The sequence below is a fragment of the Kitasatospora sp. McL0602 genome (assembly GCF_052076145.1).
Lineage (GTDB): Bacteria > Actinomycetota > Actinomycetes > Streptomycetales > Streptomycetaceae > Kitasatospora.
The window spans coordinates 1,295,318-2,218,063 of record NZ_CP197246.1 but is presented as its reverse complement, the minus strand read 5'-3'; the positions used below and the strand labels follow the sequence as shown (position 1 = coordinate 2,218,063).

775 protein-coding genes, 3 tRNA genes, 12 rRNA genes, 9 pseudogenes and 1 riboswitch (2 of these 800 only partly in view) are annotated in these 922,746 nt (G+C 71.7%); of the genes and pseudogenes, 490 read left to right on the top strand and 309 right to left on the bottom strand.

Annotation, left to right across the window (positions count from 1 at the left end; all coding sequences use genetic code 11):
• The 3 genes from leuD to ACR68M_RS10070 form a co-directional block, all read left to right on the top strand.
• Nucleotides 1–338 carry the 3' portion of a 3-isopropylmalate dehydratase small subunit gene (gene leuD, locus ACR68M_RS10080; RefSeq protein ID WP_441250105.1) on the top strand. It extends 259 nt beyond the left edge of the window, so the window shows 338 of its 597 coding nt (coding positions 260–597); its start codon lies beyond the left edge, outside the window; it ends in the stop codon at nt 336–338.
• Nucleotides 339–566: 228 nt separating this feature from the next.
• Nucleotides 567–914 carry a hypothetical protein gene (locus ACR68M_RS10075; protein WP_441250104.1) on the top strand — a complete coding sequence of 116 codons (348 nt, stop codon included), beginning with the start codon at nt 567–569 and terminating at the stop codon, nt 912–914.
• Nucleotides 915–1,047: 133 nt separating this feature from the next.
• Complete coding sequence (locus tag ACR68M_RS10070) at nt 1,048–1,752, top strand: HU family DNA-binding protein (RefSeq protein ID WP_441250103.1); 705 nt, start codon at nt 1,048–1,050, stop codon at nt 1,750–1,752.
• 143 nt (nt 1,753–1,895) lie between these two features.
• On the opposite strand, the gene ACR68M_RS10065 is transcribed toward ACR68M_RS10070, so the two are convergent.
• The gene (locus tag ACR68M_RS10065; RefSeq protein WP_441250102.1) at nt 1,896–2,702 is read right to left on the bottom strand and encodes a GntR family transcriptional regulator; all 807 of its coding nucleotides are present in this window, start codon (nt 2,700–2,702) and stop codon (nt 1,896–1,898) included.
• A 140-nt stretch (nt 2,703–2,842) separates the two neighbouring features.
• Here ACR68M_RS10065 and ACR68M_RS10060 point away from each other — a divergent pair, with 140 nt between their 5' ends.
• Nucleotides 2,843–3,091, top strand: a complete 249-nt coding sequence (locus ACR68M_RS10060) for a hypothetical protein (RefSeq protein WP_441250101.1) — start codon at nt 2,843–2,845, stop codon at nt 3,089–3,091.
• Nucleotides 3,088–3,366: a hypothetical protein gene (locus ACR68M_RS10055; RefSeq protein ID WP_441250100.1), complete on the top strand. Its 279-nt coding sequence runs from the start codon at nt 3,088–3,090 to the stop codon at nt 3,364–3,366. The genes ACR68M_RS10060 and ACR68M_RS10055 overlap by 4 nt, the downstream gene beginning before the upstream one ends.
• A gap of 4 nt (nt 3,367–3,370) precedes the next feature.
• Here the strand turns inward: ACR68M_RS10055 and ACR68M_RS10050 are convergent, their stop codons facing one another.
• Complete coding sequence (locus ACR68M_RS10050; RefSeq protein ID WP_441250099.1) at nt 3,371–3,583, bottom strand: hypothetical protein; 213 nt, start codon at nt 3,581–3,583, stop codon at nt 3,371–3,373.
• A gap of 54 nt (nt 3,584–3,637) precedes the next feature.
• Nucleotides 3,638–4,312 carry a 2-phospho-L-lactate guanylyltransferase gene (gene cofC / locus ACR68M_RS10045; RefSeq protein WP_441250098.1) on the bottom strand — a complete coding sequence of 225 codons (675 nt, stop codon included), beginning with the start codon at nt 4,310–4,312 and terminating at the stop codon, nt 3,638–3,640.
• A 178-nt stretch (nt 4,313–4,490) separates the two neighbouring features.
• Here cofC and ACR68M_RS10040 point away from each other — a divergent pair, with 178 nt between their 5' ends.
• The 3 genes from ACR68M_RS10040 (at nt 4,491) to ACR68M_RS10030 (ending at nt 7,552) form a co-directional block, all read left to right on the top strand.
• Nucleotides 4,491–5,315 carry a lysophospholipid acyltransferase family protein gene (locus ACR68M_RS10040; protein ID WP_441250097.1) on the top strand — a complete coding sequence of 275 codons (825 nt, stop codon included), beginning with the start codon at nt 4,491–4,493 and terminating at the stop codon, nt 5,313–5,315.
• Nucleotides 5,316–5,362: 47 nt separating this feature from the next.
• A complete protein-coding gene (locus tag ACR68M_RS10035) occupies nt 5,363–6,313 on the top strand; it encodes an NAD(P)H-dependent glycerol-3-phosphate dehydrogenase (protein ID WP_441251568.1) in 951 nt (316 codons plus the stop codon).
• 84 nt (nt 6,314–6,397) lie between these two features.
• Nucleotides 6,398–7,552, top strand: coding sequence for a D-alanine--D-alanine ligase family protein (locus ACR68M_RS10030; protein WP_441250096.1), 1,155 nt, complete (start codon nt 6,398–6,400; stop codon nt 7,550–7,552).
• A 36-nt stretch (nt 7,553–7,588) separates the two neighbouring features.
• On the opposite strand, the gene ACR68M_RS10025 is transcribed toward ACR68M_RS10030, so the two are convergent.
• Together ACR68M_RS10025 and ACR68M_RS10020 are read right to left on the bottom strand one after the other, a co-directional pair.
• Nucleotides 7,589–8,095, bottom strand: a complete 507-nt coding sequence (locus ACR68M_RS10025) for a DUF3515 domain-containing protein (protein ID WP_441250095.1) — start codon at nt 8,093–8,095, stop codon at nt 7,589–7,591.
• A 19-nt stretch (nt 8,096–8,114) separates the two neighbouring features.
• On the bottom strand, nt 8,115–8,348 hold the full coding sequence (locus ACR68M_RS10020) for an Lrp/AsnC family transcriptional regulator (RefSeq protein ID WP_441250094.1): 234 nt from the start codon (nt 8,346–8,348) through the stop codon (nt 8,115–8,117).
• A 196-nt stretch (nt 8,349–8,544) separates the two neighbouring features.
• Between ACR68M_RS10020 and ACR68M_RS10015 the strand changes: the two genes are divergently transcribed.
• From ACR68M_RS10015 to thiD, 3 genes are all read left to right on the top strand, one after another.
• Entirely contained in the window at nt 8,545–9,513 is a 969-nt protein-coding gene (locus ACR68M_RS10015; protein WP_441250093.1) for a thiamine-phosphate kinase, read from the top strand.
• Nucleotides 9,514–9,742: 229 nt separating this feature from the next.
• The gene (locus ACR68M_RS10010; protein WP_441250092.1) at nt 9,743–10,768 is read left to right on the top strand and encodes a 6-phosphofructokinase; all 1,026 of its coding nucleotides are present in this window, start codon (nt 9,743–9,745) and stop codon (nt 10,766–10,768) included.
• A gap of 24 nt (nt 10,769–10,792) precedes the next feature.
• Complete coding sequence (gene thiD, locus ACR68M_RS10005; protein ID WP_441250091.1) at nt 10,793–11,590, top strand: bifunctional hydroxymethylpyrimidine kinase/phosphomethylpyrimidine kinase; 798 nt, start codon at nt 10,793–10,795, stop codon at nt 11,588–11,590.
• Between the two features lie 173 nt (nt 11,591–11,763).
• On the opposite strand, the gene rpmB is transcribed toward thiD, so the two are convergent.
• Nucleotides 11,764–11,949, bottom strand: a complete 186-nt coding sequence (gene rpmB / locus ACR68M_RS10000; protein WP_014138233.1) for a 50S ribosomal protein L28 — start codon at nt 11,947–11,949, stop codon at nt 11,764–11,766.
• 321 nt (nt 11,950–12,270) lie between these two features.
• Between rpmB and ACR68M_RS09995 the strand changes: the two genes are divergently transcribed.
• The 10 genes from ACR68M_RS09995 to mutM all read left to right on the top strand — a co-directional run bounded on the left by ACR68M_RS09995 (nt 12,271) and on the right by mutM (nt 21,909).
• Nucleotides 12,271–13,899, top strand: a complete 1,629-nt coding sequence (locus ACR68M_RS09995) for a DAK2 domain-containing protein (protein WP_441250090.1) — start codon at nt 12,271–12,273, stop codon at nt 13,897–13,899.
• A 38-nt stretch (nt 13,900–13,937) separates the two neighbouring features.
• Entirely contained in the window at nt 13,938–16,139 is a 2,202-nt protein-coding gene (gene recG, locus ACR68M_RS09990; RefSeq protein ID WP_441250089.1) for an ATP-dependent DNA helicase RecG, read from the top strand.
• Between the two features lie 93 nt (nt 16,140–16,232).
• Nucleotides 16,233–16,745 carry a hypothetical protein gene (locus ACR68M_RS09985; RefSeq protein ID WP_441250088.1) on the top strand — a complete coding sequence of 171 codons (513 nt, stop codon included), beginning with the start codon at nt 16,233–16,235 and terminating at the stop codon, nt 16,743–16,745.
• Between the two features lie 85 nt (nt 16,746–16,830).
• Nucleotides 16,831–17,412, top strand: coding sequence for a 16S rRNA (guanine(966)-N(2))-methyltransferase RsmD (rsmD, locus tag ACR68M_RS09980; RefSeq protein ID WP_441250087.1), 582 nt, complete (start codon nt 16,831–16,833; stop codon nt 17,410–17,412).
• Between the two features lie 48 nt (nt 17,413–17,460).
• Nucleotides 17,461–17,946: a pantetheine-phosphate adenylyltransferase gene (gene coaD / locus ACR68M_RS09975; protein WP_441250086.1), complete on the top strand. Its 486-nt coding sequence runs from the start codon at nt 17,461–17,463 to the stop codon at nt 17,944–17,946.
• Nucleotides 17,947–18,122: 176 nt separating this feature from the next.
• Nucleotides 18,123–19,286 carry an ATP synthase F0 subunit B gene (locus ACR68M_RS09970; RefSeq protein ID WP_441250085.1) on the top strand — a complete coding sequence of 388 codons (1,164 nt, stop codon included), beginning with the start codon at nt 18,123–18,125 and terminating at the stop codon, nt 19,284–19,286.
• 150 nt (nt 19,287–19,436) lie between these two features.
• Nucleotides 19,437–20,081: a YceD family protein gene (locus ACR68M_RS09965; RefSeq protein WP_441250084.1), complete on the top strand. Its 645-nt coding sequence runs from the start codon at nt 19,437–19,439 to the stop codon at nt 20,079–20,081.
• Nucleotides 20,082–20,083: 2 nt separating this feature from the next.
• Nucleotides 20,084–20,257 (top strand): 50S ribosomal protein L32, encoded by a 174-nt coding sequence (rpmF, locus tag ACR68M_RS09960; RefSeq protein WP_030056747.1) that lies wholly within the window; start codon nt 20,084–20,086, stop codon nt 20,255–20,257.
• Nucleotides 20,258–20,277: 20 nt separating this feature from the next.
• On the top strand, nt 20,278–21,045 hold the full coding sequence (gene rnc / locus ACR68M_RS09955; RefSeq protein WP_441250083.1) for a ribonuclease III: 768 nt from the start codon (nt 20,278–20,280) through the stop codon (nt 21,043–21,045).
• 9 nt (nt 21,046–21,054) lie between these two features.
• Entirely contained in the window at nt 21,055–21,909 is an 855-nt protein-coding gene (gene mutM, locus ACR68M_RS09950) for a bifunctional DNA-formamidopyrimidine glycosylase/DNA-(apurinic or apyrimidinic site) lyase (protein ID WP_441250082.1), read from the top strand.
• A 22-nt stretch (nt 21,910–21,931) separates the two neighbouring features.
• Here mutM and ACR68M_RS09945 read toward each other — a convergent pair whose 3' ends face one another.
• Nucleotides 21,932–22,807, bottom strand: coding sequence for a hypothetical protein (locus ACR68M_RS09945; protein WP_441250081.1), 876 nt, complete (start codon nt 22,805–22,807; stop codon nt 21,932–21,934).
• Between the two features lie 164 nt (nt 22,808–22,971).
• Here ACR68M_RS09945 and ACR68M_RS09940 point away from each other — a divergent pair, with 164 nt between their 5' ends.
• The 5 genes from ACR68M_RS09940 to ftsY all read left to right on the top strand — a co-directional run bounded on the left by ACR68M_RS09940 (nt 22,972) and on the right by ftsY (nt 30,400).
• Complete coding sequence (locus ACR68M_RS09940) at nt 22,972–24,315, top strand: hypothetical protein (protein WP_441250080.1); 1,344 nt, start codon at nt 22,972–22,974, stop codon at nt 24,313–24,315.
• Between the two features lie 107 nt (nt 24,316–24,422).
• Nucleotides 24,423–24,716 carry an acylphosphatase gene (locus ACR68M_RS09935; RefSeq protein ID WP_441250079.1) on the top strand — a complete coding sequence of 98 codons (294 nt, stop codon included), beginning with the start codon at nt 24,423–24,425 and terminating at the stop codon, nt 24,714–24,716.
• 412 nt (nt 24,717–25,128) lie between these two features.
• A complete protein-coding gene (locus ACR68M_RS09930; protein ID WP_441250078.1) occupies nt 25,129–25,332 on the top strand; it encodes a hypothetical protein in 204 nt (67 codons plus the stop codon).
• Between the two features lie 240 nt (nt 25,333–25,572).
• Nucleotides 25,573–29,118, top strand: coding sequence for a chromosome segregation protein SMC (smc, locus tag ACR68M_RS09925; RefSeq protein WP_441250077.1), 3,546 nt, complete (start codon nt 25,573–25,575; stop codon nt 29,116–29,118).
• A 67-nt stretch (nt 29,119–29,185) separates the two neighbouring features.
• Nucleotides 29,186–30,400: a signal recognition particle-docking protein FtsY gene (ftsY, locus tag ACR68M_RS09920; protein ID WP_441250076.1), complete on the top strand. Its 1,215-nt coding sequence runs from the start codon at nt 29,186–29,188 to the stop codon at nt 30,398–30,400.
• Between the two features lie 110 nt (nt 30,401–30,510).
• On the opposite strand, the gene ACR68M_RS09915 is transcribed toward ftsY, so the two are convergent.
• Entirely contained in the window at nt 30,511–31,194 is a 684-nt protein-coding gene (locus ACR68M_RS09915; RefSeq protein WP_441250075.1) for a bifunctional DNA primase/polymerase, read from the bottom strand.
• 559 nt (nt 31,195–31,753) lie between these two features.
• Between ACR68M_RS09915 and nsdA the strand changes: the two genes are divergently transcribed.
• The 7 genes from nsdA to ftsH all read left to right on the top strand — a co-directional run bounded on the left by nsdA (nt 31,754) and on the right by ftsH (nt 41,906).
• Entirely contained in the window at nt 31,754–33,205 is a 1,452-nt protein-coding gene (nsdA, locus tag ACR68M_RS09910) for a transcriptional repressor NsdA (protein ID WP_441250074.1), read from the top strand.
• 204 nt (nt 33,206–33,409) lie between these two features.
• Entirely contained in the window at nt 33,410–34,765 is a 1,356-nt protein-coding gene (locus ACR68M_RS09905; RefSeq protein ID WP_441250073.1) for an ammonium transporter, read from the top strand.
• Nucleotides 34,765–35,103, top strand: coding sequence for a P-II family nitrogen regulator (locus ACR68M_RS09900; RefSeq protein WP_441250072.1), 339 nt, complete (start codon nt 34,765–34,767; stop codon nt 35,101–35,103). Before ACR68M_RS09905 ends, ACR68M_RS09900 begins: the two co-directional genes overlap by 1 nt.
• Nucleotides 35,104–35,222: 119 nt before the next feature.
• Nucleotides 35,223–37,676, top strand: a complete 2,454-nt coding sequence (locus ACR68M_RS09895; RefSeq protein ID WP_441250071.1) for a [protein-PII] uridylyltransferase — start codon at nt 35,223–35,225, stop codon at nt 37,674–37,676.
• A gap of 109 nt (nt 37,677–37,785) precedes the next feature.
• The gene (gene ffh, locus ACR68M_RS09890; protein ID WP_441250070.1) at nt 37,786–39,351 is read left to right on the top strand and encodes a signal recognition particle protein; all 1,566 of its coding nucleotides are present in this window, start codon (nt 37,786–37,788) and stop codon (nt 39,349–39,351) included.
• Nucleotides 39,352–39,410: 59 nt separating this feature from the next.
• The gene (locus ACR68M_RS09885) at nt 39,411–39,956 is read left to right on the top strand and encodes a GNAT family N-acetyltransferase (protein ID WP_441250069.1); all 546 of its coding nucleotides are present in this window, start codon (nt 39,411–39,413) and stop codon (nt 39,954–39,956) included.
• A 48-nt stretch (nt 39,957–40,004) separates the two neighbouring features.
• Nucleotides 40,005–41,906 (top strand): ATP-dependent zinc metalloprotease FtsH, encoded by a 1,902-nt coding sequence (gene ftsH, locus ACR68M_RS09880; protein ID WP_441250068.1) that lies wholly within the window; start codon nt 40,005–40,007, stop codon nt 41,904–41,906.
• A gap of 39 nt (nt 41,907–41,945) precedes the next feature.
• Here the strand turns inward: ftsH and ACR68M_RS09875 are convergent, their stop codons facing one another.
• Nucleotides 41,946–42,779 carry a class I SAM-dependent methyltransferase gene (locus ACR68M_RS09875; RefSeq protein WP_441250067.1) on the bottom strand — a complete coding sequence of 278 codons (834 nt, stop codon included), beginning with the start codon at nt 42,777–42,779 and terminating at the stop codon, nt 41,946–41,948.
• Nucleotides 42,780–43,001: 222 nt separating this feature from the next.
• On the opposite strand from ACR68M_RS09875, the gene proS reads away from it, so the two are divergent.
• From proS to whiG, 17 genes are all read left to right on the top strand, one after another.
• Nucleotides 43,002–44,414, top strand: a complete 1,413-nt coding sequence (gene proS / locus ACR68M_RS09870) for a proline--tRNA ligase (protein ID WP_441250066.1) — start codon at nt 43,002–43,004, stop codon at nt 44,412–44,414.
• A gap of 388 nt (nt 44,415–44,802) precedes the next feature.
• Complete coding sequence (locus tag ACR68M_RS09865) at nt 44,803–45,381, top strand: hypothetical protein (protein WP_441250065.1); 579 nt, start codon at nt 44,803–44,805, stop codon at nt 45,379–45,381.
• 330 nt (nt 45,382–45,711) lie between these two features.
• Nucleotides 45,712–46,137, top strand: a complete 426-nt coding sequence (rpsP, locus tag ACR68M_RS09860) for a 30S ribosomal protein S16 (RefSeq protein WP_441250064.1) — start codon at nt 45,712–45,714, stop codon at nt 46,135–46,137.
• Between the two features lie 2 nt (nt 46,138–46,139).
• Complete coding sequence (locus ACR68M_RS09855) at nt 46,140–46,379, top strand: RNA-binding protein (RefSeq protein ID WP_030306741.1); 240 nt, start codon at nt 46,140–46,142, stop codon at nt 46,377–46,379.
• Between the two features lie 135 nt (nt 46,380–46,514).
• Nucleotides 46,515–47,096, top strand: a complete 582-nt coding sequence (rimM, locus tag ACR68M_RS09850) for a ribosome maturation factor RimM (protein ID WP_441250063.1) — start codon at nt 46,515–46,517, stop codon at nt 47,094–47,096.
• A gap of 5 nt (nt 47,097–47,101) precedes the next feature.
• On the top strand, nt 47,102–47,920 hold the full coding sequence (trmD, locus tag ACR68M_RS09845) for a tRNA (guanosine(37)-N1)-methyltransferase TrmD (protein WP_441251567.1): 819 nt from the start codon (nt 47,102–47,104) through the stop codon (nt 47,918–47,920).
• 153 nt (nt 47,921–48,073) lie between these two features.
• The gene (rplS, locus tag ACR68M_RS09840; protein WP_063347674.1) at nt 48,074–48,424 is read left to right on the top strand and encodes a 50S ribosomal protein L19; all 351 of its coding nucleotides are present in this window, start codon (nt 48,074–48,076) and stop codon (nt 48,422–48,424) included.
• Between the two features lie 77 nt (nt 48,425–48,501).
• Nucleotides 48,502–49,368 (top strand): signal peptidase I, encoded by an 867-nt coding sequence (gene lepB / locus ACR68M_RS09835; RefSeq protein ID WP_441250062.1) that lies wholly within the window; start codon nt 48,502–48,504, stop codon nt 49,366–49,368.
• A gap of 262 nt (nt 49,369–49,630) precedes the next feature.
• On the top strand, nt 49,631–50,470 hold the full coding sequence (gene lepB, locus ACR68M_RS09830; RefSeq protein ID WP_441251566.1) for a signal peptidase I: 840 nt from the start codon (nt 49,631–49,633) through the stop codon (nt 50,468–50,470).
• A 230-nt stretch (nt 50,471–50,700) separates the two neighbouring features.
• Complete coding sequence (gene lepB / locus ACR68M_RS09825) at nt 50,701–51,696, top strand: signal peptidase I (protein ID WP_441250061.1); 996 nt, start codon at nt 50,701–50,703, stop codon at nt 51,694–51,696.
• Nucleotides 51,697–51,874: 178 nt separating this feature from the next.
• Nucleotides 51,875–52,633, top strand: a complete 759-nt coding sequence (lepB, locus tag ACR68M_RS09820; protein ID WP_441250060.1) for a signal peptidase I — start codon at nt 51,875–51,877, stop codon at nt 52,631–52,633.
• Between the two features lie 139 nt (nt 52,634–52,772).
• Nucleotides 52,773–53,258 carry an NUDIX domain-containing protein gene (locus ACR68M_RS09815; protein WP_441250059.1) on the top strand — a complete coding sequence of 162 codons (486 nt, stop codon included), beginning with the start codon at nt 52,773–52,775 and terminating at the stop codon, nt 53,256–53,258.
• 44 nt (nt 53,259–53,302) lie between these two features.
• Nucleotides 53,303–53,629: a DUF2469 domain-containing protein gene (locus tag ACR68M_RS09810; RefSeq protein ID WP_057232326.1), complete on the top strand. Its 327-nt coding sequence runs from the start codon at nt 53,303–53,305 to the stop codon at nt 53,627–53,629.
• A gap of 153 nt (nt 53,630–53,782) precedes the next feature.
• Nucleotides 53,783–54,283 (top strand): YraN family protein, encoded by a 501-nt coding sequence (locus tag ACR68M_RS09805; protein ID WP_441250058.1) that lies wholly within the window; start codon nt 53,783–53,785, stop codon nt 54,281–54,283.
• A gap of 1 nt (nt 54,284) precedes the next feature.
• A complete protein-coding gene (locus tag ACR68M_RS09800; RefSeq protein ID WP_441250057.1) occupies nt 54,285–55,997 on the top strand; it encodes a YifB family Mg chelatase-like AAA ATPase in 1,713 nt (570 codons plus the stop codon).
• Nucleotides 55,998–56,120: 123 nt separating this feature from the next.
• Nucleotides 56,121–57,311, top strand: coding sequence for a DNA-processing protein DprA (gene dprA, locus ACR68M_RS09795; protein WP_441250056.1), 1,191 nt, complete (start codon nt 56,121–56,123; stop codon nt 57,309–57,311).
• Nucleotides 57,312–57,837: 526 nt separating this feature from the next.
• Nucleotides 57,838–58,608: an RNA polymerase sigma factor WhiG gene (gene whiG / locus ACR68M_RS09790; protein ID WP_441251565.1), complete on the top strand. Its 771-nt coding sequence runs from the start codon at nt 57,838–57,840 to the stop codon at nt 58,606–58,608.
• Here the strand turns inward: whiG and ACR68M_RS09785 are convergent.
• Complete coding sequence (locus ACR68M_RS09785) at nt 58,547–59,314, bottom strand: peptidoglycan DD-metalloendopeptidase family protein (protein WP_441250055.1); 768 nt, start codon at nt 59,312–59,314, stop codon at nt 58,547–58,549. The two genes, whiG and ACR68M_RS09785, sit on opposite strands and share 62 nt — an antisense overlap.
• Nucleotides 59,315–59,806: 492 nt before the next feature.
• Between ACR68M_RS09785 and rpsB the strand changes: the two genes are divergently transcribed.
• From rpsB to rlmN, 6 genes are all read left to right on the top strand, one after another.
• A complete protein-coding gene (gene rpsB, locus ACR68M_RS09780; RefSeq protein ID WP_441250054.1) occupies nt 59,807–60,721 on the top strand; it encodes a 30S ribosomal protein S2 in 915 nt (304 codons plus the stop codon).
• Nucleotides 60,722–60,852: 131 nt separating this feature from the next.
• Complete coding sequence (gene tsf / locus ACR68M_RS09775) at nt 60,853–61,692, top strand: translation elongation factor Ts (protein WP_441250053.1); 840 nt, start codon at nt 60,853–60,855, stop codon at nt 61,690–61,692.
• A gap of 288 nt (nt 61,693–61,980) precedes the next feature.
• Complete coding sequence (gene pyrH, locus ACR68M_RS09770; protein WP_441250052.1) at nt 61,981–62,736, top strand: UMP kinase; 756 nt, start codon at nt 61,981–61,983, stop codon at nt 62,734–62,736.
• Nucleotides 62,737–62,898: 162 nt separating this feature from the next.
• Complete coding sequence (frr, locus tag ACR68M_RS09765; RefSeq protein ID WP_441251564.1) at nt 62,899–63,420, top strand: ribosome recycling factor; 522 nt, start codon at nt 62,899–62,901, stop codon at nt 63,418–63,420.
• Nucleotides 63,420–64,580, top strand: coding sequence for a phosphatidate cytidylyltransferase (locus ACR68M_RS09760; protein ID WP_441250051.1), 1,161 nt, complete (start codon nt 63,420–63,422; stop codon nt 64,578–64,580). Before frr ends, ACR68M_RS09760 begins: the two co-directional genes overlap by 1 nt.
• 127 nt (nt 64,581–64,707) lie before the next feature.
• Nucleotides 64,708–65,808: a 23S rRNA (adenine(2503)-C(2))-methyltransferase RlmN gene (rlmN, locus tag ACR68M_RS09755; RefSeq protein ID WP_441250050.1), complete on the top strand. Its 1,101-nt coding sequence runs from the start codon at nt 64,708–64,710 to the stop codon at nt 65,806–65,808.
• 3 nt (nt 65,809–65,811) lie between these two features.
• On the opposite strand, the gene ACR68M_RS09750 is transcribed toward rlmN, so the two are convergent.
• From ACR68M_RS09750 to ACR68M_RS09735, 4 genes are all read right to left on the bottom strand, one after another.
• The gene (locus tag ACR68M_RS09750; RefSeq protein ID WP_441250049.1) at nt 65,812–66,960 is read right to left on the bottom strand and encodes a hypothetical protein; all 1,149 of its coding nucleotides are present in this window, start codon (nt 66,958–66,960) and stop codon (nt 65,812–65,814) included.
• 11 nt (nt 66,961–66,971) lie between these two features.
• Nucleotides 66,972–67,700 (bottom strand): ABC transporter ATP-binding protein, encoded by a 729-nt coding sequence (locus ACR68M_RS09745; RefSeq protein WP_441250048.1) that lies wholly within the window; start codon nt 67,698–67,700, stop codon nt 66,972–66,974.
• A gap of 219 nt (nt 67,701–67,919) precedes the next feature.
• Nucleotides 67,920–69,314, bottom strand: a complete 1,395-nt coding sequence (locus ACR68M_RS09740) for an aspartate aminotransferase family protein (RefSeq protein ID WP_441250047.1) — start codon at nt 69,312–69,314, stop codon at nt 67,920–67,922.
• Nucleotides 69,311–69,784, bottom strand: coding sequence for an Lrp/AsnC family transcriptional regulator (locus ACR68M_RS09735; RefSeq protein ID WP_441250046.1), 474 nt, complete (start codon nt 69,782–69,784; stop codon nt 69,311–69,313). The genes ACR68M_RS09740 and ACR68M_RS09735 overlap by 4 nt, the downstream gene beginning before the upstream one ends.
• A gap of 262 nt (nt 69,785–70,046) precedes the next feature.
• On the opposite strand from ACR68M_RS09735, the gene ACR68M_RS09730 reads away from it, so the two are divergent.
• The 3 genes from ACR68M_RS09730 (at nt 70,047) to ACR68M_RS09720 (ending at nt 74,223) form a co-directional block, all read left to right on the top strand.
• A complete protein-coding gene (locus ACR68M_RS09730; RefSeq protein WP_441250045.1) occupies nt 70,047–71,492 on the top strand; it encodes a gamma-aminobutyraldehyde dehydrogenase in 1,446 nt (481 codons plus the stop codon).
• 125 nt (nt 71,493–71,617) lie between these two features.
• A complete protein-coding gene (locus ACR68M_RS09725) occupies nt 71,618–72,976 on the top strand; it encodes an aspartate aminotransferase family protein (protein WP_441250044.1) in 1,359 nt (452 codons plus the stop codon).
• A 74-nt stretch (nt 72,977–73,050) separates the two neighbouring features.
• Nucleotides 73,051–74,223, top strand: a complete 1,173-nt coding sequence (locus tag ACR68M_RS09720) for a polyamine ABC transporter substrate-binding protein (protein WP_441250043.1) — start codon at nt 73,051–73,053, stop codon at nt 74,221–74,223.
• A gap of 28 nt (nt 74,224–74,251) precedes the next feature.
• On the opposite strand, the gene ACR68M_RS09715 is transcribed toward ACR68M_RS09720, so the two are convergent.
• A complete protein-coding gene (locus tag ACR68M_RS09715; protein ID WP_441250042.1) occupies nt 74,252–75,901 on the bottom strand; it encodes a PucR family transcriptional regulator in 1,650 nt (549 codons plus the stop codon).
• Between the two features lie 423 nt (nt 75,902–76,324).
• Here ACR68M_RS09715 and ACR68M_RS09710 point away from each other — a divergent pair, with 423 nt between their 5' ends.
• From ACR68M_RS09710 to ACR68M_RS09655, 12 genes are all read left to right on the top strand, one after another.
• Nucleotides 76,325–77,845, top strand: a complete 1,521-nt coding sequence (locus ACR68M_RS09710) for a gamma-aminobutyraldehyde dehydrogenase (RefSeq protein ID WP_441250041.1) — start codon at nt 76,325–76,327, stop codon at nt 77,843–77,845.
• 45 nt (nt 77,846–77,890) lie between these two features.
• Nucleotides 77,891–79,147 carry an ABC transporter substrate-binding protein gene (locus ACR68M_RS09705; protein ID WP_441250040.1) on the top strand — a complete coding sequence of 419 codons (1,257 nt, stop codon included), beginning with the start codon at nt 77,891–77,893 and terminating at the stop codon, nt 79,145–79,147.
• A gap of 62 nt (nt 79,148–79,209) precedes the next feature.
• Nucleotides 79,210–80,355 (top strand): ABC transporter ATP-binding protein, encoded by a 1,146-nt coding sequence (locus ACR68M_RS09700; protein WP_441250039.1) that lies wholly within the window; start codon nt 79,210–79,212, stop codon nt 80,353–80,355.
• Entirely contained in the window at nt 80,352–81,293 is a 942-nt protein-coding gene (locus ACR68M_RS09695) for an ABC transporter permease (RefSeq protein WP_441250038.1), read from the top strand. Before ACR68M_RS09700 ends, ACR68M_RS09695 begins: the two co-directional genes overlap by 4 nt.
• On the top strand, nt 81,293–82,096 hold the full coding sequence (locus tag ACR68M_RS09690; RefSeq protein WP_441250037.1) for an ABC transporter permease: 804 nt from the start codon (nt 81,293–81,295) through the stop codon (nt 82,094–82,096). Before ACR68M_RS09695 ends, ACR68M_RS09690 begins: the two co-directional genes overlap by 1 nt.
• Nucleotides 82,097–82,163: 67 nt before the next feature.
• A complete protein-coding gene (locus ACR68M_RS09685) occupies nt 82,164–83,558 on the top strand; it encodes an NAD(P)/FAD-dependent oxidoreductase (RefSeq protein WP_441250036.1) in 1,395 nt (464 codons plus the stop codon).
• Between the two features lie 136 nt (nt 83,559–83,694).
• Nucleotides 83,695–84,171 (top strand): hypothetical protein, encoded by a 477-nt coding sequence (locus ACR68M_RS09680; RefSeq protein WP_441250035.1) that lies wholly within the window; start codon nt 83,695–83,697, stop codon nt 84,169–84,171.
• Nucleotides 84,172–84,345: 174 nt separating this feature from the next.
• Nucleotides 84,346–85,884, top strand: coding sequence for a CoA-acylating methylmalonate-semialdehyde dehydrogenase (locus tag ACR68M_RS09675; protein ID WP_441250034.1), 1,539 nt, complete (start codon nt 84,346–84,348; stop codon nt 85,882–85,884).
• 602 nt (nt 85,885–86,486) lie between these two features.
• Nucleotides 86,487–88,006: ribosomal RNA gene (locus tag ACR68M_RS09670) — 16S ribosomal RNA — on the top strand.
• 287 nt (nt 88,007–88,293) lie between these two features.
• Nucleotides 88,294–91,416 (top strand): 23S ribosomal RNA (locus ACR68M_RS09665).
• A gap of 83 nt (nt 91,417–91,499) precedes the next feature.
• A 5S ribosomal RNA gene (rrf, locus tag ACR68M_RS09660) occupies nt 91,500–91,616 on the top strand.
• Together the 16S, 23S and 5S rRNA genes form the textbook arrangement of a ribosomal RNA operon.
• 63 nt (nt 91,617–91,679) lie before the next feature.
• On the top strand, nt 91,680–92,522 hold the full coding sequence (locus ACR68M_RS09655) for a phosphatase PAP2 family protein (protein ID WP_441250033.1): 843 nt from the start codon (nt 91,680–91,682) through the stop codon (nt 92,520–92,522).
• Nucleotides 92,523–92,612: 90 nt separating this feature from the next.
• On the opposite strand, the gene ACR68M_RS09650 is transcribed toward ACR68M_RS09655, so the two are convergent.
• Both ACR68M_RS09650 and ACR68M_RS09645 read right to left on the bottom strand, forming a co-directional pair.
• A complete protein-coding gene (locus tag ACR68M_RS09650; protein ID WP_441250032.1) occupies nt 92,613–93,176 on the bottom strand; it encodes an acetate uptake transporter in 564 nt (187 codons plus the stop codon).
• Between the two features lie 326 nt (nt 93,177–93,502).
• Nucleotides 93,503–96,055 carry a SpoIIE family protein phosphatase gene (locus tag ACR68M_RS09645; RefSeq protein ID WP_441250031.1) on the bottom strand — a complete coding sequence of 851 codons (2,553 nt, stop codon included), beginning with the start codon at nt 96,053–96,055 and terminating at the stop codon, nt 93,503–93,505.
• Between the two features lie 476 nt (nt 96,056–96,531).
• Here ACR68M_RS09645 and ACR68M_RS09640 point away from each other — a divergent pair, with 476 nt between their 5' ends.
• From ACR68M_RS09640 to ACR68M_RS09605, 8 genes are all read left to right on the top strand, one after another.
• Entirely contained in the window at nt 96,532–101,013 is a 4,482-nt protein-coding gene (locus ACR68M_RS09640) for a HAMP domain-containing protein (RefSeq protein WP_441251563.1), read from the top strand.
• A 274-nt stretch (nt 101,014–101,287) separates the two neighbouring features.
• Nucleotides 101,288–101,923 (top strand): response regulator, encoded by a 636-nt coding sequence (locus ACR68M_RS09635; RefSeq protein WP_441250030.1) that lies wholly within the window; start codon nt 101,288–101,290, stop codon nt 101,921–101,923.
• Nucleotides 101,924–102,027: 104 nt separating this feature from the next.
• Nucleotides 102,028–104,706: a DNA translocase FtsK gene (locus ACR68M_RS09630; protein WP_441250029.1), complete on the top strand. Its 2,679-nt coding sequence runs from the start codon at nt 102,028–102,030 to the stop codon at nt 104,704–104,706.
• A 198-nt stretch (nt 104,707–104,904) separates the two neighbouring features.
• The gene (locus ACR68M_RS09625) at nt 104,905–105,780 is read left to right on the top strand and encodes a helix-turn-helix domain-containing protein (RefSeq protein ID WP_441250028.1); all 876 of its coding nucleotides are present in this window, start codon (nt 104,905–104,907) and stop codon (nt 105,778–105,780) included.
• An 84-nt stretch (nt 105,781–105,864) separates the two neighbouring features.
• Nucleotides 105,865–107,373 (top strand): 30S ribosomal protein S12 methylthiotransferase RimO, encoded by a 1,509-nt coding sequence (rimO, locus tag ACR68M_RS09620; protein WP_441250027.1) that lies wholly within the window; start codon nt 105,865–105,867, stop codon nt 107,371–107,373.
• On the top strand, nt 107,370–108,008 hold the full coding sequence (pgsA, locus tag ACR68M_RS09615; RefSeq protein ID WP_441250026.1) for a CDP-diacylglycerol--glycerol-3-phosphate 3-phosphatidyltransferase: 639 nt from the start codon (nt 107,370–107,372) through the stop codon (nt 108,006–108,008). The genes rimO and pgsA overlap by 4 nt, the downstream gene beginning before the upstream one ends.
• Nucleotides 108,005–108,538, top strand: coding sequence for a CinA family protein (locus ACR68M_RS09610; RefSeq protein ID WP_441250025.1), 534 nt, complete (start codon nt 108,005–108,007; stop codon nt 108,536–108,538). The genes pgsA and ACR68M_RS09610 overlap by 4 nt, the downstream gene beginning before the upstream one ends.
• 259 nt (nt 108,539–108,797) lie before the next feature.
• Nucleotides 108,798–109,166: a helix-turn-helix domain-containing protein gene (locus ACR68M_RS09605; protein WP_441250024.1), complete on the top strand. Its 369-nt coding sequence runs from the start codon at nt 108,798–108,800 to the stop codon at nt 109,164–109,166.
• Between the two features lie 350 nt (nt 109,167–109,516).
• Here the strand turns inward: ACR68M_RS09605 and ACR68M_RS09600 are convergent, their stop codons facing one another.
• A complete protein-coding gene (locus tag ACR68M_RS09600; protein WP_441250023.1) occupies nt 109,517–114,151 on the bottom strand; it encodes an ATP-dependent helicase in 4,635 nt (1,544 codons plus the stop codon).
• A 156-nt stretch (nt 114,152–114,307) separates the two neighbouring features.
• Between ACR68M_RS09600 and ACR68M_RS09595 the strand changes: the two genes are divergently transcribed.
• From ACR68M_RS09595 to rny, 6 genes are all read left to right on the top strand, one after another.
• Nucleotides 114,308–115,837, top strand: coding sequence for a S8 family serine peptidase (locus ACR68M_RS09595; protein ID WP_441250022.1), 1,530 nt, complete (start codon nt 114,308–114,310; stop codon nt 115,835–115,837).
• Nucleotides 115,838–115,896: 59 nt separating this feature from the next.
• Entirely contained in the window at nt 115,897–116,091 is a 195-nt protein-coding gene (locus ACR68M_RS09590) for a DUF3046 domain-containing protein (RefSeq protein ID WP_441250021.1), read from the top strand.
• A gap of 113 nt (nt 116,092–116,204) precedes the next feature.
• Nucleotides 116,205–117,467 carry an AI-2E family transporter gene (locus ACR68M_RS09585; RefSeq protein WP_441250020.1) on the top strand — a complete coding sequence of 421 codons (1,263 nt, stop codon included), beginning with the start codon at nt 116,205–116,207 and terminating at the stop codon, nt 117,465–117,467.
• A gap of 148 nt (nt 117,468–117,615) precedes the next feature.
• Complete coding sequence (gene recA, locus ACR68M_RS09580) at nt 117,616–118,749, top strand: recombinase RecA (protein WP_441250019.1); 1,134 nt, start codon at nt 117,616–117,618, stop codon at nt 118,747–118,749.
• A 4-nt stretch (nt 118,750–118,753) separates the two neighbouring features.
• Nucleotides 118,754–119,608 (top strand): regulatory protein RecX, encoded by an 855-nt coding sequence (locus tag ACR68M_RS09575; RefSeq protein ID WP_441250018.1) that lies wholly within the window; start codon nt 118,754–118,756, stop codon nt 119,606–119,608.
• Between the two features lie 160 nt (nt 119,609–119,768).
• On the top strand, nt 119,769–121,235 hold the full coding sequence (rny, locus tag ACR68M_RS09570; protein ID WP_441250017.1) for a ribonuclease Y: 1,467 nt from the start codon (nt 119,769–119,771) through the stop codon (nt 121,233–121,235).
• A gap of 39 nt (nt 121,236–121,274) precedes the next feature.
• On the opposite strand, the gene ACR68M_RS09565 is transcribed toward rny, so the two are convergent.
• The 5 genes from ACR68M_RS09565 to ACR68M_RS09545 all read right to left on the bottom strand — a co-directional run bounded on the left by ACR68M_RS09565 (nt 121,275) and on the right by ACR68M_RS09545 (nt 126,394).
• Nucleotides 121,275–122,948 carry an FAD-dependent monooxygenase gene (locus ACR68M_RS09565; protein WP_441250016.1) on the bottom strand — a complete coding sequence of 558 codons (1,674 nt, stop codon included), beginning with the start codon at nt 122,946–122,948 and terminating at the stop codon, nt 121,275–121,277.
• Between the two features lie 110 nt (nt 122,949–123,058).
• A complete protein-coding gene (locus ACR68M_RS09560; RefSeq protein ID WP_441250015.1) occupies nt 123,059–123,892 on the bottom strand; it encodes an amino acid ABC transporter permease in 834 nt (277 codons plus the stop codon).
• Entirely contained in the window at nt 123,889–124,539 is a 651-nt protein-coding gene (locus ACR68M_RS09555; RefSeq protein ID WP_441250014.1) for an amino acid ABC transporter permease, read from the bottom strand. Before ACR68M_RS09555 ends, ACR68M_RS09560 begins: the two co-directional genes overlap by 4 nt.
• 43 nt (nt 124,540–124,582) lie before the next feature.
• Nucleotides 124,583–125,488 carry a glutamate ABC transporter substrate-binding protein gene (locus ACR68M_RS09550; RefSeq protein WP_441250013.1) on the bottom strand — a complete coding sequence of 302 codons (906 nt, stop codon included), beginning with the start codon at nt 125,486–125,488 and terminating at the stop codon, nt 124,583–124,585.
• Nucleotides 125,489–125,629: 141 nt separating this feature from the next.
• Nucleotides 125,630–126,394 carry an amino acid ABC transporter ATP-binding protein gene (locus ACR68M_RS09545; RefSeq protein WP_441250012.1) on the bottom strand — a complete coding sequence of 255 codons (765 nt, stop codon included), beginning with the start codon at nt 126,392–126,394 and terminating at the stop codon, nt 125,630–125,632.
• A gap of 364 nt (nt 126,395–126,758) precedes the next feature.
• On the opposite strand from ACR68M_RS09545, the gene ACR68M_RS09540 reads away from it, so the two are divergent.
• Nucleotides 126,759–127,574, top strand: coding sequence for a response regulator transcription factor (locus ACR68M_RS09540; RefSeq protein ID WP_441250011.1), 816 nt, complete (start codon nt 126,759–126,761; stop codon nt 127,572–127,574).
• 6 nt (nt 127,575–127,580) lie between these two features.
• Nucleotides 127,581–129,008, top strand: coding sequence for an ATP-binding protein (locus tag ACR68M_RS09535; RefSeq protein WP_441250010.1), 1,428 nt, complete (start codon nt 127,581–127,583; stop codon nt 129,006–129,008).
• 6 nt (nt 129,009–129,014) lie between these two features.
• Here the strand turns inward: ACR68M_RS09535 and ACR68M_RS09530 are convergent, their stop codons facing one another.
• Nucleotides 129,015–130,028, bottom strand: a complete 1,014-nt coding sequence (locus ACR68M_RS09530; protein WP_441250009.1) for a TAXI family TRAP transporter solute-binding subunit — start codon at nt 130,026–130,028, stop codon at nt 129,015–129,017.
• A gap of 148 nt (nt 130,029–130,176) precedes the next feature.
• On the opposite strand from ACR68M_RS09530, the gene miaB reads away from it, so the two are divergent.
• Together miaB and ACR68M_RS09520 are read left to right on the top strand one after the other, a co-directional pair.
• Nucleotides 130,177–131,655 (top strand): tRNA (N6-isopentenyl adenosine(37)-C2)-methylthiotransferase MiaB, encoded by a 1,479-nt coding sequence (gene miaB, locus ACR68M_RS09525; RefSeq protein WP_441251562.1) that lies wholly within the window; start codon nt 130,177–130,179, stop codon nt 131,653–131,655.
• Between the two features lie 31 nt (nt 131,656–131,686).
• Complete coding sequence (locus tag ACR68M_RS09520; RefSeq protein WP_441250008.1) at nt 131,687–132,397, top strand: class III extradiol dioxygenase subunit B-like domain-containing protein; 711 nt, start codon at nt 131,687–131,689, stop codon at nt 132,395–132,397.
• A gap of 15 nt (nt 132,398–132,412) precedes the next feature.
• Here ACR68M_RS09520 and ACR68M_RS09515 read toward each other — a convergent pair whose 3' ends face one another.
• A complete protein-coding gene (locus tag ACR68M_RS09515) occupies nt 132,413–132,643 on the bottom strand; it encodes an antitoxin (RefSeq protein WP_441250007.1) in 231 nt (76 codons plus the stop codon).
• A 160-nt stretch (nt 132,644–132,803) separates the two neighbouring features.
• Here ACR68M_RS09515 and miaA point away from each other — a divergent pair, with 160 nt between their 5' ends.
• The 5 genes from miaA (at nt 132,804) to hflX (ending at nt 139,366) form a co-directional block, all read left to right on the top strand.
• Entirely contained in the window at nt 132,804–133,742 is a 939-nt protein-coding gene (gene miaA / locus ACR68M_RS09510; protein WP_441250006.1) for a tRNA (adenosine(37)-N6)-dimethylallyltransferase MiaA, read from the top strand.
• Between the two features lie 218 nt (nt 133,743–133,960).
• Nucleotides 133,961–134,440: a hypothetical protein gene (locus ACR68M_RS09505; RefSeq protein ID WP_441250005.1), complete on the top strand. Its 480-nt coding sequence runs from the start codon at nt 133,961–133,963 to the stop codon at nt 134,438–134,440.
• 29 nt (nt 134,441–134,469) lie between these two features.
• Nucleotides 134,470–135,336, top strand: a complete 867-nt coding sequence (gene dapF / locus ACR68M_RS09500) for a diaminopimelate epimerase (protein WP_441250004.1) — start codon at nt 134,470–134,472, stop codon at nt 135,334–135,336.
• A gap of 171 nt (nt 135,337–135,507) precedes the next feature.
• Nucleotides 135,508–137,781, top strand: a complete 2,274-nt coding sequence (locus ACR68M_RS09495) for a RelA/SpoT family protein (protein WP_441250003.1) — start codon at nt 135,508–135,510, stop codon at nt 137,779–137,781.
• A 79-nt stretch (nt 137,782–137,860) separates the two neighbouring features.
• The gene (hflX, locus tag ACR68M_RS09490; protein ID WP_441250002.1) at nt 137,861–139,366 is read left to right on the top strand and encodes a GTPase HflX; all 1,506 of its coding nucleotides are present in this window, start codon (nt 137,861–137,863) and stop codon (nt 139,364–139,366) included.
• A gap of 60 nt (nt 139,367–139,426) precedes the next feature.
• On the opposite strand, the gene ACR68M_RS09485 is transcribed toward hflX, so the two are convergent.
• On the bottom strand, nt 139,427–140,644 hold the full coding sequence (locus tag ACR68M_RS09485; protein WP_441250001.1) for a trypsin-like serine peptidase: 1,218 nt from the start codon (nt 140,642–140,644) through the stop codon (nt 139,427–139,429).
• A 297-nt stretch (nt 140,645–140,941) separates the two neighbouring features.
• On the opposite strand from ACR68M_RS09485, the gene ACR68M_RS09480 reads away from it, so the two are divergent.
• From ACR68M_RS09480 to ACR68M_RS09460, 5 genes are read left to right on the top strand one after another with little or no spacing between them, the layout of a single operon-like run.
• Entirely contained in the window at nt 140,942–142,825 is a 1,884-nt protein-coding gene (locus tag ACR68M_RS09480) for an IucA/IucC family protein (protein WP_441250000.1), read from the top strand.
• Nucleotides 142,717–143,370, top strand: coding sequence for a GNAT family N-acetyltransferase (locus ACR68M_RS09475; protein ID WP_441251561.1), 654 nt, complete (start codon nt 142,717–142,719; stop codon nt 143,368–143,370). The genes ACR68M_RS09480 and ACR68M_RS09475 overlap by 109 nt, the downstream gene beginning before the upstream one ends.
• 10 nt (nt 143,371–143,380) lie before the next feature.
• Nucleotides 143,381–144,736, top strand: coding sequence for a lysine N(6)-hydroxylase/L-ornithine N(5)-oxygenase family protein (locus ACR68M_RS09470; protein WP_441249999.1), 1,356 nt, complete (start codon nt 143,381–143,383; stop codon nt 144,734–144,736).
• A gap of 58 nt (nt 144,737–144,794) precedes the next feature.
• Entirely contained in the window at nt 144,795–146,501 is a 1,707-nt protein-coding gene (locus ACR68M_RS09465; RefSeq protein WP_441251560.1) for an IucA/IucC family protein, read from the top strand.
• A gap of 12 nt (nt 146,502–146,513) precedes the next feature.
• Nucleotides 146,514–148,598, top strand: a complete 2,085-nt coding sequence (locus tag ACR68M_RS09460) for an ATP-dependent DNA helicase (RefSeq protein WP_441249998.1) — start codon at nt 146,514–146,516, stop codon at nt 148,596–148,598.
• A gap of 74 nt (nt 148,599–148,672) precedes the next feature.
• On the opposite strand, the gene lexA is transcribed toward ACR68M_RS09460, so the two are convergent.
• The gene (gene lexA / locus ACR68M_RS09455) at nt 148,673–149,491 is read right to left on the bottom strand and encodes a transcriptional repressor LexA (protein WP_441251559.1); all 819 of its coding nucleotides are present in this window, start codon (nt 149,489–149,491) and stop codon (nt 148,673–148,675) included.
• Nucleotides 149,492–149,875: 384 nt separating this feature from the next.
• Here lexA and nrdR point away from each other — a divergent pair, with 384 nt between their 5' ends.
• The 14 genes and pseudogenes from nrdR (at nt 149,876) to ACR68M_RS09385 (ending at nt 164,196) form a co-directional block, all read left to right on the top strand.
• Nucleotides 149,876–150,373, top strand: coding sequence for a transcriptional regulator NrdR (gene nrdR / locus ACR68M_RS09450; RefSeq protein ID WP_441249997.1), 498 nt, complete (start codon nt 149,876–149,878; stop codon nt 150,371–150,373).
• Nucleotides 150,374–150,545: 172 nt separating this feature from the next.
• Nucleotides 150,546–153,425, top strand: a complete 2,880-nt coding sequence (locus ACR68M_RS09445) for a vitamin B12-dependent ribonucleotide reductase (protein WP_441249996.1) — start codon at nt 150,546–150,548, stop codon at nt 153,423–153,425.
• 121 nt (nt 153,426–153,546) lie between these two features.
• Nucleotides 153,547–153,777: an RNA polymerase subunit sigma-70 gene (locus tag ACR68M_RS09440; RefSeq protein WP_441249995.1), complete on the top strand. Its 231-nt coding sequence runs from the start codon at nt 153,547–153,549 to the stop codon at nt 153,775–153,777.
• Nucleotides 153,778–153,779: 2 nt separating this feature from the next.
• Nucleotides 153,780–153,923: pseudogene (locus ACR68M_RS09435) on the top strand (Clp protease N-terminal domain-containing protein); the annotation flags it as partial.
• A gap of 234 nt (nt 153,924–154,157) precedes the next feature.
• Entirely contained in the window at nt 154,158–154,328 is a 171-nt protein-coding gene (locus ACR68M_RS09430) for a Clp protease N-terminal domain-containing protein (RefSeq protein WP_441251558.1), read from the top strand.
• Nucleotides 154,329–154,525: 197 nt separating this feature from the next.
• Nucleotides 154,526–156,316: a sensor histidine kinase gene (locus tag ACR68M_RS09425; protein ID WP_441249994.1), complete on the top strand. Its 1,791-nt coding sequence runs from the start codon at nt 154,526–154,528 to the stop codon at nt 156,314–156,316.
• Complete coding sequence (locus ACR68M_RS09420; protein WP_441249993.1) at nt 156,316–156,801, top strand: roadblock/LC7 domain-containing protein; 486 nt, start codon at nt 156,316–156,318, stop codon at nt 156,799–156,801. Before ACR68M_RS09425 ends, ACR68M_RS09420 begins: the two co-directional genes overlap by 1 nt.
• A gap of 14 nt (nt 156,802–156,815) precedes the next feature.
• Nucleotides 156,816–157,166, top strand: a complete 351-nt coding sequence (locus ACR68M_RS09415; RefSeq protein ID WP_441249992.1) for a DUF742 domain-containing protein — start codon at nt 156,816–156,818, stop codon at nt 157,164–157,166.
• Nucleotides 157,147–157,884, top strand: a complete 738-nt coding sequence (locus ACR68M_RS09410; protein WP_441249991.1) for a GTP-binding protein — start codon at nt 157,147–157,149, stop codon at nt 157,882–157,884. Before ACR68M_RS09415 ends, ACR68M_RS09410 begins: the two co-directional genes overlap by 20 nt.
• Nucleotides 157,881–159,122 carry a cytochrome P450 gene (locus tag ACR68M_RS09405; RefSeq protein WP_441249990.1) on the top strand — a complete coding sequence of 414 codons (1,242 nt, stop codon included), beginning with the start codon at nt 157,881–157,883 and terminating at the stop codon, nt 159,120–159,122. Before ACR68M_RS09410 ends, ACR68M_RS09405 begins: the two co-directional genes overlap by 4 nt.
• Nucleotides 159,123–159,206: 84 nt before the next feature.
• Complete coding sequence (locus ACR68M_RS09400; RefSeq protein ID WP_441249989.1) at nt 159,207–160,403, top strand: cytochrome P450 family protein; 1,197 nt, start codon at nt 159,207–159,209, stop codon at nt 160,401–160,403.
• Between the two features lie 250 nt (nt 160,404–160,653).
• Nucleotides 160,654–162,030, top strand: a complete 1,377-nt coding sequence (locus ACR68M_RS09395) for an ABC transporter substrate-binding protein (RefSeq protein ID WP_441249988.1) — start codon at nt 160,654–160,656, stop codon at nt 162,028–162,030.
• A gap of 130 nt (nt 162,031–162,160) precedes the next feature.
• A complete protein-coding gene (locus ACR68M_RS09390; RefSeq protein WP_441249987.1) occupies nt 162,161–163,192 on the top strand; it encodes a carbohydrate ABC transporter permease in 1,032 nt (343 codons plus the stop codon).
• Between the two features lie 80 nt (nt 163,193–163,272).
• A complete protein-coding gene (locus ACR68M_RS09385) occupies nt 163,273–164,196 on the top strand; it encodes a carbohydrate ABC transporter permease (protein ID WP_441249986.1) in 924 nt (307 codons plus the stop codon).
• A 170-nt stretch (nt 164,197–164,366) separates the two neighbouring features.
• Here the strand turns inward: ACR68M_RS09385 and ACR68M_RS09380 are convergent, their stop codons facing one another.
• Nucleotides 164,367–165,914, bottom strand: a complete 1,548-nt coding sequence (locus ACR68M_RS09380) for an MFS transporter (protein ID WP_441249985.1) — start codon at nt 165,912–165,914, stop codon at nt 164,367–164,369.
• A gap of 406 nt (nt 165,915–166,320) precedes the next feature.
• On the opposite strand from ACR68M_RS09380, the gene ACR68M_RS09375 reads away from it, so the two are divergent.
• From ACR68M_RS09375 to ACR68M_RS09365, 3 genes are all read left to right on the top strand, one after another.
• Entirely contained in the window at nt 166,321–166,809 is a 489-nt protein-coding gene (locus ACR68M_RS09375; RefSeq protein WP_441249984.1) for a TetR/AcrR family transcriptional regulator C-terminal ligand-binding domain-containing protein, read from the top strand.
• Nucleotides 166,810–166,960: 151 nt separating this feature from the next.
• Nucleotides 166,961–167,644: a ribonuclease HII gene (locus ACR68M_RS09370; protein ID WP_441249983.1), complete on the top strand. Its 684-nt coding sequence runs from the start codon at nt 166,961–166,963 to the stop codon at nt 167,642–167,644.
• 333 nt (nt 167,645–167,977) lie between these two features.
• The gene (locus tag ACR68M_RS09365) at nt 167,978–168,376 is read left to right on the top strand and encodes a hypothetical protein (protein WP_441249982.1); all 399 of its coding nucleotides are present in this window, start codon (nt 167,978–167,980) and stop codon (nt 168,374–168,376) included.
• 153 nt (nt 168,377–168,529) lie between these two features.
• Here ACR68M_RS09365 and ACR68M_RS09360 read toward each other — a convergent pair whose 3' ends face one another.
• Both ACR68M_RS09360 and ACR68M_RS09355 read right to left on the bottom strand, forming a co-directional pair.
• A complete protein-coding gene (locus ACR68M_RS09360) occupies nt 168,530–169,150 on the bottom strand; it encodes a hypothetical protein (RefSeq protein WP_441251557.1) in 621 nt (206 codons plus the stop codon).
• A 303-nt stretch (nt 169,151–169,453) separates the two neighbouring features.
• The gene (locus ACR68M_RS09355) at nt 169,454–171,727 is read right to left on the bottom strand and encodes a DEAD/DEAH box helicase (protein ID WP_441249981.1); all 2,274 of its coding nucleotides are present in this window, start codon (nt 171,725–171,727) and stop codon (nt 169,454–169,456) included.
• Between the two features lie 263 nt (nt 171,728–171,990).
• On the opposite strand from ACR68M_RS09355, the gene ACR68M_RS09350 reads away from it, so the two are divergent.
• A complete protein-coding gene (locus tag ACR68M_RS09350) occupies nt 171,991–173,541 on the top strand; it encodes a DUF4192 domain-containing protein (RefSeq protein WP_441249980.1) in 1,551 nt (516 codons plus the stop codon).
• A 113-nt stretch (nt 173,542–173,654) separates the two neighbouring features.
• Here the strand turns inward: ACR68M_RS09350 and ACR68M_RS09345 are convergent, their stop codons facing one another.
• Nucleotides 173,655–174,968, bottom strand: coding sequence for an alpha/beta fold hydrolase (locus ACR68M_RS09345; RefSeq protein WP_441249979.1), 1,314 nt, complete (start codon nt 174,966–174,968; stop codon nt 173,655–173,657).
• 855 nt (nt 174,969–175,823) lie between these two features.
• Between ACR68M_RS09345 and ACR68M_RS09340 the strand changes: the two genes are divergently transcribed.
• The 7 genes from ACR68M_RS09340 (at nt 175,824) to ACR68M_RS09310 (ending at nt 185,262) form a co-directional block, all read left to right on the top strand.
• Nucleotides 175,824–178,091 carry an amylo-alpha-1,6-glucosidase gene (locus tag ACR68M_RS09340; protein ID WP_441251556.1) on the top strand — a complete coding sequence of 756 codons (2,268 nt, stop codon included), beginning with the start codon at nt 175,824–175,826 and terminating at the stop codon, nt 178,089–178,091.
• A 151-nt stretch (nt 178,092–178,242) separates the two neighbouring features.
• Nucleotides 178,243–178,986, top strand: a complete 744-nt coding sequence (locus tag ACR68M_RS09335; protein ID WP_441249978.1) for an NUDIX hydrolase — start codon at nt 178,243–178,245, stop codon at nt 178,984–178,986.
• A 211-nt stretch (nt 178,987–179,197) separates the two neighbouring features.
• Nucleotides 179,198–180,358, top strand: coding sequence for an ATP-binding cassette domain-containing protein (locus tag ACR68M_RS09330; RefSeq protein WP_441249977.1), 1,161 nt, complete (start codon nt 179,198–179,200; stop codon nt 180,356–180,358).
• Nucleotides 180,359–180,360: 2 nt separating this feature from the next.
• Nucleotides 180,361–181,176 carry a hypothetical protein gene (locus ACR68M_RS09325; RefSeq protein WP_441249976.1) on the top strand — a complete coding sequence of 272 codons (816 nt, stop codon included), beginning with the start codon at nt 180,361–180,363 and terminating at the stop codon, nt 181,174–181,176.
• 232 nt (nt 181,177–181,408) lie between these two features.
• Nucleotides 181,409–182,281, top strand: coding sequence for a FadR/GntR family transcriptional regulator (locus ACR68M_RS09320; protein ID WP_441249975.1), 873 nt, complete (start codon nt 181,409–181,411; stop codon nt 182,279–182,281).
• Nucleotides 182,282–182,600: 319 nt separating this feature from the next.
• A complete protein-coding gene (locus ACR68M_RS09315; RefSeq protein ID WP_441249974.1) occupies nt 182,601–184,205 on the top strand; it encodes an RNA polymerase sigma factor in 1,605 nt (534 codons plus the stop codon).
• A gap of 202 nt (nt 184,206–184,407) precedes the next feature.
• Complete coding sequence (locus tag ACR68M_RS09310) at nt 184,408–185,262, top strand: S1 family peptidase (RefSeq protein WP_441249973.1); 855 nt, start codon at nt 184,408–184,410, stop codon at nt 185,260–185,262.
• A 140-nt stretch (nt 185,263–185,402) separates the two neighbouring features.
• On the opposite strand, the gene ACR68M_RS09305 is transcribed toward ACR68M_RS09310, so the two are convergent.
• Nucleotides 185,403–185,636: a DUF7455 domain-containing protein gene (locus tag ACR68M_RS09305; protein WP_441249972.1), complete on the bottom strand. Its 234-nt coding sequence runs from the start codon at nt 185,634–185,636 to the stop codon at nt 185,403–185,405.
• A gap of 562 nt (nt 185,637–186,198) precedes the next feature.
• Between ACR68M_RS09305 and ACR68M_RS09300 the strand changes: the two genes are divergently transcribed.
• The 6 genes from ACR68M_RS09300 (at nt 186,199) to ACR68M_RS09275 (ending at nt 193,227) form a co-directional block, all read left to right on the top strand.
• Nucleotides 186,199–188,292 carry a DNA gyrase/topoisomerase IV subunit B gene (locus ACR68M_RS09300; RefSeq protein ID WP_441249971.1) on the top strand — a complete coding sequence of 698 codons (2,094 nt, stop codon included), beginning with the start codon at nt 186,199–186,201 and terminating at the stop codon, nt 188,290–188,292.
• A gap of 143 nt (nt 188,293–188,435) precedes the next feature.
• Nucleotides 188,436–188,924 (top strand): DUF1453 domain-containing protein, encoded by a 489-nt coding sequence (locus tag ACR68M_RS09295; RefSeq protein ID WP_441249970.1) that lies wholly within the window; start codon nt 188,436–188,438, stop codon nt 188,922–188,924.
• 10 nt (nt 188,925–188,934) lie between these two features.
• A complete protein-coding gene (locus tag ACR68M_RS09290) occupies nt 188,935–190,119 on the top strand; it encodes a sensor histidine kinase (protein WP_441249969.1) in 1,185 nt (394 codons plus the stop codon).
• Nucleotides 190,116–190,817: a response regulator gene (locus ACR68M_RS09285; protein WP_441249968.1), complete on the top strand. Its 702-nt coding sequence runs from the start codon at nt 190,116–190,118 to the stop codon at nt 190,815–190,817. Before ACR68M_RS09290 ends, ACR68M_RS09285 begins: the two co-directional genes overlap by 4 nt.
• Nucleotides 190,818–191,005: 188 nt before the next feature.
• Nucleotides 191,006–191,527 carry a DUF485 domain-containing protein gene (locus tag ACR68M_RS09280; RefSeq protein WP_441249967.1) on the top strand — a complete coding sequence of 174 codons (522 nt, stop codon included), beginning with the start codon at nt 191,006–191,008 and terminating at the stop codon, nt 191,525–191,527.
• Entirely contained in the window at nt 191,524–193,227 is a 1,704-nt protein-coding gene (locus tag ACR68M_RS09275; RefSeq protein ID WP_441249966.1) for a solute symporter family protein, read from the top strand. Before ACR68M_RS09280 ends, ACR68M_RS09275 begins: the two co-directional genes overlap by 4 nt.
• 56 nt (nt 193,228–193,283) lie before the next feature.
• Here the strand turns inward: ACR68M_RS09275 and ACR68M_RS09270 are convergent, their stop codons facing one another.
• From ACR68M_RS09270 to ACR68M_RS09260, 3 genes are read right to left on the bottom strand one after another with little or no spacing between them, the layout of a single operon-like run.
• Entirely contained in the window at nt 193,284–194,333 is a 1,050-nt protein-coding gene (locus ACR68M_RS09270; protein ID WP_441249965.1) for an ABC transporter substrate-binding protein, read from the bottom strand.
• A 53-nt stretch (nt 194,334–194,386) separates the two neighbouring features.
• Complete coding sequence (locus ACR68M_RS09265) at nt 194,387–195,289, bottom strand: ABC transporter permease (RefSeq protein WP_441249964.1); 903 nt, start codon at nt 195,287–195,289, stop codon at nt 194,387–194,389.
• Nucleotides 195,289–196,110: an ABC transporter ATP-binding protein gene (locus tag ACR68M_RS09260; protein WP_441249963.1), complete on the bottom strand. Its 822-nt coding sequence runs from the start codon at nt 196,108–196,110 to the stop codon at nt 195,289–195,291. Before ACR68M_RS09260 ends, ACR68M_RS09265 begins: the two co-directional genes overlap by 1 nt.
• 203 nt (nt 196,111–196,313) lie before the next feature.
• Here ACR68M_RS09260 and ACR68M_RS09255 point away from each other — a divergent pair, with 203 nt between their 5' ends.
• Together ACR68M_RS09255 and ACR68M_RS09250 are read left to right on the top strand one after the other, a co-directional pair.
• A complete protein-coding gene (locus ACR68M_RS09255) occupies nt 196,314–197,936 on the top strand; it encodes an ATP-binding protein (RefSeq protein ID WP_441249962.1) in 1,623 nt (540 codons plus the stop codon).
• Nucleotides 197,933–198,616 carry a response regulator gene (locus tag ACR68M_RS09250; protein ID WP_441249961.1) on the top strand — a complete coding sequence of 228 codons (684 nt, stop codon included), beginning with the start codon at nt 197,933–197,935 and terminating at the stop codon, nt 198,614–198,616. The genes ACR68M_RS09255 and ACR68M_RS09250 overlap by 4 nt, the downstream gene beginning before the upstream one ends.
• A gap of 38 nt (nt 198,617–198,654) precedes the next feature.
• Here the strand turns inward: ACR68M_RS09250 and ACR68M_RS09245 are convergent, their stop codons facing one another.
• Together ACR68M_RS09245 and ACR68M_RS09240 are read right to left on the bottom strand one after the other, a co-directional pair.
• Nucleotides 198,655–199,551: a sucrase ferredoxin gene (locus ACR68M_RS09245; protein WP_441249960.1), complete on the bottom strand. Its 897-nt coding sequence runs from the start codon at nt 199,549–199,551 to the stop codon at nt 198,655–198,657.
• Between the two features lie 203 nt (nt 199,552–199,754).
• Nucleotides 199,755–202,205, bottom strand: coding sequence for a DNA gyrase/topoisomerase IV subunit A (locus ACR68M_RS09240; protein WP_441249959.1), 2,451 nt, complete (start codon nt 202,203–202,205; stop codon nt 199,755–199,757).
• Nucleotides 202,206–202,518: 313 nt separating this feature from the next.
• On the opposite strand from ACR68M_RS09240, the gene ACR68M_RS09235 reads away from it, so the two are divergent.
• From ACR68M_RS09235 to ACR68M_RS09225, 3 genes are all read left to right on the top strand, one after another.
• Nucleotides 202,519–203,841 (top strand): M16 family metallopeptidase, encoded by a 1,323-nt coding sequence (locus ACR68M_RS09235; protein ID WP_441249958.1) that lies wholly within the window; start codon nt 202,519–202,521, stop codon nt 203,839–203,841.
• A complete protein-coding gene (locus ACR68M_RS09230) occupies nt 203,838–205,223 on the top strand; it encodes a M16 family metallopeptidase (RefSeq protein ID WP_441249957.1) in 1,386 nt (461 codons plus the stop codon). Before ACR68M_RS09235 ends, ACR68M_RS09230 begins: the two co-directional genes overlap by 4 nt.
• A 334-nt stretch (nt 205,224–205,557) precedes the next feature.
• Nucleotides 205,558–206,751 (top strand): RtcB family protein, encoded by a 1,194-nt coding sequence (locus ACR68M_RS09225; protein WP_441249956.1) that lies wholly within the window; start codon nt 205,558–205,560, stop codon nt 206,749–206,751.
• A 2-nt stretch (nt 206,752–206,753) separates the two neighbouring features.
• Here the strand turns inward: ACR68M_RS09225 and ACR68M_RS09220 are convergent, their stop codons facing one another.
• The 3 genes from ACR68M_RS09220 to ACR68M_RS09210 all read right to left on the bottom strand — a co-directional run bounded on the left by ACR68M_RS09220 (nt 206,754) and on the right by ACR68M_RS09210 (nt 209,316).
• On the bottom strand, nt 206,754–207,572 hold the full coding sequence (locus ACR68M_RS09220; RefSeq protein ID WP_441249955.1) for an LAGLIDADG family homing endonuclease: 819 nt from the start codon (nt 207,570–207,572) through the stop codon (nt 206,754–206,756).
• A gap of 101 nt (nt 207,573–207,673) precedes the next feature.
• The gene (locus tag ACR68M_RS09215) at nt 207,674–208,219 is read right to left on the bottom strand and encodes an FHA domain-containing protein (RefSeq protein ID WP_441249954.1); all 546 of its coding nucleotides are present in this window, start codon (nt 208,217–208,219) and stop codon (nt 207,674–207,676) included.
• A 74-nt stretch (nt 208,220–208,293) separates the two neighbouring features.
• On the bottom strand, nt 208,294–209,316 hold the full coding sequence (locus ACR68M_RS09210) for a LuxR C-terminal-related transcriptional regulator (protein ID WP_441249953.1): 1,023 nt from the start codon (nt 209,314–209,316) through the stop codon (nt 208,294–208,296).
• 144 nt (nt 209,317–209,460) lie between these two features.
• On the opposite strand from ACR68M_RS09210, the gene ACR68M_RS09205 reads away from it, so the two are divergent.
• The 4 genes from ACR68M_RS09205 to ACR68M_RS09190 all read left to right on the top strand — a co-directional run bounded on the left by ACR68M_RS09205 (nt 209,461) and on the right by ACR68M_RS09190 (nt 213,349).
• On the top strand, nt 209,461–209,592 hold the full coding sequence (locus ACR68M_RS09205; RefSeq protein WP_441249952.1) for a hypothetical protein: 132 nt from the start codon (nt 209,461–209,463) through the stop codon (nt 209,590–209,592).
• A 123-nt stretch (nt 209,593–209,715) separates the two neighbouring features.
• Nucleotides 209,716–211,440, top strand: coding sequence for a carbamoyltransferase C-terminal domain-containing protein (locus ACR68M_RS09200; protein WP_441249951.1), 1,725 nt, complete (start codon nt 209,716–209,718; stop codon nt 211,438–211,440).
• Between the two features lie 54 nt (nt 211,441–211,494).
• Nucleotides 211,495–212,190, top strand: a complete 696-nt coding sequence (locus tag ACR68M_RS09195) for an HAD family hydrolase (RefSeq protein ID WP_441249950.1) — start codon at nt 211,495–211,497, stop codon at nt 212,188–212,190.
• Nucleotides 212,183–213,349, top strand: a complete 1,167-nt coding sequence (locus tag ACR68M_RS09190; RefSeq protein WP_441249949.1) for an MFS transporter — start codon at nt 212,183–212,185, stop codon at nt 213,347–213,349. Before ACR68M_RS09195 ends, ACR68M_RS09190 begins: the two co-directional genes overlap by 8 nt.
• On the opposite strand, the gene ACR68M_RS09185 is transcribed toward ACR68M_RS09190, so the two are convergent.
• Both ACR68M_RS09185 and ACR68M_RS09180 read right to left on the bottom strand, forming a co-directional pair.
• The gene (locus tag ACR68M_RS09185; RefSeq protein ID WP_441249948.1) at nt 213,324–213,647 is read right to left on the bottom strand and encodes a branched-chain amino acid transporter permease; all 324 of its coding nucleotides are present in this window, start codon (nt 213,645–213,647) and stop codon (nt 213,324–213,326) included. The two genes, ACR68M_RS09190 and ACR68M_RS09185, sit on opposite strands and share 26 nt — an antisense overlap.
• A complete protein-coding gene (locus tag ACR68M_RS09180; RefSeq protein ID WP_441249947.1) occupies nt 213,637–214,347 on the bottom strand; it encodes an AzlC family ABC transporter permease in 711 nt (236 codons plus the stop codon). Before ACR68M_RS09180 ends, ACR68M_RS09185 begins: the two co-directional genes overlap by 11 nt.
• Before the next feature lie 93 nt (nt 214,348–214,440).
• Here ACR68M_RS09180 and ACR68M_RS09175 point away from each other — a divergent pair, with 93 nt between their 5' ends.
• On the top strand, nt 214,441–215,322 hold the full coding sequence (locus ACR68M_RS09175) for a glutaminase (protein ID WP_441251555.1): 882 nt from the start codon (nt 214,441–214,443) through the stop codon (nt 215,320–215,322).
• A gap of 232 nt (nt 215,323–215,554) precedes the next feature.
• Here ACR68M_RS09175 and ACR68M_RS09170 read toward each other — a convergent pair whose 3' ends face one another.
• Nucleotides 215,555–215,836, bottom strand: a complete 282-nt coding sequence (locus ACR68M_RS09170; protein ID WP_441249946.1) for an HPr family phosphocarrier protein — start codon at nt 215,834–215,836, stop codon at nt 215,555–215,557.
• Nucleotides 215,837–216,055: 219 nt separating this feature from the next.
• Between ACR68M_RS09170 and ACR68M_RS09165 the strand changes: the two genes are divergently transcribed.
• From ACR68M_RS09165 to ACR68M_RS09145, 5 genes are all read left to right on the top strand, one after another.
• Complete coding sequence (locus tag ACR68M_RS09165; protein ID WP_441249945.1) at nt 216,056–218,863, top strand: bifunctional acetate--CoA ligase family protein/GNAT family N-acetyltransferase; 2,808 nt, start codon at nt 216,056–216,058, stop codon at nt 218,861–218,863.
• 93 nt (nt 218,864–218,956) lie between these two features.
• Entirely contained in the window at nt 218,957–219,547 is a 591-nt protein-coding gene (locus tag ACR68M_RS09160; protein WP_441249944.1) for a DUF5998 family protein, read from the top strand.
• A 10-nt stretch (nt 219,548–219,557) separates the two neighbouring features.
• Nucleotides 219,558–220,727 (top strand): alkaline phosphatase family protein, encoded by a 1,170-nt coding sequence (locus tag ACR68M_RS09155; RefSeq protein WP_441249943.1) that lies wholly within the window; start codon nt 219,558–219,560, stop codon nt 220,725–220,727.
• 33 nt (nt 220,728–220,760) lie between these two features.
• A complete protein-coding gene (locus tag ACR68M_RS09150) occupies nt 220,761–221,417 on the top strand; it encodes a thymidine kinase (RefSeq protein WP_441249942.1) in 657 nt (218 codons plus the stop codon).
• A 177-nt stretch (nt 221,418–221,594) separates the two neighbouring features.
• Nucleotides 221,595–222,161 (top strand): hypothetical protein, encoded by a 567-nt coding sequence (locus ACR68M_RS09145; protein WP_441249941.1) that lies wholly within the window; start codon nt 221,595–221,597, stop codon nt 222,159–222,161.
• A 27-nt stretch (nt 222,162–222,188) separates the two neighbouring features.
• Here ACR68M_RS09145 and ACR68M_RS09140 read toward each other — a convergent pair whose 3' ends face one another.
• A complete protein-coding gene (locus ACR68M_RS09140; RefSeq protein WP_441249940.1) occupies nt 222,189–222,932 on the bottom strand; it encodes a VOC family protein in 744 nt (247 codons plus the stop codon).
• 150 nt (nt 222,933–223,082) lie between these two features.
• Here ACR68M_RS09140 and ACR68M_RS09135 point away from each other — a divergent pair, with 150 nt between their 5' ends.
• Nucleotides 223,083–223,928, top strand: a complete 846-nt coding sequence (locus ACR68M_RS09135; protein ID WP_441249939.1) for a sulfurtransferase — start codon at nt 223,083–223,085, stop codon at nt 223,926–223,928.
• 119 nt (nt 223,929–224,047) lie between these two features.
• Here ACR68M_RS09135 and sepH read toward each other — a convergent pair whose 3' ends face one another.
• Nucleotides 224,048–225,151, bottom strand: coding sequence for a septation protein SepH (sepH, locus tag ACR68M_RS09130; protein ID WP_441249938.1), 1,104 nt, complete (start codon nt 225,149–225,151; stop codon nt 224,048–224,050).
• Between the two features lie 440 nt (nt 225,152–225,591).
• Here sepH and ACR68M_RS09125 point away from each other — a divergent pair, with 440 nt between their 5' ends.
• The gene (locus tag ACR68M_RS09125; protein WP_441249937.1) at nt 225,592–226,491 is read left to right on the top strand and encodes a hypothetical protein; all 900 of its coding nucleotides are present in this window, start codon (nt 225,592–225,594) and stop codon (nt 226,489–226,491) included.
• Nucleotides 226,492–226,498: 7 nt separating this feature from the next.
• Here the strand turns inward: ACR68M_RS09125 and ACR68M_RS09120 are convergent, their stop codons facing one another.
• Entirely contained in the window at nt 226,499–227,812 is a 1,314-nt protein-coding gene (locus ACR68M_RS09120) for a D-arabinono-1,4-lactone oxidase (protein WP_441249936.1), read from the bottom strand.
• A 130-nt stretch (nt 227,813–227,942) separates the two neighbouring features.
• Nucleotides 227,943–229,163 (bottom strand): MFS transporter, encoded by a 1,221-nt coding sequence (locus ACR68M_RS09115; protein WP_441251554.1) that lies wholly within the window; start codon nt 229,161–229,163, stop codon nt 227,943–227,945.
• 125 nt (nt 229,164–229,288) lie between these two features.
• On the opposite strand from ACR68M_RS09115, the gene ACR68M_RS09110 reads away from it, so the two are divergent.
• Both ACR68M_RS09110 and ACR68M_RS09105 read left to right on the top strand, forming a co-directional pair.
• Entirely contained in the window at nt 229,289–230,428 is a 1,140-nt protein-coding gene (locus tag ACR68M_RS09110; protein WP_441249935.1) for a ferrochelatase, read from the top strand.
• A 23-nt stretch (nt 230,429–230,451) separates the two neighbouring features.
• On the top strand, nt 230,452–231,258 hold the full coding sequence (locus tag ACR68M_RS09105; protein ID WP_441249934.1) for an inositol monophosphatase family protein: 807 nt from the start codon (nt 230,452–230,454) through the stop codon (nt 231,256–231,258).
• Nucleotides 231,259–231,376: 118 nt separating this feature from the next.
• Here ACR68M_RS09105 and ACR68M_RS09100 read toward each other — a convergent pair whose 3' ends face one another.
• On the bottom strand, nt 231,377–231,562 hold the full coding sequence (locus ACR68M_RS09100; RefSeq protein WP_441249933.1) for a hypothetical protein: 186 nt from the start codon (nt 231,560–231,562) through the stop codon (nt 231,377–231,379).
• Nucleotides 231,563–232,009: 447 nt separating this feature from the next.
• Between ACR68M_RS09100 and ACR68M_RS09095 the strand changes: the two genes are divergently transcribed.
• The 4 genes from ACR68M_RS09095 to ACR68M_RS09080 all read left to right on the top strand — a co-directional run bounded on the left by ACR68M_RS09095 (nt 232,010) and on the right by ACR68M_RS09080 (nt 236,077).
• Nucleotides 232,010–232,663 carry a response regulator transcription factor gene (locus ACR68M_RS09095; protein ID WP_441249932.1) on the top strand — a complete coding sequence of 218 codons (654 nt, stop codon included), beginning with the start codon at nt 232,010–232,012 and terminating at the stop codon, nt 232,661–232,663.
• Between the two features lie 49 nt (nt 232,664–232,712).
• A complete protein-coding gene (locus ACR68M_RS09090; RefSeq protein WP_441249931.1) occupies nt 232,713–234,035 on the top strand; it encodes a sensor histidine kinase in 1,323 nt (440 codons plus the stop codon).
• A 305-nt stretch (nt 234,036–234,340) separates the two neighbouring features.
• Complete coding sequence (locus ACR68M_RS09085; RefSeq protein WP_441249930.1) at nt 234,341–235,315, top strand: acyl-ACP desaturase; 975 nt, start codon at nt 234,341–234,343, stop codon at nt 235,313–235,315.
• A gap of 462 nt (nt 235,316–235,777) precedes the next feature.
• On the top strand, nt 235,778–236,077 hold the full coding sequence (locus tag ACR68M_RS09080; RefSeq protein ID WP_441249929.1) for a DUF4193 domain-containing protein: 300 nt from the start codon (nt 235,778–235,780) through the stop codon (nt 236,075–236,077).
• Between the two features lie 217 nt (nt 236,078–236,294).
• Here ACR68M_RS09080 and ACR68M_RS09075 read toward each other — a convergent pair whose 3' ends face one another.
• Nucleotides 236,295–236,741 carry a DUF3093 domain-containing protein gene (locus ACR68M_RS09075; protein ID WP_441249928.1) on the bottom strand — a complete coding sequence of 149 codons (447 nt, stop codon included), beginning with the start codon at nt 236,739–236,741 and terminating at the stop codon, nt 236,295–236,297.
• Nucleotides 236,742–236,924: 183 nt separating this feature from the next.
• Here ACR68M_RS09075 and ACR68M_RS09070 point away from each other — a divergent pair, with 183 nt between their 5' ends.
• The 6 genes from ACR68M_RS09070 (at nt 236,925) to rrf (ACR68M_RS09045) (ending at nt 244,362) form a co-directional block, all read left to right on the top strand.
• Nucleotides 236,925–237,464, top strand: a complete 540-nt coding sequence (locus tag ACR68M_RS09070; RefSeq protein ID WP_441251553.1) for a PaaI family thioesterase — start codon at nt 236,925–236,927, stop codon at nt 237,462–237,464.
• Nucleotides 237,461–237,928, top strand: a complete 468-nt coding sequence (gene dut, locus ACR68M_RS09065) for a dUTP diphosphatase (RefSeq protein ID WP_441249927.1) — start codon at nt 237,461–237,463, stop codon at nt 237,926–237,928. The genes ACR68M_RS09070 and dut overlap by 4 nt, the downstream gene beginning before the upstream one ends.
• An 80-nt stretch (nt 237,929–238,008) precedes the next feature.
• The gene (locus tag ACR68M_RS09060; RefSeq protein WP_441249926.1) at nt 238,009–238,806 is read left to right on the top strand and encodes a DUF3710 domain-containing protein; all 798 of its coding nucleotides are present in this window, start codon (nt 238,009–238,011) and stop codon (nt 238,804–238,806) included.
• A 424-nt stretch (nt 238,807–239,230) separates the two neighbouring features.
• A 16S ribosomal RNA gene (locus ACR68M_RS09055) occupies nt 239,231–240,750 on the top strand.
• Nucleotides 240,751–241,037: 287 nt separating this feature from the next.
• Nucleotides 241,038–244,160, top strand: a 23S ribosomal RNA gene (locus ACR68M_RS09050).
• Nucleotides 244,161–244,245: 85 nt separating this feature from the next.
• Nucleotides 244,246–244,362, top strand: a 5S ribosomal RNA gene (rrf, locus tag ACR68M_RS09045).
• 90 nt (nt 244,363–244,452) lie between these two features.
• On the opposite strand, the gene ACR68M_RS09040 is transcribed toward rrf (ACR68M_RS09045), so the two are convergent.
• Together ACR68M_RS09040 and ACR68M_RS09035 are read right to left on the bottom strand one after the other, a co-directional pair.
• Nucleotides 244,453–244,908, bottom strand: coding sequence for an N-acetyltransferase family protein (locus tag ACR68M_RS09040; RefSeq protein ID WP_441249925.1), 456 nt, complete (start codon nt 244,906–244,908; stop codon nt 244,453–244,455).
• A gap of 47 nt (nt 244,909–244,955) precedes the next feature.
• On the bottom strand, nt 244,956–245,747 hold the full coding sequence (locus ACR68M_RS09035) for a VOC family protein (protein ID WP_441249924.1): 792 nt from the start codon (nt 245,745–245,747) through the stop codon (nt 244,956–244,958).
• Nucleotides 245,748–245,912: 165 nt separating this feature from the next.
• Here ACR68M_RS09035 and recD2 point away from each other — a divergent pair, with 165 nt between their 5' ends.
• From recD2 to ACR68M_RS09020, 3 genes are all read left to right on the top strand, one after another.
• Complete coding sequence (gene recD2 / locus ACR68M_RS09030) at nt 245,913–248,156, top strand: SF1B family DNA helicase RecD2 (RefSeq protein WP_441249923.1); 2,244 nt, start codon at nt 245,913–245,915, stop codon at nt 248,154–248,156.
• Nucleotides 248,157–248,383: 227 nt separating this feature from the next.
• Nucleotides 248,384–249,673 carry a citrate synthase gene (locus tag ACR68M_RS09025; protein ID WP_441249922.1) on the top strand — a complete coding sequence of 430 codons (1,290 nt, stop codon included), beginning with the start codon at nt 248,384–248,386 and terminating at the stop codon, nt 249,671–249,673.
• 544 nt (nt 249,674–250,217) lie between these two features.
• On the top strand, nt 250,218–250,949 hold the full coding sequence (locus ACR68M_RS09020; RefSeq protein WP_441249921.1) for an SDR family NAD(P)-dependent oxidoreductase: 732 nt from the start codon (nt 250,218–250,220) through the stop codon (nt 250,947–250,949).
• 52 nt (nt 250,950–251,001) lie between these two features.
• On the opposite strand, the gene ACR68M_RS09015 is transcribed toward ACR68M_RS09020, so the two are convergent.
• Both ACR68M_RS09015 and ACR68M_RS09010 read right to left on the bottom strand, forming a co-directional pair.
• The gene (locus ACR68M_RS09015; RefSeq protein ID WP_441249920.1) at nt 251,002–253,269 is read right to left on the bottom strand and encodes a heavy metal translocating P-type ATPase; all 2,268 of its coding nucleotides are present in this window, start codon (nt 253,267–253,269) and stop codon (nt 251,002–251,004) included.
• A 93-nt stretch (nt 253,270–253,362) separates the two neighbouring features.
• A complete protein-coding gene (locus ACR68M_RS09010) occupies nt 253,363–253,581 on the bottom strand; it encodes a heavy-metal-associated domain-containing protein (RefSeq protein ID WP_441249919.1) in 219 nt (72 codons plus the stop codon).
• A 163-nt stretch (nt 253,582–253,744) separates the two neighbouring features.
• Between ACR68M_RS09010 and ACR68M_RS09005 the strand changes: the two genes are divergently transcribed.
• Nucleotides 253,745–254,905, top strand: coding sequence for a PP2C family protein-serine/threonine phosphatase (locus tag ACR68M_RS09005; protein WP_441249918.1), 1,161 nt, complete (start codon nt 253,745–253,747; stop codon nt 254,903–254,905).
• Here ACR68M_RS09005 and dhaL read toward each other — a convergent pair.
• Together dhaL and dhaK are read right to left on the bottom strand one after the other, a co-directional pair.
• Nucleotides 254,889–255,542: a dihydroxyacetone kinase subunit DhaL gene (gene dhaL / locus ACR68M_RS09000; protein ID WP_441249917.1), complete on the bottom strand. Its 654-nt coding sequence runs from the start codon at nt 255,540–255,542 to the stop codon at nt 254,889–254,891. The two genes, ACR68M_RS09005 and dhaL, sit on opposite strands and share 17 nt — an antisense overlap.
• Nucleotides 255,543–255,552: 10 nt before the next feature.
• Nucleotides 255,553–256,548: a dihydroxyacetone kinase subunit DhaK gene (gene dhaK / locus ACR68M_RS08995; protein ID WP_441249916.1), complete on the bottom strand. Its 996-nt coding sequence runs from the start codon at nt 256,546–256,548 to the stop codon at nt 255,553–255,555.
• Between the two features lie 148 nt (nt 256,549–256,696).
• On the opposite strand from dhaK, the gene dhaM reads away from it, so the two are divergent.
• Both dhaM and ACR68M_RS08985 read left to right on the top strand, forming a co-directional pair.
• A complete protein-coding gene (gene dhaM / locus ACR68M_RS08990; RefSeq protein WP_441249915.1) occupies nt 256,697–257,089 on the top strand; it encodes a dihydroxyacetone kinase phosphoryl donor subunit DhaM in 393 nt (130 codons plus the stop codon).
• Nucleotides 257,090–257,326: 237 nt separating this feature from the next.
• Nucleotides 257,327–258,802: an alkaline phosphatase family protein gene (locus tag ACR68M_RS08985; protein WP_441249914.1), complete on the top strand. Its 1,476-nt coding sequence runs from the start codon at nt 257,327–257,329 to the stop codon at nt 258,800–258,802.
• A 117-nt stretch (nt 258,803–258,919) separates the two neighbouring features.
• Here ACR68M_RS08985 and ACR68M_RS08980 read toward each other — a convergent pair whose 3' ends face one another.
• Nucleotides 258,920–260,599 carry a bifunctional 3'-5' exonuclease/DNA polymerase gene (locus ACR68M_RS08980; RefSeq protein WP_441251552.1) on the bottom strand — a complete coding sequence of 560 codons (1,680 nt, stop codon included), beginning with the start codon at nt 260,597–260,599 and terminating at the stop codon, nt 258,920–258,922.
• A gap of 163 nt (nt 260,600–260,762) precedes the next feature.
• Between ACR68M_RS08980 and ACR68M_RS08975 the strand changes: the two genes are divergently transcribed.
• Entirely contained in the window at nt 260,763–262,796 is a 2,034-nt protein-coding gene (locus tag ACR68M_RS08975) for a M3 family metallopeptidase (protein ID WP_441249913.1), read from the top strand.
• Between the two features lie 187 nt (nt 262,797–262,983).
• A complete protein-coding gene (locus tag ACR68M_RS08970) occupies nt 262,984–263,943 on the top strand; it encodes a helix-turn-helix domain-containing protein (RefSeq protein WP_441249912.1) in 960 nt (319 codons plus the stop codon).
• A gap of 10 nt (nt 263,944–263,953) precedes the next feature.
• Here ACR68M_RS08970 and ACR68M_RS08965 read toward each other — a convergent pair whose 3' ends face one another.
• Entirely contained in the window at nt 263,954–265,438 is a 1,485-nt protein-coding gene (locus ACR68M_RS08965) for a cellulase family glycosylhydrolase (RefSeq protein WP_441249911.1), read from the bottom strand.
• A gap of 85 nt (nt 265,439–265,523) precedes the next feature.
• On the bottom strand, nt 265,524–266,210 hold the full coding sequence (locus ACR68M_RS08960) for a TetR family transcriptional regulator (RefSeq protein ID WP_441249910.1): 687 nt from the start codon (nt 266,208–266,210) through the stop codon (nt 265,524–265,526).
• Nucleotides 266,211–266,369: 159 nt separating this feature from the next.
• Here ACR68M_RS08960 and ACR68M_RS08955 point away from each other — a divergent pair, with 159 nt between their 5' ends.
• The gene (locus tag ACR68M_RS08955) at nt 266,370–267,590 is read left to right on the top strand and encodes an acyl-CoA dehydrogenase family protein (RefSeq protein ID WP_441249909.1); all 1,221 of its coding nucleotides are present in this window, start codon (nt 266,370–266,372) and stop codon (nt 267,588–267,590) included.
• A gap of 28 nt (nt 267,591–267,618) precedes the next feature.
• On the opposite strand, the gene ACR68M_RS08950 is transcribed toward ACR68M_RS08955, so the two are convergent.
• The 4 genes from ACR68M_RS08950 to ACR68M_RS08935 form a co-directional block, all read right to left on the bottom strand.
• The gene (locus ACR68M_RS08950; protein ID WP_441249908.1) at nt 267,619–268,209 is read right to left on the bottom strand and encodes a hypothetical protein; all 591 of its coding nucleotides are present in this window, start codon (nt 268,207–268,209) and stop codon (nt 267,619–267,621) included.
• A gap of 76 nt (nt 268,210–268,285) precedes the next feature.
• Nucleotides 268,286–269,047, bottom strand: a complete 762-nt coding sequence (locus tag ACR68M_RS08945; protein ID WP_441251551.1) for an enoyl-CoA hydratase/isomerase family protein — start codon at nt 269,045–269,047, stop codon at nt 268,286–268,288.
• 134 nt (nt 269,048–269,181) lie between these two features.
• Nucleotides 269,182–269,601 (bottom strand): RidA family protein, encoded by a 420-nt coding sequence (locus ACR68M_RS08940; RefSeq protein WP_441249907.1) that lies wholly within the window; start codon nt 269,599–269,601, stop codon nt 269,182–269,184.
• A 78-nt stretch (nt 269,602–269,679) separates the two neighbouring features.
• On the bottom strand, nt 269,680–270,276 hold the full coding sequence (locus ACR68M_RS08935; protein ID WP_441249906.1) for a GNAT family N-acetyltransferase: 597 nt from the start codon (nt 270,274–270,276) through the stop codon (nt 269,680–269,682).
• Nucleotides 270,277–270,397: 121 nt separating this feature from the next.
• Here ACR68M_RS08935 and ACR68M_RS08930 point away from each other — a divergent pair, with 121 nt between their 5' ends.
• Nucleotides 270,398–271,066 carry a TetR/AcrR family transcriptional regulator gene (locus ACR68M_RS08930; protein ID WP_441249905.1) on the top strand — a complete coding sequence of 223 codons (669 nt, stop codon included), beginning with the start codon at nt 270,398–270,400 and terminating at the stop codon, nt 271,064–271,066.
• A gap of 84 nt (nt 271,067–271,150) precedes the next feature.
• On the opposite strand, the gene ACR68M_RS08925 is transcribed toward ACR68M_RS08930, so the two are convergent.
• Nucleotides 271,151–271,226, bottom strand: a tRNA-Arg gene (locus ACR68M_RS08925).
• 745 nt (nt 271,227–271,971) lie between these two features.
• On the opposite strand from ACR68M_RS08925, the gene ACR68M_RS08920 reads away from it, so the two are divergent.
• The 5 genes from ACR68M_RS08920 (at nt 271,972) to ACR68M_RS08900 (ending at nt 277,562) form a co-directional block, all read left to right on the top strand.
• A complete protein-coding gene (locus ACR68M_RS08920) occupies nt 271,972–272,547 on the top strand; it encodes a single-stranded DNA-binding protein (RefSeq protein ID WP_441249904.1) in 576 nt (191 codons plus the stop codon).
• A gap of 326 nt (nt 272,548–272,873) precedes the next feature.
• Nucleotides 272,874–274,265, top strand: a complete 1,392-nt coding sequence (locus ACR68M_RS08915; protein WP_441249903.1) for a Cys-Gln thioester bond-forming surface protein — start codon at nt 272,874–272,876, stop codon at nt 274,263–274,265.
• A 210-nt stretch (nt 274,266–274,475) separates the two neighbouring features.
• Nucleotides 274,476–276,140: an energy-dependent translational throttle protein EttA gene (ettA, locus tag ACR68M_RS08910; protein WP_441249902.1), complete on the top strand. Its 1,665-nt coding sequence runs from the start codon at nt 274,476–274,478 to the stop codon at nt 276,138–276,140.
• A gap of 150 nt (nt 276,141–276,290) precedes the next feature.
• Nucleotides 276,291–276,734: an acyl-CoA thioesterase gene (locus ACR68M_RS08905; protein WP_441249901.1), complete on the top strand. Its 444-nt coding sequence runs from the start codon at nt 276,291–276,293 to the stop codon at nt 276,732–276,734.
• 135 nt (nt 276,735–276,869) lie between these two features.
• Entirely contained in the window at nt 276,870–277,562 is a 693-nt protein-coding gene (locus ACR68M_RS08900) for a hypothetical protein (RefSeq protein WP_441249900.1), read from the top strand.
• Nucleotides 277,563–277,613: 51 nt separating this feature from the next.
• Here ACR68M_RS08900 and ACR68M_RS08895 read toward each other — a convergent pair whose 3' ends face one another.
• The 10 genes from ACR68M_RS08895 to ACR68M_RS08850 form a co-directional block, all read right to left on the bottom strand.
• The gene (locus tag ACR68M_RS08895; protein ID WP_441249899.1) at nt 277,614–278,018 is read right to left on the bottom strand and encodes a globin; all 405 of its coding nucleotides are present in this window, start codon (nt 278,016–278,018) and stop codon (nt 277,614–277,616) included.
• A 125-nt stretch (nt 278,019–278,143) separates the two neighbouring features.
• Nucleotides 278,144–279,280, bottom strand: coding sequence for an ABC transporter permease (locus tag ACR68M_RS08890; protein ID WP_441249898.1), 1,137 nt, complete (start codon nt 279,278–279,280; stop codon nt 278,144–278,146).
• A complete protein-coding gene (locus tag ACR68M_RS08885; protein ID WP_441249897.1) occupies nt 279,277–280,194 on the bottom strand; it encodes an ATP-binding cassette domain-containing protein in 918 nt (305 codons plus the stop codon). The genes ACR68M_RS08890 and ACR68M_RS08885 overlap by 4 nt, the downstream gene beginning before the upstream one ends.
• A gap of 121 nt (nt 280,195–280,315) precedes the next feature.
• A complete protein-coding gene (locus tag ACR68M_RS08880) occupies nt 280,316–281,461 on the bottom strand; it encodes an FHA domain-containing protein (protein WP_441249896.1) in 1,146 nt (381 codons plus the stop codon).
• 46 nt (nt 281,462–281,507) lie between these two features.
• Nucleotides 281,508–282,824, bottom strand: coding sequence for a VWA domain-containing protein (locus ACR68M_RS08875; RefSeq protein WP_441249895.1), 1,317 nt, complete (start codon nt 282,822–282,824; stop codon nt 281,508–281,510).
• Nucleotides 282,825–282,927: 103 nt separating this feature from the next.
• Nucleotides 282,928–283,956, bottom strand: a complete 1,029-nt coding sequence (locus ACR68M_RS08870) for a protein phosphatase 2C domain-containing protein (RefSeq protein WP_441249894.1) — start codon at nt 283,954–283,956, stop codon at nt 282,928–282,930.
• A gap of 5 nt (nt 283,957–283,961) precedes the next feature.
• Nucleotides 283,962–286,457 carry a tetratricopeptide repeat protein gene (locus tag ACR68M_RS08865; protein ID WP_441249893.1) on the bottom strand — a complete coding sequence of 832 codons (2,496 nt, stop codon included), beginning with the start codon at nt 286,455–286,457 and terminating at the stop codon, nt 283,962–283,964.
• Nucleotides 286,454–287,746, bottom strand: a complete 1,293-nt coding sequence (locus tag ACR68M_RS08860; protein ID WP_441251550.1) for a hypothetical protein — start codon at nt 287,744–287,746, stop codon at nt 286,454–286,456. Before ACR68M_RS08860 ends, ACR68M_RS08865 begins: the two co-directional genes overlap by 4 nt.
• 71 nt (nt 287,747–287,817) lie before the next feature.
• Nucleotides 287,818–288,774: a glutamate ABC transporter substrate-binding protein gene (locus tag ACR68M_RS08855; RefSeq protein ID WP_441249892.1), complete on the bottom strand. Its 957-nt coding sequence runs from the start codon at nt 288,772–288,774 to the stop codon at nt 287,818–287,820.
• Nucleotides 288,775–288,787: 13 nt separating this feature from the next.
• Nucleotides 288,788–290,017: a hypothetical protein gene (locus tag ACR68M_RS08850; RefSeq protein ID WP_441249891.1), complete on the bottom strand. Its 1,230-nt coding sequence runs from the start codon at nt 290,015–290,017 to the stop codon at nt 288,788–288,790.
• Between the two features lie 354 nt (nt 290,018–290,371).
• Here ACR68M_RS08850 and ACR68M_RS08845 point away from each other — a divergent pair, with 354 nt between their 5' ends.
• A complete protein-coding gene (locus tag ACR68M_RS08845; RefSeq protein ID WP_441249890.1) occupies nt 290,372–290,950 on the top strand; it encodes a nucleosidase in 579 nt (192 codons plus the stop codon).
• Nucleotides 290,951–290,966: 16 nt separating this feature from the next.
• Here the strand turns inward: ACR68M_RS08845 and ACR68M_RS08840 are convergent, their stop codons facing one another.
• Together ACR68M_RS08840 and ACR68M_RS08835 are read right to left on the bottom strand one after the other, a co-directional pair.
• A complete protein-coding gene (locus tag ACR68M_RS08840) occupies nt 290,967–291,371 on the bottom strand; it encodes a hypothetical protein (RefSeq protein WP_441249889.1) in 405 nt (134 codons plus the stop codon).
• 56 nt (nt 291,372–291,427) lie between these two features.
• A complete protein-coding gene (locus ACR68M_RS08835; protein WP_441249888.1) occupies nt 291,428–292,021 on the bottom strand; it encodes a cysteine hydrolase family protein in 594 nt (197 codons plus the stop codon).
• 82 nt (nt 292,022–292,103) lie between these two features.
• Between ACR68M_RS08835 and ACR68M_RS08830 the strand changes: the two genes are divergently transcribed.
• Nucleotides 292,104–293,114, top strand: coding sequence for a GlxA family transcriptional regulator (locus ACR68M_RS08830; protein WP_441249887.1), 1,011 nt, complete (start codon nt 292,104–292,106; stop codon nt 293,112–293,114).
• Between the two features lie 50 nt (nt 293,115–293,164).
• On the opposite strand, the gene ACR68M_RS08825 is transcribed toward ACR68M_RS08830, so the two are convergent.
• The 7 genes from ACR68M_RS08825 to ACR68M_RS08795 form a co-directional block, all read right to left on the bottom strand.
• A complete protein-coding gene (locus ACR68M_RS08825) occupies nt 293,165–294,184 on the bottom strand; it encodes an N-acetylglucosamine kinase (protein WP_441249886.1) in 1,020 nt (339 codons plus the stop codon).
• 65 nt (nt 294,185–294,249) lie between these two features.
• Nucleotides 294,250–295,536, bottom strand: a complete 1,287-nt coding sequence (locus tag ACR68M_RS08820; RefSeq protein ID WP_441249885.1) for a 6-phospho-beta-glucosidase — start codon at nt 295,534–295,536, stop codon at nt 294,250–294,252.
• Nucleotides 295,536–296,426: a carbohydrate ABC transporter permease gene (locus ACR68M_RS08815; RefSeq protein ID WP_441249884.1), complete on the bottom strand. Its 891-nt coding sequence runs from the start codon at nt 296,424–296,426 to the stop codon at nt 295,536–295,538. The genes ACR68M_RS08820 and ACR68M_RS08815 overlap by 1 nt, the downstream gene beginning before the upstream one ends.
• A gap of 3 nt (nt 296,427–296,429) precedes the next feature.
• Nucleotides 296,430–297,395 (bottom strand): carbohydrate ABC transporter permease, encoded by a 966-nt coding sequence (locus ACR68M_RS08810; RefSeq protein WP_441249883.1) that lies wholly within the window; start codon nt 297,393–297,395, stop codon nt 296,430–296,432.
• Between the two features lie 10 nt (nt 297,396–297,405).
• On the bottom strand, nt 297,406–298,725 hold the full coding sequence (locus ACR68M_RS08805; protein ID WP_441251549.1) for an extracellular solute-binding protein: 1,320 nt from the start codon (nt 298,723–298,725) through the stop codon (nt 297,406–297,408).
• Nucleotides 298,726–298,863: 138 nt separating this feature from the next.
• Nucleotides 298,864–300,051, bottom strand: coding sequence for an ROK family transcriptional regulator (locus tag ACR68M_RS08800; protein ID WP_441249882.1), 1,188 nt, complete (start codon nt 300,049–300,051; stop codon nt 298,864–298,866).
• Between the two features lie 203 nt (nt 300,052–300,254).
• The gene (locus ACR68M_RS08795) at nt 300,255–301,367 is read right to left on the bottom strand and encodes a mechanosensitive ion channel family protein (RefSeq protein WP_441249881.1); all 1,113 of its coding nucleotides are present in this window, start codon (nt 301,365–301,367) and stop codon (nt 300,255–300,257) included.
• A gap of 332 nt (nt 301,368–301,699) precedes the next feature.
• Here ACR68M_RS08795 and ACR68M_RS08790 point away from each other — a divergent pair, with 332 nt between their 5' ends.
• Nucleotides 301,700–302,341 (top strand): HNH endonuclease, encoded by a 642-nt coding sequence (locus ACR68M_RS08790; protein WP_441249880.1) that lies wholly within the window; start codon nt 301,700–301,702, stop codon nt 302,339–302,341.
• A 130-nt stretch (nt 302,342–302,471) separates the two neighbouring features.
• Here the strand turns inward: ACR68M_RS08790 and ACR68M_RS08785 are convergent, their stop codons facing one another.
• Nucleotides 302,472–305,981 carry a beta-N-acetylglucosaminidase domain-containing protein gene (locus tag ACR68M_RS08785; protein ID WP_441249879.1) on the bottom strand — a complete coding sequence of 1,170 codons (3,510 nt, stop codon included), beginning with the start codon at nt 305,979–305,981 and terminating at the stop codon, nt 302,472–302,474.
• Between the two features lie 76 nt (nt 305,982–306,057).
• On the opposite strand from ACR68M_RS08785, the gene ACR68M_RS08780 reads away from it, so the two are divergent.
• Complete coding sequence (locus ACR68M_RS08780; RefSeq protein ID WP_441249878.1) at nt 306,058–306,273, top strand: hypothetical protein; 216 nt, start codon at nt 306,058–306,060, stop codon at nt 306,271–306,273.
• 349 nt (nt 306,274–306,622) lie between these two features.
• Here ACR68M_RS08780 and ACR68M_RS08775 read toward each other — a convergent pair whose 3' ends face one another.
• Nucleotides 306,623–310,609 (bottom strand): LamG-like jellyroll fold domain-containing protein, encoded by a 3,987-nt coding sequence (locus ACR68M_RS08775; RefSeq protein ID WP_441249877.1) that lies wholly within the window; start codon nt 310,607–310,609, stop codon nt 306,623–306,625.
• A 366-nt stretch (nt 310,610–310,975) separates the two neighbouring features.
• On the opposite strand from ACR68M_RS08775, the gene ACR68M_RS08770 reads away from it, so the two are divergent.
• The 3 genes from ACR68M_RS08770 to ACR68M_RS08760 all read left to right on the top strand — a co-directional run bounded on the left by ACR68M_RS08770 (nt 310,976) and on the right by ACR68M_RS08760 (nt 319,303).
• Nucleotides 310,976–318,070, top strand: a complete 7,095-nt coding sequence (locus tag ACR68M_RS08770) for an RHS repeat-associated core domain-containing protein (protein WP_441249876.1) — start codon at nt 310,976–310,978, stop codon at nt 318,068–318,070.
• Between the two features lie 2 nt (nt 318,071–318,072).
• On the top strand, nt 318,073–318,666 hold the full coding sequence (locus tag ACR68M_RS08765; RefSeq protein ID WP_441249875.1) for a hypothetical protein: 594 nt from the start codon (nt 318,073–318,075) through the stop codon (nt 318,664–318,666).
• Between the two features lie 343 nt (nt 318,667–319,009).
• Complete coding sequence (locus ACR68M_RS08760) at nt 319,010–319,303, top strand: hypothetical protein (protein WP_441249874.1); 294 nt, start codon at nt 319,010–319,012, stop codon at nt 319,301–319,303.
• Here ACR68M_RS08760 and istB read toward each other — a convergent pair.
• Together istB and ACR68M_RS08750 are read right to left on the bottom strand one after the other, a co-directional pair.
• Nucleotides 319,304–320,073: pseudogene (gene istB / locus ACR68M_RS08755) on the bottom strand (IS21-like element helper ATPase IstB).
• The gene (locus ACR68M_RS08750; RefSeq protein WP_441249873.1) at nt 320,070–321,026 is read right to left on the bottom strand and encodes a Mu transposase domain-containing protein; all 957 of its coding nucleotides are present in this window, start codon (nt 321,024–321,026) and stop codon (nt 320,070–320,072) included. Before ACR68M_RS08750 ends, istB begins: the two are co-directional and overlap by 4 nt.
• A 134-nt stretch (nt 321,027–321,160) precedes the next feature.
• On the opposite strand from ACR68M_RS08750, the gene ACR68M_RS08745 reads away from it, so the two are divergent.
• Nucleotides 321,161–321,538 carry a transposase gene (locus ACR68M_RS08745; RefSeq protein WP_441249872.1) on the top strand — a complete coding sequence of 126 codons (378 nt, stop codon included), beginning with the start codon at nt 321,161–321,163 and terminating at the stop codon, nt 321,536–321,538.
• Nucleotides 321,539–321,815: 277 nt separating this feature from the next.
• On the top strand, nt 321,816–322,292 hold the full coding sequence (locus ACR68M_RS08740; protein WP_441249871.1) for a transposase: 477 nt from the start codon (nt 321,816–321,818) through the stop codon (nt 322,290–322,292).
• Between the two features lie 20 nt (nt 322,293–322,312).
• On the opposite strand, the gene ACR68M_RS08735 is transcribed toward ACR68M_RS08740, so the two are convergent.
• The gene (locus tag ACR68M_RS08735) at nt 322,313–323,926 is read right to left on the bottom strand and encodes an IS4 family transposase (RefSeq protein ID WP_441248209.1); all 1,614 of its coding nucleotides are present in this window, start codon (nt 323,924–323,926) and stop codon (nt 322,313–322,315) included.
• 191 nt (nt 323,927–324,117) lie between these two features.
• Here ACR68M_RS08735 and ACR68M_RS08730 point away from each other — a divergent pair.
• Nucleotides 324,118–324,351: pseudogene (locus ACR68M_RS08730) on the top strand (IS3-like element IS1141 family transposase); the annotation flags it as partial.
• Here the strand turns inward: ACR68M_RS08730 and ACR68M_RS08725 are convergent.
• Nucleotides 324,336–324,728, bottom strand: coding sequence for a hypothetical protein (locus ACR68M_RS08725; protein WP_441249870.1), 393 nt, complete (start codon nt 324,726–324,728; stop codon nt 324,336–324,338). The pseudogene ACR68M_RS08730 and the gene ACR68M_RS08725 overlap by 16 nt on opposite strands.
• Before the next feature lie 277 nt (nt 324,729–325,005).
• Here ACR68M_RS08725 and ACR68M_RS08720 point away from each other — a divergent pair, with 277 nt between their 5' ends.
• Entirely contained in the window at nt 325,006–325,560 is a 555-nt protein-coding gene (locus tag ACR68M_RS08720; protein ID WP_441249869.1) for a GNAT family N-acetyltransferase, read from the top strand.
• Here ACR68M_RS08720 and ACR68M_RS08715 read toward each other — a convergent pair.
• Genes ACR68M_RS08715 through ACR68M_RS08705 form a run of 3 tightly spaced genes read right to left on the bottom strand, consistent with a single transcriptional unit; the run spans nt 325,526 to nt 329,420 of the window.
• Nucleotides 325,526–327,958, bottom strand: a complete 2,433-nt coding sequence (locus tag ACR68M_RS08715; RefSeq protein WP_441249868.1) for a site-specific integrase — start codon at nt 327,956–327,958, stop codon at nt 325,526–325,528. The two genes, ACR68M_RS08720 and ACR68M_RS08715, sit on opposite strands and share 35 nt — an antisense overlap.
• Nucleotides 327,955–328,296: a helix-turn-helix domain-containing protein gene (locus tag ACR68M_RS08710; RefSeq protein ID WP_441249867.1), complete on the bottom strand. Its 342-nt coding sequence runs from the start codon at nt 328,294–328,296 to the stop codon at nt 327,955–327,957. Before ACR68M_RS08710 ends, ACR68M_RS08715 begins: the two co-directional genes overlap by 4 nt.
• Nucleotides 328,296–329,420 carry a tyrosine-type recombinase/integrase gene (locus tag ACR68M_RS08705; protein WP_441249866.1) on the bottom strand — a complete coding sequence of 375 codons (1,125 nt, stop codon included), beginning with the start codon at nt 329,418–329,420 and terminating at the stop codon, nt 328,296–328,298. Before ACR68M_RS08705 ends, ACR68M_RS08710 begins: the two co-directional genes overlap by 1 nt.
• Nucleotides 329,421–329,616: 196 nt before the next feature.
• On the opposite strand from ACR68M_RS08705, the gene ACR68M_RS08700 reads away from it, so the two are divergent.
• Nucleotides 329,617–329,793 carry a hypothetical protein gene (locus ACR68M_RS08700; protein WP_441249865.1) on the top strand — a complete coding sequence of 59 codons (177 nt, stop codon included), beginning with the start codon at nt 329,617–329,619 and terminating at the stop codon, nt 329,791–329,793.
• A 180-nt stretch (nt 329,794–329,973) separates the two neighbouring features.
• Here the strand turns inward: ACR68M_RS08700 and ACR68M_RS08695 are convergent, their stop codons facing one another.
• Entirely contained in the window at nt 329,974–331,689 is a 1,716-nt protein-coding gene (locus ACR68M_RS08695) for an IS1634 family transposase (protein WP_441245129.1), read from the bottom strand.
• A gap of 272 nt (nt 331,690–331,961) precedes the next feature.
• On the opposite strand from ACR68M_RS08695, the gene malQ reads away from it, so the two are divergent.
• Entirely contained in the window at nt 331,962–334,103 is a 2,142-nt protein-coding gene (gene malQ, locus ACR68M_RS08690; protein ID WP_441249864.1) for a 4-alpha-glucanotransferase, read from the top strand.
• 21 nt (nt 334,104–334,124) lie between these two features.
• On the top strand, nt 334,125–334,361 hold the full coding sequence (locus tag ACR68M_RS08685) for a hypothetical protein (RefSeq protein ID WP_441249863.1): 237 nt from the start codon (nt 334,125–334,127) through the stop codon (nt 334,359–334,361).
• Nucleotides 334,362–334,455: 94 nt separating this feature from the next.
• Here ACR68M_RS08685 and ACR68M_RS08680 read toward each other — a convergent pair whose 3' ends face one another.
• From ACR68M_RS08680 to ACR68M_RS08670, 3 genes are read right to left on the bottom strand one after another with little or no spacing between them, the layout of a single operon-like run.
• Nucleotides 334,456–335,166, bottom strand: a complete 711-nt coding sequence (locus ACR68M_RS08680; RefSeq protein WP_441249862.1) for an FAD:protein FMN transferase — start codon at nt 335,164–335,166, stop codon at nt 334,456–334,458.
• Between the two features lie 53 nt (nt 335,167–335,219).
• Nucleotides 335,220–335,711 (bottom strand): FMN-binding protein, encoded by a 492-nt coding sequence (locus ACR68M_RS08675; protein ID WP_441249861.1) that lies wholly within the window; start codon nt 335,709–335,711, stop codon nt 335,220–335,222.
• A gap of 10 nt (nt 335,712–335,721) precedes the next feature.
• Nucleotides 335,722–337,068, bottom strand: a complete 1,347-nt coding sequence (locus ACR68M_RS08670) for a ferredoxin reductase family protein (RefSeq protein WP_441249860.1) — start codon at nt 337,066–337,068, stop codon at nt 335,722–335,724.
• A 221-nt stretch (nt 337,069–337,289) separates the two neighbouring features.
• Here ACR68M_RS08670 and ACR68M_RS08665 point away from each other — a divergent pair, with 221 nt between their 5' ends.
• Both ACR68M_RS08665 and ACR68M_RS08660 read left to right on the top strand, forming a co-directional pair.
• The gene (locus tag ACR68M_RS08665) at nt 337,290–338,003 is read left to right on the top strand and encodes a response regulator transcription factor (protein WP_441249859.1); all 714 of its coding nucleotides are present in this window, start codon (nt 337,290–337,292) and stop codon (nt 338,001–338,003) included.
• Entirely contained in the window at nt 338,000–339,481 is a 1,482-nt protein-coding gene (locus tag ACR68M_RS08660) for an ATP-binding protein (RefSeq protein WP_441249858.1), read from the top strand. The genes ACR68M_RS08665 and ACR68M_RS08660 overlap by 4 nt, the downstream gene beginning before the upstream one ends.
• Before the next feature lie 100 nt (nt 339,482–339,581).
• On the opposite strand, the gene pepN (ACR68M_RS08655) is transcribed toward ACR68M_RS08660, so the two are convergent.
• Entirely contained in the window at nt 339,582–342,188 is a 2,607-nt protein-coding gene (pepN, locus tag ACR68M_RS08655) for an aminopeptidase N (protein WP_441249857.1), read from the bottom strand.
• Nucleotides 342,189–342,526: 338 nt separating this feature from the next.
• Between pepN (ACR68M_RS08655) and ACR68M_RS08650 the strand changes: the two genes are divergently transcribed.
• The 4 genes from ACR68M_RS08650 to ACR68M_RS08635 all read left to right on the top strand — a co-directional run bounded on the left by ACR68M_RS08650 (nt 342,527) and on the right by ACR68M_RS08635 (nt 347,233).
• A complete protein-coding gene (locus ACR68M_RS08650; RefSeq protein ID WP_441251548.1) occupies nt 342,527–343,723 on the top strand; it encodes an ROK family transcriptional regulator in 1,197 nt (398 codons plus the stop codon).
• Between the two features lie 179 nt (nt 343,724–343,902).
• Nucleotides 343,903–345,006 carry a sugar ABC transporter substrate-binding protein gene (locus ACR68M_RS08645; protein ID WP_441249856.1) on the top strand — a complete coding sequence of 368 codons (1,104 nt, stop codon included), beginning with the start codon at nt 343,903–343,905 and terminating at the stop codon, nt 345,004–345,006.
• A gap of 158 nt (nt 345,007–345,164) precedes the next feature.
• The gene (locus ACR68M_RS08640; protein ID WP_441249855.1) at nt 345,165–345,953 is read left to right on the top strand and encodes an ATP-binding cassette domain-containing protein; all 789 of its coding nucleotides are present in this window, start codon (nt 345,165–345,167) and stop codon (nt 345,951–345,953) included.
• The gene (locus ACR68M_RS08635; RefSeq protein ID WP_441249854.1) at nt 345,950–347,233 is read left to right on the top strand and encodes a sugar ABC transporter permease; all 1,284 of its coding nucleotides are present in this window, start codon (nt 345,950–345,952) and stop codon (nt 347,231–347,233) included. Before ACR68M_RS08640 ends, ACR68M_RS08635 begins: the two co-directional genes overlap by 4 nt.
• 61 nt (nt 347,234–347,294) lie before the next feature.
• Here the strand turns inward: ACR68M_RS08635 and ACR68M_RS08630 are convergent, their stop codons facing one another.
• Both ACR68M_RS08630 and ACR68M_RS08625 read right to left on the bottom strand, forming a co-directional pair.
• Nucleotides 347,295–347,831 (bottom strand): hypothetical protein, encoded by a 537-nt coding sequence (locus tag ACR68M_RS08630; protein ID WP_441249853.1) that lies wholly within the window; start codon nt 347,829–347,831, stop codon nt 347,295–347,297.
• A 74-nt stretch (nt 347,832–347,905) separates the two neighbouring features.
• Nucleotides 347,906–348,046: a hypothetical protein gene (locus ACR68M_RS08625; protein ID WP_441249852.1), complete on the bottom strand. Its 141-nt coding sequence runs from the start codon at nt 348,044–348,046 to the stop codon at nt 347,906–347,908.
• A gap of 385 nt (nt 348,047–348,431) precedes the next feature.
• Here ACR68M_RS08625 and dxs point away from each other — a divergent pair, with 385 nt between their 5' ends.
• Entirely contained in the window at nt 348,432–350,327 is a 1,896-nt protein-coding gene (gene dxs, locus ACR68M_RS08620) for a 1-deoxy-D-xylulose-5-phosphate synthase (RefSeq protein WP_441249851.1), read from the top strand.
• Nucleotides 350,328–350,533: 206 nt separating this feature from the next.
• Nucleotides 350,534–352,027, top strand: a complete 1,494-nt coding sequence (locus ACR68M_RS08615; protein ID WP_441251547.1) for an ArnT family glycosyltransferase — start codon at nt 350,534–350,536, stop codon at nt 352,025–352,027.
• Nucleotides 352,028–352,047: 20 nt separating this feature from the next.
• Here the strand turns inward: ACR68M_RS08615 and ACR68M_RS08610 are convergent, their stop codons facing one another.
• On the bottom strand, nt 352,048–353,034 hold the full coding sequence (locus tag ACR68M_RS08610) for a helix-turn-helix domain-containing protein (protein WP_441249850.1): 987 nt from the start codon (nt 353,032–353,034) through the stop codon (nt 352,048–352,050).
• Nucleotides 353,035–353,323: 289 nt separating this feature from the next.
• On the opposite strand from ACR68M_RS08610, the gene ACR68M_RS08605 reads away from it, so the two are divergent.
• From ACR68M_RS08605 to ACR68M_RS08585, 5 genes are all read left to right on the top strand, one after another.
• Nucleotides 353,324–353,512, top strand: a complete 189-nt coding sequence (locus ACR68M_RS08605; RefSeq protein ID WP_441249849.1) for a hypothetical protein — start codon at nt 353,324–353,326, stop codon at nt 353,510–353,512.
• Nucleotides 353,513–353,517: 5 nt separating this feature from the next.
• Nucleotides 353,518–353,799, top strand: a complete 282-nt coding sequence (locus ACR68M_RS08600; RefSeq protein ID WP_441249848.1) for a hypothetical protein — start codon at nt 353,518–353,520, stop codon at nt 353,797–353,799.
• 62 nt (nt 353,800–353,861) lie between these two features.
• A complete protein-coding gene (locus tag ACR68M_RS08595) occupies nt 353,862–355,994 on the top strand; it encodes an FG-GAP-like repeat-containing protein (RefSeq protein WP_441249847.1) in 2,133 nt (710 codons plus the stop codon).
• A 179-nt stretch (nt 355,995–356,173) separates the two neighbouring features.
• Nucleotides 356,174–358,678, top strand: a complete 2,505-nt coding sequence (locus ACR68M_RS08590; RefSeq protein WP_441249846.1) for a hypothetical protein — start codon at nt 356,174–356,176, stop codon at nt 358,676–358,678.
• A gap of 120 nt (nt 358,679–358,798) precedes the next feature.
• Nucleotides 358,799–360,205, top strand: a complete 1,407-nt coding sequence (locus ACR68M_RS08585) for a pyridoxal phosphate-dependent decarboxylase family protein (RefSeq protein ID WP_441249845.1) — start codon at nt 358,799–358,801, stop codon at nt 360,203–360,205.
• Between the two features lie 33 nt (nt 360,206–360,238).
• Here the strand turns inward: ACR68M_RS08585 and ACR68M_RS08580 are convergent, their stop codons facing one another.
• Nucleotides 360,239–361,135 carry an alpha/beta hydrolase gene (locus tag ACR68M_RS08580; protein WP_441249844.1) on the bottom strand — a complete coding sequence of 299 codons (897 nt, stop codon included), beginning with the start codon at nt 361,133–361,135 and terminating at the stop codon, nt 360,239–360,241.
• 108 nt (nt 361,136–361,243) lie between these two features.
• Between ACR68M_RS08580 and ACR68M_RS08575 the strand changes: the two genes are divergently transcribed.
• Nucleotides 361,244–361,690 carry a MarR family winged helix-turn-helix transcriptional regulator gene (locus ACR68M_RS08575; RefSeq protein ID WP_441249843.1) on the top strand — a complete coding sequence of 149 codons (447 nt, stop codon included), beginning with the start codon at nt 361,244–361,246 and terminating at the stop codon, nt 361,688–361,690.
• A gap of 123 nt (nt 361,691–361,813) precedes the next feature.
• Here ACR68M_RS08575 and ACR68M_RS08570 read toward each other — a convergent pair whose 3' ends face one another.
• The 5 genes from ACR68M_RS08570 to ACR68M_RS08550 form a co-directional block, all read right to left on the bottom strand.
• The gene (locus ACR68M_RS08570; RefSeq protein WP_441251546.1) at nt 361,814–363,925 is read right to left on the bottom strand and encodes a 3-hydroxyacyl-CoA dehydrogenase NAD-binding domain-containing protein; all 2,112 of its coding nucleotides are present in this window, start codon (nt 363,923–363,925) and stop codon (nt 361,814–361,816) included.
• 11 nt (nt 363,926–363,936) lie between these two features.
• A complete protein-coding gene (locus ACR68M_RS08565) occupies nt 363,937–365,154 on the bottom strand; it encodes a thiolase family protein (RefSeq protein WP_441249842.1) in 1,218 nt (405 codons plus the stop codon).
• 171 nt (nt 365,155–365,325) lie between these two features.
• The gene (locus ACR68M_RS08560) at nt 365,326–366,570 is read right to left on the bottom strand and encodes an HRDC domain-containing protein (RefSeq protein WP_441249841.1); all 1,245 of its coding nucleotides are present in this window, start codon (nt 366,568–366,570) and stop codon (nt 365,326–365,328) included.
• Between the two features lie 326 nt (nt 366,571–366,896).
• Nucleotides 366,897–367,604 carry a LuxR C-terminal-related transcriptional regulator gene (locus tag ACR68M_RS08555; protein ID WP_441249840.1) on the bottom strand — a complete coding sequence of 236 codons (708 nt, stop codon included), beginning with the start codon at nt 367,602–367,604 and terminating at the stop codon, nt 366,897–366,899.
• A 333-nt stretch (nt 367,605–367,937) separates the two neighbouring features.
• Nucleotides 367,938–368,588, bottom strand: a complete 651-nt coding sequence (locus ACR68M_RS08550) for a DUF3000 domain-containing protein (RefSeq protein WP_441249839.1) — start codon at nt 368,586–368,588, stop codon at nt 367,938–367,940.
• 196 nt (nt 368,589–368,784) lie between these two features.
• On the opposite strand from ACR68M_RS08550, the gene hemE reads away from it, so the two are divergent.
• Nucleotides 368,785–369,864, top strand: a complete 1,080-nt coding sequence (gene hemE, locus ACR68M_RS08545; RefSeq protein ID WP_441251545.1) for a uroporphyrinogen decarboxylase — start codon at nt 368,785–368,787, stop codon at nt 369,862–369,864.
• An 11-nt stretch (nt 369,865–369,875) separates the two neighbouring features.
• Here hemE and ACR68M_RS08540 read toward each other — a convergent pair whose 3' ends face one another.
• From ACR68M_RS08540 to ACR68M_RS08530, 3 genes are all read right to left on the bottom strand, one after another.
• Nucleotides 369,876–370,847, bottom strand: coding sequence for a DUF4349 domain-containing protein (locus ACR68M_RS08540; RefSeq protein WP_441249838.1), 972 nt, complete (start codon nt 370,845–370,847; stop codon nt 369,876–369,878).
• A 96-nt stretch (nt 370,848–370,943) separates the two neighbouring features.
• Nucleotides 370,944–371,720 (bottom strand): SDR family oxidoreductase, encoded by a 777-nt coding sequence (locus ACR68M_RS08535; protein ID WP_441249837.1) that lies wholly within the window; start codon nt 371,718–371,720, stop codon nt 370,944–370,946.
• A 54-nt stretch (nt 371,721–371,774) separates the two neighbouring features.
• A complete protein-coding gene (locus tag ACR68M_RS08530) occupies nt 371,775–372,668 on the bottom strand; it encodes an RNA polymerase sigma-70 factor (RefSeq protein ID WP_441249836.1) in 894 nt (297 codons plus the stop codon).
• 76 nt (nt 372,669–372,744) lie between these two features.
• Between ACR68M_RS08530 and hemG the strand changes: the two genes are divergently transcribed.
• The gene (gene hemG, locus ACR68M_RS08525) at nt 372,745–374,151 is read left to right on the top strand and encodes a protoporphyrinogen oxidase (protein ID WP_441249835.1); all 1,407 of its coding nucleotides are present in this window, start codon (nt 372,745–372,747) and stop codon (nt 374,149–374,151) included.
• The gene (gene hemQ / locus ACR68M_RS08520; RefSeq protein WP_441249834.1) at nt 374,148–374,873 is read left to right on the top strand and encodes a hydrogen peroxide-dependent heme synthase; all 726 of its coding nucleotides are present in this window, start codon (nt 374,148–374,150) and stop codon (nt 374,871–374,873) included. Before hemG ends, hemQ begins: the two co-directional genes overlap by 4 nt.
• Nucleotides 374,874–375,036: 163 nt before the next feature.
• Here the strand turns inward: hemQ and ACR68M_RS08515 are convergent, their stop codons facing one another.
• From ACR68M_RS08515 to ACR68M_RS08500, 4 genes are all read right to left on the bottom strand, one after another.
• Nucleotides 375,037–375,810 carry a TIGR04222 domain-containing membrane protein gene (locus ACR68M_RS08515; protein WP_441249833.1) on the bottom strand — a complete coding sequence of 258 codons (774 nt, stop codon included), beginning with the start codon at nt 375,808–375,810 and terminating at the stop codon, nt 375,037–375,039.
• An 80-nt stretch (nt 375,811–375,890) separates the two neighbouring features.
• Nucleotides 375,891–377,042 (bottom strand): TIGR04222 domain-containing membrane protein, encoded by a 1,152-nt coding sequence (locus ACR68M_RS08510; protein ID WP_441249832.1) that lies wholly within the window; start codon nt 377,040–377,042, stop codon nt 375,891–375,893.
• A gap of 26 nt (nt 377,043–377,068) precedes the next feature.
• Nucleotides 377,069–377,518 (bottom strand): hypothetical protein, encoded by a 450-nt coding sequence (locus ACR68M_RS08505; RefSeq protein ID WP_441249831.1) that lies wholly within the window; start codon nt 377,516–377,518, stop codon nt 377,069–377,071.
• Nucleotides 377,511–378,365 carry a DUF692 domain-containing protein gene (locus ACR68M_RS08500; protein ID WP_441249830.1) on the bottom strand — a complete coding sequence of 285 codons (855 nt, stop codon included), beginning with the start codon at nt 378,363–378,365 and terminating at the stop codon, nt 377,511–377,513. Before ACR68M_RS08500 ends, ACR68M_RS08505 begins: the two co-directional genes overlap by 8 nt.
• 203 nt (nt 378,366–378,568) lie before the next feature.
• Here ACR68M_RS08500 and ACR68M_RS08495 point away from each other — a divergent pair, with 203 nt between their 5' ends.
• On the top strand, nt 378,569–379,027 hold the full coding sequence (locus ACR68M_RS08495) for a hypothetical protein (RefSeq protein ID WP_441249829.1): 459 nt from the start codon (nt 378,569–378,571) through the stop codon (nt 379,025–379,027).
• Nucleotides 379,028–379,035: 8 nt separating this feature from the next.
• On the opposite strand, the gene ACR68M_RS08490 is transcribed toward ACR68M_RS08495, so the two are convergent.
• Both ACR68M_RS08490 and ACR68M_RS08485 read right to left on the bottom strand, forming a co-directional pair.
• Nucleotides 379,036–381,210 (bottom strand): restriction endonuclease, encoded by a 2,175-nt coding sequence (locus tag ACR68M_RS08490; protein ID WP_441249828.1) that lies wholly within the window; start codon nt 381,208–381,210, stop codon nt 379,036–379,038.
• A gap of 123 nt (nt 381,211–381,333) precedes the next feature.
• Nucleotides 381,334–383,268, bottom strand: a complete 1,935-nt coding sequence (locus ACR68M_RS08485) for a ricin-type beta-trefoil lectin domain protein (RefSeq protein ID WP_441249827.1) — start codon at nt 383,266–383,268, stop codon at nt 381,334–381,336.
• 169 nt (nt 383,269–383,437) lie between these two features.
• On the opposite strand from ACR68M_RS08485, the gene ACR68M_RS08480 reads away from it, so the two are divergent.
• Nucleotides 383,438–384,232 (top strand): hypothetical protein, encoded by a 795-nt coding sequence (locus tag ACR68M_RS08480; RefSeq protein ID WP_441249826.1) that lies wholly within the window; start codon nt 383,438–383,440, stop codon nt 384,230–384,232.
• Nucleotides 384,233–384,294: 62 nt separating this feature from the next.
• On the opposite strand, the gene msrB is transcribed toward ACR68M_RS08480, so the two are convergent.
• From msrB to ACR68M_RS08460, 4 genes are all read right to left on the bottom strand, one after another.
• Nucleotides 384,295–384,702, bottom strand: a complete 408-nt coding sequence (gene msrB / locus ACR68M_RS08475) for a peptide-methionine (R)-S-oxide reductase MsrB (protein WP_441249825.1) — start codon at nt 384,700–384,702, stop codon at nt 384,295–384,297.
• Between the two features lie 32 nt (nt 384,703–384,734).
• Nucleotides 384,735–386,078 carry a UDP-N-acetylmuramate--L-alanine ligase gene (gene murC / locus ACR68M_RS08470; protein ID WP_441251544.1) on the bottom strand — a complete coding sequence of 448 codons (1,344 nt, stop codon included), beginning with the start codon at nt 386,076–386,078 and terminating at the stop codon, nt 384,735–384,737.
• 186 nt (nt 386,079–386,264) lie between these two features.
• Nucleotides 386,265–386,726 (bottom strand): indole-3-glycerol phosphate synthase, encoded by a 462-nt coding sequence (locus ACR68M_RS08465; protein ID WP_441249824.1) that lies wholly within the window; start codon nt 386,724–386,726, stop codon nt 386,265–386,267.
• A 111-nt stretch (nt 386,727–386,837) separates the two neighbouring features.
• Nucleotides 386,838–387,620 carry a dihydrofolate reductase family protein gene (locus ACR68M_RS08460; protein ID WP_441249823.1) on the bottom strand — a complete coding sequence of 261 codons (783 nt, stop codon included), beginning with the start codon at nt 387,618–387,620 and terminating at the stop codon, nt 386,838–386,840.
• Between ACR68M_RS08460 and zapE the strand changes: the two genes are divergently transcribed.
• From zapE to ACR68M_RS08425, 7 genes are all read left to right on the top strand, one after another.
• A complete protein-coding gene (gene zapE, locus ACR68M_RS08455; protein ID WP_441249822.1) occupies nt 387,619–388,740 on the top strand; it encodes a cell division protein ZapE in 1,122 nt (373 codons plus the stop codon). The two genes, ACR68M_RS08460 and zapE, sit on opposite strands and share 2 nt — an antisense overlap.
• 264 nt (nt 388,741–389,004) lie before the next feature.
• Nucleotides 389,005–391,095, top strand: coding sequence for an excinuclease ABC subunit UvrB (gene uvrB, locus ACR68M_RS08450; protein WP_441249821.1), 2,091 nt, complete (start codon nt 389,005–389,007; stop codon nt 391,093–391,095).
• Nucleotides 391,096–391,203: 108 nt separating this feature from the next.
• Complete coding sequence (locus tag ACR68M_RS08445; protein WP_441249820.1) at nt 391,204–391,782, top strand: TerD family protein; 579 nt, start codon at nt 391,204–391,206, stop codon at nt 391,780–391,782.
• A gap of 232 nt (nt 391,783–392,014) precedes the next feature.
• Nucleotides 392,015–392,953: a TerC family protein gene (locus ACR68M_RS08440; RefSeq protein ID WP_441251543.1), complete on the top strand. Its 939-nt coding sequence runs from the start codon at nt 392,015–392,017 to the stop codon at nt 392,951–392,953.
• Between the two features lie 114 nt (nt 392,954–393,067).
• Nucleotides 393,068–394,072, top strand: coding sequence for a hypothetical protein (locus ACR68M_RS08435; protein ID WP_441249819.1), 1,005 nt, complete (start codon nt 393,068–393,070; stop codon nt 394,070–394,072).
• A 55-nt stretch (nt 394,073–394,127) separates the two neighbouring features.
• Entirely contained in the window at nt 394,128–394,511 is a 384-nt protein-coding gene (locus tag ACR68M_RS08430; RefSeq protein WP_441249818.1) for a transposase, read from the top strand.
• 540 nt (nt 394,512–395,051) lie between these two features.
• A complete protein-coding gene (locus tag ACR68M_RS08425) occupies nt 395,052–395,267 on the top strand; it encodes a hypothetical protein (RefSeq protein WP_441249817.1) in 216 nt (71 codons plus the stop codon).
• Between the two features lie 20 nt (nt 395,268–395,287).
• Here ACR68M_RS08425 and ACR68M_RS08420 read toward each other — a convergent pair.
• Nucleotides 395,288–396,900: pseudogene (locus tag ACR68M_RS08420) on the bottom strand (IS4 family transposase).
• A gap of 158 nt (nt 396,901–397,058) precedes the next feature.
• On the opposite strand from ACR68M_RS08420, the gene ACR68M_RS08415 reads away from it, so the two are divergent.
• A complete protein-coding gene (locus tag ACR68M_RS08415) occupies nt 397,059–397,325 on the top strand; it encodes a hypothetical protein (protein WP_441251542.1) in 267 nt (88 codons plus the stop codon).
• Between the two features lie 70 nt (nt 397,326–397,395).
• Nucleotides 397,396–397,695 (top strand): annotated as a pseudogene (locus ACR68M_RS08410) (TNT domain-containing protein); the annotation flags it as partial.
• A gap of 80 nt (nt 397,696–397,775) precedes the next feature.
• Here ACR68M_RS08410 and ACR68M_RS08405 read toward each other — a convergent pair.
• Nucleotides 397,776–398,645: an IS5 family transposase gene (locus ACR68M_RS08405; protein ID WP_441248160.1), complete on the bottom strand. Its 870-nt coding sequence runs from the start codon at nt 398,643–398,645 to the stop codon at nt 397,776–397,778.
• A gap of 250 nt (nt 398,646–398,895) precedes the next feature.
• Between ACR68M_RS08405 and ACR68M_RS08400 the strand changes: the two genes are divergently transcribed.
• On the top strand, nt 398,896–399,285 hold the full coding sequence (locus tag ACR68M_RS08400) for a hypothetical protein (RefSeq protein ID WP_441249816.1): 390 nt from the start codon (nt 398,896–398,898) through the stop codon (nt 399,283–399,285).
• A gap of 510 nt (nt 399,286–399,795) precedes the next feature.
• Here ACR68M_RS08400 and ACR68M_RS08395 read toward each other — a convergent pair.
• Together ACR68M_RS08395 and ACR68M_RS08390 are read right to left on the bottom strand one after the other, a co-directional pair.
• Nucleotides 399,796–400,449, bottom strand: coding sequence for an MBL fold metallo-hydrolase (locus tag ACR68M_RS08395; RefSeq protein WP_441249815.1), 654 nt, complete (start codon nt 400,447–400,449; stop codon nt 399,796–399,798).
• 63 nt (nt 400,450–400,512) lie between these two features.
• On the bottom strand, nt 400,513–401,268 hold the full coding sequence (locus tag ACR68M_RS08390) for a maleylpyruvate isomerase family mycothiol-dependent enzyme (protein ID WP_441249814.1): 756 nt from the start codon (nt 401,266–401,268) through the stop codon (nt 400,513–400,515).
• 273 nt (nt 401,269–401,541) lie between these two features.
• Here ACR68M_RS08390 and uvrA point away from each other — a divergent pair, with 273 nt between their 5' ends.
• The 11 genes from uvrA to ACR68M_RS08335 all read left to right on the top strand — a co-directional run bounded on the left by uvrA (nt 401,542) and on the right by ACR68M_RS08335 (nt 414,416).
• Nucleotides 401,542–404,421, top strand: a complete 2,880-nt coding sequence (gene uvrA, locus ACR68M_RS08385) for an excinuclease ABC subunit UvrA (protein WP_441249813.1) — start codon at nt 401,542–401,544, stop codon at nt 404,419–404,421.
• A 73-nt stretch (nt 404,422–404,494) separates the two neighbouring features.
• The gene (locus tag ACR68M_RS08380) at nt 404,495–404,953 is read left to right on the top strand and encodes a Rieske (2Fe-2S) protein (protein ID WP_441249812.1); all 459 of its coding nucleotides are present in this window, start codon (nt 404,495–404,497) and stop codon (nt 404,951–404,953) included.
• Between the two features lie 56 nt (nt 404,954–405,009).
• Nucleotides 405,010–407,076: an excinuclease ABC subunit UvrC gene (uvrC, locus tag ACR68M_RS08375; protein WP_441249811.1), complete on the top strand. Its 2,067-nt coding sequence runs from the start codon at nt 405,010–405,012 to the stop codon at nt 407,074–407,076.
• 74 nt (nt 407,077–407,150) lie between these two features.
• The gene (gene rapZ / locus ACR68M_RS08370; protein ID WP_441251541.1) at nt 407,151–407,981 is read left to right on the top strand and encodes an RNase adapter RapZ; all 831 of its coding nucleotides are present in this window, start codon (nt 407,151–407,153) and stop codon (nt 407,979–407,981) included.
• A 60-nt stretch (nt 407,982–408,041) separates the two neighbouring features.
• Nucleotides 408,042–409,097, top strand: coding sequence for a gluconeogenesis factor YvcK family protein (locus ACR68M_RS08365; protein ID WP_441249810.1), 1,056 nt, complete (start codon nt 408,042–408,044; stop codon nt 409,095–409,097).
• Entirely contained in the window at nt 409,088–410,068 is a 981-nt protein-coding gene (gene whiA / locus ACR68M_RS08360) for a DNA-binding protein WhiA (protein WP_441249809.1), read from the top strand. Before ACR68M_RS08365 ends, whiA begins: the two co-directional genes overlap by 10 nt.
• A 271-nt stretch (nt 410,069–410,339) precedes the next feature.
• Nucleotides 410,340–411,344: a type I glyceraldehyde-3-phosphate dehydrogenase gene (gene gap, locus ACR68M_RS08355; RefSeq protein WP_441249808.1), complete on the top strand. Its 1,005-nt coding sequence runs from the start codon at nt 410,340–410,342 to the stop codon at nt 411,342–411,344.
• A 155-nt stretch (nt 411,345–411,499) separates the two neighbouring features.
• Nucleotides 411,500–412,705 carry a phosphoglycerate kinase gene (locus tag ACR68M_RS08350; protein ID WP_441249807.1) on the top strand — a complete coding sequence of 402 codons (1,206 nt, stop codon included), beginning with the start codon at nt 411,500–411,502 and terminating at the stop codon, nt 412,703–412,705.
• 4 nt (nt 412,706–412,709) lie between these two features.
• Nucleotides 412,710–413,495: a triose-phosphate isomerase gene (gene tpiA, locus ACR68M_RS08345; RefSeq protein ID WP_441249806.1), complete on the top strand. Its 786-nt coding sequence runs from the start codon at nt 412,710–412,712 to the stop codon at nt 413,493–413,495.
• A gap of 86 nt (nt 413,496–413,581) precedes the next feature.
• On the top strand, nt 413,582–413,818 hold the full coding sequence (gene secG / locus ACR68M_RS08340) for a preprotein translocase subunit SecG (protein ID WP_441249805.1): 237 nt from the start codon (nt 413,582–413,584) through the stop codon (nt 413,816–413,818).
• A gap of 310 nt (nt 413,819–414,128) precedes the next feature.
• The gene (locus tag ACR68M_RS08335) at nt 414,129–414,416 is read left to right on the top strand and encodes an RNA polymerase-binding protein RbpA (RefSeq protein WP_063349510.1); all 288 of its coding nucleotides are present in this window, start codon (nt 414,129–414,131) and stop codon (nt 414,414–414,416) included.
• Nucleotides 414,417–414,437: 21 nt separating this feature from the next.
• Here the strand turns inward: ACR68M_RS08335 and ACR68M_RS08330 are convergent, their stop codons facing one another.
• The 6 genes from ACR68M_RS08330 to tkt all read right to left on the bottom strand — a co-directional run bounded on the left by ACR68M_RS08330 (nt 414,438) and on the right by tkt (nt 423,079).
• The gene (locus ACR68M_RS08330; protein WP_441249804.1) at nt 414,438–416,165 is read right to left on the bottom strand and encodes a hypothetical protein; all 1,728 of its coding nucleotides are present in this window, start codon (nt 416,163–416,165) and stop codon (nt 414,438–414,440) included.
• A gap of 69 nt (nt 416,166–416,234) precedes the next feature.
• Complete coding sequence (pgl, locus tag ACR68M_RS08325) at nt 416,235–417,023, bottom strand: 6-phosphogluconolactonase (RefSeq protein ID WP_441249803.1); 789 nt, start codon at nt 417,021–417,023, stop codon at nt 416,235–416,237.
• A complete protein-coding gene (opcA, locus tag ACR68M_RS08320) occupies nt 417,020–418,138 on the bottom strand; it encodes a glucose-6-phosphate dehydrogenase assembly protein OpcA (RefSeq protein ID WP_441249802.1) in 1,119 nt (372 codons plus the stop codon). The genes pgl and opcA overlap by 4 nt, the downstream gene beginning before the upstream one ends.
• The gene (zwf, locus tag ACR68M_RS08315; RefSeq protein ID WP_441249801.1) at nt 418,135–419,700 is read right to left on the bottom strand and encodes a glucose-6-phosphate dehydrogenase; all 1,566 of its coding nucleotides are present in this window, start codon (nt 419,698–419,700) and stop codon (nt 418,135–418,137) included. The genes opcA and zwf overlap by 4 nt, the downstream gene beginning before the upstream one ends.
• Nucleotides 419,701–419,750: 50 nt before the next feature.
• Nucleotides 419,751–420,890: a transaldolase gene (gene tal, locus ACR68M_RS08310; RefSeq protein ID WP_441249800.1), complete on the bottom strand. Its 1,140-nt coding sequence runs from the start codon at nt 420,888–420,890 to the stop codon at nt 419,751–419,753.
• Between the two features lie 89 nt (nt 420,891–420,979).
• On the bottom strand, nt 420,980–423,079 hold the full coding sequence (gene tkt, locus ACR68M_RS08305; protein WP_441249799.1) for a transketolase: 2,100 nt from the start codon (nt 423,077–423,079) through the stop codon (nt 420,980–420,982).
• A gap of 443 nt (nt 423,080–423,522) precedes the next feature.
• Between tkt and ACR68M_RS08300 the strand changes: the two genes are divergently transcribed.
• Nucleotides 423,523–424,464: a heme o synthase gene (locus tag ACR68M_RS08300; protein WP_441249798.1), complete on the top strand. Its 942-nt coding sequence runs from the start codon at nt 423,523–423,525 to the stop codon at nt 424,462–424,464.
• Between the two features lie 62 nt (nt 424,465–424,526).
• Here ACR68M_RS08300 and ACR68M_RS08295 read toward each other — a convergent pair whose 3' ends face one another.
• Complete coding sequence (locus ACR68M_RS08295; protein ID WP_441249797.1) at nt 424,527–425,168, bottom strand: DUF2461 domain-containing protein; 642 nt, start codon at nt 425,166–425,168, stop codon at nt 424,527–424,529.
• 101 nt (nt 425,169–425,269) lie between these two features.
• Here ACR68M_RS08295 and ACR68M_RS08290 point away from each other — a divergent pair, with 101 nt between their 5' ends.
• Nucleotides 425,270–425,602 carry a hypothetical protein gene (locus tag ACR68M_RS08290; RefSeq protein ID WP_441249796.1) on the top strand — a complete coding sequence of 111 codons (333 nt, stop codon included), beginning with the start codon at nt 425,270–425,272 and terminating at the stop codon, nt 425,600–425,602.
• A 66-nt stretch (nt 425,603–425,668) separates the two neighbouring features.
• On the opposite strand, the gene ACR68M_RS08285 is transcribed toward ACR68M_RS08290, so the two are convergent.
• Complete coding sequence (locus ACR68M_RS08285; protein WP_441249795.1) at nt 425,669–426,634, bottom strand: COX15/CtaA family protein; 966 nt, start codon at nt 426,632–426,634, stop codon at nt 425,669–425,671.
• 229 nt (nt 426,635–426,863) lie between these two features.
• On the opposite strand from ACR68M_RS08285, the gene ACR68M_RS08280 reads away from it, so the two are divergent.
• A complete protein-coding gene (locus ACR68M_RS08280; RefSeq protein WP_441249794.1) occupies nt 426,864–427,502 on the top strand; it encodes an LPXTG cell wall anchor domain-containing protein in 639 nt (212 codons plus the stop codon).
• Between the two features lie 17 nt (nt 427,503–427,519).
• Here the strand turns inward: ACR68M_RS08280 and ACR68M_RS08275 are convergent, their stop codons facing one another.
• Nucleotides 427,520–428,239: an ABC transporter permease gene (locus tag ACR68M_RS08275; RefSeq protein WP_441251540.1), complete on the bottom strand. Its 720-nt coding sequence runs from the start codon at nt 428,237–428,239 to the stop codon at nt 427,520–427,522.
• A 41-nt stretch (nt 428,240–428,280) separates the two neighbouring features.
• On the bottom strand, nt 428,281–429,207 hold the full coding sequence (locus tag ACR68M_RS08270) for an ABC transporter ATP-binding protein (RefSeq protein ID WP_441249793.1): 927 nt from the start codon (nt 429,205–429,207) through the stop codon (nt 428,281–428,283).
• Between the two features lie 175 nt (nt 429,208–429,382).
• On the opposite strand from ACR68M_RS08270, the gene ACR68M_RS08265 reads away from it, so the two are divergent.
• The 8 genes from ACR68M_RS08265 (at nt 429,383) to ACR68M_RS08230 (ending at nt 436,188) form a co-directional block, all read left to right on the top strand.
• On the top strand, nt 429,383–430,234 hold the full coding sequence (locus tag ACR68M_RS08265) for a helix-turn-helix transcriptional regulator (protein WP_441249792.1): 852 nt from the start codon (nt 429,383–429,385) through the stop codon (nt 430,232–430,234).
• On the top strand, nt 430,231–431,646 hold the full coding sequence (gene sufB, locus ACR68M_RS08260; RefSeq protein ID WP_441249791.1) for a Fe-S cluster assembly protein SufB: 1,416 nt from the start codon (nt 430,231–430,233) through the stop codon (nt 431,644–431,646). Before ACR68M_RS08265 ends, sufB begins: the two co-directional genes overlap by 4 nt.
• Nucleotides 431,647–431,706: 60 nt before the next feature.
• The gene (gene sufD, locus ACR68M_RS08255; RefSeq protein ID WP_441249790.1) at nt 431,707–432,942 is read left to right on the top strand and encodes a Fe-S cluster assembly protein SufD; all 1,236 of its coding nucleotides are present in this window, start codon (nt 431,707–431,709) and stop codon (nt 432,940–432,942) included.
• A complete protein-coding gene (locus tag ACR68M_RS08250; protein WP_441249789.1) occupies nt 432,939–433,256 on the top strand; it encodes a bifunctional 3-phenylpropionate/cinnamic acid dioxygenase ferredoxin subunit in 318 nt (105 codons plus the stop codon). The genes sufD and ACR68M_RS08250 overlap by 4 nt, the downstream gene beginning before the upstream one ends.
• A gap of 2 nt (nt 433,257–433,258) precedes the next feature.
• Entirely contained in the window at nt 433,259–434,023 is a 765-nt protein-coding gene (gene sufC, locus ACR68M_RS08245) for a Fe-S cluster assembly ATPase SufC (protein ID WP_441249788.1), read from the top strand.
• A gap of 35 nt (nt 434,024–434,058) precedes the next feature.
• On the top strand, nt 434,059–435,309 hold the full coding sequence (locus ACR68M_RS08240; protein WP_441251539.1) for a cysteine desulfurase: 1,251 nt from the start codon (nt 434,059–434,061) through the stop codon (nt 435,307–435,309).
• 17 nt (nt 435,310–435,326) lie between these two features.
• A complete protein-coding gene (gene sufU, locus ACR68M_RS08235) occupies nt 435,327–435,779 on the top strand; it encodes a Fe-S cluster assembly sulfur transfer protein SufU (RefSeq protein ID WP_441249787.1) in 453 nt (150 codons plus the stop codon).
• Nucleotides 435,780–435,912: 133 nt separating this feature from the next.
• Nucleotides 435,913–436,188, top strand: coding sequence for a metal-sulfur cluster assembly factor (locus ACR68M_RS08230; protein WP_051812276.1), 276 nt, complete (start codon nt 435,913–435,915; stop codon nt 436,186–436,188).
• Between the two features lie 82 nt (nt 436,189–436,270).
• Here the strand turns inward: ACR68M_RS08230 and ACR68M_RS08225 are convergent, their stop codons facing one another.
• On the bottom strand, nt 436,271–437,596 hold the full coding sequence (locus tag ACR68M_RS08225; RefSeq protein ID WP_441249786.1) for an MFS transporter: 1,326 nt from the start codon (nt 437,594–437,596) through the stop codon (nt 436,271–436,273).
• Between the two features lie 316 nt (nt 437,597–437,912).
• Here ACR68M_RS08225 and ACR68M_RS08220 point away from each other — a divergent pair, with 316 nt between their 5' ends.
• Nucleotides 437,913–439,544 (top strand): hypothetical protein, encoded by a 1,632-nt coding sequence (locus ACR68M_RS08220; RefSeq protein ID WP_441249785.1) that lies wholly within the window; start codon nt 437,913–437,915, stop codon nt 439,542–439,544.
• 57 nt (nt 439,545–439,601) lie between these two features.
• Here ACR68M_RS08220 and ACR68M_RS08215 read toward each other — a convergent pair whose 3' ends face one another.
• Complete coding sequence (locus ACR68M_RS08215; RefSeq protein ID WP_441249784.1) at nt 439,602–440,045, bottom strand: VOC family protein; 444 nt, start codon at nt 440,043–440,045, stop codon at nt 439,602–439,604.
• Between the two features lie 200 nt (nt 440,046–440,245).
• Between ACR68M_RS08215 and ACR68M_RS08210 the strand changes: the two genes are divergently transcribed.
• Nucleotides 440,246–441,421: a hypothetical protein gene (locus ACR68M_RS08210; RefSeq protein WP_441249783.1), complete on the top strand. Its 1,176-nt coding sequence runs from the start codon at nt 440,246–440,248 to the stop codon at nt 441,419–441,421.
• A gap of 22 nt (nt 441,422–441,443) precedes the next feature.
• On the opposite strand, the gene ACR68M_RS08205 is transcribed toward ACR68M_RS08210, so the two are convergent.
• The gene (locus ACR68M_RS08205; RefSeq protein WP_441249782.1) at nt 441,444–443,063 is read right to left on the bottom strand and encodes a PucR family transcriptional regulator; all 1,620 of its coding nucleotides are present in this window, start codon (nt 443,061–443,063) and stop codon (nt 441,444–441,446) included.
• A 219-nt stretch (nt 443,064–443,282) separates the two neighbouring features.
• Here ACR68M_RS08205 and pruA point away from each other — a divergent pair, with 219 nt between their 5' ends.
• The 5 genes from pruA to ACR68M_RS08180 all read left to right on the top strand — a co-directional run bounded on the left by pruA (nt 443,283) and on the right by ACR68M_RS08180 (nt 447,439).
• A complete protein-coding gene (gene pruA, locus ACR68M_RS08200) occupies nt 443,283–444,911 on the top strand; it encodes an L-glutamate gamma-semialdehyde dehydrogenase (protein WP_441249781.1) in 1,629 nt (542 codons plus the stop codon).
• Between the two features lie 125 nt (nt 444,912–445,036).
• Nucleotides 445,037–445,966, top strand: coding sequence for a proline dehydrogenase family protein (locus tag ACR68M_RS08195; protein WP_441249780.1), 930 nt, complete (start codon nt 445,037–445,039; stop codon nt 445,964–445,966).
• A 248-nt stretch (nt 445,967–446,214) separates the two neighbouring features.
• Complete coding sequence (locus ACR68M_RS08190; RefSeq protein WP_441249779.1) at nt 446,215–446,478, top strand: hypothetical protein; 264 nt, start codon at nt 446,215–446,217, stop codon at nt 446,476–446,478.
• Between the two features lie 177 nt (nt 446,479–446,655).
• Nucleotides 446,656–446,895: a hypothetical protein gene (locus ACR68M_RS08185; protein ID WP_441249778.1), complete on the top strand. Its 240-nt coding sequence runs from the start codon at nt 446,656–446,658 to the stop codon at nt 446,893–446,895.
• A 40-nt stretch (nt 446,896–446,935) separates the two neighbouring features.
• Nucleotides 446,936–447,439 carry a hypothetical protein gene (locus ACR68M_RS08180; protein WP_441249777.1) on the top strand — a complete coding sequence of 168 codons (504 nt, stop codon included), beginning with the start codon at nt 446,936–446,938 and terminating at the stop codon, nt 447,437–447,439.
• A gap of 25 nt (nt 447,440–447,464) precedes the next feature.
• Here ACR68M_RS08180 and ACR68M_RS08175 read toward each other — a convergent pair whose 3' ends face one another.
• Nucleotides 447,465–448,649, bottom strand: coding sequence for a TerD family protein (locus ACR68M_RS08175; RefSeq protein WP_441251538.1), 1,185 nt, complete (start codon nt 448,647–448,649; stop codon nt 447,465–447,467).
• A 180-nt stretch (nt 448,650–448,829) separates the two neighbouring features.
• Here ACR68M_RS08175 and pepN (ACR68M_RS08170) point away from each other — a divergent pair, with 180 nt between their 5' ends.
• Nucleotides 448,830–451,289 carry an aminopeptidase N gene (gene pepN / locus ACR68M_RS08170; RefSeq protein WP_441249776.1) on the top strand — a complete coding sequence of 820 codons (2,460 nt, stop codon included), beginning with the start codon at nt 448,830–448,832 and terminating at the stop codon, nt 451,287–451,289.
• A gap of 40 nt (nt 451,290–451,329) precedes the next feature.
• On the opposite strand, the gene ACR68M_RS08165 is transcribed toward pepN (ACR68M_RS08170), so the two are convergent.
• Complete coding sequence (locus ACR68M_RS08165; RefSeq protein ID WP_441249775.1) at nt 451,330–452,340, bottom strand: hypothetical protein; 1,011 nt, start codon at nt 452,338–452,340, stop codon at nt 451,330–451,332.
• A gap of 300 nt (nt 452,341–452,640) precedes the next feature.
• Here ACR68M_RS08165 and ACR68M_RS08160 point away from each other — a divergent pair, with 300 nt between their 5' ends.
• Nucleotides 452,641–453,138 (top strand): SsgA family sporulation/cell division regulator, encoded by a 498-nt coding sequence (locus ACR68M_RS08160; RefSeq protein ID WP_441249774.1) that lies wholly within the window; start codon nt 452,641–452,643, stop codon nt 453,136–453,138.
• Here ACR68M_RS08160 and ACR68M_RS08155 read toward each other — a convergent pair.
• The 3 genes from ACR68M_RS08155 to ACR68M_RS08145 all read right to left on the bottom strand — a co-directional run bounded on the left by ACR68M_RS08155 (nt 453,060) and on the right by ACR68M_RS08145 (nt 455,996).
• A complete protein-coding gene (locus tag ACR68M_RS08155) occupies nt 453,060–454,487 on the bottom strand; it encodes a GAF domain-containing protein (RefSeq protein WP_441249773.1) in 1,428 nt (475 codons plus the stop codon). The genes ACR68M_RS08160 and ACR68M_RS08155 overlap by 79 nt on opposite strands.
• 157 nt (nt 454,488–454,644) lie before the next feature.
• Nucleotides 454,645–455,580, bottom strand: a complete 936-nt coding sequence (locus ACR68M_RS08150; protein ID WP_441249772.1) for a M56 family metallopeptidase — start codon at nt 455,578–455,580, stop codon at nt 454,645–454,647.
• Nucleotides 455,577–455,996: a BlaI/MecI/CopY family transcriptional regulator gene (locus ACR68M_RS08145; RefSeq protein WP_441249771.1), complete on the bottom strand. Its 420-nt coding sequence runs from the start codon at nt 455,994–455,996 to the stop codon at nt 455,577–455,579. The genes ACR68M_RS08150 and ACR68M_RS08145 overlap by 4 nt, the downstream gene beginning before the upstream one ends.
• Nucleotides 455,997–456,108: 112 nt before the next feature.
• On the opposite strand from ACR68M_RS08145, the gene ACR68M_RS08140 reads away from it, so the two are divergent.
• The 3 genes from ACR68M_RS08140 to ACR68M_RS08130 all read left to right on the top strand — a co-directional run bounded on the left by ACR68M_RS08140 (nt 456,109) and on the right by ACR68M_RS08130 (nt 458,046).
• Nucleotides 456,109–456,759, top strand: a complete 651-nt coding sequence (locus ACR68M_RS08140) for a DedA family protein (RefSeq protein WP_441249770.1) — start codon at nt 456,109–456,111, stop codon at nt 456,757–456,759.
• Between the two features lie 5 nt (nt 456,760–456,764).
• The gene (locus ACR68M_RS08135; protein WP_441249769.1) at nt 456,765–457,418 is read left to right on the top strand and encodes a phosphatase PAP2 family protein; all 654 of its coding nucleotides are present in this window, start codon (nt 456,765–456,767) and stop codon (nt 457,416–457,418) included.
• Nucleotides 457,419–457,533: 115 nt separating this feature from the next.
• Nucleotides 457,534–458,046, top strand: coding sequence for a hypothetical protein (locus ACR68M_RS08130; RefSeq protein ID WP_441249768.1), 513 nt, complete (start codon nt 457,534–457,536; stop codon nt 458,044–458,046).
• A 52-nt stretch (nt 458,047–458,098) separates the two neighbouring features.
• Here ACR68M_RS08130 and ACR68M_RS08125 read toward each other — a convergent pair whose 3' ends face one another.
• Nucleotides 458,099–458,839, bottom strand: coding sequence for a GntR family transcriptional regulator (locus ACR68M_RS08125; RefSeq protein WP_441249767.1), 741 nt, complete (start codon nt 458,837–458,839; stop codon nt 458,099–458,101).
• A gap of 210 nt (nt 458,840–459,049) precedes the next feature.
• Here ACR68M_RS08125 and ACR68M_RS08120 point away from each other — a divergent pair, with 210 nt between their 5' ends.
• The 3 genes from ACR68M_RS08120 to ACR68M_RS08110 all read left to right on the top strand — a co-directional run bounded on the left by ACR68M_RS08120 (nt 459,050) and on the right by ACR68M_RS08110 (nt 461,910).
• Nucleotides 459,050–459,967, top strand: coding sequence for a DUF6891 domain-containing protein (locus ACR68M_RS08120; RefSeq protein ID WP_441249766.1), 918 nt, complete (start codon nt 459,050–459,052; stop codon nt 459,965–459,967).
• A gap of 129 nt (nt 459,968–460,096) precedes the next feature.
• On the top strand, nt 460,097–461,218 hold the full coding sequence (locus ACR68M_RS08115) for a TIGR03364 family FAD-dependent oxidoreductase (RefSeq protein ID WP_441249765.1): 1,122 nt from the start codon (nt 460,097–460,099) through the stop codon (nt 461,216–461,218).
• Between the two features lie 11 nt (nt 461,219–461,229).
• Entirely contained in the window at nt 461,230–461,910 is a 681-nt protein-coding gene (locus ACR68M_RS08110; protein ID WP_441249764.1) for a phosphonatase-like hydrolase, read from the top strand.
• Between the two features lie 94 nt (nt 461,911–462,004).
• Here the strand turns inward: ACR68M_RS08110 and ACR68M_RS08105 are convergent, their stop codons facing one another.
• The 8 genes from ACR68M_RS08105 to ACR68M_RS08070 form a co-directional block, all read right to left on the bottom strand.
• Nucleotides 462,005–463,939 (bottom strand): phosphocholine-specific phospholipase C, encoded by a 1,935-nt coding sequence (locus tag ACR68M_RS08105; RefSeq protein ID WP_441249763.1) that lies wholly within the window; start codon nt 463,937–463,939, stop codon nt 462,005–462,007.
• 14 nt (nt 463,940–463,953) lie between these two features.
• A complete protein-coding gene (locus ACR68M_RS08100) occupies nt 463,954–465,360 on the bottom strand; it encodes an endonuclease/exonuclease/phosphatase family protein (protein ID WP_441249762.1) in 1,407 nt (468 codons plus the stop codon).
• Nucleotides 465,361–465,551: 191 nt separating this feature from the next.
• Nucleotides 465,552–465,872: a DMT family transporter gene (locus tag ACR68M_RS08095; RefSeq protein ID WP_441249761.1), complete on the bottom strand. Its 321-nt coding sequence runs from the start codon at nt 465,870–465,872 to the stop codon at nt 465,552–465,554.
• Complete coding sequence (locus tag ACR68M_RS08090; RefSeq protein ID WP_441249760.1) at nt 465,872–466,525, bottom strand: HAD family hydrolase; 654 nt, start codon at nt 466,523–466,525, stop codon at nt 465,872–465,874. Before ACR68M_RS08090 ends, ACR68M_RS08095 begins: the two co-directional genes overlap by 1 nt.
• 42 nt (nt 466,526–466,567) lie before the next feature.
• Complete coding sequence (locus ACR68M_RS08085; RefSeq protein WP_441249759.1) at nt 466,568–467,653, bottom strand: ABC transporter ATP-binding protein; 1,086 nt, start codon at nt 467,651–467,653, stop codon at nt 466,568–466,570.
• Between the two features lie 20 nt (nt 467,654–467,673).
• Nucleotides 467,674–468,516: an ABC transporter permease gene (locus ACR68M_RS08080; protein WP_441249758.1), complete on the bottom strand. Its 843-nt coding sequence runs from the start codon at nt 468,514–468,516 to the stop codon at nt 467,674–467,676.
• Nucleotides 468,504–469,478 (bottom strand): ABC transporter permease, encoded by a 975-nt coding sequence (locus tag ACR68M_RS08075; protein ID WP_441249757.1) that lies wholly within the window; start codon nt 469,476–469,478, stop codon nt 468,504–468,506. Before ACR68M_RS08075 ends, ACR68M_RS08080 begins: the two co-directional genes overlap by 13 nt.
• A gap of 8 nt (nt 469,479–469,486) precedes the next feature.
• A complete protein-coding gene (locus ACR68M_RS08070; protein ID WP_441249756.1) occupies nt 469,487–470,656 on the bottom strand; it encodes an ABC transporter substrate-binding protein in 1,170 nt (389 codons plus the stop codon).
• 354 nt (nt 470,657–471,010) lie between these two features.
• Here ACR68M_RS08070 and ACR68M_RS08065 point away from each other — a divergent pair, with 354 nt between their 5' ends.
• On the top strand, nt 471,011–471,778 hold the full coding sequence (locus ACR68M_RS08065; protein WP_441249755.1) for a GntR family transcriptional regulator: 768 nt from the start codon (nt 471,011–471,013) through the stop codon (nt 471,776–471,778).
• Nucleotides 471,779–471,808: 30 nt separating this feature from the next.
• On the opposite strand, the gene ACR68M_RS08060 is transcribed toward ACR68M_RS08065, so the two are convergent.
• Together ACR68M_RS08060 and tmpA are read right to left on the bottom strand one after the other, a co-directional pair.
• The gene (locus ACR68M_RS08060) at nt 471,809–472,153 is read right to left on the bottom strand and encodes a BP74-related protein (protein WP_441249754.1); all 345 of its coding nucleotides are present in this window, start codon (nt 472,151–472,153) and stop codon (nt 471,809–471,811) included.
• Nucleotides 472,154–472,256: 103 nt separating this feature from the next.
• Nucleotides 472,257–473,861, bottom strand: coding sequence for a 2-trimethylaminoethylphosphonate dioxygenase (gene tmpA, locus ACR68M_RS08055; protein WP_441249753.1), 1,605 nt, complete (start codon nt 473,859–473,861; stop codon nt 472,257–472,259).
• 227 nt (nt 473,862–474,088) lie between these two features.
• Here tmpA and ACR68M_RS08050 point away from each other — a divergent pair, with 227 nt between their 5' ends.
• The gene (locus ACR68M_RS08050) at nt 474,089–474,934 is read left to right on the top strand and encodes a DMT family transporter (protein ID WP_441249752.1); all 846 of its coding nucleotides are present in this window, start codon (nt 474,089–474,091) and stop codon (nt 474,932–474,934) included.
• Nucleotides 474,935–474,962: 28 nt separating this feature from the next.
• On the opposite strand, the gene ACR68M_RS08045 is transcribed toward ACR68M_RS08050, so the two are convergent.
• Nucleotides 474,963–476,045 (bottom strand): pyridoxal-phosphate-dependent aminotransferase family protein, encoded by a 1,083-nt coding sequence (locus ACR68M_RS08045; protein WP_441249751.1) that lies wholly within the window; start codon nt 476,043–476,045, stop codon nt 474,963–474,965.
• A 70-nt stretch (nt 476,046–476,115) separates the two neighbouring features.
• On the opposite strand from ACR68M_RS08045, the gene ACR68M_RS08040 reads away from it, so the two are divergent.
• The 7 genes from ACR68M_RS08040 (at nt 476,116) to glnII (ending at nt 482,160) form a co-directional block, all read left to right on the top strand.
• Nucleotides 476,116–477,207, top strand: a complete 1,092-nt coding sequence (locus ACR68M_RS08040) for an amidohydrolase family protein (protein ID WP_441249750.1) — start codon at nt 476,116–476,118, stop codon at nt 477,205–477,207.
• Nucleotides 477,208–477,268: 61 nt separating this feature from the next.
• A complete protein-coding gene (locus ACR68M_RS08035; protein WP_441249749.1) occupies nt 477,269–477,946 on the top strand; it encodes a uracil-DNA glycosylase in 678 nt (225 codons plus the stop codon).
• 55 nt (nt 477,947–478,001) lie between these two features.
• A complete protein-coding gene (locus ACR68M_RS08030; RefSeq protein ID WP_441249748.1) occupies nt 478,002–479,069 on the top strand; it encodes a hypothetical protein in 1,068 nt (355 codons plus the stop codon).
• A 149-nt stretch (nt 479,070–479,218) separates the two neighbouring features.
• On the top strand, nt 479,219–479,347 hold the full coding sequence (locus tag ACR68M_RS08025; protein WP_441249747.1) for a hypothetical protein: 129 nt from the start codon (nt 479,219–479,221) through the stop codon (nt 479,345–479,347).
• Nucleotides 479,348–479,562: 215 nt separating this feature from the next.
• Nucleotides 479,563–480,477 (top strand): SCO1860 family LAETG-anchored protein, encoded by a 915-nt coding sequence (locus tag ACR68M_RS08020; RefSeq protein WP_441249746.1) that lies wholly within the window; start codon nt 479,563–479,565, stop codon nt 480,475–480,477.
• Nucleotides 480,478–480,536: 59 nt separating this feature from the next.
• On the top strand, nt 480,537–481,025 hold the full coding sequence (locus tag ACR68M_RS08015; RefSeq protein WP_441249745.1) for an N-acetyltransferase family protein: 489 nt from the start codon (nt 480,537–480,539) through the stop codon (nt 481,023–481,025).
• 112 nt (nt 481,026–481,137) lie between these two features.
• On the top strand, nt 481,138–482,160 hold the full coding sequence (gene glnII / locus ACR68M_RS08010) for a glutamine synthetase (protein ID WP_441249744.1): 1,023 nt from the start codon (nt 481,138–481,140) through the stop codon (nt 482,158–482,160).
• A 73-nt stretch (nt 482,161–482,233) separates the two neighbouring features.
• Here the strand turns inward: glnII and ACR68M_RS08005 are convergent, their stop codons facing one another.
• The gene (locus ACR68M_RS08005; RefSeq protein WP_441249743.1) at nt 482,234–482,995 is read right to left on the bottom strand and encodes a GNAT family N-acetyltransferase; all 762 of its coding nucleotides are present in this window, start codon (nt 482,993–482,995) and stop codon (nt 482,234–482,236) included.
• Between the two features lie 114 nt (nt 482,996–483,109).
• Between ACR68M_RS08005 and ACR68M_RS08000 the strand changes: the two genes are divergently transcribed.
• The gene (locus tag ACR68M_RS08000; protein WP_441249742.1) at nt 483,110–483,886 is read left to right on the top strand and encodes an SDR family oxidoreductase; all 777 of its coding nucleotides are present in this window, start codon (nt 483,110–483,112) and stop codon (nt 483,884–483,886) included.
• 17 nt (nt 483,887–483,903) lie between these two features.
• Nucleotides 483,904–485,025 carry a M48 family metalloprotease gene (locus ACR68M_RS07995; RefSeq protein ID WP_441249741.1) on the top strand — a complete coding sequence of 374 codons (1,122 nt, stop codon included), beginning with the start codon at nt 483,904–483,906 and terminating at the stop codon, nt 485,023–485,025.
• On the opposite strand, the gene ACR68M_RS07990 is transcribed toward ACR68M_RS07995, so the two are convergent.
• Nucleotides 485,026–485,739 (bottom strand): class I SAM-dependent methyltransferase, encoded by a 714-nt coding sequence (locus ACR68M_RS07990; RefSeq protein WP_441249740.1) that lies wholly within the window; start codon nt 485,737–485,739, stop codon nt 485,026–485,028. It lies immediately after the preceding gene.
• 100 nt (nt 485,740–485,839) lie between these two features.
• Here ACR68M_RS07990 and ACR68M_RS07985 point away from each other — a divergent pair, with 100 nt between their 5' ends.
• Nucleotides 485,840–486,493, top strand: coding sequence for an HAD family hydrolase (locus ACR68M_RS07985; RefSeq protein WP_441249739.1), 654 nt, complete (start codon nt 485,840–485,842; stop codon nt 486,491–486,493).
• A 20-nt stretch (nt 486,494–486,513) separates the two neighbouring features.
• On the opposite strand, the gene cobC is transcribed toward ACR68M_RS07985, so the two are convergent.
• Nucleotides 486,514–487,935, bottom strand: a complete 1,422-nt coding sequence (cobC, locus tag ACR68M_RS07980) for an Rv2231c family pyridoxal phosphate-dependent protein CobC (RefSeq protein ID WP_441249738.1) — start codon at nt 487,933–487,935, stop codon at nt 486,514–486,516.
• Nucleotides 487,936–488,207: 272 nt separating this feature from the next.
• Between cobC and ACR68M_RS07975 the strand changes: the two genes are divergently transcribed.
• The 3 genes from ACR68M_RS07975 to ACR68M_RS07965 all read left to right on the top strand — a co-directional run bounded on the left by ACR68M_RS07975 (nt 488,208) and on the right by ACR68M_RS07965 (nt 491,603).
• Nucleotides 488,208–489,095, top strand: coding sequence for an alkaline phosphatase family protein (locus ACR68M_RS07975; protein WP_441249737.1), 888 nt, complete (start codon nt 488,208–488,210; stop codon nt 489,093–489,095).
• A 193-nt stretch (nt 489,096–489,288) separates the two neighbouring features.
• Complete coding sequence (locus ACR68M_RS07970) at nt 489,289–490,560, top strand: MFS transporter (protein ID WP_441249736.1); 1,272 nt, start codon at nt 489,289–489,291, stop codon at nt 490,558–490,560.
• Between the two features lie 20 nt (nt 490,561–490,580).
• Complete coding sequence (locus tag ACR68M_RS07965; protein WP_441249735.1) at nt 490,581–491,603, top strand: TolB family protein; 1,023 nt, start codon at nt 490,581–490,583, stop codon at nt 491,601–491,603.
• Here the strand turns inward: ACR68M_RS07965 and ACR68M_RS07960 are convergent.
• Together ACR68M_RS07960 and ACR68M_RS07955 are read right to left on the bottom strand one after the other, a co-directional pair.
• Nucleotides 491,591–492,085 (bottom strand): OsmC family protein, encoded by a 495-nt coding sequence (locus ACR68M_RS07960; protein ID WP_441249734.1) that lies wholly within the window; start codon nt 492,083–492,085, stop codon nt 491,591–491,593. The genes ACR68M_RS07965 and ACR68M_RS07960 overlap by 13 nt on opposite strands.
• Nucleotides 492,086–492,120: 35 nt before the next feature.
• On the bottom strand, nt 492,121–492,885 hold the full coding sequence (locus tag ACR68M_RS07955) for a metallophosphoesterase family protein (protein WP_441249733.1): 765 nt from the start codon (nt 492,883–492,885) through the stop codon (nt 492,121–492,123).
• 223 nt (nt 492,886–493,108) lie between these two features.
• On the opposite strand from ACR68M_RS07955, the gene ACR68M_RS07950 reads away from it, so the two are divergent.
• The 5 genes from ACR68M_RS07950 to ACR68M_RS07930 are packed head-to-tail and all read left to right on the top strand — an operon-like array spanning nt 493,109 to nt 498,104.
• Nucleotides 493,109–494,278 (top strand): branched-chain amino acid ABC transporter substrate-binding protein, encoded by a 1,170-nt coding sequence (locus ACR68M_RS07950; RefSeq protein ID WP_441249732.1) that lies wholly within the window; start codon nt 493,109–493,111, stop codon nt 494,276–494,278.
• 31 nt (nt 494,279–494,309) lie between these two features.
• A complete protein-coding gene (locus tag ACR68M_RS07945) occupies nt 494,310–495,230 on the top strand; it encodes a branched-chain amino acid ABC transporter permease (RefSeq protein WP_441249731.1) in 921 nt (306 codons plus the stop codon).
• Nucleotides 495,227–496,537: a branched-chain amino acid ABC transporter permease gene (locus ACR68M_RS07940; protein WP_441249730.1), complete on the top strand. Its 1,311-nt coding sequence runs from the start codon at nt 495,227–495,229 to the stop codon at nt 496,535–496,537. Before ACR68M_RS07945 ends, ACR68M_RS07940 begins: the two co-directional genes overlap by 4 nt.
• A complete protein-coding gene (locus ACR68M_RS07935; RefSeq protein WP_441249729.1) occupies nt 496,534–497,346 on the top strand; it encodes an ABC transporter ATP-binding protein in 813 nt (270 codons plus the stop codon). The genes ACR68M_RS07940 and ACR68M_RS07935 overlap by 4 nt, the downstream gene beginning before the upstream one ends.
• Nucleotides 497,343–498,104: an ABC transporter ATP-binding protein gene (locus ACR68M_RS07930; protein ID WP_441249728.1), complete on the top strand. Its 762-nt coding sequence runs from the start codon at nt 497,343–497,345 to the stop codon at nt 498,102–498,104. The genes ACR68M_RS07935 and ACR68M_RS07930 overlap by 4 nt, the downstream gene beginning before the upstream one ends.
• Nucleotides 498,105–498,209: 105 nt before the next feature.
• Here ACR68M_RS07930 and ACR68M_RS07925 read toward each other — a convergent pair whose 3' ends face one another.
• From ACR68M_RS07925 to ACR68M_RS07905, 5 genes are read right to left on the bottom strand one after another with little or no spacing between them, the layout of a single operon-like run.
• Nucleotides 498,210–499,568, bottom strand: a complete 1,359-nt coding sequence (locus ACR68M_RS07925; protein ID WP_441249727.1) for a cobyrinate a,c-diamide synthase — start codon at nt 499,566–499,568, stop codon at nt 498,210–498,212.
• Between the two features lie 13 nt (nt 499,569–499,581).
• A complete protein-coding gene (cobO, locus tag ACR68M_RS07920; protein ID WP_441249726.1) occupies nt 499,582–500,187 on the bottom strand; it encodes a cob(I)yrinic acid a,c-diamide adenosyltransferase in 606 nt (201 codons plus the stop codon).
• Nucleotides 500,188–500,190: 3 nt separating this feature from the next.
• Nucleotides 500,191–502,248: a putative cobaltochelatase gene (locus ACR68M_RS07915; protein ID WP_441249725.1), complete on the bottom strand. Its 2,058-nt coding sequence runs from the start codon at nt 502,246–502,248 to the stop codon at nt 500,191–500,193.
• Nucleotides 502,249–502,254: 6 nt separating this feature from the next.
• Nucleotides 502,255–503,793 carry a cobyric acid synthase gene (locus tag ACR68M_RS07910; protein WP_441249724.1) on the bottom strand — a complete coding sequence of 513 codons (1,539 nt, stop codon included), beginning with the start codon at nt 503,791–503,793 and terminating at the stop codon, nt 502,255–502,257.
• On the bottom strand, nt 503,790–504,731 hold the full coding sequence (locus ACR68M_RS07905; RefSeq protein ID WP_441249723.1) for a cobalamin biosynthesis protein: 942 nt from the start codon (nt 504,729–504,731) through the stop codon (nt 503,790–503,792). Before ACR68M_RS07905 ends, ACR68M_RS07910 begins: the two co-directional genes overlap by 4 nt.
• A 97-nt stretch (nt 504,732–504,828) precedes the next feature.
• Nucleotides 504,829–504,970: riboswitch (cobalamin riboswitch) on the bottom strand.
• A gap of 233 nt (nt 504,971–505,203) precedes the next feature.
• Here ACR68M_RS07905 and ACR68M_RS07900 point away from each other — a divergent pair.
• The 3 genes from ACR68M_RS07900 (at nt 505,204) to ACR68M_RS07890 (ending at nt 508,845) form a co-directional block, all read left to right on the top strand.
• Nucleotides 505,204–505,899 (top strand): helix-turn-helix domain-containing protein, encoded by a 696-nt coding sequence (locus ACR68M_RS07900; RefSeq protein WP_441249722.1) that lies wholly within the window; start codon nt 505,204–505,206, stop codon nt 505,897–505,899.
• A gap of 156 nt (nt 505,900–506,055) precedes the next feature.
• Nucleotides 506,056–507,168, top strand: a complete 1,113-nt coding sequence (locus ACR68M_RS07895) for an alpha/beta hydrolase (protein ID WP_441249721.1) — start codon at nt 506,056–506,058, stop codon at nt 507,166–507,168.
• Between the two features lie 168 nt (nt 507,169–507,336).
• Nucleotides 507,337–508,845 (top strand): hypothetical protein, encoded by a 1,509-nt coding sequence (locus tag ACR68M_RS07890; protein WP_441249720.1) that lies wholly within the window; start codon nt 507,337–507,339, stop codon nt 508,843–508,845.
• A 168-nt stretch (nt 508,846–509,013) separates the two neighbouring features.
• Here ACR68M_RS07890 and ACR68M_RS07885 read toward each other — a convergent pair whose 3' ends face one another.
• From ACR68M_RS07885 to ACR68M_RS07825, 13 genes are all read right to left on the bottom strand, one after another.
• The gene (locus ACR68M_RS07885) at nt 509,014–509,892 is read right to left on the bottom strand and encodes a CDP-alcohol phosphatidyltransferase family protein (protein ID WP_441249719.1); all 879 of its coding nucleotides are present in this window, start codon (nt 509,890–509,892) and stop codon (nt 509,014–509,016) included.
• The gene (locus tag ACR68M_RS07880; RefSeq protein ID WP_441249718.1) at nt 509,879–510,571 is read right to left on the bottom strand and encodes a phosphatidylserine decarboxylase; all 693 of its coding nucleotides are present in this window, start codon (nt 510,569–510,571) and stop codon (nt 509,879–509,881) included. The genes ACR68M_RS07885 and ACR68M_RS07880 overlap by 14 nt, the downstream gene beginning before the upstream one ends.
• 523 nt (nt 510,572–511,094) lie before the next feature.
• Nucleotides 511,095–512,297 carry an acyl-CoA dehydrogenase family protein gene (locus tag ACR68M_RS07875; RefSeq protein ID WP_441249717.1) on the bottom strand — a complete coding sequence of 401 codons (1,203 nt, stop codon included), beginning with the start codon at nt 512,295–512,297 and terminating at the stop codon, nt 511,095–511,097.
• Between the two features lie 144 nt (nt 512,298–512,441).
• On the bottom strand, nt 512,442–512,945 hold the full coding sequence (locus tag ACR68M_RS07870; protein ID WP_441249716.1) for a MaoC family dehydratase: 504 nt from the start codon (nt 512,943–512,945) through the stop codon (nt 512,442–512,444).
• A 3-nt stretch (nt 512,946–512,948) separates the two neighbouring features.
• A complete protein-coding gene (locus ACR68M_RS07865; protein WP_441249715.1) occupies nt 512,949–513,911 on the bottom strand; it encodes an HpcH/HpaI aldolase/citrate lyase family protein in 963 nt (320 codons plus the stop codon).
• A 23-nt stretch (nt 513,912–513,934) separates the two neighbouring features.
• On the bottom strand, nt 513,935–515,968 hold the full coding sequence (locus tag ACR68M_RS07860) for a protein meaA (RefSeq protein ID WP_441249714.1): 2,034 nt from the start codon (nt 515,966–515,968) through the stop codon (nt 513,935–513,937).
• A gap of 8 nt (nt 515,969–515,976) precedes the next feature.
• Nucleotides 515,977–517,314 (bottom strand): crotonyl-CoA carboxylase/reductase, encoded by a 1,338-nt coding sequence (gene ccrA, locus ACR68M_RS07855; RefSeq protein ID WP_441249713.1) that lies wholly within the window; start codon nt 517,312–517,314, stop codon nt 515,977–515,979.
• A 347-nt stretch (nt 517,315–517,661) separates the two neighbouring features.
• Entirely contained in the window at nt 517,662–518,567 is a 906-nt protein-coding gene (locus ACR68M_RS07850; RefSeq protein WP_441249712.1) for a TetR family transcriptional regulator, read from the bottom strand.
• A 182-nt stretch (nt 518,568–518,749) separates the two neighbouring features.
• A complete protein-coding gene (locus ACR68M_RS07845) occupies nt 518,750–520,525 on the bottom strand; it encodes a 3-hydroxyacyl-CoA dehydrogenase family protein (RefSeq protein ID WP_441249711.1) in 1,776 nt (591 codons plus the stop codon).
• 464 nt (nt 520,526–520,989) lie between these two features.
• Nucleotides 520,990–521,484, bottom strand: a complete 495-nt coding sequence (locus tag ACR68M_RS07840) for a hypothetical protein (RefSeq protein ID WP_441249710.1) — start codon at nt 521,482–521,484, stop codon at nt 520,990–520,992.
• Nucleotides 521,485–521,495: 11 nt separating this feature from the next.
• Nucleotides 521,496–527,813, bottom strand: coding sequence for a DNRLRE domain-containing protein (locus tag ACR68M_RS07835; RefSeq protein WP_441249709.1), 6,318 nt, complete (start codon nt 527,811–527,813; stop codon nt 521,496–521,498).
• 382 nt (nt 527,814–528,195) lie between these two features.
• On the bottom strand, nt 528,196–529,701 hold the full coding sequence (locus ACR68M_RS07830; protein ID WP_441249708.1) for an MFS transporter: 1,506 nt from the start codon (nt 529,699–529,701) through the stop codon (nt 528,196–528,198).
• 82 nt (nt 529,702–529,783) lie between these two features.
• Nucleotides 529,784–530,431: a TetR/AcrR family transcriptional regulator gene (locus ACR68M_RS07825; RefSeq protein WP_441249707.1), complete on the bottom strand. Its 648-nt coding sequence runs from the start codon at nt 530,429–530,431 to the stop codon at nt 529,784–529,786.
• A 205-nt stretch (nt 530,432–530,636) separates the two neighbouring features.
• Here ACR68M_RS07825 and ACR68M_RS07820 point away from each other — a divergent pair, with 205 nt between their 5' ends.
• The gene (locus ACR68M_RS07820; RefSeq protein ID WP_441249706.1) at nt 530,637–531,971 is read left to right on the top strand and encodes a glutamine synthetase; all 1,335 of its coding nucleotides are present in this window, start codon (nt 530,637–530,639) and stop codon (nt 531,969–531,971) included.
• A gap of 87 nt (nt 531,972–532,058) precedes the next feature.
• Entirely contained in the window at nt 532,059–533,027 is a 969-nt protein-coding gene (locus ACR68M_RS07815) for a GlxA family transcriptional regulator (RefSeq protein WP_441249705.1), read from the top strand.
• Between the two features lie 58 nt (nt 533,028–533,085).
• On the opposite strand, the gene ACR68M_RS07810 is transcribed toward ACR68M_RS07815, so the two are convergent.
• A complete protein-coding gene (locus tag ACR68M_RS07810) occupies nt 533,086–533,514 on the bottom strand; it encodes a hypothetical protein (RefSeq protein ID WP_441249704.1) in 429 nt (142 codons plus the stop codon).
• Nucleotides 533,515–533,677: 163 nt separating this feature from the next.
• Here ACR68M_RS07810 and ACR68M_RS07805 point away from each other — a divergent pair, with 163 nt between their 5' ends.
• Both ACR68M_RS07805 and ACR68M_RS07800 read left to right on the top strand, forming a co-directional pair.
• Nucleotides 533,678–533,923 carry a hypothetical protein gene (locus ACR68M_RS07805; protein ID WP_441249703.1) on the top strand — a complete coding sequence of 82 codons (246 nt, stop codon included), beginning with the start codon at nt 533,678–533,680 and terminating at the stop codon, nt 533,921–533,923.
• A gap of 67 nt (nt 533,924–533,990) precedes the next feature.
• Nucleotides 533,991–534,881: a helix-turn-helix transcriptional regulator gene (locus ACR68M_RS07800; protein ID WP_441249702.1), complete on the top strand. Its 891-nt coding sequence runs from the start codon at nt 533,991–533,993 to the stop codon at nt 534,879–534,881.
• Nucleotides 534,882–534,891: 10 nt separating this feature from the next.
• On the opposite strand, the gene ACR68M_RS07795 is transcribed toward ACR68M_RS07800, so the two are convergent.
• Nucleotides 534,892–535,746: a HipA family kinase gene (locus tag ACR68M_RS07795; protein WP_441249701.1), complete on the bottom strand. Its 855-nt coding sequence runs from the start codon at nt 535,744–535,746 to the stop codon at nt 534,892–534,894.
• Between the two features lie 89 nt (nt 535,747–535,835).
• On the opposite strand from ACR68M_RS07795, the gene ACR68M_RS07790 reads away from it, so the two are divergent.
• The 9 genes from ACR68M_RS07790 (at nt 535,836) to ACR68M_RS07750 (ending at nt 546,455) form a co-directional block, all read left to right on the top strand.
• The gene (locus ACR68M_RS07790; protein ID WP_441249700.1) at nt 535,836–536,276 is read left to right on the top strand and encodes an SRPBCC family protein; all 441 of its coding nucleotides are present in this window, start codon (nt 535,836–535,838) and stop codon (nt 536,274–536,276) included.
• A 133-nt stretch (nt 536,277–536,409) separates the two neighbouring features.
• Entirely contained in the window at nt 536,410–537,594 is a 1,185-nt protein-coding gene (locus ACR68M_RS07785; RefSeq protein ID WP_441251537.1) for a glycosyltransferase, read from the top strand.
• Between the two features lie 363 nt (nt 537,595–537,957).
• Nucleotides 537,958–539,469 carry an exopolysaccharide biosynthesis polyprenyl glycosylphosphotransferase gene (locus ACR68M_RS07780; protein ID WP_441249699.1) on the top strand — a complete coding sequence of 504 codons (1,512 nt, stop codon included), beginning with the start codon at nt 537,958–537,960 and terminating at the stop codon, nt 539,467–539,469.
• 5 nt (nt 539,470–539,474) lie between these two features.
• A complete protein-coding gene (locus ACR68M_RS07775) occupies nt 539,475–540,812 on the top strand; it encodes an O-antigen ligase family protein (protein WP_441249698.1) in 1,338 nt (445 codons plus the stop codon).
• The gene (locus ACR68M_RS07770) at nt 540,809–542,551 is read left to right on the top strand and encodes a lipid II flippase MurJ (RefSeq protein WP_441249697.1); all 1,743 of its coding nucleotides are present in this window, start codon (nt 540,809–540,811) and stop codon (nt 542,549–542,551) included. The genes ACR68M_RS07775 and ACR68M_RS07770 overlap by 4 nt, the downstream gene beginning before the upstream one ends.
• A complete protein-coding gene (locus tag ACR68M_RS07765) occupies nt 542,541–543,332 on the top strand; it encodes a polysaccharide deacetylase family protein (protein ID WP_441249696.1) in 792 nt (263 codons plus the stop codon). The genes ACR68M_RS07770 and ACR68M_RS07765 overlap by 11 nt, the downstream gene beginning before the upstream one ends.
• Nucleotides 543,329–544,456 carry a glycosyltransferase gene (locus tag ACR68M_RS07760; RefSeq protein ID WP_441249695.1) on the top strand — a complete coding sequence of 376 codons (1,128 nt, stop codon included), beginning with the start codon at nt 543,329–543,331 and terminating at the stop codon, nt 544,454–544,456. Before ACR68M_RS07765 ends, ACR68M_RS07760 begins: the two co-directional genes overlap by 4 nt.
• A gap of 92 nt (nt 544,457–544,548) precedes the next feature.
• A complete protein-coding gene (locus tag ACR68M_RS07755) occupies nt 544,549–545,256 on the top strand; it encodes a YveK family protein (protein ID WP_441249694.1) in 708 nt (235 codons plus the stop codon).
• Entirely contained in the window at nt 545,253–546,455 is a 1,203-nt protein-coding gene (locus tag ACR68M_RS07750; RefSeq protein ID WP_441249693.1) for a GNAT family N-acetyltransferase, read from the top strand. The genes ACR68M_RS07755 and ACR68M_RS07750 overlap by 4 nt, the downstream gene beginning before the upstream one ends.
• Here the strand turns inward: ACR68M_RS07750 and ACR68M_RS07745 are convergent.
• Nucleotides 546,432–547,541: a glycoside hydrolase family 26 protein gene (locus tag ACR68M_RS07745; protein WP_441249692.1), complete on the bottom strand. Its 1,110-nt coding sequence runs from the start codon at nt 547,539–547,541 to the stop codon at nt 546,432–546,434. The two genes, ACR68M_RS07750 and ACR68M_RS07745, sit on opposite strands and share 24 nt — an antisense overlap.
• 136 nt (nt 547,542–547,677) lie before the next feature.
• On the bottom strand, nt 547,678–548,559 hold the full coding sequence (gene ypfJ, locus ACR68M_RS07740; protein ID WP_441249691.1) for a KPN_02809 family neutral zinc metallopeptidase: 882 nt from the start codon (nt 548,557–548,559) through the stop codon (nt 547,678–547,680).
• Between the two features lie 187 nt (nt 548,560–548,746).
• On the opposite strand from ypfJ, the gene ACR68M_RS07735 reads away from it, so the two are divergent.
• The 9 genes from ACR68M_RS07735 (at nt 548,747) to ACR68M_RS07695 (ending at nt 555,591) form a co-directional block, all read left to right on the top strand.
• Nucleotides 548,747–549,640 (top strand): hypothetical protein, encoded by an 894-nt coding sequence (locus ACR68M_RS07735; RefSeq protein ID WP_441249690.1) that lies wholly within the window; start codon nt 548,747–548,749, stop codon nt 549,638–549,640.
• 175 nt (nt 549,641–549,815) lie between these two features.
• Nucleotides 549,816–551,414, top strand: a complete 1,599-nt coding sequence (locus ACR68M_RS07730; RefSeq protein ID WP_441249689.1) for an ABC-F family ATP-binding cassette domain-containing protein — start codon at nt 549,816–549,818, stop codon at nt 551,412–551,414.
• Nucleotides 551,415–551,753: 339 nt separating this feature from the next.
• Nucleotides 551,754–551,987 (top strand): helix-turn-helix domain-containing protein, encoded by a 234-nt coding sequence (locus ACR68M_RS07725; RefSeq protein WP_030059940.1) that lies wholly within the window; start codon nt 551,754–551,756, stop codon nt 551,985–551,987.
• Between the two features lie 316 nt (nt 551,988–552,303).
• On the top strand, nt 552,304–553,107 hold the full coding sequence (locus tag ACR68M_RS07720) for an enoyl-CoA hydratase/isomerase family protein (protein WP_441249688.1): 804 nt from the start codon (nt 552,304–552,306) through the stop codon (nt 553,105–553,107).
• Between the two features lie 75 nt (nt 553,108–553,182).
• Complete coding sequence (locus ACR68M_RS07715) at nt 553,183–553,716, top strand: Asp23/Gls24 family envelope stress response protein (protein WP_441249687.1); 534 nt, start codon at nt 553,183–553,185, stop codon at nt 553,714–553,716.
• Between the two features lie 135 nt (nt 553,717–553,851).
• Nucleotides 553,852–554,043 (top strand): hypothetical protein, encoded by a 192-nt coding sequence (locus tag ACR68M_RS07710; protein WP_441249686.1) that lies wholly within the window; start codon nt 553,852–553,854, stop codon nt 554,041–554,043.
• On the top strand, nt 554,043–554,390 hold the full coding sequence (locus ACR68M_RS07705) for a hypothetical protein (RefSeq protein WP_441249685.1): 348 nt from the start codon (nt 554,043–554,045) through the stop codon (nt 554,388–554,390). Before ACR68M_RS07710 ends, ACR68M_RS07705 begins: the two co-directional genes overlap by 1 nt.
• Nucleotides 554,387–554,992, top strand: coding sequence for a DUF6286 domain-containing protein (locus ACR68M_RS07700; RefSeq protein ID WP_441249684.1), 606 nt, complete (start codon nt 554,387–554,389; stop codon nt 554,990–554,992). Before ACR68M_RS07705 ends, ACR68M_RS07700 begins: the two co-directional genes overlap by 4 nt.
• Nucleotides 554,989–555,591: an alkaline shock response membrane anchor protein AmaP gene (locus ACR68M_RS07695; RefSeq protein ID WP_441249683.1), complete on the top strand. Its 603-nt coding sequence runs from the start codon at nt 554,989–554,991 to the stop codon at nt 555,589–555,591. The genes ACR68M_RS07700 and ACR68M_RS07695 overlap by 4 nt, the downstream gene beginning before the upstream one ends.
• A gap of 17 nt (nt 555,592–555,608) precedes the next feature.
• Here the strand turns inward: ACR68M_RS07695 and ACR68M_RS07690 are convergent, their stop codons facing one another.
• The 5 genes and pseudogenes from ACR68M_RS07690 to ACR68M_RS07670 form a co-directional block, all read right to left on the bottom strand.
• Entirely contained in the window at nt 555,609–555,758 is a 150-nt protein-coding gene (locus ACR68M_RS07690) for a hypothetical protein (RefSeq protein ID WP_441249682.1), read from the bottom strand.
• A pseudogene (locus ACR68M_RS07685) lies at nt 555,755–555,889 on the bottom strand (SDR family oxidoreductase); the annotation flags it as partial. The pseudogene ACR68M_RS07685 and the gene ACR68M_RS07690, both read right to left, overlap by 4 nt.
• Nucleotides 555,890–555,922: 33 nt before the next feature.
• Entirely contained in the window at nt 555,923–556,684 is a 762-nt protein-coding gene (locus ACR68M_RS07680) for an SDR family oxidoreductase (RefSeq protein ID WP_441249681.1), read from the bottom strand.
• Between the two features lie 10 nt (nt 556,685–556,694).
• Entirely contained in the window at nt 556,695–557,522 is an 828-nt protein-coding gene (locus ACR68M_RS07675; RefSeq protein ID WP_441249680.1) for an SURF1 family cytochrome oxidase biogenesis protein, read from the bottom strand.
• 31 nt (nt 557,523–557,553) lie between these two features.
• Nucleotides 557,554–558,555 carry a DEDDh family exonuclease gene (locus ACR68M_RS07670; RefSeq protein ID WP_441249679.1) on the bottom strand — a complete coding sequence of 334 codons (1,002 nt, stop codon included), beginning with the start codon at nt 558,553–558,555 and terminating at the stop codon, nt 557,554–557,556.
• A 196-nt stretch (nt 558,556–558,751) separates the two neighbouring features.
• Between ACR68M_RS07670 and ACR68M_RS07665 the strand changes: the two genes are divergently transcribed.
• The 4 genes from ACR68M_RS07665 (at nt 558,752) to moaA (ending at nt 563,091) form a co-directional block, all read left to right on the top strand.
• A complete protein-coding gene (locus ACR68M_RS07665; protein WP_441249678.1) occupies nt 558,752–559,795 on the top strand; it encodes a zinc-dependent alcohol dehydrogenase family protein in 1,044 nt (347 codons plus the stop codon).
• Between the two features lie 231 nt (nt 559,796–560,026).
• Complete coding sequence (locus ACR68M_RS07660) at nt 560,027–560,401, top strand: DUF485 domain-containing protein (RefSeq protein WP_441249677.1); 375 nt, start codon at nt 560,027–560,029, stop codon at nt 560,399–560,401.
• Nucleotides 560,398–562,026 carry a solute symporter family protein gene (locus ACR68M_RS07655; protein WP_441249676.1) on the top strand — a complete coding sequence of 543 codons (1,629 nt, stop codon included), beginning with the start codon at nt 560,398–560,400 and terminating at the stop codon, nt 562,024–562,026. Before ACR68M_RS07660 ends, ACR68M_RS07655 begins: the two co-directional genes overlap by 4 nt.
• Nucleotides 562,027–562,101: 75 nt before the next feature.
• A complete protein-coding gene (gene moaA, locus ACR68M_RS07650) occupies nt 562,102–563,091 on the top strand; it encodes a GTP 3',8-cyclase MoaA (RefSeq protein WP_441249675.1) in 990 nt (329 codons plus the stop codon).
• Nucleotides 563,092–563,110: 19 nt separating this feature from the next.
• On the opposite strand, the gene ACR68M_RS07645 is transcribed toward moaA, so the two are convergent.
• The gene (locus ACR68M_RS07645; protein ID WP_441249674.1) at nt 563,111–563,344 is read right to left on the bottom strand and encodes a hypothetical protein; all 234 of its coding nucleotides are present in this window, start codon (nt 563,342–563,344) and stop codon (nt 563,111–563,113) included.
• Nucleotides 563,345–563,659: 315 nt separating this feature from the next.
• The gene (locus tag ACR68M_RS07640; RefSeq protein ID WP_441249673.1) at nt 563,660–563,998 is read right to left on the bottom strand and encodes a DUF3099 domain-containing protein; all 339 of its coding nucleotides are present in this window, start codon (nt 563,996–563,998) and stop codon (nt 563,660–563,662) included.
• A 217-nt stretch (nt 563,999–564,215) separates the two neighbouring features.
• On the opposite strand from ACR68M_RS07640, the gene ACR68M_RS07635 reads away from it, so the two are divergent.
• Nucleotides 564,216–564,482, top strand: a complete 267-nt coding sequence (locus tag ACR68M_RS07635; protein WP_441249672.1) for a GlsB/YeaQ/YmgE family stress response membrane protein — start codon at nt 564,216–564,218, stop codon at nt 564,480–564,482.
• Nucleotides 564,483–564,486: 4 nt separating this feature from the next.
• Here the strand turns inward: ACR68M_RS07635 and ACR68M_RS07630 are convergent, their stop codons facing one another.
• The 4 genes from ACR68M_RS07630 to ACR68M_RS07615 all read right to left on the bottom strand — a co-directional run bounded on the left by ACR68M_RS07630 (nt 564,487) and on the right by ACR68M_RS07615 (nt 569,276).
• Nucleotides 564,487–565,020, bottom strand: coding sequence for an RNA 2'-phosphotransferase (locus ACR68M_RS07630; protein ID WP_441249671.1), 534 nt, complete (start codon nt 565,018–565,020; stop codon nt 564,487–564,489).
• A gap of 13 nt (nt 565,021–565,033) precedes the next feature.
• Nucleotides 565,034–566,428 (bottom strand): metallopeptidase TldD-related protein, encoded by a 1,395-nt coding sequence (locus tag ACR68M_RS07625; RefSeq protein ID WP_441249670.1) that lies wholly within the window; start codon nt 566,426–566,428, stop codon nt 565,034–565,036.
• Nucleotides 566,428–567,957: a TldD/PmbA family protein gene (locus tag ACR68M_RS07620; RefSeq protein ID WP_441249669.1), complete on the bottom strand. Its 1,530-nt coding sequence runs from the start codon at nt 567,955–567,957 to the stop codon at nt 566,428–566,430. Before ACR68M_RS07620 ends, ACR68M_RS07625 begins: the two co-directional genes overlap by 1 nt.
• A gap of 185 nt (nt 567,958–568,142) precedes the next feature.
• On the bottom strand, nt 568,143–569,276 hold the full coding sequence (locus tag ACR68M_RS07615; RefSeq protein WP_441249668.1) for an MBL fold metallo-hydrolase: 1,134 nt from the start codon (nt 569,274–569,276) through the stop codon (nt 568,143–568,145).
• A gap of 338 nt (nt 569,277–569,614) precedes the next feature.
• Here ACR68M_RS07615 and fabG point away from each other — a divergent pair, with 338 nt between their 5' ends.
• Both fabG and fabI read left to right on the top strand, forming a co-directional pair.
• Complete coding sequence (fabG, locus tag ACR68M_RS07610) at nt 569,615–570,334, top strand: 3-oxoacyl-[acyl-carrier-protein] reductase (protein WP_441249667.1); 720 nt, start codon at nt 569,615–569,617, stop codon at nt 570,332–570,334.
• A gap of 2 nt (nt 570,335–570,336) precedes the next feature.
• Nucleotides 570,337–571,104 (top strand): enoyl-ACP reductase FabI, encoded by a 768-nt coding sequence (gene fabI / locus ACR68M_RS07605; RefSeq protein ID WP_441249666.1) that lies wholly within the window; start codon nt 570,337–570,339, stop codon nt 571,102–571,104.
• A 138-nt stretch (nt 571,105–571,242) separates the two neighbouring features.
• Here fabI and ACR68M_RS07600 read toward each other — a convergent pair whose 3' ends face one another.
• The gene (locus ACR68M_RS07600; protein WP_441249665.1) at nt 571,243–571,917 is read right to left on the bottom strand and encodes a FadR/GntR family transcriptional regulator; all 675 of its coding nucleotides are present in this window, start codon (nt 571,915–571,917) and stop codon (nt 571,243–571,245) included.
• Between the two features lie 79 nt (nt 571,918–571,996).
• Here ACR68M_RS07600 and ACR68M_RS07595 point away from each other — a divergent pair, with 79 nt between their 5' ends.
• The 3 genes from ACR68M_RS07595 to ACR68M_RS07585 all read left to right on the top strand — a co-directional run bounded on the left by ACR68M_RS07595 (nt 571,997) and on the right by ACR68M_RS07585 (nt 574,107).
• Nucleotides 571,997–573,340 (top strand): MFS transporter, encoded by a 1,344-nt coding sequence (locus tag ACR68M_RS07595; protein WP_441249664.1) that lies wholly within the window; start codon nt 571,997–571,999, stop codon nt 573,338–573,340.
• Between the two features lie 45 nt (nt 573,341–573,385).
• Complete coding sequence (locus tag ACR68M_RS07590; RefSeq protein ID WP_441249663.1) at nt 573,386–573,508, top strand: SGM_5486 family transporter-associated protein; 123 nt, start codon at nt 573,386–573,388, stop codon at nt 573,506–573,508.
• 71 nt (nt 573,509–573,579) lie between these two features.
• The gene (locus tag ACR68M_RS07585) at nt 573,580–574,107 is read left to right on the top strand and encodes a SixA phosphatase family protein (protein ID WP_441249662.1); all 528 of its coding nucleotides are present in this window, start codon (nt 573,580–573,582) and stop codon (nt 574,105–574,107) included.
• A gap of 18 nt (nt 574,108–574,125) precedes the next feature.
• Here the strand turns inward: ACR68M_RS07585 and serB are convergent, their stop codons facing one another.
• Nucleotides 574,126–575,382 carry a phosphoserine phosphatase SerB gene (gene serB / locus ACR68M_RS07580; protein WP_441249661.1) on the bottom strand — a complete coding sequence of 419 codons (1,257 nt, stop codon included), beginning with the start codon at nt 575,380–575,382 and terminating at the stop codon, nt 574,126–574,128.
• A 202-nt stretch (nt 575,383–575,584) separates the two neighbouring features.
• On the opposite strand from serB, the gene ACR68M_RS07575 reads away from it, so the two are divergent.
• From ACR68M_RS07575 to ACR68M_RS07565, 3 genes are all read left to right on the top strand, one after another.
• A complete protein-coding gene (locus tag ACR68M_RS07575; RefSeq protein WP_441249660.1) occupies nt 575,585–577,999 on the top strand; it encodes an FHA domain-containing protein in 2,415 nt (804 codons plus the stop codon).
• Between the two features lie 121 nt (nt 578,000–578,120).
• Nucleotides 578,121–579,266 carry a GAF domain-containing sensor histidine kinase gene (locus tag ACR68M_RS07570; RefSeq protein ID WP_441249659.1) on the top strand — a complete coding sequence of 382 codons (1,146 nt, stop codon included), beginning with the start codon at nt 578,121–578,123 and terminating at the stop codon, nt 579,264–579,266.
• Complete coding sequence (locus ACR68M_RS07565) at nt 579,259–579,906, top strand: response regulator (RefSeq protein WP_441249658.1); 648 nt, start codon at nt 579,259–579,261, stop codon at nt 579,904–579,906. The genes ACR68M_RS07570 and ACR68M_RS07565 overlap by 8 nt, the downstream gene beginning before the upstream one ends.
• A 21-nt stretch (nt 579,907–579,927) precedes the next feature.
• On the opposite strand, the gene ACR68M_RS07560 is transcribed toward ACR68M_RS07565, so the two are convergent.
• Nucleotides 579,928–580,728 carry a hypothetical protein gene (locus ACR68M_RS07560; protein ID WP_441249657.1) on the bottom strand — a complete coding sequence of 267 codons (801 nt, stop codon included), beginning with the start codon at nt 580,726–580,728 and terminating at the stop codon, nt 579,928–579,930.
• Between the two features lie 202 nt (nt 580,729–580,930).
• Between ACR68M_RS07560 and ACR68M_RS07555 the strand changes: the two genes are divergently transcribed.
• From ACR68M_RS07555 to ACR68M_RS07525, 7 genes are all read left to right on the top strand, one after another.
• Nucleotides 580,931–581,722, top strand: a complete 792-nt coding sequence (locus tag ACR68M_RS07555) for an ABC transporter ATP-binding protein (protein ID WP_441249656.1) — start codon at nt 580,931–580,933, stop codon at nt 581,720–581,722.
• Nucleotides 581,723–581,831: 109 nt separating this feature from the next.
• Nucleotides 581,832–582,254, top strand: a complete 423-nt coding sequence (locus tag ACR68M_RS07550; RefSeq protein ID WP_441249655.1) for an NfeD family protein — start codon at nt 581,832–581,834, stop codon at nt 582,252–582,254.
• Nucleotides 582,255–582,304: 50 nt separating this feature from the next.
• Complete coding sequence (locus ACR68M_RS07545) at nt 582,305–583,321, top strand: SPFH domain-containing protein (protein WP_441249654.1); 1,017 nt, start codon at nt 582,305–582,307, stop codon at nt 583,319–583,321.
• 186 nt (nt 583,322–583,507) lie between these two features.
• Nucleotides 583,508–584,269 carry a sulfite exporter TauE/SafE family protein gene (locus ACR68M_RS07540; RefSeq protein WP_441249653.1) on the top strand — a complete coding sequence of 254 codons (762 nt, stop codon included), beginning with the start codon at nt 583,508–583,510 and terminating at the stop codon, nt 584,267–584,269.
• 17 nt (nt 584,270–584,286) lie between these two features.
• A complete protein-coding gene (locus ACR68M_RS07535) occupies nt 584,287–584,466 on the top strand; it encodes a DUF1272 domain-containing protein (protein WP_441249652.1) in 180 nt (59 codons plus the stop codon).
• Nucleotides 584,467–584,478: 12 nt separating this feature from the next.
• Nucleotides 584,479–584,778, top strand: coding sequence for a 4a-hydroxytetrahydrobiopterin dehydratase (locus ACR68M_RS07530; protein WP_441249651.1), 300 nt, complete (start codon nt 584,479–584,481; stop codon nt 584,776–584,778).
• 109 nt (nt 584,779–584,887) lie between these two features.
• Nucleotides 584,888–586,789, top strand: coding sequence for an outer membrane protein assembly factor BamB family protein (locus ACR68M_RS07525; protein WP_441249650.1), 1,902 nt, complete (start codon nt 584,888–584,890; stop codon nt 586,787–586,789).
• Between the two features lie 25 nt (nt 586,790–586,814).
• Here ACR68M_RS07525 and ACR68M_RS07520 read toward each other — a convergent pair whose 3' ends face one another.
• Nucleotides 586,815–587,324 carry an HNH endonuclease gene (locus ACR68M_RS07520; protein WP_441249649.1) on the bottom strand — a complete coding sequence of 170 codons (510 nt, stop codon included), beginning with the start codon at nt 587,322–587,324 and terminating at the stop codon, nt 586,815–586,817.
• 280 nt (nt 587,325–587,604) lie between these two features.
• Between ACR68M_RS07520 and tyrS the strand changes: the two genes are divergently transcribed.
• The 6 genes and pseudogenes from tyrS (at nt 587,605) to ACR68M_RS07490 (ending at nt 597,253) form a co-directional block, all read left to right on the top strand.
• Nucleotides 587,605–588,873 (top strand): tyrosine--tRNA ligase, encoded by a 1,269-nt coding sequence (tyrS, locus tag ACR68M_RS07515; RefSeq protein WP_441251536.1) that lies wholly within the window; start codon nt 587,605–587,607, stop codon nt 588,871–588,873.
• A 591-nt stretch (nt 588,874–589,464) separates the two neighbouring features.
• Nucleotides 589,465–590,984: ribosomal RNA gene (locus ACR68M_RS07510) — 16S ribosomal RNA — on the top strand.
• A gap of 287 nt (nt 590,985–591,271) precedes the next feature.
• A 23S ribosomal RNA gene (locus ACR68M_RS07505) occupies nt 591,272–594,396 on the top strand.
• A gap of 138 nt (nt 594,397–594,534) precedes the next feature.
• Nucleotides 594,535–594,651 (top strand): 5S ribosomal RNA (gene rrf, locus ACR68M_RS07500).
• 916 nt (nt 594,652–595,567) lie between these two features.
• A pseudogene (locus ACR68M_RS07495) lies at nt 595,568–596,101 on the top strand (DEAD/DEAH box helicase); the annotation flags it as partial.
• 276 nt (nt 596,102–596,377) lie between these two features.
• Nucleotides 596,378–597,253: a hypothetical protein gene (locus ACR68M_RS07490; protein ID WP_441251535.1), complete on the top strand. Its 876-nt coding sequence runs from the start codon at nt 596,378–596,380 to the stop codon at nt 597,251–597,253.
• A 95-nt stretch (nt 597,254–597,348) separates the two neighbouring features.
• On the opposite strand, the gene ACR68M_RS07485 is transcribed toward ACR68M_RS07490, so the two are convergent.
• The gene (locus ACR68M_RS07485; protein ID WP_441249648.1) at nt 597,349–598,719 is read right to left on the bottom strand and encodes a DUF1015 family protein; all 1,371 of its coding nucleotides are present in this window, start codon (nt 598,717–598,719) and stop codon (nt 597,349–597,351) included.
• 102 nt (nt 598,720–598,821) lie between these two features.
• On the opposite strand from ACR68M_RS07485, the gene ACR68M_RS07480 reads away from it, so the two are divergent.
• Nucleotides 598,822–599,304, top strand: coding sequence for a tetratricopeptide repeat protein (locus tag ACR68M_RS07480; RefSeq protein WP_441249647.1), 483 nt, complete (start codon nt 598,822–598,824; stop codon nt 599,302–599,304).
• A 33-nt stretch (nt 599,305–599,337) separates the two neighbouring features.
• Complete coding sequence (locus ACR68M_RS07475; protein ID WP_441249646.1) at nt 599,338–600,387, top strand: HAD-IIA family hydrolase; 1,050 nt, start codon at nt 599,338–599,340, stop codon at nt 600,385–600,387.
• 122 nt (nt 600,388–600,509) lie between these two features.
• Here the strand turns inward: ACR68M_RS07475 and ACR68M_RS07470 are convergent, their stop codons facing one another.
• Entirely contained in the window at nt 600,510–600,857 is a 348-nt protein-coding gene (locus tag ACR68M_RS07470) for a sterol-binding protein (protein ID WP_441249645.1), read from the bottom strand.
• Nucleotides 600,858–601,011: 154 nt separating this feature from the next.
• On the opposite strand from ACR68M_RS07470, the gene ACR68M_RS07465 reads away from it, so the two are divergent.
• The 5 genes from ACR68M_RS07465 (at nt 601,012) to ACR68M_RS07445 (ending at nt 604,175) form a co-directional block, all read left to right on the top strand.
• Nucleotides 601,012–601,617 (top strand): hypothetical protein, encoded by a 606-nt coding sequence (locus tag ACR68M_RS07465; RefSeq protein ID WP_441249644.1) that lies wholly within the window; start codon nt 601,012–601,014, stop codon nt 601,615–601,617.
• Entirely contained in the window at nt 601,610–601,759 is a 150-nt protein-coding gene (locus ACR68M_RS07460) for a hypothetical protein (RefSeq protein ID WP_441249643.1), read from the top strand. Before ACR68M_RS07465 ends, ACR68M_RS07460 begins: the two co-directional genes overlap by 8 nt.
• Nucleotides 601,760–601,825: 66 nt before the next feature.
• Nucleotides 601,826–602,632, top strand: coding sequence for a TlyA family RNA methyltransferase (locus ACR68M_RS07455; protein WP_441251534.1), 807 nt, complete (start codon nt 601,826–601,828; stop codon nt 602,630–602,632).
• 93 nt (nt 602,633–602,725) lie between these two features.
• Nucleotides 602,726–603,628 carry an NAD kinase gene (locus tag ACR68M_RS07450; RefSeq protein WP_441249642.1) on the top strand — a complete coding sequence of 301 codons (903 nt, stop codon included), beginning with the start codon at nt 602,726–602,728 and terminating at the stop codon, nt 603,626–603,628.
• A gap of 16 nt (nt 603,629–603,644) precedes the next feature.
• Nucleotides 603,645–604,175, top strand: coding sequence for an MOSC domain-containing protein (locus ACR68M_RS07445; protein WP_441251533.1), 531 nt, complete (start codon nt 603,645–603,647; stop codon nt 604,173–604,175).
• Nucleotides 604,176–604,204: 29 nt separating this feature from the next.
• On the opposite strand, the gene yczR is transcribed toward ACR68M_RS07445, so the two are convergent.
• A complete protein-coding gene (gene yczR, locus ACR68M_RS07440) occupies nt 604,205–605,668 on the bottom strand; it encodes a MocR-like transcription factor YczR (protein ID WP_441249641.1) in 1,464 nt (487 codons plus the stop codon).
• A gap of 108 nt (nt 605,669–605,776) precedes the next feature.
• Here yczR and yczE point away from each other — a divergent pair, with 108 nt between their 5' ends.
• From yczE to ACR68M_RS07425, 3 genes are all read left to right on the top strand, one after another.
• Nucleotides 605,777–606,400 (top strand): membrane protein YczE, encoded by a 624-nt coding sequence (yczE, locus tag ACR68M_RS07435; protein ID WP_441249640.1) that lies wholly within the window; start codon nt 605,777–605,779, stop codon nt 606,398–606,400.
• Between the two features lie 48 nt (nt 606,401–606,448).
• Entirely contained in the window at nt 606,449–608,224 is a 1,776-nt protein-coding gene (gene recN, locus ACR68M_RS07430; protein ID WP_441249639.1) for a DNA repair protein RecN, read from the top strand.
• 176 nt (nt 608,225–608,400) lie between these two features.
• Nucleotides 608,401–609,570 (top strand): glycosyltransferase family 4 protein, encoded by a 1,170-nt coding sequence (locus ACR68M_RS07425; protein ID WP_441249638.1) that lies wholly within the window; start codon nt 608,401–608,403, stop codon nt 609,568–609,570.
• An 18-nt stretch (nt 609,571–609,588) separates the two neighbouring features.
• Here the strand turns inward: ACR68M_RS07425 and ACR68M_RS07420 are convergent, their stop codons facing one another.
• Complete coding sequence (locus tag ACR68M_RS07420) at nt 609,589–611,526, bottom strand: glycoside hydrolase family 15 protein (RefSeq protein ID WP_441249637.1); 1,938 nt, start codon at nt 611,524–611,526, stop codon at nt 609,589–609,591.
• A gap of 534 nt (nt 611,527–612,060) precedes the next feature.
• Between ACR68M_RS07420 and ACR68M_RS07415 the strand changes: the two genes are divergently transcribed.
• The 10 genes and pseudogenes from ACR68M_RS07415 to ACR68M_RS07370 all read left to right on the top strand — a co-directional run bounded on the left by ACR68M_RS07415 (nt 612,061) and on the right by ACR68M_RS07370 (nt 624,758).
• A complete protein-coding gene (locus ACR68M_RS07415) occupies nt 612,061–613,734 on the top strand; it encodes a CTP synthase (protein WP_441249636.1) in 1,674 nt (557 codons plus the stop codon).
• A 130-nt stretch (nt 613,735–613,864) separates the two neighbouring features.
• Nucleotides 613,865–614,506, top strand: a complete 642-nt coding sequence (locus ACR68M_RS07410) for an NUDIX domain-containing protein (protein ID WP_441249635.1) — start codon at nt 613,865–613,867, stop codon at nt 614,504–614,506.
• Nucleotides 614,507–614,655: 149 nt separating this feature from the next.
• Nucleotides 614,656–616,677, top strand: coding sequence for a tetratricopeptide repeat protein (locus tag ACR68M_RS07405; protein ID WP_441249634.1), 2,022 nt, complete (start codon nt 614,656–614,658; stop codon nt 616,675–616,677).
• Between the two features lie 240 nt (nt 616,678–616,917).
• Complete coding sequence (gene ald / locus ACR68M_RS07400; RefSeq protein ID WP_441249633.1) at nt 616,918–618,033, top strand: alanine dehydrogenase; 1,116 nt, start codon at nt 616,918–616,920, stop codon at nt 618,031–618,033.
• A gap of 554 nt (nt 618,034–618,587) precedes the next feature.
• Entirely contained in the window at nt 618,588–619,652 is a 1,065-nt protein-coding gene (locus ACR68M_RS07395) for a ParA family protein (RefSeq protein ID WP_441251532.1), read from the top strand.
• 41 nt (nt 619,653–619,693) lie between these two features.
• On the top strand, nt 619,694–620,113 hold the full coding sequence (locus ACR68M_RS07390; RefSeq protein WP_441251531.1) for a hypothetical protein: 420 nt from the start codon (nt 619,694–619,696) through the stop codon (nt 620,111–620,113).
• Between the two features lie 48 nt (nt 620,114–620,161).
• Entirely contained in the window at nt 620,162–620,998 is an 837-nt protein-coding gene (locus ACR68M_RS07385) for a segregation and condensation protein A (RefSeq protein ID WP_441249632.1), read from the top strand.
• A 164-nt stretch (nt 620,999–621,162) separates the two neighbouring features.
• Nucleotides 621,163–621,744: an SMC-Scp complex subunit ScpB gene (scpB, locus tag ACR68M_RS07380; protein WP_441251530.1), complete on the top strand. Its 582-nt coding sequence runs from the start codon at nt 621,163–621,165 to the stop codon at nt 621,742–621,744.
• 540 nt (nt 621,745–622,284) lie between these two features.
• Nucleotides 622,285–623,586 (top strand): annotated as a pseudogene (locus ACR68M_RS07375) (pseudouridine synthase); the annotation flags it as partial.
• Between the two features lie 194 nt (nt 623,587–623,780).
• Nucleotides 623,781–624,758: a helix-turn-helix domain-containing protein gene (locus tag ACR68M_RS07370; protein ID WP_441249631.1), complete on the top strand. Its 978-nt coding sequence runs from the start codon at nt 623,781–623,783 to the stop codon at nt 624,756–624,758.
• Nucleotides 624,759–624,795: 37 nt separating this feature from the next.
• On the opposite strand, the gene ACR68M_RS07365 is transcribed toward ACR68M_RS07370, so the two are convergent.
• From ACR68M_RS07365 to ACR68M_RS07355, 3 genes are read right to left on the bottom strand one after another with little or no spacing between them, the layout of a single operon-like run.
• Complete coding sequence (locus tag ACR68M_RS07365; RefSeq protein ID WP_441249630.1) at nt 624,796–625,158, bottom strand: DUF952 domain-containing protein; 363 nt, start codon at nt 625,156–625,158, stop codon at nt 624,796–624,798.
• A gap of 53 nt (nt 625,159–625,211) precedes the next feature.
• A complete protein-coding gene (locus ACR68M_RS07360; RefSeq protein ID WP_441249629.1) occupies nt 625,212–626,783 on the bottom strand; it encodes a mucoidy inhibitor MuiA family protein in 1,572 nt (523 codons plus the stop codon).
• 3 nt (nt 626,784–626,786) lie between these two features.
• Nucleotides 626,787–628,805, bottom strand: a complete 2,019-nt coding sequence (locus ACR68M_RS07355; protein WP_441249628.1) for a DUF4139 domain-containing protein — start codon at nt 628,803–628,805, stop codon at nt 626,787–626,789.
• Nucleotides 628,806–629,049: 244 nt separating this feature from the next.
• Here ACR68M_RS07355 and ACR68M_RS07350 point away from each other — a divergent pair, with 244 nt between their 5' ends.
• The 3 genes from ACR68M_RS07350 (at nt 629,050) to ACR68M_RS07340 (ending at nt 631,953) form a co-directional block, all read left to right on the top strand.
• Nucleotides 629,050–630,138 carry a prephenate dehydrogenase gene (locus ACR68M_RS07350; RefSeq protein WP_441249627.1) on the top strand — a complete coding sequence of 363 codons (1,089 nt, stop codon included), beginning with the start codon at nt 629,050–629,052 and terminating at the stop codon, nt 630,136–630,138.
• A gap of 85 nt (nt 630,139–630,223) precedes the next feature.
• Complete coding sequence (locus tag ACR68M_RS07345; protein ID WP_441249626.1) at nt 630,224–631,309, top strand: S-(hydroxymethyl)mycothiol dehydrogenase; 1,086 nt, start codon at nt 630,224–630,226, stop codon at nt 631,307–631,309.
• On the top strand, nt 631,309–631,953 hold the full coding sequence (locus tag ACR68M_RS07340) for an MBL fold metallo-hydrolase (RefSeq protein WP_441249625.1): 645 nt from the start codon (nt 631,309–631,311) through the stop codon (nt 631,951–631,953). The genes ACR68M_RS07345 and ACR68M_RS07340 overlap by 1 nt, the downstream gene beginning before the upstream one ends.
• A gap of 15 nt (nt 631,954–631,968) precedes the next feature.
• Here ACR68M_RS07340 and ACR68M_RS07335 read toward each other — a convergent pair whose 3' ends face one another.
• The gene (locus ACR68M_RS07335) at nt 631,969–632,583 is read right to left on the bottom strand and encodes an HAD-IA family hydrolase (RefSeq protein ID WP_441249624.1); all 615 of its coding nucleotides are present in this window, start codon (nt 632,581–632,583) and stop codon (nt 631,969–631,971) included.
• A gap of 95 nt (nt 632,584–632,678) precedes the next feature.
• Between ACR68M_RS07335 and cmk the strand changes: the two genes are divergently transcribed.
• Both cmk and der read left to right on the top strand, forming a co-directional pair.
• Nucleotides 632,679–633,422 carry a (d)CMP kinase gene (gene cmk / locus ACR68M_RS07330; RefSeq protein ID WP_441249623.1) on the top strand — a complete coding sequence of 248 codons (744 nt, stop codon included), beginning with the start codon at nt 632,679–632,681 and terminating at the stop codon, nt 633,420–633,422.
• A 137-nt stretch (nt 633,423–633,559) separates the two neighbouring features.
• On the top strand, nt 633,560–635,011 hold the full coding sequence (der, locus tag ACR68M_RS07325) for a ribosome biogenesis GTPase Der (RefSeq protein ID WP_441249622.1): 1,452 nt from the start codon (nt 633,560–633,562) through the stop codon (nt 635,009–635,011).
• Between the two features lie 90 nt (nt 635,012–635,101).
• On the opposite strand, the gene ACR68M_RS07320 is transcribed toward der, so the two are convergent.
• Nucleotides 635,102–635,806, bottom strand: coding sequence for a hypothetical protein (locus ACR68M_RS07320; RefSeq protein WP_441249621.1), 705 nt, complete (start codon nt 635,804–635,806; stop codon nt 635,102–635,104).
• A gap of 104 nt (nt 635,807–635,910) precedes the next feature.
• Nucleotides 635,911–636,738, bottom strand: coding sequence for a hypothetical protein (locus tag ACR68M_RS07315; protein ID WP_441249620.1), 828 nt, complete (start codon nt 636,736–636,738; stop codon nt 635,911–635,913).
• Between the two features lie 591 nt (nt 636,739–637,329).
• Here ACR68M_RS07315 and ACR68M_RS07310 point away from each other — a divergent pair.
• Together ACR68M_RS07310 and ACR68M_RS07305 are read left to right on the top strand one after the other, a co-directional pair.
• On the top strand, nt 637,330–638,097 hold the full coding sequence (locus ACR68M_RS07310; RefSeq protein ID WP_441249619.1) for a transglycosylase family protein: 768 nt from the start codon (nt 637,330–637,332) through the stop codon (nt 638,095–638,097).
• 112 nt (nt 638,098–638,209) lie between these two features.
• Nucleotides 638,210–638,557, top strand: a complete 348-nt coding sequence (locus ACR68M_RS07305) for a transglycosylase family protein (protein WP_441249618.1) — start codon at nt 638,210–638,212, stop codon at nt 638,555–638,557.
• A gap of 113 nt (nt 638,558–638,670) precedes the next feature.
• Here the strand turns inward: ACR68M_RS07305 and ACR68M_RS07300 are convergent, their stop codons facing one another.
• Nucleotides 638,671–639,483: an MBL fold metallo-hydrolase gene (locus ACR68M_RS07300; protein ID WP_441249617.1), complete on the bottom strand. Its 813-nt coding sequence runs from the start codon at nt 639,481–639,483 to the stop codon at nt 638,671–638,673.
• Nucleotides 639,484–639,634: 151 nt separating this feature from the next.
• Between ACR68M_RS07300 and ACR68M_RS07295 the strand changes: the two genes are divergently transcribed.
• From ACR68M_RS07295 to ACR68M_RS07275, 5 genes are all read left to right on the top strand, one after another.
• The gene (locus ACR68M_RS07295) at nt 639,635–640,312 is read left to right on the top strand and encodes an alpha-ketoglutarate-dependent dioxygenase AlkB family protein (RefSeq protein WP_441249616.1); all 678 of its coding nucleotides are present in this window, start codon (nt 639,635–639,637) and stop codon (nt 640,310–640,312) included.
• 134 nt (nt 640,313–640,446) lie between these two features.
• Entirely contained in the window at nt 640,447–641,307 is an 861-nt protein-coding gene (locus tag ACR68M_RS07290; protein WP_441249615.1) for an acyl-CoA thioesterase, read from the top strand.
• A gap of 29 nt (nt 641,308–641,336) precedes the next feature.
• Nucleotides 641,337–642,119, top strand: coding sequence for a DUF1684 domain-containing protein (locus ACR68M_RS07285; RefSeq protein ID WP_441249614.1), 783 nt, complete (start codon nt 641,337–641,339; stop codon nt 642,117–642,119).
• Between the two features lie 120 nt (nt 642,120–642,239).
• Nucleotides 642,240–643,490, top strand: a complete 1,251-nt coding sequence (locus ACR68M_RS07280; protein ID WP_441251529.1) for an MFS transporter — start codon at nt 642,240–642,242, stop codon at nt 643,488–643,490.
• Between the two features lie 168 nt (nt 643,491–643,658).
• Nucleotides 643,659–643,732: transfer RNA gene (locus ACR68M_RS07275), tRNA-Pro, on the top strand.
• Between the two features lie 463 nt (nt 643,733–644,195).
• On the opposite strand, the gene ACR68M_RS07270 is transcribed toward ACR68M_RS07275, so the two are convergent.
• A complete protein-coding gene (locus ACR68M_RS07270; protein WP_441249613.1) occupies nt 644,196–647,183 on the bottom strand; it encodes an Ig-like domain repeat protein in 2,988 nt (995 codons plus the stop codon).
• Entirely contained in the window at nt 647,065–647,826 is a 762-nt protein-coding gene (locus tag ACR68M_RS07265) for a hypothetical protein (protein ID WP_441251528.1), read from the bottom strand. Before ACR68M_RS07265 ends, ACR68M_RS07270 begins: the two co-directional genes overlap by 119 nt.
• An 805-nt stretch (nt 647,827–648,631) precedes the next feature.
• Here ACR68M_RS07265 and ACR68M_RS07260 point away from each other — a divergent pair.
• Together ACR68M_RS07260 and ACR68M_RS07255 are read left to right on the top strand one after the other, a co-directional pair.
• Nucleotides 648,632–649,219 carry a hypothetical protein gene (locus ACR68M_RS07260; protein WP_441249612.1) on the top strand — a complete coding sequence of 196 codons (588 nt, stop codon included), beginning with the start codon at nt 648,632–648,634 and terminating at the stop codon, nt 649,217–649,219.
• A gap of 557 nt (nt 649,220–649,776) precedes the next feature.
• Nucleotides 649,777–650,988: an alpha/beta hydrolase family protein gene (locus tag ACR68M_RS07255; RefSeq protein ID WP_441249611.1), complete on the top strand. Its 1,212-nt coding sequence runs from the start codon at nt 649,777–649,779 to the stop codon at nt 650,986–650,988.
• Between the two features lie 325 nt (nt 650,989–651,313).
• Here the strand turns inward: ACR68M_RS07255 and ACR68M_RS07250 are convergent, their stop codons facing one another.
• Both ACR68M_RS07250 and ACR68M_RS07245 read right to left on the bottom strand, forming a co-directional pair.
• Nucleotides 651,314–651,970, bottom strand: a complete 657-nt coding sequence (locus ACR68M_RS07250; protein WP_441249610.1) for a class I SAM-dependent methyltransferase — start codon at nt 651,968–651,970, stop codon at nt 651,314–651,316.
• Entirely contained in the window at nt 651,967–652,476 is a 510-nt protein-coding gene (locus ACR68M_RS07245) for a hypothetical protein (RefSeq protein ID WP_441249609.1), read from the bottom strand. The genes ACR68M_RS07250 and ACR68M_RS07245 overlap by 4 nt, the downstream gene beginning before the upstream one ends.
• A gap of 18 nt (nt 652,477–652,494) precedes the next feature.
• Between ACR68M_RS07245 and ACR68M_RS07240 the strand changes: the two genes are divergently transcribed.
• Together ACR68M_RS07240 and ACR68M_RS07235 are read left to right on the top strand one after the other, a co-directional pair.
• Entirely contained in the window at nt 652,495–653,994 is a 1,500-nt protein-coding gene (locus ACR68M_RS07240; RefSeq protein ID WP_441249608.1) for a sensor histidine kinase, read from the top strand.
• Entirely contained in the window at nt 653,991–654,677 is a 687-nt protein-coding gene (locus ACR68M_RS07235; protein ID WP_441249607.1) for a response regulator, read from the top strand. Before ACR68M_RS07240 ends, ACR68M_RS07235 begins: the two co-directional genes overlap by 4 nt.
• A 131-nt stretch (nt 654,678–654,808) precedes the next feature.
• Here ACR68M_RS07235 and ACR68M_RS07230 read toward each other — a convergent pair whose 3' ends face one another.
• The 6 genes from ACR68M_RS07230 to ACR68M_RS07205 form a co-directional block, all read right to left on the bottom strand.
• Nucleotides 654,809–654,958, bottom strand: coding sequence for a hypothetical protein (locus ACR68M_RS07230; protein ID WP_441249606.1), 150 nt, complete (start codon nt 654,956–654,958; stop codon nt 654,809–654,811).
• A gap of 17 nt (nt 654,959–654,975) precedes the next feature.
• Nucleotides 654,976–655,299, bottom strand: coding sequence for a plasmid stabilization protein (locus ACR68M_RS07225; RefSeq protein WP_441249605.1), 324 nt, complete (start codon nt 655,297–655,299; stop codon nt 654,976–654,978).
• 806 nt (nt 655,300–656,105) lie between these two features.
• On the bottom strand, nt 656,106–656,273 hold the full coding sequence (locus ACR68M_RS07220; RefSeq protein ID WP_441249604.1) for a hypothetical protein: 168 nt from the start codon (nt 656,271–656,273) through the stop codon (nt 656,106–656,108).
• Nucleotides 656,274–656,422: 149 nt separating this feature from the next.
• A complete protein-coding gene (locus ACR68M_RS07215) occupies nt 656,423–656,596 on the bottom strand; it encodes a CsbD family protein (RefSeq protein WP_441249603.1) in 174 nt (57 codons plus the stop codon).
• Between the two features lie 130 nt (nt 656,597–656,726).
• Nucleotides 656,727–656,894 (bottom strand): hypothetical protein, encoded by a 168-nt coding sequence (locus ACR68M_RS07210; protein ID WP_441249602.1) that lies wholly within the window; start codon nt 656,892–656,894, stop codon nt 656,727–656,729.
• A gap of 21 nt (nt 656,895–656,915) precedes the next feature.
• Nucleotides 656,916–657,272 (bottom strand): PRC-barrel domain-containing protein, encoded by a 357-nt coding sequence (locus ACR68M_RS07205; RefSeq protein ID WP_441249601.1) that lies wholly within the window; start codon nt 657,270–657,272, stop codon nt 656,916–656,918.
• Nucleotides 657,273–657,499: 227 nt separating this feature from the next.
• Between ACR68M_RS07205 and ACR68M_RS07200 the strand changes: the two genes are divergently transcribed.
• The 3 genes from ACR68M_RS07200 to ACR68M_RS07190 all read left to right on the top strand — a co-directional run bounded on the left by ACR68M_RS07200 (nt 657,500) and on the right by ACR68M_RS07190 (nt 659,348).
• Nucleotides 657,500–657,892: a PRC-barrel domain-containing protein gene (locus tag ACR68M_RS07200; protein ID WP_441249600.1), complete on the top strand. Its 393-nt coding sequence runs from the start codon at nt 657,500–657,502 to the stop codon at nt 657,890–657,892.
• 549 nt (nt 657,893–658,441) lie between these two features.
• Nucleotides 658,442–658,612: a hypothetical protein gene (locus tag ACR68M_RS07195; RefSeq protein WP_441249599.1), complete on the top strand. Its 171-nt coding sequence runs from the start codon at nt 658,442–658,444 to the stop codon at nt 658,610–658,612.
• Nucleotides 658,613–658,622: 10 nt separating this feature from the next.
• Nucleotides 658,623–659,348, top strand: a complete 726-nt coding sequence (locus tag ACR68M_RS07190) for a hypothetical protein (RefSeq protein WP_441249598.1) — start codon at nt 658,623–658,625, stop codon at nt 659,346–659,348.
• 55 nt (nt 659,349–659,403) lie between these two features.
• Here the strand turns inward: ACR68M_RS07190 and ACR68M_RS07185 are convergent, their stop codons facing one another.
• Nucleotides 659,404–660,129 (bottom strand): SDR family NAD(P)-dependent oxidoreductase, encoded by a 726-nt coding sequence (locus ACR68M_RS07185; RefSeq protein ID WP_441249597.1) that lies wholly within the window; start codon nt 660,127–660,129, stop codon nt 659,404–659,406.
• Between the two features lie 104 nt (nt 660,130–660,233).
• On the opposite strand from ACR68M_RS07185, the gene ACR68M_RS07180 reads away from it, so the two are divergent.
• From ACR68M_RS07180 to ACR68M_RS07165, 4 genes are all read left to right on the top strand, one after another.
• On the top strand, nt 660,234–661,073 hold the full coding sequence (locus ACR68M_RS07180; RefSeq protein WP_441249596.1) for a LysR family transcriptional regulator: 840 nt from the start codon (nt 660,234–660,236) through the stop codon (nt 661,071–661,073).
• A 261-nt stretch (nt 661,074–661,334) separates the two neighbouring features.
• Nucleotides 661,335–662,384 (top strand): extracellular solute-binding protein, encoded by a 1,050-nt coding sequence (locus ACR68M_RS07175; RefSeq protein ID WP_441249595.1) that lies wholly within the window; start codon nt 661,335–661,337, stop codon nt 662,382–662,384.
• Nucleotides 662,381–663,955 (top strand): ABC transporter permease, encoded by a 1,575-nt coding sequence (locus tag ACR68M_RS07170; RefSeq protein ID WP_441249594.1) that lies wholly within the window; start codon nt 662,381–662,383, stop codon nt 663,953–663,955. The genes ACR68M_RS07175 and ACR68M_RS07170 overlap by 4 nt, the downstream gene beginning before the upstream one ends.
• The gene (locus ACR68M_RS07165; protein WP_441249593.1) at nt 663,955–665,013 is read left to right on the top strand and encodes an ABC transporter ATP-binding protein; all 1,059 of its coding nucleotides are present in this window, start codon (nt 663,955–663,957) and stop codon (nt 665,011–665,013) included. The genes ACR68M_RS07170 and ACR68M_RS07165 overlap by 1 nt, the downstream gene beginning before the upstream one ends.
• Here the strand turns inward: ACR68M_RS07165 and ACR68M_RS07160 are convergent.
• Nucleotides 665,008–665,811 (bottom strand): hypothetical protein, encoded by an 804-nt coding sequence (locus ACR68M_RS07160; protein ID WP_441249592.1) that lies wholly within the window; start codon nt 665,809–665,811, stop codon nt 665,008–665,010. The genes ACR68M_RS07165 and ACR68M_RS07160 overlap by 6 nt on opposite strands.
• Nucleotides 665,812–666,046: 235 nt before the next feature.
• Between ACR68M_RS07160 and ACR68M_RS07155 the strand changes: the two genes are divergently transcribed.
• The gene (locus tag ACR68M_RS07155) at nt 666,047–667,369 is read left to right on the top strand and encodes an MFS transporter (protein ID WP_441249591.1); all 1,323 of its coding nucleotides are present in this window, start codon (nt 666,047–666,049) and stop codon (nt 667,367–667,369) included.
• Between the two features lie 44 nt (nt 667,370–667,413).
• A complete protein-coding gene (locus ACR68M_RS07150) occupies nt 667,414–668,082 on the top strand; it encodes an NAD(P)H-binding protein (RefSeq protein ID WP_441249590.1) in 669 nt (222 codons plus the stop codon).
• 37 nt (nt 668,083–668,119) lie between these two features.
• Here the strand turns inward: ACR68M_RS07150 and ACR68M_RS07145 are convergent, their stop codons facing one another.
• Entirely contained in the window at nt 668,120–668,284 is a 165-nt protein-coding gene (locus ACR68M_RS07145) for a hypothetical protein (protein ID WP_441249589.1), read from the bottom strand.
• Between the two features lie 229 nt (nt 668,285–668,513).
• Between ACR68M_RS07145 and ACR68M_RS07140 the strand changes: the two genes are divergently transcribed.
• Nucleotides 668,514–672,629, top strand: coding sequence for a molybdopterin-dependent oxidoreductase (locus ACR68M_RS07140; RefSeq protein WP_441251527.1), 4,116 nt, complete (start codon nt 668,514–668,516; stop codon nt 672,627–672,629).
• A 9-nt stretch (nt 672,630–672,638) separates the two neighbouring features.
• Here the strand turns inward: ACR68M_RS07140 and ACR68M_RS07135 are convergent, their stop codons facing one another.
• Entirely contained in the window at nt 672,639–673,415 is a 777-nt protein-coding gene (locus ACR68M_RS07135; protein WP_441249588.1) for a class I SAM-dependent methyltransferase, read from the bottom strand.
• Between the two features lie 189 nt (nt 673,416–673,604).
• Between ACR68M_RS07135 and ACR68M_RS07130 the strand changes: the two genes are divergently transcribed.
• From ACR68M_RS07130 to ACR68M_RS07040, 19 genes are all read left to right on the top strand, one after another.
• Entirely contained in the window at nt 673,605–674,312 is a 708-nt protein-coding gene (locus ACR68M_RS07130; protein ID WP_441249587.1) for a ribonuclease H family protein, read from the top strand.
• Nucleotides 674,313–674,714: 402 nt separating this feature from the next.
• On the top strand, nt 674,715–675,446 hold the full coding sequence (locus ACR68M_RS07125; protein WP_441249586.1) for a tRNA-dependent cyclodipeptide synthase: 732 nt from the start codon (nt 674,715–674,717) through the stop codon (nt 675,444–675,446).
• A complete protein-coding gene (locus tag ACR68M_RS07120) occupies nt 675,443–676,417 on the top strand; it encodes a 2OG-Fe(II) oxygenase family protein (RefSeq protein ID WP_441249585.1) in 975 nt (324 codons plus the stop codon). The genes ACR68M_RS07125 and ACR68M_RS07120 overlap by 4 nt, the downstream gene beginning before the upstream one ends.
• Nucleotides 676,414–677,304, top strand: a complete 891-nt coding sequence (locus tag ACR68M_RS07115; RefSeq protein WP_441249584.1) for a 2OG-Fe(II) oxygenase family protein — start codon at nt 676,414–676,416, stop codon at nt 677,302–677,304. The genes ACR68M_RS07120 and ACR68M_RS07115 overlap by 4 nt, the downstream gene beginning before the upstream one ends.
• Complete coding sequence (locus ACR68M_RS07110) at nt 677,304–678,710, top strand: cytochrome P450 (protein WP_441249583.1); 1,407 nt, start codon at nt 677,304–677,306, stop codon at nt 678,708–678,710. Before ACR68M_RS07115 ends, ACR68M_RS07110 begins: the two co-directional genes overlap by 1 nt.
• A complete protein-coding gene (locus ACR68M_RS07105) occupies nt 678,711–679,658 on the top strand; it encodes a 2OG-Fe(II) oxygenase family protein (protein ID WP_441249582.1) in 948 nt (315 codons plus the stop codon).
• 51 nt (nt 679,659–679,709) lie between these two features.
• Nucleotides 679,710–680,600, top strand: a complete 891-nt coding sequence (locus ACR68M_RS07100) for a 2OG-Fe(II) oxygenase family protein (protein ID WP_441249581.1) — start codon at nt 679,710–679,712, stop codon at nt 680,598–680,600.
• 40 nt (nt 680,601–680,640) lie between these two features.
• Nucleotides 680,641–681,609: a 2OG-Fe(II) oxygenase family protein gene (locus ACR68M_RS07095; protein WP_441249580.1), complete on the top strand. Its 969-nt coding sequence runs from the start codon at nt 680,641–680,643 to the stop codon at nt 681,607–681,609.
• Nucleotides 681,606–682,892, top strand: a complete 1,287-nt coding sequence (locus tag ACR68M_RS07090) for a condensation domain-containing protein (RefSeq protein ID WP_441249579.1) — start codon at nt 681,606–681,608, stop codon at nt 682,890–682,892. Before ACR68M_RS07095 ends, ACR68M_RS07090 begins: the two co-directional genes overlap by 4 nt.
• A gap of 44 nt (nt 682,893–682,936) precedes the next feature.
• Nucleotides 682,937–684,493, top strand: coding sequence for a carbamoyltransferase C-terminal domain-containing protein (locus ACR68M_RS07085; protein WP_441249578.1), 1,557 nt, complete (start codon nt 682,937–682,939; stop codon nt 684,491–684,493).
• Nucleotides 684,462–685,790, top strand: coding sequence for an MFS transporter (locus tag ACR68M_RS07080; protein WP_441249577.1), 1,329 nt, complete (start codon nt 684,462–684,464; stop codon nt 685,788–685,790). The genes ACR68M_RS07085 and ACR68M_RS07080 overlap by 32 nt, the downstream gene beginning before the upstream one ends.
• Entirely contained in the window at nt 685,787–687,139 is a 1,353-nt protein-coding gene (locus ACR68M_RS07075; RefSeq protein ID WP_441249576.1) for an MFS transporter, read from the top strand. Before ACR68M_RS07080 ends, ACR68M_RS07075 begins: the two co-directional genes overlap by 4 nt.
• Nucleotides 687,140–687,183: 44 nt before the next feature.
• Nucleotides 687,184–688,650 (top strand): amino acid adenylation domain-containing protein, encoded by a 1,467-nt coding sequence (locus ACR68M_RS07070; RefSeq protein ID WP_441249575.1) that lies wholly within the window; start codon nt 687,184–687,186, stop codon nt 688,648–688,650.
• Nucleotides 688,651–688,712: 62 nt separating this feature from the next.
• Nucleotides 688,713–688,967 carry an acyl carrier protein gene (locus ACR68M_RS07065; protein ID WP_441249574.1) on the top strand — a complete coding sequence of 85 codons (255 nt, stop codon included), beginning with the start codon at nt 688,713–688,715 and terminating at the stop codon, nt 688,965–688,967.
• On the top strand, nt 688,964–690,238 hold the full coding sequence (locus tag ACR68M_RS07060; RefSeq protein WP_441249573.1) for an ATP-grasp domain-containing protein: 1,275 nt from the start codon (nt 688,964–688,966) through the stop codon (nt 690,236–690,238). Before ACR68M_RS07065 ends, ACR68M_RS07060 begins: the two co-directional genes overlap by 4 nt.
• A gap of 69 nt (nt 690,239–690,307) precedes the next feature.
• Nucleotides 690,308–690,982: a winged helix-turn-helix domain-containing protein gene (locus ACR68M_RS07055; protein WP_441249572.1), complete on the top strand. Its 675-nt coding sequence runs from the start codon at nt 690,308–690,310 to the stop codon at nt 690,980–690,982.
• Entirely contained in the window at nt 690,979–692,328 is a 1,350-nt protein-coding gene (locus ACR68M_RS07050; protein ID WP_441249571.1) for a sensor histidine kinase, read from the top strand. Before ACR68M_RS07055 ends, ACR68M_RS07050 begins: the two co-directional genes overlap by 4 nt.
• A gap of 75 nt (nt 692,329–692,403) precedes the next feature.
• Entirely contained in the window at nt 692,404–692,709 is a 306-nt protein-coding gene (locus tag ACR68M_RS07045) for a hypothetical protein (RefSeq protein ID WP_441249570.1), read from the top strand.
• Nucleotides 692,710–692,747: 38 nt separating this feature from the next.
• Nucleotides 692,748–694,409, top strand: coding sequence for an alpha/beta hydrolase (locus ACR68M_RS07040; RefSeq protein ID WP_441249569.1), 1,662 nt, complete (start codon nt 692,748–692,750; stop codon nt 694,407–694,409).
• A gap of 51 nt (nt 694,410–694,460) precedes the next feature.
• Here the strand turns inward: ACR68M_RS07040 and ACR68M_RS07035 are convergent, their stop codons facing one another.
• The 3 genes from ACR68M_RS07035 to ACR68M_RS07025 all read right to left on the bottom strand — a co-directional run bounded on the left by ACR68M_RS07035 (nt 694,461) and on the right by ACR68M_RS07025 (nt 698,434).
• Nucleotides 694,461–695,849, bottom strand: coding sequence for an NAD(P)/FAD-dependent oxidoreductase (locus tag ACR68M_RS07035; RefSeq protein WP_441249568.1), 1,389 nt, complete (start codon nt 695,847–695,849; stop codon nt 694,461–694,463).
• 45 nt (nt 695,850–695,894) lie between these two features.
• The gene (locus ACR68M_RS07030) at nt 695,895–697,535 is read right to left on the bottom strand and encodes a flavin monoamine oxidase family protein (protein WP_441249567.1); all 1,641 of its coding nucleotides are present in this window, start codon (nt 697,533–697,535) and stop codon (nt 695,895–695,897) included.
• 203 nt (nt 697,536–697,738) lie between these two features.
• Nucleotides 697,739–698,434: a TetR/AcrR family transcriptional regulator gene (locus ACR68M_RS07025; RefSeq protein ID WP_441249566.1), complete on the bottom strand. Its 696-nt coding sequence runs from the start codon at nt 698,432–698,434 to the stop codon at nt 697,739–697,741.
• 127 nt (nt 698,435–698,561) lie between these two features.
• Here ACR68M_RS07025 and ACR68M_RS07020 point away from each other — a divergent pair, with 127 nt between their 5' ends.
• From ACR68M_RS07020 to ACR68M_RS06985, 8 genes are all read left to right on the top strand, one after another.
• Nucleotides 698,562–700,244, top strand: coding sequence for an amidohydrolase (locus ACR68M_RS07020; protein WP_441249565.1), 1,683 nt, complete (start codon nt 698,562–698,564; stop codon nt 700,242–700,244).
• A gap of 65 nt (nt 700,245–700,309) precedes the next feature.
• Entirely contained in the window at nt 700,310–701,971 is a 1,662-nt protein-coding gene (locus ACR68M_RS07015) for an ABC transporter substrate-binding protein (RefSeq protein ID WP_441249564.1), read from the top strand.
• Nucleotides 701,968–702,942, top strand: a complete 975-nt coding sequence (locus ACR68M_RS07010; RefSeq protein WP_441249563.1) for an ABC transporter permease — start codon at nt 701,968–701,970, stop codon at nt 702,940–702,942. The genes ACR68M_RS07015 and ACR68M_RS07010 overlap by 4 nt, the downstream gene beginning before the upstream one ends.
• On the top strand, nt 702,939–703,814 hold the full coding sequence (locus ACR68M_RS07005) for an ABC transporter permease (protein ID WP_441249562.1): 876 nt from the start codon (nt 702,939–702,941) through the stop codon (nt 703,812–703,814). The genes ACR68M_RS07010 and ACR68M_RS07005 overlap by 4 nt, the downstream gene beginning before the upstream one ends.
• A complete protein-coding gene (locus tag ACR68M_RS07000; protein WP_441249561.1) occupies nt 703,814–704,818 on the top strand; it encodes an ABC transporter ATP-binding protein in 1,005 nt (334 codons plus the stop codon). The genes ACR68M_RS07005 and ACR68M_RS07000 overlap by 1 nt, the downstream gene beginning before the upstream one ends.
• Entirely contained in the window at nt 704,815–705,654 is an 840-nt protein-coding gene (locus tag ACR68M_RS06995; protein ID WP_441249560.1) for an ATP-binding cassette domain-containing protein, read from the top strand. The genes ACR68M_RS07000 and ACR68M_RS06995 overlap by 4 nt, the downstream gene beginning before the upstream one ends.
• 501 nt (nt 705,655–706,155) lie before the next feature.
• Nucleotides 706,156–707,892: an ABC transporter ATP-binding protein gene (locus ACR68M_RS06990; protein ID WP_441249559.1), complete on the top strand. Its 1,737-nt coding sequence runs from the start codon at nt 706,156–706,158 to the stop codon at nt 707,890–707,892.
• On the top strand, nt 707,889–709,625 hold the full coding sequence (locus ACR68M_RS06985) for an ABC transporter ATP-binding protein (RefSeq protein ID WP_441249558.1): 1,737 nt from the start codon (nt 707,889–707,891) through the stop codon (nt 709,623–709,625). Before ACR68M_RS06990 ends, ACR68M_RS06985 begins: the two co-directional genes overlap by 4 nt.
• On the opposite strand, the gene ACR68M_RS06980 is transcribed toward ACR68M_RS06985, so the two are convergent.
• The 3 genes from ACR68M_RS06980 to ACR68M_RS06970 form a co-directional block, all read right to left on the bottom strand.
• Nucleotides 709,589–710,407: a hypothetical protein gene (locus ACR68M_RS06980; RefSeq protein ID WP_441249557.1), complete on the bottom strand. Its 819-nt coding sequence runs from the start codon at nt 710,405–710,407 to the stop codon at nt 709,589–709,591. The genes ACR68M_RS06985 and ACR68M_RS06980 overlap by 37 nt on opposite strands.
• An 83-nt stretch (nt 710,408–710,490) precedes the next feature.
• The gene (locus ACR68M_RS06975) at nt 710,491–710,883 is read right to left on the bottom strand and encodes a DNA-binding protein (RefSeq protein WP_441249556.1); all 393 of its coding nucleotides are present in this window, start codon (nt 710,881–710,883) and stop codon (nt 710,491–710,493) included.
• On the bottom strand, nt 710,883–711,134 hold the full coding sequence (locus tag ACR68M_RS06970) for a hypothetical protein (RefSeq protein ID WP_441249555.1): 252 nt from the start codon (nt 711,132–711,134) through the stop codon (nt 710,883–710,885). Before ACR68M_RS06970 ends, ACR68M_RS06975 begins: the two co-directional genes overlap by 1 nt.
• 133 nt (nt 711,135–711,267) lie before the next feature.
• Here ACR68M_RS06970 and ACR68M_RS06965 point away from each other — a divergent pair, with 133 nt between their 5' ends.
• Together ACR68M_RS06965 and ACR68M_RS06960 are read left to right on the top strand one after the other, a co-directional pair.
• The gene (locus tag ACR68M_RS06965) at nt 711,268–712,320 is read left to right on the top strand and encodes a beta family protein (protein WP_441249554.1); all 1,053 of its coding nucleotides are present in this window, start codon (nt 711,268–711,270) and stop codon (nt 712,318–712,320) included.
• A 234-nt stretch (nt 712,321–712,554) separates the two neighbouring features.
• On the top strand, nt 712,555–713,424 hold the full coding sequence (locus ACR68M_RS06960; RefSeq protein ID WP_441248160.1) for an IS5 family transposase: 870 nt from the start codon (nt 712,555–712,557) through the stop codon (nt 713,422–713,424).
• A 47-nt stretch (nt 713,425–713,471) separates the two neighbouring features.
• On the opposite strand, the gene ACR68M_RS06955 is transcribed toward ACR68M_RS06960, so the two are convergent.
• Genes ACR68M_RS06955 through mppP form a run of 5 tightly spaced genes read right to left on the bottom strand, consistent with a single transcriptional unit; the run spans nt 713,472 to nt 717,714 of the window.
• Nucleotides 713,472–714,350 (bottom strand): alpha/beta fold hydrolase, encoded by an 879-nt coding sequence (locus ACR68M_RS06955; protein WP_441249553.1) that lies wholly within the window; start codon nt 714,348–714,350, stop codon nt 713,472–713,474.
• Entirely contained in the window at nt 714,350–714,562 is a 213-nt protein-coding gene (locus tag ACR68M_RS06950) for an MbtH family protein (RefSeq protein ID WP_441249552.1), read from the bottom strand. Before ACR68M_RS06950 ends, ACR68M_RS06955 begins: the two co-directional genes overlap by 1 nt.
• Nucleotides 714,563–714,590: 28 nt before the next feature.
• Nucleotides 714,591–715,388 (bottom strand): enduracididine biosynthesis enzyme MppR, encoded by a 798-nt coding sequence (gene mppR / locus ACR68M_RS06945; protein ID WP_441249551.1) that lies wholly within the window; start codon nt 715,386–715,388, stop codon nt 714,591–714,593.
• Nucleotides 715,385–716,563 (bottom strand): aminotransferase class I/II-fold pyridoxal phosphate-dependent enzyme, encoded by a 1,179-nt coding sequence (locus ACR68M_RS06940; RefSeq protein ID WP_441249550.1) that lies wholly within the window; start codon nt 716,561–716,563, stop codon nt 715,385–715,387. The genes mppR and ACR68M_RS06940 overlap by 4 nt, the downstream gene beginning before the upstream one ends.
• Entirely contained in the window at nt 716,563–717,714 is a 1,152-nt protein-coding gene (gene mppP / locus ACR68M_RS06935) for an enduracididine biosynthesis enzyme MppP (protein ID WP_441249549.1), read from the bottom strand. Before mppP ends, ACR68M_RS06940 begins: the two co-directional genes overlap by 1 nt.
• 733 nt (nt 717,715–718,447) lie before the next feature.
• On the opposite strand from mppP, the gene ACR68M_RS06930 reads away from it, so the two are divergent.
• The 5 genes from ACR68M_RS06930 (at nt 718,448) to ACR68M_RS06910 (ending at nt 737,289) form a co-directional block, all read left to right on the top strand.
• Nucleotides 718,448–719,107, top strand: a complete 660-nt coding sequence (locus ACR68M_RS06930; RefSeq protein ID WP_441249548.1) for an ABC transporter ATP-binding protein — start codon at nt 718,448–718,450, stop codon at nt 719,105–719,107.
• Between the two features lie 35 nt (nt 719,108–719,142).
• A complete protein-coding gene (locus tag ACR68M_RS06925; protein ID WP_441249547.1) occupies nt 719,143–721,761 on the top strand; it encodes an ABC transporter permease in 2,619 nt (872 codons plus the stop codon).
• 212 nt (nt 721,762–721,973) lie between these two features.
• The gene (locus tag ACR68M_RS06920) at nt 721,974–726,893 is read left to right on the top strand and encodes an amino acid adenylation domain-containing protein (protein WP_441249546.1); all 4,920 of its coding nucleotides are present in this window, start codon (nt 721,974–721,976) and stop codon (nt 726,891–726,893) included.
• Between the two features lie 17 nt (nt 726,894–726,910).
• Entirely contained in the window at nt 726,911–736,030 is a 9,120-nt protein-coding gene (locus ACR68M_RS06915; RefSeq protein WP_441249545.1) for an amino acid adenylation domain-containing protein, read from the top strand.
• Nucleotides 736,027–737,289, top strand: a complete 1,263-nt coding sequence (locus ACR68M_RS06910) for a serine hydrolase domain-containing protein (protein WP_441249544.1) — start codon at nt 736,027–736,029, stop codon at nt 737,287–737,289. Before ACR68M_RS06915 ends, ACR68M_RS06910 begins: the two co-directional genes overlap by 4 nt.
• A gap of 16 nt (nt 737,290–737,305) precedes the next feature.
• On the opposite strand, the gene ACR68M_RS06905 is transcribed toward ACR68M_RS06910, so the two are convergent.
• Nucleotides 737,306–737,947 (bottom strand): response regulator, encoded by a 642-nt coding sequence (locus ACR68M_RS06905; RefSeq protein ID WP_441249543.1) that lies wholly within the window; start codon nt 737,945–737,947, stop codon nt 737,306–737,308.
• Nucleotides 737,938–739,095 carry a sensor histidine kinase gene (locus ACR68M_RS06900; protein ID WP_441249542.1) on the bottom strand — a complete coding sequence of 386 codons (1,158 nt, stop codon included), beginning with the start codon at nt 739,093–739,095 and terminating at the stop codon, nt 737,938–737,940. The genes ACR68M_RS06905 and ACR68M_RS06900 overlap by 10 nt, the downstream gene beginning before the upstream one ends.
• Before the next feature lie 188 nt (nt 739,096–739,283).
• On the opposite strand from ACR68M_RS06900, the gene ACR68M_RS06895 reads away from it, so the two are divergent.
• On the top strand, nt 739,284–739,925 hold the full coding sequence (locus tag ACR68M_RS06895) for an ATP-binding cassette domain-containing protein (RefSeq protein ID WP_441249541.1): 642 nt from the start codon (nt 739,284–739,286) through the stop codon (nt 739,923–739,925).
• On the opposite strand, the gene ACR68M_RS06890 is transcribed toward ACR68M_RS06895, so the two are convergent.
• Both ACR68M_RS06890 and gntD read right to left on the bottom strand, forming a co-directional pair.
• On the bottom strand, nt 739,915–740,832 hold the full coding sequence (locus ACR68M_RS06890; protein WP_441249540.1) for an ArsR/SmtB family transcription factor: 918 nt from the start codon (nt 740,830–740,832) through the stop codon (nt 739,915–739,917). The genes ACR68M_RS06895 and ACR68M_RS06890 overlap by 11 nt on opposite strands.
• A gap of 246 nt (nt 740,833–741,078) precedes the next feature.
• On the bottom strand, nt 741,079–742,107 hold the full coding sequence (gene gntD / locus ACR68M_RS06885) for a guanitoxin biosynthesis L-enduracididine beta-hydroxylase GntD (protein ID WP_441249539.1): 1,029 nt from the start codon (nt 742,105–742,107) through the stop codon (nt 741,079–741,081).
• Nucleotides 742,108–742,430: 323 nt separating this feature from the next.
• Between gntD and ACR68M_RS06880 the strand changes: the two genes are divergently transcribed.
• A complete protein-coding gene (locus ACR68M_RS06880) occupies nt 742,431–743,927 on the top strand; it encodes a glycosyltransferase family 39 protein (protein WP_441249538.1) in 1,497 nt (498 codons plus the stop codon).
• Between the two features lie 33 nt (nt 743,928–743,960).
• Here ACR68M_RS06880 and ACR68M_RS06875 read toward each other — a convergent pair whose 3' ends face one another.
• From ACR68M_RS06875 to ACR68M_RS06850, 6 genes are read right to left on the bottom strand one after another with little or no spacing between them, the layout of a single operon-like run.
• A complete protein-coding gene (locus ACR68M_RS06875; RefSeq protein ID WP_441249537.1) occupies nt 743,961–744,692 on the bottom strand; it encodes a PP2C family protein-serine/threonine phosphatase in 732 nt (243 codons plus the stop codon).
• The gene (locus tag ACR68M_RS06870) at nt 744,689–745,318 is read right to left on the bottom strand and encodes an FHA domain-containing protein (protein ID WP_441249536.1); all 630 of its coding nucleotides are present in this window, start codon (nt 745,316–745,318) and stop codon (nt 744,689–744,691) included. Before ACR68M_RS06870 ends, ACR68M_RS06875 begins: the two co-directional genes overlap by 4 nt.
• The gene (locus ACR68M_RS06865; protein ID WP_441249535.1) at nt 745,306–745,998 is read right to left on the bottom strand and encodes a 4Fe-4S single cluster domain-containing protein; all 693 of its coding nucleotides are present in this window, start codon (nt 745,996–745,998) and stop codon (nt 745,306–745,308) included. Before ACR68M_RS06865 ends, ACR68M_RS06870 begins: the two co-directional genes overlap by 13 nt.
• A complete protein-coding gene (locus ACR68M_RS06860) occupies nt 745,995–747,869 on the bottom strand; it encodes an AAA family ATPase (RefSeq protein ID WP_441249534.1) in 1,875 nt (624 codons plus the stop codon). The genes ACR68M_RS06865 and ACR68M_RS06860 overlap by 4 nt, the downstream gene beginning before the upstream one ends.
• Nucleotides 747,866–749,110, bottom strand: coding sequence for a hypothetical protein (locus ACR68M_RS06855; protein ID WP_441249533.1), 1,245 nt, complete (start codon nt 749,108–749,110; stop codon nt 747,866–747,868). Before ACR68M_RS06855 ends, ACR68M_RS06860 begins: the two co-directional genes overlap by 4 nt.
• On the bottom strand, nt 749,107–751,338 hold the full coding sequence (locus ACR68M_RS06850) for a protein kinase domain-containing protein (RefSeq protein ID WP_441249532.1): 2,232 nt from the start codon (nt 751,336–751,338) through the stop codon (nt 749,107–749,109). The genes ACR68M_RS06855 and ACR68M_RS06850 overlap by 4 nt, the downstream gene beginning before the upstream one ends.
• A gap of 187 nt (nt 751,339–751,525) precedes the next feature.
• Between ACR68M_RS06850 and ACR68M_RS06845 the strand changes: the two genes are divergently transcribed.
• Nucleotides 751,526–754,204, top strand: coding sequence for a SpoIIE family protein phosphatase (locus ACR68M_RS06845; RefSeq protein ID WP_441249531.1), 2,679 nt, complete (start codon nt 751,526–751,528; stop codon nt 754,202–754,204).
• Between the two features lie 143 nt (nt 754,205–754,347).
• Nucleotides 754,348–756,162: an alkaline phosphatase family protein gene (locus ACR68M_RS06840; protein WP_441249530.1), complete on the top strand. Its 1,815-nt coding sequence runs from the start codon at nt 754,348–754,350 to the stop codon at nt 756,160–756,162.
• A 7-nt stretch (nt 756,163–756,169) separates the two neighbouring features.
• Here the strand turns inward: ACR68M_RS06840 and ACR68M_RS06835 are convergent, their stop codons facing one another.
• Nucleotides 756,170–757,345: an FAD-dependent oxidoreductase gene (locus tag ACR68M_RS06835; protein WP_441249529.1), complete on the bottom strand. Its 1,176-nt coding sequence runs from the start codon at nt 757,343–757,345 to the stop codon at nt 756,170–756,172.
• A gap of 81 nt (nt 757,346–757,426) precedes the next feature.
• On the opposite strand from ACR68M_RS06835, the gene ACR68M_RS06830 reads away from it, so the two are divergent.
• On the top strand, nt 757,427–758,023 hold the full coding sequence (locus ACR68M_RS06830; protein ID WP_441249528.1) for a TetR/AcrR family transcriptional regulator: 597 nt from the start codon (nt 757,427–757,429) through the stop codon (nt 758,021–758,023).
• On the opposite strand, the gene ACR68M_RS06825 is transcribed toward ACR68M_RS06830, so the two are convergent.
• Nucleotides 758,017–759,663 carry an FAD-dependent monooxygenase gene (locus ACR68M_RS06825; RefSeq protein ID WP_441249527.1) on the bottom strand — a complete coding sequence of 549 codons (1,647 nt, stop codon included), beginning with the start codon at nt 759,661–759,663 and terminating at the stop codon, nt 758,017–758,019. The two genes, ACR68M_RS06830 and ACR68M_RS06825, sit on opposite strands and share 7 nt — an antisense overlap.
• A gap of 135 nt (nt 759,664–759,798) precedes the next feature.
• On the opposite strand from ACR68M_RS06825, the gene ACR68M_RS06820 reads away from it, so the two are divergent.
• The 11 genes from ACR68M_RS06820 to ACR68M_RS06770 all read left to right on the top strand — a co-directional run bounded on the left by ACR68M_RS06820 (nt 759,799) and on the right by ACR68M_RS06770 (nt 773,564).
• The gene (locus ACR68M_RS06820; protein ID WP_441249526.1) at nt 759,799–760,527 is read left to right on the top strand and encodes a WXG100 family type VII secretion target; all 729 of its coding nucleotides are present in this window, start codon (nt 759,799–759,801) and stop codon (nt 760,525–760,527) included.
• Complete coding sequence (locus ACR68M_RS06815) at nt 760,524–761,405, top strand: nucleic acid/nucleotide deaminase domain-containing protein (protein WP_441249525.1); 882 nt, start codon at nt 760,524–760,526, stop codon at nt 761,403–761,405. The genes ACR68M_RS06820 and ACR68M_RS06815 overlap by 4 nt, the downstream gene beginning before the upstream one ends.
• Before the next feature lie 60 nt (nt 761,406–761,465).
• Nucleotides 761,466–762,026, top strand: a complete 561-nt coding sequence (locus ACR68M_RS06810; RefSeq protein ID WP_441249524.1) for an SUKH-4 family immunity protein — start codon at nt 761,466–761,468, stop codon at nt 762,024–762,026.
• A gap of 7 nt (nt 762,027–762,033) precedes the next feature.
• A complete protein-coding gene (locus tag ACR68M_RS06805; RefSeq protein WP_441249523.1) occupies nt 762,034–762,852 on the top strand; it encodes a nucleic acid/nucleotide deaminase domain-containing protein in 819 nt (272 codons plus the stop codon).
• Between the two features lie 29 nt (nt 762,853–762,881).
• The gene (locus ACR68M_RS06800) at nt 762,882–764,633 is read left to right on the top strand and encodes a hypothetical protein (RefSeq protein ID WP_441249522.1); all 1,752 of its coding nucleotides are present in this window, start codon (nt 762,882–762,884) and stop codon (nt 764,631–764,633) included.
• A gap of 120 nt (nt 764,634–764,753) precedes the next feature.
• Complete coding sequence (locus ACR68M_RS06795; protein WP_441249521.1) at nt 764,754–766,289, top strand: ricin-type beta-trefoil lectin domain protein; 1,536 nt, start codon at nt 764,754–764,756, stop codon at nt 766,287–766,289.
• 275 nt (nt 766,290–766,564) lie between these two features.
• Nucleotides 766,565–766,654, top strand: coding sequence for a K(+)-transporting ATPase subunit F (gene kdpF / locus ACR68M_RS06790; protein WP_441249520.1), 90 nt, complete (start codon nt 766,565–766,567; stop codon nt 766,652–766,654).
• Nucleotide 766,655: 1 nt separating this feature from the next.
• Nucleotides 766,656–768,317 carry a potassium-transporting ATPase subunit KdpA gene (gene kdpA / locus ACR68M_RS06785; RefSeq protein WP_441249519.1) on the top strand — a complete coding sequence of 554 codons (1,662 nt, stop codon included), beginning with the start codon at nt 766,656–766,658 and terminating at the stop codon, nt 768,315–768,317.
• Nucleotides 768,317–770,422 carry a potassium-transporting ATPase subunit KdpB gene (kdpB, locus tag ACR68M_RS06780; RefSeq protein WP_441249518.1) on the top strand — a complete coding sequence of 702 codons (2,106 nt, stop codon included), beginning with the start codon at nt 768,317–768,319 and terminating at the stop codon, nt 770,420–770,422. The genes kdpA and kdpB overlap by 1 nt, the downstream gene beginning before the upstream one ends.
• A gap of 11 nt (nt 770,423–770,433) precedes the next feature.
• Nucleotides 770,434–771,057 carry a K(+)-transporting ATPase subunit C gene (gene kdpC / locus ACR68M_RS06775; protein ID WP_441249517.1) on the top strand — a complete coding sequence of 208 codons (624 nt, stop codon included), beginning with the start codon at nt 770,434–770,436 and terminating at the stop codon, nt 771,055–771,057.
• Entirely contained in the window at nt 771,054–773,564 is a 2,511-nt protein-coding gene (locus tag ACR68M_RS06770; protein ID WP_441249516.1) for an ATP-binding protein, read from the top strand. The genes kdpC and ACR68M_RS06770 overlap by 4 nt, the downstream gene beginning before the upstream one ends.
• Here the strand turns inward: ACR68M_RS06770 and ACR68M_RS06765 are convergent, their stop codons facing one another.
• Together ACR68M_RS06765 and ACR68M_RS06760 are read right to left on the bottom strand one after the other, a co-directional pair.
• The gene (locus ACR68M_RS06765) at nt 773,565–774,146 is read right to left on the bottom strand and encodes a dienelactone hydrolase family protein (protein WP_441249515.1); all 582 of its coding nucleotides are present in this window, start codon (nt 774,144–774,146) and stop codon (nt 773,565–773,567) included.
• Between the two features lie 177 nt (nt 774,147–774,323).
• On the bottom strand, nt 774,324–776,495 hold the full coding sequence (locus ACR68M_RS06760; RefSeq protein WP_441249514.1) for a hypothetical protein: 2,172 nt from the start codon (nt 776,493–776,495) through the stop codon (nt 774,324–774,326).
• Between the two features lie 164 nt (nt 776,496–776,659).
• On the opposite strand from ACR68M_RS06760, the gene ACR68M_RS06755 reads away from it, so the two are divergent.
• Nucleotides 776,660–777,961: a serine hydrolase domain-containing protein gene (locus ACR68M_RS06755; protein ID WP_441249513.1), complete on the top strand. Its 1,302-nt coding sequence runs from the start codon at nt 776,660–776,662 to the stop codon at nt 777,959–777,961.
• A 13-nt stretch (nt 777,962–777,974) separates the two neighbouring features.
• Here the strand turns inward: ACR68M_RS06755 and ACR68M_RS06750 are convergent, their stop codons facing one another.
• The 3 genes from ACR68M_RS06750 to ACR68M_RS06740 form a co-directional block, all read right to left on the bottom strand.
• The gene (locus ACR68M_RS06750) at nt 777,975–778,454 is read right to left on the bottom strand and encodes a thiol-disulfide oxidoreductase DCC family protein (protein ID WP_441249512.1); all 480 of its coding nucleotides are present in this window, start codon (nt 778,452–778,454) and stop codon (nt 777,975–777,977) included.
• Nucleotides 778,451–778,879, bottom strand: a complete 429-nt coding sequence (locus ACR68M_RS06745; RefSeq protein ID WP_441249511.1) for a hypothetical protein — start codon at nt 778,877–778,879, stop codon at nt 778,451–778,453. Before ACR68M_RS06745 ends, ACR68M_RS06750 begins: the two co-directional genes overlap by 4 nt.
• 85 nt (nt 778,880–778,964) lie before the next feature.
• Nucleotides 778,965–779,576 (bottom strand): isochorismatase family protein, encoded by a 612-nt coding sequence (locus ACR68M_RS06740; protein WP_441249510.1) that lies wholly within the window; start codon nt 779,574–779,576, stop codon nt 778,965–778,967.
• Between the two features lie 178 nt (nt 779,577–779,754).
• Here ACR68M_RS06740 and ACR68M_RS06735 point away from each other — a divergent pair, with 178 nt between their 5' ends.
• The gene (locus tag ACR68M_RS06735) at nt 779,755–780,741 is read left to right on the top strand and encodes a GlxA family transcriptional regulator (protein WP_441249509.1); all 987 of its coding nucleotides are present in this window, start codon (nt 779,755–779,757) and stop codon (nt 780,739–780,741) included.
• Nucleotides 780,742–781,085: 344 nt separating this feature from the next.
• Here ACR68M_RS06735 and ACR68M_RS06730 read toward each other — a convergent pair.
• Nucleotides 781,086–781,163 (bottom strand) — tRNA-OTHER (locus ACR68M_RS06730).
• A gap of 177 nt (nt 781,164–781,340) precedes the next feature.
• On the opposite strand from ACR68M_RS06730, the gene ACR68M_RS06725 reads away from it, so the two are divergent.
• From ACR68M_RS06725 to ACR68M_RS06705, 5 genes are all read left to right on the top strand, one after another.
• Nucleotides 781,341–781,931, top strand: coding sequence for a class F sortase (locus ACR68M_RS06725; protein ID WP_441249508.1), 591 nt, complete (start codon nt 781,341–781,343; stop codon nt 781,929–781,931).
• 155 nt (nt 781,932–782,086) lie between these two features.
• Nucleotides 782,087–782,914: a hypothetical protein gene (locus tag ACR68M_RS06720; RefSeq protein WP_441249507.1), complete on the top strand. Its 828-nt coding sequence runs from the start codon at nt 782,087–782,089 to the stop codon at nt 782,912–782,914.
• Nucleotides 782,915–783,021: 107 nt separating this feature from the next.
• The gene (locus ACR68M_RS06715; protein ID WP_441251526.1) at nt 783,022–783,663 is read left to right on the top strand and encodes a response regulator; all 642 of its coding nucleotides are present in this window, start codon (nt 783,022–783,024) and stop codon (nt 783,661–783,663) included.
• On the top strand, nt 783,660–784,892 hold the full coding sequence (locus ACR68M_RS06710) for an ATP-binding protein (protein ID WP_441249506.1): 1,233 nt from the start codon (nt 783,660–783,662) through the stop codon (nt 784,890–784,892). The genes ACR68M_RS06715 and ACR68M_RS06710 overlap by 4 nt, the downstream gene beginning before the upstream one ends.
• 178 nt (nt 784,893–785,070) lie before the next feature.
• Nucleotides 785,071–787,677 (top strand): collagenase, encoded by a 2,607-nt coding sequence (locus ACR68M_RS06705; protein ID WP_441249505.1) that lies wholly within the window; start codon nt 785,071–785,073, stop codon nt 787,675–787,677.
• Nucleotides 787,678–787,711: 34 nt separating this feature from the next.
• Here the strand turns inward: ACR68M_RS06705 and ACR68M_RS06700 are convergent, their stop codons facing one another.
• On the bottom strand, nt 787,712–788,002 hold the full coding sequence (locus ACR68M_RS06700; RefSeq protein ID WP_441249504.1) for a hypothetical protein: 291 nt from the start codon (nt 788,000–788,002) through the stop codon (nt 787,712–787,714).
• A 31-nt stretch (nt 788,003–788,033) separates the two neighbouring features.
• Between ACR68M_RS06700 and ACR68M_RS06695 the strand changes: the two genes are divergently transcribed.
• From ACR68M_RS06695 to paaI, 4 genes are all read left to right on the top strand, one after another.
• Nucleotides 788,034–788,807: a glycosyltransferase family 2 protein gene (locus tag ACR68M_RS06695; protein ID WP_441249503.1), complete on the top strand. Its 774-nt coding sequence runs from the start codon at nt 788,034–788,036 to the stop codon at nt 788,805–788,807.
• A 200-nt stretch (nt 788,808–789,007) separates the two neighbouring features.
• Nucleotides 789,008–790,453 carry a glyceraldehyde-3-phosphate dehydrogenase gene (locus ACR68M_RS06690; protein ID WP_441249502.1) on the top strand — a complete coding sequence of 482 codons (1,446 nt, stop codon included), beginning with the start codon at nt 789,008–789,010 and terminating at the stop codon, nt 790,451–790,453.
• A gap of 242 nt (nt 790,454–790,695) precedes the next feature.
• Nucleotides 790,696–791,337 carry a hypothetical protein gene (locus ACR68M_RS06685; RefSeq protein WP_441249501.1) on the top strand — a complete coding sequence of 214 codons (642 nt, stop codon included), beginning with the start codon at nt 790,696–790,698 and terminating at the stop codon, nt 791,335–791,337.
• A gap of 178 nt (nt 791,338–791,515) precedes the next feature.
• Complete coding sequence (gene paaI, locus ACR68M_RS06680; RefSeq protein WP_441249500.1) at nt 791,516–791,926, top strand: hydroxyphenylacetyl-CoA thioesterase PaaI; 411 nt, start codon at nt 791,516–791,518, stop codon at nt 791,924–791,926.
• Between the two features lie 36 nt (nt 791,927–791,962).
• Here paaI and ACR68M_RS06675 read toward each other — a convergent pair whose 3' ends face one another.
• The 10 genes from ACR68M_RS06675 to ACR68M_RS06630 all read right to left on the bottom strand — a co-directional run bounded on the left by ACR68M_RS06675 (nt 791,963) and on the right by ACR68M_RS06630 (nt 804,071).
• Nucleotides 791,963–793,219, bottom strand: a complete 1,257-nt coding sequence (locus ACR68M_RS06675; RefSeq protein WP_441249499.1) for a phenylacetate--CoA ligase family protein — start codon at nt 793,217–793,219, stop codon at nt 791,963–791,965.
• 48 nt (nt 793,220–793,267) lie between these two features.
• A complete protein-coding gene (locus tag ACR68M_RS06670) occupies nt 793,268–794,140 on the bottom strand; it encodes an SDR family NAD(P)-dependent oxidoreductase (protein WP_441249498.1) in 873 nt (290 codons plus the stop codon).
• On the bottom strand, nt 794,137–795,429 hold the full coding sequence (locus ACR68M_RS06665) for an MFS transporter (protein WP_441249497.1): 1,293 nt from the start codon (nt 795,427–795,429) through the stop codon (nt 794,137–794,139). The genes ACR68M_RS06670 and ACR68M_RS06665 overlap by 4 nt, the downstream gene beginning before the upstream one ends.
• Nucleotides 795,426–796,661, bottom strand: a complete 1,236-nt coding sequence (locus tag ACR68M_RS06660; protein ID WP_441249496.1) for a phenylacetate--CoA ligase family protein — start codon at nt 796,659–796,661, stop codon at nt 795,426–795,428. The genes ACR68M_RS06665 and ACR68M_RS06660 overlap by 4 nt, the downstream gene beginning before the upstream one ends.
• Nucleotides 796,658–797,686 (bottom strand): ATP-grasp domain-containing protein, encoded by a 1,029-nt coding sequence (locus ACR68M_RS06655; protein WP_441249495.1) that lies wholly within the window; start codon nt 797,684–797,686, stop codon nt 796,658–796,660. Before ACR68M_RS06655 ends, ACR68M_RS06660 begins: the two co-directional genes overlap by 4 nt.
• A gap of 30 nt (nt 797,687–797,716) precedes the next feature.
• Nucleotides 797,717–799,093, bottom strand: a complete 1,377-nt coding sequence (locus tag ACR68M_RS06650) for a KamA family radical SAM protein (RefSeq protein WP_441249494.1) — start codon at nt 799,091–799,093, stop codon at nt 797,717–797,719.
• A 6-nt stretch (nt 799,094–799,099) separates the two neighbouring features.
• The gene (locus ACR68M_RS06645; protein ID WP_441249493.1) at nt 799,100–800,806 is read right to left on the bottom strand and encodes a class I adenylate-forming enzyme family protein; all 1,707 of its coding nucleotides are present in this window, start codon (nt 800,804–800,806) and stop codon (nt 799,100–799,102) included.
• 114 nt (nt 800,807–800,920) lie between these two features.
• A complete protein-coding gene (locus ACR68M_RS06640) occupies nt 800,921–802,297 on the bottom strand; it encodes a flavin monoamine oxidase family protein (RefSeq protein ID WP_441249492.1) in 1,377 nt (458 codons plus the stop codon).
• Complete coding sequence (locus ACR68M_RS06635) at nt 802,294–802,536, bottom strand: phosphopantetheine-binding protein (RefSeq protein ID WP_441249491.1); 243 nt, start codon at nt 802,534–802,536, stop codon at nt 802,294–802,296. The genes ACR68M_RS06640 and ACR68M_RS06635 overlap by 4 nt, the downstream gene beginning before the upstream one ends.
• Entirely contained in the window at nt 802,533–804,071 is a 1,539-nt protein-coding gene (locus tag ACR68M_RS06630) for an amino acid adenylation domain-containing protein (protein WP_441249490.1), read from the bottom strand. Before ACR68M_RS06630 ends, ACR68M_RS06635 begins: the two co-directional genes overlap by 4 nt.
• A 209-nt stretch (nt 804,072–804,280) precedes the next feature.
• Between ACR68M_RS06630 and ACR68M_RS06625 the strand changes: the two genes are divergently transcribed.
• The 3 genes from ACR68M_RS06625 to ACR68M_RS06615 all read left to right on the top strand — a co-directional run bounded on the left by ACR68M_RS06625 (nt 804,281) and on the right by ACR68M_RS06615 (nt 806,370).
• Entirely contained in the window at nt 804,281–804,544 is a 264-nt protein-coding gene (locus ACR68M_RS06625; protein WP_441249489.1) for a hypothetical protein, read from the top strand.
• 99 nt (nt 804,545–804,643) lie between these two features.
• Nucleotides 804,644–804,898, top strand: a complete 255-nt coding sequence (locus ACR68M_RS06620; protein ID WP_441249488.1) for a DUF3311 domain-containing protein — start codon at nt 804,644–804,646, stop codon at nt 804,896–804,898.
• Nucleotides 804,895–806,370 carry a sodium:solute symporter family protein gene (locus ACR68M_RS06615; RefSeq protein WP_441249487.1) on the top strand — a complete coding sequence of 492 codons (1,476 nt, stop codon included), beginning with the start codon at nt 804,895–804,897 and terminating at the stop codon, nt 806,368–806,370. The genes ACR68M_RS06620 and ACR68M_RS06615 overlap by 4 nt, the downstream gene beginning before the upstream one ends.
• Before the next feature lie 82 nt (nt 806,371–806,452).
• Here ACR68M_RS06615 and ACR68M_RS06610 read toward each other — a convergent pair whose 3' ends face one another.
• The gene (locus ACR68M_RS06610; RefSeq protein WP_441249486.1) at nt 806,453–807,763 is read right to left on the bottom strand and encodes a hypothetical protein; all 1,311 of its coding nucleotides are present in this window, start codon (nt 807,761–807,763) and stop codon (nt 806,453–806,455) included.
• 30 nt (nt 807,764–807,793) lie between these two features.
• Entirely contained in the window at nt 807,794–808,324 is a 531-nt protein-coding gene (locus ACR68M_RS06605; RefSeq protein WP_441249485.1) for a SigE family RNA polymerase sigma factor, read from the bottom strand.
• 131 nt (nt 808,325–808,455) lie between these two features.
• Here ACR68M_RS06605 and ACR68M_RS06600 point away from each other — a divergent pair, with 131 nt between their 5' ends.
• Entirely contained in the window at nt 808,456–809,232 is a 777-nt protein-coding gene (locus tag ACR68M_RS06600) for a class I SAM-dependent methyltransferase (protein WP_441249484.1), read from the top strand.
• A gap of 38 nt (nt 809,233–809,270) precedes the next feature.
• Here ACR68M_RS06600 and ACR68M_RS06595 read toward each other — a convergent pair whose 3' ends face one another.
• Nucleotides 809,271–809,792 (bottom strand): PPOX class F420-dependent oxidoreductase, encoded by a 522-nt coding sequence (locus ACR68M_RS06595; RefSeq protein WP_441249483.1) that lies wholly within the window; start codon nt 809,790–809,792, stop codon nt 809,271–809,273.
• Nucleotides 809,793–809,796: 4 nt separating this feature from the next.
• A complete protein-coding gene (locus tag ACR68M_RS06590) occupies nt 809,797–810,267 on the bottom strand; it encodes a VOC family protein (protein ID WP_441249482.1) in 471 nt (156 codons plus the stop codon).
• Between the two features lie 294 nt (nt 810,268–810,561).
• On the opposite strand from ACR68M_RS06590, the pseudogene ACR68M_RS06585 reads away from it, so the two are divergent.
• A pseudogene (locus ACR68M_RS06585) lies at nt 810,562–810,891 on the top strand (hypothetical protein); the annotation flags it as partial.
• 97 nt (nt 810,892–810,988) lie between these two features.
• Nucleotides 810,989–811,396: an ATP-grasp domain-containing protein gene (locus tag ACR68M_RS06580; protein ID WP_441249481.1), complete on the top strand. Its 408-nt coding sequence runs from the start codon at nt 810,989–810,991 to the stop codon at nt 811,394–811,396.
• Here the strand turns inward: ACR68M_RS06580 and ACR68M_RS06575 are convergent.
• Nucleotides 811,385–812,596 carry an FAD-dependent monooxygenase gene (locus ACR68M_RS06575; protein ID WP_441249480.1) on the bottom strand — a complete coding sequence of 404 codons (1,212 nt, stop codon included), beginning with the start codon at nt 812,594–812,596 and terminating at the stop codon, nt 811,385–811,387. The genes ACR68M_RS06580 and ACR68M_RS06575 overlap by 12 nt on opposite strands.
• A gap of 131 nt (nt 812,597–812,727) precedes the next feature.
• On the opposite strand from ACR68M_RS06575, the gene ACR68M_RS06570 reads away from it, so the two are divergent.
• Nucleotides 812,728–813,240 carry a hemerythrin domain-containing protein gene (locus ACR68M_RS06570; protein WP_441249479.1) on the top strand — a complete coding sequence of 171 codons (513 nt, stop codon included), beginning with the start codon at nt 812,728–812,730 and terminating at the stop codon, nt 813,238–813,240.
• Nucleotides 813,241–813,249: 9 nt separating this feature from the next.
• Here the strand turns inward: ACR68M_RS06570 and ACR68M_RS06565 are convergent, their stop codons facing one another.
• Together ACR68M_RS06565 and ACR68M_RS06560 are read right to left on the bottom strand one after the other, a co-directional pair.
• Nucleotides 813,250–814,293 carry a 2-dehydropantoate 2-reductase gene (locus tag ACR68M_RS06565; RefSeq protein WP_441249478.1) on the bottom strand — a complete coding sequence of 348 codons (1,044 nt, stop codon included), beginning with the start codon at nt 814,291–814,293 and terminating at the stop codon, nt 813,250–813,252.
• A 46-nt stretch (nt 814,294–814,339) separates the two neighbouring features.
• Nucleotides 814,340–815,149, bottom strand: coding sequence for a class II aldolase/adducin family protein (locus ACR68M_RS06560; RefSeq protein WP_441249477.1), 810 nt, complete (start codon nt 815,147–815,149; stop codon nt 814,340–814,342).
• 143 nt (nt 815,150–815,292) lie between these two features.
• On the opposite strand from ACR68M_RS06560, the gene ACR68M_RS06555 reads away from it, so the two are divergent.
• The 5 genes from ACR68M_RS06555 to ACR68M_RS06535 all read left to right on the top strand — a co-directional run bounded on the left by ACR68M_RS06555 (nt 815,293) and on the right by ACR68M_RS06535 (nt 822,534).
• The gene (locus ACR68M_RS06555) at nt 815,293–815,934 is read left to right on the top strand and encodes a TetR/AcrR family transcriptional regulator (RefSeq protein WP_441249476.1); all 642 of its coding nucleotides are present in this window, start codon (nt 815,293–815,295) and stop codon (nt 815,932–815,934) included.
• Between the two features lie 561 nt (nt 815,935–816,495).
• Nucleotides 816,496–818,015 (top strand): 16S ribosomal RNA (locus ACR68M_RS06550).
• A gap of 288 nt (nt 818,016–818,303) precedes the next feature.
• A 23S ribosomal RNA gene (locus ACR68M_RS06545) occupies nt 818,304–821,426 on the top strand.
• 83 nt (nt 821,427–821,509) lie between these two features.
• Nucleotides 821,510–821,626, top strand: a 5S ribosomal RNA gene (gene rrf / locus ACR68M_RS06540).
• An 80-nt stretch (nt 821,627–821,706) separates the two neighbouring features.
• Nucleotides 821,707–822,534 carry a helix-turn-helix domain-containing protein gene (locus ACR68M_RS06535; protein ID WP_441249475.1) on the top strand — a complete coding sequence of 276 codons (828 nt, stop codon included), beginning with the start codon at nt 821,707–821,709 and terminating at the stop codon, nt 822,532–822,534.
• Between the two features lie 13 nt (nt 822,535–822,547).
• Here ACR68M_RS06535 and ACR68M_RS06530 read toward each other — a convergent pair whose 3' ends face one another.
• From ACR68M_RS06530 to ACR68M_RS06505, 6 genes are all read right to left on the bottom strand, one after another.
• The gene (locus ACR68M_RS06530) at nt 822,548–822,943 is read right to left on the bottom strand and encodes a nuclear transport factor 2 family protein (RefSeq protein ID WP_441249474.1); all 396 of its coding nucleotides are present in this window, start codon (nt 822,941–822,943) and stop codon (nt 822,548–822,550) included.
• Between the two features lie 172 nt (nt 822,944–823,115).
• Nucleotides 823,116–823,856, bottom strand: coding sequence for a WXG100 family type VII secretion target (locus ACR68M_RS06525; RefSeq protein ID WP_441249473.1), 741 nt, complete (start codon nt 823,854–823,856; stop codon nt 823,116–823,118).
• A 60-nt stretch (nt 823,857–823,916) separates the two neighbouring features.
• The gene (locus tag ACR68M_RS06520; protein WP_441249472.1) at nt 823,917–825,215 is read right to left on the bottom strand and encodes an MFS transporter; all 1,299 of its coding nucleotides are present in this window, start codon (nt 825,213–825,215) and stop codon (nt 823,917–823,919) included.
• A 96-nt stretch (nt 825,216–825,311) separates the two neighbouring features.
• Entirely contained in the window at nt 825,312–825,791 is a 480-nt protein-coding gene (locus tag ACR68M_RS06515) for a cupin domain-containing protein (RefSeq protein ID WP_441249471.1), read from the bottom strand.
• Between the two features lie 23 nt (nt 825,792–825,814).
• The gene (locus ACR68M_RS06510; RefSeq protein ID WP_441249470.1) at nt 825,815–827,530 is read right to left on the bottom strand and encodes an AMP-binding protein; all 1,716 of its coding nucleotides are present in this window, start codon (nt 827,528–827,530) and stop codon (nt 825,815–825,817) included.
• Nucleotides 827,531–827,539: 9 nt separating this feature from the next.
• The gene (locus ACR68M_RS06505; protein WP_441249469.1) at nt 827,540–829,468 is read right to left on the bottom strand and encodes an FAD/NAD(P)-binding protein; all 1,929 of its coding nucleotides are present in this window, start codon (nt 829,466–829,468) and stop codon (nt 827,540–827,542) included.
• 356 nt (nt 829,469–829,824) lie between these two features.
• On the opposite strand from ACR68M_RS06505, the gene ACR68M_RS06500 reads away from it, so the two are divergent.
• On the top strand, nt 829,825–830,370 hold the full coding sequence (locus ACR68M_RS06500; protein WP_441249468.1) for a TetR/AcrR family transcriptional regulator: 546 nt from the start codon (nt 829,825–829,827) through the stop codon (nt 830,368–830,370).
• A gap of 27 nt (nt 830,371–830,397) precedes the next feature.
• Here the strand turns inward: ACR68M_RS06500 and ACR68M_RS06495 are convergent, their stop codons facing one another.
• Complete coding sequence (locus ACR68M_RS06495) at nt 830,398–830,910, bottom strand: methylated-DNA--[protein]-cysteine S-methyltransferase (protein WP_441249467.1); 513 nt, start codon at nt 830,908–830,910, stop codon at nt 830,398–830,400.
• Nucleotides 830,911–831,135: 225 nt separating this feature from the next.
• Here ACR68M_RS06495 and ACR68M_RS06490 point away from each other — a divergent pair, with 225 nt between their 5' ends.
• On the top strand, nt 831,136–831,768 hold the full coding sequence (locus ACR68M_RS06490; protein WP_441249466.1) for an RNA polymerase sigma factor: 633 nt from the start codon (nt 831,136–831,138) through the stop codon (nt 831,766–831,768).
• Nucleotides 831,769–831,772: 4 nt separating this feature from the next.
• Entirely contained in the window at nt 831,773–832,573 is an 801-nt protein-coding gene (locus tag ACR68M_RS06485) for an Ada metal-binding domain-containing protein (RefSeq protein ID WP_441249465.1), read from the top strand.
• A 20-nt stretch (nt 832,574–832,593) separates the two neighbouring features.
• Here the strand turns inward: ACR68M_RS06485 and ACR68M_RS06480 are convergent, their stop codons facing one another.
• The 6 genes from ACR68M_RS06480 to ACR68M_RS06455 all read right to left on the bottom strand — a co-directional run bounded on the left by ACR68M_RS06480 (nt 832,594) and on the right by ACR68M_RS06455 (nt 838,901).
• Nucleotides 832,594–833,253 (bottom strand): LysE family translocator, encoded by a 660-nt coding sequence (locus ACR68M_RS06480; protein WP_441249464.1) that lies wholly within the window; start codon nt 833,251–833,253, stop codon nt 832,594–832,596.
• On the bottom strand, nt 833,250–834,533 hold the full coding sequence (locus ACR68M_RS06475) for an ATP-grasp domain-containing protein (RefSeq protein ID WP_441249463.1): 1,284 nt from the start codon (nt 834,531–834,533) through the stop codon (nt 833,250–833,252). The genes ACR68M_RS06480 and ACR68M_RS06475 overlap by 4 nt, the downstream gene beginning before the upstream one ends.
• A 90-nt stretch (nt 834,534–834,623) precedes the next feature.
• On the bottom strand, nt 834,624–835,016 hold the full coding sequence (locus tag ACR68M_RS06470; protein ID WP_441249462.1) for a Rieske 2Fe-2S domain-containing protein: 393 nt from the start codon (nt 835,014–835,016) through the stop codon (nt 834,624–834,626).
• The gene (locus tag ACR68M_RS06465; protein ID WP_441249461.1) at nt 835,004–836,425 is read right to left on the bottom strand and encodes an iron-containing redox enzyme family protein; all 1,422 of its coding nucleotides are present in this window, start codon (nt 836,423–836,425) and stop codon (nt 835,004–835,006) included. Before ACR68M_RS06465 ends, ACR68M_RS06470 begins: the two co-directional genes overlap by 13 nt.
• Before the next feature lie 31 nt (nt 836,426–836,456).
• Nucleotides 836,457–837,557: a 50S ribosomal protein L11 methyltransferase gene (locus tag ACR68M_RS06460; protein ID WP_441249460.1), complete on the bottom strand. Its 1,101-nt coding sequence runs from the start codon at nt 837,555–837,557 to the stop codon at nt 836,457–836,459.
• 183 nt (nt 837,558–837,740) lie between these two features.
• The gene (locus tag ACR68M_RS06455) at nt 837,741–838,901 is read right to left on the bottom strand and encodes an IS701 family transposase (protein WP_441249459.1); all 1,161 of its coding nucleotides are present in this window, start codon (nt 838,899–838,901) and stop codon (nt 837,741–837,743) included.
• A gap of 261 nt (nt 838,902–839,162) precedes the next feature.
• Here ACR68M_RS06455 and ACR68M_RS06450 point away from each other — a divergent pair, with 261 nt between their 5' ends.
• The 5 genes from ACR68M_RS06450 to ACR68M_RS06430 all read left to right on the top strand — a co-directional run bounded on the left by ACR68M_RS06450 (nt 839,163) and on the right by ACR68M_RS06430 (nt 845,488).
• Nucleotides 839,163–840,617, top strand: coding sequence for an MFS transporter (locus ACR68M_RS06450; RefSeq protein WP_441249458.1), 1,455 nt, complete (start codon nt 839,163–839,165; stop codon nt 840,615–840,617).
• Between the two features lie 83 nt (nt 840,618–840,700).
• The gene (locus ACR68M_RS06445; protein WP_441249457.1) at nt 840,701–842,170 is read left to right on the top strand and encodes an amidase; all 1,470 of its coding nucleotides are present in this window, start codon (nt 840,701–840,703) and stop codon (nt 842,168–842,170) included.
• Between the two features lie 68 nt (nt 842,171–842,238).
• Nucleotides 842,239–842,889 (top strand): HAD family hydrolase, encoded by a 651-nt coding sequence (locus ACR68M_RS06440; RefSeq protein WP_441249456.1) that lies wholly within the window; start codon nt 842,239–842,241, stop codon nt 842,887–842,889.
• Nucleotides 842,886–844,217: an MFS transporter gene (locus tag ACR68M_RS06435; protein WP_441249455.1), complete on the top strand. Its 1,332-nt coding sequence runs from the start codon at nt 842,886–842,888 to the stop codon at nt 844,215–844,217. The genes ACR68M_RS06440 and ACR68M_RS06435 overlap by 4 nt, the downstream gene beginning before the upstream one ends.
• A 29-nt stretch (nt 844,218–844,246) precedes the next feature.
• Entirely contained in the window at nt 844,247–845,488 is a 1,242-nt protein-coding gene (locus ACR68M_RS06430) for a glycosyltransferase (protein ID WP_441249454.1), read from the top strand.
• A 109-nt stretch (nt 845,489–845,597) separates the two neighbouring features.
• Here the strand turns inward: ACR68M_RS06430 and ACR68M_RS06425 are convergent, their stop codons facing one another.
• The 3 genes from ACR68M_RS06425 to ACR68M_RS06415 form a co-directional block, all read right to left on the bottom strand.
• Nucleotides 845,598–846,467: an alpha/beta fold hydrolase gene (locus ACR68M_RS06425; protein ID WP_441249453.1), complete on the bottom strand. Its 870-nt coding sequence runs from the start codon at nt 846,465–846,467 to the stop codon at nt 845,598–845,600.
• Between the two features lie 85 nt (nt 846,468–846,552).
• Nucleotides 846,553–848,745 carry a discoidin domain-containing protein gene (locus tag ACR68M_RS06420; protein ID WP_441249452.1) on the bottom strand — a complete coding sequence of 731 codons (2,193 nt, stop codon included), beginning with the start codon at nt 848,743–848,745 and terminating at the stop codon, nt 846,553–846,555.
• 188 nt (nt 848,746–848,933) lie between these two features.
• Nucleotides 848,934–849,677 carry a LuxR C-terminal-related transcriptional regulator gene (locus ACR68M_RS06415; protein WP_441249451.1) on the bottom strand — a complete coding sequence of 248 codons (744 nt, stop codon included), beginning with the start codon at nt 849,675–849,677 and terminating at the stop codon, nt 848,934–848,936.
• 162 nt (nt 849,678–849,839) lie between these two features.
• Between ACR68M_RS06415 and ACR68M_RS06410 the strand changes: the two genes are divergently transcribed.
• On the top strand, nt 849,840–850,565 hold the full coding sequence (locus ACR68M_RS06410) for a LuxR C-terminal-related transcriptional regulator (protein WP_441249450.1): 726 nt from the start codon (nt 849,840–849,842) through the stop codon (nt 850,563–850,565).
• Nucleotides 850,566–850,570: 5 nt separating this feature from the next.
• Here ACR68M_RS06410 and ACR68M_RS06405 read toward each other — a convergent pair whose 3' ends face one another.
• Genes ACR68M_RS06405 through ACR68M_RS06395 form a run of 3 tightly spaced genes read right to left on the bottom strand, consistent with a single transcriptional unit; the run spans nt 850,571 to nt 854,282 of the window.
• Nucleotides 850,571–851,608 (bottom strand): LCP family protein, encoded by a 1,038-nt coding sequence (locus ACR68M_RS06405; RefSeq protein WP_441249449.1) that lies wholly within the window; start codon nt 851,606–851,608, stop codon nt 850,571–850,573.
• Complete coding sequence (locus ACR68M_RS06400; protein WP_441249448.1) at nt 851,608–853,074, bottom strand: polysaccharide biosynthesis protein; 1,467 nt, start codon at nt 853,072–853,074, stop codon at nt 851,608–851,610. The genes ACR68M_RS06405 and ACR68M_RS06400 overlap by 1 nt, the downstream gene beginning before the upstream one ends.
• A complete protein-coding gene (locus tag ACR68M_RS06395; RefSeq protein ID WP_441249447.1) occupies nt 853,071–854,282 on the bottom strand; it encodes a DegT/DnrJ/EryC1/StrS family aminotransferase in 1,212 nt (403 codons plus the stop codon). Before ACR68M_RS06395 ends, ACR68M_RS06400 begins: the two co-directional genes overlap by 4 nt.
• 157 nt (nt 854,283–854,439) lie before the next feature.
• Between ACR68M_RS06395 and ACR68M_RS06390 the strand changes: the two genes are divergently transcribed.
• Together ACR68M_RS06390 and ACR68M_RS06385 are read left to right on the top strand one after the other, a co-directional pair.
• The gene (locus ACR68M_RS06390; protein ID WP_441249446.1) at nt 854,440–855,984 is read left to right on the top strand and encodes a lipopolysaccharide biosynthesis protein; all 1,545 of its coding nucleotides are present in this window, start codon (nt 854,440–854,442) and stop codon (nt 855,982–855,984) included.
• A complete protein-coding gene (locus ACR68M_RS06385; RefSeq protein WP_441249445.1) occupies nt 855,984–857,060 on the top strand; it encodes a hypothetical protein in 1,077 nt (358 codons plus the stop codon). The genes ACR68M_RS06390 and ACR68M_RS06385 overlap by 1 nt, the downstream gene beginning before the upstream one ends.
• Here the strand turns inward: ACR68M_RS06385 and ACR68M_RS06380 are convergent.
• From ACR68M_RS06380 to ACR68M_RS06370, 3 genes are all read right to left on the bottom strand, one after another.
• Nucleotides 856,978–858,396, bottom strand: a complete 1,419-nt coding sequence (locus tag ACR68M_RS06380; protein WP_441249444.1) for an O-antigen ligase family protein — start codon at nt 858,394–858,396, stop codon at nt 856,978–856,980. The genes ACR68M_RS06385 and ACR68M_RS06380 overlap by 83 nt on opposite strands.
• A gap of 9 nt (nt 858,397–858,405) precedes the next feature.
• Entirely contained in the window at nt 858,406–859,827 is a 1,422-nt protein-coding gene (locus ACR68M_RS06375; RefSeq protein WP_441249443.1) for a polysaccharide biosynthesis tyrosine autokinase, read from the bottom strand.
• 215 nt (nt 859,828–860,042) lie between these two features.
• Complete coding sequence (locus ACR68M_RS06370; protein ID WP_441249442.1) at nt 860,043–861,020, bottom strand: class I SAM-dependent methyltransferase; 978 nt, start codon at nt 861,018–861,020, stop codon at nt 860,043–860,045.
• A gap of 138 nt (nt 861,021–861,158) precedes the next feature.
• Here ACR68M_RS06370 and ACR68M_RS06365 point away from each other — a divergent pair, with 138 nt between their 5' ends.
• From ACR68M_RS06365 to ACR68M_RS06345, 5 genes are all read left to right on the top strand, one after another.
• A complete protein-coding gene (locus ACR68M_RS06365; protein ID WP_441249441.1) occupies nt 861,159–862,232 on the top strand; it encodes a glycosyltransferase in 1,074 nt (357 codons plus the stop codon).
• 44 nt (nt 862,233–862,276) lie between these two features.
• Nucleotides 862,277–863,212, top strand: a complete 936-nt coding sequence (locus tag ACR68M_RS06360) for a glycosyltransferase family 2 protein (RefSeq protein ID WP_441249440.1) — start codon at nt 862,277–862,279, stop codon at nt 863,210–863,212.
• A complete protein-coding gene (locus ACR68M_RS06355; protein WP_441249439.1) occupies nt 863,212–863,844 on the top strand; it encodes a sugar transferase in 633 nt (210 codons plus the stop codon). The genes ACR68M_RS06360 and ACR68M_RS06355 overlap by 1 nt, the downstream gene beginning before the upstream one ends.
• A gap of 67 nt (nt 863,845–863,911) precedes the next feature.
• Nucleotides 863,912–864,862, top strand: a complete 951-nt coding sequence (locus tag ACR68M_RS06350; RefSeq protein ID WP_441249438.1) for an NAD-dependent epimerase/dehydratase family protein — start codon at nt 863,912–863,914, stop codon at nt 864,860–864,862.
• Nucleotides 864,862–866,121 carry a glycosyltransferase gene (locus tag ACR68M_RS06345; RefSeq protein ID WP_441249437.1) on the top strand — a complete coding sequence of 420 codons (1,260 nt, stop codon included), beginning with the start codon at nt 864,862–864,864 and terminating at the stop codon, nt 866,119–866,121. Before ACR68M_RS06350 ends, ACR68M_RS06345 begins: the two co-directional genes overlap by 1 nt.
• 4 nt (nt 866,122–866,125) lie before the next feature.
• Here the strand turns inward: ACR68M_RS06345 and ACR68M_RS06340 are convergent, their stop codons facing one another.
• The gene (locus ACR68M_RS06340; RefSeq protein WP_441249436.1) at nt 866,126–866,914 is read right to left on the bottom strand and encodes a nucleotidyltransferase domain-containing protein; all 789 of its coding nucleotides are present in this window, start codon (nt 866,912–866,914) and stop codon (nt 866,126–866,128) included.
• A gap of 115 nt (nt 866,915–867,029) precedes the next feature.
• On the opposite strand from ACR68M_RS06340, the gene ACR68M_RS06335 reads away from it, so the two are divergent.
• Nucleotides 867,030–867,656, top strand: a complete 627-nt coding sequence (locus ACR68M_RS06335) for a YidB family protein (RefSeq protein WP_441249435.1) — start codon at nt 867,030–867,032, stop codon at nt 867,654–867,656.
• Nucleotides 867,657–867,714: 58 nt separating this feature from the next.
• The gene (locus tag ACR68M_RS06330; RefSeq protein WP_441249434.1) at nt 867,715–868,608 is read left to right on the top strand and encodes a flagellin N-terminal helical domain-containing protein; all 894 of its coding nucleotides are present in this window, start codon (nt 867,715–867,717) and stop codon (nt 868,606–868,608) included.
• 61 nt (nt 868,609–868,669) lie between these two features.
• On the opposite strand, the gene ACR68M_RS06325 is transcribed toward ACR68M_RS06330, so the two are convergent.
• The gene (locus ACR68M_RS06325; protein ID WP_441249433.1) at nt 868,670–869,293 is read right to left on the bottom strand and encodes a fasciclin domain-containing protein; all 624 of its coding nucleotides are present in this window, start codon (nt 869,291–869,293) and stop codon (nt 868,670–868,672) included.
• A 41-nt stretch (nt 869,294–869,334) separates the two neighbouring features.
• Nucleotides 869,335–870,903: a molybdopterin-dependent oxidoreductase gene (locus ACR68M_RS06320; RefSeq protein WP_441249432.1), complete on the bottom strand. Its 1,569-nt coding sequence runs from the start codon at nt 870,901–870,903 to the stop codon at nt 869,335–869,337.
• Between the two features lie 147 nt (nt 870,904–871,050).
• Here ACR68M_RS06320 and ACR68M_RS06315 point away from each other — a divergent pair, with 147 nt between their 5' ends.
• Nucleotides 871,051–871,635, top strand: coding sequence for a sigma-70 family RNA polymerase sigma factor (locus ACR68M_RS06315; RefSeq protein ID WP_441249431.1), 585 nt, complete (start codon nt 871,051–871,053; stop codon nt 871,633–871,635).
• Complete coding sequence (locus ACR68M_RS06310; protein WP_441249430.1) at nt 871,632–872,384, top strand: anti-sigma factor; 753 nt, start codon at nt 871,632–871,634, stop codon at nt 872,382–872,384. The genes ACR68M_RS06315 and ACR68M_RS06310 overlap by 4 nt, the downstream gene beginning before the upstream one ends.
• Before the next feature lie 61 nt (nt 872,385–872,445).
• Here the strand turns inward: ACR68M_RS06310 and ACR68M_RS06305 are convergent, their stop codons facing one another.
• Nucleotides 872,446–872,952 carry a DUF4188 domain-containing protein gene (locus ACR68M_RS06305; protein ID WP_441249429.1) on the bottom strand — a complete coding sequence of 169 codons (507 nt, stop codon included), beginning with the start codon at nt 872,950–872,952 and terminating at the stop codon, nt 872,446–872,448.
• 121 nt (nt 872,953–873,073) lie between these two features.
• On the opposite strand from ACR68M_RS06305, the gene ACR68M_RS06300 reads away from it, so the two are divergent.
• Together ACR68M_RS06300 and ACR68M_RS06295 are read left to right on the top strand one after the other, a co-directional pair.
• Nucleotides 873,074–873,760, top strand: a complete 687-nt coding sequence (locus ACR68M_RS06300; protein WP_441249428.1) for a MerR family transcriptional regulator — start codon at nt 873,074–873,076, stop codon at nt 873,758–873,760.
• Between the two features lie 71 nt (nt 873,761–873,831).
• Nucleotides 873,832–874,131 carry a hypothetical protein gene (locus tag ACR68M_RS06295; RefSeq protein ID WP_441249427.1) on the top strand — a complete coding sequence of 100 codons (300 nt, stop codon included), beginning with the start codon at nt 873,832–873,834 and terminating at the stop codon, nt 874,129–874,131.
• Here the strand turns inward: ACR68M_RS06295 and lysA are convergent.
• The 4 genes from lysA to ACR68M_RS06275 form a co-directional block, all read right to left on the bottom strand.
• A complete protein-coding gene (gene lysA, locus ACR68M_RS06290; protein WP_441249426.1) occupies nt 874,128–875,438 on the bottom strand; it encodes a diaminopimelate decarboxylase in 1,311 nt (436 codons plus the stop codon). The two genes, ACR68M_RS06295 and lysA, sit on opposite strands and share 4 nt — an antisense overlap.
• A gap of 99 nt (nt 875,439–875,537) precedes the next feature.
• Nucleotides 875,538–876,800, bottom strand: a complete 1,263-nt coding sequence (locus ACR68M_RS06285; protein ID WP_441249425.1) for an MFS transporter — start codon at nt 876,798–876,800, stop codon at nt 875,538–875,540.
• A gap of 22 nt (nt 876,801–876,822) precedes the next feature.
• On the bottom strand, nt 876,823–878,388 hold the full coding sequence (locus ACR68M_RS06280; RefSeq protein WP_441249424.1) for a B12-binding domain-containing radical SAM protein: 1,566 nt from the start codon (nt 878,386–878,388) through the stop codon (nt 876,823–876,825).
• 5 nt (nt 878,389–878,393) lie between these two features.
• Nucleotides 878,394–879,983, bottom strand: a complete 1,590-nt coding sequence (locus ACR68M_RS06275) for a B12-binding domain-containing radical SAM protein (RefSeq protein WP_441249423.1) — start codon at nt 879,981–879,983, stop codon at nt 878,394–878,396.
• 248 nt (nt 879,984–880,231) lie between these two features.
• On the opposite strand from ACR68M_RS06275, the gene ACR68M_RS06270 reads away from it, so the two are divergent.
• Nucleotides 880,232–881,752, top strand: a complete 1,521-nt coding sequence (locus ACR68M_RS06270; RefSeq protein WP_441249422.1) for an APC family permease — start codon at nt 880,232–880,234, stop codon at nt 881,750–881,752.
• Between the two features lie 21 nt (nt 881,753–881,773).
• On the opposite strand, the gene ACR68M_RS06265 is transcribed toward ACR68M_RS06270, so the two are convergent.
• Complete coding sequence (locus tag ACR68M_RS06265; RefSeq protein ID WP_441249421.1) at nt 881,774–884,701, bottom strand: non-ribosomal peptide synthetase; 2,928 nt, start codon at nt 884,699–884,701, stop codon at nt 881,774–881,776.
• A gap of 133 nt (nt 884,702–884,834) precedes the next feature.
• Between ACR68M_RS06265 and ACR68M_RS06260 the strand changes: the two genes are divergently transcribed.
• The 4 genes from ACR68M_RS06260 (at nt 884,835) to ACR68M_RS06245 (ending at nt 888,998) form a co-directional block, all read left to right on the top strand.
• Complete coding sequence (locus ACR68M_RS06260) at nt 884,835–885,818, top strand: aldo/keto reductase (protein ID WP_441249420.1); 984 nt, start codon at nt 884,835–884,837, stop codon at nt 885,816–885,818.
• The gene (locus tag ACR68M_RS06255) at nt 885,815–887,119 is read left to right on the top strand and encodes an ATP-grasp domain-containing protein (protein ID WP_441249419.1); all 1,305 of its coding nucleotides are present in this window, start codon (nt 885,815–885,817) and stop codon (nt 887,117–887,119) included. The genes ACR68M_RS06260 and ACR68M_RS06255 overlap by 4 nt, the downstream gene beginning before the upstream one ends.
• Nucleotides 887,116–888,243 (top strand): GNAT family N-acetyltransferase, encoded by a 1,128-nt coding sequence (locus ACR68M_RS06250; protein WP_441249418.1) that lies wholly within the window; start codon nt 887,116–887,118, stop codon nt 888,241–888,243. Before ACR68M_RS06255 ends, ACR68M_RS06250 begins: the two co-directional genes overlap by 4 nt.
• 116 nt (nt 888,244–888,359) lie before the next feature.
• A complete protein-coding gene (locus ACR68M_RS06245; RefSeq protein ID WP_441249417.1) occupies nt 888,360–888,998 on the top strand; it encodes a DJ-1/PfpI family protein in 639 nt (212 codons plus the stop codon).
• Here the strand turns inward: ACR68M_RS06245 and ACR68M_RS06240 are convergent.
• The 3 genes from ACR68M_RS06240 to ACR68M_RS06230 all read right to left on the bottom strand — a co-directional run bounded on the left by ACR68M_RS06240 (nt 888,914) and on the right by ACR68M_RS06230 (nt 893,494).
• Nucleotides 888,914–890,260: a glycosyltransferase 87 family protein gene (locus ACR68M_RS06240; protein ID WP_441249416.1), complete on the bottom strand. Its 1,347-nt coding sequence runs from the start codon at nt 890,258–890,260 to the stop codon at nt 888,914–888,916. The two genes, ACR68M_RS06245 and ACR68M_RS06240, sit on opposite strands and share 85 nt — an antisense overlap.
• Before the next feature lie 101 nt (nt 890,261–890,361).
• Nucleotides 890,362–891,999, bottom strand: a complete 1,638-nt coding sequence (locus tag ACR68M_RS06235; protein WP_441249415.1) for an amidohydrolase — start codon at nt 891,997–891,999, stop codon at nt 890,362–890,364.
• A 40-nt stretch (nt 892,000–892,039) separates the two neighbouring features.
• Nucleotides 892,040–893,494, bottom strand: a complete 1,455-nt coding sequence (locus ACR68M_RS06230) for an APC family permease (RefSeq protein ID WP_441251525.1) — start codon at nt 893,492–893,494, stop codon at nt 892,040–892,042.
• Nucleotides 893,495–893,748: 254 nt separating this feature from the next.
• On the opposite strand from ACR68M_RS06230, the gene ACR68M_RS06225 reads away from it, so the two are divergent.
• A complete protein-coding gene (locus ACR68M_RS06225; protein WP_441249414.1) occupies nt 893,749–894,456 on the top strand; it encodes a TetR/AcrR family transcriptional regulator in 708 nt (235 codons plus the stop codon).
• 7 nt (nt 894,457–894,463) lie between these two features.
• On the opposite strand, the gene ACR68M_RS06220 is transcribed toward ACR68M_RS06225, so the two are convergent.
• A complete protein-coding gene (locus ACR68M_RS06220) occupies nt 894,464–895,420 on the bottom strand; it encodes a LysR family transcriptional regulator (RefSeq protein WP_441249413.1) in 957 nt (318 codons plus the stop codon).
• An 83-nt stretch (nt 895,421–895,503) separates the two neighbouring features.
• Here ACR68M_RS06220 and ACR68M_RS06215 point away from each other — a divergent pair, with 83 nt between their 5' ends.
• From ACR68M_RS06215 to ACR68M_RS06200, 4 genes are all read left to right on the top strand, one after another.
• The gene (locus ACR68M_RS06215) at nt 895,504–896,172 is read left to right on the top strand and encodes a type 1 glutamine amidotransferase domain-containing protein (protein ID WP_441249412.1); all 669 of its coding nucleotides are present in this window, start codon (nt 895,504–895,506) and stop codon (nt 896,170–896,172) included.
• A gap of 88 nt (nt 896,173–896,260) precedes the next feature.
• A complete protein-coding gene (locus tag ACR68M_RS06210; RefSeq protein ID WP_441249411.1) occupies nt 896,261–898,282 on the top strand; it encodes an oxidoreductase in 2,022 nt (673 codons plus the stop codon).
• Nucleotides 898,283–898,426: 144 nt separating this feature from the next.
• Nucleotides 898,427–898,876, top strand: a complete 450-nt coding sequence (locus ACR68M_RS06205) for a hypothetical protein (protein ID WP_441249410.1) — start codon at nt 898,427–898,429, stop codon at nt 898,874–898,876.
• A 52-nt stretch (nt 898,877–898,928) separates the two neighbouring features.
• Nucleotides 898,929–899,459, top strand: a complete 531-nt coding sequence (locus tag ACR68M_RS06200) for a PadR family transcriptional regulator (RefSeq protein ID WP_441249409.1) — start codon at nt 898,929–898,931, stop codon at nt 899,457–899,459.
• Here the strand turns inward: ACR68M_RS06200 and ACR68M_RS06195 are convergent.
• Entirely contained in the window at nt 899,445–900,416 is a 972-nt protein-coding gene (locus ACR68M_RS06195; protein WP_441251524.1) for a threonine/serine dehydratase, read from the bottom strand. The two genes, ACR68M_RS06200 and ACR68M_RS06195, sit on opposite strands and share 15 nt — an antisense overlap.
• A gap of 189 nt (nt 900,417–900,605) precedes the next feature.
• Here ACR68M_RS06195 and ACR68M_RS06190 point away from each other — a divergent pair, with 189 nt between their 5' ends.
• The 3 genes from ACR68M_RS06190 to ACR68M_RS06180 all read left to right on the top strand — a co-directional run bounded on the left by ACR68M_RS06190 (nt 900,606) and on the right by ACR68M_RS06180 (nt 902,669).
• On the top strand, nt 900,606–900,971 hold the full coding sequence (locus tag ACR68M_RS06190) for a hypothetical protein (RefSeq protein ID WP_441249408.1): 366 nt from the start codon (nt 900,606–900,608) through the stop codon (nt 900,969–900,971).
• 130 nt (nt 900,972–901,101) lie between these two features.
• Nucleotides 901,102–901,851 (top strand): tRNA-dependent cyclodipeptide synthase, encoded by a 750-nt coding sequence (locus ACR68M_RS06185; protein WP_441249407.1) that lies wholly within the window; start codon nt 901,102–901,104, stop codon nt 901,849–901,851.
• A 50-nt stretch (nt 901,852–901,901) separates the two neighbouring features.
• Nucleotides 901,902–902,669 carry a class I SAM-dependent methyltransferase gene (locus ACR68M_RS06180; RefSeq protein WP_441249406.1) on the top strand — a complete coding sequence of 256 codons (768 nt, stop codon included), beginning with the start codon at nt 901,902–901,904 and terminating at the stop codon, nt 902,667–902,669.
• A gap of 111 nt (nt 902,670–902,780) precedes the next feature.
• On the opposite strand, the gene ACR68M_RS06175 is transcribed toward ACR68M_RS06180, so the two are convergent.
• The 6 genes from ACR68M_RS06175 to ACR68M_RS06150 all read right to left on the bottom strand — a co-directional run bounded on the left by ACR68M_RS06175 (nt 902,781) and on the right by ACR68M_RS06150 (nt 909,267).
• Nucleotides 902,781–904,976 carry a bifunctional polysaccharide deacetylase/glycosyltransferase family 2 protein gene (locus ACR68M_RS06175; protein WP_441249405.1) on the bottom strand — a complete coding sequence of 732 codons (2,196 nt, stop codon included), beginning with the start codon at nt 904,974–904,976 and terminating at the stop codon, nt 902,781–902,783.
• A 26-nt stretch (nt 904,977–905,002) separates the two neighbouring features.
• Nucleotides 905,003–905,551: a hypothetical protein gene (locus tag ACR68M_RS06170; RefSeq protein WP_441249404.1), complete on the bottom strand. Its 549-nt coding sequence runs from the start codon at nt 905,549–905,551 to the stop codon at nt 905,003–905,005.
• Between the two features lie 123 nt (nt 905,552–905,674).
• On the bottom strand, nt 905,675–906,838 hold the full coding sequence (locus tag ACR68M_RS06165) for an alpha-hydroxy-acid oxidizing protein (protein WP_441249403.1): 1,164 nt from the start codon (nt 906,836–906,838) through the stop codon (nt 905,675–905,677).
• Nucleotides 906,839–906,906: 68 nt separating this feature from the next.
• Nucleotides 906,907–907,839 carry a phosphatidylinositol-specific phospholipase C gene (locus ACR68M_RS06160; protein WP_441249402.1) on the bottom strand — a complete coding sequence of 311 codons (933 nt, stop codon included), beginning with the start codon at nt 907,837–907,839 and terminating at the stop codon, nt 906,907–906,909.
• A 107-nt stretch (nt 907,840–907,946) separates the two neighbouring features.
• Complete coding sequence (locus tag ACR68M_RS06155) at nt 907,947–908,618, bottom strand: TNT domain-containing protein (RefSeq protein WP_441249401.1); 672 nt, start codon at nt 908,616–908,618, stop codon at nt 907,947–907,949.
• Between the two features lie 142 nt (nt 908,619–908,760).
• Nucleotides 908,761–909,267 (bottom strand): carboxymuconolactone decarboxylase family protein, encoded by a 507-nt coding sequence (locus ACR68M_RS06150; protein ID WP_441251523.1) that lies wholly within the window; start codon nt 909,265–909,267, stop codon nt 908,761–908,763.
• Nucleotides 909,268–909,425: 158 nt separating this feature from the next.
• On the opposite strand from ACR68M_RS06150, the gene ACR68M_RS06145 reads away from it, so the two are divergent.
• From ACR68M_RS06145 to ACR68M_RS06110, 8 genes are all read left to right on the top strand, one after another.
• The gene (locus ACR68M_RS06145; protein ID WP_441249400.1) at nt 909,426–909,899 is read left to right on the top strand and encodes a MarR family winged helix-turn-helix transcriptional regulator; all 474 of its coding nucleotides are present in this window, start codon (nt 909,426–909,428) and stop codon (nt 909,897–909,899) included.
• A gap of 75 nt (nt 909,900–909,974) precedes the next feature.
• Entirely contained in the window at nt 909,975–912,026 is a 2,052-nt protein-coding gene (locus ACR68M_RS06140) for an APC family permease (RefSeq protein ID WP_441249399.1), read from the top strand.
• Nucleotides 912,027–912,118: 92 nt separating this feature from the next.
• Complete coding sequence (locus ACR68M_RS06135; protein WP_441249398.1) at nt 912,119–913,573, top strand: MFS transporter; 1,455 nt, start codon at nt 912,119–912,121, stop codon at nt 913,571–913,573.
• Nucleotides 913,570–914,139: a TetR/AcrR family transcriptional regulator gene (locus ACR68M_RS06130; RefSeq protein ID WP_441249397.1), complete on the top strand. Its 570-nt coding sequence runs from the start codon at nt 913,570–913,572 to the stop codon at nt 914,137–914,139. Before ACR68M_RS06135 ends, ACR68M_RS06130 begins: the two co-directional genes overlap by 4 nt.
• A gap of 182 nt (nt 914,140–914,321) precedes the next feature.
• Nucleotides 914,322–916,097: a cholesterol oxidase substrate-binding domain-containing protein gene (locus ACR68M_RS06125; RefSeq protein WP_441251522.1), complete on the top strand. Its 1,776-nt coding sequence runs from the start codon at nt 914,322–914,324 to the stop codon at nt 916,095–916,097.
• Between the two features lie 227 nt (nt 916,098–916,324).
• A complete protein-coding gene (locus ACR68M_RS06120; protein ID WP_441249396.1) occupies nt 916,325–917,821 on the top strand; it encodes an IMP dehydrogenase in 1,497 nt (498 codons plus the stop codon).
• A gap of 241 nt (nt 917,822–918,062) precedes the next feature.
• Nucleotides 918,063–920,312, top strand: coding sequence for a hypothetical protein (locus tag ACR68M_RS06115; RefSeq protein ID WP_441249395.1), 2,250 nt, complete (start codon nt 918,063–918,065; stop codon nt 920,310–920,312).
• Nucleotides 920,313–920,411: 99 nt separating this feature from the next.
• A complete protein-coding gene (locus ACR68M_RS06110; RefSeq protein ID WP_441251521.1) occupies nt 920,412–920,858 on the top strand; it encodes a glutaredoxin domain-containing protein in 447 nt (148 codons plus the stop codon).
• A 51-nt stretch (nt 920,859–920,909) separates the two neighbouring features.
• Here ACR68M_RS06110 and ACR68M_RS06105 read toward each other — a convergent pair whose 3' ends face one another.
• Nucleotides 920,910–921,632: a GntR family transcriptional regulator gene (locus tag ACR68M_RS06105; protein ID WP_441251520.1), complete on the bottom strand. Its 723-nt coding sequence runs from the start codon at nt 921,630–921,632 to the stop codon at nt 920,910–920,912.
• 122 nt (nt 921,633–921,754) lie between these two features.
• Between ACR68M_RS06105 and ACR68M_RS06100 the strand changes: the two genes are divergently transcribed.
• The 3 genes in view from ACR68M_RS06100 to ACR68M_RS06090 are tightly spaced (each overlapping or abutting the next) and all read left to right on the top strand, a layout consistent with a single transcriptional unit that may run on beyond the window.
• Nucleotides 921,755–922,084 (top strand): hypothetical protein, encoded by a 330-nt coding sequence (locus tag ACR68M_RS06100; RefSeq protein ID WP_441249394.1) that lies wholly within the window; start codon nt 921,755–921,757, stop codon nt 922,082–922,084.
• Nucleotides 922,081–922,392 carry a hypothetical protein gene (locus ACR68M_RS06095; RefSeq protein ID WP_441249393.1) on the top strand — a complete coding sequence of 104 codons (312 nt, stop codon included), beginning with the start codon at nt 922,081–922,083 and terminating at the stop codon, nt 922,390–922,392. The genes ACR68M_RS06100 and ACR68M_RS06095 overlap by 4 nt, the downstream gene beginning before the upstream one ends.
• Nucleotides 922,389–922,746: the 5' portion of a hypothetical protein gene (locus ACR68M_RS06090; protein ID WP_441249392.1), read on the top strand. The gene runs 59 nt beyond the window's last position; only the first 358 of its 417 coding nucleotides appear in the window; it begins with the start codon at nt 922,389–922,391; its stop codon lies beyond the right edge, outside the window. The genes ACR68M_RS06095 and ACR68M_RS06090 overlap by 4 nt, the downstream gene beginning before the upstream one ends.

Genomic DNA, 922,746 nt, shown 5'->3' with positions numbered 1-922,746 from the left:
ACGGTTTCGCGACCGTCATCTCCTCGCGTTTCGCGGACATCTTCCGTGGTAACTCGTTGAAGAACGGCCTGCTGACCGTGCTGCTGCCGCAGGAGACGGTCGAGCAGCTGTGGGCGCTGACCGAGGCCGACCCGACGGCGGAGATCACCGTCGACCTGGAGGCCCGCGAGGTGCGCGCGGAAGGCATCACGGCCTCCTTCGAGCTGGACGACAACGTCCGTTGGCGGCTGCTGAACGGTCTCGACGACATCAGCATCACGCTCCAGAACGAGCCGGACATCGCGGCATTCGAGGCGACCCGCCCGAGCTTCAAGCCCCGTACCCAGCCGGTGGCCTGAGTAGCCACTTTCTGACGGACCGCCGGATGGCCCGCCTCCCTTCGGGGGGGCGGGCCATCCGGCTGTTCCTGCTACCGGATCAACGGGAGTTCAGGGCTTGAGTTCGGGCCGGAGATCACCCTGAGTTCGCGCCTGAGTTCGGTCGGCGGGTGCCCGGATACCCGCTTCGATTTGTGCTGCACCCGGGGCGTGCGCAGCGCAACTCCGCACAGATGGCACAATCGTTGCATGCACCGGCACCTTGAACCTCCGTACGCGGGCGGCGAACCCGCGTCGTCGGAGGGGACGGCCGGGACTACCGAGAGTCGAATTGACGATCGGCCGGACGACGACGCCTCACATGCCGAGGAGCCGGACGAGTCGGAAGTCGCAGCGCGTTACGCGCTGGTGGCAGAGCGGTTGAAGCAGGCCCACGCTCGCGTATCCGCGCTGGACGTGTCGGCAGAGGCAAAGACCGCTCTCACCCGTCAACTGTTGATCGTCACGGAGACCGCCAAGCGTGATCTCCCGGAGGCGGCCCGGCGGTTGAGTCGCTTTGTGCGAGACCTCGACGAGGGGCGTCCGCCCGTCCGCTGAGGTCGCAGACGCGCAAATCCATTGCGACACTAGGGTGATTCGCGCGTTTGGTAATTGAAAGTCCGCAGATACATACCTAACGTGCGAAATGAACGGATGGAATCATCCGGCGCCCGTTTCCGAAGGGGAAGACGTGAACAAGGCTCAGCTTGTCGAAGCGGTGGCCGAGCAGCTGGGCGGTCGCAAGGCTGCCGCAGAGGCCGTCGACGCAGTGCTCGACACCATGGTGCGTGCCGTTGTGGCAGGTGACCGGGTGTCGGTCACCGGCTTCGGCACCTTCGAGAAGGTGGAGCGCTCCGCGCGCTTCGCCCGCAACCCGCAGACCGGCGAGAAGGTCAAGGTCAAGAAGACCTCGGTGCCTCGCTTCCGTCCCGGCCAGGGTTTCAAGGACCTGGTCAGCGGCAGCAAGAAGCTGCCGAAGGAGGGCCCCTCGGTGAAGAAGGCCCCCAAGGGCTCGCTCACCCCGGGCAAGAGCGGCACCACCGCTGCCGTCAAGCGCGCTGCCACCAAGCGCTCGGCTGCCGCTGCCGCGGCTCCGGCCGCCGCCAAGAAGACGGCCGCGAAGACGACCGTCGCCAAGAAGACCACCGCCACCGCCGCGAAGAAGACCACGGCGGTCAAGAAGGCGGTGGCGGTCAAGAAGACCACCGCTGCCAGCCCGGCGGTCAAGAAGGCCACCACCGCGAAGAAGGCCACGGCGGTCAAGAAGACCACCGCCGCTGCCCCGGCCGCCAAGAAGGCGACCCCCGCGAAGAAGGCCACCGCGGTCAAGAAGACCGCACCGGCGAAGAAGACGGCCACGCGCAAGACCACCGCGCGCAAGTCGACCGCCAAGTAAGGGCCGATCGGCCCCTGCTCGACGGCTTCCAGCCGACGGCCGGTCAACCGGCCGTGAGCCGTGGCGGCTCGCATCCCGGGACTTTCTCCAGTCCCCAGGTGCGAGCCGCCACGGCTCTTTTGCGTCCGCGTCAGGGCGGGTTGTCAGGGCACGTCGTCAGGGCGCGTCGGCGGCGCGTCGGCGGCAGGTCGGACCGGCTCGACGGGGAGTTCGTAGTGGATCTCCCAACGGGAGTCCGGAATGACGAAGTCGGCGGTTTCCACCGGGCGCCCGTCCGCGTCGAAATACGTCCGTTCGATCAGTGTCACCAGATCGTTCGACGCGATCCCGAGCAACAGGGCGTACTCCGAACCGGCCCGCGCCGGGCGCGGACGCTCGACCGCGCGCTCCACCGTGATTCCGATCGCCGCCATGCGCTCCACCACACCCCGACCGGCGAGCGGACCCATCTCTGGCATCACCACCGGGGAGCGGTCGGTGAGGGCCTGTGGCTCCCAGCTGTAGGCGAGGTGCACGGGCTTGCCGTCGACCAGGAATTCGTACGACGTGTGCACCGTCGGGTCGCCCGGCGCGATTCCGAGCCGGTCGGCGATCTCCGGCGGGGCCGGCACGCCCGAGCCGCTCTCCGTCACCCAGTTGCCGGACGAACCGGAGACCCGGAAGTCGGCCCGGAACTGCGGGGTGCTGAGCAGGCCGAGGTGGCGCGAACGGACCATCCGGCGGCGCTCGGGCGGGGTCTGGACGAAGGTGCCCGAGCCCGCGACGCCGAACAGCAGGCCCTCGGTGATCAGCTGCTCCATCGCGCGCTGCACCACGTTGGGCCCGACCTCCAGCTCGTCGCCGAGCTTGGCGCGGGACGGCAGTCTCTCGCCGACCCGCCACTCGCCGTCGGCGATGCGCTGGCGCAGCACGTCGGCGATCCGCAGGTACGGAGGCTCTTTTGAGCGCATCTGGCTCTCCCGGCGGCAGGCACGATCCCTGCCGGGTGGGCAGGGCGGGTGATTCAGCGTTGACAATCTAATGCATCAGGTGGAATCTAATGACTTAGCTTTACGTTCCGTGATCGGCCGCTCGCGGGGAGAGTCGTTGCGTGCGAACCACCAGGGTGTTTGACGTCGCGAACCGGCTGGCCAGGGCCACCGGCACGCGGGCCCGCATCCGCCTCCGCCCCGGCGGGGGCTACCTGGTGGAGCTGAGCCTCCCCCCGGGGATGAGCGCCGATGCCCAACTGGCAGTGCTCACCGTACTGGCCGACGCGGATCGCTTCGGGCATCACTACACCGACACGGCCCAGCGCGTCTGGGCCGAGTTCGACGAGGAGCGGGAGAAGCACCCTTGAGCACCCCCAAGCCCGGCAGGCAGGTCACGGTCTCCATCGAGGACATCACCGCCCCAGCCACCTTCAGCCATCTCCCCGACGCCCTGACCGCCCTCTGGGAGGCCCTGCGGGTCCTCCCGCTCGGGTGGACGCAGTACGACGCCTACCGGTACTTCTTCGGGCCCGGAGCCGTGGAGCGCGTCGAGGCCTTCCTCGACCGCAACGGCGAACTCACCCTCAGTTTCGCCATGGCGGGCCGCCACCACACCGTCCGGGTCACGGACGGGGCGGCCTGACGCCTCAGCTGTCGGGGAAGGTCGCCAGGGTGACGAGGACGATGCGGCGGGCGTCGCCCTCGCCCTCGGTGCGGATCCGGACGCGCTGCCCGGCCCGCAGCAGGCGGAGGCCGCCCGCGTCGAAGGCTGCAGCGTCGAACGGGACGGGCGTGCCGTCGTCGAGCAGCACGGAGCCCGCGCGGGTGTCGGGGTCGAATGTGTACGCGGTGGCCTGCATACCCAGCAGCATAGCGAGCGGGCCCGGCGCGGCGGCCGCCCGCCGGATACCCCGTCAGACCAGGGCGGCGGCCACGGCGGCCGTGTGCGGGCCGACCCCGAGGCGGAGGGCCTCGGCGAGGTCGTCGCCGGTGTCCACGTCGCGGCGGACGGACGGCACGTCCGCGCGGTCGATCTCGTACGCGCCGCCCGCCGCGTGCCGGGCCCGTGACCCGGCGCCGAAGGACGGCCCCAGCCGGTGCCCGGGGGAGCAGGCGAGCAGGGTGGTGCCGAGCCCGGGGGAGTCGGCCAGGAAGGCCCGCCCGGCCGCCGACGCGGCGGTCAGGGCGCGGGCCAGCTCGGCGGGCCGCAGGGCGGGCAGGTCGGCGGAGAGGGCCGCCAGGGGGGAGCGCGGGGCCAGCCGCCGCGCCCGCTCCGCGCCGTGCGCCAGTGCCGGGTTGAGGCCGCCGCCGGGCTCGTCCGTGACCACCTCCGCGCCGAGCCGGGCCAACTGCGCGGCCGCGTCGCCGTCCTGGGTCACCACCAGGACGCGGGCCACCAGCGGGCAGGACAGCACGGCCGTGACGGTGTCCAGCGCGAAGGCCAGCGCCAGCTCGGGCCGCCGCAGCCCCGCGTACGGGCCCAGGCGGCTCTTGGCCAGGGCGAGCGGCTTCAGCGGCAGCACCAGCGACCACCCGGCGCGCGGAGCGGGCGAGCCGGGCTCGGCGGGGCGTACGGTGTCCTCGGTCATCGGCGCCATTGTGGCGCCGGGGCCCGAGCCCTCGCCAATCGGCTCGGCGGGGCCGGCGTGCGATTGATCACTTGCACGGCGGGCCTCCCGGTCGGTCGCTCGACAGCCGGTGACGGCACGGGCGAGACTGACTGACCTGCGGCACCCCCTGTGCCGCACCGGATGAGGAGGAGCTGGGGTGGCCCGCCGCTCGAACGCCAGGTTCGGCAACGCCGACTACGGGATCTGGTACCGCTTCGCGGCCGTGTTGGTGAAGCCGGTGACGACCGCCCTCGCGAAGCCCGACTGGCACGGCTGGGAGCATCTGCCGGAGCAGGGCGGCTTCCTGGCGGTGGTGAACCACAACTCCATCATCGACCCGGTCTTCTACGCGCACTGGCAGTACAACAGCGGGCGGCCGCCGCGGATACTGGGCAAGTCCTCGCTGTTCTCCGTGCCGTTCATCGGCTTCATGCTGCGCAAGACCGGCCAGATCCCGGTCTTCCGGGACTCGACCGACGCCGCGCACGCCTTCCGCGCCGCGATCTCCGCGATCGAGCAGGGCGAGTGCGTGCAGTTCTACCCCGAGGGCACTCTCACCCGTGACCCGGATCTCTGGCCGATGACCGGCAAGAGCGGCGCCGCCCGCGTCGCGCTGATGACGGGCGCACCCGTCATCCCCGTCGCGCACTGGGGCGCGCACGAGATCGTGCCGCCGTACGGGCGCGGGGGGAAGGGCAAGTTCAACCTCTTCCCCCGGCACAAGGTGACGGTCGCGGCCGGGCCCCCGGTCGACCTGAGCAGGTACCAGGGCCAGGAGCTGACCGCCCAGGTGCTCCGGGACGCCACCGAGGACATCATGGCGGCGATCACCGAGGTGCTGGCCGGCATCCGCGGCGAGCAGGCGCCCGCCGAGCGCTACGACATGCGGCTGGCCTCCCGCGACCGCGCCGAGGCGGCCGCCGCCAAGGGCGACCGGGCCGCGAGTGCTGTGGAGAAGAACGACGAGGAGAACACCAAGTGACCCGCTGCGCCGTCTTCGGAACGGGTTCCTGGGGGACCGCCTTCGCGATGATCCTGGCGGACGCCGGCTGCGAGGTGACCCTCTGGGGGCGCCGCAAGGAGCTGGTGGACGCGATCGACGTGAGCCACGTCAACCCCGACTACCTGCCGCACCTGACGCTGCCCGCGAGCATCCGGGCGACCAGCGACCCGGCCACCGCCCTGGCGGGCGCCGACTTCGCCGTGCTGGTGGTGCCCTCGCAGACGCTGCGGGAGAACCTCGCCGAGTGGGCGCCGCTGATCGACCCGAAGACGGTGCTGGTCAGCCTGATGAAGGGCATCGAGATCGGCACGGCCAAGCGGATGAGCGAGGTCATCCAGGAGGTCGCCGGTGTCGGCCCGGAGCGGGTCGCGGTGGTCAGCGGCCCGAACCTGGCCCCGGAGATCGCCAACCGCCAGCCCGCCGCGTCCGTCGTCGCCTGCACCGACGAGCAGGTCGCCAAGCGCTTCCAGGCGGCCTGCCACACCCCGTACTTCCGCCCGTACACCAACACCGACGTGGTGGGCTGCGAACTGGGCGGCGCCGTCAAGAACGTGATCGGCCTGGCGGTCGGCATGGCGGACGGCATGGGCCTGGGCGACAACACCAAGGCGACGCTGATCACCCGTGGGCTGGCCGAGACGATGCGGCTCGGGCTGGCGCTCGGCGCCGACCCGGTCACCTTCGCCGGGCTGGCCGGGATGGGCGACCTGGTGGCGACCTGCTCCTCGCCGCTCTCCCGCAACCACACCTTCGGCACCAACCTCGGCCGGGGCATGTCCCTGGAGGAGACCATCGCGGCCACCAAGCAGACCGCCGAGGGCGTCAAGTCCTGCGCCTCGGTGCTCGATCTGGCCCGGCGCAACGGCGTCGAGATGCCGATCGTCGAGGCCGTCGTGGACGTCGTGCACCACGGGCGGCCCACCCAGGAGGCGCTGGCCACCCTGATGGCCCGCTCCGCGAAGCCGGAGCGCCGCTGACGATCGATGGGCGAGCACTGTTACGACGTGACACAGCGAGGGCTACCTCCGTCGAAACAGTCGCACGGTAGTCTCGAACGCGATATGAGCATCGAACAGACCTCCCCGAACCCGGGCGCTTCGGGCGCCGCCAAGCCGCGCGTCGCGATCGTCTTCGGCGGTCGCAGCTCCGAGCACGGCATCTCGGTCTCCACGGCCGCGAGCGTGCTCGCCGCGATCGACCGCAGCAAGTACGAGGTGCTGCCGATCGGCATCACCCACGAGGGCCGCTGGGCGCTGGTCAGCGACGAGCCCGCCCGGATGGGCATCACCGACGGCAGGCTGCCGGACGTCTCGCAGATCGCCGAGTCCACCGAGGGCCAGGTCACGCTGCCCGGCAGCCCCGCCAGCCGCGAGGTGGTCTGGAGCGAGCCCGGCGCCGCGCCCAAGGCCCTCGGCGAGGTCGACGTGGTGCTGCCGCTGCTGCACGGCCCCTGGGGCGAGGACGGCACCATCCAGGGCCTCCTGGAGCTCTCCGGCGTGCCGTACGTCGGCTCGGGCGTGCTGGCCAGCGCGGTGGGCATGGACAAGGAGTTCACCAAGCGCATCCTGGAGTCGCACGGCCTCGGTGTCGGCTCGTACACCGTCGTCCGCCCGCGCGAGTGGGAGACCGAGGAGGGCCGCGGCGCCGTCCGCGAGCGGGTCGCCGCGCTGGGCCTGCCGATCTTCGTCAAGCCCTGCCGGGCCGGCTCCAGCATGGGCATCACCAAGGTCAAGGACCTCGTCGACCTCGACTCCGCGATCGCCGAGGCCCGTCGGCACGACCCCAAGGTGATCATCGAGCGCGGGGTCGAGGGCCGGGAGCTCGAGTGCGGCGTGCTCGACACCGAGGACGGCCCCCGGGCCAGCCTGCCCGCCGAGGTGCTGGTCGGCGGCGGCTACGAGTTCTACGACTTCGAGGCCAAGTACATCGACTCCTCCGAGGTGCAGATCCCCGCGCGGCTGACGGAGGCCGAGACGGCCGAGATCCGCCGTCAGGCCGTCCTCGCCTTCGAGGCGCTGGGCTGCGAGGGCCTGGCCCGGGTCGACTTCTTCCTGCTCCCCGACGGCAGCTGGATGGTCAACGAGATCAACACCATGCCCGGCTTCACCCCCATCTCGGCCTACCCCAAGATGTGGGAGGCCACCGGCCTGCCGTACGCGGATCTGGTCGACCGCCTGCTCCAGGCGGCGCTCGGCCGCTCCACCGGCCTGCGCTGACACCCCCGCTCCCCGGGGGCCGGCCGGTCGAGCCGGCTACAGGCCCTCGGGGATCGTCGCCTTGATCGCGTCGGTCAGCGAGCTGAGCGGGTCGACGTAGTTGGGGTAGGCGCCCTTCGGCACGGTGACCTCGACGTAGGCCCTGCGGAGCGTGGTGACGAAGCGGTAGCCGCCGTCGCCGTCCGAACTCATGCCGAACTGCACGTCGTTGACGTTGGGCGCGGAGTCGAGCGGGTGGTCGTCCAGGTACCCCGGCCGGTCCAGACCGCACCGCAGGACGGTACGCGGCGAACTGCCCCAGGCCGCCGTGTACGGCGAGGCGGGGGAGGGGTCACTGCGCCGGTGCCCGAGCACCTCGCCGGGCAGCGCCCGGTCGAGGGCCTGGCAGAGCACCGCCGCGCCGGAGGCCGGCGACGGCGGGGCGATCTCCCCCGGCCCGGTCCAACCACCGACGAGAAGCCCGGCACTCCCGAGCAGCACGAGCGGCGGAGTCGCCCACCGGACCGGAGCGGGCAGGGCACGCAGTGCACGGAAACGGGTCATGCGCCGATGGTAGCGACGCTTACAGGTGCACCACCGGACAGGTGAGAGTACGGGTGATGCCCTCGACCTGCTGGACCTTGGCGACGACGAGACGTCCCAGGTCGTCGACGGTCTCGGCCTCGGCGCGCACGATCACGTCGTACGGACCGGTGACGTCCTCGGCCTGTAGGACGCCGTCGATCTTCGCGATGGACTGGGCCACGGCAGTGGCCTTGCCCACCTCGGTCTGGATCAGGATGTATGCGTGTACCACGAGGACCTCCAGCGGCTGGGGTTCGGAGATCGCCGCCGGGTGGGCCCAGGGAGGCGGCGCCGACCGGCAGACTGATCACAACGCTACCGCGCGGGGAGCCCAGGAGGGGAGACCCGTGCGTACCCGGGGGGCGTACGCTGCGCGCGAGGGGCACGCGGAGCCAGCCGGTGACCGAAGAGTGGAGAGAGGACGGCACATGCAGGGGACCGTGGGCGAGCTCGGCGAGTTCGGGCTCATCCGGGAGCTGACGGCGAGGCTGCCGCTGACCCCGGCCGTCGAGCTCGGTCCGGGTGACGACGCGGCTGTGGTCAAGGCGCCCGACGGCCGGGTGGTCGCCACCACCGACGTGCTGATCGAGGGCCGGCACTTCCGCCGCGACTGGTCGACGGCGTACGACGTCGGCCGCAAGTCCGCCGCCCAGAACCTCGCCGACGTCGCCGCGATGGGCGCCGTGCCGACCGCCATACTGCTCGGCCTGGTCGCCCCCGCCGATCTGCCGACCACCTGGGCGACCGAGCTGATGGACGGCCTGCGGGACGAGTGCCAGGTCGCCGGGGCCGCCGTGGTCGGCGGCGACGTCGTCCGCGGCGACACCATCACGCTCGCGATCACCGCGCTCGGCGACCTCCAGGGGCGCAAGCCGGTGGTGCGCTCCGGTGCCCAGGTCGGCGACGTCGTCGCCGTGACGGGCTGGCTGGGCTGGTCGGCCGCCGGGCTCACCGTCCTCTCCCGGGGCTTCCGCTCGCCGCGCGCCTTCGTCGAGGCGCACCGCCGCCCCGAGCCGCCGTACCACGCCGGCCCCGCCGGGGCCGAGCTCGGCGCCACCGCGATGATCGACGTCAGCGACGGCTTGGTGGCCGACCTCGGGCACGTCGCCAAGGCCAGCGCCGTCGACATCGACCTGCGGGCGGCGGACTTCGACGTCCCCGCGCAGATGGCCGACATCGGCCAGGCCGTCGGCGTCGACCCGCTGGTCTGGGTGCTCTCCGGCGGCGAGGACCACGCGATCGTCGCGACCTTCCCCAACTCCGTGCAGCTGCCCGCCCGCTGGCGCGTCGTCGGCCGGGTCACCCGGCAGGCGAGCCCCGGCCGGGGCGGCCAGGTCACCGTCGACGGCGCCCCCTGGGACCGCGCCGGCGGCTGGGACCACTTCGCAGCGGAGTAGCCCCCTTCGGGCAACTGGTCGGCACCCAGGGGCGCGAGGAACTGCGCGAAATCGGAAGCGACGGGCCAGTATCTTCCGCCCTCGCGCAGTTCCTCGCGCCCCTGACTCCGTACGTGGCGAGGAGCGGGGTTTCAGCAGGCCCGACCGCGTAGTCTTGCGCATGGCGGTCCGGGCCGGTTTGTCCGGTCTGTCCGGCCCCATCTACCCGGAGCGGGAGCACCCAGCCACCATGCGTATCGGCGTCCTGACCAGCGGCGGAGACTGCCCCGGCCTCAACGCGGTGATCCGCTCGGTGGTGCACCGCGGCACCGACGTCCACGGCGACGAGATCATCGGGATCGAGGACGGCTTCCTCGGCCTGATCGAGGGCCGGGCCCGCCCGGTCTCGCACGACGACGTCACCGGCCTGCTCACCCTGGGCGGCACCATCCTCGGCTCCGCCCGGGTGCAGCGCGACCGGATCAACTGGGCCGTGGACAACGCCGACCGGCTCGCCCGCGACATCGGCATCGACGCCCTGATCGCGATCGGCGGCGAGGGCACCCTGACGGCCGCGAAGATGTTCAGCGACGCCGGGCTGCCCGTGGTCGGCGTACCGAAGACCATCGACAACGACATCGACGCCACCGACGTGACCTTCGGCTTCGACACCGCCGTGCACGTCGCCACCGAGGCGATCGACCGGCTGAAGACCACCGCCGAGTCGCACCAGCGGGTGATGGTCGTCGAGCTGATGGGCCGCCACACCGGCTGGATCACGCTGACCGCCGGGATGGCCGGCGGAGCGCACGGCATCCTCATCCCGGAGAAGCCCTTCGACATCGAGGCCGTCGCCCGGATGATCGAGGAGCGCTTCCAGCGCGGCAAGAAGTTCGCCATCATCGCCGTCGCGGAGGGCGCCAGGCCCGCCCCCGGCACGCTCCGCTTCGACCACGGCGAGGTCGACCAGTACGGCCACCAGACCTTCGGCGGCATCGGCAACCGGCTGGCCGCCGAGCTGGAGGGCCTGCTCGGCAAGGAGGCGCGCCCGGTCATCCTCGGTCACACCCAGCGCGGCGGCACCCCGACCGCCTCCGACCGGGTGCTGGCCACCCGCTTCGGCTGGCACGCCGTCGAGGCCGTCCACAAGGGCGCCTTCGGCCACTTCACCGCGCTGCGCGGCACCGAGATCCAGCTCGTGCCCGTTGCCGAGGCCGTCACCCAGCTGAAGACCGTCCCCGAGGACCGCTGGGCGGAGTCCGAGGCAGTGCTCTGAGCGGCTCCCGGTAGGTTGGGCCCCATGGTTTCGACAGCCCCTCCCCGCGTACTGACCGTCGCCGGCTCGGACTCCGGCGGCGGCGCCGGCATCCAGGCCGACCTCAAGGCGATGCTCGCCCTCGGGGTCCACGGCATGAGTGTGATCACCGCCGTCACGGCGCAGAACTCGCTCGGGGTGCAGGGGTACTGGGAGCTGCCCGCCGAAGCCGTCCGGGCGCAGTTCCGCAGCGTCGTCGACGACATCGGCGTGCAGGCGGTCAAGACCGGGATGCTGGCCTCGATCGAGCTGGTCGAGACCGTCTCCGAGCTGCTCGCGGGCGTCGACGCGCCCGTCGTGGTCGACCCGGTCGGGGTCTCCAAGCACGGCGACGCGCTGCTCGCCGCCGAGGCCGTCGCGACCGTCCGCGAGCGGCTGCTGCCGGTCGCGACCCTCGCCACGCCCAACCTGCACGAGGTGACGCAGCTCACCGGCATCACCGTCACCGAGGAGCGCGACATGCGGCCCGCCGCCGAGGCCCTGCTCGCGCTCGGCCCGCGCTGGGTGCTGGTCAAGGGCGGCCACCTGGAGGGCGAGGCCGCCGACCTGCTGGTCGGCCAGGACGGCGTCGAGCACTGGTACCGAGCCCCCCGCCACGACAACCGCCACACCCACGGCACCGGCTGCACCCTCGCCAGCTCGATCGCCGCCGGCCTCGCCAAGGGCCAGGCCGTGCCGGAGGCCGTCGCGGCCGCCAAGGAGTACGTCACCGGCGCGATCCGGGCCGGCTTCCCGCTCGGCGCCGGCATCGGCCCGGTCGACCACGCCTGGCGCATCCGCTGAGCGGGCAGCCGGAGAAGAAGTAGGCGCGTGGAAAGCAGTAGGGGCGCGGGCAACAGCGCGAGGTGGGTCCTCGCGCGGTTCCCCGCGCCCCTACTGGTCCGGCGTCAAAACGAATAGCCGACCCACCCGAGAGTGGATCGGCTAATCGGAGGACCGGCTTACCGGTCTGCGCGTCAGCGCGAGACCTTACCGGCCTTGATGCACGAGGTGCAGACGTTGAGCCGCTTCGGCGTCCGCCCGATCACAGCGCGCACCGTCTGAATGTTGGGGTTCCAACGACGGGGGGTGCGGCGGTGTGAGTGGGAGATGCTGTTGCCGAAGCCCGGCCCCTTGCCGCAGACGTCGCAGTTGGCAGCCACAGGAGTCACTCCAAGACTTCAGATCATTTACGTTCGAAAACCCCGGCTGTACCAACCTGACCACTCGCGTGGACCGGACAAGAACAAGGGGTGAGCCTGGACTGTTCCAGGCAACCGGGAGAGCATACAACGCCGACTCGGGTTCAACGAAACTACCATGTCCAGCACCTTGATCGTCGCCTGCCGGAGACCCCCGCCGGGCCTCCGGCCAGCGACGATCCCTGCGACGACGCCCGCCGGGCCCCGATAACCTGCCAGCATCGCCCTTCGCCACCGCGCCTCCCCGCGTTCCGGTGGCGTTCACGACGTTGAGGAGACCTGGTGCTGGACACGCTCGACGCCCCGGCCGTCCGTACCTGGTGCCGTCTCGCGCTCTCCGCACTCGGCCAGGCGCGCGAGGAGATCGACGCGCTCAACGTCTACCCCGTCCCCGACGGGGACACCGGGACGAACCTCTACCTGACCGTCGAGTCCGCCGCCGTCGCCGTCGAGGAGTGCTTCGCCGACGACACGGACGGCGCCGGGCCCGCCCTCGCCGCCACCGTCACCGCGATGGCCCGGGGCGCCCTGATCGGGGCCCGGGGCAACTCCGGCGTGATCCTCGCCCAGCTGCTGCGCGGCATGGCCGAGGAGCTCTCCCGGGGCGGCGAGCCCGAGCACTTCCGGCGGGCCCTGCGGCGGGCCGCCGAATCCGCCTACCAGGCCGTCGCCGAGCCGGTCGAGGGCACGCTGCTCACCGTCGCGGCTGCCGCCGCCGCAGCGGCGGCCGCCGGCACCGGCGGGCTCGCCGAAGCCGCCGACACCGCCTACCAGGCGGCCCGCCGGGCCCTCCAGCAGACGCCCGAGCAGCTCGCGGTGCTCGCCGAGGCCGGGGTGGTCGACGCGGGCGGGCGCGGCCTGGTCGCCATCCTCGGGGCGCTCTCCGACGCCGTCGCCGGGCAGACCCCGATGGGGCCCGTCGCCCTCCGCCAGGAGATCGGCCCGATCACTCCGCCAACCTGCGAGGGCCCCGAGCGCCCGTACGGGCCCGGCCACCCCGCCTTCGAGGTCATCTACCTGCTGGACGCGCCCGACGCCGCCCTGCCCCGGCTGCGCGAGCGCCTCGGAAGCCTGGGCGACTCGCTGGTGGTCGGCGGCGGCGACGGGCTGTGGAACGTCCACGTGCACGTCGACGACGCGGGCGCCGCCGTCGAGGCCGGGGTCGAGGCCGGACGGCCGTACCAGATCCGGATCACCCACTTCGCCGAGGCCGCCGCCCGCGCGGGGGAGCGCGCCACCGCCGCCCCGCAGGGCCGCGCCGTGCTCAGCGTGGTCTCCGGCACCGGCCTCGCCGAGCTCTGCGAGCAGGCCGGCGCCGACGTGCTGCTCGCCGACCCGGACCACCCCCCGGCCAGCGCCGAACTCGCCGAGGCACTGCGCCGCTGCGCCGCCCGCGAGGTCGTCCTGCTGCTCAACGACCCCGAGCTGCGCGCCGCCGCCGGAGCCGCCGCCGACCAGCTCCGCGAGGAGGGCGTACGGATCGCCGTGCTCCCCACCCGCTCGCCCGTCCAGGGCCTCGCCGCGCTTGCCGTGCACGAGAACTCCCGCCGCTTCGACGAGGACGTCGTCGCCATGACCTCCGCCGCCGGAGCCACCCGCTACGCCGAACTCGCCGTCGCCGAGGGCGAGTCGTGGACGATGGCCGGTGTCTGCCAGGCCGGGGACGTGCTCGGCCTGATCGACGGCGACGTCGCCGTGATCGGCCCCGACCTGGCCGGCACGGGCGCCGTGGTGCTCTCCCGGATGCTCGCGGCGGGCGGCGAACTCGTCACCCTCGTCCTCGGCGCCGCCGCCCCCACCGCCCTCGCCGACCAGCTCGTCGCCCACGCCCGCAGGCAGCGCCCAGAGGTCGACACCGTCGTCTTCGCCGGCGGCCAGGAGGCCGCACCGCTGCTCATCGGGGTGGAGTGACCCCGGCCCGTCGGTGCCGTGGTGTCCAATAGGCAGTGATGTCTGCCATGGACGAACCCCTGACCAAGCTGGTCGGCGACCGCACCGCGAAGGTGCTGGCCGACAGCCTCAAGCTGCGCACGGTCGGCGACCTGCTGCACCACTACCCGCGCCGGTACGTCGAGCGGGGCCAGCTCACCAGCCTCGACGACCTGGAGGTCGACGAGCACGTCACCGTGCTCGCGCGGATCGAGAAGGTCACGTTGATCCCCTTCAAGGCGCGCAAGGGCGACCGCCTGGAGGTCGTGGTCACCGACGGGCGGGGCAGGCTCAGCCTGGTCTTCTTCAACCAGGGCTGGCGGCAGAAGGACCTGCGGCCGGGCGCTCAGGGCCTCTTCGCGGGCAAGGTCGGCGTCTTCAACCGCACCCGCCAACTCGCCTCGCCGGACTACCAGTTGATCGACGAGGAGGCGGGCTCCGACACCGCCGAGCAGTTCGCGGGCCGCCTCATCCCGGTCTACCCGGCCAGCGCCCAGCTGCCCAGCTGGAAGCTCTCGCTCTGTGTCGAGACCGCCCTCACCAAGCACCTGGCGGACGTCCGCGAGCCGCTGCCCGCCGAGCTGCGCGAGCGGCACGAGCTGATCCCGCTCGCCGAGGCCCTCGAACTCGTCCACCGCCCGCGCAACCAGGCCGACCGCGAGCGCGCCCAGGACCGGCTGCGCTGGGACGAGGCGTTCGTCCTGCAGACCGCCCTGGCCCAGCGCCGGGCCGAGGAGTGGGCCCGCCCGGCAGTCGCCCGCAAGGGGCGCAAGGCCGGCCTGCTCGACGCCTTCGACCAGCGGCTGCCGTTCACCCTCACCGAGGGCCAGCAGAAGGTGTGCGGTGAGATCTTCACCGAGCTGGCCACCGAGCACCCGATGCACCGGCTGCTCCAGGGCGAGGTCGGCAGCGGCAAGACCCTCGTCGCGCTGCGGGCGATGCTCCAGGTGGTGGACAGCGGCGGCCAGGCCGTCCTGCTCGCCCCCACCGAGGTGCTCGCCCAGCAGCACCACCGCTCGATCGTCGAGATGATGGGCGACTTGGCCGAGGGCGGCATGCTCGGCGGCTCCGACCTCGGGACGAAGGTCGTGCTGCTCACCGGCTCGATGGGCACACCCGCCCGGCGGCAGGCCCTGCTCGACATGGCCTGCGGTGACGCCGGGCTGGCGATCGGCACGCACGCGCTGATCGAGGACAAGGTGCAGTTCCAGGACCTGGGCCTGGTCGTCGTCGACGAGCAGCACCGCTTCGGCGTCGAGCAGCGGGACGCCCTGCGGGCCAAGGGCCAGCAGCCCCCGCACCTGCTGGTCATGACGGCCACGCCCATCCCGCGCACCGTCGCCATGACGGTCTTCGGCGATCTGGAGACCTCCGTCCTGGACCAGCTCCCGGCCGGGCGCTCACCGATCTCCACCCATGTGGTGCCCGCGCTGGAGAAGCCCAACTTCCTGGCCCGCGCCTGGGAGCGGGTCCGCGAGGAGGTCGGCAAGGGGCACCAGGCGTACGTCGTCTGCCCCCGGATCGGCGACGAGCCCGACGACCCGAAGAAGAAGCGCAAGGCCACCCCGGACGACCCGGAGGACCTGGGCGCGGCGAGCGACGAGCGCAGGCCGCCGCTCTCCGTCGTGGAGACGGCCGAGATGCTCGGCAAGGGCCCGCTGGCCGGGCTGCGGGTGGAGATCCTGCACGGGCGGCTCACGCCGGAGGCCAAGGACGATGTGATGCGGCGGTTCACGGCGGCCGAGGTCGACGTGCTGGTCGCCACCACGGTGATCGAGGTCGGCGTCAACGTCCCGAACTCCACCGCCATGGTGATCATGGACGCCGACCGCTTCGGCGTCTCCCAGCTCCACCAGCTGCGCGGCCGGGTCGGCCGTGGCAGCGCCGCCGGGCTCTGCCTGCTGGTCTCCGACATGCCGGCGGGCTCGGCGGCCCGCTCCCGGCTCGACGCCGTGGCGGGCACCCTGGACGGCTTCGAGCTCTCCCGGATCGACCTGGAGCAGCGCCGCGAGGGTGACGTCCTGGGGCAGGCCCAGTCCGGAGTCAAGTCCTCGCTCAAGGTGCTCTCCGTCCTCGACGACGAGGAGATCATCGCCACCGCCCGCGAGGAGGCCACCCGGCTGGTCGCCGCCGACCCCGACCTCGCCGCCCACCCCGAGCTCCGCGAGACGCTGGCCGCCCTCCTCGACGAGGACCGCGCAGCCTTCCTCGACAAGGGCTGACGCACCCTCGATTGTCAGTGCTCCGCGAGAGAATGAAGGTGTTCAGGGCGGACCTCAAGGTCCGTTCCTGGCACGACACTTGGGGGTCCTGCCATGGCATTTCGTCATCTCAACGAGCTCCCGCTCGGTGACAAGATCTTCCGGATCGAGCTCGCCAGCGAGGACGACCGCGAAGTCACCCTCACCCTGACCGGCTGGCGTGAAGGCGCGGCTGCCGCGCCCCTCGCGGCGGGCAAGCTCCGGCTGCCCGTCGAGGACGTCGCCTCCCTCCGGATCGCCCTCAACCGGGCCCTGCGGGCGCTGGCGATCGTCGCCGACGTCTCCGAGCCCATCCCGGACCGTGACGTGCTCCGCGAGCTCTACCCCGGACACGGCGCCCCCTGGGTGCCGCAGCACGAGGAGGAGCTGATCCGCCGCTTCCACGAGAACGAGACCATCGCCCGGGTGGCAGCCCGCTTCGGCCGCACCCCCGACTCCGTCCGCACCAAGCTCCGCGAGCTCGGCCACGACCCGCGCCGCCCCGAGTACTGCCCGCCCGACGGCTGCCTCTCCTGGTCCCGCTACGCCTCCCCGGCCCTCCTCGGGGCGACGGCACCAGCGGAGTAACCCATCGACAGGAGCCCCACCGGCCAAGCCGGTGGGGCTCCTGCCATATAGCGTGGCTGCCAAGCCACGAAAGGACACACCCCGCATGACCCGCGTGATCGGCGGTACGGCCGGCGGCCGACGCCTCGCCGTGCCGCCAGGCCGGACCACCCGCCCGACCTCGGACAAGGCCCGGGAGGCGATGTTCTCCACGCTGGAGGCGCTGCGCGGCACCGTGCACGGGGCCCGGATGCTCGACCTCTTCGGCGGGTCGGGTGCGGTCGGCCTGGAGGCGCTCTCCAGGGGGGCCGCGCACGCCCTGCTGGTGGAGTCGGACGCGAGCGCCGCCCGCACCATCCGGGAGAACGTCCGCACGCTGGGCCTGCCGGGTGCCGAGGTCCGCGCCGAGAAGGCCGAGCGGGTCGCGGCCGGGCCCGCCCCGGTGGAGCCGTACGACCTGCTCTTCCTCGACCCGCCGTACTCCGTGCCGGACGCCGAGCTGCGGGAGATGCTGGTCACACTCCTGGCCGGGGGCTGGATTGCGGACGACGCACTCGTCACGGTGGAACGCAGCACTCGTGGCGGCGAGTTCGACTGGCCGGAGGGTTTCGAAGGGCTCCGCGAGCGCAAGTACGGCGAAGGGACGCTCTGGTACGGTCGCGCCGCCGCAGAGGCCCGTGAAGACTGACTGGGTCGACACTCGTAGCACCGCACACCCCACAAGGGAGTCCACGCCATGCGCCGCGCCGTCTGCCCCGGCTCGTTCGACCCGATCACCAACGGCCACCTCGACATCATCGAGCGGGCCTCCAAGCTCTACGACGTCGTCCACGTCGCCGTGCTGATCAACAAGAACAAGCAGGGGATGTTCACCATCGAGGAGCGCATCGCGCTGATCGAGGAGACGACCGCGAAGTACGGCAACATCGAGGTCGAGTCGCACGCCGGCCTGCTGGTGGACTTCTGCCGCGACCGGGGCATCCCGGCGATCATCAAGGGCCTGCGGGCGGTCAGCGACTTCGACTACGAGCTCCAGATGGCCCAGATGAACCACGGGCTGACCGGGGTCGAGACGCTCTTCGTGCCGACCTCGCCGACCTACAGCTTCCTCTCCTCCAGTCTGGTCAAGGAGGTCGCCTCCTACGGCGGCGACGTCTCCCACCTGCTGCCGGAGCTGGTGAACAGCCGACTGGTCGCGCGGATCGCCGAACGCCAGGCCTGATCCGGCAACCGGACATTCCTGGCGAACCATCACATCCCGCGCGGGTCGGCCGCGCCGGACGTTGTGAGCTGCGGGCGCAGTGGCCGTACAGTCTGTACTCCTGCCCGACGGCGTTGTCGCGTCGTCGGGGCCTGCCTCCGCCGCACCTCGGCGGCACACGGAAAGACCGGACGCCCGTGGACGTGCAGAACAGACTCGACGCGATCGTCGCTGCGGTGGAGAACGCCCGCTCGATGCCGATGTCGGCCTCCTGCGTGGTGAACCGGGCCGAGCTCGTCGGCCTGCTCCAGGACCTGCGCTCGGCGCTGCCCGCCGAGCTCGCCCATGCCCAGTCGGTGATGGCCGACCACGAGCAGGTGGTCGCCGACGCCCAGGCCCAGGCCGAGCAGATCATCCAGGGCGCGCACAGCGAGCGCGGCTCGCTGATCTCCGACACCGAGGTCGTCCGCCGCGCCCAGGCGGAGGCGGACCGCCTGCTCACCGAGGCCCGCACCGAGGTCGAGACCAAGCGCGCCGAGGCCGACGACTACGTCGACAGCAAGCTGGCCAACTTCGAGGTCGTGCTCACCAAGACGCTCGGCGCGGTCGGCCGTGGCCGGCAGAAGCTGCGCGGCGACGCGAGCGTCTTCGAGCAGGACGGCGAGCACGAGGGCGACGGTGAGGAGTTCCGCCCGCGGAGCACCCCGAGCCCCGAGGTCGACGAGTACGTCGATGTGAAGCTCGCCACCCTGGAGGCCGTCCTCGGCAAGACCCTGGAGGCCGTCGGCAAGGGCCGCGACAAACTGCTCGGCAAGGCCCCGATCGACGAGCTCGGCGCCTACCTCGCCGCCGCCGACCAGGCCCAGCAGCTGAAGAACCGCGCCGAGGCGGTGGCCGCCGGCTTCGCCGAGGACGGCGAGGAGCAGCCCTGGTACCGCGAGGAGCTGCCCCCGCAGGGCGGCGTCTCCGTGCCGCAGCAGCAGACCTGGCCCGAGCAGACCCCGGCCGCCGCAGGCTGGCAGACCCCCGGCGAGGAGGTGTACGCCCCTGCCGCCCAGTACCAGGAGCAGTACGCCGACCCGTACGGCGCGCCGCAGCACGCCCCGCAGCACCCCCAGCAGGCGGACCCGTACGGCAACCCCTACGGCTACCCGCAGCAGCAGCCCTACCAGGAGCAGCAGCCGCAGTACGACTACGGCTACCAGCAGGCGCCGCCGCAGCCACCCCAGCCTCAGTACGACCCCTACGGCTACCAGCAGCAGCCCCCCGTCCCGCAGCAGCAGCCTGGGCTCGACGAGACCAGCTTCTTCGACACGAGCATGATCGACATGACCAGGCTCCGGGAGCTCGGCGGCCGCTGACGCGGGCCTGCCGGGAGCGAAGTTGGGCCTGGCAGGACTCTCGGGTAGTCTGACCACTCCGGCCTTCTCGTGCTGGCTTGTCGGGCTGCCCGCCCAGACATCAAGACCTTGTCGCACCTCGTATGCCACTCTCCAGGAAGTCAGGACACCTTGAACCGCCTCGACCACCGCGACCCGCTCGTGTTCGACACGCATGAGCTCGGACGTCGCCCGGGGTCGATGCGCAAGGTGTCCCGCACCCTGGAGGCCCCCGAGGGTCTCGGGATCATCGATGTGATCGGTGTCCCCGAGAAGAGCGACCTGAAGCTGGAGCTCCGTCTGGAGTCGGTGGTCGAGGGAGTGCTCGTCACGGGCACCGCCGAGGCCCGCGTCGAGGGGGAGTGCGTACGCTGCCTCGAGCCCGTCGACGACGCGATCGACGTCGAGTTCCAGGAGCTGTACTACTACGCCGAGTCCGACGAGCGTCACCGCAGCCGCACGGGTGTGGCCGACGACCTCGAAGAGGACTCGGACGATGAGACTTACCGTCTGGAGGGCGATTTCTTCGACCTCCAGCCGGTGCTGCGTGACGCGGTGGTGCTCGCACTTCCGCTGCAGCCGGTGTGCCAGGAAGACTGCCTGGGTCTGTGCTCCGAATGCGGTGCACGCCTGAGCGACGACCCGACGCACCACCACGACGCCGCCGACCCCCGGTGGGCGGCTCTGCAGGGACTCTCCGCCGCCCCCGGCGACGAGGGTGACGGAATCAAGAACAGCGGTACCCGTGAGGGTCTCGCCGAGAACCAGGAGAAGTAGCCGTGGCTGTTCCGAAGCGGAAGATGTCGCGCAGCAACACGCGCCACCGCCGTAGCAACTGGAAGGCCGTCGTTCCGGCCCTCGTGGCGTGCGACCGCTGCCACGAGCCGAAGCTCGGCCACATCGCGTGCCCGAGCTGCGGCACGTACAACCGTCGCCAGGTCCTCTCGGTCTGATCGGCGGGGTGTACGGATCGATGTCGGATAGCAACTCATCCCGCAAGTCGGCTCCCGCCAACAACGGGAGCAGGGCCGGCGGACCGGCTTCGACCGAATACGACGTCCTGGAAGGGCGCCTCGGGTTCACGCTCGAGCGCGCCCTTCTGGTGCGTGCGCTGACTCACCGGAGTTACGCGTACGAGAACGGCGGCCTGCCGACCAACGAGCGCCTGGAGTTCCTCGGTGACTCGGTGCTCGGGCTGGTCGTGACGGACACCCTCTACCGCATCCACCCGGATGTCGCCGAGGGCACCCTCGCCAAGCTGCGCGCCGCGGTGGTCAACTCCCGCGCGCTCGCCGAGGTCGGCCGTGGCCTCGATCTCGGGGCCTTCATCCGCCTGGGCAAGGGCGAGGAGGGCACCGGCGGCCGTGACAAGTCGTCGATCCTCGCCGACACCGTCGAGGCCGTGATCGGTGCGATCTACCTGGACCAGGGGCTCGACGCGGCCACCGACTTCGTCCACCGCCTGTTCGACCCGCTGATCGAGGAGTCCTCGCAGCTGGGCGCGGGCCTGGACTGGAAGACCAGCCTCCAGGAGCTCACCGCCTCGGTGGGCATCGGAGTGCCCGAGTACGTGGTCGCCGAATCCGGCCCGGACCACGAGAAGACCTTCGACGCCGCCGCCCGGGTCGCTGGTGACGACTACGGCCACGGCAGCGGCCGCTCGAAGAAGGAAGCCGAGCAGAAGGCCGCCGAGAGCGCCTGGCGCGCGATCAAGGCCAAGTACCCCAAGTCGGCCGGCTAGCCGCCCGCGGTGCCCGAACTCCCTGAGGTAGAGGTCGTCCGGCGTGGCCTGGCCCGCTGGGTCGACGGCCGCACCGTCGCCGAGGCACAGGTGCTGCACCCCCGCGCGGTGCGGCGCCAGCCCGGCGGCGCGGCCGACTTCGCCGCCCGGCTCGCCGGCGCCACCCTCGGCCCGGCGCAGCGGCGCGGCAAGTACCTCTGGGTGCCGCTCGACTCCGGCTTCTCGATGATCGGCCACCTGGGCATGAGCGGTCAGCTGCTCGTCCAGGACCCTTCCGTGCCGGACGAGACCCACCTGCGGGTACGGCTGCGCTTCACCGACGGCGGCCGCGAACTCCGCTTCGTCGACCAGCGCACCTTCGGCGGCCTCGCCGTCGAGGAGGCCGAGCCGGACGACCCCGAGGCGACCCCGGTCTCCATCGCGCACATCGCCCGCGATCCGCTCGACCCGCGCTTCGACGACGCCGCCTTCGTGACGGCGCTGCGGGCCAAGCGCACCACCGTCAAACGCGCCCTGCTCGACCAGACCCTGATCAGCGGCGTCGGCAACATCTACGCCGACGAGTCCCTCTGGCGGGCCCGGCTGCACTACGAGCGGCCGACGGCGACCCTGACGCGCACCCAGGCCACCACCCTGCTCGGCCACGCCCGGGACGTGATGAACGCGGCCCTCGCGGTCGGCGGCACCAGCTTCGACAGCCTCTACGTCAACGTGAACGGCGAGAGCGGCTACTTCTCCCGCGACCTCGACGCCTACGGCCGGGAGGGCGAGCCGTGCCGCCGCTGCGGGACGCCCGTCCGGCGGGCGGCGTGGATGAACCGCTCCAGCTACTTCTGCCCGAAGTGCCAGCGCGCTCCGCGCTGAGCGCGGGCCACCCCCTGACGTTCTACTCCTCCGTCGCCCCGAAGTAGGCGACGCCGACCGCGCTGATGACGGCCAGGACGAAGCCCAGCGCTGCCATCCAGCCGAAGCCGCTCCGGGCGGAGTCGCCGAGCCAGGCGACGCCGACTGCTCCGGGGACGACCGTCTCGCCGACCACCAGGGCGGCGGTCGCGCCGTTGACCGAGCCGATCTGCAGCGCGACGGTGTGCAGGTACATGCCGCCGAGGCCGCCGATCAGGATCGCGTACAGGGCCGGGTCGCTCAGCAGCTGGCCGAGCGAGAACGGCTGGAGTCCGTCCAGGATGCGTACGCCGATGCCCAGGGCGCCGAAGCCGAGGCCGGAGAGCAGGCCCGCGACGATCGCGCCGCTCGCGCCGAGGCGGCGGACCAGCAGGCTGCCGCCCGCGATCAGGACGACCGAGCTGCCGAGCAGCCACCAGTGCACGGCCGTCGCCGCGTGGTGGCCGCCCTCGGGGCCGGCCGCGACGGCGAGCATCACCAGGGCTCCGCAGAGGATCGCGATCGAGGCCCACTCCGGGCGCTTGAGCCGCAGGCCGAGCAGCTTGATGCTGAGCACGGCGGTGATCACCAGGTTGGCGCTGATGACCGTCTGGGAGAGGAAGAGCGGCAGCAGCCGCGCGGCCAGCGCGCCGAGCCCGAAGCCGATCAGATCGAGCACCGTGCCGACGATGAACTCCCACGTCACCACCGCCTTCGCGGTGGAGGTGAGGCTCGGCCCGCCGTGCTCGGTGACGCCGTTCTCGCGCCCGGAGGCCGCTGCCTCCTCGCGGGCCGAGCGGCGGGAGCCGACGGCCTGGAGGACGGACCCGGTGCCGTAGCAGGCGGACGCCGCGACGGCGGTGACGAGGCCGATGATCACCCGGGTGCTCCGATACTGTCGTGCAGCGTTGACCGGCCAACCCTATGCCTGCCGGACGGGGTGGAGATCACCCGCCCGGAGGAGGAGAGAGCCAGCCACCCGGAGGGGAGAGCCAGGACCTGGGGATGGCTCGCCGCGAGATCGCGCCAGGTACGGTCTGTGTCATGAGAACAGTCTTCCGCCGCCCCTCGGCCGCCCGGCCTGCCGCCCTGCTGGCGGCGCTGCTCGGGCTGCTGCTGCTCCTGCTGGCTTCACCCGCATCGGCGGCCGGAGGTGTGGACGACGCGTCCAAGGCGCTGAAGAAGGGGCAGGTCTACGTCGACCCGGCGATGGCCTCGCGCTTCTCGCAGGCGCAGGCGGACGCGCTGACCAAGCGCATCGAGAAGGCCGACAAGCCGATCTTCATCGCGGTCGTCCCGGCCAGTGCCCAGTACCCGGCCGGCACCCTCTCCCGCGACCTGCGGACGAAGGTCGGCATCGCCGGTCTCTACGGGATCTGGCGCGGCGACGAGTTCAAGGCGTTCTCCGACCGCGGGGCGATCGCGCCCGCCGCGGCCACCAACATGGCGGGCGCCGCGTTCCGCTCGCACTCCGGTGACATCGGCGCGACGCTCGACGACTTCGTCGGCCAGGCCGCCGGGCAGGTCAAGGGCCACGGCGTGGACTCCGGCGGGGTGAGCGCCGCCGCGATCGTCATCCCGATCGTGGTGCTGGCGCTGGCCGGCGGCGGTGTCTTCCTGCTCTTCCGCCGGGCGAAGAAGCGCCGCGAGGAGAAGACCCGGGCCGAGCTGACCCAGCTGCGGACGGTCGTCGACGAGGACATCACCGCCTTCGGCGAGGAGCTCGACCGCCTCGACTTCAGCCCCGGCGCCCCGAGCGCGACCGACGCCGAGCGCGCCGACTACACCCAGGCCCTGGACTCGTACGAGCGGGCCAAGCAGACCATGGACGCCGCCAAGCAGCCCTCGGACGTCACCGCCGTGACGGAGGCGCTCGGCGACGGCCGCTTCGCCCTCGCCACCCTGGACGCCCGCCGCAACGGCCGAGCGCTGCCCGAGCGCCGCCCGGCCTGCTTCTTCGACCCGCGGCACGGCCTCTCCGTCCAGGACACCCAGTGGGCCCCGGCGGGCGGCGCGGAGCGCACCGTCCCCGCCTGCCAGGCCGACCTCGACCGGCTCGCGACCGGGCAGGACCCGGCGATCCGCACCGTCGAGACCGAGCACGGCCGTCAGCCCTACTGGGACGCGGGCCCGGCCTACAGCCCCTGGGCCGGCGGCTACTTCGGCTCGGGCCTGCTGCCCGGCCTGCTGGTCGGCACCGCGCTCGGCTCGGTGTTCGCCTCGCCCGGTTACGCCTACGCCCAGCCCGTGGGCGGGTACGAGGGCGGCGGCTACAACGGCGTCGAGGGCGGCGACGAGACCGGCGCCGACTTCAACACCTCCGACTTCGGCGGCTTCGACGGCGGCGACTTCGGTGGCGGCGGCGACAACGACTTCGGCAGCTTCTGAGCCCGCTGACTCCGATGGGCCCGGCTCCGCTTCGGCGGGGCCGGGCCTTCGTCGTTCCCGAGTCAGTGCGACCGGCCCGTGGGGCTGCCGGTCCGTAGAATCGCCGCATGCACGCTCACGACCCGAAGCAGCCAGTCCGCGTCACCGCGTGGGTGCGCGGCCGCGTCCAGCAGGTCGGGTTCCGGTGGTGGACGCGGGCCCGCGCGCTGGAGATCGGGCTGACGGGCTACGCGAGCAATCTGGGCGACGGCCGGGTGCAGGTCGTCGCGGAGGGCGCGCACGGAGACTGCGAGCTACTGCTCGCACTGCTGCGCGGCCCGGACACCCCCGGCGCCGTCAGCGGCGTGACGGAGATCTGGACGGCGACCGGCGACGGCTACGAGAGCTTCGCCATCCGCTGACGCTGGGTCAGACCCCTGCTGGGGGCCGGTATCGCTTCAGGAGCGCGCAAGGCAAGCGCTGGTGTCATAGGGTTGCCTTCCGGGCAGACTCGTGGTTGACTCCGCAGCGAGCAATGATCCATTGCGGATCCGCTTCCGCCCAACCCACGGTGTGTGTTTCCCGCCGTGCAGGTGACAGGCGCGCGGTAGCGTGCGGTGATCGTGTTGACCCGTAGGGTCTTTGGTGAGACGCTGAAACCCCGCGCACCAATCTGCGTTCTCCCGGCAGGGTCATGTCGTCGTGGGCCCAGCTCACCACGTCTTTCCCGCAGTGCCCAGCCAGCACTGCCGGTCCGCAGGCGGATGCGTACCCCCCTTCCCCCTAGACCCATACCGCACCGGTTCGGTCACTCAGCGTGGAGGACCATTCATCATGGCAAAGGCGCTTCTCGGGTACGTCGGCGGCCCCGACCCGCGAATGCTCTCCGAGATGCGACGGCTTCAGCAGCGCGTCCAGGACCTGGAGTCCGAGCTCCTTCGGATGCAGGCCGAGAACGACGCACTCAACGCTGTCGCTGACGAGCACTCTCTTCTCAGCAGCATCGAACTGGATCAGCGGGAGCCCGCACTCACCTGATCCGACCCGATCCTCACCGATCGACGCTGCTGCGTATCGAGTCCTCGTACGGGACGCAGCTTGCGAGGGACGCCCCGCGTGGCGTCCCTTCGTCGTGTCCGCACCCGTTCTGGCTGCGCACCTTTTGCAGGGGAGGTTGCCCGGCAACCGGCGTGGTGAAACCGCCGGGTGACGGCTCGCCGTCGGCACCGCCGGATAAAGTCGCCCACGGACCACCTGTGAGGCGAGGAGAGCGGCCGCGTGCACCTGAAGAGTCTGACGCTGCGCGGGTTCAAGTCCTTCGCCTCCGCCACCACGCTGCGCTTCGAACCGGGCATCACCTGCGTCGTCGGGCCGAACGGCTCCGGCAAGTCCAACGTCGTGGACGCGCTCTCCTGGGTGATGGGCGAGCAGGGTGCCAAGTCGCTGCGCGGCGGCAAGATGGACGACGTCATCTTCGCCGGGACGAGCGGGCGCCCCGCCCTCGGCCGGGCCGAGGTCAGCCTCACCATCGACAACAGCGACGGCGCTCTGCCCATCGACTACGCCGAAGTCACCATCACCCGCACGATGTTCCTCGGCGGCGGCAGCGAGTACGCGCTCAACGGCGAGACCTGCCGCCTGCTCGACATCCAGGAGCTGCTCTCCGACTCCGGCATCGGCCGGGAGATGCACGTCATCGTCGGCCAGGGGCAGCTCGACTCGGTGCTGCACGCCGACCCGAGCGGGCGGCGGGCGTTCATCGAGGAGGCCGCCGGAGTCCTCAAGCACCGCAAGCGCAAGGAGAAGGCGCTGCGGAAGCTGGACTCGATGGCGGCCAACCTCAACCGGGTGCAGGACCTCGTCGCCGAGCTGCGCCGCCAGCTCGGCCCGCTCGGGCGGCAGGCGAAGATCGCCCGACGGGCCGCCGGCATCCAGGCGGACCTGCGCGACGCCCGGCTGCGGCTGCTCGCCGACGACCTGCTCGCGCTGCGCAGCGCCGTCGAGGCCGAGATCGCCGACGAGCTGGCCCTGCGGGTGCGGCGCAGCACCGTCGAACAGGAGCTGGCCGGGGCGCAGCAGCGCGAAGCCGTCCTGGAGGCCCAGGTGCAGCAGCTCGGGCCGCAGCTGGAGGCGGCCCGGCAGACCTGGTACCGGCTGTCGGCGCTCACCGAGCGGGTGAAGGGCACGATCGGGCTGGCCGAGGCGCGGGTCCGGCACGCCGCCGGCGGGGGACAGGCGGAGGAGCGGCGCGGGCGCGACCCGGAGGAGCTGGAGGCCGAGGCCGAGGCCGTCCGGGAGCAGGAGGAGGCGCTGGCCGAGGCGCTGGAGCAGGCGCAGTACGCGCTCGCCGAGACGGTCGAGCGACGCGCCGAGCTGGAGCGGGAGGCCGCCGCCGAGGAGGCGCGGCTGCGGATGGCCGCGCGGGCCATCGCCGACCGCCGGGAGGGGCTGGCCCGGCTCCAGGGCCAGGCGGGTGCCGCGCGCTCCCGGGCGGCCGGTGCGCAGGCCGAGATCGGCCGGCTGGTCGAGGCCCGGGAGGAGGCCGCGAGGCGCGCCGACGCCGCGGAGGAGGAGTACCGGCTGCTCCAGGAGCAGACCGACGGCCAGGCGGCAGGTGACGAGGAGCTGGACGCCGCGCACGAGCAGGCCCGCGCGGCGCTCGCCGAGGCCGAGCGCGCGGTGGGGGAGGCCCGGGACGCGCTCGGCGCGGCCGAGCGGGAGGGCGCCGCGCTGGCCGCCCGGCACGAGGCGCTGGCGCTCGGCCTGCGGCGCAAGGACGGCAGCGGCGCGCTGCTCGCCGCCGGTGACCGGCTCGCCGGGCTGCTCGGCCCGGCCGCCGAGCTGCTCACCGTGCGGCCCGGCCACGAACCGGCCGTCGCGGCAGCGCTCGGGGCGGCGGCGGACGCGGTCGCGGTGGACGGGGTGCAGAGCGCGGCGGAGGCGCTGCGGCTGCTCCGCAAGGAGGACGCCGGGCGGGCGGCGCTGCTGGTCGCGACCGATGCGAGTCCGGCTTCCCTCGTCTCCCCGGCCTCTGAAGGGCTGGTGTGGGCGGGGGAGTTGGTGGCCGGGCCGGTCGCTCTGGTGGCCGCCGTACGGGCGCTGCTGGCGCGCACCGTGGTGGTGGACGGGCTGGACGAGGCCCTGCAGGTGGTCCGGCGGCACCCGGAGCTGACGGCCGTCACGGCGGAGGGCGACACGCTCGGGAGCGGCTTCGCCCAGGGCGGTGCGGCCGGGGCGCCGAGCCTGCTGGAGACCCAGGCGGCGGTCACCTCGGCGGCCGAGGGCATGATCGAACTGGCGGCCCGCTGCGGGGAGTTGGGCGAGCTGCTCGGCGCGGCGAAGGAGCGGCGGCGGGAGCTCGCCGGAGAGCTGGAGCGGCTCGGGGCGCGGCGCCGGGAGGCCGAGAAGGCCCGTGCGCTCACCGCCGGGGCACTCGGCAGGCTCGGCGGGCAGGCGCGGGCGGCGGCGGGGGAGGCCGAGCGGCAGGCGGCCGCCGCCGCACGGGCCGAGGAGGGCCTGGAACAGGCACTGCTGGCGGCCGAGGAGCTGGCCGAACGGCTGGCGGCGGCCGAGGAGTTGGCGGAGCACGGTGAGGACGAGCCGGACAGCACCCGGCGGGAGGGGCTGACCGCCGCTGCCGCGCAGGCGCGGCAGGCCGAGATGGAGGCCCGGCTCGCCGTCCGCACGCACGAGGAGCGGGTGCGCTCGCTCGCCGGGCGGGCCGACCAGCTCGACCGGGCGGCCCGCGCCGAGCGGGAGTTGCGCGCCCGCGCCGCCGAGCGGCGGGAGCGGGCCCGGCGGGACGCCGCCGTGGCCGGGGCCGTCGCGGGCGGTGCACGGCAGCTGCTGGCCCGGCTGGAGGTCTCGCTCGCGGCGTCCGACGGCGAGCGGGGCGAGGCCGAGCAGGCCCGGGAGCAGCGGGAGACCGAGCTGCGGGCCGGGCGCGAGCTGGGGCGTGAGCTCAAGGCCGAGCTGGACAAGCTGGTCGACGCCGGGCACCGCGACGAGGTGCTGCGGGCGGAGAAGCGGCTGCGGATCGAGCAGCTGGAGGCCAAGGCCCTGGAGGACTTCGGCCTCGGCGGCGGCGAACTGCTCGCCTCCTTCGGCCCCGACCAGCCGGTGCCGCCGCCCACCCCGGAGGAGGGGCAGGAGCCGGGCCCCGAGAGGCCGTACGTCCGGGCGGAGCAGGAGCAGCGGCTGCGGGCCGCCGAGAAGGCGTACCAGCAGCTGGGCAAGGTCAACCCGCTGGCGCTGGAGGAGTTCGCGGCGCTGGAGGAGCGGCACCAGTTCCTCGGCGAGCAGCTGGACGACCTCAAGCGCAGCCGCCGCGACCTGCTGGAGATCGTCAAGGACGTGGACGAGCGGGTCGAGCAGCTCTTCACCGCCGCGTACCACGACACGGCAGCGCAGTTCGAGGGCGTCTTCGCGCGGCTCTTCCCCGGCGGGGAGGGGCGGCTGGTGCTGACCGACCCCGAGAACATGCTCACCACCGGGGTCGAGGTGGAGGCCCGGCCGCCGGGGAAGAAGGTCAAGCGGCTGTCGCTGCTCTCGGGCGGCGAGCGCTCGCTGACGGCGGTCGCGCTGCTGGTCTCGATCTTCAAGGCGCGGCCGAGCCCGTTCTACGTGATGGACGAGGTCGAGGCCGCCCTGGACGAGACCAACCTTCGGCGGCTGATCACGATCATGGAGGAGCTGCGGGAGAGCTCCCAGCTGATCGTCATCACCCACCAGAAGCTGACCATGGAGTGCGCCGACGCCCTCTACGGCGTGACCATGAAGGGCGACGGCATCTCGCAGGTGATCAGCCAGCGGCTGCGGGCCTGAGGCGATCCCGGGCCGAGCCGCACGGCGGGGGCCCGGCCGGGAGCCGTTGACGGATACTGGACGCGATATGGAATACGTGATCCTTGCCGTAGTCATCGCCGTGGTCGCCGTAGGCGCGATCGCCGGCCTCGTCGTCAACGGCAGACGACGCAAGACGCTGCCCCCGAAGTCGGCCACGCCGGTCATCACGGCGCCGCCGACCCCGCGCGAGCCCCAGGTCGGCGACGAAGCCGCGCCGCCGACCGAGGTGCCCGCCCAGACCATCGAGGAGGTCGAGCTCCCGCCCCTCGTGGCGGAGGAGCCCGAGGCTCCCGCCGCCACCCCGGTCGTCGAGGCCCCTGCGCTGGAGGTGCCCGAGCCCACGGCCGGGCGGCTCGTCCGGCTGCGCTCCCGGCTCTCCCGTTCGCAGAACTCGCTCGGCAAGGGCCTGCTCACGCTGCTCTCCCGCGAGCGGCTGGACGAGGACACCTGGGAGGAGATCGAGGAGACCCTGCTCGTCGCCGACGTCGGTGTCACCCCGACCCAGGAGCTGGTCGAGCGGCTGCGCACCCGGGTGAAGGTGCTCGGCACCCGTACCCCGGAGGAGCTGCGCGGCCTGCTGCACGAGGAGCTCGTCGCCCTGATCGGCACCGACGCGGACCGCACGCTGAAGACAGCCAAGCACGAGGACGGCCGCCCGGCCGTCGTGCTGGTGGTCGGCGTGAACGGCGTCGGCAAGACCACCACCTCGGGCAAGCTCGGCCGGGTGCTGGTCGCGGATGGCCGCAAGGTGGTGCTCGGCGCCGCCGACACCTTCCGCGCCGCCGCCGCGGACCAGCTCCAGACCTGGGGCGAGCGGGTCGGCGCGCAGACCGTACGCGGGCCGGAGGGCGGTGACCCGGCCTCGGTCGCGTTCGACGCCGTCAAGGAGGGCATCGCCGAGGGCGCGGACACGGTGCTGATCGACACCGCCGGCCGTCTGCACACCAAGACCGGCCTGATGGACGAGCTGGGCAAGGTCAAGCGGGTCGTCGAGAAGCACGGCCCGGTGGACGAGGTGCTGCTGGTGCTGGACGCCACCACCGGTCAGAACGGCCTGGTGCAGGCCCGGGTCTTCGCCGAGGTGGTCGACATCACCGGCATCGTGCTCACCAAGCTCGACGGCACGGCCAAGGGCGGCATCGTGGTCGCCGTCCAGCGCGAGCTGGGCGTCCCGGTCAAGCTGATCGGCCTCGGCGAGGGCGCGGACGACCTGGCGCCGTTCGACCCGGCGGCGTTCGTCGACGCTCTCATCGGCGAGTAACCACGCACGAACCTCAGGGGCGCGGGGAGCTGCGCGAAATCGGAAGGTGCGGCGCTGTGGCCTTCCGATTTCGCGCAGCTCCCCGCGCCCCTTCGTGTGCTTACGTGAGCCTAAGAGGCGAGCTCGGCGCTGCGCTCGCGGCTGCGGTGGCAGGCGTACGCGAGGGTGCCGAGCAGCAGCCGGGCCTCCGGCGGGCAGCCGGCGCTCTCGCGGCAGGGGCGGCGGAGCCAGCGGGCCGGGCCGAGCGGGCCGAGGGCCGTCGGCGGTGCGGCGACGTAGCTGCCCTCGCCGTGGCAGGCGAGGTCGAGCGCGGCGTCGTCCCAGCCCATCCGGTAGAGGAGCTCGGGCAGCCGCTGGGCGGTGCCGGGGGCGACGAAGAACAGCAGTCGGCCGGTCGGCAGGGCGAGCACCGGGCCGATCTGGGTGCCCATCCGCTCCAGCCGGACGAGCGCCTGGAGGCCGGGCTGCGCGGGGACGTCGAGGACGTCGAAGGAGCGCCCGGCAGCCAGCAGGAGGGGAGCGTCGGCGGACCGGAGCTCGCGCAGCTCGGGGGCGTGCGGGCCGTAACCCGCGCCGGGGCCGGCCGTCGGGTGCGGGCTCACGGCGGCGTGCAGGCCGGGCGCGGCGCAGTGCACGGCCGCGCAGTCGCAGAGCCCGTCCGCCGGAGTGCGGCCGGAGCCGACGGCGACCGACCAGCCCCAGCGGCCGGTGTACTCCGCCGCCGCCGCCTCGAAGGCACTGCCCCGGCCACGGCGGCGAGCGCCGAAGCGCAGATCGCCGAAGAGGTTGTCCATGCCACCCCCAACAGGTTCGGATTGCCGGTGGTTACGGGAGTGTGACGATCCGTCGATTGTCCGTCCTGGAGCGGGGGGTGCGTCGGCGGCGCGCGGTGGGCGGCGCACTCCGATTCGGGTCGCCCGCGCGAGGAACCGCCTTGCCTCGGCGCGGCGGGTCGCGGACCGTCGGTGCTGCACAGAATGCCTCCGTCATATTCGAGACCGTCAAGGGCCTTGGAACCGAAGCGAATTGGCGGCTGAGGGGTGGCAGGGGAGAGGCCGCAGACGGCTGGGTCACGGACGGCGGCCGGCTACCAGTGAAGCGCGGGACGACGCCGATTAGTTCACTCGTAGGGGTGGCGAAAGGTGGCGTTTCCCCAACACCGCTCCCCCGGACAGCGGACGGGGCGTTACGTTCGGACCACGGAACGCAGTGGTTACCCGCCTGGCGGTGGGTAGTTACGGACCGGGGGGGCGGTACGACGGCAGACCGGCGCGCCACGCAGTGCGGCGCGATGGCGGCAGGGTCAACGAGCAGGGCCTCGCTGGTGGGGCCGGGCGGGATGGGGCGGTTCCCATGGCAGAGAAGCAACCGAACGAGAAGCTGACCACCTGGTTCGGCCGGAGCGGCTGGTCCAAGGGCGAGCTCGCTCGCCAGGTCAACCGCAGGGCCCGGCAGATGGGTGCGCACCACGTCAGCACCGACACCTCACGGGTGCGCCGCTGGCTCGACGGCGAGATGCCGCGCGAGCCGATCCCCAGGATCATGTCCGAGCTGTTCTCCGAGCGGTTCGGCTCGGTCGTCTCGGTCGAGGACCTCGGGCTGCGCACCATCGTGCCGGTCAGCACCGTCGGCGGCGGGGTCGACCTGCCCTGGAGCGGGCCGCAGACCGTCCAGCTGATCAGCGAGTACTCGCGCAGCGACCTGATGCTCAACCGCCGGGGCTTCCTCGGCACCTCGCTCGCCCTGACGGCCGGTGCCGCGCTGATCGAGCCCATGCAGCGCTGGCTCACCCCCGGCCCCTCCGGCGCGCCGCTGCCCATCCTGACCGCCGCCAACGGCGAGCCGCACACCGGCCGCCTCTCCGAGCCCGAGCTCCAGCTGCTCGAACAGACCACGGTGATGTTCCGGCAGTGGGACGCGCAGAACGGCGGCGGCCTCCGCCGCAAGGCAGTCGTCGGCCAACTGCACGAGGTCACCGACCTGCTCCAGGAGACCTACCCCGAGCAGACCACCCGGCGTCTCTTCCGCCTCACCGCCGAACTCGCCCACCTGGCGGGCTGGATGTCGTACGACGTCGGCATGCACCCGAGCGCGCAGAAGTACTACGTGCTCGCGCTGCACGCCGCCAAGGAGGCCGGTGACCGGCCCTTCGGCGCGCTCATCCTCACCGACATGAGCCGCCAGATGATCCACCTCGACCGGGGCGACGACGCCCTGGAGCTGATCCACCTCGCCCAGTACGGCAGCCGCGACACCGCCACCCCGCGCCAGCAGGCCCTGCTCTACGCGATGGAGGCGCGCGCCTACTCCAACATCGGCGAGGTCAACCGCTGCTCCCGGGCCGCCCGGCTCGCCGAGGACACCTTCAGCGACTGCCGCGAGGGCGACAACGACCCGGACTGGCTGAAGTTCTTCTCCGAGGCCGAGCTGAACGCCGAGAACGCCCACTCCTACCGCGATCTCGCCTATCACTCCACCCGCAGCCCGCTCTACGCCTCGATGTCCGCCCCCGTGATGGAGCGCGCCGTCGACCTCTTCCGGCAGGACCCGGAGCACGTCCGCAGCTACGCCTTCAACCTGATCGGCATGGCCAGCGTGCACCTGCTCCAGGGCGAGCCCGAGGAGGCCGCCCGGATGGCCGAACAGGCCGTGGACATCGCCACCAAGGTGCGCTCGGAGCGCCTCAACACCCGGGTCCGGAAGACCTCGGCGGCGGCCACCCGCGACTTCAAGGGTGTCGCCGAGATCAGCCGTCTGGCTGACCGGGTGGTGCAGGACATCCCGGAGTTCGTCCCTGCGGGGTGATGCCGCAGTAGCCCATCCGGAGCGGCGGCGTGGCCGTAGTTCACGTCGCCGTAACGCCCCCGCCATCCCTGTCACGGCTGCGAAACATCGTGCCGCACTGGCCGAAACCAGCCTTCGGCACTCTCCTCTTCAACGCCGACACCCCGGGATGGCACGGGACAGGATTCCACGGGTGGAGCGGCCTTCATTCACGAGGAGACGCCGATGCCGGACGGCTTCAGCGCAGGCGACACCGCCTTTGTGTTCATCAGCGCGGCCCTGGTCATGTTGATGACCCCCGGTCTGGCCTTCTTCTACGGGGGCATGGTCCGGGTCAAGAGCGCACTCAACATGCTGGTCATGAGCTTCATCTCGCTCGGGATCGTCAGCGTGCTCTGGGTGCTCTACGGCTACACGCTGGCCTTCGGGCCGGACGCCGGAGCCGGGCTCATCGGCAACCTGGACTTCCTGGGCATGCGCGGCATCGGCATGAACGACCTGACGGGCACCATCCCGGTCACCGCGTTCTCCGCCTTCCAGCTGATGTTCGCGATCATCACCCCGGCCCTGATCAGCGGTGCCATCGCGGACCGCGCCAAGTTCTCCGCCTGGGGCCTGTTCGTGGCGCTCTGGGTGACCATCGTCTACTTCCCCGTCGCGCACTGGGTGTTCTTCTTCGACGGCGGCCACGGCGGCTGGCTCGGCGACCGCAACGGCGTCATCGACTTCGCGGGCGGCACCGCCGTCCACATCAACGCCGGTGTCGCGGGACTCGCGCTCTGCCTGGTGCTCGGCAAGCGGGTCGGCTTCAAGAAGGACCCGATGCGGCCGCACAGCCTGCCGCTGGTGATGCTCGGCTCCGGGCTGCTCTGGTTCGGCTGGTTCGGTTTCAACGCCGGTTCGGCGCTGGCCGCCAACGGCCTCGCGGGCATGGCGTTCATGAACACCCAGGTCGCCACCGGCGCCGCGATGCTCGGCTGGCTCGCCTACGAGAAGATCCGGCACGGCGCGTTCACCAGCCTGGGCGCCGCCTCCGGCGCCGTCGCCGGCCTGGTCGCCATCACCCCCGCCTGCGGCTCCGTCAGCCTGCTCGGTGCCATCGCCATCGGCCTGATCGCCGGTGGGGCCTGCGCCGCCGCGATCAGCCTCAAGTACCGCTTCGGCTTCGACGACTCGCTCGACGTCGTCGGCGTGCACGCCGTCGGTGGTGCGATCGGCTCGCTGCTGATCGGCCTCTTCGCCACCGGCCACGTCGGCCAGACCGCCCAGGGCCTGTTCTACGGCGGCGGTTTCGCCCAGCTGGGCAAGCAGGCGATGGGTGTCGCCGTCGTCGCGGTGTACTCCTTCGTCCTCTCCTGGCTGCTCGGCAAGGGCATCGACAAGACCATCGGCTTCCGGGTCTCCGAGGACGTCGAGGTGGCCGGCATCGACCAGGCCGAGCACGCCGAGTCGGCGTACGACTTCAGCGCCGTCGGCGCCAGCCTGGCCCGCGCGCTCAGCGCCCCCGCTGTGGAGAAGACCAAGGCCACCAAGGCCGCAAAGACCACCGAGAAGACCGAGAAGACTGAGGTCGACGCCTGATGAAGCTCATCACCGCGGTCATCAAGCCGCACCGCCTGGACGAGGTCAAGAACGCCCTGCAGGCCTCCGGGGTGCACGGCCTCACCGTCACCGAGGCCAGCGGCTACGGCCGCCAGCGCGGCCACACCGAGGTCTACCGGGGCGCCGAGTACACCGTCGACCTGGTCCCGAAGGTACGGATCGAGGTCCTCGTCGAGGACGACCTCGCCGAGGAGACCATCGACGTCCTGGTCAAGGCCGCCCGCACCGGCAAGATCGGCGACGGCAAGGTCTGGAGCGTCCCGGTCGACACGGCCGTCCGGGTCCGCACCGGCGAACGCGGCCCCGACGCGCTCTAGCATCTCCTTCCAGGCGGACCTGTGACTTCTCGTCACAGGTCCGCCGAAGGCGTATCCGGACCCAGGTCACGTACGGCGGCTCCGGACACCTGGCTCGTACAACGGACGGGGAACCTGAAGTGACGACCGAGACCCACCCCGCCGACCCCGGCGGCCCCGGCGGCACCGACTACGCGGCCGCCCGCACCCGGCTGCTCGCCGAGCCGGGCTGCACCGGCGCCGCCCGCCGGGCCGCACTCGCCCGGCTCGCCGACGGCTGGCTCGGCGGCCTGTACGCGGAGGCCGGTGCGCCGCCCGGCACCGCCCTGGTCGCCGTCGGCGGCTACGGCCGGGGTGAGCTCTCCCCGCGCAGCGACCTCGACGTGCTGCTGCTGCACGAGGGCCGGATCGACAGCTCGCTGCCCGAGCGGATCTGGTACCCCGTCTGGGACGGCGGCGCCGCGCTCGACCACGCCGTCCGCACCCCCGCCGAGGCCCGCGCGGTGGCCGCCGCCGACCTCAAGGCCCAGCTCGGCCTGCTCGACGCCCGCCACCTCGCCGGAGACCCGGCCCTCACCGCCGCGCTGCGCTCCACCGTGCTCGCCGACTGGCGCGCCGGCGCCGCCAAGCGGCTGCCCGAGCTCCAGGAGCTGTGCGCCGAGCGCGCCGAGCGGCACGGCGAACTCTCCTTCCTCCTGGAGCCCGACCTCAAGGAGGCCAAGGGCGGGCTGCGCGACTGGACGGCGCTGAACGCCATCGCGGCCACCTGGCTCGCCGACGCCCCCCGGGACGGCCTGGACGAGGCGGCCGCCCGGCTCGCCGACATCCGCGACGCCCTGCACCTCACCACCGGCCGCGCCACCGAACGCCTCGGCCTGCACGACCAGGACCAGGTCGCCGCCCAGCTCGGCGTCCTCGACGCCGACATCCTGCTCCGCCAGGTCTACGAGGCCGCCCGCACCATCTCCTACGCCGGGGACGTCACCTGGCGGGCGGTCGGCCGGGTGCTCGCCGCGCGCGGCGGCCGGGGCCGCCGGGTCTCCCGGCTCGCCTTCCCGTTCACCGGCGTCGGCCGGAGCGCGGGCGCGGTGGCCCGCGGCGCCGTGGACCGGCGCCCGCTCGCCGAAGGCGTCGTCGAGCAGGACGGCGAGGCCGTGCTCGCCCAGAGCGCCCGCCCCGCCCAGGACCCGGTGCTGTCGCTGCGGGCCGCCGCCGCAGCCGCCCAGGCCGGGCTCACCGTCGGCCACGCCACCGTCCGCCGCCTCGCCGCCGAGGCCAGACCGCTGCCGGTGCCCTGGCCGGACGAGGCCCGCGAGCAGCTCGTCACGCTGCTCGGCGCGGGGGAGGCCTGCATCCCGGTCTGGGAGGCGTACGAGGCCGAGGGGCTGATCACCAGGCTGCTGCCGGACTGGGAGCGCGTCCGCTGCCGCCCGCAGCGCAACGCCGTGCACCGCTGGACGGTCGACCGCCACCTGGTCGAGACGGCGGTCAAGGCCGCCGCGATGACCCGCCGGGTGGCCCGGCCCGACCTTCTGCTCGTCGCCGCGCTGCTGCACGACATCGGCAAGGGCTGGCCCGGCGACCACTCGGAGGCGGGCGAGGTGATCGTCCGCGACGTCGCCGTCCGGATGGGCTTCGACAAGACCGACACCGACACGCTCGCCCTGCTGGTGCGGCACCACCTGACGCTGGTCGACACCGCGACCCGGCGCGACCCCGACGACCCGGCGACGGTCGACCTGATCACCAAGGTGGTCGGCACCCTCCCGCACCTGGAGCTGCTGCACGCCCTCACCGAGGCCGACGCCACCGCGACCGGCCCCGCCGCCTGGAGCAGTTGGCGCGCCACGCTGGTCGACCGGCTGGTCGACCGGGCCGGTGCGCAGCTGGCCGGCGCCGACCCCTACCCCGCCGACGGCGAACCGACGGCCGAGCAGGAGCGGCTCGCCGTCGAGGCCGCCCGCACCGGGGTGCCCGCGCTCTCGCTGCTCGCCCACGCCGGCCAGGACGCCGCCGACGAGACCCCCGAGCCGATGGGCGTCGAACTGACCCTGGCCATCCCCGACCAGCCCGGCCTGCTCGGCACCGTCGCCGGGGTGCTCGCCCTGCACCGCCTCACCGTCCGTGCGGCGGGCCTGCGCGAGCTCGACCCGATCGGCGCCGGGCCCGTCCTGCTGCTCTCCTGGACGGTCGCCGCCGAGTACGGCGAACTCCCCGAGGCCGCCCGCCTCCGGGCCGACCTCCGCCGCGCCCTCGACGGCTCGCTGGACGTCGCCCGCAAGCTCGCCGAACGCGACGCTGCGGCCCCGCGGCGCAGGGGCATCCCCACCCCGCCCCCGGTGGTGGCGGTCGCCCCCGGCACCGCTTCCTCCACCGCCACCGTCCTGGAGATCCGCGCCCACGACGCTCCCGGCCTGCTGCACCGCATCGGCCGCGCCCTCGACACCGCAGGTGTCCGCGTCCGCACCGCCCATGTCAGCACCCTCGGCGCCGACGCCGTCGATGCCTTCTACGTCACCGACACGGCGGGGCTGCCGCTCGCGCCGGACGCCGCGCTGAGGGTGGCGGCAGCTGTCCAGGAGTCGCTGGGCTAGGCCGTCCCACACTCCACCGACCGGGGGTGGAGACCGTACCTCGGACGGCCGGATACCCTTGGGGCGACGACCGTATCTGTACTGAAGCCGCAAGGGGACCGCGACCGACGTGTTCGACACTCTTTCCGATCGCCTCGCAGCGACGTTCAAGAACCTCCGGGGCAAGGGCCGCCTCAGCGAGGCGGACATCGACGCGACCGCCCGCGAGATCCGGATCGCCCTCCTCGAGGCGGACGTCGCGCTGCCCGTGGTGCGGGCCTTCATCAAGCAGGTCAAGGACCGCGCGCTGACGGCCGAGGTCTCGGCCGCGCTGAACCCGGCGCAGCAGATCGTCAAGATCGTCAACGAGGAGCTCATCAACATCCTCGGTGGCGAGACCCGCCGGGTCCGGTACGCCAAGACCGGCCCGACGGTGATCATGCTCGCCGGCCTCCAGGGTGCCGGTAAGACCACCCTGGCGGGCAAGCTCGGCCACTGGCTGAAGAGCCAGAAGCACACCCCGCTGCTGGTCGCCTGCGACCTCCAGCGCCCCAACGCGGTGACCCAGCTCAACGTGGTGGCGGACAGGGCAGGCGTCGCCTTCTTCGGCCCGGAGCCGGGCAACGGTGTCGGCGACCCGGTGAAGGTCGCGAGCGACGCGATCGAGTACGCCAAGCAGAAGCAGTACGACGTCGTCATCGTCGACACCGCGGGCCGCCTCGGCATCGACTCCGAGCTGATGCAGCAGGCCGCGGACATCCGCGCCGCCGTCAACCCGGACGAGGTCCTGTTCGTCGTCGACGCGATGATCGGCCAGGACGCGGTCACCACCGCGCAGGCCTTCCTCGAGGGCGTCGACTTCACCGGTGTGGTGCTGTCCAAGCTGGACGGCGACGCGCGTGGTGGCGCGGCGCTCTCGGTCGCCCACGTGACCGGCCGTCAGATCATGTTCGCCTCGAACGGCGAGAAGGTCGACGACTTCGACGCCTTCCACCCGGACCGGATGGCCTCGCGCATCCTCGGCATGGGCGACATGCTCAGTCTGATCGAGAAGGCCGAGCAGACCTTCTCGCAGGCCGAGGCCGAGAAGATGGCCGCCAAGCTGCAGAGCGGCGGCGGCAAGGACTTCACGCTCGACGACTTCCTGTCGCAGCTGGAGCAGGTCCAGAAGATGGGCTCGATCTCCAAGCTGCTCGGCATGCTGCCGGGCATGGGCCAGATCCGCGACCAGATCAACAACATCGACGACAAGGACGTCAACCGCGTCGGCGCGATCATCAAGTCGATGACCCCGGCCGAGCGGACCGACCCGAAGATCATCAACGGCTCGCGCCGGCTGCGGATCGCCAAGGGCTCGGGCACCGGCGTCGGCGAGGTCAACAACCTGGTCGAGCGGTTCTTCGACGCCCGCAAGATGATGTCCGCGATGGCCTCCGGCAAGGGCATCCCCGGCATGCCGGGCATCCCGGGCATGGGTGGCGGCGGCAAGAAGTCCGGCAAGAAGGCGCAGCCCGCCAAGGGCCGCAAGAAGTCGGGCAACCCGCTGAAGCGCGCCCAGGAGGAGCAGGCCGCCGCCGAGCGCCGTGCACTCGGCCCCGGCGAGACCCCGGCCGCCCCGGGTGGCGCCTTCGGCCTCGGTGCGGGCAAGGGCCCGGCCGACTTCGAGCTCCCCAAGGAGTTCAAGGACCTGATCTGACGGTCCCGTGGTCACACCCCGTACGGCCCGCCGCCCTTGAAGGGCGGCGGGCCGTACGCATGACCGATGATGGTGGGGTGCGAGTGACGATCCGGGCGCCGAGGCCCGCAGACGTGGTGCCCTACGCCGAGGCGGTCCGGCGGTCCGCCGAGCACATCGGGCGGTGGAACCCGGTGGAGCCGGACGGCCTGGTGGAGTTGTTGGAGCGTCAGGGCCACGGCCTGCGGACGTTCCTGCTGTTCGACCGGGAGAGCGGTGGCCTGGTCGGCAAGTGCAACGTCGCCAACATCGTGATGGGCCGCTTCTGCAACGGCGCACTGGGCTACGACTCGTACCTGCCGTTCGTGGGGAAGGGCCTGATGACGGAGGGCATGCGGCTGGTGGTGGACCGCTGCTTCGCCACCGCCGTGGACGGCGGGTTGGGCCTGCACCGGCTGGAGATCAACGTGCAGCCGGACAACCTCCGGTCGATCGCGATGGCCGAACGGCTGGGCTTCCGGCACGAGGGCTTCACGCCCCGGATGCTCTTCCTGGGCGGCGCCTGGCGGGACCACGAGCGGTACGCGCTGACGGCGGAGGAGTGCCCGCCGCTGGTCGGACAGTAACGGCGTTGCGGGTTGGATCACCTGGAGTGATGTCCGTACTGTCCGATTATGACCACTCCCGTACCGCCGCGTCAGACTCCCGACCAGCCCTGGCGGTCCGAGGGAGCGCCGCCCCCGCCCCCGCCGCGCCGCAAGATGCCCGGCGGCTGGGCGGGGCTCGTCCTCACCGCCCTCGCGGTGTTCCTGATCTCCGACCTGCTGCTCAGCTTCTTCGGCAACGGGGGGTCGACCACGATCTCCTACACCGAGTTCAACAGCCAGCTCGGCAAGGGCAACATCACCAAGATCTACTCCAAGGGCGACGCCATCGAGGGCACCCTGAAGAGCGCCGCCCCCAAGCCGGACGGCGGCAAGGGCAACTACACCGACTTCACCACCCAGCGCCCGGCCTTCGCCAACGACGAGCTCTGGACGACCCTCCAGCAGCAGAACGTCACCGTCACCGCCGAGCCCGTCGTCCAGCAGCGCAGCTTCCTCGCCAACCTGCTGATCTCGCTGGCGCCGATGCTGCTGCTGGTCTTCATCTGGATCCTGGTGGCCCGGAAGATGGCGGGCGGCATGGGAGGCGGGCCGCTCGGCAGGAAGGCGCCGCCGAAGCCGGTGGCGCCCGAGATCGGGAAGCGGACCACCTTCGCCGACGTCGCCGGGATCGACGAGGTCGAGGCCGAACTCGCCGAGGTCGTCGACTTCCTGAAGCACCCGCAGGACTACCGCAGGCTCGGCGCCAAGATGCCGCGCGGCGTCCTGCTGGCCGGGCCGCCCGGCACCGGCAAGACCCTGCTCGCCCGCGCCGTCGCCGGCGAGGCCGACGTACCGTTCTTCTCCGCCTCGGCCTCCGAGTTCATCGAGATGATCGTCGGCGTCGGCGCAGGCCGGGTCCGCGAGCTCTTCGCCGAGGCCCGCAAGGTCGCACCGGCGATCATCTTCATCGACGAGATCGACACCATCGGCCGCCAGCGCGGCGGCAGTGGCGGCATGGGCGGCCACGACGAGCGCGAGCAGACGCTCAACCAGATCCTCACCGAGATGGACGGCTTCTCCGGCTCCGAGGGCGTCATCGTCATCGCCGCCACCAACCGGGCCGAGGTCCTCGACGCGGCCCTGCTGCGCCCCGGCCGGTTCGACCGCCGGATCACCGTCAGCCCGCCGGACCGCGACGGCCGGGCCGCCATCCTGGCCATCCACACCCGGACCGTCCCGCTCGGCCCCGGCGCCGACCTTCGGCAGCTCGCCAAGGTCACCCCCGGCATGACCGGCGCCGACCTGGCCAACCTGGTCAACGAGGCAGCCCTGCTCGCCGTCAAGCGCAAGCAGGACAGCGTCGAGCAGGAGGACCTCTCGGACGCCCTGGAGAAGGTGCAACTCGGTGCCGTCCGCCCGCTGGTGATGCCGCAGACCGAACGCGAACGCACCGCGTACCACGAGAGCGGCCACGCCCTGCTGGGCATGCTCCAGCCCGGCGCCGACCCGGTCCGGAAGATCACCATCGTGCCGCGCGGCCGGGCCCTCGGCGTCACCCTCTCCACCCCCGACACCGACCGCTACTCCTACACCGAGCCCTACCTGCGCGGCCGGATCATCGGAGCCCTCGGCGGGATGGCGGCCGAGCAGGTCGTCTACGGCGTCATCACCACCGGCGCCGAGAGCGACCTCGAACAGGTCACCAACATCGCCCGTGGCATGGCAGGCCGCTGGGGCATGAGCGAGCGCGTCGGCCGCCTCACCGCCGTCCCCAACGACTCCCAGGGCGCCTACGGCCTCTCCGCCGCCCCGACCACCCTCGACGCGGTCGACGAGGAGACCCGCCGGATCGTCGCCGAGTGCTACGACGACGCCATCCGCCTCCTCACCGACCACCGCGACCAGCTCGACGCCCTGGCCGCCGCCCTCCTCGAAGCCGAGACCCTCGACGAGGAGGCCGCCTACCGAGCGGCGGGCGTCCAGCGCTAGCGGCGGACCCCGGGGGGCAGACCCCGGGGGTGCGGGGCATCACCAGCTGCGCTCGGCCACCACGTACCGGAAGACGTTCGACATCCGCACCGAGCCGTCCGACCGGACGTACGGGTGCAGCGCCTCCTCCAGCTCCTTGGCCACCAGCACCAGGCCGGAGTCCTCCACCGCGGCCTGGTACAGCCCGGTGGAGAGCATCCCCCGCACCGCGCTCTCCAGATCCGCGTACGCGAACGGGCAGCTGACCAGCCCGCCGCCCGCCGGCCGCAGCCCGGCCCCGGCCAGCAGCGCCTCCACGGCACCCGGACGGCTCAGCGCGAACGGTGCCACCGGACGCCCCGTCACCCGCTGCCCGCGCCGCCGCGCGACATCGAGCACCGCCGCGCTCTCGCAGCGCTCCGGCGGCCCCCAGACCGCCAGCACCACCTGGCCGCCCCGCAGGGTCGCGCCGGTTGCCGCCGCGACGACCCGGGTCGGGGACTCCGCGCCCGGCAGCTGGTCGAAGACCGTCACCAGTGAATGGGCCGAGCGGGGGAGCCCGGCACCCGTGCGCTCCCCGTACGCCTCCTGTCCGTCGGCCGACACCAGCAGCCCGCGCGCCCGTGCCAGCTCCCGCAGTTCGGTCTCCGGCTCCACCCCGGAGACCTGTGCGCCGCGCTCCGCCGCCAGCAGCAGCGCCAGCCCGGACCGGCAGCCGAGCCCGAGCAGACTCGTCGCCGGACCAACCTCCAAACGCTCGTAAACCGCCTGGTAGAGCGGTACGAGCATGCGCTCCTGGATCTCCGCCCAGTCGCGCGCCCCGCCCGGCGCCGCGCCACCACCAAGGGTTCGGGGTCGCTCAGCTGTCGTACCGGGCACCTGCACTGAAGCCATCGCGGCCTCCCATCCGGTCCGTGGACCTTCGCCTCCAGACCCCCCAGATGTTCCGCCCCATCTCCCAGCGAACAGTGAGCAGGCTCCGGCGTCCAGAGGTGTGCCGAAGGTGTCCGCGCGCGCCGCGAGTGCGCCCCCGGGCGCCGTCCGTACCGGCAGGCCCGCCGACCTGCGCACGGGCTGATTCACAGTCGGGGCCCGGCTCCCCGTACCATCAACCCCATGGCTAAGGCACCCGTTCTCACTCCCCAGGCGGACGACTTCCCGCGCTGGTACCAGGATCTGATCAACAAGGCCGAGCTGGCCGACAACGGTCCGGTGCGCGGCACCATGGTCATCCGACCGTACGGCTACGGCCTGTGGGAGCGGATGCAGCAGGAGATGGACGCGCGGATCAAGAAGGCAGGCGCGCAGAACGCCTACTTCCCGATGTTCATCCCGCAGTCGTACCTCACCAAGGAGGCCGAGCACGTCGAGGGCTTCGCCCCCGAGCTCGCCGTGGTCACCCACGGCGGTGGCAAGGAGCTGGACGAGCCGATCGTCGTCCGCCCGACCTCCGAGACCATCATCAACGAGTACTTCTCCAAGTGGGTGCAGAGCCACCGCGACCTGCCCCTGCTGATCAACCAGTGGGCCAACGTGGTCCGCTGGGAGCTGCGCCCCCGCATCTTCCTCCGCACCACCGAGTTCCTCTGGCAGGAGGGCCACACGGCCCACGCCACGTACGAGGACGCGACCAAGTACGCCTCGATGATCCACACGGACGTCTACGGCGACTTCATGACCAACATCCTGGGCATCGACGTGGTGCTCGGTCGCAAGACCGCCAAGGAGCGCTTCGCCGGCGCCATCAACACCCTCACCCTTGAGGCGATGATGGGCGACGGCAAGGCGCTGCAGATGGGCACCAGCCACGAGCTGGGCCAGAACTTCGCCAAGGCGTTCAACACGACCTACCAGCTCCAGGGCGCCGAGCGCGAGTACGTCTGGCAGACCTCCTGGGGCGTCTCGACCCGCATGGTCGGCGGCCTGATCATGTCGCACGGCGACGACAACGGCCTGCGCGTCCCGCCGCGGCTGGCCGCTGTGCAGGCCGTCGTCCTCGCCATCAAGGGCGACGACGCGGTGATCGCCAAGGTCCGCGAGATCGGCGCCCAGCTGGAGGCCGCCGGCATCCGCGTCGTGGTCGACGACCGCACCGACACCCCCTTCGGCCGCCGCGCCGTCGACTGGGAGCTCAAGGGCGTACCGCTGCGCATCGAGGTCGGCCCGCGCGACCTGGAGAACGGCACCGCCATGCTGGCCCGCCGCATCCCCGGCGGCAAGGAGCCGGTCTCGATCGACGGCCTGGCCGCGCTCGTCCCCGGCATTCTCGAGGAGGACCAGGCGCTGCTGCTCCGTCAGTCCCGCGAGCGCCGCGAGTCGCGCACCGTCGACGTCAAGACCATCGACGAGGCCGTCGAGGCCGCCGCGACCGGCTGGGGCCGGATCTCCTGGGCCGAGCTCGGCCCGGCGGGCGAGGCCAAGCTGGCCGAGCAGGGCGTCTCGGTGCGCTGCATCGTCGCCGCCGACGGCTCGGTGCCGTTGACCGACGATCAGGACGGCAACATCGCGATCGTCGCGCGCGCCTACTGAGTACTTGTTCGGCCGACCGACTCTCCGGACCGGAAGGCTCGATCGGCTGAGCGCTCATAGGCAGATTGTTCTATCGGATTAGACAATCGAGTGAGCCCTACTGACCAGTCAACTCCCGGTGCAGCTGAACTAGCGGTACGGTGTACGGCCCGTGGCCCTGTCAATTTCGAGGCGGCTGCGGGCCGTTCGCTGTGGGAGCCGGACACGTCCCGGGGCGATGCCGAGAGGCCGGCGAGAATCGCCGGGCCCAGAGTTGCAGGGGGTTGGTCTTGCGTCAGATACGAGCAGCGCAATTCGCGCACGGTTGTACATTCCTGAGAGTTCGCTGGGAATTCCCGGAGAACCGGAACTCGCGGAACATCGGCTCTCACTCCATCGTTGGCATAGCGTGAGCACGACACAGCCCCTCGTCCTCGCGGCCGAACTGGCCGCGGCCTGGAGCGACATCCAGGCCCATCATCAGGATCTCCCCGACCTCGCCTCGCCCGAGGCGCTGATCGGAGAGTCCTCCTCGGCCTGCGGCACGCAGCTCGGCTTCGAGCGGCTGCTGCACGAGGCCGCCCACGGCCTGGCCGCCGCCCGCGACATCCGCGACACCTCGCGGGCCGGGCGCTACCACAACCGGCGCTTCCTGCTGCTCGCCACCGAGCTCGGGCTGGCCCACCCGATCGAGCCGCACGCCAGCAGCGGCTTCTCCCAGGTGACCATGCTCACGGAGACGCAGGAGCGGTACGCACCCACCATCGAGCGCCTCGACAGAGCGCTCGGCGCGCACCAGCTCGCCGTCGCCGGCGAGGGCGCGCACCGGGCCTTCCGCGGGCCGGCCGCCCGACACGGCTCCTCGGGTGGCGGTGTACGGGTCAAGGCGGTCTGCGGCTGTGGTCGCAACGTCCGCGTGGTGCCGTCGGTGCTCGCGCAGGCGTCGATCGTCTGCGGTGCCTGTCAGCAGCCGTTCCGGATCTCCTGACCCGGAGCCGCCCCGGCCCGTGTTCGTCGGGTTGGGGCTTCCGGTCCGTGGCTCTGCCGCGGATACGTCGTGGGGCCGTCGTGGATCCGCTGCGGATCCGCCGCGGTTCGGCTCGCCGGGGGCGCACCGTCCTCGGTCGAGCCGGTCGGTCATCCTGAACCCCTGTCGGGGTGACCGGCTCGGATATGGCAGAATGGACAGCTGAGTACTCGGCAGCCGAGCAGGACCCCTCTCTCCTACGGCTGGCGTGTCCCTTGAACGGCCGACCTCGCAACCCCACGCGAGTGCAGCGGCCGCTCACCCACGTCAACACCAGGAGAATCCACTCCCGTGGCAGTCAAGATCAAGCTCAAGCGTCTCGGCAAGATTCGCGCCCCGCACTACCGCATCGTCGTCGCCGACTCGCGCACCAAGCGTGACGGTCGCGCGATCGAGGAGATCGGCATCTACCAGCCGACCTACGACCCCTCGAAGATCGAGGTCGACACCGAGCGCGCGCAGTACTGGCTGTCCGTCGGCGCCCAGCCGACCGAGCCCGTGCTCGCGATCCTCAAGCTGACCGGTGACTGGCAGAAGTTCAAGGGCCTCCCGGCCCCGGCGCCGCTCAAGGTCGCCGAGCCCAAGGTCACCGACTTCAGCCACCTCTTCGCGAAGGCCGTTGCCGGCTTCGAGGACAGCACCACCGGTGTTGCCATCACCCCGAAGGCCAAGAAGTCGGACAAGGTCGAGGCTGACGCCGAGACCACCGAGGCCTGATCGTGATCGAGGACGCCCTCGACCATCTGGTGAAGGGCATCGTCGAGCACCCCGACGAGGTGCAGGTGCGCTCGCGCAACCTGCGTCGGGGTAACACCATCGAGGTGCGAGTCCACCCCGATGACCTCGGCAAGGTGATCGGCCGGGGCGGCCGTACGGCGCGCGCACTGCGCACCGTCGTCGGCGCCCTCGGCGGTCGCAACGTCCGGGTCGACCTGGTCGACGTGGACAGCATTCGCTGACGCACAGCTGTCAGTCTTTGGGCCGGTCGGGACGCTTGTCGTCCCGACCGGCCTTCTCTCGTTTTCCCGGCTTTCCGTTCACTTCCGCATTTCTCGACTTCCCGTTCACCGCGCAACCTCAGGAGAGCGATCAGCGTGCAGCTCGTCGTCGGCAAGATCGGCCGCGCCCACGGCATCAAGGGTGACGTCAGCGTCGAGGTCCGCACCGACGAGCCCGAGCTGCGGCTCGGTCCCGGTGCCGTGGTCCTCACCGACCCCGCGTCGGCCGGCCCGCTGACCGTCGAATCCGGCAAGGTCCACAGCGGGCGCCTGCTGCTCCGCTTCGCCGGGGTCGCGGACCGCAACGGCGCCGAGGCGCTGCGCGGGACGATCCTGATCGCCGAGGTCGACCCGGAGGAGACCCCGGACGACCCCGACGAGTACTACGACCACCAGCTGATCGGCCTCGACGTCGTCATGCTCGACGGCACCCTCGTCGGCGAACTCGCCGAGGTCATCCACCTGCCGTACCAGGACCTCCTGCTGGTCAAGCGGCCGGACGGTACCGAGGTGCTGGTGCCGTTCGTCGAGCGGATCGTGCCCACCATCGACCTGGAGAACCAGCGCGCCGTCATCGACCCGCCGCCCGGCCTGATCGACCCGTCGGAGGCGGAGGTCGTCGGCAGCTCCGAGGCGGACGCGGACGCTGCTGAGGGTGCTGAGGGCGACAAGGCGTGAGCGAGATGCGGATCGACGTCGTCACGATCTTCCCCGAGTACCTTGAGCCGCTGAACGTCTCGCTGGTCGGCAAGGCGCGCGCCCGGGGTCAGCTCGACGTACACCTGCACAACCTCCGCAGCTGGACGACCGACGTGCACCACACCGTCGACGACACCCCGTACGGGGGCGGCCCCGGCATGGTCATGAAGCCCGAACCGTGGGGGGCGGCGCTGGACGCCGTCCTCGCCGAGGGCCCGGCGGGCACGGTGCCGACCCTGGTGGTGCCGACCCCGAGCGGGCGGCCGTTCACCCAGGAGCTCGCCCAGGAGCTCGCCGCCCAGCCCTGGCTCGCCTTCGCACCGGCCCGGTACGAAGGCATCGACCGCCGCGTCATCGAGGAGGCGGCGACCAGGATGCCGGTCGTCGAGGCGTCCATCGGTGACTACGTGCTGGCGGGCGGCGAGGTCGCCGTCCTGGTCATGGTCGAGGCGATCGCCCGGCTGCTCCCCGGGGTGCTCGGCAACGCCGAATCGCACCGGGACGACTCCTTCGCCCCCGGCGCCATGGCCGACCTGCTGGAGGGCCCGGTCTACACCAAGCCCGCCGAGTGGCGCGGACGCGAGGTGCCGGAGGTGCTGCTGAGCGGTCACCACGGCAAGATCGCCCGCTGGCGCCGCGAGCAGGCGTTCGCCCGCACCCTGGCCAACCGGCCCGATCTGGTCGAGCGCTGGCAGAACGGCTCCTTCGACAAGAAGGAGCGCGAGGCGCTCAGCATCCTCGGGCTGCTCTGGGACGAGAAGATCGGCCGATTTCGGCTCGCGGCCGATGCTGTGGAAGAATAGGCCGCTGTTGTCTGCCGTTGGGCTCCTCCCGTAGGAGCCAGTGGACCGGTGCCCCCGCCACGGGGGGATCATCGTCAGCCGGTACGGCCCGCAGCAAACCCCATTCTGACTAATTTCCGTAGGCGGCCCGTGGCGTCTGCGATGGAGAGCAACATGAGCAACAAGCTCGCTGCTGTCGACGCGGCTTCGCTGCGTAGCGACATTCCGGCGTTCCGCGCCGGTGACACCCTGAAGGTTCACGTCCGGGTCATCGAAGGCAACCGCTCTCGTGTCCAGGTCTTCCAGGGCGTTGTCATCCGCCGCCACGGCGCGGGTGTCGGCGAGACCTTCACCGTCCGCAAGGTCAGCTTCAACGTCGGCGTGGAGCGCACCTTCCCGGTGCACACCCCGGTCGTCGAGAAGATCGAGGTCGTGACCCGTGGTGCGGTTCGCCGCGCCAAGCTGTACTACCTGCGTGACCTTCGTGGCAAGGCCGCGAAGATCAAGGAGAAGCGCGACCGCTGATCCGCTGACCCCCGGCCTGGCCGGGGGCTCAGTCCGCTCGGACCGGGTGGAGCACCTTAGGGATAAGCTCTGCCCCGATGAGCACGCACGAGCCACTCGCGGACCGCGACGGCAGCTCCACACCCCCGGGTGCGGACTCGCCGTCGCGGTCCGCGGTCGTATCCGGGGAGCCCGCAGGCTCGGACGCGATACCCCGGCCGGCCGACGCCCTGGCCGATGTCCAGGCCGGCGTTCCGGCCGATGCCCTGGCCGACGTCCCGGTCAGGTCCGGTCTGTTCACGTCATCCAGCCTCCTCAGGGTCTTCGGGATCTGCCTGCTCACGCTGCTGCTGGTCAACGCGTTCGTCGCGCGGCCGTTCGCCGTGCCGTCCGGTTCGATGCAGAACACCCTGGGCCCGGGTGACCGGCTCGTGGTGAACCAGCTCGCGTACGACTTCGGCGGACACGTCCGGCGTGGGGACGTGGTGGTGTTCGACGGGATCGGCTCCTTCCTGCCCTACGCGGCCGAACCGGGTGCCGGGCGCCGGCTGCTCGCCAGGCTCGGGCTGGCCTGGGGTGACGACTCGGTGTACGTGAAGCGGGTGATCGGGGTCGGTGGGGACAGGGTGACCTGCTGCGACGGCGACGGGCGGATCAGGGTCAACGGGGTGCCGGTCGACGAGTCCGCGTACCTCAGCCCGGGGGACGCTCCCTCCGGAGTGCCCTTCGACGTCGTGGTCCCGAGCGGCAAACTCTGGGTGATGGGCGACCACCGCAGCGACTCCCGGGACTCCCGTGATCACCTCGGTGAGCCGGGTGGTGGCTTCGTGCCGGAGAACAAGGTGATCGGGCGCGCCGACTGGGTGGTCTTCCCGGTCGGCCACTGGACCACTCTGGACCGGCCCGCCGCCCTCGTCGCGCTGGACACTGCCGGGGGGACGGGTGGTCATGGGAAGCAGGGGTAGGGCCCGCTCCGGCGAACCGCTCACCGGACAGGTCGGGGACGCAGCGGGCACGGCTGGTTGGACACGTGTGGCCGACTCCGAGGGCGTCGACCTCGGCCCGGCTTCCGGCTCCGGCTCCGGCTCCGGCCGTGGCTCCGGCTCTGGTTCCGGTTCCGGTTCCGGCTCCGAGAGTCTGGTGCCTTCGCGCGGGCGGGCCGACCGGCGTCGGACGGCGGTCCGGGCGAAGCGGCGGCGACGGCGGTCGCTCGTGCGTGAGGTGCCGATGATCCTGGTGGTCGCGCTGGTGGTCGCGGTGGTGTTGAAGACCTTTCTGTTGCAGGTGTTCGTCATTCCGTCCGGGTCGATGGAGCAGACGATCCAGATCGGCGACCGGGTACTGGTCGACAAGCTGACGCCGTGGTTCGGGAACGAGCCCAGCCGTGGCGACGTGGTGGTCTTCAAGGACCCGGGTGGTTGGCTGGAGTCGGATCACCGGGGCTCCTCCGACGGGCCGGTGCTGAAGGCGACGAAGAAGGTCTTCTCGTACGTGGGGCTGCTGCCCTCGGACAACGAGCAGGACCTGATCAAGCGGGTCATCGGCGTCCCGGGGGACACAGTCGAGTGCTGCGACGACCAGGGGCGCCTGAGCGTCAACGGCACGGCGCTGGACGAGCCTTACCTCGCGGCGGGAAACATGCCGTCCCGGCAGCCGTTCAAGGTCACGGTGCCCGCAGGTCGGCTCTGGGTGATGGGCGACCATCGCGATGTCTCCGCCGACTCCCGCTATCACATGGCGAATCCGGGTCAGGGAACGATCCCGATGAGTAATGTGATCGGCAGGGCCTTCGTGATCGCCTGGCCGGTGCAGCGGATGCGTCAACTCGATGTTCCTGCTTCACTCTCCTCACTTCCGGTACGGGCCGCTGGTCCGTCCCGAGGCGGCCGGGCCGCCGTGGCGGTCGGGGCGGGCGGCCCCGGAACAGGCCCGGATTCGTTGGGGGTGAACCCGATGCCGTCGGAACCCCCGCTCGTTATGGGTGTGTTGGGCGTCATTCCGTTCGTTGTCCGGCCCAGGCCGGTCTCGAGGTCGGTCCCGTGGGAGGGTGCACGGCCTGCGGGTTGATCGGGTCGGCCTGCCGTGTGGGAGCACGGGAGGGTTGGCCAGGAGTGATAGAGAAGTGCTGGAGTCCCCGGTGTACGGTCCGGGTGCCTCCGGAGGCTGCGCTGGTGTCAGGAACGCCCATCCCGGGCAGTCCTGAGGCGGGTTGACGGTCGGCCACAGAGCGTGGTGCCCGCTGTGCGGCACTGGTGACAGCGGACGCACGGGCGTTCGCGCAGCAGGGAGGAGATGTTGTGGGGGATCTGGTGATCGGCGCCCGCTCAGGGGCCCCTGAGCCCGAGGACGTCGGCGGCCGCACGATCCGGTCCACCGAGTCCGCACAGCCTTCGGGCCCGGCCGATGACGGTTCGGGCGCGCACGCGGCCGACGGTTCTGGCGGCTCAGGCGGCTCCGGGCAGCTTGGCGGTCCGGCGGACGAGGGCTCGGCCGAGACCTCGGACGACGGGGCGGAACGGCCGTCCAAGCAGGAGCAGAAGCAGCGCTCCTTCTGGAAGGAACTGCCGATCCTGATCGGTATCGCGCTGATCCTGGCGTTGGTGATCAAGACCTTCTTCGTCCAGGCGTTCTCCATTCCGTCGGGCTCGATGCAGAACACGCTGCAGATCGGCGACCGGGTACTGGTCGACAAGCTCACGCCCTGGTTCGGCGCGGAGCCGTCCCGTGGCGAGGTCGTGGTGTTCCACGACCCGGGTGGCTGGCTGAACGACGAGCCTGTGCAGCAGAACAACAACGCCTTCGTCCGTGGGATTCAGGATGTGCTCAGCTTCATCGGGCTGATGCCGTCGGCCAACGAGAAGGATCTGATCAAGCGCGTCATCGGTGTCGGCGGCGACACCGTCGAGTGCCAGGGGACGGGGCCGCTCAAGGTCAACGGTGTCGCGCTCAACGAGCCGTACATCTTCCCCGGCAACACCCCCTGCGGGCAGAAGCCCTTCGGCCCGATCAAGGTGCCCAAGGACCGGATCTGGGTCATGGGTGATCACCGGGACGACTCCCTGGACTCCCGCTTCCACCAGGACCAGCCGGGTGGCGGCACCGTGCCGACCGACCACGTGATCGGTCGTGCGTTCGTGGTGGCGTGGCCGATCAGCAACTGGGCGACGCTGCCGGTGCCCGACACCTTCGACCAGAAGGGCCTGGCTGCTGCAGCGCTGCCCTTCGCCCCGCCGGTCGCCGGGGCGGCGCTCGCGGTGCCGTCCGTGTGGTGGCTCCGGCGCTACCGCCGTTGATGTGACGGCGCTGCCGAGGTCCGGCGCCAATCCCGGGTCTCGGTTCGGTTGACAGGTCTTGCGCGGGCCGTGGTACTGGCGAGTAATCTGCTCGCACGTGCCACGGCCCGTCGGCCTTCCCGGCCTGGCCGCAGCGCACCCGTGCACGTCGCGGGTGGACCAGGAACGGATGGTGGCTATGAGTAGCGTCGCGGAGCAGGCTCCCCCGGTGGAGTCCGTGGCCGGCACCCGCCGGAGCAGGGCGGGCCTGCTCCAGGGGGTGGCGATCGGTCTCGGCTTCGTCATGATGACGGGCGGCTTCGGTGTGATCGCGGCGGAGTACCGGCCGTACCAGATCCCGACGAACTCCATGAGCCCCACGGTGAACCCCGGTGACACGGTGCTGGCACGCTCGGTGGCGGGCAGCTCGGCCGGCCGGGGCGACATCGTGATCTTCCGTGACCAGTTCTGGGGCGGCGAGACCATGGTCAAGCGCGTCATCGGCGTCGGCGGCGACACCGTCGCGTTCGACGACACCCAGCGGAAGCTGACTGTCAACGGTGCACCGATCGAGGAGCCGTACCTCAGTAGCGCGGGCTGGGGCAGTGTGTCGTTGGGCTTCAGCGTGCACGTCCCGGAGGGGCGTCTCTTCGTCCTGGGTGACGACCGGGCGGTGTCGCTGGACTCCCGCAGCCACCTCGACGTCGCCGCCGGGAGCATCCCGGCCACCGAGGTGACCGCACGGGTCGAGGGCACGGTCTGGCCGTTCGACCGGGTGTCCGTCCAGCGGCGTACGGTGGCGTTCGACGGTCTGGGCGGTCCGGTGGCGTCCCGTCCTGGCCTGCTGGAGCCTGCTGCGTACGCGATGCTCGGCGGGGCGGGGCTGATCCTGCTTGCCTCTGCCGTCGGCGGCGTCGTGTCCTTGGGTCGGCGACTGGCCCGGCGCCGGGCAGCCTGAGCAGGCCGCTGCGACCGTCCGGGGGGTCCGGGGTGTCCGGAGCGCCGAGGGCGTCGGGGGTGTCGGGGGCAGCCGCGACGTTCGGGGCGGGCACAGACGGGACCGAACACGTCCGGAGGTGGGTGCGGTGGAGGGTCCGGTGAGGGTCGAGCGGCGCCGGGCGGCGCGTGTCCTGCTCCTCGACGGGGAGGACCGGGTGCTGCTGCTGAGGGGGACGGACCCGGCCGTGCCGGGGGTCACCTGGTGGATCACGCCCGGCGGCGGGCTCGAGCCGGGGGAGGGCACCCGCGAAGCTGCGCGGCGGGAGCTGGCCGAGGAGACCGGCCTGCGGGACGTGGAGCTGGGGCCGGTGGTGGCGTACGACACGGTGACCTTCTCCTTCCTGGGGCAGCGGTACGAGCAGGAGCAGTCGTTCCACCTGGCCCGCACCCGGGAGACCGGGCTCGACCTCTCCGGAGGTGTCGCCGAGGAACACGCACGATTGCTGACCGCGAAGTGGTGGACTGTGGTCCAATTGCGGGCCACCGGGGAGACGGTGTACCCGATCGGTCTGGCGGGCTTCCTGGAGCGTCTGTTGGCGGACGGCCCGCCAGTCCGGCCGGTAAGGCTCTCCGGACGGGTGTAGTGGTCCACAATGGGGTGGACGTGACGAGTTGAGGGGACGCCTGAATGAGTGCCGAAGACCTCGAGAAGTACGAGACCGAGATGGAGCTCAAGCTCTACCGGGAGTACCGGGACGTCGTCGGCCTGTTCAAATACGTGATCGAGACCGAACGACGCTTCTATCTCACGAACGACTACGAGCTGCAGGTGCACTCGGTGCAGGGGGAAGTCTTCTTCGAGGTGTCGATGGCGGATGCCTGGGTGTGGGACATGTACCGGCCTGCCCGGTTTGTCCGCAAGGTGCGGGTGTTGACGTTCAAGGACGTGAATATCGAGGAACTCGCCAAGAGCGATTTGGAGCTGCCCTCGGACGATGCGTCCTTCGGCAACTGACAGTGATCCGATGCTCGGCGTAATGTCCAGAGATATGCCCGATTCTCACTCTTGTGGGTGACCTGGGTTATCCACACCCTGTAGTTGTCCACAGGAATTCATAACTCTCTGGTCGGCTCTTGGCCGATGCGGCAGCCTCCTGGCACGGAGGTGATGACCGTGCAGAGTTCCAACAACGGCCTGGGCCGCTATGGCGAAGAGGTTGCCGCACGTCGGCTCGCCGCAGAAGGGCTGCAGATCCTCGAGCGCAACTGGCGCTGTGTCGAGGGAGAGCTCGACATTGTCGCGCTGGAAGGCGAAACGCTCGCAGTCTGTGAAGTGAAAACCCGCTCCGAGCGCGGATTCCAGCAACCCAGCGAGGGCATCGACCAGGCCAAGGCAGCCCGCCTGCGACGCCTTGCCGAGCGTTGGCTCGGCGAACGCTGGCCCACCCACTTCGAGCGGTTCGCCGACATGGTCCGCGCCGGCGGCGGAGAGCCGGGCACGCCCGGCCCGGACGACCCCGCCACAGGCGCCGCCACCGAAGCCGAAGCCACGGCCGAACCTCGCACCGAGTGGCCGGTGCCGCCCGGCGGGGTGCGGATCGACCTCGTCGCGGTCGTCAACCGGCTCAAGGGCCCGGCCCTGGTCGAGCACCTGCGGGGGGTGGTCTGAGATGGCCTTCGCCCGCACGTGTTCGGTGGCCCTGATCGGTGTGGACGGAGTCGTCGTCGAGGTCCAGGCGGATCTCGAACCCGGTATCGCCGCCTTCGCCCTCGTCGGCCTCCCCGACAAGTCCCTCTCCGAGGCGCGCGACCGAGTCCGCGCCGCAGTGGTCAACAGCGGAGAGAGCTGGCCGCAGCGGAAGCTGACGGTCGGCCTAAGCCCGGCCTCCGTGCCGAAGAGCGGCAGCGGCTTCGACCTGGCCGTCGCCTGTGCGGTGCTGGCCGCAGCGGAGCGCCTCGATCCGCGCTCCATCGCCGACCTGCTCATCATCGGTGAGCTGGGGTTGGACGGCCGGGTCCGCCCGGTGCGGGGCGTGCTGCCTTCCGTTCTCGCCGCCGCCGAGGCCGGGTACCAACAGGTGGTGGTGGCCGAGCAGACCGCAGCCGAGGCGTCACTCGTCCCCGGGATCACCGTCGTCGGCGTCCGGAGCCTGCGCCAACTGATCGCACTGCTCAGCGGAGCGCCCGTGCCGGACGAGCTGCCCGTCCCGACGGTCGGGCGCCCCGACCCTGCCCTGGCCGGTCTGCTCCTGCCGGGTGTCGGGATGCGCGCCCGCTCGGCCCAGAAGTCCGCCCTGGTGGACCTTTCCGACGTCGTGGGCCAGGAGGAAGCCCGGTGCGCACTGGAAATCGCCGCCGCCGGCGGTCACCACCTCTACCTCAAGGGCCCGCCGGGGGCAGGGAAGACCATGCTCGCCGAACGCCTCCCGGCACTGCTGCCACCGCTGACCCAGGCCGAAGCCCTGGAGGTCACGGCCGTCCACTCGGTCGCCGGGCTGCTCCCCGCAGACCGCCCCTTGATCGACAGCCCGCCGTACTACGCTCCACACCACTCGGCCACCATGCCCGCCATCGTCGGAGGCGGCAGCGGGCAGCCGAGGCCCGGCGCGGTGTCGCTGGCACACCGAGGCGTGCTGTTCCTCGACGAGGCGCCCGAGTTCTCGGTCCGGGTCCTGGACGCGCTGCGGCAGCCGCTCGAATCGGGCGAGGTGATGATCGCCCGCTCGGCCGGGTCCGTCCGGTTGCCCGCGCGGTTCCAGCTCTGCCTGGCCGCCAACCCCTGCCCTTGTGGACGCCACTCCAGGCGCGGCGGGGGCTGTGAGTGCACACCGACCATGGTCAACCGCTACCAGAGCCGCCTGTCGGGGCCGCTGCTGGACCGTGTCGATCTCCAGGTCGAGGTGGCGCCGGTGACGCGGGCCGAGCTGCTCGGGGCGGTCGGGGCGACCGAGACCACCGAGACGGTCGCCAGCCGGGTGCTCGCAGCTCGGGAGCGGTCCGCCGCGCGCTTCGCGGAGACCCCCTGGCGGACCAACGCGGAGGTCCCCGGCCACTCCCTCCGCACCCGCTGGCGGCTCGCCGCAGGCGCACTGGACGACGCCGAACGCGATCTCGAACGCGGCCTGCTGACGGCCCGAGGCCTCGACCGGGTGCTCCGCGTCGCCTGGACGGTCGCCGACCTGGCCGGTCGCGACCAGCCCAGCCGCCTCGACGTACGGACCGCCCTGACTCTCCGTACCGGAATCCGACGCGGCTCTCCCGCCAACAGCGCGAATTTCCGCCGCCTCACCGACCCGATCCCGACCCCGGGCCTGAATGCGGGCCTGAATGCGGGCCTGGACGCGGGCCCGGACCCGGACTCCGACCTCGGTGCTGAGCCCTGAACCCTGAGCGCCCTGAGGCTCTGGAGGCGATGCCTAGTAGGTCCGCCGTGACCAGGCCTGATCCGCTCTGAAATGCACTGTCGTGCACCGACCCGCTGTCACTGTCACCTCATGGAGGCGCAGGTGAATCGCACCCGGATCACGCCCAAGTACGTCGGCCCCGACGACGCCACACCCGGCCCGGCGGCGGCCCCGGAGCCGGAACGGCGTGCCAGGGCCGCTCTCTGCAGGCTGACCGAGCCAGGGGACGCGGCGATCGGCCGGTGGCTGACCAAGGTGAACGCCACCACTCTGATCGAGGCGATCCGGGGCAGGACGGTCCCGGGCTTCCTCGATCTCGACTCGACCAGGATCGCCGGCTATCAGGCCCGTCTGCCCCTGCTCGACCCCGACGGTGACCTGGAACGGGTACGTCTGAGAGGTGGACGGTTCATCATTCCGGGGGACAAGGAGTGGCCGTCCCAACTGGACGATCTCGGCGACGGCAGACCGATCGGGCTCTGGGTCCGAGGCACCGGTTCGCTGCGACTGCTCGCCCTCCGGTCGGTGGCGGTCGTCGGGGCCAGAGCCTGCACCTCCTACGGCGCCCACGTCGCGGGTGAGCTGACTGCGCAGCTGGCGGAGCGCGGTTGGGTGGTGGTGTCAGGGGCCGCCTACGGGATCGACGCGGCGGCGCACCGAGGAGCGCTCGCGGTGGGCGGCCTCACCATCGGGGTGCTCGCCTGCGGGGTGGACGTCGGCTACCCACCCGGCAACTCCGAGCTGATCGCCCGGATCGCCGAGCAGGGCCTACTGGTCAGCGAACTGCCACCCGGGGAGCACCCCAACCGCTTCCGGTTCGTCTTGCGGAACCGCGTCATCGCCGCGCTCACCCGGGGCACCGTCGTCGTCGAGGCGGCGCTGCGCAGCGGCGCACTCAGCACAGCACGGCGGGCGCGCGATCTGAACCGGCACACCATGGGCGTGGCCGGCCCGGTGACGTCCGAGCTCTCCGCCGGGGTGCACGCGCTGATCCGCAGTGGTGCGGCGACGCTGGTGACCGACGCTGCCGAGATCGGCGAGCTGATCGGGGCGATCGGGGACGACCTGGCGCCGCGACACTCCGGTCCGGTGCTCCCTCGAGATCTTCTGGAGCCCGCCGTGGCCCGGGTCCTGGAGGCCGTACCGGCAAGCGCCGAGGGCGCACCGGTCGAGCGGCTGGCCCGGCAGTCGGGCCTGTCGTCGGACGAAGTCCTGCAGCGGCTCTACGAATTGGGGTCGCTCGGGTTCGTCGAGCGGTGCGGTGCGCACTGGCGGGCTGTGCTGAGGGCGTGACCGTGCCGGTGATGGCGCATGCGGCGGGTCGTGTAACGGACGCCACCGGATCGGGGGACGACCGAGTGGCGGTAGCGCATTGCAGCGACTCGGTCACGCTACGCTCGCATAGGCTTCCTATCAGCACATGACTCGGCAGAACGGCGCAGACCAACGTATGCCCACACACATTCCCGGACACAGGGTGACCGGTGGCGTCCGGTCCTCGGGAGGGCCAGGAGCGGAGGCGCGACCCGCCGCCGAGCTCCAGCCGAAGACGCCACGGGCGATGGGCCTCACCCGGCAATCCGGCCGGGCTGCCCCGGGAGTGACGGACGACGCCCCCGCGGCACTCGGAGTGCGCCCGCCCGCTGCCAGGCGCGAGCCGGGCAGCGCGACCCCCGCTCCCGCCCCGACCACCGCCCCCGCCCCGACCACCGCCCCCGGTGACACCGCCGCCTCCACTACTGCCCCCATCGCCCCGGACACCGCTGCCCCAGCCTCCACAGCAGCTCCTGCCGCCCCGGCCCCTGCCGCTGCCGGCCGGGTGAGCGCCGACCGGACCGCCCTCGACGCGCTCTGGCGCTCGTACAAGCAGACCGCGGACGCCAGGCTCCGCGAGCAGCTGATCCTGCACTACTCGCCGCTGGTCAAGTACGTGGCTGGGCGGGTGGGGGTGGGCCTGCCCGCCAACGTCGAACAGGCGGACTTCGTCTCCTCGGGGATCTTCGGGCTGATCGACGCGATCGAGAAGTTCGACATCGACCGGGCGATCAAGTTCGAGACGTACGCCATCAGCAGGATTCGCGGCGCGATCATCGACGAGCTGCGTGCGTTGGACTGGATCCCACGCTCCGTCAGGCAGAAGGCAAAGGCGGTCGAGCGCACCTACGCCACGCTGGAGGCCCGGCTGCGCCGGACCCCGCACGAGCCGGAGGTCGCGGCCGAGATGGGGATCGCGATCGAGGACCTGCACGCCATCTTCAGTCAGCTCTCGCTCGCGAACGTGGTGGCCCTCGACGAGCTGCTGCACCCGGTGGGGGAGGGCGGCGACCGGTTGAGCCTGATGGACACCCTGGAGGACATCGCAGCCGACAACCCGGTCGTGATCGCTGAGGACCGGGAGCTCCGCCGCCTGCTGGCCACCGCCGTCAACACCCTGCCCGAGCGGGAGAAGACCGTGGTGACCCTTTACTACTACGAGGGCCTCACGCTCGCGGAGATCGGGCAGGTGCTGGGCGTCACCGAGAGCAGGGTCAGCCAGATCCACACCAAGTCGGTGCTCCAGCTGAGAGCGAAGCTGTCCGACATCCGCTGACTCCGGCCCTGGCCCTGGCCCTGGCCCTGGCCTCGCTGCCCGTGCTGCCCGTGCTGCCCGTGCTGGCCGTGCTGGCCGTGCTGCCGTGGAGCGGGAGCAGCCGAGCCTGCCCGGAGCCCAGCAGCGCCAACGGGTCGAGATAGCGGTGGCCGCGCAGCAGCCCCCAGTGCAGGCACCCGTCCGCGCAGTGCCCTGAGCCGACCGCGACCGTGCCGATCGCTTCCCCGGCGGCCACCGCAGTGCCCACCGGGAGCGTGCCCTCGACCGGGAGGTACGTCGTCCGCAGTGGCGGATCGCCGGAGCCGGGGTGCGTCACCGTCACCACCGGCCGACCGGCCACCACTCCCGAGAAGGACACGATGCCGGGCGCGGCGGCCCGCACGGTGTCCCCGGCCGTCGCTGCCAGGTCGGCTCCCCGGTGGCCCGCAGCCCACCGCGCCGGTGGGGCTTCGAAGCGGCGCAGCACCCCGTCCGGCCCGCCCACCGGCCAACTCCGACCGTGCCCCGGGCCACCATCGGCCGCCGTGCGTACCGGCGCAGCGACCGGACTGCCGTCCAGCCAGGAGGCGCGCGCGAACGGCTGGGGCGCCCCGAGGAGCAGGAGCACCGTCAGTATCGCGAGCAGCAGCGCCTGCCGGCGTCGGTCCGGAGCTGGTGGCGGAGCAGTGATACCGGAACAGGCGGTGATCCCAGAGCAGGTCGTCATGACCGACGAGCGTCCTCGTCCGCACCCGCTCCCACCACCCACCCCCGCGAACCTGTGGACAACTGCCACCTGTGGACAACCCGCATCCCTCACAAGCGTGAACGCGAAGGCTCCGGCACCTCCGTACACGCGACCAAGCGCACCGGCCCCCAGCCCCCGCCCTACCCCTCCGCCCTGCCCCGAGAGCCGAAGTCGCTCGCTCCTCGGGGCTTCCCGTACACTTCACACGCGACCCGGTCCGCCGGGTCGACTTCGCACGCCCCGCCACCGGTGGAAAGCCAAGGCCCGCAACGGCCCTGGACGGCCCGTCCGGTGCGAGTGCCGCTCGGTCCGCCGAGCCCGTCGTGGCCCCTGGGTCACCCGGGCCGGAGGCTCGGCACGATCGGGGCGTCAGGCGTGGCGGTCGTCCCGACTGCCACGGACAAACCGAGCCCGACCTGGCAGCGCCGTTCACTCGGCAGCAGCCAGGCGCAATACCTGAGGAGCACGGCTATGGCCGTCGTCACGATGCGGGAGCTGCTTGAGAGCGGCGTCCACTTCGGTCACCAGACCCGTCGTTGGAACCCGAAGATGAAGCGCTTCATCTTCACGGAGCGCAACGGCATCTACATCATCGACCTCCTGCAGTCGCTGAACTACATCGACCGCGCCTTCGAGTTCGTCAAGGAGACGGTTGCCCACGGCGGCAGCGTCCTCTTCGTCGGCACGAAGAAGCAGGCCCAGGAGGCCATCGCAGAGCAGGCCACCCGCGTGGGCATGCCCTACGTGAACCAGCGCTGGCTCGGCGGCATGCTGACCAACTTCCAGACCGTCTACAAGCGCCTTCAGCGGATGAAGGAGCTCGGCGAGATCGACTTCACGGATGTGGCCGGCTCTGGCCTCACCAAGAAGGAGCTCCTGGTTCTGGAGCGCGAGCACACCAAGCTCGAGAAGACCCTTGGCGGTATCCGTGACATGCAGCGCGTTCCCAGCGCTGTCTGGATCGTCGACACCAAGAAGGAGCACATCGCTGTCGGCGAGGCCCGCAAGCTCAACATCCCGGTCGTCGCGATCCTCGACACCAACTGTGACCCCGACGAGGTCGACTACAAGATCCCGGGCAACGACGACGCCATCCGCTCCGTCACGCTGCTGACCCGCGTGATCGCCGACGCTGTCGCCGAGGGCCTGAAGGCCCGTGCCGGTGTCGCCAAGGGCGACGCCAAGGCCGAGCCGGGCGCCGACCAGCCGCTGGCCGACTGGGAGAAGGACATCCTCGAGGGCCAGCCGGCCGCCGAGGCCCCCGCCGCCGAGGCTGAGGTTGCCGCTGAGGCTCCCGCCGCCGAGGCCGAGGTTGCCGTCGAGGCTCCCGCCGCCGAGGTCGAGGCCGCTGTCGAGGCTCCGGCCGCCGAGGCCGAGCAGGCCTGACGTACCAAGGGTGAGGGGCACCCGCCGGTACGACACCGGTAGGTGCCCCTCTCTCCCGTGCCGGGGCTGAACCAGCAGCCCTGCCGCACAACCCCACGCAGACACGCGAGACGCGAGAAGAGATTCACACCATGGCGAACTTCACCGCCGCGGACGTCAAGAAGCTCCGTGAGCTCACCGGCGCCGGCATGATGGACTGCAAGAAGGCGCTCGACGAGGCCGAGGGCGACGTCCAGAAGGCCGTCGAGCTGCTTCGTATCAAGGGCCAGAAGGGCGTTGCCAAGCGCGAGGGCCGTGACGCCTCCAACGGCGCCGTCTCCGCGCTCATCGCCGAGGGTGCCAAGGCCGGCGTCCTGGTCGAGCTGAACTGCGAGACCGACTTCGTCGCCAAGGGTGGCAAGTTCGTCGAGGTCGCCGACGCGATCGCCGCGCACGTCGCTGCCACCTCCCCGGCCGACCTGGACGCCGCGCTGGCTTCCGAGATCGAGGCCGGCAAGACCGTCCAGCAGTTCGTGGACGAGGCCAACGCGACCCTGGGCGAGAAGATCGTCTTCCGTCGCTTCGCCCAGTTCGACGGTGACGGCTTCGTCGCGGTCTACATGCACAAGACCGACCCGGACCTCCCCCCGGCCATCGGCGTCCTGGTCGAGCTCGACAAGGAGAACGCCGTCGTCGCGAAGGACGTCGCGCAGCACATCGCCGCCTTCGCGCCGAAGTACCTCTCCCGCGAGGACATCCCGGCCGAGGACATCGAGAACGAGCGTCGCGTCGCCGAGGCCACCGCTCGCGAGGAGGGCAAGCCCGAGGCTGCCCTGCCGAAGATCGTCGAGGGTCGCGTCACCGGCTTCGTCAAGGAGAACTCCGTTCTGGAGCAGGCCTTCGCGAAGGACAGCAAGAAGACCGTCGCCAAGGTCCTCGAGGAGAACGGCGTCGCCCTCAAGCGCTTCGCCCGCTTCCGCGTCGGTGCCTGAACCACGTTCCACCGCGCTTCCCGCCCCCGGGAGAAATCCCGCCTAAGGTAGGAATGCCGGGCCGCCCGCCGAGGGCGGCCGGGAACGCGCCGTCGGGCTCATCCAGCGCACCTGAGGTCAAAGGGCGGGCTACGTCGGCACCATGAACGACGAGGAGGCCATTGCCGTGCAGGACACCGTTACCGGTTCCCGCGGCAGTGGCCTCCTCGCGTGTACGCGCAGGTCCGAGGCCCGGCATCCCCGGTCGGCGCCCGGTCTGTGAACCAGTAGGTGGAGAAGGAGAAGTCCATGCAGGAGACGCAGGAGACCGCGCAGGAGGGAACGCGCCGCCGCGTTCTGCTCAAGCTGTCCGGTGAGGCATTCGCCGGTGGCGGCGGGCTTGGCGTCGACCCGGACGTCGTGCACAAGATCGCCCGGGAGATCGCCACCGTCGTGCGCGAGGGCACCGAGGTCGCCGTGGTGATCGGGGGCGGGAACTTCTTCCGTGGCGCCGAGCTCCAGGTGCGCGGCATGGACCGGGCCCGCTCCGACTACATGGGCATGCTCGGCACCGTGATGAACTGCCTGGCGCTCCAGGACTTCCTGATCAAGGAAGGCATCGAGACCCGGGTCCAGACCGCCATCACGATGGGCCAGGTCGCCGAGCCGTACCTGCCGCTGCGGGCCGTCCGGCACCTGGAGAAGGGCCGCGTGGTCATCTTCGGCGCGGGTATGGGCATGCCGTACTTCTCCACCGACACCACCGCCGTGCAGCGCGCCCTGGAGATCCACGCCGAGGTGCTGCTGATGGGCAAGAACGGCGTCGACGGGGTGTACGACTCGGACCCGCGGACCAACCCCGGGGCGGTGAAGTTCGACGCGCTCGACTACACCGAGGTGATCTCGCGCGACCTCAAGGTGGCCGACCTCACGGCGATCACGCTGTGCAAGGACAACAGCCTGCCGATCCTGGTCTTCGAGCTGCTCGCCGAGGGCAATATCGCCCGTGCGGTGAAGAGTGAGAAGATCGGCACACTCATCAGCCAGGATTCCGCGCGGGCCTGAGCCGCCGTCAGCCGTACGGCGGTCGAGCGTGTCTCGTCCGCCGCTCGGCCGCAGCAATTCCGCCGTCCCGGGCACCGGAACGGCACCACAGCAGATGAACCGGACAGGGAGCAGACAGTGAGCGAAGCGATCGAAGAGATTCTCCTCGAGGCCGAGGAGAAGATGGAGAAGGCCATCGCCGTCGCGAAGGACGACTTCGCAGCGATCCGTACCGGCCGTGCGCACCCGGCGATGTTCGCCAAGATCGTCGCGGACTACTACGGCGCGATCACCCCGATCAACCAGCTCGCCTCCTTCTCCGTGCCGGAGCCCCGGATGGCGATCGTCGCGCCGTTCGACAAGAGCGCGCTGCGCAACATCGAGCAGGCGATCCGCGACTCCGACCTCGGTGTCAACCCGTCCAACGACGGCAGCATCATCCGGGTGGTGCTCCCGGCGCTGACCGAGGAGCGCCGTCGTGAGTACATCAAGCAGGCCCGCAACAAGGGCGAGGACTCCAAGATCTCGATCCGCGCCATCCGTCGTAAGGCCAAGGACGGCTTCGACAAGCTGGTGAAGGACAAGGAGGTCGGCGAGGACGACGGCCGCCGCGCCGAGAAGGAGCTCGACGACCTCACCACGAAGTTCGTCGCGGTCGTCGACGAGCTGCTCAAGCACAAGGAAGCCGAGCTGCTCGAGGTCTGATGAACGACGCCCCTGACGCCCCTGGCCTCGGGGGCCCCGCATCGCACCTCGGCACGACTCCCGCTCCTGCCCCGGCGTTCGCCGCTGCGGGTGGCCCCGCACGCCTGGAGACCAGGCACCAAACGGGTCACGCGCAGCGGCCGCCGGTGTACCGAGGGGCCTCCACGGCACAGACTCAGATCATGCCCTCTGTCCAGGAGACCTCGCCGGACCAGCGAGACCCGCACGAACACCGCACCGACGAAGACCGCACCGACGAACAGCACACCGACGAACGGCGCACCGCACCGCCGTCCGCCTCAGGGCAGGAGACACCCGTGGCCCAGCCCGACCAGCAGCCCCGCAAGCAGCGCGGTGGCCGCAATCTGCAGGCCGCGATAGGGGTCGGTGTCGGCCTCGGGGCAGTGATCGTAGCCTCGCTGTTCGTGGTGAAGGTGCTCTTCCTGGCGGTGGTCGCCGCCGCCGTCGTGGTCGGGGTCTGGGAGCTGACCAGCCGCCTGACGGAGCGTAAGGGGATCAAGGCCCCGCTCGTGCCGCTGGCCGTCGGCAGCGTCGCCATGCTCGCGGCCGGCTACTGGGGAGGTGCCCAGTGGGCCGCCGCGGCGCTGGCCCTGACCGGCCTCGCGGTGATGGTCTGGCGGATGAGCGAGCCGCCGGAGAACTACCTGCGCGACATAACGGCAGGCATCTTCACGGCCTTCTACGTCCCCTTCCTCGCGACGTTCGTCGCCCTGATGCTGGCGGCCGACGACGGCCCCTGGCGGATCGTGCTCTTCCTGATCGTCACGGTCTGCAGTGACACCGGCGCGTACGCCGTGGGGTACAAGTTCGGCAAGAACAAGCTGGCGCCGACGATCAGCCCCGGCAAGACCCGTGAGGGCCTGGCCGGCGGCATCGGGCTGTCGATGCTGGCCGGCGCGCTGATCATGCAGTACGTGATCGACGACGGCACCTGGTGGCAGGGCCTGATCCTGGGTGGCTGCGCGGCCGTCACGGCGACCCTGGGCGACCTGGCCGAGTCGATGATCAAGCGTGACCTCGGTATCAAGGACATGGGGACGCTGCTGCCGGGCCACGGCGGCATCATGGACCGGCTGGACTCACTGCTGCCGACCGCCCCGGTGGTCTGGCTGCTGCTCGCGGCCTTCGTCGGCAGCTGAACCCCGGCGGCTGGGTCCCGGCAGCTGAACCTCAGCGGCTGAAGCTCGGCAGCTGAACCCGGACATCTCCTGGGGCCCCGGACGGACGCCGTTCGGGGCTCCTGCCATCTGCGACACTGGACGAACCATGCCTAAGCCCGGAGAACTGACCTTTGTCGCGCCGCGTGGCGCCAAGCCCCCGCGACACCTTGCCGACCTCAGCCCTGCCCAGCGCAAGGAGGCCGTCGCCGAGCTGGGCGAGCAGCCGTTCCGCGCGAAGCAGCTGTCCAACCACTACTTCGGCCGGATGTCGAACGACCCGGCGAGCTGGACGGACATCCCTGCCGCGAGCCGCGACAAGCTGACCGAGGCGCTGCTGCCCGAGCTGATGTCGGTCGTCCGGCACGTCTCCTGCGACGACGACACCACCCGTAAGACGCTCTGGAAGCTCTTCGACGGCACGCTGGTCGAGTCCGTCCTGATGCGCTACCCGGACCGCGTCACGATGTGCATCAGCTCGCAGGCCGGCTGCGGCATGAACTGCCCGTTCTGCGCGACCGGCCAGGCCGGGCTGACGCGCAACCTCTCCACCGCCGAGATCGTCGAGCAGATCGGTGCGGGCATGCGGGCGCTCCGCTCCGGGGAGATCCCCGGCGGCGAGACCCGGCTCTCCAACGTCGTCTTCATGGGCATGGGCGAGCCGCTCGCCAACTTCAACCGCGTGCTCGCCGCGATCCGCCGCCTGACCGACCCGGCGCCGGACGGCTTCGGCATGTCGCAGCGCGGCATCACCGTCTCCACCGTCGGTCTCGTCCCGGCGATGAACCGCCTCGCGGACGAGGAGCTGAGCGTACGGCTGGCGCTCTCGCTGCACGCGCCCGACGACGAGCTGCGGGACGAGCTGGTGCCGGTCAACACCCGGTGGAAGGTCGCCGAGGTGCTGGACGCGGCGTGGAACTACGCGGAGAAGTCCGGCCGCCGGATCTCCATCGAGTACGCGCTGATCAAGGACATCAACGACCAGGCGTGGCGGGCGGACCTGCTCGGCCGTCTGATCAAGAACCACCGGGTGCACGTCAACCTGATCCCGCTGAACCCGACCCCGGGCTCGAAGTGGACGGCCTCCCGCCCGGAGGACGAGCGTGAGTTCGTCCGCCGCCTCCAGGCGCACGGCGTGCCGACGACCGTCCGGGACACCCGTGGGCAGGAGATCGACGGCGCCTGCGGCCAGCTGGCAGCAGCGGGCTGAGCCCTAGCGCAGGGCGCCCGCTGCCAGGGCGGCCGTCAGGCCGCCGGTGAGCAGGAGCACCGTGCCGGCGGCCGCCGTCCGGAGGAGGGCGGCGCCGAAGAGCAGACGGGGGGCCGCCCCGAGCTGGAAGAAGGCTGCGGCCACGCCTCGGCGGGCGTTGCGGATCTCGTTGACGCGGACGAGGACGGCGCCGACCACGCAGGTGAGGACGAGGACGCCCTCGACGGCGGGCAGGGTCGATGCGGTGCCGGGCTTGTCGACCCAGTAGCGCGCGGTGGTCAGCAGCGTGGCGAGGCTCAGCGCGAGGACGGCCAGCGGCGTGCCCAGTGGGGCGGCCTCGGCGGTGAGGCCGCGCCCGGCGAGGAGTCGCAGGGGCGCCGGGCGGCCGAGGGCGAGCAGGCGCCCGGCCCAGGCGAGCAGCGGTGCGGTGAACAGGGCGAGGCCGAGTGCGGCCAGCGCCCAGCCGGTGCTCGCGGCGGCGCTGGTGGTGCCGAGCCCGGCGGGCAGTCGGATCGGGCGGCCGTCCTGGTCGGCACCGGGGCGCAGCCCGTACAGCTCCAGGGCGACGCCGACGAGCAGCAGGCCGGGCGGCAGGGCGAGCCGGAGCGGGCCGAAGGCGGCCTGGGCGGGCTGGGCCGGGCGGCCGGGGAGGTGTTCGGCGGCGGGGACGGCCAGTGCGGCGGAGACACCGGCGACCAGCGGCACCAGGGTGAGCAGGGTGACGGGGGCGGCGGCGGGCAGCGGGACGCCCATGCCGAGCTCGGGGGCGAGCGAGGGCCCGGCGATGTTGTTGCGCAGGACGAGGAAGAGCAGCAGCGTCAGGGCGCTGCCGAGGGCGCAGGCGAGGGCGATCTCGCCGGCGATCAGCGCCCTGATCCTGGTCGGTCCGGCTCCGGCGGCGGTCAACCCGGTGATCCGGTCGGGGCGCCCGGCGGGTACGGCGCGGGCGGCGACGGCGGCGAACCAGGCGACGGCGGCGAGCGGGGGCAGGCACCAGAGGAGCCGGACGAGCGAGCCGTCGGCCGGCTCGCTGAGGGCACGGCCGAGGGCCCGCAGCAGGAAGGCGGCGACGAGGGCGGCGGCGGTCGCGGTGAGCAGCCAGCGGCCGAGGTCGGCGATCCGGTAGCCCCGGGCCAGGCGGAGGTAGAGCACGTCGGCTCCTTTCAGCGCCCGGCGGAGACGGCGGAGGCGCCGCGCAGCACGGGGGTCACGGGGGCGGCCAGGCGGCCGTCGACCAGCGCGACCGTGCGGTCGGCGTAGCGGGCGAGCTCCGGGTCGTGGGTCGCGAGCACCAGGGTGAGCTGGTGCGAGCGGGCGGCGCTGGCGAGTATCCGCAGCACCTGGTCCTGGGCCTCGCGGTGCAGCGGCGCGGTCGGGTCGTCGGCGAAGACCACGGGCGGCAGCGGGGCGAGCGCGCGGGCGACGGCGATCCGCTGGCGCTGACTCTGGATCAGCTCGGCGGGCCGCTTGGCGGCGCAGTCGGCGACGTCGAGGCGCTCCAGCCATTCGGCGGCGGCGGCGTACGCGGCCTTGTGCCCGGCGCCGGCGAGCAGCAGCGGGAGGGCGACGTTCTCGCGGGCGGTCAGTTCCGGTACGAGCTGCGGCTCGGAGCCGACGAAGCCGAAGCGGTCGCGGCGCAGCCGCTCACGTCCGGCCCGGCCGAGGGTGTGCACGGGGGCGCTGTTGAACCAGACCTCGCCCTCGTCGACGGGCAGCAGGGCGGAGAGGCAGCCGAGCAGGGTGCTCTTCCCGGAGCCGCGGGGCCCGGTGATGGCGAGCACCTCGCCGTCCCGGATGCCGATCGAGACGCCGCGCAGGGCGGGGGTGCCGTGGTGGGACTTGACGATCCCTCGGGCCCACAACACGTCGTTGTCAGGCGGGGCCGCGGACATGAGGATCCATCCAGGGGGCTGCGGGGATATGACAGTCGTCAGATTAGAACGATGGAGTCACGTCGTGGTTGCGGCACACTGACCCATCCAGGGGCAAAGTGTCCCGAACCCGGCGTGTTGATCGAGAAAAAGCCGAAAGTGCCAAGAAAAGCACCGAAGGGCGGCCCCGGGGGAGTGGGGCCGCCCTTCGGCGGAGGGTGGGACGGAAAGATCAGGTGATCAGATCTTGGCCCAGGCGTCGGTCAGGCTGACCCGCAGGATCTGCTCGATCTCGTCGAAGGTCGACTGGTCGGAGATCAGCGGCGGGGCCAGCTGGATGACCGGGTCGCCACGGTCGTCGGCGCGGCAGTACAGGCCGTTGTCGAAGAGCGCCTTCGACAGGAAGCCGTAGAGCACGCGCTCGACCTCGTCGTCGTTGAACGACTCCTTGGTGACCTTGTCCTTCACGAGCTCGATGCCGTAGAAGTACCCGTTGCCGCGGACGTCGCCGACGATCGGGAGGTCGCGCAGCTTGTTCAGGGTGCCGAGGAAGTTCGCCTCGTTGTCCAGGACGTGCTGGTTCAGGCCCTCGCGCTCGAAGATGTCGAGGTTGGCCAGCGCCACCGCGGAGGAGACCGGGTGGCCACCGAAGGTGTAGCCGTGCAGGAAGGTGTTGTCACCCTTGTAGAACGGCTCCGCCAGGCGGTCCGAGATGATCGTCGCGCCGATCGGGGAGTACCCCGAGGTCATGCCCTTGGCGCAGGTGATCATGTCGGGCTGGTAGCCGAACTTGTCGGCGCCGAACATGGTGCCCAGACGGCCGAAGGCGCAGATGACCTCGTCCGACACGAGCAGCACGTCGTGGCGGTCGCAGATCTCGCGCAGGCGCTGGAAGTACCCGGGCGGCGGCGGGAAGCAGCCACCGGCGTTCTGCACCGGCTCGACGAACACGGCGGCGACGGTGTCGGCGCCCTCGAACAGGATGGCCTGCTCGATCTCGTCCGCGCACCAGCGGCCGTACGCCTCGGGGTCGACGGTGCCGTCGGGGCCCGCGAGGTAGGCCGGGGCGCGGTAGATGTTGGTGTTCGGGGCCTTGTGCGTGCCCGGCACCAGCGGCTCGAACGGGGCCTTCAGGCCCGGCAGGCCGGTGATCGAGAGGGCGCCCTGCGGGGTGCCGTGGTAGGCGACCGCACGCGAGATGACCTTGTACTTGGTCGGCTTGCCGACCAGCTTGAAGTACTGCTTGGCCAGCTTCCAGGCGGTCTCGACGGCCTCGCCGCCACCGGTGGAGAAGAAGACCTTGTTCAGGTCGCCCGGGGCGTAGTTCGCCAGGCGCTCGGCCAGCTCGATCGCCTTCGGGTGGGCGTAGCTCCACACCGGGAAGAAGGCGAGCTCCTTGGCCTGCTTGGCGGCGGCCTCGGCGAGCTCCTCGCGGCCGTGGCCGGCCTGGACGACGAACAGGCCGGCGAGCCCGTCAAGGTACTTCTTGCCCTTGTCGTCCCAGACGTAGGTGCCCTCGCCCTTGACGATCGTCGGCACGGGGGAGTTCTCGTACGACGACATGCGGGTGAAGTGCATCCACAGGTGGTCGTAGGCGGTCTTGGAAAGGTCCTTCTGCGCCGGGTCGGCTGTCATCGGGTGCCCCAGGTGTAGGTCTGTTTCCGGAGCTTCAGGTAAACGAAGCTCTCGGTGCTCCGCACGCCGGGAAGGGCGCGGATGCGCTTGTTGATCATTTCGAGCAGGTGCTCGTCGTCCTCGCAGACCAGCTCGGCCAGCAGGTCGAACGACCCTGCGGTGCAGACGACGTAGTCGACTTCGTCGAAGTCGGCCAGTGCGTCCGCGACGAGCTCGACGTCGCCCTCGACACGGATTCCGACCATCGCCTGTCGGGTGAACCCGACGGTGAGGGGATCGGTGACGGCGACGATCTGCATCACGCCTTGGTCGAGCAGCTTCTGGACCCGCTGCCGCACGGCCGCCTCGGACAGGCCGACGGCCTTGCCGATGGCGGCGTACGGGCGACGCCCGTCCTCCTGGAGCTGCTCGATGATCGCCTTGGAGGCGGCATCAAGGGGAACGCTGGCGTTCCGGTCTCGGTTGGCCACGACGCCACTGTGCCTGATCGTTCACGCGCATGCAAGCCGCTCTGCTGCTGATTTCGTCGTCGTTTTGAAAATTGCATACGGATTACGTCGTCTTCCCGACTGCGTCCTGTCGATACCGGCAGGCTTCGAGGTACCCTGTCCGGGGGTGCACGCTGGCGTGCACCCCACCAGTGGACCGCGGCTTCCGGAGCCCGGCCACTTGGCGCCCGGTACCCTGGCGCCGGTTCTGCAACGTGGCAGGCCCAGACCGAGGAGAGAGCCCGTGAGCGAGCTTCGTACGCTGCGCAACTACATCAACGGTGAGTTCGTCGACGCGGCCGACGGCCGCACGCTGGACGTCATCGACCCGACCACGGGCCAGGTGTACGCGACCTCGCCGCTGTCCGGTGCCGCCGATGTGGACGCGGCGATGGCCTCGGCCGCCGAAGCCTTCCCGGTCTGGCGCGACTCCACGCCGAGCACCCGGCAGAAGCTGCTGCTGAAGATCGCCGACGCGGTCGAGGCGCGTGCCGACGAGATCGTCGACGCGGAGTGCCGCAACACCGGCAAGCCGCGCGGGCTGACCCTCTCCGAGGAGATCGGCCCGATGGTGGACCAGATCCGCTTCTTCGCCGGCGCCGCCCGCCTGCTGGAGGGCAAGGCCGCCGGTGAGTACATGGACGGGATGACCTCGATCGTCCGTCGCGAGCCGGTCGGCGTCTGCGCCCAGGTCGCGCCGTGGAACTACCCGATGATGATGGCCGTCTGGAAGTTCGCCCCGGCGATCGCCGCGGGCAACGCCGTCGTCCTCAAGCCCTCGGACACCACCCCGGCCTCCACCGTGCTGCTCGCCGAGATCATCGGCGGCATCCTGAAGGACCTGGAGCTGCCCGCCGGCGTCTTCAACGTGATCTGTGGTGACCGCGAGACCGGCAAGCTGATGGTCGAGCACCCGACCCCGGCGATGGCCTCCATCACCGGCTCGGTCCGGGCCGGCATCCAGGTCGCCGAGTCGGCCTCCAAGGACGTCAAGCGCGTCCACCTGGAGCTCGGTGGCAAGGCCCCCGTCGTGGTCTTCGAGGACGCCGACATCGCCGAGGCTGTCGAGGGCATCTCGGTGGCCGGCTTCTTCAACGCCGGCCAGGACTGCACCGCCGCCACCCGCGTGCTGGTGCACGAGTCGATCCACGACGACTTCGTCACCGCGCTCGCCAAGGCCGCGGCCGACACCAAGACCGGCGGCATCGACGACGAGGACGTCCTCTACGGCCCGCTGAACAACGCCAACCAGCTCAAGCAGGTGGCCGGCTTCATCGACCGCCTGCCTTCGCACGCCAAGGTCGAGGCCGGTGGCCACCGGGTCGGCGAGATCGGCTACTTCTACGCCCCGACCGTCGTCTCCGGCCTCAACCAGGACGACGAGATCATCCAGAACGAGGTCTTCGGCCCGGTCATCACCGTGCAGAAGTTCTCCGGCGAGGACCAGGCCGTCGAGTACGCCAACGGTGTCGAGTTCGCCCTGGCCTCCTCGGTCTGGACGAAGGACCACGCCCGCGCGATGCGGATGTCCCGCCGCCTCGACTTCGGCTGCGTCTGGATCAACACGCACATCCCGCTGGTCGCCGAGATGCCGCACGGTGGCTTCAAGAAGTCCGGCTACGGCAAGGACCTCTCCTCGTACGGCTTCGAGGACTACACCCGGGTGAAGCACGTCATGACTGCGCTCTAGCCTGTCGCAGGAGGGCCCGGCGCAGGCGCGCCGGGCCCTTCGGCCTGTCAGGCTGTCGGGTCCGCCGCGGACCACCTGACAAGATGCAACTGCACGTCGGGCGGGGTGTTCCATACTCTTGCGGCATGAGCATCCCCACTGCTGACTCGGCCGCCGGGCAGGCTGTCAAGGCCGCCGACCGCGCGCACGTCTTCCACTCGTGGTCCGCCCAGGCACTCATCGACCCCCTCGCGGTGGCCGGCGCCGAGGGCTCCTACTTCTGGGACTACGAGGGCAACCGCTACCTCGACTTCTCCTCGCAGCTGGTGAACACCAACATCGGGCACCAGCACCCGAAGGTGGTCGCCGCGATCCAGGAGCAGGCGGCGAAGCTCTGCACCATCGCCCCCGGCTTCGCCGTGGAGGCCCGCAGCGAGGCGGCCCGGCTGATCGCCGAGCGGACCCCGGGGGATCTCGACAAGATCTTCTTCACCAACGGCGGCGCCGAGGCGAACGAGAACGCCATCCGGATGGCCCGGCTGCACACCGGCCGCCAGAAGGTGATGTCCACCTACCGCTCGTACCACGGCGCCACCGCCAACGCGATCGCCCTCACCGGCGACCCGCGCCGCTGGGCCAACGAGACCGGCGTCTCCGGCGTCGTGCACTTCTGGGGCCCGTACGCCTACCGCTCCAACTTCCACGCCGAGAACGAGGCGCAGGAGTGCGAGCGCGCGCTCGCCCACCTGGAGCAGGTCGTGGCCTTCGAGGGCCCCGGCACCGTCGCGGCGATCATCCTGGAGACCGTCGTCGGCACGGCCGGCATCCTGATCCCGCCGGCCGGGTACCTGGCCGGTGTCCGGGAAATCTGCGACCGGTACGGGATCGTCTTCATCCTGGACGAGGTGATGGCCGGCTTCGGCCGCACCGGCGAGTGGTTCGCCGCCGACCACTGGGGCGTCACCCCGGACCTGCTGACCTTCGCCAAGGGCGTCAACTCCGGCTACGTGCCGCTGGGCGGTGTCGCGATCAGCGCCGCGATCGCCGAGACCTTCGCCGAGCGGCCCTTCCCCGGCGGGCTCACCTACTCGGGCCACCCGCTGGCCTGTGCCTCCGCCGTGGCGACGATCAACACGATGGCCGAGGAGGGCATCGTGGAGAACGCCAAGCACATCGGCGAGAACGTGCTCGGCCCCGGCCTGCGCGAGCTGGCGGAGCGTCACCCCTCCGTCGGCGAGGTGCGCGGCCTCGGTGTCTTCTGGGCGCTCGACCTGGTCAAGAACCGCGAGACCCGCGAGCCGCTGGTGCCGTACAACGCGTCCGGTGCCGCCAACGCGCCGATGGCCGAGCTGGCCGCGGCCTGCAAGAAGCGCGGCCTCTGGCCGTTCGTCAACATGAACCGCTTCCATGTCGTGCCGCCGTGCACCGTCACCGAGGAGGAGGCTCGAACCGGCCTCGCGGTGCTGGACGAGGCACTCTCCCTGACGGACGCTCACACCGTCTGACCTGCACTTCCGTACGGCCCCGGGCAGCCACCGCCCGGGGCCGTTCCCTTCCCATGCCCGGAGACGATCCCCCCATGCGTCGTGCCCCTCTCACCCGTCGCTCCGCCCTCGGGGCCGCCGGCCTGCTCGGTCTGGGCAGCCTGTCGGCCTGCGGCATCCCCGCCGCGTACGTGCCCGAGGAGCGGCGGACCGCCGCGGACCGCTCGGAGCGGGACCGGAAGCTGATCTTCTCCAACTGGACGCAGTACATCGACACCGACGAGAAGACGGGCAGGCGCCCGACCCTGGACGCCTTCCAGCAGCGGACGGGCATCGACGTCACGTACACCGAGGACATCAACGACAACGACGAGTTCTTCGGCAAGGTCAGCCCGGTGCTCGCGCAGGGTGGCGACCCCGGGCGCGACCTGATGGTGATCAGCGACTGGATGGCCGGGCGGTACGTCGCACTCGGCTGGGTGCAGACGCTCGACAAGGCCAACCTGCCGAACGTCACCAAGTACCTCGACCCGCAGCTCAGCCACCCCGCCTTCGACCCGGACCGCTCGCACAGCGTGCCGTGGCAGTCCGGCCTCACCGGGATCGCCTACAACCGCAAGACGCTCGGCCGGGAGATCAGGCACACCTCCGACCTGTGGGCCCCCGACCTCAAGGGCCGGGTCACGCTCTTCGCCGGGATGGACGAGGCGCTCGGGCTGCTGATGCTGGCCCAGGGCGCGGACATCTCGAAGTTCACCGTCGACGACGCGCACAAGGTGATGAGCCAGGTGCAGAAGCTGGTCGACACCAAGCACATCCGCCGCTTCACCGGCAACGACTACACCAGCGACCTGGCCTCCGGCGCGGCCGTCGCCTGCCAGGCGTACTCCGGCGACGCCATCCAGCTGAAGGCGCAGAACCCGGACATCGAGTTCGTCGTCCCCGAGGAGGGCGCCGAGCTGTGGGCGGAGAGCCTGATGATCCCCAACCGGGCCGACCACAAGCGCAACGCCGAGCTGCTGATCGACCACTACTACCAGCCCGAGGTGGCCGCCGAGCTGGCCGCCTTCGTCCAGTACATCTGCCCGGTGCCCGCCGCCCGCGAGGTGCTGGCCAAGAGCACGGACGCCGACACCGCCGCCCTCGCCGACGAGCCGCTGATCTTCCCCACCGACGAGATCCGCGCCAAGCTCCACACCATGCGGGACGTCACGGCGGACGAACGCCCTGACCTGCACCAGATCTGGGGCCAGGTCGCGGGGGTCTGACCCCCGCGCACCGGCCGGCCCCGGGCGGTCAGCGGCGGACGGCGTCCAGGGCGAGCAGGGCGACGTGCAGGGAGAGGCAGGACTCGACCTGGTCGAGGTCGACCGTGAGGATGCGCTCGACCTTGTGCAGGCGGTCGTAGAAGGACGGCCGGGAGAGGTGGGCGGCGTCGGCGGCCGCCGACTTGTTCCGGCCCTGCTCCAGGTAGATCCGCAGCATCTGCACCAGCTGGCTGCCGTGCTCCGCGTCGTACGCGAGCAGCGGGCCCAGCTCGCGCTCGACGTACGTCTGGAGGCGGGCGTCGTCGCGGAGCAGGTGCAGCAGGCCGCGCAGCCGGACGTCCGGCAGGCGGTAGTACGCGGCGGCCCGGCCGCCGGGGGCGTCGTGCAGGGCGGCGTCGGCGACCTGGGTCGCCTCCAGCAGGGTGCGGCGGGCGTCGCGGACGGACCCGACCGAGGAGCCGACGGCGATCACCGGCTCGGGGGCGGTCTCGCCCCGGGCGGCGTCGGCGGCGAGCTTGCGCAGGGCGGCGGCGAACGCCTCCAGCGCGGTGTGCTCGTCCTGCTGCGAGCCGAGCGCGATCAGCAGGCCGACGCCGTCGTCGTCCAGCGCGCCGACCAGGGCGGAGAGCCGGGAGGTGCGGATCGCGGTGGCGGCCAGCTCGGTGAAGTCGCGCAGCCGGGCCTGTGCCTCCAGCGCGGCGGGGATCGGCCCCCGGCGTTCGCGCAGCATCACGCCGACCAGCCGGCGGCCCTCCAGCGGGACGCCCAGCGCCTGGGCCCGCAGGGCGACCTCGGAGACGGTCAGGGCGTGCGTGAGGATGCCCGAGAGCAGGGTGCGGTGGGTCTGGCGCTCCAGGCTCTCCCGGTCGCGGACGACCAGCCGGTTGAGCGCCAGCGTCGCCGCTCCGCGCTCCAGCAGCATCGCGTGCGGGTGGGCGGTGTCCTGCGGCAGCGGGGCCGGGTCGCCGACGAGCACCAGGCGCCCCCAGTCCTGCCCACGGGCGCCGACGACGGTCACCAGCCAGCCGCTGCGCTGGTCGTAGCCGGTGCGCCCCGGCGGGCGGACGCCGCGCGAGCGGCGCTCCCAGCTCTCCAGCAGCTCCGCCTCGGACCGCCCGGCCGGGTCGTGGGCCAGCACCTGGTGGGCCAGGTTCTCCAGCACCACCGGCGCCCCGGCCATCAGCGCGACCTGCCGGACGACCTCGCCGGGCTCGGCCCCCTCGACGGCCAGCTCGTTGAAGACCTGGTGCACCGCCTCTGAGGTGCGCAGCTGCTCCAGCTGCGAGTTGACGACCATGGCGTGCACGGCCTCCGTCACGGCGACGAAGCGCAGCTCGCGGCGGAGCACGATCAGCGGCAGCCCGCGCTGCTCGGCGGCGTGCACCAGGGCCCGGGGGAGGCTGTCGAAGTAGCGGCGGCCGAATTCGATGACCAGCCCGGCGACGCCGACCTCGTCCAGCTCGCGGACGTACCGGGCCAGGCCGTCGCGGTCCTCGGGCAGGGCGATGCCGGTGGTCAGCACCAGCTCGCCGCCCTGGAGGACGCCGGCGACGTCGGGCAGCTCGCTGACGTGCACCCAGCGGACGGGCCGTTCCAGCTGCGCGCCGCCCGCCACCACCTGGGGCAGGCCGCGCCGCATCGCGTCCAGTTCGAGCACACGGGCGACGGTGGGGAGCACGGCGGGCCTCCTTGGGGGGTTCAGAGTGTCAGGTGAATCATCCCTGGTGGCGACGGTCTGTTGCCTCCACCGACGCCTTGCACTGTGTAAGGCTCTTGGCGGGTGGCTTGTCGCAGTGACCCTTGTCACCCGGACGCCGCGCGGGGCATCGTCAGCGGGTCAGTCGTAGCGAAAACGGTCCGGCTCCGGAATCCGTCGCGTAACCAGAAAGCAACAGCGGAATCCCTTGTGGGGGCAACCTGCGGCTGTCAGGATCGCGCAATCCCGGTGACCCGCCGGTTGCCCGCACCGCCGCGACCCGAACCAGGACGACCGCCCGCAGTGCGCCGACACGCCGACCGATGCGTGCAGCATGACGATCAGCCGATCAGTGGCGACATCAACCCGAGCGCAGCGGAACCCCGGGCACATGGAGGAAACCTGATGGACCTGAACAGCAGTCTCGGCGCAGGCGCGCAGTACATCGCGGGCAAGCTCACCGAGGGCACCGGCACCGAGCCCTTCCAGGTCGTCAACCCCGCCGACGGCACCGTCGTCCGGAGCGTCACGCTCGCCTCCGAGGCCGATGTCGACACCGCCGTCGCCGCGGCGAAGGCCGCCCTGCCCGAGTGGTCCGGCGCCACCCCCGGCGCCCGGTCCGAGGCGCTGCTCCGGCTGGCCGGCATCCTCGCCGAGCGGGCCGAGGAGTTCGCCCGGGTGGAGACCGCGCAGACCGGCAAGCCGATCAAGCTCTCCACCGAGTTCGACGTGCCCGGCACGATCGACAACACCTCGTTCTTCGCCGGTGCGGCCCGCAACCTGGAGGGCAAGGCGGCCGGCGAGTACTCCGGAGACCACACCTCCTACGTCCGCCGCGAGGCGATCGGCGTGGTCGGCTCGATCTCCCCGTGGAACTACCCGCTCCAGATGGCCGCCTGGAAGATCCTCCCGGCCGTCGCGGCAGGCAACACGATCGTGCTCAAGCCCGCCGAGCTGACGCCGCTGACCTCCCTGATGTTCGCCCGCGCCTGCTCCGACGCCGGGATCCCCGACGGCGTCGTCAACGTCGTCACCGGCGCCGGGCGGACGGCCGGCGAGCGGCTGGTCTCGCACCCGGACGTCGCGATGGTCTCCTTCACCGGCTCCACCCCCGTCGGCCGCCGGGTCGCCGAGCTGGCCGCGGGCACCGCCAAGCGCACCCACCTGGAGCTCGGCGGCAAGGCCCCCTTCGTGGTCTTCGACGACGCCGACCTCGACGCCGCCGTGCACGGCGCGGTCGCCGCCTCGCTGATCAACAGCGGCCAGGACTGCACCGCCGCCACCCGCGCCTACGTCCAGCGGCCGCTCTTCGAGGCCTTCGTCGCGGGCGTCGCCGAGCTGTACGCCGCGATTCGCCTCGGCGACCCGCTGAACCCGCAGACCGACCTCGGCCCGCTGGTCTCGTACACCCACCGGGACCGCGTCGCCGGCTTCGTCGAGCGGGCCCGCGGCTACGGCGCGAACGTCGTGACGGGCGGCCACGCCCCGACCACCGGCCACGACGGCACCGACCTCACCCTCGGCGCCTACTACCGGCCGACCCTGATCACCGGCGTCGCGCAGGACAGCGAGGTGGTGCAGGGCGAGATCTTCGGCCCGGTGCTCGTCGCGCTGCCGTTCGACACCGACGACGAGGGCCTGCGGCTGGCCAACGACACCCCGTACGGCCTCGCCGCCTCCGCCTGGACGCAGAACGTCCACCGCTCGCTGCGCGCCACCCGCGAGATCGCGGCGGGCTGCGTCTGGGTCAACGACCACATCCCGATCCTGAGCGAGATGCCGCACGGCGGCTACAAGTCCTCCGGCTACGGCAAGGACATGTCGCAGTACTCGCTGGACGAGTACACGCAGGTCAAGCACGTCATGTTCGACACCACGGCGGTCGCCCGCAAGGACTGGCACCGCACGATCTTCGGAGACAGATAACCCCCGTCGTCTCCTCAGCCTCTTCCCCCAGGAGGGTGTCCCCGCATGGAGCTCCACGAGATAACCGCCGGCCTGCCGGAGCCCGTACGCAAGGCGTGGGAACGAAGTCTCACCAACGGACGGGCCGCACTGAGCCGCCGTACGCTGCTGCGCGCCACGGCTCTCGCGGCCGGTGCCGGCTCGCTCACGGCCTGCGGCATCCCGCCGGCCAAGAGCACCACCGGGACGGGTGACGCCCCGGCGAACTCGGCCAAGGACCTCTCGGACACCGAGAAGGTCGTCAACTTCTCCAACTGGCCGCTCTACATCGATGTGGACGACAAGGACAAGGAGAAGCACGCCACCCTTGAGGAGTTCACGGCGGCGACCGGCGTCAAGGTCCGCTACACCGAGGACGTCAACGACAACGTCGAGTTCTTCGGCAAGGTCAAGCCGCAGCTCGCGGCCGGGCAGGACACCGGCCGCGACCTGATGGTCCTCACCGACTGGATGGCGGGCAAGCTGATCCGGCTCGGCTGGGTGCAGAAGCTGGAGATGGCGAACGTCACCACCGCCATCACCAACCTCGAAGCCCGCTTCCGCGCCCCCGACTGGGACCCGGGCCGGCTCTACTCCTACCCCTGGGCCGGCATCCAGGTCGTGGTCGCCTACAACAAGAAGGCGACCAAGGGGAAGGCCGTCACCAGCGTCGCCCAGCTGCTCGACGACCCGGAGCTCAAGGGCCGCGTCACCTTCCTCTCGGAGATGCGCGACACCGTCGGCATGGTGCTGCTCTCGCTCGGCAAGGACCCGGCGGCGTTCACCGCCGACGACTACAACGCCGCGATCGCCCGCCTCCAGAAGGGCGTCGACAGCAAGCAGATCCGCAAGTTCACCGGCAACGACTACGGCCAGGAGCTCTCCTCCGGCGACATCGCGGCCTGCCTCGCCTGGGGTGGCGACCTGATCCAGCTGCGGGCCGACAACCCGGACATCGAGTTCGTCATCCCGGACGAGGGGTACGTCGCCTCCACCGACAACCTGCTCGTCCCGGCCAAGGCGCAGCACAAGAAGAACGCCGAGCGGCTGATCGACTTCTACTATCAGCCGAAGATCGCGGCCGAACTCACCGCAGGGATCGGCTACGTCTCCCCGGTCACCGGGATCAAGGACGAGCTCACCAAGCTCGCCCCCGACACGGCCGAGAACCCCCTCGTCATCCCCACCCCGGAGATGGCCGCCAAGGTGCACGTCTTCCGCAGCCTCACCGAGGCCGAGGAGAGCGAGTTCGAGGACAAGTTCTCCAAGCTCATCGGCGCCTGACCAACCCCCACGCAAGGCACGGCCAGGCCCCCGGCCGTGGCGGCTTCTGACAGAGAGACACCATGACTGAGCAGCTGCGCGACGCGGCGACGGCAGGCGGAGACGTCCGCCTCACCGGCATCGGCAAGACCTACGGCGACTTCACCGCCGTCCAACCGCTCGACCTGACCGTGCCCCAGGGCTCGTTCTTCGCCCTGCTCGGCGCCTCCGGCTGCGGCAAGACCACCACCCTGCGCATGATCGCCGGCCTGGAGGAGCCCACCAGCGGCACCGTCCTGATCGGCGGCCAGGACGTCACCGACCTCCCCCCGTACAAGCGGCCGGTCAACACCGTCTTCCAGAGCTACGCGCTCTTCCCGCACCTCGACATCTACGAGAACGTCGCCTTCGGCCTCCGCCGCCGGGGCAAGAAGGACGTCAAGAAGCAGGTCGAGTCCATGCTCGAACTGGTCGAGCTCGGCCAGTACGCCCGCCGCAAGCCGCACCAGCTCTCCGGCGGCCAGCAGCAGCGCGTCGCCGTCGCCCGCGCCCTGATCAACCACCCGCAGGTGCTGCTGCTCGACGAGCCGCTCGGCGCCCTCGACCTCAAGCTGCGCCGCCAGATGCAGCTGGAGCTCAAGCGCATCCAGACCGAGGTCGGCATCACCTTCGTCCACGTCACCCACGACCAGGAGGAGGCCATGACCATGGCCGACACCATCGCGGTGATGAACGCCGGACGCGTCGAGCAGCTCGGCGCCCCCGCCGACCTGTACGAGAACCCCGGCACCACCTTCGTCGCCAACTTCCTCGGCCAGTCCAACCTGATCCCCGCCGAGGTCACCGGCACCAGCGGCGACGACCTGCTGCTCAGCGCCGGCGGCGTCCGGCTCGCCGTGCCGAAGGCCCGCTGCGCCACCGACTCCAAGAAGGTCCACCTCGGCGTCCGCCCCGAGAAGATCACCCTCGCGCACGCCTCCGAGGAGATCGCGGACGGCCGCAACAAGCTGCTCGGCACCGTCGTCGACTCCAGCTTCATCGGCGTCTCCACCCAGTACGTCGTCCGCTCCGAAGGCGGCCAGGAGATCTCGGTCTTCGAGCAGAACATGGACCGCGACACCCGGATAACCTCCGGCGCCCCCGTCGTCCTGCACTGGAACCCCGCGCACTCCTTCGGCCTCGACGCCGCCCAGGCGATCGACGCCGGTACGGGAGAGGACGCCGCGTGAGCACCACCACCGCCACCGAGACACCACCGCAAGCCCAGCCGCCGGCCTCGGGCCCGCTCGAAGCGCGGAAGAAGCGCCGCAAGCTCACCGCCTACTGGCTGCTGCTGCCCGGCATCGCCTGGCTGGTCGTCTTCTTCGCGGTCCCGATGGTCTACCAGGGCTCCACCTCCCTCCAGACCGGCTCACTGGAACAGGGCTTCAAGCTCACCTGGCACTTCGCCACCTACTGGGACGCCCTGGTCGAGTACAAGTGGCACTTCGTCCGCTCGTTCTCCTACGCGGCGATCGCCACCGTGCTCTGCCTCGCCATCGGCTACCCGCTCGCGTACACGATCGCCTTCAAGGCGAGCAAGCGCTGGCGCAACGTCATCCTGATCCTGGTGATCGCCCCCTTCTTCACCAGCTTCCTGATCCGCACCCTGGCCTGGAAGACGATCCTCTCGGACGGCGGCCCGGTCGTCGGCCTGCTCAACAACCTGCACCTGCTGGCCGTCACCGACGCGGTCGGCCTGACCTCCGGTCACCGGGTGCTGGCGACCCCGCTCGCGGTGGTCTGCGGCCTGACGTACAACTTCCTGCCGTTCATGATCCTCCCGCTCTACACCTCGCTGGAGCGGATCGACCCCCGCCTGCACGAGGCCGCCGGAGACCTCTACGCGCGGCCGATCACCACCTTCCGCAAGGTCACCTTCCCGATCTCGCTCCCCGGCGTCGTCGCGGGCACCCTGCTCACGTTCATCCCCGCCTCCGGCGACTACATCAACGCCCAGCTGCTCGGCTCCCCGAGCGAGCAGATGGTCGGCAACGGTATCCAGAAGCAGTTCCTCAACGTGCTCGCCTACCCGACGGCGGCCGCACTGAGCTTCATTCTGATGGCCCTCATCCTCGGCATGGTGACGGTCTACATGCGCAAGGCCGGGACGGAGGAGCTGGTCTGATGTCCCGTATCTTCAAGTGGGTCCGCGAGCACCTGGTGGTGCTGGCCGGCATCCTCGCCCTCGCCTACCTGGTCGTCCCGAACCTGGTCGTGCTGGCCTTCTCGTTCAACAAGCCCGCGGGCAAGTTCAACTACGAGTGGTCCCAGTTCTCCACCGACGCCTGGACGAACCCCTGCGGCGTCGCCGACATGTGCGGCTCGCTCGGCCTCAGCCTCCAGATCGCCCTGCTCGCGACCCTCGGCGCGACGATCCTCGGCACCATGGTCGCCTTCGCGCTCGCCCGCTACCGCTTCCGCGGCCGGGCCGCGACCACTGCGCTGATCTTCCTGCCGATGGCGATGCCCGAGGTCGTGATGGCCGCCTCGCTCGGCACGCTCTTCCTCAACATGCGCATCCAGTTCGGCTTCCTCACCATCCTGATCGCGCACATCATGTTCTGCCTCAGCTTCGTCGTCACCGCCGTCAAGGCCCGCGTGATGAGCATGGACCCCCGGCTCGAACAGGCCGCCCAGGACCTCTACGCCACCCCGACGCAGACCTTCCTGCGGATCACCCTCCCGCTCGTCGCCCCCGGCATCGCGGCCGGCGCGCTGCTCAGCTTCGCGCTCTCGTTCGACGACTTCATCATCACCCAGTTCAACTCGGGCCCGACCACCGTCACTTTCCCGATGTTCGTCTGGGGAGCCTCCCAGCGCGGCATCCCCGTGCAGGTCAATGTGATCGGTACGGCGATGTTCATCGCCGCCGTCGTCCTCACCGTCGCCGGACAGTGGATCGGCAACCGCCGCAAGGCACGCGCCTGACCCTTCGAACGTTCCTCCCGTAACAGCACCAAAACACCACCAAGGATCAGAAAGTAGCTGATACAGCATGGACTCTGCCCGTGCGCTCAGTGATGCTCGCCCCACCCCCTTCTGGCTCGAGGATCCGGGCCGGCCGGAGGCCCTGCCCGCCCTGGTCGGCGACACCAAGTGCGATCTGCTGGTCGTCGGCGGAGGGTACTCCGGCCTCTGGACGGCCCTGATCGCCAAGGAGCGTGACCCCTCGCTGGACGTCGTCCTGATCGAGGGCCACGAAGTGGGCTGGGCGGCATCCGGGCGCAACGGCGGATTCTGCGCCGCCAGCCTCACCCACGGCTTCGGCAACGGCCTCCAGCGCTGGCCGGGCGAGCTCGGCGAGCTGGAGCGCCAGGGCCTGGTCAACCTCCAGGCCATGGAGGACGCCGTCAAGCGCTACGGCATCGACTGCGAGTGGGAGCGCACCGGCGAGATCGACATCGCCACCCAGCCGCACCAGCTCGAGGAGCTGCACGAGGTCGCCGAGGCCGTAGCCGAGTACGGCCTCGACCTCACCGTCCTCGACGCCGACCAGCTGCGCGCCCAGGTCGACTCGCCGACCTTCCTCGGCGGCATCTGGGACAAGGAAGGGGTGGCCATGCTCCACCCCGCCAAGCTCGCCTGGGGCCTCAAGGAGGCCTGCGTGGCGCTCGGCGTCCGGGTCTTCGAGCGCACCCAGGCCACCGACCTCGCGGAGTACGGCAGCGGCATGGCCGTCCGCACCTCCTACGGCCGGGTCTACGCCCGCCGGGTCGCGCTCGGCACCAACGTCTTCCCGTCCCTGGTCAAGCGCGTCCGGCCGTACATCGTCCCGGTGTACGACTACGCGCTGATGACCGAGCCGCTGACCGACGAGCAGATGGCGGCCATCGGCTGGGGCGGCCGCCAGGGCCTGAGCGACAGCGCCAACAAGTTCCACTACTTCCGGCTCTCCGCCGACAACCGCATCCTCTGGGGCGGCTACGACACCATCTACCACTTCGGCAGCCACGTCCGGGCCGAGTACGACCAGCGTCCGGAGACCTTCCAGACCCTGGCCCGGCAGTTCTTCCAGACCTTCCCGCAGCTGGAGGGCGTCCGCTTCACCAACGCGTGGGGCGGCGCGATCGACACCTGCAGCCGGTTCTCGGCCTTCTTCGACACCGCCTACCGGGGCCGCGTCGCGTACGCCGCCGGCTTCACCGGCCTCGGCGTCGGCGCCACCCGCTTCGGCGCCGAGGTCATGCTCGACCTGCTCGCCGGCGAGACGACCGAGCGCACCGCGCTGGAGATGGTCCGCAGCAAGCCCTACCCCTTCCCGCCCGAGCCCGTCCGCTGGGCCGGCATCGAGATGACCAAGTGGTCGCTCGACCGCTCCGACCGCAACGGCGGCCACCGCAACCTCTGGCTGCGGACGCTCGACAAGATGGGCCTCGGCTTCGACAGCTGACCCCGGCCGTACGGACCGACGGAAGGGCGCACCTCCGGGTGCGCCCTTCTGCCGTAACCGCTGCAGGAACCGTTGTAAGAACCCCCGGCCCGGCTCCTCTCCCTGGTGGACACCCCCTGCGAGTGGAGGCCCCACCATGGACCGCACCCCGGACCGCACACCCGGCACCGACGCCGCCGACTGGCTGGCCGCTGCCGCCGCCGAACCCGCCGCCTGCCACCGCGAGTGGGCGGCCGGCTGCCTCGCCCTGCTGCCCGCCGGGCGCGGCTGGGACGTGCTGCTCGTCCCCGGACGGCTCGCCGAACCCACCCTCACGACCCTGACCCGCTTCTGCGCACGCCAGGGCCCGGTGTACGCCTACGACGACCGGCTGGGCTTCCTCGTCCCGGCCGGCACCGCGGCCCGCTGGGTCGGCACCGGCATCGGCGCCGCCGGTCCGGGCAGCTGGATCGCCCTCCCGCACCCCGCCCGCACCGGCGGTGACCTGCGCTGGCGCGTCCCCCCGGACGGCTCCGGGATGCTCACCGACCCCGTCCTGCTGGAGCTCGCCCTGCACGACACGGCTGCCCGTACGTACGAGCGTCAACCCCGTCGGCACCCCGACGACCTGTAAGGCTGAATCTCCGATACCCGTCAGGCTGCTCGTTGAGCCGGGGCGGTCCCTTCAGCAGACTGGAGGTGTAGCGCGGTAGCCCGTGAATCCCGTCGCCCGGCCGAAGCCGGGTGGCGCCCGTACACAGGTACCGGCGGCCGGTGTGCCGTACGGGACTTTCGGAGGCAGACGACCTTGAGCAAGCCCATCGAGAACAAGCACACGGTCCACTGGATCAACGGTGCGCCCGTGGCCACCGCCGGCGCGGCCCCGCGTCGCGGCGACATCTTCGACCCGGCCACCGGCCAGGTCACCGGCCAGGTGGACTTCGCGGAGATCGCCGAGGTCGACCAGGCCGTTGCGGCCGCCGCCTCGGCCTTCGCCGACTGGCGCCACGCCTCGATCGCCAAGCGCACCCAGGTGCTCTTCGCCTTCCGCGAGCTGTTCAACGCCCGCAAGGACGAGCTGGCCTCGCTGATCGTCTCCGAGCACGGCAAGGTGCACTCGGACGCCCTCGGTGAGCTGGCCCGCGGCCAGGAGGTCATCGAGTACGCCTGCGGCATCCCGCAGCTGGTCAAGGGTGGCTTCACCGAGCAGGCCTCCACCGGCGTCGACGTCTACTCGATCCGCCAGCCGCTCGGCCCGGTCGCGATCATCTCCCCGTTCAACTTCCCCGCGATGGTGCCGCTCTGGTTCTTCCCGATCGCCATCGCGGCGGGCAACACCGTCGTGCTCAAGCCCTCCGAGAAGGACCCGTCGGCGGCCAACTTCATCGCCGGGCTGTGGAAGGAGGCCGGTCTCCCCGACGGCGTCTTCAACGTCGTGCACGGTGACAAGACCGCAGTCGACCGCCTCCTGGAGCACCCTGACATCAAGTCGGTCAGCTTCGTCGGCTCGACCCCGATCGCCCGCTACGTGTACGAGACCGGCACCCGCTACGGCAAGCGCGTGCAGGCCCTCGGCGGCGCCAAGAACCACATGCTGGTCCTTCCGGACGCCGACCTCGACCTCAGCGCGGACGCGGCCATCAACGCCGGCTTCGGCGCGGCGGGCGAGCGCTGCATGGCCGTCTCCGTCCTGGTGGCCGTCGACCCGATCGGCGACGAGCTGGTCGAGAAGATCAAGCAGCGGATGGCCACCCTGAAGGTCGGCCCCGGCTGCAACGGCGACTCCGAGATGGGCCCGCTGGTCACCGGCCAGCACCGCGACAAGGTCACCTCGTACGTCGAGTCCGGCCTCGCCGACGGCGCCGAGCTGGCCGTCGACGGCCGAAAGCACCTGATCGCGGGCGAGGATGCCGCCGGTACCCCCACGGCTGACGGCTTCTGGCTCGGCCCCACCCTCTTCGACCACGTGAAGCCGGGCATGTCCGTCTACAACGACGAGATCTTCGGCCCGATCCTCTCGGTCGTCCGCGTCGCCTCCTACGAGGAGGGCCTGGAGCTCATCAACTCCAACCCCTACGGCAACGGCACCGCGATCTTCACCAACGACGGTGGCGCCGCCCGCCGCTTCCAGCACGAGGTCGAGGTCGGCATGGTCGGCATCAACGTGCCGATCCCCGTCCCCGTCGCCTACTACTCCTTCGGTGGCTGGAAGGCCTCGCTCTTCGGCGACACCCACGCCTACGGCCCCGACGGCGTCCAGTTCTTCACCCGCGGCAAGGCCGTGACGCAGCGCTGGCTCGACCCCTCGCACGGCGGCATCAACCTGGGCTTCCCCACCAACGCCTGACGCCCCCTACTCGTACCGACGTCCCCCACCCGCACCGGCGGGTGGGGGACGTTTGCGTACGGGCGCCGTTCGGCGTACTGTTCCCTAGTCGCTCGGCAGGGAGCACCGGACACGCATCGGCGCGGACGGTCCCGGGGCGGCCAATCCTCTAGAACCACTCTTCTCGATCATCGAGTCGTGCTTTGTCGCGGCTGGGTGTGAATTGACGTGTGCGTTTATCGGATTGGGGCTGGATTCGCTTTTCGGAGCGGGGATCGGCTAAGGTTTGAAACGTCGGACAGGCCGTCAGGTCGCAGTCCGGCAGGGAAAACCAAGTGGAAAGCGAAGCGGAAATCATCTGCTAAGCTGGAAACACGAAAGAACGAAGCGCCCGGAGAGCTTGCGAGAGCAGCTTGAAGGAAGCGTCCGTTCCTTGAGAACTCAACAGCGTGCCAAAAGTCAACGCCAGATATGTTGACATCCCCGGCCTGGATCGTTTCGGCGTTCCGGGTTGGAGATTCCTTTAGTAACAAAACACAGCGAGGACGCAGTGCACGGGGCCACCCTATTCCGGTGGGTCGCCGTGCCGCTCAACGCGAGTGTGACCCGATTACGGGACATCATTCACGGAGAGTTTGATCCTGGCTCAGGACGAACGCTGGCGGCGTGCTTAACACATGCAAGTCGAACGATGAAGCCTTCGGGTGGATTAGTGGCGAACGGGTGAGTAACACGTGGGAAATCTGCCCTGCACTCTGGGACAAGCCTTGGAAACGAGGTCTAATACCGGATATGACCTTCCTCCGCATGGGGGTTGGTGGAAAGCTCCGGCGGTGCAGGATGATCCCGCGGCCTATCAGCTTGTTGGTGGGGTAATGGCCTACCAAGGCGACGACGGGTAGCCGGCCTGAGAGGGCGACCGGCCACACTGGGACTGAGACACGGCCCAGACTCCTACGGGAGGCAGCAGTGGGGAATATTGCACAATGGGCGAAAGCCTGATGCAGCGACGCCGCGTGAGGGATGAAGGCCTTCGGGTCGTAAACCTCTTTCAGCAGGGAAGAAGCGCAAGTGACGGTACCTGCAGAAGAAGCACCGGCTAACTACGTGCCAGCAGCCGCGGTAATACGTAGGGTGCGAGCGTTGTCCGGAATTATTGGGCGTAAAGAGCTCGTAGGCGGCTTGTCACGTCGGATGTGAAAGCCCGAGGCTTAACCTCGGGTCTGCATTCGATACGGGCAGGCTAGAGTGTGGTAGGGGAGATCGGAATTCCTGGTGTAGCGGTGAAATGCGCAGATATCAGGAGGAACACCGGTGGCGAAGGCGGATCTCTGGGCCATTACTGACGCTGAGGAGCGAAAGCGTGGGGAGCGAACAGGATTAGATACCCTGGTAGTCCACGCCGTAAACGGTGGGAACTAGGTGTTGGCGACATTCCACGTCGTCGGTGCCGCAGCTAACGCATTAAGTTCCCCGCCTGGGGAGTACGGCCGCAAGGCTAAAACTCAAAGGAATTGACGGGGGCCCGCACAAGCAGCGGAGCATGTGGCTTAATTCGACGCAACGCGAAGAACCTTACCAAGGCTTGACATATACCGGAAACGGCCAGAGATGGTCGCCCCCTTGTGGTCGGTATACAGGTGGTGCATGGTTGTCGTCAGCTCGTGTCGTGAGATGTTGGGTTAAGTCCCGCAACGAGCGCAACCCTTGTTCTGTGTTGCCAGCATGCCTTTCGGGGTGATGGGGACTCACAGGAGACTGCCGGGGTCAACTCGGAGGAAGGTGGGGACGACGTCAAATCATCATGCCCCTTATGTCTTGGGCTGCACACGTGCTACAATGGTCGGTACAAAGGGCTGCGATGCCGCGAGGCGGAGCGAATCCCAAAAAGCCGGCCTCAGTTCGGATTGGGGTCTGCAACTCGACCCCATGAAGTTGGAGTTGCTAGTAATCGCAGATCAGCATGCTGCGGTGAATACGTTCCCGGGCCTTGTACACACCGCCCGTCACGTCACGAAAGTCGGTAACACCCGAAGCCGGTGGCCTAACCCTTGGGAGGGAGCCGTCGAAGGTGGGACCAGCGATTGGGACGAAGTCGTAACAAGGTAGCCGTACCGGAAGGTGCGGCTGGATCACCTCCTTTCTAAGGAGCACATAGCCGGATGCGAGCGAATGTCTCGCACGGTTGCTCATGGGTGGAACGTTGACTATTCGGCACACACGGTTGGTTCCGTTAGTACTGTCCTTCGGGGCGTGGAAGACGGGTTATCGGTCGGGTGTGTCGGGCACGTTGTTGGGTCCTGAGGGAACGGCCATGAAAGTGGTTGTTGCTTCAGAGATGCCGGTCCTACTCGAGGTGTGCCGCAAGGTGTGCTGAGGGTGGGTGACTGGTCGTTGTTTGAGAACTGCACAGTGGACGCGAGCATCTGTGGCCAAGTTTTTAAGGGCGCACGGTGGATGCCTTGGCACTAGGAACCGATGAAGGACGTGGGAGGCCGCGATAGTCCCCGGGGAGCCGTCAACCAGGCTTTGATCCGGGGGTTTCCGAATGGGGGAACCCGGCAGTCGTCATGGGCTGTCACCCGCACCTGAACACATAGGGTGTGTGGAGGGAACGAGGGGAAGTGAAACATCTCAGTACCCTCAGGAAGAGAAAACAACCGTGATTCCGGGAGTAGTGGCGAGCGAAACCGGATGAGGCTAAACCGTTCTGGTGTGATACCCGGCAGGGGTTGCCAGTGCGGGGTCGTGGGAAAGTTCTTGATCGGTCTGCCGGCCGGTCGGCGAGTCAGAAACCGTATGGGTAGTCGAAGGACATGCGAAAGGTCCGGCGTAGAGGGTAAGACCCCCGTAGACGAAATCTGTACGGCTTGCTTGAGCTTCTCCCAAGTAGCACGGGGCCCGAGAAATCCCGTGTGAATCTGGCGGGACCACCCGCTAAGCCTAAATATTCCCTAGTGACCGATAGCGGATAGTACCGTGAGGGAATGGTGAAAAGTACCGCGGGAGCGGAGTGAAATAGTACCTGAAACCGTGTGCCTACAAGCCGTGGGAGCGTCGGACAGTGGGCTTGCCCATCTGTCTCGTGACTGCGTGCCTTTTGAAGAATGAGCCTGCGAGTTTGCGGTGTGTAGCGAGGTTAACCCGTGTGGGGTAGCCGTAGCGAAAGCGAGTCCGAATAGGGCGAGTGAGTTGCACGCCCAAGACCCGAAGCGGAGTGATCTAGCCATGGGCAGGTTGAAGCGCGGGTAAGACCGTGTGGAGGACCGAACCCACCAGGGTTGAAAACCTGGGGGATGACCTGTGGTTAGGGGTGAAAGGCCAATCAAACTCCGTGATAGCTGGTTCTCCCCGAAATGCATTTAGGTGCAGCGTCACGTGTTTCTTGCCGGAGGTAGAGCACTGGATAGGCGATGGGCCTCAACGGGTTACTGACCTTAGCCAAACTCCGAATGCCGGTAAGTGAGAGCGTGGCAGTGAGACTGTGGGGGATAAGCTCCATGGTCGAGAGGGAAACAGCCCAGAACACCGACTAAGGTCCCTAAGCGTGTGCTAAGTGGGAAAGGATGTGGAGTCGCAGAGACAACCAGGAGGTTGGCTTAGAAGCAGCCATCCTTGAAAGAGTGCGTAATAGCTCACTGGTCAAGTGATTCCGCGCCGACAATGTAGCGGGGCTCAAGCACACCACCGAAGTCGTGTCATTGCAGCAATACCCCCAACGGGGGCTGTGATGGGTAGGGGAGCGTCGTGTGCCGGGTGAAGCAGCGGAGGAATCCAGTTGTGGACGGTTCACGAGTGAGAATGCAGGCATGAGTAGCGATACAAGAGTGGGAAACTCTTGCGCCGATTGACCAAGGGTTCCTGGGTCAAGCTGATCTGCCCAGGGTAAGTCGGGACCTAAGGCGAGGCCGACAGGCGTAGTCGATGGACAACGGGTTGATATTCCCGTACCCGCTTTGAAGCGCCAACGTCGAACCTCTGAATGCTAAAGCCGTGAAGCCGGCCCGGAGTCTTCGGACAATGGGACGTGGTGGAGCCGCTGACCCAACAGGGTAGTAGGTGAGCGATGGGGTGACGCAGGAAGGTAGTCCAACCCGGGCGGTGGTTGTCCCGGGGTAAGGGTGTAGGCCGAGTGATAGGCAAATCCGTCACTCATTAAGGCTGAGACCTGATGCCGAGCCGATTGTGGTGAAGTGGATGATCCTATGCTGTCGAGAAAAGCCTCTAGCGAGTTTCATGGCGGCCCGTACCCCAAACCGACTCAGGTGGTCAGGTAGAGAATACCGAGGCGTTCGGGTGAACTATGGTTAAGGAACTCGGCAAAATGCCCCCGTAACTTCGGGAGAAGGGGGGCCGGAACTGGTGATCCGATTTACTCGGTGAGCTGGGGCCGGCCGCAGAGACCAGCGAGAAGCGACTGTTTACTAAAAACACAGGTCCGTGCGAAGCCGTAAGGCGATGTATACGGACTGACGCCTGCCCGGTGCTGGAACGTTAAGGGGACCGGTTAGTCACATTTCGGTGTGGCGAAGCTGAGAACTTAAGCGCCAGTAAACGGCGGTGGTAACTATAACCATCCTAAGGTAGCGAAATTCCTTGTCGGGTAAGTTCCGACCTGCACGAATGGCGTAACGACTTCTCGACTGTCTCAACCATAGGCCCGGTGAAATTGCATTACGAGTAAAGATGCTCGTTTCGCGCAGCAGGACGGAAAGACCCCGGGACCTTTACTATAGCTTGATATTGGTGTTCGGTTCGGCTTGTGTAGGATAGGTGGGAGACTTTGAAGCAGCAACGCCAGTTGTTGTGGAGTCGTCGTTGAAATACCACTCTGGTCGTGCTGGATGTCTAACCTGGGTCCGTGATCCGGATCAGGGACAGTGTCTGGTGGGTAGTTTAACTGGGGCGGTTGCCTCCTAAAGAGTAACGGAGGCGCCCAAAGGTTCCCTCAGCCTGGTTGGCAATCAGGTGTTGAGTGTAAGTGCACAAGGGAGCTTGACTGTGAGACCGACGGGTCGAGCAGGTGCGAAAGCAGGGACTAGTGATCCGGCGGTGGCTTGTGGAAGCGCCGTCGCTCAACGGATAAAAGGTACCCCGGGGATAACAGGCTGATCTTCCCCAAGAGTCCATATCGACGGGATGGTTTGGCACCTCGATGTCGGCTCGTCGCATCCTGGGGCTGGAGTAGGTCCCAAGGGTTGGGCTGTTCGCCCATTAAAGCGGTACGCGAGCTGGGTTTAGAACGTCGTGAGACAGTTCGGTCCCTATCCGCTGTGCGCGTAGGAATATTGAGAAGGGCTGTCCCTAGTACGAGAGGACCGGGACGGACGAACCTCTGGTGTGCCAGTTGTCCTGCCAAGGGCATGGCTGGTTGGCTACGTTCGGGAGGGATAACCGCTGAAAGCATCTAAGCGGGAAGCCTGCTTCGAGATGAATGTTCCCACCTCCTTGAGAGGGTAAGGCTCCCAGTAGACGACTGGGTTGATAGGCCGGATGTGGAAGCCCTGTAAGGGGTGGAGCTGACCGGTACTAATAGGCCGAGGGCTTGTCCTCAGTTGCTCGCGTCCACTGTGTTGTTCTGAAACAACGACCCCATCCCTGGCCAGGGGTGGTGCGGTCATCTGGTTTCATAGTGTTTCGGTGGTCATAGCGTGAGGGAAACGCCCGGTTACATTCCGAACCCGGAAGCTAAGCCTCAAAGCGCCGATGGTACTGCAGGGGGGACCCTGTGGGAGAGTAGGACGCCGCCGAACAATCATTCACAATGTAGCCCCCTCCCGGTTCGGGAGGGGGCTACATTGCGTTAATCTCTGCGAATGCAGAACCTCACGCTCAACTGGCAGACGGCCGGCGGTACGGCTGTCGCGCTCTTCGCGGCGTCGTACGCGGCCAAGCGGGTCCGCCGACCGGCGGTCTCCGTGGCGTGCCGTGAGGGCGCCACGCTGCTGGCTCTCTTCGCGCTGTGGCAGTTGGTGGGGCACCTCTCGGTGATGAGTACGGATCATGCGCTGGACCGGGGGGCCTGGATCCACCGGACGGAGCTCCAGCTCGGGCTGCCCGACGAGGCCGCCTGGCAACGGGCTGTGGAGCCGCATGCCTGGCTGGTGTCGGCCAGCAACTACTACTACGCGACGATGCACTTCGCGCTGATGATCGCGCTGCTGGCCTGGGTGTTCGTCCGGCACCGGGAGCGTTACCGCTGGGTGCGGAACACCGTCGTCTTCAGCACGGCGGCCTGCCTGGTCGTTCAGTTCGTGCCGGTGGCGCCGCCGCGGATGCTGCCGAACAGCGGGTTCGTCGACCTGGCGGCGGTGTACGGGCAGTCCGTGTACGGGGGCGCGATCGGCGGCGTGGTGCCGGACCAGCTGTCCGCGATGCCCTCGGTGCACGTGGCGTGGTGCGTCATCGTGGCCGTTGCGGTGGTGAGAGTCGGTCGGGGGCCGTGGCGCTGGCTGGTGGTGCTGCATCCGCTGATCACGGTGTTCGTGGTCGTCGTGACGGCGAACCACTTCTGGGCGGACGGTCTGGTCGCGATCGCGCTGCTGTTGGTCGTGTACCTGGTGCAGCACGCGTGCAGCGGTTGGCGCCGGACGCCGGAGCCGAGCGAGGTCGCCGCCGAGGGACGGGCACCGCGCCCGCGCACCCCGGTGGGCGGCTAGCGGCAAGCGGAAGCGTCATCGCGCAGAAAGCCCGGGTCGGGCCCCTCTCGAAGGGGCCCGACCCGGGCTTTCTGCATTCTCGCGGGGCGGCTACTTCACGGGGAGGACCGCCCGCCCCCATTCGCTGTTGGTGAGCGAGGTGGCTGCCCAGTACCAGGCGAACAGGCCGGAGGCCGCGGCGATCCAGGCCGCTGTCTTGGCCAGGCCGCCGTTGCTCGCCAGGGTGGCGGTGGCGTTGAGCAGGAGGGAGAGCGTCAGCAGGCCGTACACGAGCCGGCTGAACAGCCCGGACTGCCAGCTGGCCACGGCCAGGGTGAGAGCGAGCAGGGCCCAGACGAGCAGGAAGAGGCCGGCTGCGTTCTTGCTGCCGCCGCTCGCCGCTGACCAGACGGCCCAGAACACGCCGAGGCTGGTGAAGGCGGTGCCGGTGAACCCGTCCCCGCTGCGCAGCTGCCAGAGGCCTGCGATGAACAGGGCGAGCCCGCCGAGGAGGTGGGCGAGGGAGGCGGCGTCCGCGACCCCGGTGCCGCCGAGGAGGCCGGTGCCGAGGAGGCCGTACGCGAGGAGGGTCAGGCCGAGTGCCAGGTATCCGAGAGGACCCGCGTCGGCTCCTGCGGGTCGGGCGTTCTGCGCCCCGGCTGCTTCGTTGCTCACCGGAGGCTCCTTTCACTGTGATGATGCGGTGCGATGACCTCGACGAAGGCATGGCTTCGCCGCAGTGGGTGGCGCGTGGGATGTGCCGGGGCCAGGGCGCGCGGAACCAGGGTCGGTATCGGCGTGGGTGGCGGCGGCTGAGTGATGAACCGGCAGCTCGACCGCCGGTCGGTGTCCCCTCCCGGGGGATTCCCCGGTGAAAGCGGTCTACCCGCCTCCACCGGCTTGTACCCTTGTGAATCGCACAATTTGTACTGTCATCAGCTGTGGGACGCCGTCGGTGGACGGTTGTTGAACAAGAGTGAGCGTTCGGGTGGCCGAGCTGGTCAACCCCGGCGCTGGGTCGGGACGCGCAGGGTGAGGATCGCCATGTCGTCCGACGGGGGCTCAGGGGCGAAGCGTTCGACGGCTCGTTGGACTCGGGCCGCGACGGCTCCGGCGGTCAGGCCGGTGCAGCCGGTGAGGACCTGGGCGAGGCCGTCGTCGCCGAGCATCCGCAGGCCCTCGCGGCGTTCGGTCACGCCGTCGGTGACGCAGAGCAGCACCTCGCCCGGGAGCAGGATCAACTCCTCGGCAGTCAGCTCCAGTTCGTCCATCACGCCGAGCAGCGGCTGCGGCGAGGCGGCCTGGTCGACCTGGCCGTCGGTGCGCAGGCGCAGCGGCAGCGGGTGTCCGGCGCAGACCAGGGACAGGGCGGTGCTGCCGTCCTCCTGGGGGGTCAGCTCGCCGTAGAGGAGGGTGAGGAAGCGGCTGCGGGTGCCTTCGTCGAGGATGGCGGCGTTCAGTCGGGTGAGCACCTGCGGGGCGCTGAGGCCCTCGCGGGCCAGCAGGCGCAGGGAGTTGCGGGCGAGGCCCGTGACGGAGGCGGCTTCGGGGCCGGTGCCGCAGACGTCGCCGATGGCGAAGCCGTAGGTGCCTTCGCGGATCGGGAAGATGTCGTAGAAGTCGCCGCCGACTTCGTTGCCCTCGCCTGCCGCCTGGTAGAAGACCTCCACCTCGACGCCTGGGATCTTGGGCAACTCGGGTGGCAGCAGGGCGCGTTGGAAGGCCTGGCTGGTGGCTGTCCGCTCCGAGTAGAGCCGGGAGTTGTCGAGTGCGAGGGCGGCCCGGCGGGAGAGGTCCTCGGCGAGTTCGAGGATCTCCTGGCGCAGTCGCTGTCCGGCGCCGACGCCGAGCACCAGGAGTCCGATCACGCGGTTGCGGGCAGCCAGCGGCAGGACGACCGTCTCGCCGAGCAGGCCCGCGAGTTCGGGGCTGTCGGCTTGGCCGGAGGCGCGGGCGGTGTCGACGGGGGCCGTCCAGAAGCGGGCTCCGGGGGCCGGGTCGGTCTCGGGGGCGGGGGTCTTGTCGAGGAGGGCGCGCAGTCCGTCGATCCGGTCCTCGTCCTCGTGCAGGACGAAGGCGAGGTCGGCGCCGGCGCCCTGGTCGCCGGTGGTGTAGACGGCGCACCAGGTTGAGAGGGTGGGGACGGCCATCTGCGCCATCAGGGCGAGGGTCTGCTCGTGTTCCAGGGTGCCGGCGAGCAGGTCGGAGGCCTCGACCAGGAAGGAGAGCGAGCCTCGGCGCAGCCGTTCGAGTTCGGCGAGGCGGGCGCTCTCCAGGGTGAGGGCGATCCGGTCGGCGGCGAACTGGAGGCGCAGCGCGTCCTCGTTGTCGAAGCGGCCGGGGGCGGAGGCGGCGACGCCCAGTGAGCCGGTGAGGCGGCCTTCGACCTTGAGGGGGACGGTGATGAGGGAGCGCAGCCCGGTGCCGATGAGCAGCGGGGCGGCGGTGGGCCGCACGGAGAGGTCCTCGTGGACGGCGGGGAGCCGGGAGTCGTGGCGTCCGGCACCGGATTCGACGGGGATGGGGGTGAGGCGGCGGCCCGCGGTGCTGAGGCCGGTCGAGGCGCGGATCTCGAACTCGGTGTCGTCCTCGGAGGTGAGCATCAGGTAGGAGGCGTCGGCGTCGAGCAGGTCGCGGGCCCGCTCGACGATGCCCTGGAGGAGTTCGCCGAGGTCGTCGGGGGTGGCGGGGCCGACGAGCAGGTCGAGCGGTTCGATGCCGGCGGGCTTCTCGGCGGCGCCGCCGGGGGAGCGCAGGATGCCCTGGTCGGCTTCGCGGACGAGCAGGCAGACGGTGGAGGGGGTGCCTTCGCTGTCGCGTACCCGGACCTGGAGGCCGTACACCTCGATGCTGGTGCCGTCGGCGCGGTGGACGGCGAAGGTGCCTTCCCAGCGGGCCAGTCGGAGGGTGTCGGGGAGGCCGAGGCCGGTGCCGGTGGGCTGCGGCCACTCGGTGAGGTCGGCCCAGGGGAGGCCGAGGACCTGCGGGGCGGTGTGCTGGAAGAGCGCCTGGGCGTCGGCGTTCCAGGCGCGGACGAGCCCGGCTTCGTCGAGTTGGACGACGCCGACCCGTACGGGGCTCTCGGCGTCGGGCAGTTCGCCGCCGGGCAGGCTGGGCAGGGCGTAGCGGGTGCCGGATTCGTGGGCGGGGAGGGCGAGGCGGAACCAGACGGTCTTCTGCCCGGCGGAGTACTCGACGCCCCAGGTGGTGGAGAGGGCGGAGCACATCAGCAGGCCGCGGCCGCCTTCGCCGTCCGGGTCGGCGTACCGCTCGGAGGAGGCGGTGGGGACGTGGGCGAAGGAGGGGATGCCGCGTTCGGGGTGACGGTCGGTCACCTCGATGCGTACGGTCGTCTCCTCGCGCAGGCAGCGGACCTCGGCGGCGGTGCCGGCGTGCACGACGGCGTTGGTGACGAGTTCGCTGACGAGGACGACGGCGTCGTCGACGACTTCGGGCAGGCCCCAGCCGATCAGGGCGTCGCGGACGAAGCCGCGCGCGGCGGCGGCGGACCGGCCGACCGGTTCGAAGGTGGCGGTTGCGCGCGCGGTGACCACGTGCCACTTCTCCCATCAGGTCGGCGTCGACTCTGCTCCGGCCCGGCGTGTTCGTGACGCCTGCGGCCCGGTGCAGCGTTCCACCCTACTTTCCGCTCGGTGCCTCGTGGGGCCGGGGAGCGGAAACAGGCACCAGAGGGTGATTCTGGCCACGAGTTTCCTCCCGGGAGGAATTGACCCTGTGCAAGCGGACGGACACGCGGCGCCCGTGCTGCCAGACTGGGGGGTCCGCGGCACCCGGCCGGGGAAGTACGGTCGAAGTGGTGTCAGCTGCGACACGGAGCGGCACGGAACAGCCACGATCTGGGAGGGCCTCGTTGAGTTCGGCCACCAAGGACGCACCCGTTACGACTCCGGTACCCGCACGGGGTGCCCGGGGGGCAGCCGCCGCCCGGGGCAGCGCGGGGCGCCGCCCGAACCACAACCGGGGCGCCGAGCCGGCCGATCTGCGCAAGCTGCTGGCGGCGTTGACCGCGATGCGGGACGGCAACTTCCGGCGTCGTCTGACGGTGCCGGGGGACGGGCCGCTGGCGGAGATCGCGGCGGTCTTCAACGAGGTCGCGGAGCGCAACCAGCACCTGACCGGTGAACTGGCGCGGGTGCGGCGGGCGGTGGGCCGTGAGGGTCGGCTCTCGGAACGGCTGGAGACGGGCGTCGGCGAGGGCGCCTGGATGGCCGCGGTCGACAACTGCAACGCGCTGATCGACGATCTGGCTCGGCCGATGGCCGAGGTCGGCCGGGTGCTGAGCTCGATCGCGGAGGGCGACCTCGACCAGCGGATGGAGCTGCGCTCCATTCACACCAGCGGGGTGAGCCACCCGCTGCGCGGTGAGTTCCTCAAGGTCGGGCGGACGGTCAACGGGCTGGTCGACCAGCTGTCGGAGTTCACCGACGAGGTGACCCGGGTCGCGATCGAGGTCGGCACCGAGGGCAAGCTCGGCGGTCAGGCCCGGGTGCGCGGCGCGACGGGCAGTTGGAAGGACCTGGCGGATTCGGTCAACACGATGGCCGGGCGGCTGACGGCGCAGGTGCGCAACATCGCCGAGGTGACGACGGCGGTGGCGAAGGGCGATCTCTCGCACAAGGTCACCGTCGATGTCGCGGGCGAGATGCTGGAGTTGAAGAACACCGTCAACACGATGGTGGACCAGCTGAACGGCTTCTCCGCGCAGGTGACGAGAGTCGCCCGTGAGGTGGGCACCGAGGGTCGGCTCGGCGGTCAGGCGCAGGTGCCGGGTGTGGCCGGGGTGTGGCGGGATCTCACCGACTCGGTGAACTTCATGGCCAACAACCTGACGGCGCAGGTGCGCAACATCGCGCAGGTGACGACGGCGGTGGCGAAGGGCGATCTGTCGCAGAAGATCGAGGTCGACGCCCGGGGCGAGATCCTGGAGCTGAAGAACACCGTCAACATCATGGTCGACCAGCTCTCGGGCTTCGCCGAGCAGGTGACGCGGGTCGCCCGCGCGGTCGGTACGGAGGGCATCCTCGGTGGTCAGGCGCAGGTGCCGGGTGTGGCCGGGGTGTGGAAGGACCTGACCGAGAACGTCAACTCGATGGCGAACAACCTGACCAGTCAGGTGCGCAACATCGCGCAGGTCACGACGGCGGTGGCCAAGGGCGATCTGTCGCAGAAGATCCAGGTCGACGCCCGGGGCGAGATCCTGGAGCTGAAGAACACCATCAACACGATGGTCGACCAGCTGGGCGCGTTCGCGGACGAGGTGACCCGGGTCGCCCGGGACGTCGGCACCGAGGGCATCCTCGGTGGTCAGGCCAGCGTGCCCGGGGTCGCCGGGATCTGGAAGGACCTGACCAACAGCGTCAACCTGATGGCGAACAACCTGACCAGTCAGGTCCGCAACATCGCCGAGGTCACCACGGCCGTCGCCCGGGGCGACGTCTCGAAGAAGATCACCGTCGACGCGCGTGGCGAGATCCGCGAGCTGGTGATGACCGTCAACACGATGGTCGACCAGCTGTCGGCGTTCGCCGACGAGGTGACGCGAGTCGCCCGCGAGGTCGGCACCGAGGGGAATCTGGGCGGCCAGGCCCGGGTCAGCGGAGTCTCGGGCATCTGGCGGGATCTGACCGACAACGTCAACTTCATGGCGTCCAACCTGACCAGCCAGGTCCGCAACATCGCCGAGGTCGCCTCGGCGGTGGCGCGCGGCGACCTCTCGAAGAAGATCACCATCGAGGCGCAGGGCGAGGTCGCGGCCCTGGCGGGCACCCTGAACACGATGGTCGACCAGCTGTCGGCCTTCGCCGTCCAGGTGACCAGGGTGGCGCGCGAGGTCGGCACCGACGGCATCCTGGGCGGCCAGGCCGGTGTCCCCGGCGTCGCCGGGATCTGGAAGGACCTCACCGACAACGTCAACCTGATGGCGAACAACCTGACGGGCCAGGTCCGCAACATCGCGCTGGTGATCACCGCCGTCGCCCGGGGTGACCTCTCGCAGAAGATCGACGTCGACGCGCGCGGCGAGATCCTCGACCTCAAGACCAGCATCAACACCATGGTCGACCAGCTCGGCGCCTTCGCCGACGAGGTCACCCGCGTCGCCCGCGAGGTCGGCACCGACGGCCGGCTCGGCGGTCAGGCCCGGGTGCCCGGCGTGGACGGTACCTGGATGGTGCTGACCGAGTCGGTGAACGAGCTGGCCAACAACCTGACCCGGCAGGTCCGCGCGATCGCGCTCGTCGCGACCGCGGTGACCCGGGGCGACCTGAGCTTGCGGATCGACGTGGACGCGTCCGGGGAGCTCGACGAGCTCAAGGACAACATCAACCAGATGATCGCCAACCTTCGCGAGACCACCCGCACCAACCAGGAGCAGGACTGGCTGAAGAGCAACCTGGCCCGGATCTCCGGCCAGCTCCAGGGCCGCCGCGACCTGGAGGCCGTCGCCTCGCTGATCATGGCCGAGCTGACCCCGGTGGTCTCCGCCCAGCACGGCGCGTTCTTCCTCGCCCAGCCCGCCGGGCGGACGGCCGAACCCGTCACCGAGGACGACGACGAGAACGACACCGTGCTGCGCCTGATCGGCAGCTACGGCTACCAGCGCCGCACCATGCCGACCACCTTCCGCCCCGGCGAGGGCCTGGTCGGCCAGGCGGCGGTGGAGAAGCGCTCGATCATCCTGAAGGAGACCCCGCCCGGGTACCTGAAGATCGCCTCCGGCCTCGGCGAGGCCAGCCCCTCGCACGTGGTGGTGCTCCCGGTGCTGTTCGAGGGCCGGCTGCTCGGGGTGATCGAGCTGGCGACCTTCAGCTCCTTCACGACCGTCGCACTCGACTTCCTCAACCAGATCGCCGATCTGATCGGGGTGACCGTCAACACCATCAGCGTCAACACCAAGACCGAGGGCCTGCTGCTCGAGTCGCAGCGGCTCACCGCCGAACTCTCCATGCGATCCGCCGAGTTGGAGGCCCGCCAGGAGGAGCTGGAGCGCACCAACGAGGAGCTCCAGGAGAAGGCCGAGCAGCTCGCCCAGCAGAACCGCGACATCGAGATCAAGAACAGCGAGATCGAGGAGGCCCGGCAGGTCCTGGAGGAGCGCGCCGAGCAGCTCGCCCTCGCCTCGCGCTACAAGAGCGAGTTCCTCGCCAACATGTCGCACGAGCTGCGGACCCCGCTCAACTCGCTGCTGATCCTCGCCAAGCTGCTCTCCGACAACAACGAGGGCAATCTCTCGCCCAAGCAGGTCGAGTTCGCCGAGACGATCCACGGCGCCGGCTCCGACCTGCTCCAGCTGATCAACGACATCCTGGACCTCTCCAAGGTCGAGGCGGGCAAGATGGACGTCCGCCCGGCCAAGATCGCCCTCGTCCAGCTGGTCGACTACGTCGAGGCCGCCTTCCGTCCGCTCACCGCGGACAAGAACCTCGACTTCGCGGTGGTCGTCTCGCCGGAGCTGCCCGTCACCCTGCACACCGACGAGCAGCGCCTCCAGCAGGTGCTGCGCAACCTGCTCTCCAACGCGGTCAAGTTCACCGACGGCGGGGCCGTCGAGCTGCGCATCCGCCCGGCCGAGGGCGGCGTGCCGCAGCACGTCCGCGAGCAGCTGCTGGAGAGCGGCACCAGCACCGACCCGGACGAGCCGCTGATCGCCTTCTCGGTCTCCGACACCGGCATCGGCATCCCCGCCAACAAGATCCGGGAGATCTTCGAGGCGTTCAAGCAGGCCGACGGCGGCACCAGCCGCAAGTACGCCGGCACCGGCCTCGGGCTCTCGATCAGCCGCGAGATCGCCCGGCTGCTCGGCGGCGAGATCCACGCCGAGAGCGAGCTCGGCCGCGGCTCGACCTTCACCCTCTACCTGCCGCTGCGCAGCGAGGCGCCGGGTGTGGTGACGCTGGAGCGCCCCTCGGGGCCGCCGCTTCGGGCCGTGGTCGCGGTGACGCCGATGGGCACCCCCGTGCCGGTGGGGGAGAACCCGGCGGAGCACTGGGCCCAGGAGGTCCGCGAGCTGGCCCAGGAGCGCCGCCGGGACGCCGCCGAGCGCCGCCGCTCGGCGGTGGAGCCCGCCGCCCGCCCCGTCACCGCGGACCTGCCGCCCGCCGAGTTCCAGGGCCGGTTCAACGGTGAGCAGGTGCTGATCGTCGACGACGACGTCCGGAACGTCTTCGCGCTCACCAGCGTGCTGGAGCAGTACGGCCTGACGGTGCTGTACGCGGAGAACGGCCGTGAGGGCATCGAGGTGCTGGAGCAGCACGAGGACGTGGCGCTGGTGCTGATGGACATCATGATGCCGGAGATGGACGGCTACGCGACGACGGAGGCGATCCGGCGGATGCCGCAGTTCGCCGGTCTGCCGATCATCGCGCTGACCGCGAAGGCGATGAAGGGCGACAAGGAGAAGAGCCTGGCGGCCGGGGCCACCGACCACGTCACCAAGCCCGTGGAGACCGACCACCTGCTGGCCGTCATGCGGCACTGGCTGCCCGCGAGGTAGTGCCCGCGAGGTGGTGGCAGGGGGCGCCGGAGGGCGCCAGGGGGCGCGCGGGGAGCCCGCGCGCCCGCGCGTCCGGCGCCCGTCCCGCTCCGGGGTGCGTTGCCCCGGCCGCCGGGAACCCGGTAAGGTCACCCATCGTTGTTGACGGTGAGCGTTCGGTGACTATCGCCCATCGCGACACGGCGGGGGAGGGGGTGCGGCTAGCATGACCGGGGCAGTGATGGGTGGTGCGCGAGCGCCTTCCCTCGGAAGACAACCGGCAGGAGGGCGGGTCGTGGTGCAGAAGGCGAAGATCCTCCTGGTGGACGACCGGCCGGAGAACCTGCTGGCGCTGGAGGCGATCCTCTCCGCGCTGGACCAGACCCTGGTCAGGGCCGCGTCCGGTGAGGAGGCGCTCAAGGCGCTGCTCACCGACGACTTCGCGGTGATCCTGCTCGACGTCCAGATGCCGGGCATGGACGGCTTCGAGACGGCCTCCCACATCAAGCGCCGCGAGCGCACCCGGGACATCCCGATCATCTTCCTGACCGCCATCAACCACGGCCCGCACCACACCTTCCGGGGCTACGCGGCCGGCGCGGTGGACTACATCTCCAAGCCCTTCGACCCGTGGGTGCTGCGCGCCAAGGTCTCCGTCTTCGTCGACCTGTACATGAAGAACTGTCAGCTCAAGGAGCAGGCCGCGCTGCTGCGCCTCCAGCTCGAGGCCGATGAGCAGCCCCCGCTCGGCGGCGCCCTGCTCGGTGAGCTGTCGGCCCGCGTCGCCGCGGTGGAGGAGCAGGCCGAGTCCCTCGCCAAGCAGCTCGACGGCACGCCGGAGCCTGCCCTGGCGACGACGGTGCAGCACCTCGAACGCCGGCTCGCCGCCCTGCGGCAGGCCATCGAGGCGCTCCGGCCCGGCTCGCACTGACCCGGTGACCCCAAAGGGGTGATGCGCGGTCAGCCGGCGGCGTGTCGGCGACACGTGTTCGGGGGCGTGTCGGGCCGGGGTGGGCGCCGGTAGGCTGCTGACCCATGGCCACTCGTACGCCCGGAAGCGCTGCACGCAACCCGAAACCCGGGCCGGCCAAGCGGGCCCCGGCCGCCAAGAAGGCCCCCGCGAAGAAGGCTGCGGCACCCGCTCCCGCGAAGAGGGCTCCGGCGAAGAAGACCGCCGCCCGGCCGCCCGCCGCTCCACCGGCGCCCGCACGGCAGCCGATGCTCTACCGCGCGGTGCGGGCCGTCTGGCTCGGTCTCGCGCACAGTGTGGGGGCGCTCTTCCGGGGGTTCGGTGACGGCGCGAAGGGTCTGCACCCGGCGCACCGCAAGGACGGCGTGGGGCTGCTGCTGCTCGCGCTGGCCCTGGTGACGGCGGCGGGCACCTGGTTCGCGCCGCAGGGCTGGCTGGGGGAGGCGGCGACGAACGTCGTCTCCGGGCTGTTCGGGCGGCTCGACGTGCTGGTGCCGTTCCTGCTCGGCGGCGTCGCCGTGCGGCTGATGCGCCACCCGGAGCTGCCGGAGGCCAACGGCAGGATCGCGGTGGGCCTGAGCGCGCTGGTGATCGGCGTGCTGGGCCTGGTGCACATCGGCTGCGGCGCCCCGGTGATGGGCAGCGGCGCGACGCGGATACGGGAGGCGGGCGGGATCGTCGGCTGGGCCGTGTCCACGCCGATGATGGCGGCGGCCGGCCCGCCGCTCGCGGTGCCGCTGCTCCTGCTGCTTGCCTTCTTCGGCCTGCTGGTCGTCACCGCGACGCCGGTCAACCGCATCCCGGAGCGGCTGCGCCTGGTCGGCGAGAAGCTCGGCGTGGTCGAGCCCGCGTACCACGAGGAGGAGTACGAGGCCGAGCGCGAGTACTCGACCGAGCCGCCGGAGGACGCCGACCCGTCCGCGCTGCCGATCACCGTCGAGGGGTCGCCGGACGACGAGATCGCGGCCCGCCGCAGGCGCCGCCGCAAGAAGGTGGACGAGCCCGAGCTGGCCTCGGCGGTGCCCGACATGTTCGTCAAGTCGATGCCCGAGGACCCGTACCGGACCAGGGACATCGCGGCGGGCGTCGCCGCCGACCTGGACGGTGCGCTGCTCTACGGCGTGCCCGCCTCGCCCGCCGTGGCGAGCATGATGCACCAGGTGCAGGACCGGACGGCGCCGCCCGAGGAGGCCGCCGTCCCGGGCGCCCGGACGGGCCCCGGGGCGCCTGAGGAGCACACCCCGGCCCCGGCCAGGATGGAGCAGCTCCAGCTCTCCGGCGACATCACCTACGCCCTGCCCCCGCTCGACCTGCTGGAGCGCGGTGGCCCGGGGAAGACCCGCAGTGCGCTCAACGACGAGGTGGTCGCCCAGCTGTCGGGAGTCTTCTCCGAGTTCAAGGTGGACGCCCGCGTCACCGGCTTCACCCGGGGCCCGACGGTCACCCGCTACGAGGTCGAGCTCGGCCCGGCCGTCAAGGTCGAGCGGATCACCGCGCTGGCGAAGAACATCGCCTACGCGGTGGCCAGCCCGGACGTGCGGATCATCAGCCCGATCCCCGGCAAGTCGGCGGTCGGCGTGGAGATCCCGAACAAGGACCGCGAGATGGTCAACCTCGGCGACCTGCTGCGCTCGCGCACCGCCGCCGAGGACGCCCACCCGATGCTGGTCGGCATGGGCAAGGACGTCGAGGGTCACACCGTGATGGCCAACCTCGCCAAGATGCCGCACATCCTGGTCGCGGGCGCGACCGGCGCGGGCAAGTCCTCCTGCATCAACTGCCTGATCACCTCCGTCCTGGCGCGGGCCACCCCGGACGAGGTGCGGATGGTGCTGGTCGACCCCAAGCGGGTCGAGCTGACGGCCTACGAGGGCATCCCGCACCTGATCACGCCGATCATCACCAACCCGAAGAAGGCCGCCGAGGCGCTGCAGTGGGTGGTCCGCGAGATGGACCTGCGCTACGACGACCTGGCCGCCTTCGGCTTCCGGCACGTGGACGACTTCAACGCGGCCGTGAAGTCGGGCAAGCTCACCCCGCCGCTCGGCAGTCAGCGCGAGCTGAAGCCCTACCCGTACCTGCTGGTGATCGTCGACGAGCTGGCCGACCTGATGATGGTCGCGCCGCGCGACGTCGAGGACTCGGTGGTCCGGATCACCCAGCTGGCCCGCGCCGCCGGCATCCACCTGGTGCTCGCCACCCAGCGGCCCTCGGTGGACGTCGTGACCGGCCTGATCAAGGCGAACGTGCCCTCCAGGCTGGCCTTCGCGACCTCGGCGATGACCGACTCGCGGGTCATCCTGGACCAGCCCGGTGCGGAGAAGCTGATCGGCAAGGGCGACGCGCTCTTCCTGCCGATGGGCGCGGGCAAGCCCGTCCGGATGCAGGGCGCCTTCGTCACCGAGGCGGAGATCGCCAAGATCGTCCAGCACTGCAAGGACCAGCTGACGGCCACCTACCGCGACGACGTCACGGTGGGCAGCGGGCCCAGGAAGGAGATCGACGAGGAGATCGGCGACGACCTCGACCTGCTGATCCAGGCGGCCGAGCTGGTGGTCTCCACCCAGTTCGGCTCGACCTCGATGCTCCAGCGCAAGCTCCGGGTCGGCTTCGCGAAGGCGGGCCGGCTGATGGACCTGATGGAGTCGCGGGGCATCGTCGGCCCCAGCGAGGGCTCCAAGGCCCGTGACGTGCTCGTCACGCCGGAGGAGCTGGACGGGGTCATCCTCACCATCCGGGGGTGACCACAGGCCGGTCTCACTCGTTCGGACGATGGGACGTGCGGGAACCGGGCGACCGGTCCGCACGTCCCACCCAGGCGGGGAGCTGACCGCGCGTCAGGACGGACGTGCCCGTTCGGGCCCGCTCCGCTTGAGAAAGGCCCGGACCCCGCCCCTAGACTGTCTTCTCAGCAGGTGGCCAACGCTCGAAAGGCGCGCCCAGTGACCATCGGCAAGTCCCCCGACCGAGACAACCGCCGATCCCCCGTCCGTCGATCCCCGGTCGGCCAGGCCGGCGCCGTGCCGGAGCAGCCGGGCCAACCCGGGCCGGCTGCCGACAGCATCGGCACCGTGCTCTCCGCCGCCCGGCTCCGGGCCGGGCTGACGGTCGACCAGGTGAGTACCAGCACCCGTGTCCGGGTGCCGATCGTGCACGGCATCGAGGAGGACGACTTCGGTCGTTGCGGCGGCGACTTCTACGCCCGGGGTCACATCCGTGCGATCGCCCGTGCGGTCGGCGTCGACGGCGAGGCGCTGGTCGCCCAGTACGACGCCGCGCACGGCGGTGCCCCCTCGGCGCAGCGCCCGACCCAGCTGCTCGACACCGGGCCGATCAAGATCACCGATCACCGCCGCCCGAACTGGACGACGCCGATGGTGGTCGCGATCGCCGTCGTCGTCGCCGTGATCGGCTTCAACCTCTTCTCCAGCAGCCCCGGCACGTCCACCGCCGGGGTCGCCAGCACCCCGCTGAAGAGCAGCGCCGCCCCGGTCGTCCCGTCCGTCCAGCCGCCCGCCCCGGCCCCGAGCATCGCCGCGATCGCGGCCGCCCCGGCCGACAAGGTCACCGTCAAGCTCGTCGCCGAGAAGGACACCAGCTGGGTGTCGGCGCTGGACAGCCAGGGCAAGTCGCTCTTCCAGAACAACCTCGACCAGGGCAAGGACCAGACCTTCACGGACCCGAAGCAGGTCAAGCTGGTGATTGGGAACGCGGGTGCCGTGCACGTGTACGTCAACGGCAAGGACCTGGGTGCGGCGGGTGAGGACGGCCAGGTGGTGCACCTCACGTACACCCCCGGCGACCCGCAGGCAGGCTGAACGCGCGGGGTGAAGATCTTGCAAAACGAGGCGCGTGGCCTCCGGGGCGAACGGCACCGGGGGCCGCGCGTTAATCTTGGCGTTATGCCTGAACGCCGTACAGTCGCCCTTGTCACGCTCGGATGCGCCCGCAACGAGGTGGACTCCGAGGAACTCGCCGGGCGTCTGGAGGCCGACGGCTGGCTGTTGGTCGACGACGCCGCCGACGCAGACGTTGCCGTCGTCAACACCTGTGGCTTCGTCGAAGCCGCCAAGAAGGACTCCGTGGACGCCCTGCTGGAGGCCAACGACCTCAAGGGTCACGGCCGCACGCAGGCCGTCGTCGCCGTCGGCTGCATGGCCGAGCGGTACGGCAAGGAGCTCCAGGACGCCCTGCCCGAGGCCGACGCGGTGCTCGGCTTCGACGACTACGCCAACATCACCGAACGCCTCCAGACCATCCTCTCCGGTGGGCACCACGCCTCCCACCTCCCGCGCGACCGCCGCAAGCTGCTGCCGCTCACCCCGGTCGAGCGGCAGGCCGCCGCAGCCGCCGTCGCGCTGCCCGGCCACGGCGCCCCGGAGGACCTCCCCGAGGGCGTCGCGCCCGCCTCCGGCCCGCGCACGCTGCGCAAGCGCCTCGACGACAACCCCGTCGCCTCGATCAAGCTCGCCTCCGGCTGCGACCGCCGCTGCTCCTTCTGCGCCATCCCCGCCTTCCGTGGCTCGTTCATCTCCCGCCGCCCCTCCGACGTGCTGCACGAGGCCCAGTGGCTGGCCGAGCAGGGCGTCCGGGAGGTCGTGCTGGTCAGCGAGAACAACACCTCGTACGGCAAGGACCTCGGTGACATCCGCCTGCTGGAGACGCTGCTGAGCGAGATCGCGGCCGTCGAGGGCATCGAGCGCGTCCGGGTCAGCTACCTCCAGCCCGCCGAGATGCGGCCGGGCCTGATCGACGTGATGACCGGCACCCCCGGGGTCGTGCCGTACTTCGACCTGTCCTTCCAGCACTCCGCGCCCGCCGTGCTGCGGCGGATGCGGCGCTTCGGCAACACCGAGCAGTTCCTGGAGCTGCTCGGCACCATCCGGGGCAAGGCGCCGGAGGCCGGGGCCCGCTCGAACTTCATCGTCGGCTTCCCCGGTGAGACCGAGGCGGACTTCGCCGAGCTGGAACGGTTCATCACCGAGGCCGGGCTCGACGCGATCGGCGTCTTCGGGTACTCCGACGAGGACGGCACCGAGGCGGCCGGCTTCGACGGCAAGCTGCCGCAGGACACCGTCGACGAGCGCCTCGCCAAGCTCTCCCGGCTCGCCGAGGAGCTGACCGCGCAGCGCGCCGAGCAGCGGATCGGCAGCGAGGTCGAGGTGCTGGTCGAGTCCGTGGAGGACGGTGTGGTCGAGGGCCGGGCCGCCCACCAGGCGCCCGAGACCGACGGCCTGACCACCCTGCTGGGCCTCGACGACGCGGTGATCGGCCGGTACTACCGGGCCCGCGTGGTCGGCACCGAGGGCGTCGACCTCGTGGCCGAGGTGCTCGGGAGCACCGAGATCACCGAGATCGCCGAGATCACCGGGGGTACCGACAACACGGATGTGGTCGGGGGCGGGGAATGACCAAGGGGCCTGGCGCCCCGGCGGCGGCCCGCCCCGGCAGACCGGGCGCGGCGGTGCCGCCGCAGGCCGGCATCTGGAACATCGCCAACATGCTGACGATGCTCCGGCTGCTCCTGGTACCGGTCTTCGTGCTGCTGCTCTTCGCGGACGGCGGGCACGACCCCAAGTGGCGTTCGGTGGCCTGGGCCTCCTTCGCCATCGCGATGATCACCGACGTGTTCGACGGCGAGATCGCCCGCCGCAAGGGCCTGGTCACCGACTTCGGCAAGATCGCCGACCCTATCGCCGACAAGGCGATCATGGGCGCGGCGCTGGTCGGGCTCTCCGTCCTCGGCGACCTGCCGTGGTGGGTCACCGTGGTCATCCTGGCCCGCGAGCTCGGCATCACCCTGCTGCGCTTCTGGGTGATCCGCTTCGGCGTCATCCCGGCCAGTCGGGGCGGCAAGCTGAAGACGCTCACCCAGGGCATCGCGGTCGGCATGTACGTGCTGGAGCTGACCGGCTGGCTGGCCACCGGGCGGGCCGTCCTGATGGGCCTCGCCGTGCTGCTCACCGTCGGCACCGGGCTCGACTACGTCGGCCAGGCCCTGCGGCTGCGCCGCGAGGGCCTGGCGAAGGCCCGGGAGGGGCGTTGACCGAGGCGGCCGAGACAGCTGAGGCGGCCGAGGCGGCAGAGCTGGCCGAGCTGGCCGCGGAGGTGCACGCCGCGCTGCGCGAGCGCGGGGCCACCCTGGCCGTCGCCGAGTCGCTGACCGGGGGGATGCTGGCCGCCGCGTTGGTCGACGTACCGGGCGCCTCGGCGACCTTCCGGGGCTCCGTCACCGCCTATGCCACCGACGTGAAGGCCTCCGTCCTGGGCGTGGACGAGGGCCTGTTGGCCGTCCGGGGCGCCGTCGACCCGGTGGTGGTCCGTCAGATGGCCGCCGGTGTGCGGCGGCTGCTCGGCGCCACCTACGGCCTCGCCACCACCGGCGTCGCCGGGCCCGACCCGCAGGACGGCAACCCCGTCGGCACGGTCCACCTCGGGGTGGCCGGGCCGGAGGGAAGCCTGGTGGTGTCACCGGTGTTGTCAGGGGCCCGTGGGACAGTACGGCGGGCAGCGGTCAGCGGGGCGCTGGAGTTGTTGCTCGCTCAGCTCGCGCAGCCGCAGGGTGGGCAGAGTTGAGCTTTTCCCGCTGAGTTTTCCTGAATTTGGAGCTGAACTCACCACCTCGGCAGGAGGATGGTGTTACACCGGACGGCCTGGCTGGGCAGAATCCAGCTGAGGACGGGGTGGTCGGACGGTCCGGCGGGGAACGAATCCTGGGGAGGGAGCCGCATTGCAGCCCAGAGTGAACACGACCATGGTCCCCGCACGTGATGCGGACAAGGCGGTACGGTGGGGGCGTGACATCTCGATCCGCAGTCCGAGGAGGGAGGCACCGATGATCCTGCTCCGTCGCCTACTGGGCGATGTACTGCGTCGGCAGCGCCAGCGCCAGGGCCGCACACTCCGCGAGGTGTCGGCGGCCGCCAGGGTTTCGCTCGGCTACCTCTCCGAGGTCGAGCGGGGGCAGAAGGAGGCTTCCTCCGAGCTGCTCTCCGCCATCTGCGACGCACTCGATGTCCGGATGTCCGAAGTGATGCGCGAGGTGAGCGACGAGCTGTCGCTCGCCGAACTTGCGGCGATGGCCACCCTCTCGGAGGGTGATCTGCTGAGGCCGGTGCTCGAACCGGTCCCGCTGCCGGCGCCCGGGGTCGACCGGATGAGCTCGATCTCGTCCAAGACCGCCGTCGACGTCGTGGCGGCCTGACGGACTTCGCCCTCCCCGGGCTGCGGCCGCCAGGCTGAGCAGGGTCTAGGAGGCCGAAGTGCGGAGTTTCGCTGCGCTGCTCGACGTCGTGCTGCGCACGGCAGGGCCGTCTCTCGGCCGGCTGGTGGGCCGAATAGCCCCTGGTCGGCGCTGGGCGGTGGGTCTGTTCCTCGCTGTGCTCTGTGCGTCCGTGCTGCTCGGCAGCGGCCTGCGGGGCGGCAGCGTCGGGCTGATCGCCGCCGGCGGCTGGAGTCTCGGGCTGGTGCCCGTTCACAGCAACCGCGCACTGACCGGCCCCCGGCGACGTCCGGCAGCCCCGCCGTCGGTGCTCCCGTCTGTTGGTGCTCCCGTCAGCTCCGGAGGCGTAGACCCCGGGGCGTCGGGTGGAAGCCCGCCGCCTCCAGCGCCTGGCCGAGCGGGGACGTGAGCGCGGGGACGCCGTTGGTGCGCTCCACCGTCACGGAGCTGCCGAGGGCGCCCGCCCGGACGGCCCCGGCCAGTGCCTCGACGGCCGCCGGGTGCTCGCTCCAGGCCAGCAGCGACTTGCCGCCCCGCTCGACGTAGAGCGCCGGTGCGCCGTCGGCCAGCACGACCAGCGCGCCCGCCTTCCGGCCCGGCCGGTGCGCCGGGCCCTCTCCCGCCGTCGGCAGCTCGGGCCAGGGCAGCGCGGCGCCGTACGCGTTGGCCGGGTCGGCGGCGGCCAGCACGAGGAGCTGCGGCGGTTCGGCGTCGGCGGCACCGGGCCATCCGGCGGCGCCCGCGCGCTCCAGGCGGCCGTTCACCGCGCGCAGGCGGTCGGCAGCGCCGTCCATCGCGAACTGAGCGCCGCCCAAACCCTCCACGAAGTAGCCCCGGCGGGCCCGGCCGCGCTCCTCGAACGCAGCCAGCACCCGGTAGACCCCGGCGAAGCCACCCGGCACCCGCTCGGCGACCACCGAGCCCCGGGTGAGCACCCCGTGCCGGTCGAGCAGGCTCTGCGCCTGGGCGGCGGCCCGCACCGTCGGATCGGTGGCGTACTCGGGCAGCAGCGACCACCTGCCGGCCGCCGTCGGCGGGCCTGAGCGGAGCGCTCCGGCCCGGCCGGCCTGGCTGCGCCCCACGACGCCGTAGCGGCCGCGTGGGGTGGCTCTGGGGGCCCGGTGGGCGGTCGCCCCGGCCGTCCGGCCGGAGCCGAGCAGGGCGCGCAGCGGGGCCAGGGTGTCGTTGGTGACGTACCCGGCCCAGACCAAGTCCCACAGGGCCGTCACGATCTCCGGCTCCGGCGTCTCGGGCACCCGCTCGGCGAGCTGGCGGAAGAACAGGCCGTACCCGCCCGAGAGGGCCTCCAGCAGGGCCGTGTGCACGGGTGTCAGGGCGGGCGGGACCGGCTCGGGGCGGAGCAGGTCGGCGAACTCCGGCAGGTGCAGGCTCACCCAGCCGTCCTGCCCCGGCAGGGCGCCCGCGCCGGACCAGCCGACCTCGCCGGCCGCCGTGAGCTCGTCCAGCAGCTGCGGGCGGTAGTCGGTGAGCCGGGCGGGCAGGATCAGCTTCTCCAGGGCGGAGGCGGGCAGCGCGACCCCCTGGAGCTGCTCGACCACCCGCAGCAGGCCGTCCGGCCCGCGCAGGCGGTGGCCACCCAGGTGCTGCCACTGCGGGAGGAAGGCCGCCAGCGCGCGCGGCGGCACCGCCTCGACCTCCTGGCGCAGCGCGGCCAGCGAGCGGCGGCGCAGGCGCCGCAGCACCTCGGCGTCGCACCACTCGGCGGCGCCGGTGTGCGCCTCGCCGGGCCGGAACTCGCCCTGGACGAGCCGGCCCCCGGCGGTGAGCCGGTGCAGGGTGCCGATGACGACGGCGGTGCCCAGGCCGAAGCGGGTGGCGGCGTCCAGCGCGGTGAACGGGCCGTGGGTGCGGGCGTACCGGGCCAGCAGATCGCCCAGCGGGTCCTTGACGGGCTCGGTGAAGACCTCGGGCACGCCGACCGGCAGGGGGGTGCCGAGGGCGTCGCGCAGCCGTCCGGAGTCCTCGATCGCGGCCCACCGCTGCTCGCCGCCGATGCGGACCTCGACGGCCCGCCGGGCGGCCTGGAGCTCGACCGCCCAGGCCGGCTCGGCGCCCCGGGCGGTGAGCTCGGCGGTGCTGAGCGGGCCGAGCAGGCGCAGCGCGTCGGCGACGCCTTCGAGGTCCTTGATCCGCCGGTCGGGGGTGAGGCGCTGGAGCTCGGCCTCCAGCTCGGCGAGCACGGCGGGGTCGAGCAGCTCGCGCAGCTCGGCCTGGCCGAGCAGCTCGGAGAGCAGCCGGGAGTCGAGCGAGAGCGCGGCCGCCCGGCGCTCGGCGAGCGGGGAGTCGCCCTCGTAGAGGAACTGGGCGACGTACCCGAAGAGCAGCGAGCGGGCGAAGGGGGAGGGCTCGGGGGTGGTGACCTCGACCAGGCGGACGGCTCGGGACTCCAGATCGCCCATCAGCTCGACCAGGCCCGGCACGTCGAAGACGTCCTGCAGGCACTCCCGGACGGCCTCCAGGACGATCGGGAAGGAGCCGTACTCGGCGGCGACCTCCAGCAGTTGGGAGGCCCGCTGGCGCTGCTGCCAGAGCGGTGTGCGGCGGCCGGGGCTGCGGCGGGGGAGCAGCAGGGCGCGCCCGGCGCACTCGCGGAAGCGGGCGGCGAAGAGCGCGGAGCCGCCGACCTGGTCGGTGACGAGCTGTTCGATCTCGGCGGAGTCGAAGAGGGCCGCCTCGGCGCCTACGGGCGCTTCGTCGGGGGTCGATTCACTCGACGGGCCCCTCACATCGAAGTCGGCGAGCAGGTCGGCGTCGGGGAGGCGGAGCACGATGCCGTCGTCGGCGTGCATCACCTGCGGGTCGAGGCCGTGCTTCTCGCGCAGGCGGGCGCCGAGTGCGAGCGCCCAGGGGGCGTGCACCTGGGCACCGAAGGGGGAGTGGATGACGATCCGCCAGTCGCCGAGCTCGTCGCGGAAGCGCTCGACCACGATGGTGCGGTCGTCGGGCAGGTGGCCGCAGGCGGTGCGCTGCTCGGTCAGGTAGGAGAGCAGGTTGGCCGCCGCCCAGTCGTCCAGACCGGCGTGGTGGAGGCGCTCGGTGGCCAGCTCCGGCGTCAGTGCGCCCAGCTCGCGGACGAAGGCGCCGAGGGCCCGGCCGAGCTCGAGCGGGCGGCCGAGGCTGTCGCCCTTCCAGAACGGGAGCCGCCCGGGGACGCCGGGGGCGGGCACGACCAGCACCTTGTCGTGGGTGATCTCCTGGATGCGCCAGGAGGTGGTGCCGAGGGTGAAGACGTCGCCGACGCGGGACTCGTAGACCATCTCCTCGTCGAGCTCACCGACGCGGCCGCCGCCCTTCTTGGGGTCGGCTCCGGCGATGAAGACGCCGAACAGACCCCGGTCGGGGATCGTGCCGCCGGAGGTGACGGCCAGCCGCTGCGCGCCGGGGCGGCCGGTCACCGTACCCGCGACGCGGTCCCAGACCAGGCGGGGCCGCAGCTCGGCGAAGGCGTCGGAGGGGTAGCGGCCCGCCAGCATGTCGAGGACGCCGTCGAAGGCCGACTGCGGGAGGGTGGCGAAGGGGGCGGCCCGGCGGACCAGGGCGAGCAGGTCGTCCACGTCCCAGGTGTCCAGGGCGGTGATCGCGACCAGCTGCTGGGCGAGGACGTCGAGCGGGTTGCGCGGGACGCGCAGGGCCTCGATCAACCCGGCCCGCATCCGCTCGGTGACGACGGCGGACTGGACGAGATCGCCCTTGTACTTGGGGAAGACCACGCCGGTGGAGACGGCCCCGACCTGGTGGCCCGCCCGGCCGACCCGCTGGAGGCCGGAGGCGACGGAGGGCGGTGACTCGACCTGGACGACCAGGTCGACGGCGCCCATGTCGATGCCGAGCTCCAGGCTGGAGGTCGCGACCACGGCGGGCAGCCGACCGGCCTTCAGCTCCTCCTCGACGAGCGAGCGCTGCTCCTTGGAGACCGAGCCGTGGTGTGCCCGCGCCAGCACGGGCGGGGCGCTCCGGGCGGCCCCCGAGCCGCCCATCAGCTGGGCGGGGGCGTGCGCCTCGGGCAGCGGGGTGCCGGTGGCGCGCTCGGCGGCGATCTCGTTCAGCCGGTTGCAGAGCCGCTCGGCGAGGCGGCGGGAGTTGGCGAAGACGATGGTCGAGCGGTGGGCCTGGACGAGATCGGCGATCCGCTCCTCGACGTGCGGCCAGATGGACGCCTGCCGGGCCGGGTCGTCGCCGGCGGCCGCCGGGAGCTCGTCCAGATCGGCGACCGGGACGACCACCGAGAGGTCGAACTCCTTGGCGGCCGGGGGTTGGACGATCGCGGCGCCGCGCTGCGGGCTGAGGAACCTCGCGATCTCGTCCACCGGCCGGACGGTGGCGGAGAGCCCGATCCGGCGGGCCGGGCGCTCCAGCAGCTCGTCGAGCCGCTCCAGGCTGAGTGCGAGGTGGGCGCCGCGCTTGGTGCCCGCGACGGCGTGCACCTCGTCCAGGATCACCGTGTCGATGCCGCGCAGTGCCTCCCGGGCGGCGGAGGTGAGGAGCAGGAAGAGCGACTCCGGGGTGGTGATCAGGATGTCCGGCGGGTGGGTGGTGAAGCGGCGGCGGTCGGCCGCCGGGGTGTCACCGGAGCGGATGCCGACCTGCACCTCGGGCTCGGGCAGGCCGAGCCGGACGGCGGCCTGGCGCAGCCCCGCGAGCGGGGCGCGCAGATTGCGCTCGACGTCGACCGCGAGGGCCTTGATCGGCGAGATGTAGAGGACGCGGCAGCGGTGCTTCGGGTCCGCCGGGGGCGCCGAGTGGCTCAGCCGGTCGAGGGCGGAGAGGAAGGCCGCGAGGGTCTTCCCGGAGCCGGTCGGCGCGACCACCAGGACGTCCGTCTCCCGGCCGATCGCCGCCCATGCCTCGCTCTGGGCCTGGGTGGGCGCGGCGAAGGCGCCCTCGAACCAGGCCCTGGTCGCCGGGGCGAAGCCGGCCAGGGCGTCCGGTGAGCTGTGTCGCGCCATGCCCCCATGGTGCCCGCCGGGACTGACAACGGAGCTGCGGGGCCACGTGTCGGTGCGTACCGACCCTGGAGCTGATCAGGCAAGTAGGACAATCCGCTCATATGGTGATGTATCAGGTCCGCATCCGGGACGGGCCCGAGGAGCGGAGGCCACGCGATGCAACGGGTGCGCCCGACCGGAGGCTCCGCCGCGCGGCACCGTGCCCCGACCCGCGCCCCCGCCCGCGTCCTGCTGGTCATGCTGCTGATCGCGCTGCTGGTCGGCGGCGCCGTGCCGTACGTCGCCGGGCCGGGCCGCGCCTACCTCAGCTACCTGGTGCTCGCCGACCGCCAGGACGCCCAGGGCGCCGAACTCGCCGCCGGGCAGGCCCGGGTGGCGGGCGGACGGGTCGTCCAGGAGTACCCGCAGATCGGCGCCGCCCTCGCGTACTCCACCGGCGGGTTCGCCGACCGCCTGCGCGGGCGGCCCGGCATCGCCGCCGTCGGCGCGACCCGGACGGCCGCCGTCGCCGGGCCCCCCGGACCGCTGGCCGGGGCCGGGGACTTCCGGCGCAGCACGGGCGGGGCAGCAGCCGGGGCGGCGGACGGGGTGGCCGACGGCGAGACCGGGCTGCCCGATCCGGACGAGTCCACCGACTGGAACCTGACCATGATCGGCGCCGTCGACCACCCGGCCGGCTCGGCCGCCCTGCTGCGCAGCCCGTCGGCCGACCGCACCGCGCTCTCGGCGCAGGCGCTGCGGCGGGTGCTGGTCGCGGTGCTCGACTCCGGCGTCGACGACACCCACCCCGATCTGCGCGGCGCCGTCGACCCGTACGCCTCCGCCTCCTGCGCCGACGGCCGCCCCGACGCCAGAGCCGGCGCCTGGCGGCCCGACCACGGGGTCGGCGAGAGCGGGCACGGCACCCATGTCGCCGGGATCGTCGGCGCCGTCCGGGACGGCAAGGGCGTCTCCGGGGTCGCGCCGGGGGTGCGGATCGCCGCCGTGCGGCTGCTCGGGCCGCTCGGGCAGTACTACGCCGAGAACATCGTCTGCGGGCTGCTCTGGGCGACCGACCACGGCGCCAGGGCGATCAACGACAGCTACTTCGCCGACCCCTGGAAGTACAACTGCCCCGAGGACCAGGACCAGGCCGCGCTGATCCTCGCCGTCGGCCGGGCCGTCGCCTACGCGCAGCGGCAGGGCGCGGTGGTCGTCGCCTCGGCGGGCAACGACGCGCAGGACCTCGGCGCCGCCCGGACGGACCGGCGCAGCCCGAACGACCGCCTCTCCGGGCCGCCGCAGACGCGGTACCTGGGCACCGAGTGCATCCGGCTGCCCGGTGAGCTGCCCGGCGTGGTGACGGTCGGCGCGGTGGACCGCAGCGGGCTGCCCTCGGCGTACTCGAACTTCGGCGGCGACCGGATCACCCTCGCCGCCCCCGGCGGTGACCCGGACGGCGGGGCTCGCGGCGCGATCGTCTCCGACTGGCCGGGCGGTGAGTACGTCGCCCTGGCCGGGACCTCGATGGCCGCCGCCCACGTCACCGGCGCCGTCGCGATCGCCGCCGCCGAACACCCCGGCTGGGGGCCCGACCAGCTGACGGCGTTGCTGGAGCAGGCGGCGGCCGGCAACTGCCCCTTCGCCCCGGGCGCCTGCGCGGACCGGCGGTATTTCGGGGCCGGGGTGCTGGCGCTGCCGCGCTAGGCCGGGCCCTGGGCCTTGGGGCCTCCCGGGAATGCGGCCGGATCGCGGATACTGGGCGAATGAGGTTGACGGAGTTCTGGCGGCGGATGAACGAGCACTTCGGCGAGGCGTACGCGGAGTCGTTCGCTTCCGACCACCTGATGAGCGAGCTGGGCGGGCGGACCGTCCGGCAGGCGCTGGAGGCGGGCTGGGAGGCCAAGGAGGTCTGGCGGGTGGTGTCCCGGACGCAGGGGGTCTCGGCGCTGCTGCGCTGAGCCGCGCGGAGACCGAGGCCGGCTGCCGCCGACCGGCCGACGGCCCGTGAGATTGTCGGACCCCGATGTCCGGTTGGCCCGGTTTCGGCCGGTTGATGCGTGAGACTGTGCGGGTGGTCAGTACCTCTCCTCCCCAGCAGCAGGACCGGAATTCTCCCGACGACGCCCCGCGCGACGGCACCCCGCGCCGGGGCGAGGCGATGCCGCGCTGGCTGCCCAGGGCGATGTTGACGGCGCTCCTGCTGGTCGGTGTCTTCCAGCTCGCCGACTGGGCCTTCCACCAGCTGATCGACCTCTTCGTGATGCTGTTGGTCTCGTTCTTCCTCTCGCTGGCGATGGAGCCGGCCGTCGACCGGATGGCGGCCCGGGGCGTGCGGCGCGGTCTCGGCACCTTCCTGGTCTTCATCGCGCTGGCCGTCGCCATCGCCGGCTTCCTGGCCGCGCTCGGCACGCTGCTGGTCGACCAGGTGGGCAAGATCGCCTCGGACCTGCCGCACCTGGTCGACAACCTGATCGACTGGATCAACCGGACCTTCCACCAGGACCTCTCGCTCGACCAGCTCCAGCAGAAGGTGCTCAAGGACTCCGGGGCCATCGAGAAGTACGCCCAGCAGGCGGCCGACAACGTCTGGGGCCTCTCCAGCACCTTGGTCGGCGGGCTCTTCCAGGCCTTCACCGTCGGCCTCTTCACCTTCTACTTCACCGCCGACGGCCCCCGGGTGCGCCGGACGCTCTGCTCGTTGCTGCCGCCCGCCAAGCAGGCGGAGGTGCTCCGGGCCTGGGAGATCGCGCTGGCCAAGACCGGCGGCTACCTCTACTCGCGGACCCTGCTGGCGATCGCCTCGACCGTCGCGCACTGGATCATGTTCGCCGTCCTCGGCCTGCCGTACGCGGGTGCGCTCGCGGTCTGGGTGGGCGTCATGTCGCAGTTCGTGCCGACCATCGGCACCTATCTGGCGGGAGCGCTGCCGGTGGTGGTCGCGCTCACCGTGCGGCCGGTGGACGCGGTCTGGGTGCTGGGCTTCGTGATCGTCTACCAGCAGATCGAGAACTACCTGCTGCACCCGAGGATCACGGCCCGGACGGTGGACGTGCACCCGGCGGTGGCCTTCGGAGCCGTGATCGCCGGGGCGGCGCTGCTCGGCGCGGTCGGCGCGCTGATCGCCATCCCGGTCGCGGCCACGCTCCAGGGCTTCGTCGGCACGTACGTCCGCCGGTACGAGGTGGCGGTCGACCCGAGGATCGACCGGGGGGAGGAGCGCAGGAGGGCCGCCAGGGAGCGCAGGCGGCGTACCGTGCGCCGGTTGCGGCAGTTGGTTCGAGGCGATTCTTGGGACGACTCCGCAGGTCAGGGGCGTGAGGGTCGAAAGAAGTAGGTCATTTCGTTCGATTCGAACAAATGTTCCTTATACTGTTCGGCGACAAGTTGTCCACAGGCTGAGCCCGTCCGGGGCCGATTGTCGGTGGGACGCGCTAGCGTCGAGCACGATGAAGCGCACAGCACAGAACCCGAGGGTGGAAGCCATGGCAGGCACGGACCGCGAGAAGGCTCTTGAGACCGCACTCGCCCAGATTGAGCGGCAGTTCGGCAAGGGTTCGGTGATGCGCCTCGGTGAGAAGGCCAACGAACCGATCGAGGTGATCCCGACCGGCTCCACGGCGCTCGACGTGGCGCTCGGCGTCGGCGGTCTGCCGCGCGGCCGGGTCGTCGAGATCTACGGCCCGGAGTCCTCCGGCAAGACCACGCTGACGCTGCACGCCGCGGCCAGCGCCCAGAAGCTCGGCGGCACGGTCGCCTTCGTCGACGCCGAGCACGCCCTCGACCCGGAGTACGCGAAGAAGCTCGGCGTCGACACCGACGCCCTGCTGGTCAGCCAGCCCGACACGGGCGAGCAGGCGCTGGAGATCACCGACATGCTGATCCGCTCCGGCGCGATCGACCTGGTGATCATCGACTCGGTCGCGGCGCTCGTGCCCCGGGCCGAGATCGAGGGTGAGATGGGTGACTCGCACGTCGGTCTCCAGGCCCGCCTGATGAGCCAGGCGCTGCGGAAGATCGCCGGTGCGCTGAACCAGTCGAACACCACCGCGATCTTCATCAACCAGCTGCGCGAGAAGATCGGCGTGATGTTCGGCTCGCCGGAGACCACCACCGGTGGCCGCGCGCTCAAGTTCTACGCCTCCGTGCGTCTCGACATCCGTCGGATCGAGACCCTGAAGGACGGCACCGAGGCGGTCGGCAACCGCACCCGCGTCAAGGTCGTCAAGAACAAGGTCGCCGCGCCGTTCAAGCAGGCCGAGTTCGACATCCTCTACGGCCACGGCATCAGCTGGGAGGGCGGCCTGATCGACATGGGTGTCGAGCACGGCTTCATCCGCAAGGCCGGTGCCTGGTACACCTACGAGGGCGACCAGCTCGGCCAGGGCAAGGAGAACGCCCGCAACTTCCTGCGCGACAACCCGCAGCTGGCCGAGGAGATCGAGAAGAAGATCAAGCAGAAGCTCGGCATCGGCCCCAAGGTCGCGGAGCCCGAGGCCGCTGCGGCCCCGGCCGACGCCGACGCCGGTGCTGCCGACGCCGAGGGTGCGGCCAAGCCCATCACCGCGACGGCGGCCAAGACCGCAGCCGCGAAGAAGACGGCCGCTGCCAAGGCCTGACCCATTGAGGTACGGAGAGGACAACGGCGATCAGGGCCCGCCCGACTGGTGGACGGGCGGCCCTGAGCCCGAGGCGCCGGCGAGCCGGCCGGAGCCGGTGCGGCTGGACGGCCTGGGGGTCGTCCCGGCCTCCGGGCTGACCGGAGGGCGTCGCCGTCGGCGCAGCGCGCTCGCGGCCGAGCGGGAGCAGGAGCAGGGGCCGGAGCTGCCCGAGGCGCAGCCGGTCGAGGCGCTGCCCGCGTCGCCCGCGCGGCGGGAGCGACGCGAACGGCCGGAGCGCCCGGCCGGGGGAGCGGCCAGGTCGTCGGCCAAGTCATCGGCTCGGTCGTCGTCCAGGGGCGCGGCGGCGCGGGCCGAGGAGTCGCTCGATCCGGCCGCCCGAGCGCGGGACATCTGCCTGCGGCTGCTCACCGGCACCGCCAAGACCCGCAAGCAGCTGGCGGACGCGCTGCGCAAGAAGGAGATCCCGGACGAGGTCGCCGAGGAGGTGCTCGACCGGTACGAGGAGGTCGGGCTGATCGACGACGCGGCCTTCGCCGAGGCGTGGGTCGAGTCCCGGCACGCCGTCCGGGGGCTGGGCCGCCGGGCGCTCGCCCAGGAGCTCCGCACCCGGGGCGTGGCGGGGGAGCTGGTCGAGCAGGCCGTGGCGCAGGTCGACGCCGACGACGAGGAGGCGGCCGCGCGGGCACTGGTCGAGCGGAAGCTGCGGTCGACGCGCGGGCTGGACGCACAGGTGCGGACGCGGCGGCTGGTCGGGATGCTGGCGCGGCGCGGCTACTCGGAGGGCCTGGCCTTCCGGGTGGTGCGGGCGGTGACTGCGGAGGAGGCCGAGGGCGACGACGGGGACATGGAGTGGTGACGTCCGATCAGGGAGGAGTCGAGGTCGGGAGATGTCAACTCTCGATCGCATCTTGACCGTTTCGTGACCTGCACATAGCCTCACAAGCAGTGAGAGATCACTCCGAGGTAGCTCCGCGCAGCGCAGCTGCGGAGCGTGCAGGGACGGGGAGTGACGGCGGATGAGGATCGCGATGGGTGTCGGCTCGGTGGCCGCCGCCGGGTCGGCCGTGGTGCTCTGTCTGGTGCTGCTGCTCACCTGGCTGATGGTCCGTCGGCTCCAGGCCGCGCAGCGCCGTGCCACCGACGAGGCCGGCCGGGCCCGGGAGTGGGCCGAGGCGCAGGCCGCCGGGCTGCGGGCGGAGCTGGACCGTCGGGAGGAGCGGCTCACCGAGGAACTGCACCGGGTGCGGGCCAGGGAGACCGAGCTCGCCGGGCGGGCCGCCGAGCTCGAACGCCTGCATGAGGCCGCCCGCGAGCAGGTCACGGCGGAGGCTGCGGAGCAGCGCCGCGCGGTGGAGCGGGTCGCGGGGCTGACCGGGAGCCAGGCCAGGGCCGAGGTGGTGCGGGCGGCCGAGGTGGAGGCCCGCCGGGAGGCCGTGATCACCGTCCGGGAGATCGAGCGGCGGGCGCGCGCGGAGGGCGAGCAGCGGGCCCGGGAGATCATCGCGGGTTCGATCCAGCGGTTCGCCGCCGAGCAGACCTCCGAGACGGTCGTCTCGACGCTGCGGCTGGCCAGCGAGGACCTGAAGGGCCGGATCATCGGCCGCGAGGGGCGGAACATCCGGGCCTTCGAGGCAGTCACCGGCGTCAATCTGATCATCGACGACACCCCCGAGCTGGTGCAGCTCTCCTGCTTCGACCCGGTGCGGCGGGAGACCGCCCGGCTGACGCTGGAGGCGCTGCTCGCCGACGGCCGGATACACCCGGCCCGGATCGAGGAGATCCACGAGCGCAGCCGCTTCGAGGTCGAGCGGCTCTGCGTCCGGGCCGGGGAGGACGCCGTGCTGGCGACCCGGGTCGACGAGCTGCACCCCGAGCTGGTGCGCACCCTCGGCAGGTTGCGGTACCGCACCTCGTACGGGCAGAACGTGCTGGGGCACCTGGTGGAGTCCGCGCACATCGCCGGGATGATGGCCTCCGAGCTGGGGGTGGACGACAGCCTGGTGCGGCGGGCGAGCCTGCTGCACGACATCGGCAAGGCACTGACCCACGAGGTGGCGGGCAGCCATGCGGCAATCGGTGCGGACTTCGCGCGGCGGCACGGGGAGTCGGCGGAGGTGGTGCACGCGATCGCGGCGCACCACGGCGAGGTGGAGCCGAAGACGGTCGAGGCGGTGCTGACGCAGGCGGCCGACGCGTGCTCGGGCGGGCGGCCCGGGGCGCGGCGGGAGTCGGTGGAGTCGTACGTCCGGCGGCTGGAGCGGCTGGAGGAGATCGCGGGCGCCCACGACGGCGTGTCGAAGGTGTTCGCGATGCAGGCCGGCCGGGAGGTCCGGGTGATGGTCCAGCCGGAGGTGGTGGACGACATCGGTGCCCAGCTGATCGCCCGTGAGGTGGCACGCCAGGTCGCCGAGGAGCTGACCTACCCGGGCCAGATCCGGATCACCGTCGTCCGGGAGAGCCGGGCCACCGAGTTCGCCCGCTGAATCCGTTCGCTGGGCCCGTCCGCTGAGTTCGTTGCTGGCTCAGCCGCTCTCGGCGAGGGCGGCGGGGCCGCCTCGGGCGCGGTCGGCGAGCTCCTGGAGGTCCTCGGCACGGCAGCCCTGGGTGGTGCCCACGAGGTGGCCGTCGGGGCGGATCAGGAGGACGGTGTGCGGGTCCGCGCCGGGGTAGGACTCGGCGACGAGGACCTCGGCGGGGACGGGGAGGGCGGCGGCCGTCTCGGCGAGGCGTGGCATCAGGCCCGCGCCGAGCCAGTGTTCGGCCGACCAGACGGCGGTGCCGGGGGCGACCAGGAGCAGCAGGAACCCGGCGCCGAGCCGGGCCCGCAGGGCGTCGGCCGAGCCGTCGCCGGTGAGCACGGGCACGTCGGGGACGAGCACGCCGGGCGCCGTCGCGGGCAGTTCCTCGGTGAGGGCGGTGCCGCGTCCGCCGCCGCGCTGGACGGGCACCCGGCCGGGCACACCGGAGGGCGCGGCCGGGTAGGCGGGCGCGCCGCCGAACCGGCCGGCGCCGAGCTGGCCGTCCGCCAGCAGCGGGGAGTGCTTGCGGAATGAGCCGGTGAGCAGCGACCGCCTGGTCTGCTGCCAGCCGCGCAGCGGTCGCAGCAGCGGCATCGTCTGGTCGACGGCGCGCAGCCGCGCGCCGACCGCGCCGCGCCGCTCGGCCTCGTACCCGTCCAGCAGGGCGCCGCCCGGCTGTGGGCCGCCGGAGTGCAGGTGCCAGGCGAGGGCGAGCCGCCAGGCGAGGTTGTCGGCGTCCCGGAGGCCGTCGACGAGGTTCTGCATGCCGAGTGCGCCGTGCAGGTGGGCGGCGTCCCCGGCGAGGAAGCAGCGGCCGTCCCGGAAGCGGGCGGCCAGGCGCTGCTGGTAGGTGTGGTCGGCGGCGGCGAGCAGTTCGTACGGGGGGAGTTCGCCGCACCAGCCGGTGAGGGTGGACTTCACCCGGGCGAGCAGGGTGTCGCCGGTGACGATGCCGGGCCAGGTGGCGTGCGGGTCGACCGGGGCGGTGGGGGCGGGGCGGCCGGGGGGCAGCCGCCAGTCGAGCCGCCAGAGGCCGTCCGGGAGGGGGCGGGCGGAGGCCTCGCGGTCGCCGCGCCACGGCGGTTCGCGGTGCAGCCGGGCCTCTCCGGTGAAGGGCAGCTGGACGCGGACGGTCGCGACGGCGTGCCGGTCCACGGCGGGCCGGCCGGGGAAGCGGATCTTCAGCAGCTTGCGGACGGTGGAGCGTGCGCCGTCGCAGCCGACCAGGTGGCTGCCGCGCCTCCAGGTGTGGGTGCCGTCCTTGGTGGCCAGGGTGCGGACGTTGACGCCGTCCTGGTCCTGCTCCAGCTCGGTGACGCGGTTGAGTGGGACGAGTTGGATCAGCGGGGTGGCGCTGACGGCGTCCCGCAGGCCGCGCTGGAGGCGGTGCTGGGGGAGGTGGAGCACGGCTTCGTCCGCCAGTGGCAGCCGCAGCACCTCGGAGCGGCGGCGCCAGACGGTGAAGGCGTCCCAGCGGGCGGCGTCCGAGGCGGCCCGGCCGTAGCCGAGCCGCCCGAGCAGGGCGGTGGTGTCGGAGCCCAGGACGATGCTCCGGGGGCCTTCGGGGCAGACCCCGGTGCCCTCGTCGAGCACCACCGTCGGCACCTCCTGCCGGGCCAGTGCCAGCGCGAGGGCCAGGCCGACCGGCCCGGCCCCGACCACGATCACCGGGTCCACGGCAGGCCCTCCGGGCGCGTGGACGAGGTGGCCGATGCGGCGTCAGCTGAGGCTGGGGAGGTACCGGGTGGTGTCACGAAGAGCAATGCAACAGATCACCTGCGTGTCCGTCAAGCAGCGGCAGGTGTGCGCCGGTTCGCGCCGCGGCGGCCCCGCGCCTCGATCCACTTGGCCAGCGCGGTGAGCGCGAGGCAGAGCGCGATGTAGATCGGGGCGATCACCAGTACGACGGGGATGTAGGGGTAGCCGTCGGGGGTGGAGTAGTTTCCGGCGATCAGCTTGCCCGTGTAGAGCAGCTCGCTGTAGGTGATGACGTACCCGAGCGAGGTGTCCTTGAGGGTGACGACCAGCTGGCCGATGATCGCCGGGAGCATCGAGCGGACGGCCTGCGGCACCAGGACGGTGAGCATCACCTGGGACTTGCGCAGCCCGAGCGCGTACCCGGCCTCGCCCTGTCCGCGCGGCACCGCGTTGATGCCGCCGCGGATGATCTCGGCCTGGACGGCGCCGTTGTAGAGGGTCAGGCCGGTGACCAGGGCCCAGAACGGGGTGGTGGTGAAGACCGACTGGTAGAGCGCGAAGATCATGATCAGCAGCGGCATCGCCCGGAAGAACTGGACGATGGCGGTGGCCACGGCGCGTACCGGCTTGTGGTCGGAGAGCCGCCCGGCGGCCAGCAGCGCGCCGAGCAGCAGCGAGAACACCGCGGCGAGCGCGAACACCGACAGGGTGTCCAGCAGGCCTTCGAGGATCCGCTGTTGGACGGCGCTGTACTCGAAGAGCGACCAGAGGTTGCCGGCGAACTGTCCGGCGCTCGCCAGCTTGTCGTACACCCACCAGAGCAGGCCGCCCAGCGCGAGCACGGAGAGCACGCCGAAGGCCCGGTAGCGGGCCCGCGTCCGGGGGCCGGGGGTGTCGTAGAGGACGGTCGAGGTGCTGCTCATCGGGCCACCGCCAGTCGGTTCTCCAGGAAGCGGAACAGCTGGGCCACCGCGGCGCTGATCGCCAGGTAGGCCAGGGCGATCCAGAAGAAGATCGGCCAGATGGAGTAGCCGCGCTCGGACAGGATCGACTGGACGCCGAAGAGCTCGGCGACGTTGAACGCCCCTGCGACGGCCGAGTTCCTGGGCAGCGCGATGAAGACGCTGCTCATCGGGGCCACCACGGTGCGGGCGGCCTGCGGCAGCACCACCGTGGTGAGGGTCTGGCCGAAGGTCATGCCCAGGCTGCGGGCGGCCTCGGCCTGGCCGAGCGGCACGGTGTTGATGCCCGCGCGCAGCACCTCGCAGACGAAGCTGCCGGTGTAGGCGCTGAGCGCGACCACCGCGAGGACGAAGCTGGAGAGGTGGACGTCCAGCGCGGGCAGGCCGAAGGTGACCGCGAAGAAGAGCAGGGTCAGCGGGGTGTTGCGGAAGGTGTTGACCCAGACGGTGCCGAACGCGCGCAGAGCCGGCACCGGCGAGACCCGGAAGGCCGCCAGCAGGACACCGATCAGCAGGGCGAGCACCCCGCTGATCGCGCTGAGCTCGACCGTCCGCAGAAAGCCGTCGCGGAACAGCGCGAAGTTGCCGTCCTCGAAGAGTATGCCCATGCGGGCGGCCCTCCTTTCAGTTCAGTTCAGTGCTGACAGGTGGTCAGGAGGACGTCTCGAGCGCGGGGACGGCGGGGGCCGTCGAGCCGGAGAGCCCGAGGGTGGCGTCGTACGCCTTCTTCCAGTCGCCGTTGTCCTCGTGCGCCTTCAGCGAGGCGGAGATGGCCGCCTGGAGCACCTTGTCGTCCTTGTTCAGACCGACGCCGTACGGCTCCTTGGAGACCGGGTCGCCGACGACCTTGAGCTTGGTCGGGTTCTTCGCGGCGTAGCCCTTGAGGATTGCGTCGTCGGTGGTGACCGCGTCGACCTCGTCGGTCAGCAGCTTCTCCACGCACTGGGCGTAGGTGTCGTACTTGACGACCTTGCCCTTGTAGGTCGACTCGATCCGGTCGATGGAGGTGGAGCCGGTGGCCGAGCAGATGTTCTTGCCGGCCAGCGAGTCCTTGCCGGTGATGGCGGTGTTGCTCTTCAGCACCAGCAGGTCCTGGCCGGCGACCAGGTACGGGCCGGCGAAGGAGACCAGCGCCTTGCGCTTGTCGTTGATGGTGTAGGTGCCGACGTAGTAGTCGACCTGGCCCTTGGAGATGGCCGTCTCACGGTTGGCGGAGACGATGGTCTGGAAGTCGATCTGGTCCGGCCCGAAGCCCAGGTCGGCGGCGACCATCTTGGCGATCTCGATGTCGAAGCCGCTGCGGCCCTTGGTCGCCACGTCCTGGAAGCCCAGGAAGGGCTGGTCGGCCTTGGCGCCGATGGTCAGGCGCCCCTTCTCCTTGGCCTTCTTCCAGGTCGGCGAGCCGTCGAGCTTGGCGTCGGTCTTCACCTGGTACGTCGGCAGCTTCGGCGCGGCGTCGTCGGCGTTGGCCGTCGGGGAGCCGTCCTTGCCACAGGCGGCGACGGCGGTCAGGGCGAGCACCGACAGGGCGGCGGCTATGGTGCGACGAGCCTTCATGAGGATCTGCTCTCCTGGTTCTTGGCCACGGGTCAACCGGGCGTTTGGGGCTTGGAGTTCCGGGTGCGGGCACGCGTGCGCGCCGCGGACGGGCCGGTACTCCGCCGTGGGATCGGCTCCGACGCTAGATGAGCGAGGGCCTCAGTGGTGCAGGATCTTCGAAAGGAAGTCCTTGGCGCGGTCGCTGCGGGGAGCGGTGAAGAAGGCGTCGGGCGTGTTCTCCTCGACGATCTTCCCGTCGGCCATGAAGAGCACCCGGTTCGCGGCGGAGCGGGCGAAGCCCATCTCGTGGGTGACCACGACCATCGTCATGCCCTCGGCGGCCAGCGAGCGCATGACCTCCAGCACCTCGTTGACCATCTCCGGGTCGAGGGCCGAGGTCGGCTCGTCGAAGAGCAGCACCTTGGGGTTCATCGCCAGCGCGCGGGCGATCGCCACGCGCTGCTGCTGACCGCCGGAGAGCTGCGCCGGGAACTTGTCCGCCTGCGCGCCCACCCCGACCCGGTCCAGCAGCTCGCGGGCCGTCTTCTCGGCCTCGGCGCGGGCGATCTTGCGCACCTTGACCTGGCCGAGCACCACGTTCTCCAGCACGGTCTTGTGCGCGAAGAGGTTGAAGCTCTGGAAGACCATGCCGACCTCGGCCCGGAGTTTGGCCAGTTCCCGGCCCTCGGCGGGCAGCGGGCGGCCGTCCAGGGTGATCGTCCCCGAGTCGACGGTCTCCAGCCGGTTGATCGTCCGGCAGAGCGTGGATTTGCCCGACCCGGACGGGCCGATCAGCACCACGACCTCGCCCTGCTTGATCTCCAGGTCGATGTCCTGCAGCACGTGCAGCGCGCCGAAGTGCTTGTTCACGCCGCTCAGCACCACGAGGGGTGCCGGCGAGTCGCTGACGGTGGTCTCGGTCATCGCGCCTGGCTCCCTCGTGTCTGACCCCGGGTGAACTCCCGCGGGCCGCAGTGCTGGTGATGCACCGTACGGCAGGCGTACAGCTGGTGCTGGTCCGGGGGCCGTGAGCCGGCGGAGCCCGCAGCCCCCGGTCCGGTGACCATAGAAGGCATGACAATGGCACGTCAGCCGATCTGAGCGGAACTTGAGGTCACGATCAGGCCACGCCCGCCGGACGGGCCGGGCCGCGTCCGTCGAAGAGGCCGGGCCGCGCGTGCCGAAGGGGCCGGGCCGGGCAGGGGCGTCGTGACAGGACGGGCGGCTTGGACAATACTCCGCAGGGTTCGCACATGAATGACACGAAGAATTCGGAGAGGAGGCCGGGATGCGCCTGTTGCTCGTCGAGGACGACGAACGCGTCGCCGCGGCACTGGTCGCGGTGCTGGGCAGGCACGGCTTCCAGGTCCGCCATGCCCGCAGCGGCCACGAGGCGCTCGACGCCCTGGTGCCCGACGGCAACGAGCCGTACCGGGTGGTCCTGCTCGACCTCGGGCTGCCCGACCGGGACGGCTTCGAGGTGTGCAGCCGCATCCGCGCGCACAGCGGCGTCCCGGTGATCATGGTGACCGCGCGGGCCGACATACGGTCCCGCATCCACGGCCTCAACCTGGGCGCCGACGACTACGTCACCAAGCCGTACGACATGGGCGAGCTGCTCGCCCGCATCCACGCCGTGGCCCGCCGCGGCCTGGCCGCCATCCCCGAGCAGGGCCCGGCCGAGCCCGCCGACCAGCCCGGACCGCTGGAGGCGCGCGGGATCGGCATCGACCGCGAACGCCGCCGGGTCAGCGTGCACGGGCGGGACGTACCGCTCACCCGCAAGGAGTTCGACCTGCTGGCGCTGCTCGCCCAGAGCCCCGGCGTGGTCTACCGGCGCGAGCAGATCTTCAGCGAGGTCTGGCGCAGCGGCTGGGAGGGCAACGGCCGCACCCTGGAGGTGCACATCGGCTCGCTGCGCACCAAGCTCGCGCTGCCCGGCCTGGTCGAGGCCGTCCGCGGTGTCGGCTACCGCCTGATACCCGAGCAGCCCGCCGAGCCCGCCGCTGAGCCCGCCGCTGAGCCTGTTGCCGAGCCCGCCGCTGCGCCTGCTGCCGAGCCTGTTGCCGAGCAGCCCGGCGGCGACTCGCCGACAGGGCGCTGACCCGAGGTGCGCAACCGTCTGCTCGGCATCCTGCTCTCCCTGATGGCCGCGGTGCTGGCCGCCCTCGGGGTGCCGCTCGCCGTCTCGATCGCGGCCGCCGAGCAGAGCCGGGTCGTCGTCGACCGGATCGACGACGCCGCGCGCTTCGCCCAGGACCTCCCCACCGCCGGGCTGCCGACCATGGGAGCCGCGCTCAAGGGCGACTCCGCGCCCGTCCCCGGTGACACCGCCCGGCTGCACGCGCTGGCTGCCGAGGCCATCCGCTACCAGGAGCTCTACGGCATCCGGATCGGTGTCTTCCACCGGGACGGCAGCGCGGTGGCCATCGCCCCCGCCGACTGGCAGCTGCCACGCAGCGGCCCCGGCGCCCAGGCCTTCCAGGAGGCCCTGGACGGGCGGCGCAGCCACAACCCGCAGCAGGTCTGGCCGTGGACCCCGGAGCGCACCCTGACCGTCGCCGCGCCGGTCGTCCGCGACGGCGACGTGATCGCCGTGGTGCTCACCGAGTCGCCGACCGGGTCACTGCGCTCGCGGGTGCTGCACCGCTGGATGGTGCTGGGCGGCGGCGAGGCGCTCGCCATGATCGCGGCCGTGCTGCTGGCGTTCCGGCTGACCGGCTGGATCATGCGGCCCGTCCGCACCCTCGACCGGGCCACCCACGACATCGCCACGGGCCGGATGAATGCCCGCGTCGCGGCCAGCATCGGCCCGCCCGAACTGCGTCGGCTGGCCCGTTCGTTCAACCACATGGCCGACAACGTCCTGCTCGCCCTGGACCAGCAGCGGGCCTTCGTCGCGGACGCCTCGCACCAGCTGCGCAACCCGCTGGCGGCGCTGCTGCTTCGGGTCGAGCTGCTCGGCATGGAGCTGCCCGACGGCCACGAGGCGGAGCTGACGGGTGTCCGCGAGGAGGGGCTGCGGCTGGCCCGGGTGCTCGACGACCTGCTCGGTCTGGCCACCGCCGAGCACGCCCGCCCCGAGCCCTCCCGGACGGATCTCACCGCGCTGGCGCTGACCCGGATGGACGGCTGGCGGCCGGTGGCCGAGCAGCGCGGCATCCGGCTGGAGTGGGACGGCCCGGCCGTGGCCGTCGGCCTCGCCGACCCGATCGGGCTCGGCAGCGCACTGGACGCCGTGCTGGACAACGCCCTCAAGTTCACCCCCGCCGGGGAGTGCGTGCGGCTCGGCATCGAGAGTGACCGCCACGAGATCACCGTGACGGTCGCCGACTCCGGCCCCGGCCTCACCGAGGAGGAGCTGGCCCGGATCGGTGACCGGTTCTGGCGCAGCCCCCGCCACCAGAACGTCGACGGCTCCGGTCTCGGCCTCTCCATCGCCCGCACCCTGCTGCTCGCCGGCGGCGGCTCCCTGGGCTTCGCCCCGGTCGAGCCCACCGGGCTGGAGGTCAGGCTGACCGTCCCCCGGTCGAAGTGACCGGCCTCAGGGTTTGACGGAGGCGTAGTAGCGCTTGGCGCCGTCGTGGAGCGGGAGCGGGTCGGTGTAGACGGCGGTGCGGAGGTCGACCAGCTGGGCCGCGTGGACCTTGTCGCCGATCGAGTCGCGGCTGTCGAGGACGGCCTTGGTCAGGCCCTCGACGAGGCCGGTGTCGACGTCGTCGCGGGTGATCAGGAGATTCGGCACGGCGAGGGTCGCGACGGCCGTCCGGGGGATCGGCAGGGCCTTGGGGTAGGCGTCGGCCGGTATCGTCGCGGCGCGGTAGGCGTCCATCCCGCCGCCCTCCTGCTGGTGGACGCTCTCCGCCAGATCCCCGAGCGGCACGATCCGGATCGGGAACTGGCTCGCGAGATCGCTCAGCACGCTGGTCGGCAGCCCGCCGGACCAGAAGAACGCGTCCAGCTCGCCCGCCCGCAGCCGGTCGGCGGCCTCGCCGACGCCGAGCGGTGCGGCGGTGATGTCCTTCTCCGGGTCGAGCCCGGCACCGGCCAGCAGCCGCTTGGTCACCAGGTTGACCCCCGACAGGCCCTGCCCGACCCCGACCCGCATGCCCCGCAGGTCGGCGGCCCGCTGCACGGGCGAGCCCGCCGGGACGACCAACTGCAGGTAGTCGTCGTAGAGCCGCGCGATCGCCCGCAGCCGCTCCTTGCCTGGCCCGTCGTACTCGGCGACGGCGTCGGCCGTCGCGATGGCGAAGGAGTCCTGACCGGCCAGGACGCGGCTGATGTTGTCGACCGAGCCCTGGGAGTTGTCCAGCCGCAGCTGCACCCCGGGCATCACCCCGGGCAGGTAGTCGCGCAGCAGCTGCCCGTACTTGTCGTACACCCCGCGCTGCACCCCGGTGGCGAAACCGCTCACGCCCTTCGGGTGGTCGGGGCCGTCGGAGGAGCTGAGCCACCACCCGCCGCTCGCGCCCGCGAGCAGCACCAGCACGACGACGGCCCGGCAGATCTTGCTGCGGGCCGCCGCCCTCAGCAGGGCGCCGGGCGAGGAGGTCATGCGCTGGAGTGTGCCAGGCGCGGGCCGCCAATGGGAGAGGGTTACTGCGGGAGAGGGTGCTGGGTGGGAGCCGGGGTCTCGTACTCTTGGGTCCGTGGGTACGAGCCAGGATTCCAAGAGCTACAAGGTCGTCACGTACGGCTGTCAGATGAACGTCCACGACTCCGAGCGCCTCTCCGGGCTCCTGGAGGGCGCCGGGTACGTCAAGGCCGACCAGGAGGGTGACCCCGACCTGGTGGTCTTCAACACCTGCGCGGTGCGCGAGAACGCCGACAACAAGCTGTACGGCAACCTCGGGCAGCTCGCGCCGGCGAAGACCCGGAACAAGGGCATGCAGATCGCCGTCGGCGGCTGCCTGGCGCAGAAGGACCGCGACACCATCGTGCAGCGCGCACCCTGGGTCGACGTGGTCTTCGGCACCCACAACATCGGCCACCTGCCCGCGCTGCTGGAGCGCGCGGCCGTCGAGCGCAAGGCCCAGGTCGAGATCCTGGAGTCGCTGGAGACCTTCCCCTCCACGCTGCCGACCCGCCGCGAGTCCGCGTACGCCGCCTGGGTCGCCATCTCGGTCGGCTGCAACAACACCTGCACCTTCTGCATCGTGCCCGCGCTGCGCGGCAAGGAGGAGGACCGCCGCCCCGGCGACGTGCTCTCCGAGATCGAGGCGCTGGTCGCCGAGGGTGTCATCGAGGTCACCCTGCTCGGCCAGAACGTCAACTCCTACGGCTCCGACCTCGGCGACCGGGAGGCGTTCTCCAAGCTGCTGCGTGCCGCCGGGAAGGTCGAGGGCCTGGAGCGCATCCGCTTCACCTCGCCGCACCCGCGTGACTTCACCGACGACGTGATCGCCGCGATGGCCGAGACGCCGAACGTGATGCACCAGCTGCACATGCCGCTGCAGTCCGGCTCGGACACCGTGCTCAAGGCGATGAAGCGCTCGTACCGGCAGGAGCGTTTCCTCGGCATCATCCGCAAGGTCCGCGAGGCGATGCCGGACGCTGCGATCTCCACCGACATCATCGTCGGCTTCCCCGGCGAGACGGAGGAGGACTTCGAGCAGACCATGCACGTCGTCCGGGAGGCGCGGTTCGCCAACGCGTTCACCTTCCAGTACTCGAAGCGGCCCGGCACGCCCGCCGCCGAGATGGACGGCCAGATCCCCAAGGCCGTGGTCACCGAGCGCTACAACCGGCTGATCGCCCTCCAGGAGGAGATCTCCTGGGAGGAGAACAAGAAGCAGGTCGGCCGCACCCTGGAGATCCTGGTCGCCGAGGGCGAGGGCAAGAAGGACAACCGCACCGACCGGATCTCGGGCCGTGCGCCCGACAACCGCCTGGTGCACTTCAACCCGAACTTGCGAGGGTTGAACGACAAGCACAGCACCCGGCCGACCTCTCCGGTGCGGCCGGGCGACGTGGTGACCGTCGAGATCACCTACGCCGCCCCGCACCACCTGCTCGCCGAGGGCCCGACCCTGGCCGTCCGCCGCACCCGCGCGGGCGACGCCTGGGAGAAGCGGCAGGCGGCCCCGGCCGCCAAGCCCGCCGGGGTGATGCTCGGGCTGCCGACTATCGGCGCCCCCGCGCCGCTCGCCGCCCCCACCGCGAGCGCCTGCTGCGGCGACTGACGGCTCCGGCCGGGTGGCTAGAGTGATCGGCATGCTTGTTGCCGCCGCTGTCTGCCCGTGCCCGCCGCTGCTCGTACCCGAGGTCGCCGCCGGGGCGGCTCCTGAACTGGAGCCGTTGCGTGCGGCCTGTGCGGAGGCGGTCGGGGAGCTGCTCGGCTCGGGCGCGGAGCTGATCGTGGTGGTCGGCACCGGGCCCACGCCCGAGGTCTGGACCGAGGGCGGGGCCGGGTCGTTCCACCGGTACGGCGTCGAGCTGGCCGTCCGGCTGCCCTCGGGCGGGGTGGACGGGCCCGAGCTGGCGCCCTCGCTGACCGTCGGCGCCTGGCTGCTCGACCAGGCCGGGACCGCGCTCCCCACCCACGCCTGCGCGGTGCCCGCCGACTCCACCCCGGCCCGGATGCTGGGCCTGGGCCAGGGGCTGGCCGAGCTCGCCGACCGGGTCGGCCTGCTGGTGCTCGGCGACGGCAGCGCCTGCCGCTCCCTCAAGGCCCCCGGCTACCTCGACGAGCGTGCCGAGGCCTACGACGCCGCGGCGGCCCGAGCCCTCGGCGCCGCCGACATCGAGGCCCTGGCGGCTCTCGACCCGGCCCTCTCGGCCGAGCTCCTCGCCGACGGCCGCGCCCCCTGGCAGGTCCTGGCGGGCGCGGCCCGCGGCGCCGGGCTGACCGGGCGCCTCGGCTACGACGACGCGCCGTACGGCGTCGGCTACTTCGTCGCCTCCTGGAGCGCGGGCGCCGCCTAGCCGTTCCGGCCGGTGTCAGACGGTGCCGTCGTCCTTGGGCTTGGCGGCGAAGCTGTCGACGGCGCCCTTGGCCTTGCTGGTGCCGGTCTCGATCTTGTCGGAGTACTTGCCCTTGGTGGCCTTGTCGACGGCCGCGCCGGCCTTCTCGACCACCTCGTCGATCTTCTCGTTGTGCTTGCCCGCGAGCTCGCTGGCCTTCTCCTTGAGCTCCTCGGCCTTGCCCTTGAGGGTGTCCTTCAGGCTCATGGCGCTGTCTCCTTCTACGGGTCGGCTGTGGTCATCAGGCCTAACGACCGAGCGCTCCGGTCCGTTCGCAGCCCGTGGTCGAATCAGTTCAAATCACCCATATCCTTCCACGGGGGCCCGCCCCGACACGCGTGATCCGGGCTTTTGGGAGACTTGGTCCGTGAGCAGCTCTCCCGTCCCCCCGCCCCGCGTCGTCTCCGTGGTCGGCGCGACCGCCGCCGGCAAGTCCGACCTGGCCGTCGCCATCGCCCGTACGCTCGGCGGCGAGGTGATCAACACCGACTCGATGCAGCTCTACCGGGGCATGGACATCGGCACCGCCAAGCTCACCCAGGAGGAGCGCGGCGGCATCCCGCACCACCTGCTGGACATCTGGGACGTCACCGAGGCCGCCAGCGTCGCCGAGTACCAGCGCCTCGCCCGCGCCGAGATCGACCGGCTGCTCGCGGCGGGCCGCACCCCCGTCCTGGTCGGCGGCTCCGGGCTGTACGTCCGGTCGGCGATCGACGAGATGGAGTTCCCCGGCACCGACCCGGCCGTCCGGGCCCGGCTGGAGGAGGAGCTGGCCGCCGTCGGCTCCGGCGTGCTGCACCTGCGCCTGGCCGGCCTGGACCCGGCGGCCGCCGAGGCGATCCTGCCGAGCAACGGCCGCCGGGTCGTCCGGGCCCTGGAGGTCATCGAGATCACCGGCCGCCCGTTCACCGCCAGCCTGCCGACCAACACCGCCGTGTACGACACCGTGCAGATCGGCGTCGCGCTGCCCCGCCCGGAACTGGACGAGCGGATCACCTTGCGGGTCGACCGGATGTGGCAGGCCGGGCTGCTCGAGGAGGTGCGGGAGCTGGAGAAGCTCGGCCTCCGGGACGGCCTGACCGCCTCCCGCGCGCTCGGCTACCAGCAGGTGCTCGCCCACTTCGCAGGTGAGTGCACCGAGGCCGAGGCAGTGGCCGAGACCGTCCGTGCGACGAAGCGCTTCGCCCGCCGCCAGGAGTCCTGGTTCCGCCGCGACGACCGCATCCACTGGCTCTCCCGCCCGGCCGGCGCCGACCCGGCCGAGCTGCTCGACCGCGCGCTGGAGCTGATCCGGACTCAGACCTGACGTAATCCGGCCATCGCGGCGGTGCATCTGCAGGTGCAGAAATAACCGGGGGTTACGGCCGCATCACGTCATGGCCACGGATCACCCGTGTACCCCGCGGGACGCCTCGTCGGCGGCACTGGACATGCCATCATCGACAGCACCAGAGGTCGGCCCGTGCGGCCGCCCTCACCGTTCACGAGCCGTCGCGCTCGTGTCGAACCGTCAGGGGAGGCCGCGTGTCGACGGGTACCGGCCCCGAGACCGACCAGCTGTCGTACGACAGCGAGAGCACCGGACTCACCCTGCCCGCCGTCGTGCCGACCTCGTACGCGATCGCGCTGCCCGCGCTCACCGACCTCTCCGCGCCCGGCGTCGTGCACGAGCGGGAGATCCGCCCGCGCCGCAGGCTCCGCTGGTGGCAGACGCTGCCGATCGTGCTGCTCGCCACCCTGGGCTCGCTGATGTTCGCCTTCCCGCTCGCCTTCGGCTCCACCGACAGCGCCTCCTCGATGATCGGGATGCTCGGGCTGCTGCTCACCGCCGCCTCGCTCGGCTGGGGCGCGATGGCCGCCCGGATGGCCGGGTACAAGTGGCCCGGGGTGCCCCGGCGCGGCAGCGGCCTGCGGGCCGGCAAGCGGGCGATCGGCAGCTACACCCTCGCGGTCGCGGTGGCCGTCGCCCTCGCGGTCTGGCGGGTCGTCCACCTGCGCGGTTGAGCGCCGGACGCTTCAGTACCATCGGCAGTGTGACTGCATCCACCACTCCCGGCATCGCGTTCCTCAAGGGGCACGGCACCCAGAACGACTTCGTGATCGTCCCCGACCCGGACGGCGCCCTCGACCTCGGCCCGGACGCCGTCGCGGCGCTCTGCGACCGCCGGGCCGGCATCGGCGGGGACGGGCTGCTGCGGGTGGTCCGCTCGGCGGCCGACCCTGCGGCGGCCGGGCTCGCCGACCAGGCCGAGTGGTTCATGGACTACCGGAACTCCGACGGGTCGATCGCCGAGATGTGCGGCAACGGCGTCCGGGTCTTCGCCCGCTACCTCGTCGAGGCCGGGCTGGCTGAGCCGGGCCCGCTGGCGGTCGCCACCCGGGCCGGGGTGCGGCAGGTGCTCGTCGCCGCCGACGGCGCGGTGACGGTCGGCATGGGCCGGGCCACCCTGCCCGGCCCCGCGGACATCACCGTCACGGTGGGCGAGCGGCACTGGCCGGCGCTCAACGTCAACATGGGCAACCCGCACGCGGTCGCCTTCGTCGCCGACCTCTCCGAGGCGGGCAATCTGTGGTCGGCGCCCGGCGTCGCCCCGGCCGGGGTCTACCCCGAGGGCGTCAACGTCGAGTTCGTGGTCGACCGGGGGCCCCGGCACGTCGCGATGCGGGTGCACGAACGCGGCTCCGGCGAGACCCGCTCCTGCGGCACCGGCGCCTGTGCGGTGGCCGTCGCGACGGCCCGCCGCGACGGCGCGGACCCGGCCCTGACCGGCGAGAGCGTCACCTACCGGGTCGACGTCCCCGGCGGCACCCTGCACATCACCGAACACCCCGACGGACAGATCGAGATGACCGGCCCCGCCGAGATCGTCGCCTCCGGCACCACCTCGCTCCCGCACTGAGGCAGCCGGCCCCCGTGCGGGGGCCGGTTTCCCAAATGTGGGGCGGGTGAATCCCCCCTAACGGGTGACGGTGGTCGCGGAGGGGAAGCATCGCGTCGCGGAACGTGTTGTGCTCGGTAGCATGGACCACCGGGTCGGGCGTCGCTCCGGTGCTTGCTGCCGGAGGTGCAGATGACCATCCGCCCCGAGCTGAGACTGAGCCGGGCCGCCTTCGGGAGGGCCGGGCGGGCGGCGGTGCTCGCGACCGGGCGGGCGCCGCTGCCGGACGCCATCGAGCCGATCGTCCAGGCGCACCGGCGGCACCACCCGCAGGCCGACCTCGCCCTGCTCGGCCGGGCCTACCGGACGGCGGAGGCCAGCCATCGGGGCCAACTCCGCAAGAGCGGCGAGCCGTTCATCACCCACCCGCTCGCCGTCACCATGATCCTGGCCCAACTCGGCGCCGGCACCACCACCCTGGTCGCCTCGCTGCTCCACGACACGGTCGAGGACACCGAGATGACGCTGGACCAGGTCGGCGAAGAGTACGGGCCCGAGGTGGCGTACCTGGTCGACGGGGTGACCAAGCTGGAGAAGGTCGACTTCGGTGCCGCCGCCGAGGCCGAGACCTTCCGCAAGATGCTGGTCGCCACCGGGGACGACGTCCGGGTGATGGTGATCAAGCTGGCAGACCGGCTGCACAACATGCGGACGATCCGTCACATGAAGCCCGCCAGCCGCCTGCGGATCGCCAAGGTGACCAGGGAGGTGCTCATCCCGCTCGCCGACCGGCTCGGCATCCAGGTGCTCAAGGCCGAGCTGGAGGACATCGTCTTCGCCACGCTCCACCCGGAGGAGTACGCCAGGACGCGGGCGCTGGTCGCCGCCCACGAGGCCGAGCCGGACGGGCTGCTCCAGCCCTTCGCGGACGCGCTCACCCGGCAGTTGGCCGAGGCCGGGGTGCCGGCCGCCGTCATGGTGCGGCCCCGGCACTGCGTCTCGCTGCACCGGGTGCTGCTCAAGCGCGCTGCCGCCGCCGGGCCGGACGGCCGCCCGCAGGAGCTCCAGCCCGCCGACTTCGGGCGGCTGCTGGTGGTGGTCGAGGAGAACGCCGACTGCTACGCGGTGCTCGGCGAGCTGCACACCTGCTGGGTGCCGCTGCCGGGGGAGTTCAAGGACTTCGTGGCCGCGCCGAAGTTCAACCTCTACCAGTCGCTGCACACCGCCGTGGCCCTCGCGGGCGGCGAGGTGGTGGAGGTGCTGGTGCGGACGCGCGAGATGCACCGGGTGGCCGAGTTCGGCGTGGTCGCGCTCGGTGACCCGCACCAGCCCGGCGCGCCGGACGAGCCGGAGGCCGACGGTGACCGGGCCGACGGCGACCGGACGGACCCGGCCCGGCCCGGCTGGCTCAGCCGCCTGCTGGAGTGGCAGCAGGAGACGCCGGACGCGGACACCTTCTGGTCGGCCCTCACCGCCGACCTCTCGGACGACCGCGAGATCACCGCCGTCACCGAGGACGGCGAGACCCTGCAGCTGCCCTCCGGCGCCAGCTGCGTCGACGCCGCCTACCTGCTCGGCGAGGAGACCGGTCACCGCTGTCTGGGCGCCCGCGTCAACGGCCGGCTGGTGGCGCTCTCCACCACGCTCGGCGACGGCGACGTGCTGGCCGTGCTCACCGAGCCCGGCGGCGGCCCGGCGGAGCCGTACCGGGAGCCGTCCGGGCCGAGCCCCGAGTGGCTCGACCATGTCCGCACCCCGGGTGCCCGGCTGGCCATCGAGCGCTGGCTCGCCGAGCACCCCGCCCCCCTCCGGCCGTCCGCCCGCACCGCCGAGCCGAGGGCCGTCGAGCGGGCCGGTCCGAGGGTCGTGCCGCCGGGCCGGGCCGGCCGGGGCGAGTCGCCGATCGCCGTCCGCGGGCTGCCGGGGGCGTCCGTGCGGCTGTCCCGGTGCTGCACCCCGGTGCCGCCGGACGAGGTCACCGGGTACGTGATCCGGGGCGGCGCCGTCGCCGTGCACCGCACCGGCTGCGCCGACGGCGAGCAGATGCGGGCCGCCGGGCGCGGCCCGGTGCAGCTCGCCTGGGTGCCCGGGGTGAACCCGCCCGCCGGCTACCGGGCGACGCTGCACGCCGAGGCCCTCAACCGCCCGCGGCTGCTGGCCGACCTGACGGCCGTGATGTCCGCCGAGGGCCTCGGCATCGTCGCGGCCGCCGTCGAGCCGCCGCAGCAGCTCCGGGTGCGCCACAGCTACACCGTCGAGCTGCCGCACCCGCAGGCACTGACCGCCGTGATGCGGGCGATGCTCCGCGTCTCGGGGGTGTACGACGTCTTCCGGCCCGGCGACGCGTGCGGAAATGGGGATGACCCGGTCAGGGCGGGCGTGCGACCATCGGGGGGAATGCTCGGCCGGTCCGCGGTGTTCACCGGAGGCAGTGGTGCCGGTGTCGACCGAGACCCGGAGGGGTAGCTCACCTCCGGGCGGGTTCACCGGCCGATCGCAGGCGCGCCGGGCGCGCACCGGTTCTCTCCGTACAGCAAAGGACAAGATGACCTCCACGTTCGACAGCCGCAACAACTCCGACGAGTCCGCCAAGCGACTCACGGACCTCCGGGCGGAAGCCCTGATGGACGAGGACCTCGCGGCGATCGACGAGGACCTCGACCAGCAGTACGACGGCGAGCAGTACGAACGCAGCGAGCGCGCTGCGCTGCGCCGCGTCGCCGGTCTCTCCACCGAACTCCAGGACGTCACCGAGGTCGAGTACCGCCAGCTCCGTCTGGAGCGCGTGGTGCTCGTCGGCGTGTGGACGAACGGCACGGTGGAGGAGGCCGAGAACTCCCTGGCCGAGCTCGCCGCACTCGCCGAGACGGCCGGTTCAGAGGTGCTCGACGGTGTGATCCAGCGCCGGGACAAGCCGGATGCCGCGACCTACATCGGCTCCGGCAAGGCGAAGGAGCTGCGCGACATCGTCTCCTTCACCGGCGCCGACACCGTCGTCTGCGACGGTGAGCTCACCCCCGGCCAGCTGATCCACCTCGAGGACGTCGTCAAGGTCAAGGTGGTCGACCGCACCGCCCTGATCCTCGACATCTTCGCCCAGCACGCCAAGTCCCGAGAGGGCAAGGCGCAGGTCTCGCTCGCGCAGATGCAGTACATGCTGCCGCGCCTGCGAGGCTGGGGTCAGTCGCTCTCCCGGCAGATGGGTGGCGGTGGCGCCGGCTCCTCCGGTGGCGGTATGGCCACCCGTGGTCCCGGTGAGACCAAGATCGAGACCGACCGGCGCCGGATCCGCGAGAAGATGGCGAAGCTCCGCCGGGAGATCGCCGACATGAAGAAGGGCCGCGACACCAAGCGCCAGGAGCGCCGTCGCAACCAGGTGCCCTCCGTCGCGATCGCGGGCTACACCAACGCCGGCAAGTCCTCCATCCTCAACCGGCTGACCGGCGCGGGCGTGCTGGTGGAGAACGCACTGTTCGCCACCCTCGACCCGACCGTCCGCCGTGCACAGACCCCGAGCGGCCGGGTCTACACCCTGGCCGACACCGTCGGCTTCGTCCGGCACCTCCCGCACCACCTGGTCGAGGCGTTCCGCTCGACCATGGAGGAGGTCGCCGAGGCCGACCTCATCCTGCACGTGGTCGACGGCTCGCACCCCGAGCCCGAGACCCAGCTGGCCGCCGTCCGCGAGGTCATCGTCTCGGTCGACGCCCAGCACGTGCCGGAGATCGTCGTGATCAACAAGGCCGACGCCGCCGATCCGCACGTGCTGCAGCGCCTGCTGCGCCGGGAGCCGCACGCCATCGTGGTCTCCGCCCGCACCGGGCAGGGCATGGCGGAGCTGCTCAAGCTGATCGACGACGAGCTGCCCCGCCCGGCGATCGAGATGCAGGTGCTCGTCCCGTACACCCACGGCTCCCTGGTCTCCCGGGTGCACGCGGAGGGCGAGCTGATCTCCACCGAGCACACCGGCGAGGGCACCCTGCTGCGCGTCAAGGTCGCCGCCGAGCTGGCGGCGGAGCTGGAGCGGTTCACCGTGGTGACGCAGGGCTGACGTGCTTCACGGCGGTAGCCCCGGCCTTCGGGTCGGGGCTACTTCTGTGTCCGCTGCCCGCTACTTCTGGGAGAGGTACGACAGCGCCTGCTGGGCGACGCTCTCCAGGTAAGGGCCGCTCAGGGTGGTGTGGTCGACCGTCCCGATCGAGCTGTTGCTGACCAGGGCCAGCCGCCCGTCCGGCATGGTGGCGAACCAACCACCGCCGCTGGCGCCTGCCGTCATCGTGCAGCCGATGGTGAGCATCGGCGGGCGGGCCGGGTCGTAGGAGAGCCGGACGGGCCGGCCGCCGTCGCACTTGTCCAGCTGCTGGCCGTCGAAGGGCTTGACGGCCGGGTAGCCCCAGGCGGAGACCTGGAGCTGCTCCCGGGGGGCGTTGAACCAGACCGGCATCGCCGTCCCGATGGTCTCCTCCAGCGACTTGCCGGGGGTGTCCGGGTTGTGGACGCGCAGCACGGCGAAGTCGTACTGGTTGGCGGCGTTGCTGCCGTGGCCGCCCTCGGCCAACCACTGCGGTGAGGTGATCACCTTGTCCGCCCACCACTCGCCGAGGGGCGCGACCTGGTCGATGGTGGCCTGCTTGCCCGGCACGGCGGCGCCGGAGCTGTTGTAGGCGGGGACGAAGATGATGTTCTTGAACCAGTCGCCGCCCTTGCCCTCGTGCACGCAGTGGCCCGCCGTCCAGACCAGGTTGCTCTTGCCCGGGTGCGCGCTGTCCACGACCACCGTCGCGGAGCACTGACCGGTACGGCCGTCCGGCGCGTTGGCGAAGATCTTCCCGGAGGCCGGGTGGTCGGTGTACGGGCGCGGCACCGGGACGGCCTGCACCGGCGCCGGGTCCGGGTCGGTCGCTCCGGCAGGGTCGGTCGCGGTGGCCGAGGCGGTCGACGTGGTGGTGGGCAGGGGGCTGGGCGAGGCACTGGGCAGGGCGCTTGGCAAGGTGGCCGGCATCGGCTCCTGCGGCTGGGCGTCCTTCATCCGGTCCGGGTTCCAGAGGTTGCGGACCACCGGGTTGTGGAAGACGTGCTGATTCGCCCACCTGTCCCAGTCGTCGAACTTCCACTTCTTCAGGTCGTCCCAGTGCCGGGGCAGGCCGTCGAGCAGCCCCGAGGGGAGGCTGGTCGGCAGGTGCAGCCGACTGCCCCCGCCGGGGGAGGCGGTGTCCCCGCCGTCCGGTGCGGGCGCGGAGGAGGAGCAGGCCGTCGCCGTGAGCAGTGCGGCCACGCCGAGCCCGGCGGCGAGTGTGCGGCGGGCCGACGCCCTGCGTATCGATGACATGAATGCGACCCCCGAGGCATGCGTGTGAACTCGGTGGAGTCTCCCACCCGGAGGAGTGACGGCACCTGCCGCCCCCCGGTTGCGACGGCTGACGAACGGTCACCGGAACGTGACCCAGTATCCGGGTGACCCTGCCCGGGGCGTCACTCCAACGGGTGGGTGATCCAAGGGGATTCACCACAACGAGTGAGCTGATCTTGTGATCAGCGGCCAGGCCTGGCTAACCCTTGGTTGTCGCGTACCGGAAGCTCCCGAGCCCCCGGCTCTCCGCGTCCGCCCCCCACGCTAGGAGGAGCCTTGAGCACCGCCCTCACCGGAGCCCCGCCCGCCGTAGCCGACCGACCCGACACGCTGGACCCGCTGCTGCACCCCGACCCGGCGGTCGCGGCCGAACACGCCGGGGTGGAGGGCCTGTTGCGCTGCTGGGTCCGCGAGACCGGTGCCGCCCCGGGGGACGACGGGCAGCTCCGCATCACCGTGCTCGGTGGGGCGGTGCACCTGAGCGCGCCCGTCCGGCACTGGTCGGCCTGCGGCTGGCACCGCTTCGGCACCGTCACGCTGGCGGGCGGCGGCGGGCTGCCGGGCACCCCCGTGGACGCCGTCACCATCGCCGCCCTGGTCGCGAGCGCCGCCGCCGAGCGCCCCGACCCGGGACAGATCGCCGACCTCGCAGCCCGCGTCGCGGACTCCGTCACCCGGACGGCCGACGTGCTCGCCCACCGCCGCCGCACCCCCGAGCCGCACAGCTGGCCCTTCCTCCAGGCCGAGCAGGCCCTGCTGCTGGGCCACCCGCTGCACCCCACCCCCAAGAGCCGGGACGGCCTCGGGCCCGCCCAGAGCGCCGCGTACTCGCCCGAGCTGCACGGCTCCTTCCAACTGCACTGGTACGCCGTCGACCGCGAACTGCTCGCCGCCGACTCCGCCGCCGGACCGGCCGCCGACGAGCTCACCCGACAGCTGCTCGGCACCCCCGGCCTGCTGCCGCCCGGCACCGCCGCCCTGCCGCTGCACCCCTGGCAGGCCCGTGAGCTGGCGCTGCGCCCCGACATCGCCGCCCTGCTCGCCGACGGCCGCCTGCGCGACCTCGGCCAGCACGGCGCGCCGTGGCACCCGACCTCCTCCGTCCGGACGGTCTGCCGGCCCGGCACCCCCTGGATGCTCAAGCTCTCGCTCGGCCTGCGGATCACCAACTCCCGTCGGGAGAACCTCCGCAAGGAGCTGCTGCGAGGCGTCGAGGCGCACCGGCTGCTGGAGGCCGGGCTCGGCGCCGAGTGGCGGGCCGCGCACCCGGGCTTCGACATCGTCCGCGACCCGGCCTGGATCGGCCTCGACCTGCCCGGCGGCGGCCCCGGCGATTCCGGCGCCCTCGGTGACCCGAACGGCCTGGACACCGTCATCCGGCAGCAGCCCTTCGGCCCGACGGAGCGCGCCTACTGCGTTGCCGGGCTGGTCGCCGAGCGGGCGGCCGGGTGGCCGGGTCCGGGCTCAGGTCCCGGCTTCGGGCCCGGCCTGCGGATCGGTGCCCAGCGGGGCTCCGATCTGGCTGCCGAGCCGGGCGCTCGGGTCGGCTCCCGGCTCGGGGAGACGCTGCACGGTCTCGCAGCCCGCTGCGGACGCCCGCTGCGGACCGTCGCCACCGAGTGGTTCCTCCGCTACCTGGACGTCATGGTGCTCCCGGTGCTCTGGCTCGACGGCCATGCGGGCATCGCCCTGGAGGCCCACCAGCAGAACAGCCTGGTGCTGCTGGACGAGACGGGCTGGCCCGTCGGCGGTCGGTTCCGCGACAACCAGGGTTACTACTTCCGCAGCTCCTGGGCCGGGCAGCTGGACGCCCGGCTGCCCGGCATCGGCCGGGCCAGTGACACCTTCGTCGAGGACCGGGTGATCGACAAGCACTTCGCCTACTACCTCGGCATCAACAACGTGCTCGGGCTGATCGGCGCCTTCGGCTCGCAGCAGCTCGCCGACGAGGGCGTGCTGCTCGCCGCCCTGCGCAGCTTCCTCGCGAGCCCCCGGGCCGCCGCCACCGCCTCCACCCTGCCCGGCCACCTGCTGGACTCGCCGACCCTGCACTGCAAGGCCAACCTGCTGACCAGGCTGCACGGCATGGACGAGCTGGTCGGCCCGGTCGACGGGCAGTCGGTCTACGTCGACATCCCGAACCCGGTGGCCGCGCCGTGACCCCGGCCCCGACGGAGACCCCGGCCCCGATGAGGACCCCCGCCGGGGTCCTCGAACTCCGGCCCGTCCGGCTGCCCGACGACCTGCCGCTGTTGACGGAGTGGATGAACGACCCGGCCGTCGACGCGTACTGGGAGCTGGCCGGGCCGCCCGCCACCACCGAGCAGCACCTGGCGGCCCAGCCCGGCCACAGCCTGCCGTACCTCGGCCTGCTCGACGGCGCCCCGATGAGCTACTGGGAGCTCTACCGCGCCGACCTGGACCCGCTCGCCGCCCACTACCCCGCCGAGCCGCACGACGCCGGCATCCACCTCCTGCTCGGCCCGGCCGAGGCACGCGGCCGGGGCCTCGGCAGCGCCCTGCTGGCCGCGCTCGCCGAGGAGGTCCTGCGGACCCGGCCGGAGTGCGGGCGGGTGGTGGCCGAGCCGGACGTACGCAACACGCCGTCCGTCCGGGCCTTCACGAAGGCCGGCTTCCGGCTCGCCGCCGAACTCGACCTGCCCACCAAACGCGCGGCGCTGATGATGCGCCGGCGCGTCTCCTAGAGAGACCTGCATGGACAACCCGCAGCCCGACCCGTACGACCTGCTAGGCGTGGGAATCGGCCCGTTCAACCTGTCGCTGGCCGCGCTGGCCGACCGGGTGAGCGGCCTCGACGCGCTGTTCTGCGAGGCCCGGGAGGAGTTCCGCTGGCACCCCGGGATGCTGGTCGACGGGGCCAGGATGCAGGTGCCGTTCCTGGCCGACCTGGTCTCGCTCGTCGACCCGACCAACCCGTGGTCCTTCCTCAACTACCTGCGGGACCAGGACCGGCTGTTCCCGTTCTACTTCGCCGAGCGCTTCCAGCTGCCGCGCCGCGAGTACGACCACTACTGCCGGTGGGCGGCCGAGCGGCTCGTCAACTGCCGCTTCGGCACCGCCGTCGACGCCCTGCACTGGTCGGCTGAGCGCGAGCTCTTCCGGGCCGAGACCGGCACGGGGGAGCTCTGGGCCCGGAACGTCGTGCTCGGCGTCGGCACCACCCCCGTGCACCCCGAGCCGTTCGCCGCACTGCGCGGGCACCCCGCCGTCTGGCACTCCGCCGAGTACCTGGACCGCCGCCGCAGCCTGACGGGCGCCCGGGACATCACCGTCGTCGGCTCCGGCCAGTCCGGCGCCGAGATCTTCCTCGACCTGCTGCGCACCCGGGGCGCCGACGGCACCCGGCTGCGCTGGCTCACCCGCAGCCGGGCGCTCGCGCCGATGGAGTACTCCAAGCTCGGCCTGGAGCACTTCACCCCCGACTACACCCGGTACTTCCACAGCCTGCCCGGCGGTGTCCGGGACGTCCTGGTCGAGGCCCAGTGGCAGCTGCACAAGGCGGCCAGCGCGGAGACCCTCGCCGAGATCCACGACCACCTCTACGACCGCACGGTCGGTCGCCCGCTGGACGCCGACCCGGTCGAGATCCGCCCCGGCACCGCCGTCACCGAGGCCCTCGCCGGGCCCTGCGGCGGCTTCGAACTCGCCTGCCGGCACACCGACTCCGGTGCCGAGCACGTCGTGCGCACCGACGCCGTGGTGCTCGCCACCGGCTACCGCGCCGTCCGGCCCGCAGCCCTCGACCCGATCGCCGAGCTGATCGACTGGGACGAGCACGGCCGCTACCGCGTCGACCTCGACCACCGCGTCACCACCCGCCCCGGTCTCACCGGCGGCCTCTACGTCCAGAACGCCGAACTGCACACCCACGGCGTCGGCACCCCCGACCTCGGCCTCGGCGCCCACCGGGCCGCCACCATCCTCAACGCCGTCACCGGCCGCGAGATCCACCGGCTCCCCACCCGCACCGCCTGGACGACCTTCACCCCGCCCGTCGCCCTTCCCCACCCCCAGGAGGGACACCGTGCCGCAGCAGCAGCCAACCGCTGACCAGCTCCAGCTGCCCCCGCAGCTCACCCCGGGGCTCTGGCAGCGGGCGAACCGGGCGATGCTGGCCAAGATGCTCGGCGAGTTCGCGTACGAGGAGCTGATCACCCCCGTCGAGACCCCCGGCGGCTACCTGCTCGAACTGCCCACCGCCGACTACCGCTTCCGGGCCCGCCGGGGCGCGTACGGCAGCTGGCAGGTCGACCCGGCCTCGCTGGCGGCCCCCGCCGACCCGCTGCTCTTCCTCCGGCAGGCCCACCGCACCCTCGGGATCGGCGGCGACACCCTCGGCCACCTGCTGCGCGAGCTCACCACCACCCTGCTCGCCGACGCCCACCAGCTCGCCACCGAACTCACCGCCGCCGAACTCGCCGACCTCGGTCACACCGAGCTGGAGGGCCGCCAGACCGGCCACCCCTGGATCGTCCCCAACAAGGGCCGGGTCGGCTTCTCCGCCCAGGACACCGCCCGCTGGACGCCCGAGGCCCGTACACCGCAGCGGCTGCCCTGGCTGGCCGTGCACCGCAGCCTCGCCGAGTACCGGGGCGATCCGGAGCTCTACGCCCAGGAGCTGGACAGCCCCGAGACCTTCCGCGCCGTGCTCGGCGAGCGCGCCGACGAGTACCTTCTGCTGCCCGTCCACCCCTGGCAGTGGGACGAGGTGGTGGTACCGCTCTTCGCCCCCTGGATCGCCTCCGGCGAGATCGTGCCGCTGCCCAGCGACGGCGACCTGCGACTGCCGCAGCAGTCCATCCGCAGCTTCTTCAACCTCAGCCGGCCCGAGCGCTGCACCGTCAAACTGCCGCTCGCCATCCTCAACACCCTGGTCTGGCGCGGCCTCCCCACCGAACGCACCCTCGCCGCCCCCGCCGTCACTGCCTGGATCCACGGCCTGCGCGACAACGACCCCTTCCTGCGCGACGAGTGCCGGGTGATCCTGCTCGGCGAGATCGCCTCCGTGACGGTGGACCACCCGCACTACCGCGAACTGCCCGAGGTGCCCTACCAGTACAAGGAACTGCTCGGCGCGATCTGGCGCGAACCGCTCGGCCGCCACCTGCTGCCCGGCGAACGCGCCCGCACGCTCGCCGCGCTGCTCCAGACCGGCTCCGACGGCCGTGCCCTCGTCGCCGAACTCGTCGACCGCTCCGGCCTGCCCGCCCGGGACTGGCTGCGCCGCCTCTTCGCCGTGCTGCTCCCGCCGCTGCTGCACTTCCTCTACCGCTACGGCACCGCCTTCTCCCCGCACGGCGAGAACGCCATCGTGGTCTTCGACTCCCAGGACGCGCCCACCCGGCTCGCCGTCAAGGACTTCGTCGACGACGTCAACATCAGCGACCAGCCCCTGCCCGAACTCGCCGACCTGCCCGAGGAGATCAGCGGCGTCCTGCTCCGCGAAGTGCCCGCCGGGCTCTGCCAGTTCCTGCACTCCGGGCTCTTCGTCGGCGTCTTCCGCTACCTCGCCCCGCTCTTCGAGCAGCAGCTCGGCCTCCCCGAGCACGAGTTCTGGACGCTGCTCGCCGAACGCGTCCGGGCCCACCAGCGGCGATTCCCCGAGCTCGCCGACCGGTACCGGCTCTTCGACCTCTTCACCCCCCGGATCGACCGGCTCTGCCTCAACCGCAACCGGCTGCTGCTCGACGGCTACCGCGACCGCCCGCACCGCCCGCACGCCGCCGTGCACGGAGAGATCGACAACCCCCTGAGCCCAGGCGCCCCGGCGCCCGTGCCGGTGCAGCGGGACCGGATTGTCACCCCCGCGCCGTAGGGTGGGAGGGCCATGACGAACGACTCCGAACCCCAGCCCCTGCCCGGCACCCCCGAGGCCCCGGCGAGCGTCCCACGGGCCCAGCTGCCCGAGCTGCTGCACGCCGCCGTCACCGCCGTCGGCGGCGTCGAACGACCCGGCCAGGTCGCGATGGCCGAGGCCGTCGCCGACGCCGTCGACTCCGGCGAGCACCTGCTCGTGCAGGCCGGCACCGGCACCGGGAAGTCCCTCGCCTACCTCGTCCCCGCGCTCGCGCACGGCGACCGGGTGGTCGTCGCCACGGCGACGCTCGCCCTCCAACGCCAGCTCGTGCAGCGGGACTTGCCCCGGACGGTCGACGCACTGCACCCCGTGCTGCGCCGCCGCCCGCTCTTCGCCATGCTCAAGGGCCGCTCCAACTACCTCTGCCTGCACCGCGCCAACGAGGGCACGCCGAGCGACGAGGGCGAGGGCCTGTTCGACCCGGTGGACGCCCTCGGCGGTCCCACCGGCAAGCTCGGCAAGGACGTGCTGCGGCTGCGCGAGTGGGCCGAGGAGACCGAGACGGGCGACCGCGACGACCTCTCGCCCGGTGTCTCCGACAAGGCCTGGGCGCAGCTCGCCGTCACCTCCAAGGAGTGCCTCGGCGCGAGCCGCTGCGCCTACGGGCAGGAGTGCTTCGCCGAGCAGGCCCGGGAGCGGGCCAAGCTGGCGGACGTCGTGGTCACCAACCACGCGATGCTGGCGATCGACGCGATCGAGGGCGCGCCGGTGCTCCCCGAGCACGCGATGCTGATCGTCGACGAGGCGCACGAGCTGGTCAACCGCGTCACCGGCGCGGCCACCGCCGAGCTCACCGTCGGCGCCGTCAACCGCGCCGTCCGGCGGGCCGCCAAGCTCGCCAACGAGAAGGCGGTGGACGCCCTCCAGGCCGCCGCCGAGAGCTACCACGGCCTGATGGAGACGGCGCAGCCCGGCCGGGTCGAGGAGCTGCCCGAGTACCTGGTCTACGCCGTCTCGGCGATCCGCGACGCCGCCCGCCAGGTGATCACCTCGCTCGGCGAGACGCGCGACAAGGGCCTCTCCGACGAGGAGGCGGTGCGCAAGCAGGCGATGGCCTACGCCGAGACGCTGCACGAGACGACGGAGCGGCTGCTCGCCGGGTCGGCGTACGACGTGGTATGGATCGAGCGCAGTGACCGCTTCGGCCCCGGCACCGCCTCGCTGCGCGTCGCCCCGCTGAACGTCGCGGGTCTGCTGCGGGAGGCCCTCTACAAGGAGCGCTCGGTCGTCCTGACCTCGGCGACGCTCAAGCTCGGCGGCGACTTCAACGGCGTCGCCGCCTCGGTCGGCCTCCCCGGCGAGGGCCGGCTGCCGGACACCCGCAGCGCGGGCGAGCCCGAGCGGGAGGAGGGCGAGGACGCGCCGCCGTACTGGCGCGGCATCGACGTCGGCTCACCCTTCTCCTACGGCAAGCAGGGCATCCTGTACGTCGCCAAGCACCTCCCGCCGCCCGGCCGGGAGCCGGACCGGCCGGAGATGCTGGACGAGCTGGCGGAGCTGATCGGGGCGGCCGGGGGCCGTACGCTCGGGCTGTTCTCCTCGATGCGGGCCGCCCAGGCGGCGGCGGAGGCGATGCGCGAGCGCCTCGACAACCGCATCCTGCTCCAGGGCGAGGACACCCTCGGCGAGCTGATCCGGGAGTTCGCCTCGGACGCCGAGACCTGCCTCTTCGGCACCCTCTCGCTCTGGCAGGGCGTCGACGTGCCGGGTTCGGCCTGCCAGCTGGTCGTGATGGACCGCATCCCCTTCCCCCGCCCCGACGACCCGCTGATGAGCGCCCGGCAGAAGGCGGTCGAGGAGGGCGGCGGCAACGGCTTCATGGCCGTCGCGGCCACCCACGCGGCGCTGCTGATGGCGCAGGGCGCCGGCCGCCTGGTCCGCGCCACCGACGACCGGGGCGTGGTCGCCGTCCTCGACCCGCGGCTCGCGACGGCCCGGTACGGCGGCTTCTTCCGGTCCTCGATGCCGGACTTCTGGTACACCACCGACCGCAACCAGGTCCGCCGCTCGCTCGCCGCCATCGATGCGGCGGCGGCACCCGTCAGGGAGCGCTGAGCGCAGCAGGACCCAGCAGGGGCCCCGCGCCCCTGCTGGGTCCTGCTGCTGGGCCCTGGGCCCTGCGGTCCGCGTCAGAGCCGCCGCATGACCGCCACGACCTTGCCCAGGATGGTCGCGTTGTCGCCCGGGATGGGGTCGTACGCCGGGTTGTGCGGCATCAGCCAGATCCGGCCGTCCTCGCGCTTGAGGCGCTTGACCGTCGCCTCGCCGTCGATCATCGCGGCGACGATGTCGCCGTTCTCGGCGACGGGCTGGCGCCGGACGGTCACGTAGTCGCCGTCGCAGATGGCCGCCTCGATCATCGAGTCGCCGCGCACGGTGAGCGCGAACAGCTCGCCGTCGCCGACGAGCTGACGCGGCAGCGGGAAGACGTCCTCGACCGTCTGCTCGGCCAGGATCGGGCCACCGGCGGCGATCCGGCCGACCAGCGGGACGTACGAGGTGGAGGGGCGCCCGGCGGCCTCGGCGGTGTTGGGGCGGGTGACCTCGACGCCGCGCACCTCGTAGGCGCGGGGGCGGTGCGGGTCGCGGCGGAGGAAGCCCTTGCGCTCCAGGGCCATCAGCTGGTGGGCGACGGAGGAGGTGCTGGAGAGGCCGACGGCCTGACCGATCTCCCGCATGCTCGGCGGGTACCCCCGGCGCTGGACGGAGTCCCGGATGACCTCGATGACGCGGCGCTGGCGCTCCGTCAGCCCCGCCTCGTCGGTGCGGATGCCGGGCGGGCGGCCCGGGAGGGCGCGGGCGGGGGCGCTCTGGCCGAGAGCGCCGTCGAGGGCGGCTGCGTGCTCGATCTGCTGGTCCGGGAGGCGGCCCGAGGAGTTCAGGGCGCCACCGGGCGAGCGGTGGTCTTCGCTGCGGCTCATGCTGTGGTCCACGCTCTGCTGGTCCATGGTGCGTGCCGAACGCTCCTGCACCGGGATGGAGTTGCTCTTGGCTTCTACGGTGTTCACTGGCTGCCCCTCTTTAGACAGGCGTTCTCCCTCTTGTTCAGCTCAACTGGCGCCCCTATCGAAAGGTTGCGCCAAACACACGTTCGAGTGAATTATTCAGGAGTCGGCTGACTTCGATCAAGGCTTTGGTGTACATCGCTTAAATGTTCGAGTCGGATGCGACGCGTGGAGTCTATTTCACACGCGGTGACTTTTTCGACCCGAACCGGCGTGGCGCCCCCCATGGGCCTAGATCTTGTGCCAGTCTCCCCGTTTGAGCCCACAGGTTGTGTCCGGTAGGCTGCTCAAGTCCGTCGCCATGCTGTCCGCTAGGGAGTCTCCAAGGTGCACTGCCCCTTCTGTCGGCACCCTGACAGTCGCGTTGTGGACAGCCGCGCGAGCGACGACGGCAGCTCGATCCGCCGCCGTCGCCAGTGCCCCGACTGCAGTCGCCGATTCACCACGGTGGAGACGGCGACGCTGATGGTCATCAAGCGCAGTGGCGTCACCGAGCCGTTCTCCCGGGAGAAGGTGATCTCCGGCGTCCGCAAGGCCTGCCAGGGGCGCCCGGTCACCGAGGACGCGCTCGCTCAGCTCGGTCAGCGGGTCGAGGAGTGCGTGCGCGCGAGCGGCAGTGCAGAACTCTCGACTCACGACGTCGGACTGGCCATACTCGGTCCCCTGCGTGACCTCGACGTCGTCGCGTACCTGAGGTTCGCCTCGGTGTACCGGGCGTTCGACGATCTCGAAGACTTCGAGGCCGCCATCGCGGAACTCCGCACCGAGCGGCCTCTCCCCGTGGCGGACGGCGCCAAGCTGCCCGTCCCCGCGAACGCGCCCTGACGGGCACGTAGCGCAACACCAGCCCCGCCAGGGCGCTCACGCGCGCCCGAAAACAGGGCATAAACACCACATACCGTGCGTTATGGCCGACATCTCCGGCTGTGCGCACAGCCAGCAACGCAGCGCCCCTAGCGAACGTGGGGTGCTGAGGGTTCGCCCAGGAGGAGCAGAAGTGACAGACACGACGAGCGGTGCCGCGCGCGGGTCGAAGTCCGACAAGTCCGCCAAGGGAGCCGGCAAGGCCGCCCCGAAGGGTGGCCTGCGGATCGAGCGCATCTACACCACCCCTGGCGTCCACCCCTACGACCAGGTGACGTGGGAGCGGCGCGACGTCGTCATGACCAACTGGCGTGACGGCTCGATCAACTTCGAGCAGCGCGGCGTCGAGTTCCCCGACTTCTGGTCGGTCAACGCAGTCAACATCGTCACCTCGAAGTACTTCCGTGGCGCGGTCGGCACCCCGCAGCGCGAGTGGAGCCTCAAGCAGATCATCGACCGCGTGGTGCTCACCTACCGCGCCGCCGGTGAGAAGAACGGTTACTTCACCACCGCGGACGACGCCGAGATCTTCGAGCACGAGCTGACCCACGCCCTCCTCCACCAGGTCTTCAGCTTCAACTCGCCGGTCTGGTTCAACGTCGGCACCAAGCAGCCCCAGCAGGTCTCCGCCTGCTTCATCCTGGCCGTCGACGACTCCATGGAGTCGATCCTCGACTGGTACAAGGAAGAGGGCATGATCTTCAAGGGCGGCTCCGGCGCCGGCCTGAACCTCTCCCGCATCCGCTCCTCCAAGGAGCTGCTCTCCTCCGGCGGCAACGCCTCCGGCCCGGTCTCCTTCATGCGCGGCGCCGACGCCTCCGCCGGGACGATCAAGTCCGGTGGCGCGACCCGCCGTGCGGCCAAGATGGTCGTGCTGGACGTCGACCACCCGGACGTCGAGGCCTTCATCGAGACCAAGGTGAAGGAGGAGGAAAAGATCCGCGCCCTGCGCGACGCGGGCTTCGACATGGACCTCGGCGGCGACGACATCGCCTCCGTCCAGTACCAGAACGCCAACAACTCCGTCCGCGTCTCGGACGAGTTCATGACGGCGGTCGAGAACGGCACCGAGTTCGGCCTGCGCGCCCGGATGACCGGCGAGGTCATCGAGACCATCGACGCGAAGAAGCTCTTCCGCAAGATGGCCGAGGCCGCCTGGGCCTGCGCCGACCCGGGCATCCAGTACGACTCGACGATCAACCACTGGCACACCTGCCCGGAGTCCGGCCGCATCAACGCGTCCAACCCCTGCTCCGAGTACATGCACCTGGACAACTCCAGCTGCAACCTCGCCTCGCTCAACCTCATGAAGTTCCTCCGCGACGACGACTCGTTCGACGCCGAGCGCTTCGCCAAGGTCGTCGAGCTGGTCATCACCGCGATGGACATCTCGATCTGCTTCGCCGACTTCCCGACCGAGAAGATCGGCGAGACGACCCGCGCGTACCGCCAGCTCGGCATCGGCTATGCCAACCTCGGCGCGCTGCTGATGGCCACCGGCCACGCGTACGACTCCGAGGGCGGCCGTGCCCTGGCCGGTGCCATCACCTCGCTGATGACCGGCACCGCCTACCGCCGTGGCGCCGAGCTGGCCGGCGTGGTCGGCCCGTACGACGGCTACGCCCGCAACGCCGAGCCGCACCAGCGGGTCATGCAGCAGCACGCGGACGCCAACGCCGCCAACGTCGCGGTGGACGACCTGGATGCCCCCGTCTGGGCCGCCGCCACCGAGACCTGGGGCGAGGTGCTGCGCCTCGGCGCCGAGCACGGCTTCCGCAACGCGCAGGCCTCGGTGCTCGCCCCGACCGGCACCATCGGCCTGATGATGGACTGCGACACCACCGGCGTCGAGCCCGACCTCGCACTGGTCAAGTTCAAGAAGCTCGTCGGCGGCGGCTCGATGCAGATCGTCAACGGCACCGTGCCGCGCGCGCTGAAGCGCCTCGGCTACCAGGACGAGCAGATCGAGGCGGTCGTCGCCCACATCGCCGAGCACGGCAACGTCGTCGGCGCGCCGGGCCTCAAGCCCGCGCACTTCGAGGTGTTCGACTGCGCGATGGGCGAGCGGGTCATCTCCGCGATGGGCCACGTGCGGATGATGGCGGCGATCCAGCCGTGGATCTCCGGCGCCATCTCCAAGACCGTCAACATGCCGGAGAGCGCGTCCGTCGAGGAGATCGAGGAGATCTACTTCGAGGCGTGGAAGCTCGGCGTCAAGGCGCTCGCGATCTACCGCGACAACTGCAAGGTCGGCCAGCCGCTCTCGGCCAAGACCAAGGCCCCGGCGGCCGTGGTCGCCGAGAAGACCGCGCCGGTCGTCGAGAAGGTCGTCGAGTACCGCCCCGTCCGCAAGCGCCTCCCGAAGGGCCGCCCCGGCATCACGACCTCCTTCACGGTCGGCGGCGCCGAGGGCTACATGACGGCCAACTCCTACCCGGACGACGGCCTCGGCGAGGTCTTCCTGAAGATGTCCAAGCAGGGCTCGACCCTCGCGGGCATGATGGACGCCTTCTCCATCGCGGTCTCGGTCGGCATGCAGTACGGCGTGCCGCTGGAGACGTACGTCTCCAAGTTCACCAACATGCGGTTCGAGCCGGCCGGTCTGACCGACGACCCGGACGTGCGGATGGCGCAGTCGATCGTCGACTACATCTTCCGCCGCCTGGCGCTGGACTTCCTGCCCTTCGAGACCCGCTCGGCGCTCGGCATCCACTCGGTCGAGGAGCGTCAGCGCCACCTCGACACCGGCTCCTACGAGCCCATCGAGGATGAGCAGATGGACGTCGAGACGCTGGCGCAGTCGGCGCCCCGCGCGGTGACGCCGCCCGTCCGGCCGGCTCCCGAGAAGCCCAAGGCCGCCCCGGCCCAGGCCCACAACTCGACGGAGCTGATGGAGATCCAGCTCGGCCTCAACGCCGACGCTCCGCTCTGCTTCTCCTGCGGCACCAAGATGCGCCGCGCCGGCAGCTGCTACCTCTGCGAGGGCTGCGGCTCCACCAGCGGCTGCAGCTGAGCCTGCTCGGCTGACTGACTGATCGGGCGGGGCGAGGACCGGATGGTCCTCGCCCCGCTTTTTTCTGTCCCAAGTGTCAACTTTGGTTGACAGGCGTGCAGCGTCAACCTATGTTGACAGTATGAGCGAGACCAAGCAGCTCGCGGCTGACGCGAGCAGTCGAGACCCGGCGGTGGGCCTGCGGGCCGTCCGGGCGTTGCGGGATCTGGCGGACCGGCTGGAGGAGCTCCAGGTCGGGAACGCACGCGGTCAGGGCTGGTCCTGGCAGGAGATTGCGGTCTGCCTCGGCGTCAGCCGACAGGCCGTCCACAAGAAGTACGCCCGACGGGGCTTCGGGGCGGGAGAGGACTGACGATGTTCGAGCGGTTCAGTGACGGGGCACGGCGCGTGGTGGGGTGTGCGGCGGAGGAGGCGGCCAGGCTGCGGCACGACCACATCGGGACGGAGCACCTCCTGCTGGGGGTGCTCGGCCAGAGCGGCGATCCGGCGGCCGGGGTGCTGATCGAGGCCGGGCTCGACCTGGCGACGGCACGCGGGGTGGTGGCGAGGCTCCTCGGCGCTCCGCATCCGGAGATCGACGAGGCCGCGCTGGCGGCGATCGGGGTCGATCTGGAGGCCGTCCGGGGCGCGGTGGAGGCGACCTTCGGGGAGGGCGCGCTGGACGTCCGTGTCGAGGCGCCGAAACGGCGGCGACGGAATTCGGCCAGATTCACCGACCGGGCGAAGGACGTGATGTCGCTCTCGGTCCGGGCGGCGGCAGGGGAGGGGGAGGGGCGGATCGAAACCCGGCACCTGCTGCTCGGAGTGCTGCGCGAGGGGGGTGGGCTGGCCGTCCGGGTGCTGCGTGACCAGGGTCTCGATCTCGTGGAGGTCGAGCGGGCCGTGGCGGCCGTGCGCGGCTGATTCGCAGTCTGGGGTGCATGCGGAGCGTTCCGGGGCAACGACAGATCGTCAATTGTCCGGTTGAGCAAATGTGGTGAATGGATATTATCTGTTGACCGCGTGTACTGATCAACCGCCCGGAGCGCGCCCGCCGCATGTTTCGGGTGGTGGTGCGCTGCCGCATGCCCGCAGCCGCCGCCGGCCCCGAGGACCACTTGATGACAGCTCCCACGCGCCCCCTTCGCGGCGCGTTCCATCGCCCGAGGGGCAGCACACTGCCGTGGGCGGCAGCCGGGATCGTGGTCGGGGCCGGTGCGGGCGCCGCCGCCGTCGCCTCGACGGCCGAGGCCCACCGGGCCGCCGTCGCAGCGACCGTCGGCGGGGCGCTGATCCTCTGGAGCGTCCTCGTCGGCCTGGCCGCCGTCCAGGCCGCCCGCGCAGCCTGGACCCGGGAGGAGCTCGACACCCAGCGCGAGCGGGCCACCCGGGCCGACGCCCGGATCGAGGAGCTCCGCGCGGACCTCACCGCGACCCACACGGCCGCAGCCCACCTGCGGGCCGCCCTGGCCACCGCCCAGGCGGAGGCCGACGGCGCCCGGACCGACCTGGACACCGCCCGCGACGCCCTCGCGGCAGCCGAGGCCGAGACCGCCGAACTGCGGGTCGTCGCCGAGGAGGCCCGCGAGCAGCGCGAGCAACTCGACCGGCTCTCCACCGACATCCTGCCCGAGGTGGTCGCGGGCCTGCGTCGTGGCAGCTCCGTCGACACGGTCACCACCAGCTACCGCGATCTGGCCCACGCGATGCTGCTGCGCAACGTCGCCGAGGAGATCGGCAAGGGTGAGCGGCAGCGCGCCGCCGCGCTCGCGGTCTGCGCCACGGCGGCGGGCCGGGTCCAGGCCCTGGCCACGAGCATGCACGCGGAGCTGCGCGAGATGCAGCACCGGCACGGCGAGGACGTGCTCGGCGACCTGCTGAGCCTCGACCACGCCACCGCCCAGGCGGGCAGGATGGCCGACAGCATCGCGGTGCTCACCGGTGCCCGCTCGGGGCGGCGCTGGGCCAAGCCGATCGGCGTGGAGAGCATCCTGCGCGGTGCGCTGGGCCGGATCGGCGCGTACCAGCGGGTGCGGCTGCACTCCGCCAGCACGGCGGCCGTCGCCGGGTACGCGGCCGAGGGCGTGATGCACGCGCTGGCCGAACTGCTCGACAACGCCGCGAACTTCTCCGCCCCGCCCGCCGAGGTGCACGTCTACGTCGAGGAGGCCAACGCGGGCCTGGTGATCACCGTCGAGGACGGCGGCCTCGGGCTGAGCGACAGCTGGCTGCGGCGGGCCGAGCGGGCCGTCTCGCCGGAACCGCTCGATCTGACCGCGCTCTCGGCCGGCACCCGGATCGGGCTGGCGGTGGTCGGCGCCCTGGCTCGTAAGCACGGCCTGTCGATCTCCTTCCGCCCGTCCGCCCGGGGCGGCACGGGCGTGGTGGTGCTGATCCCGAGTCAGCTGATCACCCACCCGGAGCCGGCGATGGCGCCGACCACCGAGCCGGCCGCCGAGCCCACCTCCGAGCCGGCCACGGCCGGGGGACGGTCAGCGGCGCCCGCGGGGGCTCGCGCTCAGGCACGGACTCAGGCGCGGACTCAGCCACGCACCATCGAGGCCGTCCGGCCCGCGCCTGCGTCCGTTCCTGAGACTGAGACTGAGAGTGAGCCTGAGCCGACGTCAGAGCCATCCGGTGCCAACGGCCTGCCGCAGCGCCGCCGTGGGCAGACGCTCGCCTCAGCCCGGCCCACCCCGGGGGCGGGCACCACCACCGTCACCGCGCAGCCCGTGGCGGCGCAGCCCGTACGCGCCGATGCCGCCGTTGCGGCCGCCCGCTTCGGCGCTTTCCGCAGGGCCCTCCAGGCAGGGGCCAACACCAGCGGGTCCAACACTGGTGGGGCCGACACCGCTGGGTCCGACACCGCTGGGTCCGAAACCAACGACGCTCTCCCGAAGGATGAGTCCTGATGAGCAGCACCATCGACCGTGATCTCGACTGGCTGTTGGAGAACCTGCTGACCGCCACGCCAGGAGCCCGGCATGCCCTGGTGCTCTCGGCCGACGGCCTCAAGCTATGCCACACGGCGGCTCTGGACATCGACCAGGCGGACCAGTTGGCGGCGATCGCGTCAGGGATGCAGAGCCTCGCGCACGGCGCGTCGATCGAGTTCGGTGACCGGACGGGTGGCGTCCGGCAGTCGATGACGGAGTTCCACGGCGGCATCCTCTGCATCGTCGCTGCTGGCGAGGGCGCCCACCTCGCGGTGGTGACGGACGACGACGCGGACGTGGGCGTGGTCGGCCACAACATGCACGGCCTGATCGAGCAGATCGGCGCCTACCTGAGCGCCCCGCCCCGCGAGTTGGACGGCGTGGACGTGGGCGATGGTGCGGACGTGGGCGACGGCGTGGGCGCGGTGGCAGGCCGGATCGACGCTCCGAGCCCCGCATGAGCGAGGGGCGGGCGATGCCGGGGCGCGACGACGATCCGGAGCGTCTCTACACCGTCACCCGGGGGCGCAGCCGCCCGCCGGAGCACGCCTTCGACCTCGTCACGCTCATCGTGGCGGAGCGGGAGCCGGAGCCGGGGATGCAGTCCGAGCACGCCCGGATCCTGCAGATGTGCGCCGAGCCGACCGCCGTCGTGGAGATCGCGGCCGGTCTGGCACTGCCGGTGAGCGTGGTCAAGATCCTGCTCGGCGACCTGCTGGAGGCCGGGCGGATCACCGCCCGGCACCCGCGTTTCGCTCCGACCAAGGCTCGGCTGCCCGACCTCGACATGCTGAAGCAGGTGCTGCATGGCCTCGAACAACTCTGACACGGCCTTGCGGGAGGCCCGGCGGGGGTCGCCGTTGCGGAGCACGGCGGACAACGGGCTGAAGGTCGTCGTGGTGGGCGGGTTCGGGGTCGGGAAGACGACTCTGGTCGGTGCGGTGAGTGAGATCCGTCCGCTCAACACCGAGGAGACGATGACCAAGGCCGGTGAGGGCATCGACGACCCGTCGGCCTCCTGGGGCAAGCGGTCGACCACGGTCGCCTTCGACTTCGGCCGGATCACGCTCAACGACCGGAACGTGCTCTACCTCTTCGGTGCCCCCGGGCAGGAACGTTTCTGGTTCCTCTGGGACCGGCTGTTCAGCGGCGCGCTCGGCGCGGTCGTGCTGGTGGACACCCGACGGCTGGAGGAGTCCTGGTACGCGATCGACCGACTGGAGCACCACGGCACCCCGTTCGTCGTGGCCCGCAACAACTTCGAGGCGCCCGAGCACAGCCTGGCCGAGGTCCGTGCGGCGCTCGACCTCTCCGCCGACGTACCGCTGGTGGACTGCGACGCCCGGGACCGGGAGTCCAGCAAGCAGGTGCTGATCGAGTTGGTCCGGCACCTGCAGCGCCTTGCCGAGGCGGAACTCGCGTCCGCCGTCCCACCGCCCGTCCCCTTGCCAGTCTCTTTGCCCGTGCTGGTGTCCGCAGCCACGCCCGTAGCTGTGTCCGCAGCCGTGTCCGCAGCCGCCGTCGAACAGGAGATGACCCCGTGACCGAGCCCGCGACCCCGCCGCCGGGCTGCCCCGCGCACGCGGGCGCGACCCCGCTCTACGGCCCGCGCTTCCAGACCGACCCCGGCCAGCTCTACCAGGAGCTGCGGGAGACGCACGGCCCGGTGGCCCGGATCGAGCTGGCCGGGGGCGTCCCCGCCTGGCTGGTGATCGGCTACCGAGAGCTGCAGTTGGTGACCAGCCAGCCCAAGGTCTTCGGCCGGGACTCCACCCGGTGGAGCCAGTGGCCCGAGATCCCGGCGGACTGGCCGCTGAAGCCGATGATGGCTCCGGTGCCGTCCGTGCTCTACGCCGAGGGCGACGAGCACCAGCGCCGCAAGGGCGCGATCACCGACGCCCTCGCCGGGGTTGATCCGTACGAGCTGAAGAAGCACTGCGAGGAGATCGCCGACCGGCTGATCGACGAGTTCGCGGGCCGGGGTGAGGCGGAGCTCGTCGCCGAGTACGCCCACCGGATGCCGTTGCTCGTGCTCTGCCGCCTCTTCGGGCTGGGCGAGGACGAGGCGCCGGCGTTGATCCGGGGCCTGGTCGCGATGCTGGACGGTGGCCCCGACGCGCAGGCGGGCGCGCAGCAGCTGCTCGACAGCATGCTGGCGCTGGTGCGGGCCAAGCGTGAGCAGCCGGGCGCCGACATCACCTCGCGGATGCTGGAGCACGCCGCCGGGCTGTCGGACGAGGAGGTCATGCGCGACATGCGCGTGATCCTGATCGCCGGGCACCAGCCGTGCGCGTACTGGATCGCCAACGCCCTGCGGCTGATGCTGATGGACGAGCGCTTCGCCGCCTCGCTCTCGGGCGGTCGCCGGAGCATCGGCCAGGCGCTCTCCGAGGCGCTCTGGGAGGACACGCCGACGCAGATCTTCGCCGGCCGCTGGGCGACCCGGGACACCCAGCTGGGTGGGCAGCGGATCGCCGCCGGAGACATGGTGCTGCTCGGCTTCGCGGGCGCCAACACCGACCCGTCGGTCCGTCAGGCGAGCGGCGCCCCGGCAGAGGGCAACCGGGCGTACCTGAGCTTCTCGTACGGCCCGCACAGCTGCCCCTTCCCCGCGCAGGAGGCCGCCGAGGTGATCGCCGCGACGGCGATCGAGGTGCTGCTCGACCGCCTGCCCGACCTCCGGCTGGCCGTTGCCGAACACGCCCTGGTCTGGCGACCGTCGGCCTGGGTGCGGGCCCTGGTCTCGCTGCCGGTGGCCTTCACGCCCGGGTACGTGAGCTAGCTCGGACGACCTGACCTTGCCGGACCTGGCGTGGACGTTGCTGGATGTTGCCGGATGTTGCTGGAGCGACCTGAGGAGTACGAGATGACCGCCCCGATCATGATGGACCCGATGGCCCGTGACAACGCGGCCGAGGGCGCCCTGCTGCGCGCGGCCGGCCCGGTGGTGGCCGTCGAGCTGCTCGGCGGCGTCCGGGCCTGGGCGGTCACCCGGCATGCGGCGGCGCGTGACCTGCTGACGGACCATCGCCTGGTGAAGAGTGCCACCCGGTGGGCGGCGTACCAGCGGGGTGAGATCCCGAAGAGCTGGCCGTTGATCGGGCTGGCGGTGCCCGGCCCGAGCATGGTCACCACGGACGGGGCCGAGCACCGGCGCCTGCGCGCGATCGTCACGCAGGCGTTCACGCCGCGCCGGGTGGAGCTGATGCGGCCCCGGATCGAGGCGATCACCGCCGGTCTGCTGGACCGGGTCGCGGAAGCCGGGCCGGTGGTCGATCTCAAGACCGCGTTCGCCTTCCCGCTGCCGATGACGGTGATCGGCACGCTGCTCGGCGTCCCGGAGCGCGACCACGGGCACGTCCGGGAGCTGTACGAGCGGTTCTTCAGCAGCGTTGCGTCCGACGTGCAGGCGACGATCGCCGCGCTCAATGCCTTCGTCGGCGGTCTGGTCGAGCAGCGCCGGGCGCAGCCGGGCGATGATCTGATCAGCGCGTTGCTCGAGGCCGACGTGGAGGGCGGGGCGCTCAGCGACGCGGAGGCGGCGGCCACCCTCCGGGTGATCATCGCGGCCGGTCACGAGACCACCGTCAACCTGATCACCAGCGCCGTCCGCGCGCTGCTCGGCCACCCCGACCAGCTGGAGCTGGCTCGCTCGGGCGCGGTGCCGTGGACGGCGGTGGTCGAGGAGTCGCTCCGCTGGACGCCGCCGACCAGCAACTTCCTCTTCCGCTTCGCCGCCGAGGACATCAAGTACGAGGATGTGCTGATCCCGGAGGGCGACGCCGTCCTGATCTCCTACAACGCGCTGGGCCGCGACCCCGCGCAGCACGGCATCACGGCGGAGATCTTCGACATCACCCGCGAGCCCGCCCGCCACCTCTCTTTCGGCCACGGCCCGCACGCCTGCCCCGGGGCGCCGCTCGCGCGCTTGGAGGCCGCCGTCGCGCTCCCCGCGCTCTTCGACCGCTTCCCTGCGCTCTCCCTGGCCGTCAGGGACGACGAACTGGTGCCCAACCCCACGATGGCGGTCAACAGCCTGCGGGCCCTGCCCGTCCGGTTCTGAGCCAGGTGTCGGGGTTGTGCAGGTAGCGGTGTGGGGGGTTTGAGACCGGAGAGTGCGGGACGGGCAATATAGGGCGAACGGGGACCTTGGCGTGGGAAGGGGCCTGCGTTAGCGTCTTCAACTCAGCCCGGGTTGGGTACGGATCGCTCTCAGGTACAGCGCAGTCTTGTTCCGTCTTACTGCTGGCATGTCATGCCCTGGCACGGAGGACCGAATTGACTCTCCCTTCACCCGCGATCGAAGGTCGCCGATGATCACCAGTCATTCCCGGAGAAGCAGGACCCGGCCGCTGCTCGCAGCCTCGGCCGTCCTGGCGCTCTCTCTGGTCGCCGCCTGCTCGAACAGTTCAAGCACCTCCTCCCCGACCGGCTCGGCCGCGGCCCTGACCGGTGACTGTGCCAAGTACCAGCCGTACGCCGGGCACGCCGGGACGAAGGTCACGATGTACGCCTCGATCCTCAGCCCGGAGTCGGACTCGCTGGAGAAGTCCTGGTCCGAGTTCAGTTCCTGTACGGGCATCAAGATCTCGTACGAGGGGGCCAACGACTTCGAGTCCCAACTCCAGGTGCGGGTCAGCGGTGGCAACGCGCCCGACTTCGCGATCATCCCGCAACCGGGCCTGCTGGCCCAGATGGTGAAGACCGGCAAGGTCGTGAAGCCACCGGCCGAGACGGTGGCCAACGAGGGCAAGTGGAGCCCGGTCTGGAAGACCTACGGCTCGGTCAACGGCACCTTCTACGCAGCGCCGATGAGCGCCAACATGAAATCCCTGGTCTGGTACTCGCCGAAGTACTTCAAGCAGGCCGGTTACACGGTGCCGAAGACCTGGGCCGAGCTGACCGCGCTCAGCGAGAAGATCGCGGGTGCCGGGGGCGGCAGCAAGCCGTGGTGCGGCGGCATCGGCTCCGGGACGGCGACGGGCTGGCCGGCCACCGACTGGCTCGAGGAGGTCGTGCTCGGTTCGTACGGGGGTGACGTCTACGACCAGTGGGTCAACCACCAGGTGAAGTTCAGCGACCCGAAGATCGCCGCCGCGATGCAGACCGTGGCCGGCTGGATGCAGAACCCGGCCTGGGTGAACGGCGGCTACGGCGATGTGAAGTCGATCGCCACCACCACCTTCCAGGACGCCGGGGCACCGATCCTCACCAACAAGTGCTGGATGCTCCAGCAGGCCTCCTTCTACCAGGCGCAGTGGGCCAAGGGCACCAACATCGGCCCGGACGGTGACATCTTCGCCTTCCACCTGCCGGCGGTGAACCCGTCGATCGCCAACCCGGTCGAAGGCGGCGGCGAGTTCCTTGCCGCGTTCTCGGACCGGCCCGAGGCCAAGGCGGTGCAGAACTACCTCTCCAGCGCGGAGTGGGCGAGCAGCCGGGTGAAGGTCTCCACCGGCTGGGTCTCCGCCAACCAGGGCGTGGACAAGAGCCTCTACACGGACCCGATCGACAAGCTCTCCGCCGACGCGCTGACCGACCCGACGGCGACCTTCCGCTTCGACGGCTCCGACCTGATGCCTGCCGCGATCGGCGCCGGGCAGGAGTGGAAGTCGCTGACGGCCTGGTTCGCCGAGGGCCAGTCGATCGCGAAGGTGGCGAGCGACATCGACAACGCCTGGCCGCAGTAGGGCTGTCGGGCGGTGCAGTGCGGTCCGACCGGGTGGTGCGGGTGTACGTGCTCGCGCCCGCGCCACCCGGTGCTCGGCTTCTGCGGTCCGGTGCTTCTCGCGTTCGGGGAAGAGAGGAGGAACGTATCTGATGACTACGGCTCTACCGCTCACAACTTCGCCCCCCAAGGCTCTGCTGGCCGATTCGACGTGGTCCGACGCGCTCGTCAAGCTCGACAACAGCCTCGTCGCGATCGTCGGGTTCCTGGGCATTCTGCTGGTGGTGTTCTATGTGGCGGGGCGCGCCACCGGTCGGCTCAGCCGACCCGTCGCCATCGGGGTGTTCCTGGGGCCCGCTGTGCTTCTGCTGATCATCGGGCTGGTCGCGCCGCTGATCCGCACCATCTATCTGAGCTTCTACAACGACGACTCCTCCCGCTTCCTGGGCGGCGGCAACTACGGCTGGGCCCTGACCGCCGGCTCGATCCACCAGGTGCTGCTCAACACGCTCCTCTGGCTGCTCGTCGCTCCACTCGCCGCCACCGGCCTGGGCCTGGTGCTGGCCCTTCTGGTCGAACGGATGAAACGTCAGGCGATCTACAAGTCACTGATCTTCATGCCGATGGCGGTCTCGCTGGTCGGCGCCAGCATCATCTGGAAGTTCGTCTACGAGGCCAAGGACCCTTCTCAGCCGCAGATCGGGCTGTTGAGCCAACTGGCCATCAGCCTGGGTTGGTCGCACCCGCCGAACTGGATGCTCTCGCACCCGTTGAACAACTTCCTGCTGATGGCCGTGATGGTCTGGGTGCAGACCGGCTTCGCCATGGTGGTGCTGTCGGCCGCGATCAAGGCCATCCCGGACGAGGTGACGGAGGCGGCCCGGCTGGACGGTGCCCGGGGGTTGCAACTCTTCTGGTTCGTGACGGTGCCGATGATCCGGACCACGCTGGTCGTCGTGCTCACCACCGTCATGATCACCACGCTGAAGGCGTTCGACATCGTCCGCACGATGACGGGCGGCAACTTCGGCACCCAGGTGCTGGCCAACGAGATGTACTCGCAGTCCTTCGTGCAGTTCAACGTCGGGCGGGGGAGTGCGCTAGCGGTGATCCTCTTCCTGGCCGTCTTGCCGCTGGTGGCCTACAACATCGTTCAGCTGCGCAAGGAGCGTGAGACCAGGTGAGCGACGGGGTGAGTGACAGGGGCAGCGGCGGGACGAGGGGCGGGACGAGGGGCGGGACGAGGGGCGGGGCGGCCGGTGGGGTGAGCGAGGCGGTTGTCCGGCCGGGCAAGGCTGTCCGGAAGTCCTTCAGTAGCCCGCTCGGCTCGGTGTTCGTGATCGCTGTGACGGTGCTCTGGACGATCCCCACCTTCGGCCTCCTCGCGACCTCGCTACGGCCCAAGCAGGACGTCACGGACAGCGGCTGGTGGGAGGTCTTCGCCCATCCGAACCTGATCCTCTCGAACTACCACACGGTGCTCTTCGAGGGCGGATTCGGCGTCAGCGGCGGGTTGATGCCCTATCTGGTGAACTCGCTCGCCATCAGCATCCCGGCGACGGTTTTCCCGCTGCTCATCGCGGCGATGGCCGCCTACGCCCTGGCGTGGGTCCGGTTCAGGGGCAGTGACACGGTCTTCTTCGTGATCTTCGCTCTTCAAGTGGTGCCGTTGCAGATGGCGTTGATCCCGTTGCTGCAACTGTTCTCAGGCGGTGCCCATCTCGGTGGGATGACCGTCATCCCGGCCTTCGACCTGCACGGCACCTACGCGCCGGTCTGGCTGGCGCACACCATGTTCGCCCTGCCGCTCGCGACCTTCCTGCTGCACAACTTCATCTCGCAGCTGCCACGCGACCTGATGGAGGCAGCCGTGGTCGACGGGGCGTCGCACTTCACCATCTTCCGTGCCATCGTGCTCCCGCTCTGCACGCCGGCTCTCGCCTCCTTCGCGATCTTCGAGTTCCTCTGGGTCTGGAACGACCTCCTCGTCGCGTTGACCTTCGCAGGTGGCACCCCCGAGGTCGCCCCGATGACCGTCCGGCTCGCCCAGCTCTCCGGCTCGTTCGGTGGGCGGTGGGAACTGCTCACCGCCGGAGCCTTCCTCTCGCTGATCGTCCCGCTGCTCGTCTTCTTCGGGCTCCAGCGGTACTTCGTCAAGGGGCTGCTGGCCGGGTCGGTGAAGGGGTGAAGGGGTGAGGCGGTAGGGGAGTCGGGTGCTGCGTACGGCTCGGAGCCGGTCTTCCGGCCGGCCCGAGCCGTACGCACACTGTGTGCCGTGTGTGCCGTGTGCGCCGTCAGGTTGGGCGCGCCGTCACATGCCTGATCGTCACACGATGGGTAGTCGAACGGCGTTCAGCGTCAGTGGACCATGACGGCCGGGCCCTCGGAGGCCAGGTCGCCAGGCTTGGCCTTGATGGCGAACACGGCCACCAGCAGGGCGACCCCGGCGAGCGAGGCACCGACGATGAACGCCTGGCCTATGCCGTGTGCCAGCGCCTCGTTGTACCAGCTCGTGCCGAGCGGGAACTGGTGCGTGGTGTTGAACTCGGCCTTCTGCTGGGGTGTCGCGTGCGCCAGGAAGTCCGGCACCTTCTGGGTGGCCTCGCTGCGGACGGCCGAGGCGAAGACCGTGGTCAGGATCGAGAGGCCGAGTGAACCACCGATCTGCTGCATGGAGTTCAGCAGACCGGAGGCCGCGCCGGTCTCGTGCGCCGCCACCCCTGCCACCGCGAGCAGCATCACCGGGACGAACACCAGGCCCATGCCGAAGCCGAAGATCACGGTGGGGCCGAGCACCCCGGTGGTGTAGCTGCTGTCGGCGCTGGTCTGGGTGAGCCAGGTCAGGCCGATCGTGACCAGCAGTGCGCCGCCTGCCATGAACGGCTTGGGGCCGTACTTGGCCTGGAAGGCGGAGGCGAGCTGGGCGGCGATGATGATCGCGACGCTGATCGGCAGGAAGGCCACACCGGCCTTCAGCGGGCTGTAGCCCAGCACCCGCTGCACGAAGATCGTGACGTAGAAGAAGATGCCGAACATGGCGGCCGCCAGGCAGAGCATCATCACCAGGCCGCCGGTGCGGTTCCGGTTGGAGAAGAGGTGCAGCGGGGTGATCGGCTGCGCGGTGCGTCGCTCGATGACCAGGAAGGCCAGCACGAGCAGGGCACCGACGACGAACGAACCGATCGTCAGCGAGTCGCTCCAGCCGTCCGAGGCGGCCCGGATGAAGCCGTAGACCAGGGAGACCAGACCGAGGGTCGAGGCCAGTGCCCCGGGCAGGTCGAACCGACCCTCCTGGCGCTTCGACTCGTTGATGTACAGCGGCGCGGCGACGGCGATCAGGATGGCGATCGGCACGTTGACGAAGAACACCCAACGCCAGTTCAGGTACTCGGTGAGCAGCCCGCCGGCCAGCAGGCCGATGGCTGCCCCGGAGCCCGCGACGGCCGAGAAGACCCCGAAGGCCCGGTTGCGGTCCGGCCCCTCCTCGAAGTTGGTCGCGATCAGGGCGAAGGCCGTCGGTGAACAGATCGCGCCACCGATGCCCTGCAGCGCCCGCGCAGCGAGCAACATGTTGGAGTCCTGGGCGAAGCCGCCGAGCAGCGAGGCGAAGCCGAAGAGCAGCACGCCGGCGATGAACACCCGGCGCCGTCCGAGGATGTCGCCTGCCCGGCCGCCGAGCAGTAGCAGGCCGCCGAAGGTCAGGGTGTAGGCGTTGATGACCCAGGAGAGGCTGGTGTCGGAGAACTTGAGCGCGTCCTGGATGTGGGGAAGCGCGATGTTCACGATCGTGGCGTCGAGCACGACCATGAGCTGCGTCGCCGCGATGACAGCGAGGGCGAAGCCCTTGTACTGCCCTCGGCGGGCCTGAGGTGGTGAGGTCTTGGTGAGTGTTTTCGAGATAGCCATGTTGTCCCCCTGCTGGCTATTGGTACTGGTAGCGGTAGGTGCCGGATCTCCCCGTGCGCCGTGCCGCAGCCGTTTTGAAGGAACGGCTGCGTTCACTAAGATGGACACTACCCGGTGGAGGATTGTGAACGCAAGCGTTCTTTAAGGTTGATGATGATGAATCAGATCGCGTGGAGCCAGGGGGCGGACGGCGACATGGCGGCCGTTCCCCCGAGGTGCGCTGTGCCGGGTGAGGCGGACTGTGAGGCGAGTGGTGTGGCGAGTGGCGAGTGGTGTGGCGAGTGATGCGGTGAGCGGCGTGGTGACTGGTGCCGAGGGCGGACCGTCGCGGAGACGGGGCAAGGCCCTGGAAGCCGCCATCTTCGACGCCGCCCTTGAGCAGCTCACGTCCGGCGGGTTTGCGCGGATGACCATGGAAGGCATCGCCGGTGCGGCCCAGACGGGCAAGGCCGCGCTGTACCGGCGCTGGACGTCGAAGGCCGATCTGATCATCGACGCCCTCGGATCCACTCTGCCACCCCCTGCGCAGGTGCCCGACCTCGGGTCCGTGCGAAGCGAGTTGCTGCAGCTCATCGAGGGGTACGGCGCCGCCATGGAGTCCCGGGCGGGGAGCGCGATGCGTGCCCTGATGGCCGAGCTGGACCACGAACGGACCCGGGAGTTCAAGGACTTCCTCACCGAACGGGTGATCCGCCCGTCGACGTCCGCCATGCTGGACATCCTCCGACGCGGTGAACTCCGCGGCGACGTCCGGCCCGGTGCCGCCACCAGCCTCGTCGCCGACGTCGCCCCGGCGATGCTGATGTACCGGGCCAAGGTCTGCGAAGGTGCCCTCGACCCCGGATTCTGCACCTCACTGGTCGACGAGGTGCTCATCCCGATGGTCCGCCCGTAACCCCGCTTGGGGCCCCGTCCGTAGCCCCGCCCGTGGCTGTGGGCGGCCCTCGAGCAGCCCCCGGTAGGACGTACGCTGGACTCGCCCGCCGATGACGGGCCCCAGCCCGTGCGACCGCTGCCGCCGCCGAGACCCTGCCGAAGGACCGTTGATGCCGTACGACCCCCCGACCCACTCGGTCGAGCGCTCGCTGCGCCGGGCCGGGGCCCAGCTGGTGGTCGGGCTGGACGAGGTCGGGCGCGGCGCCTGGGCGGGGCCGGTCACGGTCGGCGCTGCGGTGACCGGGCTGCGCAAGCCGCCGGAGGGTCTTACCGACTCCAAACTCCTCACCGAGCGCCGCCGTGACGCACTGGCCCCGGTGCTGGCCGACTGGGTCCTCGCCTACGCACTGGGCCACGCCTCGCCCGAGGAGTGCGACGAACTCGGCATGACCGCCGCCCTGCGGCTGGCGGCACTGCGCGCGCTGGAGGCGCTCCCCGTCCGTCCGGACGCTGTGATCCTCGACGGCAAGCACGACTACCTCGGCGGCCCGTGGCGGGTCCGCACCGTGATCAAGGGTGACCAGTCCTGTGTCTGCGTCTCCGCCGCCTCGGTGCTCGCCAAGGTGCACCGTGACGGCATGATGGCCGACATCGGGGCCGACCTCCCCGCGTACGGCTTCGCCGAGAACGCCGGCTACCCCTCGCCCGTGCACCGGGCAGCGCTCGACGAGTACGGTCCGACCGAGCACCACCGACTCTCCTGGGCCTACCTCGATGCGCTGCCGAAGTGGAGCCATTTGAAGCGTGGGCGGGCTCTGCCGAGTCAGGATGAGCAGCTGTCCCTCGGTTTCTGACGGCCTGTCCCCCACCTGCTGTGTTCAAAAGGTGGGGTGCCCGTGCGCATTCGGCTGGCATTTGATAGATATTCGGGCATGCCTGCCTTCCCCGAGGAGCCGGAGATTCACGAGAGTATCCCGGGCCCCGGCGTTCCCTTCCCCCGCGAGTCGGACGCACACGCCCCCCGTACGCCTGCCGTCGGCAGCGCGCCCCCCGTCCCCGTCAAGCCTTCCGCCCCGAGCGCAGCCGTGCCCGGACCCCGGCCGGCACCCCCACGCGCCCCTCGGCCGGGACCGCCCCCGAGGCCGGCCCAGCCGCCCAAGCCCGGCCCCGCCCCCCAGCGCCCCGCCGTGACCGTCCAACTGGTGCCCTCGTCCGTCCTCGACGCGGTCGAACGGGCCGACGACACGGTCGACTCGCTCCTGGAGGCCGGCCGTCGCCCGGAGGACGTCTTGGTGCTGACCGTCGGCGAGCCGCACCCTTGGCAGCAGCACGAGCTCTCCTTCGGTGAGGCGGGCTACTGGGCCCAGCTCACCGAAGGCGGTGACGTGTTCTACGCGGACGCCGCAACGGCGCGCCCGCTGCGCCGCGAGGTCGTCGTCCTGGTCGTCAACGACAGCGGCGCCGCGCGCGTCGAACGGGCGGTGAAGAAGGCGTTCGACCACGTCGGCGCGCTGCTCGTGGTCTGCGGCGAGGCCGACCGAGTGCGCCCGCTGCTCCCAGCCGGGAGCCGACCCGTCCCGGCCTGACGAGAACCCTGACGAGAACCTTGTCGGTGGCACCTGGCGCGCCGAAGCCCGGAAATCCTGGAGATCCCGGAGCTTCGGCCTGCCGGGTGCTTCGTCGTATCGGCGGGTGACAGCCATCACCGGTCGGCTCAGGTCAGTTCCGGTTGGCGAGGGTCAGCGCGTGGCGGTGCGGCGGAGGGTGTCCCGCGAGGCGACGGCGATCGGCCGCCAGACCCGTTCCTCGGCAGGCTCGCGGGTGCTGCGCGGGGCCAGCTCCGTGACGGTGTGGACCGGGCCGTCCGCCCAGGAGTCGGAGTGCGGATTGCGCCCGCGTCGGCCGTCGCCGAGCGAGTGCCAGCCGGCCGGCGTCAGTGCGATGTAGGAACCGCAGCGCAGCCCGTGCAGCATCGCGGCGTCGCGCAGCGCCCACATCCAGGCGCCGTCCTGGTCGGTCCAGTCGGCGGATCCCTCGCGGCAGCGGAGCAGCACAGCCGTCCGGACGGGAGCGCTGAGCCGCAGGTCGTGCGGAGTGACCTGGCGGAGGTGGGCGAGGATCGCGTTGCGGTGTTGCCAGCCGTCGTCGGTGTGCGGGCGGGCCGAGAACGAGGCGGACGCCGACACGTGGTGCTCGGCGTCGAGCACGGCGACGACCGTGGTGCCGGGCTGGGGGAGATGCCGCTGGTGCAGCTCGCTGACGAACTCCCTGGGGGCCCGCAGCAGCGGGACTCCGGAGTCCGCCCAGTTCTCCAGGCTGATCGTCCGCTTCCGGGCCGGGGAGAACTGACCTTGGTCGATGCCGTTGATCACGATCCTCCTTTCCCGACCCGCAGGGCGCGCGGGCACGTGCGTACGCCGAAGGACAGGTCTGTCGGACCGGTCTCGGGGTACGGTCCAATTCTCGGGTCAGAAGACCCCGACCGGCAACGATGAAATGATGAACGCCGCCCGAAAGTCGCTGTTCTGTCAGATATATTCCACTCCTCCCGTGCTGCCATTCGGTTGACCAGGTCGCGATCGGGCCACTCTTGCGTGGTGCCCACGCGCGGAGCGCCGACCTCGCTCCAGCGGTTGCCCTGCCAAGAGCCCGCCGCCGACGCGCTACGCCTGCACGGCCAGGACCAGCGGCAACACCGCACTCGCACCCGCCTGCCGCAGCAGCCGGGCCGCCACCGTGACCGTCCACCCCGAGTCGACCGCGTCGTCGATCAGCAGGACCGGCCCCGGGGTCGCGGCCAGCGCCGACCGGAGCTCCTCGGGGAGCAGGAACGTGCTCGCCAGTGAGTGCAGCCGCTGCGCACTGTTGCTCCGGGGGCCGTGCGGCGGGCGGCCGGTCGCATAGCCGATCTGCCCGAGCAGCGGCAGGCGACCGATCGACGCCACCTGCGCGCTCAGGCTCCCGACCAGGGCCGGACGGGTGCTCGACGCCATCGAGACCACGCCGACCGGGCGGGCCGACCTGGTGCCGTCGGGGCCCTCGGGCCCGGCCCAGCCGCCGGGCCCGCGCGCCCAGTCGGCCAGCACACTGACCAGTGCGTCCAGCACCTCGGCGGGCACCGGCCCGTCCGGCGCCTGGTCGGCGAGCAGCGTACGCAGCCGGGTGCCCCAGCCGATGTCCGAAAGTCGGCCCAGGGCCCGGCCGGTTTCGGCCTGCTCCCCGGCCGGAATCCGACCCTTCAGCGAGACGCCCAGTGCGTCCATGCCCGTGGGCCACAGCCTGCGTGGCTCAAAGGTGACGCCCGGCCTGCCGAGCGCTGCCCTGGCCGCCCCGAGAGCCTCACCCGAGACCTCCGGCGCGTGACTGGCCCCCGCGCAGTTGTCGCACCGGCCGCAGGGCGTGGCGGCGTCGTCGTCGAGCTGGCGGCGCAGGAACTCCATCCGGCAGCCGCTCGTCGTGGCGTACTCGCGCATCGCTCGCTGCTCGGCCTCGCGGGATTCGGCGACCTTGGCGTAGCGAGCCGCGTCGTACGCCCACGGGGCGCCCGTCGCCGTCCAACCGCCGCGCACCCGGCGGACGGCCCCGTCGACGTCGAGCACCTTGAGCATCGTCTCCAGCCGGGCCCGGCGGAGGTCGACCCGGGTCTCCAGGGCAGCCGTCGACAGCGGCCGACCGGCCTCGGCGAGGGCGTCGATCGTCCGCCGGACCTGCTCCTCGGGCGGGAAGCCCAGCGAGGCGAAGTACCGCCAGATCGCCTCGTCCTCGCGGCCCGGCAGCAGCAGCACCTCCGCCCGCGCCACGCCACGCCCGGCACGGCCGACCTGCTGGTAGTACGCGATCGGCGAGCTGGGGGAGCCGAGGTGCACCACGAAGCCGAGATCGGGCTTGTCGAAGCCCATCCCCAGGGCTGAGGTCGCGACCAGGGCCTTGACCCGGTTGGCGAGAAGATCGGCCTCGGCGCTGCGGCGCTCGGCGTCCTCCGTCCGGCCGGAGTAGGAGGCGACCGGATACCCGCGCTGGCGGAGGAAGTCGGTGACCTCGTCGGTGGCGGCCACGGTCAGGGTGTAGATGATCCCGGAGCCGGGCAGCTCGGGGAGGTGGTCGGCGAGCCAGGCCAGCCGCTGCGCCGGGTCGGGGAGGGTGAGCACGCCGAGGCTCAGGCTCTCCCGGTCGAGCTCGCCACGCAGTACGAGCGCGCGCTCCCCGGTGCCGGTCGGGCCCATGTCCGTGGAACCGGTGAAGGGCGTGTCGGCGCCCGTGGCGGGATCGGTCGTGGGGGGCTGCGCGCTGCCGGTGCCGAGCTGCTCGGCGACGTCGGCGGTGACCCGGGAGTTGGCCGTCGCGGTGGTGGCCAGGACCGGGACGCCCGGGGCCAGGTCGGCCAGCATCGTGCGCAGGCGGCGGTAGTCGGGGCGGAAGTCGTGACCCCAGTCGGAGATGCAGTGCGCCTCGTCGACCACCAGCAGGCCGGTGGAGGCCGCGAGTTTCGGCAGCACCTGGTCGCGGAAGTCGGGGTTGTTCAGCCGCTCGGGGCTGACCAGCAGGATGTCGACCGCTCCGGCCGCGACCTCGGCCTGGATGACGTCCCACTCCTCGGGGTTGGCCGAGTTGATGGTGCGCGCGTGGATACCGGCCTTCGCGGCCGAATCGACCTGATTGCGCATCAGGGCCAGCAGAGGGGAGACGATCACCGTCGGCCCGGCGCCCCGTGCGCGCAGCAGCGAGGTGGCGATGAAGTAGACGGCGGACTTGCCCCAGCCGGTGCGCTGCACGACGAGGGCCCGCCGATGGTCGATGACCAGTGCCTCGATCGCCAGCCACTGGTCCTCGCGCAGCACGGCGGACGGGCCGGCCAGCTCGCGGAGCACCGCCTCGGCCCGCGCACGGACGGCGGCGCGGTCGGGGGACTGGTCGGTGGCGTGGCTCGGCTTCTGCATGGCTCAATCAATACCGCCTGCGACCGACAATCCGCGAACAGCGGTGACCATCGGCGCCGAGCAGCGGCCCGGCATCGGCGCCGCGCGCTGTGCGTAACTGTGAGGCTATAAGCAGTCAAGAATCCAAATCTGCACTATTTGCACCGATGTATCCGCATGTAAGGGTTAGGCCATTCGGGGGATCAAATGCTGGACCCCCCGGTTTATCCACAGGGCTGAGATTTCTCGCCCAGGTACCCACCTGGTGCGCCAATCTTCCCGGCATGAACAACGAACACGCAGCTCCGCTCCCCACCCGAGTCTCCACCCAGCTCCCCGCCAGGATGCGAGGCCCGGGAGACATGGCCGAGATGCTCCCGTACCTGCTGGGCTTCTTCCCCGACGACAGCATCGTCGTGGTCGGCCTGCACGGGCCCCAGCTCGAACAGGGCGGTGTGGTCCGGCTCGACATCCCCGACGACCCCGATTCCTGGCCGTCGGTCGCGGCGGACACCGTCCGGCTCCTGATCGACCTCTCCGAGCAGCGCGATCGCCGCCCCGAGCAGGCCCTGATCTACCTCTGCCACGACCCGGCGGACGGCGACACCCACGCGGCGATCAGCAGGCTGAGCCCGCTGGCCGTCCGGCTCGCCGAGGCCTTCCGCGCCGACGGGGTCAAGGTACGGGAGTCACTCGGCATCTCCGCGGGCCGCTGGTGGTCGTTCCTCTGCTGGGGCACCACCTGCTGCGGGCCGCAGGGTACCCAGATCCGCTCCGCCCACGTCCCGAGCGCGATCGCCGCTGCGGCGACCTTCGCCGGGCTGGCGCCTCGCGGCAGCCGCAAGGCGATCACCGCTGAGCTTCTCCCGATCACCGGGGCAGCGGCGGAGATCCAGCGGTCGGCGCTGCACCGCGCCACGCCGGAGCTGATCCGCGCCCTCCGGGGCGGCGCCGGGCACGCTGCGGTACTGGACCGGACGAGTGCCCTGATCGACGAGGCGATGGCGGAGTTCGCGGCGGGTGCCGACGAGATCGATCCCGACCGCACGGCGCTGTTGCTGAGCGGGCTGCAGGACAGGCTCGGTCGTGACCGCGGCGCCGAGTACGCGGAGCCGTACGAGCTCGCCACCGCCCAGCGCCTCTGGCGCTTCCTCGCGCAGCGCTGCGTCGCGCCGTTCGAGCACTTCGGGGCCGCCCCGCTGACTCTGCTCGCCTGGACGTCCTGGCTCGCGGCCGACAGCGCGACCGCACGGATCGTCCTCTCCAGGGCCCTCGATCTGGACCCGGACTACACGCTGGCGCAGCTGATCTACGAATCGCTCAATGCCGGGCTGCTGCCGGACGAGCTGCTCGACAGCATCCGGGCGGAACGCGCCGCTCGGCGCCCTCCGGGGCGGGTGCCGGTACCCCGGCCCCGGGCGCCGCACGCCGACGGGCCGCCGGACACCCCGTCGGGCGAGGCCGGGCCCAGCGCCCCACCCGGGGCACCCCCGCAGACCGGAGAGCGCTCGGGCGGCGCGCCCCGAGTCCCTTCGCAGACCACCCCGACCGGCCCGGTGGCGGCAGAACCGCGCGGCACCGTGGATGGCCGGCCGGAGGTGGACGACACACCGCACGGCAGGGCTTCCGCGTGCCGCTCCTCGGTCGGCCATGCCGCACCGCGCCGACGGCCGCCCGCGGCCCCTCGTCGGGTCACCGGTGGAGGAGCAGCCGACCGTACCGACCCCACCGACGCCACCGACCGGACCGGCCACCCCGGCGCCACCGACCGGACCGGCCACCCCGGCGGTACCCGGAAGCGACGACGCCTGGTGTCCAGGGCGCCGAGCCACTGATGTTCCGGGAAGGAGCCGTCATGACGCAGCCGAAGCCGACGCCGCCGGGGCCCCGCCTCCACGGGCCCCGACGCAGCCTCCTCGCCGGACTCGGCAACCAGCTCGCGGCCCGGCTAGAGCTCGCCGCGCGCCATCCTGATCAGGCGGTCGAGCACCTGCCCGCCGCTCATCCGAAGTCCGTCGTGCTCCCACTCGTTGGTCACCCAGGCCCGCAGGCCCGCCACGGCGTCGGCAGTTGCCAGCGAATCCGCGGTGTCCACGTACATGTCGTCGTGGTAGACGGCTGCCACCACCGGCACGGTGTTGGCAGCGAGCCGCTCGAGGTCGTACAGGTCGGGCCAGTCGCCCCGCTCGGCGAGCAGCTGCGCCGTCTCGCGGAGCGGCTGCAGCGCCGGATCGGTCTCGAACAGCGCGGGGTAGATCATCTCGCCGGTGAAGAGGACCGGCGCGCCCGACTCCAGCGCGAGCGCCGCGTCGAAGGCGGGGAATTCGCCGCGCACCCGTTCAGCAGCCCAGCCCGTCCCGGCCTCGTCCACCGAGCGCTGGCCGTAGATCGACTCGTGCAGCACGGCGTACAGCGGGCCGCTGCCGAAGGCGAGCTGAGCCTGCGCGCCCGCGAGGAAGCTGTCGGAGAGCTCAGGGCCGTCCACACCGTCGACCCACGCCTCCTCCAGCAGGTAGTGCAGCGCGTGCGAGCCCGTGCCCGAGCCCAGCATCAGGCCGAGCCCCTGGAAGGCCTCGACGGTGAGGATGCCGCCGTCCGGCAGCCGGGCCGGGGTCTTCGCCAGGTGCGCGGCGATCCCGCGCACCACGGCGACGTCCTGCGGGTAGCGCGAGTAGTGCGCGGAGTTCTTTCGAGCCACTCGCGGGTACGCGGCGCGGTACACGTCTGCCGCCGACGTTCGCAGGCCCGCCAGGCCGCCCGTCACGAACGCCTCGCGCAGCCCCTCCGGCGCCAGCGAGAGGTACGTCAGGGTGCAGAACCCGCCGAAGCTCTGGCCGAGCAGGCTCCACCGGCCGCCCTCGCCCAGCAGTCGACGCCGGATCAGCTCGGCGTCTCGGACGATCGAGTCGGCCCGGAAGTGGGCCAGGTAGTCGGCCTGCTGCTGCGGGCCGCCCCGGCGGCCGAGCGTCTGCCGGGTGGCGGGGGTCGACCGCCCGGTCCCGCGCTGGTCGAGCAGCAGCACCCGGTAGTCGTCCAGGGCCCGTACCAGCCAGCTGTCCCGGCCCAGCGGCCGGTTGGCCCTTCCGCCGGGGCCGCCCTGGAGGAAGAGCAGCCACGGCAGGTCGTCGTTCTCCCGGCCGGGCGCCACCACCTCGCGGGCGTACACCTCGATCTGCTCGCCGTCAGGGGCCTGGTGGTCGAGCGGCACCTGGAAGACGTGGTCGGTCGTGACAATCCCGGGCAGCCGGCTGGCGGTGGACATGCAACTCCTCGGTATGTGCTGGTGACGGGCGCGGTTCGGCGACCACCTGCGATGTTCCGGTCTTCCACCGGCCTTCGTGTGGCGGTGGCAGCTGCGGCAGCGGCCCGGTTCTCCCGGTGCGAACGCCGCCGCCTGCGCACCGTATCCTGGCGGCGGCCGGGAGTCGGCAAGGGCGGTCCCGAGCACGGGCCCGGCTGGATCCGGCACCCTGGCTCCGCACGTTCGGGGGAGCGGGTGGGGCCGGTACGACCGCGCCGAGCGGGTGTTCGGCGGCTGCCAGGGTGGGGCGGCAGTTGTCCTGCCGGCGTGACCTGGCGGAGGTTCGGGGCGTTCATCCTGCGGGGTGGTCGTGGGCCCGTCCCCGACGGCCGGCCCAGCTGGACCTGCCGCGCCGGCCCGACTGGCCCGACCGGCCCGCAAGCACCGTCGGGTGGCCTGACCGGTCGTCGTATCAGGGCTGATGTCCGGGTGCCGCGCGGGACAGGCACCTGGGCAGTACACCGGGTGCGGCTGTGGGCATGGCTTCGGGCGCGGGCGTACTGCGGCGGCCTCCGGACCAGCCGCATCAATCCGCTGACCACGGGGCAGACCATGCCCTGGGTGTCCGGCGGGTACCGGCAGCAGCCGGGTCGCTGGTCGGCCCCGACCGCACGACGAGCACAGACAGCAACACAGTCAGCAGCACGAGCACGAGCACGAGCACGAGCACGAGCACGACCAGACCGCGATCGAGCATGCGCTCGGCCGACCGGGCCAGCGCCCGGCGGTCGGCCGAGGGAGGAGAGCCAGGTGACGGCCACGACGCCATCCCAGGCAGAGCCACAGTCAGTGCCGCCGAGCGCGCCCGTCCACACCATGCCGGTCGGGCCGACCACGCCGCCGCCTCCCTTCGCCCCGCCGACTGTCAGCTCACGCCCCGTCACTCAGCCCCCCGTCAGCCCACCCACCCTCACCCAGCAGGTGCCTCAGCCGCCACCACCGCAACCGTCGCAAGCCCCGCAGGTGCCGCCGGGTGCCGCCCCCGGCCCCCAGCGCCCGCAGGCCCCGGGGCGGGCCCAGGCCCTGTCCGCCCACGCCGAGGTCATCTGCGTGAACGCTCCGGCGATGGCAGCGTCCGGGCCGGACGGGCAGCTGCGTGGTCACAGCCTGCACGGCTTCTTCCGCGCCGGAGTCCGGGTGCTCGCGAGGATGGAGCTGCGGCTCGGGGGCTTCGAGCCCTTGCCCCTCCAGGGGACGCTCACCTCGGCTGCCGAGGCACGGTTCGTCGGCGCCGTCCGGGTGCCGGGCGATCCGGATCCGGACCCGGCGCTGACGGTCGAGCGGCTCAGGCACGCCGACGGCGTGGAGACCGTCACGGTACGTAACACCAGCGGTCGGCCCGCCCGGCTGCCGCTGGAGATCACGCTCGGGACGGACCTCGGTCAGCTGGCCGAGGTCGCTGCGGGGCAGCGCTGGCCCGATCTGCCCGCACAGGTGCAGTCGGCCGGTCTGCGCTGGGTCGGTCAGCACCACAGCGCCACGGTGGCGGCCCGGCCGTCCCCGCATGCCGTGCTGGCCGGCGCCGGCGTGCTGCGCTGGGACCTGGAGGTACAGCCCGGCGCGCGTTGGCAGGTCGAGTTGCGAACCGAGCTGGAGATCCTCAACCCCGGTGTGGTGCGTCCGCCCACCGGCCGTGGCCAGGGCGTGCCGCTTCCGTGGTCGGCCCCGGAGGTGCGGTGCGACGACTCGCGCGTCGAGCTGCTCGTCCCACGTTCGCTCGACACCCTCGGGGGGCTGCTGCTGGCCGACCCGGACCGTCCCACCGACCTCTACGCCGCCGCCGGCGTGCCGTGGCGCTTCGGGCTGACCTCGGCTGACGCCCTCTGGGCCGCCAGGATGACGCTCCCGTTGGGTACTCGCCTCGCCGCCGGTACGCTCCGTGCACTCGCACGCCGTCAGTACTCCGGGGGCGCACGCCCCGAGGGTGTGATCCCGGGCGCGCTTCGCCACGCCGGGCCCGAGCTGCCGCCGTCCTGCACTGCCACGGAGGCGACGCTGCTGTTCGTCACGGTGCTGGCGGAGGCCTGGCGCTGGGGCATGCCGACCCACGAGGTGGCCGAGTTGATCCCGGCCGCCGAGCGGGCCCTCGCAGCGCTGCGCGCCAACCTGACGGACCTCGCTCCCGAGGGCAGCGTCCGCCGTCACGAGACCGGCGATGACGCGGCGGCCCAGGAGGGCCCTCCCGTCGAGGGCCCCACCGGCTTCGTCACCGATCTGGGCCGCACCGCCGAGGAGCGCAGCACCCGCCCGGTGCCTGCCCGCTGCGAGGTGCAGGCTCAGGCCCACCGGGCGGCGTTGCACGGAGCGGAGCTGCTGGAGGCCTTCGGCCGCCCGGGTGCAGCGGAGTGGCGAGGTTGGGCGGCAGCGCTGCGCGACCGCTTCCGGGAGCAGTTCTGGATCGATGACCTGTCAGGCGGCAGACCGGCCGCAGCCCTTGTCGGGCCGGGCCGCCCGCTGCCCGCCGTGGCCTCGTCCTTCGTCCACCTGCTCGACCTCGGCCTCGCCGCCGACGGCGCCCACCACGAGGGGCTGCTCGACCGTGAGCAGACCAGGCTGCTCGCCCAGCGCCTGGTGGCTCCCGAATTCGACTGCGGCTGGGGCCTGCGCACGCTCAGCGCGAAGTCCCCCCGCTTCAACCCGCTGGGGCACCGCAGCGGCGCCGTCCGCGTCCACGAGACCGCTCTCGCGGTGGCCGGGCTGTCCGGCGCCGGGTTCGAGCGGGAGGCGGGCGAGCTGCTGTCCGGCCTGCTGGATGCCGCCGCGCACTTCGAGGGCCGGCTGCCCGAGATGTATGCGGGGGAGCAGCGGGTGACCGGGTGTCCGCCGGTGCCGCACCCGGCGGCCTGCCGTCCGGCGGCGGTCTCGGCTGCTTCCGCCGTCCACCTGGTGGCCGCACTCGCCGGGGTGCGCCCGGATGTCCCGGCGGGCCGGGTGCTCGTCCGCCCGGCCAGTTCGGCGCCGCTCGGTGAGCTGGAGCTGACAGGCCTGCGGGTCGCGGGGGAGCCGTTCTCGGTCCGGGTGAGCCGGATCGGTGTCGCTGTGGTGGAGGAGGCATCCCCAGAGCTCCAGCTGGGCGCCCGTTGACCTGGCCGGCCCCCGGCACCCCGGCCCCCGGCAACCCGGCCCCCCGCCTCGGCACCCCGGCCCCCCGCCTCGGCCCGCCCCCTCGGGGCGAGCATCACCCCAGGTCCCCGGACCTGTGCTTATCGTCAGAGAGACGACTATCATCGTCTCCATGTCGCGTTATGACCCGTCGGCCTTTCCCCCGTTCGCTGTCACGGTCGACCTGGTGGTGCTGACGGTGCGGGAGCACGCGTTGAGTGCCCTGCTGGTCCGAAGAGGCGAGCCGCCGTTTCAGGGGTACTGGGCACTGCCCGGTGGTTTCGTGCGCCCGGACGAGGGGCTCGCCGAGGCGGCGTCCCGCGAGCTCGCCGAGGAGACCGGCCTGCGGGCCTACTCCACAGCGGGCCAGAGCTCAGCCGGCGCCCACCTCGAACAGCTCGCGACCTACGGGCACCCGCAGCGCGACCCCCGGATGCGAGTGGTGAGCGTGGCCCACCTCGCGCTCGCCCCCGATCTGCCGACGCCGCGCCCGGGTGGCGACGCCAGCAGCGCCCGCTGGGCTCCGGCCGGCGAGTTGATCGGGCAGAGCCCGGCCGACGGCGTGCCGCTGGCCTTCGACCACGGGCGGATCCTCGCGGACGGTGTGGAGCGGGCCCGCTCGAAGATCGAGTACTCCTCGCTCGCCACGGCCTTCTGCCCGCCCGAGTTCACCGTGGGCGAGCTGCGCCAGGTCTACGAAGCGGTGTGGGGCGTCGCTCTCGACCCTCGGAACTTCCACCGCAAGGTCACCGGCACCCCTGGCTTTCTGGTGCCGACCGGTGGCACGACGACCCGTCAGGGCGGCCGCCCGGCTCAGCTCTTCAAGGCGGGCGGCGCGACCGTGCTCAACCCGCCGATGCTCCGCCCGGAGTCCTGAAACCCGTCCGGGTTCCAGGTGACACGTGTGGCGTCCGGACCCCGTTCCGCTTGTCGCCTGATCGGGTGAGCTGTGTGACCACGCGGGGTGCGAACCATCCGTAATGCCCGAATTCTCCTTCTCTGCGGCCTACTGTGCTGGCGCGGGGCAGACACGGGGACCACCCGTGCCTCGCGGACCCTGTCGGCCGAGGACGTGGGAGCAGGCAGCGATGATCCAGATCACCGGACTGACCAAGGTCTACCGCCGAGGCCGTCCCCCCGCCCTGCTCGATCTGACCTTCGACACCAGGCCGGGCATGGTCACCGCCCTGCTCGGGGCCGAGGACGCGGGGAAGTCCACCGCCCTGCGGCTGATGGTCGAGTTGGAGTGCGGCCAGGGCATCACCCTCTTCGACGGCCGGACCTACCGCCGCCTGCGCCGCCCCGAACGTGAGGTCGGCGTCCTGCTGCCCCCTGGGCACGGAATGGCCGGGCACCCCGGCCGCCGGGCCCGCAGTCATCTGCGGATGCTGGCCGGAGCAGTGGGCGTCCCGGGCCGTCGGGCCGACGAACTGCTGGAGCAGACCCGGTTGGCGAGCGTCGCCGAACATCGGCTGCGCTCCTTCTCACCGGGCATGCACCGCCGCCTCGCGCTCGCCGCCGCCCTGCTGGGCGATCCGGGCACTCTGCTGCTGGACTGCCCCACCGAGGAGCTCTCGCCGCGCAATGTCGAGTGGTTCCACTCCTTCCTCCGCTCGTTCGCGGTCGCCGGCGGCACGGTCCTGGTGACCACCCGCACGCCACAGGAGGCATCGGTCCTGGCCGATCGGGTGATCACCCTGGACCAGGGGCGCCTGATCGCGGATCAGCCGGTCACGGAGTTCCGCCGCACCCGGCTCCACCCGGAGGTGGCCGTCCGGGGCCCGCAGATGGCCCGCCTCGCGGACCTGCTCACCGAGCAGGGCGCACAGGTCCGCCGGGACGGCGGCGTCGGCATCGCCGTGAGCGGCGTCGGCCGCACCGAGATCGGCGAACTCGCCTACCGGCACGGCATCCTGCTCCACGAGCTGGCCGACCGGGTGGTCGAACAGCCCGTCGCCCACCCGACCCTCCCCGCCGCCTCGGGCCGGTCCGGTCACGTCCAACTGCGCGGGCCGGCCACGGCCCTGGTAGGTGCCGCTGCCCCGAGCCAGGCCCAGGCCCCGAGCCAGGCCCAGGCCGCGAGCCAGGCCCAGACTCCTACCGCGCCGAGGCAGCACGACGCCCCGACGACAGTCCTGCCGCCGCTCTTCCGCCTCGAGCGCCCAGGCGGGTTGCCCGACCAGGTGTCGGCAACGGCCCCCGCCCCCGCCCCGACCCCCGCCCTCAGTCCCGACCATCGGAGCGAGTGACCGTGCGCGTACTGGCATACGAGACGCGGCGGCTGCGCGGCCTCCGCTCGACCTGGTTCCTGCTCGCTGCCGTCCTGCTCGGCGACGTCGCCGTGGCGGCCCTGCTGGCCCGTCAGCTGCCCTCGGGGACGCTGTCCGCGGCGGCGGCCGTGCGGGTGGTGACCGCCGTCGTGCCGCTGCTCCCGCTGCCGATCGCGGCCCTCGGGGCGGGAGCGCTGGGGGCGCTCTCGTACGGGCACGAGGTCCGTCACCCGGGGCTGGCGGCTTCGCGGGTGTCGTACCGGCGGCGGATCGGCCTGCTGACGGGGAAGCTCGCGGTGGTCGGGGCGGTGTCGGCGGCTCTCGCGGTCGTCACGCTGGCGCTGGACGCCGTCGCGCTCCGGCTCGCGCTCCCCCCGGGGGCGCGTGCCGGGCGGGTGTTCACGCCGGAGACTGTGGACCCGCGGCTCTTCGCGCAGGAGGGCTCCGTCCTCCGGTCGCTCGCCGTGTTCGTAGCCCTGGTGGTGCTGGCGGCCTGGACGGGCCTGCTGCTGACCTCCCTGGCGCGGAGCGCGGCTGCGGGTGTGCTGATCCTCTGCGCGCTGCCGCCGCTGCTGGAGCCGGTGCTCTCGCTGGTCCTGCGGCAGGCCGGGCGGGGGTGGCCGGAGCTGGTGCGGGAGTTGCTGCCGTTCCAGTACGGCCTCGACTGGGCACGGGGTGAGGCGTTGCCGCGTGCGGCGGGGGCGTTGGAGCCGCTGCTGGTGGCGGTGGTCCTCGCCCCGCCGGCCGTCCTGCTGGTCGCCTGCCTGCTCGTCCAGGCCCGCCGCCGTGCACTCTGACCACGGGGAGCACGGATACGACGCCCGTCACGACAACGACCGTTGTGGCGGCGAGTGTGATGGCGATCGTGACGGCGATCGTGACGGCCAGTCATGAAGATCGCTCTGCAGCGCGGGAAAAATCCGGTTCTGGCTGATAAGAGGTCAATTATCCGGTCACGGGCGATCACCCTTTCGTGTGCTTTTCACGAGAATTCTCAAGCCGGGGCCGCCGATCGCCGACAAAGGACGTGTGAGTACCCTTGCGCACCCCACCATGACCGCAGCTCGCTCGGCCGACGCAGTCGGCTCCGCGGAGCTGGACCGCTTCTCCTACGCCGATCGGCCCATCCCGCCCGCCCCCCGCTGGGAGGGCGCCGAGACCGACCTCTCCCGGGTCGGTCGCAAGACCACGAGCAGCCGGGGACGTGGTCTCCACGGGCAGCTCGTCCAGCAGCTCGGCCAGATGATCGTCTCGGGCGATCTGGGCGCCGACCGTCCGCTCGTCCCCGAGGAGATCGGCCAGCGTTTCGAGGTCTCCCGCACCGTCGTCCGCGAGTCGCTGCGGGTGCTGGAGGCGAAGGGCCTGGTCAGCGCCCGGCCGAACGTCGGCACCCGGGTCCGCCCGGTCGCCGACTGGAACCTGCTCGACCCGGACATCATCGAGTGGCGCGCCTTCGGGCCGCAGCGCGACGAGCAGCGCCGCGAGCTCTTCGAGCTGCGCTGGGCGATCGAGCCGCTGGCGGCGCGGCTGGCCGCCGGCCACGGCCGGGAGGACGTCCAGCAGCGGCTGGTCGAGCTGACCGAGATCATGGCCCACACCGGCTCCCAGGGCGATCTGGTCAGCTACGGCCGGGCCGACACCGAGCTGCACGCCCTCGTCCTGCAGATGGCGGGCAACCGGATGCTGGAGCACCTCTCGAGCGTCATCTCCTGCTCGCTGCACGTGTCCGGCGGGCAGGCGGCCTCGTGCGAGCGCCCCTCGGAGTCCTCGGTGAGCCTGCACACCCGCCTGGTCGACGCCCTCGGCACCGGCGACGGCACCGCCGCCGAGGCCGCTGTCCGGGCGCTGCTCACCGTCCACCCCGAGGTCGAGCACTCCGTCCCGGCCCCGCGCGAGCACTGAGCCGGGGTCGGGGAGGACGGATTTCGGGCGGTGGGGAGCGACCTCCGGGCGACTCGTGGCGCCGGTGTGACCGGCGCCACGAAGGCTATGCGTAACACTGGAGGGGTAGCAGCGATGTGTACGGAGCGGAAGCAGCTCCGGGAATACCGCCACAGTGTCAGAATGCTGTGTTGGTCTGCGGCGCTGCTGCCGTCCTGCAAACCCAGTCCTCAAGCCCGAGCCGGTCGGAATCGACAGCGCGTGCGTGTCTGCGCGTGATCCTTCCCCGCCCTCTCGGGCGGCCCGGTACGGGTTCGAGATCCACTCATCGTCCGAGAGGTTGTTCGTGTCGGCCAGCACATCCCGTTCGCTCCCCCCCGAGATCGCCGAGTCCGCAGCTCTGCTCGCGCTCATCGAGCGGGGCAAGGCCCAGGGGCAGATCGCCGGTGACGACGTGCGTCAGGCATTCGAGGCGGACCAGATCCCGGTCACCAAGTGGAAGAACGTCATGCGCAGCCTCAACCAGGTTCTGATTGAGGAAGGAGTGGACCTCATGGTCAGTGCGGCGGAGCCCGCCGGCTCCAAGCGCAAGAGCGTTGCGGCCAAGAGCACCACCAAGCGCACGGCGACCAAGACGGTCACCCGCACCCCGGTGGCCCAGACCAAGCCGCCCGTCCGGATCGCCCCTGCGGCGAGCACCGGCGCCCCGACGGTCACCTCGACCGTCGAGGTCACCGTCGTCGACAGCATCGAGATGGCCGAGGCCCGGGTCGCCGCCAAGAAGGCTGCCGCTCCCGCCAAGAAGGCCGTCGCCAAGAAGGCTGCCGCCCCGGCCAAGAAGACCGCCGCCAAGAAGACCACCGCCGCCAAGGGCAAGGGTGACGAGGAGCTCGGCGACGAGGAGTCCGTCGAGGAGACGGCACTGCCCGGCGACAAGGCCGAGGGTGCCGACGCTCCCGAGGAGGAGTCGGAGGGCTTCGTCCTCTCCGACGACGACGAGGACGACGCTCCCGCCCAGCAGGTCGCCGTCGCCGGTGCCACCGCCGACCCGGTCAAGGACTACCTGAAGCAGATCGGCAAGGTCCCGCTGCTCAACGCCGAGCAGGAGGTCGAGCTCGCCAAGCGCATCGAGGCCGGCCTCTTCGCCGAGGACAAGCTCAGCGCCGCGGACAAGCTGGCCCCCAAGCTCAAGCGCGAGCTGGAGATCATCGCCGAGGACGGTCGCCGCGCGAAGAACCACCTGCTGGAGGCCAACCTCCGTCTCGTGGTCTCCCTCGCCAAGCGCTACACCGGCCGCGGCATGCTCTTCCTGGACCTGATCCAGGAGGGCAACCTCGGTCTGATCCGCGCGGTCGAGAAGTTCGACTACACCAAGGGCTACAAGTTCTCGACGTACGCCACCTGGTGGATCCGTCAGGCGATCACCCGCGCGATGGCCGACCAGGCCCGCACCATCCGTATCCCGGTGCACATGGTCGAGGTCATCAACAAGCTGGCCCGCGTCCAGCGCCAGATGCTCCAGGACCTGGGCCGCGAGCCCACCCCGGAGGAGCTGGCCAAGGAACTCGACATGACCCCCGAGAAGGTCATCGAGGTCCAGAAGTACGGCCGTGAGCCGATCTCCCTGCACACCCCCCTCGGTGAGGACGGCGACAGCGAGTTCGGTGACCTGATCGAGGACTCCGAGGCGGTCGTCCCGGCCGACGCGGTCTCCTTCACCCTGCTCCAGGAGCAGCTGCACTCGGTGCTCGACACCCTGAGCGAGCGCGAGGCGGGCGTGGTCTCGATGCGCTTCGGCCTGACGGACGGTCAGCCGAAGACGCTGGACGAGATCGGCAAGGTCTACGGCGTGACGCGTGAGCGCATCCGCCAGATCGAGTCGAAGACCATGTCCAAGCTGCGTCACCCGTCGCGGTCCCAGGTGCTGCGCGACTACCTGGACTAGATCCGGCTGCTCGGTCCGACTGCTCGGTCCGACTGCTCATCCCGGAAGGGCCCGGAGTGCTTCACGCACTCCGGGCCCTTCCGGCGTGTCGGGGCGGGTGCGTCGCTCGTCCGGGTGGCGTCGGCGGCGCTGACGCCACTTCAGGTGACCGGGCGACTACGCTGAGTCGGTTCCCTGTCGTCGGACCATCTTGGAGACATCGGTGCAGCCCACCCCGAATGCCACGTCACGGCGTCGTCGGCCGATCGCGCTGGCGCTGCTGGCGGTCCTCCCGGCCCCGCTGCTCGCGATCGGCACGGCGACCCAGGCCGAGGCGCAGGCGCAGCACCGGATCGTCGGCGGTCACCCGGCGTCGCTCTCCCAGCACCCGTGGGTGGTCGCGCTCGCGAGCACCCAGCAGTTCGGCACTGCCCGCTCGGGGCAGTTCTGCGGTGGGACGCTGGTCACGCCGACCAAGGTGGTGACGGCGGCACACTGCTTCTACGACGAGCGCGGCAACCGGACCGACCGGCCCGGCCTGAAGGCGATCGTCGGCCGGGAGGACCTGAACCGCCGGGACGGCCGCGAGGTGACGGTCCGTACGGTGTGGATCCACCCGCAGTACTCGTTCGACGCCAACATGCAGGATGTGGCGGTGCTCACGCTGGCCGAGGCCCAGCCCGACGCGTCCACCCTCGAACTGGTCGGCCAGGGCGAGACGGAGCCGTACGCGGCGGGGACGCCGGCCGAGGTCTACGGCTGGGGGGACACCACCGGCAACGGCAGTTACGCGTCGGCGCTGCGCGGGGTCGAGGTGCCGATCGTGCCGGACGGCGCCTGCGCCGCGGCCTACCCGGGTGGCAGTGCGAACGGCGGCTTCGACGCCCGGGGCATGGTCTGCGCGGGCGAGCAGCAGGGTGGCAAGGATGCCTGCCAGGGTGACAGCGGCGGTCCGCTGGTCGTCGCCGGGCGCCTGGTCGGCGTCGTCTCCTGGGGCACGGGTTGCGCGGAGGCCGACCACCCCGGGGTGTACACGAGGCTCTCGGCCGTGGCGGACGCGGTCAGGGCCAAGCTCTGACGGCCTGTCAACTCTACGTGTCCGAGTGACAGCGGTGTGTGAGGGTCGGGGAAATGACAGAGCCGGACGGTGGCCCCTGGAGGGGGTCGCCGTCCGGCTCGACGCCTAGCTCGACGGAGCTCGCCGAGCGAGCCGCGAGGTCAGCGTTCGTCGTCGGGGGCCGGGGCTGTGGCGGTCGTGCTGAGACGGCCGCTCTCGTCCTGTATCTCGACGGCGATCTTCTTCAGTTCAGGCTCGAACTTCCGCCCGTGGTGGGCGCAGAAGAGCAGCTCTCCGCCGCTCGCGAGTACGACGCGCAGGTATGCCTGGGCGCCGCAACGGTCGCAGCGGTCAGCCGCGGTCAGCGGGCTCGCAGGTGTCAGAACAGTAGTCACGTCGCCTCTTCTCTAGCTCGACGAGCTGTCGTACCAGGGTCAACATCCAACCAGGCCGAAAACGTTCCCGCTCGTGGCTTTTCTTCTCTGAGGATTCTGCTGTGTTTGTTGCTGAGGACGTGCCCACGGCGTCGGCGGTTCATGCGTACCGATTCCGAGAGCATCCCGAGCGGCTCGAACGTCCGATCGAAGCGACGGGCGAGGTCCGCGTAGCATAATCCTCCGCTGGGTTGGAGCATAAGCCCCGCCCCTGGCACCGGTAGCCTGCATATCGGCAGTTCGACAGCCTGCGCCGCGCGCTACGATCCGCCAGGACCCGTGGCCGGAGGTGGAGATGACGCTCCGCGCCCCCCGCCGTCGGCGGAGGTCTTGTTCGCGCAGCGCGTACAAGCGGCACGGGGTCGAACCACCGCTGTCTCAGCTGTCGGAAACACTGTGGAAGCCGAGAGGGAGCCGACCGGGCCGGTCGGCCGGAGTCGGGCGAGGAAGTCGAAGGGTGGTCCAGGACGATGGGAGTGCGCACCGTGCGTGAGGCAGCGACAACGGGCTGCGAGGTGGGCGCATGAGTGCCGAGACCCGGACGGCCGACGACGGTTCCAACTACACGGCCCGGCACCTGCTCGTACTGGAGGGCCTGGAGGCCGTCCGCAAGCGCCCCGGCATGTACATCGGTTCGACCGACAGCCGTGGCCTGATGCACTGCCTCTGGGAGATCATCGACAACTCGGTCGACGAGGCGCTCGGCGGCTTCTGCGACCGCATCGAGGTGATCCTGCACGACGACGCCTCGGTCGAGGTCCGCGACAACGGCCGGGGCATCCCCGTCGACGTCGAGCCGAAGACCGGCCTCTCCGGCGTCGAGGTCGTCATGACCAAGCTGCACGCGGGCGGCAAGTTCGGCGGTGGCTCGTACGCCGCCTCCGGCGGTCTGCACGGTGTCGGCGCCTCCGTGGTGAACGCGCTCTCCGCCCGCCTCGACGTAGAGGTCGACCGCGGTGGGCACACCCATGCGATCAGCTTCCGCCGGGGCGCACCCGGCATCTTCACCGAGCTCAGCCCGGATGCGCCCTTCGAGCCGGCCAACGGCCTGACCCGCAAGAGCAAGGCCCCGCGCGGCCGCACCGGCACCCGGACCCGCTACTGGGCCGACCGGCAGATCTTCCTCAAGGAAGCCAGGATCACGCTGGAGGGGCTGCACAGCCGTGCCCGCCAGACGGCCTTCCTCGTCCCCGGCCTCACCATCATCGTCCGTGACGAACGGCTGACGGAGAGCGAGAAGGTCGAGGAGGAGACCTTCCACTTCGACGGCGGCATCAGCGAGTTCTGCGAGTTCCTCGCGCCCGACAAGGCCGTCTCCGACGTGCTGCGGCTCCACGGCGAGGGCACCTTCAAGGAGACCGTGCCCGTCCTGGACGAGCTCGGCCACATGACACCCACCGAGGTCACCCGGCAGCTCGGCGTCGACATCGCCCTGCGCTGGGGCGCCGGCTACGACACCACGCTGCGCTCCTTCGTCAACATCATCGCCACCCCCAAGGGCGGCACCCACGTCACCGGCTTCGAGCGCTCGCTGGCCAAGACGGTGAACGAGGCGCTGCGCGCGAGCAAGCTGCTGCGCGTCGCCGAGGACGACGTCACCAAGGACGACACCACTGAGGGCCTCACCGCCGTGGTCACCGTCCGGCTCGCCGAGCCGCAGTTCGAGGGCCAGACCAAGGAGGTGCTCGGCACCTCGGCGGCCAACCGGATCGTCGCGGCCGTCGTCGCCAAGGAGCTCAAGGCCTTCCTCACCTCCAGCAAGAAGGACGAGAAGCTCCAGGCCCGCGCCGTCCTGGAGAAGGTCGTCGCCGCCGCCCGCACCCGCGTCGCGGCCCGCCAGCACAAGGAGGCGCAGCGCCGGAAGACCGCGCTGGAGACCTCCTCGCTGCCCGCGAAGCTGGCCGACTGCCGCAGCGACGACGTCGAGCGCAGCGAACTCTTCATCGTCGAGGGCGACTCCGCGCTCGGCACCGCGAAGCTGGCCCGCAACTCCGAGTTCCAGGCCCTGCTGCCGATCCGCGGCAAGATCCTGAACGTGCAGAAGGCGTCCGTCGCCGACATGCTCAAGAACGCCGAGTGCGCCTCGATCATCCAGGTGATAGGGGCCGGTTCCGGCCGCACCTTCGACATCGAGCAGGCCCGGTACGGCCGGGTCATCTTCATGGCCGACGCCGACGTCGACGGATCGCACATCCGCACCCTGCTGCTGACGCTCTTTCAGCGCTACATGCGGCCGATGATCGAGCAGGGCCGGGTCTTCGCGGCCGTCCCGCCGCTGCACCGGATCGAGCTCACCAACCCCAAGCGCGGGCAGGAGAAGTACCACTACACGTACTCGGACTCCGAGATGCGCTCCACGATGCTGGAGTTCCAGCGCAAGGGCCTGCGCTGGAAGGAGCCGGTGCAGCGGTACAAGGGCCTCGGTGAGATGGACGCCGACCAGCTGGCCGAGACGACCATGGACCCCCGGCACCGGACGCTGCGGCGGATCAACCTGGCGGATCTGGAGCTGGCGGAGAAGACCTTCGACCTGCTGATGGGCAACGACGTGGCGCCCCGCAAGGAGTTCATCGTCGACTCGGCCGCGACGATGGACCGCTCGCGCATCGACGCCTGACAGCAGCGGTGCAGGGCCCTCTCCACCTCCGGGTGGAGGGGGCCCGACCGCGTGGTTCAACCCTGGCTCCGATCCCCGGCGGGGCGGGGCTCCCTAGCGTTGAGGAGGTCAGGAAGACCCCCTCGCGGTTCGGAGTACCTGCCATGAACGGCGCCCTCAACACCCTGGTCATCGTCGCGGTGGCCGCTCTCGTGATCGGCCGTCAGTTCCGGGCCCGGAGGCTGGACTCCGAGCGCCGGGTCTGGCTGATCCCGCTCGTCCTCGCGGTGCTCGCGCTGCGCGACCCGGCGCTCCTCGACTCGCGCCATGTGGCGTTCTCCGTCCTGCTGCTGGCCGCCGGGGTGGTGGTCGAGATCGCCCTCGGGAGCGTCTGGGGCTGGACGGCCAAGCTCTGGTACGGCGAGGACGGCGGCATCTGGGTCAAGGGCACCCCCGTCGCGATGGCCGCTTGGGCGGGGATGCTGGTGCTGCGCGGCGGCCTGTACGCGATCGGCGCCGCGCTGGGCGTGCACCAGGGGACGAACCAGCTGCTGCTGGCGCTGGCCGCGCTGCTGCTGGTGCGCGGCGTTGTCCTCCAGTGGCGGGCCCGGACGCTGGCGGCGTCGTACCGTGTCCCTGACCTGACCCGCTGAGAGGCCTCCCGTGCAGATCCGGACGTCCTGGACCGACTGGCCGCCGCGCGCCGGGCTGAGCCGGGAGGCGCAGAGCCAGGCCAGGATGCTGCTCTCGGTGCTGACCCGGCTGGTGCTGCTCGTGGTGGTGGTCTGGGGCACGTACTCGCGGGGGCGGTTCGCCGGCTGGTCGGCGGTCGGGGTGGGCGCCATGGTCGTCGCCGCCGCCCTGCTGGCCACGGTGTTCTTCCGGGCGACGCTGGCGCAGCGGTGGCGCTCCAGCGCGGCGGCGGTCGTCGGGCTGCTGCTGCTCGCCTCGGCGGCCGACTGGGGGCTGCACGCCTACCTGCTGGCCGACGTGGTCTGGTCGGCGCTGGGCGTCATGGCGCTCGTCCGGCTGCCGCTGGCGGCCGGGGCGCTGACGGCGGGGGTGTCCTTCGTCCTGTACACGGCGGCGAGTTGGGACAGCTGGCTGAGCATCGGGACGACGGTCGGCGGGCTCTCGCTGCTGGGCTACCTGCTGCGGCTGGACACCGAGGCCCGGGGCACCGCGCACCTCCTGCTGCAGCAGGAGCGTGCGGCGCGGGCCGCCGAGGCGGAGTCGGCGGCGCTGGCCGAGCGGGCGAGGATCGCCCGGGAGATCCACGACGTGCTGGCGCACAGCCTCTCGGCGCAGCTGGTGCACCTGGAGGCGGCCCGGCTGATGCTGGACGCCGGGGCCGACCGTGAGCAGGTCCGTGAGCGGGTGGTGGCGGCCCGCCGGATGGCACAGGACGGGTTGGCCGAGACCCGCCAGGCGCTGTCGGCGCTGCGTGGCGAGTTCGCGCCGGTCGGGGAGTTCCTGGCGGAGCTGACCCGGCGTGAGGAGGCGGAGTTCAGCGTCGAGGGCGTCGTCAGGCCACTGCCCGCCGAGACCGGGCTCGCCGTCGGCCGGACGGCGCAGGAGGCACTCACCAACGCGCGCAAGCACGCCCCGGGCGCCCGCGTCCGGGTGCGGCTCAGCTACCCGGACGGTGCCGTCGAGCGTGAGGGCACGGTCGAGCTGGAGGTGCGCAACGGCCGCCCGCCGCGCGGCGCATCGCCCGGTCCGCTGGCGGACGCGGGCAGCGGGTACGGTCTGCTGGGGATGCGCGAGCGTGCCGAGCTGCTCGGCGGGGAACTGCTGGCGGGGCCGGACGAAGGAGGATGGCGCGTGCTGCTGCGGGTGCCGGTATGACGGAGCGGCCGGTCAGGGTGCTGGTCGCCGACGACCAGACGGTGGTGCGCGAGGGGATCGTGATGCTGCTGGGGCTGCTGCCGGGCATCGAGGTGGTCGGCGCGGCGGCGGACGGCGAGGAGGCCGTCCGGCTGGTGGGGGTGCACGCGCCGGACGTCGTCCTGATGGACCTTCGGATGCCGCGCTGCGACGGCGTCGAGGCGACCAGGCGGATCCGCGCGGAGCACCCCGGCACCGAGGTCGTCATCCTCACCACCTACGCCGACGACGACTCGCTCTTCCCCGCGCTCCAGGCCGGCGCGCGCGGCTACCTGACCAAGGACGCGGGCGGTGAGGAGATCGCCCGCGCCATCGCGGACGTGCGCTCGGGCGCGGCCGGGCTCTCGCCGCAGGTGCAGCGGCGCCTGCTGGAGCGGCTCGCCCACCAGCACCAAGCCGCCCACCAGCACCAACCCGCCCACCGGCACGAGGCTGCGCCGCCCCCGGCCGTGCTGCCGGACGGGCTGACCGCCCGGGAGGCGGAGGTGCTCGCCCTGATCGCGGAGGGGCTCTCCAACGCCGAGATCGCCCAGCGGCTCTTCGTCAGCCCGGCGACGGTGAAGACCCACATCAACAACCTGTTCGCCAAGACGGCCGTGCGCGACCGGGCCCAGGCGGTGGCGTACGCCTTCCGGCACGGCATCGGCAGAAACGCGTGATCTTACCTGGTCACTGACCCTTCGTCACCTGATTGGCCCTCACCTCTTCGAGTGAAGCGGCCGGTATCGGCTCGCTCGGGCGTGCCGGGCGCGACCATCCTGGTCCGGACAGGTGCGTCCGGAGCCGACCCCTCCGGCGCCGACGCCGACGCCCCGCCCCCACGGGGCGTCCCGGTTCAGGAGCAGCATTGGCACAGCAGGAGAGGTTCGACTGGTGGGCCGCGAAGCCCGTCGGCCGCACCGTGGTCCGCCAGGCGGCGAAGAAGCGCCCGGCCGTACCCGCAGCCCGCCAGGCACCAGTACCCGTGTCGCTGCCCGTGCCGGTGCCGGTGCCGGTGCCGCCCCCACCCGCGCAGAAGCCCGTGCCCACGCCCACGCCCGTGCTGCCGTCGGTGGACGCGGCCGAGGTCTACCGCAGCGTCCAGGCCAGCGACGCGTTCCAGGACATCCGGCGCAGCTACCGAGGCTTCGTCTTCCCCGCCACCGCGGCCTTCCTCGGCTGGTACCTGCTCTACCTCGGCGCGCAGGCGGCCGCACCCGGGCTGATGCGCTACCGGCTGTCCGGCCCGCTGAACGTCGCCTGGCTGGTCGGGCTGCTCCAGTTCGCCTCGACCTTCCTGCTGACCTGGCTCTACGCCCGCAATGCCCGTACCAAGCGCGACCGCGCCGCCCTCGGGCTGCGCTGGGACACCCAGGACCAACTCCGATGACGCACTCGATCCTCCTCCCGCCCCCCGACGCCCAGCTCGTCGGCCAGCCCCTCGTGCCGTCCGTGCACCCCGCCCCCGCCACCCAGCTGGTGCCGGTGACGACGGGTCAGCACCACAGCCTCGCGGTGGCGCTGTTCGCCGTGGTCGTCCTGGTCACCCTCGCGATCACCCTCTGGGTCGGCCGCCGGGGCCAGGCCGCCGAGGACTTCTACGCCGGCGGGCGCGGCTTCACCCCGCTGCAGAACGGCTTCGCCCTCTCCGGCGACTACCTCTCGGCCGCCTCCTTCCTCGGCGTGACCGGCCTGATCGCGCTGTACGGCTACGACGGCGTGCTCTACAGCATCGGCTTCCTGGTCGCCTGGCTGGTGGTGCTGATGCTGGTCGCCGAGCTCGTCCGCAACTCCGGCCGGTACACCCTGGCCGACGTGCTGGCGCTGCGGATGCGCGAGCGCCCGCTGCGCGCGGCGGCGGGCAGCGCCAGCGTGGTCGTCACGCTGCTCTACCTGATCGCGCAGATGGTCGGCGCGGGCAGTCTGGTCACGCTGCTGCTGGGCACCAACGGCGGCGAGGCGAAGACCTGGACGATCGTCGGAGTCGGCGCACTGATGATCATCTATGTGACGGTCGGCGGGATGAAGGCCACCACCTGGATCCAGATCGTCAAGGCCTTCGTGCTGATCGTCGGCGCGGTGCTGCTCACGGTGCTGGTGCTGGCCCGCTTCCACGGCAATCTCGCCGAGCTGATGCGCTCGGCCGCCGCAGGCAGCGGCAAGGGCCAGGCGTACCTGGAGCCGGGCCTCAAGTACGGGGCGAGCTTCACCAGCCGGCTCGACTTCTTCAGCCTCGGCCTCGGTCTGGTGCTCGGCACCGCCGGGCTGCCGCACATCCTCTCCCGCTTCTACACCGTGCCCACCGCCAGGGCCGCCCGGCGCTCCACGATGTGGGCGATCGGCATGATCGGCGGGTTCTACCTGATGGCGATCGTGCTCGGCCTCGGCGCGACCGCGCTGGTCGGCGCCAAGGCCGTGAAGGCCGCCAACCCGGCGGGCAACACCGCCGTCCCGCTGCTGGCGCTCGATCTCGGCGGCGGCGCGGGCAGCACCGTCGGCGTGGTGCTCTTCGCACTGATCTCCGCGATCGCCTTCGCCACCATCCTCGCGGTGGTCGCCGGGCTCACCCTGGCCGCCTCCGCCGCCTTCGCCCACGACCTGTACGCCCGCGCCTGGCGCCGCGTCGGCCGCCGGGAGCCGACGGAGCGCGAGGAGCTGGTCGTCGCCCGCTCGGCCGCCGTGGTGATCGGCGCGCTGGCGATCGTGCTCAGCCTCTTCGCCCAGCAGCTGAACACCGCCTTCCTGGTCGGCCTGGCCTTCGCCGTCGCCGCCTCCGCCAATCTCCCGACGCTGCTCTACAGCCTGTTCTGGAGCCGCTTCACCACCCGGGGCGCGGTCTGGTCGGTGTACGGCGGCCTCGTCCCGGCCGTGCTGCTGGTGGTCTTCTCCACCGTCGTCTCCGGCGCGAAGACCTCGATCTTCCCCGGCGTCGACTTCCACTGGTTCCCGCTGGAGAACCCCGGCCTGGTCTCCATCCCGCTCGGCTTCCTGGCCGGCTGGGTCGGCACCGTCACCTCGCAGGAGACGGCCGACCCGGACAAGTACGCCGAGCTGGAGGTCCGTTCGCTCACGGGCGCCGGGGCCGCCTGACCGCGAAGCCCCCGGGCGCGATGGGGGACCACGCCCGGGGGTGTCTCGACGGCCGGTCAGCCGGCCTTCTTCACGAACTCGTCGGTGTAGGTCTTCGACAGGTCGACGGTGTGGCCCTTCACCGTCGGGTCGAAGGCCGAGAGCACGTTCAGCACGGTCTGCGGGCCGTCCGGGGGCATCAGGCCGTCGGGGGAGTACATGCCCTTCTCGTTCTCCAGCGCCTTCACGTACGAGTCCTTGCCGACGCCCGCGTAGTAGTCGGCGGGCATCTGCTCGGTGATCTCGGCGGGGGAGTGGGCCTGGATCCACTTCAGCGTCTTGACGAAGACGTTGGCCAGCTTCTGCACGGCCTCCGGGTTCTTCTGCGCGTACGCCGTGGTCAGGTAGAGGCAGGACGACGGGTACGTGCCGCCGAGCGCGGCCTTGGCCCCCGCCACCGTCCGCATGTCGATCAGCGGCTGGGCCAGGCCCTTCTGCTGGAGCATCGAGATCGTCGGCTCGGTGGTCATCCCGGCGTCGATCTGCTTGTTCTGCATCGCCGCGACGAAGGTCGAGCCCGCGCCGACCGCGATCGAGGTAGCCGCGCCGGGGGCCAGGCCGTTCTTCTCCTCCAGGTACTGCGTCAGGAAGTTGGTGGAGGAGCCGAGGCCCGTCACCCCGAGGTGCCGGCCCTTGAAGTCGGCGGGCGACTTGACGCTGTCGGCCAGGTCGGTGCGGACCATCTCGACCTCGCCGGGGGCCTGGAGCAGCTGCACCACGGACTCGGTGGACTTGCCCTTCGACTGCAGGTCGATGGTGTGGTCGTAGAAACCGACCACTGCGTCGACCTGGCCGGCCAGCATCGCCGTCTCGGCGTCCACCCCGGCGGGCTCGTCGGAGAGCTGGGCGTCGATGCCCTGCTCCTTGAAGTAGCCGAGGCCCTTGGCCAGCATCACCGGCAGGTAGATCTGCTTGTTGAGCCCGCCGACCATGATCTTGACGGTGATGTCGCCGGAGTCGTTCTTCGCGGCGGTCTTCGCGGTGCTCCCGCCGCCGCAGGCGCTGAGGGAGAGGGCGAGGGCGGTGGCGGCCGCCACGGCGACGGCGGATCTCTTGACCAGCGACATTGCTGGGCTCCTTGACTGGGTGGAGGGGTGGGGGTGGGTGTGCGGGTGGTAGGTCAGATCTGGGCGGCGTGGCTGCCCGACTGGGCGGGGCGCCAGCGCAGCACGCGCTTCTCGAAGAGCGTCACCAACCACTCGGCGAGCAGCGCGAGGACGGCGATGACGACCGTGCCGGCGTAGATGCCGTCCGCGTTGAAGGAGCCCTGGGCCTGGGCGATCAACTGCCCGAGGCCGTACTGCGCGCCGAGGATCTCGCCGACGATCGCGCCGATCAGGGCGAAGCCGAAGGCCGAGTGCAGCGAGGCGATGATCCAGGTCATCGCGGAGGGCAGCACCACCTGCGTGGTGACCCTCCACTGGGAGGCGCCCAGGATGCGGGCGTTGGAGATCAGGTTCTGGTCGACCTCGCGGGTGCCCTGGAAGGCGTTGAAGAAGACCGAGAAGAAGACCAGCACGGTGGCCAGCGCGATTTTCCCGGACGGGCCGAGCCCGAACCAGATGATGAAGACCGAGCCGAGCACGATCCGGGGGATCGAGTTCGCCGCCTTGATGAACGGCGCCGCGACGTCGGCCAGCACCCGGACCCGGCCGAGCGAGACCCCGAGCACCACCCCGGCCGCCGTGCCGAGCAGGAAGCCGAAGACGGTCTCCTGCATCGTCACGCCGATGTTGCGCCAGATCGAGCCCGTCGCGGTGCCCTCGGTGAACCACACCCGAAGCTGCTCGGCGACGCCGCCCGGTGAGCCGTAGGTGAAGGTGTCCAGCCAGCCCTGGTCGGCGCCGAACTGCCAGCCGCCGAGCACCAGCGCGATCAGCGCCAGCTGCGCCAGCAGCACCAGCGACCGGCGCCGGCGCAGCCGCGCCCTGGCGGCCCGGATCAGGGCGTCCTCGTCCAGTGGCACGGGGGTGCTCTCCAGAGTGGTCGGGGTCGGCGTCTTCGGGGTCAGGACGGCGGTCATCAGGCGGCTCCTGCCGTGCGGGCGTACGCGAGCTGCACCTCGTCGCGCAGGCTGGTCCAGATCTGCTCGTACAGCTCGACGAAGCGCGGGTGGAAGCGGATCTCCTGCACCTTGCGCGGGCGGGGCAGATCGATGTGGAAGGTGTCCTTGACGGTGGCCGGGCCGACCGTGAGCACCACCACCTTGTCGGCCAGCGCGATCGCCTCCTCCAGGTCGTGGGTGACGAAGACGACCGCCGGGCGGGTCAGCTCCCAGAGGGCCAGCAGCTCGTCCTGGACGATCTGCCGGGTCTGCACGTCCAGCGCCGAGAAGGGCTCGTCCATCAGCAGGATCTCGGGCTCGTTGATCAGCGTCTGGGCCAGCGCCACACGCTTGCGCATGCCGCCGGAGAGCTGGTGCGGCAGCCGGTCCTCGAAGCCGGACAGGCCGACCCGGCGCAGCCAGTCGCGGGCCTTCTCCAGTGCCTCCTGCCTCCCGAGGCCCCGGAAGACGGGCCCGGCCGCGACGTTGTCCAGCACCGACTTCCACGGGAAGACCGCGTCGGTCTGGAACATGAAGCCGACCCGGGGGTCGATGCCGGTGACCGGTTCGCCGTGGATCAGCGTCTGCCCGGCGCTGGCCGGCTCCAGGCCGGAGATCAGCGAGAGGGTGGTCGACTTGCCGCAGCCGGTCGGGCCGACCACGGCGCAGAACTCGCCGGGCGCGACCGTCATGCTCAGCTCCCGCATGGCGGTGTAGACCCCGCCGGAGGGGGTGCGGAACCGCTTGGTCGCCGCGCGCAGCTCGATCGCGGGGGTCGCGCCGTCGGGTGTCTCGTCCACTTGGGTAGCACCGCCTTCAGGGGGTGGACTGTTTCGGTGGCGTGAAGGTAGGCCCGGCGGCACCGGGCGCGGGAGTCTTGCGCGCATTGCGTGGGTTCACCGCGTTGCGCATGGTTCTGCTCGTTCTGCGCACGGTCACGGGGGTGGGCAAAACCCTCCTCACCAGGCACAATCGCCAGCCAGGCAGGCAGGAGGTGCATGACATGGTCGGACGGGGCCGGAAGCTCTCGACCCGGATCGTCACCGGTCAGCTGGTGATCCTGGCGATCACCAGCGCGATCGGCTTCGTGCTGCTCGCCTACGCCCAGAAGGCCCAGCTGGACCGCGACTACGAACAGCGGGCCCTCGCGATCGCCCGGACGGCCGCCGCCGATCCGCAGATCCAGGGCGCCATGGAGTACGGCGGGGGCGGCGACATCGTCCAGACCCTCTCCGACCGGATCAAGACCGACTCGCTCGCCTCGTACGTCGTGGTGATCGACCTGGCGGGAGTCCGGCACTCGCACCCGATCCCCGAGCTGATCGGCAAACCCGTCGAGGAGACCCCACCGGACGGCCGCAGCTCGGTCCGGATCGACCACGGCGCGACCGGCACCTCAGCCAACGGCAAGGCCCCCCTGCGCGGGCCGACCGGCGCACTCGTCGGCGAGGTCTCCGTCGGCATCGCCGAGCGGGACGTGCTCGGCCAGCTCCGCCGCGAACTCTCCACCTTCGGCCTCTACCTGGGCAGCGCCCTCGCCGTCGGCCTGATCGTCAGCTACGTGCTGGCGCGGCGGCTCAAGCGGACCACCTTCGGGCTCGAACTGGAGGAGATCGCCGGGCTGCTCCAGGACCGCGAGGCGATGCTGCACGGCATCAGGGAGGGCGTGCTCGCCTTCGACCCGCAGGGCAGGATCACCGTCGTCAACGACGAGGCCCGGCGCCTCCTCGGCCTCGGCACCGCGCTCGGCGCCCGGCTCGACCAGCTGCTGCCCGACGGGCGGCTGCGCCGGGCCCTGGACGGCAGCCTGACCGGAGTCGACCTCACCGTGCTGACCGACAGCCACTGCCTCGCCGTCAACCGGATGCCCGTCGCGCTGCGCGGCCGCGAGCTCGGCGCCGTCGTCACCGTCCGCGACCGGACCGAACTCGTCGGCCTGCTCCGCGAGCTGGACTCCGTCCGAGGGCTCACCGACGCACTCCGGGCCCAGCAGCACGAATTCGCCAACCGGCTGCACACCCTCGCCGGGCTGCTCGAACTCGGCGAGCACGAGGCCGCGTTGGAGTACGCCGTCGAGCTGGGCAGCAGCGAACCGGCGCTCACCGAGAGCATCCGGACACTGATCGCCAACCCACTGATGGTCGGTCTGATCGTCGCCAAGACGGCCGTCGCCGCCGAACGCGGCGTCCGCGTCCTGCTCGACGAGGGCTCCCGACTCGGCGAGCAGCCCGGCCACCTGCGGCGGCTGCTCACCATCGTCGGCAACCTGCTGGACAACGCCGTGGAGGCGGCGGGCGAGCAGGGCGTCGTACGGCTCTCGCTGGTCGAGCGCCCCGACGCGGTCACCCTGCGGGTCGCCGACTCCGGCCCCGGCGTCCCGGCGGACGCCCGCGAGTCGATCTTCGAGGACGGCTGGTCCACCCGGCCCGAACGCGGCACCGCCCGGCGCGGGCTCGGCCTCGCCCTCGTCCACCGGCTGGTGCAGCGGCACGGCGGCACCGTCACGGTCAGCGAGGGGCCCGGCGCCGTCTTCACCGTGACCCTGCCACTGCCCGACGACGACCCGGCGCCGCTCGGCTCGGTCTTCACCGTCGTACCGGACGTGCTGACAGGGGCGGGCCTGTGATCCGGACCCTGGTGGTGGACGACGACTTCCGGGTGAGTGCCATCCACGCCGCGTACGTCGGCCGGGTGCCCGGCTTCGAGGTGGTCGGCCAGGCCGGCTCGGTGGCGGCAGCGGCCGAGGCCGTCCGACTCCTCGCCCCCGACCTGCTGCTGCTCGACGTCTACCTCCCCGACGGCAGCGGTCTGGAGCTGCTGCGACAGCTGCTCGCCGAGCTCCCGGAGCGCCCCGACGCGCTGATGATCACCGCCGCCCGGGACATCGCCTCGGTGCGGGCCGCCATGCAGCTCGGTGCCACCGGCTACCTGGTGAAGCCCTTCGGATTCGCCGCCCTCCAGGACCGGCTGGGCGCCTACCGCGAACTGCGGGAACGCGTCGCCGCCCTCGACCCCGTCGCCGAGAACGGCCAGACCGAGGTGGACGCCCTCTTCAGCGCCGCCCGCCCCACCGCCGCCCCCGCACTCCCCGCCAAGGGCCACTCGGCCCCGACCCTCGCCCTCGTCCTGGCGGCCGTCCGCTCCCGTGGCGGAGCCCTCTCCGCCACCCGGATCGCCGAACAGACCGGCATCTCCCGGGCCACCGCCCAGCGCTACCTCTCCTACCTGGAACGCGAGGGCCTGGTCCACCTGGAGCTCCGCTACGGGGCGACCGGTCGCCCGGAACACCGGTACCGCCCCGCGTAGTTGCGTCTACGCATCCGGCGCCCCCAGTGGTCAACGTTTCAGCGGATGGCGAGGACGTCCATCCGGACGGGGTTGCCCGGGGTCTTGCCGCAGCTTTCGGGGCGGGCGGGTTCGCTCGGGGCGGCCGCGATGTCGGCCTCCCAGCGGCGGCCGTCCCGGTGGGTGACCTCGACGCGCCAGCGGCCTTCGCCGGCCGGGTGCTGAGCAAGCGTCAGGGCGTCCGCCGAGGTCTCCCCGGTGAGGAGGCGGACGGCCTGCTCGGCGGCCTGCGCGGGGCGGTCCCAGTACGAGCGCCCCCGCGACCACTCGGGTGCGGTCTGCCCGGCGGCCGTCGCCGCGAGGATCTCCTTCGCGGTGGCCTCGGTCAGCCTGCCGTACGCATAGCCGTAGGGGAGGACCAGCATGGTCGGGGAGAAGCGGTGCCCGCCGAGGTGGGTGACCTCCCAGACCTCGCTGTGGCCGGCCGCCGTGAGGTCCGCCGCGAGCGGGCGGCCGAGCAGGGCGCAGCAGCGGTCGCGCCGCCCGTTGGTGCACACCAGCGCGATCGGGCCGCCGACGTGCGGCGTGCCCAACTCCCCGTGCGAGCCCGCCCCGAGGGCGGCGAAGTCCAGGGTCAGCAGCTCGGCAGGGTCGGTGACGGTCAGCCGCCGCACCCAGGACCGCCCGGGGGCGGTGTGGCCGACGATCACGGTGTGCGAGCTGGGCCCGGCGTCGTCGGCGTGCCGCCCGGGGCGGCGGATCAGCGCGATCCGCACGCCCGTCCCGTCGCACGCGGCGTCCAGGGCCCGGCCCACGGCCGCGTCGAGATGGCTCTCGGTCAGGGCCTTGGCCCCCCACGGCCCGGCCTGCTCGATCAGCAGCCAGGTCGTGGCGGTCGCGGCAGTGGCGGCGAGGGGCTCGGCGAGCTCGTTGGACAGCGCAGTACAGGTGTTCACCTGCAAAACCCTACCGACGACGGCAACCGCCAGGAGGCGCGAGGAACTGCGCGAGGTAGCAGGCGCTGTGCTCACCAGGCTCGCCGAACTTGCACTACCCAGGGGTGCGAGGAACTGCGCGCTGCGGAAGGCACCGGACCGCTGCTCCCGATTTCGCGCAGTTCCCCGCGCCCCTGGGGCCGTGCATGGCCGGGGGCCACCCCTTACGCGGGCCCGGCGACCGCCGCGATGGTGCCGGTCACCGGCGTGCCCGAGCCGTCGCGGCGCGGGTCGCGCTCCGGCAGGGTGACGGGTGAGCCGTTGGCGGCCGCCGCGCGGGCGGGGGCCGCGCCGGCCCAGGCGAAGAGGAGGACGTCCTCGCCGCGCAGGAAGCGCTGGCAGCGGACACCGCCGGTGGCCCGGCCCTTGCGGGGGTACTGCTCGAAGGGGGTGACCTTCCAGCTGGTGTGCTGCTCTCCCGCCAGGGTGCCCGCAGTGCCCGCGACGGAGACCACGACCGCGTCGGCCGCCGGATCGACGGCGGTGAAGGAGAGCACCTTTGCGCCGTCGGTGAGCTTGATGCCCGCCATGCCACCCGCCGGGCGGCCCTGCGGCCGCACCTGCCCGGCCGGATAGCGCAGCAGCTGGGCGTCGGAGGCGACGAAGACCAGATCCTCCTCGCCGGTGCGCAGCTCGACCGCGCCGACCAACCGGTCGCCGTCCTTGAGCGCGATCACCTCGAACTCGTCCTTGTTGGCGGGCCATTCGGGCACCACCCGCTTGACCACGCCCTGCTCGGTGCCGAGCGCCAGGCCGGGGGAGGACTCGTCCAGGGTGGTCAGGGCGATCGCCTGCTCGCCGTCCTCCAACCGCAGGAACTCCGAGACGGGGGCGCCGCCGGAGAGCGAGGGGGACGGGGTCGGCGGCAGGCCGGGCAGATCGATGACAGGCAGCCGCAACACCCGGCCCGCCGTCGTCACGACACCCACGTCCGCGCGAGCGGTGGCCGGCACCGCAGACATGATCACATCGTGCTTGGCACGGCTCTCGGAGACCTCGAACGGCTCGCCGTCCCCCGTCCGGGCCAGCAGCCCGGTCGAGGAGAGCAGCACCCGGCACGGGTCGTCCGCGACCTCCAGCGGCACCGACAGCGCCGCGCTCGGCGCCGAACCGGCCTCCAGCAGCACCGTGCGCCGCTCGGTGCCGAACTGCTTCGACACCGCCGCGAGTTCACCCGAGACGACGGACCGCAGCCGACTGTCGGACTCCAAGATCTCGGTGAGCTCGGTGATCTCGCCGTTGAGCTTGCTCTGCTCGTCCTCCAGCTCGACCCGGTCGAAGCGGGTGAGCCGCCGCAGCGGGGTGTCCAGGATGTACGAGGTCTGCGTCTCGGACAGCGAGAAGCGCTCGATCAGCCGCTCCTTGGCCTGCGTCGCGTTGTCGCTGGAGCGGATGATCGCGATGACCTCGTCGATGTCGACGAGCGCGATCAGCAGGCCCTCGACCAGGTGCAGCCGCTCCTGGCGCTTCCTGCGGCGGAACTCGCTGCGCCGCCGCACCACCGTGAAGCGGTGGTCGACGTAGACCTCCAGCAGCTCCTTCAGCCCCAGCGTCAGCGGCTGGCCGTCGACCAGCGCGACGTTGTTGATGCCGAAGGTCTCCTCCATCGGCGTCAGCTTGTAGAGCTGCTCCAGCAGGGCCTCCGGCACGAAGCCGTTCTTCACCTCGATGACGAGGCGCAGCCCGTGCGCGCGGTCGGTCAGGTCCTTGACGTCGGCGATGCCCTGGAGCTTCTTCGCGCCGACCAGGTCCTTGATCTTCGCGATCACCTTCTCCGGGCCGACGGTGTACGGCAGTTCGGTGACGACGATGCCCTTGCGGCGGGCCGTCACCGACTCCACCGAGGCCGTCGCGCGGATCTTGAACGTGCCGCGCCCGTTCTCGTACGCGTCCCGGATGCCCGTCAGGCCCACGATCCGGCCACCCGTCGGCAGGTCCGGGCCGGGGACGAAACGCATCAGGGTGTCGAGATCGGCATCCGGGTGCTTGATCAGGTGCCGAGCAGCCGCGACCACCTCGGTGAGGTTGTGCGGCGGCATGTTCGTCGCCATGCCGACGGCGATCCCCGAGGTGCCGTTGACCAGCAGGTTCGGGAAGGCGGCGGGGAGCACGGTGGGCTCCTGCTCGCTGCCGTCGTAGTTCGCGCCGAAGTCGACGGTGTCCTCGTGGATCGACTCGACCAGCGACATCGAGGCGGCAGTCAGCCGCGACTCGGTGTACCGCATCGCGGCCGGCGGGTCGTCGTTGCCGAGCGAGCCGAAGTTGCCGTGCCCGTCGATCAGCGGCAGCCGCATCGAGAACGGCTGCGCCATCCGGACCACGGAGTCGTAGATCGAGGCGTCACCGTGCGGGTGCAGACGACCCATCACCTCGCCGACCACACGGGCGCACTTCACGTGCGCCCGGTCCGGACGCAGGCCCATCTCGTTGGCCTGGTACAGGATGCGGCGGTGCACGGGCTTCAAGCCGTCCCGCGCGTCGGGCAGCGCGCGGGAGTAGATCACCGAGTAGGCGTACTCGAGGAAGGAGCCCTGCATCTCGTCCACCACGTCGACATCGAGGATGCGCTCCTCGAAATCTCCGGGCGGCGGGGTGGGCGAACTGCGGCGGGCCATCGCGGCGGGGCTCCCTTACGTCTGTCTGCTTCTGTCGCTGGCGGTAACTGCTGATCCGGCTAACTGCTGAATGGGCGCTGGGGTACGGCGACCCCCATTGTGGACCCTCGCACAGACAGTCACCGCCCAGGGCCCTGCCCGCCCCACCTCCCGCCTCACCTCCCGTCCCCACTTCCGCCCGTGGCGAACGCGGCTCCCGCGCGGACACATACCGGCACCCCGCGCGTTGGACCACAATGAGGACCGCAACGTCAGTGAGCCAGTCAGCCGAAGAACGGGAAGACCCTGCTTCCCGGAAAGGACCGGAAACCGCATGGCCAACCCGGCCCCCGCCACCACCCGAGGTCTCGCCATCACCGAGCACCGCCTGGCCAACGGCCTGCGCGTGGTGCTCTCCGAGGACCACCTCACCCCGGTCACCGCTGTCTGTCTCTGGTACGACGTCGGCTCGCGCCACGAGGTGAAGGGCCGCACCGGCCTCGCCCACCTCTTCGAGCACCTGATGTTCCAGGGCTCGGCCAACGTCTCCAACAACGGCCACTTCGAGCTGGTCCAGGCCGCGGGCGGTTCGCTCAACGGCACCACCAGCTTCGAGCGCACCAACTACTTCGAGACCATGCCCGCCCACCAGTTGGAGCTCGCGCTCTGGCTGGAGGCGGACCGGATGGGCTCGCTGCTCGCCGCGCTCGACGACGCGTCCATGGAGAACCAGCGCGACGTCGTCAAGAACGAGCGCCGCCAGCGCTACGACAACGTCCCGTACGGCACCGCCTTCGAGAAGCTCGTCGCGCTCGCCTTCCCCGAAGGCCACCCGTACCACCACACCCCGATCGGCTCGATGGCCGACCTGGACGCCGCGACGCTGGAGGACGCCCGAGCGTTCTTCCGCACCTACTACGCGCCCAACAACGCCGTGCTCTCGATCGTCGGCGACCTCGACCCGGCCGAGACCATCGCCTGGGTCGAGAAGTACTTCGGCAGCATCCCCTCGCACGACGGCAAGCAGCCCCCGCGCGACGGCGCACTGCCCGGCATCATGGGCGCCGAGGCCCGCGAGCTGGTCCAGGAGGACGTCCCCTCCCGCGCCCTGATGGCCGCCTACCGCCTCCCGCAGGACGGCACCCGCCAGGCCGACGCCGCCGACCTCGCGCTGACGATCCTCGGCTCCGGCGAGTCCAGCCGCCTCTACAACCGGCTCGTCCGGCACGACCGCACCGCCGTCACGGCCGGCTTCGGCCTGCTGCGGCTCGCCGGAGCGCCCTCGCTCGGCTGGCTCGACGCCAAGACCTCCGGCGAGGCCACCATCGAGCAGATCGAGACAGCCGTCGAGGAGGAGCTGACCCGCTTCGCCACCGAAGGCCCCACCGCCGAGGAGCTCGAGCGCGCCCAGGCGCAGATCGAGCGCGAGTGGCTCGACCGGCTGACCACGGTCGCCGGCCGGGCCGACGAACTCTGCCGGTTCGCCGTCCTGTTCGGAGACCCGCAGCTGGTCAACACCGCCCTCGACCGCGTCCTCGACGTCACCGCCGACGAGGTCAAGGCCGTCGCCGCCGCCTGCCTGCGGCCCGACAACCGGGCCGTCCTGGTGTACGAGCCGACCACCACCGACGACGAGACCGAGGAGGACGCGGCATGACCGACGTGACCCCCACCATGACCTTCCACCCGCAGCCCACCCCCGGCACCCCGGCGCCCTGGGCCTTCCCCGCCCCCGAGCGCGGCACCATCGCCAACGGCCTCACCGTGCTGCACTGCCACCGCCCCGGCCAACAGCTGGTCGCCGTCGACATCCACCTCGACGCACCGCTCGCCGCCGAACCCGAGGGCCTCGACGGCATCGCCAACATCCTGGCCCGCGCGCTCAACGAAGGCACCGACACCCTCGACGCCGAACAGTTCGCCGCCGAGCTCGAGCGGGCCGGCGCCACCCTGGACGCCAACGCCGACCACCCCGGCATCCGCGTCTCGCTGGAGGTGCCCGCCTCCCGCCTGGAGCGCGGCCTCACCCTGCTCGCCGACGCCCTGCGCGCCCCCGCCTTCCCCGAGGACGAGATCGAGCGGCTGGTCGCCAACCGCCTCGACGAGATCGTCCACGAGGCCGCCAACCCGGCCCGCCGCGCCGCCAAGGCCTTCTACGCCGGCCTCTTCGACGCCGCCGACCGCCTCTCCCGCCCCCGCAACGGCAGCGCCGAGACGGTCAAGAACATCACCCGCGCGGCCGTCCAGGAGTTCTACGCCGCACACCTGCGCCCCGGCACCGCCACCGCCGTCGTGGTCGGCGACCTCACCGGCGTAGACCTCCCCGCACTGCTGGAGTCGACCCTCGGCCGCTGGACGGCCGAGCCCACCGCCGCCGGCGTGCACGCGCCCGTCACCGCCGACGACCACGCCCGCGTCATCATCGTCGACCGGCCCGGCTCCGTGCAGACCCAGCTGCTCATCGGCCGCCTCGGCCCGGACCGCCACGACCCCGCCTGGGCAGCCCAACTGCTCGGCACGTACTGCCTCGGCGGCACCCTCACCTCCCGGCTCGACCGCGTGCTGCGCGAGGAGAAGGGCTACACCTACGGCGTCCGGGCGTTCGCCCAGCCGCTGCGCTCCAACCCCGACGGCTCCGGCCGCGCCCTGATGGCAATCAGCGGCTCGGTCGACACCGCCTCGACCGCCCCCGCGCTGGCCGACACCTGGACGATCCTGCGCACCCTCGCCGCCGAGGGCCTCACCGACGCCGAGCGCGACGAGGCGGTGCAGTTCCTGGTCGGGGTCGCCCCGCTCAAGTACGAGACCGCCGGGTCCGTCGCCTCCACCCTGGCCGACCAGGTCGAGCAGCACCTGCCCGACGACTTCCAGGCCGAGATCTACAAGCAGCTCTCCACCCTCGACACCGCCTCCGCCACCGAGGCCGTCGTCGCGGCATTCCCGCCCGACCGCCTGGTCACCGTGCTGGTCGGCGACGCCTCGGTCATCGCCGAGCCGATCAAGGAGCTCGGCATCGGCGAGGTCACCGTCATCAGCTGAACCGATTCGAAGCGGGAGGCCCGACGGAGCCGTTGACGCTCCGTCGGGCCTCCCGCTTTTTATTCTGTTGCCCCCCGATCGGCGACTGTGGGTAGATGTCACCAGTCGCCGGCCAGGCGCACAACACACGGAGAGGAGGCGGTCAACATGCGGGTCGAGCCAGCCACCAGGCGCAGGCGCTCCTCGCGACCGCTCACCCTCCGACGCCGTACCGCCTGAGTACCGCGCACCCCTGATCTCCCCCGAGCCACGCCGGAAGCTTCGCGTGGCAGTCCTCCGCCGGGCCTCACCCGCCTAGGCTAGAAACCAGCCGACCCTTGGAGGTCGTTCAGTCATGTCGTACACCGAAGTTCCGGGCATCCGGGTACCGATCAGGATGTGGACCGACCCGGCCACGGTCGAGAGCCAGGCCATGGACCAGCTGCGCAACATCAGCTCGCTGCCCTGGCTGCACGGCCTCGCCGTGATGCCGGACGTGCACCTGGGCAAGGGTGCGACGGTCGGTTCCGTCATCGCGATGAAGGGCGCCGTCTGCCCCGCCGCCGTCGGCGTCGACATCGGCTGCGGGATGAGCGCCGTCAAGACCTCGCTCACCGCCGCCGACCTGCCCGACGACCTCTCCCGGCTGCGCTCGAAGATCGAGCAGATCATCCCGGTCGGCGGTGGGATGCACTCCGACCCGGTCGACCCGCGCAAGCTCCACGGCTTCGCCACGGCGGGCTGGGACGACTTCTGGGAGCGTTTCGACGGCGTCGCGCACGAGGTGAAGTGGCGGCGTGAGCGGGCCATGCAGCAGATGGGAACACTAGGCCGAGGCAACCACTTCATTGAAACTTGTACAGATTCTATGGGTGCCGTCTGGCTGATGCTGCACTCCGGTTCGCGCAACATCGGCAAGGAGCTGGCCGAGCACCACATGGGCGTGGCCCGCTCGCTCCCGCACAACCAGGGCCTGGTCGACCGCGACCTCGCGGTCTTCATCTCGGACACCCCGCAGATGGCGGCCTACCGCCAGGACCTGTTCTGGGCACAGGAGTACGCCAAGAACAACCGCGCGATCATGATGGCGCTCTTCCAGGACATCGTCCGGCGCGAGTTCCCGAAGGCGAAGGTCACCTTCGAGCCGGTGATCAGCTGCCACCACAACTACGTCTCCGAGGAGCAGTACGACGGCGTCGACCTGCTGGTGACCCGTAAGGGCGCGATCAAGGCCGGCTCGGGCGACTACGGGATCATTCCGGGTTCGATGGGCACCGGTTCGTACATCGTCCGCGGCTTGGGCAACGAGGCGGCTTTCAACTCGGCCTCGCACGGCGCCGGACGGAAGATGAGCCGGACGGCTGCGAAGAAGCGTTTCACTGCCGATGACCTGGCGGAGCAGACCAAGGGCGTGGAGTGCCGCAAGGACAGCGGCGTGGTGGACGAGATCCCGGGTGCGTACAAGTCGATCGAGCGGGTCATGGCTCAGCAGACCGACCTGGTCGAGGTGGTCGCCCACCTCAAGCAGGTCATCTGCGTGAAGGGTTGAGGTCAGGCCAGGGTGCGCGGGGTGCGCGCTCTGGCCTTCTTCGGTCCGACGAGCCGCCAGTGCCGCGTCTGGTAACTGCTCAGGGACCGGTCCAGTTGGGAAGCTGCCGCTGTGAGATCAGTAGCAGCGAGCAAGGCCTCGTCCTCCTCGGTGGTCCACGTCCTCCGCCTGACCTTCTGCATGTCTGGAGGGCGTACCCAGCTCGCAAGGCGCTCGGCGGCTTCTCGCTTTCGGGTCAGTGCCAGGCGGCCTGGCGTGTAGAGGTCGCGAGCAAGGGTCACCGCCTCTTCGCGGGTGAACACGATGTTGAAGATGTTGTCGCGTCGGTTTCGCCTCAGCGTGCGAGGAGAGCCGGTCAGCTGATCGGCGTAGCGGCAGAAGTAACTCGCCAGGGCTTCGCTTGCGGTGGTGAATCCGACGAACGGCAGCGACTCGGCGGTGAGGCCCAGTGAGCCGTCGGCATCGATCAGGCCGCGGAGGTAGTCGCGGCTCGAGTGGGGCACCACCGGCGGGGCAACGATGGTGGACTTTCGGCCGGTTGGCAGCCCGAGTGTGCAGAGGGTCTCCCTGAACTCTCGCGCGCAGACCGTCCAGGTCACAGAGGTGTGCTCGGTCGCGAAGTTGGTGGTGCGCGTCCGGTACCTAATGCTGCTGTTGTACGGGCAGAGGCGCTGGAACTCTTCAAGGAGTGGCGCATCGCGGGCGGAGAGTTCTACGGCGAGACTGCCCTTGTTCCCGGGGCCCTGGCGGAGGTGTCCGTCGGCTTGGATGAAGCCGAACATGTAGGCGTGCTCAGGGTTCTCAAGGCTGAAGCTGTTCATGTCGCCCAGCGTGGGCCGCCCGCGATCCCGGCATGCAGGGATGTTGAATTAGATCATCCGTTTACGTGGTTTGGCTAAAGTCGAAATGTCCGATTCCACGATCACCCGGCGGCCAGGCGGAAGTTGAGGCTGCCGAAGGCGACCTGGTCGCCGGGGTGGACGCGGACGGCGCCGATGACGCGGAGGCCGTTGACGTGGGTGCCGTTGGTGGAGCCGAGGTCGCGTAGGACCCAGCCGCCGGTGTCGTGGCGGAGTTCGGCGTGGGAGCGGGAGACCGAGCAGTCGCCGAGGCGTAGGTCGGAGCCTTCGATGCGGCCGATCCGGACGGGCCGCATGCCCGGGGCGGGGAGCAGCAGGCCGGGGAGCTGTTCCGTCCGCCAGGTGTTGCGGAGTCGGGCGGTGAAGGCGGAGACCTGGCCGACTGTCCGCAGCACCAGGCGGGAGATCCGGCGGTCGGCGGGCAGGTCGAAGAGTGCGGCGTCCAGCTCGGCTCGGCTGCGGGCGGTGAGGACGAGCTCCATCCGGCCGATGAAGGTGTCGTGGGACAGCCTGCCGCTGCCCAGGTTCTCGCGCAGTGCGACGAGTGCCCGGTCCCGGTCGGCCTCCGACGGGCGTTCCACTCGCGTCAGGAACTCAGGCGACGTCATGACTCGATTCTCGGCGTCCCGGTGCGGCGGTGTCCAGCTCCCGGGCTCGTGCACCAGAGCTCATGCATCGGGGCTCATGCCGGGCCCCGGTCGCGGTCCCGGACGAGGTAGCCGAGTTGGAAGCGGCTGGTGGCTCCGAGCTGGTCCATGATTTCGGCGATGTGTTTGCGGCAGGTGCGGATGGACATGCCCAGCCGGCGGGCGATCACCTCGTCCTTCAGGCCCTCGGCCAGCAGCCTGACGATGGCCTGCTTGATGTCCTCGGACATCCCGGCGCCGCGTCGGACGGGTGTGTACGGCTCGGCCACCGACCAGGCGAGGTCGAAGGCCCGGCAGAGGAAGGCGACGGTGGAGGGCTCCCGGACGATCACCGCGCCGGTCTGGTCGTCCCGGCAGGGGATGAAGGCGATCTGCCGGTCGAAGGCGACCATCTTGCCGAACAGCTCCGGCAGTGTGCGCACTTCGCCGCCGAGCGCCGTGACGCTCCGGACGTAGCTCTGGGTGGCGGCGCCGGCTCGCGCGGTGTGCTGGTAGAGCGTCCGCTGCCGGACGCCCCGGGCCAGGATCGCCCTGTCCCGGGGCAGTGCCTTGTCCACCAGCTCCTGCGGGCGGTCACCGCCGGGCTGGCAGGTGATCAGTTCGGTGGTGCACCTGGCGCTCCAGTCCTCGATCAGCGCCATCACGGCGTCCAGCGAGGGCTCGACCGTCAGCTGGGAGCTCTCCCGGGGCGGTCGTTCTCCGGCGTAGACCGGCACCAGGCTGATCAGCCGGCTGCGGAACAGCTCGGCCTCGGCCAGCCGGTGGCGCAGCTGGATCTCGGCGGGTGCGATCAGCGAGGCGGCGGCGGACTCCGGGTCTACGGGCACCAGCAGGTCGCCGTCGGGGCCGGGCACCAGCCGCAGCAGGTGCAGTTGGACGAGGGCGTCGGCCCGGCCGTCGACCTCGTCGAGGTCGAGGCCGAGGTCGGCGGCGGCCTTGGGGAGGTCCAACTGCCCGTGCTGGACGGCCCAGCGGTAGAGCGGGACGAGTTCGTCGCAGAGTTCCATCCAGTGCGACGGGCCGTCATTCCAGGCGTTTGCCGGGACAGTTGTGGTCATTTTCCACCCCTCAGCTTGCTGCAGTGCAATTTGGTGTGCCCTCCCCGACCTGGACTGGACAGTACTCGATTGGGAGGCTGGTCCAGCAGGTGAGACCTGCGGCACCGCCGGAGATCCGACGGGCAGGTGAATAGGGGTGAAGAGATGCGAAAGCTTCGAGTGCTGATTGCTGCCGTGGCCGCTCCGGCCGTAGTGGGCGGCCCGGCCGTCGTGGCGCTGACCGCGCCGATCCCTCCGACGTCCGGGGCGTCCCTGGACGACACCCAGTGGGGCTGAACGCTGCCTCGCAGCACCAGATGTGATCCACCATCACGCCGGGCCGATGCCTTGCCCGGTGCGGCCGGTATGCCCACGTACGGCTGCCGGGCCCGCACCCACACCGAAGAAGAGGGATGGTCCATGCTCGTCCTGGGTGTCACGAACAACGATCTCGCGGGAGCCTGCCTCGTCCGGGACGGCGAGGTGGTGGCCGCGGTGAGTGAGGAGCGGTTCACCCGCGTCAAGGACCACAGCATCTGGCCGCAGCGGTCCATCGACTTCGTGCTCGGCGCGGGCGGTGCGGCACTGGCAGATGTCGACCTCGTGGCGTACGGATGGACCGCCGGATTCGACGCGGAGAAGCACTTGTTGCTCTACGTGGACCGGATCGCGGAAGAGGCTCTGCAGCGGCCCGACGCTATTCCCCATCTGCGTAAGCGGATAGCCGACGAACTCCATAACGACAAGGCGAAGCGCGCCGAGTTCGACGAATTCGTGGCGGCGAACGGGCTGCGGCACAGGGTGGCCTACCTGGACCATCACGAGTCGCACGGGCTCGGTGCCTTCCTCTGCTCCCCGTTCGACGAGGCGTTGGTCGTCACCTGTGACGGCCGGGGCGACTACCAGTCCCTGACGGTGGCGCACTACTGGCCCGAGGGCGAGCGGGTGCTCCAGCGGGAGACCTCGATCGACAGCCTCGGCTACTTCTACGGCCGGATCACCAAGCTGCTGGGCTTCCGTCCGAACCGGCACGAGGGCAAGATCACCGGCTTGGCCGCCAACGGCGACGCGGAGCGGGCGCTGCCGCTGATGCGGAAGATGATCGACCACCGGGACGGCGTGATCCGGGCCCACTGCGGCGACTACTACCAGCCCTCCTACCGCGGCTACTCGGACGTGCTGCTGGCCGAGATCGCCGAGTACGAGCCCGCCGACGTGGCAGCTGCGGCCCAGCGGCACGTCGAGGACCTGCTGACGGCGGTCGTCAGGCGCCACATCGGTAGGGTGCCGTCGGGCCAGGTCTGCCTCTCCGGCGGGGTGTTCGCCAACGTCAAGCTCAACCAGCGGATCCTCGAGACCGAGGGCGTCGACAACGTCTACGTGCTGCCCCCGATGGGCGACGGCGGCCTCCCGTTGCAGGCCGCGGCCGTGGCGGAGTACCGGCACAGCGGCGCCCGGCACCGGGTGCCCACGATGGCCCTCGGCCCGGCTGCGACCGTCTCCGAGGCGCAGCTGGCCGAGGCCCTGGGCGACTACCCGACGCTGCGTCGGCTGGAGGCGGGTGACGAGCTGGAGGAGATCCTGCTCCAGGCGCTGGAGGCCAAGCAGGTCATCGGGACGTACCGGGGGCGGATGGAGTTCGGGCCGCGTTCGCTCGGCCGCCGCAGCGTGATCTACAGCACCGATGACCCGACCATGAACGACTGGCTCAACAAGCGCCTCAAGCGCACCGAGTTCATGCCGTTCGCCCCGATCACGGCGGAGGACCTGGCGGCCGGCTCGTACCTCGGCTGGCGACCGGACCACCCGTCGGCGCTCTTCATGACGCTCACCTACGACTGCACCGAGGAGTTCGCCAAGGCCTGCCCCGCGGTGGTGCATGTGGACGGTACCGCCCGCCCGCAGGTCGTCCGCCGGCAGGACGACGAGTTCCTGCACGGGCTGCTGATGGCCTGGCACGGGCGCAGCGGGCAGGCGGCCCTGGTGAACACCTCGTTCAACAAGCACGAGGAGCCGATCGTCGGTTCGCTCACCGATGCCCTCGACCCGCTCCGGGACGGCATCGTCGACCTGTTGCTGGTCGACGACAGGTACCTGGTCTGGAAGGACGACGCGGCCGCTTTCATGCGGCGCCGCAACGGGTGAGCCCCCGCGCCCGTGGGCGGTGCGACTTCCGAGAGGAATCGAGAGGGACAGAGCATGCAGGAGATCGACGGTGTCGTCTTCGACCTGGACGGGGTCCTGATCGACTCCCGGCCGGTGATCGAGGGGGCGTGGCGGGCGGTGGCCGCCCGGCACGGCCGGGTGGTCACGGCGGCGGAGGCCGAACAGCTCGTGCACGGCCGTTCCGGCGCCGAGACGGTGGTGGCGCTCTTCCCGGGGTTGTCGGCCGATGGGCGGGCTGCGGTCTGGGCCGAGGTGGACCGTGTCGAGGAGGAGGCCCGCTATGCCCCGGTCCCCGGCGCCGTCGAGCTGGTCCGGCTGCTGGCGGGGGCCGGGGTGCCGCTGGGGCTGGCGACCAGCAGCTGGACGCGCAAGATCGACAATGCGCTCGGCGGCCTGGGCCTGCTGGAGCTGCTCCCCGTCCGCGTCACCCGGGACGATGTCGACCACGGGAAGCCGCACCCGGCCGCGTATCTGACGGCCGGTCGGCTGCTCGGGGTGCCGCCGGAGCGGGTGCTGGTCTTCGAGGACTCGCTCAGCGGGGTGCACTCCGCCGTCGCGGCGGGTGCGGTCTGTGTGGGCGTGGGCGTCGGCGGCAGTGACCTGCTCGGCGCCGGGGCGGTGGCGCTGACGCCGGACCTCACCGGGCTCGGGCTCGCCCCCGGCGGGCCCGGCCGCGCGCGGCTGACCGGCCTCGACGCCCGGCTCCGGTTGGAGCTGCGCCGTGGCTGAGACGACCGTACGGGCCCGCCCCGAAGCTCCGGCGCTGCCCACGGCCGTCGCGGCCTCCGGCTTCCTGCTGTTCTTCGTGCTGGGCGCGACCACTGCCTCGCTCGGGGCCTCGCTGCCCTTCCTGGCCGATCGCTTCGGCGCGGAGCACCAGGTCGGGCGGGTCGTCACCTGGTACAACCTCGGCGCGCTGCTCTGCGTCGCGCTGATCGGGCTGCTCGGACGCAGGTTGCCGGCGAAGAGCGCGCTCGGCGGGGCGCTGGCGCTCTTCGTGCTGGGCGCGGCGGGCATGGCGGCGAGCGGCTCGTGGACGGCCTTCGCCGTCTCGGCGGCCGTCACCGGGTGCGGGTACGGCGGCGCGGCGCTGCTGCTCAACACCGCCTTCGCGCGCGGCTTCGCGGACGACAGCGTGGTCATGGTGAACCGGCTCAACGCCGTGTTCGGCATCGGCGCGATCCTGGGGCCGCTGGCCATCGGCGCGATCGGCCGGACGAACATCCAGACCTTCCCGCTGATCGCCTGCCTGGCCGCGCTGCCCTGCGCGCTCGCCTACCGCGCCGGGGGAGTCCTGCGGCAGCCGGGCCCGGCCGGGCCGTCCACCGGGGGCGGCCTCGGGCGTCCGCAGCTGGCGGCCTTCCTGGTGCTCGGTCTGCTCTACGCGGGCATGGAGACCAGCATCGGCACCTGGGAGGCGACCCAGCTCGTCCGGGGCGGCTGGAGCGACGGCGCGGCGGTGCAGGCCGTGGCCGGGTTCTGGGGCGGGATAGCCCTCGGGCGGCTGGTCGTCCCGCAGCTGGCCCGCCGGGTGTCGGCCCAGGCGGCGCTGCCGGTCTGCCTGGCGGTGGCGCTGGCCGGGCTGCTGCTCGCCGCCGCCCCGCACGCGGCGCTGCCGGCCTATCCGCTGGTCGGCTTCGCGGTCGCCCCGGTGCTGCCGACGCTGATCGCCTGGATCTCCGGCGTCGCCGCCGTCCCGCAGCGGGTCACCTCGCTGCTCTCGCTGGCCTGCATGCTGGGCAACGCCGTCGTCCCGGCGGTGGTCGGCGCGGCCGTCGGCGCCGGGCGGGCGGAGCTCGTGCCGCTCTCGCTCGCGGCCGTCTGCGTGCTCTGCCTGCTGGCGGCGCTCGCCGTCCGGCGGCTCACAGCAGCCGACTCGCCAGCATGAAGACTGCGGTGCCCGCGACGATGCTGAGCAGCGCGTTGCGCCGCCACAGGTGCAGGGCGGCGGTGACGAGGACGCCGAGCCCGGCCGGGAGGCCGTACGGACTGCTCGTCAGGTCGAGGTCGCGCAGGGTGTGGACGACCAGGATCACCATCACGCCGGTCGGCATGGTGGTGGCGAGGAAGCCGACCAGGCCGGAGTTGCGCAGCCGGCCGAGGACGGCGAACGGCGCCGCCCGCAGGCAGCAGGTGACGGCGAACATGACGAGGAGTCCGGCGAAGAGATAGCCGTCACCGGGCATGGGTGGCTCGCTTCCTGATCAGGTACCGGGTGGTGAGGGCGGCGACGTACAGCCCGAGGGCGACGACCAGCAGCTGGCCCTTCGCCACCGTCAGGGCGGTGAGCGCGCAGAGCAGTGCGATCACCGGGCCGGGGATGTCCCGGGCGGCGCGGTAGCCGTCGACGGCGAGCACCACGAAGAGCGCGGTCAGCGCGAAGTCGAGCCCGTGCAGCCCGGCCGGGAGGGCGGCGCCGACCGCCGCGCCGGTCAGCCCGCCGCCCACCCAGTAGGCCTGGCAGAGGAGCTGGATCGCCAGGATGCGGCTGCTGCTGAGTTCGGCGGCGGTCTTGGTGGCGACGATCGCGTACGCCTCGTCCGTCAGCGCGTAGACGCTGTACGCCCGGCGGAGGCGGCCGTGGACGCGGTGCAGCGGGAAGGAGAGGCCGTAGAAGACGTGGCGGAAGTTGACCAGGAAGGTCGTCACGGCGATCGAGGCGAGCGGGGTGAGGGCGAGGAAGAGGCCGATGGCCAGGAACTCCAGCGAGCCCGCGTAGATCAGCAGCGAGAACAGCGGCGTCCACCACCAGGCGAAGCCGCTCCCGGTGAGCAGCACGCCGAAGGCGAGCCCGAGCGGGAAGAGGCCCATGCCGACGCCCAGGGTGTCCCGGGCGGCCGCGCGTATCGGGTGTGCGGGGTCGTTCGTGGTCGCGGCTGTCGTCATCCGCGCAGCGTAGGCGGCGTGGATGGGTGGGGCAGGTGGATTTCAGCCTGTGAGAATGGCCGGGTGGATTATCAGCAGATCCTTCAGGATGCGATGGCCGCCGCCCGTGCTCTTCCCGCCCGGGGGAGGCCTGCCGACTACATCCCGGCGCTGGCCGAGGCCGATCCGGAGTCCTTCGGGATGGCACTGGCGACGGTCGACGGCGAGCTGTACGGCGCGGGGGACTGGCAGCAGCCGTTCTCGATCCAGAGCATCTCCAAGCTCTTCACCCTCGCGCTGGCCCTCGCGGAAGGTGGCGACCGGCTGTGGCAGCGGGTCGGCCGCGAGCCCTCCGGCAACCCGTTCAACTCCCTGGTGCAGTTGGAGTCCGAGCAGGGCATCCCGCGCAACCCGTTCATCAACGCGGGCGCGCTCGTCGCCACCGACCGGCTGCTGGAGCTGACCGGCGACGCGGCGGGCGCCGTCCGGGAGTTCCTGCGCGCGGAGTCCGGCAACGACCTGATCGTCACCGACGACACCGTCGCCGCCTCCGAGGCCCGGCACGGTCACCGCAACGCCGCGCTGGCCCACTTCATCGCCAGCTACGGCAACCTGCGCAACCCCGTCGACAGCGTGCTGGCGCACTACTACGCCCACTGCGCGATCTCGGCGTCCTGCCGCGACCTGGCCCTGGTGGGCAGGTTCCTCGCCCGTCACGGCTTGCGCAGCGACGGCTCCCGGCTGCTGACCCGCAGCGAGGCCAAGCGGGTGAACGCCGTCCTGCTCACCTGCGGCACCTACGACGCGGCGGGCGATTTCGCCTTCCGCGTCGGCCTCCCCGGCAAGAGCGGCGTCGGCGGCGGCATCCTGGCCGTCCTGCCCGGACGCGGCGCCGTCTGCGTCTGGAGCCCCGGCCTCGATCCCGCCGGCAACTCCGTCCTCGGCGTGGCCGCCCTCGACGCCCTCACCACCGCCACGGGTTGGTCCGTCTTCTGACGCAGCCCGCGCCGGGGCGCCAACCACAAGGGGCGCACGAACTGGGGCGTAAACCACTGGGGGCGCGGGGAACTGCGCGAAATCGGAAGCAACCGTCCGGTGCCTTCCGCATCGCGCAGTCCCCGCGCCCCCAGGTAGTGCAAGTTGGGCGGGCTAGATAGCGACAGCGCCGTAGCCTGCCGCCTTCGCGCAGTTCCCCGCGCCCCTGGGGTTGCGCCTCAGGTACGGCCGGTCAGGCCGCTGCGGGCAGCTCGTCCAGGCCCTCCTGGACGAGCTTGGCGAGGCGGTCCAGGGCCTCGTCGGCGCCGTCTGCGTCGGACGCCAGGACGACTGCGTCGCCGCCTGCGGCGCCGAGGGCGAGCAGGGCCAGCATGGAGGCGGCGTTGACCGGGTTGCCGCCCTCCTTGGCGATGGTGACGGGCACGCCGACGGCCGTCGCCGCGCGGACGAAGACGGAGGCGGGACGGGCGTGCAGGCCCTCGGGCCAACCGATGGTGACGCGGCGCTCAGCCATGAGACGTGCCTTTCAGGTGGTGCTGGGTGGAGCCATGTTGTCTAGACCAGTGTGCCACGCGGACCTGCTGGACACGTCGCCGCGCCCCGGGTCCGGGGCCAAGTACGGTCGAAAGTCCCGCCCCGTCCCACCAGGGAAGACCACCGCCGGGCGCGGCGCAACACCCCACCCGCCGCACAGCACTGCCGCGCTGCACCGGCGCCCGATAATCTGGCCGACGTGGACGATCACCGGCCCGACGAGCACAGCTACCCCCAGCACTGGGAGGCCGACGTCCTGCTGCGCGACGGCGGCACCGCAAGGATCCGCCCGATCACGGAGGGCGACGCCGAGCGGCTGGTCGAGTTCTACGAACAGGTCTCCGACCAGTCCAAGTACTTCCGGTTCTTCGCCCCGTACCCGAGGCTCTCCGACAAGGACGTCCGCCGCTTCACCCACCACGACTACGTCAACCGCGTCGGGTTGGCCGTCGTCGTCCGGGACAGGTTCATCGCCACGGTCCGCTACGACCGGATCGACCCCGACGGCAGGCCGTCCGAGACCGGCACCGACGCCGAGGTCGCCTTCCTCGTCCAGGACGCCCACCAGGGGCGCGGCGTCGCCTCGGCGCTGCTGGAGCACATCGCCGCCGTCGCCCAGGAGCGCGGCATCCGCCGCTTCACGGCCGAGGTGCTGCCCGAGAACCGCAAGATGGTCAAGGTCTTCACCGACGCCGGGTACACCCAGCGCCGCAGCTTCGCCGACGGCGTCGTGCACCTCGAGTTCGACCTGGAGCCGACCGCCGCCTCGCTCGCCGTCATGCGGGCCCGCGAACACCGCGCCGAGGCCCGCTCCGTCCAACGCCTGCTCACCCCGCGCTCGGTCGCCGTCCTCGGCGTCTCCCGCCAGCCGCAGTCCGTCGGCCGCACCCTGCTCGGGAATCTGGGCGGCTTCGACGGCCCGGTGTACGCGGTCAACCGCAACGCCGAGCCCGGCACCGAGATCGACGGCCGCCCGAGCTACCGCTCGCTGCTGGACATCCCGGGCCCGGTGGACCTCGCGATCATCGCCGTCCCCGCCACCGCCGTCCCGGCCGCCGTCGCCGACTGCGGCGCGCACGGCGTCCAGGGCCTGGTCGTCGTCACCGCCGGGTACGCCGAGACGGGCCCCGAGGGCCGCGACCGCCAGCGCGCCCTCGTCCGCCAGGCCCGCGCCGCCGGGATGCGGGTGATCGGCCCGAACGCCTTCGGCCTGATCGACACCGACCCCGCGCACCCGCTCAACGCCTCGCTCGCCCCCGTCCTGCCCGAGCGCGGCCCGTTCGGCCTGTTCTGCCAGTCCGGCGCGATCGGCGTCGCCCTGCTGGAGGCCGCCCGCCGGCGCGGCCTCGGGATCTCCTCCTTCGCCTCCGTCGGCAACCGCGCCGACGTCTCCGGCAACGACTGGCTCCAGTACTGGGAGGAGGACCCGGCCACCGAGGTCGTGCTGCTCTACCTGGAGTCCTTCGGCAACCCCCGCAAGTTCACCCGGATCGCCCGCCGCCTCGCCGCCGTCAAGCCGGTCGTCGTGGTCAAGGGTGCCCGGCACACCGGCAGCCTCCCGCCCGGCCACGCCGTCCAGCCCGCCGCCGGGGGCCTCAACGACGCCACCGTCGACGCCCTCTTCCGGCAGGCCGGCGTCATCCGGGTCGAGACCATCACCGACCTGTACGACACCGGCGAACTCCTCGCCGGACAGCCCCTCCCGGCCGGTGACCGGGTCGCCGTCGTCGGCAACTCCGACTCGCTCGGCCTGCTCACCCACGACGCCTGCCTGAGCGCCGGGCTGCGCCCCCGCACGCCCGTCGACCTCACCACCGGCGCCACCGGCGAGAACTTCCGGATCGCCCTGGACACCGCGCTCACCGACCCGGCCGTGGACGCCGTGATCGCCGTCGCCATCCCGCCCATCGCCGCTCCCGACCACGAGCTGCTCGGCATCGACGAACCCGAGTTCGCCGAGGCCCTGCTCGCGGCCGCCGACCGCGCCCGCCGGCTCGGCAAGCCGCTGCTGCTCACCCACCTCGCGCTCACCGAACTCTCCGACCGGGTCCGCGCCGGGCAGGTCCCCGCCTACCCCGCGCCCGAGCGAGCCGTCCACGCCCTCGCCAACGCCGTGCAGTACGCCGACTGGCGCCGCCGCACCGCCGCCGCCGAGGAGACCGCCCGGGTGCCCGAGCTCGACCGCGTCCAGGAGGCCAAGGCCCGCGCCCTGGTCGAGGCCGCCCTCAGCACCCGCACAGCCCGCCCGTCGCCCACCACCACCCTCGCCGGAGGCGCTACGCGCCGCACCTACTCTGCCCGCCTCCAGCCCGGCGGCGCCCGCATCACGCTGCCCGACGCGGACGCCGCCGCTCTGCTCGGCCACTACGGCATCGACCTGCTCCCCGCGCTGCCCGCACCGGACGAGCAGCGCGCCCTGCGGGCCGCCGCCGCGCTCGGTTACCCCGTCGCGCTCAAGGCCACCGCCGAGCGCTTCCGGCACCGCCCGGATCTCGGCAGCGTCCGGCTCGACCTGACCGGCGAGCCCGGCCTGCTCCGCGCCCACCGCGAGCTGGACACCCTGCTCGGCGGCGCCGAGCACGCCCAGCTGGTCGTGCAGCAGCTCGCCCCGCGCGGGGTGGACACCGTGATCGCCGCCACCGTCGACCAGGCCGTCGGCGCGATCCTCTCCTTCGGCCTGGCGGGCGCCCCCGCCGAGCTGCTCGGTGACGTCGCCCACCGGCTGATCCCGGCCACCGACCAGGACGTCGCCGCGTTGATCCGCGAGGTCCGGGCCGCGCCGCTGCTGTTCGGCTGGCGCGGCGCCGCCCCGGTGGACACCTCGGCCCTGGAGGAGCTGCTGCTCCGGGTCTCCCGGCTGGTCGACGACCTCCCCGAGGTCGCCTCGGTCGACCTCGAACCCGTGGTCGTCGCCCCGCACGGGCTCGCCGTCCTCGGGGCCAGGGTGCGGATCGCGCCGCTGCCGGTGCGCAGCGATCTGGGTCCGCGCGCCATGAGCAGCCTGTAACCTTCCTTGGTTGCGCCTGCCAAGGGGCGCTGATACGCCCGGGAGCTCGGCCACTGGCCCCGCGACCCCGGCGTGGCATGCCAGGATGGAGCTATGGCGAAGACCGGTACCACCACCACCCAGGACCTGCGCTCGGCGATCGAGCGCAGCGGCTACTACCCGGCACTGGTGTCCGAGGCCGTCGAGTCCGCGGTGGGCCCCGAGCCGATCACCTCCTACCTGGTGCACCAGGAGACCACCTTCGACGCCAACGAGGTGCGCCGGCACGTCACCGTGCTGGTGCTCACCCCGTCCCGCTTCGTGGTCAGCCACACCGACGAGCAGGCCGCCGACGCGACCAGCCCGGTGCCGTACGCGACCACCTCCACCGAGGTCGTCCGGCTCGACCGGATCGGCTCGGTCGTGCTGAGCCGGATGGTCGCCAACCCGGAGACGTACACCCCCGGCACCCTGCCGCGCGAGGTCGTGCTCACCATCGGCTGGGGTGCGGTGCAGCGTCTCGACCTGGAGCCCGCCGGGTGCTCCGACCCGAACTGCGAGGCCGACCACGGCTACACCGGCTCGGCCACGGCCGACGACCTCTCGCTGCGCGTCAGCGAGGCCGGGGACGGGCCGGAGACGGTCACCCAGGCGCTGGTCTTCGCCCGTGCGCTGTCCGAGGCGACGATCGCCACCCGGGGCTGACGGCCTCCTCATGACGACGTACCCCGGTTACGACGCCTTCGAGATCCTCGACCCCGCCGACGCTCCCGTCCCGGCCTACGGCAGCGGTTCGCTCGCGGACCTGCTGCCCGCCGTGGCGGCCGGGCTCGGCGTGCCCGGCCTCACGAGCGGTCTGGTGCTGGAGCCCGCCGACCGGGTCTGTGTCTTCCTGGTCGACGGCATGGGCTGGGAGCTGATCAGGCGTCACCCCGAGTACGCGCCGTTCCTGAACTCGCTGATCGCGGCGGGCGGCCGGTCGATCACCTCCGGCTTCCCCTCCACCACGGCGACCTCGCTCGCCTCCGTCGGCACCGGGCTGCCCCCCGGCGAGCACGGCCTGGCGGGGTACACGCTGGCCGTCCCGGGCGCCGGCTACCTGATGAACCAGCTCCGTTGGCACCCGGCCGTCGACGCGCGCGGCTGGCAGCCGCACCCGACCGTCTTCCAGCTGGCCGACGCCGCCGGGGTCGCGACCTGCCAGGTCTCCTCGCCGCTCTTCGCCCAGACCCCGCTGACCCAGGTCGCCCTCTCCGGCGGCACCTTCCTCGGCCGCACCACCGGCGAGGAGCGGATGGACCAGTCCGCCCGCTGGCTGGCCGAGCACGACCGGGCGCTCTGCTACACGTACGTCAGCGAGCTGGACGGCGCGGGCCACCGCTTCGGCGTCGACTCGGACGACTGGCGGATGATGCTCAACACCGTCGACCGCCTCGCCCAGCGGCTCGCCGAGCAGCTGCCCCCGCGCTCGGCGCTGTACGTCACCGCCGACCACGGCATGATCGACATCGCCCCCGAGGACCGGATCGACTTCGACGAGGACTGGGAGCTGGGCGCGGGCGTCTCCCTGCTCGGCGGCGAGGGCCGGGCCCGGCACGTCTACGCGGTGCCCGGCGCCGAGGCCGACGTCTTCACCGTCTGGAGCGAGGTGCTCGGGGACCGGATGTGGGTCGCCACCCGGGACCAGGCGATAGCTGCCGGGTGGTTCGGCCCGGTCGTCGAGGACCGCGTCCGCGGCCGGATCGGCGACGTCGTCGCGGCGGCCCGGGACGACATCGCGGTGATCGCCTCCCGCAAGGAGCCCGGCGAGTCCTCGATGATCGGCCTGCACGGGTCGATGACCCCCGTCGAGCAGATCGTCCCGCTGCTCGAAGTCCGCGGCTGACCCGCACCTCTCCGAAAGGCCACTGCTCCACCCATGGCTGACCTGGTGTTCTTCTCCGGCACGATGGACTGCGGCAAGTCCACCCTCGCGCTCCAGCTGGACCACAACCACGCCGCGCGCGGCCGGCAGGGCATCATCTTCTCCCGCCACGACCGGGCCGGGGCCTCCACCATCTCCAGCCGCCTCGGCCTGCGGGCCGAGGCGGTCGAGGTCTCCGACGGCTTCGACTTCCACGTGCACGTCGTCCAACTGCTGTCGGCCGGCGGCAGGGTCGACTACCTGATCTGCGACGAGGCCAACTTCTACGACTCCGAGCAGGTCGACCAGCTCGCCCGGATCGTCGACGAGCTGGGCATCGACGTCTTCACCTTCGGCATCACGACCGACTTCCGCACCAAGCTCTTCCCCGGCTCGCAGCGCCTGATCGAGCTCGCCGACCGGGTCGAGGTGCTCCAGGTCGAGGCCCTCTGCTGGTGCGGCGCCCGAGCCACCCACAACGCACGCACCGTCGGCGGGGTGATGGTCGTCGAGGGCGCCCAGGTCGTGGTCGGCGACATCGCGGTCAGCGAGGGCGAGGTCGGGTACGAGGTGCTCTGCCGCCGCCACCACCGCCGCCGGCTCACGGCGGCCGCCGCCCGCGTCTCGGTGCTCTCGCCGGACGTGCTCCCGTTCGAGGAGCAGCGCGGCTGACCCCCGGTCGGTTTCAAACCTTCCGAGCCCGACCGGTTGATGTCAGCTGATGTGAACGATGTGTCTGGTGGTGTTCACAACCGCTCCCATAGCCTGGGCGCTCGGCGGCCACCTCGTAAATGTGACGGGCCGTCAGATCAGCATCTGTGTATGCCTGTTGCGTCTGGAAGGACCATCGTGACCACTCTCCGTGCACGAGCCGCGGCCCTGGCGGCCGTCGCCGCGATCGGGCTCAGCACCCTGACCGTCGGCGTCGCCCACGCCACCCCGGCCGCCCCGAAGCCCGCGCCGAAGACCGCACTCAGCGCTGCGAGCACCCTGCCGCACGTGCAGATCCAGCCCAACAGCTACCTGCTCCGGAACCAGAGCTGGAGCTCGCCCGACGGCAGCACCGTCCTGGCCATGCAGGGCGACGGCAACGTGGTGCTCTACCGCAACGGCACCGCCATCTGGGTGGCCCCCGGGGCGATGCCGACCGCCAACAGCCTGGTCATCCAGGGCGACGGCAACCTCGTCGCCTACTCGGCGACGGGCACCCCCGTCTGGAACAGCGGCACCGGCGGGCACTACGGCGCCGTGCTGGGCATCTACGACGCCGGGGCCATCACCGTCGAGAGCACGGACAGCAAGGTCATCTGGGCCTCCGTCAAGTACACGCCCACGCCGCCGCCCTGCCCGATCATGCCGTACCCCGGCCAGATCGTCCCGCCGTGGTGCTGGTACCCGCCCACCGGTGTCAACTGACCGTCCCGGCCCGGCGCGGGCGGTGCGTCAGCCCACCTGGACGACGACGAACCGCCCGCCCTGCGGATCGGCCAGCCGGGCCATCCGGCCGTACGGCGTGTCCTGCGGCGCCAGTAGGACACGCCCGCCCAGCTCCTCGGCCCGGCGGGCGGTCAGATCGCAGTCGGCGGTGCCGAAGTGCACCCGCCAGCCACGGCCCTCGGTGGTGAGGCGGATCGCCGCCACCGGGCGCCCGTCGATCAGCAGACGGGTGGTGCCGTCCTCGCCCGGCGTCAGCACCGAGCCGAGCACGGCGCGGTAGAACGCGGTGGCCGACGGCTCGTCGGCGGTCAGCAGCTCGTTCCAGACCGGGGCACCGGGCTCACCGGTGACCTCCCAGCCGAGGTGCTCCTCACCCTGCCAGAGGCCGAACGCGGCGCCGGAGAGATCCGCCGCGATGGCCAACCGCCCGGCGTGCTCGGCCTGGAGCGGCCCCACCGCGACCGTCCCGCCGCACTCGTGCACCCGCTGGGACACCGCGTCCGCGTCGTCCACGGCGAAGTAGGTCGTCCACTCCACCGGGTGGCGGGCCCCCGGCGGCGTGACGCCGATCCCGGCGACCTTCGCACCGGCGAGGCTCGCCCGCACGTACGTCCCGAGCTGGTCGGGCCCCGGCCCGAACTCCCAGCCCAGCAGGGCGCCGTAGAAGGCCATCGCCCCCTCGTGGTCACTGGTCATCAAGCTCACCCAGCAGGGCGTGCCCTGAGCCAGCCGCACCTTCACCGCAGTCATCGCGCGCCTCCTCGACGGGGGCCGACCGACCGGGCCGCCGCGTGCCCCAGGGTGATGGTTCCACTCCGGAGCCGCCGACACGGCGGGACGGCGCGGCAAGCCTGGCAAAGACCGTACAAAGACCCGGCCCGCGCCTGCACAATGGCGGGCATGGACACTATCCCCTCGCCGCTGATCACCGCCGAAGAGCTCCGCCGGGCGCTCGGCTCCGAGCACCCGCCGACCCTGCTCGACGTCCGCTACAAGCAGGGCGGCGCACCCGGCGCACCCGAGTACGCGGCCGGTCACCTGCCCGGCGCGCACTTCGTCGACCTCGACCGCGACCTCGCGGCGGCACCCGGCCGCGCCGGCCGCCACCCGCTGCCCGCCGTCGACGACTTCGGTGCGGCGATGCGGCGGGTCGGCGTCAGCTCCGGGCGCACGGTCGTGGTCTACGACGACTGGGTCTCGGCAGCGGCCTCGCGGGCCTGGTGGCTGCTGCGCTGGGCCGGACACCCGGACGTCAAGGTGCTGGACGGCGGCCTCGGCGCCTGGCGCGCGGCGGGCCTCCCGCTGACGGACAGCCAGCCGGTCACCGAGGAGGGCGACTTCAAGCCCGCCCCCGGTGCGATGCAGATGCTGGACGCCCGGCAGACCGGCGAGTTCGCCCGGACCGGCCTCCTGCTCGACGCCCGCGCGGGCGACCGCTACCGAGGCGAGGTCGAGCCCTTCGACCCGGTGGCCGGCCACATCCCCGGCGCGGTCAACGCCCCGACCATGGAGAACATCGCCCCCGACGGCCGCTTCCTCCCGGCTGCCGAGCTGGCCGCCCGCTTCCGCACCCTCGGCGTCGCCGACCGGCCGACGGCCGTCTACTGCGGCTCGGGCATCACCGCAGCCCACCAACTCCTCGCCATGGCCGTCGCCGGCTACGAGGGAGCCCTCTACCCTGGCTCCTGGAGCGAGTGGTGCAACAACCCCGACAACCCCGTAGCCACCGGCCCCCTCCCCGGCTGACGTACTGGAGCGTCAATCCAGCAGGGGCGCGGGGAACTGCGCGAAACGGGAGAGACCGACCGGTGCCTCCCGCCCCTCGCGCAGTTCCCCGCGCCCCTGGGTAGTGCAACTGCAGGACGTCAGTCCTGTTTCTTGCGGCGGCTGCCGAAGACGATCTCGTCCCAGCTGGGCACCGTCGCGCGGCGGCCGGGACGGACGCCGTCCGCCTCGGCCTGGCGGTCCGTCGTGCCGACGAGCCGCTCCCGGTGGGGGGAGACAGCGCGCGGCATCAGGATGTCCGCGTACGCCGACCCCGCGCCGATGCTCGCGGCGGGGGCGATCTCCTCCGCCTCCGCGGCCGGCTGCTCGCTGGGGACCGCCTCGACGGCGGGCATCGCGAGGCTGCCGGGGAAGGCGGGGACGACGTCGAGCAGGCTGGTCAGCGAGTCGAGGTTCTCGGCCGTCGCCTCACGGCTCTCCCGTACCTCGCGGCCGGACATGATCCGGTCAGCGGAGGGCCGTTCGAGCCCGGACATGATGCGGTCGGGCGAGGGCCGGTCGATCATCGGGCGAGCCGGGCGGTCCTGGGGCAGCCGGGCGATCCGCGGGATGAACGGGAAGATCGACTCCTCCTCGCGCTCCGGGTTCTCCCCGATCAGCGCGCGGGCCTCGTCGTCGTTGGGCTGCACGAGCCGCCGCGGCGGGTCGTACGACCAGCTCGCACTGCGGCCCTCGCCGTCGGCACGGTAGTAGAGGATGACCTCCCACGTGCCGTCGTCGCGGCGCCAGGAGTCCCACCGCTCGGTGTCCTTCTCCGCGCCGCGCAGCGCCAGCCGCTCGGCCACCGCCTCGCCGAGCTGCGGGCCGGTCGACTCGCCGTGCCTGCGGATCGCGGTCTTGCGGGCCCGCTCGGCCATGAAGGCGCGCTCGGCCAGCACCGGACCCTCGAAGCGCCGCACCCGGTCGACCGAGATTCCGGCGGCCTGGGCGACCTCCTCTGCGGAGGCACCGGCTCGTATCCGCGCCTGGATGTCACGGGGCCGCAGGTGGCTCTCGACCTCGATCTCGATCTGGCCGAGCCGAGGACGGTCACCGCGGATGGCGGCGCGCAGCCGCTCGTCGATGGGGAGGGTGTACTCCGTGCTGTCGGCAGCCTTGAGCACCAGACGTGTGCCGTCGTTGCTGACGGCCACGACGCGCAGTTCGGGCACGGTTACCTCCCGGGTGGTGCCTGCCGACGTCACCTGCGTCGCTGCTCCCGTACTGAGTGTGGCCTGCCCACTCGCGAGTGGCCACAACCTTGCTGAGTTACCCGGCGTGTCGGGCTTTCGCCTGAGCTCGCCGTTGTGGCACGGTTGCCTGTCTGCCACGTCGCCGGTCGACGTCGCGCCCGGGTGCCCCGGGCCGCCGTCTGATGGGCTGTCGACACGGTGACCGAAGGCTCAGGCTCCACGAACAGTACTCCATTCGTGGCATCCGGAGGGGCGGCTCGCCGCTCAAGTCTCCCGCGATTCACGGGAATCTCAAGGACGCGCACCCCAATGGCCGACCTCCGATCGGTCAACGGTGATCATCTTCACATATATCGACCGGAAAGAACCGGATTTTCGCCCCTTGTGTCCTTCTTTGTGCAAGATGGACAGTCTTGTACGAGATGTCGTGCCCAGCCGACCGAGGGATGTTGATGCCGCACCACCGCGACCGCGCCGTGCCGGAGCGCACCGCCGAGTCCGTCGCCGAGTCCGCCCCCACGGGCAGCCCCGAGGGCGGCCGGAGGCTCGACCTGAGCCTCGCTCAGGTCGCCGCGAGCGCCCTGGCGGCCATCGTCGGCGCGGTGCTCGCCTCGGAGCTCGGCGTGTACGGCACGATCATCGGCGCGGCGGTGGTCAGCGTCGGTGCCACCACCGGCGGTGCGCTCTTCCAGCACCTCTTCCGCCGCACCGGCGAGCAGCTGCGCAGCGCCGTCCAGCCGGCCCCGACCAACGGCAACGACCTCCGGCAGCTGCCGACCGACCCGGCCCCCGCCGAGCCCGGGGCCACCGAGATCTCCACGGAGTGGAACGAGCCGCAGACGCTGCGCTCGAAGCGCCGCTGGACGTGGCGGACCTATGCGGCGGTCTCCACCCTGGTGTTCGCGCTGGCGATGACACCGATCCTGGTCGTCGAGCTGGCCAGCGGCCGGACGGTGCACTCGATGACCACCGGCGACGAGAGCTCGGGCACCTCGCTGAATCCGGGGAAGTCCAAGCAGCAGCCGCCCTCGGACGACCAGCAGGACGGGGCCGGGCCCTCCGGCCCGGCCACCTCGCCATCGGCGACGCCCGGCGGCAGGCCCTCGGGCTCGCCCAGCCCGTCCGGCTCGGCGAGCGGCTCAGCGTCGACCCCGTCGGGCACGCCGAGCGGCTCCCCCACCACCGGCGCGCCGACCACCAGCCCCTCGGCCACTCCGTCCGGCACGCCGACCGGCCAGCAGGGCGGCTCGGGCGATGCGGCCTCCCCGGCCGCCGACAACCCGGACGGCCCGAAGCCGCCGCCGGCCACGCCCAGTGAGCCGGGTGCGCCGAGCGGCAGCCCCTCCTCGTGACGGGGCCTCAGGCGCCGAGCACCCGCCGCAGGTAGTCGTTGGCGAACAGCCGCCCCGGGTCGACCTTGTCGCGCAGCGCGGTGAAGTCGCCGAAGTGCGGGTAGGCGGCGGCCAGGTACTCGGCGTCCCGGGTGTGCAGCTTGCCCCAGTGCGGGCGGCCCTGGTGGGCCGTCATCAGCCTCTCGACCTCGGTGAAGTAGCCCTGCTCGGGCGTGCCCCGGTAGAGGTGCACGGCGATGTAGACGGTGTCCCGCCCGCTCGCGGTCGACAGCCACAGGTCGTCGGCGGGCGCCGTCCGTACCTCGACGGGGAAGCTGATCCGCCAGTCCGACCGCTCGACCAGCGCCTTCAGCTCGCGCAGCACCGGCACCGCCGCCGCACGCGGCACGGCGTACTCCATCTCGGTGAACCGCACCGTGCGCGGGCTGGTGAACACCTTGTACGCGACGTCCGTGTACGTCCGCTCCGACCAGGCCCGGCTGGCGAGCCCGGTGATCGCGGGGACGGTATTCGGGAAGCGGCGGCCGACCCGGCAGGCGCCCTCCCAGACGGTGTTCGAGAGGAAGTCGTCGTCCAGCCACGCCTTGAAGGCGGGCAGCGGGGCGGCCGGGCCCTGGCTGCGGTTGTTGCGCTTGGTCGAGCAGCGGTCGGTGTGCGGGAACCAGTAGAACTCGAAGTGCTCGTTGACGGCCGTGAAGTCGTCGAAGCCCTCCAGGACCTGGTCGAAGGTCATCGGCATCTCGTGCGCCTTCAGCAGGAAGGCCGGCTCGACCCCGAAGGTGAGCGCGGTGACCACGCCGAGCGCGCCGAGGCCCAGCCGGGCGCCCTGGAAGAGCTCCGGGTTCTCGGTGGGGGAGCACTGCTGCACGCTGCCGTCCGCGAGGACGATCTCCAGTGCCTTGATCTGGGCGGCCAGCGAGCCCGAGTCCCGCCCGGTGCCGTGGGTGCCGGTGCTGGTCGCCCCGGCGACGGTCTGCACCTCGATGTCGCCCATGTTGGTGAGCGAGAGCCCGGCCGCCGTGAGCAGCCGGTTCAGGGCGGAGAGCGGCAGGCCCGACTCGACGGTGACCCGCCCGGCCGCCCGGTCCAGCTCGCGGACGGCCTGCAGCCCGTCGGGCCGGATCAGCACGCCGTCCCCGGCGGAGGCTATCGACGTGAACGAGTGGCCCGAGCCGACCGCCTTGACGGTGCGTCCCTCCCCGGCGGCCTGCCGCAGCACGTCGCCGAGTTCCCCGGCCGACCCCGGTGCGACCATCCGGCTGGGGCGGGCGCTCTGGTTCCCGGCCCAGTTCGTCCAGCCGGTTGCGATGCCCTGCGCCATGCGGGTGCCTCCCAGTCCCTGCGACGAGCAGTCCTACCAATGAGTAGGGGGGAGCGTAACCAGGCGTTCACCCGGGGGCAATGGTTGCCCGTCAGCTGTTCTCGTCAGCCGTTCCGCTCAGCTGTTCCGGTCAGGCCCGGCCCTCGTCCAGCCCGGCGCGCAGGCGGCGGAGCCCGGCCAGCGCGGTGAGGGCGCCGAAGGCCGCGGCCGCGACCGGCACCCAGTACCCCGTCGGCGCCCCCGAGCCGTCCACCACCAGCCCGGCCACGGAGGAGCCGAGCGCGACGCCGATGGCCAGCCCGGTGGTGGTCCAGCTCATCCCCTCGGTCAGCTGCGCGGCCGGTACGAGTCGCTCGACCAGCGCCATCGCGGTGATCAGGGTCGGCGAGATGGCGATCCCGGCCAGGAAGAGCGCGGCCCCGACACCGACCAGCCCGGCCGGGCCACGCAGCAGGGCCGAGACGATCACCAGCGGCACCATGCCGACCGCCATCGCCGCCGTCCAGACCAGGAAGCGCCCGGCCATCGAACCCTTGAGCTTCAGCGTCCCGAAGACGATCCCCGCCAGGCACGACCCCAGCGCGTACACCGCGAGCACCAGGCTCGACAGGGCGGTGTGCCCCTGCTCCTGGGCGAAGGCGACGGTGACGACCTCTACCGACCCGAAGATCGCCCCGGTCGCGACGAAGGTCAGCACCAGCACCTGGAGCCCCGCCGAGCGGATCGCCGAGCCGCCGGAGTGGTGGGCGCCCGGATGGACGGGCGGCTCCGTCCGGCGCTGCCCGGTGAACAGCAGCACGCCGACCGTCAGGAAGATCCCGGCGAGCGTCACCCCGGCCTCGGGGAAGACCGAGGTGGCGAGACCGATGGAGAGGATCGGGCCGACGATGAAGCAGATCTCGTCGACCACGGCCTCGAAGGAGTACGCCGTGTGCAGCTTGGGCGGCTCGTCGCTGTAGAGCGCGGCCCAGCGCGCCCGGACCATCGAGCCGGTGTTCGGCATCACCCCGATCCCGGCGGCGCCGACGAAGAGCGTCCAGTCCGGCAGGCCGAAGCGCGCGCTGAGCAGCAGGGCGACGGCGGAGAGCATGGTCAGCGCCATGGCGGGCAGGGCTATTCGGCGCTGCCCGTACCGGTCCACCAGCCGGGAGACCTGCGGGCCCAGCGCCGCCGCCGACAGGGCCATCACCGCGGAGACTGCGCCCGCCAGGCCGTAGCTGCCGCGCAGCTGCGACAGCATCGTCACGATGCCGATGCCCGTCATCGAGATCGGCAACCGGGCGATCAGGCCGGAGGAGGAGAAGGCCAGACTGCCGGGAGCGGCGAATATCTGGCGGTAGCTGGACAGCACGACAGGCTCCACGGAGGCGGGGTAAGGAACACGGCTCAGGTGGACAGCTTACGAACTGCCGCAAACGATTTGATACCGGACAGTCCGCCGCCGCCCGTCACACTCCTGGTGGCAGGATCGACCCCATGCCCGACTCGCGCACCCTCACCGACCCCGCGCCCTACGACGCGCTGCTGCTGCTCTCCTTCGGCGGCCCCGAGGCCCCCGACGAGGTGGTGCCCTTCCTGGAGAACGTGACCCGTGGCCGGGGCATCCCCAAGGAGCGGCTCGTCGAGGTCGGCAAGCACTACTTCCTCTTCGGCGGCGTCAGCCCGATCAACGAGCAGAACCGCGCCCTGCTGGCCGCCCTGCGCAAGGACTTCGCCGGGCACGGCCTCGACCTGCCGGTCTACTGGGGCAACCGCAACTGGGCCCCGTACCTGGTCGACGCGCTGCGCGAGATCGCCGCCGACGGCCACCGCCGCATCGCCGTCCTCGCCACCAGCGCCTACGCCGGGTACTCCGGCTGCCGCCAGTACCGCGAGAACCTCGCCGACGCCCTGGCCCAGCTGCGCACCGAGGGCCTGCCCGAGCTGCGGGTCGACAAGCTGCGGCACTTCTTCAACCACCCCGGCTTCGTCGAGCCGATGGTCGACGCGACGCTGGCCGCCCTCGCCGAGCTGCCCGCCGAGGTGCGCGACGGCGCCCAGCTCGTCTTCACCACCCACTCCATCCCGCTCGCCATGGCCGAGAGCTCCGGCGCCCCCGACGACCCGAGGCGCGGCAAGCCCGGCGGCGCGTACGTCGCCCAGCACCTGGAGGTCGCCCGGCTGGTCGCCGACGCCGTCGCCGAGGCCGACGGGGTGGCCGACCGGGGTTGGCAGCTGGTCTTCCAGAGCCGCAGCGGCGCCCCGCACATCCCCTGGCTGGAGCCGGACATCTGCGAACACCTGGAGGCGCTGCACGTGCTCGGCGACGCCCCGGCGGCCGTCATGGTGCCGATCGGCTTCGTCTCCGACCACATGGAGGTCAAGTACGACCTCGACACCGAGGCCGTCGCCAAGGCCGCCGAGCTGGGCCTGCCCGTCGCCCGCGCCGCCACCGTCGGGGCCGACCCGCGCTTCACCGCCGCCGTCCGCGACCTGCTGCTGGAGCGGGCCGCCGTCGAACGCGGCCTCCCGGTCGAGCGCTGCGCCCTCGGCGCCCTCGGCCCGAGCCACGACGTCTGTGCCGTCGCCTGCTGCCCCAACCCCCGCGCGCCCCGCCCCGCCGCCGCCGAACGCTGACCCCACCGCAGGAGGAACCCCGCGTGTCCCCGAGCCCCGAACTGCTCGCCGAACTCCTCGCGACCGCCACCGAGGCCGCGACCAGGGCCGGCGCCCTGCTGCTCGACGGCCGCCCGGCCGACCTCGGCGTCGCCGCCACCAAGAGCAGCCCCGTCGACGTCGTGACCGAGATGGACCTCGCCTCCGAGAAGCTCGTCACGGAGCTGATCGCCGAGCGCCGCCCCGCCGACGGCTACCTCGGCGAGGAGGGCACCGAGCGCCCCGGCAGCAGCGGAATCCGCTGGGTCGTCGACCCGCTCGACGGCACCGTCAACTACCTGTACGGCCTGCCGGGCTGGGCCGTCAGCGTGGCCGCCGAGCTGGACGGCCGGGCCGTGGCCGGTGTGGTCGCCGTCCCGGCGCGGGCCGAGCTCTTCCACGCCGTCCTCGGTGGCGGAGCCTTCCTGAACGGCCGCCCGGTCAGCTGCCGCCCGGCTCCGCCGTGGGGCCAGGCGCTCGTCGGCACCGGCTTCAACTATGTCCAGGACGTCCGGGTGCACCAGGCGGAGGTGCTGCACGCCCTGATGCCCGAGGTCCGCGACATCCGGCGTGGCGGCGCGGCCGCCGTCGACCTCTGCGACGTCGCCGCCGGGCGTCTCGACGGCTACTACGAGCGCGGCCTCCAGCCCTGGGACCGCGCAGCCGGTGTGCTGATCGCCCGCGAGGCCGGCGCGCTGGCCGGCGGCCGTCCGGGCACCGACCCCGACGGCACGCTGACCCTCGCCGCCGCACCCGGCGTCTTCGAACCCCTCCAGGCCCGCCTCGAAGCCCTCGGCGCCTGGCACGACTGAGCCCCACCCCGTCCACCGGGCATGGTGAAGCCCTGGCCCACGGAGTACGTGGTGCCAGGGCTCGGGTGGTGCGTCAAGCGGTGGTGCGTCAAGCGGTGGTGCGTCGGGCTGTGGTGCGTCAGGCGGCGGTGCGGTGCATCTGCTGCACCGGGTCGACGCCGTGTTCGGCGGCGAGCCGCCGCAGGTCCTCGAGTTCTGACTGCTCGACCTCGGCGAGGAACTCGTCGCCGGATTCGAGTGCACGGTGCAGGTCCTGCTCGGCGTTCTCTATGCGCTGCAGGATTCCGGCGGTGAAGGCGTCCATACGGCCCCCTTGCTGTGTCGGACGGGCACGGTCGGCGTTCCCCGGCCGTGAGGTGTGGTGTCGACGGGAATGCCGGACGAGTGCTGGTCTGCCCGCCTGGTGGATGAGCCGGCCGAAGGCCGCTCCCGATGACACGTGAACCCCGAGCCGGTGCGGATGAACGCACGGGAGGGTGGTTGCGACCGGCGCTGAACGCGATCGCGTGGTGTGAACCTGTCCTCCCCGCCCCCGGGGTCGGGAAACCTCGACGGCTCAGAAAGTTGCCTGCGTCACACTCCGAACGGCGGTCACCCGTACCGCTTACCGCTGCTTTAACCCCCGAGCAGGCAGGATGGAACCATCGTCGGGGCCGCTCTGCCGGTCCGGGCAGCTCAAGGCCCGTAACGCCGGCAGGCCCGCACCGGCGGGCCGCCCGGTGGGCCACTTCCTGGAGAAGGGACAACCACCGTGCGGGTACTCGTCGTGGAGGACGAGCAGCTGCTCGCCGAGGCCGTCGCGACCGGTCTGCGCCGCGAGGCGATGGCCGTGGACGTGGTCTACGACGGCGAGGCCGCCCTGCAGCGGATCGCGGTCAACGACTACGACGTGGTCGTCCTCGACCGGGACCTCCCGCTGGTGCACGGCGACGACGTCTGCCGTGGCATCGTCGAGCAGGGCCTGGCCACCCGGGTGATCATGCTGACCGCCTCCGGCGACATCAGCGACCGGGTCGAGGGCCTGGAGATCGGTGCGGACGACTACCTCCCCAAGCCGTTCGCTTTCAGCGAACTCGTCGCCCGCGTCCGGGCGCTGGGCCGCCGCGCGACCGTGCCGCTGCCGCCGGTGCTGGAGCGGGCCGGCATCTCCGTCGACCCGGGCCGCCGCGAGGTGCTGCGGGAGGGCCGGACGGTCCAGCTCGCGCCGAAGGAGTTCGCCGTCCTGGAGGTCCTGATGCGGGCCGGCGGCGCGGTGGTCTCCGCCGAGCAGCTGCTCGAGAAGGCCTGGGACGAGCACACCGACCCGTTCACCAACGTCGTCCGCGTCACCGTGATGACGCTGCGCCGCAAGCTCGGTGACCCCGCCGTGATCGTCACCGTCCCGGGCTCCGGCTACCGCATCTGAACCCCGGCGGAGGCCCGCCCCCGCCACGTCCGCACCCGAGAGGATCGCCATGACCACCCCGCCCCCCACCGGCGGGGCCTCCGGCGCGCCCGCCGGCGGCCCGGTGCCGCCACGCCCGGCGCACGCCCCGTCCGCCCCCACGGTGGCGGTGCCCACCGGCCGGCGCGAGACGAAGGGCGAGCCCGGTGCCCAAGGCTTCGGCAACGGCCTGCTCGGCTGGCTCCAGCTCCGCCCGACCATCCGGATCAGGCTCACCCTGCTCTACGGCGGGATGTTCCTGATGGCCGGCGTGGTGCTGCTGCTGCTGATGTACTACTTCGTCCAGCAGGCCCTCCAGGACGTCGTGCTGCCGAGCCTCAACCTCGGCGCGGGCGTCAAGCTGACCGACCGCGACGGCCGCGAGATCACCAACTTCGACCAGTGGATCGCCCTCCAGCAGAGCGTCCAGCAGCACGCCACGCTCGCCCTGCTGCTGCGCAAGGCGCTCACCGCCCTGGTGTGCCTGGCCGTGATCGCCTTCGTCGCCGGGTACGCGATGGCCGGCCGGGTGCTCAGCCCGCTGAACCGGATCACCCGGACCGCCCGCGAGGTCGCCAGCTCCGACCTGCACCGCCGGATCGAGATGGAGGGCCCGGACGACGAGCTCAAGGAGCTCGCCGACACCTTCGACGACATGCTCGACCGCCTGGACCGCTCGTTCGACTCTCAGCGCCGCTTCGTCTCCAACGCCTCGCACGAGCTCCGGACGCCCCTGGCGATCAACCGCACCCTGCTGGAGGTGCAGCTCTCCGACCCGGAGACCTCGGCCGACCTCCAGCAGCTCGGCAAGACCCTGCTGGCCACCAACGAGCGCAGCGAGCAGCTGGTCGAGGGCCTGCTGCTGCTCGCCCGCAGCGACAACGAGCTGACCGACCGCCGCCCGGTCGAGCTCTCCGAGGTCGCCCTGCGGGCGCTGGAGCAGGTCCGCCCGGAGGGCGCCGGCCGGGAGGTCGAGCTGCGCTCCGAGCTGCACGCCGCGACGGTCTCCGGCAACGGCATCCTGCTGGAGCGGATCGCGCTGAACCTGCTGCAGAACGCCGTCCGGTACAACACCCCCGGCGGCTGGGTGGAGATCACCACCGCCCCCGCCCCGGGCGGCGGAGGTGAGCTCGTCGTCAGCAACACCGGCCCGGTGGTGCCGGGTTACGAGCTGGAGCACATCTTCGAGCCGTTCCGCCGGGTCAAGGGCGCCGACCGGACGCGCAGCGACAAGGGCGTCGGGCTCGGTCTCTCCATCGTCCGCTCGGTGGTCCGGGCGCACGACGGTGTCATCGAGGCCACTCCGCGCGCCGGAGGCGGCCTCACGCTCCGGGTGCGCATTCCGGGAGCCTGACGCCGCTGCCGGGCCGGTGAGCGCGATCCTGCGCCCTCCGGACCTCCCGGCTCCTCCCGGCTCCCGCCCCGCTTCCTACCCGACTCCTGGTGACCCTCCGGATGCGGACGATGCCGGTACCCACTCGCCGCCCCCGCCACACGTGTCAAGTCGACATAAGCGCTGGCTGGGGCGGCTTGTCATTTCCCGCCAGAACAACTTACGGTTACGTAACCTACGCAGCCGTAAGTGAGTCGCATCAGCCCGGCTCGAGCCCGGCCCTCTGTGCGTCCCACCCGTCTCTGCCCGCCTCAGGAGCACCAGCCGTGACCATCGCACCCGTGCAGCGCACCGCTTCCCCCGCCTGGACCGACGCCCGCCTGATCATGGCGCTCGAGGAGGTGGTGGAGACCGAGCTCAACCGCCACCTGAAGGTCGCCAAGGAGTGGATGCCGCACGAGTTCGTGCCATGGAGCCAGGGTCAGGACTTCGACGGCGTGCTCGGCGGCGTGGCCTGGGAGAAGGACCAGTCCAAGGTCACCCCGCTCGGCCGGATCGCCCTGGTGGTCAACCTGCTCACCGAGGACAACCTCCCCAGCTACCACCACGAGATCGCGACCATGTTCGGCCGCGAGGGCGCGTGGGGCACCTGGGTGCACCGCTGGACGGCCGAGGAGGGCCGCCACGGCATAGCGATCCGGGACTACCTGCTGACCACCCGCGCCGTCGACCCGACGGAGCTGGAGCGGGCACGGATGACGCACATGGCGGAGGGTTTCGAGTCGGACAACTCGCACAGCATGCTGCACTCGGTCGCGTACGTGGCCTTCCAGGAGCTCGCCACCCGCATCTCGCACCGCAACACCGGCCACTTCTCCGGCGACCCGCTGTGCGACCAGCTGCTGGCGAAGATCGCCAACGACGAGAACCTGCACATGGTCTTCTACCGCAACCTGCTGAAGGCTGCCCTGGAGATCGCCCCCGACCAGGCCATGCGGGCCGTCGCCGACGTGGTGATCGACTTCCGGATGCCCGGCCACGGCATGCCCGGTTTCGAGCGATCGGCGGCCCAGCTCGCGATCGGCGGCGTCTACAACCTGCGCATCCACCACGACGACGTGCTGCAGCCCGTGCTGCGCCACCTCAAGGTGATGGAGATCCGCGGCCTCGGGCCGGAGGGTCAGCGGGCCCAGGACGAGCTCGGCATGTTCCTCGCCGGCCTCGACGCGCAGGCGTCGAAGTTCGACGAGCGGCAGGCCGCGCTGCTCGCCCGGAGGGCCGCCGCAGCCGCTCGGGCGTGACGTCCGGGCGCCGTGTCGGAGGTGATGGATTTCTTGGATTTCGCCCGAAAAGTCCACGATGTGACCAAGGTCACACTTCGTCGCGCGACACGTTCGGATGACCCCGTAGGGTGATCACGGCTTTCCGGGGGTACGTAGCCGGTCGTGACCGGGCCGCCGAGTGGAATCGTTCTCGACGATCTGTCAACACCCTTGGCCCGGAAGGCCGTTCCGGATCATCCGGCGAGCCTCCGGTCACCACCGGTAGCGATCGGGTAGGCTCCCGGAGCCCTGCTCGGCAGCTCTCGGTGAGCCCGTTCGAGCCACATTCGACCACCCCGATGGACCCTCCACAGGGTGTCGATTGAGTAACAGGGCTTGAAGTAAGGCAAAATCTCCGCCTCGGGTCGGGCACAAGACCGGCCCCCCATGCGTTACGTGCGCTGGAGATACCCGCACACACCCAAAGGGGGAGAGCGAAAAATGGCAACGGACTACGACACCCCACGCAAGACCGATGACGACCTCAACGAGGACAGCATCGAGGAGCTGAAGGCTAGGCGGAACGAGAAGGGCAGCGGTTCCGTCGACTCGGAGGACTTCGACGGCGCCGAGGGCATGGAGCTTCCGGGCGCCGACCTCTCGAACGAGGAGCTCTCGGTCCGGGTCCTGCCCCGGCAGGCCGACGAGTTCACCTGCATGAGCTGCTTCCTCGTGCACCACCGCAGCCAGCTCTACAGCGAGAAGGACGGCCAGCCCATCTGCCGGGACTGCGGCGCCTGAGCAGTCGGCGGCCATGGCCCGGGTCCGACGGCCATCCGTCGGCCCGGTACACCGCCCCGTCGGGCCCGCCCCAACGAGCCCGAAGGCAGTACCGGCGGTCGCACCCGCGGCCGCACCAGCAGGCGAACCCTGCGAGAGGTAGGGCGTCACACCGGAGTACAGGGACGGCACCGCAACTGCGGAGCCGTCCCTCCTCCATGTCCGGGCTCGGGCGCCCTCACGCCCCCGGCTTCTGGGCCGCCCGCAGCGCATCCGCCAGCCGCTGCGGCGAGCGGGTCGACAGGTAGACGTACGGCGTCGGGTCGTGCGGGTCGGTGATCTCGACCCGCAGCGCGGTCGGCACGTAGCTCCGCAGCAGCATGAAGGCCCGCGGATCCGCCTTCACGGACCGCCAGGCCACCGCCTCGGCGGGCGCCAGCGGCTGCGGCACACCCAGCACGTTCACCGGGATACGGGCCTTCCCGGCGACCAGCGAGCCCTGCACCACCCGGATGCGCGCCGAGCCGTAACTGCTCAGCGCGGCCGCGCCGGCCGCACAGCCGACCACCAGCCCGACCAGAGCGGCCACCGGGGAGAAACGCAGCAGGACCAGCGCCAACGAGAGGCCGAGGCCGATCGCGAGCAGCCACCAGGAACGGGGGACGGTAAGACGTTCGTCGTACATGCCCCCATTCTGGGCGCTTCGCCCCCGGCCCCCGCGCCCACCCCCGGCCGGGCCTTGCTACCGGACGGTAGGGTCGCGCCTGTGAACCGACCAGCCCCCACCTCAGCTGCGCCGCAGCGCCCGGACGAGCCTGCCCCCCGCGCCGTCGCCCTCACGCCGACCACGCCCCCGGCCGACGCCGTCCTGCCGCCCCGAGCCCCCCAGGCCCCGGCCCCCGGCTCGCTGCTCGGCTCGCACTACGACCAGTGCTTCGGCTGCGGCCCGCAGCACCCCCAGGGCCTCCAGCTGACCGTGGTGGCCGGGGAGGGGCTCGACCTCACCGCCGAGTTCACCGTGCGGCCCAGCCACCAGGGCGGCCCCGGCCTGGCCCACGGCGGCCTGCTCGTCACCGCCCTCGACGAGACCCTCGGAAGCCTGAACTGGCTGCTCCACGCCCCCGCCGTGACCGGCCGCATCGAGACGGACTTCCTCTGCCCCGTCCCGGTCGACTCCGTCCTCCACCTGCGGGCCTGGATCACCGGAGTGCACGGACGCAAGATCTACAGCGCCGCCGAGGGCAGGATCGGCGGTCCGGACGGGCCGGTCGCAGTCAGGGCTCAGGGACTCTTCATCCAGGTGAAGCTGGAACACTTCACCACGCACGGTCGTCCCGAGGACATCAAGAAGGCCATCGACGACCGCGACCTTTTCGAACGCGCCCGAGCCTTTGAGGTGAACCCGTGAGCAGCACCGCCCGCCAGCCCGTCGACATCCTGATCCGCCGGATCGACTCCGAGATCCCGCTTCCCTCGTACGAGCACCCCGGCGACGCCGGAGCGGACCTGCGCACCACCGTCGACGCCGAACTCGCCCCCGGCGAGCGGGTGCTGCTCCCCACCGGCATCAGCATCGCCCTCCCGGACGGCTACGCGGCCTTCGTGCACCCGCGTTCGGGACTCGCAGCTCGTTGCGGAGTTGCACTGGTGAACGCCCCGGGTACGGTCGATGCCGGGTACCGTGGTGAGATCAAGGTGATCGTCGTCAATCTGGACCCTCGCGAGGGGGTCAGCTTCCGCCGGGGGGACCGAATCGCCCAGCTGGTGATCCAGCAGGTCGAGAAGGCACGGTTCCACGAGGTGGCCGAGTTGCCCGGTTCGGCCCGTGCCGAAGGCGGCTTCGGGTCGACCGGCGGCCACGCGGCGGTTTAGCATGCCCGCGACCTCGCAGTAAGCCGAGCAGGTATTCGCTTCGGTCTTGGATCGGTCTTGGACCGGGAAGGACAGTGACCGTGTTCAGTCGTCGCAAGAAGAGCGAGGATGCTGTCGAGCAGCTCGCCGACGACGCCATCAGCGCCGACGAGACGGCCGATGACGTCGAGGGTTCCGCCGGTACCGAGGGCGAGAGCCAGACAGACCAGGACCCGGCAGACCGCGTCGGCCTCCCGCCGGCCCCCCGCCCGGAAGGTCCTTGGGACATCTCCGAGCTGGAGAACCCGGAAGAGGGCCGAGTGGACCTCGGGGGTCTCCTCGTCCCGGGTGTGGAGGGCATGGAGCTGAGGGTCGAGGTGGCCGGCGACGCGATCGTGGCCGCCACCCTGGTACTCGGCAACAGCGCGATCCAGCTCCAGGCCTTCGCCGCCCCCAAGTCCGAGGGCATCTGGGGCGAGGTCCGCGACGAGATCGCGACCGGCATCAGCCAGCAGGGCGGCCGCATCGACGAGGAGGAAGGCCCGCTGGGCTGGCACCTCCGGGCCCAGGTCCCCGTGCAGCTGCCGGACGGCACTCAGGGCGTCCAGCTGGTCCGCTTCGTCGGCTGCGACGGCCCGCGCTGGTTCCTGCGCGGCGTGATCTCCGGCCAGGCCGCCGTGCAGCCCGAGATGGCAGGCATCCTCGAGCAGGTCTTCCGCCAGACCGTCGTGGTCCGCGGCGAGACCCCGATGGCTCCCCGCGACCCGATCGTCCTCAAGCTCCCCGAGGACGCGCAGATGGTGGCCGACGGCAGCGTCACTGACGCCGAGGGTTCCCGCTTCGCCGGGGCCTCCCTCGACCCGTACGCCCGTGGCCCGGAGATCACCGAGGTCCACTGATCAGCCACTGATCGTCCGCAGCTCGCCCCCCGCCCGGAAGCCCGGCGGGGGGCGATTTGCTTGTGGGGGGCCGTTCCCCATACAGTTCCGGAGTCGCACCGAGAGGGGCGAAGAAAAGCCGGTCAGGTGAGTGAAACTCCGGAAAACGGAGCGGAAAACGTCTGATAAGCTTGAAACACGAAAGAACGAAGCGCCCGGAGAGCTTGCGAGAGCGGCTTGAAGGAAGCGTCCGTTCCTTGAGAACTCAACAGCGTGCCAAAAGTCAACGCCAGATATGTTGACATCCCCGGCCTGGATCGTTTCGGCGTTCCGGGTTGGAGATTCCTTTAGTAACAAAACACAGCGAGGACGCAGTGCACGGGGCCATCTATTCCGGTGGTCGTCGTGCCGCTCAACGCGAGTGCTACCGGATATCCGGAAAACATTCACGGAGAGTTTGATCCTGGCTCAGGACGAACGCTGGCGGCGTGCTTAACACATGCAAGTCGAACGATGAAGCCTTCGGGTGGATTAGTGGCGAACGGGTGAGTAACACGTGGGAAATCTGCCCTGCACTCTGGGACAAGCCTTGGAAACGAGGTCTAATACCGGATATGACCTTCCTCCGCATGGGGGTTGGTGGAAAGCTCCGGCGGTGCAGGATGATCCCGCGGCCTATCAGCTTGTTGGTGGGGTAATGGCCTACCAAGGCGACGACGGGTAGCCGGCCTGAGAGGGCGACCGGCCACACTGGGACTGAGACACGGCCCAGACTCCTACGGGAGGCAGCAGTGGGGAATATTGCACAATGGGCGAAAGCCTGATGCAGCGACGCCGCGTGAGGGATGAAGGCCTTCGGGTCGTAAACCTCTTTCAGCAGGGAAGAAGCGCAAGTGACGGTACCTGCAGAAGAAGCACCGGCTAACTACGTGCCAGCAGCCGCGGTAATACGTAGGGTGCGAGCGTTGTCCGGAATTATTGGGCGTAAAGAGCTCGTAGGCGGCTTGTCACGTCGGATGTGAAAGCCCGAGGCTTAACCTCGGGTCTGCATTCGATACGGGCAGGCTAGAGTGTGGTAGGGGAGATCGGAATTCCTGGTGTAGCGGTGAAATGCGCAGATATCAGGAGGAACACCGGTGGCGAAGGCGGATCTCTGGGCCATTACTGACGCTGAGGAGCGAAAGCGTGGGGAGCGAACAGGATTAGATACCCTGGTAGTCCACGCCGTAAACGGTGGGAACTAGGTGTTGGCGACATTCCACGTCGTCGGTGCCGCAGCTAACGCATTAAGTTCCCCGCCTGGGGAGTACGGCCGCAAGGCTAAAACTCAAAGGAATTGACGGGGGCCCGCACAAGCAGCGGAGCATGTGGCTTAATTCGACGCAACGCGAAGAACCTTACCAAGGCTTGACATATACCGGAAACGGCCAGAGATGGTCGCCCCCTTGTGGTCGGTATACAGGTGGTGCATGGTTGTCGTCAGCTCGTGTCGTGAGATGTTGGGTTAAGTCCCGCAACGAGCGCAACCCTTGTTCTGTGTTGCCAGCATGCCTTTCGGGGTGATGGGGACTCACAGGAGACTGCCGGGGTCAACTCGGAGGAAGGTGGGGACGACGTCAAATCATCATGCCCCTTATGTCTTGGGCTGCACACGTGCTACAATGGTCGGTACAAAGGGCTGCGATGCCGCGAGGCGGAGCGAATCCCAAAAAGCCGGCCTCAGTTCGGATTGGGGTCTGCAACTCGACCCCATGAAGTTGGAGTTGCTAGTAATCGCAGATCAGCATGCTGCGGTGAATACGTTCCCGGGCCTTGTACACACCGCCCGTCACGTCACGAAAGTCGGTAACACCCGAAGCCGGTGGCCTAACCCTTGGGAGGGAGCCGTCGAAGGTGGGACCAGCGATTGGGACGAAGTCGTAACAAGGTAGCCGTACCGGAAGGTGCGGCTGGATCACCTCCTTTCTAAGGAGCACATAGCCGGATGCGAGCGAATGTCTCGCACGGTTGCTCATGGGTGGAACGTTGACTATTCGGCACACACGGTTGGTTCCGTTAGTACTGTCCTTCGGGGCGTGGAAGGCGGGTTATCGGTCGGGTGTGTCGGGCACGTTGTTGGGTCCTGAGGGAACGGCCACTTCGGTGGTTGTTGCTTCAGAGATGCCGGTCCTACTCGAGGGTCCTCAGTTGAGGGTCTGAGGGTGGGTGACTGGTCGTTGTTTGAGAACTGCACAGTGGACGCGAGCATCTGTGGCCAAGTTTTTAAGGGCGCACGGTGGATGCCTTGGCACTAGGAACCGATGAAGGACGTGGGAGGCCGCGATAGTCCCCGGGGAGCCGTCAACCAGGCTTTGATCCGGGGGTTTCCGAATGGGGGAACCCGGCAGTCGTCATGGGCTGTCACCCGCACCTGAACACATAGGGTGTGTGGAGGGAACGAGGGGAAGTGAAACATCTCAGTACCCTCAGGAAGAGAAAACAACCGTGATTCCGGGAGTAGTGGCGAGCGAAACCGGATGAGGCTAAACCGTTCTGGTGTGATACCCGGCAGGGGTTGCCAGTGCGGGGTCGTGGGAAAGTTCTTGATCGGTCTGCCGGCCGGTCGGCGAGTCAGAAACCGTATGGGTAGTCGAAGGACATGCGAAAGGTCCGGCGTAGAGGGTAAGACCCCCGTAGACGAAATCTGTACGGCTTGCTTGAGCTTCTCCCAAGTAGCACGGGGCCCGAGAAATCCCGTGTGAATCTGGCGGGACCACCCGCTAAGCCTAAATATTCCCTAGTGACCGATAGCGGATAGTACCGTGAGGGAATGGTGAAAAGTACCGCGGGAGCGGAGTGAAATAGTACCTGAAACCGTGTGCCTACAAGCCGTGGGAGCGTCGGACAGTGGGCTTGCCCATCTGTCTCGTGACTGCGTGCCTTTTGAAGAATGAGCCTGCGAGTTTGCGGTGTGTAGCGAGGTTAACCCGTGTGGGGTAGCCGTAGCGAAAGCGAGTCCGAATAGGGCGAGTGAGTTGCACGCCCAAGACCCGAAGCGGAGTGATCTAGCCATGGGCAGGTTGAAGCGCGGGTAAGACCGTGTGGAGGACCGAACCCACCAGGGTTGAAAACCTGGGGGATGACCTGTGGTTAGGGGTGAAAGGCCAATCAAACTCCGTGATAGCTGGTTCTCCCCGAAATGCATTTAGGTGCAGCGTCACGTGTTTCTTGCCGGAGGTAGAGCACTGGATAGGCGATGGGCCTCAACGGGTTACTGACCTTAGCCAAACTCCGAATGCCGGTAAGTGAGAGCGTGGCAGTGAGACTGTGGGGGATAAGCTCCATGGTCGAGAGGGAAACAGCCCAGAACACCGACTAAGGTCCCTAAGCGTGTGCTAAGTGGGAAAGGATGTGGAGTCGCAGAGACAACCAGGAGGTTGGCTTAGAAGCAGCCATCCTTGAAAGAGTGCGTAATAGCTCACTGGTCAAGTGATTCCGCGCCGACAATGTAGCGGGGCTCAAGCACACCACCGAAGTCGTGTCATTGCAGCAATACCCCCAACGGGGGCTGTGATGGGTAGGGGAGCGTCGTGTGCCGGGTGAAGCAGCGGAGGAATCCAGTTGTGGACGGTTCACGAGTGAGAATGCAGGCATGAGTAGCGATACAAGAGTGGGAAACTCTTGCGCCGATTGACCAAGGGTTCCTGGGTCAAGCTGATCTGCCCAGGGTAAGTCGGGACCTAAGGCGAGGCCGACAGGCGTAGTCGATGGACAACGGGTTGATATTCCCGTACCCGCTTTGAAGCGCCAACGTCGAACCTCTGAATGCTAAAGCCGTGAAGCCGGCCCGGAGTCTTCGGACAATGGGACGTGGTGGAGCCGCTGACCCAACAGGGTAGTAGGTGAGCGATGGGGTGACGCAGGAAGGTAGTCCAACCCGGGCGGTGGTTGTCCCGGGGTAAGGGTGTAGGCCGAGTGATAGGCAAATCCGTCACTCATTAAGGCTGAGACCTGATGCCGAGCCGATTGTGGTGAAGTGGATGATCCTATGCTGTCGAGAAAAGCCTCTAGCGAGTTTCATGGCGGCCCGTACCCCAAACCGACTCAGGTGGTCAGGTAGAGAATACCGAGGCGTTCGGGTGAACTATGGTTAAGGAACTCGGCAAAATGCCCCCGTAACTTCGGGAGAAGGGGGGCCGGAACTGGTGATCCGATTTACTCGGTGAGCTGGGGCCGGCCGCAGAGACCAGCGAGAAGCGACTGTTTACTAAAAACACAGGTCCGTGCGAAGCCGTAAGGCGATGTATACGGACTGACGCCTGCCCGGTGCTGGAACGTTAAGGGGACCGGTTAGTCACATTTCGGTGTGGCGAAGCTGAGAACTTAAGCGCCAGTAAACGGCGGTGGTAACTATAACCATCCTAAGGTAGCGAAATTCCTTGTCGGGTAAGTTCCGACCTGCACGAATGGCGTAACGACTTCTCGACTGTCTCAACCATAGGCCCGGTGAAATTGCATTACGAGTAAAGATGCTCGTTTCGCGCAGCAGGACGGAAAGACCCCGGGACCTTTACTATAGCTTGATATTGGTGTTCGGTTCGGCTTGTGTAGGATAGGTGGGAGACTTTGAAGCAGCAACGCCAGTTGTTGTGGAGTCGTCGTTGAAATACCACTCTGGTCGTGCTGGATGTCTAACCTGGGTCCGTGATCCGGATCAGGGACAGTGTCTGGTGGGTAGTTTAACTGGGGCGGTTGCCTCCTAAAGAGTAACGGAGGCGCCCAAAGGTTCCCTCAGCCTGGTTGGCAATCAGGTGTTGAGTGTAAGTGCACAAGGGAGCTTGACTGTGAGACCGACGGGTCGAGCAGGTGCGAAAGCAGGGACTAGTGATCCGGCGGTGGCTTGTGGAAGCGCCGTCGCTCAACGGATAAAAGGTACCCCGGGGATAACAGGCTGATCTTCCCCAAGAGTCCATATCGACGGGATGGTTTGGCACCTCGATGTCGGCTCGTCGCATCCTGGGGCTGGAGTAGGTCCCAAGGGTTGGGCTGTTCGCCCATTAAAGCGGTACGCGAGCTGGGTTTAGAACGTCGTGAGACAGTTCGGTCCCTATCCGCTGTGCGCGTAGGAATATTGAGAAGGGCTGTCCCTAGTACGAGAGGACCGGGACGGACGAACCTCTGGTGTGCCAGTTGTCCTGCCAAGGGCATGGCTGGTTGGCTACGTTCGGGAGGGATAACCGCTGAAAGCATCTAAGCGGGAAGCCTGCTTCGAGATGAATGTTCCCACCTCCTTGAGAGGGTAAGGCTCCCAGTAGACGACTGGGTTGATAGGCCGGATGTGGAAGCCCTGTAAGGGGTGGAGCTGACCGGTACTAATAGGCCGAGGGCTTGTCCTCAGTTGCTCGCGTCCACTGTGTTGTTCTGAAACAACGACCCCACACCGTAGGTCAAGGGTGGTGCGGTCGTCTGGTTTCATAGTGTTTCGGTGGTCATAGCGTGAGGGAAACGCCCGGTTACATTCCGAACCCGGAAGCTAAGCCTCAAAGCGCCGATGGTACTGCAGGGGGGACCCTGTGGGAGAGTAGGACGCCGCCGAACAATCATTCACGAAAGGCCCCCATCCGGGAACGGATGGGGGCCTTTCGCATTTCCGGATCCATTTCTGGACCCACTTCCGGAGCGGTTTCCTCAGGACAGTGCCAGCTTGAAGCCGAGGTGCGAGGCGGTGAAGCCGAGCCGCTCGTAGAAGCGGTGTGCGTCGGTGCGGGTGGCGTCCGAGGTGAGCTGGACGAGGTCGGCACCGAGGTCGCGGGAGGTGTTGACGGCCCATTCGATGAGTTGGGTGCCGAGGCCGCTGCCGCGTTCGCTCGCGTCGATCCGGACACCTTCGATGATGGTGCGGGTGGAGCCTCGGCGGGAGAGGCCGGGGATGACGGTGAGCTGGAGGGTGCCGACGACGCGGCCGTGGCGCTCGGCGACGGTCACGTACTGCTGGGGGTCGCCGGCGAGGCGGGCGAAGGCGGTCTCGTACGGGGTCAGGTCGTCGGGGGATTCGCGGGTGGCTCCGAGCGGGTCGTCGGCGAGCATGGCGACGATCGCGGGGAGGTCCTCGCGGACGGCTGGGCGGAAGGTCAGGTCGGTCATGATCGTGACCCTAGGCGACGTGGCCTTGGGCGAGGGGTGCGGGTGCGTCACTCGCCGGGTGCGGCGCTGGTGATGACGGCGAAGACGGCGCCGTGCGGGTCGGTGAGTTGGGCGAAGCGGCCGACTCCGTGGGCCTCGGTGGCGGGGAGGCGTACGGCGCCGCCGTGGGCCTGGGCGGTGGCGATGACCGCGTCGGTGTCGGGGACTTCGAAGTACGGGAGCCAGTGGGGGGCGATTCCGCTGGCGCTCTGGGCGGGGGCGAGCTGCATGATGCCGCCCTGGCCGTCGTCGGTGCCGCCGGTGGCGGGGGTGAGCACGGTGTAGGTGCTGTCGCCGAACGGGACGTCCTGCTCCTGCCAGCCGAACAGCTCGCGGTAGAAGGCCTTGGCGGCGGTCGGGTCGGAGGTGTAGAGCTCCGTCCAGCAGAGGCTGCCGGGGGTGGTGACGGTGTCGAGGCCGAGGGTGTTGCCGGGCTGCCAGACGGCGAACTCCGCGCCCGTCGGGTCGGTGAAGCCGGCCAGTCGGCCTTCGGCGAAGACGTCCATGGGCGGGAAGCGCACGGTGCCGCCTGCCCGTTGGACGTGGGCGGTGACGGAGTCGGCGTCGGTGGCGGCGAAGTAGAGGGTCCAGGCGGGCTTGGCGCCCTCTGCGTTGAGGGGGCCGAGGGCGGCGACTGTCCGGCCCTCGTGCTGGAAGAAGCCGTAGCCGCCCGCCTCCGGGCCTGCGGAGAGGAAGGTCCAGCCGAAGAGGGCGCTGTAGAAGGTGGTGGAGCCGGAGAGGTCGGGGCTGCCGAGGTCCAGCCAGTTGGGGGAGCCGGGGACGAAATCGGTGGTGAGCATGGTGCTCCTTCGGGGGCGCCCGGGAGGGCGGGCGTGATTCGAACCCCCCTCTGGCATCGTCGTCCCTGCTGGGGAGGGGGACAACCGCAGCGCCCGGCGGGCGGGGATGTCGGCGCGGGGCGGTACGGTGCGTAGCGGGCGGTCACCGGTAGGGAGAGGGGCCTCGTGGACACGCAGCAGCGGCCTGGGCAGGGCAAGGAGCAGGTGCCGCGCCAGCTGGCCCAGGTGGAGGGCGTGCTGGAGCGGATCACGTACGCCAACGAGGAGACCGGGTACACCGTCGCGCGGGTCGATACCGGGCGTGGGGCGAACGACCTGCTGACGGTGGTCGGGGCGCTGCTCGGTGCGCAGCCGGGGGAGTCGCTGCGGCTGCACGGGCGGTGGGGGTCGCATCCGCAGTACGGCAAGCAGTTCGTGGTGGAGAACTACACGACGGTGCTGCCGGCGACGGTGCAGGGCATTCAGCGGTATCTGGGGTCGGGGCTGATCAAGGGGATCGGGCCGCGGTTCGCGGAGCGGATCGTGGAGCAGTTCGGGGTCGACACGTTGGACGTGATCGAGCAGGAGCCGAAGCGGCTGATCGAGGTGCCGGGGCTCGGGCCGAAGCGGACGAAGATGATCGCGGCGGCCTGGGAGGAGCAGAAGTCCATCAAGGAGGTGATGGTCTTCCTCCAGGGGGTCGGGGTTTCTACCTCGCTGGCGGTGCGGATCTTCAAGAAGTACGGCGAGAGTTCGATCGGGGTGGTGAAGAACGAGCCGTACCGGCTGGCTTCGGACGTCTGGGGCATCGGCTTCCTGACGGCGGACCGGATCGCGCAGGCGGTGGGCATCCCGCACGACAGCCCGGAGCGGGTGAAGGCGGGCTTGCAGTACGCGCTGTCGCAGAGCAGCGACCAGGGGCACTGCTTCCTGCCAGAGGAGCGGTTGATCTCGGACGGGGTGAAGCTGCTCCAGGTCGATGTCGGGCTGGTCATCGACTGCCTGGCCGCGCTGGTGGTGGAGGAGGGGGTCGTGCGGGAGAGCGTGCCGGGGGAGGCGGGGGAGCCGATCACGGCGGTGTACCTGGTGCCGTTCCACCGGGCGGAGATCTCGCTGGCGAATCAGCTGTTGCGGCTGCTGCGGTCCGAGACGGACCGGATGGCGGGCTTCCAGGGGGTGGACTGGCCGGCTGCGCTGGGGTGGCTGGCGAAGCGCACGGGAGCCGAACTCGCGCCGGAGCAGCGGGAGTCGGTGCGCCTCGCGCTGACCGAGAAGGTGGCGGTGCTGACGGGCGGGCCGGGGTGCGGGAAGTCGTTCACGGTGAAGTCGATCGTGACGCTGGCGCTCGCCAAGAAGGCGAAGGTGGTGCTGGCGGCGCCGACGGGCCGGGCGGCGAAGCGGTTGGCGGAGCTGACGGGCGCGGAGGCGTCGACCGTGCACCGGCTGTTGGAGCTGCGGCCGGGTGGTGAGGCGGCGTACGACCGGGACCGGCCGTTGGACGCGGATCTGGTGGTGGTCGACGAGGCGTCGATGCTGGATCTGATCCTGGCGAACAAGTTGGTGAAGGCCGTCGCGCCGGGGGCGCACCTGCTCTTCGTGGGGGATGTGGACCAGCTGCCCTCGGTCGGGGCGGGCGAGGTGCTGCGGGACATGTTGGCGGAGGGCGGGCCCGTCCCGTCGGTGCGGCTGACGCGGATCTTCCGGCAGGCGCAGCAGTCGGGGGTGGTGACGAACGCGCACCGGATCAACGAGGGGCTGCCGCCGGTCACGGACGGGTTGGCGGACTTCTTCCTGTTCGCGGAGGAGGACACCGAGCGGGCGGCGGGCCTGACGGTGGACGTGGTGGCGCGCCGCATCCCGCAGAGGTTCGGGTTGGACCCGCGCCGGGACGTGCAGGTGCTGGCGCCGATGCACCGGGGCCCGGCGGGGGCGGGCAATCTGAACACTCTGTTGCAGGCGGCTGTCACTCCGGGGCGGGAGGGGTTGCCCGAGCGGCGCTTCGGCGGCCGGACCTTCCGGGTAGGTGACAAGGTCACGCAGATCCGCAACAACTACGAGAAGGGGCAGAACGGGGTCTTCAACGGCACGGTCGGTGTGGTGACGTCACTCAGCGTGGAGGAGCAGCGGCTGACCGTCCGGACCGACGAGGACGAGGAGGTGCCGTACGACTTCGACGAGCTGGACGAGCTGGCGCACGCGTACGCAGTCACGATCCACCGTTCGCAGGGCAGTGAGTACCCGGCGGTGGTGATTCCCGTCACCACGTCGGCGTGGACGATGTTGCAGCGGAACCTGCTCTACACGGCCGTGACGAGGGCGAAGCAACTGGTGGTGCTGGTGGGGTCACGGAGAGCGATCGCCCAGGCTGTTCGGGCGGTCAGTGCAGGTCGGAGGCATTCTGCACTTGATCATCGGCTCTCGACTGGATGATTGTCCAATGGGGTCGGTGGGCGGGGGTTGTCTTGACGTGAAGAGATTTAGGGCGGAGCCTAGTCTCGCGCCGATCTTGTCCGGTTCGTACCGGCTGCGGCGCAAGCTTTTGTTGGGCGGGGCCCTTTCGGCCGCCACCCCGGGTGCGCGGCTGTCCCTCGGATGGGGGATCGTAGAGACAGTCAGGGCACCTTGGCAGAGGACTTCATTTCGTCGGTGAGGAAGACGTGAGCGACAACTCGGTAGTACTGCGGTACCAGGACGGCGAGTACGAGTACCCCGTCGTCGAGAGCACTGCGGGCAACGCCGGCTTCGACATCTCGAAGCTGCTCCCGCAGACCGGCCTGGTCACCCTGGACAACGGCTTCGGCAACACCGCTGCCTACAAGTCCGCGATCACCTTCGTGGACGGTGACAACGGCATCCTGCGCTACCGCGGTTACCCGATCGAGCAGCTGGCCGAGCAGGGCGGCTTCATCGAGACCGCGTACCTCCTGATCAACGGCGAACTGCCGACGGGCGACCAGCTCCAGGCCTTCAACGCCGAGATCACCCAGCACACGCTGCTGCACGAGGACGTCAAGCGCTTCTACCAGGGCTTCCCCCGGGATGCTCACCCGATGGCGATGCTGTCCTCCGTGGTCGGCGCGCTGTCGACCTTCTACCAGGACAGCCACAACCCGTTCGACGCCGCCCAGCGCCACCTGTCGACCGTCCGGCTGCTGGCCAAGCTGCCGACGATCGCGGCCTACGCGTACAAGAAGTCGATCGGCCAGCCGTTCGTCTACCCGCGTAACGACCTGAGCTACGTCGAGAACTTCCTCCGGATGACCTTCGCCGTCCCGGCCGAGGACTACGAGCTCAACCCGGTGGTCGTCAACGCGCTCGACAAGCTGCTGATCCTGCACGCGGACCACGAGCAGAACTGCTCGACCTCCACCGTGCGTCTGGTCGGCTCCAGCCACGCGAACCAGTTCGCCTCGATCTCGGCCGGCATCTCGGCGCTCTGGGGCCCGCTGCACGGCGGCGCCAACCAGGCCGTGCTGGAGATGCTGGAGCAGATCCAGAAGGACGGCGGCGACGTCGACTCCTTCATCACGAAGGTCAAGAACCGCGAGGACGGCGTGAAGCTCATGGGCTTCGGTCACCGCGTCTACAAGGCCTTCGACCCGCGTGCCGCCCAGGTCAAGATCCTGGCGCACGAGGTGCTCAGCCAGCTCGGCAAGTCCGACGAGCTGCTGGAGATCGCGCTCAAGCTCGAGGAGCACGCGCTCAACGACGACTTCTTCGTCTCGCGCAAGCTCTACCCGAACGTGGACTTCTACACCGGCCTGATCTACCGCGCCATGGGCTTCCCGACCAGCATGTTCACCGTGCTGTTCGCCCTGGGCCGGCTGCCGGGCTGGATCGCCCACTGGCACGAGATGATCAACGACCCGGGCAGCCGCATCGGCCGTCCGCGCCAGATCTACACCGGTGTCGCGATCCGCGACTACGTGGAGCTCGGCGACCGCTGACGCCACCCGCACTGACGCGACAGGGCCCGACTGCCTAGGCAGTCGGGCCCTGTCGTGCTTCTGTCGCGCTCCCGCCGGCCCCTGGCGGGGCCGTGGGCCGGTCGAGTGTCGGCGCACGACGCCCGGGGGTGGTACCGGGGAGGGAACGGCCGCTCAAAGCGTTCCCGACCCGCCACCCCCGGCGTCGTGCGCGAAGGCTGCCGAACCGGTCGGCAACCGTTCACGGGGCCCGCCGGAGCCCCGTCGTCGCCAGCGATGGTCGCGCACGGGCGTGCTGCCGTTCAACACGCCGCCGCTCACCGAAAGCTGCCGCACTACAAAAGGTAAGACGTAACCAGGGTCGCAAAGTTACGCCTGAGGGGTGTGAGTTGGCTCTCGCCACGCTCCGTGTGCAGGCGGTGCCTCCCTCATAGCACACCGCCGTCGGGCGACTACATCACCCTCCCCGCAGTGTTGGCAACCCTGCGTGATAGGAATCGTGTCATTCCGGTACGGACCGCCCGCACTCTCGGCGACGGCGGCCGGGCGGGGAGGGAGCGCGCAGATGGCCAGGGAAGAAGCCAGGAACGTCGTCGTCACCGGCGGCGGCACCGGAATCGGCTACGAGGTGGCCCGCCGGTTCGCCGACGCCGGTGACCGGGTGGTCATCGTCGGGCGCCGCCGCTCCGTACTGGAGACGGCCGCCGCCGAGCTCGGCCCGAACGTCACCCCGCTGGTCTGCGACCTCGCCGACCCCGACGCGGTCGAGGGCGCACTGCCCGCGCTCCCCGCGCGGATCGACGTCCTGGTCAACAACGCGGGCAGCCGGGAGACCGTGATCGGCGCCGGGCCGCACGCGGTGCTGGCCCGCTGGCGCGGGGACTTCGAGCGGAACGTGCTCACGGTGGTGCTGCTCACCGAGTCGGTCCGCGACCGGCTGACGCCCGGCAGCGGGCGGGTGATCACCGTCAGCTCGATCGCGGCGCTGCGGGGCGCCGGCTCGTACGGCGCGGCCAAGGCCTCGCTGCACGCCTGGAACCACTTCCTCGCCGCCCAGCTCGGGACCTCCGGGATCACCGCGAACATCGTCGCGCCCGGGACGGTCGCCGGGACGGAGTTCTTCGGGCCCCGGCTCGACGAGGCGGAGGTCTCGCGCCGGGCCGCCCGCACGCTGCTGGGGCGGATCGGCGAGCCGGGGGAGGTCGCGGGGGCGGTGCACTTCCTCGCCTCGGACGACGCGCGGTTCATCACCGGGGAGATCCTGCACTGCAACGGCGGGGAACTGCTCGGACGCTGACAGCGCCCGCGGCGGATAGCCTGGATAACCCGGATAACCCGGATCGCGCGGATCACGCGGATGCGTCGAAGCTGCGCAGGCGGAGGCTGTTGGTGACCACGAAGACCGAGGAGAAGGCCATCGCGGCCCCAGCCACCACCGGGTTGAGGAGGCCTGCGGCGGCGAGCGGGACGGCGGCGACGTTGTAGGCGAAGGCCCAGAAGAGGTTGCCCCTGATGGTGGCGAGGGTGCGCCGGGCGAGGCGGATGGCGTCGGCCGCCGAGCGGAGGTCGCCCCGGACGAGGGTCAGGTCGCCCGCCTCGATGGCCGCGTCGGTGCCGGTGCCCATGGCGAGCCCCAGATCGGCCTGCGCGAGGGCGGCGGCGTCGTTGACCCCGTCGCCGACCATGGCCACCGAGCGGCCCTCGGCCTGGAGCCGGCGGACGGCGGCGACCTTGTCCTCCGGGAGGACCTCGGCGATCACGTCCTCGGGGGCGATGCCGACCTCGGCGGCGACCGCCTCGGCCGCGGCACGGTTGTCGCCGGTCAGCAGGACGGGCCTCAGGCCCAGCCCGCGCAGCTGCGCCACGGCCTCGGCGCTGGTCGGCCGGACGGTGTCGGAGACCACCAGGACGGCCCTGGCGGCGCCGTCCCAGCCGACGGAGACGGCGGTGCGCCCGGCGGCCTCGGCGGCGGCCCTGGCGGCCGCCAGGACGGGCGGCAGGTGCTGGGCCCGGTCGGCGAGCAGCAGCTCGCGCCCGGCGACCACGGTGTGCCCGTCCACGGTGCCCTGGACGCCCCGGCCGGGGACGGTCCGGAAGCCCTCGACCGGCGGCAGCTCGCCGAGGCGTTCGGCGGCCGCGCTCGCGACGGCGGCGGCGATCGGGTGCTCGGAGGCGTGCTCCAGCGCCCCGGCGAGCCGCAGCACCTCCTCCTCGGTGACGCCCTCGGCGGTGTGCACGGCGGTCAGGGACATCCGGCCGGTCGTCACGGTGCCGGTCTTGTCCAGGACGACGGTGTCGACCCGGCGGGTGGTCTCCAGCACCTCGGGCCCCTTGATCAGGATGCCCAGCTGGGCGCCCCGGCCGGTGCCGACCATCAGGGCGGTCGGGGTGGCCAGGCCCAGCGCACACGGGCAGGCGATGATCAGGACGGCCACGGCGGCGGTGAACGCCTCGGCGGGGTTTCCGCTGGTGAGCAGCCAGCCGACCAGGGTGCCCAGCGCGATCAGGATCACCACGGGGACGAAGACCGCCGAGATCCGGTCGGCCAGGCGCTGGGCGGCGGCCTTGCCGTTCTGCGCCTGCTCGACGAGCTCGGTCATCCGGGCGAGCCGGGTGTCGGCGCCGACCCGGGTCGCCTCGACCACCAGGCGGCCGCCGGCGTTGACGGTCGCGCCGGTGACCTGGTCGCCGACGGTGACCTCGACCGGGACGGCCTCGCCGGTGAGCATCGAGGCGTCCACGGCGGAGCTGCCCTCGACCACGGTGCCGTCGGTGGCGATCTTCTCGCCGGGGCGGACCACGAAGCGCATGCCCGGAGCCAGCGCGGCGACCGGCAGCCGTACCTCGCGGCCTTCCCGCAGCACGGCGACGTCCTTCGCGCCGAGGTCGAGGAGCGCGTGCAGGGCGGCGCCGGCGCGGCGCTTGGAGCGGGCCTCCAGCCAGCGGCCGAGCAGGATCAGGGTGGTGACGGCGGCCGCGGTCTCCAGGTAGAGGGCGGAGGAGGCGGCCCCGGCGGCGGCGGTGAGCGAGAACTCGTGCCGCATCCCGGTCATTCCGGCGTGGCCGAGGAAGAGCGCCCAGACCGACCAGCCGAAGGCGGCCAGGGTGCCGAGCGAGACGAGGGTGTCCATGGTCGCGGCGCCGTGCTTGAGGTTCGTCCAGGCCGCCCGGTGGAACGGCAGTCCGCCGTACACGACGACCGGGCCGGTCAGGGCGAAGGCCAGCCACTGCCAGTTGTCGAACTGGAGCGCGGGGACCATCGAGAGCAGGACGACCGGGACCGTCAGTGCGGCGCTGATCAGCAGGCGCTCGCGGAGCGGGTCGGCCGGTGCGGGCTCGTTGGATTCGGGTGTTTCGAGCGGCGCGGGCGGCGGGGGCAGCTCGGCGGTGTAGCCGGTCTTCTCGACGGTCGCGATCAGGTCGGCGACGCTCACCTCGGGGCCGTACTCGACGCGGGCCTTCTCGGTGGCGTAGTTGACCGTGGCGGTGACGCCGTCCAGGCGGTTGAGCTTCTTCTCGATCCGGGCCGCACAGGACGCGCAGGTCATGCCGCCGATGGACAGCTCGACGCTGTCGCGCCGGGTCTCGGGGGTGGTGGCCGGGGTCGTGGTGCTCATGCTCGTCTGTTCCTTCTGGCGCTGTGGGGAGTGCGCGGGGGAGTGCGCGCGGGGGCGCGGGTCGTCCCGGTGCGCACTCCCCCGCAGTGGGGCTCAGGCCGCCCGGCCGACCAGCTCGTACCCGGCCTCGTCGACGGCGGCCCGGACGGCGGCGTCGTCGACCGGGCTCTGGGAGGAGATCGTCACGGTACCGGCCTTCGCGTCGGCGGCGACATCGGTGACACCGGGGATGCCGGAGACCTCGGACGAGACCGACTTCTCGCAGTGGCCGCAGCTCATGCCGCTGACGGTGTAGGTGATGGTGCTGGACATCGGGGCCTCCGGGTGGTTCCTGTGGTTCGTGGTGCCGGTGGTTCTCGGCCTGCGTTGCTAGCAGAGAGTATTCGTAGCATCACGGAATGCTCTCATCGGCCCTGCTCGGGGCGTGTCCCACCCGCCCGGCGCGGGGACGGGCGCTGTCCGATATGTTCGATAGGTGCCACGGATCAGACCTGCTCAGCCGCCGCGGGCCAGCGGCCTGCCGCCCGCCCGGCGGGAGCGCGCGATCCTCGCCACCGACCTCCAGGACCTCCCCTGGTGGCGTCGGGCCTCGCCCGCGCTGCTGGCGACCGTCGTGATCTCCTTCGCCGACCTGCTCTCCGGCCGGGACAGGTACCTCGCGCCCCTGATGGTCGTGGTGCCCTCGATCGCCGCGCTCACCCTGCGGCCGCTCGAACTGCTGCTGGTCTGCATGTTCGGGCTGATCTCCCTGCTCACGCTGAGCCACTACGACCAGATGGACAACCTGCACGACGGCCGGTTCCTCTTCGGCGCGATGCTCAGCTACCTCGCGATCACCCTCGTCAGCGCCTGGGTGGCCCGGCTGCGGATGCGGCGCGCCGCCGAGTTCGCCGCCGTCAGCTCCGTCGCCGAGGCCGCCCAGCGGGCGCTGCTCAGCAGCCCCGGCCCGGCCGTCGGCCCGCTGCGGCTCGCCGTGCGGTACGTCTCCGCCGCCGACGCCGCCCGGATCGGCGGTGACCTGTACTCCGTCCTGGACACCCCGCACGGCACCCGGGCGCTGGTCGGCGACGTCCGGGGCAAGGGCCTCGGCGCGGTGCAGACGGCGGCCGTCGTGCTCGGCGCGTTCCGCGAGGCCGCGTACGACGAGAACGGGCTGTACGCCGTCGCGGAACGGATCGAGGCGAGCGTCGAGCGGCACGTGCCGGACGGGGAGTTCACCACGGCGCTGTTCGCCGAGTTCCGGGCGCCGGGCGGGGTGCAGCTGCTGCACTACGGGCACGTGCCGCCGGTCCTCGTCACCCCCGAGGGCACGGTGACGGTGCTGGAGGCGCCGGACCCGTGGGTGCCGCTCGGGCTCGGCAAGCTCGCCACCGGCCGGCCGCAGAGCATGGACCTGACGTTCGGGCCCGACGACGTGCTGGTGCTATGCACGGACGGGGTGGTCGAGGCGCGGCACCACCGCTCCGGCGAGTTCTACCCGCTGGCGGAGCGGGTGGGGGCACTGGTGCGGGGAGCTGCGCGGTCGGAGGCCGAGCTGGAGTCGGCCGTCGGGCGGCTGTACGAGGACCTGCTGGTTCACGCGGGCGGGGAGCTCGGGGACGACGCCCTGCTGCTCCTCATCACGCGGGGTGGCTGACGGTCGGTGGCGTCGGCTCGGTGACGTCGGCGAGGGCTCGGAAGAGCAGGGCGGTGGAGGTGGCGCCCGGGTCCTGGTGGCCGATGCTGCGGGGGCCCAGGTAGGAGGCGCGGCCCTTGCGGGCCTGGAGCGGGGTGGTGGCTTCGGCGGCCTGCTCGGCGGCCTCGGCGGCGGCCCTGGCCGCAGTGCGGAAGTCGGGGGCGGGCGAGGCGGAGGCGGCTTCGAAGGCGGCGGTGGCCGGGCCCCAGGCGTCGACGAGGGTCTTGTCGCCCGGCTGGGCGCCGCCCAGGCTCTGGACGGCCGCCAGCCCGGCGGTCAGGGCGGCGGCGAACTCGGCGGGGGTGGCCCGTTCGCCGGGGAGGGTCTTGCCCATGGCGCGGAGGGCGCTGCCGTAGAGCGGGCCGGAGGCGCCGCCCACCTTGGAGATCAGGGTGCTCCCGGCCTTGGTCAGGACGGCGCCGACGGAGGCGGGAGCCAGTGCGTCGAGGGCGGGGAGCACGGCGGCGAAGCCCCGGGCCAGGTTGCTGCCGTGATCGCCGTCGCCGATCGCGGAGTCGAGCTCGGTGAGCCGGGTCTGCTCCCGCTCGACGGCGGCGGCCGTCTCGCGGAGCCAGGCGAGGGCGAGGGGGATGTCCACGGGCTTCCTCTCAGGACCAGGTCAGCGCGGGGGTGGAGACCGGGGCGTCCCAGAGGTCGAGCAGCTGGGGGTCGGCCTTGGTGAGGGTGAGCGAGAAACCCGCCATGTCCAGGCTGGTGACGTAGCTGCCGACGAGCCTGCGGGCGATCGTGATGCCGCGCTCGGCGAGCCGGGCGTGGATCGCGCCGTAGACGACGTACAGCTCCAGCAGTGGGGTGCCGCCGAGCCCGTTGACCAGGGCGATCACCTCGTCGCCCGCCGTCAGGTCGTGGTCGGCGAGGATGGTGTCGACCACCTCGGCGGCCAGCTCGCGGGCCGGGCGCAGCGGTTCGCGGCGGCGGCCGGGCTCGCCGTGGATGCCGACGCCGACCTCGATCTCGTCCTCGGCGAGGTCGAAGCCGGGCTTGCCGGCCGCCGGGACGGTCGCGGCGGTCAGCGCGACGGCGAAGGAGCGGGAGGCGGCGTTGGCGCGCTTGCCGATCGCCGCGACCTCGGCCAGCGTCGCGCCGCGCTCGGCGAGGGCGCCGGTGGTCTTCTCGACCACGACCGTCGCGCCGGTGCCGCGCCGCCCGGCCGTCCAGGTGGAGTCCTCGACGGCGACGTCGTCGTCGACCAGCACGGTGCGGATCTCGATGCCCTCCTCCTCGGCCAGTTCGGCGGCGAGGCGGAAGTTCAGCACGTCCCCCGTGTAGTTCTTCACCACGAGGACCACGCCGGCGCCGGTGTGCACGGCCTGTGCGGCGGCCAGTACTTGATCCGGCACGGGCGAGGTGAAGATCTCGCCGGGGCAGGCCGCGTCGAGCATGCCGGGGCCGACGAAGCCGCCGTGCAGCGGCTCGTGCCCGGAGCCGCCGCCGGAGACCACGGCGACCTTCGGCGTCCCGGGGCGGGTGCCCCGGGCGATCACCCGCTGGTCGAGGTCGACCGTCAACTCCGGGTGGGCGGCCGCGAATCCGGCCAGGGCGTCGGTGAGCACCGTCTCCGGACTGTTGATCAACTTCTTCACGGCGGGCTCCTTCAGCACGGGTGGGATCGGCTTGTGGTGGCTCCCCGGTGACGTTACGCCAGCCGGGGCACGTACGGTCGGCATACGACACGCCGGATTTCGAACTGATCCGCGAGTGGTGCCGGGCGGACCCGGCTAGTGTCGGTCCATGGCCAATCACGTCGGTATCGTCCTCGTCTCGCACAGTGCGCTCATGGCCGCCGGGCTGCGGGAGCTGCTCGTCGAACTCGGCTCCGACACCGTCCCCGTGCTGGTCGCCGGGGGTACCGAGGACGGTGGGCTCGGCACCAGCTACGACCTGATCGTGCGTGCCGTCGCGGCGGCGGACGCGGGTGCCGGGGTGGTCGTCCTGCCCGATCTGGGCAGTTCGGTGCTGACCGCGCGGACGGCGTTGGAGGACCATCCGGGCGGCCGGGTGGTGCTGGTGGACGCCCCGTTCGTCGAGGGTGCCGTCGCCGCGGTCGTCACCGCCTCGGCCGGGGCGGCGCTGGCGGAGGTGGTCGGTGCGGCCGAAGGGGCGCGGGATTTCCGGAAGTTGTGACGGGTGACCGCCGGATCTGCCGTCGGTGTGCCGGTGCACGGTGATTCCTGCGGCGGCGGGGGCAAGGTCAACTCCCGGTAGTGGTCGGGTAAAAAGCGCGCAGGAGGGCTTTCGTACACGCGTCCGTCACCGCCCGGCCGGTCCGGTGTTCACCCCTCGCTGGTGGGGTTCCTCTCGCACCGCAGACGCCCTTCCCGTCGCCGCACGTGACGGGGACCGAGTACCGGGAGCTCCACCGTGACGATCCGTCCGACGTCGAAGTCCGCCCTTCTCGCCGCCGCCGCGGCCCTGGTGGCCGCTGCCGCCACCCCGGCCGCCGCCGCCGACTTCGGCGCCAACGCACACCGTGACCGCCACGTCCTGCTGATCAGCATCGACGGCCTGCACGCCGGTGACCTGAGCACCTGGGCCGCCCTGCACCCCGGCTCCGCGCTCGCCAAGCTCGCCCGGCGCGGCACCACCTACACCGACGCGCGCTCCTCGCAGCCCTCGGACTCCTTCCCCGGCATCCTGGCGCTCACCACCGGCGGCACGCCGAAGACCACCGGCGTCTACTACGACGACTCCTACGACCGCAAGCTCTCGCCGGCCGGCTCGGCCTGCAAGACCGTCGGCACCGAGGTCGTCTTCGACGAGGCCGTCGACGTCAACTCGGGCGCGCTGGACGCGGGCGGCGGCATCGACCCGGCCAAGCTGCCGCTCGACCCCGCCAAGGGCTGCACCCCCGTCTACCCGCACTCCTTCCTGCGGACCAACACCGTCTTCGAGGTCGCCCAGCAGGCCGGTCTGACCACCGCCTGGGCCGACAAGCACCCGGCGTACGACCTCCTCAACGGCCCCTCCGGCAAGGGCGTCCAGGACGCCTACAACCCGGAGATCGCCGCCACCGACGGCACCGTCGCCGGGACGATCGCCTACGACGCCCTCAAGGTCGCCGGGGTGAAGAACCAGATCGACGGGCGTGACCACACCGGCACGAAGGCCCAGCCGGTGCCCGCCGTCTTCGGCCTCAACTTCCAGGCCGTCAGCGTCGCCCAGAAGACCGCCGGGTACGCCCCGAAGGGCGCCTTCTCGCCGGAGATCGCCGAGGCGCTCGCCAGGACCGACGCGGCGATCGGCAGCCTCACCGCCGAGCTGCGCGCCAAGGGCCTGGAGAAGCGCACCGAGATCGTGCTCACCGCCAAGCACGGCCAGTCGCCGGTCGACCGCTCCAAGCTGAAGATCGTCGACAAGAAGCTGCTCGGCAGCGTCGTCGACGGCGTGAAGCCGGGCCTGCTCGCCCAGGCCACCGCCGACGACGTCGCGCTGCTCTGGCTCACCGACGGCAAGCAGGCCGAGGCCGTCGCCGCCGCGCTGCGGGCGCACGCCGCCGAGCTGAACATCGACAAGGTGCTGGTCGGCCCCGCGCTGGTCAAGCAGTTCGGCAACCCGGCAACGGACTCCCGCACCCCCGATGTGATCGTGCTGCCGAAGGCGGGCACCGTCTACACCAAGCCGACCGCCACCAAGGTCGCCGAGCACGGCGGCTTCACGGCCGACGACACGCACGTCGCGCTGCTGGTCGCCGGCCCCGGCGGCGAGGGTGAGAAGGTCACCGGCCGGGTCGACACCACCCAGGTCGCGCCGACCATCCTGAAGTTCCTCGGGCTGGACCCGAAGGCGCTGGCGGCGGTCCGCGCCGAGGGCACGAAGGTGCTGCCCGACGTCCGCTGACGCGGGGTACGGACTGAAGGGGCGCGGGGAACTGCGCGAGGTCGGAAGGTACCGCGCTGTGCCTTCCGGTCTCGCGCAGTTCCCCGCGCCCCTGGGCCGTGCGGGGCTGGTGCGGTGCTATTTGGCATCCGCGTAGCAGTCCACCACGGCGGTGCTGAGCGGGAAGCGGACGGGCGTGTCGCCGAAGACCAGGGCGCGCGCCTCGTCGCCTGCGGCGGCCACGGCGGCCGCGACCTCGTCGGCGAGGTCCAGCGGGGTGTGGACGATCACCTCGTCGTGCTGGAAGAAGACCAGGTGCGGGCGGTCGCTGCCGGAGGCGAGGGTGGCGAGGCGGCGGCGCAGCCCGGCCAGCAGGGCGAGGGCCCAGTCCGCCCCGCTGGCCTGGATGACGAAGTTGCGGGTGAAGCGGCCCCGGGCGCGGGCCGAGCGGGCGCCCGCCTCGCCGGCGGCCTCGGGGGCCTCGGTGAGGTCGAACCACTCGGCGGCGGGCGGCGGGCAGGCCCGGCCCAGCCGGGAGTGCACGACGCCGCCGTCCTCGCCGGTGCGGGCCGCCGCCTCGACGTACCCCATCGCGGCCGGGTACCGGCGCCGCAGGGTGGCCAGCAGGGGGCCGATGTCGCCGCTGGTCTGCCCGTACATCGCGCCGAGCAGGCCGAGCTTGGCCTTGTCGCGGTCGCCCTGGAAGGCCTGGGCGGCGAGCGCCTCGTAGAGGTCGCCCTCGGCGGCGGTGCGGGCCAGCCCGGCGTCGGCGGAGAGGGCGGCGAGCACCCGTGGTTCGAGCTGGGCGGCGTCGGCGACGACCAGTGCCCAGCCCGGATCGGCGACCACGGCCCGGCGCAGGATGCGGGGGATCTGGAGCGCCCCGCCGCCGCGGCTGGCCCAGCGGCCGGAGACCACGCCGCCGACCACGTACTCCGGGCGGAACCGTCCGCCGCGCACCCAGGCGTCCTGCCAGGCCCAGCCGTGGGCCGCGTGGATGCGGGCGAGCTCCTTGTAGCGGATCATCAAGGCGGCTGCCGGGTGGTCGATCTTGGCCAGCTCCCAGGAGCGGGTGGAGCTGAGCTGGATGCCCTGGTCGGCGAAGGCGCGCAGCACCTGGGTGTGCGAGTCGGGATTGAACGAGCGTACGCCGAGGGCCTGCTGGAGCTCGACGGCGAGCTCGGCGAGCAGCTTCGGCTGGGTGCCGGGGATGTGCGGGCGCGGGCCGAGCAGGTCGGTGAGCAGCCCGTCGTGCAGATCGGACCGCCAGGGCAGGCCGTCGTCGGCGATCTCGGCCGCGAGCAGTGCGCCCGCCGACTCGGCGGCGATCAGCAGCCGGAAGCGGGTGCGGGCCACCTGGTCGGTGATCGCCTGGACTCGGCGCTGCTGGGCCGCGTGCACGGCCACCACCGCCTCCAGCGGGTCGGTGCCGGGCGGGAGCTGCAGTCGGTCCGGGGCGAAGAGGCTGTCCTGGGCGTCGGCCGGGCCGGTCTCGGCCAGGTCGGGGGGCACCGGGAGGGCGTGCAGCCGGGACCAGGCGGCGCCCAGTGACCGGGGTGCGCCCCAGGAGCCCTCGTGCCCGAGCAGCAGCGCCTCGGTGAGCCGCAGGTCGTGGCAGCGGCCGAGCCGGAGCGGCAGCAGCGGCGCGTACGCGCTCTCGGCGGCGGCCCAGACCCAGCGCGGCGCCGTCTCGGCCTCCTCCTGGGCGACGGCGGCGGCCAGCCGGGGGGCGTGCTGCGGGGGGCCGAGCGCGGTGCCGTCCTCCGCGAGCGGCTGGAGCCGGCCGCCGGGGCCGTGCTGGTCGGGGACGAGCGCCATCCGGGGTGCCACGACGGGGTCTCCTCTCTTCCTCTTTCGGACGTCAGTCCGACCGTAGTCGGTGGGACGGACACATCGTGCGCTGCCGGGGCCGGGGCTGCGGAGGAAGTGGGGAGGGAGAGTGCCTGGTCCAGTCGTACCGACAGCCCATAGGGTCAGCAGAGTGACTGAGAACCCCTTCTACGTGCCCAGCACCCTGGCCTACGAGCTGCCGCCCTTCGCCGAGATCCGGGAAGAGCACTACCTGCCCGCCTTCGAGCAGGGCATGACCGACCAGCTCGCCGAGATCGCCGCCATCGCGGCCGACCCGGCGGAGCCGACCTTCGAGAACACCGTCGTCGCCCTGGAGCGCTCCGGGGCACTGCTGCGCCGCGTCCGGCAGGCCTTCGAGAACCAGTCCGACGCCGACACCACCCCGGGCGTCCAGGCGCTGAACGCCGAGCTCAGCCCCCGGCTCGCAGCGCACAGCGACGCGATCCTGCTGGACCAGGGCCTCTTCGCCCGGTTCGACAGCCTGTACGAGGCGCGCGAGAGCCTCGGGCTGGACGCCCAGGACCAGCGCCTGCTGGAGCGCCACCACGTGCGCTTCGTCCGCGCCGGCGCCCGGCTGGCCGCCGCCGACCAGCAGCGGCTGCGCGAGATCAACGGCGAACTCGCCTCGCTCGGCACCGCCTTCCGGCAGAACGTCTTCACCGACACCCGGGCCCGCGCGGTCGTGCTCGACACCGCCGAGGAGCTCGACGGCCTCCCCGCCGACGAGATCGCCGCGGCCGCCGAGAACGGCAAGGCGCTCGGCCACGACGGCAAGTACGTGCTGAGCCTGAAGAACTTCTCCAACCAGACCGAGCTGGCGCAGCTCACCGACCGCGCGCTGCGGGCCCGGCTGCTGGAGGCCTCGCTGGAGCGGGCCGTGGAGACCAACGGCCCGCTGGCCATCCGCCTGGCCGGGCTGCGCGCCGAGCGGGCCGCGCTGCTCGGCTTCCCGAGCTACGCCGCGTACGTCGTCGCCGACGAGACGGCCGGCTCCGTCGAGGCCGTCGACGCGGTGCTCGCCCGGCTGGTGCCCGCCGCCGTCGCCAACGCCGAGCGGGAGGCCGCCCAGCTGGCCGAGGCCGCCGCGGCCGACGGCATCACCGAGATCGCCGCGCACGACTGGGCGTTCTACTCCGAGCGGGTCCGCAAGGACGCCTACGACCTGGACGCGGCCGAGCTGCGTCCGTACTTCGAGCTGGAGCGGGTGCTGCGGGACGGCGTCTTCTTCGCCGCCGGGCTCGCCTACGGGCTGACCTTCACCGAGCGCCCGGACCTGACGGCCTACCACGCCGACGCCCGGGTCTTCGAGGTCCTGGAGGCGGACGGCACCCCGCTCGGCCTCTTCCTCGGCGACTTCCACGCCCGTGAGTCCAAGAGCGGCGGGGCGTGGATGAACGAACTCGTCCAGCAGTCCGAGCTGTACGGCCGCCGACCGGTCGTGGTGAACAACCTCAACATCGCCAAGCCCGCGCCCGGCGAGCCGGTGCTGCTCACCTGGGACGAGGTGCGCACGCTCTTCCACGAGTTCGGGCACGCCCTGCACGGGCTGTTCTCGGCCGTCCGCTACCCGTTCTTCGCGGGCACCGAGGTGCCCCGGGACTTCGTGGAGTTCCCCTCCCAGGTCAACGAGATGTGGATGACCTGGCCGGAGGTGCTGGCCAACTACGCCAGGCACCACGTCACCGGTGAGCCGCTGCCCACCGAGCTGGTCCGGCGGATGGCCGCCGCCGAGAACTTCGGCTACGGCTTCCGCACCGTCGAGTACCTGGCCGCCGCGCTGCTCGACTGGGCCTGGCACACCGTGCCGGTGGGCCAGGAGATCGCCGACGCCCAGGAGTTCGAGGCTGCGGCGCTCAAGGCCGCCGGGCTGGCGATGGCCGCCGTCCCGCCGCGCTACCGCACGACGTACTTCGGGCACGTCTTCTCCGGCGACTCCTACAGCGCCGGGTACTACGCCTACATCTGGTCCGAGGTGCTCGACGCCGACACCGTCGAGTGGTTCCGCAGCAACGGCCGGACGGTCCGGGAGAGCGGCGAGGTCTTCCGCACCGAACTGCTCGCCCGGGGCGGCAGCGTGGACGCCCTCGACTGCTTCCGCGCGGTCGTCGGGCGCGACCCCGAGATCGAGCCGCTGCTCACCCGCCGGGGCCTGAACGGCGCCTGACAGGCTCTGACCGGCTCTTGACTGGTGCGGGGGAGGTGCTGAGTGGCGCCTCCCCCGCTCAGCTGCCGGTGTGGACGAGACATGTCATACAGTCGTGCTCTTGCTTTCGGGACGGCGTGGCGCACAGGCTTGTCCCGTCGGAGGGGGCGGTTCGTTGTCGGGTTCCTTGTCGGGTGCGGGCGCTGGCATGTTCACCGGTCTGGGGTTGGGCGGGCACGAGGAGGAGGTCTACCTCCAACTGCTCACCACACCCGGCGGATCCGTCCAGTGGATCGGCGCCAGATCGGGCCTGACCACCACTCAGGTGACAGCCGCTCTGGAGTCGCTCGCCGCGAACGGTCTGGTGGACCGCTCCGCCGCACTGCCCGCCGTCTGGAGTGCGGCGCCGCCCGATGTCGCACTGGAGGAGCTGCTGCTGCGCCGCGAGGGCGAACTGCGGCGCGCCCGGCGCCGGATCACCGAGCTGATGCGCGCCTACCGGCGCGGCGGCCCCGGCGCCGAGGCCGGAGAGCTCGTCGAGGTGATCACCGGCCGCGACTCCGTCGCCGAACTCTGGCGCAGCCTCCAGCTCGACGTCCGCGACCGGCTACGCATCCTCGACCGGCCGCCGTGCGTGCGGCGCTTCGATCCGGAGACCGAACTCGCCGTCCTGCAAAGGGGCGTGGAGATGCACGTGGTCTACGAGAGCCGGGCGCTGCGCGACCCTGACCGGCTGGCCGAGATCCGGTCCTTCGCCCGAGCCGGGGAGCAGGCCCGGGTGCTGCCCGACCTTCCGCTCGAACTCGCCCTGGTGGACGATCGGTTGGCGGTGCTGCAGGTGAGCGCGGGCAGTGAGTTGCCGAGTGTGCTGCTGGTGCGGCCCTCGTCGCTGCTGGATGCCCTGGTCGGCCTGTTCGAGCTCTACTGGTCGCACGCGATGCGGCTGCCCGCCACCGCCACCGCCGACGCCGGAGTCACTCCCGAGGACCACCGGCACCGCCAACTGCTCACCCTGCTCGCCGCCGGGCTGACGGACGAGAGCATCGCCCGGCAGCTGGGCGTCTCGCCGAGGACGGTGCAGCGATGGGTACGGGAGCTGATGGACCGCTTCGGCGCACGCACCCGCTTCCAGGCGGGGATCCAGGCGGCGCGGGCGGACCTGCTCTGAGGCGAGCCCCTCAGCGGTTGCGAATCGTCAGGGTGATGCGCTGGCCGGGGCGGGTGAGGACGTGGGCCGCGCCGGCCTGGTCGGGGCTGGGCTGGTCGATGCGTACGACGGCCGGGCCGGTGGTGGTCACGGCTGCGCCGTGCGGGTACGCGGTCGCGGGGATCGCCACGTCCGTCCAGCCGGGGTGGCTGCCGGTGGTGAAGGTCAGGGTGTAACTGCCGTCCCGGTAGGCCTCGGTGAGAGGTGTGCCGGCGACGGCGGTGGCGTACGGCGCGAAGACCGGTCCGTCGCCGGGGGCGGGCAGGCCGTCCGGGCCGAGCCCGCAGTATCCGCCGCCGCCCTGGCACCAGTACCACATCGTCCACCCGGCGGCGAAGCCCGACATCGCGTCGACCTGACGCCTCACCAGCTCGGTGTTGCCGGGGGTACGGGAGTTCGGTGGCCCCCACTCGCCGACCAGTACCGGGAGGTGGTGGGCCTGCGGATAAGCGGTGATCGCGGCGGTGTAGGCCTCGACGAAGCCGTCGGCGGGGTTCCAGTCCTGCCCGGCCTCGACCGCCGTGTCGTAGAAGTGCGGTGCGTAGCCGAGCCGGTCGGCGCCAGCCCTGGGGTCGCGGAAGGCGGGCAGCTCGGTCGGCACGCCCTGGCCGACCAGGACGGTCGGCTCGACGAACAGCCAGGAGCGGGAGTCGACCTGCCGCACGGCCGAGATCAGCCGCCGGTACATCTCGGCGAGGCGGCCGCGTTCGAGTTCGGCGGCGGAGGCGGCCAGCGCGGCCGGGTCGCTCGGGTCGCCCTTCATCGGGCCGAACGGCTCGTTGAACAGGTCGTAGCCCAACAGTGAGCGGTGGCCGCGCAGTTCGCGGGCGATCCGGGTGTAGAAGTCGGCCTGCAGGCGGCGCAGGTCGGCGTCGTCGTAGAGGTGCCGGAAGGCGGCCTGGACGGCCGGTTGGAAGTACCCGGCGAACCAGTCGTTCGGGTCGGGGGTGAAGGGCAGGCCGTCGTCGCGCGTCGCCCACTCCGGGATGCCGCGGTCGCCCCCGCCGAACTTCGGCCCGTACACGTCCTGGTGGAAGTCCACGACGGCGAGCAGCCCGTACCGGTCGGCCCAGCTCATCACCTGGTGCAGCCGGGCGAGTTGGTGCTGGTCGTAGTGGCCGCGGGCGGGTTCGAGGCGGGCCCAGGAGATCGCCACCCGGACGAGGGTGAAGCCGTGCGCGGCGATCGAGCGGACGTCGGCCTCGGTGGTCTCGTCGTACTTGTCGATGTTGAACCCGCGCAGCTGCAGGACGCGGCCGTGCTCGTCGGTGAAGACCGTGCGGCCGTCCGGCGTGGTGGTGCTGCCGGTCGGGAAGGCGGTCCGGAGGCTGGTGACCTGGGCTTGAGCTTGGGCCTGGGACAGGGCCTGGGGCAGGGCTTGGGCCGGGGTGGCGGCGGTGCCGATCAGGGTGGCGGCGGCCAGGGACAGGGCGGCGGCGGTACGGCGGACACGCACGGTGCACCTCTGGTCTGGGCGAGGGGTGGGTGGTGAGCGCCGATCCTGCCGTACCGCCCTGGCCCGCACAAGAGGTGAGCCATACTCACGTTCGGCTCGGGCGGTCCGTTCCGGTGTCCGTCTCGGTGTCTGTGTCGGGGTCGCTCCGTGTTCCGTTCGACGGAAGCATCGGGAGGGAGGCCGCTGCGGCGAGGCGACCCCAGAGCAGATCGGCGAGGGCCTGCACCATCCGGGCGCGCGAACAGGGCTGCTGCTCCAGCCACCAGTCTCCGGCGGCCAGCACCATGCCGGTGATCGACCGCCCCCAGGTCTCGGAGAGCAGCGGGCCGTCCGCACCGAGGTCGACCTGCGACTGCACGGCCTTGGTGATCTCCTCGGCGATCTGCTGGAGCGCCGGGGCGAGGGCGCTGCCGATGCCGGTCGGGTCTCCGGCCTCGGCGTGGGTGAGCAGTCGGTAGACCTGCGGGCGGGCCTCGATGCCCGCCAGGTAGGTGTCGAGGACCCGCTCGACCAGGTCCCGGCGCTCCAGCGGTTCGGCCAGTGCGGCGCGCACGGCGGCCAGCAGGCCGGAGGTGTGGCGCTCCGTCAGGGCGAGGATCAGACCGTTACGGTCGCCGAAGTGCCGGTAGAGGATCGGTTTGGTGATGCCTGCCTCGGCGGCGATCGCGTTCATGCTCGCGCCCGGCCCGTCGCGCTGGACGGCGCGGTCGGCGGCGTTCAGCAGCTGCTCACGGCGGGGCTCGCCGGTGGTCGGGTCGGCGGGGTCGGGCACGGGCTGACTCCTCGGTGCGGGCCGCCGACGTCGGTCGGGCCGTTGACATGCCTTAGCAATCAGTAGCAGACTCCTCGCGATGTTACCCGAGGTAACACCCCTGGTGGCGTGGGCATTCGTTCCCGGGCGCCCCTTCTTCACCGACCGGAGGCACGCAGCATGAGCACCTTCTCCCTCGACCCCGGCGCCGACCAGCTCGCCGTACGCGACTGGCTGCACGGCTTCGCCGCCGACGTCATGCGACCCGCCGCCGCCGAGTGGGACGAGCGCGAGGAGACGCCCTGGCCGATCATCCAGGAGGCCGCCAAGATCGGCGTCTACTCGATGGACTTCTACGCCCAGCAATACTTCGACCCCTCGGGCGTCGGCATCCCGATCGCCATGGAGGAGCTCTTCTGGGGCGACGCGGGCCTCGGCCTCGCCATCGTCGGCACCACGCTGGCCGCCGTCGCGGTGCTCGCCAACGGCACCGACGAGCAGATCGGCACCTGGGCGCCGCAGATGTTCGGCACCCCCGACGACGTCAAGGTCGCCGCGTTCTGCTCCTCGGAGCCCGACGCCGGCTCGGACGTCTCCGCGCTGCGCACCCGCGCCGTCTACGACGAGGCCAAGGACGAGTGGGTGCTGAACGGCACCAAGACCTGGGCGACCAACGGCGGCATCGCCGCCGTGCACGTGGTCGTGGCGACGGTCGACCCGACGCTCGGCGCCAAGGGCCAGGCCTCCTTCGTCGTGCCCCCGGGCACGCCCGGCCTCTCCCAGGGGCAGAAGTTCAAGAAGCACGGCATCCGCGCCTCGCACACCGCCGAGGTCGTCCTCGACGGCGTACGGGTGCCCGGCAGCTGCCTGCTCGGCGGAAAGCCGAAGCTCGACGAGCGGCTGGCCCGCGCCCGCGAGGGAGTCAAGGGCGGAAAGAGCCGCAACGCCGCGATGGCCACCTTCGAGGCCTCCCGCCCGGCCGTCGGGGCCCAGGCGATCGGCATCGCCCGCGCCGCGTACGAGGTCGCGCTCGACTACGCCAAGACCCGGGTGCAGTTCGGCCGCCCGATCATCGACAACCAGGGCGTGGCCTTCCAGCTGGCCGACATGAAGACCCGGATCGACGCCGCCCGCCTGCTGGTCTGGCGCGCCTCCTGGATGGCCGCCAACAACCAGCCCTTCACCTCGGCCGAGGGCTCGATGTCCAAGCTCTACGCGGGCGAGACCGCGAAGTGGGTCACCTCGCAGGCGATGCAGATCCTCGGCGGCAACGGCTACACCCGCGAGTATCCCGTCGAGCGGATGCACCGGGACAGCGCGATCTACACCATCTTCGAGGGCACCAGCGAGATCCAGCGCCTGGTCATCGCCCGCAGCATCTCGGGGCTGCCGATCCGCTGATCCCCTCTGCCGGTAGGGCATGGACGGCTCAGCGGCCGGCCCAGAACGCCAGCCCGGCGGAGGCGGCGCCGACGGCTGCGCCGACCACGGTCTGGGCCAGGGTGTGGTCGCGCAGCACCACGCGGGACCAGGCGATCGCCGCGACCAGCGGGTAGCCGACCAGCCACCACGGACCGAGCGCGACGGCCAGGCAGGCGATCGCTCCGCTGGCCACGGCGGTGTGCACCGAGACCTTCCACCAGACCGTGATCACCATGATCGGGACGAGCGCGGCGAACATCGCGATCACCATCGCGGTCATGTCGGACGGCGCCCCGGCCCAGAGCATCACCCCGAGGCTGGTCAGCACCGACAGCATGATGAACGGGATCACCACCAGCCGCCGCTGCCGCTGCCCGACGTGCCGGTCATCCCAACGGCCCTGCCGCATACCGCGCTTGATGAACCACGTCGGAACCACCGCTGCGAACAGGACGGCGAACAGCCCCCAGGCCGCGCCCGACAGCCCGTACCGGAGCAGGCCGAGCACCGGCAGCACCGCGATGATGACGTTCTTCGGCTCCACGCCGTCGGTGACCCGCCGGGCCCAGACAGCGGCGGCGGGGGTGCTGGCGCTCATCGGCGGCGTACTCCAGGGTCGGGTGGCGGTGGGCTCCGCAGATCCTAGCCGGGGGCTGCTGCCACGGGTGCCGGCGTCAGAACCGGGGCTCGCGCCGTTCGAGGAAGGCGGCCAGGCCCTCCTGGACGTCCGGGGCCTCGCGGGACTTGCGCTCCAGCGGCGCGACGGCTGCCGCCGCGTCCTCCAGCGGGCCGGCGAGTGCGGCCTTGACTGCGCCGATGGTCTGCTGCGAGCGCCGGGCCAGCAGGCGGGCGAAGTCGAGTGCACGGGCGTCGAGTTCGGCGACGGGGAGCACCTCGTCCACCAGCCCGAAGAGCTCGGCCTGTCGGGCGGAGACCAACTCGCCCGAGAAGAGCAGGTACTTGGCCCGCGCCGGACCGACCAGCCGGGCCAGCCGTACGGTCGGGACAGCCGGGTAGACCACCCCGAGCTTGGCGGGCGTGATGCCCAACTGGGCCTCCTCGGAGGCGAACCGGAGGTCGCAGGCAGCCGCCAGCTGGCAGCCGCCGCCCACACAGAAGCCGTGCACCACGGCGATGGTCGGGTACGGGAAGCCGGCCAGCGCCTCCTCCGCCGCGACGCCGACGGCGTGGTACTCGTCCGCCGCACGCGGGTCGCCGTAGATCTCGGCCAGCTCGCCGATGTCCGCACCCGCGCTGAACGTGCCGCTCGCGCCGGTCAGCAGCAGCGCACGGACGGAGGGCAGAGCGGCCAACCGGTCGAGCACGCCCGGCAGCCCCTGCCACATCGCCCGGGTGAGCGCGTTACGGCGCTCCGGCCGGTCGATCACCAGCGTGGCGACGCCGGCGCCGGAGAGGTGGGCGCGCAGGCCGTCCACCCCGGTGTCGACGGCGACGCCGTTTTCGCTGGTGCCGTCGCCGCTGGTGCTGTTGATGCCGCTGCCGTGGCCGGGAGTTTCGGACTGCTGCGGCAAGGGACGCTCCGGGCTCGGCATGGTCGTGAGGGTGCTCCTCAGCCTTCCACAGCGGCCGAGTCGGACACCACGGCGGTGACTGTGATCTCCACCAACTGGCCGGTGTAGCCGAGCGTGGTGACACCGAGCAGGGTCGAGGTGTGCGGCCCGTCGGACAGCCCGGAGGCCTTCACCACCTCCCACACCTCGGAGAGCGGGCCGGGCTCGGCGGCGACCACGTACACCGTGCTGGCGACCACCTGCCCGAGACTGCTGCCGACGGAGAGCAGCGCCGCCTCCAGATTGGCGAGCACCTGGTGGGTCTGGGCGACGGCGTCACCCGGGCCCACCAGCACGCCGTCGGCGCCCAGCGGCACCGCCCCGCCGAGGAAGGCCAGCCGCTCACCCGCCTCGACGACGGCGGTGTGGGCGTACCCGGGCGGCGGGAAGAGGGCGGGGACGGTGCTGTGCTGGGCCATCGGATCGGTCCTTCGGCTGCGGGCGGGCGGTGTCAGGGACCGATCCTGCGCGGCCGGGTGGACGCTGTCACCCGGATTTCAGGCGCCGGTGGGTTCATTGGCGACCTCGTCGGTTGCCGCGCCGTCCGTGTCGGGCTTGGCCCACTCGGTGGCCAGCAGCGACCAGACCTCCTTGTCGTGCCGGATGCCGTTGTGCGGGTACCACTCGCGCAGGGTGCCGTCCAGGTGCATGCCCATCCGCTGGGCGACGGCCCGGCTGCGGGTGTTGAGGCTGCTGCTCCACCACTCGACGCGGTGCATGCCGCGCTCGGTGAACGCGTAGTCGATCAGCTGCCGGACGGCGGCGCTGATCAGGCCGCGCCCCTCCCCGGCGGTCTCCGACCAGACCCCGATCTCGCAGTTGCCCACTGCGGCGTCGAAGTGCACGAACATCACGCCGCCGACGAGCGTCCCCTCCAGCCAGATGCCGAAGATCCGGCCGGTGTCCGAGGCCTGCCGGTCGGCGTAGCCCTGGAGCGTGGCACGGGCGGACTCCAGGTCGGTGGAGCGTGAGGCCCACGGGATCCACGGGTCGGTGTTGACCCGGGCTCGATCCATGTGTTCCAGGAACTCGGGAGCCTGCCAGGGTTCGAGCGGGCGCAGCTCGGCGTCGTCGGCGAGCGGGATCGCGTACACAGGAGCCTCCGTGGGCGGGGTCGGGATGGTGGGCCGGTACGGCGGTGCACCGCTGTACCGGCCACCGCTTCACCGCTTCGTCGAGAGTACATAACAAACGTTTGGTAGGTACCATACGCCCATGACGCCCGCCCGTGGAGACCATGACGCCCGCCGGACCGAGGTCTCCGAGGCGGTGTGGCAGGTGCTGGCCGAACGCGGCTTCGGCGGCCTGACGCTGCGTGCGGTGGCCGCGCAGATGGGGGCCAGCACCGGTCTGCTCACGCACTACTTCCCGAACAAGCGGACCCTCGTGGCGTACGCGCTGGACGTGCTGGAGAAGCGCTCCGAGCTGCGGCCCCGGCCCGCGACGGAGGCGCTGGCGGTGCAGGCCGCCGCGGGTGTGGGCGCGGGTGCAGGTGCGGGCGGGGCCGGGGCTGGGTCTGGGCGGCCGGGTGGGGGCTCCGGGCTCGCGATGCTGCGGGCCGCGCTTCTGGACATCCTGCCGCTGACGCCCGCCGGTGCCGCCAGCAACCGGATCTGGGTGGGCTCGTGGGACGTGGCGCTGGCCGATCCCGAACTGGCCACCGAGCACGCCGCGCGCTACCGCCGCTCCCGCGAGCGGATGACCGGGTACGTGGCCGAGGCCGTGCGGAGCGGGGAGCTCTGCTCGGCGGCGGCGCCGGCCGATGTGGCGGCGGGGGTCCAGAGCTTCGTGCTCGGGCTCGTGGTGCAGGCCCTGTTCGCGCCGGGGGAGTACCCGCCGGAGCGTCAGGTGGCACTGCTCGACGCGTACCTCGACGGGCTGTGAGGGTCTCCCCGGGGGCGGGGAGGGGGCGTCCGGCGGAGTGGGGAGGGGCGCCCGGGTGATGCAGGGGGCGCGTGGGGCAGGTGATGGTGCCCCCAGCAGGATTCGAACCTGCGACCTACCGCTTAGAAGGCGGGTGCTCTATCCGCTGAGCTATGGGGGCGTGACAGGCATCGGCCCTGGGAGGGCTTCGGCCGGATGGGGGCGGTGAACCCTCGCCCTGTCCGCGACAGGATGTTCCGGGACAGGATAAGGGGGCTGCGATACTCCCCTCGGTCTTCGAGCACCGCGCCGGGTGTGTCGACCTCGATGGAGCGGTCCGATAATCGCAGGTAAGCGACCGGCTATGCAGCGGTCTGACGGGTTCTGGCGTGGGACGTTGTGCAGTCGTTACGGGGCTGTCGCCTCACCCGTTATGGATTCGGTGCGGACAATGCCCGGGAAGCCCGAGCGGGTGGGGGCGGCTTTTGCATCCCATGGTCGTTCAACCGGTCGGATGACATGCTCCGACCTGCCCACCGGCCACCCGTTCGGGCCCCGGTCGCACGCACGGGACCACACCGTACGCGCGCGGCGCGGTGCTCCGTGAGCACGCGGTGACTGTGCGGCGGGAACGTGGTGGGAACCCGGTGGACGCTCGGCGGGCCCTCGGTCGATCTGGATAAGGGCGCCCTTAGTTGTCATGGACCCGAAAGGGCGAGGTGCTTCGCGTCGTACGTGCGAGGCCCGCCGAAACCCCTGAGGGGTCATTTCCGGATCGGATTCACTCCGGAGAGTGACCTGAGTTATCCACATGCCGGGGTTTTCCACAGGTTTTCGGGGAGTGCTGGTGCTGATTTCCGTATCGGGTCACTCTCCTCGCATTGGCGATTCCGTTCGGTGATATCCGATGGGACGGAGGGTGTTCCGTGAACGAGACCTTGGTGACGATGGTCGGCAATGTCGCCTCGGCGGTGAGCTACGCGCAAACCGCCGCCGGAGTCCCGGTGGCCAACTTCCGAATGGCGGCGAGGGAGCGCCGCTACGACCGAGCGGCCGGTGACTGGGTGGACGGGGACACGAACTGGGTCACCGTGGTGGCCTGGCGCTGGCTCGCCACCAATGTGGTGAGTTCGGTGAACAAGGGCGATCCGGTGGTGGTGAGCGGCCGGCTGAGAGTGCGGGAGTGGGGCGAGGAGGAGAAGCGCCGCTGTGTCGTCGAGATCGACGCGAAGGTGGTCGGGCACGACCTCGGGCGTGGCACCTCGGCCTTCCGCTGGGCCGTCCAGCCCAGGCCGGAGCTGGTCCCGGGGCATCCGGGGGTGCTCTCCTCGCTCCCGGAGCTGCCTGCCGCGGTCGCCCCGGTCGAGCAGGCGGTGCCCGCCTGGATCGTGGAGGCGGTCGAGGGGCGGCGGCCCGACGAGGCGGTCGAGCCGGTCGCCGTGATGGTGGGGGAGGTGGTCCGTGACGACATTGCGTGTACCGACCGTGTCGTGCTGACCTGAGGCCGGGGAGTGGCCGTTCGTGGCACTTCCGGGTGAGAAGTGTGCAGTGCAGGGGCGGTTCCTGATTGCCGGTGAGATTCTGTTGATTCGTCAACTCATGGCGAAGATCAGCTCCTTGATAACAATATAGATACGGAATCGTCATGGATCGGCACGGGCGTTTGCACGCGCCCGCAGCTCAATAGGATGCGTCTGCATCACACAAGTGCAGCGGCGCCACAGGGTGCGCCGCTTTGCAGGGCGGGCTGACATCGGCACAGCCCAGCCCGGAGGGATCATTCATGTTCCACAAGCAGGGGCGGGCTCTCTCCCGCATAGCGACTGTCATGCTCGCGTCGAGCATGGTCGTCGGCGGCACTCTCGTGACGGCGGGTGCGGCTGCCGCCACCACCCCCGGAGCCTCCGGGCCCGGTTCCGGAGTGTCGGCTCACCTCCTCCCCGGTATGCGGCACGGCGAGCCCGTGACCTACAGCACGGCGGGTCATCAGAAGGCCGGCGAGGCGGGCCTGTTCGAGATCGCGGCGTCCGACGGCACCAAGCTGCCGGTGTACTGCATCGACCTGCTCAACAGCACCCTGGACGGCGCGGCCTACCAGGAGACCGACTGGGGCTCCAGCTCGCTGGGCGGTGCGGCCGGTTCGAAGATCAAGTGGATCCTGCTGCACTCCTACCCCAGCGTCAGCGCCGCGCAGCTGGTCAAGGACGCGGCCGCCAAGGGCACCGTCGTGGACGGCCTGACCGAGGACGAGGCAGCGGCCGCGACCCAGGTCGCCATCTGGTCGTTCTCCGACCCGGGTGTCCCGGTCAGCCAGGAGGACCCGAAGGCCGCGAAGCTCACCCAGTACCTGATCGGTCAGGCCAAGGGCGCCCAGGACGAGGAGCCCAAGCCGAGCATCACCCTCAAGCCCGCCTCCCTCTCCGGCCGCAGCGGCGAGCGGCTCGGCCCGATCACGGTCGCCACCACCGGCTCGCTCGTCGAGCTGAGCCTCGACGACGCCGCGACCAAGGCCAAGCTCGTCCTCACCGACCAGGCGGGCCGCCCGGTCAAGTCCGTCAAGGGCGGGGCGGAGATCTTCGCCCAGGCCCCCGCCGGTGCTCCGGCCGGGACGGGCACGATCACCGCGACCGCCACCGTCGACGTGCCCGCCGGCCGGGTCTTCACCGGCGCGGACAGCACCGGTCACCACAGCCAGACGCTGATCCTGGCCGGTACGAAGCCGGTGACCGCCCCCGCGACCGCCACCGTCAGCTGGGCCCCTGCCGGCCCGATCCCGGCGGTCAGCGCCAAGGTCGACTGCACCCAGAGCGCGCTCGTGGTGACCGTCACCAACAACGGTGACCAGGACTTCACCCTCACCCTCCCGACGGGCACGGTCACGGTGAAGCCGAAGACCACCCAGCAGGTGCCGGTCAAGCTGGCCGAGGACCAGCGGTACGACATCACCGTCACCGGCACCGGCGGCTACAAGCAGCAGTTCACCGGCACCCTGAACTGCAAGACCGACAGCCACGGCACCCCGAGCCCCGTCCCGTCGTCGCCGACCACCCCGGCGACTCCGACCACCCCGGTCCCCAGCGGCACCCCCGCCGGTGGCCTGGCCTCGACCGGTGGCGGTGGTGAGACTCCGGTGCTGGCCGGGATCGCCGGTGTGCTGGTGATCGCAGGCGGCAGCGCGGTCTTCGCCCTGCGCCGCCGTGGCCGCCACAGCCGCGCCTAAGCTCCCGCAGGCCTCTCGCGAGACGCGCTGACCGGCTCCGCTTCCCCGCCGTGGGGGCGGAGCCGGTCCGCGTCGGGGCGCAGTGCCGGGCGCCGAACCGACCCGTGCGCCGGGCGCCGGGCACGACCGTCGGTTCGGAGCCCCGGCCGGGTGCGGCACAATGGAAAGGTTGCAACCCGAATACACCCGACGACGCCGGAGCGATCTCACGTGGCGGAATTCATCTACACCATGCGCAAGGTGCGCAAGGCACACGGCGACAAGGTCATCCTTGACGACGTGACGCTCAACTTCCTCCCTGGGGCGAAGATCGGCGTCGTCGGCCCCAACGGCGCCGGTAAGTCCACCGTGCTGAAGATGATGGCCGGTCTGGAGCAGCCCTCCAACGGTGAGGCGTACCTCTCGCCCGGCTTCAGCGTCGGCATGCTGCTGCAGGAGCCCCCGCTCGACGAGTCCAAGACGGTCCTGGAGAACGTCCAGGACGGCGTCAAGGAGATCAAGGGCAAGCTCGACCGGTTCAACGAGATCGCCGAGCTGATGGCGACGGACTACTCCGACGCGCTGCTCGACGAGATGGGCAAGCTCCAGGAGGAGCTGGACCACGCCAACGCGTGGGACCTCGACGCCCAGCTGGAGCAGGCCATGGACGCCCTGGGCTGCCCGCCCGGCGACTGGCCGGTCACCAGCCTCTCCGGTGGTGAGCGCCGCCGCGTCGCGCTCTGCAAGCTGCTGCTCGAGGCGCCCGACCTGCTGCTCCTCGACGAGCCCACCAACCACCTCGACGCCGAGTCGGTGAACTGGCTGGAGCAGCACCTGGCCAAGTACGCCGGCACCGTTGTCGCCGTCACCCACGACCGGTACTTCCTGGACCACGTCGCCGAGTGGATCCTCGAGCTCGACCGTGGCCGCGCGTACCCGTACGAGGGCAACTACTCCACCTACCTCGAGACCAAGCAGACCCGTCTCAAGGTCGAGGGCCAGAAGGACGCCAAGCGCGCCAAGCGGCTCAAGGAGGAGTTGGAGTGGGTCCGCTCCAACGCCAAGGGCCGCCAGGTCAAGTCGAAGGCCCGTCTCGCTCGCTACGAGGAGATGGCGGCCGAGGCCGACAAGATGCGGAAGCTGGACTTCGAGGAGATCCAGATCCCGCCGGGCCCGCGCCTGGGCAGCATCGTCGTCGAGGTGGAGAACCTCTCCAAGGGCTTCGGCGAGAAGCTGCTCATCGACGACCTGAGCTTCACCCTGCCGCGTAACGGCATCGTCGGCGTCATCGGCCCGAACGGCGCCGGCAAGACGACGCTGTTCAAGATGCTCCAGGACCTCGAGACGCCGGACTCCGGCAAGGTCAAGGTCGGCGAGACGGTCAAGATCAGCTACGTCGACCAGTCGCGCGCCAACATCGACCCGAAGAAGACCCTGTGGGAGGTCGTCTCCGACGGCCTCGACTGGATCAACGTCGGTCAGGTCGAGATGCCGTCCCGCGCCTACGTCTCCGCGTTCGGCTTCAAGGGTCCGGACCAGCAGAAGCCGGCCGGGGTGCTCTCCGGTGGTGAGCGCAACCGCCTCAACCTGGCGCTGACCCTCAAGCAGGGCGGCAACCTGCTGCTCCTCGACGAGCCCACCAACGACCTCGACGTCGAGACGCTCTCCTCGCTGGAGAACGCCCTGCTCGAGTTCCCGGGCTGCGCCGTGGTCATCTCCCACGACCGCTGGTTCCTGGACCGGGTCACCACCCACATCCTCGCCTACGAGGGCGAGAGCCGGTGGTTCTGGTTCGAGGGCAACTTCGAGTCGTACGAGAAGAACAAGATCGAACGGCTGGGCGCCGACGCGGCCCGCCCGCACCGGGCCACCTACAAGAAGCTGACCCGAGGCTGACAGCCGAGCACCGCGCGCACGCGCCGCGCAACGTACGTGCGTGCGCAACGTGTGCGCAACACCGGCCCGGCAGGCTGCCCCGTGAGGGGCGGTCGGCCGGGCCGCTGCCCGTAGCTCCCTGCGGGTAACCAGAGTTTGAGGAGAACGGTCGTGGCACGCCACATCTACGCCTGCCCCCTGCGGTGGTCCGACATGGACGCCTTCGGTCACGTGAACAACGTGGTCTTCCTGCGCTACCTGGAGGAGGCCCGGATCGACTTCATGTTCACCCAGGCCACCGAGGCGGGCGCCGGAGAGTTCGCGGGCGGCTCCGTGGTGGCCCGGCACGAGATCGACTACAAGCGCCCGCTGGTCCACCGGCCCACGCCGGTCACGATCGAGACCTGGGTCACCAAGATCGGCGGCGCCTCGCTGACGGTCTCGTACGAGATCAAGGACACCGCCGAGGACGGCACCGAGACCGTCTACGTCCGAGCCTCCACCGTGGTCGTCCCGTACGACCTGGCCGAGGGGCGCCCGCGCCGGATAAGCCCGGTGGAGCGGGAGTTCCTCAGCCGTTTCACGGACGAGGTGCCGGCCGGCGTCGCTGCCTGAGCCGTGGCTGCCTGAGCCGTGGCCGCCCGAGGTACCGCTGTGCGGGCTCCGGGCCTAGCTCTGCGGTCGCCGGGCCTTCGTCGCACGTTGCTGAGCCTTCGTCACTCCACCCACTCCACCCAGTGAGCTGATCCGTTGACCACGACTCCGAGCCTTCTCCTCGCCGATGCCGGGGAGGGCGCCGATCTCGCCGCCTTCCTGGTCCGGCTGCTGCGCTTCGACCGGGCGGCGGCGGTGCGGCTGCAGGCCGTGGCGGCACCCGCCGAGGGCGGAGTGGTGGCCGTGTTCGGGCGGCTCCCGCTCGGGACCACCGGGGTGCTGGCCGTGCGTACGGCGCGGCTCGCGGAGCTCGAAGCGGCCGTCGACCTGACCGTGTCGGCCGGGCAGCTGCTGGAGGCGGTCGACGCCGAGGCCAACACCGTCCGGCTGCCCGCGCCGGTCACCGGCCCGGCCTGGGCGGGGCTGTTGCCGCCTCGCACCGGGTGGGAGCTGCTCGGTGAGCCGCCGGCCATCGAAGTGGTGCCCGAGGTGACGGCCGCCGTCCGGGAGTTCCGCGAGCGCAGCGAGGCCGTGCCCGAGCACCACCGGACGAGGGCCGTGCTGGACGCCCTCGCGGACGAGATCTGGGCCCGCCCGCTCGCCGCCCTCCCCGAGCTGCCGCTGCGGGCCGCCCACGCGGCGTACGTGATCGGCTTCCTGAAGCCCGCCGCGCCGCTGACGGTGCATCGGGCCGGCGGCTGGCGGCGCCTCAGCGCACCGGCCGGGTCGATCGCGGTACGGACGGCGGCCGCGCCGGGCGCCGGGCTCGGTCTGAGCCCGCTGCGCTAGCCGCTGCGCTAGCCGCGCCCCGGTCGAAGCGGGGTAGGCAGTGGGGCGCCGTCAGCCGGCGGTGTTGACCATCGAGGCGGCGGCGTACGTGAGGTAGTCCCAGAGCTGCTCCTCCGCCTCGGCGGGCAGCTTCAGCTCGTCGACGGCGGCGCGCATGTGCTTGAGCCAGGCGTCGTGGGCGGCCTGGTCGACGCGGAACGGTGCGTGCCGCATGCGCAGGCGGGGGTGGCCGCGCTCGTCGCTGTAGGTGCGCGGGCCGCCCCAGTACTGCATGAGGAAGAGGACGAGCCGCTCCTCGGCCGGGCCGAGGTCCTCCTCCGGGTACATCGGGCGCAGCAACTCGTCCCCGGCGACGCCCTGGTAGAACCGGTGCACCAGCCGACGGAAGGTCGGCTCGCCGCCGACGGCGTCGTAGAAGGTCTCCTCGGGAGGCGTGCCACGCCGGATCTCAGTCACCCGACCATGGTCGCAGACACCCGAAGGGGCGTACACCAGGACTTTCGGCGTACGCCCCCTCGCGCCCGGCCCGGGGCGCGCCCCGGTCGGCTGCTACGTGTCTACGCGTCTACCCGTCTACCCGACTACACGTCGTCCCAGCGGAAGAACCGCCAGGAGAGCGCGGTGAGCACTGCCGCGAAGAGGAGCAGCCCGCCCATGCTGGGCAGGATGTCCATCAGGCCGCCGCCCTTGGTCAGCACCGACTGGGCGGAGGTGACGAGGTAGCGCAGCGGCAGCAGGTGCGAGACGGTCTGCAGCCAGCTGGGGGCGCCGTCGAGGGGGAAGAAGGCCCCCGAGAGGAAGGACATCGGCAGCACGATGATCTGGTTGATGCCGTTCGCCGCCTCCTCGCTCTTGGCGATGGCGCCGGTAAGCAGGCCGATCGACATGAACGCGATGGTCGAGCAGATCACCACGGGCAGGACGAGCGGCCAGTTGCCGGTGAGCTTGAGCCCGAAGAACGGCATGGTGGCGACCACCAGGAAGATCGCCGTCTGGACGAAGGCGACCACCACGCTGACCGTGACACGGGCGCCGACCACGGCGCCGATGCTGACAGGGGCCAGCCGCAGCCGCCGCAGCACCCGCTTCTTCCGCCAGTTGACCAGCGTGAAGGAGGTGCCGAAGACGGCGCCGGTGGCGATGGCCCAGCCGAGCAGGCCGGGGGTGAGGTACTGGATGGGCTTGAGCGAGTTGTCCTCGACCTGGCTGGCCGTGAGGGAGTACTTCGGCTGTTGCCCGGTGGCCGCCTGGTTGGCGTCCTGCATGAGCGAGTTGACGATGCTGGTGACCGTGCCGGACTTGACCTGGTCGGTGGCGCTGAAGCGCAGCACGATCTTGCCGTCGGGGGTCTGCTCGACCAGCCCGTCCAGATCGCCCTTCTTCACCTTCTCCAGGGCCGCGTTCTCGTCGGTGTACTTGGTGAAGGTGACGACCTTCTCCAGTTGGGCCCGGCCCTCGCCCTGCACGGCGTCGAACAGCTGGACCTGGCCGACCTCGCCGATCTTCACGTGCGAAGTGCCGGCGCTCTTGAAGAGCACCCCGAACAGCAGCAGGAACATCAGCGGCATGGCCAGGGTGAAGAACAGCGCCGTCCGGTCGCGGACGAAGCCGACCAGCATGACCCGGGAGAGGCTGACGAACGGGCTGGCCCCGCGCTCCTTGGGCTGGTCGGCGAGATCCGTGCGGGGCCCCGTCCCGGGCTTGGTGACGGTGCTCATGCGCGGTACTCCCGTCCGGTGAGCTGGAGGAAGACGTCCTCCAGGGTGGCGCCGCGCACTTCCAGGCCGCGCAGGGCGTTGTGCTCCGCCAGGACGGAGAGCACCGGCCCCGGAGCGCGGGTGGAGACGGCCAGTGAGACGCCGTTGTCGTCGAGGTTGGCGATCTCGGCGCCGGCCGCCGTGAACAGCTCCTGCGCCGACTCGACGGTGAGCTGTCCGGCTTCGACGCTGACCCGGACGGTGTCGTCGATCTCGCGGACGAGCGCCGCCGGGGCGCCGGTCTTCAGGACCTTGCCGTGGTCCATCACCGAGACGCGGTCGCAGAGCACCTCGGCCTCGTCGAGGTAGTGGGTGGTGAGCACCACCGTGCGGCCTTCGGAGTTGATGTCGCGGAGCAGGTCCCAGAGGTTGCGCCGGGCCTGCGGGTCGAGCCCGGTGGTGGGCTCGTCGAGGAAGACCAGCTCCGGGTCGTGCGCCAGCGCGCAGGCGATCGACAGGCGCTGTGCCTGACCGCCGGACATCTTGTCGGTGAGCACCGAGGCGGATTCGGTCAGCCCGACCCGCTCCAGCATCGCGTCGGCGCGCTTGGGCCCGACGCCGTAGAAGGAGGCGAAGGTGCGGATGGTCTCACGGGCCGTCAGCTTCACGAAGAACGCCGAGGCCTGGAACTGCACCCCGATGCGGGGCAGCAGCTTGGGGTTGCGCGGCCAGGGCGCCATCCCCAGCAGCTCGATGCGGCCCTCGTCGGGCTCGCGGATACCCTCCAGGATCTCCAGAGTGGTGGTCTTGCCGGCCCCGTTGGGCCCCAGAATTCCGTAGAACTCCCCCGGTTCGACGGTGAGTGACACCCCGTCGACCGCCTGTACATCCCCGTACCGCTTCCGGATTCCGTCAGCGGATATTGCAGCAGTCATGAGCCAGACCATAGGGCTTGGCCGTGTCCGGCTGGAACCCGCCTGCGCAAATCTTGAGGAAACCGGCCCCACCGAGGGCTCACCGCCGACCCCTTGGTGCGGGCCCGGCGGTGAGGGGGCGTCAGGAGCGGTGCAGGGTGATGGTCGTCCAGGCGCCGATGTGGATGCGGTCGCCGTCGGCCAGCGGGATGGCGGTGTGCGGGGGCACCGGGTCGGGGCCGCCGTTGACGGTGGTGCCGTTGGTGGAGTCCTGGTCGACGAGCACCCAGCTGCCGTCCGCCTGCTCGGCGAGCATGGCGTGCTGGTGCGAGGCGCCCGGGTCCTCCGGCGGCACCGACAGGTCGATCTCGGGCACGGTGCCCCGGTGCTGGCTGCGTCGGCCGATCCGCAGTTGGCCGCGCCCGGTCAGCGGGATGCGCCGCTCGGGGCAGTACGGCGGGAAGAACAGCCCGGCGGCCTCGGGGCCGCTGCGCGCCATCATGTCGGTGAAGTAGTCGCGGTCGGCACTGACCACCGCCATCCAGGTGGTCCGGACGGGCTGCTGCGCCGGGAGCCCGGTGGGCGGCGGGGGCGTCGAGCCGGGCGGCGCGAGCCGGAACGAGGTCCCGAAGTCGTCCCCCGGCCCGCCGGGGCCCGGCTGGGCGTAGACCGGCCCGGAGTGCTCGCACCCCTCGGCCTCGGGGAAGCCGTTGGCCTGCGGGAAGCCGGGAGCCTGCTGATACGGGGAAGCCGGGGCCGCCGGAGCCGCCGGGGCGACCGGCGGAGCGGCGGGCGGGTACGGCGTGGGCTGGCTGTACGGGTTGGCCTGCGCGGGCGGCGGCCCCGCCGGTGCAGGCTGTGGGTACCCGTACCCGCCGAGGTTGCCGCCGGGCGACGGCTGCCGCTGCGAGGGGGCGGAGAGGTCGAAGTCGTACCCGCACTCCTCGCAGTACCGGCCGGTCTGCGGCGTGCGGCAGATCGGGCAGGTGACCAGCCCGGCCGTGACCTGAGGCTGGTTGTGCTGCTGGCCGTGCTGCTGCGGGTGCTGGCCCTGCGGGCTCTGCTGGGCCTGCGGGTGCTGAGGCTGCTGCTGCCCGTACGGCTGCTGGGGCTGGGCGTGCTGCTGAGGGTACTGGTGGTGCTGGTGCGACGGGGCCGCCGGTGCGGGGCTTCCGCCGAACGTCCCGGCGCCGGGCAGGGCGACCCCTGGCGGCGCGGTCATCGGGAAGCCGCAGAAGTCGCACCAGTCCTCGGCCTGCGACTCGTGTCCCCTCGGGCAGATCGGCATCAGTTCCCCCATACTCCAGCAGGCCGGCTTCGACGGGGTGAGCCGGTCACTTCTTCACCCGTACGGTCTTGGTCGACCGGGTCTCAAGCGTCATCGAGTCGGCCTCGCTCACGTTCTTACGAATCCGAACCGTACCCTCCTTCGGGTCGACCACGTCGACCACCTTCTGCAGGAGCTTGAAGGTGCCGTCGTTGCCCGTCTGGTGGGCGATCCGGACGGCCGCCCCCAACTTGGCGGTGGCCTGGTCGAGATCGCCCGTCCGGTGCGCCTCCAGGCCCTCCTGGATGTAGGACGCCATCTCGGCCTGGCCGGTGAAGTGGGCGACCCGGGAGTTGATCCGGGTGGAGGAGGCCAGGTCGTCCGTCCAGACGGCCCGGACGAGGCCCTGGGAGAGCACCTCGGTGCTGCCGTCGGGCTGGGGGAGCACCAGGCTGATCCGGGCCGCGAGCATCTCGTTGCCGACGGGGGCCGCGGGCACCTCCACGCAGACGTGGTAGTCGCGGCTCTCGTCGCCCCAGGAGCCGGTCGGGTAGTCGCCGGCGCGCGGTCCGGCCTCGGTGCGGCGGCCGGTGAGGTCCTCGACGTCCGGGGTGACCTGCTTGACGTACTTGACCACCGCGTTGGCCGGGGTCCAGACCCGGAGGGCGACATCGGCCACGGCTTTGCTCATCGCGCCGGTCATCATCGAGCGAAAGTCCTCGGCGAGCCCGTCCGGCTCGGCGACGATGTCGACGGAGCCGAGCAGCGCGGAGGAGACCTTGCGCAGCTCGGAGACCTCCCAGTTGGTGCCGACGCCCCGGCAGTCGGCGGTGAACCGGCCGGTGACCCGGTCGAGCACCTTCTGCAGCGCGGCCGGCTTCTCGTGCTCGTTCTTGCCGTCGGTGAGCAGGATGCCGTGCCGGATGGCGATCTCGGGCCGGCTGAGGAACAACTGGTCGGCGAGGGTGAGCCAGCTGCCGATTGCCGTGCCACCCGAGGCGGTGATCTTGCGCAGCGCCTGCCGGGCCTCCTGGCGGGTGAGCTCGGAGGCGGTGGCCAGGATGCCGTTGCCCGGGTAGATCTCCCGGGCCTCGTGGTTGCCCGCGACGACGGCGAAGGCGACGCCGTCGCGGAGCGTGTCGATCGCGGCGGCGGTGGCCGAGCGGGCGTTGCGCAGCTTGGTCGCCGGGTAGTCCATCGACCCCGAGCAGTCGACCATGATCACCACCGCGGCGTCGGCACCGGCGGCACCCACCGACAGTCGGGCCTGCGCACCGGGAGCGGCGCCCGTCGCGCTGACGGTGACGATCGCGTTCACCTCGCGGGCGCCGTCGGCCAGGTACTCGTTCTGGAAGATGTCGACGGCGAAGCTCGGGTGGGACATCAGTACTCCTGTCGAGAGAGTGGGAGGCGCGGGAGCCGAGCGGAAGCAGGCGAGGCCGGGGCAGGGGTCAGGGTCAGGCGTCTGGGGATCAGGGGTCTGGGGGTCAGGGCGTGATCGGCAGGACGGCGACGGTGATGTTGTCGTGCCCACCCGCGTCGACCGCGAACTGCACCAGCTCCTGCGCCGCGGCCAGCGGCCGGGTGCGGGCGTCGGTGCGGACGACCTCCGCGAGGTCGGTGGCGGCCTCGGCGTAGTTCCACAGGCCGTCGGTGCAGACCAGCACCACCCCGGGTACGTGCGGGGTGAAGCTGACGGTGTGCGGGTCGATCTCCTCGGCGTCCGCGCCGAGCCAGCCGGTGATGGCGTGGGCGCGCGGGTCGGCGTACGCCTCGGCCTCGCCCATCAACCCGGCGGCGACCACCCGGGCCGCCCAGGAGTCGTCCTCGGTGAGCCGGTAGGGCTCGGCGGCGGCCCGGTCGTCCGGGATCCAGTACGCCCGGGTGTCGCCGACCCAGCCGATGGTGACCAGCCCGGCGGCCGAGACCGCGCTGACGTAGGTGCAGGCGGGCGCGTTGAGGCTGCGGCCGGGCGTGAGCCGCCCGTCGTCCTTCCCGTCGTACGCCAGCTCCGCGACGGCGCGCGCCGCCTCGGCGATCGCCTCCCGCATCGCGTCGTCGGGCGCGGTGCCCCGCTCGAGCGCGCCGAGCAGCGACTCGGAGGCGGCCGCCACGGCGGTGGCCGAGGCTTCGTCGGGCCGGGCCGAGGAGGAGACGCCGTCGCAGACCACGGCGACCACGGCCGGTTCGCCGCCGGGCAGCGCGGTGGCCGCGACGGTGAAGGCGTCCTCGTTGCGGTGGTGCCGCAGCCCCCGGTCGGACACCCCGGCGACACCCGTCACCGAGCGTTCCTGGTGGTCACGCGGCCGGGGCTGGACGCCGCCGCACGCCTCGCAGTACCCGTCCGCCGCGACCTCGGCCGCCCCGCAGTGCACGCACACGGGGCGGGCGGGGTTCGCGGTCGGCGGCTCGGCGGGCGGCTCGGGCGCCTGGAGGCTCACCCCGCACCGCCCGCAGAAGACGTCCTCCTGGTCCAGCGGCTCGGCACAGCTCGGGCACACGGTCAGCTGAGACATTTGGTTCACACCCACGTCCGGGGGCGGGCCCGGTTCGCCCGCTCCACCATCTCGATCCTGTTCTCGGCGCGGTCGGACAACCGTGCCAGTACTCGGTAGGAGCGCTCCAGGGCGAACCGCAGTTCCCGTTCGCCGGCAGGATGTCCGAGTACCTCGATCTTGCCTGTCCGGCCGGGCTGACCCGCAAGCACCCACCCGAGTGCGCTGTTCAGCACCTCGACGGAGAGTTCCTCGCGGCGCCGGGCGTCCAGGGTGAGCGCGGTGAGCTCCTCCGAGCAGCGGCTCAGCTCGGGCCCGAGCTCCTCGGCGGCGGCCCGCCCGCGCAGCCGCGCGCGGACGGCGCCGACCCGGGCGGCCGTGTAGTGGGTGGACGCCTCCGGCACGGTCTCCAGCGCGAGCACCGCGCCGGGCCGGTCGTCGGCCGCCAGCCGGACGCGGGCGAGCCCGAAGGCCGCGCTGACGTACCCGCGGTCGGTGCTGCCGACCAGCCGGTAGAACTCGGTGGCGTCGTCCAGCTCGCCGAGCAGCTCGGCGCAGACGGCGAGTGCCAGCTTCGGTGTGGGCTCACCTGGGAAGGCGTCGTACACGGCGTCGAAGGCGTCGGCCGCCTCGCCGTACTCGCCGCCGGCGAGCGCGGTCAGCCCCCGGTACCAGACGACCCGCCAGTCGTCGGGGTGGTCGTTCTCCAGCGCTGCCAGGGCCTCGGCCGCGGCCGGGCCGGCGCCGAGCTCCAGGTGGGCCCGCAGCGCGCGCAGCTGCAGTTCGACGGAGCCGGCGGGGGCGTTGGCGAGGGTGGCCAACGTCTCGGTGGGCGAGCCGCCGGCGAGCGCGGCGAGGAAGCCCGCGTTCGGGTCGGCGGTGTCGACCCGGGGCAGGGGCAGGGCGAGCGCGGCGGCGGCCGGGTCGAGCGGAGCGCTGGTCAGCTCGGTGTCGACCAGGCGCAGTTCCGGGCCGAAGAGCGTGGAGGCGGCCGGCCGGGGCCGTCCGTCCTGGAGGCTCAGCACCTCGCGCAGCACGCCGGTCAGCTGGTCGGCCATCTCCTCGGCGGAGGAGAACCGGCGGGCCGGGTCGGGGTCGGTGCCCCGGACCAGGAAGCGGTAGTACGACTCGTACTGCGCGAAGAGCGGCACCTCCTCCGGGCCGGGCAGCTCGTGCCGGTAGGTGGTGCTGTAGCCCTGGAAGTCGAAGCTCAGCACGGCGAGCGTGCGGGCGACGGTGTAGAGGTCGGAGGCGGGCGAGGGGCCGTCGGTGGCGATTTCGGGCGCCTGGTAGCCGACGGTGCCGAAGATCGGGCCGTCGTCGTCGGGGCGGCGGACGGCGCCCATGTCGATGATCTTGAGCGAGTCCTCGCTCTGTATCACGTTGTCGATCTTGAAGTCGCAGTACACCAGCCCCCGCGCGTGCAGGTAGCCCATCGCCGGCAGCGCCTCCAGCGCGTACGCGATCGCCTGCTCGACCGGCAGCGGCTCCCGGCGGCCGTCCGGCGTGCGGCGCTCGTTGGCGATGTCCTTGAGCGACTTGCCGCCGACGTACTCCATCACGATGTAGCCGTCGACCGAGCCTCTCCCGGCGTCCGGGTGCTCGACGAAGTTGATGATGCGGACGATGTTCGGGTGGTCGACCTGGGCCAGGAAGCGCCGCTCGGCGATGGCCACCGCGAGGGCGTCCTCGTCACCGGTGTCCAGCAGGCCCTTGAGCACCACCCAGCGGTCGCTGACCCTGCGGTCCACCGCCAGGTAGATCCAGCCGAGCCCGCCGTGCGCCAGGCAGCCCAGCACCTCGTACTGGCCACCGACCAGGTCCCCGCGCCCGAGCTTCGGGGTGAAGGAGTACGGCGTCCCGCACTTGGTGCAGAAGCCGTCCGGGCGGCCCGGCGTGCCGTTCTTCTCCCGGCCGACCGGCGCCTCGCACTTGCTGCAGTACCGCTTGCGCTCGGGCACCTCCGGATTGGCCAGCACCGCTGCCGCCGGGTCCTGCAACGGCACCGGCGGCACCGGCACCAGGCCCGCGCCGAGATTGCCGCGCCGCGCCGTGCCCGCGCTGTTCTTGTTGCTGATCACCGAGACCGAACGGCCGCTGCCCGTCCGTGAGGAGCGGTGCGAGCGGGAGCGGCCGGACATCGTCCGGGACGAGCCACTGCGGACCGAACCACTGCGTGCCGAGCCGCTGCGCGCCGAACCGCTGCGGACGCTGCCACTGCGCGCCGAGTCCGGCGAGACCCGGGCCGAGGGCACGTACGGCTCGGTCTGCCCGCCCGCCCCGGCGGCCCCGGCAGCCATCCCGCACTCGTCGCAGTAGCCGTCCGCGTCGATCGTGCCGCCGCAGCCGCCCTGCCCGCAGGCACCGACAGCGGCCGCCACCGCCACCGCCACCGCCGCTGCGACCGGCTGCGGTCGGCTCTGCTGGGGAGCCAGCCCGCACTCGGTGCAGTAGCCGTCCGCGTCGATCACGCCGTCGCCGGAGCACTCCGGCCGGACACACGCCTCGCCTGCCACTCTCAAGCCCCCTGCCCGTCCTGGATTGTCTCGGCCGTCCTGGCCGCCGGTCGCAGCGCCTGCTGGAACCGCCCCACCGCCTCCGCCCCCGCCCGGAGGTCGCACGGCGCGCTCCAGAGCAGCCAACGGGCCTTCTCGAAGCGCTCGATCACCTCGGGGTCCTCCGCGACCCCGAGCCGTGCGGCCATCGCCTTGTACGCCTCCAGTCGTCCGCGCAGCTCCGCACGGACGGCCAGCGGCGCGGCGACCTCGGTCAGCGACTGCCGGGCCCGCGCCAGCTCCTTCGCGGCGGCGTCCTCCAGGCTGTCCAGCAGCGGCGCGAGCCGGTGCCACTGCCCGGTCTGCTGCAAGTCCGCCGCCTGCGCGATCCGTTCACGCAGCGCCGAGGCCGGGCCCGGCACGGCGGGCACCTCCGTCGCGGCGATCTTCGCCAGCACCTCGCCGCGCGCCCGGCGTGCTTCGGCGAGCGTCGAGTCCGCGCGCTGGAGCAGATCGCCGACCTGCACCAGCCGCTCCTGCGCCTCGTCGCGCAGCCGGAGCAGCCCCTCCAGCTCGACCCGGATGCCGTCCAGCGCCCGCCCGGCCCGGTCGAAGCGCTCCGCGTCCACCACTCCGCTCGGCGCCGGGTGCCCGAGGCCCCCGCCGCCCTGCGGCGGTACCCGCCCCGGTCGCCAGAGCGCCAGCGGGTCGGCCCGGACCTCGGCCCGCAGGGTCGTCAACTCCCGCCCCAGCTCGGCCAGATCGTCGGCCATCGGGTGCGCGCCCGGCCGCACGCCGACCGAGCCGGAGAGCATCTGGACCCGGCCGAGCTCGGCCAGCAGCAGGTCTATCCGGGTCGGCAGCGCGGACCACACCGCGTCGGCGGCGCTCACCACGTCCAGCACGACCGCGTACCAGCCGTTCATCCGCTCCAACAGCTCGGCCAGGCTGATCTGTTCGACCAGCCGGGCCGGCACCGGCCCAGCCGAGCCGGGCAGTTGGCTGCCCGAGACCGTCACGGCGGCGCCGCCGAGCAGCTCGCTCAGCTCCGCCAGCTCCGGTGCGCCCGGCTTGTTGCGGCGCGAGCGCACGGCGCGGGCCGAGGCCAGCGCCTCGGCGTACCGGTCGAAGAGCGACCAGAGCACCGACAGCCCGTGCGCGGCGACGGCCCAGCGCTCCTGGGTGCGTCCGCTCAGCGCGGCGCCGTCCAGCAGGCGGCGGCCCGGGTGGTCCTGCAGGGCCAGCAGCGCGGTCTCGACCGCGTCGCGCTCGGCGCCGAGGCGCAGCAGGGCGCGGTCCACCTCCTCGCGGCTCATCGCCGGGCCAGCTGATCCTGCCAACGCCGTGCTTCCTCTCATCGTGGGTGGTGCCGCATGTCGGACAGGCCCTAGGGCAGGTACTGCGAGGAGTCGGCGCCCATGCTGGAGGCGAGCCAGCGGTTGTAGCTGTCCTGCCAGCCGCCGCTCGCCCGGTAGTCGGCCAGCACCTGGTTGACCCGGGCGACGAGATCCTTGTCGTTCTTGTTCATCGCGATGCCGGTGTAGGCGGGCAGGATCGTCTCCCCGGCCATCTCGACCGTCGGGTCCTGCGAGGTCTGGGCCGCCGCGAGGGTGGTGTCCGTCAGCGTCGCGTCGATCTTGCCGAGCTGCATCAGCACCAGGCAGTCCAGCTGGTTCTCCACGATGGTGACGGAGGCCGCGCCGCGCGGGTGCGTCTTCAGCTCCGTCTCGGAGGCGGAGGTGGCGGCCGCGCAGGCCCGCTTGCCGTTCAACGCCTGTGCCACCGAGGTGACATGGGCGGCCTTCGGGACCACCAGGCGCTGCCCGGAGGAGAAGTACGGGGTGGAGAAGGCGACTTGCTGCAGCCGGTCGCAGGTGATCGTCATCGTCCGGGTGATCAGGTCGACCTGGCCCTGCTGGATCGCCTCGATCCGCTTGGCGGTCGGCACGGTCTTGAAGACCACCTTGTCCGGGTCGCCGAGCAGGGCCTTGGCGATCGCGTGGGCGAGATCGATGTCGAAGCCCTCGATCTTGCCGGTCTGCGGGTTGCGGAACCCCCAGTGGTAACTGTTCTGGTCGACACCGACCACCACCGCGCCGCGCTGCTTGATCGCCTGGATCTTCTTGCCGCTCTCGTCCCGGCTCGGCGGTAGGCTGCGCATGTCGCAGGTGTCCGCCGCCGGGGCCAGCCCCGGGTTCAGTGCCGCGTTCAGCCCCGGCACCGCCTCGGCCCGCAGCGACGCGGTGGCGCCCTCGGGCGCCCCCTGCGAGGTGCCCGCACCGAGCAGCCCGGCGGCCACCGCGACGGCCACCACCAGCGCCCGTGCCCGAAGAGTCCTGTACATCGACGTCCCCCCTCTACCGGTACTCGGCCAGTCGACGGCCGAGGCCGACGACCACTCCTGCGGCGCCCAGGGCCGCGAGCACTGCCGCGCCCGCCGTCAGCGCCTCCCACCAGCCGCCGACGCCGTCCGCCGCCGAGCGGAACTCCGCCTGCTCGGCGGCCGCCGCCTTGGCGAAGTGCTGGTCCAGCACCGTGAACGAGGCGTCGGAGGTGTCCGCGCCGGCGCCGATGGTCGCCTTCAGAGCGGCGTCGTAGTCACCCGCGTCGCCCGCAGTGGCGGCGGCGCGGTGCCGCTTGTCCCAGGTGGCGTACTCGGCCCGTGCGGCCCGCAGTTCGTCGACCGCCGCATCGGGGACGCCGGGGTCGTTGCTCGCGAAGGCCGAGGCCCGGCCGCTCAGCAGATCCTGGGTGACGGCCGCCCAGCGCTGGCTGTAGGCGGTGCTCGCGCCCCGGGCGACCAGGTCGAGGTTCTCGGCCGCGCGGGCCTGGAGGGCGTCGATCCGGGTGTGGTTCAGCGAGCGCAGCGGCACGGCGCCGCTCTCCCGGCTCCGCTGCAGGCCGTCGCCGGTGACGGCGCCCGCCACGATCAGCCAGCCGAGCCCGGCCAGCACGGCGGCGGTGGCCCCGAGCATCCCCGGGTTGAACACCCGGTTGGTCCGGCGGCGCAGCAGCACCTGGCACCAGATCAGCGCCCCCAGCGTCAGCACGCCCAGCCAGAAGGAGAGTTGCGGGAAGCTCTCGGCCGCCCGGTAGTCACTGTCCAGCCGGGCCGACTCCGCGTCGACCAGGTGCTGGGCGGCGGGCAGCATGGTCTCCTGCATCAGCTTGGAGGCGTAGCGCAGGTAGGCGCCGCCGAGCGGCAGACCCTGCCGGTCGTACGTCCGGGCGTCCTCCACCAGGCCTGCGTACTGCGGCAGTTGCTGGTTCAGCTCGGTCACCCAGCGCTGGGCGTCCGAGCCGGTGGCCGAGCCGGTGTCCAGCCGTGCGGCGGCCGTGGTCAGCAGCTTGGCGGCCGTGGAGAGGTCGTTCTGGTAGCGGTCGTGCACCGCCTGCGGCGCGTTGGCCGCGAGGAGGAAGCTGCCCGCCGCCGTGGTGTCGGCGTCCGCCAACGAGCGGTAGATCTCGGCGGTGTTCTCGCTCAGCGGCTCACTGTGCGAGACGACCTGATCCGTCGCCTGCACCCGGCCGGCCGCCTGCAGCGCGGTCGAGGTGCCGGAGAGCAGCACCAGCCCGACGAGCACCACGCTCGCCAGTCTGAGCCGCCCGGGTGCCGTGCGCGCCGCCCCCCGCAGCCGCGCGACCGCCCGCTGCGCGGGAAGTCTCCGCGCGGGCGCTGCTTCCGTCGTCCGTACCGGTGTCACCACCAGCCCCATCCCCCTCGTGGACCAAGACCTTCCCGGGTGTCGACCCGTCGCGAGCAGTATCACCGCACGATCCGGTCGGCACACGTAACTTGCGCTGATCTTGAGCTTCCGTTCACCCGGTGCGACGGTCGCGGCACCGGACGTGCCGTGACGGGCGACGCGGGATGCACCCTATGCGGTTCCCCGCCGGGCGAGGTAGCAGGGGCCTTGCGGGCCGCACGTACGATGGGCGGCATGCGCCTGCTCGGAACGATCGCCCCGGACCGCCCGCTGCTCGTCGTCGCCGTCGAGGAGGAGGCGGCGTACCTCGGTGACGGGCTGCCCGTCCTGCTGACCGGCATGGGGAAGATCAACGCGACCGCCGCCCTCGCCACCGTGCTGGGCCGCGGCGAGCACCCCTCAGTGGTCGTCAACCTGGGCACCGCCGGAGCGCTGCGCCCCGGCCTCGGCGGCACCCACGAGATCGCCCAGGTGCTCCAGCACGACCTCGACTCCGCCGTGCTGCGCAGCCTCACCGGCCACACCTACGGCGCACCGATCACCCTCGCCGACACCTCCGGCCCGACCCTCGCCACCGGCGACCTCTTCGTCTCCGAGGAGGCCGCCCGCGCCCGGCTCGCCGAGCACGCCGACCTGGTCGACATGGAGGGCTACGCCGTCGCCACCGTCGCCAGGCGGGCGGGCGTGCCCGTCCGCCTGGTCAAGCACGTGAGCGACGAGGCGGGCGAGGGCGCGGCCCGCACCTGGCGCGAGTCGGTGGACGGCTGCGCCAGGCTCCTCGCGGACTGGGTCCGGGACGCCGGTCTGCGGTAGCCCTGGACGCCGATGCTCAGGCCGGGTCGCGCTTCGCGGCCACCGGCAGGGGTGGTCGCTCGTCGCGGCTCTCCGGGGTGAAGGCGTCGCGGCGGGCGAGGGTCACCGACAGGGGCAGGCCCAGCCGCTCGGCCGCGCGCCGCCGGACCCGCACCTGCGCCTTGGTCCGGGGCCGGAACGAGGGGGCCCGCGAGCAGCCGCAACCCGGGCGGTGATCGTAGGTCAGCCCCTCCGCGAGCACGGTCGCGACGACGGACCACGCCTTCGTGTCGCGTCGCCGGGGCGCGGCGAAGTCGTAACCGGCGTGGACGAGTTGCTCACGACAGCCGGGACAGATGCGCCTTCGGCTGCCCTTGAAGGAGAGCCGGCACCCGACGCACACGTAGTGCCGGGCGGCGCCGTTGAACGCGTGGTAACACATGGCCCGACACACTACGCGCCGTCCCCGGGCGGGCCCAGCGGATTTGGGCTGCCTGATCACTCGGCGGCGGCGAGCACGTCCTGCGTGCTGACCACCTTGGCGAAGCGCATGCTGTGCAGCACGGCGGCCGTCGCCTTGGCGAGCTGCGCGGCCGGTACCACCTCGCCGTCCGGGCCCGCCATGTCGAAGGTGTGCATCGCGTCCATCGGGAAGACCACGTCGTAGCCGAGGTTGCCGCCCATCCTGGCGGTGGTCTCGTTGCAGACGTTGGTCATGATGCCCGCGATCACCAACTGGGTCGCGCCGCGCTCCTGGAGCCAGGTCTGCAGGTCCGGAGTGCCGTAGAAGGTGCTGTTGACAGTCTTGGTGATGTGCAGGTCGGCCTTCACGTCGGCCACGAACGGCTTGAGCTCGTACCCGGGCGTGCCGGGCACCAACGGCCCACGGGCGGACTGGTGCTGAGCCACCACCACCGGGCGGCCCGTCCGCTGCCAGGCCCCCAGCAGCTCGGCCATCCGCTGCTCGGCGTCGGGGTTGTCGCGGGGCCCCCAGAAGCCGGAGTCCTCGAACCCCTGCTGCACGTCGATCATGATCAGGACGGCGTCGTCGGTGAGCTGGAGGGGGGCGTCGAATGCGCTGGTGTTCGTCATGGCTCCATCCTGTCGCCGGAGCGCCGGGCCCGGTGAGGGCTCCGACTGCCGGTGATCGATAGATTCCCGCCATGGGGACTTCATGAGGACCGTGGGCTGCCTGATCTTCGACGGCGTACGGGCCTTCGACTACGCGGTGATCGGCGAGGTCTGGCGGGCACGCGGCGCGGTGCCCGGCTTCTCCTTGCGGATCTGCGGACCGGAGGGGGCCCGGGTACGGCTGGGCGGAGGCCTGGAGCGGGTGCCCGACCACGGGTTGGCGGCGCTGCTCGACTGCGACCTGGTGGTCGTCCCCGGGGTCGAGGACCCGCTGGTGCGGCGGCCGGAGGAGGTGCTCGACGCCCTGCGGGCCGTGCACGCGCGCGGCATCCCCGTCGCCGGGCTCTGCGCGGGCGCCTTCGTGCTCGCCGACGCCGGGCTGCTGGACGGCCGCCGGGCCACCACCCACTGGTACCTCGCCGGCCAACTCGCCGACCTGCACCCGGCGGTGGAGGTCGAACCGGAGGTGCTCTTCACCGGCGACGGTGAGGTCTGGACCTCCGCCGGGGTCGCCGCCGGGATCGACCTCTGCCTGCACCTCGTCCGCTCCGCCCACGGGCAGCGGGCCGCCGCGGCGATCGCCCGCGCGATGGTCACCGCACCCTTCCGGGCCGGCGGCCAGGCCCAGTTCATCCCCTCCCCGGTGCCCGAGCCGGCCGAGGGCGACGACCCCCTGACGGCAGCCCGCAGCGCCGCCCTCGCCTCGCTCGAAACCCCCTGGACGGTCGCCGGGCTGGCCCGGGTCGCGACCATGTCCGAGCGGTCCTTCGCCCGGCACTTCACCGAGACCACCGGCGTACCGCCACTGCGGTGGCTGCTGGAGCAACGCATCCTCGCCGCCCAACGCCTGCTGGAGGAGACGGACCTGCCGGTCGACGAGATCGCCGTCCGCAGCGGCTTCACCTCGGCGGTGTCGTTGCGCCCCGCGTTCGTCCGCCGCATCGGCGTCGCGCCCCGCGAGTACCGCCGCACCTTTCGCGGCTCAAGTAAGGGGCAGGCCCCCCAGGGGCGCGGGGAACTGCGCGAAACGGGAGTGACGGTGGTCCACGGTTGATCGCGCAGTTCCCCGCGCCCCTGGGGGGGCCTGCCCTCAGCCGATGAGCGTCAGGCAGCCACCGGCTGGGTCGCCGCGTAGGCGCTCCGCAGCCGTTCCTGGACCGCGACGGGTGCGTTCAGGTGGTCGAGGCCGAGGAGGGCGGCTCCGAGGACGGGTGGGGCGATGACGATGCGGGGGGCGGCGAGGGGGGCGGCGGCCGCCAGGCGGGCCAGGACGTTGTCGATCAGGAGCGGGTGCCGGGAGGCCAGGACGCCGCCGCCGAGGACGACCGGGGTGGGCGTGGCGAGGAGGTCGAGGCGGGTGAGGGCGACGACCGCGAGGCGGGTGATCTCGTCGGCCTGGCGGTCGATCAGCTCCCGGGCGACGGCGTCACCGGCCGCCGCGACGGCGAAGAGCACCGGCACGATCTCGTGCAGCCGCCGCTCGCCGATCCGGCGGAGGTGGATTGCCTCGGCGACGGCCCCGGTGTCGGGCAGCCCGAAGTGGGCGGCGATCGCGGCGGCGAGGCCGGTGGGTCTGCCCCGGCCGTCCTCGGCGCGGGTGGCGTGGAACATGCTCTCGGCGGCCAACCCGGCGCCGCCGCCCCAGTCGCCGGTGAGCGCGCCGAGCGCGGGGAACCGCGCCGTCCGCCCGTCCGGCAGCAGCCCGACGCAGTTGATCCCGGCGCCGCAGACCACGGCGACCCCGCACGGCCCCTCGGTGCCGGCCCGCAGCAGCCCGAAGGTGTCGTTGGCGACGGCGCTGCTGACGCCCCACGGCTGCGCCGCGATCGCGGCCTGCAGCGCCTGCTCCTCGACCGGCAGGTCGGCGTTGGCCAGGCAGGCGCTCACGTGCGTGGTGAGGGCCCGTCCGGTGAGCCGGAGCCCGGCCTCGGCCGCCGCCGCCTCGACCAGTGGGGTGAGCCCGGCGACTGCCGTCTCGGCCCCCTCCCGCTGGGGCTGGAACCCGCCACCCCGGGCGCTGCCGAGGACGATGCCCTCGGCGCTGACCAGGGCGACGTCGGTCTTGCTGTTCCCGGCGTCGATGGCGAGGACGCCGGCTAGTTGTTCGGTGTGCTGATGGTCCATCTGGCCCTCGCTCGTACGTGTCCCGGCCGCCCCGGCCGGGAGGTGGCGCCTGTGTCGCGCCGGGTTCACGCCCAGCCGAGGTGTGCGCGGTTGTGTGCCAGCAGCCGGTCGGTGAGCTGGTCCGCGAGGTCCAGCTGGCCGACCAGCGGGTGGGCGAGCAGGGCGTCGAAGACCCGGTCGCGCCCGCCCTTGAGGGCCGCCTCCAGGGCGAGCTGCTCGTACGCCGTGACGGCGGCGATCAGGCCCGCGTAGAGCGGTTCGACGGGCCGCTGCGGGAGCGGCCGGACTCCGGCGGCGTCCACCTCGGCGGGCACCTCGATGACCGCGTCGTCGGGGAGGAAGGGCAGGATGCCGTCGTTGCGGGTGTTGACCACCTGGACGGAGTGGGTGCCGCCGGTGCCGAGCAGCGCGGCGATCAGCTGGACGGCGGCCTCGGAGTAGAACGCGCCGCCGCGCTTGCCGAGCAGCTCCGGCTTGGTGTCGAGCGCCGGGTCGGCGTACATCTCCAGGAGCTCGCGCTCGATCGCCGCGACGGCCGACGCGCGGGAGCCCTTGACCTTCAACTCCTCGACGACCTGGTCGTGCTGGTAGAAGTAGCGCAGGTAGTACGAGGGCACCACGCCGAGCCGCTGGATCACCTGCAGCGGCAGCAGCAGGTCCTCGGCGATCTCCCGGCCGAAGCCGCCGAGCAGCTCGGGCAGCACCTCGCGGCCGGTGGTGGCGCCGGGGGAGTCGAGCAGGGTGACGCCGCGCTCCCAGGTGAGGTGGTTGAGGCCGACGTGGTCGAGGCGGATCAGCTCGGGGTCGACGCCGAGGTGGCCGGCGAACTTGCGCTGGAAGCCGATCGCGACGTTGCACAGGCCGACGGCCTTGTGCCCGGCGGTCTGCAGGGCGCGGGTGACGATGCCGACGGGGTTGGTGAAGTCGACGATCCAGGCGTCGGGGTTGGCCCGGCGGACCTGCTCGGCGATGTCGAGCACGACCGGCACGGTGCGCAGCGCCTTGGCCAACCCGCCCGCGCCGGTGGTCTCCTGGCCGACGCAGCCGCACTCCAGTGGCCAGGTCTCGTCCTGGTCGCGGGCGGCCTGTCCGCCGACCCGGAGCTGGAGCAGTACGGCGTCCGCGCCCTCGACGCCGGCCGCGAGGTCGGTGGTGGTGGTGACGGTGCCGCCGTGGCCCTGCTTGGCGAAGATCCGGCGGGCCAGGCCGCCGATCAGTTCCAGCCGGTCGGCGGCCGGGTCGATGAGCACCAGCTCGGCGATCGGGAGGGTGTCGCGGAGCCGGGCGAAGCCGTCGATCAGCTCCGGGGTGTAGGTCGAACCGCCCCCGACGATTGCCAACTTGAGTGACATCAGCCCTTGACCCCTGTCAGTGTCACGCCTTCGATGAAGGCCTTTTGCGCGAAGAAGAAGAGCACGATCACCGGGGCCATCACGAGCAGGGTCGCTGCCATGGTGAGGTTCCAGTTCGTGTGGTGGGCGCCCTTGAAGGAGGCGAGGCCGTAACTGAGCGTCCAGGCGCCCGGGTTCTCGCTGGCGTAGATCTGCGGGCCGAAGTAGTCGTTCCAGCAGTAGAAGAACTGGAAGAGCGCGACGGCGGCGATGGCCGGCTTGGACATCGGCAGCACCACCCGCAGCAGGGTGCGCAGTTCGCCGCAGCCGTCGATCCGTGCGGCCTCGACGTACTCCTTGGGGATGGTGAGCAGGAACTGCCGCAGCAGGAAGATCGAGAACGCGTCGCCGAAGGCCATCGGGATGATCATCGGCCAGAGCGTGCCGCTGAGGTGGAGCTGCTTGGCCCAGAACAGGTACATCGGCATGACGGTGACCTGCGGCGGCAGCATCATCATCGCGATGACCGCCATCAGCGAGAGGTTCCGGCCCCGGAAGCGGAACTTGGCCATCGCGTACGCGACGGGGAGGCTGGAGACGACCGTCAGCACGGTGCCGAGCCCGGCGTACACCAGGGTGTTGCGCCACCAGGTGAGGAAGCCCGGGGTCTGCCAGACCTTCAGGTAGTTGCCCCAGTGCCACTCGTGCGGCCAGATCTCGGAGGTGAGGGCCTGCTGGTCGGACATCACCGAGGTGAGCAGCACGAAGACGAACGGCAGCACGAAGAAGAGCGCCGCCGCGAGGGCCATCGAGCGGGTGGCGACCCAGTGCAGGGCGGCCCGGCGGCGCGCCACCTTGGCGGCGGCGGTGCGTCGCTCGACGGGCAGGGAGAGGGTGGAGCTCAGAGTCATGGCTCAGTCCTCACTCGCCATGAAGCCGGAGCCCCGGCGCAGCAGCAGGGAGGTGAAGGCCATCGAGATCGCGAACAGCACGATGGCGACGACGCAGGCGGAGCCGTAGTCGAAGGTCTGGAAGCCCAGGGTGTAGACCATCTGCGGCAGCGTCCAGGTGGAGCCGTGCGGGTAGCCGGGCTCGAAGGACTGGCCGGAGCCGCCGATGACGCCGCTGGCGACCTTCCCCGCGATGATCGCCTGGGTGTAGTACTGCATGGTCTGGATCACGCCGGTGACCACGGCGAACATCACGATCGGTGAGATGTTCGGGTAGGTGACGAAGCGGAACTTCTGCCAGGAGCCGGCGCCGTCCAGCTCGGCCGCCTCGTACTGCTCCTTGGGCACGTCGAGCAGGGCGGCCATGAAGATCACCATCAGGTCGCCGATGCCCCAGACGGCGAGCATGGTGAGGGCGGGCTTGGACCAGGTCGGGTCGTTGAACCAGCCGGGCTGCGGCAGGCCGAGGTCGCCGAGCAGGTGGTTGACCGGGCCGGTGCCGGGGTTGAGCAGGAAGGCGAAGGCCATCGTGGCGGCCACCGGCGGGGCGAGGTACGGCAGGTAGAACATGGTGCGGAAGAAGCCGACGCCGGTCTTCAGCTTGGTGATGAGCAGCCCGATCCCGAGGCCGAAGGTGACGCGCAGCGTCACCATCACCACGACCAGCCAGAGCGTGTTGCCCAGGCCCTGCCAGAAGAAGGGGTACTTGTCGAAGACGAAGTCCCAGTTCTTCAGGCCGGAGAAGACGGGGGTGGTGAAGCCGTCGTACTGCATGAAGGAGAAGTAGACGGTGGAGATCAGCGGGTAGAGGAAGAAGACGCCGAAGCCGATCAGCCACGGCGAGAGGAAGGCCAGGGTGCGGGCAGCCTCCCGGCGGCGCTTGCGCTTGAGCGCGGGCGCCACCGGGAGCTTGGTGCTTGCAAGTGCCATGACGTGCCTACTACTTGGCCTGGTTGACGGCCGCGTCGATCTCCTGGGCCGTCTTGGTCAGACCTGCCTGGAGATCGGTCTTGCCGGCTTCGTACGCATAGCCGAAGTTCTGCAGGCTGGTCTGGTACGCACCGCCGTTGATGCTGGCGGGGGTGGTGTTGGAGGCCGGGTTCTTCGCGACGTCCAGGAAGGTCTTGAACCTCGGGTCGGCGTCGAGCTTGGGCGAGCTGAGCGCCTCGATGGTGCTCGGCACGTTGTGGATGGCGTTGGCGAAGCTCACCACGGCGTCGGTGTTGGTGGTCAGGTACTTCACCAACTCCCAGGCGGCCGCCTGCTTCTGGCTGGTGCGGGCGATGCCGATGATGGTGCCGGTCTGGTAGCCGCGGCCGTAGCTGGCGGCCTGGTCGTCCGGCACCGGGAAGGGCGCGGTCGCCCAGTCGAAGGCGACCTTGTCGGCGGCCAGCGAGGCCGTCCGCCACTCGCCGTCCATCGCCATCGCGGTCTGGCCGGTCTCGAACGGGTTCTTGGCGCTGAACTCGTCGCCGAAGGAGGCCCGGAACTTCTCCAGCTTCTCGAAGCCGCCGAGCTTTTCGATCAGGCCCTTCTGCCAGCTGAACATCGCGGCGACCTTCGGGTCGGTGGCGATGCTCGACTTGCCGTCCGGGCCGAAGTACGAGGGGTCGTACTGGCCGAGCAGGTGCGCGGGGTTGGTCTCGTAGCCGTGGAGGACCGGCATGAAGCCGAGCTGCTTGTAGCCGTCGCCCTGGGCGATGGTGAGCTTGACGGCGTCGGCGTCGAACTCGCTGAGGGTCTTCGGCGGCGCGGCGATCCCGGCGGCGGCGAAGGCGGCCTTGTTGTAGTAGAGGCCGTACGCGTCGCCGAGCAGCGGCAGCGAGCACTGGTTGCCCTCGAACTGGCTGTACTTGAGCATCGCGGCGGGGAAGGTCTTCGCCGGGTCGATGCCGTCCTTCTTCAGGAAGGGCGCCAGGTCCGTCCACACCTTCGCGGAGCAGAACTTGCCGACGTTGTCGGTGGTGAAGGAGGAGACCACGTCCGGGGCGTCCGGGCCGCCCGCCCGCAGCGCCTGCTCGCTCTTGTCATCGGCGATGTTGTCGACGACCTTGACGTGGATGTTCGGGTGGGCCTTCTCGAAGGCGGCGATGTTGTCGTTGATCGCCTTGGTCTCGTTGTCCTGGTTCCAGCCGTGCCAGAAGGTGATCGTCACATCCTTGCCGGAGGCCGAATCATCCGTCGTGGAGGGGGCGTTGGTGCCGGTGCAGGCGGTGGCGAAGAGCGCGATGACGGCGCTGCTCGCGGCGGCGGCGAGCATCCGGCGGGATCTGCGGGGGGTGTGCACTGGAGGGTCCTCCTGGAGGTACGGGGGCAGGCTTCATCGCCCGTCCGCCCGTGCTGGGGGATGGGGGTGGTGCGGGTGCTGGCGTGGTGCGGGTGTTGGCGTGGCGCAGGGTCAGTGGGTGGAGAACACGGCTTCCCGGGCGGTCGCGAGCGCGCGTTGCAGCGCGCCGTGCAGGACGGGCGAGCCCGGGACAGAGCTGCACCGCACCTCCGGCCGGGGGATGGAGATCCCCGCCAGGGCGTCCTGGACGAGCCCGCGCAGGCGGTCGCCGCCGGCTGTCGGGATGCCGCCGGAGATCACCACCAGTTCGGGGTCGACCACCGAGACGATCACGGCCAGCCCGACGGCCAGCCGCTCGGCCAGGGTCTCGAGGAAGCGGTCGCCCGCCCCGGGCGTGCGCAGCGCGAGGGTGACGGTCTCCTCGGCGGTCGCACCGGCGATGCCGTGCTCGTGGGCCAAGCTGAGCACGGCCGGGGCCCCGGCCAGTTCCTGGAAGCCGCCGGAGTTCTTCCGGCGGAGCTTGTGGACGACGGGCGCGCCGGGCACCGGCATGTAGCCGACCTCGCCCGCGCCGCCGGTGAAGCCCCGGTGCAGCCGCCCGGCGATGACGATGGCGGCGCCGATGCCCTCCTCGACCCAGAGCAGCACGAAGTCCTCGCAGTCCTGGGCGGCGCCGAAGGACTGCTCGGCGATGGCGGCCAGGTTGACGTCGTTCTCGATGCTCACCGGCGTGCCGAGCGCGGCCGTCAACTCGGCCGTCAGGCGCGGCGAGTGCCACCCGGGCAGGTGCGAGGCGTAGCGCAGCTTGCCGCTGACGGGGTCGAGTGCGCCGGGCACGCCGATGACGATCTCGCGCAGGCTCCCGGGGGCCAGCCCGGCCTGGCGGACGGTCTCGGCGACGGTCTCGGCCGTCCGCTGCGGGGTCTCGGCAGCGGGCCAGCCCTTGGTGGGCACGACGTGCTCGGCGAGGGTCTGGCCGGTGATGTCGGCGACGGCGACGCGCACCCGGGTCGGTGTGACGTCCAGCCCGGCGACGTACCCGCAGGCCGGATTGACCTGGTACAGCTGGGCGTTGGGGCCGGGGCCGCCGGCCGTGGTGCCGACGGGCACGACCAGCCCGGCCGACTCCAGCCGGGCGAGCAGCTGCGAGGCGGTGGGCTTGGAGAGCCCGGTCAGGCTGCCGATCTGGGTGCGGGAGAGCGGGCCGCCGGCGAGCAGCAGCTCCAGCGCGGCGCGGTCGTTGATGGCGCGCAGCAGGCTGGGAGTCCCGGCGAGGGGGGTGCGGGTGGTGTCGGTCACAGCCCGATCCTCCTCTTTCGCTCCCCCGTGGCGCCGCGCGGGGGTCCGGTGAACTGTTAGGAAACTTTCCAGTCGCTTCGAGAAGGAAGGTAGATCCCGGGTCTGCGGGGTGTCAATGACCCGGGGGCGGCTGGATGCCGAAGCGTTACCGGAAACGGCCGAGCCCCGCCGCGAGGGCGAGGCTCGGCCGTACTGCCGCGCTGTCACTTGGTGTCGGGCTGCGGCTCCGGCGGCTGCACGGGGATCGGCTTGGTGGCCTGCGAACGCACCGAGGCCGGGTCGGCCAGCGCCGAGGGTGCCGCCGTCTCCACCGCCGGGGCCGCCACCGCCGGCACGGCCTCCTCCTTCAGCTTCACCCCGGCCTGGTCGAAGGCCGTCTTCAGCTGCTGCCGCAGGGCCCGCACGACCACGCCCGACTTGCCGGGCGTCGTCCGCGCCTCGACCCGCAGCACCACCGAGTCGGCGGCCACCGACTCCACCCCGAGCACCTTCACCCGGCCCCAGATCAGCTCGTCGTACGGGGTCTCCTTGGCGAGCTGCTCGGTGGCGTCCCGGATCAGCTCCTCGACCCGGTCGAGGTCCTCCTTGTAGCCGACCTGGACGTCGACCGTCGCCGTCGACCAGCCCTGGCTCATGTTGGCGATCCGCTTCACCTCGCCGTTGCGGATGTACCAGATCTCGCCGTTGGTGCCGCGCAGCTTGGTGACCCGCAGCCCGACCTCCAGCACCGTGCCGGTGGCCACCCCGGTGTCGATCTCGTCGCCGACGCCGTACTGGTCCTCCATGATCATGAAGACCCCGGAGAGGAAGTCCGTCACCAGGTTCCGCGCGCCGAAACCGATCGCCACACCGGCGACCCCGGCGCTGGCCAGCAGCGGCGCGAGGTTCACCCCGAGGGCAGACAGCACCATCAGCGCCGCCGTCCCGAGGATGCTGAACGAGGCCACGCTGCGCAGCACCGAGCCGATCGCCTCCGAGCGCTGCTGGCGCCGCTCGGTGTTCACCACCCCGCTGTTGGCGAGCAGCCCGCCGATCCGGCCGAGCTCGGCCTCGCTCTCCGAGTGCCTGGTCATCCGCGTTATGAACTGGGTGATGAGCTTGCGCACCACCGCGCGCAGCACCAGCGAGAGCAGCACGATGAAGACGATCCGGAGCGCCCCCTCGACCCAGCCCTGCCAGTTGGCGCCGAGCCAGCCGGCGGCCTGCCGCGTGGTGTCCGAGACCTCCGTCGCGCTGGTCGGCACCTTGAGGTCGTTCAGGCGCGGCAGGGGGTCGGCGGGGCTGGGGGAGGCGTCGGCGAGTTGGCCGGTGAACACGTGCGGAGCCTTTCCTGGCGGAGAACGCAGGGCGCGGCTCAGTTTATTGGCTGCCCCGCACCGGCCGGTCCCGGGGCAGGGTCCAGGTCCGGGGTCGGGCCCGAACCTTTTGGGACGGAACGGCCGAAAACCCGGTGCCGGTGGTGCATCATGGCCACTGCCTGGGCATATCCCATGTATCCCATGGAGGAGAACCCGCATCAGGTCCGTTACACAGGAGTGGTGGCGCCCCACAACACCGTGAGGCGACACTGGTGGAGATCGCGGCGGAAGCCCGGTCACCCGCTCGTCCCGGCGCGAGCCACGCGCCGCAGGCGTCCAAGGAGGCATCCGTGCCGCATGTCCTGGTCCTCAACGCGTCCTACGAGCCGCTCGGCGTCGTTTCCATGCGCCGCGCACTCATCCTGGTCCTCAACCACAAGGCGGTCAGCCTGGAGGACTCGGGAATCACTCTGCACAGCGCCACCAGCGCCGTCACGGCGCCGTCCGTCGTCCGACTGACCCGCTTCGTGCGGGTCCCGTTCTGCGGGCCCGTCCCGCTCACCCGCCGCGCACTGTTCGCCCGTGACCACGGGCGCTGCGTCTACTGCGGGGCCGCCGCGACCAGCGTCGACCACGTCATCCCGCGCAGTCGCGGTGGCCAGCACCGCTGGGACAACGTGGTGGCGGCCTGCCGCCGCTGCAACCACACCAAGGCCGACCGGCACCTCACCGAGCTCGGCTGGCGGATGAAGCGCCCGCCCGCGCCGCCCAGCGGCCTGGCCTGGCGGATCATCGGCACCGGTCTCAGAGACCCGCGCTGGCGGCCCTACCTGGAGCCGTACGGCGGGCTGGAGCAGTTCCGCGAGTACGAGCACCACGACCATCCGGACCACCCCGTCGCCCTCCAGGCCACGGCCGTGAGAGCGCACAGCACAGCACCCGTCCAGCACGTCAACCACCGTGGCGAACAGCCGGAGCCGCTCTCCGCCTGACCCGCCGCCCGACAGACAGGGCCTGCCCGTCGATTCCTCGGTACGCCTCATGGGCCGCCGGTACACCCCGATCGGGGAGTGCCGGCGGCCCGCCGTCCGCCTGGCAACTGACGGCTGACGGCTGAAACGGCTACTGGTGGGCGGTCGGGCTCGCCGAGGGCGTGGGCAGCAGCGGCAGCACCGGCAGCGCGGGCGGTGTGGGGAGCCCCGGGAGTGTGGGGAGCGTGGGAAGCACCGGCGGGGGCGTGACAGCCACGGCGTACGCCTCCAGACCGAACAGCGAGTAGCCGTACTTCGTCGCCCGTGAGACGCCCTGCACCCGCAGGTACTGCACCCCGGCCGCGTCGAAACGCACCGTCTCCGTCCCGCCCTTCCCGTCGTCCACGGTGGCCGCGGTCTGCCAGCTGACACCGTCCGCCGAGGTCAGCACCTTGTAGGCGGAGGCGTACGCGTCCTGCCAGTGCAGCACCACCGCGCCGAGCCGGGCGGGCTCCGCCAGCTTCAGCTGCACCCAGGCGTCGTCCACGGCGGGGGAGGACCAGCGGGTCTTCGGGTCGCCGTCGTTGACCGCCGTGGCGGGGAAGGCGGCGGTCTCGTCGGCCGAGGAGCTCGCCACCGCACCGGGCGCGAGATCCGGCCCGCCGGTCGGCGGCACCACCCGGACCTGCAGCACCTGGCGGACGGTGACACCGCCCGCCGTGAAGCTCAACGGCACCTGGTACGTGCCCGACGGCGTGTCCGCCGCCGCGCCGACCAGCACCGGCGCGCTCACCTGCCCGCCGCGCGGCACCGTCAGGGCGGCCGTCGGGGTGACGGTGAGGCCCTTCGCCGCCGCCGGGACCTCGGTCTTCAGCTCGCCGGTGACGCCCTCGGGCCGACCGGACTCGAAGACCGCCTTGGTCACCACCGGCGCCGCCTGGCCCGTCACCACGTCCAGGCGCGGGTCGGCCAGGCTCATCCGGACGGCCGGAGTGTCGGAGTACCAGGGCACCACCTGGTTGACCACCGGCGGCTCGCCGCCCGGCGCCCAGACCAGCCGCATCGCGTCGGCGGCCGCCGGCGCGCCAACCGCCGCCTGGGCGGGCAGCTCGTTGTAGCCGGGCTGCACGGCGCCGATCGCCGTCCAGGTGCCCGCCCGCCGCACCTCCAGCGTCGCGGTCGCCCGCACCGCCGGGTCGGTCAGCACCGTGACGCGGTCCAGCGGGCGGGCCGCGCCCAGCTCGATGGTCAGCGGGGCATCGGCGGCGGTCGGCGCGGCGGCGGCCCGGTACGCGGTGTCGGGGTTGCCGTCCAGCACCGCGCTCGGCGACGAGCCGGGCGCGGCGGCCGGGCCGCCGGTGACCGTCGCCGGGGTGTCGTCGGGCGCGGTGATGCTGAAGTCCCGTACCGCCATCGCCGTCTTCTGCCCGGCGGTCGCCCGCAGCCGGACGGCCTTGGCGACCGTACCGGCGGGCGCCTTCACCACCAGGTTCTTCTGGTTGTGCACCTTGGCCAGCTGCTTCCAGCCGCCCTCGCCCGTGGTGTACTCCAGCACACCGTCGTGCAGGTAGTCGTCGGCCGCCGAGGCGGCGTCCGGCCCGTCGCCCCAGGCGCCCATCAGCACCGTCACACTGCCCAGCGGACGGCCCGGACCGAGATCCAGCCCGACGGCGTCGCCGGTCTGCGGCGGGGCCGAGCTCCAGTAGAAGGTGTCGTTCGCGTCGTCCGCCATCAGCGCCACCGCGTGGTCGTGCGCCGTGCCGAGCGTCGTCGTCGGCGACAGCCCGCCCGCCCGCACCCCCGACCAGCTGTCCGCCGCGCGCAGCGCCCGGTCCAGGAACTGGTCCAGCACCCCCGCGCCGACCGTCGCCCCGCCCGTCCCCGGGTCCGCACGCAGCTGCCGCAGCGCCACCCGGGCCCGCCAGGCCGCCGAGCCGTCGCCGCCACGCTGCGCCAGCAGCATGTCGACGGCGGCCTGCCCGGCCTGCCCGTAACTGCTCAGCCGGGCCAGCCAGGGGGCGGCCTCGGCGCCGACGGCGTCCCCGGCGAGGGCCTGCTGAGCGCCCGCCATCACGGTGAACGCGTCCCGGACGGGCGCCGCGGCCTCCCGCAGCTTCGCCAGATCGGGGGCGTTGCCGCCGGTCGGGTCCAGGGCGGCCCAGAAGTGCTCCAGCAGCGGCGTCAGGTAACCCGACTCGGCCGGGGCCAGCGGCGAGGACACGCTGTTGCCCGCCAGTGCGGTGAGCGCCGCCAGACCGTCCGGGCCGGCCGCCAGCGGGCGCAGCGCGGCCCGCCAGGAGTCGGCGGGGCGGTAGGCGGCCGGGTTCCACGCGAAGTCGGCGGCGGTGGCCAGCGGGATGCGCGAGGCGACGGGCTGCGTCATCGCGGCGCTCAGCAGCACTGCCGAACGGCTCGCCACCTCCGCGTCCCGGCCGGTGTAGGCGCCGAGGTAGAGGCGGTCCGGCGCGGAGTCGTTGACGGGGTAGTTGTCCAGCGTCATCAACGGGTGCCCGAGGGTGCCCGCCGCGTCCGCCGCCTGACCGGCCGTGATCTTCGCGGGGATCACCCCGCCACCGCTCCAGGCGACCTGCACGTCCTTCGGCAGCGCCGCCGCGAGCGCCGTCCGGTACGGCGACGCGCCGGAGCGCTGATACTCCGTCGGCACCACCGAGAGCGGCGCCAGCTCCGGGTGCTTCGCGGCGAACCGCTCCTGCACCTTCGCGGCCAGCGCGGCCTGCGCCTTCGCGGCGGCGGCCGGGCCGGAGCCGAAGTTCTTCCGGTCGACCGAGCAGTGCCACTCGTCGTAGCTGACATCCAGGAACTGCAGCTGGAACGCCCCGAAGCCGAGCGCCCGCAGCTGCTCCAACTTGCCCACCAGTGCGTCGGTGTCCCGCGTCGAGCTGTAGCAGAACGACTGCCCGGGGTCGATCGAGTAGGCCGCCGTCACATGGTTGGCACGGGCCCGCTCCGCGACCCGGCGCAGCTCGGCGGCCTGCTGCTCGGGGTACGCGTCCCGCCAACGGGACAGCCGGTACGGGTCGCCGCCAGGGGCGTAGAGGTAGAAGTTCTGCTTCGTCCGGCCGAGGAAGTCCAGCTGGTCGAGCCGCTGGTCGGTGCTCCAGGGGGCGCCGTAGAACGACTCGGCGGTGCCGCGTACGGGCGCCCCGCTCGGCCAGTCCCGCACGGCGACGGCGGGGAAGCCCTGCCCGTCGCCCGCTGTCTCCGTCGTCGTCTCCGTCTTCGCGAGCAGCTGCCGCAGGCTCTGCGCAGCGTAGAACGTCCCCGCCGGGTCCACCCCGGCGAGCACGATCGCACCGAAGTCACCGCCCACTGTCGGCAGTTGACCGGTCGCCAGCAGATACCCACCGCTCGGCAGACCCACGTACGACGGGCCGTCGGTGTCCTTCCCGCCCGCCGCCACCGTCAGATCCCGCAGCACCCGGTCGGTCGCACCGTCCGCACCCTCGCCGGGGCCCCCGACGTACACCACCAGCGAACCGGGGGCGGGGGTCTGCGAGGACGGCTGCGCCGTGATCTCCTGCGCCCCGGCCGCCCGCAGCAACTGCTTCACGGCCTCGACGGCCGCCGCGTCGGCGTTGTCGGCCAATGCCAGGCCGACGCTCTTCGGGATGGTGACGGGGGCGCCGCTGCCGACCCTCAACTCTTGTGGCGCGGGGTAGATCTGAGGATGCGTCAGACTTCCGAGTCCAATCCCCTCCGCTTCTGCCGCAGCCGCCGTGGCAGTGCTCGCCACCCGGTCGGGCGAGGGCGCCGCATACCCGGGCGAACTCACCAGCAGCCCGCCGACCACGGCCGCCGCCGACAGCGTGGCAGCCAGCTGCAGCGTCGCCCGCCGGGGCCCCCGCCGCCGCTCCGCCCGCACGGACGCCAGCAACGGCTCGGTCCCCTTCAGATCAGCGATCAACCGGTCCGCCGTGCGGGGCGCCAACTGACGCGCCGTCCGCGCCGTGGCCCGCCGAGCCGCCAACGCCGCCGGGTGCCCGAGCACCTCCCGCAACGCGGCACTCCGCTCGATCCGCTCCCTCAGGCTTCGCCCCGCGACAACAGACACACGCGCCCGCAACGGAGCCTCCTCGCACCGACCACCCAACCCACCGGCCACCCCCACCGCCCGAGGGTCCACCTAGCGGCCCAGCCCATCAGGTGGCCGGTCCGGTGTCAACACGCCTGTGGTTAATGTCGGCTTTGTTCCAATGGGGAGATTCGGTTGCCGGAAACAACGAGACGGTGTGGGGCCTGCGGCGAAATGTCGTAGGCCCCACACCATCCAATGGCAGTGGGTCAGCTGCTTGCGAGCTTGGCGGCTTGCTCGTTGGTGAGAGCGAACGGGTAGGCCCGGACGTCCCTCACGGATCCGGTCGCTGCCCCATAGAGTCCGGTTCCCGAGGCGCTGAGCACGCCGCCGATGGTGAGGGGACTCGTCGAGGCGACTGGCGTCGCGTTGTAGGCGGTGCCGACGGCTTTGCCGTTGACGTAGAGCGTCTGCGTGTAGGTGTCCGCGTTGTAGACCCCGACAAGGTGAGTCCATTGACCGGCCACGGCTGGGCCCTGCGCCGAGGGGTACGAGGTGACCGCGTCGTTGCTGGTGGTGGTCGAGAAGCACCAGGCGGTGGGACTGCAGTTGCCGAGGTAGAACGCCTGGTGGTCGGTGGTGGCCATGCCGAGCATGGTCTGAGTCTGGGACAGGTCCGCGAGCTTGACCCAGGCGGAGACCGAGTAGCTCTTGTTTGTGTTTACGGGCGGTTGAACGGTCCTGAAGTAGCTGGCACCGTTGAGGACCGCTGCTTTGTTTGTGCTCCCGCTACTGTCAGGTCCCCAGGTCGGATTGCCGAACGGTGTTGCGTTGTTGAGGTTGGTGGAGTCGTTGGTCGAGCCGTCGAGTTGCCACCGTTGCGGCGAGATCGATGTGGTGCCGATATCGAAGGAATCGCCGAAGCCGGTGAAGCGTGGCTTGCTCCCACCGGAGTTCCATTTCTGGCTGCTTCCACCTGGCCAGACACGGATGCTGCCGGCGCCAGATGTGTTGGCGGGCCCTGCGACCGCCCACAGATCAGGGTAGCCATGGCCGATGAGATCTCCGTCGGAGCCGATGACAGGCCAGTCGGATGGCGAGAGATTGCCGATGGAGATGCTCAGGTCCACGTACTGGAGAGTCGTCCAGTAGATGGGTTCAACGCCTGTGTCGCTGTCTCCTGGAATTCCGCAGCCGTCGAGATCGGCTGGAGTGCAGTACTTCAGCGTGAACGTGTATGCGCGAATGTCGCCGTTACTCGTGCTGCGGCCCCAAATTCCAGGCCGGCCCTGGCCGGCCCAGTCCCCGGAGGAGATGAGCTCGAAGTTCTTCCACGAATCGAAGTTGGTGCCGTCAGGATGGGTCAGATGCACTGGGTTGCCCAGCTGGCCAGTAGCAACGACGGGATAATACCAGAGGCCAGAATCGATGGGAGCAGCCTCGACCGTCAACAGTCCGGTCTTGTTGTTGAAGCCCTGGCTTACCGCATCGGTGCTGGTGATATCGCCCAGTGCAGCGATTGATTGAGTGGTGGACCAGTCCGTGCTGTAGCCGAGGCACTGGGCATTGAGGCTGGACGGTACACACTTGGGCTTCAACAATGGTGTGGGCCCACTGTCGAAGCGTCCTGTTGTTCCACTGGTGGCATTGGTCGTGTAGTAGAAGGCGTTGGAGCTGCCCTTCTTGTGGACGATCAGGTCGTCGACATTCTTTCCCCCAGTGAGGGTGCCGCGATGCGTGATCTGGTAGTCGGTCCAGTTGCCGCCGTCGGTCGGGACATCGTTCGGTCGAGCGGCCAGGCTGGTGGCCGGCGTGACAGCAAGGGGGTTACCTGGGACGGAGAAGGTGCGGAGATATCCGGATTGATCGCGGGTGATGACGTCGGGGACGGTATCCCCGGTGACGTCGCCGAACCGGGGATTGGGTCCGGCCGGGTTCCAGGGCGCGTAGAAGGCGTACTGGGCGACATTGGAGAAGTTCCCGGCGTTGTCCTCGGCCTGGATGAAGAGGATGTTGGTGCCCCAGTGGCCGGGGATCACCGGGAGGCGGTTGTTCGTCGGGAGACTGCTGCACGTCTTCATGTCGTCGAACGACGGGCTGAAGCTCCATCGGAGACAGGCGATGCCTGAGGCGTTGAGTCCAGCTACGGGAGGGCTGTCCACTGCATCGAACGGGACAAAGCCGGGCTGAAGGGCGTACCTGGTGCTCGCCTGGCCGTTTCCGGAGGGTGGGAAGACGCCGTCGGCGAGGTCGGTGTCGGAAAGTCTGTCGTTGGCTGTCTTGATCGTGACAGAGGGTCTGTTGAGGTCGACTTTGAACCCGCACATGGGGGTGGACGGGGAGAGAGCGGTCAGCTTGTCGGTCGCCCAGACACCGTATCCGTACGCATGGCCGTCCTTGATCACACCACCCGGGATGGTGAAACTGGCATTCGACCCGTTCCTGACCAGGTCGGAGTAGCCGGTGACGTCCGGCAGATTGAGGGCATTGAAGTCCCACAGCTTCGTGTAGGAGTACAGCTGTGCCTGGACGGCGTTCATCGACACGGTGGCGTTGATGGTGAGGGCCCCGGGTTGGTCGGAGCCGGCGCCGAGCCAGCCCCAGCTGGCGATCGGGCTGCCGTCACAGGACTGACGGCCGTTGCCGTCGCTGGGGTTCGCCTTCGGCGGGTTGGGTCCTAGGTGCGGGTTGGTCGGCTGGTTGGCGACGTAGTCGTACAGGACGGTGAGCTTGGGCTGATAGGTGAGGCGTTTGTGCGCGAGGGGATCATTCGTACTGCTCGTACGTACGCCGAATGCCATGGCGTTGTGATCCGAGCCGTACTTACGCATAGTGGCCGTGATGTCGTAGCTGAATGCTACGTTGGCGTTACAGCCGCTGTGGCCGGCCCCGGGCACCGGCTGCGAGCCGATCGGGCCTTCAACGTTGCCGGGTTGGTTGTCCCAGTCGACGCCGGGAAAGATCCCGCCAGTGACGTAGAGATCGACGGCGTAGGAGTTGCTGCATGAGAAGTCCGAGGAGCTCCACTCCTCGAGGGTGAGCTGCGCGGAGTTGACGACAGCCCCATGCAGGCTTGACGTATCGAACTGGTAGAAGGTGCGGTAGTCGCCGGACTTCGGTTCGTAGTTCTGGTATCCGATACCTGGATGATCCGAGCCGGAGTCGCCGGACCGCATGTAGTTACTGGTCGACGAGTATCCCGACTGCACCCAGGCCCAGGCGTTGGCGGTCAGCGAGGTCGGCACCCAAGCCGGGTCGACGAAGTACGGGGCAGTGCCGTGCGTGATGATCCCCTGGTCAGGGCTCAGGTCGATGCCTGCGGAACTCGCAGTCACTGGCATCTGGGCGACCTGGGCGCCGAGCCCAGGTCCTTCGGCGCTACTGGTCGGGGAAGCGGTTGTCGGATCTCCCACAGCTGGGGAGGCTAGGCGGCCGCGAACCCGGGGCGTTGCCTGTGTGGCTGGAGCGGCGGCCGGTGTGCTGTCCCACATACGCGGCGCGGGGGCGGCCCAGCGGGCTGTGCCGTCGCTTGCGGTGGCGGCGAGGTTGCCGCCACCGTCGGCGGTGAGCGTGATCCCGCTGGTCGTTGTGTTGAAGTGAAGGTTCTTCAGAGCCGGATTGGTAGCAGCGGCCTGGCTCTTGAGGATGAGCACGGTGGTCAGCCCGCCGAACTCCGTGGCGGTGACCTTCAGGTCCGTGTCCTGTGCCACGGACGGATACAGAAGAGAGCTACCCAGGACAGTGGGCGTGGGTAGCGTGAATGGTGCCGTCAGAGACAGTTGCTTGCCGTCGACACTCGTCATGGTGGCCAGTGGACCGTTGCCGCCCGCTGACAGTTGGAGGCCTGATCCCGGTGCCTTGGGCGAGAAGGTGCCGTCGGCGTTGGCAGTGAGCGTCGCGTCGAGGGTGACCCAGTTGCTGCCCTGCTTGACGCGTTGCTGGTTGGGGTGCCGTGTGAGCCTCAGGTGCCCGTCCGGTGTGGCGACGGTCTCGCTGTACTCGTCGGTGAGCGCCTTGACAGCGACCTCCTTCCCGTCCGCCTTGGCCTGGGCGATCGCGATGTCTGCGGCTGTGCGCGGTGGGCCGGACGCCAGACGGGCAGCGGACGCTGCCGCGATGTCGGCGTCTGTCGGAGCAGCAAGTGCGTTGTCTGCGCGGGCGGTCGGCGTAATGAGGGCGGCGGCCAGCGCGAGAAGGGCCGCGGTCGCGGCCCTTCGGTGTCTGGCTGGGTTCCGCCGTCGGTAGGAAGTAGGCATGGACATTCCCCCCAGGGCGTCGTGATCATCGGGTCTGCAGAGACTTCCGCATGTTCGTGGGCCCCGTACCGGAGGCGCAAGGCTGATTTGGCGTGGGTGGGGTGACTGTGCCTGATATGCCAGGCTAAAGGATGCTATGTATGCAGCGTGAAATGGGTCACAGTGTGCATTCTCCTGAATCTTCGTTGGCACGCGTCTCCAACTGCTCTGTAGAGTGCGCTGGTTCGCGGGCTGACTGGTGAGTTTGCCAGCAGCTGATGTGTCAACTAGGGGGGAGACCTAGTGCTATTGGTCCATGGTTCGAAGCGCTCAAGGAGGTCGAGAGCAGCCCTTGGGGCGCGTTCGCGACTGTCCACGGTGAGCGTGTTGGCAGTCGTCGCATCTCTTCTGGTGCCGACCTCGGCGCAGGCACTGGCGCAGATAGGGAAGCCGGACTACTCGAAGATCTGGTCGCCCTCGGGGACGCCGCTGCCGCGGACGCCTTCCGTGAGCGGCAAGAACGCCGCGCCGGTCCGGGTGCCCGGACCCGCGCATCCGGTGCCACCGCAGGTGTCATCGCGGCCGCACACTGACGTGCCACACGGTCAGGCGACCGTGATACTCAATGCCGCACCCGCATTGGGCGCGGGTGGCTCTGCCGCTCGCGCCCAGGTGGTCGGAGCAGAGGTTAAGGCCGGTGAACTTCCGCTCGCCATAGCTCCATTGGGCTCTTCGGTCGATGCTGGAGCGGCGGCCTTTGCTTCCTCGTCCACTCCTGAGCCGGTGCAGGTGGCGTGGGCGGATGCAGCGCAAAGCGACGCCGCCGGACACCCGGGAGCCCTGGTGCTGCTGAGCCGGGACGACGCGGTGAGCGCCCGGTCGGTCCGTGTCGCCATCGATACGGCGAAACTGGGTCTGGGCTCGGATTGGGCCGACCGTGCCCACCTCGTGACCCTGCCGTCGTGTGCGTTGACGTCCCCGCAGGTCGTCGGCTGCCTCAAGCAGACTCCAGTCGCCTCGACCTACGACAGCAAGACCGGCCGGTTGGCCGGCGAGCTGACGCTGCCTGCTGCCGACAAGCTGTCCTCGTTGGCAGGCATCCACAACCGTCCTTCCAGCAGCATTAGTTCGGCCGGGTCAGTGGTCCTGGCGGCGGTGGGTGGTGCCTCGAGCGGCGCCGGAAGCTACTCGGCGACTCCGCTCAATATTTCCCAGGGCTGGGAGGCCGGAGGCTCCTCGGGCGCCTTCACCTACGCCTATCCGATCCAGGCTCCGCCCACACTGGGCGGAGCGGCTCCGAGCGTCGCGCTCTCCTACGACTCCGCCTCGGTGGACGGCAAGACGTCCTCCACCAACTCCCAGGCGAGTTGGATCGGTGACGGTTGGGACTACAGCCCCGGCTTCGTGGAGCGTTCCTACAAGTCCTGCTCCGACGACGGCATCACCGGGTCGGGTGATGAGTGCTGGGCGGGGCCCAATCTGACCCTCTCCCTTGCCGGACACTCGGGCGAACTCGTGCCCAATGATCAGAGTTGTGACAGTAGCGCCGCGGGTTCCTTCGAACAGTCGAAGTGTGCCTGGCACCTGAAGGACGACGACGGTTCGAAGGTCGAGTACCTCACCGGTGCGAGCAATGGCACGTTCAACGGCTCGTACCTGAAGGTCACTGACACCTCCGGTACGGTGTATTTCTTCGGTCTGGGTCACCTGCCGGACGCGTCCGGCAATCCGTCGGCCAAGGGGCCGGACAGCCAAGCCGCTTGGACGATGCCGGTGTTCTCGCCGAATCCCGGAGAACCCTGCTACGACACCGCGAAGGGAAAGGCATCGCGGTGCAACTCCGCCTGGCGCTGGAACCTCGACTATGTCGTCGACCCCCATGGCAACCTCACAACATTTTCGTACATCCCGGAGACGAACTACTACGCGCTGGGCGGCGGCCAGAACCAGGGGACGGGCTCCAACACCTCCTATACCCGAGGTGGTGTTCTGCGGAGCATCGGGTACGGCCAGTTGCTCTCCGACCAGATCAACGCCAACGGCGCCTTTCAGCCGGCCTCGCGGATCGACTTCGTGAGTGGCGAGCGGTGCGTGGGTAACGCGGCCGTCTGTGATCCGTCCCAGCGCACCACCGCGCACAGTTCGGACTGGCCGGACGTGCCACTTGACCAGAACTGTGGTCAGGCCGACACCTGCCCAGTCTACGGTCCGACATTCTGGTCAACCCAGTGGTTGAAGTCGATCACGACGTACGTTCGCATCGCTGGGGCGTACCAGCCGGTGGACTCGTATGCCGTGAACCACAGGTTCGTTCCCGCGCAGAATGCCACGGAAGACACCCGAATCCCTTGGTTGGATTCCGTGGTGCGCACCGGCCAGGACCGGCAGGTGTCTGCCAGCGATGTCCCGCTGAAGCCTGTGACGTTCACTGAGGAGCTAGATGCGAACCGTGTGGACGGTACCAACCTGATCCCTGCCAGGCCCGCCTACAACCGGCCACGTATCCAGCTGATCACCACCGAGACCGGTTCCACCATCGGCGTCGACTACAAGAAGGCCGACTGTTCCCGGGACCAGGGCGTGATGCCCTCGTCAGCGGACACTGACGTGCGGGCCTGCTTCAACGTCAAGTGGCACAGGCCCAATGACTCGCCGGATGCTGCCCCGGTCGACGACTGGTTCCTGCGCTACCCCGTCAACTTCGTTACGGTCAACCCGAATACTCCTGGCTCGAAGTCACAGACCACCAGTTACTCCTACGGCCCTGCCGCCTGGCACCGCAACGACTCACCCCGGACCAAGGACGCCGACCGTACCTGGGACCAGTTCCGCGGTTTCGCGAGCGTCACTGCGATCAGTGGAAACCCCGCTGACGGGCCGCAGTCGATGCACTCCACCTACTACTACCAGGGCATGGACGGTGACATTCTCTCGTCCGGCACTCGCACCGCCAATGCGGTCGGACGGATGAGTCCAGGCGTCGCCGACTCGGACTGGCTCTCCGGCCATGTCCTCGAATCCGATACCTACCTTCAGGCCGGCGACTCCACCCCCGTCTCGTACACCGTCAATCTCAGTAGCACCCCCTACATGACCAGTAGTCACAGTCAGACGGTCAACGGCGTTTCGTTCCCACTGAGCGCCCGTTACACCGCGACGACGGCGACCAGCACCACCAAGGCCCTTAAAGCGGACCGTACTACCTGGCGCACGACCTCCAAGACCACCAAGACCGATCCGGCCAACGACAACCGGGAGATCTCGGTCCTAGACACTGCCGACGGGCTGCCGGATCTCTGTTCCCAGACCAAGTACGCCTCGGGTCCCGACCCTCAGGTCCGTGCCGTCCCGTCCGAAGCGTGGACCGTGAGTGGGGCGAATGCCTGTACCACTGCTCCTGCCGGCAGCAACACGGTCTCCTGGACCCGCTCGATCTACGATGGACTGGCGCTCGGTCAGCTCGGGGTCAAACACGATTTGACTGCAACTCACACGATCGACCATTACGATGCCTCGGGCGCAGCCCAGTTCACCACGGTCGCTGTCGGTGTCTACGACGCCTACGGTCGACCGCTGAGCACCACCAACCCGAATGTGACTGACAGTGCGCACCTGACCGGGGCCACCACGACCACGGCCTACTCCAGCGCGAACGTCGGCGAGCTGCCGACCTCGGTCACGGTCACCAGCCCGGCGCCGGCCGGAGCGAGCGATACTGGGACCGGGCGGATCACGACCACGAAGCTTGACTCCGCGCGGGCACTCCCACTGGCCGTTACGGATCTCAACGGCCGTACCACTGCGACGGCCTATGACCGTCTCGGCCGCCTCACCGGAGTCTGGAAGCCTGGCCGAACCACAGACCAGCTCGCCAGTCAGACCTTCTCGTACTCGATACCTGGGGTCGTCAACAATGCGGCCGTTCCGCCGACCGTCACCACGTCAACTCTCCTGTCCACGGGAACTGCTTACAAGACCTCGATCCAGATCATGGATGGCCTTGGCCGTGTCGTGCAGACCCAGTCCGACCCGATGGCTTCGGCCTATCACGGACGCCTGATCACGGACACGTCGTACGACTCGCAGGGCCGCACGCCCCAGGTGAACAGCGCCTGGTACAACGACGACACCGGGCCAGCCGCAACTCTCTACAACACGAGCACGCAGCAAGTCCCCGCCCAGACTCACTCCCTCTATGACGGTCTCTCGCGTCCGCTCACCACCGAGTTCGTCGCCTACGGAACTGTTCAGAGCTCCACGACCACTCGCTATCCCGGAGTGGACCGCACTGACGTCAGCCCACCGGTCGGCGCCACTCCTACCAGCTCTCTCACCGACTCCAGGGGCCGTGCCAGCCAGCTGTGGCAGTACCGGACACCTGCCGCGACGGGTAATGCGGCCGATGCGGATGTCACCAGTTACGCCTACACGGCGGCTGGGCAGGCGTCCACACGGACGGATGCCACCGGAAAGAATGTCTGGACGTACAGCTACGACCAGCGCGGCCGTCAGATTTCGGCAACTGACCCGGACACCGGCACCACGGCCCGCACCTATGACACTGCGGGCCGCCTGGCCACCACAACCGATGCCCGCAAGCTGAGTCTCGCCTACACCTACGACCTTCTGGGCCGGATGACCGGTAGCTACAACGGGTCTGTCAGCCCGGCAAATCAGCTGACGGGCTTCACATACGACACCGTTCTCAAGGGTCAGCCCAGCACCTCCACCCGTTACACCGGTGGAGCAGGCGGGACTGCGTACACTCACTCCGTCCTGGCCTATGACGCGGTTTCGTATCAGCCGACCTACGCCACGACGACGATCCCTGGCAGCGATGTCGGCTTGACGGCCCCGGTCACCTATGCGACCAAAGCCACCTACGACCCCATTACCGGAGCGGTCAGCAGCGACATCCGAGGGAAGGTCGGCGACCTGCCAGGGGAGCAGATCTTCTACAGCTACGAGGCTTACGGTCAGCTTGCCCAGTTCGGATCGGCTAGCGTCACCTTCGACCTGGGTTCGTACTACGACGCCTACGGCCGGCCCATCCGCACCACGGTCAACCCGTGGGGCACCCAGATCGTCCTCACCAACACCTATGACGAATCCACCGGTCGGCCGCTCTCCCAGTTCGTAGACAAGCAGACCGCCGCTACCGGTGCTGTCCAGCAGGTCACCTACGCCTACGACCAGACGGGTCGCCTCACCGCGATCCGCAACATTCCTGACAACACCCCGGCCTCGACCGACCTGCAGTGCTTCGGGTACGACTACCTCAACCGGCTCACCAACGCCTGGTCCGACACCGGCACCCTCAACATGCTGCCGGCTACCAGCCACCTCGTCGGCGGCCAGGGCGCCTGTACCAACACCACACCCACCAGCGGTGCCCAGGCCCCGAACAAGACCACGGTCGGCGGCCCGGCACCGTACTGGCAGAGCTACGGCTACGACGTCACGGGCAACCGCAAGCAGCTTGTCCAGCACGATATCGGTGGCAACACCGCGGCTGATGTCACCACGGCTCAGACATTCCCCACCCCAGGTACCATCAATTCGCAGATCAGCGCGGGCGTTGGCACTGGTGGTCCGCACGCTCTGCTGGGCGCCACTGTGACCTCTGGGGGGACGCAAAGGAGCACGAACGGGCAGTTCGACGAAGTTGGAAACGCCACCTCCGTCACTGACGGTAACGGAACCACCAAGCTCACGTGGAACAGCGAGAGCAAGCTCTCCTCCGTCGGCAAGGTCGGAGTAACCCCCACCACCTACATCTATGCAGCCGACGGCAGCCAGCTCGTCCGCAAGGACCCGGGCAGGACCACTGTCACATTCGGCAATGACGAGCTGATCTACGACACCACTGCCACGCCCGCCACCACAACTGCTGCTCGTTACACCACAGTCCCAGGTGGTTTCACTCTCGTCCGCCAGGGCGGAAAGCAGACCTGGCAGGTCGCCGACTACCACGGCACCAACTCCCTGGCGTTCGACGCCACCTCCCTCGCCGAGACCCGCCGTTTCGCCGACCCGTTCGGCAGCCCGCGTGGTATCCAGCCCAGCACCTGGGCGGGCGACCACGGCTACGTCGGCGGCACCAAGGACGACACCACCGGCCTCACCAACCTCGGAGCCCGCGAGTACCAGCCGAGCACCGGACGGTTCCTCAGTCCCGATCCGCTCCTTGATCTAGCCGATCCCCAGCAATGGAACGGTTATGCATATAGCAACAACAGCCCTGTCAATCTCAGTGACGCCAGTGGTCTTATGGTCTATGACCCAAGTTCGGGATACGCGGCTGGAACAGGTCATCAGCTTGAGGAAGAGATTGTCCATAGTGACCTGACTGTCGCTAAGCATCAGCTGGCTCAACAATGGCACGACTATACGACTAAGAAGAATGCTTGCGCGGTGGGTCCACATGCGAGGACATGTGTGACGCACCAGCAATGGGACCATGATCGAGCTGTCGAGAATATAGTCGGAAAAGCTCTACTTAAGATGGTGCAGGATGCCACCCTCATTATTCCGAGTGTTAAGTGCACACTCGGTGGTGGTTCTGGTGGAAGTGACCAGGAAGACTGTGACACTGTCGGCGCCTTCTTTTCGCTTCCTGAGGTAGCTCCGATTGGCAGGGATATCGCCGCGCTGGAGGAGGATTTGGCGTCAATGGCTCTGAGGGCCTGCACTCGCTCTCACAGCTTTGTAGCTGAGACGCTTGTGCTCATGTCTGACGGCGAGAGCAGGCGGATCGAGGACGTCAACATTGGGGATGAGGTGGAGAATTCTTCTCCTGGCGAAACCGATCTCGAGAAGCATCGTGTCGTGGCGGTACATCGAACTTCCACTGATACTGACTTCACCCTTCTGAGCGTTGGAACTGACGAAGGTTCAAAGTCGCTCGAGTCTACTTCGAACCATCCTTACTACGACGTCACTACGCAGACTTGGGCAGACGCGAGCGACGTGAAGGTCGGTGACCAGCTCCAGAGGCCGGGAGGCGGCCGGGTGACTGTGCTTGCAACGAAGTCTTACGTGAAGCCGCAGCTCACCTTCGATCTGACCATCGAGGGCATCCACACGTACTATGTACTGGCTGGTACGACGCCGGTCCTTGTGCACAATGATGACGCCAATGACGTCGGATTGAGTCGAGAGGAGTACATAGCCCGCCTTATCGGCGGAGAGGTCGCCAAGGGGCCGGATGGGCAAGACATTAGGATCCACATGCCTAATGTCGGGTCTTCGGGACTCGACGTGCGCGGCCCCAATGGCGAGTACGTATTCGTTGGAGGTGCCGCGAAGGCCAAGAACCCGGCCAAATTCGGGCAGGCTCTCAAGGTGGCAAAATATGCTGCAGATCAGGCTGGCGTCTCAGCAATCTACTACCTCGACGAAGGAACTCCGGAATCTGCCATCAAGCAAGCTCAGAAGGTCTTTGGAGCTGAAAATGTGCACACCTTCAGCATGGGTTGTTAATGATGTCTGATGCATACATCTCGTGGTATCGATCCCGGACGAACCAGACTGAGTTTCACGATCTCGTAAGGGCGTTTAGTGAGGTTGGCATCTCGCTTGAGCATCCGAGTATAGGTACTGCTATTTTGCTGGACGTTGATGGCAGTCAGGTGGCGTTGCCGACTGACAGAGTTGCAGAGCTCGTCGGCTTCGCAATCGGTCCGCTCAATGTGGAATGGTGGTTCTCTCCGGACATTGACCTGACGTGTTACTTCTCGTATGAGCCGTTTGGTTGGGAGAAGCAGACCTACTATCTGGACGGCCTTGCCTCGCAAGAAATGCGAAAGGTCGAGCAAGTGCTCTTCAGGCAAGTGTTGGCCAGTCCGTCCGATACGGTAGCTCTAATCGTTGACGAGATCGGGAAGACGGCCGAATTCGACTGGGATGCAGTGATCCGCGGAGACTCTTCGAGAGTTAACATGATGCCCGAGGCGTTGGTTCTGGATGCTTCGACCGCGCGTCGGATTCATGGGAATTCGGAAGAGGTCGCCGAGAGTGAAATCGATCCCAATCTGAGGCTCCTGGTCGCCAGGAACTGGACAGTTCCGGATATTTAGTTAGAGGGTAGGGAGGAGCCCCACCGGACCACGTCCGGTGGGGCTCCTCGGTGTCTTGACGGCAGTAGTTGACGGCAACGTCAGCGGACGAGTGCTGCACAAAGTGGCGGATCCTCGCGGTCGTCGGGCTCGGTGGTGCCCTCTGCGGGGTTGCTGAGGGTGTCGATGGCTTGGCGCTGGAGGCGGAGTCGGACGTGTAATGGTGACGTTGTCGACGTACGGCCTGAGCTCCTCAGTTGCGTACGTTTGAATATCCCCAGTTGGTGGGGCACTGTCCTGGCGATCGCGGCGGGACGTCTTCACCGTCTGGACTACGATCTTCGCGACTGGGAGGTGGTGGGCGGTGGACGATGTGTTCGATCTGAGTGGGACGCCACCGCACGGCTGGATGCATGCCGTCTTCGGGGGCGGACCTTACGGAGATGATGTCGGCCGGTGCGTTCCTGGCCCTCCGGCGCCCGCGATCATCACCGTGCCGCTGCCGGAGGGCGGCGAGCACGTGTATCGGCTGTGGACGGTCGGCTCGTGGTCGGCGCCCGACGATCCCGTGGCCGTCTACAACGACGTCGGCCCCACACCTGAGCCTCCGCTGTCGGAGTTGGAGATGTCGTGGCTCAACCGCGGTAACACCAGCTAGCTAGGCCACTTCGGTCTCTCGTGCGATGGCCTTGAGGCGGTTCTTGAGCCGGTAGCTGGGTCCGTTGATGGAGATCACGTCGCAGTGGTGGAGGAGCCGGTCCAGGATGGCGGTGGCGAGGACCTCGTCGCCGAAGACCTGGCCCCACTCGCTGAAGGTCTTGTTCGAGGTCAGGATGATCGAGCCCTTCTCGTAGCGCTTGGAGATGACCTGGAAGACCAGGTTCGCCTCCGCCCGTTCCAGGGGCTGGTAGCCGACCTCATCGACCACGAGGACGCTCGGCCGCAGGTAGGTGCCGAGCTTGTTGGTCAGCCGTCCCGCCGCCTCTGCGGCCTTGAGGTTGCGGACCATGTCGTCGAGGCTGGTGAAATAGATCGAGTAGCCGGCCCGGCAAGCCGCAACCGCGAGAGCGACGGCGATATGCGTCTTACCGACCCCGGGTGGCCCCAGGAGGGCGGCGTTCGCCTTGGCCTCGACGAAGGACAGGGTGGCCAGGTCCTGACCTTGCGCGGGTCCAGATCGGGTTGGAACGAGAAGTCGTACTCGTCCAGTGTCTTGTGGTGCGGCAGCCGGGAGAGCCGCAAGCCCTGGCGGAACCGGCGGTCGTCGCGGACGGCCAGCTCCTCGGACAGGACCAGGTCGAGGAAGTCCACGTATCCCATCTTCGCCTCGTCCGCCCGACGGGTGAACTCGTTGATGGTCTCTGCCAGATGGGACAGGCCGAGCTTGCTGGCCGTGGTGCGGATGCGGTTGCCGGTCAGCTCGCTCAAGAGGACTCCTTCGTCGTTCGGTTAGTGGTGAAGGGCCGGGTCCCGGTCATCTCGTCATAGACCGACAGCGGGCGGCGGCCGACCTCGACCTGGGTTGCCGCAGCACGGTGCAGCAGGGCCCGCAATGGGCCGGCTTCCTGGCCGAGGGGCCGTTCGTGGCGGGGCTGCACGGGGATGTCACCGGTGGTGGTCCGGCGTCCCTTGCCGGTGGGCAGGCCGTCCCAGTGCCTCTCGTCGACGACGCGGGCACCGCGGCCGACCGCCCGGGAATGTGCGGCCAGCAGCGTGGCACCGTCGGCGTCGGTGAGGGTGGAATGCAGCATGACCTGGGACTTGGTGGCCCGGATCTCGACCAGCTGCCGGGGGCGGACCCGGCGTGCGGGCACCGAGTAGAGGTTGCCGTCGAAGGCGACCAGGCAGTCCTTGCCGACGTGCCGCAACTGCCGCTCGGCCACGAGATACGGGGTGGGCGGCAGGGCTTTGAGGGCCGCGTGGTCTCGGGCCGCCCGCTCGGCGATAACCTCTCGGTGTGTCTTGTGGATCTGGGCGCGTCGCACGGGCACCCAGGCGGCGAACGCGGCGTCCATCTCCTCGACGGAGGAGAAGGACCGGCCGGACAGGACGTGGTCGCGGACGATCAGCACCTGCCGCTCGACCCTGCCCTTGCCCTGGGGCCGGTAGGCGGCCAGGACGTCGATGTCGAAGTCGTAGTGGCCGGCGAAGCCGACCGCCTCCGGATGCAGCGGGACCGCTTCGCCGGGGGCGACGTGCCGGCGGACGACGGTCTTGGTGCGGTCGTAGACGATCGTCATCGGCGCCCCGCCGAAGTGGGCGAACGCCCGGCGGTGGCAGTCGAAGAACGTCTGCAGGTCCTGGCTGGTGGTGAAGCACCAGAACGGGTCGCGCGAGTACGACAGCGTCATGTGGAAGGAGTAGACCTTCGCGATGCCCATGTGGTCGAGAATCTTGCCCTCGTCACCCCAGTCCACCTGGGCCTGGGCGCCCGGAACCCTCCCTGACAGTCTCGACCGAGACGCCCGGTCTGTCGGGTTAGTCTGGATGGCGAGGCAGAGGAGATTCCCCCAGCATGGCCAGCACCACTGATCCCGACCCGGCACCGAAGCCGAAGCGGCGGACGTTCTCGCCGGAGTACAAGCTGCGGATCGTCGCCGAGTACGACGCCGCCCCCACTGGCGAGAAGGGCGCGATCCTGCGCCGCGAGCGGCTCTACCACTCCCACATCATCGAGTGGCGCCAGGCCCGCGACGCCGGCGGGATGGCAACGCTGACCGATCGGCGGACCTCACCGGCGCGCCCGAAGAAGGCCGCCGAGCAGGCCGAGCTGGAGCGCCTGCGCAAGAAGGTCACCCGCCTGGAGAAGGACGTCGCCCAACGCGACGCCGCCCTGGCCGTGCTGGGAAAAGCACACGCGCTCTTGGAGATGCTCTCCGAGAGCGCGGACTGAACCGCGCCGTCGAGCCGGTCCTGGACGAGGCCTTCACCGGCCTGGAACCCGAGCTGAGCACCACGACGGCCTGCCGGCTCATCGGCCGCTCCCGCGCCACCCACTACCGGAAAATGAACCCGCGCCCGCCCGTCGAGCGGGGGCCCCGCCCCTCCCCGCCGTCGGCGTTGAACCCTGCTGAACGGGCAGCGGTGCTTGCGCTGTTGAACCGCCCCGAGTACGTGGACCTGCCGCCGGCCCAGGTCTGGGCACGGGAACTGGACGCCGGCACCTACTGGTGTTCCGAGCGCACGATGTACCGCATCCTCAAGACCGCCGGACAGTCCGGCGAGCGCCGACGTCAAGCAACCCACCCAGCCAAGACCGTCCCGCAGCTTCTGGCCACCGCCCCTGCCAGGTCCTGACCTGGGACATCACCAAGCTCCGCAGCCCCAACAAGGGCCAGTGGTACCACCTTTACGCGATCATCGACATCTACAGCCGCTACATCTGCGGCTGGACCGTCGAGGCCGCCGAGGACTCCCGCCGCGCCGAGGAACTCATCCGCGAGACCATCGAACGCAACGGCATCGTGCCCGAGACCGTGCACGCCGACCGGGGCACCTCGATGACCTCCAAGGCCGTCGCCCAGCTCCTGACCGACCTCGGCGTGACCCGAAGCCACTCCCGGCCCAAGGTGTCGAACGACAACCCTTACAGCGAGGCCCAGTTCAAGACCACCAAGTACATGTCCGACTTCCCCAAGGCCGCGTAGTTAAGCCGGTACTCCCGCTGTCAACTGCTCTGGGTCGGCAGGTTCGGGCTGATTCTCCACTCGGCTGCGAGCACGTAGGTGTCACGTTTGACCTTGCGCAGCATCCCGTCCCGGGTCCACTGGTTGAGCTCGGTCCATAGGCTTCTTATGTTGGTTTGGCCTGTTCGCTCGGCGATCTCGCGTGAGCCCCAGCGCCGTTCCTGGTCGCTTCGCAGCAGTCGTAGGACGAGCTCCTTGTGTCCGACGCGTGGTGGCGCTGGGGGGCTGGGCGGTAGGGGTCGAGTGATCGCGATCGTCAGTTCGGTGATCTTCTTGCTGGTCGCGGGGCGTGGATCGGTGTTCTTGCCCGGATAGCGGGACATCGGCGACTTCACCTTGCGGGCGCTGATGCGGGGCCGACGTGGCGGGAGAAGTGCGCCGAGCACGGCGTTGCTGATGGCGGTCGGGTGGTCGTCCAGTACGCCGTTGGCTAAGACGACCTGAGCGCGAGCGGTTTCGAGCGCCATGGTGAAGCTGGCCCGGTCCGGATCCACGCCGGGGACCGACTCGATGGCCTCGACCATCGCCCGACGAAGGAGTTGATATGTGGTCAGCAGGGCCCAGAGCTCCTGCTCCAACCCGAACAGGTCCTGGGAGCGCAGGACGCAGCCGGTCATCAGGGTGTGGCGCAAGGCGTAGTAGGCGGATTCGATCTCCCAACGCTCATGGTAGAGACGGATCATCGCGTCCGCGGGGTCGGTGCGGTGGTCCAGCAGGGTGGTAGCCAGCCGGTAGGACTCGGCGAGGCACTGTCCGTCGCTGGTGGTGACGGTGATGTCCGCTTCGATGATGCGAACCTGGAGGGTGCCCAGGCGGGTGAGGTAGGAGCCGTCCGGGAGAACGGCTAGGACCGCCGGCCGGCGTTCCGAGCGCAGGCGGGCCAGCAGCTGGGCGCCGGTGGCGGCGATGTCAGTGAAGAAGTCGGCGCTGTCGAACCCCCGGTCGAGCAGCAAGAGCATCGACGGGGACAGCAGGGGCAGTAGACGGGTGGCGTAGGCGCGTTCGCCGGTGTCGGTGGACCCGAACACTGCACCGAGCAGTCCGCGTGTTCCGGTCTCCACCAGGGTCATGAGCTGCAAAGTGGGGTATCCCGCCTCGCCCCAGCGGTGGCGGGTCTTGCGCAGACGCTCCAGGATGCGGGGGCGGTCGGCTGCCCGGTTTGAGCTGCAGCCGTCGAACGCGACGGTCCGCCAACGCCGGTAGCGGGTTCCAGGCGTAGAGGGTCGGGCGAGGGGGCCGGCCAGGGCCTCGAACAGCTTCTTGACCGGGGCCGCACCGAGACGGCGACGCAGATCACGTAGTGCCTTCTCCGAGGGCTGATACGGGTGCAGGGCGGACAACCCGGAGCACAGCTTCCCCCAGACCTGCAGATAGCCGAGCCCGGGGAAGAGCGCCAGGGCGAGCAGGAAGTACATCCCGACGCGGGAGGGCAGGTGCCTGCGGCGCCGCGCTGCGGTGTTCGTCTCCGCTATGACGGCGTCGACAAGTTCGAAGGGGGCATGGCGCGTCAGTTCGCCGAGATGTCCAGGGGCCAGGTCGCCAGCTGCGACTGTGACGCTCCGGGTGAAAGTGGTGGTGGCACACTGGTGGAACAACGGGACCTCGCGAGAGTGGAAGACCTTGGTCGGCTTCCTGCTCTATCGCAGGTCCCGTTGGTCATCATGCGGAAGTCCTGAAACTCGCACCGGACTTGACAGCGGGAGTATCGGCTTAACTACGCGGCCTTGGAGACTTCCCCGAGTACTTCGACTCCCTTGCCCACGCCCGCGAATGGTGCGAAGGCTTCTTCGCCTACTACAACCACGAGCACCGGCACAGCGGCATCGGCCTGCACACCCCCGCATCCGTGCACTTCGGCACCGCGGAGCTGGTCCGCGAGCAGCGGGCCGTCACCCTCGCCGAGGCCTACGCGCGCCACCCAGAACGCTTCGCCCGACGCCCGAAGCCACCCGAGATACCAACGAACGTCTGGATCAACGAACCGAAGCCGGAGACAGAACCCGCTCAACAGTCCATATAGCGACAGACCGTCTCATTTGACTTGACAGCTTCCGGAATGACCTCGAACCGGCGGTGCATACCCGCCAGTTCCTTCGGTGTGATGCCGAGTTCCTCGGCGACCCGGGGCCGGGCGGTCTGAACGTAGAGCTTGACGCGCTGGTAGTTCCCGGTGAACCCGTACTCGTTGGCCAGCCGCTCGTGGATGACCGCGGCCTTCATCAGGATCTCCGCACGGAGCATCGAGTCGACCAGCGGCGCGAACTCGTCGATCACCCGAGCCCGGGACCGCCCGCTCGGCGAACGGCGTGGAGGGGCCGCCTGGCCGGGGGCCGAGAGGTACTTGCGGACCGTCTTCCGGTCCAGCCCGGTCTCCCTGGCGATCTCCGACAGGCTCATCGCCCCGGACTCCAACAGACCACGGAAGCGCCGAAGATCCAACCAGCGATGCGGATCCAAGACCACTGCCAGCCCCTTCCGCCACCCCACACCGACCTACCAGCAGGGTGCCGAGCAACAGGGCTCACCGCATCAACAACTGTCCCTTTTCATCCGTACGAGGGTGGGGACGTTCATGTGTACGCCGACAGACGTCGAGTATTGGAACTGTCCGAATGCCCTGGTGACGGCTGGGAATGGGAGTGCGTCCGGGCGGCGATCACGGCAGGATGCGATCATGGATACCCCCTTGGACGTCCCGCGCTTGGTTGCAGGCGACAGGTTCGTGCTCCGCCCTTGGGAGCTCGGCGATCTGCCTCTCGTCCGGGAGGCGTCGGGCGACGAGCTCATCCCGTTGATCACGACCGTTCCCGCGCCGTACTCGCAGGAGGCGGGCGAGGCCTTCGTCCGGCGGCAGTGGGAGCGGGCATCTACTGGGAGCGGATATCCGTTTGTCATCGTGCGGGTTGAGGACGGTCAGCCGCTTGGGACGGTCGGTCTGTGGTTGAAGGACCTGAACGAGGGCCGTGCGTCGCTGGGCTATTGGGTGGCCGGGTCGGCTCGTGGGCAGGGGGTTGCTGCGGAAGCCCTTCGAGCGGTTGTTGCCTGGGCTCTTGATGACCTGCGGATTCCCCGGCTTCAGCTCTATGTCGAGCCGTGGAATGTCGCGTCACGGCGGACGGCTGAGCGTGTTGGCTTCCAGCCTGAGGGCCTGCTCCGCGGTTGGCAGCGGGTGGGCGAGGGGCGTCGGGACATGATCATGTATTCGATGCTGGGAGTCGACTTGTCGTGATCGGCCGCTGGCTGACTTCAGCGGCGTAGTTGGCCCAGTCGCCGGCGGAGAGGCGTTGCCAGGTGACGGCGACGTCGGTGTGGATGCCCAGGGTGCGGGCGAGGATCGCGGCGGGGATCTCGGTGGCGAGTTGGAAGAGCGCGGTGCTGCGGGCCTGGTTGGGGCGGATCCCGAGCCGGTTCAGTCGCTGGGTGAGTTGGCCGGTGCTGATCGGGCGTCCGGGCTGGCCGCCGGGGAAGAGCCAGGGGGATGGTGTCAGGGCGCCGATGGTCGCGTGTCCCTTGCGGTTGGCGGCGACGGTGCGGGCCAGTGCCGCGAGGGGCTCGGGCAGCTGGATGGGTGCACGTCCGAGGTGGAGCTGTACTTCCTCGGCATTGATGACGATGTCCTGGACGGTCATCCGGCTGATCTTGGCGGGTCCTTGGGCGTAGAGGAGGAGAAGCAGGCCGGCGAGGCGGTCCTCGGGCTTGAGGTCCTCATCGTGGAGAAGTTGGCGTGCGACGTCCCAGCGGTGCAGGTCGTCCAGGGGCTGGGTGGGGCCGTTCCAGCGGTGGGCGGGCAAGTGGACGGTGGTGAGTTTGTTGGTGCCGGCCCAGCGGACGAAGTGCCCGGTGGTGCGGCGGTAGGTTGCAGAGGGGTCGGTGAGCCAGCGGTCAAGGTCGGCCTGTCGGCAGGTTTCCAGGGCGAGGTCGCTTCTGTTGAGCCACTCCAGGAAAGCGACGGCCGCGTGGGTGCGCTGGCGGACGGAATTGAACTGCTGCGGAGTGACGGGTCGGCCGTTGTTCCTGCCGCGCAGGCGCCTGACCAGGTGCCAGGTTGTGTAGCGGTGGAGGAGTCTGCGCTGGTCGGGGTCCTGCTGGGATGCCAGGAGGCCGGTGAGGAATTGTTCGATGCGGGTCATCTGCTCGTCGCGTTCGGGCAGGGCTCCGACGTTGACGAGTACTTGGCGCAGGTGCGCGAGGGGCTGGCTGTCGGGCAGTTCGTCGAGGGCCTGGTGCGTGAGCGGGCGCTGCCCGGTGGCAAGGTCGGCCAGGACCGGGGCGACGGACGGCTTGTCCAGCCACCGTCGCGCGGTGATGGGGAACTCGGCCGTGGCGATGTTGTGCCGGAGAGCTGCGAGTCCGGGGTGGAGAGTGCCGGTTGGAGGCCCCAGCAGTTCGTTGAGGCGCTGGTTGATCAGGCAGCGGGCGCACTGGCCCGGATGCGGATAGTCGGGATCGGTGCAGGTGGGGCAGGAGTGCCAGACCTCTGGGGCGGTGCACTGGACGCAGAGGGGTTCTGCGGGGGTCCCTGAGGCGACAACCGTGTGACGGCCGCAGGACGAGCACGGTTCTGTGCGCTGCTGACAGGCCGGGCACCAGGGGCGACCGGTGGTGCGGGAGGTGCCGCAGGGCCTGGTCTCGCCGCAGATGCTGCAGGTCGACAGGGGCAGGGCGGGGCAGCTCGGGCAGAGCGGCCCGTCGGGTGTGCGGGTGTTCACGAGGCGGCGGCGGCCGCAGTTGATGCAGCATTCGAGGTTCGCGGGGTCGGTGATCAGGCAGTTCGGACACAACGGTCGGCCGTGATCGTCGCGGGTGGCGGGTTCACGCCGGGCTCCGCAGCGCGAGCACTGCGTGATGCGCGAGTGGGCTATGCAGGTGCGGCAGACCCGCTGCCCGTCGAGCGGCTTGTTGATGCGCACGATCCTGTGGCAGCTAGGGCACGCAGGACGCTGGACCCCGAGGATTTCGGCGTCGATGAGATGGTCGATCAGTCGCAGGATCGCGGGGAACGGTGCGAGGTGGGCGTTGCCGGTCAGCAGGGTGGGGTCGGCTTCCAGGGCCCAGGCCATTTTCTGCTGGTCGGCGGTCCGCCGGGTCGTCCTGCGGACCGCCGCAGCGACGGTGTCGGGGCCGACGCGCGGGTCCAGTTCGGTGATCACGGTGTGAATGACCGCGAGCGGGTCCCGTCCGTCGGCGTCGTGGCACTTCGCGCAGCGGGGCTTGCCGGCCCGGTCCCGGGTGGAGACGCGGCGGGTCTTTCCGCAGGCGGCGCAGGGCTCTGGCTGCGGCCCGCAGACCGAGCAGCACCAGTCCTGGCCACGACGCTGGAGGGTCCGCAACTGCTTGCCGCACTGGGCGCAACACGGTGGCGAGACCCTCGAGGCGCCGGCCTCGCGCAGGGCGATCAGCAGGTCGCCCACGGCCCTGGGTGCGGGAGAGCGGCCGTGGGTCAGCACGTCGGGATGCTCGGCCAGGTGCGTGGCGAGGCGACGTGACTTCGCGTGGCCGCCGACGACGCTGCTGACCACGGCGTGGATACGAGTGGTCTCCAGGCTGGGTTCGACGGTTGTGATCAGGTCCACGATCAGCCCGACCGGGTCGGCCAGGGCCCGTCCGGGGTGTTCTGATGCCGTCATGGCCGCTCGACACCGCGGATGCGGGCTCGCTTGGGCCGCAGATCGCCGACCCCGCCCTCATCGCCAACTGCCTTCTTGTTCCGGATAGTTGTAGCGGCTTCGATCGCGGCCACGGGTTCGATGAGGTCGTCGATGGAGCAGTCGAGGATGTCGAGCAGGGCCATGAGGATCTTCAGGCTGAGTCGCTCGGGGCGTTCGACGACGAGCCGGTAGACCTGGCTGGAGGACAGGGTGATGCCGCGTTTGTCCAGCAGCGGGATGAGGTCGGTGGTGGAGAACAGTCCGCGGTCGGCCATGACCTTGCGCAGGTGCCAGTGGTAGTCGAGCTTGGCGGCCATCAGCGGTCCTTGTCTGCGAAGGGGGTCGGGGCGAGCGCCGGCGCGAGCGCCTTGTGGAGCATGGTGTTCATGAAGTCGTCGCTGACGTGGGTGTAGATGGCGGTTGAGCTGTCGTTCTCGTGGCCGACTTGCTGCTGGATGAACCGTCGGTCGACCCCGTCCTCGGTGAGGTGGGTGACATAGGCGTGGCGAGCGGAGTGGACGACCAGTGCTTTCGGGAGGTTCAGCGCGTCGCGGTAGGTGACGAACCTGGCGTTGATCTCTGCCGGCTTTATCCGGCCGCCGCGCTCGGTCACCCACAGCGCGGGATGGTCCTCGCAGCCGAACCGCGGCCGGACGTTCTCCACGTAGTCGGCCACCGCCTCCACCGCCCAGTCCATCACCGACAGCACGTTGCGGCGCCGGGGTGGCTGACCGCTCTTCGCCTTGCCGTAGCGGACGTTGAGCGTTCCGTACCGGCCGAACTGCGGGGCGGACGCGTTGCGGCCGAAGTCCACCAGGTCGAGCTTGGCCGCCTCGGTGCGGCGCAGCCCCCACCCGTAGATCACCTTGAAGAGCGTGGCGTCGCGGTAGGCAGCCAGGGCTCCCTTGCGCTTGGATCGCACCGCCCGGTCGACCTGGTCGTCGGCGTAGTCGAGGAAGCGCTGGATCTCCTCGCGGGTGAACGGCCTCGCCTCGGGGCTGCCCTCGTAGTCGTTGAGGTGGGCGATGGTGTTCCATTCGTGGCAGATCGCCACCGGGTGAGTGCCGAAGGCGTCCTCGCAGGCCACCGCCCAGCCGTAGCGGCCGTCGATCAGGAACTCGCTGAACAGGCGCAGGCTGCCCTGGTAGCTGCGAATCGTGGACGGCGCCAGGTGCGTCTCGCTGGTCAGCCACAGCGACCACTCGTCCACATGCCCCGGTGCCCAGGCCCACGGGTACTCGTTGGTGTACTCCAGAAACCGGCGCACCAGCCGTTCCCGAGGAGCAACCGTGTCCTCGCGGAGCCCGCGGGCAGCCTGCTGAGCCCGCCAACCCCGCAGCATCGCCTCGACCATCGCGTCCTGCGGACGCAGCTGGACGACGCCGGACACCAGCTCCAGATGAGCCGCTCCGGCAAGGTCGGCCTGCCGTTGTAGACCCACTTTCGCCCTCCCTTTCAGAGGGCAAATCCTGCATCAGAAGGGATCTGTTCTCCAAGCTGCCAGCTCAGGCCGCCAGGCCGAAGGGGGATGACACCCTCATGCGACACTGCTCTGACCTCATGACCTGCGACTTCTCGCCCGTCTGATGCAATTCCCGAGAGTTGCCTTACACCTTGGTCGTTACGCCGGCGTGGGCGTGGCCGAGGAGTTCTTTGACGATGAATTCGACGCCCTGTTCGAGGAGGAGGGTCGCCGCCGAGTGGTGGAGGTCGTGGAGGTGGGTGCGGCGGAGGGTGGCCCTGAGTCCATGCGGATGTTGCAGGCGACGTTTCGCGGGATCTCCTTCTCGCGGACGGCGTGTTCCAGGGTTTGAGCACGGAGGCAACGTAGGCAAGGGTCAGCGGGATACCCGCTCGCGGTAGCACGTCCCGACCGCCTGGCCCGGGTTCGACATAATTCGGCAGCCTGGAGTGGCGAATCCGGGGTCTGACCTGGGCGGACATGCTTGTAACCGCCTGGAGGGCGTTTCTCTAGGCGGTCACGTTTCTGCTGGTCAGCGGGTTGCGGGCTGAAGCGCGACGACCTGCTTGGGGACGGGGATCTGCAGCTTCGCGAGCAGGTCTCGCTGGGGCTTCGTCAGGGCGGTGACCTGCTGGAAGGTTCCGGCAGGGCCGGCGAAGGTGCCCAGGTGGAGGCGGTCGAGCTCGCGTCGGATGTGCGGCCAGGTGTCGCCGGTGGTGGTCTCGGTGATCCGGATCAACAGGAGTGCGAGCCAGCACAGGATGACGTGGGCTCGGATGCGTTCTTCGAGGCGGTGGTAGACGGGCCGCAGGTCGATGATCTGCTTCATGTCGCGCCAGCCGCGCTCGACTTCCAGCAGCTGCTTGTAGCCGAGCGCGATGTCCTCGGCGGTCAGGTGGGGGTCCGAGCAGCGCAGGAGGTACTTCCCGTCGAGGTTCTCCTCGGCCTTGGTCTTCGCCTGGTCGATGCGGAGCTTGCCGGCCGGGGTGGCACGCAGGTAGCGGTTCAGGCCGGGCTTGTCGGCGATCCTCCCGCGCAGTTCACCCCGCTTGAAGTCGCTGAGCTTGTCGGTGCCGGCGATCAAGTCGCCTAGTTGGGCGACGAGTTGTTCACGCATGTGCCGGTCACGCTCGGCCGCTTCGGGGTTGTGGCAGATCACGAACCGGTCGGTGTCGGATATCCGCACTTCCTTGACGCGCATGTTCTCGCCGACGTCCTGGTAGCGGCCCTGCCGGGACAGCGCGGCCTGCACCTCGGGGCTCCCGGAACGGAGCTTCTCGCCGATGATGTAGGCGTGGTCGCCCTTGCGCAGGTAGCGGCGGTTCTCGGCCGAGGAGAAGCCGCGGTCGGCCACCCACACGATCTTGGAGAGGGTCCAGTCCCGCATCTCGTCCTTGACCTGCCGGATCAGTGCCTGGTCGGAGGCGTTGCCCGGCCAGCACCAGCAGCGCACGGGGATGCCGTCCCTGGTGACGGCCATGCCGATCACGATCTGCGGCAGGTCGTCGCGGGAGTCCTTCGACTTGCCGTAGGTGCGGAACCCGACCGGCTTCGCGTCGTCGTCTGCCTGGCCGTCGCCCTCCAGCCTGCGGCCGGTGTTGTCGCGGGCGACCGGTTCGTCAGGCTCCTCGAGCTCGAAGTAGGTGCTGGTGGTGTCGAAGAACAGCAGGTCCACCTCCAGGTTCAGCAGGTTCGCGACCTCGTCGAACACCTGCTTCTCCAGGTCGTCCTTCACCTCGTGCAGCCAGTCCATCGCCCGGTAGCAGGCCTGTTCGCCGGCCTCAGCCAGGCCGTCGATGTGCACGTCGTTCGTGACCCACTCCGCCGCCGCGAGCTTGGAGGACGGGGCCAGCGCGCGGTTGGCGACCAGGGCGAACAGCACCCGCTCGGTCGCGGTCATGTCCCGGCGCCGGCCCCGCTTGGGCTGCCCGACCCGGGCCACAATCTGGTCGATCCTCAGTCGGCGCCACAGGTGGTCGAGCACGTAGGCGCCGCCGAACGGCACCGAGGAGATGAACTCCAGGTCCGACGCGGCAGTCGCGGCCAGGGCGTCCCCCGGTTCCAGCAGCCTCGATAGAGACGCGACCAGGCGCTTGACCGCGTCGCGGTCCAGGTCGTCCTCGCGGCCGAAGGTGAACAGCACCTTCGGCACCGCCCGCCCCTTCGCCGGATCCCACTCGTTGTGGGCGAGGTGCAGGTACCGGACCGTCCCGGACTTGTTCTCTCGCTTCGTCGTCTTCACGTACACGACTCCAGACGATAGGTCGAAGCCACAGGCCAGCGCAGGCGAATCATAAAAATCGCGTCTCTAGGCACTCTTGGGCTTCAGGGCCCACCGCAGCCCGATGACCTGCGTGTTCAACCCGGCAGGACCTCTAGAAACCACGAATTACGTCGAACCCGGGCCTGGCGGGGGCAGTTCGGTCGGCATTCCGTGTCGTTGCGGGGTCGGCGTGGGCTTGGGCGGGTAGGACTGGGGCTGTCCTGTACGGCGTCTCCTCAGAGCACAGGAGCCCAAGAGTGGCCGCTTTTCTTGATCCTGCCGATGCTGGTCCGCACCTGAGTCCTGGCGGGGAGGGGGCGGATGCCCCGCTGCCCTCGCCGGAGTTGGTGGCGTTGGCGCATGCGCATGGGGTGGACAGTACGTACGACCCCGGGAGTGGGCCGGTGTTGGTGGCGCCGCACACGTTGGTGGCGGTGTTGGCGGCGCTCGGGGTGGATGCGGGGAGTCCGGAGGCGGTCGAGGGGGAGTTGGAGCGGCATCGGGCCGAGGTGGCCGGGCGGTTGGTGCCGAGCTGTGTGGTCGTCAGGTCGGGGCGGCGGACGGCGTTGGACGTGCCGGCCGAGGCGCGGTTGAGTGTGGAGCTGGAGGCGGGTGGGGAGTGGACGCTGCCCGCTGGGCGCTCGCACTGGCTGCCAGCTGACCTGCCGCTCGGGCGGCACCGGTTGCGGGTGCGGGCGAAGGGCCGGGAGCAGACGGCGACGTTGATCGTCGCGCCGCAGCGGCTGCCGGAGCTCGGCGCGCGCGGGTGGGGCTTCCTTGCGCAGCTGTACTCCGTGCTGTCGGAACGGTCCTGGGGCATGGGCGACTTGGGGGATCTGAAGGAGATCGCGCAGTGGTCGGGGAACGACCTGGGCGCTGCCTTCCTGCAGATCAACCCGCTGCACGCCGCGCTCCCCGGTGTCCCGTCCGACCCGTCCCCCTACCGGCCGTCCTCGCGCCGGTTCGCGGACCCGGTGCACCTGCGGGTCGAGGACGTCCCCGAGTACGCGTACGCCGGGAGCGGCGAGCAGGCCGAGCTGGCTGAACTGGCCGAGAAGGCGCGGCGGTTGCGGGGCGAGGTGCTGCGGCACGACGGCCTGATCGACCGGGACGCCGTGTGGGAGCTGAAGCGGCGGGCGCTGGAGATCCTGCACGAGGTGCCGCGCGGTGTCGGCCGCGAGGCGGCGTACCGGGCGTTCGTGGAGCGGGAGGGCGAGTGGCTGGAGAAGTACGCGGTCTGGTGTGCGCTCGCCGAGGCGCACGGGAGTGACTGGCGCAGCTGGTCGAAGGGGCTGCGGCGGCCGGACAGCCCGCAGGTCGCGGCAGCGAAGGCGGAGCTCGGGAAGCAGGTGGAGTTCCACCGCTGGCTGGCCTGGCTGGTGGACGAGCAGCTCGGTGCGGCCCAGCACGCCGCCGAGGAAGCCGGGATGCCGATCGGCCTGATCCACGACCTCGCGGTCGGCGCGCACCCCGACGGCGCCGACGCCTGGGTGCTCCAGGACGTGCTGGCCGAGGGCATCTCGGTCGGTGCACCGCCGGACGCCTTCAACGCCCACGGCCAGGACTGGGGCCTGCCACCCTGGCGCCCCGACGCGCTCGCCGCCACCGGCTACGCTCCGTACGCCGAGCTGCTGCGGGCAGCCGCCCGGCACGCCGGGGCGATCCGGATCGACCACGTGATGGGCCTCTTCCGGCTCTGGTGGGTGCCGGCCGGGCACCCGCCGACCCAGGGCGCGTACGTCCGCTACGACGCGGAGGCGATGCTTGGTGTCCTCGCCCTGGAAGCGTACCGGGCGGGCGCCCACGTGATCGGCGAGGACCTCGGGACGGTCGAGCCGGGCGTGCGGGAGGAGTTGGCGGGGCGGGGCATCCTCGGCACCTCGGTGCTGTGGTTCGAACGCGACTGGCAGGCCAAGGGCGCCGTGCTTCCCCCCGAGCGTTGGCGAGCCGCCTGCCTGGCCACCCTCACCACACACGACCTGCCGAGCACCGCAGCCAGGCTCTCCGGCGAACACGTCGAGCTGCGCGACCGGCTCGGCCTGCTGGCCCGTCCGGTGGCGGAGGAGCAGGCCGAGGCACGGGTGGAACTGGCGGAGTGGAAGGAGGAGTTGCGCCGGCTCGGACTGCTCGGGGCGAGCGAGGAGTTGAGCACCGAGGCGCTGTACGCCTTCCTGCTCGCCACCCCCGCCGAGTTGGTCGGCGTCTGGCTGCCCGATCTCGTCGGCGATCCGCGCCCGCAGAACCTGCCGGGCACCTGGGACCAGTACCCGAACTGGCGCCTCCCCGTCGCCGACGGCTCCGGCACCCCGCTCACCCTCGAACGAATCGCCGCCGCCCCCGCCCCGGCGGGCGTGACCGCTGCGCTCGGAAGGCGCACCCCGGCGCGCGAGGCGTCGTAAGCGCCCGGTACCTTGGGAAACGTGGACAAGAGGAACGCTTTGCGCGCTGGTGCGGTCACCGCAGCGGCCACGCTGATGATGCTGATGACGTCGCCCGCCATGGCCCTGACCCGGGACGACGGCGACGACCCGGGCGCCGGTCTGAGCGTTGCCCAGACCCTCGGCCTTTACGTGCTGGCCCCGATCGTCCTGTTCGCGATCATCGCGGGCCTGCTCATGCTGCCCTCACTGGGCAAGGGCAAGGGCGAGAACAAGTAGTAGTAGCAGTAACGACAATCTGACCCAACGCCGTCGGGGCCCGTGCCCCGGCGGCGTTCGGCATTTCAGGGGTCAGGCGGAGGAAGGTGGGGCGTCAGGCGGTCAGGTATCGGCCGATGCCGGTGGTCCCGAGGGTGCGGCCGTCGGGCAGGACGGCGAACGCCTCGACCTCCGGGCGGGCCTCGGCCCAGGCGAGGCCGCGCTCGGGGCCCATGGCGAACACGGCGGTGGCCCAGGCGTCGGTGCGGGCGAGCCGACGGCCGGTCAGCGTGAGTGAGGCGAAGCCGTCGGCCGGGCGGCCGGTGTGCGGGTCGAGGATGTGCGGGCCGCGTTCGGCGGTGCCGGAGGTGGCGACCGCGAAGTCGTGGTCGGTGAGGACGGCGGCCAGGGTGCCGGGCCGCAGCGGGTGGGCGATGCCGATTCGCCAGGGGCCGCCGCAGGTCTGCACGTCACCGCCGCCGCTGACGCTGTGTGCGGTCGAGCCTGCCGCCTGCAGCATCCGCGACGCCTCCTCGACCGCCCACCCCTTCACCCATCCGCTCGGGTCGAGGAGTGTGCCCGCCCGCGCGTTGAACCAGCCGCCCGTCTCGGCGGCGGTCTCGCGGCAGCGCTCCAGCACCTCGCCGACCTCCGGATCGCACTGGGCGAGCGTCAGTTCGCCGCGCCCGAGCCGCTCGATCTGGCTGTCGGGCCGGTAGGTGGAGAACACCTCGTCGATCCGGTGCAGCCGTTCGACCACCTGGCGCAAGGCCGCCCCGACGGCGGGGGAGGGGTCGCGGACGGCGAACGAGAAGACCGTGCCCATGACTTGCTCTGCATGGCGGAAGGTGGCATCAGGTTTCGTCGGCGAGCCGGGCTTCACAGGCCGACCTGGTCGAGGGCGCTCTGCAGGGAGCGGGTGTAGCCGTCACTGGTGTAGGTCGCGCCGGAGACGACGTCGATCTGGGCGCTCTGGGCGTCCATCGCCTCCTGGTTGAGCTGGGGGAGCGCGTACGTGTTGATCTCCTGGTCGCGGTGGCTCTCGGTGGGGTACTGGAGGACGTCGATCCGGGAGATCTTCTTCCCGGCGAGCGTGACCCTGACCTGGACGGCCCCGTACCGGGTGTCGGCGGCCGTCCCCGTGATGGAGCGCGAGGCGGTGGCGGTAGCGGGGGCCGACGCCGAGGCCGAGGCAGACGGGGAGGCACCGGAGGCACCCGAGGTGTCGGAGGCGTCGGACGCGCCGGAAGGGGCGGAGCTGATCACCTTCGTGGCAGCCCCGAGGTGTCCGCCGCTCTCGGGGGTCTTGAGGGAGAGCAGCAGGACCACCCCGGCCAGGGTGGCGCTGGTGGTGACGACGGCTCGGCGCACGGAAGGCTCCTCAGAGGACGAAGGACTCGTGGTGGATGCGGCGGACCCCGGCGGCCCGCAGGGCGCGGACGGCCTCCTCGGTCAGGGCGTCCGGGCCGCAGAGGAAGACCTCGTGCCGGGCCAGGCCGGGGACGAGGCGGGCCAGGGCGGCACCGAGGTCGCCGACCTCGGCGCGGCTGCCGAGGAGCTCGTGCACCCGGGCGCCACGGGTGGCGGCGACGGCCGCGAGCTCGGAGCGGAACAGGACGTCAGAGGCGCTGTGGGCCCGCTGGACGAGCGTCACCTCGCCGGGCAGGGTCTCGAAGAGCGCGCGCAGCGGGGTGATGCCGACGCCCGCGCCCAGCAGCAGGACGGGATGCGAGCGGCGCCGGGTGCGGGCGTCGGCGCCGGTGGGGGCGGCGGGGTCGGGCAGCCGGCGGGCCGTGAAGGCGCCGTACGGGCCTTCGGCGCGGACGCGGGTGCCGGGCCGGAGCCGGGCGACGGCCGCGCTGTGGGCGCCCAGGTCCTTGACGGTGAAGCGGAGGAAGCGCGGGTGCGGGGGAGCGGAGAGCGAGTACGGGTTGGCGGCCCAGCGCAGCCCGGGGGTCTGGAACTGGAGGCGGAAGAACTGGCCTGCCTCGGCGCCGAGCTCGTCCAGCCGCTGCCCGGTGAGGAAGAGCGAGACGACCCCGGGGCCCTCCGGCCGGATCTCGGCGACGCGCAGCCGGTGCCGCCGGTCGCGCAGGTACGGGACGGCCAGCCGGTACCAGCCGAGCAGCACGGCGGTGCCCAGGTAGAGCGCGTACCAGGCAGCGCGGGCGGGGCCTTCGCCGAGCTGGGCGCCGTTGGCGAGCTGGTGGCCGAAGCCGAGCGCGACGGCGAGGTAGGTGGCGAGGTGGAGGTAGTACCAGACCTCGTGGCTGAGGCGCCGTCGGGCGGCTGCGGCGGAGACGGCGCCGGTGCCGAGCATCAGCAGGGTGGCGAGGGCGGCCTTGATCATCTCGGGGTAGTCGAGGACGATCCGGACGCCCTCCCCGAGGACGCCCCGGCCGTCGGTGAGCGAGTAGCCCCAGACGATGGTCAGGACGTGTGCGAGGACGAGCCCGACCAGGTACCGGCCGCCCCGGGCGTGCCAGCGGGCGAGCCGGTCGGCGCCGACCTCGCGCTCCAGCAGCGGCAGCCGGGCCATCAGGAGCAGCAGCACCGGCGCGGTGTACCCGGCGAGCAGGCCGGTGATCTGTCCGGCGCCGGTCAGCCACCCGGCTGCTCCGCGCACACCGGGGGTGTACTGCCACCAGATCGCCAGTACCCCGGCGCCGCCGATGCCGATCGCGGTCAGGGCTGCCCACGGCACGGCCTCACGGGTCCGTACGCTCATGGGGCCTCCCTGGTCGGTGGGGTGTTCGAGATCGCCAACCCTGACACCGAAAGCTCTCAATTGCCTCTGAATGCCATCCCCTGCCAACACCCGAACGGCGACAGATCTGCAGGTCGGAGTAGGTGCGACCCGGTCGGTGGCATGCGGTGGATCTCAGCGCATTCTCATGGCGAGGGCACAGAATGAGTGCCGGACCACCCCCGGACCCGATGGATGCGCCCATGGACACAGCCCCCGACCAGTCGCCGTGGCGGGTGCTGGTGGTCGACGACGAGCCCGATCTGGTCGAGGTGCTCTGCGGCGCCCTGCGCTACGAGGGCTGGGAGGCCCGGGGCGCGGTCGACGGACCGGGCGCCGTCGAGTCGGCGGCGAGCTGGCGGCCGCACGCCGTGGTACTGGACATGATGCTGCCGGGGCTGGACGGCATGGAGGTGCTCCGCCGCATCCAGGCCCGGCAGCCGGAGATCCGGGTGCTCTTCCTGACCGCCCGCGACGCCGTCGAGGACCGGATCGCCGGTCTCGCGGCGGGTGGCGACGACTACGTCACCAAGCCGTTCAGCCTCGCCGAGGTCATGGTCCGCCTCCGGGCCCTGCTCCGGCGCTCGGCCCCGCCCGAGCCCGAGGCCCCCATGAACGGCCTGACCCTCGGCGATCTGACCATGGACGAGCAGGCCCGCGAGGTCACCCGGGGCGGCGAGCCCGTCGAGCTGAGCCCCACCGAGTACGCCCTGCTGCGCTACCTGCTCCAGCACCCCCGGCAGGTGCTGAGCAAGGCCCAGATCCTGGACGCCGTCTGGTCGTACGACTTCGGCGGGCAGGCGCACGTCGTCGAGCTGTACGTCAGCTACCTGCGCAAGAAGATCGACCACGGCCGCCCGCCGATGATCCACACCGTGCGCGGCGCCGGGTACGTCATCAAGGCAGCGGCCGGATGAGAGCCCTGGGACGACCGCTCCGTACGCTCCGCTCCCGGCTGATCGCCGGGGTGCTCGCGCTGCTGGTGCTGACCTGCGGCGGGGTCGGCCTGGCCACCACCGAGGCGCTGCGCCACTTCCTGGTCGCCCGGCTCGACCAGCAGCTCTCCGACACCGGCGGCCGCTACGCCGCCAGCCTGGAGCACGCCGCCGACGGACGGCCGGGAACGGCCCGCAGCGACACCCGCGCCCAGGCCCCGGGCACCTTCGGCGCCCGGCTGATGAAGGGCGTCGTCACCAACGCCGGGGTGGTCGACGGTGACGCCGACGATCCCGAGGTCGCGGCGGGCAGCCGGGCCGCCGACACCGACGACCTGGTGCAGCTGAGCCCGGCCGACGAGCGGGCGCTCGCCGCGCTGCCGGTCGGCGGCCCGGCCCGCACCCTTGGGCTCTCCGGGCTGCCGGGCTACCGCCTGCGGGCGACCGCCGGGCAGGACGGCGACGTGCTGGTCACGGGCCTGCCGCTGAGCCCGGTCGAGGCGACGGTGCATCAGCTGGTCACCGTCGAACTGGTGGTCTTCGCCGTCGCCCTGGCGGTGACCGGCGTCGCCGGGGCCCTGTGGATCGGCCTCGCGCTGCGCCCGCTGGGCCGGGTGGTGACGGCCGCCGAGCGGGTCAGCGGGCTGCCGCTGGCCAGCGGCGAGGTGCAACTCTCCGTACGGGTGCCGGACGACGACCCCCGGACGGAGGTCGGGCGGGTCGGCGCCGCGCTCAACCGGATGCTCGGCCATGTCGGGCAGGCGCTCGCCCAGCGGCACTCGGTGGAGGAGCGGCTGCGGGCGTTCGCGGCCGACGCCGGGCACGAGCTGCGCACCCCGGTCGCGACCATCCGGGGCCATGCCGAGCTGGCGCTGCGTCACCCCGGGCCGCTGCCGGAGGAGACCAGGCACTCGCTGACCCGGATCGACGCCGAGTCCCAGCGGATGGGCGCCATCGTCGACGACCTGCTGCTGCTGGCCCGGCTGGACGCGGGCCGCCCGCTCGCCCGCGACGAGACCGACCTCACCCGGATCGCCCTGGACTGCACGGCCGACGCCCGCGCGGCCGGTCCGGGCCACCGCTGGCGGCTCGACCTGCCGCCCGAGCCCGTCCTGTGCACGGGCGACGCCGACCGGCTGCGCCAGCTGGTCGCCAACCTGCTGGCGAACGCCCGCACCCACACCTCCGAGGGCACCGAGGTCACCCTCCGGCTCGCCACCACCCCGGCGGCCGTCGAACTGACCGTCACCGACACCGGGCCGGGCATCGACCCCGAGCTGGCCGGGCGGGTCTTCGAGCGCTTCGTACGCGGCGACCTCGCCCGCTCCCGTAAAGCAGGGAGTACGGGCCTGGGGCTCGCCATCGTGCACGCCGTCGTGACCGCGCACGGCGGCACCGTCACCGTGAACAGCCGGCCTGGCCGCACGGTCTTCACCGTCCGCCTGCCGCTGCCGGCCTGACAGGCAGACAGAAGCAGACAGAAGGGGCGCGGGGAACGGCGCCGAGGGTGCCCCCTCCGTGCCGTTCCCCGCGCCCCTTCCGGGACTTGCTGCTGACCTGCTACTGACCTGCGGCCCGTGCGCCCGCCGCGCGGTCGGCCGCCTGGGCCTTCAGCGCGCGCTCGACGCCCGAGCGGGACTCGACGACCATCCGGCGCAGTGCCGGGGCGAGGTCGGGGCCCGCGAGCCAGGTGTCGGCGGCGTCCAGAGCGGCCTGGCTGACCTGGTAGACCGGGAACAGGCCGACGATGATCTGCTGCGAGATCTCGTGGCTGCGGGTCTCCCAGATGCCCTTGATCGCCGCGAAGTACTTCTCGGCGTAAGGGGCCGTCAGGTCGCGCTGGTCGGCCTGGGTGAAGCCGCCGATCACCGCCTCCTGGACGTAGTTGGTGAGGTCGTCGCGCTCGACGACGGAGGCCCAGGCCTCGGCCTTGGCCTCGGCGGTCGGCCGGGCGGCCAGGCAGCTCGCGGCGTGCTCCTTGCCCGCAGCGGTCTGGTCGCGCTGGAGCTCGGCCTCGACGGCCTCGGCGTCCGCGCGCCCGGCGGAGACGAGCGAGGAGAGCAGCGTCCAGCGCAGCTCGGTGTCGACGGCCAGGCCCTTGAGCTCGACGCTGCCGTCCAGCAGGCCGGCCAGCAGTGCGAGCTGCTGGTCCGTCCGGGCGGCGCCGGCCAGGGCGCGGGCCCAGGCGAGCTGGTGGTCGCTGCCGGGGGCGGCGGCGCGCAGCTGCTGCTCGGCGGCCTCGGCCCAGCGGTTCAGGCCCTCCTCGCGCCACGCCGGGTCGGCGTAGAGGTCGAGGGCCGTCTTGACCTGGCGCTGCACCGACTGGACGACGCCGATGTCGGTCTCGCGGGCCAGGCCGGAGAGCGCCAGCGCGAGGTAGTCGCGGGTGGCGAGCTCGCTGTCGCGGGTCATGTCCCACGCGGCGGACCAGCACAGCGCGCGCGGCAGCGACTCGGTGAAGCCACCGAGGTGCTCGGTGACGACGGCCAGCGAGCCCTCGTCGAGCCGGGTCTTGGTGTACGAGAGGTCGTCGTCGTTGAGCAGCAGCACGGCGGGCTTGCGGCGGCCGACGAGCGCGGGGACGGCGGTGCGGGCACCGTCGATGTCCAGCTCGATCCGGTCGGTGCGGACGAGGTTGCCGTCCTGCAGCTCGTACGCGCCGATGGCGATCCGGTGCGGGCGCAGCACGGCCTCGCCCTTGGCGCCGACGGGCAGCGCCGGGGCCTCCTGGAGCACGGTGAAGGACGTGATGGTGCCGTCGGCAGCCAGCTCGATCTCGGGGCGCAGCACGTTGATGCCGGCGGTCTCGAGCCAGGCCTTCGACCAGGTCTTGAGGTCGCGGCCGCTGGCCTCCTCGAGGGCGCCGAGCAGGTCGCTGAGGCGGGTGTTGCCCCAGGCGTGGCGCTTGAAGTAGGCCTGCACGCCCTGGAAGAAGGCGTCCTGGCCGACGTAGGCGACCAGCTGCTTGAGCACCGAGGCGCCCTTGGCGTAGGTGATGCCGTCGAAGTTGACCTGGACGTCCTCCAGGTCGTTGATCTCCGCCATGATCGGGTGGGTCGAGGGCAGCTGGTCCTGCCGGTATGCCCAGGTCTTCATCTGGTTGGCGAAGGTCGTCCAGGAGTGCGGCCACTGCGAGCCGGGGGCCTCGGCCTGGCAGACCGCCTCGGCGTAGGTCGCGAACGACTCGTTCAGCCAGAGGTCGTTCCACCACTCCATGGTGACGAGGTCGCCGAACCACATGTGGGCGAGCTCGTGCAGGATCGTCGCGGCCCGCGACTCGTACGCGGCGTCGGTCACCTTGGACCGGAAGACGTACTGGTCGCGCAGCGTGACGGCGCCCGCGTTCTCCATCGCGCCGGCGTTGAACTCCGGCACGAAGAGCTGGTCGTACTTCGGGAAGGGGTACGGGTAGTCGAACTTCTCCTGGAAGTAGTCGAACCCCTGCTTGGTGACGGTGAAGATCGCCTCGGCGTCGAGGAACTCCTTCAGCGACGGGCGGCAGTAGACGGCCAGCGGCACGTGCTGCGAGCCGTTCTCGTACGCGTCGAAGACGCCGACGTACGGGCCCGCGATGAGGGCGGTGATGTAGGTGGAGATGCGGCCGGTCGGCTCGAAGCTCCAGACCTGGACGTCGTTGGATGTTCCAGTGCCGTCGCCGGCCGGGACCGGGGTCGGGGAGTTGGAGACCACGACCCAGCCCGTGGGCGCCGTCACGGTGAAGGTGAAGGCGGCCTTGAGGTCGGGCTGCTCGAAGTTGGCGAAGACGCGGCGGGCGTCCGGCACCTCGAACTGGGTGTAGAGGTAGGTCTCGCCGTCGACCGGGTCGACGAAGCGGTGCAGGCCCTCGCCGGTGTTGGTGTAGGCGCAGTCGGCGACGACGCGCAGCACGTTGTCGGCGCGGAGGCCGGGGAGGGCGATCCGGCTGTCGGCGAAGCTGTCCAGCGGCAGCTGCTCACCGTTCAGTTCGATCTCGGCCACGCCGGGCGCGACGAGGTCGATGAAGGTGGACGTGCCCGGCGTGGTGGCGGTGAAGCGGACCACTGTGGTGGACCGGAAGGTACCGCCTTCGCGGGCAGCGCTCAGGTCGAGCGTGATGTCGTATGCGTCCACGTGCAGGAGCTCGGCCCGGGTGCGGGCCTCCTCACGGGTCAAGTTGGTGCCAGGCACTCGCAGGACTCCTTCGTCAAGGCATGAGATGAACCGCATCCTCCCACGCGGGGCGTCGCCGGAGCCCCGGGATTACGGGCCAATGCCCGTCCCCCCTTACTGGCGGTGCCCCTGGGGGTGCGGCGCGGTTGTGGCGGGGCCGTCCGTGGGCAGAGGTTCTGCAACGATCTGTGTTCACCCTTGACGGAATGACGACCCGTCGGCGGACCATAGGCTTCAGAAGTTGAAGCTGGGCTTGTAGTCATACGCTCGTAGCAGTCGTAGCTCACACACGTGGCCGCAATGGCGCGGCACGGGGCGGGGGACTCCCCGCACCCTGGGAGGGTTGGATCATGTCGATGGACACACCGGGCTCGCAGTCCTCGCTGCACCGGGCGAACCTCGAACGCGTGCTGCGCGCCGTCCGGATGGCCGGCTCGCTCACCCAAGCCGAGATCGCCCGCAGCACCGGTCTCTCGGCGGCGACGGTGTCCAACATCGTCCGGGAGCTGAAGGAGAGCGGCACCGTCGTGGTCGCCGACACCTCCTCGGGCGGCCGCCGGGCCCGCAGCGTGTCGCTCAGCGGCGACGCGGGCATCGTGGTGGGCGTCGACTTCGGCCACACCCACCTCCGGGTAGCCGTCGGAAACCTGGCGCACCGGGTGCTCGCCGAGGACAGCGAGCCGATCGACGTGGACGTCTCCGCCGAGCAGGGTTTCGACCGGGCCGAGGCGCTCGTCGCCCGGCTGCTCCAGGAGGCCGGCTTCCGCCCGGACAAGGTGATCGGCGTCGGCCTCGGCGTGCCGGGCCCGATCGACCAGGAGACCGGCGCGCTCGGCTCGACCGCGATCCTGCCCGGCTGGACGGGCATCACGCCGGGCCTGGAGCTCTCCCAGCGCCTGGGCATGCAGGTGTACGTCGACAACGACGCGAACCTCGGCGCCCTCGGCGAGCTGGTCTGGGGCGCGGGGCGCGGGCTGAGCGATCTCGCGTACATCAAGGTCGCCAGCGGTGTCGGCTCCGGGCTGGTCATCAACGGCCAGATCTACCGGGGGCCGGGCGGCACGGCGGGCGAGATCGGGCACATCACGCTGGACGAGTCGGGGCCGGTCTGCCGCTGCGGCAACAGAGGTTGTCTGGAGACCTTCGTCGGCTCGCGCTACCTGCTCAACCTCTTGAACGCTAACCACCCGGGCGAGTTGACCCTGACGAAGGTCGTCCAGCTGGCCCAGCAGGGCGATCTCGGCTGCCGCCGGGTGATCGCCGACGCCGGGCGGCAGATCGGCACCGGTGTCGCGACCCTGTGCAACCTGCTCAACCCCCGCCGGGTGATCCTCGGCGGAGACCTCGCCGAGGCCGGTGAGCTGGTACTTTCCCCGATCCGGGACTCCGTGGCGCGGTACGCGATCCCGTCGGCGGCCCGTCAGCTGTCGGTCGTCCCGGGGACGCTGGGCGGCCGTGCGGAGGTGCTCGGGGCGCTCGCGCTGGTGATGAGCGAAATGGGCGAATCGGGCGTAATCCGACAGCCCGTGCAGCCCGTCGGGGCGTCCGTCTGACCGTTCGACAGGGCGGGGCCGGGGTCGCTTTGGTCTCGGCTTCGCCTTCAGGAAGATAACGAAAGGGTTCGGATCTACCCGAGTCCGGATTTACTTATTGACGACAAGCGAGCAGGGCGGGTTGACTCCCTTCCACCTCGCCGCGATGTTGCGGCGCCGTCAGGGAGGCACCCCCCACCATGAACGCAATGATGCGTCGCGCTGTGATCGGCACCGCCGCGGTTTCGATGGCCCTGTCCATGGCCGCCTGTGGAAAGGCCGGAGGCGACAAGAACACCGCCTCGTCCGCGCCCTCCGCCGCCGGTGGCAGCAAGTCGATCGGCCTCCTCCTGCCCGAGAACGCCACCACGCGTTACGAGCAGCTCGACAAGCCGCTGATCGAGGCCAAGGTCAAGGCCGCCTGCCCCGACTGCACCGTCGACTACGCGAACGCCGCGGGCAGCGCCGCCACCCAGGCGCAGCAGGTCAGCACCATGATCACCAAGGGCGTCAAGGTCCTGATCCTGGACGCGGTCGACTCCGCTGCCGTCAAGACTTCGATCCAGGCCGCCGTCGACAAGGGCATCAAGGTCATCGCGTACGACCGCCTGGCCCAGGGCCCGGTCTCCGCGTACGTCTCCTACGACAACGAGAAGGTCGGCGAGCTCCAGGGCCAGGCCCTGCTCGACGCCCTCGGCGCCAAGGCCACCCCGGCCGCCAACATCGTGATGATCAATGGTGACGACGCCGACCCGAACGCCGCCATGTTCAAGGCCGGCGCGCACAAGGTCCTCGACGGCAAGGTCAAGATCGCCTACGAGCAGAGCGGGCTCTGGAAGGACACCGTCGCCAACCAGAAGGTGACCGCCGCGATCACCCAGCTCACCGCCGCGAACATCGCCGGTGTCTACTCCGCGAACGACGGCATGGCCGGCGGCATCGCCACCGCCCTCAAGGGCGCGGGCATCTCCGTCCCGCTGACCGGCCAGGACGCCGAGCTGGCCGGCCTGCAGCGGATCCTCGCGGGCACCCAGACCAGCACCGTCTACAAGGCCCCGAAGCCCGAGGCCGAGGCCGCCGCCGCGCTCGCCGTCGACCTGCTCAACGGCAAGGACGTCAGCGCCACCGCCACCGCCAGCTCCACCAGCGGCTCCGGCGACAAGGTGCCCTCCGCCCTGCTGACCCCGGTCTCGGTCACCAAGGCGAACCTCAAGGACACCGTCATCGCCGACCAGCTCTACCCGACGGCGAAGATCTGCACCGCCGACTTGGCGGCCGCCTGCGCCGCCGCCGGCATCAAGTAGCAGTTCCGTCAGGCAACTGCACGTCAGCGGGGAGCCCTCGGTCGAGGGTTCCCCGCGCCCACCTCCGCCCCGGCTGACGGGGCATGAGATCTCACACGTATTCGACTGCGCCCTGGGCGGTGCGGCGGCCACCCTCGGCACGGGGTGGACAAGAGGAGTTGGTTCACGTGACAAGCGCACCCGTACTGGCGCTGCGCGGCGTCTCCAAGCGGTTCGGCGCCGTCCAGGCGCTGACCGACGTCGACCTGGAGGTGCACGCCGGAGAGGTCGTCGCCCTGGTCGGCGACAACGGCGCCGGCAAGTCCACCCTGGTCAAGACGATCGCGGGCGTGCACCCGATCGACGAGGGCGTCATCGAGTGGGAGGGCAAGCCGGTCAGCATCAACCGGCCGCACGACGCCGCCGCCCTCGGCGTCGCCACCGTCTACCAGGACCTCGCGCTCTGCGACAACCTCGACGTCGTCGGCAACCTCTACCTCGGCCGCGAGCTGCGCCGCTTCGGCGTGCTCGACGAGGTCGCGATGGAGCAGAAGGCCCGGGAGCTGCTCTCCACCCTCTCCATCCGCATCCCCAGCGTCCGCATCCCGATCGCCGGCCTCTCCGGCGGTCAGCGCCAGGTGGTCGCGATCGCCCGCGCGCTGATCGGCGAGCCGAAGGTCGTCATCCTGGACGAGCCGACGGCCGCCCTCGGCGTCGAGCAGACCGCCCAGGTGCTCGACCTGGTCGAGCGGCTGCGCGAGCGCGGCCTCGGCGTCATCCTGATCAGCCACAACATGGCCGACGTCCGCGCCGTCGCGGACACCGTCGCCGTGCTGCGGCTCGGCAAGAACAACGGTGCCTTCCCGGTCGCCGAGACCACCCACGAGACGATCATCGCCGCGATCACGGGCGCCACGGACAACGCCGTGACCCGTCGTCAGGCACGCACCGCGGAGGCGGCCAAGTGAGCAACACGACCGAGACCCCCGCCGAGACGCCGGAGACCCCCGCCGCCACCCCCGCGGTCGACCCTCGGCTCCTCGTCCGCGAGGAGGGCTTCAAGGGCTACCTCACCGAGTTCAAGCGCAAGGTGCGCGGCGGCGAGCTCGGCGCGCTGCCGGTCGTCGTCGGCCTGGCGATCATCTGGGCGGTCTTCCAGAGCCAGGACAGCCACTTCCTCACCGCGGGCAACCTGTCGAACATCGGGTACTTCCTGTCCGCGACCGGCATGATCGCCATCGGCCTGGTCTTCGTGCTGCTGCTCGGCGAGATCGACCTCTCGGTCGCCTCGGTCGGCGGCCTCTCGGCCTCCGTCTTCGCCGTCCTGTCGGTCAACCACGGGGTGAACCCGCTGCTGGCCATCCTCCTGGCGATGGCCACCGGCGCGGCCACCGGCGCGGTTCACGGCTGGTTCTTCGCCAAGATAGGTGTGCCCGCGTTCGTCGTCACCCTGGCCGGCAACCTGTTCTGGAACGGTCTGATGCTCTCGCTGCTCGGCAGCACCGGCAGCGTCAACGTCAAGGACGCCGGGTTCCTCCACCTGCTCGGCCAGCGGGCCTACTTCCTCGACTCCGACATCTCGGGTGCCTACCTCCTGGCCGTCCTCGCCGTCGCCGCGATGCTCGGCGGCTCGCTGCTGGAGCAGAACCGCCGCCGCAAGGCGGGCGTGCCGTTCCGTCCCACCAGTGAGATCGCGCTGCGCTCCGGCGCCCTGGCGGTCGTCTCCTTCGGCGCGGCCTACATGCTCAACCAGGCGAACGGCGTGCCGGTGGCCCTGGTGGTCTTCCTCGGCGCGCTGGTCGTCGCCGACTTCGTGCTGCGCCGCACCTCGTACGGCCGGCAGATCTTCGCCGTCGGCGGCAGCATCGAGGCCGCCCGCCGGGCCGGTATCAACGTCGCGTTCATCCGGATCTCGATCTACGCGATCTCCGGTGGGTTCGCCGCGCTCGGCGGCCTGCTCTTCCTCGCCCAGACCTACACCTCGAACCTGGGCGGTATCGGCAGCGCCAACCTCCTGATGATGGCCATCGCCGCAGCCGTCATCGGCGGCACCAGCCTCTTCGGTGGCCGGGGTTCGGTCTGGTCGGCGCTCCTGGGCGGTCTGGTCCTCCAGTCCATCCAGACCGGCCTGGACCTGCTGAACATGAACACCTCGGTCCAGTACATGATCACCGGCGCCGTGCTGCTGGCCGCCGTGGTCATCGACTCGCTCTCCCGCAAGACCCAGAAGGCCGCCGGCCGGGGCTGACGACCCCGTACGACACAGCGGGCCCCGGGATCACGTCGGTGATTCGGGGCCCGTCCGTGGTTCAGGGGGCCGGCGCGACGGGGACCGGTGCGGGGGCGGGCTCGGGGGTGGGCGTCGGCGCGGGAGCCGGTGCGGGCGCGGGAGCCGGTGCGGGAGCTGGTGCAGGGGCAGCCGTCAAGGGGTACTGCTTCGCGTCCGCGTTGGCCGGGGGCGCCGAACCGATGTCGGACAGGGCCGTCACCAGCACCGCATCCACATCGGGAAGCCAGTTCGACGTTTTCGACTGGATGACCACCGACTGGGTGTGCTCGGTGCCGTCACAGGTGATGGCGGTCGGTGGCACCCGGGTGGAGCCGAACGCCACCTCGGACGGGTCCTGTGGGTCCGTCTGCTCGGCCGAGATGTTCAGCGAGCGCGGCCCGTCCGCGACGTCGCACGTGTAGGTGACGTCCACGTGCACCCGGCTCGGGATCTTCGCGTCGATGACGGCGCTGGAGCCGATACTGATCAGGGTCGTCGCCGACGCGGGCGAGGCCGCCAGCAGCGAGCCTGCTCCTACCGTCAGCGCAAGTGCCGCGATCCTGATAGAGCCTTGCATGCCGTCTCCTTCGTCAAGTCCCAGGTGCCCCCGGGACCGACTATCGGGCCGTCCGCACACCCCCGCCAGCGGGCCTACCCGAGGTGGGCGAACCGCTGGGAGTCGTCGAGCTGCTGCATCTGTTCGAGACCGGACGGCACGTTCGGGTCGTCCCGGGTGATGTGCACGTGGTCGGACCGGAGCCGGAACACGTGGTGGAAGTCACTCCCGCCCACCGAGGTCCGACACCCCGTCGGGTGCGGTCGGCACCGAGGGCGGACGGCCTCCACCGGGCTCGCCAGGGCGGTGACCAGCGCGGTTCCGACAGTCGGTGCCGTGGGCGCCGTGCCGGGCGTACGCGTCTGCGCACCCTCTCCCGGGCGCGGCCGGACCGGACGCGACGGGCCGGGTGCGACAGGCAACCGGTGCGGGGAGCGGTAAAATCGGCCGGTGGCCGAGGCGGCGGACCCGCAACGGATCGGCCACCGGGCCGTGTCCGGCAACCGGACACTAGACTCGACCAGTCCCGTCGCTCCGCGACCGTCGGAGCGCAGGGGCGCCAAGGGCAGCGACGCCCGTCGGGCCGCATGCGGCCCGGGACCTTTGAACGAGGAGGAACGGGTGGCCCTGCTGACCCGCATTCGGGGACCGCGCGATCTCGACCGGCTCACCCCGGCCCAGCTGCCCGCACTGGCGGAGGAGATCCGTACCTTCCTGGTGGAAGAGGTCTCCAAGACGGGCGGCCACCTCGGGCCGAACCTCGGGGTGGTCGAGCTGACCATCGCGCTGCACCGGGTGTTCGACTCCCCGCGCGACCGCATCCTCTTCGACACCGGCCACCAGAGCTACGTGCACAAGCTGCTCACCGGCCGCCAGGACTTCTCGCAGCTGCGGATGAAGGGCGGCCTCTCCGGCTACCCGTCCCGCGCCGAGTCCGAGCACGACGTGATCGAGAACTCGCACGCCTCCACCGTGCTCGGTTACGCCGACGGCCTGGCCAAGGCCAACCAGCTCCAGGGCCACCACGACCGCCCGGTCGTCGCGGTGATCGGCGACGGCGCCCTCACCGGCGGCATGGCCTGGGAGGCGCTCAACAACATCGCCGACGCCAAGGACCGCCCGCTCGTCATCGTCGTCAACGACAACGAGCGCTCGTACTCCCCGACCATCGGCGGTCTGGCCAACCACCTCGCCACCCTGCGCACCACCAAGGGCTACGAGCGCTTCCTGACCTGGGGCAAGGACGCGCTGCAGCGCACCCCCGTGGTCGGGCAGCCGCTGTTCGAGACGCTGCACGGCGCCAAGAAGGGCCTGAAGGACTTCATCGCCCCGCAGGGCATGTTCGAGGACCTCGGCCTTAAGTACATCGGCCCGATCGACGGCCACGACCTCACCGCCCTGGAGTCCGCGCTCACCAAGGCGCGCGGCTTCGGCGGCCCGGTGATCGTGCACTGCCTGACCGAGAAGGGCCGCGGCTACCGCGCCGCCGAGCAGAACGACGAGGACCGCTTCCACGCGGTCGGCGTGATCCACCCCGAGACCGGCCTGCCGATCAAGAGCGCGGGCAAGGACTGGACGGGCGTCTTCGGCGAGGAGATGGTCGCCCTCGGCCGCGAGCGCAAGGACATCGTGGCGATCACCGCCGCGATGCTGCACCCCGTCGGTCTCGCGCCGTTCGCGAAGGCGTACCCGGAGCGGATCTTCGACGTCGGCATCGCCGAGCAGCACGCCGCCGTCTCCGCCGCCGGTCTGGCCACCGCCGGGCTGCACCCGGTCGTCGCGGTGTACGCGACCTTCCTGAACCGCGCCTTCGACCAGGTGCTGATGGACGTCGCCCTGCACAAGCTGGGCGTGACCTTCGTGCTGGACCGTGCGGGTGTCACCGGCACCGACGGCGCCTCGCACAACGGCATGTGGGACATGTCGATCATGAACCTCGTCCCCGGCCTGCGGCTCGCCGCCCCGCGTGACGCCGACCAGCTCCGCGCCCAGCTGCGCGAGGCCGTCGAGGTCTCGGACGCGCCGACCGTCGTCCGCTACTCCAAGGGCGCCGTCGGCCCCGCAGTCCCGGCCGTCGGGCGGGTCGGCGGCATGGACGTGCTGCGCGAGTCGGCCGAGGAGCGGCCGGACGTGCTGATCGTCTCGGTCGGCGCATTGGCCCCGCTCTGCCTGGAGACGGCCGACCTGCTCGCCGCCCAGGGCATCAGCAGCACCGTCGTGGACCCGCGCTGGGTCAAGCCCGTCGACGAGGCGCTGCCCGGCCTGGCGGCCCGGCACCGGGTCGTCGTCACGGTCGAGGACAACGGGCGGGCCGGCGGTGTCGGCTCGGCCGTCGCCCAGGCGCTGCGCGACGCGGGGGTCGATCTGCCGCTGCGTGACTTCGGCATCCCGCAGGAGTTCCTGGACCACGCGACGCGGGACCAGATCATGGCCGAGATCGGCCTGACCGCCCCGGACATCGCGGGCCGGGTGGCCGCGCTGGTCGCCAAGCTGGAGGGCGTCTCCGTCGAGGCCTGACGCCGGACCGGGCTGACGCCTGACGGGTCCAGCGCCTGGCGTACCTTTCGGGCGGTTCCGCCCGTTCTGCGGCGGGGAGTGTCCTGACTCGCCCCCGTGACATTGTCAGATCATCGTCCCGAAAGGCGGGACCGGCGCAGTTCCAGCCGGTCCCGCCGGGTAGGTTGTCATCCGTGCCGACCCACTCCGACCCCCCTGCCGCCGCCCTGAGCCGACGCCTCGGCGCGCGGCTGCCCGAGCGTGTCCGGCAGGGGTACTGGACGAAGGTCGTCCCGGTGCTGGCGCTGCTCGCGGTCGTCACCCACATCCCCTCCTTCCTCCGGCCGGTCTGGAGCCCCGACGAAGGCTTCCTGGCGACCCAGGCCCGGATGCTGGCCGACGGCGGCGTTCTCTACGACACCGTCGTCGACCGCAAGCCCCCGCTGCTGCCCTGGCTGTACGAGGCCTGCTTCGCGCTCTTCGGCTCCGTCTCGCTCTGGCCGCTGCGCACCCTCGCGATAGTCGCCCACCTCGTCACCGCGATCCTGCTCGCCTCCCTCGCCCGTGGGCGCTGGGGCAACCGGGCCGGAGCCGCCGCCGGGGCGTTCTACCTGCTGATGTCCATCGGGCTCTCGCCCGAGGACACCCAGGCCGCGACCTTCGAGGTCTTCATGCTCCCGGCGATGGTCGCCGCCTTCCGCTACGCCGAGCGCCGCCGCTGGCTGGCCGCCGGCATCGCCGTCGCGCTCTGCTCGCTCACCAAGCAGACCGGCGGGGCGGTGTTGCTGCCCGTGCTCTGGATGCTCTTCCAGGACGCCCGGCAGCGCGGCGTGCGCTGGCTGCCCGCGCTCTCCAAGATCGGCTTCGGCTTCGCGCTGCCGATAGCGCTGGTCGCCGTCATCCTCACCAAGCCGAAGGGCTTCCTCTTCTGGGTGGTCACCGGCAGCGGCGACTACGCCTCGCTCGGCGGCTCCTGGCTCCAGATGACCGGCCGCGCGCTCGGCAACTCGGCGATCCTGGTCGGCGCCGGGCTCGGCTTCCTCGCCCCGCTCGGCCGCCGGCTCTGGCTCTCGTACCGGCACCGGCCGCTCGTCGCCTCGCGCGGCGAGGAGCACGGCTCGACCACCGACCTGTGGGTCTGGCTGCTCTCCTCGGCGATCGCCGTGAGCACCGGCTTCCACTTCTTCGGCCACTACTACCTCCAGCTGATCCCGCCGCTGGTGCTGCTCGGCGTCGGCGCCGTCTCCACCTCGGCGATCAGCTGGCGGCCGGTCGCCGTCTACAGCATGGTGGCCGCGACGCTCTTCTGGGCCCTCGCCCTGTTCTGGCCCGGCCAGCGCCTCACCCACACCACCGAGGTCGCCACCGCGATCGCGGAGAACACGACCCCCAAGGACACCGTCCTGGTCTGGGGCATGCACCCCGAGCTGTACTGGCTGGCCGACCGCCGCCCGGCCTCCCGCTACCTCACCGCCGGCTTCCTCACCAACTTCAGCGGCGGCAAGGACAGCCAGCAGGTCGGCGAGCAGTACAGCGTCAGCAACGCCTGGCAGACCTTCGACCAGGAGCTCGCCAAGGGCTACCCCGAGATCGTCGTCGACGACTCCGGCCGAGCCCCCTACCAGCCCGAGCTCATCCCCAAGATCGAGAACCTGCTCGCCACCCGCTACGAGGTCGTCGGCGTCAACGCCGACACGGTGATCTACCGCCTCAAGCACTGAGCGGCCCGCCGGCTCCTGAGCTACAGCCAGCCGCGCTGGGCCGCCTTGAGGCCGGCCTCGAAGCGGCTGGTGGCACCCAGCCGCTCCATGAGAGCGGCCATCTGGCGGCGGACGGTGCGCAGGGAGATGCCCAGCCGCTTGCCCGCCGCCTCGTCGGTGAGGCCGCCGGAGAGCAAGGTGAGCAGCTCGAGCTCGCCCGGGGTCAACCCCGTCGCGGCGTCCTGCTGCCGGTCGGCGCCGAGCGGCACGGCCGCTGCCCAGGTCTGCTCGAAGAGTGCCACCAGCGTGGCGACGATCCCCGGTTCCCGGGTGCAGAGGGCACCGAGCCGGGTGTTGGCCGGGTCGATGGGGACGACGGCGACCTCGCGGTCGAAGACCAGCAGGCGGGGCGGGAGCGTGGGGCAGGTGCGGACCAGACCGCCGTGCTCGGTCATCCAGCGGGCGTAGGCGTGGGTGTCGGTGTCGTTGCGGGCACTGTCCTGGTACAGGGTCAGCAGCGAGACCTGGCGGTTCATCGCGTCCGTGTCCAGTGGCCGGGACGCGTCGAGGCTGGCCCGGGACTGGGCACCGCCGGGCATCACGGACAGGCACTCCCGGGACACCTCCCGGGCGAGCACCTCCAGCTTCGCCTGTATCGCGTCGAGCCCGACCAGGCGTTCCGCGCCGTCGACCGCCGTGTTCGGCCGCAGGTCGGCGTACTCGGCGACCGCGCGGGCGGCGGCGGCCTTGCTCAGCGCGAGCTGGTGCTGACGTTGGATCAGCTCGTCCTCCTGGCGGCGCAGGATCAGCTCGAGGCCCAGCTCGGGGCTGACCGGCCGCAGGCCGTCCGGGTTCTCCCGGGACGCGCGCAGGAGCCGCATGTCCGCGAGGTCGTCCAGGGCGTCCCGTACGGCGGGCTCCGGCAGGCCAAGCCGGTCGGAGAGATCAGCCACGCCGCCGAGGGGGTCGCTCAGCATCGCCCGGTAGACGGCCTCCGAGGATGGGGTCAACCCCAGTGCCTGCAGCATGAATCCAGCCCCCGAACAGTGAAGAAAGTGTGCGCCCCGCGTGTCCGGGTGATCATCCCAAGTGAACCGGGGGCTTCGCAAGCGAATCAAGTCGCCCGGTCGCTCGGTCCGCCGTTCTGGCACCAAGGAGCCAGGCCTCTTGGTGCCAGGTCGAAGGGATTCCCGTCCATCGCGGAGTCGAGCAGGATGGTGATCACCGGAAGGCGGCGGGACAAGACCCCCAGCCGGGCCCCAGGGCCTGAAGACCAGCCTCCGCCGACCAGCCGCTCACGGATCCAGGAGTACCACCATGTCGAAGTCCGTTCGTATTCTTACTTCCTTCGCCGCCGCGCTCTCGTTCGCCCTCGCCCCCGCCGTGCTGGGTGCGGGCATCGTCGCCGCGAAGGCCAACGGCATCGGCTGGGACTCCGTGGTCGTGTCGGCCCCCGTGGCCGCAGGCGTCGCCCACCAGTCGGCCAACGGCATCGGCTGGGACTGACCGCCTTGCTCCTGGTCCATCTCGCCCTCGCCACCACCGATGCGGCGGCCGTCGCCGAGAACGAGGCCGGCCGGGTCCAGGACGCCATCTGGGCCCATGCCGCCCCGGCGCACGCACTTGAGCACGTCCGAGTCCGAGCCGTGCCACCCGGGGCGAGCGTTGCCCTCTTCATCCGCGCCGACAGTGACGCTGCCGCGATGGAGAAGGCCCGCGGCCTTCTCGCGAACGTCCTGGCCGCCTCCGGCGGCCACGCCTACCAGGCCGTCTGCGCCTTCCCTGCCGGGTGAACCGGCCACCACCAGACTTCGGGGCCGTCGCCCCACCCTGCCACCACCTCTCTGGAGTACCCGTGTCCGTCAAGACCTCCGTCGCCCGTGCCAGCGCTGTCCTCCTCGTCTCCGCGCTGGCCTCCACCTCCCTCGCGCTCACTCCGGCGTTCGCCGACTCGATCTACTCCAGCGGTGAGTCGGCCGGCTCGACCGGTTCGTTGGGTCACTACGCAACCCCCGGTGGGTCGGTGACCCGCCAGCAGACCATCGACCGGGCGAGGGACTGGGTCGACAACGCGGTCCCGTACAGCACCAACGGGCTCTCCTCGCCCTACAGCTGGTGGTCGGACGACGCCACCGGCGGCCGCTACCGGCAGGACTGCTCCGGATTCGTGTCGATGGCTTGGCAACTGCCGGACAGCCGGAACACCTGGAGCCTGCGCGACGTCTCCACCGCGATCAGCAGGGACGACCTCCAGCCCGGTGACATCCTCAACAACGTCGAGAGTCATGTCGTCCTGTTCGGCGGCTGGATCGACAAGGCGGCGGGCACGTTCACGTACTACGCGGAGAGCAGCCGCCGGGTGCCCACGCAGAAGTACGTCGGGGACTTCAACAACAGCTACCTCGCCGGGCACCCCACCGACAGCTACACGGCCTACCGCTACGACAACATCACGGGCGACGCCCCCACGCCGGTCACCCCGCCGCCGCCGCCGGCCCCGACGCCTGCCGTCGCCACCGTCACCGGGCCGGCGAACGCCGACACGGTCAGCGGCGATGTCGCGATGACCGCCACGGTCTCCGAGAGCGTGGGGGCGCCGACCGGGGCGAACTTCTACGTCGACGGTGTCCTGCAGTCCGCCGTGGCCAACTCGGGCTCCAGCTACACCGCGCCGCTCAACACCCGGCTGCTGACCGACGGGCCGCACACCCTCACCGTCAGTGCCGTCAACGCCGCCGGGCAGACCGGCCCGCTCTCCGCCGGCACCATCTTCTCCGTCGCCAACAAGGCGATCCCCACCACCGCCATGGGCGACTTCAACGGGGACGGCAAGACCGACGTCGCGGTGCTCTACAACCTCGGACAGTCGAGCACCGGGAAGAACCTCACGGCCCTGTACGAGTTCACCAGCAACGGCACCGGGTTCAACGCGCCGGTCAAGGTGTGGGACAACGACGACAGCACGACCGGCAGTTGGTCGGCGGACCGCAGCAAGCTGGTCGTCGGTGACTTCGGCGGTGACGGCAAGGCCGACCTCGCGGTGGTCTACAACGACGGCCGGAGCAACACCGGCAAGTACCTGACCTCGATCTTCAAGTTCACCAGCAACGGCGTCGGCTTCAATGCGCCGGTGAAGGTCTGGGACAACAACGACACCATCAACGGCAGTTGGAACTGGGACAACATCAAGCCGGTGGTGGGTGACTTCGACGGTGGCGGCAAGGCCGACATCGCGATGGTCTACAACAACGGGCAGACCAGCACCGGCAAGAACATCACCTCGATCTACAAGTTCACCAGCAACGGCACGGGCTTCGGTTCTTCCCCGGTCATGGTCTGGGACAACAACGACACCATCAACGGCAGTTGGAACTGGGACAACATCAAGCCGGTGGTGGGTGACTTCGACGGTGACGGCAAGGCCGACATCGCGATGGTCTACAACAACGGGCAGACCAGCACCGGCAAGAACATCACCTCGATCTACAAGTTCACCAGCAACGGCACGGGCTTCGGCTCCTCCCCGGCCAAGGTCTGGGACAACAACGACACCATCAACGGCAGCTGGGACTGGGACAACATCAAGCCGGTGGTGGGTGACTTCGACGGTGACGGCAAGGCCGACATCGCGATGGTCTACAACAACGGGCAGACCAGCACCGGCAAGCACATCACCACGATCTACAAGTTCACCAGCAACGGCACGGGCTTCGGCTCCTCCCCGACCAAGGCCTGGGACAACGACGACAGCGTCAACGGCAGTTGGAACTGGGACAACATCAAGCTCGTGGCGGGTGACTTCAACGGCGACCGCAAGGCCGACCTCGCCGTCTTCTACAACAACGGGCAGAGCGGCACCGGCAAGTACCTCTCGACGCTGTACAAGTTCACCAGCAACGGCACCGCGTTCAACGCCCCGGTGACCAGCTGGAACAACGACGACAGCACCACCGGCAGCTGGAACTGGTTCCGCAGCGACCTGGGCTGACCAGGAGGCGGAATGCCGTAGCGCCGACCCCCGGGAAGGGGGCCGGCGCTACGGTCGTTCAGCAGGCGGGTCAGGCCTTGGGTGGTTCGTGCGAACGGATTTGACAGCCAGCCCCCCCGGTACGAGAGGCTTCCCCGTCGTCAAACCCGGTAATCGCCGGGACAAATGGGGGGTACTGCGTGCAAAGAGCACGAGTTCTGTCGGTTGCCGGGGCGCTCGCGCTGGGGGTGGGAGTGCTGCCCGCTGCGGCTTCCGCCGATTCCGGGGGCGGCACCCTGTACGTCAACGGGCAGAACCAGGGCTGTTCCGACAGTGGGACGGGCTCGGCCGCCGCGCCGTATTGCACCATCCAGGCGGCCGCCGACGTGGTGACGCCTGGGCAGACCGTGCTGATCGACCAGCAGACCCCGGCGCCCGGTGTCGTGCACGTCACCCGCTCCGGCACGGAGTCGGCGCCGATCACCTTCACCTCGGCCGGCTCGCGACAGCGCTTCGTCGTCACGGGCCTGACGGTGACCGGCGCATCGCACCTGCGGTTCCAGGGCATGGGCTGGGGCGACGACGGTGTCACCGTTTCCGGAGCCGACGACATCGGCGTCGACCACGGCGAGACGTACGGTGAGGCCGGGCAGATCCACGTGACCGACGGGTCGGCCCAGGTCCGGGTGACGCGGAGCTGGTTCACGAGTCGGGCTCAGGTCGTGGTCGACAAGGGGTCGACCGGCACCGTCGTCAGCGGCAACGACATTGAGCCGTTCATGACCACGGACTCCCCGTTCGTCTCCGTCAACGGTGCGACCGGCACTGCCGTCACGGGCAACACGCTGCACACCGGCTGCGGGAGTGCGGTAGACGTCAGCGGGCGGTCCACCGGTACGACCATCGAGAACAACGTCCTCAAGGTCCCCACGCCGAGCAGCCGTTGTGCGGCGAACGGTATCCAGGTGGCAGAGGACTCCGCCGCCACCACCAAGAGCGCGTACAACCTCTTCAACCCCATCGGGTCGGCGCCGCTCTACCTCTGGGCGGGCGTGTCCTACCGCGATCTGCTCGCCTTCCGGGCGGCCACCGGCCAGGGCGACCATGATCTGGCCGGCCCCCAGGACACCAAGCAGCAGCTCTGCCAGACGCACATGACTCCGCCCGAGGGGTCGCCCGTCATCGACTCCGCCGACTCCACGGCCCCCGGAGCACTGCCGACCGACATCTACGACACGCCCCGCGCCGATGACCCGACCGTCCCGGACTCCGGGGCCGGCGGCGGCCACTACGACCGGGGCGCGGTCGAGGTCGGGGTCTGCCCGTTCTTCCACACCGAGGATCCGAACAGGACCCTCGCGGTCGGGGCCCGGGGGGTGCGGAGCTTCCTGTATCTGGAGCAGAACTGGGATCTCCCGGGCACCGTCACCGTGGACTGGGGTGACGGGACGACGACCGCGTACCCGTTCCACGGCACACCGGAGGTCCCGATCGCGCACACCTACGACCGGCCCGGCACCTACCGGACGACTGCCACCGCCTCGGTGGGCGGCATGACATGGAGCAGCACGTACACCTCCACCACCACAGGTGCCCAGTACAAGGCCATCACGCCGACCCGGGTGCTCGACACCCGGAACGGCACGGGGACGGGTGGGCGGATCGCGTCGATCCCGGCCCGGGGCGTGCAGCGTCTGGACCTCTCCAAGCTGCTGCCCGAGGGTGTGGGCGTCAACGCCACCGTCCTGAACATCACGGCGGTCAACCCGGGCGCGGCCGGCTTCATCACGGCGTACGAGTCCTCCCGGCCCCGGCCGCTCGCCTCCACGCTGAACTTCACCCGGGGGGCCGTGGTCGCGAACCTGGCGACGCTCGGGGGCGAATGGATCGACTTCTACAACGGTTCGGACGCGCCCGTCGACCTCGTGGTGGACCTTGCGGGCTACTACCAACCCAGCGCCGGGGACGGGTACCACCCGGCCACCCCGACCCGTCTGCTGGACACCCGCCTCACCACGGCTGCCCGGCCGGCCCAGAAGGTGCCGGCCCACGGCTCGACCACGCTCAAGGTGGCCGGGGCGGGCCCGGTGGCGGGCGACGCCACCGCCGTCATGCTGAACGTCACCGAGGCCGGTGCCGCCGCGCCCGGTTTCGTCACGGCCTATCCGGCCGGGATCGACCGGCCGACGGCCTCGAACCTCAACTTCACCGCCGGTGCCGTCGTCCCGAACAGCACTGTCGTGCCGGTGGGTGCGGACGGCTCCGTGACGCTCTACAACGGATCCTCGGCGCCGCTGGACCTGGTGGTCGACGTGCAGGGCTACTACAGCCCGACCGGCGGGCTGGCCTTCCGGCCCGTCACGCCCACGCGCGTCCTGGACACCCGGGACGGCACCGGCTCGGCGAGGGGGCCGGTGGCCCCGTTCACGTCGACCTCCGCGTACGGGAACGACGTGAACAACCCGTACGACACGAAGGCGGCCGTCTTCAACACGACCGTCACCCGGCCCGCCGCGTTCGGCTTCCTGACCGCCTACCCGGCGGGTGCCGCCCGGCCGACCGCCTCGAACCTGAACTTCGCGCCGAACCAGACCGTGGCGGCGATGACCGTCAGCGGCCTCGGCTCGGGGTCGAAGGTGTCCTTTTACGACGGCTCGTACGGCCAGGTCGACGTCGTCGCGGACCTGACGGGCTTCTTCTACTGATCCGCTGATTCCGCCACCCGGGTGGTGCTGCCACAGCAGGCCACCCGGGTGGAATTGGACCGGGACACCGCCGCATCCGGTCGGTACCCTCGGGGCACAGTCGATCTTTGGAGACCGCCCGTGCATCCCGAACTCGCAGCTGACCTGGACGAGTTGCCGATACTGCTGGAGGAGACCCGGCAACGGGCCGTGGCCTTCCTGGCCGGCCTCGACGACCGGCCGGTGGTCCCGGTGAGGGACCTGCCGGGGCCGGAGTCGGAGTCGGGGCCGGTGCCGCTCGGAGCGGCAAGCGGCGGACTGCGGGCGGCTCTGGCGGAGTTCGCCGAGCGGTGGGAGCCGGGGCTCTCGGCCAGTGCCGGGCCGCGCTATTTCGGGTTCGTCACCGGCGGCGCGACCCCGGCGGCGCTGGCCGGTGACTGGCTCACCGCTGCCGCCGACCAGAACTCGAACTCCTCGCTGGACCCGACCGGTCAGCAGCTGGAGCGCGAGACGGTCGGTTGGCTGCGCGAGCTGTTCGGGCTCTCGCCTGCGCACAGCGGCACCTTCGTGAGCGGCGCGACGATGTCCAACACGGTCGGGCTGGCGATCGCCCGGGAGTGGCTGGGCGAGCGGCTGGGCGTCCAGGTCGCCGAGGACGGCGTCGGTGCGCTCGGGCAGGTGCGGGTGCTGTCGGGCAGCGCGCACTCCAGCGTGGCCAAGGCGCTGTCGGTGCTGGGGCTGGGCCGCACGGCCCTGCGGGTGGTGCCCACTCTGCCGGGCCGGGAGGCGGTCGACGTGGCCGCGCTGGAGCGGGAGTTGGCCGAGGCGGACGGCCCGTGCGTGGTGGTGGCCAACGCGGGCACGGTGAACACGGTCGACTTCGACGACCTGACGGCCCTCGCCGCACTGCGCGAGCGGTACGGATTCTGGCTGCACGTGGACGCGGCGTTCGGCGCCTTCGCGGCACTGGCACCGGAACACGCGCACCTGGTGGCCGGGTTGGACCTGGCCGACTCGGTCTGCGTGGACCTGCACAAGTGGCTCAACGTGCCGTACGACAGCGCGGTGCAGTTCACCCGCCGCCCGGATCTGCAGGCGCGGGTCTTCCAGAACGCGGCCGCCTACCTCGGCCCGATGGGGGCGCACCCGGACCTGGTGCACCTCACCCCGGAGAACTCGCACCGGCTGCGCGCGCTCGCCGCCTGGTTCACGCTGCGCGCCTACGGGCGGGCCGGCCACCGGGAGATCGTCGAGCGCTGCGTGGCGGGTGCGCGGGCCCTGGGGGAGGCGGTGGAGGGGATCGAGGGGCTGCGGCTGCTCGCGCCCGTCCGGCTGAACGTCGTCTGCTTCACGCTCGCGGCGGACGCCACCGCCGAGCGCCTCGCCGCACTCGCCTCGGAGCTGGCCGGCGAGGCGTTCCTCACGCCGACCAGGTACGCGGGGGCGCCCGCGCTGCGGGCGGCGTTCAGCAGCTGGCGGACCACCGAGGCGGACGTCCGGCGGACGGCGACGGCCCTGGCGCGGGCCGTGCAGAAGCTGGGAGCGTGACGGAAGCCGGGAGCGTGCGGCCGCCGGCGCGGGTCAGTTCCCGTCCAGGTGGGTGGTGAGGAAGCGGGCGGCGCGCTCGAGTGCGGCGTCCGCCTCGTCGAGGCGGCCGAAGTGGTGCTGGTAGACGTGGGGGAGCCCGGGGCCGATCTCGAGGGTGACCTCGACCTCGTCGGCGCCCGCCCGGCCGGCCAGGCGGACCGCGTCGTCGAGCAGCACCTCGTCCGAGCCGACCTGCACGAGCAGCGGGGGCAGCCCGCCGAGGTCGGCGAAGATCGGACTGGCCAGCGGGCCCGACGGGTCGGCGGTGCCGAGGTAGAGCTCGGCGTAGGCGCGTATGTCGGCCTCGACGAAGATGGGGTCGGCGTCCTCCTTGGTGCGGATGCTCGCGCCGGACACGGTGAGGTCGACCCACGGGGAGAACAGCACCACGGCGGCCGGCTGCGGCAGCCCGGCCTCCCGGGCGGCCAGCAGGGTGGCGAGGCTCAGGCCGGCCCCGGCGGAGTCGCCGGCCAGTACGAGGTGCCGTGGGTCCATGCCGGTCGCCAGCAGCTCGCGGTAGGCGGCGAGCCCGTCCTCGACGGCGGCGGGGAAGGGGTGCTCGGGCGCCAGCCGGTAGTCCACCGAGATCGCCACGAGCCCGGCGCGGCGGGCCAGTTCGCCGACCAGCCCGGCGTGGGTCTCAGGCGAGCCGATGAGGTAGCCGCCGCCGTGCAGGTAGAGCAGCCGCCCCGGCCCGGTGGCTCCGGCGGGCGTCAGCTCCAGGGCCGGCCGCCCGCCCAGGACGGTCGCCCGGGTGGCGACGCCCTCCGGCGCGGGGCGGGTGAGGGCGGCGGCGAAACCGGTGCGCTGCTCCTCGATGGTGGGTGGCGTCTCGGGGCGGGGGGCGGAGCTCATGAGGGCGTACAGGGCGTCGCGCTGTGCTCGGGACATGTCGGGCCTCCGTCGGTCGGGATGCGAGGATGGATTCCCGGGAATCCATCTGCCTGTACCCAACCTGGTTCCCGGGAAGATGATTCCTGGGAATCCATTGGAGGTTCTGTGACCCCCGTCACTCCGGTCTTCGTCGACCTCGTCCGGGTCGAGACCCGGCTCTACAACGCGGTGAGCGCCCGGCTGCGCGCCGAACTCGGGCTGGGGCTCGGCCAGTTCGAGTTCCTGGAGATCATCGACCGGGTGCCCGGCTGCCGGGTGCTCGATCTGGTCGGCGAAGTGGCGATCACCGTAGGTGCCGTCAGCAAGGCGGTCGACCGGCTGGAGGTCGCAGGCTGGTGCGAGCGGGTGCCGCACCCCCAGGACCGCCGGTCGTCCGTCCTCCGCCTCACCCCCGAGGGCGAGCACCAGCTGGCCGCCGCCCGGCCCGTCGTCGAGCGCGAACTCCGCGCGCTGACCGGGGCCGTCTCCGCCGAGGAGCTGGCCCGCATCGCCGCCACCCTGGCCACCCTCCGGGCAGCCCTCGAAGCCGGCTCGCACGGCCGACCGGGCTGAAGACCGAGGCGGAGGGCCGAGGCAGAGGGCCGGGGCAGAGGGCCGGGGCACGGCCCGGACACGACGAAGTGCCGGAACCCTGGGCAGGGTTCCGGCACTTCGTCAGCTACCAAGCGGTGCGGGTCAGGCCGGGATGGAGGCCACGCCCGGGGCGAGGAAGCGCTTGCCGTTGACGCGCTCGGAGACGCCCTCGCGGTCCAGGTACGGGGTGATCCCGCCCAGGTGGAAGGGCCAGCCGGCGCCGGTGATCATGCAGAGGTCGATGTCCTGCGCCTCGCCGACGACACCCTCGTCGAGCATCAGGCCGATCTCCTGCGCGACGGCGGAGAGGGCGCGCTCGCGGACCTGCTCCTCCGTCAGCACCTTGTCGCCGAAGGTCAGCAGCGCCAGCACCTCGGGGTCGAGGACCTGCTTGCCGTCCTCCCAGATGTAGAAGCCGCGCTTGCGGGCCTCGACCACCCGGGCCAGGTTCTCGGAGACGGTGAACCGCTCCGGGAAGGCGCCGTGCAGGGTCTCCGACACGTGCAGGGCGATGGCCGGGCCGACCAGCTCCAGCAGCGCGATCGGGGACATCGGGAGGCCGAGCGGCAGCACGGCCGTCTCGACGGTCTCGAAGGAGGTGCCCTCGTCGATGATGCTCTGGATCTCGCCCATGAAGCGGGTCAGGATCCGGTTGACCACGAACGCCGGGGCGTCCTTGGTCAGCACGGCCGTCTTCTTCAGCTTCTTGGCGACCGCGAAGGCAGTGGCCAGCGACGCGTCGTCGGTCTTCTCCGCGCGGACGATCTCCAGCAGCGGCAGGATCGCGACCGGGTTGAAGAAGTGGAAGCCGACGACCCGCTCGGGGTGCTCCAGCTTCGAGGCCATCTCGGAGACCGACAGCGAGGAGGTGTTGGTCGCCAGGATCGTGGTCGGCGAGACCACGGCCTCCAGCTCGGCCAGCACGTTCTGCTTGACGCCCATCTCCTCGAACACGGCCTCGATCACGAAGTCCGCGTCGCCGAAGGCGACGGCCTTGTCCAGGTGCCCGGAGACCAGGCCCTTGAGCTTGTTGGCCTTGTCGTTGCCGATCCGGCCCTTGGCGAGCAGCTTGTCGATCTCGCCGTGGACGTAGCCGACGCCCTTGTCGATCCGCTCCTGGTCGATGTCGGTCAGCACGACCGGCACCTCCATGCGGCGGGCGAACAGCAGCGCCAGCTGCGAGGCCATCAGGCCCGCGCCGACGACGCCGATCTTGGAGACCGGGCGGGCCAGCGACTTGTCCGGCGCGCCGAACGGGCGCTTGGCCCGGCGCTGCACCAGGTTGAAGGCGTAGATGCCGCTGCGGAGCTCGCCGCTCATGATGAGGTCGGCGAGGGCGATGTCCTCGGCGTCGAAGCCGGCCTGGAGGTCGCCGTCCTTGACCTGCTGGATGATGTCCAGCGCCTTGTACGCGGCCGGAGCGGCCCCGTGCACCTTGGCGTCGGCGACCCAGCGGCCCCAGGTGACGGCGTCGTCCCAGGCCTTGCCCCGGTCGAACTCCTCGCGCTCGACCGTGACGTCGCCCTTGAGGACCTTGGCGGCCCACAGGATCGACTGCTCCAGGAAGTCGGCCGGCTCGAAGATCGCGTCCGCGATGCCGAGCTCGAACACCTCCTTGCCCTTGAGCTGCTTGTTCTGGCTCATCGAGTTCTCGACGATGACCTTGACGGCCTTCGCCGGACCGATCAGGTTCGGCAGCAGGGTGCAGCCGCCCCAGCCGGGGACGAGGCCGAGGAAGACCTCGGGCAGCGAGAACGCCGGCACGCCGGAGCTGACGGTGCGGTAGGTGCAGTGCAGGCCGACCTCGACGCCACCGCCCATCGCCGCGCCGTTGTAGAAGCCGAAGCTCGGGACGGGCAGCGCGGCGATCCGCTTGAAGACGTCGTGACCGCCCTTGCCGATGGCCAGTGCGTCGCTGCGCTCCTTGAGCACCTCGACACCCTTGAGGTCGGCGCCGACCGCGAAGATGAACGGCTTGCCGGTGACGGCGACGGCGACGATCTTGCCCTCGGCGGCCTCGGCCTCGACCTGGTCGAGCGCCTCGGCGAGCTTCGCCAGCGAGCCCGGACCGAAGGTGGTCGGCTTGGTGTGGTCGAAGCCGTTGTCCAGGGTGATCAGTGCGAGCTTCCCGGCCTGCAGTGGCAGGTCCAGGTGGCGCACGTGGGCCGTGGTGACGACCTCGTCGGGGAAGAGCTCGGCAGCGCGCTTGAGCATCTCGGTGGTGGTCACTTGGTCCCCTCGAAGTGCGGGTTCTCCCAGATGATGGTCCCGCCCATGCCGAAGCCGATGCACATGGTGGTGAGGCCGTACTGGACGTCGGGGCGCTGCTCGAAGCGACGCGCGAGCTGGTTCATCAGGCGGACGCCCGAGGAGGCCAGCGGGTGGCCGAACGCGATGGCGCCGCCGAACGGGTTGACCCGCTCGTCGTCGTCCGCGATGCCGTAGTGGTCGAGGAAGGACAGCACCTGGACGGCGAAGGCCTCGTTGACCTCGAAGGCCTGGATGTCGTCGATCGTCAGACCGGCCTTGGCGAGCGCCTTCTCCGTCGCGGGGACGGGGCCGATGCCCATGACCTCGGGCTCGACACCGGCGAACGCGAAGGAGACCATCCGCATCCGGACGGGCAGGCCGAGCTCCTCGGCGACGTCCTCGGCGGCGAGCAGCGACGCGGTGGCGCCGTCGTTCAGGCCGGCCGAGTTACCGGCGGTGATGTTGCCGTGCGGGCGGAAGGGCGTCTTCAGACCCGCGAGGCTCTCTATCGTGGTGCCCGGACGCATCGGCTCGTCCGTGGTCGCCAGGCCCCAGCCGGTCTCACCGGCGGCGGGGTTGGTGTTGCGCACGGAGATCGGCACCAGGTCGGGCTGGATGTCGCCGTTGGCGTACGCCTTGGCGGCCTTCTCCTGCGAGCGCACCGCGTAGGCGTCGCAACGCGCCTTGGTGAGGTGCGGGAAGCGGTCGTGCAGGTTCTCCGCCGTCATGCCCATGAACAGGGCGGACTCGTCGACCAGCTTCTCCGAGACGAAGCGCGGGTTCGGGTCCACGCCCTCGCCCATCGGGTGACGGCCCATGTGCTCGACACCACCGGCGACGACGACGTCGTACGCGCCGAAGGCGATGCCGCCCGCGGTGGCGGTGACGGCGGTCAGCGCGCCGGCACACATGCGGTCGATCGAGTAGCCCGGCACGGACTTCGGCAGACCCGCGAGCAGTGCGGCGGTGCGGCCGATCGTCAGACCCTGGTCACCGATCTGCGTGGTGGCCGCGATCGCGACCTCGTCGATGCGCTCGACGGGCAGGTTCGGGTTGCGACGCACGAGCTCCCGGATGCACTTGACGACCATGTCGTCGGCGCGGGTCTCGTGGTAGATGCCCTTCGGGCCGGCCTTGCCGAACGGGGTGCGGACGCCATCGACGAAGACGACGTCCCTCGCGGTACGAGGCACGGGGGCTCTCCTCCCAGGGACCAACAGGACGTTGTGCGCAGGCTGCCGCCAACAGGTAAAGCGGCGCTGCACCACGGCCATGCTACCCGCCGGTAACTAGCTTGCCCAGGGGCACCCCGCGCCAGCCGAGTGACGTGTACCACCAGGGGGTGCCCCTACTGCCCTACATCCCTACTGCGACTGGTCGGACGCCGAGGCCCACGCGGTGACCATCGCCGGTGCGACCAGGTCGACCTGCCACTGGCGGGCGCCGAGCGCCCGCAGGGCGGCGGCGACCAGCTCGGGGGTCGGGTCGGCCGGGGGCTCCCAGCAGACCCGGCGGACGAGATCGGGGGTGATCAGGTTCTCCGCCGGGAGGTTGTGCGTCTCGGACAGCTCGGAGACGGCGGTGCGGGCGCTGGAGAGCCGGGCGGCGGCGACCGGGTCCTTCTCGGCCCAGGCACGCGGCGGCGGCGGGCCCTCGTGCGGGGCGGTAGCGGGCGGCAGCTCGTTCTCGGGGATCTCGCGGGCGCGCTGGAGGGCGGCCATCCACTGGTCGAGCTGACGGCGGTTCACCCGGGGGCCGAAGCCCTGGACGGCCTGGAGCGCCGGGGCGTTCAGCGGCATCGCGAGCGCGGCGTTGACGATCGCGGCGTCGGTGAGCACCCGGCCGGGTGAGACGTCCCGCTCGCGGGCGGTGCGGTCGCGGGCCAGCCACAGCTCGCGGACGGCCGCGAGCTGGCGGCGGCGGCGGACCTTGTGCAACTGGGAGGTGCGGCGCCAGGGGTCGACCCGGGGGGCGGGCTTGGGGGCGTTCGCGATCGCGGCGAACTCCTCCAGGGCCCAGCCGAGCTTGCCCTGGGCGTCCAGCTCGCGTTCGAGCGCGTCGCGCAGGTCGACCAGCACCTCGACGTCCAGCGCGGCGTACCGCAGCCAGGGCTCGGGCAGCGGGCGGGTCGACCAGTCGACCGCCGAGTGCTCCTTGGCGAGCGAGAGACCGAGCACGTTCTCGGTCATCGGGCCGAGGCCGACCCGGGGGAAGCCCGCGATCCGCCCGGCCAGCTCGGTGTCGAAGAGCCGCTCGGGCCGCATCCCGACCTCCGCCAGGCAGGGCAGGTCCTGCGTCGCGGCATGCACCACCCACTCGGTGTCGGCGAGCGCGGCGCCGAGGCCGCTCAGGTCGGGGCAGGCGATCGGGTCGATCAGTGCGGTGCCGGCTCCGGCGCGCCGGAGCTGGATCAGGTAGGCCCGCTGCCCGTAGCGGTAACCGGAGGCCCGCTCGGCGTCGACGGCGACCGGGCCGGTGCCCGCGGCGAACGCGGCGACGGTCTCGGCGAGTCCCGCCGCGTCGGCCACGACGGGCGGCAGCCCCTCCCGCGGCTCGAGGAGCGGGACCGGGGCTGTCTCTTCAGGGATGGCTGCTACGGCGTCGGTCACTCCCCAAGGGTACGACGGTACCCGCGCCCGGGAGTGTTGTCGGACTGGTCAGACTGTGTTCGGACATATGCCGGGGGCCTGACCTTGCCCGGAGGGGGCAATTCGGCGCGGTGACGGGGCGGTGTGGGGGCCCGGATGTGCGGCAGGCCGCAGCGGTGGAGCGGAGGAAACGTTCCTCCGCCCACCGCCGCGGCCTGCCAGCGGGTCGAAACGGCCTTCGGCGTGTCGGCGACATGGCGTCGCCCGGCCCACGGCCTCGGTGATCCTTGCGGCCTCGGTGACCCCGGCGACCGCAGCGGCTCGGCGGCCGCGGCGGTTCGGCGGTGTCAGTGGATGATGCCGGTCCGGAGGGCGACGGCGACCATCCCGGCGCGGTCGCCGGTGCCGAGCTTGCGGGCGATCCGGGCCAGGTGGCTCTTCACGGTGAGCGCCGAGAGGCCCATCGCGACACCGATCGCCTTGTTGGACTGGCCCTCCGCCACCAGCCGCAGCACCTCGACCTCGCGGCCGGACAGCTCGCGGTAGGCCGTCGGCTGGGCGCCGGGGGCTCCCGGGGCGCCGGGCGCGCCAGGGGCTCCGACGGCGCCGGGCATGCCGGGCCGACGCATCCGTCCGGCCAGTCCGGCGGCGCCGATCGGCAGGCCGGGGCGGCCGGGCATCGCGACGTTGGTCCGGGTGCCGGTGACCACGTACCCCTTGACGCCGCCGGCCAGCGCGCTGCGGACGGCGCCGATGTCGTCGGCGGCGGAGAGCGCGAGGCCGTTCGGCCAGCCCGCGGCCCTGGTCTCGGCCAGGATCGTCAGGCCGGAGCCGTCGGGGAGGTGGACATCGGCGACGCAGATGTCCCGGGGGGTGGAGACGCGCGGGCGGGCCTCGGCGATCGAGGAGACCTCGATCACGTCGCGGACGCCGAGCGCCCAGAGGTGCCGGGTGACGGTGTTTCGGACGCGCGGGTCGGCGATGACCACCATGGCGGTGGGCTTCGTCGGCCGGTAGGCGACCACGTTTGCGGGGTGCTCTAGAAGGACCGACACCAGGTCTCCTTGGGGGAGTGGCGGACGACACCCCGATGGGGGCGGTCGGAGTGTTCCGCGTATGGAAAGGGTCACTGACACCTTCGGCATCATCCGTGCCCGGCTTTAGCGAAAGATCACGATCTAGTGAGTAACAATACGGACAAATCGTGCAGATGACTGATACGACATGCCCTGAAATCGCACAGAATCGACCGCCTGGGATCAGTGGCGATCAGATCCGGGCAGGGAATTGACGCAGAGCGGGGTAGAAGTCACCCGCCGTCAGCCCTGCGGGTGGCACCCGTGCGAGGGCGTGACCCGGCACCCCTTCCGTGGGAGCGCAGGGGCTCGTCAGTGGGAGCGCGGACGACGCCGCGCGGGCATCGGGACCACTCCGCCGAGTGACGGTACGTCGGGCAGCGAGAGCGGGGCGGGGACGGCCGGGGGCAGGCCGGCGCAGATGCAGAGCAGGTCGCCCCAGGCCGCCAGGTGCCGGTCGAACCGGCCGTCGGCCGGAGTCCAGGAGGCCCGGATCTCGATCTCGGTGGAGGCCACCCGCTCGGCGAGGGCGCCGAAGTAGTGCGAGGACGCGTGGGTCACGGTGCCGCCCGGCTCGACGTACCCGGCGCCGTGCGCCTGCAGAGCATCCGTCAGCCAGGCCCAGCCGACCTCGGCGAGCATCGGGTCGCTCGCCATCTCCGGTTCGAGATCAGCCCGGGTGAGCGTGACGACCCGGAAGTCGCCGCGCCAGGGCTCCTGCCCGGCCGGGTCGTGCAGCAGGACGAGACGCCCGTCCGCCAGCTCCTCCCCGTCGACCTCGACCGAGGCCGTCACGGCGTACGCGAACGGTGCCAGTCTGCGCGGCGCGGGGGCGGGCGAGAGCTGCACTTCGGGGCGCAACCGCGCTCCCGCCAGCGCCTCGACCGCATCGCGGAACTCGATCGGCGCCGACTCCTTGCCCGTTCCGCCACCTTGTGCGGGGTGCCCGCCGACCGCTGCCATGGGGTGAACACTAGGTCGGCGAGCGTCGCTTTCCGAGCACCTGACGCCCGCGTGGCGTGCAAAGCCTTCGAACTGTCGTCCCAAGAAGTCCGGTGCGCAGTCCGGCAGGAGGTCTTGTGAGCTCTTGGAGGAAGGCACGGGCGGAGCGTGGCGTGCCGCGTGCGAAGATTTGGGAGTGAGTGAGACATCCGCGGCGATCCCCGCAGCCCAGACCGGTCAGCAGCCCACCGCGCGCCGTGGCGCCGCGTACGACTCCGCGTTCCTGCGGGCCGCCCGCCGGGAGCCGGTGCCGCACACCCCCGTCTGGTTCATGCGCCAGGCCGGGCGCTCGCTGCCCGAGTACCTCAAGGTGCGCGAGGGCATCCCGATGCTCGAGTCGTGCATGCAGCCCGAGCTGGTCAAGGAGATCACCCTCCAGCCCGTGCGCCGGCACAAGGTGGACGCGGCGATCTTCTTCAGCGACATCGTGGTGCCGCTCAAGGCCGTCGGCATCGACGTCGACATCAAGCCGGGCGTCGGCCCGGTGATCGCCGACCCGATCCGCTCGTTCGAGGACCTCCAGCGGCTGCGCCCGCTCGAGCCGGACGACATGCCCTACATCACCGAGGCGGTCGGCCTGCTGGTCGCCGAGCTCGGCGCGACGCCGCTGATCGGCTTCGCCGGTGCGCCGTTCACGCTGGCCAGCTACCTGGTCGAGGGCGGGCCGTCGAAGAGCCACGAGAAGACCAAGGCCATGATGTACGGCGAGCCCGAGCTGTGGGCCGCCCTGGTCGACCGGCTCTCGGACATCACCGCCGCGTTCCTGAAGATCCAGATCGAGGCGGGTGCCTCCGCCGTCCAACTCTTCGACAGCTGGGTCGGCGCCCTCGCCCCCGCCGACTACCGCCGCTCGGTGATGCCCGCCAGCACCAAGGTCTTCGAGGCCGTCGCGCACTACGGCGTGCCGCGCATCCACTTCGGCGTCGGCACCGGCGAGCTGCTCGGGCTGATGGGCGAGGCCGGTGCCGACGTGGTCGGTGTCGACTGGCGGGTGCCGCTGGACGTCGCCGCCCAGCGGATCGGCCCCGGCAAGGCCCTCCAGGGCAACCTCGACCCGGCCGTGCTCTACGCCCCCACCAGCGCGGTGGAGGCCAAGGCCCGCGAGGTGCTGGACGCCGCCAGGGCGGTCGGCGACACCGGCCACATCTTCAACCTCGGCCACGGCGTGATGCCGACCATGGACCCGGACGCGCTGAGCCGGCTGGTCGAGTTCGTGCACGAGTCCACCGCGAGCTGAGCGGCTGGGCCCTAGGGAAGGTCCTCCGTCTGCGGCAGCTCTCTCTGCGGCAGCTCCGGCGCGGGGCGCTTGGCGCGCAGGCGGCGGACCATCCAGCCGAGCGGGGCCAGCACCAGCAGGAAGGGTGCCACGGCCGCCAGGGTGACCGCGATGCCGCGCAGGACGGTCACCAGTGCGTGCCAGCCGCCCGCCAGCCCGCTGCCGACCGCCTGCCAGAAGCCCTCCGGGTGCTTCGCGGGCGCCGAGGTGGCGCCGCCCCGGGCCTGTAGCTCCAGGGTGACGGTGGAGAGCGAGGTCTGCGCCGCCAGCTCCTGCTGCTGATGCTGGAGCGACTCCAAGTCGGCCTCCCGGCGGCCGAGTTCGGCCTCCAGGGTGACGACGTCCGGCAGTGACTTGGCCTCGCCCATCAGGGCCCGGACGCGCTCCACGCTGGCCTGCTGGCTCTTCAGGCGGCTGTCGACATCGGCCACCTGCTGGGTCAGGTCCTCCGCCCTGCTCTGCCGGGAGAGCACCCGGCCGAGCCGGGACAGCTCGTCCAGCGTCCGGTCGTAGCCGGCCGACGGCACCTTCAGCGTCAGCCGCGCGTACGGCGGCTTGCTCCCGCCGTCGGTCACCGGGGCGGTCTCCTCGTCGGCGAGGTACGCGTCGCCCGACCCGGCGAGCACGGCGTGCGCCGCGGTCACCGCCCGCGGCACGTCCTCGACCTGCACCGAGAGCTGCCCGGAGTAGGCCAACTTCCGTGCGCCGACCGCTGTGCCGACCGGTGCGACGGACGCCGTGCCCGATCCGCCCGTGCCCGGCCCGCCCACGCCTGGCTTGGCCGCGCTGCCCGCCGCCTTCGGCGCGTCGCCGGGCGCCAGGGCCGCCGGGGCCTTCGCCGCCGCCGTCGAGGCACTGCCTCCCGAACTACTGCACCCGCCGACCAGCACCGCCACCCCCACGGCCAGCCCCGCCGCTGCCAGCCGTGCTCTCGCGTACGCCATCTCCGTGCGCCTCCCCATCGTCCTGCGTCCCTACCGGGCGCGGCTGTTGGACGGTGGCGGGGCCGCTGCGGCTCCCCCCGGGCGGTCTCGACTCGGTTACGGCTGCGCCACCTCGGCGGCGAGGTACTCCTCCCACGTCCGCACGCCGACGGCCCGGTCCGGTGCGGCCAGGGCGCCCGAGCGCAGGGCGGCGCCGAGCTTGCCGGGGAGGAACACCGGCAGCACGAGCCGCCGCCTGCCCGCCGCCCTCGTCCAGTCCCGGGCCAGCCGGACGGAGTTGTAGACCTTCGGCCCGGCCATGGCCGCGACCTGCCCGGCCGGGGCTCCCTGGGCCAGCTCGACCAGCCGGTCGGCGACTTCGCCCTGATCGACGGGCTGGCAGGCGGTGCCCGAGACCATCGGGACGACGGGGGACTTGGCCAGCACCCGCAGCACGCCGTTCAGGAGCTCCGGGAACTGCGTCGCCCGCAGATTGGTCCAGCCGAGGCCGGACTCCGCCAACAGCCGCTCACCCGCCAACTTCACCCGGTAGTACGGCAGCGGGATGCGGTCGATGCCGACGATCGAGATGTTGACGACGTGCTGCACCCCGGCCGTCCGGGCCGCAGCGAGCAGGTGCTCGAAGGCGGGGATGTCGTTCTTGAAGCGCCGGGCGTCCGTGGCGCAGTGGATCACCGTGCGGACCCCGTCGAACGCGTCCGCCAGCCCCCGGCCGGTCACCAGGTCACCCGAGTGCCACTCGACGCCCGGCGTCACCGGCTGCTCGGCCCGGCGGGTCAGCGCCCGCACCGGCAGGCCGGTGCGGGCGGCCCGCTCCAGCACCTCGCGGCCCAGCACGCCGGTGGCCCCGGTCACCATGATCACGTTCTGCATCTGTCGGCCCTCTTCTCCACCCGTACCGCTCTGTCCTGGAGAAGAACCGGCGAGCTACCCGTTCTGTGACAGCCCCCGGAGCTGACTTGCGAGAAACCTCAGCTTCTCCGGGTTCCGCACGATCCGGATGCCCGTGATCAGCCCGTCCTCGCCCTCCACCGCACCGACGCTGGTCAGCTCGCCGCCCTCCCGGCCCAGCACCACGGCCGCGCCGTTCACCTCGGCGAATTCCAGGTCGAGGTCTGCCCCGAACCGCTCCAACAGCCCCAGCAGGAAGCGCGCCACCTTCTCCCGGCCGGTGACCGGCCGCGTCGCCGCCGTGACCTTGCCGCCGCCGTCCGACCAGGCCGTGACCTCCTCCGCGAGCAGCGCCTCCAACTGCCGGACGGACCCCTCGGCCGCCGCCGTCAGGAAACGCTCCAGCAGCTCGCGCTGCGGCCCGGCGGCCGAGCTGAACCGAGGACGCTCCTCCGCCAGGTGCTGCTTCGCCCGCCGGTACGTCTGCCGGGCGCTCGCCTCCGAGCAGTCCAGCACCCCCGCGATCTCCCGGTGGCTGTACTCGAACGCGTCCCGGAGCACCACCACCGCCCGCTCAGCCGGGGTCAGCCGCTCCATCAGCACCAGCACCGCCAGCGACACCGCGTCCCGCTGCTCCGTCGTCTCCAACGGCCCCAGCACCCCGCCGTCCGTCCGCACCGGCTCCGGCAGCCACGGGCCGACGTACTCCTCCCGCCGCACCCGCGCCGAAGTCAGCCGGTTCAGGCACAGATTGGTCAGCACCTTCGCCAGCCACGCCCCCGGCACCACCACCTGCCCCCGCTCGGCGCCGTGCCAGCGCAGGTACGTGTCCTGCACCGCGTCCTCCGCCTCCGCAGCCGAGCCGAGCAACCGGTACGCGAGCGAGAACAGCCGAGGCCGCTGCGCCTCGAACTCCTGAACCTTGTCCACAGACGAACGCTATCGCCTGCGCCCCTGGGCTCACCGGGTGCGTGAGGCCGGCCCGTGCTCTGCAAGACTGCGAGGTATGGCTGAAGAGCACGTGGTGGTGATCGGTGGTGGCATCGCGGGGCTGACCGCGGCGTACCTGAGCTGCGGCGGCGGGCGTCGCGTCACGCTGCTGGAGGCGAGCGGCCGGCTCGGCGGGAAGCTGCACGGGGGTGAGGTCGGCGGGGTGCGGGTCGACCTCGGGGCCGAGTCGATGCTCGCCCGGCGGCCGGAGGCGGTCGAGCTGGCCCGCGAGGTCGGGCTCGCGGAGGCCCTGGAGCCGCCGAGCACCGCCAAGGCCGCGATCTGGAGCCGTGACGCGCTGCGCCCGCTCCCCGGCGGCCAGTTGATGGGCGTGCCGGGCGATCTCGCCGCCCTCGCCGCCTCCGGGGTGCTCTCCCCGCAGGGCCTCGACCGGGCCCGGCGCGAGCAGCCCGCACCGGAGGTCGAGGACGACATCGCGATCGGCGCGTACGTCGCCGCCCGGCTCGGCCGGGAGGTCGCCGACAGGCTGGTCGAGCCGCTGCTCGGCGGCGTCTACGCCGGGCACGCCGACGAGATCTCGCTGCGCGCCGCCGTCCCCGCCCTGCTGCCGATCGCCCGCTCCGGCGGCCCGCTGGTCGACGGCGTGCACGAGCTCACCACCCGCCCGAGCAGCGGCGGCCCGGTGTTCCAGGGCCTGCGCGGCGGCCTCGGCACCCTCCCGGAGGCGGTCGCCGCCGCCTGCGTCGAGGCCGGGGCCGAGCTGCGGACCGGCAGCCCGGTGGACGAGCTGCGCCGCACCCCCGAGGGCTGGCGGGTCGTCAGCAACGGCGAGACGCTGCACGCCGACGCCGTGGTGCTCGCCGTCCCGGCCCCGGAGGCGGCCAGGCTGCTCCGCGCCGACGCGCCCGCTGCGGCCACCGATCTCGCGACGGTCGAGTATGCCGGGATGGCCCTCGTCACGATGGCGTTCCGCCGCAGTGACCTGGCCGAGGCGCTCGACGGCAGTGGATTCCTGGTGCCCCCGGTGGACGGCCGGTCGATCAAGGCGTCGACCTTCTCCTCCAACAAGTGGGGCTGGCTGGCCGAAGCCGCGCCGGAGAGCTTCCTGCTCCGCACCTCGCTCGGCCGCCACCGCGAGGAGGCGGCCCTCGACCTGCCCGACGAGGAGCTCGTCGCCCGCTCCCTCGCCGACCTGGCGGAGGCCGTCGGGCTGCGGGCGCAGCCGTACGACACGGCCGTGACGCGCTGGCGCGGCGGGCTGCCGCAGTACCCCGTCGGGCACCTCGACCGGGTGGCGCGGATCCGCGAGCAGGTCGGGCGGCTCGGCGGGCTGGCGGTGTGCGGGGCGGCGTACGACGGGGTGGGCATCCCGGCGTGCATCGCGAGCGCGCGGCGGGCCGTCAACGAGGTGTTGACCCCGGCGACCGGACCCCGCGTCACGGAAGGGACAATGAACGCATGACTGAGACCACCGAAGCGCAGGCCGCAGAGCAGCCCGCGAAGAAGAAGGCCCGTGACCTCAACCAGGTCATCCGCTACACCATGTGGTCGGTGTTCCGCCTCAAGGGCGAGCTGCCCGAGGACCGCACCGCGTTCGCGGCCGAGGTCGACGAGCTCTTCGAGCAGCTGGCCGCCAAGGACGTCACCGTGCGCGGCACGTACGACGTATCCGGCCTGCGTGCCGACGCCGACCTGATGGTCTGGTGGCACGCCGAGGACTCGGACGACCTCCAGGAGGCGTACAACCGCTTCCGCCGCACCGGCCTCGGCCGGGTGCTGGAGCCGGTCTGGTCCAACATGGCGCTGCACCGCCCGGCGGAGTTCAACAAGTCGCACATCCCGGCCTTCCTGGCCGACGAGGAGGCGCGCCAGTACGTGTGCGTCTACCCGTTCGTGCGCTCCTACGAGTGGTACCTGCTGCCCGACGAGGAGCGGCGGGCGATGCTCGCCGAGCACGGCAAGATGGCGCGCGGCTACCCCGACGTCCGGGCCAACACGGTCGCGTCCTTCGCCCTCGGCGACTACGAGTGGCTGCTCGCCTTCGAGGCGGACGAGCTGCACCGCATCGTCGACCTGATGCGCGACCTCCGCCCGTCCCGGGCCCGGCTGCACGTCCGCGAGGAGGTCCCGTTCTACACGGGCCGCCGCAAGCCGGTCGCGGAGCTGCTCAACGGCCTGGTCTAGCCACCTACGGTCCCAGGGGCGCGGGGCTCTGCTTGATTCACTGCGTGCGCGAAATCGGGAGTGACGGCGCCGCGCCTTCCGATTTCGCGCACGCAGTCAATCAGCTGGGTCCCGCGCCCCTGGTGGTCAACGCTTCAGTTCGTGCGCCCCGGGTGCCGCTGCTTCAGCTGCGCAGCGCCGCGCGGAGGCGGGCGTCGGCCAGGGCCGAGGGGCCGACCATGGCGACGGCGGTGAGGAGTTCGCGTTCCGCGTCGCCGCCGAGGCCGCGCTGGTCCGGCAGGCGGACGGTCCGGAGGATCTCCTGCCCGGCGGGGGCCGCCCAGCGGGTGTAGGCCTGGACGTCGACCCGGGCCATCAGCAGGGTGCCGCTGGTGAGGATGAGCGGCAGCGAGAACCAGGCGACGGCCGAGCCCGCGTCGGCGCTGCCGGGGGTGGCGAGGGCCAGTGCGGCGGCCAGCATGGCGATCGTCAGCAGCAGGGACTGCCGCACCTGCCGCACCGCCACCACCGTGCTCTCCCGGACGGCGGCGGGTGTCGCCAGCCCGGCGACGGTGAGCCGGCCGCCGATCTCCCGCACGGTCGGGTGCTCGGCCAGCTCCTCCTTGAGCCCGGCCGTGCGGCACTGGCCCTCCGGGCCGACGGCGGCGATCAGGGCCCGCTCCAGCCGACTCCGGCCCCGGGGGTCGACGACCGTCGTCCACCCGGTGTGGGCCAGGTGCAGACGCCCCCGGGCGGTCATCAGGACCAGCACCAGATCGACCACCCGGGCCGGGCCACCGGCCAGGTAGGCCGTCTCGTACAGGCCGATCCCGACGGCCTCGGCGGGCTCCGCGCGCTCCATCCAGGCGAGCGAGTCGGCGGTGGCTGCGACCCGCACCAGCCGGAGACAGGAGAGCACGGCGGCCAGGCAGGCGGGTATCAGGAAGAGCAACCACATGGGGCTTGTTCTAGACCCACCTCGGCCGCGATGGACAGGTTTGGCCGTGCGCGATACCGAACTGTGACCGGGCGGACGCCTCAGGAGCCGCCCCCGCAGCTCGAACCACCACCGCAGCTGGAGCCGCAGCTGGAGCTGGAACCGCCACCGCAACTGGAGCTGGAACCGCAGCTGGAGCTCGATCCGCAGCTGCTGGAGTGCCCGCCGCAGCTGTGCCCGGAGTGGCTCGCCCCGCAGCTGTGCCCGGAGCCACCGTGTCCGGAGCCGCTGTGCGAGGTCCCGCTGTCGGAGGAGCCGCTGTCCGTGAACGTGCCCCCCGTGAACGTGCTGTCCGTGGACCCGCAGCTGGACCCGCCGCCCGACCCGCTGTCGACGATTGCGCCGCACCACGACCCGGTGGACGAGGGCGCGACGGAGCCGATGGCCGGGACGGCGGCACGGGCGAGCAGCGCGGCCCGCAGCTCCTCGTCCTCCAGGGACTGCGCCCCGTCCAGGGCCAGCACCCCGAGCGCCACCCCGCCGCCGACCCCGAGGGCCGCTCCCGCCGTGACGCTGCCGACGGGCTGCCACGGGGTCCGCCCCTGCCGCATCAGCGACAGCTGGCGCACTCCGGCGGGCGTGACGCGGGAGCGGCCCGGGTTGGCGGCGGCGTACCAGACCAGCCCGAGCAGCAGCAGGCCGAGGAAGGCGAAGAACGGCGGGGTGCTGGTGTCCCGAGCCTCCGGCGACCGGCCGAGCCAGTCGGCGGTCGCGACGGCGCCCAGCACCACCGTGCCGAGCAGGGCGACGGCGAGCACCCGCCGGGCCCGGCGGACCTGCCGGATCAGGTCGGGCCGCCGCATCAGGCCCCGGTCGGCGAGCCGGTCGCCGATCCGCTGCACGTGCTCGCTGCACATCAGCTTGGCGCGCAGCACCGGCAGCTTCTCCTGGCGGCCCGGCCCGGCGGTGCCGATCAGCACGGCCTCGATCTCGTCCCGGGGCTGCCCGTCGGTGACGGTGACCAGCTGCTCGCGGGAGACGATCAGCCGCCCCTCCTGCTGCATCCGCACGATCACGGTGTCGGCCACCCGGCCCGGCCCGCCGGCCAGGAAGGCGGTGTCCAGCAGCGGCAGCCCCCGGCCGGGCAGCCCGGCGGGGTTGGGTACCCGCCGCAGGCGGTGCCGGGCGGCCGAGGTGCCGAGCCCCGCCATGAGCACCAGTGCTGCGGCGATCGTGAACTCGATGTACCACATGTTCATTTCCCCCGTACGTGAGTCGGTCAGTTGCGCGATGTCGCGGTGAGCTGCTGCACCCGTTGCCACCAGCGGCCCCGGGCGGGGGCGGGTGGCCGCAGCCACTCCGCCAGCCCGGCATGGCCGGCCGCCGCCTCGGGCCGGGTCAGCGCCCAGGCGGCGAAGGCGCGGGCGTCCGCCCGGTGGCCCCCGGCCACCGGGTGCTGCTCGGCGTACTGCTGGAAGAGCGGTCCGTACGCGGCGCCGAGCAGCCGTGCCGGTTCGGGGGCGACGCGGGCGACGGTCTCCCGCCGCTTGGCGGCCAGCCCCCGGGCCTGGACGCGCACCTGGGCCGGGTCGAAGCCCGTCGGCACCGGCGCCCCGGCGACGAGTGCGGCCAGCAGCTCCGCCTGCCGCCGGGCCAGCCGCTCGCGGGCCAGCACCAGCTCCGGGTCGCCTTCGGGCTGCCGGAGGACGTACTCCTGCTGCTCAGACACCCTGCGTCACCCTCTCCGTGGCCTTCTCGAGAACGCCCCGCACGGCCGTCAGCTCGCCTGCCAGCTCGGCGGGCGGCGGGAAGTTGTCGTCCCGTTCGAGCAGGACGCCGGGCGGTACGGCCCGCGCGCAGAGCTCGCCGAGCACCGCGAGGACGGGCTCGCTCACCGGGTGCGCGTGGGTGTCGTGCCAGACGCCGTCCCGCTCGACCCCGCCCGCGACGTGCACGTAGGCGATGGCCTCCAGCGGCAGCCGGTCGAGCTCCGCCGCGATGTCCAGACCGAGGTTGACGTGGTTGGTGTGCAGGTTGGCGACGTCCACGAGCAGCCGGACACCCGTCCGCTCGACCAGCTCCGCCAGGAACTCGCCCTCGGTCAACTCGTCCTCCGGCCAGGCGAGATGGGCGGCGACGTTCTCCAGGGCGAGCGGCACGGGCAGCTCCGCCTGGGCGATCCGGATGTTCTCGGCGATCACCCGCAGCGAGTCCCGGCAGCGCGGCACCGGCAGCAGGTGCCCGGCCTCCCGGCCGCCCGCCCGGACGAACGCCAGGTGCTCGGTGACCAGCGGTGCCCCGAGCGCCTGCGCCACGACCGCCAGCCGGTCGAGCCGGGCCGGGTCGGGGGTGTCGGCGCCGCCGAGGCCGAGGGCGACGCCGTGCGGCACCACCGTCACGCCGCGCGCCCGCAGCAGCCGCAGCGACTCGGGCAGCCGACCGGCGCGCAGGCTGTCGGTGCAGAGGTTCTCGGCGACGACCTCGACCCAGTCCAGGCCAGGCAGCCGCTCGACCACGGTGTCGATCTCGGCCCGCCAGCCGACCCCGACGCCGAGCCGGGGGAGAGGTGAATGCATGGGAAAACCGCCCCCTTCGGAGGGCTAGTCGAGCGGTGCACGATGCCCGCTCTGCTCCTGCTGCTGAGGGTGTATCCCCGGGCACCGTCTGCCAACCCGGACCAGGCATTCTCAGAGCTGAACTTGAGCTTTCACCTGCTTTACCGGCGCCGCCGGTAATTCAGGGGCGGATTCGGGGCACGGCTGGTTAACGTGGATCGCCTATGACATTGCTGATCCGTGATTTCCGCCCCGCCGACGCCGACGCCGACGCCGACGCCGACGCCGACGCTGAGGCCGCTTCGGCCGCCTACCAGGCGGGCGGTCCGCACCTCGTGATGACGCCGGAGGTGGTGCTCTGGACGACCCGGCAGGCTGCGCCCGAGCGGCACAACCGCCTGCTGGTCGCCGACGGCGGCCCCGCCGCGTTCAGTGCCGTGCAGACCGACGGCCGGGGCCACTACTGGGCCTCCTTCACCACCACCCGCTCCACCTACCGGGGCCGGGGCCTGGCCAAGCTGGCCAAGGCCGACTCGCTGCACCGGGCCGTCGCCGCGGGCATCACCGAGGCGTACCAACAACGACGACACCAATGCCCCGATGCTGGCCGTCGACGAGTGGCTCGGTTACCGGCGCTGCGCCGGCGAGTGGAAGTTCATCCGTACGCTCGGCTGACCTCGTAACTCCGGAGTCAGGCGACGTCCACGCCGTGGGCGCGGGCGAGCCCCGCCAGGCCGTCGGACCAGCCCTGGCCGATGGCGCGGATCTTCCAGTCCGGGCCGTAGCGGTAGAACTCCGCGACCAGCATGGCCGAGATCCCCGGGTCCGGGGGCGGGGTGAAGGCCCAGGCCGAGCCGTCCGCCGTCCGGATCTCCAGGGCGGGTCGGCACAGGTCCGCGCAGGTGTGGGTGGAGTCGGAGTCCATGTTCACCGAGACGGCGATCCGCTGCACGCTCCCCGGCAGGCTGCTCAGCCGCACCGTCGCCGTCTCGCCGTCATCGGTCCTCGGATGCAGTGTCAGGCAGCCCTGCTCGGCGGTCGGCTGGTGGTAGAAGACGAAGTCGGCGTCGCTGCGGACGAGCCCGTCGGCCCCCAGCAGCAACAGCGTCAGGTCGGCGTCCGCCCCGGACGGGTCGAAGTCGAACCGCACCGTCACCTCGCCCGTCCCGTGCTGCGGCAGGGCGGCGTTCTGCCCCGGGGCGAGCAGCACCGGAGGCAGGGTGATGTGCTCGACCAGGGTGGGGGTGCGTTCGACCGGCGTGCGTTCGGCGGGCGCGTGCTGGACCGGCGTGCGTTCGGCCGGGGTGCCCGGCCCGAGCCGCCCGCGCAGGCCGTACTCCCTGAGCAGCCCGACGAAGGTCGGGCCGTCGACCAGGGCCAGCGGCTTGCCCTCGACCCAGCGGTACGAGTCCGGACCGAAGGTCGCGGTGGTGACCAGGATGCCCCGGTTGGCGCCGTGGTGGACGCGGGTCGCGTCCAGGTCGCGGACGGCCGTCGGGTCGACCCGGTGGCGGTAGCGCTTGGCCTGGATGACGATCTGGCCGCCGGTGATCGGGTCCGGGTCCTCCGCGATCACGTCGACCCCCTGGTCGCCGCTGCGGGCGGTCGTCCGGGTCTGGTAGCCGCGCCGCCGGAAGAGCTCGGCGATCAGCTCCTCGAACTCGATCGGGTCCATCGTGAACAGGTCGGGGTCGTCGGCGCCCTCCCCGCTGCCGACGTCGGCGCCGGTCGACGCCGCCACCGCCTCGGCCGAACGGTCCGCCCGCACGGCCTCCAGCTGCTCCGGCCGCTTCGACAGCCGCCCGCGCAGCCCGTCGACGAGACAGCTGACGGCCTCCACCCGGGTCAGGTCGATGTCGAGGAAGGCGGCCGGCTCCACCGTCACCGAGAGCAGGAAGCGCTCCTCCTCCCGGCCGGTCGCCGGGTTGAGCGCCTCGACCCAGCCGTTCAGGGCGACCGAGGAGAGCAGCTTGCCGGTGTCCGCCCGGAACAGCTCGGCCAAGGTCCGCAGCGCAGACTGTGCGAGCAACTCCCGGTAGACCAGCCTGCGTTCGGCCGCACTGCGGGCGACTTCGAGCTCCCGGTCGTCGCTCTTCACGTACCGGAACCGTGCGACGGCGGGGACGACCTCCGGGCTCGGCAGTTGCCAGTCGACGACGAGCTGGCGCGCCCCGGCGTCCCAGGCGACCAGCCCGTCCGAGGGGAAGCCCTCCGGCCAGTCGGTGCGCCAGCGCAGCGCGCCCTCGAAGAGCTCGACCACCGAGGCCGCGTCCGTCGCTCCGCCGGCCGCCAACTGGGCCGCGCGGTCGGCCCGTTCGGCGGCCAGCCGCCGGTGCTCCATCGCCCAGGCGTCGAACTGCGCCCGGTACTGCGCGAGTTGCGTCAGCCGCTGCTGGTCGGCCGCCTGCGCCGCCTGCCAGTCGTACTCGAACCTGGCCCGCGCGTGCGCCGCCTGCTCCTCGTACTGCCTGCGGGTCGCCCGGTCGTACCCGCCGCTCGGCGGCGGTGGCACCTGGTACCAGGCAGGGTCCGGCATCGGCACGGGCACCCCGAGCGGCCCCGGGTCGAACGGCGGCACCTGGCCCGGCCCGCCCCGCAGGCCCGCCTCCAGCACCCCACGCAGCTCCGCGACGCGCGCCTCCAACTCGGCCGTCCGCCGCGCCGCATCGGCCTCGCGCTGCTGCTGGTAGGCCCGCACGGCCTCCTTCTCGCCCTGCGCCGCCGCCCGCTGCGCCTCGCGCTGCTGCCGCTCGTACTGGCGCTGCGCGGCGAGCGCGGCCCGCCGCTGCTCCTCCTGCCGCAGACGGTGCTGCCGCTGCGCCTCCGCGAGCATGCCCGACACCCCGGAGCTGCGCCGCCTCGCCACTCTTTCCTCCCCCGCTCGCGGACCCGGCGGGCCCGCACCTCCTACGGACGATCAGTGTGGCACGGCCTGCCGCACGGTACGGCTGCGCCCACCGGACGGGCCGGTGCGCGCAGCCCGCCGTGCCTACTGCCAGGCGTCGTTGACGGTGGCGGCGTACTTGTCGTTGTTGGTGAGCGGGTTGAGCCCGAGGGCTTGGTCGATGGTGCGGAGCAGCCCGTACTGGTCGGTGCGCTGGGCGCTCTGGTACCCGGCCTTGGTGCTGTTCTGCGAGCCGATCAGGATGGTCGGCACCTGGTTCGGGTAGCCGTTGCCGAAGGCCTTCACCGCGCCCTCGTCCCAGGTCAGGATCAGCAGCGAGCGCTGCGTCGTCCAGGCGGGGGAGGAGAACAGCGCGGGCAGGGTGTTCTTCAGCCAGGTGTCACCGGCGGCGATGCCACAGTCCTCCATGTCGTCGCAGCCGTCGGCCGCGAACCAGGTGAAGTTCGGCGTCGTGGCGGTGGACTTGAGGTCGTCGAACATGCTCGTCAGCGGCTGCCAGTGGGCCTGGCAGTAGGCGGCGTCGGTCTTGAGCTGCTTGAAGTAGTAGAACGGCACGTCGTCGGGGTAGTAGTGGCCGTGCCCTGCGGTGTCGCAGTTGCCGTTCTGGTTCTCGACGTACGCCTTCCAGGTCTTGCCCGCCGCCTCGACGCTGTTGCCCAGGTGCGGGGCGTCGATGCTGGTGGTCAGGATGCTGTTGTCGGTCAGCCCGTAGAGGCTGCCGGCCGCCAGGGCGACGTAGTTGGGGTCGCTGGGGTGGGTGGTGGCGTACGACTGCGTCAGTGAAGTGTTGGCCCTGGCAAGGCTGTTGATGTACGGCGCGGAGCTGCTGCCGATGATGTCGGAGTAGTTCTCGTTCTCCATGTAGACCACGAAGACGTGGTCGTAGCCGGGCACGCTGCTGGCCGGGACGGTCAGTTGGGCGGTCGGGACGGGGGTGGAGAGGGTGAGCGAGAGGTCGTCCGCGTAGCCGTCGAGTACTCCGGACGACCAGATGAAGGTGAGGTCGACCCGGATGCTGCGGGTGCCGGCCGGGAGGGTGCCGGTCGCGGCGCGCTGGAGGAACTCCGTGGTGTTGCCCCGGTCGGTGTTGCTGACCGGGCCGATCTGCGAGCTGCCCAGCGTGCTGCCGGTGGCGCCGAGGAAGGTCGCGGTGAGGGCGACGCGATCGTTCTGCGAGGAGTAACCACCCAGCCAGCCACCGAGGTTGTAGCTGACACCACCGGCGTCGACGGCCGTCGCGGCGCTGGAGACGTCGGCGGTCTGGGTCAGCCGGGAGTCGCCGGTGCCGCCGCCGGAGAAGAACGCGCCCGCCCGGGTGGGGGAGCCGGGTGTGGAGGTGGTCGGGTAGCCGGTGGTGTTGGCGTAACAGATGACGTTGGGCTCGCCCTTGGCGATCGTCCAGCCCGGCACGGTCATGCCGTCGGCGCCGTTCATCGTGCAACTGGCGGCCTCGCCGCCCGGGTCGACGATCAGGTTTCCGCTGCCCGAGCCGCCGCCCGAGCCGCCGGTGGCCGTCGGCAGCGTCCAGGTCTGGTTGGGCTGGGCGGCACCGCAGCTCCAGATCTCCAGCCGGGTGCTGTCGGCGGTGTTGGAGCCGGGCACGTCCAGGCACTTGCCGGACTGCGGGTTCACCAGCTCGCCGCCGGTGGGCGTCCACTGCTGGGCGCCGGTGGTGTCGCAGCTGCGGAGCTCGGCGAGGGCGCCGTTGGCGGTGGAGCCGCCGACGACGGCGAGGCACTTGCCGAGCGCCCGCAGGGTGCCGTCGCCGGGCACCGTCCAGGCCTGGTTCTGGGCCCCGTTGCAGTGGTACAGGATGACCGGCGTGCCGTCGGCCGTGCCCGCGCCGGAGACGTCCACGCACTTGCCCGCCAGGCCCGTGACCGGCCCGACCGGTGCGGCGGCCAGCGCCGCGGGCGCCGCGACGGTACCGGCGAGAGCGGGAACGACCAGGCAGAAGGCGGCGGTGACCATGGCTGTACGCAGCCCGTGCCGAGCCCGGCGCAATCGGGACAGATACATCTACCGAACCTTTCGAGAGGATGACCGACCTTGCCCGCCACGCGAGTTGACGCGAGCGGCAGGGAGTAGTGCACCAGTGCTCGGGCGGCCGGGCCCAGAAAAGTTGTCTGTACATTTGGCGAACTTCCGCGCCGGGCCCACCGCTGCGGTGGGCGCCCGGGGCAGGAGCGTGGAAGCATCGAACCGGGCCTTCCCCCGGGGCGATCGGCGGTGTGACATGGGCGGTTGGTACGCACGCGAGATCCTGGACCCGGGCAAGCAGCCACTCCTGGTGATGCTCGGCGCGTTCATCGTGACCTTCCTGTTCATCCGCCTCAGCGTGCGGATGATCAGGGCCGAGGTGTCGTGGTGGCCGAAGAACATCGAATCCGGCGGCCTGCACCTGCACCACGTGGTCTTCGGTACGGTCTTCGCGGTCGTCGCCGGGGTCGGTCTGGCCTCACCCCCGGGCGGCCGACGGCCCTGGGAGGAGATCTTCGCCGGGCTGTTCGGGCTCGGCACGGCCCTGATCCTGGACGAGTTCGCGCTCATCCTGCACCTGGAGGACGTCTACTGGTCCGGCGCAGGGCGGCTCTCGGTGGACGCGGTGGTGCTCGGCGCGGCCGCCATGGGCCTGCTGCTGCTCGGCGCAGCACCCTTCGGGGTGAACCAGGCAACCACCGACGGCGCCCCGGCCTCCGGCTGGGACTACCTCACCGCCGTGGTGGTCAACGGCGGCTTCGCCCTGGTCGCCCTGGCCAAGGGCAAGGCCTTCACCGGCCTGCTCGGCATGCTCGTCCCCGTCTTCGCCGTGGTCGGCGCGATCCGCCTGGCCCGCCCCGGCTCCCCCTGGGCCTACAAGCACTACCCCGACGGCAGCCCCAAGGCCCTGCGGGCCGCCCGCCGCGAGGAGCACGACAGCTGGATGCGACGCCTGCGCGTGCGCGCCTACGACGCGATCGCGGGCAAGCCCTCGCTCCCCTGACGTCGTTCGGCGGGCTCGCCGGTCACGGAGTCAGGGGTGCGGGGCTCACCAGGTGCGTGACGCTACTCGGCCGCGGGCCGCAGCTTCAGCGAGATGCTGTTGATGCAGTAGCGCTGGTCCGTCGGCGTGCCGTAGCCCTCGCCCTCGAAGACATGGCCGAGGTGCCCGCCGCAGCGGCCGCAGCGGACCTCGACCCGCCGCATGCCGGCCGAGGTGTCCTCGATGTACTGGACGCGGTCCTCGGCCAGCGGGGCGTAGTACGAGGGCCAGCCGCAGTGGCTCTCGAACTTGGTCTCGCTGCTGAACAGCTCGGAGCCGCAGGCCCGGCAGCTGTAGACGCCGACCGTCTTGGTGTCGGTGTACTCGCCGACGAAGGGCCGCTCGGTGCCGGCCTCGCGGAGCACGTGGTACTCCTCGGGGCTGAGCTCGGCGCGCCACTCGGCGTCGGTCTTCTCGATCTCGTAACTCACAGCGGGCTCCGTCGACGTGGTGACGTGGTGGGTCAGGCCTTGGCTGTAACGCTCGCGAGGTGCTCCAGGATTTCGGGGCCGAGGTTGGTGACGTCACCGGCACCCATGGTGAGCACCAGATCGCCCGGCCTGGCCAGCCCGGCGAGCAGTGCGGGGGCGGCGCCGAACGCGTGCTCGGCCCGGACGTCGGCCCCGGCCTGCTGGGCGGCGGTGATGATCAGTTCGCTGGTCACGCCAGGGATCGGGTCCTCGCGGGCGGGGTAGATGTCGAGGACGACGGAGGCGTCGGCGAGGGCGAGCGCCTGGCCCATCTCCTCGGCGAGCTGCTGGGTGCGGCTGAAGAGGTGCGGCTGGAAGACGACCAGCACGCGGCCCTCGGCGGCCTCCCGGATGGCCTCCAGGTCGGCGGTCATCTCGGTCGGGTGGTGGGCGTAGGAGTCGATCACCTGGACGCCGCCCGCCTCGCCCTTGAGCTGGAGGCGGCGGCGGACGCCGGTGTAGCTGCCGAGCGCCCGCGCCAGGTCGGTGGCGGGCACGCCGAGCGCGGCACCGGCGGCCAGCGCGGCGACGGCGTTGTGCGCGTAGTGGCGGCCGGGCACCGAGACGGTGAACTCCAGCTCGGCGTCGTCGAGCCGCACCGCGACCTCGCTGGTCATGCCGCGCGGGGTGACCGAGACGACCTGGAGGTCGGCGTCCTCGGCGGCGCCGACCGTGATGATGTTCAGGCCCGCCCGGCCCCGGACGCGAGCGGTCAGCTCGCGGGCGCCCGCCTGGTCGGCGGAGACGATCAGCGTGCCGCCGTCCACGATCCGCCCGACGAAGGTCTCGAAGGAGTCGTAGATCTCCTCCATCGAGGCGTAGTTGGCGTGGTGGTCGAGCTCCACGTTGAGGATGATCGCGACCTCGGGCGCGTACTTGTGGAAGCTGCGGTCGCTCTCGTCCGCCTCGGCGACGAAGATCTCGCCGGTGCCGTGGTGCGCGTTCGAGCCGGGGGCGTCGAGGTCGCCGCCGATCGCGTACGAGGGGTCGAGGCCCAGCTCGGCGAGGCTGACGGCGAGCATGCTGGTGGTGGTCGTCTTGCCGTGGGTGCCGGCCACGGCCAGCGCCCGGCGCCCGCCCATCAGGGCGGCCAGCGCGTCGGACCGGTGCACGACGGGGATGCTGCGGCTCGCGGCGACGGCCAGCTCGGGGTTGTCGGCGCGGATCGCGCTGGAGACGACGATGCTGCTCGTCCCGGCGGGGACGTTCTCGGCCGCGTGGCCGACCGAGACCTCCGCACCGAGGGCCCGGAGCGCGAGGACGGTCTCCGACTCCTTGGAGTCGCTGCCGGACACCTTGGCGCCGCGCACCGCGAGGATCTTCGCGAGGCCGGACATGCCTGCCCCGCCGATGCCGATGAAGTGCGGGGCGTGCAGGTCGTGGGCGGCGTCGTTCAAAGGAGAGCTCCGTACAGACAGGAGGGACGGGCGGGACGGGCCGGGACGGCCGGGGACAGACGAATCGTCCTCGCGGGTTGCCCCGCAAGGACGATTCTGCACTACCGGGCCACCTGCCCGGCGGCCTCAGGAGTCGCTGGCGAAGAGCTTGAGCACCGGGACACCGACCTTGTGCCGGGCCTGGGAGGCCCAGTCACGGTGGAAGAACTCCTCGACGAAGTGCGGGGAGGTGAGCACCAGCACCTCGTCGGCGCCGGCCCGTTCGACCACTTCGCGCAGGTGGTCGAGCGGGTTCTCCTCGACGACCTCGCCGGTGGCCTCGGCCCCGGCTCTCTGCAGGTGGCGCAGGCTGTGCTCCAGGGACTCGCTCGCCAGGGTGGGCGCGGTCTCGCTCTCGTCGTGCTCGTGGACCACCTTGTCGAGGTGCCCCAGCGCGACGTCGTCGAGCGCGCGGAGCAGCTCGTCCTGCTTTCCCCGGGGTTGCATCAGGACGACGAAGGACACCTTCTCCTCGCCGTGGAGCGTGGTGACCAGCTCCACATCGGCGTCGGAGAGCGCCTTTTCGATCATCAGTACGGTCTTGAACACGTGAGTCCCTTCGCAGTTGCAAACCCCCGGGTCCGGTCTCACCTCCCATAGTGCCCGGAGGAAGCTTTCCTCACGCTGCACACGCGCCACACGGGCCACGTAGGAGCCAAATCAGGGAGAAGTGGGCGCGGAATCGGTCGGACGCAGGTATCGGGTGAAGAGGAAACCTTTCTGCTCGATCAATGAGACCAGCCGCATCCGCTGCACGTCAGGCATTTGCGCCCCCTGCAGGATTCGTGGCGCGTCGCCGCCGGTGAGCAGCGGAGCCAGCGACAGGCACAGCTCGTCCAGCAGCCCGTCGCCCGCCAGCTGCCCCAGCAGCCGGGGCCCGCCCTCCGTCAGCTGCCGCGTCCACCCCCGGGCGGCCAGCGCCGCGACGGCCGCCGGCAGGTCGACCGAGCCCACGCCCGCCGTGATCACGTCGGCGACCTCGGCGACCGCCCGGCGAGCCTCGGCGGGGCTGTCCTCGGTGGTGATCACCACCGTCCGGACCACCGGTTCGGTGAACAGCGGCGCGGTCAGGTCCAGCCCCAGGCTGCGGGTGACGACGGCGATCGCGGGAGCGGGTGCCTGCCCGGCGGCCGCCCGCGCCGCCGCGAAGTCGGCCCGTGCCCGTGCCGGCCGGTAGCCCTCGGCGCGGACGGTCTCGGCGCCGACCAGCACCACGTCGGAGAGCGCCCGGAGGACCCCGAAGATCCGCTTGTCGGCGTCCCCGGAGAGGCCCTCGGAGAGGCCCTCCAGGCGGGCCGCGCCGTCCAGCCCGGAGACCATGTTCGCCCGCAGCCACGGGCGCCCGTGATTCACCTGGTCGGGGTACGCGTAGACGGCGGCGAGCGCCGCCAGCGACTGCGGGTCGTCCTGCGGCTGCCCGAGCGGGCTGATCAGCTGCTGCATGAGGACGAGTCTTCCACGACGACGCGTACCCTCTACTGATGTGCCTGCTGCCTCTCACCCCGACGCCATAGCGGACGCGGCCCCCGCCGCCGCCTCTGCCGCGCCCGTCGCGCTCTCCGACCGCCGCCCGCTGGTGCCCGCCGAACGGCTGGTCGCCGAGATGGTCCCGCCGCCGCGCTTCGCCGGTGTCAGCTTCGGCAGCTACCTGCCGGACACCTCGCAGCCCAGCCAGTACGAGGCCGTCCAGGTGCTGGAGGAGTTCGCCGCCTCGCTCAACCAGGCGACGGTCGCACCGAAGCGCGGCTGGTTCCGCCGCTCGGCGCCGGTCGCCACCGGGCCCGCCGGGGTCTACCTCGACGGCGGGTACGGCGTCGGCAAGACCCACCTGCTGGCCTCGCTCTGGCACGCGACCCCCGGCCCGAAGGCCTTCGGCACCTTCGTCGAGCTGACCAACCTGGTCGGCGCGCTCGGCTTCCAGCAGGCCGTGCAGACGCTCTCCGGGCACCGGCTGCTCTGCATCGACGAGTTCGAGCTGGACGACCCGGGCGACACCGTCCTGGTGTCCTCCCTGCTCAGCCGCCTGGTGGAGAACGGCGTCAAGCTCTGCGCGACCTCCAACACGCTGCCCGAGAAGCTCGGCGAGGGCCGGTTCGCCGCCGCCGACTTCCTCCGCGAGATCCAGGGCCTCTCGGCGCACTTCCGCCCGCTGCGGATCGACGGCCAGGACTACCGCCACCGCGGCCTGCCCGAGGCCCCGCCCCCGTACACCGACGCCGAGGTCACCGCCCGCGCCGCCACCACCCCCGGCGCCGCGCTGGACGACTTCGACACCCTCCTCGACCACCTCAAGGCCGTCCACCCGAGCCGCTACGGCGCCCTGCTCGACGACGTCCAGGCCGTCTTCCTGCGCGGCGTCCACCAGGTCGACGACCAGTCCACCGCCCTGCGCCTGGTCGTCCTGGCCGACCGCATGTACGACCGGGAACTCCCGATCACCGCCTCCGGCCTCCCCTTCGACCAGGTCTTCCCCGACGAACTCCTGCGCGGCGGCTACCGCAAGAAGTACCTCCGAGCCATCTCCCGCCTGGTCGCCCTGGCCCGAGACAGCGCCAGGAGCTGACGCACTCGCCGTGACCTCGCATGCTGACGGGCGTTGAGCCTTCCGGACCGGAAGGAGACGCACTTGCGCGGGAAGCCTGGGCCCTGCCGAGCGTTTTGCGGACCGGCTTGCCGAGGACGGTGAGAAGCTCCCGTCTCCGCTGACCAGCCACCTGGGGTGGGCCGGGCGGGAGCCGGTCATGAGGTTCGTCGGCCACGCGGCCTGAGCAGACCGGCGGGCCGATCTCCGTACCGGTTGTCGGTGGTGGGCCGTACGGTTGGTCACGTGCGTCCCATCACGAGTATTGAGCGGTCCGTGGCGCCCTTCGAGGTCGTCAGTCCCTTCCAGCCCAACGGCGACCAGCCGGCGGCCATCGCCGAGCTGGAGCGTCGGATCCGTGCGGGGGAGAAGGACGTCGTCCTGCTGGGTGCCACCGGCACCGGCAAGTCGGCGACCACCGCGTGGATGATCGAGAAGTTGCAGCGGCCCACCCTGGTGATGGCGCCGAACAAGACGCTGGCCGCCCAGCTGGCGAACGAGTTCCGCGAGCTGCTGCCGAACAACGCGGTCGAGTACTTCGTCTCGTACTACGACTACTACCAGCCCGAGGCGTACATCGCCCAGACGGACACCTACATCGAGAAGGACTCGTCGATCAACGACGAGGTCGAGCGGCTGCGGCACTCCGCGACCAACTCGCTGCTCACCCGGCGGGACGTGATCGTCGTCGCGTCGGTCTCCTGCATCTACGGCCTCGGCACGCCGCAGGAGTACGTGGACCGGATGGTCCCGCTCAAGGTCGGCGAGGAGATCGACCGGGACGCGCTGCTGCGTCGCTTTGTCGACATCCAGTACACCCGGAACGACCTCGCCTTCACCCGTGGCACCTTCCGCGTCCGGGGCGACACCATCGAGATCTTCCCGGTGTACGAGGAGCTCGCCGTCCGGATCGAGATGTTCGGCGACGAGATCGAGGCGCTCTACACGCTGCACCCGCTGACCGGCGAGATCATCAGCCAGGACGACTCCATCTACGTCTTCCCCGCCTCGCACTACGTCGCCGGGCCGGAGCGGATGGAGCGCGCGGTCAACGACATCGAGCGCGAGCTGGAGGAGACGCTCGCGAGGATGGAGAAGCAGGGCAAGCTGCTGGAGGCCCAGCGGCTGCGGATGCGCACCACCTACGACCTGGAGATGCTCCGCCAGATCGGCACCTGCTCGGGCATCGAGAACTACTCGATGCACTTCGACGGCCGCGCGCCCGGCACCGCCCCCAACACCCTGCTCGACTACTTCCCCGAGGACTTCCTCCTCGTCATCGACGAGTCGCACGTGACGGTGCCCCAGATCGGCGCCATGTACGAGGGCGACGCCTCCCGCAAGCGCACGCTGGTCGAGCACGGCTTCCGGCTGCCCTCGGCGATGGACAACCGCCCGCTCAAGTGGGAGGAGTTCCTCGGTCGCGTCGGGCAGACGGTCTACCTCTCGGCCACGCCCGGCAAGTACGAGCTGGCCCGTGGCGACGGCACGGTGCAGCAGATCATCCGCCCGACCGGCCTGATCGACCCGGAGGTCGTCGTCAAGCCGACCGAGGGCCAGATCGACGACCTGGTGCACGAGGTCCGCACCCGGGTCGAGAAGAACGAGCGGGTCCTCGTCACCACCCTCACCAAGAAGATGGCCGAGGACCTGACCGACTACATGCTCGGCCTCGACATCCGCGTCCGGTACCTGCACAGCGACGTCGACACCCTGCGCCGGGTCGAGCTGCTGCGCGAGCTGCGGGCCGGCAAGTACGACGTCCTGGTCGGCATCAACCTGCTCCGCGAGGGCCTCGACCTCCCCGAGGTCTCGCTGGTCGCGATCCTGGACGCGGACAAGGAGGGCTTCCTGCGCTCCGGCACCTCGCTGATCCAGACCATCGGCCGCGCCGCCCGTAACGTCTCGGGCCAGGTGCACATGTACGCCGACCGGATCACCCCCTCGATGGAGCTGGCGATCTCGGAGACCAACCGCCGCCGCGAGGTGCAGAAGGCGTACAACACCGAGCACGGCATCGACCCGCAGCCGCTGCGGAAGAAGATCGGCGACATCCTCGACACCCTCGCCCGCGAGGACATGGACACCGAGGAGCTGCTCGCCACCGGGTACCGGGGGCAGGGCAAGGGCAAGGCCCCGGTGCCCGCGCTCGGCGCCGACCGCAAGCCCGCCAAGAGCCTCCCCGCCGCCGAGCTGGCCGATCTCATCCAGCAACTGACGGAGCGGATGCACGCGGCCGCGGCCGACCTCCAGTTCGAGGTCGCGGCCCGCTGGCGGGACGAGATCGGTGAGCTGAAGAAGGAACTGCGCCAGATGCGCGAGGCCGGGATGGCCTAATCCAGCAGCGGACGGCTGCCCGCAGGGCCTAGTCTGGCCTGCGGGTAGTGTCCGCTGCGCGGGCTGCGGCTGGGGTGCCCACCCACCAGGGGAGAGAGGACAACCACCGTGTCGGTGAACCTGGCCAAGGGCCAGCGCGTCAGTCTGCAGAAGAGTTCGGGCGAGACGCTGACGGTCGTGCGGATGGGGCTCGGCTGGAAGGCGGCGCCCAAGCGCGGCCTCTTCGGCACCAGGACGCGGCAGATCGACCTCGACGCCTCCGCGCTGCTCTACGCCGAGCGGACGCCCTCGGACGTCGTCTTCTTCCAGCACCTGGTGAGCAACGACGGCTCCGTCCGGCACACCGGCGACAACCTGGTCGGCGGCGCGGGCGCGGGTGGCGACGACGAGTCGATCGTGGTGGACCTCTCCCAGGTGCCGCTGCACGTCACCCAGATCATCTTCACCGTCAGCTCGTACACCGGCCAGACCTTCGCCGAGGTGCAGAACGCCCACTGCCGTCTGGTCGACGAGACCACCGGCCAGGAGCTGGCCCGCTACGAGCTGGCCGGCGGCGGCCCGCACACCGGCCAGATCATGGCCAAGGTGTTCCGGGACGGCGCCGGGTGGGGCATGCAGGCCATCGGCGCCCCCGCCAAGGCCCGCACCTTCCAGGACATGCTGCCCGCGATCGAGCCTTTCCTCTAGACCTTTCCGCTCCCATCTCTTTACCTTCTCTTGGTGTTACGGTGGAGGGGAAGCGGAGGGGAGTACTCCCGTCGCAGTGTGCCCGTCATCACGGCTGTCCTCAGCGGCAGCCCGGGACACTGGTCCGCGCGCCCCGGCCGAGAGCCCCGCGTGCGGATGGAAGAGACCTCCGGCAGACGACGTATTGCCCGCCGACCTGCCGGAGGAGCAGCAAGTGGACGTTTCCGTAGCCATGTGGACAGGCACCATCGGGGTGCTGATCGCCCTGGTCGTGGCCGATTTCTTCATCGGCGGCCGAAAGCCGCACGAGGTCTCGATCAAGGAAGCAGGGATCTGGACGGCCGTCTGGGTCGCCCTGGCCGTGCTGTTCGGCGGCTTCCTCTGGTGGCACTCGGGTTCGAAGCCCGCCGGTGAGTTCTTCGCCGGGTACATCACCGAGAAGTCGCTCAGTGTCGACAACCTCTTCGTGTTCATCCTGATCATGGGCAAGTTCGCGGTGCCCCGGATCTACCAGCAGCGGGTGCTGATGGTCGGCGTGATCATCGCCCTCGTCCTGCGGGCGGTCTTCATCGCCGGCGGCGCCGCCCTGGTCACGACCTTCTCCTGGGTCTTCTACATCTTCGGCGCCTTCCTGGTCTGGACGGCCTGGAAGCTGATCAAGGACGCTCGGGCCGACGAGGAGGACGAGGAGTTCGAGGAGAACCGCCTCCTCAAGTCGATCGAGGCCCGCTTCCCGTCGACCGACAAGTACCACGGCACCAAGCTGTTCATCAGGGAGAACGGCCGTCGCCTGATGACGCCGATGCTGATCGTCATGCTGGCGATCGGCACCACGGACGTGCTGTTCGCCCTGGACTCGATCCCGGCGATCTTCGGGCTCACCCAGGACCCGTACATCGTCTTCACTGCCAACGCCTTCGCCCTGATGGGCCTGCGCCAGCTGTACTTCCTGATCGGCGGGCTGCTGAAGAAGCTGGTCCACCTCAGCTACGGCCTGTCGGTGATCCTCGGGTTCATCGGCGTGAAGCTGGTGCTGCACGCCCTGCACGAGAGCGGCGTGCACGTGCCGGAGATCGGCATCCCGTTCTCGCTCGGCTTCATCGTGGTCGTGCTGGCCGTCACCACTGTCACCAGCCTGATCGCCTCCAAGCGGCAGGCGGCCGAGGTCTAGCACCAGGCGCCGAGGTTGGGCTCAAGTCGCAAATGGCCTGGTTTGCTCGGTGGGCGTTGGCCGAATGAGGGACTCGGATTTCTGTCCCAATGTGATTGATCGTCCAGAAACCTGTTGACTGCTGACGCCCAGGCAGCTTCCCTGGCCGCCGCCCGCGCCGCCGCCTCGGCGGCAGCAGCGAAGGCCTCCGCCACCGCTGCACTGGCCTCGGCTGCCACCGCCGCCCAGGCACTGGCCGACGCCCAGGCATCCCAGGCACGCACCATCGCCTACGACACCCAGGCCACCGCCGACGCAGCAGCCGCCCAGGCGGCAGCCGCCAGCGCGACCGGTGCAGCCGCCGACGCACGGGCCTCGGCGGTCGCGGCCGCCGACGACGCCGACAAGGCCACCGTCGCGGCCGCAAACGCCCGCGACCTGGCCGCCACCGCCCGCACCGCCGCCGACCAGGCGACCAAGGACGCCACCGCCGCGGCAGCCGCCGCCAAGGACGCCAACACACAGGCTGCAGCCGCCCAGCAGTCCGCACAGAACGCCGCCCAACTGGCCGCCGCCGACCAGGCCGCAGCCCAACGCACCGAGGCAGCCCAGCAACAACAGCTCCAGGCCCAGGTGCTGAGCGGCTCCGGCCCCACCGGCATCCAGAACGTCGTCGCCTTCACTGCCTTCAACGACGCCCCCGACGTACCGGCCTGGACCTGCACCTTCACCGGCACCGTCGGCGACCCCAACGCCGGCTGCCACATCCCGGTGCACCACCACATCACCGGCAAAGTCGCCTACATCCTCATCTCCTGCACCGACCCGGCGAACTGCCAGCAGACCGCCCGCCTCGACGTGCTGGACGTGCGCAACGTCGACAAGGTGATCGACGGCGACATCGTCATCACCGCCAAGGAGATGTTCGACCAGGCCCTCAAGAACGCCGAGGACCTCCTCGTCGGCGACATCGAGAGCTGCGCCCACCTGCGACTGCCCACCGCCCGCTGCACCCTCTTCGCCGGCATGCTCGTCGCCGCGACGGCGCTCAAGGCCGGTTCGGAGGCCGTCATGGCCTGGCGCCTGGCCGAGCGGACCGGCCAGGGCATCGTCGAGGCCCTCTCTGTCAGCCTTGGGTGAGACGTCCCGCTTTGTCGGGTTAGCCTGAGAGGGCCCGAGTAGGAGTTTCACCCTGATGACCAGCACCAATCCGTCCGCGTCCGACCCGGCCCCGAGGCCGAAGCGCCGTTCCTTCAGCCCCGAGTACAAGCTGCGGATCGTCGCCGAGTACGACGCCGCGCCCAGGAACGAGAAGGGTGCGGTCCTGCGCCGCGAGCGCCTGTACCACTCGCATGTCACCGAGTGGCGGGCCGCGCGCGATGCCGGGGCCCTGGAGAAGCTGGTCGACCACCGCACGAGTCCGGCCCGGCCGAAGAAGTCCGCCGCCGAGGTCGAGAACGAGAAGCTGCGCCGCCAGGTGGAGCGGCTGGAGAAGGAACTGGCCCGGAACAAGGCCGCGTTGGAGGTCCTGGGAAAAGCGTCGGCGCTCTTGGAAATGATCTCCGAGAGCGCGGACTGACGCACTCCGCCGATCCCGTCGTGGACGAGGCGTTCACCGCCGTCGAACACGAGCTGGGCACCACGGCCGCGTGCCGGCTGACCGGACGCTCCCGGGCCACCCACTACCGCAGGCTGCAACCGGCACCCGCGCGCCGACCCAGGCAACCCCAGGTCCAACCATCGGCCCTGAAGCCCGAAGAGCGGGCATTGGTACTGGAGTTGATGAACAGCCCCGAGTACTCCGAGCTGCCGCCCGCACAGATCTGGGCCCGCGAGCTGGACACCGGTCGCTACCACTGCTCGGTCTCCACGATGTACCGGATCCTGCGCGAGCGGGGGCAGTCGGGCGAGCGGCGCCGCCAGGCCGCCCACCCGGCCAAGACGGTGCCCGAACTGGTCGCCGACGGCCCCTCCCAGGTCTTCACGTGGGACATCACCAAGGCCGCCGGCCCCAGCAAGGGCATCTGGTACCACGCCTACGTCATCATCGACATCTTCAGCCGCTACATCGTCGGCCACACCGGTCGAACTGGCCGAATCAGCCGAACGGGCCGAGGAGTTGATCCGCGAGACCATCACGCGCAACGGCATCGTCCCCGAGACCGTGCACGCCGACCGGGGCACCTCGATGACCTCCAAGAAGGTCTCCCAGCTGCTGATCGACCTCGGCGTCACCAGGAGCCACTCACGCCCCAAGGTCTCCAACGACAACCCCTACAGCGAGGCCCAGTTCAAGACCACCAAGTACATGTCCGACTTCCCCAAGGCCGCGTAGTTAAGCCGGTACTCCCGCTGTCAACTGCTCTGGGTCGGCAGGTTCGGGCTGATTCTCCACTCGGCTGCGAGCACGTAGGTGTCACGTTTGACCTTGCGCAGCATCCCGTCCCGGGTCCACTGGTTGAGCTCGGTCCATAGGCTTCTTATGTTGGTTTGGCCTGTTCGCTCGGCGATCTCGCGTGAGCCCCAGCGCCGTTCCTGGTCGCTTCGCAGCAGTCGTAGGACGAGCTCCTTGTGTCCGACGCGTGGTGGCGCTGGGGGGCTGGGCGGTAGGGGTCGAGTGATCGCGATCGTCAGTTCGGTGATCTTCTTGCTGGTCGCGGGGCGTGGATCGGTGTTCTTGCCCGGATAGCGGGACATCGGCGACTTCACCTTGCGGGCGCTGATGCGGGGCCGACGTGGCGGGAGAAGTGCGCCGAGCACGGCGTTGCTGATGGCGGTCGGGTGGTCGTCCAGTACGCCGTTGGCTAAGACGACCTGAGCGCGAGCGGTTTCGAGCGCCATGGTGAAGCTGGCCCGGTCCGGATCCACGCCGGGGACCGACTCGATGGCCTCGACCATCGCCCGACGAAGGAGTTGATATGTGGTCAGCAGGGCCCAGAGCTCCTGCTCCAACCCGAACAGGTCCTGGGAGCGCAGGACGCAGCCGGTCATCAGGGTGTGGCGCAAGGCGTAGTAGGCGGATTCGATCTCCCAACGCTCATGGTAGAGACGGATCATCGCGTCCGCGGGGTCGGTGCGGTGGTCCAGCAGGGTGGTAGCCAGCCGGTAGGACTCGGCGAGGCACTGTCCGTCGCTGGTGGTGACGGTGATGTCCGCTTCGATGATGCGAACCTGGAGGGTGCCCAGGCGGGTGAGGTAGGAGCCGTCCGGGAGAACGGCTAGGACCGCCGGCAGGCGTTCCGAGCGCAGGCGGGCCAGCAGCTGGGCGCCGGTGGCGGCGATGTCAGTGAAGAAGTCGGCGCTGTCGAACCCCCGGTCGAGCAGCAAGAGCATCGACGGGGACAGCAGGGGCAGTAGACGGGTGGCGTAGGCGCGTTCGCCGGTGTCGGTGGACCCGAACACTGCACCGAGCAGTCCGCGTGTTCCGGTCTCCACCAGGGTCATGAGCTGCAAAGTGGGGTATCCCGCCTCGCCCCAGCGGTGGCGGGTCTTGCGCAGACGCTCCAGGATGCGGGGGCGGTCGGCTGCCCGGTTTGAGCTGCAGCCGTCGAACGCGACGGTCCGCCAACGCCGGTAGCGGGTTCCAGGCGTAGAGGGTCGGGCGAGGGGCCGGCCAGGGCCTCGAACAGCTTCTTGACCGGGGCCGCACCGAGACGGCGACGCAGATCACGTAGTGCCTTCTCCGAGGGCTGATACGGGTGCAGGGCGGACAACCCGGAGCACAGCTTCCCCCAGACCTGCAGATAGCCGAGCCCGGGGAAGAGCGCCAGGGCGAGCAGGAAGTACATCCCGACGCGGGAGGGCAGGTGCCTGCGGCGCCGCGCTGCGGTGTTCGTCTCCGCTATGACGGCGTCGACAAGTTCGAAGGGGGCATGGCGCGTCAGTTCGCCGAGATGTCCAGGGGCCAGGTCGCCAGCTGCGACTGTGACGCTCCGGGTGAAAGTGGTGGTGGCACACTGGTGGAACAACGGGACCTCGCGAGAGTGGAAGACCTTGGTCGGCTTCCTGCTCTATCGCAGGTCCCGTTGGTCATCATGCGGAAGTCCTGAAACTCGCACCGGACTTGACAGCGGGAGTATCGGCTTAACTACGCGGCCTTGCCGACTTCCCGCAGCGGTTCGACTCCCTGGCCCACGCACGCGAATGGTTCGACGCCTTCATCTCGTACTACAACCACGAGCACAGGCATTCGGGAATCGGCTTCCACACGCCCGCGAGCGTCCACTTCGGCACCGCCGATGAGATCCGCGATCAGCGGGCCGTCACCCTCGCCGACGCCTACGCCCGGCACCCCGAACGCTTCGGCCGCCGCCCCAGACCACCCGAGATCCCGCAGACGGCATGGATCAACGACCCGGCCAAGCGCAGGGAACCCGCACCACAAACCTCATAACGTCACGACCGTCTCACTGGACTTGAAATCTTCCGAGGAGTTCGTCAAGGAGTACTGGGACCAGACCGTCGTGAACCGAAACGGCACTCTCGGAAACTGGAACTGGACCAAGGCAGCTCCCAACAACGGCATCGTCCCCGGTACAGCAGTGCCCAAGGTGCCGAGGCTCGGCGAGATCTGGGACCGCTTTGGCGACCCCGACTTCGGCAGGAACCTCTCACCGGACGGAGTTCCGTACTCCGCCCGTGCCATTCCGCCGGAGAACCTGAGCAAGGGCTACCACCGCTACGAGTGGATCAAGCCGTGGGACGACGCTGCCGGTGACATCGTGAAGAGCGAGGTCGCGCCCGCCTTCGAGCAGCCCGGCGGCGGAATACAATTCCAGACCACAAAGACTGTCAGCGAACTCATCCGCCTCGAGTACCTCAGAGGTCGTTTTCTCCCCATGTTTTATCCCGGTATCAGCTGTTTGGTCTGTGGTGTCGGGTCGCGCCAGGAGATGGTGTTCTCGCCGGTGAGGCGGCGGGCCATGAGGTCGGTCATGGCGAGGTGGATCATGGCTTCGGAGCGGGCTGGGAGGGTTTCGTAGTCGCGGGCCAGGCGGCGGTGGAGCATGAGCCATCCGTAGGTCCGCTCGACTGCCCAACGCTTCGGTATCGGGGTGAATCCCCTGGTCCCCGGGGTGCGTGTGGTGATTTCCAGGTCGATGCCAAGGGTGGCGGCATGTTCGACGAGGTATTGGCGGTAGCCGCCGTCGACCCACACCTTGCGGATGCCGGGGTGTTCGGCCGCGACCTGGTCGAGGAGCCGGGTGCCGGCGACGGAGTCCTGGACGCTGGCCGCGGTGACCCGTACCGCGAGCAGGAGGCCGAGTGTGTCGACGACGATGCTGCGTTTCCTGCCCACGATCTTCTTTCCGGCGTCGATGCCCTGGGTGGAGGCGTGGACGCTGGTGGAGGTCTTGACGCTCTGGGCGTCGATCACGCAGGCCGACGGTTCGCCGTCCCGGCCCTCCTTCTGTCGCAACAGTTGCCTGAGCAGGCCGTTGAGCTGGGTGAACACGCCTTCCTGCTGCCACTTCGCGAAGTAGCCGTAGACCGTGTTCCAGTGCGGGAAGTCGTGTGGGAGGTAGCGCCACTGGACGCCGGTGCGGTCCACGTACAGGATCGCGTCCATGATGTCGCGCAGGTCGTGCTCCGGTGGCCGGCCGAAGTCCAGTGCCCGGCCGCGGCGCTCGAAGCGCCAGGCGGACAGGACCGGCTCGATCAACTCCCAGCGGGCATCGGACAGGTCACTCGGATACGGGCGGCGCGTCGGCATGCTTTCGGCGTACCGCCGCGGACCGAGTGCGCCCAGGCGTGCGTCGATGGCACCGGAAGCACGCAGTCACGAAGGCCGGACGTCTTGGGATGAGACAGGCGCAAACCGCGTTCTGCCCCATCTGTCACCCCGTCCGACCCCCATACCCCAGCCACACCTGCCGCCTCTTCCGCACCACGCCCACGCTCTCCGAGAATTGACCTATATGCGGGTGGAACAGATGAAAACGACCTCTCAGGGAGCTTCACTGATGAACAGTCAGCAATTGTTGGCCGCCTTGCAGGAGGCAGGGGTGGACGGTCGGACGTACGGGGTCTGCGGACAGATCCCGGGCGGGCGGCTCATCGACGGCTCGGGCTTCCTCAACCAGGAGGCGGACGGCCGGTGGTTCCTAGGCTCCTACGAGCGCGGTGTCTACACCATGGAGCGGTACTTCGACTCCGAGGACGAGGCGTGTCAGTACCTGTACGACATGCTCACCCGCCCGCGCCCTGAGCCGGTCCGGCTGACCCCAGAGGAGGAAGCTGCCGCCAAGGAGATCAACCGCCAGGCGGCGGCTGAGGACCGCCGCCAGATCGCCGAGGCCAAGGCCCGCTACGAGCAGGAGCACGGAAGGCCCAACAGCAACGGTCACGGGTGACCCGCCACCGCGGCAGCAGCACGCCGGACACCTGAGCAAGTACGGCACCCCCACCGGATCGACCGGCGGGGGTGTCGTGCTTTCGGGATTGGCTAGGTGCTGGCCGAGAATCCTCGATCAAGGTGTCCGGAGCGGTAGGCGCGATCTGACCAGCTACGAGGGCGGAGTTCCTTGCAGATGAACCGTCACCAGCCTCTGGCCGCACTCCGCGAAGCTGGGGTGAGTGAGTCTGCCTTCGGCATCATGTCGGCGGATGTGTCGACGCCCAAGTACTGCGGGAGTCGGTGCCCGTTCTGGTGGAGGGGTCCCAGGGCCGATGGACGGATGGGAGCGTGGCGATCAGGGTCGTAGCAAGCTTCGACTCGGAGGAGGAAGCCTGCGCGTCCCTCTATGACTCCGTCATGGGGGGCGCCCCACGCTTGACCTGTCCGGCGAACGCCCCGGCCCCGACCGTCCGGGCGCCGGGCGGTGCCGGGGCTCGGACGGTCGGGGCGGGGGCGGGGGCGGTGGTTACCAGCCGCGGGCCCGCCACTCGTCGAGGTGCGGGCGCTCGGCGCCGAGGGTGGTGTCGCCGCCGTGGCCGGGGTAGACCCAGGCCTCGTCGGGGAGCACGTCGAAGATCTTCTGTTGGACGTCCCGCAGCAGGGTGGCGAACCGCGCCGGGTCCTTCTCGGTGTTGCCCACCCCGCCGGGGAAGAGGCAGTCGCCGGTGAAGACATGCGGGTGGCCCTGCGGGTCGTCGTAGACCAGCACGATCGCGCCCGGCGTGTGCCCCGTCAGCTGCCGCACGGTGAGCTCGACCTCGCCGACCCGCAGCACGTCGCCGTCGTCCAGCAGCAGGTCGGTCGGCACCGGGATGCCCGGCGCGTCGATCCGCCCGGCCGCCGTCCGGGCGCCGGTCGCCGCGACGACCTCGGCGAGGGCGCCCCAGTGGTCGTGGTGCTGGTGGGTCGTGACGACCGTCGCCAGCCGCTCGCCGACGGTCTCCAGCAGGGCCGGTGCGTCGGCGGCCGCGTCGATCAGCAGCTGCTCGTCGGTGGCCCGGCAGCGCAGCAGGTAGCAGTTGTTCTCGAACGGGCCGAGCGCGACCTTCGTGATGATCAGATGAGCGAGCTCCCGTACGTCCGGCGGGCCGCCGACCTTCACCGCTCCGTGGTACGTCATCAGCCGCTCCTCGTCAGTCGTGGACAGTCGCCATGTGCGTGCTCGGGATCATCATCGCGCGTCTCACCCCATGCTCGGAAGCTTCGGCAGGGCGGTCCGAGGGTCCGTCAACTGCTCGCCGTGCAGCCGCACCTGGAGCCCGTCGCCGTCCGAGCGCCCGGAGAGCCAGGCGACGAGGGCGCGGACGGGCCCCTCGACGGTCAGCTCCGGCTCGGCCGCCGGGTCGCCGAGGCGGGCGGTGAGGGGGGTGTCGAGGGGTGCCAGCAGGGTGGCCGGGAGGCCGTCGACGGCGGCGAACTGGCGGCCGAGCCTGGCGAATTCACCGGCTGCGAAGGCCGCGGGCCAGTCGGCGGGGGTGTAGCCGGCGGCGAGGTCGACGTGGTGGTACTCCAGCTCGCCCAGCCGCTTGCCGGGCAGCTCGTACGCGGGGAAGACGTAGCCGGTGCGGTGTCGCAGCTCGGCCTGCCAGGCCTCGTCGTGCATCAGGGCGGCGGCTGCGGTGAAGCGGCCGTCGCTGGCGGCCAGGTCGGCGAGCTGTTCGGCGAGCGGGCGGCCGGAGCCGTCCTCGATCTCCTGGTCGCGGGCCTCGGTGCTGGCGTACTGCGGGATGTCCTGGCCGGTGCGGGCGCCTTCCAGCAGGTTGACCAGGGAGTCGGCGTTGCGGGCGAGGTGGCTGAGCACGTGGCCGCGCGTCCAGCCGGGCAGGGCGGAGGGCCCGGCGACGGCCTCGGGAGGGAGGCGTTCCACCGTGCGCAGCAGGCGCTCGGTGGCCTCGGTGACCTCGCGCAGGTCGGCCCTCGCGGTCTCGGCGTGGTTCATGGCGCTTCTCCGACGGTGAGTGGGGGGTGAGTGGTTGAAGGTACGAACAGTCTGACGTTGCCCCGGAGGGGTGCCGCTCGTTGTACCGGTGGGGGAGTCGGCGCACCGGGCTGACCTGGGGGGACGATGTCGATCTTGCGGGGCGCTTCACTCGTTCGGGTGGACCCGGCTGGACAAGGTCGATATTCGAACGCCTGAGCTAGTAGGCTGGCGGGCGCACACTGGAAGAACGTCAGAGCCAGCTCTTACCTCCGGAGAAAGGCGCCAGAAGCAGTGGCAGACCGCCTCATCGTCCGCGGTGCTCGCGAGCACAACCTGAAGAACGTCTCGCTCGACCTGCCGCGCGATTCCCTGATCGTCTTCACCGGCCTCTCCGGCTCCGGCAAGTCCTCGCTCGCCTTCGACACGATCTTCGCCGAGGGGCAGCGCCGGTACGTCGAGTCGCTGTCCTCCTACGCCCGGCAGTTCCTCGGCCAGATGGACAAGCCGGACGTCGACTTCATCGAGGGCCTCTCCCCGGCCGTCTCGATCGACCAGAAGTCCACCAACCGCAACCCCCGGTCGACGGTCGGCACCATCACCGAGGTCTACGACTACCTCCGGCTGCTCTTCGCCCGGATCGGCAAGCCGCACTGCCCGCACTGCGCCCGCCCGATCGCCAAGCAGTCGCCGCAGGCGATCGTCGACCGCGTGCTGAAGCTGGAGGAGGGCACTCGCTTCCAGGTGCTCAGCCCGGTCGTCCGGGAGCGCAAGGGCGAGTTCGTCGACCTCTTCGCCGATCTCCAGTCCAAGGGGTACGCCCGCGCCCGGGTCGACGGCCAGGCCGTGCAGCTCACCGAGCCGCCGACGCTGAAGAAGCAGGAGAAGCACACCATCGAGGTGGTCATCGACCGCCTCACCGTGAAGAGCAGCGCCAAGCGCCGCCTCACCGACTCCGTCGAGACGGCGCTGAAGCTGGCCGGCGGCATGGTCGTGCTCGACTTCGTCGACCTCCCCGAGGACGACCCGGAGCGTGAGCGGATGTACTCCGAGCACCTCTACTGCCCGTACGACGACGTGTCCTTCGAGGAGCTGGAGCCGCGCTCCTTCTCCTTCAACTCGCCGTTCGGCGCCTGCCCGGAGTGCTCGGGCCTGGGCAACCGGATGGAGGTCGACGCCGAGCTGGTCATTCCCGACGAGGAGAAGTCGCTCGACGAGGGCGCCATCCACCCCTGGTCGCAGGGCCACACCAAGGAGTACTTCCAGCGGCTGGTCGACGCGCTGGCCGGCGAGCTGGGCTTCCGTACCGACATCCCGTGGGCCGGGCTGCCGGCCCGCGCCCGCAAAGCGCTGCTCCACGGCCACAAGACCCAGGTCGAGGTGCGCTACAACAACCGGTACGGGCGCGAGCGTTCGTACACCACGGCCTTCGAGGGCGCGATCCCGTTCGTCACCCGGCGGCACAGCGAGGCCGAGAGCGACAGCAGCCGCGAGCGCTTCGAGGGCTACATGCGCGAGGTCCCGTGCCCGAGCTGCCGGGGCACCCGGCTCAAGCCGGTGATCCTCGCGGTGACGGTGCAGGGCAAGTCGATCGCCGACGTCGCGGCGATGTCGATCAGCGACTGCTCCGAGTTCCTCGGCGCGATGAAGCTGACGGCCCGCGACAAGCAGATCGCCGAGCGGGTGCTCAAGGAGGTCAACGAGCGGCTGCGCTTCCTGGTCGACGTCGGCCTGGACTACCTCTCGCTCAACCGCGCGGCCGGCACCCTCTCCGGCGGCGAGGCCCAGCGCATCCGGCTGGCGACGCAGATCGGCTCCGGCCTGGTCGGCGTGCTCTACGTGCTGGACGAGCCCTCGATCGGGCTGCACCAGCGCGACAACCACCGGCTGATCGAGACCCTCGTCCGGCTGCGGGACATCGGCAACACGCTGATCGTCGTCGAGCACGACGAGGACACCATCAAGATGGCCGACTGGGTGGTCGACATCGGCCCGGGGGCGGGCGAGCACGGCGGCAGGGTCGTGCACTCCGGCTCGCTCAAGGAGCTGCTCGTCAACGAGGAGTCGATGACGGGCCAGTACCTCTCGGGCAGGAAGTCCATCCCGACGCCCGAGGTGCGCCGCCCGCGCGACAAGAAGCGCCAGATCACCGTGCACGGCGCCCGCGAGCACAACCTCCAGGACGTCACGGTCGGCTTCCCGCTCGGCACCTTCACGGCGATCACCGGCGTCTCCGGCTCCGGCAAGTCGACGCTGGTCAACGACATCCTCTACACCCACCTCGCCCGCGAGCTGAACGGCGCCCGCAGCGTCCCCGGCCGGCACACCCGGATCACCGGCACAGACCTGGTCGACAAGGTCGTGCACGTCGACCAGTCGCCGATCGGCCGCACCCCGCGCTCCAACCCGGCGACGTACACGGGCGTCTTCGACCACGTCCGGCGGCTCTTCGCCGAGACCCAGGAGGCGAAGGTCCGGGGCTACCTGCCGGGCCGGTTCTCCTTCAACGTCAAGGGCGGCCGCTGCGAGAACTGCTCGGGCGACGGCACCATCAAGATCGAGATGAACTTCCTGCCGGACGTCTACGTCCCCTGCGAGGTCTGCCACGGCGCCCGCTACAACCGGGAGACGCTGGAGGTCCACTACAAGGGCAAGTCCATCTCGGAGGTGCTGGACATGCCGATCGAGGAGGGCCTGCACTTCTTCGAGGCCGTCCCGCCGATCGCCCGGCACCTGCGCACGCTCAACGACGTCGGCCTCGGGTACGTCCGGCTCGGCCAGTCCGCGCCGACGCTCTCCGGCGGTGAGGCGCAGCGCGTCAAGCTCGCCTCCGAGCTCCAGAAGCGCTCCACCGGCCGCACCGTCTACGTCCTCGACGAGCCCACCACGGGCCTCCACTTCGAAGACATCAGCAAGCTGATCAAGGTGCTCGACGGCCTGGTGGAGAAGGGCAACACCGTCATCGTCATCGAGCACAACCTCGACGTGATCAAGACGGCGGACTGGATCGTCGACATGGGCCCGGAGGGCGGCAACGGCGGCGGTCTGGTCGTCGCCGAGGGCACGCCGGAGGAGATCGCCGAGGTCTCCACCAGCCACACCGGCAAGTTCCTCCGGGACATCCTCGCGGGGCGGGCCCTGGAGGCCCCGAAGGCGGCCCGCAAGCGAAAGTAGGCGCCTTGTGGTCGGTCAGGTCCGCATAGACTTCCGGGCGGTCCTGACCGTCACCCACAGGGAGCTGCCACCGATGACCGAGAACTCCGGCACCACCAGCCGTCGGACACTGCTCTGCGGGGCGGCCGCCGCCCTCGCCACGGGCGGTGCCGTCGCCGGCTGTGGCTCGGCCGCGTCCTCCTCGTCCAACACGGCGTCCGGCACCGCGTCCAAGAGCCCGAAGCAGCCGCCCGCCCCGGTCGAGGTCGGCGCGGCGGCGGACGTGCCGGTCGGCGGCGGCAAGATCTTCGCCGAGCACAAGATCGTCGTGACGCAGCCGACGGCCGGTCAGTTCAAGGCGTTCAGCGCGCGCTGCACCCACGCGGGCTGCCTGGTCGACCAGGTCAAGAACAACCAGATCCAATGCCCGTGCCACGGCAGCCGGTTCGGCATCGCCGACGGCGCCGTCCAGGACGGCCCCGCGCCGGAGCCGCTGCCTGCGTACCAGGTCGCCGTGGCGGACGGGAAGATCACCGTCACACCCGCCCAGTAGGTACCGCCAGGCGGGATGGCCCACGAGGTGTCGTCAGGAATCGGTACGGTAGAGGCATGGCCGACCCCTCCACGTACCGCCCGGCGCCCGGGGCCATCCCGACCTCGCCCGGCGTCTACAAGTTCCGCGACGCGCACGGGCGGGTCATCTACGTCGGCAAGGCGAAGAGCCTGCGCCCGCGCCTGTCCTCGTACTTCCAGGACCTGGCGGGGCTGCACCCCCGGACGGCGACGATGGTCACCACCGCCGCCTCGGTGGAGTGGACGGTGGTCGGCACCGAGGTCGAGGCGCTCCAGCTGGAGTACTCCTGGATCAAGGAGTTCGACCCGCGCTTCAACGTCAAGTACCGCGACGACAAGAGCTACCCGGAGCTCGCCGTCACCCTGAACGAGGAGTTCCCGCGCGTCCAGGTGATGCGCGGCGCCCACCGGAAGGGCGTGCGCTACTTCGGCCCGTACGGGCACGCCTGGGCGATCCGCGAGACGGTCGACCTGATGCTGCGGGTCTTCCCGGTGCGGACGTGCTCCAACGGCGTGTTCAAGCGCGCCCAGCAGGTCGGGCGGCCCTGCCTGCTCGGGTACATCGGCAAGTGCGCGGCTCCCTGCGTCGGCAAGATCTCGCAGGCCGAACACGTCGAGCTGGCCGAGGAGTTCTGCGACTTCATGGCCGGCCGCACCGGCGGCTACCTGCGCCGGCTGGAGCAGCAGATGGCGGCGGCCGCCGCCGAGCTGGAGTACGAGAAGGCCGCCCGGTTGCGCGACGACATAGCGGCGCTGCGGCGCGCGATGGAGAAGAACGCGGTCGTCCTCGCCGACGGCACCGACGCCGACCTCTTCGCCCTCGCCGAGGACGAACTCGAGGCCGCCGTCCAGATCTTCCACGTCCGGGGCGGCCGGGTGCGCGGCCAGCGCGGCTGGGTCACCGACAAGGTCGAGGACATCGACACCCCGGCCCTGGTCGAGCACGCCCTGCAGCAGCTCTACGGCGGCGGCACCGAGTCCGTCCCGCGCGAGGTGCTCGTCCCCGCCCTGCCGGAGCCGCTCGGGCCGGTGCAGGAGTGGCTCACCGCGCTGCGCGGCTCGCAGGTCGACCTGCGGGTGCCGCAGCGCGGCGACAAGAAGGACCTGATGGTCACCGTGCAGCGCAACGCCCAGCAGGGCCTGGCGCTGCACAAGACCAAGCGCGCCTCCGACCTGACGACCCGCAGCCGGGCGCTCCAGGAGATCACCGACGCCCTGGAGCTGGACAGTGTCCCGCTGCGGATCGAGTGCTTCGACATCTCGCACCTCCAGGGCGAGGACGTCGTCGCCTCGATGGTGGTCTTCGAGGACGGGCTGGCGCGCAAGAGCGAGTACCGGCGGTTCCAGATCAAGAGCTTCGAGGGCCAGGACGACGTCCGCTCGATGCACGAGGTGATCACCCGCCGGTTCCGCCGCTACCTCCAGGAGCGCGAGCAGACCGGCGAGTGGGCGGTGCCCGAAGCGGACGAGGGCGGCCCCGACGACGGCCCCCGCACCGACGACGGCCGCACCGACGACGGCCGCCCGAAGCGCTTCGCCTACCCGCCGCAGCTGCTGGTGGTCGACGGCGGGCAGCCGCAGGTCGCCGCCGCCCGGCGGGCGATGGACGAGCTGGGCATCGACGACGTCGCCCTGTGCGGCCTGGCCAAGCGGCTGGAGGAGGTCTGGCTGCCCGGCGAGGACGACCCGGTCGTGCTGCCGCGCTCCAGCGAGGGCCTCTACCTGCTCCAGCGGGTCCGCGACGAGGCGCACCGCTTCGCGATCACGTACCAGCGCAGCAAGCGCGGCAAGCGCTTCACGGCGGGGGAGCTGGACTCCGTTCCCGGGCTCGGCGAGACTCGCCGACAGGCGCTGCTCAAGCACTTCGGCTCTCTGAAGAAGCTGCGCGCGGCCACCGTGGAGCAGTTGTGCGAGGTCCCCGGGGTGGGTCGTCGCACCGCAGAGACTGTTGCGGCAGCGTTGGCCTCCCGTCCACCGGCCGCACCAGCGGTGAACACCGCGACCGGCGAGATCATTGAAGACGTGCGGGAGGGCCACGCCCCAGGGAGCGAAGACGAGGGCGTCGTGGCCGGCCGAACCATCGAGAGCGGGGAACCGAAGTGACAGTGTCCGACCAGGGGGGCACCTCCCAGCCGAAGGCCGGGGCAGAATCCCCGGAACTGGTGATCATCTCCGGCATGTCCGGAGCCGGCCGCAGCACGGCCGCCAAGTGCCTGGAGGACCTCGGCTGGTTCGTCGTCGACAACCTGCCCCCCGCCCTGATCCCGACCATGGTCGACCTCGGCGCGCGTTCGCAGGGCGCGGTGCCGAGGATCGGCGCCGTGGTGGACGTCCGCGGCCGGAAGTTCTTCGACGACCTGCGGACCTCCCTCGACGACCTGGCCAAGCGCGGTGTCCGGCTCCGGGTGGTCTACCTGGAGTCCTCCGACGACGCCCTGGTGCGCCGCTTCGAGAGCGTCCGCCGCCCGCACCCGCTGCAGGCCGACGGCCGGATCGTGGACGGCATCGACCGCGAGCGCGACCTGCTTCGCGAGCTGCGCGGCGAGGCCGATCTGGTGATCGACACCTCCAACCTCAACGTGCACCAGCTGCGCGCCAAGCTGGACGCCCAGTTCGCCGACCACGACGAGCCGGAGCTGCGCGCGACGGTGATGTCCTTCGGCTTCAAGTACGGCCTGCCCGTCGACGCCGACCTGGTGGTGGACTGCCGCTTCCTGCCGAACCCGCACTGGGTGCCCGAGCTGCGGGCCCGTACCGGCACCGACAGCGACGTGGCGGACTACGTCTTCAAGCAGCCCGGCGCCAACGAGTTCCTGGACGGCTACACCGAACTGCTCAAGATCGTTACCGAGGGCTACCGCCGGGAGGGCAAGCGCTACATGACACTTGCCGTAGGCTGCACCGGTGGCAAGCACCGGAGTGTCGCGATGTCCGAGCGGCTGACCAAGCGTCTGATCGCCGACGGCGTGGAGACGGTGCTGGTCCACCGGGACATGGGCCGGGAGTGACCGGCCGCCGGTGACCGGACGGGGAGTGACAGCCGCGCCCCGCCGGCCGCTCTCAGGAGTATGGAACAGGAACGTGGGGTCGGTGTGACGGGTTACTCGCCGGAGGCCGAGCTGCCGGCCGAGCAGCCGGCCGAGCAGCCGAGAGTGGCCGCCCTCGGCGGCGGCCAGGGCCTCTCCGCCTCGCTCTCGGCGCTGCGCCGCCTCACCACCGAGCTGACCGCCGTCGTCACCGTCGCCGACGACGGGGGCTCCAGCGGGCGGCTCCGCTCCGAGCTGGGCGTGCTGCCCCCGGGCGATCTGCGCAAGGCGCTGGCCGCCCTCTGCGGGGACGACGACTGGGGCCGCACCTGGTCCGAGGTGATCCAGCAGCGCTTCAGCAGCAACGGCGCCCTGCACGGCCACGCGGTCGGCAACCTGCTGATCGTCGCCCTCTGGGAGAAGCTCGGCGACCCCGTCGCCGCACTGGACTGGGTCGGCCGGCTGCTCAACGTGCAGGGCCGGGTGCTCCCGATGTCGGCCGTGCCGCTGGACATCGAGGCGCTGGTACGCGGCCACGACCCGGCTCGCCCGTGCGACATCACGGCCGTCCGGGGGCAGGCCAGCGTCGCCGTGACGCCCGGCACCGTGCAGTCGATCAAGCTGCTGCCCGAGCTGCCGCCCGCCGTGCCGGAGGCCGTCGCGGCCGTCCGCGCGGCGGACTGGGTGGTGCTCGGGCCCGGCTCGTGGTTCACCAGCGTGCTGCCGCACCTGCTGGTGCCCGAGCTGGCCAAGGCGCTCTCGGACACCCGGGCGCGCCGCCTGCTCACGCTCAACCTGGCGCCGCAGCCCGGCGAGACCGAGGGCTTCACCCCGCAGCGCCACCTGGAGGTGATCGCCGACCACGCCCCCGGGCTCGCGGTGGATGCGATCCTGGTGGACGAGCGGGCGGTGACCGGCGGCGCCTTCGGCGTGGCCGACCTGAGCGGGCTGGAGAAGGCCGCCGCGCGGATGGGCGCCGCACTGGTGCTCGACCAGGTCGCGGCCGACGACGGCACCCCGCGACACGACCCGGAGCTCTTGGCGGCTGCGTACGACCGGATTTTCCGGACACATGGAAGGATCGGCCCATGGCGATGACACCGGCGGTGAAGGACGAAATCAGCCGGCTCCCCGTCACCCGGGCCTGCTGTCGTAAGGCTGAGGTGTCGGCGATCCTGAGGTTCGCGGGCGGCTTGCACATTGTGAGCGGCCGGATCGTGATCGAGGCGGAGCTGGACACCGGTATTGCGGCGCGACGACTGCGCAAGGATCTGCTGGAGATCTTCGGACACTCCTCGGACCTGGTGGTGATGGCCCCCGGCGGCCTGCGACGGGGCAGCCGGTACGTGGTGCGGGTGGTCAAGGACGGCGAGTTGCTGGCCCGGCAGACCGGGTTGGTGGACGGGCGAGGACGCCCGATCCGGGGCCTCCCCCCGGCGGTGGTCTCCGGCGCGACCTGCGACGCGGAGGCGGCCTGGCGCGGCGCCTTCCTGGCGCACGGCTCGCTGACCGAGCCGGGCAGGTCCTCCTCCCTGGAGATCACCTGCCCCGGCTCCGAGGCGGCGCTGGCCCTGGTCGGCGCGGCCCGGCGGCTCGGCATCCCGGCGAAGGCCCGCGAGGTGCGCGGGGTCGACCGGGTGGTGATCCGGGACGGCGACGCGATCGGCGCGCTGCTGACCAGGCTCGGCGCGCACGAGTCGGTGCTGGCCTGGGAGGAGCGCCGGATGCGGCGCGAAGTCCGGGCGACGGCCAACCGGCTGGCGAACTTCGACGACGCGAACCTGCGCCGTTCGGCCCGCGCGGCCGTCGCGGCCGGGGCCCGGGTCCAGCGCGCGCTGGAGATCCTCGGCGAGGAGGTACCCGAGCACCTGGCCGCGGCCGGCCAGCTGCGGATGCAGCACAAGCAGGCCTCGCTGGAGGAGCTGGGCGCACTCGCCGACCCGCCGCTGACCAAGGACGCGGTCGCCGGCCGCATCCGCCGCCTGCTGGCGATGGCCGACAAGCGGGCCGGGGAGCTCGGACTGCCGAGCACCGAGGCCAACCTGACGGACGAGATGGCGCTCAACTGAGACGGTCGGACTAAAGCGCGGCCAGAAGCACGAACGAGAAGGGGCGCGGTGCTCCGCCCGACCGAGGTCGGGCGGAGCACCGCGCCCCGCTGCGTTGACCAGCTGTCCGCCCCTTGGGACGAAGGTCCTGACTTTCCGCCACGCCAAGGCACGCGGCAGGAGGGGATGTGCCCAGGCGGGGCCCGGAGGGGTAGGGTCATGGGTGGTCGGGGACATCCCATTTTCACCCCCGTCGGACCAGCTCCGGCGTACCTAAGAGGAGATCGGTTTCGTGACGATCCGGGTAGGCATCAACGGATTCGGCCGCATCGGCCGCAACTTCTTCCGTGCGGTCAAGGCTCAGGGCGCGGACATCGAGATCGTCGGTGTCAACGACCTCACCGACACCAGGACCCTGGCTCACCTGCTCAAGTACGACTCGATCCTGGGCACCTTCCAGGGCGAGGTCAGCCACACCGCTGACAGCATCACCGTCGACGGCCACACCTTCAAGGTCGTCGCGGAGCGTGACCCGGCCAACCTTCCCTGGGCCGAGCTCGGCGCGGACGTCGTCATCGAGTCCACCGGCATCTTCACGAAGGCCGAGGCGGCAAAGAAGCACCTCGTCGCCGGTGCGAAGAAGGTCATCATCTCGGCGCCCGCCACCGACGAGGACGTCACCATCGTGATGGGCGTCAACGACGAGAAGTACGACGCCGCCAAGCACGACATCATCTCCAACGCCTCCTGCACCACCAACTGCGTGGCGCCGCTGGCGAAGGTGCTGCTCGAGAACTTCGGCATCGTCAAGGGTCTGATGACCACGGTGCACGCGTTCACCAACGACCAGGTCACGCTGGACTTCCCGCACAAGGACCTGCGTCGCGCCCGCGCCGCCTCGCTCAACATCATCCCGACCTCGACGGGTGCCGCCAAGGCCACCGCGCTGGTCCTGCCGGAGCTGAAGGGCAAGCTGGACGGCACCTCGCTGCGCGTCCCCGTCCCGACCGGTTCGATCACCGACCTGGTCGTCACGCTGGAGCGCGAGGTCACCGTCGAGGAGGTCAACGCGGCCTTCCAGAAGGCGTCCGAGGGCTCCCTCAAGGGCATCCTCGAGTACACCGAGGACCCGATCGTCTCCTCCGACATCGTGAACTCGCCGTTCTCCACGATCTTCGACTCCCTGATGACCATGGTCCAGGGCAACCAGGTCAAGGTCTTCGGCTGGTACGACAATGAGTGGGGCTACTCCAACCGCCTCGTCAACCTGACCTCGCTCGTCGGTGGCCAGCTCTGACGCAGCGGAAGCTGACGTGATGTGAGAGGGAGGGCCCGGAAGGCTATTCACACAGCCGTCCGGGCCCTTGCTCTGCGCTCCCTCACCTCTCTGCCCGGCGGCCCAGTGCCGTGCCGCTGCCTCGTGCCACCTTCTCCCCAGGAGACTCGAAGACCGTGAAGACCATCGAAGACCTCGACGTCGCCGGCCGCCGCGTGTTCGTCCGCGCCGACCTCAACGTGCCGCTCTCGGACGGCCGGATCACCGACGACGGCCGCATCCGCGCCGTCGCGCCGACCATCGCCAAGCTGGTGCAGGCCGGTGCCAAGGTGATCGTCGCCTCCCACTTGGGCCGCCCCAAGGGTGCGCCCGACCCGCAGTACTCGCTCGCCCCCGTCGCCGGCCGCCTCGGCGAGATCCTCGGCACGTCCGTCGCCTTCGCGACCGACACCGTGGGCGAGAGCGCGAAGGCCACCGTCGCCGCCCTGGCGAACGGCGAGGTCACGCTGCTGGAGAACCTGCGCTTCAATGCGGGCGAGACGGCCAAGGACGACGCCGAGCGCGGCGCCTTCGCCGACCAGCTGGCCGAGCTGGCCGACCTCTACGTGGGCGACGGCTTCGGCGCGGTGCACCGCAAGCACGCCTCGGTCTTCGACCTGCCGGCCCGCCTGCCGCACGCCGTCGGCGACCTGATCGCCACCGAGGTCGGCGTGCTCAAGCGCCTCACCGAGGAGGTCGAGCGCCCGTACGTCGTCGTGCTCGGCGGCTCCAAGGTCTCCGACAAGGTCGGCGTGATCGACAACCTGCTGGGCAAGGCCGACCGCATCCTGATCGGCGGCGGCATGGCGTACACCTTCCTCGCGGCGCTGGGCCACGAGGTCGGCATCTCGCTGCTGCAGAAGGACCAGATCCCGACCGTCCTGGAGTACCTGGAGCGGGGCAAGGCCAACGGCGTCGAGTTCGTGCTCCCGGTCGACGTCTCGATCTCCGCGTTCTTCCCGGACACCAAGACGCACGCCCCCGTGCCGGACTTCGAGGTCGTCGCCGCGGACGAGATCCCCGCGGACAAGGAGGGCCTGGACATCGGCCCGAAGACCCGCGAGCTCTTCGCCGCGAAGCTGGCCGACGCGAAGACCGTGTTCTGGAACGGCCCGGTCGGTGTCTTCGAGCACCCGACCTTCGCCGAGGGCACCAAGGCCGTCGCGGCCGCACTGCTGGCGAGCGACGCGTTCACCGTGGTCGGCGGCGGGGACTCCGCCGCGGCCGTCCGCATCCTGGGCTTCGACGAGACGAAGTTCGGACACATCTCGACCGGCGGTGGCGCGAGCCTCGAGTACCTGGAGGGCAAGACGCTCCCCGGTCTCGCCGCCCTGGAAGGCTGAACACATGAGTGACCGCACCCCGCTGATGGCGGGCAACTGGAAGATGAACCTCAACCACCTCGAGGCCATCGCCCACACCCAGAAGCTCGCGTTCGCGCTCGCCGACAAGGACTACGCGGCCGTCGAGGTCGCCGTCCTGCCGCCGTTCACCGACCTGCGGTCGGTGCAGACGCTGGTCGACGGCGACAAGCTGAAGATCAAGTACGGCGCCCAGGACATCTCGGCGCACGACTCCGGTGCCTACACCGGTGAGATCTCCGGCCCGATGCTCGCCAAGCTGAAGTGCACCTACGTGGCCATCGGCCACTCGGAGCGCCGCCAGTACCACGGCGAGAACGAGGAGATCGTCAACGCCAAGGTCAAGGCCGCCTACCGCAACGGCATCGTCCCGATCCTCTGCATCGGCGAGCCGCTGGAGATCCGCAAGGCCGGCACCCACGTCGCCTACACGCTGACCCAGCTGGACGGCGCCCTCGAAGGCGTGTCCGCCACCGACGCCGAGCAGATCGTCGTTGCGTACGAGCCGGTCTGGGCCATCGGCACCGGCGAGGTGGCCACCCCGGAGGACGCGCAGGAGGTCTGCGCGGCGATCCGGGTCCGGCTGGCGGAGCTGTACTCGGCCGAGCTGGCCGAGAAGGTCCGCGTCCTGTACGGCGGTTCGGTGAAGGCGGCCAGCGCGGCCGGCCTGATGGCCAAGCCCGACGTGGACGGTGCCCTGATCGGCGGTGCCGCTCTCGACGCCGACGAGTTCGTCAAGATCGTGCGGTACCGTGACCAGGCAGTAGGCTAACGCCGCCGCAGCAACGTAGGCTTTGGGGCCGGACCGCAGTGGCGGCCCGGCCCCTTCGCCGAAGATACGAGAGAGTTGGTCCCGCCGTGGTTCTCGGGTTCTCGATTGCCCTGATCATCTTCAGTCTTCTGATGGTCATCCTGGTGCTGCTGCACAAGGGGAAGGGCGGCGGCCTTTCCGACATGTTCGGCGGTGGCTCGATGTCCGCCGGTGGCGGCTCCGCGGTGGCCGAGCGCAACCTCGACCGCATCACCATCGTCGTGGGCCTCGGCTGGTTCGCCTGCATCGTGGTGCTCGGCCTGGTGCTCAAGTACAAGAGCTGACGCTCGCGGTCGCGTGCTTGTCGGCCGATCTGACGGTGCGTCGTCGGGCCGTCTATCCTGAGTGAGCCTCAGTGTCGGAGGCGGTGGGGACAGATCCTTAACTGCTGCTTACACTAAGACAACTTCGCCACCGTCCGCAGGCTGCGGCCGGGCGGCAGTGGATTCAAGCCGCCGCCCCCGCGGGGCACGGATACGGGCAGCCCACCTCGGGGCGCGGGCACCGGCCGAGATCGCATCGCACCAGCACGCAGGGAGTCAGACCGTGGGAAGTGGCAACGCCATTCGTGGCAGCAGAGTCGGCGCCGGCCCGATGGGCGAGGCGGAGCGCGGCGAATCCGCCCCCCGCAACCGGATCACCTTCTGGTGCGCGAACAAGCACGAGACGCGCCCCAGCTTCGCAGCCGAGGCCGTCATCCCGGACACCTGGGACTGCCCCCGCTGCGGCTTCCCGGCAGGGCAGGACGAGCACAACCCGCCCGCGCCGTCCCGCAACGAGCCGTACAAGACCCACCTCGCGTACGTCCGCGAGCGGCGGACCGACGCGGACGGCGAGGCGATCCTCGCCGAGGCGCTGGCGAAGCTGCGCGGCGAGATCTGAGCTGGGCCGGGCCCGAGGGCGTCACCGACTTTCGGTGGCGCCCTTCGTCATGAGCTCGGCGAGGTGGATGCGGACCGTGGCCGCCTTCTCGCTGGCCACGCTGTCGAAGGCGGCGATCGACGTGGTCAGATCGGCCGTGGCCTGCTCGGGCTGCCCCAGGCGTGAACGGACCAGGCCCAGCGTGAGCAGCATCTCTCCCACCAGGTTCGGCTCGCCGATCCGTCGGCAGCCGGTGAGCAGGCTCGTCAGAGGACCGACCGCGGCTCCGAGCAGCCGCTCCGCCTCACCCGGTGGCGCCTGCTGGATCTCCCTGGCGAGTCGGCACACGGCGACGGTGTGGCTGATCGCCTCGCTCACCGCTTGCCGGTGGGCGCCGGGAGGAAGGGCCACGAGCGCACCGTCCAGCTGGCTCAGGATCGAGATCAGTCCGTCGAGGGCGGCCTCCGCCCCACCTGCTCTGATCAGGGCGACTCGTACAGCCACCCAGGCCATGTTGACCACGCTCTCCATGGCGACCCGGTTCGTGGCGTCCGCCAGCAGGGCACCCCGGTCCGCCAGCGGGTCGGTGATCTTCCAAGCCTCGGAGACGTTCCGAAGCTCGGCGCTCAGCCACTGCGAGGCCTGTCGACCCTGTAGACCGGGCAGTCGCGCGGCCTGGATCTCCGCCGCCGTGTCGATGTAGTAGCTGACGACCCGCTGCTGGGCGTCGGCCGCGTCCTCGACCTCGCAGTCCGCCGCGTAGAGCCGGACCAGGTCGTGGAAGCTGTAGCGGTCGCCGGAGCGGGTGACCAGGTGGGCGCGGGTGAGGCTGCGCAGGAGGCGGGCGGTCTGGCGTTCCGTGCGGTCGGCGAGGACGGTGGCGGCCGGGAGGCCGATGTCCGGGCCCGGGTTGAGGGCGAGCAGGGCGAAGAGCCGGGCCTCCTCGAGGGTGAGGTGCCGGTACGAGAGGTCGAAGGTCGCCCGGATCGCGAAGTCGGAGCCGAAGTCGAGCTCGGTGAGGCGTTCGCGGGCGTCGGTGAGATCGGCGACGAGCTCGGCGGGGGAGCGGTCGGTGAGCAGCGCGGCGGCGATCCGCAGGGCCAGCGGCAGGCGGCCGCAGAGGCGGGCCAGTTCGGCGTACGCGGGGTCGGGGCCGGCGAGTTCGGTGAGCAGGGCCACCGCTTCGGGCTCGGTCAGGACGTCGATGCTGAGGTGGCGCGGCGTGAGCGTCCGGTCGGCCAGGGTGTGACGGCTCGTCACCAGGACGCGGTGGCGCGGGTCGCCGGGCAGCAGCGGGGTGATCTGGTCGGCGGCGGAGGCGTTGTCGGCGACCAGGAGGAGGGGGTCGGGGAGGGCGGCGAGGCGGGAGCGGTACAGGTGCTCCTTGGCGACCAGACCCGGGGGCACCTCCTCGCCGAGGGCGTGCAGCAGGGTGTCGAGGGCCTGCTCGGGGGAGAGCCGGGAGCTGTCGTACCCCCGCAGGTCGATGAAGAGGACGCCGCCGGGGAAGCGGTCCTTCACCCGGTACGCGGCCTCGACCGCCAGCGCGGTCTTGCCGACGCCGCCCAGGCCGGAGAGGGCCGAGACCGTGACCAGCTCGCCGTCGGCGGCCAGGGCTTCGGCCAGTTCGGTGAGTTGCTGCTCGCGGCCGACGAAGACCGACCGTGGCGGCAGGCCGGAGGGCAGCACCTGCCGCTTCGCCAGGTTGACCGTGCCGGCTTGGATGACCACCCCGAACTCGCCACCGCTGATGCTGTTCGTGTTCCCCACAGGAGAGTTGTACCAAAGACAGCGGCGCGGGGAACGGTGAAGTTCCTCGCGCCGCTGCTCGTCAACCGGTTACGCGGATGCCGGGGGGTAGAGCTGGGCCGGGATCTTGGCGGCTGCTGCTCGGTCCAGGAGCCACAGGGTGCGGCTCAGGCCGTGGGCGCCGGAGGCGGGGGCCTGGATCTCGCCGGGGCCGCTGAGAGCCAGGGCCACGGCGTCGGCCTTGTCCTCGCCTGCTGCCAGCAGCCAGACCTCGCGGGCCGAGCGGATGGCGGGCAGGGTGAGGGAGATCCGGGTGGGGGGCGGCTTGGGGGCGCCCCGGACGCCGATGACGGTGCGTTCGGTCTCGCGGACTCCCGGGTGTTCCGGGAAGAGCGAGGCGACGTGGGTGTCGGGGCCGACGCCGAGCAGCAGCACGTCGAAGGTCGGGACACCGGCGCGGTCACCGGGCTGGGCGGCCTTGGCGAGCTCCACCGCGTACCGGGCTGCGGCGGCCTCCACGTCGGAGCCGTCGATGCCGTCGGAGGCGGGCATCGGGTGCACCCGGGCCGGGTCGACCGGTACGGCGTGCAGCAGCTCGTGGTGGGCCTGGACGGCGTTGCGCTCGGGGTCGTCGGAGCCGACGAAGCGCTCGTCGCCCCACCAGAGGTCGAGCCGGGCCCAGTCGACCGCGTCGCGTGCCGGGGAGGCGGCGATCGCGGCGAGCAGCGCGTTGCCGTTGCGCCCGCCCGTGAGCACCACCGAAGCGGTGCCACGAGCGGCCTGGGCGTCCACGATCCGGGTGATGAGCCGGGCGGCAGCCGCCTGGGCCATCAGTTCCTTGTCGCGGTGGACGACCAGCTGCGGGGTGGCCGCGGTCATGAACCGCTCCGCTTGCGCGGCGCGGCCTTCTTGGCCACCGCCTTCTTGGCAGCCGACACCGCCTTCTTCGCCGGAGCCGCCTTGGCCGGTGCCTTGGCGGCAGGCACCTTGGCCGTCACCCGGGTCGGTGCGGCCACGGCCGCCTCGACCACCACGGGCTGGGCCTCGGGCTCCGCCGCGGCCACGGCCGGCTCGCGCAGGCGCTCGACCGGCGTGCGGACGGCGGCCGAGTAGATGTCGTCCGGGTCCAGGCGGCGCAGCTCCTCGGCGATGAGCTCCGAGGTCTCCCGCCGCTTGAGGGCGACCTGACGGTCCGGGGCCCCCGGCATCGACAGCGTCCCCATGAGCCCGTCGGGGCGGTCCAGGGTGATGGCGCCGTCCTTGGCCCGCAGCGTCACCGAGGTGATGCCGGGGCCTGCGGTGACCACCCGCTCGACCGGGACCCGCAGGCGGGTCGTCAGCCACAGGCCGAGCAGCTCGACACTGGGGTTGTACGACTCGCCCTCGACCACCGCGGAGGTGATCTTGACGGGGTGCTGGTCCAGGGCTGCGGCCAGCATCGAGCGCCAGCCGGTGATCCGGGTCCAGGCCAGGTCGGTGTCGCCGGGGGTGTAGCTGGCGGCCCGCTGGGCGAGCTGCCCGACGGGGGACTCCGCCGTGACGGCGTCGGTGATCCTGCGCTGGGCGAGCGCGCCCAGCGGGTCCTGCGCAGGGTGCTGCGGGGCGTTCTCCGGCCACCAGACGACCACGGGGGCGTCGGGCAGCAGCAGCGGCAGCACGACCGACTGGGCGTGCGCGGCCAGCTCGCCGTGCATCCGGAGGATGACGGTCTCGCCGGACCCGGCGTCGGAGCCGACCAGGATCTCGGCGTCCAGCCGCGTCTCGGCGCGGGCCCGGGGCGAACGCCCGGCCCGCTTGATCACGGCGAGGGTGCGCGAGGGGTGCTCGCGGGAGGCGTCGTTGGCCGCCTTGAGGGCGTCGTACGCGCTGCCCTCGTCGGTGACGATGACGAGCGTGAGCACCATGCCGGCGGCGGTCGCGCCGCTGCCCCGCCGGGCGTCCATCAGGGCAGCGTTGATCTTGCTGGACGTGGTGTTCATCAGGTCGATCTTCATGGCCGGCGCCAGCTCCTGCCGTCTCGTGCGAGCATCTCGTCCGCCTCGGCGGGCCCCCAGGTCCCCGAGGGGTACTGGGCGGGCTTGCCGTGGGTGTCCCAGTACTTCTCGATCGGGTCGAGGATCTCCCAGGAGAGCTCGACCTCCTGGTGACGCGGGAACAGGTTCGCGTCGCCGAGCAGCACGTCCAGGATGAGCCGCTCGTACGCCTCCGGGCTGGACTCGGTGAACGACTCGCCGTAGGCGAAGTCCATCGTCACGTCGCGGACCTCGAAGGAGGTGCCCGGCACCTTGGAGCCGAACCGCACGGTGACGCCCTCGTCCGGCTGCACCCGGATGACCAGGGCGTTCTGCCCCAGCTCCTCGGTGGCGTAGGAGTCGAACGGCAGGTACGGCGCGCGCTGGAAGACCACCGCGATCTCGGTCACCCGGCGGCCCAGGCGCTTGCCCGTCCGCAGGTAGAACGGGACGCCCGCCCAGCGGCGGTTGTTGATCTCCAGCTTGATGGCCGCGTAGGTGTCGGTCTTGGAGTTCGGGTCGATGCCGTCCTCGTCCAGGTACCCGACGACCTCCTCGCCGCCCTGCCACCCGGCGGCGTACTGGCCGCGCACGGTGTGCTTGCCCAGGTCGTCGGGGAGCCGGACGGCGCTGAGCACCTTCAGCTTCTCGGCGACCAGCGCCTTGGGGTGGAAGGAGGCGGGCTCCTCGATGGCGGTGAGCGCCATCAGCTGGATCAGGTGGTTCTGGATGACGTCCCGGGCGGCGCCGATGCCGTCGTAGTACCCGGCCCGGCCGCCGATCCCGATGTCCTCGGCCATGGTGATCTGCACGTGGTCGACGTACGACCGGTTCCAGATCGGCTCGAACATGGTGTTGGCGAAGCGGAGCGCCAGGATGTTCTGGACGGTCTCCTTGCCCAGGTAGTGGTCGATCCGGAAGACCTCGTCACGGGGGAAGACCTCGTGGACGATCCGGTTCAGCTCCTGGGCACTCTCCAGGTCGTGACCGAACGGCTTCTCGATCACCGCGCGGCGCCAGGAGTTCTTCGGCGGGTCGGCCAGGCCGTGCTTCTTGAGCTGCTGAACGACGATCGGGAAGGACTTCGGCGGGACGGACAGGTAGAAGGCGAAGTTGCCGCCGGTGCCCTGCGCCTCGTCGAGATCCTCTATGGTCTTGCGCAGCCGCTCGAAGGCGTCGTCGTCGTCGAAGGTGCCCTGGACGAAGCGCATGCCCTTCGCCAGCTGCTCCCAGACCTCCTCGCGGAAGGGGGTGCGGGCGTGGTCCTTGACCGCGTCGTGGACCTCCTTGGCGAAGTCCTCGTCCTCCCACTCGCGGCGGGCGAAGCCGACGAGCGAGAAGCCCGGCGGCAGCAGGCCGCGGTTGGCCAGGTCGTAGATGGCCGGCATCAGCTTCTTGCGCGACAGGTCACCCGTGACGCCGAAGATGACCAGACCGGACGGGCCCGCGATGCGCGGCAGCCTGCGGTCGGCCGGGTCGCGCAGCGGGTTGACGGGTGCGAGCGGGGGTTCTCCCTGCTCTACCTCGGGGTAGTCGTTGCTCACCGGGTGGGCTCCGTTGTTTTCAAGATGAGGCGCAGTAGTGAGAGCAGGGGTTACTTCTCGGCGGCGAAGGCGGCGAGCGAGGCCGTGACGGTGTCCAGCAGCTCGATCCAGGACTGCTCGAACTTCTCGACGCCCTCGTCCTCCAGCACCTGGACGACGTCGTCGTAGTCGACCCCGGCGGCGGCGATGGCGTCCATCACGGACTTGGCGTCGGCGTAGTTCGGGGTGATGGTGTCGCCGGTGACGACGCCGTGGTCACCGGTGGCGTCCAGGGTGGCCTCCGGCATGGTGTTGACGGTGCCCGGGGCGACCAGCTCGGTGACGTAGAGGGTGTCCGGCAGGGCCGGGTCCTTGACGCCGGTCGAGGCCCAGAGCGGGCGCTGCGGCTTGGCACCGGCCGACTCCAGCGCCGTCCAGCGGTCGGAGCCGCTGCGGCGGCCGTCGACGGAGCCGAACACCTCCTCGTACGCCTGGTAGGCGAGGCGGGCGTTGGCGAGCGCGGACTTGGAGCGCAGGTTCTTGGCGTCGCCGCCGATCTTGTCGAGGCGCTTGTCGATCTCGGTGTCCACGCGGGAGACGAAGAAGGAGGCGACGGACTCGATCTGCGAGAGGTCGAAGCCGGCGGCCTTGGCCTGCTCCAGGCCGGTCAGGTAGGCGTCGATGACGGCGCGGTAGCGCTCCAGCGAGAAGATCAGCGTGACGTTGACGCTGATGCCCCGGCCGAGCACCTGGGAGATCGCGGGCAGACCGGCCTTGGTGGCGGGGATCTTGATGAACACGTTCGGGCGGTCGACCAGCCACCACAGCTGCTTGGCCTCGGCCACCGTCGGCTCGGTCTCGTGCGCCAGGCGCGGGTCGACCTCGATGGAGACCCGGCCGTCGCGGCCGTTGGAGGCGTCGTAGACCGGGCGCAGCACGTCGGCCGCGTCGCGCACGTCCGAGGTGGTGATCATGCGGATCGCCTCGTCGGTGGTGACCTTGCGGACGGCGAGGTCGCGCAGCTGGCTCTCGTACGCGGCACTGCCGCCGCCGATGGCCTTCTGGAAGATGGTGGGGTTGGTGGTGACGCCGACCACGTGCTTGCTCTGCACCAGCTCGGCGAGGTTGCCGCTGTTGAGCCGGTCACGGCTGAGGTCGTCCAGCCAGATCGCCACGCCTTCGTCGCTGAGGCGCTTCAGTGCGTCAGTCATGGTGCTCATCCTCTTCTTCGTCCATCTGTGGTGATCGTCAGACGGGCCGCGTACCTGAGGTGCGGTCAGGTACGCGGCCCAGGTGGTACTTAGCGGGAGACGGCCTCGACCGTGCGCAGCGAGGCGCGGGCGGCGTTCGCCACGGCCTCGGCGGTCAGGCCGAACTCCGCGAAGAGCACCTTGTAGTCGGCGGAGGCACCGAAGTGCTCCAGGCTGATGATCCGACCGGCGTCGCCGACCAGCTCGCGCCAGCCCTGGGCGATGCCCGCCTCGACCGAGACCCGGGCCCGGACGTTCGGCGGCAGCACGCTGTCGCGGTACGCCTGGTCCTGCTCGTTGAACCACTCGATCGACGGCATCGAGACGACGCGGGTCGGGATGCCCTCGGCCTCCAGCGCCTCGCGGGCCGTCATGGCCAGCTGCACCTCGGAGCCGGTGCCGATCAGGATCACCTTGGGGGCGCTGCTGGACGCCTCGGCCAGCACGTAGCCGCCCTTCGCGGTGCCCTCGGCGGAGCCGAAGACCTCGCGGTCCCAGGTGGGCACGTTCTGCCGGGTCAGCGCCAGGCCGACCGGGCCGGGGTGGCTGGTCTGCCGCTCGATGACGGTGCGCCAGGCGACGGCCGTCTCGTTGGCGTCGGCCGGGCGGACCATCGCCAGGCCCGGGATGGCGCGCAGCGAGGCCAGGTGCTCGACCGGCTGGTGCGTCGGGCCGTCCTCGCCGAGGCCGATCGAGTCGTGCGTCCACACGTAGGTGACCGGCAGCTTCATCAGCGCGGCGAGCCGGACGGCCGGGCGCATGTAGTCGGCGAAGACCAGGAAGGTGCCGCCGAAGACGCGGGTCCGCCCGTGCAGCGCGATGCCGTTCATGGTGGAGCCCATGGCGTGCTCGCGGATGCCGAAGTGGATCGTCCGGCCGTACGGGCTGGCGCTCTTCAGCGGGTTGCCCTCGGGGAGGAAGGAGCTGTCCTCGTCGATCGTGGTGAGGTTCGACTCCGCGAGGTCGGCCGAGCCGCCCCACAGCTCCGGGATCACCGCGCCGAGCGCCTTGAGGGTGTCGCCGGACGCCTTGCGGGTCGCGACCTCCTTGCCGGCGGGGAAGGAGGGGACGGCCTTCTCCCAGCCGTCCGGCAGCTCGCCGATCTGGATGCGGTCGAACCGCGCGGCGAGCTCCGCGTTGGCGGCGCGCCAGGCGTGGAAGCCCTTCTCCCACTCGGTGCGGGTGGCCTTGCCACGCTGCACGACCTTGCGGGCGTGCTCGATCACCGAGTCGGTGACCTCGAAGGTCTTCTCCGGCGAGAAGCCGAGGACCTTCTTGGTCGCCGCGATCTCGGCGTCGCCGAGCGCGGAGCCGTGCGCCTTCGCGGTGTCCTGCGCGTTCGGCGCGGGCCAGGCGATGATGGTGCGCATCGCGATCATCGACGGGCGGGTGGTCTCCGCCTTCGCCGCCGCCAGCGCGGTGGCCAGGGCGTGCACGTCGATGTCGCCGTCGGCCTTCGGGGTGACCCGCTGCACGTGCCAGCCGTACGCCTCGTAGCGTGCGAGCACGTCCTCGGAGAAGGCGGTCTCGGTGTCGCCCTCGATCGAGATGTGGTTGTCGTCGTACAGCGCGACCAGGTTGCCGAGCTTCTGGTGGCCGGCCAGCGAGGACGCCTCGGCGGAGATGCCCTCCTCCAGGTCGCCGTCGGAGACGATCGCCCAGATGGTGTGGTCGAAGGGCGACTCGCCCGCCGGGGCCTCGGGGTCGAAGAGGCCGCGCTCGTAGCGGGCGGCCATCGCCATGCCCACCGCGTTGGCGATGCCCTGACCGAGCGGGCCGGTGGTGGTCTCGACGCCGGCGGTGTGGCCGTGCTCAGGGTGGCCCGGGGTGCGGCTGCCCGCGACCCGGAAGGCCTTGAGGTCGTCCAGTGACAGACCGTAGCCGGAGAGGTAGAGCTGGGTGTAGAGGGTCAGCGAGGTGTGCCCGGGGGAGAGCACGAAACGGTCGCGGCCGACCCAGGAGGGATCGGTCGGGTCGTGCCGCAGGAAGCGCTGGAAGATGACGTAAGCCGCGGGGGCCAGCGACATGGCCGTCCCGGGGTGTCCGTTGCCGACCTTCTGGACTGCGTCCATGGCCAGGACACGCGCGGTGTCCACCGTCCGCTGGTCCAGCTCGGTCCACTCGAATACGTTCGTCGGCGTGGTGCTCACCCTGTCTCAGGGCTCCTTCCGTAGTGAAGAGTGACCCCGTGAGGGACCGGGTCTGCCACGTCGCTGTGGACCAGACGCAAGGGTTGGTGCCGGTCACGGAGGGTTGATCCCGCTTCTCAGTGCGAGCCTACCGCCCTAGGGGCGGCTGCCCCGCGCGTCAGCACCCCCAGTCCCCGGCGGGCCTGGATTCCCGAGGACTGTGGCAGGTTCCCTGTCCTACCCTGACCCGGATCGCCCGGTTTTGCGCGTCCGAGGAGCGAGACGGGGTAAGGAGGGGTTTGGCCCGGTTCACCCGGCGGTGTGCGTTCCGCCTCGCCGAGGTACCCCGAGGCCGGTCGGGAGATATGGAGCGTCTAAGGTGGCGTGGTACGCGCAGCGCGAACATCCCGGGATGCAGTTGCCCCGGTAACGCCTGTGAAGATTCATCTTGAGTTGGGGTGTTCGTGACCGCCGTCGAATCCCGCCCTGTCGGGGTGACCGGGACGACCCCTGCGCACCGGCCGTTCGGGGCCCGTGTCGGGGCATTCGTCGCACTGACCAAGCCTCGGATCATCGAGCTGCTGCTGATCACCACCGTGCCGGTGATGTTCCTGGCCAAGCAGGGTGTGCCCGACCCGCTGCTGGTGCTCTGGGTGGTCGTCGGCGGGTTCATGTCGGCCGGCGGCGCCAACGCCCTCAACATGTACATCGACCGCGACATCGACGCGGTGATGTCCCGCACCGAGCGCCGCCCGCTGGTCACCGGCATGGTGTCGCCGCGCGAGGCGCTGGTCTTCGGCATCTCGCTGGGCGTCATCTCGACGCTCTGGCTCGGACTGCTGGTCAACTGGCTGGCCTCCGGCCTGGCGCTGACCGCGCTCCTCTTCTACATCTTCGTCTACACGCTGGGCCTGAAGCGCCGCACCGCGCAGAACATCGTCTGGGGCGGCATCGCCGGCTGCATGCCGGTCTTCGTCGGCTGGGCCGCCGTCACCGACTCGGTGTCCTGGTCCGCGCTGGTGCTCTTCCTGGTCATCTTCTTCTGGACTCCGCCGCACACCTGGGTGCTCTCGATGAAGGTCCGCGAGGACTACGCGAAGGCCGGCGTGCCGATGCTCCCGGTGGTCAAGGGCAACCTGGTCGTGGCCCGCCAGATCATCGCGTACTCCTGGGTGATGGTCGCAGTCTCGCTGGCCCTGTGGCCGCTTGCGCACACCAGCTGGCTGTACCCCGTCTCGGCGGTGCTGCTCGGCGGCTTCTGGCTCAAGGAGGCGCACGCCCTGCACGGCCGTGCCAAGGCCGGGATGGTGGGTGCCAAGCTCAAGGAGATGCGGCTCTTCCACTGGTCGATCACCTACCTGACGCTGCTCTTCGTCGTCGTCGCGGTGGACCCGTTCGTGAAGTAGCCCCCGCTCGCCGGCTCGCCGGAAGGCCCCCGCTTCGGCGGGGGCCTTCTGCGTCTCCCGGGTTACCGGGGTGGTAGCTCGCTCGGGCCGACGTGCCCGTCCAGCCAGTCCTTGAGGGGGACGGAGCTGCGTAGGAAGGCGGCGATCCGGTCGGCGGCCGCCGGGGTGCCGAGCCACTTGGCCGGCTCCCACTCCTGCCAGGCGATCAGCCCCTTGTTGCGGAGCAGCTCGATCCGGGGGTGGTCCTTCGGGTAGCCGCGCGGGGCGGTCTTGAGGGCGTCCCGGCCGACCACGCTCGGCCCCTCGGCGCGGACAGCGGCGATCACCCGCTCCAGCTCGGCGCCGGAGACGTCCTCGGCGACGGCCGCCCGGTAGCGGGTCAGCTGGTCCGGGGCGAGCTGGTACAGGCCGTTGCCGCAGGCGAGGCCGTCGGCGGAGAGCTGGATGTAGCCACCGGCCGCCAGGTACCCGCCGATGTGCGTCTTGTACGGCGACTTGTCCGCGCTGAAGCGGACGTCCCGGTTCGGCCGGAAGATCTTGCCGGGCCCGAACTCCGGCTCCAGCCGGTCGAGCAGATCGGCCATCGGCGCGAGTACGGCCTCGTCGTAGACGGCCTTGTGGGCCGTCCAGTAGGCCTTGGAGTTGTCGGCCTCCAGGCCCTCGTAGAAGTCCAGTGCGGCGTCGGGCCAGCCCTTGAATGTCACGCTCCGAGTCTATGGCCGGTGCCGCCGCGAGGGCGGTGTGTGGCCCGCCGCACACGGCGCTGCCGTCGCCAGCCGCGCTACCGGTCGGTAGCATGCGGGGCATGACCGCCACCACCACCGCCGCCGCGCCGGACGCTCGGGCCGAGCGCCGCGCCAAGCGCATTGCCAAGCACATCGAGAGCTTCGCCAAGCAGCACGGCGGCAGCGCCGACGGCGTCGTCGAGTACGTCGGCGCCGTCGCCACCCGGATCGTCATGGTCGGGGCGGACGGCTCCTGGGGCGACCAGGTCGCCCCGTCCTACGCCGTCGGCAAGCGCGCCGCCGAGCTCGCGGGCCTGACGCTGCACGACTCCTTCGAGGGCGAGCTCGGCCTCAAGGTGAAGACCAGCGCGTACGAGTGGAAGCGGATGGCCGGCATCCAGCTCGGCGGCTGACCGGATACGCAGATACGGAAGAGGGGCCCCGACCGGGGCCCCTCTTCCGTATCTCCGCGCGGGGTGTCAGGCGCTCTGCAGGGCCTGCGCCGGTACGGTCACGGCGGGCTCGGCCGGGCGGGTGCGCAGCGCGAGCGGGATGCGCAGGGCGGCGATCCAGACCAGTGTCGCGCCGAACATGTGGACGCCGACCAGGATCTCGGGGACGTCCGTGAAGTACTGGACGAAGCCCAGCAGGCCCTGGGCCAGCAGCAGGACGAACAGCTCCCGCGTGCGGGCCCGCGCGGCGGGCGGGGCCTTGACGGCGGCGAAGACGAAGACCGCCGCGAGCACCACGCCGAAGGAGAGGAAGGCCAGGTCCGCGTGCACCTGGGCCAGCCGGTCGTAGTCGATCGGGATGCGCGGCACGGGCTTGCCGTCCTTGCCCGGCGAGCCCGGGTGGTGACCTGCCCCGGTCACCAGCGTCCCGGCGGCGACCAGCAGGCCGATGACGACCACCAGCAGCCGGCTGAGCTGGACGATCGGCACGCCGACCGACTGCACCGGCGCGCCGTCACCCTCCTTGCTGCGCTCCCACATCAGCAGCGCGACCCAGACCAGGCCCATCGCGGCGATCAGGTGCAGCGCGACGGTGTACGGGTTGAGGCCGGTCAGCACGGTGATGCCGCCCAGCACGGCGTTGCTCATCACCAGCCAGAACTGCCACCAGCCGAGCTTCGTGAGGCTGCGCCTCCACGGCCGGTGGCAGCGGGCCGCCAGCGTCGCCCAGGCGATCGCCGCGCACAGCACGTACGTCAGCATCCGGTTGGTGAACTCGATGATGCCGTTGATGCCCATGGCGGGCGTCGGCGTCAGACTCTCGCCGGTGCAGCGCGGCCAGGTGGTGCAGCCGAGCCCGGAGGCGGTGAGCCGGACGGCGCCGCCGGTGACCACGATGACCACGCTCATCACCAGCGCGGCGAGCGCGGCGCGTCGGACGAGCACGGCGGACGGCTGCCAGCGGTCGGCGAGGAGGGAGGAGGGGGTACGCACCAGGCCATCCTAGGTGGGCTTACAGCTGATCTTGTGGCGGGGCGGCTCACCGGTGGCGGGTCCGTCCGTGCAGTCAGAAGTGCACGAAGGGGATCGGTGCCGAACGTCAAGAGGGCGATTCCGGTCAACCGCGGTTCAGGGGGTGGCCCCGGCGGGTAGAGTCCGGGGCTTGGGTTGGTGGTGGGGTCAATGTCCGTCCCTGCCAAGGTCGTTCGGGAGGGTGGTCGATATGGCGGCGCAGCGCGGGATAGCCAGGGTTCTGCTGGCGGCGGGCGTGGGTGTGATGGCACCACTGGCGCTGGCGGGCAGTGCCTCGGCGCACGTGCCGACCTGGCAGGTGAGCTGCAGCAAGATCAGCGTGTCGCTGGTCAGCTACAACGCGGACTTCACCAACACCGTCACGCTGACGGTGGACGGCGAGAAGCTGGTGGACCACAAGAAGTTCGGCCAGACCTTCGTGCAGGACTTCACCGTCAAGGCACACAGCAAGGACATCCAGGCGACGCTGCTCGTCGCCACCGACGAGGACCCGAAGGGCGACAAGGGCTGGTCGGTCACCAAGACCGCGACCATCGCCCCCTGCGAGAGCCCGTCCCCGGTGCCCAGCAGCCCCAAGCCCAGCACCCCGGCCCCCAGCACTCCGGCGCCGAGCACTCCGGCCGCCAGCACCCCGGCGCCAAGCACCCCCGCGCCCAGCAAGCCCGTCACCCACACGCCGGCCCCGACGCCCACGCCGACCGGCCCGTCGCTCGCCTCCACCGGCGGCGGCAGTGACGCCCCCGTCATCGCGGCGGCCGGAGCCGGCGTGATCGCGGTCGGCGGTGGCCTGCTCTTCCTCGGCCGTCGTCGCCAGGCCCGCCGACACTGAGCCGGACGGCGGCCCGCTCACTCCCAGCGGAAGAAGCGGGCCGCCGCGCCGAGGCCCAGTACGGCCCAGACGGCGAGGATGCCGAGATCGGACCACGGCACCGAGGCGCCGTGCTGGAGCACGGCCCGCAGGCCGTCCGAGAGCGCGCTGACGGGCAACAGTTCGAGCGCGGAGCGGACGGCGCCGGGGAACTTCGAGAGCGGTACGACCACGCCGCCCGCCAGCAGCAGCAGGACGAAGACCAGGTTGGCGGCAGCCAGCGTGGCCTCCGCCTTCAGGGTGCCCGCCATCAGCAGGCCGAGGCCGGAGAACGCGGCGGTGCCGAGCACCAGCAGCGCCACGACCGTCGGCGGGTTGCCGTGCGGCGACCAGCCCAGGGCCAGTGCGATCACCGAGAGCAGCGCGACCTGCAGTGCCTCGGTGACCAGGACGCAGCCGGTCTTGGCGGTGAGCAGCGCCCAGCGCGGCAGCGGGCTGGCGCCCAGCCGCTTCAGGACGCCGTAGCGGCGCTCGAAGCCGGTGGCGATGGCCTGGCCGGTGAAGGCGGTGGACATCACGGCGAGCGCGAGCAGGCCGGGCGCGAGGAAGTCGACGCGCTTGCCGGGCCCCTCGACCGAGACCACGTCGACGAGGCTGAAGAGCACCAGCAGCACCGTCGGGATGACGACGGTGAGCAGCAGCTGTTCGCCGTTGCGCAGCAGCATCCTGGTCTCGAACGCGGTCTGGGCGATCAGCATCCGGCCGACCGGCGCCGCCCCGGGGGCGGGGGTGTAGGTGGTCACGAGCGGAGCTCCCGTCCTGTCAGGTCGAGGAAGACGTCTTCGAGGCTGCGGCGCTGCACCGAGAGCTTCTCCGGCATCACCCCGGCGGCCGCGCACCAGCTGGTGACGGTGGCGAGCAGCTGCGGGTCGACGGGGGCCTCGATGCGGTACGAGCCGGGGGCGGGCTCGGTGGCGGTGGCGCCGTCGGGCAGGACCTTGACGAGTGAGTCGAGGTCGAGGCCGGCCGGGCCGGTGAAGTGCAGGCTGCTCTCGGCGCCGCCCCGGCAGAGCTCGTCGGGGGTGCCGGTGGCGATGACCCGGCCCCGGTCGACGACGGCGACGTGGTCGGCGAGCTGCTCGGCCTCGTCCATGTGGTGGGTGGTGACGACGACGGTGACGCCGTCGCGGCGCAGGTCGCGGACGAGCTCCCAGGTGGCGCGGCGGGCCTGCGGGTCGAGCCCGGCGGTGGGCTCGTCGAGGAAGACCAGCTCGGGGCGGCCGACCACGGCCATCGCGAGGGCGAGGCGCTGCTGCTGGCCGCCGGAGAGGCGGCGGTAGGTGGTGCGGCCGCAGGAGCCGAGGCCGAGGCGCTCGACCAGGGCGGGGACGTCCAGCGGGTCGGCGTGCAGCTTGGCGGTGTGCAGGAGCATCTCGACGGCGCGCGCTCCGGCGTACACACCACCCGACTGCAACATGACACCGACGCGGGGTTTCAACTGCCTGGCGTCGGTGACGGGGTCGAGGCCGAGGACGCGCACGGTGCCGGCGTCGGGGCGGCGGTAGCCCTCGCAGACCTCGATGGTGGTGGTCTTGCCGGCGCCGTTGGGGCCGAGCACGGCGGTGACGGCGCCTCGGGAGATGACGAGGTCGAGGCCGTCGACCGCGGTCTTCGGTCCGTACCGCTTCACCAGGCCGGTGATCTCGACCGCGGGTTCGTTCTGCATACCGGGGAGTCTAAGAGGGTGCGGCACGGGCCCTGCCAGCGGCTCCGTCGATGGCTCCGTCGATCGTCCCTGCAGGCCAGGTAAGCCTTACCTGTGTGACTGATGACATCAATGAGGCATGGGTCACGGCTTGTCCGAGTGGAAGTAATTACGCAACACTGGTGTTGTGAAAAGAATGCGCGAGCTCGACCAGCAGCCGGAGGCCGACGTGGCCCCCGACTGCGGCGTGCCCGCGACGGCCACCGAGGTGCTCCTCGACGGCCACCGCGCCACCCGGGACCGGGTCGCGCGGTCGATCCTCGACCACGGGCCCTCGTCCGCCGCCGACCTGGCGGGACGGCTGGGGCTGACCAGCGCGGCCGTCCGGCGTCACCTCGACGGGCTGCTCGCGACCGGTCTGGTCGACGCCCGTGAGCAGCGGGTCTACGGCAGCCGGGGCCGGGGCCGTCCGGCCAAGGTCTTCGCGCTCACCGAATCCGGCCGGGACGCCTTCTACCAGGCGTACGACCAGCTCGCGGCCGACGCGCTGCGCTGGATCTCGGAGGCGGTCGGCGGCGGCAAGGCCGGTGAGGAGGCCGTCGCGGCCTTCGCGCGGGCCCGCTTCGCCCGTCAGGGGCAGAAGTACCTGACCCGTCTGGACGGCGCCGAGGCCGGCGACCGTACCGAGGCACTGGCCCAGGCGCTGAGTGCCGACGGGTACGCTGCCACTGTGCGGCGAGTGCCGTCCGCCACCGGGGCGAAGGCCCCGGCGGGCGCCCAGCTCTGCCAGCACCACTGCCCGGTCGCGCACATCGCCGAGCAGTTCCCCCAGCTCTGCGAGGCGGAGACCGAGGTCTTCTCCCAGCTCCTGGGCACCCACGTGCAACGGCTGGCCACGATCGCCCATGGCGACGGGGTCTGCACCACCTATGTGCCGGCACCCGGTGCCGCATCGTCTCCCGGCTCAGGCCGGGCGCCCGGTGCAGCGCCGACTGCCGGTACGTCAAATCCACCAGAACCTGCGTCCGCGCGGAGGAACCTCGCATGACTGACACCGTTTCGCACCCGGAGCTCGAGGGCCTGGGCACGTACGAGTACGGCTGGTCCGACCCCGACGCCGCCGGTTCGGTGGCCAAGCGCGGCCTCAGCGAGGACGTCGTCCGGGACATCTCGTCCAAGAAGTCCGAGTCCGAGTGGATGCTGAACCTCCGGCTCAAGGGCCTGAAGCTGTTCGGCAAGAAGCCCATGCCGACCTGGGGCTCGGACCTCTCCGGCATCGACTTCGACAACATCAAGTACTTCGTGCGCTCGACCGAGAAGCAGGCCGAGTCCTGGGAGGACCTGCCCGCCGACATCAAGGCGACGTACGACCGCCTGGGCATCCCGGAGGCGGAGAAGCAGCGCCTGGTCGCCGGTGTCGCCGCGCAGTACGAGTCCGAGGTCGTCTACCACCAGATCCGTGAGGACCTGGAGGAGCAGGGCGTGCTCTTCCTCGACACGGACACCGCGCTGAAGCAGTACCCGGAGATCTTCAAGGAGTACTTCGGCACCGTCATCCCCGCCGGTGACAACAAGTTCGCCGCGCTGAACACCGCCGTGTGGTCCGGCGGCTCGTTCATCTACGTCCCGCCGGGCGTCAAGGTGGACATCCCGCTCCAGGCCTACTTCCGGATCAACACCGAGAACATGGGCCAGTTCGAGCGGACGCTGATCATCGTCGACGAGGACGCCTACGTTCACTACGTCGAGGGCTGCACCGCGCCGATCTACTCCTCGGACTCGCTGCACAGCGCCGTGGTCGAGATCATCGTCAAGAAGGGCGGCCGCTGCCGCTACACGACCATCCAGAACTGGTCGAACAACGTCTACAACCTGGTCACCAAGCGCGCCGTGGCGTACGAGGGCGCGACCATGGAGTGGATCGACGGCAACATCGGTTCCAAGGTCACCATGAAGTACCCGGCCGTCTACCTGATGGGCGAGCACGCCAAGGGCGAGACGCTGTCGATCGCCTTCGCGGGCGAGGGCCAGCACCAGGACGCCGGCGCCAAGATGGTGCACATGGCGCCGAACACCTCCTCCAACATCGTCTCCAAGTCGGTGGCGCGAGGCGGCGGCCGCACCTCGTACCGCGGTCTGATCGAGATCGGCGAGGGCTCCAAGGGCGCGAAGTCCAACGTGCTCTGCGACGCGCTGCTGGTCGACACCATCTCCCGCTCGGACACCTACCCGTACGTGGACGTCCGCGAGGACGACGTGTCGATGGGCCACGAGGCGACGGTCTCCAAGGTCAGCGAGGACCAGCTCTTCTACCTGATGAGCCGTGGCATGACCGAGTTCGAGGCGATGGCGATGATCGTCCGTGGCTTCGTCGAGCCGATCGCGCGCGAGCTGCCGATGGAGTACGCGCTGGAGCTGAACCGGCTGATCGAGCTGCAGATGGAGGGCTCCGTCGGCTGACGTCCCACGCCGACCGCCCACCGTCCGGAATTCCTGAGGAAGAGAGCACAACGAACAGCCATGGCTGAAGTTCAGAACACCCCTGGCGCCACGACCGCCGGTTCGATCGAGGTCGGCACCGCGGGTGCCGGCGCACAGCTCGCCGGCCCCGGCACGGGCCGGGCCACCGTGCAGCAGCCGATCGACGCCCGCGTCGCGGTCAAGCCCTCGTACGACGTGAACGACTTCCCGGTGCCGACCGGCCGCGAGGAGGACTGGCGGTTCACGCCGATGCACCGCCTCGGCGGGCTGCACGACGGCACCGCCGCCTCCGCCGCCCAGGGCGAGGACAAGGTCGAGCTCGGCCTGCCCGAGGGCGTCACCGCCGAGACCGTCGGCCGGGACGACGCGCGCCTGGGCAAGGCCGGCAAGCCGGTCGACCGGGTCGCCGCGCAGGCGTTCACCTCCTTCCAGGAGGCGCTGGTCGTCACCGTCCCCAAGGACGCGGTGCTGACCGAGCCGGTCAGGATCGACGTGCACGGCGAGGGCGGCGTCCGCTTCGCCCACGTGGTGATCGACGTCAAGCCGTTCGCCGAGGCCGTCGTGGTGCTGAACCACACCGGCACCGGCACCCGGGCCGCCAACGTCGAGCTGCTCGTCGGCGACGGCGCGAAGCTGACCTTCGTCTCCGTCCAGGACTGGGAGCGGGACGCGGTGCACGTCGCCCAGCAGACCGCCCTGATCGGTCGGGACGCGACGCTCAAGTCCGTCGTGGTTACCTTCGGCGGCGACGTCGTCCGGCTGCACCCGCGCGTCAACTACGCCGCCCCCGGCGGCGAGGCCGTGCTCTACGGCCTGTACTTCGCGGACGCCGGCCAGCACCTGGAGCACCGTCTGGTCATCGACCACGACACCCCGCACTGCCGCTCGAACGTGGTCTACAAGGGCGCGCTCCAGGGCCAGGACGCGCACGCCGTCTGGGTCGGCGACGTGCTGATCCGCGCGGCCGCCGAGGGCACCGACACCTACGAGCACAACCGCAACCTGGTGCTCACCGACGGCGCCCGGGTCGACTCGATCCCGAACCTGGAGATCGAGACCGGCGAGATCGTCGGCGCCGGCCACGCCTCGGCGACCGGCCGCTTCGACGACGAGCAGCTGTTCTACCTGCAGTCCCGCGGTATCCCGGCCGACGATGCCCGCCGCCTGGTGGTGCGTGGCTTCTTCGCCGAGCTCGTCCAGCAGATCGGCGTCCCGGAGCTCCAGGAGCACCTGCTGGAGAAGATCGACGCCGAGCTGGAAACGGCAGTCGCATGAGCTACGTCCGCGCCTGTTCGGTCGGCGAGCTGGCGGAGGACACTCCCAAGCGCGTCGAGCTGAACGGTGTGCCCGTCGCCCTCGTCCGCACCGAGGGGGAGGTGTTCGCGATCAACGACATCTGCTCGCACGCGAACGTCTCGCTCTCGGAGGGCGAGGTCGAGGACTGCATGATCGAGTGCTGGCTGCACGGCTCCAGCTTCGACCTGCGCTCCGGCAAGCCCTCCGGGCTGCCCGCCACCAGGCCGGTTCCCGTATACCCCGTAAAGATCGAAGGGGACGATGTGCTCGTCTCCGTCAACCAGGAGTCCTGAGCATGGCTACCCTTGAAATCCGCGACCTGCACGTCTCCGTCGAGGCCGAGAGCGGCCCGCGCGAGATCCTGCGCGGCGTCGACCTGACCGTCAAGCAGGGCGAGACGCACGCCATCATGGGCCCCAACGGCTCCGGCAAGTCGACCCTGGCGTACACGCTGGCGGGCCACCCGAAGTACACCGTCACCAGCGGCCAGGTGCTGCTGGACGGCGAGGACGTGCTCGCGATGTCCGTCGACGAGCGCGCCCGCGCCGGTGTCTTCCTCGCCATGCAGTACCCGGTCGAGGTCCCCGGCGTCTCGGTCTCCAACTTCCTGCGCACCGCCGCCACCGCCGTCCGCGGCGAGGCCCCCAAGCTGCGGCTGTGGGTCAAGGAGGTCAAGGAGGCGATGGCCACCCTGCAGATGGACCCGGCGTTCGCCGAGCGCAACGTGAACGAGGGCTTCTCCGGCGGCGAGAAGAAGCGCCACGAGATCCTCCAGCTGGAGCTCCTCAAGCCGAAGATCGCGATCCTCGACGAGACCGACTCCGGCCTCGACGTCGACGCGCTGCGCCAGGTCTCCGAGGGCATCAACCGCGTCCGCTCCACGGGCGAGGTCGGCACCCTGCTGGTCACCCACTACACCCGCATCCTGCGGTACATCAAGCCCGACTACGTCCACGTCTTCTCGGCCGGTCGCATCGTCGAGTCCGGCGGCGCCGAGCTGGCCGACAAGCTGGAGAACGAGGGCTACGAGGCTTACGTGAAGGGCGGCGCTTCCGAGTGACGACAACTCATTCCGGCTCGGCTCTGGAAGCACGGCTGGCCTCCGCACAGGAGTTCGGCGACGCCCTCCGCAAGGACTTCCCGATCCTGCAGCGCGTGCTGCACGACGAGAAGCCGCTGGTCTACCTGGACAACGCGGCCACCTCGCAGAAGCCCCAGCAGGTGCTGGACGCCCTCACCGGCTACTACGAGCGGCACAACGCCAACGTGCACCGTGGCGTGCACGTGCTCGCCGAAGAGGCGACGGCGCTGTACGAGGGTGCCCGTGACAAGGTCGCGGCCTTCATCAACGCGCCGAGCCGGGACGAGGTGATCTTCACCAAGAACGCCTCGGAGTCGCTCAACCTCGTGGCCAACATGCTGGGTTGGGCCGACGAGCCGTACCGCGTGGACGCGGACTCGGAGATCGTCATCACCGAGATGGAGCACCACTCCAACATCGTGCCGTGGCAGCTGCTCTCGCAGCGCACCGGCGCGAAGCTGCGGTGGTTCGGGCTCACCGACGAGGGCCGGCTCGACCTGTCCGACATCGACGAGCTGATCACCGAGAAGACGAAGATCGTCTCCTTCACGCTGGTCTCCAACCTGATGGGCACGATCAACCCGGTCGAGGCGATCGTCCGCAAGGCCCAGTCGGTCGGCGCGCTCGTGCTGATCGACGCCTCGCAGGCCGCCCCGCACATGGTGATGGACGTCCAGGCGCTGGAGGCCGACTTCGTCGCCTTCACCGGCCACAAGATGCTGGGCCCGACGGGCATCGGCGTGCTCTGGGGCCGTCAGGAGCTGCTGGAGGACCTCCCGCCGTTCCTCGGCGGCGGCGAGATGATCGAGACCGTCACCATGGGTGCCTCGACCTACGCCCCCGCACCGCACAAGTTCGAGGCGGGCACCCCGCCGATCGCCCAGGCGGTCGGGCTGGGTGCGGCGATCGACTACCTGTCGAACATCGGCATGGAGCGGATCGCCGAGCACGAGCACACGATCACCGAGTACGCGATGGCCCGCCTCCAGGAGGTCGAGGACCTGCGGATCATCGGTCCGCGGACGGCCGTCGACCGAGGCGCGGCGATCTCCTTCGTGCTGGGCGACATCCACCCGCACGACGTCGGCCAGGTGCTCGACGAGCAGGGCATCGCCGTCCGGGTCGGCCACCACTGCGCGCGGCCGGTCTGCCTGCGGTACGGCATCCCGGCGACCACCCGGGCCTCGTTCTACCTGTACTCGACACCCGCGGACGTCGATGCGCTGATCGACGGCCTGCAGCACGTCCGCAACTTCTTCGGCTGAGGGGACGGAGGACCGAGATGAAGCTCGACTCGATGTACCAGGACATCATCCTGGACCACTACCGCAACCCGCACGGCAAGGGTCTGCGCGACGGCGACGTCGAGGTGCACCACGTCAACCCGACCTGCGGCGACGAGATCACCCTGCGGGTGCGGCTCGACGGGCCGGTCGTGGCGGACGTCAGCTACGACTCGCAGGGCTGCTCGATCAGCCAGGCCAGCGCCTCGGTGCTGAACGACCTGGTGGTCGGGAAGACCGTGGGCGACGCCCAGGCCGTCCAGGAGGCCTTCCTGCAGCTGATGCAGAGCAAGGGCGAGGCCGAGGGCGACGAGGACGTCCTGGAGGACGCGATCGCGTTCGCCGGGGTCTCGAAGTTCCCCGCCCGGGTGAAGTGCGCCCTGCTGAGCTGGATGGCCTGGAAGGACGCGACCGCCCAGGCCCTCGCCCAGCAGCCCGTCATCAACGACTGACCACCCTTTTGGAGGGTTTGGACCAATGAGCGACACCGAGACCCCCGCCGAGGCGGCCTCGACCGAGGGCCCGACGGTCATCGTCGGCACCACGGCGGGCACCGTCTCCGTGGAGGACCTGACCGAGGCCCTGATGGACGTCGTCGACCCCGAGCTGGGCATCGACGTCGTCAACCTCGGCCTGATCTACGGCATCCACATCGACGAGTCCGACGTGGCCACCATCGACATGACGCTCACCTCGGCGGCCTGCCCGCTGACCGACGTCATCGAGGACCAGGCGAAGACCGCCACCGAGGGCCTCGTCCAGGACCTCCGGATCAACTGGGTCTGGATGCCGCCGTGGGGCCCCGACAAGATCACCGACGACGGCCGGGACCAGCTCCGCGCCCTCGGCTTCAACGTCTGAGGTACCCGTACAAACGCCACTGCCGTGGCCCCCGCTCTGGGGGCCACGGCAGTGGCGTTTCACGTGCGCGTCCGGCGGGGGGTCAGCGCCCCGGGCGGACCACTGCGGCGGCCAGTGCGAGGCAGGCTGCGGCGGCCAGGGCGACGAAGGTGCTGACGGCCGGGAGGAGGCCGTAGTGCTGGACCGCTGCGCCGACCGCGACGATGGGGAGGGAGCTGCCGAGGTAGACGATGACCCAGAGGGCGGAGAGCTCGCTGCCCCGGCGCTCCGGGTCCATCGCCGCGACGGCGGAGGTGAAGAGCGAGCGGAAGGCCACGCCCTGGCAGGCGCCGCCCAGCACGCTGCCGATGAAGAGCAGGGCCGGCGTCTCGGTGTACTGGGCGGTGACGACCAGGCCCAGGCCGGTGGCCAGGCCGGTCATGCCGAGCGCGACGACCAGCCGGTCGGCGGTCGGCGGCACCAGCAGCTGGGCCGCCGCCGAGGAGCCGAGCAGCAGGGCGGCGACCACCGCGCCGGTCATGTGCGAGCTGCTGTGCAGCAGCTTGCTGGAGAACGACGGAGCCAGGCTCAGGTAGACGCCGAAGACCGCGTACGAGACGAAGCCGGCCGTCGCGGCGAGCAGGAACTCGGTGCGGCCCCGGGCCGGCAGGGCCAGGCGGCGGGGGCGCAGGTGGGCCGGGGTGGTCACGCGCGGCGGGGCGCTGACGGGGCGCTCGCGGCCGGGCTTGCGGGGGTGGACGAGGGCCAGCGGGACGCAGAGCGCCAGCAGGGCCACCGCGTGCATCAGGAAGGGCGTCAGCAGCGGGTTCGGGCCGCCCGAGAGGGACGCCCCGACGACCGGGCCGAGCGCCACGCCGCCCGCCGAACAGGCGAGGGTGAGCTTGGCGGCGAGAGTCGGGTGGTCGGGCAGCAGATCCCCGAGCGCCGCCCCGGCCGCGCCGGTGGCGAGGCCCACGGCGACGCCCTGGACGGCGCGCCCGGCAGCCAGCTGCCAGAAGCTCCCGGCGGTGGCGAAGAGCGCGTCCCCGCTGGCGGCGAGCGCGACGGCGGGCAGGATCATCGCCCGGCGGCCCAAGTGGTCCGACCAGTGCCCGACGGCGGCCAGCACCGGGACGAGCGCGAAGACGTACACCGTGAAGAGGATCGTGGTGTCCAGGGCCGTCAGCCCGAGACGCTGCTGGAGCAGCGGGTAGATCGGGGTCGCCAGATTGGCGCCGATCAGGAGCAGGAGCAGCGCGGCGGCGACCAGGCCGACGCGGATGCCGCGCAGGGCGTTCCAGCGGCTTATCGAGGCGAGCTGGAGCTGCGTACGTGGTGCGAGCTCCAGGGGGAGCAGGGCCTCCGAGAGCCGACGGGCCCGGAACTGTGCTGTGGACAGTCCGGAGCCGGCAGGGGAGAGGTCCGCCATGGCAGGGGTCTCCTGTGGCCGGGCACCACCGTGGCCGGTCCGGGCCAGGGGTGGTGGCCGGGGCTGGAGCCCCGGTGGAGCGGGGTTGCGTGGGGTGGGCTTCGTTGCCCGGAGGCCGGTGCGGGGTGTGCGACCGGCCATCCGAAGGATACGTGGTCGCACGAGCCTTCCGGGCCGGGGGCGCCGGGTGGTCGGCGCAGGCGAGCGGGTGCCGGGCAGGGCATCGGCGCGGCCGGACGGATACGCTGAGTTGATGGACCGGCACGGACCGGTCCCCCTCGTAGTGATCACAGCCACACCGGGAGAGCTCGTAACCATGGCCGGACGACGCCGCACCACCTCTGACAACCCGTCGCCGACCGGGCCCGCCGAGGGCCTGCTGCCCGCCGACTACGAGCTGGCCGACCTCTACGGAGCGTTCGCCGCCCACGGCGAGAGTGACGAGGATCTCGACGACTCGGCCGTCCTCGTGCCGCCGATCCAGCTCGCGCCGGAGGCCGAGCTCGTCGCCGCCGCGCTCGCCGTGCCGCTGATCGACCACGCCCTGAAGTTGGCCCGCTGGACGGCCCCGCACCGCGCGGTGGACGAGTTCGGCGACCTGACCGAGCCGGACCGCGAGCCCGCCGCCCGCCTGCTGGGCTACCCGGCGGAGGGCGAGGAGGTCTCGGAGGAGGACGTCGTCGAGGCGATGCGGGCCTGGTCGCTGGCCTGCGACCTGGACCTGATCGAGATCGGCACCACCGCTGACGGCGCGCACGTCGCCGTCCCCGGCCCCGACCTGGAGCCCGCCGAGCAGGGGGACGCGGAGACCGTCCTGGAGCTGTGGCTGACCGCCGCCGGGATCGTCCGCGAGCTGGCCGTCGAGGCGGACTCGCTCGACCTCGACACCGAGGGCGGCGAGGAGAGCGGCGAGGCGGGTGCCGACGAGGAGGCTGCCGAGGCCCGGCTCGCCGAGGTCGAGGAGGCCCGCGAGGAGGCTGCCGAGCTGCTCGACGAGGCGCTCCAGGTGCTCTACGAGACCACCGCCTTCGCCGAGCCCGGCCAGGAGACCGTGCCGCTGGGCGTGCTCGCCGCGCTGCTGGTCGTCCCGGAGGGCGAGGAGCCCGACGAGGAGCTGCTCGGCGACATCACCGACCTGATGGTCATGCTCGACCCGATGCTCGGCGACCTCGCCGAGCTCGGCCTGCTGGAGCACCGCCCGATCGACCCCGAGCTGTTCGAGGAGGAGGAGTCGGAGGAGGCGGCGGCCGCCGCCGTCGAGGCCTCGGACGAGGACGCCGACTCCGACCGCTTCGGGCTCGTCCGGCTGACCCCGCTCGGCCAGTTCGCCGTGCGGCAGTGGCTGCTGGAGGACGGCTACGACGCCCCGCTGATCGGCGAGCTCGCCCAGGGCGACGCGGAGGCGCTGCTGCGCGGCATCTCCGAGACCGCCAACGTCATCCCCGGCCGGGAGCTGCTCGCCTGGCTGAGCGGCCGTGAGCCGGTGGCCGCCGCCCGGGAGCTGCTGGACGCCGCGCGCGGCCTGGACACCTACAGCCCCGTCCGCCGGCTGCTCTGCCTCCAGGCGATGGACCTGCTCGGGACGGACGCCCGGGAGGCCGTCGTAGAGGTCGTGGACGACGAGGTGCTCGGCGGGGCGGCCCGCTCGTGGCTGCGCTCGCAGGGCGAGGAGGTCGTCGCGCCGGAGCGCGGGATGGTGCTCTGGACGATGATCGACACCTTCGCCGCCCAGCTGCTCACCAACGAGGGCGAGGCCGGCGTGCTCCAGGAGCTGATCCGGGGGTTGCCGGTGACGGACAACCCGGCGAGCTTCTTCGGCGAGGTCTGGCGCGTCCAACACCCGTACACCGCCGACGTGCTGGACGCGGTCGGGGAGCTGCACCTGGAGCGGAACGTCGCCAAGGAGGCGCGGAAGGCCGCTTTCAAGGCGAGGTCGCAGAGCAAGTAGCGCGGGCTGGGGCTGCGAGGGACGGTAGGTGCGGTGCTGCACCTACCGTTCCGGCGTTCAGGGGAGGTCGAGGCGGCCTTCGGGGGTGAGGGTGAAGAAGGGGTTGTGGGCCAGCTCCCAGAGGTGGCCGTCCGGGTCCTCGAAGTAGCCGGAGTAGCCGCCCCAGCTGGTGGTGGCCGGGGGCTTCACCACGGTGGCGCCCGCCTCGACGGCGGTGGTGAGGGCGGTGTCGACGGCCTCGGGGGATTTGAGGTTGACCGCGAGGGTGACGCCCCGGAAGGACGGCTCGCCCGTCGGGGGGATGCCCGCGTCGGCCGCGAGCCCGTCGGCGGGGAACAGGCCCAGGGCGGAGCCGACGGTACGGAACCAGACGATCTCCGCGTTGGAGGCGGCCGAGCGCTGCCAGCCGAGCGCCTCGTAGAACTCGGTGCTGCGCCCCAGGTCGGAGACCCCGAGCGTGACGATGCTGATCCGCGCGGGGAAGGCTTGTTCGGTGGTCATACCGCCCAGCGTAGGCAAGGCTACTGACAAACCTGGGGTGGCGGGGCCGGGTGCGGTATCTGGCAGCCGTACGAGGGAAGCTGATGGCCCAGCAGGTCCGTGCACCGTATCGTGGGGCGGCAACGGAGCTGGCACCGGGCGCGTCCCGGTGCGGTGCCGGGGACAGACGCGAGGCGAGTTACGCGGGGGTGCGGCAGAGCATGACGTGGCAGAACGCGAGCAGGCCCCAGGAGTCGGAGCCCCAGGAGGCAGGGCCGCAGGCGGCGGCGGAGGAGGACTTCTACGCCGACCACGAGGAGTACAACCGCGAGGTGCTGAGCGAGGCGGACTTCCCCGTCTACGCCGCCGACCCGGCGCGCGACGCCGAGAGTGCGCCCCCTGGTGACGAGTGCGCCGGAAGTGCCTCCGATGCGCTGGCCGAGTACGAGCTGCGCAACGGCAAACTCGGCTGGGTCGAGGTGCGCTCCGGCGACTGGAGTTCGGCCGAGGGCCCGTACGTCACCGTGCGCACCTACCGGCCCGGGGTGGACCAGGAGCCGCTGCCCGACCTGGAGGACGTCGTCGAGGACGAGCGGGACCGGGTCTACGAGCAGCTGGAGGTCGACGAGGGCGACGGCCCCGGCAGCGTCCGGGCGCTGCGCGAGTGGATCACCGTCGAGGGCGAGCCCAGGGCCGTGCAGATCCACGAGGACTGCCGGGGCGCCGAGGAGGGCGCGCCGGCGAAGCCGGTCTGGGCCGGGCGGCTGCGGGTCGACGGCATCACCGTGACGGTGACGGGCCGTGGGGTGCCGCCGGGCGGCATCGAGCTGAAGAAGATCGAGGACTTCGAGCGGTACATCCTCGGGCGGACCGACCTGCTCCGCAAGCTCGCCGCCCGGCAGGCCCTGCGGGCCGAGCTGGAGGAGCGCGAACTGCCGCCGGTGGCCGGGCTGGAGGCGCACCGGGCAGTGGTCGAGCACGCCGTCCGGGAGGCGGTGGCGATCGACGCGCAGGTGCAGGCCCGGCGGACGCCCCGGCTGCCCCGGCGCTCACGCGGCGAGGCGGGCGCGGTGCGGTGGGAGACGGCCGTGCGGCAGCAGATGCGGCTCGCCTCCGAGACGCGGGAGGAGGCCGGGGAGTCGCTCACCGCGATGGTCAACCACCTGACCCGGCTGGCCCAGAACACCGACTGGGCGGTCGACGGCCCGGAGGGGCGGGCGGCGGTCGAGGAGGTCATCCGCTACACCGCCTTCGCCAGCCAGGTGCCGAGCCTGCCCGCACAGCGGGCCTGGGAGCGCTACTGGGCCGGCGGCGCGCCGCGCGGCGCCGCATCGGCGCAGCACGAGGCATGGCTGACGGCCTGGGAGCAGTGGCGGATCGAGCGCACGCACTGGTAGCCCCCCCCGGGGTGGGTTCGGTTCAGCCGTCCGCCGGGAGGCGGAGTTGGAGCATGGCGAGCAGGCGCTGCTGGGGTTGGGCGAGGTCGATGCCGGTGAGCTGTTCGGCGCGGCGGACGCGGTAGCGGAGGGTGTTGGGGTGGATGTGCAGGGCGTCGGCCGCGACGCGGACCTCGCCCAGGGCGTCCAGCCAGGCGAGGACGGACTCCGCGAGCCGGGTGCCGTGGCGGAGGTCGTACTCGGCGAGGGCGGTCAGGCGCGGGTCGCGTAGGCCGCTGCGCTCCTGGAGCAGGGCCAGCACCTCGCTGACCAGGACCTCCGCCTGGACGTCGATCAGGGCGGCGACGGTGGGGGCGACACCGCCCCGGCCCATCGCGTCGAGGATGCGGTCGGCCTGGGCGCGGGATTCGGGGACGGCGGCCAGGCCCTCGACGGTGCTGCCGACCGCCGCCCGCAGCGGCACCCCGAGGTGCTCGTGGGCGGCCGTCACCACCTCCTGGGCCCAGCTGCGCACGGTGGTCATGGGCAGGCCGGGCGGCAGCTCGGGCAGCAGCACGTACACCCGGGAGTCGATCGGGGCGAGCAGTGCGCTGCGGTGCCGGGCGGCGGTGTGCACGGAGATCAGGCCGGTCACCTCGGCGCGGGTCAGCTCCAGGTCGGTGCCCTCGCCGGGGGCGCCCGCCGCGTACGCGAGGACGGTCGCCGGGCGGCGCAGGTCGAGGCCGAGGTGGGTGGCGAGCGACTGCGGGCCGGTCGAGCCCTCCAGCAGGCCGGTGAGCAGCGTCTGCGTCAGCCGTACGTCGGCGGAGAGCTCGCGGCGTCGGCGGACGAGCTGGGCGGCGGCGACCCGGGCCGCACCGACCAGGGCCTGTTCGGCGTGCTCGGTGAGCGGCTGGGCGCCCTCCTGGACCCAGATGGTGCCGAGCGGTTGGGCGCCCGCGCGGATGCCGATGGCGATCCGGCGGCGGATGCCCAGCTCGGCGTGCGGGTCGATGGTGATGACGGTGTCGGAGCTGCGCAGGTGCTGGAAGATGCCCCACTCGCGGAGCTTGGAGAGGTACGGCTCCGGGCCCTGCCAGCCCAGGATGGAGAGCCGCCGAAGGTCGTCGACCTCGTCGGAGTCGGAGGAGCGGGAGTAGGCGAGGACGCGGCTGGAGGTGTCCTCGATCGACACGATGCCGCCGGTCAGCACCGCGACGGTCTGGGCGAGCGAGAAGAGGTCGCCTGCGTTGTGCTCCGGGGTCTCCGGCGCCTCGGGGCCGGCGATGATCGCGCGGGCCAGCGAGTCCAGGTGCTCCCAGCGGGTCTCCCGCCGGACGGAGAGCAGGGCGACGCCCGCGTCGGTGGCTGCCTCGCGCAGGGCGTCGGCCTGGCCCGGTGCGTCCAGCTTCACCGCGACGGCCGCCGCGCGGGCCCGGCCCGCCGCCCGCAGGGCCGGGAGGGCGGCGCGGCCCCGGGCGCCGATCGCCAGCACCAGCTCGCCGAAGTTGGCGGTGGCCACGTCCTCCGGGTCGAGGATCGCGACGTCCCGGACGGGCACGTCGAGCCCGGCCGGGGCGGCCTGGAGCTCGACCAGCGGCTCGCCCAGCGACATCAGCAGCTGGCGCAGCGGGATGCCGCCGCCGGGGCCGGGAGCGGTCACGTTCGTCGTCCTCCGTGTGTCGTCGGGGGCTCCGCCGGGGGAGCTCGGGCACCATGCCCTGACAGAGTCCGTCGGGCGGTTGTCCGGGCCGACAAGGGTGCCTCCTGGACTTTAGCCGCCAGGCCAATCAAGTGTCCCGCCTCGCGGGGCTAGCGTTTCCTCATGGCCGGCCTGTGATCCTCGTCGGCCCACGCCACAACTCGAAGGAGAGCGCGCGTAATGGATGCTGTGACCCAGGTCCCCGCGCCGGTGAACGAGCCGGTCCGCAGCTACGCCCCCGGCAGCCCGGAACGGGCCCGCCTGGAGGCCAAGCTGAAGGAGCTGGGCGGCCAGGAGCCGGTCCAGCTGACCATGACGATCAACGGCGAGCGCCGCATGGGTGCGGGCGCCGAGATCCACGTCGTCCAGCCGCACAACCACGCGGCAAGGCTCGGCACGCTGCGCAACGCCACCCAGGACGACGCGCGCGACGCCATCGACGCTGCCCTGGCGGCTGCTCCCGCCTGGCAGGCGCTCTCCTTCGACTCCCGTGCCGCGATCTTCCTGAAGGCCGCCGACCTGCTGGCCGGCCCCTGGCGCGAGACGCTCGCCGCGGCGACCATGCTGAACCAGTCGAAGACGGCCCAGCAGGCCGAGATCGACTCGTCCTGCGAGTTCATCGACTTCCTGCGCTTCAACGTGCACTTCGCCCGGCAGATCATCGCCGAGCAGCCGATCTCCTCGGACGGCGTCTGGAACCGCAGCGACCACCGCGCGCTGGAGGGCTTCGTCTACGCGATCACGCCCTTCAACTTCACCGCCATCGCGGGCAACCTGCCGACCGCCCCGGCGCTCATGGGCAACGTGGTGCTGTGGAAGCCGTCCCCGACCCAGCAGTACTCCGCGCACCTGCTGATGCAGCTGCTGGAGGCGGCCGGTCTGCCCAAGGGCGTCATCAACATGGTCACCGGTGACGGCCTGGCCGTCTCCGAGGTCGCGCTGAAGCACCCGTCGCTGGCCGGTATCCACTTCACCGGCTCGACCCCGACCTTCCAGCACCTGTGGCGCGAGGTCGGCAACAACATCGCGAACTACCGCACCTACCCCCGGATCGTCGGCGAGACGGGCGGCAAGGACTTCCTCGTCGCGCACCCCTCGGCCGACCCGGCCGTGCTGAAGACCGCGATGACCCGTGGCGCCTTCGAGTTCCAGGGCCAGAAGTGTTCGGCGCTCTCCCGCGCCTACGTCCCGGCCTCGATCTGGGCCGGGCTGAAGGACGACTTCCGCGACGAGGTCGAGTGGCTGACGATGGGTGACGTCAACGACTTCTCGAACTTCATGAGCGCCGTCATCGACGACCGCTCGTTCGCCAAGAACAAGGCCGCGATCGACCGCGCCAAGGCGGACCCGAAGGTCGAGATCCTGGCCGGTGGCACGTACGACGACTCCGTCGGCTACTTCGTCCGCCCGACCGTGCTGGTCTGCGAGGACCCGGCGTCCGAGTACTTCCGGGACGAGTACTTCGGCCCGATCCTCGCCGTGCACGTCTACGAGGACGACAAGTACGACGAGATGCTCGACCAGATGGAGTCCGTCTCCAGCTACGGCCTGACCGGCGCCGTCATCGCCCAGGACCGCGAGGCCGTCCAGCACACGATGCTGAAGCTGCGCAACGCCGCGGGCAACTTCTACATCAACGACAAGCCGACCGGCGCCGTCGTCGGCCAGCAGCCCTTCGGCGGCGGCCGCGCCTCCGGCACCAACGACAAGGCCGGCGCCAAGCAGAACCTGGCCCGTTGGACGTCGACGCGCTCCATCAAGGAGACCTTCGTCCCGCCGACGGACTACCGCTACCCGCACATGGGCTGACCAAGCCCTGTGCTCCTCGGGCCCGGACCATGGGCCCCGGCCGGGCGGCCCACCCTCAGCCGCCCGGCCGCACCTCCCCCTCCCCACCTGCTGAATCATCTTCAGGATCATCTTCAGGAGTACCGATGCTCCGTTCCGCCCTCCTCGCCGCATCCCGCTCCCCGCAGGTGCGCACCGTCGTCGAGAAGTTCCCGCCGACCCACGCGATAGTCGAGCGCTTCGTCGCCGGCGAGCTGCTCGACCAGGGCATCACCGCCACGGACGAGCTGGTGGCCACGGGCCGCAAGGTCACGCTCGACCACCTCGGTGAGGACACCAAGGACGCCGCCCAGGCCGCCGGCACCGCCGAGGCGTACGAGCACCTGCTCGCCGCGCTGAAGGAGACCGGCCTGGCCGCCAACGCTGAGGTCTCCGTCAAGCTCTCGGCCGTGGGCCAGTTCCTGCCGGTGGACGGCGAGAAGATCGCGCTGGAGAACGCCCGGCGGATCTGCGAGGCCGCCGCGGACGCGGGCACCACCGTGACCCTCGACATGGAGGACCACACCACCACGGACTCGACCCTGTCGATCGCCCGTGAGCTGCGCACGGACTTCCCGTGGCTGGGCGTCGTGCTCCAGGCCTACCTGCGCCGCACCGAGGCCGACTGTGCGGAGTTCGCCGCCGCGGGCTCCCGGGTGCGGCTCTGCAAGGGCGCCTACAAGGAGCCCGAGTCGGTCGCTTTCCAGGGCAAGCGCGATGTCGACCTCGCGTACGTCCGGGCGCTCAAGGTCCTGATGGCGGGCGAGGGTTACCCGATGATCGCCTCGCACGACCCGAACATGATCAAGATCGCCGGCCAGCTGGCCGAGTGGAACGGGCGCAAGCGCGACAGCTTCGAGTACCAGATGCTGTTCGGCATCCGCCCCGAGGAGCAGCTGCGCCTCGCCGAGGCGGGCAACACCATGCGCGTGTACCTGCCGTACGGGCAGGAGTGGTACGGGTACTTCATGCGACGCCTCGCGGAGCGCCCGGCCAACCTGGCCTTCTTCCTGCGGGCGATGGCCACCCGGGGCTGACGCCACCCGGGAGCCCGCCAGGGGCGCGGGGAGCAGCACGACCAGGCACCGGTACGGTGCCCGCCGGTCGCGCCGCTCCACGCGCCCCTTTCGCATGCCTGAATGGGCGTCAACACTCCTCAGCGGCACGACAGTTAGTGGACGACTCCGGGTTGCGTGCAGTGCTGGCCGCCGGGCTCGGGGCGGGCCCATGATGGCCGCGGGCCGCCGCCGGGGCGGCCGTACCGCCCGAATCGAGAGGGTCTCCCGTGACTCATGCCCGTCGTACCGCCGCCACCGCGCTCCTCGCGGCAGGCATCCTCGCCGCCGGTGCCACCACCGCCTCGGCGGCCACCGCTTCGGCCGAGCGGATCGGCACCGCCGACCAGCTCCAGGCGCACCTGGCGAAGGCCGTCTCCCTGGAGGCCGCCAACTCCCAGGTGAGCCACGTCCGTCAGCCCTACGGCTTCGTCAGCCCCGCCGGTTTCGCGAGCGCCGCAGGCACTGCCCTGGTGCATCCGTCCTCCTGCTGACGCCTGGCCGGGAAGCGGTCCTCGTAACGGCTGTCGGTGCGCCAACACAGCTCATGTGAACGGCAGTTACTGGACAGATGTTTTCAGCGTTCGGATCTGGGCGCCCAGGGCGGCCCGCGCCATGATGGCCGCGGGCCGCCGCTGGGCGGCCCTGCCGACCCGAACCGAGAGGACCTCATGACCACCGCACGCCGTACCGCCGCCACCACGCTGCTCGCTGCCGGCCTGCTTGCCGCCGGTGCCACCACCGCTTCGGCGGCCACCGCCCCGGCCGAGCGGATCAGCACCGCCGACCAGCTCCGGGCCCACCTGGCGAAGGCCGTCGCGCAGGACGCCCACAAGTCCGTCGTGGGCACCGACGTCCGCACCAACGGCTGGGAGGCCGCCGTCCGGAGCATCGCTGCCTCCAGCTGCTGACGCCCGGCTGAATCCGGCTGAATCCGCCTGAAGGAGAACCATGGACACCGAGGACGTACTCGACGCCCCGTCCGTTGCCGTACCCGCACCGTCCTGGTGCCCGAGCGGAGGAGCGGAGCGGCCGGAGTCGGTCGTCCTCGGCGTCCGCTCCCAGGACGACGGGGGGCTCACCTACCTCGCCGAACCGCTGCCCGCCGCCGAGGTGCTGCCGCTGGTGCCCGAGGGCATCCTGCCGACCCGGGTGCTGCGCTTCGCCTCGCACTGCGTCAGCGACTGCGCGCACCGCGCGGGCAACGAGTGCACCCTGATCTCCAAGATCAGCCAACTCCCGCCCGTCGACGAGGCCAAGCTGCCCCGCTGCCACCTGCGCGCCCGCTGCAAGTGGTGGCAGCAGAGCGGCGCCGACGCCTGCGGCCGCTGCCCCGCCGTCTCCACGACTCTGCTCGCCACCGACACCCTCGGCGGCCGCGCCGCCGACCCGACCGTCACCCCCGCCCAGCTCCAGGAGTGGATCACCGCCAACCCCGACGGCCCGGCCGCCTGATCGGGCCGGTTGGTCGGTCGGTCGGTCAGAGCATGGCGGCGGCCGGCTTCACCATGGCGCGGGCGGTCTTGGCGTCGACGTACTCGCCGATGGCGGTCATCACCCACTCGCCCGAGTACTGGCGGACGAGCTTGCACATCACCACGCCGGTGTGGGGGGCGGACTGGGTGAGGTCGAAGCGGACCAGCTCGTCGCCGGAGGAGGCGTCGAGCAGGCGGCAGTAGGCGTTCTTGATGTCGGTGAACTTCTGGCCGGAGAAGGAGTTGACGACGAAGACGAGGCCGCAGACCTCGGCCGGGATGCCCTCGAGGTGGACGGTGATCGCCTCGTCGTCGCCGCCGCCCTTGCCGGTCAGGTTGTCGCCGGAGTGGGCGATGGCGCCGTCGAAGATGCTCAGCTTCATGAACCAGGCCGTCTCGACCTTGTTGCGCTGGGCGTCGAAGGCGATGCAGGAGGCGTCCAGGTCGATGTTGCGGCCGCGCCCGGCGGGCTCCCAGCCGAGGCCCATCCGGACGGAGGCCAGGAAGGGCTTGCCGTTCTTCTCCAGCGAGACCGAACCGCCCTTGACCAGGCTGACCCGGCCCTTGTCGAGGGTAACCTTCGTGGAGCCCGGGGTCGGCACGGCGGGCGGGGTCACCGGCCGTGGCGGTGCGGCCGACGGTGCGGTCGAGGGGGCGGGCGGCGCGGCGGCCGGGGTGACGGGAGCCGTGGCGGCGGGCTGCTCGACCGAGACGCCGAAGTCGCCGGCGATGCCGGCCAGGCCGTCGGCGTAGCCCTGACCGACCGCGCGGACCTTCCAGCTGGTGCCGCGCCGGTAGACCTCGACCACCACCAGGGCGGTCTCCCGGCCGAGCCGGGGCGGGGTGAAGACGGCCAGCACCTCGCCGGTCTCCGTGTCGCGGACGGTGGCGGTCGGCTCCGTACCGGCGAAGGTGGCGCCCGCGTCGTCCAGGCTGGCCGTGACGACGACGCGGTCGATCCCGGCGGGCAGGGCGGAGGTGTCGACCGTGATGGCGTCCGGGGTGCCGGCGGCGGCCGGGCGGTGGGTGACGCCGGGCCCGTTCGGGGCGTTGAAGAAGACGAAGTCGGCGTCGGAGCGGACCTTGCCGGCTTCGGTGAGCAGCAGACCGGAGACGTCCAGCGCCTTGGGCGCCGAGACCTCGACCGTCACCCGGGCAGCGGTGAGCGGCGCGTTGCCACCCTGGGTCAGGACCGTCGACACAGTGCTCCTCCTGAGGTGCTGGGCTGGGCTCGCCCCAGCCTAACCAACCGGGCGGTCGGACCGTACGAGACCCGGCCGCGGGGCGGTAACAGGGCGGCAACGGGGGAGCCGACGGCCCGTCAGGGAAGGCTATTGCCGGGCGCGGCCGGGTGGGGAAGCATGCGGGACATGCCTGCTCTTCAACGTACCGAGGCACTGACACGTGCCCGTCTGCTCGACGTCCACGACTACCGGCTGGACCTCGACCTCACCCGGGGAGAGGAGCTGTTCGGCTGTACCACCGTGATCCGGTTCGCCTGCGCCGAACCGGGCTCGGAGACCTTCCTCGACCTGCGGCCCGTCGAGCTGCTCCGCGCGGTGCTGAACGGCCGCCCGCTCGACCCGGCCGCGCTGGCCGACGGGCGGCTCACGCTGCCCGGCCTGGCGGCGGAGAACGAGCTGCTGGTCGAGACCGTCATGCGCTACTCCCGGACGGGCGAGGGCCTGCACCGGTTCACCGACCCGGCCGACGGCGCCGTGTACGTCTACGCCAACTCCAGCCCGGACGCGGCCCCGAGGGTCTTCCCCTGCTTCGACCAGCCCGATCTGAAGGCCCGGTTCGGCCTGAGCGTCAGCGCGCCCGAGCAGTGGACGGTGATCGCCAACTGCGCGGGCACCCAGCCGGAGCCCGGCCGCTGGGTATTCGAGCCGACCAGGCCGATCAGCACGTACCTGGTGACGCTGGTCGGCGGCCCGCTGCACTCGGTCTACTCCGAGCACGACGGCATCCCGCTCGGCGTGCACGCCCGTCGCTCGCTCGGCGCCGCGCTGGAGCGGGAGGCGGCCGAGCTGTTCGAGATCACGGCCGCCTGCTTCGACCGGATGCACGAGGTCTTCGACGACCGGTACCCGTTCGGCAAGTACGACCAGGCGTTCGTGCCCGAGTTCAACTGGGGGGCGATGGAGAACCCCGGCTGCGTGGTGATCGCCGACAAGCTGGTCTTCCACGCCCCGGCGACGGAGGCCCAGCGGGAGAACCGCGCGATGGGCATCGCGCACGAGATGGCGCACATGTGGTTCGGCGACCTCGTCACCATGCGCTGGTGGGACGACCTCTGGCTGAACGAGTCGTTCGCCGAGTACCTCGGCTACCGCGTCGCCACGGAGAACACCCGCTTCACCGGAGCCTGGACGACTTTCGGCATCCGCCGCAAGTCCTGGGGCTACGACGCCGACCAGCGGGACACCACCCACCCGATCGCGGCCACCGGCGTGGAGAGTCTGGCCGAGGCGATGGTCAACTTCGACGGCATCGCCTACGCCAAGGGCGCCTCCGCCGTGAAGCAGCTGGTGACCTGGCTCGGCGACAAGGCGTTCTTCGCCGGGATCAACGAGTACCTGGCCCGGCACCGGTACGGCAACGCCGATCTCGCCGACTTCCTTACCGCGCTGGCGGGTTCGAGCGGACGCGACGTGCAGGGCTGGGCCGACCGCTGGCTGGGGACGACCGGCGTGGACACGCTGCGGATCGAGGGCGGCGAGCTGATCGCCGAGGGCTCCCGGCCGCACCGCGCCGGGGTCGGCGTCTACCACGCCGTCGGCGGCGCGCTGGTGCCGCGCGAGCGGTTCGAGCTGGAGGTCGCCCCCGGGGGCCGGGCGCAGCTCCCCGTCGGGGTCGTCGGCGGGGCGCTGCTGCTGCCCAACGACGGCGACCTGACGTGGGCCAAGATCCGTCTGGACGAGGCGTCCTGGCGGACCGTCAGATCCTCGCTCTCGACGATCACGGACCAGCTCGCACGGGCGGTGCTCTGGGAGCACGCGCGCGACAGGGTGCGGGACGCGGAGCTGACGCCCGCCGAGTACCTGGAGCTGGTCGCCGACCACCTGCCCCGCGAGCCGGTCGACGCGGTGGTGGAGACGGTGCTGCTCTTCGCCCGCGCGGTCGTCGTGCAGACCTACCTGCCGCCGGAGGAGCGGGCCGGCGGGCACGCGCTGCTGCGGCAGGTCTGCGACCGGCTGCTGGCCTGGGACGGCGCGAGCGAGAGCGTGCGGCGGGTCGCCCGGCAGGCGGCGATCGAGAACGCGGTCGGTGAACCGGCGCTGCTCTGGGGCTGGTTGAGTGGATCCCGGTCGGCTGGCGAGGCGGCGGACGAGGCGCTGGAGCCGGAGCTGCGCTGGGCCGTGCTGACGCGGCTCGCGGCCTCCGGCGAGATCGACGAGGAGCGGATCGCGGCGGAGCTCAGCTGCGAGCCGAACGACATCGCCCAGCAGGGCGCTGCGGCCGCCCGGGGTGCGCTGCCAGGGGCTGCGGCGAAGGAGCGGGCCTGGGAGCAGCTCTTCCGGGGCGGGCTGTCGAACTTCCTGCTGGCCGGGACGGCGCAGGGCTTCTGGCTGTCCGGTGACGCGGAGCTCCAGGAGGCGTACGTGCAGCGGTACTTCGAGGAGCTGCCGGGTGCCGGGTCGCGCGGCGACATGGTGATCCGGACGCTCGGGCAGCGGCTGTTCCCGGCCGGGTGGTCGACCGCGCGGACGGTGCGGCTGGCCGAGGCCTGCCTCGCCGTGGAGGGGCTGACGCCCGCCACCCGGCGGGTGCTCGGCGACCACCTGGACGACCTGCGGCGGGCCGTCCGGGTGCGTTCGGCGCGTTAGGCGGCGGCGGGGGTGGCTCGGCTGCCCCCGCCACCCCGGCCTAGAACGTGCCGCGGGTCGCCAGGGCGCGGGCGGTGACCGGGGCGAAGGCCGAAGCCGTCCAGGTCTCCTGCGGGGTGCCGGTGGTCCGGGAGCCCCGGACGCCGAAGGTGTAGGTGCCGGGCGGGAGTTCGGGGGCGGTGAAGCGGTAGATCAGCGTCGCCCGCTCCTGGGTGACGGTGACGACCGTGCCCGGGAGGTCGTTCCACGGCGTGATACCGGGGAGGGTGTCCGGGCGGGCCAGCCGCAGCTCGACCTGGAGCGCGGCCATCGGCTCGCCCACGGTGAGGGTCAGGGTGTGCCGGGTGCCGGAGGGGCCGAGGGTCTCCCGGAGGGCCTGGCCGGTCAGCGTGTCGGCCGGCTTCTCCGTCGGCTTCCCGGTCGGCGGTGCGGTGACCGGCGGGGTGCTGACCGGGGAGGTGGTCACCGGCGGCTGCGTCGGGCCGAGCTGCGTCGGCGGGCCGGTCGGCGCCGGTGTCGGGGAGGGCGAGCCGGTGCCCGTACCGGTGCCGGTCGGCACGGGCGAGGGGGTCGGCGACGGGGACATGGTGGGCACCGTGCCGACCTCGATGGGCCGGGGCGTGACCGGTGCGACCGGCGGCGCAGTGGTGGCCGAGCCGTGCGGGGCGGTGGGCCGGGGCGAGCCGTGGTGCCGCGACTCGGCGCCGGGATCGGTGCTGGAGCCGAGGCTGGGGCTGATCAGGGCGCGTGGGCCGGGCATCGCCTGCGGGCCCGGGGTGGCCGCGTCGGCGGGCTGCGCCGGGGTGCGGTCGGCCTGCGGCAGCGGCGGGCTGCCGCCCACGGTGGAGCTGTCGGGGTGGCGTCCGACGTGCTGCTGGGCGCTGACCAGCCAGGTGGTGGCGGCGCTGATGCCGAGCACGGTGGACATCGCCATCGCGGCCCCGGAGAACCGGATGCCGGGCAGTGCGAAGCGCCCGCCGACCGGGCCGGGACGCCCGTGCCGCCGGGGCCGGACGGGCCGGCACTCCATGCTGGTCCTGCGGTTCGTCACCCCGGCATCCTCTCCGACTCTCCGAGATCCGCCGTGTGTCGCTCGGCGCGTGCCCCGTCCCGCTGTGTCGGGAAGGGAACTCGGTGTCACGAGATTACCAGCGGCCCACCACTGTTACGCCAGTGCGGTGCGGGCGTGGATCTGTGCGGTAGTCGTATGGGATGGGCCGAAGTTGACGCCGTGGCAGCTCGGACCCGATCCCCGCCGTCCGGCGGGGGTTGCAACCTCCTGCAACCTTTGCCCGCCGACGTTGCGTCCATCAGTCTGGCCCCTGACCCCAGCCGCCTCGGAGAGACTGTCATGCCGCGCGACCCGCAGTCAGCTGCCTCGCCCCCGCCGTTCGCCGCCACCCCCACGGGCGACGAGGCGGGTCCTTCCGCTGCCGTCCCGGTGCCGGTGGAGGAGGTCATGACGCTGCGGATCGCGTTGGACCAGGATCTGGTCGGGGAGGTACGTACCCGCTTCCGGTACGACCCCGAGCGCCCGTACGAGGTGCTGCTCACCTTCCATCTCGGGCGCGCGGACGAGGCGGACTGGGTGTTCTCCCGTGAGCTGCTCCGGGACGGCCTGCGCGGCCTGAGCGGGCAGGGCGACGTCAAGCTGTGGCCCGCTTACTGCCCCTGCCACGGATCGACCCTGCACCTGGCGTTGGAGTCCCCGTACGGGAGCGCGCTGCTGGAGGTCTCCAAGCCCAGGGTGAAGGCCTGGCTGGACCGGACCTACCGCTGCGTCTCGGAGGCCGCCGAGGCGGTCGCCGGGCCGACCGACGACCAACTGGCCGCGCTGCTCAAGGGCTGAGCGCTCAAGGGCTGACTGATCAGGGGCTGAGCGCTCAACGGGCTCGGTGGTTGGGGGATGGGCGGCAGTGCCGAGGGCAGCCGGGTGGTGCCCGCGAGCAGCCCGGCGCGGAGTTCGCGGACCCACGGGCCGGAGGAGCCGGGCAGCAGGTCGTACGGATCGCCCGGCCCGGTGACGGTGACGTCGGCGGAGCGGGTCAGCCGGTAGGGCCGGTGGTCGAGCAGCCCGCCGAGGTAGCGCCGCAGCCGGGAGATCTCGGCGCGGACGGTCACCGTGCGGGCCGGGTCGCCGAAGAGCGCCTCGGCCAGCTGGGCGGCGGTGCGGCCCTCGCGGTGCATACAGAGCAGCAGCAGCAGTTCGGCGTGGCGCGGGCTGAGGGTGTGCGACCAGCTGCCGACGGAGCCGGAGACCAGGAGCTCGGGCCGGTCCGGCGCGCTCAGGTCGAGCCGGATGCGGGCCCCGACGGTCTGCTCCTCGACGGCCCCGGCGTTGGTGTTGAGCGGTCTGATCAGCCAGCCGTCGGCGAGCGGCTCGACGGCGCACTCACCGAGCGAGGGCAGCCAGTGCACCGGTGCGCCGCCCCAGCCCTGGGCGGGCAGCCGCAGTCGGGGCACCGGCGGCAGGCCCACCGTCGCGGCCGTCCAGCCCGCCTGGTCGACCACGATGGCCGGTTCGCCGAGCCGGGCGAGCAACGGCGCTGCGACGGTGCGCAGTTGGTGCAGCACCTCGAGTTGCCGGGCCCGCAGCTCCGCCTCGGCGAGCCGGGCTGCCGTCACGGCGAGCTGGAAGAGGTACGGCGCCATCGTCCGGGCCGGGCCGCTGAGGTCGAGCACCCCGGCGAGGCGCCCGGTGCGGGGGTCGTGGACGGGGGCCGCGACGCACGTCCAGCCGTGGTGGCTGCGCAGGTAGTGCTCGGTGGAGTGCACCTGCATCGGGCGGCCGGTCCGCAGTGCGGTGCCGATGCCGTTGGTGCCGACCTCGTCCTCGACCCAGCGGGCGCCGCTGTCGAAGCCGATGTTCTCGGCGGTGCGGCGCAGGGCGCGCTCGCCCTCGTGCCAGAGCACATGGCCGTCGGCGTCGGCGACGGCCAGGATCAGCGGGGTGCCGGAGGTCGGCGCCAACAGGGTCGAGCGCAGCACCGGGAGGATCTCGGCGAGCTGGGTCTGTCGCCGCCGGTGTTCGAGATCGGCCGGGCTCAGGCGGTAGGCGTTGCGCCCGCGCTCCGGGTCCAGGCCGAGGCGGCGCAGCCGCTCCCAGGAGTCGCCGATCACCGGCCGGAGCCCGTCCGGGCCGCTGTCGTCGTCGGCGGGAGCGGTGTGTCGGCCTGCCGCCCGAGGGCTCTCCAGCAATCCGTCTCCCCGGTCGAGTCGTCCGTGCGGACCGCATGGTCCGCATGGTCCGTGTGGCCCGTGTGGTCCGGAGACAGGGTACGGCGGTCGGCGACCGCGATGACGGAGTTGCGAAATCTTTCATCCGGGCACCCGCCCGGTGGCCGCAGGGTGGCTGCTACCGCTGCTGGGTGGTCTCCTGCTGGGCGGTCTCCACGGTGCGGTGGAGGTCGGTGGTGGCGTCGAGGGCGGTGGTGGCGGTGAGGGCGAGGCAGGCGGCCAGCGCGAGGGCGGCGGCGAGCCGGGCGGGGCCGGGGCGGGTGGCGCGGGCGGCGGGCGCGAGCAGCGCGGCGACGCGGCGGGGCACGGGGCCGGTGTGCACGGCGGGGGCCAGCCGGGGGCGGTCGGGGCGCGGCGCGCGGGCGGCGGCCAGGGCGGCCCGGCCGACGGCGCGGGCGGTGGTGGCGCGGTCGCCGGTGGTGCGGGCGGCGGTCTCGTCGGCCCAGCGTTCGAGGTGGTAGCCGAGCGGGGTGCGCAGGCCGCGCAGGGCGGGGTGCAGCACGGCGGCGTACTCGGCGACGGCCAGGAAGAGGTGGTGCCGGGCGGCGAGGTGGGCCCGTTCGTGGGCGAGCAGGGCGGCCCGCTCGGGGCCGTCGAGGGCGCGGAGCATGCCGGTGGTGACGACCACCCGGCCCGGGTGCCAGGGCAGACCGGGCAGGGCGAAGGCGTCGGCGCGCTCGTCCTCCAGCACCGTCAGCGCCCGGCCGCCGGGCCCGGCGGCGGCGTCGGCCCGGCGCAGGTCGGTGAGCTGGTGGTGGGCGGCGCGGGCGGTCAGCGCGGCGGCGGTGAGCAGCGCGAGGGCAGCGGCCGCGGCGGCGTACGGGGAGCCGGCGGGCAGCCAGTGCAGGTGGCCGAGGGCGGCGACGAACGGCAGCCGGAGCAGCCCGGTGAGGGTGAGCAGGGCGAGCGAGACGGCGGTGGCGACGCCGAGGGTGGCGGCCGTACCGGCCAGCACGAGGGCGGCGGTGCGTGGTGCGAGGGTCTCGGCGAGGCGGAGGGCGAGCGGGGCGGCGAGGAAGGGCAGCAGCAGCGGGGCCCAGACGGCGAGGTTCATGTGGCCGCGTCCCCGAGGAGCTCGCGCAGCAGGCGCTCGTCGGCGTCGGTGAGGTCGGAGACGAAGCGGGCGAGCACGGTCGAGCGGTCCTGCCCGCGCTCCAGCTCGCTGCGCATCCGGCGGGCGGCGAGCCCGGCCTCGTCCTCGACGGTGGGGGTGTAGGCGAAGCCGCGCCCGGCCTTGCGGCGCTCGACCTGCCCCTTGTCGTGCAGGCGGGCCAGGATGGTGGCGACGGTGGTGCGGGCCAGCCCGTCGCCGAGGGCGGTCTGCACGTCCTGCGGGGTGAGCGGCGCGGCGGCGGCCCAGAGCGCGGCGAGCACCTGGCCCTCGAGTTCGCCGGCGTGGCGGCGGGCCTGGGCCGGTGTGAGCTCCGGCGTCGGCTCGGGTGTCCGCTCCGGTGTCCGCTCCCGCGTCATGTCGACGTTCCCTCCCGTTTTCGTCTACAGTCCCATAGACCGTCTACATCACTGTAGACGGTCGAGGTCGGCCCCGCGGGCCGCCTCCAAAAGTACGGGAGGTCCGCCAGCCTTGCTCCAGTCGTCCGCCCATCTCGCGGTGAACGTGCTCGACGCCTCGTCGCTGCTCGCCGCCTTCGGCGCCCTCGGGGTCGCCGTCGTACTCTTCGCCGAGACCGGCCTGCTGGTCGGCTTCTTCCTGCCCGGCGACTCGCTGCTCTTCACCGCCGGGCTGCTCTGCGTGCCCGGCGCGGCCGGAGGCACGCAGCTGCACCTCGCCGAGGTGCTGCCCGCCGCCGTCGCCGGTGCGCTGATCGGCGCCCAGGTCGGCTACGTCGTCGGTCGCAAGGGCGGCCGCGCGCTGCTCGCCCGCAGCGACCGGGCGAGCCTGCGCAAGGGCGCCGAGCGCGCGGAGGAGCTGCTCGCGAAGTACGGGCACGGCAAGGCGATCGTGCTGGCCCGCTTCATCCCGGTCGTGCGGACGGTGCTCAACCCGCTCTGCGGGATGCTCGGCGTGCCGGCCCGGACGTTCGCCGTCTGGCAGGTGCTCGGCGGCCTGCTCTGGACGGTCGGCGTGGTGCTCGCCGGGTACGGTCTCGGCTCGACCGTGCCCAGTATCGACCGATACCTGCTCCCGATCATCGCTCTGGTAGTAGTTGTCTCTGTGATCCCCATTGCTCTCGAATTGCTCAAGGCCCGGCGCTCCGGCGGTGCTGCCCAGTGAGCCCCATGCTTCTCGCACATCACAGCCTCGCGTACGACGGCAGTGGCATCGACGGCGGCCTGTACACCCGGGTCATCGGCTGGGCGCAGAGCGCGCCGAGCTGGCTCGACTCACTGGTCAAGGCCTGGTCGAACCTCGGCCTCGCGCTCTTCGCGGTCTTCATGATCTACGCCTGGTGGAAGGCGCGCACCGCCGACTCGGTGGTGATGGCCAGGGTGCTGGCCTCGCCGGTGATCGTGGTCGCCGCGTACCTCGTCAACTCGGTGCTGAAGAGCCTGGTGTCGGAGAACCGGCCCTGTCAGCAGCTGCCCACCAGCGTCACCCTGGAGGCATGTCCCGTCGCCGGTGACTGGTCCTTCCCGAGCAACCACTCGGTGATCGCCTTCGCCGCCGCGACCGCGCTCTGGTTCGCCTTCCGCCGCCTCGGCTGGATCGCCGGGGTGGCCGCCCTGGCGATGGCCGCCTCGCGGGTCTGGATCGGCGTGCACTACCCGCACGACGTGGCGGTCGGCGCGCTGATCGGCATCCTGGTGGGCATCCCGCTCGCGCTGGTGGCCGGTCGCGCCGCGCCGTTGGTCGACCGCCTGCGGAGCGGGCCGTTGGGGCCCTTCCTGGGAACCGGGCCGCTGCCGGCCCTGGAGACGGCGGGCCGCGCGTAGAGACCGTCCGCTCCCTTGTGCGGCCTGCCGCACGGGGAGAGCATGTGAGCCGGGTGAGGAGTCTCCTCACCCGGCTCTGCTGTTGCTGCCCGCACTGCTGCGGAGGGGACGCGCCATGCCGTACCGGCTCGACATCACTCAGGGCGACTGGCCCGCCGAGGAGTTCGCGAAGGGGGTCGAAGGCATCCTGGCGGAGAGCATGGTGCTCACGCTGGCCACCGCCGGGCCCGAACTCGGCCCGCACGCCAACCTCGCCTTCTTCGCCCACGACGAGGACCTCGTCCTCTACTTCGTCAGCGAGCGCTCCACCCGGCACAGCCTGCACCTGGCCGAGGAGGCCCGAGCCGCCGCGACGGTCTTCCTGCCGCCGCCGGTCTTCGGCGAGCAACTGCGCGGCGTACAGCTGGCCGGCCTGGCGGGCGAAGCCTGGGGCCGGCAGGCCGAGGCGGCCCTGACCGCCTACCAGCGCCGCTACCCCGGCTTCGCACAGGACCCGGACGTACGCGAGCAGTTCCTGGCCGGCGGCGGGGCGGCGGCCCTCTACCGCTTCCAGGTCGAGGAGCTGACAGCGGTGGACGAGCCCCACTTCGGCCGGCGCAACTACCTACGGGCGCGAGTCCTGCGGTAGGGCGGCCACTTCGCGGGGCTCGGAGTGGGCCGGTCCGACTCAACCCCTTGTGTCACGCCGGGAACTCCCACTCCATCAGGTAACGGGAGGCGTCCAGCGTCATCTCGTTGACCTCCAGGGGGAGCCCGCCCTGCGCGAACGCGAACCGCACGATCAGCACCACCGGCGTCCCTGCTCCCAGGGACAGGGCCTGCGCCTCCTCCGGCAGCGGCATCCGCACCCGGACCTGCTCGCGGAAAGCCACCGGTGCCCACCCCAGCTCCGCCAATCGGGCGTAGGTGCCGCCGGGACCACTGTCCACGGAGGTGATCGCCGACCCGGCCACCTTCGCCGCCGGCAGGTAGGAGGTCGCGAGCATTACCGGCGCACCCTCCACCAGGTAGCGCCGGTCGCGCACCCACACCGCCGCCCCCGCCTCCAAACCCAGCGCCTCGGCGATTCGGCCGGGGCAGGGTTGCTCGACCACGGTCGCGCGGTCCACGGCCATGGGCCGCTCGTCCAGATCGGTCTGCCAGATCGAGCGCCCGCTGCCCCACTGTGCCACCGACAACCGTTTGCCGGCCTGCCGAAGAATCGGCCGGAAGGACCGCACCCGGGTCCCCGAGCCGCGCCGAGCCTCCGTCAGTCCTTCCGCAGCGAGCACCGCAAGCGCACGCCGCGCTGTCTCCGCCGCCACCTGGTACTGCTCCACCAGGGCGTTCTCACTCGGCACGACCGCACCCGGCGCAAGATCGCCGTCCAGGATGAGGCGGCGCAACTCATCAGCGATCCGGCGGTACGGCGGGGTCGACACAGCTCCTCCAGAGGATCAGTTCCCTAGGGAAGCCAAGGTAGAGCACCGGAGTCGCGCAGTCCTCCGCAGGGCCCTCGGTGTTCAGCCCGCCGGAGCAGATCCGCCGATGCCCTTCGCCGGACCTGGCGGGCTCCTGCCCGGGGCTGTCGCGGTGAGCTGTGTGCAGGTCAGGGGAGGTCTGCTGTCGGGGGCCTATGTCAGAGTCTGCGCATGCTCGACATCGTGGTGAAGACGGAGAACTGGGAGCGGCACGTCCGGGTGTCCGCCGAGGACCTGGCGGGGATGGTGCGGCGGGTCGGCGGTGAGGGTGACCGGTTCCTGGTGGTGCAGCGGGTGCCTGACCTGCCGGATGTCTTCGCCCAGGTCTGGCACGAGGCTGATGGGGACTACACGCTGGAGCACCGGGACGGGGCTGCTGACCGGCACTTCCGGGTGGTGGTCGACGATGTCGAGGCCGTGGTCGCGGCGATGATCGGCTGGGCCCGCCGGGATGCTGGTTGGGACACCGGCCCGGCGTGGTCGTTGCTGGACATGGGCCCCGCCTGTGAGGTGCCGCCGCTCGACCTGGGTGACGACGAGCGTGAGGAGTTGGAGAGGCGCGTCCGTGAGGTGCTGGTCGGCGGCTATGCCACCCGCGCCGAACTGGTGGAGCTCGCTGAGGAGTACCTGGTCACTGCGGATCGTCGACCCGTGTCGCGTGAGCAGGCCGGGGTGCTGGTCGACCGGATGTGGCTGGAGCGGGTCGCGGAGCAGGCCGAATGGCAGGGCGCGACCGATCCTGAGCGGCTTGCCCAGGCGTTCGACGCTCTCCAGGGATCCGGGATCACCGCCCGCGAGCACTTCACCTGCTGCCGCAGCTGCGGCCAGGCCGAGATCGGCGCGGAAGGCGGGCCCGACGCCCGCGGCTTCGTCTACTTCCACATGCAGTGCACGGACTCCGCCGCTGCCGGCCAGGGGCTGATGCTGCTCTACGGCGGCTTCGACGGCTCGTCCGGGACCACCGCAGCCATCGGCCGCGAGGTTGTGGCCGCCCTCGAAGCGGCCGGCCTGGCCGTCGAGTGGGACGGCGACCCCGACCGGGCCATCACCGTCACGCCCCTGGACTGGCGCCGTCGCCTGGTCGGATAGGGGGCCTGTTCGGCGCCTGCGGCTGAGCGACAGTGGCCCAAGGTTGTATATACAACTTTTGAGGGGCGGTTAATCTCCGCGCTGCCGGACGGATGCCTGCCGGACACCTGGGCGCCTGAGGCTCGACGCATGAGAGTCATCGTCGTAGGAGCAGGCGTGCTCGGCACCATGCACGCCTGGCAGGCCGTCGAGCGCGGTCACGAGGTCGTCCATCTGGAGCGCGAGACGGAGGCGCGTGGCGCCTCGGTGCGTAACTTCGGCCTGGTCTGGGTCAGCGGGCGGGCCGGGGGCGAGGAGCTCGCCACCGCGCAGCGGGCCCGTGAGCTGTGGGAGGGCATCGGCGCCCGGGTGCCGGGTCTGTACTTCCGGGCCAACGGATCGCTCACCCTGGCCCGTACCAAGGCCGAACTCGCCGTGGCCGAGCAGGCGTTGACGTTGCCCGATGCCGCTGAGCGGGGCTACCGGCTGCTCGACGCCGCCGAGGCGCGGGCGCTCAACCCCGCCCTGCGCGGTGACTTCCTCGGTGCGCTCTCGTGCAGCCGGGACGCCGCCGTCGAGCCCCGGCTCGCCCAGCCCGCACTGCGCGCCGCGCTGGAGGCCACCGGCCGCTACACCTTCCTGCCCGGCCGCGAGATCCGCGACGTCGTCGGCGAGAACGCCGTCCGCGACGACCACGGCCAGGTGCACACCGGTGACCTGGTGATCCTCTGCACCGGTGCCTGGCTCGGCGGCCTCGTCCGCGAGCTCGCCCCCGAACTGCCCGTCCGCAAGGTGCGGTTGCAGATGATGCAGACCGAGCCGCTCGGCGAGGCACTCACCACCTCCGTCGCCGACGGCGACAGCTTCCGGTACTACCCCGCGTTCGCCGGCACCGCCCTGGACGAGCTGCGCGCCACCCAGCCGCAGCCGCCGGTCGCCGCCGAGCACAAGATGCAGCTCCTGATGGTCCAGCGCCAGGACGGCGGCCTCACCATCGGCGACACCCACGAGTACGAGCACCCCTTCGCCTTCGACGTCGACGAGGACCCGTACGAGCACGTCGCCACCGTCGCCTCCGAGCTGCTCGGGCGCCCGCTGCCGCGGATCCGCCGCCGCTGGGCCGGGGTGTACGCGCAGACCGTCGACACCACCCGGGTCGTCCACCGCGAGCAGGTCCGGGACGGCATCTGGCTCGTCACCGGGCCCGGTGGCCGGGGCATGACCTGCTCACCGGCCATTGCCGAGACCACTGCCCAACTTGTGAATCTGTAAAGGTGATTGACATGACTGACACTGACATCCGGCTCGTCGTGCTGGACATGGCCGGTACCACCGTGGCCGACGACGGCCTGGTCGAGAAGGCCTTCCAGGCCGCGGCCGACGCCCTGGGCGTCGAGGTCGGCGGCCCCGAGCACGAGCGCATGCTGGCGCACGTGCGGCTGACCATGGGGGAGTCGAAGATCTCCGTCTTCCGCCACCTCTTCGGCACCGAGGAGAAGGCGCAGCGGGCGAACGTCGCCTTCGAGGCCGCCTACCACGGCCTGGTCGCGGACGGGCACTGCGAGGCGCTGCCGGGCGCCGCGGAGGCGATCGCCGAGCTGCGGGCCGCCGGGCGGAAGGTCGTCCTGACGACCGGCTTCTCCCGGGCCACCCAGGACCAGATCCTCCAGGCGCTCGGCTGGGAGTCCATCGCCGACCTGTCGCTCTGCCCCGCCGACGCCGGTCGCGGGCGGCCCTACCCGGACATGGCGCTGATGGCGCTGCTGCGGACGGAGACCGACTCCGTGCGGCAGCTGGCCGTCGTGGGGGACACCGGCTACGACATGCTCACCGGCTCGCGCGCCGGGGCGTCGGTGGTGGCCGGGGTGCTGACCGGTGCGCACCGCGAGGAGCGCCTGCGGGCGGACGGGGCTACGCACGTGCTCGGCTCGGTGGCCGAGCTGCCGGGGCTGCTGGGCGCTTAGAGCAACCACAGCAGGGGCGCGGGGAGCTGTGGGATCAACCGTGAACGTCGGCGGTGGTTGATCGCGCAGTTCCCCGCGCCCCTGGGGGGCCCTGTCAGTGGATCGTGCCGGCGTAGCGCTGGAGGAATCGGGTGCCGGTGCCTGCTGTCACGGTGACGTCGTAGACGCCGTTGGTGGTGGCGGGGAAAGTGAGGGTGGTCTGCTGGCCGGGGGCGACCCAGGTGGTCTGGGTGGTGGGGGTGGTGAAGGAGACCTCGGTGTTGCCCGCGTTGGCGAGTTGGAGGGTCAGGGCGGTGCCGGAGAGCTGGGCGGTGACGGCGGGGACGGCGATGTCGTCCTGGCCGGTACGGACGACCGTGCCGGCGAAGCGGCGGACGAAGCCGTCGGGGCCGTGCACGGTGAAGTCGTAGCGGCCGTCCGTGGTGGTGGCGTCCCAGGTGTAGGTCTTGGTGGTGCCGGGGGCGACCGTGTAGGGGGTGCCCGCGAAGGGGAGGGCCATGTTCGGGTAGACGGTGTAAGGGAACGTCACCGTACCGGAGTTGGTCATCGTGCAGACCACCGCGCCGGTCGTGCGGTTGATCGTGACGTCGGCGCCGGGGCGGTAGGGGAGCGAGCGGTGCGGGCGGGTGCCGGGCTCCTGGGCGGGCATCGCCTGGGTGCCGGTGGCGGGGAGGGCGACGGCGGGGAGGGATGCCCCGGCGTCGGCCTTGGCCATCAGGGCGGTGGTGTCGGGCAGGGTGGGGATCGAGTAGTCGGGGTTGGTGAAGTCGAAGCAGCTCGTCAGGTCGCCGCAGACGGAGCGGCGCCAGGCGGAGATGTTCGGCTCCTGCACGCCGGTGACGACCTCCAGGAAGCGCAGCACCGAAGTGTGGTCGAACACCTGTGAGTTGACGTACCCGCCGCGTGACCAGGGCGAGATCGCCCACAGCGGCACCCGGTTGCCGAGGCCGATCGCGCGGCCCTGGGTGAACTCCTCCGGGGTGCCCGCCTCGGGGGTCGGCGGCACCATGTGGTCGAAGTAGCCGTCGTTCTCGTCGTACATCACCAGGAAGACGGTGTGCTGCCAGACGGCCGGGTTGGACATCAGCGACTGGAGTGCCTGGTCGACCCAGTGCGCGCCGTAGTCCGGGCTGGCGTTGGGGTGTTCGCAGAAGAGGTACGGCGCGACCAGCCAGGAGACCGTCGGCAGGGTGCCCGCCTTGCAGTCCTGGTCGAAGGCGGTCGGGTCGAACTTCGTCATCGCGTTGATGTAACGCGGGTCCGTGGTGGGGAAGTTGTGGAACTGCTTGAAGTACGAGAGGGCGTTGTCGTCGTAGTCGCCCGTCCGCTCGTCGGTGCTCGGGTTGTGGTAGACCCGCCAGCTCACCCCGGCGCTCTGCAGCCGCTCGGCGTAGGTCGTCCAGTCGGCGACCGGGTTCTCGGTGACGGGCGTGTTGTCGATCCACGGGCCGGTGGTGCCGTCCCGGCCGGGGCCGGCCGTGCCCGTCCAGAGGTAGAGGCGGTTCGGGTCGGTCGGGCCCGCGAGCGAGCAGAAGTAGGCGTCGCAGAGGGTGAACGCGTCGGCCAGGGCGTACTGGTAGGGGATGTCGGCGCGGGTGAAGTACCCCATCGTGCGCTCGCCCTTGGCGGGCACCCACTTGTCCATCGCGCCGTTGTTGATCGCCTGGTGGCTGGTCGCCCAGTCGTGGGCGAGGCCGGCCGCGTTCTGCGCGTTGTACTTGGTGGTGTCCATCCGGTACGGCAGCATCACGCCGCCGTCGCTGCGCCCGGCGTCGGGCTGGCGGAAGACGTTGCCGCTGCCCGGGTACTGGAGGGCCTGCTGGTCGCCGAAGCCGCGCACGCCGTTCAGCGTGCCGAAGTAGTGGTCGAAGCTGCGGTTCTCCTGCATCAGGACGACCACGTGCTTCACGTCGGCGACGCTGCCGGTGGTGGCGGCCGAGGCGCTCCCGGTGGAGGGGAGGCCGACCACGGCGGCGGCACCCGCAGCGGCGGAGGCACCGACGAAGGTGCGGCGGCTGAACTTGGTCATGGGGGGCTGGCCTCTCAGAGCGTGAAGGTGGCGACGGCGGCGGCGGTGTCGGACGGCCACTCGTTGGCGGCGGTCGACGGGTCGGGCTGCGGCCAGCCGGTGGCCAGGGTGTGGGCCTCGACGAGGGTGAGCGGCCCCGCGAACTGCACCTGGTCGATCCGGTCCTGCGGCTCTGCCTTCGTCCCGCGCACCTTGCGGGTCGGCGACCAGGTGTTGCCGGGGGAGGCCGCCGGGTCGGGCTGCGCCGCGCGGTAGGCGTCGGTGAGGCCGGCGTTCTGCAGGGTGGTGGTCACGGGCCAGGCGAGCGGGCGGCCGGTGGCGGCCGTCCAGTCCAGGTGGGAGGGGGAGGCGAGCGCGGCGGCCAGGATCACCGGCTTGCCGCCGGCGGCGTCCGCCTGCACGGCCGTTGCCAGTGCGGTGGCCTGCTTCCCACGGGTGGAGGCGGCCTCGGCGGTCTGCACCTGGGCTGCCGTCTGGCCGTCCTGGATCGCGTACGGGCCGTAGCCGGTCTCGTCCAGGTGCGCCGACCAGAAGCGGACGCTGCGCCCGCCCGGCAGTTGGAGCGTGACACCGGCGGCGGGCAGCGAGGTGGTGGTGGCGGTGACGGCCGTCAGCGGGTAGCGGCTCAGCACGCCGACGCTGCCCGTGCTCTGGTAGGCGTACCAGCCGAGTGCGGTGGCCAGGGCCTGGGCGGCGGTGCCCGCGGTCTCCTGGAGGGCCAGCACGTCGAGGCCCTGGGCGAGGATCACCCGGAGCTGCTTCTCCTGGGCGTCGGTGAAGGCGGCCCCGGCGGCGCTGAGGTTCCAGCTGGCGGCCTTCAGGCGCAGCGGCCCGGCGGCGTCCCGGACGGGCACCTGCACGGTGACGGTGTCGCTGACGCCGGACGGGTCCTTGATCTCGACGGTCACCACGGCCGGGTGGGCGAGCGCGGTGGCCGGGGCGGTGCCGGTGACGGTGCCGTCGGCGGCGACGCTCAGCCAGGAGTCGCCGCCGGTGCGGCGGTAGGTCGGGGTGCCGGTGCCGTGCTGCCAGAGCCCGGCGAGCTTGATGCTGACGGCCCCGCCGGGGGCGGCCTGGGTCGCCGTCAGGGCGTCCACGGCGGCGTGCGGGCGGGCGGCGGCGGCCTTGGGCTTGAAGCTGAACGGCGCGGTCTGCGCGAGGATGCCGTACCCGTCCTTGGCCAGCAGGTAAGCCGTGTACGGGCCGCCGGTCAGCGCCGAGGTGTCGAGCTGAACGTCGCCCGAGCCGCCCGGGGTGTACTTCCACAGCAGTGAGGAGCCGGTGCCGGGCAGGCGGGTGCCGTCGTAGATGCCGACCCAGTTCTTGGTGTCGGGTGCGGTGGTCGTCCAGTGGAAGGTGAGCTTGTCACCTTCGGTCGGGCTGGTCGGCGTACTGAGCGCGAGGGTGCTGCCGGTCGCCACAGATGTCCTGTCCGCCACGCCAAGTCTGGTGCGGCTGGGTCGAGTTGGCTGTACAACTGACCCAATTCACTCTAAGTGTGGCGGACTTCATATGAACAGAGCATGACGGGACATCGGGGGGCCGGCGGCGATTCGGAAGGGTCGGTATGCCAACTTCAGTGCCGACCTCAGTGCCAGCCTCAGTGCCAACCTCAGTGACTGCTACGGAGATTGAGGACGACCACGCCGATGATGATGAGGGCGAGGCCGAGCCACTGGGCCCGGCCCAGCTGCTCGCCGAAGACGACGACGCCGATGGCGGCGACCGCTGCGGTGCCCGCGCCGGACCAGACCGCGTACGCGACCGAGACGGGTATGTGCTTCAGGGCCTTGCTGAGCAGTAGGAAGGAGAGGGCGTAGCCCACCCCCACCGCGAGGCTCGGCCAGAGCCGGGTGAAGCCCTCGGTGAGCTTGAGGCAACTGGTGGCGCAGACCTCGCTGGTGATCGCCAGGGCGAGCAGCAGGTAGGCCATCAGGCGATGAGGGTGCTCAGGAAGGCCAGGTCGGCCTGCTCCAGGCTCTCCAGCAGGGTGATCCGCTCGGCGGCGGCGATCGGCACGGCCGAGGGCACGGCCAGCACGGCGCAGCCCGCCGCGTGGGCGGAGGCGACGCCGGTCGGGGTGTCCTCGACGGCGACGCAGGCACCCGGGGCGAAGCCGAGGCGGCTGGCGGCGGCCAGGTAGGGGGCCGGGTCGGGCTTGGTGAGCTCGGTGTCCTCGGCGGCCAGGGTGACGGCGAACCACTCGCGGCCGAGGCTGCCGAGCACCAGGTCGACCACCCGGCGCGGCGAGGCGGAGACCAGTGCGGTCGGCACGGCGGCGTCGCGCAGCTCGGCGAGCAGGGCGAGGGCGCCGGGGCGCGGCACGATCTCGCCCGCGACCTTGGCCGTGAACGCGTCGTTGAGCTGCTCGACCAGCTCCGCCTCGGCCCGCTCGGTGCGGCTGATGCGGTGCAGGTGGGCGGCGGTGTGCTCGACGGCCCGGCCGAGCACCTCGGGCACGTCCTCCTCGCCGAGCGTCAGGTGCAGCTCGGCGGCGAGCTCGGCGGTGGCCTCCCACCAGAGGTGTTCGGTGTCGACGAGGGTGCCGTCCATGTCGAACAGGACGGCTGACGGGTAGTCAGGCATGGCGGTACCTTAGGTTTTCTTGTTCGGGAACGACAGGGTGCGTCAGACCGCGCGGCGGTCGACCAGCACCGGGCGGTCCGGCAGGGTGAGGTCCGCGGTGCTGCCGACGGGCAGTGCGGCGGCGGCCTCGGTGGGCAGGTCGGCCTTGACCTCGGTGCCGTCGGAGAGCCGGACGGTGATCCGGGTGACGCTGCCGAGGAAGGACGCGCCGACCACCAGCGCGGTGCCGCGCTCGGCGGGGAGCAGGCCGACGTTCTCCGGGCGGACGAGCACCTCGAGCGAGCCGTCGGCCGGGATGGCGCCGTCGACGGGGTAGCGGCGGCCGAGCACCTCGACGCCCTCGCCCGTACGCACGCAGGGGATGCGGCTCATGGTGCCGACGAACTCGGCGACGAACGCGGTGGCCGGGCGGGCGTACAGCTCCGGCGGGGTGGCGCACTGCTCCAGGCGGCCCGCGCGCAGCACGGCGACGCGGTCGGCCATCGAGAGCGCCTCCTCCTGGTCGTGGGTGACGAACAGCGTGGTGATGCCGAGCTCCTGCTGGAGGCGGCGGATCTCCTCGCGGAGGTTCAGCCGGACCTTGGCGTCGAGCGCCGAGAGCGGCTCGTCGAGCAGCAGTACGCGGGGCTGGAGGGCCAGGGCGCGGGCCAGCGCGATGCGCTGCTGCTGGCCGCCGGACATCTGGTGCGGGAAGCGGTCGGCGTGCTGCGGCAGGCCGACGAGCTCCAGCAGCTCCTGGGCGCGCTTGCGGCGCTGGGCCTTGCCGGTGCCGCGCATCCGCAGGCCGAAGGCGACGTTGTCGGCGGCGCTCAGGTGCGGGAAGAGGCTGTAGGACTGGAAGACCATGCCGGCGTCGCGGCGGTGCGCGGGCACCCCGGTGATGTCCTGGCCGTCGACCAGCACCTGGCCGGAGTCGTGCTTCTCGAAGCCGGCCAGGATGCGCAGCGCGGTGGTCTTGCCGCAGCCCGAGGGGCCGAGCAGGGCGAGCAGCTCACCGGGGTGGACGGTGAGATCCAGCCCGTCCAGGGCCGTGGTGGTGCCGAACTGGCGGCGCAGCGAACGGAATTCGACGGTCGCGCCGCCGGGGGCGAGGGTCACTCCGGAGGCGGGGGCGGTAACCGTGGTCATGGGGGTTCTCCGAGGGTCGGTCAGGGGCGGGCGGGCTTGCGGCCGCGCCGTTCGCGGCCGGCGGCCGAGAGGGCGAGCAGCAGCACCCAGGCGAGCAGCAGGCTGAGCACCGAGACGGCGACGGACATCTGACCGTCGCTCTTGCCCGCCTCGTAGATCCAGACCGAGAAGGGCTGGTAGCCGAGGATCGAGGAGGTGGTGAACTCGCCGAGGACCAGGGCCAGGGTGAGGAAGGTGGCGTTCAGCAGCGAGCTGCGCAGGTTGGGCAGGACCACGGTGAAGACCGCGCGCGGCCAGCTCGCACCGCAGTTGCGGGCGGCCTCGACCAGCGTACGGACGTCGACCACGCGCAGCCCGGCGTCCAGCGCCCGGTAGGCGAGCGGCAGCGACATCAGCACGTACGCGAGCACCAGCACGACCGGGAAGGACGGGTTCTGGATCGCGACGATGGTCTGGAAGAGCGGGGTGTCCTTGAGGTAGTCGGGGCCCCAGCGCAGCACGCCGATGATCCCGGCGGTGAGCGCGATCACCGGGACGACCAGCGGCAGCGAGCAGACGACCTCGATGACGGTACGCAGCCGGGGCGAGCCGAGCCGGACGCCGACCAGGGCGGGCACCAGCAGGAGCAGCACCACCAGGATGGTGACGGCGGCGAGTTCGAGGGTGAACGTCAGGCTGTCGAGGAAGCCGGGCGCCTGGATCAGGCCGGTGTAGGCCTTGAGCGAGAAGCCGTTGACGTCGTCGACGCTGAAGATGACCGAGCAGGCCATCGGGACGATGAAGTACAGCCCGGCGATCAGCAGGACTGCGCCGCGTCCGAAACGGATGCGCCCACCAGGAGATCGGGAGGTCAGGCTAGCCATCGGGCACTCCGGCGCTGGAGGGGCAGGTAGACGGCCATCACGAGGGCGGCCACCACGATCATGTCGAGGCTGAGCGCGAGGGCGACGTTGCCCTGGCCGACCAGGACGTTGCCGGACAGCGCGTCGGCGATGTGCAGCGGGATCAGCGGGACGGACGCGCCGACCATCGCGGCCGCGGTCGCGTACGCGGCGAAGGCGCTGCCGAAGAGCATCACGTACCCGCCGAGCAGCGAGGGCAGCAGGATCGGCAGGGCGACGTGCCGCCAGTACTGCCAGTTGGTCGCGCCGTTGTTGTTCGCCGCCTCACGCCACTGCACCCGCAGCCCTTCCAGGGCCGGGGTGATGGTGATGATCATCAGCGGGATGAGGAAGTACAGGTAGACGACCGACAGGCCGGTGAAGGTGTAGAGGCTCCACCCGTGCTGGGTCAGCTTGAACGTCTTGGTGAGCTCACCGGCGTTGCCGAGGGTCGCGACGAACGCGAACGCCAGCGGCACGCCGCCGAAGTTGGCGAGCACGCCGGAGGCGGAGAGCACGGCCTCGCGCATCATCCGGAACCGGGAGGTCACCACGGCCTGGGCGAGCGGCAGCCCGACGACCGTGCCGATCAGCGCGGTGAGCGCGGAGAGCTTGATCGAGCCGAGCAGCGCCGTCCAGTACGCGCCCTGGACGGACGCGGTCATGTTGGACGTGGTGAAGGTGCCCGCGCCGGTGGGCGCGTCCGGCGAGAGGGTGAACGCGCCGATGACGATCGCGACGGCGGGGAGGCCGAAGCTGATCGCGAAGAAGACCAGGAGGGGGAGGGTGGCGAGCCAGGGCCCGCCGGCGGGCCGCAGCCGGCTGCGGCGACGGGCCGCCTTGGCTGCGTGGGGGGAGGACGGTGCGGTGCGGGGGGCCCCCGCACCGCCGCCGAGCTGCTCGGCGGCGGTGGAGGACGGCACCGGGGTGGGAGCCGTGTTCATGGTGATGATCAGCCCGCGATTGCCTTGGCCCAGCCCTCGGTCACGGCCTTCTTGGCCGCGTCCGTCTGCTCCTGGGTCGGGAAGGTGGTGAAGGGCTTGTCGATGACCGGCAGCTTGGCGACGGAGGTCGCGTCGAGCGTGCCGGCGGCCTTCATGCTGTCGAACAGGGCCGGGGTGGCGTAGCCGCCGAGGAAGAGGTTCTGGCCCTCGGCGCTGTAGAGGTACTCCTCCCACAGGCGGGCAGCGGCCGGGTGCGGCGCCCACTTGTTGATGGCCTGGTTGTAGTACTGGGCGTAGCTGCCGTCGGACGGGATTGCGACCTGCCAGTCGATGCCCTTGGGCTTGAACAGGTCGGTGTAACCGGCGTTCAGGTACGACCAGTCGATCGAGATCGGGGTCTCGCCCTTCTCGATGGTCGCCTTGGTGGTCTCGACCGGGTTGAAGTTGCCGGCCTTCTTCAGCTTGCCGAAGAAGTCGATGCCGGGCTGGATGTTGTCCAGCGAGCCACCGTTGGCCAGCGAGGCCGCGTAGACGGCGCCGAAGGCGGCACCGGCCTTGGTCGGGTTGCCGTTCAGGCCGACCATGCCCTTGTAGTCGGGCTTCAGCAGGTCCGCGAAGGTCTTCGGGCAGACCGCGACCTTCTTGGCGTCGCAGCCGATCGACATGTAGCCGCCGTAGTCGTTGTAGCGCGCGCCGTCCGCGTCCTTCATGGTGGCGGGGATCTTGTCGAACCCGGCGACCTTGTAGTTGGCGAGCAGGCCCTGCTTCGCCGAGCTCAGGGCGAAGGCGCTGCCCAGGTCGACGACGTCGGGGGCGCGGTCCTGGTCCTTGCGGGAGGTGATCGCGTTGATCTCGTCCTGGCTGGAGCCGTCCGGGTTCTCGTTCTCGATCTGGATGCCGTACTTGGCGGTGAAGCCGTCCATGATCTTGCCGTAGTTGGCCCAGTCACGCGGGAGGGTGATGGTGTGGAGCTTCCCCTCCTTCTTCGCGGCGGCAACCAGGGCGTCCATGCCCCCGAAGTCGGCGACGGAGGTGGCGACCTTCGGGTCCTTGGCGCCGCTGGCGGCGTCACCGGACTTCGCGGAGGTAGAGCCGGCGGAGCCGCAGGCGGTGAGGGAGAGCGCGGCGGCGGTCAGCACGGCCGCGAAGGCGGCGGCACGGGCGCGGTGCACGGTCACGGGTCTGTCTCCTGAATCGGGGGTGTCGCAGGCAGGGCAGCGGAGGGTGACGCTCGAAATCAAGGTGATGGTGTGTCGGCGATTACCGGCCAAGTTGGCTGTGCAACTTCGCTGACGGGGGTAAGTACGCCGGAGTCCGGTGACGGGAAGGTGAACGGACGGCCCATCTCGGGGGGCGGCTGCGGGAACGGTCGAGTCCGGGCCCCTGTGTGGTGATCGCCAGCGGATACAGTCGGTAGTGCCCGCAGCGAGTCGCTGACGTCGTCGTACGCCCTGCCGTGCGCCCCGTCGCGCGCAGTGTCGTACGTCGCTTCGCACGGGTAGCACCCAGCCCCAGGAGGGACATTGACTGTCGTGGCTTCGGACCCGGACCGCTCGGTCGGCACGCTCTACCGCAAGGTGGCCGCCGACCTTCGCGAGGCGATCACCTCCGGCGCGTACGGCGAGGCCGGTCGGCTGCCCGCCGAGGGCGCCATCGCCGAGCAGTACGGAGTCTCCCGCGGCACCGTCCGGCAGGCGCTCGCCGTGCTGCGCGCGGACGGCCTGGTGACGTCCCGTCGGGGCACCCGCCGGGTGGTGCTCGGCGCCACCCGGGTGCAGAGCTTCTCCGAACTCCTCAGCTTCACCCACTGGGCCCGCTCGATGGGCGAGGAGCCCGGCGGCCGCCTGGAGTCGCTCGTACGCCGCCCCGCCGACGCCACCGAGCGCGAGCAGCTCCGCCTGGAGCCCGGCGCCGAGGTGTACGAGACGCTGCGGCTGCGCACCCTCTCCGGCACCCCCGTGATGGTCGAGCGCACCATCTACCCGCCCTGGGTCGGCGAGTTCGTCGCCCAGCTGCCCCCCGACGTCGTCTCCCACACCGAGCCGCTGCGCGACCACGGCATCCTCTTCACCGACGCCGACCACACCATCGACGTGGTCGCAGCCAACGCCGACGACGCCCGCCTCCTCAGCTGCCGCCGAGGCAGCCCCCTGCTGCGCGAGCGCCGCCGCACCACCGACCCCACCGGCATCCCGGTGGAGTGGTCCCAGGACCGCTACCTACCCGGCACGGTGGCCTTCAGCATCCACAACTCCCTTGCCTCGTCCGCCCTTTCGCGGCACGCGCGGGAAGGCGATTGACAGGGCGCCCGTGCGGTGGTGCCGGTGGCCTCAGACCGTGACCTCGCGGGTGACCTTCGAGGCCCACGGGCACCAGATGTTGCCCGGCAGGAACGGGCCGCCCGCCTCGTCCAGGTGGTCCTCCACGTACTGCGGGTCGGCGTCGCAGACCTCGATCGCCTGGTCGAAGAAGCGAATCGATCCGGGGTCGAGGTGGAAGCTCCAGTCCGCGTTGTAGGGGACGGTCCGCTTGATGATCCGCCCCATGACGTGGACCTCGTCACGCTCCTTGCCGGAGACGATGTCCCGCGCGGCGGTGATCTTCTCGCTGTCGGTGAGCTCGAAGATGAACTCCTTGCCGCCCCTGCCGAGCATTTCGAACGCGAAGTACGCCATGGTGGCTCCCTGTGGTCAAAAAGTAGGACGGCCACGAAGCTATCCACCGCACGGGGCGGCCAGCAATCGCCCGAAAGGGTGATGGGCAGTATCCGACGAAACGTCAGATACTCGTACCGGCAGTCAAGTTGAGTACCCGCATCAGCAGCGGACGGAAGTCCGCGAACGGCGGCGTCGCGGCCGCCGCGTCCTTCGCCAGGTCGTCCCAGCGCCGGACGGCGACGGCGTCGGCTGCGCCCGGCAGGGCGGCGAAAGCGGCCGCCTCCGCCTCGTCCATCGGGCCGCCCTGGACCTGGAGGGTGTACTCGGACGCCTCGGAGAGCTGAGCCCGGTAGGCCGGCTCGATCGCGCAGAGGTACCGCTTGGCGGCGACGTGCAGCCGGACGGGCTCGGTGACGGACGGGTCGAAGTGCCGCGCCAGCCAGTCGGCGCCGGTGTGGCTGTGCCGGTTGTCGGTGCCCTTCATCAACTCCAGCCCGCTGCCGCCGAAGTGGCCGATGTCGTGCAGCAGGGCCGCCGCGACGAGGTGGTCCGGCGCCCCCGCCGCCTCGGCCAGTGCCCCGGCCTGAAGCATGTGCTGGGCCATCGTGACGTCCTCGCCGAGGTACTCCCCGGCACCCTCGCCCTCGAACAGCTCGGCCAGCGCGTCCAGCGCCGCCAGCCGGCGGTCGGTCACCGCGAGCGTGCTGGCCAGCGCGTCCAGGTCGGCGTAGCAGCCCTGGAGGTGCCGGTCGCCGTGCTGCTCGAAGGCGGTGCGGGCGTGCAGCAGCCTGACGTTGTCGAAGATCAGGCAGTCGCCCGGCCCGAGCCGGAGCTCCAGCTGGAGCTCCGGCCGCAGGGTGATCTCGGCGAAGCGACGGTACGCGGCGTAGAAGGCGTCCAGCTCGGCGGCCGGGAGACCGCGCAACGTACCGATCGAGCGGTTGTTGAACCTGATCTCGCGGATCCGGCCCAGTGCGTCGACCCCGATCAGCGGCTGCTCCGCCACCAGCTCCGTCGCGCGGTCCCGGAAGACGAACGGGACGGGCGTGCCGGCCAGCAGCCCGAACGCCTCGGGCGCCTCCTCGCGCAGCAGCGCCGCCGCCTTGAAGCCGTCGACCAGCCCCGAGTCGCCGCCCTCGGCGTCGCTCAGCAGGCAGTGCAGCAGCTGGAGGGTCGGGACGGGGTCGCGGTACGGGTTGTCGGTGTGCGGCGCGATGGCCGAGCTGGTGAAGGCCAGGTTGTTCGGGTCCGCCTCGACCCGGACGTCGAAGATCCGGCCGTAGTTGGTCTCCCGGACGTACCCGAAGCTCTCCGCGACCTCCAGCACCTTGCCCTCGGTCACCGGCACCCCGCGCAGCACCGCGAACCCGAACCGCCGCACGGCCCCGAGCACCGCCACCCGCTCGGCGGGCTCCGCCAGGTACGCCGACCAGTCCGCCTCCGGCAGGCCGCGGCTGAAGTCGGCTGCGGCCCAGAGGCGCCTGCCCTGCTCGGTGCGGCCGTCGCCGTCCGAGGTCTCCGCCGTCTCCTCCAGCCAGCTGAGTGGGTAGCGCGACTCGTGCCCGTCCGACCAGCACACCGTCAGCTCCCCGTCCGCCTCGGTCGACCCGGCGACGGCCAGGCCCTCGGGCAGATCGGTGATCTGGAACAGCTTCTGCCCGTTGCGCGGGTCCCGGCAGCCGGTGCACGGGCAGTTGTCGCGCAGCCAGTACGGGGAAAGAGACATCGGAGCTCCTCTGCGACGGTGAATTCGGCAAAGTTGTACAGACAACTTTGCCTCCCCATCGACTGTTCCGGCCCCCGGTGAGGACCAGCGGACGCCCAGGCGACCGGCAGGCGAACAGACGGTGTCCACCACCCGGCGTAGGCTGACTGAGAGGCCATGGCCCCACGGCCCCGGGGGACCGGCCGTCGTGGGGTCCGACCGAACGCAGGGACGTCGGGTGATCCTTCGTGGCGGTGTTTCTACTGGCGATCGGCTCGGCCTGCTGTCTGGGCCTGGGCTTCGTGCTCCAGCAGCAGGCGGCCCAGCGGGCGCCCAAATCGGACCTGCTGCACTGGCGGCTGCTGCTCGACCTGGTCCGGATGCCCGAGTGGCTGCTCGGCACGGCGTTCACCACCAGCGGTCTGATCCTCAGCGCACTCGCGCTGGACAGCGGCGAGGTCTCGCTCGTGGAGCCGCTGCTCGCAACCAACCTGCTCTTCGCGATGGCCCTCTCCCGGGTGATCACCAAACAGTCACTGGGCCGCTCCGGCTGGGGCGGCGTCGTCCTGCTGGGCCTGGGCGTCACCGCGTTCATCGTGGCCGGCCACCCGCAGGGCGGCGGCGCCGAGGCCGGCCCACTGCGCTACTGGCTGGTCTTCGGCACGGTCGCCGGGCTGGCCCTGCTGCTGGTGTCCACCGCCCGCCGCCTGCCGCTCTTCGAGGAGGCCACCCTGCTCGCCCTCGCGGCCGGGCTGCTCTACGGCGTCCAGGACGCCCTCACCCGCGTCACCGCCCAACGCTTCGACCGGGGCGGCCTGTCACTCGCCCTCACCGGTTGGCAGCTCTACGTGGTCATCGTGATCGGCGTGGTCGGCCTGCTGCTCGTCCAGAGCGCGTTCGAGGCCGCCCCGCTGAAGATGTCCCTCCCCGCCCTCACCGCCGCCCAGCCCCTGGCCGGCATCGCCTGCGCGGTCGGCTTCCTCGGTGACCGCCTCCGCGTCACGCCGGGCGCCCTCGCCTGGGAGGCCGCCGGGCTCCTCGCCATCGTCGCGGGCGTCCTCGTCATCGGCCGCCACCCGGCCATGCCGACGTAGCTTCACGCAACTGGCCGGCCCCCTGGGGTCAGCGCCCCACGGCGCGCCAGGCGGCTTCTGCGGCTGCCAGGGCTGCGTCGGCCGGGGTGTCGGTGGCTTCGGCGAGGGCCGTGAGGGTGGCGAGGACGGTGGGGAGGGTGGCTGCGGGGCCGTAGTGGTTGACGCGGAGCATGTCGGCGGCGAGGGGGCCGCCGCCGGGCTGGACGGGGAGGGCGGGGTCGAGGCGGGCGGCGAGGTCGTCGGCGCGGAGGCCGGGGGTGGTGCGGAGGGTGGTGGCGACGGGGGCGGCGTGGCGGTCGTCGGGGACGAAGGGGGTGAGGGTGCCGAGGGTGCGGGCTCCGGCCCGGGTCGCGGCGGCGGCGCTGCGGTGGCGGGCGATGGTCGCGGGCAGGCCTTCGGCGGTGATCCGGTCGAGGCAGGCGCCGAGGGCGAGCATCTCCAGCTGGGCGGGGGCGTGCGGCAGCGCCCTGCGTCCGGCGTCCGTCCAGCGTTCCTTCCAGTCCAGCAGGGAGAGGTAGGAGCGGCGCGGCGCGGCCGGGTTGGCGGTGATCCGCTCCCACGCGCGGGCGGAGACGGAGACGGCGGAGACCCCGGCGGGCCCGCCCATCGCCTTCTGGCCGCCGATCACGCAGAGGTCGATGCCCCAGGCGTCGGTGAGCAGGGGTTCGGCGGCCACCGAGGCGACGGCGTCGAGCATCAGCAGCGCGCCGTGCTCCCGCACGACGGCGGCGATCTCGGGGACGGGGTTGGTGTTGCCGGTCGCGGCCTCGGCGTGCACGAGGGAGACGAAGTCGATCTCGGGGTGGGCCCGCAGGGCGTCGGCGACCTGCTCGGGGGAGACCGCGCTGTCGTACGGGACGGCCAGGTCGACGACCTTGGCGTCGCAGTCGCGCAGCCAGTTGCCGAAGGTCTGGCCGTACGGGCCGGTGACGATGTTGAGGGCGGTGGAGCCGGGGTGGGCGGCGCTGCGGATCGCCGACTCCAGCGGGAGCAGCGCCTCGCCCTGCTGGACGATCACGTCGGCGGTGGTGTGCAGCAGGGCCGCCACCTGGTCCTCGATCGCGGCGAACTGTGCGGCGCCGAGCGGCGGAAGGTCGAGGAACTGGCTCATGGCTGGCCTTTCGGTACGTACGGACACCGTCGGCCAGTCTGCCGTACGGACCGGCGGTAGGGTGCTCGCCATGAGTGATGCTGGGGTGCTGCACATCAGGGGCCGGGTGCTGGTCGGTCCGGAGGACGTCCGGGACGAACTCTGGGTGGTGGGCGGCCGGGTGACCTTCGACCGGCCGCTCGGGGCGGCGGAGATCCGGACGGTCGAGGGCTGGGTGATGCCGGGCCTGGTGGACGCCCACTGCCACGTCGGTCTGGACGCGCACGGCGCGGTCGACGAGGCGACCAGCGAGCAGCAGGCGCTGGCCGACCGCGCGGCGGGCACCCTGCTGATCCGGGACGCCGGTTCGGCCGCCGACACCCGCTGGGTGGACGATCGCGAGGATCTGCCCCGGATCATCCGGGCCGGGCGGCACATCGCCCGCACCCGCCGCTACATCCGGGGGTACGCGCACGAGATCGAGCCCGGCGACCTGGCGGCGTACGTCCGGCAGGAGGCCCGGCGTGGTGACGGCTGGGTCAAGCTGGTCGGTGACTGGATCGACCGCGAGTCCGGCGATCTCGCCGCGTGCTGGCCGGGTGGTGCACTGAAGGAGGCGATCGCGGCGGCGCACGAGGAGGGCGCGCGCGTCACGGCGCACTGCTTCGCGGCCGAGTCGCTGCCGGATCTGCTGGCGGCGGGGATCGACTGTGTCGAGCACGCGACAGGCCTGACCGAGGAGTTGATCCCGCAGTTCGCCGAGCGTGGGGTGGCGATCGTGCCGACGCTGGTCAACATCGCGACCTTCCCGAAGCTGGCGGACGGCGGCGAGGCGAAGTTCCCTGCCTGGTCGGCGCACATGCGGCGGCTGCACGAGGCCCGGTACCGGACGGTCGGCGCGGCCCACGACGCGGGCATCCCGGTCTTCGTCGGCACCGACGCGGGCGGCGCGCTCGCGCACGGCCTGGTCGCGGCGGAGGTGGCCGAGCTGGTCAAGGCCGGTCTCTCCGCGAACGCCGCGCTCTCGGCGGCCAGTTGGGGAGCCAGGGAGTGGCTCGGCCGCGAGGGCCTGACCGAGGGGGCCTCGGCCGACCTGGTCGTCTTCGCGGAGGACCCCCGGGCGGACGTCCGCGTCCTCGCCGCCCCGCAGCGGATCGTCCTGCGGGGCAAGGTCGTTCAGTAGTCGCGCGCCCCGGTCGAGACCTGTTGCGGTGGGCGCGGCTGTCGGCCGTTAGGCTTACGGCATGGCAGCGCGTCCCCTGAACGAGATCGTCGAACCCGGCTGGGCCCAGGCCCTGGCGCCCGTCGCAGGGCAGGTCGCCGCGATGGGCGACTTCCTGCGCGGGGAGATCGCGGCGGGCCGCACGTACCTGCCGGCCGGGCCGGACGTGCTGCGGGCGTTCCAGCAACCGTTCGACGCCGTACGGGTGTTGATCGTGGGACAGGACCCGTACCCGACGCCGGGGCACGCCGTCGGTCTGAGCTTCTCGGTGGCGCCGCAGGTGCGGCCGATCCCGGGCAGCCTGGTGAACATCTTCCAGGAGTACGGCCGCGACCTCGGCCTCCCGCAGCCCTCCAACGGTGATCTGACGCCGTGGACGGAGCAGGGCGTGCTGCTGCTCAACCGGGCGCTGACCACCGCGCCCGGCAAGCCCGCCGCGCACCGGGGCAAGGGCTGGGAGGAGGTCACCGAGCAGGCGATCAGGGCGCTGATCACCCGTGGCGGCCCGCTGGTCGCGATCCTCTGGGGCCGCGACGCCCGCAACCTCCGTCCGCTGCTGGGCCCTTGCCCCGCGATCGAGTCGGCGCACCCGAGCCCGATGTCCGCAGACCGGGGCTTCTTCGGCTCCCGGCCGTTCAGTCGGGCCAACGACCTGCTGGCGCGTCAGGGTGCGCAGCCGGTGGACTGGCGCCTTCCGTAACTTCGGCCGGTCCTGACGGTGGGCACGGCCCGCCCTGGGCGCTACCTTCCTGGGCATGTCGTCATCAGCGCCCGATCCGGCCGTGGTCCGGACTCCGCAGGAGTTCGTCCAGCAGCTCCGTGAGCTCAAGGCGCACTGCGGCGAACCGTCGCTGCGTGAACTGCAACGCCGTTCCGGCCTGCCGCGCAGCACCCTCGCGGACACCTTCGACCCGCGCCGCACCCGGCTGCCCCCGCTGGACCGGATCACCACGATCGTCGCGGCCCTCGGCCTCCCGGCCGAGGAGGTGGACGCCTGGTCGGCGGCCTGGCGCAGCCTCCAGGGGCGGCTGGTGCAGCGTACGGAACCCGAGCCCGTCGCGCCGCTCGCTCCGGAGCTCGCGCCTGAGCCCCGCCGGCGGTGGTGGCGGCAGCTCGCCGTGGTGGGTGTGCTCCTGCTGCTCGCGGCCGTGCAGGCCTCGGACGGGCCGCTGCCGGGGCCGGCCGCTGCTGCCGCCGCCTCGGCGCAGCGGGGGCCCTGGCGTGCGCGGGTCGCGGAGGAGGCACTGGCACAGGACGGCACCTCCGAGACCTTGCCCGTCGCCCACCCGGCGCGCGGGGGCGACGCGTTGGTGCTGACGTTGATGCTCACCAGCACCACGCCCGGCCCGGTCACCGTCACCGACAGCCAGGGCAACCGCTACCGCATCGTCGGTGACGTCACCGACGCCCGGCACCACCGCACGCTGATCGCTGCGGCCTTCGCCGTGCGGCCGCTCATGGTCGGGGACGCGCTGACGGTCGTCCATCCGGCCGCGAGCAAGCACCACCTCGCCCTCGACGAGTACGGCGGCCTCACCAAGGCCGGGCCTTCGGCAACCGCCCACGGTGAGCAGCACGGCACGGTCTTCGGCACCGGCAGCACGCCGCTGGACGCCGCCCCGGGTGAGCTGCTGATCGCCGCCGTCGGCACCAACTCCGGTACGACGCCGGTGTTCGCCCCGGGGTGGCGGACGCTGCCCACGGTGAAGCTGTCCTCGTACCAGTTGAGCGTCGCCTACCGCGTCGTGGCCGCACCCGGCGCCTACACGGTCTCCGGGGCCACGAACGCGCAGTGGGGGGCGGTGCTGGTCTCCTTCGGCTGAGACCGACCGGCGAATGGGGGTGTCCGGAGTCGTCCGAGCCCGTCCGAGTCGGGGCGGGACGCATTGTCCGCCGCAGCCGGGGCTGTCGAGAATCGGCCCCGTCGCCCGGCGGACCGGCCCGGCGGCGCCCGAGAGGGAGGGGACCACTCATGCGATTCACCAGGACCGTGCGGCGTGCCGCAGGTGTGTCGGTGGCCGCGATCTACGACGGCCCCGGCCAGAGCCTGATGGCCTGCGTCTACGGCCCCGGCAACGGAGCCTGCGGCCCGTCCAACTGAGAGCGGCCCGGGGGTGGTCGACGCAGGGCCGCCCCCGGGCTTCACGGTCTGTTCACTCCAACGGGTGAAATGACGGACAGTGTTACCAGTGTGACGGACTGTTCGAAGAGACTGGCGGCAGTCGGGAGCGCAAGCCCCTCCCCCCAGCCGGTGCGGCCGTGCGGGGTGAGCCCGTGGCGCGCTCCGCCACCTCGTCCTGCGTAGGGATCACCGCCATGTCCGTTCCCCGTACCGCGCTCGCCGCCGCCCTCGCGGCCACCGCGCTCACCCTCCCGTCCACCGCCGCGCACGCCACCGCCGAGACCGGGCAGACCGGCCGGACCGGCCGGGCGAGTGCCGTCACCGCCGAACTCGCGCTGCGGGTCAGCCTGTTGGACAAGGCGGTGGACGTGCCCGTCGACATAGCGCTCAACAAGGTGGAGAGCCCGGCGCAGCACAGCGGTGCCCTGCTCACCGCCAAGGTGGCAGGCGTGGACCAGCAAGGCCCGGTCACCCTGGTCCAGGCGAAGGTCGGCACCTCCAGTACGCACGCGGACGCGAGCGGCAGCGGCGCCTCCGTCACGCTGGCCGACGCGGACGTCCACGCGCCGGGCCTGCCGGTCACCACGCTGATCGGGCTGGAGGCGCTGAGCGCCGAGGTCAGCTGCCCGGTCGACGGGCAGCCGACCGCCAAGGTCACCGCCCCGGCCAGGCTGACCGTGCTCGGCAGGTCGGTGACGCTCGGGCTGAACGGGCCGACGCACGTGGCCGTCCCGGGGATCGGCAGTGTGGACGTCGAGTTCTCCCGGCGTACCACCACCTCCGGCACCGCCGCCGCCACGGCCCTCGACATCCAGGTGGACGTCAACCCGCTCAAGCTCAACGTCGCCAAGGTCACCGGTCGGATCACCATCGCCTCGGTCGCCTGCGAGAAGCCCGTCCCCGCCCCGGCCGCCACGGCCCCCACGCCCCCCGCCGTCTCCGCAGCTCCCTCGACCGCCGCCGCCCGGCCCGTCACGACAGCCGTCACCCCTGTACTCGCCTCCACCGGCGCGAGCGGCACCCTCACCCTGCTCGGCTCGGCCGCGGGCCTCCTGGCCGCCGGTGCGGTCGCCCTGCGGGTGACCCGCCGCCGCGCCCGCCACCGCTGACCGGCCCTGTCGACCGAAAGTTGGTTGACGCCCTGCGCGGCGCGCGGTTCGCTGCTCCGGTGACTGATCTTCGTATTGAGCAGGTCGACCCGGTCGACGGCGACACCATGGCCAGGGACTGGCAGTACGTCCACAATCTGATCATCCCGACGGACCCGCTCTCCCTCGACGACGTACGGGAACGCGCGGGGCGCTTCCTGCTGGAGGTCGCGTACCTCGGCGACGTCCTGGTGGGCTGCTCCACCGTCCGGCCGCCCGCCGACGGGGCTGCGGTGGCCACGGTGATCGCCCGAGTCCTGCCGGACCACCGGCGGCAGGGGTTCGGTGAGCAGATCTACCGGCGGGGGCTGGCCGGGGCGCGCCGGCTCGGTGCCGAGGAGGTCGAGACGGTCGTCCTGGAGTCCAACCAGGACGGGCTGCGGTTCGCGCTCGGGCACGGCTTCGTCGAGACCGACCGGTACGTACTGGACGGTGACACCGTGGCCTACGTCGATCTGCGGCTCGTCGGTGGCGCTCTCACACAGCCTGGTGGCACTCTCACACAGTGAGCGTGCCACTGCGGACGGTTGGTTCACATGGGCGTTACATAGGAGGAACAACCGGGAAACGGCGGCTTGCGACGCTACGCGGGCACCCACCACTCAAGTTGCGAGGTAAGCCGTGGCAATCAAGGCCGAGTACATCTGGATCGACGGCACCCAGCCGACCGCCAAGCTCCGTTCCAAGACTCGGATCCTGGCCAACGCTGACAAGCTGCCGACCTGGGGCTTCGATGGCTCCTCCACCAACCAGGCCGAGGGTCACGCCTCGGACCGCGTCCTTGAGCCGGTCGCGTCCTTCCCGGACCCGATCCGTGGCGGCGACAACATCCTCGTCCTGTGCGAGGTCTTCGAGACCAACGGCACGCCGCACGTCTCCAACACCCGCGCCAAGCTGCGCCCGATCGCCGAGCAGTTCGCCAACCAGGAGGCGATCTTCGGCATCGAGCAGGAGTACACCTTCTTCAAGGGCTCGCGCCCGCTCGGCTTCCCCGAGGGCGGCTTCCCGGCCCCGCAGGGTGGCTACTACTGCGGCATCGGCGCCGACGAGGTCTTCGGTCGCGAGATCGTCGAGCTGCACCTCGACCGCTGCCTGGCCGCCGGCCTGTCGATCTGCGGCATCAACGCCGAGGTCATGCCCGGCCAGTGGGAGTTCCAGATCGGCCCGGTCGACGCGCTGACCGTCTCCGACCACATGTGGGTCGCCCGCTACCTGCTCTACCGCACCGCCGAGGAGTTCGGCATCGACGCCACCCTGGACGCCAAGCCCGTCCGTGGCGACTGGAACGGCGCCGGCGCGCACACCAACTTCTCCACCAAGGCGATGCGTGAGGGCTACGACGCCATCATCACCGCCTGCGAGTCGCTCGGCGCCACCCAGGAGATCGTGATCGAGCACGTCACCCAGTACGGCGACGACATCGAGGCCCGCCTGACCGGCAAGCACGAGACCGCCCCCTGGAACGTCTACTCCTACGGCGTGTCCGACCGTGGCGCCTCGGTCCGCATCCCGTGGCAGGTCGAGGTCGACCAGAAGGGTTACATCGAGGACCGTCGTCCGAACGCGAACGTCGACCCCTACGTCGTGACCCGCCTCATGGTCAACACCTGCTGCTCCGCCCTGGAGAAGGCCAACCAGGTCTGATCCGCCCCGCACTTCGGCCAACCCGCCGCTCCCCGCGAGGGGGCGGCGGGTTCCGCCGTTTCCGGGCGCGGTGTCACCAGCGGGTGAAGACGTGCATCCGCCCGACCGTGGTGAACCCCAGCCGGGCGTACCAGTGTTGCGGCCAGCCCTCGGCATCGGCGAGCAGGAACCGCAGACCGCACCCGGCCTCCGCCGCCCGCGCCAGCCCGGCCGTCACCACGGCCCGCGCCAGGCCGCGCCCCGCGCGGTCGTCGGCCGTGACGAGATCCTCGATCTGCGCGATCCCCGCGCCCTGGTCCAGATAGAGATCGGCCCAGGAGCCCACCTCGCCGTCCGCGTCCCGCGCGGCGAGGAACAGCACCTGCTCGGCCCCCCGCAGCCGGGCCGCCCGCCGGTCGACCAACTGCCGGACGGTCTCCGGCTCGGCCTGCGGCATCCACACCCGCAACTGCCGCGCCAACACCGGCCGGACAGCGGCCAGTTCGACCGGCTCGGCCCGGCCCGCGACGGGCGCCGGGCCGGTGTGGGTCATGACGACGACCGTTTCCTGCCCGTACCCCGCCGCCGCCAACACCGGTGCGCAGGCCAGCCCGAGCCCGTCGTCCGCCACGCTGATCCGGCGGTACGGCAGTTGCCCCAGGGTCTCCTCGGCCAGACCGGGCAGCTCCGCCGGGTCCACCGAACCGTCGATGACCAGCTGGTTGTGCTCGTGCGAGCGGGCGAACTCCTCGTCCGACACGGCGAACCCGCCCGGCACCTCGATCACCTGAGCAGCCTGCCGCCTGGCGAACTCGACGAGGAACGAACTGACGGCGCTGAGCTGGCTCGTGGACATCTGATCATCCTAGGACCGCCGATCCCCCCGCGCGTGGCTTCAGCGGTTCGACCCGGGGGCATGCATGAGGAGCGTCCGGCAGGGAGCCGTGACGACGTGGGAGGAGCGGTGATCGTGGGGGAACTGGACGGCAGGACGGCACTGGTGACGGGCGGTTCGCGCGGGATCGGCCGCGCGGTCGCGCTGCGGCTGGCCGCCGAAGGGGCGCTGGTCGCGGTCCACTACGGCGGCAACGACGCGGCGGCCGACGAGACCGTGGCGCTGATCGCCAAGGCCGGGGGCCGGGCGTTCACGGTGCAGGCCAGGTTCGGTGAGGGCGGCGCGGTGGACCGGCTGTTCGAGGGGCTCACCGCCGGGTTGGCGGAGCACGGCGAGGACGGCCTGGACATCCTGGTCAACAACGCGGGCATCCACGCGGTCGGTTCGATCGGGCAGCTCACCGAGGAGGACCTCGAACGGCTGCTCTCGGTCAACGTGCGCACCCCGATCTTCGTGATCCAGCGGGCGCTGCCGCTGCTGCGGGACGGCGGGCGGATCATCAACATGGCCTCGGCGGCCACCCGGATCGCGGCGCCCGTCCAGATCGGCTACACCGTCACCAAGGCGGCCCTGGCGGCCCTCGGCGCACCGCTCGCCAACGAGCTCGGCCGGCGCGGGATCACCGTGAACACGGTCAACCCCGGCGTGATCCGGACCGACATGACCGCAGGCTGGACCGGCGTCCCCGAGGCACTGGCCGGGCTCGAGTCGATCACCGCGCTCGGACGGCTCGGCGAGCCGGAGGACATCGCGGACGTGGTGGGCTTCCTGGCCGGGCCGCAGGGCCGCTGGGTGACCGGCCAGATCGTCGACGTCTCCGGCGGCACCTACCTCGGCCCGATCCCGGCCTAGGGCCCTAGGGTTGGGCCATGGACTTCACGCCGGAAGAGGTGGCCCGTGGGCGGGCGTTGCGGCGGGCGCAGGCGCCCTGGGTGCTCGGCGGGCGGGTGGCCGGGCTGGGGCTGACGGCCGTGCTCGGGTTCACCTCGGCGGGGGCCGGGCTGGTCACGGCGGTCGGCGGGGTGTTCGGCGGGTCGCGGACGGCCGAGGTGCTCGGCGGGGCGGCGGCGCTGCTGGTGCTCGGGCAGCTGCTCCAACTCCCGTTCGGCGCACGGGTCCGGTCCGTCCGGGCCGGGTACGGGCTGGTGACGCAGGGCTGGGGCGGCTGGGCGGTGGACGTGCTGCGCGGGCTCGGCCTCAGCCTGCTGCTCGGCCTCCCGGCGGTCTACGGGCTGTACGCGCTCACCGCGTGGTCGCCGCAGCGCTGGTGGCTCCCCGCCGCCGGGGCGGCCGCCGTCCTGCTGGTCGCGCTCTCCTTCCTGTACCCGCTGCTCGTCGAACCGCTCTTCAACCGCTTCACCCCCATGCCGCCCGGCCCGCAGCGCAGCGCCCTGCTCGGCCTCGCCGAACGCGACCGGGTCGCCGTCCGGGACGTCCTGGTCGCCGACGCCTCGCGCCGCACCACCGCCCTCAACGCGTACGTCTCCGGCTTCGGCGCCACCCGGCGGATCGTCGCGTACGACACCCTCCTGAGCACGGCCGAGCCGTCCGAGGTGGAGCTCGTCGTGGCCCACGAACTCGGGCACGTGAAGCACCGCGACGTGCTCACCGGCACCGCCCTCGGCGCGCTGGGAGCGGCGATGGCGGTGGCCCTGCTCGGCCTGCTGCTCACCCTCCGCCCGCTGCTGGACGCCTCGGGCGCGGCGGACGCCGCCGACCCGCGTTCGCTGCCGCTGCTGGCCGCCTGCGCGGCGCTGGTCAGTGCGCTCAGCGGCCCCGCGCAGTGCGCCGTCAGCCGCCGGATCGAGACCCGGGCCGACCGGCACGCCCTCGAACTCACCGGTGACCCGGCCCAGTTCATCGCGATGCAGCGCCGCCTCGCGGTCACCAACATCTCCGACGTCGACCCGCCCAGGCTGCTGGAGCTGCTCTTCGCCACCCACCCCAGCGCCACCCGCAGGATCGCGGCGGCCCGAGCCTGGCGGAGCTGATCAGGCGCCCGCGCTCTTACGGGCCACGCCGACGATGACGTACCGCCAGCCCTCGGGCACCAGGCGGTCGAGCAGGACCCGGTCCGCGGTGCCCAGCACCCGCCGCTGCCGCTCCGACCGGCCGAACACGCCGAGCAGCCCGAGCGTTGTCCGGTCGAGGGTCTCGAAGCCCGACAGGAGCGTGTCGGCCTCGCTCAGCGAGAGGTATCTCCACCCCATCCGGCCCCAGCCGAAGCGATTGTGGAGGAACTCGTGGACCCTGCTCCCGCACGCGTTCTCCGCGAACCACAGCTCACCGCCCGGCTTCAGCGCCCCGTACATGTTCAGGACGGCGCGCCGCTGCCGCTCGACAGCGCCGGGGCCGGCCATCCCGAGGGCCCCGAGCAGCGACTTGAACACGACCACGTCGAAGGCTCCGGTGTACGGAATGTCGAGCACGTCGACCTGCTCGTAGGTGATCGCGTCGGCGACGCCGTACCGGGCGTGCACGCTCCGCACGTCGGCCGAGGGCCGCTCGACCCCGGAGCACACCACCCGGAACCCGTTGGCGGCCAGCCAGAGCGAGAGGTTTCCGTGCTGCCCCGAGACCCCGACCTCCAGGGCGGACCGCGCACCCGGGCCCAGTGAGCTGTGCTGCTCCCAGAACGGGAGGCATCTCGCCCAGCTCTCGACGTCCCAGCCGATGCTGTCCTGAACGACCTTCGCCTGAGTCATCGCGATCTCCCACGGTGGGTCACTACCGGCTGCAGATTACCGTGGCCGCTCATCCGAATACGGGAAGCCGTAGCCCGGAGGGCCTGGCTATTCTGTCGGGATGATCAAGCCAATGGAGCTCGTGATATTCGACTGCGACGGCGTGCTCGTCGACAGCGAACGCATCGCCGTGCGGGTCCACGTCGCGCTGGGCGCCGAGTTGGGCTGGCCGCTCACCGAGGCCGAGGTGATCGAGAACTTCGTCGGGCGGTCCAGCCGGTCCATCGGCGAGCAGATCACCGCCAGGGTCGGCCGGGAGACGGCCGACCTCTGGTCGGACCGCTTCGTGAAGATGCACGAGGAGGAGGTCGACGCCGGGCTGGAGCCTGTCGACGGCCTGCCCGAGGCCCTCGACGCGATCACCCTCCCCAGCTGCGTCGCCTCCAGCGGTTCGCACGAGAAGATGCGGCACACGCTCGGCCGCACCGGTCTGTACGACCGCTTCGCCGGCCGCATCTACAGCGCCGGCGAGGTCGCCGCCGGCAAGCCCGCCCCGGATCTCTTCCTCCACGCCGCCCGGCAGCTGGGCGTCGACCCGGCGGCCTGCGCCGTGGTCGAGGACAGCAGGCCCGGCGTCGAGGCCGCCCGCGCGGCCGGCATGCGCTCCTTCGGCTACGCCGGCGGGTTGACCCCGGCCGAGCGGCTGGCGGGGCCCGGCACGGTGGTCTTCTCCGACATGCGGCAGCTGCCGGGCCTGCTGGCGGGGCTCCGGTAAAGCCCTACAGGGCTACAGGGCTACCGGGCTTCGGCCAGTGCGGTGAGGAAGCGGTCCGTCGTGGCCGGGTCGCGGACGGCGATGCGGAGCCAGTCCGGGCCGAGGCCGGGGAAGGTGTCGCCCCGGCGGACGGCGAAGCCGGCGGTGCGCAGGCGGGTGCGGACGCGGGCCGCGTCGGGGAGTTCGACCAGGACGAAGGACGCGGCGGGGGTGCCGTGGACGCGGACGCCGGGGGTCGCGGCGAGGCCGCGCAGCAGGTGGTCGCGGTGGGCGGCGTTCAGCGCGGCGGCCGCCTCGGCCTCGGCGAGGGCGGCGGGGGTGCTGCAGGCGATGGCGGCGGCGAGGGCGGGGGAGGAGACGGGCCAGAGCGGCTGGGCGGTGGCGAGGGCGGCGATCAGCGGGGCGGGGCCGAGCACGTAGCCGATCCGCAGCCCGGCCAGCCCCCAGGTCTTGGTGAGGCTGCGCAGCACCACGACGTCGCCCGGGAGTTGACGGGCCGAGGCGAGCGACTCGCGCTCGCCGGGGAGGGTGTCGATGAAGGCCTCGTCGATCACCAGGGTGCGGCCGGGGCGGGCGAGAGCTGCCAGCGTGGTGGCCGGGTGGACGACGGAGGTGGGGTTGGTGGGGTTGCCGACGACGACGAGGTCGGCCTCCTCGGGGACGGCTCCGGGGGCGAGCCGGAAGCCGTCCCCGGGGGTGAGGAGGACGCGGTGGACGGGGTGTCCGGCGTCCCGCAGGGCGGCCTCGGGCTCGGTGAACTGGGGGTGCACGACGGCCGCGTGCCGGGGCTGGAGCGTGCGGGCGAGCAGCACGAACGCCTCCGCCGCACCGGAGGTGAGCAGCACCTCCGGGGCGGGCCGCCCGTGCCGGGCCGCGACGGCGGCGCGGGCGGCGGTGCCGTCGGGGTAGGCGGCGAGGCCGGTGAGCGTGTCGGCGAGGTGGTCGCGCAGCCAGGCGGGTGGTGTGCCGGTCCGTACGTTGACCGCGAGGTCGACCAACTCGGTTCCTCCGGCGCGGACTTCGGCGTCGCCGTGGTGGCGGAGGTCGGGTTCGTGCGGCATCGGGGTGGCTCCTGACGGGCGGTGGCGGGCGATCGCGACGGTGGCCCGTGCGGAGGCCAGCTTGGGGACGAGCAGAGCGCCGCCGCCGTCGGCCAGGGCGGCCGCCTCCGCGACGCTCGGGGTGCCGACGGCGGTCAGCGCGGCGGAGGAGGGGTGCGGGACGGCGACGGCGGCGAGCAGCGCGGCGGGGTGGCCGACCAGCGGCACGCCGAGGGCGTCGGCGGTGGCGAGCAGCGCGGGTTCGGTGGTCTTGGTGTCGAGGGTGGCCAGCCGCAGCACGTCGTGCCTGGTCAGGCCTGCGGAGGCGAGCGCGGCGTCGACGAGGGCGAGCAACTCGCCTGCGGGGGCGCCACGGCGGGCACCGACCCCGATCACCACCATCGGGTGCTCCCTCCGTAAAATCCCTGGTCACGGCCCGGGAATCCCACCATGGGGCCGGTGACCAGGTCAATCAGGAGCCGCGGGGGGCGGGAGTGTCACAAGATGCGGACAGATGTCTGGACATGACCGTCTCCTGTCAGGACACTGCCAAAACGGCAGCCGCCGTTCGCCAGTTCTTCACCCGTAGCGGGATGTCCGGTCCAGGCTCGCGCTCCTATCGTTTTGGCGCTCCGCTCGCGCACGTTCGCCGTCCCCGCCCCCGGAGGTATGTCATGACGCAGTCCGCCCGCCGCCCCCGCCGCAAGCTCACCGCCGCTGCCGCCTCGCTCGGTCTCGCCGCCGCCTCGCTCGGCATCTGGGCCGCCACCGGCACCGCCGCGGAGGCCGTCACCGGCCTGCCCACGCCCGACCACCTGGTGGTCGTGGTGATGGAGAACCACGCCTACTCGCAGGTGATCGGCAGCTCCAGCGCGCCGTACATCAACAACACGCTGAAGGCGGGCGGTGCGAACCTCACCAACTCCTTCGGCACCACGCACCCGAGCGAGCCGAACTACTACGCGCTCTTCTCCGGCTCCACCCAGGGCCGTACCGACGACAGCTGTGTGAGCGTCGGCTCGATGACCGCGCCGAACCTCGGCTCCGAGCTGATCGCCGCCGGCAAGACCTGGGCCAGCTACAACGAGTCGCTGCCGAGCCAGGGTTCGACCACCTGCAGCAGTGGCAACTACGCGCAGAAGCACAACCCGTGGTTCGGCTTCAAGAACGTGCCGACCTCCAGCGCCTTCACCTTCGCGCAGTTCCCGACCGACTACACCACCCTGCCGAAGGTCTCCTTCGTGGTGCCGAACCTGTGCAGCGACATGCACGACTGCTCGGTCTCCACCGGTGACACCTGGATCAAGAACAACCTCGGCGCCTACGCGACCTGGGCGCAGACCCACAACAGCATCCTGGTCGTCACCTTCGACGAGGACAACAAGCTCTCCGGCAACAAGATCCCGACCGTCGTGTACGGCCAGCACGTCACGCCGGGCAGCACCTCCAGCACCACCTACAACCACTACAACCAGCTCCGCACGTACGAGGACCTGGCCGGCCTGACCAGCCACGCGGGCAACGCCGCCAGCGCCTCGGACATCACCGGCATCTGGAACTGACGCCCCGCCGGCACGGGCGGACATCCCGTCCGCCCGTGCCGCCCGCGCAGCCCAGGCCGCCCGAGCCACCACCCGGCCCGACCCACCGGAGGACCCGCCATGCCGTCGCACCAGGCACCGGCCCGCCGTACCCCGACCGCCCCGGCGTCCGTCCCCAGCGCTGCCGCCGCTACCGGCGTCCGGAGCTGACGCCGTGTACCTCGCGGACTCCCGGGCCGGCAAAGCCACCGCCGCCGCCCCCGCTGCCCCGGCCGACCTCCCGGCCCGGCGCCGGGCCGCCGTGCCCGGCACCGTGCTCGCCCTCGGCGCGGTCAGCCTGATCACCGACGTCTCCTCCGAGATGGTCAGCGCCGTGCTGCCGCTGTACGTCGTTGCCGGGCTGGGGCTCTCGCCGCTCGGATTCGGCGTCCTGGACGGCATCAACAACGGCGTCGGCGCCCTCGTCCGGCTGGTCGGCGGCCACCTCGCCGACCGGGGCGGGCGCGGCCACAAGGCCGTCGCCGCCTTCGGGTACGGCCTCTCCGCCCTCTGCAAGCCGCTGCTGCTGCTCGTGCACTCCGTCACCCTGATCGGTGGCGTGCTCGCCGTCGACCGCACCGGCAAGGGCCTGCGCACCGCCCCCCGGGACGCGATGATCTCGCTGGCCACCACCCCCGAACACCGGGGCCGGGCCTTCGGCGTGCACCGCGCGATGGACACCACCGGCGCCCTGCTCGGCCCGCTGCTCGCCTTCGCCGTGCTCCGCGCCGCCGTCGACGGCTACGACGCGGTCTTCGCCGTCAGCGGCTGCGTCGCGGCCCTCGGCGTGCTCGTCCTGCTGCTCTTCGTGCCGAGCCCGCCGCGCGCCGAAGCCGCCACCGAGAAGCCGAAGTTGAGCGAGTCGCTGACCCTGCTCCGGCTCCCCGCCCTGCGCCGGCTGACGCTCTGCGCGGTGCTGCTCGGCCTCACCACCGTCAGCGACGCCTTCCTCTACCTGCTGCTGCAACGCCAACTCGACCTGCCCACGCGGCTCTTCCCGCTGCTGCCGCTCGGCACCGCCGCCGCCTTCCTGCTGCTCGCGGTGCCGCTCGGCGCGCTCGCCGACCGGATCGGGCGCCGCACGCTCTTCCTGCTCGGCCACGGCGTGCTGCTGCTCGCCTACGGCGTCGTGCTCTCGGCGGGCGGGGCGGGGTTCGCCGTCGCGCTCGGCGTCCTGCTGCTGCACGGCCTGTTCTACGCCGCCACCGACGGCGTGCTCGCCGCTGCCGCCGCCGATGTCACCCCGCCCGGCCAGGTCGGCGCCGGGCTGGCCCTGGTGGGCACCGGACAGGCGCTCGCCCGCTTCGGTTGCTCGCTGCTCTTCGGCGCGGCCTGGAGCCTCTGGGGCGGTCACACTGCACTCACCGTCACCGCCGTCGCGATGGCCGCCGCCGCCGTCGCGGCCTGGGCGCTGCTGCGCCGCAACGCCTCCGAGGTCGCCGCATGAACCTCCGTATGAACCTCCGTATGAACCGCACCACCCGCCTACTGGTCCTGCTGGTCGCCGTCCTGGTGCTCGGCGGCATCGGCACCGGCGCGGTGCTCCACGCCGCCGACCGCTCGGGCAAGAAGGACCAGGAACAGCCCGGCGGCCCCCCTGTCCGGGCCGGGAAGGTGTCCCTCCAGGCCTCCCAGGGGCGGGAGTTGGTCTTCCGCAACATGGCCTGGGGCCCGCACCGCGACGAACTGGCCACCGTCCCGGCCGGGCAGCCGGACGGTCCGCGTACCGCCTCCGGCGTCAAGTGCCTGCGCTTCCATGCCGCTTCGGGCACCGGCATCTGCCTCCAGGCGGTTCACGGCGCGCTGGAGGACACCTACCGGGCCGTCGTGCTCGACGCCAACCTCCATGAACTGCACAGCTACCCGGCGGTCGGCATCCCGACCCGCTCCCGGGTCTCGCCCTCCGGCCACCATGTCGCCTGGACGGTCTTCGTCAGCGGTGACTCCTACTCGGGCACCGACTTCTCCACCCGCACGGCCATCGCGGACACCCGCAGCTGGGCGGTGGACGACAACCTGGAGACGTACGCCGTGATCAAGGACGGCCACCCGTACCAGGCGCACGACACCAACATCTGGGGCGTCACCTTCGCCGACGACAACCGCTTCTACGCGACGCTGGCGACCGGCGGCCACACCTACCTCGTGCAGGGCGACATCGCCGCGCGCACCCTGACCACCCTGCACGAGAACGTCGAGTGCCCCTCGCTCTCGCCGGACGGCACCCGCATCGCGTACAAGAAGCGGGTGCCGGGCCTGCCCGCCGACGCGCCCTGGCGGCTCTACGTGCTCGACCTGCGCACCATGACCGAGACGGCCACCGCCGAGCAGCGCGACATCGACGACCAGGCCCTCTGGTCGGACACCTCCACCCTGGTCTACGCCCTCCCCGGCGACTACGGCGCCGACCTGTGGACCGTCCCGGCCGAAGGCAGCGGCGCGGCCCGCAAGCTGACCGGCGCCGCCGTGGCCCCCGCCTACCTGGGCTGACTACCCGCGCTGCTCGTCTTCACCGTCACCTGCGGCTCGTGCCGCACCGGGAAGTTGACGGAGTTGGCGATGAAGCACACCTTGTGCGCGTCGTGGTGCAGCGCCACTGCCCGCTCCACCATCGCCTCCTCCGTGACCTCGATCCGGGGGTGCAGCACCGCCTCGGTGAACTGCCCGCTCCCGGCCGTCTCCGTCATCGTCCCGACCGGCTCGTCCGTGTACGCGGTGACCACCACGCCGTTCACCGCACACAGGTGCAGGTACGAGAGCATGTGGCACTGCGACACCGACACGAGCAGCAACTGCTCCGGATTCCACCGCGCCGGATCCCCCCGAAACGCCGGGTCCGAACTCCCGGGGATGCCCGGCAGCCCCTCCCCGGAGATCTCGTGCTCCCGGGTGTAGTCGCGGTAACTGCTCGTCCCCGTACCGGTGTTGCCGGTCCAGACGACCTTCGTGGTGTACGTGTGGAGCTTCGCCATGGTGCTTCCTCCAGCTCTCGTCGGTGCTGCCGAGTCTACGATTCGATGATCGTCCGGCCGTCCCGGGGCCCGAATGCTGTGAGCGCTTCGGCGTCGCCCGCCCGGGAGTTGAGGTAGTAGTCGGCCCACTCGGCGATCCCCGGGTAGGCGCACTGCTCGACCAGCGCGGCGACAGCGGCCGCCGGATCGAGGATGGTCCGGCGCAGCGTGACGCCGGGCCCGAGCAGGGCCCAGTGCGCGCCGCTGCGGCCGTACGGCATGCCGACGCTGCCGGGGTTGACGACCAGCCGGCGGTGCGCGAGCCGGGTGTACGGCATGTGGGTGTGCCCGCAGACCACCGTCTCGATGTGCTCGTCCAGGCCCGCGAAGACCTCGGCCCAGCGGTCGAGCCGGGAGTCGACCAGCACCACCTCCTCGTCGTCACGCGGGGTGGCGTGGCAGAACAGCACCTCGCCCAGGCCGTCGACCGGGAGGGTGACGGACTTCGGCAGCTGTGCGAGAAGTTCGACCTGCTCCTCCCGCAGTTGCCCGGCCGCGTAGGCGGAGATCGGGTCCGGTAGCTCGGTGCGCAGCCCCCGCCGGTACTCGACCAGTTCGCGGTCGGCGTTGCCACCGACCCAGACCACCCGGTCGCCGAGCCCGCCGAGCAGGTCGAGCACCTCGACGGGCTGCGGCCCGGCGGCGATGTCGCCGGTCAGCACGATGCGGTCGGCGGTTGCCACCTCCGGCTCGGCCAGCACCGCGAGGAGGGCGGGCAGCACCCCGTGGACGTCGGACAGGACGGCGAGAGTCTTCGGCATGCGTCCGAGTCTGCACCGGATCCGCCCGGGGAGCACGGCTGTTCACCGTCCGCTGATGCGCTGGTGCGGGCCGTGGCGGAGGTGACATAGGCCGGGGGAGGCGCTCTCGCGGGTGAGGGGGGGCTGGCTAGAGTCACGGCGGCTGCCGGGTGCCGTAGCTCATCGCCGGTGCTGCCGCTCCGCGTCTCGACTCCTGATCATCCGTGCCCGAGGGGGAACTTCCGTGCTGCGCAAACGACTTCTGCAGACTGCCGCGCCGCTGATCGTCGGCGTGCTGGCGCTGACCGGCTGCTCGAAGGGCGGCGACGAGGCCTCGGCCGACGGGAAGAAGCTCTTCCGGATCGCGTACGAGGGCCCGCTGACGGGGGAGAACTCGGCGCTCGGCGTGCACATGGAGAACGGCGTCAAGCTGGCGATCCAGCAGGCGAACGCCAAGGGTGACCTGCCGTTCACGCTGGAGTACGTGGCCGGTGACGACACCGGCAGCGCCGACCAGGCCCCGGCCGCCGCGCAGAAGATCATCGACGACGAGAAGGTCATCGCGACCATCGGCCCGGCATTCTCGGCGCCGACCAAGGCGGCCGGGCAGCTCTACTCGCAGGCCGGCCTGCTGGCGCTGACCTCCTCGGCGAGCAGCCCGTCGCTGACCACGCTCGGCTTCACCTCCTTCCTGCGCGGCATCCCGAACGACAACGCGCAGGGCGGCGGCATGGCCGCGTACTACGCCAAGAAGCTCAAGGCCAAGAAGGTCTTCCTGGTCGACGACAAGACCGAGTACGGCGTCGGCCTGGCCGCTGTCGCCGAGGCGGACCTCAAGAAGGACGGCGTGCAGGTCGTCCGCGAGGGCGTCCCGCAGAAGACCCCGGACTACACCGCCGTCGCGACCGAGGCGAAGAACTCCGGTGCCGACGCGCTGATCTACGCCGGCTTCTACGCCGACGCCGCACCGTTCGCCAAGAAGCTCAAGGAGGCGGGCTTCGACAAGCCGAAGATCGCCAGCGACGGCACCAACGACAAGAAGTTCGTCGAGCTGGCCGGCGCCGCCTCCGAGGGCTGGCTGCTGACCTGCCCGTGCGTCGACCCGACGGTCGAGCCCGGCATCAAGAAGTTCACCGAGGACTACCGCGCGGCCTTCAAGGTCGACCCGGGCACCTACTCGGCCGAGTCCTTCGACGCCGCCAACCTGGTCATCGAGCAGTTGAGGACGCTCGGCACCTCGGCGACCCGGGAGAGCCTGCTCGCGGCGGCCAAGAAAGCCGACTACAAGGGCCTGACCAAGCGCTTCCACTTCGACGAGAAGGGCGAGTTCCCGGACAAGGCCGCCTTCCTCTACCAGGTCGAGAACGGAAAGATCACCTACCAGGGCGACATCAACACGCTCGCCAACGGCTGATCCGGCGAGGGAGGTTGGAAGGAGTCGCACGATGTCGCTGAACGAATTCTGGGACTACCTCGTCCCCGGGATAGCCCTGGGCGCCCTGTACTCGGTGATCGCCATCGGCTACACCCTGGTCTACGGCGTCCTGCAGCTGATCAACTTCGCCCACAGCGAGGTCTTCATGCTCGGGGGGTTCGGCAGCCTGATCGTGCTGACCGCGATCACCCCCGCCCACCCGTCCGCGCTGGTCTCGGTCGGGCTGGTGATCGTCGGACTGGTGGTGGCCGCCCTGGTCGGCGGCGCCACCGCCTACGGACTGGAGAAGGTGGCCTACCGGCCGCTGCGGCGGCGCGGGGCACCCAAGCTGATCTTCCTGATCAGTGCCATCGGCGCCTCCTTCTTCCTCTACAACCTGGCGGGCAAGCTCTTCGGCCGCGACCCGCTGCCGATGCCCCGCCTGTACGAGAACAACGTGCTTTTCACGGTCTTCGGAGCGCGCGTCACCATCACCCAACTGCTGTTGCTCGGCTGCGCGTTGGCCATGATGGCCGGGCTCGACCTGCTGGTGAACCGGACCCGCCTCGGGGCCGGCATCCGGGCCCTGGCCCAGGACGCCGAGACGGCCAGCCTGATGGGTGTCGACACCGACCGGGTGATCTCGCGGACCTTCCTGATCGGCGGTCTGATGGGCGGCGTGGCCGGGTTCCTCTTCGGTCTCAACACCCAGGTCTCGTTCACGATGGGTTTCAACCCGGGCATCACCGCCTTCGCGGCGGCCGTCCTCGGCGGCGTCGGCTCGGTCCGGGGTGCGATGGTCGGCGGCCTGCTGCTCGGCCTGGTGGAGAACTTCGACGTGCCGATCTTCGGCGAGGAGTGGCGCTACGCGGCGGCCTTCGTCGTGCTCGTCGCCGTCCTGATGTTCCGCCCGACGGGCATCCTCGGCGTGAAGCTCGGGAGGGCCGCATGAGTGCCGTGATCGACCGGCGGCCGACCGCCGCCGTCCCCGTGGCGAAGCTCCGCCGGGTGCGCCGGCACCAGCAGCCGCGCTGGCGCCGACTCGGCTCGCTGCTCGCCCTCGGGGTGCTGCTCACCGTGATGACGGGCGAGCAGGGCAGCGGGAAGGACCTCCTGTACTCGCTGCGCGGCAGCCTCACGAGCAGCCGCCTCTGGGCCTGCCTGGGCCTGGCCGTGGTCGCCTGGGTGCTCGCCGAGACGGGCGCGCCCGTCCGCGCGGCCGTCCAGCGGCTGACCCGACCGGCAGTCCGCGCCAAGGGCGTGGCGCAGGGCTGGGCCGCCGAGCGGCGCGGCGTACGGCTCGTCGGCGCGCTGGCGGTGCTGGCTCTGCTGATCTTCGTACCGCTCACGCTCAGTCGGGCCACCAACCAGGTGCTGGTCGACTGGGTCGGCATCTACATCCTGCTCGCCCTCGGGCTCAACGTGGTGATCGGCTGGGCCGGGCTGCTCGACCTCGGCTTCGTCGCCTTCTTCGCCATCGGCGGGTACAGCGCCGCCTTCTGGACGGGTCACCTGCCCGTCCAACCGCCCTTCCACCTCAACCCCTTCCTGGTCATCCCGGTCGCGATGGCCACCTGCCTGGTCGCCGGAGTACTCCTCGGCGGGCCGACGCTGCGCCTGCGCGGCGACTACCTGGCGATCGTCACGCTCGGCTTCCACGAGGTCATCTACCTCGTCGCCAAGAACTCCGACGGCCTCACCAACGGCTCGCTCGGCGCCTTCGGCATCCCGCACTTCTCGATCGACCTCGGGCCCGTCCACTACCGGTGGAAGCTCGACCCGCTGGACTACTGGTGGCTGCTGGTCGCCCTGATCGTGCTGATCGTGCTGGTGCTGCGCCGACTCGAGCACTCCAAGGTCGGCCGCACCTGGGTCGCGATCCGCGAGGACGAGGTGGCCGCCGCCGCCCACGGCGTCGACACCGTCCGCTACAAGCTGATGGCCTTCGCCATCGGCGCCTCCACCTCCGGCGCCGCCGGGGTGGTCTACGCCAGCAAGGTCGGCTTCATCAACCCCGAGAACTTCCCGCTGCTCTACTCGGTGCTGGTGCTGGCGTACGTCATCTTCGGCGGCATGGGCTCCATCCCCGGTGTGCTGATCGGCGCCGGGCTGCTGGCCTGGCTGCCGCACGCGCTCAAGGATGTGGTCGACCAGAAGGACCGCTTCATGTACCTGGGCGCGCTGCTGGTGGTCATGATGATCTACCGTCCGCAGGGCCTGCTGCCCGCCAAGCGGCGCACCTCGGGAGGCACCCGGTGAACACGCTCCAGCAGGACACCGCCGTACTCGAGGCCGAGGCCCTGACGCTGCGCTTCGGCGGCCTCACCTCGCTCTCCGAGGTCTCGCTGCGGATGCGCGGCGGCGAGGTGCTCGCCGTGATCGGGCCGAACGGCGCCGGCAAGACCTCGCTCTTCAACTCCCTCACCGGCGTCTACCGCCCGCAGGAGGGCCGCGTCACCTTCCGCGACCCCGCCGGTGGCGAACACGAACTGCTCGGCCGTAAACCGCACTTGGTGAACCGGCTCGGTGTCGCCCGGACCTTCCAGAACATCCGGCTCTTCGGGGCCCTCAGCGCCCTGGAGAACGTCCAGGTCGCCGCCCAGACCCGGCAGCGCACCGGCCCGCTCGGCATCGCCCTCGGCCTCCCGCACGCCCGCCGCGCGGAGCGCGAGAGCAGCCAACGAGCCCGTGAACTGCTGGAGTTCGTCGGCCTCGGCGCCCGACTGGACGAACCGGCCGGCTCACTCTCGTACGGCGACCAGCGACGCCTGGAGATCGCCCGCGCCCTGGCGACCGACCCGCGCGTCGTCCTGCTGGACGAACCGGCAGCGGGCACCAACCCGACCGAGAAGCTCGAACTCACCGAGCTGATCAGGCAGATCAACCGTGAACTCGGCGTCGGCGTGCTGCTGATCGAGCACGACATGCGGCTCGTCATGTCGGTCGCCGACCGCGTCGTGGTGCTCAACTTCGGCCGGGTGATCGCCGAGGGCACCCCCGCCGAGGTCCAGCGCGACCCGGCCGTCATCGAGGCGTACCTCGGCGCCGAAGAGGGAGACCACTCATGACCAGCGTGACGGAGCCCCAGCTCGCCCCCGCACCCACCACGACCGCCCCCGCCATGCTGGAGCTGGCCGGGCTGCACGTCAGCTACGGCGCGATCGCCGCCCTCAAGGGCATCGACGTGACCGTCCGCCGGGGCGAGGTCGTCGCCCTGCTCGGCGCCAACGGCGCGGGCAAGTCGACCACCCTGCGGACGATCTCCGGCCTGCTCAGGCCCGCCTCGGGCGAGGTCCGCTTCGGCGGGCAGCGGATCGACGGCGTGCCCGCTCACCAGGTCGTCGGCCTAGGCATCGGCCACTCGCCCGAGGGCCGCCGGGTCTTCGCCGAGATGACCGTCCTGGAGAACCTCCGGATGGGCGCCTACCGCTTCGGCAAGGCCGACCACGTCGACCTCGACCGCGTCCTCACGCTCTTCCCCCGGCTCGCCGAACGCCGCCGCCAGATCGCCGGCACCCTCTCCGGCGGCGAACAGCAGATGCTCGCCATCGGCCGCGCCCTGATGGGACGCCCCGAACTGCTGCTCCTCGACGAGCCGTCGATGGGCCTCGCGCCGATCATCGTCGCCCAGCTCTTCGAGATCATCCGCGAGATCAACACCCAGGGCACCACCGTCCTGCTGGTCGAACAGAACGCCGCCCAGGCCCTGAAGCTGGCCCACCGGGGCTACGTCCTGGAGACCGGCGAGATCCGCATGCACGGCCCGGCCGCCGATCTCCTCCACGACCCCCGCATCCGCGAGGCCTACCTCGGAGAAGGGGCCTGACGGCTCAGAGCAACCACCTCAGGGGCGCGGGGAACTGCGCGATCAACCGTGCAGCGCCGTCACTCCCGTTTCGCGCAGTGCCCCGCGCCCCCTGGAGCCAACCGCTTACGTGAAGTTGGCTGCGCTGCGGACCAGTCGTTCGGCGAGCTGGGGTGCCCCTGCCCAGTGCAGGTGCAGGTAGGAGGCGTGGACCGAGCCCGCGACGAAGCCCTCGGTCTGCGGCCCGGCCGCCCCGCGCCAGCCCCAGGCGGGCTGGGCGCCGGCGCCCGGCTCGCAGACCGTACGGTGGAACTCGTGGCCCCGGACGCGGGTGCCGGCCGGGGCGAGGATGCTGTCGCCGAGGGCGACGGCCTCGCGGTAGCCGAGGGTGAGCCGGGGGGTCATCCGGGCCGAGGTGTCGAGCACGCCGCACATCGCCGCACCGTCCAACTCCCGCCCCAGGTACAGCAACCCGGCGCACTCGGCGCTCACCGGAGCCCCGGCGGCGGCCAGCGCCGCCACCGAAGCCCGCAGTCGCGCGTTCGCGCTCAGCTCGGAGACGTACATCTCCGGGAAGCCCCCGCCGACCACCAACCCCGAGACCTCGCCCGGCAGTTCCTCGTCGTGCAGCGGGTCGAAGGGGACGACCTCCGCCCCGGCGGCCGTCAGCAGCTCCGCGTTCTCCGCGTACGAGAACGAGAACGCCGCCCCGGAGGCCAGCGCGATCCGGGGCCGTCCGGGGACGACGGTGACCTCCTCCGCCGCCGACCACGCGTCGGCGTGCAGCGGTGGAGCGCTCCGCGCGAGTGCCATCACCGCGTCCAGGTCGACCGAGGCGCCGACGAGTTCGCCCATGTCCCGGACGGCCCGCAGGGCGTCCGCCGAGCGCTCGACGGCGGGGATCAGCCCGAGGTGGCGCGACGGGGTGGCCACGGCGGCCGTCCGCCGGACGGAGCCGAGCACCGGCACGCCGGAGCCCTCCTCCAGTGCCTCGCGCAGGAGTTGCTCGTGCCGGTCGGAGGCGACCCGGTTGAGGATGACCCCGGCGAGCCGGACCTCCGGATCCCAGGAGGCGAAGCCGTGCACCAGCGCGGCCACCGAGCGCGACTGCGAGGAGGCGTCGACCACCAGCACCACCGGCGCGCGCAGCAGCTTGGCGACGTGCGCCGTCGAGGCCAGCTCGCCCCGCCCGGCGGCGCCGTCGAACAGCCCCATCACGCCTTCGACCACCGCGACATCGGCCCCTGCCGCGCCGTGCGCGAAGAGCGGCGCGACGCGCTCCGGCGAGCACATGAAGGCGTCGAGGTTGCGTCCGGGCCGCCCGGCGGCGAGGCCGTGGTAGCCCGGGTCGATGTAGTCCGGGCCGACCTTGTGCGGCGACACGGTCAGGCCGCGCGCGGTCAGCGCGGCCATCAGGCCGGTGGCGACGGTGGTCTTGCCCGCGCCCGAGGAGGGCGCGGCGATGACGATGCGGGGGATGTTCAAGGACGGACCAGGCCTACCACTCGATACCGCGCTGGCCCTTGCGGCCCGCGTCCATGGGGTGCTTGACCTTCGTCATCTCGGTGACGAGGTCGGCGAAGTCGGTCAGCGGCTCCTTGGCGTAGCGGCCGGTGATCACCACGTGCTGGCTGCCCGGACGGTCCCGCAGCACCGAGACCACCTCCTCGACGTCGACCCAGCCCCAGTGCATCGGGTAGGTGAACTCGTCCAGTACGTAGAAGCGGTAGGTCTCGGCCGCGAGGTCGCGCTTGACCTGCTCCCAGCCCTCCTTGGCCGCCTCCTCGCTGGAGACCTCCATCTCGGTGGAGCGCTGCACCCAGGACCAGCCCTCGCCCATCTTGTGCCAGGCGACGCTGCCGCCCTCGCCGGACGCGCCGAGCACGCGCAGCGCGTTCTCCTCGCCGACCTTCCACTTCGCGGACTTCACGAACTGGAACACCCCGACCGGCCAGCCCTGGTTCCAGGCCCGCAGCGCCATCCCGAAGGCGGCGGTCGACTTGCCCTTGCCGGGGCCGGTGTGCACGGCGGTGATCGGCAGCGTGCGACGCTGACGGGTCGTCAGGCCGTCGTCGGGGACGGACTCGGGGATGCCCTTCGGCATGGCTCAGGCTGCCTTTCGGTCAAAGTGGGCAACAGATCGGTGCGCGTGCACCAGTGCCGCGACGCCCTCGGCGCGCAGCTCGTCCAATGTCACTGCGGTGCCGCCGAGTTGGCCCGCCAGTGTACGGGCCAGGCCGAGCCGCACCGGCCCGGCCTCGCAGTCCAGCACGACACTCGCCAGGCCCTGCCCGGCGAGCAGCCCGGCGGCCTGCCCGGCCCTGGCGAGGGCGTCGCGGCCGCCGGTCGCCCGGCCGTCGGTGACGACCACCAGCAGTGGGCGGCGGTGCGGGTCGCGCATCCGCTCCACCCGCAGCACCTCGTGCGCCCGCAGCAGCCCGGCCGCCAGCGGCGTCCGGCCGCCCGTCGGCAGCTGCTCCAGCCGGGCGGCCCCGACCTCGACGGAGGAGGTCGGCGGCAGGGCCAGCTCGGCGCCCGCGCCCCGGAAGGTGATCATGCCGATCTTGTCGCGCCGCTGGTAGGCATCCATCAGCAGCGACATCACGGCGCCCTTGACGGCGGTCATCCGCTGCCGGGCCGCCATCGAGCCGGAGGCGTCCACCAGGAACAGCACGAGGTTGGACTCGCGGCCCTGCCGCACCTGCTCCCGGAAGTCGTCCTTGCGCAGCACCAGCGCCCGCGAGTCCCGCCCCCGGGCGGCCTGGTGCGGCGCGGCGGCCTGGAGCGTGGCGCTCAGGTGCAGCCGGCTCAGGTGGCCCTGCGGCCGACGCGACCGGATGGTGTGCCCGCCGTCCGTCTCGGCGGGGGAGCGGCGCCCCTGGGCGCCCTTCCCGGTGCCGGGCACCTTGAACAGCTTCGTCCGGTACGGCTCCCCGGCGGAGGCCACCGGAGCCTTGGACGCGCCGCCCTGCTGCGGCGGCACCGCCCCACCGGGCTCCTCGGCGGGCGCGTCCGAAGCCGCGTCCCCGTCCGGCGCGTCACCGCTCGGCTCGGGAGCACCGCCACCGTCCGGGCCGCCGCCGTCCGGCCCGTCACCGTCCGGCCCGGGGCCGTCGTCCTCCGGGCCCTCCTCCGGCTCCGCGCCTTCCTCAGGCCCCGAGGTCTCCTCCAGCGTCCGGTCGAGCTGCTCCTCGTCCAGGCCCGGCGCGTCGAAGGGGTTGCGGCGGCGCCGGTGCGGCAGGGCCAGCTGAGCGGCCTTGCGGACGTCCTCCTCCTGCACCTCCGTCCGCCCGTCCCAGGCCGCCAGCGCGACAGCGGCGCGGGCCATCACGATGTCGGCGCGCAGCCCGTCCACCTCGAACGCCGCGCACACGGCGGTGATCTGACGCAGCGCCACATCCGTCAGCTCGACCTCGGGCAGCAACTCCCGTGCCGTGACGATCCGTTCGGCGAGCTGCTGCTCCTCGGCGCCGAACCGGTCGGCGAACGCGGCCGGGTCGGCGTCGTACGCGAGCCGCCGCCGCACCACCTCGGCGCGCTCGGCCGGGTCGCGGGTCGCGGCGATCTCCACCGTCAGCCCGAAGCGGTCCAGCAGCTGCGGCCGCAGCTCGCCCTCCTCCGGGTTCATCGTGCCGACCAGCAGGAAGCGCGCCGCGTGCCGCACCGAGACGCCCTCGCGCTCGACGTACGAGCGGCCCATCGCGGCGGCGTCCAGCAGCAGGTCGACGACGTGGTCCTGGAGCAGGTTGACCTCGTCGATGTAGAGCACGCCCCGGTGCGCCTTCGCCAGCAGGCCGGGCTCGTACGCCTTGACGCCCTCGGCGAGCGCTCGCTCCAGGTCGAGCGAGCCGACGATCCGGTCCTCGGAGACGCCGACCGGCAGCTCGACCAGGTACGCCGGCCGGTCGACCCCCTCGGGCGCGTGCAGGCCGTCCGGGCACTGCGGGTCCGGCGAGGCCGGGTCGCAGGCGAAGCGGCAGTCGGGCACGGTCGCGATCGAGGGCAGCAGCCCGGCGAGCGCGCGGACCATGGTCGACTTTGCCGTGCCCTTCTCGCCGCGCACCAGCACCCCGCCGACGGCGGGGGAGACCGCGTTGAGCAGCAGCCCGAGCCGCAGGTCGGCCATGCCGACGATCGCGGTGAACGGGTATCGGACGTCAGTCATCGGCTCTCAGCTCTCCATTGCCCGGGGCGCACCCGGCGGTACGAACGGCAGCCCGTCGGCGGGCACCCCGCCCTCGATCAGCTTCCACAGCGCGTCGGTGTCGGCGTGCTCCTCGATCAGATCCCCCAGCCGGTCGAGCCGCTCCTCGCGGGCCGCCGCGAAGCAGGTGTCCGGCGCCGGTACGAAGGCCCGGCCCGCCAGCTCGGCGACCTCCCGGAGCAGCGCCCGCCGGAAGCCGTCGTTCTCCAGCGCGCCGTGCCAGGTCGTCCCCCAGACCGCCCCGACCCGGCAACCGTCCAGGCTGCGTCCATGGTCATCAGAGATGAACACCTCGCCCCCCTCGACCGTCACCACGCCGTGGTGGATCTCGTACCCGTCGACCCGCTCGCCGTACGCCTCGCCGACCGGCCGGGCCAGTACCTTGTCGCGGCCGAAGACCACCCGGGTCGGCAGCAGCCCGAGGCCGGGCACCGTGCCGACCTTGGACTCGACCTCGTCGACGATCTCCCGGCCGAGCATCTGGTACCCGCCGCAGACCCCGAGCACCGGCCGCCCCTCGGCCGCCCGCGCCCGCAGCGGCCCTTCGAGCCCGCGCTCGCGCAGCCAGGCCAGGTCCGCCACCGTCGCCCGGGAGCCGGGCAGGATCACCAGGTCGGCGTCGGCCAGCTCCTCCGACCGGGTCGCCCAGCGGACGAGTACGCCGGGCTCCTGCGCCAGCGCGTCCAGGTCGGTGAAGTTGGAGAGCCTCGGCAGCCGCACCACGGCCACCCGCAGCACGTCCGCCCCGACCGGCCCGCGCACGTCGCCGCGCTCGACGACCGTGGTGAGGTCGAGCGAGTCCTCCGCGTCCAGCCAGAGGCCGGAGAGCATCGGCAGCGTGCCGAGCACCGGACGGCCCGTCAGCGCGTGCAGCATGTCCAGCCCGGGGGCCAGCAGCCGGGCGTCGCCCCGGAACTTGTTGACGAACCAGCCGGCCACGTGCCGCTGGTCCTCGGCGGAGAGCAGCGCCAGCGTCCCGTACATCGCGGCGAAGACCCCGCCCCGGTCGATGTCGCCGACCACCACCACCGGCAGCGCGGCGGCCACGGCCAGGCCCATGTTGGCGATGTCGCGGTCCCGCAGGTTGATCTCGGCGGGCGAGCCCGCGCCCTCGCAGACCACCACCTCGAACCGGCTGCGCAGATCCGCCAGGCACTCCAGCGAGCGCTCCAGCAGGACGGGCTTGCGCTCGCGGTAGTCCAGCGCGCCGACCTCGGCCACGGCCTTCCCGAGCAGCACGACCTGGCTGCGGCCGTCGGCGCCGGGCTTGAGCAGCACCGGGTTCATCGCCGCCTCGGGCTCGACCCGGGCGGCGGCGGCCTGCATCGCCTGGGCGCGGCCGATCTCGGCGCCGTCGGCCGTGACGAAGGAGTTCAGCGACATGTTCTGCGCCTTGAACGGCGCCACCCGCACCCCCTGCCGGGCCAGCCAACGGCAGATCCCCGCCGTCACCACGCTCTTCCCGGCATCCGAGGTCGTCCCCGCCACCAACAGCGCGCCGCTCATGCCCCACCCCTCTTCCTCAGCAGTCCGGCAGCGGCGGTGACCGCAAGTGCCAGCACCCCGACCCGGCGTGACAGTACGCAGGCCCGCTCGATGTCGTCGACGGCCACCGGCCGCAGCTCGGCCCCCAGCACCGGCCGGTGCTCGACCCGGGTGCCGTACGCGAGGGTGCCGCCGAGGCGCACGCCGAGTGCCCCGGCGAAGCTGGATTCGGCCTGCCCGGCGTTGGGGCTCGGGTGCGAGGAGCCGTCCCGCCGCCAGACCTGCCACGCGGTACGGGGTGCGGGCGCCGCGGCGACGGTCAGCAGGGCGGTCAGCCGGGCGCCGGGCCAGCCCGCGACGTCGTCCAGCCGGGCGGCGGCCCAGCCGAACCGGCGGTAGCGCTCCGAGTGGTGGCCGACCATCGCGTCCAGCGTGTTGACGGCCCGGAAGGCGAGCAGGCCGGGCGCACCGGCCACCGCCCCCCACACCAGGGCGTTGACCACGGCGTCGGCGGTGTTCTCGGCGACCGACTCGACCACGGCGCGGGCGATCTGCGCCTCGTCCAGGCCGCTCGGGTCGCGCCCGCACAGGTGCGGCAGGCGCTCGCGCGCCGCGTCGAGCCGACCGGCCGTCAGGTGCCCGCCGATGGTCCGGGCCTCCCGGGTCAGCGAGGTGCCGCCGAGCACCGTCCAGGTCGCGGCGGCGGCCAGCGCGGCCCGCCCGGCCCAGGCCCGCCCGAGGGTGCGCTCGGCGAGCACGGCACCGGCCGCGACGGCGCCCACGCAGGCGGTGGTGTGCAGCGCTCCGGCGCCCCGGTGGTCACGCCAGAGCGCACGCTCCAGGCGCCCGGCGGCCGAGCCGAAGACGGCGACGGGGTGGCCACGGCGCGGGTCGGCGTACCGGGCGTCGGCCAGATACCCGAGGACACTGCCGATCGCGAAGGCGGAACCCCGCCTCAACGCGCGCACGGCGCAGCGAAGGCTCGGTCGGTCGGCGGTCGGCTCGCGACCGGGGCAGCCTGCATGGCGTGCGTGTCCTCACTCAGGGTCCGCGCCCTGGATCGACGTACCGAAGGCGAGAGTCTCCTGGCTCCCGAGGTCGCCCGTGGACTCTCGTCCGTCGGCTCCCCGGTGACAGTGGCGGGACCGCGCCGGATTCGCACCGGCTTCCTCTCCTTGCCTCCGTTCGGCTGAAAGATCCCACCACGCCGTTCGACCGGGAGTCAACAAACGACTCCGGAGGGCTTGCTCACAGGCGGCACTACCCGCGTAGCCTCACTGCGCGTCGACGGTCCGTCATTACCTCCGAGTAGGGCGGCCTCTCACGGCCTGCCCGCTGTACGATCCACCAACTCCCGCTCGGGCCCGGCCGTCGGGGTTCGTGTCTTCAGCGGGTGTGAGACGGCCGAATCGCCCCCGTACGGTCACTTGAATGCGACGCAGACCGCCCAATCCTGCCCCCACCCCCGTGCCCTTCTCCCCGGCTGCCGCCCGCGCCCACCGCGCCGGCCTGGGCCTCACCCCGGGGCAGGTGGCCGAGGGCATGGCCGCACACGGCGTCCGGCTGCTGCCCTCGCACGTGATCGGCTGGGAGAGCGGCGAGCTGCGCCCCACCGAGGAGGAGTTCATCGCGCTGGCCCGCGCCCTCTGGTGCCCGCCCGCCCAGCTGATGGGCACTCACCCCGGCACCCTCCGCGACTTCCGCGTCGCCCGGGAGCTCAGCCCGGAGCAGGCCGCCCAGCGGATCGGCATCTCCGCCGCCGCCTACGAGAAGGTCGAGGCCGGCGGCAGGTGGACGGGCGACGCCGACCAGTCCCACGCCCTCGCCCACACCCTCGGCATGAGCCTGCGGGCCCTGCTGTACGTGACCAGCCGTCAGGACGAGCTCGACAAGCTGCTGCGCAGCTGCGTGGACGGCCGCTGGCAGGGCCAGCTGAAGCCCGTCGCCCGCCTCGTCCCCGTCCCCCGCGAGGTCCTCTCCGTCGTCCTGGCCGCCCTCCAGGCCGACTACCAGGTCCCCATGCACTGGGGCACCTCCACCCCCGCCGCCGACCAGACCCCCACCGTCCCGCTGGCCCAACGCTTCTGGGAGCTGCTCTCCCAGCACCACACGGACATCCCGGTCTGACGCAGGGGACTCTGTGCCGCCGGTTCCCCGCGCCCCTGGTGGTCAACGCCCCAGTATGTGAGCCCCACGGACGGGCGCCCCCCGCTGGCAGGGGGTCGGGCGCGGTAGTGGACTGGGAAGCACCGAACCGCCCACCTGTCACACCCGGGGAGTGCCATGCGCTGGCAGACCGCCACGATCACCGCCGCCGCTGCCGTCGGGACGGGAGCGGCGGTCCTGCTGCTCGGCCGCCGGGTCTCCGAGCAGACCGTCCGCCCCGGCGCCCGGCCGGCGCCCAGCACGGTGCTGCGGGTGCACGGCCTGGCCGCCGGGCGGGTGGCCCTGACGCGTACGCCGGAGACGGCCCGCCCCGGGCGGTACGCGCTGGAGTGGGGGACGGGCGGCCACGCGGTGGTCGGCGAGATCCTGGGGACGGACGTGCAGACCGTGACGCGCCGCCTGGAGCGAGCGGGCAGCGGCACGCTGGAGGTCGGCACCGAGCTGCGGATCACCCCCCGGGTGTACGTCGGTGACCCGATGTCCGCGCTCGCGCTGCCGTTCAGCGAGACGGCCGCCGAGGGTGAGCTCGGCCAGCTGCCCGCCTGGTACACGCCCGGCGTGCGCGGCACCTGGGTGGTGCTCGTCCACGGCCCCGGCGCGGACCGCTCGCAGGCGCTGCCGGTGCTCCCCGTCCTCGGCTCGCTCCAGCTGCCCACCCTCACCGTCACCTACCGGGGTGACGAGGACGCCCCCGCCTCCCCGGACGGGCTCGGGCACTTCGGCGAGACGGAGTGGCGGGACGTCGAGGCGGCCGTCCGCCTCGCGCTGGACAGCGGCGCCGGGCGGGTCATCCTGTACGGCTGGTCGCTGGGGGCGACCATCGCGCTCCAGACCGCCGCGCGCTCGGCCTGGCGGGAGAAGATCTGCGGGCTGGTGCTGGACTCGCCCGTCCTCGACTGGCCCGCGACGGTGCGGCGGGGTGCCGTCCGCACCGGTGTCCCGGCGCCGCTCGCCTCGCTCGGCGCGCTGGCCGCCGAAGGGCGGACCAAGGTCGACCTCGCCGACTTCGCCCGCCTCGCCTCCGGCGCCGACCTGCACGTGCCGACGCTGCTCCTGCACAGCCCCGCGGACACCCTGGCGCCCTGGGCGGCGGCCGAGCGCCTCGCCGAGCTCCGCCCGGACGTGGTCAGCCTCCAGGCCGTCCGGGGGGCCGACCACGCGGCCCTCTGGAACGCCGGCCCGGACACCTATACGGAGACCCTCCGCCGCTGGCTCACACCCCTGCTCTGAGGCGTTCGCCACTGGGCGAGTCGTGTTGCGGACATGCCACAAATGAGGGGGAGCCTGGCCCGGTTTGCGGCAGGTTGCCCGATCTCGGCCGAGGCTCGGCGGCAACTGCCGAAAGATGCAACGAACCGGATGTGACAGAAGGCCCGTGCACGGGGAAGACTGCACGGCGTGACGTCTCGGAACCCGCGCGACCGTGATGCCCCGCTCCCGCCGACGATCGGCCCCGGTGCGACGGTGACCCGTCTGCCCGGTGCGGTCCGCCGTGCCGACGGCGCCCGCCCGGCCGATCCCGCCTCGGCTCGCCGCCGCACGCCCGCCGCCAAGCCCGGACGCGGCCGGACGCCGGTGCCCGACGGCTTCCCCGCCCCCGCCGAACTGGCACCGCTGGCCCGCCGGATGCTCGCCGACGCCGTCAGGATCGCCCGCTGGGCGGGCGAGCTGGAGCACGTCGACAAGCGCGGCGAGCTCCTCCCCGAGGACGCCCGCGCGGCCGGCCGGGCCCTTGCCATGACCGTCGGCGCCGCTGCCAGGGCCTGGGGCCAGGCACTGGTCGTCGGGCTGGTCGAGGCGCGCGACGGCGGCGCCGCTCCCGGCTGGCGGCTGCACGCCTGGGAGCACGACGACGAGGCCGTCGTCCGTGGCTGGTCCGCCCTGTTCGACGCCTGGACGCTGCTCGCGCCCGTGCCGCCCGCCGCCCTGCGCGGCGTCTTCGCGGTGCTGGCCGGACAGGCCGTCGACCAGGCCCCGCAGCTGCTCTCCTTCCTGCACCTGGTGGACGGGCTCGTCCCCGACAGTGAACTGCTCGAACTGCTCCGCCGGGGCCTGGACGAGCGCCGCCACGGCGCGGGGGCCGGCGGAGCGCTGCTCTCGCCCGTCCCGCACGCCGCCTCCGCCGTCTCCGCCGTGCGCGGCACCTGCCGCGAGCCGCAGATCGACACCCCGCCCGCGCCCTCGGACGTCGCGGCCGTACTGGACTGGATGCTCGACGGCCTCACCGCCGTCGGCGCCGTCGTCCGCCGGGACGAGGCCGCCGAACTCTCCCCGCTCGGGCACTGGGCCGTGCGCGCGAAGCTGGAGGAGATCTGCACGGTCGCGCAGACCGCGGCCGGGCACATCGAGCAGAGCGCCCTCGAACTCCTCGACGCCTGCGCCCGGTACTCGCCCGGCCCGGCCCGCGCCGAGTACCGCGCCTGGGTCGCCGCTCGGCCCGCCGACCGCGCGGTCGCCGAGCTGTTGGACGCCGCCCAGGGCGAGGACGCGCTGCGGCGGGGTCTCGCCTTCGAGGCCCTCCGGGTCGCCGGGGGCACGGCCGAGCAGGCCGTCCGGGCGGCGGTGGACGAACCGGTTCTGCGGCCGTACGCGCTGCTCTGGCTGGCCGAGCAGTCCGACGAGGTCGGCGTCTCGCCCTCCGACGTGCTCACGGCGGAGGACGCCGCCTGGCTCTGGGTCGACACCGCCGCCGCTGTCCTCGACCACGGAGAGACCTCACTGCTGGTCGGCCACGTCGAGGGCGCCTCCGCCGGCGAGCCCGTCCGCCTCTTCAACCGCGCCCGCCAGTCGGGCCACCCCCGCGCCGCCTCCGTCCTGACCGCCGTCGCCTCGGTCCACCCGGACCCGGCAGTCGCTCGCGCGGCTCGGCGCAGCGCGTTCAGCGTCCACCGCGGCGGAGGGGCTTGACGCACCCGGCCAGCCCCTAGGGGCGCGGGGAACTGCGCGAAACGGGAGTGATGGCGGTGCACGGTTGATCTCGCAGTTCCTCGCGCCCCTGCGGTGGTTCGCCAACTGCCTACGCGAAAGGGCCCCGATCCAAGGTTCTGGATCGGGGCCCTTCTGCTCGGTGCGACGTCAGTTGCGGGACTCCGCGCGGCGGGCGCGGACGTCGCCGACCTTCTGGCCGACCTTGCGGCGGATGACCAGAAGGGGGGCCATCGCGGCGAGCGTGATCTGGGCGATCGCGCCGATGTGCATCAGGGTGTCGCCGCCGGGCAGGCCGGCCGCCCAGGCCGCGAGGCAGCCGATGCTGACGACGATCCAGCAGAGGGTCGCGGTGGCGAGGATGCCCTGAGGCTTGGGGTACTCGATCCGGCTGACCATCAGGTACGCGACACCGAAGATCATCGCGAGGCCGACCAGCATCGGCGGGTCGAGCAGCACGATGGCGATCACCGTCATGGCGCCCATCGGGCAGGGCATGCCCTGGAAGACCCCGGGCCGCATCTTCACGGCCGAGAAGCGGGCCAGTCGCAGCACGACGGCCAGCAGTACGGTGATCGCGATGAAGGCGGAGAGCTGCTGGTTGCTGTCGGGAGAGACGATGCCCCAGACCGCGACGAAGTAGGCCGGCGCGATGCCGAAGCTGATCAGGTCGGCCAGGTTGTCCAGCTCGGCACCGAGGGCGGAGGAGCGCAGCTTGCGCGCCACCAGCCCGTCGAAGAGGTCGCACATCGAGCCGATCAGCAGCAGCGTCACGGCGGTGGCGGCGCTGTTGCGGTTCGGCGCGCTGGCCTCGCCGGTGAGGTGCGGCATCAGGACCCCGGTGGTGATCGAGTAGATCGCCAGGAAGCCGCAGACGGCGTTCCCCAGGGTCAGGAAGTCGGCGGTGGAGAGGTGCTGGGGCGAACGCGGAGCGCGCAGCTCGCGGTCGCGCGCCCAGCGGCGGCGACGGAGATCCGTCTCCTCGTCGTCTCCGAGGCCGACCAGCGTCTCAGGATCAGTCACGGTCAAGGCGCGTCACCCCGGCAGTGGTCTTCTGGCCGACCTCGACGCCGACCTCGACGCCGGCCGGCAGGTAGGTGTCGACGCGCGAGCCGAAGCGGATCAGGCCGACCCGCTCGCCCTGCTCGACCTTGGTGCCGGCGTCCATGTACGGCACGATGCGGCGGGCCACGGCCCCCGCGATCTGCACCATCTCGATGTCGCCGAGCTCGGTGTCGAAGTGCCACACGACGCGCTCGTTGCGGTCGCTGTCCTTGTTGAACGCCGGGACGAAGCCACCGGCGATGTGCTCGACGGACGTCACGGTGCCGGGCAGCGGCGCGCGGTTGACGTGCACGTTGAGCGGGCTCATGAAGATCGCGACGCGGGTGCGGCCGTCCGGCCAGGCGTCGATGCTCTGCACCACGCCGTCGGCGGGCGAGATGACTCTGCCGGCGCCGATCTCACGCTCTGGGTCACGGAAGAACCACAGCATGCCCGCGCTCAGCGCACAGGCCGGTACGGCCGCCAGGGCCCACTTGCCGCTGCGCCGGGTGAGGGCGGTGGTGATCGCGGCGGTGGCCAGGGTCGGCACGAACCAGGGAGTGGCTCCGCGGGCGATGGTCACGCGCGGACGCCGACCATCGACCGGGGCGGCGAGGGCATCGCCGGCCGGAACGGAGGTGTGAGGGGACGGGCTGATGGGCATCGAAGACCTTAGTCGCGGGGGATCATGGCCGCTGGACGGGGGCCACCGCGGGGATCGAGTGAAAAGGGGACGGCTGCTGTCCCGGTGGATGCTATCGGGACCAGGCGGTAGGTGGGCAAGCCGCCTGCATGTTCAGGTGTCCGGAGCGGTGCCGATCTGTGCCTGCTATGTATACGACCGTAGCTCGGCGGAGTGCGGTTCCCCAAGGGGTTCTTCGGCCCGCGTGAGCCATGTCTCAATACGAACAGCGCCGCTCGGGGCGGACCTTCGGTCGATTGCGGGTGCGCGGGAGCGGCCGTAGGGCGCACACCTACCGGTGCGCGCCCTACGGCTTTCCCCGGGCCGCCGGGCCGTTCCCCCCGGCTGACCAGGCCAGGGATCGTCACGGCTGCGGCGGCAGTCGGAGGCCGGGCCCGCACGCCCGTCCTCCAAGTTCTGTGGTCCGGCCGGCGGCCGAAGAGATCCCGAAAACTGATCAATTCGAAATCCGACCGGCCGACCTTTTCCGTCGGCCGCCGGGCGGCTACTCCGCGATGCGGTACTCCTCCAGCAGGCGGCGGCCGACGATCATCTTCTGGATCTCCGCAGTTCCTTCACCGATGAGGAGCATCGGTGCCTCGCGGTAGAGCCGCTCGATCTCGTACTCCTTGGAGAAGCCGTAGCCGCCGTGGATGCGGAAGGAGTCCTCCACGACCTCCTTGCAGTACTCGGAGGCCAGGTACTTGGCCATCCCGGCCTCGAGGTCGTTGCGCTCGCCGCTGTCCTTCTTGCGGGCGGCCATCACCATCATCTGGTGCGCGGCCTCGACCTTCGTCGCCATCTCGGCCAGCTTGAACTGGATGGCCTGGTGCTCGGCGATCTTCTTGCCGAAGGTCGAGCGCTGCTGCGCGTACGAGATGCCGAGCTCGAACGCCCGCCGGGCGACGCCGCAGCCACGGGCGGCGACGTTGACGCGGCCGACCTCGACGCCGTCCATCATCTGGTAGAAGCCCTTGCCGGGGACGCCGCCCAGGATGCGATTCGCAGGGATACGGACGTCCTGGAGCACCAGTTCGGTGGTGTCGACGCCCTTGTAGCCCATCTTCTCGATCTTGCCGGGCACGGTGAGCCCGGGGACGCTCGGGTTCGGACCGAAGCCCGGCGTCTTCTCGATCAGGAAGGTGGTCATGTTCTTGTACGGCGAGGAGCCGCCCTCGTCGGTCTTGCAGAGCACCGCGACGAGGGTGGAGGTGCCGCCGTTGGTCAGCCACATCTTCTGGCCGTTGAGGACGTAGAAATCGCCGTCCTGGACGCCCTTGGTGGAGATCGCGGCGACGTCGGAGCCGAGGCCCGGCTCGGACATCGAGAAGGCGCCACGGATCTCACCGGCGGCCATCCGGGGCAGGAAGTACTCCTTCTGCTCCTGGGTGCCGTGCGCGTTGATCATGTGGGCGACGATGAAGTGCGTGTTGACGATGCCGGAGACGGACATCCAGCCGCGCGCGATCTCCTCGACCACCAGCGCGTACGTCAGCAGGGACTCGCCCAGGCCGCCGAACTCCTCGGGGATGGTCAGGCCGAAGAGGCCCAACTGCTTCATCCCCTCGACGATCGCCGTCGGGTACTCGTCCTTGTGCTCCAGCTCGTTCGCGACCGGGATGATCTCCTTGTCGACGAAGTCCCGCACGGTGGCGAGGATGTCCCGCTGGATCTCGGTCAGGCCGTCGGTCTGTGCGAGGCGTCCCATCGTGCGGCTCCAGGTCTGCGAAGAAGAAAAGAGGGTGGGAGGTGTTGTGGGGGCTCCGCGAAGCGTGACTTCCGCGGAGCCCCCGTACCGGGGTGGGGATCGGCCGATGACGGCGGCCTACCCGTCCGGGGTCTGGGGGAAGGGCTAGGCGAGGGGCTCGGGGCGGCCGGGCTGCTCGCCGCCGCGCGCCTTGATGTACGTCTCGGTCGGCACCATCACCTTGCGGCGGAAGATGCAGACGACCGTGCCGTCCTGCTTGTAGCCCTTGGTCTCGACGTACACGATGCCCCGGTCGTCCTTGGACTTGGACGGCCACTTGTCGAGCACCAGCGTCTCGCCGTAGATGGTGTCGCCGTGGAAGGTCGGCGCGATGTGCCGCAGCGACTCGATCTCCAGGTTGGCGATCGCCTTGCCCGAGACGTCCGGGACGGACATGCCGAGCAGCAGCGAGTAGATGTAGTTGCCCACCACGACGTTCTTGCCGAAGTCCGTCGTGTTCTCCGCATAGTTGGTGTCCATGTGGAGGGGGTGGTGGTTCATGGTCAGCAGGCAGAAGAGGTGATCGTCGTACTCGGTGACGGTCTTCCCGGGCCAGTGCTTGTAGACCGCGCCGACCTCGAACTCCTCGTAGGTGCGTCCGAACTGCATGGCTCAGGCCCCCGGAATCTCGAACTTGCTGGTGCGCTCCATGCCGGCGGCCCGGCCCTTGCCCGCGATGACCAGGGCCATCTTGCGGCTGGCCTCGTCGATCATCTCGTCGCCGAGCATCGCGGAGCCCTTGGCGCCGCCCGCCTCGGAGGTGCACCAGTCGTAGGCGTCGAGGATCAGCTCGGAGTGGTCGTAGTCCTCCTGCGAGGGCGAGAAGATCTCGTTCGCGGCGCCGACCTGGTCCGGGTGGAGCACCCACTTGCCGTCGAAGCCCAGCGCGGCGGCGCGGCCCGCCACCTCGCGGTAGCCCTCGTTGTTGCGGATCTGCAGGTACGGGCCGTCGATGGCCTGGAGGTCGTGCATGCGGGCGGCCATCAGGATGCGCATCAGGATGTAGTGGTACGCGTCCGCCGGGTAGCCGGGGGGCTGCTGGCCGACGACCAGGGTCTTCATGTTGATCGAGGCCATGAAGTCGGCCGGGCCGAAGATGATCGTCTCCAGCCGGGGGGAGGCGGCGGCGATCTCGTCGACGTTCACCAGGCCCTTGGCGTTCTCGATCTGCGCCTCGATGCCGATCTTGCCGACCTCGAAGCCCATGGTCTTCTCGATCTGGGTGAGCAGCAGGTCGAGCGCCTTGACCTGGGTGGCGTCCTGCACCTTGGGCAGCATGATGCAGTCCAGGTTCGGGCCCGCGCCTTCGACGACCGTGACGACGTCCCGGTACGTCCAGTGGGTGGTCCAGTCGTTGACCCGGACGACCTTGGTCTTGTTGCCCCAGTCGCCGTTGTTCAGGGCGTCCACGATGTTGTGGCGGGCGCTCTCCTTGACCAGGGGGGCGCAGGCGTCCTCCAGGTCGAGGAAGACCTGGTCGGCGGGCAGGCCCTGGGCCTTCTCCAGGAAGCGCGGGTTGCTGCCCGGCACAGCGAGGCAGGAGCGGCGGGGGCGGAGCCGGTTCACGGTAGTCATGAGGGTGGGGCAGTCCTTCCGGATCAGCTGGTCGCGGCGGTGGTGGTCGCGGCCCAAGGCTGGAGCCTGTTGGCCAGCCGGATCTCGTCGACGATCCGGCCGATGATGGTGGTGATGCCGAAGTCCTTCGGGGTGAAGACCGCGGCGACGCCGGCGGCCTTGAGGGCCTCGCCGTCCGCCGCGGGGATGATGCCACCGACGATCACCGGCACATCCTCCACCCCGGCGCGGCGCAGCCGGTAGAGCACGTCCGGCACCAGCTCCGGGTGGGCGCCCGAGAGGATGGAGAGGCCGACACAGTGCACGTCCTCCGCGACGGCGGCGGAGACGATCTGCTCGGGGGTGAGCCGGATGCCCTGGTAGACCACCTCGAAGCCGGCGTCGCGGGCCCGGACGGCGATCTGCTCGGCGCCGTTGGAGTGCCCGTCCAGGCCGGGCTTGCCGACCAGCAGGCGGAGCTTCCCGGCGCCCAGCTCGGCGGCGGTGGCGGCGACGGCCGCGCGGACGGCGTGCAGCTCGCCGCCGGGCTCGGCCGCGACGGCGACGGGGGCGCCGCCGACGCCGGTGGGCGCGCGGTACTCGCCGAAGACGTCCCGCAGGGCGAAGGACCACTCGCCCGTGGTGACCCCGGCGCGGACGCAGGCCAGCGTGGCGGGCATCAGGTTGGCCGTGGTGCCGGCCACGGCCTTGAGCTCGGCGAGGGCGGCCTGGGCGGCGGCCTCGTCGCGCTGGCCGCGCCAGGCGGCGAGCTGGCCGAGCACCGACTGCTCGGAGGCCGGGTCGACGACCATGATCGCGGTGTCGAGGTCGGCCGTGAGCGGGCTCTCCTCGGTGGTGTCGAAGCAGTTCACTCCGACGATCTTGTCCTCGCCGGCCTCGATCCGGGCCCGGCGCGCCGCGTGGGCGGCGACCAGGTTGGACTTCAGGTAGCCGGACTCGACGGCCGGGATGACGCCGCCCATCTCCAGCACCTTGGCGATCTCCGCCTCGGCGCCGGCCAGCAGCTCGGCGGTCTTGGCCTCGATCACGGCCGAGCCGTTGAAGATGTCGCCGTACTCCAGCAGGTCCGACTCGTAGGCCAGCACCTGCTGGATCCGCAGCGACCACTGCTGGTCCCACGGCCGGGGCAGGCCGAGCGCCTCGTTCCAGGCGGGCAGCTGGACGGCGCGGGCGCGGGCGTCCTTGGAGAGCGTGACGGCGAGCATCTCCAGCACGATCCGCTGGACGTTGTTCTCCGGCTGCGCCTCGGTCAGGCCGAGCGAGTTGACCTGGACGCCGTAGCGGAAGCGGCGCTGCTTGGCGTCGGTGATGCCGTACCGCTCGCGGGTGACCTTCTCCCAGAGCTGGGCGAAGGCGCGCATCTTGCACATCTCCTCGACGAAGCGGACGCCCGCGTTGACGAAGAAGCTGATCCGGCCGACGACCTCGCCCATCGCCTCGGGCGCGACCTGGCCCGAGTCGCGGACGGCGTCCAGCACGCTGATCGCGGTGCACATGGCGTACGCGATCTCCTGGACGGGTGTCGCCCCGGCCTCCTGCAGGTGGTAGCTGCAGATGTTGATCGGGTTCCACTTGGGGATGTGCGCGACGGTGTAGGCGATCATGTCGGTGATCAGGCGCACCGACGGGCCGGGCGGGAAGACGTGCGTCCCGCGCGAGAGGTACTCCTTGACGATGTCGTTCTGGGTGGTGCCGGTGAGCTTGGCGATGTCGGCGCCCTGCTCCTCGGCGACCACCTGGTACATCGCCAGCAGCCACATCGCGGTGGCGTTGATCGTCATCGAGGTGTTGGTCTGCTCCAGCGGGATGCCGTCGAACAGCGTCCGCATGTCGCCGACGTGGCCCACCGGGACGCCGACCCGGCCGACCTCGCCGCGGGCGAGGACGTGGTCCGAGTCGTAGCCCGTCTGGGTGGGCAGGTCGAAGGCCACCGACAGGCCGGTCTGGCCCTTGGCGAGGTTCTTCCGGTAGAGCGCGTTGGAGTCGCTCGCCGTCGAGTGCCCCGCGTAGGTACGCATCAGCCAGGGCCGGTCGCGGTCGCGCTTCTGATCAGTCATCGGGGCCTCTAGATGTCGCGGAAGCGGTTGATGGCCGGCAGGTGCTTCTCGCGCAGCTCCGCGTTGCGGACGCCGAGACCCTCCGACGGGGCCAGGCAGAGGACGCCGACCTTGCCCTGGTGCTTGTTCTGGTGCACGTCGAGGGCGGCCTGCCCGGTCTGCTCCAGGGTGTAGACCTTGGAGAGCGTCGGGTGGATCTTGCCCTTGGCGACCAGGCGGTTGGCCTCCCACGCCTCGCGGTAGTTGGCGAAGTGCGAGCCGACGATCTTCTTCAGCGACATCCACAGGTACCGGTTGTCGTACTGGTGCATGAAGCCGGAGGTGGAGGCGCAGGTGACGATGGTGCCGCCCTTGCGGGTGACGTAGACCGAGGCGCCGAAGGTCTCGCGGCCGGGGTGCTCGAAGACGATGTCGACGTCCTCGCCGCCGGTCAGCTCGCGGATGCGGCCGCCCAGGCGCTTCCACTCACGCGGGTCCTGGGTGTTCTCGTCCTTCCAGAACTTGTACCCCTCGGCGCTGCGGTCGATGATCGCCTCGGCGCCCATCGCCCGGCAGATCTCGGCCTTCTGGTCGTTGGAGACCACGCAGATCGGGGTGGCGCCACCGGCCAGCGCGTACTGGGTGGCGTACGAGCCGAGGCCGCCGCTGGCGCCCCAGATCAGCACGTTGTCGCCCTGCTTCATGCCCGCGCCGTTCTGCGAGACGAGCTGGCGGTAGGCGGTGGAGTTGACCAGGCCGGGGGAGGCGGCCTCCTCCCACGTCAGGTGGGCGGGCTTGGGCATCAGCTGGTTGGTCTTGACCAGGGCGATCTGGGCCAGGCCGCCGAAGTTGGTCTCGAAGCCCCAGATGCGCTGCTCCGGGTCCATCATCGTGTCGTTGTGGCCGTCCGAGGACTCCAGCTCGACCGAGAGGCAGTGCGCGACGACCTCGTCGCCCGGCTTCCAGGCGTTGACGCCGGCGCCGGTGCGCAGCACCACGCCCGCGAGGTCCGAGCCGAGCACGTGGTACGGCAGGTCATGGCGCTTGGTGAGCGGCGACAGACGGCCGTACCGCTCCAGGAAGCCGAAGGTGGAGACCGGCTCGTAGATCGAGCTCCACACGGTGTTGTAGTTCACGGCGCTGGCCATGACGGCGACCAGGGCCTCGCCCGGACCCAGCTCGGGGAGGGCGACGTCTTCGATGTGAAGGGACTTCCGAGGGTCCTTGTCGCGGCTGTCGAGGCCGGCGAACATCTGCTCCTCGTCCTTGTGGAGCGTGACCGCCCGGTAGGACTCCGGCAGCGCCAGTGCGGCGAAGTCCGCCGGGGTGCTGTCGGTGCTGAGGATTGCGTCGAGGATTTCCTGCATGGCTGCCTCCGTAGGCGTTACCTGTGTGAGGGGGGCACAGGGCGTCTGGGGGAGCCGGGAGCGGACACCGGCTTCGCTGTCGGTCTGAGGGATGGGTTTTCGGGCCTGCTGCGACGGCTGGTGGTGTCGCAACCGGACACGGCGCGCCAAGGTGGGGAGCCGCGGCGCCGCGACTGGTGAGTAACAAGGTAATGGCACCCTGTGCCACTCGTAAAGACACCGGGTGTCATCAATTCGAGTGGTTGCCGACACATGTTCGACCGACCATGGAAAGGCAGGCGAAAGGCCCGCCCCGACTGTCCGGGGCGGGCCTTGTGAACCGCTCTGACCTGCGAATATCTGAGGGGTCAGCCAGCCTGCCGAGAGGCCAGTGCGGCCCGGATGCTGTCCACCACGACGTCCAGCGGAGCGTCGGTGCGGGCCACTGTGATGAGCACCTCACCACCCGGGCTGGCACTCAGTGCGCTGAAGGCACTCGCCTCGAACGGCGTCACGATGTCACCGTTGGCACCGGGTGCCACACTCGACCCACGGCGCCGGCCGCCCTTCGGAGCCGTCGCCCAGAAGGTGCCCCGGATGACCGCGAAGGAGTGGTCCAGCTGTGCCTCCACGTCACCCGTGCCGCCCGCCCGCAGCCAGCGCCGCAGCACGTGGTTGTGGGCCGCCACGACCGCCGCCGCCGAGACCTCCGCCAGCATCGAGTCGTCGTCCCCGCCGCGCTGCCAGCCTGGCGGGATCTCCTCCGCCGCGTCGAACCGGCCCAGCAGGTACCGGGTGAACAGCCGCTCGTACCGGGAGACCACCGCGATCTCCCGCTCCCGCAGCGCCGGCACCTGACGGATCAACTGGTACCGCGCTACGGACACCCCCGGCGTGGAGGCGTACATCCGCAGCACCTCCTTGATGCCCCGGCAGACCACGTCGAGCGGGTGCTCCTCGAAGTCCGCGCTCGCCAGCAGATCGGCGACCCGGACGAGGGTGTCGTCGTGGTCCGGGAAGATCGCCTCCTCCTTCGACCGGAAGTACCGGAAGAAGGTCCGCCGGGCCACCCCGGCGGCGGCGGCGATCTGATCGACCGTCGTCTCCTCGTACCCCTGGGTGGCGAACAGCTCCATCGCCGCCGTCGCCAGATCCTGGCGCATCTGCAACCGCTGCGCCGCCGCCCGCCGGTTGCCCGCGCCCACCTCGGTGGCGGGCAGCGGGGCTACGGTGCTGGGCGATGACGACGTGCTGGATGTCTGCGGCCGGTCCATGCCAGGAACGCTACACGCCCCGGCCGGGCCGGTGACCGCCTTGGGCCTGCGCACCGGAGCCACCGGCGCGGTGACCACCGGCCGGGGCCACCGGGCCGACGGGGCACCCGGATTCCAGGCCGGCCGCACCGGCACGCCGCCGCCCGGGGCACCTGCCGCCGGGCCGCTCGCCGCCGGGCTGCTCATCGGCGTGCGTGGTCACGGAAACCACGCCCCGTCTTGCGGCCCAGGCACCCGGCCGCCACCAGGTGCTCCAGCAGCGGCGCCGCCGCCAGGCCCGGCTCGCGGAACTCCTGGTGCAGCACCTGCTCGATGGTCAGCGAGACGTCCAGCCCGACCACGTCCAACAGCTCGAACGGGCCCATCGGGTAGCCGCAGCCGAGCTTCATCGCGGTGTCGATGTCGTCCACCGTCGCGTAGTGCTCCTGGAGCATCCGCACGGCGTCGTTCAGGTACGGGAAGAGCAGCGCGTTCACGATGAAGCCCGCGCGGTCCCCGCACTCCACCGCGTGCTTGCGCACCTTGCCGCAGATCTCCAGCACCGTGGCGGTGACGTCCGCGCCGGTCAGCACCGTCGAGACCACCTCGACCAGCTTCATCGCCGGGGCCGGGTTGAAGAAGTGCATGCCGATCACGTCCTGCGGACGCGAGGTCGCCGTCGCACAGCTGATCACCGGCAGGCTGGAGGTCGTGGTGGCGAGCACCGCGCCCGGCTTGCAGATCTTGTCCAGCGTTGCGAACAGCTCGCGCTTGACCGCCAGGTCCTCCGCCACCGCCTCGACCACCAGGTCGGCCTCCGCCAGGTCGCCGTAGCGGCCGGTCGGGGTGACCAGGGCGAGCGCCGCGTCCCGCTGCTCCGCCGACAGGCGGCCCTTGGCCACCGAACGCTCGAGCGACTTCGTCAGCTGCGCCTTGGCGTTGTCAGCCTTCTCCTGGCTGCGGGCGGCCAGCAGCACCTGGTACCCCGCCTTGGCGAAGACCTCGACGATGCCGGTCGCCATCGTGCCGGAGCCGCAGACGGCCACCGAGCGCACCTCGCGCCCGGCCACCCGCTCGGCCGCCGCACCGGCCGCCTCGGCGACCACCTTGGACGAGCCCGGCGCCTCGTACGTGTAGAAGCCGCGCCCGGACTTGCGGCCCAGCAGCCCGGCCGCGACCAGCTGGCCGAGGATCGGGGCGGGCGCGTGCAGGCGGTCCCGGGACTGCTCGTACATCGCCTCCAGCACGGTGCGCGCGGTGTCGACGCCGATCAGGTCGAGCAGGGCCAGCGGGCCCATCGGCAGGCCGCAGCCGAGCCGCATCGCGGCGTCGATGTCCTCCCGGGTGGCGTACTTGGACTCGAACATCGCGGCGGCCTGGTTGAGGTACGCGAAGAGCAGGCCGTTGACCACGAACCCGGCCCGGTCACCGGCCGCGACGGGCTCCTTGCCGAGCTCGCGGGCGAAGGCGGCGGCCTCCTCGGCGACCTGAGGGGCCGTCAGCACGGTGCGGACGACCTCGACCAGCTTCATCGAGTGCACCGGGTTGAAGAAGTGCAGGCCGAGCACCCGCTCGGGGCGGGCGGTGGCGGCGGCTATCCGGGTCACCGAGAGGGCGGTGGTGCCGGTGGCGAGGACGGTCTCCGGCGGGCAGATCCGGTCCAGCTCGGCGAAGATCTCGCGCTTGAGCTCAAGCTGCTCGGGCACCTCCTCGATCACCAGTGCGGCCCCGGCGGCGGCCGCCAGCTCGTCGCCGACGGAGATCAGGGCGAGCAGTGCGGTGCGCTCGTCGGCGGTGAGGCGCTCGCGCTGCACGGCGTGCGCGGTGGCCTCCTCGATCCGGGCCAGCGCGGCAGCGGCGGCGGCGGGGTCGGCCTCGATGCCGATCACCTGGCGGCCGCTGCGGGCGACGGCGACGGCGATGCCGGCACCCATGGTGCCGAGGCCGACCACGGCGACGGTGGGGAAGGGACGCTCCATGTGTACCTGACTCCTTGTCATGGTCCCCGTGCGGCGGCGCCCCGGCGGCGGCCCGGCCCGCGGACGGGTACGGGTACGGGTACGGGGGCACGCTGGAGGAGGGCACGGCGGCACGGGGCTTCGGGAATGACGGTTGCGGCAACGCGCGGCGGGCCGGTCCGCTCCGGCCGTGCTGCGGGGGTGTGCCGTGGTGCTCAGGCGCGAAGGCGACTCTGCGCAGAAAGAGGAAACGCGCACCCCACCGCGATCCGGAGGACGTGCGGTCGGCACGTCGGACGGCGGCCCCGCTGGTGCGGCTCCCGAAGCCCAGCGGTGGTGCAGTGCGGTCACTGTAGCGAAGTTACCGCGACGTAGGAAGAGGGCCCGCTCACGGAAAAAGGGCGCGGGGAACTTTGCGAGCCCGGTAGGCGACTGGTCGGAGCCTTCCGGTTTCGCGCAGTTCCCCGCGCCCCTGGACAGTGCGACTAACGCAGTAGTAGCCCCACTGCTGATGCCAGCAGGAGTCCGCAGAGCGTCCAGAGGACGATCTCCGTGCGGGTGACGGGCGGGTCGGGGAGGTCGCCGGAACGGGCGGGCTGGGCTCCGAAGAGGGAGCGCAGCTCGGGGCCGGTCAGGGTGACGTTCTTGACCGCCGACTCGCCGAAGGCGGCCGTGGTGTCGATGCGGATGCCGGAGACCGGGTAGGGGAACTGCTCCCAGAAGACCCGGGCCTCGGCGTGCGCGAGCGCGAGGGCGTCGTCCACGTCGTGTTCCTGGCCGGAGTAGCTGACGTCCAGCCGGTAGCCGTCCGCCGTGCGGGCGCCGGCGGTGAAGCAGGCATACGTCGGCAGTGCGGCGACCAGCTGGTCGACGCCGGGGTACCGGGGCTGGCAGGGCCCGTTCCAGTGGTTGGCGGTGGCGGCCGCCCAGCCGGTCGCGAGACCGGCCGTCAGGGCGAGCGCCGCCGCGGTCCTACGCATCCGCGTCGCCATCAGATGCCGCTCTGGAGCGTGTAGAGCTGGCCGTTGCGGGCCTTCTGGTAGAGCTGGTGCTCGACCCAGCCGAGGCCCGCCCACCAGGGCGAGTTCTCCCAGGCGTAGTAGCCGCGCCAGTCGTTGGTGGTGTCCATGTACCCGTCCCAGTAGGGGCCCCAGCCGTCGTTCTCGTGGTCGAGCACCAGGTGGAACGAGCTCCAGCCGCCGTAGGCGTCGGCAGCGGCGGCCCAGACGGCGTGCAGGAAGGCGTCACCCATGCCGCTGCGGGCCCGGACGGTGTCGGAGGAGCGCCAGAAGTAGACCCGGCAGGCCAGGTCGGCCTCCGAGGCGGCGGCCCAGGTCATCGCGCAGGCCCAGCTGCTCCGGGCACCGTGCTTGCACTGCTCCAGCATGCCCCGGCCGCTGTGCGGCCAGTACTTCGGGGTGTGGTAGTTGTTGATCGGGCCGCCCGGGTCGATGCGGCGGCCGTCCAGGTCGTTCCCGGTGAGCGGGTCGGCTGGGTAGATGTAGGCGTTGGCGTTGCCGCCGAGCACCGGGTCGACGCTCAGGAAGCGCCCGAGCGAGGGGCTGTAGAGCCGGACGCCCATCAGGACGTCGCCGGTGGGCGTCTCCGCCGAGCGCTCCTGGCTGCCCAACCACCCGAAGCGGGCGTTCTGGGTGCCGGCCAGCGGGTTGCCGAACTCGTCGCTCGCCAGCACCACCACCGGGGCGTTGACGTCGTTCACGGGCAGCGTCATGCCGACGTCCCCGTGCACGTCCGTCAGCTGGAGCGTGACGGTGCCCGCCGAGCTCCAGCTCGCCGCGAGGCCGCCGCCGATGGCGGGGACGTAACGGGTGAGCGCGCCGGTCGTGGTGTTCTCCACGACCCAGGACGGCGAGTCGCCGTCGGTGTCGTAGTGGTTCACCCGGGAGGCGGTCTGCGTCCAGGTGCCGCCGGTGTTGGTCTCCAGCTGGTACGAGTGGAAGCGCCCGGCCGGGTCGAGCGACCAGGTGGTGCGGTTGGTACCGGTGGTCTGACGGCGCACCAGGTCGTTGTTCCAGTACTCGTTCGTGGTGCCGTTCGGCTCCGCGGTGACGCGTCCGAAGGCGTCGTACCCGTAGCCGGTGTCGGCCAGGCGGTCGGCCGAGTCGAGGCTGTGCGCCACCGTGGTGCCGCCCGACGTGGGGCAGACGGGGGCGGTGCCGGGGGTGGCGACGGCGCCCGTCGCGGTGGTCTGCGAAACCCGACTGGAGTCCTTGTCGAAGGCGTAGGCGCGGGTGGAGCAGACGGCGGTGCTGCCGTTGGTGACGGGCTCGGTCACGCCGGTCAGGCGGCCGTCCGCGTCGTACTGGTAGGTGTCGTCGACGCCGAGACCACCGGAGCCGGACCGGGCCCGGGTGAGCATCCGGCCGTCGGCCGAGTAGGAGACCTGGTCGGAGAGCAGCACCGAGCCGGAGCCATCGGTGTAGACCCGCGAGGTCGTCCGCCCGGCCGGGTCGGTCGCCGTGCTGAGGCTCACCGAGCCGGGCAGGCCCTGGCTGACGGGGTTGCCGTCGGCGTCGTACCCGGCGGTGAAGGTGCCGGCGTTGGAGTCGGTCTCCGAGGTGAGCAGGCCGCGCGGGTCCTTCGCCGTGTCGTAGCTGTACGTCAGGGTGGAGGGCGCCGAGTCGGTCAGCTTGGTCGGCCGGTCGAGGTTGTCGTACTGGAGGCCGGCGGTGTTGCCGTCGGCGTCGGTGTAGGCGAGGCGGCGGCCGAGCTGGTCGTAGCTCTGGTGGATCGAGGCGCCGTCAGGGGTGGCGGAGGAGGCCGGGAGGCCGGTTACCGGGTCGTAGCTGTTGGTGCCGGTCTGCACCGCCTGGCCTGGGCCGCCGCCGATGGCGACGGTGGTCGGGCGGCCGGCGGCGTCGTAACCGGTGGTGGTGGTGCGGGTGGTGCCGTTCGCCGTCTCGGTGAGCGTCACCGGGGCGCCGAACAGGTCGTAGGTGGTGGTCGCGGTGACCCGGTCGGTGGGGTTGCCGCCGCCGCCGGTGATCGCACCGGCCGGGGCCGTCCGGCAGACCAGGTCGGCCCACTCGGGGTGGCCGCCGCAGGGCGCGCTGCCGGTGGCGGTGTAGTAGGTGGTGGTGGTCGTCCCGGCGTCCGAGCCGTTCGAGCTGGGCTGGGAGCGGGAGATCATGGCGCCCGCCGCGTTGTAGGCGGTGCTGGTGGTGATGGCGAGGCTGCCCGGGTCCGTGGTGGCGGAGGTGGGCTGGCCGGTGTTCCAGTCGTAGGCGGTGGTGGACGTCCGGAGGTCGGCGTCCGTGGCGTAGCCCTGGACGGCGGCGCCGGTGACGGTGGTGGTCACCTCGCTGGAGACCTTCGCCGAGCCGTCGGTCGGGCGGCCCTCGTCGAAGGTGTTGTGGGTGTGTGCGCGGGCCGCGACCCTGGTGCCCGCGGGCATGGCGGCCGCGCTGCCGGAGGCGGCGAGGTCGTGCTCCAGGGTGACGCGGTGCAGCGGGCCGTAGGTGTCGGTCGGGTGGGTGGCGTCGGTGTAGACGTTCTGGGTGGAGAGCTGGACGGCCCGCTGGGCGGTCGTCATCGCGCCGAGCCCGAGCTCGATCAACCGGGGGTCGGTGCCGGAGCCGAGGGCCAGCTCGCGGTTGCCGGCCGTGAGGGTGCGGACGGTGTTGCCGTACCGGTCCCACTCGGTGGTGGTGAGGTGGCCGCCCGGATGGGCGGCGTTGGTCTCCCGGCCGCTCTGGTCGAGGTAGTGAACGGTGGCGCGGGCGTAGTCACCACTGGCCAGGTGGCCACTGCCGGTGTTCGCGGCGGGGGTCTGGTCGGCGGGGAAGACGGCGGTGGCGTCGGTCGGCAGGTCGGTCTGCGCCCAGGTGGCCGCCGAGGCGGCGTCCAGGGCGTACGGGCCGCTCGCCGAGGTGCCCAGCGGCACGTCGTAGACCACGGTTGTGGTCGAGCTGCCGCTGACGGTCGAGGCGGTGCCGGGCGCCAGGGCGGCGCGCGAGACGTTCAGCAGCCGCCCCGCGTTGGGGTCGCCGTCCGTGCCGGCGGTGCCGTAGGCGAAGCTCCAGGCGAGCTGGCCGGGCGGGGTGAGCGAGGTGACGCGCCCGGCGGCGTCGTAGCCGTAGGCGGTGACCAGGGCGGGGCTGATCCGGGGGTCGGAGACCTGGCGGAGCAGGCCGTCCGAGCCGTACGCGTAGTGGGCGACGACCGTCGCCTTCTCGGTGCCGGTGGCCGGGTCGGGCGCCCACAGGGTGAGCGTGGAGACCTGGCCGGTGTAGTCGCCGAAGCCGCTGGTGGTGCCGGTGGCCGTGGTGGCGGTGGCGTACCCCAGCTCCAGCAGGCGGCAGCCGAAGGCGGGCGTGGCCGCCGTCAGGCAGGAGCCGGCCAGGTCCGTGACGGCCGTGGTGGGGGCGGCCATCCGGGCCAGGCGCAGCAGCGTGTCCGAGCCGGAGGTGACCGAGTCGAAGCGGTAGCGGGTGTCGTTGCCGGTGCCGCCGGGGGTGGACGACGAGATCGCCCAGACCCCGCCCGCCGCCGCCGTGAACACGGTGACGGTGCCGGAGAGGTCGGTGAGCGCGTAGGTGTTGGCGGCGGCGTTGTAGCCGAGGCTGAAGTCCTCGTTGCCGGGGCCGGGTGTCCAGGTGCCGTCCGAGCCCTTGGTGAAGGGGATCTCGTCGCCGCCCGCGACCACCAGCTGCACGGCGTTGGCCGTGACCGGGCGGATCTCGGTGTAGGCGGTGCCCGCCGCGTTGGAGACGCCGCTGAGCGACCACTGCGGGCCGAACGGCGCGACCTGGCCCCTGGCGGCGCCGCCCGAGGGGTTGCGGGAGGAGGCGGAACGACTGAGCGTCAGGTCGAAGAACGCGGCGTCCTTGCTGGAGAGCAGGTAGTCGCCGGTGGAGAGGTTGAGGCTACCGGGGCCGATGTCGGTGGAGGCGGCCTGCGAGGAGTGGCGGTCGAGGGTGAGGTCGACGCCCGAGGAGGTGTAGCTGCCGGTGGCCGAGTCGGTGAACCGGCCGCGCACCTGGAGGGCGCCGTCGTCACCGAGGCTCGCGGCGACGTTCCAGACCAGTGGCGCGGAGACGCCACCGGTGATCGCGACCGGCCAGGCCGACAGCGCCACGTCGGCGACGGGGATGTCCGTCCAGGTGTCGGCGCCCGCGCGGCGGTACTGGAAGGTGACGGACTGCGCGGTCGCGCCGCCCGCCGCCGTCAGCGTCACGCGCTTGTCGGTGCGGTCGCCCTTGGCGGGCGAGGTCACGGCGCCGGTGCCCGCGTCGAAGTCGTACGTGGTCGGGGCCGAGAGGTTGCCCGCCAGGTCACGGGTGAGGACGGTCAGCCGGTGCGGGCCGTCGGCGGCCGGGGTGGCGGTGACCGTCACGGCTGCGCCGGTGGTGGGGGTGGTGGTCTGCGCGCCGTTGTCGAGCTGCCAGACCAGGCCGCCGGTGTCGCCGCCCGAGGCGGGCGGGGTGAGGGTGAACGAGCCGGTCTGGCCCGCCCCCTTGGCCCAGCCGCCGGCCGGGTAGTCGGCGGAGCTGACGGTGGGGGCGTTCGGCAGGGTGGTGTCGACCTTGAAGGTCAGCCCGCCGGGCACTGTCTGGCGGGACCAGAGCGAGCCGTCGAAGCCCCAGGGCCAGGCGGTGTAGGTGTGACCGTCCGTCAGCTTCCCGGCCGGGACCTGGGCGCTGGAGATGCCGCCGGAGGCCGTCCAGGAGCCGTTGAGGTTGGCGATCACCTGGGTGTTGCCGCCGCCGGTGGTGTCGTAGACGTTCCACTGCGTCATCAGGTTGCCGCCGTCGGCGTCCGTGACGGTCGCCTGGAGCTCGGGCGTCGCCGAGTCGCTCCACAGCGTGGTGGTGGAGCCCGAGACGGAGCTGACGCCGGGGGCGACGTTCGGCGTGGCGGCCATCGGGTACGCGTTGTACGTCACCGACAGGTACGGCACGTTGCTGCCGTTGTTGGCCGAGTAGAACCGCTTCCAGCTGTTGGAGTCGGTCTCGTTCGTCGCCCGCAGGCCCAGGTTGGCGTAGCTGTAGCCGTGGTCACCGGCGTACTGGAGGAACGCCGAGGGGTCGACCGAGACCCAGCCCGGGGCGATCGCGCCGCCGCAGGAGGCCGGGTAGCCCTTGGTCTGCGAGGTGGTGGCGTACTTCGTCGTCCAGGAGGGCTGGTTGGTCCACACCGTGGAGGTGCTCGCCGCGCCGGTCTGCCAGAGCTCCCACGAGTTCTGCACGCAGTTGCCGGACCAGTACTCGTACAGGTTCAGCGAGGAGGAGAGGATCTTGGTGTTGGCCAACTGCTGCACCGGGAACTGCAGGAACGACCGGGCGGTGTCGGCGCCGCCGTTGTAGGTGCCGAGCTTGAGGTCGGTCGAGGAGTACTGCGGGGTGGAGTAACTGGTCTGGGCGAAGGTGTCCAGCACGCTGGACAGGCTCGCGGAGGGGTCGACCGTGACGGGGTACTTCGTCGCCGGGTCGGCCAGGAAGGCCGCGTCCGGGGTCAGGGTGAGGTTCACGGTGTCGCCGGCCTGGGACATCGTCATCTTCACCGGCGCCCGGTGCGGATGCTCCAGCGACTTGGCGTCGAGGGCGGCATCCCACATCACCGGGGTGGGGATGACCCCGGCGGCCTTGCCGGCGGCGTCGGTGAAGGTGACCGAACCATCCGGGGTCTGAGCGGCCTTCAGGCCCTTGGCGGTGACGGGCAGCGTCACCTGGTACCCGGCGGCCGGGCGCCGCCCCAGCACGACGAACTGCTCGAAGCCCGTCCGCGTCGCCTGCACCGTCAGGTCGGCGCCGGGGGAGACCTCGGCGTAGGTCGCGGTGTCGCCGTGCAGCGAGGGCTTCGGCAGGGTGCCGTGCCAGCCGACGGCGACCTGGCGGTCACCGCTGCCGACGGCGGCGAGGGTGGTGTCCTTGCCGCCGCCCGCCAGCTTCAGGCCCCGGTCGTGCGCCTTCGGTGCGACCGAGCCGTCGGCGGCGGCGGTCAGGGTCGTGTCGACGTCCACCCACTGGCCGCTCTGCTTGACGCGCTGCGGGGCCGCGTACGCGTCGGTGGTCAGGGTGCCGTCCGGGTTCGCCCAGGTACGGGACTGGCCGGTGGCCCGGTCGAGCACCTCGACCTTGGCCTTGCGCAGCCGCGCGGTGGCCAGGGCGGAGGGCAGATCCGGGGCGGAGAGCGGGCCGCGGGGGGCCAGCGGGGCGGGCTTGGGCTTCGGGGCGGCCGGGGCGGGGGTGCCCCAGGCGACGAGCGGGGCGGTCAACGCGAGCGCCAGCGCGGCGCTTCGCATCCGCTGCGACGGGCTCTTCCCGACGGTGCGGGAGGGTTGTCTCATGGGCGGTTGCTTCTCCTCGTGAGGGCGCCCGGCCGGGGGAGGGCGGGGCGTCGGAGGGGAAGCTAGGTGATCTTGGCACTTCCGGAAAGTGCCTGGTCAACGGCCCTTTGAGGTGATTCCGTACGCTGGGTTAGTCGGCACCGGAATGACACGCCGGGTGCCATCGGGGGACGTCACGCAGAGTAGTGGTCGTTGCGGAGTGTAGGCACAGCCGTCATCGAATCGTGCTGATCGGCGCGGGGCCGGCCGGCACCGCCGGTGGAGGACTCGCGCGGCAGTTGCGGCAGCAGTGAAGGCCCGGCCGGACACCTGCCCCGGAAATGCCGTCGGCCTCCACGACCGGAGTGGTCGCGGAGGCCGACGGGGGTGTGTGCCCAGCGGGTCAGTGCGCCATCACCGGGATGGCGTCCTCGGCGTCGGCCGACTTGCCCTGCTGCCCGCCCTGGTGGCCGGCGTTGATGAGGACGGCGGCCACGGTCGCGGCCAGCACCAGGATGCCGAAGGACCACCAGATGGCCGTGGTGTAGCTGTGGACCATGGTCTCCAGCTTGAACAGGCCGAGCTCGGCCTTCGAGCCGCCCGCCGGGTGGTGGGACTTCAGGTAGGCGGTGCCGGCGCTGTTGGCGACGGTGGCCAGCAGGGCGGTGCCGATGGCGCCGCCGACCTGCTGCGAGGTGTTGACCATCGCGGAGGCGACACCGGCGTCGCGGGGCTCGACCCCGTAGGTGGCCAGGCTCATGGCGGGCATGAAGGCCGTACCCATGCCGAGACCCATCAGGACCAGGCCGGGCAGGATCAGCGTCGGGTAGTTCCCGTCCACCTTGATCTGGGTGAGGATCAGCAGGCCGAGCGAGGCGACCAGGAAGCCCGGCGCCATCAGGTAGCGCGGCGCGATCCGCGTCATCAGCCGGGCGCCGATCTGGGTCGAGCCGGTGATCATGCCCGCGACCATCGGCAGGAAGGCCAGGCCGGTGGTGACGGGGGTGTAGCCGAGCACGACCTGCAGGTAGTACGTGAGGAAGAGGAACAGGCCGAACATGCCGATCACGGCGAGGCCGAGCGAGAGGTAGACCCCGCCACGGTTGCGGTCCCAGATCACGCGCAGCGGCAGCAGCGGGGCCTTGACCATGCTCTCCACCAGTGCGAAGGCGATCAGCAGCACGGCGGCGGCGGCGAACAGGCCCAGGGTGATGCCGGAGGTCCAGCCGTCCGTCTCGGCGCGGGTGAAGCCGTAGACCAGCGAGACCAGACCGGTGGTGACCAGCAGCACGCCGGGGATGTCCAGGCGGTTGCGGTTGCGCCCGCCCTCGGGCTCACGGATGACCATGACGGCACCGGTGATCGCGATCGCGGCGAACGGGATGTTGACGAAGAAGGTCCAGCGCCAGTTCAGGTACTCGGTGAGCAGACCGCCGAGGATCAGGCCGATCGCACCGCCACCACCGGCGATGGCGCCGTAGATGCCGAAGGCCTTGGCCCGCTCCTTGGCCTCGGTGAACATCACCGCGAGCAGCGAGAGCGCGGCCGGGGCGAGCAGCGCGCCGAAGACGCCCTGGAGGGCGCGGGCGCCGAGCAGCATCGCGGTGTTGGCGGCGGCGCCGCCGAGTGCGGAGGCCAGCGCGAAGCCGCTGAGGCCGACGATGAAGGTGCGCCTACGGCCCCACAGGTCGGCGATCCGGCCGCCGAAGAGCAGCAGGCCACCGAAGGCCAGCGCGTACGCGGTGATCACCCACTGCCGGTTGGCGTCGGATATCCCGAGGTCGGCCTGGGCGGAGGGGAGGGCGATGTTCACGATGGTCGCGTCGAGCACGACCATCAGCTGGGCGAGGCCGATGAAGGCCAGGGCCTTCCACCGCCGAGGATCTGGCAGCAGGGAGGTTCCGGACATGGAGGTACCCACTTACGTGTTTCGGAGCGTGCGAGATGAGCGTCTGGTGTCGCGTGAAGTCTGGGAGTGGAGAGCGGGGCCGTCAGTGCTGGCGGCGGAGGTCCTCCAGGGTGGTGGCCCGGCCGGGCAGGACGGAGGGGGCCGGAGCCCGCAGGCCGTCGAGCAGCAGCTGCAGGTGGCGGTGGGCGTACGGTTCGAGGTCCAGGCAGGCGGTGCCCGGGAGCGGGCGGGTCAGCTGGGAGATGGCGACCACGATGTCGCCCGCGCCGACGTCGGCCCGCAGCACGCCGCTGCGGTGGGCCTGGGCGACCAGGCCGGTGACGGCGGCGTCCAGCCGGGCCTTGGCTGCCAGGATGTCGGGCGCGGCCTGGTCCACGTGGTCGGAGATCATCGGGCAGAGCGCGCCGATCCGTTCGTCGGCGGCCGCGTGCACGAATCGGCCGAGCGCCTCGAAGCTGTCGGGCTCCTCGGCTGCCGCCTTGTCGGCCTGGTCGGCGACACTGGTCATGACGGCCAGCGTCACGTGGTGCGCCAGCTCCCGGCGGTCCGCGAAGTTCCGGTAGAGCGTCGCGTTGCCGACGCCCGCGCGGCGGGCGATCTCGTCGAAGGGCACGTCGGCGCCCTGCTCGACGAAGATCTCCCGGGCGGCCCTGATGATCCGCTCGCGGTTGCGGGACGCGTCGGCCCGCAGGCGGGGCGCCCTGGTGGTCGTGGCGGTGTCGGTGGTCACTGGTGGTCTCCTCTCCGCCACATACCGGGGAACTCTTCCCCGCTTCAGCCATAGTAGCCAAACGGAGAAACTCTCCCCAGTTATTTCTTCGACCCCCCTCGACCCGCGGTGACCTGCCTCACATCATCCGACCGAGGGCGCACGGACGAGTGAACTCCCGCCCCGCGTCCGGCCGACGCCGCGCCCCGCCCGCCAGCATGGGCCCATGACCACCACGCACCCCCGCGCCGAACGGGCCGCGCGGGCCCGCCAGGCCGCCGCCCGACTGGCCGCCGACGGCATCGACGGGGTGGTGTTCGGCTGGGTCGACAACGCCGGACTCACCCGGGTCAAGTCCGTCCCGCTCGCCCAGCTCGAACACGCCGCCGAGTACGGCGTCGGCGCCGCCCCCTGCTTCGACGTCTTCCTGGTCGACGACTCGACCACCAGCAGCACCTTCACCGAAGGCCCCGCCGGAGACCTGCGGCTCGTCCCCGACCTCGACCGCCTCACCCCGCTCGCCGCCCAGCCCGGCTGGGCCTGGGCACCCGCCGACCGCTACGCCCAGGACGGCACCCCGCACCCCGGCTGCCAGCGCCGCTTCGCCCGCCGCACCGTCGACGCCCTCGCCCGGCGCGGCCTCACCTGCCGGGCCGGCATCGAGGTCGAGTGGATCGTCGCCGACCAGTCCGGAGCCCCCGCCACCACCGGCCCCGCGTACGGCATGCACCGCTTCGTTGACCACTCCGACTACCTGCGCGACGTGCTGCGCGCCCTCACCACCCAGGGCCTTGCCGTCCTCCAGCTCCACCCCGAGTACGCCCCCGGCCAGTTCGAGGTCTCCGTTGCCGCCGAGGGCCCGGTCGAGGCGGCCGACACCGCGATGCTCGTCCGCCACACCGTCCGCGCGGTCTCCGCCCGGCACGGCCTGCGCAGTTCCTTCGCCCCCGTCTTCACCGAGGGCGCCGTCGGCAACGGCGGCCACCTCCACCTCAGCCTCCGGCGCGACGACGGACTCGACCTCGCCCACGGCGGCCCCGGCCGCCACGGCCTGCACCCCGAGGCCGAGCACTTCCTCGCCGGAGTCCTCGCCGAACTCCCCGCGCTGCTCGCCCTCGGCGCCCCCAGCGCCGCGTCCTACCTGCGGCTCGTCCCCGCCCACTGGGCCGGGGCCTACCGCTGCTGGGGCCTGGAGAACCGCGAGGCCGCGCTGCGCCTGATCACCGGCTCCACCGCAGGCCAGGCCAACGCCGAGATCAAGTGCTTCGACGCCGCCGCCAACCCCTACCTCGCCGTCGGCGCCGTGCTCGCCGCCGGCCTGGCCGGCCTCGACGCCGGCCACCCCCTGCCCCCCGAAGTCCCCGGCGACCCCGGCACCGCCGAGCGCCTCCCCACCACCCTCCCCGAAGCGATCGACGCCTACGAGAAGTCCGTCCTCCTCCGCGAGGCCCTCGGCGCCCACCTCTTCGCCGCCGTCCTCGCCGTCCGCCGCGCCGAGGCCGAACTCTTCGCGCTGCGCACGGACGCCGAGATCATCGAGGCGACGCGCTGGCGGTACTAGGTCCTGGCGGGTGCCGCGCGGTCCGATGGCGCGGAAGGCGGGAATCGCGGCCTGGCGGACGCCTGCGGGGTTGGGCAGGCTGGGTGTGTGAGAACGCGCACCGTACTCATCGTGCTCTTCGAGGGCGTGGACGCGCTGGACGTCGTCAGCGCCGTCGAGGTGTTCTCCGCTGCCAACATCCACGCCGCCGACGCGGTGCCCGGCAAGGTCGCCTACCGCATCCGGACCGCGAGCCCCGGCGGCAGCCCGGTCTACAGCCCCAGCGGCCTGACGCTGGTGCCGGACACCGACCTGCACACCGTCGCCGCGCCGCACACGGTCGTGGTCCCCGGGCCCTACAGCGGCGACGGCAGTGTCGCCGTCAACGCGGAGGTCGTCCACTGGCTCAGGCGGCACGCGGCGCGCTCCCGGCGGATCGTCTCCATCTGCACCGGGGCGTTCCTGCTGGCCGAGGCCGGGCTGCTCGACGGCAAGCGGGCCACCACTCACTGGAGCCAGGCCGACCACCTCGCCCAGGCGTATCCCGACGTCCAGGTGGACTCCGACCCGATCTTCGTCCGCGACGGGCGGGTCTCCACCTCCGCCGGCGGCACCAGCGGGCTGGACCTCGTACTCGCCCTGGTCGAGGAGGACCTCGGGCGGGAGGCCGCCCTGGCCCTCGCCCGCCATCTGGTCGTCTTCCTGCGCAGGCCCGGCACCCAGCGGCAGTTCAGCACGCACCTGGAGGCGCAACTCGCCGACCGCCACAGCCTGCGCGACGTCCAGGACTGGATCGCGACCCACCCCGAGGCAGATCTCAGCGTGGAGACGCTGGCCCGGCGCGCCAACCTCTCCGCACGGCAGTTCACCCGCGCCTTCACCGCCGAGATCGGCACGTCCCCGGGCCGCTACGTGGACCGAAGCCGACTGGAGACCGCCCGCCGCCTCCTCGAGGACACGCACGACAGCATCGAGCACATCGCCCGTGCCAGCGGCTACCCGACTTCCGAGGCAATGCGCCGCGCCTTCCAACGCACCCTCGCCATCTCCCCGGCCCAGTACCGTCAGCGCTTCTGACCCGGAACAGCGGCGGCGATCGGGAACTCCCCTGCGATTCCCGATCGCCACCCCTGCGTCACCGGTCGGAAAAGGTGATCCGTCGTGCTGATTCCGCTAGGAATTCCGACCGGATCGGTGCCGATTCCAGGAAATACGGGCGAGGGTGAAGGTGATGCCCGCCAGGACGGAAAGGTTGAACGCCAGGAACGAACTGAGGCCGGGCGCCGGGGCCGGCACGACGTTGCTGCTGCAGACGTAGCCCACGGCCAGGACGACGGCGCCGGACGCGCTCGCGAAGCGCGCCGTCCTCCCCCTCGTGCCCGGGGATGGACAGCGGACCGGACCAGATGCCGAGCAGGCTGGCAAGCCCCGCGCCGCTGACGAGCTTGTTCGACTCGTCGCGGTTCAGGTACACCGTGCCGCTGATGATCCCCCAGGTCCATTTTGGGTCCGCGACCACCGGGTAGACGGTGCTCGCTTCGGTGCGGATCGTCTGGACCAGCACGTTGCCGTCCAGGCTGTACGACGTCGGGACGTCGAGCCCGCCGACCCGACTGGCTGGGATTCCCGAGGGCAGGTGATTCGCGGCGGATGCATGAGAAACCTAACGCGCCGAGGTCCAATTCGAAAAGGACCACAATCCCCCCTTTCCCGCCATGGCCAGGAAGGTGACAGTCGCCCTGTGCGCAGTAGGTGATGTCGTACGCGGCGGCGATGGGGTTGATCTTCGCCGGGTCCGGGTTGCCACCCTCGACACCCTCGAAACCCCCACCACCCGCCGTCCGGGAAATCTCACCGTCGCGGACGTCTACATGATCGTCGGCTGCCTGTCCGCGACCATCCGCACCGACAGCGGCGACTGGCGCCGGCTCGTCGACCTCACCCTCGACCGGCTGCGACCGCGCGGATCGTAGCTCGACCGCCGAGCCTGGCCCTGACAGGGCCAGGCTCAACACCGGTGCGAGGGGGCAGAATCAGGGCATGAGCACTACGACCGGCCTGGGCGCGTTCCTGCGGACCCGCCGCTCCCGCCTGCGCCCCGAGGATGTCGCCGTGCCGGACTTCGGCGGTCGGCGCCGGGTCTCGGGGCTGCGCCGCGAGGAGCTCGCCCAGCTCGCCGGCGTCAGCGTCGACTACTACACCCGGATGGAACAGGGCCGCGTGTCCAATCCGTCGGCGGCCGTCCTGGGCGCCCTCGCCCGCGCGCTGCGCCTGGACGAGGACGAGAGCCGGCACCTGCACCGCCTCGCCCAACCCGGCCCCGCCGCCCCGCGCGACCCCCGGCCCCGGCCCGAACGGCAGCAGGTGCGCCCGATGCTCCGGCGGCTGCTGGAGGAGCTGCGGGACGTCCCGGCCCTGGTGATGGGCCGTCGGATGGACGTCCTGGCCTGGAACGCGGCGGCGTGCGCCCTCCTCGGCGACTACGCCGCGCTGAAGCCCGCCGAACGCAACATCGCCCGGATGACCTTCCTCAACCCCGCCTCCCGGGAGCTCTTCGCGGACTGGACGGCCTGCGCCCGCGAGAACGTCGCCTACCTGCACCTGGAGGCGGGGCTGCACCCCGACGACCCGCAACTGGCGAGCCTGATCGGCGAGTTGTCGATGAAGAGCGAGGACTTCCGCCGGTGGTGGGCGGAGCACCCCGTCCAGGACAAGACCTCCGGGATCAAGCGCTTCCACCACCCCGTCGTCGGCGACCTGGAGCTGACGTACGAGACCCTGCGGGTTGCGGACGACCCCGGCCAGGCCCTGATCACGTACGCCGCCGCCCCCGACAGCCCCTCGCACGACGCCCTGCGGGTGCTGCTGGCGTGGGCCGCGCCGTCCGCCGCCGCCTCCGCTGCTGTGCGCAGGTCCGTCTCCGGAGGGTGATCGGCGGGGGTCAGCGGGTGCGGTCGGGGACGTGCTGGAGCCAGGCCGGGCGGCCCGCGCGGGTGGCCTCGGCGCGCTTCGCCGCCGTGGCCCGCAGCTCCTCCACCGAGGCGAAGCCGTCCGGCAGCCAGGCGGCGGACTGCGCGGCCCGCGCCGCCAGGTGCCGGACGTACGCCTCCCGGACTTCGCCGGCCGAGTCGAAGCCGGGCTCGTCCGCGAGCCAGCCGTCGGGTACGAGCGCGACGACCTCCCGCAGCAGCTCGGGCGTCACCAGCGGGGCGAACTCCGCGTCCGCAGCCCGGACGTCGGGGCCGTAGGCGCCGAGGGCGTGGGCGCTGAGGTCGTACGACTTGAGCAGTGAGGCGTGGGCGCCGGACCAGCGGTGGTGGAAGATCAGCCCGGCGCCGTTGTCGATCAGCCAGAGGGCGCCGTGCCAGACCATCAGATTGGGGTTGGCGCAGCTGCGGTCGACGTTGCCGGTGAGGGCGTCCAGCCAGACCACCCGCCCGGCCTCGGCGGGGGAGACGTCGAGCATGCCGGGCCGGAAGTCCCGCGAGCCCGGCAGGTAGTCCATCCCGAGGTTGACCCCGGCGCTGGCCCGCAGCAGGTCCTGGATCTCGGCGTCCGGCTCGTGCGCGCCGAGCGCCGGGTCGAAGTCGACGAGCACCAGCTCCGGCACCCGCAGCCCGAGCCGCCGCGCCAGCTCGCCGACGATCACCTCGGCGACCAGCGCCTTGTGGCCCTGGGCGGCACCGGTGAACTTGACCACGTACGTGCCCAGGTCGTCCGTCTCGACGATGCCGGGCACCGAACTGCCCGCCCGCAGCGGGTCCAGATACCTGAGAGCACTCACCTCGTTCAGCACACCCGCCACAGTAGCTCTGGTTTGGACCGGGCGGACGGCAGTGGTTGGCTTGGCCGGAAAGCACTGCCGCACCTGAGGAGAATCACGTCATGGGACAGGTCCAAGCCACCACCGAGTCGGTCTACCAGGCTTCTCCGCAGCGGGTGTTCGACGCGCTGGCCGACTACACGGCCGTCCGCCCCAGGCTGCTGCCGGTGCAGTACAGCGAGTACGAGGTCCGGGCGGGCGGCACCGGCGCGGGCACCCAGGTGCACTGGAAGCTCCAGGCGACCGAGAAGCGCACCCGGGACTGCCTCTTCGCCGTCACCGAGCCGTCCGCCCACCGCCTGGTCGAGACCGACGCCAACTCCACCATGGTCATCACCTGGACGGTCAGCCCGGTCGGCGCCGACCAGGCCAAGGTCACCGTCGAGGCGACCTGGCAGGGCGCCACCGGCATCGGCGGCTTCTTCGAGCGGACCTTCGCGCCCAAGGGCCTCAACCGCATCCACGACGAGATCCTCGCCCGCCTCGCCAGCGAACTGGGCTGACACCCCCGGGCGGCCGACGACCTGCCCGGGTGGGGCGGGGCCGCCTGCCTACCCGTACGAGTGGTTCTGCCCCGGAGAGGGTGAAAGCACGGCGGCTGGGCGGTGCCGCAGACCTAGGCTCGCGGCCGTGCGTATGACGATCCTTCACATCTCCCAGCCCGTCGACGGTGGAGTGGCCCGCGTCGTGGTGGATCTCGTCCGGGGCCAGCGGGAGGCGGGCTGCCGGGTGCTGGTGGCCTGCCCGCAGGGCGGTCGGCTGGCCGAGGAGGCGGCGGTCGCCGGGGCGCTGGTGCTGGACTGGCCGGCCGGGCGGTCGCCGGGGCCCGCGACCCCGGCGGAGGCGTGGCGGCTGCGGCGGATCGTCCGGGCGGCGAAGCCGGACGTGCTGCACCTGCACAGCGCCAAGGCGGGCCTGGCCGGTCGGCTCGCCACCAGGGGCAGCGTGCCGACCGTGTTCCAGCCGCACGCCTGGTCGTTCGCCGCCGTGGAGGGGCCGCTCGCGGCGGCGACGCTGCGCTGGGAGCGGTACGCCACCCGCTGGGTGCGGGCGGTGCTCTGCGTCAGCGAGCGCGAGCGCGCCGACGGCGAGGCGGCGGGCCTGCGGGCCCCCTGGCACGTCGTCCCGAACGGCGTGGACGTGCGCCACTACGCCCCGGCCGACTCGGCGGCCCGCCGGGCGGCCCGGATGTCGCTCGGCCTCGACCTCGACGCGCCGCTCGCGGTCTGCGTCGGGAGGCTCTGCCGGCAGAAGGGCCAGGACGTGCTGCTGGACGCCTGGCCCGAGGTGCTCGCGAGCGTGCCGGCGGCCCGGCTCGCGCTGGTCGGGGACGGGCCGGACGCCACCGCGCTCGCCGACCGGGTCCGGGATCTGCCGGAGCCGGCCCGGGTCCGCCTGGCGGGGGACGTCGCGGACCCGCGCCCGTGGCTGGCGGCGGCCGATCTGGTGGTGCTGCCCTCGCGCTGGGAGGGGATGGCGCTGGCGCCGCTGGAGGCGATGGCGATGGGCCGGCCCGTGCTGCTGACCGACGTGCCGGGGGCCCGGGAGTGCCTGCCGCCGGGGCAGCGGCCGCAGGCATTGGTGGAGCCGGAGAGTTCGGCGGATCTCGCGCGTGGCCTGATCGAGGCTTTGTCCGATCCGATCGAATGCGAACGCCGTGGAGCGATCGCCCGCGAACATCTGACCGAGCGACACGATGTGCGAAACGTGGTCGCCCAGGTGGACGCGCTCTATCGAACTCTCCTTCGGCGGGATTCCGCCGACGGCATGCCCCGTCAGCGCGGGGCGCACCGCAGGAGCCGTGTCCCTGGGCGGTCCTGATCGTTTCTCAGACCGTGAATGCTCGCCGCGAAGGTGCTGCCGTGTTCGCGCCTGGACAGGCCGGCCGAGGATTCATAATCCGAAAGTCTGATTAATGGGCAGGTGGAATGAAATGGCAAGTCAACTTCCTGAAATCAAGCCAGCGTTCGGTATTGTCTAATTTTGCCTGCTTCTTCACTATTCCTGACTGCCGACCCTCCGCGAGGCATTCCGGAAATGTTCGAATGCCGTCCTTCGGCATGCCACCCAAGGCAGCAGGTGCTACCTGGACCGCAGCCACCGGGCCGGGATCGCTGGGCCGGCTCGCCCCCGGCCCCGGGCGGCCCGTCGCGGCGGGTACACAGCAGGGGAGTTCGCGCGCTGATGACCATTGACCACGAGAGTGTGCCTCGGCCGGGCCGCCCCCTGCCGTCCTCCCGGCGGCTCGCCACCGGGCTGCTCGACCGCCCCGCCACCACCGCGCAGGCCCGCTCGGCCCCGCCGGTCGGCCGCCACCGCAGGGCGCTGCACTCCCTCGAGCGGACGGCCCTCCCGGCCGCCCTGGTCCTGGTCGACTCCCTCGCCGTCTGCGTCGGCGCCGCGCTGACCACCCTCGCCACCGAGGGCCGCGCGCACTCCCTGCTCGGCTCCGCCGCCGTCCTGCCCCTGCTGCTGCCGCTCAACCTGGCCGGCGGCCTCTACCGCACCCGGCTCACCCTCTCCGCCCTCGACGAGCTGCCCGCGCTCGCCGCCCGCGCCGCCGTCGCCACCGCCTTCGCCGTGAGCCTGGCCGCCTGCCTCGGCGCCTGGCCGGGCGGCGGCCCCGCCACCCCGCTCCGGCTCGCCGCCCAGCTCGCGCTCTTCCTGCTGCTCGCCGCCTGCGGCCGGGCCCTCAGCTACCACCTGCTCCGCCAGGCCCGCCGCCGCCGCCCGAGCCCCGTCCTGGTGCTCGGCGCCGGGCAGCTCGGCCAGCGCGTCGCCGCCGTGCTCACCGAGCGCCGCGAGTACGGGATGCGCCCGGTCGGCTTCCTCGACCCGCACCCGGTGCTGCTCGCCGACTCCACCCGGCTGCCGGTGCTCGGCGGCCGCGAGGTGCTCGAACGGGAGATCCGCCGCCACCGCGTGCACCACGTGCTCGCCACCGAGGGCGCCGCCGACGAGACCGAGACGGCCGCCGCCCTGCGCGAGGCCGCCCGGCTGGGCTGCCAGGTCTGGCTGGTGCCCGCACTGCGCGAGTACGGCGCGGTCGGCGGCCCGGCCCGTGACCACCTCTGGGGCTTCCCCTGCGTCCGGCTCGGCCGCCCGGCCATGCGCCGCCACGGCTGGGCCGCCAAGCGCGCCCTCGACATCACCGCCGCCGCCGCCGGGCTGCTCGCCCTCGCGCCGGTGCTCGCGGTCTGCGCCCTCGCCGTCCGCTTCGACACCGGCCCGGGGGTGCTCTTCCGCCAGCAGCGCACCGGCCTCGACGGGCGGGTCTTCACCGTCCTCAAGTTCCGGACCCTGCGCCCCAGCAACGAGCACGAGTCCGCGACCCGCTGGAACATCTCCCAGGACCACCGGATGGGCGCCGTGGGCCGCCTGCTCCGCCGCTCCTCGCTGGACGAGCTGCCGCAGCTGTGGAACGTCCTGTGCGGCGACATGAGCCTGGTCGGCCCCCGTCCCGAGCGGCCGTACTTCGTGATGCGCTTCGGCCAGGTCTACCCCGAGTACCCCGACCGGCACCGCGTCCCCGTCGGCCTCACCGGCCTCGCCCAGGTGAACGGCCTGCGCGGCGACACCTCGATCGAGGACCGGGCCCGCTTCGACAACCGCTACATCGAGAGCTGGAGCCTCTGGCAGGACGTCAAACTGCTGCTCCGCACCGCCGCCCTGATGCTCCACCCGGACGGGAGCTGAGCCCGATGGCCCTCGCCCTGCCGCTGCCCCGCGCCATACACGGCGTCAGGACCAGGCCCAGCCTGCTCGCCGCCGCGACCGTCCTGCTGGTCTGCGTCCCGACGGGGGAGAAGGACGTCGCGGCCGCCGTCCACATCACCCCCGCCGACCTCGCCTCACTGGCCCTGATGGCGCTCACCGCCGTCGACCTGCTGCGCGGCCGCACCCCGCCGCTGCACCGCACCGCCTGCGTGCTGTTCGGCGGCATCGTGGTCGCCGCCGCGCTGGCGACCATCGGCTCGATCGACCCGCAGACCAGCCTCACCGGCTTCGTCCGGCTGGTGCAGGTCTTCGTGCTCGTCCCCGCCGCGGTGGTCTGCTCGCTCCGCGACCGCACCGACCAGCGGCTGGTCCTCGGCTCCTTCGTCGCCGCAGCACTCATCCAGGGCGTGGTCGGCGCCGACCAGTACCTGACCCGCACCGGCGCCTCCTACACCGGCCAGCCGATCCGCGCGGTCGGCACCTTCGGCGCCCTCGACATCATGGCGATGTCCACCGTCGTCAGCTTCGGCCTGCTCGCGGCCCTCGCGCTGGCCCTCGCCGAGCGCGGCCCCGGCGGCGACCGGCGGCTGCGCCGGGCGATGTACGGGGCGGCGGCCTTCCTCGCCTTCCCGCTCGCCGTCTCCTTCAGCCGGGGCAGCTGGATCGCCTGCGCCGCCGCCGCGACCGTCCTGCTGCTGCGTGCCGACGCCCGGCTGGCGCTGCGCAGCGCCGTGCTCGGCGCCGCCGCCGTGGTGGTGCTCGTCGGCGGCCTCGGCCTCGGCTCCTCCGGCGTCACCGACCGGCTCAGCAGCATCGGCTCGGTCGAGGCCGCCCCCGACCAGTCGGTCAGCGACCGCTACGACCTCTGGGCCACCGCCCAGGCGATCTGGCAGGACCACCCCGTCACCGGCGCCGGCCCCAAGGCCTTCCAACAGCTCCGCGACAGCCACGCCCCGCTACGGCTCTCCTCCGGCAGCGACGCGGCCGACCCCACCATCGGCTTCCAGCGCGAGCCGCTGCTCTCCCCGCACAACATGTACTTCCTGGTCCTCAGCGAGCAGGGCCTGATCGGCGCCGTCGCCTACCTGGCGCTCTTCCTCACCCTCCTGATCGGCTGCCTCCGCCGCGCGGCCGGCCCCGGTCTGGCAGCTCTCGCCCTGCTCTGCTGGGTGCTGGTCGACTTCCTGTACGGCGACATCGGCGGGACGACGACCGTGCTCACCTCCGTCGTCCTCGGCCTCGCGGCGAAAGCAGCCCTGCCCGGCCCGGCAGCCCTGCCCGGCCCGGCAGCCCTGCCCGAACAGGGAGCGCAGCCCCGATGACGACCGACCAGCCGAGCGCGGTCGCGCCCCTGCTCCCGGCCGCCCGCAGCGTCGCCGAACCGGTGGCTGTCGAGCCCCCGGCCCCCGAGCCCGAGGCGCCCGGCCGGCGGGGCTTCCTGGCCCGTGCCTTCGGCGTCACCGCCCTGCTCAGCGCCGCCGGGTCGGCCCTCGGGCTGCTCCGGGACCTGCTGCTGGCCCGGTACTTCGGCGCGAACCAGGGCACCGACGCCTTCCTGGTCTCCTGGACGGTGCCCGAGACGGCCGCGCCGCTGCTGATCGAGGACGCGATGGCCTTCCTGATGGTCCCGGCCTTCAGCCTGGCCCTGGTGCTCCGCGAGGAGCGCCCCCAAGGGCCGGACCCGGTACGCCAGTTGGTCCGCGCGACGCTGCCCTGGCTGCTGCTCGCGCTCTGCGCGCTCTCCGCCGCCACCGCCCTCGGCGCCCCCCAGCTGGTCGACCTGCTCGCCCCCGGCCTGGCCGACCCGGGCCTCGCCGTGACCTGCACCCGGATCACCGCGCTCACCATCCTCCCGTTCGGCGTGGCCGGGTACCTCGGCTCGGCGCTGCGGGCCCACCACCGGTTCACCGCCCCCGCCGGGATCTACGTCGCCTACAACGCGGCGATCCTGACGGTGCTGCTGACCTGCCACGGCCTGCTCGGCGTCCGCTCGGCCGCCGTCGGCGTGGCGCTCGGCAGCGTGCTGATGGCGGGGCTGCTGATCGGCCCGTTCGGCCGCCGCCTGCGCGCGGGCGGGGCGGCCCGCCGCAGCGGCCGCCGCCCGGCCGGGCAGGGCCTGGTGCTGATCCCGCTGGCGATACTGCCGGTGGCGGCCTTCACCCTGACCCGGCAGGCACAGGTCTTCATCGAGCGGTACCTGGGCTCCGGCCTGCCGCCCGGCACCATCTCGCACCTCAACTACGCCGCCAAGGTCTCCCAACTGGCCATGACAGCGGCCATCCTGATCTGCACCGTGACCTTCCCGCTGGTCGCCCGCGCGCTCGCGGCGGGCGATCTGGCGGCGGCCCGGGACCGGGTCGAGAAGGACCTCGGCCAGGCCGCCGCCGTCGTACTGGTCGGCACCGCCTTCCTGATGGCCTGCGCGCCGTCCGTCGTCTCGCTGCTCTTCGAGCGCGGCGCCTTCGGCGCGCTCGACACCGCCGCTACGGCCGCCGTGATCCGGGTCTACAGCTTCGGCCTGCCCGCCCAGGCGCTGATCGGGGTGATGGTCCGCCCCTACTTCTCCGTCCGCCCCGTGGTCCGCCGCGCCGACCAGCCGCAGACCGACGACGGCGGGCGCCGCCTGCTCGACTGGTACCCCGTCGCGGCGATGGCCGTCGGGCTGCTGGTCACCGTCGTGGTGGGCCTGACCGCCACCTCCCGGTTCGGCGCCCTCGGCCTCGCGGCCGGGAACGCCGCGGGCATCACCACCACCGCCGTGCTGCTGCTCCGCGGCCTGCTGCTGCGCGGCATCGCGCTACGGCTCGGCCGGGTGCTCGGCGGGCAGGCCCGCCTGCTGGCCGCAGCCGTCGGCGCCGCCCTGACGGGCACCCTCGCCGGTCAGCTCGCGGCGGGCCCGCTGCTCGCCACCCTGCTCGGCGGCGGCTGCGTGCTGCTCGTCTTCGCCGCCCTCGGTACCGCGCTCGGCGCGGACGAGGTGCGCGGCCCGGTGCTCGCCCTCGTACGGGCGCTGAACCCGCCTCCCCCGGCCGCTGAAGGGAAGCTGCCCGATGGACGTTGAACCCGACCAGCGCCTGCGCCTACCGGCCCAGGCGACGTCGCTCAGGGCCGCGCCCTGGATCCTGATGTACCACTCGGTGGCCGACGAGGAGGAGGACCCGTACCTCCTCACCGTCAGCCCCCGCCGGTTCGCCGCCCAGATGGAGTGGCTGCACCGCACGGGCCGACGCGGCGTCAGCATCCGCGAGCTGCTGCGAGCCCGCGCCGAGGGCGGTGACGGGCGGCTGGTCGGTCTGACCTTCGACGACGGGTACGCCGACTTCGCCCGGCACGCCGTCCCGGTGCTGCACCGGTACGGCTTCACGGCGACCGCGTACGTCGTCCCCGACCTGCTCGGCAGCGACAACGGCTGGGACGTCGAGGGCCCCCGCAAGCAGCTTCTCACCGTCGACCAGGTGCCCGAACTCGCCTCCGCCGGCTGGGAGATCGGCTCGCACGGCCTCGGCCACCAGGCCCTCCCCGGCCTGCCCGCCGAGGTGCTCGCCACACAGACGCGGGAGAGCCGCCGCGCCCTGGAGGAGCTGGTCGGCGGGCCCGTCACCGGCTTCTGCTACCCGTACGGCGCGGTCGACCTGCCCGCCACCCTGGCCGTCCGCGACGCCGGGTACGAGTACGCCTGCGCGATCGGCCACAGCGAGCTGACCGGCCGCTTCGCCCTGCCGCGCTGCTACGTCGGCGACCGCGACGGCGCCCTGCGGCTACGCGCCAAACGCGGCCGCCACCGGCTGCGGGACGCCCTCGTCGGGCTGCGCCGGGTGGGCAGGGGGAGGGCGGCCCGATGAGAGTCCTGCACGTCATCACCGGCCTCGCCGCAGGCGGCGCCGAGCGCCAGCTCCAGCTGCTGCTGCGGCACCTGCCGGAGCGTCACCGCTGCGAGGTCGCCACCCTCACCAACCCCGGCGCCGTCGCCACCGCCCTGCGCGCCGACGGCGTCACCGTGCACGACCTGCGGATGCGGGGCAACCGCGACCTCGCGGTGCTGCCCCGGCTCACCCGGCTGGTCCGCACCGGCGGCTACGACCTGGTGCACACCCACCTCTACCGCGCCGGCCTCTACGGCCGCCTGGCCGCCCGGCTCGGCGGGGTGCGCACCGTCGTCGCCACCGAGCACTCGCTGCACCCCGGCGTGATCGAGGGTCGGTCCGTCACCCCCGGCGTCAAGGCCCTCTACCTGGCCGCCGAACGCCTCGGCAGCACCACCGTCGCCGTCTCCCGGCAGGTCGCCGGGACGCTGGACGACTGGGGCGTCCGCCGGGTCGACGTACTGCCGAACGGCGTCGACGCCGCCCGCTACGCCCTGCCCACCGCCTCCCGGGCGGCCCTGCGGCAGACCGTCCGCGCCGAGCTCGGCCTGCCGCAGCAGGCCTGGGTGATCGGCGGGGTCGGGCGGCTGGTGCCCGGCAAGCGCTTCGACCTCCTGATCGACTCGCTCGCCGAGCTGACCGTCCTCGCCGGTCAGCACCCGGCCCTGCGCGAGCCCTGGCTGCTGCTGGTCGGCGCCGGCCCCGAGCTCGAGGAGCTGCAGCACCGCGCGGCGCTGCGCGGCGTCCGGGGGCGGCTGGTCTGCACCGGCGAGCGCGACGACGTCCCCGAACTCCTCACCGCCATGGACGTGCTGGCCGCCCCCTCGACCGAGGAGACCTTCGGCCTGACCGTCCTGGAGGGCCTCGCCGCCGGTCTCCCCGTCCGCCACAGCGCCTGCCCCGCCCTCGACGAACTCCCCCCCGAGGCAGCCCCCGAGGCAGTCAGGATCCCCTCCGACGCAGCCTCCTACACGGCAGCCCTGTGCGAGCTCTGGAGCCGCCGCAGCCTCCCTCTGCCGCAGCCCCCCGCCGTCGCCCACTACGACATCGCCCGCATCGCCGACAGCCTCGGCCGCCTGTACGACCGCCTCGCGGTCGTCTGAACGGACAGCCAGTTCCCCGCGCCCCTGAGGTCGGCCGCTTGCGTGCAGCTCACCAGTTGCCTGAACCAACCGAACAGCCAAGGAGCCTCCCGATGTCCGAACTGCGCCGGAACGCCCGCGCCCTGACCCGTCGCTGGTGGCCGGTGGCGCTGGCCGTCCCCCTGGGTGCCGTGGCGGGGGCTGGTTACGCCGTCGTCTCGCACCCCAGTTACGCCGCCAACTCGTACGTGGTGGTCGTGCCGCAGAACCCCGGCGAGGGCAACACCGCCGTCAACTTCGCGCAGGCGTACGGCCGTCTCGCGGGCCAGCCGCAGGTGCTCACCGCGGCTGCCGCCGAGACCGGCCGCAGCGTCGCCCAGCTCGCCGGGATGGTCAGCGGCACCACCTCGCCCGACGCGCCGGTGATCGACATCACCGGCACCGGCCGCCGCCCGCAGGACGCGGTGCTGAACGCCGACGCCGTCGCCCGCTCACTGGTCACCTTCGCCAACACCAGCAGCAAGGAGACCGGGGTCCGGCTGGTGCCGCTGGCCGCCGCCGCCGAGCCGGACGCTCCGACCTCGCCCTCCGCCCAGCTGGACACGGCAGTCGGCGGGGCGGCGGGCGTCCTGGTCGGTGCCCTCGTAGTGATGACCCGCCGCCGCCCGGCCGAGGAGCCGGCGCCCGCAGCCGAGCCCGTCACCGAGCCCGTCACCGAGCCCGTCACCGAGCCCGCCGACGTCCCGGTGCCGCCGCAGCCCCGCACCGAGGCGCCCGCCGAGGAACCGCAGGAGCCCAAGCGAGCCGGGAGTCGACGATGACCACCGAGGAACAGCTCAGCACCACCACACTCCCCGCCACAGTCCCCGCCCAGACGACCCAGACGACCCAGACGGCCGAGACCTCCGGCCCCCGCTGGCGCACCGAAGTCCGCCGCGAGGACGACGCGCTGGACACCCTGGCCGCCGAGTGGGACGCCCTGGCGGCCCGCTGCGCGACCGCGACCTCCTTCCAGGCCGCCGCCTGGGTCCGCTCCTGGTGGCGGCAGTACGGCCGCCCGGGGGGTCTGGTGGTCGTCCTGGTCCGCCGGGACGAGCAGTTGGTGGGGGCCGCCGCGCTGCGCCGCCGTGGGCTGTTCGGCGGGCTGACCAACCTGGGCGCCGGCCTGGTCGACTACACCGACGTGCTGCTCGACGACGCCTACGCCGACCGCGCCGCCGCCGAGCTCGCCGGCGCCCTCCCGCTGCGCCGCCCCTGGCACAGCCTGGAGCTGCGCGAGGTGCACCCGGAGGCTGCGGCGCAGCGGGTCTTCGAGCACTGGCGCGGCCGCCGCCACCGTTTCGCCGACTCGCTCTGCCAGTACCTCCCGGCGGTGCCGATGGAGGAGCTGCTGAAGCGCCTGCCGGGCAAGACCGCCCAGCGCAGCCGGGTGAAGCAGCGCAAGATCGCCGAATCCGGCGTCCAGGTCAGCTCGGCGACCCCGGAGCAGGTGCCGGAGGCCGTCCGGGAGCTGCTCGACCTGCATTTCCTCCAGTGGCGCGAGCGCGGCGTCACCGCCGAGCACCGCACCGAGCGGTTCGCCGCCCACCTGGTCGAGTCCACCACCGGCCTGGTCGCGACGGGCCGGGCCGCCGTGCACCGCTACTCGCTGGACGGCGAGCCCGTCGCGGTGAACCTGCTGCTGCTCTGCCCGTCCTTCGGCGGCCTCTACATGTACGGCGCGCACCCGGCCCTGCGCGAGCGGCTGGACATCGCGGGGCTGCTCTTCGGCGTCGCGCTGGACGAGGTGCGCGGCGCGAACATCCCGGTGCTCAGCCTGCTGCGCGGCCAGGAGCCCTACAAGCAGCGCTGGCGCCCGGACCAGCTCTCCAACCAGCGCCTGGTGCTGGGCCCCGGCAGGCTCGCCCCGGCCGCTGCCGTGCGGGCCTGCCGGGTGCGGGCCCGGCAGGTGGCCGTGCAGCTGCTCAACACCCGGCTGCCCCGGCTCAAGGCGGCGCTACTGGCCCGGCGCCGCAGCTGAGCCGGTTGCCGCAGCTGAGCCGGCCGCTGCCCACGGGTTCGCCGCGCCCTGCGAGCCGGACATCAGCTGCTTGAAGACGGCGCTGGAGCGCGGGTTCCGGTCGCATCCCCAGAACCCGTGCGGGCAGTAGTCGGTGACGGTCTGGTAGCTGGTGTCGTGGGTCCGCATCCACTCCACCATCCGCCGGACGAACTCGGGGTTGTCGCCGTTGCGGAAGAGCCCCCACTCCGGGTAGGAGACGGGCTTGCCGCGCTTGGCCGCGAACTCGACCTGGTCCTGGAGCCCGTACGGCTCGGAGATGTACTGGTCGAAGGTGCCCCCGGCGGGCTGGTCGTAGCTGTCCATCCCGATGATGTCGACCACGTCGTCACCGGGGTAGCAGCGCGTCCACGGGATGGCGTCCAGGCCCCGGGTGGGGTCGAAGTCGAACTTGAAGTGCTGGCCGGGCACCGAGCGCATCACCGTCACGATCCGCCGCCAGTACGCCTTCCAGGCCGCCGGGTCGGGGCGGCACCGGCTGGTGTAGGTGGTGCCGTTCATCTCCCAGCCGAGGGTGAGCACGGTGTCGCCGCCGCCGAGCGCGACGAGCTTGCGGGCCAGCTTGAGGAAGTGCCGGTCGAACTCGCCCTGGTTGCCCCGGGCCAGCAGCTTGGCCACCTCGCCGTCCGGGATGTTCCCCTCGTTCGGCACCAGCATCGGCACGCCGAGCACGAGCTTGCGGCTCGGATCGGCCAGCCGCCACTGCGACCAGAGGCCGAGCACCACCGGATCGCCCTCGATGTCGTTCCAGCCGTTCCCGGCCAGGTAGGTGTGGCCGACCTGCATGTTGGCGCCGTTCAGCCACTGCGCCATCCGCCGGATCTGCGGGATGTAGTTGTCCCAGGAGCCGACGAAGGCTCCGAACGGCGCCTCGTGCCGGGTCCGCTGCACGGCGGGCCGGGGCGCGGCCCCGCGCGGTTGCACCGCGTCCGAGGAGAGCGCGGCCCGCCGCTCGGTCTGGTCCAACGGCGTCCCCGGCGGGACACTCGCGGTGGTCACCATCAACAGCAGCGCGGCGGCGGCCAGCGTAAGGCGGGCCAATCGCATGGGCTCTCTCCTCGGAGCGTCGCACCCGGGCCGGAAGGCGTCCGGTAAGCACGACGGTAAGCCCACAGACCGTCAGAAAAGCCTTATGTCACTCAAAAGTGGACAAGTCGCACACGCGACCGGACTCCGCCGTCAGTCACTGGGCGAAGGTGTTGCACTTCGTCATGTCCCCCGACCGGTACCCCACGGTGAACCACTGCTGCCGCTGCGCCGACGACCCGTGCGTCCAGCTCTCCGGGTTGACCCGCCCCTGGGCCTGCTGCTGGATGCGGTCGTCGCCGACCGACGCCGCCGCGTCCAGGCCCTGGGCGATGTCCGCGTCCGTCAGCTTGTTGATCAGCGGCCGCCCGGTGCTCGCCTGCGGCGTCTTCACCGCGTTGTTGGCCCACACCCCGGCGTAGCAGTCCGCCTGGAGCTCCAGCTTCACCGAGGCGCTGTTCGCCCCCTGCCGGTCGTTGCCGACCTTGTTCGTCTGCCCGGTCAGCGCCTGGATGTGGTGCCCGTACTCGTGCGCGATCACGTACGCCTCAGCGAACGGGCCGCCCTTCGCGCCGAAGCGGCTGCTCAGCTCGGAGAAGAAGCCGAGGTCTGCGTACGCCTTGTGGTCGCCGGGGCAGTAGAACGGGCCGACGGCCGAGCTGGCCGCGCCGCAGGCGGTGGAGACCCGCCCGGTGAAGAGCACGGTGTCGGCGGGGGAGTAGCGCACCCCGCGCCGGGGCAGCTCGCCGCTCCAGAAGGTCTGCACACTGTTGACCACGCCGACGATCCGGCAGTCCTGCCGCTTGTTCGCGTCCGCGCCGGTCTTGCAGGTCTGCTGCACCTGCCCGGCCGTGCTCGGGCCGGCCGAGGCGCCGCCGCCCCCGGCGAGTCCGAGCAGCCCGGGGTCGATCCCGAACACCAGCGCCAGCAGCAGGCCGATCACGCCGACCCCGCCGCCCACCGCGATCTTCCCGCCCGGCAGCCCCCGCCGGTCCTCCACCTGGGAGCTGTCGAGATCGGCCTGGTCGTCGAACTGCATCTGCGTACCACCTCTGTAACAGTCATCCCGCCGTAGCAGTGGCAAGATAGCGGGCACCGCCGCCCGCCGCCCAGCCGGAAGCCGCAGGTCGGCGCCGGAGCCCGACGGGGCGCGTAGCCGCACGCCCGTCCGGGTGGCGCGCCGTGTCCGACAGACGGACGTCTCGTTCGAGGGGTACGCTCCGCCCGTGTCCCGGAAGCCGCTGCGTGCCCTCACCCGTCGTTCTCTGCTCCCCGCCCTGGCCGTCGTGCTGGTCCTCGGAGCGGGTGCCGCCGCACACGCCAACCGCCCCGTGCCGTTCGGCGACCGCGTCGCCGAGCCCGGTGGCTCGGACGCCAGCCCCGTCAGCGCCCAGTCCCTCGACACCGGCTCCCTGGAGCTCAAGGTCGGCCCCGGCCTGGAGGCGTACGACCGCACCGGCAGCCACCTCTGGTCCTACCGCCGCGAGGGCGCGACCGCCCTCTACCTGGCGATGGCGGGGGAGAGCGCGGTGGTGGTCTGGGACGACGGGCTGGTCACCTCCGTCCGCCCGAGCGACCACTCCGTCCGCTGGCACCGGGCCGTGCCCGGTCTGAGCGAGTGGCTGAGCGCCGACGGCGAGCCCGGCGCGGCCACCCGTACGGACGCGGAGCGGCACACCGTCGCCGTCCGGCGCGCCGCCGCCGCGCTCCAGACGGCGACCGAGGACGAGCCCTGGGTGGCGGTGCTGACCCCGGCCCTGACCATGGGTTTCCGCGACCGCGACGGCGACCTGCGATTCAACTCCCGCCCGCTGAGCGGCTGCTCCTATGACCCGCTGCGGGCCGTGCACACCGACGACGCCGTGCTCGTGCCCCGCACCTGCACCGGCACCAACGGCGCCGGGCACCCCCTCCCGGGCGGCATCACCGGCTTCCGCCTGACCCAGCACGGCTGGCAGCTCAACGCGGGCCCCGCCGTCCAGCTCCACCGCCTCGACGGCCACCACGTCACCATCGACGACGGCCCGATCGTCGGCCGCCACGTCTTCGACACCAGCCAGGGCGCCCCCGAGACCCCCTGCACCGCGCCCGCCGCCTCCTTCGCCGCAGCCTGCCGCTGACCCGGCGGCGGTCGGCCCCTGGCGGCCGCACGGCTGGCGGAGCTTCTGAGGGCTCCCGGTAGACTGGGCCATATGGCTGTTCTCTCTGGGCATTAGCTGCCCGCCGTACCTACGCCGCCCCGAGCCCTGTGAACCCGTCCAGGCGCCCGCCCACTGCCCAGGAGTTCCCTCAGCCATGATTTCCGTCAACGCCCTAGAGCTGCGCGCCGGCGCCCGCGTCCTGATCGAGTCCGCCAGCTTCCGGATCACCCCCGGTGACCGGATCGGCCTGGTCGGCCGGAACGGGGCCGGCAAGACCACCCTCACCAAGGTGCTCGCCGGTGAGGGCCTGCCCGCCTCCGGCACCGTCACCAACTCCGGCCAGGTCGGCTACCTCCCGCAGGACCCGCGCACCGGCGACCTCGACGTGCTGGCCCGCGACCGCATCCTCTCCGCCCGTGGCCTCGACACCGTGCTGAGGAAGATGCGCGAGAACGAGGACCGGATGGCGAACGGCACGGGCGCCACCCGCGACAAGGCGATGAAGAAGTACTCCAACCTGGAGACCGAGTTCCTCACCAAGGGCGGGTACGCCGCCGAGGCCGAGGCCGCCACCATCGCCGCCGCCCTCGGCCTGCCGGACCGCATCCTCGGCCAGGAGCTGCACACCCTCTCCGGCGGTCAGCGCCGCCGCGTCGAGCTGGCCCGGATCCTCTTCTCGGACGCCGACATCCTGCTGCTCGACGAGCCGACCAACCACCTCGACGCCGACTCGATCGCCTGGCTGCGGGACTTCCTGAAGACGTACAAGGGCGGCTTCATCGTGATCTCCCACGATGTCGAGCTGGTCGAGACCGTCGTCAACAAGGTGTTCTACCTGGACGCCAACCGCTCGGCCGTCGACATCTACAACATGGGCTGGAAGCAGTACAAGCAGCAGCGCGAGGACGACGAGAAGCGCCGCAAGCGCGAGCGCGCCAACGCCGAGAAGAAGGCCGCGACCCTCAACTCGCAGGCCGACAAGATGCGCGCCAAGGCCACCAAGACCGTCGCCGCCCAGAACATGGCTCGCCGCGCCGAGAAGCTGCTGGCCGGCCTGGACCAGGTCCGGGTCTCGGACAAGGTCGCCAAGCTGCGCTTCCCGGACCCGGCCCCGTGCGGCAAGACCCCGCTGATGGCCGAGGGGCTCTCGAAGTCGTACGGCTCGCTGGAGATCTTCACCGACGTCGGCCTGGCGATCGACCGGGGCTCCCGGGTCGTCATCCTCGGCCTCAACGGCGCGGGCAAGACCACCCTGCTGCGGATGCTCGCGGGTGTCGAGCAGCCGGACACCGGCGAGGTGATCCCGGGCCACGGCCTGAAGATCGGCTACTACGCCCAGGAGCACGAGACGCTCGACCCCGAGCGCAGCGTGCTGGAGAACATGCGCTCCGCCGCGCCCGACACCGACCTGGTGCAGATCCGGAAGATCCTCGGGTCCTTCCTGTTCTCCGGCGACGACGTCGACAAGCCGGCCGGGGTGCTCTCCGGCGGCGAGAAGACCCGGCTCGCGCTGGCCTCGCTGGTGGTCTCCAGCGCCAACGTACTGCTGCTCGACGAGCCCACCAACAACCTCGACCCGGCCAGCCGCGAGGAGATCCTCGGCGCGCTGCACTCCTTCAGTGGCGCGGTCGTGCTGGTCACCCACGACGAGGGCGCCGTCGAGGCCCTCCAGCCGGAGCGGATCATCCTGCTGCCCGACGGTGTCGAGGACCTCTGGAGCCCGGCGTACCACGATCTCGTGTCGCTGGCCTGACCGGTCGACCGCTGGTCTAGACACCGGATCAGCTGTCCGTCGTAGAAAATCTCATCCCCGGAAGACCTCGGGAATGGGAGACTCCGAGATTCCGTTTTAGCCTGTCCACCACCGCCCCGACCGCGAATACGCGGCGGGGCGGTGCTGCTGATCAGCTCTTTCGTCCGAGGGGCTGCGGGAGGGCGGGGGCGCGTGTCCTGAAGCGAGCGCCCTTGTGCGCCGTGAGCACCACCGGCAGACTGCGCTTTCCCGGTATCGACCTTGTCGAATGGGTGGCCAGGACGCTGGCTATGGGTGATCATGGGAATCTGACCGAGCACAGCATATGAGGAGGCACGGGTGGCCGAGACTCTGAAAAAGGGCAGCCGGGTGACCGGTGCCGCGCGTGAGAAGCTCGCGGCCGATCTGAAGAAGAAATACGACTCCGGTGCGAGCATCCGCGCGCTGGCGGAGGAGACCGGGCGCTCCTATGGCTTCGTGCACCGCATGCTGAGCGAATCCGGAGTGATCCTCCGGGGCCGCGGCGGTGCTACGCGTGGCAAGAACAAGGCTACTGCGGGAGCTGGTTCCTGACAGGCCGTCAAAGCTTCTCCCGATGCGCTGCGCACTCGTCCCCCACGACACGTCAGACCCATGGGCGCGTGAGAGTGCGACTTCGCTGAGCAGTGGGAAATTCTGAGCGAGGACTTCCTTTCGAAGGCGCATTGGCTCCACAAAGCACAAGACGATTCGGCGGCCGGGCATCCGGGCCGCCGATCGTCATTTCCGGCACTGTCCGAGCAGTGTCCGAGCGCTGCTCGCGGCACTGTCCGTGGGGCTCTGTGCAGCGGGCCGCAGTTTTGTTACTCTCCGGTAGTTTCTGTCTGCCGTCCAGCTGGAGGTACCCGCCATGACCACCCCCGCCCTCGACGACCCGCAGCTCTGGGAGTCGGCCGGTGTCCGGCTCGAGCTGGACGGTGAGACGGCCGTCGTGACGCTCTGCCGCCCGGAGCGGCGCAACGCCCAGTCGCCCGCGATGTGGCGCGGGCTGGCCGCCGTCGGCCGGGCGCTGCCGGGGACGGTCCGGGTCGTGGTGCTGCGCGCCGAGGGGGTCTCCTTCTCGGCCGGTCTCGACCGGGCGATGTTCACCCCCGAGGGCCTGCCCGGCGAGCGGAACTTCCTCCAGCTCGCGGCGGCCGAGGACAAGGACGTCGACGACACCATCGCGGCCTTCCAGGAGGCGTTCAGCTGGTGGCGCCGACCCGACCTGATCAGCATCGCCGCCGTCCAGGGCCACGCCGTCGGCGCCGGCTTCCAGCTCGCCCTCGGCTGCGACCTCCGGGTCGTCGCGGAGGACGTCCAGTTCTCCATGAAGGAGACCTCGCTGGGCCTCGTCCCCGACCTGGCCGGCACCAAGCCGCTCACCGAACTCGTCGGCTACGCGCGGGCGCTGGAGATCTGCGTGACCGGCCGCTGGGTCGGCGCCGAGGAGGCCGTCGCCTCCGGCCTGGCCAACCTCGCGGTGCCCGCCGCCGAACTGGACGGCGCCGTACGCGACCTGACGGCCGCCCTGCTGGCCGCGCCGCGCAACGCGGTGAACGAGACCAAGGCGCTCCTCCAGGGCGCAGGGGGGCGCAGTTACGACGAGCAGCGCTCCGCCGAACGGGCGGCGCAGACCCGGCGCATGCGGGACCTCGCCGGGCTCGGCGACTGACCGAGCTTCGCCGGGCGCGACCCGGGGGTGCGGGGTGGCATCCGGCGGAGCGTGCCGTGCGGTGGCCGGTGTGAAATGTCAGAGTTGGGCTGGTCTGCGACAGACCTGGACGGAACCCCACAGGAGACCACCGTGCCTGACACCCCGACCCCCGCCGACCTGCACAAGAACGACCCGCACCGCGCCCCCGACCCGACCGCCGACCGGGGCCGGACGGCCCTCGCCGTCGGCGTGGTCGAGAAGATCGCCGGGATGGCCGCCCGCGAGGTCAACGGCATCCACGCGCTCGGCTCCGGCTTCTCCCGCACCTTCGGCGCGATGCGCGACCGGGTGCCGGGCGGCCGGTCCAGTGTCGGCCGGGGCATCAAGGCCGAGGTCGGCGAGAAGCAGACCGCGATCGACATCGCGCTGGTGGTCGAGTACGGCGTGGTCATCCCGAAGCTGGCGGCCGAGGTGCGGCAGAACATCATCGCCGCGGTGGAGCAGATGACCGGGCTGGAGGTCGTCGAGGTCAACATCGCGGTGAACGACGTCCACCTCCCGGACGAGCCGGACATCGACGAGGAGGAGGAGTCCTCCGGCCGGGGCCAGCGCCCCCGGGTGCAGTAGGCCCGGCCGGAGTCTCCGACGCGAACACCCGTTTCGTTGGCCCGATCCACTCGCGTCACGCTCTAACGTGACTGAGTGTGGTCATCCGGTCACCTCGGGTCGGCGCGCTCGGGGCATCCATCGCAAGGAGTCTCGATGAATCTTGCCCTGACGGGCCTGCTGGTCGGTATGGCCCTGGGCTTCGCCGGATACTTCGGCGGGTTCGCCGCCTTCCTCCTGGTCGCCGTGCTCGGCGCGGCGGGGTACGTGGTGGGTCGGCTGCTGGAGGGTGACATCGGGCTCGGGGAGCTCGGCGATCTGCTGCGCAGCCGCGACCGGCGGCGTTGATGGCCGCGCTCGGGGCGGCCGGTGCGCCCCGGCGGGCCCCGGCCGAGCGCGGGCGGCTGCGGCTGGCCGACCGGGTGCTCGCCGGGATCGCCGCCACGGCCGTCCGGGAGGCGCTCGCCGCAGCCTCCGGCGCCCGGCCGCGGACGCCACGGGTGACGGTCTCGGCGTCCCACGGCACGGCCCGCCTCACCCTCGGCCTGACCCTCCCCTTCCCCGCCGACCTGGCCGCCCTGGCGGCCGTCGCCCGGGACGCCGCAGCCGAGCACTGCCAGACGATGACCGGCACCCGGATCCGTGAGGTCGTCGTGGTGGTCGAGCGGCTCGTCCCCACGGACACCACCCGATGACCGCCGAACCGACGGCCGAACCGACGGCCGAGGGGAGTACGGAGAGGAGCGCCGAAGCACCGCCGGAGGAGCCCGTACGGCGGGTCCGCTCGCCCCGGACGCCGGCCGCCGGGCTGGTGGCGACGGCCGTGCTGGTGGTCGGCGGCGGGGTGCTGTACGACGTGATCGCCGTCCGGACGGGCCACCGGGCCAGACCCTGGCGGGCTCAGCTCGCCCACCAGCTGGCGACACGTCACCTGGACGACACCTGGGTGCTCGTCGGCGCCGGGGCGGCCGTGCTGCTCGGGGTCTGGCTCGGCGTGCTGGCCTTCACCCCGGGCATGCGGCGCTGGCTGCCGCTGCGGACACCGGGGCAGGAGGGGGCGGACACCGCCGTGCTGCACCGGTCGGGGTTGGCCGCGCTTGTCGCCACCCGGGCGCGTGAGCTCCCGGAGGTGACGGCGGTCTCGGTGCGGGCCGGGGTGAAGCGTACGAAGGTCACCATCCGGGGCACGGCCGATCCGGCGGCCGTCCAGCGGGAACTGCGGGCCGAGCTCGCCCGGGTGCCGCTGGGCCGCCCGTACCGGCTCGACGTCCGGACCCACCGAGCGGAGGGCCGATGAGCCGATCGACCGTCAACCGGGCCTTGCTGGGCGCCGTCGGGCTGGTGCTGCTCTGCGGCGGCCTGCTGGTGCTGGCCGGGGGCCTCGACCTCTACGGGCGGCTCGGGGTCGGCCTGCCGCACCACTGGCCGCTCCGCTCGCCCGACCAGCCGGTGGTCAGCACCGCCTCCCGGACGCGCTGGACGGACCGGAGCTGGTGGTGGCCGACCGTGATCGCCGTCCTCTCCGTCGTGGTGCTGGGCGCGCTCGGCTGGCTCACGGCGCAGCTACGCCGCAGCGGGCCCGGCAGCGTCCCGATCCCCGGCCCGCCGGGGACGGACCTGCGGCTGCGCAGCAGCGCCCTGGAGGACGTGGTCGAGACCGGGACGATCGCCCACCCCGAGGTCACCCGGGCCCGCACCCGCCTGACCGGCAGGCGGCGCAGCCTGCTGCTCCGCACCACCGTCCGGCTGGCCCCGGCAGCCACCCCGGCCCCCGTCCTGACGGCGTACCAGGAGGGCCCGTTGGCCGACACCCGCGCCAGTCTGGCCCTTCCCGGCCTGCCGTCGGAACTGCGGATCACCGTCCAGGGCCGCAGCGGGTCACGTAGCCTTCGCTGACCCCTGGCGGGACCGGTTCACAGCCCCCGGAGGGCTCCGCCGTCGGACGCGGCGGGGGAGAGCAGGAAGGCAGCGACCTTGCCGAACTCCTCCGGGGTGCCGTAGCGGCAGAGCGGGATCGCGGCGCTGCTGCTGACCCTGGGACGGGCCGGGGCGGGCCGGGTCACAGCCCCCGGAGGGCTCCGCCGTCGACCGGGACCATCACACCGGTCAGGTAGGACGCGGCGGGGGAGAGCAGGAAGGCAGCGACCTTGCCGAACTCCTCCGGGGTGCCGTAGCGGCCGAGCGGGATCGCCGCGCTGCTGCTGACCCTGGGACGGGCCGGGCCGGGTCACAGCCCCCGGAGGGCTCCGCCGTCGACCGGGACCATCACACCGGTCAGGTAGGACGCGGCGGGGGAGAGCAGGAAGGCAGCGACCTTGCCGAACTCCTCCGGGGTGCCGTAGCGGCCGAGCGGGATCGCCGCGCTGCTGCGGGCGCGGGCCGCTGCCGCGTCGCCGCTCAGGGCGTCGAGCTCGCGGACCCGGTCGGTGTCGATCCGGGCGGGGAGCAGGCCGACGACGCGGATGCCGCGCGGGCCCAGCTCGTCGGCGAGGGACTTGGCGGCCATCGCGAGGCCGGGCCGGAGGCCGTTCGAGATGCCGAGGCCGTCGATCGGCTCGCGGACGGAGCCGGAGAGCACGAAGCCGATGACGCCGCCCTCGCCGAGCACGGCGGCGGCCGCCCGCGCGATCCGCAGGGCGCCGAGGAAGACGGACTCGAAGGCGCCGCGCCAGACCTCGTCCTCGGCCGTGAGCACCGGCCCGGCGGCCGGGCCGCCGACGCTGACGAGCACGCCGTCGAGTCGGCCGAAGCGCTCTTGCGCGGCGGCGATCAGCCGCTCGGCCGAGGCGGGGTCGGCGTTGTCCGCCGCCAGGCCGTGCACCCGCTCGCCGCCGCCGAGGGCGGCGACGGCCGCCTGCACCGACTCCTCGGTCCGTCCGCTGATCAGCAGCCGGGCGCCGTCGGCGGCCAACTCCCGTGCGGAGGCGAACCCGAGACCCCGGGTGGCGCCGGTCACCACGTACACCTTGTCGTGCAGCCCTAGATCCATGGGCCCGATGCTATGCGGTGGCGGGCTGGGTCTCCGGCTCGGTCTCGGTCTCCGGCTCGGCCGCGCTCGCGGACCGGCGGGCGGCGGTGGCGAGTTCCCTCGCCTCGCGGCGGGCCAGCACGACCAAGCCGACCGGGATCAGGCCGGTGAACAGCCACCACTGGATGGCGTAGGCCATGTGCGGGCCGATGTCCGAGTGCTCCGGGTCGGGCAGCAGGACGGGCGTGGCACCGGCGGCGGGGCTGGAACTCGCGAGCTCCAGGTAGCCGCCGAGCAGGGTGACGCCGGTGGCCTTGGTCTGCTGCTCGCTGTTGATCAGCTTGAACTGACGGGACGGCAGGCCGCCGCGGTCCGGGATGCCGCTGCTGGCGGAGGTCTCGTCGGCGCGCAGGCGGCCGGTGGCGGTGATCTCGCCGGTGGGCGGGGCGGGGACGGTGGGGTAGCTGGTGGCGTCGCCGGGGGAGTCGACCCAGCCCCGGTTGACCAGCACGGTGCCGTTGCCGTCGGCGAGCTTCAGCGGGGTGATGACGAAGTAGCCGATGCTGCTGCCGCCGGGCTCGGTGCGGCTGCGGATGACGAACTCGTGCGCGGGGTCGTACGCGCCGACGGCCGTCACCGTACGCCAGGCCAGATCGCCGGGTACGGCCCGCCCGGGGGCGGTCAGCGAGTCGAACGGGACGGGCTTGTCGTCCAGGTTCTGCCCGATGAGGGCGTTACGAGCGACTCGGGCCTCGTGGCGGTGGAGCTGCCAGAAGCCCAACCGGATCATGGTGGGGATCAGCAGCAGGGCGATCAGTGTGATGATCGCCCAGCGCCGGGAGAGCAGAAATCGGTACACAACGGCACGCTACGCCCACGGCCCCCGGCGCTCAGACACCGGGGTGGGTGGCGACCTCGCGGAGCAGCTGGAGGAAGGCGTCCTCGCCGACCACGGGGGTGCCGTACTCGCGGGCCTTGCGGGCCTTGCCGCTCCAGCTGTCGGGCTCGTTGGTGACGAGCAGGCTGGTGAGGCGGCTCACCGAGGCGGCGATGTGCAGGCCGGCCTCGATCGCACGGTCCTCCAGCAGCTCGCGGTCGGTCGCGGTGTCACCGGTGATCGCCACCCGCATGCCCTGCTGGAGCGGCGTGCCGTCCTGCCAGCGCCCCGGGTTCGGGTAGGGGCAGGCGGGGCGCTTGCGCGCCGGGCGGTACGAGGAGGACCAGCCGCTGCGGGCCGGGGCCGAGGCGGGCGGCTCCTCGCCGAGGTCGGTGACGGCGACGCAGTTGGTCAGCGGCAGCGGCACACCGCCCTGGCGGGCCAGGTGCAGGCTCGGGCGGAAGGCCTCGGCGAGCACCCGGGCGTCGTCCAGCGCGTTGTGCGCCTGCCGCTGCTGGACGCCGAAGTACGCGGCCAGCGTCGCCAGTTTGCCGTTGGCCAGCGGAAGGCCCAGGTCACGCGAGAGCACCATGGTGCAGAGCCGCTGCTCGACCGGGGCGCGCAGCCCGGCCCGCGAGTACTCGCGGGAGATCATGTTCCAGTCGAAGAGCGCGTTGTGGGCGACCATCACCCGGCCGCGCAGCCGCTCGGCCAGCTCCCCGGCGATCTCGGGGAAGGTCGGCGCGCCCGCCAGCTCGGCCTGCGTCAGGCCGTGGATCCAGGTCGGGCCCGGGTCACGCTCGGGGTTGACCAGGGTGTACCAGTGGTCGGTGACCTCGCCGTGCCCGTCGAGTTGGTAGACACCGGCGGAGATGACGCGGTCGGAGCGGCCGAGGCCGGTGGTCTCGACGTCGACCACGGCGAAGCCGGGGCCCGGCTCCTCGGGCGCGGCGGAGCGCTGCGCCGGGAAGGGCGCCGCCCAGAGGTCGTCGCTCGGTGACTGGATCGCGTGCATGGTGAACCACTTTAAGGGCGCGCACCCACAGGAGCCGTCGTCCGGGGGCGGGTCAGTGGCGTACGCGACATTTCGACAGGGAGTGCGGGAGCGGCCGGAATAGAGTGGAGGGCGAGATGGTCGTATCACCAGCCGAACCATCTCTCCAGGTCACCGGCACCCCCGAAGGCCAGAGCCCGACGAAGGAAGACCCCTCATGCGCGCCACCGTGATCCACGGCCCGAACGACATCAGGATCGAGGAAGTCCCCGACCCGAAGATCCAGCGGCCGACCGACGCGGTCGTCCGCGTGGTCAACGCCTGCATCTGCGGCAGCGATCTCTGGGCGTACCGGGGCGTGGCGGCCCGCGTGGCCGGGCAGCGGATCGGGCACGAGTTCCTCGGTCTGGTCGAGGAGGTCGGCTCCGAGGTGACGGGCTTCAAGCCGGGTGACTTCGTGGTCGCGCCGTTCGTCTGGTCCGACGGCACCTGCGAGTTCTGCAAGGAGGGCCTCCAGACCTCCTGCCCGCACGGCGGCTTCTGGGGCGAGGTCGGCTCCGACGGCGGCCAGGGCGAGGCCGTCCGGGTGCCGTTCGCCGACGGCACGCTCGTCCAGCTGCCCAAGGAGGCGGCCACCGACGAGGCGCTGCTGCCCAGCCTGCTCGCCCTCTCCGACGTGATGGCCACCGGCCACCACGCCGCCGTCTCCGCCCGGGTCCGCCCCGGTGCGACCGTCGCCGTGGTCGGCGACGGCGCCGTCGGCCTCTGCGGGGTGCTGGCCGCGCACCGCCTCGGCGCGGGCCGCATCATCGCGCTCGGCCGCCACCAGGCGCGCACCGACATCGCCCGCAGCTTCGGCGCCACCGACGTCGTCGCCGAGCGCGGCGAGGCCGCGATCGAGGCCGTCCGCGAGCTGACCGGCGGCCTGGGCGCGCACGCCGTGCTGGAGGCCGTCGGCACCGAGGAGTCGATGCGCACCGCGATCTCGATCACCCGCGACGGCGGCGCCGTCGGGTACGTCGGCGTGCCGCACGGCGGCAGCGCGGGCGTCGACATCGGCCAGATGTTCAACCGCAACATCGCCGTCTGCGGCGGTGTCGCCCCGGCGCGGGCCTACATCCCCGAGCTGCTCACCGACGTCCTCGCGGGCACCATCGACCCGGGTCTGGTCTTCGACCGCACCGTCGCCCTGGACGGCGTACCGGACGGTTACCGGGCGATGGACGACCGCTCGGCGCTGAAAGTCCGAATTTCGTTCTGACCATCTCTGACGCACTGTCAGATGTGACGTTTCATCAAGTGGGGCGGTACCCAAGGCGGGTGCCGCCCCACCGGCGTTCTCCGAACTGTTTTCGGCCAGATCACACGACTGCGCCGGTCGGGTGCTTTCTGTAACCCGCGCGTCGCTCTACCATGCAGCGGCACCCTCTGCCTGTGACGTCCCTCACGTCCGGCACCTGTCTACGTACCCCGAAGACGTCAGGAGACACGAGTGGACACCCCGCCGACCGCCGAGACGCTGCCTCCAGAACTCCCCCCGGAAACCCAACGCATCGACCAGAGCCAGGAGTTCCGCACCCTGCGCAGCTCCTTCCGGGGCTTCGCCTTCCCCGTCACCGCAGGCTTCGTCCTCTGGTACCTGCTGTACGTGCTGCTCTCCTGCTACGCGTCCGACTTCATGGCCACCAAGCTCTTCGGGCACATCAACGTGGCCCTGGTGCTCGGCCTGCTGCAGTTCGCCAGCACCTTCGCCATCGCCGCCTGGTACTCGCGCTTCGCCGCCCGCAGGCTCGACCCGCCGGCCGCCGACATCCGCGGGCAGTACGCCCCGACCGCCCTCGTAGCGCCCCGGGAGGCCGGCGAATGACGATCCACACCCCCAACGTCCAGCTGGCGTCCTCGGCCGCCGACCACCGCGGCCTGACGATGTCGCTGTTCGCCGTCTTCGTCCTCGCCACCCTCGGCATCACGCTCTGGGCCGGCCGCCAGACCAAGGACGCCGCCGACTTCTACGCCGGCGGCCGCGGCTTCACCGGCCTGCAGAACGGCCTGGCGCTCTCCGGCGACTACATGTCCGCCGCCTCCTTCCTCGGCATCGCGGGTGTCATCGCGCTCGCCGGCTACGACGGCTTCCTCTACTCGATCGGCTTCCTGGTCGCCTGGCTGATCGCCCTGCTGCTGATCGCCGAGCCGCTGCGCAACTCCGGCCGCTACACCATGGCCGACGTGCTGGCCTTCCGGATGAAGCAGCGGCCCGTCCGCACCGCCGCCGGCATCTCCACCATCGTCGTCTCGATCTTCTACCTGCTCGCCCAGATGGTCGGCGCCGGCTCGCTCGTCGCGCTGCTGCTCGGCGTCAGCGGCGACAGCGCCAAGCGCTGGACCGTCCTCGCCGTCGGCGCGCTGATGGTCGTCTACGTCGTCGTCGGCGGCATGAAGGGCACCACCTGGGTGCAGATCATCAAGGCCGTGATGCTCATCCTCGGCGCCGCCCTGATGACCGTCCTGGTGCTCGCCAAGTACCACTTCAACCTCTCCAGCCTGCTCGGCGCGGCCTCCGCCGCCAGCGGCAAGGGCAGCGCCTTCCTGGAGCCGGGCCTCAAGTACGGCGTCACCGGGACGACCAAGCTGGACTTCATCAGCCTCGCGCTCGCCCTGCTGCTCGGCACCGCCGGGCTGCCGCACATCCTGGTCCGCTTCTACACCGTGCCCACCGCGAAGGTCGCCCGGAAGTCGGTGGTCTGGGCCATCGGCATCATCGGCGTCTTCTACCTGATGACCCTCGCGCTTGGCTTCGGCGCCGCCGCGCTGGTCGGCCCCAAGGCGATCAAGGCGTCCAACGCGGCCGGCAACACCGCCGCCCCGCTGCTCGCCGAGCACCTCGGCGGTGGCGCGGGCTCCACCGGCGGGGCCGTCCTGCTCGCGGTGATCTCCGCCGTCGCCTTCGCCACCATCCTCGCCGTGGTCGCCGGGCTGACGCTCGCCTCCTCGGCCTCCTTCGCCCACGACCTCTACGCCAACGTCATCCGGCGCGGCCGGGCGAGCGAGAAGGAGGAGGTCGGCGCCGCCAAGCTGGCCGCCGTCGCGATCGGCGCCGTCGCCATCCTGCTCAGCATCTTCGCCGACAAGCTCAACGCCGCCGCCCTGGTCGCCCTGGCCTTCGCCGTCGCCGCCTCGGCCAACCTCCCGACGCTGCTCTACTCGCTGTTCTGGAAGCGCTTCAACACCACCGGAGCGGTCAGCTCCGTCTACGCCGGCCTGATCACCTCCGTCACCCTGGTGATCTTCTCCCCGGTCGTCTCCGGCGCGAAGACCTCGCTCTTCCCGCACAGCGACTTCCACTGGTTCCCGCTGGAGAACCCCGGGCTGGTCTCCATCCCGGTCGGCTTCCTGGCCGGTGTGATCGGCACCCTGCTCTCCCGCGAGACCGCCGACCCGGCGAAGTACGCTGAACTTGAAGTCCGATCGCTCACGGGCCTGGGGGCCCACTAGGCCGGTCATCCTGCCGGATAAGCTGGCCCGGCCCCAGCCGCCGTGGCCGGGCCAGCTCCGGAAAGGAGGCCGCACGTGCTGCTCGACACCTACGGTCGCCAGGCAGTCGACCTCCGGGTCTCCCTGACCGACCGGTGCAACCTCCGGTGCACCTACTGCATGCCGGAGGAAGGCCTCCAGTGGCTCGGCAAGCCCGAGCTGCTCACGGACGAGGAGATCGTCCGGCTGGTCTCGCTCGCCGTCCGCGACCTGGGCGTGCGCGAGGTCCGCTTCACCGGCGGCGAGCCGATGCTGCGCCCCGGCCTGGTCGGCATCGTCGCCGCCTGCGCCGAGCTGCGGCCCCGGCCCGAGCTCTCGCTCACCACCAACGGCGTCGGCCTCGCCCGCACCGCCGGTGCGCTGCGCGACGCCGGGCTGGACCGGGTCAACGTCTCCCTCGACACCCTCGACCCGGACACCTTCTTCACCCTCACCCGCCGCCACCGCCACGACGACGTACTGGCCGGGCTGGCGGCGGCCGAGGCCGCCGGAATGACGCCGGTCAAGCTCAACGCCGTCCTGATGCGCGGGGTCAACGAGCACGAGGCGGCCGACCTCCTCGACTGGTGCCTCCAGCGCGGGTACGAGCTGCGCTTCATCGAGCAGATGCCGCTCGACGCCCAGCACGGCTGGGACCGCACGCAGATGATCACCGCCGAGGAGATCCTGGAGCGCCTCACCGACCGCTTCACGCTCACCCCGGAGCCGTCCAGCACCCGGGGCGCGGCCCCGGCCGAACGCTGGCTGGTCGACGGCGGCCCGGCGAGCGTAGGCGTGATCGCCTCGGTGACCCGCCCGTTCTGCCGCGCCTGCGACCGCACCCGGCTCACCGCCGACGGCCAGATCCGCAACTGCCTCTTCGCCACCGGCGAGACCGACCTGCGGACGGCCCTGCGCTCCGGCGCCGACGACGCCGAGATCGGCGAGCTGTGGCGCACCGCGATGTGGGGCAAGAAGGCCGGCGCGGGCATCGACGCCCCCGACTTCCACCAGCCCGACCGCCCGATGTCGGCCATCGGCGGCTGAGGCAGGACGGCCCGGGGCCCTACTCGGTGAAGTCGGCCAGAGCTATGACCTCTTTGAGGAAGCCCCGGACGCTCAGGAACTGCGAGAGGTGTTCGCGGTGCTCGTCGCAGGCCAGCCAGGTCTTGCGCCGGTCGGGCGTGTGCAGCTTGGGGTTGTTCCACACCAGCACCCACTCGGCGGGCTCCCGGCACCCTTTGCCGGAGCAGACCGGGGGGCCGTCGGGGCCGTCGGCGGGGCCGAAGAGGCTGTTCAAGGCGGGCCGTCCTGGGGAATGAGTGGGCGGGTGGGTGGGCACCGCCAGTCTTTCACCCGCTGTCGACGGCACGACGCCCGGGAGAAGGCATGACGACGCCGGGCAGCCACGGGGGGAGCCGCCCGGCGTCGGTCTGTCGCTCCGACGGGGGATGCGGAGCGCGTACGCAGTATGTCACGCCAAGACCCCCGGATGGCTAGGTCTTTCATGATTAATCTGAGGTTGTTCTGAGCTTTCTACCGGTCAAATGCCGGTAGATTCGGACAGAACGGGCGGGCGAGTTGAGGATCGCTCAGCTCCGGCACCGGCCGCGCTTCAGTCCTCGGCCGGGGTGCCCTGCCCACCGGCGCCGCCTGTACCGCCCGGCCCCAGCATCAGCGGCGTCTCCGGCGAGACGGCGAAGGTGCTCGGCAGCCCCGGCGCCCGCTCCCGCCCGGCGTTGGCGATCAGCACCGCGAAGTACGGCAGCAGCACCGCGCCCGCCAGCGCGGCGAAGGCCAGGAACCGCTGGACGTCCCACAGCACCACGGCGAGCAGCACGCACACCGTCCGGGCCAGCATCGAGATCACGTAGCGCCGCTGCCGCCCCCGGACGTCCTCGGAGAGGCTGGTGCGCGCCCCCGTGATCCGGATGACGTCCCCGTTCTTGCGCATCGCCTACCGCCCTCGTCCGTGTCCACACCTGTTGCGGCGCCGGTCAGCTCACGGTACGCCGGGCAACGCCCGTCGAGGAGGGCGGGGGCGGGAATCCCCGCGAGGTGTGGCGCCCCGGAGTGTGGCCCGGGGTGCGAGTGGGCCGGATGGGGCAAACACTGTGATCCAGAACGGGAGCGCCGCCGAGGGTCGGCGGCCGCGGCCCGTGGGAGCTGCGATGTGGGCAATCATCTCGGCGCTGATCGAGGGCCTGATCCTCGGTGGCATAGCGCGCCTCGTCATCCCCGGTAAGCAGGCGATCCCGATCTGGCTGACCATGCTGCTGGGCATGGCCGGCGCGATCATCGGCAACCTCGTCGCCCACGCCTTCGGGGTCGCCGACACCCGGGGCTTCGACTGGTGGCGCCATGCCTTCCAGCTCGGCGCCGCCGTGCTGCTCATCGTCCTGGCGACCCCGGCCTACGCCGCCCGCAAGAAGGCCTAGCGGCTCACTTCTCGTACGAGAGGTACTGCGGCGGGACGCCGTCCGTGAGCCAGACGCCGTTGGCGCTGACCCGGAAGAGGTGCCCGGTGGCGGCCATCGCGGCGGCGTCCACCGCCAGGACGACCGGCCGTCCGTGTCGGGAGCCGACCCGGACGGCGGTCTCCTGGTCCGCCGAGAGGTGGACGTCCCGGCGGGACATCGGGCGCAGGCCCTCCCGGTGGATGGCGTCCAGGGAGCGGCCGGTGGTGCCGTGGTAGAGCACGGCGGGGGGCTCGGCGGGCGGCAGCCCGAGGTCGATCTCCACCGTGTGGCCCTGGCTGGCACGGATCAGCAGACCGTCGTCGGAGTAGGCGAAGCGGCGCTTGTTGTTGGTCGCCACCACGTGGTCCAGCTCCGCCCGGCCGAGCCGGAGCGCGGCGAGCAGCTCGTCCACCGGCACCCACCCGGCCTCGTCCAGGGTGATCCCGACCGACCCCGGGTCGTGCCGCAGCACCTTCGAGAGCCGCTTCGAGACCTTGACGGTCTGCTTCTCGTCCATGAACAGAAACCCCCTACGACGCCTGGCTGACAGAGCTCATGTTGAAGTCCGGCACCCGCACCGGCGGCATCGCGGCCCGGGTGAACCAGTCGCCCCACTCGCGGGGCAGGCAGGGCTCGGTGCGGCCGACCTCGGTGATCCGGCCGAGCAGGTCGACGGGGGACTCGTTGAAGCGGAAGTTGTTGACCTGCCCGACGACCTCGCCGTGCTCGATCAGGTAGACGCCGTCCCGGGTGAGGCCGGTGAGCAGCAGGCTGGCCGGGTCGACCTCGCGGATGTACCAGAGGCAGGTGAGCAGCAGGCCGCGCTCGGTGCGGGCGATCATCTCGTCCAGCGTCGGTGCGGTCGACTGGTCCGCCGTCTCCAGCACCAGGTTGTCGACCATGGGGGCGACGGCCAGGCCGGTCAGGTCGGCGGCGTGCCGGGTGGTGAAGAGGTTGGTCAGCTCGCCGTCGCGGATCCAGTCCGTCGGGCCGATCGGCAGGCCGTTGTCGAAGACCGAGCCGTCGTCGCCGGAGGAGTGCGCGATCACGAACGGCGCGGCCTCCAGGCCCGGCTCGGCCGGGTCGGAGCGCAGCGTCAGCGGCAGCGGGCTGAGCTTCTCGCCGACCCGGGTGCCGCCGGGCGCGCTGAAGACCGTACGGCCCTCGGCGGCGTTGCGGCCGCTGCCCTCCCAGAGCATGTAGACCAGGAAGTCGGAGACGGCGGAGGGGGGCAGCAGCGTCTCGTACCGGCCGGCCGGCAGGTCGATCCGGTTGCGGCCCCAGGCGAGGCGGCGGGTCAGCTCGGCGTGCAGGGCCTCGACGTCGATGTCCTTGAAGTCCCGGGTGGCCGTGCCCGACCAGGCGGAGGCGCTGAGGTCGGCGGTCTTGGCGTTGAGCTCGACGGTGCCGGTCGGCTGGTCGTGGCGCAGCCGCAGGCCGGTCGAGGTGCCCAGGTAGCTGCTGGTCAGCTCGTGGTTGGCGAAGCCGTAGAGCAGCTGCCCGGCCTCGCGGGCGCGGGCGAAGGCGGCGCCGAGGGCGGGGGCGAAGTCGGCGAAGACCTCGATGGAGGTCTCGGCGGGCGGGGCGGTGAAGTCGGCGGTGCCGGGGCCGGCCGGGAGCAGCGGTTGGGCGTCCTCGGCGGGGTCGGCCGCGCGGGCGGCTGCCTCGGCGGCCCGGACGAGGCTCTCGACCTCGTCCAGGGTGACGGCCTCGCGCGAGACGACGCCGGAGGCCGCCCCTTCCGGCCCGTCGACGACCGCGATCACGGTGAGGCTGCGGCCCCGGGTGACGCCGTTGGTGGTGAGGGCGTTGCCCGCCCAGCGGAGGTTGGCCGTCGAGGTCTCGGAGGCGATGACCACGCAGCCGTCGGTCTCGGAGAGTCCGAGGGCGCGCTCGACGAGCTCGTGAGGCTTGTGCGCGTTCATCAGTTACCGGCCTCCTGCTGCGTGTTGAGCACGTTGACGTTGCGGAAGAGCGCGGAGGGGCAGCCGTGGCTGACGGCCGCGATCTGGCCCGGCTGGGCCTTGCCGCAGTTGAAGGCACCGCCCAGGACGTACGTCTGCGGGCCGCCGACGGCGCTCATCGAGCCCCAGAAGTCGGTGGTGGTGGCCTGGTAGGCGAAGTCCTTGACCTGCCCGGCGAGCCGGCCGTCGCGGATGGCGAACGCGCGCTGGCCGGTGAACTGGAAGTTGTAGCGCTGCATGTCGATCGACCAGGAGCGGTCGCCGACGATGTAGAGGCCCTTCTCCACACCCTCGAACAGGCCCTCGGTGTCGGGGCCGCCCGCGACGGGCTGGAGCGAGACGTTGGCCATCCGCTGCACGGGCACGTGCGCGGGGGAGTCGGCGAAGGCGCAGCCGTTGGAGCGGCCCAGGCCCTGCTGGCTCGCCATCGCGCGGTCGAGCTGGTAGCCGACGAGGGTGCCGTCCTTGATCAGGTCCCAGGACTGCGCGGCGACGCCCTCGTCGTCGTAGCCGACGCTGGCGAGGCCGTGCTCGGCGGTGCGGTCGCCGGTGACGTGCATCAGCTCGGAGCCGTACTTCAGCGAGCCGAGCCGGTCGAAGGTGGCGAAGGAGGTGCCCGCGTACGCGGCCTCGTAGCCGAGCGCGCGGTCGAGCTCGGTGGCGTGCCCGATCGACTCGTGGATGGTCAGCCAGAGGTTGGACGGGTCGATCACCAGGTCGTAGCGCCCGGCCTCGACGCTCGGGGCCTTCATCTTCTCGGCCAGCAGCTCGGGCAGCTCGGCGAGTTCGGCGTTCCAGTCCCAGCCCGTACCGAGCAGGTACTCCCAGCCGCGCCCGGCCGGCGGGGCGATGGTGCGCATCGAGTCGAAGGCACCCGTCCGCTCGTCGACGGAGGTGGCCTCCAGGTGCGGGTGCAGGCGGATGCGCTGCTGGGTGGTGACGGTGCCGCTGGTGTCGGCGTAGAACTTGTTCTCCTGCACCGTCAGCAGGCCCGCCTGCACGTGGGAGACCCCGTCGGCGGCCAGCAGGCGGCTGCTCCACTCGGCGAGCAGCGCCGTCTTCTCGGTGTCGGGCACCTCGAAGGGGTTGGTCTCGTACGCGGAGACCCAGGTGGCGTCCCGGTGCACGGGCTCCTCGGCCAGCTCCACCGGCGGGGCCCCGGCGGCGCGGCTGATCCCGCCGGAGAGCCGGGCCACGGCGACGGCCTGCTCGGCGACCCGGGCGGCGGAGCCGGGGTCGAGGTCGACCCCGGCCGCGAAGCCCCAGGCGCCGTCCAGCAGCACCCGGACGGCGAAGCCGAGCTGGACGTTGTCCGAACTGCCCGACACCCGGGCGTCACGCAGCCGCCAGGAGGCGCTGCGGACGCGCTCCAGCCGGAAGTCCGCGTGCGCGGCGCCGAGTTGCCTGGCCCGGTCGAGGGCGGCGTCGGCGAGCGCTTGCAGCGGGTACGCGAGGAACTGCGGGTCGACGGCGCGGGATGTCGGCGGCATCGGGCTCCCTGGATCGAGGGCATGGGTTGACACAGCATCATCGCCGGTCGACCTGCCCCCGTGCCAGCACATTTGAGCGCACGCAGCCGGCCAGCCCCAGGGGCGCGGGGAACTACCCGAAATCGGGAGTGACGGCGCCGCACCCTCCGCCTCGCGCCCCTGGATGGTGCAACTTGCCGAGGCCGTCAGGCGGAAGCCTCCCACCAGCCGTCGGGCTCCGGGGGGTTGTCGATGTCGACGCGTTCGCCGGGGCGGGGGACGGCGAGGGGGACGGCCTGGGCCTTGGCCTCGGCGAGGAGGCGTTCGACGGGCTCGGCCCAGGGGTGCAGGCCGAGGTTGAAGGTGCACCAGTGGACGGGCACGAGCAGCCCGGCCTTCAAGTCGAGGTGGGCGCGGACGGCGTCCTCGGGCGTCATGTGGATGTCGGCCCAGGCCGCGTCGTACGCGCCGATCTGCACCAGCGCCGCGTCGAACGGGCCGTGCTTCTCGCCGATCGCGGCGTAGCCCTCGAAGTAGCCGGAGTCGCCGGTGTAGTAGACCTTGCGGGTCGGCCCGGCGATCACCCAGGAGCCCCAGAGGGTGGTGTTGCGGGTGGTGGAGCGGCCGGAGAAGTGGTGTGCCGAGGTCAGGGTGAGGGTCAGCTCCCCCAGGGTGCAGGTCTCGTCCCAGTCGAGCTCGATGATCCGGTGCTCGGGGACGCCCCAGCGCCGCAGGTGGCCACCGATGCCGAGCGGCACCGCGAACGGCGCGGACTGCGAGGTGGTGAGCCGCTTGACCGTCGCCATGTCGAGGTGGTCGTAGTGGTCGTGCGAGATCAGCACGGCGTCGACCTGCGGCAGCTCCTCCAGCTCGACGGGCACCGGGTGCAGCCGCTTGGGCCCGACGTGGGCCGAGGGCGAGCAGCGGTCGCTCCAGATCGGGTCGAGCAGCACCCGGCTGCCCTCGATCTCGACCAGCGCGGAGGCGTGGCCGTACCAGACGATCTCGACGCCCTCGGCGGGCCCGGCGGGCGGCCCGGGGCGGACGACGGGCACCGGGGCGGTGGGGGTGCGGCCCTCGCGGTCGAACAGCATCCGGCGGACGGTGGAGCGGTCGATCTCGGGGTGCTCGGCGGGCCGGGCCAGCTCGGAGGGGGCGTTGTGGAAGACGCCGTCGCGGTACTGCGGGGAGTTGCGGATCCGGGCCGAACGCCCGTCGGGGCGTCGGCCGAAGGCGGCGGGCACGTCGCGCAGCGTCCATGCCGCACCGGCGGCCGCCGCCGCGGTCAGGGCTGCCAGGGCAAGACGTGTACGCCGTCCGCCGGGTCGTTGCTCGCTCATCCGCCTCTTCGCTCTCGTCGTCACGGGGTGGGCGTCATCGCCCTGTGCGACACCGTCGCGCATCGAGGGCCCTGAAGGCAACGGGCTCCGGCGGCCGGTTGTTCCCGGGCCGGTCGGTCCGTCGCCGTGCGTTTCTCCAGCGTGCCAGTGGGTGCACCGATTGTCGGGATACGACAGTTCGCGCTGGTGCGACCTGTCGGAGCTGGACCAGCCGCCGTATCGACAGGACCGATAGCGTCACACTGCGTACGCGCGCGCCGCGTACAGAAGCGGCCAGGTCGGCATTCGACGTGCTCACCCCCCCACGGCCGCCGTCAACCAAGGAGAGAGGTGGATCGTTGAGCCGCTCGGTTCTCGTCACCGGAGGTAACCGGGGCATCGGCCTCGCGATCGCCCTGGCCTTCGCCGAGGCGGGCGACAAGGTCGCCATCACCAGCCGTTCGGGGGAGGTCCCCGCCGAGCTGGCGAAGTACGAGGTCATCGCCGTCCGCGCCGACATCAACGACACCGCGCAGGTCGACGCCGCCTTCACCGAGATCGAGGCCGCGCACGGCCCGGTCGAGGTGCTCGTCGCCAACGCCGGTATCACCAAGGACATGCTGCTGCTGCGGATGTCCGAGGACGACTTCGCCTCGGTGCTCGACACCAACCTCACGGGTGCGTTCCGGGTGGTCAAGCGGGCGTCCGCCAAGATGCTCCGGGCCCGGAAGGGTCGGATCGTGCTGATCTCCTCCGTGGTGGGTCTGCTGGGTTCCGCCGGGCAGGCGAACTACGCTGCCTCCAAGGCCGGGCTGGTAGGTTTCGCCAGGTCGCTGGCTCGCGAGCTCGGCTCCCGCAACATCACGGTCAACGTGGTCGCGCCCGGCTTCGTGGACACCGACATGACCGCGGTGCTCAGCGACGAGCGCCGCGCGGAGATCGTGTCGAGCGTGCCGCTCGGCCGGTACGCCGCCCCCGCCGAGATCGCGTCCACCGTGACCTTCCTCTCGTCGGACGCGGCCGCATACATCACCGGAGCCGTCATTCCCGTCGACGGCGGATTGGGCATGGGTCACTGAGCATGAGCGGAATCCTCGAGGGCAAGCGCATTCTTGTCACCGGCGTACTCCTGGAGTCGTCGATCGCCTTCCACACCGCCCGGCTCGCGCAGGAGCAGGGGGCGGAGATCATCCTCACCGCCTTCCCGCGGCCCAGCCTGACCGAGCGGATCGCCAGGAAGCTCCCAGCCCCGGTCAAGGTGCTGGAGCTGGACGTCTCCAACGACGAGCAGCTGGCCGGCATCGCCGACCAGGTGCGCGAGCACCTGCCGACGCTGGACGGCGTCGTCCACTCCATCGGCTTCGCGCCGCAGGACGCCCTGGGCGGCAACTTCCTGCACACCCCGTGGGAGTCCGTCGCGACGGCCATGCAGGTCTCGGCGTTCTCGCTGAAGTCGCTCACCACGGCGCTGCTCCCGCTGATGCCGGACGGCGGCTCGGTGGTCGGCCTGACCTTCGACGCGCAGTTCGCCTGGCCGAAGTACGACTGGATGGGCCCGGCCAAGGCCGCGCTGGAGGCCACCTCGCGCTACCTCGCGCGTGACCTCGGCGAGCGCAACATCCGCTGCAACCTCGTCTCGGCGGGCCCGATCGGCTCGATGGCCGCGAAGTCCATCCCGGGCTTCGACATGCTGGCCGACGCCTGGAACCAGCGCTCCCCGCTGAAGTGGGACGTCTCCGACCCGGAGCCCGCCGCCCGTGGCGTCGTGGCCCTGCTCTCGGACTGGTTCCCGAAGACGACCGGCGAGATCGTCCACGTCGACGGCGGCCTGCACGCGATCGGCGCCTGACGCAGGCTCCGCCGGTGCCGCTAGGGCACCATGCACCACCAGGGGCGCGGGGAACTGCGCGAAATCGGAAGGCAACAGCGCCGCGCCTTCTGCTTCGCGCAGTTCCCCGCGCCCCTCTTGCTTGCCTGGCTGGTGCAGTCAGTTGTCCCGGGGCCCGCAGGCGCCGATCGACTTGCCGGCCTCGTAGGAGGCGCTCGCCGTGTCCCGGGCCCGGATCGCGTCCAGGATGCCGCCGTGGCCGAGGTAGCGCTCGGGGGTCAGCTCGGTGCCGACGTCGTGCCGCAGGTGGGCCCGGAGCACCTCGCCCAGGTCCGCGTAGACGGCCGAGATCACGTCGTTGTGGGCGGCGGCCACCACCGACTGGTGGAACGCCGCGTCGGCCTGGACGAACGCCTCCGGATCGCCCGAGTGCCAGGCCGCCTCGCGCCGCGCCAGCGCCGTCTCCAGCAGCTCCAGGTCACGGTCCGTCCGGCGGGCCGCCGCCAGCCCGGCGGCCGACGTCTCCAGCATCGCCCGCAGCTCGGCGACCTGCTCCTGGTCGGCGTCGGCGAACCGGCGGTGCATCACCCCGGCCAGCTCGCTGGTCGCCAGCACGTACGTCCCCGAGCCCTGCCGGATGTCCAGCAGCCCGTTGTGGGCGAGCGCCCGGACGGCCTCCCGGACGGTGTTCCGGGCCACCCCCAGCTGCTCGACCAGCGCGGACTCGGTGGGGATGCGCGAGCCGACCGGCCACTCGCCCGAGGTGATCTGAGCCCGCAGCTGGGCGATCACCTGATCGGACAGCGGGGTGCGACGGGTGGTCGACAGCGCCATGGCTCCCTCTCCTGGAAGGTCGAAGGTGTTCAGGATAGCGGGGTGCATTAATTCATCCCATCATTCTATGATGGCCGCTATGCCGACCGCAGCAGAGATCAACGCACCAGAGACCAGCACAGCAGTCACCCCTGCACCCGCCGACCGCACGACCGAGGCCGCCCGCACGACCGAGGCCGCCCGCACGACCGAGGCCGCCCGCACCCGCCGGGCCAAGCACCTCGGCTGGCTGCTCGCCTTCGCGATCGCCTTCGCCGCGCTCAACCTGCGCCCGGTCGTCACCAGCCTCGGGCCGCTGCTCGACCAGGTCCGGGCCGGGCTCGGCATGAACGCGACCGTCGCCGGGCTGCTCACCGCCGTGCCCTCGCTCTGCTTCGCGGTCTTCGGCCTCACCGCCCCGGCCCTGGCCCGCCGGGTCGGGCCCGTCCTGGTGGTCACCGCCGGCATGGGCGCCATCGCCGTCGGCGTCGTCGCCCGTTCCTTCGCCGGTGGCACGGCGGTCTTCCTGCTGCTCACGGCGCTGGCGCTGGCCGGTGTCGCGGTCTCCAACGTGCTCATCCCGGTCGTCATCAAGCGGTACTTCCCCGACCAGGTCGGCCCGATGATCGGCCTCTACTCGATGGCCCTCTCGGCCGGCACCGCCGTCGCGGCCGCCGTCACAGTGCCGCTCACCAGCTCCCTCGGTGGCAGCTGGCGGGTCGGCCTCGGCGTCTGGGGCCTGCTCGCCGCCGCCGCCCTGGTGCTCTGGCTGGTCACCGCCCTGCTGCGGCGCGAACGCCCCACCGCCCCCGGCGCCCAGGCCACCGCCAAGCTCCCCATCCTGCGCAGCCGCACCGCCTGGGCCCTCGCCGCCTTCCTCGGCCTCCAGGCCACCAGCGCGTACGGCACGATGGGCTGGCTCCCGCAGATCTACCAGGACTCGGGCGTCTCGGCCGGCACCTCCGGCGTCCTGCTGGCGTACGTGATGGCGATCGGCGTCCCCGCCTCGTTCATCCTGCCGAACCTCGCCGCCCGCCGCGGCGACCAGCGGATCTTCGTCGTCGTCCTGGCCCTGTGCGGCATCGCCGGGTACACCGGCCTGGCCTTCGGCGCCGCCGCCGCACCCTGGCTCTGGGCCACCCTGGTCGGCCTGTCGATGTGCGCCTTCCCGCTGGCCCTCACGATGATCGGCCTGCGCGCCCGCACCCCCGGCGGCGTCGCCCAGCTCTCCGCCTTCGCCCAGGGCCTCGGCTACCTGATCTCCATCCCCGGCCCGATCCTGATCGGCACCCTCTACCAGTCAACCGGCGCCTGGTACCTCCCGCTCGGCTTTCTGGCCCTCCTGCTGCTCCCGCAGATCGCCTTCGGCGTCCGCGCGGCCCGCGCCCGCCACATCGAGGACGAGGCCCGGCCGGCCCCGGCCCAAGAACTGGTCAAGGCATAACCCCCGGCTCCCCGGCGGCCGTCCTGGGGTGGGAGACTCGGCGTCATGCCAGTACTCGAACCAAACCCCCAGGGCGGCCAGAAGAAGCTGCTCCAGCTGCTCGGCCTCTTCGGGATCGTCGTCGTGGTCGTCGCCGTCGTCGCCTCCGTCGCGGGGACGATGGGCTAGCTCCACTCCTGCGGGTGGTGACACCCCCGGCGTCGCGCCTCCGGGCCGCTTTTCTGCAAAGCTCTGGGAGTATGAGCGCCGACACTGCCCGAAGGATCATTGTTCTCCGCCACGCCAAGGCCGACTGGCCCGACGGGGTCGCCGACCACGAGCGCCCGTTGGCCGACCGTGGGCGGCAGCAGGCGCCGGAGGCGGGCCAGTGGCTCGCCGACTCCGGCGCCCACCCCGACTACGTGCTCTGCTCCACCGCGCTGCGGACCAGGGAGACCTGGAAGCTGGCCGTCCACGAGCTGCCCGAGCGGCCGCACAAGACGGTCTACGAGGAGCGGGTCTACGAGGCCAGCCCCGGCGAGATCATCGCGGTGCTCCAGGAGACACCGGCGGAGTACACCGACCTCCTGCTGGTCGGCCACAACCCGGGCGTGCTCGGCCTGACCCAGGTCCTGGCCGGCGACGCGGGTGACCCGGACGCCCTCAAGCGGCTCGGCTTCGGCGGCTTCCCCACCGCCGCGATCGCGATTCTCAGCTTCACCGGCTCCTGGACGGACGTCGAGCCGGGCAGGGCCCAGCTCGACGCCTTCCACACCCCGAACGAATAGCTCCTCGGGGCTCGTTTCCTACTCGGTCGGAGTGCCGTCGAGCGCGTCGGCGGCCTCCACCTCCTCGCGGGTGATGCCGAGCAGGTAGAGCACGGTGTCGAGGAACGGCACGTTCACCGCCGTGTCGGCGGCCTCGCGGACGACCGGCTTCGCGTTGAAGGCGACGCCGAGCCCGGCGGCGTTGAGCATGTCGAGGTCGTTGGCGCCGTCGCCGATCGCGACCGTCTGCTCCAGCGGGACCTTCGCCTGCTCGGCGAAGCGCCGCAGCCACCGCGCCTTGCCCGCCCGGTCGACGATCTCGCCCGTCACCCGGCCGGTGAACCTGCCGTCCACCACCTCCAGGGTGTTGGCGGCGGCGAAGTCCAGCCCCAGCTGCTCGACCAGGTGGTCGGTGACCTGGGTGAAGCCGCCCGAGACGATCGCCACCTGGTAGCCGAGCCGCTGGAGCGTACGGATCAGGGTGCGTGCCCCCGGCGTGTACTGGACCTCCGCGCGGACCTTCTCAGTCACGGAGGCGTCCAGCCCGGCCAGCAGGGCGACGCGGGCCCGCAGCGACTCGGCGAAGTCCAGCTCGCCCCGCATCGCGGCGGCCGTCACCTCGGCGACCTTCTGCTCGCAGCCCGCATGGGCCGCGAAGAGCTCGATCACCTCGTCCTGGATCAGCGTCGAGTCGACGTCCATCACGACCAGGCGCTTGGCCCGGCGGTGCAGACCGGCCTCGACCACCGCGATGTCGACCCGCTGCGCGGTCGCCTCGGCGACCAGCTCGGTGCGCAGCCGCTCGGTCGCGACACCCGACACGGCCAGCTCGACGGCGACCACCGGGTACTTGGCCAGCCGGAACACGCGGTCGATGTTGCCGCCCGCCTCGGTGATCCGGGCGGTCAGCGCCGAGACGGCAGTGGCCGTCAGCGGGTGGCCGAGCACAGTGACGTGCGAACGGCCCTCGCGGCGCGGGCGGTTGTCGCCCGTACCGGAGATGATCTCGGCCTGGAGGCGCTGCTCCTCGGCCCAGCGGTGCACTGTGACCCGCAGCGCGCCCTCCGCGTCGGCCGAGCCGCCGGCCGGGGGAGTGACGAGTGCGCAGAGCGTTATCCGGCCACGGGTGACGAGCTGCTCGATGTCGATCACCTCGACCCCGAACTCGCCGAGGGTGGCGAACAGGCCGGTGGTGATACCGGGACGGTCCTTGCCGAACACCTTGACCAGCAGCGTGCGCTCGTCGTCAAAGCTCCGGGGCTGGTCGGCGGGGGCGGGCTCAGCGGCCGCAGACATAGCGTTCATGGTGTCACCCACGCTACCGGGCGGTCGGCCCCGGGCCGAGCACCCGTCCGCCCCCTGGACGCGTCCACCACGCCGCCTACCAGCTCGGTCACAACCCGGCGGGCCGACTTTCACCCACCGGCGCCCGGCTGGAATGATGCCCCACTGTCGGAGAGCGGATCAGCCGGGGGACCGGAGAGCGGGCGGGCGGACAGTGCCGCAACTGGTAGTGGACATCAACGGGCAGCAGCGGACACTCGATCCGGAGCGCTCCTACACCCTCGGGCGTGACCCCGGCTCGGACTTCCGGTTCGAGGACGCCCGGGTCTCCTGGCGGCACGCCACCATCAGCTGCACGGGCAACCGCTGGCAGCTGGAGGACCACGGCAGCACCAACGGCACGTACGACGGGAAGAGCCGCACCCGGCAGGCCGTCATCAAGCCCGGCACGGTGCTGCACCTCGGCAACGCGCAGAACGGGCCCCGGCTCGCCTTCTCCGCCCCCGTGGTGGTCTCGGCCGCCGTCGTGGCCGCGGCGGTGACCGAGGACTGGTTCGACGCGGCCACCCGGCTGGGCCCCGGCATCCCCGCCCCCCGCCCGGCGGCCGCCGTCCCGAGCCGCCCGGCGCCCACGATGATCCGCAACCTCACGCCCGCGATGCGGGTGCTGCGGATCGGCCGCGCCCTCGACAACGACATCGTCGTCTCCGACCTCCAGGTCTCCCGCCACCACGCCGAGCTGCGCCACCTGACCGACGGCCGGTACGAGATCGTCGACCTCGGCAGCCACAACGGCGTCTACCTGAACGGCCAGCCGGTGCAGCGTCAGCTGGTCGGCCAGCTCGACCGGCTGACCATCGGCCACTCGACCTTCCAGCTGGTCGGCGACCAGCTCCAGGAGTTCGTCGACACCGGCGCCGTCACCTTCTCGGCCCGCCACCTCACCGTCGAGGTCGAGCACAAGGGCGGGAAGAAGGTGCTGCTGAACGACGTCAGCTTCACCGTCCCCGAGAAGTCCCTGGTCGCGGTGATCGGCCCGTCCGGCTCCGGCAAGTCCACCCTGCTGCGCGCCCTCACCGGCTACCGCCCGGCCGACCGCGGCGACGTCCTCTACGACGGCCGCAACCTCTACAAGCAGTTCGCCGAGCTGCGCTCCCGGATCGGGCTCGTCCCGCAGTCGGAGATCCTGCACAAGGAGCTGACCGTCCGCAGCGGCCTCAAGTACGCGGCCCGGCTGCGCTTCCCCGGCGACACGGAGCCCGCCGAGCGCGAGCGCCGGATCGACGAGGTGCTGCGCGAGCTGCGGCTGGACCGGCGCGCCGACAACCGGATCACCGCGCTCTCCGGCGGCCAGCAGAAGCGCGTCTCGGTCGCCCTGGAGCTGCTGACCAAGCCCTCGCTGATCTTCCTGGACGAGCCCACCTCCGGCCTCGACCCGGGCATGGACCGCGAGGTCATGCAGACCCTGCGCGGCCTCGCCGACGACGGCCGCACCGTCCTCGTCGTCACCCACTCCGTCGCCGAACTCGCCCTCTGCGACCGCCTGCTGGTGATGGCGCCGGGCGGCTCGGTGGCGTACTTCGGGCCGCCGGCGGAGGCCCTGCACTTCTTCGGCTACGAGAGCTGGGCCGACGTCTTCCAGGCCTTCGAGAACTTCCCCGACCACGACTGGGCCGGGCGCTACCGGGGCTCGGTGCACTACCAGCAGTACTCGGCGGACGTCGACTCCGTCGCCGCGCAGTCGCCCGCCATCGCCCGCGAGCAGAGCAGCCGCCCGAAGCCGCAGAGCTGGGGCTCCCAGCTGTGGACGCTGATCCGCCGCTACCTGTCGGTGATCGCCTCCGACCGGGGGTTCATCGCGCTCTCGCTGCTGCTGCCGCTCGTGCTCGGCGTCGTCAGCGCGGTCATCCCCGACGACTGCGGGCTCGCCGCCTGCGAGGACAGCGGCCGCAACGACATCGCCCGGATGATCCTGCTGGTGCTGGCCTTCGGGGCCTGCCTCTCCGGCTCCGCCAACTCCGTCCGCGAGCTGATCAAGGAACGGGCCATCTACGAACGGGAACGCGCCACCGGGCTCTCCCGGTCCGCGTACCTGATGTCGAAGATCATCGTGCTCGGCGGCGTCAGCCTGCTCCAGGGCGCGGTGATCTCGGCGATCGGCTTCGGCCTCCGGACCCTCCCCGCGCACGGGCTGCTGATCACGGGGGCGCCGGGGGTCGAGATGGCCGTCGGCGTCGTGCTGCTCAGCTTCACCTCGATGATGGTCGGCCTGGTCATCTCCGCGCTGGTGAAGACCGCCGAGAAGACCATGCCGCTGCTGGTCATGTTCGCCATCGTCCAGATGGTCTTCACCGGCGCGATCTTCCAGCTCTTCCACAAGCCCGGCCTCGAACAGCTCGCCTGGCTGATGCCCGCCCGCTGGGGCGTCGCCGCCAGCGGCAACACCCTCGACCTCGCCCACCTCTCCCCGGTCGACAGCCACGGCCGCCAACTCGACGCCCTCTGGGAGCACTCCGTCGTCCACCTGACCGTCAACTGGCTCGCCCTCGTCGCCCTCTCCACCGCCCTCGCCTTCCTCGTCCAACGCCTCCAGCGCCGCCACGAGCCCGAAGTCATGCAGCGCGGCTGACCGCCGCCGGCTCGTGGGCTGGCCAGTTGCGTGAGGCTGCGTGGTCCTAGGTCCATGGGCCTGGGCCCGTCCGGGCCGGAGGCCGACGTTCCGGCGGTGGGTGCAGCGGTAGCGTGAGGCCATGCCGAGCGAACAGCAGCCCCGTGACCAGAGCCTGAGCAGCATCGAGGCCGTCAGCGCCGCCGTCCTCGACATGAGCCGCCATCTCGAAGTCCGCGAGGTGCTCCGCCGGATCACCGCCTCCGCCCGGACGCTGCTCGGTGCCGAGTACGCCGCTCTCGGGGTGCCCGACGACCACGGCGGCTTCGCCCAGTTCGTCGTCGACGGCGTCACCGACGAGCAGTGGAAGGCGATCGGCCCGCTGCCCCGCCAGCACGGCGTCCTCGCCACGATGCTGCACGAACTCACCCCCACCCGGCTGGCCGACGTCCGCCAGGCCCCCGCCTTCGAGGGCTGGCCCGAGGCGCACCCCGACATGAAGGACTTCCTCGGGATGCCCATCGTCGACGGCCCCGAGATCCTCGGTGCCGTCTTCCTGGCCAACAAGGACGGCGGCTTCACCGCCCACGACGAGGAGCTGCTGCGCATCCTCGCATCGCACGCCGCCCTCGCCCTCGGCAACGCCCGGCTCTACGAACGCAGCCGCGAACTCACCCTGGCCGGCGAGCGGGCCAGGATCGCCCACGACCTGCACGACGCCGTCTCGCAGAAGCTGTTCTCGCTGCGCCTCACCGCCAAGGCCGCCGCGACCCTGGTCGACCGCGACCCGGCCCGCGCCCGCGCCGAACTCGCCGAGGTCGCCCGCCTCGCCGCCGAGGCCGCCGACGAACTCCGCACCGTCGTGATCGAGCTGCGCCCCGCCGCCCTGGACGAGGACGGCCTGGTCGCCACCCTCGCCTCCCAGGTCCAGGTGCTCGACCGCGCGCACTCCGCCCAGGTCAGCTTCACCACCCAGGGCGTCCGCACCCTCCCGCCCGCCCAGGAGGCCGCCGTCCTGCGGGTCGCTCAGGAGGCCCTGCACAACGCGCTGCGCCACTCCGGCGCCGAGCAGGTCGACGTCACCCTGACCGGCGCCTGCGGCCGCGGCGCCCTGCTGCGCGTCGCCGACGACGGCCGCGGCTTCGACCCGGAGTCCGTCCGCCGCGCCGGGCGCCACCTCGGCCTGGTCTCGATGCGCGACCGCGCGGCGGCCGTCGGTGGCAGGCTTCAGCTGGAATCGTCCCCGGGCCAGGGGACCGTCGTCGAACTGGAGGTCCCCGGTGCCTGACACCGCGTCACCGATCCGCGTCCTGCTGGTGGACGACCACCAGGTCGTCCGGCGGGGCCTGCGCACCTTCCTCGAGGTCCAGGACGACATCGAGGTGGTGGGCGAGGCCGCCGACGGCGCCGAGGGCGTCGCCAAGGCCCAGGAGCTGCTCCCCGACGTCGTCCTGATGGACCTGAAGATGCCCGGCATGGACGGCATCGAGGCCCTCAAGCACCTCAAGGAGCAGGGCAGCCGGGCCCGCATCCTGATCGTCACCAGCTTCACCGAGCACCGCACGATGGTCCCGGCCCTGCGGGCGGGCGCCGCCGGGTACGTCTACAAGGACGTCGACCCGGAGGCCCTGGCCGGCGCGATCCGCTCCGTCCACGCCGGCCACGTCCTGCTGCAGCCCGAGCTGGCCGAGGCCCTGCTCGCCGACGACGCCCCCCGCGCCCCGCAGGGCCGCGGCGGCACCCTCACCGAGCGCGAGCGCGAAGTCCTCGGCCACATCGCCGACGGCCGCTCCAACCGCGAGATCGCCCGCAGTCTGCACCTCTCGGAGAAGACGGTGAAGACCCACGTCTCCAACATCCTGATGAAGCTCGACCTCTCCGACCGCACCCAGGCCGCCCTCTGGGCCGTCCGCAACGGCGAGGCGTAGCAGCTCAGGGCCGCAGCTCGCTCAGGGCCTCGGCTCGTCGACCAGCGAGTTGTACGCCGCCACCTGCGCCCGCCGGGCGGTCCGCAGCAGGGGGGTGAGGGCGTCCCGCCGGGCGGCCATCTCGCCGGCGCTGACCGCCGCGCCGTGGCCTTCCAGGGCAATGCCAAGAAGTGCCGAGATCTGCCGTGCGGACTCCAGCACCCGCACCGCACGCCCGGAGTACCCCGGTGCCAGCGGCTCGCTGTGGCCCCGGCGGCGGTACGCGTCCAGCGCCCGCAGGGCCTGGGGCCCGGCCCCGGCGACGTCCAGCTTGGCGAGCAGCAGGGTGGCCTCGCGCAGCCCGTCCGCAAGGCTCCACTCGGCCTCGTCCAGTGACGCCACGTCGGCCGACGGGCCGTCGGTCACGGTCGAGCAGCGCCAGAGCACCCGGACGCCCTGGTCTCCGGCCGGGCCGTAGACCTCCGTCTCGGGGATGAGCCCGAGCGGCAGGCCGACGGTGAGCACGGCCTCCCCGGCGTCCATCGCGGTGGTGTTGAACAGGGCGGGCCCGGTCAGGCCGAGCGGGTGGCCGGGGGAGGGGAGGGCGAGCCGCAGGCCGGTCACGCCCAGGGTGCGCAGCCGCCCGAGTGCCCAGGTGAGCCCGTGCAGGTCGCCGTCGGCGTCGCCGGGCAGGCCGGTGACGCGGTGCGGCTCGTCCTCGCCCTGGACGGCGAGGGCGGCGTTGTCCGGCGGGCTGAAGCCGCGCAGCAGGGAGTTGCCCCAGGCGGTCAGCCGCCCCGAGCGGGGCTCTTCGAAGAGGTCGGCAGCAGGAGAAGCAGGCATCCGGCCAGCCTACGGAAAACTCGCCCATCCGCGTGGCGTAGGTTTGCCCTGTGCTGCGAGCGGCGCACCCCTCCCTGGCCTTACCCGGCGGCGGGAGTAGGCTGCCCGCCCGCACCGACTAGTCGACACGAGTGGACCGCACCCCGAGGACCCGCGCGCTGCACCTCGGACGGCCGAATTCTGCATTGGGGAAGGCGTAGGCATGAGCGACGTGCTGGAGCTGGTGGACGTAACCGTGGTCCGGGAGGGGCGCGCGCTTGTCGACCAGGTCTCCTGGTCGATCTCCGAGGGCGAGCGCTGGGTGATCCTCGGCCCGAACGGCGCGGGCAAGACGACGCTGCTCCAGGTCGCCGCCACCTACCTCTTCCCGAGCACCGGCCAGGCCGTGGTGCTCGGCGAGAAGCTCGGCTCGGTGGACGTCTTCGAGCTTCGCTCGCGGATCGGCCTGGCCGGTGCCTCGATGATCGACAAGCTGCCCGCCGACCAGACCGTGCTGCAGACGGTGCTCACCGCCGCGTACGGCATGACGGCGACCTGGCGCGAGCAGTACGAGAGCACGGACGAGAGCCGCGCCCTCGCGCTGCTCGACCGCCTCGGCATGGCCGGCTACACCGACCGCAAGTTCGGCACCCTCTCCGAGGGCGAGCGCAAGCGCGTCCTGATCGCCCGCGCGCTGATGACCGACCCCGAGCTGCTGCTGCTCGACGAGCCGGCCGCCGGTCTCGACCTCGGCGGCCGCGAGGACCTCGTCCGCCGCCTCGGCGCGCTCGCCCAGGACGCGTACGCCCCCGCGATGGCGATGGTGACCCACCACGTCGAGGAGATCGCCCCCGGCTTCACCCACGTCCTGATGATCCGCCAGGGCAAGGTGCTCACGGCGGGCCCGATCGACACGGAGCTGACCGCCCGCAACCTCTCGCTCTGCTTCGGCCTCCCGCTCACCCTGGAGCGCCACGGCGACCGCTGGTCGGCGCAGGGCCTGCCGCTCGGCTGAACGGCCTGAAACGCCTGAACTCCCCGCAGTCGTACGCACGGCCGGTTTCCGCCCGTCCACCTGCGGGAACTTACAGCCGCGAGAGTCTCCTGCTCCCTAGGATGGATCTGTGGACAGCTGGATCTGGTGGCTTCTGGTCGCCATAGCGCTCGGCGTACCGCTGGTGCTCACGGCCATGCCGGAATTCGCCATGTTCGCCCTCGGAGCCGGTGCCGCGGCGCTCGCCGCCGGGCTCGGGGTGGGCGTGGTGCCGCAGTTCCTGGTGTTCGTCGGCGTCTCCGTCGCGCTGCTGGTGTTCGTCCGGCCGATCGCGTACCGGCAACTGCGGCAGGGCCCGGCGGTGAAGATGGGCATCGAGGCGCTCAAGGGCGCCACCGCAGTCGTGCAGGAACAGGTCGACGGCGAGGGCGGGCGGATCAAGCTGAACGGCGAGATCTGGTCGGCCCGCGCGCTGAACCCCGGCAGTGTGTACGAGCCGGGGCAGCAGGTCGACGTGGTGGAAATCCAGGGCGCAACCGCCCTGGTCGTCTAGGTCCGTCCAGCATCTGTCCAGGTCTATAGGTCTGTTTAGGGGAGAAGTCCGTGGAACCCGTCCTCATCGTGCTGGTCGTCCTGGTCGTGGTGGCCTTCATCGCACTGATCAAGACGATCCAGGTGATCCCACAGGCCAGCGCCGCGATCGTGGAGCGCTTCGGCCGTTACACCCGCACCCTCAGCGCTGGTCTGAACATCGTGGTGCCGTTCATCGACACCGTGCGCAATCGCATCGACCTGCGCGAGCAGGTCGTGCCCTTCCCGCCGCAACCGGTGATCACCCAGGACAACCTGGTGGTCAACATCGACACCGTCATCTACTACCAGGTGACCGATGCACGGGCCGCGACGTACGAGGTCGCCAGCTACATCCAGGCGATCGAGCAGCTCACCGTCACCACGCTGCGCAACATCATCGGCTCGATGGACCTGGAGTCGACCCTGACTTCCCGCGAGGTCATCAACGCCGGTCTGCGCGGCGTGCTGGACGAGGCGACGGGCAAGTGGGGCATCCGCGTCAACCGCGTCGAGCTCAAGGCGATCGAGCCGCCGACCTCCATCCAGGACTCGATGGAGAAGCAGATGCGCGCCGACCGTGACAAGCGCGCCGCGATCCTCACCGCCGAGGGCGCCCGGCAGGCCGCCATCCTGCGTGCCGAGGGTGACAAGCAGGCGGCGGTGCTCACCGCCGAGGGTGAGGCCCAGGCCGCGGTGCTCCGCGCCGACGGTGAGGCAGCCGCGATCCGCACGGTCTTCGAGGCGATCCACGACGGCAACGCCGACCAGAAGCTGCTCGCCTACCAGTACCTCCAGACCCTGCCCGAGCTGGCCAAGGGCGACTCCAACAAGCTCTGGATCATCCCGAGCGAGGTCGGCGACGCCCTCAAGGGCCTCGGCGGCGCCTTCACCGGCCTGACCGGCGGCGCTCCCACCCCCAGCGCCCCGCCCGCCGCCCCGGCAGTCACCCCGGTCACGGTCGACAAGCCGCTCACCCCGCCGACCGAGGGCACGGCCCGCCCGCGCGTCGAGCCCACCCGCCAGTACCCCACGATCGACCCGGAGTAGCACCGGCGCACAGCCAGGGCCTCACAGTCAGGAGCGGCACAGTCAGGGGCGCGGGCAACCGCGCCCCTGAGCCGTGTCCGGACACCGTCGGTTTTCGGTCATCCGCATCCTGGAACCCCCTAGCCACCGCCCGCAGGGCTGCTGCATGATCGGCATTGGCGACAGCAGTCTGGGAGGGGAAAGCACATGACGTTCTGGGAGGGCTTCCTCGTCCTGCTCGCAGGCGTCGGCGCGGGCAGCATCAACGCGGTCGTCGGCTCCGGCACCCTGATCACCTTCCCCGTGCTGCTCGCCTTCGGCCTGCCCTCCGTCACGGCCAACGTCTCCAACACCATCGGCCTCGTCCCCGGCACCGTCAGCGGCGCCATCGGCTACCGCCGCGAACTCGTCGGCCAGGGCCGCCGCCTGCTCAGGATGGGCACCGCCTCGCTGCTCGGCGGGCTGCTCGGCGCGTACCTACTGGTCAAGCTGCCCAGCAAGGCCTTCGACACGATCGTCCCCGTGCTCATCCTGCTCGCCCTCGTGCTGGTGGTGATCCAGCCCCGGGTCGCCCGCGCGATGGCCGCCCGGCGCGGCGACGCGGAGGGCCCCACCCAGGCCGGGCCGCTGCTGCTCGCCGGTCTCTTCCTGGCCGGCGTCTACGGCGGCTACTTCGGCGCCGCCCAGGGCGTGCTGATGATCGCCATGATGGGCATCCTGCTCCAGGAGACGATGCTGCGGATCAACGCGGCGAAGAACGTCCTCGCGCTGATCGTCAACGCCGTCGCCGCCGTCTTCTTCATCTTCGTCTCCACCGTCGACTGGACGGCCGTGCTGCTCATCGCCGTCGGTTCGGTGATCGGCGGCCAGGTCGGCTCCCGCGTCGGCCGCCGCCTGCCGGCCCCCGCCCTGCGCGGCATCATCGTGGTCGTCGGCCTGGTCGCCGTCACCCGCATGCTCATCGCCTGACCCGCTGAGGAGTACCCATGGCCCTGGAAATGCGCGAGATCTGCGAGCGGTGCGAGGTGTCGCTGACCGCCGACGGCCCCGCCTTCATATGCTCGTACGAGTGCACCTTCTGCCCGGCGTGCACCAGCGCGATGGCGCACGGCTGCCCCAACTGCGGCGGCGAGCTCGTGACCCGACCCCGCCGGGCCAGCGCCTGAGGAGACCGCCCGATGAGCCGCCCACCCCGCCTGACCGAGGACGAGATCGCCACCGGCCTCACCGCCCTCCCCGAGTGGACCCGGGAAGGCGACAGCCTCACCCGCACCGCCGAGACGGCGAGCTTCCCCACCGCGATCCGGGTGGTCGACGCCGTCGCCGTGACCGCCGAGCAACTCGACCACCACCCGGACATCGACATCCGCTGGCGGACGCTGCGGTTCGTCCTCTCCACCCACAGCGCAGGCGGCCTGACCAGCCTCGACCTCACCCTCGCCGCCCGGATCGACGAGGCCCTGAGCACCGTCTCCTGACGCCCGCTCAGCGTCCGACCAGTGCCCGGCCGGTCCCGATCCGGCCGGGCCGCCCTGCCGCTCGTGAGATGCTGGCAGCCGCAGCAAGCAGTCTGGACGGACGGAACGCATGGCTCAGGAGCACTCCGGCACCGCCGGGCAGGAGCCCGTCGGGTACGACTACCAGCAGCCCTGGTACCCCCAGCAGCAGGGCCAGGGGGCCGACCCGTGGGCCGACGGGCAGCAGCAGCCCTACCCGGGCCCCGACCAGCAGCAGTGGGGCACCCCCGACCAGGGCCAGGGCCAGTGGCAGTCCGCCCAGCCCGTCCAGCCCGGCTTCCCTGAGCAGCGCGAGCCCGACGCCTACCAGGGCTACGCACCCGAGGGCTACTACCCCGCGTACCCGGAGACCGAGCAGCAGCACCAGCTCTACGCACCGCCCGGCGCCGACGGCTACTACACCCCGCCCGGCGCCGACGGCTACTACGCCCCGTACGGCTCCGGCGAGCCCGCCGTCGACCCGTTCGGTCAGACGCCTCCCGCTGCGGATCCCTTCGCCTCCGCGCCCGTCGCGCCCGCGCCTTTTGCCGCTGCGACCGACCCCGTGCCCAAGGCTGCCGTCGCCCCTGAGGCCGACCCCGAGGCAGACGGTGAGCCCGCCGCCCGTCCCGGCCTGGTCGAGCGTGCGAAGGCCGCCGCCGACGCGGTGATCTCCGCCGACCACGCCCCCAGCCGCCGCGCCCTCGCGATCCGCGCCGGAGCCGGCGCCGCCGCGCTCGCCGTCCTCGTCACGGCCGGAGTCCTGGTCACCAGCGACGACGGCAGCAGCCCCGCCCCCGGCGACTCGACCGCAGCCGCCCCCGGCTTCGCCGTCGCCCACGCCAAGGCCTGGACCGCCCAGCCCGCCGCTGCTGCCCCGGCCGGTGCCGACGACAGCCTGGTCGGCAGTTGGCTGCTCGCCGAGGCCGTGGTCCGCGCCGACACCACCGGCGTGCACGCCTACGCCCTGGCCGACGGCAAGCCCACTTGGACGGTCGCGCCCCCCGCCCCCGGCGCGGTCGCCTGCGGTCTCTCACCCACCGTCAGCTCCGCCGGGCTCGGCGCAGCCCTGTTCCGGCCCCAGGCCGACCCCAAGAGCCCGTGCAACCTGCTGGCCGCCGTCGACACCAAGACCGGCAAGACCAGCTGGACGAAGACGCTCTCCGACGCCAAGGAGAACTACGCCGCGCACGTCTCCGTCACCGACACCTCGGTGATCGCGGTCGGCGACGACAAGGTCTCGGCCTGGGCCGCCGCCGACGGCAAGGACTCCTGGCAGTACGCCGGCCAGGGCAAGTACTGCACCCTCTCCGGCAGCGCGAGCGGCGCCACCGTCCTGCTGCACAGCAGCTGCGCCGACAGCGCCCCCGTCGACCAGGCCGTCGCGCTGAACGCCGGCGACGGCAAGGTCAAGTGGTGGCGCGGGCTCAACAACCAGCCGAAGACCGTCACGGTGCTCTCGGCCGAGCCCGCCGCCGTCCTCACCACCGGCGACAAGCCCACCGACGACAAGGTGTTCGCCTGGGGCGCTGCCGGAGACCCGGCCGCCGAGATCCCGCTCTCCACCCCGGCCGGCCGCCTCGACGTCTCCCGGGGCAGCTTCGACGCCGTCCCGAACGCGTATTTCCAAGGCCAGTCGATGGTCACCACGCTCACCCCGACGGACGGCAGCGCGACGTCGGTCACCGCGTACGACCTGGCCACCGGAAAGCCGCTCTGGAAGACGCAGCCCACTGAGAAGGGGAAGGCCCGCGCCGTCGGCTTCGACAACGGCGCGCTCCTGCTGGCCGTCGACGAACGCCTCGACCAGCCCGCCCACCTCAGCCGCTTCCCGCTCACCGGCGGCCAGGAGACGGCAGGCGGCGCCTACCCCCAGGGCACCGGCTCGCTGCTCACCTCCGGCCGGGTACTGGCAGGCGGCGGCAAGTTCGTCGTCGTCCCCGATCACTCGGCCAACTTCGGCATCGCCACCGCCTTCCAGTCCAAGAGCTAGGACACTCCGGGCCCGTACCCGCCGGTCAGGCCGCCGCAGGCAGCCAGGCGGCGAGCTCCCGGACCTCGCCGCCGCGCAGCCCGAGCGCCAGCATCAACGTCGCCTCGGGAGTCGGCTCGAACGGCTGCCGGAGCAGCCGCATCCCGGCCTGCTCCGGAGTCCGGTCCGCCTTGCGCTGGTTGTCCTCGGCGCACGCGGCCACGGTGTTCAGCCAACTGTCCGCCCCGCCGCGCGACTTCGGCTGAAGGTGATCGACGGTGGTGGCCCGCCGCCCGCAGTACGCGCACAGGTGCTGGTCCCGGACGAGCACCCCACGCCGCGACCACGGCGCCCGTTGTCGGAACGGCACCCGCACGTACCGGGTCAGTCTGATCACCCGAGGCACCGGTACGGCCACCCCCGTGCCACGCACCACCCGGATCGGGTGCGCGTGCTCGACCACGGCCTTGTCCTGCAGTACGAGCACCACGGCCCGCTGGAGCGACACCGTCGTCAGCGGCTCGTAGCTCGCGTTCAGTACCAGCGTGTTGCGCATCCCGGCCACCTCCCCGGCGGCTGTGCCCGACGGCCCAGCCGTCCTCGATCCACCCCGCCCGCCCGGACGGCGGTCGTCGACCCACTGTGAACCGCCACCACCCCCGGGAACAACGGAATTTCGCCCGCCCCCCGGGACCTCCCGGAGCGCCGACGGCCCACCGGAAAACTCGCTGGCCACGAACGCGTACTCTCTAGAACGCTGGAGTCGTCCAGGCGAGGGGCCCGATGGCCGGGCCGCCGAACAACACCTGGCGCCCGACCGAAGGAGAAGCGTGACCGTGACGGACATCGTCGACGAGCTGCGGTGGCGAGGCCTGATCGCCCTGTCCACCGACGAGGACGCACTGCGCAAGGCGTTCGCGGACGGCCCGGTCACGTTCTATTGCGGCTTCGACCCGACGGCCCCGAGCCTGCACCTGGGCAACCTCGTGCAGATCCTCACCATGCGCCGCCTCCAGCTGGCCGGTAACTTCCCGCTCGGCCTGGTCGGCGGAGCCACCGGCCTGATCGGCGACCCCAAGCCCACCGCCGAGCGCGTCCTCAACGACGTCGAGACGGTCGCCGCCTGGGTCGACCGCCTCCGCGGCCAGATCTCGAAGCTCCTCGACTTCGAGGGCGAGTACGCGGCCCGGATGGTCAACAACCTGGACTGGACGTCCGGCATGTCGGCGATCGGCCTGCTGCGTGACGTGGGCAAGTACTTCCGCGTCAACAACATGATCGCCAAGGAGGCCGTCGCCCGACGGCTCAACTCCGACGCCGGCATCAGCTACACCGAGTTCAGCTACCAGATCCTCCAGGGCATGGACTACCTGGAGCTGAACCGCCGCTACAACTGCACCCTTCAGACCGGCGGCAGCGACCAGTGGGGCAACCTCACGGCCGGCAGCGACCTCATCCGCAAGGCCGAGGGCAAGTCCGTCCACCTGGTCGCGACCCCGCTGATCGTCAAGGCGGACGGCACCAAGTTCGGCAAGACGGAGACCGGCACGGTCTGGCTCGACCCGGAGCTGACCACCCCGTACGCGTTCTACCAGTTCTGGCTGAACATGGACGACCGGGACGTCCCCAACTTCCTCCGGATCTTCTCCTTCCGCTCGCGGGAGGAGATCGAGGAGCTGGAGCGCGAGACGATCGACCGTCCGCAGGCCCGGCTGGCCCAGCGCGCCCTTGCCGAGGAGCTCACCACGATGCTCCACGGCGCGGACCAGTACGAGCGTGCCGTCGCCGCTTCCAAGGCCCTCTTCGGCCAGGGCGACCTCGCCGAACTGGAGGCCGCCACCCTGGCCGCCGCCCTCGCCGAGGTCCCCAAGGCGACCGTCACCGAGCTGCTCCCCGTCGTCGACCTCCTGGTCGAGGCCGGTCTCGCCCCCAGCCGTTCGGCCGCCCGCCGCACGGTGAAGGAAGGCGGCGCCTACCTCAACAACGCCAAGGTCACCGACGAGGAGACCATCCCCGCCGCCACCGACCTGCTGCACGGCCGCTGGCTCGTGCTGCGCCGGGGCAAGCGCAACCTGGCAGCCATCGAGTTGAACCCGACTGGCTGAAAGTGCACCGCAGCTGAGCAGTGAGTACGGACCCGAGGGGCCGGATCGAGTCAGATCCGGCCCCTCGGTGTTTGACGGAGCCCTTTCGTTGCCCTAACGTAGTCCGAGCCGCCTGTTACGGACGGACACACGGGAGAGCCGCTCGGCTCGCCCGGTCCGACTGAGATCACAGGTGGAACCCCGAATCAGATGAGCGGTTCGGCGCGCGCTTTTTCGAGAGTTTCGAGCGAGAAAGCAGCTCCGATAACTCTGATAGAGTTCGGGAGCGCCGAAAGGCACCGAGTAAATCGGAATGAATGAAACTCCGGAAAGCGGAGCGGAAAACGTCTGATAAGCTTGAAACACGAAAGAACGAAGCGCCCGGAGAGCTTGCGAGAGCGGCTTGAAGGAAGCGTCCGTTCCTTGAGAACTCAACAGCGTGCCAAAAGTCAACGCCAGATATGTTGACATCCCCGGCCTGGATCGTTTCGGCGTTCCGGGTTGGAGATTCCTTTAGTAATAAAACACAGCGAGGACGCAGTGCACGGGGCCGCCTATTCCGGTGGTTGTCGTGCCGCTCAACGCGAGTGTGAACCGGATATCCGGAAAACATTCACGGAGAGTTTGATCCTGGCTCAGGACGAACGCTGGCGGCGTGCTTAACACATGCAAGTCGAACGATGAAGCCTTCGGGTGGATTAGTGGCGAACGGGTGAGTAACACGTGGGAAATCTGCCCTGCACTCTGGGACAAGCCTTGGAAACGAGGTCTAATACCGGATATGACCTTCCTCCGCATGGGGGTTGGTGGAAAGCTCCGGCGGTGCAGGATGATCCCGCGGCCTATCAGCTTGTTGGTGGGGTAATGGCCTACCAAGGCGACGACGGGTAGCCGGCCTGAGAGGGCGACCGGCCACACTGGGACTGAGACACGGCCCAGACTCCTACGGGAGGCAGCAGTGGGGAATATTGCACAATGGGCGAAAGCCTGATGCAGCGACGCCGCGTGAGGGATGAAGGCCTTCGGGTCGTAAACCTCTTTCAGCAGGGAAGAAGCGCAAGTGACGGTACCTGCAGAAGAAGCACCGGCTAACTACGTGCCAGCAGCCGCGGTAATACGTAGGGTGCGAGCGTTGTCCGGAATTATTGGGCGTAAAGAGCTCGTAGGCGGCTTGTCACGTCGGATGTGAAAGCCCGAGGCTTAACCTCGGGTCTGCATTCGATACGGGCAGGCTAGAGTGTGGTAGGGGAGATCGGAATTCCTGGTGTAGCGGTGAAATGCGCAGATATCAGGAGGAACACCGGTGGCGAAGGCGGATCTCTGGGCCATTACTGACGCTGAGGAGCGAAAGCGTGGGGAGCGAACAGGATTAGATACCCTGGTAGTCCACGCCGTAAACGGTGGGAACTAGGTGTTGGCGACATTCCACGTCGTCGGTGCCGCAGCTAACGCATTAAGTTCCCCGCCTGGGGAGTACGGCCGCAAGGCTAAAACTCAAAGGAATTGACGGGGGCCCGCACAAGCAGCGGAGCATGTGGCTTAATTCGACGCAACGCGAAGAACCTTACCAAGGCTTGACATATACCGGAAACGGCCAGAGATGGTCGCCCCCTTGTGGTCGGTATACAGGTGGTGCATGGTTGTCGTCAGCTCGTGTCGTGAGATGTTGGGTTAAGTCCCGCAACGAGCGCAACCCTTGTTCTGTGTTGCCAGCATGCCTTTCGGGGTGATGGGGACTCACAGGAGACTGCCGGGGTCAACTCGGAGGAAGGTGGGGACGACGTCAAATCATCATGCCCCTTATGTCTTGGGCTGCACACGTGCTACAATGGTCGGTACAAAGGGCTGCGATGCCGCGAGGCGGAGCGAATCCCAAAAAGCCGGCCTCAGTTCGGATTGGGGTCTGCAACTCGACCCCATGAAGTTGGAGTTGCTAGTAATCGCAGATCAGCATGCTGCGGTGAATACGTTCCCGGGCCTTGTACACACCGCCCGTCACGTCACGAAAGTCGGTAACACCCGAAGCCGGTGGCCTAACCCTTGGGAGGGAGCCGTCGAAGGTGGGACCAGCGATTGGGACGAAGTCGTAACAAGGTAGCCGTACCGGAAGGTGCGGCTGGATCACCTCCTTTCTAAGGAGCACATAGCCGGATGCGAGCGAATGTCTCGCACGGTTGCTCATGGGTGGAACGTTGACTATTCGGCACACACGGTTGGTTCCGTTAGTACTGTCCTTCGGGGCGTGGAAGGCGGGTTATCGGTCGGGTGTGTCGGGCACGTTGTTGGGTCCTGAGGGAACGGCCACTTCGGTGGTTGTTGCTTCAGAGATGCCGGTCCTACTCGAGGGTCCTCAGTTGAGGGTCTGAGGGTGGGTGACTGGTCGTTGTTTGAGAACTGCACAGTGGACGCGAGCATCTGTGGCCAAGTTTTTAAGGGCGCACGGTGGATGCCTTGGCACTAGGAACCGATGAAGGACGTGGGAGGCCGCGATAGTCCCCGGGGAGCCGTCAACCAGGCTTTGATCCGGGGGTTTCCGAATGGGGGAACCCGGCAGTCGTCATGGGCTGTCACCCGCACCTGAACACATAGGGTGTGTGGAGGGAACGAGGGGAAGTGAAACATCTCAGTACCCTCAGGAAGAGAAAACAACCGTGATTCCGGGAGTAGTGGCGAGCGAAACCGGATGAGGCTAAACCGTTCTGGTGTGATACCCGGCAGGGGTTGCCAGTGCGGGGTCGTGGGAAAGTTCTTGATCGGTCTGCCGGCCGGTCGGCGAGTCAGAAACCGTATGGGTAGTCGAAGGACATGCGAAAGGTCCGGCGTAGAGGGTAAGACCCCCGTAGACGAAATCTGTACGGCTTGCTTGAGCTTCTCCCAAGTAGCACGGGGCCCGAGAAATCCCGTGTGAATCTGGCGGGACCACCCGCTAAGCCTAAATATTCCCTAGTGACCGATAGCGGATAGTACCGTGAGGGAATGGTGAAAAGTACCGCGGGAGCGGAGTGAAATAGTACCTGAAACCGTGTGCCTACAAGCCGTGGGAGCGTCGGACAGTGGGCTTGCCCATCTGTCTCGTGACTGCGTGCCTTTTGAAGAATGAGCCTGCGAGTTTGCGGTGTGTAGCGAGGTTAACCCGTGTGGGGTAGCCGTAGCGAAAGCGAGTCCGAATAGGGCGACCCTAGTTGCACGCCCAAGACCCGAAGCGGAGTGATCTAGCCATGGGCAGGTTGAAGCGCGGGTAAGACCGTGTGGAGGACCGAACCCACCAGGGTTGAAAACCTGGGGGATGACCTGTGGTTAGGGGTGAAAGGCCAATCAAACTCCGTGATAGCTGGTTCTCCCCGAAATGCATTTAGGTGCAGCGTCACGTGTTTCTTGCCGGAGGTAGAGCACTGGATAGGCGATGGGCCTCAACGGGTTACTGACCTTAGCCAAACTCCGAATGCCGGTAAGTGAGAGCGTGGCAGTGAGACTGTGGGGGATAAGCTCCATGGTCGAGAGGGAAACAGCCCAGAACACCGACTAAGGTCCCTAAGCGTGTGCTAAGTGGGAAAGGATGTGGAGTCGCAGAGACAACCAGGAGGTTGGCTTAGAAGCAGCCATCCTTGAAAGAGTGCGTAATAGCTCACTGGTCAAGTGATTCCGCGCCGACAATGTAGCGGGGCTCAAGCACACCACCGAAGTCGTGTCATTGCAGCATTAAGGGCCAACGCCTGCTGTGATGGGTAGGGGAGCGTCGTGTGCCGGGTGAAGCAGCGGAGGAATCCAGTTGTGGACGGTTCACGAGTGAGAATGCAGGCATGAGTAGCGATACAAGAGTGGGAAACTCTTGCGCCGATTGACCAAGGGTTCCTGGGTCAAGCTGATCTGCCCAGGGTAAGTCGGGACCTAAGGCGAGGCCGACAGGCGTAGTCGATGGACAACGGGTTGATATTCCCGTACCCGCTTTGAAGCGCCAACGTCGAACCTCTGAATGCTAAAGCCGTGAAGCCGGCCCGGAGTCTTCGGACAATGGGACGTGGTGGAGCCGCTGACCCAACAGGGTAGTAGGTGAGCGATGGGGTGACGCAGGAAGGTAGTCCAACCCGGGCGGTGGTTGTCCCGGGGTAAGGGTGTAGGCCGAGTGATAGGCAAATCCGTCACTCATTAAGGCTGAGACCTGATGCCGAGCCGATTGTGGTGAAGTGGATGATCCTATGCTGTCGAGAAAAGCCTCTAGCGAGTTTCATGGCGGCCCGTACCCCAAACCGACTCAGGTGGTCAGGTAGAGAATACCGAGGCGTTCGGGTGAACTATGGTTAAGGAACTCGGCAAAATGCCCCCGTAACTTCGGGAGAAGGGGGGCCGGAACTGGTGATCCGATTTACTCGGTGAGCTGGGGCCGGCCGCAGAGACCAGCGAGAAGCGACTGTTTACTAAAAACACAGGTCCGTGCGAAGCCGTAAGGCGATGTATACGGACTGACGCCTGCCCGGTGCTGGAACGTTAAGGGGACCGGTTAGTCACATTTCGGTGTGGCGAAGCTGAGAACTTAAGCGCCAGTAAACGGCGGTGGTAACTATAACCATCCTAAGGTAGCGAAATTCCTTGTCGGGTAAGTTCCGACCTGCACGAATGGCGTAACGACTTCTCGACTGTCTCAACCATAGGCCCGGTGAAATTGCATTACGAGTAAAGATGCTCGTTTCGCGCAGCAGGACGGAAAGACCCCGGGACCTTTACTATAGCTTGATATTGGTGTTCGGTTCGGCTTGTGTAGGATAGGTGGGAGACTTTGAAGCGGCAACGCCAGTTGTTGTGGAGTCGTCGTTGAAATACCACTCTGGTCGTGCTGGATGTCTAACCTGGGTCCGTGATCCGGATCAGGGACAGTGTCTGGTGGGTAGTTTAACTGGGGCGGTTGCCTCCTAAAGAGTAACGGAGGCGCCCAAAGGTTCCCTCAGCCTGGTTGGCAATCAGGTGTTGAGTGTAAGTGCACAAGGGAGCTTGACTGTGAGACCGACGGGTCGAGCAGGTGCGAAAGCAGGGACTAGTGATCCGGCGGTGGCTTGTGGAAGCGCCGTCGCTCAACGGATAAAAGGTACCCCGGGGATAACAGGCTGATCTTCCCCAAGAGTCCATATCGACGGGATGGTTTGGCACCTCGATGTCGGCTCGTCGCATCCTGGGGCTGGAGTAGGTCCCAAGGGTTGGGCTGTTCGCCCATTAAAGCGGTACGCGAGCTGGGTTTAGAACGTCGTGAGACAGTTCGGTCCCTATCCGCTGTGCGCGTAGGAATATTGAGAAGGGCTGTCCCTAGTACGAGAGGACCGGGACGGACGAACCTCTGGTGTGCCAGTTGTCCTGCCAAGGGCATGGCTGGTTGGCTACGTTCGGGAGGGATAACCGCTGAAAGCATCTAAGCGGGAAGCCTGCTTCGAGATGAATGTTCCCACCTCCTTGAGAGGGTAAGGCTCCCAGTAGACGACTGGGTTGATAGGCCGGATGTGGAAGCCCTGTAAGGGGTGGAGCTGACCGGTACTAATAGGCCGAGGGCTTGTCCTCAGACGCTCGCGTTCACTGTGTGGTTCCCGGGTAGCGAACAGCTATCGCCGGCAACCGAGTCGATTCAATCGACTCAGCCACGATTCAAGAAAACACTTATCAACTAAAAAGTGTGTTTCGCTGAATACCCGATAGGGTTTCGGTGGTCATAGCACGAGGGAAACGCCCGGTTACATTCCGAACCCGGAAGCTAAGCCTCGTAGCGCCGATGGTACTGCAGGGGGGACCCTGTGGGAGAGTAGGACGCCGCCGAACAATTATTCAAAGGCCGTGGGCCCCAGCGATTCGCTGGGGCCCACGGCCTTTTTGTTTTTTCTGGACGTACCCGACAGCCGGTCGGCCGGTGCCGCACAACGCGGGACGGCCCGGTATGTCGGACAATGGAGATGGTGTGTGGCCAGGTGGCCCGCATCAGACCGTGCCGGGCGATGACCTCGTCTCGGTAGCACGGTGCAGCAGAGCAGCAGAAGGAGTCACCACGATGTCGTACCCTCCCCAGGACCGTCCCGAGCGTCGATCGGACGACGGCCGCGGCCAAGACTCCCGGTCGCGTGGGAGCTGGTCGAACGACCGTGGGCCGCGCCGCGACGACCGTGGCGATCGCCCGACGGGCGGTGGCTACAACCGGGATGACCGTGGCGGTCGTCCCTCCGGCGGCGGCGGTTACAACCGTGACGACCGTCCGTCCAGTGGTGGCGGCTTCAACCGCGATGACCGTGGCGGTCGTCCGTCTGGTGGCGGTTTCAACCGTGACGATCGTGGTGGCCGCCCCTCGGGTGGCGGTTTCAACCGTGACGATCGTGGCGGTCGTCCGTCGGGTGGCGGGTTCAACCGCGATGACCGTGGTGGCCGCCCGTCTGGTGGCGGTTTCAACCGTGACGATCGTGGCGGTCGTCCGTCTGGTGGCGGTTTCAACCGCGATGACCGTGGTGGCCGCCCGTCTGGTGGCGGTTTCAACCGTGACGATCGTGGTGGCCGCCCGTCTGGTGGCGGTTTCAACCGCGATGACCGTGGTGGCCGCCCCTCGGGTGGCGGTTTCAACCGTGACGACCGTCCGTCGGGTGGCGGTTTCAACCGTGACCGTGACGACCGTGGTGGTCGTTCGTTCGGTGGTGACCGTCCGTCGGGTGGTGGCTTCCGTCGCGATGACCGTCCGTCCGGTGGGTTCAACCGTGACGACCGTGGCCCGCGCCGCGACGACCGTGGTGACCGTCCGTCGGGTGGTTTCGACCGTGGGCCGCGTCGCGACGACCGTCCGTCGGGCGGGTTCAACCGTGACGATCGTGGTGGTCGTCCGTCGGGTGGCGGGTTCAACCGCGATGACCGTCCGTCCGGTGGTGGCTTCCGTCGGGACGACCGTCCCTCGGGCGGCTTCAACCGTGACGACCGTGGGCCGCGCCGCGACGACCGTCCGTCGGGCGGGTTCAACCGTGACGACCGTCCGTCCGGTGGTTACGACCGCCCGCGTCGGGATGACCGTCCGTCGGGTGGCGGGTTCAACCGCGATGACCGTCCCTCCGGTGGTGGCTTCCGTCGGGACGACCGTCCCTCGGGCGGCTTCAACCGTGACGACCGTGGGCCGCGCCGCGACGACCGTCCGTCGGGCGGGTTCAACCGTGACGATCGTGGTGGCCGTCCGTCGGGTGGCGGGTTCAACCGCGATGACCGTCCCTCCGGTGGTGGCTTCCGTCGGGACGACCGTCCCTCGGGCGGCTTCAACCGTGACGACCGTGGCGGCCGTCCCTCCGGTGGGTTCAACCGCGATGACCGTGGCCCGCGCCGCGACGACCGTGGTGACCGTCCGTCCGGTGGCTACAGCCGTGACGACCGTGGAGGCCGTCCCTCCGGTGGCGGTTACAACCGCGATGACCGTGGTGGCCGTCCCTCCGGTGGCGGTTACAACCGCGATGACCGTGGCCCGCGCCGGGACGACCGTCAGGACTACGACGACCGCCGGGGCAACTACGAGCCCGTGCACCGGATGCCGATCCCGGAGGACGTCACCGGCTTTGAGATCGACGCCGATGTCCGCCAGGACCTGAAGAGCCTGCCGAAGACGCTGGCCGACGACGTGGCGCGCAACCTGGTGATGGTCGCCCGGCTGCTCGACTCCGAGCCGGAGGACGCGTACAAGTACTCCCGCGTCGCTCTGCGGCTGGCCTCCCGCGTGGCCTCCGTCCGTGAGGCGGCGGGCTTCGCCTCGTACGTGACGCAGCGGTACGCCGAGGCGCTGACCGAGTTCCGTGCGGCGCGTCGGATGACCGGCCGGGTGGATCTCTGGCCCGTGATGGCCGACTGCGAGCGCGGCCTCGGCCGCCCGGAGAAGGCGCTGGCGATGGCCGGCGAGCCCGAGGTCAAGCAGCTCGACAAGGCCGGGCAGGTCGAGATGCGCCTGGTCGCGTCCGGCGCGCGTGGTGACATGGGCCAGTTCGAGGCGGCCGTGGTGACGCTGCAGAGCCCTGAGCTGGGCTCCAGCACGATCCACCCGTGGACGGCCCGTCTGCGGTACGCCTACGCCGAGGCGCTGATCGCGGCCGGGCGTGGCGAGGAGTCGCGCGACTGGTTCGCCAAGGCTGCCGAGGCCGACACGGACGGTTCGACCAACGCCTCCGAGCGGCTGGCCGAGATCGACGGCCTGGAGTTCGTCGACGCTCTCGACCCCGAGCTTGAGGGTGAGGACGACGAGGAGTCGCAGGACGGCCCCGACCGGTCGGCCGCGCCGCGTGCGAAGGTCGCGGTGGACGACACCGGCGACAACCGCGACATCTACGAGGACGAGGAAGACGTCGAGGAGTACTACGACGAGGACGACCTCGAGATCGACGAGGACGACGACCGGGGCCAGCAGCAGCGCTGACCGGCTGTCTGACCGGGTGCGGTCTGACCAGGTGTGAACGAAGGGCCCTGCCGGGTGACCGGCAGGGCCCTTTCTCGTTCAACGGGTCTGTCGGGTCAGCCCAGTTCGAGGCTGCGCAGGACCAGACCGGTGGCGGGCTTCGGGCCGAAGGAGGTCGACTTGCGGGGCATCGTCACGCCCTGCTCGGCCAGCCGGCGGACGACGCTCTCCTTGACCGGGCTGAGCAGTACGGCGGTGCCCCCGGTGCGGGCGGCCTCGCGCTCGGCGGAGACGGCGGTGTGCAGGTAGCCGATGTCGTCGGGGCCGTCCGGGACACGCCAGGTGTGGTCGAGCAGGGTGGCGTGCAGCACGGTGGCGTCCAGGCGGCGCCACTCCTCGGGCTTGCCGGGCGGTACGGTCTGCGCGAGCAGGGCCTCGTCGGGCTCGCTGAGCAGCCAGAAGACGTTGTCGCCGCCGGTGAGCAGGAAGCAGTTGCCGCCCTGCCGCTTGGCCTCGGCGAGGGCCTGGAGCGCGGTGTCCAGCGGCCCGGGGACCTCCTTGACCTGCCAGTGGTCGCCGAGCGCGGCCAGGGCCTGGTCGACGGGCAGCCGGTAGAGCACGCGGTGGATGGCGCGGACCCGGAGCGGGTAGCGGGCGGTGTCGACCAGCAGGACGAGCCCCCTGTCCCAGGGGCTGCGGGGGAGGTGGCGGTGCTCGCGCTGGAGGCGCAGGTACATCTCCCAGCGGTGGTGCCCGTCGGCGATCAGCGCGCGGCAGGTGGCCAGGTCGCGGGCGACCTCGGCGAGCTCGGCCGGGTCGGTGACGGCCCAGAGGCGGTGGTGGGTGCCGTCGCTGGTGGTCGTGGTGAGCAGCGGTTCGCCCGTGACGGTGCGCTCGATCACGGCGGCGGCGTCGCCGTGGCCTCGGTAGGTGAGCAGCAGCGGTTCGAGGTTGGCCTTGGTGGTGCGCATCAGGCCGACGCGGTCGGCGACCGGGCGGGGCATCACGTCCTCGTGCGGGAGCACGACGCCGGCCTCCCTGCCGCTGACGGCGAGGGCGCCGATCAGGCCGCGCTGGAGCAGCTCGCCGCCGGGGAAGTCGGCGCTGGTGCGCTGCTCGTAGACGTACAGCGCCGGTTCGTCGTCGGCGGAGAGCACGCCCTCGCGCTGCCACTCGGCGAGCAGCCGGGCGGCGTGCCGGTAGCGGGTGTCGCGGTCGGGGCGGTGGCCGCTGTCGTCGGGCTCGGGCCTGGGGAGGATCAGCCGGACGATGTTGTGGGGGTCGGCCGTCTCCAGGTCGAGCCGCCGGTTGGGGTCGACGACGTCGTACGGAGGCGAGGTGACCGCCGCCAGGGTGCCGACCCGGTCCGGGACGTACCGCAGGCCGCGGAAGGGGGACAGGGACAGCCCTGCGGTGGCGACATGCCCGGGATCGCCGGGGCCGCCGGTCGGAGACTCCGCTCCGGTATCTGCACTGGGTGCACTCATTCTGGGCATGGTAACCGGGTATGCGTTGTTCAGAGATCAAGAGTGCCGAGAAGTGTCAGGTGACGAGCCGGGGCCGGGGCCGGGCCGGGAGCGGGGTACGGGATGGACGACGGGGTGGAGCAGGTGGGCGGCGGCCGGTCTGGCGTGCCGGAGGGCGACGTGTACGACTGGTTCCGCCGGGGGGCGAAGCTGTTGGAGCAGGGGCATCCGGCGGCTGCCGAGCAGTTGTTGGCGAGAGCGGCGGCGGCGGAGCCGCACTCGCGGAGCATCCGGGAGACGTTGGCGCGTTCGCAGTTCGACGCCGGGCTGTTCGCGGCGGCGCTGGAGAACTTCCGGGCGGTGGCGCTGGCCGATCCGTCGGACGACTACGCTCAGTTCGGGTGGGGCGTCGCGGCGGCCAGGCTGGGGGATTTCGAGACCTCGGCCGAGCATCTGGCGCTGGCGGTCGCGATGCGGCCGGAGGCCGAGCACTACCGGGCAGCGCTGCGGCAGACCCGCGCGACGCTGGCAGCGCGCGCCGGGGAGTACGGGCCGTTGCTGCCGGGTGCGCCCGGGTACTCGGGGCATGCCGGTGACTCCACGTGATGTCGACAGCGATCAGGACGAGGTAGGGCAGGCATGACGGACACGGCAGATGGGCAGCACCGCACCGCACCCGGGGGCTCCGACCGCCCGCTGACGGAGGCGTACGACACCGCGCTGCTGGACCTCGACGGTGTGGTCTACGCCGGGCCGTACGCGATCGAGCACGCCGTGGACGCGCTGGCGGCGGCTCGGGTGGCCGGGATGCGGCTGGCGTACGTGACCAACAACGCCTCGCGGCCGCCTCGGGTGGTGGCCGAGCACCTGACCGAGCTGGGGGTGCCGGCCGAGGCCGCCGACGTGATCAACTCGGCGCAGGCGGCGGCGCGGCTGGTCGCGGACAAGGTGCCGGCCGGGTCGAAGGTGCTGGTGGTCGGTGGTGCCGGGCTGGTCGAGGCGCTGGCCGAGCACGGGCTGACGGCCGTCCGCTCGCTGGCGGAGGGCCCGGTCGCGGTGGTGCAGGGCTACGACCCGTCGGTGGGGTGGCACGACCTGGCGGAGGCCTCGTACGCGGTGTCGGCCGGTCTGCCGTGGGTGGCTTCGAACACCGACCTGACGGTGCCGACGGCGCGCGGGATCGCGCCCGGCAACGGGACGCTCGTGGCGGCCGTCCGGACGGCCACGGGTGTCGAGCCGGAGGTCGCCGGGAAGCCGCTGCCGCCGATGCACCGCGAGACGGTCATCCGGACGGGTGCGCGGCGGCCGCTGGTGGTCGGCGACCGGCTGGACACCGACATCGAGGGCGCGTTCAACGGGGGTGTCGACAGCCTGCTGGTGTTCACCGGCGTGACGACGGCCGCGGACGTGCTCGCCGCGACGGTGCCGCACCGGCCGACCTACCTGGCCGCCGACCTGCGGGGCCTGCTGGTGGCACACGTGGCCGTCGAGGACCTGGGGGACGGGCGGTACGGCTGCGGCGGGTACTCGGCGTGGGTCGAGGACGGCGTGCTGCGGCTCGGCGGGGCCGGGGACGCGTACGACGGGCTGCGGGCGCTGTGCGGGGCCGCTTGGCGCTGGGCCGACGCGGGGGGCGCCGGCGGCGCTGGGGCGGACGGGCGCAAGGCGCTGGCGGAGCTGGGGCTGTAGGGGAGCGCATCCGCCCTGATCGGCCCCCGGGGGCGCGGATGGCGGTGTGGGGCGGGAGCGGCGGTTCGGTGGCTTCCGCCCTCGCGCAGGTCCCCGCGCCCCTGTTCCGGCTGCTCGGGGAGTCAGAGCAGGCTGCGGAGGCGGAGCAGGTCGCGGAGGCCGGCTTCGAGCTTGATGCGGCCGGTGGCCCAGGAGGAGGCGAAGGGGAGGGTGCCGCCGACCATGGCGACGAGGTCGTCGGAGGTCATGGTGAGGCGGATCTCGGCCTTGGCCGGCGGGGGGCCGGGGGTCTGGGTGACGTCGGTGATGCGGCCGTCCTGGAGGCGGCCGGAGAAGGTCACGTCGAGGTCGGTGAGGCGGCAGGTCAGGGAGCGGTCGAGGGTGGCGGCCTTGCGGACGTCGCCGTTGGCGCCGGCCAGGTTGCGGCTCAGTTGGTCCAGGGCCTCGCGGCACTGCTCGGTGCTGGCCATCGTCGTTGCTCTCCTTGCCGGTGCGGTCGGCGCCACGCTACCCGAGCCGGGAACGCCAGCGGCGGGAGGGCCGGAGGGGGTAGCGTCGTGGCGGGTGCCCGGTATGTCCGGGCGGGGCCCGGTGGGTGTTGCGAGGCTCGGAGGAGGCAGGCGGATGCTGCGGGATGCGGTGCGCGGGGTGACGGCGTTGGCTGTCGAGCTCACGGAGGAGGCCACCCGGCGGGCGGTCGGGGCGGCGACCGGGCTGCTGGAGCGCAGCGGGGTCGACGTCGCGGTGGTCGAGCGGGTGGTGGCGGAGCAGTTCCCGCCGTCGGTGAAGTCGCTCCAGATGCTGGCCGGGGAGGCAGTGACGGTCGGCCGGGCCGGAGTCGACCTGGCGGTCGGCGTCGCGCGGAGCGAGGTGGAGCGGATCTTCGAGCGGGTCGGCGACCAGGTGGTGAAGGTCGGCGTGGTGCTCGGCTATCTGGAGAGCAGGCTGCGGGACGTCGACGAGGCCCCGGCGCAGCCGGAGGGCCGGGCCGAGGGCCTGTTCGAGGCGGGCTGGGAGGCGGAGCCCGTACCCGAGGAGGAGCCGGCCTTCGAGGCGGTGCCTGAGCCCGAGCCTGAGCCTGTGGTGGCAGTGAAGACGGCGATGGTGAAGAACACCGCTGTGAAGAAGACGGCGGTGGCAAAGAAGACGGTGGCGAAGAAGACCGCTGTGAAGAAGGCTGCGCCCGCGAAGAAGGCTGCGGCGAAGAAGGCGACGGCGAAGGATGGCTGAGCCGACCGGGCAGGCCGAGGTCGACGCCGCGTTGGAGCGGTTGGCGGAGTTGGACGGGGTGGGGACGGGGGAGCACGTCGCGGTGTACGAAGATGTACACCAGCGGCTCGTGGAGACCCTGACCGGGCTCGATCAGGCGTAGTGACCGGCCGACCGGCCGGTGGTCAAGTAGCGGTACGTAGCAGCAGGAGCTGAAGCACCAGTGGCAGTGGCACGACGCCGACTCGACGCGGAGCTCGTCCGACGCAATCTGGCCCGTTCGCGGGAGCACGCGAGTGAGCTGATCGCGGCCGGGCGGGTGACGGTCGGCGGCACCACCGCGAGCAAGCCGGCGACCCAGGTGGAGACCTCCGCGGCCGTGGTGGTGGCCAAGGACGAGAACGACCCGGACTACGTGTCGCGCGGCGGCCACAAGCTGGCGGGTGCGTTCGCGGCTTTCGTGCCGCAGGGGCTGGTGGTCGAGGGCCGCCGGGCGCTGGACGCGGGTGCGTCGACCGGTGGGTTCACCGACGTGCTGCTGCGGGCCGGTGCCGTGCACGTGCTGGCGGTGGACGTCGGCTACGGCCAGCTCGCCTGGTCGCTGCAGAGCGACGAGCGGGTGACGGTGATGGACCGGACGAACGTCCGGGAGCTGACCTTGGAGCAGATCGGCGGGACGCCGGTCGACCTGGTGGTCGGCGACCTGTCGTTCATCTCGCTGGGCCTGGTGCTGCCCGCCCTGGCGGGCTGCTGCGCCGAGGACGCCGACCTGGTGATGATGGTCAAGCCGCAGTTCGAGATCGGCAAGGAGCGGCTCGGCAGCGGCGGTGTGGTGCGCAGCCCCGAGCTGCGGGCCGAGATGGTCCGCCGGGTCGCCGACCAGGCGTGGGCGCTCGGGCTGGGTGTCGTGGCGGTCACGGCGAGCCCGCTGCCGGGCCCTTCGGGCAACGTCGAGTACTTCCTGTGGCTGCGCCGGGGGGCTCCGCAGCTCGACCCGGCGGAGGCGGACCGGGCTGTGGCCGAAGGCCCCCAGTAGGGTACTTGGCAGACGTCCGACTGCTGCGGGGTGCCGTGGCGGCCGTGACCGGGCCAGCGGCGATCCGGCGAGGCGTAGGGAGAGGGCAGCAGCATGAGCGACGAACGTACGGTCTTCCTGATTGCGCACACCGGGCGGGAGGCGGCGCTTCGCAGCGTCGAGGGGCTGGTGCACGGCCTGCTCAAGGCCGGGGTCAGGATCAGGCTGCTCGCCGCCGAGGCCGTGGGGCTGGACCTCCCGGACGGGGTGGAGCTGGTGCCCGGGGGCCACGGCGCCGCCGACGGCTGCGAGTTGATCCTGGTCGCGGGCGGGGACGGGACGCTGCTGCGGGGGGCGGAGCTGGCCCGCGAGTCGGGGCTGCCGATGCTCGGGATCAACCTGGGCCGGGTGGGCTTCCTGGCCGAGGCGGAGCGGGACGATCTCGCGGTGGTGGTCGAGCGGGTGGTGAAGGCCGACTACGAGATCGAGGACCGGATGACCCTCGACGTGCTGGTGCGCACCAACGGCGATGTGGTGCACGAGGACTGGGCGTTGAACGAGGCGTCGATCGAGAAGGCCGCCCGGGAGCGGATGTTGGAGGTGGTGACGGAGGTCGACGGCCGTCCGGTCTCCAACTTCGGCTGCGACGGTGTGGTGCTCTCGACGCCCACGGGGTCGACGGCGTACGCGTTCTCGGGGGGCGGGCCGGTGGTGTGGCCGGAGGTGGAGGCGCTGTTGATGGTGCCGATCAGCGCGCACGCGCTGTTCGCGCGGCCGTTGGTGACCTCGCCGAACTCGGTGCTGGCGGTGGAGGTGCAGCCGAAGACCCCGCACGGGGTGCTGTGGTGCGACGGGCGGCGCTCGGTCGAACTGCCCGCCGGGGCACGGGTGGAGGTCCGCCGGGGTAGCCGGCCGGTCCGGCTGGCGCGGCTGCACCGGGCGCCGTTCACGGACCGGCTGGTGGCGAAGTTCGCGCTCCCGGTGACGGGTTGGCGTGGCCGAGCGGGAGGGTGTTGAGACCGTGGGCGGTCGGATAACGGCGGTGAGCCGTAGTGGCGGGCACGAGTTCAGCAAGCCGAACGAGCCGAGTGTGCGGCTGCTGGCCGGGCTCGGCGTCGAGGGGGACGCGCACCTCGGGGTGACGGTCAAGCACCGCTCACGGGTCGCGCAGGACCCGACGCAGCCGAATCTCCGGCAGGTGCACCTGATGCACGAGGAGCTGTTCGACGAGCTGGAGCAGGCCGGACACGCCGTCCGGGCAGGGGAGTTGGGGGAGAACGTCACCACCCGCGGGGTCGACCTGCTGGGGCTGCCGCGCGGGGCGCAGCTGCACCTCGGGCCGGAGGCGGTGGTCGAGGTGACGGGCCTGCGGAACCCGTGCCTGCAGATCGACGGCTTCCAGGACGGGCTGCTGCGGCTGGTGGTGGGCCGGGACGAGGCCGGGCAGGTGGTGCGGAAGGCCGGGGTGATGGGTGTCGTCCTGGCCGGCGGGGAGATCCGGCCGGGGGACGCCGTGAAGGTGGTCCTGCCGGACGGGCCGTTCGAGGCGCTGGAACGCGTCTGACCAGCCCCTGCTGCGGTTGCTCTGAGTGGTCACAGTGCCGGGGGTGGGGTGTCTTCCCCGGTGGGGCCTGCTGCGGCGAGGCGGGCGATGGCGGTGGGGGCGTCGGCCGGGGTGACGGTGAGCGGTAGGCGGAGGTGGTGCTCGAAGGCGCCGTCGATGCCGAAGCGGGCGCCGGCTGCCAGGCGCAGGCCCTGCCGGTCACCGGCCTTGGCCAGGGCCGAGCCCGAGTGCGGGCCGGTGGAGAGCCAGAGGCAGAGGCCGCCGGCGGGGAAGGCGAACTGCCAGTCCGGCAGTTGGGCGCGCAGGGCTGCTGCCAGGGCGTAGGCGCTGCTGCGCAGGCGGTGGTGCTGGTGGGCCCGGACGGCGGGGAGGTGCTCGGTGAGCAGCTCGGCCGCGATCAGCTGGTCGAGGACGGGTGTGCCGAGGTCGGTGAAGGCCCGGTCGTTGGCCAGTCGGCGGATCAGTGAGGGCTGGGCGCGGAGCCAGCCGATCCGTAGGCCGCCCCAGAGGATCTTCCCGGCGGAGCCGATGGTGACCACCTGGGCGGCGCGGTCGAGGGCGGCCGTGGGCCGGGGCATGGTGTCGGTGTCCCAGTCGAGTTCGGCGAGGGTCTCGTCGACGATGACGGTGGTGCCTGCGGTGCGGGCGGCGGCGAGCAGGGCCCGGCGCTGCTCCTCGTCGACGAGGGCGCCGGTGGGGTTGTGGAAGTCGGGGATGACGAAGGCCGCCCGGGGGGCCGCGCCGCGCAGTACCCGCTGCCACTCGGCGGTGTCCCAGCACGGCTGCTCGGTCGGGCCGCCGGGCCAGGTGTGCGGGACGGGCACCAGCCGGGCGCCGTCCTGCTGGAGCGACTGGAGGGTGTGGGCGTAGCTGGGGGCTTCGACGGCGACGCGGTCGCCGCGGCTCAGCAGGGCCTGGCGGGCGAGGTGGAGGGCGCCCATCGCGCCGGTGGTGATGAGGATCTGGTCGGGCGTGGTGGGCAGCCCGCGTTCGGTGAACCGGCGGGCGACGGCCTCCCGCAGGACGGGGACGCCGGTGGGGAAGTGGCCGTGCCCGGCGGCGTACGCGGGGAGCTGTTCGAGGGCCCGGGAGGCGGCCTGGCCGAGGTACGGCTGCGGGGCGGGGAGGGCGGCGACGCCGAGGTCGAGGGTGCGGCCGCTCTCGTCGGGCGGGACGGGGTGCAGGGCGTCGCTGGGGGGCCGGCTGCCCTCGGGGAGGGCCGTCCAGCTGCCGGAGCCCCGGCGGCTGCGCAGGTAGCCGTCGGCGCGCAGGGTCTCGTACGCGGTGGCGACGGTGGTGCGGCTGAGGGCGAGGGCGAGGGCCAGCTCGCGTTCGGCGGGGAGGCGGGCGCCGACCGGGAGGCGGCCCTGTGAGACGAGGGTCCGGATCTGGGTGGCCAGGCGCTGGTAGGCGGGGCGCGGCGTGGTCGTCGGGGTGGTGCCCAGCAGGCGGGCGAGCGCGGTCGGGGTCACGGTGCTCTGCCATTCGGCCATGAGATATGAGTCCACTTGGCTTGGATTGGCCCTGGAGGTGGCCCGGTCTGGCTGCCCATCATGGCACTGCGGCCCTGGAGCCGCCAGCACCAACAGCGAGGAACCCCGATGGCCGTCAGCTCCTTCCCAGCCCCCACTTCCTGGCACGGCGCCCGCCTCGGGCGCCGTCTCCCGCAGCTGCTGCTGGGCCTCGCGCTCTACGGCTCCAGCATGGCGCTGATGATGCGCGCGGCCCTCGGCGTGAACCCCTGGGACGTCCTGCACCAGGGCCTGCGCCTGCACTTCGGCCTCAGCATGGGCACCTGGGTCACCCTCACCGGCGCCGCCGTCCTGCTGTTCTGGATCCCGCTGCGCCAGCGCCCCGGCGTCGGGACGGTCGGCAACGTGCTGATCCTCGGTGCGGCCATGGACCTCACCCTCGGCCTGGTCGCCACCCCCGCCGGCTGGCCGTCGCGGGCCGCGCTGCTGGCCGTCGGCATCCTGCTCAACGGCCTCGCCACCGGCCTCTACATCGGCGCCCGGCTCGGCCCCGGGCCGCGCGACGGTCTGATGACGGGCCTGCACCGCCGCACCGGCCGCTCGCTGCGGCTGATCCGCACCGGAATCGAACTGACGGTGCTCGCGCTCGGCCTGCTGCTCGGCGGATCGGCCGGTGTCGGCACGGTGCTCTACGCTCTGGCGATCGGGCCGCTGGCACAGTTCTTCCTGCGTTGGTGCACGGTGCCGGAGTAGGCCCGGAAGGGATGAACTTGCCCCCGGGGCTCGGCCGCTCGTCGCGCGATGGGGGTCGGACCTCGTAAGGTCGTCTCCGTGCTGGACGAGATGCGGATACGGGATCTTGGCGTCATCGACGACGCAGTGGTCGAACTGGCACCGGGCTTCACGGCGGTGACGGGTGAGACCGGTGCGGGCAAGACCATGGTGGTGACCAGCCTCGGTCTGCTGCTCGGTGGCCGGGCCGACCCTGGCCTGGTGCGCCGGGGCGCCGAGCGGGCGGTGGTCGAGGGCCGGATGACGCTGCCCGAGGGCTCACCGGCCGCCGTCCGCGCCCTGGAGGCGGGGGCCGAGATGGACGACGGCGAGCTGCTGATCAGCCGCACCGTCTCCGCCGAGGGCCGCTCCCGCGCCCACGTCGGCGGCCGGAGCGTGCCCGTCGGCCTGCTCGCCGAGCTCGGCGAGGACCTGATCGCCGTGCACGGCCAGACCGACCAGCAGCGGTTGCTGCGCCCGGCCCGCCAGCGCGGCGCGCTGGACCGGTACGCGGGTGAGGCCGTCGCCACCCCGCTGGCCCGCTACCGCGAGGTCTACCGGGCCCTGCGGGAGTGCGCCGCGACGCTGGAGCAACTGACCACCCGGGCCCGCGAGCGCGCACAGGAGGCCGACCTGCTGCGCTTCGGCCTGGACGAGATCGCCGCCGCCGAACCGCTCGCCGGGGAGGACGTCGAACTCGCCGCCGAGGCCGAGCGGCTCGGCCACGCCGACGCGCTCTCCTTCGCCGCCACCCAGGCCCACGCCGCCCTCGCGGGCGACCCCACCGAGCCCGACTCCGTCGACGCGGGCACCCTGCTCGCCCAGGCCCGCCGCGCCCTGGAGGGCGTCCGCAGCCACGACGAGCGCCTCGGCGCCCTCGCCGAGCGCCTCGGTGAGGTCGGCTACCTGCTCGCCGACGTCAGCGGCGACCTCGCCGGGTACGCCGACGACCTGGACGCCGACCCCGTACGCCTCGCCGCCGTCGAGGACCGCCGGGCCGTGCTCGCCCAGCTGCTGCGCAAGTACGGCGGCACGGAGAACACCCTCGCCGAGGTGCTGGAGTGGGCAGAGGCGGGCGCCGCCCGGCTCGCCGAACTCGACGGCGACGACGACCGGATCGACGAGCTCGGCGCCCAGGAGAACGCACTGCGCACCGAGTTGGCCGAGCTGGCGGCAGTGGTCTCGGCCGCCCGGCACGCCGCCGCCGGCCGCTTCGCCGAGGCCGTCTCCGCCGAGCTGGCCGAACTCGCCATGCCGCACGCCCGGGTGACCTTCGACCTGGCCCTGGTGGACGACCCGGCCGGCATCGAGCTGGACGGCCGCGCCGTCGCCTACGGTCCGCACGGAGTCGACGAAGTCGAGGTGCTCCTCGCCCCGCACCCGGGGGCCGTGCCGCGCCCGATCGCCAAGGGCGCCTCGGGCGGTGAACTCTCCCGGGTGATGCTCGCCGTCGAGGTGGTCTTCGCCGGGGCCGACCCGGTGCCCACCTACCTCTTCGACGAGGTCGACGCCGGCGTCGGCGGCAAGGCCGCGGTCGAGATCGGCCGGCGTCTCGCCAAGCTCGCGCAGAGCGCCCAGGTCGTCGTCGTCACGCACCTTCCGCAGGTCGCGGCCTTCGCCGACCGCCACCTGGTGGTCGAGAAGACCAGCGACGGCACCGTCACCCGCAGCGGCGTCAAGGTGCTGACGGACGAGCAACGGGTACGCGAACTCTCCCGGATGCTGGCCGGTCTGGAGGACTCGGAACTCGGCCGTGCGCACGCGGAGGAGCTGCTCGCCGCAGCGCGTGCGCCACGCGGGCACTGACCGACACCACCGGGTGGGCCGGGCCAAGCTCTCCGACCCGGCCGCGAGCGTCGACTGTCCAAGAAGCCGCCCGACCTGGCATGGTGGCGGCTGGACACTGGCACCCCAGTCCCGAGCGCCGCTCGCGGGCCACACCCGCTGCGGCGTGAGTTCGTGAACGAAGTCGGAGCGACGACGTGGACCAATCCGTCACCAGGGCCACCGCACCCGAGCGCGAGCGAGCCGAGCAGGGACAGCTGCACGTGGTGCTCGTCCTCGCCGCCAGCACCGGCGGCATCGGCGCACACTGCCGCTCCCTGGCCCAGGGCCTGGTCGCACACGGCATCGGCGTGACGGTCTGCGCCCCCGCCGGGACGGACGCCCTCTTCGGCTTCTCCCGCACCGGCGCCCGCTTCCACCTCGTCGACATCACGCCCACCGCCGGGGCCCGCAGTGACGCCGCCGCCATCGGCGAACTCCGCCGGGCCTTCACCGGCGCCGACGTCGTGCACGCCCACGGCCTGCGGGCCGGGCTGCTCTCCGACCTCGCGCTGCGCACCGCCGGGCGCTTCCCGGGCCTGCGGCCGGAGACCCCGCTGGTCGTCACCTCGCACCACGCGATGCTCGCCACCGGCATGGAGCGCCGCCTCCAGCGCCTGATGGAGCGCAGGGTCGCCCGCGCCGCCGACCTCGTCCTCGGCGCCTCCTCCGACCTCGTCGCCCGCGCCCGCGAACTCGGCGCCTCCGACGCCCGGCTGGGCCCCGTCGCGGCGCCCCCGATGCCGCCCGGCGAGCTGGGCCGCGAGGCCGCCCGCGCGAAGCTGCTCGGGGGCCGGGCGGACCGGCCGGTGGTGCTGGCGATCGGCCGCCTCGTCCAGCAGAAGTCCTTCGGCCTGCTGCTGGACGCCGTCCGGCGGTTCGGCAACGACGCCCTGCTGCTGATCGCCGGTGAGGGCGCCGAGGGCGCCGACCTGCGGGAGCGGATCGCCGCCGAGGGCCTGCCCGTCGACCTGCTCGGCTACCGCACCGACGTCCCCGACCTGCTGGCCGCGGCCGACCTGGTCGTCCTCAGCAGCCGCTGGGAGGCCCGCTCACTGGTCGTCCAGGAGGCCATGCGGGCCGGTGTCCCGGTCGTCTCCACCGCCGTCGGCGGCATCCCCGAGCTGGTCGGCGACGCCGCCGTCCTCGTCCCGTACGGCGACCCGGCGGCGCTGGGCACCGCCGTCCGGGACCTGCTCGCCGACCCGGCCCGGCGCTCCGCCCTCGCCACGGCCGGCCGCCTCCAGGCCGAGACCTGGCCGGACGAGGCAGCCACCGTCGCGCAGGTGCTCTCGACCTACGACGAGCTGGTCCAGCGATCGAGGTGAGCCCCCGGCCAGGGCACGTCAGACCGTGGCCTGCTGCTGGGTCGAGAGGTAGGCGCCCGCGCAGGCGGTGAGGCGCAGCGCCGTGTCGATCAGGGGGACGTGGCTGAAGGCCTGCGGGAAGTTGCCGACCTGGCGCTTGGCCCGCGGGTCCCACTCCTCGGCGAGGAGACCGACGTCGTTGCGCAGCGAGAGCAGCTTGTCGAAGAGCTCGCGGGCCTCCTGGACGCGGCCGATCATCGCGAGGTCGTCGGCGAGCCAGAAGGAGCAGGCCAGGAAGGCGCCCTCGTGGCCGGAGAGGCCGTCGACGTTGTTGCCCTCGTCGTCGTGGGTCGGGTAGCGCAGCACGAAGCCGTCCTCGGTGGACAGCTCGCGCTGGATCGCCTCGATGGTGCCGATGACGCGCTTGTCGTCCGGCGGGAGGAAGCCGACCTGCGGGATGAGCAGCAGCGAGGCGTCCAGCTCCTGCCCGCCGTAGTACTGGGTGAAGGTGTTGCGCTCGGCGTCGTAGCCCTTCTCGCAGACGTCCCGGTGGATGGTGTCCCGCAGCTCGCGCCAGCGCTCCAGCGGGCCGTCGGCGGGGGACTGCTCGATCAGCTTGATGGTGCGGTCGACGGCGACCCAGGCCATCACCTTGGAGTGCACGAAGTGCCGCCGGGGGCCCCGGACCTCCCAGATGCCCTCGTCGGGCTCCTGCCAGTGCTGCTCCAGGTAGCTGATCAGCTTCAGCTGGAGGTGGTGGGCGTGGTCGTTGCGGGTCAGCCCGGTCATGTGGGCCAGGTGCAGGGCCTCGACGACCTCGCCGTAGACGTCGAGCTGGAGCTGCCCGGCCGCGCCGTTGCCGACCCGGACGGGCTGCGAGCCCTCGTACCCGGGCAGCCAGTCGAGGGAGGACTCGGTGAGTTCGCGCTCGCCCGCGATGCCGTACATGATCTGCAGGTTCTCCGGGTCGCCCGCGACGGCCCGCAGCAGCCACTCACGCCACGCGCGGGCCTCCTCGCGGTAGCCCGTGCGCAGCAGCGAGGAGAGGGTGATGGCGGCGTCCCGCAGCCACGTGTAGCGGTAGTCCCAGTTCCGCTCGCCGCCGATGTCCTCGGGCAGCGAGGTGGTGGGGGCGGCGACGATGCCGCCGGTGGGGGCGTAGGTGAGGCCCTTGAGGGTGATCAGCGAGCGGACCACGGCCTCGCGGTACGGGCCCTGGTACGTGCACTGGCCGACCCAGTCCTGCCAGAACTCCATGGTCTCGGCCAGCAGTTGCTCGGCGTCCGGCGTGCTGGGGGCGGGCAGGTGGGAGGCCTGCCAGGTGAGCGCGAAGGCGATCCGCTCCCCGGCGGCGACGGTGAAGTCGGCGTACGTGGTGAGGTCGCGGCCGTAGGTCTCGGCCTCGCCGTCGAGCCAGACGGAGTCGGGCCCGGCGACGGCGGCGGTGCGGCGGCTGCCGTCGGGCTGCTCGACGCGGTGCACCCAGGGCACCACCCGGCCGTAGCTGAACCGCATCCGCAGGGCGGAGCGCATCCGGACCCGGCCCGAGACGCCCTCGACGATCCGGATCATCTGCGGCACCGAGTCGACCCCGGCGAGCGGGCGCCGCGGCATGAAGTCGATCACCCGGACGCTGCCGCCCTGGGTGTCCCACTCCTGTTCGAGGATCAGCGAGTCGCCCCGGTAGCGCCGGCGGTCGGCGGGCAGCGCGGGGGCGGCGGCGGTCGGCGGCACGGCCGGCTGCTCGTCACCCGGCTGGGCGGGGGCCGGACGGGGGACGACCGGGGTGGTGCCGCCGACGGGCTCGGCCGGGCCGAGCCGCCAGAATCCGTGTTCATCGGTGCCCAGCAGCCCGGCGAAGACGGCCGGGGAGTCGAATCTGGGGAGGCAGAGCCAGTCGACCGCCCCGTCCCTGCTGACCAGGGCTGCGGTCTGCATGTCCCCGATGAGTGCGTAATCCTCGATACGGCCGGCCACGTGGGTCTCCAGTTCGCAAGTCGGCGGCGCCCGACGGCGGGGAGCGGGGGTGCTGCGCGGCCGGACACCCAGGAAGACAGGGCGCTCACGGTGAACTGGTACGGGAGGTGTCCGGTCGCGCATCGGGGACCGAGAGGCGTCGTCCTGACCCCCTCGCCCTCCCGCGTGCTCTGCTGTCGGCGATGCGTCCGTGCAGGATACGTCGGTGGGGTGGGGCGGGGCACGTGGAGAGCGCCCCGTCTGGCCGCAGTCACACCAAGATGAATCCAAAGTGGTCCGAGTGGAGCATCCCCGATGATCCTTCCGAGCCATCCGGAGCTGATCCCTCCGGGCCCCTGCCGCTTGGCCCGTGGGCCCTCCCGGCACCACCCGGACGGGTGTGCGGGGAGCGCGCCGGGGGCGCGTCGGAGCAGCCCCGAACGCGTCACGTGCAGGTCGCTGATACCCTGGTATCCCGTGGACTGGTGAGCTTCGGAGTGCCGAAGGCCCCGCCACCAGCGTCACTTTCGACACGCGACCCACGGGAGCCCCCTCTTGGCACAGCCCCATTCCGGCAAGGCAGCGAACAGCCGCGCCGTGACGACCAAGCACCTCTTCGTCACCGGGGGTGTCGCCTCATCGCTCGGCAAGGGGCTCACCGCCTCCAGCCTCGGTGCCCTGCTCAAGGCCCGCGGTCTCCGCGTGACGATGCAGAAGCTCGACCCGTACCTCAACGTGGACCCGGGCACCATGAACCCGTTCCAGCACGGTGAGGTCTTCGTCACCGACGACGGCGCGGAGACCGACCTCGACGTCGGCCACTACGAGCGCTTCCTCGACACCAACCTGCACGGCTCGGCGAACGTCACCACCGGCCAGGTGTACTCGACGGTCATCGCCAAGGAGCGCCGCGGCGAGTACCTGGGCGACACCGTCCAGGTCATCCCGCACATCACCAACGAGATCAAGTCCCGGATCCGCCGGATGGCGACCGAGGACGTCGACGTCGTCATCACCGAGGTCGGCGGCACCGTCGGCGACATCGAGTCGCTGCCGTTCCTGGAGGCCGTCCGCCAGGTCCGCCACGAGGTCGGCCGGGACAACGTCTTCTTCGTGCACGTCTCCCTGCTGCCGTACATCGGCCCCTCGGGCGAGCTGAAGACCAAGCCCACCCAGCACTCCGTCGCCGCGCTGCGCAGCATCGGCATCCAGCCGGACGCCATCGTGCTGCGCGCCGACCGCGAGGTGCCGCAGGCCATCAAGCGCAAGATCTCGCTGATGTGCGACGTCGACGAGGAGGCCGTGGTCGCGGCCATCGACGCCAAGTCGATCTACGACATCCCGAAGGTGCTGCACGGCGAGGGCCTGGACGCGTACGTCGTCCGCCGCCTGGACCTGCCCTTCCGGGACGTGGACTGGACCACCTGGGACGACCTGCTGCGCCGCGTCCACGAGCCGCAGCACATCGTCAAGGTCGCCCTGGTCGGCAAGTACATCGACCTGCCCGACGCGTACCTGTCGGTGACCGAGGCGCTGCGCGCCGGCGGCTTCGCCAACAACGCCCGGGTCGAGATCAAGTGGGTGACCTCGGACGACTGCGAGACGCCCGAGGGCGCCCAGGAGCAGCTCGGCGACTGCGACGCGATCTGCATCCCCGGTGGCTTCGGCGACCGCGGGGTCGACGGCAAGGTCGCCGCGATCACCTACGCCCGCGAGCACAAGGTGCCGCTGCTGGGCCTCTGCCTGGGCCTCCAGTGCGTGGTCATCGAGGCCGCCCGCAACCTGGCCGGGCTGCCCGAGGCGAACTCCACCGAGTTCGACGCGGCCGCCAAGTACCCCGTCATCTCCACCATGGCCGAGCAGCTGGCGATCGTGGACGGCAAGGGCGACCTGGGCGGCACCATGCGGCTCGGCCTCTACCCGGCGAAGCTCGCCGAGGGCTCGATCGTCCGTGAGGTCTACGGCGGCGAGCAGTACGTCGAGGAGCGCCACCGCCACCGCTACGAGGTCAACAACGCCTACCGCGCGGACCTGGAGAAGACCGGCCTGCAGTTCTCCGGCCTCTCCCCGAAGGGCGACCTGGTCGAGTACGTCGAGTACCCGCGCGAGGTGCACCCCTACCTGGTCGCCACCCAGGCGCACCCGGAGCTGAAGTCCCGCCCGACCCGCCCGCACCCGCTGTTCGCGGGTCTGGTGGCGGCGGCCATCAAGATCAAGACCGCGCAGTAGGCCTGCCGGTCGTTCTGTTTCGTTCCGTTCCGGACGGCGGTCACGCGATTCCCGCGTGGCCGCCGTCCGGCGTTTCCGGCCCTGGGCTATAGATTGTGTCGTACTGACGAAAAGGGGAGTGTGAGTAGCGATGACGGACTCGGGCCGGATGCGTGACGTGGCGGAGGAGTGGCCGGTGCGGACCACCGAGACGCCCTTCCAGGGGAGGGTCACCGGCGTCCGCACGGACGAGGTGCTGATGCCGGACGGCGGCTACGCCCGCCGGGACTACCAGACCCACCCCGGCTCGGTCAGCATCCTCGCCCTCGACCGGCAGCAGCGGGTGCTCGTCGTCCGCCAGTACCGGCACCCCGTGCGGCATCGGCTCTGGGAGCTGCCCGCCGGGCTGCTGGACGTGCCGGGGGAGAACCCGCTGCACGCGGCGCAGCGCGAGCTCTACGAGGAGGCCCACTGCAAGGCCGGGCAGTGGCGCGTCCTGGTCGACTTCTACACCTCGCCGGGCGGGACGGACGAGGCCCTGCGGCTCTTCCTCGCCACCGACCTGGAGGAGGCCCAGGGCGAGCGCTACGAGGCCCACGGCGAGGAGACCGAGATCGAGGTCGCCCGGGTGCCGCTGGCCGAACTGGTCGAGCTGGTCCTGGCCGGGGAGCTGCACAACCCGACGCTGATCACCGGAACCCTCGCCCTCCATGCCGCACTGACCGGTCAGGGGCTGGACGCTCTCCGCCCTGCGGATGCGCCGTGGCCGGCTCGGCCGTTCCAGGCCAGCTGAAGCGTTGACCCCAGGGGCGCGGGGCTCGGCCGGGCCTATCGGGTGATTTGCCGGTTGGTAGTACTGGTGTCAGGGGGTGTCGGTGGGGGTCGCCGAACTACGCTTCGCGGACGGGGGTCGGGGCTGGCGACTGGTCAGGAGTGACGCTGGTGGCGAGGAAGACGGCGACGATGGACGTGCCCGCCGGTGCGGAGGCGCTCGCCGAGGTGGCGTTGCCGGCCGGGCCGGCCGTCTGGGTCGGGCGGCGGGGTGAGTTCGCGGCGTTGGTGGCCGCGGCGGCCCGGCCGGACCGAGGGCGTTGCCGGGTGCTCGTGCTGGCGGGGCGGCCCGGGTCGGGGCGGACCTCGCTGGCGGTGCGGTTCGCCCGGTCGGTGGCTGCCGAGTACCCGGACGGGGTGCTGTTCGCGCGGCTGTCGGCCCCGGACGGCGGGCGGGTGCCGCCGGGGCAGGCCGCGCGGCGCCTGCTCGAACAGCTCGGCGCCGAGCCCGCCGAGGTGCTGCTGCCCGGCGGTGAGCCGGGGGAGCAGGACCCCGCCTGTGCGGCGCTGCTGGCGGCGCTGGAAGGGCGGCGGGTGCTGCTGCTGCTCGACGACGTCCGGGACGCGGGCCAGCTGAAGCCGCTGCTCGCCCAGGGCCCCGGATGTCTGGTGCTCGCGACCACGGCCGGGCCGCTCACCGGGATCAAGGACATCGACCCCGTCATCCTCGGGGGCCTCGGGCTGACCGCCTCCGCAGAGCTGCTCGGCGGCCTGATCGGCGGCACCCGGATCAGCTGCGACCCCGTCGGAGCCGCCGAACTGGCCGAGAGCTGCGCCTCGGGCCCGGCCGCGCTGCGGCTGATGGCGGGCTGGCTGCGCGGCAACGCGAAGGCGGCCGTGACGGATGCCGTCCGGGAGATCGCGGAGGCGACCGGGCACCCGAAGGCTGCCGAGCCCGCCGCCGGGCCCGACCCCGACGCTGCTCCCGAATCTGCTCGCGAGTCCGCTCGGGCCAAGGCGCGGCGGTCGAAGAACGGCGCGAAGCGCGGCAAGGGGGCGCGGAACGCGCCGCCCGCTCCCGAGACCTCGGCGCACGAGGCCGTCCCGGTGCCGGACAGTGACCCGCTGGCCGGGGCGTTCCTGCTCAGCTACCGGGCGCTGCCCGCCGCCCAGGCGCGGATGCTGCGGATGCTCACCCTCGCACCGGCCCAGCTCGCGGACCTGCGGACGGCCTCCGCCCTGGTCGGCTGCCCGGCGCCGGAGGCCGGGGCGCTGCTGGCGAAGCTCGCCGAGCGGGAGCTGCTGGACGAGGAGCTGCCCGCAGCCGACGGGACGCTGCGCTACCGGCTGCCCGGCCGGCTGCACGCCCGGCTGGTGGGCCTGCGGGAGAGCACGGACCGCCCGGCGGAGGTGGAGCTCGCGCGGGCCCGGCTGCTGGAGCGGTTCGTCCGGCTGGTCGACTCGGCCCGTGCCCTGCTGGACCCCGCCCACGGGCCGGTCACCGACCCGCTGCCGGGGCCGCTGCGGCTGCGTACGGCCGGACAGGCCCGGCAGTGGCTGCTGGGGGAGCGGGATCTGCTGCTGGGCGCCGTCGCCGACGCGATCGGCCGGGCCGATCTGGACGGTTCGGCGGGCCGGCTCGTCACCGCGCTGCTGCGGGCGCTGCCGCTCACCGGGGCCGCCGCCCCCGCCGACCTGCACCGCCTGCACGAACTGGTGCTCCAGGTCGCCGAGCGCTCGGGCGACCCCCGGCGGGTGACGGCCGCGCTGCTCAACCTGGGCGATCTCCAGGCCGCCGCCGGGCGCTGGGAGCGGGCGGCCGAGCGCTACCGGGCTGCGCTCGGGCAGGCCCGGGAGAGCGGGGACGAGGCCGCCTGCGCGCGGGCGCTGGAGAGCGTCGCCGGGTGCTGCCGGGCGCTGGGCGACGCGGTCAGGGCCGCCGACTGGTACGGCAGGGCGCTGGCCCTGCGGCAGAGCCTGGGCGACCGCCCGGCGGAGGCCCGGCTGCTGGTGCGGATGGCGGAGGCGCATCTCGCGCAGCGCCGGTTCGACGAGGCGGAGCGCGAGTACCGGGCCGCGCTGGCGGCCTTGCGGCGGTTGGCGGACGGCGTGGGCCAGACGGCGGTGTCCACAGCGCTGCGGCGGCTGCGTGAGCAGGTCGAGGGCGAGCGCGATCGGATGACTTCGGAGTAATGTCTGAGATGCGGCTTTGACCGCATTCTGAGGGGTTGATCCCCCTGCAAGCCTACGAACCTGCCAATGAGTCTGGCGAATTAATCCAGTTTGGAAGGCTGACGTAACCGCTGGGCTTCATTACACTCGACCTTAGTCGCGTAGCGAAGCGTGCCCCGGCGTCTCCGGAGGTCTCCACGTGCGCGTTGCCCGCCGGTGTTCTCCGGCCGGGCCCCAGAGGCAAAAGGGACGTGTTCAGTCGTGAAGGTCGGCATCCCCCGCGAGGTCAAGAACCACGAGTACCGCGTGGCCATCACGCCCGCCGGCGTGCATGAGCTGGTCCGTAACGGACACGAGGTCGTCATCGAGGACAACGCCGGTCTCGGCTCCTCGATCCCCAACGAGGAGTACGTGGCCGCCGGTGCCACCATCCTCCCCACCGCTGACGAGGTCTGGGCCGCGGCCGACCTGCTGCTGAAGGTGAAGGAGCCCATCGCGCAGGAGTACCACCGCCTGCGCAAGGGCCAGACCCTCTTCACGTACCTGCACCTCGCCGCCGACCGGCCCGGCACCGACGCGCTCGTCGCGTCCGGCACCACCGCCATCGCGTACGAGACCGTGCAGACCGCCAACGGCGCGCTGCCGCTGCTCGCCCCGATGTCCGAGGTCGCGGGCCGGCTGGCCCCGCAGGTCGGCTCGTACCACCTGATGCGTCCGGCCGGCGGCCGTGGCACCCTGCCGGGCGGCGTGCCCGGCACCCACCCGGCGAAGTGCGTCGTCATCGGCGGCGGCGTCTCCGGCTGGCACGCGGCGACCATCGCGATCGGCATGGGCTACGAGGTCACCCTGCTGGACCGGGACATCAACAAGCTGCGTGAGGCCGACCGGATCTTCGGCACGAAGATCAAGGCCATCATGTCCAACAGCTTCGAGCTGGAGAAGGCCGTCCTCGAGGCCGACCTGGTCATCGGCGCCGTGCTCATCCCGGGCGCCAAGGCCCCGAAGCTCGTCACCAACGAGCTGGTCTCCCGCATGAAGCCGGGCTCCGTGCTCGTCGACATCGCCATCGACCAGGGCGGCTGCTTCGAGGACTCCCGCGCGACCACGCACGCCGAGCCGACCTTCGAGGTCCACAACTCGGTCTTCTACTGCGTGGCGAACATGCCGGGCGCCGTCCCGAACACCTCCACCTACGCGCTGACCAACGCGACGCTGCCGTACGTCGTCGAGCTGGCCAACCGTGGTTGGAAGGAGGCGCTGCGCCGCGACGCCGCGCTCGCCAAGGGCCTCAACGTGCACGAGGGCCAGATCACCTACGGCGCCGTCGCCGAGGCGTTCGGCCTGGAGTCCGTCTCCCTGGAGACCGTGCTCGCCTGAAGTCTGACGTCCGGTCAGCCGTCCGACGGCTGACTCCGGACCGTCCCGTCGCCCCCGACCCGCTCCCCTCGGGCCGGGGGCTTCGGCATGCCCGTACGTACACGGTCCGTGTGCGACGGGTGTGGGGTCCGTGCACGACGGAGGTTCGATGGCCTGCGGGTGGAGACGAGATGTCAATTTATGTGCATCACGTCACCCGTGCGGTGAGGTGACCCTCCCTCGTCACCCTCGGGGGAGGGGTGGCCTCCGCTGAAACGTTAGGGTCACAGGCCCGCTCATCCCTTGACAGCGAGCGGCCCGACAGCCGACACATCCTGCCCACTACCGTGGATTGTGTTGCTGCGAACGCCGGAGACGGCCTAGAGTCGCAAATCGTCGGCATGCTGCCACGCTGACGAATCGACATAGAGTCCTGGACGCCCAAGGAGGTAAGACGACTTGTGAATGAGTCGACATTTGCTCCCGGGGGTGGTCAGCCAGGACTGGCGGAGACCCCCACTCTTTCTGCGGGCGCCGGGCAGCCGAACGAGGAGCACGCGGCCCGGCAGGCCACGGTGGGCTCGGTAGAGGTCGGCTCGGTCGCGGTCCGTACGTTCGAGGCACGCCAGAGCGCAGCCCCCACCACCGCCACCGAATACGACGCCGCCCTGCCCGCACACGGGTTGGCCTACGGCGACTTCGCTTACGGCTCCTACGACGACCCGGATGCCGAATACGAACCAGACCCGGAGTACGCCGCGACCCTGGCCCCTGACGCAGCCCGTCAGCGACGAGAGCGAGTCGGCCCGACCGGCCGTCCGCTGCCCTACTTCCCGATCCCCGCGCCGCTGGCCGAGCACGGCCCCGCGCAGATCATCGCGATGTGCAACCAGAAGGGCGGCGTCGGCAAGACCACGTCGACCATCAACCTGGGCGCCGCGCTCGCCGAGTACGGGCGCCGGGTGCTGCTCGTCGACTTCGACCCGCAGGGTGCGCTCTCGGTCGGCCTCGGCGTCAACCCGATGGAGCTCGACGTCACGGTCTACAACCTGCTCATGGAGCGGGGCCTGACGGCCGATGAGGTGCTGCTCAAGACGGCCGTCCCCGGTATGGACCTGCTGCCGAGCAACATCGACCTGTCGGCCGCCGAGGTGCAGCTCGTCAGCGAGGTCGCCCGTGAGTCCGCGCTGGCACGGGCGTTGAAGCCGCTGCTGCCGGACTACGACTTCGTCATCATCGACTGCCAGCCCTCACTGGGCCTCCTGACGGTCAATGCCCTGACGGCGGCTCACAGCGTCATCGTGCCGCTGGAGTGCGAGTTCTTCGCGCTGCGCGGGGTCGCGCTGCTCACCGAGACCATCGAGAAGGTCTGCGAGCGGCTCAACCCCGACCTGCGCCTGGACGGCATCCTGGCGACGATGTACGACTCGCGCACGGTGCACAGTCGCGAGGTGCTGGCCCGGGTGGTCGAGGCCTTCGGCGACCACGTGTTCCACACCGTCATCGGACGGACCGTCCGCTTCCCGGAGACGACCGTCGCCGGTGAGCCGATCACCACGTACGCGACCAACTCGGTCGGTGCCGCCGCCTACCGTCAGCTCGCCAGGGAGGTGCTCGACCGGTGCCGCCCCGCCGAGTGAGTCTCCCGGGTGCCGACGAGCTGTTCCGGACGACCGGCGGGATGGCCCTGTCGCCGTCCCTCGGGCGTCCGGCCGAGGCGCCCCGACCGGAGACCGCCCGAGCGGCCGAGCCGGCCCCTGAGGCCCCACAGCCGCCCGCCGGCCGGGAGGTGCCGCAGGCCCGCACCGAGCAGCACGCCGCTGCGGAGGAGCCCGGGGAGGCGGCCGCCCGGCGGCCCCGCCCCCGGGGCCGGGCCCCGAGGCGGCCCAGCGGGCGCGAGCGGCACGACGAGAAGATCACGGTCTACGTCTCCGCCGAGGAGCTGATGGACCTGGAGCACGCCCGCCTGGTGCTGCGCGGCGAGCACGGGCTCGCCGTCGACCGGGGCCGGATCGTTCGGGAGGCGATCGCGGTGGTGCTCGCGGATCTGGAGCAGCGCGGCGAGAGCAGCATCCTGGTACGGCGGCTGCGGGGCCGTTGACGGGCGGTGCGCGGCGCGCCGCCCGGCCTGCGGGAGGATGGGCCGGTGATGTCGAGTACTGCGGAAACGTCGCCGAACGCCGGGTTCAGCGTGCGGTTGGACAACTTCGAGGGGCCGTTCGACCTGCTGCTCGGGCTGATCGCCAAGCACAAGCTGGATGTGACGGAGGTCGCGCTGGCCCGGGTGACCGACGAGTTCATGGCCCACATCCGGGCGATGGGCCCGGACTGGGACCTGGACGCCGTGACGGAGTTCCTGGTGGTCGCCGCCACCCTGCTCGACCTGAAGGCCGCGCGGCTGCTGCCCGCCGCCGAGGTCGAGGACGAGGAGGACCTCGCTCTGCTGGAGGCCCGCGACCTGCTCTTCGCCCGCCTGCTGCAGTACCGGGCGTACAAGAGGGTCGCGGGCGTCCTGGCCGAGCGCTGGGCCGCCGAGCAGCTCCGGCGCCCCCGTACCGTCGGTCTGGAGCCGCACCACGCGGCGCTGCTGCCCGAGGTCGTGATCAGCATCGGCGCGGAGGGCCTCGCGCGGCTCGCGGCGGCGGCACTGAGCCGGGTGCCCAAGCCCGCGCCGGTCGTGTACGTCGACCACATCCACACCCCGGCGGTCAGCGTCCGCGAGCAGGCGGCGCTGGTCGCGGAGCTGCTGGCCGGTCTGGGAGAGGCCAGCTTCGGGCAGCTCGTCGCGGACGCCGACTCCACGCTCGTCGTCGTCGCCCGCTTCCTCGCGCTGCTGGAGCTCTACCGCGAGCGGGCGCTCGCCTTCGAGCAGCCGGAGGCGCTCGGGGAGCTGCTGGTGCGGTGGGTCGCGGCGGCGGGCCGCCCGGTCGAGGTGACCGACGAGTTCGACCGGCCGGTGACCGACGAGAGAGGGGAAGAGGCGTGACGCAGCCGAAGGCGCCCAGGCGGGCGCTCGGAGTACCCGGGCAGGGGTCGAGGCCCGAGGAGTGGTTGGAGCCCGCGTACGACCCCCCGGAGGCCGCTGAGGCCGTCCCCGGGCCCGTTGCCGAGGAGGGCGTGCCGCTGCGGGCGGCGCTGGAGGCGATCCTGATGGTCGTCGACGAGCCCGCGACGGAGTCGCACCTCGCCGCCGTGCTGGAGCGCCCCCGGGCCGAGGTCGGCGCCGTACTGCACGGCCTGGCCGCCGAGTACACCGCCCAGGGCCGCGGCTTCGACCTGCGGCTGGTCGCCGGTGGCTGGCGGTTCTACACCCGCGCCGAGTGCGCGGAGGCCGTCGACCGCTTCGTCCTGGACGGCCAGCAGGCCCGGCTGACCCAGGCCGCGCTGGAGACATTGGCGGTCGTCGCCTACCGGCAGCCGGTGTCCCGCAGCCGGGTGTCAGCCGTCCGTGGTGTGAACTGTGACGGCGTGATGCGTACCCTGGTACAGCGAGGGCTGGTGGAAGAGACCGGCTCCGAGCCCGAAACAGGTGCGATCCTGTATCGGACGACGAACTACTTCCTGGAACGGATGGGGTTGCGCGGCCTGGAGGAACTTCCGGAGCTGGCACCCTTCCTGCCTGAGGTCGACGACGTGGAAGCGGAGTCCCTCGAAGGCACGGTGATCGCGGAGGCGGTCTCCGCCGCACGCGCGGCGGACGACGGCGACGAGGCGGGTCGGGAAGTGCGCTGAGGTCGGCCGGCACGACTTGCACTTCGACTTGCACTTCCCAGACGGAAAACGACGTACGGACTCAATTAGATGCGTAGCAGCGGTAACGGCAGGAACAGCGGCGGCGGTGGCGGGAGCCAGGGCCGCGGAGGACAGGGCGGCGGCCAGGGTGGCAGCCGCGGCGGCGGTTCGTACGGTGGCGGCAGCGGGGGCTCGCGCTCCGGTGGCGGCTCGTACGGTGGCGGCAACAGCGGCGGCGGTTCCTACGGTGGGGGCAGCGGCGGCGGTGGCTCGTACGGCGGCGGGAACAGCGGTGGCGGCTCGCGCTCCGGTGGCGGCTCGTACGGTGGCGGCAGCGGGGGCGGCTCGCGCTCCGGTGGCGGCTCGTACGGTGGCGGCAGCGGGGGCGGCTCGCGCTCCGGTGGCGGCTCGTACGGTGGCGGCAACAGCGGGGGCTCGCGCTCCGGTGGCGGCTCCTACGGTGGCGGCAGCGGCGGCGGCGGTTCGTACGGTGGCGGCAGCGGGGGCGGCGGTTCGTACGGTGGCGGCAGCGGGGGCTCGCGCTCCGGCGGCGGCTCGTACGGCGGTGGCAACAGCGGCGGCGGTTCCTACGGTGGGGGCAGCGGCGGCGGTGGCTCGTACGGCGGCGGGAACAGCGGTGGCGGTTCGCGCGGCGGCGGTTCCTATGGTGGCGGCAGCGGGGGCGGCTCGCGCTCCGGTGGCGGCTCCTCCGGTGGCGGTTCGCGTGGCGGTTCGTACGGCGGCGGCAACAGCGGCGGCGGTTCGCGTGGTGGCTCGTACGGCGGCGGCAACAGCGGCGGCTCGTACGGCGGCGGTGCTCGTCGGGACGACCGCCGGGACGACCGGCGCGATGACCGGAAGCAGCACCCGGACCGTCCGCTGAGGCCCGAGGAGCGCAAGTACGACCGTCCGGAGTTCGGCTCCGGCGGCCACTACGGTGCCCGCAAGGCGCTGCCGCAGGCCAAGGGCCCGGCGCGTCCGCGTCAGCCCGGACAGGGTGCTCCCGGCGACCCGCGGCGTCAGCCGCAGCGTTCGCGGGAGCTGCAGGCCAAGATCGAGGACGCCGTGCTGGCGCGCCACGACAAGCCTGCCGTCGCGCTGCCGAAGACCTTCGGCGAGCCCGAGGGCGAGCGCTTGCAGAAGGTGCTCGCGCGGGCCGGCATGGGCAGCCGCCGGGCCTGCGAGGAGCTCGTCTCGCAGGGCCGCGTGATGGTCAACGGCCAGCTGGTGACCGAGCAGGGCAAGCGGGTCGACGCGCAGAACGACGAGATCAAGGTCGACGGCCTGACCGTCGCCACCCAGTCGTTCCTGTTCTTCGCGCTCAACAAGCCCGCCGGTGTCGTCTCCACCATGGAGGACCCGGACGGCCGTCAGTGCCTCGGCGACTACGTGACCAACCGGGAGACCCGGCTGTTCCACGTCGGCCGCCTGGACACCGAGACCGAGGGCATCATCCTGCTCACCAACCACGGCGAGCTGGCCCACCGTCTGACCCACCCCAAGTACGGCGTGACCAAGACGTACATGGCCGCCATCCAGGGCCCGATCCCGCGTGACCTGGGCAAGATCCTGGGCCAGGGCATCGAACTGGAGGACGGCTTCGCCCGCGCCGACAGCTTCAAGGTGCTCTCGAACGTCGGCAAGAACTACCTGGTCGAGGTGACCCTGCACGAGGGTCGCAAGCACATCGTCCGCCGGATGCTCGCGGAGGCGGGCTACCCGGTCGAGAAGCTGGTGCGCACGCACTTCGGCCCGATCGCGCTCGGCGACCAGAAGTCGGGCTGGCTGCGCCGCCTGACCAACCCCGAGGTCGGGCAGCTGATGCACGAGGTCGGTCTGTAACCGCCGTCCTCAGGATGAGGGCCTCCCCGCCGAACGGCGGGGAGGCCCTCCCGCTTTTCGGGGGGATTCCGCCGCGGTCGTGAGACCGGCTTGTCAGCCGGCGCGCCGGTGGCACAAGATGGCCAGCGACTGTCGGGCCGCCGTGTGGCGGGACTGCGCCACCAGTGCCGTGGCCAAGGGGGGAAGGAGGGTCGGTGCTCGACTCATTCGGAGTGCTCGGTCTGGGACGGCCGGACGGACAGGTCTACGCGGCGCTCGTGGTGGCGCCGCAGTCCACCGCCGAGGAGCTCGCCGAGCAGTGCGGACTGACGCTCGACCAGGGCAAGGCCGCCCTGGACCGGTTGGCCGACCAGGGCATGGCGACCCGCGCCCCGGTCGACCGCGCACGTTACCTCGCCGTCGCCCCCGACGTCGCCATCGGCACCCTGATCGGCCACCGCGAGTCCCAACTGCGCAGCGCCCGAGCCGAGATGCACCGACTGATGGACGCCTTCCGGGAGGCCTCCCGGTTCACCGACCCCGCGCACTCGGTCGAGGTGCTCAGCGGCGGTGAGGCGATCGCCCAGCGGCTGGAGCACCTCACCGAGACCGCCGAGTACCAGGTGCGCGGCTTCGACTGCCCGCCCTACATCCAGGACCCGGTGGCCAACCTGCCCCGGCAGCGCCGGCAGCTGAAGGCCGGGGTGCGGTTCCGGACGGTCTACGACAAGGAGGCCGTCGCCTGGCCCGGCAGGCTGGAGCGGGAGATCCTGGTCGGCGTCGCGGACGGCGAGGAGGCCCGCGTCCGGCCCGTGCTGCCGATGAAGATGATGATGGCGGACGACCGGATGGCGATCATCCCGATCAGCGTCGGGGACGCCGTGCTGGACGCCGCGTACGTCATCCACCCGTCCGCCCTGCTGCAGGCCCTGGACGGGCTGTTCGAGGCCGAGTGGGACCGCGCGGTGCCGTTGCAGGCGGCGATCGGCGGCGAGGGCGAGCAGGGCCCGGAGGCCGACCACCGCAAGCTGCTCGGGCTGCTGGCCGCCGGGCTCACGGACGAGTCGATCGCGCGGTCGCTCGGGTGGAGCGCCCGGACGACCCAGCGCCGGTTGCAGGCGCTGATGCGGGAGCTGGGGGCGACCACCCGCTTCCAGGCCGGCATGGCGGCCCGCGAACGCGGCTGGCTGTAGCCGTAGCGCCCCTGGCTGCTCCGCGCGTGAGCGGGTGTCAGCTCCAGGGGGTGAGGGTGGTCCAGCGGTTGTCGGGGCCGCGTTCGAGCTTCTCCAGGCCGAGCACGGCGGTGCGGTTCAGCCGGCCGTAGATGTGCGGGAAGAGCACTCCCGGCGTCGCGCCGTCCGGCGGGGCGCCGTTGGGGGCCTCCCACTTCACCATCGGCTCGACCAGCGTCTCCTCGATCAGCAGCGCCATCAGCGGCCCCTGCGCGTCCCGGAAGAAGGCGTTGGCCACGGCGAGCGCGGTCTGCTCGTCGGCCGAGCAGTGGATGAACCCGTCGGTCAGCAGCGAGGCGGCGGCGTACGGCCGCCCCGGGTCGTGCAACCAGTCGTCCAGCGGCGCGAGGTGGTAGATCATGACTCCCTTTCTAGCAGGGCTGTGACCTGGAACTCCGGAGGTTCACCGCCCGGTCACAGCCCGGCGACCTTGGCCGCCGCCGAGATCTCGTACGACAGCGTGACGGTGCGGCGGCCGCCCGGGGGGAGCGCGACGGACCAGTGGCAGATGCCGTCGGCGTCCAGCTCGTCCGGGACGGGGGAGCAGTGCTCCTTGCGCAGCCGCACCTCGACCGCCGAGAGCTCGGAGACCGGGATGCGCTCGCGGACGGAGACGAGCTGCTCGTCGTGCTCCTGCGGGCCCGAGAAGCGGGAGAGGTGCAGCCGGACCGTCCGGGTCACGGTGGAGCGCTGGGAGAGGCCCGCGGTGCTGCGGCTCTCCTCCGTCTCCCGGACCACCCGGTAGCCGTCCGTGCTGCCGAAGGAGAGCTCGCCCGGGGCCCCCGGCGCGACGAACGGCAGCTCGCCGCGCCCGGCGAAGCCGCTGCCGAGCACCAGGGCGACCGGCCCCGCGAGCAGGGCGTGCGCCGCCCCGTTGCGGAACCGCACCACCCGGGTGACCAGTGGTGAGAGCTCCGGCACGCACACGTACTCGGCCCGCGCCTCGGCGGTGAAGACGGTCAGCGGCACCCGGTGCGCCCGGCCGTCGCCCGGGACGGCGGCCGGCTCCGGGGCGGACAGCACCCGCACCTCGCCGCCGTCGTCCACCCCCGGCAGGCCCGCGCCCGCAGGCCCGGTCGAGCCGATCTCCTCCTCGCGCAGCTCGACCTCGACCGTGCGGCGCTCCTCGGAGGTGCGGTCGCGCAGCACCAACCGGTCCTCCGCCTGCCGGGGCGGCTCGGCGGCCAGCGCCGAGCGGGCGGTCGAGAAGGTCAGCCGCACGCCGGGCCAGTCCTCCCCGGTGCGCTGCCAGACCACCGCCTCCGTCTCCAGCCGCAGCGAGCCGTCGGCGAGCGTCGCCCGGTAGGCCGGGCGCCAGAGCGCACACGGCGTCAGGTGGCCGACCGTCAGCTCCACCGGGCCCGCCGCCTCCGCCGACACGGTGAGCTCGACGTACGCCGTCAGCTCGGCCTCGTCCTCCTCGGCCTCCTCCGAGGCCCGCCGGGCCTGGCCGAGCTCCTCCTCGACCGCGCGCAGCCGGGCCCGGCAGGCCCGCAGCTGCTCGCCGTACGACTCGCGCTCGGCGTCCACCCGGTCGAGTTCACGCGTCCAGCGGGAGCGCTCGGTCTCACCGTGGCCGGCGCCCTCGCCGATCTCCCGCAGCAGGTCGGCCGCGAGCTGGGCGAGCAGCGCGAGCCGGGCCTCCAACCGCTGCTCGCGGCCGGTCTCGGCGCGCTCCTCCTGTTCCAGCTCGTGCACGCGGTGCCGAAGGCCGGAGTCGGCGGCAGTGGGCGGGCCCGGCGGGCGCGGTGTCCACGAGCGGACGATCCTGGCCTCCAGCACGCGGGCGGCCGGGCCGTGGGCGGCCGCCCCGGTCAGCTCGGCGCGCAGGGAGTGGTCGACGGCGAGCGCGGTGACCGGGCCGAGTCGCAGCCGCTGCTCACCCTCGGCGAGGGTGAGGCGGGCGGTGCGCGTGACGAGGGCCCGGTCCTCCAGACAGGTGACGGCGGTGACGGGGAGCGCCGTGACGGGGTGGGTCGTGGTCATCGGTCAGTTCCTCCGGTTGCCGCCGAGCAGGGCCTTGCCGGCCGGGATGCGGATCTCGTAGCCGCCGTCCAGCTCCGCCGTGCCCTGGGCGGGCAGCACGACGCGGCGGCGGCGCAGCCCCGGTGGTGTCGGTTCGACCGGGTCGAGCGGTGACCAGCCGGGCCGCTCCTCGATCCGGACCTCGGCCTCGGTGCTGACCGGCACGCGCTCGCGGACCTCGACCGTGACGGGGTGGTCGAGGCTGTTGGCGAGCTCGACGTGGACGCGGTGGTCCAGCACGGTGGTGTTGTTGAGCAGCCCGGCCGTCGACTCGCGGAGCTCGGCCCGGCGCGCCACCCGGATGCCCTCCGCCACCCCGAGCCCGAGCCGCCGGGTGCCGCCCGGCGCGAGCGTCGGCAGGCGGGTCGTCAGCAGGTACTCGCCGTCGGCCGTCACCTCGACCGGCCCGGCGAGCAGCGCCTGCTCGGTGTCGTTGGCCAGGACGAGCACTCCGTACACGGTCGGTTCGACGGCGGGGACGCAGACGTACTCGCGGCTCAGCCCGACCGGGATCTCACCGACGGTGACGCTGTGCCAGCCGCCGTCCGACGGCAGGTCGACCCGGGCGGCGGCGTCGTAGCGGTGGTCGAAGGACCCGGCCGAGTCGCGCGGAGCGACGGCGTGCCGGGGCAGCGGCGGCGTCCTGGGCACGCTGACGCCGGGCAGGCCGGGGTCGGCGTCCCGGCGCAGCTTCCCCCGGCGGGCGTCGCCCTGCTCGGGCCCGTCGAGGACGAGGCTCGCGTAGTCGAGCCAGGACTCGGCCGGGCGCGGCGGGCCTTCGACGGCCGGCGGTGGTGGCGGGGGTGCCGGTGCGGCGGCCATCAAGGGGGCCATCAGCGGTGCGGCTGGCCCGGCCGGCCCGGCCGGCCCGGCTCCCCCGGCTGCGTCGGGCGCCGGTGCGGCGCGCTTGGCGTGGGAGCGGAGCAGGTCGGGGGCCGGTGCGCCCGCTGGTGCTGCCGGGGCCGGAGGGACCGGCTGGGCTCCGGGGCGCGGGCCTGACGCGTGGACGACGGCGGGGGCGGGCCCGCCGAAGTCGTAGCGCATGGCCCGTGCGGGGCGGCCGGTGCTGCGGCGGCGGGCGGCCGGGCGGGGCGCCGGGGGAACGGCCGTGTCGTACCCGGCGAAGAGCTCGCCCAGCCCCGGCGGGGGCTCGCGCCAGCCGGAGGCGGCCGGAGCGGCCTGGGCCCGGCCTATCCGGATCGAGTGCAGGCGGGGCAGGTCGCTGCGCCGGTGCAGATCGGCGGTGGAGAGGCCGAGCCGGACACCCGTCCAGTCCTCGCCCGTCCGCTGCGCCACCGAGGCGCGCAGCACCAGCGTCCCGCCGCCGTCACCCTGACGGTGGCTCAGCCGGTAGGTCGGCACCCAGACCGCGCCCGGGACGATGTACTCGATCTCGATCTCGACCTCAGCGGCCGAGGTGCTGTCGGCGGCGGTCAGTGTCAGGACGGCGGTGCGGGTGGTGGCCACCCGCCCGGCGGGCTCGGCGGTGGAGGCGCGGGCGAGCTCCTCCTCCGCCACGGCGGCTACGTGTTCGGCCTGCTGGTGCTCCTCCGCGAGGGTGTCCGCGCGGGCCTGGAGCCTGGTCAGACGCTCGTCGACGAAGTCGGCGAGGTCGAGCCAGACGTCGGCGGGCGTACGGCGGTGCGGGTCGTCCGGCCCACGCTGGGGCGGGATGGCCCGCAGCGCCGCGATCTCGTCGATCCGGTGCAGTTGGCGGGCGTGCCGCGCACGGGCCGCCTCGGACTCCTCGCGGGCCCGCTCGGCGGCGCGGCGCAGCTCGGGCAGCTCCTCGGTACGGCGCAGTTCGGCCGCCTGCTCCAACCGGGCCTCGGTGACGCGGTGGCCGTCGCCGCCGGTCACGGTGGCACGCAGCGAGCCCGGGTCCAGAGAACTGGGCAGCCCCGGCAGTCTGACCTTGCCGTCCGGCGGCACGAGCCCCCGCGCGCGGCGGCGGCAGACCGCGCCGGACGCGTGGACCACCACCGAATCGAGTGCAGACTCCCAGCTCTGTCCCGTCTCCACAGCCACCCCGTCGAGCCCCTTCTTCCGTCCCCGTACCCCGGCGGCCCAGTCTGCCCCCGCAGCCCCCCGGTGTCAGCGGATTTGCGCCGCCCTCGCGTGGCGCAGGCCCCGGAGGGCGCGGGCACCTGCGTGAAGTACGGCCGGACCCCTGAGAGGATGGAGCCGCACCTACCAGCCCGGACCGCCACAGGAGACGAACCCCGCCATGCGTACTGTCGCCGTTGTCGGCACCGGCCTGATCGGCACCTCTGCGGCCCTCGCCCTCACCGGGCGCGGGCTGACGGTGCACCTGGAGGACGCCGACCCCGACGCGGCGCGGACGGCCGCCTCGCTCGGTGCGGGCACCACCGACGCCCCCGACGGGCCGGTCGACCTGGCGATCATCGCGGTGCCGCCCGCGCTGGTCGGCAAGGTGCTCGCGGACTGCCAGCGCCGGGGGCTGGCCCGCTGGTACACGGACGTGGCGAGCGTGAAGGCGGGCCCGCGTACGGAGGTCACGGCGCTGGGTTGCGACACCGTGCACTACATCGGCAGCCACCCGATGGCCGGGCGGGAGCGCTCCGGCCCGCTGGCAGCCCGCGCCGACCTCTTCGAGGGCCGTCCCTGGGTGCTCACCCCCACCCCGGAGACCGACACCGAGACGCTGAACGCCGCGCTCGAACTCGTCGCGCTCTGCGGCGCGATGCCGATCGTGATGGACGCCGCCGCGCACGACCGCGCCGTCGCCCTCGTCTCGCACGCGCCGCAGCTGCTCTCCTCGCTGGTCGCCGCCCGGCTGGAGCACGCCGACGAGACGGCCATAAGGCTCTCCGGCCAGGGTGTCCGGGACGTCACCCGGATCGCCGCCTCCAACCCCGGCATGTGGGTCGACATCCTCTCGGCCAACGCAGGCGTCGTCGCCGACATCCTGGACGAGCTCGCCACCGACCTCGGCGAGACCGTCACCGCGCTGCGTGCCCTGGAGGCGGCGGACGAGGGCGAGCGCCGGGCCGGAGCGGCCGGGATCGAGGCCGTGATGCGCCGGGGCAACACCGGCCAGGCCCGCATCCCCGGCAAGCACGGCGCCCCGCCCACCCGGTACGAGACCGTCGCGGTGGTGCTCGGCGACCAGCCGGGCGAGCTGGGCCGGCTCTTCGGCGAGGTCGGCGCGCTCGGCGTCAACATCGAGGACGTGGTGATCGAGCACTCCAGCGGCCAGCAGGTCGGCTTCGTCCAACTGTCCGTCGCCCCCGGCGCCGTGAAGCGGCTGGCCGTCGCCCTGCGCGAGCACGGCTGGAGCGTACGCGCCGACTGACGGTCGGTTGGGGCCCCGCGATCGGGAGACAATCAGCTGAGGGGCCGTCCGGCCCCGCAGTGCTGTTGAGGAAGGTCGAGGCCGAATGTCGCAGCAGGTCAGGGGTGTCATCGCACGGGGCAAGGGCGAGCCGGTGCGGGTGGAGACCATCGTCGTGCCGGACCCGGGCCCGGGTGAGGCCGTCGTGAAGATCCAGGCGTGCGGGGTCTGCCACACCGATCTGCACTACCGGGACGGCGGCATCAACGACGACTTCCCCTTCCTGCTCGGCCACGAGGCCGCCGGAGTCGTCGAGAGCGTCGGCGCCGGGGTGACGGAGGTCGCCCCCGGTGACTTCGTCATCCTCAACTGGCGTGCGGTGTGCGGGCAGTGCCGCTCGTGCCGGCGGGGCCGCCCGCAGTACTGCTTCGACACCCACAACGCCAAGCAGCCGATGACGCTGCTCGACGGCACCCCGCTCTCACCCGCCCTCGGCATCGGCGCCTTCGCCGACAAGACCCTGGTCGCCGCCGGGCAGTGCACCAAGGTCGACCCGGCCGCCTCGCCCGCCGCCGCCGGGCTGCTCGGCTGCGGCGTGATGGCCGGGCTCGGCGCCGCCGTCAACACCGGCGGCGTCGGCCGGGGCGACAGCGTCGCGGTGATCGGCTGCGGCGGGGTCGGCAACGCCGCCGTGATGGGCGCCCGGCTGGCCGGGGCGGCGAAGGTCATCGCGGTCGACATCGACGACCGCAAGCTCACCACCGCCCTGCGGCTCGGCGCCACCCACACCGTCAACTCCGCGACCGGGGACGCCGTCGAGGCGATCCGCGCCCTCACCGACGGCAACGGCGCGGACGTCGTCATCGAGGCCGTCGGCCGCCCCGAGACGTACAAGCAGGCGTTCTACGCCCGTGACCTGGCGGGTACTGTCGTCCTGGTGGGCGTGCCGACGCCGGAGATGAAGCTGGAACTGCCGCTGCTGGACGTCTTCGGACGCGGCGGCGCCCTCAAATCCTCCTGGTACGGCGACTGCCTGCCCTCGCGGGACTTCCCGCTGCTCATCGATCTCTATCTGCAAGGACGGCTCGACTTGGACGCCTTCGTCAGCGAAACAATCTCCCTCGACCAGGTCGAGGAAGCCTTCGCCAGGATGCACGGCGGCGACGTGCTGCGTTCCGTGGTGATGCTCTGATGCGTCAGATGCCCCCCGAGCCCGTGATCGAGCACCTCGTCACCTCCGGCACCTTCTCGCTGGACGGTGGCACGTGGGAGGTCGAGAACAACGTCTGGATCATCGCGAACGACGCCGACGCGGTCGTCGTCGACCCGGCCCACGACGCGGCGGCCATCGCGGCGGCCCTCGGTGACCGCGAACTCCGCGCGATCATCTGCACCCACGCCCACGACGACCACATCGGCGCGGCCCCCGCGCTCGCGGCCATGACCGGCGCACCGATCATGCTGCACCCCGACGACCTGCCGCTCTGGAAGCAGACCCACCCCGGCGACGCCCCCGACGAGGACCTGCGCGACGGCCAGCGGATCACCGTCGGCGGCATCTACCTCCACGTCCGCCACACCCCCGGCCACACCCCCGGCGGGATCAGCCTCTACGTCCCCGCGCTGGACGCCGTCCTCACCGGTGACACCCTCTTCCAGGGCGGCCCCGGGGCGACGGACAAGTCCTTCTCGGACTTCCCGACGATCATCCGCTCGATCGAGGAGCGCCTCCTCACCCTCCCGCCCGAGACCGTCGTCCACACCGGCCACGGCCCGACCACCACGATCGGCGCCGAGGCCCCGCACCTCGCGGACTGGATCGCCCGGGGTCACTGACCCCCGATGCCCGTCTCACAGCCCCAGGTGGGCGGCCAGCTCGGCGAGGGTTGCCGCGTAGTGGTCGGCGCCCGGGAGCTGGTGCGGGGCGAGGCCGGTGGTCAGGCCGAGGACCGTACAGCCCGCTGCCCGGCCGGCCAGGACGCCGGCCGGGGCGTCCTCGACGACCAGGCAGGCGGCGGGGGCGGCCCCGAGCCGGGCGGCTGCCAGCAGGTAGCCGTCCGGGGCGGGCTTCCCAAGTGCCACGTCGTGGCGGTAGACCTGGACGGCGGGCAGCGGCAGACCGGCCAGCGCGAAGCGCTCGTGGACGGCGTCGCGGTCGCCGGAGGTCACCAGCGCCCAGGCGTCGCGCGGCAGGGCGGAGAGCAGCTCGGCAGCGCCCGCGAAGGCGGGGAAGCCGGTGGGTTCGGCCGCCAGCAGGCGGAGGAGCTCGGTGAACTCGGCCGCCGGGTCCAGCTGGGGGGCGACGTCCTGGACGGTGTCCTCGGGCGGCCGTCCGAAGGTGAGCGGCCAGACGACCTCCGGGTCGAGGCCCCGGGCCAGCGACCAGGCGTCCCAGACCCGGCGGTAGGCGGGGGCGGAGTCGAGCAGGACACCGTCGACGTCGAAGAGCACGGCCTCGTAGATCATGGCCCGCATCGTCCCAGAGGCCCCGTAAACCTCGACGGCCGGAGTCTTCGGCCGGGTCGACTAACCTTGGTGTAGTTGCCCAGCTTCCGAGACCCATGCCTGTGGAGAAAAGAGAGGTTCGCGCCGTGGACACTGCCGACCGAGCTCATGCCCCGGTCGTCGTCGCCATCGACGGACCTTCCGGCTCCGGCAAGTCGACGGTCTCCCGTGCCGTCGCCGCCCGTCTGGGGCTGAGCTTCCTCGACACCGGTGCGATGTACCGGGCGATGACCTGGTGGATGCTGGCCAACGAGATCGACGTGACGGACACCGAGGAGGTGGCCGTGGCGTGCGACAAGCCGGTCATCGTCTCGGGGACGGACGCGGCCGGACCGACCATCACGGTCGACGGCCAGGACGTCTCGGCGCCGATCCGTGGTCACGAGGTCACCTCGCAGGTGAGCGCCGTCGCCGCCGTACCGCAGGTGCGGACGCGGCTGGTGGAGCTCCAGCGGGGCTGCGCCGAGGTCGCCGAGCGCGGCATCGTCGCCGAGGGCCGTGACATGGGCAGCGTCGTCTTCCCGAACGCCACCGTCAAGATCTTCCTGACCGCCTCCGAGACGGCCCGCGCCGAGCGCCGGGCCGCCGAACTGCGGGCGAAGGGCATCGACGAGGCGACCATCACCGCGATGGCCGCCGACCTCGCCCGTCGCGACGCCGCCGACTCCTCCCGGGAGACCGCGCCGCTGACCCAGGCGGCCGACGCCGTCCTGGTCGACACCAGCGAGCTGACCCTGGAGCAGGTGATCGACCGCATCGTCGGCCTGGTCGAGGAGAAGGCCCGCCTCACCGCGGTCTGAACGCCGGACCGCTCGTAGTACACCCCCACACTCACGCGCCGCCCGACACGAGGGCGACGCGATCGCGCTGCCCCGCCAGGGGCAGGTACGCACGGCACGTCCCTGGGAAGGGCTGTGCCGGGAAACGGAAAACATAGATGAGCATCGAGACCGACTCCGGCTCGTTCGGTGAGATCGACGCGTCCGAGTACGCCGAGTTCATGGCCCTCGCGGCCGAGGAGGGCTTCGACCCCGAGGACCTCGACGGCGCGGAGGCCCCGCACGGCCCGCTGCCGGTGCTGGCCGTCGTCGGCCGCCCCAATGTCGGCAAGTCGACTCTGGTGAACCGCATCATCGGCCGCCGCGAGGCCGTCGTCGAGGACAAGCCGGGCGTCACCCGCGACCGCGTCCAGTACGAGGCGACCTGGAACGGCCGCCGCTTCAAGCTGCTCGACACCGGCGGCTGGGAGCTCGACGTGCTCGGCATCGACGCCATGGTGGCGGCGCAGGCCGAGCTCGGCATCGAGAGCTCCGACGCGGTGCTCTTCGTGGTGGACGCCAACGTCGGCGCCACCGACACCGACGAGGCCCTGATCAAGATCATCCGGCGGGCCGGCAAGCCCGTCGTGCTCTGCGCCAACAAGGTCGACGGCCCGTCCGCCGAGGCCGACGCCGCGATGCTCTGGTCGCTCGGCCTCGGCGAGCCGTACCCCGTCTCCGCCCTGCACGGCCGTGGCTCCGGCGACCTGCTGGACGCCGTGATGGCCGCGCTGCCCACCGCCCCGCCGCAGACCTTCGGCGTCGTCGAGGGCGGCCCGCGCCGCGTCGCGCTGATCGGGCGCCCCAACGTCGGCAAGTCCAGCCTGCTGAACCGCGTCGCCGGCGAGGACCGGGTCGTCGTCAACGAGGTCGCCGGCACCACCCGTGACCCGGTCGACGAGCTGATCACGCTCGGTGGCAAGGTCTGGAAGTTCATCGACACCGCCGGTATCCGCCGCCGCGTGCACCTCACCGCCGGGGCCGACTTCTACGCCTCGCTGCGCACCTCGTCCGCGCTGGACAAGGCCGAGGTCGCCGTCGTCCTGGTCGACGCCAGCGAGGTGCTCGCCGAGCAGGACACCCGCATCATCACGATGGCCGTCGAGGCGGGCCGCGCCGTCGTCATCGCCTACAACAAGTGGGACCAGCTGGACGAGGAGCGCCGCTACTACCTGGAGCGCGAGATCGAGCAGGATCTCGTCCAGGTGCAGTGGGCCCCCCGGGTCAACGTCTCGGCGCTGACCGGCCGCCACATGGAGAAGCTCGTCCCGGCGATCGAGACCGCGCTCAAGGGCTGGGAGACCCGGATCTCCACCGCCCGCCTGAACGCCTTCCTCGGCGAGCTGGTGGCCGCCCACCCGCACCCCGTCCGTGGTGGCAAGCAGCCACGTATCCTCTTCGGCACCCAGGCCGGCATCCGCCCGCCGCGCTTCGTGCTCTTCGCCTCCGGCTTCCTGGAGGCCGGTTACCGCCGCTTCGTCGAGCGCCGTCTGCGCGAGGAGTTCGGCTTCGTCGGTACGCCGATCTCGATCTCCGTCCGGGTGCGCGAGAAGCGCAGCCGCAAGAAGTAGTAGCTGTAGCTGTTGGCTACAGCCGGACGTGGCACTGAAACGGCCGGGCACTCCCCAGGAGGGGGTGCCCGGCCGTTTTCGCACCCCCGGTCAGCCCTGGCCGGGGACGCGGCCGGAGGGGAGCGAGAGCATGCTCCGGTGTCGCCCCGCCGTCGGGCCGGGTGGGGTGTGCGAGGCCGGGGCGAGGTAGCCCGTCGCGACCCAGCCCTGACCGGCACTGGCCTGGCTGCTTGCGTCCGGGCCCGCTGTGTTGTTGCTGCCCGTGTGCGGGTCGCCTGCGTGCGTGTTGCCTGAGCCCTGCCCGCCGGGGGTGCTGAAGGGCTGCTGTTGGGTCGGCATGAACTGCGGCGTCCCCTGGGCGTGGCCGGGGTAGGTGTGGAAGGTCTGCTGCTGCGGGTACGCCGTCGGGTGGTCCCGGGTCAGGTACGGCTCGGGGGCGGCGTAGCCGTCGCGGGCCTGGTAGCCGTCGCGCGGCGGGTAGGTCTCACGGGCGAGGTGGTTGTCGCGGGGGTGGTTGTCCCGGGCCTGGTAGCTCTCGCGGTACGGCTCCAGGGCGGGCGTAGTGTCCCGGGCCGGGAAGGGGTCGCGGACGGCGAAGCCGGTGAACCGCAGGTCCTCCTCGCCGCTCCGGTCGCCGGGGAGGGCACGGAAGAGGCGGCGGTACTCCGAGTACAGGCCGTCGTAGATCGGCGTCGCGGAGGAGGGGTGTTCCGCGTCGTACGACGGGCGCATGCCGGGGATGGAGCGGTTCGTGGTGGGCGGGCGGTGGGCTGCGGCGACGTCGTAGCTGTACACGTAGGAGCCAACGAGCGAGACCGTCGGGAGATGCGGGCCCGGGGCGGAGCGGCGTATGCCGGTGGCCTGCGCCGCCCCGGTGCCCGGTGTTCGCGCGGGTGGGCTCAGGTGCCGGCGAGCGGGAGGGCGGCGGCGACCAGCAGTCCGTGGCCGGCGGCGCGTTCGAGGGCCTGGCGGAGCAGGTCCTCGCGGGGCTGGCGGCCGATCGTGCCAGTCGGCGCCGCGTACACCACGACCTCGTTGTGGCGGCCGGCGGTGGAGCGCCAGCTGTCGGTGACCTGGAGCGGCTGGTGGGCCTGCCACCAGGCGCTGCTGCCGCCGGTCGCGGTCGGGTGCAGGATCGCGTGCAGCTGGCCCATCGCGAGCAGGATCGACCAGCCGGGCAGCGTGGCCGGGGGCGCGTCGAGGGAGGTGACGTGCTGGAAGCCGTGGTCGCCGAGGAGGGAGAGGAACTGGTCCGCCCCCGAGAGGTCGCCGGGGCGCCCGACCGGGCCGGTCGGTTCGACGACCAGCGCGGCGTAGCCGGTGCCGTTGCGCAGGACGAGGCCACAGGTGATGCCGAGTACGGCGGGCTGCCCGGCCGGTGGCGCGACGGGTGCCACCGGCTCGGCGGCCGGGATCGGTGCAGGCCCCGGCGCGGCCGGGGCGCCGCCCTGGGTCTGGCTGATGCTGCGGACGGCGCCCAGCAGCTGCTCCTCCGACACCGGCACCACCTGGGAGGGGATGCAGCGGGCGTGGGCGAACGCGAGCACGGCGGTCTCGTCACCGACGAAGAGCACGGTGCTGGTGGCCTCCTGGGTGGAGTCACCGTTGGTTCGACAGGAGGTGCAGTCGTAGATGTCGGGCGCGTGGGCGCCGGCCAGCAGGCGGTCGGCCTCGTCGTCGCCGATCTCGGCGCGGACCTCGTCGCTCACATCGAGCATGCGCGGCACGGGTACTCCTCGGGTCGTCAGGGTGTGGCAGGGGCGCGCCCGGCCGCCACTACCAACGGGCCGCTGTGGCTGGGGTCACGGGTGGGCTCGGCCAAGTCGGGATTTGCCGCAAATCCGACTGCGATCTGTGGACGACTGGTCACAATCTGTCGATCCTGTGCCCGAGGTCACAGGGCCTCCGGGGTGCCTGGGGAGTGACCCACGCCATACTCGGACGATGTTTGATCATGGAAGTAGGGGTCAAAACGGACATTTGGCCCATGTTTACTTGATCTTTACCGCCGGTAACGGCCCTCTGAGCTGGGACGACCCGAAACTGTTTGGCGCACGCCTACCCGGCTCGTAGCTTCGTAACCAGTGCAACGAGCACTACCCGGGTTCACCCCCGGAGCACGGCCCGCCGGTTCACCCCGGCGCGGCGGGTGCCCACCGACCGCGGCTCTTCCCGAGCGGCGCCGGTGCGCGGAGGGTGGCCGGGGCGGCGCGGCACGTCGGACACGTGCACGGCCGCCTTGCGGACGCGGTGAGCGAAATTCGGGCCCTCACGGGTCTGGTTCCGCATGCCCGCCCGGGGCTGTCGAGAGGAACCTCATGACCTTCCGTAACGAGACCGCCGCTGCCACCACCACCGCCCCGAAGCGCAACCGCGTTCGGATGGCCCTCATGGGTGGCGCCCTCGTGGCGCTCCCGGTGGCCGGCCTCGTCACGGCCACCTCGGCCTCCGCCGCCTCCGTGTCCACCTGGGACGCCGTCGCCCAGTGCGAGAGCACCGGCGACTGGAGCATCAACACGGGTAACGGCTTCTACGGCGGCCTGCAGTTCACCTCCAGCACCTGGGCCGCCTACGGCGGCACCCAGTACGCCGCCCAGGCCAACCAGGCCACCAAGGCGCAGCAGATCGCCGTCGCCGAGAAGGTGCTCGCGGACCAGGGCCCCGGCGCCTGGCCCGTCTGCTCCGTCAAGGCGGGCCTGACCAAGGGCGGCGCCGCCGCTCAGGTCGACACCTCGTCCTCCTCCTCGTCCTCCTCCGCTGCGGCCTCCCGCTCGGAGCAGCGCGCCCCGCTGGCCGCCACCCCGAAGGCCGCCGCGCCGAAGGCTGCTGCGCCGAAGGCCGCCACCCCGAAGGCTGCGGCCCCCGCCGAGGCTCCGAAGGCCGCCAAGAAGGCCCCGGCTGCTCCGGCCGCCCCGGCTGCCCCCGCGAAGAGCAACGGCGGCACCTACACCGTCAAGAGCGGCGACACCCTCAGTGGAATCGCCGCCTCCAAGGGCCTGGACTGGAAGTCGCTCTACAACCAGAACACCGGCGTCGTCGGCGGCAATCCGGACCTGATCTTCCCGGGCCAGGTTCTGTCCGTCTGATCCCTGCTTCACCCAGCTTCACCTGGCACCGCCGTCACCCGCATCCGGGTGGCGGCGGTGCTGCCGTTCCTGCCGGGGTGCGGGGCGGGGGCGGTGGTGCCTTCATAGGGTCATGCGACCGTTACTGCTGCTGGCCCTGCTCGCGATGGCGCCTTCCGCGCCCGTCACTCCTGCCCCGCCCACGCCCGTGGCTCCCGCTGCTCCCGACTCGGTCTGGGAGCAGCTGGCCAACTGCGAGAGTGACGGCGACTGGCACGCCGACACGGGCAACGGCTACTACGGCGGCCTCCAGATCTGGCCGCCCACCTGGCGTGAGGCCGGCGGCCTGCGGTTCGCCGAACGCCCCGACCAGGCCCCTCGGCGCCAGCAGATCACCGTCGCCGAGGAGATCCGCCGCGAACAGGGCTGGTCCGCCTGGGCCTCCTGCGCCCGCGAGATCGGGCTGCTGAAGCGGTCCTAGCGGCGCTGGGTGTGTTGGCTGCACTAGGCGTTCTAGCCACGCTAGCTGTCCTAGCTTTGCTAACGATCCCAGCTTGGCTAGGCGGGCTAGCTTTGCTAGCCGTCCTAGCTGCGCTAGTCCCGTGCAGGCAACCGGTTCCCCCGCGTCGCCGCCCGGGTGCCGAGTTCGGCGGCGAGTCGCAGGCCCGCGTCGGGGTAGTGCCGTTCGAGCTCGGCCTGGGCCGAGGCCGGGTCGGGGAACCGGCCGATCTCGGTCTCGAAGGTCCGTAGGTACTCCCGGGTCCAGTCGATCGCCGTCGCGTCGGTCGGTGCGCCGGCGGTGCGGTGCCCGGCGGCGACGAAGGCCGGCTCGAGGGCGGCCATGCCGTCCAGCAGGTCGATCCAGCCGGCGCGCTGGGCCGGTTCGGGGGTGTCGGCCGTCCAGACGTGCAGCCCCTGGAAGAGCAGGACGCCGCCGAGGAGGGCCCGCTGCCGGTGCTCCCAGAGGTAGTGCCGGTCCGGCAGCCGGAGGTCGGCGCCGCGCAGCTCCAGCCGGTGGCCCTCGAACTCGATCGCGTCGCCGTGCAGCGGCTCCGGCCGGACGAGCCGGGTCGGCAGTTCGTTGCCGAGCTGCGCCCAGGTGCGCCGCTTGTCCTCGTAGGTCTCCTCGATGTGGTCGATCACCGCCGGTGTCGCGAGGAACCGGGCCTGCGGGAACACCTCCTTGATGCCCTCCGCGCCGAAGTAGAAGTCCGGGTCGCCGTGGCTGACGAACACGGTGGTCAGCCGCCGCCCGGAGGCCTGGGCCTCCTCCGCGAGTCGTCGCCCGTCGGAGCGGGTGAAGCCCGCGTCGACCAGCAGGGCCTCCTGCGGCCCGGTGACCAGGACGGCGGTCTTGTGCAGGGAGGTCGCGGAGAAGTCGATGATCTTGAAGTCCAGGGCCTTCACGGCGGGTCTCCCTCGGGGTGGCGGTGAGACTCAGCCTGCTGCTGCGGCTCATCCCTTGCACCCGCTGCCCGCCGAACGGGCCACCCCGGCGGCCCTGGCTACCGGGCAGCCCTGGCCGCCCGGCGGTGGTGGTGGCTGCGAGGATGGCCGTATGGACGGACTCTTCCCTCCTCCCGCCCGCGAACGGGCCGAGCCGGCGCCCGGCGCCGTACTGCTGCCCGACTGGCTGACCCCGGCGGAACAGCGCGAGCTCGTCGCCGCCTGCCGGGAGTGGGCCCGCCCGCCGGCCGGGATGCGGACCGTCCGGATGCCGACCGGCGGCGTCATGTCGGTGCAGACGGTCTGCCTCGGCTGGCACTGGTACCCGTACGGCTACGCCCGGACGGTGGTGGACGGCGGCGGTGCGCCGGTCAAGCCCTTCCCGCCCGAGCTGGGTGCGCTCGCCCGGCGGGCGCTGGCGGCGGCGTACGGGGGCGCGGGTATCGCAGGAGCGGGCGGGTACGAGCCGGACGTCGCGGTGGTGAACCATTACCCACACGGCGCCAGGATGGGCCTGCACCGGGACAAGGAGGAGCGGGTCGACGCACCCGTCGTCTCGCTCTCACTGGGGGACACCTGCGTCTTCCGCCTCGGCAACACCGAGACCCGGACGCGGCCGTGGACGGATCTGGAGCTGCGCAGCGGCGATCTGCTGGTCTTCGGCGGCCCGGCCAGGTTCGCGTACCACGGGGTGGTGCGGACGCTGCCGGGATCGGCCGATCCGGAGCTGGGGCTCGGGCTGGTCGGGCGGCTCAACATCACCGTGCGGCAGTCCGGCCTGCCGGGCTGACCGGCGCGGCAGGGAATAGCGCTGGGAATAGCGGCGGGGAATTACGGTACGACCATCGGACTTCTGGATAAGCAGGCGGTGATGTCAGGGTGCTCAGGTCCCTGGTCGACCGGCCGAACGAGGGAGCGCAACTCATGGGTACACCCGTCGACCAGCTAGTGGACCTCCTCGATCTGGAGCAGATCGAGCTCAACATCTTCCGCGGACGCAGCCCCGAGGAGTCCCTGCAGCGGACCTTCGGCGGCCAGGTCGCGGGGCAGGCGCTGGTCGCGGCGGGGCGTACGGTCGACCCTGGGCGCCCTGTGCACTCGCTGCACGCCTACTTCCTGCGCCCCGGCGTGCCGGGGGTGCCGATCGTCTACCAGGTCGACCGCATCCGCGACGGCCGCACGTTCACCACCCGCCGGGTGCTCGGCATCCAGCAGGGCCGCAGCATCTTCGCCCTCACCGCCGACTTCCACCTGCCGGAGCACGGCGGCATCGAGCACCAGGACCCGATGCCCGACGTGCCCGCGCCGGAGGACCTGCCCAGCGCGCTCGAAGAGGTCGGCTCCAAGCTCGGCGAGCTGCCGCCGTTCATCAGCCGCCGCCAGCCCTTCGACATCCGCTACGTCGACCGGCTGCGCTGGACGAAGGAGGAGCTGGTCGACGTCGAGCCGCGCAGCGGCGTCTGGCTGCGCACCAACGGCGCCCTCCCCGACGATCCGCTGATCCACGTCTGCGCCCTCACCTACGCCAGCGACATGACGCTGCTGGACGCCGTCCGCGCACCGGTCGAACCCCTCTGGGGCCAGCGGCACTTCGACATGGCCTCGCTCGACCATGCGATGTGGTTCCACCGCCCCTTCCGCGCGGACGACTGGCTGCTCTACGACCAGGAGTCCCCGATCGCCCACGGCGCCCGCGGCCTGGCCCGGGGACAGATCTACGACCGGAGCGGCCAGTTGGTCGTCTCGGTGATGCAGGAGGGGCTGTTCCGGCCCCTGGCCGACTGACCGCCCACCAGCTACGGGAGGTACGCGTGATGAACGCGGCCGAGGAGTGGAAGCACTGGCAGGACTCCCGCGCGGCCTCGGCGAGCGCGCCGCACGGCCCGCTGGCGCTCACCGGGACGCACTGGCTGGAGCCCGAACCGGCCGTGCTGCCCGGCCTGCCGGGGCTCTGGTGGGCCTCGGACGGCCTGGTCCGGGTCCGGGCCACGGCGGCGGACGGACTCCGGGTCGAGGGCGCCGACGGCGGGCCGCTCGTCGGTGACGGGGTGCTGCGGCCGGACACCGCCTCGGCGCCGCAGCTGGCCGCGCTCGGTGAGGTGCTGCTCGTACCGATCGAGCGGGAGGGCGAGCTCGCACTCCGGGTGTTCGACCCGGCTGCGCCGGCGCGCGAGGCGTTCGCGGGGATCGCGGTCTATCCGTACGCGCCGGAGTGGGCGGTGAACGCCGTCTTCACGCCGTTCGAGCGCGCGCAGGACCTGCTCGTCCCGAACGCCGACGGCAAGGACCGCCCGCTCACCCTCGCCGGAGAGCTCGCCTTCTCGCTGGCCGGCCAGCCGCACACGCTGACCGTCAGCAACTCCGGCGAGCGGCTCAGCGGTGTCATCGCCGATGCCACCAGCGGGCGGGAGACGTACCGCTTCCGCTTCGTCACGCTGCCCGCGCCCGACGCCGAAGGCCGTACGGTGCTGGACCTCAACCGCGCCTACCTGCCGCCCTGCGCCTTTGCCGACCACTTCGTCTGCCCCTTCCCGCCGCCGGGCAACCGGCTGACGGTCGCGGTGGAGGCGGGGGAGAAGCAGGTGCTCTCCCGGTAGCCCCGGTGTGGGGGCGGCCGAGGGTCTCGCCGAGCATGGACTCTTGTGTCGACTAACCAACCTGCTGCCACCGATGCCGTTGCTTCTCCCGAGGGGGGTGGAGGCGGGGGCGGCGGACGGCTGCGCCGAGCCGCCAAGGGCGCCTTCGCGGACCTCAGCCCACTGCGCGAGATACCCAGCTACCGGCGGGTCTGGTTCGGCCAGTCCGTCTCCTCCATAGGCCAGCAGATGACGGCGGTCGCCGTCGCGGTCCAGGTCTACGACCTGACCCACTCCAGCTTCGCGACCGGGCTGGTCGGCCTCTTCTCGCTCTTCCCGCTGATCGCCTTCGGCCTGTACGGCGGTGCGGTCGCCGACCGGGTCGACCGGCGGCTGCTCGGCCTGATCGGCTCGGCCGGGCTGGCGCTCGTCTCGGCGGTGCTCGCCGCCCAGGCGCTGCTGGGCCTCGGTTCGGTGGCCGTGCTGTACGCGGCAGTGGCCGTCCAGGCCGCGTTCTTCGCCCTCAGCTCGCCCGCCCGCTCGTCGATGGTGCCCAGGCTGGTGCCGCCCCATCAACTCCCCGCAGCCAACGCCCTCAACACCGTCAGCATGAACCTCGGCATGACCGTCGGGCCGATGCTGGGCGGCGTCCTGATCGGCGCGTTCGGCGTCCAGTCCGCGTACCTGGTCGACACCGTCGCCTTCGCGGCGACGATCTACGCGATGTGGCGGCTGCCCGCGATGCGGCCCGGCGGCCCGGATGCGGCGCCCGGCGCCCCCCGCGCCACCGTGCTGGACGGGCTGCGCTTCCTGCGTGAGCAGCCGAACCTGCGGACCAGCTTCCTGGCCGACCTCGCCGCGATGATCTTCGGCCTCCCCCGCGCCCTCTTCCCCGCCCTCGCCGTCGGCCTCTACGGCGGCGGGCCCGGTACCGTCGGCCTGCTCGCCGCAGCCCCGGCCGTCGGCGCCCTCACCGGCGCCCTGTTCTCCGGCTGGGTCTCGCGAGTCCAGCGGCACGGCCTCGCCATCCTCGGCTCGGTCGCCGCCTGGGGCCTCTCGATCGCCGCCTTCGGGCTCGTCCGCGACCTCTGGCTCGGCCTGCTCCTGCTCGCGGTGGCCGGCTGCGCCGACACCGTCAGCATGATCTTCCGCAACACGATGATGCAGGTCGCCGCCCCCGACGAGATGCGCGGCCGCCTCCAGGGCGTCTTCATCGTCGTCGTCGCCGGCGGCCCCCGCCTCGGCGACTTCGAATCCGGCACCGTCGCCGCCCTCACCAGCCCCGCCGTCTCCGTCGTCACCGGCGGTCTCGCCTGCGTCGCCGCGATCGTCCTCCTCGCCGCCCGCCGCCCGGCCTTCCTCCGCTACGACGCCCGCCACCCCACACCCTGACCTGCGAACCCCCGCCCCCACCCCCATCCCACCCCGCCCCGAAACCTGGCAGCGAGCACCCCGTCCCGTGCTGTATTGTTTTCCACGTCGCCGAGAGATCGGAGACAGGGTCGAGAAGCCGAAGCACCGAAGCCCCCCAAGGCAACGAGGCGGACGCTGACGAGACCACGGGACGTGGCGCAGCTTGGTAGCGCACCTGACTGGGGGTCAGGGGGTCGCAGGTTCAAATCCTGTCGTCCCGACTGTGAAGTCGATTGTGAGAGCCGGTACTTGGGAATCCAGGTACCGGCTCTTTCTGTTGTTGCGTCAGCTGGTGGTCGCATGGTGGTCGCCGGGCCACATCGGCGCCGACAGGGTGGGTGTAGGTGCGCCAGGTGCCCTGCGCCTTCGGGGAGGGCCGCGATCCGGGTTTGGCGAGGTCACCCTCACCGGTGCCCCAGGTGGCGATCAACTCGCGTCGGTGAAGGTTGACGCCCCTCCGGTTGTATTTCCGTGTGCTGTCTGGGCGTTTGCCATTCTGACGCACCAGTAGGCGACCGGGACGTCGCGGCTGCGGGCCCTCTGCGTCCGATTGCCGACCGTCTGGCTTCTCGCCGGCCGGTGGACGGTCCGCCGTCAGGTCGCCGGACCATGTTGGTGGTCAAGGAGTAGCAGAGAAGGGGCCCACCGGAGCGGGCCCCTTCTGGTGTGCTGCTCAGGTTGAGGTCAGAGGGTGGAGCACTGGCCCAGGCGGGGGCCGGTCACGGTGTTGGGGTGGCCGTCGTTGGTGGGGGCCGGGGTGTTGGCGGTGCAGGCGAGGAACGAGCCGATGGTGTTGCCTTCGATCTCGGTGCGGGTGTCCTCGGGGAACGGGCCGGTGCCGGCCGTGCCTTGGACCTGGACGGAGCCGCCCACGTGGTTGGCGATGACTTCCACGCCGCTGTGGTTGTTGCTCAGCAGGACGGAGCCGTTGATCTGGTTGCCGGTGCAGCCGTCGTCACCGGGGTCGCCGATGATCACGTAGCCGCTCGCGCCGTAGACGCTGGTCGAGGCTGTGACGGTGGTGCCGCACATGCCGAACAGGGTTCCGGCGGAGGACAGTACGGAACCGTTGACCGTCGAGTTGCTGATGAACAGGGCGCCGTCGGCCGCGTCGTTGACGTTCCCGTTGACGGTGGCGCCGATGATGCAGGTGCTCTCGCCGCTGGTGTAGACGGCGCTGGTGGTGCCGGTGATCGTCCTGGTGCAGGTCACGGTCTGGGTGATCGACTCCAGGCCGCCGGCCAGGTAGTTGCCGTCACCGCTGTACTGGGCGGTGATGGTGTGGGTGCCCGGCAGCAGGTGGGCGAAACTGACCTGTGTCTGGGCGCAGTTGGTGCCGCCGCCCGGGGCGAGTGTGCCGGTGCCGAGCAGGGTGCTGCCGTCCCGTACGGTGACCGTCCCGGTGGGTGGGGCGGTCGGGTTGGTGCTGGGCGGGGCCGGGCAGACCGTGTCGGTGAAGGTCACGGCGTGGCCGAAGGCGGACGGGTTGGCGGAGGAGGCGAGGGTCGTGGTGACCGGGGCCTTGTTCACCTGCTGGGCGGGAGACAGGGTTTCGGTGGTCGCGGCGGTGTAGTCGGTGTCACCGGGGTAGTCGGCGGTGACGGTGTGCATGCCCACCGCCAGTGCCGCCGTGGTCACCTGGGCCTGGCCGCAGTTGGGCCCACCGCCGGGGCTCAGCGTCGGGGTGCCCAGGACGGTGGTGCCGTCCTTGATGGTGACCGTCCCGGTCGGGGCCGTGGTCGGGTTGGTGCTGGCGCCTGCGGCGCAGACGGTGTCGGTGATGGTCACCGACTGGCCGAACACCGAGGGGTTGGGTACGGAAGTGAGGGTGGTGGTGACCGGTGCCTTGTCGACCTGCTGGACGAGGGTCATCGCCGTGTCGCCGACGAAGTTCGGATCGCCGCTGTAGGTGGCGTCCACGTTGTGGGCGCCGGGGCTGAGGGTGGCGATGCTGTCGGAGGTGGCCGTCCCGGTCGTGGTGTTGACGGGAACGGGGCTGCCGAGCTGGGTGCCGTCCACCTTGAAGGTGACCGTGCCGCCGTCCGGTGCGGGGACGACGGTCGCGGTGAAGTTCACCGGCTGGCCGAACACCGAGGGGTTGGCGGAGGAGGCCAGCGTCGACTTGGTGGTCTGCGGGACGGCGAAGAAGATCGTGTCCGTCGGCTGGGCCGTGGTCTTGTCCAGGCCGCTGAGGTTGCCGACGAAGGCGCCGTAGAAGGTGTTGCCGACGGCCTTGAGCTGCTCGTAGTCGCCGAAGAGGCGCTCGTTGGGGTTACCGGCGGTGCCGACCTTCGTGGTGTACGACTGCAGCACGGTGTCGGTGAAGGTGGCGCCGTGGTCGCTGCTGCGGGCCAGGTGGGCCGAGAACTCCGGGAAGCCACTGGCGTTGGTGCCGTCGTTGGTGAGGTAGAGGACACCGACTGTCCCGTCGCCGAGCACCGCCACCGACGGCAGGGCCGCGTTGGTGGAGGCGGAGACGTTCACGGCGGCGCCGACGTTCATGCTGCCCAGGCCGTTGTCGGTGAGGCGGCGGATGCGGATCTGGTTGTTGCCGGAGACGTCGGCGCCGTAGGCCACGTACACGTCGCCGTTGGTCGGGTCGACGGCGGCGTGGTCGATGCCGCCCTGGAGGGAGTTGACGCCGCCGAACTTGTAGCCGGAGTTGCCCTGGCGGGTGTTGTCCGTGGTGACGGCGATGCCGTTGCTGCTGCCGCCCAGGGTCCAGTTCTGCCCGGCGTCGGTGGAGCGGTTGAGCATGAGGGTGACGTTCTCCGGCTGGGTGCCGCCGCCGCCCTGCTGGAAGAGCGCGTACATGGTGCCGTTGCGCGGGTCGGCGGCCAGGCGCAGGCCGCCGTTGATGACGCCGCCGCTGAGGGTGCCGGTGCCGGCCGCGTTGTCCCGAGCCATGTTGACCGGGCTGGCGTTGTTGAGCGAGACGTTCACCCGGTCGTGCGGGACGCTGTTGCGGAAGTCCTGGTAGCCGACGTAGACGTTGTCCTGGCTCGCCGTGGTCGTGTCACGGTTGACGATCAGCCAGGGCTGGTCGGCGTTGGTGCCGGTGGCGCTGGTGATCTGCGTGGTGGTGGGTGTCGGGTTGTTCCAGCTCCACGAGGCCGTCTTGGTCGGGTCGGTGGTCGAGCCGGTGACGATCTGGTTGCCGCCCGTCAGGAAGGTGGCGTAGAGGGTGCCGTTGCGGCCGAAGTCGATCGTCTGGTCGTTGGGGCCGCCCGCGGTGCTCGCCACGCCCGGAGGCGCGGGGATCGTGGAACGGTCCGTCCAGGTGACCCCGCCGTCGGTGGAGTAGAGCAGGTCGGCGTTGCTGTTCCAGGGGAAGGTGAAGCGGGTGATCGCGATCTGCTGGGGGTTGGCCGGGTTGACGGCGATGGAGGCCTCGCCGAAGGTGGTGGCGCCGACGGCGGCGTCCGTGTCGATGACATACACCCCCTGGGCGCGCACCGAGGGCCGCACCACCCTGGGCGTGGTCGGGGTGGTGCGTGGTGAGCGGTCGGGGGGCTGGTCGCTGCCGCCTTGGGCCGACGGCGCCGACGGGCTTTCAGCTGCCCACGCGTGTGCGGAGAGCAGCGTCGGGCCGGTGGCCAGAGCGAGCGCGAGGACGGCGCCGAGCGGCCGTCCGAGCGGGTTCGACCGTGGCCGAGGTCTTACGGGTGCCACCGTGACTCCTCTTGTTCGAATGCAGATTGATCACAGTGTGTGACTGGCCTGGGAGGGGAGGCCACAGGGCGGAGGAGTCGCCCGTCCGTTCGGGCGCGGAATCACTCCGTTCGGTCGAGCTGAGCGGGGGAGGGGGACGGAAGTGACGGTCGGCCTGACGCCGCCCGCCTGCCCGGCCACCGGAACGTCGCCCTGGGGCTCGGCGGCGAAGTGCTGGGCTGGACCGCGGTGAGCGCGGTCTCGGCCCGGCCTGCGTACGCCGGGGTGGTCGAGCGCCGCAGCCCAGCGGTGGACTGGCCGGGGGGCAGCGGCGGGCGGTGGCCGGCAAGCCGACAAGGGCCAGCAGCATCCAGGCCGTGAGACAGCCGAACGCGATGTTCGGAGAGGCGGCGCTCCACAGCGGGCCGGCGACGGCCGAGGCGGCGAGGTTGCCGAGCGACTGGAGTGCGAGCAGGCCGAAGGCCGAGCCGCGCAGGTTCTTCGGTGCGAGGACGGCGACCGCCGGGTGCTGCGCGGTCTCGACGGCGCCGATGCCCGCGCCGGCGAGTACGAACGGCACGACGAGGACGGCGACCGCCGGAGTGTCGATGGTGAACAGGCCGTAGGCGGCGGCGAACGCTGCGACCCCGGCCGTGAGGACCAGAGCCGGGCCGCGCCGCCCGAGGCGGTCGGCGAGGCGGTCGGCCGGGAGTCGGGGATCTGCGCGACGGCCTGGTCGAGGACGGTGATGTGGTCGGCCGCGGTGTTCGCTCCTGCGTTGCCCGGCCGCAGGAGACCTGCCAGGCAAGCCGGGAACGACACGCGCAGGACGACACGCCGACCCGAAGATCATGTTCCGTGGTCCTTGGGTGGTCGCCTCTGTTGGCCCTCGCGACCAGTGCGGTCGGCGGTCCCATCTCGCGTGCCGCGGGCTGCTGCCAGTGGCCCGCTGGCTGAAGCTTCCTCAGGTAGCTGCTACTCGCAGTGACTGGAGTGGGTTTCGAGTCCTGGGGACCATTTGGGGATCTGAGGCCCCTACTGCACTAATGTGCGGGCAGTTCCGGGCGCTGATGCTGGTGCCAGGGGCGATGGTCCAGGAGGCGGCGTCGACGGCCATCGGCATCGCGTACACCATGCCAACGACGGCCGTCACCTTTCGGCACCACCGATTGCGGGACAGATCCACCCGCCCGCGACGCCTCCCGATTACGCCGAGCATCCTCCTCTCCGCCGGGCCCGAACCGGCCAGGGAGCCGCGCGCCTTCGGCTGCACTGCCTCGGGCAGATCCACGTGTACGCCGACGATTCCTGCCACTGGCGGCGGGTGGGTCCGTTCCATCCGGCTCTCCGCCCCGAGGCGGACGGCAACTCACTCGGACGGGTGACCGCGATGGTTCGGCAGGCCGATGTGGGCCGCAGGGCTTCCTGCAAGCCTTGCGACAACACCCGCGCCAGCCCCGGAGATGACCATGCGCCCTGCACAGACGCCGACCGCCGACGCACACATGAACGCCGGCACCGACAGTCGTCCGGGCACCGTTGCCGATGCCGTGTCCCCTTCCGTGCCACGCTGGTTGAACCGGGCAGCGCATGCCGTGCCGCTGGTCGCCCTCCCGTCAGGACTGTGGCGGATGGCCATGGCCGTGGGGATACCTGTCGGCTTCAGCGGGCAGCTGGCGCAGGACTGGCGGCCCGGCCTCGAAACCTCCTCCTACATCACGCTGCTGACCCTCGTCACCGAGGCGCTCGCATTCCTGACGATCGGTCTGGTCCGACCGTGGGGCGAGAGGACACCGCGCTGGATCCCGGGTCTGGGCGGCAGGCGCATCCCGGTGTGGGCGGCGGCCGGCCCCGCAGCCTTGGGGGCACTCGCGGTGACGACGGTGATGCTGCTGATGTTCTGGAACGGCCTGCCCGCCTCCGAAGGCGGGTCCGAGGCCCCTCAAGGTGCCGCTGCCTGGATCATGAACGCCTGCTACCTGCCGCTCCTGTCGTGGGGGCCGCTGCTCACCATCGTCACGGTCGCATACGTCCGGCGACGCCGGCACACATCCTGACCGCTGCCAGTCCCCACGCCTGAACCAGTCCTGGTCCTGGCCGAAGAACTCGTGCTCCGTGACGACCGACGGCTCCAACTGGGTCGGCACGGTGACGGCCAGGTAGGCCGTCACTCCGAGTGGGACCAGCCGTCATGCGGCGGTGCGAGGCCAAACCGGTCGGGGCGGCTTCGACTGTCGCGCGGTCAATGGTGGGGCGCCGGGGGCGGCGCGCGCCAGCAGGCGGTCGGCCGGCGCCGCCGTCACGGTCGGGCGACCGGTCACCGGGCCGAGGCCGGTACCGGGCAGGCCACGGCGGCCGGCCGCCAGCAGCGTGGCGGGGACGTGCGGAGGTGGCAGCAGGCCGTGGTCGTAGGTCCGGCGGTGGGGCTTGGCGTCGTGTTCGTCGTAGGCCAGGACGAAGGTGGCGCTCGACGATGCCGGCGAAGGGAACCCCGCGCCGCACGACATAATCCCGGCGGATGACTCCGGTACCTCGCGGGGGTTACGAACGACACCGGAATGCTTACATCCGTGGGCTGATTCGACACGGAGCTGCGGAACCTAGCGTCGATCCCATGAAACGCAATCGCCGTATCAGCGCTGTCGCGGTGCTGACGCTCGCCGCCCTCACCACCGGAACCGGCGCCGGGTTCGCCGCCACGACCACACCGTCGGCCACACCGGCGGCCACGCACGCGTTCGACACCGCACCGGCGATGGCCACGGCCACCGCGCCCACGCGGTCCTTCCAAGGCACACTCCCCGCGCCGACCGGCCCCTATGCCGCCGGCGAGGACGTCATCCACCTCACCGACGCGAGCCGTCCCGACCCGTGGGTGCCGTCATCCGGCCCCCGCCAACTGACCGTCACGATGGTCTACCCGGCCGTCCCCGGGACCGGGACTCCGGCCCCTTACATGACCCTCGCCGAGGCAGCCGGAGTCATCCAGCGCCGGAAGACACCGGCGGGCTCCGGCGTCACCCCACAGAGCCTTTCCAGCGTCACCACGCACGCCTTCGACGGCGCGTGGCCGCAGCGCGGCAAGCATCCGCTGGTGGTCCTCTCACCCGCGTACGAGGACCCGCGCATGGTGCTCACCTCGCTCGCGACCGACCTGGCCAGTCACGGCTACGTCGTCGCGCTCGTCGGCCACACCTACGAGGACAGTGGCGAGACGCTGGCGAACGGCCAGACGCCGCCGTGCGCGATCTGCGATGACCCGGCGCTCGACTTCGACTCCGTCGCCGCCAGCCGTGCGCTGGACGTGTCCTTCGTGATCGACCAGTTGACGCGTGGCAATACCGCGTGGCCCCTGGCACACCTCATCGACAAGCACGAGATCGGCATGGCCGGACACTCCATCGGCGGAGCGGCGGCCGCCGCCACGATGATCGCCGACCCGCGAGTACGGGCCGGAGTGAACATGGACGGCAGCTTCCACCCGGCCCCGATGCCCGGCCAGATCAACCGGCCGCTCCTCATGCTGGGTGCGGCCGACAACCACCCGGTCGGCGGCCACGACACCTCGTGGGAGCAGACCTGGGCCGCCCTCGGCGGCTACAAGAAGTGGCTGACGGTCGCCGGCGCCGACCACTTCAGCTTCGCCGACCTGGACCTGCTTCTGGAGGAGGCCGGGCTTCCGACGCCGCCCCTCTCCCCGGAACGCGGGGTGGTGATCACCCGCGAGTACGTGACAGCGTTCTTCGACCAGACGCTGAAGGGGATCCACAGTCCGCTGCTGGACGGCCCCTCGCCGAACAATCCGGAAGTACTCTTCCAGCACTAGTGCCAACGCCGTTCAGTTGGGCGTTGGGGTTGTGTGTAAAGGCCGGTAGGCAAAGCAGTGGAGCTCCCGTAGAAGAGGTCTGTCCTCCAGGACATCCTCACCACGGGAGCTCCGCTGTTGGAACAGGCTGCAACCGGCGCGCACCTGTTGGTGCGGTGCAAGTCCGGGTACCGACCCTGACCGGGCCGGCTTCACCGTCGCCCTGTCGCCCCCGCCCGCCAACGGGTGACCCCTGCGCGCGTAGAGGCAACGCTGCGGGCAGTCAGCCCTCGTGAAGGGCTCCACCACGGCCGTCGCCGTCGTCGGTGGTGGGCGCCGGCCGCTGTCAGCGGCCTCCTGCCCCGCCCGGTCGGCATGGCGCCAGCTGGGCGTAGTAGGAGAACGGCGGGCCGATCAGCCGGGTCACGTGGAGCCCCACGGCATTGGCATGGCGAGCCAGGGTGGCGCGCCGCACCTGGTGCCGGTCGAAGAACTCGCCCACCACGATCCTCCCGGTCGGCTTGACCACCCGCTTCAGCTCCGTCAGCGTCACCTCCGGCTGCGGGATCTCGCCCAGGGCCGTCACCAGGTAGGCGGCGTCGAACACGGAGTCCTCGAAAGGCAGGTGGTGGGCGTCCGCCTGGGTCGGCGCGATGTTGGTGAGGCCGCGCTGTGCGGCCCGGCTCATCACGTGGTCGAGCATCTCCTGCTGGATGTCGACGACATCCAGTCGACCGTCAGGGCCCAGTTGCGGGGCGGTCTGCAGAGCCTGCAGGCCCGTACCCGGTCCGACCTCCAGGACCCGCTCGCCACGGCGCAACTCCAGCATCGAATCGAGCCGCCCCTGGCTGAGCAGCGGCAAGGGCAGATCGAGCAGCCGGCGCTGCGCGTACGGATAGGGGGCGGAGTCCAACATCCACCAGGACAGAGCCGCGGTGCCGGCCGCCGCCGCGGTCAACCCCCATCGCGCTCCGGGCCGACCGAGCGCAGTACGAAGATTCATGATCGAGGATCCTCTGTTTTCCAGTGATTGACGGTTGGTGTCGGAACTCGGAGCGGTCGCCAGGCGACGACCGCACAGACCACCGCAAGCGGCAGTTCGCCGAAGCACGCCATGGCCAGCGCCCCGGCGAAATCGCGGCCAGGCCCCGCTGTCATCAGGTCGAACCAGGAGTCGACCAGCAACAGCATCGACGTGGCCGCGGCAGACAGGACCCGTCGGAGATCGCCACGAGCTGCCAGGACCCCAGTGGCGATGAAGCCGAGCGCCTCCATGACGTCCAACCCGGCCCAGGCGGCCGACCAGTGCGCAGCAGTCGCCGTGGACGGTAGGGCGATGCAGAGCACGAACGCCCAGGCGAGTACTGCGACTCCGCAGCCGATGAGCGCCAACTCAGGCCACCGGCAAGGAGAACGGCGCCGATGCTGCGCGGGCTGCCTGCCCGTAGCGGCGCTGTCGTGGCTCGAATCGGACTGCGTCTTCGCCGCTGACCGGTCGATGACGCTCATGGCTTTTCCTCGCCCAGGGTGGACTTCCCACTGCCGGCACGGCCGAGGATCGCCGCACAATCACCGGACGCCACGGACAAGGTCACACCGGCCGGCGCGGGCGGGCCGTCGTCGTATTTCTTCGTCGCCTCGCGGACGTCGATCATCGGCGCGTTCGTCATGTTCACGAACCTACGAACAGAGCGTGATCCGTCGCGTCGGCCGGCGGATGTCACAACTCCCCAGGCCCTCGGCCCGGGGGTGTACCCCGCGTACATCCCCGGGGCGACGCGCGGAGCCGACGCGGCCGAATACGATCTCCGCATGGAAGAGCTTCTCCAGCGTCTCTCGACATCGGAGCGTATGACCTGGCTGACGGACCAGGCCGTGGTGCTGGCCATCGCCTGCTTCTACGCGGTGATGCTCTGCTGGTCGATCGCTCAGGTCCCGCACCACGACGGCCTGTTCCGGTTTCCCGGCCTCGGGCCCTTCCCGATCCAGATGATGGGTCTGTGCGTCGTGCTCGCCCTTCCGGTTCTGCTGATGCGCCGTCTGCCGGGGGCGGTCTTCGCGGCGATCCTGGGCGAATCGGTCCTCGGCGACTTCTTCGGCGTGCGGCCCTGGATCGTGTTCGTCCTGCTCGTCGTCCTGGGTGGGTACCTCGCCGTCCGGCGGCCGAAGGCTGCCGCCGTCGGCTCCGTCGCGGCCGTCGCGGCCGCGTTCGTCGAGAACATCGACGTCTACCCCGGGGAGAACGTCGGCGACGCGGCCCAGTGGGCCGGGCAGTTCGCGTTGTGGTTCGCGGTCGCGTGGGTCTTCGGGGGGGTGCATCGCAAACGCCGTGAATACCTCGGAGCCTTGCATGAGCAGACCGAGGCCCGCGTCGTCATGGCTGAGCGGCTGCGGATCGCCCGCGAACTGCACGACAGCGTCGCGCACAGCATCGGGATCATCACGGTGCTGTCGGGAGCGGCGGCGCGGGTGGTGGAGACCAAGCCCGAGCAGACGCGGCAGGCGCTGACCGGCATCGAGACCACCAGCCGGGAGACGCTGCTGGAGCTGCAGCGCATGCTCGGGGCGCTCCGCCGCGCCGAGCCGGACGACGCCATGCCGCAGGCCGCTCCGCTGGCGCCGGCCGGCAGCCTGGCCGACGTCCCGCAGCTCGCCGAACGCGCGGCCGGCGCCGGGGTGCGGGTCCAGGTGACCTGGCAGGGCGAGCGGCGTCCGCTGCCGCCGGAGATCGAACTGTCGGCGTTCCGGATCATCCAGGAGTCGGTGACGAACGTGGTGCGGCATTCCGGTGCGCGGACGTGCCGGGTCGCGGTGGGTTACGAGCCGGAAAGGGTGACGATCGAGGTGGTGGACGACGGGGACGACGGCCTTGGTGGGCCCGGCCGTCCGAGGCCCTCGGCGGCGGCCGGCGGGAGCGGCTTCGGCCTGCTCGGCATGCGCGAGCGGGTGACGTTGCTGTCCGGCCAGTTCAGCGCGGGCCGGCGTCCGGGTGGCGGGTTCCGGGTGGCGGCGAGGCTCCCGATATGAGTGTGCGGGTGCTTCTGGTCGATGACCAGCCACTGATGCTGGTCGGGCTCGGGATCCTGATCGGCGGCACCGACGACCTGGAGGTGGTCGGCGAGGCCGGTGACGGCCGCGAGGCGGTGCGCCTGGTGCGTGAGCTGCGGCCGGACGTCGTGGTGATGGACATCCGGATGCCGGGCATGGACGGGATCGAGGCGACCCGGCAGGCGACCGCCGAGCCGGACCCGCCCAAGGTGCTGGTGCTGACGACCTTCGACGACGACGAGTACGTCTACGGCGCTCTGCGCGCCGGGGCCAGCGGATTCCTGCTCAAGAGCATGGCCCTGGACGCGATCCTGGACGCGATCCGCGTGGTGGCGGCCGGCGACGCGTTGATCGCGCCGAGCGTCACCCGACGGCTGATCGCCGACTTCGCCGGAACCTCCGCCACCCCTGCGGCCCCCGCACCGGACACCGAGGCCGCCGCGGACTCACGTCTCATCGCGGGGATCACCGACCGGGAGCGCGAGGTGCTGGCATTGGTCGGACAGGGACTGTCGAACGGTGAGATAGCCGAGCGGTTGGTGATCAGCGTGGCGACGGCGAAGACCCATGTCGCGCGTCTGTTCGCCAAGCTCGAGGCTCGGGACCGCGTCCACCTGGCGATCATCGCCTACGAGAACGGACTCACGCCGGGTAGACGGTAGGGCAGGGTGAGAAGAAGGATCGCCGCGCGCGGTTCGTGAAGATCCACGCGCTCCGGCCCGTCCAGCGCTACTCCACTGACCTGGCCTTTCAAGGAACTCCGGGCAGAGCCCTGAAATTTCAGGGAGCGTCATCAACGTGGTTCGGGCGCCGGAGCCGGGTCCGGCTCGGGGATGGGCGGGGCCGGTGGCGGGATCGGATCGGGCTCCTCACCCGGGCGCGGGCCGGGGTAGGGGTGGGGGAACGGCTCGGTGTCCGGGTCGGGGGGTGTGGGGATGCTCATCGTGCTCACCTGCCGGGTCAGTGGCCCAGTGCGCGGGCCAGCTCACGCTTGTTCATCTTGGAGCGGCCGTGGATGTTGCGCTGCTTGGCCTCGTTGTAGAGCTGGTCGTAGGTCGGGCCCTTGGAGCCGCCGTGCGAGTGCAGCCCGCCCCGTCGGCCGGAGGAGATGTCGTGGGTGGAACTGCGGCTGGCCGTCTTCGACTCCCCGTGCCGGGCACGTTCCTTGTTGACGGTTCGCGCGGCGATCTCCTCGGCTCGCTTCTCGCTCTCGCCCCGCTCCAGCGCGCTCTCCCTGATGTGCTCGTACTGGCGCTCCCGCTTCGGGCTCGATCCGCGTGGCATGGGTCCTCCTCCGGGTGGGCGCTTCTGCTGGTCGCGTCTACCCGGGCAGAAGGTGACAAACCACGATATTCATGACTCAACAGAGTGCTGGGGGCAGGAAGAGAGACGCAGCGGCGGACCCGAAGCCCAGGAGATTCGGTCGTGTCCACCACACTTGACCGGCGCCATGCCGTCCAGGCCGGCTCGCCGCCCGCCGACCTGCCGCCCCGTCCCGCCAGGGACGAGCTGCGGGCGAGGTGGGCGCACCGGGCCTCCGGTCGTGGGTGCGATCCGCTTTGGCGCCTTACGGGCGCAGCTGCCGGGACCCGTGCACGTTTCCGTCGGCCGGGGTGGGGTATCCGGGAGGGTCACCGGGGCCGTGATCGCCCCGATGGTCCGGGTGGGCAAGCCCGTGGCCGAGCAGCAGGCGGAGGAGCCGGAGTCACCCGAACAGGACGAGGATTGACGGGCTGGACATGTGGTGGCGGGAAGCAGTGACGGACAGTCGGAAGACCTTGATGGCGAGGCTTCGCCAGATCGAGTGGGGGCTGCGGAGCCGCGTCTGGAGACTGATGGGAGGGGGTCGACCGTCGGCCGGCAGGTTCGAGCAGGCGGTGGAGGGCAGGCGCCGGTCATGACGCACAACGGTGGAGCTTCGGACGGCGGTGCCGGGAACTCGTTGTTCGATTCCGGGGGTGCCGCGACCGAGGATCTCCCACAGCCGGGAGGTTCCGGCGCCTGCCTGAAAGCAGGCGGATTCGCCTATCCATCGTCAACGGCCGGGGCCCGCGCGATGGTGTCGCGCGGGCCCCGGGGCGGTTGCGCGGTCAATCGGGCAGGCGGTCGATCAGCCAGCTGGCCAGTTCCTCGGTCACCTGGCTGTGCGTGGTGTTGGCGGAGGAGAGCAGGTAGTCGTCGAGGTCGCTCTGGTCGGGGGCGAGGAATCCGATCTGGCCACTGGGGCGCGGGGCCCCACGCGGCTCAGCTGTGCTCACTGCTCACGAGCCAGACGGTGAGTTCCGGGCGGGAGGGTCACCCGGTCAGGGCGCCGTCGACGGCCGGCGGCTCGGGCGGGGCGTCGCTCTCTTGGCGCGGTGTCCCTTCACCCCGGCGGCCGCACAGGAGCGGCCGCCGGGGTCGCGGCTCAGTCCTTCCCCGCGTCCTTGATCTTCTCGGCAGCCTGTTTCAGGTCGCTCTTCAGCTGTTGGCCCCGCCCTTCGGCCTCGGTCACGCGGTCGCCGGTAGCCTTCCCCGCAGCCTCCTTGACCTTGCCGCGCGCCTTCTCGGCCACGTTGCGGACCTTGTCGTCGGTGCCCATGTGCCTGCGCTCCTCTCGTCCAGGGGCGGTATCTGCCCTGGACCGCGCCTGCCCCGAATCCAAGGGTCCAATCCACGTCCCGGAGTGCCGGTCGGCGGGACGCCGGACGGGGTGTTCACCGCCGCCGGTGTCACCGCACCGGGCGCCGCCCGCCCCGCCGGAAACGGGCGACTCCGAGCAGCAGGGCCGCCAGGAACACGACGACGCCGATGACCAGCAGGTAGAGCAGGCCCTTGACCACGGCACCGACCAGGCCGAGCGCTATGGCGATCAGGACGAGGAGCAGGATCCAGGCCATGACGTGCGCCTCCAGGTTTGCTCAGCGGCGGGCGAGGCGGCGCTCGCCGCCGGCCCCGGGGGTGTGGGCGAGCTCGTAGTGCGCGAACACCGCGGGTTCGTCCTCGGCCGCCAGGACGCCGTCGGTGCCGATCGACGGCGCGGCCTTCACCAGGGACTTGGCGAAGGCCACCCGCAGGTAGGCAGGGCCGACGGTGGCGTCGTCGAGCGGCACGAAGACCAGGCGGCGCCTGGTGGGCAGGCCGACGGTGACGGTGGCGAAGGCCGGTTGGTCGGTGGCGGTGTCCACGTACACGGACTCCAGCGTCCCGATCCGCTTGCCGGTCGGGTCCACCACCTCCCGCTCGCGCCACTCCCGGATGTCGGCGATCTGGATCATCCTCGGCCTCCGATCAGCAGCGGTTCCCCCACGTCCTCTACATCCTGGCCGAACGGCGCCGCTCGTGCCCGATCGGCACCGCCGCCCCGGCAGTCCGGGGCGGCGGTGCCGACCCGGCAGTCCGGGGCGCCGGCCCGTCCCAGGACGCATGCAATCCGGGAAACGGGGGAGCCGACAGTCCGAGAGCGCGCCGCCAGGAAGGCGGCGCCGCTGGCTGAGGAGGCACCATGAGCAGCAGTGAGACCGGGGACTTCCGGATCTGGGACTTCCGTGAGACCGCCGGCCACGTCACGGGCACCGACCTGGTCGGCTTCCACGTCGAGGCCGTCGACGGCTCGATCGGCAAGATCGACAGGCTCTCCGACGACGTCGACGACTCCTACCTCGTGGTCGACACCGGGCCGTGGATCTTCGGCCGGCTCGTCCTGCTCCCCGCCGGCACCGTCCTGCGGGTCGACGAGGCCGACCGGAAGGTGTACGTCGACCGGACGAAGTCCGAGATCAAGCACGGCCCGGCGCTCGTCCCCGACTTCCGCGAGAACGAGAACGAGAACGAGACCGGCACCCGTGACCGCTACAGCTCTTACTACGGTCCGTTCTACGGCAACCCCGCCCGCTGACCGGACCCCGGCACCGTGCTCGGGTCCGGAGCTGTGCACGGCGGTCGAGGAGTTGGCCGAGTCCGGTTTCGTCGCGGTCCTGCTCCGGGTGGACGACGGGCAGCGGCGAGCGGGAGCACGGGGTGCGGCAGGTCGACCAACCCGGTAACCGGCCCCACGAGCGAGGGGATCAGTCTTTGGCATGAATCGGCCTGGTCGGGGCACACGCTGTGCCTGAAGGTCTCTCTCCTGCGTGGAGGTGGAACGAGATGTTGTTCCTCGTGGTGGTTCTGTTGTTGGTGCTTGTGCTCGGGGGTGCTGGGTTCGCCCTGCACATGCTGTGGTGGGTGGCGCTCGTCGTTCTCGCCCTCTGGGTGCTGGGCTTCCTGCTCCCGTCCGGTGGGCGCGGAGGCGGTCGTCGGTGGTACCGGTGGTGATGCGGCGCCGCTAGGCCGGTGCGCTCCGGCCTCCTCGCGATCGAGGCGGCGGGCTCCTGGTGTTGCGCTGTCTGCGGGGCCGGCTGGACGTTGGCCGGCCTTGTCGAACTGCCGTAGCCGGTAGGTCGCGGTCATGTGCGTCACGGGGCTTCAGGCCGTGCTGCTGACCGTCGTCTACGGTGTGGTCGGGCCCGGACATCTCGGCTACGCCGGCCAGGTGGTGGTCTCGCTGCCCGAACTGTTCCTCGGCTGCTACGCGAGGGTTGCCCTGGGCGGCGTGTCCGCAGCGGTCAGGCGGGTCTGAGGTGTTCGAAGTGGTCCCGGTCGTGGGCAGCCTCGACATCGCGCCGGCGGAGATCCGTGGCTCGCTGGCGGCCGAACTCCGGCGGCTCCCGGCCTCGGTGGATCGGAGAACGCCCGCAGAGCAAGTCGTCGCCGTCGAAGCGGCACTGTCCTTGGGCATGGTCGAGTGCCGAGCCCGCTGGAACCACGGAGGATGGCGGGACGTGCCGTTCACACTCGGGCGGCTCCCGTCCCTGTCGGGCCGCGCGCGCCGCGCCGCCCCGGGCTTCGCCGTTCCGCTCGCCGAACTGTGCGGCATGGCGGTGCGGTCGTGGTGGCCTGGGCTGACCCTGACCCTGCTCGGCGCCGCCCTCCAGCTCCAGCCCGAGCTCGCGGTCCTCATCGCGGTCTGCGTCCTGACCCTGGCCGGTTCGGTCATCCTGCACGAATGGGGCCACTTGGCCGCCTACCGTCTCGCCGCCGCCCGGGACGCTCCGGTGGTGGTCTCCGTACGGCCGGGCCGCTGCGCCGTCGTCCACGAAGCGACCGGTGACCGATGGAAGGAGGTCGCTGTCACGGTCGCGGGGCCGGCTTTCCCGGCCACCTGCGGCGTACTGTTCGCCGCGACATCCCTCCTCCCAGGGCTGGCCCGGGTAGTCGTCGCCGGCGTGGGCCTCGCTCATCTCCTGGGCCTGCTGGCCCCCGTGGGCGACGGGGCGAGCCTCCGCGCCGCGCTACGCGAGGGGCACGCGTCGTGATGTGCGGGAGGCGGGCCGCGTCACCGCCGTATTCCTGAAGGCGGGGTGGGGGCTCTCACCAGGGCACTGTGCCACCGTCGTTGAAGAATCCGCCGGTCGGTCCGTCGTCGGGCAGGGTCGCGAGGTGGATCGCGATCGCCGCGCCCTGGTGGGGAGTGCGGGTGCCCTGGAAGCCGTTGAGGTCGGTGGCGGTGAAGCCGGGACAGCCGGAGTTGATCAGGATTTCGGTGTCGCTCAGTTCCTTGGCGTATTGGACGGTGACGGCGTTGAGGAAGGTCTTGGACGCCAAGTACGCAGCGGGGATCGGGCCCATGTCGATGCCGGGCGTGGTCTGCAGGACGAGCGAGCCGACGCTGCTGGACATGTTCACGATCCGCGGCGATGCCGAGCCACGCAGCATGGGCAGCATCGCGTTGGTGACGCGGATGACCCCGATCACGTTGGTTTCCACGACGGCTCGTACGGTCGCGGGGTCGACCGTGGTGGGCGTCTGCGGCATGCCGCCGGTGATCGCGGCGTTGTTGACCAGGACGTCGAGCCCTCCGGCGCGGTCGGCGATCAGCTCGGCCGCGGCGGCCACGCTTGCGTCGTCCGCCACGTCGAGCGGGACGCCGAACGCGTCGATCCCGGCTGCGCGCAGCTTCTCCACGGCGGTGTCGCGGCGCTGTCGGTCCCGCGCGCCGACGCCGATTCGCCAGCCGAGGGCGCCCAGGCCCGCCGCGATCTCGTATCCGATTCCCTTGTTCGCGCCGGTCACCAGCGCGATGGTCTGTTCACTCATGTCGCCAAGCGTGGGGCGGACTCGGGTGGGACGTCCAAGACCGACTGGGTGGGCGGCGATACCGCACGGATATCGGTCGAGGTGAGGCCGGATACGATGACGCGGTGGAGACGCGGGAGCTGCGGTATTTCGTCGCCGTGGCGGAGGAGTTGCACTTCGGGCGGGCGGCGCAGCGGCTCGCCATGGCGCAACCACCGCTGTCGCGGGCGATCCAGCAGCTCGAGCGGCGGCTCGGAGTGGTTCTGCTGCACCGCACTGCTCGTGCGGTCGCCTTGACCGAGGCCGGGTCGGTGCTTCTGCGGGAGGGCCGGGCCGCACTCGAGGCGGTCGAGGCCGCCGAGCGCCGCACCCGCCGGGCAGCTGCCGGACCGGCCGGTGTGGTGCTGGCCACGAAGGCCGGAGCGGCCGGCGAACTGTTGTCGAAGCTGCTGGACGCCTACGCCGCCGAGCCCGGCGCGGTCGCCGTCGAGGTGATGCTGTGCGGGCCCGGCGAGCAGGAGGGGCTGCTGCGCGACGGGCGTGCCGACGTTGCTCTGCTCCAGCGGCCCTTCGACACGACGGCCGGACTCGACACCGAGGACCTGCACACCGAACAGCAGGTCGTGGTCCTGCCCGCAGGGCACCCCTTGGCCGACCGACCCCAGATGTCGATGGCCGAGGTCACCACCCTGACGGACCTGCCCCTGCCACGCTGGCCTCGACGGGGCGGGGGCTATCAGGACGGGCCTGGCCCGCAGGTGCGCGACCACACCCAGCTGTTCCAGCTGATCGCGCTCGGACGGGCCTGCGCGGTCGTGCCCGAGTCCCTCCGGGCCCACCTGCGCGACGGTCATGCGACGGTGCCGGTGCCGGACGCACCGGCTGTCACGACGGTCATCGCCTGGCCACCGCACAGCAGATCCCAAGCCGTCGCCGACCTCGTCCGCACCGCGACACGCCTCTAGCCAACGGCAGGGTGCCGCATGAACGCCTGCTCGGCCCGCCGGCCCCTGGTTTACCCGGTCTTGGTAGTTCTTTGGGCTGCGCTCGACCGAGTGGCCGCCCACTCGTGACTGCTCCGGGACCGGGGTGAGACCTGACGCCGCGAAGGTTGTTAGGTAAGCCTTCCCTGCTCTAGGTTGCATGACGGTCAGCCACCCCGCGTACCGAGCACCACGGTTGCGGGCGCCGACCGGATCCAGCCCAATCGAACCGGAGTACTCCTCGTGCGTAGACCTGCACAGACTGTTGTTGCGCTTGCCGCCCTGGTGGCCTCTTCGCTCGCGCTCGCCGGCTGCGGCAGCTCTGCGGAGAGCGCCGCCGCCGACCCGTCGGCGGCAGGCGGCCAGTCGATCACCGTCTACAGCGGACAGCACGAGCAGACCGTCAAGGCCCTGACCGCGGACTTCGAGAAGCGCACCGGCGTCAAGGTCGAGCTCCGCTCCGGCGACGAGGCCGAGCTCGCCAACCAGCTCCTCCAGGAGGGCAAGGCCTCCCCGGCCGACGTCTTCTACGCCGAGAACCCGCCGGCCCTGACCGTGCTGGAGAACCAGAGCCTGCTCGCGCCCGTCCAGCCGGACACCCTCAAGGCCGTCCCGGCCGCCGACAGCTCCCCGAAGGGCGACTGGGTCGGCGTCTCGGCACGCAGCGCCGCCTTCGTCGCCGCCACCGGGAAGGGCGCCGACACGGCTCCGCCCACCTCGGTGCTCGACCTGGCGAAGCCCGAGTGGAAGGGCCGACTCGGCGTCGCACCGGGCGAGACCGACTTCGCGCCCGTCGTCACGCAGGTGATCAAGTCCGCCGGCGTCGAGGGCGCGAAGAAGTGGTTGGCGGGTCTGAAGGCCAACGCCAAGATCTACGAGAACAACGAGGATCTCTCGGTCGCGGTGAACGCGGGCGAGGTCGAGGCCGGGGTCATCGACCACTACTACTTCTACCGCCTGCGCGACGAGAAGACCGCCGCCGGGACGCACGCCAAGCTGCACTACTTCGCCAAGGGCGACCCGGGCGCACTGGTCGACGTCTCCGGCGCGGCCGTCCTGAACGGCAGCAAGCACCAGCAGGCCGCCCAGGCCTTCCTCGCCTACCTGGCGAGCGCCCCCGCCCAGCAGCTGATCGCCGACTCGGCGAGCTACGAGTACCCGCTGGTGGCCGGGGTGAAGGGCAAGGCCGGGCTGGCCCCGCTGGACTCGGTCGGCACCCTCGCCTCCGTCGCCGACCTCGGCGACGGCAAGCAGGCCCTCCAGCTGCTCCAGGACACCGGTCTGCTGGCGTGACCACCCCTCCCCGCACCCTCCCCGACGGCCCGTCACCGCTGCTGCGGTGGTGGGCCACCGGCCTGCTCCCGGTCCTCGCCTTCGCCGTGGTCGCCGTCGTCGCGTCGCCGCTGGTGTTCGTCGGCATCCAGGCGGCACAGTCCGGCTGGGCCCAGGTGCAGCGCCTGCTCGGCCGCCCGCTGATCGCGACCCTGCTGTGGCACACCGCCACCCTCACGGCCGCCGTCACCCTCGCCACCGCCGTGCTCGGCTTCGGCGCCGCCTACCTGGTCGAACGCACCGACCTACCCGGGCGCCGCTGGTGGACGGTCGCACTCGCCCTGCCGCTCGCCGTGCCGGAGTTCGTCCGCGGGTACTCCTGGGTCTCGCTCTCCCGCTCCGTGCACGGCTACTGGGGCGCGGTGCTGGTGATGACCTGCTCGCTGTACCCGCTGGTCCTCCTCCCGGTCGCGGCCACCCTGCGCCGCAGCGACGCCGCGGCCGAGGAGGTCTCCCGCAGCCTCGGCCGGGGCCCCCTCGCCACCCTGTGGAAGGTCACCCTGCCGCTCACCCGGCCCGCGCTGGCCGGTGGCGCACTGCTCGTCTCGCTCTACCTGCTGGGCGAGTACGGCGCGTTCGCGATGCTGCGCTTCACCACGTTCTCCACCGCGATCTTCACCCAGTACCGCCTGGGCTTCGACGCCGCATCGGCCTCCCTGCTCACCCTGGTCCTGGTGCTGCTGGCGCTGCTGCTGGTGGGGTTGGAGGCCGGCACCGGCCGCCGCAGGCGGGTCACCCGCCGCGGCGCCACCGGCCGCCGGGCCGCACCGACCCGCCTGGGCCGCTGGACGCTGCCCGCGCTCGCCGCGCTGACGGCCCTCGTCGGCACCGCCCTCGGCGTGCCGGTGTACGCCCTCGGCTACTGGCTCGTCCGCGGCAGTTCCACCACCCTGCCCCAGGCCTCCGTGCTCTCCGCAGCCCTCACCACCCTCGGGTACGCGTTCGCCGCCGCCCTGGTCGCCACCGCCGCCGCCGTCCCGGTCGCGCTCTACGCCTGGCGGCGCGACACCCGGCTCGCCCGCACCGCCGAACGCGCGGCCTACCTCACCCGGGCGCTGCCAGGCATCGCGGTCGCACTCTCGGTCGTCTACTTCGCCATCCGGTACGCGACGCCGCTGTACCAGCAGCCGCCCATGCTCGTGGCCGGGTACGTGATCCTGTACTTCCCGCTCGCCCTGACAGCGGTACGGGCCGCCCTCGCCCAGGTGCCGCCGGGCGTCGAGGAGGTCGCCCGCTCGCTCGGCACCCGTCCGGCCGCCGTCCTCGGCCGGGTCACCCTGCCGCTCATCCTGCCGGGGCTCGGCGCCGCCGCCGCGATGGTGGCGCTCACCGCCAGCACCGAGCTGACCGCCACGCTGCTGCTCCGTCCGACCGGCACCCAGACGCTGGCCACCCAGTTCTGGATCTACACCAGCGGCCTCGCCTACGGCGCGGCGGCACCGTACGCGGCGCTCATGGTCGCCATGTCCGTCCCGCCCGTCCTCCTGCTCACCCGCCGCACCCTCGGCCCCAACACCCGCCCGGAGAACTGATGAGCGGCCTGTCGATCACCGCACTGCACGCCGAGCACGGCCGCAGCGAGGTCCTGGCCGGCATCGAACTCTCCGTCGAGGACGGGGCGCTCGCGTGTGTGCTCGGCCCCTCCGGCTGCGGGAAGAGCACCTTGCTGCGGGTCATCGCCGGCTTCCACTCCGCCACCCGAGGGCGGGTCGCCCTGGGCGAGCGGGTGCTGGACGACGGGCGCCGACGACTGCCCGCCGAACGCCGCCGGATCGGCTACGTCCCGCAGGACGGCGCGCTCTTCCCGCACCTGACCGTCGCCGGCAACATCGGCTTCGGGCTGCCGCGCGGCGAACGGCGCGAACGCGTCGCCGAACTCCTCGACCTGATCGGCCTCACCGGGCTCGGCGACCGCCACCCGCACCAGCTCTCCGGCGGCCAGCAGCAGCGCGTCGCGCTCGCCCGCGCACTCGCCCCCGCCCCCGAACTCCTGCTCCTGGACGAGCCGTTCGCCGCCCTCGACGCAGCCCTGCGGACCGAGCTCCGCACCGAGGTCGCCGCCACGCTGCGGCGGGCCGGTGCCACTGCGATCCTGGTCACCCACGACCAGGAGGAGGCGTTCTCCTTCGCCGACACGATCGCCGTGATGCGCGCGGGCCGGATCGTCCAGCAGGCGCCGCCGCAGGAGCTCTACCGGGAACCGGCCGACGCCGGGGTGGCCCGCTTCCTGGGCGAGGCCAACCTGCTCCCCGCCCGCCTCGACGGCGTCAAGGCCGACACCGCATTCGGTACCCTGCCGCTCACCGCTGCCACGAGCTCCGACCGGGACCTCGTCATGCTCAGGCCTCGGCAGCTCCGGCTGAGCACCGCGCCCGCGACCGGGATCGGGACGGTGCGCGCCCGCGTCGTTCGCCGCCTCTTCCGTGGCCACGACTGGCGGATCGAACTGGCCACCGAGGGGCACCACGACCTGCCCGAGCGCCTCATCGCCTACACGGACGGTGCCTCGTTCGAGACCGGCGCCCACGTCTATGTGGAGATCCACGGCCCCGCGCACCCGCTCGGTGACGCGGACCGGGGCTTCTCATGAGCGGGCTGCGGTGCGGAGCTGCCTGAGGGTCCAGCCGCGGCCCTCGGGGTCGAGGGGGCGGGTCGCGGTGGTGAACAGCTCGGCGGCCCGCCGGTAGGACAGACGGCCACGGCCGCTGTAAGGGCACAGGTCGGCGGCGGGGGTGCCTGCCGTGGCGCGGCGGTCGGTGAGGAACAGCGGCCCGTCGGTGCGGCCGACGACGAGGAGCGGTAGGAGGCGGGCTGTTCTGGCCTGCCAGGCCAGCGGCTGCCTGTCCGGCCGGGGGCGTCCGCATCGGCGGGGCAGGTCGAGGTCGTCGACATCGAGAGCAAGGACGTTCTCGATGGTCGCGCCGGTCTCGAACAGCAGGCGCCAGGTCACCTGTTCGCGCAGTGGCGCGCGCAGTGCGAACAGGGTGCGGAGATCGGCGGGGCCCAGCACCGCAGGCCCGCTCCCGGGCAGATCCCGTGGGCGGAGGTCTGCCGTCGGGTCGGTCCGGATCCAGCCCTGGGTACGCCACCAGGAGACGGCACTGCGCAGGATCGACAGCTCCCGGTTGACGGTCCTCGGATCGGCACCGGAGGCTCGCTGCGCGAGTGCGCCTTGCAGCCGGACAGCGGAGTGCGGGCTGTCGAGCAGGGCGAGCGGGAGCACCGGCGGCTGCGCACGGCGCCGGTCGCGCCCGGTGGGCACCGGGCGATCCACCAGGGGCCACGCCCAGGTGGCCAGGGCGATGCGGTAGATCCGGCGGGAGTTCGTACCGAGGGCCGTGGCGGAGAGGTAGCGCTCGACGGCGACCGCGTACTCCACCGGTTGCACTGCCGTGGGCTCTCTGGCCGCCATGGTGTCCCCGCCTTATTTCTACCGCAGTAAATACCCGTCTGAAGTACATCAGAGCCTTGACGGAAAGGAAAGGAGATCGCGCTTCAATGGCGGTTATCAGAGCCATTTACTGCGGCAGAGCCCAGCCTCTGAGAAATTGCTTCCACAAGACTCAGGTTTTTCGCCGAAGAACCTTGTGAACCGCTCACCGCCGACGGCAGACTTGCCACCCATGGCGATGGATTCGCAGGAGACCGACAGCTCCGCACGTGGCCTGACGGGTCGTCTGGCCGTGCTGGGAGAGCGCGACTTCCGCTGGTTCTTCATCGGGTACGCGACGTCGTTGTTCGGGTCGTCGATGGCGCCGGTGGCGGTGGCCTTCGCGGTGCTCGACAGTGGCGGCAGCGGTACCGAGCTGGGCTGGGTGATGGCGGGCAGAATTCTGCCGATCGTGCTCGTGCTCCTCGCGGGCGGAGTCGTCGCGGACCGACTGGGCAGCAGGCGCGTGATGCTGACGGCGGATCTGCTCCGCTGCGCCGTGCAGGCGGTGTTCGCCGCCGTGCTCATGGCGGGCCACCCGTCGGTATGGGCCATGGCCGTGCTGGTCACCGTCTGGGGTGTCGGAGAAGGGTTCTTCCTGCCGGCGCTGAGCGGGCTCGTCCCGGATCTCGTACGGCGGCAGAGCGGGCTGTCGGACGCCAACACACTGCTGGGCCTGGCCAGATCGGTGACCACGGTCGCCGGGCCGGCGGCCGCCGGGATCATCACGGCCACCCAGGGGCCAGGCACGGTACTGGTCGTGGACGCCGCCAGCTACGCGGTCTGCGCCGTGGCCCTCGCCCGGCTGTCCGCACCGGCCCGTACGGCCGTCGAGGAGCCGGAGTCCCCCCTCGCCGACCTGCGGCGGGGCTGGTCGGAGTTCCGTTCACGGACCTGGCTGTGGACCACGACGGTCCAGATGGGGCTGTTCAACCTCCTCGTCTGGGCGCCCTTCCTCGTCCTCGGCCCGCTCATCGCCCACCAGCAGCTCGGCGGAGCGCGCGTCTGGGGCCTCGTCATGGCCGCCTACGGAGCCGGAGCCGTCCTCGGCGGTCTGGCCATGCTCGGCCGTCGGCCACGCCGCCCGCTCGCGGTGGCCACCGTCGCCACCCTCGGCTGGGCGCTGCCCTCCGCCGCGCTCGCCGCCCACGCACCCGTCGCCGGGACGGCTCTCGCCGCGCTGCTCGCCGGGGTCGGCGCCGCCGTCTGCGAGACCCTCTACGCCACCACGACCCAACACCACGTGCCGCCCGACGTCCGGGCCCGCGTCAGCTCCTTCGGCGCCCTGGGTGCGTTCGTGCTCGGCCCGGTCGGTCTGGCCGCGGCGGGCCCGATCGCAGCCCGCACCGGCACCTCCTCGGTGCTGGCCTTCGGCGCCCTGTGGCAGCTCGCCGCAGGAGCTGTCGTCCTCGCGGTCCCCGCCGTACGGACTGTGGGACTCCGGCGCCGGCCTGATCCGCCGGCCCGCACAGCCGAGTGTCGTGCGCCGAACCCGACCGGACCCGGGGCAGAGTGATACCCGTTCCGGTACCACTCCGCCCACCCGGGAGAAGATCCTCTGTGAACGTGCTCCTCTTCGGCGCGACCGGCATGGTGGGCCAGGGGGTGCTGCGCGAATGCCTGCTCGACGACCGGGTCACCAGCGTCCGCGCCGTCGTCCGGTCGCCGCTCGACCGCTCGCACCCCAAGCTCACGGCCGTCGTGCACACGGACTTCACCGACTTCACCGCGCTGGCCGCGGAGTTCGAGGACGTCGACGCGTGCTTCTTCTGCCTGGGCGTCACCTCCACGGGCAAGCGCGAGGACGAGTACCGCCGCATCACCCACGACTACACCCTGGCCGCCGCCCGCGCCCTGCCCGCGAACCCGTCGCTCACCTTCGTCTACGTCTCCGGCGAGGGCACGGACAGCACCGAGCACGGCCGCCTGATGTGGGCCCGGGTGAAGGGCCGCACCGAGAACGAACTGCTCGCGATGCCCTTCCGCGCCTACATGTTCCGCCCCGGCTACATCCACGCCATGAACGGCGAACGCTCCAGGACCCCGGCGTACCGCTGGATCTATCCGGTGGCTTCCCGGCTGTACCCGCTGCTGCGCCGCGTGATGCCCGACAAGGTCACCACCACGGAGAACATCGGCCGCGCCATGATCGCCGTCGTCGGCCGGCACGGTGCGGGCGAGCACATCCTGCGCAGCCCGGACATCAACCGGGCCGCCGGCGAGGGCTGAGCCGGGTGGTCAGGGGAGGGTCGTCAGGGGAAACCGGTCAGGGGAGGGCGACGAAGGGGGCGAGGAAGGTGCGGGCCGCCGGGGTGTCGAGGCGGTAGGTGACGTTGGTGGCGACCAGGGTGAACCTGCCGTCGACGGTGGCGAAGTCGGGGCCGCCGGAGTCTCCGTAGCAGGCGCCGCCGTTGCCCTGCGGGGCGGGCATGGCGAGGCGGACCCAGGCGGGGTTGACGCGGGTGGCTCTCTTCGCTGTGGCGCTCGTCGAGGTTGACCGGGCCCGTGGCGTCCTCACAGGCGCGGCGGCGGGCGGTGCGCGCGCCGTAACGGCTCCGACGCGATCATCTCGGCTCGCCGCAACACGTGCTGCCTACGTTTGGTCGCCGGCGGGGCGTTCGGCGGTGTGCCGGTTGGACTGAGGGGGGACCGTGACGGGGATGGACGGCGGTCGGGTGCGGACGGTGTGCTCGTACTGCGGGGTCGGTTGCGGGATCGTGCTCGATCTGCAGCTGGGTGCGGACGGCCGCCGGAGCGTCGCCAAGGTGTCGGGGGACAAGGCCCATCCGGCGAACGGCGGCCGGCTGTGCACCAAGGGGGCGACCCACGCGGACCTGCTGGCTGCGCCCGGCCGCCTGGAGACCGCGCTCGTCCGCACCGCCCGCGGTGAACCGGCGACGCCGACCGACGTGGACGCGGCGGTGACGGCCGTCGCCGGACGGCTGCGGGCCGTCCTGGAGGAGCACGGCCCGGACGCGCTCTCCTTCTACGTGTCCGGGCAGATGTCGCTGGAGGCGCAGTACCTGGCGAACAAGCTGGCGAAGGGCTTCGTGCGGACGAACCTGATCGAGTCGAACTCGCGGCTCTGCATGGCGTCGGCGGGCTCCGGTTACAAGCTGTCGCTGGGCGCGGACGGCCCGCCGGGGTCGTACGAGGACTTCGAGCGGGCGGACGCGTTCTTCGTGATCGGCGCGAACATGGCGGACTGCCACCCGATCCTCTTCCTGCGGATGATGGACCGGGTCAAGTCGGCGGGCGCGAAGCTGATCGTCGTCGACCCACGGCGCAACGCCACCGCCGACAAGGCCGACCTGTTCCTGCAGATCAGGCCCGGCACCGACCTCGCCCTGCTGAACGGCCTGCTGCACCTGCTCGTCGAGAACGGCCACACCGACCCCGGGTTCATCGCCGAGTACACCGACGGCTGGGAGGACATGCCGGCCTTCCTCGTCGACTACCCGCCCGTGCGGGTCGCCGAGATCACGGGGATCCCCGAGGCGGACATCCGGCAGGCCGCGCAGTGGATCGGCGAGGCGGGGGAGTGGATGAGCTGCTGGACGATGGGGCTCAACCAGTCCACCCACGGCACCTGGAACACCAACGCCCTGGTCAACCTGCACCTCGCCACCGGCGCGATCTGCCGCCCCGGCTCCGGGCCGCTCTCGCTCACCGGCCAGCCCAACGCCATGGGCGGCCGCGAGATGGGGTACATGGGGCCCGGTCTGCCCGGCCAGCGCTCCGTCCTGGTCGACGCCGACCGTGCCTTCGTCGAGGATCTGTGGGGGATCGAGGCGGGCGCGCTGCGCACCGAGGTCGGCCGTGGCACGGTCGAGATGTTCGAGCAGATGGCCGAGGGCCGGATCAAGGCCTGCTGGATCATCTGCACCAACCCGGTCGCCTCCGTCGCCAACCGCAGGACCGTCATCCGGGGCCTGGAGACGGCCGAACTCGTCATCACCCAGGACGTGTTCGCGGAGACCGAGACCAACGCGTACGCGGACGTGGTGCTGCCGGGCACGCTGTGGGCGGAGTCCGACGGCGTCATGATCAACTCGGAGCGGAACCTCACCCTGGTGCCCGGCGTCATCGACCCGCCCGGCCAGGCCGCCCCCGACTGGCAGCTCATCGCCCGCGTCGCCTGCGCCATGGGCTACGCCGACGCCTTCACCTACGCCGGCGCGCAGGAGGTGTTCGACGAGCTGCGGCAGGCCTGGAACCCCACGACCGGCTGGGACCTGCGCGGCGCGACGTACGAGCGGCTGCGGGAGACGCCGGTGCAGTGGCCGGCCGCACCGGGCGGGCCGGGCCGCAACCCGATCCGCTACCTCAACGACGGCGTCAGCCAGACCCTCGTCGAGCACGCCGACGGCACCCGCCCGCGCCTGGTCTTCCCGACCGCCACCGGACGCGCCCAGTTCTTCGCCCGCCCGCACCTGCCGGCCGCCGAACTCCCCGACGACGACTACCCGTTCGTCCTCAATACCGGCCGCCTCCAGCACCAGTGGCACACCCTCACCAAGACCGGAAAGGTCGCCAAGCTCAACAGGCTCAACCCCGGCCCGTTCGTCGAGGTCCACCCCGAGGACGCCCGTCGGCTCGGCATAGCGGACGACGACCACGTCGAGGTCGCCTCCCGCCGGGGCCGGGCCGTCCTGCCCGCCGTCGTCACCGACCGCGTCCGGCCCGGGAACTGCTTCGCCCCGTTCCACTGGAACGACCTGTTCGGCGAGTACCTCTCCGTCAACGCCGTCACCAACGACGCCGTCGACCCGATCTCCTACCAGCCCGAGTTCAAGGCCTGCGCCGTGGCCCTAGCCAGGACCTCGGCCCCGGTGCCGCGGATCCACCCGAGCGCCGAGCCGGCCGGTGACTCGGCCGTCGGCCCGGCCACGGCCACCCTGCCAGCGCTGGCCGCGACGTTCGGCCTCACCGACCTCGCCCCGCCGCCGCTGGCCGAGCACGAGCGCCGCTACCTCTCCGGCTTCCTCGCCGGCATCGCGGCGGCCCCGCCCGCCGGTGTGCCCGTGCTGCCGTCGACCGCGCCGTTCGCCCCGGGAACGGCCCTGTGGGTGGACGGTGTGCTCGCCGGCCTGTACTCCCGCACCGCCGCGGCGCCCGTCGGCAGTCCAGAAGTAGCCGATGCCACCGCTGATGTCGGCGCCTGGGAGCCGCCGGCTCGTGGGCTGCTCGTACTGTGGGCCTCGCAGACCGGCAGCGCCGAGGAGTTCGCCGCCGCACTCACCTCCCGCCTCACCGAGGCCGGCCGCACACCGACCCTGCTCGCCATGGCGGACGCGACCCCGGCGCAGCTCACTGCCGGTACCGACGTGCTGGTCGTCTCCAGCACGTTCGGCGACGGCGACGCACCCGACAACGGCGCCGACTTCTGGCAGGCGCTCAGCGCGGCGGACGCCGTACGCATGGAGGGTGTGCGCTACTCGGTGCTCGCCTTCGGCGACTCCAACTACGACGACTTCTGCGGCCATGGCCGGCGCCTCGACGACCGGCTCGCCGAACTCGGCGCGACCCGCCTCCAGCCCCGCACCGACTGCGAACCGGACTTCGCGGACGCCGCCGACGCCTGGCTCACGGCCGTCCTCGCCACCCTCGACGCCCCTGCGCAGGCACCAACTCCCGCAGTGAGCCGACCGACGAAGAACGACCCCTACCGCGCGCGGCTCTCCGGGAACCGCCTGCTCAGCCTGCCCGGCGCAGGCAAGGAGGTCCGCCGCTTCACCTTCGACATCGGCGACCACGTGGAGTACGAGGCAGGCGACGCGCTGGGCATCCGCCCCACCAACTGCGCTGATCTGGTGAGCGAATGGCTGGCCGTCACCGGCGTCGACCCGGCCGCCGAAGTCGTCCTCGCCGGCACCGCCGCCGCTACCGGCACCGTCACCTTCGCCGAAGCGCTCGCCCACCACCTCGACATCACCCGCATCACCCCCGACCTGCTGCGCCTCGCCGTCGAGCACACCGGCGACCGCGAACTCAGGCAGTTGCTGCGGCCGGACAACAAGGACGGTCTCGCAAGCTGGAGTTGGGGACGCCAGGCAGTCGATGTCCTGGCCCGGTATCCGGTCCGGATCGGTGCCCAGGAGTGGACGGACTTCCTCAAGCGTCTGCAGCCGCGCCTGTACTCCATCTCCTCGAGCCCCCTCGCCACCCCCGGCAAGGTCAGTCTCACCGTCTCCGTCCTGCGCTACGAGGGCCCTCGTCGGCAGCGGCGCAAGGGTGTCGCCTCCACCTTCCTCGCCGACGCCGAACTCGGCACCGAGGTCCCGCTGTTCGTCCAGCGTGCCGCGTACTTCCGCCCGCCCGCCGACCCAGCCACCCCTGCCGTCATGGTCGGCCCCGGCACCGGAGTGGCCCCCTTCATGGGCTTCCTCGACCATCGCCGCGCCCTGGGCCACCACGCGGGCAACTGGCTGTTCTTCGGCGAACAGCGCCGCGCCACCGACTTCCACTACCGCGAGGAGCTGGAGGAGCTGCACCGCCACGGCACCCTCTCCCGCCTCGACCTCGCCTTCTCCCGCGACCAGCGCAACAAGGTCTACGTCCAGGACAGGATGCGCGAGCACGGCGCCCGGCTGTGGTCCTGGCTCCAGGACGGCGCCCACTTCTACGTCTGCGGCGACGCCGGCCGCATGGCCAAGGACGTCGACCGGGCGCTGCGCGACATCGCCGTCACCCACGGCGGGCTGGACGAGGACGGTGCAGCCGCCTACCTGAAGCAGCTGTCCGCCGACCGGCGCTACGCCCGGGACGTCTACTGAGTTCTTCGTTCACGGGGTCGCTCGTACGATCACGAGCGACCCTTCGTATGCCGGGCGGTCGCGCAGGTGGCCGAACTCCTTGTCCCAGGCGCCGGATTCGAGGTCGTGGCGGAGGGTCCGGTCGAAGTTCTCGCGGACCTGGTCGTCGACGAAACTCCAGGCCGAACACGCCTGGCGGGCGCCCGGGTCGAGCAGCATCTCGGGGCGGCCGTAGTACGCCTCGTTGAATCCGTCGGTACAGTCCAGCGGGATGGGCACGGCCTGCACGGTGCCGGTGCCGCCCAGGGCCGAGACCAGTTCGTCGATGGGCGGGTAGCGGCGCGCCTCGGTGTCGAGGACCTCCGGCGCGTAGCGGTACAGCCAGAAGTCCCGGACCAGGGCGGGGTCGCAGGTCAGGATGACCACGGGCCCGCGGGTCACCCGCCGCATCTCGCGCAGGCCGACCCGTACGTCGGACCACTGGTGGACGCTGAACAGCGTCATCGCCGCATCGAACTCCCCGTCGGGGAACGGCAGGTCCTCCACGACGGCGTCGATCGCGGGGGCGAACCGCGCGGGCCGCTGGGCGCGCATCGACTCCGAGGGTTCGACCGCCGTCACCGCGCGCGCCGCGTTCTCGTACGAGCCGGTGCCGGCGCCGACGTTGAGCACGGTCGGGGCGTCGCCCAGGGCCTCGGCGATGAACCGGGCGATCCGCTCGTCCGGCCGGCGGTAGGACGAGTAGCCGGTGCCGATGGTGCCGTAGTCGGCGTCGCCGGCGCTGCCGTCCGCGGTGCGTGTGGTCATACGGTGTTACCTCGCCTCGTGAGCTGGAACAGTGGGTCCTGCTCATCCTGCAGTTGTGGCTGAAATCCGACAATCATTTGGCAAATGCTTGGGTGACAGTGACAACGTCCTCGCATCTGCGAAGGCTGCTGTTGGAGGTAATGACAGTGCGGCCACACGGTGTGCCCGGTGCCCTGGCATGATCGGTGCATGGTCGAACGAGTCATCGCAGCCTGTGACGGAGCAGCCAAGGGCAACCCCGGGCCTGCGGCATGGGCCTATGTGGTCGCGGACAGTGCCGGGGTGCCGCAGCGCTGGCAGGCCGGCCCGCTCGGGCACAGCACCAACAACGTCGGCGAGCTGACGGCGTTGCAGGAGCTGCTGGCCGCGACTGACCCCGCTGCACCGTTGGAGGTGCGGCTCGACAGCACGTACACCCGCGACGCGGCGACGAAGTGGCTGGTCGCGTGGAAGCGCAACGGCTGGAAGACCGCTGCCGGAAAGCCGGTGGCCAACCGCGAACTGATCCAGCGGATCGACGCGCTCCTGGAGGGGCGGGATGTCACCTTCGTGTACGTTCCCGCTCACCAGGTGAACGGCGATCCGCTGAACGCCGTCGCGGACAAGGCCGCCAGCGACGCGGCCCGTACCCAGGAGGCCGCCGGTGGGACGGCGGCCGACCTCCCGGTGCCCGAGGCGGCTTCCAGTTCCTCGCCGCGCGGCGGGCGCTCCGCCTCCTCGTCCTCCTCGTCCTCCTCGTCCTCCTCGTCTGCGAAGAAGCCCTCGGGTGGCTCGCGGACCCTGGCCGCGCGCTACGCCGGCACGTGCCCGTGCGCCCGCCCTTACGCCAAGGGCGACACGATCACCAAGGTGGGCACCAGCTGGGGACACCCGCAGTGCGCAGGCGCTCACGCCTGAACGCCTGAACGCCTGAACGCCTGAACGCCTGAACCCCTGAACGCTTGATCGACGCCAGGCCCGTGCGGCCGGCCCGCCGTACCCGCGTGCACCGGTGTGATGCCGTGCTGACCGCCGTACGTCTCGCGGGCCGGCCGTAGCCGCTCCCGGGCCCGGATCTGCTCGACCCGAAGTGCGCCGGAAGCCGGAGCCGTTGAGCCCTCGCGCGCGGCGGCGGCTTCGCCTGCTCACGCCCCCCGACGCACCCGTCGCACGCGCATCGTGCACCTCCAAAACCCCCTTGGACTGCTGGTTCACATGTGACATAGTACTGCTCATCAGCCGCACCACGGGGGACTTTGACGACCAGTCACACCCCTCGAGGCTCCTGCCGCGGCGAGCTATCAGACACTTGGGGGAGTCGTGGCTGGCACTCTGCCGATCCGGTCACCGAGAGATTCGCCGCCGGCGCGCTACAAGGCAAAGATCGCAGGAGTCGAGCCGCCGGCTCGGCGTAGCCAGTTCGAGCAGGAGCCGGCCTGCTTTCTCGGCGTCAGTCTGGAGAACCAGCAGTTCACGCCCGCCAAGGTCGCCGCGATGGCGGAGTGGGTGTCCAGACGGTTCAGCCAGTGCACCGTCCTGGTCGGTGACAGCATCCACCGGCTCACCCTGGCGGCGACTCGTGACATCACGGAGCCTGCGGCCATGGCCGAGGCGCTGCGCCTCGGCCGCGAGTTTCTGGATGACAGCAGCGCGGCCTTCGACGCCTATCGGGCGCAGACCAAGTTCGAGTTCCTGACCTGCCACGAGGTGCAGACCTGGGACGACTACCACGACTATCACACCCACCTGGTCGACATCTTCACATCGGACCAGGCTTTCGCGACCTCCGTCCGCAGTTTCGGGCAGGCCTATCACAGGCGGCGCGACGAGGGTCTGCCGGAGTCCGAGCAGGAGTGGCGCATCGATCTGTCCTGCCGCTACTTCCTGGAGGAATTCGCCATCTTCGCCTGCCTCAAGCGAAGAGGAATCGGGGTGATGGTGTACCCCGGGTCGTTCAGCACGCTGGCCGAGCTGGCGTCCGGAGGGCACCCGCAGGCTCCGTCGGAGCTGCAAGAACTCACTGTTGTATCCCTACAGTTGAAGGGACGATGAGCGTGGCGATCGGCGCCCCTCAGGAAATACGAGCAGGGCGGATCTACCAGGACGTCTATGAGAAGCGCAGTGGCGACAGCCACGCTGCCCAGGCGACTGCGGAGGCAGACCTGGAGGTGGGCTGGATCGCGGACGGCGGGCTTTGCTTCCCCGACGAGGCGGCCCGCAGGCGCGCGCTGGGTGACGGGGTCTTCCTGCTGAGGATCCCGGCCGGAATCGACCCGGCGATCGGAGACCGGTTCGCAGACGGCTTCCACCGCGGGGCGGGGGAGACGCCGTACGGACACTTCCGCGAGCTCGGCCCGGAGCAGTTCGGCGATCCGCTGCTCGGCTACCACCAACGAATCAACCAGATCGAGCAGTTCCTGCTGGAGCGCCGATTCTGGCAGGAGACCTTTCCGGCCGAGGTCCGCAGGCTGGGCGAGGAACTGACCTTCCTGTCAAAGAAGTTGCTGCGGTCGGTCCTGGTGGACGTGGGAATCCCACGGGCTCAGTGGCCGCTCGCGACCGGGCAATGCTCCGAGGGAGCCGGGTCCTATCACCTGACGTTCAATCACTATCGGCCACAGCTCGCCGAGATCGGGCTGAACTCCCACAAGGACGACGGGTTCCTCACGATCCTGCGCACCACCAGTCCGGGCCTGGAGGTCAGCCGCCGGGACCAGTGGGAGCGGGTTCCGGTCGAGACCGGCTGCTTCGTCGTCAACTTCGGTCTCTCGATGGAGATCCTCACGGCGGCCAGTGCCTGCCCGGTGGCCGCGATCATGCATCGCGTCACCCGCCAGACGGTTGACCGGTCGAGCTTCGGCCACTTCACCTCCAGCGGCTGCGAGCCGGGGCAGGACCACGGCATCTACCGCTTCCGGTCCGGCTCGGGGCTGCAACGCGTGTGTTCCTCACGTGAGTTGATCGACTCCAACGATCTGGAGATCTACCAGGGCACCGAGCGCCCGGAAACGGAGAGCCGGTGACCGCCTCGATGGCGCTGCAGCGCGCACAACTCGCCGGAGCAGAGCTGTCCTTCGAGACCGCCGGTGGGTTGGCGCAGGCGCTGGCCGACGGGTGCCTGCTGCTGGCGATCCCCGAGGATCTCGACCTCACCCCGGGCATCCGCCTCTGTCGTGAGTTCCACCGGCCGGCTGCACCGGCCGGCACCGAGCACGCCGCGTACCGCGGGTTCCGCGGCCGCGAGGGCGTCTACTTCGACCGGGAGAACTTCCAGACCGAGCACCTGCTCCTCGACGGTCCCGGCAGGCTGCGGCACCTGCCGCCCGAGGTGAGCCGGCTGTGCGAGCGGATGGACGGGCTGGGGCAGCTGGTCCTCCGGGCCGCGCTGGCCGGGCTGGGCGTCAGCAGGGTACTCTGGCCGCAGCTCACCGGCGGCGCGGTGGACGGCGGTGGGACGCACTGGTTCGCAGCGAGTCACTACCGCACCGAGCGCCCCCTCCTGGGCTGCGCGCCGCACCAGGACACCGGGTTCGTCACGGTGCTCTACATCGAGCAGGACGGTCTGGAAGCCCGGGTCGGCGACGCGTGGGTACCGATCGACCCGGTACCGGGGTACTTCGTGGTCAACTTCGGCGGCGCGTTCGAGATCCTCGGCCAGTCGCTGACCCCCCGCGTCCGGGCGATCCTGCACCGCGTCCGGCAGTGCGAGCCCACGGTGGGCCAGGAGGACAGGTTCTCCTTCGCGGCCTTCCTCAACCCGCCGGCCCACGGGCGGCTCCACCGGGTCGGCCCGGACGGGGCGGTCGAGGAGTTGCAGACCGTCGAGGAGTTCCTGCGCGAGTTCAACCGCGCGACCTGGGACGATGCGTACGGTGACTTCGGCATCGTCGGCACCACGGCGGCAGGCTGATGGCCGGCCAGGGCCCCTGGCCACCGCTGGCCCACCACGGCGGCCCCTGCCCGACCACCGGCCATCAGGCTCCCTTTCACGAGGCCACCGTCGTCCACGGCGGCCAGGCGAGCGACTACTTCCGAGCGGCGGGGATCACCGCGCTGGCCGATGCCCACGGCGGGTTGTGCACCTTCCGGCTGGGCGACGAGACCGCGCTGTACCAGTCGACCAACACCCCGTTGGTCGGCGAAGCCGACCTGGCACCGTCGACGGCGGCCAACAGCGAGCTGTTCGGCGACTTCATGGGGTCGCTGGAGCACTCGCACCCGGACCGGCCGGCGAAGCGGGCCGTGGTCGAGCAGTCACTCGGCAACGGCGTCTTCGTCGAGGGTCGGTCGGCGGAGATCCGTCGGCACACCGTGGAGTTCCTGGAGCAGGCGGCCGGGCGAGCATGGCCCACCGAGGAGTTCGTACTGCAGCTGGTCGCCCATGTCGACAGCCTGCTGAACGGGGTGCTGGACCTGCGGCAGCGCCCGCTGACCCACTACCTCGCGGCTCCGGAGTTCGGCCCGGTGATCCGTGGCTTCTTCGACATCGCCTCGGAGGTGATCAGCAAGAACAACGACGGAGCGCTCAGGGAGCTGGACGCACTCGACGACTTCGTCCGCGCACTCCTGACCGACAATCAGGAGTCTTTGGCTGCCGCACCCGCCACCAATCTGATTACCAGTCAGTTGGCTCTGTGGGGCGTCTCTGTGGCGGATGCGGCCGAATTGCTGACCGGTGCGCAGCTCAAGGAGCTCGCCACCGTCGTCGTCGCCACCTTCGACACCACGGCGCTGAGCCTGCTCTGGCTGCTCTGCCATCTCGAAGGCACTCCGGGCGTCCGTGCCCGGGTGCTGGCCGAGAGCGGCGCCGGACGGCTGACGGCGCTGGACCTGGCCGTCCTCGAAGCCGTTCGGCTCGGCGGGAGCAATCCGACCGCGCTGTGGCGGCGCACCGTCGCGCCGGTCACGCTGGAACACCGGGGCGCGAAGGTGGAGGTGCCGGCCGGGACGATGGTGTGGCTCGACCGGCGGCAGGCCAACCAGGACAGTTCGGTCTTCCCGGCCCCCGAGCGCTTCGCCCTGGCGAACATCCGTGCCGTGATGCGTTCGGACCGCGAGACGGTCTCCTCGCTGATCTCCCGCAGTCGTTACGAGATCAACTCGTTCAGCATGGTCAACTCCCCGCGCAATCCGCGGAAGTGCCCGGGGCGGCTCTTCTCCGTCCGGATGCAGTCCGTCGTGGCCGAGGAGCTGTACGGCCGCTACGACGTCCACGCGGAGGGCATCGACCTACGCCTTCGCCGGCACTCCTCGATGCCCCGCCCGGCCGCTGCCGGGACCATCCGCATCCACCCCAGATCCATGGAAGGCCAGTAGATGACCGAGCCGACCGCCTCAGCCACCGTGCGGGCCGAAGTGCTGCTGCCGCCGATGCCGGGCGAGTCCGAAGCGGCCGTCAGGTACCGGACCGCCGAGCTCGAGATCGCCGGACTCGTCGGTGACCGACTGGCGTTCGCGCATCCCGGCGGCTTCGAGCGTGCCCTGCGCCAAGGGTTCTTCCAGGTGCGGATCCCCGACGGTCTCGATCTCGCTGCCGGTGACCGCTTCGCCCAGCAGTTCTTCCGGGAGCCCGTCGGCGACCAGGACGACCGCTACCGCGGCTTCCGGGACGTCGCCGTCCCCGGCGACTACCAGGGCTACTTCGACCGCGAGCACGACCAGTGGGAGAACTTCTACGTCGAACGCGGCAACTGGGCGCTGCTGCCCGACGACGTGTCAGCAGTCGGTGCCGCCATGGTGGATCTCGGCATCGGGATCCTCCGTGGAGTCCTGACCGAGCTCGGCATCTCCCCGGCGGACTGGGCGGAGATCACCGGGGGCCTCACCGAGCAGGCCGGCCACCAGATGCTCGCGTTCAACCACTTCCGCGCCGAGAAGCAGGTGCGGGGTTCGAAGTTCCACCGCGACTCGGGCTGGGTCACCGTCCTGCGATCCACCGAGCCGGGCCTGCTCGCTCTCATCGAGGGAGAGCTGTGTGCCATCCACCCGGCACCGGGCTGCCTGGTGGTCAATTTCGGCAGCTCCATCGAGGTGCTGACCGCACAGCTGCCCACACCGGTGCGCGCCAGTGTCCACGGTGTGGTGCGGACGGAGCGCGCCGCGGGGCGGCCGGACCGCTGGTCCTACGTCACGTTCCTGGACTCCTCGCTCAGCGGGACGATCTACCGCTGGCTCGACGGCCGGCCACACGCACTGCAGTCCGTGGCCGAGTTCGCCGTTCAGGAGGTGAGCCGCACCTACGACGGCGACAACGCCACGCTGTAGCACCGCCGCCCCGCCGGCACCTCACCACCAGATCCTTCGGAAGGGAAACCCGTGACCGACACCCTCGACACACCGGTCGGAACAGGCCGTCTGCGTCTGCCCCGCGCCGAGGTCCGCGCCGACCGCCTGTGGTTCGCCGACCCTGCGGAGGCCCGCCGCGCGCTCGCGTTGGGTGCCTTCCTGGTCGCCATCCCGGCGGACCTCGACCCGCAGCCCGGCCTGGACCTGTGCCGCAGGTTCTACGAGCCGCGCACCGAACCGGCCGACCTGTACCGCGGCCACCTGACCGAGGAGCACGCCGACTCCAAGCTCGGTTACTCCGACCGGCCGGACCAGGTCGAGCAGCTCCAGCTGGAGAGCCAGCACTGGGACACCTACCTGCCCGCCGAGGCGGTCGCCCTGCTGCGCCGCATGGAGGCCGTGACGCTGGCGACCCTGCACGGCGTCCTCGAGATCGCCGGGGTGCCCGAGGCAGACTGGGACACCATCACGGGCGGCGCGAGCATGGGCAACGGCTGGTGCCACTCGACGATCAACCACTACCGGTCCGACCTGCGAGGGCGGGCCGGCATCGTGGAGCACACCGACAGCGGCTTCATCACGCTGCTGCACGCCGACCAGCCGGGCCTGGAGATGCGGCACGAGGGCGCGTGGGTGCCGATCGAGGTGCAGTCGCAGGACTTCATCGTCAACCTCGGCGACTGCCTGGAGGTGCTGGCGAAGCACCTGCCGCAGCCGATCACCGCAGTGGTGCACCGGGTGCCGGAGAGCGAGCAGCGCGAGCTCGACCGCTCCTCCTTCACCGTCTTCATGGGCCCCCGCTACGACATGGGCATCTACCAGTACACGCCCGACGGCGAGCTGCTCGTCAGCCAGGGCTTCCGCGACTTCTCGGTCGAGAAGGCCGAGAAGCTCGGTTACGAGTTCCACCCCCGCCTCTGACGGCCCACCGACCAGCCGCCACCGACCACTGGAGGGACAGATGACCGCGCCACCGTCACCGGGCTGGGAGCACGCCCGGCTCATCGGGGAGCGCCTGGAGTTCGACCGGCAGGGCGGGCTCCGCCGGGCACTGCGGGACGGCTTCTTCTTCGTCGAGTCGCCGGCCGGCCTGGACCTCTCGCCCGGCGACCGGTTCGCCGACGAGTTCCACCGCCCCGCCGGCCCGGGGAAGCCGGACGCCTACCGGGGCTTCCGGCACCTGACCGCCGACCGGATCGGCCCCAGGCAGGGCTACTTCCGCCGGGACGAGGACCAGACCGAGCAGTTCTTCCTGGAGAGCCGGCACTGGGACGGGATCTTCCCGGCCGAGCTCACCCGCCAGGCCGAGGCGATGCGCACCTTCTCACTGAGTATCCTGCGCGCCGTGCTGCACCACCTCGACCTGCCGGAGGAGCTGTGGGACGAGGCCACCGGGCGCGCGCTGTCCGACCGGGGCACCTACCACCTGACCTTCAACCACTTCCGGCCGGAGGTCAGGGCCCGTGGCCTGAACATCCACAAGGACTCCGGCTGGGTCACCGTGCTGCGCTCCGTCGAGCCAGGGCTGGAGGTGGACCGGGACGGCCGCTGGTGCCCGATCACCCCCGTACCCGGCACCTTCATCGTCAACTTCGGCTGTGCGATGGAGATCCTGACCGGCGCGGCCCGGACGCCCGTCGCCGCCGTCGCCCACCGGGTCGTCGAGCAGGGCGCCGAGCAGGCCGCCGGGCAGGCCGCCGGGCGGGGCGGACGGCCGGATCGCTGGTCGTACGCGCTCTTCGTCGACAGCAGTCTCGACCCGCAGGTGAGCCCCGGCCTCTTCGGCTACCGACCGGGCACCGGCCTGCACCTGGTCACCGACTTCGACCGGTTCCTCACCGACATCGTGCACAACACGTACCAGCGGGACACCAAGGGCCTCTACCGGCCCGGCGAATCGCCGACCCCGGCAAGGGAGCAGAGCCGGTGACGGTACGCCAGGGAGCGCCCGACCTCGGGCCCGCCAGCCTGCAGCAGCTCGCGCGCCTGCGCGACGAGCAGGCCCATGGGCGATTCGCCTCCATCTCCAACCTCTTCGCCGTCCCCGGCGACGTCGGCGACGACCTGCTCCGCGAGCGCCTGGCCCGGATGCTCCGACGTGAGGACGCGCTCCGGATCGTCGACGGCACCCTCGAAGGAGGTGGACAGGTCCGCTACGCGGCAGACCTCGCGCTTCCGCTGGAGTTCCGGCGGTGCGAGACCGAGGCGGAGATGCAGGCGCTCGCCGAGAGCGCGGCGAGCCGCACCTTCGACCGCGGCGGGCGGGCCCTGTGGGCCGTCACCGTCATCGGCTACCGCGACGCTGCGGGCCTGCCACGGCGGGCCGCCGCCACGGTCTTCGACCACTTTGTCACCGACGGCCACAGCATGCACCTGATGCAGAAGGAGCTCTGCCAGGCCCCGACGGCCCGCCCGAGAACGGCCGTGGGAGCGTACCGGGACTGGGTGGCCTGGCAGCGGGCCGAGTACCCGCTGCCGGAGACCCGACAGGCCGCTCCGGCCCGGGAGTTCTGGCGTCGGCACCTGGCCGGGACCAGCCCGGACCGCCCCACCGCGCTGCCCTTCGCCACCTGCCCGGCGCCGGGCGCGCCCGGTGAGATCACCTCGCTCAACCTGGCGCTGCCCCTCGGGGCGGACGCGCTGCGCGCCCGCGCCCGAACGCTCGGCGTCAGCCCGTTCCTCGTCGTCCTGAGCAGCTTCGCCGCGACCGTGGCCCGGCTCTCGGCGGTCGACGACCTCACCCTGCGGGTGATCGTCGGTGGTCGCCCGGCCGGTCACCTCAACCGGCTGGGCTGGTTCGCCGACTCCGTCCCGGTCCGGCTGAGCCACTCGTCGGCGGCCGACCCACTGCGCTCGCTGCCCGAAGTCACCAGCCGCTGGAACGAAGTCCTGGCCCACCAGACGACCCCTGTCGAGTACATCCGCGCCACCTGCCCGGCCGATGCGGGGGCCGAGGTCGAGGGGCCGCTGCGCCGCATGCAGCTCGTCCTGAACTTCGTACCGCAGGACCTGGGCGGCATGTACTCCGAGGAGGTGCCGGAGCGGACGGTGCCCGGAGACATCGACGGACTGCACCTGGCCCTGCTTCCGGGCACCGGCCAACGCCTGCGGATCGGTGCGATGTTCAGCCCGAGCGCGTTCCCCAAACAGGCGACCCGGGACTTCCTGCAGACCGCCATCGCCGACCTCGCCGCACTGGTCAACGACCGGTGACGAGCCCGACCTCCGCTGCCGCGCAGCGCAGAGAGTGACCTCGCATGCTGATTCTGGCGCTCAAGCCCGGACACGACGGCGCGATAGCCGCCGTCCGGGACGGAAAACTGCTGTTCTCCCTGGAAGCCGAGAAGGACTCCGGCCGCCGCTACACCGATCTGACGGTGTCGACCGTGCTGGCCGCCGCCGAACTCTGCGACGAGATCCCCGACGTGGTGGCCCTCGGCGGCTGGTACCGGCGCGGCTCGATCGACCGGCGGATCGGCGCCGGGTACGAGGGGGACGCGATCCAGCGTGACCTGCGCAGCATCTTCGGGAAGAAGGTCCGGTACTTCTCCTCCAGCCACGAGCGGTCCCACCTGATGATGGCGCTCGGCATGGCGCCCGAGAGCAGTGCCGAGCTGCGCACCGTGCTCGTCTGGGAGGGGTACACCGGCGCGTTCTACCTGGTCGACGACCGTCTCGAGGTGGTGGACAAGATCCCGGTGCTCAGCCAGCCCGGGGTCCGCTACGCCTCGCCGTTCGCGATCGCCGACCCCGGCTACCCCGACGACTCCACCGACCAGCGCTTCGAGGACAGCGGCAAGCTGATGGCGCTGGCCGCGTTCGCCGACCCGGCCGACGCGGACCCGGGGACGGTCGCGGCGGTGGACCGCCTGATGCGCCCGGACGCGGTCCTCCCGTTGCCCAAGTCCGCGTTCCGCGACACACCGCTGCACAACGCGGGCCTGACCAGCGCCACGGCCAAGAGCGCAGCGGCCCTGATCAGCCACCGGATCTTCGAGACCTTCCGGGAGACGGCCGAGCGCCGCCTGCCGGCCGGCACACCGCTGCACATCTCCGGGGGCTGCGGCCTCAACTGCGACTGGAACGGGCTGTGGCGCCAGTCGGCGCACTTCTCCTCGGTCTTCGTCCCGCCCTGCACCAACGACTCCGGATCGGCGATCGGCACCGCGATCGACGCGATGTTCCACGAGACCGGCCGCTTCACGCTGGACTGGGACGTGTACAGCGGCCTGCCCTTCGACACCGACACGACCCCGGACCCGGACCGCTGGTCGGCCCGGCCGCTCGATCCCGCACGGCTGGCCGAGGCCCTGTCCGACGGCCGGGTGGTCGCCTGGGTCCAGGGGCGTTGGGAGATCGGGCCCCGGGCGCTGGGCCACCGCTCACTGCTCGCCGAGCCCTTCGACCCGAGGACCAAGGACCGGCTCAACGCCATCAAGGCGCGTGAGGACTACCGGCCGATCGCCCCCGTCTGCCGCGCCGAGGATGTGTCGAGCCTGTTCGACAGCGACTTCCCCGACCCGCACATGCTCTACTTCCGCCGGGTGCGCGGCCGTGAGCTCGGCGCGGTCACCCACGTGGACGGGACGGCCCGGGTGCAGACCGTCACCAGCGAGCAGGAGCCCACCCTGCACCGCCTGCTCAGCGCGTTCGCCGGGCGGCACGGCGCGGGAGTCCTGTGCAACACCTCGCTCAACTTCAACGGCCGCGGGTTCATCAACCGGATGTCGGACCTGGTGGACTACTGCGAGGCGCGGGGCGTCGACGACATGGTCGTGGACGATGTCTGGTACTCCAGGCCCGGCAGCCGGTGAGCCGCTGATGCCCGGCTTCGCGCCACGACGCCGAGCCGACGCCGCGAGCCCGCTGCGGCAGCGCTCCTTCCGGCTGCTCCTGATCGGGCGCACCGCTGTCTCGCTGAGCGACGGTCTGATGCCGGTGGCACTGAGCCTGGCGGTGCTCCAGCTGACCGACTCGGCCACCACCCTGGCCGCCGTGCTCTCCTGCGCGGTCGGTAGCCGACTGGTGCTGCTGCCGCTGGCCGGTGTGCTGGTCGACCGGATCGACCTGCGCCTGGCCGGGCTCGCCGCCGACCTCGTACGCAGCGCCGTCCAGGCGTTGGTCGGTGTCCAACTGCTCTCCCACGCACCGAATCTGACCGTGGTCGCGGTCGCCGAGCTGTTCGCCGGAGCGGCCTCGGCGGTCTCGCTGTGCAGCATGTCCCCCCTGGTCGCCGGGGTGGTGGCCGACAGCGCGGCCCGGCAACGCGCCAACTCCCTGATGGGGGTGGGGCGCAGTGCCACCCTGATCCTCGGGCCGCTGCTGGCCGGCCTCCTGGTGGTCACCGTCGGCGCCGGCTGGGTCTTCCTGATCGACGCCGTGGCGTTCGCGGGCGGCGCCGCCACCTTCACCGCGATCACGGTCGGTCGGCCGGAGCCGTCGCACCGCTCGCTGCGCGCCGATCTGGTGTCCGGATGGCGCCAGGTCTCCTCCCGGGACTGGCTCTGGAGCAGTCTCGTCGCCCATGCCGCCGTGAACTTCGCGGACATGGTGCTGGTCACCCTCGGCCCGCTGGTCGCCCTGCACCACCACAACGGCCGGGCCGTGTGGACGGCGACCGTCCAGGCGGGCGGGATCGGGCTGCTGCTGGGCTCCCTCCTGGCCGGCCGCTACCGGCCCCGTCGGCCGATCCTGGTGGGCAACCTCGTCCTGTCGGCCTGTGCCGTGCCGCAACTGATGTTCGCCCAGTGGCTGCCCGCGCCGCTGCTGGTGGCCGGGTACGGAATCGCCTGGGCCGCGATGGGGTTCCTGAACCCGGTGTGGGATTCGACGGTGCAGGCCGCAGTGCCGCCCGGCGAACTCGCCAAGGTCACCTCCTACGAATGGCTCGCCTCACTGGCCGCCCAGCCGCTCGCGCTGGCCTTCGCCCCCCTGGCCGCCGCGGCCTGGGGAGCCGGTACCGCGATGGCCGCCACCGCGGTGCTCGTCGCCGTGGCCTGTGCGGGCACCGCAGTGGTACCGGGGGTGCGCCGACTGCGGATGGTCGACGGCACGGTGCTGGAGCACGGGGCGCCGCACCGCTCGGCCGAGCCGGCCGGACAGCCGCGGTGAGCAGCGGCGCGACGGTGCGCCGGGTGCTGACCGGGGTGGGGCTGGCGGCCCTGTGCATCCAGTTCGACGCCTTCGCGGTCAATCTGGTGCTCCCCCGGATCGGCCGGGACCTCGGCGGATCCGGTGACCACCTCGGCTGGGTGGTCAGCGCCTACCTGCTCGCCTGCGGCTCGCTGATGCTGGGGGCAGGCCGCCTCGGCGACCTGGTCGGGCACGGCCGCCTCCTGCGCGCCGCGCTGATCGGCTTCGTCGGTGCCAGTGCGCTCTGCGCGCTGGCACCGACCCTTCCGCTCCTGGTCGTGGCGAGGGCGGTCCAGGGCGCGGCGGCCGCGCCGGTCATGCCGGCCGGCCTCGCGCTGCTGAGCCACCGTCTCCCCCCTGGCCCCCGTCAGCGGGCCACCGGTCTCGCGCTCGGGATCGGCGGGCTCGGTACCGCGTGCGGGCCGCTGGTCGGCGGTGTGCTGGCGCAGACGCTCTCCTGGCGTGCGGTCTTCTGGCTCGACCTCCCCTGCGCCCTGGTGGCCGTATGGCTGGTCGGCCCTTCCCCCGCTCCCCGGGGCAGACCGCTGAGTGCGGCGAACCGCGTCGGGCTCGCCTCCGTCACCGTGGCCCTGGCAGCGCTGGCCCTGCTCCTGGACCGTGGCCCGGTCTGGGGCTGGGGGTCGGCAGGCAGCTGCGGCCTGCTGGTCGCAGGGGTGCTGGGCTTCGGACGGTTCCTCGCGGCGGAACGGAGCGGCGGCGACCGGTTGCTCCGGCCGGAGCTGCTCCGGCAGGGCCGGTTCACGGTGCTGACCGCAGCGGGGGCGACTGCCAACGCCGCAACCGTCGTCGTGCTGCTCGTCGTCCCGTGGACTCTGCAGGAGGTCTGGGGGCTGAGCCCGCTCACGGCAGCCGCCGCCTTCCTCGCACCCGCGGCGGGCCTGGCCCTGGCCGGGCCGGTGGCAGGGCTGATCCGGGGTGCGGCGGCCTTTCCGGCGGCCGTGGCCGGTCTGGCAGCCGCCGCCGCTCTGCTGGGAGCCGCAGCAGGAGCCGTCTCGCTGCCGGTGTACCTGACGGCCGCCGCCGGCGCCACGACGGCGCTCGGCCTCACCAACGCCCTCGCCATGACGGCCACTCAGGCCCTGCTGCCACCGGCCGTCGCCGGCGAGGCCGCCGGTCTGACCAAGACCGTGCTCACCATGGCGGCCGGCCTGGGCGTGCTGTTGATCGGCCCGGGGGGCCGGCTCACCCGTGTGCTCGCCGCCCACGCCCTCGGCCGGGCGGGCCTCGCCTGTCTGGTGGCCGCGCTGCTTCTCACCGCCGGACGGCTGGCGACCGGCCGGCCCCGCCCGACAGCCGCTGCGCCCTGAGGCGCAGCTCCCGCCGCACCGGCCGCCCGACCGAGAGGACCGACATGCCCGACCGAGCACCCATCGCCTGCTTCGAGGAGCAGGCCCGCCGCCACCCCCGCAGGATCGCGGTCCGAGCCGCCGACGGAGCTCTCAGCTACGGCGAACTCGACACTCTCGCCGGCGGTTTCGCGGCAGCGGCGGCTGCCGCCGGGCTGCGGCCGGGCGAGCGGGTCGGCCTGCGGCTCACCCGGGGGGCGCGCCTCGCCGTCGCCGTGCTCGGGTGCGCGAAGGCGGGGCTGCCCTACGTGCCGTTGGACCCGGCCTACCCCTCGGAGCGCACCGCGCTCGTCGCGGACCGGGCAGCACTGGCGCTGACGGTCGGGGACGAGGATTTCGACGGCCTGGCCGTCCGGCTGCCCGCCGCCGTGCCCGCCGTGCGGCCGCCCACGCCCGGGGTCGCCTACGTGATCTTCACTTCGGGGTCGACCGGGGTGCCCAAGGGCGTCCCGGTCACCGTCGCTTCGCTGTCCGCACTGTTCGCGGCCACCGACCGGCTCTTCGACTTCGGCCCGGACGACGTCTGGGCGCTGATGCACTCCCACAACTTCGACTTCTCGGTCTGGGAGATGTGGGGAGCCTGGCGGTCCGGCGGCGAGCTCGCCGTGCCGGACCAGCCGACCCTGCGGTCGCCCGACCGCACCGCGCAGTGGCTCGCCGATGCCGCCGTCACCGTCCTGAACCAGGTCCCCACCGTCTTCGGGTACCTCGTCCAGGCGCTGGCCGAGCGCTCCTCGGCGCTGCCGGCCGTCCGGCATCTCGTCTTCGGCGGCGAGGAGCTCTCCGTGCCGGCCGTGCGCCGGTGGCGGGCACTCGGGCACCGCGCCGCCGTGACCAACATGTACGGCATCACCGAGAGCACCGTGCACGCCACCTTCCGGCGCCTGGCCCCGGACGAGCTCCCGCCCGACCACCCCACCCCGATCGGGCGCCCGCTGCCGGGCCTGGCCCACCGGGTCGTGGACGACGCCCTCCGCCCCGTCCGGGCCGGGCACGGCGGGCAGTTGCTGCTCAGCGGGGGGCAGGTCCTCACCGGCTACCTCTGGGACGAGGAGCGCAGCGCCGAGCGGCTCGTCCGGCTGCCGGACACCGGGGAGCAGCGCTGGTACGCCACCGGAGACCTGGTGGTAGAGGAGGCCGGCGAACTCCACTACCTCGGCCGCGCCGACCGGCAGGTCCAGCTCCGGGGCTACCGGATCGAGCTCGGCGAGGTCGAGGCCGCCCTGCTGCGGACCGGAGCCGTCCACGCGGCCACGGTCTCGGTCGCCTCGACCCCGCGGGGTGACCGGCAGCTGGTCGCCCACGTGGTGCCCGCCGCACCGGCGACCACCGCCGACCTGCGCCGGGCGGTCGCGGCTCTGCTGCCGGAGCACATGGTCCCCAGCCGGTTCGTCCAGGTCGAGGAGCTTGCTGTCACGGCCTCCGGCAAGCTCGACCGCAGCCCCACGGCAGCCCACCGCCCGCTGCCTTGAACCCCGCCGACCTCTCTGCCCCACCTGCCCCACCGGCCCCACCCGAAAGGAACCGACCGGTCATGACCATCGACATCCGTCTCGCCCTCGCCGAGCAGTGGGAGGACCTCCTCTTCGTCACGCCGGAGCCGGACTCGGACTTCTTCGCCGACGGCGGCCACTCGCTGCTCGCCGCGGCGCTGTTCGCCCGGCTCTCCGAGGCGTCCGGCACGGAGCTCGACCCGGCGCTGCTCTTCACCACCCCGACCTTCGCCGACCTCGCGGACGTGCTGGCAGGCCTGCTCCCGGCGGACCGGCCCGCCGGGACCGACCGATGACGACCGGACTGCCGGACCGGCCGCGCCTGCTGATCGTCTACGAGGAAGGTGCCGCAGGCGCGGGGGAACTGCTCCGGTCGCTCGGCGACCGCTACCAGCTCTGCTTCGTCGCCGCGGACACGCCGCACACCCGGGCGGTGCTGCCCATCCTGCGGGCGGCCGGGCCGGTGGTAGCGCTGGACGAGTGGCAGGCGCGGCTGACGGAGCTCCGGCGCTGGCGGCCGGACGGCATCACCACCTTCAGTGAGCTCATCCCCGCGACGGCGCAGCTCGCCGAGGCGCTCGGCCTGCCCTACCACTCGCCGGCCACCGCGCACCTGCTCACCGACAAGCACGCGCAGCGGGCCCGGCTGGCGGCCCTGAGCCTGGACAGCACCCGTACGGCGCTGGTCACCGGGCCCGCGGACCTGCTCACGGCCGCCACGGCGGTCGGCCTGCCCGCCGTCCTCAAACCGGTGGTCGGCAAGGGGAGCACCGACACCAGGCCGCTCACCGACGCTGCCGCCGTTGCGCGGGCAGCAGCGACCCTCCACCCTGGCCGGGCCTACGTCCTGGAGGAGTACCTGCGGGGCGAGCCGATCGCCGGCCTGGGCGACTACGTCAGCGTGGAGACCGTCCTCGCACCGGACGGGCCGCGCCACCTCGCCGTCACCGGGAAGTTCCCGCAGGCGGAGCCGTTCCGCGAATGCGGCCAGTTCTGGCCGTCGGGCCTGACCGCCGCCCAGGAACGGCAGATCCACGGCCGCACCGAGCAGATCCTGGCCGCCCTGGGCGTCCGAGTGGGCATCGCCCATACGGAGTTCAAGTGGACAGCGGACGGACCCCGCCTGATCGAGGTGAACGGGCGCCTGGGCGGCTGGATCGCGGAGCTGGCCGGGCGGGCCACCGGGGCGGACCTGCTGACCGTCGCCGCGGACCTGGCCTGCGGGGGCGAGGGCCGGGAGGCCGTCCCGTACGACCGGGCGGGGGTCTGCTTCCAGTTCTGGAACCAGCCGCCGCTGGAGGCCGCCGAGCTCCGGTCCCTCCACGGCGTACGCGAGGTGCGTGCGACCGCCGGGGTGCAGCACTACTTCAACCTGGTGCCGCCCGGCCCGCTGGCCCTTGGGGTGTCGACTCAGCGGCTCGACCTGACCGCCGGTCACGTCGAGTCGCACCCGGCCATGCTGCGGCTCGTGGCAGCCGCGCTGACGCCGCTCTCCTTCACCTTCACGGACGCCTCGGGCCGGCAGTTCACCGAGGCCGCCGAGGCACTGCCGTCGTGGAAACGCTGATCACACTCCAGGAGGGGACAGGCATACCATCACGATTGTGGTGTTTTCAGCCCAGTAGGATGGTCGGTCATGCGTGTACTTGTCCTTGAGGACGATCCCGAGCTCGGGCCCGTGATCGTCAGGGGGCTGCGGGAGGCGGGTTTCGCCGTCGACTTCGCCGCCGATCTCGCCGACGCCGACTTCAAGCTCGCGGTCAACAGCTACGACTGCCTGGTCGCGGACCGCACGCTGCCCGACGGGGACGCGCTCACCCTCCTGGCCGCCCAGCGGAAGGCGGGCTCCACCCTCCCGGTGCTGCTGCTCACCGCGCTCGACGCGGTCACCGACCGGGTGGCCGGCTTCGAGCACGGCGCCGACGACTACCTCGTCAAGCCCTTCGCCTTCGCCGAGCTCAGCGCCCGGGTTCGCGCGCTGAGCCGTCGCGGCCAGCCCGCCCGGCTCCCCGAGCTGAGGGTCGGCGACCTGGAGCTCGACCTGCCGCGCCGCCGGGTGCGGCGGGACGGCGTGCTGCTCACCCTCACCGCGAAGGAGTTCTCGGTGCTGGAGGTGCTGATGCTGCGGGCCGACGAGGTGGTCACCCGTACCGAGCTCGTCGAACGCTGCTGGGACGAGCAGGCCGAACCGCTCTCCAACGTCGTCGACGTCCTGATAGGCCAGCTGCGCCGCAAACTGGGCCCGCCCGAACTCATCACGACCGTGCGCGGCGTCGGCTACCGCATCGGCGACCCGGGCGCCGGCCGGTGAGGTCGCGCACCCCCGCCGTCGCGCGCCTGCACCGCGCCCGGTGGGCGATGACCGTACTCTTCGCCGCGACCACCGCCGTCTGCCTGCTCGTCCTCGCCACCATCGCCGTCCGCACCGACGGCCAGTCCCGGGCCAACGACCTGGACCACGACGCCGTCCACCGCGCCGACGGGCTCGCCCGTGCGGTGTTCTACGACGCCGGCGGCGGGCTGTACCTCGACCCCCTGCAGGACGACGACCTGGCGCGCGGCGCCGACGCGCTCGGTGTCCTCCAGGGACCCGCCGAGGGAGCCGCACAGACCGGAGCCGCGCAGACCGGACCCGAGCAGACCGGACCCGAGCAGACCGGACCCGAGCAGACCGGACCCGAGCAGACCGGCCACGCGCAGGTCAGCCACGCCTACACCTCCCCGGCGACGCTGCCCGACCAGGCGAATCTCGACGAGATCTGGCAGCTCGTCCAGCACGACCAGCAGACCGTCCAGTTCACCGCGCAGGCCGTGGGCGGCCGGGAATTCCACTGGGCCGCCGCCCCGGTCTGGAACGGCGACCGGATCGGCGCCGCAGTGCTGGTCGGCGACGATCCGGCCCAGAGCGAGGCGGCCCACAGTCGGCTGCTGCACTGGCTGGCCCTGGGCTGCGCCGCCCTCGTCCTGGCGGCCGCCGCCGTCGGTCACCTGCTGTCCGGGCGCGCGATGCGACCGGCGCTGCGCGGGCTCGAGCAGCAGGAGCAGTTCCTCGCCGAGGCGGCGCACGAACTGCGCACCCCGCTGGCCACCCTGCGGCTGGTCGTGGAGACCGGCAGCGCCTCGCCCACCCGGGCACCCGCCGCCCTCGACGAGGCCGTCCGGCTGGTCGACCGGCTGGGCCGCCTGGTCACCGGGCTGCTCGCCCGCGCCCGCCTGGAGGCCGGCACCCAGGAGATCGAGCTGACCCGGCTGCGCCTCGACCAGCTGGTCGAGGCGACCGTCGAGGAACTGCCGGACCACACCGGCGTCACCGTCACCACCGAGCCCGCCATCGTCGACGGCGACCCCGAACTGCTCGGCCAGGCCGTCCGCAACCTGGTGGAGAACGCGCTCCGGTACGGCGGCGGCACGCCGGTCGAGGTGACCGTCACCGCAGGCCGGGTCGCCGTACGCGACCACGGCCCCGGGGTGCCGACGGAGGACCGTGAGCGGGTCTTCGAGCGCCGCGTCACCGGAGCCGCCGGTACCGGCACCGGGACGGGCCTCGCCATCGTCCGCTGGGTGGCCGAACTCCATGGCGGCACCGCCCGGCTCTCCCAGGCGCCCGGCGGCGGGGCACTGGCCGAACTGCTCCTGCCGCAGCACACGGGCAGCTGACCCGCGCGGCAGGGCCCGAGTCGTCCTGCCACCAGCCTCATCTTCATCTCATCCGACGCCGGGCAGGGTGGAGCCATGTCCAGCTCCCTCGCCGGTCTCCGGTGGCGCCCGCGCTCCGCCGCACTGCTCGCAATCGTCACGATCGGCATCGCCGCGGTCTTCTGCGCCCTGCCCGTGGACCGGGCCGACGGCCACTCCGGTCCGGCCGCACCGCCCACGGCGCGGGTCCACCAGACCGGCCACTCCCGGAGCGAGACCAGGCAGGTGTCCCTGCCGGGCTCGGGCGCGGCACCTGGCCGGGCCGGGCTCCGCCAGCTCCGGCACCTGTTCGGCGCACTGCACGCGTCCGCGCTCTGCCCAGGCTGCCCCGCCGCGAAGTGACCGTGACGACACCGGCCCGACCCCACCGGAGTACCCCCATGAACCACACCACCGTGCAGCGCGGCGTCCTCGTCCTGGCCCTGGCCGTCCTCGGCACGGCGGCGCTCGCGGGCTGCGGCCCCGACGCCGGGGGCCCGAAGGCGCCGCCCCGGGCCGCAGTGGCCGCAGCAGCTGCGCCCCCCACCGAGCCCGCTGCCCAGGAGTCCCTGCGGGCCTTCTACCAGCAGAAGTTGAGCTGGACCCCGTGCGGCGACCAGCAGTGCGCCACGCTGACCGTCCCGATGCACTACGCGCAGCCCGCGAACGGCAGGACCTTCACCCTGCCGGTGATCAGGACCGTCGGCACGGACCCGGTCAAGCGCCTCGGGTCGCTGGTCCTCGACCCCGGCGGGCCGGGCCAGTCCGGGGTGCGCGACATGAAGTCCGGCGGGATGGCAGCGTTCGGCCCACGGATGCGAGCCTCGTTCGACGTGGTCGAGTTCGACCCGCGCGGTGTGGCCGGCAGCAAGCCCGCCCTCGACTGCGGCTCGCCCGACGACGCTGCCAACCAGGGCGGGCCCGACGACGTGCCGCGCCCGCTCTACCCCAGGACCGACGCTGAACGCCGAGCCGCCCTCGCCGACGCCGAGGCCACCGCCGCCGGGTGCAAGGCCCACAGCGGCGACATCCTGTCGCGCGTCGGGACGTTGGACGTCGCCCGCGACATGGACGTCCTGCGGGCGGCTCTCGGCGACGAGAAGCTCAACTACCTCGGCTGGTCCTACGGCACGTACCTCGGCGCCACGTACGCCGAGCTCTTCCCCCAGCGGGTGCGCGCGATGGTCCTCGACGGCGCCGACGACCCGGCCAAGAACTGGTCCGAGCGCACCATCATGGAGGGCAAGGCGTTCAAGCGGGCCGTGGACGGCTACGCCGACCAGTGCGTCACCGTCGTCGGCGACGCGTGCCCCGCCGCCACCCCGGAGGCGATCCGCCAACTCATCACCGACCTCTACACCAAGGTGGCGCACCGGTCGCTGAAGATCCAGGGCACGTCGGACCGGCTCGACGTACACATGCTGAACACGGCCGTCACCATGTCGATGTACACCCCTGAAGCCCAGTGGCAGCCGCTGTCCGAGGCCCTGAGCGCCGCGCGCCGTGGTGACGGCACGAAGCTGGCCGCGCTCGCGGCGCCGCACCCGGCCGACCAGGCCGACGGTTCGGGGGCCTCCGCGCCCACGGCGTCCCGCCCGGCCGCCCGGGACCGCCGCTCCGACGGCTCCAGCAGCTCCGACGGGCAGGCGCCGGACAACTCCGAGGCCGCGCTGCTGGCGGTCAACTGCCTCGACGTCCCGCACCCCAAGGACCCGCAGGCATACTGGGACGCCCTCGCCCCGGCGGACCGGGCGGCGGGCCCGTTCGGGACGGCCGGCGTGCTCGCCGACCTCAGCTGCAAGGACCTGCCGACCGGGCCCCGGCAGCCGCACCGCGTCGACGCGCCGGGCCTGCCCCCGGTCCTCGTGGTCGGCACCACCGGTGATCCGGTGACCGCGTACGAGAACGCGCAGAGCCTGGCCTCGCAACTCCCCGGGGGCATGCTGCTGACCTTCCAGGGGCAGGGCCACACCGCCTACGGGCGCAGCAACGCGTGCGTGACCGACGCCGTCGACGCGTACCTGGTCGACCTCAAGCCGGTGAAGACCGGAGCGACCTGCTGACCCGGCGCCGCACGGACGGTCCGTACGGACGGCCCGTGCCGGGGGTCGTCCTCAGCGCCCGCTCACCCGGTCGGCGAGGCGGGCCGCCCAGTCGGTGCCGGCCCGGCCGCCGGCCAACTCGCGGCGGTCGGCGCCCCGGTAGACCGCGTACAGGCCGTGGACCCCGAGCCAGCGGAGGGGTTCGGGCTCCCAGCGGCGCACCGGGTGGCCGACCCAGGGCAGCGTGGTGAGCTCGGTGGGGCCACCCTCGCCGGAGTCGAGCCGGATGAGATCACGCAGGGTGCGCGCGGCCAGGTTCGCCGTCGCGACCCCGCTGCCGACGTAGCCGCCGGCCCAGCCGAGACCGGTGGAGCGGTCGAGCTCCACGGCGGCGCACCAGTCCCGTGGCACGCCGAGCACCCCCGACCAGGCGTGGTCGATCGCCGCGCCTGCCGTGGCGGGGAAGAAGCGGACCAGGATCTCCCGCAACGCCTCGATGGTGGCGGCCTGGGTCCGCCCGTCGTTGTCGGTGCGCGAGCCGAAGCGGTACGGGATGCCGCGCCCGCCGATCGCGATCCGGTCGTCGGCGGTGCGTTGCGCATACATGTAGGAGTGGGCCAGGTCGCCGAGGGTCTCGCGGCCCTCCCAGCCGATGGTTTCCCAGACCTCCGGCGGCAGCGGCTCGGTCGCGATCATGGAGGAGTTCATCGGCAGCCAGGTCCGCTTCTGGCCCTTGAGCGCGGCCGTGAAGCCCTCGGTGCAGCGCAGCACGTACGTCGCGCGGACGGTCCCGTGCGGGGTGACGGCGCGTCGCGGTTCGATCGCCGTCACGGCCGTCGACTCGTGGACGACCACACCGAGGCCCTCGACGACGCGCGCCAGGCCCGCCACCAGTTTGACGGGGTGGACCCGCGCGCCGCGCGGGGTCCAGCTGCCGCCGAGGGTGCCGGCCACCCGGATGCGCTCGGCGGACTCGGCCGCGCCCAACAGCACGCGGTCGTGCTCGCCGAAGCCGGTCTCCGCCTCGTGGAAGGCCTTCAGCCGGGCGAGTTGGGCCGGGGTGCAGGCCACCTCCAGCACACCGCCCCGGTGAATGTCGGCGTCGATGCCCTCCGCGGCGGCGACCCGGATCACCTCGTCCACGGTCTCGTTCATCGCGTGCTGCAGTTCCACGGCGGCCCGGTGGCCGTGCAGCCGGGCGTAGCGGTCGCGGCCCGCGATGCCGTTGTAGAGCCAGCCGCCGTTGCGGCCCGAGGCCCCGTAGCCGCAGAACTCCTGCTCCAGCACGGTGATCCGGAGGGAGGGCAGCGCCTTCTTCAGGTAGTACGCCGTCCAGAGCCCGGTGTAGCCGCCGCCGACGACGCACACGTCGGCCGTGGCGTCGCCGGGCAACGGCGCGCGCCGCGCGGGAAGTCCGGTCTGCGCGTACCAGAAGGAGATGCCGCCGTTGACGGTGCTCATGGTGCCCCTAGCCGCTCGTAATCGTTGGTAGTCGTTCGTAGCTGTTCAGATCTGGGTGGTGATCTCGCCCGCGACGCGGACCCCCGAGGCCACGGCGGCGTTCAGGGTGGCGTTGTCCACGTCGGTGTGCTCGCCCGCGAAGTGGATCCTCCCCTCCTGGACGCCTTCGTAGCCGGCGAAGGCGGTGTACTGGCCGACCTTGTAGTAGTGGTAGGCGCCCAGGTGCCACGGGTCGAGGGACCAGTGGTCCTCGTACGCCTTGCCGTTCCAGGCGGCTGTGGTGCCGGGGTAGACCTGCTCGATCTGTGCGAGGAACTGGTTCACGTCGGCGGTCGGGGCCGGTCCGTGGGCCGCTCCGGTGAGGGTGGTGCGGGCGCCGTCGCCGCCGAGGAAGTTGACGAGCAGGGCGGGTGCGCCCTTGGCGCCCAGATCGACCGAGCCGTCCCAGGAGGTCTGGTAGCCGAGCGGCCCGGTGTTGGAGATGCCGTTGAAGCCGAGCGCGGGCCAGGTCTTCCTGGTGACCTGGGTGACGAGCTTGGCGTTCTGCCCCATGCCCTGGCGGCGGATCGCACCGAGCTTCAGGGCGGAGAGGTTGGCCCGGGACAGGTCGACGTTGCGCAGGGTGCTGAACGGCAGGGCCAGCACCACGTGGTCGGCGGGGACCGAGACGGTGCTGCCGTCGTGCTTGAAGGTGCAGGTGTAGCTGCCGTCGCCGTTCTGGCACAGCGCGACCAGCTCGTAGCCCTGTTTGACGGCACCGGTCGGCAGCTGCCCGACCATCCCGCTGACCAACTGGTCGTTGCCGCCGGCCAGATGGAACTTCTCGTCGAAGCCGCTCGCGCCGTCGAAGGTGCTGGACGCCCCGAGGAAGCTGATCATGTTCAGCGCGGAGGACTGCGCGGGCTCACCGCCGGACTGCAGCTGGATGGACTGGATCAGCTGGCCGAGCGGGGAGTTCGCGGGCAGGCCGATCTCGGCGAGGTAGTCCAGGCAGGACAGCTGGTCGATCCGGTGCGCCTCGGCGGTGTAGTTGTCGTACCGGGGGGTGCCGATCGCCTGGTAGGAGGCGCTGAAGGCGGCGAAGGCCTCGGCCGTCCAGTCGGCCTGCTGCTGGTCGCCGTCGTAGGGCGCGCCGTTGATCCGGGCGGCGTAGTCGCCGGCGTCCAGCGCGCCGCCGTTGGCGTACTCGCGCTGCAGGCCCAGGCTGTTGGCGAGTTGGAGGACGGCGGTGTCGGTCGAGCTGATGAATGCGCCGCCGTGCTCGCTGACCTGGCCGCCGGTGAAGAAGCCGCGCAGCGACCAGCAGCGGCCGCCGAGGTGGCTGGTGTCGGCCTCGTAGACCGTGGCGGCGATAGGGTTGCCCCGGTTCCAGAGCTTGTGGGCGCAGCGCAGCCCCGCCAGGCCTGCCCCGACGATCACCACCCGGGGGGCGGTCGCCGCAGTGGCCCGGGTGGGGGCGAGCAGGCCCGCCGGTACGGTCGCGGCGGCGGCGACCGCCCCGGCGGTGCCGAGGAGCCGGCGGCGGCTGAGCACCCGCTCGGCCCGCTCGGCCCGCTCACCGGCGACCTCGGCGACGGGCATCGCGCGGCGGCGCGCCTCGGCGTGGGTGGCGAAGAGGGCGCGCAGCGGCTCGGGGAGGCCGGACCGGTTGCCGGGGATCGCGGGGGAGTTGGGTGCACGGTGCATGAGGTGCCTCTTCTCGTGGGGGCGGCCCCGCTGCGCGCAGCGCGCGGCAGGCGGCAGGTCGAGAGGCTCGCGCGGCGGGGTGGGGCCCGTCGCGTTTTTCGAGTTGCTGGGGAGTGAAGCGCCGGCACATCACTGTTGTCAACACTGTTGCGCAAACCGCTGTCCGAGCGCGCCCCCAGGCGCGGCCACTCCTGGGAGTGGGCTCAGGCCCCGCGGACGCCCTCGGCCTGCTGCTCGATCGCCGTGATCAGCGCCTCGACCCGGGCGTGGAAGATCTGGTCGTGCGTCACCTCGGCCAACTGCTGGCCCAGCCGGGTGATGTGTGGGAATCCGTGCGCGTCCACCAGCCGGTACTCGCGGGTCCACGAGGACTCGTCGGCCGCCCGGACCTCGGGGTCGAAGAGCAGGTAGGCGGCCCGCTGGCCGACGTAGGCCAGCAGTGAGTCGCCGACCATCCGGTAGTGCACGGCCGCGTCGGCGCCGTCGAGACCGGCCTCGGTGACCGCGCCGAGGATCAGCTCGACCACGCGGAACTCGTTGCTGCGCCGGGTGGTCCGGCTGGCCATGATCGAGCTGACCGCCGGGTACTTGAGTGCGACGGCCAGTGAGGCGTCGGCCAGCGCCCGCAGTCGGCCCTTCCAGTCGAGGCCGGGCGGGATGCTGTCCAGCACCTCGCCGAGGGTCCGGTCGGCGACGGAGAGCAGCAGCTCGTCCTTGTCGCGGAAGTGGCGGTAGATCGCGGTCGGATCGGCGCCCAGCTCCTCGCCGAGGCGGCGGACCGTGAAGGCGTCGGCGCTGCCACGGGCGGCGATGCGCAGGCTGGCCTCGATGATCGCCTCGGGCGTCAGCTGGGAGCCGGCGCGCTTGCTTCGGGCGGGGGGTGCGGGTGACTTCGACATGGTGGCGCCAGTGTATCGAGGTGCGGGCAACTTCGCGCAACACTGTTGACAACAGTGTTGCGCTGCCGTTCACTCCTCCTCAACAACACGCCGAGCGGGCCTGCCCGCCGAGCCGGAGGAGCCGTTGATGGCACACACCAGCCCGCAGGTCGACACCGTTTTCGTGGGGGGCCGGGTCTTCACCGGCACCTCGTCGGAGCCGGTCAACGCGGCGGTGGCGGTCGGCGGTGGCGTGATCCTCGCCGTCACCGACGAGGCCACCGTCCGCCTGCTGGCCGACGAGGCCACCGAGGTCGTCGACCTCGCCGGCGGCCTGCTCGTCCCCGGCTTCCAGGACGCCCACGTCCATCCGGCGGTGGCCGGCGTCCAGATGCTGCGCTGCGACCTGGCCGCGCAGCGCTCGGTGGACGGCTACCTCGCGGTGATCGCCCGGTACGCCGAGACCCACACCGACCAGGAGTGGATCCTCGGCGGCGGCTGGTCGATGGACGTCTTCCCCGGCGGCCTGCCCACCCGTGCCATGCTCGACGCCGTGGTGCCCGACCGTCCCGTCCTGCTCACCAACCGGGACGGCCACGGTGCCTGGGTCAACTCGGCGGCCCTGCGACGGGCGGGCGTGGACCGCGACACCCCCGACCCCGTGGACGGCCGGATCGAGCGGGAGGCCGACGGCACCCCGGCCGGCACCCTCCAGGAGGGCGCGATGGACCTGGTCGCCGACCACGTCCCCGTCGCGACCCCCGAGGAGGCGCAGGCCGGCCTGCTCGCCGCCCAGCAGCACCTGTTCTCGCTCGGGGTGACGAGCTGGCAGGACGCCATGATCGGCGCCTTCCCCGGCAACCCCGACAACTACGACGTCTACCTGCGCGCGGCCGCCGACGGCTCGCTCCGGGCCCGCGTGGTCGGCGCCCTCTGGTGGGACCGCGAACGGGGGCTGGAGCAGCTGCCCGATCTGGAGGAGCGCCGCCGCACCGGCCGGGTCGGCCGGTTCAGTGCCACCACCGTGAAGATCATGCAGGACGGCATCGCGGAGAACTTCACCGCGAGCATGCTGGAGCCCTACCTGGACCGCTGCGGCTGCCCCACCGGGAACTCCGGACTCACCTTCGTCGGCCCGGAGTTGCTCGCCGAGGCGGTCCGCGCGCTGGACCGGGCAGGCTTCCAGGTCCACTTCCACGCACTGGGCGACCGCGCCGTGCGGCAGGCCCTCGACGCACTGGCCGCCGCCCGCGCCGCCAACGGCGAAACCGACAACCGCCACCACCTGGCGCACCTCCAGGTGATCCACCCCGACGACCTGGCCCGCTTCGCCGAGCTGGGGGCCGCAGCGAACATCCAGGCGCTCTGGGCCGCGCACGAGCCGCAGATGGACGAGCTGACGATCCCCTTCCTGGGCCCCGAACGCGCCGCCCTGCAGTACCCGTTCGGCGACCTCCAGCGGGCCGGCGCCCGGCTCGTCGCCGGCAGCGACTGGTCGGTGAGCAGCCCCAACCCGCTCTGGGGAATTCACGTCGCGGTCAACCGCGCCGTGCCGGTGGACGCGCCGAACGCCCCGGCCGACCACCGCCCGCGCGAACCGTTCTACCCGGAGCAGGCCCTGACCCTGGCCCAGGCGCTGACCGCCTACACCGCCGGAAGCGCCTGGGTGAACCACCTGGACGACGTCACCGGGACCGTCGAGGTGGGCAAGTACGCCGACCTCGTCGTGCTGGACCGCGACCCCTTCGAGCACCCGGCCGCCGAGATCGGGCTGACCCGGGTGCTGCGCACGTACATCGACGGCCGAGCGGTCTTCACCGCCGACCACTGACGCTCCGAGCGTCACGGCAGGCTCCACACCCCACCGCCCCCACCGAACTCCCGGAGGGAACCCCCATGTCCGCAGACCGTTCCAGAACCACCCCGCGCCGCCTGCTGGCCGGCGTCGTCGCGGCCACCGCGCTCGCCACCAGCGCGTGCAGCGGCGTCGCGCACCCGGACGCCGACGGCGCCGCTGCTGGTGCCGCCGCCTACCAGCTGACGAGCACCACGGCCGACGCCGCGAGTGACATCGACTCCTTCACCTGGTCGCTCTTCGCCGAGCCGACCTCGATCGACTACGCCTACTCCTTCGACTTCCCGCCGAACCAGATCCTCGCCAACGTCTGCGAGAGCCTTCTGCGCTGGAACCCGGACCTGACCACCTCACCGAGCCTGGCCACCTCGTACGCCAACCCGACGCCCACCACCTGGACCTACCGGATCCGCCCCGGCGTGCACTTCCACGACGGCTCGCTGCTCACCGCCGACGACGTCGTCGCCTCGCTGCGCCGCAACCTCGACCCCGAGGTGGCCGGGGACTGGAGCTACCCGTACCGCAACGTGAAGTCGGTCGACCGGACGGGCCCGATGGAGGTCACCGTCACCCTGAAGACGCCGGACTCCACCTTCAACGAGTACATGGCCGCCAGCCCCGGCACCGTCGAGTCCGCCGCCACCCTGGCCAAGGACGGCAAGGACTACGGCAACCCCGCCCGCGGGGTGAACTGCACCGGCCCGTTCGCGTTCTCCTCCTGGACCTCCGGCCAGTCACTGGTGCTCAAGCGCTTCGACGACTACTGGAACCCCGAGCTCAAGGCCAGATCGGGCCAGGTGAAGTTCGTCTTCCTCTCCGACCCGACCACCCGGGTCAACGCCTTCCGCACCGGCGAGGTGGACGGCGGCTGGATGGTCCCGCCGGACGCGTACGGGCAGCTGCGGAGCAGCCAGGCCGGCACGCTCTACTTCGGCCGGAACACCACGGTCGCCGACGAGGTGGTCAGCAACCTCAAGGGCCCGCTGGGTGACCCCCGGGTCCGCCAGGCGCTGCTGATGGCCGTCGACCGCAAGGGCATCGTCAAGGCCGGTGCCGGCGGGGTCGGGGAGGTGGCCGACTCGCTCGTGACCGACAACACCTGGGGAAGCGCACCGGGCTCCGCCGCCGCCGACGCGCGCCGGGCGCTGCCCGCGTACCCGTACGACCCGGCCAAGGCCAAGGCGCTCGCCCAGCAGGCCGGGGTGACCGGCCAGAAGGTGGTCATCGCGACCAGCCCGCTGGACTCCCAGACGACCATCATCACCCAGGCCGTCGCCCAGGCCGCCACCGCGATCGGCCTGAAGCCCGAGATCGACACCATCTCCGCGGACAAGTACACGGCGCTCTTCACCGACCCGGCCGCGCGCGAGGGCATCGACCTCTTCCTGACCTTCTGGTACACCTCGATCACCGACCCGCTGGACATGTACGGCTCGCTGCGGACCGGGGCGTTCAGCAATTACGGCGCCTGGTCCGACCCGGCGTACGACGCGGCGGTCGACCGGGCCGTCGGCGCCTACGATCCGGCCGAGCACGCCGCCGCCACCCGGCAGGTGCAGCAGATCGCCATGGAGCAACTGCCCTGGCTGCCCCTGTACACCGAGCCGGTCAGCGTCTTCCTGGGCAAGCGGATCACCGGCGTCCAGCCGTCCATCGCCTACCTGTACTACCCGTGGGCGGCCCGGATCGGGGCGAAGGGATGACGGCCGTCGCAGCTCTCCGGGCGGCCGGGTCGGCGGCGCGCAGGCTGCTGGGGATGGCGCTGACGCTGCTCGTCACCTCCTTCCTGGTGTTCTCCTCCCTCTATCTGGCGCCCGGCGACCCGGCCGCCTTCCTGGTCCGCGGCCGCAGCCCCAGCCCCGCCGAGCTCGCCGCGATCCGGCACCAGTACGGCTTCGACGAGCCGTTCCCGGTGCGCTACTGGCACTGGCTGGACGGCGTGCTGCACGGCGACTTCGGCCGCTCCTACCTGTTCCACCAGAGCGTCGGCGAGGTGCTGTGGTCGCGGCTGCCGGCCACCCTGCTGCTGGTCGGGGTCGCCACGCTGATGATCGCCGTGGTGGGCATCGGCGCCGGCATCGTCGGTGCCCTGCGGCGCGGCACCCGGACGGGGGCCGCCGTGCTGCTGATGGTGACGGTCGGCGCGGCCGTGCCCTCCTTCGTCGCGGCGATCGTGCTGCGTTCGGTCCTCGGCGTGCGGCTGGGCTGGTTCCCCACCATCGGCAACGGCACCGGGGTGCTGGACCGGCTGCACCACGTGGTGCTGCCCGCGATCGCCCTCTCGGTGACCTTCATGGCCCTGGTGACCCGGGTGACCCGCTCGGCGATGCTCGACGAACTGCGGCGCGAACACGTCGAGGTCGCGCTCAGCCGGGGGCTGCCCCGGCGCACGGTGATCCGGCGTCACGTGCTGCGCAACGCACTCGGCCCGATCGTCACCGTCTGCGGCCTGCTGGTCTCCGGGATGTTGGTCAGCACCGCGATCGTGGAGACCGCGTTCGGGATGTCCGGCGTCGGGTCGCTGCTGGTGCAGTGCGTGGACGAGCTGGACTTCCAGGTCGTGCAGGCGGTCGTGCTGCTGGTCGTCGCCGCCTTCGTCGTCGTCAACACCGTGGTGGACCTGGTGTACCCGCTGATCGACCCGCGCGTGGGCGCGGAAGGAGGAGCCCGATGAGCGCCCTGAGCCCCACCGCGCCCCGCTCCCCGGCGCGTGGCCCGCTGAGCCGGCTGCGGCGGATCGGCGGCGGGCTGCTGCTGCGGGTCTGCGTGCTGATCCTGGGCCTCTTCGTCCTGGTCGCGTTGTTCGCCCCCTGGCTCGCCCCGCAGGACCCGACCTTCGGCTCGCTGGGCAGCACCCTGGCCGGCCCGAGCGCCGACCACTGGCTCGGCACCGACAAGGGCGGGCACGACACCTTCTCCGCCCTGATCGAGGGCACCCGCACCAGCCTGGCCGGCCCGCTCGCCGTGGTGCTCTTCTCCACCGCCCTCGGCGTAGGCGTCGGCCTGTTCACCGCCTGGCGCGGCGGCTGGGTCGACACCGTGGTCGGCCGGCTGCTCGACATCCTCTTCGCCTTCCCCGCGCTGCTGCTGGCGATCCTCGCCGTCGCGCTGTTCGGCAAGGGCCTGACCGCGCCGGTGCTCGCCATGGCCGTCGCCTACATGCCCTACACCGCCCGCCTGGTCCGCAGCCTCACCGCCCAGGAGAAGGTGCGGCCGTACATCGCCGCCTACCGGGTGCAGGGCCACTCCGCGTTGTTCGTCGCGCTGCGCCGGCTGCTGCCCAACATCACGCCCACCGTCCTCGCCCAGTCGACGGTCAACTTCGGCTACGCCCTGCTCGACCTGGCCGCACTGTCCTTCCTGGGCCTCGGCGTGCAGCCGCCGACGCCCGACTGGGGCGCGATGATCAACCAGGGCCAGGCGGCCGTGCTGCAGGGGCAGCCGCTGTCCGCGGTCGTCCCGGCCGTCGCGGTCGTCCTGGTCGTCGTCGCCTTCAACGTCGTCGGGGAGCACCTCGGCGACCGGCTCGCGGGGAGGGAATCCTGATGCCGCTGCTCGTACCGCCGCTGCTCAAACCGCCGTTGCTCTCCTACGAGGGCCTGAGCGTCGCGCTGCCAGGGATGGCCCGCCCGATCCTGGACGGCGTCACCCTGAGCGTCGCCGCCGGGGAGGCCGTCGCACTGGTCGGCGAATCCGGGTCCGGCAAGTCGGTCACCGCCCGCGCGGCGCTGGGGCTCCTCCCGGCCGGGGCCCGGACCGGCGGCCAGGTCCGCGTCGACGGCACCGGCCTGGTCGGCGCGGACGCCGCGAGCCTGCGCGCGGTGCGCACCGGCACGGCGTCGATGATCTTCCAGGACCCCCGGGCCGGCATCAACCCCGTGCGCCGGATCGGCGACTTCCTCGCCGAGGCCCTGCGGGTGACCGGCGGCCGGTCCAGGGCGCAGGCCGACGACCGTGCGCTGGAGCTGCTCGCGGCCGTCGGCCTGCCCGACCCGGCCCGTCACCTGCGCCAGTACCCGCACCAGCTGTCCGGCGGCATGCTGCAGCGCGTCATGATCGCCGGCGCCCTGGGCAGCGACCCCCGGCTGCTGCTCTGCGACGAACCGACCACCGCCCTGGACGTCACCACCCAGGCCGAGATCATGGCCGTCCTGCGGCAGGCGCAGCGCGATCGCGGCCTCGGCCTGCTCCTGATCACCCACGACCTCGACCTCGCCGGCGCCACCTGCGACCGGATCTACGTCATGTACGCCGGGCGGATCGTCGAGACCGGCACCGCCGCCGATCTCCTTGCCGCCCCCCGGCACCCCTACACCGCCGGGCTGCTCGGCTCCTCGCCGCCGCTGCACGGCGGCCCGCAGCGGCTGACCCCGATCCCGGGCGTGCCCATGAGCCTGGCGGAGAGCGCACCCGGCTGCGCCTTCGCGGCCCGCTGCCCGCTGGCCCGTCCCGGTCTCTGCGACCAGTCCCCGCCACCGCTGGAGCCCGCTGCGGCCGGGCAGCACGGCCCGGCGCTGGTCGCCTGCCATCTGAACGAGGAGAAGCGTTGACCACCTCACCGGTACTCCTCCAGGCCGACGGCCTGCGCAAGACCTACCCGACCGGCACGGGGGAACTGGTCGCCGTCGACGACCTCTCCTTCGCGCTGCACGCCGGCGGCGCCCTCGGCATCGTCGGGGAGTCCGGCTCCGGCAAGACCACCACCGCGCGGATGCTGGTCGGCCTGGAAGCCCCGGACAGTGGCGAGATCCTGCTCCAGGGAAGGCCGCTCGCCACCCGGACCCGTGGGCGCGCGGCGCGGCTGGCCCGCGCCAAGGCCGTCCAGATCGTCTTCCAGGACCCGTACCTCTCGCTGGACGCCCGGCTCACCATCGGGGCCACCCTCGACGCGGTCCTGCGCCTGCACGGCCACGCCGACCGGACGGCGCGGGCCGGCCGGGTCCGCGAACTCCTGGCCCAGGTCGGCCTGGGCGACCGCGAGGCGGCCGCCCTGCCCCGCCGGCTCTCCGGCGGACAGCGTCAACGGGCCGCGATAGCACGGGCGTTGGCGGTCTCCCCGGCCGTCCTGGTGTTGGACGAGGCGGTGTCGGCGCTGGACGTGTCGGTCCAGGCGCAAGTCCTCAACCTGCTCTCCGGCATCCGCCGCGACACCGGCATCGGTCTGGTCTTCGTCAGCCACGACCTCGCGGTGGTCCGCTACGTCTGCGACGAGGCGCTGGTGATGTACCGGGGCCGGACGGTCGAGCACCGGCCCGTCGCTGATCTCCTCGGCGCACCTCAACACCCCTACACCCAGCTGCTGTTGGCCTCTGTGCCGCATCCCGGCTGGGACCCCGATGCGATCGGCCGCCGACGCCGCGACCTCGCTGCGGCTCATCCCTCGTAGCGGCCTGCCGTGCTGCGGGTGGACCCTCGTCAGGCCTACCCGCAGCTTCTCTCTGGCGGTCGGGGGAGTGTTGTAGGGGGCGGCCCAGGTCTGGTTGGCCTGGATCGCGCCCGGCGCGAAGCCGCAGTCGTAGAGGTCGACGGGGGTGCCGGTGGTCGAGGTGTCGTCGCCGTAGACGTCCAGGCGGCTGCTGGTGCCGGCCAGCTTCAGGTTGCCGTCCCGGTTGTACGTCCAGGTCTGGTGCCCCGAGGCGGAGCCGCACGGCGCGACGGTGACCCACTGGCCCGTCTGGCCCGCTGGCCCAGGGCGTGGCCGCACGCTTGCAGGAGCAGGCGAATCCGTCGCCTTGTCGGCCCTGCTGGACGCCTTCCCGACCCCGCGTCACCACCGGCCCGGTCGACGCCACCCACGACGGCCTGTTGGAGGAGGCGCCCCGGCACCTGATCGCCACCTGGCTCGGTACCCGCCTCGGCTGAGGCGGCGCCTAAGTAGGCTGTTCGCATGATGGATTCGTACGCTGACCCGGGCGCGCCGGATCACCGAAGTGCGGCGCGTTACCTGTGCTGGCTGACCATGAGTCAGCGTCGGCGGGTCGTGGGTGGTGCGGCGCTCGGCACCGTCTGGATGGTCTGCTTGTTGCTGCCGCCGTACCTCATGGAGCGGGCGATCGACGACGGCCTCCGGGCGGGGCGTACCGGTGTCCTGGCCGGCTGGGTGAGCGCGCTGGTCGCTGTCGCGCTGCTCAACGCCTGGCTGGGCATCATGCGCCACCGGACCATGACGCGGGTGCGGATGGACGCCAACTTCCGGACGGTCAAGGCCGTGGTCGCGCACGCGACCCGGCTGGGGGCGGCGCTGCCGCGGAAGGTCTCGGTCGGCGAGGTGGTCAGCATCGGGACGGGCGATGTCGCGCAGATCAGCCAGACGCTGACGATCACCGGCCCGGGTGTCGGCGCCGTCATCGCGTACCTCGTCGCGGCGGTGCTGCTGCTGAAGGTCTCCGGCCTGCTCGCGGCCGTCATCCTGCTCGGGGTGCCGCTGCTCGCGGTGGCGGTCGGGCCGCTGCTGGGGCGGCTGCAGGGTGCGGAGGCGGAGTACCGCGAGCAGCAGGGTGTGCTGACGGCCCGGATCGGGGACATCGTCGGCGGCATGCGCGTCCTCAACGGCATCGGCGGCAAGGAGCTGCTGGCCGGCCGCTACCTGCGCGGTTCACAGGCCCTGCAGCGCGAGGGGTACCGGGTCGGGGCCGTGGCCAGCTGGATCCAGGCGCTCGCGGTCGGTCTGCCCGCCCTCTTCCTCGCCCTGGTGACCTGGCTGGCCGCCCGGATGGCCGCCGAGGGCAGCATCACGCCCGGCACCCTGGTCGCCGTCTACGGCTACGTCGCTGTCCTGGTGGTGCCGGTCTCCTCCTTCATCGAGGGCGGCTACGACCTCACCCGGGGCCTGGTCGCCGCCGGGCGGGTGGTCAGGATGCTCGACCTGACACCCGCCGTCGAGGACGCCGCGACCGTCCGCCCGGCCCCTGACGCCCCGTCGGCCCTGCACGACCCCGACTCCGGCGTGGCAGTGGCCCCCGGGCGGCTGACCGCGATCGTCAGCGCCCGCCCGGCCGACTCCGCCGCCGTGGTCGACCGGCTCGGCCGCTACAGCGAATCCGCCGCCACCTGGGGTGGCGTCCCGCTCGCCGACGTCGCCCTGGCCGAGGTCCGCGAGCGAATAGTGGTGGCGGACAACGACGCCGACCTCTTCTCCGGCCTGCTGCGTACGGTGGTCGGGGGCCAGGCCGAGCGCGCCGACGCGGCCATCGCCCAGGCCGTCCGGGACGCCGCCGCAGCCGACATCGTGCAGGCGCTGCCCGACGGTCTCGACACGCCCGTCGAGGCCCAGGGCAGCAACCTCTCCGGCGGGCAGCGCCAGCGGCTTCGGCTCGTACGCGCCCTGCTGGCCGACCCGGAGGTGCTGCTGCTGGTCGAGCCCACCTCCGCCGTGGACGCCCACACCGAGGCGGCCATGGCCGCCGGGCTGCGCCGGGCGCGGGCCGGACGCACCACCGCCCTCACCTCGACCTCCCCAGTCCTGCTGGAGCGGGCCGACACCGTCTGCTACCTCGCCGACGGCCGCCAGGTGGCCGCCGCCCCGCACCGGGAGCTGCTCGCCGCGGAGCCCGGCTACCGCGCGCTGGTGGCACGTGGCGACAGTGAACCGACCGCCGCGCTCTCCGAGGAGGCCGTCCGATGACCGCTCAGAGCGAAACGGGCCGGCTCCCGATCGCCGAGCCCGCCGAGGTCCGCCGGGCCGCCGTGCGCCTGGTGCGCCAGGACGGCCGTGCGTTCGTCGGGCTGCTGGCCCTGGCCGGGCTGGCCGCAGTGGCCGGGCTGGGCAGCCCCTGGCTGCTCGGCCGCATCATCGACGACGTCAAGCACGGCGCCGGGGCCGGCCATGTCGACCGGCTCGCCCTGGGCATCCTCTGCTTCGCGCTGGCGCAGCTGCTGCTCGGCCGCTTCGCCCGGTACGCCGGGCACCGCTTCGGTGAGCGCACCCTGGCGCGTATCCGTGAGCAGTTCGTCGAACGGGCCCTGGCCCTGCCCGCCTCGGTGGTCGAGCGCGCGGGCGCCGGTGACCTGATGACCCGTGGCACCGCCGACGTCACCACCGTCGGCACCGCTCTGCGCGACGCGGGGCCGGAGGTCTTCGTCGCACTCGTCCAGGCCGTCTTCATCCTGGCTGCGATGCTCGCGGTCAACGTGCTGCTCGGCCTGTTCGGGGTGCTCTGCCTGTCCGGGATCTGGTTCGCCACCCGCTGGTACCTGCGCCGCGCCCAGGCCGGCTACCTCGCCGAGGGCGCAGCCACCTCCGCGCTCGCCGAGGTGCTCGGCTCCACCGCCGCCGGGGCCCGCACCGTCGAGGCGCTCAGCCTGCAGGATCGCCGGATCGCCGCCACCGCCGAGGCGATCGAGCGCAGCAGGCTCACTCGTACCCACACGCTCAACCTGCGCACCGTGCTCTTCCCCGTGGTCGAGTTCTCGTACATCGCCCCGGTCGCGGGCGTCCTGCTGCTCGGCGGCGCCCTGGGCGACACCACCGCGGTCATCACCTGCGCCCTCTACTTCTGGAAGCTCGCCGAGCCGCTGGACAGGGTCCTGTTCTGGATCGAGCAGCTCCAGCGCAGCAACGCCTCGTTCGCCAGGGTCGAGGGCGTCGGCCAGGTCGACGCGCCGGTGGTGACCGGCAGCGAGCAACCCGTCGGCGGCCGGATCGACGTGGTCGGCGTCCGGTACGCCTACCAGGGGGAGCGGGACGTCCTGCACGGCGTCGACCTGACGGTCCGCCCGGGAGAGCGACTGGCGGTGGTCGGCCCCTCCGGTGCCGGGAAGTCCACCCTGGGCCGGTTGCTGGCCGGAGCGGAGGCACCGCGCACCGGCCGGGTGACGGTCGGGCAGGTGCCCGTCGCCGAGCTGGACCCGGCGCAGCTGCGTCGGCACGTCGTGCTGGTATCGCAGGAGCACCACGTCTTCCTGGGCACCGTCCGGGACAACCTCCTGATCGCCGCGCCCGGCGCCACCGACCGGGAGCTGCACGCGGTGCTGGCCGCCGTCGACGTCGACTGGGTGGACGAGCTGCCGGACGGGCTGGACACCGAACTCGGCTCCGGCGGGCACCGCCTGGACGCCCAGCAGGCCCAGCAACTCGCCCTGGCCCGGGTGGTCCTGGCCGATCCGCACACGCTGATCCTGGACGAGGCGACCTCCCTGCTCGACCCGACCACGGCCCGGCACACCGAGCGCTCGCTGGCGGCCGTGCTCAAGGGCCGCACGGTGATCGCCATCGCCCACCGCCTGCACACCGCGCACGACGCGGACCGCGTCGCGGTCATGGACGGCGGCCGGATCACCGAACTGGGCAGCCACACCGAGCTGTTGGCGGCAGGCGGCGGCTACGCGGCGCTGTGGAAGTCCTGGCACGGCGCCTGACGCGCCGCCGGCTTCGTCTGCAGCCGACCGAGGCCCAGCTGAAGGGCGAGCGTGCAGGCGACGGCAGTGCCGAACGCGGCGCCGCCGCCCAGTGGTTCGGCGAGGACGGCGACCAGGAAGCAGAAGGCGGCGAAGCCCCAGAGGCCGCGCAGGACACCGCGCAGGGTCGCTGCCGCCACGGCCGGCCCGCCCTGGGCGAGCGCGAAAGTGGCGACGACGCTGGTGCCGATCGGGAAGGGCGCGAGCACCCCCGTCAGGTCGGGCCCGAGCTGCGCGGCGGCGGTGGTCAGCGCCGTGACCAGCAGCGCCGTGGCCGCGGCGCGGGCCGGGAGATCCCAGCGCGGTGGCGGCGGCACCGCCGGTACGTGGTCGGTGCTGGTCCGGGCGAGCGCCTTCACGCCGCAGGCGGTGGCGGCCAGGGACAGGCAGAGCGCGACCGGCGCAGGCACCGGGACCAGCGAGAGCACGAGGTCCGCGACGAGGCAGGCCGCCCAGGCCAGCGGCAGCGTGACCGCCCAGCGCCCCGTCCGAGGCATCCGGGCCAGCAGGGCGAACACGACCGTGAACAGCGCCAGCGACACCAGCCCCAGCAGCGACGCCCCGGCCGCACGCGCGACGAACCCCGGGCCGTGCTCGAGGCAGGTGATCCCGAGGATCGGCCCGGCCACGATCGGCAGAGCGACCAGAGTGCCCGCCAGCCCCGGCCCCCAACGGCGCCCGGCCAGCGACGAGGCGACCACGAGCGCGGGCGCGAGGAGCAGCTTCAAGATCAGTATCGGCACTGGCGTCATCCTGGCACACCCCGACCTGTCCACCTCGCGCCGGTGGTGAGCCGACCGCACAGTTGATGGTGCGTCGCCGGCGCTCAGACCTTGATCACCTCGACGGAGGGTCCGCAGAGGAGTGCCAGGTCCTCGGGGTCGGAGGTGAGGACGGTGACCGGTGGCGGTGAGGTGCGGGCGATGGTGGCGAGGACGGCGTCGATGGCGTACTTGTGCCCGTGCAGGTGGTGGGTGCGGAGCAGCGCGGCTGCCTGGTCCGCGATCTCTCCGGTGACATCGAGGATGTCAATCCGCGAGAGGACCCACCTGATCCGCGCGCGGTGGATGCGCTCGTAGTCGGCCTCGACTGTCGTCATGGCTGTGGTCGCCACCCGTACGCCTTCTTCGGCGGCAGCCTGGACCAGGGCCATGACGGTGCGGTCCTTGAGGTAGAGCTTGGACAGGCCCTCACTGTCCAGCAGAAGGGTGCCGGGCATCAGGCGGCGGCCCCGCCCACCTGGCGGTGATCATGGCGCAGCAGTGCTCGTGCTGCCTCGATCTCGGCGCGGGTCAGCGCGTCGTTGTCGGTCTCGAAGTCCGCGACGATCTCCCGGAGCTTGTCCATGGCGACGCGCTGCTCAAGGGCCTCGGCGACGTATGCGGAGAAGCCACCGGGACCGACTTGGGCGCGGACAGTCTCGGCAAGGTCCTCGGGCAGGCTGATCGAGTACTTCTTGCTACTGCTCATGGTCCCGATGCTACCACTGGTAGCAGTGATCGATCAGGGCCGATGCGTTCTGGTGGGGCGGCAGTCCGTGTCGCACACTGACCGGGTACGGCGGTTCCGGGTAGCGCACGCGCGGCACTCTGGGGGGAAGCCGATGGAGTACGTACCGATCCTGCACGGCAAGCTGGGCGAGTTCCTCGCACTGCGCAACATCGGCCCCGAGGTGCAGGCGCGGATCCGGCCGGTGCTCGAAGTCGTCCCGGACCTGCAAGTGGCCGATGTGGTGCAGAACTTCGCGGGGCGGATCGGCGAGCATCTGCCCAACGGCCTTGTGGTGACGGTGGACTGTGGGCGTCTCTGGGAGCGGGGTGCGGTCGGCACGGGGTTTCGCGGCCACGCGATGCGGTGGCTGAGCGAGTCCTTCGAGCAGTGGCTCCACCGGCTCATCCCGGCCTTCCGAACAACTGACGCGGAAGGTGCTCTCGATGAGATCCGCGTGGTGCAGCTCGCGCATGGCGCAGGCGGCTGCCTTCGCCTCGACCTGCGTGACCTGCCGGCGACGCGGGACGAGCTGACGGGCTCCGTGCTCAAGGCCCTCGACGTGGTCGCGTTGGACCCTCGGGCGGTCGATCTGCTGCTGGACGCGGGCTACCTCCCCGACGCGGACGCGGTCACGAGGCTCGCCGCGCGGGCGGTGGGGGTGCTGGACTGGGCCCGCGCGCTGCCGTGGCGTCATGTGACGCTCGCCGGTGGTGCCTTCCCGGCGACGCTGCGGCGGATCACGCCGCACGTGATCACGGCGGTACGCCGCTTCGACGTGGACCTGTGGCAGCGGGCCACCGCCCGACTCGGCGGGCAGCTACCGGACTTCGGCGACCACGGCGTCACGCACCCCGCGCCGCCCGCAGGCGGGCGCGGCGGCCGAGCGGCTCCGGCCAACCTGCGCTACACCAGTGGTCGCCACTGGCACGTGGTCAGAGCCGTCGGCATGGCGGGCGTCGACGCCGTCCGGATCTGCAGACAGCTGACCGGATCCGACCTCTGGCCCGGCGACCCGACGGCCGTGTCGTGGGGGGACGGTGAGATCCACGACCGGGCGGAAGGGCTGACCGATCTCCCCGGCAACTCCACCCAGCGGCGTGCCTGGGAGACCTCGCACCACCTCGCCGTGGTGGCCCGCTCGATCGCCGAGTCCGGCAGCCCGTGAGAGGTCGTTTTCATCTGTTCCACCCGCATATAGGTCAATTCTCGGAGAGCGTGGGCGTGGTGCGGAAGAGGCGGCAGGTGTGGCTGGGGTATGGGGGTCGGACGGGGTGACAGTTGGGGCAGAACGCGGTTTGCGCCTGTCTCATCCCAAGACGTCCGGCCTTCGTGACTGCGTGCTTCTGGTGCCATCGACGCACGCCTGGGCGCACTCGGTCCGCGGCGGTACGCCGAAAGCATGCCGACGCGACGCCCGTATCCGAGTGATCTGTCCGATGCCCGCTGGGAGTTGATCGAGCCGGTCCTGTCCGCCTGGCGCTTCGAGCGCCGCGGCCGGGCACTGGACTTCGGCCGGCCACCGGAGCACGACCTGCGCGACATCATGGACGCGATCCTGTACGTGGACCGCACCGGCGTCCAGTGGCGCTACCTCCCACACGACTTCCCGCACTGGAACACGGTCTACGGCTACTTCGCGAAGTGGCAGCAGGAAGGCGTGTTCACCCAGCTCAACGGCCTGCTCAGGCAACTGTTGCGACAGAAGGAGGGCCGGGACGGCGAACCGTCGGCCTGCGTGATCGACGCCCAGAGCGTCAAGACCTCCACCAGCGTCCACGCCTCCACCCAGGGCATCGACGCCGGAAAGAAGATCGTGGGCAGGAAACGCAGCATCGTCGTCGACACACTCGGCCTCCTGCTCGCGGTACGGGTCACCGCGGCCAGCGTCCAGGACTCCGTCGCCGGCACCCGGCTCCTCGACCAGGTCGCGGCCGAACACCCCGGCATCCGCAAGGTGTGGGTCGACGGCGGCTACCGCCAATACCTCGTCGAACATGCCGCCACCCTTGGCATCGACCTGGAAATCACCACACGCACCCCGGGGACCAGGGGATTCACCCCGATACCGAAGCGTTGGGCAGTAGAGCGAACCTACGGATGGCTCATGCTCCACCGCCGCCTGGCCCGCGACTACGAAACCCTCCCAGCCCGCTCCGAAGCCATGATCCACCTCGCCATGACCGACCTCATGGCCCGCCGCCTCACCGGCGAGAACACCATCTCCTGGCGCGACCCGACACCACAGACCAAACAGCTGATACCGGGATAAAACATGGGGAGAAAACGACCTCTGACGGGCCAGGGCCAGTGCCAGGTTCAGGGGCTGGCCACCAGGGGGCCGTGGGGCGCGGTGCGGCTGGTCGGGATGCCGTCGAAGAATTCGAGGATCTGCCGGTTCACCTCGTCCGGTTGTTCCAGGTACCCGTAGTGGCCCGCGTGGGTGATCAGCCGGTGGGTGGCGCCGGGGATGGCTCGGGCCACCTCGGCGACCAGGTGCGGGGGAGTGACCAGGTCGTCGGCGAAGCCGATGACCAGGCAGGGGGTGGTGATCGCGGCGTAGGCGGTGAGGCGGCCTGGGTCGGGCTTGATGGCGAGTTGGTGGCGCAGCCCGGGGCCGGAGGTCAGTGACTGCTCGAAGACCGACAGCCAGTCGGACACCTCGAGGTCGTCGTTGAGCGTGTGCGGGGAGAGGTTCTCCAGCGCGCGCAGGGTCGCGTGGTAGCGGGGCGGCAGCGTGATGCCGGAGTCCAGCAGCTCGATCTCGGCCCGCGCGGCGGCGGCCCGCAGCTGGTCGTCGCGGCCCCTGGTGGCCATCAGTACGGCGGCGGTGGCCAGGTCGGGCCGGGTCAGCAGCAGCTCCTGCACCACGTGCGCGCCGAGTGAGGTGCCCACCAGGCGGCACGGCCCGAGGTCCAGCTGCTCGATGAGCCCGGCCAGGTCGGCTGCGAGATCGCCGACCGAGAAACCCCCCACGCCGGGATCGCTGGGGGGCACGCCCCGGGAGTCGTACGTGATCACCCGGTAGCCGGCCTCGGTGAGCGCCGGTACCTGGTAGAGGTGCCATGCCCGGCCGCGACCGCCCGCGCCCATGACCAGGACGACCGGCTCCCCGCCGGCCCGGCTGCCGCCGTCCCGGTCGCGGGGTGCCCGGTCGTCGTAGTGCAGCTGTGTCCCGCCGACGGTCGCGACGGCCATCAGCGGGTGGCCATCCGCTCGGCCAGGCTCTTCGGGCGCATGTCGGTCCAGTGCTCCTCGACGTACGCGAGGCAGGCCGCGCGGTCGGTGTCGGGCAGCACGACCGACCACCCGTCGGGAACGGCGGCGAACGCGGGCCAGAGCGAGTGCTGGCCCTCGTCGTTGACCAGCACCTTGAAGGTCGCCTCGGGGTCGTCGAACGGATTGCTCATCGTCTGCTCCTACAGGGGTGATGGGTGGTCAGCTGAGGGCCTGGCCGGAGACGAGCGTCTCGGCGTACCCGAAGACGTGGCCGCGCCCGACCGAGACCGGCCGCAGCGATGCGTAGTCCGCGTCGAGGTTGTCGAAGATCTCGAGGGTCGCGTCGCCCGACCACACCTCGGAGAACTCGACCCCGGTGACGGTCGAGGTCACCAGCCCGACGGGCGGCTGCTCACCGTCGAGCCACGGCGGCTGGACCCGGCTGTGCACCAGCGGCACGGTGTGCAGCTCCGGCGGTTCGGCGGCCAGCTCGGTCACGCTCACCGAGGCCTGGGCGATCCGGCGGCCGCCGGTCGAGGCGGTGCCGTGGTACGTGCCTGCGGCGGAGCCCAGCGGCCCGGCCTTGCCGACGCGCATCGGCCGGGTCTGGTGCACCTCACCGAACTGCTTCGGCATCCCCTGCACCCAGCCGCGCAGCAGCGGCACGGGCTGGTCGACCCAGGCGTACGGGCACCGGGCCAGCCGGCGGCCCCGGTACTCGCAGCCGAGCAGGATCAGGAACTCGCTGAACTGGCTGGCGCCCGGATCGGCCAGCTCGGCGCCCGGCTCCGAGCACCACTGCCAGTGCGCGAAGACCGCCGCGGCCTGCCCGGGGTCGACGCCCGGGTCGAGCTCGGGCGGCAGGAACGCCGCTGCCGCCGCCGGATCCACGCGGTAGTCGACCATGACCACCTCGCCGGAGAAGTGCCAGGGCGGGGGAGTGAGCGCGGCCGAGGTGCCAGACGGGGAGAGCGGGAGGCTGAAGCCGCGCAGGCTGCTGACGAGGGGACTGATCATCGGAGGGTTTCCTCATTTCTCCAGGCGGCAGCGAGCCGCGCGGCTGCCTCCGCCAGACGGTCGGGCGAGTTGAGGCTGTACGCGAGCCGCAGGTGGGTGCCGTCCGCGCTGCCGAAGCGGGAGCCCGGTGCCACCACGACGCCTGCCCGTTCGGCGGCGGCGAGCAGCGACTCCTCGCTGCGCCACGGGTCGAAGGTCAGCCAGACGAAGTAGCCGCCGGCCGGGCGGTCGATGACGACCGACTCGCCCAGGCCGGCCCGCAGGGCGGCCACGAGCGTCTCGCAGCGCAGCCGGAGTTGTTCGCGCAGCCAGGCCAGGCGCCGGTCGTAGCGGCCGTCGCCGATCAGCATGGCCACGGCCAGCGAGGTCAGGTGGTTGAGCGCACCGCCGCTGACCAGCTGTCCTCGGTTGGTCAGCGTGTCGATCAGACCCGGCTCGGCCTCCAGCCAGCCGAGCCGCAGGCCCGGCCCGAGGGTCTTGGCGAACGACCCGAGCCGGATCACGCCCCGCCGCCCGGCCAGCGCGGCGAGCGAGGGCGGCGGGGCGGTGCGGCCCAGGCTCAGCTCCGCGTACGCGTCGTCCTCCACGATCGGCACGCCGTGCCGGGCGGCGACGGCGAGCAGCTCCCGGCGGCGCGACACGCCCGCGACCGTGCCGGTCGGGTTGTGGAAGGTCGGCGTCAGGTAGACGAACGCCACGTCGTCGCCGTGGGACAGCGCCCGGTCCAGGGCCTGCGGCCGTACGCCCTCGCTGTCGGCGTCCACCTCGCGCAGGCGCAGACCGTGGTCGGTCATGATGCTCCGGGCCAGGTCGTAGCAGGTGTGCTCGACCACGGCGGTCCGGCCGGGCCGGCCCAGGGCGGTGCACAGCAGGGTCAGCGCCTGCGAGGTGCCGGCGGTGACCATGATCTCCTCGGCCGTGCAGCCGTGCCGGGCGGCCAGCAGGGCGCGCAGCGGCTCGGCTCCGGCGTTGTGGCCGTAGCTGAGCGCCGCCGGGCCGAACTCGGTGAGGGCCTCCGCGTAGAGCGGGAGCACCTCGTCGACCGCCAGCAGGCTCGGCTCGAGGTAGCCGGGGCCGAGGTCGATGACGCCGGGTGGGGAGACGGCCTGCACCACCCCCGCACGCCACCAGCGGGCGTGCGGGAGCGAGGAGACCGTCGTGTCGGGTGGAACCATCAGCGGTGCCGCTCCGGCGTGTCGAGCAGGGCCGAGCGCAGCACCTCTGCGCCCGCGAGCAGGGTGGAGGGGTTCCGGGAGAGGGCCAGGCGCAGCATCCGCTCGCCCTCGTTCGGCCTCGCCCAGTGGAACTTCTGGCAGGGCAGCACGTAGAGGTTCTGCGACCGGACGGCCGACCAGACGTCCATGCCCATCCGCGAGCCGACGTGCAGGCGCTCGACGCTGACCCGGGCCTGCTCGTCGACGAAGCTGATGTCGGGCACGCCTGCGAGCTCGGCGCGTACGAGGGCCCGGTGCTCGGCGATCGTGCGGTGCAGCTCGGCGAGGCCGCCGTCCGCCCCGTCGTCGGAGAACCGCTTCACCATGAGCAGGATCAGCGGCGAGGTGCCGAGCAGGATGTCCGAGTGGATCTTCTCGATCGGCAGGTCCACGTTGGCCGAGCGGGCCAGCCAGCCGATCTTGAGTTCGAGGGTGGGCCAGAGCTTGCCGGTGTCCTCGATGACCACCCAGCGGCAGCCGCTGGCCTCGAGCACGGCGTAGTGGTCGAACTGCGCGGCGGTGTCGAAGCCGCGGAACGAGGTGTCCAGCGCCAGCACGACGTTGTACTCGGCGCACTGCTCGGCGAGCCTGCGCAGGCGGGCCTCGGTCATCACCCGCCCGGTGGGGTTGTTCGGCGTGGTGATGAAGACGCAGCCGACCTGTTCGAGCAGCTCGGCCGGCAGGTCGTCGTCGTGGGCCTGCTCCTCCTCCACCGGGATGAGCTTCAGGCCGACCCCGGCCAGGATGTCGGGGATGTTGTCGAACGTGGGGTGGAGCAGCGCGATCGCGTCGGAGGTGGTGACCAGCGAGCGGGCGAGGATCTCCATGGCCAGCGAGGACGAGTAGCAGCTCAGCGTTCGCCCGGCGGCGAAGGGGTGGCTGTGCTGGCCGAGCATGCCGAAGAACGACTCGGCGGCCTCCTGCTCGATCTCGGAGACCGGGCGCATGATGGCCTCGGCCCACATGTCCGGCAGCTCGGCGACGATCTTGCTCTGCGCGGAGGTGAGTTGCTGGCGGGCGTGCCCGTCGGCGAGGTTCATCGAACTGTCGAGGGCGAGGGTCTCGAACTGGGTCAGGTTCTCAGCGGAGACCGTCGGCTGAATTCTGTTCACAAGCACCTCTCGTGTGAGTGTCAGGCGTGTGCTTGGAGCCACGGCGGGCGCCGGGACTCACCGGCGCTCGGGCGCCGGGATAGGAATCGGGTGACATCTGTCAACAGAAGGTGAACCGGGGGAGCACGGGCTCGGCATCGTCGGTACGGCCCGCGTGGCCAGGTGCGGACCGACCCGGGGAGATCGAACACGGTCGACCGGAGCTGCGAATAAGCCTGCAGGGCGGGCGCTTTTCCGGATTCGCGGGAATCATTGTTCGCATGATTACCCGGTGGTAAAGGGCCCCTGGTTCGTCGAGAAGTATTCCGGTGTGCGCGACCGAGCGGCCATCTTGTTGACCGCAGAGTGAAACCCCCAGCTCGGAGCCGCTTCCCGGGCTGCTCGGGGGCCTCCGGGCGGGGATGGCCTGGCGCGGACGTGACCTGACGGTCGGTCAGGGCGTCGCTGGGGTGTTCGGGCCGGCCCCAGAAGTTCACCTGCCGGAGGTCAAGATCTGGTCAGGAGATCCGCTGGGTCGGACCCGAAGAAAAGAGCGCAGGTGGGAGCTATTGCCGGCGGGTCCTCGACGCGGAGTTGAAGATCGTCTTCCGCTGGAGACGGGTTGATCGGGTACGGCGTCAGGCGGTAGCGTTCCCCGCAAAGTGGGGAAGGGTGAGCAGTGACTAATAGGTATGCTCTCTTATTGGAATCCGTGACAAAAATCTACGGTTCCGGGCGTAATGCGGTAACGGCCTTGGACGACGTGACGATAGGCGTACCGCGCGGGACATTCGTCGCGATCATGGGGCCCTCGGGCTCGGGTAAGAGCACGTTCCTGCACTGTTCGGCGGGTCTGGACAAGCCCACGAAGGGCGGTGTCGTCCTCGGCGACACCCGGCTGGCCGGCCTGGACGAGGAGCAGCTCACCGAGATCCGCCGGGAGCGGGTCGGGTTCGTCTTCCAGGCGTACAACCTGCTGGACTCGCTCACCATCGCCGACAACGTGGGCCTGCCGTTCCGGCTGGGCGGTGGCCCGGTGCCCCTCGACCGGGTGCGCACCGAGCTGGCGAACGTCGGGCTCGCCGACATGGAGGACCGCTACCCCGGGCAGCTCTCCGGCGGTCAGCGGCAGCGGGTGGCCATCGCCCGCGCCCTCATCACGGGGCCCGACGTGATCTTCGCCGACGAGCCGACGGGCGCGCTCGACACCCGTAGCGGCAAGCAGATCCTGCAACTGCTGCGGGGGGTCGTCGACCGGGCCGGCCAGACCGTCGTGATGGTGACCCACGACCCGGTCGCCGCCTCGCACGCGGACTCGGTGACCTTCCTGGCCGACGGTCGGCTGGCCGGCGAGCTCATCGGGCCGACGCCGGACAAGGTGGCCGACCGGATGACCAGGCTGGGTGAGTGGTGAGCCGCAGGAGCGACGCCAAGACGGCGGATCCGCCGGTGGGACCGAAGCTCAGCAAGCGGGCCGCCAGGAAGGCGGCGAAGAAGGCCGACAAGAAGGCCGCCAAGCTCGCCGCCAGGGTCGCGAAGAAGAAGGTCCGCACGCTCTCGCGCCAGAACCTCTCGCTGGCCTGGAGCACGATCCGTGGCCGCAAGGGCAGCTTCGCGGCGGTGCTGATCGCCGTCGCGGTCGGCTCCGCCGTGATCACCGCCTGCGGTGTGCTGCTGGAGACCGGCATCAGCTCGGGCGTCCCGGCCGAGCGGTACGCGCGGGCGGCCGTGGTCGTCGGCGGCTACCAGGCCATGCCCGTCGAGGGCGACAACGACCCGAGGCTCTCCGAGCGGGTCAGACTGCCCGCCGACACGGTCGCCAAGGTCGCCGCGGTCAAGGGCGTCGAGCACGCGGTCGGGGACATCAGCGTCCGGATGAGCGTCCTCAAGAAGGCCGCCGTCCTGGACGGCCCGCCCGTGTACGGGCACGGCTGGTCCGCCTCGGTGCTGGCGCCGTTCACGCTGCGCGCGGGCAGTGCGCCGCAGGCGGCCGACGACGTCGTGCTCGACAGCGACCTCGCCCGGCGGGCCGGGGTCAGCGCAGGGGACACCGTCACGCTGGTGGCCGGGTCGGCACCGGGGTCGTACCGGGTCAGCGGCGTCGCCGAGCCCTCGGTCTCGTTCGACCGGCAGTCGGCGGTGTTCTTCACCGACGACCGGGCGGCGCAGCTCTACGGCACGACCGACAGGATCGACGCGGTCGGTGTGCTGGCCGCGAAGGGGACCGACCCCGGTGACCTCGCCGACCGGATCAACAAGGCCGTGCCCGGGGCGGCCACCTACACCGGCGACGACCGCAGCGATGTCGAGACGCTCGACGTCGGGCAGATGCGGTCGTTCGTCGTCGAGGTGGCCAGTGCGTTCGGCGCCACCATGATCCTGCTCGTGGTCATCGTGGTCTCCGGCACTCTGGCCCTGTCGGTGCAGCAGCGCCGCCGTGAGCTGGCCCTGCTGCGGGCCGTCGGCGCCACCCCCCGGCAGGTGCTGCGCATGATCGGCGGCGAGGCCGTGATCGTCGGCGGGATGGGCGCCGTGCTCGGCGCCGTCCCCGGCATCCTGCTCGCTTCGCTGCTGCACAGCGTGTTCACGGCGGTCGGCGCGCTGCCGCCCGGGTTCTCCCTGGTGACGACGCCGCTGCCGGTGCTGTTCGCGGTGCTGGTCTGCGTCCTCGCCGCCCGGATCGGCGGCTGGCTCGCGGCCCGGCGGGCCGCGAAGGTCAGCCCGGTCGAGGCGCTCGGCGACGTGGCCGTGGAGCCGAAGAAGCTCGGCTGGGTCCGGCTCACGATCGGCGTGCTGCTCGTGCTCGGCGGCCTGGCCGTCGCGATCGTGCTGCCGATCGCGCTGCCCGGCGAGTCGGCCATCGACGGCGCCGCCAGCTCCGCCCTGGTGCTGGTGATCGCCGTCGGCCTGCTCGGGCCGAAGCTGTTCGGCGGCGTAGCGGCGCTGCTCAGCCGTCGCCGTGCAGGCGGTGTCACCTGGTTCCTGGCCGTCGCCAACTCCAGGGCTCGGGCGCGCCGGCTGGCCTCCGCCACGACCCCGCTGATCATGGGCGTGACCATGGCGTCCGCCCAGCTCTTCAGCGCCACGACGCTCGCCGCGACCGCGCACGACCAGGTCGTCGACGGCGTGATCGCCGACCACGTGGTGACCTCCGACAGCGCGGGGATCTCACCCGAGCTGGCCGACGTGCTGCGCGGCGTCCCCGGCGTCCGCACGGTCGGCCCGGTCGCCCGGACCTCGACGATCCTCACCTGGCCCGACGGCGACGCCATCCAGTACCGGGTCTCCACGGCGCAGGGCGTCGACCCCGCGGCCGTGCCGGACACCATGAGACTGGACGTGCTGCGCGGCGACCTGAGCGCCCTCACCGGGCCCACGGTCGCGCTCAGCCGGCTCGTCTCCGGCACGGTCGGCGCCGACGTCGGCGGCAGCGTCGACGTGCACCTCGGCGACGGCACCGTCGAGAAGGCCAAGGTGGTCGCGGTCTACGAGAACGGGCTCGGCTTCGGCGACGTCACGCTGCCGCACGACGTCGTCCTCGCACACACCACCGACCACCTCGACCAGTGGCTGATGGTGAACTCCGACCCGAAGGCGGACCTGGCAGCGGCGCTGAAGCCGTACCCGACGGTGGGCCTGCACGACGCCGAGGCCGTCACGGTCGCACCGACCGACAGCGCCGACAACGGGATCAGCCTGGTGCTGAACGCCGTACTGCTGGGCTACCTCGGCATCGCCGTCGTCAACACGCTGGTCATGGCGACGATCTCCAGACGCGGCGAGTTCGCCCTGCTGCGCCTGGTCGGCACCCGCACCAGCCAGGTCCAGTCGATGATGCGTCAGGAGGCGGGCATCATCGTGCTCTGCGCGATCGTCGTCGGCACGGTCGCCGCGCTGCCGTCGCTGGTCGGGATGAGCTACGCGATCCGGCACACGGTGTTCCCGTCCATCCCGCCGCTGACCTATCTCGGCATCGTGGTCGCGGCCGCGCTGATCGCCTGGCCCGCCGTGATGGTGCCGGCCCGGCTCGCACTGCGTCCCCCGGCCGTGGAGGCGATCTCGCGGTAGCAGTGCCGGTGACGCAGGGCCGGTGACGTCCGGCCGCTTTCGCAGGTGAGGCGTGGCTCCGGCCACGCCTCACCTGTTTTTCGTACCCCCGTGGGCCCCGCTTCCTCACCGCTTTCCTCACCGCTCAAGAACGTGGAGCCGGTAGGCCTTCGCAGGCGAAGCTCGACCGCCGACAGATCCGCGCGCCACGCGTCACCAGTGGAGGGCCGAGCATGTCCCACGGTTTTGACAACACACCCGCCAACCCGGCGAGCCGGGCCGTCCACCACGTCGTCGCCGCGCACGCCCGGCGGGCCCCCGACGCGCCCGCGCTCGTCGACGCCGACGAGACCGTCACGTACGCCGAGTTGGACGAGCGCGCCAACCACCTGGCCCACCGCCTGGTCGCCGCGGGGGTGACCACCGAGTCGCGGGTCGGCATGCTGATGGGCCGCTCGGGCCACTCGCCGGAGACCGTCGTCGCCATGCTCGCCGTGCTCAAGGCGGGCGGGGTCTACGTGCCGCTGCACGAGAGCTACCCCGAGGACCGGGTCCGCTGGATGCTCGCCGAGACGGCTGCGGTCGTGCTGATCGCCGACCGTTCGACCGCCGACCGGGCGGCGACCGCCGGGCCGCCGGTCCTCGTGGTGGACGGCGCGGACGGTGTGGACGGTGCCGGCCAGGGCCGACGCCCGGACGCCCCGCAGGTGGTCGTCGACGAGGAGCAGCTCGCCTACATCATCCACACCTCGGGCTCGACCGGCCGCCCCAAGGGCGTCTCCATCACCCACCGCAACATCGTGGCGCTGGCCGGGGAACGCCACGTCCGGGCCGCCTTCGGCCGGGCTGCGCTGTTCAACGCGCCGATCGCGTTCGACGCCTCCACCTTCGAGATCTGGCTGCCGCTGCTCAACGGCGGCCGGGTCGTCATCGGGCCCGCCGAGTTGACCGCGCCGGTGCTGGCCGGGCTCATCGCCGAGCACGGCTTCGACGCGGTCTTCCTGACCTCGGCGCTGTTCCGGCTCTTCGCCGAGGAGAGCCCCGGCTGCTTCGCGGGGGTGCGCGAGGTCTGGGCCGGCGGCGAGGTGCTGTCGGCGACCGCCATCGAGCTGATGCAGCGCGCCTGCCCGGACATCACCTTCATCAACGTGTACGGCCCGACCGAGTGCACGGTGCTGGCCACCGCGCACCGGATGACGCCGGAGGACGCGCGCACCCGGTCGACGGTGATCGGCACGGCCCTGGAGGACACCGAGGCGTACGTGCTCGACGAGCTGCTGCGGGCCGTGGAGCCGGGCGGTGTCGGCGAGCTGTACCTGGCCGGTGACGGTACCGGCCGGGGCTACTTCGAACGCCCCGCGCTGACCGCCGAGCGCTTCGTCGCCAACCCGTTCACGCCCGGCGACCGCCTCTACCGCACCGGCGACCGGGTGCGGCTGACGGAGGACAGGCTGATCGAGTTCCTCGGCCGCACCGACCACCAGGTCAAGATCCGGGGGTTCCGGATCGAGCTCGGCGAGATCGAGGCCGCGCTGCGCGGCTGCTCCGGCGTCACCGACGTCGTCGTGCTGGTGCGCGAGAGCGGCCCGACGCGCAGCATCGTCGCCTACCCGACGGGGCCGCAGCCGCTCGCGGAGCGGGAGCTGCTCGGCCGGCTGGCCGAGCGCCTTCCGGCCTACATGGTGCCCGCGCGGATCGTCTGGATGGACCGGCTGCCGATCAACGCGAACGGCAAGGTGGACCGGCCCGCGCTGCCCGAGCCCCCGGCCGACGCGGAGGCCCACCGCGAGCCGAGCACCGACACCGAGCGCGAGCTCGCCGCGATCTGGGCCGAGACGCTCGGCGTCGAACGCGTCGGCACCCGGGACGACTTCTTCGCCCTCGGCGGCGACTCGGTGCTGACCATGAAGATTGTCGCGCGGGCCCGGACCAAGGGGCTGGTGCTGAGCACGGCCGACGTCTTCGCCCACCCGACGGTCGAGGCGCTGGCCGGCACGGCGACGCGGCTCGCCGAGGCCCCTGCGGCCCCGAACGCGGCGCCGCAGGCGGGCAGTTACCCGCTGACCTCGATGCAGAGCGGCATGCTCTTCGACACCCTCATGCTCGACGACCCGGCGCTGCACCTGGTGCAGTTCGTCGTCCGGCTCGGCGACGTCACCGACCCCGGCCGCCTCGGCGAGGCCTGGCAGCAGGCCACCCGGCGGCACGCGGTGCTGCGGACCGAGCTGCGCTGGGCCGATGTCGAGGAGCCCGAGCAGGTCGTCCGGGAGGAGGTCACGCTGCCGGTCGTCCAACTCGACTGGAGCGCCCTGCCGGAGGCGGAGCGCGCCGTGCGGCTGCGGGAGCTGCTGGACGCCGACCGCGCCGCCGGGATCGACCTCACCCGGGCGCCGCTCAGCCGCGTCACGGTCGTGCGGCTCGGCCCGGACACCGTCGAGCTGGTCTGGACGATGCACCACGTGCTCACCGACGGATGGAGCTCCGCCGAGCTGCTGCAGGACGTGATCGACGGGTACCGGGGCCAGCCGGTGCCGGCCCGGCCACCGTTCCAGGACTTCGTCCGCTGGCTCGCGGGCCAGGACCTGACCGCCGCCGACGAGTACTGGCGCGGCCGGATGGCCGGCTTCACCACCCCGGTGGCCGTGCCCGGCGACCGGCAGCCGGCCGAGGGCCACCGGCCCACGGCCAGGCGGTCGGTGCAGCTGACCGTCCCGGCGGAGACGGCCGCGCGGGTCTCGGCGTACGCGCGGCGCACCGGGCTGACCACCAACACGCTGATCCAGGGGGCGTGGGCGATCCTGCTGGCGCGCCTGAGCGGCGAGCGCGACGTCTGCTTCGGCACCAGCATGTCGGTGCGGCCGGCCGAGCTGCCCGGCATCGAGTCGATGGTCGGCATGATGATCAACACCCAGCCCGTCCGGGTCCGGGTCGGTGACGAGGAGCAGACCCGGCCCTGGCTCGCGGAGTTGCAGCGCGAACAGGCCGTGGCACGCGAGTTCGGCTACGCCCCGCTGAACCGCGTGCAGTCCTTCGCCGACGTGGCACCCGGGGCCGCGCTGTTCCACACGGCCGTGGTCTTCCAGAACTACCCGTTCGACCGCGCGGTGGTCCGCGCCTTCGACGTCGAGTTCGCCACCAACTACCCCCTGGCGCTGAGCGTCTTCCCCGGCGAGTCGCTGGTCATGCGGCTGCTCTACGACGAGACGGTCTTCGAGCCGGACACCGTGGAGCGGGTCGCCGCGCGGCTGGTCACGGTGCTGGACGGGCTGGCCGACGAGTCCGCGCCGAGCGTCGGCGACGTGACCGCGCTGACCGGCGCCGAGCGGGAGCTCATCCTCGGCGAGTGGGGCGTGGCCGCTCCCTCCGAGTACTCCGTCGAGCGGCGGGTGCACCAGCTCATCAGCGAGAGCGCCGCCCGACGGCCGGACGCCGTCGCCGTCGAGCGCGGCGACCAGCGGCTCAGCTACGCGGAGGTCGAGGAGCGCTCCAACCGGCTCGCCCACCACCTGGCCGCCCTCGGCGTCGGCCCGGACGTGCTCGTCGCGGTCTCCGTCGAGCGCGGCCCGGACTTGGTCGTCGGCGTCCTCGGCACGCTCAAGGCCGGTGGCGCGTACGTGCCGATCGACCCCGACTACCCCGCCCAGCGCGCCGCCGCGATCCTGGACGAGGCGCGCCCGGCGGTGGTGCTCACCCACGCCCGTCACCGCGACGTCTTCGCGGGCACCACGACCCCGCTCGTCCTGCTCGACGAGGACTGGCAGGCCGTCGCGGCCCGCCCGGCGACCGCTCCGGCCGACCACGGCAGCCCCCGCGATCTGGTCTACACCGTCTACACCTCCGGCTCGACCGGGAAGCCCAAGGGCACCATGGTCGAGCACCGGTCCATGGTCAACACCATCGAGGCGGTCACCCCGCTGCACGTGCGCCCCGGCAGCCGGATCTACCAGCTCGCCCCGATGAGCTTCGACGCCGCCTCGCTCGTCCTGCTCAGCACGCTCGCGGGCGGCGCCACGCTGGTCGCCCCGGTGACCACCGGGACGTACAGCGGCGCCGAACTGATCGAGCAGCTGCGCGAGGCCGACGTCACCGCCGTCACCGGGGCGCCGACCGTGCTGCCGGTGCTCGACCCGGCGGCGCTGCCGCACCTCGAGTCCATCCTGTGCGGCGGCGAGGTGCTCACCCCGGACGTCGCCGCCGCGTGGTCACCCGGCCGCCGTCTGCTCAACGGCTACGGCCCCAGCGAGTGCGCCGTCGCCGCGACGCTGTTCGCCGTGGAGCCCGGCGCCCGGTACGACAACGTCCCGATCGGCAGACCGATCCCCAACACCAGCGTCCACGTCCTGGACGACCGGCTGCGCCCGGTGCCGCCCGGCGTCACCGGGGAGCTCTACCTCGGCGGCGCCGGCGTGGGCCGGGGCTACGTCGGGCGGCCGGACCTGACGGCGGAGCGCTTCGTCGCCGACCCGTTCGGCGGGCCGGGCACCCGGCTGTACCGCACCGGCGACCTGGTCCGCTGGCGGCAGGACGGCCTGCTGGAGTTCGCCGGCCGGGCGGACGACCAGGTCAAGATCCGCGGCTTCCGGGTGGAGCCGCGCGAGGTCGAGAACGTGCTGCTGCGGCACGAGGCGGTGGCCGAGGCCGCCGTCGTCGTCCAGGCCGACGGGGCGGGCAAGCGGCTCGTCGCGTACGTGGTGCCGCGCACCGGCACGCCGACCGCCGACGAGCTGCGCGCCCACGTCGCCCGGCACGTGCCCGCCTACATGGTCCCGGCCGCCGTGGTGTCGCTGACGGCGCTGCCGATCAACCGCAACGGCAAGCTCGACCGGGCGGCGCTGCCGGTGGCGCAGACCCGCCCGGACGAGGACTCGTACGTGGCGCCGGCCAACCCGACCGAGCAGGCCCTCTGCCGGATCTGGGGCGAGGTGCTGGACGTGCCCCGGGTGGGCGCGTACGACAGCTTCTTCGACCTCGGCGGGGACTCGATCAACGCGATCCGCCTGGCCGTCCGGATGCGCACCGCGTTCGGCGTGCCGGTCTCCCCGAGGGACCTGTTCGAGCACCGCCGCGTGAGCGACCTCGCCGGGGTCGTCGAGGAGCGCATCCTCGCAAGCCTGACCGCCCTCTCCGGTGCCGAAGCGCCCGGCCGGATCTGACCCAGGAAGGAACGCAGATGACCCAGTCCGACGAGAAGTTCGCGTCCGTACCGGCACACCTCCGGGCGGAGCTGCTGCGCCGCCTGGCCGGCGAGTCCGCGCCCGTGGACCAGCCGATCCCCACCGCCCCCCGCGGCGCCCTGCCGCCGATGTCCTCGGCGCAGGAACGGCTCTGGTTCCTGGCCGAGCTGGAGCCGGACAGCGCCGAGTACAACGCGCTGCGCGCGCTGCGGCTGCGCGGCGAGCTCGACACCACCGCGCTCGGCGCCGCACTCGACCAGGTCGTGCACCGGCACGAGACGCTGCGCACCACCTTCGACGCGGTCGACGGCCGGGGTGTCCAGGTCGTGCACGAGCCCGCCGACCGGCCGCTGCCGACCGTCGACGTGTCGGGGCCCGACGCCGCGCTCACGGTCGAGCGCTTCCTCGCGGCGGAGCTGAACACCCCCTTCGACCTGCGCCGGGGCCCGCTGCTGCGGGCCACCCTGCTGCGCGTCGGCGCCCACGAGCACGTGCTCGTGCTGGCCATGCACCACATCGTCTGCGACGGCTGGTCGACCGGCCAGCTGCTCGGCGAGCTGGCCGCCGCCTACGACGCGGCCGTCGGCGGCGTCGCGGCCGACCTGCCGCCGCTGCCCCTGCAGTACGCCGACTTCGCCGTCTGGGAGCGCGAGCAAGCCGCCACCCTCGACGAGCACCTCGGCTACTGGCGCGACCGGCTCGCCGGGATGCGCACGGCCGACCTGCCCACCGACCGGCCCCGGCCGGCCGTCCGGACGCCCGCGGGCGCGACCCTGCCGCTGGAGATCCCCGCCGACGTGCTGGGCCGGCTGCGGGAGCTGAGCCGTGGGCGCGACGCGACGCTGTTCATGGCCCTGGTCACCGCCACGAAGGTGCTGCTGGCCCGGTACTGCGGCGAACCCGACGTGGCGGTCGGCACCGTCACCCTCGGCCGCCCGAGGCCCGAGCTGGAGAACCTGATCGGCTTCTTCATCAACACCGTGGTGCTGCGCTCCCAGGTGGAGGAGTCGCTGTCCTTCACCGAGCTGCTCGGCCGGGTGCGCACCGGCCTGCTCGACGCCTTCGCCCACGACGACGTGCCCTTCCAGCGCCTCGTCGACACCCTGCGGCTCGACCGGGACGCCTCCCGGCCGCCGCTGGTGCAGGTGATGGTCAACCTGCAGAACATGGCCGACACGCTGCCGGCTTTCCACGGGCTGGACGTCACCGAGATCCAGCCGCCGGTCGACGTCGCGAAGCTGGACCTCACCTTCGACTTCTACGAGGACGCCTCCTCGCTCGTCTGCTACCTCGAGTACAGCACCGACCTGTTCGACCGGGCGACCGTCGAGCGGCTCGGCGGCCACCTCGTCACCCTGCTGCGCGCGGTGACCGACCGGCCCGAGGCGCCGCTCGCCGGGCTGTCCATGCTCCCGGCCGACGAGCTGCGCACGCTCACCGCCGACTGGCAGTCCCCGCCCGTCGCCGCGCCGGACGCGCGGACCCTGCACCGGATCTTCGACGAGCAGGCGGCCCGGACACCCGACTCCGTCGCGGTGAGCGACAGCAGCCGGCGGCTCACCTTCGCCGAGCTGGCCGAGCGCTCCAACCGGCTCGCGCACCACCTGGTCGCGGCCGGTGTCCGGCCGGGCGTGCTGACCGGCGTCTGCCTCGACCGGGGCGTGGACGCGATGGTCGCGCTGCTGGCCGTGCTCAAGGCCGGTGGCGCGTTCGTGCCGCTGGACCCCGAGCACCCCGAACAGCGGCTGGCGATGCTGCTCGGCGACGCCGCCGCCCCGGTGCTGATAACCGACTCGGCGGCGGTGGGCGAGGGTGACTGGGTCACGATCCGGCTCGACACCGACCAGGACGCGATCGCCCGCCACCCCGCCACGCCGCCCGTCACGGCCGCCGGGCCGGACGACCTCGCGTACGTCGTCTACACCTCCGGCTCGACCGGCCGCCCCAAGGGCGTGATGGTCAGCCACCGCAACGCGACCCACATGATGCACGCCTGGGACGACCGCTACGGCCTGACCGGGCTGGCCGGCCGCTCCCTGTCGGTGTCCAGCCTCGCCGTCGACCTCTTCCTCGGCGACTTCCTGATGTCCGCGATGTACGGCGGCGAGATGGTGATCTGCCCGGCCGAGGTGATCGCCGACCCGCCCGCGCTCGCCGCGCTGATCACCGAGACCCGGCCCCAACTGCTGGTGACCACCCCGTCGCTGGCCAAGGCCGTCGCCCAGGAGCTGTCCTGGACGGGCAGCCGGGCGGACTCGCTGCGCGTCCTCGCCGTCGGCTCGGAGGCGTGGCTGGCCGACGACGCGGCCGCCACCCTGGAGGTGCTCCCGCCCGAGGCCGTCGTCACCAACAACTACGGCGCCACCGAGACCACCGTGGACTCCACGACGTACCAGCTGCGGGCCGGCGAGCCGGTCGGCACGGCGGTGGTGCCGATCGGGCGGCCGCTGAGCAACACCCGCACGTACGTGCTCGACCACCGGCTGCGCCCCGTCCCGGTCGGCGTGCCCGGCGAGATCTGCATCGGCGGCGGCGGCGTCGCGCAGGGCTACTGGAACCGGCCCGAGCTCACCGCCCAGCGCTTCATCGACGACCCGTTCAGCGACGGGCGGCTCTACCGCACCGGCGACATCGGCCGCCTGCGGCCCGACGGGAACCTGGAGTACCTGGGCCGCGCGGACGACCAGGTCAAGATCCGCGGCTTCCGGGTGGAGCTCGGCGAGGTCGAGGCCGCCCTGCTGCGCCACCCCGGCATCACGGCGGCCGCCGCCGCGGTGCGGCCCGACCAGGCGGGCCGCGACCGGCTGGTCGGCTACCTGGTCGCGGACGGCGCCGCGCCCACCCTCACCGAGCTGCGCGCCTTCCTCGCCGGGATCGTGCCCGACCCGGCCATCCCCTCCGCGCTCGTTGTCCTCGACGGGCTGCCGATGACCCCGAGCGGCACGCTCGACCGCAAGGCGCTCCCGGCGGCCACCGACCACGCCACCCGGGACCACGTACCGCCGCGCAACGGCACCGAGGCCGAGCTCGCGGCGATCTGGGCCGAGGTGCTGGGCCTCCAGCCCGGCACGGTCGGCGTCACCGACAACTTCTTCGAGCTCGGCGGCGACTCGATCGTCGGCCTTCAGGTGGTGTCGAAGGCCCGGCGGGCCGGCCTGCGGCTGACCGCCAAGCAGATCTTCCTGCACCAGACCGTCGCCGACCTGGCCGCCGTCGTCCGGACGGAGGAGCAGGCGGCGCCGCAGCCGGCCACCAGCGCGGTCGGCGAGGTGCCGCTCACCCCGGTGCAGCGCTGGTACTTCGAGCAGTACCCGGAGGGCGCCCGGCACTTCAACCAGTCGATGTTCGTCGAGCTCGCGCCCGGCACCGACCCGGCCGCCCTGCGCACGGCGGTGACGGCGCTGCTCGACCACCACGACGCGCTGCGGCTGCGCGCCGTCCGCACCGACGGCGCCTGGCGCCAGCACTGTGCGACCGCCGAGACGGGCGAGCCGCTGCGCCGGGTCGACCTGGCCGGCCTCGACCCGGCCGCCCGCGAGCAGGCCGTCCGCGAGGCGGTCACGGCCGCCCAGACCGGCTTCCGACTCGACGCCGGGCCGCTGCTCGGCGCGGTGCTCCTCACCGGCGCGCCCGAGCCCGACCGGCTGTTCCTCACGGTGCACCACCTCGTCGTCGACGGGGTCACCTGGCGGGTGCTGCTCTCCGACCTGGAGCTCGCCTACGGGCAGGCGGCGCAGGGCCTGCGAGTCGGCCTGCCGGAGAAGTCCACCGGCTTCCGGGAGTGGTCGCAGCGGCTGACCGAGGCGGCCGGAGCCGGTCGCTTCGACGGCGAGCGGCCTTACTGGCAGGCCGTCGAGGCCGCCTCCGCCGCCTGCCCGCCGCTGCCGGTCGACCGCACGGCGCCGGACACGCTCGTGGACGCCCGCACCGTCGAGGCCGGTCTCGACGCCGAGCTGACCCGCGCACTGCTGCGGGACGTCCCGGCGGCGTACCGCACCCAGGTCAACGACGTGCTGCTGACCGCGCTCGCGGCGGCGCTGGCCGACTGGACCGGCGGCGACGCCGTCGCGGTCGAGCTGGAGGGCCACGGCCGGGAGAACCTCTTCGACGACATCGACCTGTCCCGCACGGCGGGCTGGTTCACCACGCTCTTCCCGGTCGTGCTGCCCGTGCCGGGCGAAGACTGGGGCACCCGGCTCAAGGCCGTCAAGGAGACCCTGCGCGCCGTCCCCGAGGCCGGCATCGGCTACGGCGCCCTGCGCTACCTGACCGACGGCGCCGGGCTGGGCGGCGGCCGCTGCCGGATCGGCTTCAACTACCACGGCCACTTCGACGTGGCCACCGGCGACGGCCTGCTGCGCGGCTGGCAGCCGAGCCCGGCCCCCGACCGCAGCGCCGACCTGGCCCGCCCGAACCTCCTGGAAGTCACCGGGATGGTCCGCGAGGGCCGACTCGAGTTCTCCTGGGAGTACTCGGCCGCGCTGCACGACGAGGCGACGATCGCGGCCCTCGCGGCCCGGTTCACCGGCGCGCTCGCCGAGATCGTGGCGCACTGCGCCCAGGCCGGCGGCTGCACCCCGTCCGACTTCCCGCTCGCCGGGCTCGACCAGGCCGGTGTCGACCGGATCGCCGGGGACGGCCGCACGGTCGAGGACGTCTACCCGCTCACGCCGATGCAGAGCGGCCTGCTCTTCCACTCGCTCGACGCGCACGAGGACGACATCTACTTCACCCACCTCGGGCTCGTCCTCGACGGCGTCACCGACCCCGCCCTGCTGGCCGAGGCGTGGCAGCGGGTCGTCGACCGCACGCCCGTGCTGCGCACCGCGATCGCCGAGGCCGAGAGCGGCCGACCCCTCCAGGTGGTCCACCGGGACGCGACCGTGCCGGTCGTCGTCGAGGACTGGTCGGAGCTGACCGAGGCTCAGCAGCAGGAGCGCATCCGCCTGCTGGCCGAGACCCCGGGCGAACCGCTCGACCTCGCCCGGCCACCGCTGCTGCGGCTGCACCTGGCCCGGCTCGGCGCGTCCACCGTCCACCTGCGCTGCTCCTCGCACCACCTGCTGCTCGACGGCTGGAGCTTCGCCGACGTGCTCGGCGAGGTCTTCGCGGAGCACGCCGCGCTCAGCGGGCGCCAGACCGCCGCGCCGCGCCCGCGCCGGCCGTTCCGCGAGTACGTGCGCTGGCTCGGCGAGCAGGACACCGCCGCCGCGCAGGAGTACTGGACCGGCCTGCTGGCCGGGTTCTCCGGCCCCACCGCGCTGTCCTTCGACCGGGTGCCGATGCGCTCGCACCAGTCCCGCGACACCGGCCACCTCGACCTCGTGCTCACGGCGGCGGAGACCGCTCGGCTGGAGGGCTTCGCCCGGGAGGCCAGAGTCACCGTCAACACCCTGATCCAGGGCGCCTGGGCGCTGCTGCTGTCCCGTTACAGCGGCGACCGGCAGGTCTGCTTCGGCACCACGGTCGGCGGCCGGCCCGCCGACCTGCCGGGCTCGGACGACATGGTCGGCCTGTTCATCAACACCCTGCCCGCCCGGCTGACCGTCTCGCCCGGCAGCGACCTGCGCGCCTGGCTTCGCGAGATCCAGGAGCAGCAGGTCGACGGCCGCCAGTACGAGTACGTCTCGCTCGCCCAGGTGCGGCACTGGGCCGCCGTCCCGGCGGGCACCGACCTCTTCGACAGCTGCGTGGTCTTCGAGAACTTCCCGTACGACGAGCACGCCGCCGAGCGCCACGGGCTGGGGGTGCGGTCGCTGGCGGGCCTGGAGACGTCGAACTTCCCGCTCACCTGCGTGGCGCACCTGGTGGACGGGCTTCACATGCGGCTCGGCTACGACCCGCGTCTCTTCGACGACGCCACTGCGGCTCGCTTCGCCGACCATCTGCTCGGCCTCCTGGACGCGATGGTGGCGCCGCCCGGCACCACCCTGCGGGACCTGCCGCTGGTCCGTGGCGCCGAGCTCGACCGGCTGGTCGTGGAGTTCAACGGCACCCCGTCCGGCTACCCCGAGCGGTGCCTGCACGAGCTCTTCGCGGAGGTCGCGCGCGAGCACCCGGACCGGCCCGCGATCGTGGCCGGCGACACCCGGCTCACGTACGCCGAGCTGGACGCCCGCGCCGACCGGCTGGCCCACGAGCTGGCCGGGCGGGGTGTCGGCCCGGAGGTGCCGGTGGGGATCTGCCTGCCGGGCGGCGCCGAGATGATCACCGCCATGATCGCCGTCCTCAAGGCGGGCGGCGCCTACGTGCCGATCGACCCCGGGTACCCGGCGGAGCGCCTGGCCTTCCTGATCGGCGACTCGGCCGTGCCGGTGATGCTGACCAGCGCCGCGCTCGCGCCCGGTCTGCCGCCGACCGGCGCCGAGACCCTGCTGGTCGACGACCTGCGGCCGGGGCCGATCGCCGGGCCACCGCTCTCGCGCACCACGCCGGACAACGTCGCCGTGCTCGTCTACACCTCCGGCTCGACCGGCGCGCCCAAGGCGAGCATGGTCACCCACCGTGGCCTCGTCCGCCTCGTGCGCGCCAAGGGTGAGCACACCTTCGGCGATGCGACCCGGCTCGTCCAGCACATGTCGATCTCGTTCGACGCCGCGCAGAACGAGCTGTGGCAGGCGCTGCTGAGCGGCGCGTGCCTGGCTGTGGCGCCCGGCGACTTCCACTCGGTCGACGAACTCGAGAAGTTCCTGGCCGAGCACGAGGTGGAGGCCATCTCGTTCGCGGCGGGCTTCTTCCACGCCGTCGCCGACACCGACCCGGGCATCCTCGCGGGGCTGCGCAGGGTCGTGGTCGGCGGCGAGGCGCTGTCCGCAGCGCACTGCGCACGCGTGCTCGACCGGCTGCCCGACCTGGAGATCATCAACGAGTACGGGCCGACCGAGTGCTCGGTGACCTCGACCTGCTTCCCGGTCGAGCGCGGCGGGCCGCCCGGACGGACCGTCTCGATCGGCCGGCCCACCGCTGACGCCCGGGTCTACCTGCTCGACCAGGACCTCCAGGTGGTGCCGGTGGGCGTGACCGGGGAGGCGTACCTCGCCGGGGACGGCGTGTGCCGTGGCTACCGGGACCGGCCCGCGCTGACCGCCGAGCGCTTCCTCCCGGACCTGTTCGGCGCGCCCGGCGCCCGGATGTACCGCTCCGGCGACCTGATGCGCTGGCGCCCGGACGGCACGCTCGAGTTCGTCGGCCGCAGCGACGACCAGGTGAAGCTGCGCGGCTACCGCATCGAGCTCGGGGAGATCGAGCAGGCGCTCGCCCGGCACCCGGACGTGGCGGGGGCGGCCGTCGTCGTCCGCGAGGACCAGCCGGGCCGCCGACGCCTGGTCGGGTACGTCGTCTCCGAGCAGGACCCGGCCGAGCTGACCTCGTACCTGGCCGCCCGGCTGCCCGAGTACATGGTCCCGGCCGCGTTCGTCCGGCTGGACGGGATACCGCTCACCGCGCACGGCAAGGTCGACCGCCGCGCCCTGCCGGAGCCCACGGCCTCGGCCGTCGGCCGCGCCCGGGTGGAGCCCCGCACCGAGGACGAGCGCACGATGGCCGCGATCTGGGCGGAGGTGCTCGGCGTGGAGCGGGTCGGGGTGACCGACGACTTCTTCGACCTCGGCGGCGACTCGATCCTCAGCATCCAGGTCGTCTTCAAGAGCCGCCGGGCGGGGCTGCAGGTCTCCTCCAGCGACCTGTTCCGGCACTCCACCGTCGAGCAGCTCGTCGCCGCGGCCGGCCAGGACCGCCGGATCGCCGCCACCCAGGAGGCCGAGACCGGTGAGCTGCCGCTCACTCCCATCCAGCACGACTTCTTCGCGCGCAACACGACGGCCCCGCAGCACTTCGCCCAGTCGATCCACGTCGAACTCGCGGCCGGCGCCGACGAGGCGGCGCTGCGCGCCGCGCTCGCGGCGGTCGTCGGGCACCACGACGCGCTGCGGATGCGGTTCACCCGCGACGAGCAGGGCGGCTGGTCGCAGCACAACGCCGCCGCCGAGACCGGCGAGCTGATCGAGCGCCACGACCTCTCGGGGCTGCCCGACGAGGAGCTGCCCCCGGTGATGCACCGGCTCGCCGCGGCCGCCGACCGGGGCTTCGACCTGGCGGCCGGCCCGCTGCTGCGGGCCGTCCTGTTCGACCTCGGGCCGGACCGGCGGGCGCACCTGCACCTGACGGTGCACCACCTGGTGATCGACGCGGTGTCCTGGCGGGTCATCAACCACGACCTGGACCTCGCGTACCGGCAGGCTCTCGACGGCGAGGCGGTCGACCTCGGCGCCAAGACCTCCTCCTTCCGGCAGTGGGCCACCCGGCTCGCGGCGCACACGGCCGACGGCGGCTTCGCCGACCAGACCGCGCACTGGGAGGCGGTGCCCGAGCCGACGCCGCTGCCCACCGACGGCCCCGGCCCGAACGTGGTGTCCTCCCGGCGGATCATGCCGGTCCGGCTGGAGCGGGACGAGACCGCGGCGCTGCTGCACGTCGCGCCCGGCCGGTTCCGGGCCCGGGTCAGCGACGTGCTGCTCGCCGCGCTGGGCTGGACGATGTGCCGCTGGTCCGGCGACGACCGGCTGGTGATCGAGATGGAGGGCCACGGACGCGAGGAGATCTTCGACGACGTCGACCTGTCCCGCACCGTCGGCTGGTTCACCAGCTCCTACCCCGTCGCGCTGGAGGTGCCCGGACGGACGGACGCCGAGGCCGACTGGCCCGCCGTGGTGCGGTCGGTGCGCCGCAGCCTGCGCGCCGTCCCCGGCAACGGGCTCGGCTACGGCGCGCTGCGCCACCTCGCCGGGGCCGGCACGCCGCTCGCGGAGCACGCGCCCCCGGCGGTGATGTTCAACTACCACAGCCAGACCGAGGAGATCACCCAGATCGCCGACCGTTCGCTGTTCCACGCCTTCCACGACCCGATCGGCGAGGAGCAGGACGACCGCGAGCGGGTGGTGCAGGCGCTGGAGGTGGTCGGCGCGGTCGAGGGCGGCCGGCTCGGCTTCGACCTCTACTACTCGGTCGACCTGCACGAGCCCGGGACGATCGAGCGGGTCGGCGCCGAACTCGTGGCGGCGCTGCGGTCGATCGCCCGCCTGTGCGACCCGGCCCTCGGTGCGGAGGACGCCCGGTGAACGAGCTGCTCACGGAACTCGCGCTCCGGCACGGCGTGCCCGGCGCCCAGCTGGCGATCTGGCGCGACGGCCGCCTCCTCACCACGGAGACCGGTGAGGAGGCGGCCGGATCGGGCCGGCCGGTGACGGCCGCGACGGCCTTCCCGCTCGGGTCGCTCACCAAGCCGTTCACCGCCACGCTCGCGGCCCTGCTGGTCGCCGACGGCGAAGTCGGCCTGGACGAGCCCCTGTCGGAGCAGCTGGGCGAGCTGCGCGCCGGCCCGGAGTTCACGCTCCGGCAGGCGCTCAGCCACACCGCCGGCCTGGCGGCCAACACCGCCGAGCTGCCGCCCGGCACCACCCGCGCCCGCTGGCTCGCCCGCCACGCCGCCGAGCTGGCCGTGCACGAGCCGGGCACGGTCTTCTCCTACTCCAACCCGGGCTACCTGATCGCGGGCCGCCTGGTCGAGGAGATCACCGGGCTGGGTTGGGCGGAGGCCGTGGACGCGATGCTGCTGCGCCCGCTGGGGCACGACGCCGCGGCGCCGACCGCGCTGGGCCATCTCGTCCGCCCGGACGTCCGGCCCTGGCCGATCCAGGAGCAGTCCGTACCGCCGCTGGAGGACCCGGCCGCGGGCTTGCGGGTCAGTGCCCGCGACCTCGCCGTGTTCGGGGCCGCGCACCTGGGCCTCGGCCCGGGGGCGGCCCTGCTCGACGCCGGGATGGCGCGGTCGATGCGCGAGGACGCCACGGCGGGGTTCGCCGTGGACGCCTTCGGGCTGGCGGCCGGCTGGGGCGCCGGCTGGTCGCGGTACGGGGCCTGGTTCGGCCACGACGGCACCGGCGACGGCGCCTGGAGCCACCTGCGCGCGGACCCGTCGACCGGGACGGTGGTGGCGCTGACCGCCAACGGCAGCACCGGCGCGCGCCTGTGGGAGTCGCTGGTCGGGCGGCTGGGCGAGACCGGCCTGGTGATCGGCGACCACCCCCGGGACATGAGCGACACTGCGGCGGCACCGGCGCCGCCGCAGTGCGCGGGGCACTACGTGAACGGCGGCTGGGAGTGCCGGGTCGAGGCCGACGGCGACGGACTCCTGCTGTCGGTCGCCGGGGCGGAGCCCGTCCGGCTGCTGGTCGCCGAGGACCTCTCCTTCCGTACGCCTTCGGACGGCGGCCCGCGCGCGGCGATGCCCTACCTCGGGCGGTTCCTGCGCGACCCGGCGACCGGCGGCGTCGACCGGGTGCAGATCACCGGGCGGCTCTGTGTCCGGCAGGGGTAGCGCCCGGCGGAGGCCGTCAGGACGCTTCCAGGTAGGTCAGTACGGCGCGGACCCGCCGGTGGCCGGCGTCGGTCTCGGTGAGCTCGAACTTCGCGAAGATGTTCCCGATGTGCTTGTGCACGGCGTTGTCGGTGATCGAGAGCTTCCTGGCCAGTGTGGCGTTGTCGTGTCCCTCCGCCATCAGTGCCAGGACCTCCCGCTCCCGCCGGGTGAGCGTGCACAGCGGCTGCGTCCGCCGGGCGAGCAGCTGCGTCACCACGTCCGGGTCGAGCGCCGTGCCGCCGGTGGCGACCCGGTCGAGGGCGGCCAGGAACTCGTCGACCCGGCTGATGCGGTCCTTGAGCAGGTAGCCGACGCCGCCGCCGGAGCTGGAGAGCAGCTCGGAGGCGTACGTCTGCTCCACGTACTGGGACAGGACGAGGACCGGCAGGCCGGGGTGGACCCGCCGGGCCTCGATCGCGGCCCGGATGCCCTCGTCGCGGAACCGGGGCGGCAGCCGCACGTCGACGATGGTGACGGCCGGGCGGTGCCGGTCCACGGCGGCCAGGAACCCCTCGGCGTCGCCGGCGACCTCGGCCACCTCGTACCCGGAGCTGGTCAGCAGCAGCTCCAGGCCGGTCGCGAGCAGGACGTTGTCCTCGGCGATGACTACCCGCACGGCAGCTCCACGGTGATCGTGGTGGGGCCGCCCGCCGGGCTGACGATCGTGACGCTGCCGTCGAGCGCCTGCGCGCGGCCACGGAGACCGGCCAGCCCGCTGCCGCCGTTCTCCCGGGCGCCGCCCACGCCGTTGTCGGTGACGACGACCGTCAGCACGTCCGCGACGCGCCGCACTCTCAGCTCCACCTCGGTGGCCCGGCTGTGTTTGGCGACGTTCGTCAGCGCCTCGGTGACCACGAAGTAGGCGACCACCTCGATGGCGGCCGGGATCCGGTGCAGCTCGCCGATGTCGAGCGAGACCGGCACGCCGCCCCGGGCGGCGACGGTGCGCAGGGCCTCGCGCAGGCCCCGGTCGGCGAGGATCGGCGGGTAGATGCCGCGGAGCACCTCGCGCAGCTCGACCATCGCCTCCTCGTTGACGTCGGTCGCCTCGGCCAGCATCCGGTCGACGGTGGCCAGGTCGTGGTCGAGGCACCGCCGGGCCACCGCGAGCCGGATGGCCACGGCCACCAGCCGGGCCTGGGTGCCGTCGTGCAGGTCGCGCTCGATCCGCCGGAGCTCGGCGCCGTGCGCCTCCAGCGCGTCACTGCGGGTGCGGGTGAGCGTGGCCACCCGGTCGGCGAGCTGCTGGGCGCGCGAGCAGGCGAGCACGGCGAGCGTCAGGCGGGCGTAGGTCGTGGCGAGCGCGGGCAGTGCCAGACAGCCGACGGCGAGCAGGATGCTCCCCACCGACGGGCCGGTGACCGCTCCGTGCCAGCCGGCCACCGGGATGTCCAGCACCGTCTCGGGGCTGTCCCGGGCCGGAACCGCCCACCACAGCGGCAGCGTCACCAGGAGCAGCAACGCGTTGCCGACGCAGAGGAACGCAGTGATCCCACCGGCGAGACCGACCGTGACGTGCAGGGCGAGCCAGGACAGATGACGGGGGAGGGCGATGCTCTGCGCGTGGACCGGGCGGCCCAGCAGCCGACCGGCTCGCTGCCGGTGCCACTCGGCCCAGGCCTGACGGATGCTCGGGTGACTGAGCAGCAGGAACGACGGCAGGCTCATGGTCGCGGTGCCGAACTGTCCGAGCAGGTAGGCCGAGGCCCGCACCAGCGACGCCCAGGCCCGGACGGCCGGAGCACACCGGGCCGCAAGGCGCACTACAGCAGGCTGTAGTTCTTTCCCTGTGGCAGGGGGTATGGGCGCAGCAACGCCGGAGGCCATAACATGCTGATCAGGCCGAGTGGCAGAAACCGGAGATGGATGATAAAAGCCCACCTCCGCCGGAGCGGAACGGGGACGGCGGACCGTTGGCACAACCTACCTCCCGAGCGTTGAGAGAGATCACCATGACTGACCAGTGTCCGGCTCTGCAGTTGTTGCACGTCGGCACGATCGGAGCCGGGGGCATCGAGTCCGGACATGTGATCGAGAACGTCACTTTCGCGTGCGAGAGCGGCACTTGGACAGCGTTGGCCGGGCCGGCCGCCGAGGACCGGACCAGCATCCTGCGGTGCGCCGCGGGTCTGGACGAGGTGACGGTGGGCGAGGTCCGTCTCGCCGAGGGCCTCCGGCTCGCGCACGTCGGCCTTCGGCCGGCGGCGGAGCAGCTGGCGGCGGTCGGCACGCTCGCCTCGGTGCTCGGCCGGCTGCCGGCCGGGGCGGCGGAGCTGCTGCGTGAGGCACTGCACCGGCTCGGCCTCTGGGAGGAGCGGGACACTCCCGTGGCCGACCTGACGGAGAGCCGGCAACGCCTGGCGGCGGTTGCGGTCGCGGTCGCCGACGGCCCCGACGTGCTGCTCGCCGACGACCTCACCGGCGGGCTTCCGCCCGACACCGCGGCGGCGGTCCTGGACTTGCTGCGCGACCTGGTGGACGGGCAGGGGCTGTGCGTCGTGGCCTCGGCCCAGGGCCTGGCCTCGCTGGAACGGGCCGACGCGGTGGTGCTGCTCGCCGACGGCCGCGTGGTCGAGACACGGGTCATGCCCTAGAGCTGCGAAGCCCCGGGCTGCCCCACAGCTCACCCGCCTGCGGGTTGGTCGGGCCGCCCAGGAAGCTGGTGAGCTCGCTGGGCAGCTCCCGCTGCAGGAGCGCCAGGCCCAGCGGCGTGAGGGTGTGCATGGCGGTCGTACGGTTGCGCAGGGTCGTGATCAGACCCGCCTCGCGCAGTACGGTGGCCTGCTTGCTGGCGCCGGAGAGGGAGATGCCGAGCCGGTCGGACAGATCGCCGGTGGTGCCGCTCTCGGACAGTGCGCGCAGGGCGGCCGCCCGGGTGGCTCCGACGAGGGCGGCCAGCGCCCGGTCGCCCTCGACCTCCGAGTCCTCCGGGGCCGATTCCAGGTCGTTGAGATCCAGCGGCACGGAGAAGACGAGTGCGGGCACGCCGGACTGCCGCTCGGAGCGTACGAGCACGCAGGTCTTGGCGGGGAGGAAGAGCGAGGGGCTCAGGATCAGGCCGCGCCCGTCGAGTCTGATGTCGAGGTCGACGTTGGACGCGATGCGCAGCTCCGACTGCTCCCAGGTCACCTTGGGGTGCAGGCCCGCGAGCAGGAACTCGATGCCGTTCGTGATGGCCATCCGGCCGCGCACGTCACGCTCGATCTCCAGACGGGCCTGCATCCGCGACCAGTAGGGCAGGATGCCCGCGCAGCAGAACATGACGACCAGTTGGGCGAGGCTGCGAGCACGGGCCCGTACGGCGGGCGGCACCGACTCGGACTCGGCCCCGCCCCGCTCCAGCAGCCACAGAAGATCGGGGAGCACCCGGTACTCGGACACCACCTTGTCCACGGCGGGCAGATCGTCGCCGAGCCGCTCGCGGACCATCTTGTGCCAGCTGACACCGCCGCGAGCCCGGTCGCGGCCGAAGCGGTGGAGTGCGAAGACCGCTTCGGCCATTGGCCCCAAGGTATGGACCATTCTTAACCGTTGAATGTCCTCGCTGGTTACGCGAATGCGTAACACTAGCCACCCCCGTGTCACACCCGAACCGCTTCCTGCACGAGCAGAAGACTAAGGGCGTATCGGCGGAAATGGCAAGATCGGGCTCGTACTTGTCGGGTTGCCCCCGACATACCGGATGCCCTTGTTCCCTTAGTGAAGCGAACTGGTGGGTAGGGTGGGCGGGGCGGGCGGAAACGATCTTCAGTAGATCACCCGCGACTCCGCCGACAGCCGCGTGTGGCGGGACTTCCGCAGGTCACGGGCGATGTTCAGGCGGCGGAGCCAGCGGTCCGTCCCGTCAAAACGCGCCTGGAAGGGCTTACGGCCGTGAACTACCCGGTAATTGTCGATGAATACGATATCGCCGGGCGTCAGAGCCACTCCGCCCATCGCGCCGTCCAGGGCCTTCCCGATCTCGTCGAGGGCCTGCTGCTCGTATTCCCCCTGTACACCCTGCATGTAATAGGGATCCACCCGTACGTATGGATCCTTCGGCGAGCCGAAGAGAACCGCGACCGGTTCGGGGGAGTCCAGAGCGCGCTCCACCCGCTCGGCACTGAGCCTCCTCAGCTCGGCCACCTCCGGGTCCTCCAGGCCGCCCGCGACCTGGTTCTGCGGGCGGTGCGAGTCGTCCGGCAGGATCCTGAAACGCTCCTCCGCCAGGGCCGCGCGCGTCGCGTCGTCGAGGTGGACGTCGGCGATGTCGGCGAAGGTCGTCTCGACCTCGTCGGGGTTGCGCAGGCACATGAGACCCAGGTAGTCGGTGCGCAGGGGGTGGAAGGCGTCCTCGGTGTGCCAGGAGAGCGTCTCGGCGCTGCCCCAGCCGATCTGGCCGTACTCGTGGGCACGGATCGGGAAGATGTCGTGCATGATCCGCCCGTCCTGCTGGGTGGCCCAGCCGATCGGCTCGCCGAGCAGGCAGCTGATCAGCAGGAACGGGATGTCGAGGCGCAGCGTCGCGTCGGGCGCGGCCTTGTCGCGCCAGTCCGGCGGGGTCGGGCCGAGCGCCGCGTCCTCGACGGGCAGGCCGGACACGACCAGCACGCCCGACGGCTCGGTCAGCTTGAAGTCGACCAGTGCGGTCCGTAGTTCGCGGGGCAACTCGTGCGCGAAGACCTGGGCGGCCTGGTGCAGGGCCGGGTCCTCGATGGACGAGAAGCGTCCGGCGACCTCCGCGGTGATCTTCTCGATCGCGACGATGTCCTCGTCGCGCAACTGCAGTCTCAGCATCTTCTTCCTCCGTTGTCGGTGGGCGCGCCCTCGACGACCGCCCACGATGCTTCCGCGACGGGGTGGTTCCCGCCACGAAGTTGACCCGTGGATGAAAAACCGAGGCCAGCCCCACGGCCTGCGCAATGTCGGCACGGCTCAAGTTCGTTGAGGACTGAGGTGCGCGCGTCGATATTGGAGCGCTGAGTCGTGTCCGGCACCGGGCACGGAAGACGAGCCACGACGGCAGGGAGTCCCTTATGGCTTTCGCGACAGCGACCGTTTCCTCGGAACAAGAGGCGTCCACGCCGCCGGAGGGGTTGACCCCGGTGCCATGGCGGCCGGTGTCCCTGATCGCCGCCGCGATGACGCTGTTCCTGCTGGTGCTGGCCACCCGGCACGGCTACCACGTGGACGAGCTCTACACCCGGGTGGCGAGCCGTCATCTCGCCTGGGGCTACGTCGACCAGCCGCCGCTCGTCGCGCTCGTCGCCAAGGTCGAGATGGCGGTGTTCGGGGACAACGTCTTCGGCTTCCGCGTCGCGCCGGCGCTGATGGCCGCCGTCGCCGTGCTGCTCGCCCCGCTGATCTCCCGGGAGCTGGGCGGCGGCCGCCGGGCGCAGATCCTCGCGGCGTCCATGGCGTTCGCCTCGGGCCTGGTCATGTACACCGGCCACATCATGGGCACGAACAACTGGGACGAGCTGTCCTGGATCATGGCGTCCTGGCTGCTGATCCGAATGGTCCGCACCGGCGACACCCGCCTCTGGTGGGCGATCGGCGTCGTGGTCGGCGTCGGCCTGACCGCCAAGTACCTGCTGGTGCTGCTGCTCCTCTGCCTCGGGGCCGGTCTGCTGGTGTTCGGGCCGCGCTCGGTCTTCCGGACGTGGCGCTTCCCGGCCGCCGTCGGCGTGGCCGCGGTCATCGCCTCGCCGGTGCTGATCTGGCAGCTGACGCACGGCATGCCGCAGCTGGAGATGAGCTCCGCGCTGTCCAAGGCCCTGGCGACGCTGTCCCGCAGCACCTTCATCCCGATGCAGCTCCTGCTCATCGGCTTCTTCCTGAACCCGGTGTGGATCGCCGGGCTGGTCGCGCTGCTGCGCCGCCCCGAGTGGCGCGCCTACCGGTTCGTCGGCTGGTCGTACCCGCTGATGGTGGTCGTGCTGCTGGTCATCGGCGGCCAGGGCGCCTACACGACGGCGCTGCAGTACGTGCTGCTCGCCGCCGGGGCCGTGGTCGTCGACCGGTGGGCGCGCAACGGCAGGCGGCTCGGGGTGCTCGGCGGGCTGACCGCGCTCAACGCGGTGAGCTGCGCCGTCCTGCTGCTGCCGACGCTCCCGATCAACACGTACGCGAACACCCCCGTCCTCAAGGACCTGGCCATCGTCCAGTTCGACCAGGCGGGTTGGCCCGAGCTGACCCGTCAGGTGGGCGCCGTCTACCACTCGCTGCCGGCGGAGGAGCAGGCGCACACCGTCATCTACGGCAACCACTACGGCCAGGCCGGCGCGCTCGACAAGTGGGGGCCCCAGGACGGGCTGCCGGCCGCCTACAGCGGCCACAACTCGTACGCCGACTTCGGCGTGCCCGGCGAGGACAAGACGACCGTGATCACCATCGGCGTCGACCCGAAGCAGTTCGGCGCGCTCTTCCAGTCCTGCGAGGAGCGCGGCGAGTACAAGAACGACCTGCCGGTGTCTGACAACGGCCAGAAGTTCATGGTGTGCCGTGGGCCGGTGAAGCCCTGGCCGCAGCTGTGGGAGCAGCTGCGCTGGATCGGCTTCCAGTGCCCGTACACGGCCAAGGCGATCACGGCCACCAGCACCGGAGAGTGCGACTGATCCCGCCCCGGGAGCAGCGCCGGTCGGCCGGGTTCAGCAGCGCACCAGCAGGGTGGTGATGTTGTCCCGGCCGCCGGCGTTCATCGCGGCGACCCAGAGCGCCTTCACCGCCCGGACGTCGTCGTCGGAGTTCTCGGCGAGGATCAGCTCCATCTCGGCCACGCCCACCAGATCCGACAGCCCGTCGGTGCAGATCAGCCACCGGCTGCCCGGCACGTAGGGCTCGGTGCCGGTGTGCGGGTGGACGGGCTCGAAGCTCGGGGCGCCGCCGAGGGTCTGGAGGACGAGGTTGGTGACGTCGGCGGGCGAGTCGTCCACCGACACCTGCCCGAGGTAGCCGCCGTGCTCGCGGTAGAGCCGGGAGTCGCCCACGTTGAACCAGCGCACCCGGTGCGGGGTCAGCCACAGCCCCACGGCGGTGGTCCCCGCACCGGCGCAAGCCCGGTCCGCAGTGGCCAGCTCGTACAGCTCCGCGTTGATCTCCCGGAGCAGCTCGCCGACTTCGGTGCTCCGGGCGCGCTCGGCCAGCCTGCGGACGGTGAGGGCTGCGGCGATCTCGCCGGCGTTGTGGCCGCCGAGGCCGTCGGCGGCCGCGACCACGGCGGGCTCCTCGACCAGCAGGCGCACCACGACCGGGTCGACGGTGTCCACGTTGGCCGCGGTCAGCGTCCCGATGACGAACGCGTCCTCGTTGCCGGTGCGGACGGCGCCGCGGTGGGTCATCGCGGTGACGGTCACCTCGACCGCCGTCCGGGGCCCGGTCATCGCCCGCCCCCCTCGCCCGGCCGGTCGACGGCGATCCCGAGCGTGCAGTCGGCGGCCAGCCGCAGCACGTCACCGTCCCGCAGGGGCGTCCGGGCACCCGGGCTCGCCGGGCTGCCGTTCACGAAGGTGCCGTTGGTGGAGTGCTCGTCCCGCACCCACGCGGTGCCGTCCGGCTCCAGGCCGACGGTCGCGTGCTGCCGGGAGACGTTGTCGTAGCGCTCCAGCAGGCCGTGCGTCGTGTGGGCGGCCGGGGCGCGGCCGAGCAGCAGCGTGCTGCCCGGCGTCACGGTGCGCTCGACCGCACCGAACCGGATCCGCAGCACGGCGGTGGGGGCGTCGCGGCGGGTCGAGTACACGTCCACGCCCCGCTCGCCGGCGTCGGCGGTACGGGACGGGCGCACCTCGCCCAGCATCCGCTGGCAGACCACGCACACCTGGTTGGTCGGCACCGGCACGGGGGCGCCGCAGTGCGGGCAGACCCGCGGCTGCTCCTCCTCGGCCTGGTCGTCCTGGCCCACCGGGTAGCGGGCGCCGACGGAACGGCTGAGGTTGCCGGAGCAGCCCCGGCAGACGAGGTCGTCGTCCTCCGCCACCAGGCCGCAGGACGAACAGGTCAGCTGCGCCACGACACATCTTCCATGGTGATGCCGGCCGACCGGAGCCGGGTGCTCAGGCGATCCATGTCGCCCTGGCGGGGGACGCCGATGAACCAGATCCGGCCGTCGGCCACCTCGACCTGCATCGGCGGGGAGTCGACGGGGGCGGTGCCCTCGTACCGCTCGCGCCCGAGGCCGGTCAGTGCGGTCAGCCGCTGGTTGCTCGAACCACGCCAGCGCAGCCCGGGGCTGTTGAGGCGCTCGACGTACGGCCCGGTGAGCACCGCGTCGCACCGGCCGAGCAGAGCGGAGTGCTGCTGCCTCAGCCGGGCGAGGGGGTACCCGCTGTAGACGAGCACGTCCACGGGTGTGGCCCGGTCGCGGCGCCAGGCGTGGACCCACTCCAGGAGTGCGGCGAGCGCCTCCGGCTGCTGGAACGGCTCGCCGCCCGAGACGGTGATCCCGTCCAGCGGATCGGGCAGGCCGGAGAGCCAGGCCTGGAGCGCCGTGACGTCCACGGACGTGCCGGGGTCGGCCGCCCAGGTGTCCAGCGAGACGCACCCGGTGCAGCCGATGGTGCAGCCCTGCGTCCAGATGCCCGCCCGGGTGCCGGGGCCCAGCGAGGTCACCGGGTAGTGCGCCTTGTTCAGCATCAGCTCGACGGCGCGAGGGGCGGCGGGGGAGCCGGGCGAGCCGGGGGAGGCCGTCATGCCAGCTCCACGGAGACGATGTCGCCCTCGCGCCGCAGGCCGGTCACCCGGACGTGCGGACCTGCGGCCGGGTCGCGGTCGAACAGGGCGCGGGCGAGCGGATTGACGAACTGCGACTCCAGGGCCATGCCGATGCCCCGGCCGCCCGTGTGCGGGTTGTCGGTGCAGCACTTGCGCAGTGCCTCCTGGACCTCCGGGTCCACCTCCAGGGTGATGCCCTGCTCCTCGTGGACGCTGGAGATGATGTTGTCGAGCTGGAGGCCGAAGATACGGACGGCCGCCGCACGGTCGATGAAGTTGAACACCACGATGTTGTCCCCGAAGCGGTTGAGCAGCTCCGGCCGGCCGAGGACCCGGGTGAAGTGGTCGCTGATCGCCGCCTTCATGCGCTCCTCGATCTCCTCGTACGGCATGGCGGGGTCGATCCGGGGCACCAGCCGCCCGCTGCCGTTCTCCACGTTCGTGCCGAGGTTGGAGGTGAAGACGAGGACGGATTCGGAGAAGTGCACCGTCGAGCCGCGCCCGTCCGTCAGCCGGCCGTCCTCCAGGACCTGGAGGAACTTGTCCAGGATCCTCGGGTGGGCCTTCTCGATCTCGTCGAAGAGGATCACCCGGAAGGGCTGTTGCCGTACCGCGTTGGTGAGTTCGCCGCCCGCCTCGAAGCCGACGTACCCCGGCGGCGCCCCGATCAGCCGGTCCCCGGCGTGCTCCGAGGAGAACTCGCTCATGTCGAAGCGCAGGTAGGCGGACTCGTCCGCGAAGATCAACGACGAGACGGCCTTGGCCAGTTCGGTCTTGCCGACGCCGGTGGGGCCGGCGAAGAACAGTACGCCGCGCGGCCGGGCCGAGCCCTTGGACTGCTGGGCACCGGACAGCCCGAGAGCGGCCCGCTTCAGGATGTCGAGGGTCTTGGTGACGGCCTGCGGCTGTCCGACGACGCGCTGCGGGATCGAGTGCTGGCCGTCCGTGATCCGCTTGCGGAGGTACTCCCGCTTCCAGGGGTTGTCCATGACGCCGAGCTTGTAGATGCGGATCGCGTCCGGGAGCTCCGTCATCGTCAGGCCGCGGTCCCGGGCCAGCCGGGTGACCTCGATCATCGCCTGGAGGGTGAGCCCGTCCGTCTGGGCCGCGAACGCGTCGCACGCCTCGGCCGCCTGCGGGTCCGCGTCGAGGTCCGTGACGCCGAAGAGCCTCATCAGCAGGCGCGCGGTGGCCTGCCGGTCGCCCAGATCCGGGCCGGGCAGCCCGATGGACCGGATCTGGTCGTTGCCCGAGGTGAGCCAGGCCGGTAGATCGCCCTCGCGGTCCGCCAGCCAGATCACCGGGTTGTAGAGCGGGGTCGTCCGGCCGCTCTGCGCACCCACCGGGACGGCCGTCCGGGAGAGCCTGGCGCAGAACCTGAAGAAGTCCCGCTCGTTCGGCTCCAGCTCGGTCGCGCTGCGGGCGATCCGGGAGGCGTCCTCGATCGCGAGCGCCGCCCTGATCGGCTGCGCGGGGCGGGCCAGTTCGGCCAGCAGCGTCCGCAGGGTCTCCAGCGAGGGGACGGTGCCCGGCCGTGGGCGCCGTGGCAGCAGCCGGGACGCGGCCTCTTCGGCCTGCTCGCACTCCTCGGCCGTGGCCCCGGCCGGCAGGTGCACCCGGAGGCCGTCCACGGGGTCGTGCACGAGCAGGCAGGCGTAGCCGCTCGTCCGGAGCGTCTCCCAGAGCACGTCCAGCAGGGCGAGCAGCCGGGGGCGGCCGCTGCCGTGCTCCCGGACCAGGAAGCTGTCGTGGCGGTTCCCCCACAGCACGAACTGGGAGTGGACGGGCAGCGTCGCCTCGAACTCCCGGACGAACGGCGGCCCCGCCGGGTGGCTCGTCGGGTGGGTCACCGCTCACGCTCCCGGTGGCCGGGCCGGGCCTGCGTGCTGGGGGAGACCTGGGCGACGACCAGGGGCACCGGGACCTGCCCGGGTGGCGCCGCGACCTGGATCTCCGTGCTCAACCCCGCCTGGGCGAGGCGGCCGCGCAGTTCGTGGAAGTCCTCGCACCACTGTTCCTCGCGTTCGACGTCGAGGCGCGAGCCGTCGTCACCGCCCCCGGCGGCCGTGCGCACCACGGCGGTGCGCAGCTGACCGCTCTGCTGGTCGACGACCAGGTTGACGGCGTGCTCCGGCCACTCGCTCCGCGACAGGCGGAGGGCGCCGTTGCTGACGGTGAGCGTCTCGAAGCCCTGACCGACCTCGTACCCGAGGTCGGTCAGGGCGTCCGTCACGGTGTTGACCACGTACCGCTGCTCGGCCTCCGCCTCTACGGCGGCCTGGCAGCCGGACACCCGTCGGCGCAGCGCTTCGTCGAGGGTGCGGCGGCCGGCCACGACCTCCGCGAGCAGCGCCCGCACCGGGTCCGCGTCCGCCCCCCGGGCGTTCACCAGGTCGTGGAGGAGCCCGACCGCCTCGCCGGCGTCACGCCGCTTGGCCTCCGCGCCCGCATTGGCCCGTTGGACGCGGAGTCGCGTCTCGGTCAGCCAGCTGCGCGCCTCGTCGGGACCGGCCGCCCCGGCCACCCGCGCGGCGGCCAGCTGAGCGGCCGCCCGGTCACCCTCGTCGCAGTCCGGGAGGAGGCGGGACAGCACCCGGGTCACGGTCTGTTCGATCTCCTCGACACCCGTGGGCTCCGCGAACAGCTCGGCGGCATCGATCAGCCGCCGCTCGGCGGCGGGCCCGGCCACGTCGGCGAACACGGCCGTCGCGGCGGCGCGAGCGGTCTGCTCCCCCAGCTCCCGTTCGGCGGCGGCCAGCGCGTGGTCGGCCTCGGCGCACCAGGTCTCCAGCTCGGAGGTGGACTGGGTACCGAGGGGGAGTGGTTCGAGCGGCCGCACGGTGACGGCGGTGCCGTACTGCTTCTTCAGGCCCTCGCCGGCCTCGGCGAGAGCCGTGATCCACGCGTTGCGGGTCTTCACCGCGCGTACGGCCGCGTCCCGGGCCGCCGCAGCCCGCAGCGCCGCCTCGCGGGCGGCCTCCTCACCGCGTCGGGTGGCCTCGCGCACCGCCGCGTCCTCCGCCGCCGCGCGCAACAGCGCGGCGGTGAGGGACTGGTCACGCTGGTACGTCGTGCATTTGGGCCCGCTCATCGCTCCCCCAGAACCTGTGTCTGCTGTGCCTGGTGCTCCGTGCGCCAACCCCGGTACCGGGTGAACGACCAGAAGCCGTACCCCACCGCGACCACGAGCGGGATCGGCGTCCAGGCCTGGACCGTGACGATCAGCCAGGTCACGATCCCGATCACCACGTGCAGGAGGCAGCCCCCGCCGAAGGCGATCGTCCTCCTCCGCATGGGCCGCAGCTGCGTCGCCAGCGCTCTCCCTCCGCCGGACAGGCGACGGCCGACGTCGCCGAGGCGGGCCTGCAGCGACCAGCGCGGGTGGTAGACCTGTCCGAGCTTGGCCGCCAGCACCAGCTCGCAGGCGAGCGGCACCCCGCAGGCGACCGTCACGGCGGGGACGAACCGCTGCAGGAAGTCGTCGGCGCCGAACACGGCGGCCACGAGCAGCGGCACCCCGACCGGCAGCGCGAAGAGCAGGGCCACTCCGCCGAGGGCGCGCAGCACCGCCTCGCTGGTACCCGACTGCCGCTGCTCCTCGGAGTCCTCCCACTCGCGCTGCTGGACCGCCGCCGTGGCTTCGTTGGCTCGGCGCACCTCCTCCAGGCGGCGGGCCTCGGCGACGGCGGCCGGGAGGGTGCGGGTGGCTGCCAGGTGACGGACCGGGTCTCCGCCGTCGGCCAGCAGCGCGTCGAACCAGCCCGTCCCGCCCTGGACGGACTCGGCGGAGGTCTCGATCCGCTTCCGTAGCGCCTGGGCCCACTCCGGGGCCACCGCGATGGCGAGTGCCTCGACCCGGATCTCGGAGCCCAGGAGCTCCCGCCGGATCCTGGGCGGCAGTGCGGGCGAGTCCTGCAGCCCGTCCCACCGGGCGTTCAGGTCGCGCCAGCGCTGGTCCACACCGGCGAGCTGGTGGGCGCCTGCGCCGAAGGTCGCGAGGGTGGCCAGCAGGTCGCGGGTGTACAGCTCGTCGACGAGCCCCCGCGCGGCCCGGCGCCCGTCGTCGTCCTCGGCGGCCGAGGCCTGTTCGGCGAGCGTGAGCAGGTCCTCGGGGAGCATCCGCTTGCCTCGGTAGACGGGCGGCATCGTCGGATCGAGCCAGTGCAGCAGCCTCAGCACCTTCGTGTCCGGTGCGTCGGCGCCGGGGAGGTGGACGTCGATCAGGTCGACGAGCTCCTCGACGTCGTCGTGCTCCAGATCGTCGAACTGAGCCAGCCAGTTGCGCAGTTGGCGCCAGCCCTGGCTGGGGTCGTCCCGTTCCCCCATGGCCACGAAGAAGCGGCGGGCGGCGGTCTCCCAGTCGGCCGCCAGCGCTCGGGCCAGCGCGGCCCGCTCGGTGTACTTCACCCCGTTGAACTGGAGGGGGCTGCGGCCGGTGGCGCCGCCAGGCTCGGTGCCCGAGCCGGGTAACTCCTCCGCCACCTCCGGGGTGTCGCCGTCGAGCCACCTGCGGACCTCGGAGGCACCCCACCGGCGGCCCGGATCCCTGACCAGCAGCCCGCTGCACAGCAGCCGGACCCGCTCGTCCGCCACATCCGACAGATCGACCGGCCGGGTCGCCAGATGGTGCCGGACGGCCTGCTCCGACAGGCCCTCGAACGGCACCCGGCCGGTGGCCAGCTGCTGGGCGATCACGCCCACCGCCCACCAGTCCTGCGAACCGGAGACCTCCGCGCTGAACAGGTACTCCGGCGCCGAGTACGCCAGCGTCCCGAACACGCGCTGGGTGAACCGGGACGTCGTGTCCAGTGACTTGCTGACGCCGAAGTCCGCCAAGGCCAGCTCCAGCGGCTCCCGGCGGCGCAGGAGGACGTTCGACGGCTTCAGGTCGCCGTGCACGATCCCCGCGCCGTGCAGCTGCGCCACCGCCTCCGTCAGCTGGGCGACGACCCTGGCGAGGACGGCCGGCGACACCACGGCCCCGACCCCGACCAGGTCCTCCAGCGACCCGCCGGGGATGTACTCCGCGACCTCGAAGTCACGCCCGTCGGAGAAGCCCGTCTCGACCACCCGGACCACACGGCTGGTGTCGAGCCCCCGCAGGCGCTCCCAGACCTCGGGCATCACCCGGACACCACTGCGGTACACCTTCGCGACGAACTCGCCGCCCGCCGCGTCGCGGACCAGCAGCACGTCCGCCTCACGCCCCTGGTGCGGTAACTCCCCGACCACCACGAAGCGTTCGGCCAGCGCCGACGGCAGCCGCAGCAGCGCCGCAGGACCTCCGCCGTCACGGCGCGTCACCGTGGGATCGGGCACCTCGTTACCGGAACTGGCATCATCACGACGCGTCACATCAGATGACACGGCCCACTCGTCCACACCGTCACCCCCGCGGCAAGATTCTATCCGGGTGCGTCCTGCCGTAGGTGCCAGTCCCGCAGACCGGTACGCCCGATCCGGTGGAGGAGTCGCGCCCGGACCGGGCGGGTGTTATGGATGGGAGGTGATCAGACCCCGACGGTGGTCCTCGAAGCGCCGTGGCCACGGTGCTCCGCCGTCGCGAGGACAGGGTCGGCTGCGCTCGCTGCTGAACGTCCGCAGCCTGGCCGGCCGGATCTTCCTGGTCGAGATCGTCATCGTGGTGCTGCTCGTCGCGGCCGCGCTGACGGCGATGGTGCTGCAGGCCCGGTCCAGTACGACCAGCGAGGCGCAGCGCGTCACCCGGGGGGTGTCGGAGTCCTTCGCGCACGCTCCCGGTGTGGCCCAGGCACTGGACGGCCCTGATCCGTCGGCCGTGCTGCAGCCGCAGGCGGAGGCCGTCCGGCAGGCGACCGGGGTGGACTCGGTGGTCGTCTTCTCCACCGCGTTCGTCCAGCTGACCTCGCCGTTCCCGGGCTACATCGGGAAGCCCTACGACCCGCCGGCCTACGTCCGGGAGACCGTCATCCCCGAGCTGCGGGCCGGCCGGACGGTCACCTTCACCCTCGACGAGCCCGGGTACCGCTCCATCGCCACGGCCGTCCCCGTCTTCGGCGCCGACGGCGCGCCCAAGGGCGTCGTCGCGGTGAACATCGCGGTCGAGAAGGTCGACGCCGTCGTGGGCACCCACCTGGCGGTGCTGCTGGCGGGCGCGGCCGGTGCGGTCGTGCTGGCCGCGGCGGGCACGGCGCTGGCCTCGCGGCGGCTGCTGCGGCAGACCCGTGGTCTCGGCCCCGACGAACTGGCCCGGATGTACGACCACCACGACGCCGTCCTGCACGCCGTGCGCGAAGGCGTCCTGATCATCGGCGACGACGGGCGGCTGATGCTCGCCAACGACGAGGCCGTGCGGCTGCTGGCGCTGCCGGCGGACGCCGAGGGCCGGCCGGTCGCGGAGCTGGGACTCGATCCGGACACGGTCCGGCTGCTGACCTCCGAGGAGGAGGTGACGGACGGAGTGTTCCCGGCCGGTGACCGGCTGCTGGCGGTGAACAAGCGGCCCACCGCCCCGTACCGGGGACTCCCCAGCAGCGTGGTGACGCTGCGCGACTCCACCGAACTGCACGAGCTCACCGGCCGGGTCGAGGCCGCCGGGCGGCAGCGCCGGCTCCTCTACGAGGCGGGCGTCGGCATCGGCCGGACGCTGGACATGACCCGCACCTGCGAGGAGCTGGCGACGGTGGCCGTCCCCCGCTTCGCGGACCTCGCCTCGGTCTCCCTGCTGGAGGCGGTGACCCGTGGCGAGGAGCCGGAGCCGACCGACCGGCGGATGCGCCGGACGGCGGTGCGGGGCGCGCCGCAGGCGGGGCGGCCGCTGCCGTTGGGCGAGACCGTGACGTACCCGCCCTCGACGCCGCAGGCGCGGAGCACGGACGACGGGCACGCGGTGCTCGGCGGCGACCCGGCCGGCGCGATGATCTCGGTGCCGCTGCGGGTCCGGGGGGTGGGTCTCGGCCTGGCCGAGTTCTGGCGGTCGCCGGAGCACACCCCGTTCGGCCAGGACGACCTGTCGCTGGCCGAGGAGCTGGCCGCCCGCGCCGCCGTGGCCGTCGACAACGCACGCCGCTACAGCCGCGAGCACAGCATGGCCACCACCCTGCAGCGCAGCCTGCTCCCGGGCAGCCTGCCCGGGGCGACCGCGCTCGATGTCGCGTTCCGCTACCTCCCGGCGCGGGCCGGAGTGGGCGGGGACTGGTTCGACGTGATCCGACTGCCCGGCTTCCGGACCGCCCTGGTCGTCGGCGACGTCGTCGGCCACGGCATCCACGCCGCAGTCTCGATGGGACGGCTGCGCACCGCCGTCCTCAACTTCTCCGCCCTCGACCTGCCGCCCGACGAGGTGCTGGGCCGGTTGGACGAGCTGGTCGCCCAGCTGGACGGCGAGGCCGAGGAGGCCGGCGGCTCGGAGATCACCGGATCGACCTGCATGTACGCGGTCTACGACCCGGTGTCGGGCATGTGCAGCCTGGCCTCCGCCGGACACCTCGGGCCCGCCCTGGTCGCCCCCGACGGGTCCGTGGACTACCCCGAGGTGGCCGTCTCCCCGCCGCTGGGCATCGGCGGCCACCCGTTCGAGGTCACCGAGCTGCGCCTGGCGGCCGGCTCCCAGCTCGTGCTCTTCACCGACGGCCTGGTGGAGAGCCGCAACCGCGACCTGGACGAAGGGCTGGACCGCCTGCGCTCGGCGCTGGCCCGGGACGGGTGGCGCAGCCCCGACGAGGTCTGCCGGGCCGTGACCGGCGCCATGCTGCCCGCCCACCCCGTCGACGACGTCGCCCTCCTGGTCGCCCGCACCCGGCTGCTGGGGCCGGACCAGGTGGCCGAGTGGGAGGTCGCGATCGACCCGGCCGCTGTCGGGCCCGTCCGCTCGGCCTGCGCCCGCCGCCTGGAGGAGTGGGGGCTCGGCGAGCTCGGCTTCGCCACCGAGCTCATCCTCAGCGAACTGATCACCAACGCCATCCGCTACGGCGCCCCGCCCGTCAGGGTCCGCCTGCTGCACGACACCAGCCTGGTCTGCGAGGTCTCCGACGGCAGCAGCACCTCACCCCACCTCCGGTGGGCGGCCACCACCGACGAGGGCGGCCGGGGCATCTTCCTGGTCGCCCAGCTCGCGAACCACTGGGGCACCCGCTACACCCCCGAGGGCAAGGTCATCTGGTCCGAACAGCCGGTCCAGCCCGACACCTTGACGGACGACAGCTGACCGAGGCGAGTGCGGCATCCGCCCGAAGTTGTCTGAGCAAGTTCTGCCGGAGTTCTTCCGCCGGACAGCACCGACCGATACCTATGGTCCGCCCATGGTGCACAGCCGGGGCAACCACCCTCACCAACGGACGAGGTATCCCTATGCGTCTGCGCTCGAGCTCGCTCGGCGGGCTGCTCGCCGCCCTCCCCCTCCTCGGCGCGCTGGTCGTCGCCGCCCCTGCCCCCGCCCAGGCAGCGGGGAGCAGCGGCAACCTGATCGTCAACGGCGACGCGGAGACCGGCGGCACCTGCACCACCGACTGGAGCGCGGCCACCACGCTCCCCGGTTGGACGGTCCAGGCCGGCGGCAACGACGTCATGTGCCACACGGCAGGCTCCTTCGGGCTGCCGAGCGACGGCCGGACGCCCGGCAAGGCCTTCTTCGGGCCGGGAAACTTCGGGGACGGCGCGATGTCGCAGACCGCCGACGTCTCCTCGGCGGCAGCGGCGATCGACGGCGGCGGGGTGAGCTACAACCTGAACGGCTGGCTGGGGGGTTGGGCCGCCTACAGCGGCTACGTCGCCGTCAGCCTGCACTTCAAGGACGCGTCCGGCAGCCCGGTCGGCGCGGCTGCCACCCTGCCGACCGTCTCCGCGACCGACCGGGGTCTGGCCACCAAGTTCATCTCCCGCAGCGCCACCGGAGCCGTCCCGGCCCGGACGCGGTCGATCCAGGTCGAGGTGCAGTTCCGCTCCACCTCGAACGAGAGCGGCTACCTGGACAACCTCTCGCTCACCCTCAGCACCCCCGTCGCAGCACCGGCGCCGGTCGCACCCCCGGTGTCGAGCGTCCCGGGCTACGACCACGTGTTCACGGTCATGATGGAGAACACCGACTACTCCCAGATCATGAACGACCCGGCGGACACCCCGTACATCCACAGCCTGATGTCCCAGGGCGCCACCCTCACCGACGCCCGCGCCGTCTACCACCCGAGCGACGAGAACTACCTCGCCATCGCCGGTGGCGACACGTACACCAAGGGCGCCACCTACTGGCCCAACATCAACTCCCCGCAGCGCAACCTCGGTGACACGATCGAGGGCGCCGGCAAGAGCTGGAAGGCCTACGAGCAGGGCATGGGCACGCCCTGCAACACCAACAAGAACTACGACAGCGAGTACATGCCCGACGATGCGCCGTTCATCAACTACACGGACATCAGCGGGAATCCGGCCCGCTGCGCGGCGCACCTGTTCGACACCACGCAGCTGACCACCGACCTGCAGTCGGCAGCCACCACGCCGAACTTCTCCTGGATCGCCGCCGACGACTACTACGACGGCGAGGGCTCCGGAAACGGCAACGCCACCAGCCTCAAGGTGCAGGACGGCTGGCTGAAGCAGACCCTCGCCCCGGTGCTGTCCTCCCCGGCGTGGACCCAGCAGCGCTCGCTGCTCCTGCTGACCTGGGACGAGAGCGAGAACGAGGGCTACAACCACGTCGCCACCGTCGTCGTCGGCTCGCAGGGCACCGTCCCGGCCGGGACGAGCAGCCCGCTGCACTACGACCACTACGGCATCGGCCGCACCATCGAGTCCGCCCTCGGCCTGCCGGGTCTGACCGCCAACGACACCTACGCCACACCGCTCAACGCCGCGTTCGCGCCGTCCACGGCGACCCGGCCGACGCTCACCGGTGACCTGAACGCGGTGGCGAACGGCGGCAACGCCACTCTCCGCTACGCCACTTCGGCCGCCTCCCAGATCAGCGCGAAGAACTGGGTCGGCATCTACCCGGCGGGCGTGACCCCGGGCGCGCAGTCCGCGCTGACCTGGGCCTACACCCCGAACGCGAGCGGCGCGGTCACCCTCGCGACGAGCAAGCTGAGCGGCGCGGGCCGGTACGACGCGTACTACCTGGCCAACGACGGCTACTCGGTGCTGGCCGGCCCGTTCACCCTGACCGTCGGCTGACGCCCGGTCACTGACGCATGGTCACTGACGCCCGGCCTCCGGCGGATACCGCCGGAGGCCGGGCGTCGGGCTGTCCGGGCCGTGCCGGTGGCACGAGGTGGTGGAGGGCGTCGGCGCAGTCCCGGGCCGCCTCGGCGGAGCGGGGCAGCATGGTGGCCTCGTAGGCGCGGACGGCGTCTTCGACGGTGGGTTCGGCGATGAGGGCGTGGGCGAGGTCGGCGCCGTCGAGCATGGCGAGGTTGGCGCCGAGCCCGACCGGGGGCATCAGGTGCGCGGCGTCGCCCAGCAGGGTGATGCCGGGGAGGTGCTGCCAGGTGTGCGGCGCGGGCAGGACGTACAGCGGCCGGTTGACGAAGGCGCCGTCGTTGTACCGCAGGAGGTGCAGCAGGCCCTCGCTCCAGCCGTCGAACCTCGCCAGGAGGTGGGCGCGGACGGCCGTCCGGTCGCCGAGGTCCACTCCGCTGCGCTGGTGCCAGTCGTGCGGGGCGCGGAGGGCGATGTAGGCGCGGATGTGGCCGTTGCTGTTCCGCTGGGCGAACAGGGCCTTTCCGTCGGAGTGCGCCAACAGGCTGCCGTTGCCGACCATTCGGGCGAGGGCGGGGTGGCGGAGCTCGCAGTCGTCGAACCCGGCCTCGACGAACGTGACGCCGGTGTAGGCGGGCGCGGCGGGGGAGAGCGCCGGGCGGATGCGGGACCACGCGCCGTCCGCACCGACCACCAGGTCGGCGTCCTCGGTGGTGCCGTCGCCGAGCAGCAGACGCCAGGTGCCGTCCCCGAGCGGGGTGACGCCGCTTACGGTGCTGCCCCAGCGGACGGTCTCCGTGGTGAGCGACTCCAGGAGCAGGCCGCGCAGCTGGCCGCGGTCGATCTCCGGGGACTCCTCGTCGTGGACGGGCCCGTGGAAGGGCAGCAGGGCGCCGGTGGCGGGGTCGAGCTTCCGCCACTCCTGCCCTTCGGGCCGGGCCAGGGTGTGGAACCGGTCGAGCAGGCCCGCCGCGCGCAGAGCGGCCTGGCCGGTGCCTGCGTGGATGTCGAGGGTGCCCCCCTGGGGCCGGGCGGTGGCGGCGGTCTCTCGTTCGAAGACCGTGACGGGGTGGCCGTGGCGCTGCAGGACGGCGGCCAGGGCAAGGCCGCCGAGACCGGCGCCGACGACGGCGATGCGGCGGTCGGGAGTGGAGTTCATGGGATCCAAGAAAGCACAGTCGCTAAGAAAGTGCAATGACTACACTTTTGGAGTGAGTTCATCTTGGGCTACGATGCAGAGGTGACCGAACCGACCGGGCGCCGCGAGCGCAAGAAGGCCCAGACCCGGGCAGCACTGGCCGACGCCGCACTCGGGCTCTTCCTCGACCGTGGCTACGACCAGGTCGGTGTCAAGGAGGTCGCCGATGCCGCCGACGTGTCCGTGACCACGCTCTTCAAGCACTTCCCCAGCAAGGAGGCGCTCGTCTTCGACCAGGACGACGACCTCGAAGCCGCACTGGTCGCCGCCGTCCACGACCGGCCCCCCGGCCGGTCGATCCCCCAGGCGCTGCGCGAGCACATCCTGCTGAAGCAGACTCAACTCGGCGTCCGTGACACGGACCCGCGCTTCGCCGCCTTCACCCGGCTGGTGCAGGACACCCCGGCCCTTCGCGAGTACGCCCACCGCATGTGGACCCGCCACGAAACGGCCCTGGCCCACGCCGTCGCGCGGGAGGTCGGCGCCCCCGACGACGACATCACCTGTGCGGCCCTGGCCCGCTTCGCACTCGAGGCCCGGCTCCTCGTCCAGCGGCACCCCGAGGACCCACGGCGCAGCGCCGAGCAGACGTTCGCCCTGCTCGAACACGGCTGGGCAGCCCTGCGCCCGGATCACTGACCGGCGGACAGCAGCGCTCGGTACTCCGCCAGCGCCGCAGCCGTGTCGGTGAGCGGGAAGCGGGCGCCGATCTGGCCGTCCGGGCGGATCAGCAGGCCGGTCGGCCCGTCGGGGCGGTAGTGGCGGGCGAAGTCCCCGGCGGCGTCGCGGTAGGCGGCCAGGGCTGTGGCGGCGGGGGTGGCGGCTTCGCAGGCGAGGACGGCCACGGTCTGGAGGTCCGGCTCGGTGGCGGCGTCGGTGGCAGCGTCGGTGCGGGCGGCCGCGAGGGCGGCGGCGTCGGTGGCGTACAGCACCAGCACGTGGCCCGCCCGCCCGCGCAGGACGTCGAGCAGCCGCAGCGGGTAGCCGGCGAGGGGCGAGACCAGGCCGATGCAGTCAGGGGCGCGGTCGCCAGGCTGCGGTGCGTCGGCAGGGCCGTGGCCTGGACCGGCGAGCGGGCCGCCCCGGTAGCCGACGAGCAGCTGGGCCTCGCGCAGCGACCGGGTGGCCAGGTCGTCGGGGTCGGCCTCGAAGCCCTGGGTGGCGTGCCGGACGGTCCGCCCGACCACCTCCTCGCCGACCGGGCGACGCTCGGCGTCGTAACTGGCGAGCAGGCCGGGGCCTGCCGCTCCGCCGATCACCATGGCGAGCTTCCAGGCCAGGTTGCAGGCGTCCTGGATGCCGGTGTTCATGCCCTGGGCGCCGGTGGGCGGGTGGATGTGGGCGGCATCGCCCGCGACGAAGACCCGCCCGTCGCCGTACCGGTCGACGATCCGGTGGCTGATCCGGAAGACCGAGGACCAGCGCATCGTGGACAGCACGGCCGGCCGGGGCGCGAGCCGGTCCACGACCGCCTGGATGTCGGCCAGCTTGGGTACGAGCCTGCCCTCGCCGTCGGCCCCGGTGGAGAGCTCGGGCGGGACCGTCATCGACATCCGGTAGCGGTTGGTGCCCGGCAGCGGGATGCAGACCAGCAGGTCGTCGGTCGAGCCGTCCTCGGCCCGGTGGCTGGAGCGGAGGCCGTACCCGGGCGGGAAGTCCCAGTCGGCCTCGACGTCGGCGAGCATGTACTCGTCGGGGAAGGCCCCGCCCTCGAAGCCGAGCCCCAGCTGCTTGCGGACGGCGCTGTGCGCCCCGTCGCACCCGATCAGGTACCCGGCCCGGACCTCCTCGGTGCCGCCGAGGGCGCTGGCAAGGCGGGCGGTGACGCCGTCCGAGTCCTGCTCGAAGGAGACCAGCTCCAGGCCCCGCTCGATGCGGGTGCCCCAGCCCTCGACGTACTGCTCCAGCAGCCGCTCGGTCTCGTACTGCGGCAGCGCCGCGAAGCCGTACGGCACCTCGGGCGGCAGCCTGAGCTCGATCGGCGCCTGTTCCTTCCCGTCGACGTAGGCGAGCTGGCCGCGCAGCGGGACGGCGGTCTCCAGGAAGTCCCGGGCCAGGCCCATCCGGTCCCAGAGCTCCAGGGTGCGCGGCTGGATGCCGACGGCCTTGGCGTACGGCATCCGCCCCGGCAGCCGGTCCACCAGCCGGCACTGCACCCCGTGCCGGCGCAGTTCGGCGGCCGCGCTCAGCCCGACGGGGCCGGCGCCCGCGATCAGTACCTCGGTCGTCCGGATGTGCGTCACGGGGTGCCTCCCAGAGCTCTCGGCCCCTCCCTCCATCCTGGGCCGGGGGCCCGGGGTCGGCGAGCGGGCGGGCAGGCCGGTGGCGGGGGATCTCCGACGGGCTGTTGAGGGGGAGTTGGTTCGGTACTACTATCGGCCGACGACTTTTCGAGGTGGCGTGAGGGGGATTTCATGGCCATCGAGCTGCCGGGCGAAGTGGTGTCCCTGCTGCAGTTCATCGGGGTGAACTGGCCTCAGGTCAACGAGGACAAGGTCCGCGAGTTCGGCTCGCACGTACGGGAGTTCGCCGACAACCTGGACCAGACGCACCAGGCCTCCACGGCGACGATCGGCCGGATCGGCGAGGCGTACCAGGGCGCCGGGTACGAGGCGCTGCTCGCCAAGTGGGGCCAGCTGTCCGACAGTCACATGCGCGAGCTGGTCGAGGCCTGCCACGTGGTGGCCACGGCGCTGGACGTCGCGGCCGACGCGATCGTGGCGATGAAGGTGGAGGCGATCGCCGAACTGGTGGTGATGGCAGCCGCTTTCGTGGCCGACCAGGTCGCCGCCGTGGCCACGCTCGGCGCCGCCGAGGCCGCGTTGGTGCTGATCGAGGAGGCGGCCGAGAAGCTGGTCGACTTCCTGACCCAGCAGCTGGAGCAGTACATCATCGGCCAGGTCATCGAGGCCGCGGTCAGCCCGCTGATCGAGACGGTGGGCCGGGCGGTCAGCGGGCTGGTCTACCAGGCTGCCGAGTCCGCGCTCGGGGTCTCCGGCGGTGGTGGCGCGGCCGGGGAGGGCTTCCGGATCGAGCCTGCGGCGCTGACGGCCCACGCGGCGACCATGCGCGAGCACGCCGAGACGGTGGCCGGCCACGCGGAGGTCTTCCGGTCGAAGATCTCGGGGGTGAGCTTCGAATGACCAAAGGTGCGGCCAAGGCGCTGGAGGACACGGCGCAGAAGCTGGAGAAGACCCTCGTCGAGGACGCCGGCCAGGCGGTCTCCAAGCTCTACAAGGACACCCACGAGGGCCTGGAGAAGTCCCTCAAGAACCACCTGGAGAACGACGCCGAGCACGCGGCCTCGCTGCGGAAGTACTTCCTCGACGACAAGGGCGGCCTGCACGAGATCCGCGACGGTGAGCTGCACGCCCTGGAGAAGGGCGACGGCTCGGGCATCCACTCCCTGCTCGACTCGGAGGGCAAGAAGGTCAAGGACCCGTCCAAGGCCGAGATGAAGGACAAGTACCACGCCCGCAAGGATCCGGCGAACCCGGAGGAGAAGGGCGTCGAGAGCCACAAGCTGGAGGAGCCGCACGACCTCTCCCGGGCGGTCGAGGAGGCGCGGCTCGCGAACAAGGACTACGGCGGGAAGAACTACGCGGCGCTGCACTACAAGGACGAGGACGGCCACGAGTTCATCCTGGTGGGCCGCAGCGGCGACAACCGCAGTCACTCCGAGCGCTCCATCGGCAAACCCTTGCTGGGCGGCAACGAGCACAACATAAGGGACCTCTACACCGAGCGGGCGCCCTGCCAGGACGGGCCGAACTGCGAGCGGTGGATGGGCAGACACCTGGAGCCGCACAACTCCGACCTCAACGTCTCGCACGGCGTGGAGTACGACAACTCGATCCCGAGGGCCGAGCGCGACTGGGGTCACAAGGCGTACCTGGAGCAGTTGGAGAAGGACCACACCGAGGGCCGGACGGGCGGCACGATGGGCAGCCACGACTTCGACGAGAAGGGCGAGGGGCTCCAGCAGGCCGCACGGACGAAGCGGGCCCGGCGGCATCGGTAGAGTCTGTCCGACGGCCCGGGAAGGACCGGGACGGGCGGGCTGGGACGGGAGGAGCGGGACGTGCTGGTGGCAGCGGACTGGCCGGGGATCGCGAGCGACATGCGGCCGGGAGGGCTGCTCAGGTTCCGGCCGGAGGTCGCCTCGGCGATCTGGCCCGACCCGGAGGACGCACGGTTCGCCGTCGAGTACGGCGTCCCGCACGCCGGCGGGCTGTTCCGGATCGCCCCGGGTGTCGCCCAGCCGGACCCGGCGATCCCGGACGAGGCGTTCGCCCGGGAGGTCGGGGCCGAGCCGGTCGAGACGCCGCACGGGAAGCTCCAGCCGCTGGGCGAGCTCTACCAGGCGGATGTCTTCGTCAAGCTCGACGACGGCACGATCTGGGTGTCCGACCCGGATTCGGAGATCGAGTTCGAGCTGGTGAACCAGGACCTGTCCTCGCTGTCCTACCTGGTGTACATGTTCGAGGCGGAGCGGCCCGGACCGGACGAGCGGCCGACCCCCTACGACTGGGCCGACATCGAGGAGATCATCCGCGAGGACATCGCGGCCTGGGACCAGCGCCCGTTCGACGCCGGGACGCGCTTCTGGGAGACGTATCTCGACTCCTACCCGATGATGTGAGTGAGAGATGACTGACGATCTTCAGGCCGCGCTCCGGGCGCAGTTCGGCGACAAGGGGCTGTGGAGCGTCCCCGGCAGCGCCATCGGGCTGCCGCTCCAGGTCGGCCCGTACTTCGAGGCGCCGGAACCGTCCGAGCCCGCGCTGCTCGGCGACTTCGCCGCCCTCCTCGACCGGGAGGCCGGGCCGCTGGCCGGGCAGCTGCGGGTCGGCTACGACAGGGGCGCCCAGCTGTACGTGGCCGAGGGCGGCGCCGTCCGGGCCCTCGTGTTGGGCACGAGCCTGCCCGAACTCGCCGTGAACAGCAGTGTCGAGGCGTTCGCGGCCGGGCTGCTCCTGCTGGACCGTCACCTCCCCGCCATCGGCGACGGCCAGGACGGACGGGCCGCCTTCGCCGCCTACCAGCAGCTGCGCCAGGGGCTGGTGGAGCTCGACCCGGCGGCCTTCGCCGACCGGGAGAGCTGGTGGCCCCGGGTGCTGGACGACCTGCGGCGGCCGCTGAACACCGTCTCCTCCGCGGCCTTCGAGTTCGTCGACGAGGGCGGCGAGAAGCGGATCGTCACCGCGATCGGTGGCCCCGGGATGCCCCACCCCGAGGAGATGGTCTGGCACCGCCTCCGGGCGGCCGGCGTCGAGCCCGAGCAGATCACCCAGGTCTACTGCGAGCTGGAGCCCTGCGTGCTGCCCGGCCACTACTGCTCGCTCTGGATGGCCGACGTCTTCACCGGGGCGCGGTTCACCCACAGCTTCGACTACGGCCGCAGCGCCGAATCGCGGGAAGAGGGCGTCAAGGCTCTGATGATCAGCGTCGCGGAGCGCCAGGGCTAGAGCCTGTCCTACGGCTTGGGAGGGGACGAATGAACGTGTCCGACGCAGGGCGGCAGGCCGCCGGCCTGGCGCTGCTGGGCTGGCTGGACGACGAGGGCGCGGCGCGGCTCTGCCGCATCACCGGTGCCCCCGGCGCGGGGAAGTCGCACCTGCTGGCCCGGTTGGTACGGGCCTGCACGGCCGCCGCGACGCCGAGCGCGCAGCGCATCCACGGGGTCGTCCCGGCGGCCGGGCTCTCGCTGCGCGGCGCCGTCTGGCTGCTCGGCCAGCAGTTCCACCTGGTCGCGCACACCCCTGGTGAGCTGCTCGCGGCCCTGGCCCGGGACGGCCGCCGCACGGTGATCTGCGTACCCGGGTTGGACGAGGCCGTCGATCCGGGCCGGCTGGTGGCCGAGCTGCTGAACCCGCTGCTGGAACTGCCGCACGTCCGGCTGCTGGTGGAGGATGCGCCGCACATACCGGGCTTCGAGGCCGTGCCCGAGCCGGTGGTGCTGGACCTGGACGACCAACGGTGGACCGACCGGGGGCAGTTCGCCGCCTGGTGCGCCGGGGTGGGCGCGGACGGAGGCCAGTACCCCTCGCCGGGGCGGGCGTTGGGCGAAGCGCCGATCGTCGAGGACGTCACCGCCCTGATCGCGCGGGTGCCCTCGGCGGCCGACGGCAGCCGCGACCTGCGGGCAGCCGACGAAGAACTCCTCACCAGGATCTGGGAGTTGGCAGGCCGAGTGGCGGACCTAGGCCCGCTGGCCACCGACCCCGTGCTGTACGCGCTGGCCCGGCCGGCCGCCGTCACGGCGGCCGTCGAGGGCAGGGACGACGCCCTCGCGCGGGCCTGGCGGGCGGCAGGTCCGGGCCTGATCGACGAGCCCGCCCCAGGCGTCCGCGCCGCCGTGCTCCGGACCCGGCTGCTCGGGGTCGACGACAAGGCGGCGGCCGCGCTGGCCGGTGTACCGGGTGAGTGGGCGACCCGCTGGGTGTCCACCGGCCGGGGGGCGGTGGCGATGGCGGCCGCCGGGCCAGGCCCGTACACCTCGCAGCTGCTGGCGGCCGACCGGGACGGCACGGTGCGGACGTACGACTCCGCCACCGGGCGGCGGACCGGCGTGGTCGTCGTCCCCGGGCCGAAGCCGCTGCGCGGGCTCGCGGTGACCTCCGGTGGCACGGTCGTCCTGCTGGACAGCTGGGGCGGGGCGGAGCTGCTGCCCGCCGAACAGGCCTGGCCGGGCCTGGAGCCGTACCAGCTGACCGAGGCGATCGCGGCGATCCGGGTGGAGGCCGCCGAGCTCACCGCCGTGGCCGCGATCGGCCGACTGCCGGGCGCCGCACCGGCGTTCGGCGACGCGGCGGGAGCCGTGCACTGGGCCGAGCCCGAGGAGACCGTCAGCGCGCAGCTCCACCGGGGCCCGGTGACGGCCCTCGCGGGCGTCGCGCTCGGCGGTGGTGGCCTGTCCGAGCCGGACCTCCCGCTGCTGGTCAGCGGTGGTCTCGACGGCGCCGTCCAGCTCTGGGGCCCGGCCGCCGAGCCGATGCCCGAGCCTTCCGACCGGCGGGGCTGCCCGGTCACCGCCGTCGCGGCCGGGGCGACGGCGGCCGGGGCGCTGGTGGCAGCGGCCTGGTCCGACGGCGTGGTCCGGGTGCGCGACCTCGCCGCCGCCGGTGCCGTGCTCGACCTCCGGCTGGGCTCGGAGGTCTGGTCGATGGCCCTCGTCGGCACGCTCCTCACCCTCGGCACCCCCGACGGCCTGGTCACCGTCGACCTCCGCCGCCGCACCGGGCGGTGAGCGCCGCGCCTATGCTGCGTGCGTCACGTATGTGATCACACGTCAGTCATGTCGCTGGTCATTGATCATTGGTCATTGGGGGAGCCGTCGGTGAGTCGTCTGCAGTCCGTTCGACGTTGCGTGTCCATAGGCGCGGTGGCGCTCGCGGTGGTCGCCGGAGCCGGCCCGGCAGGAGTCGGCTCGGCGGTCGCGGGCACCGCCGCGGTCTGCGGCAACCCGGCGGCCACTACTCCGGTGGCGGCCGGCCGGTACGGCGTCAGCCCAGGCGCCTGGAACACAGACTTCGCCAAGGCCAACGTCTGCGTCACCACCACCGGAGCCGCGCAGTTCACCGTCTCCAGCAGCACCCTGACCACGACGCCCGAGGTGCGGCAGAAGCCCGAGGGCCCGGCTGCGTACCCGTTCATCACCCCCACCTCGGTGAGCCCGGCCCACCAGCTGTCACTGGCCACCCTGGGTGACAGCACGACCAGTTGGAGCATCACGCAGCCCGCAGCGGGCAGCTACGACGTGGCGTACGACCTCTGGTTCAGTCACGACGGTGTCGGCTGCTCGCCGACCGCCAGCGACGAGGTGATGATCTGGCTGAGCGCCCGAGGTGCCACCCCGTACGGTGATCCGGTCGGCACGGCCACGGTCGGCGGCACGGACTACAGCCTCACCGCCACGGCCGTCAGCTCCGAGCACATGCTGATCAACTACCAACTGCCGGACAGCACGACGTCGGTGTCCCGGCTCGATGTCCGGCCCTTCGTCCTGGACGCCGTCACCCGGGGCCTGCTGAAGCGCTCGGAGTCGCTCTGCGGCGTGTCGGCGGGCTTCGAACTGTGGGACGGCGGCGCCGGGTTCGCGACGAACTCGTTCTCCTTCGAGCGGGTGGCCGGCAGCCCGACCGGCACGGTCGCCGCCGGGCTGCCGGGCCGTTGCCTGGACGACTACCACTCGCAGCCGGCCGACGGGAATCCCGTGGTGCTCTACGGCTGCAACGGCACCGACGCCCAGAGCTGGACCGCAGCCATCGACGGCACGCTCCGGGTCTTCGGGAAGTGCCTCGCGCCGGTCGGCGACCAGCCGGCGGTGAGCACGCCCATCGTGCTCACCACCTGTGCCGACAACCCGGCCGGGGACGGCGCCGCGGCCACCCAGCAGTGGCGGCCGGGGCCGGCCCACGCGCTGGTCGACGTCGCCTCGGGGCTCTGCCTGGACGACCCCGGCTCCTCGACCACGCAGGGCATCCAGCTCCAGCTCTACACCTGCAACGGCACCGCGGCCCAGCAGTGGCGGCTGCCGTACAACGGCGCGCAGGTCTCCGGCGGTCTGACCAACGCCGCCGGTGGCAACTGCCTCACCGGCACCGCCGACGGGGCCCCGGCCGCCCTGCTGGCCTGCACCTACACCGGATCACAGATCTGGACGCTCGCCAACGACGGCACCCTCCAGGCGCTCGGCAGGTGCCTCCAGCCCTCGGCCGCCACCCCCGGCGCCACCGCGCTCGCCACCTGCGACGGAAGCTCCGCCCAGCGCTGGGCGGTCCACCCGGACGGCTACCTCAGCCACCTGCTGACCGGCGACTGCCTGGGCGACCCCCAGGGCTCGGTGCTCCAGCTCGCCCCCTGCACCGGCACGGCCGACCAGACCTGGTACCTGCCGGTCTAGAGCTGTCTGAAGGTACGCCGACGGCGTCAAGGCGCCGTCAAGGTCCTGGTGCCCCCCGTATGGAGGGCGTCAGGGCCTCCGGCATGCCCGGAATCCGCTGATTGGCTGGTCACGCCGGTCGTCAGCCGGTGCTGCCGGGCCACTGCGGAGTACGCGGAGCCCGGCGGGCAAGCACTGAACCAGTTGGTGGAGCACATGCTCGATCTCGTCTTCGTCGGCATCACGGTCGCCGTGTTCGCCGTCATCGCCCTGATAGCTCGGGGGGTGGAGAAGCTGTGAGTGCCGAGAACGTCGCAGGTCTCATCGTCGCTGTCGCGCTCATCGGCTACCTCGTCGTCGCGCTGATCTACCCGGAGAAGTTCTGAGATGGGTGCCACCCTCGCGGGCTGGCTGCAGGCCCTCGCCCTGGTGGGCGCGCTGGCTCTCTGCTACCGCCCCCTCGGCGACCACATCGCCAAGCTCCTCACCACAGCCAAGCACCTGAGAGCCGAGCGCGGCCTCTACCGGCTCATCGGCGTGGACGGTGACGCCGACCAGCGCTGGCCCGTCTACCTGCGCTCGGTGCTGGCCTTCTCGGCCGTCTCCGTGCTCTTCCTGTACGGCCTGATCCGGCTCCAGACGCACCTGCTGCTCAGCCTGGGCGTGCCGGAGATGGCGCCGCACCAGGCCTGGAACACCGCGATATCCTTCACCACCAACACCAACTGGCAGTCCTACAGCGGCGAATCCGCGATGGGACACCTGGTGCAGATGGCCGGGCTGGCGGTGCAGAACTTCGTCTCCGCCGCCGTCGGCATCGCCGTCGTCGCGGCGCTGATCCGTGGCTTCACCCGCAACCGCACCGACCGGGTCGGCAACTTCTGGGTCGACCTGACGCGGATCGTGCTGCGCCTGCTGCTGCCGGTCTCGATCGTCTTCGCGCTGGTGCTGGTCGCGGGCGGCGTGGTGCAGAACTTCCACGGCTTCCACGACCTCGCCACCCTCGGCGGCGGCACCCAGTCGATCCCCGGTGGGCCGGTGGCCTCGCAGGAGGTCATCAAGCAACTGGGCACCAACGGCGGCGGCTTCTTCAACGCCAACTCCGCGCACCCCTTCGAGAACCCGACCGGCTTCACCAACGTGCTGGAGATCTTCCTGCTGCTGGTGATCTCCTTCTCGCTGCCCCGCACCTTCGGCCGGATGGTCGGCGACCACCGCCAGGGCTACGCGATCGTCTCCGTGATGGCGCTGTTCTGGGTCGCCTCGGCCACCTTGATCACCTTCGCGGAGTCGCACCACGGCGGTGCGGCGCTGCAGGCGGCGGGCGGGGCGATGGAGGGCAAGGAGCAGCGCTTCGGCGTCGCGGCCTCCAGCCTCTTCGCGGCGTCCACGACGCTGACCTCGACCGGCGCGGTGAACTCCTTCCACGACTCGTACACGCCGTTCGGCGGCGGTCTGACCGTCTTCGACATGATGCTCGGGGAGATCGCGCCAGGCGGCACCGGTTCGGGTCTGTACGGGATGCTGATCCTGGCGATCGTCGCGGTGTTCGTGGCGGGTCTGATGGTCGGCCGCACCCCGGAGTACCTGGGCAAGAAGCTCGGCGGGCGGGAGATGAAGTTCGCCTCCCTCTACATCCTCACCACGCCGACGCTGGTGCTGATCGGCACCGGTGTAGCGATGGCGCTGCCCGGCGAGCGGGCGGGGATGCTCAACTCCGGTGCGCACGGCTTCTCCGAGGTGCTGTACGCGTTCACCTCGGCCTCCAACAACAACGGGTCGGCGTTCGCCGGCATCACGGTGAGCACGCCGTGGTACGACACGGCGCTGGGTCTGGCGATGGTGCTGGGCCGCTTCCTGCCGATGGTGTTCGTGCTGGCGCTGGCGGGTTCGCTCGCCCGGCAGCAGCCCGTCCCCGCCACTCCGGGCACCCTGCCCACTCACAAGCCGCTGTTCGTGGGCCTGCTGTCGGGCGTCGTCCTGATCGTCGTCGGCCTCACCTACTTCCCGGCGCTGGCTCTCGGGCCGATCGCGGAAGGTCTCCACTGATGTCCACCACGCTCACTCCCGCCCCGGCCGCCGAGCCGGAGGCCCCGGCCCCGGCTCCGCACAGGGTGTCCGGCGGCCTGCTCGACCCGAAGCTGATCGCCAAGTCCCTGCCGGATGCGGTGAAGAAGCTCGACCCCCGGGTGATGGTCAAGAACCCGGTGATGTTCGTGGTCGAGGTCGGTTCGGTGGTCACCACCGTCGCCGCGATCGCCGACCCGTCCGTGTTCGCCTGGTCGATCACCGTCTGGCTCTGGCTGACGACGGTCTTCGCCAACCTGGCCGAGGCCGTCGCCGAGGGCCGGGGCAAGGCGCAGGCCGACACGCTGCGCAGGACCAAGACCGACACTATGGCCCGCCGCCTGCTCGACTGGCCCGGCTCGCAGGCCGAGGAGGAGGTGTCCGGCACCGCGCTGCGGCTCGGTGACCACGTGGTGGTCGAGGCCGGGCAGGTCATCCCGGGCGACGGTGACGTGGTCGAGGGCGTCGCCTCCGTCGACGAGTCGGCGATCACGGGTGAGTCCGCGCCGGTGATCCGCGAGTCGGGCGGTGACCGCAGTGCGGTGACCGGCGGCACCAAGGTGCTCTCCGACCGGATCGTGGTGAAGATCGCCTCCGAGCCCGGCAAGTCCTTCATCGACCGGATGATCGCGCTGGTCGAGGGCGCGGCGCGGCAGAAGACGCCGAACGAGATCGCGCTCAACATCCTGCTCGCCTCGCTGACCATCGTGTTCCTGGTCGCCGTGGTGACGTTGCAGCCGATGGCGACCTTCGCCGGGGCCCCGCAGAGCATGATCGTGCTGGTCGCACTGATCGTCGCGCTGATCCCGACCACGATCGGCGCGCTGCTCTCGGCGATCGGCATCGCGGGCATGGACCGCCTGGTGCAGCGCAACGTCCTGGCGATGTCCGGGCGGGCGGTCGAGGCGGCGGGTGACGTCAACACGCTGCTGCTCGACAAGACCGGCACCATCACGCTGGGCAACCGGCAGGCCGCCGAGTTCCGGCCCGCGGCCGGTGTCACCGTCGACGAGCTGGCCGATGCCGCCCAGCTCTCCTCACTGGCCGACGAGACCCCCGAGGGCCGCTCGATCGTGGTGCTCGCCAAGACCGAGTACGGCCTGCGGGCCCGCGCCCAGGGCGAGTTGGCGCACGCCACCTGGGTGCCGTTCACCGCGCAGACCCGGATGTCGGGCGTCGACGTGGACGGGAGCCAGGTCCGCAAGGGCGCGGCCGGGTCCGTCACCAACTGGGTCACCGAGCAGGGCGGTTCGGTCGGCCGGGACGTCGCCGAGCTGGTCGACGGCATCTCCGCCGCCGGTGGCACGCCGCTGCTGGTCGCCTCCCGGGCCGGCTCCGCCGCGCCGCGCGCCCTCGGGGTGATCCACCTCAAGGACGTGGTCAAGGAGGGCATGAAGGAGCGATTCGACGAGCTGCGCCGGATGGGCATCAAGACCATCATGATCACGGGTGACAACCCGCTGACGGCGAAGGCGATCGCGGACGAGGCGGGCGTGGACGACTTCCTCGCCGAGGCCACGCCCGAGGACAAGATGGCCCTGATCAAGAAGGAGCAGGAGGGCGGCAAGCTGGTCGCGATGACCGGCGACGGCACCAACGACGCCCCCGCCCTGGCCCAGGCCGACGTCGGTGTGGCGATGAACACCGGCACCATGGCGGCCAAGGAGGCCGGCAACATGGTCGACCTGGACTCCAACCCGACCAAGCTGATCGAGATCGTCGAGATCGGCAAGCAACTCCTCATCACCCGAGGGGCGTTGACGACCTTCTCGATCGCCAACGACGTCGCCAAGTACTTCGCGATCATCCCGGCGATGTTCGCCAGCGTGTACCCGGGCCTGCGCCACCTCAACATCATGGGCCTGCACAGCCCGACCTCCGCCATCACCTCGGCGATCGTCTTCAACGCCCTGGTCATCGTCGGCCTCATCCCGCTCGCCCTGCGTGGCGTCAAGTACCGCCCCTCGGACGCGAGTTCGCTGCTGGCGCGGAACATCGGGGTCTACGGCATCGGTGGCCTGGTCGTCCCCTTCGTCGGGATCAAGGCGATCGACCTGATCGTCCAGTTCATCCCCGGCCTGAGCTGAGAGAGCAGACCATGCCCACTTCCGTACGCACCCACCTCACCGCCCTGCGGCTGCTGCTGGTGATGACGGTCATCCTCGGCCTCGCCTACCCGCTGCTCGTCACCGGCGTCAGCCAGGTCGCGTTCTCCGCCAAGGCCAACGGCTCGATCGTCAGCACCGACGGCAAGGAGATCGGCTCCAGCCTGATCGGCCAGAACTACGACCTCCCGAAGAAGAACCCCGACGACCCGAAGGAGCAGGCCCGGCCGGACCCGCAGTGGTTCCAGCCCCGGCCGTCCGCCGCCGGTGCGGGCTACGACCCGAAGTCTTCCGGCGCCTCCAATCTCGGCCCCAACAGCGACGACCTGCTCAAGGCCGTCGACGACCGCCGCGCCGCCGTCGCCGCCTTCGACGGAGTCGACCCGGCAGCCGTCCCGGCCGACGCGCTGACGGCCTCCGGCTCGGGTCTCGACCCGCAGATCTCCGTCGCCTACGCCCACGAGCAGGCCGCCCGCGTCGCCGAGGCCCGCAAGCTGCCCGCCGACACGGTGGCCGGGCTGGTCGCCGAGTACACCGAGAGCCGATCGCTCGGCTTCCTCGGCGAGCCCGGCGTCAACGTCGTGCTCCTGAACAAGGCACTCAGCGAGCAGAAGTGACGTTGCACGCCTCGAACCGCCGGGGCCGGTTGCGGGTCTACCTCGGATCGGCCCCCGGCGTCGGCAAGACGTACCGGATGCTGGACGAGGCCCACCGCAGGCGCGACCGGGGCGCGGACGTGGTGGTCGGCTACATCGAGTGCCACGGCCGACGGCACACCGAGCACATCCTCCAGGGTCTGGAGGTCACGCCCCGGCTGAGCCGCCACTACCGGGGGAGCGACTTCCCCGAGATGGACCTCGACGCGATCCTCGCCCGCAGGCCCGCCGTCGTGCTGGTGGACGAGCTCGCGCACACCAACACCCCCGGCGGCCGCAACGCCAAGCGCTGGCAGGACGTCCAGGAGCTGCTGGCGGCCGGGATCGACGTGATCACCACCGTCAACGTCCAGCACCTGGAGTCGCTGAACGACGTGGTGCAGAAGATCACCGGCATCCCGCAGCGCGAGACGGTGCCCGACGAGGTCGTCCGCCGGGCCGACCAGATCGAGCTGGTCGACATGGCCCCGCAGGCGCTGCGCCGCCGGATGGCCCACGGCAACGTCTACCGCGCCGAGAAGGTGGACGCCGCGCTCTCCCACTACTTCCGGGTCGGCAATCTCACCGCGCTGCGCGAGCTCGCCCTGCTCTGGGTCGCCGGGCGGGTCGACGAGGGCCTGCGCGACTACCGCGCCACCCACGATATCGACCGGGTGTGGGAGACCCGTGAGCGGGTGGTGGTGGCCCTGACCGGAGGGCCCGAGGGCGAGACCCTCGTCCGCCGGGCCGCCCGGATCGCCGACCGCACGGCCGGGGGAGAGCTGCTCGCGGTGCACGTCACCCGCAGCGACGGCCTCGCCGGGGCCTCGCCCGGAAACCTGGCCGAGCAGCGGCAGTTGGTGGAGACCCTCGGCGGCAGCTACCACGTCGTGGTCGGCGACGACATCGCCACCGCGCTGCTCGCCTTCGCCCGAGCCCACCACGCCACCCAGCTCGTGCTCGGCACCAGCCGACGCGGCCGGGTCAACCGCTTCCTCACCGGCCCCGGCATCGGCGAGACGACGGTCGACCGCTCCGAGGACATCGACGTCCACATGGTCACCCACGAGTTCACCGGGCGCGGCCGACTGCCCGCCCTCGGCCGCCGCCACTCCAGGCGGCGCGCCGTCGCCGGCTATCTCGCGGGCCTCGTCCTGCCGCTGCTGCTGACCGCCGCCCTCTCCCAGGCCCGGTCCGCCGTCAACCTCACCACCGACACGCTGGTCCTCCAACTCGGAGTGGTGGCGGTCGCGTTGCTGGGCGGCGCCGCCTCGGCCCTGCTCGCCGCACTGGCCGCCTCCCTGCTGCTGAACTACTACTTCATCCCGCCCGTCCACACCTTCACCGTCGCCGAGCCCAACAACGTCATCGCGCTGGGGGTCTTCGCGGCCGTCGCACTCACCGTCTCCACCGTGGTCGACCGGGCCGCCCGGCTCACCACCCGGGCCGCCCGCGCCACCGCCGAGGCCGAGACGCTCTCCACCCTTGCCGGCAGCGTGCTGCGCGGCGCGAAGGCCCTGCCCGCGCTGCTGGAGAAGACCCGGACGGCCTTCGGCATGGACTCCGTCACCCTGCTCGACCGCGTCGCGGGCGAGGTCGTCGCCCGCACCGACTCGGCCGGCACTGCTGCGGCCCCGGATCGTATTGTGAGTGAAGTCCCGGTCAGCGACCACGCGTTGCTCGTCCTGACGGGCCGTCGGCTGCCCGCCGCCGACCAGCGGGTGCTGACGGCCTTCGCCGCCCACGTCGCCGCCGCGCTGGAGCGCGACCGCCTCGCCACCGTCGCTGCCGAGGTCGAGCCGATCAGGGCCGCCGACCGGATGCGCACCGCCCTGCTGGCAGCCGTCAGCCACGACCTGCGCACCCCGCTCGCCGCCGCCCTCGCCGCCGTCGGCTCGCTGCGCAGCCCCGAGGTCGAGTTCTCCGCCCGAGACCGGGCCGAACTCCTCGACCTGGCCGACGAATCCCTCGTCAAACTCACCCGGCTGGTCGACAACCTGCTCGACATGAGCCGCCTCCAGGCCGGCGCCCTCACCCTGCACCTCGCACCGATCCGGCCGGCCGAGGCGCTCGTACGGGCCATGGACTCGCTCGCCCGGCCCGACGCCGCCGTCCAGCCGCTGGGTCTGGACACCGCCCCGGCGGTGCTGGCCGATCCGCCGCTGCTGGAACGCGTGTTGGCCAACGTCATCACCAACGCCCTGCGGTACAACGCCCCTGGCGAGCCCGTCCTGGTCGCCGCCAGCAGCCTCCGGGGCCGGGTGGAGATCCGCGTCGTCGACCGTGGCCCCGGCATCGCGCCGCAGGACCGCGACCGGGTCTTCCTCCCCTTCCAGCGCCTCGGCGACACCGACAACACCACCGGTGTCGGCCTCGGCCTCGCGCTCTCCCGTGGCCTCGCCGAGGCGATGGGCGGCTCCCTGGAGGTGGAGGACACCCCGGGCGGCGGCACCACGATGCTGCTCACCCTCCCGGCCGCCACCGGCTGATCAGGCGACGGCCGGGAGGGTGTCGAGGAAGTCGATCACGCGCCGGGTGAGCAGCCCGGTGGCCTCCGGGGCGTACGCCGGCAGCGAGCGGTCGGTGAAGAGGTGCTGGTCCCCCGCGTACAGGAACAGCTCCGCCGTCGCCGAGCAGGCGACCAGCTCATGGGCGGCCTCGGCGTCCTCGGCGAAGAACGGGTCGTCCGCCGCCGCGTGCACCTGCACCGGCACGCCGTCGGGCCACGCCGTACCGAACTCCGCCACCGGGACGCAGCCGTGCAGCAGCAGCGCGCCCAGCGCACCCGGCCGGGTCTGGGCCAGCATCTGGGCAGGAAGCACGCCGAGCGAGAGCCCGCCGTAGACGACTGCCTCCGGCAGCTGCCGGGCCGCCCGGACACCACGCTCGACGATCTCGCCGAAGCCCACCTGCTTGGCGTACCCGACGCCCTCCTCGATCGAGTCGAAGGTGCGCCCGTCGAAGAGGTCGGGCGTGTGGACGGTGTGCCCGGCCGCGCGCAACTCGTCGGCGAAGGCGACGACTCCGGTGGTCAACCCCTGGGCGTGGTGGAAGAGTACGACGTCGGTCATCGGTCGGGATCCTTGCTCGCGCTGTCTGCCGGTCTGCCTGGTGACGGATACGACGACGCCGGGGTGCCGTAACGGCACCCCGGCGTGACATCGAAGGCGAGGAGAGCGAAGGGACTATTTTCAAGTTGGATTGAGAAGGAAGCCCGTTCATGGCCTCGCCGGTGCCAACCGTAGCAGTCAGCGGGGGATCAGGTCGCGGAGATTTTCGGGGGTGATGACCACCGAGTCCGGGTGCAGCCCCTCCGGGCGCGCCAGGCCGATGTACGTGACCGGGTCGTCCGGGGCAGCCCCGCCGTCCCACAGCGTGGTGGTCGTGGCGCCGCCGCCCATCAGGTCGGTGAGGTGGCGGACCGTCAGGTAGTCCCGCTCGACGACGCTGCGCAGCAGCATCGCGACCGACACCCGGTTGCCCTCCACCCGGTTGGCGACCGGAGCGCCCTTCAGGTACATGTGCAGCCACCTCGCCCGCCAGCTGCCGTCACGCCCGCGCACGAACGCCAACGGCAGCGCGACCCGGCCGGGACCGCGAAGCTCCGACTTCATCCGCACCGTACGGGCCTCGAAGGGGCGCCCCTGCTGCTCGGCGTCGCGCAGCATGAAGCCGAAGAACGACTCCTCGACCTCCTCGAAGCCCTCCCCCGAGTAGATGTTGACCTGCGGCACGATGAAGGTGCTGCGCACGGCGGCCAGCCGCAGGTCGATGAACTCCGAGGCGCCGTCCGGTGCTTCGGTGATGTCGCCCGAGTGCGAGCCCTCGAACTGCGTGAGCTCGGTGTACGACAGCCAGCAGACGGTCTCGTACGAGGCGCCCAGGAGCAGCGCCGACAGGTCGAAGTCGGTGGTCTGCTCGGCCTGCTTCCAGTAGACGAAGAAGCGGAGCAGCTCCCCTCGGACGGGGGAGAGCGACCCCCGGGGCAGCACCCCGAGCCCGGCGGCCGTCGCCTTGCCGCTGAGCGGGAGCGCGACGTCGAGGACGTCGGGGTCGATCAGCAGCCGGCCCGGCGCCGGGAGGCGGCGGCGGGTCTCCGCGTCCAGTGCGGCGATCAGGCGCTTGCGCTCGGTCGCGGGCAGGGGTGCGCGGGTGTCGGCCGTCACCCAGGCCCGGCCGAGGCGGTTGACGAAGATGCGGCTGCTGCTGGTCGTCTCGGTCCGGTTCTGGAGGTGCTCGCGGACCGACAGCAGGATCCGCCCGGCGGCCTGTGGCGCGACCTGCTCGGCGGCGGCCACGACGGCGTCGCGCTCGTCCTGGGTACTGCACGAGCGCAGCAGCCGGTCCAGGGCACGGAACAGCCTGCCCGGCGCGGCCGTCAGCAGCCGCGCCGCGCCGGTGACGTCGCCCGCGTCGAGCAGCTGCTCGACCCGGCTGTCGAAGGTGCGGGCCTCCAACTCGCCCCGGGCGACGGCGAACACGTCGGCCGCGTGCGGCCAGCGCGGGTACTCGTGCGGGTGCAGCCGCTCGCCGAGGCGCTTGAACGCCTCACGGTGCGCGAGGACGTCGCCGAGCTTGGCGGGTGCCTCGGCGACGACCGCGTCGAGCCCGGCGAGCAGCGCGCGGCGGACCGGCCGGGTGAGGGAGCGGAACCGGGTCGGTTCCGCGAGGGTCACGTCCCCGTCCGACAGTGCGCAGGCCAGGCGGAGCACGTCGGTGACGGTGTCCAGCAGCAGGGCCGCCCCGGCGTCGAGCCGGGCCCGGTTGACGACGGCCCGGTTCTCCCGGACGGGGATCTCCTCGGGCTGCGGCCCGTCCGCGCAGTGCCCGGCGAGCACCCCGAGGTCGCGCAGGCCCTCCTCGCCCAGCGGCGTGCTGCTGCCCGCCAGGGCCAGGTACAGGGCGGTGGCCTCCTCGGCCACGCCGGCGCCCACGTGCAGGACGGTCATCCGGTCGCCCGCAGCGGCGATCAGCTCGTCGTGCGCGGCGAGCATCTCGGCGTACGTGTGCTGGTAGTTGCCGTACGACGGGAGGGTCAGCAGGTCGACCACGCCGGTGCGCAGCTGGGCGAGCGTGCTCGCGCGCGTCGCGTCGTCGGCGAGTGCCCCGGCGATGCAGCGCATCCAGAAGTCGAACGTGTCCGGCACGTTGGCCGGGAAGTCGACGAAGTAGACATTGTGCTGCACGTGGTCGCCGACCAACTCCCGTACGGCGCCCAGCGTGTGCGCGGCGGTCTCGACCACCGTCTCCTCGGCGAGCCCTGCCAGCCGCTCCAGCAGCTCCGCCGAGAGCTTGAACCCCACCGACATCAGCGCGGCGTCGAACTGCCGCGCCGCAACACCCCCTTGTCCGGCAGGCCCGGTGGGGGAGGGGACGCGGTGGGTGTGCCGGACGACGACGTGTTCGAGACGCTGGGACATCGGGCCATGCTCGCAGAACCGCCTGAGCCCCCGCACCCGGGTTTTCGCACCGGCGAAGCCAAGCTGACACGCCGCCTGAACACGCCCACCGACGGCGGAAGGCGGCCCGGGGACTCCGGCCCGGTGTTAGACCGGGTGGGACCATTCCCTCCGAGGCGACCTGGATGCGACGTATGCAGACCGGACCGATGGCCCACCCCGCTCCTGACCGGACCCCGACGGGCGGGGGCCGCCGAACAGCCCGGAGGCGGGCCACCCGTGCCCGGCCCTGGGCCGCGCTGCTGCTCGCCGCCGTGCTGCCGCTGACCGCCGCGACGCCCGCGCTGGGCGCTCCCGTCGGCGTGCAGGGCGTGCCGGGCGTGCGTGCGGCGGCCACACCGCCGTTCGCGGAGCAGCTGACGCCGGATCTGATCGCGATGATGCAGCGACTGCGCATCCCCGGGGCGATCGTCTCCGTCAGCACGCCCGAGTGGGGCACCTGGACGACGACCCTGGGCACCGGTGACCTCGCGACCGGTGCGCCCATCCGGACCGACCAGCACCTGCGGGTCGGCAGCATCACCAAGACCTTCACCGCGACGGTAGTCCTCCAGCTGGTCCAGGAGGGCAGGCTGACGCTGGACGACCCGGTGTCGGCCTTCCGCCCCGAGGTGCCGGACGGCGAGCACATCACCGTTCGCCAACTGCTCCAGATGACCAGCGGGCTGTACAACTACTCCGAGGACCCGGCCTTCAACGAGCGGCTCGACCAGCGGCCCGAGAGCGAGTGGACGCCGCAGGAGCTGCTGGACATCGCCTTCGGCCACCCGGCGTACTTCCCGCCGGGCGGCGGCTGGCACTACTCCAACACCAACTACGTACTGCTCGGCCTCATCGCCGAGCAGCTCACCGGCCGGCCGCTCGCCCGGCTGTTCCAGGAGCGGATCTTCAACCCGGTCGGCATGCACGAGACCACCCTGGACAGCGACGCCACGATCCCGGAGCCGCACGCCGAGGGCTACCAGTTCATCAGCAACGTCGCCAGCCTGACGGCCCCGACGCTGACCGGGAAGGACGCGGCCTGGGCGGACTGGTCGGCCGGCAACCCGTACAACGTCACGCACGTCAACGCCTCCTGGGCATGGGCTGCAGGCGCCGCCTCCTCCACCGTCGACGACCTGCGGCGCTGGGCCCCGGCCCTCGCCACCGGCACCCTGCTGAGCCCGGAACTGCAGCGCGAGCGGCTGAACTTCATCCCCACCTCCGACCAGCCCGGCCGGCCGACCTACGGGCTCGGCATCGCCGATGTCTTCGGCTTCCTCGGCCACGACGGCCAGATCCCCGGCTACAACGCCTTCGTCGGGTACGACCCCGAGCGCTGCGCGACCGTCGTGGTGCTCGTCAACCTCAACCAGTCACCGGACGGCACGGCACCCTCCGACGAGCTGACCAAGCTCATCCTCGCGAAGCTCTTCCCCCAGCACTGACCACGGCGGCGCCTCAGCCGGGGCCGGAGGCCGAGCAGCTGCCGGTGGGGCAGTCCGGGATGTCGTCGGGGTCGTTGTCCGGGGCGGGGCCCGGCCCACCAGGTGTCCCCTCGGCACCTGGTGGGACGCGCCCGGCTGCGGTGGCCGCGCGGTACTTCCCGGCGGCGAAGGCGGCGGCTCTCGCCAGGGGGAGGCCGGCCGGGGTGCTGAGCCTGTTGGCGAGGGGCCGGTGTTCGGCCAGGGCCCACAGGCAGGTGACGAAGGCGTGCGGGCCCCGCCAGACTTCGCCGGTGTCGCCCACGACCGTGATCTCGCCGAGCGAGGCGTCGTGGTCGAGCCCCGGGAACCGTGCGTGGGCCTCGGCCGAGGCGACGGCGACGAACTCCAGCGGTACGAGCTGGCGCTGCCCGCGCAGCCAGGCGGTGAGCCGGCGGCAGAGCAGGCAGGCCGGGTCGTGCAGCACGGTGAGCAGCCGGACGGGCTGCTCACTCACTTCGGCATCCAGGGGTCGACGCCCCCGGGCATGGCCGGGACCATGCCCTGCGGCCGGACCGGCGGCCGCTCCTGCTTGTCCAGCGCCCCCCGGCGGCGGATCTTGTTGAGCACGTACACGTTGCCGAGGTGCATCACGCCGAGCAGCAGCAGCACCGTGCCGAGCTTGTAGGAGAGGTTGTCGAAGACGCCCTGGACGTCGGCTATGTGGGCGTCGCTGCGCATCCACAGGGCGACGAAGCCCAGGTTGATCAGGTAGAAGCCGACCACGAGCAGGTGGTTGACCGCGTCGGCGAGCTTCTCGTCGCCGGCGAAGACGTCGGCCAGGAAGATCCGGCCGTTCTTGCTGAGGGTGCGGGCCACCCAGACCGTGACGCCGGTGGCGATCGGAAGGTAGACGGCGTAACTGACGACCGTGTAGTCCACGGGGAACTCCGTTTCGAACGTGTTCAAAACCTGATGGGGATGATCCTAGGGGGAGTTTTGAACACGTTCAAGCCCGGGGTGCGGATCAGGTCAGGGACTTCCCGGACTCCACGACGACGCCGTACAGGTCGGCGATGGTCGCGAGCGCGCTGTGGTGGATCTGGGCGGCGGGCAGGTCGTCGTCGATCGACCGGAGCTGGGACCGGAGCGGGCGGGTCGCGCAGGCGTCGGCGACCACGGTGGGCCGGTTGCCCCGGAGGAAGGCGCCGGCGGCGGTGAACGTCACGCACATGTGCGTCATGAAGCCGATGACGATGACGTCCTCGTGCCCGGCGGCGTCCACGTGCTGACCCAGGTCGGTGCCGACGAAGGCGTCCGGGGCCTGCTTGACGACGACGGGCTCGCCCTCGGTCGGTGCCACCCTCGGGTGGATCCCGCCGATCTCCGCCCGGATGTCGTACGGGCTGCCCTCGCCGCCGTCGTGAATGACGTGGATGATCTTCGAGCCCGCCGCACGGGCCCGCGCCAGCAGATCGGCGGCGGAGTCGAGCGCGGGCTGCCAGCCGTCCAGCTCCAGCACTCCGCCGACGTAGGTGTTCTGGTAGTCGACCAGGATCAGGGTCGATTCGGCGAGCGACGCGGGCTTCTCGTCGAAGCTGTTCAGCGCGCGCAGGGTCGTGGTCTTGGGAGTGGTCATGGGACTGGTCATGGGGTGCCGCCTCAGGTCTGGTGCCGGGTCCTTCGCCCACTTGCGGTGGGCCGCACCAAGAACGCTACGGTTGGCTTCGGATGTCGGCAATGACGTCCAACCCGCAGAAACCGACATCGGGTCGGACGGCTGAACGGAGCACCCGATGAGCCAGGACGGAGACCCCATGACCACGGTCGGACGACTCATCGTCGTCGTCCTCTTCGAGGGCGTCGACCTGCTCGACGTCACCGGGCCGCCGGAGGTGTTCTCGCTCGTGCAGCGCGAGACGGCGGACGCGACCGGCTACCACGTCGTCCTCGCCGCCGAGACGATGGACCCGGTCACCACCGCCGCCGGGGTGCGGATCCTGCCGGATCTCACCTTCCACGAGGCGGCGGCCCGAAGGATCGACACCCTCCTGGTGCCCGGCGCCGTCGAGGTCGACAGCAGCCGCCGGGTGCAGCCGCTCACCGACCCCGCCGTGGTCGGCTGGGTGAAGGTGCTGGCAGCCGGGTCGCGCCGGGTCGCTTCGGTCTGCGTCGGGGCGCACCTGCTCGCCGCCGCCGGGCTGCTCGACGGCAGACGCGCCACCACGCACTGGTCGACCGCGCCTCAACTCGCCGCCGACTACCCGCAGATCGAGGTCGATGCCGACCCGATCTTCATCCGGGAGGGCAATGTCTGGACGGGTGCGGGGATCAGCGCCTGCCTCGACCTGTCGCTCGCCCTCGTCGCCGAGGACTTCGGCGAGACCACGGCGCTGCGCGTCGCCCGGCAGCTCGTGATGTACCTGAAGCGCCCCAGCGGGCAGAGCCAGTTCAGCGTCCCGCTCGAACCGGTCTCCACGACCCGGCGGATCGAGGACCTCCGCCAGCACATCGCGGGCCACCTGGGCGACCGGCTCACCGTCGCGGATCTCGCCGCGTACGCGCACGTGAGCGAACGTCAGCTCACCCGGATCTTCAAGGCCGAACTCGGCACCACCCCGAGCTCGTACGTCGAGTCGGCCCGCGTCGAACGGGCCCGCCAGCAGCTGGAATCCACCGACGTGACGCTCGAACGCCTCGCGTCCAGCTGCGGGTTCGGCACCACCGACACCCTCGTCCGGGCGTTCCGGCGCAAGCTCGACACGACGCCCACCGAGTACCGGCTCCGCTTCCGCGCAGGGTGAGATCGGCAGGACTGTTACAGAGTCGGCCGGTGGCCGTTACAGAGCCGGGCGATCACCGTGAGGTGGGCTTCCTAACGTCTGCTCTACCAACTCCCGGCGATCGGGCCGGGGGTGGTGAGCATTCGGAGGAAGCTTCATGTCAGGTACCACGACCGTCCGCCACGCGGTGCGCCTCGCCCTGGTCTCCGTCGGTCTCGTCGGCGCTTTCGCCGTCTCGGGCTCGGCGGCCTTCGCGGACGGCACTCCGTCCGCCGCTCCGGCCTCGCCCAGCGTCTCCGCCTCGGCCAAGCCGAGCTTCTCCACGACGCCTCCGGGCGTTGCACAGCCGTCCGTCGCGCCGACGGCGGCCGGGACGGGCTCGAACCCGCAGGTGCACACCGTCCCCAAGGGCGGCGCCCAGACCGGTGAGGGCAACACCGGCCCGTCGACCGGCACGCTGGCGGCCGGTGGCGGGCTCGCCGCCGCGGGTGTGGCGGGCATCGGCTTCGCCGTCATGCGTCGCCGTGCCGGCGCACGGGGCTAGCCGACACCGTCGCCGCCGGCGCCCCAGGTGGGCGCCGGCCGCGGCGGTCGGCGCCCTCACCCTGACCCTCGGCGTCGTGGTCATCGGCCACGGCTCCGACCACCCGCCGGTCCGAATCAACACCTCCCAGCAGCTCCCGGCGACACCGGCCACCTCTGCTACCTCTGCCACACCGAAGACACCGGGCACCGGCGCAGTCCAGCCGACCGGCCACCCCGCCGCCCCGCCCGTCCACCTGACGATCCCCGGGATCGGGGTGGACGCCCCGGTCGAGGCCGGCGGTCTGAACGCCGACGGCACCGTGGAGGTCCCGCCACTGGACCGGCCCGGCCAGGTCGACTGGTACCGCGAGGGCCCCGCCCCCGGCGAGACCGGCCCCGCCGTCCTGCTCGGCCACCTCGACACCCACAAGGGCCCGGCCGTCTTCAGCCGCCTGCGCGACCTGAAGCCCGGCGACCGGATCGACATCCGCCGTCAGGACGGCAGCACCGTCTCGTTCCGGGTGCGCGAGCTCCAGCAGTTCCCCAAGGCCGACTTCCCCACCGAGCTGGTGTACGGGAACACCACCACCCCGCAGCTCCGGCTGATCACCTGCGGCGGCAGCCTGGGCGGCAACGGCCACTACAGCGACAACATCATCGTCCTCGCGGACCAGCTGCCCTCCTGACCTGCTGCCTTCCTGACGAGCTGCCTGTCTGACCAGCTGTCCTTCCGACCAGGCCCCCGGAAGGCGCGCGGCATCCGGTGTTGCAGACTGGACCACCGACCGACCACCGACCCGGCGCCCGCGCGTCACCGCAGCTCCCGAAAGGCGCACCCCACGTGAGGACCTGGATCGGAGGGATCGCCCTGGCGGTCCTGGCGCTCGCGGCGGTGACCGGCTGCTCCGGCTCCGGGCAGCTCCACGACGCCGGGCAGACCCGCTCTGTCACCGCCCACCCGAGCCCGCAGTTGCTCTGGCCGGCCGCCGTGGTCTCCCCGTCGCCCACCGCCGTGGCGCCCGCCGACCAGCCGCCGCCGACCGCGCTGCCGGGGCTCACCGCGCCGAGCGGAGACCCCCGGAGCCTGGACGCCCGCACCGTCCTGGCCAAGGACCCCGGGCTGTCCACCGAGGAGCGCGCCGCACTGGCGGGCTGTCAGGGCTGCCTGGTCCAGGACGCGAAGTACCGCGACCTCAGCGGGGACGGCCGACCGGAGCTGATCACCGCCGTGGTGACCGCCACCGAGGGCGCCTACCTGCACGTCTACACCGTGCGGGACGGTCAGGTCTTCCCGGTGCTGGGCCAGAAGGTGCTCGCCGGCTTCACCGCCGACACCGCCGGTTCGGAGCTCGTCGTGCACGAGCCGAACGGCCCGGACTCGCAGACCAACACCCGGTACGGCTGGCGGTCCGTCCGGATGGTGCTGATCGACCGGCAGATCAAGGGGACCGGCCCGACCTTCTCCCCGACGGTCTGCGCACCCACCGCCGGGCCGCCCCGGCCGTCGAGGAGCGCCTCGGACAACGGCACCTCCGACGGCAACCCGCGCCCCGGGCCTGCGGTCTCGGCCGCCCCGACCTTCGCCCTGCCGTCCGGGCTCCCCTCAGGGGTCCGCTCCGCAGCCCCTTCCGCCGTCCCCTCCATCGCCCCTGTGAAGCCGTCACCGTGAACGAGGCCAGCACCGTGAACCCGAGCACCGTGAACCCCAGCCCCGTGAACCCGCCTCCCCGCATCCTGCTCGTCGAGGACGACGAGGTGATCCGCGAGGCGACCCGGATGGCGCTCGAACGCTACGGCTTCCCGGTCGAGACGGCCGAGGACGGCCTGGAGGGGCTGGAGCGCTTCCGCGCGCAGCGCCCGGACATCCTGCTGCTCGACGTGATGCTCCCGCTGCTCGACGGGGTGGGGCTCTGCCGCCGCATCCGGGAGGAGAGCCAGCTGCCGATCCTGATGATGTCGGCCCGCACCGACCCGATCGACGTCATATCGGGCCTGGAGGCCGGGGCCGACGACTACATCACCAAGCCCTTCGAGAGCGCCGTCCTGGTGGCCCGGATCCGTACGGTGCTGCGCCGCACCGGCGTCACGCCCCAGGCAGGGACGGAGCCTCCGGCCGCCCCGGAGAGGGCGGTCCGGGTGGTGGACGGCCTGGAGCTGGACACCGAGGCGATGGAGGTCCGGATCGCCGGGCGGCAGGTGCCGCTCACCCCGACCGAGCTGCGGCTGCTGCTGGAGTTCACCGCCGCGCCCGGCGTGGTGCTGGAGCGTCAGACGCTGCTCGAACGGGTCTGGGACTACTCCTGGGGCGCCGACAGCCGGGTGGTGGACGTCCACGTGCAGCGGCTGCGCGCCAAGATCGGCGCGGGCCGGATCGAGACCATCCGGGGCTTCGGCTACAAGCTGCGGCGGGCCGGGTGAACCTGCGGCGGCAGATCGCCGCCACCGTCGCCCTGGTCTCCTTCCTGGTCGCCCTCACCGTCGGGCTGCTGGTCCATCAGGCCTCCGTCCACCAGCACACCGCGCAGGCCAGGAAGTCGGCGGAGAACGCCCTCGACTCAGCTCTCACCGGCTACGACCGGACGGGCGAGTTGGTGGGCTGGAACACCGTCCCCAACGATCCGGCGCTCCCGCCGGAGCTGCGGCGGCTCGCCGAGCGCGGGCGGCAGGGGTCGGCGCTCGGCCCAGGGCCGAACGGCACCGCGATGTGGGGCGCGGCCGGGATCGGCGGGGGCCCCACGCCGGTGCAGGTGGTGTCCGTCCGGGTGGACTACGCGGACGACGAGAAGGCCATCGCCGAGCTCGACCGGACGATCCTGGTCTCGGCCGCCCTCTCGGTGGTCGTCACCGTCCTGGCCGGGGTGTTCGCCGCCGACCGGATCAGCCGCCGGCTGCGGATCGCCGCCCGGACGGCCCGCACCATCGCCCAGGGCGACCTGGCCGCCCGGATCGGCCCGCTGGGGCGTCCGCGCGACGAGGTCGCCGAGCTGGCGGCGGCCGTCGACTCGATGTCGGCGGTGCTGAGCAGCAAGCTGGCGAGTGAGCAGCGCTTCACCGCCGACGTCGCGCACGAGCTGCGTACGCCGCTGACCGGGCTGCTCACCGCCGCCGAACTGCTGCCGCCGGGCCGGCCCACCGAGTTGGTCCAGGACCGCGTCCGGGTGCTGTGCAGCCTGACCGAGGACCTGCTGGAGGTCTCCCGCCTCGACGCCCGCGCCGAGCGCCCCGAGCTGGCGGTCGTCCCGCTCGGCCCGGTGGTGACCCGGATGGTGACCCGGATGGTGGCGGCCGCCGGGCAGCCGACCGAGCTGCGGGTCGTCGCCGATGCCGTCGTCACCACGGACGTGCGCAGGCTCGACCGGATCGTCTCCAACCTGGTCGCCAACGCGCACCGGCACGGCCGCGCCCCGGTCCTCGTCCAGGTCGACGGGCCGTGCCTGACCGTCCGTGACCACGGCGCGGGCTATCCCGAGGACATCCTGCGGGAGGGCCCGCAGCGCTTCCGCACCGGCGCCCGCGAACGCGGCCACGGCCACGGCCTGGGCCTCACCATCGCCCAGGGCCATGCCGAGGCCCTCGGCATCACCCTGCACCTGCGCAACGACCAGGCAGGCGGTGCGGTCGCCGAACTCCGGCTGCCGACCGACTGACGCATAGCGCCCGCTGGGGGACGAAGCACCGCGAATCGTAGGGGCGATGACGCCTGCCCGAAAGCTATATGACGTGTGACATTGTTCATTCGCTCATCCGGTGGCAGGATGCACGTCAACTCCCCCTCGCCCGCGCTTGACGTCCAGTCAGCTCCCCCCACAGGTGAAGGATTCAGCAGTGCGTCTGCGAATATCACTCCCCACCGTCATGGCCGTCGTCGCCGGCTGTGCCACCGCCGCCACCATGCTGCCCGCGCCCGCGCTGGCCGCCACCGGCCCCGTCACCGCCAAGGCGTCGGCTGTGGGCTCGCTCGTCGCCCCCAAGCCGCTCGGTCCGATCGTCGCTGCCGCCGCCGAGGACTCCGCCCCGGTCGCCGCCCCGCTGCCGCCGGCCCTGCTCGGGCAGGTCGTGATGGGCCAGCCGGCCGGCACCGCCGTGCAGACCACCCCGCGCCCGGCGCAGCAGAAGGCGTCGGCGGGCAAGCCCGTCAAGTCGGCCGCCGGTGCCGCAGCGGCCGCCGTCGGCAACGCCGCCGCCCCTGCGGCCGCGGCCGCCCAGAGCTGTACGCCGGGCGACTTCGGCAGCCGGACGGGTGCCGATCTGGTCGCCTTCGTCGAGAGCTCGACGACGGACTGCGTCAAGACGCTGTACAACGTCACCGGCACCGACGCGGGCAACATCTTCAAGGAGCAGCAGATGCTCTCCGTCGCCAAGGCCTTCCAGGCCCTGGCGGCGAACTACACCGGTGACAACTCGACCGGCATCTGGCAGCTCGTGATCTTCCTGCGGGCCGGCTACTACGTCCAGTCCTACAACGCCGGTGCCGTCGGACCCTACTCCGCCGCGCTCACCGCCGCGACCAAGGCCGGTCTCGACGCGTTCTTCGCGAGCAAGCACTGGGCGGACGTCAGCGACAACAACGGTTTGGTGCTGTACGACGTGCTCGTCCTCACCGACAGCGCGAACATCCAGGGCAGCTACCTGAACGTCTACAAGCAGGTCCTGAACGGCTACAACAACTCGTACAACGCCTTCCCGAAGATGGTGAACGCCGTCAACTCGGTGCTCTCCGCGCCGCTCTGGCGGGCCAGCTGGAACCCGGACTTCGTCGCCGCCGTCGGCGCCGACCCGAGCATCCTGAACACGCTGGGCAGCTTCGCGCTCAACCACAAGGACCTGCTCGGCACCGCGAACGCCTTCCTCGACGTCAACGCGGGCAATGACCTCGCCCGGATCTCCGGTGACAGCCCGACCATCGAGGCCGTGGCCAAGCCGCTGGTGAAGGCGGTGCTCGACTCCGCGCAGATCACCGGCGTCACCGGCTCGCTCTACGTGCACACCGCCTTCCAGGCGAACCAGTACGACGGCGCCCAGTGCGGGTACTACAACACCTGCAACCTGCCGGCGAAGCTCACCGCCGCCGTCCTGCCGCACACCCTGGTCTGTGACAACCGCACCGTCCAGGCCGAGGCGCTCACGGCGGCCGACCTGGCCGCGGTCTGCGCCAGCCTCCAGGGTGAGGACACCTTCTTCCACAACCTGGTGAAGGACAACGGCCGCGTCCCCGGCCAGTACGACAAGAACATCACCCTCGCGGTCTTCGCCAACCAGGCCGACTACCTCACGTACTCCTGGGCGATCTTCGGGAACTCGACCGACAACGGCGGTCAGACCCTGATGGACCCGACCGACCCGAACAACCAGGCCGTCTCGGTGATGTACCAGAAGTCCTGGATCGACGGCTTCACCGGCAACGTGTGGAACCTCAACCACGAGTACACGCACTACCTCGACGGTGTCTACGACATGAAGGGCACCTTCTCCCAGGAGATGTCCGTCCCGAACATCTGGTGGGTCGAGGGCGTCGCCGAGTACCAGTCCTACACCTACCGCGGCACCACCGACACCCAGGCGATGACGGAGGCGGCCAAGCACACGTACAAGCTCAGCACGCTCTTCCAGAGCACGTACGGCAACTCGGACTCGACCCGTGTCTACCCGTGGGGCTACCTCGCGGTCCGGTACATGTTCGAGAAGCACCCGGCCGACATCTACTCGATGCTCGGGCACTTCCGCACCGGTGACTACCAGGGCGGCTACGCGGTCTACAACAACATCGGCACCGGCTACGACGCCGACTTCGACGCCTGGCTCAACACCTGCGCCGGCGGGGCCTGCTACGCGGCCGGCCCGACGTCCCTGTTCGACCAGTCCGTCAGCGGCCCCACGGTCACCCTGACCGACCGGTCGATCGTGACCGCCAGCTCCAACAAGATCACCTCGTGGCACTGGAGCTTCGGCGACGGCACCACCGCCGACGTGCAGAACCCGACCCACAGCTACGTCGCCGCCGGTACCTACACCGTCGACCTGACCGTCACCGACAGCGCGGGCAAGAGCGCCAGCACCCCGACCTCCGTCACGGTGGCCGTCGGCACCGGCACCGCCACCCTGCCGACCTGCACCGACACCCGGACCGACGCGATGGGCCAGAACTGCTCCCGCGCCAACCGCGCCCGCACGGCGGGCAGCACCGACTACATGTACGTCTACCTGCCGGCCGGCACCAGCACGCTGAAGGTCACGACCTCCGGCGGCACCGGCACCGCGTCGCTCTACTACAACGCGGACACCTGGGCCTCGCCGAGCGCCTTCACGGCCTCGTCCACCAACCCCGGCACCACCCAGGCCATCACCGTCACCAACCCGACGGCCGGCTACCGCTACATCAGCCTCTACGCCAACTCCGACTTCAGCGGCGTGACGATCAGCACCCAGTTCTGATCCGGCACTCCTGACCCCGCGTCACCCCGGGCAGTCACGGCCGGGCGGTCCCCACCGCCCCCGTGGCTGCTCGTCGGCGCGTCCGGAAGACGAAGGCGTCGAAGTCGGGCAGGCGCCGCCACGGTTCGGCGCGGGGCAGGAACGGATCGAACCCAACGGCGCGCAGCCGCGAGGAGGTCACGTCCTCCACGTATGACTGGCCGGTGGTGAGCCGGTTGATACGGTGCAGGTCCACGTCGTAGCCGACGACGCGATGGCCCACCTCGGCGGCGCGCGCGGCGAGTGGCAGTCCCACGTAGCCCTGACCAGCGACAGCAACATCCATGACGACTCCAACCCGGGTGAGGAGCACCGCTGTGCCCCTGGTTTCTGTGGTGATGCCGGTGCACAACTCGGCCGCCACTCTCGGCGCGTCGGTGCGCTCCGTACTCGCGCAGACCCACGCCGATGTGGAGCTGCTGGTCACCGACGACGCATCCACCGACGGCTCCATGGGCCTGCTGCAGGACCTGGCCCGCCAGGACGAGCGGGTGCGCCCGCAGGCGGCTCCCGAGCAGGGCGGCGCGGCCAGGGCCCGCAACCTCGCCCTGGCGCGGGCGCGGGGGGAGTACGTGGCCTTCCTCGACAGCGACGACATGTGGCTCTCGGAGAAGGTGGAGCGGCAGCTCGCGTTCGCCGCCGAAGGCGATGCTCCACTGACCTTCACCTCCTACTACAAGGTCGCCGGCGACTACACGGGCGAGGCCGCCGACTTCGTCCCGAACGGGCGGGTGGTCGCGGCACGAGAGAGCGTGACGTACCGGGACATGCTGGTGCAGGACCACATCGGGGCTCTGACCGCGATGTACTCCCGGACGGTGCTGGGCACGCGGCTGATGCCGGACATGCCGAAGCGCCAGGACTACGCGTTGTGGCTGGCGATCATGCGGGACGGGCACCTCGCCCGGGGTCTGCAGGAGCCGCTGGCCGTCTACAGGTCCGGCCGGGCGGGGTCGCTCTCCTCGAACAAGATGGCGCTGGTGGAGCACAACTGGGCGCTGTACCGCGAGCACGAGAAGCTCTCGGTCGTCCGGTCGACGCGGGCTCTGGCCGGGGCTGCTCTGCACTCGCTGCGGAAGTCGCGCATCTAGCGCGGGCGGCGCGACGACTGCGTGCGCGCCCTCCTGGCCGCTCGCTCCGGTCTCACCTTCTGCCGGCCGTCTTCGGGGACGTACCCGGCTGACCTGGGCGGCCATGTGGGTGGGGTGGTGGCTTGGGGGTGGGACCGGTCGAGTGATCGCGGGGGCCGAAAGCTAGCATGTGAACATCGCCTAACCCGAAAGATGGACCTGTGACTGTCAACGAGGACGTGTTCACGAACTGGAAGAACCGAGAGGAGATCGCGGAGTCGATGATCCCGATCATCGGGAGGCTGCATCGTGAGAGGGACGTCACCGTCCTGCTTCACAGCCGCTCCCTGGTGAACAAGTCGGTGGTCAGCATCCTCAAGACTCACCGGTTCGCCCGCCAGATCGCCGGTGAGGAGCTCTCGGTCACCGAGACGCTGCCCTTCCTGCAGGCGCTCGCCGCGCTGGATCTCGGCCCTTCCCAGATCGACATCGGCATGCTGGCCGCGACGTACAGCGCGGACGCCCGCGGCCTGTCGGTCGAGGCGTTCACCGCCGAGGCGGTGGCCGGTGCCACCGGCGCCAACAAGCTGGAGCGCCGTGAGCCGCGCGACGTCGTGCTGTACGGCTTCGGCCGGATCGGCCGTCTGCTCGCCCGCCTGCTGATCGAGAAGGCCGGCTCGGGCAACGGGCTGCGGCTGCGTGCCGTCGTCGTCCGCAAGAGCGCGGGTGACGACCTCGTCAAGCGGGCCTCCCTGCTGCGCCGGGACTCGATCCACGGCCAGTTCCAGGGCACGATCACGGTCGACGAGGCGAACAACAAGATCATCGCCAACGGCACCGAGATCACGGTGATCTACTCCGACGACCCGACCACGGTCGACTACCCGGCGTACGGGATCAAGGACGCGATCCTGATCGACAACACCGGCCGGTGGCGTGACCGCGAGGGCCTGTCGAAGCACCTCCAGCCCGGTATCGCCAAGGTCGTCCTGACCGCACCCGGCAAGGGTGACGTGCCCAACATCGTGCACGGGGTCAACCACGACTCGATCAAGCCCGACGAGCAGATCCTGTCCTGCGCGTCCTGCACCACCAACGCGATCGTCCCGCCGCTGAAGGCGATGGCCGACGAGTACGGCGTCCTGCGTGGTCACGTGGAGACCGTCCACTCGTTCACCAACGACCAGAACCTGCTGGACAACTACCACTCGTCCGACCGTCGTGGCCGCTCGGCACCGCTCAACATGGTGATCACCGAGACCGGTGCGGCCTCGGCCGTCACCAAGGCGCTGCCCGACCTCAAGGCGAAGATCACCGGCAGCTCGATCCGGGTGCCCGTGCCGGACGTGTCGATCGCGATCCTCAACCTGCAGCTCGCCCGCGAGACCACCCGCGAGGAGGTCCTCGACCACCTGCGTGAGGTGTCGCTGACCTCGCCGCTGCGCCGCCAGATCGACTTCATCAGCGCCCCCGACGCGGTCTCCAGCGACTTCATCGGTTCGCGCCACGCCTCGATCGTCGACGCGGGTGCCACCAAGGTCGAGGGCGACAACGCCATCCTCTACCTGTGGTACGACAACGAGTTCGGCTACTCCTGCCAGGTGATCCGGGTCGTCCAGCACGTCTCCGGCGTCGAGTACCCGACGTACCCGGCCCCGGCGGCCTGACCTCAGCGGTCCGACCCCGACGCCTGACCCCGACGGACGGGGCGGTGGTGCGCTGCACCGCTGCCCCGTCCGTTCGCGTTTCCCGGGCCGGGGAATCGGACTGACCGACTGTCACTTTCCGTTCCCTGCACGTTACTTGTCGTGTCAGGGCCGCCGTGGAACGATTGCCGCCCGGCACCGGTCCCGGTGCCGGGGGGTTGGGTGGGTGTGGGGGCGCCCGCCCTGTGTGGGGGGAGAGACAGATGGCACTTCAGTTCATCGGCCTGTTCGCGAACGACCCGATCTTCCAGGCGGCTCAGGCCGAACTGGCGCTCTGCGACCGCCCGGCGGCCGCAGCCGACGCGGTCTGGGGGCTGTGGCCGGCGCCCGCGATCCTGGGGGCCACCATGCTGGGCAAGTTGGCGAACATCCCCGGGGCCAACGTGGTCGTGCGGGGCGCCCAGGGGCGGATGCCGGTCGGGGAGACCGAGTTGATCGGTGTCCCGGCCGGAGGCCAGCAGCAGGACCTGACGGCGGAGACCGCCGGTTCGCTGCGGGTCTGGCTCGCGGCGCACCCCGGCGCGGCGCTCACCGTGGTGGTGAAGCTGACGACGAGCGCGAGCACCCGATTCGCCGGGACGATCGTGGAGATCCTCAACCACGAACTGGCGGCGCACGCCGAACCGTACGCCGACTTCCTGATCGCGGAGGCGGCCGCCCCCGGGACGGGTGTGCTGGGCACGGCCGCTCAGCAGCACCTGGCCCTGGCCGCGGGCAACCCCCGGTACCGGCTGATCGGCGCGGAGTACGTGACGACCCACCTGGGAGCCGACCAGGCGCCGCGCTACCGGGCCCGGATGGCGCAGGACACCGTGGCGAACGCGACCCTGCCGCCCGGGGTCTGACCGTCGAAGATCGCCACCCCGCCGAAGACCGACCGGCGGGGTGGCGCGCCGGGGGCGGACGGCCGTTGACAGGCGGCGGCGCGGCTCGGTGTAATTCGGGGAAGACGCGGCCGGACCAATTCGCGCCGTTCCCGGGGGAGAGCAGGAAGTCGTGGGCGCGGAAAGCGGTTCGGCCGCCGTGGGGAATTCCAGGATCGCCGCGCTGTACGAGCGTGACCAGGCCTGTCAGAGCCTAGGAATTGCGCTCGAAGAGGTCTCCGTCGGGCGGGCGTCGATGCGGATGCGGGTGACCGCGAGCATGGTGAACGGGCACGGGATGGCGCACGGCGGCTTTCTGTTCCTGCTCGCCGACGCGGCATTCTCGTACGCCTGCAACAGCTACGGCCCGGTGACGGTCGCGCAGGCCGCGCAGGTGACGTTCCTGGCCCCGGCGGCCGTGGACGACGAGCTCGTCGCGGAGGCGGTGGAGCGGGTGCGTGCCGGGCGCAACGGGATCTACGACGTCACCGTCCGGCAGTCGACCGGGAAGGTCGTGGCGGAGTTCCGGGGGCAGAGCTTCGTGCTCGCCGGAAAGCCGCGCACCGACTGACGGATCGGTCGGTGCGCGGCTGAGAGCCCGGCCCGGTCAGGCCGGTGGGCGCTCGTCGATCACCTGCTGGAGCTTGCCCGTCCGGGGGTTGGTGGCGAGTCCGGAGCGCGGCACCCACTCGACGACGAGGTGGTGGATGGCGCCCAGTGCGACCTCGGAGGGGTAGAGCGGGCGGGCCCGGTAGACCGCCTCGACCAGGCGGGCGCTCAGCTCGGCGGGCGGCTGCTCGGTGCACCCCAGCCGCAGGATCAGGCCGTCCCGGCCGTCCCAGCGGCGCTGCACCAGCTGCATGCCGGAGATGAAGTGGTCCCGGTCCGCCTCGATGAGCACCGCGCGGATCTCCTCGGTCGGCATCGCGACCGTGCCGACCCGGGCGCCCTCGTTCGACCGGCCGACCAGCCGGAACCGCTGCCGCCCGGGGTCCACCCACTCGGCCCGGTCACCGGTCGGGTAGCGCAGGATCGGCATCAGCGTACGGAACAGGTTGGTGACCACCACCCGGCCGGGGACGCCCGGTTCGGTGATCGGCTCGCCGGTCACGTCGTCGACGAGCTCGACCACCGTACGATTGGGGAAGGCCTCGTGCACCCGGACGTCCTCGCCCGGCACCGGTGCGCCGACCAGCCCGGCATCGACCGAGGCGTAGCCGAGCGAGGAGACGGCCGCCTTGGGGAAGGCCCGGGTGAGGATCGGGCGCAGGTCGGCGAAGAGCAGGTCGCCGCCGAAGAGCAGCAGCTCGATCGAGTCGGCCGTCCGGTCGTGCCGGACGAGGTGCTCGGCCACCGCGCTGAGCTTCATCGGCTCGCCCGCGAGCACGTGCACGCCGAACCCGGAGATCAGGTCGGCGATGTACTCCTCGGAGGCTGCGCCGCCGACCGGCAGGCGGACGTTCTCCACCGGTGCGTGGTGCAGGGCGTTCTCGATGTAGAGGAAGCCGCCGTAGAGCTCGCCGGCGCAGAACAGGTTGGCCACCCGGTGGCCCGGCCTCAGCCCGGCCTGGACGAGACCGGCGCCGAAGGCCGTCACCGAGTCGGCGTGCTCGGTGCGAGTCCAGGGCGAGAACTTCGGAACTCCGGTGGTGCCGCCGGTCTTGTAGACGCCCGCGTCGGTCAGCGGGCCGGTCAGCAGGCGGTTGTCCGGCCAGGTGTTGGCGGCCCAGAAGGCGCCCTGGTCGATGACGGGGAGCTGGGTGAGGTGGGAGATGGTCTGCGGCACGTCGCGGTAGGTCTCGGCGTAGAACGGCGAGTTCGTCCGGGCGTGGTCGACCAGTGCTTGGAGTGGCTTCGCGGGCACTGCGGGCTCCTGTGCGGCTGGAGGGTGCGGGTAGTGGGCGCGGCGCGGCTAGGGGGTGGTCGGCGGGCGGCCGATCCAGGTGCGGGCGAGGGTCTGCACGGTCGAGCCGTCGCGGTCGGTGAGCTTGTGGGCCAGGTAGTCGGCGGCCCAGGCGTTCGCCGGGACGCGGAACGGCGGCCGGTCGGCGGCGAGCGTCCGCAGCACGACCTCGGCGACCTCCCGGGCGGGCTGCCCGGCGGCCTCCCAGCCCTGGCTTCCGATCCAGCCGAGGTAGTCGGCGAAGGTGTCCGCGTACGGGCCGGAGGCGGCCTTGATGGTCGTCCGGTCGATGTCGGGGAAGACGCCGAAGGAGGTGTCCGGTACGTAGCCGGGCACCACCACCGACACCTGGACGCCGTGCGCCCCGGCGACCGGCGCGAGGCTCTCCATGAACCCCTCGACGGCGAACTTCGCCGCGCAGTAGGCCTCGTTGAACGGCTGGCCAACGACGCCGTGCACGCTGCCGATGGTCACCAGGCGGCCCCGGCAGGCCCGCAGCAGCGGCATCGCGGCCCGGCTGACGGCGACGACGCCGAAGAAGTTGACCTCCAGATTGGCCCGCAGCGCGGCCGTCGTCGACATCTCCATGGTGGGGTCGGAGTTGGAGATCCCGGCGTTGTTGACCAGCGCGTCCAGCCGGCCGTACGTGTGCTCGACGCCGGCGAGGCAGTCCGTGACGGAGTCGGGGTCGGTGACGTCGAGGCGGCGCACGTCCACGGTGACTCCGGCGTGCCCGGCCGCGTCGAGCAGCGCCTCGGCCCGGCCGGGCACGCGCATGGTCGCGACCGTGGTGTAGCCGGCCTTCGCGGCGGCGACGGCGGTGGCCAGGCCGATGCCGGAGGAGGTCCCGGTGATCAGCACCGTCCGGTGGCCCGCCGTCATGACGCGGTTTCTGTCAACGCAGGGGCCGTGCTCGGCACTTGGGGATCCTTGCGGTCGGCGGCGTCCAGCAGTGACTGGATCCGCAGCGCCGGGAGGAAGGAGCAGGCCGCCAGCAGGGTGCCGCCCGCCATCACGGCGCGGGCCGCGTCGAGGACGCCGAGCGGGCCGGTCAGCAGGGTGACGGCCAGGCCGCCGGCCAGGGCGGCCAGCGGGATCACGCCCCAGGTGACGGTGCGGAACGCGGCGTGCATCACGCCCTGGTGCTGCGCGGACATCCGGGACTGCCGGGTGGGGGCGCTGCACACGTTGATGCAGGACATGAAGAAGCCGTAGCAGCCCATCGTCACGGCGATCACCGGCCCGGCGGGCAGCGACGGCGCGGCGAGCACGCCCAGGCCGACCAGGCAGTGCAGCAGCAGCGACCACGCCAGGGTCCGTCCGGTGCCCATGCGTCGGCTGATCCTGGGGGCGACCACGGCCCCCGCCAGTGCGCCGACCGCCGCGACCGACATGGCCGCGCCGAAGACGCCGACGGTGAGGCCGAGCCCCCGGTAGGAGAGGACGGGCAGCACGGTGACGAAGACCGGGCCGCCGCAGTTGAGCGTCACCGCCGCCAGCACCACCCGGCGCAGCACCGGATCGGCCCAGTTCAGCCGGAAGCCCAGCGTCAGCCGCTGCCACACCGAGCCCTGCACGACGGTCCGTTCGCCCCAGGCGGGCATGGCGCGGAAGCACAGGGCCGAGACCAGGTAGCTGGCCGCGTCCACCAGCAGGGCGGCGACGCCCAGTGCGCTGTAGAGCCCGGCGGCGATCGACGGCCCGGCCACCTCGGCCACCGAACCGCTGCCCTCCAGCCGGGCGTAGGCGCGGACGAGGTGGTCCTTGGAGACGACGGCGGGGACGGCGACCAGGTACCCGACGTTGAAGAAGATCGTCGCGCTGCTGATCACCGCCACGCAGCCGACCAGCAGCGGCGTGGAGAGGAAGCCCTGCCAGTACGCGAGCGGGACGACCGCCACCGCCACCAGCCGGACGAGGTCGCAGACCAGCATCGTCCAGCGCTTGTCCCAGTGGTCGACCAGCACCCCCGCGACCGGCCCGAGCAGGGGGATGCCCAGGTACTGGGCCATCGCCACCACGCCCACCTGGAGGGCGCTCGCGTGCAGCACGAAGATCATCAGGGTCGGCACCACGAAGACCGTGACCCGGTCGCCGACCGTGCTGACCGTCTGGCCGAGCCAGAACAGGTTGAACCTGCCGCCGAGCGAGGCCGGTCGGAGCGCCTTCAAGACTCCTCCCGTACGACGAAGTTGGCCGTCTTGCCGGTGCGGTCGTTGCTGACCAGTGCCGGGACCTTCCGCACTCGGACGGCCTGCGGGTCGTGCTGGAAGCCGGTGCTGAGGGTGAACGTCGCGCTCAACAGCTCGGCGCGCAGCCGGTCGGCGTCCACGGCGGTGCCCAGCCCGGTCGGGTCGGTCAGCAGCAGGACGTCCACGCCGGTGGCGCGGCCCTGCTGCTCGGTGATCACGATCTGCGCCCGGGAGATGCCGGGCTCCCGCTCCAGCTGCGCGACGATCTCGTCCACGTGCAGGCCGAGGCCGCGCACCTGCACGACGTTGTCCCGGCGGCCGAGCACCTGCATGGCTCGGCCGGGCCGCCCGCAGGGGCAGTCGGTGATCCGCCCGGCGTCGCCGGTGCGGTAGCGCAGCACCGGGTTGAGCATCTCGGGGTTGAGCGTGGTGAAGTCCAGCAGGTCGTCGGGGCCGACGTGCACCAGCTGCTCGGGCAGGGTGTGGAAGGTGTCGTCCGGGCAGGCCGGGGTGTTGGTGCCGACGACCCAGGTCTCGGTGCTGCCGAACATGCCCCAGCGGCGGGCGTCCGGCGCCACCACGGCCATGTCCTCGGCCAGTTGGGGCTGCCAGGCCTCGCCGAGCCAGAGCACCTTGCGCAGCGCCGGGAGCTTCAGCCCGGCGGCGCGGGCGTGCGCGAACCAGAGCCGCAGCACGCTCGGAGTGCCGCCGATCGCGGTCACCCCGCGCGCGGCGAAGAACCCCAGCCAGTCGGCGTACTCCTCGCCGGTCACCGAGCCCAGCGCGATGACCTGGCAGCCCGACAGGTCGGCCAGGGCGGCGGCGAGGAAGTGCGCGCCCCACATCCGGCCCGCCCCCCAGGCGTTGACGAACACGTCGGCCGGGCCGAGCGGCTGCCACTGGGCGTGCACGCCGGTCATGTAGAAGCCGGTGGGCGCGTAGCCGAGCTTGGGTGCGCCGGTGCTGCCGCCGCTCTGGAACAGCCAGGTGGCACCGTGCTCGGCCTGCGGCTCCAGGTGCGCCAGGGCGGTGTTCAGGTCGTCCTTCAGCAGCGGGGGCAGGGCGGCCAGTTCGTCGAGGGTGCGGACGGTGTCGTGGCCGGTGTAGCGCGCGGCCAGCCCCGGTACGGTCCGCAATCGCGTCAACGTGCGCTGGGCCACGCCGAGTCGGGGTGCGGCGGCCTCGGGCGGGAGCGAGAACTGCTCGGTCATCTCTGGTCCGTCCCTGAGTGGTGGTGGCGGGCGCCGTCGGCCAGCCACCTGGCGTGGGCGTCGCGGTAGGCGGTGAAGCGGGCGCGGGTGATGTCGCGCTGGAGGGTGCGCTGCGGGTCGTCGAAGTCCGGTGCGATCACGCCGTCCGGCTCCAACTCGGAGAACCAGTACCGCTCCCCGTCGAAGAGGAAGTCGACGCAGAAGAACGGGATCGGCAGCCGCTCGGCGAAGTAGGCTGTGGCGGCGGCCAGTTCGTCGGGGACGTCGGGGAACTCCATCAGGCCGCCCCGGCTGGCGTTGGCCACCGGCGAGCCCGGTTGCGGGGTCCGCTTCATCACGGCGTACGGCTTGCCGTCGACGACGTACACCCGGTAGTCGACCGTGCCGTCCCCGAGGTAGGGCTGCACCACGAGCGTGGTGTCGCCGCCCTGCGCCAGGCTGGCCAGGCCCCGGATGTCCTCCCGGCTGCGAGCCAGGTTGATCCCGCCGCCGCCGCACCACCCGGAGGGCTTGACGATCGCCGGGTAGGTCATGGCGTCGAGCGCCACTTCGTAGAGGTGCTTGCCGACGTCCCGGCCGGTGCCGATCCGCACCGTCGGGATCGCGGGCACCGGCGAGCCGCCGAAGTGCAGCAGGGTGGCCAGCTTGTCGTTGCCGATCAGCGACACCTGCGGCGGGAACGGCAGGTAGAAGCCCGCCTGTTCGAGCACCGCGTACAGGGCGTACTGGTTGAAGATGTCCATCGACTGGTAGGGCAGCGAGTAGAGCGCGGTGACGAAGAGCGTGTCCTGCGGGGTCACCAGCTCGTCGTCGACGTAGACCAGCGGCTTGCCGGGGCGGGTGGCGTCGACGGTCACGGCGTCGGGGGAGTGCCGAGTCCAGCTCATGCCCAGGCCTGCGGCGGTCTCCGCGTAGAGGTCCCAGAAGAAGTGCTCCCACATGGCGGTCGCCCGGGTCGACTCCCGGTCGGGGAAGATCCAGCACATCCGGCGCAGCGGGGGTGGTTCGCTGTTGGTGAGGGTCACGGCGGGTCCTTCAGCGGGAAAGGTTGGGGTTCAGACGGCCGGTCGGCCGGGCTGCTCGGACCACCAGCGGCGGCCGGGCTCGGGCAGGGTGTCCAGCGGGTCGTAGTACGGGTGCCGCCGGTCGAGCGGGGCGTCGGGCTCGCCGTCCAGCCCGGTGCGGTAGTTCTTCGTCCAGTACGAGATGCCGCGCTCGCGGTCGTAGGCCACCGCCTGGTGCACCCAGCGCTTGCCGACGTCCGGCACGTCGCAGACGATCCGGGGCGTGGCGTAGCCGGGCAGGTAGCCCATGATCGCCTCCTGGAGCCGCTGGGCCTCGTGTACCGAGGTCCGCCAGTGCTCGGCGCCCGGGATCATGTCGCACAGGTAGAAGTAGTAGGGGAGGATGTTCGCCTCCCCCTGGAGGGCGAAGCAGAGATCGAGCAGGTCCTCGGCGGTGGCGTTCACGCCGCGCATCAGCACGCCCTGGTTGCGGACGTCCCGGACACCCGCGTCCAGCATGGCGCGGGCCGCCTCGGCGACCAGCGGTGTCACCGACTGCACGTGGTTGGCGTGGGTGTGCACGGCGAGGTTGACCGAGCGACGGGCCGCGACGGCGGCGACCCGGCCGAGACCCTCGACCACCTGCGGCTGGAGCCAGTGCTGCGGCAGGCCGACGACCGCTTTGCTGGCGAGCCGGACGTCGCGGATCGACCCCAGCTCCAGCAGCCGCAGCAGGAACGACTCCAGTTGCGGCCAGGGCACGTTGGCGAGATCGCCGCCGGAGACCACCACGTCACGGACGGCCGGGGTGCGCTTGAGGTAGTCGAGCATCTGCTCCTGCCGGTCGGCCGGCCGGAGCAGCAGCTTCGCCTTGGTGACCTGGGGGGTGGAGTTGCCGACCAGGTCCATCCGGGTGCAGTGCCCGCAGTACTGCGGGCAGGTGGCGACCAACTCGGCCAGCACCTTGGTCGGGTAACGGTGCGTCAGACCGTCCACCACCCGCATCTCCGCCTCGTGCAGCGAATCCCGCTCGGCCATCGGGTGGCTCGGCCGGAGCTGCTGCCGGTCGGCCCGCACCGGCAGCATGTAGTGGCGGACGGCGTCGGCCAGGAACGCCTCGGTGAAGGAGGCCGGGTCGGTCGGGGCGTACGGCGCCATGGTGTTGAGCATCTGCGGCGGCAGCAGCATCGACATCGTGGCGAAGTCGGCCTGGTCGGCGGCGAGTTCCTCGTAGAACCGCTCGGTGAGCAGCCCGCCCACGACGGCCCGCAGCTGGCGGATGTTCCTGATGCAGTGCACCCGCTGCCACTGGGCGTCCCGCCACTGCGCCACGGTGACGTCGCGCCAGCCCGGCAGCCGCCGCCAGTCCGGCTCGGCCAGCGGGGTCCGCACGTACTGGTACGGCTGTCGGATCGTGTGCTGGAGCATCGGGTGCTACTGGCCGGTGAAGAGGGTGGCGAAGCGCGTCCGCAGCTCACGCTTGAGCACCTTGCCGGTCGGCCCGAGCGGGTAGTCCTCCGGCGTACGGGCGATGCTCACGGCGGCGAGCGCGGCCAGACCGGCGTCGGCCAGCGCCTTGTTGGCGGCCTGCTGGATCTCCTCGGCGCTGCTCCCGGCCGCGTCGGCCTGCAACCGGACGACGGCGAGCGGGAGTTGGCCGTCGCCGGCCGTCCCCGGCACGCCGATCACCGAGCAGTCCTGCACCAGGTCGGCGCAGTCGGCCAGCAACACCTCCTCGATCGGCAGGCTGTGGACCGGGCCGCTCGCGGTGTCGATGACGTCCACGGTGCGGTCGAGGTGGTAGAACCGGCCCTCGGCGTCGCGCCGGGCCAGGTCGCCGGTGAGCCAGTACCCGGCCAGCTCGAAGCTGCCGGTGAGCTTGGGATCGTTCCAGTACCCGGGCGTCCGGGACGGGGTGACGACGCCGAGCAACCCGACGGCGCCGTCCGGGAGTTCGTTGCCGTCCTCGTCCAACACCGCCGCCTTGAGCACCACGTCGAGCGGTTTGCCGACGCAGCGGTCGTCGCGGGCGCTCTCCGGGGTGGTGACCTGGCCGAACAGCGCCATGCCCATCTCGGAGGAGCCCAGGCCGTCGATGAACTGCGAGCCCGGCAGGGCGGGCCGCTCGGCCTTCTGCTGAGGCAGCAGCCAGGGCTCGATCAGCCCGGCCGGCCGCTCTCCGAGCTGCACCAGGCGGCGGATGTGCCCGTAGTGCGCGCTGTCCCCGGTGTTGAACCAGGAGTGCACCCGGGCCGCGCCCGCGACCGGCAGCTCACCGGTGGCCAACTCGACGAACGTCCGGGGGAAGGACGCGACCATGGTGGGTCGGAAGGCCTCCATCACCGGCTCGACGACCGCCCGCCGCCAGTCCGACATCACCACGGTCGGCAGGCCGAGCAGGGTCGCGGTGAGGAAGTAGCTGAGGCCGCCCGCGTGGGTGTGCGGCATCAGCGACATCAGCCGGTCGTACGGCTCGGCGGGGAAGCGCTCCATCCGCGGCTGCTTGCCGTCCCAGAACTGGCGGTGCGCCAGCATGGTCGACTTCGGGGTGCCGGTGGTGCCCGAGGAGTGGATCAGCGCGACCACGTCGTCGGCCGCGTGCCGGTACGGGTACGCCTCGGGGAGCTGCGCCGACCCGGCCTCGAAGGCCCGGATCTCGGCCGCCATCGCGATGAAGCGGGGCCGGTGCTGCGGGGTGTCGCGGTAGGCCGAGGCGAGCCGGGTCGGGTCGTCCGCGACGACACCGACCACGCCGACGTGGTTGAGGTAGCGGACCATGACGTCGTGCCGCATGGCGTCGTTGACCAGGGCCGGGACGGCGCCGAGCGCGGTGAGGGCGAAGAAGTGCAGCAGCGGCTCCAGACCCTCGCCGACCACCACCCCGACCGGCTCGCCCGGCCGCACGCCGTTCGCCCAGTACCACTTGGCGTAGTGGTCGCGCAGCAGGGCGAGGTCGAGCAGGCTGTGGCCGCGCAGCACGACGCCGCCACGGTGGTCGGTGTAGTGGCTGAACGCGAACGGCACCGCGCGGTTGGGGTTGACCGCGATGGCGTGGTCCAGGAAGTTGCCGGCCCCGAGGGAGGGCTCGGTCATCAGCTGCTGTCTTGCGGCGAGGGGTGCGACGGAACTCCGGACGCTCATGGCGGTCTCCCAGGGGCGGACTGGTGGTGCGGTGCGGGGGGTGGGGGTGGTCTGGCGGCGTACGGGATGTGGGGGCGGGATGTGGGGGCGGGCCCGGACAGCGGCGGGCCGGGTTCAGTGGCGGGCGAGGACCTCGGCGGCGGCGCGGCGGCCGGAGCGAATCGCGCCCTCCATCAGGCCGAAGTACTCGGTGCTCGTCTCGGTGCCCGCCCAGTGCACCCGCCGGTGCGGGGTGGTCAGCGTCGGGCCGAGCCGGAGCCAGTCGCCCGGACCGAGGAGCGCGGCGTAACAGCCCTTGCTGTACTGCTCGTTGACCCAGTCGGTGAGGTGGAAGCCGATCGGCTCCGGGAGCATCGGGAACAGCCGGGCGGCCTGCTCGACCGCTGCGGCGCGCTGCTGCTCCGGCGCCAGTGCGCCGTACCGGTGGGCCTCGGAGCCCGTGACGAAGCCGGTCAGCACGCCGACCGTGCCCCCGGCGGGGGAGTCGTCCACGGTGGAGAGCAGCGGGCCCTCGGCGTTGACCGACCAGCCGGAGAGGCCGTGCGAGCGCCAGAGCGGCTCGGGGTAGACCAGCTGCACCTTGACCGCGCAGCCACGGGCCGTCCGGCCGCCGGCCCGTCGGGCGGGCAGCTCCGGCCGGTACTCGACGGCGTCGGCCAGCAGCGGCGGCAGCGCCACTACCGCGACGTCGGCCCGGTGGGTGCCGCCCGTCGAGTGCACGGTCACGCCGGACTCGTCCTGGTGAACCGCCAGAACTGCTTCACCGAGCTGGAGTTGGACGCCGGGCAGCTCCACGAGCCGTTCGCACAGCTGGTGCGCGCCGTCGGCGATCCGGTCCTGCTGGGCGCCGCCCTCGAAGGCGTTGAGATAGCGGATGCCGCCGCCCGAGCGCAGGTAGAACGCCAGGTGCAGGACGGAGACGTCGGCCGGGTCGGCGGCCATCATCTCGCCGAGGAAGAGCGGGAAGAAGAGCCGGGCGTCCGGGTGGGTCAGGTGCTGGTCGGCCCACTCGGCGGCGGTCAGGGTGTCCAGCCGCTCGGCGTCCGGGGTCAGCCACGGCGCGTCCGGCCGGACGGCGGCGGTCAGTTCGTCCAGCAGCTCGAACATGTCACCGAGGGCCACGGCGTTGAGCGGCGGGAACCGCCCGTCCCGGGTGGTGTCCTCGGTGCCGAGTGCGAAGCGGCTGGCGCCGAGCATCGTGGTCGGCGTGGTCTTGAGCCCCAACCCGGAGGCCATCTCGAGCAGTTCGGTGTGACGATCGCCGAGGTAGGCGGCTCCGGCATCGACCCAGCTCCCGGGGGCGACCTGGAGCCCGTGCGTCCGGCCGCCGACTCTGTCCCGGGCCTCCAGCACGGTGACCGCGATGCCAGCGGCCGCCAGCCCCGCCGCAGTGGTCAGCCCGGCCAGCCCCGCGCCGACCACGACGGCGCTGCTGACGCCGCCGCTGACGTCGCTGCCTCTGCCGCCGCCGTCGCTGTCCTGCCCGCTCATCTGGCGGCCGCGATCAGCTCGGCGAGCCCCTGCGGGGTGGGGGCGAGTACGAAGTCCTCGAAGGTGAGCTCGACGCCGTGGCCGCGCGCGATCGCACTCAGCACCCTGGTGGCGAGCAGCGAGTCGCCGCCCAGCAGGAAGAAGTCGGAGTCCGCCGTGACGTCGTCGCTCTCCAGCACGCGTCGGAAGACCGCCACCACGGCTTCGGTGGTGGTGGGGGTGGTGGTGTCAACGCTCATCGAAGGTCTCCTTTGACCTGAAAGTGTCCGACCTGACCGTGGGGGGTGTGCCGCCGGTGCGTGCCCGCCCGGTCGACCTTTCCGCTCGCGGTGAGCACGAGTTGCGGGACGACGGCTATCCGGCTCGGCACCAGGTGGCCGGGCACCCGGCCGCGCAGGTGGGTGAGCACCTCGGCCGGCAGGGTCGTTGCCGTCGCCGGGGCCCGTGGCACCACGTACGCGACCAGTGCGGACCGTCCGGCCAGCATCGCTCCGGCCACCGCCACCGCGCTGACCTCGGGGTGCGCCGCGATGTGGGCCTCGACCTCGGCCGGGTCCACCCGGATGCCGCGCACCTTGATCTCGCCGTCGAGCCGGCCCCGGTGGGTGAGGACGCCGTCCGGCGAACTGCTCACCCGGTCGCCGGTGCGGAAGCACCGCTCGCCGTCGACGACGGTGAACCGGGCCTCGGTGGCCTCCGGCAGGCCCAGGTAGCCGAGTGCGACGGCGGGCCCGCCGATCAGCAACTCGCCCTGGTCGCTGATCTGTTGGACGACGTGCGGCAGGGCCCGGCCGATCGGCGCCGGAGTGTCGGCACTCCATCCGGTCGTCCGGGGGAGGGCCTGCGGGCCGTGCAGGTCGACCGCGTGGGTGATCAGTGTCGTCTCGGTGCACCCGTAGGTGTTGAGCAGGCGGATGTGCCCGGTGTCCAGTCTGCTCCAGTCGGCCAGCCGCGCCGGGCTCGCCGCCTCGCCGCCGATCACCAGCAGCCGGACGCAGTCGGGCAGGCCGAGCCCGTCCTCGGCGAGGTGGAGCACGAGCTCGTGCCAGAAGGCGGTCGGCAGGTCGAGGACGGTGACGCGCTCCCGTTCGACCATCCGCAGGAAGCGGGGGAAGGACCCGGAGTGCGCCTCGGCGTCGATGACGAGGGCGGCTCCGGCGGTGAGCGTCGGCAGGATCTCCTCGAAGCAGGTGTCCCAGTTGAGCGAGGCGAACTGGAGCACCCGGTCGTCCGGTGTCAGCCCGAACAGCTCGCGCAGCGAACGCACGGCGGCGGAGACGGCGCGGCGTGGTGTGACGACTGGCTTGGGCTGCCCGGTGGAGCCCGAGGTGAAGAGAATGTAGGCCGGGTCGTCGGGATTCGGGGTGGGATTCGAAGCCGGATTCGGGGCTGGAATCGCGCCGGGATTCGCGCCGGGAATCGGCTCCGGATTCCCTTCGGGGCTCACTGTTGTCCGGCATCCCGTGGCCGACAGCATCGCCTGTCGGCGCTGCAGCGGGAATGCCGGGTCGACGGGGCAGTAGACGCCGCCGGCGGCGAGCACCCCGAGGAGCCCGACCACCGTTTCCGGCGTGTGCACCGCCCGTACGGCGACCACGCCGGGGGCCGTGCCCAGGCGTCCGGCCAGCCCGTTTGCCAGCTCGGTGAGCTGACGATACGTCAGAGTCTGCCCGTGGTGGGCAATTGCCGGACGATCCGGATAGTGAAGAGCAATTTCCGTGAATACGTCAAGCAGGTCGGATGCGACCGCGTTGACGCCGGGGTTTCTTGACATGGCCGCCCCAAGCAATGTTTTGCGAGCGCCTGTCCGTGCTCGGCGAACCGGGACTCTACCTTCGAACATGCGGAGCCACAATGGTTGTTGAGGACGTCAGTTCAAGATGGCGTGGTGGAACTGTGAACCCGTCCGGGTGTCCGAATGATGACAGAAGTCGGTGCGCCGGAGCTCTGGAAGATATGACGACCGGTCAGTAGTCTCGCCGCATGCGATGTGGAGTGTGCGGGTCCGAGCGGCTCGGCCCGCTGGGGGAGCTGACCTCCGGCAACCGGCCGGGTGACCAGCGGTACCTCCGGCTGCGCTTTCCCCGGCCGAAGTTGCTCAGTGCCCGCCCGCAGTACGACGCCTACTACGCGCGGGCGTGCCGGGACTGCGGCGCGGTGATCCCCTTCCTCGGCCCGGCCGTGCTCAAGCGCTTCGCCGCCGAGGCCGAGGGCCTCGAAGGGCTGGAGGGCGAGGAAGGCGGCTGAGCCCGACAAGCCGGAAGTGGCCGCATGAGCTGCGGTCTCCGGTGGGTAGGTCTTGGCATGTCCTCCGCCATGCGGTCCTGCCAGTCCACGGGATTCCAGATGAGCCCAGCCCCCACCTCCGGCCCCACCAGAACGAAGGGGGTGCTGCTCCCACTGCTCGGCGCCGTCCCGTTCGTCGGGATACTCGGCGGGATCTTCTTCGTCAACCGCGTCACGCCGTACGTCCTCGGGATGCCGTTCATCCTGTTCTGGTCAGTCCTGTGGCTCGTACTGACCTCCGCCGTGATGGCGGTGGTCTACCGGCTGGACCCGGCCAACCGGGAGCCGGACGGGCCGGGGAGGGTGTCGCCGTGACCGCGCTGCTCGTCATCGCCGCCTTCCTGCTACTCGCCGTCGCCCTCGGCGTGCGGGCCCGCCGAGGGCGCGACATGAGCCTGGAGGAGTGGTCGGTCGGCGGCCGGGGCTTCGGCTCGGTCTTCGTCTTCCTGCTGCTGGCAGGCGAGATCTACACCACCTTCACCTTCCTCGGCGCCTCCGGCTGGGCATACGGGAAGGGCGGCCCGGCCCTTTACATCCTCGGCTACGCCGCGCTGGCGTACGTGCTCTCGTACTGGCTGCTGCCCGCGGTCTGGCGGTACGGGAAGGAGCACCGGCTGGTCTCCCAGTCGGACTTCTTCGTCCGGAAGTTCGACAGTCCGGGGCTCGGCGTGCTGGTCGCCCTGGTCGGGGTGGTGGCCATGGTGCCGTACCTGGTGCTCCAGCTCACCGGCCTGGGGATCATCGTCTCGGCCTCCTCGTACGGGCACGTCTCCTCGCACGTCGCGGTCGTCGTCGGCACCGTCGCCCTGACCGGCTACGTCGTCCTCTCCGGCATCCACGGCTCCGCCTGGGTCTCGGTGGTCAAGGACGTGTTGATCGTCGGCGTCGTGGTCTTCCTCGGGATCTACCTGCCGCTGCACTACTCCGGGGGCATCGGCGCGATGTTCCACTCCGTCGACGCCGCCCACCCGGGCTTCCTGACCCTGCGGCGCAGCGGGCAGAGCCCGGCGTGGTTCGTCTCGACGGTGCTGCTCACCGCGCTGGGCTTCTACATGTGGCCGCACACCTTCGGCGCGACCTACAGCGCCAAGGACCCGAGGACCTTCCGGCGCAGCGCCGTCTTCATGCCGCTCTACCAACTGATGGTGCTGTTCGTCTACTTCGCCGGATTCGCGGCGCTCGTCGCCGTGCCGGGCCTGAAGGGGGCGGACGCCGACCTATCGCTGCTCAAGGTGACCGTCAGGACCTTCGACCCGTGGTTCGTCGGCCTGGTCGGCGGGGTGGGGCTGCTGACGGCGCTGGTGCCCGGCTCGCTGTTGCTGACGACCTCGGCCACCACGCTGGCGCAGAACGTCTACCGGCTCGCCCGGCCGGAGGCCTCGGACCGGGCGGTGCGGCGGGCCGCGAAGCTGCTGGTGCCGGTGATCGCGGCGGTGGCCCTGTTCTTCGCCTTCAACGGTGGCAGCACGCTGGTGAACCTGCTGCTGATGGGCTACTCGCTGGTGACCCAGCTCTTCCCGGCCCTGCTGCTCAGCCTGCCGGCCCGTCGCCGGATCACCAAGCAGGGTGCGGCGGCCGGGATCGTCGCGGGTGTCACCACCGTCGCGGTGGTCACGCTCACCGGCACCACCGTCGCCGATCTGCTGCCCGGCCTGCCCCAGCCGGTGAAGGACCTCAACGTGGGGGTCGTCGCGCTGCTGGTCAACCTGGTGGTGCTGTTCGCGGTCTCGGCCGTCACTCGCCCGGCGGCCGGTACGGTCGCCGAGCCGGCCACTGCGACGGGTTGACGGGTCGATGAGTTGACGGTTAGACCCCGCCGGCCAGGTCCTCCCCTCCCCTCGTGCGGGAGGACCTGGCCAGAGGGGTGGTCTACTTGGCCGGCCCGCGCCAACTCGGGCTGGTGGCCAGGGCCTTGAGCTGGCTCAGGGTCAGCGCCGGGTCCTTCCGGGTCGGTTGGCCCGCCGGTGACTCGGCGTTGAACGAGTGCACCAGCACCCGCAGCTTGTCCGGCCGCAGGATGTCGACGCCGTTGCGGACGATGCCCTTGTGCCCGCCGAAGTCGCTCTCGCTGTAGGAGAGCACCTTGGTGCCGTCCGGCAGCGTGTCGGCATCGGTGAACTCGGTGCTGATGTCGGCGCCCGGCGACTGCCCCGGCCTGAAGTCGCTCCAGTCCTGCACGGTGACCTCGATCAGGCTCTTCCCGTGGCCGTCGTCCACGGTGAAGTGCGCGGCGCCGAAGGTGTCGTCGCCGCCCGTGTCGGCCCGCTTCAGCCCTTCCGGCAGCAGCGTCGCGGCGGTCACCAGGATCCGGTCGAGGGCGGGCGCGGTGAACGCCATCTTCGGCTGGTGCACCCCGCCGCCGGTGCCGCCCGGGACGGCGATCGCGGCCAGTACGGGCGCCCAACGCCGGTCGGTGACCACTGCGGTGAGCTGCGCCGGAGTCAACGGGGGCTCTTGCCGGGTGAGTTGGTAGTCAGCCTGGTCCGGCGAGTTCCACTCGTTCAGTTCGACCAGCGTGCCGTCGGGGTGGCGCAGCATCGCGTACCACTGCTTCAGGCCGCCCGACTTGTCGGGGTGCAGGTAGCGCTGCAGGACGGTGAGGCCGGAGCCGTCCGGCTGGGTGGTGTGCGTGCAGACGGTGTTGGGCTCGTACGTGGGGTCGGGGCAGCCCGCCCAGTCCGCGTTCATGTCGACGGGGGTCGGCTCGCGGCGCAGGGTCAGCATGACGGAGCCCTTCCCCTGCCCGTCGTCCACGGTGAAGCCGGCGAAGGTCGATCCCATGAGCTCCTTCGGGCCCGGCTCGGTGCCGTGGCTCTGCGGGTTGCTCAGCTGCCAACCCGCCGGGAGCAGGGACTTGAAGAGGCTCAGCACCTCGGCGTCACCGACCGGCGCGGCGGGTGTGGTGGCAGTGGCCGACGGGGTGGCCGTCAGGCTGGGGGACGGTGAGGGCGTGGCGGGGGTGGCGAGGTCGGTCGCGCTCCGCGTGCCGGGAAGGGCCGCGATCGCGCCCGCGCCGCCCGCCACCACGACCACCGCGACCGCACCGGCGACGGCGTTCCTGCGCAGCCGCTTGCGCCGCCCGCGCAGCGCGGCGCCGACGGCCAGCTCGTCCGCCCGGTGGATCGGCCGGACATCCGCCGCATCCCGCAGCGCGGAGGCGAACTCGTCTTCAAAAGTCATGACTGTGCACCGTTCTCGGGAGTGGGGAGGTCAGCGAGCGACCTGGGCGGCGAAGCTGTCGCCGAGCAGGGCGCGCATCCGCCCGAGTGCACGGTGGCTGCGGGAGCGCACCGCGGTGGAGGACAGCTGGAGGGCGGCCGCCGTCTCCTCGATGCTGCGGTCCTCCCAGAACCGGAGCACCAGCACCGCCCGGTCCTGCGGGGAGAGATCGCGCAGAGCCTGGAGCAGCGTCAGCCGCAGCGCCGGGTCGCCGTCGTTGACGGCGACCTCCGGGAGTTCGTACGTCACCCGCTCCGTGTTGCGGCGGAGCCGACGGTACGACAGGAAGGTGTTGGCCAGGACGGTCTGGGCGTAGCCCGCCGGATTCTCCAGCCGGGACAGCCGCCGCCAGCGGACGTACATCCGGCTGAGCGCCTCCTGGACGAGGTCCTCGGCGAGGTGGGCGTCACCACCGGTGAGCAGGTACGCCGTCTTGAAGAGCTGCCCTCCGCGCGCTGCGGCGAACTCCAGGAAGTCGAGCGGCCCTGGTGCCGTCGCGCCGCTGGTCGAGGTGTGGTCCATGCCCTTCTAATGCTGCGACAACCCGGAGATGTTGCAGGTGTGTTCCAGATCACTTCCAGGGCGAGGAGTGGCGGGGCCGAGAGGTCATATTCGATTGATCGCCGGGATGGCGCCCGGCTAGCGTCCCCGCCATGACGACCACTCCGGACTCCGCCGACTGGCGCGCGGCAAACCGCGCCAACTGGGACGAGCGCGTCCCGGTCCATGTCGCCGGCCCGTTCTACGACCTCCCCGGCTTCGTCGCGGGTGAGGACAGCCTCCGGAGCTTCGAGCTCGCCGAGGTCGGTGACGTCTCCGGCCGGTCGCTGCTCCATCTGCAGTGCCACATCGGCCTGGACACACTCTCCTGGGCCCGGCGCGGAGCCGTCGTCACCGGCCTCGACTTCTCCGAGCCGGCGGTCGCCGCGGCCGGTGACCTCGCCGCGAAGATCGGCGCCGACACGGCCCGGTTCGTCGCCGCCGACGTCTACGACGCCGTCGACGCGCTCGACGGGCGGACGTTCGACATCGTCTACACCGGCTTCGGCGCGCTCTGCTGGCTCCCGGACATCGACCGCTGGGCCCGGACGGTGGCGGAGCTCCTCGCGCCCGGCGGATTCCTCTACCTGGCCGAGTACCACCCCTACGCCGACCTGCTCGCCGAGGACGGCCGCACCGTCGAGCACGACTACTTCGAGCGCGCCCCGATCGTCGTCGACGCCCCCGGCACCTACGCGGACCCGGACGCGGTGACCGAGGCGACCCTCACGGTCGAGTGGCTGCACGGTGTCGGCGACGTCGTCAGCGCGCTGGCCGCCGCCGGTCTGCGCCTGGAGTTCCTGCACGAGCACGACCGAGGCCACTTCCGCCTCGCACCCGGCCTGCGCGTCCCGCTGGTCTACTCGCTCCGCGCGGCGAAGCCGGTGTGACCTGCCCTCTGACGCCTGCCTGAGGCCTGCCCCTGGTGTCAGGGGAAGGTCCAACGGGTCGGGGAGCCGGTGAAGTCGGCGTCGGTCAGGCCGAAGACCGTCACCGGCCGGACGCGGACGGTCGCGTTGACGGCCGGGTCGAGGAAGTCGAGGCCGTACGCGGTCGCGTACTTGGCGTTGAGGGCGTCCAGGAAGGCACCGATCCCGGCCGGGTCGGTCACCACCTCGGCGGGCCCGTCGAGGACGACGGGCTGCCGGGGGTCGTCGGTGGTCAGGACGCAGGCCGGGCGGGCCGCCAGGTTGCGGTACTTGCGCGACCGGCGGCTGGTGCTGAACCAGAGCGCCCCGCCGAGCCAGACGCCCCACACGGGCATCGCGTGCGGGCGCCCGTCGGGGCGGACGGTGGACAGCCAGTAGTCGTGCGAGTCGGTCAGCCGCCGCACCGCCCAGGACCACGGCAGCAGGCCGGTGCCCTGACCGGCGGGCCGGATGCCGTACCCGGGCATGTACGGGCGGGCCGCACCCGGCTCCGGCGTACCGTCGACTGCGCGGCCGGGCATGCCGTCAGCTGCCGCCCATCGCGGCGGCGGCCCGTGCGGCCATCTCCTCCGGCGGGACGTCCTCGACGTGGCTCGCGACGCTCCAGCGGTGTCCGAACGGGTCCTCGAAGCTGCCGCTGCGGTCGCCGTAGAACTGGTCGGCGAGCGGCCGCAGTTCGACCGCCCCGGCGGCCAGCGCCTTCGCGAAGACGGCGTCGACGTCCGCCACGTACACGTTCAGCAGCACCGGCGAGCCGCCGACCGTCTTCGGTCCGAGCGCGCCGACCTCCGGGTACTCGTCGGCGAGCATGATCACCGAGTCGCCGAGCTGAAGCTCCGCGTGGCCGACCCGCCCGTCCGGCCCGGTCATCCGGTCACCGCGCTGGGTGGCGCCGAGCACCGAGGTGTAGAAGTCGATGGCCGCCGCGGCGCCGTCGACGAACAGGTACGGCGACACCCTCGGGTATCCGTCCGGGATGGGCTTCACACCGGGCATCCGTGGCCTCCTTGGGGGTAGGGTCTCTGCCGCCTCACCCTGGCACGGGCCCTGAAGCCGTCCCGGGCGCCGCACCGGCCGCCGCGCGCCACCGTCCACCGGGTGGGCCAGCGGCGGCGCGCAGTTGTGCGAATTCGGTGGCGGCGGGCGGCGGCCACGGGTGATCGTGGAGCCGTGGCAACCGCGGTACGGACAGCCGACCGTTCGACCGCTCGACAGGAGCACTGCACACCCACCATCGTCTGACAGCTCTATCAGCCTCATCAGCCCCGTTTGCCCCAGAAGGACCCCACGATGGCCGACCACCGCCCGCCCACCGACGCCCGGCCCGTGCTGATCACCACGCCGCAGCGCACCAGCACCGGGCTGCTCCTCGCCGAGGCGGCCGGGCGGCGCGGCCTGGACCACCACGTACTCGACAGCCCGGCGGCCACCGACACCCTCGCCGGGCGGGACGTGCACTGGTACGGCGGCCCGCTCGCGGCGGACCGGCTCGGCGCCCGGCTCGGGCTGGCCCTGCTGGAGCCCGCCGACGCCTGGCTGGCCGAGCTGCCCGAGGAGTTCACCGGGCGCCGGGTCGTGCTCACCACCCTCTCGGAGGCGTGGGCAGCCCGCCGCCCGCAGTTCGTCAAACCGCCGAGCGACAAGCAGTTCCCCGCCGCCGTCTACGCCGACGGCACCCCTGCCGCGCACCGGCGACCGGATCGGGCCCGACACCCCGGTGCTGCTCTCCGACGTGGTGACCTTCGCCGTCGAGTACCGCCTCTTCATCCTCGACGGCCGGGTCACCACCGGCAGCCGCTACGCCCGCTACGGCCGCCTCGACCCGGCGCCCCTGCCCGGCGACCTGCACGAGCAGGCCGTCCGGTCATTCGCCGAGGCCCTCCTCCTCGCCCACCGGGACACCCTCCCCAGCGCCGTGGTGGTCGACGTCGGCCTCACCCAGGACCCGGACACCGGCACCGAACGCTGGGCCGCCGTCGAGGCCAACATGCCCTGGTTCGCCCACACCTACGCCGCCGACCCCGACCGCGCCCTCGACGTCGTCCTCCGCGCAGCCGGCCCCCGGGCCCACGTCACCCCGGCCGACCGTCGCTTCGTCCGAGCCCTGGAGCGGTCAGCGGCGTAGGGCGTGCCCGCCGAAGCCGTTGCCGCCGCCGGCGGCCTGCCACCAGGCCTCGACGGCCGACTGGTCCATGGCGGGCCAGTCGGGGGTGTCGAGGACCTGGGCACTGCCCAGGCTGCGGCCGAGTTCGAGGGTGGCGCGGCCGACGGGGGCACGCTCGGCGTCGTACATCCGCAGGGCGGCGTCCCAGCTGTCGGTGGAGCGCAGGGCGCGTTCGAGGGCGGCGCCGTCCTGGAGGGCCTTGACCGCGCCGCTGCCGGTGTTCGGGCGGGCGATCGAGGCGGCGTCGCCGAGCAGGGCGAGCCGCCCGGCGGCGTAGTGCGGCACGGCCATGTCGTACATGGGCTGGACGAAGGTGTTCGCGGTCGGTGTGAGGTGCACGACGTCCTCCCAGAACGGCGGGAACCACCGCTCCATCACCATGTTCTGATGATCCGTCAGGTCCTCGGTGATGGCCCGGGGGTGGGTGGTCGTCGGGTCGCCGAAGCGCTCGTTGGCGGCGGGTGGTGGGGTGGTGTAGAAGACCCAGTTCACATCCGTGCCCAGGCCGCCGGGGCCGGGGATACGGTAGACGATCATGTGGCCGCCGGGGAAGCAGACCGTCGGGGCATCGTGCTCGAGGAACGCCTCGGCCGGGCCCGGCAGTTGGTCGGTCGGCAGGGTGCCGCGCCAGGCCAGGTACCCGCCGTACTCGGCGAGGGTGCCGGGCAGCATCGCGGCCCGGACGACCGAGCGGTAGCCGTCCGCGCCGACCACCAGGTCGAAGCGCTCCTCGCTTCCGTCCGCCAGCCGCACCACCGCGCCGTCCGGCTCGGGCCGCACCGCGTCGACGACGGCGCCCGTCCGGTAGTCCACGTTGGCGGGGATGCGGCTGCGCAGCTCCTGCCAGAGCGCACCCCAGTTGTACGAGCGGAACGGGAACGGCAGCGCGCCGATCTCGCGCCCCGCCCGCACCGCACCGGCGCGCACCACCCAGGGGCGCCGCGTTATCCGCGCCCACGGCATCCCGGCGTCGAGGTAGCCCGCCGCCTCCAGCTCGGCGTACCGGTCACTGTGCAGGGCGAGGCCGACACCCCGGTCCTGGAGCCGCCCGAGTGCCCGCTCGTACACCACGACCTCGTCCGCACCGGTCCGTGCCGCAGCCAACGCGGCGGCACAGCCCGCGATGCTCCCGCCCACGACGGCGACTCGTCCTCCGCGCAACTCCCCAGCCCCTTCCGTCCGGCCCCTCGAAGGCGGGGCACCGGAAGAGTACCGGCCCCGATCCGCAGGCGCCGTGGCCGATGGCCGGATCTGTACCGTCAGGTGTCACTCCGTCAGTAGGCTGGCTCGCCATGGGAACCCCCACCGGGCCGCGCGCGCGGCTGACCACCTTCGGGCACGAACTGACCGAGATTCACCAGTGGCTCCGCGAGGAGCTGGCACAGCTCCGGGCCGACGTCGACGCCTACCTGGACGGCCGGGCCGCCCGGCCGCGCGAACTCAAGGCCCACTGCCTCTCGTTCTGCACCGCACTGACCAGGCACCACACCGGCGAGGACGCCGGAGCCTTCCCGCTGCTCGGCGATCTGCACCCCGAACTCAGGCCGGTAATCGCGAAGTTGGAGGAGGACCACCAGCTCGTCAGCTCGATCGTCCGAGGGCTGGAGCAGCTCCTCGACGGCATCACCGACACCCCCGACCCGGCGGAGGCCAAGCGCGTCCGGGGAGAGCTGGACGGCCTGAGCGCCATCCTCGAATCACACTTCACCTTCGAGGAACGGCGGATCACCGCCGCCCTCGACGCCCTGCCGACCGAGGCGGGCACCACCGAGACCCTGTTCGGCCTCACGGTGGGCGAAGCCTGAGCCCGTGGCTCATGCCGCCGAGGTCAGCTCCGCGAGCAGGGCCGGCCCGGACCAGGGCGCGGCGGTGCCCGGGGCGGCGGCTTCGGCGGCCTGGACGAGAGCGATCATGCGGGCGTTGGCCGGGGCCCGGAGACCGTACCTACTGGAGAGGGAGACGATCTCTCCCTGGAGCGTGTCGATCTCGGTGGGCCGCCCGCGCTGGAGGTCCTCCCACATCGACGACCGCGCCTTGGCGTCGATCCGCAGCGCCGCGCCCGCGAGCCGCTGGAACAGCCGGTCGGGCAGCCGCAGCACGTACGGCATCAGGCTCGCAGGCACCGGCCCGAGCCGGCCGGGCGTGATGTCCGCCCGCCGGAAAGCGGCCAGCCCTTCGCGCTGGCAGAGCGCCAGGCAGCTGCGGTACGCGCGGCGGCCGAGCTGCTCACGCAGCGGGAGGTCGGAGAGAGCGTTCACCGCGTTGTTGAGGTTCAGCAGCAGCTTGGCCGCCTGGATGCCGGGCATGTCGTCGTGCAGGACGAGATCGAGCCCGGCAGCCCGAGCGGCCTGCGCAAACTCTGCGCTCGCCCCGGCACTCTCCAGCATCACCTGCCCGCCGCTGCCCTGGTGGACGGCGGCGGCGCCCGCCCGGACCACGTTGTACGGAACCATCCCCGCCAGCACGCGGTGGCAGGGCAGCTCCTCGCGCAGCAGCGCGGTGTTGTGCAGACCGTTCTGGAAGCTCGCCACCACGGCGCCGGGGGAGAGGTGCCCGGCCAGCTCCCGCGCGGCCGAGACCGTGTCGGCGGACTTGACCGTGACCAGCACGTAGTCCGCCTTTGCCGCCCCCTCCGGGCCGGTCGCCACCCTGAGGTCGCCCGGCACCCGCAGCTCCCGCCGCGCCGCACCGGCCCCCGTCAGCGTCAGCCCGTCCCGCTCGATCGCCGCCATCGCGGCCGGGCGGCCGATCAACGTCACGTCGGCGGCGGCCGCCAGCATGCCACCGAGGTGACAGCCGATACTGCCCGCACCGAGCACGGCGATCCGTGGGCGGGACGGCTCGGGGGTCGCAGACACGGGCACTCTCCTCGGAGGCAGCGGGTCGGAGGCGGCGGGACGGGCGTCAGTCGAACAGGTCAGGGTCGGACGCGGTGATCTGATCCCACAACGGGCGGGCCTGGAACCAGCCTGCCAGGTGCGTGCCCAGTTGACCACGGGTGATCAACGCCGTCTCACGGTCGATGAGTTGCGGAGTGCCGGCCGCCATCGCGAGCAGCTGCGCCTGGCAGGAGCGCTCCATCGTGACGAACCACCAGACCGCCTCCGCCACCGACTGCCCGACGGTGAGCAGGCCGTGGTTCTGCAGGATCACCGCCTTGCGGTCACCGAGGGCGGCGGCGATCCGCTTGCCCTCCTCCAGCTCGTTCACCACACCCCGGTAGTCGGTGTAGAGGGCGTGGTCCTCGAAGAAGGCGCAGGCGTCCTGGGTGATCGGGTCGAGCGGGATGCCCAGGCTGGAGAACGCCTTCCCGTACAGCGAGTGCGAGTGCGCGGCGGCCACCGCGTCCGGGCGGGCCGCGTGCACCTGCGAGTGGATGACGAAGGCAGCCCGGTTCACCGGCCGCTTCCCGTGCAGCAGCGTCCCCTCGTGGTCGACCAGGATCAGATCCGACGCCTTGATCTGGCTGAAGCTCATCCCGAACGGGTTGACCCAGAACCACTGCGGGTTCTCCGGATCGCGCACGGTGATGTGCCCGGCGACTCCCTCCGAGAACCCGAACCTGCCGAACAGCCGGAACCCGGCCGCGAGCTGCTCCTTGCGGTACTGCCGCTCGGCTTCGAACGAGTCGAAGGTCGGCGGCATCGGGAGGGTGACCCCCTCCGGTACGGGCCCGACGGCAGCGGCCAGGGCGGACGGCAGCGGGTTGCTCATGGCGGGCTCCCAGAGTCGGTCAGCGGTGCGGACATCCGAAAGATACAGCGATGTATCCGATACGTCGATGCATCCGATGCGGATATCGTGGGAGCCGGACCAGCCCGGAACCGCCGGACCGGCACAGAGAGTGGGGGCGGCAGATGCCCAAGGGAGTCACCAAGCGGCGACCGCGCACGCGGGCCGCCCTGCTGGGAGCGGCACTGGAGGCCTTCGCCGAGCACGGCTTCCACGCCGCCTCGATCGAACAGATCTGCGAGCGGGCCGGCTACACCAGGGGAGCCTTCTACTCGAACTTCAGCAGCAAGGAGGAGCTCTTCCTCGCCCTCTTCGACGAACACAGCGCCCGGATCGTCGCCCGGATCACCGAACTGATCGACTCGGTCGCCGACCAGGACCTCACCCTCCAGGGCCTGGTCGAGATCCTCGCCGACGTCGACCCGGCCGAGCGCGACTGGTACCTCGTCACCACCGAGTTCACCCTGCACGCCATCCGCGACCCGCAGGCCGCCTGGGTGCTCGCCCAGCACGACGCCCGGCTCCGCGCCGAAATCGCCCGTGGCCTCACCGAACACCTCCACCGCACCGGCCGCACCCTCACCGTCGACGCCGACGCACTCGCCCGCCTCCTCATCGCCATCCGCGAGGGCGGCCTGGCCCAGAGCTACGTGGAACCCGACCAGCTCCCGCCCGGCCAACTCGAACGCCTCTTCCTCGCACCGCTGCTCGCCGCCCTCAGTACAGAGGACGACACGACCACCGGTGGGCCCGCAGCAGTGCTCTGACAGGGGATGTTTGCTTCGGGCGACGGTTCGGCGTAGTGTTCACTGGTCGCTCGGCAGGGAGCACCGGACACGCATCAGCGCGGACGGTCCCGGGGCGGCCAATCCTCTGAACCACCTCTTCTTCTCGTGGCTGAGTCGTCTTCTGTGGCGGCTCGGTTCGAATTGTTATGTGCGTTTATCGGATTGGGGCTGGATTCGCTTTTCGGAGCGGGGATCGGCTAAGGTTTGAAACGTCGGACAGGCCGTCAGGTCGCAGTCCGGCAGGGAAAACCAAGTGGAAAGCGAAGCGGAAATCATCTGCTAAGCTGGAAACACGAAAGAACGAAGCGCCCGGAGAGCTTGCGAGAGCGGCTTGAAGGAAGCGTCCGTTCCTTGAGAACTCAACAGCGTGCCAAAAGTCAACGCCAGATATGTTGACATCCCCGGCCTGGATCGTTTCGACGTTCCGGGTTGGAGATTCCTTTAGTAATAAAACACAGCGAGGACGCAGTGCACGGGGCCACCCTATTCCGGTGGTTGTCGTGCCGCTCAACGCGAGTGCTACCGGATATCCGGAAAACATTCACGGAGAGTTTGATCCTGGCTCAGGACGAACGCTGGCGGCGTGCTTAACACATGCAAGTCGAACGATGAAGCCTTCGGGTGGATTAGTGGCGAACGGGTGAGTAACACGTGGGAAATCTGCCCTGCACTCTGGGACAAGCCTTGGAAACGAGGTCTAATACCGGATATGACCTTCCTCCGCATGGGGGTTGGTGGAAAGCTCCGGCGGTGCAGGATGATCCCGCGGCCTATCAGCTTGTTGGTGGGGTAATGGCCTACCAAGGCGACGACGGGTAGCCGGCCTGAGAGGGCGACCGGCCACACTGGGACTGAGACACGGCCCAGACTCCTACGGGAGGCAGCAGTGGGGAATATTGCACAATGGGCGAAAGCCTGATGCAGCGACGCCGCGTGAGGGATGAAGGCCTTCGGGTCGTAAACCTCTTTCAGCAGGGAAGAAGCGCAAGTGACGGTACCTGCAGAAGAAGCACCGGCTAACTACGTGCCAGCAGCCGCGGTAATACGTAGGGTGCGAGCGTTGTCCGGAATTATTGGGCGTAAAGAGCTCGTAGGCGGCTTGTCACGTCGGATGTGAAAGCCCGAGGCTTAACCTCGGGTCTGCATTCGATACGGGCAGGCTAGAGTGTGGTAGGGGAGATCGGAATTCCTGGTGTAGCGGTGAAATGCGCAGATATCAGGAGGAACACCGGTGGCGAAGGCGGATCTCTGGGCCATTACTGACGCTGAGGAGCGAAAGCGTGGGGAGCGAACAGGATTAGATACCCTGGTAGTCCACGCCGTAAACGGTGGGAACTAGGTGTTGGCGACATTCCACGTCGTCGGTGCCGCAGCTAACGCATTAAGTTCCCCGCCTGGGGAGTACGGCCGCAAGGCTAAAACTCAAAGGAATTGACGGGGGCCCGCACAAGCAGCGGAGCATGTGGCTTAATTCGACGCAACGCGAAGAACCTTACCAAGGCTTGACATATACCGGAAACGGCCAGAGATGGTCGCCCCCTTGTGGTCGGTATACAGGTGGTGCATGGTTGTCGTCAGCTCGTGTCGTGAGATGTTGGGTTAAGTCCCGCAACGAGCGCAACCCTTGTTCTGTGTTGCCAGCATGCCTTTCGGGGTGATGGGGACTCACAGGAGACTGCCGGGGTCAACTCGGAGGAAGGTGGGGACGACGTCAAATCATCATGCCCCTTATGTCTTGGGCTGCACACGTGCTACAATGGTCGGTACAAAGGGCTGCGATGCCGCGAGGCGGAGCGAATCCCAAAAAGCCGGCCTCAGTTCGGATTGGGGTCTGCAACTCGACCCCATGAAGTTGGAGTTGCTAGTAATCGCAGATCAGCATGCTGCGGTGAATACGTTCCCGGGCCTTGTACACACCGCCCGTCACGTCACGAAAGTCGGTAACACCCGAAGCCGGTGGCCTAACCCTTGGGAGGGAGCCGTCGAAGGTGGGACCAGCGATTGGGACGAAGTCGTAACAAGGTAGCCGTACCGGAAGGTGCGGCTGGATCACCTCCTTTCTAAGGAGCACATAGCCGGATGCGAGCGAATGTCTCGCACGGTTGCTCATGGGTGGAACGTTGACTATTCGGCACACACGGTTGGTTCCGTTAGTACTGTCCTTCGGGGCGTGGAATGCGGATTGTCTAATCGGGTGTGTCGGGCACGTTGTTGGGTCCTGAGGGAACGGCCACTTCGGTGGTTGTTGCTTCAGAGATGCCGGTCCTACTCGAGGGTCCTCAGTTGAGGGTCTGAGGGTGGGTGACTGGTCGTTGTTTGAGAACTGCACAGTGGACGCGAGCATCTGTGGCCAAGTTTTTAAGGGCGCACGGTGGATGCCTTGGCACTAGGAACCGATGAAGGACGTGGGAGGCCGCGATAGTCCCCGGGGAGCCGTCAACCAGGCTTTGATCCGGGGGTTTCCGAATGGGGGAACCCGGCAGTCGTCATGGGCTGTCACCCGCACCTGAACACATAGGGTGTGTGGAGGGAACGAGGGGAAGTGAAACATCTCAGTACCCTCAGGAAGAGAAAACAACCGTGATTCCGGGAGTAGTGGCGAGCGAAACCGGATGAGGCTAAACCGTTCTGGTGTGATACCCGGCAGGGGTTGCCAGTGCGGGGTCGTGGGAAAGTTCTTGATCGGTCTGCCGGCCGGTCGGCGAGTCAGAAACCGTATGGGTAGTCGAAGGACATGCGAAAGGTCCGGCGTAGAGGGTAAGACCCCCGTAGACGAAATCTGTACGGCTTGCTTGAGCTTCTCCCAAGTAGCACGGGGCCCGAGAAATCCCGTGTGAATCTGGCGGGACCACCCGCTAAGCCTAAATATTCCCTAGTGACCGATAGCGGATAGTACCGTGAGGGAATGGTGAAAAGTACCGCGGGAGCGGAGTGAAATAGTACCTGAAACCGTGTGCCTACAAGCCGTGGGAGCGTCGGACAGTGGGCTTGCCCATCTGTCTCGTGACTGCGTGCCTTTTGAAGAATGAGCCTGCGAGTTTGCGGTGTGTAGCGAGGTTAACCCGTGTGGGGTAGCCGTAGCGAAAGCGAGTCCGAATAGGGCGAGTGAGTTGCACGCCCAAGACCCGAAGCGGAGTGATCTAGCCATGGGCAGGTTGAAGCGCGGGTAAGACCGTGTGGAGGACCGAACCCACCAGGGTTGAAAACCTGGGGGATGACCTGTGGTTAGGGGTGAAAGGCCAATCAAACTCCGTGATAGCTGGTTCTCCCCGAAATGCATTTAGGTGCAGCGTCACGTGTTTCTTGCCGGAGGTAGAGCACTGGATAGGCGATGGGCCTCAACGGGTTACTGACCTTAGCCAAACTCCGAATGCCGGTAAGTGAGAGCGTGGCAGTGAGACTGTGGGGGATAAGCTCCATGGTCGAGAGGGAAACAGCCCAGAACACCGACTAAGGTCCCTAAGCGTGTGCTAAGTGGGAAAGGATGTGGAGTCGCAGAGACAACCAGGAGGTTGGCTTAGAAGCAGCCATCCTTGAAAGAGTGCGTAATAGCTCACTGGTCAAGTGATTCCGCGCCGACAATGTAGCGGGGCTCAAGCACACCACCGAAGTCGTGTCATTGCAGCAATACCCCCAACGGGGGCTGTGATGGGTAGGGGAGCGTCGTGTGCCGGGTGAAGCAGCGGAGGAATCCAGTTGTGGACGGTTCACGAGTGAGAATGCAGGCATGAGTAGCGATACAAGAGTGGGAAACTCTTGCGCCGATTGACCAAGGGTTCCTGGGTCAAGCTGATCTGCCCAGGGTAAGTCGGGACCTAAGGCGAGGCCGACAGGCGTAGTCGATGGACAACGGGTTGATATTCCCGTACCCGCTTTGAAGCGCCAACGTCGAACCTCTGAATGCTAAAGCCGTGAAGCCGGCCCGGAGTCTTCGGACAATGGGACGTGGTGGAGCCGCTGACCCAACAGGGTAGTAGGTGAGCGATGGGGTGACGCAGGAAGGTAGTCCAACCCGGGCGGTGGTTGTCCCGGGGTAAGGGTGTAGGCCGAGTGATAGGCAAATCCGTCACTCATTAAGGCTGAGACCTGATGCCGAGCCGATTGTGGTGAAGTGGATGATCCTATGCTGTCGAGAAAAGCCTCTAGCGAGTTTCATGGCGGCCCGTACCCCAAACCGACTCAGGTGGTCAGGTAGAGAATACCGAGGCGTTCGGGTGAACTATGGTTAAGGAACTCGGCAAAATGCCCCCGTAACTTCGGGAGAAGGGGGGCCGGAACTGGTGATCCGATTTACTCGGTGAGCTGGGGCCGGCCGCAGAGACCAGCGAGAAGCGACTGTTTACTAAAAACACAGGTCCGTGCGAAGCCGTAAGGCGATGTATACGGACTGACGCCTGCCCGGTGCTGGAACGTTAAGGGGACCGGTTAGTCACATTTCGGTGTGGCGAAGCTGAGAACTTAAGCGCCAGTAAACGGCGGTGGTAACTATAACCATCCTAAGGTAGCGAAATTCCTTGTCGGGTAAGTTCCGACCTGCACGAATGGCGTAACGACTTCTCGACTGTCTCAACCATAGGCCCGGTGAAATTGCATTACGAGTAAAGATGCTCGTTTCGCGCAGCAGGACGGAAAGACCCCGGGACCTTTACTATAGCTTGATATTGGTGTTCGGTTCGGCTTGTGTAGGATAGGTGGGAGACTTTGAAGCAGCAACGCCAGTTGTTGTGGAGTCGTCGTTGAAATACCACTCTGGTCGTGCTGGATGTCTAACCTGGGTCCGTGATCCGGATCAGGGACAGTGTCTGGTGGGTAGTTTAACTGGGGCGGTTGCCTCCTAAAGAGTAACGGAGGCGCCCAAAGGTTCCCTCAGCCTGGTTGGCAATCAGGTGTTGAGTGTAAGTGCACAAGGGAGCTTGACTGTGAGACCGACGGGTCGAGCAGGTGCGAAAGCAGGGACTAGTGATCCGGCGGTGGCTTGTGGAAGCGCCGTCGCTCAACGGATAAAAGGTACCCCGGGGATAACAGGCTGATCTTCCCCAAGAGTCCATATCGACGGGATGGTTTGGCACCTCGATGTCGGCTCGTCGCATCCTGGGGCTGGAGTAGGTCCCAAGGGTTGGGCTGTTCGCCCATTAAAGCGGTACGCGAGCTGGGTTTAGAACGTCGTGAGACAGTTCGGTCCCTATCCGCTGTGCGCGTAGGAATATTGAGAAGGGCTGTCCCTAGTACGAGAGGACCGGGACGGACGAACCTCTGGTGTGCCAGTTGTCCTGCCAAGGGCATGGCTGGTTGGCTACGTTCGGGAGGGATAACCGCTGAAAGCATCTAAGCGGGAAGCCTGCTTCGAGATGAATGTTCCCACCTCCTTGAGAGGGTAAGGCTCCCAGTAGACGACTGGGTTGATAGGCCGGATGTGGAAGCCCTGTAAGGGGTGGAGCTGACCGGTACTAATAGGCCGAGGGCTTGTCCTCAGTTGCTCGCGTCCACTGTGTTGTTCTGAAACAACGACCCCATCCCTGGCCAGGGGTGGTACGGTCATCTGGTTTCATAGTGTTTCGGTGGTCATAGCGTGAGGGAAACGCCCGGTTACATTCCGAACCCGGAAGCTAAGCCTCAAAGCGCCGATGGTACTGCAGGGGGGACCCTGTGGGAGAGTAGGACGCCGCCGAACAATCTTTAGGAAGGCCCCCATCCGGGAACGGATGGGGGCCTTTCGCATTTCCGGAGACAGCGTCCGATATCGTCGGCGGCATGACGACTGCCGCTGCCACAGCCGGGACGGGTGCCGAGGTCACCGTGGGGACGCTGCTGCGCGGGTGGCGGGAGCGACGGCGGATCAGTCAGCTGGAGTTGGCACTGCGGGCGGAGAGCTCGGCGCGGCACATCAGCTTCGTCGAGACGGGGCGGTCCAGGCCGAGCCAGGCCATGGTGTTGCGGCTGGCGGAGCAGTTGGAGGTGCCGGTGCGGGAGCGCAACTCGCTGCTGGTCGCGGCGGGTTATGCGCCGAGCTTCCGGGAGACTCCGTTGCAGGACCCGGCGATGGACGCGTTGCGTACGGGGATGGAGCAGTTGCTGTCGGCTCACGAGCCGAATCCGGCGCTCGTCATGGACGGGATGTACGACGTGGTCAGTGCCAACCGGGGTGTCCACCTGCTGGTGGACGGGGTGGCCGAACATCTGCTGCGGCCGCCGATGAACGCCATCCGGCTCACGCTGCATCCGGAGGGTCTGGCGCCGCGGATCCGGAATCTGGGTGAGTGGCGGGCGCATCTGCTGGAGCGGATGCGGGGGCAGATCGCGATGCGGGGCTCCGCGCCGTTGCGGAGCCTGTACGAGGAGGTGGCCGTCTACCCGGCGCCGGCCGGGGACAGGCATGAGGACGGGTACGGGGACGGGCATTCGCCGGCGGCCTACCCCTTTGCGCTGCCGTTGCGGATCGAGGTGAACGGGCAGGTGCTGTCGTTCATCTCGACGGTCACGACCTTCAACACGCCCATGGACGTGACCGTCTCCGAACTGGCGATGGAGATGTTCCTCCCGGCCGATCCGGAGACGGCTGCCGCCCTGCGCGCCTTGTGAGTTGCTGCCGGAGTCAGGACGGGAGGCGGTCGAGGAAGCCGCTGACCGAGCTGATCCGGCCGTCGTCGGCGAGGGTGACGACGTCGAACCCGGCGGCGGGGGCCGAGTTGTCGGCCTTGGAGACCAGGTCCCAGGTGAAGCGGACGAGGTTGTGGTGCCCGTCCGGGGTGCCGGTCCGGACGAAGCCGAAGCCGGGGAACTGCTGCTGTGCGCCGCTGATCACGGCGGCGAGGCCTTCGTGGCCCCGGACCTCGGCCAGCGGGTCGGTGTAGGTGGCGTCCTCGGTGAAGGCGGCGGCGACGGCCTTCTCCAACTCCTCCTGGCTGGTGGCGTTCCAGGCGGCGAAGTAGCGCTGCACGGCGTCGGTGCGGGCGGCGTCGTCGTGGGCGGAGGCGGTGAACGCGGACATGGTGGTTCCCTTCGGCTGCGCGGACCGGCCGTGACCAGGGGCTCGATGCCCTGCGGCTGAGGCCCTGCGGCCTCCCCGGTTGCGATGTCTCTACGATCCCGCAGCCGTGCGGAAGGGTCGATTACCGCTGAGGTAATGGCCGGTGAGCTCCTACCAGCCATCCAGCCGTCCGCTACTCGAAGCTGACGCCTGCGAGTTTGGACTGGAAGGCCTGGGCGTGGCCGGCGATGGTCTCGGCGTGCTGGTTCATCGTCTCGGCGTGGGACTCCAGCGCGACGGGGTTGATGCGGAAGCCGGTGCCCCCGGCGCTGCCGCCGCCTCCGCCGGAGCCCTCCGCTCCCTGGAAGACCAGGCCCGTCACGGCGTTGCCGACGATCTCCACCAGCGGATTGATCGCGGCCTCGATCACCTGGCCGATGATGTACTGCTCCAGCTGCTGTTCGAGGTAGTTGACGAGCTTCTTCGCCGCCTCCTCGATCGCGATCATCGCGGCCTCGGCGAGACCGAAGGTGGCCACCGCCGCTGCCTGGTCCGCGATGAACGACGCTGCCAGCACCACGAGTTCGGCGATCGCCTCGGCCTTCATCGCGACGATCACCCCGGCCGCCGCGTCCAGGGCGGTGGCGACGACGTGGCAGGCCTGCACCAGGTCGTTCATGTGGCTGCCGGAGAGCTGGGTCCACTTGGCGACCAGGGCCTCGTACGAGGCGCCCTGGTAGGCCTCGGCGATCTGCTGGACGGTGTTCGTGCCGTCCTGGTGGGTGTTGCTGATGTTGTCGGCGAACTCCCGTACGTGGGAGGCGAACTCCTGTACCTTGTCCTCGTTCACCTGCGGCCAGTTGATCCCGATGAACTGGAGCAGCGAGACGACCTCGCCAGGCAGTTCGATCGCCATGGTTTCCCCCTTGGTCATGACGGACACCCGCCAGGGTAGTGCCCGTCATGACCGGGCGGAAGGTCAACAGGCGGAGCGTCAGGCCTTGAGCTCGCGGGGCATCAGCAGGGCGGAGAGGACGGCGGGGACCGCGCCGATCACCAGCATCACCACGGGCCAGGAGGAGACGGAGAGCAGCGTCGGGATGAGCAGGGGAGTTGCGAAGGCCCCGGCGAAGACCATGGTGTTCTCCAGGCCGAGGGCGGTGCCGGAGCGTTCGGCTCCGGCCATGGTGGCGATCTCGGCGTAGTGGACGCCGTGCCAGCCGCAGGCGAGGAAGCCGGCGGTCACCAGCAGGCCGGCGACCAGCCAGGTGGGGCCGGGCTGGAAGGCGGCGACTCCGGCGAAGGCGAGGGCGATGATCCAGCTGTAGATCGTGACCAGCGTGCGGCGGTAGCGGCCGCCGTGCTTGTCGGTCCAACGGCCGCCCCAGACCCGGGAGATGGCGCCGAGTACCTGGACGACGACGAGCAGCACGGCGATGGTGCCGATCGAGACGTGCTTGACGGTGTGCAGGAAGACGGAGCCGAAGGTGAGCACGGTGAACTGCGGGAGGTCGAGCAGGAAGGCGGTGATGGCGACCCGCCAGATGTCCCAGCGCCGCAGCGGGCTGGGCGTGGTGGCGGCGGCGACGCCGCCTTCGGACTTGGTCCGGGCGAGCGGCGGTTCGTCGAGCCAGACGGCGACGGCGACGGTGGCGAGCAGGCAGCTGAGGGTGAGGAAGGCGAAGACCCAGCGGAAGCCGGCGCCGAGGGCGAGCGGCGGCAGGACGGCGGCGCCGATCGCGCCTCCGGCGGGGACGGCGGCGACGCGCAGGCTGATCGCGAACCCGCGCTTGGCGGGCGGGAACCAGCCCATCACGGCTCGGCCGGAGGCGCCGTTGACGCAGCCGCCGAGGGCGCCCGCGAGGAACAGCACGACGGCCAGGGCCGTGTACGAGGGCACCACGCCGCCGTGCGGGACGAGGAAGGCGGTGACGGCGGCGAGGGCGATGGTGGTGCCGGAGAGGCCGGTGATCAGGACCTTCCGCTCGCCGATGCGGTCGGAGAGGATGCCCCAGAAGACGTCGGTGATGAAGATTCCGGCGGTGACGGCGGCGAGGACGATGCCGAGCTGTCCGGTGGTCAGGCGGTAGGCCTGTTGGAGGATGGAGCCGGAGGTGGGGATGCCTTGGAAGGTCGCGCTGAAGGCGGCCTGGGCGCCGATGCCGATGCCGAGGATGCCCCATTTGTAGCGGGCGGAGTGCACCTTGCCGGAGCGCCCGACCGAGGGCCCGAAGGAGGAGTCGGCGGGCGCTCCGGCGGGTGGCGCCGGGGCGGTCTGGACCTGTTGGGACATGGCGGAGAGCCTCCTGTGGGAGTGGGTGCGGGCCGCCGCCGCGCGCCCGTACCCGGAGGTGGGACGGGCGCGCGGCGGCCGGTGCGGTCGGGCCGGTCAGACCGTGAGGTAGGGGGCGCCGTCGAGGGCGAGGCCGTCGTCGGGCAGCTCGCCGGGCTTCAGGGGGAGGGTGCGCTTCTCGCGGATGACGAGCATCTTGCAGCCGTTGGGGCTGGAGACGCGGTGGATGCTGTCGGGCCGTTCGACGACGAGGGTGCCGGGGAGGTAGCGGTCGCCGTTGTCGTTGACGAGTTCGCCGGCGAGGATGAAGAGCATCTCGAAGCCGAGGTGGCGGTGCACGTCGCCGTGGGCGCCGGGCATGAAGTGGGCGATGTAGGCCTCGGCGCCGTCGGGGCCGGTCTCGTCGCCGGTGTAGAGCCAGCGGACGTCCACGGCCTGGCGGCCGGGCTGGACGTACGGGCGCCAGTCGATGTGGCCGTCGGTGAGGCCGTCGCCCAGGAGGTCGGGGAAGACCTCGATCTCGCGCTGCTGCGGGGCGTACGTCATCGCGGGTGCGGACATGGCGGGTGCGGACATGACTGTTCTCCTCTGAGTAGCGGTTACAGCCCGGGGGCGGCGTGGGCGATGGTCCGGTCGAGCAGGTCCTCGGCGCGGTACTCCAACTGGGCCGGGGTGGTGCGGAGTTCGGCCCGGCGGATTTTGCCGGAGGTGGTCTTGGGCAGGTCGGCGAATTCGAGCAGCGCGATCTGCTGGTGCGGGGCGAGGGTGCGGGCGGCGAACTCGAGGACCGAGCGGGCGGTCGCCTCGCTCGGGCGGTGACCGGCGGCGGTGGCGACGTACGCCTTCGGCACCTGGTAGCCGATCGGGTCGGGCACGGGGACGACGGCGGCCTCGGCGACCGCCTCGTGCCGGAGCAGCACGCTCTCCAGCTCGAACGGGGAGATCCGGTGGTCGTAGGACTTGAAGACGTCGTCGCTGCGGCCCACGTAGGTGAGGTAGCCGTCGGCGTCCCGGGTGGCGATGTCGCCGGTGTGGTACAGGCCGTCGGCGAGGGTCTTGGCGGTCTTCTCGGGGTCGCCGAGGTAGCCCGTCATGATGCCGACCGGCTGCCGGCTCAGGTCGACGCAGATCTCGCCCTCGTCACCGGCCCGGCCGGTGCGGGGGTCGATCAGGACGATCGGGTAGCCGGGGAGCGGCTTGCCCATCGAGCCGGGGCGGACGGCCAGCCCGGCGGTGTTGCCGATCTGGGCGGTGGTCTCGGTCTGGCCGAAGCCGTCCCGGACGGTGATGCCCCAGGCGGTGCGGATCTGCTCGATCACGGCCGGGTTGAGGGGTTCGCCGACCGAGGACGCCTCGCGCAGCGCGGCGGGGCGGCGGCCGAGGTCGTGCTGGAGCAGTGTGCGCCAGGCGGTGGGCGGGGCGCACAGGCTGGTGGCGCGTTCCTGCTCGGCGATCTCCAGCAGTAGCCGGGGCGAGGCTCCGGCGGGCAGGTTGACGGAGAGCACCGTCGCCTCGGCGTTGAACGGGCCGAAGAAGCTGGACCAGGCATGCTTGGCCCAGCCCGGGGCGGAGACGTTGCAGTGCACGTCGCCGGGCCGCAGGCCGTTCCAGTACATGCCGGTCAGGTGGCCGACGGGGTAGCTGACGTGGGTGTGGCCGACCATCTTGGGGCGGGAGGTGGTGCCGGAGGTGAAGTAGAGGAAGAGCAGGTCGTCCGCCATCGTCTCCTGCACCGGCCGGTAGTCGGTGGATTCGGCGTAGGCGTCGGTGTAGTCGTGCCAGCCGGGCACGGGGGCGCCGACGCAGATCCGGGTCAGGTGGCCGGCGGCGGCTGGGTTGGCGTCGAAGGCGCCGGTGAGGTGGTCGGCGGTGATCACGTGGGTGACTTCGCCGCGCAGCAGGCGGTCGGCGAGGTCGTCCGCCGAGATGGAGGTGTAGGTCGGGATGATCACGGCGCTGAGCTTCATCGCCGCCAGCAGGGCTTCCCAGACGGCGAGTTGGTTGTCCAGCAGGAGCAGCAGGCGGTCGCCGGGGCGGACGCCCCGGGCGCGCAGCCAGTTGGCGACCTGGTTGGAGCGGGCGGAGAGCGCGGCGTAGCTGAGCTCGGCCGGGTGGGGGCCGCCGTCGACGATCCGGACGGCCGTGCGGGTGTTGTCCGCCGCGATCTCGTCGAACCAGTCGAGGGCCCAGTTGAAGCGGTCCGGCCGGGGCCAGGTGAAGCGGGCGACGGCGGCGTCGTGGTCCTCGCGCAGCTCCAGCAGCAGATCGCGGGCTGCTCTGAACTCCTCGGTGGCGCCGGGGTGGTAGCCGGTCATGAGGGGCCCTCAGCTCTGTCGGGCAGGGGCGTCGCCCGTGCGGGGTGAGGTGGCGAGGAGGTCGGCGGCGATGGCGTCCGCGTCGGCGTGGAAGCCGACCATCGGGCCGGGGCGGCCGTTGCCGATCTGGGTGAACCAGCGCAGCTCCTCGGTGGGGATGCCGAGTGCGTACAGGCCCTTGGTCGGGCGGCCGGCGGCGTCGATGACGCGGAACGGCTTGCCCGTCACGGCGAGGGCGCCGGTGGTGAAGCGGGCGCCGTCGCGGGCGCTGATGTTGGTGTGGGTGGTGGCGCAGCCGTCGCCGATGAGCTGGCGCATCAGCGGGGAGGCGTCGACGCGGACGTCCGCGCGGGGGATGCGGGCGTCGATCAGGGTGGTGGCGGTGATCTCGGAGCCGTCCACCTGGCCGGAGCCCAGGGAGAAGACGCCGGTGTCCTCGCACTGGCCGAGGTCGAGGCTGGGGCCGACGACGGTGAGCACCCCGGCCTCGATCAGGGCGATGGCCTGCCTGATCCGCAGGGAGGGGGGCCCGGCGGAGACCATGGTGTTGATCGGGTTGAACCAGGCGAGGAACTCGTCGCGCTGCGAGTCGGGGTGCAGGCTGGAGAACTCGACGGCGTCCCGGACGACGCCCCGGATGTCCCGGAGGATGTCGAGGGCGGCCTTCAACGGCCCGTCCACGTTGCCCTGTTCGGCCTCGGCGGCGTCGGCGGAGAGCACCCCGAGCAGCCGGGTGTGGAAGCTCTCGGGGGAGTCGAAGTGTTCGCCGGCGAAGGGCCGGGCCATCCGCTCCAGGTCGATCGGCGGCACGCCGGTGAGCCCGGCCTCGGCGAGCAGTTTGCAGACGGCCTGCGGGTCGTCCGCGACGGCTTGGAACCCGGCGGAGAAGGCCTGGGCGGCCTGCTCGCCGTCGCGGCGCAGCAGGTGGGTGCGGTAGTAGACGTGGTCGACCTCGCGGAGCATCAGCGGCAGGACGTGCTCGCGGAAGCGTAGTTTGACGCTGCCGGATTCGTCGAGCGCGCGCCGCCGGAGCCCGGCCAGGGCTGCCTGGGTGAAGAACCGGGGTGTGTACCGGTAGTCCGCGTCCTTCTGGTTGCGGCCCCGGGCGAGCAGGGGGAGGCCGCTGCGGGAGCCGGCCATGATCTGCGGCTCGTGGCCGGAGGGTTCGTAGCGCAGGCTGCCGTCAGGGCGTTCCAGGTAGCGGCCGCCACGGCCGGAGGTGAGCACGGCGGTGACGTCGTAGAAGGTGAGGCCGAGCCCGATGACGGCGACGGGCTTGCGGGGCGGGAGGTCGTCCAGGCCCATGTCGGCGGCGGAGTCGCCGCGCAGGTAGGTGGTGCCGCGGTGGCGCGAGGCGAAGTCGAGCAGGTCGCGGTCGGCGCCGCCGGCGAAGTTGTGCGGGTGGCCGGTGGTGAGGATGACCTTGTCGGCTTCGAAGCGTTCGCCGTTGGCGGCGGTCAGCAGGTAGTCCCGCTCGGTGCCGCGCCTGGCCCAGCGGGCGCGGGCCCGGACGGGGACGACCGTGACGGAGGGGGGGAGATTGGCCAGGACGCGCTGGTACACGTCGTGCAGGTAGGTGCCGTAAATCCGGCGCGGGGCATAGACGTTGGGGGAGAGCAGCTCCGGGTGGCGCTCGCTGTCGGCGCAGAGCCACTCGTGCAGCGAGGGCCCGGCACCGGCCCGCCAGGGGCCCTCGTCGGGTTCGCCCGAGTAGAGGCTGACCTCGCCTGCGGCGGTGTTCATGAGCAGCCACTCGGACTGGTCGGTGCGCCAGACCCGGCCGGCGCCCTGTTCGGCCGGGTCGACGGTGTAGATCGTCACTTGGCGGGTGGGCCGGTCGCTCTGCTCGGCGGTCAGCCGGGCGACGAGACGTTCCAGCACCGAGAGCCCGCGGGGTCCCATACCGATGATCGCGATGTGCAGTGTGCTGTCCAGCATCTGTGCCTTCCCTTCTGGGGTTGGTAACCGTCTGCTGTGCTGTCTGCTCCATGGGTGGCGGTGCACCGGAAAAAGATGCACCGGAGATCAAATTTGTCCTGCAGGTGAAGTGAGCACCAGTGTGGTGTAGACCGGCGTGACTAATCGGCTGATACCGGGAGATAGCGCGAAGACGATCACGAAGTCCGTCAGGTCGCCCACGCCCGGCGCGGTCCGGTGACGGCTGCGCATGGTGGTATGACTTCGATGCGGAAGAAATGTTTCTGATGGGGGATCACATGCAGGCGACAGCACCGGCTATCGGTCGGAGAGAGCGCAACAAGCAGAGGGTCCAGGAGCGTCTGTACGAGTCGGCGGTGAGCCTGATCACCGAGCGTGGTTACGACGGCACCTCGATAGACGACATCGCCGAGCGGGCGGACGTGGCACGGGGGACGTTCTTCAACTACTTCCAGCGCAAGGAGGACCTGATCAGCGAGTGGGGCGAGCGTCGGCGGACGCGGCTCGCCGCAGCGCTGGAGGCGGACGGGGTCGGGGCCGCGACGGGTTCGGTCGTCCGGCTCGAACGGTGCATGACCCTGCTCGGGCGCCTCAACGAGGAGGAGTACGAGGTCACGGTCGCGATGCTCACGGCCTGGGTCAAGGCCGGACGGCCGCTGCTGGAGGAGCCGTTCGTCGGCGACACCTTCGCGAGCATCATCGAGACCGGCGTAAAACGGGGCGAGTTGCGGGGCGGTCTCAGCCCGGCGCAGGTCGGCGAGGTGCTGCGCGATCTCTACCTGGGGACGCTCTACCGCTGGTCGCGCGAGTCGGTGCCCGGCGAGTCGGGTGTGCTGGAGGCCGAACTGATCGCGGTGCTAAGGCTGTTGGTCAGAGGCATCGCTGCTGCTGACGGCCGCTGACGGCTGCGGGCGGGTGGAGGTGTCCGGTCAGAACAGCATCGGCTCCAGGGCGCCTTCGTGCGCCAGCAGGTGCTGCTTGCGCTCCACCCCGCCCGCGTAGCCGCGCAGTGTCCCGTCCGCCCCGATCACCCGGTGGCAGGGGCGGACGAGGAGCACCGGGTTGGCGCCGACGGCGCCGCCGAGGGCCTGCACGCCGTCCAGGGAGACCCCGAGCTCGGCGGCCAGCCGGCCGTAGGCGGTGGTGGAGCCGTACGGCAGGCCGTCGAGCGCCGCCCAGACCCGCTCCTGGAAGTCGGTGCCCCGGGTGGCGAGCGTCAGCTCGAAGTCGCGCAGCTCGCCGGTGAAGTAGGCCGCCAGCTGCCGGGCCGGCTCGGCGAAGGCCGACGGCAGGTGCGTCCAACCACCCTGCACGGCAAGGGCGTTGCGCTGTCCTCGTATGGTGAGGCCGGTGAGGGCGAGGCCGCCGGGAGCCGCCGCGTCCGGGAGGCCGGTCAGCAGCAGCTCGCCGATCGGGCTGTCGAGGGTGGTGTACAGCGTCATGGCTACGGTCCTTCACGGGCAGCGGCGGCGGGCAGCGGGTGAGGAGGTCCGTACCTCTCCCATCCGATCATCGTCCGGCTGGGGGCCCGCAGGCCAGCGGAAATCGGACGTCGCGTTCCGAATCCGGTACGGCACGCCGCCCGGCACAGGTTGTCTGGACCAGTGGGCCCACCCCGGCGCCCGCACGGTGCAACCCGTTCGCCTCCGACGGTGTTGAGGTACCTGATGGACGAGACAGCCCTCCCGCTCACCGAACTGCTCGCGACCGACCTGGACGACGGCTTCACCGAGCTCGTCCGGACCCAGGCCGGTGCCGTACGGTCGGTCCTCCTGCGCCTGTCCGGCTCCGCCCGGGAGGCCGACGACCTGGGCCAGGACACCTTCCTCAGGGCCTACACCGCGCTGCGCGACTACCCGCCCGCGCGGCGGCGCGAGCTGCAGCCCAGGGCCTGGCTGCTGACCATCGCGGCCAACGTCTGGCGCAACCACGTCCGCACCGCGACCCGCCGCCCGGCCACCGCCGACGGGCTGGAAGCCGCCCAACTGGACCTGCCGGACAGCACCCCCGGCCCCGAGCAGCGCGCGATCGAGGGGACACAGCGGGCCCGGCTGGTCTCCGCGCTCGCCGAGCTGCCGGAGCACCACCGGCTGCCGGTCGTGCTCCGGCACGTCGGTGAACTGAGCTACCAGGAGGTCGCCGAGATCCTGGCGTGCCCGGTCGGGACGGTGAAGGCGCAGGTCTCGCGCGGCCTCGCCGCGTTACGGTCGGCGCCACTGCTCGCGGCCGACCGGGCGGCGGGCCACGACCCGCTGCGAGCGAGCGAGCATGCGGCAAGGGAAGGCGGAGTGAGGAGGTGACGGGATGAACGACGCGGACGACAGTGACGGCGGCGACGGCAGGCTGCTGGTGGGGCCGGAGCCGGCACCGGCCGGGTTCGCGGCTCTGATCCTGGAGCGGGCGGGCGTGCCCGCGCACCGGTACGACCGCTACGCGCAGGTGGAGAGCCCGGTCGGGCCGCTGTACGTGGCGCACGGCCGGGGAGCCGTCACGGCCTCGGCCGCCGTGGAGTGGTACGACTGCCCGGCGGGCTTCGAGGAGGCGCACCGGGCCCGGACCGGCCGCTCCGCGCTGCCCGTCGAGAAGCCGCCGCCCGGACTGCTCGGGGCGCTGCGCACGGGGCGCGACAGGCTGCTGCGGTACGAGTTCGGGCCGGTCTCCGCCACCCAGCGGGCCGTCCTGGAGGCCGTCCGGGCGATCCCGTTCGGGCAGCTGCGGCCGGCGGTCTGGCTGGCTCGGGAGGTCGGTGGCGCGGTGACACCGGCCGAGGTGCTGGGCGCGGCGCGGGCCAACCCGGCGGCGGTGCTGGTGCCGACGCACCGGCTCTGCCTGGCCGACGGTCGGCCGGCCGACTGCGGGCTGCCATCGGGCTTCGCCCGTCGGCTGCGCGAGCGCGAGGGAGTCGACGAGGAGCGGGTCGACCGTCTCGTCCGCGCCGGGGCGTGCCTCCTCGGCAGCGCGACGACGCGGATCTTCTGCTACCCCACCTGCGCGCACGCCCGGCGCATCACGGGCCGCCACGAGGTGCCGTTCGCCTCAGCCGGCCAGGCCGGTGCGGCGGGCTTCCGGCCGTGCCTGAGCTGTCGGCCGGTAACGGTGCGGTGAGCCCGCACGCCGGTACGGGCTCACGGAGTGAGCAGGAGTCGGGCGGCGAGGGCGAGGAAGACCAGGCCGACAGCCGCGTCCAGCAGTCGCCCGGTGCGGCCCGAGGCGGGGCGGCGGCTGCGCAGCCAGCGGCTGAGGCGGTGGGAGGCCTCGACCAGGAGGGCCAGCCACAGGGAGCCCAGGGAGAGGTAGACCGTGGCGAGGACGACCATGGTGGGGGCTGTCGGGGCGCCGGGTGGGACGAACTGCGGGAGGAAGGCGAGCAGGAAGAGCCCGACCTTGGGGTTGGTGCCGGTGGAGGCGAGCCCGAGCAGGTAGTGCCGCCGGGCGCTGCCCGCTGCCACGGTGGGGACGGCGGTGGCGGCCGGGCCGGGGTGCCGGGCGGCGCGGAGGGCGCGCAGACCCCACCGGAGCAGCAGGGCGGCGCCGGCCAGCCGGAGGGCGGTGAGCAGCGCGGGCAGCGCGGTGAGCAGGGCGGCCACGCCGGTGACGGCCAGGGTGGCGTGCCCGGCCCCGGCGGTGATCATGCCTGCGGCGGCTGCCAGGGCCGGGCCCCGGCGCTGGTGCCGGCGGACCAGGCCGGTGACGAGTACCGCGTCCGGGCCCGGGGAGGCGATCACCGCCGCGCAGCTGCCGAGGAAGGCGGGCGAGCAGGCGGCGGCGAGTGCGGCCGCGCTCATCCGCGTACGGGCGCCACGGGCTCGGGCTCGATGACGAGTTCGGCCTCCAGCCTGCGGACGGTCGCGATGTCCGCGCGGATCTGTTCCTCGTCCTCGTGCGTCAGCACGACGAAGCCCAGCTGGAGGGTGTCCAGCAGGTCGCGGGTGGCGTGCACCCGGTCGCCGTCCTTGAGACGGATCGTCGAGCGGTGGTGCGAGGCGAGTTGCTCGACCCCGCCGAGGGCGGCGGTGTTGCGGACGGTGCCGGAGCTTCGGGCGATCAGGAAGAGCACGGACATCTGCCGGTGCAGCCGGTAGCTCTTGGGGATGGTGCTGCGGTCGGTGAACCAGCGGACGGCGCGGTGGAGTTGGCTGTCGCCGGTGGCGGTGAGGCAGAAGTCGGGGTGCCCGCCGCCGTGTGGACGGGAGTTGACCTCGACCAGGCGCGGGCCGTCGGGGGTGAGCATCACCTCGATGTGCGCGGTGCCGTAGCGGAAGCCGACGGCGTCCAGCACGGCCTCGGCGTACTCGGTGAGGGCGGGGACGACCGGGTCGGTGGGGGAGACCCAGCTCAGGCTCTCGTACACGGCCATCTGCTCGCCGTTGTCGATCTTTCCGTAGCGGCAGACGTCGGCGACGGTGTGCCGGCCGCCGTGGCTGAAGGTGTCGACCACGTACTCGGTCCCGAGGGCGTACTCCTGCACCACCATGCGGTCGTTGAGGTTGCGCCACTGGTTGGTGCGGCCGAGCTGGGCGTCGAACGGGACGCGCCAGTCGCGCCCGGCGGGCACCCGGGTGACGCCGTCGGTGCTGCCGCTCTTCGGCGGTTTGACCACCAGGTCGCGTCCGGTCAACTGCTCTTCGGCGAGCCAGCGTTCGACCTCGGCGGGGTCGTCGGTGCAGATCTGCCGGATGCCGGGCAGCCCGGCCGCCCGGACGGCGAGGGCCATCGCGCCCTTGTCGCGGCGGGCGGCCGCCAGCGCCGGGGTGTTGACGGTCTCGGGGTGCAGCCGTTCGGTGAGCCGGTCGGCCAGTTCGACGCCGCTCTCGGCGCCGGGCAGCACGCAGCGCGGGGCGAGCGTGCGCAGTTCGGTGACCAGCCGCTCGATGTCCCCGTCGAAGGCGAGCACCTGGGCGAAGTCGCCGGGCCGGAAGGAGTCCGCGTAGGCGGCGGGTACCTCGGGGTGGGAGGTGACGGCGACCACGGGCACGCCGGCCGCGATGAACGCGGGCGCGTACATCCCGCCGGAGGAGAACGGGTCGACGATGACGGCGGGTCGGTGCGGTGCGGGCGCGGCCACGGTGCGGTCCTTGTCTGTCGGGAGGCCGGCCACCCGGGGGTGGCCGGCCTGGGATCGAGCACGGTGCTGGGAGCGACTACGGTGCTGGGATCAACTGTGCTGTCGGCAGCCGGGCTTGAGCTCCCGGCTGAGCGGCAGACGGCGGTGGACGACCGGGCTGCCGGGCGGCGCGGGGATCACCGCGGTGACCAGTGCCCCCTGGCGGACGGCCGGGATCTCCTTGCGCAGTCTGCTGAGCGAGGTGCCGCGTTCGTGCCACGGGCAGACGAGCTGCCGCCCGGTGCTGTCGGGCACCGCCAGGTGCAGCGGGCCGCCCCGGTGCGGGCAGCCGGCCCGTAGGACGAACCCGCCGCTCCCGGCGTCGGCGTACACGTAGGGAACTCCGCCGACCTCGACGCAGTTGCCGGGGCCGCTCACCGCGAAGGTCAGCACGGCGAAGGTCGGCGCCGCGACGTCTGGCGCCTCGGGGCTCAGCTCAGGCATGCCTGGTAGTCCCCCACGGAGTGGATCTGGTAGACGCACTCGTCAGACTCGATGATCGCGCCGTGCAGGCGGTTGCGCTGGATGACGGTGCCCTCGCCCGCCTCCAGGATCTGGTACGAGTTGAAGCCGCTGACGAAGCGCATGGTGCCGGAGACGATGTGGCAGAGCTCGTCGCCCTCGTGGCTGTGGGTGTTGGAGAGCTCGCCGAAGGGCTCGACGATGTCCGCCACCGGGGCGGTGACCCGGCCCTCCAGGATGGCCTGGTGGACGGGGCCGTGCAGCTCCTTGTACCGGGGGCCGTCGTCCATCCAGGCGATCTGGGTGGCGAAGTCCTCGTCCGCGAGGGTGCTCAGGGCGCGGAACTCCTCGATGCCGCGCACGATTTCGGGGATGATCTGCTCCCCGTGCTCGGCGATCAGCGGCTTGATGAGCTTCTCCAGGGCCATCCGGCCGTGGTGCTGGTCGATGTGCACGTGCTCGGTGAAGTAGCGGGTGTCGGCCTGGCCGTCGAAGACCTGGTCGAGCAGGTCGGTGGCGCGCCGGCAGAAGTCGACGAGGGTGCTCTCGGTGTAGTAGAGCGCGCCGATGTAGCGGAAGAAGTGCTCGTGGTTCTTGCCGAGGTAGTGGAAGTAGTTGTTCATGGCCAGGCTGCTGACCAGGTAGTACTGCCAGTACCTGTGCAGGTCGGAGCTCAACTCGACGGACTCCAGGGTGCGTTCGAAGAGCTGGCTGTGCTTGGTGTCGTGCACGCCGTACCCGTACTCGTCAATGACGATCTTGAACCACTCGGACTGCGTCTGCCCGTAGTAGCCGAGCACGTTCCGGATCATCGGGGACGCCTCGGAGAGGAAGTCGGGGGCGAACTGGATCAGCCACATCCGGGCGGCGCGTTGCGGGTCGGGAGACTTGAGGATGGCCTGCTCGGCGAGCGAGGCCTGCCCGGTGGCGTCGACGCCGAGCGACTCGAGGTAGCCCTCCAGCGCGGCGGTGTCCCAGCTGCCGCTGACCTCGACCTCCTCGTCGAGGAAGCCGAAGGCGAACCGCTCCAGCGCCGGGCGGATCAACTCGCCGCGCGCCCGGTTGCCGGGGCTGTAGTAGGAGCGGAAGTCGTCGTCCAGGCCGCCCAGCCCGGCTTTGGGGAAGAAGACCAGATCGGCCTCGTAGATGCTGGTGAGGATGCGCTGCGCGGCCAGGCTGCTGTACTCCAGGGCCCGGTCGCGGCCGGGCACCCGGTCGAAGTCCAGGTGGGGGAGCACCTGCGGGCGCAGCTGGCGGTGGTACGGGTTGTCCGCGTTCTCCCACTCCTCGTTGTCGCGGTAGATGGGGTTGGCGGCGTAGGCGATGACGGCCTGGCGGAGTTCCTCGCCGGTCAGGGCGAAAGGCACGTGGGGGGCCGGGGTGTGGGACACGGTCCGGGTTCCTTCCGTTCGTTGGGGCGGGTCAGTGGAGCTCGAACCGGGTTTCGGTCCAGGAGAGTTCGAGTGTGAGCGGATCGGCGGGGGAGACCTGTACGGGCTCGGGCAGCGGGATCATCGCCTGCATCCAGTGCGAGCTGACGTTCTCGGGGCTGTTGCGCAGCGTCACGCCGCCGCCGAGGTCGAGCTCGAACCAGGCGGCCAGCGCGTGGGCGGTGCCCTCGGCCCGCACGGGGATCTCCAGGGTGCTGCTGCCGGGGCCCAGCTGCCCCGACTCCAGGTCGAAGGAGGCGAGTTCGACCGGGGCCGAGAGCAGGCGGTGCGGCCAGGTGTGCAGCCGGACGGGGAAGTGGCCTGCGGTGGCGAGCGTGTTGAGCAGTGAGACGTCGAAGCCGCTGGCGTTGTCGACGCGGTTGAGACCGGCGGCGACCTCGCTCTGGACGAGGGAGCCGAGCACCCGGGCGGCGCGTGGCAGCATCACCCCGCCGGGGCGCAGCAGCGACTCGCGGGCGTGCCGGACGCTGGGCAGCAGCCCCTCGCCGATCAGGCCGCAGTCGACGATCTCGGAGATCACCGCGTCGACCCGGCCGGGCAGGTCGCGGCCGACCACCAGGTCGGTGGAGAAGGTGCCGAGCACGGTGATGGAGTCGGCGAAGCCGTGGTCGGCGACGACCTGGCGGGCGATCTCGGCCATCACCGGGTTGGCTTCGCAGCTGTAGACGTGCCGGGCGCCCGCCTTGACGGCCATCATGGCGAGCAGCCCGGTGCCCGCGCCGATGTCCAGCACGGTGGCGCCCGCCGGGACGACCCGCTCCAGCGCCACGGCGAGGGCGTCGTTGCGCTCGTGGTCGTTGAGCATGGCGAAGTGCCAGCGCGGCACCGTCTCCCGTGCCAGGGCAGCGAATTCGGGGCTGGTGACGCTGAGCGCGGCGGCCGGGTCGGCGAGGGCGTCGACGGTGGCGGTGGCCAGCCGCCCGAGCTCCTCGGCTCTGGCGCGTAGGCCGGCCAGCGCTATCCGGGCGTACCGGTCCGTGCCCGGGTCGGGGACGGCCGGGGCGTGGCCGGGTTCGGGAACGGCCGGGCCGGGGGCGGTCGCGGTGTCGAGTCGTGCGGTGGGTACGGCCATCGTCGGGTGCACACTCCTGAAAGGGTGACGGGATTACGGTGGCTGACCGGGCGTCGGGGATTCGCGCGCGGATCGGGGCGGTGCGCCGGGGAATAGCGACGGTGAAATCCCCCGGACTCCATGGGATTTCTCGCTCCGTCGACAAATGGAGTAGACCATTTTGGTTCGGAAGTGGGCAAGGAATCACCGTAGGGAGCGGTACTTGGCGGTGTCCGCCGTGGTCAGCGAGCTCTCGGGGCCGGCACCGGCACCGGCACCGGCCCCGGCGGCCGGGCGGGTCTCGCGGACGGCGGCGGCTGCCATCGCGAGTGTGGTGTGCCGGTACCAGGCCACCCACCCGCGCACCTGGTGGCTCCCGAGCCCGGCGTGGCTCGCCGCGCGACGTACCGTCAAGTCGGCCGTGCGGCGTGCCAGTACGGCGTCGACCATCGACGGCAGCGGCGTGGGGTCGGGGGCGTGGACGAGGTGTACGGTCTCCTCGCCGTCGAGGCCGCGGTGCAGCAGCAGGGTGTGCCGGAAGCCGTCCGCGGGCGGCCCCCAGGTGCTCCGGAGCAGGGTCCTGTCCCGGCAGACGATCTGCCAGTTGCCGTTCAGTCGCGGGCAGTTGAGCACGTGCAGGCCGGTCTGGTCGACCATCCGGGCGGAGGCGAGGGCGGCCCGGCCCGCCTCCTCGGGCAGCTCCAGCGCGTACGGCAGCCGACGTCGGCGCAGCCAGCCGCGCAGGTGTCCGTCCTGGCTGAACTCGGCGCCGCCCACGACCCAGGAGAACGGCATCCCGCCTGCGGCGGCACGCTCGGTCATCTCCCTGGCCAGGGCGGTCTTGGGGCGGAAGCGGCTCTGCTCCTCGGGGATGCCGGCCGCTGCGCAGCGCGCCGGGTCGTCGGCCCACTCCGGTGGCAGGTAGAGCTCGCGGTCGACGATCGCGCTGCCGTGCGCCGAGACGTAGCAGAGCAGTACGCCGAGCTGGCTGTTGCGCAACTGCTGGTCGCGGCCGCCGGGTTGGCGGGCGACGGCGACGGCCTGGCTGCCCGTCCGCAGGTTCTCGTGCTGGCAGAGCACCAGTTTGGCGGACGGCCGGGCGAGCCGCCCGCCCAGGTAGTCACGGACGCGGTCCCGGAAGGCTTCGGCGTCCCAGCGGGCGCGGGTCAGCAGGCGCTGGGTGCTCCAGGCGGTGCGGTTGCCCGCGTGCTCCGCGAGCCTTCTGCTGTTGCCGAGTTCGGCCGCGTTGAGCAGCCCGTCGATGTAGGCGAGCGCCAGGCGGCGTGGCTCGGCGCGGGCGAAGAGCGGTGCGACCAGCTCGGCGAGTTCACGGGAGTCGTCAAGGAGTAAGCCCGGTCGGTGCATGGCCTCGCTGCCACCCCCTCAAGGTCTAGACCAGTGTGGACAAGCCGACCATAGGCGCCGACGGATCGGGACAACAGCCTTGAACTCCGGCGGCGGAGCGGCTAGTCACGTCAGCTGAATTCACCGACCGGCCGACCGGTTTCCTGGAATCGGAAAGGGCGTTCGGTGACCGATGCAACCGGTCGGACACGATCGGTGTTACCTCTCCCGGCAGTACCGCCGGACAGCTGTCGGACAGCTGTCGGGCAGAAAGGGGAACCGATGACCACCGACGCAAACACCAGGACCGGCCTGGCCCGCGCCGTGCGCCCCGCCGCGCCGCCGGGCCGCTCCACCGGCCTGCTGCTGCTCGTGCTGCTCTCCGGGCAGGCGATGGCCAACATCGACACCGCCGTCGCCAACGTCGCGGCGCCCGCCGTCCGTGACGACCTCGGCACCTCCGACGGTGGGCTCACCCTGGTGGTCGCCGGGTACGCGCTGTTCTTCGCACTCGCCCTGATGCCCGGCGCCCGGCTCGGCAGCAGCCTCGGAGTCCGCCGGGTCTTCCTGGGCGGTCTGGCCCTCTTCACCGTGGCGTCGCTGCTCTGCGGTCTGGCGCCCGGCACCGGCACCCTGATCGCGGCCAGGCTGCTCCAGGGCGTCGGGGCCGGGCTGATGGTCCCGCAGATCCTGATCGGTATCCACCGCTGGTTCCCCGACGGGCAGCGGGCGCGGGCCGTCGGCCTGTACGCGGCCACGCTCTCCGGCAGCGCGGCCCTCGGTCAGGTGCTCGGCGGCGTCCTGGTCTCCGCCGACCTCTTCGGCACCGGCTGGCGGGCCGCCTTCCTGATCAACGTCCCCGCCGGGGCCGCCGCCCTGCTGGCCGGCGCCCGCCTGCTGCCACGCACCGGCGCCGACGAGCCGGCGGTCGACCGGCCCGCCGCCGGCGGCGGTCTGGATCTCACCGGCAGCGCCCTGCTGGCCCTGACCACCCTCGCCGCCCTGCTGCCGCTCACCCTCGGGCCGGGCCTCGGCAGCCCCTGGTGGAGCCGGCTCGTCCTCGCCCTCGCCGTGCCCGCCCTGGCCGCCTTCCTGCGCACCGAACGCCGGGTGATCCGCCAGGGCCGCCGTCCCGCGCTCGACCTGCGGCCGCTCGCGCTCCCCGCCGTCCGCTGGGCCCTGCTCGCCCAGGCCGGGACGACGCTCACGTACTTCTCCCTGCTGTACGTGCTCGCGCTCCACCTGCAACGACAACTCGGCCTGAGCGCCTGGCAGTCCGGCCTGGTGCCGCTCGGCTGGGTGCTCTGCTTCGGCGTCACCGGGCCGCTGCTGCCCCGGCTGCCCGCCGCCCTCCGCCGCCTGCTGCCGGTGCTCGGCGGCCTGCTGTTGGCCCTCTCGTACGGGGCGATCGCCCTGCTGCAGGCCGCCGGAGCAGCCGGGCCGTGGCCGCTCGCGGCGGTGCTCTGCGTCGGGGGCCTCGGGCTCGGCACCACCTTCAGCTCGCTGCTGACGCTGCTCACGGACGCGGTGCCGCCGCGCTTCGCGGCCGACCTCAGCGGCTCGGTCAGCACCCTCACCCAGCTGGCGGGCGTCCTCGGCGTGGCGCTCTTCGGCGCCGGCTACCCGTGGTTGGCGTCCCACGGCACCCCCGGCACGGCCTTCGCGCTGGTCGCCCTGGGCCTGGCGGCAGTGGCCACGCTGAGCACGGTGGCGGCGGCGCGAGCGCTGCGGCGTTGACCGGCTGCATGTGCAACCGTCCGGCCGGCGGCGGTGTTTCAGAGGTACAGACCACTGAAGGCCGCATCCCGGAAGAGGCAGTGATGACCGAGCTGACCGACCTGACCGCCCATGAGCTGGCCGCGCGGGTCCGCCGTCGTGAGATCTCCCCGGTGGAGGTCGTGCAGGCCGCGCTGGACCGGATCGAGCAGGTCAACCCGACCGTCAACGCGTTCGTCACCGTCTGCGGCGACCGGGCGCTCGCCGCCGCCAAGGAGGCCGAGCGGGCGGTGGAGTCCGGGGCCGAGCTGGGCCCGCTGCACGGTGTGCCGATCGCCGTGAAGGACCTCGACCCGGTCGCCGGGGTGCGGATGGCCCGGGGCTCGCTGGTCTTCGCCGAGGACGTGCCGACCGAGACGATCCTCTGCGTCGAGCGGCTGGAGCAGGCCGGGGCGATCGTGGTCGGCAAGACCAACACCCCCGAGTTCGGCTTCAAGGCGACCACCGACAACGCCCTCTTCGGCCCGACCCCGACACCGTTCAACCTCGCGATGAACGCGGGTGGTTCCTCCGGCGGCAGCGCCGCCGCCGTCTCCGCCGGGCTCGTCCCGCTCGCCCAGGGCTCGGACGCGGGGGGCTCGCTGCGGGTGCCCGCCGCCTTCTGCGGTGTCTTCACGCTGATGCCGACCTTCGGCCGGGTCGCCGTGCAGGCCAAGCCGAACGCCTTCCGCCGCCTTAACCCGATGGTGGTCTACGCGCCGCTGGCGCGTACCGTCCGTGACGCCGTCCTCGGCCTGGACGTGATGTCCGGCCCGCACCCGCGCGACCCGTTCTCCTTCCCCGTCGGCGACCGGCTCGTCGACGGCCTGGACGGCGACCTGACCGGCCTGCGCGTCGCCTACAGCCCTGACCTGGGTGGCTACCCCGTCACCGCCGAAGCCGAGCGAATCGTCCGGGCCGCCCTGCCCGCCCTCGCGGAGGCGGGCGCCGTGGTCGAGGAGGTCGACTTCCGGCTGCCCTTCCCGCACGAGGAGCTGACCGCCATGTGGCGGCGCTACCTGTCGGTCTGCCACGCCGAGTCCGCCGAGATCTCCCGCCGCGCCGGGATCGACCTGGTCGCCGACCACGGTGGCTCGATCGAGGCCGGGTACCTGGACAGCGTCCGGGTCGGCGGCTCGTTCAGCGCCGTCGACTTCCGGCTGGAGGACCTGATGCGCACCCAGGTGCTGACCGCCTTCGAGGACCTCTTCGACCGCTACGACCTGGTGGTCAGCCCGGTCAACGGCGTCACCGGGGTGCCGAACGGGACCGACCGCGACACCGTCGGCCCGCACGAGATCGACGGCCGTCCGGTGGACCGCTTCGTCGGCTGGTCGCTCACCAGCCCGTTCAACCTGATCGCCAGCCCGGCCGCCTCCGTCCCGGTCGGCCGCGCCGCCAACGGCGTCCCGGTCGGCCTCCAGCTGGCCGCCCGCCGCCACCACGACCTCACCGTCGTCCGGGGTGCCGCCGCGCTGGAGGCCCGGCTGCCCTGGGCCGACAGCTACCGCGACCTGCGGCTCGCCGCCAACTGAGAACCACCAACACCACCAGCACCACCAGCACCACCACCGCGATCCCCCTCAGCCAAGGAAACCTGACCATGCACCTGCACGAGCGCGCCGCCCTCTTCGACCTCGACGGCACCCTGGTCGCCACCGAGCACCGCAGCCGCGCCGCCTGGACACGGCTCTTCACCACCCACGGCCTCCCGGTGGACGACGCACTGCTGGCGAGCTTCGTCGGCCGCCGGGGCCAGGAGTCGCTCGCCGACCACGTGCACCGCTTCCCCGGCCACACCGTCGACGAGCTCTTCACCGAGGCCGTCGGCTACCTGAACGGCCCCGACATCCCCCCGCCGTACCCGGTGCCCGGCGCGGCCGAGCTGATCGCCGGGCTGCACGCCGACGGCGTCCTGCTCGCCGTCGTCACCTCCGGCCTGCGCGAGCACGCCACCGACCTGCTCGACCACGTCGGTGGCGCCGGGCTGTTCAAGGTGCTGGTCACCGCCGAGGACGTGACGGCGGGCAAGCCCGACCCGCAGGGCTTCCTGGCCGGCTGCGCCGCGCTCGGGGTCGACCCGGCGGAGGCGGTGGCCTTCGAGGACGCCCCCGCCGGGATCGCCGCAGCCAAGGCGGCCGGGCTGCGCTGTGTCGGGCTCACCACCACCCACGACGCCGGGGCGCTGGCCGCCGCCGACCTCACCCTGCCCGATCTCACCGGCGTCACCTGGACGGGAGCGGGGGCGAGGTGACGCAGGCCCCTGCGGCACGGGCCGGCGGTTCGCTGCCGGCCACCGTGCTGTCCAGATTCTTCGACACCGGCTCGTTGCCGGACACCCGGGGGCACCGCCTGTTGGTCGGCGCCCTCAGCGTGGACACCCTCGGCGTCGGCCTGTTCCTCCCGCTGGCGTTCTACTTCTTCACCGTCACCACCGGCCTGCCCGTGGCCGGGGTCGGCCTCACGATCAGCGCGGCCACCCTCGGTGCACTCGCCCTCGGTCCGTTCGGCGGTCTGCTGACCGACCGGCTCGGAGCAAAACGCACCGTCGTGCTCAGCAACCTGCTCTCCGCCGCCGGTTACGCCTGCTACCCGCTCGCCGACTCCTACCTCGGCATCCTCGGCTGCGTCGCCCTGGTGATGACCGCCGACCGGCTCTACTTCGCCAGTTGGCCGACGCTGATCACCAGCGTCTCCAGGCCGGGCCAGCTCGACTCCTGGTTCGCCCTGGTGCAGGCCGTCAGCGCGGGCAGCCTCGGCACCGGTGCGCTGGTCAGCACGGTCTTCCTGGCCAACCACGGCACCGGCGCGCTACGGGTGATCGTCCTGGTCAACGCGGCGACCTGCCTGCTGGCGGGGGTGCTCATCGCCTGCTGCCGGGTCACTCCGGCCCCCGCCACCGCGACGGCGTCGGACGGCGCCGCACCCCGGGCGACCCGGCGGCACGTCTTCGCCGACCGGGCCTTCCGCCGTCTGATCCTCGCCCAGCTGCTGATCGCGGCGGCCTGGACGGTGCCCGCGGCCTTCCTCCCGCTCTACCTCACCCGGGTGCTGCACCTCGGCCAGTGGTACGCCACCCTCGTCTTCGCGGTGAACTACCTGCTGCTCTTCGTCGCCCAGCTCTGGGTCACCCACCGCGTCCGCCGGGCCCGCCGCACCCGGGTCGTGCTCGGCGGTACCGGTCTGCTGCTCACCTCGCTCGCCCTGACCAGCTGCGCGGCCGGGTTCTCCGGCTGGCTCGCCGCCGCCTGCGTGCTGGCAGGCGTCGCCGTCTACAGCTTCGGCGAGATGCTGGTCTCGCCGTCCTCGTACGCGCTGGTCGCCGCCCTCGCTCCGGACGAACTGCGCGGTTTCTACATGTCGTTGTTCCAGATGACGGGGGCGATCGCCTTCGGCATCGGGCCCGGCGTCGCCGGGCTGCTCTTCGACCTCGCCCCACTGGCCGTCCCGGCCGCCGTCGCCGGGTGCGTGCTCGCGGGCGCCGCGCTGCTCTACCTCGGCGAGGGGCTCTTCCCGGCCTTGGCGCAGCGGCGCACCGAACCGGCCGAGCTGCCCGTCGAGCCGTCGCCCGTCACCTCCTGACCACGCCCGCACCCCACCTGGAGCCCGAGATGTCCACCCTGCCCGCGAGACCCCACGACGCCGTGGCGCTGGCCGCCGCCGTCGTCAGCAGTGTGATCCTCGCCCACGACCCGGTGGCGCGGGCCGTCGCCCCGGACTACTGGGACTGGTCGGCCGAAGCCCACCACCGCACCGCCGACGCCGTCCTGGCACTGCCCGACCTGCCGGTCGCGGCCGCCGCCGAACGGCTCGCCAAGGACCCGGCGGACGACGGATCGGCCGCCGAACTCGCCGACCTGCTCGGCTCGTTGTTCGGCGGGGCAGCAGGTGCAGCAGGCGCGGCGCGTACGCACGGTCCGGTGGCCGCGCTCGCCGAGACCGCCGCCGAGACCGAGACGCTCTCCCGGCTGCTCGCCAAGCCGGGCCGGGCGGGGGTGCCGGCGGCGGGCGCCGTGCCCGGCGCCGCCGAGTTGCTGGCCGGGCTGCCCCGGCCGCCGCACCGGGGGCGGCACCCCGTCGACGCGGCCGTGGTGATCCCCTACCGGGCGGCCGACGACGCCGAGGGCCGGGTACGTAACCTCGCCGCCGTGCTCGCGGCGCTCGCCGACCAGAGCCACCCGCGCGAGCGGTACCGGGTGGTCGTGGTGGAGAGCGACGCCCGGCCGAGGTGGCGCGAACTCGTCGAGGGGGTGTGCGACACCTACCTCTTCGCCCCCGATCCGGGCCGCTTCAACAAGTCCTGGACGGTCAACGTCGGTGTGGTGCACGGCGCGAGACCGGCCGAGCTGGTCTGCGTGCTGGACGGCGACATCCTGGTCGACCGCGACTTCGTGGCCCGCGCCGTCGAGCGCTTCCGGGAGCCCGGCACCCAAGGGCACTGGCCCTACCGGGACATGCTCTTCCTCGACCCGCAGGCCAGCGTCCGGGCCGTCCGGGCCCGCTGCATCGACGGCCAGGGCGCGGTCGACCAGAGCGTGCACCGTGGCGTCCACCTGCGGCGGCCGCCCGGCGGCTGCGTCTGGCTGCGGGAGTCGTTCTTCAGCCGGATCGGCGGCATGGACGAGCGCTTCTCCGGCTGGGGCGGTGAGGACCAGGACTTCGTCTGGCGGGCCGAACGCTACGGCCCGATGGACCGGCACGCCGACCCGATCGTCCATCTGCACCACGACCGCGCCCCGCACCGGGCCGAGGACGGCGTGCCGTTCTACGAGGAGGTCGAGCAGGCCGGCTTCTGCAGCTGGCCGTGCGACTCGGTGATCGGGCAGCTCGATCGGCACGTGCCCGCAAGCTGAGCCGGGTGCGCGGCGAGCCGTCGAGGGCCTGCTCGCGCCGCCGACCGCGCTGTTCCGGCCGCCCGTCCTGGCCGCGGTGCTGCGGGGGTGAACGGGCGGCCCGCGCGGCTCAGTTCTTCGCCAGGTGCTCCAGGAGGGCGGGCAGCAGGCGCGCCGCGTCGGCCTCCGGCAGCCAGTGGGAGGCGCCGGTGAGCGGGAGGAAGCGGTACGCGCCGGTGACGAACTCCTCCGTCAGCACGGCGGCTTCGATCCCGAGCGCCTGGTCCTCGGTGCCCCAGACGTACAGCGTCGGCACGGCCACCGGCCCGGCCTCCACCAACAGGCCCTTCTCGGTGGCGCGGTACCAGTTGAGCCCGGCGGTGAGCGCGCCGGGCTCGGTGAGCCGCCGGAGGTTGGACTCCAGCAGCCACTCGGGCAGCGCGCCCCGGTAGACGCCGCGCAGCGGCGCCGCGCCGTCCGCGAGCAGCGCCTGCTCGGCGGCGTGCTCCGGTGCGCGGAACAGCCCGACGTACTTCGAGCGCTCCCGCTGCGCCTGCCCGCCGGGGCCGTCCAGCGCCTTGACGAGCGCGCTCGGGTGCGGGGTGGCGAGCACGCTGAGCGTCCGGACCCGGTCCGGGTGGGCGGCGGCCACGGCCCAGGCGACCAGGCCACCCCAGTCGTGGGCGACCAGGTGGAAGTCGTCGGCCCCGAGCGCGTCGGCGAAGCCGAGCACGTCGGCGACCAGCAGGTCGACCCCGTACGCGGAGACCTCCTCGGGGCGGGCGCGGGGGGAGTAGCCGCGCTGGTCGACGGCGACGGCCCGGTACCCGGCCTCGGCCAGGGCGGGCAGCACGGCGTACCAGGAGTCGGCGAACTCGGGGAACCCGTGCAGCAGCAGTACCAGTCTGCCGTCGTCCGGCCCGGCGGCCAGCGCGTCGAAGGTGTGCGGGCCGACTGCTATCTCCAGCCGTTCCACCTGTTCGTCCCAGGGCGTGTGCATGGGTGACTCCTCAGTGTCGGCGTTGTCCCTGCCTTCACCATAACCGGCCCCGACCACCGGGTGGTCGGGGCCGGTTGACCGATGGTCAGGGGAAGGAGACCACGTTCGACGGGGTGGTGGAGGTGCCCGAGGTCGCGGCGCCGGTCGAGTTGACCACGTGGTCGAACTGTCCGTCACCGCCGAGCGAGACGACCAGCAGGTCGTGGAACTTCACGCCGGGGGTGACGGGCGTCTCGAAGGCGTGGTCCATCCGGATGGTCGGGTCGACGTTGAAGTAGCAGTAGCTGCCGAGCCCCCAGCCCTCGTGGGTGCGGACGGTGTCGTCCACCTTGTACGCGGCGAAGCCCCGGGTGCCGCCGTTCTGCACGGCGGCCTGGTTGGGGGCGTCGTAGGCGATCTCGTTCTGGAAGAAGATGGTGCGCCCGCGCTCGCCGGACCACTCGACGTCGTACTTCTTGAAGTGCTCGACGAACAGGCCGGTGGCCAGCACGTCGTTGCCGTGCACGACGAGGCCGTAGTCGGCCGGGTTGACGTCCCAGCCGACGCCGGTGCCGTGGTCGGCGCGCCAGAGCCAGGTGTGGTCGACGATGGTGCTGTTGCTGTTGACGACCACGGCCGTCCCGGCGGAGCCCGCGCCCGCGCCGCCGACCCGCACGAAGACGTCCTGCATGGTGGTCGGGTCGGCCGCGTGGTCGGCGCCCGCACCGTCGGGGCCGATCTGGAGCAGCACCGGCGACTTGACCGCCCCGGCGTCGATCAGCAGCCCGGCCAGCCGGATGCCGTCCACGTCGGCCGTCCGCAGGGCGGTGACGCCGTTGTCGGGGACGAGGGTGGCGAGGCCGAGGCCGAGCACGACGGTGTCGGGCCGGTTCACCGTGACGGGCTGGTCGACGTGGTAGACCCCGGGCGTGAACAGCAGGTTGAGGCCCTGGGCGAGCGCGGCGTTCATGGTCGCGGCGGTGGTGCCGGGCTTGACGACGTAGAACTGGCTGAGCGGCAGCGAGCTGCCGGGGGTGCTTCCGTTCGCCCAGGAGACGCCGACCGCGTCGGTGCGCTTGGCGGGCACGAAGACCCGGTAGTTGCCGCCGCCGTCGAGGTAGAGGTAGGGCTTCTCACGGGAGACGGGCGTCGAACCGAGCGTGGTGTAGGGCGGGTTGGGGAAGCTCTGGGCGGGGGCGCCCTGCACGCCGGAGAAGGTCTGGTTCCAGACGCCGTTGCTGAAGCCGCCGATGGAGCTGTCGCGGGTGTACCACTGCTGCTGCGAGTAGTTGCCGATCTGGCCGTCCACCCGGGAGTCGGCGATGTACCCGCCGCTGGCCCAACCGTAGCCCGCGGGCGAGAGGTTGAGGCCGCCCTTGATGTGCATCCGGCGCAGCGGAGCCGCCTGGGCGACGGCCCAGCGGTCGGTGCCGTTCACGGGGTTGAGTGCGAGGTTCTCGGCGGAGCGCCAGAAGTTCTGGGTGGCGTTGCCGTTGAACCAGCCCGCGTCGACCGTCAGATCGCCGTTGATGGTGGTGTCGTCGGGGTTGAGGCCGAGACCCGAGACGGAGGTGTAGAAGCCGATCTGGGCGTTCAACCCGCCGTTGTACGTGCCGGGTTTGAACAGCAGCGCGTACCGGTCGGTGCCGAACTGGTTGCTCTCCTGCTTGGCGAAGACGGCGTCGACCTTCGCCTGGATGTCCGTCATGCCCGGGTCGAAGACCAGCACGTTCGGCCCGAGATCACCGCCGCCGGGCAGCGGCACGCCGCCTCCGCTACTGGTGTGCACGCCGAACTCCCAGAGCGAGTAGCCGTACTGGGTGCCGCGCGCGGTGCCGTTCATCCGGACGTACCGCCCGGTGCCGTTGACATCGATCGTCTCGTTGCCGCCGGTGCCGCTGCTGGTGGAGTAAAGCGTCGTCCAGGCGGTGCCGTCGGTGGAGGTCTGGAGCTGGTACGACTTCCCGTACGCAGCCTCCCAGTTGAGCACCACCTGGCAGATCTGCTGGGTGGTGCCCAGGTCGACCTGGAGCCACTGCGGGTCGCTGAACGCGGAGGACCAGCGGGTGCCGGTGTTGCCGTCCACGGCGTTGGCGGCCGGGAGGCCGGCGTTCTCGGTGGAGGAGGCGGTGGCCGGGCGTCCCTGGGCGGCGTCGGCGGTGCCGCAGCCGGCGGCTGCCGAGCGGGTGGTCGTGGCGGCGGTCGCGTTGGCGGGCAGCGCGAGTGCGGACGCCGCCAGCAGGGCCAGGCCGAGCAGGGCGGACGTACCGGTACGGGGGCGTGCTGAAGTGAGCCTCACGGGCTTCTCCTGCGATGGGGCGGGTGGGGGACGGGGCGCGGCCGGGCCTCGGCCCGAGCTCACGGAGGGCTCCCTGCCTGGGAGTCTCGGGGCCGCCGACCGGCGGCGTCAACCCCTCGCACCGACTTTCTTCACGCCATGAACTCACTTGGGCGGCAGACACCGTGGGGAGAACGGGGGTCGCGGCCTCAGGACCTGCGGTCCCCGTCCGGCGCCGCCGACGGGTGCGGCGGGGTCGCAGGCGCCCCGCCGTCAGGGGCGGCGGCCGGCGGCAGCGGCGGCGGGCCGACGCGGTTGGCGAGGGCAACGGCGGCGACGGAGGAGTGCACGTCGAGCTTGAGCATCAGATTCTGCACATGGGTGCGGACGGTGTTGGTCGACAGGAAGAGCCGGCGCCCGATCTCGGGGCGGCTCAGGCCCGCGCACAGGCAGCTGAGCACCTCCCGCTCGCGGGCGGTCAGCGCGGCGAGGCGCTCGGCGCCCTCGTCCTGCGCGTCCCGGCGGGTGACCAGTTCGTCGATCACCCGGGTCAGCAGGGGCGGCGGCAGCCAGGTCTCGCCGCGCAGGACACCCCGGATCACCACCAGCAGGTGCTGGAGCGAGCTGTCCTTGGACACCCACCCCCGGACCCCGGCCCGCACCGCCTCGACAGCCAGCGCGTCACTGCGGCCGCCGTCGCTGAGCACCACCACCGGCGCGGCCAGACCCTGCCCCCAGTCGAGGCCGGCCAGGTGCGCCGAGTGCCGCCCGGCGGCGAGCAGGCCGATGTCGGCGACCACCACGTCGGCCCGCCCGGCCTCGGTGAGGCGGTGGACCTCGGCGAGTGTGGTGACGGCCTGGGTCGTGACCCCCGCCTCGTGGAGGCCGGTGGCCAGGACCACGGCGACGGTGCGTCGCCGGTCGGCGACGACGACCCGGATTGCGCCCGACATGCCTTCGAGGCTGCCACGGGCGCTGCGGGGCTGCCAGATGTGGACGAGGGTGGCGGCTTCTGTTTCCCTGGAGAGGAGAAAAGGATCTCCGGGGTGCCACGGGCGGAGGAAGTTCCGCGGATCACCGGGCATCGGCCCGGACAGCCGAAGGGAGGGCCCGCGGTGGTTTCGAGCCAGCACTCCTCCGGCCAGCACTCCTCCGGCGCGCGGTCCGCCCGGCCCGGCGGGAGCCCGGGGGGCAGCAAGGCGGCGCTGGTCGTCGCGGACGCCGAACGGCTGCTCGCCGAGGCCCTGGCACTCGCCCTGACCGGGCGCGGCTACCGTGTCCGGGCCACCGCCACCAGCCGCAGCGGGGTGGTCCGGGCGGTGCTCGCGCACCGGCCCGACGCCTGTGTGCTGGACCTGCGCCTCAGCGACGGCCGGGCGCTGGACTCGATCGAGCTGATCCACCGCTCCGCCCCCGAGGTGCGCATCCTGGCGCTCTCCCGCGACCCGGACCCGGGCTCGGTGGAGCTCGCCGTCGCGGCCGGCGCGGCGGGCTATCTGAGCAAGGACCAGGGCATCGAGGTGCTGGACCGGGCGCTGACCCGGATCGGCGCCGGTGAGCTCTTCGTCGAACCGGCCCTGGCCCTGGAGGCCGCCCGGCTGGCCCGCAGCCGCCGGGGCACCGGGCCGGACTCGCTGCGCTGGCTGACCCACCGGGAGCTGGAGGTGCTGCGGCGGCTCACCGAGGGTGACGGCACGGTGGAGATCGCGCGGGCCCTGAGCATGACCACCAACACCGCCCGCACGCACGTCCAGAACGTGCTGGACAAGCTGGGCGTGCACTCCCGGCTGGAGGCGGTGGCGCTGGCCAACCGTCTCGGCGCGGAGCTGCATCCGAACTGACATGGCTAGGGCACGCTCGTCGGCAGGACGTCCCGGTTGCCGTACTGGGAGACCCAGGCGGCGAGCCGGTCGGTGCCGATGGCCTTCCACAGGGCGGGGGCGCGGTTCGGGTCGAGCGTCAGCGCGCTCTGCCCGTCGATGGTCACGAACTGGCCGAGCGGCGGCCGGACGAAGGTCACCGAGCCGGTGCCGAGACCGCGCAGGCTCAGCGCGAGGTCGCGCAGCTCGCTGTTGGAGAGCTGGTCGTCGACGCTGACGGCGTGGGCCGTGGCGTCCAGCAGGCGGCTGAGGGCGAACGGGTCGGTCAGCGAGACCTGGCCGGCGGCCTTGGTCATCAGGGCGCGCAGGAAGTTCTGCTGCCGGGCGATGCGGTCGAGGTCGCCGCCCGGGAGGCCGTAGCGCTGGCGGACGTAGGCGAGCGCGGTGGCACCGTCCATGGTGTAGGTGCCCGGGGTCCAGTGCCGCTGCTGCTCGGAGTCGTAGCTCGCGTCCGGGATGGTGAGGGTGACGCCGCCGACCGCGTCGGTGAGCGATTTGAAGCCGCTCCAGTCGATGGCGGCGAAGTGGTCGATGTGGATGCCGGTGTACTGCTCGACGGTCTCGATCAGCAGCGGCGGGCCGCCCCAGGAGAAGGCCGCGTTGATCTTGGCCGAGCCGTGGCCGGGGATGGCCACCCAGGTGTCCCGGGGGATGGAGACGACGTACGCCTGCTTACGGTCGGAGCTCAGGTGCAGCACCATGATGGTGTCGCTGCGCTGCGCGCCGTACGCCCATAGCGGGCCCTTGGCGGCGTCGCCGGTGGTCGGGAGGTCGGACCGGGCGTCGAGGCCGACCAGGACGAAGTTCAGCGACTTGCCCGCCTCGGGGGGCTTGACCGGGCGGGAGGACGAGGGGGTGGTCGGGAGGGCGCCGGAGATGCGCTGCACCTGGCCGGCGTAGTGGTTGGTGCCCCACCAGAGGCCGCCGACGCCGAGCAGGACCAGCCCGAGCAGCACGGCGAGGGCGGAGATCAGGATGCGGCGGCGCCTGCGGTGGCGGTTCATCAGAAGTCGTCCGGGTAGGGGGCGGAGGCGGCGATCGCGGCCAGCGGGCGGGGCAGCGGGGCCGGCCGGGGCGCGGGGAAGCCGGGCAGCAGACGGGCCAGCCGGCGGCGTACCTCGGGGGCGTCGTTGCGGGCGGCCGCCGCGTACAGGCCGGGCAGTTCGGTGGCGAGGTCGGGGCGGTCGGGGGAGGCGGTCGCGTGGATGCGGGGGTGCGCGGTGGGGCGGCGGCGCTCGTGGGCGGCGAAGAGCGTCTCGTTGAGCTTCTCGCCGGGCCGCAGGCCGGTGAAGCGGATCTGCAGGTCGGGCGCGTTCACCTGTTCGGCGTAGGTGCGCACCAGGTCGAGGATGCGGACGGGCTCGCCCATGTCGAGCACGAACACCTCCCCGCCGGTCGCCAGCCGGGAGGCCTCCAGCACCAGCCCGGCGGCCTCCTCGATGGTCATGAAGAACCGGGTCATATCCGGGTGGGTGACGGTCACGGGCTGCCCCGAGCGCAGCTGTTCGGCGAGCACGTCGAGCAGCGAGCCCCGGCTGCCGAGCACGTTGCCGAAGCGGACGGCGGTGAAGACGCAGGGCGAGGCGGGCGCGTTCTGGACGATCAGCTCCGCCAGCCGTTTGGTCGCGCCGAGGACGGAGACCGGGTCGGCCGCCTTGTCGGTGGAGATCAGGACGAAGCGTTCGACGCCCGTCCGGGCGGCCGTGCGCACCAGGTGCTCGGTGCCGAGCACGTTCGACTTCACGCCCTCGCAGGGGTGGTGTTCGAGCATCGGCAGGTGCTTGTGCGCGGCGGCGTGGAAGACCACCTCGGGGCGCAGGTCGCGGAAGACCTGGAGCAGCCGGGCGCGGTCGCGGATGTCCGCGACGACCACGTCGTCGTCGTGCAACGAGGAGCCGTAGAGCTCCAGTTGGAGGCGGTGCAGGTTGGATTCGTCGTGGTCGAGCAGGTAGAGGCGGCTCGGCCCGAAGCCGTAGACCTGGCGGCACAGCTCGCTGCCGATCGAGCCGCCGGCGCCCGTCACCAGCACCCGGCGCCCGGCGATCACCCGGCGGGCCCCGGCGCTGACCACGTGCACCTCCTGGCGGCCGATCAGCCGGTTGACGTCCAGGCTGCGCAGGTCGCCGCCGACCACGTCGCGGCGCAGTGCGGCGACGAAGGACGGCAGGTACCGCACGGTGCACCCGGCGTCGTTCCCGGCCGCCGTCACCTCGTGGAAGCGCTCCGGCGGCAGGCCGGGGACGGCCACCACGACGACCTCCACCCCGTGGGCCCGCGCCACCGCGCCGGTGTCGGCCAGCGTGCCGAGCCGGGGGAGGCTCTCGTTGCCCTGCTTTCCGGGGTCGTCGTCGACGAAGCCGACCGGTTCGAGGCCGTACTCGGGCACCCGGAGCAGATCCCTGGCCAGTGCCCAGCCCGCCTCGCCGGCGCCGACGATCAAGGTGCGGAGTCCTGGCGGTGCGGTGGTCATGACGGGGCCTTCCCGAGGTCGGCGAGCGCCGCGCAGACCCGGTCGACCTGGGCCTCGGTGAGGCCGGGGTGCAGGGGCAGCGAGAGCAGCTCGGGGAAGAGCGCGTCCGCGCCGGGCAGGCCCTCCGGCGGGCGCAGCGCGGTGCGCCGCAGGTAGCCGAGCCGGTGCAGCGGGATGAAGTGCACCGAGCTGCCGATGCCGAGCTCGGCGAGGCGCAGCACCAGCCGGTTGCGGCGCAGCGGGTAGCCGGGCCGGACCCGGACGACGTACAGGTGCCAGGCGTGCAGGCCGTCGGTGGGCGGCTCGGGCAGCACCAGGCCGGGGACTTCGCGGAGCCGGGCGGTGTAGCGGGCGGCGAGGTGGGCGCGGCGCTGCTGCCAGCCGGGCAGGTGGCGCAGCTGGGCGCGGCCGATCGCGGCCTGGAGGTCGGTCATGTTGGCCTTCAGCCCGGCCTCCTCGACGGAGTACTGCCAGGAGCCGCCCGGCAGGTGCCGCCGCCAGGCGTCGGTGGACATGCCGTGCAGCCGGGCCCGGCGGCAGTGCCCGGCGAGGTCGTCGTCGTCGGTGGTGATCATGCCGCCCTCGCCGATCGGCAGGTTCTTGGTGGCGTAGAAGCTGAAGCAGGCGGCCCGGGTCAGTGCCCCCACCGGGCGGGCGCCGAGGTGGGTGCCGAGCGCGTGCGCGGCGTCCTCGACCACCCGGTACGGCGGCAGCCCGGCGGCCTCGCCGAGTTCGCGCAGGGGCGCCGGGGCGCCGCCGTAGTGCATCGCCATCATCGCCTCCGGCCTCCCGAACGCCCGCACGGCCCGGGAGACCGTCGCCGCCGAGGGCATGCCCGTCGCCGGTTCGACATCGACCAGCAGCGGGCGCAGACCCGCGTGCAGCACCGCCTGGGCGGCGCCGCAGAACGTCAGGTCCGGTACCAGCACCACCCCGCCCGGCGGCAGCCGCATCCCCCGCAGCACCAGCTCCAGCGCGGCCGTGCAGGAGCTCACGGCCACCGCGTGCCGGGCGCCGACGTACTCGGCGAACTCGTCCTCGAAGGCCTGTGCCTGCGGGCCCGTGGTGACCCAGCCCGACTCCAGCACCACCCGTGCGGCTTCCCGCGCCTCGGCGCAGATCTCCGTACGGGCGAACGGGACGGACAGGTCGTCAGCGGGCGGCAGTCGCACGGTGGTGATGCCCCGGGGTGAGGTCGAGGTGCTCATCGGCGCGACTCCTTACGTGTGGTGGTGGTACTCGCAACCTAGGCAGCGCGGGCGGGCCGAGGATCCGATGGCAGGACGACTTCTCGTACGCCATCTGTTGGTCGGGCCCGGCTGCCCGCGACGGGGCGGGTTACGGTGCCGGGGGAGGTACCGCAAGGTGAGCCGTCACGTACGCCCCGGTCTGTTCGACGGCGTCGGCTGGAGCGCGATCGCGCAGGCCGCGCCGCTGGTGGTGAACGTCGCGCTGATGCCGTACCTCGTCACCCGGCTGGGCGTGGACCGCTTCGGCGTCTGGTCGCTGATCCTGGTCTTCCTGTGGAGCTTCACGACGCTGGACGGCGGCGTCAGCGCCTCGCTGGCCCGGTTCTTCTCCGTCCACCGGGCCCGCCGGGACCGGGCGGGGACGGGCCGCCTGCTGGTCGGCGCGCTGCTAGTGCTGCTCACCGTCGGGGTGCTCGTCACGGGCGTCTGTCTGCTGCTCCTGCCCGCCGCCAGTGGTTCGCACATCCCCGCGCCGCTGCACCGCGAGGCCGCCGAGGTGCTGCGCCTGCTGGGCCCGCTCGTCACCCTCGCGCTGCTCAGCAACTCCGCGACGGCGCTGCTCCAGGCGAATGCGCGGTTCCGGGGCCTGGCGGGTGTCACCCTCACCTCGTGCGCGGTGTACGCGGCGGCGGTGCTGCTGCTGGTCGGCCCGTCCGGCACGCTCCCCGCGCTGGCCGCCGCCACCGCGCTGCGGTTCGCCGTCCTGCTGGTCGGCGGGCTGGCGCTCGGTGCCCGGCACTTCACGCTGCACCGCCCGCTGCTGCCGCCGAAGGCGGAACGCCGGGAGTTCGGCGGCTACGCCCTGCGGATGCAGCTCTCCGGGTTCACCGTCTTCCTCAACGGCGAGATCGACGCCTTCGTGATCGCCGCCGTGCTGCCCGTCCGGTACGTGGGCGTCTACGCCGCCGGGTACCAGGCGGCCGCCGCGCTGCGCAGTCTCCCGCTGTACGCCTTCCCGCCCCTGCTCACGCGGCTGACCACCCGGTACGAGCAGCAGGGCCTGCCCGGCGCCGTCGGGCTGTTCCACTCGCTCCAGGCCCGGTGGCTGCCCGCCGTGCTCGGCTACGGCGCGGTGACGACCGTCGCGGTGCTCTTCGCGGTGCCGGTCTGGCTCGGCCCCGGCTTCGCGCTCGGCGGGGCCGTCGCGGCGACGCTGCTCGCGGGCTACAGCCTGCACGTCGCCCTCACGGGCATCCGCACCTGCTTCGTCCGGGCGGTCGGCCGCCCCGGGCTGGAGACCCGCTACTCCTGGTACGCGACCGTGGTCAACACCGTGCTCACCGTGCCGCTCGCGCTGCTGTTCGGGGTGGTCGGTGTGGTCGCCGCCACCGCGATCGGCCTGATCGCCGGGTCCTGGTACTTCGTGGTGCTCTGCCGCCGGCTGGCAGGCCTGCACGAGCAGCGGGCCCCGCGCCGCTGGGCGTACGCGACCGGGCTCGCGGTGCTCGTGACGGCGGCCGGCGAGCTGCCGGTCGCCCGCTCCGGCTGGCACGGCACGGCCGCGCTGCTGCTGACCGGGCTCCCCGCGCTGGCCGGGCTCGCGCTGCTCGCCGCCGTGGCGGTCGGTGCGCCGGGCAGTGAGTCGGGCAGTGAGCCGGGGGCCGGGGCGGCGGTCGAGGAGCCGGCCCCGGTGGCGGCCGAGAAGCTGGGAGGCGCGTGATGGCGAGAGTCCTGCTGCTCTGCCAACTGGACGGCTATGCAAATCAGTTGAAGCCCGTCGAGGTGGAGCGCTTCCTCCGTGAGCGCGGCCACGAGGTGCAGGTGGTCGACACCTCCCTGCTCAGCCGGTCGACGACGAGCCGCCGCCTCCCCGGCCGCAGCGCCCGGCAGGCCGCGCTGTTCGCGGTCGAGGGCGCCGCCCGGCTCGTCCGCCGCCACGAGCTCACCCGGCGCCACCTCTCCCACCCGGCCCTCCGCGCCGACCAGCGGCTGCGCCGGGGCATCCTGCGAGCCACCCTGCCGCTCGCCGGTTTCGACCTCGTCATCTGCGAAGAGCCCTACGACGCCTGGGTGTTGGTCGACGCCCCGAAGTCCCTCTACGACTGCCCGACCCCCTGGGCCGACGAGCTGTTCCACGAGGGCAGGCTCACCCCGCGCCAGCACCGCGCCATGCGCCGCAACGAGGCGCGGCTCTTCGAGACCGTCGACCACCTCGCCTTCCACTGGGAGTCCTACGCCCGCTACGCGAAGCTGCACTACGGCATCAGCGGCCGCAACCTGCTGACCCTCAACTTCGGCTGCACGCCCGCCGACCGGCGGGCCGTCTTCGCCGACCCGCCACGGATCGCCTACCTCGGCTCGCTCGGCTCCCGTTTCATCGACCTGCCGCTGCTCGCCCGGCTCAGCCGCCGCTACCCCGTCGACGTCTACGGCGGCCCGCCGCCCGACCCGGCCCTCGGCCTGAACCACCGTGGCTACGCGGCCCCCGGCATCCTCGCCGAGTACCAGCTCGGCCTGATCACCTGCACCCGCGACGAGCTGCGCCGCGAGGGCTTCTCGGCCAAGCACCTGGAGTACCTCGCGCACGGCCTGCCCGTCCTCGTCCCCGCCTGGCGGCGTGGGCTGGGCGGCCTGCGCGGCTCGGTGGCGTACGAGGAGGAGACCTTCACCGAGGTCGTCGCCGGGCTCGGCCGGGCGGCCGAGTGGCAGCGGCTCAGCGACGAGGCGTACGCCGAGGCACAGCGGCTGGCCTGGGACGAGACGCTGCGCCCGTTGGAGTGGTTGCTCGGAGACTGACGGCGGTGGCGTGCGCGCCGGAGGGCCGAGCGGGGGGCACCGGGGAGGGCAGCCGGACCTTCGCCGTCACCGGCAGCAGGGCGGTGGCGACCAGGGTGAACGTCAGCCAGTCGCTGATGCCGAAGGACCACGGCCGCTCCAGGCAGGCGGCGACCAGCACCGGGGTCAGCAGGCAGGAGGCCAGGGCGAGGCCCTGGCGCCCGCCGCGCAGCAGCAGGTAGGCCAGCAGGGCGAGGAAGAGCACCAGGCCGGTCAGCCCGCCCGCGTACAGCACGTCGATCCACTGGTTGTGCGGTGAGTACGTCAGCGCGACGGGGATCTGGCCGACGTGGTACAGATCGCCCCAGGCCTTCGCGCCGAAGCCGAACAGCGGTGAGCCGGGCAGCTGTTCACGCGCCACGGCCCAGAACTGCGCGCGCTGGGAGAACGACTCCGGGGCGAAGGGCAGGAACGGCAGCATCAGCCCGACGGCCGCCGCCGCGCCCGCCGCGCCCAGGGCGCGGGCCGGGCGGAGGCGCCGGGGGCCGTCCTCCGGCAGGTGCGGGCGCAGGACCAGCAGGAGCAGCAGCGCGACGGCGGCCGTCACGATCGCCTGCCTGCTGCCGGTCGCCACCACCACGGCCGCGACGTAGCAGGCCAGCACCACCCGGACGCGCCCGCGCAGCCCCAGCCAGACGAACGGGACGGAGAGCGCCAGGGCCAGGCCGAAGGTGTTCTCGTTCGGGAACACCCCCGTGTACAGCACGCCGAGCACGCCGCACTTGTCCGACCGGCAGTCGCGGAAGACGTCCTGGGCCCGGAGCAGCGCCCGCAGGCCGCCGAGCACCGTCAGCAGCAGGCCGCAGGCGGCCGCTCCGAGGAAGGCCGGGCGGCCCGGCCGGGCGACGGCGGCCGCCAGCAGGACGGCCAGCAGCACGACCTGGCGGCTGGCGAAGATCTGGTGCCCGTTCAGGCCGTCGGAGACGGCGGTGACCAGGCAGATCGCGGCGGCGATGAGCGGCGCGACGTTGACCTTGGCCCGCCCCGAGCAGCACCGGACCACGAAGAACACCAGGCAGGCGGCCAGCAGCGTGGCGTTCGCGGCCTGGTCGAGCCGGTAGGCGGTGGCGGAGAGGCCCACCTGCACGGTGCCGAAGGCGTCCGTGGCGGGGGTCTGCTGGGCCGCGAGCGAGGCGAGGGCGGTCGGCAGGCTGGCGGCGAGACCGGCCAGCAGGACGAGACTCGACGTCAGGTCCCAGTCGCCGTGCCCGACCGCCCGGCCCAGGCCCAGCCCGGCCGGCACCAGGGCCAGCAGGGCCGTGATGCCGAGCAGCAGGGCGAGCACCTGGGGAGACATGAGGAGGGCTCAGGTCCGGCGCTCGGGGGCGGGCTGCGGGCTGCCGTTCACCAGGACGGAGGTGTGCGGCGGCTCGTGCCAGGGGGTGGCGGACTGCGCCCGGGGGCTGGTCCGCTGCGAGGGGCCGGCCCGGGTGGGCGTCATGGTCAGCACGACACCGAGGACGTGTGCGTCGACGGCCGCCAGGCTGTCCAGCGCCCGGCGGGCCGGGGCCCGCTTCGTGCGGCCGCTGCGGACCACCAGCAGGGCGTCGCCCGCCTCGGCGGCCAGCACCGCGCCGTCGGCGAACGGCAGCAGCGGCGGACTGTCCAGCACCACCAGATCGGCCTGCTCCTCCAGCCTGCGGAGCAGCCCGCCGAGCGCCGGGGAGGCCAGCAACTGGGCCGGTTCGCCCGCCGGTTCGCCCGCCGTCACCACCCGCAGCAGCCCGCCGCCCCAGTCCTGCAGCGCGGCCGACAGCCCCGCCCGCCCGGCCAGCAGCTGGCCGAGCCCGACGGCCCCGGGCAGGCCCAGGTACTCCGCCAGCCTCGGCCGGCGCAGGTCACCCTCGACCAGCACCACCCGGCGGCCCGTCCGGGCCAGGCTCACCGCCAGGTCGACGGCGGTCGCCGTCCGGCCCTCGTCGGGCAGCGCACTCGTCACCACGACCGAGCGGGGGCGGTGGTCACCGCCCAGATAGCGGATGTTGGTGCACAGCTGGCTCAGCGCCTCGGCCCGCTGCGACCCCTCCGCCTCCGGCAGCTGCCGGACCCGGCGCAGCGCCGGGTCGGCCGGGACGCTGCCGACGGTCGTCAGGCCGAGCCCGGTCCGGACGTCCTCGCGGCTCTTCATGCGGGTGTCCAGCGCGCTGCGCAACAGTGCGCCGCTCACCCCGACGCCCAGCCCCGCCAGCACCCCGATGCCTAGGTACAGCACGGGCTGCGGGCTGGCGGGGGAGGTCGGCGCGGCGGACGGGCCGACCACGCTGACCTTCACCAGCGCGGAGCCGTTCGGGGAGGACTGCTCGATCTGGGCCACGAACTGGGTGAACTGCTCGGCCGTCGCGTTGGCGATCGCCTGCGCCCGGGTGGGGGAGGCGTCCGTCACCTTGATGTCGATCAGCACCGTGTCGAGCGGCGCCGTCGCGCTGATCTGCTTCGCGAGGCGCTCGGGCGAAGTGTGCAGGCCGAGCGCGGTGACCACCCGGTCGACCACCGGCGGGCTGTTGACGATCTGGGTGTACGACTTCACCCGCTCCTGCGAGAACAGGCCGCCCTGGTAGGCGTTGGCACTGCTCACGTCGCTGGTCGCGACGAAGAGCTGGGCGTGCGCGTTGTACGTCCTGGTGGTCAGCGCGATCGCCGCCACCGCCGCCAGCAGGCCCGCCAGCAGGCAGACCCCCACCAGGCGCCACCGCTCACGCAGCACCCGGGCGTAGTCACGTAGCTCCATCAGGCAGCCCTCCTTGGCCAGGCCCCTCCACGCTACGGAGCACACCGGGGCGGGCGGATGCGGTGTCGGCGGGACTTCCGCTACGTCATTCGGGGGAGAGCCATCTGCGGACCCAGGGGCGCGGGGAACTGCGCGAAATCGGAAGGAACCGGACCGTCACTCCCGATTTCGCGCAGTTCCCCGCGCCCCCGGCGGGCTGGCCGGCTGCGTGAGGCTTACTGCGCGCCGGGGTAGTACGCGATGATCTCTGCAGGGTTCAGGGCGCTGTCGCTGCGGCGGCCGAGGAAGTAGCAGGCGCCCGCGCTGTCCGCCGCGTACGGGGGCGGGACGAGGGCGTCGAGCCAGCGCAGCCAGGACAGCAGGGCGCGGACGGCCCGCCCGGCGAGGGCCGAGCGGCACAGGCCCCGGGCGAGGTGGTCGAGGCTCCAGAGCAGTTGGGTGCCGGGGCCCGTCACGGTGCCGGCGTCCAGCTGGGTGAAGCGGCGGAAGAGCCGGCGGTGCCCGCTGGGGGTGAAGCGGGTGAAGTCGTACGGCCCGGCGTGGACCTGCTGGAGGAAGGGCGTCTCGGCGTACACCAGCCCGTCGCACCGCAGCACCCGGTGGATCTCGGCGACCACCTCCTCCGGCGCGAGCACGTGCTCCAGCACCGCCTGCACCACGACCGCGTCGACCGAGCCGTCGGCCAGCGGGATGCGGTGCGCGTCGGCGACGAACTGGGTGAGCGGGCTCACCGCGAGGTCGAAGGCGATCACCCCGAGGCCGGGCGCGGTGTACAGCGCGCCCACCCCGTTGCCCACGGTGGCGCCGCCGACCACCAGCACCACCGGCCCGGCACCCGGCAGCAGGGTGGTCAGCCGGGCGATGTTCCGCTCCGCGACCCGGTTGACCGGCTTCCAGAGCCGTCGGAGCACCCGCGGCAGCCGATCGCCGAGCGCCGGAGCGAGGGCCGCCCGCCCCAGCTCGGAGCGCCGCAGCACGCTCTGCTCGAAGTCCACCAGCACCGGCAGGCCCCCGGCCGACGGGAACTCCAGCGCGCACCCCGGCGCACCGCACCGCAGGCCGCTGCTGGGCCCGCTGCTGGGCCCGCTGCTGGGCCCGCTGCTGGGCCCGCTGCTGGGCCCGCGCACCAGCGGCGAGCGGCAGCGCGGGCAGACCAGCAGTTCGGCGACGGCCTCCGGCTCCAGCAGCGGCATGCGGCTCCTCCCTGCCCCGGACGCAGGCTTTCTCGTCCGATTGCGGGAGCCGCAGCGCACGCGGCTCCGGTTTGCTGAGTCCCATACAGATCTGAGTCTCGTATAGATCTGAGTGTCGTACAGACTTCGGAGCCGGAGATGGAGAGCCGTATTCGCACCTGCGTGGTCACCCCGTACGGGCGGGGTGCGGGCAGTGCACGCGTGCGGGTGTTCGAGTGGCTGGACCGTGCGCCGGAGCTGGCCGGTGACGACTTCCAGCTCAGCAGCTACCTCTCCCGCCGGGACGCCGCCCCCGCGCAACTGGCCCGCCGCCCGGTCGCCGTGGCACGGGCCGAGCTGCGGCTGCGGGCGCTCGCCGCCGACCGGCCGTACCGCCTGCTGCTCCACCGGGAGGCCTCCCCACTCAGCCGGGGTGGCCTGGAACGGCGGCTGATCACCCGTTCGGAGTTCGCGGTCTACGACTTCGACGACGCCCTCCAGTGGGACCAGGGCGACGGCGGCCTCGCCCGGCGGGTCGCGCCCAAGGCGGCGAAGGCGGTGCTCGCCGTCGCCTGCGCCGACCGGGTCGTCGCCGGGTCGCCCGTGCTCGCCGACTGGGCCTCGGCCCGCCACCACGACGTGCGGCTGATCCCGAGCTGCGTCGCGCCGCAGAGCTACCGGCGCAAGAGCGGGTACGCGCTGCACGACCCGCCTCGGCTCGGCTGGATCGGCTCGCCCGGCAACGAGCCGTACCTGCTGATGATCGCGGACGCGCTGGCGGAACTTCACCGCCGCACCGGCGCCCGGCTCACCCTGATCGGCACCACCCGCCGCACACTCGGCCCGCTGGAGGCCCTGATCGACCGGGTCGCCTGGTCCGAGAGCGTCCAGCGGCACACCCTCGCGGAGCTCGACCTCGGCCTGATGCCCGTCCCCGACACCCTCTACAACCGGGGCAAGTGCGGGTACAAGCTGCTGCAGTACGGCGCCGCCGCCCTCCCGGCCGTCGCCAGCCCCGTCGGGGTGAACGCCGACCTGCTGGCGCACTTCGGCCTGCCCGGCCCCCGGGGCACCGACGAGTGGGCGGACGCCCTGCTCGGCCTGCTCGACGGCCCCGCCACCGTCCGCGCCGCCCTCGGCGCCCGCGCCCGCGACATCACCGACCGGCACTACTCCTACCGGGCCTGGCTGCCCGCCTGGCGAGCCGCCCTGGAACTTGAGGCCGCGTCATGAACGGCCCCGCTCCGCTGGTGGGCCCCGCTTCCACAGTCGACATCGTGATCGTCAACTGGAACACCGGGGAGCTGCTGCGCACCTGCCTGCGCTCGATCGAACGCACCGACCGGTCCGTCCTCGACGTCCACCGGGTCGTCGTCGTCGACAACGCCTCGCACGACGACTCCGCCGACACCCCCACCAGCCTCCCGCTCACCACCCTGCGCAACCGCCGCAACCGGGGCTTCGCGGCCGCCTGCAACCAGGGCGCCGCCCGGAGCACCGCCGACTACCTGCTCTTCCTCAACCCCGACACCGAGCTCTACCCCGACACCCTGCGCGCCGTCGGCGACTTCCTGCGCGGCCCGGCCGCCGACGGGGTCGGCATCTGCGGGGCCCGTGTCCTCGACGCGGACGGCGCACCCGGCATCTCCTGCTCCCGCTTCCCCACCCTCGCCGGCTACCTCGGCCGGACGGCCGGTCTCGACCGCGCCCTACCCACGTTCTTCCCACCGCACCACCTCCGGCCCACCGAGCTGCGGAGCTCCCGCCGGGTCGACCAGGTGATCGGCGCGTTCTACCTCGTCCGGCCGCAGCTCTTCCGGGAGTTGGGCGGCTTCGACGAGCGCTACTTCCTCTACCTGGAGGAGGTCGACTTCGCGCTCCGGGCCCGCCGGCTCGGCTGGCTCTCGTACTTCGTCGCCGAAGCCCGCATCCGGCACATCGGCAACGCCAGCTCCGACCAGATCCGCAGCCGACGGCTCTTCTACTGGCTGCGCAGCCGCCGCCTCTACGCCGCCCGCCACTGGCCGCCCTGGCAGGCGCGGCTGCTCACCGCGCTGAGCCTCACCGCCGAACCCGCCGCCCGGCTGGCGCGGGCCGCCCTGCGCCGCAGCCCCACCGAGGCCCGGGAGACCGTCGCCGGGTACGGCGCGTACCTGCGTTGGCTGCTGCACCCGGCCCGCGCCGGTACGATCGACGCCCTCCGGAGCCGGTGATGGACGCCGTCCCGATCGGACCGGCCCGGCGGGCGCTCGACCTCGCGCTCGGCCTCCCCGCGCTGGCGCTGCTGCTGCCGCTGCTCGCCGGGCTGGCGCTGCTCGTCCGCATCACCAGCCCGGGGCCCGCGCTCTTCCGCCAACTCCGGGTCGGCGCAGGGGGAGAGGAGTTCACCCTCTACAAGTTCCGCTCGATGCGCACCGGCGCCGCCGGGCCCGAGGTGACCACCGCGACGGACCCCCGGGTCACCCGGATCGGGCACACCCTGCGCGACACCAGCCTGGACGAACTCCCACAGCTCATCAACCTCGTACGCGGCGACATGACGCTGGTCGGCCCGCGCCCCGAGACCCCCGGCCTGGCCTGCCGCTACCCCGCCGACTGCCGCTGGGTCTTCGCCCACCGGCCCGGCCTCACCGGCCCCGTCCAGCTGCGTGCCACCGAACTCGCCGCCCCACCGGCCGAGTCGGCGGGTGACCCGGAGACGTACTACCTCGACGTGCTGGTGCCGCGCCGGGTCGCCCTGGACGCGCAGTTCCTCGCCGCGCCGAGCCTGCACCGGGTGCTCGGGCTGGTGCTGCGCACCGCCGGGCGGGTCGCCGCCTCGGTGGGCTCGGCCCTGAGCCGCTGAGCGCTCCGGCCGGTCAGTTGCCTGTCAGTCGTGTATCAGCCGTCGTCAATCGGAGGAGGTGGTCCTGGTGCGGACAATCGTGACCGGGGCAGCCGGATTCATCGGATCGCACCTGTGCGAGCACCTGCTCGCGAGCGGTGACGAGGTGGTCGGCATCGATGCGATGACCGACTACTACGACCCGATCCGCAAGGAGCGCAATCTCGAACTCCTCGTGGGCCGACCGGGGTTCAGATTCCAGCGCGGTGATCTGCTCGCCCTCCCGGCGGGCGGCCTGGCCGGGGCCGACGTGGTCTACCACCTCGCCGGTCAGCCGGGCGTCCGCGCCTCCTGGGGCGCGCAGTTCGCCGACTACGTCGACCGCAACGTCCGGGCCACCCAGCACCTGCTGGAGACCGCCCGGGGCGAGCCCGGCCTGCGCAAGCTGGTGTACGCGTCCAGCTCCTCCGTCTACGGCGACGCGGAGACCTACCCCACCACCGAGAGCCTGCGCCCCCGGCCGGTGTCCCCGTACGGCGTCACCAAGTTGGCGGCCGAGCACCTGTGCGAGCTCTACCGCACCTGCTTCGCCGTGCCGACCGTCTCGCTGCGCCTGTTCAGCGTCTACGGCCCGCGCCAGCGGCCGGACATGGCCTTCGCCCGGCTCGTCCCGGCCGCGCTCGCCGGCACGCCCTTCCCCCTGCACGGCGACGGTGAACAGAGCCGCGACTTCACCTACGTGCGGGACGTCGTCACCGCCATGCGGCAGGCGGCGCTCAGCAGTTGGTGCGGCGTTGCCAACATCGGCGGCGGCGAGCAGGTGACGATGAACCAGGTCATCGACATCGTCGGCGCCCTGGCCGAGCCGGTGCTGATCGACCGGCTGCCCGACCAGCACGGCGACGTGCGCCACACCGCCGCCGACACCGCCCTCGCCCGCGCCGCCTTCGGCTACCGGCCCGTCACCCGCGTCCGGGAGGGCCTGGCCGCGATGGTCCGCGCCGAGCGCGAGCTGCTCGCCCTTTCGAGGGTGGCGTGATGGCGCACTGGCCCACCGCACCCCGCACCGTGGTATCCGCCGCCCTGCTCCCGCCCCAGCCCGGCCCGCCCCGGGTCAAGGTGCTGCACGTGATCACCCGCTTCTGGGCCGGAGCCGGCGGCAACACCCTGCTGACAGCTGTCGGCACCGACCCGGAGACGTACGAGGTGTGGATCGCCGGGGTGCCGGGCGGCGGCCTCTGGGAGCGGGCCCGCGCCGCCGGGGTGCGGACGGTCGAGATCCGGGGCTTCCGTGAAGTGCTGACCCCTGTGGATGTGTTGGTGCTGGTCCGGCTGGTTCGGCTGATCCGGCGGGAGCGGTTCACGGTCGTGCACACGCACTCCGCGAAGGGCGGCTTCCTCGGCCGGATCGCCGCCTGGCTCTGCCGCACGCCCGTCGTCGTGCACACCTTCCATGGGCTCAGCTTCCACGACCGGATGCCGCCGCTGCGCCGCTTCGCGTACCGGCGCCTGGAGCGGCTGCCGCGCCGCTGCACCCACGCCTTCCTCGCCGTGGCACCGCAGCTCGCCCGGGAGGTCGTCGAGCAGCGGCTCGCGCCGCCGGGCAGGGTGGAGGTGGTGCCCTCGGCAGTCGAGCTGGACGGCATCCCGATGGGCTACGACCCAGCCCTGCGGCGGGAGTTGGGTATCCCGGAGGGTTCCCCGCTGATCGGCACCGTCGGCCGGCTCGACCGGCAGAAGGCACCCTCGGACTTCGTCCGGATGGCTGCCCGGGTGCGGGTGGGCCACCCCACCGTCGAGTTCGTCATGGTCGGCGGTGGGCCGCTGGAGAGCGAAGTCCGCACGCTCGCGGACGAGTTGGGCGTCCGACTGCACCTGACGGGCTACCGGGCGGATGCCGCCGGGCTGGTCGCCGGGCTCGACGTCTTCGTCATCTCCTCGCTCTACGAGGGGCTCGGCCGCGCCCTCACCGAGGCACTCGCCGCCGCCCGCCCGACGGTCGCCACCTGCGTCAACGGCATCCCCGACCTCGTCCGCCCCGGCGCCACCGGCCTGCTCGCGCCGGTCTCCGACCCCGAAGCCCTGGCCCGGTGCGTCGGTTGGCTGCTCGACCACCCGGCCGAGGCGGCGGCGATGGCCCGGCAGGGCCAGGAGCTGGTGCGGGAGGGCTTCACGCCGGAGGCGATGTGCGCGGCCGTCGACCGCTGCTACCGCCGTCTGCTCGGCCTGCCGACCCCGGCCGCCCGGGTGGAGATCCGGGCACTGTCCGTCAACGGCACTCGTTCACACGTTGGTTGATGGCTCACGGCCGGGGTGCCTTCTCGCCATGGACGGCGGTGTACTCGGCCGCCAGCCACGGCCCGAGATCCTCGACCATCATCCGCAGGGCGTCCGGGTGGGGCGTCCGGGCCGCCGCCGCGGCCTGCCGCATCTGCCCGGCCCGCTCCGGGTAGTAGCGGCCGAACACCTCGGCGGATTCGGCGAGGTCGCTCGTCCAGCCGCCCCAGCGCGGCATCACCAGCGTCAGCCCCGTCCGGACGATCCGGCGGCCCACCGCGCGGTTCAGGCGGGTGAGGTCGGCGGTGGCCAACTGCTCGCGCCAGCGCGGGAGCGCGAGGTGCAGATCGCCGTTGGTCTCGCGGGCGAGCAGCGAACTGGGCCGGTAGTGGGGGAGCTGCTCGGCGAGGTCCGCGCCGAGCAGTGGGGTGCAGAGGCAGGCCACGAACCAGCCCAGATCGTGGCGTTCGAGCTCGCTGAGCACCGTGTCGGCGTCGAAGAGCAGGATCCCGACGCCGTCGATCTGCGGGAAGGCCCGGTCGAGTTGCGCCGCCAGGGCGTCGGCGTCGGCCCGGTCGGCCAGGGTCGGCGGGCGGTGCAGCACGAGCAGCAGATCCAGGTCGGAGCTGCCGGGCCGGGCGGTGCCGCGCGGGATGCTCCCGTACAGGTAGGCGCTGTGCAGGCGCGGCACGCCGAAGACCTCGGCCGTCCGCAGCCGGGCCGCGTCCACCACGGGGGCGAACTCCTGCGACACCCGGCTCAGCGAGCCCTCCCGGGCGATGAAGCCCTCGTCGTCCAGGCCTTTGATTGTCATGTCCCCCACTGCCTTTCCCGCCACCTGCTGGCCGAAAAACACTACTGGTGACGCGCTGCGTACTTTGCGTAGTATCGCCTGCGCACTAGTGAAGATCATCTTACGAGGGGGAACCATGGGCGAGAGTACGCAGGCCGCACCGGCGTTGGGCACGCTGCTGGCGGCGTTGGCACAGGCGCCGGAGACGGCGGGCAAGTTCGACTCCTGGGTCGGTGGCGGGTCCAACGAGCCGCTCACCACCGAGGAGGTCACCGCGCTCCTCCCCGCCGAGACGCTGGCCACCCTGGCCGAGCAGGCCGGTGTGAGCGAGGCGGAGGCGGCCGCGAGCCTGGCGGTGGAGATCCCGGCCCTGGTCGACGCGATGCCCGCCGAGGCGATCGAGGCATTCCGGGGCCCGGGGCGGATCGCGGCCCTGACCCCGGCCGAGCTGGTGGCCGCCGAGCAGCTCGCGGTACTGACCGAGCAGTTGGCGGCAGTCCTGCCCGAGGGCTCCTCCTGGCTGGGTGAGGGCGCCAACCAGCCGATCACCGAGGAGCAGGTGCGGCAGGCCTTCGGTGACGAGACGCTCGCCGAGGTGGCCGAGGCACGTGGCGAGGACGTCGCCGAGGTCACCCGGCAGTTGGCGACCACCATGCCGGCCTTCATCGACGCGGTCTCCCCCGACGGCGTGGTCGACCTGGACCTCCTGCTCCTCATGCTGACCCAGGAGGACGTGATCATCGTCGAGGGAACCCCCGCCTGACAGCCTCCGGCGCCACACCGCACGGACCGCAGACCAACTCCTCCTGGGGGACAGCAAGATGCTGACGCTCAACACGAACATCATGTCGCTCACCACGCAGAACTACCTGAACATCACCGGCTCGACCATGGGCGTCGCAGCCGAGCGCCTTGCCTCGGGCAAGCGCATCGTCTCGTCCAAGGACGACGACGCCGGGCCGGCCGTCTCCGACCGGATCGCGTCGCGGAACAGCAACGAGGCCGTCTCCCTCGCCCAGACCACCGAAGGCGCGCTCAAGGAGGTCACCAACAACCTGCAGCGCATCCGGATGCTCACCGTGCAGGCAGCCAACGGGATCTATGCGGTGGCCGATCGTGCCGCGATCCAGCAGGAGGTCGCTCAGCGCCTCGAGGCCATCGACACGATCTCGCAGCAGACCCAGTTCAACGGGATCAAGGTGCTCGCGAAGAACACCAGCATGAACTTCCAGACCGGCGCGAACGACGGCGACATCATCGCCGTCGCGATGAAGATGCTGAACGTCAACACCCTGGGCCTGGAAGGATACGACGTCAGCAAGACCCTCGTCTTCACCTCCTCCGACGACCCGACCCGGGCCACCTGCACCGGTGACGACGGAACTGTGCAGACCGTCGCCGTCACCGACGCCACGGACGACCCCGAGTACCTGCTCGACCCGCTGTCCCGGATCGACTCGGCACTGACCGAGGTCAGCGGCCTCCGGTCGATTCTCGGCGCGGTGCAGAACAGGTTCGAGTCCAACATCAGGACGCAGGACACCGGCGTGGTGAACCTGAGCGCAGCACGCGAGCGCATCGAGGCCACCGACTACGCCCTGGAGACCGCGAACTACACCCAGGCCAGCATCCTCCAGCAGGCCGGTATCTCCGTGCTCGCCCAGGTCAACGCCCAGCCGAAGAACATCCTGCCGCTGCTCCAGCAGCTCGGCTAGCGGCAGCGGAGCGCCCCGGTCCGGACACCGGGGCGTGCCGCTGGACGACTCCGGCTCCCGGTCACGAGGCCGGCATCAGCACCGTGTCGATGATGTAGACCGTGGCGTTGGCGGTCTGGACGTTGCCGCAGAGGACCTTGGCGTTGCCGTTGACGGTGAAGTCCGCACCGGAGCCGGTGACGTTGAGGTCGGAGCCCTGGAGGGTCTTGTGGGTGCCGGCCAGTGCGGTCGGGGCGAGCCTGGTGGGGCTGACGTGGTAGGTCAGGATCTTGGTGAGCATCGCCTTGTCGGCGAGCACCGAGGCGAGGGTGTCCTTGGGGAGCTTGTTGAAGGCGTCGTTGGTCGGGGCGAAGACGGTGATGTTCTGGGCCGAGTTGAGGGTGTCGACCAGACCGGCCTGCTTCACGGCGGTGACCAGGGTGGAGAGCAGCGGGTTGTTCGACGCGGCGGTGGCGACGGGGTCCTGCGCCATCCCGGAGAAGCTGCCCGCGCCGTCCTTCGGCACCGCCGCGCAGGCCGCTCCGAAGGGCTGGTCGCTCGCGGTCGAGGCGGAGGAGGTCGACGGGGCAGCGGAGTTGGCGGCGTTCGAGGTCGAACTCCCGCTGCTGGAGCAGGCGCTGAGGCTGACGGCGAGACCGGCGGCCGCGCAGAGGGTGGCCAGCGTCTTGGTGCGGGTGGTGGTCATGGCGGTACTCCTTGAGAGAGGTGTGCGGTGGGCCGAGCGGGTCAGATGACGGTCACCACGGTGCTGTGCCAGCCCGTGGAGCCGGAGGGGAAGGGTGGTTTGCGGGCCTCGGTCTGGACGGCGCCGGTGGCGTCCGTCGCACGGACCTCGATCCGGTGGGTGCCGGGGCGGGCGTTCGGCCACTCGTACGTCCACTGCCGCCAGACGTCGGGCCCCGCGTCGGCGGCGAGTGCCGCCTCGGCCCACGGCCCACCGTCGGCGCGGACCTCCACCGCGGCGATCCCGCGCCGGGTGGCCCAGGCCGTACCGGCGACCGTCACCGCCCCGGCGGGGACGTGGGCGAAGGGCGCGGGCACCTCGATCCGGGAGGCCGTCCGGACCGTGCCCGTTCGGTCCCACCCGCGCCGGACCCAGTACGGGTCGTACGCCGCGAAGGTGGTGACCTCCAGGTCGACCAGCCACTTGGTGGCCGAGGTGTAGCCGTAGAAGCCGGGGACGACGGTGCGGCAGGGGAAGCCGTGGGCGATCGGCAGCGCCTCGCCGTCCATGCCGACGGCCAGCAGCGCCGGGCGCCCGTCGAGCACCGAGGCCAGCGGGGTGCCGATCGTCATCCCGTCCTTCGACCGCCCGACCAGCTGGTCGGCGCCCGCCCGCACACCCGCCTGCCGGAGCAGCGCGGGCAGCGAGGCGCCCAGCCACCGGGTGGTCGACACGTACGGGCCGCCGACCTCGTTGGAGACGCAGCTCAGGGTGTGGTCGAGCTCCTCCAGCGGGCGGCGCAGCAGCTCGTCGAAGCTCATCAGCAGCGGGTGGTCGACCAGTCCGTGCACCCGCAGTGTCCAGCGCCGCGGGTCGATCCGGGGCAGTGTCAGCGCGGTGTCGACGCGGTAGAAGTCGGCGTTCGGGGTGCGGAAGGGCGAGAGACCGGGCACGGCCGGGTGGGTGCCGAGCGGGACGGGCTTCGCCGGGACGGCGGGTGCGGGCAGCCGGACGGCGGCGCGGGCACCGGCCACGTCGTTGCGGCTGTCGGAGAGCCGCCGCCCGCCGTATCCGGCCAGCGCCGCGACGGCCAGGGTGCCGCCGGTGGCGATCAGCACCGTGCGCCGACCGGGGCCGGCGGGCTCCGGCGGCGGGGGAGTGCGGTGCAGCTGCCGACCGAGCCAGAACATCACGGCTGCGCCGACGGCCCCGGCCACCACGGCGGGCAGCACGCCCGCCGAGCGGGAGACGGCCGCCCAGCCGCCCACCCCGCCGAAGGCCGCGAACACCGCCGCGCCCAGCGCGGGCCGCCGGGCCGCGATCAGCCCGGCCACCGCCGCGAGCGCGGCCATGGTCAGGTAGATCCCCGAGAGCAGCACGAGCTTGTCGTGGGTGCCGAAGGTGCGGACGGCGTACTCCTTCAGCGGAGTCGGCGTCAGGTCGATCGCCGCCGAGCCGACCGCGATCACCGGCGCGCTGTCGGGCCCGGTGAAGGCGGCCGTCAGCTCGCCGGCCCCGACTGCGGCTGCGGCGGCTGCCAGCCCGGTCGCCGCAGCACCGACCGCCCGCAGCACCCCGTCGCGGCGGCGGCGGGGAGCCGGGGCGGGCTCTGGTGTGCTGTCGTTGGTCACATCTGGCGTTCGTGGCCGCAGTTGGGCCGGATGGGTGGCGATCGCCGACTCATCCAGGTGAGTGATTCGGGCGGGTGGCCACCAATCCGCAGGCCTGGCGGCTTCGAATGGCAGGTGTTGACAGATCTGCCCGGAGGAGGTGGCGGTGTGAGCACCGCCGTACATGTGTCCGGCCCTCGATGGCGGGGGCCGGATCTCAAGGAGCTGGTGGCCAAGGTGGCCTTCGGCGACCAGGACGCGTTCGGCCGGCTCTACGACGTGGTGGCCGGGCCGGTCTTCGGGCTGGTGCGGCGGGTGCTGCGCGATCCGGCACAGTCGGAGGAGGTGACGCAGGAGGTGATGCTGGAGCTCTGGCGGACCGCCGGGCGTTACCGGCCCGAGCGCGGCGAGGTGATGTCCTGGGTGCTGACGATGGCGCACCGCCGGGCCGTCGACCGGGTCCGCTCCGCCCAGGCGGCCGCCGACCGCGACCGGAAGGCCGCCGCGCGCGAGCACACCCCGGTCTTCGACGAGACCGCCGAACAGGTCGAGGGCCGGCTGGAGCGCGAACAGGTGCGGCGCTGCCTGAAGATGCTGACCGAGCTGCAACGCGAGTCGGTGACCATGGCGTACTACCGGGGCTACTCCTACCGCGAGGTGGCGGACATGCTCGGCACCCCGCTGGGCACGGTGAAGACGAGAATGCGGGACGGACTGATCCGCCTGCGCGACTGCCTGGGGGTGGGGGCATGACCAACACTGCCGATCTCCACACGCTGACCGGCGCCTACGCCGCGCACGCGCTGGACGAACTCGAGCGGGAGGGCTTCGAGCGGCACCTCGCGCAGTGCGAGGCCTGCGCCCAGGAGGTGTGGGAGTTCTCCGCCACCCTGGCCCGGCTCGGCGCCGCCGAGACCGCGCCGGTGCCGCCGGAGCTGCGGGCCAGGGTGCTGGCCGGGATCGGGGAGATCCGCCAGCTCGCGCCGCAGGGCTTGCCGGGCACGGCATCAGGCACCGGCCGCACCCGGCGCAGGCTGCTGCCCGGGTGGTCCCGGCTCGCCCTCGCCGCCTCCGTCGCGTTGGCGGCCCTGCTCGGCGGCATCGCCGTTCAGCAGCACGACCAGGCCCAGCAGGCCAGGACCCAGGCCGCTCAGCTCCAGCAGGACCGGGCCCGCTTCGGCGAGCTGCTCACCGCGCCCGACGCCCGGACGGTGAGCGCCAAGGACGGCCCCGGCCAGGGCACCGTCGTCTGGTCGCAGAGCCGGGACCAGGCCGCCTTCCTGGCCTCCGGGATGCCCGCGCTGCGCGCGGGGACGACGTACCAGCTCTGGTTCAACGACTCCGGCACCATGCGGCCGGCCGGGCTCCTGCCCGGCGCCGACGGCTCCCTGATACTCGCGGGCGGCATCAACGGCGCGGCCGGTGTCGGCGTGACGGTCGAGCCGGCGGGCGGGTCGGCCCACCCGAGCGGACAGCCGGTGATGCTGCTCTCCTTCGGCTGACCGCTGACCGCTGACCGCTGACCGCTGACCGCTGACCCGCCGGGCCGGCTGACCCGGCGGCTCAGTCGGCCTTGCTGCCCGACTTGCCCCGGGCGAAGCGGTCGCGGGCGGTGGCGCCGCGCCGCTCGATCGGGAGGACGCCATGCGCGGCGGCCAGGCCGTACGCGGGCATGTCGAAGTAGATGGACTCGTACGAGCCGGGCTGGACGATGTAGGTCTCGTGCCAGAGCCCCACGTGCCGACCGGACTTGGGCTCCATGAGGTTGATCATGGACCAGGCCTTGCGGTGCAGGCGTTCGGGGGCGGCGGCGTACGCCAGCAGCTTCTCCTTGGACTCCCAGTACTGCACCACGTAGTAGGTGCGCGGTGAGCCGGTGAGCAGGTGGTACCCGAGCAGTCCGCCGTCCGGGTGCTTGGAGAGCTCCTTCAGCATCCGGGGCATCTGGACGAAGACCGGGAACCAGTGGTGCAGCGCCCAGAAGTGGTTGATCCGCATCCCGATCAGGAAGACGGTGACCTCCCCCTCGGCGGCTGCGGTGGTACGGCCGGGAATCGGCTTGGCGAACATGGCGCCCCCCTGGCGACCGGCGGTGCGGCTGCGCCCGCCCGTGATTGGATGGTCCCGCATTGGATAGTCGCGCTGTCCAATGCATCGGATAGTGGCACTATTCAATGAGGGGCACAAGACCATGCGCCTGGCCGATCTGAGCGAGCAGAGCCGGGTCTCCATCGCCACGATCAAGTACTACCTGCGTGAGGGCCTGCTGCCGCCGGGCCGCCTGGTGAACGCCACACAGGCCGAGTACGACGAGTCGCACCTGCGCCGGTTGCGGCTGGTGCGGGCGATGATCCAGGTCGGGCGGATGTCGGTGGCCGCCGTCCGCGAGGTGCTCGTCCAGGTCGACGACGAGTCGCTCGGGCGCACCACCCGGCTCGGCGCCGCGCTCTGGGCGCTGCCCCGGGCAACCGAAGCCGCGCCGGACGAAGCCGAGCAGGACGGCCACGGGCAGGACGAGGCCGGCCAGGACGACCCCGCGACGGCTGCCGCCCGCCGGCAGATCTCCGACCTGATCGCCCGGCTCGGCTGGGCCGACGTGGCCGCGATCGGCCCGCTCTCCCCGGTCTACCGCGAGCTCGTCGCGACGGTCGCCTCGCTGCAGCGGCTCGGCTACCCGCTCGACGCGGACGACCTCGCGCCGTACGCCCGGTTGATGGAGCAGACGGCGGTCCACGACCTCGACCGGATGGAGCGTCTGCGCACCTCCGTCGAACAGGTGGAGGAGGCCGTCGCCTCCGCGGTGCTGTTCGATCCCGTCCTGCTGGGCCTGCGCGGTCTCGCCCAGCAGCAGGAGGCGGCCCGCCGCTACGGGCTGTAGCCGCCGCGAATTGTCAGGCAGGCCCCTACTGTGGAGCCGGGGGCCGGATTGGTGCCGAGGAGGCCGCTGTCATGAGCGATGAGGTCGTGAACACCGAGGGCGTCAGTAATGCGCAGAGTGCCCGGGAGGCCGTCAGGCGTGTCCTGGGGGAGGTGCACACCGAGATCACCGAGTTCCCGGCCGGGAACGTCGCCGTCACGGTGAGCAGCGACCGGCACTCGGCGACCATCGACGGGCACCCCGACACCGGCTACGGCTGGACGGTCGACCCGGGTGAGGACGACGGCTTCACCGGCCACGACGAACTCGCCCCGACGCTGGACGACGCGCTGAAGGCCGTCCGCGCGGCCTTCGCGGCCGGGCCCGCCTAGAACTCGCCTCCCGGGAGCCCGAGTTCCGCCTCGACCAGGTCGGCGTAGGTGTCCCGGCGGCGGATCAGCCGGGAGCCTTCGCCGTCGACCAGCACCTCGGCCGGGCGCAGCGAGGAGTTGTACTGGCTGGCCATCGCCATGCCGTAGGCGCCTGCGCCGAAGATGCAGACCAGATCGCCTTCGGTGAGCCTGGGCAGCTCCCGCTCGCGGGCGAGGTAGTCGGTGGACTCGCAGATCGGCCCGGCGATGTCGTACGTGCTCAGGCCGGGCAGGGCGACCCGCTCGGCGCGGCCCGGGGGCACCAGGCCGTCGGCCGGGCGGACGGGCCACATGAAGTGGAACGAGTCGTAGAGGGCGGCGCGGATCAGGTTGTTCATCCCGGCGTCGACGATGGCGACGCGGTGCGGCCCGGCGTCCTTGAGGTAGCGCACCCGCGTCAGCAGTACGCCCGCGTTGGCGGCGATCGAGCGGCCGGGCTCCATCACGACCCGGCCGCCGCCCTCGACGAAGGGCTTGAGGACCGGCACGATGGCGTTCGCGTAGGCGCCCCAGCCGGGGGCGACGCCGGTCTCGTACTCGGCGGCGAACCCGCCGCCCATGTTGACGAGTTCGATCTCGTGCCCGTCCGCCCGGAGCTTGTCGACCAGCTCCAGCACCCGGGTGAGCGCGGTGACGTACGGCTCGGGGGAGTAGATCGGCGAGCCGAGGTGCACGTGCACGCCGATCAGGCGGACGTGGTCGAAGAGGGCGGCGCGGGTGAACAGCCGGGGCACCCGCTCCAGGTCGATGCCGAACTTGCTGCCCTTGGTGCCGGTGGTGGTCTTCTCGGGGGTGCCGTGGCCCTGCACGTCGGGGTTGACCCGGATCGCGGCCCGGACGGTGCGGCCCATCGACTGGGCGACGCGGGCCAGGAGTTCGAGCTCGGACTCGGATTCGATGTTGACACAGGCGATCCCGGCGGCGACGGCCTCGCGCAGCTCCTCCTCGGACTTGCCGACCCCGGCGAAGACGATCCGCTCGGCCGGGATGCCCGCTGTGAGGGCCCGGTGGAGTTCGCCGCCGCTGACGACGTCGGCGCCCGCGCCGCCCGCGCCGAGCTCGTGCAGCAGGTGCAGGTTGCTGCAGGTCTTCACCGCGTAGCAGACCAGTGGGTCCAACTCGGCGAAGGCGGCGGTCAGATCCGCGAGGTGGGTGCGGAAGGTGTCGCGCGAGTAGACGTACGTCGGAGTGCCGTGCTCGACGGCCAACGCCTCCAGGTCCACCCCCTCGCAACGCAGCACTCCGTCGTGGTAGCGAAACCTGTCCACCGTGCGTCCTTCCGAGAGCCGTGCAGTCGGTTCAGTCGTGGCGATTCTATCGGCGCCGGTGGGTCGAACACGTTACCGGCAGGGCGTGTTGATCATCCGTCAGACCGCAGGTTCCGGCAGCGCGCGCCGCCGGGGCAGCGGCGAACAGATGATCGCCAGCGGCCCGAGCAGCAGGGCGCCGGACATCACCCAGAGCGCCTCGCGCAGCCCGATCGCGGTGCCGAGCGCGCCGCCCGCGAGGGTGCCGAGCGGCACCGTGCCGTACGCCACGAACCGGAAGGAGGCGGTCATCCGGCCGGTCAGCGAATCCGGGGTGAGGGTCTGCCGCAGCGAGACCTGGAGCACGTTGGAGACGCCGGTGGCCAGACCGGAGAGGGCGAAGCCCGCGCACACGACGGCGAAGACGGCCGGGCGGCTGCCCGTTGCGGCGGGCACCAGCAGGTACGCGCCGCAGCCGACCGCCGAGCCGGCCACGATGGTCGGGCCCAGGCCGATCCGGCGGGCCGAGCCCTCGGAGAAGAAGGTGCCGATCAGTGCGCCGACACCCGCCGCCGCCAGGGAGACCCCGAGCAGCAGCGGCGAGAAGCCCAACTCCCGTACCGCATAGACCAGATAGAGGACCAGGGCACCCTGCTCGCAGGCGTTGAACACGGCCGTCTCGATGGCCAGGGCCCGCAGCTCGGGCTGGCCGAAGACGAACACCAGCCCGACCCGGACGTCCTGCCACCAGGCGGCGGCGGTCTGCCGGGCGCTGCCGCGCGGCAGCTTCTCGACGGACTGCCGGGCCACCGGCCTGATCAGCGCCAGGGTGACGGCCGAGCAGACGAAGGAGACCGAGTCGAGCAGCAGGGCGGCAGGTGCGCCGACCGCGCCGCAGATCAGCCCGCCGAGGCCGGGCCCGCCGAGGTCCGCGGCGGACTGGCTGGCCTGGAGGTTGCGGTTGGCCCGGGTCAGCCTCGCCCGGCCCACGAGTTGGGGTACGAAGGCGAGATAGGCCGAGTCGAAGAGCACCTGGAAGATGCCGAGCAGGAACGGCACGACGTACAGCCACCACAGGTGCAGCCGGCCCACCGCGTACAGCACCGGCACGACCAGCACCAGTACCGCCCGTGCGGCGTCCGCGATCAGCATCAGCCGTCGGCGGTCTCCCCGGTCGACGAGCGGGCCGAGCGGCAGTGCGAAGAGCAGGAACGGCAGGTAGCGCAGCGCCCCGATCACCCCCAACTGCCCGGCGCTCGCGCCGAGTGACACCACCGCGACCAGCGGGATGGCCAGCATGCCGACCTGGGTGCCGGCCAGCGAGAGGCTCTGGCCGAGCCACAGGGCGCCGAATCCGTACCGCCGGCGCGGTGGTGCCGTCACGTCGTTCCGTACTCCTCGTGCGTCAACCGCTGGTCTCGATCAGCGGTTTGCGGTGAATACCGTCGTACTGGTCGATCAGGTCGCCGTTCAACTCCCGCATCATGCGGAGTCGTTCGTCGAGAAGATCGTAGTAGGAGAGATGCTCGCTGTTCATCGGCGAGAGATAGACACTGATCACCTCGGGGTTCTGTTCGATGTCGAACTCCAGCCGCTGGTGCTTGTCCCGGAAGTCGGCCGTACCGGGCAGCAGGGTGCGGTTGTAGACGTTGAAGTACGGCACCACCCGGGAATCCCGGCTGAGCAGCGCCTCGCGCAGTTGGAGGCTGCGGCGCAGGTAGTGGTCGATGGCCGCCCGGTCGTCGCCGTCGTGGCCGATCAGCACGTTGAAGGTCTGGTAGGTGACGCCGAAGCCGAGCATCGCGTCGAGGATCTCCAACTCCTCCTCGAAACCCCGCAGTTTGTTGAACTTGGCGGTCGGGTCATCGCCGAGGAACTCCAACGGGATCTGCACCCGGTAGCAGCCGCGCCACTCCTCGCCGGAGCGGTCGCTCCAGAACAGGTGCTCCATCAGTTCCAGATCCGGCTTGCCCAGGTCGAGGAACTTGCCGAACTCCAGCCCGTTGGCGAACTCCCAGGAGAAGCCGTACTCCCGGGCCATCCGGAAGATCTCGAAGACCTCCTCGCGGCCGCTGCGGTGCAGCATGGTGCCCCGGCCGCTGCGCTGGAGCCGGGAGAGGATGTTGTCCTCCTGGAAGAGGATGTTGCGGATGCCCATCTCGCGGAAGTACGCGAAGTGCTTCTCGACCGCCTCGGGTGACATGTGGCGGTACTTGCCGCGCATCGGCGTCGCACAGAACGAGCAGGTGCGGTAGCAGCCCCGGGAGGACTCGAAGCAGATGAACGGCGTGGCGACGCTCTGCGGCGGGGTGCCCTCGCCGGTGTCGTTGTAGTCCTGGTAGTTGGGGACGAGATCGAGGGCCATCGGCTCCAGCTCGTCGAGGTTGAGGGTCGGGCCGCCGAAGACGATGTGCCCGCCGTGGTACTCCCGGCAGAACACCGCCTCCTTGAGCGGCTGCCGCTTGGCGACGGCCTCGACCACCTTGGCGAAGAGGTACTCGCCGTCCAGCTGGACGATCACGTCGAAGCCGTTGTCGAGGTACCACTCCGGCCGGGCGGTGGCGTCCATGCCGCCGCCGACCACCAGGGCGTTCGGGTTGACGGCCTTCGCGTGCTTGGCGAAGTCGGCGACGGAGCCCGCCGAGTTGGTGAAGTTGTTGGAGATGCCGATGACGTCGGCCTCGCGCAGCGTGCCGTCGTAGCGCTCGAACCGGCCGCCGTAGCGCAGGCATTCGATGGTGCGCGGCCCGTAGGCGAAGGACTTGTAGAGCACCGGCTCGTCCTCGTCCACCTGGGTGTCGATGATCCGCAGCTGGGCCTCGACCCCCCACTGCGCGAGGTAGCTGCGGGTGCCGGCCGCGAGCGTGGCCAGCGCGCTCTTCGGGTTGAGCACCCGGACGGGGCTGATCGTCTCCGCCTCCCCGGCGAACCGCTGGCCGGGGTAGGGGGCGTAGTACAGGTCGACGCGCATGCCGCTCACACCCCCGGGCCGGCGATCGAACCGCTGCCCGCGTAGATGCCGTCGTAAAGACGGTGCAGCTCCCGGTCGTTGAGCGAGTTGGTCATCTCCAGCCGCTTCCGGTAGATGTCCCAGTAGCTGAAGTGCGGGGTGTCGATGGCGGAGAGGAAGATCCCGATCACCTCCGGGTCCGCCTCCACGTCGAAGGCCAGCAGATTGTGCAGCGTCGTCCAGTCCCGCGCGCCGGGCAGCAGCGAGAGGTTGAAGACGTTGAAGTACGGCTGGTAGGCCGAGCCGCCGAGGGTTCCCAACTCGTCCTTGATCCGCAGGCAGTATTCGTTGAACTGGTCGATGGCGGCGGCGTCCTGCTCCGGGTACCCGATGAAGAGGTCGTACGTCTGGTGGCCCACGCCGTAGTCGGTGAGCATTGTCGCCAGGATATCGACCTGCTCGTCGAAGCCGAGCAGCTTGGGGAAGCGGCTCTTGCCGATGTTCATGTTGTCGAGCGGAATCTGTACCCGGTAGCAGCCCGTCCAGCCGTCCGCCGACTTGTCGTTGCCGAGCAGTGCCTCGGCCAGCTCGTGGTCGAAGTGGCCGCCCCGGCTGAACTTGCCGAACTCGATGCCGTTGGCGAACTCCCAGGCGAAGCCGTACTCGCGGCACAGCCGGAAGATCTCCAGCAGCTCCTCCCGGCCGCTGTCGTACAGGAAGTGGCCGGTGCCGTTCTGCTGGATGCGGGAGAGCGGGTTGTCCTCCTGCCAGACGATGGTGCGGATGCCCAGCGAGCGGAAGTACCTGAGGTGCTTCTCGACGGCGGCGGGCGACATGTAGCGGTACTTGCCACGGGAGGGGGCGGTGCAGAACGAGCAGCGCCAGGCGCAGCCCCTGGACGTCTCCCAGCAGATGAAGTTGCTGCCGACCCCCTCCGGCGGCGGGCCCTCGGCGGTGTCGGTGTAGCGGGAGAGGTCGCCGACGAGGTCGAGTGCCATCGGGGGCAGGGTGTTCATGTCGAGGAGGTGCGACATGTCGACCTTCGGGGTTGTCCGGGCCCGGGTCGCGGTGTTGGGCACGGCGGCGCCGAACACGCCCTCGGCGCCGCCCTGGGCCCAGGCCTGGACGACCCGGGAGAACACCCACTCGCCCTCGCCCTGCACCACGAGGTCGACGCCGCGCTCCAGGTAGTACTGCGGCCGGGCCGTCGGGTCGACGCCGCCGGCCACCACGAACGCCTTCGGGTTGACGCTCTTGATGAACTGCGCCAGATCCGCCGTGATCTGCGCGCTGTTGGTGAAGTTGCAAGTCAGCCCGTGGATCTCGGCGTCCTTGACGGTCTCGACGTAGTCCTCGAACGGAGAGCCGAAGCGGAAGCAGTCCAGCAGGTGCGGGCCGTACGGGATGGTCTTGTAGGGGACGCGCTGACCGCCGAGCTGCATGTCGACGATCTCGATGTCGCAGTCGAACCCCATGCTCCGGGAGAACATCCGCAGGCCGGTCGCCAGTGTCGGCAGGGCGCTCTTGGGATTCAGCGGCCGCTCGGTGTTGATGGGCTCGTCGCAGCCACGGAACATCTGCGAGGGGAATGGTGCGTAGTAGAGGTTGACCTTCACGCGATGGACTCCCAGGAGAGTGGCCGAAGTGCGGGGTCGCTCGAAGGAGTCAGTCTTGCCGAATCCCGGACGATCGGTCAAGAACTAATGATTGCAAGGAAGTTGGAAGATTATTTGACGATAGATCATTCAGCAGGCATGTCCGTAACGAGGGTTCTGCGGGAGAAATTCTTCGGCGCCGATGCTGTTTCGGAGGAAATTCTGACGCCTTCTTGTGCGGCGTCGCACCGATGTGCAGCATCTGCACCGTGGACACCTCAGCCCCCCTCGCCGCGCCGGTCCTTCGCACCGACGAATCCGATCTCGAACTCCGCAAGCTGAAGCGCCACTTCGGCCGCTTCGACATCCTCTTCTTCCTGCTCTGCACACTCGTCGGCCTCGACACCATCGGCACCGTTGCCGCCCACGGGCCGCAGGCCTTCACCTGGATGATCGTGCTCGCGGTCGTCTTCTTCGTCCCCTCCGCCCTGCTCACCGCCGAGCTCGGCACCGCCTTCCCGCAGGAGGGCGGCCCCTACCTCTGGGTCCGGCTCGCCTTCGGCCATCTCGCCGCTGCCGTCAACAACTTCATGTACTGGGTCACCAACCCGGTCTGGCTCGGCGGCACCCTCTCGGTCTCCGCGGTGACGGCCTTCACCACCTTCTTCCGGGACGGCAGACCCTTCGGCACCCTCGGCTTCTACCTCTTCACCCTCGGGTTCGTCTGGTTCGGCATCCTGGCCGCCGTGCTCTCCTTCCGGATCGGCAAGTGGATCCCGGTACTGGGCGGCTGGGCCCGGCTGGTGCTGCTCGGGCTCTTCACCGTCACGGTGGTGGCCTATGCCGCGCAGCACGGTGTGCACGGCTTCGGCGCCGCCGACTTCAGCCCCGGGTGGGCCGGATTCGTCGCCCTGGTACCGGTGTTGATGTTCAACTTCGTCGGCTTCGAACTGCCCAACAGCGCCGGCGACGAGATGGTCGACGCCCAGCGGGACGTGCCCTTCGCGATCTTCCGCAGCGGCATCCTCGCCGTCCTGCTCTACGGCGTGCCGATCCTCGGCATCCTGGTCGTCCTGCCCGCCAAGGCCGTCACCGGGCTCGGCGGCTTCCTCGACGCGATGCGGCAGGTCTTCACCGTCTACGGCGGCTCCACCGGGGCGGACGGCGCCGTGACACTCAGCGGCGCCGGTCTGGCCCTCGGCGACGTCTGCGCGGCGCTCTTCATCCTCACCGTGCTCTCCTCCGGCGTCGCCTGGCTGATGGGCACCGACCGGGCGCTGGCCGTCTCCGGCTACGACGGCGCCGCGCCGCGTGCGCTCGGCGTCATCTCCGAACGGCTCGGCACCCCCGTCCGGGTCAACCTGCTCAGCGGGCTGGTCGCCACCGGCGTCCTGGTGCTCGCCCACCAGCTCACCGAGGGCAATGCCGCCAAGCTCTTCGGTGCGGTGCTCTCGCTCGCGGTCTCCACCACCCTGCTCAGCTACCTCGGGATCTTCCCCGCCCTGCCGGTCCTGCGGCGCAAGTACCCCGACGTCCCCCGCCCCTACCGGGTCCGGTACCCCCGTGCGGTGGGCTGGCTGTTGACCGTCCTGATCGCCTTCGCCACCGTGGAGCTCCTCCTCCCCGGCCTCGGCTCCGACTGGTTCGGCCCCGGCTACGCACCGTCCGGCTGGGCCCCCTCCGAACGGTGGACCTACCTGGCGACGGAGGCCGTACCGCTGGTGGTCTTCGTCCTGATCGCCGTCGCCTTCTGGGCCGCAGGGGCGCCGACCCGGCGGCGCTCTCGATAGCCCTGTGGCCGGCCGGTTGCGTCAGGCCGTGATCCGGCGGGCGTAGGCGAGGAGTTCGGTGTCGGTGGTGGGGTGCCAGGGGAGGCCGCAGGAGTCGGCCAGTTCGGTGCCGCGTTTGGCGGAGAAGCGGGTGCGGGCGTCCTGGAAGAGGCTGCGCAGGCCGTCCGGTTCGGCCGACGGGTCCGGGAGGAGCGCCTGGAGGGCGGTGCTTCGGTCGTCGGCAGTGACGGCCCGGTGGAAGTCGGGGTAGTCGACCGGGCGCAGCGGCACCAGGGAGCCCAGGGCGGCGAGGGCGCGGTCGAGGCGGACGGAGCCGGGCCGCAGCAGGTGGAAGGTCTCGTTCTCCCGGCCCGCGCGGAGGGCGCCGACCACGGCGGCGGCGACCTCGTCGACCGGGGTCCAGTCGGTGACGGCCGCCGTACGGGGGCTGAGCCCGAGGCGGGCGCAGCTGCGCAGCAGCAGATCGAGTTGGGAGCGCCGGTTGCCCGCGCCGGTGCGGGAGTGCGGCATGACCTCGCCGAGCCGGTGGACGGTCACCGGCACGCCGCGTCGGCGGGCGGCGGCGAGCAGCCGTTCGGCGGCCCACTTGGAGCGGCCGTAGCCGTCCTCGGGCAGGGTCTCGCCGGGGTGGTCCTCCTCCAGTACCGGCCCGCTGCCCGGCTCGTTCGGGAAGACGCCGAGAGTGGAGAGGTGGTGCAGCCGTTTCGGCCTGCCGGTGGTGGCGAGCCGTAGCAGTTCCTCGGTGCCGAGCACGTTGGCCCCGCGCAGGCCGGGGTAGCCGAGCAGCAGGTTGACGAGTGCGCCGCTGTGCAGCACCGAGTCGAGGTGGGTGGCGAGGTGGGCCCACTGCTGGTCGGTGAGGCCGAGCCGGGGCCGGGCGAGATCGCCGAGGACGGGGACGATCCGCTGCCGGTCGTTCGGCTGCCCGAGCTCGGTGAGGTGGCCTGCCTGGTCCTCCGTACGGACCAGGCAGTGCACCACCGCGTCGGTGCGGTCGAGCAGTTCGGCCAGCAGCTGGGCGCCGACGAAGCCCGTCGCGCCGGTGAGCAGGACGGTGCGCGGCTCCCCGGTGGGCGGCGGGCCGGGGGCGGGCCGCAGGTCGGCGGTGCGGGTCAGGTCGGCGAGCAGCAGGGTGCGGTCGGCGGGCCCGGCTCCGCCGTGGCTCAGCAGGGCGGCCTGTTCGCGCAGTGTCGCGGCGGCGGCGAGCTGCCGGGGCGCGATGCGGAGGCCGAGGGTGCGGTGCAGGGCGGCGGAGAGCCGCTGGAGGGTGAGCGAGCTGCCGCCGAGGGCGTAGAAGTCGGCATCCGGGCCGGGGAGGGCGTGGTGCAGGTCGGTCAGCAGGCTCTGCCAGAGCTCGGCGACGGCCCGCTCGGCGGGGGTGAGCGGCCCGGTGCCGGCGTGACCCGCCAGGTGGGCGGCGGTCAGCTCGGCGAGCGCCCGGCGGTCGGTCTTGCCGTTGGGTGTGAGCCGCATCCGGTCGAGCGGCAGGAAGGTGCGCGGGACGGCGTGTGGGGGCAGCAGGGCGCGGCTGTGTGCTTCCAGCTCCGCAGGGGTCGGGGCCGGGGCTCCGTCGGTGGTGACGCAGCAGACCAGGCTGCGCAGATCGCCCTCGCCGTGGACGAGCGCGCGGGCCCGCAGCACCCGGGGGTGCGCGGCGACGGCGGCCTCCACCTCCAGCAGGTCGATCAACACCCCTCCCAGCTTGACCTGTTGGTCCTGCCGCCCGACGAACATCAGTAGCCCGTCCGGCCGTTGCCAGGCCAGATCACCGGAGCGGTAGAGCCGGGAGCCGGGGATCTCGGGGAAGGGGTTCGGCACGAAGGCGGCGGCCGTCCGGGCCGGGTCGTGCAGGTAGCCCGCGCCGAGGCAGTCCCCGCCGAGGTGGATCTCGCCGACCCGGCCCGGCTCGACCAGGCGTCCGCTGTCGTCCAGCAGCACCGCGCAGGTGTTGTCGATCGGGCGGCCGATCGGTATCGCGCCGGTGTCCTCGTCGACGATCTCGTGGAACACCGATCCGATCGAACACTCGGTCGGGCCGAAGGTGTTGGTGAGCCGGACCTCCGGCAGCAGGGCGCGGAAGGACCGGACGGCGCCGGGGTCGATCGCCTCGCCGCCGATCAGCAGGTGCCGCAGGGAGGAGAGCCGCGCGGTCAGGCCGGGGTCGGCGTCGAGCAGCTCCACCAGGGTGTTGAAGACCGAGGGCACGAAGTCGGTCATCGTGACGCGGTGCCGGGCGATCTCGTCGACCGTCCGGGTGAGGTCGAGGATGCCCTCCCGGCGTGGCAGCACCACCCGGCTGCCCTTGGTGAGCGGCCAGAGCAGTTGCCAGAGCGAGGAGTCGAAGACGTGGCGGCTGTTCTGCAGCACCACGTCCGGGCCGGTGCCGAAGCGGCGGCTCATGGTCAGGAAGCGGTTGAGCAGCCCGAGATGGCCGTTGAGCGCGCACTTGGGCAGGCCGGTCGAGCCGGAGGTGAAGAAGCCGTAGATCAACTCGCCTGCCCCTGGAGCCGCGTGGCTCACCGGCGGTGCGCCGGAGCCGGGCGCCGCCAGGCCGGTCAGGCGCAGCACCGGCAGGCCGAGCGCGGGTGGGCCGAGCGTGGGCAGCGGGCCGGGCCCGGTGCGTACCACCAGTGGGGGCCGCAGCGCGGCGACGCTCTCGCGCAGGCGGTGCTCGGGCCAGGTGTCGTCCACGGGGACGAACGGCGCGCCGAGCTTCATCGCGGCCAGCATCGCCACGGCCAACTCCGGCCCGCCGCCGGTGATCACGGGTACGAAGTCGCCCCGGCGGACCCCGAGGCGGCGCAGCTCGCCCGCCCAGGCCGCCGCCAGTGCGAGGAGGCCGCCGTAGGTGAGGCAGGAGTCGTCCCGGAGCAGCGCGGGCCGGTCGGGTGCCCGCCGCGCCTGCTCCTCGATCAGATGGATGGTCGTCCGGTCGCTGGGGTAGGGCACCCGGCGCCCCTGGAAACCGACCAGGAGTTGGTGTCGAAGCGCGGACTGCACAGTGCTCCCCTCACGGTCATGGCAAGGTCAATCCTGTACTGTTCCAATACGATTGACCCTACGTCCGAGAGGGGTTCCACCGGTGCGTCTTCGTCGCTTCGGTCGGGCTGGATGGCAAGTCGGCGAGATCGGCTACGGCATGTGGGGCATCGGTGGCGGCCCCGGTGGCTGGACGGGCGGTGACGAGCAGGGCGGGCGCGAGGCGCTGCGGCTCGCGGTGGCCGAGGGCTGCACCTTCTTCGACACCGCCTGGATCTACGGCCGGGGCCACAGTGAGCTGCTGCTGGGGGAGTTGTGGCGGGAGCACCCCGACCGGCAGCTCCGGCTCGCCACCAAGATTCCACCGCTGGACCGGAACTGGCCGCCCCGCCGGGGTGCGCGCTTCGCCGAGGTCTTCCCCGACGCCCACGTCGAGGAGTACCTGCGGCTCAGCCTGAAGAACCTCGGGGTCGAGCGGATCGACCTGATGCAGTACCACGTCTGGGACGACAGCTGGGCGGGCGAGCAGGAGTGGCTCGACCAGGCGGCCCGGATGAAGCGCAGCGGCCTGGTCGAAGCGGTCGGCATCAGCGTCAACCGCTGGGAGCCGGCCAACGTACTGGCCGCCCTGGAGACCGGCCTGGTCGACGCCGTCCAGGTGATCTACAACATCTTCGACCAGGCGCCCGAGGACGAGCTGTTCGCCGTCTGCGCCCGGCACGACGTCGCGGTGATCGCCCGGGTGCCGTTCGACGAGGGCACCCTCACCGGCACCCTGAGCCCGGACTCCCACTGGCCCGAAGGGGATTGGCGCAACAGCTACTTCGTCCCGGCCAACCTCGCCGCCAGTGTGGAGCGGGCCGAGCGGCTGCGCCAGGTCGTGCCGGCGGGGATGACCATGCCGGAGCTCGCACTGCGGTTCATCCTCCAGCACCCCGCCGTGAGCACCGTCATCCCGGGCATGCGCACCCCGAAGCACGTCCGCGCCAACCTGGCCGTCAGCGACGGCTCCCCGCTCCCGGACACGCTGATGGCCGCGCTGCGCCGCCACCGCTGGGACCGGGTGCCGACGGAGTGGTCCCAGTGACGGGCGCCGGGGCCTCCGGGCGCCCGGTGGTGGTCGTGGTCGACCCCGTCTCGACGGGTGCGCAGCTGGCCCCGGAGTTCGCCCGGCGCGGCTGGGGCGCCGTCGCCGCGTTCAGCCCCGGCGAGGTGCCGCCCGCCCTCCGCCGGGCCTTCCGCCCGGAGGACTACCTGGCCGTGGTGGACACAGGCGCGGTGGACGACCCGGTCGCCGAACTGGCTATCCATCAGCCCTCGTTGGTGATTCCCGGCTCCGAGTGGGGTGTCAGTGCGGCCGACCACCTGGCCGAGCGGCTCGGCCTGCCCGGCAACGGCACCCGGCTCAGCCCCTCGCGCCGCGACAAGTACGCGATGGTCGAGGCGCTGCGCGCGGCCGGGGTGGACGCGGCGGCGAGCACCGTCTCCGACGACATCGAGAAGCTGCTCGCCTGGGCCGACGCGGGCGGCCACTGGCCGCTGGTGGTCAAGCCGTTGGCGAGCGCGGGCTCCGACTCGGTGGCGATCTGCGCCGACGAGAGCGAGGCCCGTGCGGCCTTCGACCGCATCCACCTGCGGACCGACCAGATGGGCGGCTTCAACGAGCGCGTCCTCGCCCAGGAACTCCTGGTCGGCGACCAGTACTTCGTCAACACCGTGAGCCGGGACGGGCGGCACCACGTCCACGAGATCTGGCGCGAGCAGCGCGCGAGCGTGGACGGCGCCGTCGTCTACGACCACCAGGATCTGCTGCCGCCCGTCGGCGAGACCCAACGGGCCCTGGCCGCCTATGTGGTGCGGGTGCTCGACGCCCTCGGTATCGCGCACGGCCCCGCGCACGCCGAGGTGATGCACACCTTGCGCGGCCCGGTGCTGATCGAGGTCGGCGCCCGACTGGAGGGCTCCGTCACCTCGCGCGGCCCGGCCGCCGCCACCGGCCACAGTCAGGTCTCGCTCACCGTCGACGCCTACACCGACCCCGGCGGCTTCGCCCGGCTGCCGGGCACCGACTACGAACTGCGGCGCAGCCTGCGGGTGGTCTGCCTGATCGCCCCGCACGGCGGGCACATCGCCGCCGCTCCGCTCAAGGCCCTGCGCGCCCTGCCCAGCTACCTCTGCGGCTCGGTCGACGCCCTGCAGGCCGGCGCCGAAGTCCGGCGCACCGTCGACCTGTTCAGCTCACCCGGGCACCTCTACCTGCTCGGTGCGGACGCCGGGCAGATCGAGCGCGACTACCGGCGCGTCCGGGAGATCGAGCGGGACGGGCTGTACGAGGGGGACGGGCCGTGCGAGGGGGATGCGCTGCCCGAGGGGGAGCCGGCCGGATGAGAGTACGGTCCGTCCGCAGCGTCACCGAACTCGAACCTGCGCTCTGGGCCCGGCTGTCGGCCGACCGCACGGTCTACCTCGGTCACCCCTGGCTGGCCTGGGCCGAGCGCTCCGAGGACTACGAGAGCCGCTACCTGCTCGCGGAGGAGCGGGACGGCACGGTGGTCGGCGCCCTGCCCTGCTACCTCTGGCGCGGCGGCTCCGGCGTCTCGATGAACCAGGCGTACCACCCGCTCGACCTGCTCGCCGTACCCCGGCTGGGCGCCGGGGCAGAGGCCGACCGGCCGCTCTGGATGCCGCTGCTGCTGCTCGGCTCCCGGGCCGGCTACCACGGCGGCGCGCTGGTCGGCCCGGCCCTGCCCGGCCCGCGCCGCTCCCGGGTGATCGCCCGACTGTTCGAGGCAGCCGGGGAGTTGGCGCAGAGTGTGGGTGCCGCGGCGATGGCCATGCTGTACGCGCCGCAGGCGCACGCCGAGGAGTGCCTGGCCGCCCTCGCCGAGCACGCGCCCGGCCTGCCGACCCCCTCGTATGCCCCGCTCTCCGCCGAGGCGGTGATCCCCGTCGCGACGGTCGAGGCCGAGCGCTCGGCCCGGCGCCGCCGCGAGTGGCAGCGCGAGGCCCGCGCCTTCGCCGCCTCGGGCGGCTCGGTGCACCGCGCCCGGCTCTCCACCTGCTACCGCGAAGCCGGGCCACTGCTCGGCCGGTTGCAGCGCAGGTACGGCGAGGACGACACCGACGAGGCGATGACGGCCTACCTGGAGCAGCAGGCCGGCTGCCTCGACGACTGGAGCGAGGTGATGCTCGAACGCCGCGACGGCCGCCTCACGGGCTTCGCCCTCTGCTATGCCTGGGGCGACACCCTGCACGTCCGCGCCGCCGGGTTCGCCCAGGACGCGGGCCCCTACGCGTACTTCAACCTGGCCGTCTACCAGCCACTCGCCCTGGCCGCCGAGCGCGGCCTCGACTGGGTCGACCTCGGCACCGGCGCCTACCGGGGCAAACTCCTGCGCGGCGCCCGGCTGCGCAGCACCCACGCCCTGGTGTGGCCCCCGCCGGGCAGCTCCCCGGCCGTCCTCGCGACGCTGTCGCTCCCCGGCGAGGACTACCTCGACGCCATCGCCTGACACCCATGAGGGCAGGAAGGCGAGGGCAGGAAAGGTGGGAAGCACGTCATTGCCGCCATCAGCGCCCGCTGCGAGGGTGAACGGCAGTGCCGACCGCCGACCGAGGGAGCCCCGCCGTGCAGATCGCGATCCTGCTCTACGACCGTTTCACCGCCCTGGACGCCGTCGGCCCGTACGAGATCCTGGGTCGTCTGCCCGGGGCCGAGGTGGTGTTCACCGGAGTGGCGGCCGGGCCCGTGCGCAGCGACCTCGGCAGTCTGGTGCTCACCGTGGAGCGGCCGTTGGCCGAGGTGACCGCCCCCGATCTGCTGCTGATCCCCGGCGGGCCGGGCACCGAGGCGCTGCTCGCGGACCGCGCGGTGCTGGAGTGGCTGCGGGCGGCGGACGCCGCCACCTCCTGGACCACCTCGGTCTGCTCCGGGTCCTTGCTGCTGGCGGCCGCCGGGCTGCTGGCCGGGCGCCGGGCGACCTCGCACTGGGCCGTCCTCGACCAGCTCGCCGCCCTGGGCGCCGTGCCGTGCGACGAACGCGTCGTCTTCGACGGCAAGTACGCCACCGCAGCCGGGGTCTCCGCCGGTATCGACCTGGCCCTGCATCTGGCGGGCCGGATCGCGGGTGACCGTACCGCGGAGGCCATCCAACTCGTGGTCGAGTACGACCCCCGGCCGCCCTACGACGCGGGCTCGGTCGCGACCGCCGCGCCCGAGCTGGTCGCCTCGCTGCGGGCGAGCGGGCTCGTCGTGACGGGCGGCTGAGGGCGGCGGGTGGCCCGCCGGAGCCGATGGGCGGAGAGCAGCGCCGCCCCCAGAAGCAGCAGATCGCGGGCGGCCAGCAGCCCGGCGGCGGTCGGTGAACCGTCGACCAGGGCCCGGCCCATGAACGGGAAGACCGCCATCGTCAGCGGACAGGCGGCCAGCACCAGGTAGGCCACCGGCCGTTGCGAGGTCCCGGGGTGCACCAGGCAGACCGCCGCCAGCGCCACCAGCCAGACCAGGTACTGCGGGCTCAACACCCTGCTGGTGACGGTGAACAGCAGCACGGCGGTGAGCGCGGCGTCCGGCAGCACCCACCCGCCCCGCAGGTCCGAGGTGAGCCGCCACCACACCAGCCAGCCGAGCGCGAGCACGGTCCCGACCTCGCTCAGCACCGTCACCAGCCCGACGTACGGGCCGAGGAACTCCGTCGAGCCGTAGTGCACCGCGAGCCGCCCCGACCAGCCGTGGTGCCGGGCGAGGTGGAACGGCAGCGCCCCCAGCGACTCGAACTGCACGCCGCGCTCGCGCTGCGCGGTCAGGAAGTCGAAGGCCCCGGGGGCGGCCAGCACGGCCGCGCCGGACGCCAGCACGCCCGCCGACAGCGCGGCGGCCCAGGACCGGCGGGTGCGCGGGCCCTGCTCCGTACCGATCAGCAGCAGCACCGGCCACGCCTTGACGAGCGTGCCGAGCGCGACCAGTACCCCGAACCACCCGTCACCGCGCGGGGTGCGCCGGGCGCCGGCCAGCAGCGCGGTCGCGGTGAGCGCGGCCACCACGATGTCGAAGCGGGTCCACGGGACGGTCCAGAGCAGCGGCAGCGCGAGCGTCCACAGCCAGGCCGCTGCCGGACCGGCGGCGCGGCCGCCGCCCTCCGGCGCCCGGCGGCCCGCGCGGACCAGGGCGGCCAGCACCACCGCGTCGCACAGCGCGCAGAGCAGCACGAACGCGCGGTCGTACCCGACGAACGGCACCAGCCCGGGGGCGAGGATCACCCCGGCGGCGCCGGGCGGGTACTGCCAGGTGACGTCGCCGACCGGGAAGCGGCCTGAGGCAAGTACGTCGAACCAGCCGTGGTAGACGTGCGAGACCGAGTAGTCGAGCGGGTCGTCGGTGGCGAACGGCCCGATCTTCAGCGCGCCGGCGACGAGCACGGCCCGGCTGAGCAGCCAGCAGAGCACGGCCCACGCCGCCGCCGGGACGCGGGTGCGTGGTGCCCGCAGGTGGGAGGGGGTCGGGTCGGTCTGTTGTCTGGCGGTCCGCATACCGAGTAATTGTGAGGTCCGTCGATCTGCGGTCATCCACCGCCCCCCGGGCGCGCCGGGGCGACGAGGATCCTCACGGCCTCGTCGCCCCGGCCGACCGCTCAACTCCGGCTGTACACCCGGGCGCCGCCGACGAAGGTCTGCTCGACCCGGGCGGTGGCGATCTCGGCGGCGGGTGCGGTCAGGATGTCGCGGTCGAGGACGACCAGGTCGGCGAGCTGGCCGACTCGGAGGGTGCCGGCGTCGTCGTAGCCGTTGAGGTGGGCGGAGCCGGCGGTGTAGGCGGCGAGGGCGGTGGTGAGGTCGAGGCGCTGCTCGGGGTAGAAGACCCGGTCGTGGTCGGCGTCGGGTTCGAGCCGGTTGACGGCGACGTGGATGCCGGCGATCGGGTCGGGGCTGCTGACGGGCCAGTCGCTGCCTGCCGCGAGGGTGGCACCGGCCCGCAGCAGTGAGCCGAACGGGTACTGCCAGGCGGCGCGCTCGGGGCCGAGGAAGGGGATGGTGAGCTCGTCCATCTGTGGCTCGTGGGCGGCCCAGAGCGGCTGGATGTTGGCGATCGCGCCGAGCTGGGCGAAGCGTGGCAGGTCGCTCGGGTCGACCACCTGGAGGTGGGCGAGGTGGTGCCGGGTCGCGCGGTGGCCGTTGGTGCGGCGGGCGGCCTCGACGGCGTCGAGGGCCTCGCGGACGGCGCGGTCGCCGAGCGCGTGGAAGTGCACCTGGAAGTCGAGCCAGTCCAGCTCGGTGACGTACTCCCGCAGGGCCGCCGGGTCGACGAAGCTGAGGCCGCTGTTGCCGGTGGCGCAGCCGCAGCCGTCCAGGTAGGGGGAGCCCAGGGCGGCGGTGAAGTTCTCGGCGATGCCGTCCTGCATGATCTTGACGGAGTCGGCGCGGAACCGCCCGTGCCGCAACGCGGCGCGGCGGGCGACGAGTTCGGGGATCTGTTCGGAGCCCCGGTCGCGGTCCCACCAGAGCGCGCCGTTGACCCGGGCGGTCAGCGCGCCCGAGCGGGCGGCGGTGAGGTAGGCGTCGGAGGGGTCGGGCTGGCCGTTGAAGACGCCGAGCAGGGCGTCCTGCCAGCCGGTGATGCCGAGCGAGTGCAGCAGCTCCTGCGCCCGGAGCAGCCCGTCCAGCCGCTCCTGGGCCGTGGTCGGCGGCACCAGGCGGGCGACCAGCCCGGTGGCGCCCTCCTGGAGGGTGCCGCTGGGGGTGCCGTCGGGCTCGCGCTCGATCCGGCCGTCCGCCGGGTCGGGGGTATCCCTGGTGAGCCCGGCCAGCTCCAGGGCGCGGGTGTTGGCCCAGGCGCCGTGGTGGTCACGGTTCAGCAGGTAGACCGGCCGGTCGGGCACCACGCTGTCGAGCAACTGCCGGGTGGGCAGGCCGCCTTCGAAGCTCTCCAGCGACCAGCCGCTGCCGGTGATCCAGGCCCGCTCCGGGTGGGCGTCGGCGAACGCCCGGACGAGCCGCAGGTACTCGTCCGGGCCGGTGGTCCCGCTCAGGTCGCACTCGCCGAGCTCGACCCCGCCGTACACCGCGTGGATGTGCGAGTCCTGGAAGCCGGGGATCAGCAGCTTGCCGGCCAGGCTGACGACTTCGGTGTCCGGGCCGATCAGCTCGCGGACCTCGTCGTGGCCGACGGCGGTGATCCGGTCGCCGGTGACGGCGAGGGTGGTGGCCCGGGAGCGGGCGGCGTCGGCGGTGAAGACCGGTCCGTCGGTGAAGACGAGGTCGGCGTGGTTCATGGTGGTGCTCCAGAGTGCGTCGAAATGCTGGGGGTGGGGGTCAGACCCCGGGGAGGAGGTCACCGGCTTCGGCGTCGGTGCCGCGCCCGGTGACGAAGTACTCCGAGCGGCGGCCGTAGCGCGCCCAGGCGGCGACCAGCAGGCCGCTGGCGATCATCAGGCCGGGGCAGAGCAGCTGGAACCAGCCGTTGTCGGCGCTGAGTTCGAAGTGGTCGGCGGAGTCGTAGAACGTCCAGGCGAGGTAGCCGCCGACGCCGAGCAGCACGACCGCGCCGAGCAGCGGGGCGACGACCGCCCGCAGGGCCTCCAGCGGGGCGGTGCGCAGCAGGCCCCGGAAGCGGACGGCGGCGGCGATGGCGGTGAGCGCGTAGTAGAGCGCGACGACGATGCCGATGCCGTTGACGGCGGCGTTGATCAGCTCGGTGACGGTCGGGATGACCAGGGTGCCCAGTGAGATGACGCCGGCGATGGCGGTGAGCAGCAGGGTCCCGGCGACGGGGGTGGCGTAGCGGGGGTGGATGCGCGTCCAGACCGGGCCGACGGTGCGGTCGCGGCCCATCGCGAACATCCCACGGGCGGAGGGGATGACGTTGGCCTGGAGCGAGGCGACGGCGGAGAGCGTCAGTGCGACCAACGGCAGGGCGGCCAGCGGCTGGTGGGCGAGCCGCTCACCGAAGAAGGTCAGGCCGTGGGCGCCGTTGCCGGCCAACTCGTCGATCGGGAGCACGCGTTGGAAGGCGGTGGAGGCGAGCAGGAAGAGTCCGAGCACGGTGACGAGCGCGATCATGCCGCCCCGGGAGGCGTCACGCGGGTCGCGGACCTCCTCGCCGACGGTGAACACCGCCTCGAACCCCCAGTAGCAGAACACCGCCTGGACCATGCCCTGGGCCAGCGCGCTCAGCGAGGGGATGCCGAACGGGTCGAACCAGGAGAGCGAGAAGGGCTGGTCACCGGCGAACAGGCCGTAGCCGCAGAAGCCCAGCAGCACGGCGTACTCGAAGATCAGCAGGTACTTCTGGAGCCGGGTCGCCAACGCCACGCCCCGGATGGCGATCAGCGTCGCGCCGACCAGCACGAACAGGCCGATCAGCGTCGACTGCCAGGTCGAATCCGGGTCGAGGGCGAGCCCGCCGATGCTGTGCAGGCTTGCCTGGCCCGCGAGTTGGAGCAGCGCCGAGCCCGTCACGGTGGTGGTGTAGGCGAGGAAGACGACGGTGCCGACGACGTTGACCCAGCCGGTCAGGAAGCCGAGCCAGGGGTTGAGCGAGCGGCCGACCCAGGTGTACGCGTTGCCCGCGTTGGGCTCGACCCTGTTGAGCCGTCCGTACGCCCCGGCGATGGCCAGCACCGGGAGGAAGGACACCAGCATGATCGCCGGGAGGTGCAGCCCAACCACGCCCGCGATCAGCCCGAGGCCGATGCCGATGCTGGAGGTCGCTGCCGTACTGGACGCGGCGAGCACCACGCCGTCCACCACACCGAGCGACTTGTGCATCGTCGTGTGCGTGCCACCGGCCGTCGTGCCGCCGGTTCTCGCCGCGCCCTGGGTTTCTGCTCTCAACGCACCCACCACCTTGACCCGAGGGGCCTGGTCACGGCCCCGGTGGGTGGACATGAAACTCCCGGCGGCCTTCACGCGTCAACGCCGTTGACATAAGGTGGCGGCACGTCGCACGGTGTACGGACGTCGAAGACGCGGTGTGCCCGGCCTCGAAACCGGTGCGCGGGCGGCGAAGGGGTGGTCCTCCGATGAGTGAACGAGTCGTACCCGGGCCCGAGCGCAGGCGCCGCAAGCCGACCAAGACCGGCACGGTGCTCTCCGAGGAGATCATCGTCGAGACCGCCCTGCGGCTGATCGGCCAGCACGGCGCCGAGGCGCTCACCGTACGCCGCCTCGGCCTGGCCCTCGGCGCCGACCCCAGCGCGCTCTACCGGTACTTCCGCAACGCCGACGACCTGCTGCTCGCCGTCGCCGACGAGCTGATCGGGCGGGCCCAGCGCGGCTGGGAGCCCACCGGCGACTGGCAGGCCGACCTGCGCGCGATCGGCCTGCGCATCCACGCCTCGTACCGGGCCCACCCGCAGGCCGCCCGCCTCGCCGGGTACCGCACCACCGGCCGCCACAACGAGATGAACGCCGTCGAGGGCATCCTCGGCGTGCTGCGCCGCGCCGGATTCCCCGACCCGGAGGCGGTCAGGATCTACCACGCCTTCGTCGACCAGGGCCTCGGCTACGCCATACTGGACGCCGCCGCCGACGCCCTGCCCGAGGCCGCCCGCGAGGCCGACAGCGCCGTCTGGGACGCCCGCTACGCCCAGCTCCCCGCACACACCCACCCGAACATCGCCGCCACCGCCCACCTGCTCATCGCCGACATGCCGCGCTCGGCCTACCCGCTGGCGCTGGACCTGCTGCTCGCGGCGGCCGCCCAGTGGCTGGAGCGGCTGCGGGGTTAGCCGGTGGTCACCAGTGCCGGGCCGCGCGGAGCAGCTCGGCGCGGACGAGGGCGATGTGCGGGTTGCCCGCCGGGCCGGGGCGCTGGACGAGGTAGGCGGTGTTGATCGGCGGGTCGGCCGGTTCGAGGAGGGCGACCAGCCTGCCGTCCGCCAGCTCGTCCTGGCAGAGGTAGCGGGGGAGCACGGAGAACCCGCCCCCGGCGGCCACGGTGGCGAGCACGCCCCGCAGGTCGGGCACCACCACGGCGGCCCGGCAGCTGAGCCGCAGCCCGAACACGTGCCGCCAGTACCGCCGGGCGATCGGCAGGTCCTCGGCGTACGTGACCAGCGGGACGCCGCGCAGGGCGGCCGGCCCCTCGGTGCGGACCCGGTCGGGCCCGATCCGGGCGGCCCAGGCGGAGGCGGCGACCAGCACGAACTCCTCGTCGCCCAGCGGCGTCGCGAGCAGGGTCCGCCCGCGCGGGCGCGAGGTGGCGACGGCCAGGTCGTGCCGCCCGGCGCGCAGCCCGTCCAGCAGCTCGTCGCTCAGGCCGGTGCTGATGCGCAGCCGTACGCCGCGCTCCACGAGCGGGGCCAGCGCGGGCAGGGCGCGGGTGCAGAGCAGCTCGGCGGGCCCGGCGAGGTGGACGGGTTCGGCCGGCCCGGCGCCGTCCGGCCCGCCCCGGTCGGCGACCGCCGCGAGGGCGTCCAGCGGCGCGGCGACCTGCGCCGCCAGATCGTCCGCGTACGGCGAGGCCAGCACGCCACGCGCCCGGCGCTCGAACAGCTCGCGCCCGAGCCGGGCCTCCAGGGCGCGGATCTGGGCGGTCACCGTCGGTTGCGAGAGCCCGAGCAGGCGGGCCGCGCCGGTGAACGAGCCGGCCCGGTGCACGGCGAGGAAGGTGCGCAGCTGGGTGAGGTCGAGGGCGGGCGGCGGCTCGGCTGTCGGCCCGTCCGTCGTCCCATCGGAATCCTGATGGCTCATGTCGTCGAGCCTATTGGAGCCGGATGGCTGAGGGGGCCTAGGTTCGTGGGGTACGCGAGAGCCCGAGTGAGATGAGAGACGGCATGTCGAAGATCCTGTTCGTGATGACGGGCGTCGACCACTGGACGCTGAAGGACGGCAGCAAGCACCCGAGCGGCTTCTGGGCCGAGGAGTTCGTGGCGCCGTACCAGGCCTTCACGGCGGCCGGGCACGAGGTGGTGGTGGCCACCCCGGGCGGTGTGGTGCCGACGGCCGACCCGGCGAGCGCCACCCCCGAGACGGCCGAGGTGCTGGCCGGGGCCGCCGAGCTGCGGAGCCCGCTGACGCTGGCGCAGGTCACCCTCGCCGACTACGCGGCGGTCTTCTACCCCGGCGGGCACGGGCCGATGGAGGACCTCGCGGTGAGCGCCGAATCCGGCGCCCTGCTGACGGCGGCGCTCGGCTCCGGCCGTCCGCTGGGCGTGGTCTGCCACGCCCCCGCCGCCCTGCTGGCCGCGGTCCGCCCCGACGGCAGCCCGACCTTCGCCGGCTACCGGCTGACCGGCTTCACCAACGCCGAGGAGACCCAGGCGGGCCTCGCGGACAAGGCCCCCTGGCTGCTCCAGGACCGGCTGGTCGAGCTCGGCGCCGACTTCGTCGAGGGCGAGCCCTGGGCCCCGCACGTGGTCGTCGACCGCAACCTCGTCACCGGCCAGAACCCGGCCTCCTCGGCGCCGCTCGCCGCAGCGCTGCTGGCGGCCCTGGAGGTGTAACGACCTCGGCAGGACCTTATGCAACTTGTTGCATAAGTGGGGGGTGCGGACCTACCGTGGGGCGACGACTTCGCCTAGGAGGCGCTGGATGAGTGCGTACCCCCACCTGCTGAGCTCGCTCGACCTGGGCTTCACCACGCTGCCCAACCGGGTGATCATGGGCTCGATGCACGTCGGCCTGGAGGAGGCCGAGAACGGCTTCGAGCGGATGGCCGAGTTCTACGCCACCCGCGCCCGTGGCGGCGTCGGCCTGATCGTGACCGGCGGCATCGCGCCGAACGAGGCCGGCCGGCCCTGGGGCGGTGGCGCCATGCTGACCACCGAGGCGGCCGCCGCCGAGCACCGCGTCGTCACCGACGCCGTGCATGCGGTGGGCGGCCGGATAGCCATGCAGATCCTGCACTTCGGCCGGTACGCCTACCACGAGGACCTCGTCGCGCCCAGCGCCGTGCAGGCCCCGATCAGCCCCTTCGTGCCGAACGAGCTCACCGACGAGCAGGTCGAGCAGACCATCGAGGACTTCGTCCGATGCGCCGAACTCGCCCGCAGCGCGGGCTACGACGGCGTCGAGATCATGGGCTCCGAGGGCTACCTGATCAACGAGTTCATCGCCGCGCAGACCAACCACCGCACCGACCGCTGGGGCGGCAGCTACGAGAACCGGATGCGCTTCCCGGTCGAGATCGTCCGGCGGGTCCGCGAGCGGGTCGGCGCCGACTTCATCCTGATCTACCGGCTCTCGATGCTCGACCTCGTCCCCGGTGGATCGACCCTCCCCGAGGTCGTCCAGCTCGCCCAGGCCGTCGAGACGGCGGGCGCGACCATCATCAACACCGGCATCGGCTGGCACGAGGCCCGCATCCCGACCATCGCCACCTCGGTGCCGCGCGGCGCGTACAGCTGGGTCACCAAGAAGGTGATGGGCTCCGTCGGCATCCCGCTGGTGACCAGCAACCGCATCAACACCCCTGAGCTGGCCGAGCAGTTGCTCGCCGAAGGCCGCGCCGACCTGGTGTCGCTGGCCCGGCCGCTGCTGGCCGACCCGGAGTTCGTGGCCAAGGCCGGGGCGGGCGCCCCGGAGGCCATCAACACCTGCATCGGCTGCAACCAGGCCTGCCTGGACCACACCTTCAGTGGCAAGATCACCTCCTGCCTGGTCAACCCGCGCGCCTGCCACGAGACCGAGCTGGTGCTCTCACCGACCCGCCGCCGCAAGCGGATCGGCGTCGTCGGCGCCGGCCCGGCCGGGCTCGCCTGCGCCGTCACCGCCGCCGAGCGCGGCCACGCGGTGACGCTCTACGACGGCGCCGAGGAGATCGGCGGGCAGCTCAACATCGCCCGCCAGGTGCCGGGCAAGCAGGAGTTCGACGAGACCCTCCGCTACTACCGGCATCAACTGGCCAGCCACGGCGTCGAGTTGCGGCTCGGTGCGATGGTGGACGCGGCGGCGTTGGCCGCCGACGGCCACGACGAGATCGTCGTCGCGACCGGCGTCACGCCCCGCACGCCCGACATCGAGGGCATCGGACACCCCAGCGTGCTCAGCTATGTCGACGTCCTGCGGGACAAGGCCGAGGTCGGCCCGAGGGTCGCCGTGCTGGGCGCGGGCGGCATCGGCTTCGACGTCGCCGAGTACCTCACCGACCCCGGCAAGTCGGCTGCTCAGAACCCGGCCGCCTTCTTCGAGCAGTGGGGCGTCGACACCGAACACCGCACCCCCGGCGGTCTCGCCGAGCCCGTCCGCCCGGTCTCGCCGCGCGCCGTGCACCTGCTCCAGCGCAAGACCAGCAAGATCGGCGCAGGCCTCGGCAAGACCACCGGCTGGATCCACCGCACCGAGCTCAAGCACCGGGGCGTCACCAGCATCGCGGGCGTCAGCTACGACCGCATCGACGACGACGGCCTGCACGTCACCGTCGACGGCGAGGCCCGGCTCATCCCCGTCGACACCGTCGTCCTCTGCACCGGCCAGGAGCCCCGCCGCGGCCTGTACGACGACCTCGCCGCCCTCGGCCTGACGCCGCACCTGATCGGCGGCGCCGACGTCGCGGCCGAGCTCGACGCCAAGCGCGCCATCGACCAGGGCACCCGGCTGGCCGCAACGTTCTGACCCGGCGGGGCAGTTGGCAGCTCGGGCCGCAGGTACTCGTTCGAGTGAACGCGAGGTTCGGCGCCGAGCGGACGGGTAGTCCTGCCTGCGAGGTTTCGTGCACGACCTGACAGAGCCGACCGGCCTGACGCCCTGGGAGGGCACATGTCCGCTCCACGCCGTACGCCCAAACTGCTCACCACGACAGCCGTCGCGGTCCTGCTCACGCTCGCCGGTGGCGGCCTCGCCGCCCCGGCGGGCGCAGCGGCTGTCACTGCCGCGCCGAGGGCGGTGCAGTCCGTCCGGGCGGCCGGGTTCTACGCAGGCGGGGTCTGGGATCTCTACCAGAGCAACGGCAGCAACGCCCGGGTCAACCTGTCGCAGGACGGCAACGGGCACCTCTACGGCAGCGCCACCTCCGGCGACATGGTCGGCACCCTCCAGGACGGCGCACTGGTGGACGGTGAGCACATCTACTTCACCATCACCTGGAACAACGGGCCGGTAGGCCGCTACACCGGGGTCAGGGGCGCCGACGGACGCCTCTCCGGCACTACGGTCGACCTGAGCGACCCGTCCAGCCAGGCGACTTGGTTCACCCAGCGCACGTTCTGAGCCGGCGCACGTCCCGCCCGGGAGGGCTGGTGGGGACCGTAGGATGCGACACATGTCGCTGCCGCACGCCATCCTCACCGCCCTCCTGGAGCGACCCTCCTCGGGGCTGGAGCTGACGCGCCGCTTCGACCGCTCGATCGGCTTCTTCTGGTCCGCCACGCACCAGCAGATCTACCGCGAGCTGGGCAAGTTGGAGAAGGCGGGCCTGATCCGCGCCGTGCCCGGCCGACCCGCCCGGGGCGGCCGCAAGGAGTACGAAGTGCTCCCCGCCGGGCGCGCCGAACTGACGGCCTGGGTCGGCGAACCCCAGGACCCGAAGCCCATCCGCGACCCGCTGCTGCTGCGTCTGCGCGCGGCGGCGGCAGTCGGCATGCACGGCCTCGACGCCGAGCTCGGCCGCCATCTCGCCCTCCATCGCGCCCAGTTGGCGGAGTACCTGGAGATCGAGGAGCGCGACTTCCCCGCCGCGAAGGTGGAGACGGAGAACCGCCTGCAGCACATGGTGCTGCAGGCGGGCATCCAGCTGGAGACCTTCTGGGTCGAGTGGCTCACCCAGGCACTGGCCGGGTCAGCCGACGTCTGACCCGGCCCCCAGGTCGCCCGGGTCGGTGTTGGCGCCGCACAGCACCACGGCGACCCGCTCCCCGGCGTCGGCCCGGTACACGCCGTGGGTGAGCGCCGCGAGCGCGGTGGCCGCCGCGTGCTCGACGGCGATCCGCCGGTCGTCCCAGAGAGCCTGACGGGCCGCCACGATCGCCGAGTCCGGTACGAGCACCGACTGCACGCCGTCGTGCTGCGCCGCCGCCAGCGCGGTCCGCGAGGTGATCCGGGCGCCGAGCGAATCCGCGGCGACGGAGGCGACCGGCACGTCGACCGGCCGCCCGGCCTCGATGGCCGCGTGGAGCGCCCGGCTGCCCTCCGGCTCCACGGCCACCACCCGCACCCCGTGCTCCCGCGCGGCCGTGGCCACCCCGGCGAACAGGCCGCCACCGCCGACCGAGACGATCACCGTGTCCAGCCCGGCGAGCCGCTCGCGGATCTCCCCCAGCAGCGTCCCCGCCCCGGCGGCGATCAGCGGGTGGTCGTACGCGTGGCTCGCCAGCGCACCGCTCGCGGCCGAGTGCTCCGCGCAGGCGGCCAGCGCCTCGGCGTACTCGGTGCCGACGAGGCGTACCTCCGCCCCGTACGAGCGGAGCTTGGCGACCTTCACCGGCGGCGCCGTGGTCGGCAGGAAGACGGTGGCCCGCACGCCCTGCTGCCGGGCGGCCCAGGCGCAGGCCAGCCCCGCGTTGCCGCCGGAGGCGATCGTCACCCCGGCCCCCGGCAGTGTCCCGGCCTCGCGGTGCGCGGCCAGGAAGTTCCGCGCGCCCCGGGCCTTGAAGCTGCCCGTGTGCTGGAGGTACTCCAACGCCAGCCAGGCCTGCGCGCTCCCGGGGGTGCCGAACGCGCCCGGTTCGGTCGGCGCGAGCGCGACGGGCCTCGTCCGGCCGTCGATCCGGGTGGCGGCGGCTTCGATGTCGGCGTACGTCAGCTCGTGCACGGGGGAGGCCTCCAGGGGCGGCTCGGGAACGTTCACCGCTCGATTCTCCCTGCTCGCCGTGGCTGGTGGGGGTGCTGAGCGGCAGGGAGTTTTCACCTGATCGGATGACGGGGTGTCGGGGACGGCGGCCCGGAGCCCGGCGTTGTTCCTGATATGGGAGTTCCGGGCAGGCGTCGGGGAGCGGCCGTCGTGGCGGCCGTGCTCCTCGGGCTGCTCGCACTCCTCGGGGCCGGGCCGGGGGAGTGCCACGGCCACCGGGCGCAGCAGCACCAGGACGGGTCGGGGCTCCCGGTGGCTGCGGCTGGGGCGGCTGCGGCGGCCCGCTGTGCTCCTGCCGTACCCGCGTCCGCCGACTGCTGTGCCACGCCGGGTGCGAGTTACGCCGCGCCGGGCCACGTCCCGCCCGAGGGGCCGGAGGGCCCGAAGGGCGGGCCGGTGCCCGGTGCCACCGCCGATGGCCCGTCGGTCGCCGCCGGGGTGGCCCCCGGGCTGCCACCGCCGCGCCCCAGCGGCGGGCGCGCCACCCTCACGGGCATCTGCGTGAGCCGTACCTGAGACCGCACCAGCGCTGCACCCGGGCCGGACGGGACAACCCCGCCGGCCACGGGCCGACGCCGCCTGCCCGCGCGCGTCGGCAAGCCAGCCACCGGCGTCCGTCGGTGGCCCGACAGCCTGGAGCCTCCGCATGACCTCGTCCGCAGTCCACACCCCGCCCGCCCTGGACGGTCCTGCCCTGGGCGGTTCCGCCCCCGCAGCCGCGCCGTTCGCCGTCCGTGCGCTGACGGCCGGCTGTGCCCGGCTCGCCGCCCGGCGAGCGCACGCCTGTGTCGGCATCAGCCCGTTCAACGGCTACTTCCACGCCCGGCGGATCGCCGAGCTCGCCCGCTGGGCGCTCGGCTCGTTCGACCAGGTGCATTTCTTCCTGCCGGACTCGCTGGCCGCCCACACCCTCGAAGCCGTCGGCTACCCGCCGGAGCGTGCCGCGTTCAAGGCCCGCAGGCAGGGCCAGCACCTGCACAACAAGATCACCACGGCCCTGCACGAACTCGGCGTCCCCGACCCGGCTTCCCGGGTGCTGACCTCCACCGCCCTGGCCGACCACCCCCGCTACGCCGACCTGCACCAACAGGCCCGGTGCCTTTTCGACAGCGATCCCGGCTTCCGCTCCGCCTGCCTGGCGGCGGGCAACTGGGTGCTCGAACGCCGCCTCCCGCCCGGCACCGCCCCCAGCGACGCCCAGCTGCTCACCGCCGGTCGCTACCTGCTCGGTGAGCTGCCGCTCTTCCTCGACACCCCGGGCCTCACCGGCGTCGCGGAGTCCGTCTTCTGCTACCACCAGACCCCGCGCTTCCTCCGTGACCTCTTCGAACGCCGCCTCGCCTGCACCCCGGAGCTGACCCAGGGCTACCTAACGGTCGTCCCGGCAGCGGTGTAGCGGCGCCCCCGGCCGACCGGCGCCGAGGTGGCCTGCGGCAGGATGGGAGGGTGCTGAACTACGACGACGAAGCAGCCAGTTACGACCGGACCAGGGGCGGGGACGCCAGGGCCGAGGCGACAGCCGAGGCCCTGGAGACCCTGCTGCCGCCGGGCGTCGCAGTGCTGGCCGATCTCGCCTGCGGTACGGGCATCGTCACCACCCGGCTGCGGCGCCCGGGTCGGGAGGTCATCGGTGTCGACCTGTCACCCGGCATGGCGGCCCTCGCCGCCGCCCGCCTGCCCGGCCGCATCCAACTCGCCGACGCCACCCGTCTCCCGCTGGCGGACGCGTCGGTCGACGCGGCCGTCCTGATCTGGCTGCTCCACTTGCTGGACGGCCCGACCGCCCAGGCGGCGTTCATCGAGGCCGCCCGCATCCTGCGCCCCGGTGGCGCGCTCGTCACCACCGTCGACAAGAACGACGCCGCCTTCGTCCCCGACAGTGACGTCGCCGACCTGATCGTGCCCGTCCGGGCGGCCTGCACCGAGCCCCGCGCGGATGCGCTCCCCGTCCTGACGGAGCTGGCCACCCGGCTCGGGCTGGCCCGCACCGCCCGGACCACCTTCGCCGGCCTCGGCCAGGGCCGCTCTCCCCGCGCCTGGCGTACCCAGCTGCTCGCGGGCCGCTTCCCCTGGACGGCCCGCACCGACGAACTCCCGCAACTCTGCGCCCGGCTCCAGGCCCTCCCCGACCAGGACCGCCCCCGGCCGGACCCGGTCTACCAGCTGGTCCGTTTCACCCGCCCCTTCACCCGCCCCGACACCGCCGGGGCGTAGCGGACCGGCGGGGTCAGGGGGTCCGCCGCCCACCGGCTGCGATGCAGCGGGCGAGCGCCGTCCGTCCGCGCAGGTAGGAGGCCCGCAGTACGGCAGCCATCCGGTGCCTGATCATCGCGTCACCTCCTCGTGCTGCATCGCCGGTGCCCCGGCGGGCACCTGGAGCGAGCCGTAGCGCTCCATCCGCTGCCAGCGCAGGCGGGACCCGGCAATCGCGGTGACCACGGACTGGATGACCACCAGGTACATCAGCTGCCGGTAGACGAACTGCTGGAGCGGGAGGCTCCAGAGCGGGCCGAGCCGCTCCTTGTCCAGCCTGAAGGCGTAGACGCCCATGGCGAGTTGCAGGGCCAGGAAGGCGAGCCAGAGGCCCAGGATCCGGACCGGGTCGAGGAAGACCAGGCCGTAGACCGCTGTCACGTCGACGGCGGGGGCGAGCAGCGGCAGCAGCACCTGGAACATCAGCAGGTAGAGCAGCCCCCGGCGGCCCAGCTTGCCCGACTGGCCGCGCTGTCCGAGCGCGCTGCGGTGCTTCCACATCGCCTGGAGGGTGCCGTAGCACCAGCGGTAGCGCTGCTTCCAGAGCGCGCCTAGCGAGGCGGGGGCCTCCGTCCAGGCCTTGGCGCGCTCCTCGTAGACCACCCGCCAACCGGCGCGGCAGAGCGCCATGGTGAGGTCGGTGTCCTCGGCGAGGGTGTCCTCGCTGACGCCGCCGAGCCGCAGCAGGGCGGAGCGGCGGAAGCCGCCGACGGCCCCCGGCACGGTCGGCATGCACTGGGCGAGGTCGAAGAGCCTGCGGTCCAGGTTGAAGCCGATGACGTACTCGATGTGCTGCCAACGCCCCAGCAGGCCACCCCGGTTGACGACCTTGGCGTTGCCGGAGACGGCGCCGACGCTCGGGTCGGCGAACGGCTGGACGAGCATCCGTACGGCGTCGGGCTCGAAGACGGTGTCGCCGTCGACCATCACCACCAGCTCGTACGAGGCTGCGCGCAGACCGGTGTTGAGCGCTGCCGGCTTACCGGCGTTCTGCTGCCGGAGGACCCGGACACCGGGCAGCCGGAGGGATTCGACCAGGTCGGCGGTACCGTCGGTCGAGCCGTCGTCGACCACGAGGATCTCGACCGGGTGGTCGGAGGCGAGCAGCGAGCGTACGGCGGCCTCGATGCCCGCCCGCTCGTTGTAGGCGGGGACGATGACGCTGACGGGGCCGGTGATCGGCGGCCCCCAGGGCGCGTCCCGGAGGCGGCGGTGCCGCCGGGCGGCGACCAGCACGGCGACGGCGCGCAGCAGGCTGATCGCGCCCGCTGCGTACAGCAGCCACCCGAGCGCGCGCAGACCCCAGCCGCTGGCCTGCAGCACCCCGATCAGCGCGAGGCCCTGCCAGTGCTCGGAGGTGGAGGCCGGGTGGTTGGCGGTGGGCAGGGCGACGGCGTCGGAGACGGTCGCGAAGTGGAAGCCCGCCGCCCGGAGCCGGGGGAGCAGCGTGGTGAGGGCGGTGACGGTCTGGGAGCGGTCGCCGCCGGCGTCGTGCATCAGCAGCACCTGTCCGGTGCCGGGCGCGGGGGTGGCGCCGGCGATGATCCGGTCGACGCCCGGCTTCCTCCAGTCCTCGCTGTCCTGGGTGGTGAGGACGGTCAGGTAGCCCTCGCGGCCCGCCTGCCGGACGGCCTGCCAGTCGGCGTCACGCAGCGAGTCGTTGCCGGAGGAGTACGGCGGGCGGAGCAGCGCGCTGGTGACGCCGGTCGCACCGGCGATCGCCAGCTGGGTCTCGCGCAGCTCCATCGACCGCTGCCAGGAGGGGAGCCCGGCGAGGTCGGGGTGGCTGAAGGTGTGGACGCCGAGCTGGTGGCCCTCGGCGACGATCCGCCTGGTGAGGTCCGGGTTGGCCGCGACCTGGGTGCCGACCACGAAGAAGGTCGCGTGCACGCCGTTGCGGCGCAGCACGTCCAGGATCTGTGGTGTCCAGCGGGGGTCGGGGCCGTCGTCGAAGGTCAGCGCGATGGTTCCGGGCCTGGGCGCGGCCGTCCGGGCCGGGTCGGCCGCGCTGTCGATCACCGGCCCGCCGTGCGCGACCTGGCTCGGCACGGCGGCGGACGACCCCGTGTGGTCGGCGGCGCCGTCCGGGGTGGAGCCGAACATGTGCTGGGTGTAGCCCTGGATCAGCAGCGCGGCCGAGAGGGTCAGCACCAGCGTGGTGAGCAGCAGCCAGTGGGTGCGCAGCGGCAGTTGCCGCACCTTGCCACGGCGTCCGGAGCGGGTGAGCGCGCGGGCGCGGGCGGGTGCCTTGCGGCGGGAGTGGGACACGGGGGTGCTCTTTCGTCCGCCTGGGCTCAGGTGTGTGACGGCTGGTGGCTGGGGTGCGGCGGGTGGGTGCGGCTGGGGCCCGGGGTCGGTGGGGAGGTGGGCTTGCCGGGCGTGGCGGTCGTGCCGGTCGTCGGGGCGGCCGAGGTGGTCGGTTCGCTCGGTGCGGCGCTCGCACCGGGGGTGCCCGGCGGGTGGCCGGGTGTCGTCCGGGCTGCGGCGCTGCGGTGGGCGGTCGCGGTGGTGTCGGGCGCGGCGGGTGGCTCCGCGCCTGCGGCGACGGGGGGCGCGGCCGACCGGCTGTCGGCCGGTGCGGGCGCCTGCGAGGCCGGGGGAGCGGGCAGCGGGATGAAGGGGGAGGCGACGGTCGGCCCGCCGAGCAGGGTGCTGACGAGCAGCCCGAGGTAGCCGACGGCCGGGACGGCGAGCAGGCGCCCGAGCCGCCGGACGCGCCGCTGCCGCCGCCCGGAGCTGTCCACGAAGACCGGAGCGGTCGGCTGGGTGAGCCGTCGGGGCGGCCGACCCGGGGGGTTTCCGGGCACGACGGTGTCGGGGCCGGGGTCTGTGTTGATCCTCATCTCACTTGCCCAGCGCCCCGGCGTTCGATTCCGTCACTGCCTTGGGCTGGGGGTTTCGCGGAGATCAGGTGACGAATCGGTGCGCCCCGGCGTCCCACCGGGCCGACCGGCCGGCCGGCCGGGCTAGCGGCGGCGGAGGGCGGTCGGGGTGAGGTCGGCGAGGGTGGGGTAGCCGTCGATGGCCATCAGGAGGTCGGTCTCGGCGAGGAGGGAGCGGAGGACGTGGACGATTCCGTCCTCGCCGCCGACGGCGAGGCCGTAGACGTAGGGGCGTCCGATGCCGACGGCGGTGGCGCCGAGGGCGAGGGCCTTGACGATCTCGGCGCCGCTGCGGATGCCGGAGTCGAAGAGCACCGGGAGGCCGTCGGCGGCGGCCACCACGTCGGGGAGGGTCTCGATCGCCGGGAGTCCGCCGTTGGCCTGGCGGCCGCCGTGGTTGGAGCAGTAGATGCCGTCCACGCCGGCGTCCTTCGCGCGGCGGACGTCCTCGGGGTGGCTGAGGCCCTTGAGGATCAGCGGCAGGGAGGTGAGTGAGCGCAGCCAGGGGAGGTCGGCCCAGCTGAGCGGGTTGGCGAAGGTGCCGGCCCAGTGCCGGACGGCGGCGGCCGGGTCCTGCTCCGGGGGCTGGGCGAGCGAGCGGCGGAAGACCGGGTCGCTGGTGTAGTTGGTGAGGCAGTGGCCGCGCAGCTGGGGGAAGTTGGCGGTGCTCAGGTCGCGTGGCCGCCAGCCGGTGACCCAGGTGTCGAGGGTGACGACGATGCCCCGGAAGCCGGCCGCCTCGGCGCGATGGACCAGGCTCTCGGCGAGGGCGCGGTCGGCCGGGGTGTAGAGCTGGAAGAAGCCGGGGGTCGCGCCGAACTCCTTGGCGACCACCTCCATCGGGTCCTGCGAGAGCGTTGAGGCGACCATCGGAACGCCCGTCCGTGCGGCGGCCCGTGCGACTGCGAGATCGCCGTGCCCGTCCTGCGCGCACAGCCCGACCACCCCGACCGGCGCCATGAAGAGCGGTGTGGCCAACCGCAGCCCGAAGAGCTCCAGCGAGAGGTCGCGCTGCGCCGCGCCGGTCAGCATCCGGGGCATCAGCCCCCACTGCTCGAAGGCGGTCACGTTCGCCCGCTGGGTGTGCTCGTCCCCGGCGCCGCCGGCGACGTACGACCACAGCCCGGGGGACATCGCCGCCTCGGCCCGTGCGGCGAGCTCCGCGAAGCTCATCGGCAGCTCGGGCACCACCCCGCCGAGGCCGCCGAGGTAGATCTCCAGCTGGTAGTCGCCGAACTGCTGCGCCATCGGTTTCCCTTCTCCCTGTTCTCCCTGGCCGGCCGGTCGGCTGGTCATCCGGTCATCCGGTCATCCGGTCAGCCGCCGAAGTTGAGAGCGTAGAGCGGACGGACGGAGGCGGCGGTGACGTAGTCCATCGGCACGACACCGAGCACCGGGCGGGCGTTGTGGTCGAGCCCGGCGAGGTAGCCGGTGAGCCGGGGGCCGATGGCGTCGGCGGCCTGCGCGGGCCAGAGGCCCCAGCCGGAGGAGCTGGTGAAGGTGAGGAAGAGCCGCTGCGGGTCGGTCGCGGCTCGGGCCGCGTCGAGGTGTGCGGAGACCTCGGGCCACTTGCGGGAGGCGATCTCGAAGACCGTGCCGATCTGATAGTCGTCCTCGATGTCCGTCCGCGCGCCGCCCCAAGGGATGCCGGGCACACCGGAGTTGTCGGCGAGCACCACCACCCGGCCACGCACCTCGCCCAGCCGGGGGATGCGGTCCTCCGTCCAGAACAGGCCGGGCCTGGCGGCCGCGTACCCGGCGAAGATCGTGCCGAAGTCCTGGTCCGAGACGGTCGAGTACTCCTGCTTGACCCGCATCAGGACGGTCTCCTGCGGGTGCTGCGCAAGGAACGCCTGGCACTGGTTGAGCACGTCGCCGAAGAAGATGTGCTGGAAGAACGAGCTGTGGTGGATCGCGAACACCCCGTCGATCGCTCGGCAGCGGATGTCGAAGAACCGTACCCCGGCCGCGAGTTGGTCGGGCACCGAGAGGGTCTGGGTCTGGGTGATCGGGCCGCCGTAGAGCGAGCAGGTGTCGTGCGTGCCGGGGACGGTCAGCCGCGAGAGGTATGTGTCGGCGCCGAGTGCACCCAACCAGTCCGTACCGGCGGGTACTTGGGCGGCCTGGGCCGGCGTGGCCGAGCCGTAGCCGGACCAGGCTGCGCCGACGCCGAGCGCGAGCGCCGACCGCAGCCCTGTCCGTAGCACCGTCCGACGGCTCAAGCTCCCGATGTCCGAGTGGTTCCCCATGCTCCGCTCCCGCCCGTCGGCCCGGTTGCCATGAGCATTATCAGCAGCAACAGGCGGACAGGTACAGGCCCGTGCGGCCCGAACCTGCCCGCCGATCCGCCGAGTTGTCAGGAGACCCGGGAGAGGTACCCGTTGTCGACGAGCCACATGACGTTCAGCCGCTCCGGGCCGCCGGGCAGCAGGGCGGCGTCCAGCTGGTACTGCCAGCCGTAGCCGGGCTGGCCGAACCACGGCGCGATCGGGCCGGCGTCGACGGTGAAGGGCTTCAGCACCTGGTAGTCGTGGTAGTTGCAGGCGGCGGCGGGGGTGCCGTCGAGGCTCTGCGGCGGGATCGACCGGGTCGCGTACGGCAGGCCCTCGGGGGCGAGGAAGGAGCCGTACTCGCTGCCGAAACGGTCGATCCGCTGGCCGGGGCGCAGGGTCTGCTGGATCTCCACCGGGTTGCCGTCCGGGGTGAGTACGTAGCCGTTCTGCGGGGGGTACTTCCAGGAGCCGGCGGCCGAGTCGTAGTAGGTGTCGAAGAAGGCCTGCTCCGACAGCCGGCCGGTGCGCTGGTAGCCCCAGAGCTCGACCCCGACCCGCCCGAGGACGGGCAGCTGCTCCGGGCCGAGCCGCTTGTCGCCCTTGAAGTACTCCGCCGAGCACTGGTCCAGGGCCACGGTCGTGGCTCTGGTGGCCGTGACGCCCACGGCGGAGGCGGGTGCCGCCCCGACCGTCACCGTGCCGGCCAGTACGGCCGCCGCCGCCCCGACCGCCGCGAACGCTCGTCGAATCCCCATGAAGCTCCCTCTCGCAGGCCGCCCTCCGGCGGGTGCCGGGCGTGGCTGATCAGACACGGACGGTGATCATTCAAGCGGCCTTGTCCTTGCCGCGTCAACCGATCACGGGATTCCCGTCGCCCGATCTGATGACCTGTCACCCTCACGCGTCGGCGGTCGGGTCCTCCCAGGCGAACGCGGCGAGCTGCGGGTCGAGCGGCGCCCGGGTGAGGCGGTTGGCGAGGGTGGACATGGTGTAGGCGCCGATGCCGAGCACGACCTCCAGGGCCTGCTGCGCGGTGTAGCCCTCGCCGAGAAACGCCTTGAGCGGCGCGTCGGCGACCGCGCCCGAGGTGGCGACGACTTCGAGGGTGAAGCGGCGGAGCGTCTCCAGTCGCGGGTCGGAGAGCGGCTGCCCGGTGCGCAGGGCCTCGATCAGCGCCGGGCTCGCGCCGAGGGAGGTCAGCTTGCCGGTGTGCATGGCCACGCACACGTGGCAGGCGTTGCGGGTCGCGATGGTCATGATGACGGTCTCGCGTTCGAGCGGGGTGAGCGTCGTGGTCTCGAACAGGGCGCTGAGCTTGAGGAAGCCGTCGAGCAGCTGGGGCGAGTGGGCCAGTCGGGCGACCGGCGCCGGGAGGTAGCCGAGGTGTGCGGTGGTGGCCTCCATCGCCCGGCGGGCGGCGGCGGGGGCGGTCTCGGGGGTCAGGGCAGCAAAGGGGGACACGTCCGGGCTCCTTGGACAGGTGTGCTGACGGGGTAAACTCGTCAATGTGATTGACGAAACCGTAAACCAGATTGACGATATCGGCAAGGGTCGGGGTGACCGTGACTGAGCGCCCCGGGCGCCCCGGGTACGAGCTACCACTTCTGCTCTTCGCCGGATTCCGCTCCCTCATCGACGAGTTGCACGCCGAGTTGGCCCGTCAGGGTCATCCGGAGGTGCGCCCGGCATACGGCTTCGCGCTGCAGGCCGTCGGCCTCGACGGCGCCACGGCCACGGAGATCGGGCGGCGGCTCGGTGTCTCCAAGCAGGCCGCCGGCAAGACCGTCGACCGGCTGGAAGCACTCGGCTACGTCGCGCGGGCCGACGACCCCACGGACGGGCGGCGCAAGCTCGTCCGGCTGACCCCGCTGGGGGTGGACATGCTCGGCCGTTCGGCGGTGATCTTCTCGGAGCTGCGGGCCCGCTGGGCCGCCCAGCTCGGCGAGTCACGCCTCGCCGAGCTGGAGGACGACCTCGCCACGGTGACCCCGCGCGGGGCTCTCGGTCTCGACGCGGCAGCGTGGTTCGGCGGCTGACGGCGTGTCGGGTGACGGTCTGTTGACCGACAATGGGCCGGTCGCGGCGAAGTTCACCCGCGCCCCTTGGGTGAAATGGGTGGATTGCGGCTTACGCTCGCGGATGTGCTGAATGTGCCGCAGGTGATCAAGCGTCTGGTGATCGGCAGGGCCATGCGCAGCGAGGAGCTGGGCGAGACGCTGCTGCCCAAGCGGCTGGCGTTGCCGATCTTCGCCTCCGACCCGCTCTCCTCGGTGGCCTACGCCACCCAGGAGATCCTGCTGGTGCTCACCGTCGGCGGGACGGCGTTCCTCTACCTGGCCCCGTGGGTGGCGGCCGGCGTCGTCGCGCTGATGGCGGTGGTGGTGCTGTCGTACCGTCAGGTGGTGCACGCCTACCCGAGCGGTGGTGGGTCGTACGAGGTGGTGTCGACCAATCTCGGGGCGAACCCGGGGCTGGTGGTGGCCGCCTCGCTGCTGGTGGACTACGTGATGACCGTCGCGGTCTCGGTCGCCTCCGGCGTCGACAACATCATCTCGGCGCTGCCCCGGCTGGCCGACTACCGGGTCGCGCTGGCGGTCGGCTTCGTCGCGGTGCTGACGGCGATGAACCTGCGCGGCGTGCGGGAGTCCGGGAATGCCTTCGCGGCGCCCACGTACCTCTTCATCGGCGGCATCGTGCTGATGGTCGCCACCGGCCTGGTGCGGATCGCCTTCGGCCACGGGCCGGTGGCGGCCAGCGCGGTGTACGGGATCGTGCCGCAGGAGGGCAAGGACACGCTCGCGGGGCTGGGGCTGTTGATGCTCGGGCTGCGGGCCTTCGCCTCCGGCTGCACGGCGCTGACCGGTGTCGAGGCGATCTCCAACGGCGTGCCGGCCTTCCGACGGCCGAAGTCGAGGAACGCGGCGACCACGATGTCGGTCATGGGCATCACCGCCGTAGTGATGTTCGTCGGCATCACCGCCCTCGCGCTCACCGCGAAGGTGCACATCACCGACGACGCCTGCCGTCTCACCGGCTTCCCCGGGCAGTGCAGCGGCGCCCCGGAGCAGACGGTGATCGCCCAGCTCGCCGCGTCCGTCTTCGGCGGCGACCACAGCGTGCTCTTCTACTACATCCAGACGGTCACCGCGCTGGTGCTGATCCTGGCGGCGAACACCGCCTTCAACGGCTTCCCGCTGCTGGCCTCGATCCTCGCCGAGCACAGCTATCTGCCCCGGCAGATGCACACCCGGGGTGACCGGCTGGCCTTCTCGAACGGGATCATCGCGCTGGCGGTGGTGGCCGGTGGCCTGCTCTGGCTCTACGGCGCGAACGTCACCAGCCTGATCCACCTCTACATCCTCGGGGTCTTCACCTCCTTCACGCTCTCCCAGATCGGCATGGTCCGGCACTGGAACGGCACCCTGGCGACCGAGACCGACCCGGGCGTCCGCCGGGCCGCCCACCGCTCCCGGGTGATCAACGGATTCGGGGCCTGCGTAACGGCGCTGGTGCTGGTGATCGTGCTGATCACCAAGTTCACCCAGGGCGCCTGGCTGGCGGTCGTCGCCGCCGTGCTGCTGTTCCTGATGATGCGGGGCATCAAGCGCCACTACCGGGCGGTGGCCGAGGAGTTGGCCGTCGACGACCCGCGCGCGGAGTCCGTCCGCCCGGCCCGGGTGCACGGCATCGTGCTGGTCTCCAAGCTGCACAAGCCGACGCTGCGGGCGCTCGGCTACGCCCAGGCCTTCCGGCCCGACACGCTGGAGGCGCTGACCGTCTCGGTGGAGAAGGAGTCGACGGAGACGCTGAAGGCGCTCTGGGGCACGTACGAGATCCGGGTGCCGCTGAAGGTGCTCGACTCGCCGTACCGGGAGATCACCAAGCCGATCGTGGCGTACGTCCGCTCGATCCGGCGGACCAGCCCCCGGGACATCGTGGCGGTCTTCATCCCCGAGTACGTCGTCGGGCACTGGTGGGAGCAGGTGCTGCACAACCAGTCGGCGCTCTGGCTGAAGAGCCGGCTGCTGTTCACTCCCGGGGTGATGGTGATCAGCGTGCCCTGGCAGCTCTCCTCCGCGCCGCGCGCGGATCATCCGGCCCGGCGCGCGCCCGGCTCCGTACGCCGGGGTGAACCGGCGCGCGGGCGGAGCTCGCACGAGTAGCCGGGGACCGCCCCTGGGACCGGCTGCGGTGTGGCTGTATGTTTGTCATCAAGCGAAGACATCGCCTGGTGACAAGCAGGGAGTTCCCGGTCGTGGAGCAGACGGAGCGGGCAGCGCAGGCGCAGCAGACGCAGTGGAGGCAGCGGGCCCTGGTGCCCGTCCTGGTGTTCCTCGGGCTGGTGGTCGCCGTCATCAGCAGCCTGGGTGCCCCGCTGGTGCCGACCATCGCCGTGCTCGACCACGTCTCGCTCTCCGGCGCCCAGTGGTCGCTGACCATCACCCTGCTGGTCGGCGCCGTCGCCACGCCCACCATGGGCAGGCTCGGCGACGGGCCGTGGCGCCGCACGGTGGTGCTCGCCGGGTCGGCCGTCGTGCTGGCGGGCAGCGTGCTCGCCGCGCTGCCGCTCGGCTTCGGCTGGCTGGTCGTCGGCCGGGGGCTGCAAGGCGTCGGGCTCGGCCTGACGCCGCTCGCCATCGCCACCGCCCGCGACAGCCTCCCCGAGCACCGGGCCCGCCCGGCCGTCGCGCTGCTCTCGATCACCACCGTCGCCGGGGTGGGCCTCGGCTACCCGCTCACCGGGCTGATCACCGAGGCGTTCGGCGTGCACGGCGGCTTCTGGTTCGCCGCCCTGATCGCCGCCGCCGCGCTCACCGCCACCGCCCTTGTCCTCCCGTCCACCCGCGACCGCGCACCGCGCCCGCTCGACACCCTCGGCGCCGTCCTGCTGGGCCTCGCCCTCGCGGGGCTGCTGCTGGTGCTCAGCAAGGGCGAGACCTGGGGCTGGGCCTCGCCGGGCCTGCTCGCGCTCGCCGCCGGTTCACTGCTGCTGCTCGTCGGCTGGACGCTGCACGAACTCCGCACCGAGCACCCGCTCGTCGACCTCCGTCTCGTCCGCCACCGCACCGTGCTCACCAGCAACGTCACCGGCCTGATCGCGGGCATCGCGATGTACCTGCTGATCTCGCTGGTCACCCGCTTCGTCCAGACCCCGACCACCGCCGGGTACGGCTTCGGTACCTCCGTCGTCGTCACCGGCCTGGTGCTGCTGCCGTTCTCCGCCGCCAGCGTGCTCGCCAGCAGGACCGTGCCGGTGCTGGCCCGCCGTACCTCCTCCGCGCTGGTGCTGCCGATCGGCTGCCTGATCTGCCTGCTCTCGCTGCTGGTCTTCGCGCTCGCCCGGAGCAGCTTCTGGGAGCTGTTCGTGGTGATGGGCATCGCCGGGTTCGGCGTCGGCTGCACCTTCGCGGTGATGCCCGGCCTGATCGTCAGCGCCGTCCCGGCGGGCGAGACCGGCAGCGCGATCAGCTTCAACCAGGTGCTGCGGTACGTCGGTTACTCCACCGGCAGCGCACTGAGCGCCGCCGTCCTCCAGGCCCGGACGCTGCCCGGCGAGCTGCTGCCCAGCGGCTCCGGCTACACCGTCGCCGCGCTGATCGGCTGCGCGGTCTCGGCCGCCGCCGTGCTGGTGGCGGTCGTGCTGCCGCGCCGGGCGGCCCCCGCGCCGCTCCTCCCGACGCCCCGGCCGGAGCGTACGGTGGCCCGGTGACAGAACCACCCGCCAAGCCCGCCCGCCGCCGTGACGCCGCCCGCAGCCGGGAGCAGCTGCTCCAGGCCGCCCGCGAACTCTTCACCGAGCGCGGCTACGACCGCACCACCACCCGGGAGATCGGCGAGCGGGCCGGCGTCGACCCGACGCTCATCGCGCGCTACTTCGGCGGCAAGACCCAGCTCTACATCGCCGCGCTGAACGCCGAGTTCGGCTCCACCCCGCCCGCCGACCTGCTCGACGAGGAGCGGCTGCGCGGTCTGCTCGAACGCGTCGCCCGGCGCGGCCCCGGCCCGGCCTTCCGGGTCGCTGCCACCCCGTACGAGGACCCGGCTGTCCAGGACGCCGCCCGCACCCAGCTCCACGACCGCCTGGTCGCCCCCCTGCGGGAGCACTTCACCCGGGACGGCCTGTCCGACCCCCAGCTGCGTGCCGAGCTCACCGTCGCCGCCTTCGTCGGCGTCGCCCTCGGCCGGAGCAGCGGCGCCTTCCCCGCTCTCGCCGCCGCCGACCCGGACGCGCTCCTCGCCCTGGTGCAGGGGCTGCTCGCTCCCCAGGTTGGGTGACCATGGCATTGATCACTCGTTCGAGTGATCCTGATCAGTTCGATCCCTGACGGTCCGTCCGCTGCCCTAGCTTCGGTGACGACAGTGCGGATTGATCGCGGTTCCCCCGCGGTTCCACCGCGGCGACGGACAGGGGTGGGGCTGTGGAGCAGCAGCAGAGCGGGTTGACCAGGCGGCGCTTGATGGCGGCCTCCGCCGCGCTCGGCGGCGCGGGCTGGCTGCTGCGCGGGGTCGTCGGCCCCGACAGCGCCCAGGCCGTCGGCACGGCCCCGCCCACGCTGCCGGGCGGGCTGGTGCCGTACCAGCAGGTGTACGAGAACTGGGCGGGCGAGATCCGGACGGACGCGCTGTGGGTGTGCGCCCCCAGCGCCCCGCAGCAGGTCGCCGACCTCGCCGACTGGGCCGTCGCCAACGGCTGGCGGCTGCGCGCCCAGGGGCAGCGGCACGGCTGGGCCCCGCTCACCGTCGCCGCCGGGGAGCCCGGCTCGTCGCAGGTACTGCTGGTCGACACCACCCGGTACCTGACCGCCGTCTCCCTCTCGGGGAGCACTGCCGTGCGGGTGCAGACCGGCGCCTCGATGGAGAGCCTGCTCGCCTACCTGGCGGCCCACGGCCTCGGGGTCGCCGCCTGCCCGGCCCCGGGCGATCTCACCGTCGGCGGCGTGCTCGCCATCGGCGGCCACGGCACCGCCGTCCCGGCCGACGGCGAGCCGCCGGTGCCCGGCCAGGGGTACGGCAGCCTCAGCAACCAGGTGCTCTCGCTCACCGCCGTCGTCCACGACCCGGTCGCCGGGCGGTACGTGCTGCGCACCTTCGACCGCACCGAGGCCGACAGTGCGGCCTTCCTGGTGCACCTCGGGCGGGCGTTCCTCACCGAGGTGGTGCTCCAGGCCGGCGCCGACCGGGCGCTGCGCTGCGTCAGCCGAGTCGACATCCCGGCCACCGAGCTGTTCGCTGCGCCCGGCAGCCCGGCCGCCGCCGGGGGCCGCACCTTCGCCGACCAGGTCGCCCGCACCGGCCGGGTGGAGGCGATCTGGTTCGCGTTCACCGCCAACCCCTGGCTGAAGACCTGGGAGCCCACCCCCACCCGCCCGTTCCTCAGCCACGAGGTCAGCGCGCCCTACAACTTCCCCTTCTCCGACAACATCCCGCAGCCCGTCGCCGAACTCGCCGGCCAACTCGTGGGCGGCTCCTGGGGCCTGGCCCCGCTCTTCGGCCAACTCCAGTACCTGATCACCAAGATCGGGCTGACCGCCGACCTCACCGACCTGCTGCTCGCCCCCGGGCTGCTGCGCAGCCTGCTCAGCGGCGACACACTCACCCACCTGCTCGCGGGCGGCCTGCGCTCCGACCTCTGGGGCGCCTCCCGGCACCTGCTCCAGTACGTCCGCCCCACCACCCTGCGGGTCACCGCCAACGGGTACGCGATCCACGCCCGGCGGGCGGACCTCCAGTGGGTGATCAGCCAGTTCACCGGCTACTACCAGCAGTTGCTGGGCGAGTACCAGGCCCGGGGCGAGTTCCCGATCAACGGCGCGGTGGAGATCCGGGTCACCGGCCTGGACGACCCGGCCGCCTCCGGCGTCCCCGGCGCCAGGCCCCCGCTGCTCTCGGCGCTGCGCCCCCGGGCCGACCGCCCCGAGTGGGACACGGCCGTCTGGCTCGACATCCTCACCCTCCCCAACACCCCCGGCTTGCACCGCTTCTGCCGTGACCTGGAGCAGCACCTGCTCGGCGTCTTCGACGGCAGCCGCGCGGGCCTGCGGGTCGAGTGGTCCAAGGGCTGGGCCTACACCGCCGACGCGGCCTGGGCCGACACCGACGTGCTCGGCCGCACGATCCCCGACAGCCTGCGCGCGGGCGGCGGAGGAGGGTGGGACGAGGCGGTCGCCGTGCTCGACCGCCACGACCCGTACCGGGTCTTCGGCAACCCCTTCCTCGACGGTCTGCTTCGCTGAGGCGGTGCTCCGCTGAGGCGCTGTTCCAAGATTCGTACGTCGACGGGGAAATCGATAAGGTGTCTGGTCAAGACCGCACCCGGTAATCACGGGCAGGCCAGGGCTCTGCCGCAGTTTCGTGGCATCTCCACGCTGCCATGTCGGCGCCCGCCTGCCCGAGTCCTGGTGCCCAGGGCGGTCGGCACGGCCGGGCAGTCGGGCCCCGGCCGACGGGTCAGGAGGAACGAGTGGCACAGGTCATCGCCGAGGTCTCGAGGACGTTCAACGAGTTCCTGCTCCTGCCCAACCGGACCAGGACGGACTGCTCGTCGGCGACGGTCGACCTGCGCACGCCCCTGGTGCGGCACGTCGTGGGCGAGCGGTCGGCGATCGAACTCGGCTCCCCGTTCACCTCTGCGATCATGCAGGCCGTCAGCACCCCGGAGCTCGCGATCGCGCTCGCGCGGAACGGCGGCTTGAGCTTCCTGCACCACAACCAGTCGATCCAGGACCAGGCCGCAGCCGTTCGCCAGGTGAAGAACTTCAAGGCCGGGTTCGTCACCAGCGACACCAACGTCCGTCCCGACGACAGCCTGAGCCACCTGGTCGCCGTCATGCAGCGCACCGGTCACAGCACCGCCGCCGTCACCCACGACGGCAGCGCCACCGGCCGCCTGCTCGGCCTGGTGACCTCGCGCGACTTCCACCCCCAGCGGCATGACCTCGACGGACCGGTCGGCGGTCGGATGACCGCCGTCGCCGACCTGCCCCACGCCGAGGCCGACATCACACTCTCCGAGGCCAACGCCCGGCTGTGGGACCAGCGGCTGGACTGCCTCCCGGTGCTGGACGCCGGGGGCCACCTGCAGTACCTGGTGTTCCGGTCCGACTACGCGGACAACAAGCGCTTCCCGAACCAGGCCGTCGACGCCGCCAAGCGCCTGCGGGTGGGCGCGGGCATCAACACCCACGACTACCAGGAGCGCGTCCCCGCCCTGATGGAGGCGGGCGCGGACGCCCTGTGCTTCGACTCGTCCGACGGCTACAGCGACTGGCAGGCGCAGGCCCTGACCTGGGTGAAGAAGCACTACCCGGAGATCCCGGTCGGCGGCGGCAACGTGGTCGACGGCGAGGCGTTCACCTTCCTCGCCGAGGCCGGTGCGGACTTCGTCAAGGTCGGCGTCGGTGGCGGCTCCATCTGCATCACCCGCGACCAGAAGGGCATCGGCCGCGGCCAGGCCAGCGCGGTGCTGGACGTCGCCGCGGCCCGGGACGCCTTCCGCGACCGCACCGGCGAGTACGTGCCGATCTGCTCCGACGGCGGCCTGGTGCACGACTACCACGTGGCCCTGGCCCTGGCGATGGGAGCCGACTTCGTCATGATGGGGCGTTACTTCGCCCGCTTCGACCAGGCGGCCGGCGCGAAGCTCCCCACCCGGGACGGCTTCGTGAAGGAGTACTGGGGCGAGGGCTCGAACCGCGCCCGCAACTGGCAACGCTACGGCCAGGGCGGCCAGGGCCTGATCTTCGAGGAGGGCGTCGACGGCTACGTCCCCTACGCCGGCGACCTCAACGAAGGGCTCGCCCTGACCATCGCCAAACTCCGGACCACGATGGTCTCCTGCGGCTCCGTCACCCTCCCGGAGTTCCAGTCCACGGCCCGGCTGACCCTGGTCTCCGACCAGAGCTTCCAGGAGAGCCACGCCAACGTCACCGTGCGGGACACCCCGTCGACCGTCGCCTGAGAGGCTGCCGAAGCCTGACGCCCCTCCACCGATCTGCCGACAAGCGGGCCGAATTCGGCCCTTGAGCAGTAGGCTCGATCGGGAGCATTACGCCCGCGAGTCGGTCGGATATCGAGGTGCTGCAGACCGCGCGGTGGGTTCATCCTCGTCTGTGTCGAGTGGTGGGAGACCGATGAGACGGTTCCGCTTCTTTCGCGAGGCTGGGTTGGCCATTGCTGTGGCTCTGGTCGGATTCGGTGTCATGTCCATCATGTACACATCGACCAGCTGGCCGGTGACACCGGGGCTGCCGTACTTCCGCAGTGCCACCTGGGGCGATGGTCTGCTCATTCCGTTGGCCTCAGCGCTGTTGCTCAATCTGGTCCGAACTCTGAGCGGATCACGGGCCGAATGGAAGATTTCGGCAGTCTGTTCGGTGGGCGGGCTGCTCGTTGGTGGAATGCTCACCTGGTTCTGGCTCCGCGACCGTTCGCCCGCCCTGAACTGGACGCTTCCAGGGCCCGGGAGACTGAATTCGGCAGGCATCTACCATGCCGTGTTCCTTGCCGTCTGTTCGGCTCTGCTGGCAGGTCTCTCCGGGCTCCTGTTCGTGCGCCTTCGCAGGCTCGGCCGGACCATGCCCGGTGCTGCCGACAGGATTGTCACCTCGCCCGCGTGGGTCGGTCTTCTGGCGTGTCTCCTGGGGTTCGCCGGACTGGTCGTCACGGACAGCAGGCAGGCGACCGGAGCGGCGAGCCTCAGCTCACTGGGCGCTCTCTCGCTGGCGGTCCTCGCCGCCCTCGTATGCCTGCGGGTGGTGTCCAGGGTCGGTACCAGAAGCATCGTCGCCTCCACGGCCCTGGCCGTCGTCATGTCTGCGCCTCTCCTGATCGCGTCCTCCTATCGCGGGCCTCTCGATGGGAACGCCGGACCGCTTCTCGGGATCGCGGTCGGCTGTGCCGTGGCCTTCTCGTCGGCATACCCGGGACCGGCGGACCGGGGACGCCGTCCCTGGGGTGTGCTCGAATTCCTCGGTGCCCTGTCGACCTTCGGGGGTCTTGCCGTTGCGCCGACCGTCCACCGGGGCGCTTCGCCCATCGAGATCGGGTTGATGCTGATCGGGACGGCCGTCAACCTTGCGCTGTTGCGCGGCCTGACCGTCATGCTCCAGGCCCGGCAGACCGGAATTCCCGGGCAGGGGAACTGGCGGACCACGGTGGAGATCGCCGCACCCGCCTGGGCACTCATGGCGCTGGCGGTGGGATCGGCATGGTTCGCCCAGGAGAATCGCCTGACATCGAACTCCGGAGCGCTGGTCATGCTCCTGATCTCGCTGGCGATCGTCAACATCATTTCGCCGATTCTGCAGCGGAGTTACGATCGATTCGTCAAGGCCGAGGAGAAGGCGACCCGTTGGGGGCCCACATCGGAGGAGCAGAAGTTCTTCGGCCGCCGCGTCGCCCTGAACACCACGGGAACCGCGTTCGCCGGAGTCGGATGCCTGCTTCTCGTGACCTTCTCCGTGGCCGAGAAGAAGGGCTTCCAGCGGGGCGTCGACCATGCCACGGTGTGGCCGTTCCTCGTAGTGGCGGCTGGAGTCGCTCTCAGCCTGGTGGGAGGCGCCGCCCGGTACGGCCGGCGGCCTGAACGATCGCGTGGAGTCGTCCAGGCCGCGAGCGCCGTGGCCGCCACCGGATGGTCGGTGGCACTCCTTTCCGAGGTCGAGCTTTCGGGTCTGCGCTGGGCTGCCGTCCCGATCGTCGCCCTGGTGGGGACGTGGACGACAGAGAGCATCAGGAGTAACGGCAGGCTTCTGCAGAGGCAGGATGTGACCTGGGGCCAGTCCCTCGCGGCGGCGTCGGTCGGGCTGGCGTCAGCCTCCTCCGTACTGTGGGCCGTCACCTCGGGCCTGCGGTGGCGCGACCAGCCGGCGAACATCTACTGGTCCGCGCTGGGGCTCGCCGTTCCGCTGCTGGTCACGTTCGCGATGGCCGTCGCGGTCACGTCTGCCTTCCCCGAGCCGCCGACGACGGGTGGCACGAACTACGGTCCCTCGGCCGGGGTGCAGCAGGACCAGGCGATGATCGGCCTGCTGGTCCTCGTGCTGGTCTGGATCCCCGCACTCCTCGTGGCCCACGTCCCGAGGAACGCGAGTGAGCGCTGGCTGCAGATCCCTCAGATCGCCTTCGGCTTCATGCTGCTGTTCACCGCGATCTTCTGCTGGATCCTTCGGTACAACACGCGACACTCGGCCTTCCGGCGGCACCAGCTCGTCGCGCCGGACGAGCCCTGGCCGGACCGTGAGAAGTACCCGTTGATTCACGCCGCCAGGATCCCCGGTGCCATGAGGAACATCGTTCGACGCCGGGCACCGGCAACCGACGAGGAGTGGGTGGTGGCGCTCGACGATCACGTCACGCTGCAGAACCTCATCGCGCTCACCGTCGTGGTCGTGTGCGTGATCGGCTGGATCCCGCTCGCCAAGGAATTCAAGCTGTCCGCGCCCAAGTAGTGAGACCGGCAGCTGCTCCATGAAGGTCGGCGGCGAGGTTGGTGACGGTGTCGGCTGACGGGGGAACGGTGCGGGTCGGAACAACTAGCATGGGTGGCCATGAAGCGTGCTTGGATACTGCCTGTACTGCTCGTGGTCTGCGGTTCGCTCGTTGCGACCATGATGGTCGTCAGGGGGCTCCCCGGCACCGCCGTTCCGCTGCTGCTGATGTTCGTCCTGCTCGCGGGAGTGAACTCGTCATTGGTGTTCCCACGGTCGATCGGCGCGGCGGAGGCCCAGCGCCGCAGCGCCGCCGACGGCCGTCCGATCATCTACTGGCGGCCGGGCTGCAAGTACTGCCTGCGCCTGCGGATCCGGCTGGGCCGCAACGCCGGCCGGCTGCACTGGGTCAACATCTGGCACGACCCGGCCGGGGCAGCGGAAGTGAGGGCAGCCAACGACGGCAACGAGACCGTGCCGACGATGGCGATTCCTGGATCGAACGGCACTGAGTCGGTGCTGACCAACCCGTCCATCGCTCAGGTCAAGATGGCGCTTGCGCTCTGACTCCCCACGCGCGCAGACAAGCCCCCGGCTCAATGCCGGGGGCTTCGATGGCTACGGGACGTACTCGTACCCGATGGTGAAGCGGGGAGGAAGACACCACTCCCCGTACTCGATGACACCCTCTGAGTCCGACCACCGGTGAGCACCCGCGAGGATCGACGACCCGACGGCAATCCCGAGCGCCGATGCCTCCCGCGCGTCTGCGTCTCGGCCGTGCATGTCGTCACGTGCGTGGGTGATGGTGCGGCCGGTGGCTTCCAGGACCTTGGCGGAGATGCCGGCGTTCCGGCCAGGGGCGGTGTTCAACAGGTCCGGCACGAGCGCGGCGAAGTGAGCCGGGTACCAGATGACGGCGAAGCACGTACGGGACTGGCCACGGCCGGAAAGCCACTCCCGGCGGACCACCTGAGCACCGGGGTCAAGGTCGAACAGCTCGGCGACGTACAGCGGGGGCACGACCAACCCGGCCGCCGTCACCCGGCTCGTCTCACCCTCGGCAAGGAAGGACTTGACCCGCTGGACCCTGGCCAGCCTGTCACGCGGCGAGAGGGTCACGCGGGGATCGTCGGCTACGAACGTGCCCCGGGGCGTGGTCCTGATGTACCCCTCGACCTGCAGAGCTTGAAGCGCCCGGCTCACGGTGGCGGCCGCCACCTGCCACTGACCGGCGATCTCCCGGTTCGTGGGCAGCTTCTCGCCGGGTTGCAGCTCCCCCGAGAGGATTCGGTCTCGGAAGTGGTCAGCGATGAGCGTGAACGTCTTTGCACTGGGCATCTGCCGTGCCTCTCCGCAGTATTGACGTGCTATCAGCGAGCACACTAGTGCACCGGAAACCGTAGCGGGAGTGCTTCGGCCAAGAGGAGAGTGAACTAGAGCACTCATTCAAGGAGGCCGCGATGTCGGCGCCACTGAACAGACCCACCACGACGGCGACACTGACCAGCAAGATCATGCGATACGAGGTTGTTGCGGCAGCGGGATCGCACGTCCTGCGAGATACGGTCCTGGGCGAGTTCTGCACGCTCCCGGACCCGTCAGGAACGCCGGTGCTGCTGGCGTTCCCGGACGCCTATCACGCCCGGCTGTGGCTGATGATGGCCGACACCCGCCGGGCCCGTGCCGCGAGTGAGGTGCGGATCAGGGCCGCGAAGCGGTGGAAGCCGACCGCAGTACAGGCCGGGCTGTTGCTGTTCGACCTGTACGCGCCGCAGGACGGCGCTGGGTGAGTACCGCGAGGTCGTACGAGGATGCCCGCGCGCTGGCGCGGGAGATCGCTGACCGAATGGAGTGGCTGCTCGGGAGGCGGCCCTCGATCACGTGGCTGGAGCAGGGCGGCCTTCACGTCTCGGTGAAGCTCGGCCCGGCCACCGCTCGTGACCCTGTGCTTGGGCTGAAGGCACTGGACCCGCTGAACATGGGCGACCGCTTCGGGCACCGCTGCTCGGACCTGCCGGAGCGGCCCAACTACGTGTGGACACAGGTGGACTTCGTCGGCCCGAGCGGCAGCACGGAAACGGAGGAGGGGACGCTGTGAGTCCTGTCGAGTTCTACCCCCGTGGGTTGTTCGGGCTGCACTGGGAGGCAGCCGGAGACGATCCGGAAGGTTTGCTGTTGGCGCGGGTGGACCGGGAACGCGTAGCGGTGGCCAGTGCCCGGCAGCCTGACGCCGTGCTGGTGATGACCTCCGCCGATCTTGGGGTGCTGCGGACGGCGCTCGTGGGGAGCGAGTTCAAGCACCTCCTCCCGGACGATCGTGCGTCGGTGCGCTGCGCGTCGGAAGAGTGCCGCACGGCGCCCCTGGGCCAACCGGAAGCCGGCCGCCCGAGGTCGGTCCAAGGGGCTGCGTCCGGCAGATCCCTGCGGCTGGTCCGGAGCTATCGGGCTTCGG

Bases quoted from the DNA above. Each gene is read 5' to 3' on its own strand.
- ACR68M_RS06625 (WP_441249489.1), top strand. From the start codon at position 804,281: ATGCGATGTGGAGTGTGCGGGTCCGAGCGGCTCGGCCCGCTGGGGGAG.
- ACR68M_RS07230 (WP_441249606.1), bottom strand. From the start codon at position 654,958: ATGAGCATCCCCACACCCCCCGACCCGGACACCGAGCCGTTCCCCCAC.
- ACR68M_RS08270 (WP_441249793.1), bottom strand. From the start codon at position 429,207: ATGCAGAACGAACCCGCGGTCGAGATCACCGGCCTGGTGAAGCGGTAC.
- opcA (WP_441249802.1), bottom strand. From the start codon at position 418,138: ATGAAGATCGACCTGATGAACACCACGTCCAGCAAGATCAACGCTGCC.
- ACR68M_RS09175 (WP_441251555.1), top strand. From the start codon at position 214,441: ATGGCCGCCGCCCGTGCTCTTCCCGCCCGGGGGAGGCCTGCCGACTAC.
- ACR68M_RS08650 (WP_441251548.1), top strand. From the start codon at position 342,527: ATGGACACACCGGGCTCGCAGTCCTCGCTGCACCGGGCGAACCTCGAA.
- ACR68M_RS09680 (WP_441250035.1), top strand. From the start codon at position 83,695: ATGGACCGCACCCCGGACCGCACACCCGGCACCGACGCCGCCGACTGG.
- ACR68M_RS06160 (WP_441249402.1), bottom strand. From the start codon at position 907,839: ATGGGGAACCACTCGGACATCGGGAGCTTGAGCCGTCGGACGGTGCTA.
- ACR68M_RS09380 (WP_441249985.1), bottom strand. From the start codon at position 165,914: ATGGCTATCTCGAAAACACTCACCAAGACCTCACCACCTCAGGCCCGC.
- ACR68M_RS08230 (WP_051812276.1), top strand. From the start codon at position 435,913: ATGGACGTCGTCGACCCCGAGCTGGGCATCGACGTCGTCAACCTCGGC.
- ACR68M_RS08090 (WP_441249760.1), bottom strand. From the start codon at position 466,525: ATGCCTGACTACCCGTCAGCCGTCCTGTTCGACATGGACGGCACCCTC.
- ACR68M_RS06300 (WP_441249428.1), top strand. From the start codon at position 873,074: ATGCGCCTGGCCGATCTGAGCGAGCAGAGCCGGGTCTCCATCGCCACG.
- ACR68M_RS09345 (WP_441249979.1), bottom strand. From the start codon at position 174,968: ATGTCCACCGCCAGCCGGCTGCCCGGGATTGTCACGACCGACCACGTC.
- ACR68M_RS09725 (WP_441250044.1), top strand. From the start codon at position 71,618: ATGAGCATCCCCACTGCTGACTCGGCCGCCGGGCAGGCTGTCAAGGCC.
- ACR68M_RS09640 (WP_441251563.1), top strand. From the start codon at position 96,532: ATGCGGGACGGCAACTTCCGGCGTCGTCTGACGGTGCCGGGGGACGGG.
- ACR68M_RS06670 (WP_441249498.1), bottom strand. From the start codon at position 794,140: ATGACGGCGGGCCACCGGACGGTGCTGATCACCGGGACCTCCTCCGGC.
- ACR68M_RS06960 (WP_441248160.1), top strand. From the start codon at position 712,555: ATGCCGACGCGACGCCCGTATCCGAGTGATCTGTCCGATGCCCGCTGG.
- ACR68M_RS10035 (WP_441251568.1), top strand. From the start codon at position 5,363: ATGATCCTGGCGGACGCCGGCTGCGAGGTGACCCTCTGGGGGCGCCGC.
- ACR68M_RS07910 (WP_441249724.1), bottom strand. From the start codon at position 503,793: ATGAGCGGCGCGCTGTTGGTGGCGGGGACGACCTCGGATGCCGGGAAG.
- ACR68M_RS09075 (WP_441249928.1), bottom strand. From the start codon at position 236,741: ATGTACGACGAACGTCTTACCGTCCCCCGTTCCTGGTGGCTGCTCGCG.
- ACR68M_RS07205 (WP_441249601.1), bottom strand. From the start codon at position 657,272: ATGATCCAGATCGCCGACATCCGGGAGTGGCGCGAGCGGGAGGTGGTG.
- ACR68M_RS09700 (WP_441250039.1), top strand. From the start codon at position 79,210: ATGACTGAGCAGCTGCGCGACGCGGCGACGGCAGGCGGAGACGTCCGC.
- ACR68M_RS08160 (WP_441249774.1), top strand. From the start codon at position 452,641: ATGCCGCGCGACCCGCAGTCAGCTGCCTCGCCCCCGCCGTTCGCCGCC.
- ACR68M_RS08085 (WP_441249759.1), bottom strand. From the start codon at position 467,653: ATGACCACGGTTACCGCCCCCGCCTCCGGAGTGACCCTCGCCCCCGGC.
- ACR68M_RS09010 (WP_441249919.1), bottom strand. From the start codon at position 253,581: ATGTCCAGCACCATCACCTACACCGTCAGCGGCATGAGCTGCGGCCAC.
- proS (WP_441250066.1), top strand. From the start codon at position 43,002: ATGGCTAAGGCACCCGTTCTCACTCCCCAGGCGGACGACTTCCCGCGC.
- ACR68M_RS07835 (WP_441249709.1), bottom strand. From the start codon at position 527,813: ATGAGACAACCCTCCCGCACCGTCGGGAAGAGCCCGTCGCAGCGGATG.
- ACR68M_RS06955 (WP_441249553.1), bottom strand. From the start codon at position 714,350: ATGGCCGTCGCGACCGTCGGCGGGACACAGCTGCACTACGACGACCGG.
- kdpA (WP_441249519.1), top strand. From the start codon at position 766,656: ATGGGTGCCACCCTCGCGGGCTGGCTGCAGGCCCTCGCCCTGGTGGGC.
- ACR68M_RS07480 (WP_441249647.1), top strand. From the start codon at position 598,822: ATGGACGACGGGGTGGAGCAGGTGGGCGGCGGCCGGTCTGGCGTGCCG.
- ACR68M_RS06895 (WP_441249541.1), top strand. From the start codon at position 739,284: ATGACTGACCAGTGTCCGGCTCTGCAGTTGTTGCACGTCGGCACGATC.
- ACR68M_RS09390 (WP_441249987.1), top strand. From the start codon at position 162,161: ATGACTACGGCTCTACCGCTCACAACTTCGCCCCCCAAGGCTCTGCTG.
- ACR68M_RS07410 (WP_441249635.1), top strand. From the start codon at position 613,865: ATGACGGACTCGGGCCGGATGCGTGACGTGGCGGAGGAGTGGCCGGTG.
- ACR68M_RS08845 (WP_441249890.1), top strand. From the start codon at position 290,372: ATGCGCCTGCTCGGAACGATCGCCCCGGACCGCCCGCTGCTCGTCGTC.
- ACR68M_RS08195 (WP_441249780.1), top strand. From the start codon at position 445,037: ATGCTCCGTTCCGCCCTCCTCGCCGCATCCCGCTCCCCGCAGGTGCGC.
- ACR68M_RS06985 (WP_441249558.1), top strand. From the start codon at position 707,889: ATGACCGCTCAGAGCGAAACGGGCCGGCTCCCGATCGCCGAGCCCGCC.
- ACR68M_RS07555 (WP_441249656.1), top strand. From the start codon at position 580,931: ATGAGCGACGTGCTGGAGCTGGTGGACGTAACCGTGGTCCGGGAGGGG.
- ACR68M_RS09185 (WP_441249948.1), bottom strand. From the start codon at position 213,647: ATGCCCGGTGACGGCTATCTCTTCGCCGGACTCCTCGTCATGTTCGCC.
- ACR68M_RS07840 (WP_441249710.1), bottom strand. From the start codon at position 521,484: ATGCGTAGGACCGCGGCGGCGCTCGCCCTGACGGCCGGTCTCGCGACC.
- ACR68M_RS08225 (WP_441249786.1), bottom strand. From the start codon at position 437,596: ATGGCGGACCTCTCCCCTGCCGGCTCCGGACTGTCCACAGCACAGTTC.
- lepB (WP_441250062.1), top strand. From the start codon at position 48,502: ATGAGCACGCACGAGCCACTCGCGGACCGCGACGGCAGCTCCACACCC.
- cmk (WP_441249623.1), top strand. From the start codon at position 632,679: ATGCCTGTGGAGAAAAGAGAGGTTCGCGCCGTGGACACTGCCGACCGA.
- ACR68M_RS09690 (WP_441250037.1), top strand. From the start codon at position 81,293: ATGTCCCGTATCTTCAAGTGGGTCCGCGAGCACCTGGTGGTGCTGGCC.
- ACR68M_RS07620 (WP_441249669.1), bottom strand. From the start codon at position 567,957: ATGCCGCCGACATCCCGCGCCGTCGACCCGCAGTTCCTCGCGTACCCG.
- ACR68M_RS07340 (WP_441249625.1), top strand. From the start codon at position 631,309: ATGCGTCAGATGCCCCCCGAGCCCGTGATCGAGCACCTCGTCACCTCC.
- ACR68M_RS07965 (WP_441249735.1), top strand. From the start codon at position 490,581: ATGAACCGCACCACCCGCCTACTGGTCCTGCTGGTCGCCGTCCTGGTG.
- ACR68M_RS08535 (WP_441249837.1), bottom strand. From the start codon at position 371,720: ATGCAGAACGTGATCATGGTGACCGGGGCCACCGGCGTGCTGGGCCGC.
- ACR68M_RS09300 (WP_441249971.1), top strand. From the start codon at position 186,199: ATGAGTGCCGAGACCCGGACGGCCGACGACGGTTCCAACTACACGGCC.
- ACR68M_RS08710 (WP_441249867.1), bottom strand. From the start codon at position 328,296: ATGGCCGCCAAGCTCGACTACCACTGGCACCTGCGCAAGGTCATGGCC.
- ACR68M_RS07985 (WP_441249739.1), top strand. From the start codon at position 485,840: ATGATCAAGCCAATGGAGCTCGTGATATTCGACTGCGACGGCGTGCTC.
- ACR68M_RS09530 (WP_441250009.1), bottom strand. From the start codon at position 130,028: ATGACCTCCTCGCCCGGCGCCCTGCTGAGGGCGGCGGCCCGCAGCAAG.
- ACR68M_RS06620 (WP_441249488.1), top strand. From the start codon at position 804,644: ATGAGCCCAGCCCCCACCTCCGGCCCCACCAGAACGAAGGGGGTGCTG.
- hemQ (WP_441249834.1), top strand. From the start codon at position 374,148: ATGACTGAGACCACCGAAGCGCAGGCCGCAGAGCAGCCCGCGAAGAAG.
- ACR68M_RS07235 (WP_441249607.1), top strand. From the start codon at position 653,991: ATGAGTGTGCGGGTGCTTCTGGTCGATGACCAGCCACTGATGCTGGTC.
- ACR68M_RS08970 (WP_441249912.1), top strand. From the start codon at position 262,984: ATGTTCACCGGTCTGGGGTTGGGCGGGCACGAGGAGGAGGTCTACCTC.
- ACR68M_RS07335 (WP_441249624.1), bottom strand. From the start codon at position 632,583: ATGATCTACGAGGCCGTGCTCTTCGACGTCGACGGTGTCCTGCTCGAC.
- ACR68M_RS10015 (WP_441250093.1), top strand. From the start codon at position 8,545: ATGCAGGGGACCGTGGGCGAGCTCGGCGAGTTCGGGCTCATCCGGGAG.
- ACR68M_RS06515 (WP_441249471.1), bottom strand. From the start codon at position 825,791: ATGTCCGCACCCGCCATGTCCGCACCCGCGATGACGTACGCCCCGCAG.
- ACR68M_RS07000 (WP_441249561.1), top strand. From the start codon at position 703,814: ATGCCGCTGCTCGTACCGCCGCTGCTCAAACCGCCGTTGCTCTCCTAC.
- ACR68M_RS08080 (WP_441249758.1), bottom strand. From the start codon at position 468,516: ATGGCTAGCCTGACCTCCCGATCTCCTGGTGGGCGCATCCGTTTCGGA.
- ACR68M_RS06370 (WP_441249442.1), bottom strand. From the start codon at position 861,020: ATGCCGCTGCTGGAGCCGGAGGCCGTCGCCGAACTGCTGGTCTGCCCG.
- ACR68M_RS07780 (WP_441249699.1), top strand. From the start codon at position 537,958: ATGACCATTGACCACGAGAGTGTGCCTCGGCCGGGCCGCCCCCTGCCG.
- rlmN (WP_441250050.1), top strand. From the start codon at position 64,708: ATGCCTAAGCCCGGAGAACTGACCTTTGTCGCGCCGCGTGGCGCCAAG.
- tal (WP_441249800.1), bottom strand. From the start codon at position 420,890: ATGACTGACGCACTGAAGCGCCTCAGCGACGAAGGCGTGGCGATCTGG.
- tpiA (WP_441249806.1), top strand. From the start codon at position 412,710: ATGAGTGACCGCACCCCGCTGATGGCGGGCAACTGGAAGATGAACCTC.
- ACR68M_RS09905 (WP_441250073.1), top strand. From the start codon at position 33,410: ATGCCGGACGGCTTCAGCGCAGGCGACACCGCCTTTGTGTTCATCAGC.
- ACR68M_RS08550 (WP_441249839.1), bottom strand. From the start codon at position 368,588: ATGGCAGCGGTCGGCGGGCACCCCGCACAAGGTGGCGGAACGGGCAAG.
- ACR68M_RS07940 (WP_441249730.1), top strand. From the start codon at position 495,227: ATGAGTGCCGTGATCGACCGGCGGCCGACCGCCGCCGTCCCCGTGGCG.
- ACR68M_RS08630 (WP_441249853.1), bottom strand. From the start codon at position 347,831: ATGCAAGGCTCTATCAGGATCGCGGCACTTGCGCTGACGGTAGGAGCA.
- ACR68M_RS10030 (WP_441250096.1), top strand. From the start codon at position 6,398: ATGAGCATCGAACAGACCTCCCCGAACCCGGGCGCTTCGGGCGCCGCC.
- ACR68M_RS08380 (WP_441249812.1), top strand. From the start codon at position 404,495: ATGACCGAGAACTCCGGCACCACCAGCCGTCGGACACTGCTCTGCGGG.
- ACR68M_RS07185 (WP_441249597.1), bottom strand. From the start codon at position 660,129: ATGAGTGAACAGACCATCGCGCTGGTGACCGGCGCGAACAAGGGAATC.
- ACR68M_RS06105 (WP_441251520.1), bottom strand. From the start codon at position 921,632: ATGCCCAGTGCAAAGACGTTCACGCTCATCGCTGACCACTTCCGAGAC.
- ACR68M_RS09135 (WP_441249939.1), top strand. From the start codon at position 223,083: ATGGACACTATCCCCTCGCCGCTGATCACCGCCGAAGAGCTCCGCCGG.
- ACR68M_RS08540 (WP_441249838.1), bottom strand. From the start codon at position 370,847: ATGGCGTACGCGAGAGCACGGCTGGCAGCGGCGGGGCTGGCCGTGGGG.
- ACR68M_RS08980 (WP_441251552.1), bottom strand. From the start codon at position 260,599: ATGGCGCTCGTCCCCGACCAGCACGGCCCCGGCGGCCGGCTCCAGCCG.
- ACR68M_RS07295 (WP_441249616.1), top strand. From the start codon at position 639,635: ATGGACGGACTCTTCCCTCCTCCCGCCCGCGAACGGGCCGAGCCGGCG.
- ACR68M_RS09100 (WP_441249933.1), bottom strand. From the start codon at position 231,562: ATGGACGCCTTCACCGCCGGAATCCTGCAGCGCATAGAGAACGCCGAG.
- ACR68M_RS07775 (WP_441249698.1), top strand. From the start codon at position 539,475: ATGGCCCTCGCCCTGCCGCTGCCCCGCGCCATACACGGCGTCAGGACC.
- ACR68M_RS06440 (WP_441249456.1), top strand. From the start codon at position 842,239: ATGCACCTGCACGAGCGCGCCGCCCTCTTCGACCTCGACGGCACCCTG.
- ACR68M_RS06510 (WP_441249470.1), bottom strand. From the start codon at position 827,530: ATGACCGGCTACCACCCCGGCGCCACCGAGGAGTTCAGAGCAGCCCGC.
- ACR68M_RS09545 (WP_441250012.1), bottom strand. From the start codon at position 126,394: ATGACCGAGACCACCGTCAGCGACTCGCCGGCACCCCTCGTGGTGCTG.
- ACR68M_RS08570 (WP_441251546.1), bottom strand. From the start codon at position 363,925: ATGCTCAAGCGCGCTGCCGAGCTCTTCCCCGACGAGGTCGTCACCACG.
- ACR68M_RS07145 (WP_441249589.1), bottom strand. From the start codon at position 668,284: ATGCCCGCCCCGCAGGGCAACGGCGGCGCCTGCTACGGAGACTCCGGC.
- ACR68M_RS08915 (WP_441249903.1), top strand. From the start codon at position 272,874: ATGCTCGCGTCGAGCATGGTCGTCGGCGGCACTCTCGTGACGGCGGGT.
- rnc (WP_441250083.1), top strand. From the start codon at position 20,278: ATGTCGGATAGCAACTCATCCCGCAAGTCGGCTCCCGCCAACAACGGG.
- ACR68M_RS07670 (WP_441249679.1), bottom strand. From the start codon at position 558,555: ATGCACGCGATCCAGTCACCGAGCGACGACCTCTGGGCGGCGCCCTTC.
- ACR68M_RS07260 (WP_441249612.1), top strand. From the start codon at position 648,632: ATGCGCCCTGCACAGACGCCGACCGCCGACGCACACATGAACGCCGGC.
- ACR68M_RS07250 (WP_441249610.1), bottom strand. From the start codon at position 651,970: ATGAATCTTCGTACTGCGCTCGGTCGGCCCGGAGCGCGATGGGGGTTG.
- ACR68M_RS08105 (WP_441249763.1), bottom strand. From the start codon at position 463,939: ATGACCAAGTTCAGCCGCCGCACCTTCGTCGGTGCCTCCGCCGCTGCG.
- ACR68M_RS08265 (WP_441249792.1), top strand. From the start codon at position 429,383: ATGCGCGAGCTCGACCAGCAGCCGGAGGCCGACGTGGCCCCCGACTGC.
- fabI (WP_441249666.1), top strand. From the start codon at position 570,337: ATGAGCGGAATCCTCGAGGGCAAGCGCATTCTTGTCACCGGCGTACTC.
- ACR68M_RS09110 (WP_441249935.1), top strand. From the start codon at position 229,289: ATGCCCGACTCGCGCACCCTCACCGACCCCGCGCCCTACGACGCGCTG.
- ACR68M_RS08110 (WP_441249764.1), top strand. From the start codon at position 461,230: ATGACTGACACTGACATCCGGCTCGTCGTGCTGGACATGGCCGGTACC.
- ACR68M_RS08870 (WP_441249894.1), bottom strand. From the start codon at position 283,956: ATGTCTCAGCTGACCGTGTGCCCGAGCTGTGCCGAGCCGCTGGACCAG.
- ACR68M_RS06215 (WP_441249412.1), top strand. From the start codon at position 895,504: ATGTCGAAGATCCTGTTCGTGATGACGGGCGTCGACCACTGGACGCTG.
- ACR68M_RS08275 (WP_441251540.1), bottom strand. From the start codon at position 428,239: ATGCTGATCGCCCAGACCGCGTTCGAGACCAGGATGCTGCTGCGCAAC.
- ACR68M_RS09465 (WP_441251560.1), top strand. From the start codon at position 144,795: ATGCTGGCCAAGATGCTCGGCGAGTTCGCGTACGAGGAGCTGATCACC.
- ACR68M_RS08670 (WP_441249860.1), bottom strand. From the start codon at position 337,068: ATGAGCGTACGGACCCGTGAGGCCGTGCCGTGGGCAGCCCTGACCGCG.
- yczR (WP_441249641.1), bottom strand. From the start codon at position 605,668: ATGGCCGAATGGCAGAGCACCGTGACCCCGACCGCGCTCGCCCGCCTG.
- ACR68M_RS08035 (WP_441249749.1), top strand. From the start codon at position 477,269: ATGGCAGCGCGTCCCCTGAACGAGATCGTCGAACCCGGCTGGGCCCAG.
- ACR68M_RS07665 (WP_441249678.1), top strand. From the start codon at position 558,752: ATGCGCGCCACCGTGATCCACGGCCCGAACGACATCAGGATCGAGGAA.
- ACR68M_RS09150 (WP_441249942.1), top strand. From the start codon at position 220,761: ATGGCTGACCTGGTGTTCTTCTCCGGCACGATGGACTGCGGCAAGTCC.
- ACR68M_RS08115 (WP_441249765.1), top strand. From the start codon at position 460,097: ATGAGAGTCATCGTCGTAGGAGCAGGCGTGCTCGGCACCATGCACGCC.
- yczE (WP_441249640.1), top strand. From the start codon at position 605,777: ATGGCCGTCAGCTCCTTCCCAGCCCCCACTTCCTGGCACGGCGCCCGC.
- ACR68M_RS09335 (WP_441249978.1), top strand. From the start codon at position 178,243: ATGTCGCGTTATGACCCGTCGGCCTTTCCCCCGTTCGCTGTCACGGTC.
- ACR68M_RS07215 (WP_441249603.1), bottom strand. From the start codon at position 656,596: ATGGGCACCGACGACAAGGTCCGCAACGTGGCCGAGAAGGCGCGCGGC.
- ftsH (WP_441250068.1), top strand. From the start codon at position 40,005: ATGACCACTCCCGTACCGCCGCGTCAGACTCCCGACCAGCCCTGGCGG.
- ACR68M_RS07485 (WP_441249648.1), bottom strand. From the start codon at position 598,719: ATGAGTGCACCCAGTGCAGATACCGGAGCGGAGTCTCCGACCGGCGGC.
- ACR68M_RS07530 (WP_441249651.1), top strand. From the start codon at position 584,479: ATGAGCCGCCCACCCCGCCTGACCGAGGACGAGATCGCCACCGGCCTC.
- ftsY (WP_441250076.1), top strand. From the start codon at position 29,186: ATGGAATACGTGATCCTTGCCGTAGTCATCGCCGTGGTCGCCGTAGGC.
- ACR68M_RS07960 (WP_441249734.1), bottom strand. From the start codon at position 492,085: ATGGCGAAGCTCCACACGTACACCACGAAGGTCGTCTGGACCGGCAAC.
- ACR68M_RS06685 (WP_441249501.1), top strand. From the start codon at position 790,696: ATGGCACTTCAGTTCATCGGCCTGTTCGCGAACGACCCGATCTTCCAG.
- ACR68M_RS07710 (WP_441249686.1), top strand. From the start codon at position 553,852: ATGAATCTTGCCCTGACGGGCCTGCTGGTCGGTATGGCCCTGGGCTTC.
- ACR68M_RS07705 (WP_441249685.1), top strand. From the start codon at position 554,043: ATGGCCGCGCTCGGGGCGGCCGGTGCGCCCCGGCGGGCCCCGGCCGAG.
- ACR68M_RS06555 (WP_441249476.1), top strand. From the start codon at position 815,293: ATGCCCAAGGGAGTCACCAAGCGGCGACCGCGCACGCGGGCCGCCCTG.
- ACR68M_RS09685 (WP_441250036.1), top strand. From the start codon at position 82,164: ATGGACTCTGCCCGTGCGCTCAGTGATGCTCGCCCCACCCCCTTCTGG.
- ACR68M_RS08040 (WP_441249750.1), top strand. From the start codon at position 476,116: ATGAGTGATGCTGGGGTGCTGCACATCAGGGGCCGGGTGCTGGTCGGT.
- ACR68M_RS06155 (WP_441249401.1), bottom strand. From the start codon at position 908,618: ATGGGGATTCGACGAGCGTTCGCGGCGGTCGGGGCGGCGGCGGCCGTA.
- ACR68M_RS07070 (WP_441249575.1), top strand. From the start codon at position 687,184: ATGCCCGACCGAGCACCCATCGCCTGCTTCGAGGAGCAGGCCCGCCGC.
- ACR68M_RS07730 (WP_441249689.1), top strand. From the start codon at position 549,816: ATGATTTCCGTCAACGCCCTAGAGCTGCGCGCCGGCGCCCGCGTCCTG.
- ACR68M_RS06165 (WP_441249403.1), bottom strand. From the start codon at position 906,838: ATGGCGCAGCAGTTCGGCGACTACCAGCTGGAGATCTACCTCGGCGGC.
- ACR68M_RS09805 (WP_441250058.1), top strand. From the start codon at position 53,783: ATGACCGTGCAGAGTTCCAACAACGGCCTGGGCCGCTATGGCGAAGAG.
- ACR68M_RS09940 (WP_441250080.1), top strand. From the start codon at position 22,972: ATGAGAACAGTCTTCCGCCGCCCCTCGGCCGCCCGGCCTGCCGCCCTG.
- ACR68M_RS06820 (WP_441249526.1), top strand. From the start codon at position 759,799: ATGGCCATCGAGCTGCCGGGCGAAGTGGTGTCCCTGCTGCAGTTCATC.
- ACR68M_RS09425 (WP_441249994.1), top strand. From the start codon at position 154,526: ATGACAGCTCCCACGCGCCCCCTTCGCGGCGCGTTCCATCGCCCGAGG.
- ACR68M_RS07105 (WP_441249582.1), top strand. From the start codon at position 678,711: ATGACCGAGCCGACCGCCTCAGCCACCGTGCGGGCCGAAGTGCTGCTG.
- ACR68M_RS08950 (WP_441249908.1), bottom strand. From the start codon at position 268,209: ATGAGCGCCAGCACCCCCGCCGCCGCTGTCTGGGCCCGGCGGGTCACC.
- ACR68M_RS09125 (WP_441249937.1), top strand. From the start codon at position 225,592: ATGCCGCACCACCGCGACCGCGCCGTGCCGGAGCGCACCGCCGAGTCC.
- pgl (WP_441249803.1), bottom strand. From the start codon at position 417,023: ATGACCGCGGCCACCCCGCAGCTGGTCGTCCACCGCGACAAGGAACTG.
- ACR68M_RS07015 (WP_441249564.1), top strand. From the start codon at position 700,310: ATGTCCGCAGACCGTTCCAGAACCACCCCGCGCCGCCTGCTGGCCGGC.
- sufD (WP_441249790.1), top strand. From the start codon at position 431,707: ATGGCTGAAGTTCAGAACACCCCTGGCGCCACGACCGCCGGTTCGATC.
- ACR68M_RS09120 (WP_441249936.1), bottom strand. From the start codon at position 227,812: ATGGCGCAGGGCATCGCAACCGGCTGGACGAACTGGGCCGGGAACCAG.
- ACR68M_RS06230 (WP_441251525.1), bottom strand. From the start codon at position 893,494: ATGCACAAGTCGCTCGGTGTGGTGGACGGCGTGGTGCTCGCCGCGTCC.
- ACR68M_RS08185 (WP_441249778.1), top strand. From the start codon at position 446,656: ATGACCACCGCACGCCGTACCGCCGCCACCACGCTGCTCGCTGCCGGC.
- ACR68M_RS06345 (WP_441249437.1), top strand. From the start codon at position 864,862: ATGGCGCACTGGCCCACCGCACCCCGCACCGTGGTATCCGCCGCCCTG.
- ACR68M_RS07955 (WP_441249733.1), bottom strand. From the start codon at position 492,885: ATGCCGAAGACTCTCGCCGTCCTGTCCGACGTCCACGGGGTGCTGCCC.
- ACR68M_RS06425 (WP_441249453.1), bottom strand. From the start codon at position 846,467: ATGCACACGCCCTGGGACGAACAGGTGGAACGGCTGGAGATAGCAGTC.
- recA (WP_441250019.1), top strand. From the start codon at position 117,616: ATGGCAGGCACGGACCGCGAGAAGGCTCTTGAGACCGCACTCGCCCAG.
- ACR68M_RS07895 (WP_441249721.1), top strand. From the start codon at position 506,056: ATGCGCTGGCAGACCGCCACGATCACCGCCGCCGCTGCCGTCGGGACG.
- ACR68M_RS07900 (WP_441249722.1), top strand. From the start codon at position 505,204: ATGCGACGCAGACCGCCCAATCCTGCCCCCACCCCCGTGCCCTTCTCC.
- ACR68M_RS07785 (WP_441251537.1), top strand. From the start codon at position 536,410: ATGACGATCCTTCACATCTCCCAGCCCGTCGACGGTGGAGTGGCCCGC.
- ACR68M_RS09330 (WP_441249977.1), top strand. From the start codon at position 179,198: ATGATCCAGATCACCGGACTGACCAAGGTCTACCGCCGAGGCCGTCCC.
- ACR68M_RS06650 (WP_441249494.1), bottom strand. From the start codon at position 799,093: ATGCTCCAGCACACGATCCGACAGCCGTACCAGTACGTGCGGACCCCG.
- ACR68M_RS10025 (WP_441250095.1), bottom strand. From the start codon at position 8,095: ATGACCCGTTTCCGTGCACTGCGTGCCCTGCCCGCTCCGGTCCGGTGG.
- mppR (WP_441249551.1), bottom strand. From the start codon at position 715,388: ATGATCAGTCCCCTCGTCAGCAGCCTGCGCGGCTTCAGCCTCCCGCTC.
- pyrH (WP_441250052.1), top strand. From the start codon at position 61,981: ATGCAGGAGACGCAGGAGACCGCGCAGGAGGGAACGCGCCGCCGCGTT.
- ACR68M_RS10010 (WP_441250092.1), top strand. From the start codon at position 9,743: ATGCGTATCGGCGTCCTGACCAGCGGCGGAGACTGCCCCGGCCTCAAC.
- lexA (WP_441251559.1), bottom strand. From the start codon at position 149,491: ATGGACCAGCAGAGCGTGGACCACAGCATGAGCCGCAGCGAAGACCAC.
- ACR68M_RS07450 (WP_441249642.1), top strand. From the start codon at position 602,726: ATGAGCGACGAACGTACGGTCTTCCTGATTGCGCACACCGGGCGGGAG.
- ACR68M_RS07155 (WP_441249591.1), top strand. From the start codon at position 666,047: ATGGCGATGGATTCGCAGGAGACCGACAGCTCCGCACGTGGCCTGACG.
- pepN (WP_441249776.1), top strand. From the start codon at position 448,830: ATGCCTGCTCTTCAACGTACCGAGGCACTGACACGTGCCCGTCTGCTC.
- ACR68M_RS06865 (WP_441249535.1), bottom strand. From the start codon at position 745,998: ATGACGGCCTCCCCCGGCTCGCCCGGCTCCCCCGCCGCCCCTCGCGCC.
- ACR68M_RS09015 (WP_441249920.1), bottom strand. From the start codon at position 253,269: ATGAGCACCACGACCCCGGCCACCACCCCCGAGACCCGGCGCGACAGC.
- ACR68M_RS07860 (WP_441249714.1), bottom strand. From the start codon at position 515,968: ATGACTGATCAGAAGCGCGACCGCGACCGGCCCTGGCTGATGCGTACC.
- rny (WP_441250017.1), top strand. From the start codon at position 119,769: ATGAGGATCGCGATGGGTGTCGGCTCGGTGGCCGCCGCCGGGTCGGCC.
- ACR68M_RS08750 (WP_441249873.1), bottom strand. From the start codon at position 321,026: ATGGGCATCGCGAAGGTCTACTCCTTCCACATGACGCTGTCGTACTCG.
- rplS (WP_063347674.1), top strand. From the start codon at position 48,074: ATGAGCAACAAGCTCGCTGCTGTCGACGCGGCTTCGCTGCGTAGCGAC.
- ACR68M_RS06700 (WP_441249504.1), bottom strand. From the start codon at position 788,002: ATGGATGTTGCTGTCGCTGGTCAGGGCTACGTGGGACTGCCACTCGCC.
- ACR68M_RS06200 (WP_441249409.1), top strand. From the start codon at position 898,929: ATGTCGCTGCCGCACGCCATCCTCACCGCCCTCCTGGAGCGACCCTCC.
- ACR68M_RS08775 (WP_441249877.1), bottom strand. From the start codon at position 310,609: ATGCCTACTTCCTACCGACGGCGGAACCCAGCCAGACACCGAAGGGCC.
- ACR68M_RS09200 (WP_441249951.1), top strand. From the start codon at position 209,716: ATGCTCGTCCTGGGTGTCACGAACAACGATCTCGCGGGAGCCTGCCTC.
- ACR68M_RS06520 (WP_441249472.1), bottom strand. From the start codon at position 825,215: ATGTCCCAACAGGTCCAGACCGCCCCGGCGCCACCCGCCGGAGCGCCC.
- ACR68M_RS06395 (WP_441249447.1), bottom strand. From the start codon at position 854,282: ATGAGCACCTCGACCTCACCCCGGGGCATCACCACCGTGCGACTGCCG.
- dhaM (WP_441249915.1), top strand. From the start codon at position 256,697: ATGGCCAATCACGTCGGTATCGTCCTCGTCTCGCACAGTGCGCTCATG.
- ACR68M_RS08825 (WP_441249886.1), bottom strand. From the start codon at position 294,184: ATGGACCATCAGCACACCGAACAACTAGCCGGCGTCCTCGCCATCGAC.
- ACR68M_RS08765 (WP_441249875.1), top strand. From the start codon at position 318,073: ATGTCTGATGCATACATCTCGTGGTATCGATCCCGGACGAACCAGACT.
- sufC (WP_441249788.1), top strand. From the start codon at position 433,259: ATGGCTACCCTTGAAATCCGCGACCTGCACGTCTCCGTCGAGGCCGAG.
- ACR68M_RS08810 (WP_441249883.1), bottom strand. From the start codon at position 297,395: ATGGCACTTGCAAGCACCAAGCTCCCGGTGGCGCCCGCGCTCAAGCGC.
- ACR68M_RS09590 (WP_441250021.1), top strand. From the start codon at position 115,897: ATGAGGTTGACGGAGTTCTGGCGGCGGATGAACGAGCACTTCGGCGAG.
- ACR68M_RS06240 (WP_441249416.1), bottom strand. From the start codon at position 890,260: ATGCGGACCGCCAGACAACAGACCGACCCGACCCCCTCCCACCTGCGG.
- miaB (WP_441251562.1), top strand. From the start codon at position 130,177: ATGAACGTCCACGACTCCGAGCGCCTCTCCGGGCTCCTGGAGGGCGCC.
- ACR68M_RS06480 (WP_441249464.1), bottom strand. From the start codon at position 833,253: ATGAGCGCGGCCGCACTCGCCGCCGCCTGCTCGCCCGCCTTCCTCGGC.
- ACR68M_RS09195 (WP_441249950.1), top strand. From the start codon at position 211,495: ATGCAGGAGATCGACGGTGTCGTCTTCGACCTGGACGGGGTCCTGATC.
- ACR68M_RS06975 (WP_441249556.1), bottom strand. From the start codon at position 710,883: ATGCCCGGCACCCTTCTGCTGGACAGTGAGGGCCTGTCCAAGCTCTAC.
- ACR68M_RS06355 (WP_441249439.1), top strand. From the start codon at position 863,212: ATGGACGCCGTCCCGATCGGACCGGCCCGGCGGGCGCTCGACCTCGCG.
- ACR68M_RS07465 (WP_441249644.1), top strand. From the start codon at position 601,012: ATGCTGCGGGATGCGGTGCGCGGGGTGACGGCGTTGGCTGTCGAGCTC.
- sufU (WP_441249787.1), top strand. From the start codon at position 435,327: ATGAAGCTCGACTCGATGTACCAGGACATCATCCTGGACCACTACCGC.
- sufB (WP_441249791.1), top strand. From the start codon at position 430,231: ATGACTGACACCGTTTCGCACCCGGAGCTCGAGGGCCTGGGCACGTAC.
- ACR68M_RS06205 (WP_441249410.1), top strand. From the start codon at position 898,427: ATGTCCGCTCCACGCCGTACGCCCAAACTGCTCACCACGACAGCCGTC.
- ACR68M_RS06235 (WP_441249415.1), bottom strand. From the start codon at position 891,999: ATGAACCACGCCGACCTCGTCTTCACCGACGGACCGGTCTTCACCGCC.
- ACR68M_RS08005 (WP_441249743.1), bottom strand. From the start codon at position 482,995: ATGTCCACGAGCCAGCTCAGCGCCGTCAGTTCGTTCCTCGTCGAGTTC.
- ACR68M_RS07915 (WP_441249725.1), bottom strand. From the start codon at position 502,248: ATGACTGACGTCCGATACCCGTTCACCGCGATCGTCGGCATGGCCGAC.
- ACR68M_RS09875 (WP_441250067.1), bottom strand. From the start codon at position 42,779: ATGGCTTCAGTGCAGGTGCCCGGTACGACAGCTGAGCGACCCCGAACC.
- ACR68M_RS06570 (WP_441249479.1), top strand. From the start codon at position 812,728: ATGGGAACCCCCACCGGGCCGCGCGCGCGGCTGACCACCTTCGGGCAC.
- ACR68M_RS09205 (WP_441249952.1), top strand. From the start codon at position 209,461: ATGCGAAAGCTTCGAGTGCTGATTGCTGCCGTGGCCGCTCCGGCCGTA.
- ACR68M_RS07305 (WP_441249618.1), top strand. From the start codon at position 638,210: ATGCGACCGTTACTGCTGCTGGCCCTGCTCGCGATGGCGCCTTCCGCG.
- ACR68M_RS06210 (WP_441249411.1), top strand. From the start codon at position 896,261: ATGAGTGCGTACCCCCACCTGCTGAGCTCGCTCGACCTGGGCTTCACC.
- ACR68M_RS09600 (WP_441250023.1), bottom strand. From the start codon at position 114,151: ATGGCGCGACACAGCTCACCGGACGCCCTGGCCGGCTTCGCCCCGGCG.
- ACR68M_RS06605 (WP_441249485.1), bottom strand. From the start codon at position 808,324: ATGGACCACACCTCGACCAGCGGCGCGACGGCACCAGGGCCGCTCGAC.
- ACR68M_RS08150 (WP_441249772.1), bottom strand. From the start codon at position 455,580: ATGAACCTCGCCGTCTGGGCCCCGCTGCTGCTGCCCTTCCTCGCCGCC.
- ACR68M_RS06755 (WP_441249513.1), top strand. From the start codon at position 776,660: ATGCGACGTATGCAGACCGGACCGATGGCCCACCCCGCTCCTGACCGG.
- ACR68M_RS08715 (WP_441249868.1), bottom strand. From the start codon at position 327,958: ATGACGGCATCAGAACACCCCGGACGGGCCCTGGCCGACCCGGTCGGG.
- ACR68M_RS07765 (WP_441249696.1), top strand. From the start codon at position 542,541: ATGGACGTTGAACCCGACCAGCGCCTGCGCCTACCGGCCCAGGCGACG.
- ACR68M_RS07800 (WP_441249702.1), top strand. From the start codon at position 533,991: ATGAGCACTACGACCGGCCTGGGCGCGTTCCTGCGGACCCGCCGCTCC.
- ACR68M_RS09705 (WP_441250040.1), top strand. From the start codon at position 77,891: ATGGAGCTCCACGAGATAACCGCCGGCCTGCCGGAGCCCGTACGCAAG.
- trmD (WP_441251567.1), top strand. From the start codon at position 47,102: ATGCGGATCGACGTCGTCACGATCTTCCCCGAGTACCTTGAGCCGCTG.
- ACR68M_RS07095 (WP_441249580.1), top strand. From the start codon at position 680,641: ATGACCGCGCCACCGTCACCGGGCTGGGAGCACGCCCGGCTCATCGGG.
- ACR68M_RS09550 (WP_441250013.1), bottom strand. From the start codon at position 125,488: ATGAAGGCTCGTCGCACCATAGCCGCCGCCCTGTCGGTGCTCGCCCTG.
- ACR68M_RS08855 (WP_441249892.1), bottom strand. From the start codon at position 288,774: ATGTACAGGACTCTTCGGGCACGGGCGCTGGTGGTGGCCGTCGCGGTG.
- ACR68M_RS07720 (WP_441249688.1), top strand. From the start codon at position 552,304: ATGACCACCCCCGCCCTCGACGACCCGCAGCTCTGGGAGTCGGCCGGT.
- gntD (WP_441249539.1), bottom strand. From the start codon at position 742,107: ATGCTGAGACTGCAGTTGCGCGACGAGGACATCGTCGCGATCGAGAAG.
- ACR68M_RS10075 (WP_441250104.1), top strand. From the start codon at position 567: ATGCACCGGCACCTTGAACCTCCGTACGCGGGCGGCGAACCCGCGTCG.
- ACR68M_RS08805 (WP_441251549.1), bottom strand. From the start codon at position 298,725: ATGCTCGCCGCCGCCGCGAGCAGCGCCGTCATCGCGCTCTTCGCCACC.
- ACR68M_RS08020 (WP_441249746.1), top strand. From the start codon at position 479,563: ATGTCCGTTCCCCGTACCGCGCTCGCCGCCGCCCTCGCGGCCACCGCG.
- ACR68M_RS08145 (WP_441249771.1), bottom strand. From the start codon at position 455,996: ATGACGCGGGAGCGGACACCGGAGCGGACACCCGAGCCGACGCCGGAG.
- ACR68M_RS09935 (WP_441250079.1), top strand. From the start codon at position 24,423: ATGCACGCTCACGACCCGAAGCAGCCAGTCCGCGTCACCGCGTGGGTG.
- ACR68M_RS08405 (WP_441248160.1), bottom strand. From the start codon at position 398,645: ATGCCGACGCGCCGCCCGTATCCGAGTGACCTGTCCGATGCCCGCTGG.
- ACR68M_RS06815 (WP_441249525.1), top strand. From the start codon at position 760,524: ATGACCAAAGGTGCGGCCAAGGCGCTGGAGGACACGGCGCAGAAGCTG.
- ACR68M_RS08930 (WP_441249905.1), top strand. From the start codon at position 270,398: ATGACGCCCGCCCGTGGAGACCATGACGCCCGCCGGACCGAGGTCTCC.
- nsdA (WP_441250074.1), top strand. From the start codon at position 31,754: ATGGCAGAGAAGCAACCGAACGAGAAGCTGACCACCTGGTTCGGCCGG.
- ACR68M_RS06305 (WP_441249429.1), bottom strand. From the start codon at position 872,952: ATGTTCGCCAAGCCGATTCCCGGCCGTACCACCGCAGCCGCCGAGGGG.
- ACR68M_RS08680 (WP_441249862.1), bottom strand. From the start codon at position 335,166: ATGGGCACGGTCTTCTCGTTCGCCGTCCGCGACCCCTCCCCCGCCGTC.
- kdpC (WP_441249517.1), top strand. From the start codon at position 770,434: ATGCCCACTTCCGTACGCACCCACCTCACCGCCCTGCGGCTGCTGCTG.
- ACR68M_RS08250 (WP_441249789.1), top strand. From the start codon at position 432,939: ATGAGCTACGTCCGCGCCTGTTCGGTCGGCGAGCTGGCGGAGGACACT.
- ACR68M_RS09395 (WP_441249988.1), top strand. From the start codon at position 160,654: ATGATCACCAGTCATTCCCGGAGAAGCAGGACCCGGCCGCTGCTCGCA.
- ACR68M_RS06645 (WP_441249493.1), bottom strand. From the start codon at position 800,806: ATGAGCGTCCGGAGTTCCGTCGCACCCCTCGCCGCAAGACAGCAGCTG.
- ACR68M_RS07850 (WP_441249712.1), bottom strand. From the start codon at position 518,567: ATGGACCGGCCGCAGACATCCAGCACGTCGTCATCGCCCAGCACCGTA.
- rapZ (WP_441251541.1), top strand. From the start codon at position 407,151: ATGTCCGGAGCCGGCCGCAGCACGGCCGCCAAGTGCCTGGAGGACCTC.
- ACR68M_RS09155 (WP_441249943.1), top strand. From the start codon at position 219,558: ATGACGACGTACCCCGGTTACGACGCCTTCGAGATCCTCGACCCCGCC.
- ACR68M_RS08180 (WP_441249777.1), top strand. From the start codon at position 446,936: ATGGACACCGAGGACGTACTCGACGCCCCGTCCGTTGCCGTACCCGCA.
- ACR68M_RS07085 (WP_441249578.1), top strand. From the start codon at position 682,937: ATGCTGATTCTGGCGCTCAAGCCCGGACACGACGGCGCGATAGCCGCC.
- ACR68M_RS06990 (WP_441249559.1), top strand. From the start codon at position 706,156: ATGATGGATTCGTACGCTGACCCGGGCGCGCCGGATCACCGAAGTGCG.
- ACR68M_RS07585 (WP_441249662.1), top strand. From the start codon at position 573,580: ATGAGCGCCGACACTGCCCGAAGGATCATTGTTCTCCGCCACGCCAAG.
- ACR68M_RS08610 (WP_441249850.1), bottom strand. From the start codon at position 353,034: ATGCTGCAGGCACTGGGGTTGACCCCATCCTCGGAGGCCGTCTACCGG.
- ACR68M_RS07045 (WP_441249570.1), top strand. From the start codon at position 692,404: ATGTCCAGCTCCCTCGCCGGTCTCCGGTGGCGCCCGCGCTCCGCCGCA.
- ACR68M_RS06890 (WP_441249540.1), bottom strand. From the start codon at position 740,832: ATGGCCGAAGCGGTCTTCGCACTCCACCGCTTCGGCCGCGACCGGGCT.
- ACR68M_RS09090 (WP_441249931.1), top strand. From the start codon at position 232,713: ATGACCACCCCGCCCCCCACCGGCGGGGCCTCCGGCGCGCCCGCCGGC.
- ACR68M_RS07345 (WP_441249626.1), top strand. From the start codon at position 630,224: ATGTCGCAGCAGGTCAGGGGTGTCATCGCACGGGGCAAGGGCGAGCCG.
- ACR68M_RS08720 (WP_441249869.1), top strand. From the start codon at position 325,006: ATGGATACCCCCTTGGACGTCCCGCGCTTGGTTGCAGGCGACAGGTTC.
- ACR68M_RS07875 (WP_441249717.1), bottom strand. From the start codon at position 512,297: ATGGGACGCCTCGCACAGACCGACGGCCTGACCGAGATCCAGCGGGAC.
- uvrC (WP_441249811.1), top strand. From the start codon at position 405,010: ATGGCCGACCCCTCCACGTACCGCCCGGCGCCCGGGGCCATCCCGACC.
- ACR68M_RS06100 (WP_441249394.1), top strand. From the start codon at position 921,755: ATGTCGGCGCCACTGAACAGACCCACCACGACGGCGACACTGACCAGC.
- ACR68M_RS06485 (WP_441249465.1), top strand. From the start codon at position 831,773: ATGAACGACGCGGACGACAGTGACGGCGGCGACGGCAGGCTGCTGGTG.
- ACR68M_RS06185 (WP_441249407.1), top strand. From the start codon at position 901,102: ATGACCTCGTCCGCAGTCCACACCCCGCCCGCCCTGGACGGTCCTGCC.
- pgsA (WP_441250026.1), top strand. From the start codon at position 107,370: ATGACCAAGGGGCCTGGCGCCCCGGCGGCGGCCCGCCCCGGCAGACCG.
- ACR68M_RS06600 (WP_441249484.1), top strand. From the start codon at position 808,456: ATGACGACCACTCCGGACTCCGCCGACTGGCGCGCGGCAAACCGCGCC.
- ACR68M_RS08030 (WP_441249748.1), top strand. From the start codon at position 478,002: ATGTCGTCATCAGCGCCCGATCCGGCCGTGGTCCGGACTCCGCAGGAG.
- ACR68M_RS06875 (WP_441249537.1), bottom strand. From the start codon at position 744,692: ATGACCGGGCCCCGGACGGCGGTCGAGGTGACCGTCACCGCGATGACC.
- ACR68M_RS06595 (WP_441249483.1), bottom strand. From the start codon at position 809,792: ATGCCCGGCCGCGCAGTCGACGGTACGCCGGAGCCGGGTGCGGCCCGC.
- ACR68M_RS09355 (WP_441249981.1), bottom strand. From the start codon at position 171,727: ATGCAGAAGCCGAGCCACGCCACCGACCAGTCCCCCGACCGCGCCGCC.
- ACR68M_RS06535 (WP_441249475.1), top strand. From the start codon at position 821,707: ATGACGACTGCCGCTGCCACAGCCGGGACGGGTGCCGAGGTCACCGTG.
- ACR68M_RS09140 (WP_441249940.1), bottom strand. From the start codon at position 222,932: ATGACTGCGGTGAAGGTGCGGCTGGCTCAGGGCACGCCCTGCTGGGTG.
- ACR68M_RS08045 (WP_441249751.1), bottom strand. From the start codon at position 476,045: ATGAGCCAGTTCCTCGACCTTCCGCCGCTCGGCGCCGCACAGTTCGCC.
- ACR68M_RS09720 (WP_441250043.1), top strand. From the start codon at position 73,051: ATGCGTCGTGCCCCTCTCACCCGTCGCTCCGCCCTCGGGGCCGCCGGC.
- ACR68M_RS06530 (WP_441249474.1), bottom strand. From the start codon at position 822,943: ATGTCCGCGTTCACCGCCTCCGCCCACGACGACGCCGCCCGCACCGAC.
- ACR68M_RS07035 (WP_441249568.1), bottom strand. From the start codon at position 695,849: ATGAGCACCGTCAACGGCGGCATCTCCTTCTGGTACGCGCAGACCGGA.
- ACR68M_RS09930 (WP_441250078.1), top strand. From the start codon at position 25,129: ATGGCAAAGGCGCTTCTCGGGTACGTCGGCGGCCCCGACCCGCGAATG.
- ACR68M_RS07010 (WP_441249563.1), top strand. From the start codon at position 701,968: ATGACGGCCGTCGCAGCTCTCCGGGCGGCCGGGTCGGCGGCGCGCAGG.
- ACR68M_RS06125 (WP_441251522.1), top strand. From the start codon at position 914,322: ATGGCGGCCTCCGCCGCGCTCGGCGGCGCGGGCTGGCTGCTGCGCGGG.
- ACR68M_RS07975 (WP_441249737.1), top strand. From the start codon at position 488,208: ATGACGCAGTCCGCCCGCCGCCCCCGCCGCAAGCTCACCGCCGCTGCC.
- ACR68M_RS07560 (WP_441249657.1), bottom strand. From the start codon at position 580,728: ATGCCTGCTTCTCCTGCTGCCGACCTCTTCGAAGAGCCCCGCTCGGGG.
- ACR68M_RS07130 (WP_441249587.1), top strand. From the start codon at position 673,605: ATGGTCGAACGAGTCATCGCAGCCTGTGACGGAGCAGCCAAGGGCAAC.
- ACR68M_RS09785 (WP_441250055.1), bottom strand. From the start codon at position 59,314: ATGACGACCTGCTCTGGGATCACCGCCTGTTCCGGTATCACTGCTCCG.
- ACR68M_RS09810 (WP_057232326.1), top strand. From the start codon at position 53,303: ATGAGTGCCGAAGACCTCGAGAAGTACGAGACCGAGATGGAGCTCAAG.
- ACR68M_RS09350 (WP_441249980.1), top strand. From the start codon at position 171,991: ATGAACAACGAACACGCAGCTCCGCTCCCCACCCGAGTCTCCACCCAG.
- ACR68M_RS07025 (WP_441249566.1), bottom strand. From the start codon at position 698,434: ATGTCGAAGTCACCCGCACCCCCCGCCCGAAGCAAGCGCGCCGGCTCC.
- ACR68M_RS09460 (WP_441249998.1), top strand. From the start codon at position 146,514: ATGACGAACGACTCCGAACCCCAGCCCCTGCCCGGCACCCCCGAGGCC.
- ACR68M_RS07290 (WP_441249615.1), top strand. From the start codon at position 640,447: ATGGGTACACCCGTCGACCAGCTAGTGGACCTCCTCGATCTGGAGCAG.
- ACR68M_RS09230 (WP_441249957.1), top strand. From the start codon at position 203,838: ATGACCGACGTGACCCCCACCATGACCTTCCACCCGCAGCCCACCCCC.
- ACR68M_RS09740 (WP_441250047.1), bottom strand. From the start codon at position 69,314: ATGACAGCCGACCCGGCGCAGAAGGACCTTTCCAAGACCGCCTACGAC.
- ACR68M_RS07385 (WP_441249632.1), top strand. From the start codon at position 620,162: ATGTCGAGTACTGCGGAAACGTCGCCGAACGCCGGGTTCAGCGTGCGG.
- ACR68M_RS06170 (WP_441249404.1), bottom strand. From the start codon at position 905,551: ATGAGGATCAACACAGACCCCGGCCCCGACACCGTCGTGCCCGGAAAC.
- ACR68M_RS07110 (WP_441249583.1), top strand. From the start codon at position 677,304: ATGGCCGGCCAGGGCCCCTGGCCACCGCTGGCCCACCACGGCGGCCCC.
- ACR68M_RS06225 (WP_441249414.1), top strand. From the start codon at position 893,749: ATGAGTGAACGAGTCGTACCCGGGCCCGAGCGCAGGCGCCGCAAGCCG.
- ACR68M_RS06325 (WP_441249433.1), bottom strand. From the start codon at position 869,293: ATGACCACCACCCGCACCAAGACGCTGGCCACCCTCTGCGCGGCCGCC.
- ACR68M_RS07310 (WP_441249619.1), top strand. From the start codon at position 637,330: ATGACCTTCCGTAACGAGACCGCCGCTGCCACCACCACCGCCCCGAAG.
- ACR68M_RS09375 (WP_441249984.1), top strand. From the start codon at position 166,321: ATGACCATGGAAGGCATCGCCGGTGCGGCCCAGACGGGCAAGGCCGCG.
- ACR68M_RS06115 (WP_441249395.1), top strand. From the start codon at position 918,063: ATGTCCATCATGTACACATCGACCAGCTGGCCGGTGACACCGGGGCTG.
- ACR68M_RS06760 (WP_441249514.1), bottom strand. From the start codon at position 776,495: ATGTCCCAGCGTCTCGAACACGTCGTCGTCCGGCACACCCACCGCGTC.
- ACR68M_RS07760 (WP_441249695.1), top strand. From the start codon at position 543,329: ATGAGAGTCCTGCACGTCATCACCGGCCTCGCCGCAGGCGGCGCCGAG.
- ACR68M_RS07625 (WP_441249670.1), bottom strand. From the start codon at position 566,428: ATGAACGCGCACAAGCCTCACGAGCTCGTCGAGCGCGCCCTCGGACTC.
- ACR68M_RS07540 (WP_441249653.1), top strand. From the start codon at position 583,508: ATGACGTTCTGGGAGGGCTTCCTCGTCCTGCTCGCAGGCGTCGGCGCG.
- ACR68M_RS07200 (WP_441249600.1), top strand. From the start codon at position 657,500: ATGAGCAGCAGTGAGACCGGGGACTTCCGGATCTGGGACTTCCGTGAG.
- ACR68M_RS09020 (WP_441249921.1), top strand. From the start codon at position 250,218: ATGGCCAGGGAAGAAGCCAGGAACGTCGTCGTCACCGGCGGCGGCACC.
- ACR68M_RS07120 (WP_441249585.1), top strand. From the start codon at position 675,443: ATGAGCGTGGCGATCGGCGCCCCTCAGGAAATACGAGCAGGGCGGATC.
- ACR68M_RS07460 (WP_441249643.1), top strand. From the start codon at position 601,610: ATGGCTGAGCCGACCGGGCAGGCCGAGGTCGACGCCGCGTTGGAGCGG.
- ACR68M_RS06490 (WP_441249466.1), top strand. From the start codon at position 831,136: ATGGACGAGACAGCCCTCCCGCTCACCGAACTGCTCGCGACCGACCTG.
- ACR68M_RS07475 (WP_441249646.1), top strand. From the start codon at position 599,338: ATGACGGACACGGCAGATGGGCAGCACCGCACCGCACCCGGGGGCTCC.
- ACR68M_RS06330 (WP_441249434.1), top strand. From the start codon at position 867,715: ATGCTGACGCTCAACACGAACATCATGTCGCTCACCACGCAGAACTAC.
- ACR68M_RS09655 (WP_441250033.1), top strand. From the start codon at position 91,680: ATGCAGAACCTCACGCTCAACTGGCAGACGGCCGGCGGTACGGCTGTC.
- ACR68M_RS07140 (WP_441251527.1), top strand. From the start codon at position 668,514: ATGGACGGCGGTCGGGTGCGGACGGTGTGCTCGTACTGCGGGGTCGGT.
- ACR68M_RS06470 (WP_441249462.1), bottom strand. From the start codon at position 835,016: ATGCCTGAGCTGAGCCCCGAGGCGCCAGACGTCGCGGCGCCGACCTTC.
- ACR68M_RS08130 (WP_441249768.1), top strand. From the start codon at position 457,534: ATGCCGTACCGGCTCGACATCACTCAGGGCGACTGGCCCGCCGAGGAG.
- ACR68M_RS08665 (WP_441249859.1), top strand. From the start codon at position 337,290: ATGGACACAGCCCCCGACCAGTCGCCGTGGCGGGTGCTGGTGGTCGAC.
- hflX (WP_441250002.1), top strand. From the start codon at position 137,861: ATGACCTCCACGTTCGACAGCCGCAACAACTCCGACGAGTCCGCCAAG.
- ACR68M_RS09485 (WP_441250001.1), bottom strand. From the start codon at position 140,644: ATGTCATCGATACGCAGGGCGTCGGCCCGCCGCACACTCGCCGCCGGG.
- ACR68M_RS09370 (WP_441249983.1), top strand. From the start codon at position 166,961: ATGCCGTACGACCCCCCGACCCACTCGGTCGAGCGCTCGCTGCGCCGG.
- ACR68M_RS09440 (WP_441249995.1), top strand. From the start codon at position 153,547: ATGAGCGAGACCAAGCAGCTCGCGGCTGACGCGAGCAGTCGAGACCCG.
- ACR68M_RS07390 (WP_441251531.1), top strand. From the start codon at position 619,694: ATGGCCCTGTCGCCGTCCCTCGGGCGTCCGGCCGAGGCGCCCCGACCG.
- ACR68M_RS09520 (WP_441250008.1), top strand. From the start codon at position 131,687: ATGCTTGTTGCCGCCGCTGTCTGCCCGTGCCCGCCGCTGCTCGTACCC.
- ACR68M_RS07695 (WP_441249683.1), top strand. From the start codon at position 554,989: ATGAGCCGATCGACCGTCAACCGGGCCTTGCTGGGCGCCGTCGGGCTG.
- ACR68M_RS07570 (WP_441249659.1), top strand. From the start codon at position 578,121: ATGCCGAGCGAACAGCAGCCCCGTGACCAGAGCCTGAGCAGCATCGAG.
- ACR68M_RS08510 (WP_441249832.1), bottom strand. From the start codon at position 377,042: ATGTGGTACATCGAGTTCACGATCGCCGCAGCACTGGTGCTCATGGCG.
- ACR68M_RS08820 (WP_441249885.1), bottom strand. From the start codon at position 295,536: ATGTCACTCAAGTTGGCAATCGTCGGGGGCGGTTCGACCTACACCCCG.
- ACR68M_RS06365 (WP_441249441.1), top strand. From the start codon at position 861,159: ATGGAGAGCCGTATTCGCACCTGCGTGGTCACCCCGTACGGGCGGGGT.
- ACR68M_RS08830 (WP_441249887.1), top strand. From the start codon at position 292,104: ATGAGGACCGTGGGCTGCCTGATCTTCGACGGCGTACGGGCCTTCGAC.
- ACR68M_RS07615 (WP_441249668.1), bottom strand. From the start codon at position 569,276: ATGAGCGAGCAACGACCCGGCGGACGGCGTACACGTCTTGCCCTGGCA.
- ACR68M_RS07755 (WP_441249694.1), top strand. From the start codon at position 544,549: ATGTCCGAACTGCGCCGGAACGCCCGCGCCCTGACCCGTCGCTGGTGG.
- ACR68M_RS06920 (WP_441249546.1), top strand. From the start codon at position 721,974: ATGTCCCACGGTTTTGACAACACACCCGCCAACCCGGCGAGCCGGGCC.
- ACR68M_RS08875 (WP_441249895.1), bottom strand. From the start codon at position 282,824: ATGTCCCACCCGAGCTTCGCCGTCGACATCTTCCAGAACGAGTACCTG.
- ACR68M_RS09540 (WP_441250011.1), top strand. From the start codon at position 126,759: ATGCGCCTGTTGCTCGTCGAGGACGACGAACGCGTCGCCGCGGCACTG.
- ACR68M_RS06310 (WP_441249430.1), top strand. From the start codon at position 871,632: ATGACCAACACTGCCGATCTCCACACGCTGACCGGCGCCTACGCCGCG.
- rsmD (WP_441250087.1), top strand. From the start codon at position 16,831: ATGACCCGCGTGATCGGCGGTACGGCCGGCGGCCGACGCCTCGCCGTG.
- ACR68M_RS06505 (WP_441249469.1), bottom strand. From the start codon at position 829,468: ATGCTGGACAGCACACTGCACATCGCGATCATCGGTATGGGACCCCGC.
- ACR68M_RS07790 (WP_441249700.1), top strand. From the start codon at position 535,836: ATGGGACAGGTCCAAGCCACCACCGAGTCGGTCTACCAGGCTTCTCCG.
- ACR68M_RS08215 (WP_441249784.1), bottom strand. From the start codon at position 440,045: ATGACCACCGAACAAGCCTTCCCCGCGCGGATCAGCATCGTCACGCTC.
- ACR68M_RS07080 (WP_441249577.1), top strand. From the start codon at position 684,462: ATGTCTGGTACTCCAGGCCCGGCAGCCGGTGAGCCGCTGATGCCCGGC.
- hemG (WP_441249835.1), top strand. From the start codon at position 372,745: ATGGCTGAAGAGCACGTGGTGGTGATCGGTGGTGGCATCGCGGGGCTG.
- ACR68M_RS08335 (WP_063349510.1), top strand. From the start codon at position 414,129: ATGGGCGAGGCGGAGCGCGGCGAATCCGCCCCCCGCAACCGGATCACC.
- ACR68M_RS08280 (WP_441249794.1), top strand. From the start codon at position 426,864: ATGGCGGCGCAGCGCGGGATAGCCAGGGTTCTGCTGGCGGCGGGCGTG.
- ACR68M_RS07005 (WP_441249562.1), top strand. From the start codon at position 702,939: ATGAGCGCCCTGAGCCCCACCGCGCCCCGCTCCCCGGCGCGTGGCCCG.
- ACR68M_RS09270 (WP_441249965.1), bottom strand. From the start codon at position 194,333: ATGTCGCTGGTCAAGAGATCCGCCGTCGCCGTGGCGGCCGCCACCGCC.
- ACR68M_RS06840 (WP_441249530.1), top strand. From the start codon at position 754,348: ATGCGTCTGCGCTCGAGCTCGCTCGGCGGGCTGCTCGCCGCCCTCCCC.
- ACR68M_RS06445 (WP_441249457.1), top strand. From the start codon at position 840,701: ATGACCGAGCTGACCGACCTGACCGCCCATGAGCTGGCCGCGCGGGTC.
- ACR68M_RS07865 (WP_441249715.1), bottom strand. From the start codon at position 513,911: ATGACTACCGTGAACCGGCTCCGCCCCCGCCGCTCCTGCCTCGCTGTG.
- ACR68M_RS06380 (WP_441249444.1), bottom strand. From the start codon at position 858,396: ATGTCTCCCCAGGTGCTCGCCCTGCTGCTCGGCATCACGGCCCTGCTG.
- recN (WP_441249639.1), top strand. From the start codon at position 606,449: ATGGGGGTCGGACCTCGTAAGGTCGTCTCCGTGCTGGACGAGATGCGG.
- ACR68M_RS06635 (WP_441249491.1), bottom strand. From the start codon at position 802,536: ATGAGCGTTGACACCACCACCCCCACCACCACCGAAGCCGTGGTGGCG.
- coaD (WP_441250086.1), top strand. From the start codon at position 17,461: ATGCGCCGCGCCGTCTGCCCCGGCTCGTTCGACCCGATCACCAACGGC.
- ACR68M_RS09210 (WP_441249953.1), bottom strand. From the start codon at position 209,316: ATGACCACAACTGTCCCGGCAAACGCCTGGAATGACGGCCCGTCGCAC.
- cobO (WP_441249726.1), bottom strand. From the start codon at position 500,187: ATGCCGAAGGGCATCCCCGAGTCCGTCCCCGACGACGGCCTGACGACC.
- ACR68M_RS10050 (WP_441250099.1), bottom strand. From the start codon at position 3,583: ATGCAGGCCACCGCGTACACATTCGACCCCGACACCCGCGCGGGCTCC.
- ACR68M_RS09885 (WP_441250069.1), top strand. From the start codon at position 39,411: ATGACCGATGATGGTGGGGTGCGAGTGACGATCCGGGCGCCGAGGCCC.
- ccrA (WP_441249713.1), bottom strand. From the start codon at position 517,314: ATGCAGGAAATCCTCGACGCAATCCTCAGCACCGACAGCACCCCGGCG.
- ACR68M_RS09595 (WP_441250022.1), top strand. From the start codon at position 114,308: ATGCAACGGGTGCGCCCGACCGGAGGCTCCGCCGCGCGGCACCGTGCC.
- der (WP_441249622.1), top strand. From the start codon at position 633,560: ATGAGCATCGAGACCGACTCCGGCTCGTTCGGTGAGATCGACGCGTCC.
- ACR68M_RS07945 (WP_441249731.1), top strand. From the start codon at position 494,310: ATGTCGCTGAACGAATTCTGGGACTACCTCGTCCCCGGGATAGCCCTG.
- ACR68M_RS06835 (WP_441249529.1), bottom strand. From the start codon at position 757,345: ATGAACTCCACTCCCGACCGCCGCATCGCCGTCGTCGGCGCCGGTCTC.
- ACR68M_RS06335 (WP_441249435.1), top strand. From the start codon at position 867,030: ATGGGCGAGAGTACGCAGGCCGCACCGGCGTTGGGCACGCTGCTGGCG.
- ACR68M_RS06805 (WP_441249523.1), top strand. From the start codon at position 762,034: ATGACTGACGATCTTCAGGCCGCGCTCCGGGCGCAGTTCGGCGACAAG.
- ACR68M_RS09035 (WP_441249924.1), bottom strand. From the start codon at position 245,747: ATGCTCACCACCGATTTCGTCCCCGGCTCCCCCAACTGGCTGGACCTC.
- ACR68M_RS06735 (WP_441249509.1), top strand. From the start codon at position 779,755: ATGACCACGGTCGGACGACTCATCGTCGTCGTCCTCTTCGAGGGCGTC.
- ACR68M_RS06590 (WP_441249482.1), bottom strand. From the start codon at position 810,267: ATGCCCGGTGTGAAGCCCATCCCGGACGGATACCCGAGGGTGTCGCCG.
- ACR68M_RS07700 (WP_441249684.1), top strand. From the start codon at position 554,387: ATGACCGCCGAACCGACGGCCGAACCGACGGCCGAGGGGAGTACGGAG.
- ACR68M_RS09985 (WP_441250088.1), top strand. From the start codon at position 16,233: ATGGCATTTCGTCATCTCAACGAGCTCCCGCTCGGTGACAAGATCTTC.
- ACR68M_RS08460 (WP_441249823.1), bottom strand. From the start codon at position 387,620: ATGCAGCAGCTGATCAGCCCGCTCGGGCAGCCGCAGGACGACCCGCAG.
- ACR68M_RS07630 (WP_441249671.1), bottom strand. From the start codon at position 565,020: ATGGACGAGAAGCAGACCGTCAAGGTCTCGAAGCGGCTCTCGAAGGTG.
- ACR68M_RS09040 (WP_441249925.1), bottom strand. From the start codon at position 244,908: ATGACCGACCTGACCTTCCGCCCAGCCGTCCGCGAGGACCTCCCCGCG.
- ACR68M_RS09160 (WP_441249944.1), top strand. From the start codon at position 218,957: ATGGCGAAGACCGGTACCACCACCACCCAGGACCTGCGCTCGGCGATC.
- ACR68M_RS09235 (WP_441249958.1), top strand. From the start codon at position 202,519: ATGGCCAACCCGGCCCCCGCCACCACCCGAGGTCTCGCCATCACCGAG.
- ACR68M_RS09760 (WP_441250051.1), top strand. From the start codon at position 63,420: ATGAACGACGCCCCTGACGCCCCTGGCCTCGGGGGCCCCGCATCGCAC.
- ACR68M_RS08025 (WP_441249747.1), top strand. From the start codon at position 479,219: ATGCGATTCACCAGGACCGTGCGGCGTGCCGCAGGTGTGTCGGTGGCC.
- ACR68M_RS07590 (WP_441249663.1), top strand. From the start codon at position 573,386: ATGCCAGTACTCGAACCAAACCCCCAGGGCGGCCAGAAGAAGCTGCTC.
- ACR68M_RS07635 (WP_441249672.1), top strand. From the start codon at position 564,216: ATGTGGGCAATCATCTCGGCGCTGATCGAGGGCCTGATCCTCGGTGGC.
- ACR68M_RS06220 (WP_441249413.1), bottom strand. From the start codon at position 895,420: ATGAGCCATCAGGATTCCGATGGGACGACGGACGGGCCGACAGCCGAG.
- ACR68M_RS07210 (WP_441249602.1), bottom strand. From the start codon at position 656,894: ATGGCCTGGATCCTGCTCCTCGTCCTGATCGCCATAGCGCTCGGCCTG.
- ACR68M_RS09180 (WP_441249947.1), bottom strand. From the start codon at position 214,347: ATGACGACAGCCGCGACCACGAACGACCCCGCACACCCGATACGCGCG.
- ACR68M_RS08645 (WP_441249856.1), top strand. From the start codon at position 343,903: ATGAACGCAATGATGCGTCGCGCTGTGATCGGCACCGCCGCGGTTTCG.
- ACR68M_RS07360 (WP_441249629.1), bottom strand. From the start codon at position 626,783: ATGACCACGACCCACCCCGTCACGGCGCTCCCCGTCACCGCCGTCACC.
- ACR68M_RS08075 (WP_441249757.1), bottom strand. From the start codon at position 469,478: ATGAACACGGCTCCCACCCCGGTGCCGTCCTCCACCGCCGCCGAGCAG.
- ACR68M_RS06660 (WP_441249496.1), bottom strand. From the start codon at position 796,661: ATGACCGAGCAGTTCTCGCTCCCGCCCGAGGCCGCCGCACCCCGACTC.
- ACR68M_RS06950 (WP_441249552.1), bottom strand. From the start codon at position 714,562: ATGAGCAATCCGTTCGACGACCCCGAGGCGACCTTCAAGGTGCTGGTC.
- ACR68M_RS09800 (WP_441250057.1), top strand. From the start codon at position 54,285: ATGGCCTTCGCCCGCACGTGTTCGGTGGCCCTGATCGGTGTGGACGGA.
- ACR68M_RS09470 (WP_441249999.1), top strand. From the start codon at position 143,381: ATGGACAACCCGCAGCCCGACCCGTACGACCTGCTAGGCGTGGGAATC.
- ACR68M_RS07350 (WP_441249627.1), top strand. From the start codon at position 629,050: ATGCGTACTGTCGCCGTTGTCGGCACCGGCCTGATCGGCACCTCTGCG.
- ACR68M_RS08400 (WP_441249816.1), top strand. From the start codon at position 398,896: ATGAACAGTCAGCAATTGTTGGCCGCCTTGCAGGAGGCAGGGGTGGAC.
- ACR68M_RS07745 (WP_441249692.1), bottom strand. From the start codon at position 547,541: ATGCGATTGGCCCGCCTTACGCTGGCCGCCGCCGCGCTGCTGTTGATG.
- ACR68M_RS09255 (WP_441249962.1), top strand. From the start codon at position 196,314: ATGGTCGGACGGGGCCGGAAGCTCTCGACCCGGATCGTCACCGGTCAG.
- lepB (WP_441250060.1), top strand. From the start codon at position 51,875: ATGAGTAGCGTCGCGGAGCAGGCTCCCCCGGTGGAGTCCGTGGCCGGC.
- ACR68M_RS09420 (WP_441249993.1), top strand. From the start codon at position 156,316: ATGAGCAGCACCATCGACCGTGATCTCGACTGGCTGTTGGAGAACCTG.
- ACR68M_RS06405 (WP_441249449.1), bottom strand. From the start codon at position 851,608: ATGAACCGCCACCGCAGGCGCCGCCGCATCCTGATCTCCGCCCTCGCC.
- ACR68M_RS08745 (WP_441249872.1), top strand. From the start codon at position 321,161: ATGGCCAGCACCACTGATCCCGACCCGGCACCGAAGCCGAAGCGGCGG.
- ACR68M_RS06630 (WP_441249490.1), bottom strand. From the start codon at position 804,071: ATGTCAAGAAACCCCGGCGTCAACGCGGTCGCATCCGACCTGCTTGAC.
- ACR68M_RS06915 (WP_441249545.1), top strand. From the start codon at position 726,911: ATGACCCAGTCCGACGAGAAGTTCGCGTCCGTACCGGCACACCTCCGG.
- ACR68M_RS06970 (WP_441249555.1), bottom strand. From the start codon at position 711,134: ATGAGCAGTAGCAAGAAGTACTCGATCAGCCTGCCCGAGGACCTTGCC.
- ACR68M_RS06110 (WP_441251521.1), top strand. From the start codon at position 920,412: ATGAAGCGTGCTTGGATACTGCCTGTACTGCTCGTGGTCTGCGGTTCG.
- serB (WP_441249661.1), bottom strand. From the start codon at position 575,382: ATGTCTGCGGCCGCTGAGCCCGCCCCCGCCGACCAGCCCCGGAGCTTT.
- ACR68M_RS07040 (WP_441249569.1), top strand. From the start codon at position 692,748: ATGAACCACACCACCGTGCAGCGCGGCGTCCTCGTCCTGGCCCTGGCC.
- tsf (WP_441250053.1), top strand. From the start codon at position 60,853: ATGGCGAACTTCACCGCCGCGGACGTCAAGAAGCTCCGTGAGCTCACC.
- ACR68M_RS09605 (WP_441250024.1), top strand. From the start codon at position 108,798: ATGATCCTGCTCCGTCGCCTACTGGGCGATGTACTGCGTCGGCAGCGC.
- ACR68M_RS06940 (WP_441249550.1), bottom strand. From the start codon at position 716,563: ATGGTTCCACCCGACACGACGGTCTCCTCGCTCCCGCACGCCCGCTGG.
- ACR68M_RS07600 (WP_441249665.1), bottom strand. From the start codon at position 571,917: ATGGCGCTGTCGACCACCCGTCGCACCCCGCTGTCCGATCAGGTGATC.
- ACR68M_RS07060 (WP_441249573.1), top strand. From the start codon at position 688,964: ATGACGACCGGACTGCCGGACCGGCCGCGCCTGCTGATCGTCTACGAG.
- ACR68M_RS09915 (WP_441250075.1), bottom strand. From the start codon at position 31,194: ATGGACAACCTCTTCGGCGATCTGCGCTTCGGCGCTCGCCGCCGTGGC.
- ACR68M_RS07680 (WP_441249681.1), bottom strand. From the start codon at position 556,684: ATGGATCTAGGGCTGCACGACAAGGTGTACGTGGTGACCGGCGCCACC.
- ACR68M_RS07750 (WP_441249693.1), top strand. From the start codon at position 545,253: ATGACCACCGAGGAACAGCTCAGCACCACCACACTCCCCGCCACAGTC.
- ACR68M_RS06140 (WP_441249399.1), top strand. From the start codon at position 909,975: ATGGGTGGATTGCGGCTTACGCTCGCGGATGTGCTGAATGTGCCGCAG.
- ACR68M_RS07715 (WP_441249687.1), top strand. From the start codon at position 553,183: ATGTCAGAGTTGGGCTGGTCTGCGACAGACCTGGACGGAACCCCACAG.
- ypfJ (WP_441249691.1), bottom strand. From the start codon at position 548,559: ATGCAGTTCGACGACCAGGCCGATCTCGACAGCTCCCAGGTGGAGGAC.
- ACR68M_RS06340 (WP_441249436.1), bottom strand. From the start codon at position 866,914: ATGACAATCAAAGGCCTGGACGACGAGGGCTTCATCGCCCGGGAGGGC.
- ACR68M_RS07255 (WP_441249611.1), top strand. From the start codon at position 649,777: ATGAAACGCAATCGCCGTATCAGCGCTGTCGCGGTGCTGACGCTCGCC.
- ACR68M_RS09415 (WP_441249992.1), top strand. From the start codon at position 156,816: ATGCCGGGGCGCGACGACGATCCGGAGCGTCTCTACACCGTCACCCGG.
- ACR68M_RS08395 (WP_441249815.1), bottom strand. From the start codon at position 400,449: ATGACGTACCACGGAGCGGTGAAGGTCGGCGGCCCGCCGGACGTACGG.
- ACR68M_RS09215 (WP_441249954.1), bottom strand. From the start codon at position 208,219: ATGACGTCGCCTGAGTTCCTGACGCGAGTGGAACGCCCGTCGGAGGCC.
- ACR68M_RS06855 (WP_441249533.1), bottom strand. From the start codon at position 749,110: ATGAGCGGGCCCAAATGCACGACGTACCAGCGTGACCAGTCCCTCACC.
- ACR68M_RS07525 (WP_441249650.1), top strand. From the start codon at position 584,888: ATGGCTCAGGAGCACTCCGGCACCGCCGGGCAGGAGCCCGTCGGGTAC.
- ACR68M_RS09515 (WP_441250007.1), bottom strand. From the start codon at position 132,643: ATGAGCCTGAAGGACACCCTCAAGGGCAAGGCCGAGGAGCTCAAGGAG.
- ACR68M_RS09220 (WP_441249955.1), bottom strand. From the start codon at position 207,572: ATGAACAGCTTCAGCCTTGAGAACCCTGAGCACGCCTACATGTTCGGC.
- ACR68M_RS07195 (WP_441249599.1), top strand. From the start codon at position 658,442: ATGTGCGTCACGGGGCTTCAGGCCGTGCTGCTGACCGTCGTCTACGGT.
- ACR68M_RS07880 (WP_441249718.1), bottom strand. From the start codon at position 510,571: ATGCCCATCAGCCCGTCCCCTCACACCTCCGTTCCGGCCGGCGATGCC.
- ACR68M_RS08290 (WP_441249796.1), top strand. From the start codon at position 425,270: ATGACCGCCACCACCACCGCCGCCGCGCCGGACGCTCGGGCCGAGCGC.
- ACR68M_RS07770 (WP_441249697.1), top strand. From the start codon at position 540,809: ATGACGACCGACCAGCCGAGCGCGGTCGCGCCCCTGCTCCCGGCCGCC.
- ACR68M_RS06610 (WP_441249486.1), bottom strand. From the start codon at position 807,763: ATGACTTTTGAAGACGAGTTCGCCTCCGCGCTGCGGGATGCGGCGGAT.
- ACR68M_RS08890 (WP_441249898.1), bottom strand. From the start codon at position 279,280: ATGAGCACCGTCACCAAGCCCGGGACGGGGCCCCGCACGGATCTCGCC.
- ACR68M_RS06450 (WP_441249458.1), top strand. From the start codon at position 839,163: ATGACCACCGACGCAAACACCAGGACCGGCCTGGCCCGCGCCGTGCGC.
- ACR68M_RS06150 (WP_441251523.1), bottom strand. From the start codon at position 909,267: ATGGAGGCCACCACCGCACACCTCGGCTACCTCCCGGCGCCGGTCGCC.
- ACR68M_RS07640 (WP_441249673.1), bottom strand. From the start codon at position 563,998: ATGCGCAAGAACGGGGACGTCATCCGGATCACGGGGGCGCGCACCAGC.
- ACR68M_RS08210 (WP_441249783.1), top strand. From the start codon at position 440,246: ATGACGTGGCAGAACGCGAGCAGGCCCCAGGAGTCGGAGCCCCAGGAG.
- ACR68M_RS09285 (WP_441249968.1), top strand. From the start codon at position 190,116: ATGACGGAGCGGCCGGTCAGGGTGCTGGTCGCCGACGACCAGACGGTG.
- ACR68M_RS07535 (WP_441249652.1), top strand. From the start codon at position 584,287: ATGGCCCTGGAAATGCGCGAGATCTGCGAGCGGTGCGAGGTGTCGCTG.
- ACR68M_RS09900 (WP_441250072.1), top strand. From the start codon at position 34,765: ATGAAGCTCATCACCGCGGTCATCAAGCCGCACCGCCTGGACGAGGTC.
- murC (WP_441251544.1), bottom strand. From the start codon at position 386,078: ATGTCCGGCCTCGCGAAGATCCTCGCGGTGCGCGGCGCCAAGGTGTCC.
- ACR68M_RS07820 (WP_441249706.1), top strand. From the start codon at position 530,637: ATGACCACCACGCACCCCCGCGCCGAACGGGCCGCGCGGGCCCGCCAG.
- ACR68M_RS06640 (WP_441249492.1), bottom strand. From the start codon at position 802,297: ATGAGCGGGCAGGACAGCGACGGCGGCGGCAGAGGCAGCGACGTCAGC.
- ACR68M_RS08120 (WP_441249766.1), top strand. From the start codon at position 459,050: ATGCTCGACATCGTGGTGAAGACGGAGAACTGGGAGCGGCACGTCCGG.
- ACR68M_RS06765 (WP_441249515.1), bottom strand. From the start codon at position 774,146: ATGACCGACGTCGTACTCTTCCACCACGCCCAGGGGTTGACCACCGGA.
- cobC (WP_441249738.1), bottom strand. From the start codon at position 487,935: ATGGTGGTGATCGGGGTCGGTGCCCGCCGTGGCGCCCCCGCAGGCGAG.
- ACR68M_RS08725 (WP_441249870.1), bottom strand. From the start codon at position 324,728: ATGAGCCTGTCGGAGATCGCCAGGGAGACCGGGCTGGACCGGAAGACG.
- ACR68M_RS09710 (WP_441250041.1), top strand. From the start codon at position 76,325: ATGGACCTGAACAGCAGTCTCGGCGCAGGCGCGCAGTACATCGCGGGC.
- ACR68M_RS08835 (WP_441249888.1), bottom strand. From the start codon at position 292,021: ATGACGAACACCAGCGCATTCGACGCCCCCCTCCAGCTCACCGACGAC.
- thiD (WP_441250091.1), top strand. From the start codon at position 10,793: ATGGTTTCGACAGCCCCTCCCCGCGTACTGACCGTCGCCGGCTCGGAC.
- ACR68M_RS08955 (WP_441249909.1), top strand. From the start codon at position 266,370: ATGAGCACCTTCTCCCTCGACCCCGGCGCCGACCAGCTCGCCGTACGC.
- ACR68M_RS09170 (WP_441249946.1), bottom strand. From the start codon at position 215,836: ATGGCTGAGCGCCGCGTCACCATCGGTTGGCCCGAGGGCCTGCACGCC.
- rpsB (WP_441250054.1), top strand. From the start codon at position 59,807: ATGGCCGTCGTCACGATGCGGGAGCTGCTTGAGAGCGGCGTCCACTTC.
- frr (WP_441251564.1), top strand. From the start codon at position 62,899: ATGGAGAAGGCCATCGCCGTCGCGAAGGACGACTTCGCAGCGATCCGT.
- ACR68M_RS06415 (WP_441249451.1), bottom strand. From the start codon at position 849,677: ATGTCGGGCGCAATCCGGGTCGTCGTCGCCGACCGGCGACGCACCGTC.
- ACR68M_RS08885 (WP_441249897.1), bottom strand. From the start codon at position 280,194: ATGACTGCTGCAATATCCGCTGACGGAATCCGGAAGCGGTACGGGGAT.
- whiA (WP_441249809.1), top strand. From the start codon at position 409,088: ATGGCGATGACACCGGCGGTGAAGGACGAAATCAGCCGGCTCCCCGTC.
- ACR68M_RS07520 (WP_441249649.1), bottom strand. From the start codon at position 587,324: ATGCGCAACACGCTGGTACTGAACGCGAGCTACGAGCCGCTGACGACG.
- ACR68M_RS08660 (WP_441249858.1), top strand. From the start codon at position 338,000: ATGAGAGCCCTGGGACGACCGCTCCGTACGCTCCGCTCCCGGCTGATC.
- ACR68M_RS08940 (WP_441249907.1), bottom strand. From the start codon at position 269,601: ATGGCCCAGCACAGCACCGTCCCCGCCCTCTTCCCGCCGCCCGGGTAC.
- ACR68M_RS08515 (WP_441249833.1), bottom strand. From the start codon at position 375,810: ATGTGGTTGCTCTTCCTGATACCCGCCTGCCTGGCCGCCGTGCTCTCC.
- ACR68M_RS08815 (WP_441249884.1), bottom strand. From the start codon at position 296,426: ATGACTCTGAGCTCCACCCTCTCCCTGCCCGTCGAGCGACGCACCGCC.
- ACR68M_RS07845 (WP_441249711.1), bottom strand. From the start codon at position 520,525: ATGGAGCGTCCCTTCCCCACCGTCGCCGTGGTCGGCCTCGGCACCATG.
- ACR68M_RS07830 (WP_441249708.1), bottom strand. From the start codon at position 529,701: ATGTCCGGAACCTCCCTGCTGCCAGATCCTCGGCGGTGGAAGGCCCTG.
- ACR68M_RS08485 (WP_441249827.1), bottom strand. From the start codon at position 383,268: ATGTATCTGTCCCGATTGCGCCGGGCTCGGCACGGGCTGCGTACAGCC.
- ACR68M_RS07285 (WP_441249614.1), top strand. From the start codon at position 641,337: ATGAACGCGGCCGAGGAGTGGAAGCACTGGCAGGACTCCCGCGCGGCC.
- ACR68M_RS07365 (WP_441249630.1), bottom strand. From the start codon at position 625,158: ATGATCTACCACCTCGCGCCGCTGGACGACTGGTTGCACGACCCGGGG.
- ACR68M_RS06430 (WP_441249454.1), top strand. From the start codon at position 844,247: ATGTCCACCCTGCCCGCGAGACCCCACGACGCCGTGGCGCTGGCCGCC.
- ACR68M_RS07135 (WP_441249588.1), bottom strand. From the start codon at position 673,415: ATGACCACACGCACCGCGGACGGCAGCGCCGGCGACGCCGACTACGGC.
- ACR68M_RS08840 (WP_441249889.1), bottom strand. From the start codon at position 291,371: ATGTGTTACCACGCGTTCAACGGCGCCGCCCGGCACTACGTGTGCGTC.
- ACR68M_RS06740 (WP_441249510.1), bottom strand. From the start codon at position 779,576: ATGACCACTCCCAAGACCACGACCCTGCGCGCGCTGAACAGCTTCGAC.
- ACR68M_RS09080 (WP_441249929.1), top strand. From the start codon at position 235,778: ATGGCAACGGACTACGACACCCCACGCAAGACCGATGACGACCTCAAC.
- ACR68M_RS06385 (WP_441249445.1), top strand. From the start codon at position 855,984: ATGGCGAGAGTCCTGCTGCTCTGCCAACTGGACGGCTATGCAAATCAG.
- ACR68M_RS09240 (WP_441249959.1), bottom strand. From the start codon at position 202,205: ATGGCCCGCCGCAGTTCGCCCACCCCGCCGCCCGGAGATTTCGAGGAG.
- ACR68M_RS08495 (WP_441249829.1), top strand. From the start codon at position 378,569: ATGACATTGCTGATCCGTGATTTCCGCCCCGCCGACGCCGACGCCGAC.
- ACR68M_RS06965 (WP_441249554.1), top strand. From the start codon at position 711,268: ATGGAGTACGTACCGATCCTGCACGGCAAGCTGGGCGAGTTCCTCGCA.
- ACR68M_RS09275 (WP_441249966.1), top strand. From the start codon at position 191,524: ATGACGCACTCGATCCTCCTCCCGCCCCCCGACGCCCAGCTCGTCGGC.
- ACR68M_RS09560 (WP_441250015.1), bottom strand. From the start codon at position 123,892: ATGAGCAGCACCTCGACCGTCCTCTACGACACCCCCGGCCCCCGGACG.
- ACR68M_RS08860 (WP_441251550.1), bottom strand. From the start codon at position 287,746: ATGAGCCGCGAGGAGGTGGACCGCGCCCTGCTGCGCCTCGGCGCCGAG.
- ACR68M_RS07020 (WP_441249565.1), top strand. From the start codon at position 698,562: ATGGCACACACCAGCCCGCAGGTCGACACCGTTTTCGTGGGGGGCCGG.
- ACR68M_RS08095 (WP_441249761.1), bottom strand. From the start codon at position 465,872: ATGGCCTACCTGCTGCTCGCCCTGGCGATCACCAGCGAGGTCTGCGCC.
- zapE (WP_441249822.1), top strand. From the start codon at position 387,619: ATGAGGACGAGTCTTCCACGACGACGCGTACCCTCTACTGATGTGCCT.
- ACR68M_RS08060 (WP_441249754.1), bottom strand. From the start codon at position 472,153: ATGGCGTACTTCGCGTTCGAAATGCTCGGCAGGGGCGGCAAGGAGTTC.
- ACR68M_RS08220 (WP_441249785.1), top strand. From the start codon at position 437,913: ATGGCCGGACGACGCCGCACCACCTCTGACAACCCGTCGCCGACCGGG.
- ACR68M_RS07165 (WP_441249593.1), top strand. From the start codon at position 663,955: ATGAGCGGCCTGTCGATCACCGCACTGCACGCCGAGCACGGCCGCAGC.
- recG (WP_441250089.1), top strand. From the start codon at position 13,938: ATGTCTGCCATGGACGAACCCCTGACCAAGCTGGTCGGCGACCGCACC.
- ACR68M_RS09225 (WP_441249956.1), top strand. From the start codon at position 205,558: ATGTCGTACACCGAAGTTCCGGGCATCCGGGTACCGATCAGGATGTGG.
- rimO (WP_441250027.1), top strand. From the start codon at position 105,865: ATGCCTGAACGCCGTACAGTCGCCCTTGTCACGCTCGGATGCGCCCGC.
- ACR68M_RS06400 (WP_441249448.1), bottom strand. From the start codon at position 853,074: ATGACCACCGCACCGCCAGGACTCCGCACCTTGATCGTCGGCGCCGGC.
- ACR68M_RS06295 (WP_441249427.1), top strand. From the start codon at position 873,832: ATGAGCGATGAGGTCGTGAACACCGAGGGCGTCAGTAATGCGCAGAGT.
- ACR68M_RS06280 (WP_441249424.1), bottom strand. From the start codon at position 878,388: ATGCGCGTCGACCTGTACTACGCCCCCTACCCCGGCCAGCGGTTCGCC.
- ACR68M_RS08580 (WP_441249844.1), bottom strand. From the start codon at position 361,135: ATGTCCCGAGCACAGCGCGACGCCCTGTACGCCCTCATGAGCTCCGCC.
- ACR68M_RS07930 (WP_441249728.1), top strand. From the start codon at position 497,343: ATGACCAGCGTGACGGAGCCCCAGCTCGCCCCCGCACCCACCACGACC.
- ACR68M_RS07225 (WP_441249605.1), bottom strand. From the start codon at position 655,299: ATGCCACGCGGATCGAGCCCGAAGCGGGAGCGCCAGTACGAGCACATC.
- ACR68M_RS06460 (WP_441249460.1), bottom strand. From the start codon at position 837,557: ATGGCCGTACCCACCGCACGACTCGACACCGCGACCGCCCCCGGCCCG.
- ACR68M_RS09295 (WP_441249970.1), top strand. From the start codon at position 188,436: ATGAACGGCGCCCTCAACACCCTGGTCATCGTCGCGGTGGCCGCTCTC.
- scpB (WP_441251530.1), top strand. From the start codon at position 621,163: ATGGTCGTCGACGAGCCCGCGACGGAGTCGCACCTCGCCGCCGTGCTG.
- ACR68M_RS09400 (WP_441249989.1), top strand. From the start codon at position 159,207: ATGACCGCCCCGATCATGATGGACCCGATGGCCCGTGACAACGCGGCC.
- ACR68M_RS08135 (WP_441249769.1), top strand. From the start codon at position 456,765: ATGCTTCTCGCACATCACAGCCTCGCGTACGACGGCAGTGGCATCGAC.
- ACR68M_RS07030 (WP_441249567.1), bottom strand. From the start codon at position 697,535: ATGCACCGTGCACCCAACTCCCCCGCGATCCCCGGCAACCGGTCCGGC.
- ACR68M_RS06800 (WP_441249522.1), top strand. From the start codon at position 762,882: ATGAACGTGTCCGACGCAGGGCGGCAGGCCGCCGGCCTGGCGCTGCTG.
- ACR68M_RS06495 (WP_441249467.1), bottom strand. From the start codon at position 830,910: ATGACGCTGTACACCACCCTCGACAGCCCGATCGGCGAGCTGCTGCTG.
- ACR68M_RS08500 (WP_441249830.1), bottom strand. From the start codon at position 378,365: ATGCATTCACCTCTCCCCCGGCTCGGCGTCGGGGTCGGCTGGCGGGCC.
- ACR68M_RS07870 (WP_441249716.1), bottom strand. From the start codon at position 512,945: ATGCAGTTCGGACGCACCTACGAGGAGTTCGAGGTCGGCGCGGTCTAC.
- ACR68M_RS09555 (WP_441250014.1), bottom strand. From the start codon at position 124,539: ATGGGCATACTCTTCGAGGACGGCAACTTCGCGCTGTTCCGCGACGGC.
- ACR68M_RS06560 (WP_441249477.1), bottom strand. From the start codon at position 815,149: ATGAGCAACCCGCTGCCGTCCGCCCTGGCCGCTGCCGTCGGGCCCGTA.
- cofC (WP_441250098.1), bottom strand. From the start codon at position 4,312: ATGACCGAGGACACCGTACGCCCCGCCGAGCCCGGCTCGCCCGCTCCG.
- ACR68M_RS09265 (WP_441249964.1), bottom strand. From the start codon at position 195,289: ATGACCGCCGTCCTGACCCCGAAGACGCCGACCCCGACCACTCTGGAG.
- tmpA (WP_441249753.1), bottom strand. From the start codon at position 473,861: ATGTCTCTTTCCCCGTACTGGCTGCGCGACAACTGCCCGTGCACCGGC.
- ACR68M_RS08365 (WP_441249810.1), top strand. From the start codon at position 408,042: ATGGAACAGGAACGTGGGGTCGGTGTGACGGGTTACTCGCCGGAGGCC.
- ACR68M_RS07990 (WP_441249740.1), bottom strand. From the start codon at position 485,739: ATGACTCAGGCGAAGGTCGTTCAGGACAGCATCGGCTGGGACGTCGAG.
- ACR68M_RS09430 (WP_441251558.1), top strand. From the start codon at position 154,158: ATGTCGCTCTCGGTCCGGGCGGCGGCAGGGGAGGGGGAGGGGCGGATC.
- ACR68M_RS06375 (WP_441249443.1), bottom strand. From the start codon at position 859,827: ATGGAGCTACGTGACTACGCCCGGGTGCTGCGTGAGCGGTGGCGCCTG.
- ACR68M_RS07245 (WP_441249609.1), bottom strand. From the start codon at position 652,476: ATGAGCGTCATCGACCGGTCAGCGGCGAAGACGCAGTCCGATTCGAGC.
- ACR68M_RS07490 (WP_441251535.1), top strand. From the start codon at position 596,378: ATGCCGATCCCGGAGGACGTCACCGGCTTTGAGATCGACGCCGATGTC.
- ACR68M_RS09495 (WP_441250003.1), top strand. From the start codon at position 135,508: ATGACCATCCGCCCCGAGCTGAGACTGAGCCGGGCCGCCTTCGGGAGG.
- ACR68M_RS09745 (WP_441250048.1), bottom strand. From the start codon at position 67,700: ATGTCCGCGGCCCCGCCTGACAACGACGTGTTGTGGGCCCGAGGGATC.
- ACR68M_RS09340 (WP_441251556.1), top strand. From the start codon at position 175,824: ATGCCGGTCGGGCCGACCACGCCGCCGCCTCCCTTCGCCCCGCCGACT.
- ACR68M_RS07055 (WP_441249572.1), top strand. From the start codon at position 690,308: ATGCGTGTACTTGTCCTTGAGGACGATCCCGAGCTCGGGCCCGTGATC.
- ACR68M_RS06250 (WP_441249418.1), top strand. From the start codon at position 887,116: ATGAGAGTACGGTCCGTCCGCAGCGTCACCGAACTCGAACCTGCGCTC.
- ACR68M_RS06715 (WP_441251526.1), top strand. From the start codon at position 783,022: ATGGCGCTCGAACGCTACGGCTTCCCGGTCGAGACGGCCGAGGACGGC.
- ACR68M_RS08605 (WP_441249849.1), top strand. From the start codon at position 353,324: ATGTCGAAGTCCGTTCGTATTCTTACTTCCTTCGCCGCCGCGCTCTCG.
- ACR68M_RS07995 (WP_441249741.1), top strand. From the start codon at position 483,904: ATGGACTTCACGCCGGAAGAGGTGGCCCGTGGGCGGGCGTTGCGGCGG.
- ACR68M_RS07655 (WP_441249676.1), top strand. From the start codon at position 560,398: ATGACGATCCACACCCCCAACGTCCAGCTGGCGTCCTCGGCCGCCGAC.
- ACR68M_RS08880 (WP_441249896.1), bottom strand. From the start codon at position 281,461: ATGCCGATCTGCCCGAGGGGACACGAGTCGCAGGCCGAGGACTGGTGC.
- ACR68M_RS08440 (WP_441251543.1), top strand. From the start codon at position 392,015: ATGTGGACAGGCACCATCGGGGTGCTGATCGCCCTGGTCGTGGCCGAT.
- ACR68M_RS06825 (WP_441249527.1), bottom strand. From the start codon at position 759,663: ATGGAGGGAGGGGCCGAGAGCTCTGGGAGGCACCCCGTGACGCACATC.
- ACR68M_RS09410 (WP_441249991.1), top strand. From the start codon at position 157,147: ATGGCCTCGAACAACTCTGACACGGCCTTGCGGGAGGCCCGGCGGGGG.
- ACR68M_RS08430 (WP_441249818.1), top strand. From the start codon at position 394,128: ATGACCAGCACCAATCCGTCCGCGTCCGACCCGGCCCCGAGGCCGAAG.
- ACR68M_RS07065 (WP_441249574.1), top strand. From the start codon at position 688,713: ATGACCATCGACATCCGTCTCGCCCTCGCCGAGCAGTGGGAGGACCTC.
- pruA (WP_441249781.1), top strand. From the start codon at position 443,283: ATGGATGCTGTGACCCAGGTCCCCGCGCCGGTGAACGAGCCGGTCCGC.
- ACR68M_RS07470 (WP_441249645.1), bottom strand. From the start codon at position 600,857: ATGGCCAGCACCGAGCAGTGCCGCGAGGCCCTGGACCAACTGAGCCGC.
- ACR68M_RS09630 (WP_441250029.1), top strand. From the start codon at position 102,028: ATGGCCACTCGTACGCCCGGAAGCGCTGCACGCAACCCGAAACCCGGG.
- lepB (WP_441251566.1), top strand. From the start codon at position 49,631: ATGATCCTGGTGGTCGCGCTGGTGGTCGCGGTGGTGTTGAAGACCTTT.
- kdpB (WP_441249518.1), top strand. From the start codon at position 768,317: ATGTCCACCACGCTCACTCCCGCCCCGGCCGCCGAGCCGGAGGCCCCG.
- ACR68M_RS06525 (WP_441249473.1), bottom strand. From the start codon at position 823,856: ATGACCAAGGGGGAAACCATGGCGATCGAACTGCCTGGCGAGGTCGTC.
- ACR68M_RS08390 (WP_441249814.1), bottom strand. From the start codon at position 401,268: ATGAACCACGCCGAGACCGCGAGGGCCGACCTGCGCGAGGTCACCGAG.
- ACR68M_RS10065 (WP_441250102.1), bottom strand. From the start codon at position 2,702: ATGCGCTCAAAAGAGCCTCCGTACCTGCGGATCGCCGACGTGCTGCGC.
- ACR68M_RS07595 (WP_441249664.1), top strand. From the start codon at position 571,997: ATGCCGACCGCAGCAGAGATCAACGCACCAGAGACCAGCACAGCAGTC.
- ACR68M_RS06455 (WP_441249459.1), bottom strand. From the start codon at position 838,901: ATGCACCGACCGGGCTTACTCCTTGACGACTCCCGTGAACTCGCCGAG.